Origin of the sequence: Arthrobacter citreus, from assembly GCF_038405225.1 — a bacterium.
GTDB lineage: Bacteria > Actinomycetota > Actinomycetes > Actinomycetales > Micrococcaceae > Arthrobacter_B > Arthrobacter_B citreus_A.
On the sequence record NZ_CP151657.1, the window covers coordinates 912,128 to 1,830,654 of the forward strand.

The 918,527-nt window shown below is 65.5% G+C and carries 842 protein-coding genes, 11 tRNA genes, 6 pseudogenes and 4 riboswitches (2 of these 863 running past the window's edge); of the genes and pseudogenes, 450 read left to right on the forward strand and 409 right to left on the reverse strand.

The genetic code is table 11. The annotated features are described in order from the left end of the window. The 4 genes from AAE021_RS04235 to AAE021_RS04250 all read left to right on the forward strand — a co-directional run. Positions 1-298: the 3' end of an ATP-dependent Clp protease proteolytic subunit gene (locus AAE021_RS04235; protein WP_152218864.1), read on the forward strand. It extends 323 nt beyond the left edge of the window; only the last 298 of its 621 coding nucleotides appear in the window; the start codon falls outside the window, past its left edge; it ends in the stop codon at positions 296-298. Positions 299-345: 47 nt separating this feature from the next. Further along, positions 346-1,017: an ATP-dependent Clp protease proteolytic subunit gene (locus AAE021_RS04240; RefSeq protein WP_229965415.1), complete on the forward strand. Its 672-nt coding sequence runs from the start codon at positions 346-348 to the stop codon at positions 1,015-1,017. 169 nt (positions 1,018-1,186) lie between these two features. Continuing rightward, a complete protein-coding gene (gene clpX, locus AAE021_RS04245) occupies positions 1,187-2,479 on the forward strand; it encodes an ATP-dependent Clp protease ATP-binding subunit ClpX (protein ID WP_342024393.1) in 1,293 nt (430 codons plus the stop codon). A gap of 69 nt (positions 2,480-2,548) precedes the next feature. Further along, positions 2,549-3,181 (forward strand): DsbA family protein, encoded by a 633-nt coding sequence (locus AAE021_RS04250; RefSeq protein ID WP_425362445.1) that lies wholly within the window; start codon positions 2,549-2,551, stop codon positions 3,179-3,181. 105 nt (positions 3,182-3,286) lie between these two features. Here the strand turns inward: AAE021_RS04250 and valS are convergent, their stop codons facing one another. Beyond that, the gene (gene valS / locus AAE021_RS04255) at positions 3,287-5,929 is read right to left on the reverse strand and encodes a valine--tRNA ligase (RefSeq protein ID WP_342024394.1); all 2,643 of its coding nucleotides are present in this window, start codon (positions 5,927-5,929) and stop codon (positions 3,287-3,289) included. 80 nt (positions 5,930-6,009) lie between these two features. Between valS and AAE021_RS04260 the strand changes: the two genes are divergently transcribed. The 7 genes and pseudogenes from AAE021_RS04260 (at position 6,010) to ndk (ending at position 14,428) form a co-directional block, all read left to right on the forward strand. Continuing rightward, a complete protein-coding gene (locus AAE021_RS04260) occupies positions 6,010-6,417 on the forward strand; it encodes a DUF488 domain-containing protein (protein ID WP_342024395.1) in 408 nt (135 codons plus the stop codon). Positions 6,418-6,739: 322 nt separating this feature from the next. After that, complete coding sequence (locus AAE021_RS04265) at positions 6,740-7,435, forward strand: endonuclease domain-containing protein (protein ID WP_342024396.1); 696 nt, start codon at positions 6,740-6,742, stop codon at positions 7,433-7,435. A gap of 240 nt (positions 7,436-7,675) precedes the next feature. Further along, a pseudogene (locus AAE021_RS04270) lies at positions 7,676-8,471 on the forward strand (SDR family oxidoreductase). Between the two features lie 324 nt (positions 8,472-8,795). Beyond that, positions 8,796-12,104: an isoleucine--tRNA ligase gene (gene ileS / locus AAE021_RS04275; protein WP_342024397.1), complete on the forward strand. Its 3,309-nt coding sequence runs from the start codon at positions 8,796-8,798 to the stop codon at positions 12,102-12,104. Further along, positions 12,105-13,484 carry a bifunctional folylpolyglutamate synthase/dihydrofolate synthase gene (locus AAE021_RS04280; RefSeq protein WP_342024398.1) on the forward strand — a complete coding sequence of 460 codons (1,380 nt, stop codon included), beginning with the start codon at positions 12,105-12,107 and terminating at the stop codon, positions 13,482-13,484. A gap of 5 nt (positions 13,485-13,489) precedes the next feature. After that, entirely contained in the window at positions 13,490-13,972 is a 483-nt protein-coding gene (locus tag AAE021_RS04285; protein WP_342024399.1) for a DUF4233 domain-containing protein, read from the forward strand. A gap of 39 nt (positions 13,973-14,011) precedes the next feature. Further along, entirely contained in the window at positions 14,012-14,428 is a 417-nt protein-coding gene (gene ndk / locus AAE021_RS04290; protein WP_342024400.1) for a nucleoside-diphosphate kinase, read from the forward strand. A gap of 73 nt (positions 14,429-14,501) precedes the next feature. On the opposite strand, the gene mgtE is transcribed toward ndk, so the two are convergent. Together mgtE and AAE021_RS04300 are read right to left on the reverse strand one after the other, a co-directional pair. Beyond that, the gene (mgtE, locus tag AAE021_RS04295; RefSeq protein ID WP_342024401.1) at positions 14,502-15,860 is read right to left on the reverse strand and encodes a magnesium transporter; all 1,359 of its coding nucleotides are present in this window, start codon (positions 15,858-15,860) and stop codon (positions 14,502-14,504) included. A gap of 365 nt (positions 15,861-16,225) precedes the next feature. Beyond that, positions 16,226-17,374 (reverse strand): SDR family oxidoreductase, encoded by a 1,149-nt coding sequence (locus AAE021_RS04300; RefSeq protein ID WP_342024402.1) that lies wholly within the window; start codon positions 17,372-17,374, stop codon positions 16,226-16,228. Positions 17,375-17,498: 124 nt separating this feature from the next. On the opposite strand from AAE021_RS04300, the gene AAE021_RS04305 reads away from it, so the two are divergent. Continuing rightward, positions 17,499-18,134: a CG0192-related protein gene (locus tag AAE021_RS04305; RefSeq protein WP_342024403.1), complete on the forward strand. Its 636-nt coding sequence runs from the start codon at positions 17,499-17,501 to the stop codon at positions 18,132-18,134. Between the two features lie 27 nt (positions 18,135-18,161). On the opposite strand, the gene AAE021_RS04310 is transcribed toward AAE021_RS04305, so the two are convergent. Further along, positions 18,162-18,785, reverse strand: coding sequence for a vitamin K epoxide reductase family protein (locus AAE021_RS04310; protein WP_342024404.1), 624 nt, complete (start codon positions 18,783-18,785; stop codon positions 18,162-18,164). Between the two features lie 428 nt (positions 18,786-19,213). Between AAE021_RS04310 and AAE021_RS04315 the strand changes: the two genes are divergently transcribed. From AAE021_RS04315 to nhaA (AAE021_RS04380), 14 genes are all read left to right on the forward strand, one after another. Continuing rightward, entirely contained in the window at positions 19,214-22,828 is a 3,615-nt protein-coding gene (locus AAE021_RS04315) for an Rne/Rng family ribonuclease (protein WP_342024405.1), read from the forward strand. A 353-nt stretch (positions 22,829-23,181) separates the two neighbouring features. Continuing rightward, positions 23,182-23,493 carry a 50S ribosomal protein L21 gene (gene rplU / locus AAE021_RS04320; protein WP_104053917.1) on the forward strand — a complete coding sequence of 104 codons (312 nt, stop codon included), beginning with the start codon at positions 23,182-23,184 and terminating at the stop codon, positions 23,491-23,493. A 90-nt stretch (positions 23,494-23,583) separates the two neighbouring features. After that, entirely contained in the window at positions 23,584-23,847 is a 264-nt protein-coding gene (rpmA, locus tag AAE021_RS04325) for a 50S ribosomal protein L27 (RefSeq protein WP_210229426.1), read from the forward strand. 106 nt (positions 23,848-23,953) lie between these two features. Next, positions 23,954-25,528, forward strand: a complete 1,575-nt coding sequence (gene obgE / locus AAE021_RS04330; RefSeq protein WP_342024406.1) for a GTPase ObgE — start codon at positions 23,954-23,956, stop codon at positions 25,526-25,528. Positions 25,529-25,580: 52 nt separating this feature from the next. Further along, positions 25,581-26,834 (forward strand): glutamate 5-kinase, encoded by a 1,254-nt coding sequence (proB, locus tag AAE021_RS04335; RefSeq protein ID WP_342024407.1) that lies wholly within the window; start codon positions 25,581-25,583, stop codon positions 26,832-26,834. Next, the gene (locus AAE021_RS04340) at positions 26,831-28,159 is read left to right on the forward strand and encodes a glutamate-5-semialdehyde dehydrogenase (protein WP_342024408.1); all 1,329 of its coding nucleotides are present in this window, start codon (positions 26,831-26,833) and stop codon (positions 28,157-28,159) included. Before proB ends, AAE021_RS04340 begins: the two co-directional genes overlap by 4 nt. Positions 28,160-28,298: 139 nt before the next feature. Further along, the gene (locus tag AAE021_RS04345; protein ID WP_342024409.1) at positions 28,299-28,538 is read left to right on the forward strand and encodes a hypothetical protein; all 240 of its coding nucleotides are present in this window, start codon (positions 28,299-28,301) and stop codon (positions 28,536-28,538) included. 79 nt (positions 28,539-28,617) lie between these two features. Further along, on the forward strand, positions 28,618-29,226 hold the full coding sequence (nadD, locus tag AAE021_RS04350; protein ID WP_342025306.1) for a nicotinate-nucleotide adenylyltransferase: 609 nt from the start codon (positions 28,618-28,620) through the stop codon (positions 29,224-29,226). A 25-nt stretch (positions 29,227-29,251) separates the two neighbouring features. Further along, positions 29,252-30,679 carry a hypothetical protein gene (locus AAE021_RS04355; RefSeq protein WP_342024410.1) on the forward strand — a complete coding sequence of 476 codons (1,428 nt, stop codon included), beginning with the start codon at positions 29,252-29,254 and terminating at the stop codon, positions 30,677-30,679. Positions 30,680-30,698: 19 nt separating this feature from the next. Further along, positions 30,699-31,097, forward strand: coding sequence for a ribosome silencing factor (gene rsfS, locus AAE021_RS04360; RefSeq protein ID WP_342024411.1), 399 nt, complete (start codon positions 30,699-30,701; stop codon positions 31,095-31,097). Between the two features lie 11 nt (positions 31,098-31,108). Then, positions 31,109-31,792 (forward strand): histidine phosphatase family protein, encoded by a 684-nt coding sequence (locus AAE021_RS04365; protein ID WP_342024412.1) that lies wholly within the window; start codon positions 31,109-31,111, stop codon positions 31,790-31,792. Between the two features lie 149 nt (positions 31,793-31,941). Next, positions 31,942-32,017 (forward strand) — tRNA-Ala (locus tag AAE021_RS04370). Between the two features lie 89 nt (positions 32,018-32,106). Then, a tRNA-Ala gene (locus AAE021_RS04375) sits at positions 32,107-32,182 on the forward strand. A gap of 256 nt (positions 32,183-32,438) precedes the next feature. Continuing rightward, positions 32,439-34,202 (forward strand): Na+/H+ antiporter NhaA, encoded by a 1,764-nt coding sequence (gene nhaA / locus AAE021_RS04380; RefSeq protein WP_342024413.1) that lies wholly within the window; start codon positions 32,439-32,441, stop codon positions 34,200-34,202. Here nhaA (AAE021_RS04380) and AAE021_RS04385 read toward each other — a convergent pair. After that, positions 34,199-34,897 carry a lysoplasmalogenase gene (locus tag AAE021_RS04385; protein WP_342024414.1) on the reverse strand — a complete coding sequence of 233 codons (699 nt, stop codon included), beginning with the start codon at positions 34,895-34,897 and terminating at the stop codon, positions 34,199-34,201. The two genes, nhaA (AAE021_RS04380) and AAE021_RS04385, sit on opposite strands and share 4 nt — an antisense overlap. 107 nt (positions 34,898-35,004) lie before the next feature. Beyond that, entirely contained in the window at positions 35,005-35,703 is a 699-nt protein-coding gene (locus AAE021_RS04390; RefSeq protein ID WP_342024415.1) for a helix-turn-helix transcriptional regulator, read from the reverse strand. Between the two features lie 73 nt (positions 35,704-35,776). Here AAE021_RS04390 and AAE021_RS04395 point away from each other — a divergent pair, with 73 nt between their 5' ends. Further along, positions 35,777-36,517 carry an alpha/beta fold hydrolase gene (locus AAE021_RS04395; RefSeq protein WP_342024416.1) on the forward strand — a complete coding sequence of 247 codons (741 nt, stop codon included), beginning with the start codon at positions 35,777-35,779 and terminating at the stop codon, positions 36,515-36,517. Positions 36,518-36,523: 6 nt separating this feature from the next. Here the strand turns inward: AAE021_RS04395 and AAE021_RS04400 are convergent, their stop codons facing one another. Continuing rightward, a complete protein-coding gene (locus tag AAE021_RS04400) occupies positions 36,524-37,831 on the reverse strand; it encodes a D-arabinono-1,4-lactone oxidase (protein WP_342024417.1) in 1,308 nt (435 codons plus the stop codon). Next, positions 37,828-39,096 carry an amino acid deaminase/aldolase gene (locus tag AAE021_RS04405; protein WP_342024418.1) on the reverse strand — a complete coding sequence of 423 codons (1,269 nt, stop codon included), beginning with the start codon at positions 39,094-39,096 and terminating at the stop codon, positions 37,828-37,830. Before AAE021_RS04405 ends, AAE021_RS04400 begins: the two co-directional genes overlap by 4 nt. A gap of 228 nt (positions 39,097-39,324) precedes the next feature. Between AAE021_RS04405 and AAE021_RS04410 the strand changes: the two genes are divergently transcribed. Continuing rightward, a complete protein-coding gene (locus tag AAE021_RS04410) occupies positions 39,325-40,398 on the forward strand; it encodes an acyl-CoA desaturase (protein ID WP_342024419.1) in 1,074 nt (357 codons plus the stop codon). 97 nt (positions 40,399-40,495) lie between these two features. Next, positions 40,496-41,599 carry an App1 family protein gene (locus AAE021_RS04415; protein WP_425362446.1) on the forward strand — a complete coding sequence of 368 codons (1,104 nt, stop codon included), beginning with the start codon at positions 40,496-40,498 and terminating at the stop codon, positions 41,597-41,599. A gap of 1 nt (position 41,600) precedes the next feature. Here AAE021_RS04415 and AAE021_RS04420 read toward each other — a convergent pair whose 3' ends face one another. Both AAE021_RS04420 and AAE021_RS04425 read right to left on the reverse strand, forming a co-directional pair. Continuing rightward, entirely contained in the window at positions 41,601-42,716 is a 1,116-nt protein-coding gene (locus tag AAE021_RS04420) for an FUSC family protein (RefSeq protein ID WP_342024420.1), read from the reverse strand. A gap of 95 nt (positions 42,717-42,811) precedes the next feature. After that, positions 42,812-43,744, reverse strand: a complete 933-nt coding sequence (locus AAE021_RS04425) for a LysR family transcriptional regulator (protein WP_342024421.1) — start codon at positions 43,742-43,744, stop codon at positions 42,812-42,814. 381 nt (positions 43,745-44,125) lie between these two features. On the opposite strand from AAE021_RS04425, the gene nrdH reads away from it, so the two are divergent. The 10 genes and pseudogenes from nrdH to AAE021_RS04480 form a co-directional block, all read left to right on the forward strand. Next, positions 44,126-44,371: a glutaredoxin-like protein NrdH gene (gene nrdH, locus AAE021_RS04430; RefSeq protein WP_229965442.1), complete on the forward strand. Its 246-nt coding sequence runs from the start codon at positions 44,126-44,128 to the stop codon at positions 44,369-44,371. Positions 44,372-44,435: 64 nt separating this feature from the next. Further along, positions 44,436-44,945 (forward strand): class Ib ribonucleoside-diphosphate reductase assembly flavoprotein NrdI, encoded by a 510-nt coding sequence (nrdI, locus tag AAE021_RS04435; RefSeq protein ID WP_425362447.1) that lies wholly within the window; start codon positions 44,436-44,438, stop codon positions 44,943-44,945. 14 nt (positions 44,946-44,959) lie between these two features. Beyond that, positions 44,960-47,080, forward strand: coding sequence for a class 1b ribonucleoside-diphosphate reductase subunit alpha (gene nrdE / locus AAE021_RS04440; protein ID WP_342025309.1), 2,121 nt, complete (start codon positions 44,960-44,962; stop codon positions 47,078-47,080). Between the two features lie 16 nt (positions 47,081-47,096). Further along, on the forward strand, positions 47,097-47,891 hold the full coding sequence (locus AAE021_RS04445) for an NUMOD3 domain-containing DNA-binding protein (protein ID WP_342024422.1): 795 nt from the start codon (positions 47,097-47,099) through the stop codon (positions 47,889-47,891). Then, complete coding sequence (gene nrdF, locus AAE021_RS04450; protein WP_342024423.1) at positions 47,888-48,862, forward strand: class 1b ribonucleoside-diphosphate reductase subunit beta; 975 nt, start codon at positions 47,888-47,890, stop codon at positions 48,860-48,862. The genes AAE021_RS04445 and nrdF overlap by 4 nt, the downstream gene beginning before the upstream one ends. Before the next feature lie 103 nt (positions 48,863-48,965). Then, positions 48,966-49,625 (forward strand): dihydrofolate reductase family protein, encoded by a 660-nt coding sequence (locus AAE021_RS04455; RefSeq protein WP_342024424.1) that lies wholly within the window; start codon positions 48,966-48,968, stop codon positions 49,623-49,625. Between the two features lie 50 nt (positions 49,626-49,675). Next, entirely contained in the window at positions 49,676-49,951 is a 276-nt protein-coding gene (locus AAE021_RS04460; RefSeq protein WP_342024425.1) for a DUF664 domain-containing protein, read from the forward strand. Further along, the gene (locus tag AAE021_RS04465; protein ID WP_342024426.1) at positions 49,935-50,252 is read left to right on the forward strand and encodes a DUF664 domain-containing protein; all 318 of its coding nucleotides are present in this window, start codon (positions 49,935-49,937) and stop codon (positions 50,250-50,252) included. Before AAE021_RS04460 ends, AAE021_RS04465 begins: the two co-directional genes overlap by 17 nt. 88 nt (positions 50,253-50,340) lie before the next feature. Then, entirely contained in the window at positions 50,341-51,036 is a 696-nt protein-coding gene (locus AAE021_RS04470) for a M15 family metallopeptidase (RefSeq protein ID WP_342024427.1), read from the forward strand. A gap of 441 nt (positions 51,037-51,477) precedes the next feature. Beyond that, positions 51,478-51,672, forward strand: a pseudogene (locus AAE021_RS04480) (DivIVA domain-containing protein); the annotation flags it as partial. A gap of 33 nt (positions 51,673-51,705) precedes the next feature. On the opposite strand, the gene AAE021_RS04485 reads toward AAE021_RS04480, so the two are convergent. The 5 genes from AAE021_RS04485 to AAE021_RS04505 form a co-directional block, all read right to left on the reverse strand. After that, complete coding sequence (locus AAE021_RS04485) at positions 51,706-52,257, reverse strand: DUF1697 domain-containing protein (RefSeq protein WP_342024428.1); 552 nt, start codon at positions 52,255-52,257, stop codon at positions 51,706-51,708. Positions 52,258-52,336: 79 nt separating this feature from the next. Further along, on the reverse strand, positions 52,337-52,624 hold the full coding sequence (locus tag AAE021_RS04490) for a hypothetical protein (RefSeq protein ID WP_342024429.1): 288 nt from the start codon (positions 52,622-52,624) through the stop codon (positions 52,337-52,339). Beyond that, positions 52,625-53,008, reverse strand: a complete 384-nt coding sequence (locus AAE021_RS04495) for a hypothetical protein (RefSeq protein WP_342024430.1) — start codon at positions 53,006-53,008, stop codon at positions 52,625-52,627. A 6-nt stretch (positions 53,009-53,014) separates the two neighbouring features. Continuing rightward, positions 53,015-53,848 carry an SDR family oxidoreductase gene (locus AAE021_RS04500; RefSeq protein ID WP_342024431.1) on the reverse strand — a complete coding sequence of 278 codons (834 nt, stop codon included), beginning with the start codon at positions 53,846-53,848 and terminating at the stop codon, positions 53,015-53,017. A 112-nt stretch (positions 53,849-53,960) separates the two neighbouring features. After that, entirely contained in the window at positions 53,961-54,506 is a 546-nt protein-coding gene (locus AAE021_RS04505) for a TM2 domain-containing protein (protein ID WP_342024432.1), read from the reverse strand. Positions 54,507-55,135: 629 nt separating this feature from the next. Here AAE021_RS04505 and AAE021_RS04510 point away from each other — a divergent pair. From AAE021_RS04510 to AAE021_RS04520, 3 genes are all read left to right on the forward strand, one after another. Further along, complete coding sequence (locus AAE021_RS04510; protein WP_342024433.1) at positions 55,136-56,764, forward strand: GH25 family lysozyme; 1,629 nt, start codon at positions 55,136-55,138, stop codon at positions 56,762-56,764. Between the two features lie 160 nt (positions 56,765-56,924). After that, a complete protein-coding gene (locus AAE021_RS04515; protein WP_152217919.1) occupies positions 56,925-57,071 on the forward strand; it encodes a toxin-antitoxin system HicB family antitoxin in 147 nt (48 codons plus the stop codon). Positions 57,072-57,226: 155 nt separating this feature from the next. After that, positions 57,227-58,573, forward strand: coding sequence for a CAP domain-containing protein (locus AAE021_RS04520; RefSeq protein ID WP_342024434.1), 1,347 nt, complete (start codon positions 57,227-57,229; stop codon positions 58,571-58,573). Between the two features lie 21 nt (positions 58,574-58,594). Here the strand turns inward: AAE021_RS04520 and AAE021_RS04525 are convergent, their stop codons facing one another. Together AAE021_RS04525 and AAE021_RS04530 are read right to left on the reverse strand one after the other, a co-directional pair. After that, on the reverse strand, positions 58,595-59,572 hold the full coding sequence (locus AAE021_RS04525) for an NAD-dependent epimerase/dehydratase family protein (RefSeq protein WP_342024435.1): 978 nt from the start codon (positions 59,570-59,572) through the stop codon (positions 58,595-58,597). Positions 59,573-59,696: 124 nt separating this feature from the next. Next, positions 59,697-60,074 carry a hypothetical protein gene (locus AAE021_RS04530; protein WP_342024436.1) on the reverse strand — a complete coding sequence of 126 codons (378 nt, stop codon included), beginning with the start codon at positions 60,072-60,074 and terminating at the stop codon, positions 59,697-59,699. 73 nt (positions 60,075-60,147) lie between these two features. On the opposite strand from AAE021_RS04530, the gene AAE021_RS04535 reads away from it, so the two are divergent. Next, positions 60,148-60,936, forward strand: coding sequence for an SOS response-associated peptidase (locus AAE021_RS04535; RefSeq protein ID WP_342024437.1), 789 nt, complete (start codon positions 60,148-60,150; stop codon positions 60,934-60,936). A 54-nt stretch (positions 60,937-60,990) separates the two neighbouring features. Here the strand turns inward: AAE021_RS04535 and AAE021_RS04540 are convergent, their stop codons facing one another. Continuing rightward, positions 60,991-61,962, reverse strand: a complete 972-nt coding sequence (locus AAE021_RS04540) for an aldo/keto reductase (protein ID WP_342025310.1) — start codon at positions 61,960-61,962, stop codon at positions 60,991-60,993. A gap of 155 nt (positions 61,963-62,117) precedes the next feature. Here AAE021_RS04540 and AAE021_RS04545 point away from each other — a divergent pair, with 155 nt between their 5' ends. The 4 genes from AAE021_RS04545 to AAE021_RS04560 all read left to right on the forward strand — a co-directional run bounded on the left by AAE021_RS04545 (position 62,118) and on the right by AAE021_RS04560 (position 65,487). Beyond that, the gene (locus AAE021_RS04545; protein ID WP_342024438.1) at positions 62,118-62,954 is read left to right on the forward strand and encodes an aldo/keto reductase; all 837 of its coding nucleotides are present in this window, start codon (positions 62,118-62,120) and stop codon (positions 62,952-62,954) included. A 40-nt stretch (positions 62,955-62,994) separates the two neighbouring features. Next, entirely contained in the window at positions 62,995-63,783 is a 789-nt protein-coding gene (locus AAE021_RS04550) for a thioesterase family protein (protein ID WP_342024439.1), read from the forward strand. A gap of 8 nt (positions 63,784-63,791) precedes the next feature. After that, positions 63,792-64,586 (forward strand): lipoate--protein ligase family protein, encoded by a 795-nt coding sequence (locus AAE021_RS04555; protein WP_342024440.1) that lies wholly within the window; start codon positions 63,792-63,794, stop codon positions 64,584-64,586. Between the two features lie 61 nt (positions 64,587-64,647). Next, positions 64,648-65,487, forward strand: a complete 840-nt coding sequence (locus AAE021_RS04560; RefSeq protein WP_342024441.1) for a glycosidase — start codon at positions 64,648-64,650, stop codon at positions 65,485-65,487. 53 nt (positions 65,488-65,540) lie between these two features. On the opposite strand, the gene AAE021_RS04565 is transcribed toward AAE021_RS04560, so the two are convergent. Further along, positions 65,541-66,416, reverse strand: a complete 876-nt coding sequence (locus tag AAE021_RS04565) for an alpha/beta hydrolase (protein WP_342024442.1) — start codon at positions 66,414-66,416, stop codon at positions 65,541-65,543. Between the two features lie 88 nt (positions 66,417-66,504). Further along, entirely contained in the window at positions 66,505-67,935 is a 1,431-nt protein-coding gene (locus AAE021_RS04570) for a lipase maturation factor family protein (RefSeq protein ID WP_342024443.1), read from the reverse strand. A gap of 135 nt (positions 67,936-68,070) precedes the next feature. On the opposite strand from AAE021_RS04570, the gene AAE021_RS04575 reads away from it, so the two are divergent. Then, positions 68,071-68,877: a PIG-L family deacetylase gene (locus tag AAE021_RS04575; protein ID WP_342024444.1), complete on the forward strand. Its 807-nt coding sequence runs from the start codon at positions 68,071-68,073 to the stop codon at positions 68,875-68,877. Here AAE021_RS04575 and AAE021_RS04580 read toward each other — a convergent pair. From AAE021_RS04580 to AAE021_RS04600, 5 genes are all read right to left on the reverse strand, one after another. Then, positions 68,874-69,692 carry a DUF427 domain-containing protein gene (locus AAE021_RS04580; RefSeq protein WP_342024445.1) on the reverse strand — a complete coding sequence of 273 codons (819 nt, stop codon included), beginning with the start codon at positions 69,690-69,692 and terminating at the stop codon, positions 68,874-68,876. The genes AAE021_RS04575 and AAE021_RS04580 overlap by 4 nt on opposite strands. Positions 69,693-69,723: 31 nt before the next feature. Next, positions 69,724-70,230, reverse strand: a complete 507-nt coding sequence (locus AAE021_RS04585) for a hypothetical protein (RefSeq protein ID WP_342024446.1) — start codon at positions 70,228-70,230, stop codon at positions 69,724-69,726. Positions 70,231-70,520: 290 nt separating this feature from the next. Further along, positions 70,521-71,168 (reverse strand): MBL fold metallo-hydrolase, encoded by a 648-nt coding sequence (locus tag AAE021_RS04590; RefSeq protein WP_342024447.1) that lies wholly within the window; start codon positions 71,166-71,168, stop codon positions 70,521-70,523. Next, entirely contained in the window at positions 71,169-72,254 is a 1,086-nt protein-coding gene (locus AAE021_RS04595) for an S-(hydroxymethyl)mycothiol dehydrogenase (protein WP_342024448.1), read from the reverse strand. Between the two features lie 131 nt (positions 72,255-72,385). Next, positions 72,386-72,658 (reverse strand): mycoredoxin, encoded by a 273-nt coding sequence (locus tag AAE021_RS04600; RefSeq protein ID WP_152217934.1) that lies wholly within the window; start codon positions 72,656-72,658, stop codon positions 72,386-72,388. A 430-nt stretch (positions 72,659-73,088) separates the two neighbouring features. On the opposite strand from AAE021_RS04600, the gene argE reads away from it, so the two are divergent. The 3 genes from argE (at position 73,089) to AAE021_RS04615 (ending at position 76,587) form a co-directional block, all read left to right on the forward strand. Then, on the forward strand, positions 73,089-74,261 hold the full coding sequence (gene argE, locus AAE021_RS04605; RefSeq protein WP_342024449.1) for an acetylornithine deacetylase: 1,173 nt from the start codon (positions 73,089-73,091) through the stop codon (positions 74,259-74,261). Positions 74,262-74,293: 32 nt separating this feature from the next. Further along, on the forward strand, positions 74,294-75,568 hold the full coding sequence (locus AAE021_RS04610; RefSeq protein WP_342024450.1) for an MFS transporter: 1,275 nt from the start codon (positions 74,294-74,296) through the stop codon (positions 75,566-75,568). Between the two features lie 188 nt (positions 75,569-75,756). Beyond that, a complete protein-coding gene (locus AAE021_RS04615; RefSeq protein WP_342024451.1) occupies positions 75,757-76,587 on the forward strand; it encodes an SOS response-associated peptidase in 831 nt (276 codons plus the stop codon). Here the strand turns inward: AAE021_RS04615 and AAE021_RS04620 are convergent. Next, the gene (locus AAE021_RS04620; RefSeq protein ID WP_342024452.1) at positions 76,584-77,048 is read right to left on the reverse strand and encodes a VOC family protein; all 465 of its coding nucleotides are present in this window, start codon (positions 77,046-77,048) and stop codon (positions 76,584-76,586) included. The two genes, AAE021_RS04615 and AAE021_RS04620, sit on opposite strands and share 4 nt — an antisense overlap. A 201-nt stretch (positions 77,049-77,249) precedes the next feature. Between AAE021_RS04620 and AAE021_RS04625 the strand changes: the two genes are divergently transcribed. Together AAE021_RS04625 and AAE021_RS04630 are read left to right on the forward strand one after the other, a co-directional pair. Beyond that, a complete protein-coding gene (locus AAE021_RS04625) occupies positions 77,250-79,592 on the forward strand; it encodes an MMPL family transporter (RefSeq protein WP_342024453.1) in 2,343 nt (780 codons plus the stop codon). Positions 79,593-79,601: 9 nt separating this feature from the next. Next, on the forward strand, positions 79,602-79,943 hold the full coding sequence (locus AAE021_RS04630) for a chorismate mutase (RefSeq protein ID WP_342024454.1): 342 nt from the start codon (positions 79,602-79,604) through the stop codon (positions 79,941-79,943). A 19-nt stretch (positions 79,944-79,962) separates the two neighbouring features. On the opposite strand, the gene AAE021_RS04635 is transcribed toward AAE021_RS04630, so the two are convergent. After that, positions 79,963-81,264 (reverse strand): CoA transferase, encoded by a 1,302-nt coding sequence (locus AAE021_RS04635; RefSeq protein ID WP_342024455.1) that lies wholly within the window; start codon positions 81,262-81,264, stop codon positions 79,963-79,965. Between the two features lie 106 nt (positions 81,265-81,370). Between AAE021_RS04635 and AAE021_RS04640 the strand changes: the two genes are divergently transcribed. Beyond that, a complete protein-coding gene (locus tag AAE021_RS04640; RefSeq protein ID WP_342024456.1) occupies positions 81,371-81,940 on the forward strand; it encodes a DUF2087 domain-containing protein in 570 nt (189 codons plus the stop codon). Positions 81,941-81,959: 19 nt separating this feature from the next. Here the strand turns inward: AAE021_RS04640 and AAE021_RS04645 are convergent, their stop codons facing one another. Further along, positions 81,960-82,130, reverse strand: coding sequence for a DUF2776 family protein (locus AAE021_RS04645; protein ID WP_342024457.1), 171 nt, complete (start codon positions 82,128-82,130; stop codon positions 81,960-81,962). Between the two features lie 71 nt (positions 82,131-82,201). Then, a pseudogene (locus AAE021_RS18075) lies at positions 82,202-82,606 on the reverse strand (DUF2776 family protein); the annotation flags it as partial. A gap of 313 nt (positions 82,607-82,919) precedes the next feature. On the opposite strand from AAE021_RS18075, the gene AAE021_RS04650 reads away from it, so the two are divergent. The 7 genes from AAE021_RS04650 to pdxS all read left to right on the forward strand — a co-directional run bounded on the left by AAE021_RS04650 (position 82,920) and on the right by pdxS (position 93,120). Further along, the gene (locus AAE021_RS04650) at positions 82,920-84,650 is read left to right on the forward strand and encodes an MDR family MFS transporter (RefSeq protein ID WP_342024458.1); all 1,731 of its coding nucleotides are present in this window, start codon (positions 82,920-82,922) and stop codon (positions 84,648-84,650) included. Between the two features lie 180 nt (positions 84,651-84,830). Then, entirely contained in the window at positions 84,831-85,142 is a 312-nt protein-coding gene (locus AAE021_RS04655) for a DUF6504 family protein (protein WP_342024459.1), read from the forward strand. 9 nt (positions 85,143-85,151) lie between these two features. Next, complete coding sequence (locus AAE021_RS04660) at positions 85,152-88,682, forward strand: DNA polymerase III subunit alpha (protein ID WP_342024460.1); 3,531 nt, start codon at positions 85,152-85,154, stop codon at positions 88,680-88,682. 78 nt (positions 88,683-88,760) lie between these two features. Then, on the forward strand, positions 88,761-90,773 hold the full coding sequence (gene thrS, locus AAE021_RS04665) for a threonine--tRNA ligase (protein WP_342024461.1): 2,013 nt from the start codon (positions 88,761-88,763) through the stop codon (positions 90,771-90,773). Positions 90,774-90,813: 40 nt separating this feature from the next. Next, positions 90,814-91,425, forward strand: a complete 612-nt coding sequence (locus AAE021_RS04670; RefSeq protein WP_342024462.1) for an HIT domain-containing protein — start codon at positions 90,814-90,816, stop codon at positions 91,423-91,425. A gap of 3 nt (positions 91,426-91,428) precedes the next feature. Then, positions 91,429-92,031: a phosphatidylinositol phosphate synthase gene (gene pgsA, locus AAE021_RS04675; protein ID WP_342024463.1), complete on the forward strand. Its 603-nt coding sequence runs from the start codon at positions 91,429-91,431 to the stop codon at positions 92,029-92,031. Positions 92,032-92,178: 147 nt separating this feature from the next. Beyond that, a complete protein-coding gene (gene pdxS, locus AAE021_RS04680; RefSeq protein ID WP_425362448.1) occupies positions 92,179-93,120 on the forward strand; it encodes a pyridoxal 5'-phosphate synthase lyase subunit PdxS in 942 nt (313 codons plus the stop codon). Positions 93,121-93,186: 66 nt separating this feature from the next. Here the strand turns inward: pdxS and AAE021_RS04685 are convergent, their stop codons facing one another. Further along, a complete protein-coding gene (locus AAE021_RS04685) occupies positions 93,187-93,933 on the reverse strand; it encodes a GNAT family N-acetyltransferase (protein WP_342024464.1) in 747 nt (248 codons plus the stop codon). Between the two features lie 6 nt (positions 93,934-93,939). Then, the gene (locus AAE021_RS04690; protein WP_342024465.1) at positions 93,940-95,961 is read right to left on the reverse strand and encodes a M3 family metallopeptidase; all 2,022 of its coding nucleotides are present in this window, start codon (positions 95,959-95,961) and stop codon (positions 93,940-93,942) included. A 102-nt stretch (positions 95,962-96,063) separates the two neighbouring features. Between AAE021_RS04690 and AAE021_RS04695 the strand changes: the two genes are divergently transcribed. After that, the gene (locus AAE021_RS04695) at positions 96,064-97,347 is read left to right on the forward strand and encodes a CapA family protein (protein ID WP_342024466.1); all 1,284 of its coding nucleotides are present in this window, start codon (positions 96,064-96,066) and stop codon (positions 97,345-97,347) included. Between the two features lie 5 nt (positions 97,348-97,352). On the opposite strand, the gene AAE021_RS04700 is transcribed toward AAE021_RS04695, so the two are convergent. Next, positions 97,353-98,117: a glutamine amidotransferase gene (locus AAE021_RS04700; RefSeq protein ID WP_342024467.1), complete on the reverse strand. Its 765-nt coding sequence runs from the start codon at positions 98,115-98,117 to the stop codon at positions 97,353-97,355. Continuing rightward, positions 98,114-99,385, reverse strand: coding sequence for a MurT ligase domain-containing protein (locus AAE021_RS04705; protein WP_342024468.1), 1,272 nt, complete (start codon positions 99,383-99,385; stop codon positions 98,114-98,116). The genes AAE021_RS04700 and AAE021_RS04705 overlap by 4 nt, the downstream gene beginning before the upstream one ends. 85 nt (positions 99,386-99,470) lie before the next feature. Between AAE021_RS04705 and pdxT the strand changes: the two genes are divergently transcribed. From pdxT to AAE021_RS04750, 9 genes are all read left to right on the forward strand, one after another. Then, complete coding sequence (pdxT, locus tag AAE021_RS04710; RefSeq protein WP_342025312.1) at positions 99,471-100,190, forward strand: pyridoxal 5'-phosphate synthase glutaminase subunit PdxT; 720 nt, start codon at positions 99,471-99,473, stop codon at positions 100,188-100,190. 3 nt (positions 100,191-100,193) lie between these two features. After that, entirely contained in the window at positions 100,194-100,949 is a 756-nt protein-coding gene (locus tag AAE021_RS04715) for a YebC/PmpR family DNA-binding transcriptional regulator (RefSeq protein ID WP_342024469.1), read from the forward strand. A gap of 4 nt (positions 100,950-100,953) precedes the next feature. Continuing rightward, complete coding sequence (gene ruvC, locus AAE021_RS04720) at positions 100,954-101,559, forward strand: crossover junction endodeoxyribonuclease RuvC (protein ID WP_342024470.1); 606 nt, start codon at positions 100,954-100,956, stop codon at positions 101,557-101,559. A 99-nt stretch (positions 101,560-101,658) separates the two neighbouring features. Next, positions 101,659-102,288, forward strand: coding sequence for a Holliday junction branch migration protein RuvA (ruvA, locus tag AAE021_RS04725; RefSeq protein ID WP_342024471.1), 630 nt, complete (start codon positions 101,659-101,661; stop codon positions 102,286-102,288). Positions 102,289-102,298: 10 nt separating this feature from the next. After that, a complete protein-coding gene (gene ruvB, locus AAE021_RS04730) occupies positions 102,299-103,372 on the forward strand; it encodes a Holliday junction branch migration DNA helicase RuvB (RefSeq protein WP_342025313.1) in 1,074 nt (357 codons plus the stop codon). A 321-nt stretch (positions 103,373-103,693) separates the two neighbouring features. Then, entirely contained in the window at positions 103,694-104,194 is a 501-nt protein-coding gene (yajC, locus tag AAE021_RS04735; RefSeq protein WP_342025314.1) for a preprotein translocase subunit YajC, read from the forward strand. A 91-nt stretch (positions 104,195-104,285) separates the two neighbouring features. Next, positions 104,286-106,001, forward strand: a complete 1,716-nt coding sequence (secD, locus tag AAE021_RS04740; protein WP_342024472.1) for a protein translocase subunit SecD — start codon at positions 104,286-104,288, stop codon at positions 105,999-106,001. Positions 106,002-106,003: 2 nt separating this feature from the next. Further along, positions 106,004-107,056 carry a protein translocase subunit SecF gene (gene secF, locus AAE021_RS04745; RefSeq protein WP_425362449.1) on the forward strand — a complete coding sequence of 351 codons (1,053 nt, stop codon included), beginning with the start codon at positions 106,004-106,006 and terminating at the stop codon, positions 107,054-107,056. Between the two features lie 182 nt (positions 107,057-107,238). Beyond that, positions 107,239-109,743 (forward strand): bifunctional (p)ppGpp synthetase/guanosine-3',5'-bis(diphosphate) 3'-pyrophosphohydrolase, encoded by a 2,505-nt coding sequence (locus tag AAE021_RS04750; RefSeq protein ID WP_342024473.1) that lies wholly within the window; start codon positions 107,239-107,241, stop codon positions 109,741-109,743. On the opposite strand, the gene AAE021_RS04755 is transcribed toward AAE021_RS04750, so the two are convergent. From AAE021_RS04755 to AAE021_RS04765, 3 genes are all read right to left on the reverse strand, one after another. Further along, positions 109,728-110,408: a hypothetical protein gene (locus AAE021_RS04755; RefSeq protein ID WP_342024474.1), complete on the reverse strand. Its 681-nt coding sequence runs from the start codon at positions 110,406-110,408 to the stop codon at positions 109,728-109,730. The two genes, AAE021_RS04750 and AAE021_RS04755, sit on opposite strands and share 16 nt — an antisense overlap. Before the next feature lie 88 nt (positions 110,409-110,496). Next, positions 110,497-111,951 carry a DUF349 domain-containing protein gene (locus AAE021_RS04760; RefSeq protein ID WP_342024475.1) on the reverse strand — a complete coding sequence of 485 codons (1,455 nt, stop codon included), beginning with the start codon at positions 111,949-111,951 and terminating at the stop codon, positions 110,497-110,499. Between the two features lie 52 nt (positions 111,952-112,003). Continuing rightward, a complete protein-coding gene (locus AAE021_RS04765; RefSeq protein ID WP_342024476.1) occupies positions 112,004-112,834 on the reverse strand; it encodes a peptidylprolyl isomerase in 831 nt (276 codons plus the stop codon). Positions 112,835-113,087: 253 nt separating this feature from the next. On the opposite strand from AAE021_RS04765, the gene hisS reads away from it, so the two are divergent. Then, positions 113,088-114,446, forward strand: coding sequence for a histidine--tRNA ligase (hisS, locus tag AAE021_RS04770; protein WP_342024477.1), 1,359 nt, complete (start codon positions 113,088-113,090; stop codon positions 114,444-114,446). Here hisS and AAE021_RS04775 read toward each other — a convergent pair. After that, on the reverse strand, positions 114,415-115,062 hold the full coding sequence (locus AAE021_RS04775) for a response regulator transcription factor (RefSeq protein ID WP_342025316.1): 648 nt from the start codon (positions 115,060-115,062) through the stop codon (positions 114,415-114,417). The two genes, hisS and AAE021_RS04775, sit on opposite strands and share 32 nt — an antisense overlap. A 77-nt stretch (positions 115,063-115,139) precedes the next feature. Next, positions 115,140-116,525 (reverse strand): sensor histidine kinase, encoded by a 1,386-nt coding sequence (locus AAE021_RS04780; RefSeq protein WP_342024478.1) that lies wholly within the window; start codon positions 116,523-116,525, stop codon positions 115,140-115,142. Positions 116,526-116,658: 133 nt separating this feature from the next. On the opposite strand from AAE021_RS04780, the gene AAE021_RS04785 reads away from it, so the two are divergent. Continuing rightward, a complete protein-coding gene (locus AAE021_RS04785) occupies positions 116,659-117,681 on the forward strand; it encodes an adenosine deaminase (RefSeq protein ID WP_342024479.1) in 1,023 nt (340 codons plus the stop codon). Here the strand turns inward: AAE021_RS04785 and AAE021_RS04790 are convergent. Next, positions 117,678-118,955, reverse strand: coding sequence for an amino acid permease (locus tag AAE021_RS04790; protein ID WP_342024480.1), 1,278 nt, complete (start codon positions 118,953-118,955; stop codon positions 117,678-117,680). The two genes, AAE021_RS04785 and AAE021_RS04790, sit on opposite strands and share 4 nt — an antisense overlap. 165 nt (positions 118,956-119,120) lie before the next feature. Between AAE021_RS04790 and aspS the strand changes: the two genes are divergently transcribed. Continuing rightward, positions 119,121-120,965 carry an aspartate--tRNA ligase gene (gene aspS, locus AAE021_RS04795; protein WP_342024481.1) on the forward strand — a complete coding sequence of 615 codons (1,845 nt, stop codon included), beginning with the start codon at positions 119,121-119,123 and terminating at the stop codon, positions 120,963-120,965. An 80-nt stretch (positions 120,966-121,045) separates the two neighbouring features. On the opposite strand, the gene AAE021_RS04800 is transcribed toward aspS, so the two are convergent. Continuing rightward, a complete protein-coding gene (locus AAE021_RS04800; RefSeq protein ID WP_342024482.1) occupies positions 121,046-121,504 on the reverse strand; it encodes an SRPBCC family protein in 459 nt (152 codons plus the stop codon). 12 nt (positions 121,505-121,516) lie between these two features. Beyond that, a complete protein-coding gene (locus AAE021_RS04805; RefSeq protein WP_342024483.1) occupies positions 121,517-122,041 on the reverse strand; it encodes a flavin reductase family protein in 525 nt (174 codons plus the stop codon). 61 nt (positions 122,042-122,102) lie between these two features. After that, positions 122,103-122,223, reverse strand: a riboswitch (SAM riboswitch). Between the two features lie 144 nt (positions 122,224-122,367). Between AAE021_RS04805 and AAE021_RS04810 the strand changes: the two genes are divergently transcribed. Further along, the gene (locus AAE021_RS04810; RefSeq protein WP_342024484.1) at positions 122,368-123,204 is read left to right on the forward strand and encodes a PhzF family phenazine biosynthesis protein; all 837 of its coding nucleotides are present in this window, start codon (positions 122,368-122,370) and stop codon (positions 123,202-123,204) included. Between the two features lie 16 nt (positions 123,205-123,220). Beyond that, entirely contained in the window at positions 123,221-124,291 is a 1,071-nt protein-coding gene (locus AAE021_RS04815) for a nitronate monooxygenase (RefSeq protein ID WP_342024485.1), read from the forward strand. On the opposite strand, the gene AAE021_RS04820 is transcribed toward AAE021_RS04815, so the two are convergent. Continuing rightward, entirely contained in the window at positions 124,278-124,913 is a 636-nt protein-coding gene (locus tag AAE021_RS04820) for an acVLRF1 family peptidyl-tRNA hydrolase (protein ID WP_342024486.1), read from the reverse strand. The two genes, AAE021_RS04815 and AAE021_RS04820, sit on opposite strands and share 14 nt — an antisense overlap. A gap of 76 nt (positions 124,914-124,989) precedes the next feature. Between AAE021_RS04820 and AAE021_RS04825 the strand changes: the two genes are divergently transcribed. From AAE021_RS04825 to nusB, 13 genes are all read left to right on the forward strand, one after another. Continuing rightward, positions 124,990-126,426 (forward strand): replication-associated recombination protein A, encoded by a 1,437-nt coding sequence (locus tag AAE021_RS04825; RefSeq protein ID WP_342024487.1) that lies wholly within the window; start codon positions 124,990-124,992, stop codon positions 126,424-126,426. Positions 126,427-126,652: 226 nt separating this feature from the next. Continuing rightward, complete coding sequence (gene rpsD / locus AAE021_RS04830; RefSeq protein ID WP_229965537.1) at positions 126,653-127,279, forward strand: 30S ribosomal protein S4; 627 nt, start codon at positions 126,653-126,655, stop codon at positions 127,277-127,279. A gap of 222 nt (positions 127,280-127,501) precedes the next feature. Beyond that, a complete protein-coding gene (locus AAE021_RS04835) occupies positions 127,502-127,873 on the forward strand; it encodes a DUF948 domain-containing protein (protein ID WP_342024488.1) in 372 nt (123 codons plus the stop codon). A 29-nt stretch (positions 127,874-127,902) separates the two neighbouring features. Continuing rightward, positions 127,903-128,157, forward strand: a complete 255-nt coding sequence (locus AAE021_RS04840) for a hypothetical protein (protein ID WP_342024489.1) — start codon at positions 127,903-127,905, stop codon at positions 128,155-128,157. Between the two features lie 87 nt (positions 128,158-128,244). Beyond that, positions 128,245-130,938 (forward strand): alanine--tRNA ligase, encoded by a 2,694-nt coding sequence (gene alaS / locus AAE021_RS04845; RefSeq protein WP_342024490.1) that lies wholly within the window; start codon positions 128,245-128,247, stop codon positions 130,936-130,938. Position 130,939: 1 nt separating this feature from the next. Next, the gene (gene ruvX, locus AAE021_RS04850; protein ID WP_342024491.1) at positions 130,940-131,521 is read left to right on the forward strand and encodes a Holliday junction resolvase RuvX; all 582 of its coding nucleotides are present in this window, start codon (positions 130,940-130,942) and stop codon (positions 131,519-131,521) included. Positions 131,522-131,547: 26 nt separating this feature from the next. Next, the gene (gene mltG / locus AAE021_RS04855; protein WP_342024492.1) at positions 131,548-132,747 is read left to right on the forward strand and encodes an endolytic transglycosylase MltG; all 1,200 of its coding nucleotides are present in this window, start codon (positions 131,548-131,550) and stop codon (positions 132,745-132,747) included. Next, entirely contained in the window at positions 132,748-133,644 is an 897-nt protein-coding gene (locus AAE021_RS04860) for a shikimate dehydrogenase (protein WP_342024493.1), read from the forward strand. Between the two features lie 32 nt (positions 133,645-133,676). After that, positions 133,677-134,891, forward strand: coding sequence for a chorismate synthase (gene aroC, locus AAE021_RS04865; protein ID WP_342024494.1), 1,215 nt, complete (start codon positions 133,677-133,679; stop codon positions 134,889-134,891). Then, positions 134,875-135,408, forward strand: a complete 534-nt coding sequence (locus tag AAE021_RS04870; protein WP_342024495.1) for a shikimate kinase — start codon at positions 134,875-134,877, stop codon at positions 135,406-135,408. The genes aroC and AAE021_RS04870 overlap by 17 nt, the downstream gene beginning before the upstream one ends. A gap of 4 nt (positions 135,409-135,412) precedes the next feature. Then, positions 135,413-136,534 (forward strand): 3-dehydroquinate synthase, encoded by a 1,122-nt coding sequence (gene aroB / locus AAE021_RS04875; RefSeq protein ID WP_342024496.1) that lies wholly within the window; start codon positions 135,413-135,415, stop codon positions 136,532-136,534. Between the two features lie 68 nt (positions 136,535-136,602). Next, the gene (gene efp / locus AAE021_RS04880) at positions 136,603-137,166 is read left to right on the forward strand and encodes an elongation factor P (protein WP_342024497.1); all 564 of its coding nucleotides are present in this window, start codon (positions 136,603-136,605) and stop codon (positions 137,164-137,166) included. Then, complete coding sequence (gene nusB / locus AAE021_RS04885; protein ID WP_342024498.1) at positions 137,163-137,573, forward strand: transcription antitermination factor NusB; 411 nt, start codon at positions 137,163-137,165, stop codon at positions 137,571-137,573. The genes efp and nusB overlap by 4 nt, the downstream gene beginning before the upstream one ends. Before the next feature lie 78 nt (positions 137,574-137,651). On the opposite strand, the gene AAE021_RS04890 is transcribed toward nusB, so the two are convergent. Further along, complete coding sequence (locus AAE021_RS04890; RefSeq protein WP_342024499.1) at positions 137,652-138,896, reverse strand: PrsW family intramembrane metalloprotease; 1,245 nt, start codon at positions 138,894-138,896, stop codon at positions 137,652-137,654. Between the two features lie 225 nt (positions 138,897-139,121). On the opposite strand from AAE021_RS04890, the gene pyrR reads away from it, so the two are divergent. The 13 genes from pyrR (at position 139,122) to AAE021_RS04955 (ending at position 154,186) form a co-directional block, all read left to right on the forward strand. Then, the gene (pyrR, locus tag AAE021_RS04895) at positions 139,122-139,703 is read left to right on the forward strand and encodes a bifunctional pyr operon transcriptional regulator/uracil phosphoribosyltransferase PyrR (RefSeq protein WP_342024500.1); all 582 of its coding nucleotides are present in this window, start codon (positions 139,122-139,124) and stop codon (positions 139,701-139,703) included. After that, positions 139,700-140,698, forward strand: coding sequence for an aspartate carbamoyltransferase catalytic subunit (locus AAE021_RS04900; protein ID WP_342024501.1), 999 nt, complete (start codon positions 139,700-139,702; stop codon positions 140,696-140,698). The genes pyrR and AAE021_RS04900 overlap by 4 nt, the downstream gene beginning before the upstream one ends. 2 nt (positions 140,699-140,700) lie before the next feature. After that, positions 140,701-142,059, forward strand: coding sequence for a dihydroorotase (locus AAE021_RS04905; protein ID WP_342024502.1), 1,359 nt, complete (start codon positions 140,701-140,703; stop codon positions 142,057-142,059). After that, a complete protein-coding gene (locus AAE021_RS04910) occupies positions 142,047-142,565 on the forward strand; it encodes a hypothetical protein (protein ID WP_342024503.1) in 519 nt (172 codons plus the stop codon). Before AAE021_RS04905 ends, AAE021_RS04910 begins: the two co-directional genes overlap by 13 nt. 38 nt (positions 142,566-142,603) lie before the next feature. Next, entirely contained in the window at positions 142,604-143,755 is a 1,152-nt protein-coding gene (gene carA, locus AAE021_RS04915; RefSeq protein WP_342025317.1) for a glutamine-hydrolyzing carbamoyl-phosphate synthase small subunit, read from the forward strand. Continuing rightward, positions 143,755-147,063, forward strand: coding sequence for a carbamoyl-phosphate synthase large subunit (carB, locus tag AAE021_RS04920; protein WP_342024504.1), 3,309 nt, complete (start codon positions 143,755-143,757; stop codon positions 147,061-147,063). Before carA ends, carB begins: the two co-directional genes overlap by 1 nt. Further along, positions 147,056-147,922: an orotidine-5'-phosphate decarboxylase gene (gene pyrF, locus AAE021_RS04925; protein WP_342024505.1), complete on the forward strand. Its 867-nt coding sequence runs from the start codon at positions 147,056-147,058 to the stop codon at positions 147,920-147,922. Before carB ends, pyrF begins: the two co-directional genes overlap by 8 nt. A gap of 176 nt (positions 147,923-148,098) precedes the next feature. Continuing rightward, the gene (mihF, locus tag AAE021_RS04930; protein WP_342024506.1) at positions 148,099-148,416 is read left to right on the forward strand and encodes an integration host factor, actinobacterial type; all 318 of its coding nucleotides are present in this window, start codon (positions 148,099-148,101) and stop codon (positions 148,414-148,416) included. Between the two features lie 52 nt (positions 148,417-148,468). Then, positions 148,469-149,050: a guanylate kinase gene (gmk, locus tag AAE021_RS04935; RefSeq protein WP_342024507.1), complete on the forward strand. Its 582-nt coding sequence runs from the start codon at positions 148,469-148,471 to the stop codon at positions 149,048-149,050. A gap of 39 nt (positions 149,051-149,089) precedes the next feature. Next, positions 149,090-149,350: a DNA-directed RNA polymerase subunit omega gene (rpoZ, locus tag AAE021_RS04940; protein WP_152217989.1), complete on the forward strand. Its 261-nt coding sequence runs from the start codon at positions 149,090-149,092 to the stop codon at positions 149,348-149,350. A gap of 16 nt (positions 149,351-149,366) precedes the next feature. Further along, entirely contained in the window at positions 149,367-150,653 is a 1,287-nt protein-coding gene (gene coaBC, locus AAE021_RS04945) for a bifunctional phosphopantothenoylcysteine decarboxylase/phosphopantothenate--cysteine ligase CoaBC (RefSeq protein ID WP_342024508.1), read from the forward strand. An 85-nt stretch (positions 150,654-150,738) separates the two neighbouring features. After that, positions 150,739-151,968, forward strand: a complete 1,230-nt coding sequence (metK, locus tag AAE021_RS04950) for a methionine adenosyltransferase (RefSeq protein WP_342024509.1) — start codon at positions 150,739-150,741, stop codon at positions 151,966-151,968. A 7-nt stretch (positions 151,969-151,975) separates the two neighbouring features. Then, positions 151,976-154,186, forward strand: coding sequence for a primosomal protein N' (locus tag AAE021_RS04955; RefSeq protein WP_342024510.1), 2,211 nt, complete (start codon positions 151,976-151,978; stop codon positions 154,184-154,186). A 54-nt stretch (positions 154,187-154,240) separates the two neighbouring features. Here the strand turns inward: AAE021_RS04955 and AAE021_RS04960 are convergent, their stop codons facing one another. From AAE021_RS04960 to AAE021_RS04970, 3 genes are all read right to left on the reverse strand, one after another. Next, on the reverse strand, positions 154,241-154,666 hold the full coding sequence (locus AAE021_RS04960; RefSeq protein WP_342024511.1) for an Hsp20/alpha crystallin family protein: 426 nt from the start codon (positions 154,664-154,666) through the stop codon (positions 154,241-154,243). A 128-nt stretch (positions 154,667-154,794) separates the two neighbouring features. Continuing rightward, the gene (locus tag AAE021_RS04965) at positions 154,795-155,529 is read right to left on the reverse strand and encodes an ABC transporter permease (protein ID WP_342024512.1); all 735 of its coding nucleotides are present in this window, start codon (positions 155,527-155,529) and stop codon (positions 154,795-154,797) included. Next, a complete protein-coding gene (locus AAE021_RS04970; RefSeq protein WP_342024513.1) occupies positions 155,526-156,239 on the reverse strand; it encodes an ABC transporter ATP-binding protein in 714 nt (237 codons plus the stop codon). The genes AAE021_RS04965 and AAE021_RS04970 overlap by 4 nt, the downstream gene beginning before the upstream one ends. A 98-nt stretch (positions 156,240-156,337) precedes the next feature. On the opposite strand from AAE021_RS04970, the gene AAE021_RS04975 reads away from it, so the two are divergent. Both AAE021_RS04975 and AAE021_RS04980 read left to right on the forward strand, forming a co-directional pair. After that, the gene (locus tag AAE021_RS04975; protein WP_342024514.1) at positions 156,338-156,769 is read left to right on the forward strand and encodes a MarR family transcriptional regulator; all 432 of its coding nucleotides are present in this window, start codon (positions 156,338-156,340) and stop codon (positions 156,767-156,769) included. Between the two features lie 61 nt (positions 156,770-156,830). Next, a complete protein-coding gene (locus AAE021_RS04980; RefSeq protein ID WP_342024515.1) occupies positions 156,831-157,850 on the forward strand; it encodes an NADP-dependent oxidoreductase in 1,020 nt (339 codons plus the stop codon). On the opposite strand, the gene AAE021_RS04985 is transcribed toward AAE021_RS04980, so the two are convergent. The 3 genes from AAE021_RS04985 to AAE021_RS04995 are packed head-to-tail and all read right to left on the reverse strand — an operon-like array spanning position 157,847 to position 160,721. Then, positions 157,847-158,938 carry a glycosyltransferase family 1 protein gene (locus AAE021_RS04985; RefSeq protein ID WP_342025319.1) on the reverse strand — a complete coding sequence of 364 codons (1,092 nt, stop codon included), beginning with the start codon at positions 158,936-158,938 and terminating at the stop codon, positions 157,847-157,849. The genes AAE021_RS04980 and AAE021_RS04985 overlap by 4 nt on opposite strands. Positions 158,939-158,940: 2 nt before the next feature. Continuing rightward, positions 158,941-159,885, reverse strand: coding sequence for an alpha/beta hydrolase (locus tag AAE021_RS04990; protein ID WP_342024516.1), 945 nt, complete (start codon positions 159,883-159,885; stop codon positions 158,941-158,943). Beyond that, complete coding sequence (locus AAE021_RS04995) at positions 159,885-160,721, reverse strand: aldo/keto reductase (RefSeq protein WP_342024517.1); 837 nt, start codon at positions 160,719-160,721, stop codon at positions 159,885-159,887. Before AAE021_RS04995 ends, AAE021_RS04990 begins: the two co-directional genes overlap by 1 nt. Before the next feature lie 285 nt (positions 160,722-161,006). On the opposite strand from AAE021_RS04995, the gene AAE021_RS05000 reads away from it, so the two are divergent. After that, positions 161,007-161,744 carry an MIP/aquaporin family protein gene (locus AAE021_RS05000; RefSeq protein WP_342025320.1) on the forward strand — a complete coding sequence of 246 codons (738 nt, stop codon included), beginning with the start codon at positions 161,007-161,009 and terminating at the stop codon, positions 161,742-161,744. Positions 161,745-161,807: 63 nt separating this feature from the next. Beyond that, complete coding sequence (gene glpK / locus AAE021_RS05005) at positions 161,808-163,328, forward strand: glycerol kinase GlpK (protein WP_342024518.1); 1,521 nt, start codon at positions 161,808-161,810, stop codon at positions 163,326-163,328. 148 nt (positions 163,329-163,476) lie between these two features. Here the strand turns inward: glpK and AAE021_RS05010 are convergent, their stop codons facing one another. Then, positions 163,477-164,520, reverse strand: a complete 1,044-nt coding sequence (locus AAE021_RS05010) for an RNA polymerase sigma factor (protein WP_342024519.1) — start codon at positions 164,518-164,520, stop codon at positions 163,477-163,479. 352 nt (positions 164,521-164,872) lie between these two features. On the opposite strand from AAE021_RS05010, the gene leuS reads away from it, so the two are divergent. The 5 genes from leuS to holA all read left to right on the forward strand — a co-directional run bounded on the left by leuS (position 164,873) and on the right by holA (position 173,467). Further along, a complete protein-coding gene (leuS, locus tag AAE021_RS05015; protein WP_425362468.1) occupies positions 164,873-167,398 on the forward strand; it encodes a leucine--tRNA ligase in 2,526 nt (841 codons plus the stop codon). A 55-nt stretch (positions 167,399-167,453) separates the two neighbouring features. After that, positions 167,454-168,503, forward strand: coding sequence for a DegV family protein (locus tag AAE021_RS05020; protein WP_342024521.1), 1,050 nt, complete (start codon positions 167,454-167,456; stop codon positions 168,501-168,503). 298 nt (positions 168,504-168,801) lie between these two features. After that, the gene (locus AAE021_RS05025) at positions 168,802-169,533 is read left to right on the forward strand and encodes a helix-hairpin-helix domain-containing protein (RefSeq protein WP_342024522.1); all 732 of its coding nucleotides are present in this window, start codon (positions 168,802-168,804) and stop codon (positions 169,531-169,533) included. 244 nt (positions 169,534-169,777) lie between these two features. Next, a complete protein-coding gene (locus AAE021_RS05030) occupies positions 169,778-172,300 on the forward strand; it encodes a ComEC/Rec2 family competence protein (protein ID WP_342024523.1) in 2,523 nt (840 codons plus the stop codon). Positions 172,301-172,429: 129 nt separating this feature from the next. Beyond that, positions 172,430-173,467 (forward strand): DNA polymerase III subunit delta, encoded by a 1,038-nt coding sequence (gene holA, locus AAE021_RS05035; protein WP_342024524.1) that lies wholly within the window; start codon positions 172,430-172,432, stop codon positions 173,465-173,467. Between the two features lie 156 nt (positions 173,468-173,623). Here holA and rpsT read toward each other — a convergent pair whose 3' ends face one another. Together rpsT and AAE021_RS05045 are read right to left on the reverse strand one after the other, a co-directional pair. Then, the gene (gene rpsT, locus AAE021_RS05040) at positions 173,624-173,884 is read right to left on the reverse strand and encodes a 30S ribosomal protein S20 (RefSeq protein WP_342024525.1); all 261 of its coding nucleotides are present in this window, start codon (positions 173,882-173,884) and stop codon (positions 173,624-173,626) included. A 218-nt stretch (positions 173,885-174,102) separates the two neighbouring features. Beyond that, the gene (locus AAE021_RS05045) at positions 174,103-174,750 is read right to left on the reverse strand and encodes a type II toxin-antitoxin system PemK/MazF family toxin (RefSeq protein WP_342024526.1); all 648 of its coding nucleotides are present in this window, start codon (positions 174,748-174,750) and stop codon (positions 174,103-174,105) included. Positions 174,751-174,926: 176 nt separating this feature from the next. On the opposite strand from AAE021_RS05045, the gene lepA reads away from it, so the two are divergent. Beyond that, positions 174,927-176,780 (forward strand): translation elongation factor 4, encoded by a 1,854-nt coding sequence (gene lepA, locus AAE021_RS05050; RefSeq protein ID WP_342024528.1) that lies wholly within the window; start codon positions 174,927-174,929, stop codon positions 176,778-176,780. Then, complete coding sequence (gene hemW, locus AAE021_RS05055) at positions 176,777-178,009, forward strand: radical SAM family heme chaperone HemW (protein ID WP_342024529.1); 1,233 nt, start codon at positions 176,777-176,779, stop codon at positions 178,007-178,009. Before lepA ends, hemW begins: the two co-directional genes overlap by 4 nt. A 103-nt stretch (positions 178,010-178,112) precedes the next feature. Here hemW and AAE021_RS05060 read toward each other — a convergent pair whose 3' ends face one another. Further along, positions 178,113-178,529: a DUF4870 domain-containing protein gene (locus AAE021_RS05060; RefSeq protein WP_342025321.1), complete on the reverse strand. Its 417-nt coding sequence runs from the start codon at positions 178,527-178,529 to the stop codon at positions 178,113-178,115. Positions 178,530-178,721: 192 nt separating this feature from the next. Next, on the reverse strand, positions 178,722-179,564 hold the full coding sequence (locus AAE021_RS05065; RefSeq protein WP_342024530.1) for a DUF3097 domain-containing protein: 843 nt from the start codon (positions 179,562-179,564) through the stop codon (positions 178,722-178,724). A gap of 215 nt (positions 179,565-179,779) precedes the next feature. Between AAE021_RS05065 and hrcA the strand changes: the two genes are divergently transcribed. The 3 genes from hrcA (at position 179,780) to AAE021_RS05080 (ending at position 182,839) form a co-directional block, all read left to right on the forward strand. Continuing rightward, positions 179,780-180,793 (forward strand): heat-inducible transcriptional repressor HrcA, encoded by a 1,014-nt coding sequence (gene hrcA / locus AAE021_RS05070; RefSeq protein ID WP_342024531.1) that lies wholly within the window; start codon positions 179,780-179,782, stop codon positions 180,791-180,793. Positions 180,794-180,928: 135 nt separating this feature from the next. Next, positions 180,929-182,071, forward strand: coding sequence for a molecular chaperone DnaJ (gene dnaJ / locus AAE021_RS05075; protein ID WP_342024532.1), 1,143 nt, complete (start codon positions 180,929-180,931; stop codon positions 182,069-182,071). A gap of 3 nt (positions 182,072-182,074) precedes the next feature. Next, positions 182,075-182,839, forward strand: a complete 765-nt coding sequence (locus tag AAE021_RS05080; protein ID WP_342024533.1) for a 16S rRNA (uracil(1498)-N(3))-methyltransferase — start codon at positions 182,075-182,077, stop codon at positions 182,837-182,839. A 58-nt stretch (positions 182,840-182,897) separates the two neighbouring features. Here AAE021_RS05080 and AAE021_RS05085 read toward each other — a convergent pair whose 3' ends face one another. Next, complete coding sequence (locus tag AAE021_RS05085) at positions 182,898-183,842, reverse strand: GerMN domain-containing protein (protein WP_342024534.1); 945 nt, start codon at positions 183,840-183,842, stop codon at positions 182,898-182,900. Positions 183,843-184,101: 259 nt separating this feature from the next. Here AAE021_RS05085 and AAE021_RS05090 point away from each other — a divergent pair, with 259 nt between their 5' ends. The 8 genes from AAE021_RS05090 to AAE021_RS05125 all read left to right on the forward strand — a co-directional run bounded on the left by AAE021_RS05090 (position 184,102) and on the right by AAE021_RS05125 (position 193,099). After that, on the forward strand, positions 184,102-185,148 hold the full coding sequence (locus tag AAE021_RS05090) for a PhoH family protein (protein WP_342024535.1): 1,047 nt from the start codon (positions 184,102-184,104) through the stop codon (positions 185,146-185,148). Next, complete coding sequence (gene ybeY, locus AAE021_RS05095; RefSeq protein WP_342024536.1) at positions 185,145-185,618, forward strand: rRNA maturation RNase YbeY; 474 nt, start codon at positions 185,145-185,147, stop codon at positions 185,616-185,618. Before AAE021_RS05090 ends, ybeY begins: the two co-directional genes overlap by 4 nt. Next, positions 185,615-186,952: a hemolysin family protein gene (locus AAE021_RS05100; protein WP_342024537.1), complete on the forward strand. Its 1,338-nt coding sequence runs from the start codon at positions 185,615-185,617 to the stop codon at positions 186,950-186,952. Before ybeY ends, AAE021_RS05100 begins: the two co-directional genes overlap by 4 nt. Continuing rightward, positions 186,945-187,874, forward strand: coding sequence for a GTPase Era (era, locus tag AAE021_RS05105; protein WP_342024538.1), 930 nt, complete (start codon positions 186,945-186,947; stop codon positions 187,872-187,874). Before AAE021_RS05100 ends, era begins: the two co-directional genes overlap by 8 nt. A 125-nt stretch (positions 187,875-187,999) precedes the next feature. Then, positions 188,000-189,532 (forward strand): LCP family protein, encoded by a 1,533-nt coding sequence (locus AAE021_RS05110; RefSeq protein WP_342024539.1) that lies wholly within the window; start codon positions 188,000-188,002, stop codon positions 189,530-189,532. A gap of 163 nt (positions 189,533-189,695) precedes the next feature. After that, entirely contained in the window at positions 189,696-191,438 is a 1,743-nt protein-coding gene (gene leuA / locus AAE021_RS05115; protein ID WP_342024540.1) for a 2-isopropylmalate synthase, read from the forward strand. A gap of 87 nt (positions 191,439-191,525) precedes the next feature. Further along, positions 191,526-192,278 (forward strand): DNA repair protein RecO, encoded by a 753-nt coding sequence (gene recO, locus AAE021_RS05120; protein ID WP_342024541.1) that lies wholly within the window; start codon positions 191,526-191,528, stop codon positions 192,276-192,278. A gap of 2 nt (positions 192,279-192,280) precedes the next feature. After that, positions 192,281-193,099 (forward strand): isoprenyl transferase, encoded by an 819-nt coding sequence (locus tag AAE021_RS05125; RefSeq protein WP_342024542.1) that lies wholly within the window; start codon positions 192,281-192,283, stop codon positions 193,097-193,099. 80 nt (positions 193,100-193,179) lie between these two features. On the opposite strand, the gene AAE021_RS05130 is transcribed toward AAE021_RS05125, so the two are convergent. Continuing rightward, positions 193,180-194,271: an alpha/beta hydrolase gene (locus AAE021_RS05130; protein ID WP_342024543.1), complete on the reverse strand. Its 1,092-nt coding sequence runs from the start codon at positions 194,269-194,271 to the stop codon at positions 193,180-193,182. Positions 194,272-194,367: 96 nt separating this feature from the next. On the opposite strand from AAE021_RS05130, the gene AAE021_RS05135 reads away from it, so the two are divergent. Then, positions 194,368-195,438 carry a quinone-dependent dihydroorotate dehydrogenase gene (locus AAE021_RS05135; protein WP_342024545.1) on the forward strand — a complete coding sequence of 357 codons (1,071 nt, stop codon included), beginning with the start codon at positions 194,368-194,370 and terminating at the stop codon, positions 195,436-195,438. 126 nt (positions 195,439-195,564) lie between these two features. Here the strand turns inward: AAE021_RS05135 and AAE021_RS05140 are convergent, their stop codons facing one another. Next, on the reverse strand, positions 195,565-196,164 hold the full coding sequence (locus AAE021_RS05140) for a DUF3043 domain-containing protein (RefSeq protein ID WP_342024547.1): 600 nt from the start codon (positions 196,162-196,164) through the stop codon (positions 195,565-195,567). A gap of 61 nt (positions 196,165-196,225) precedes the next feature. Here AAE021_RS05140 and AAE021_RS05145 point away from each other — a divergent pair, with 61 nt between their 5' ends. The 7 genes from AAE021_RS05145 (at position 196,226) to AAE021_RS05175 (ending at position 203,207) form a co-directional block, all read left to right on the forward strand. Continuing rightward, positions 196,226-197,632: a dipeptidase gene (locus tag AAE021_RS05145; RefSeq protein ID WP_342024548.1), complete on the forward strand. Its 1,407-nt coding sequence runs from the start codon at positions 196,226-196,228 to the stop codon at positions 197,630-197,632. Between the two features lie 204 nt (positions 197,633-197,836). Next, on the forward strand, positions 197,837-198,238 hold the full coding sequence (locus tag AAE021_RS05150; protein WP_342024549.1) for an iron-sulfur cluster assembly accessory protein: 402 nt from the start codon (positions 197,837-197,839) through the stop codon (positions 198,236-198,238). A gap of 214 nt (positions 198,239-198,452) precedes the next feature. Next, the gene (gene coxB, locus AAE021_RS05155; RefSeq protein ID WP_342024550.1) at positions 198,453-199,307 is read left to right on the forward strand and encodes a cytochrome c oxidase subunit II; all 855 of its coding nucleotides are present in this window, start codon (positions 198,453-198,455) and stop codon (positions 199,305-199,307) included. A 9-nt stretch (positions 199,308-199,316) separates the two neighbouring features. Further along, positions 199,317-201,038 carry a cytochrome c oxidase subunit I gene (gene ctaD / locus AAE021_RS05160; protein ID WP_342024551.1) on the forward strand — a complete coding sequence of 574 codons (1,722 nt, stop codon included), beginning with the start codon at positions 199,317-199,319 and terminating at the stop codon, positions 201,036-201,038. Beyond that, positions 201,035-201,436, forward strand: coding sequence for a cytochrome c oxidase subunit 4 (locus AAE021_RS05165; protein WP_342024552.1), 402 nt, complete (start codon positions 201,035-201,037; stop codon positions 201,434-201,436). Before ctaD ends, AAE021_RS05165 begins: the two co-directional genes overlap by 4 nt. A 273-nt stretch (positions 201,437-201,709) precedes the next feature. After that, positions 201,710-202,504, forward strand: a complete 795-nt coding sequence (locus tag AAE021_RS05170; RefSeq protein WP_342024553.1) for a GntR family transcriptional regulator — start codon at positions 201,710-201,712, stop codon at positions 202,502-202,504. A 142-nt stretch (positions 202,505-202,646) separates the two neighbouring features. Beyond that, positions 202,647-203,207 (forward strand): hypothetical protein, encoded by a 561-nt coding sequence (locus AAE021_RS05175; protein ID WP_342024554.1) that lies wholly within the window; start codon positions 202,647-202,649, stop codon positions 203,205-203,207. 79 nt (positions 203,208-203,286) lie between these two features. On the opposite strand, the gene AAE021_RS05180 is transcribed toward AAE021_RS05175, so the two are convergent. The 4 genes from AAE021_RS05180 to AAE021_RS05195 form a co-directional block, all read right to left on the reverse strand. Next, positions 203,287-204,972, reverse strand: a complete 1,686-nt coding sequence (locus AAE021_RS05180; protein ID WP_342024555.1) for a ubiquinol-cytochrome c reductase cytochrome b subunit — start codon at positions 204,970-204,972, stop codon at positions 203,287-203,289. Between the two features lie 3 nt (positions 204,973-204,975). Next, a complete protein-coding gene (locus tag AAE021_RS05185) occupies positions 204,976-206,007 on the reverse strand; it encodes a ubiquinol-cytochrome c reductase iron-sulfur subunit (RefSeq protein ID WP_342024556.1) in 1,032 nt (343 codons plus the stop codon). A gap of 86 nt (positions 206,008-206,093) precedes the next feature. Continuing rightward, positions 206,094-206,885 carry a cytochrome c gene (locus AAE021_RS05190; RefSeq protein WP_152218032.1) on the reverse strand — a complete coding sequence of 264 codons (792 nt, stop codon included), beginning with the start codon at positions 206,883-206,885 and terminating at the stop codon, positions 206,094-206,096. Positions 206,886-206,965: 80 nt separating this feature from the next. Further along, positions 206,966-207,604: a heme-copper oxidase subunit III gene (locus AAE021_RS05195; protein ID WP_342024558.1), complete on the reverse strand. Its 639-nt coding sequence runs from the start codon at positions 207,602-207,604 to the stop codon at positions 206,966-206,968. A gap of 159 nt (positions 207,605-207,763) precedes the next feature. On the opposite strand from AAE021_RS05195, the gene trpD reads away from it, so the two are divergent. After that, entirely contained in the window at positions 207,764-208,810 is a 1,047-nt protein-coding gene (gene trpD, locus AAE021_RS05200; protein ID WP_342024559.1) for an anthranilate phosphoribosyltransferase, read from the forward strand. A gap of 286 nt (positions 208,811-209,096) precedes the next feature. Here trpD and AAE021_RS05205 read toward each other — a convergent pair whose 3' ends face one another. The 5 genes from AAE021_RS05205 to AAE021_RS05225 are packed head-to-tail and all read right to left on the reverse strand — an operon-like array spanning position 209,097 to position 212,337. After that, a complete protein-coding gene (locus AAE021_RS05205) occupies positions 209,097-209,378 on the reverse strand; it encodes an Lrp/AsnC ligand binding domain-containing protein (RefSeq protein ID WP_342025322.1) in 282 nt (93 codons plus the stop codon). A 38-nt stretch (positions 209,379-209,416) separates the two neighbouring features. Continuing rightward, positions 209,417-209,875 carry a DUF3054 domain-containing protein gene (locus tag AAE021_RS05210; protein WP_342024560.1) on the reverse strand — a complete coding sequence of 153 codons (459 nt, stop codon included), beginning with the start codon at positions 209,873-209,875 and terminating at the stop codon, positions 209,417-209,419. Continuing rightward, positions 209,872-210,477: a TetR/AcrR family transcriptional regulator gene (locus tag AAE021_RS05215; protein ID WP_342024562.1), complete on the reverse strand. Its 606-nt coding sequence runs from the start codon at positions 210,475-210,477 to the stop codon at positions 209,872-209,874. The genes AAE021_RS05210 and AAE021_RS05215 overlap by 4 nt, the downstream gene beginning before the upstream one ends. A gap of 22 nt (positions 210,478-210,499) precedes the next feature. Then, positions 210,500-211,195 carry an ABC transporter ATP-binding protein gene (locus AAE021_RS05220; protein WP_342024563.1) on the reverse strand — a complete coding sequence of 232 codons (696 nt, stop codon included), beginning with the start codon at positions 211,193-211,195 and terminating at the stop codon, positions 210,500-210,502. Then, positions 211,192-212,337: an ABC transporter permease gene (locus tag AAE021_RS05225; RefSeq protein WP_342024564.1), complete on the reverse strand. Its 1,146-nt coding sequence runs from the start codon at positions 212,335-212,337 to the stop codon at positions 211,192-211,194. Before AAE021_RS05225 ends, AAE021_RS05220 begins: the two co-directional genes overlap by 4 nt. Before the next feature lie 174 nt (positions 212,338-212,511). Here AAE021_RS05225 and AAE021_RS05230 point away from each other — a divergent pair, with 174 nt between their 5' ends. Continuing rightward, positions 212,512-213,636 (forward strand): flippase-like domain-containing protein, encoded by a 1,125-nt coding sequence (locus AAE021_RS05230; RefSeq protein ID WP_342024565.1) that lies wholly within the window; start codon positions 212,512-212,514, stop codon positions 213,634-213,636. 68 nt (positions 213,637-213,704) lie between these two features. Here the strand turns inward: AAE021_RS05230 and AAE021_RS05235 are convergent, their stop codons facing one another. The 3 genes from AAE021_RS05235 to AAE021_RS05245 all read right to left on the reverse strand — a co-directional run bounded on the left by AAE021_RS05235 (position 213,705) and on the right by AAE021_RS05245 (position 216,238). Next, positions 213,705-214,514 (reverse strand): SDR family oxidoreductase, encoded by an 810-nt coding sequence (locus tag AAE021_RS05235; RefSeq protein ID WP_342024566.1) that lies wholly within the window; start codon positions 214,512-214,514, stop codon positions 213,705-213,707. 164 nt (positions 214,515-214,678) lie between these two features. Next, a complete protein-coding gene (locus AAE021_RS05240) occupies positions 214,679-215,029 on the reverse strand; it encodes a UBP-type zinc finger domain-containing protein (protein ID WP_342024567.1) in 351 nt (116 codons plus the stop codon). 204 nt (positions 215,030-215,233) lie between these two features. Continuing rightward, a complete protein-coding gene (locus AAE021_RS05245; RefSeq protein ID WP_342024568.1) occupies positions 215,234-216,238 on the reverse strand; it encodes a LacI family DNA-binding transcriptional regulator in 1,005 nt (334 codons plus the stop codon). 207 nt (positions 216,239-216,445) lie between these two features. Here AAE021_RS05245 and rhaI point away from each other — a divergent pair, with 207 nt between their 5' ends. The 3 genes from rhaI to AAE021_RS05260 are packed head-to-tail and all read left to right on the forward strand — an operon-like array spanning position 216,446 to position 221,188. Further along, positions 216,446-217,612: an L-rhamnose isomerase gene (rhaI, locus tag AAE021_RS05250; RefSeq protein WP_342024569.1), complete on the forward strand. Its 1,167-nt coding sequence runs from the start codon at positions 216,446-216,448 to the stop codon at positions 217,610-217,612. A gap of 4 nt (positions 217,613-217,616) precedes the next feature. Next, a complete protein-coding gene (locus AAE021_RS05255) occupies positions 217,617-219,653 on the forward strand; it encodes a bifunctional aldolase/short-chain dehydrogenase (RefSeq protein WP_342024570.1) in 2,037 nt (678 codons plus the stop codon). Then, positions 219,650-221,188, forward strand: coding sequence for a rhamnulokinase family protein (locus AAE021_RS05260; RefSeq protein WP_342024571.1), 1,539 nt, complete (start codon positions 219,650-219,652; stop codon positions 221,186-221,188). The genes AAE021_RS05255 and AAE021_RS05260 overlap by 4 nt, the downstream gene beginning before the upstream one ends. On the opposite strand, the gene AAE021_RS05265 is transcribed toward AAE021_RS05260, so the two are convergent. Together AAE021_RS05265 and AAE021_RS05270 are read right to left on the reverse strand one after the other, a co-directional pair. Continuing rightward, positions 221,110-221,949, reverse strand: a complete 840-nt coding sequence (locus AAE021_RS05265; protein ID WP_342024572.1) for an SDR family NAD(P)-dependent oxidoreductase — start codon at positions 221,947-221,949, stop codon at positions 221,110-221,112. The genes AAE021_RS05260 and AAE021_RS05265 overlap by 79 nt on opposite strands. Positions 221,950-222,050: 101 nt before the next feature. Continuing rightward, positions 222,051-222,644, reverse strand: coding sequence for a TetR family transcriptional regulator (locus tag AAE021_RS05270; protein ID WP_342024573.1), 594 nt, complete (start codon positions 222,642-222,644; stop codon positions 222,051-222,053). Positions 222,645-222,700: 56 nt separating this feature from the next. Here AAE021_RS05270 and AAE021_RS05275 point away from each other — a divergent pair, with 56 nt between their 5' ends. Beyond that, positions 222,701-224,182, forward strand: coding sequence for an MFS transporter (locus tag AAE021_RS05275; protein WP_342024574.1), 1,482 nt, complete (start codon positions 222,701-222,703; stop codon positions 224,180-224,182). 89 nt (positions 224,183-224,271) lie between these two features. Here AAE021_RS05275 and AAE021_RS05280 read toward each other — a convergent pair whose 3' ends face one another. Next, complete coding sequence (locus AAE021_RS05280) at positions 224,272-224,592, reverse strand: L-rhamnose mutarotase (protein WP_342024575.1); 321 nt, start codon at positions 224,590-224,592, stop codon at positions 224,272-224,274. 163 nt (positions 224,593-224,755) lie between these two features. Here AAE021_RS05280 and AAE021_RS05285 point away from each other — a divergent pair, with 163 nt between their 5' ends. Then, positions 224,756-226,072, forward strand: coding sequence for an MFS transporter (locus tag AAE021_RS05285; protein WP_342024576.1), 1,317 nt, complete (start codon positions 224,756-224,758; stop codon positions 226,070-226,072). A gap of 89 nt (positions 226,073-226,161) precedes the next feature. Here the strand turns inward: AAE021_RS05285 and AAE021_RS05290 are convergent, their stop codons facing one another. The 3 genes from AAE021_RS05290 to AAE021_RS05300 form a co-directional block, all read right to left on the reverse strand. Next, positions 226,162-226,971: an SDR family oxidoreductase gene (locus AAE021_RS05290; protein WP_342024577.1), complete on the reverse strand. Its 810-nt coding sequence runs from the start codon at positions 226,969-226,971 to the stop codon at positions 226,162-226,164. Further along, entirely contained in the window at positions 226,968-227,594 is a 627-nt protein-coding gene (locus tag AAE021_RS05295) for an SGNH/GDSL hydrolase family protein (RefSeq protein ID WP_342024578.1), read from the reverse strand. The genes AAE021_RS05290 and AAE021_RS05295 overlap by 4 nt, the downstream gene beginning before the upstream one ends. A gap of 166 nt (positions 227,595-227,760) precedes the next feature. Then, positions 227,761-228,765 (reverse strand): aldo/keto reductase family protein, encoded by a 1,005-nt coding sequence (locus AAE021_RS05300; RefSeq protein WP_342024579.1) that lies wholly within the window; start codon positions 228,763-228,765, stop codon positions 227,761-227,763. 112 nt (positions 228,766-228,877) lie between these two features. Between AAE021_RS05300 and AAE021_RS05305 the strand changes: the two genes are divergently transcribed. After that, a complete protein-coding gene (locus AAE021_RS05305) occupies positions 228,878-229,918 on the forward strand; it encodes a DNA-3-methyladenine glycosylase family protein (RefSeq protein WP_342024580.1) in 1,041 nt (346 codons plus the stop codon). On the opposite strand, the gene AAE021_RS05310 is transcribed toward AAE021_RS05305, so the two are convergent. Together AAE021_RS05310 and AAE021_RS05315 are read right to left on the reverse strand one after the other, a co-directional pair. After that, positions 229,899-230,126, reverse strand: a complete 228-nt coding sequence (locus tag AAE021_RS05310; RefSeq protein ID WP_342024581.1) for a sulfurtransferase TusA family protein — start codon at positions 230,124-230,126, stop codon at positions 229,899-229,901. The genes AAE021_RS05305 and AAE021_RS05310 overlap by 20 nt on opposite strands. Before the next feature lie 35 nt (positions 230,127-230,161). Further along, complete coding sequence (locus tag AAE021_RS05315) at positions 230,162-231,310, reverse strand: YeeE/YedE family protein (RefSeq protein ID WP_342024582.1); 1,149 nt, start codon at positions 231,308-231,310, stop codon at positions 230,162-230,164. Positions 231,311-231,632: 322 nt separating this feature from the next. On the opposite strand from AAE021_RS05315, the gene AAE021_RS05320 reads away from it, so the two are divergent. From AAE021_RS05320 to AAE021_RS05360, 9 genes are all read left to right on the forward strand, one after another. Continuing rightward, a complete protein-coding gene (locus tag AAE021_RS05320) occupies positions 231,633-232,769 on the forward strand; it encodes an acyl-CoA dehydrogenase family protein (protein WP_342024583.1) in 1,137 nt (378 codons plus the stop codon). A gap of 1 nt (position 232,770) precedes the next feature. Continuing rightward, a complete protein-coding gene (locus AAE021_RS05325) occupies positions 232,771-233,901 on the forward strand; it encodes an enoyl-CoA hydratase/isomerase family protein (protein ID WP_342024584.1) in 1,131 nt (376 codons plus the stop codon). Then, positions 233,898-234,944: a 3-hydroxyisobutyrate dehydrogenase gene (gene mmsB, locus AAE021_RS05330; protein WP_342024585.1), complete on the forward strand. Its 1,047-nt coding sequence runs from the start codon at positions 233,898-233,900 to the stop codon at positions 234,942-234,944. Before AAE021_RS05325 ends, mmsB (AAE021_RS05330) begins: the two co-directional genes overlap by 4 nt. Then, on the forward strand, positions 234,941-235,717 hold the full coding sequence (locus tag AAE021_RS05335; protein ID WP_342024586.1) for an enoyl-CoA hydratase: 777 nt from the start codon (positions 234,941-234,943) through the stop codon (positions 235,715-235,717). The genes mmsB (AAE021_RS05330) and AAE021_RS05335 overlap by 4 nt, the downstream gene beginning before the upstream one ends. Before the next feature lie 161 nt (positions 235,718-235,878). Continuing rightward, a complete protein-coding gene (locus AAE021_RS05340; RefSeq protein WP_342025323.1) occupies positions 235,879-237,312 on the forward strand; it encodes an aldehyde dehydrogenase family protein in 1,434 nt (477 codons plus the stop codon). A gap of 7 nt (positions 237,313-237,319) precedes the next feature. Continuing rightward, complete coding sequence (locus AAE021_RS05345; RefSeq protein WP_342024587.1) at positions 237,320-238,255, forward strand: enoyl-CoA hydratase/isomerase family protein; 936 nt, start codon at positions 237,320-237,322, stop codon at positions 238,253-238,255. Further along, positions 238,252-240,000, forward strand: coding sequence for an AMP-binding protein (locus tag AAE021_RS05350; RefSeq protein ID WP_342024588.1), 1,749 nt, complete (start codon positions 238,252-238,254; stop codon positions 239,998-240,000). Before AAE021_RS05345 ends, AAE021_RS05350 begins: the two co-directional genes overlap by 4 nt. Beyond that, positions 239,997-240,536: a MarR family transcriptional regulator gene (locus AAE021_RS05355; protein ID WP_342024589.1), complete on the forward strand. Its 540-nt coding sequence runs from the start codon at positions 239,997-239,999 to the stop codon at positions 240,534-240,536. The genes AAE021_RS05350 and AAE021_RS05355 overlap by 4 nt, the downstream gene beginning before the upstream one ends. Positions 240,537-240,593: 57 nt before the next feature. Next, positions 240,594-242,012 carry a cryptochrome/photolyase family protein gene (locus AAE021_RS05360; RefSeq protein ID WP_425362450.1) on the forward strand — a complete coding sequence of 473 codons (1,419 nt, stop codon included), beginning with the start codon at positions 240,594-240,596 and terminating at the stop codon, positions 242,010-242,012. A gap of 128 nt (positions 242,013-242,140) precedes the next feature. Here the strand turns inward: AAE021_RS05360 and AAE021_RS05365 are convergent, their stop codons facing one another. Both AAE021_RS05365 and AAE021_RS05370 read right to left on the reverse strand, forming a co-directional pair. Next, complete coding sequence (locus tag AAE021_RS05365) at positions 242,141-242,452, reverse strand: putative quinol monooxygenase (protein WP_342024590.1); 312 nt, start codon at positions 242,450-242,452, stop codon at positions 242,141-242,143. Beyond that, positions 242,449-243,114 (reverse strand): SDR family oxidoreductase, encoded by a 666-nt coding sequence (locus AAE021_RS05370; RefSeq protein ID WP_342024591.1) that lies wholly within the window; start codon positions 243,112-243,114, stop codon positions 242,449-242,451. The genes AAE021_RS05365 and AAE021_RS05370 overlap by 4 nt, the downstream gene beginning before the upstream one ends. Positions 243,115-243,296: 182 nt before the next feature. On the opposite strand from AAE021_RS05370, the gene AAE021_RS05375 reads away from it, so the two are divergent. Next, positions 243,297-244,052 (forward strand): class I SAM-dependent methyltransferase, encoded by a 756-nt coding sequence (locus tag AAE021_RS05375; RefSeq protein ID WP_342024592.1) that lies wholly within the window; start codon positions 243,297-243,299, stop codon positions 244,050-244,052. 31 nt (positions 244,053-244,083) lie between these two features. Here the strand turns inward: AAE021_RS05375 and AAE021_RS05380 are convergent, their stop codons facing one another. Beyond that, complete coding sequence (locus tag AAE021_RS05380; protein ID WP_342024593.1) at positions 244,084-244,977, reverse strand: arginase family protein; 894 nt, start codon at positions 244,975-244,977, stop codon at positions 244,084-244,086. 270 nt (positions 244,978-245,247) lie between these two features. Here AAE021_RS05380 and AAE021_RS05385 point away from each other — a divergent pair, with 270 nt between their 5' ends. The 6 genes from AAE021_RS05385 (at position 245,248) to AAE021_RS05410 (ending at position 253,772) form a co-directional block, all read left to right on the forward strand. Further along, positions 245,248-246,885: an ABC-F family ATP-binding cassette domain-containing protein gene (locus AAE021_RS05385; protein WP_342024594.1), complete on the forward strand. Its 1,638-nt coding sequence runs from the start codon at positions 245,248-245,250 to the stop codon at positions 246,883-246,885. Between the two features lie 146 nt (positions 246,886-247,031). Further along, the gene (locus tag AAE021_RS05390) at positions 247,032-247,265 is read left to right on the forward strand and encodes a hypothetical protein (RefSeq protein ID WP_342024595.1); all 234 of its coding nucleotides are present in this window, start codon (positions 247,032-247,034) and stop codon (positions 247,263-247,265) included. Positions 247,266-247,435: 170 nt separating this feature from the next. Beyond that, the gene (locus AAE021_RS05395) at positions 247,436-248,605 is read left to right on the forward strand and encodes a N(5)-(carboxyethyl)ornithine synthase (protein WP_342024596.1); all 1,170 of its coding nucleotides are present in this window, start codon (positions 247,436-247,438) and stop codon (positions 248,603-248,605) included. A 258-nt stretch (positions 248,606-248,863) separates the two neighbouring features. Further along, on the forward strand, positions 248,864-250,381 hold the full coding sequence (locus AAE021_RS05400) for a carboxylesterase/lipase family protein (protein ID WP_342024597.1): 1,518 nt from the start codon (positions 248,864-248,866) through the stop codon (positions 250,379-250,381). Between the two features lie 105 nt (positions 250,382-250,486). Continuing rightward, a complete protein-coding gene (gene lpdA, locus AAE021_RS05405; RefSeq protein WP_342024598.1) occupies positions 250,487-251,887 on the forward strand; it encodes a dihydrolipoyl dehydrogenase in 1,401 nt (466 codons plus the stop codon). A gap of 136 nt (positions 251,888-252,023) precedes the next feature. Further along, a complete protein-coding gene (locus AAE021_RS05410) occupies positions 252,024-253,772 on the forward strand; it encodes a DUF4389 domain-containing protein (RefSeq protein ID WP_342024599.1) in 1,749 nt (582 codons plus the stop codon). Between the two features lie 34 nt (positions 253,773-253,806). Here the strand turns inward: AAE021_RS05410 and AAE021_RS05415 are convergent, their stop codons facing one another. After that, positions 253,807-254,193 (reverse strand): VOC family protein, encoded by a 387-nt coding sequence (locus AAE021_RS05415; RefSeq protein WP_342024600.1) that lies wholly within the window; start codon positions 254,191-254,193, stop codon positions 253,807-253,809. 151 nt (positions 254,194-254,344) lie between these two features. Here AAE021_RS05415 and AAE021_RS05420 point away from each other — a divergent pair, with 151 nt between their 5' ends. From AAE021_RS05420 to AAE021_RS05430, 3 genes are all read left to right on the forward strand, one after another. Further along, entirely contained in the window at positions 254,345-255,685 is a 1,341-nt protein-coding gene (locus AAE021_RS05420) for an MFS transporter (protein ID WP_342024601.1), read from the forward strand. Positions 255,686-255,811: 126 nt separating this feature from the next. Beyond that, positions 255,812-256,246, forward strand: coding sequence for an acyl-CoA thioesterase (locus AAE021_RS05425; RefSeq protein ID WP_342024602.1), 435 nt, complete (start codon positions 255,812-255,814; stop codon positions 256,244-256,246). Positions 256,247-256,417: 171 nt separating this feature from the next. Beyond that, positions 256,418-257,467 carry an SDR family NAD(P)-dependent oxidoreductase gene (locus AAE021_RS05430; RefSeq protein WP_342024603.1) on the forward strand — a complete coding sequence of 350 codons (1,050 nt, stop codon included), beginning with the start codon at positions 256,418-256,420 and terminating at the stop codon, positions 257,465-257,467. A gap of 113 nt (positions 257,468-257,580) precedes the next feature. Here AAE021_RS05430 and AAE021_RS05435 read toward each other — a convergent pair whose 3' ends face one another. Further along, positions 257,581-259,947: a glycoside hydrolase family 3 C-terminal domain-containing protein gene (locus AAE021_RS05435; protein ID WP_342024604.1), complete on the reverse strand. Its 2,367-nt coding sequence runs from the start codon at positions 259,945-259,947 to the stop codon at positions 257,581-257,583. A 150-nt stretch (positions 259,948-260,097) separates the two neighbouring features. Between AAE021_RS05435 and AAE021_RS05440 the strand changes: the two genes are divergently transcribed. Continuing rightward, positions 260,098-261,759: an AarF/ABC1/UbiB kinase family protein gene (locus AAE021_RS05440; RefSeq protein WP_342024605.1), complete on the forward strand. Its 1,662-nt coding sequence runs from the start codon at positions 260,098-260,100 to the stop codon at positions 261,757-261,759. Next, a complete protein-coding gene (locus tag AAE021_RS05445) occupies positions 261,759-262,520 on the forward strand; it encodes an SDR family NAD(P)-dependent oxidoreductase (RefSeq protein WP_342024606.1) in 762 nt (253 codons plus the stop codon). Before AAE021_RS05440 ends, AAE021_RS05445 begins: the two co-directional genes overlap by 1 nt. Positions 262,521-262,702: 182 nt before the next feature. Here the strand turns inward: AAE021_RS05445 and glsA are convergent, their stop codons facing one another. Genes glsA through AAE021_RS05460 form a run of 3 tightly spaced genes read right to left on the reverse strand, consistent with a single transcriptional unit; the run spans position 262,703 to position 266,823 of the window. Beyond that, positions 262,703-263,653, reverse strand: coding sequence for a glutaminase A (gene glsA / locus AAE021_RS05450; RefSeq protein WP_342024607.1), 951 nt, complete (start codon positions 263,651-263,653; stop codon positions 262,703-262,705). Beyond that, positions 263,650-265,419 (reverse strand): putative glutamine/gamma-aminobutyrate antiporter GadC, encoded by a 1,770-nt coding sequence (gene gadC / locus AAE021_RS05455; protein WP_342024608.1) that lies wholly within the window; start codon positions 265,417-265,419, stop codon positions 263,650-263,652. The genes glsA and gadC overlap by 4 nt, the downstream gene beginning before the upstream one ends. Positions 265,420-265,437: 18 nt before the next feature. After that, complete coding sequence (locus tag AAE021_RS05460; protein ID WP_342024609.1) at positions 265,438-266,823, reverse strand: glutamate decarboxylase; 1,386 nt, start codon at positions 266,821-266,823, stop codon at positions 265,438-265,440. Between the two features lie 330 nt (positions 266,824-267,153). Here AAE021_RS05460 and AAE021_RS05465 point away from each other — a divergent pair, with 330 nt between their 5' ends. From AAE021_RS05465 to AAE021_RS05485, 5 genes are all read left to right on the forward strand, one after another. Continuing rightward, entirely contained in the window at positions 267,154-267,564 is a 411-nt protein-coding gene (locus AAE021_RS05465) for an Hsp20/alpha crystallin family protein (protein ID WP_152218088.1), read from the forward strand. Between the two features lie 66 nt (positions 267,565-267,630). Then, positions 267,631-269,673, forward strand: coding sequence for an MFS transporter (locus AAE021_RS05470; protein ID WP_342024610.1), 2,043 nt, complete (start codon positions 267,631-267,633; stop codon positions 269,671-269,673). Between the two features lie 260 nt (positions 269,674-269,933). After that, positions 269,934-271,163: an inorganic phosphate transporter gene (locus AAE021_RS05475; RefSeq protein WP_342025325.1), complete on the forward strand. Its 1,230-nt coding sequence runs from the start codon at positions 269,934-269,936 to the stop codon at positions 271,161-271,163. Further along, entirely contained in the window at positions 271,160-271,402 is a 243-nt protein-coding gene (locus tag AAE021_RS05480; RefSeq protein ID WP_342024611.1) for a hypothetical protein, read from the forward strand. Before AAE021_RS05475 ends, AAE021_RS05480 begins: the two co-directional genes overlap by 4 nt. Before the next feature lie 52 nt (positions 271,403-271,454). Then, positions 271,455-272,273: a histidine phosphatase family protein gene (locus AAE021_RS05485; RefSeq protein WP_342024612.1), complete on the forward strand. Its 819-nt coding sequence runs from the start codon at positions 271,455-271,457 to the stop codon at positions 272,271-272,273. A gap of 110 nt (positions 272,274-272,383) precedes the next feature. Here AAE021_RS05485 and AAE021_RS05490 read toward each other — a convergent pair whose 3' ends face one another. Beyond that, the gene (locus AAE021_RS05490; protein ID WP_342025326.1) at positions 272,384-273,424 is read right to left on the reverse strand and encodes an alkene reductase; all 1,041 of its coding nucleotides are present in this window, start codon (positions 273,422-273,424) and stop codon (positions 272,384-272,386) included. Positions 273,425-273,640: 216 nt separating this feature from the next. Here AAE021_RS05490 and AAE021_RS05495 point away from each other — a divergent pair, with 216 nt between their 5' ends. Together AAE021_RS05495 and AAE021_RS05500 are read left to right on the forward strand one after the other, a co-directional pair. Next, entirely contained in the window at positions 273,641-274,219 is a 579-nt protein-coding gene (locus tag AAE021_RS05495; RefSeq protein ID WP_342024613.1) for a dihydrofolate reductase family protein, read from the forward strand. 110 nt (positions 274,220-274,329) lie between these two features. Further along, a complete protein-coding gene (locus AAE021_RS05500; protein ID WP_342024614.1) occupies positions 274,330-275,037 on the forward strand; it encodes a phosphotransferase enzyme family protein in 708 nt (235 codons plus the stop codon). Positions 275,038-275,060: 23 nt separating this feature from the next. Here AAE021_RS05500 and AAE021_RS05505 read toward each other — a convergent pair whose 3' ends face one another. After that, positions 275,061-275,549: a hotdog fold thioesterase gene (locus AAE021_RS05505; protein ID WP_152218093.1), complete on the reverse strand. Its 489-nt coding sequence runs from the start codon at positions 275,547-275,549 to the stop codon at positions 275,061-275,063. 19 nt (positions 275,550-275,568) lie between these two features. Between AAE021_RS05505 and polA the strand changes: the two genes are divergently transcribed. From polA to rpsA, 3 genes are all read left to right on the forward strand, one after another. Further along, a complete protein-coding gene (gene polA, locus AAE021_RS05510; RefSeq protein WP_425362451.1) occupies positions 275,569-278,349 on the forward strand; it encodes a DNA polymerase I in 2,781 nt (926 codons plus the stop codon). Between the two features lie 41 nt (positions 278,350-278,390). After that, positions 278,391-279,704, forward strand: a complete 1,314-nt coding sequence (locus AAE021_RS05515; RefSeq protein WP_342024615.1) for a GNAT family N-acetyltransferase — start codon at positions 278,391-278,393, stop codon at positions 279,702-279,704. A 208-nt stretch (positions 279,705-279,912) separates the two neighbouring features. Next, positions 279,913-281,385 carry a 30S ribosomal protein S1 gene (gene rpsA, locus AAE021_RS05520; RefSeq protein WP_152218096.1) on the forward strand — a complete coding sequence of 491 codons (1,473 nt, stop codon included), beginning with the start codon at positions 279,913-279,915 and terminating at the stop codon, positions 281,383-281,385. 149 nt (positions 281,386-281,534) lie between these two features. Here the strand turns inward: rpsA and AAE021_RS05525 are convergent, their stop codons facing one another. From AAE021_RS05525 to AAE021_RS05555, 7 genes are all read right to left on the reverse strand, one after another. Continuing rightward, positions 281,535-282,623, reverse strand: coding sequence for a Gfo/Idh/MocA family oxidoreductase (locus tag AAE021_RS05525; RefSeq protein ID WP_342024616.1), 1,089 nt, complete (start codon positions 282,621-282,623; stop codon positions 281,535-281,537). 14 nt (positions 282,624-282,637) lie between these two features. Further along, complete coding sequence (locus AAE021_RS05530) at positions 282,638-283,612, reverse strand: LacI family DNA-binding transcriptional regulator (RefSeq protein ID WP_425362469.1); 975 nt, start codon at positions 283,610-283,612, stop codon at positions 282,638-282,640. Between the two features lie 103 nt (positions 283,613-283,715). After that, positions 283,716-285,143: a GH1 family beta-glucosidase gene (locus AAE021_RS05535; protein ID WP_342024618.1), complete on the reverse strand. Its 1,428-nt coding sequence runs from the start codon at positions 285,141-285,143 to the stop codon at positions 283,716-283,718. Beyond that, a complete protein-coding gene (locus AAE021_RS05540; RefSeq protein WP_342024619.1) occupies positions 285,143-286,048 on the reverse strand; it encodes a carbohydrate ABC transporter permease in 906 nt (301 codons plus the stop codon). Before AAE021_RS05540 ends, AAE021_RS05535 begins: the two co-directional genes overlap by 1 nt. Further along, positions 286,045-287,052 (reverse strand): sugar ABC transporter permease, encoded by a 1,008-nt coding sequence (locus tag AAE021_RS05545; protein WP_342024620.1) that lies wholly within the window; start codon positions 287,050-287,052, stop codon positions 286,045-286,047. Before AAE021_RS05545 ends, AAE021_RS05540 begins: the two co-directional genes overlap by 4 nt. 66 nt (positions 287,053-287,118) lie before the next feature. Further along, the gene (locus tag AAE021_RS05550; RefSeq protein WP_342024621.1) at positions 287,119-288,432 is read right to left on the reverse strand and encodes an ABC transporter substrate-binding protein; all 1,314 of its coding nucleotides are present in this window, start codon (positions 288,430-288,432) and stop codon (positions 287,119-287,121) included. Between the two features lie 545 nt (positions 288,433-288,977). Further along, on the reverse strand, positions 288,978-290,024 hold the full coding sequence (locus AAE021_RS05555; RefSeq protein WP_342024622.1) for a LacI family DNA-binding transcriptional regulator: 1,047 nt from the start codon (positions 290,022-290,024) through the stop codon (positions 288,978-288,980). A gap of 31 nt (positions 290,025-290,055) precedes the next feature. On the opposite strand from AAE021_RS05555, the gene AAE021_RS05560 reads away from it, so the two are divergent. The 6 genes from AAE021_RS05560 to AAE021_RS05585 all read left to right on the forward strand — a co-directional run bounded on the left by AAE021_RS05560 (position 290,056) and on the right by AAE021_RS05585 (position 294,583). Beyond that, positions 290,056-291,288, forward strand: coding sequence for an MFS transporter (locus tag AAE021_RS05560; RefSeq protein ID WP_342024623.1), 1,233 nt, complete (start codon positions 290,056-290,058; stop codon positions 291,286-291,288). Between the two features lie 2 nt (positions 291,289-291,290). Beyond that, positions 291,291-291,869: a DUF1349 domain-containing protein gene (locus tag AAE021_RS05565; RefSeq protein ID WP_342024624.1), complete on the forward strand. Its 579-nt coding sequence runs from the start codon at positions 291,291-291,293 to the stop codon at positions 291,867-291,869. 131 nt (positions 291,870-292,000) lie between these two features. Then, complete coding sequence (locus AAE021_RS05570; RefSeq protein ID WP_342024625.1) at positions 292,001-292,642, forward strand: hypothetical protein; 642 nt, start codon at positions 292,001-292,003, stop codon at positions 292,640-292,642. Beyond that, complete coding sequence (locus AAE021_RS05575; RefSeq protein ID WP_342024626.1) at positions 292,629-292,904, forward strand: helix-turn-helix transcriptional regulator; 276 nt, start codon at positions 292,629-292,631, stop codon at positions 292,902-292,904. The genes AAE021_RS05570 and AAE021_RS05575 overlap by 14 nt, the downstream gene beginning before the upstream one ends. Before the next feature lie 82 nt (positions 292,905-292,986). Further along, the gene (locus tag AAE021_RS05580) at positions 292,987-293,955 is read left to right on the forward strand and encodes a DUF2332 domain-containing protein (RefSeq protein WP_342024627.1); all 969 of its coding nucleotides are present in this window, start codon (positions 292,987-292,989) and stop codon (positions 293,953-293,955) included. A 28-nt stretch (positions 293,956-293,983) separates the two neighbouring features. Then, a complete protein-coding gene (locus AAE021_RS05585; RefSeq protein ID WP_342024628.1) occupies positions 293,984-294,583 on the forward strand; it encodes a hypothetical protein in 600 nt (199 codons plus the stop codon). A gap of 79 nt (positions 294,584-294,662) precedes the next feature. Here AAE021_RS05585 and AAE021_RS05590 read toward each other — a convergent pair whose 3' ends face one another. Continuing rightward, positions 294,663-295,871: a class I SAM-dependent methyltransferase gene (locus AAE021_RS05590; protein WP_342024629.1), complete on the reverse strand. Its 1,209-nt coding sequence runs from the start codon at positions 295,869-295,871 to the stop codon at positions 294,663-294,665. Beyond that, on the reverse strand, positions 295,864-296,559 hold the full coding sequence (locus tag AAE021_RS05595; RefSeq protein WP_342024630.1) for a YigZ family protein: 696 nt from the start codon (positions 296,557-296,559) through the stop codon (positions 295,864-295,866). Before AAE021_RS05595 ends, AAE021_RS05590 begins: the two co-directional genes overlap by 8 nt. Positions 296,560-296,670: 111 nt before the next feature. On the opposite strand from AAE021_RS05595, the gene coaE reads away from it, so the two are divergent. Both coaE and uvrB read left to right on the forward strand, forming a co-directional pair. After that, on the forward strand, positions 296,671-297,291 hold the full coding sequence (gene coaE, locus AAE021_RS05600) for a dephospho-CoA kinase (RefSeq protein ID WP_342024631.1): 621 nt from the start codon (positions 296,671-296,673) through the stop codon (positions 297,289-297,291). 70 nt (positions 297,292-297,361) lie between these two features. Continuing rightward, positions 297,362-299,452, forward strand: coding sequence for an excinuclease ABC subunit UvrB (gene uvrB, locus AAE021_RS05605; protein WP_342024632.1), 2,091 nt, complete (start codon positions 297,362-297,364; stop codon positions 299,450-299,452). An 18-nt stretch (positions 299,453-299,470) separates the two neighbouring features. Here uvrB and AAE021_RS05610 read toward each other — a convergent pair whose 3' ends face one another. Both AAE021_RS05610 and AAE021_RS05615 read right to left on the reverse strand, forming a co-directional pair. Beyond that, the gene (locus AAE021_RS05610) at positions 299,471-300,898 is read right to left on the reverse strand and encodes a ferredoxin reductase (protein ID WP_342024633.1); all 1,428 of its coding nucleotides are present in this window, start codon (positions 300,896-300,898) and stop codon (positions 299,471-299,473) included. After that, the gene (locus tag AAE021_RS05615; protein ID WP_342024634.1) at positions 300,895-302,199 is read right to left on the reverse strand and encodes an aromatic ring-hydroxylating dioxygenase subunit alpha; all 1,305 of its coding nucleotides are present in this window, start codon (positions 302,197-302,199) and stop codon (positions 300,895-300,897) included. Before AAE021_RS05615 ends, AAE021_RS05610 begins: the two co-directional genes overlap by 4 nt. A 145-nt stretch (positions 302,200-302,344) precedes the next feature. On the opposite strand from AAE021_RS05615, the gene AAE021_RS05620 reads away from it, so the two are divergent. Continuing rightward, a complete protein-coding gene (locus tag AAE021_RS05620; RefSeq protein ID WP_342024635.1) occupies positions 302,345-303,277 on the forward strand; it encodes a LysR family transcriptional regulator in 933 nt (310 codons plus the stop codon). Between the two features lie 70 nt (positions 303,278-303,347). Here the strand turns inward: AAE021_RS05620 and AAE021_RS05625 are convergent, their stop codons facing one another. After that, entirely contained in the window at positions 303,348-305,369 is a 2,022-nt protein-coding gene (locus AAE021_RS05625; protein ID WP_342024636.1) for a BCCT family transporter, read from the reverse strand. A gap of 363 nt (positions 305,370-305,732) precedes the next feature. Between AAE021_RS05625 and AAE021_RS05630 the strand changes: the two genes are divergently transcribed. Continuing rightward, the gene (locus AAE021_RS05630) at positions 305,733-306,335 is read left to right on the forward strand and encodes a GntR family transcriptional regulator (RefSeq protein WP_425362470.1); all 603 of its coding nucleotides are present in this window, start codon (positions 305,733-305,735) and stop codon (positions 306,333-306,335) included. Positions 306,336-306,417: 82 nt separating this feature from the next. Here AAE021_RS05630 and AAE021_RS05635 read toward each other — a convergent pair whose 3' ends face one another. Both AAE021_RS05635 and purU read right to left on the reverse strand, forming a co-directional pair. Continuing rightward, a complete protein-coding gene (locus AAE021_RS05635) occupies positions 306,418-308,910 on the reverse strand; it encodes a GcvT family protein (protein ID WP_342024638.1) in 2,493 nt (830 codons plus the stop codon). 56 nt (positions 308,911-308,966) lie between these two features. Then, positions 308,967-309,881 (reverse strand): formyltetrahydrofolate deformylase, encoded by a 915-nt coding sequence (gene purU, locus AAE021_RS05640; protein WP_342024639.1) that lies wholly within the window; start codon positions 309,879-309,881, stop codon positions 308,967-308,969. A 119-nt stretch (positions 309,882-310,000) separates the two neighbouring features. On the opposite strand from purU, the gene AAE021_RS05645 reads away from it, so the two are divergent. The 6 genes and pseudogenes from AAE021_RS05645 to AAE021_RS05670 form a co-directional block, all read left to right on the forward strand. After that, positions 310,001-310,678 (forward strand): GntR family transcriptional regulator, encoded by a 678-nt coding sequence (locus AAE021_RS05645; RefSeq protein WP_342024640.1) that lies wholly within the window; start codon positions 310,001-310,003, stop codon positions 310,676-310,678. A 270-nt stretch (positions 310,679-310,948) separates the two neighbouring features. Then, entirely contained in the window at positions 310,949-312,166 is a 1,218-nt protein-coding gene (locus tag AAE021_RS05650; protein WP_342024641.1) for a sarcosine oxidase subunit beta family protein, read from the forward strand. A gap of 45 nt (positions 312,167-312,211) precedes the next feature. Beyond that, positions 312,212-312,649 carry a sarcosine oxidase subunit delta gene (locus AAE021_RS05655; RefSeq protein ID WP_342024642.1) on the forward strand — a complete coding sequence of 146 codons (438 nt, stop codon included), beginning with the start codon at positions 312,212-312,214 and terminating at the stop codon, positions 312,647-312,649. Then, positions 312,646-315,603 carry a 2Fe-2S iron-sulfur cluster-binding protein gene (locus AAE021_RS05660; RefSeq protein ID WP_342024643.1) on the forward strand — a complete coding sequence of 986 codons (2,958 nt, stop codon included), beginning with the start codon at positions 312,646-312,648 and terminating at the stop codon, positions 315,601-315,603. Before AAE021_RS05655 ends, AAE021_RS05660 begins: the two co-directional genes overlap by 4 nt. Continuing rightward, positions 315,596-316,234: a sarcosine oxidase subunit gamma gene (locus tag AAE021_RS05665; RefSeq protein ID WP_342024644.1), complete on the forward strand. Its 639-nt coding sequence runs from the start codon at positions 315,596-315,598 to the stop codon at positions 316,232-316,234. Before AAE021_RS05660 ends, AAE021_RS05665 begins: the two co-directional genes overlap by 8 nt. 248 nt (positions 316,235-316,482) lie before the next feature. Then, positions 316,483-317,478, forward strand: a pseudogene (locus AAE021_RS05670) (TerC family protein); the annotation flags it as partial. 333 nt (positions 317,479-317,811) lie between these two features. Here the strand turns inward: AAE021_RS05670 and AAE021_RS05675 are convergent. Genes AAE021_RS05675 through AAE021_RS05690 form a run of 4 tightly spaced genes read right to left on the reverse strand, consistent with a single transcriptional unit; the run spans position 317,812 to position 323,293 of the window. Next, positions 317,812-319,125, reverse strand: a complete 1,314-nt coding sequence (locus AAE021_RS05675) for an alpha/beta fold hydrolase (RefSeq protein ID WP_342024646.1) — start codon at positions 319,123-319,125, stop codon at positions 317,812-317,814. Beyond that, a complete protein-coding gene (locus AAE021_RS05680; RefSeq protein WP_342024647.1) occupies positions 319,122-319,667 on the reverse strand; it encodes a GNAT family N-acetyltransferase in 546 nt (181 codons plus the stop codon). Before AAE021_RS05680 ends, AAE021_RS05675 begins: the two co-directional genes overlap by 4 nt. Positions 319,668-319,676: 9 nt before the next feature. Further along, a complete protein-coding gene (locus AAE021_RS05685; RefSeq protein WP_342024648.1) occupies positions 319,677-322,217 on the reverse strand; it encodes a DEAD/DEAH box helicase in 2,541 nt (846 codons plus the stop codon). Positions 322,218-322,273: 56 nt separating this feature from the next. Then, on the reverse strand, positions 322,274-323,293 hold the full coding sequence (locus tag AAE021_RS05690) for a hypothetical protein (protein WP_342024649.1): 1,020 nt from the start codon (positions 323,291-323,293) through the stop codon (positions 322,274-322,276). A gap of 186 nt (positions 323,294-323,479) precedes the next feature. Here AAE021_RS05690 and AAE021_RS05695 point away from each other — a divergent pair, with 186 nt between their 5' ends. Then, a complete protein-coding gene (locus AAE021_RS05695; RefSeq protein ID WP_342024650.1) occupies positions 323,480-324,259 on the forward strand; it encodes a trans-aconitate 2-methyltransferase in 780 nt (259 codons plus the stop codon). Between the two features lie 68 nt (positions 324,260-324,327). On the opposite strand, the gene AAE021_RS05700 is transcribed toward AAE021_RS05695, so the two are convergent. Both AAE021_RS05700 and AAE021_RS05705 read right to left on the reverse strand, forming a co-directional pair. Then, positions 324,328-325,728 (reverse strand): APC family permease, encoded by a 1,401-nt coding sequence (locus tag AAE021_RS05700; protein WP_342024651.1) that lies wholly within the window; start codon positions 325,726-325,728, stop codon positions 324,328-324,330. Between the two features lie 91 nt (positions 325,729-325,819). After that, complete coding sequence (locus AAE021_RS05705) at positions 325,820-326,458, reverse strand: MBL fold metallo-hydrolase (RefSeq protein ID WP_342024652.1); 639 nt, start codon at positions 326,456-326,458, stop codon at positions 325,820-325,822. A 538-nt stretch (positions 326,459-326,996) separates the two neighbouring features. Between AAE021_RS05705 and AAE021_RS05710 the strand changes: the two genes are divergently transcribed. The 15 genes from AAE021_RS05710 to secG all read left to right on the forward strand — a co-directional run bounded on the left by AAE021_RS05710 (position 326,997) and on the right by secG (position 345,390). Beyond that, positions 326,997-328,730 carry an ABC transporter ATP-binding protein gene (locus tag AAE021_RS05710; RefSeq protein ID WP_342024653.1) on the forward strand — a complete coding sequence of 578 codons (1,734 nt, stop codon included), beginning with the start codon at positions 326,997-326,999 and terminating at the stop codon, positions 328,728-328,730. Between the two features lie 32 nt (positions 328,731-328,762). Beyond that, the gene (locus tag AAE021_RS05715) at positions 328,763-330,718 is read left to right on the forward strand and encodes an ABC transporter ATP-binding protein (RefSeq protein ID WP_342025328.1); all 1,956 of its coding nucleotides are present in this window, start codon (positions 328,763-328,765) and stop codon (positions 330,716-330,718) included. 126 nt (positions 330,719-330,844) lie between these two features. Continuing rightward, a complete protein-coding gene (locus AAE021_RS05720; protein ID WP_341395807.1) occupies positions 330,845-331,222 on the forward strand; it encodes a GntR family transcriptional regulator in 378 nt (125 codons plus the stop codon). Between the two features lie 75 nt (positions 331,223-331,297). Further along, on the forward strand, positions 331,298-334,195 hold the full coding sequence (gene uvrA, locus AAE021_RS05725; RefSeq protein ID WP_342025329.1) for an excinuclease ABC subunit UvrA: 2,898 nt from the start codon (positions 331,298-331,300) through the stop codon (positions 334,193-334,195). 143 nt (positions 334,196-334,338) lie between these two features. Continuing rightward, positions 334,339-335,043: an HAD hydrolase-like protein gene (locus AAE021_RS05730; RefSeq protein ID WP_342024654.1), complete on the forward strand. Its 705-nt coding sequence runs from the start codon at positions 334,339-334,341 to the stop codon at positions 335,041-335,043. Next, positions 335,030-335,698, forward strand: coding sequence for a lysophospholipid acyltransferase family protein (locus AAE021_RS05735; protein WP_342024655.1), 669 nt, complete (start codon positions 335,030-335,032; stop codon positions 335,696-335,698). Before AAE021_RS05730 ends, AAE021_RS05735 begins: the two co-directional genes overlap by 14 nt. Before the next feature lie 81 nt (positions 335,699-335,779). Further along, entirely contained in the window at positions 335,780-337,792 is a 2,013-nt protein-coding gene (uvrC, locus tag AAE021_RS05740; protein ID WP_342024656.1) for an excinuclease ABC subunit UvrC, read from the forward strand. A gap of 141 nt (positions 337,793-337,933) precedes the next feature. After that, on the forward strand, positions 337,934-338,833 hold the full coding sequence (rapZ, locus tag AAE021_RS05745; protein WP_342024657.1) for an RNase adapter RapZ: 900 nt from the start codon (positions 337,934-337,936) through the stop codon (positions 338,831-338,833). Further along, the gene (locus AAE021_RS05750) at positions 338,834-339,862 is read left to right on the forward strand and encodes a uridine diphosphate-N-acetylglucosamine-binding protein YvcK (protein WP_342024658.1); all 1,029 of its coding nucleotides are present in this window, start codon (positions 338,834-338,836) and stop codon (positions 339,860-339,862) included. 10 nt (positions 339,863-339,872) lie between these two features. After that, positions 339,873-340,853, forward strand: a complete 981-nt coding sequence (gene whiA, locus AAE021_RS05755; RefSeq protein ID WP_341395813.1) for a DNA-binding protein WhiA — start codon at positions 339,873-339,875, stop codon at positions 340,851-340,853. Positions 340,854-340,970: 117 nt separating this feature from the next. Beyond that, complete coding sequence (locus tag AAE021_RS05760; RefSeq protein WP_342024659.1) at positions 340,971-341,597, forward strand: superoxide dismutase; 627 nt, start codon at positions 340,971-340,973, stop codon at positions 341,595-341,597. A gap of 244 nt (positions 341,598-341,841) precedes the next feature. Then, complete coding sequence (gene gap / locus AAE021_RS05765) at positions 341,842-342,846, forward strand: type I glyceraldehyde-3-phosphate dehydrogenase (RefSeq protein WP_342024660.1); 1,005 nt, start codon at positions 341,842-341,844, stop codon at positions 342,844-342,846. A gap of 69 nt (positions 342,847-342,915) precedes the next feature. Next, a complete protein-coding gene (locus AAE021_RS05770) occupies positions 342,916-344,142 on the forward strand; it encodes a phosphoglycerate kinase (RefSeq protein WP_342024662.1) in 1,227 nt (408 codons plus the stop codon). Positions 344,143-344,258: 116 nt separating this feature from the next. Next, positions 344,259-345,074 carry a triose-phosphate isomerase gene (gene tpiA, locus AAE021_RS05775; RefSeq protein WP_342024663.1) on the forward strand — a complete coding sequence of 272 codons (816 nt, stop codon included), beginning with the start codon at positions 344,259-344,261 and terminating at the stop codon, positions 345,072-345,074. Between the two features lie 64 nt (positions 345,075-345,138). Continuing rightward, positions 345,139-345,390, forward strand: a complete 252-nt coding sequence (gene secG / locus AAE021_RS05780; RefSeq protein ID WP_342024664.1) for a preprotein translocase subunit SecG — start codon at positions 345,139-345,141, stop codon at positions 345,388-345,390. A gap of 119 nt (positions 345,391-345,509) precedes the next feature. Here the strand turns inward: secG and pgl are convergent, their stop codons facing one another. The 6 genes from pgl to tkt are packed head-to-tail and all read right to left on the reverse strand — an operon-like array spanning position 345,510 to position 353,773. Further along, the gene (gene pgl / locus AAE021_RS05785) at positions 345,510-346,337 is read right to left on the reverse strand and encodes a 6-phosphogluconolactonase (RefSeq protein WP_342024665.1); all 828 of its coding nucleotides are present in this window, start codon (positions 346,335-346,337) and stop codon (positions 345,510-345,512) included. Further along, positions 346,334-347,269: a glucose-6-phosphate dehydrogenase assembly protein OpcA gene (locus AAE021_RS05790; protein WP_342024666.1), complete on the reverse strand. Its 936-nt coding sequence runs from the start codon at positions 347,267-347,269 to the stop codon at positions 346,334-346,336. The genes pgl and AAE021_RS05790 overlap by 4 nt, the downstream gene beginning before the upstream one ends. Next, complete coding sequence (zwf, locus tag AAE021_RS05795) at positions 347,266-348,810, reverse strand: glucose-6-phosphate dehydrogenase (RefSeq protein WP_342024667.1); 1,545 nt, start codon at positions 348,808-348,810, stop codon at positions 347,266-347,268. Before zwf ends, AAE021_RS05790 begins: the two co-directional genes overlap by 4 nt. Next, positions 348,811-350,439: a glucose-6-phosphate isomerase gene (locus tag AAE021_RS05800; RefSeq protein ID WP_342024668.1), complete on the reverse strand. Its 1,629-nt coding sequence runs from the start codon at positions 350,437-350,439 to the stop codon at positions 348,811-348,813. It abuts the gene before it with no gap. A gap of 5 nt (positions 350,440-350,444) precedes the next feature. Continuing rightward, positions 350,445-351,560: a transaldolase gene (gene tal / locus AAE021_RS05805; RefSeq protein WP_342024669.1), complete on the reverse strand. Its 1,116-nt coding sequence runs from the start codon at positions 351,558-351,560 to the stop codon at positions 350,445-350,447. 23 nt (positions 351,561-351,583) lie between these two features. Then, positions 351,584-353,773, reverse strand: a complete 2,190-nt coding sequence (gene tkt, locus AAE021_RS05810) for a transketolase (protein WP_342024670.1) — start codon at positions 353,771-353,773, stop codon at positions 351,584-351,586. A gap of 450 nt (positions 353,774-354,223) precedes the next feature. Here tkt and AAE021_RS05815 point away from each other — a divergent pair, with 450 nt between their 5' ends. Then, positions 354,224-355,120: a heme o synthase gene (locus AAE021_RS05815; RefSeq protein WP_342025330.1), complete on the forward strand. Its 897-nt coding sequence runs from the start codon at positions 354,224-354,226 to the stop codon at positions 355,118-355,120. 142 nt (positions 355,121-355,262) lie between these two features. On the opposite strand, the gene AAE021_RS05820 is transcribed toward AAE021_RS05815, so the two are convergent. The 4 genes from AAE021_RS05820 to AAE021_RS05835 all read right to left on the reverse strand — a co-directional run bounded on the left by AAE021_RS05820 (position 355,263) and on the right by AAE021_RS05835 (position 358,879). Beyond that, positions 355,263-355,613: an excalibur calcium-binding domain-containing protein gene (locus AAE021_RS05820; protein WP_342024671.1), complete on the reverse strand. Its 351-nt coding sequence runs from the start codon at positions 355,611-355,613 to the stop codon at positions 355,263-355,265. A gap of 538 nt (positions 355,614-356,151) precedes the next feature. Continuing rightward, positions 356,152-357,195, reverse strand: coding sequence for a COX15/CtaA family protein (locus AAE021_RS05825; protein ID WP_342024672.1), 1,044 nt, complete (start codon positions 357,193-357,195; stop codon positions 356,152-356,154). After that, positions 357,186-357,929, reverse strand: coding sequence for an ABC transporter permease (locus AAE021_RS05830; protein ID WP_342024673.1), 744 nt, complete (start codon positions 357,927-357,929; stop codon positions 357,186-357,188). Before AAE021_RS05830 ends, AAE021_RS05825 begins: the two co-directional genes overlap by 10 nt. Beyond that, positions 357,926-358,879 carry an ABC transporter ATP-binding protein gene (locus AAE021_RS05835; RefSeq protein WP_425362452.1) on the reverse strand — a complete coding sequence of 318 codons (954 nt, stop codon included), beginning with the start codon at positions 358,877-358,879 and terminating at the stop codon, positions 357,926-357,928. The genes AAE021_RS05830 and AAE021_RS05835 overlap by 4 nt, the downstream gene beginning before the upstream one ends. A 167-nt stretch (positions 358,880-359,046) precedes the next feature. Here AAE021_RS05835 and AAE021_RS05840 point away from each other — a divergent pair, with 167 nt between their 5' ends. The 6 genes from AAE021_RS05840 (at position 359,047) to AAE021_RS05865 (ending at position 364,405) form a co-directional block, all read left to right on the forward strand. After that, the gene (locus AAE021_RS05840) at positions 359,047-359,829 is read left to right on the forward strand and encodes a helix-turn-helix transcriptional regulator (protein ID WP_342024675.1); all 783 of its coding nucleotides are present in this window, start codon (positions 359,047-359,049) and stop codon (positions 359,827-359,829) included. Continuing rightward, positions 359,829-361,304, forward strand: coding sequence for a Fe-S cluster assembly protein SufB (gene sufB, locus AAE021_RS05845; RefSeq protein WP_341395960.1), 1,476 nt, complete (start codon positions 359,829-359,831; stop codon positions 361,302-361,304). The genes AAE021_RS05840 and sufB overlap by 1 nt, the downstream gene beginning before the upstream one ends. Next, positions 361,304-362,635 carry a Fe-S cluster assembly protein SufD gene (sufD, locus tag AAE021_RS05850; protein ID WP_342024676.1) on the forward strand — a complete coding sequence of 444 codons (1,332 nt, stop codon included), beginning with the start codon at positions 361,304-361,306 and terminating at the stop codon, positions 362,633-362,635. Before sufB ends, sufD begins: the two co-directional genes overlap by 1 nt. A 100-nt stretch (positions 362,636-362,735) precedes the next feature. Then, complete coding sequence (gene sufC, locus AAE021_RS05855; RefSeq protein ID WP_342024677.1) at positions 362,736-363,533, forward strand: Fe-S cluster assembly ATPase SufC; 798 nt, start codon at positions 362,736-362,738, stop codon at positions 363,531-363,533. Positions 363,534-363,572: 39 nt separating this feature from the next. Continuing rightward, positions 363,573-363,902 (forward strand): metal-sulfur cluster assembly factor, encoded by a 330-nt coding sequence (locus tag AAE021_RS05860; protein ID WP_152218145.1) that lies wholly within the window; start codon positions 363,573-363,575, stop codon positions 363,900-363,902. Positions 363,903-364,009: 107 nt separating this feature from the next. Continuing rightward, on the forward strand, positions 364,010-364,405 hold the full coding sequence (locus AAE021_RS05865) for a DUF4440 domain-containing protein (protein WP_342024679.1): 396 nt from the start codon (positions 364,010-364,012) through the stop codon (positions 364,403-364,405). A gap of 33 nt (positions 364,406-364,438) precedes the next feature. Here AAE021_RS05865 and ypfJ read toward each other — a convergent pair whose 3' ends face one another. From ypfJ to AAE021_RS05885, 4 genes are read right to left on the reverse strand one after another with little or no spacing between them, the layout of a single operon-like run. Beyond that, entirely contained in the window at positions 364,439-365,350 is a 912-nt protein-coding gene (ypfJ, locus tag AAE021_RS05870) for a KPN_02809 family neutral zinc metallopeptidase (RefSeq protein ID WP_342024680.1), read from the reverse strand. Between the two features lie 8 nt (positions 365,351-365,358). Further along, on the reverse strand, positions 365,359-366,003 hold the full coding sequence (locus AAE021_RS05875; RefSeq protein ID WP_342024681.1) for an energy-coupling factor transporter transmembrane protein EcfT: 645 nt from the start codon (positions 366,001-366,003) through the stop codon (positions 365,359-365,361). A 7-nt stretch (positions 366,004-366,010) separates the two neighbouring features. Next, positions 366,011-366,730 (reverse strand): ABC transporter ATP-binding protein, encoded by a 720-nt coding sequence (locus tag AAE021_RS05880; RefSeq protein WP_342024682.1) that lies wholly within the window; start codon positions 366,728-366,730, stop codon positions 366,011-366,013. Next, positions 366,730-367,350, reverse strand: coding sequence for a biotin transporter BioY (locus tag AAE021_RS05885; RefSeq protein ID WP_342024683.1), 621 nt, complete (start codon positions 367,348-367,350; stop codon positions 366,730-366,732). The genes AAE021_RS05880 and AAE021_RS05885 overlap by 1 nt, the downstream gene beginning before the upstream one ends. A gap of 232 nt (positions 367,351-367,582) precedes the next feature. Here AAE021_RS05885 and AAE021_RS05890 point away from each other — a divergent pair, with 232 nt between their 5' ends. From AAE021_RS05890 to AAE021_RS05905, 4 genes are all read left to right on the forward strand, one after another. Next, complete coding sequence (locus tag AAE021_RS05890) at positions 367,583-369,181, forward strand: ABC-F family ATP-binding cassette domain-containing protein (protein ID WP_342024684.1); 1,599 nt, start codon at positions 367,583-367,585, stop codon at positions 369,179-369,181. Between the two features lie 897 nt (positions 369,182-370,078). Then, positions 370,079-371,173 (forward strand): ATP-binding protein, encoded by a 1,095-nt coding sequence (locus AAE021_RS05895; RefSeq protein ID WP_342024685.1) that lies wholly within the window; start codon positions 370,079-370,081, stop codon positions 371,171-371,173. Positions 371,174-371,272: 99 nt separating this feature from the next. Next, entirely contained in the window at positions 371,273-372,040 is a 768-nt protein-coding gene (locus tag AAE021_RS05900) for a DUF2071 domain-containing protein (protein WP_342024686.1), read from the forward strand. A gap of 245 nt (positions 372,041-372,285) precedes the next feature. Beyond that, a complete protein-coding gene (locus AAE021_RS05905) occupies positions 372,286-373,992 on the forward strand; it encodes a hypothetical protein (RefSeq protein ID WP_342024687.1) in 1,707 nt (568 codons plus the stop codon). Positions 373,993-374,042: 50 nt separating this feature from the next. Here the strand turns inward: AAE021_RS05905 and AAE021_RS05910 are convergent, their stop codons facing one another. The 3 genes from AAE021_RS05910 to AAE021_RS05920 are packed head-to-tail and all read right to left on the reverse strand — an operon-like array spanning position 374,043 to position 375,667. Then, a complete protein-coding gene (locus AAE021_RS05910) occupies positions 374,043-374,921 on the reverse strand; it encodes an SURF1 family protein (protein WP_342024688.1) in 879 nt (292 codons plus the stop codon). After that, on the reverse strand, positions 374,922-375,245 hold the full coding sequence (locus tag AAE021_RS05915) for a hypothetical protein (protein ID WP_342024689.1): 324 nt from the start codon (positions 375,243-375,245) through the stop codon (positions 374,922-374,924). Continuing rightward, positions 375,242-375,667, reverse strand: coding sequence for a DUF3099 domain-containing protein (locus tag AAE021_RS05920; RefSeq protein WP_342024690.1), 426 nt, complete (start codon positions 375,665-375,667; stop codon positions 375,242-375,244). The genes AAE021_RS05915 and AAE021_RS05920 overlap by 4 nt, the downstream gene beginning before the upstream one ends. Before the next feature lie 114 nt (positions 375,668-375,781). Here AAE021_RS05920 and AAE021_RS05925 point away from each other — a divergent pair, with 114 nt between their 5' ends. After that, positions 375,782-376,513: a beta-ketoacyl-ACP reductase gene (locus tag AAE021_RS05925; RefSeq protein ID WP_342024691.1), complete on the forward strand. Its 732-nt coding sequence runs from the start codon at positions 375,782-375,784 to the stop codon at positions 376,511-376,513. Between the two features lie 142 nt (positions 376,514-376,655). After that, entirely contained in the window at positions 376,656-377,405 is a 750-nt protein-coding gene (locus tag AAE021_RS05930) for an SDR family oxidoreductase (RefSeq protein WP_342024692.1), read from the forward strand. A gap of 3 nt (positions 377,406-377,408) precedes the next feature. Here the strand turns inward: AAE021_RS05930 and serB are convergent, their stop codons facing one another. Beyond that, positions 377,409-378,356, reverse strand: a complete 948-nt coding sequence (serB, locus tag AAE021_RS05935) for a phosphoserine phosphatase SerB (protein WP_342024694.1) — start codon at positions 378,354-378,356, stop codon at positions 377,409-377,411. A gap of 142 nt (positions 378,357-378,498) precedes the next feature. Between serB and AAE021_RS05940 the strand changes: the two genes are divergently transcribed. The 6 genes from AAE021_RS05940 to AAE021_RS05965 all read left to right on the forward strand — a co-directional run bounded on the left by AAE021_RS05940 (position 378,499) and on the right by AAE021_RS05965 (position 383,159). After that, a complete protein-coding gene (locus AAE021_RS05940) occupies positions 378,499-379,284 on the forward strand; it encodes an ABC transporter ATP-binding protein (RefSeq protein ID WP_342024695.1) in 786 nt (261 codons plus the stop codon). A 47-nt stretch (positions 379,285-379,331) separates the two neighbouring features. Then, on the forward strand, positions 379,332-380,144 hold the full coding sequence (locus AAE021_RS05945; protein ID WP_342024696.1) for an RNA methyltransferase: 813 nt from the start codon (positions 379,332-379,334) through the stop codon (positions 380,142-380,144). Between the two features lie 204 nt (positions 380,145-380,348). Next, positions 380,349-381,155 (forward strand): hypothetical protein, encoded by an 807-nt coding sequence (locus AAE021_RS05950; protein WP_342024697.1) that lies wholly within the window; start codon positions 380,349-380,351, stop codon positions 381,153-381,155. A 185-nt stretch (positions 381,156-381,340) separates the two neighbouring features. Then, positions 381,341-381,598 carry a type B 50S ribosomal protein L31 gene (locus AAE021_RS05955; RefSeq protein WP_342024698.1) on the forward strand — a complete coding sequence of 86 codons (258 nt, stop codon included), beginning with the start codon at positions 381,341-381,343 and terminating at the stop codon, positions 381,596-381,598. Positions 381,599-381,687: 89 nt separating this feature from the next. Beyond that, entirely contained in the window at positions 381,688-382,770 is a 1,083-nt protein-coding gene (locus AAE021_RS05960; protein WP_342024699.1) for a biotin/lipoate A/B protein ligase family protein, read from the forward strand. A 47-nt stretch (positions 382,771-382,817) separates the two neighbouring features. Continuing rightward, positions 382,818-383,159, forward strand: coding sequence for a cupin domain-containing protein (locus AAE021_RS05965; protein WP_342024700.1), 342 nt, complete (start codon positions 382,818-382,820; stop codon positions 383,157-383,159). 46 nt (positions 383,160-383,205) lie between these two features. Here the strand turns inward: AAE021_RS05965 and pepN are convergent, their stop codons facing one another. The 3 genes from pepN to AAE021_RS05980 all read right to left on the reverse strand — a co-directional run bounded on the left by pepN (position 383,206) and on the right by AAE021_RS05980 (position 388,800). Next, on the reverse strand, positions 383,206-385,830 hold the full coding sequence (gene pepN, locus AAE021_RS05970; RefSeq protein ID WP_342024701.1) for an aminopeptidase N: 2,625 nt from the start codon (positions 385,828-385,830) through the stop codon (positions 383,206-383,208). 4 nt (positions 385,831-385,834) lie between these two features. Beyond that, positions 385,835-387,574, reverse strand: a complete 1,740-nt coding sequence (locus tag AAE021_RS05975) for a hypothetical protein (protein ID WP_342024702.1) — start codon at positions 387,572-387,574, stop codon at positions 385,835-385,837. A gap of 206 nt (positions 387,575-387,780) precedes the next feature. Beyond that, a complete protein-coding gene (locus AAE021_RS05980; RefSeq protein WP_342024703.1) occupies positions 387,781-388,800 on the reverse strand; it encodes a YeiH family protein in 1,020 nt (339 codons plus the stop codon). Positions 388,801-388,988: 188 nt separating this feature from the next. Here AAE021_RS05980 and AAE021_RS05985 point away from each other — a divergent pair, with 188 nt between their 5' ends. Next, the gene (locus AAE021_RS05985) at positions 388,989-391,796 is read left to right on the forward strand and encodes a cation-translocating P-type ATPase (RefSeq protein ID WP_342024704.1); all 2,808 of its coding nucleotides are present in this window, start codon (positions 388,989-388,991) and stop codon (positions 391,794-391,796) included. Here AAE021_RS05985 and AAE021_RS05990 read toward each other — a convergent pair. Both AAE021_RS05990 and glgC read right to left on the reverse strand, forming a co-directional pair. Next, positions 391,775-393,211, reverse strand: coding sequence for an SDR family NAD(P)-dependent oxidoreductase (locus AAE021_RS05990; protein WP_342024705.1), 1,437 nt, complete (start codon positions 393,209-393,211; stop codon positions 391,775-391,777). The genes AAE021_RS05985 and AAE021_RS05990 overlap by 22 nt on opposite strands. 160 nt (positions 393,212-393,371) lie before the next feature. After that, positions 393,372-394,634: pseudogene (glgC, locus tag AAE021_RS05995) on the reverse strand (glucose-1-phosphate adenylyltransferase); the annotation flags it as partial. A gap of 176 nt (positions 394,635-394,810) precedes the next feature. On the opposite strand from glgC, the gene glgA reads away from it, so the two are divergent. Next, complete coding sequence (gene glgA / locus AAE021_RS06000) at positions 394,811-396,016, forward strand: glycogen synthase (RefSeq protein WP_342024706.1); 1,206 nt, start codon at positions 394,811-394,813, stop codon at positions 396,014-396,016. Positions 396,017-396,152: 136 nt separating this feature from the next. On the opposite strand, the gene AAE021_RS06005 is transcribed toward glgA, so the two are convergent. Together AAE021_RS06005 and AAE021_RS06010 are read right to left on the reverse strand one after the other, a co-directional pair. Continuing rightward, positions 396,153-398,249, reverse strand: coding sequence for an acyl-CoA dehydrogenase (locus AAE021_RS06005; protein ID WP_342024707.1), 2,097 nt, complete (start codon positions 398,247-398,249; stop codon positions 396,153-396,155). Between the two features lie 62 nt (positions 398,250-398,311). Continuing rightward, complete coding sequence (locus AAE021_RS06010) at positions 398,312-399,040, reverse strand: TetR/AcrR family transcriptional regulator (RefSeq protein WP_425362453.1); 729 nt, start codon at positions 399,038-399,040, stop codon at positions 398,312-398,314. A 77-nt stretch (positions 399,041-399,117) separates the two neighbouring features. On the opposite strand from AAE021_RS06010, the gene AAE021_RS06015 reads away from it, so the two are divergent. The 7 genes from AAE021_RS06015 (at position 399,118) to mmsB (AAE021_RS06045) (ending at position 408,234) form a co-directional block, all read left to right on the forward strand. Beyond that, positions 399,118-400,455, forward strand: coding sequence for an acetyl-CoA C-acetyltransferase (locus AAE021_RS06015; RefSeq protein ID WP_342024708.1), 1,338 nt, complete (start codon positions 399,118-399,120; stop codon positions 400,453-400,455). 2 nt (positions 400,456-400,457) lie between these two features. After that, complete coding sequence (locus AAE021_RS06020; protein ID WP_342024709.1) at positions 400,458-401,798, forward strand: 3-oxoacyl-ACP reductase; 1,341 nt, start codon at positions 400,458-400,460, stop codon at positions 401,796-401,798. Further along, complete coding sequence (locus AAE021_RS06025; protein ID WP_342024710.1) at positions 401,795-402,715, forward strand: MaoC/PaaZ C-terminal domain-containing protein; 921 nt, start codon at positions 401,795-401,797, stop codon at positions 402,713-402,715. Before AAE021_RS06020 ends, AAE021_RS06025 begins: the two co-directional genes overlap by 4 nt. A gap of 26 nt (positions 402,716-402,741) precedes the next feature. Further along, complete coding sequence (locus AAE021_RS06030) at positions 402,742-403,983, forward strand: kynureninase (protein ID WP_342024711.1); 1,242 nt, start codon at positions 402,742-402,744, stop codon at positions 403,981-403,983. Positions 403,984-404,228: 245 nt separating this feature from the next. Further along, complete coding sequence (gene chvE / locus AAE021_RS06035; protein WP_342024712.1) at positions 404,229-405,350, forward strand: multiple monosaccharide ABC transporter substrate-binding protein; 1,122 nt, start codon at positions 404,229-404,231, stop codon at positions 405,348-405,350. Between the two features lie 71 nt (positions 405,351-405,421). Continuing rightward, positions 405,422-406,990, forward strand: a complete 1,569-nt coding sequence (gene mmsA, locus AAE021_RS06040; RefSeq protein WP_425362454.1) for a multiple monosaccharide ABC transporter ATP-binding protein — start codon at positions 405,422-405,424, stop codon at positions 406,988-406,990. Then, on the forward strand, positions 406,987-408,234 hold the full coding sequence (gene mmsB, locus AAE021_RS06045) for a multiple monosaccharide ABC transporter permease (RefSeq protein WP_342024715.1): 1,248 nt from the start codon (positions 406,987-406,989) through the stop codon (positions 408,232-408,234). Before mmsA ends, mmsB (AAE021_RS06045) begins: the two co-directional genes overlap by 4 nt. A gap of 126 nt (positions 408,235-408,360) precedes the next feature. On the opposite strand, the gene AAE021_RS06050 is transcribed toward mmsB (AAE021_RS06045), so the two are convergent. The 6 genes from AAE021_RS06050 to AAE021_RS06075 all read right to left on the reverse strand — a co-directional run bounded on the left by AAE021_RS06050 (position 408,361) and on the right by AAE021_RS06075 (position 413,896). Continuing rightward, positions 408,361-408,765, reverse strand: a complete 405-nt coding sequence (locus AAE021_RS06050; protein ID WP_342024716.1) for a universal stress protein — start codon at positions 408,763-408,765, stop codon at positions 408,361-408,363. Between the two features lie 40 nt (positions 408,766-408,805). Continuing rightward, entirely contained in the window at positions 408,806-410,212 is a 1,407-nt protein-coding gene (locus tag AAE021_RS06055; RefSeq protein WP_342024717.1) for an APC family permease, read from the reverse strand. A gap of 107 nt (positions 410,213-410,319) precedes the next feature. Further along, positions 410,320-411,639, reverse strand: coding sequence for a hemolysin family protein (locus tag AAE021_RS06060; protein WP_342024718.1), 1,320 nt, complete (start codon positions 411,637-411,639; stop codon positions 410,320-410,322). A gap of 107 nt (positions 411,640-411,746) precedes the next feature. Then, positions 411,747-412,418, reverse strand: a complete 672-nt coding sequence (locus tag AAE021_RS06065) for a GAP family protein (protein WP_342024719.1) — start codon at positions 412,416-412,418, stop codon at positions 411,747-411,749. Positions 412,419-412,477: 59 nt separating this feature from the next. Next, positions 412,478-413,644, reverse strand: a complete 1,167-nt coding sequence (locus AAE021_RS06070) for an AI-2E family transporter (RefSeq protein ID WP_342024720.1) — start codon at positions 413,642-413,644, stop codon at positions 412,478-412,480. A gap of 169 nt (positions 413,645-413,813) precedes the next feature. After that, positions 413,814-413,896 (reverse strand) — tRNA-Leu (locus AAE021_RS06075). Between the two features lie 147 nt (positions 413,897-414,043). On the opposite strand from AAE021_RS06075, the gene AAE021_RS06080 reads away from it, so the two are divergent. Beyond that, positions 414,044-415,363, forward strand: coding sequence for a M20/M25/M40 family metallo-hydrolase (locus AAE021_RS06080; RefSeq protein WP_342024721.1), 1,320 nt, complete (start codon positions 414,044-414,046; stop codon positions 415,361-415,363). A 9-nt stretch (positions 415,364-415,372) separates the two neighbouring features. Then, complete coding sequence (locus AAE021_RS06085; RefSeq protein ID WP_342024722.1) at positions 415,373-416,530, forward strand: acyl-CoA dehydrogenase family protein; 1,158 nt, start codon at positions 415,373-415,375, stop codon at positions 416,528-416,530. A 70-nt stretch (positions 416,531-416,600) separates the two neighbouring features. Here AAE021_RS06085 and AAE021_RS06090 read toward each other — a convergent pair whose 3' ends face one another. Further along, positions 416,601-416,834 carry a DUF5703 family protein gene (locus AAE021_RS06090; protein WP_342024723.1) on the reverse strand — a complete coding sequence of 78 codons (234 nt, stop codon included), beginning with the start codon at positions 416,832-416,834 and terminating at the stop codon, positions 416,601-416,603. A 41-nt stretch (positions 416,835-416,875) separates the two neighbouring features. Between AAE021_RS06090 and AAE021_RS06095 the strand changes: the two genes are divergently transcribed. The 3 genes from AAE021_RS06095 to mshC all read left to right on the forward strand — a co-directional run bounded on the left by AAE021_RS06095 (position 416,876) and on the right by mshC (position 419,378). Further along, complete coding sequence (locus AAE021_RS06095; RefSeq protein ID WP_342024724.1) at positions 416,876-417,160, forward strand: hypothetical protein; 285 nt, start codon at positions 416,876-416,878, stop codon at positions 417,158-417,160. Positions 417,161-417,249: 89 nt separating this feature from the next. After that, positions 417,250-418,074, forward strand: coding sequence for an undecaprenyl-diphosphate phosphatase (locus tag AAE021_RS06100; protein ID WP_342024725.1), 825 nt, complete (start codon positions 417,250-417,252; stop codon positions 418,072-418,074). Between the two features lie 23 nt (positions 418,075-418,097). Then, positions 418,098-419,378 carry a cysteine--1-D-myo-inosityl 2-amino-2-deoxy-alpha-D-glucopyranoside ligase gene (gene mshC / locus AAE021_RS06105; protein WP_342024726.1) on the forward strand — a complete coding sequence of 427 codons (1,281 nt, stop codon included), beginning with the start codon at positions 418,098-418,100 and terminating at the stop codon, positions 419,376-419,378. Here mshC and AAE021_RS06110 read toward each other — a convergent pair whose 3' ends face one another. Beyond that, complete coding sequence (locus AAE021_RS06110; RefSeq protein ID WP_342024727.1) at positions 419,379-420,257, reverse strand: PAC2 family protein; 879 nt, start codon at positions 420,255-420,257, stop codon at positions 419,379-419,381. It abuts the gene before it with no gap. Positions 420,258-420,361: 104 nt separating this feature from the next. Between AAE021_RS06110 and AAE021_RS06115 the strand changes: the two genes are divergently transcribed. The 18 genes from AAE021_RS06115 to AAE021_RS06200 all read left to right on the forward strand — a co-directional run bounded on the left by AAE021_RS06115 (position 420,362) and on the right by AAE021_RS06200 (position 441,581). Next, positions 420,362-421,090, forward strand: a complete 729-nt coding sequence (locus AAE021_RS06115; RefSeq protein ID WP_342024728.1) for an HAD family hydrolase — start codon at positions 420,362-420,364, stop codon at positions 421,088-421,090. Next, positions 421,087-422,253 carry a site-2 protease family protein gene (locus AAE021_RS06120; RefSeq protein ID WP_342024729.1) on the forward strand — a complete coding sequence of 389 codons (1,167 nt, stop codon included), beginning with the start codon at positions 421,087-421,089 and terminating at the stop codon, positions 422,251-422,253. Before AAE021_RS06115 ends, AAE021_RS06120 begins: the two co-directional genes overlap by 4 nt. A gap of 141 nt (positions 422,254-422,394) precedes the next feature. Next, a complete protein-coding gene (locus AAE021_RS06125) occupies positions 422,395-423,462 on the forward strand; it encodes a tRNA (adenine-N1)-methyltransferase (protein ID WP_342024730.1) in 1,068 nt (355 codons plus the stop codon). Positions 423,463-423,587: 125 nt separating this feature from the next. Next, positions 423,588-425,351, forward strand: coding sequence for a proteasome ATPase (gene arc / locus AAE021_RS06130; RefSeq protein WP_425362455.1), 1,764 nt, complete (start codon positions 423,588-423,590; stop codon positions 425,349-425,351). Continuing rightward, positions 425,348-426,958 (forward strand): depupylase/deamidase Dop, encoded by a 1,611-nt coding sequence (dop, locus tag AAE021_RS06135; RefSeq protein WP_342024731.1) that lies wholly within the window; start codon positions 425,348-425,350, stop codon positions 426,956-426,958. Before arc ends, dop begins: the two co-directional genes overlap by 4 nt. Before the next feature lie 82 nt (positions 426,959-427,040). Further along, positions 427,041-427,241 carry a ubiquitin-like protein Pup gene (locus AAE021_RS06140; RefSeq protein ID WP_342025333.1) on the forward strand — a complete coding sequence of 67 codons (201 nt, stop codon included), beginning with the start codon at positions 427,041-427,043 and terminating at the stop codon, positions 427,239-427,241. A gap of 3 nt (positions 427,242-427,244) precedes the next feature. Then, positions 427,245-428,069, forward strand: coding sequence for a proteasome subunit beta (prcB, locus tag AAE021_RS06145; protein ID WP_342024732.1), 825 nt, complete (start codon positions 427,245-427,247; stop codon positions 428,067-428,069). A gap of 1 nt (position 428,070) precedes the next feature. Then, complete coding sequence (gene prcA, locus AAE021_RS06150; protein WP_342024733.1) at positions 428,071-428,859, forward strand: proteasome subunit alpha; 789 nt, start codon at positions 428,071-428,073, stop codon at positions 428,857-428,859. Continuing rightward, the gene (gene pafA / locus AAE021_RS06155; protein ID WP_342024734.1) at positions 428,859-430,220 is read left to right on the forward strand and encodes a Pup--protein ligase; all 1,362 of its coding nucleotides are present in this window, start codon (positions 428,859-428,861) and stop codon (positions 430,218-430,220) included. The genes prcA and pafA overlap by 1 nt, the downstream gene beginning before the upstream one ends. 178 nt (positions 430,221-430,398) lie before the next feature. Further along, entirely contained in the window at positions 430,399-431,376 is a 978-nt protein-coding gene (locus AAE021_RS06160) for an FKBP-type peptidyl-prolyl cis-trans isomerase (protein ID WP_342024735.1), read from the forward strand. Positions 431,377-431,427: 51 nt separating this feature from the next. Then, positions 431,428-431,823, forward strand: a complete 396-nt coding sequence (locus tag AAE021_RS06165; protein WP_342024736.1) for an FKBP-type peptidyl-prolyl cis-trans isomerase — start codon at positions 431,428-431,430, stop codon at positions 431,821-431,823. Between the two features lie 150 nt (positions 431,824-431,973). Continuing rightward, positions 431,974-434,028, forward strand: a complete 2,055-nt coding sequence (locus tag AAE021_RS06170) for a helix-turn-helix transcriptional regulator (protein WP_342024737.1) — start codon at positions 431,974-431,976, stop codon at positions 434,026-434,028. A gap of 90 nt (positions 434,029-434,118) precedes the next feature. Then, positions 434,119-434,457 (forward strand): hypothetical protein, encoded by a 339-nt coding sequence (locus tag AAE021_RS06175; RefSeq protein ID WP_342024738.1) that lies wholly within the window; start codon positions 434,119-434,121, stop codon positions 434,455-434,457. A 32-nt stretch (positions 434,458-434,489) separates the two neighbouring features. Further along, positions 434,490-434,813, forward strand: coding sequence for a Sec-independent protein translocase subunit TatA (gene tatA / locus AAE021_RS06180; RefSeq protein WP_342024739.1), 324 nt, complete (start codon positions 434,490-434,492; stop codon positions 434,811-434,813). Between the two features lie 5 nt (positions 434,814-434,818). Further along, the gene (tatC, locus tag AAE021_RS06185) at positions 434,819-435,646 is read left to right on the forward strand and encodes a twin-arginine translocase subunit TatC (protein ID WP_342024740.1); all 828 of its coding nucleotides are present in this window, start codon (positions 434,819-434,821) and stop codon (positions 435,644-435,646) included. Between the two features lie 94 nt (positions 435,647-435,740). Beyond that, positions 435,741-438,584 carry a DEAD/DEAH box helicase gene (locus AAE021_RS06190; protein WP_342024741.1) on the forward strand — a complete coding sequence of 948 codons (2,844 nt, stop codon included), beginning with the start codon at positions 435,741-435,743 and terminating at the stop codon, positions 438,582-438,584. 103 nt (positions 438,585-438,687) lie between these two features. Continuing rightward, positions 438,688-440,328 carry an amidohydrolase gene (locus tag AAE021_RS06195; protein WP_342024742.1) on the forward strand — a complete coding sequence of 547 codons (1,641 nt, stop codon included), beginning with the start codon at positions 438,688-438,690 and terminating at the stop codon, positions 440,326-440,328. A gap of 524 nt (positions 440,329-440,852) precedes the next feature. After that, positions 440,853-441,581, forward strand: a complete 729-nt coding sequence (locus tag AAE021_RS06200) for a polyprenol monophosphomannose synthase (RefSeq protein WP_342025334.1) — start codon at positions 440,853-440,855, stop codon at positions 441,579-441,581. A 144-nt stretch (positions 441,582-441,725) separates the two neighbouring features. On the opposite strand, the gene AAE021_RS06205 is transcribed toward AAE021_RS06200, so the two are convergent. From AAE021_RS06205 to AAE021_RS06220, 4 genes are all read right to left on the reverse strand, one after another. Further along, positions 441,726-442,079, reverse strand: a complete 354-nt coding sequence (locus AAE021_RS06205) for an RNA polymerase-binding protein RbpA (RefSeq protein WP_152218209.1) — start codon at positions 442,077-442,079, stop codon at positions 441,726-441,728. A 284-nt stretch (positions 442,080-442,363) separates the two neighbouring features. Next, positions 442,364-443,386 (reverse strand): SPFH domain-containing protein, encoded by a 1,023-nt coding sequence (locus AAE021_RS06210; RefSeq protein WP_342024743.1) that lies wholly within the window; start codon positions 443,384-443,386, stop codon positions 442,364-442,366. A gap of 104 nt (positions 443,387-443,490) precedes the next feature. Next, entirely contained in the window at positions 443,491-444,018 is a 528-nt protein-coding gene (locus AAE021_RS06215) for an NfeD family protein (RefSeq protein ID WP_342024744.1), read from the reverse strand. Between the two features lie 174 nt (positions 444,019-444,192). Further along, the gene (locus tag AAE021_RS06220; protein WP_342024745.1) at positions 444,193-445,038 is read right to left on the reverse strand and encodes a methyltransferase domain-containing protein; all 846 of its coding nucleotides are present in this window, start codon (positions 445,036-445,038) and stop codon (positions 444,193-444,195) included. Between the two features lie 62 nt (positions 445,039-445,100). On the opposite strand from AAE021_RS06220, the gene AAE021_RS06225 reads away from it, so the two are divergent. Continuing rightward, entirely contained in the window at positions 445,101-447,137 is a 2,037-nt protein-coding gene (locus AAE021_RS06225) for a S9 family peptidase (protein WP_342024746.1), read from the forward strand. Here the strand turns inward: AAE021_RS06225 and AAE021_RS06230 are convergent. Next, entirely contained in the window at positions 447,134-447,703 is a 570-nt protein-coding gene (locus AAE021_RS06230; protein WP_342025335.1) for a peptide deformylase, read from the reverse strand. The genes AAE021_RS06225 and AAE021_RS06230 overlap by 4 nt on opposite strands. 121 nt (positions 447,704-447,824) lie before the next feature. Between AAE021_RS06230 and AAE021_RS06235 the strand changes: the two genes are divergently transcribed. After that, positions 447,825-448,454, forward strand: a complete 630-nt coding sequence (locus AAE021_RS06235) for a heme-binding protein (RefSeq protein ID WP_342024747.1) — start codon at positions 447,825-447,827, stop codon at positions 448,452-448,454. Between the two features lie 89 nt (positions 448,455-448,543). Here AAE021_RS06235 and AAE021_RS06240 read toward each other — a convergent pair whose 3' ends face one another. Together AAE021_RS06240 and AAE021_RS06245 are read right to left on the reverse strand one after the other, a co-directional pair. After that, positions 448,544-448,849 carry a DUF4193 domain-containing protein gene (locus tag AAE021_RS06240; protein WP_104054271.1) on the reverse strand — a complete coding sequence of 102 codons (306 nt, stop codon included), beginning with the start codon at positions 448,847-448,849 and terminating at the stop codon, positions 448,544-448,546. Positions 448,850-449,542: 693 nt separating this feature from the next. Further along, positions 449,543-450,466, reverse strand: a complete 924-nt coding sequence (locus tag AAE021_RS06245; protein ID WP_342024748.1) for a helix-turn-helix transcriptional regulator — start codon at positions 450,464-450,466, stop codon at positions 449,543-449,545. An 88-nt stretch (positions 450,467-450,554) separates the two neighbouring features. Here AAE021_RS06245 and AAE021_RS06250 point away from each other — a divergent pair, with 88 nt between their 5' ends. After that, entirely contained in the window at positions 450,555-451,244 is a 690-nt protein-coding gene (locus AAE021_RS06250; RefSeq protein ID WP_342024749.1) for an SDR family NAD(P)-dependent oxidoreductase, read from the forward strand. A 61-nt stretch (positions 451,245-451,305) separates the two neighbouring features. On the opposite strand, the gene AAE021_RS06255 is transcribed toward AAE021_RS06250, so the two are convergent. Next, a complete protein-coding gene (locus tag AAE021_RS06255; protein WP_342024750.1) occupies positions 451,306-452,409 on the reverse strand; it encodes an ATP-binding protein in 1,104 nt (367 codons plus the stop codon). A gap of 525 nt (positions 452,410-452,934) precedes the next feature. Here AAE021_RS06255 and AAE021_RS06260 point away from each other — a divergent pair. From AAE021_RS06260 to AAE021_RS06275, 4 genes are all read left to right on the forward strand, one after another. Then, complete coding sequence (locus tag AAE021_RS06260) at positions 452,935-454,368, forward strand: glycosyltransferase family 2 protein (RefSeq protein WP_342024751.1); 1,434 nt, start codon at positions 452,935-452,937, stop codon at positions 454,366-454,368. After that, positions 454,365-454,997, forward strand: coding sequence for a hypothetical protein (locus tag AAE021_RS06265; protein WP_342024752.1), 633 nt, complete (start codon positions 454,365-454,367; stop codon positions 454,995-454,997). The genes AAE021_RS06260 and AAE021_RS06265 overlap by 4 nt, the downstream gene beginning before the upstream one ends. A gap of 115 nt (positions 454,998-455,112) precedes the next feature. After that, positions 455,113-455,556 (forward strand): YciI family protein, encoded by a 444-nt coding sequence (locus AAE021_RS06270; RefSeq protein WP_342024753.1) that lies wholly within the window; start codon positions 455,113-455,115, stop codon positions 455,554-455,556. A gap of 27 nt (positions 455,557-455,583) precedes the next feature. Then, positions 455,584-456,840, forward strand: a complete 1,257-nt coding sequence (locus tag AAE021_RS06275) for an RNA polymerase sigma factor (RefSeq protein ID WP_342024754.1) — start codon at positions 455,584-455,586, stop codon at positions 456,838-456,840. Positions 456,841-456,867: 27 nt separating this feature from the next. Here the strand turns inward: AAE021_RS06275 and AAE021_RS06280 are convergent, their stop codons facing one another. From AAE021_RS06280 to AAE021_RS06310, 7 genes are read right to left on the reverse strand one after another with little or no spacing between them, the layout of a single operon-like run. Next, on the reverse strand, positions 456,868-457,956 hold the full coding sequence (locus AAE021_RS06280; protein ID WP_342025336.1) for a Gfo/Idh/MocA family oxidoreductase: 1,089 nt from the start codon (positions 457,954-457,956) through the stop codon (positions 456,868-456,870). Between the two features lie 35 nt (positions 457,957-457,991). Beyond that, positions 457,992-458,690, reverse strand: a complete 699-nt coding sequence (locus AAE021_RS06285; protein WP_342024755.1) for a ThuA domain-containing protein — start codon at positions 458,688-458,690, stop codon at positions 457,992-457,994. Positions 458,691-458,702: 12 nt separating this feature from the next. Continuing rightward, positions 458,703-459,707 (reverse strand): sugar phosphate isomerase/epimerase family protein, encoded by a 1,005-nt coding sequence (locus AAE021_RS06290; RefSeq protein WP_342024756.1) that lies wholly within the window; start codon positions 459,705-459,707, stop codon positions 458,703-458,705. Then, positions 459,704-460,948 (reverse strand): Gfo/Idh/MocA family oxidoreductase, encoded by a 1,245-nt coding sequence (locus AAE021_RS06295; protein ID WP_342024757.1) that lies wholly within the window; start codon positions 460,946-460,948, stop codon positions 459,704-459,706. The genes AAE021_RS06290 and AAE021_RS06295 overlap by 4 nt, the downstream gene beginning before the upstream one ends. Before the next feature lie 30 nt (positions 460,949-460,978). Then, positions 460,979-461,872, reverse strand: a complete 894-nt coding sequence (locus AAE021_RS06300) for a carbohydrate ABC transporter permease (RefSeq protein ID WP_342024758.1) — start codon at positions 461,870-461,872, stop codon at positions 460,979-460,981. Between the two features lies 1 nt (position 461,873). Beyond that, positions 461,874-462,833, reverse strand: a complete 960-nt coding sequence (locus AAE021_RS06305) for a sugar ABC transporter permease (protein ID WP_342024759.1) — start codon at positions 462,831-462,833, stop codon at positions 461,874-461,876. After that, the gene (locus tag AAE021_RS06310; protein WP_342024760.1) at positions 462,830-464,155 is read right to left on the reverse strand and encodes an extracellular solute-binding protein; all 1,326 of its coding nucleotides are present in this window, start codon (positions 464,153-464,155) and stop codon (positions 462,830-462,832) included. The genes AAE021_RS06305 and AAE021_RS06310 overlap by 4 nt, the downstream gene beginning before the upstream one ends. Positions 464,156-464,412: 257 nt before the next feature. On the opposite strand from AAE021_RS06310, the gene AAE021_RS06315 reads away from it, so the two are divergent. From AAE021_RS06315 to AAE021_RS06335, 5 genes are all read left to right on the forward strand, one after another. Further along, positions 464,413-465,453: a LacI family DNA-binding transcriptional regulator gene (locus tag AAE021_RS06315; protein WP_342024761.1), complete on the forward strand. Its 1,041-nt coding sequence runs from the start codon at positions 464,413-464,415 to the stop codon at positions 465,451-465,453. A 168-nt stretch (positions 465,454-465,621) separates the two neighbouring features. Next, complete coding sequence (locus AAE021_RS06320) at positions 465,622-466,956, forward strand: extracellular solute-binding protein (RefSeq protein WP_425362456.1); 1,335 nt, start codon at positions 465,622-465,624, stop codon at positions 466,954-466,956. Positions 466,957-467,005: 49 nt separating this feature from the next. Further along, positions 467,006-467,947: a sugar ABC transporter permease gene (locus AAE021_RS06325; RefSeq protein ID WP_342024762.1), complete on the forward strand. Its 942-nt coding sequence runs from the start codon at positions 467,006-467,008 to the stop codon at positions 467,945-467,947. Position 467,948: 1 nt separating this feature from the next. Beyond that, a complete protein-coding gene (locus tag AAE021_RS06330) occupies positions 467,949-468,845 on the forward strand; it encodes a carbohydrate ABC transporter permease (protein WP_342024763.1) in 897 nt (298 codons plus the stop codon). Between the two features lie 108 nt (positions 468,846-468,953). Continuing rightward, positions 468,954-470,492 (forward strand): alpha-N-arabinofuranosidase, encoded by a 1,539-nt coding sequence (locus AAE021_RS06335; protein ID WP_342024764.1) that lies wholly within the window; start codon positions 468,954-468,956, stop codon positions 470,490-470,492. Positions 470,493-470,594: 102 nt separating this feature from the next. Here the strand turns inward: AAE021_RS06335 and AAE021_RS06340 are convergent, their stop codons facing one another. From AAE021_RS06340 to AAE021_RS06350, 3 genes are all read right to left on the reverse strand, one after another. Beyond that, a complete protein-coding gene (locus tag AAE021_RS06340; protein WP_342025338.1) occupies positions 470,595-471,851 on the reverse strand; it encodes an ABC transporter substrate-binding protein in 1,257 nt (418 codons plus the stop codon). Positions 471,852-471,955: 104 nt separating this feature from the next. Beyond that, complete coding sequence (locus AAE021_RS06345) at positions 471,956-474,103, reverse strand: hypothetical protein (protein ID WP_342024765.1); 2,148 nt, start codon at positions 474,101-474,103, stop codon at positions 471,956-471,958. Continuing rightward, the gene (locus AAE021_RS06350) at positions 474,100-474,987 is read right to left on the reverse strand and encodes a glycoside hydrolase family 43 protein (protein ID WP_342024766.1); all 888 of its coding nucleotides are present in this window, start codon (positions 474,985-474,987) and stop codon (positions 474,100-474,102) included. The genes AAE021_RS06345 and AAE021_RS06350 overlap by 4 nt, the downstream gene beginning before the upstream one ends. Before the next feature lie 255 nt (positions 474,988-475,242). On the opposite strand from AAE021_RS06350, the gene AAE021_RS06355 reads away from it, so the two are divergent. Together AAE021_RS06355 and AAE021_RS06360 are read left to right on the forward strand one after the other, a co-directional pair. Further along, positions 475,243-476,391 (forward strand): zinc-dependent alcohol dehydrogenase, encoded by a 1,149-nt coding sequence (locus tag AAE021_RS06355; protein WP_342024767.1) that lies wholly within the window; start codon positions 475,243-475,245, stop codon positions 476,389-476,391. Between the two features lie 57 nt (positions 476,392-476,448). Beyond that, positions 476,449-477,036 (forward strand): hypothetical protein, encoded by a 588-nt coding sequence (locus tag AAE021_RS06360; RefSeq protein WP_342024768.1) that lies wholly within the window; start codon positions 476,449-476,451, stop codon positions 477,034-477,036. A 20-nt stretch (positions 477,037-477,056) separates the two neighbouring features. Here the strand turns inward: AAE021_RS06360 and AAE021_RS06365 are convergent, their stop codons facing one another. Together AAE021_RS06365 and AAE021_RS06370 are read right to left on the reverse strand one after the other, a co-directional pair. Beyond that, entirely contained in the window at positions 477,057-477,608 is a 552-nt protein-coding gene (locus AAE021_RS06365; protein WP_342024769.1) for a Clp protease N-terminal domain-containing protein, read from the reverse strand. Next, entirely contained in the window at positions 477,601-477,846 is a 246-nt protein-coding gene (locus AAE021_RS06370; protein ID WP_342024770.1) for an RNA polymerase subunit sigma-70, read from the reverse strand. Before AAE021_RS06370 ends, AAE021_RS06365 begins: the two co-directional genes overlap by 8 nt. A gap of 93 nt (positions 477,847-477,939) precedes the next feature. Between AAE021_RS06370 and AAE021_RS06375 the strand changes: the two genes are divergently transcribed. Genes AAE021_RS06375 through AAE021_RS06385 form a run of 3 tightly spaced genes read left to right on the forward strand, consistent with a single transcriptional unit; the run spans position 477,940 to position 480,798 of the window. Then, a complete protein-coding gene (locus AAE021_RS06375; RefSeq protein ID WP_342024771.1) occupies positions 477,940-478,674 on the forward strand; it encodes an AAA family ATPase in 735 nt (244 codons plus the stop codon). Next, positions 478,671-479,687 carry a DMT family transporter gene (locus tag AAE021_RS06380; protein WP_342024772.1) on the forward strand — a complete coding sequence of 339 codons (1,017 nt, stop codon included), beginning with the start codon at positions 478,671-478,673 and terminating at the stop codon, positions 479,685-479,687. Before AAE021_RS06375 ends, AAE021_RS06380 begins: the two co-directional genes overlap by 4 nt. A 31-nt stretch (positions 479,688-479,718) precedes the next feature. Further along, the gene (locus tag AAE021_RS06385) at positions 479,719-480,798 is read left to right on the forward strand and encodes a tartrate dehydrogenase (protein WP_342024773.1); all 1,080 of its coding nucleotides are present in this window, start codon (positions 479,719-479,721) and stop codon (positions 480,796-480,798) included. Between the two features lie 32 nt (positions 480,799-480,830). On the opposite strand, the gene AAE021_RS06390 is transcribed toward AAE021_RS06385, so the two are convergent. After that, on the reverse strand, positions 480,831-481,817 hold the full coding sequence (locus tag AAE021_RS06390; RefSeq protein ID WP_342024774.1) for a LysR family transcriptional regulator: 987 nt from the start codon (positions 481,815-481,817) through the stop codon (positions 480,831-480,833). Positions 481,818-482,002: 185 nt separating this feature from the next. On the opposite strand from AAE021_RS06390, the gene AAE021_RS06395 reads away from it, so the two are divergent. Next, positions 482,003-483,631, forward strand: coding sequence for a DASS family sodium-coupled anion symporter (locus AAE021_RS06395; protein WP_342024775.1), 1,629 nt, complete (start codon positions 482,003-482,005; stop codon positions 483,629-483,631). A gap of 112 nt (positions 483,632-483,743) precedes the next feature. Here the strand turns inward: AAE021_RS06395 and AAE021_RS06400 are convergent, their stop codons facing one another. Then, positions 483,744-484,247: an ATPase gene (locus AAE021_RS06400; protein ID WP_342024776.1), complete on the reverse strand. Its 504-nt coding sequence runs from the start codon at positions 484,245-484,247 to the stop codon at positions 483,744-483,746. 217 nt (positions 484,248-484,464) lie between these two features. Between AAE021_RS06400 and AAE021_RS06405 the strand changes: the two genes are divergently transcribed. Continuing rightward, complete coding sequence (locus tag AAE021_RS06405) at positions 484,465-485,310, forward strand: alpha/beta hydrolase (RefSeq protein WP_342024777.1); 846 nt, start codon at positions 484,465-484,467, stop codon at positions 485,308-485,310. 56 nt (positions 485,311-485,366) lie between these two features. On the opposite strand, the gene AAE021_RS06410 is transcribed toward AAE021_RS06405, so the two are convergent. After that, complete coding sequence (locus AAE021_RS06410) at positions 485,367-486,176, reverse strand: lysophospholipid acyltransferase family protein (RefSeq protein WP_342024778.1); 810 nt, start codon at positions 486,174-486,176, stop codon at positions 485,367-485,369. Between the two features lie 140 nt (positions 486,177-486,316). On the opposite strand from AAE021_RS06410, the gene AAE021_RS06415 reads away from it, so the two are divergent. Then, complete coding sequence (locus AAE021_RS06415) at positions 486,317-487,279, forward strand: alpha/beta hydrolase (protein ID WP_342024779.1); 963 nt, start codon at positions 486,317-486,319, stop codon at positions 487,277-487,279. Here AAE021_RS06415 and AAE021_RS06420 read toward each other — a convergent pair. From AAE021_RS06420 to AAE021_RS06435, 4 genes are all read right to left on the reverse strand, one after another. Further along, positions 487,239-488,018: a glycosyltransferase family A protein gene (locus AAE021_RS06420; protein WP_342024780.1), complete on the reverse strand. Its 780-nt coding sequence runs from the start codon at positions 488,016-488,018 to the stop codon at positions 487,239-487,241. The two genes, AAE021_RS06415 and AAE021_RS06420, sit on opposite strands and share 41 nt — an antisense overlap. 150 nt (positions 488,019-488,168) lie before the next feature. After that, positions 488,169-489,548: a Na+/H+ antiporter NhaA gene (gene nhaA, locus AAE021_RS06425; protein ID WP_342024781.1), complete on the reverse strand. Its 1,380-nt coding sequence runs from the start codon at positions 489,546-489,548 to the stop codon at positions 488,169-488,171. A gap of 153 nt (positions 489,549-489,701) precedes the next feature. Beyond that, entirely contained in the window at positions 489,702-490,724 is a 1,023-nt protein-coding gene (gene ligD, locus AAE021_RS06430) for a non-homologous end-joining DNA ligase (RefSeq protein ID WP_342024782.1), read from the reverse strand. A gap of 50 nt (positions 490,725-490,774) precedes the next feature. Beyond that, a complete protein-coding gene (locus AAE021_RS06435) occupies positions 490,775-491,986 on the reverse strand; it encodes an MFS transporter (RefSeq protein ID WP_342024783.1) in 1,212 nt (403 codons plus the stop codon). 314 nt (positions 491,987-492,300) lie between these two features. Here AAE021_RS06435 and AAE021_RS06440 point away from each other — a divergent pair, with 314 nt between their 5' ends. Both AAE021_RS06440 and AAE021_RS06445 read left to right on the forward strand, forming a co-directional pair. Further along, positions 492,301-492,633: an alpha-amylase family glycosyl hydrolase gene (locus AAE021_RS06440; RefSeq protein WP_342024784.1), complete on the forward strand. Its 333-nt coding sequence runs from the start codon at positions 492,301-492,303 to the stop codon at positions 492,631-492,633. Next, the gene (locus tag AAE021_RS06445; protein WP_342025339.1) at positions 492,524-494,017 is read left to right on the forward strand and encodes an alpha-glucosidase; all 1,494 of its coding nucleotides are present in this window, start codon (positions 492,524-492,526) and stop codon (positions 494,015-494,017) included. The genes AAE021_RS06440 and AAE021_RS06445 overlap by 110 nt, the downstream gene beginning before the upstream one ends. Before the next feature lie 52 nt (positions 494,018-494,069). On the opposite strand, the gene AAE021_RS06450 is transcribed toward AAE021_RS06445, so the two are convergent. Together AAE021_RS06450 and AAE021_RS06455 are read right to left on the reverse strand one after the other, a co-directional pair. Further along, the gene (locus AAE021_RS06450; protein WP_342024785.1) at positions 494,070-494,711 is read right to left on the reverse strand and encodes a response regulator transcription factor; all 642 of its coding nucleotides are present in this window, start codon (positions 494,709-494,711) and stop codon (positions 494,070-494,072) included. Further along, positions 494,708-496,009, reverse strand: a complete 1,302-nt coding sequence (locus AAE021_RS06455) for a sensor histidine kinase (RefSeq protein WP_342024786.1) — start codon at positions 496,007-496,009, stop codon at positions 494,708-494,710. Before AAE021_RS06455 ends, AAE021_RS06450 begins: the two co-directional genes overlap by 4 nt. A gap of 231 nt (positions 496,010-496,240) precedes the next feature. Here AAE021_RS06455 and AAE021_RS06460 point away from each other — a divergent pair, with 231 nt between their 5' ends. Further along, positions 496,241-497,329, forward strand: coding sequence for an FtsX-like permease family protein (locus tag AAE021_RS06460; RefSeq protein WP_342024787.1), 1,089 nt, complete (start codon positions 496,241-496,243; stop codon positions 497,327-497,329). Positions 497,330-497,409: 80 nt separating this feature from the next. Further along, positions 497,410-498,198 carry an ABC transporter ATP-binding protein gene (locus tag AAE021_RS06465; RefSeq protein WP_342024788.1) on the forward strand — a complete coding sequence of 263 codons (789 nt, stop codon included), beginning with the start codon at positions 497,410-497,412 and terminating at the stop codon, positions 498,196-498,198. Positions 498,199-498,210: 12 nt separating this feature from the next. Here the strand turns inward: AAE021_RS06465 and AAE021_RS06470 are convergent, their stop codons facing one another. Beyond that, the gene (locus AAE021_RS06470) at positions 498,211-498,753 is read right to left on the reverse strand and encodes a hypothetical protein (RefSeq protein WP_342024789.1); all 543 of its coding nucleotides are present in this window, start codon (positions 498,751-498,753) and stop codon (positions 498,211-498,213) included. A 242-nt stretch (positions 498,754-498,995) separates the two neighbouring features. Here AAE021_RS06470 and AAE021_RS06475 point away from each other — a divergent pair, with 242 nt between their 5' ends. The 7 genes from AAE021_RS06475 (at position 498,996) to AAE021_RS06505 (ending at position 506,866) form a co-directional block, all read left to right on the forward strand. Continuing rightward, entirely contained in the window at positions 498,996-499,910 is a 915-nt protein-coding gene (locus AAE021_RS06475) for an aldose-1-epimerase (RefSeq protein ID WP_342024790.1), read from the forward strand. 74 nt (positions 499,911-499,984) lie between these two features. After that, a complete protein-coding gene (locus tag AAE021_RS06480; protein WP_342024791.1) occupies positions 499,985-501,070 on the forward strand; it encodes a LacI family DNA-binding transcriptional regulator in 1,086 nt (361 codons plus the stop codon). A 161-nt stretch (positions 501,071-501,231) separates the two neighbouring features. Then, positions 501,232-502,968, forward strand: coding sequence for a ribulokinase (gene araB, locus AAE021_RS06485; protein WP_342024792.1), 1,737 nt, complete (start codon positions 501,232-501,234; stop codon positions 502,966-502,968). A gap of 2 nt (positions 502,969-502,970) precedes the next feature. After that, positions 502,971-503,642, forward strand: coding sequence for an L-ribulose-5-phosphate 4-epimerase (locus tag AAE021_RS06490; protein WP_342025340.1), 672 nt, complete (start codon positions 502,971-502,973; stop codon positions 503,640-503,642). A gap of 47 nt (positions 503,643-503,689) precedes the next feature. Continuing rightward, positions 503,690-505,201: an L-arabinose isomerase gene (araA, locus tag AAE021_RS06495; protein ID WP_342024793.1), complete on the forward strand. Its 1,512-nt coding sequence runs from the start codon at positions 503,690-503,692 to the stop codon at positions 505,199-505,201. Positions 505,202-505,253: 52 nt separating this feature from the next. After that, positions 505,254-506,510, forward strand: coding sequence for an FAD-binding protein (locus AAE021_RS06500; protein WP_342024794.1), 1,257 nt, complete (start codon positions 505,254-505,256; stop codon positions 506,508-506,510). Positions 506,511-506,587: 77 nt separating this feature from the next. Continuing rightward, a complete protein-coding gene (locus AAE021_RS06505) occupies positions 506,588-506,866 on the forward strand; it encodes a hypothetical protein (protein WP_342024795.1) in 279 nt (92 codons plus the stop codon). Here AAE021_RS06505 and AAE021_RS06510 read toward each other — a convergent pair. The 3 genes from AAE021_RS06510 to AAE021_RS06520 all read right to left on the reverse strand — a co-directional run bounded on the left by AAE021_RS06510 (position 506,863) and on the right by AAE021_RS06520 (position 510,216). After that, on the reverse strand, positions 506,863-507,129 hold the full coding sequence (locus AAE021_RS06510; RefSeq protein WP_342024796.1) for a hypothetical protein: 267 nt from the start codon (positions 507,127-507,129) through the stop codon (positions 506,863-506,865). The two genes, AAE021_RS06505 and AAE021_RS06510, sit on opposite strands and share 4 nt — an antisense overlap. A 184-nt stretch (positions 507,130-507,313) precedes the next feature. Then, positions 507,314-508,699: an aspartate aminotransferase family protein gene (locus AAE021_RS06515; protein ID WP_342024797.1), complete on the reverse strand. Its 1,386-nt coding sequence runs from the start codon at positions 508,697-508,699 to the stop codon at positions 507,314-507,316. A 29-nt stretch (positions 508,700-508,728) separates the two neighbouring features. Next, positions 508,729-510,216 (reverse strand): CoA-acylating methylmalonate-semialdehyde dehydrogenase, encoded by a 1,488-nt coding sequence (locus AAE021_RS06520; RefSeq protein ID WP_342024798.1) that lies wholly within the window; start codon positions 510,214-510,216, stop codon positions 508,729-508,731. Positions 510,217-510,342: 126 nt separating this feature from the next. Between AAE021_RS06520 and AAE021_RS06525 the strand changes: the two genes are divergently transcribed. From AAE021_RS06525 to AAE021_RS06545, 5 genes are all read left to right on the forward strand, one after another. Further along, positions 510,343-512,001 carry a PucR family transcriptional regulator gene (locus AAE021_RS06525; RefSeq protein WP_342024799.1) on the forward strand — a complete coding sequence of 553 codons (1,659 nt, stop codon included), beginning with the start codon at positions 510,343-510,345 and terminating at the stop codon, positions 511,999-512,001. A gap of 54 nt (positions 512,002-512,055) precedes the next feature. After that, entirely contained in the window at positions 512,056-513,015 is a 960-nt protein-coding gene (locus AAE021_RS06530; protein ID WP_342024800.1) for a LysR family transcriptional regulator, read from the forward strand. Positions 513,016-513,274: 259 nt separating this feature from the next. Continuing rightward, positions 513,275-514,621, forward strand: a complete 1,347-nt coding sequence (locus AAE021_RS06535) for an MFS transporter (RefSeq protein WP_342024801.1) — start codon at positions 513,275-513,277, stop codon at positions 514,619-514,621. 59 nt (positions 514,622-514,680) lie between these two features. Beyond that, positions 514,681-516,033 carry a M20 family metallo-hydrolase gene (locus tag AAE021_RS06540; protein WP_342024802.1) on the forward strand — a complete coding sequence of 451 codons (1,353 nt, stop codon included), beginning with the start codon at positions 514,681-514,683 and terminating at the stop codon, positions 516,031-516,033. Next, entirely contained in the window at positions 516,030-517,490 is a 1,461-nt protein-coding gene (locus tag AAE021_RS06545) for an amidase (RefSeq protein WP_342024803.1), read from the forward strand. Before AAE021_RS06540 ends, AAE021_RS06545 begins: the two co-directional genes overlap by 4 nt. On the opposite strand, the gene AAE021_RS06550 is transcribed toward AAE021_RS06545, so the two are convergent. Together AAE021_RS06550 and AAE021_RS06555 are read right to left on the reverse strand one after the other, a co-directional pair. Further along, the gene (locus tag AAE021_RS06550; RefSeq protein WP_342024804.1) at positions 517,487-517,792 is read right to left on the reverse strand and encodes a hypothetical protein; all 306 of its coding nucleotides are present in this window, start codon (positions 517,790-517,792) and stop codon (positions 517,487-517,489) included. The genes AAE021_RS06545 and AAE021_RS06550 overlap by 4 nt on opposite strands. A 190-nt stretch (positions 517,793-517,982) precedes the next feature. Beyond that, complete coding sequence (locus tag AAE021_RS06555; RefSeq protein WP_342024805.1) at positions 517,983-520,337, reverse strand: transglycosylase domain-containing protein; 2,355 nt, start codon at positions 520,335-520,337, stop codon at positions 517,983-517,985. 196 nt (positions 520,338-520,533) lie between these two features. Between AAE021_RS06555 and AAE021_RS06560 the strand changes: the two genes are divergently transcribed. From AAE021_RS06560 to AAE021_RS06585, 6 genes are all read left to right on the forward strand, one after another. Next, entirely contained in the window at positions 520,534-521,256 is a 723-nt protein-coding gene (locus AAE021_RS06560; protein ID WP_342024806.1) for a TetR/AcrR family transcriptional regulator, read from the forward strand. Next, positions 521,253-522,002, forward strand: coding sequence for an SDR family oxidoreductase (locus AAE021_RS06565; RefSeq protein ID WP_342024807.1), 750 nt, complete (start codon positions 521,253-521,255; stop codon positions 522,000-522,002). Before AAE021_RS06560 ends, AAE021_RS06565 begins: the two co-directional genes overlap by 4 nt. A gap of 53 nt (positions 522,003-522,055) precedes the next feature. Further along, on the forward strand, positions 522,056-523,336 hold the full coding sequence (locus AAE021_RS06570) for a winged helix DNA-binding domain-containing protein (RefSeq protein ID WP_342024808.1): 1,281 nt from the start codon (positions 522,056-522,058) through the stop codon (positions 523,334-523,336). Positions 523,337-523,473: 137 nt separating this feature from the next. Then, the gene (locus AAE021_RS06575) at positions 523,474-525,324 is read left to right on the forward strand and encodes an HNH endonuclease signature motif containing protein (protein ID WP_342024809.1); all 1,851 of its coding nucleotides are present in this window, start codon (positions 523,474-523,476) and stop codon (positions 525,322-525,324) included. Between the two features lie 164 nt (positions 525,325-525,488). Beyond that, positions 525,489-526,109 (forward strand): L-threonylcarbamoyladenylate synthase, encoded by a 621-nt coding sequence (locus AAE021_RS06580; protein ID WP_342024810.1) that lies wholly within the window; start codon positions 525,489-525,491, stop codon positions 526,107-526,109. A 36-nt stretch (positions 526,110-526,145) separates the two neighbouring features. Further along, on the forward strand, positions 526,146-526,871 hold the full coding sequence (locus AAE021_RS06585) for a DUF72 domain-containing protein (RefSeq protein ID WP_342024811.1): 726 nt from the start codon (positions 526,146-526,148) through the stop codon (positions 526,869-526,871). Between the two features lie 47 nt (positions 526,872-526,918). On the opposite strand, the gene AAE021_RS06590 is transcribed toward AAE021_RS06585, so the two are convergent. From AAE021_RS06590 to AAE021_RS06600, 3 genes are all read right to left on the reverse strand, one after another. Next, positions 526,919-527,491, reverse strand: coding sequence for a small multidrug efflux protein (locus tag AAE021_RS06590; RefSeq protein ID WP_342024812.1), 573 nt, complete (start codon positions 527,489-527,491; stop codon positions 526,919-526,921). A gap of 223 nt (positions 527,492-527,714) precedes the next feature. Next, positions 527,715-528,470 (reverse strand): MerR family transcriptional regulator, encoded by a 756-nt coding sequence (locus AAE021_RS06595; protein ID WP_342024813.1) that lies wholly within the window; start codon positions 528,468-528,470, stop codon positions 527,715-527,717. 39 nt (positions 528,471-528,509) lie between these two features. Further along, positions 528,510-529,139, reverse strand: a complete 630-nt coding sequence (locus AAE021_RS06600) for a sugar O-acetyltransferase (protein WP_342024814.1) — start codon at positions 529,137-529,139, stop codon at positions 528,510-528,512. A gap of 340 nt (positions 529,140-529,479) precedes the next feature. Here AAE021_RS06600 and AAE021_RS06605 point away from each other — a divergent pair, with 340 nt between their 5' ends. Continuing rightward, on the forward strand, positions 529,480-531,906 hold the full coding sequence (locus AAE021_RS06605) for an alkaline phosphatase (protein WP_342024815.1): 2,427 nt from the start codon (positions 529,480-529,482) through the stop codon (positions 531,904-531,906). 71 nt (positions 531,907-531,977) lie between these two features. On the opposite strand, the gene AAE021_RS06610 is transcribed toward AAE021_RS06605, so the two are convergent. The 7 genes from AAE021_RS06610 to AAE021_RS06640 form a co-directional block, all read right to left on the reverse strand. Then, complete coding sequence (locus AAE021_RS06610) at positions 531,978-532,658, reverse strand: response regulator transcription factor (RefSeq protein ID WP_342024816.1); 681 nt, start codon at positions 532,656-532,658, stop codon at positions 531,978-531,980. Next, positions 532,655-535,255, reverse strand: coding sequence for a DUF4118 domain-containing protein (locus AAE021_RS06615; RefSeq protein ID WP_342024817.1), 2,601 nt, complete (start codon positions 535,253-535,255; stop codon positions 532,655-532,657). The genes AAE021_RS06610 and AAE021_RS06615 overlap by 4 nt, the downstream gene beginning before the upstream one ends. Positions 535,256-535,258: 3 nt before the next feature. Beyond that, entirely contained in the window at positions 535,259-535,867 is a 609-nt protein-coding gene (gene kdpC, locus AAE021_RS06620) for a potassium-transporting ATPase subunit KdpC (protein ID WP_342024818.1), read from the reverse strand. Between the two features lie 79 nt (positions 535,868-535,946). After that, entirely contained in the window at positions 535,947-538,163 is a 2,217-nt protein-coding gene (gene kdpB, locus AAE021_RS06625) for a potassium-transporting ATPase subunit KdpB (protein WP_342024819.1), read from the reverse strand. Positions 538,164-538,165: 2 nt separating this feature from the next. Further along, positions 538,166-539,827 (reverse strand): potassium-transporting ATPase subunit KdpA, encoded by a 1,662-nt coding sequence (gene kdpA, locus AAE021_RS06630; RefSeq protein ID WP_342024820.1) that lies wholly within the window; start codon positions 539,825-539,827, stop codon positions 538,166-538,168. Further along, on the reverse strand, positions 539,827-539,916 hold the full coding sequence (kdpF, locus tag AAE021_RS06635; protein ID WP_342024821.1) for a K(+)-transporting ATPase subunit F: 90 nt from the start codon (positions 539,914-539,916) through the stop codon (positions 539,827-539,829). The genes kdpA and kdpF overlap by 1 nt, the downstream gene beginning before the upstream one ends. Positions 539,917-540,143: 227 nt before the next feature. After that, positions 540,144-540,641 (reverse strand): hypothetical protein, encoded by a 498-nt coding sequence (locus AAE021_RS06640; RefSeq protein WP_342024822.1) that lies wholly within the window; start codon positions 540,639-540,641, stop codon positions 540,144-540,146. Between the two features lie 396 nt (positions 540,642-541,037). On the opposite strand from AAE021_RS06640, the gene AAE021_RS06645 reads away from it, so the two are divergent. Next, positions 541,038-541,580, forward strand: a complete 543-nt coding sequence (locus tag AAE021_RS06645; RefSeq protein WP_342024823.1) for a DinB family protein — start codon at positions 541,038-541,040, stop codon at positions 541,578-541,580. A gap of 11 nt (positions 541,581-541,591) precedes the next feature. Here the strand turns inward: AAE021_RS06645 and AAE021_RS06650 are convergent, their stop codons facing one another. The 6 genes from AAE021_RS06650 to AAE021_RS06675 form a co-directional block, all read right to left on the reverse strand. Next, positions 541,592-542,044, reverse strand: a complete 453-nt coding sequence (locus AAE021_RS06650) for an ester cyclase (RefSeq protein ID WP_342024824.1) — start codon at positions 542,042-542,044, stop codon at positions 541,592-541,594. A gap of 208 nt (positions 542,045-542,252) precedes the next feature. Beyond that, entirely contained in the window at positions 542,253-543,887 is a 1,635-nt protein-coding gene (locus tag AAE021_RS06655) for a ribonuclease J (RefSeq protein WP_342025341.1), read from the reverse strand. 537 nt (positions 543,888-544,424) lie between these two features. Then, positions 544,425-545,285 carry a cytochrome b/b6 domain-containing protein gene (locus AAE021_RS06660; protein WP_342024825.1) on the reverse strand — a complete coding sequence of 287 codons (861 nt, stop codon included), beginning with the start codon at positions 545,283-545,285 and terminating at the stop codon, positions 544,425-544,427. Between the two features lie 703 nt (positions 545,286-545,988). Beyond that, on the reverse strand, positions 545,989-546,975 hold the full coding sequence (locus tag AAE021_RS06665; protein WP_342024826.1) for an electron transfer flavoprotein subunit alpha/FixB family protein: 987 nt from the start codon (positions 546,973-546,975) through the stop codon (positions 545,989-545,991). Further along, positions 546,972-547,760 carry an electron transfer flavoprotein subunit beta/FixA family protein gene (locus AAE021_RS06670; RefSeq protein ID WP_342024827.1) on the reverse strand — a complete coding sequence of 263 codons (789 nt, stop codon included), beginning with the start codon at positions 547,758-547,760 and terminating at the stop codon, positions 546,972-546,974. Before AAE021_RS06670 ends, AAE021_RS06665 begins: the two co-directional genes overlap by 4 nt. Positions 547,761-547,901: 141 nt before the next feature. After that, on the reverse strand, positions 547,902-548,519 hold the full coding sequence (locus AAE021_RS06675; RefSeq protein WP_342024828.1) for a TetR/AcrR family transcriptional regulator: 618 nt from the start codon (positions 548,517-548,519) through the stop codon (positions 547,902-547,904). A gap of 127 nt (positions 548,520-548,646) precedes the next feature. Here AAE021_RS06675 and AAE021_RS06680 point away from each other — a divergent pair, with 127 nt between their 5' ends. Together AAE021_RS06680 and AAE021_RS06685 are read left to right on the forward strand one after the other, a co-directional pair. Continuing rightward, positions 548,647-549,021, forward strand: coding sequence for a nuclear transport factor 2 family protein (locus tag AAE021_RS06680; RefSeq protein ID WP_342024829.1), 375 nt, complete (start codon positions 548,647-548,649; stop codon positions 549,019-549,021). A 120-nt stretch (positions 549,022-549,141) separates the two neighbouring features. Further along, positions 549,142-549,867: a class I SAM-dependent methyltransferase gene (locus AAE021_RS06685; protein ID WP_342024830.1), complete on the forward strand. Its 726-nt coding sequence runs from the start codon at positions 549,142-549,144 to the stop codon at positions 549,865-549,867. Here AAE021_RS06685 and AAE021_RS06690 read toward each other — a convergent pair. The 7 genes from AAE021_RS06690 to AAE021_RS06720 all read right to left on the reverse strand — a co-directional run bounded on the left by AAE021_RS06690 (position 549,864) and on the right by AAE021_RS06720 (position 559,946). Beyond that, on the reverse strand, positions 549,864-551,288 hold the full coding sequence (locus AAE021_RS06690) for an NtaA/DmoA family FMN-dependent monooxygenase (RefSeq protein ID WP_342024831.1): 1,425 nt from the start codon (positions 551,286-551,288) through the stop codon (positions 549,864-549,866). The two genes, AAE021_RS06685 and AAE021_RS06690, sit on opposite strands and share 4 nt — an antisense overlap. A gap of 1 nt (position 551,289) precedes the next feature. Beyond that, the gene (locus AAE021_RS06695) at positions 551,290-552,519 is read right to left on the reverse strand and encodes a hypothetical protein (protein ID WP_342024832.1); all 1,230 of its coding nucleotides are present in this window, start codon (positions 552,517-552,519) and stop codon (positions 551,290-551,292) included. Positions 552,520-552,544: 25 nt separating this feature from the next. Beyond that, the gene (locus AAE021_RS06700) at positions 552,545-554,197 is read right to left on the reverse strand and encodes an ABC transporter ATP-binding protein (protein ID WP_342024833.1); all 1,653 of its coding nucleotides are present in this window, start codon (positions 554,195-554,197) and stop codon (positions 552,545-552,547) included. After that, positions 554,194-555,066, reverse strand: a complete 873-nt coding sequence (locus AAE021_RS06705; protein WP_342024834.1) for an ABC transporter permease — start codon at positions 555,064-555,066, stop codon at positions 554,194-554,196. Before AAE021_RS06705 ends, AAE021_RS06700 begins: the two co-directional genes overlap by 4 nt. Next, positions 555,063-556,097, reverse strand: coding sequence for an ABC transporter permease (locus tag AAE021_RS06710; protein WP_342024835.1), 1,035 nt, complete (start codon positions 556,095-556,097; stop codon positions 555,063-555,065). The genes AAE021_RS06705 and AAE021_RS06710 overlap by 4 nt, the downstream gene beginning before the upstream one ends. Then, positions 556,094-557,734: an ABC transporter substrate-binding protein gene (locus AAE021_RS06715; RefSeq protein ID WP_342024836.1), complete on the reverse strand. Its 1,641-nt coding sequence runs from the start codon at positions 557,732-557,734 to the stop codon at positions 556,094-556,096. The genes AAE021_RS06710 and AAE021_RS06715 overlap by 4 nt, the downstream gene beginning before the upstream one ends. A gap of 310 nt (positions 557,735-558,044) precedes the next feature. Further along, a riboswitch (SAM riboswitch) is annotated at positions 558,045-558,162 on the reverse strand. Between the two features lie 191 nt (positions 558,163-558,353). Beyond that, entirely contained in the window at positions 558,354-559,946 is a 1,593-nt protein-coding gene (locus AAE021_RS06720; RefSeq protein WP_342024837.1) for an ABC-F family ATP-binding cassette domain-containing protein, read from the reverse strand. Between the two features lie 224 nt (positions 559,947-560,170). Between AAE021_RS06720 and AAE021_RS06725 the strand changes: the two genes are divergently transcribed. Further along, positions 560,171-560,992, forward strand: coding sequence for an SMP-30/gluconolactonase/LRE family protein (locus AAE021_RS06725; protein ID WP_342024838.1), 822 nt, complete (start codon positions 560,171-560,173; stop codon positions 560,990-560,992). A gap of 5 nt (positions 560,993-560,997) precedes the next feature. Here the strand turns inward: AAE021_RS06725 and AAE021_RS06730 are convergent, their stop codons facing one another. Genes AAE021_RS06730 through AAE021_RS06740 form a run of 3 tightly spaced genes read right to left on the reverse strand, consistent with a single transcriptional unit; the run spans position 560,998 to position 564,149 of the window. Then, positions 560,998-561,837 carry a carbohydrate ABC transporter permease gene (locus tag AAE021_RS06730; RefSeq protein WP_342024840.1) on the reverse strand — a complete coding sequence of 280 codons (840 nt, stop codon included), beginning with the start codon at positions 561,835-561,837 and terminating at the stop codon, positions 560,998-561,000. Then, positions 561,830-562,801: a sugar ABC transporter permease gene (locus AAE021_RS06735; protein WP_342024841.1), complete on the reverse strand. Its 972-nt coding sequence runs from the start codon at positions 562,799-562,801 to the stop codon at positions 561,830-561,832. Before AAE021_RS06735 ends, AAE021_RS06730 begins: the two co-directional genes overlap by 8 nt. Before the next feature lie 34 nt (positions 562,802-562,835). Further along, positions 562,836-564,149, reverse strand: coding sequence for a sugar ABC transporter substrate-binding protein (locus AAE021_RS06740; RefSeq protein ID WP_342024842.1), 1,314 nt, complete (start codon positions 564,147-564,149; stop codon positions 562,836-562,838). Between the two features lie 268 nt (positions 564,150-564,417). Between AAE021_RS06740 and AAE021_RS06745 the strand changes: the two genes are divergently transcribed. The 3 genes from AAE021_RS06745 (at position 564,418) to AAE021_RS06755 (ending at position 566,028) form a co-directional block, all read left to right on the forward strand. Continuing rightward, positions 564,418-564,999: a TetR family transcriptional regulator gene (locus AAE021_RS06745; RefSeq protein ID WP_342024843.1), complete on the forward strand. Its 582-nt coding sequence runs from the start codon at positions 564,418-564,420 to the stop codon at positions 564,997-564,999. A 79-nt stretch (positions 565,000-565,078) separates the two neighbouring features. Then, positions 565,079-565,687: an SGNH/GDSL hydrolase family protein gene (locus AAE021_RS06750; RefSeq protein ID WP_342024844.1), complete on the forward strand. Its 609-nt coding sequence runs from the start codon at positions 565,079-565,081 to the stop codon at positions 565,685-565,687. A 101-nt stretch (positions 565,688-565,788) separates the two neighbouring features. Next, positions 565,789-566,028, forward strand: coding sequence for a hypothetical protein (locus AAE021_RS06755; RefSeq protein ID WP_342024845.1), 240 nt, complete (start codon positions 565,789-565,791; stop codon positions 566,026-566,028). 36 nt (positions 566,029-566,064) lie between these two features. Here AAE021_RS06755 and AAE021_RS06760 read toward each other — a convergent pair whose 3' ends face one another. From AAE021_RS06760 to AAE021_RS06790, 7 genes are all read right to left on the reverse strand, one after another. After that, entirely contained in the window at positions 566,065-566,511 is a 447-nt protein-coding gene (locus tag AAE021_RS06760) for a hypothetical protein (RefSeq protein WP_342024846.1), read from the reverse strand. A 10-nt stretch (positions 566,512-566,521) separates the two neighbouring features. Continuing rightward, the gene (locus AAE021_RS06765; RefSeq protein WP_342024847.1) at positions 566,522-567,784 is read right to left on the reverse strand and encodes an acyl-CoA dehydrogenase family protein; all 1,263 of its coding nucleotides are present in this window, start codon (positions 567,782-567,784) and stop codon (positions 566,522-566,524) included. An 85-nt stretch (positions 567,785-567,869) separates the two neighbouring features. Further along, entirely contained in the window at positions 567,870-569,108 is a 1,239-nt protein-coding gene (locus AAE021_RS06770; RefSeq protein ID WP_342024849.1) for a cobalamin-independent methionine synthase II family protein, read from the reverse strand. Between the two features lie 371 nt (positions 569,109-569,479). Then, positions 569,480-569,845, reverse strand: a complete 366-nt coding sequence (locus AAE021_RS06775; RefSeq protein ID WP_342024850.1) for an Lsr2 family protein — start codon at positions 569,843-569,845, stop codon at positions 569,480-569,482. A 134-nt stretch (positions 569,846-569,979) separates the two neighbouring features. Further along, positions 569,980-571,533, reverse strand: coding sequence for an MDR family MFS transporter (locus tag AAE021_RS06780; RefSeq protein WP_425362457.1), 1,554 nt, complete (start codon positions 571,531-571,533; stop codon positions 569,980-569,982). A gap of 130 nt (positions 571,534-571,663) precedes the next feature. Then, positions 571,664-574,153 (reverse strand): ABC transporter permease, encoded by a 2,490-nt coding sequence (locus tag AAE021_RS06785; protein WP_342024851.1) that lies wholly within the window; start codon positions 574,151-574,153, stop codon positions 571,664-571,666. Between the two features lies 1 nt (position 574,154). Beyond that, positions 574,155-574,919: an ABC transporter ATP-binding protein gene (locus AAE021_RS06790; protein ID WP_342024852.1), complete on the reverse strand. Its 765-nt coding sequence runs from the start codon at positions 574,917-574,919 to the stop codon at positions 574,155-574,157. A gap of 155 nt (positions 574,920-575,074) precedes the next feature. Between AAE021_RS06790 and AAE021_RS06795 the strand changes: the two genes are divergently transcribed. Further along, a complete protein-coding gene (locus AAE021_RS06795) occupies positions 575,075-576,352 on the forward strand; it encodes a sensor histidine kinase (protein WP_342024853.1) in 1,278 nt (425 codons plus the stop codon). After that, on the forward strand, positions 576,340-576,984 hold the full coding sequence (locus AAE021_RS06800; protein WP_342024854.1) for a response regulator transcription factor: 645 nt from the start codon (positions 576,340-576,342) through the stop codon (positions 576,982-576,984). Before AAE021_RS06795 ends, AAE021_RS06800 begins: the two co-directional genes overlap by 13 nt. Here AAE021_RS06800 and AAE021_RS06805 read toward each other — a convergent pair. Further along, positions 576,981-578,591, reverse strand: a complete 1,611-nt coding sequence (locus tag AAE021_RS06805) for a GNAT family N-acetyltransferase (protein WP_342024855.1) — start codon at positions 578,589-578,591, stop codon at positions 576,981-576,983. The genes AAE021_RS06800 and AAE021_RS06805 overlap by 4 nt on opposite strands. A gap of 219 nt (positions 578,592-578,810) precedes the next feature. Here AAE021_RS06805 and AAE021_RS06810 point away from each other — a divergent pair, with 219 nt between their 5' ends. Further along, positions 578,811-579,413, forward strand: coding sequence for a hypothetical protein (locus AAE021_RS06810; RefSeq protein ID WP_342024856.1), 603 nt, complete (start codon positions 578,811-578,813; stop codon positions 579,411-579,413). Positions 579,414-579,748: 335 nt separating this feature from the next. Then, positions 579,749-579,900: riboswitch (cyclic di-AMP (ydaO/yuaA leader) on the forward strand. A 3-nt stretch (positions 579,901-579,903) separates the two neighbouring features. After that, entirely contained in the window at positions 579,904-580,827 is a 924-nt protein-coding gene (locus AAE021_RS06815; protein WP_342024857.1) for a LysM peptidoglycan-binding domain-containing protein, read from the forward strand. Between the two features lie 162 nt (positions 580,828-580,989). Here the strand turns inward: AAE021_RS06815 and AAE021_RS06820 are convergent, their stop codons facing one another. The 6 genes from AAE021_RS06820 to AAE021_RS06845 form a co-directional block, all read right to left on the reverse strand. Then, positions 580,990-581,607, reverse strand: coding sequence for a hypothetical protein (locus AAE021_RS06820; RefSeq protein WP_342024858.1), 618 nt, complete (start codon positions 581,605-581,607; stop codon positions 580,990-580,992). A 57-nt stretch (positions 581,608-581,664) separates the two neighbouring features. Continuing rightward, positions 581,665-583,023: a HAMP domain-containing sensor histidine kinase gene (locus AAE021_RS06825; RefSeq protein WP_342024859.1), complete on the reverse strand. Its 1,359-nt coding sequence runs from the start codon at positions 583,021-583,023 to the stop codon at positions 581,665-581,667. Further along, positions 583,020-583,688, reverse strand: coding sequence for a response regulator transcription factor (locus AAE021_RS06830; RefSeq protein ID WP_342024860.1), 669 nt, complete (start codon positions 583,686-583,688; stop codon positions 583,020-583,022). The genes AAE021_RS06825 and AAE021_RS06830 overlap by 4 nt, the downstream gene beginning before the upstream one ends. Before the next feature lie 86 nt (positions 583,689-583,774). Continuing rightward, on the reverse strand, positions 583,775-584,842 hold the full coding sequence (locus AAE021_RS06835; protein ID WP_342024861.1) for an FUSC family protein: 1,068 nt from the start codon (positions 584,840-584,842) through the stop codon (positions 583,775-583,777). Positions 584,843-585,007: 165 nt separating this feature from the next. Further along, positions 585,008-587,722: an ATP-dependent helicase HrpB gene (gene hrpB, locus AAE021_RS06840; protein ID WP_425362458.1), complete on the reverse strand. Its 2,715-nt coding sequence runs from the start codon at positions 587,720-587,722 to the stop codon at positions 585,008-585,010. A gap of 83 nt (positions 587,723-587,805) precedes the next feature. Next, complete coding sequence (locus AAE021_RS06845) at positions 587,806-589,680, reverse strand: HNH endonuclease (protein WP_342024863.1); 1,875 nt, start codon at positions 589,678-589,680, stop codon at positions 587,806-587,808. A gap of 152 nt (positions 589,681-589,832) precedes the next feature. On the opposite strand from AAE021_RS06845, the gene AAE021_RS06850 reads away from it, so the two are divergent. The 4 genes from AAE021_RS06850 to AAE021_RS06865 all read left to right on the forward strand — a co-directional run bounded on the left by AAE021_RS06850 (position 589,833) and on the right by AAE021_RS06865 (position 592,164). Beyond that, positions 589,833-590,285 carry a hypothetical protein gene (locus AAE021_RS06850; protein ID WP_342024864.1) on the forward strand — a complete coding sequence of 151 codons (453 nt, stop codon included), beginning with the start codon at positions 589,833-589,835 and terminating at the stop codon, positions 590,283-590,285. A 52-nt stretch (positions 590,286-590,337) separates the two neighbouring features. Beyond that, complete coding sequence (locus AAE021_RS06855) at positions 590,338-590,904, forward strand: DUF4334 domain-containing protein (RefSeq protein WP_342024865.1); 567 nt, start codon at positions 590,338-590,340, stop codon at positions 590,902-590,904. Between the two features lie 62 nt (positions 590,905-590,966). Then, positions 590,967-591,839: a putative protein N(5)-glutamine methyltransferase gene (locus tag AAE021_RS06860; RefSeq protein ID WP_342024866.1), complete on the forward strand. Its 873-nt coding sequence runs from the start codon at positions 590,967-590,969 to the stop codon at positions 591,837-591,839. 58 nt (positions 591,840-591,897) lie between these two features. Continuing rightward, positions 591,898-592,164, forward strand: coding sequence for a hypothetical protein (locus tag AAE021_RS06865; RefSeq protein ID WP_342024867.1), 267 nt, complete (start codon positions 591,898-591,900; stop codon positions 592,162-592,164). On the opposite strand, the gene AAE021_RS06870 is transcribed toward AAE021_RS06865, so the two are convergent. Next, positions 592,127-594,676 (reverse strand): alpha/beta fold hydrolase, encoded by a 2,550-nt coding sequence (locus AAE021_RS06870; RefSeq protein ID WP_342024868.1) that lies wholly within the window; start codon positions 594,674-594,676, stop codon positions 592,127-592,129. The genes AAE021_RS06865 and AAE021_RS06870 overlap by 38 nt on opposite strands. Before the next feature lie 183 nt (positions 594,677-594,859). On the opposite strand from AAE021_RS06870, the gene AAE021_RS06875 reads away from it, so the two are divergent. Continuing rightward, on the forward strand, positions 594,860-596,482 hold the full coding sequence (locus AAE021_RS06875; protein ID WP_342024869.1) for a Na+/H+ antiporter: 1,623 nt from the start codon (positions 594,860-594,862) through the stop codon (positions 596,480-596,482). A gap of 27 nt (positions 596,483-596,509) precedes the next feature. On the opposite strand, the gene AAE021_RS06880 is transcribed toward AAE021_RS06875, so the two are convergent. Beyond that, positions 596,510-597,445: a DMT family transporter gene (locus AAE021_RS06880; RefSeq protein WP_342024870.1), complete on the reverse strand. Its 936-nt coding sequence runs from the start codon at positions 597,443-597,445 to the stop codon at positions 596,510-596,512. On the opposite strand from AAE021_RS06880, the gene AAE021_RS06885 reads away from it, so the two are divergent. Then, positions 597,444-598,865 carry a PLP-dependent aminotransferase family protein gene (locus AAE021_RS06885; protein WP_342024871.1) on the forward strand — a complete coding sequence of 474 codons (1,422 nt, stop codon included), beginning with the start codon at positions 597,444-597,446 and terminating at the stop codon, positions 598,863-598,865. The genes AAE021_RS06880 and AAE021_RS06885 overlap by 2 nt on opposite strands. Here AAE021_RS06885 and AAE021_RS06890 read toward each other — a convergent pair. Next, complete coding sequence (locus AAE021_RS06890; protein ID WP_342024872.1) at positions 598,862-599,701, reverse strand: formate/nitrite transporter family protein; 840 nt, start codon at positions 599,699-599,701, stop codon at positions 598,862-598,864. The two genes, AAE021_RS06885 and AAE021_RS06890, sit on opposite strands and share 4 nt — an antisense overlap. A gap of 185 nt (positions 599,702-599,886) precedes the next feature. On the opposite strand from AAE021_RS06890, the gene AAE021_RS06895 reads away from it, so the two are divergent. Beyond that, complete coding sequence (locus AAE021_RS06895; protein ID WP_342024873.1) at positions 599,887-602,454, forward strand: MFS transporter; 2,568 nt, start codon at positions 599,887-599,889, stop codon at positions 602,452-602,454. Here the strand turns inward: AAE021_RS06895 and AAE021_RS06900 are convergent. From AAE021_RS06900 to AAE021_RS06910, 3 genes are all read right to left on the reverse strand, one after another. Beyond that, a complete protein-coding gene (locus AAE021_RS06900; protein ID WP_342024874.1) occupies positions 602,451-602,906 on the reverse strand; it encodes a phosphohydrolase in 456 nt (151 codons plus the stop codon). The two genes, AAE021_RS06895 and AAE021_RS06900, sit on opposite strands and share 4 nt — an antisense overlap. Positions 602,907-603,002: 96 nt before the next feature. Next, positions 603,003-603,395 carry a MarR family winged helix-turn-helix transcriptional regulator gene (locus tag AAE021_RS06905; RefSeq protein ID WP_342024875.1) on the reverse strand — a complete coding sequence of 131 codons (393 nt, stop codon included), beginning with the start codon at positions 603,393-603,395 and terminating at the stop codon, positions 603,003-603,005. A 59-nt stretch (positions 603,396-603,454) separates the two neighbouring features. Further along, positions 603,455-604,306 (reverse strand): alpha/beta hydrolase family protein, encoded by an 852-nt coding sequence (locus AAE021_RS06910; RefSeq protein WP_342024876.1) that lies wholly within the window; start codon positions 604,304-604,306, stop codon positions 603,455-603,457. 116 nt (positions 604,307-604,422) lie between these two features. Here AAE021_RS06910 and AAE021_RS06915 point away from each other — a divergent pair, with 116 nt between their 5' ends. Next, a complete protein-coding gene (locus AAE021_RS06915) occupies positions 604,423-604,689 on the forward strand; it encodes a hypothetical protein (RefSeq protein ID WP_342024877.1) in 267 nt (88 codons plus the stop codon). A 13-nt stretch (positions 604,690-604,702) separates the two neighbouring features. Here AAE021_RS06915 and AAE021_RS06920 read toward each other — a convergent pair whose 3' ends face one another. From AAE021_RS06920 to AAE021_RS06930, 3 genes are read right to left on the reverse strand one after another with little or no spacing between them, the layout of a single operon-like run. Next, positions 604,703-605,251: a GNAT family N-acetyltransferase gene (locus AAE021_RS06920; RefSeq protein ID WP_342024879.1), complete on the reverse strand. Its 549-nt coding sequence runs from the start codon at positions 605,249-605,251 to the stop codon at positions 604,703-604,705. 10 nt (positions 605,252-605,261) lie between these two features. Next, positions 605,262-606,161, reverse strand: coding sequence for an alpha/beta hydrolase family protein (locus tag AAE021_RS06925; protein ID WP_342024880.1), 900 nt, complete (start codon positions 606,159-606,161; stop codon positions 605,262-605,264). Further along, positions 606,142-606,810, reverse strand: coding sequence for a maleylpyruvate isomerase family mycothiol-dependent enzyme (locus AAE021_RS06930; protein ID WP_342024881.1), 669 nt, complete (start codon positions 606,808-606,810; stop codon positions 606,142-606,144). Before AAE021_RS06930 ends, AAE021_RS06925 begins: the two co-directional genes overlap by 20 nt. Positions 606,811-607,030: 220 nt before the next feature. Here AAE021_RS06930 and AAE021_RS06935 point away from each other — a divergent pair, with 220 nt between their 5' ends. Together AAE021_RS06935 and AAE021_RS06940 are read left to right on the forward strand one after the other, a co-directional pair. Then, a complete protein-coding gene (locus tag AAE021_RS06935; RefSeq protein ID WP_342024882.1) occupies positions 607,031-608,239 on the forward strand; it encodes a low temperature requirement protein A in 1,209 nt (402 codons plus the stop codon). Between the two features lie 47 nt (positions 608,240-608,286). Next, complete coding sequence (locus tag AAE021_RS06940; RefSeq protein WP_342024883.1) at positions 608,287-608,991, forward strand: M23 family metallopeptidase; 705 nt, start codon at positions 608,287-608,289, stop codon at positions 608,989-608,991. Positions 608,992-609,001: 10 nt separating this feature from the next. On the opposite strand, the gene AAE021_RS06945 is transcribed toward AAE021_RS06940, so the two are convergent. The 6 genes from AAE021_RS06945 to AAE021_RS06970 form a co-directional block, all read right to left on the reverse strand. After that, positions 609,002-609,805: an HpcH/HpaI aldolase/citrate lyase family protein gene (locus AAE021_RS06945; RefSeq protein ID WP_342024884.1), complete on the reverse strand. Its 804-nt coding sequence runs from the start codon at positions 609,803-609,805 to the stop codon at positions 609,002-609,004. Continuing rightward, entirely contained in the window at positions 609,790-610,575 is a 786-nt protein-coding gene (gene hpaH / locus AAE021_RS06950; RefSeq protein WP_342024885.1) for a 2-oxo-hept-4-ene-1,7-dioate hydratase, read from the reverse strand. Before hpaH ends, AAE021_RS06945 begins: the two co-directional genes overlap by 16 nt. An 86-nt stretch (positions 610,576-610,661) precedes the next feature. Further along, entirely contained in the window at positions 610,662-611,777 is a 1,116-nt protein-coding gene (hpaD, locus tag AAE021_RS06955) for a 3,4-dihydroxyphenylacetate 2,3-dioxygenase (protein WP_342024886.1), read from the reverse strand. Positions 611,778-611,819: 42 nt separating this feature from the next. Further along, positions 611,820-613,337, reverse strand: a complete 1,518-nt coding sequence (gene hpaE, locus AAE021_RS06960; RefSeq protein WP_342024887.1) for a 5-carboxymethyl-2-hydroxymuconate semialdehyde dehydrogenase — start codon at positions 613,335-613,337, stop codon at positions 611,820-611,822. Between the two features lie 71 nt (positions 613,338-613,408). Beyond that, on the reverse strand, positions 613,409-614,080 hold the full coding sequence (locus AAE021_RS06965; RefSeq protein WP_342024888.1) for a GntR family transcriptional regulator: 672 nt from the start codon (positions 614,078-614,080) through the stop codon (positions 613,409-613,411). Next, on the reverse strand, positions 614,077-615,561 hold the full coding sequence (locus tag AAE021_RS06970; protein WP_342024889.1) for a fumarylacetoacetate hydrolase family protein: 1,485 nt from the start codon (positions 615,559-615,561) through the stop codon (positions 614,077-614,079). The genes AAE021_RS06965 and AAE021_RS06970 overlap by 4 nt, the downstream gene beginning before the upstream one ends. Before the next feature lie 626 nt (positions 615,562-616,187). Between AAE021_RS06970 and AAE021_RS06975 the strand changes: the two genes are divergently transcribed. Next, the gene (locus AAE021_RS06975) at positions 616,188-616,805 is read left to right on the forward strand and encodes a hypothetical protein (RefSeq protein ID WP_342024890.1); all 618 of its coding nucleotides are present in this window, start codon (positions 616,188-616,190) and stop codon (positions 616,803-616,805) included. A gap of 68 nt (positions 616,806-616,873) precedes the next feature. Beyond that, positions 616,874-618,046 carry a hypothetical protein gene (locus AAE021_RS06980; RefSeq protein WP_342024891.1) on the forward strand — a complete coding sequence of 391 codons (1,173 nt, stop codon included), beginning with the start codon at positions 616,874-616,876 and terminating at the stop codon, positions 618,044-618,046. 592 nt (positions 618,047-618,638) lie between these two features. Here the strand turns inward: AAE021_RS06980 and AAE021_RS06985 are convergent. After that, positions 618,639-618,890, reverse strand: coding sequence for a hypothetical protein (locus AAE021_RS06985; RefSeq protein ID WP_342024892.1), 252 nt, complete (start codon positions 618,888-618,890; stop codon positions 618,639-618,641). 59 nt (positions 618,891-618,949) lie between these two features. On the opposite strand from AAE021_RS06985, the gene AAE021_RS06990 reads away from it, so the two are divergent. From AAE021_RS06990 to AAE021_RS07005, 4 genes are all read left to right on the forward strand, one after another. After that, the gene (locus AAE021_RS06990) at positions 618,950-620,008 is read left to right on the forward strand and encodes an alkene reductase (protein WP_342024893.1); all 1,059 of its coding nucleotides are present in this window, start codon (positions 618,950-618,952) and stop codon (positions 620,006-620,008) included. 256 nt (positions 620,009-620,264) lie between these two features. Beyond that, complete coding sequence (locus AAE021_RS06995) at positions 620,265-621,020, forward strand: glucose 1-dehydrogenase (RefSeq protein WP_342024894.1); 756 nt, start codon at positions 620,265-620,267, stop codon at positions 621,018-621,020. Positions 621,021-621,722: 702 nt separating this feature from the next. Next, positions 621,723-621,983 carry a GNAT family N-acetyltransferase gene (locus AAE021_RS07000; RefSeq protein WP_342024895.1) on the forward strand — a complete coding sequence of 87 codons (261 nt, stop codon included), beginning with the start codon at positions 621,723-621,725 and terminating at the stop codon, positions 621,981-621,983. 211 nt (positions 621,984-622,194) lie between these two features. Further along, the gene (locus tag AAE021_RS07005) at positions 622,195-623,133 is read left to right on the forward strand and encodes a MerR family transcriptional regulator (protein ID WP_342024896.1); all 939 of its coding nucleotides are present in this window, start codon (positions 622,195-622,197) and stop codon (positions 623,131-623,133) included. Between the two features lie 118 nt (positions 623,134-623,251). Here AAE021_RS07005 and AAE021_RS07010 read toward each other — a convergent pair whose 3' ends face one another. Then, positions 623,252-623,638: a helix-turn-helix domain-containing protein gene (locus AAE021_RS07010; protein WP_342024897.1), complete on the reverse strand. Its 387-nt coding sequence runs from the start codon at positions 623,636-623,638 to the stop codon at positions 623,252-623,254. Positions 623,639-623,702: 64 nt separating this feature from the next. Between AAE021_RS07010 and AAE021_RS07015 the strand changes: the two genes are divergently transcribed. Then, a complete protein-coding gene (locus AAE021_RS07015; protein WP_342024898.1) occupies positions 623,703-626,015 on the forward strand; it encodes an LLM class flavin-dependent oxidoreductase in 2,313 nt (770 codons plus the stop codon). 159 nt (positions 626,016-626,174) lie between these two features. On the opposite strand, the gene AAE021_RS07020 is transcribed toward AAE021_RS07015, so the two are convergent. From AAE021_RS07020 to AAE021_RS07065, 10 genes are all read right to left on the reverse strand, one after another. Further along, complete coding sequence (locus tag AAE021_RS07020) at positions 626,175-626,873, reverse strand: hypothetical protein (RefSeq protein WP_342024899.1); 699 nt, start codon at positions 626,871-626,873, stop codon at positions 626,175-626,177. A gap of 431 nt (positions 626,874-627,304) precedes the next feature. Then, positions 627,305-628,168, reverse strand: a complete 864-nt coding sequence (locus tag AAE021_RS07025; protein WP_342024900.1) for an HpcH/HpaI aldolase/citrate lyase family protein — start codon at positions 628,166-628,168, stop codon at positions 627,305-627,307. Next, positions 628,165-629,352: a CoA transferase gene (locus AAE021_RS07030; RefSeq protein WP_342024901.1), complete on the reverse strand. Its 1,188-nt coding sequence runs from the start codon at positions 629,350-629,352 to the stop codon at positions 628,165-628,167. Before AAE021_RS07030 ends, AAE021_RS07025 begins: the two co-directional genes overlap by 4 nt. After that, positions 629,349-631,346 (reverse strand): SUMF1/EgtB/PvdO family nonheme iron enzyme, encoded by a 1,998-nt coding sequence (locus AAE021_RS07035; protein WP_342024902.1) that lies wholly within the window; start codon positions 631,344-631,346, stop codon positions 629,349-629,351. The genes AAE021_RS07030 and AAE021_RS07035 overlap by 4 nt, the downstream gene beginning before the upstream one ends. Further along, a complete protein-coding gene (locus tag AAE021_RS07040) occupies positions 631,343-632,731 on the reverse strand; it encodes an ADP-ribosylglycohydrolase family protein (protein ID WP_342024903.1) in 1,389 nt (462 codons plus the stop codon). The genes AAE021_RS07035 and AAE021_RS07040 overlap by 4 nt, the downstream gene beginning before the upstream one ends. Next, the gene (locus tag AAE021_RS07045) at positions 632,728-633,897 is read right to left on the reverse strand and encodes an ADP-ribosylglycohydrolase family protein (protein WP_342024904.1); all 1,170 of its coding nucleotides are present in this window, start codon (positions 633,895-633,897) and stop codon (positions 632,728-632,730) included. Before AAE021_RS07045 ends, AAE021_RS07040 begins: the two co-directional genes overlap by 4 nt. A 69-nt stretch (positions 633,898-633,966) precedes the next feature. Further along, complete coding sequence (locus tag AAE021_RS07050; protein ID WP_342024905.1) at positions 633,967-635,262, reverse strand: sugar ABC transporter substrate-binding protein; 1,296 nt, start codon at positions 635,260-635,262, stop codon at positions 633,967-633,969. 50 nt (positions 635,263-635,312) lie between these two features. Next, positions 635,313-636,152, reverse strand: coding sequence for a carbohydrate ABC transporter permease (locus tag AAE021_RS07055; protein ID WP_152218365.1), 840 nt, complete (start codon positions 636,150-636,152; stop codon positions 635,313-635,315). Next, complete coding sequence (locus AAE021_RS07060; protein WP_342024906.1) at positions 636,149-637,048, reverse strand: carbohydrate ABC transporter permease; 900 nt, start codon at positions 637,046-637,048, stop codon at positions 636,149-636,151. The genes AAE021_RS07055 and AAE021_RS07060 overlap by 4 nt, the downstream gene beginning before the upstream one ends. A 50-nt stretch (positions 637,049-637,098) precedes the next feature. Next, a complete protein-coding gene (locus AAE021_RS07065; RefSeq protein WP_342024907.1) occupies positions 637,099-638,169 on the reverse strand; it encodes a LacI family DNA-binding transcriptional regulator in 1,071 nt (356 codons plus the stop codon). 356 nt (positions 638,170-638,525) lie between these two features. Here AAE021_RS07065 and AAE021_RS07070 point away from each other — a divergent pair, with 356 nt between their 5' ends. Beyond that, positions 638,526-639,620, forward strand: a complete 1,095-nt coding sequence (locus AAE021_RS07070) for an AI-2E family transporter (protein ID WP_342024908.1) — start codon at positions 638,526-638,528, stop codon at positions 639,618-639,620. 33 nt (positions 639,621-639,653) lie between these two features. Here AAE021_RS07070 and AAE021_RS07075 read toward each other — a convergent pair whose 3' ends face one another. The 3 genes from AAE021_RS07075 to AAE021_RS07085 all read right to left on the reverse strand — a co-directional run bounded on the left by AAE021_RS07075 (position 639,654) and on the right by AAE021_RS07085 (position 643,503). Then, complete coding sequence (locus AAE021_RS07075) at positions 639,654-640,754, reverse strand: hypothetical protein (RefSeq protein WP_342024909.1); 1,101 nt, start codon at positions 640,752-640,754, stop codon at positions 639,654-639,656. A gap of 283 nt (positions 640,755-641,037) precedes the next feature. Further along, positions 641,038-642,060, reverse strand: coding sequence for a zinc-dependent alcohol dehydrogenase family protein (locus tag AAE021_RS07080; protein ID WP_342024910.1), 1,023 nt, complete (start codon positions 642,058-642,060; stop codon positions 641,038-641,040). A 126-nt stretch (positions 642,061-642,186) separates the two neighbouring features. After that, positions 642,187-643,503 (reverse strand): hypothetical protein, encoded by a 1,317-nt coding sequence (locus AAE021_RS07085; RefSeq protein ID WP_342024911.1) that lies wholly within the window; start codon positions 643,501-643,503, stop codon positions 642,187-642,189. 205 nt (positions 643,504-643,708) lie between these two features. On the opposite strand from AAE021_RS07085, the gene AAE021_RS07090 reads away from it, so the two are divergent. Further along, the gene (locus tag AAE021_RS07090; protein ID WP_342024912.1) at positions 643,709-644,113 is read left to right on the forward strand and encodes a DUF6069 family protein; all 405 of its coding nucleotides are present in this window, start codon (positions 643,709-643,711) and stop codon (positions 644,111-644,113) included. A gap of 44 nt (positions 644,114-644,157) precedes the next feature. On the opposite strand, the gene AAE021_RS07095 is transcribed toward AAE021_RS07090, so the two are convergent. Continuing rightward, a complete protein-coding gene (locus tag AAE021_RS07095) occupies positions 644,158-644,643 on the reverse strand; it encodes an NUDIX hydrolase (protein ID WP_342024913.1) in 486 nt (161 codons plus the stop codon). Between the two features lie 163 nt (positions 644,644-644,806). Between AAE021_RS07095 and AAE021_RS07100 the strand changes: the two genes are divergently transcribed. Further along, positions 644,807-645,676: an MBL fold metallo-hydrolase gene (locus AAE021_RS07100; RefSeq protein WP_342024914.1), complete on the forward strand. Its 870-nt coding sequence runs from the start codon at positions 644,807-644,809 to the stop codon at positions 645,674-645,676. Between the two features lie 48 nt (positions 645,677-645,724). Here the strand turns inward: AAE021_RS07100 and AAE021_RS07105 are convergent, their stop codons facing one another. From AAE021_RS07105 to AAE021_RS07115, 3 genes are read right to left on the reverse strand one after another with little or no spacing between them, the layout of a single operon-like run. Then, a complete protein-coding gene (locus AAE021_RS07105; RefSeq protein WP_342024915.1) occupies positions 645,725-646,285 on the reverse strand; it encodes a dihydrofolate reductase family protein in 561 nt (186 codons plus the stop codon). Then, a complete protein-coding gene (locus AAE021_RS07110; protein WP_342024916.1) occupies positions 646,282-646,830 on the reverse strand; it encodes a TetR/AcrR family transcriptional regulator in 549 nt (182 codons plus the stop codon). Before AAE021_RS07110 ends, AAE021_RS07105 begins: the two co-directional genes overlap by 4 nt. Further along, positions 646,827-647,096, reverse strand: coding sequence for a hypothetical protein (locus tag AAE021_RS07115; RefSeq protein WP_342024917.1), 270 nt, complete (start codon positions 647,094-647,096; stop codon positions 646,827-646,829). Before AAE021_RS07115 ends, AAE021_RS07110 begins: the two co-directional genes overlap by 4 nt. On the opposite strand from AAE021_RS07115, the gene AAE021_RS07120 reads away from it, so the two are divergent. After that, a complete protein-coding gene (locus AAE021_RS07120; RefSeq protein ID WP_342024918.1) occupies positions 647,095-647,949 on the forward strand; it encodes an aldo/keto reductase in 855 nt (284 codons plus the stop codon). The genes AAE021_RS07115 and AAE021_RS07120 overlap by 2 nt on opposite strands. A 62-nt stretch (positions 647,950-648,011) precedes the next feature. Here AAE021_RS07120 and AAE021_RS07125 read toward each other — a convergent pair whose 3' ends face one another. Further along, positions 648,012-648,806: a carboxymuconolactone decarboxylase family protein gene (locus AAE021_RS07125; RefSeq protein ID WP_342024919.1), complete on the reverse strand. Its 795-nt coding sequence runs from the start codon at positions 648,804-648,806 to the stop codon at positions 648,012-648,014. A gap of 72 nt (positions 648,807-648,878) precedes the next feature. Further along, positions 648,879-649,247, reverse strand: coding sequence for a VOC family protein (locus AAE021_RS07130; RefSeq protein ID WP_342024920.1), 369 nt, complete (start codon positions 649,245-649,247; stop codon positions 648,879-648,881). A 61-nt stretch (positions 649,248-649,308) separates the two neighbouring features. Here AAE021_RS07130 and AAE021_RS07135 point away from each other — a divergent pair, with 61 nt between their 5' ends. The 4 genes from AAE021_RS07135 (at position 649,309) to AAE021_RS07150 (ending at position 651,936) form a co-directional block, all read left to right on the forward strand. After that, positions 649,309-649,767, forward strand: a complete 459-nt coding sequence (locus AAE021_RS07135; protein WP_342024921.1) for a MarR family transcriptional regulator — start codon at positions 649,309-649,311, stop codon at positions 649,765-649,767. Positions 649,768-649,825: 58 nt separating this feature from the next. Next, entirely contained in the window at positions 649,826-650,443 is a 618-nt protein-coding gene (locus AAE021_RS07140; RefSeq protein ID WP_342024922.1) for a hypothetical protein, read from the forward strand. Between the two features lie 138 nt (positions 650,444-650,581). Continuing rightward, positions 650,582-651,277, forward strand: a complete 696-nt coding sequence (locus AAE021_RS07145) for an NADPH-dependent F420 reductase (RefSeq protein WP_342024923.1) — start codon at positions 650,582-650,584, stop codon at positions 651,275-651,277. A 143-nt stretch (positions 651,278-651,420) separates the two neighbouring features. After that, positions 651,421-651,936 (forward strand): DUF1269 domain-containing protein, encoded by a 516-nt coding sequence (locus AAE021_RS07150; RefSeq protein WP_342024924.1) that lies wholly within the window; start codon positions 651,421-651,423, stop codon positions 651,934-651,936. A 5-nt stretch (positions 651,937-651,941) separates the two neighbouring features. On the opposite strand, the gene AAE021_RS07155 is transcribed toward AAE021_RS07150, so the two are convergent. Both AAE021_RS07155 and AAE021_RS07160 read right to left on the reverse strand, forming a co-directional pair. Beyond that, positions 651,942-652,523, reverse strand: coding sequence for a hypothetical protein (locus AAE021_RS07155; protein ID WP_342024925.1), 582 nt, complete (start codon positions 652,521-652,523; stop codon positions 651,942-651,944). 10 nt (positions 652,524-652,533) lie between these two features. Beyond that, entirely contained in the window at positions 652,534-653,259 is a 726-nt protein-coding gene (locus AAE021_RS07160; protein ID WP_342024926.1) for a TetR/AcrR family transcriptional regulator C-terminal domain-containing protein, read from the reverse strand. Between the two features lie 117 nt (positions 653,260-653,376). Here AAE021_RS07160 and AAE021_RS07165 point away from each other — a divergent pair, with 117 nt between their 5' ends. Further along, positions 653,377-654,096, forward strand: coding sequence for a DUF4386 domain-containing protein (locus AAE021_RS07165; protein WP_342024927.1), 720 nt, complete (start codon positions 653,377-653,379; stop codon positions 654,094-654,096). Between the two features lie 3 nt (positions 654,097-654,099). On the opposite strand, the gene AAE021_RS07170 is transcribed toward AAE021_RS07165, so the two are convergent. From AAE021_RS07170 to AAE021_RS07190, 5 genes are all read right to left on the reverse strand, one after another. Further along, entirely contained in the window at positions 654,100-654,552 is a 453-nt protein-coding gene (locus AAE021_RS07170) for a hypothetical protein (protein ID WP_342024928.1), read from the reverse strand. Positions 654,553-654,656: 104 nt separating this feature from the next. Continuing rightward, positions 654,657-655,751 carry a LysM peptidoglycan-binding domain-containing protein gene (locus AAE021_RS07175; RefSeq protein WP_342024929.1) on the reverse strand — a complete coding sequence of 365 codons (1,095 nt, stop codon included), beginning with the start codon at positions 655,749-655,751 and terminating at the stop codon, positions 654,657-654,659. A gap of 88 nt (positions 655,752-655,839) precedes the next feature. Next, entirely contained in the window at positions 655,840-656,364 is a 525-nt protein-coding gene (locus AAE021_RS07180; RefSeq protein WP_342024930.1) for an NUDIX hydrolase, read from the reverse strand. Further along, a complete protein-coding gene (locus AAE021_RS07185) occupies positions 656,361-656,972 on the reverse strand; it encodes a GNAT family N-acetyltransferase (RefSeq protein ID WP_342024931.1) in 612 nt (203 codons plus the stop codon). Before AAE021_RS07185 ends, AAE021_RS07180 begins: the two co-directional genes overlap by 4 nt. Positions 656,973-657,059: 87 nt before the next feature. Further along, positions 657,060-657,986, reverse strand: a complete 927-nt coding sequence (locus AAE021_RS07190) for an AraC family transcriptional regulator (RefSeq protein WP_342024932.1) — start codon at positions 657,984-657,986, stop codon at positions 657,060-657,062. 114 nt (positions 657,987-658,100) lie between these two features. On the opposite strand from AAE021_RS07190, the gene AAE021_RS07195 reads away from it, so the two are divergent. Next, a complete protein-coding gene (locus tag AAE021_RS07195) occupies positions 658,101-658,838 on the forward strand; it encodes an SDR family oxidoreductase (RefSeq protein ID WP_342024933.1) in 738 nt (245 codons plus the stop codon). Positions 658,839-658,864: 26 nt separating this feature from the next. Here AAE021_RS07195 and AAE021_RS07200 read toward each other — a convergent pair whose 3' ends face one another. Next, on the reverse strand, positions 658,865-660,469 hold the full coding sequence (locus tag AAE021_RS07200; protein WP_342024934.1) for a DUF6297 family protein: 1,605 nt from the start codon (positions 660,467-660,469) through the stop codon (positions 658,865-658,867). A gap of 3 nt (positions 660,470-660,472) precedes the next feature. Then, positions 660,473-661,159 (reverse strand): ABC transporter ATP-binding protein, encoded by a 687-nt coding sequence (locus AAE021_RS07205; protein ID WP_342024935.1) that lies wholly within the window; start codon positions 661,157-661,159, stop codon positions 660,473-660,475. A gap of 47 nt (positions 661,160-661,206) precedes the next feature. On the opposite strand from AAE021_RS07205, the gene AAE021_RS07210 reads away from it, so the two are divergent. The 4 genes from AAE021_RS07210 (at position 661,207) to AAE021_RS07225 (ending at position 664,343) form a co-directional block, all read left to right on the forward strand. Continuing rightward, on the forward strand, positions 661,207-661,908 hold the full coding sequence (locus AAE021_RS07210) for a histidine phosphatase family protein (RefSeq protein WP_342024936.1): 702 nt from the start codon (positions 661,207-661,209) through the stop codon (positions 661,906-661,908). 15 nt (positions 661,909-661,923) lie between these two features. Next, positions 661,924-662,478, forward strand: a complete 555-nt coding sequence (locus AAE021_RS07215) for a DUF3090 domain-containing protein (protein WP_342024937.1) — start codon at positions 661,924-661,926, stop codon at positions 662,476-662,478. Next, positions 662,478-663,242 (forward strand): SCO1664 family protein, encoded by a 765-nt coding sequence (locus AAE021_RS07220; protein ID WP_342024938.1) that lies wholly within the window; start codon positions 662,478-662,480, stop codon positions 663,240-663,242. The genes AAE021_RS07215 and AAE021_RS07220 overlap by 1 nt, the downstream gene beginning before the upstream one ends. 405 nt (positions 663,243-663,647) lie before the next feature. After that, entirely contained in the window at positions 663,648-664,343 is a 696-nt protein-coding gene (locus AAE021_RS07225; RefSeq protein ID WP_342024939.1) for a hypothetical protein, read from the forward strand. Between the two features lie 158 nt (positions 664,344-664,501). Here AAE021_RS07225 and poxB read toward each other — a convergent pair whose 3' ends face one another. After that, positions 664,502-666,220, reverse strand: a complete 1,719-nt coding sequence (gene poxB, locus AAE021_RS07230; RefSeq protein WP_342024940.1) for a ubiquinone-dependent pyruvate dehydrogenase — start codon at positions 666,218-666,220, stop codon at positions 664,502-664,504. A 203-nt stretch (positions 666,221-666,423) separates the two neighbouring features. Between poxB and AAE021_RS07235 the strand changes: the two genes are divergently transcribed. From AAE021_RS07235 to AAE021_RS07245, 3 genes are all read left to right on the forward strand, one after another. Beyond that, positions 666,424-666,771, forward strand: coding sequence for an MmcQ/YjbR family DNA-binding protein (locus AAE021_RS07235; RefSeq protein WP_342024941.1), 348 nt, complete (start codon positions 666,424-666,426; stop codon positions 666,769-666,771). Next, positions 666,768-668,096: a replication-associated recombination protein A gene (locus AAE021_RS07240; protein WP_342024942.1), complete on the forward strand. Its 1,329-nt coding sequence runs from the start codon at positions 666,768-666,770 to the stop codon at positions 668,094-668,096. Before AAE021_RS07235 ends, AAE021_RS07240 begins: the two co-directional genes overlap by 4 nt. A gap of 100 nt (positions 668,097-668,196) precedes the next feature. Next, positions 668,197-668,913 carry an NADPH-dependent F420 reductase gene (locus AAE021_RS07245; protein ID WP_342024943.1) on the forward strand — a complete coding sequence of 239 codons (717 nt, stop codon included), beginning with the start codon at positions 668,197-668,199 and terminating at the stop codon, positions 668,911-668,913. A 38-nt stretch (positions 668,914-668,951) separates the two neighbouring features. Here AAE021_RS07245 and AAE021_RS07250 read toward each other — a convergent pair whose 3' ends face one another. Further along, positions 668,952-669,377 (reverse strand): VOC family protein, encoded by a 426-nt coding sequence (locus tag AAE021_RS07250; RefSeq protein ID WP_342024944.1) that lies wholly within the window; start codon positions 669,375-669,377, stop codon positions 668,952-668,954. A gap of 219 nt (positions 669,378-669,596) precedes the next feature. On the opposite strand from AAE021_RS07250, the gene AAE021_RS07255 reads away from it, so the two are divergent. The 3 genes from AAE021_RS07255 (at position 669,597) to AAE021_RS07265 (ending at position 672,668) form a co-directional block, all read left to right on the forward strand. After that, positions 669,597-670,643 (forward strand): alkene reductase, encoded by a 1,047-nt coding sequence (locus AAE021_RS07255; protein ID WP_342025343.1) that lies wholly within the window; start codon positions 669,597-669,599, stop codon positions 670,641-670,643. A 153-nt stretch (positions 670,644-670,796) separates the two neighbouring features. Further along, a complete protein-coding gene (locus AAE021_RS07260; protein WP_342024945.1) occupies positions 670,797-671,513 on the forward strand; it encodes an NADPH-dependent F420 reductase in 717 nt (238 codons plus the stop codon). A 105-nt stretch (positions 671,514-671,618) separates the two neighbouring features. Further along, positions 671,619-672,668: a hypothetical protein gene (locus AAE021_RS07265; RefSeq protein WP_342024946.1), complete on the forward strand. Its 1,050-nt coding sequence runs from the start codon at positions 671,619-671,621 to the stop codon at positions 672,666-672,668. Positions 672,669-672,678: 10 nt separating this feature from the next. Here the strand turns inward: AAE021_RS07265 and AAE021_RS07270 are convergent, their stop codons facing one another. From AAE021_RS07270 to AAE021_RS07280, 3 genes are all read right to left on the reverse strand, one after another. Next, the gene (locus AAE021_RS07270; protein WP_342024947.1) at positions 672,679-673,242 is read right to left on the reverse strand and encodes a hypothetical protein; all 564 of its coding nucleotides are present in this window, start codon (positions 673,240-673,242) and stop codon (positions 672,679-672,681) included. 144 nt (positions 673,243-673,386) lie between these two features. Next, positions 673,387-674,520, reverse strand: a complete 1,134-nt coding sequence (locus AAE021_RS07275; protein ID WP_342024949.1) for a Vms1/Ankzf1 family peptidyl-tRNA hydrolase — start codon at positions 674,518-674,520, stop codon at positions 673,387-673,389. A gap of 27 nt (positions 674,521-674,547) precedes the next feature. Further along, complete coding sequence (locus tag AAE021_RS07280; RefSeq protein WP_342024950.1) at positions 674,548-675,252, reverse strand: maleylpyruvate isomerase family mycothiol-dependent enzyme; 705 nt, start codon at positions 675,250-675,252, stop codon at positions 674,548-674,550. Positions 675,253-675,467: 215 nt separating this feature from the next. Between AAE021_RS07280 and AAE021_RS07285 the strand changes: the two genes are divergently transcribed. Continuing rightward, on the forward strand, positions 675,468-676,622 hold the full coding sequence (locus AAE021_RS07285) for a DUF4232 domain-containing protein (RefSeq protein WP_342024951.1): 1,155 nt from the start codon (positions 675,468-675,470) through the stop codon (positions 676,620-676,622). 28 nt (positions 676,623-676,650) lie between these two features. Here AAE021_RS07285 and AAE021_RS07290 read toward each other — a convergent pair whose 3' ends face one another. Together AAE021_RS07290 and AAE021_RS07295 are read right to left on the reverse strand one after the other, a co-directional pair. Beyond that, positions 676,651-678,552: an FAD-binding monooxygenase gene (locus AAE021_RS07290; protein WP_342024952.1), complete on the reverse strand. Its 1,902-nt coding sequence runs from the start codon at positions 678,550-678,552 to the stop codon at positions 676,651-676,653. A 40-nt stretch (positions 678,553-678,592) separates the two neighbouring features. Continuing rightward, positions 678,593-679,438, reverse strand: coding sequence for an aldo/keto reductase (locus tag AAE021_RS07295; RefSeq protein ID WP_342024953.1), 846 nt, complete (start codon positions 679,436-679,438; stop codon positions 678,593-678,595). Positions 679,439-679,643: 205 nt separating this feature from the next. On the opposite strand from AAE021_RS07295, the gene AAE021_RS07300 reads away from it, so the two are divergent. After that, positions 679,644-680,777, forward strand: a complete 1,134-nt coding sequence (locus tag AAE021_RS07300) for a DUF2891 family protein (RefSeq protein WP_342024954.1) — start codon at positions 679,644-679,646, stop codon at positions 680,775-680,777. Positions 680,778-680,840: 63 nt separating this feature from the next. Next, a complete protein-coding gene (locus AAE021_RS07305) occupies positions 680,841-681,794 on the forward strand; it encodes an alpha/beta hydrolase (protein WP_342024955.1) in 954 nt (317 codons plus the stop codon). 52 nt (positions 681,795-681,846) lie between these two features. Here AAE021_RS07305 and AAE021_RS07310 read toward each other — a convergent pair whose 3' ends face one another. Continuing rightward, positions 681,847-682,134: a hypothetical protein gene (locus tag AAE021_RS07310; RefSeq protein WP_342024956.1), complete on the reverse strand. Its 288-nt coding sequence runs from the start codon at positions 682,132-682,134 to the stop codon at positions 681,847-681,849. A gap of 235 nt (positions 682,135-682,369) precedes the next feature. Then, complete coding sequence (locus AAE021_RS07315; RefSeq protein ID WP_342024957.1) at positions 682,370-682,549, reverse strand: hypothetical protein; 180 nt, start codon at positions 682,547-682,549, stop codon at positions 682,370-682,372. 703 nt (positions 682,550-683,252) lie between these two features. Here AAE021_RS07315 and AAE021_RS07320 point away from each other — a divergent pair. From AAE021_RS07320 to AAE021_RS07335, 4 genes are read left to right on the forward strand one after another with little or no spacing between them, the layout of a single operon-like run. Further along, on the forward strand, positions 683,253-683,522 hold the full coding sequence (locus tag AAE021_RS07320) for a hypothetical protein (protein WP_342024958.1): 270 nt from the start codon (positions 683,253-683,255) through the stop codon (positions 683,520-683,522). After that, positions 683,519-684,106 carry a hypothetical protein gene (locus AAE021_RS07325; RefSeq protein ID WP_342024959.1) on the forward strand — a complete coding sequence of 196 codons (588 nt, stop codon included), beginning with the start codon at positions 683,519-683,521 and terminating at the stop codon, positions 684,104-684,106. The genes AAE021_RS07320 and AAE021_RS07325 overlap by 4 nt, the downstream gene beginning before the upstream one ends. Then, positions 684,103-684,579 (forward strand): hypothetical protein, encoded by a 477-nt coding sequence (locus tag AAE021_RS07330; protein WP_342024960.1) that lies wholly within the window; start codon positions 684,103-684,105, stop codon positions 684,577-684,579. The genes AAE021_RS07325 and AAE021_RS07330 overlap by 4 nt, the downstream gene beginning before the upstream one ends. Positions 684,580-684,625: 46 nt before the next feature. Beyond that, positions 684,626-685,204 (forward strand): dihydrofolate reductase family protein, encoded by a 579-nt coding sequence (locus AAE021_RS07335; RefSeq protein WP_342024961.1) that lies wholly within the window; start codon positions 684,626-684,628, stop codon positions 685,202-685,204. A gap of 7 nt (positions 685,205-685,211) precedes the next feature. Here AAE021_RS07335 and AAE021_RS07340 read toward each other — a convergent pair whose 3' ends face one another. Then, the gene (locus AAE021_RS07340; protein ID WP_342024962.1) at positions 685,212-686,342 is read right to left on the reverse strand and encodes a serine hydrolase domain-containing protein; all 1,131 of its coding nucleotides are present in this window, start codon (positions 686,340-686,342) and stop codon (positions 685,212-685,214) included. A gap of 88 nt (positions 686,343-686,430) precedes the next feature. Here AAE021_RS07340 and AAE021_RS07345 point away from each other — a divergent pair. Continuing rightward, a pseudogene (locus tag AAE021_RS07345) lies at positions 686,431-686,583 on the forward strand (VOC family protein); the annotation flags it as partial. 2 nt (positions 686,584-686,585) lie between these two features. Here the strand turns inward: AAE021_RS07345 and AAE021_RS07350 are convergent. Together AAE021_RS07350 and AAE021_RS07355 are read right to left on the reverse strand one after the other, a co-directional pair. Beyond that, entirely contained in the window at positions 686,586-687,152 is a 567-nt protein-coding gene (locus AAE021_RS07350) for a GNAT family protein (protein ID WP_342024963.1), read from the reverse strand. 69 nt (positions 687,153-687,221) lie between these two features. Further along, positions 687,222-687,629, reverse strand: a complete 408-nt coding sequence (locus AAE021_RS07355; protein WP_342024964.1) for a RidA family protein — start codon at positions 687,627-687,629, stop codon at positions 687,222-687,224. Positions 687,630-687,728: 99 nt separating this feature from the next. Between AAE021_RS07355 and AAE021_RS07360 the strand changes: the two genes are divergently transcribed. Then, positions 687,729-688,112: a helix-turn-helix domain-containing protein gene (locus AAE021_RS07360; protein ID WP_342024965.1), complete on the forward strand. Its 384-nt coding sequence runs from the start codon at positions 687,729-687,731 to the stop codon at positions 688,110-688,112. 28 nt (positions 688,113-688,140) lie between these two features. On the opposite strand, the gene AAE021_RS07365 is transcribed toward AAE021_RS07360, so the two are convergent. Continuing rightward, positions 688,141-689,523, reverse strand: a complete 1,383-nt coding sequence (locus tag AAE021_RS07365; RefSeq protein ID WP_342024966.1) for a DUF2254 domain-containing protein — start codon at positions 689,521-689,523, stop codon at positions 688,141-688,143. An 86-nt stretch (positions 689,524-689,609) separates the two neighbouring features. After that, the gene (locus AAE021_RS07370; RefSeq protein WP_342024967.1) at positions 689,610-690,092 is read right to left on the reverse strand and encodes a MarR family winged helix-turn-helix transcriptional regulator; all 483 of its coding nucleotides are present in this window, start codon (positions 690,090-690,092) and stop codon (positions 689,610-689,612) included. Positions 690,093-690,183: 91 nt separating this feature from the next. Here AAE021_RS07370 and AAE021_RS07375 point away from each other — a divergent pair, with 91 nt between their 5' ends. Continuing rightward, positions 690,184-692,037, forward strand: coding sequence for an ABC transporter ATP-binding protein (locus tag AAE021_RS07375; RefSeq protein WP_342024968.1), 1,854 nt, complete (start codon positions 690,184-690,186; stop codon positions 692,035-692,037). A 6-nt stretch (positions 692,038-692,043) separates the two neighbouring features. Here AAE021_RS07375 and AAE021_RS07380 read toward each other — a convergent pair whose 3' ends face one another. Then, the gene (locus tag AAE021_RS07380; protein WP_342024969.1) at positions 692,044-693,309 is read right to left on the reverse strand and encodes an APC family permease; all 1,266 of its coding nucleotides are present in this window, start codon (positions 693,307-693,309) and stop codon (positions 692,044-692,046) included. A gap of 97 nt (positions 693,310-693,406) precedes the next feature. Between AAE021_RS07380 and AAE021_RS07385 the strand changes: the two genes are divergently transcribed. Then, positions 693,407-693,718 (forward strand): hypothetical protein, encoded by a 312-nt coding sequence (locus AAE021_RS07385; RefSeq protein WP_342024970.1) that lies wholly within the window; start codon positions 693,407-693,409, stop codon positions 693,716-693,718. A 131-nt stretch (positions 693,719-693,849) separates the two neighbouring features. Here the strand turns inward: AAE021_RS07385 and AAE021_RS07390 are convergent, their stop codons facing one another. From AAE021_RS07390 to AAE021_RS07400, 3 genes are all read right to left on the reverse strand, one after another. After that, a complete protein-coding gene (locus AAE021_RS07390; protein ID WP_342024971.1) occupies positions 693,850-694,359 on the reverse strand; it encodes a MarR family winged helix-turn-helix transcriptional regulator in 510 nt (169 codons plus the stop codon). After that, positions 694,356-696,125 carry an MDR family MFS transporter gene (locus AAE021_RS07395; protein ID WP_342025344.1) on the reverse strand — a complete coding sequence of 590 codons (1,770 nt, stop codon included), beginning with the start codon at positions 696,123-696,125 and terminating at the stop codon, positions 694,356-694,358. Before AAE021_RS07395 ends, AAE021_RS07390 begins: the two co-directional genes overlap by 4 nt. Positions 696,126-696,409: 284 nt before the next feature. Next, the gene (locus AAE021_RS07400) at positions 696,410-697,036 is read right to left on the reverse strand and encodes a malonic semialdehyde reductase (protein ID WP_425362459.1); all 627 of its coding nucleotides are present in this window, start codon (positions 697,034-697,036) and stop codon (positions 696,410-696,412) included. A gap of 244 nt (positions 697,037-697,280) precedes the next feature. Here AAE021_RS07400 and AAE021_RS07405 point away from each other — a divergent pair, with 244 nt between their 5' ends. Continuing rightward, on the forward strand, positions 697,281-697,772 hold the full coding sequence (locus AAE021_RS07405; RefSeq protein ID WP_342024972.1) for a CarD family transcriptional regulator: 492 nt from the start codon (positions 697,281-697,283) through the stop codon (positions 697,770-697,772). Positions 697,773-697,867: 95 nt separating this feature from the next. On the opposite strand, the gene AAE021_RS07410 is transcribed toward AAE021_RS07405, so the two are convergent. Next, on the reverse strand, positions 697,868-699,640 hold the full coding sequence (locus AAE021_RS07410) for a glycerol-3-phosphate dehydrogenase/oxidase (protein WP_425362460.1): 1,773 nt from the start codon (positions 699,638-699,640) through the stop codon (positions 697,868-697,870). Positions 699,641-699,848: 208 nt separating this feature from the next. Here AAE021_RS07410 and AAE021_RS07415 point away from each other — a divergent pair, with 208 nt between their 5' ends. Beyond that, on the forward strand, positions 699,849-700,757 hold the full coding sequence (locus tag AAE021_RS07415; protein ID WP_342025346.1) for a sugar-binding transcriptional regulator: 909 nt from the start codon (positions 699,849-699,851) through the stop codon (positions 700,755-700,757). Between the two features lie 80 nt (positions 700,758-700,837). On the opposite strand, the gene AAE021_RS07420 is transcribed toward AAE021_RS07415, so the two are convergent. The 5 genes from AAE021_RS07420 to AAE021_RS07440 form a co-directional block, all read right to left on the reverse strand. Further along, complete coding sequence (locus tag AAE021_RS07420) at positions 700,838-703,075, reverse strand: alpha-galactosidase (RefSeq protein WP_342024974.1); 2,238 nt, start codon at positions 703,073-703,075, stop codon at positions 700,838-700,840. Between the two features lie 93 nt (positions 703,076-703,168). Next, positions 703,169-703,990 carry an SDR family NAD(P)-dependent oxidoreductase gene (locus AAE021_RS07425; RefSeq protein ID WP_342024975.1) on the reverse strand — a complete coding sequence of 274 codons (822 nt, stop codon included), beginning with the start codon at positions 703,988-703,990 and terminating at the stop codon, positions 703,169-703,171. A 102-nt stretch (positions 703,991-704,092) separates the two neighbouring features. Continuing rightward, positions 704,093-705,223 carry a hypothetical protein gene (locus tag AAE021_RS07430; protein WP_342024976.1) on the reverse strand — a complete coding sequence of 377 codons (1,131 nt, stop codon included), beginning with the start codon at positions 705,221-705,223 and terminating at the stop codon, positions 704,093-704,095. A gap of 85 nt (positions 705,224-705,308) precedes the next feature. After that, positions 705,309-706,283: a bile acid:sodium symporter family protein gene (locus AAE021_RS07435; RefSeq protein WP_342024977.1), complete on the reverse strand. Its 975-nt coding sequence runs from the start codon at positions 706,281-706,283 to the stop codon at positions 705,309-705,311. A 365-nt stretch (positions 706,284-706,648) separates the two neighbouring features. Continuing rightward, on the reverse strand, positions 706,649-708,832 hold the full coding sequence (locus tag AAE021_RS07440) for an ABC transporter permease (RefSeq protein ID WP_342024978.1): 2,184 nt from the start codon (positions 708,830-708,832) through the stop codon (positions 706,649-706,651). A gap of 151 nt (positions 708,833-708,983) precedes the next feature. On the opposite strand from AAE021_RS07440, the gene AAE021_RS07445 reads away from it, so the two are divergent. Further along, positions 708,984-709,646 carry a helix-turn-helix domain-containing protein gene (locus AAE021_RS07445; RefSeq protein ID WP_342024979.1) on the forward strand — a complete coding sequence of 221 codons (663 nt, stop codon included), beginning with the start codon at positions 708,984-708,986 and terminating at the stop codon, positions 709,644-709,646. A 25-nt stretch (positions 709,647-709,671) separates the two neighbouring features. Here the strand turns inward: AAE021_RS07445 and AAE021_RS07450 are convergent, their stop codons facing one another. Then, positions 709,672-710,655, reverse strand: a complete 984-nt coding sequence (locus AAE021_RS07450) for an NAD(P)/FAD-dependent oxidoreductase (protein ID WP_342024980.1) — start codon at positions 710,653-710,655, stop codon at positions 709,672-709,674. A gap of 109 nt (positions 710,656-710,764) precedes the next feature. Between AAE021_RS07450 and AAE021_RS07455 the strand changes: the two genes are divergently transcribed. Beyond that, a complete protein-coding gene (locus AAE021_RS07455) occupies positions 710,765-711,370 on the forward strand; it encodes an XRE family transcriptional regulator (RefSeq protein WP_342024981.1) in 606 nt (201 codons plus the stop codon). Between the two features lie 34 nt (positions 711,371-711,404). Here AAE021_RS07455 and AAE021_RS07460 read toward each other — a convergent pair whose 3' ends face one another. From AAE021_RS07460 to AAE021_RS07470, 3 genes are all read right to left on the reverse strand, one after another. Continuing rightward, a complete protein-coding gene (locus AAE021_RS07460; RefSeq protein ID WP_342024982.1) occupies positions 711,405-712,355 on the reverse strand; it encodes a zinc-binding dehydrogenase in 951 nt (316 codons plus the stop codon). Between the two features lie 48 nt (positions 712,356-712,403). Then, positions 712,404-713,927, reverse strand: a complete 1,524-nt coding sequence (locus AAE021_RS07465; protein ID WP_342024983.1) for an ABC transporter permease — start codon at positions 713,925-713,927, stop codon at positions 712,404-712,406. Between the two features lie 210 nt (positions 713,928-714,137). Further along, positions 714,138-714,896 (reverse strand): formylglycine-generating enzyme family protein, encoded by a 759-nt coding sequence (locus AAE021_RS07470; RefSeq protein ID WP_342024984.1) that lies wholly within the window; start codon positions 714,894-714,896, stop codon positions 714,138-714,140. Between the two features lie 57 nt (positions 714,897-714,953). Between AAE021_RS07470 and AAE021_RS07475 the strand changes: the two genes are divergently transcribed. Both AAE021_RS07475 and AAE021_RS07480 read left to right on the forward strand, forming a co-directional pair. Continuing rightward, positions 714,954-715,529: a shikimate kinase gene (locus tag AAE021_RS07475; protein ID WP_342024985.1), complete on the forward strand. Its 576-nt coding sequence runs from the start codon at positions 714,954-714,956 to the stop codon at positions 715,527-715,529. Then, entirely contained in the window at positions 715,526-716,077 is a 552-nt protein-coding gene (locus AAE021_RS07480) for a hypothetical protein (protein WP_342024986.1), read from the forward strand. Before AAE021_RS07475 ends, AAE021_RS07480 begins: the two co-directional genes overlap by 4 nt. A gap of 17 nt (positions 716,078-716,094) precedes the next feature. On the opposite strand, the gene AAE021_RS07485 is transcribed toward AAE021_RS07480, so the two are convergent. Together AAE021_RS07485 and AAE021_RS07490 are read right to left on the reverse strand one after the other, a co-directional pair. After that, on the reverse strand, positions 716,095-716,313 hold the full coding sequence (locus tag AAE021_RS07485) for a hypothetical protein (protein WP_152218478.1): 219 nt from the start codon (positions 716,311-716,313) through the stop codon (positions 716,095-716,097). A 30-nt stretch (positions 716,314-716,343) separates the two neighbouring features. Beyond that, complete coding sequence (locus AAE021_RS07490) at positions 716,344-716,754, reverse strand: hypothetical protein (RefSeq protein ID WP_342024987.1); 411 nt, start codon at positions 716,752-716,754, stop codon at positions 716,344-716,346. A gap of 143 nt (positions 716,755-716,897) precedes the next feature. Between AAE021_RS07490 and AAE021_RS07495 the strand changes: the two genes are divergently transcribed. The 5 genes from AAE021_RS07495 to AAE021_RS07515 all read left to right on the forward strand — a co-directional run bounded on the left by AAE021_RS07495 (position 716,898) and on the right by AAE021_RS07515 (position 722,163). Beyond that, entirely contained in the window at positions 716,898-717,104 is a 207-nt protein-coding gene (locus AAE021_RS07495) for a hypothetical protein (protein ID WP_342024988.1), read from the forward strand. 416 nt (positions 717,105-717,520) lie between these two features. Continuing rightward, positions 717,521-718,429 (forward strand): hypothetical protein, encoded by a 909-nt coding sequence (locus tag AAE021_RS07500; RefSeq protein WP_342024989.1) that lies wholly within the window; start codon positions 717,521-717,523, stop codon positions 718,427-718,429. Between the two features lie 95 nt (positions 718,430-718,524). Further along, positions 718,525-719,820: a DUF1254 domain-containing protein gene (locus AAE021_RS07505; protein ID WP_342024990.1), complete on the forward strand. Its 1,296-nt coding sequence runs from the start codon at positions 718,525-718,527 to the stop codon at positions 719,818-719,820. Positions 719,821-719,832: 12 nt separating this feature from the next. Further along, on the forward strand, positions 719,833-721,281 hold the full coding sequence (locus tag AAE021_RS07510; RefSeq protein WP_342024991.1) for a SulP family inorganic anion transporter: 1,449 nt from the start codon (positions 719,833-719,835) through the stop codon (positions 721,279-721,281). 210 nt (positions 721,282-721,491) lie between these two features. After that, a complete protein-coding gene (locus AAE021_RS07515; RefSeq protein ID WP_342024992.1) occupies positions 721,492-722,163 on the forward strand; it encodes a GAP family protein in 672 nt (223 codons plus the stop codon). Here AAE021_RS07515 and AAE021_RS07520 read toward each other — a convergent pair. Then, positions 722,160-722,612, reverse strand: coding sequence for a GNAT family N-acetyltransferase (locus tag AAE021_RS07520; RefSeq protein ID WP_342024993.1), 453 nt, complete (start codon positions 722,610-722,612; stop codon positions 722,160-722,162). The two genes, AAE021_RS07515 and AAE021_RS07520, sit on opposite strands and share 4 nt — an antisense overlap. After that, positions 722,609-723,523 carry a LysR family transcriptional regulator gene (locus AAE021_RS07525; RefSeq protein ID WP_342024994.1) on the reverse strand — a complete coding sequence of 305 codons (915 nt, stop codon included), beginning with the start codon at positions 723,521-723,523 and terminating at the stop codon, positions 722,609-722,611. The genes AAE021_RS07520 and AAE021_RS07525 overlap by 4 nt, the downstream gene beginning before the upstream one ends. A gap of 156 nt (positions 723,524-723,679) precedes the next feature. On the opposite strand from AAE021_RS07525, the gene AAE021_RS07530 reads away from it, so the two are divergent. Continuing rightward, on the forward strand, positions 723,680-724,564 hold the full coding sequence (locus AAE021_RS07530; RefSeq protein ID WP_342024995.1) for a DMT family transporter: 885 nt from the start codon (positions 723,680-723,682) through the stop codon (positions 724,562-724,564). Between the two features lie 48 nt (positions 724,565-724,612). Here AAE021_RS07530 and AAE021_RS07535 read toward each other — a convergent pair whose 3' ends face one another. Then, positions 724,613-725,173: a TetR family transcriptional regulator gene (locus AAE021_RS07535; RefSeq protein ID WP_342024996.1), complete on the reverse strand. Its 561-nt coding sequence runs from the start codon at positions 725,171-725,173 to the stop codon at positions 724,613-724,615. An 83-nt stretch (positions 725,174-725,256) separates the two neighbouring features. Between AAE021_RS07535 and AAE021_RS07540 the strand changes: the two genes are divergently transcribed. Both AAE021_RS07540 and AAE021_RS07545 read left to right on the forward strand, forming a co-directional pair. After that, positions 725,257-726,003, forward strand: coding sequence for an SDR family NAD(P)-dependent oxidoreductase (locus AAE021_RS07540; protein ID WP_342024997.1), 747 nt, complete (start codon positions 725,257-725,259; stop codon positions 726,001-726,003). Beyond that, entirely contained in the window at positions 726,003-726,146 is a 144-nt protein-coding gene (locus tag AAE021_RS07545; protein WP_342024998.1) for a hypothetical protein, read from the forward strand. The genes AAE021_RS07540 and AAE021_RS07545 overlap by 1 nt, the downstream gene beginning before the upstream one ends. Before the next feature lie 12 nt (positions 726,147-726,158). Here the strand turns inward: AAE021_RS07545 and AAE021_RS07550 are convergent, their stop codons facing one another. The 4 genes from AAE021_RS07550 to AAE021_RS07565 form a co-directional block, all read right to left on the reverse strand. Next, positions 726,159-726,425 carry a PLDc N-terminal domain-containing protein gene (locus tag AAE021_RS07550; RefSeq protein ID WP_342024999.1) on the reverse strand — a complete coding sequence of 89 codons (267 nt, stop codon included), beginning with the start codon at positions 726,423-726,425 and terminating at the stop codon, positions 726,159-726,161. Positions 726,426-726,545: 120 nt separating this feature from the next. Then, positions 726,546-727,319 carry a class I SAM-dependent methyltransferase gene (locus AAE021_RS07555; RefSeq protein WP_342025000.1) on the reverse strand — a complete coding sequence of 258 codons (774 nt, stop codon included), beginning with the start codon at positions 727,317-727,319 and terminating at the stop codon, positions 726,546-726,548. Positions 727,320-727,620: 301 nt separating this feature from the next. After that, on the reverse strand, positions 727,621-728,961 hold the full coding sequence (locus tag AAE021_RS07560; RefSeq protein ID WP_342025001.1) for an APC family permease: 1,341 nt from the start codon (positions 728,959-728,961) through the stop codon (positions 727,621-727,623). Positions 728,962-729,075: 114 nt separating this feature from the next. Beyond that, complete coding sequence (locus AAE021_RS07565; RefSeq protein WP_342025002.1) at positions 729,076-729,285, reverse strand: hypothetical protein; 210 nt, start codon at positions 729,283-729,285, stop codon at positions 729,076-729,078. Positions 729,286-729,325: 40 nt separating this feature from the next. Between AAE021_RS07565 and AAE021_RS07570 the strand changes: the two genes are divergently transcribed. Next, a complete protein-coding gene (locus AAE021_RS07570) occupies positions 729,326-729,889 on the forward strand; it encodes a GNAT family N-acetyltransferase (protein ID WP_342025003.1) in 564 nt (187 codons plus the stop codon). 9 nt (positions 729,890-729,898) lie between these two features. Here the strand turns inward: AAE021_RS07570 and AAE021_RS07575 are convergent, their stop codons facing one another. The 11 genes from AAE021_RS07575 to AAE021_RS07625 form a co-directional block, all read right to left on the reverse strand. Continuing rightward, a complete protein-coding gene (locus AAE021_RS07575) occupies positions 729,899-731,152 on the reverse strand; it encodes an MFS transporter (protein ID WP_342025004.1) in 1,254 nt (417 codons plus the stop codon). A 115-nt stretch (positions 731,153-731,267) separates the two neighbouring features. Then, positions 731,268-731,657: a Fur family transcriptional regulator gene (locus tag AAE021_RS07580; protein WP_342025005.1), complete on the reverse strand. Its 390-nt coding sequence runs from the start codon at positions 731,655-731,657 to the stop codon at positions 731,268-731,270. Then, the gene (locus AAE021_RS07585) at positions 731,608-732,579 is read right to left on the reverse strand and encodes a metal ABC transporter permease (RefSeq protein WP_342025006.1); all 972 of its coding nucleotides are present in this window, start codon (positions 732,577-732,579) and stop codon (positions 731,608-731,610) included. Before AAE021_RS07585 ends, AAE021_RS07580 begins: the two co-directional genes overlap by 50 nt. Next, complete coding sequence (locus AAE021_RS07590; RefSeq protein WP_342025007.1) at positions 732,576-733,280, reverse strand: metal ABC transporter ATP-binding protein; 705 nt, start codon at positions 733,278-733,280, stop codon at positions 732,576-732,578. Before AAE021_RS07590 ends, AAE021_RS07585 begins: the two co-directional genes overlap by 4 nt. Beyond that, positions 733,273-734,046, reverse strand: coding sequence for a metal ABC transporter substrate-binding protein (locus AAE021_RS07595; protein WP_342025008.1), 774 nt, complete (start codon positions 734,044-734,046; stop codon positions 733,273-733,275). Before AAE021_RS07595 ends, AAE021_RS07590 begins: the two co-directional genes overlap by 8 nt. 278 nt (positions 734,047-734,324) lie before the next feature. Continuing rightward, the gene (locus tag AAE021_RS07600) at positions 734,325-735,722 is read right to left on the reverse strand and encodes a hypothetical protein (protein ID WP_342025009.1); all 1,398 of its coding nucleotides are present in this window, start codon (positions 735,720-735,722) and stop codon (positions 734,325-734,327) included. Positions 735,723-735,967: 245 nt separating this feature from the next. Continuing rightward, a complete protein-coding gene (locus AAE021_RS07605) occupies positions 735,968-736,345 on the reverse strand; it encodes a hypothetical protein (RefSeq protein ID WP_342025010.1) in 378 nt (125 codons plus the stop codon). A 94-nt stretch (positions 736,346-736,439) separates the two neighbouring features. Then, positions 736,440-736,562 carry a type B 50S ribosomal protein L36 gene (gene ykgO / locus AAE021_RS07610; RefSeq protein WP_083850955.1) on the reverse strand — a complete coding sequence of 41 codons (123 nt, stop codon included), beginning with the start codon at positions 736,560-736,562 and terminating at the stop codon, positions 736,440-736,442. Positions 736,563-736,583: 21 nt separating this feature from the next. Beyond that, a complete protein-coding gene (locus AAE021_RS07615) occupies positions 736,584-737,642 on the reverse strand; it encodes a GTP-binding protein (protein ID WP_342025012.1) in 1,059 nt (352 codons plus the stop codon). A gap of 143 nt (positions 737,643-737,785) precedes the next feature. Further along, positions 737,786-738,712, reverse strand: coding sequence for a 2-dehydropantoate 2-reductase (locus AAE021_RS07620; RefSeq protein WP_342025013.1), 927 nt, complete (start codon positions 738,710-738,712; stop codon positions 737,786-737,788). Between the two features lie 28 nt (positions 738,713-738,740). Continuing rightward, positions 738,741-739,217 carry an NUDIX domain-containing protein gene (locus tag AAE021_RS07625; RefSeq protein WP_342025014.1) on the reverse strand — a complete coding sequence of 159 codons (477 nt, stop codon included), beginning with the start codon at positions 739,215-739,217 and terminating at the stop codon, positions 738,741-738,743. Positions 739,218-739,361: 144 nt separating this feature from the next. Between AAE021_RS07625 and AAE021_RS07630 the strand changes: the two genes are divergently transcribed. Beyond that, complete coding sequence (locus tag AAE021_RS07630; RefSeq protein ID WP_342025015.1) at positions 739,362-740,300, forward strand: 5'-3' exonuclease; 939 nt, start codon at positions 739,362-739,364, stop codon at positions 740,298-740,300. A 2-nt stretch (positions 740,301-740,302) separates the two neighbouring features. Here AAE021_RS07630 and AAE021_RS07635 read toward each other — a convergent pair whose 3' ends face one another. Continuing rightward, positions 740,303-740,440 (reverse strand): hypothetical protein, encoded by a 138-nt coding sequence (locus AAE021_RS07635; protein ID WP_425362461.1) that lies wholly within the window; start codon positions 740,438-740,440, stop codon positions 740,303-740,305. 331 nt (positions 740,441-740,771) lie between these two features. Beyond that, positions 740,772-740,853: transfer RNA gene (locus AAE021_RS07640), tRNA-Leu, on the reverse strand. A gap of 129 nt (positions 740,854-740,982) precedes the next feature. Here AAE021_RS07640 and AAE021_RS07645 point away from each other — a divergent pair. After that, positions 740,983-741,588 (forward strand): ANTAR domain-containing response regulator, encoded by a 606-nt coding sequence (locus tag AAE021_RS07645; protein WP_342025016.1) that lies wholly within the window; start codon positions 740,983-740,985, stop codon positions 741,586-741,588. Positions 741,589-741,854: 266 nt separating this feature from the next. Next, entirely contained in the window at positions 741,855-743,042 is a 1,188-nt protein-coding gene (locus AAE021_RS07650; protein WP_342025017.1) for a LuxR C-terminal-related transcriptional regulator, read from the forward strand. 62 nt (positions 743,043-743,104) lie between these two features. Here the strand turns inward: AAE021_RS07650 and AAE021_RS07655 are convergent, their stop codons facing one another. The 16 genes from AAE021_RS07655 to hisI all read right to left on the reverse strand — a co-directional run bounded on the left by AAE021_RS07655 (position 743,105) and on the right by hisI (position 762,305). Then, complete coding sequence (locus AAE021_RS07655; protein ID WP_342025018.1) at positions 743,105-743,245, reverse strand: hypothetical protein; 141 nt, start codon at positions 743,243-743,245, stop codon at positions 743,105-743,107. 172 nt (positions 743,246-743,417) lie between these two features. Then, complete coding sequence (locus AAE021_RS07660) at positions 743,418-745,286, reverse strand: alkyl/aryl-sulfatase (protein WP_342025019.1); 1,869 nt, start codon at positions 745,284-745,286, stop codon at positions 743,418-743,420. A 34-nt stretch (positions 745,287-745,320) separates the two neighbouring features. Continuing rightward, a complete protein-coding gene (locus AAE021_RS07665) occupies positions 745,321-745,710 on the reverse strand; it encodes an SHOCT domain-containing protein (RefSeq protein WP_342025020.1) in 390 nt (129 codons plus the stop codon). Between the two features lie 294 nt (positions 745,711-746,004). Further along, positions 746,005-747,516 (reverse strand): pyruvate kinase, encoded by a 1,512-nt coding sequence (gene pyk / locus AAE021_RS07670; protein ID WP_342025021.1) that lies wholly within the window; start codon positions 747,514-747,516, stop codon positions 746,005-746,007. 91 nt (positions 747,517-747,607) lie between these two features. Beyond that, complete coding sequence (locus AAE021_RS07675; RefSeq protein WP_342025022.1) at positions 747,608-748,006, reverse strand: PadR family transcriptional regulator; 399 nt, start codon at positions 748,004-748,006, stop codon at positions 747,608-747,610. Positions 748,007-748,008: 2 nt separating this feature from the next. Beyond that, on the reverse strand, positions 748,009-748,458 hold the full coding sequence (locus AAE021_RS07680) for a hypothetical protein (protein WP_342025023.1): 450 nt from the start codon (positions 748,456-748,458) through the stop codon (positions 748,009-748,011). A 75-nt stretch (positions 748,459-748,533) separates the two neighbouring features. Continuing rightward, positions 748,534-749,991 (reverse strand): glutamate synthase subunit beta, encoded by a 1,458-nt coding sequence (locus tag AAE021_RS07685; protein ID WP_342025024.1) that lies wholly within the window; start codon positions 749,989-749,991, stop codon positions 748,534-748,536. Next, positions 749,984-754,573 (reverse strand): glutamate synthase large subunit, encoded by a 4,590-nt coding sequence (gene gltB / locus AAE021_RS07690; RefSeq protein ID WP_342025025.1) that lies wholly within the window; start codon positions 754,571-754,573, stop codon positions 749,984-749,986. The genes AAE021_RS07685 and gltB overlap by 8 nt, the downstream gene beginning before the upstream one ends. A gap of 189 nt (positions 754,574-754,762) precedes the next feature. Next, positions 754,763-755,803: a prolipoprotein diacylglyceryl transferase gene (gene lgt, locus AAE021_RS07695; protein WP_342025026.1), complete on the reverse strand. Its 1,041-nt coding sequence runs from the start codon at positions 755,801-755,803 to the stop codon at positions 754,763-754,765. After that, positions 755,803-756,636: a tryptophan synthase subunit alpha gene (gene trpA / locus AAE021_RS07700; RefSeq protein ID WP_342025027.1), complete on the reverse strand. Its 834-nt coding sequence runs from the start codon at positions 756,634-756,636 to the stop codon at positions 755,803-755,805. Before trpA ends, lgt begins: the two co-directional genes overlap by 1 nt. Further along, a complete protein-coding gene (trpB, locus tag AAE021_RS07705; RefSeq protein ID WP_342025028.1) occupies positions 756,633-758,042 on the reverse strand; it encodes a tryptophan synthase subunit beta in 1,410 nt (469 codons plus the stop codon). Before trpB ends, trpA begins: the two co-directional genes overlap by 4 nt. Before the next feature lie 68 nt (positions 758,043-758,110). Beyond that, positions 758,111-758,941: an indole-3-glycerol phosphate synthase TrpC gene (gene trpC, locus AAE021_RS07710; RefSeq protein ID WP_342025029.1), complete on the reverse strand. Its 831-nt coding sequence runs from the start codon at positions 758,939-758,941 to the stop codon at positions 758,111-758,113. Then, entirely contained in the window at positions 758,942-759,235 is a 294-nt protein-coding gene (locus tag AAE021_RS07715) for an HGxxPAAW family protein (protein WP_342025030.1), read from the reverse strand. Between the two features lie 178 nt (positions 759,236-759,413). Then, positions 759,414-760,139 (reverse strand): Trp biosynthesis-associated membrane protein, encoded by a 726-nt coding sequence (locus tag AAE021_RS07720; protein WP_342025031.1) that lies wholly within the window; start codon positions 760,137-760,139, stop codon positions 759,414-759,416. A gap of 33 nt (positions 760,140-760,172) precedes the next feature. Next, the gene (locus tag AAE021_RS07725) at positions 760,173-761,753 is read right to left on the reverse strand and encodes an anthranilate synthase component I (RefSeq protein WP_342025032.1); all 1,581 of its coding nucleotides are present in this window, start codon (positions 761,751-761,753) and stop codon (positions 760,173-760,175) included. Between the two features lie 78 nt (positions 761,754-761,831). Then, entirely contained in the window at positions 761,832-762,305 is a 474-nt protein-coding gene (hisI, locus tag AAE021_RS07730) for a phosphoribosyl-AMP cyclohydrolase (protein ID WP_342025033.1), read from the reverse strand. An 89-nt stretch (positions 762,306-762,394) separates the two neighbouring features. Here hisI and AAE021_RS07735 point away from each other — a divergent pair, with 89 nt between their 5' ends. Next, positions 762,395-763,039, forward strand: a complete 645-nt coding sequence (locus tag AAE021_RS07735; protein WP_342025034.1) for a TIGR03085 family metal-binding protein — start codon at positions 762,395-762,397, stop codon at positions 763,037-763,039. Positions 763,040-763,164: 125 nt separating this feature from the next. After that, complete coding sequence (locus AAE021_RS07740; protein ID WP_342025035.1) at positions 763,165-763,674, forward strand: hypothetical protein; 510 nt, start codon at positions 763,165-763,167, stop codon at positions 763,672-763,674. 35 nt (positions 763,675-763,709) lie between these two features. On the opposite strand, the gene AAE021_RS07745 is transcribed toward AAE021_RS07740, so the two are convergent. From AAE021_RS07745 to AAE021_RS07755, 3 genes are all read right to left on the reverse strand, one after another. Next, complete coding sequence (locus AAE021_RS07745) at positions 763,710-764,021, reverse strand: hypothetical protein (protein ID WP_342025036.1); 312 nt, start codon at positions 764,019-764,021, stop codon at positions 763,710-763,712. A 157-nt stretch (positions 764,022-764,178) separates the two neighbouring features. Next, positions 764,179-764,745, reverse strand: coding sequence for an RNA 2'-phosphotransferase (locus AAE021_RS07750; protein ID WP_342025037.1), 567 nt, complete (start codon positions 764,743-764,745; stop codon positions 764,179-764,181). A 702-nt stretch (positions 764,746-765,447) separates the two neighbouring features. Then, a complete protein-coding gene (locus AAE021_RS07755; protein WP_342025038.1) occupies positions 765,448-766,470 on the reverse strand; it encodes a DUF808 domain-containing protein in 1,023 nt (340 codons plus the stop codon). Positions 766,471-766,957: 487 nt separating this feature from the next. On the opposite strand from AAE021_RS07755, the gene AAE021_RS07760 reads away from it, so the two are divergent. The 3 genes from AAE021_RS07760 (at position 766,958) to AAE021_RS07770 (ending at position 770,366) form a co-directional block, all read left to right on the forward strand. After that, positions 766,958-768,472 (forward strand): APC family permease, encoded by a 1,515-nt coding sequence (locus AAE021_RS07760; RefSeq protein ID WP_342025039.1) that lies wholly within the window; start codon positions 766,958-766,960, stop codon positions 768,470-768,472. Between the two features lie 51 nt (positions 768,473-768,523). Then, positions 768,524-769,747 carry a saccharopine dehydrogenase family protein gene (locus AAE021_RS07765; RefSeq protein ID WP_342025040.1) on the forward strand — a complete coding sequence of 408 codons (1,224 nt, stop codon included), beginning with the start codon at positions 768,524-768,526 and terminating at the stop codon, positions 769,745-769,747. Positions 769,748-769,823: 76 nt separating this feature from the next. After that, positions 769,824-770,366, forward strand: coding sequence for a helix-turn-helix domain-containing protein (locus tag AAE021_RS07770; protein WP_342025041.1), 543 nt, complete (start codon positions 769,824-769,826; stop codon positions 770,364-770,366). 66 nt (positions 770,367-770,432) lie between these two features. Here AAE021_RS07770 and AAE021_RS07775 read toward each other — a convergent pair whose 3' ends face one another. From AAE021_RS07775 to AAE021_RS07800, 6 genes are all read right to left on the reverse strand, one after another. Beyond that, complete coding sequence (locus AAE021_RS07775) at positions 770,433-771,473, reverse strand: NAD(P)-dependent alcohol dehydrogenase (RefSeq protein ID WP_342025042.1); 1,041 nt, start codon at positions 771,471-771,473, stop codon at positions 770,433-770,435. Positions 771,474-771,582: 109 nt separating this feature from the next. After that, the gene (locus AAE021_RS07780) at positions 771,583-771,951 is read right to left on the reverse strand and encodes a hypothetical protein (RefSeq protein ID WP_342025043.1); all 369 of its coding nucleotides are present in this window, start codon (positions 771,949-771,951) and stop codon (positions 771,583-771,585) included. A 96-nt stretch (positions 771,952-772,047) separates the two neighbouring features. Next, entirely contained in the window at positions 772,048-772,818 is a 771-nt protein-coding gene (hisF, locus tag AAE021_RS07785; protein ID WP_152218538.1) for an imidazole glycerol phosphate synthase subunit HisF, read from the reverse strand. An 11-nt stretch (positions 772,819-772,829) separates the two neighbouring features. Next, on the reverse strand, positions 772,830-773,672 hold the full coding sequence (hisG, locus tag AAE021_RS07790) for an ATP phosphoribosyltransferase (RefSeq protein WP_342025044.1): 843 nt from the start codon (positions 773,670-773,672) through the stop codon (positions 772,830-772,832). Positions 773,673-773,752: 80 nt separating this feature from the next. Beyond that, positions 773,753-774,016, reverse strand: a complete 264-nt coding sequence (locus AAE021_RS07795) for a phosphoribosyl-ATP diphosphatase (RefSeq protein WP_341392765.1) — start codon at positions 774,014-774,016, stop codon at positions 773,753-773,755. Positions 774,017-774,280: 264 nt separating this feature from the next. Next, positions 774,281-775,006 (reverse strand): hypothetical protein, encoded by a 726-nt coding sequence (locus AAE021_RS07800; RefSeq protein ID WP_342025045.1) that lies wholly within the window; start codon positions 775,004-775,006, stop codon positions 774,281-774,283. A gap of 838 nt (positions 775,007-775,844) precedes the next feature. Between AAE021_RS07800 and AAE021_RS07805 the strand changes: the two genes are divergently transcribed. Then, a complete protein-coding gene (locus AAE021_RS07805) occupies positions 775,845-776,147 on the forward strand; it encodes an antibiotic biosynthesis monooxygenase family protein (protein WP_342025046.1) in 303 nt (100 codons plus the stop codon). A gap of 34 nt (positions 776,148-776,181) precedes the next feature. Here the strand turns inward: AAE021_RS07805 and AAE021_RS07810 are convergent, their stop codons facing one another. From AAE021_RS07810 to AAE021_RS07840, 7 genes are all read right to left on the reverse strand, one after another. Beyond that, positions 776,182-776,916 (reverse strand): SDR family NAD(P)-dependent oxidoreductase, encoded by a 735-nt coding sequence (locus AAE021_RS07810; RefSeq protein WP_342025047.1) that lies wholly within the window; start codon positions 776,914-776,916, stop codon positions 776,182-776,184. A 150-nt stretch (positions 776,917-777,066) separates the two neighbouring features. Continuing rightward, on the reverse strand, positions 777,067-777,546 hold the full coding sequence (locus AAE021_RS07815; protein WP_342025048.1) for an SRPBCC domain-containing protein: 480 nt from the start codon (positions 777,544-777,546) through the stop codon (positions 777,067-777,069). Between the two features lie 48 nt (positions 777,547-777,594). After that, entirely contained in the window at positions 777,595-778,386 is a 792-nt protein-coding gene (locus AAE021_RS07820) for a pyrimidine reductase family protein (RefSeq protein WP_342025049.1), read from the reverse strand. Next, on the reverse strand, positions 778,383-779,378 hold the full coding sequence (gene folP, locus AAE021_RS07825) for a dihydropteroate synthase (protein ID WP_342025050.1): 996 nt from the start codon (positions 779,376-779,378) through the stop codon (positions 778,383-778,385). The genes AAE021_RS07820 and folP overlap by 4 nt, the downstream gene beginning before the upstream one ends. Positions 779,379-779,493: 115 nt before the next feature. Then, positions 779,494-779,799 (reverse strand): EthD family reductase, encoded by a 306-nt coding sequence (locus AAE021_RS07830; RefSeq protein ID WP_342025051.1) that lies wholly within the window; start codon positions 779,797-779,799, stop codon positions 779,494-779,496. 60 nt (positions 779,800-779,859) lie between these two features. Next, positions 779,860-780,426 (reverse strand): adenylate kinase, encoded by a 567-nt coding sequence (locus AAE021_RS07835; RefSeq protein ID WP_342025052.1) that lies wholly within the window; start codon positions 780,424-780,426, stop codon positions 779,860-779,862. Positions 780,427-780,584: 158 nt separating this feature from the next. Then, the gene (locus AAE021_RS07840) at positions 780,585-781,073 is read right to left on the reverse strand and encodes a DUF2306 domain-containing protein (RefSeq protein ID WP_342025053.1); all 489 of its coding nucleotides are present in this window, start codon (positions 781,071-781,073) and stop codon (positions 780,585-780,587) included. Positions 781,074-781,189: 116 nt separating this feature from the next. On the opposite strand from AAE021_RS07840, the gene AAE021_RS07845 reads away from it, so the two are divergent. Further along, positions 781,190-782,575, forward strand: coding sequence for an MFS transporter (locus AAE021_RS07845; RefSeq protein ID WP_342025054.1), 1,386 nt, complete (start codon positions 781,190-781,192; stop codon positions 782,573-782,575). Here the strand turns inward: AAE021_RS07845 and AAE021_RS07850 are convergent. Together AAE021_RS07850 and AAE021_RS07855 are read right to left on the reverse strand one after the other, a co-directional pair. Further along, positions 782,514-783,419, reverse strand: a complete 906-nt coding sequence (locus AAE021_RS07850; RefSeq protein ID WP_342025055.1) for a hypothetical protein — start codon at positions 783,417-783,419, stop codon at positions 782,514-782,516. The two genes, AAE021_RS07845 and AAE021_RS07850, sit on opposite strands and share 62 nt — an antisense overlap. A gap of 33 nt (positions 783,420-783,452) precedes the next feature. Next, positions 783,453-785,129, reverse strand: coding sequence for a hypothetical protein (locus tag AAE021_RS07855; RefSeq protein ID WP_342025056.1), 1,677 nt, complete (start codon positions 785,127-785,129; stop codon positions 783,453-783,455). Between the two features lie 133 nt (positions 785,130-785,262). Here AAE021_RS07855 and AAE021_RS07860 point away from each other — a divergent pair, with 133 nt between their 5' ends. Continuing rightward, a complete protein-coding gene (locus AAE021_RS07860) occupies positions 785,263-785,925 on the forward strand; it encodes a DUF998 domain-containing protein (RefSeq protein ID WP_342025057.1) in 663 nt (220 codons plus the stop codon). Here the strand turns inward: AAE021_RS07860 and AAE021_RS07865 are convergent. Beyond that, positions 785,914-786,468, reverse strand: a complete 555-nt coding sequence (locus AAE021_RS07865; protein WP_342025058.1) for a TetR family transcriptional regulator C-terminal domain-containing protein — start codon at positions 786,466-786,468, stop codon at positions 785,914-785,916. The two genes, AAE021_RS07860 and AAE021_RS07865, sit on opposite strands and share 12 nt — an antisense overlap. A gap of 30 nt (positions 786,469-786,498) precedes the next feature. Between AAE021_RS07865 and AAE021_RS07870 the strand changes: the two genes are divergently transcribed. Both AAE021_RS07870 and AAE021_RS07875 read left to right on the forward strand, forming a co-directional pair. Beyond that, positions 786,499-788,163 (forward strand): MFS transporter, encoded by a 1,665-nt coding sequence (locus AAE021_RS07870; RefSeq protein WP_342025059.1) that lies wholly within the window; start codon positions 786,499-786,501, stop codon positions 788,161-788,163. Between the two features lie 25 nt (positions 788,164-788,188). Next, entirely contained in the window at positions 788,189-788,824 is a 636-nt protein-coding gene (locus tag AAE021_RS07875; protein WP_342025060.1) for a DUF6226 family protein, read from the forward strand. 70 nt (positions 788,825-788,894) lie between these two features. On the opposite strand, the gene AAE021_RS07880 is transcribed toward AAE021_RS07875, so the two are convergent. After that, positions 788,895-790,001 (reverse strand): Gfo/Idh/MocA family protein, encoded by a 1,107-nt coding sequence (locus tag AAE021_RS07880; protein ID WP_342025061.1) that lies wholly within the window; start codon positions 789,999-790,001, stop codon positions 788,895-788,897. Positions 790,002-790,230: 229 nt separating this feature from the next. Between AAE021_RS07880 and AAE021_RS07885 the strand changes: the two genes are divergently transcribed. Further along, the gene (locus tag AAE021_RS07885) at positions 790,231-791,085 is read left to right on the forward strand and encodes an SDR family oxidoreductase (protein ID WP_342025062.1); all 855 of its coding nucleotides are present in this window, start codon (positions 790,231-790,233) and stop codon (positions 791,083-791,085) included. 43 nt (positions 791,086-791,128) lie between these two features. Here the strand turns inward: AAE021_RS07885 and AAE021_RS07890 are convergent, their stop codons facing one another. From AAE021_RS07890 to def, 11 genes are all read right to left on the reverse strand, one after another. After that, complete coding sequence (locus AAE021_RS07890) at positions 791,129-791,563, reverse strand: DUF1801 domain-containing protein (protein WP_342025063.1); 435 nt, start codon at positions 791,561-791,563, stop codon at positions 791,129-791,131. Between the two features lie 457 nt (positions 791,564-792,020). Beyond that, positions 792,021-792,215, reverse strand: a complete 195-nt coding sequence (locus AAE021_RS07895; protein ID WP_342025064.1) for a hypothetical protein — start codon at positions 792,213-792,215, stop codon at positions 792,021-792,023. Positions 792,216-792,481: 266 nt separating this feature from the next. After that, a complete protein-coding gene (gene ribH, locus AAE021_RS07900; RefSeq protein ID WP_342025065.1) occupies positions 792,482-792,964 on the reverse strand; it encodes a 6,7-dimethyl-8-ribityllumazine synthase in 483 nt (160 codons plus the stop codon). A gap of 85 nt (positions 792,965-793,049) precedes the next feature. Next, on the reverse strand, positions 793,050-794,393 hold the full coding sequence (gene ribB / locus AAE021_RS07905) for a 3,4-dihydroxy-2-butanone-4-phosphate synthase (protein WP_342025066.1): 1,344 nt from the start codon (positions 794,391-794,393) through the stop codon (positions 793,050-793,052). Further along, positions 794,390-795,055, reverse strand: coding sequence for a riboflavin synthase (locus tag AAE021_RS07910; protein ID WP_342025067.1), 666 nt, complete (start codon positions 795,053-795,055; stop codon positions 794,390-794,392). The genes ribB and AAE021_RS07910 overlap by 4 nt, the downstream gene beginning before the upstream one ends. Positions 795,056-795,078: 23 nt before the next feature. After that, the gene (ribD, locus tag AAE021_RS07915; RefSeq protein ID WP_342025068.1) at positions 795,079-796,137 is read right to left on the reverse strand and encodes a bifunctional diaminohydroxyphosphoribosylaminopyrimidine deaminase/5-amino-6-(5-phosphoribosylamino)uracil reductase RibD; all 1,059 of its coding nucleotides are present in this window, start codon (positions 796,135-796,137) and stop codon (positions 795,079-795,081) included. Beyond that, positions 796,137-796,820: a nicotinamide riboside transporter PnuC gene (pnuC, locus tag AAE021_RS07920; RefSeq protein ID WP_342025069.1), complete on the reverse strand. Its 684-nt coding sequence runs from the start codon at positions 796,818-796,820 to the stop codon at positions 796,137-796,139. The genes ribD and pnuC overlap by 1 nt, the downstream gene beginning before the upstream one ends. Positions 796,821-796,925: 105 nt before the next feature. Continuing rightward, a riboswitch (FMN riboswitch) is annotated at positions 796,926-797,071 on the reverse strand. A 311-nt stretch (positions 797,072-797,382) separates the two neighbouring features. Further along, a complete protein-coding gene (gene rpe / locus AAE021_RS07925; RefSeq protein WP_342025070.1) occupies positions 797,383-798,051 on the reverse strand; it encodes a ribulose-phosphate 3-epimerase in 669 nt (222 codons plus the stop codon). Positions 798,052-798,128: 77 nt separating this feature from the next. After that, positions 798,129-799,655: an RsmB/NOP family class I SAM-dependent RNA methyltransferase gene (locus tag AAE021_RS07930; protein WP_342025071.1), complete on the reverse strand. Its 1,527-nt coding sequence runs from the start codon at positions 799,653-799,655 to the stop codon at positions 798,129-798,131. Further along, positions 799,652-800,581 carry a methionyl-tRNA formyltransferase gene (gene fmt / locus AAE021_RS07935; protein WP_342025072.1) on the reverse strand — a complete coding sequence of 310 codons (930 nt, stop codon included), beginning with the start codon at positions 800,579-800,581 and terminating at the stop codon, positions 799,652-799,654. Before fmt ends, AAE021_RS07930 begins: the two co-directional genes overlap by 4 nt. A gap of 6 nt (positions 800,582-800,587) precedes the next feature. After that, on the reverse strand, positions 800,588-801,214 hold the full coding sequence (def, locus tag AAE021_RS07940) for a peptide deformylase (protein ID WP_342025073.1): 627 nt from the start codon (positions 801,212-801,214) through the stop codon (positions 800,588-800,590). A 299-nt stretch (positions 801,215-801,513) separates the two neighbouring features. Between def and AAE021_RS07945 the strand changes: the two genes are divergently transcribed. Further along, the gene (locus tag AAE021_RS07945) at positions 801,514-801,852 is read left to right on the forward strand and encodes a cytoplasmic protein (RefSeq protein WP_342025074.1); all 339 of its coding nucleotides are present in this window, start codon (positions 801,514-801,516) and stop codon (positions 801,850-801,852) included. Between the two features lie 120 nt (positions 801,853-801,972). Here AAE021_RS07945 and AAE021_RS07950 read toward each other — a convergent pair whose 3' ends face one another. Beyond that, a complete protein-coding gene (locus AAE021_RS07950) occupies positions 801,973-802,854 on the reverse strand; it encodes a cytochrome (RefSeq protein ID WP_342025075.1) in 882 nt (293 codons plus the stop codon). Between the two features lie 238 nt (positions 802,855-803,092). Next, positions 803,093-803,167: transfer RNA gene (locus AAE021_RS07955), tRNA-Val, on the reverse strand. A gap of 678 nt (positions 803,168-803,845) precedes the next feature. Here AAE021_RS07955 and AAE021_RS07960 point away from each other — a divergent pair. From AAE021_RS07960 to AAE021_RS07995, 8 genes are all read left to right on the forward strand, one after another. Then, positions 803,846-803,919 (forward strand) — tRNA-Gly (locus tag AAE021_RS07960). Positions 803,920-803,980: 61 nt separating this feature from the next. Then, positions 803,981-804,054: transfer RNA gene (locus AAE021_RS07965), tRNA-Cys, on the forward strand. Between the two features lie 23 nt (positions 804,055-804,077). Beyond that, positions 804,078-804,149 (forward strand) — tRNA-Val (locus tag AAE021_RS07970). Positions 804,150-804,187: 38 nt separating this feature from the next. Continuing rightward, positions 804,188-804,261 (forward strand) — tRNA-Gly (locus AAE021_RS07975). A gap of 45 nt (positions 804,262-804,306) precedes the next feature. Continuing rightward, positions 804,307-804,378: transfer RNA gene (locus AAE021_RS07980), tRNA-Val, on the forward strand. Positions 804,379-804,403: 25 nt separating this feature from the next. Further along, positions 804,404-804,477, forward strand: a tRNA-Gly gene (locus AAE021_RS07985). Between the two features lie 451 nt (positions 804,478-804,928). Then, positions 804,929-806,464: an HNH endonuclease signature motif containing protein gene (locus tag AAE021_RS07990; RefSeq protein WP_342025076.1), complete on the forward strand. Its 1,536-nt coding sequence runs from the start codon at positions 804,929-804,931 to the stop codon at positions 806,462-806,464. Between the two features lie 243 nt (positions 806,465-806,707). Continuing rightward, entirely contained in the window at positions 806,708-806,965 is a 258-nt protein-coding gene (locus tag AAE021_RS07995) for an antitoxin (protein WP_342025077.1), read from the forward strand. Between the two features lie 266 nt (positions 806,966-807,231). On the opposite strand, the gene AAE021_RS08000 is transcribed toward AAE021_RS07995, so the two are convergent. Both AAE021_RS08000 and zapE read right to left on the reverse strand, forming a co-directional pair. After that, a complete protein-coding gene (locus tag AAE021_RS08000; protein ID WP_342025078.1) occupies positions 807,232-808,266 on the reverse strand; it encodes an NAD-dependent epimerase/dehydratase family protein in 1,035 nt (344 codons plus the stop codon). A gap of 222 nt (positions 808,267-808,488) precedes the next feature. Further along, positions 808,489-809,526, reverse strand: coding sequence for a cell division protein ZapE (gene zapE, locus AAE021_RS08005; protein ID WP_342025079.1), 1,038 nt, complete (start codon positions 809,524-809,526; stop codon positions 808,489-808,491). Between the two features lie 232 nt (positions 809,527-809,758). On the opposite strand from zapE, the gene AAE021_RS08010 reads away from it, so the two are divergent. The 5 genes from AAE021_RS08010 to AAE021_RS08030 all read left to right on the forward strand — a co-directional run bounded on the left by AAE021_RS08010 (position 809,759) and on the right by AAE021_RS08030 (position 813,131). Then, complete coding sequence (locus tag AAE021_RS08010) at positions 809,759-810,124, forward strand: hypothetical protein (protein WP_342025080.1); 366 nt, start codon at positions 809,759-809,761, stop codon at positions 810,122-810,124. A gap of 170 nt (positions 810,125-810,294) precedes the next feature. Continuing rightward, the gene (locus tag AAE021_RS08015) at positions 810,295-811,194 is read left to right on the forward strand and encodes a sulfurtransferase (protein WP_342025081.1); all 900 of its coding nucleotides are present in this window, start codon (positions 810,295-810,297) and stop codon (positions 811,192-811,194) included. Positions 811,195-811,265: 71 nt separating this feature from the next. Beyond that, positions 811,266-811,733, forward strand: coding sequence for a SufE family protein (locus tag AAE021_RS08020; RefSeq protein WP_342025082.1), 468 nt, complete (start codon positions 811,266-811,268; stop codon positions 811,731-811,733). Positions 811,734-811,759: 26 nt separating this feature from the next. Next, positions 811,760-812,281 (forward strand): Cys-tRNA(Pro) deacylase, encoded by a 522-nt coding sequence (gene ybaK, locus AAE021_RS08025; RefSeq protein WP_342025083.1) that lies wholly within the window; start codon positions 811,760-811,762, stop codon positions 812,279-812,281. A 190-nt stretch (positions 812,282-812,471) separates the two neighbouring features. Beyond that, complete coding sequence (locus AAE021_RS08030) at positions 812,472-813,131, forward strand: CPBP family intramembrane glutamic endopeptidase (RefSeq protein WP_342025084.1); 660 nt, start codon at positions 812,472-812,474, stop codon at positions 813,129-813,131. 35 nt (positions 813,132-813,166) lie between these two features. On the opposite strand, the gene AAE021_RS08035 is transcribed toward AAE021_RS08030, so the two are convergent. Beyond that, entirely contained in the window at positions 813,167-814,450 is a 1,284-nt protein-coding gene (locus AAE021_RS08035) for an alpha/beta hydrolase family protein (RefSeq protein ID WP_342025085.1), read from the reverse strand. A 321-nt stretch (positions 814,451-814,771) separates the two neighbouring features. On the opposite strand from AAE021_RS08035, the gene AAE021_RS08040 reads away from it, so the two are divergent. The 13 genes from AAE021_RS08040 (at position 814,772) to AAE021_RS08100 (ending at position 824,964) form a co-directional block, all read left to right on the forward strand. Beyond that, positions 814,772-815,263, forward strand: coding sequence for a hypothetical protein (locus AAE021_RS08040; RefSeq protein WP_342025086.1), 492 nt, complete (start codon positions 814,772-814,774; stop codon positions 815,261-815,263). Positions 815,264-815,277: 14 nt separating this feature from the next. After that, positions 815,278-815,739, forward strand: a complete 462-nt coding sequence (msrB, locus tag AAE021_RS08045; protein ID WP_342025088.1) for a peptide-methionine (R)-S-oxide reductase MsrB — start codon at positions 815,278-815,280, stop codon at positions 815,737-815,739. Between the two features lie 6 nt (positions 815,740-815,745). Further along, a complete protein-coding gene (locus tag AAE021_RS08050) occupies positions 815,746-816,288 on the forward strand; it encodes a flavin reductase family protein (RefSeq protein ID WP_342025089.1) in 543 nt (180 codons plus the stop codon). Positions 816,289-816,706: 418 nt separating this feature from the next. Then, positions 816,707-816,997 carry a hypothetical protein gene (locus tag AAE021_RS08055; protein WP_425362471.1) on the forward strand — a complete coding sequence of 97 codons (291 nt, stop codon included), beginning with the start codon at positions 816,707-816,709 and terminating at the stop codon, positions 816,995-816,997. A gap of 65 nt (positions 816,998-817,062) precedes the next feature. Next, positions 817,063-817,500, forward strand: a complete 438-nt coding sequence (locus tag AAE021_RS08060) for a hypothetical protein (RefSeq protein ID WP_342025091.1) — start codon at positions 817,063-817,065, stop codon at positions 817,498-817,500. Beyond that, the gene (locus AAE021_RS08065; RefSeq protein WP_342025092.1) at positions 817,497-818,528 is read left to right on the forward strand and encodes a hypothetical protein; all 1,032 of its coding nucleotides are present in this window, start codon (positions 817,497-817,499) and stop codon (positions 818,526-818,528) included. The genes AAE021_RS08060 and AAE021_RS08065 overlap by 4 nt, the downstream gene beginning before the upstream one ends. Then, on the forward strand, positions 818,515-819,855 hold the full coding sequence (locus tag AAE021_RS08070; protein WP_342025093.1) for a V-type ATPase 116kDa subunit family protein: 1,341 nt from the start codon (positions 818,515-818,517) through the stop codon (positions 819,853-819,855). Before AAE021_RS08065 ends, AAE021_RS08070 begins: the two co-directional genes overlap by 14 nt. Continuing rightward, positions 819,852-820,313, forward strand: a complete 462-nt coding sequence (locus AAE021_RS08075) for an ATP synthase subunit C (RefSeq protein WP_342025094.1) — start codon at positions 819,852-819,854, stop codon at positions 820,311-820,313. The genes AAE021_RS08070 and AAE021_RS08075 overlap by 4 nt, the downstream gene beginning before the upstream one ends. Next, positions 820,310-820,585: a hypothetical protein gene (locus AAE021_RS08080; protein ID WP_342025095.1), complete on the forward strand. Its 276-nt coding sequence runs from the start codon at positions 820,310-820,312 to the stop codon at positions 820,583-820,585. The genes AAE021_RS08075 and AAE021_RS08080 overlap by 4 nt, the downstream gene beginning before the upstream one ends. Beyond that, positions 820,585-821,112: a hypothetical protein gene (locus AAE021_RS08085; protein ID WP_342025096.1), complete on the forward strand. Its 528-nt coding sequence runs from the start codon at positions 820,585-820,587 to the stop codon at positions 821,110-821,112. The genes AAE021_RS08080 and AAE021_RS08085 overlap by 1 nt, the downstream gene beginning before the upstream one ends. Continuing rightward, a complete protein-coding gene (locus AAE021_RS08090; RefSeq protein ID WP_342025097.1) occupies positions 821,097-822,911 on the forward strand; it encodes a V-type ATP synthase subunit A in 1,815 nt (604 codons plus the stop codon). The genes AAE021_RS08085 and AAE021_RS08090 overlap by 16 nt, the downstream gene beginning before the upstream one ends. Next, a complete protein-coding gene (locus AAE021_RS08095; protein WP_342025098.1) occupies positions 822,908-824,368 on the forward strand; it encodes a V-type ATP synthase subunit B in 1,461 nt (486 codons plus the stop codon). The genes AAE021_RS08090 and AAE021_RS08095 overlap by 4 nt, the downstream gene beginning before the upstream one ends. Beyond that, a complete protein-coding gene (locus tag AAE021_RS08100; RefSeq protein WP_342025099.1) occupies positions 824,365-824,964 on the forward strand; it encodes a V-type ATP synthase subunit D in 600 nt (199 codons plus the stop codon). Before AAE021_RS08095 ends, AAE021_RS08100 begins: the two co-directional genes overlap by 4 nt. A 12-nt stretch (positions 824,965-824,976) precedes the next feature. Here AAE021_RS08100 and AAE021_RS08105 read toward each other — a convergent pair whose 3' ends face one another. Beyond that, positions 824,977-825,807, reverse strand: coding sequence for an oxidoreductase (locus AAE021_RS08105; RefSeq protein WP_342025100.1), 831 nt, complete (start codon positions 825,805-825,807; stop codon positions 824,977-824,979). A 183-nt stretch (positions 825,808-825,990) separates the two neighbouring features. Here AAE021_RS08105 and AAE021_RS08110 point away from each other — a divergent pair, with 183 nt between their 5' ends. From AAE021_RS08110 to AAE021_RS08135, 6 genes are all read left to right on the forward strand, one after another. Next, positions 825,991-826,398 carry a DUF2809 domain-containing protein gene (locus AAE021_RS08110; RefSeq protein WP_342025101.1) on the forward strand — a complete coding sequence of 136 codons (408 nt, stop codon included), beginning with the start codon at positions 825,991-825,993 and terminating at the stop codon, positions 826,396-826,398. A 140-nt stretch (positions 826,399-826,538) separates the two neighbouring features. Next, positions 826,539-827,765, forward strand: coding sequence for an ROK family transcriptional regulator (locus tag AAE021_RS08115; RefSeq protein ID WP_342025102.1), 1,227 nt, complete (start codon positions 826,539-826,541; stop codon positions 827,763-827,765). Between the two features lie 185 nt (positions 827,766-827,950). Continuing rightward, on the forward strand, positions 827,951-829,279 hold the full coding sequence (locus tag AAE021_RS08120; RefSeq protein WP_342025103.1) for an extracellular solute-binding protein: 1,329 nt from the start codon (positions 827,951-827,953) through the stop codon (positions 829,277-829,279). Positions 829,280-829,379: 100 nt separating this feature from the next. After that, positions 829,380-830,243: a sugar ABC transporter permease gene (locus tag AAE021_RS08125; protein WP_342025347.1), complete on the forward strand. Its 864-nt coding sequence runs from the start codon at positions 829,380-829,382 to the stop codon at positions 830,241-830,243. 3 nt (positions 830,244-830,246) lie between these two features. Further along, positions 830,247-831,098 carry a carbohydrate ABC transporter permease gene (locus AAE021_RS08130; protein WP_342025104.1) on the forward strand — a complete coding sequence of 284 codons (852 nt, stop codon included), beginning with the start codon at positions 830,247-830,249 and terminating at the stop codon, positions 831,096-831,098. Positions 831,099-831,106: 8 nt separating this feature from the next. After that, positions 831,107-834,142, forward strand: a complete 3,036-nt coding sequence (locus AAE021_RS08135; RefSeq protein ID WP_342025105.1) for an alpha-mannosidase — start codon at positions 831,107-831,109, stop codon at positions 834,140-834,142. Between the two features lie 118 nt (positions 834,143-834,260). Here AAE021_RS08135 and AAE021_RS08140 read toward each other — a convergent pair whose 3' ends face one another. Then, positions 834,261-835,427 carry an acetyl-CoA C-acetyltransferase gene (locus tag AAE021_RS08140; protein WP_342025106.1) on the reverse strand — a complete coding sequence of 389 codons (1,167 nt, stop codon included), beginning with the start codon at positions 835,425-835,427 and terminating at the stop codon, positions 834,261-834,263. 239 nt (positions 835,428-835,666) lie between these two features. On the opposite strand from AAE021_RS08140, the gene AAE021_RS08145 reads away from it, so the two are divergent. The 8 genes from AAE021_RS08145 to AAE021_RS08180 all read left to right on the forward strand — a co-directional run bounded on the left by AAE021_RS08145 (position 835,667) and on the right by AAE021_RS08180 (position 842,315). Then, positions 835,667-836,233 (forward strand): sigma-70 family RNA polymerase sigma factor, encoded by a 567-nt coding sequence (locus AAE021_RS08145; RefSeq protein ID WP_342025107.1) that lies wholly within the window; start codon positions 835,667-835,669, stop codon positions 836,231-836,233. Beyond that, the gene (locus AAE021_RS08150) at positions 836,230-837,054 is read left to right on the forward strand and encodes a hypothetical protein (protein WP_342025108.1); all 825 of its coding nucleotides are present in this window, start codon (positions 836,230-836,232) and stop codon (positions 837,052-837,054) included. Before AAE021_RS08145 ends, AAE021_RS08150 begins: the two co-directional genes overlap by 4 nt. Positions 837,055-837,071: 17 nt before the next feature. Continuing rightward, positions 837,072-837,611 (forward strand): zeta toxin family protein, encoded by a 540-nt coding sequence (locus AAE021_RS08155; RefSeq protein ID WP_342025109.1) that lies wholly within the window; start codon positions 837,072-837,074, stop codon positions 837,609-837,611. A gap of 58 nt (positions 837,612-837,669) precedes the next feature. Further along, positions 837,670-838,335 (forward strand): helix-turn-helix domain-containing protein, encoded by a 666-nt coding sequence (locus tag AAE021_RS08160; protein WP_342025110.1) that lies wholly within the window; start codon positions 837,670-837,672, stop codon positions 838,333-838,335. After that, positions 838,332-839,606, forward strand: a complete 1,275-nt coding sequence (locus AAE021_RS08165) for an MFS transporter (RefSeq protein WP_342025111.1) — start codon at positions 838,332-838,334, stop codon at positions 839,604-839,606. Before AAE021_RS08160 ends, AAE021_RS08165 begins: the two co-directional genes overlap by 4 nt. 149 nt (positions 839,607-839,755) lie before the next feature. Further along, on the forward strand, positions 839,756-841,336 hold the full coding sequence (locus AAE021_RS08170) for a peptide chain release factor 3 (protein WP_342025348.1): 1,581 nt from the start codon (positions 839,756-839,758) through the stop codon (positions 841,334-841,336). A 96-nt stretch (positions 841,337-841,432) separates the two neighbouring features. Then, complete coding sequence (locus AAE021_RS08175) at positions 841,433-841,783, forward strand: PadR family transcriptional regulator (RefSeq protein WP_342025112.1); 351 nt, start codon at positions 841,433-841,435, stop codon at positions 841,781-841,783. Continuing rightward, complete coding sequence (locus AAE021_RS08180; RefSeq protein ID WP_342025113.1) at positions 841,776-842,315, forward strand: hypothetical protein; 540 nt, start codon at positions 841,776-841,778, stop codon at positions 842,313-842,315. Before AAE021_RS08175 ends, AAE021_RS08180 begins: the two co-directional genes overlap by 8 nt. Here the strand turns inward: AAE021_RS08180 and AAE021_RS08185 are convergent. Continuing rightward, entirely contained in the window at positions 842,312-842,581 is a 270-nt protein-coding gene (locus AAE021_RS08185; protein WP_342025114.1) for a PLD nuclease N-terminal domain-containing protein, read from the reverse strand. The genes AAE021_RS08180 and AAE021_RS08185 overlap by 4 nt on opposite strands. Positions 842,582-842,844: 263 nt before the next feature. Here AAE021_RS08185 and AAE021_RS08190 point away from each other — a divergent pair, with 263 nt between their 5' ends. From AAE021_RS08190 to AAE021_RS08210, 5 genes are all read left to right on the forward strand, one after another. Continuing rightward, on the forward strand, positions 842,845-843,123 hold the full coding sequence (locus tag AAE021_RS08190) for an SdpI family protein (protein WP_342025115.1): 279 nt from the start codon (positions 842,845-842,847) through the stop codon (positions 843,121-843,123). Between the two features lie 42 nt (positions 843,124-843,165). After that, a complete protein-coding gene (locus AAE021_RS08195) occupies positions 843,166-843,657 on the forward strand; it encodes a GNAT family N-acetyltransferase (protein ID WP_342025116.1) in 492 nt (163 codons plus the stop codon). Between the two features lie 206 nt (positions 843,658-843,863). Next, the gene (locus AAE021_RS08200; RefSeq protein WP_425362462.1) at positions 843,864-845,207 is read left to right on the forward strand and encodes a DUF6421 family protein; all 1,344 of its coding nucleotides are present in this window, start codon (positions 843,864-843,866) and stop codon (positions 845,205-845,207) included. Beyond that, positions 845,208-845,978 carry an SDR family NAD(P)-dependent oxidoreductase gene (locus tag AAE021_RS08205; RefSeq protein ID WP_342025118.1) on the forward strand — a complete coding sequence of 257 codons (771 nt, stop codon included), beginning with the start codon at positions 845,208-845,210 and terminating at the stop codon, positions 845,976-845,978. 87 nt (positions 845,979-846,065) lie between these two features. After that, positions 846,066-847,175 (forward strand): low specificity L-threonine aldolase, encoded by a 1,110-nt coding sequence (locus tag AAE021_RS08210; protein WP_342025119.1) that lies wholly within the window; start codon positions 846,066-846,068, stop codon positions 847,173-847,175. 254 nt (positions 847,176-847,429) lie between these two features. Here AAE021_RS08210 and AAE021_RS08215 read toward each other — a convergent pair whose 3' ends face one another. Beyond that, complete coding sequence (locus AAE021_RS08215) at positions 847,430-848,254, reverse strand: hypothetical protein (protein WP_342025120.1); 825 nt, start codon at positions 848,252-848,254, stop codon at positions 847,430-847,432. Positions 848,255-848,791: 537 nt separating this feature from the next. Here AAE021_RS08215 and AAE021_RS08220 point away from each other — a divergent pair. Both AAE021_RS08220 and AAE021_RS08225 read left to right on the forward strand, forming a co-directional pair. Next, on the forward strand, positions 848,792-849,421 hold the full coding sequence (locus tag AAE021_RS08220) for a DUF3000 domain-containing protein (protein ID WP_152219020.1): 630 nt from the start codon (positions 848,792-848,794) through the stop codon (positions 849,419-849,421). A gap of 126 nt (positions 849,422-849,547) precedes the next feature. Continuing rightward, entirely contained in the window at positions 849,548-850,843 is a 1,296-nt protein-coding gene (locus AAE021_RS08225) for an HRDC domain-containing protein (protein WP_342025121.1), read from the forward strand. A 57-nt stretch (positions 850,844-850,900) separates the two neighbouring features. Here AAE021_RS08225 and AAE021_RS08230 read toward each other — a convergent pair whose 3' ends face one another. The 3 genes from AAE021_RS08230 to AAE021_RS08240 form a co-directional block, all read right to left on the reverse strand. Continuing rightward, positions 850,901-851,293, reverse strand: coding sequence for a DUF3592 domain-containing protein (locus tag AAE021_RS08230; protein ID WP_342025122.1), 393 nt, complete (start codon positions 851,291-851,293; stop codon positions 850,901-850,903). A 224-nt stretch (positions 851,294-851,517) separates the two neighbouring features. Continuing rightward, positions 851,518-851,892: a hypothetical protein gene (locus tag AAE021_RS08235; protein WP_342025123.1), complete on the reverse strand. Its 375-nt coding sequence runs from the start codon at positions 851,890-851,892 to the stop codon at positions 851,518-851,520. Then, positions 851,889-852,359 (reverse strand): DUF2975 domain-containing protein, encoded by a 471-nt coding sequence (locus AAE021_RS08240; protein ID WP_342025124.1) that lies wholly within the window; start codon positions 852,357-852,359, stop codon positions 851,889-851,891. Before AAE021_RS08240 ends, AAE021_RS08235 begins: the two co-directional genes overlap by 4 nt. A gap of 116 nt (positions 852,360-852,475) precedes the next feature. Here AAE021_RS08240 and AAE021_RS08245 point away from each other — a divergent pair, with 116 nt between their 5' ends. From AAE021_RS08245 to AAE021_RS08260, 4 genes are all read left to right on the forward strand, one after another. Next, positions 852,476-852,919: a GNAT family N-acetyltransferase gene (locus AAE021_RS08245; protein WP_342025125.1), complete on the forward strand. Its 444-nt coding sequence runs from the start codon at positions 852,476-852,478 to the stop codon at positions 852,917-852,919. After that, positions 852,912-853,400, forward strand: coding sequence for a hypothetical protein (locus tag AAE021_RS08250; protein ID WP_342025126.1), 489 nt, complete (start codon positions 852,912-852,914; stop codon positions 853,398-853,400). Before AAE021_RS08245 ends, AAE021_RS08250 begins: the two co-directional genes overlap by 8 nt. Positions 853,401-853,526: 126 nt before the next feature. Then, positions 853,527-853,961: an SRPBCC domain-containing protein gene (locus AAE021_RS08255; protein WP_342025127.1), complete on the forward strand. Its 435-nt coding sequence runs from the start codon at positions 853,527-853,529 to the stop codon at positions 853,959-853,961. A gap of 159 nt (positions 853,962-854,120) precedes the next feature. Then, entirely contained in the window at positions 854,121-855,413 is a 1,293-nt protein-coding gene (locus AAE021_RS08260) for an MFS transporter (protein ID WP_342025128.1), read from the forward strand. 137 nt (positions 855,414-855,550) lie between these two features. Here AAE021_RS08260 and AAE021_RS08265 read toward each other — a convergent pair whose 3' ends face one another. From AAE021_RS08265 to AAE021_RS08295, 7 genes are all read right to left on the reverse strand, one after another. Further along, positions 855,551-856,069, reverse strand: coding sequence for a DinB family protein (locus AAE021_RS08265; protein WP_342025129.1), 519 nt, complete (start codon positions 856,067-856,069; stop codon positions 855,551-855,553). Between the two features lie 69 nt (positions 856,070-856,138). Continuing rightward, entirely contained in the window at positions 856,139-859,279 is a 3,141-nt protein-coding gene (locus tag AAE021_RS08270) for a glycoside hydrolase family 2 TIM barrel-domain containing protein (RefSeq protein ID WP_342025130.1), read from the reverse strand. Next, a complete protein-coding gene (locus AAE021_RS08275; RefSeq protein ID WP_342025131.1) occupies positions 859,276-860,235 on the reverse strand; it encodes a carbohydrate ABC transporter permease in 960 nt (319 codons plus the stop codon). Before AAE021_RS08275 ends, AAE021_RS08270 begins: the two co-directional genes overlap by 4 nt. Next, positions 860,232-861,230, reverse strand: a complete 999-nt coding sequence (locus AAE021_RS08280; protein WP_342025132.1) for a sugar ABC transporter permease — start codon at positions 861,228-861,230, stop codon at positions 860,232-860,234. The genes AAE021_RS08275 and AAE021_RS08280 overlap by 4 nt, the downstream gene beginning before the upstream one ends. Further along, positions 861,227-862,567, reverse strand: a complete 1,341-nt coding sequence (locus AAE021_RS08285) for an ABC transporter substrate-binding protein (protein WP_342025133.1) — start codon at positions 862,565-862,567, stop codon at positions 861,227-861,229. Before AAE021_RS08285 ends, AAE021_RS08280 begins: the two co-directional genes overlap by 4 nt. 169 nt (positions 862,568-862,736) lie before the next feature. Next, positions 862,737-865,214 carry an excinuclease ABC subunit UvrA gene (uvrA, locus tag AAE021_RS08290; RefSeq protein WP_342025349.1) on the reverse strand — a complete coding sequence of 826 codons (2,478 nt, stop codon included), beginning with the start codon at positions 865,212-865,214 and terminating at the stop codon, positions 862,737-862,739. 301 nt (positions 865,215-865,515) lie between these two features. Next, the gene (locus AAE021_RS08295; protein ID WP_342025134.1) at positions 865,516-866,169 is read right to left on the reverse strand and encodes a hypothetical protein; all 654 of its coding nucleotides are present in this window, start codon (positions 866,167-866,169) and stop codon (positions 865,516-865,518) included. Between the two features lie 301 nt (positions 866,170-866,470). Between AAE021_RS08295 and AAE021_RS08300 the strand changes: the two genes are divergently transcribed. Beyond that, complete coding sequence (locus AAE021_RS08300) at positions 866,471-867,343, forward strand: pentapeptide repeat-containing protein (protein ID WP_342025135.1); 873 nt, start codon at positions 866,471-866,473, stop codon at positions 867,341-867,343. A 24-nt stretch (positions 867,344-867,367) separates the two neighbouring features. Here AAE021_RS08300 and AAE021_RS08305 read toward each other — a convergent pair whose 3' ends face one another. Further along, complete coding sequence (locus AAE021_RS08305; protein ID WP_342025136.1) at positions 867,368-867,928, reverse strand: dihydrofolate reductase family protein; 561 nt, start codon at positions 867,926-867,928, stop codon at positions 867,368-867,370. 63 nt (positions 867,929-867,991) lie between these two features. Between AAE021_RS08305 and AAE021_RS08310 the strand changes: the two genes are divergently transcribed. Next, positions 867,992-868,534, forward strand: coding sequence for a putative immunity protein (locus AAE021_RS08310; protein ID WP_342025137.1), 543 nt, complete (start codon positions 867,992-867,994; stop codon positions 868,532-868,534). On the opposite strand, the gene AAE021_RS08315 is transcribed toward AAE021_RS08310, so the two are convergent. The 4 genes from AAE021_RS08315 to AAE021_RS08330 form a co-directional block, all read right to left on the reverse strand. Beyond that, the gene (locus tag AAE021_RS08315) at positions 868,531-868,947 is read right to left on the reverse strand and encodes a VOC family protein (protein ID WP_342025138.1); all 417 of its coding nucleotides are present in this window, start codon (positions 868,945-868,947) and stop codon (positions 868,531-868,533) included. The genes AAE021_RS08310 and AAE021_RS08315 overlap by 4 nt on opposite strands. Before the next feature lie 379 nt (positions 868,948-869,326). Continuing rightward, the gene (locus AAE021_RS08320) at positions 869,327-869,722 is read right to left on the reverse strand and encodes a hypothetical protein (RefSeq protein WP_342025139.1); all 396 of its coding nucleotides are present in this window, start codon (positions 869,720-869,722) and stop codon (positions 869,327-869,329) included. 128 nt (positions 869,723-869,850) lie between these two features. Then, positions 869,851-870,891 (reverse strand): hemolysin family protein, encoded by a 1,041-nt coding sequence (locus tag AAE021_RS08325; protein WP_342025140.1) that lies wholly within the window; start codon positions 870,889-870,891, stop codon positions 869,851-869,853. Further along, positions 870,888-872,237, reverse strand: coding sequence for a hemolysin family protein (locus tag AAE021_RS08330; protein WP_342025141.1), 1,350 nt, complete (start codon positions 872,235-872,237; stop codon positions 870,888-870,890). The genes AAE021_RS08325 and AAE021_RS08330 overlap by 4 nt, the downstream gene beginning before the upstream one ends. A gap of 294 nt (positions 872,238-872,531) precedes the next feature. Here AAE021_RS08330 and AAE021_RS08335 point away from each other — a divergent pair, with 294 nt between their 5' ends. The 3 genes from AAE021_RS08335 to AAE021_RS08345 all read left to right on the forward strand — a co-directional run bounded on the left by AAE021_RS08335 (position 872,532) and on the right by AAE021_RS08345 (position 876,484). Beyond that, positions 872,532-873,779: a thiolase family protein gene (locus AAE021_RS08335; RefSeq protein WP_342025142.1), complete on the forward strand. Its 1,248-nt coding sequence runs from the start codon at positions 872,532-872,534 to the stop codon at positions 873,777-873,779. Then, the gene (locus AAE021_RS08340; protein WP_342025143.1) at positions 873,779-875,920 is read left to right on the forward strand and encodes a 3-hydroxyacyl-CoA dehydrogenase NAD-binding domain-containing protein; all 2,142 of its coding nucleotides are present in this window, start codon (positions 873,779-873,781) and stop codon (positions 875,918-875,920) included. The genes AAE021_RS08335 and AAE021_RS08340 overlap by 1 nt, the downstream gene beginning before the upstream one ends. Before the next feature lie 273 nt (positions 875,921-876,193). Next, the gene (locus AAE021_RS08345) at positions 876,194-876,484 is read left to right on the forward strand and encodes a DUF4287 domain-containing protein (protein ID WP_342025144.1); all 291 of its coding nucleotides are present in this window, start codon (positions 876,194-876,196) and stop codon (positions 876,482-876,484) included. Between the two features lie 26 nt (positions 876,485-876,510). On the opposite strand, the gene AAE021_RS08350 is transcribed toward AAE021_RS08345, so the two are convergent. From AAE021_RS08350 to AAE021_RS08390, 9 genes are all read right to left on the reverse strand, one after another. After that, positions 876,511-876,744, reverse strand: coding sequence for a transcriptional regulator (locus tag AAE021_RS08350; protein ID WP_342025145.1), 234 nt, complete (start codon positions 876,742-876,744; stop codon positions 876,511-876,513). Between the two features lie 68 nt (positions 876,745-876,812). Next, a complete protein-coding gene (locus tag AAE021_RS08355; RefSeq protein ID WP_425362472.1) occupies positions 876,813-877,496 on the reverse strand; it encodes a DNA alkylation repair protein in 684 nt (227 codons plus the stop codon). A gap of 36 nt (positions 877,497-877,532) precedes the next feature. Then, positions 877,533-878,189 carry a class I SAM-dependent methyltransferase gene (locus tag AAE021_RS08360; RefSeq protein ID WP_342025147.1) on the reverse strand — a complete coding sequence of 219 codons (657 nt, stop codon included), beginning with the start codon at positions 878,187-878,189 and terminating at the stop codon, positions 877,533-877,535. A 192-nt stretch (positions 878,190-878,381) separates the two neighbouring features. Next, positions 878,382-879,359: an aldo/keto reductase gene (locus AAE021_RS08365; RefSeq protein WP_342025148.1), complete on the reverse strand. Its 978-nt coding sequence runs from the start codon at positions 879,357-879,359 to the stop codon at positions 878,382-878,384. A 65-nt stretch (positions 879,360-879,424) separates the two neighbouring features. After that, positions 879,425-879,742 (reverse strand): primase-like DNA-binding domain-containing protein, encoded by a 318-nt coding sequence (locus AAE021_RS08370; protein WP_342025149.1) that lies wholly within the window; start codon positions 879,740-879,742, stop codon positions 879,425-879,427. A gap of 81 nt (positions 879,743-879,823) precedes the next feature. Next, positions 879,824-880,669: an SDR family oxidoreductase gene (locus AAE021_RS08375; RefSeq protein ID WP_342025150.1), complete on the reverse strand. Its 846-nt coding sequence runs from the start codon at positions 880,667-880,669 to the stop codon at positions 879,824-879,826. Between the two features lie 51 nt (positions 880,670-880,720). Next, a complete protein-coding gene (dxs, locus tag AAE021_RS08380; RefSeq protein ID WP_342025151.1) occupies positions 880,721-882,694 on the reverse strand; it encodes a 1-deoxy-D-xylulose-5-phosphate synthase in 1,974 nt (657 codons plus the stop codon). A 182-nt stretch (positions 882,695-882,876) separates the two neighbouring features. Further along, positions 882,877-885,702, reverse strand: a complete 2,826-nt coding sequence (locus tag AAE021_RS08385) for an aconitate hydratase (protein WP_342025152.1) — start codon at positions 885,700-885,702, stop codon at positions 882,877-882,879. Positions 885,703-886,111: 409 nt separating this feature from the next. Beyond that, the gene (locus AAE021_RS08390; protein ID WP_342025153.1) at positions 886,112-887,437 is read right to left on the reverse strand and encodes a class I SAM-dependent RNA methyltransferase; all 1,326 of its coding nucleotides are present in this window, start codon (positions 887,435-887,437) and stop codon (positions 886,112-886,114) included. A gap of 138 nt (positions 887,438-887,575) precedes the next feature. On the opposite strand from AAE021_RS08390, the gene AAE021_RS08395 reads away from it, so the two are divergent. Together AAE021_RS08395 and AAE021_RS08400 are read left to right on the forward strand one after the other, a co-directional pair. Continuing rightward, positions 887,576-888,250: a TrkA family potassium uptake protein gene (locus tag AAE021_RS08395; RefSeq protein WP_342025350.1), complete on the forward strand. Its 675-nt coding sequence runs from the start codon at positions 887,576-887,578 to the stop codon at positions 888,248-888,250. Further along, complete coding sequence (locus AAE021_RS08400) at positions 888,247-888,933, forward strand: TrkA family potassium uptake protein (RefSeq protein WP_342025154.1); 687 nt, start codon at positions 888,247-888,249, stop codon at positions 888,931-888,933. The genes AAE021_RS08395 and AAE021_RS08400 overlap by 4 nt, the downstream gene beginning before the upstream one ends. A 1-nt stretch (position 888,934) precedes the next feature. Here the strand turns inward: AAE021_RS08400 and AAE021_RS08405 are convergent, their stop codons facing one another. The 4 genes from AAE021_RS08405 to dut are packed head-to-tail and all read right to left on the reverse strand — an operon-like array spanning position 888,935 to position 891,339. Continuing rightward, positions 888,935-889,738 carry a DUF3159 domain-containing protein gene (locus AAE021_RS08405; protein WP_342025155.1) on the reverse strand — a complete coding sequence of 268 codons (804 nt, stop codon included), beginning with the start codon at positions 889,736-889,738 and terminating at the stop codon, positions 888,935-888,937. Next, positions 889,735-890,094, reverse strand: a complete 360-nt coding sequence (locus AAE021_RS08410) for a hypothetical protein (protein WP_342025156.1) — start codon at positions 890,092-890,094, stop codon at positions 889,735-889,737. Before AAE021_RS08410 ends, AAE021_RS08405 begins: the two co-directional genes overlap by 4 nt. A gap of 3 nt (positions 890,095-890,097) precedes the next feature. Further along, positions 890,098-890,829 carry a DUF3710 domain-containing protein gene (locus AAE021_RS08415; RefSeq protein WP_342025157.1) on the reverse strand — a complete coding sequence of 244 codons (732 nt, stop codon included), beginning with the start codon at positions 890,827-890,829 and terminating at the stop codon, positions 890,098-890,100. Between the two features lie 60 nt (positions 890,830-890,889). Beyond that, a complete protein-coding gene (gene dut / locus AAE021_RS08420) occupies positions 890,890-891,339 on the reverse strand; it encodes a dUTP diphosphatase (protein WP_342025351.1) in 450 nt (149 codons plus the stop codon). A gap of 228 nt (positions 891,340-891,567) precedes the next feature. On the opposite strand from dut, the gene AAE021_RS08425 reads away from it, so the two are divergent. Continuing rightward, on the forward strand, positions 891,568-892,032 hold the full coding sequence (locus tag AAE021_RS08425) for a DUF3093 domain-containing protein (RefSeq protein WP_342025158.1): 465 nt from the start codon (positions 891,568-891,570) through the stop codon (positions 892,030-892,032). An 87-nt stretch (positions 892,033-892,119) separates the two neighbouring features. Here the strand turns inward: AAE021_RS08425 and AAE021_RS08430 are convergent, their stop codons facing one another. Beyond that, positions 892,120-892,422, reverse strand: coding sequence for a DUF4193 domain-containing protein (locus AAE021_RS08430; RefSeq protein ID WP_342025159.1), 303 nt, complete (start codon positions 892,420-892,422; stop codon positions 892,120-892,122). Between the two features lie 339 nt (positions 892,423-892,761). Between AAE021_RS08430 and sepH the strand changes: the two genes are divergently transcribed. Next, the gene (sepH, locus tag AAE021_RS08435) at positions 892,762-894,186 is read left to right on the forward strand and encodes a septation protein SepH (RefSeq protein ID WP_342025160.1); all 1,425 of its coding nucleotides are present in this window, start codon (positions 892,762-892,764) and stop codon (positions 894,184-894,186) included. Positions 894,187-894,224: 38 nt separating this feature from the next. Here the strand turns inward: sepH and AAE021_RS08440 are convergent, their stop codons facing one another. Genes AAE021_RS08440 through AAE021_RS08455 form a run of 4 tightly spaced genes read right to left on the reverse strand, consistent with a single transcriptional unit; the run spans position 894,225 to position 899,680 of the window. Continuing rightward, complete coding sequence (locus AAE021_RS08440; RefSeq protein ID WP_342025161.1) at positions 894,225-894,977, reverse strand: thymidine kinase; 753 nt, start codon at positions 894,975-894,977, stop codon at positions 894,225-894,227. A gap of 2 nt (positions 894,978-894,979) precedes the next feature. Next, positions 894,980-896,242 (reverse strand): alkaline phosphatase family protein, encoded by a 1,263-nt coding sequence (locus AAE021_RS08445; protein ID WP_342025162.1) that lies wholly within the window; start codon positions 896,240-896,242, stop codon positions 894,980-894,982. 6 nt (positions 896,243-896,248) lie between these two features. After that, complete coding sequence (locus AAE021_RS08450) at positions 896,249-896,917, reverse strand: DUF5998 family protein (protein WP_342025163.1); 669 nt, start codon at positions 896,915-896,917, stop codon at positions 896,249-896,251. Between the two features lie 60 nt (positions 896,918-896,977). After that, a complete protein-coding gene (locus AAE021_RS08455) occupies positions 896,978-899,680 on the reverse strand; it encodes a GNAT family N-acetyltransferase (RefSeq protein WP_342025164.1) in 2,703 nt (900 codons plus the stop codon). A 111-nt stretch (positions 899,681-899,791) separates the two neighbouring features. Between AAE021_RS08455 and AAE021_RS08460 the strand changes: the two genes are divergently transcribed. Further along, positions 899,792-902,317: a DNA topoisomerase IV subunit A gene (locus tag AAE021_RS08460; protein ID WP_342025165.1), complete on the forward strand. Its 2,526-nt coding sequence runs from the start codon at positions 899,792-899,794 to the stop codon at positions 902,315-902,317. 768 nt (positions 902,318-903,085) lie between these two features. Here the strand turns inward: AAE021_RS08460 and AAE021_RS08465 are convergent. From AAE021_RS08465 to AAE021_RS08490, 6 genes are all read right to left on the reverse strand, one after another. Continuing rightward, positions 903,086-905,521: a heavy metal translocating P-type ATPase gene (locus AAE021_RS08465; RefSeq protein WP_342025166.1), complete on the reverse strand. Its 2,436-nt coding sequence runs from the start codon at positions 905,519-905,521 to the stop codon at positions 903,086-903,088. 54 nt (positions 905,522-905,575) lie between these two features. Continuing rightward, positions 905,576-905,797, reverse strand: a complete 222-nt coding sequence (locus AAE021_RS08470) for a heavy-metal-associated domain-containing protein (RefSeq protein ID WP_342025167.1) — start codon at positions 905,795-905,797, stop codon at positions 905,576-905,578. A gap of 85 nt (positions 905,798-905,882) precedes the next feature. Next, the gene (locus tag AAE021_RS08475) at positions 905,883-906,278 is read right to left on the reverse strand and encodes a metal-sensitive transcriptional regulator (protein ID WP_342025168.1); all 396 of its coding nucleotides are present in this window, start codon (positions 906,276-906,278) and stop codon (positions 905,883-905,885) included. 105 nt (positions 906,279-906,383) lie between these two features. Further along, positions 906,384-907,076, reverse strand: a complete 693-nt coding sequence (locus AAE021_RS08480) for a hypothetical protein (protein ID WP_342025169.1) — start codon at positions 907,074-907,076, stop codon at positions 906,384-906,386. After that, positions 907,073-908,620 (reverse strand): nicotinate phosphoribosyltransferase, encoded by a 1,548-nt coding sequence (locus AAE021_RS08485; protein WP_342025170.1) that lies wholly within the window; start codon positions 908,618-908,620, stop codon positions 907,073-907,075. The genes AAE021_RS08480 and AAE021_RS08485 overlap by 4 nt, the downstream gene beginning before the upstream one ends. A gap of 45 nt (positions 908,621-908,665) precedes the next feature. After that, the gene (locus AAE021_RS08490; protein WP_342025171.1) at positions 908,666-909,481 is read right to left on the reverse strand and encodes a ribose-phosphate pyrophosphokinase; all 816 of its coding nucleotides are present in this window, start codon (positions 909,479-909,481) and stop codon (positions 908,666-908,668) included. A gap of 139 nt (positions 909,482-909,620) precedes the next feature. Between AAE021_RS08490 and AAE021_RS08495 the strand changes: the two genes are divergently transcribed. Both AAE021_RS08495 and AAE021_RS08500 read left to right on the forward strand, forming a co-directional pair. Further along, a complete protein-coding gene (locus tag AAE021_RS08495) occupies positions 909,621-910,301 on the forward strand; it encodes a metal-dependent transcriptional regulator (protein WP_342025172.1) in 681 nt (226 codons plus the stop codon). Between the two features lie 10 nt (positions 910,302-910,311). Beyond that, entirely contained in the window at positions 910,312-910,887 is a 576-nt protein-coding gene (locus AAE021_RS08500; protein WP_342025173.1) for a hypothetical protein, read from the forward strand. Here AAE021_RS08500 and AAE021_RS08505 read toward each other — a convergent pair. The 4 genes from AAE021_RS08505 to AAE021_RS08520 are packed head-to-tail and all read right to left on the reverse strand — an operon-like array spanning position 910,884 to position 918,122. Further along, a complete protein-coding gene (locus AAE021_RS08505; protein ID WP_342025174.1) occupies positions 910,884-911,882 on the reverse strand; it encodes a GNAT family N-acetyltransferase in 999 nt (332 codons plus the stop codon). The two genes, AAE021_RS08500 and AAE021_RS08505, sit on opposite strands and share 4 nt — an antisense overlap. A gap of 34 nt (positions 911,883-911,916) precedes the next feature. Beyond that, positions 911,917-915,417 carry a thiol reductant ABC exporter subunit CydD gene (cydD, locus tag AAE021_RS08510; RefSeq protein ID WP_342025175.1) on the reverse strand — a complete coding sequence of 1,167 codons (3,501 nt, stop codon included), beginning with the start codon at positions 915,415-915,417 and terminating at the stop codon, positions 911,917-911,919. Continuing rightward, a complete protein-coding gene (gene cydB / locus AAE021_RS08515) occupies positions 915,414-916,433 on the reverse strand; it encodes a cytochrome d ubiquinol oxidase subunit II (protein WP_342025176.1) in 1,020 nt (339 codons plus the stop codon). Before cydB ends, cydD begins: the two co-directional genes overlap by 4 nt. A gap of 36 nt (positions 916,434-916,469) precedes the next feature. Further along, positions 916,470-918,122 (reverse strand): cytochrome ubiquinol oxidase subunit I, encoded by a 1,653-nt coding sequence (locus AAE021_RS08520; RefSeq protein WP_342025177.1) that lies wholly within the window; start codon positions 918,120-918,122, stop codon positions 916,470-916,472. Between the two features lie 220 nt (positions 918,123-918,342). On the opposite strand from AAE021_RS08520, the gene AAE021_RS08525 reads away from it, so the two are divergent. After that, positions 918,343-918,527, forward strand: the start of a protein-coding gene (locus tag AAE021_RS08525) for a BlaI/MecI/CopY family transcriptional regulator (protein WP_342025178.1). It continues 193 nt past the right edge of the window; the window shows 185 of its 378 coding nt (coding positions 1-185); it begins with the start codon at positions 918,343-918,345; the stop codon falls past the right edge of the window.

Below are 918,527 nucleotides of genomic sequence, written 5' to 3' on the forward strand. Positions count from 1 at the left end.
CCCGCACGCCCGCATCCTGATGCACCAGCCGTCCGGCGGCATCGGCGGCACCGCCTCCGACATCCGCATCCAGGCGGAACTGATTCTCCACATGAAGCAGGTCATGGCCGAACTGACAGCTGAGCAGACCGGGCAGACTGTCGAGACCATCCTGAAGGACAACGACCGCGACAAGTGGTTCACGGCCCAGGAAGCACTGGAGTACGGCTTCTTCGACAAGATCTCCGCGCATGCCGGCGGCGTCACCGGCGGCGGCGGAACGGACCAGGACAAGGGCGCAGCGCCGGTCGAGGACTGACGCTTCCTCCCCAGCCAGCGCACTTTCTTAGACTTCAGGAGTAATTTATGAACACCCATTTCGGAACCGCAGGCGGATCTGCGCCGCAGATGCCGTCCAGCCGTTACGTGCTGCCGCAGTTCGAGGAGCGCACGCCGTACGGCTTCAAGCGCCAGGACCCTTACACCAAGCTGTTCGAGGACCGGATCATCTTCCTGGGCGTCCAGGTTGACGATGCCTCCGCCGACGACGTCATGGCCCAGCTGCTGGTCCTTGAGTCCAACGACCCGGACCGCGACATCACCCTGTACATCAACTCTCCGGGCGGTTCGTTCACGGCCATGACGGCCATTTACGACACCATGCAGTACATCCGTCCCGAGATCCAGACGGTGTGCCTGGGTCAGGCAGCCAGCGCCGCAGCGGTACTGCTGGCCGCCGGAACGCCGGGCAAGCGCCTGGCGCTGCCCAACGCACGCGTCCTGATCCACCAGCCCGCCCTGGGCGGCGGCGAGCGTGGCCAGGCATCGGACCTCGAGATCCAGGCAGCCGAGGTCATGCGCATGCGGACCTGGCTGGAGGACACCCTGGCCCTGCACTCGAACCACACGTCCGAGGAAGTGAACCGGGACATCGAGCGCGACAAGATCCTGACCGCCGCCGGTGCTCTGGAGTACGGACTGATTGACCAGGTGCTTGACTCCCGCAAGATCAAGACCCCGGCGATCAACCGGATGTAACCGCCGTCGGGAGGCCCGTGGAGCGAAATATCGCACCACGGGCCTTTCGATTGCTGAATCGCCCGGCCAATTGTCCTAGAGTGGAACATGGCTGAATGGCATCAGTCTGTCCCGCACGGGACGGATGCCGGCGCTGTTGGAACGATGGACCATCTAAGGGGACTGAATTATGGCTCGCATTGGTGAGAGCACCGATCTGCTCAAGTGCTCTTTCTGTGGAAAAAGCCAGAAGCAGGTCCGCAAGCTCATTGCCGGCCCCGGCGTCTACATCTGTGATGAGTGCATTGACCTGTGCAACGAAATCATTGAAGAGGAGCTGTCCGAGGTAGCGGACCTCGGCACCTTTGAGCTGCCCAAGCCGCGGGAGATCTTCGATTCCCTGCAGGAGTACGTCATTGGCCAGGAACCCGCCAAGCGATCCCTCGCCGTCGCCGTCTATAACCATTACAAGCGCATCCAGGCCGGCCACGCACCCCGCAACACCGGAAACCTCTCCGACGCCGTCATGTCCGACGAGGTGGAGATCGGCAAGTCCAATATCCTGCTGATCGGTCCCACCGGCTGTGGAAAGACCTACCTCGCACAGACCTTGGCCCGTCGCCTGAACGTGCCCTTCGCCGTCGCCGACGCCACCGCGCTCACCGAGGCCGGCTACGTGGGCGAGGACGTCGAGAACATCCTGCTCAAGCTGATCCAGGCCGCTGACTATGACGTCAAGAAGGCCGAGCAGGGCATCATCTACATTGACGAGATCGACAAGATTTCTCGCAAGAGCGAAAACCCGTCCATCACCCGCGACGTATCCGGTGAAGGCGTGCAGCAGGCGCTGCTCAAGATCCTGGAAGGAACCGTTGCCTCGGTGCCGCCGCAGGGCGGCCGCAAGCACCCGCACCAGGAATTCATCCAGATCGACACCACCAACGTGCTCTTCATCGTGGCAGGCGCCTTTGCCGGCCTGGAAGAAATCATTGGATCCCGTTCCGGCCGCAAGGGCATCGGGTTCGGTGCTCCGCTGAACGAGAACGCCAAGGAAGCCGACTCCTACGCGGATGTTATGCCGGAGGATTTGCTGAAGTTTGGGCTGATCCCCGAATTCATTGGCCGGCTGCCGGTCATCACCACCGTATCCAGCCTGGACCGCACGGCACTGATCCGGATCCTCACCGAGCCGAAAAACGCCCTGGTCAAGCAGTTCCAGAAAATGTTCCAGCTCGACGGCGTGGAGCTCACCTTCGAGCCGGCCGCCCTGGACGCCATCGCCGACGCGGCACTGTCCCGGGGCACCGGGGCCCGCGGCCTGCGCGCCATCCTCGAAGAGGTGCTGCTGCCGGTCATGTTCGACCTGCCCAGCCGCGACGACGTCGCCACCGTGGTCATCACTGAGGACGTTGTGACGCAGAAGGCCGAGCCAACGCTGATCTCCCAGGCCGTGGCGGCCAAGCGCCGGAACAAATCCGCCTGAGAACCGGTTGGCTCCAGTAACTGCCGCTTGCGCCTGCAAGCCCGCGGGTCAGCCGCGGTACCGCACCTCATGAAGGAGTTAGCCTTGACCTCACCCGATGCTGCAGCGAAAGCCGATTTCTGGTTTGACCCCATGTGCCCCTTTGCCTGGGTAACATCCCGCTGGATGGGCGAGGTGGAGCAGGTCCGCGATGTGAGCACCACATGGCACGTCATGAGCCTGTCCGTTCTCAATGAAGGCCGCGACCTGCCCGAGGACTACCAGAAGGGCATGGAAGCGGGCTGGGGCCCGGTCCGCGTGATCATTGCCGCGCAGGAGCTGCACGGGGACGAATACGTCAAGAAGCTGTACGACGCCATGGGCACCCGCATCCACATCGGCGGCAACAAGGACTTCGGCGTCGTGATCCGTGAAGCCCTTGAAGAGGTGGGCCTTCCCGCCGAGCTCGCCAAGTATGCAGACACTGACGAGTACGACCCCCAGCTCCGCGCCTCGCACCAGGAGGGTATCTCCATGGTGGGCGACGACGTCGGAACCCCGGTGGTCGCGTTCAACGGCACCGCCTTCTTCGGCCCGGTGCTGACCCGCATCCCGCGCGGCGAGGAAGCGGGCAAGATGTTCGACGGCGCACTGATGCTGGCATCGAACCCCGCCTTCTTCGAAATCAAGCGCAGCCGCACCGAGAACCCGCAGTTCGACTAAGCGTTACCGCCAGGCACCAAAAAGCTAATTACCACCGGTGTTAAAAGGGAGAACTCCCGGCCGGAATCCGGCCGGGAGTTCTCCCTTTAGCTTTCGGTTATGCGTTTACTCGGCCGACGGCACCGGCTCCACCGGGGCCAGGTCCACATTCGAAACCGTCAGTTCGCCGTCGCCCGTTGCCAGGGTCAGCTCACGCACGTTTCCGGCTGCCTTCAGGTCGGCAAGGCCGGCCTGCAGCTGGGCAACCTGGGCGGCTGAGGCCGTGACAGTGGCCGTGAGGACCTCCGTGCGCTGCTTGACCTTGGCCTCGGACTTCGCCTTGCGGATGCCGCCCAGGGCTGTGGCCACCGTGGCCAGGATCCCGGCGTCGGCCTCCGCAACGGCTGCGGACAGCGCGTCGACGTTCGGCCACGGCGCGCGGTGCACCGAGCCGTGGCGCCACCAGCCCCACACCTCTTCAGTGGCGAAGGGCAGGAACGGCGCGAAGAGGCGCAGCAGGGCATCCAGCGTGGTGGCCAGAGTGGCCAGCACCGATGCCTGCTCCGCTTCGCCGGACGCGCCGTAAGCGCGGTCCTTTATCAGCTCCACGTAATCATCAGTGAAGGACCAGAAGAAGGACTCGGTCAGCTGCAGGGCCTTGGCATAGTCGTAGTTCTCGAAGGCCTTGGTGGAGGCCTTCACGACGTCTGCCAGCTGCTTGAGCAGCGCGGAGTCCAGATCATTGGTGATCACCGCGGTGTCAGCGGTGACCACGTTGGCCTCGGTGGCGCCCAGGTTCAGCACGAACTTGGAGGCGTTCAGGAGCTTGATCGCCAGGCGGCGGCCAATCTTCATCTGCGCAATCTCGTAGGCAGTGTCCGCACCCAGCTTGGCCGATGCCGCCCAGTAGCGGACGGCGTCGGAGCCGTAGTCATTGAGCACATCGGTGGGAACCACCACGTTGCCCTTGGACTTGGACATCTTCTTGCGGTCCGGGTCCAGGATCCAGCCGGAGATGGCCGCGTGCTTCCACGGAGCGGCATGGTTCAGCGCATCGGCGCGCACCACGGAGGAGAACAGCCAGGTCCGTATGATGTCGTGCCCCTGCGGGCGCAGGTCAAACGGGAACACCTTGCTGAAGAGATCCTCGTCGCGGCTCCAGCCGCCGACGATCTGCGGCGTCAGGGAGGAGGTGGCCCAGGTGTCCAGCACATCGGCGTCGCCCACAAAGCCGCCTGGCTGGTTGCGCTGGGATTCCTCGTAGCCCGGAGCCGGTTCGGCGGCGGGGTCAACGGGCAGGGACTCGGAGGCCGGGAGCACCGGGTTGTCGTAGTCCGGGTTGCCGGAGGAATCCAGCGGGTACCAGACCGGGACCGGCACGCCGAAGAAGCGCTGGCGCGACACGAGCCAGTCGCCGTTGAGCCCTTCGATCCAGTTTTCGTAGCGGGAACGCATAAACGCCGGGTGGAAATCGATCTCCTTGCCGCGGGCGATCAGGCGTCCGCGGCGGTCCTCGTCGCGTCCGCCGTTGCGGATGTACCACTGGCGGCTGGTGACAACCTCAAGCGGCTTGTCGCCCTTTTCGAAGAAGTTCACCGGGTGGGTGATCTTCTTCGGCTCGCCCTCCAGGTCTCCGCTTTCGCGCAGCAGCTCCACGACGGCTTCCTTGGCGCTGAAAACGGTCTTGGCGGCCACAGCGGCGTAGTTTTCCTTCGCCTTATCCGTGGTGATCCAGTCCGGAGTGTCAGCCAGCAGGCGGCCGTCACGGCCGACGACGGCGCGGGTGGGCAGGTTCAGTTCACGCCACCAGGTGACGTCGGTCTGGTCACCGAAGGTGCAGATCATGGCGATGCCCGAACCCTTGTCCGGCTTGGCCAGCGGATGCGCGCGGACCTCGACCTCGACGTCGAACAGCGGGGACTTCACCGTGGTGCCGAAGAGGCGCTGGTAGCGCTCGTCGTCGGGGTGCGCCACCAGCGCCACGCAGGCAGGCAGCAGTTCGGGACGGGTGGTCTCGATGAAGATCTTCTCGCCGTCGGGGGCGTGGAAGCTGATCCGGTGGTAGGCGCCGGCCTGCTCGCGGTCCTCGACCTCGGCCTGGGCCACGGCGGTGCGGAAGGTGACGTCCCACAGCGTGGGAGCCTCCGACATGTAGGCGTCGCCGGCCTTGAGGTTCTCCAGGAAGGCGCGCTGGCTGACGGCGCGCGAGTTGTCATCGATGGTGCGGTAGGTGCGGGTCCAATCGACGGACAGGCCGAGCGTGGAGAAGAGGTCCTCGAAGACCTTCTCGTCCTCCACCGCCAGCTCTTCGCACAGCTCGATGAAGTTCCGGCGGGAAATGACATCGAAGTCGCGCTGGTTCTTGGGGGCGGTGGCCGGTGGACGGTAATCCGGATCGTACGGCTTGGTGGGATCGCAGCGTACGCCGTAGTAGTTCTGCACCCGGCGTTCGGTGGGCAGGCCGTTGTCGTCCCAGCCCATCGGGTAGAACACGTTCTTGCCGGTCATGCGCTGGTAGCGGGCCATGACGTCGGTCTGGGTGTAGGAGAACATGTGTCCCACGTGCAGGGAGCCGGAGGCCGTGGGCGGGGGAGTGTCGATCGAGTAGACGTCCCCGCGGACCGTGTCTTCGTTGAACGCGTACGTTCCCTCTTCGCGCCAGCGGCGGCTCAGGGTTGCTTCAAGGCCCTCGAGGGCGGGCTTGTCGGGGACGGATACGGTCTTGGGTGCGTTGTCGGGCGTGTCTGTGCCCGGAAAGTTTTCAGCCATGGTTCCATTCTTCCACGCGGGAGGTATGGCCTGCGGCACGTGTCTGTCCTTTCACTGCACAGCCGCCGTAGCATCCGGAGATGGCGACAGATAAGGAACAGCCGGGGAGAAGCCAGGAGAAGATCCCGGGAAGCACCCGGGGCCGGATCCGCACCCGGCGCATCTACGAGGAGCCCGACGGCGGCTACCGGGTCCTGGTGGATCGGCTGTGGCCGCGCGGGGTCTCCAGAGAGAAGGCGGATCTGGACGAGTGGCTCAAAGACCTGGCGCCAAGCACCGAGCTGCGGAAGTGGTTTGCGCACCGGGAGGACCGCTGGGCCGGATTCCAGGAGCGGTACCGGCAGGAGTTGGCGGAGAATCCCGCCGTCCCGGACTTTTCCCGCGCCTGCGCATCACGTCCGGACACGGTCCTGCTCTACGGGGCGCGCAGCGAAACGCAGAACGAGGCCGTAGTGCTGAGGGACTACCTGGTGGAGGGCAGCTCCTAACCCGGACGCACTGGTTCCCACTCTTTGATACCTGCTGGGGCTGCTGGTGTCACATGGGTAACACCAGCCACGCAGGGTGGGAACCCGTGTTCAGGTGGGGCCAGCATCAGCGGTCCTTTTGTCCCGCACAGCCCCCCAGCTCGTCTTTATATCCACATTTAATGGCCTTGCCCTGATGCGGGCGCCTCCGCGGAACCACTCTCGGGCTATGCAGAGCATTGAAGTCTTCTTGAGGTTTCACCACGGCGCCGCTCGGTTCAGCACCTTAACCGCCAACGGCTTCAGCCGGGGGCACATCGATCGGGCAGTGAAGGACGGAGCAGTGCAGCGGCCCTCCCCGGGAACCTATGCCCTGCACGATGCTCCTGCCGAGCTGCTGTTTGCGGCGGAGCGGGGAGTGTCACTCACCTGCATCAGCGCGGCGCGGGTGCTGGGCTGGTGGGCGCTTCAGGAGCCCCCGCTGGTGCATGTGACGGCAGACCGGGCAATGAGCCTGCCGGGTGCGGTTGTCCATCGAGGCCCACGGACAGCGAAACGGCTGATCGCAACACCGCTGCAAATTATCGATTCGGCGTTCCGTTGTCTGCCGCCACTCTCGGCTCTGGTGCTCGCTGAGTGTGCGGTGAGCAGGCACTACATAGGAGTTCCAGCCCTGGAGCGACACTTTTCCGGTCCCAAGGACTGGAAGGTCAGGCAACTCATTCGGGATATCCCGCTCAGGACGGCGTCGCCACTGGAAGTCTGTGCGCGCTTCCACCTCCGGGCGGCAGGGCTGGCGGTGGAGACCGAGGTCCACATACCGGAAGTTGGCAGAGTGGACCTGGTCATCGAAGGGCGGCTGCTGGTGGAAATCGACGGCTACGAGTTTCACAACAGCAGAGAGCACTACCGGAAGGACAGGAACCGGTGGAATGCGGCGACGGCAGCAGGATGGAAAACCCTGCGCATCACTGCAGAAATGGTGCTTCACGACCCCGAAGGGTTCGTGCTGCTTGTCCGGGCTGCTCTGGCCCGCTGAATCTGCTCTGCCACAGCCGTCGATGAGGCAGCTGCACCCGGCGTTGCGCACTGGTTCCCACCCTTTGATGCCTGCTGAGGCCTGTGGTGCCACAAGCGCCACACCAGTAACGAAGAGTGGGAAGGAGTGCGGGAGGCCATGCGGCAGCACAGCACCGAAGTACGCGCCGCAGCGCAGCATCGAAGTAACAGAGTGCCGGAAGCTGTGGCGCCGGCATGCCCAATGACTACAGTTGGCTGCATGACTTCTCCCCTGGCCACAGAGTCCACGTCCAGCCCGTCTAACCGGCCCCAGCGCGCGGTCGTCACCGGGGCAAGCTCGGGAATCGGAGCGGCTGCCGTGCGGGCGCTGCGTGCTTCCGGCTGGGACGTCGTCGCCGTCGCGCGCCGGGAAGAGAAACTGAAGGCGCTCGCTGAGGAGACCGGAGCCCAGCCCGTCACCGCAGACGTTACTGACGGGGAGTCCGTTGAGCGGATGGCGGCTGAAGTGCTGGCAACCGGGGGAGTGGACGCCCTGGTCAACAATGCCGGCGGCGCCTGGGGCGTGGATTCGGTGGGTGAGGGCAAGCTCAGCGACTGGGAAGCGATGTACAACGTCAACGTCCTGGGCGCCCTGCGGGTGACGCAGGCCTTCCTGCCCGCCCTCCGGAACTCCGGCCGGGGATCCATCCTGATGCTGACCTCAACGGCGGCGCTGGCACCGTACGAAGGTGGTGCGGGCTACTGCGCGGCCAAGTCCGCCGAGCAGGCGCTCGCCGGCACCCTGCGCCTGGAAGAGGCCGAGAATAACGTCCGTGTCATCGAGATCCTGCCAGGCATGGTGAAAACCGAGGAGTTCTCGCTGAACCGCCTCGGCGACAAGGACGCCGCGGAAAAGGTGTACGCCGGAGTCGAAAAAACCGCTCACCGCCGAGGACGTGGCCGATGTGATGGCGTACTCGCTGAACCTTCCGCACCACGTGAACCTGGACCGGGTGGTGCTGCGGCCTGTGGCCCAGGCTGCCACCCACAAGGTCATCCGCCGCCCGCTGGGCTAGTCCGGCCGGAGAACTTCGACATCGCCCCGGCCGTGGCCTAAACTGGCGGAAGCAGCTTTGACCCGGCCATCACCGGTGAGCTTCCGGAAGAACGGCCTCGGATTTATCAGCAAGGGCCCAGTAGAACCGGACGGGTAAGCCCGTCACAGCAGTCAACGAGCGGCAGCCCGACTCGGCGGCGCAGTGCACTGCGGTTTTGTGCAGCACGGCGCGGACGACGACGGCGGCAAGCGAGGTGGTACCGCGGATCACCGCAGGCTTTGTGCCGGCAGCGATTCCGCCCTCGCATCCTGTACTTCACCAGAACTACTTGCCGCTATCAGGATGACGAATATGCCCTCTATCTATCCCAAGGCCACTACGGCCGCCGCTCCGGCAGAAAACGCCGCCCCTTCTTCACCTAAGTTTCCGGAACTCGAAGAACTTGTTCTGAAGTACTGGGATGAAGACGGCACCTTCCAGGCGTCCATCGACGCACGCCCCGCCGGCGAAAACGGAGCCAACGAATTTGTCTTCTATGACGGCCCGCCCTTCGCCAACGGCCTGCCCCACTACGGTCACCTGCTGACCGGCTACGCCAAGGACCTGGTGGCCCGCTACCAGACCCAGCGCGGCCGCCGCGTGGAGCGCCGGTTCGGCTGGGACACCCACGGACTGCCCGCCGAACTCGAGGCGATGAAGCAGCTGGGCATGTCCGACAAGGTCCAGATCGAGAAGATGGGCATCGATAAGTTCAACGATGCCTGCCGTGCCTCCGTCATGGAGTACGCCGGCGAGTGGCGGGACTACGTCACCCGCCAGGCCCGCTGGGTGGACTTCGAGAACGACTACAAAACGCTCAACGTCGACTACATGGAATCGGTCATCTGGGCGTTCAAGACCCTGCATGAAAAGGGCCTGACCTATAGCGGTTTCCGGGTGCTCCCGTACTGCTGGAAGGACGAGACGCCGCTGTCCAACCATGAGCTGCGCATGGACGACGACGTGTACAAGGACCGCCAGGACCAGACCGTCACGGTCACCTTCCCGATCACCGGCGGCGACAACTCGCTGTCCGCGGAGCTCGACGGCGTGAACGCCATTGCCTGGACCACCACGCCGTGGACCCTGCCCACCAACATGGCCCTCGCCGTGGGACCCTCCGTCCACTACGCCGTCGTTCCCGCAGGTCCCAACGGCACGCCCCAGGAAAACCCGGAGGCGCGCTACCTGCTGGCCGAGGACCTGGTCGGTTCCTACGCCAAGGACCTGGGATACGACAACGCCGACGCCGCCCGCGCCGCCGTCACATCCGTCCACCTGGGCAAGGACCTCGCCGGACTGCGTTATGCGCCGCTGTGGAACTACTACACGGACACCGAAAAGTGGGGCACTGCCAACGCCTGGCAGATCGTCACTGCCGATTACGTGACCACCACGGACGGCACCGGAATCGTCCACCAGGCACCCGCCTACGGTGAAGACGACCAGAAGGTCTGCGAGCAGCACGGCATCCCCGTCATCCTCTCCGTGGATGAGGGCGGCAAGTTCCTGCCCATGTTCGGCGAGGGCGAGCTGTCCGAAATCGCCGGCCTGCAGGTCTTTGACGCCAACAAGCCCATCACCAAGGTGCTGCGCGCCGATGGCCGCCTGCTGCGCCAGGCCAGCTACGAGCACAGCTACCCGCACTGCTGGCGCTGCCGGAACCCACTGATCTACAAGGCTGTCTCCTCGTGGTTCGTTGAGGTCACCAAGATCAAGGACCGCATGGTCGAGCTGAATCAGCAGATCAACTGGATCCCGGAGAACGTCAAGGACGGGCAGTTCGGCAAGTGGCTGGAAAACGCCCGCGACTGGTCGATCAGCCGCAACCGTTACTGGGGAAGCCCCATTCCGGTCTGGGTCTCCGATGATCCCAACTACCCGCGCACCGACGTGTACGGTTCGCTGGAGGAAATGAAGGCCGACTTCGGCCGGCTGCCGGTGAACAAGGCCGGCGAGCCGGACCTGCACCGCCCCTTCATCGACGAGCTGACCCGGCCGAACCCGGACGATCCGCGCACCCCCGAAGAGGGCCAGTCCACCATGCGCCGCGTCGAGGACGTCCTGGACGTCTGGTTCGACTCCGGGTCCATGCCCTATGCCCAGGTGCATTACCCGCACGAGAACGCCGAGTGGTTCGAGAACCACAACCCGGGCGACTTCATCGTGGAGTACATCGGCCAGACCCGCGGCTGGTTCTACACGCTGCACGTCCTGGCGACGGCACTGTTTGACCGTCCGGCCTTCCGCAACGTGATCAGCCACGGCATCGTGCTCGGTTCGGACGGACAGAAGATGTCCAAGTCCCTGCGCAACTACCCGGACGTCTCCGAGGTGCTGGACCGCGACGGTTCCGACGCCATGCGCTGGTTCCTGATGGCATCACCGATCCTGCGCGGCGGAAACCTGGTGGTCACCGAACAGGCGATCCGCGAGGCCGTGCGCCAGGTCATCCTGCCGCTGTGGAACGTGTGGCACTTCTTCACGCTCTACACCAACGCCGCGAACGGCGGCAACGGCTACGAGGCGAAGCCGCGCTACGAGTCCACCGAACCGCTGGACAACTACATGCTGGCCGCCACGGGTGACCTGGTCCGGACCATGACGGAGCAGCTGGACAACTATGACGTGTCCGAGGCCTGCGAAACCCTGCGCCAGTACATGGACACGCTGACCAACTGGTACATCCGCCGCAGCCGCAACCGGTTCTTCGACGAAGACACACAGGCCTTCGACGTGCTCTACACGTGCCTGGAAACGGTGTGCCGGGTGGCCGCTCCGCTGCTGCCGCTGATCTCCGAGGAGATCTGGCGCGGCCTCACCGGCGGGCGCTCCGTGCACCTGACGGACTGGCCGGATGCTGAACTGTTCCCGCAGGACGAGGCGCTCGTGGACCGCATGGACCGCACGCGCCGCATCGCGTCCGTGGGTTCATCGCTGCGCAAGGCTGCGAATCTGCGGGTGCGCCTGCCGCTGTCCGAAATGACCGTTGTCGCCCCCAACGCGGAGGCGCTGCAGGGCCAGTTTGCCGCCATTATCGCTGACGAGCTGAACCTGAAGTCAGTCCGCCTGATGGAGGCCGCCGACGCCGACCCGGCTGAGTTCGGCATCACTCAGAAGCTCGTGGTGAATGCCCGTGCCGCGGGTCCGCGCCTGGGCAAGAACGTCCAGACCGCCATCAAGGCCTCCAAGTCGGGCGACTGGTCGGTGGACGACGCCGGCACGGTCACCGCAGGCGGCCTGGAACTGCAGCCGCAGGAATACACGCTGGAAACGGTCGTGGAAACCGGCGACGGCGAATCCGCCAAGGCTGTTTCCGTGCTTCCCGGCGGCGGCTTCCTGGTGCTGAACACCGAAGTTACGCCGGAACTCGCCGCCGAGGGCACCGCCCGCGACGGCATCCGCGCCATCCAGCAGGCCCGCCGCGACGCGGACCTGCACATCAGCGACCACATCCGCACCGAGGTGGCCACCTCGGCGTCCTCCGTGGCCGCGCTTGAGGCGAATGCCGAACTGATCAAGTCCGAAACCCTGACCGACGAGCTGGTTCTCACGGCAGTTACCCTTGCCGACGACGCTGAAGAATTCACCGTCACACTGGAGAAAATCTAAATGAGCATGTCTGACGGACCCTCCGGCGCAATCGACGGTTTTTCCGTGGAAAGCGTTTATGCCGAGCTGCTGAGCCGCGCACCGGAAAACAAAATGGAGCCGCGGATGGCGCCGCTGTTCCGGGCGATGGAGGTGCTCGGGGAGCCGAACAAGGCGTTCCCGATCATCCACATCACCGGAACCAACGGCAAGACGTCCACGGCGCGCATGATCGAAGCCGGACTGCGGGCCTATGGGCTGCGCACGGGCCGGTACACCAGCCCGCACCTGAGCAAGGTGACCGAGCGGATCAGCATTGACGGAGAACCGGTCTCCGATGAAACGTTTGTGCGGATCTGGGACGAAATCCACCCGTACCTGGACATCGTCGACGGCGAACTCACCGCCGCCGGGGAACCGCGCCTGACCTACTTCGAGGCGGTGACCATCCTGGCGTTCGCCGTTTTTGCCGACGAGCCCGTGGATGTTGCCGTTATTGAAGTGGGACTGGGCGGCATCACCGACGCCACCAATGTGGGTGACGGTTCGGTGTCCGTGGTCACGCCCATATCGCTGGACCACACCGAGCTGCTGGGCGACGACGTTGCCGACATCGCGCTGGAAAAGGCCGGCATTATCAAGGAACACGGCTTCCTGATCAGTGCGGCGCAGCCGATGGAAGCGGCGCAGGTGCTGCTGGAGAAAGCCCGCGAAGTGGGCATTCCGTACCGTTTCGAGGGCGTGGAGTTCGGCGTCGAATCCCGGGTCATGGCAGTGGGCGGGCAGATGCTGACCATTGCCGGGCTGGCCGGACGCTACGAGGAGCTGCTGCTTCCGCTGCACGGCAAGCACCAGGCGGAGAATGCCGCCGTAGCCGTTGCCGCGCTGGAGGCCTTCATTGGCGGCGGCACGAAGGAACTGGACGTGGAACTGCTGCGCACCGGTTTCTCCACCGTGAGTTCCCCGGGCCGCCTGGAGGTGGTGCGCACCGCGCCCACCATCGTGGTGGATGCCGCGCACAACCCCGCCGGAGCCAAGGCCGCCGCTGAGGCCGTGCTGGAAGCGTTCAGCTTCACGTCGCTGGTCCTGGTGGTCGGAATCCTGGCCGAGAAGGACGCCGTCGGCATCCTCACCGAACTGCGCGAGACGCTCGGCGACCAGATCACCGGAGTCTGCCTCACGCAGTCCAGTTCGCCGCGGGCGCTGTCCGCTGAGGATCTGGTGCAGGACGCCGTTGACGCCGGATTCGCCGACGAAGACCTGCAGGTTGAGCCGGGCCTGGACAACGCCATTGAATGGGCTGTGGCCAAGGCCGAGGAGAACAATGACCTGGCCGGTGGCGTGCTCATCATCGGTTCCATCACCCTGGTGGCCGAAGCGCGCACCCTCCTCGGAAAGTAAGGGACATGGCAAAGCTGACCAAAGCCCAGCGCGAGTGGCGCCCGGGCATGCCCAAAAAGCGGCGGTCCATCCGCATCATGTTTGCGTCGGTGGTCCTGACGCTGGAAGCGTTCCTGGTGCTCTTCGCAACGCTCGCCGTCTTTGGCCTGCAGCGCGACGAGCTGTCACCGGCGATCATCTTTGGCGGCGGCCTGGTGCTCTTTGCAGCGCTGATCGGCACCTGTGCCTTCCTGTCCAAGCCGGCCGGCCCGGTGATCGGCTGGATCCTGCAGCTGGCCATCATCGCCACCGGTTTTGTGCAGCCGGAGATGTTCCTGGTGGGAGCAATTTTTGCCGCCACCTGGTGGTACGCGCTGAAAACCGGCATGCGCCTGGACCGGGAGAACCGGCAGCGGGACCGTGAGCAGGCGGAATGGGAAAAGGCGCATCCGGAGGGTTCAGAGGGTTCCGGGGCTCCCGGCACTGCCGGCGAAGCCGCCACAGACTAGGCTTGGACCGGAAACCGCAACTTGGCAAGGAGATTTACCGTGAGCACCGAGCGCACACTAGTACTGATCAAACCCGACGGCGTGGAGCGCAATCTCTCCGGCGCCATCTTGGCGCGCGTTGAAGCCAAGGGCTACAAACTGGCCGAGCTGAAGAAGGTGGACGCCACCCGCGCGGTGCTTGAGGAGCACTACGCCGAGCATGAGGGCAAGCCGTTCTACGAACCGCTGGTGGAGTTCATGCTCAGCGGCCCGGTTGTTGCCGCAATCTTCGAGGGCGAACGCGTCATCGAAGGTTTCCGGTCCCTGGCCGGAACCACGGACCCCACCAAGGCTGCCCCGGGCACCATCCGCGGCGATTTTGGCCGCGACTGGGGCACGGCAGTGCAGCAGAACCTGGTGCACGGGTCGGATTCCCCGGAGTCCGCCGCCCGTGAAATCGGCATCTGGTTCAGCTAACAGCGCCTGAACGCAGCAAAGACGCGGGGGCCCCGGCACGGTGATAAACCGGCCGGGGCCCCCGCGTCTTTTGCTACAGCCCCAGGACAGCCGAGGCGATCAGGAAGTAGATGATCAGCCCCGTGGCATCAACAAACGTGGAAATGAAGGGATTGGAAAAGACTGCCGGATCCGCTTTGAGGGCCTTGCCCAGCAACGGCATCAGGGCGCCGACGCTGGCTGCCATGGTGCAGACGCCCAGCAGGGTCAGGCCGATCACCACGCCCAGCGGCACGGTGAAAATGACGGCGGCTACGGCAAACCCCAGGCTGCCCAGCAGCACGCCCAGCCAGGCACCAACCCGTGCCTCCCGGGCAAAGACCTTGAGGACGTCCCGCGGCCGCACATCGCCCAGGGCCAGGGCGCGGGTAATGGTGGTCGCGGCCTGGTTGCCGGTGTTGCCGCCGGTGCCAATGAGCAGGGGAATGAAAAGGGACAGCACCACCTGCTCGGCCAGGGTCGCCTCGAAGGCGCCCATGACCTTGACCGTCAGCGTGGCGCCCAGGGCGAGCACCAGCAGCCACACGACGCGGGCGCGCACGATGGTGCGCACAGGTGTGGCCAGATAGGGCCGGCGCAGCGGTTCAGCGCCGCCGGACCGTGCAGCGTCCTCGCTTTCGGCGTCCTCAAGGATTCTGAGGGCATCGTCCACGGTCAGGATGCCCACCAGCCGGCCTTCGGCGTCGACGATCGGCAGCACCAGGACCTTGGCGTCAGCGCAGTACCGTGCAGCTTCCTCGGCATCCAAGGTGGCCGGAGCGGAGAGCGGGTCCTTCATCAGGGCCGAAACGGGATCCGTTTCCTCCGCGCGCAGCACATCCCGCAGCGACACCACGCCCACCAGATGATGGGTCTCATCAACAACGGGAATGGTGTAAACGCTCTCGGCGTCGTCCAGCCTGGCCCGTACCCTGGCCAGGGCCTGGGCTGCGGTGAACCAGGGGTGCGCCGTGACGAACTGTGGGCTCATGTAGCGGCCGACGGCGCCCTGCGGGTAGCCGAGGACCGTGTTGGTGAGTGCGCGCTCCTTGGCATCCAGGCCCAGGAGCAGCCGGTTGGCCACCGAGGCCGGCAGCTCATCAAGCAGGGCCACCCGGTCATCGGGACTCAGCCCGGCAAAGACCTCAGCCACCTGCGCATCCTGCAGCCCGGCCACCAGATCCGCCTGGAGCAGGGCATCGAGGCGTTCGAAGACCTCCAGGGCCCGGCCCTTGGGCAGCGTGCGGAAGGCCAGGGCCCGGTCGATGGTGTTCAGCCGTTCAAGCTGCTCCATGGTTTCGGCTACGGTCAGCGGCTCCAGGGCACGGGCAACCCCGGGCAGGCTGTTCTGATCCAGTGCATCGGCGAGCAGCTCGGCCCGGGCATCAAACGTCAGGGTGGGGGACTTGATCATGATCCGGTTTCCTCCGGTGGGCGCACACAAATGGCCAGCGGGCGCGCGGCCGTGGTGTGTGCGGAAAATGAGCGGGAATGCGGAAATACCGCTGCCGCACAAGCTCAGGCCCTAAAGGGAGGTCCGAATAATACTCGAGGGGACCTGGGGTGGAAGGCGAGGCTCACGCGGGGCGGTATATCGACTATGTCCGTCGTCCATGCGTGCGGTTCACCTCCTGCCGTTCTCAAGTCTTACGGCCGGGCGCGCCAAAGCGGCGTGCCGGGCCCGGATGATGCTTCGATCGTACTTCACTCAGAGTGTTGCCGTGTGCCGGTGGTGTGCGGGAGCACGTCACATCACCACCGGTCCGGCTCCTTCCCGCCTCAGGGAATGAGGCGCTCGGCCCGCAGAAGGGCAAAGAGCCCGGTGAAGGCGTCCTCAGTGCGGCGGTAGCCCGTGAACCCGGCGAGCCGGCTCTTGCTCATATCGGTGAGCACCTCCATTTTCCGGCCAAGATCCGCATCGGTGTGCCACCACGAGGCCAGCCGGCCGAGGTCCCGCTCCACCAAACCGTGATCCGCAGCGAGCTTCTCCCAGGCTGCGTCCATTCCGGCCATCTGCTCCTCCAGCGGCCGGGGTGCGGTGTCAAAACCGGCGGGTTCGACGCCGAACCACTCGGCCAGCCGCGGCCAGAGGGAGCGCCAGCGGAACACATCGCCGTTGACCACGTTGTAGGCCTCATTGGCGGTGCGCGGATCCGTTGCCGCCCACACCATGTGCTCGGCCAGCAGGCCGGCGTCCGTCATGTCGGTGACGGAATTCCACTGTGTTTCGGAGCCCGGGAAGATGAAGGGCAGGCCAAGCTCCCGGCACAGGGTGGCCTGCGCGGCCAGTGTCTGTCCCATGTTCATGGCGTTGCCGACGGCGAATCCGATTACCGTGTGCGCCCGGTGCACGGACCAGGCAAAGCCCTGCCGCTCGGCGGCGGCCATCAGCACGTCTTCCTGGGCGTAGTAGAAGTTGTCCACCGGAAGCCGGGGCTCGTCTTCGGAGAACGGAGTGTCAGGCATGGCACCTTCGCCGTACGCCTCAAAGGGACCCATGTAGTGCTTGAGGCCGGTCATCAGGGCCACATGTTCCAGCGGCGCATGCTCCAGCGCTTCCAGCAGATTGGCAACCATGGCCGAGTTGACGGCTATGTTCTCCGCCTCGGTCTCCTGCCGGGACCAGGACGTGAAGAAGACGTGCGTCGGGTGCAGGTTTTTTAACGCGGCCGTGAGGTTCTCCGGCGACGTCAGGTCGGCGGCGACGGAGACCACCCGGGCACCTGCCCCGGAGCCGGGAGAGCCGGCGGCTTCGGCTGAATCGGGTGTTTCAGGGGCGGGCATTCCCTTCCGGGACAGGGCAAGAACGGTCCAGCCCTCCCGGACCAGCAGGTCCACGAGTGCGGCGCCGGCAATTCCGGTGGCGCCGGCAACGAGGGCGGTGCGCGCTGTGGCTGCGGGCTGGTGTGCGGGGGGAGTGCGAAGCATGGTTCTCCTGGAACGGTTGAAGCGGGGGACCGGATGCGGACTGGCGCATGCCGGTGAAGGCGATAACGGGACACTGCACCGGGAAATTCCTGACGCTCCGGGCAGCTGCGCTTAGGCTGGGCGCATGGCACACATTTACCAAGCAGATCTGAACCCCGGCAAAATGGAACTTATCTCCGCCTGGCTGCCCTCCGCCTCATGGTTTCCCGGCACAGCCGAGCTGGCCATTGAACGCGTGGGTTCCTTCCGGTTCGATGACCCTGAAGGAGACGTGGGCCTTGAAACACATCTTGTGGCAGCCGGCGCCAACGTCCTGCAGGTGCCGCTGAGCTACCGGGGTGCGCCGCTGGAAGGCGCGGAGGACCACTTCATCGGGACCATGGAGCACTCGGTGCTGGGGCGCCGGTGGGTTTATGACGCCTGCGGGGACCCGGTGTACGCCCAGGCGCTCGCGGCGTCAATCCTCTCCGGTGAAGGACAGGCGGACCAGTACTTCGAGAACAACGGCGTTCGGGAAGAGATACCGCCCACCCTTGATGTCCTGGCCAGCGGCCTGCCCGACGGCGGGGAACTGGTGGAGGGCCCCCAACCGGGTCCGGCCGACCTGACGGTGGAGCGGATCAGCACCGGGGACTGGGAGCTTTCAGTGGTGCGGGTCCTGGACCTCGGGGGAGAGGCAACCGCCGATCCTGCGCTGACGGCACAGTGGAACGGCCAGGATGTTCCGGTTCTTCTCGCCTGGGCGCTCCCGGCCAGTTAGCTGCCTCCCGGCGGGCGGCGGGGCCGCCTAGCCGAGGAAGGAGTTGATGAACCTGAAGAAGATGGAGGCGGCGGTGGCCACCCAGAACAGGGCGACAATGACCCACGCCCACTCGGACGTGAACTTCACCAGCCCTGCCGGCGCCGGCAGGACGCCGTGTGCCATGTTGCGGATGGTCGTGAAGACAAACATCGGAATCATGGCAGTCCACACCACAATGCAGTAGATGCACAGGACGTAGATGTCGAAGAGCGCCTGGCTCCACAGCCAGACAACAAACACCATTCCCAGGGTGACTCCGGCCTGCAGCCCCAGCCAGTACCAGCGCTTGAAGGAGGCGCCGGCCAGCATGGCGACGGCGGTGGTGATGACGACGGCGAACGCCACGATCCCGATCAGCGGGTTGGGGAAGCCGAAGATCGAGGCCTGCCATGTTTGGAAGACCGTGCCGCAGGACACCCAGGGATTGATGTCGCAGCTGGTGATGTAGTTGGCATCGGCGTAGACCCGCAGCCGTTCCAAAACGAGGACGGCGGAGGCTGCCCAGCCGATGACGCCCGTGATAAGCAGGATCCAGGCGAAGCCGCGTTCCTGGACATGCGGTTCGGCGGCCCGGCGGGTGGCTTGCTGACTGGCGGCGCTGGACGGCACGAAAATCTCCTTTGGCGGGTGTGTCTATACGTGTCGAGTGTATGCGCTGCTGGAGGCCAAAAAGACGGGTGTGTGAGATAATGACTGTGGCTGACGGCGGAACCACATTCCGCTGACGGTCCAGCGACAGGCTTCCGGTTCTGTCGGTGACGCTTCCCATGCAGTTTGCCCATCAACCCGGATGGGAACCAGGGAATCCGCCGATTAGACCTACCCGTAACGGCAACGTCGTGAACGTGCCGACAGGTAGCAGGAAAAGCGCCGCTGGTCTTCGAGTGATACCGCGCCCTACAGCTGGCACGACCTCGGATGACATCCAGACGACTTCCGGCTGGCGGCAGGCAATTGATGCCCCCCGTACAGCCGACACATTGCCCGCTGGGCATTGGAATGTGGCCAGTGCCGCAGGGGCCGGAGCGTAGCCTTTTATGAGTGATGCACTGAATAATGACCTAGCAGCCAACGGCGGTCTAACTGCCGGGGAAAAGACTGCGGATTCCGCACAGGGCGAATCCGCACCGACAGATTCCACACCGGTCAAAGAGCCGGTAAAGAGGGCCACTCGCAGCCGCCGCAAGTCGGTGGCTGCTTCTGCACCGGCAGCGTCTTCCGACGCCGCTGAGAAGACTGCAGCCGATGCCAAGGCTCCCGCTGACGTGTCCGCAGAAGTTCCCGCAGAAGCTGCGCCGGCGGAAAAGCCGAAGCGCGTGCGGGCAACACGGCGCAAGACGGTTCCGGCCGCCGAAGCCGCAACCGAGGCTTCCCCCGAAGCCGTGCCGGAAGCTGCAACCGCAGCTTCCCCCGAGGCCGCTGAAGTAACAGCCGCTGAAGCGACAGCCGCTGAAGCGGCAGCCGCACCCGAGACAGCGGCACCCGCGAAGGCCGTGCGCCGTCGTCGTGCCCCTGCCAAGAAGGCAGCGGACGCAACCGACACAACAACGGTTCCCGAGTCTGCAGCCGCCCCGGCCGCTTCGCCTGAAGCCGCCGCTTCGGAACCTGCCCAGCCCGAAACCGCAGAGGCTCCGGCAGCTGAGGCCAAGGCTGCACCGAAGACACGCACCCGCCGCCGCCCCGCCAAGGCCGCCGAGAAGGCTCCGGACGCAGCCGCTGAACTCCCCGGCACTGAAGCGGCAGCGGAGGCCGCGGCAGATGACACCGCGGCCGCCCCCGGTTCCGCCGCCGCAGAAGAAGCCCTTCCGGCGCAGACCGGACCGGCGCAGGAGGAAACCGCGGAAGCTGATGCATCCTCCAGCCGCAATCCCTTTGCAGTGCCGGCGCTGCCGCTCTTCCATGCACCGGATCTGACCGCCGTTCGCGCCGTCCCCGTGCATGACGAAGCGGATGATGCCGATGACGATGACGATTCAGCCGACGGGAACCGCAGCCGCCGCCGCAGCCGCCGGGGACGTAACCGTGCGCGCAGCGAATCCCCCGCACGCGGTGAAGGTTCCGGTTCCGAGGCTGCGGAGTCCGACGATGCTGCTCCCGCAGACGGTGCAGCCGGTCCGGACAGCAGCGAAGGAGTCACCTCCCGCCGCCGCCGTCGCCGCCGCCGCGGTGACGCGGACCTGGAGCTGACCGGCGGAGCGGACGATGATCCGCCCAACACGGTGACCCGGGTCCGTGCCCCGCGCGCCCACGCCGACGCACCCGTTTCGGACCGCGTCACCAGCGTTAAGGGCTCCACGCGCCTTGAAGCCAAGAAGCAGCGCCGCCGGGAGTCCCGCGAGTCCGGACGCCGCCGCCACGTCATCACCGAGGCCGAGTTCCTCGCCCGCCGCGAGTCGGTTGACCGGCAGATGATCGTCCGCCAGCGTGACGAGCGGATCCAGATTGGCGTGCTGGAGGATGGCGTCCTCGCCGAGCACTTTGTCTCCAACACCCAGCAGGATTCACTGATCGGCAATGTCTACGTCGGCAAGGTCCAGAATGTGCTGCCGAGCATGGAAGCTGCCTTCGTGGACATCGGACGCGGCCGCAACGCCGTCCTGTACGCCGGCGAAGTCAACTGGGACGCCGCCGGCCTCGACGGCCAGCCGCGCCGCATTGAGCTGGCGCTGAAGTCCGGGGACTCGGTCCTGGTGCAGGTCACCAAGGATCCCGTGGGCCACAAGGGCGCCCGCCTGACGAGCCAGATCTCGCTGCCGGGCCGCTACCTGGTGTACGTCCCGGGCGGCTCCATGACGGGCATTTCCCGCAAGCTGCCCGACGTCGAGCGTAACCGGCTCAAGAAGATCCTCAAGGACCACCTTCCGCAGGATGCCGGCGTCATTGTGCGCACCGCAGCCGAGGGCGCATCCGAAGAGGAGCTGATGAATGACATCAACCGCCTCCGCGCCCAGTGGGAAACCATCGAAGCCAAAGCCAAGTCCACCAAGACGCTGGCTCCCGAGCTGCTGTACGGCGAGCCGGACCTGACCATCAAGGTGGTCCGCGACGTCTTCAACGAGGACTTCTCCAAGCTGATCGTCTCCGGCGATGAAGCATGGGACACCATCGAGGCCTATGTCACCTACGTGGCACCGGACCTGGTGGGCCGCCTGGAAAAGTGGACCAAGGACGAAGACATCTTTGCCGCCAGCCGCATTGACGAGCAGATCGCCAAGGCGCTGGACCGCAAGGTCTTCCTGCCCTCCGGCGGCTCGCTGGTGATTGACCGCACCGAAGCCATGACCGTGGTGGACGTGAACACAGGCAAGTTCACCGGCAGCGGCGGAAACCTCGAAGAGACCGTCACCAAGAACAACCTCGAAGCGGCTGAGGAAGTGGTCCGCCAGCTGCGGCTGCGCGACATCGGCGGCATCATTGTCATCGACTTCATCGACATGGTCCTTGAAGCTAACCGTGACCTGGTGCTGCGCCGCCTCGTTGAGTGCCTGGGCCGTGACCGGACCAAGCACCAGGTTGCCGAGGTAACGTCCCTGGGCCTGGTCCAGATGACGCGCAAGCGCATGGGAACCGGCCTGCTCGAGGTCTTCGGTGAGGAGTGCGAGGCCTGTGCCGGCCGCGGCGTCATCACGCATGAGGTCCCGGTGGAGCACCGCCGCAGCACCAGTCACAACAGCGCCGGAAACGGTGCGGCTGCCCATGCCGTGTCCGAAGACAACCACCAGCAGCACCTGCGGCAGGAAAAGCAGTCACGCGGAGACCGGAAGCGCAACCGCAGCCGCGGCCAGGGCACCCCGCAGCAGGCTGCGGCAGCGGCAGCCGCCGCCGACGAGCCGGTCAAGACCGAGGAGGCAACCAACGGAGAAGCGGAGCGGCAGGCCAAAGCCAAGGCTGAGGCAGCCCGTGCGGCACTGGCGACCATAGCGGCCGCAACTGCCGCCGCAACGGCTGCGTCGCACGACGCCGTCGAGCCGGGGGACCGCGCCGCGGCTCAGCAGGCGGAAGCACCGAAGGTTTCTCCGGAGGACCCAACAGGTTCGGAAGCCGGCGACGAGACCGGTACCGTCCTGAAGATCCAGGGCGAGACCGTTGTGGTGCCGCGCCGGGAACGGCGCCAGCCGGTGCAGGAGGAGTCCCGCTTCACCCTGGAAAGCCTGACCGAGGCCTTCAACGAAGTTGCGGCCGCTGCTGCTCCGGAAGGACGATCAGCTGAAGGCCGCCGGGAGCCGGACACCGCCGATGCCGGCCGGGGACAGCCCGCTGCCCGGGCCCCCCGCCGGTCACGGCGCAGCAGTGCCGCGGCCCGCAACGTCCAGGCTCCGGCGCAGAGCGATCCGGCGCCGGCCTGGGAAACCCCCGCGCCGGTTCAGCCTGCTGCTGCCCAGCCTGTTGCAGCCCAGCCTGTTGCAGCTCAGCCGGTAGCCGCTGCCGCAGCGCCTGTCCGGACTCCGCGCCGCCGCCGTGCAGCGGGAAGTCCGCAGGGTGCCTCGGGTGCCGAAGCCATCCAGACCGGTGGCACCGAGCCCGCTGCGGCCCCGGTGGCTGTCCGCCATGCCGCGGCCCCGGCTGCCGCGCAGAAGCAGGAGAAGCGGCGTGAGCCCGCCGGCGGCGCTCCCGTGATCCTCGGCGTCGGCGTTCCGGCTTCGGAGCTCTAAGGGCCGTCCAGCGCTCCCGCAACATCCGCAGCGCGGCCTGAACAGGCGTTGCCAGAGGAGGCGGTAAACCCCAAATCAGGGGTTTACCGCCTCCTCTTCTGTCTACAGGCGGCAGGACCTCCTGAAATGCTATAAAGTAGAGCGAGAGCAGTGACGTCCGGATGAGGGCGGTACGCGCGGAAGCCCAGCATTTGCGGGTTATCGGTTGCGTAGCGTAACCTTGAACTTCGGTGCGAACGCCTTCCAACCGTTTATCGGATACAGGGCGTGACTGCATGGCGCAAGGCGGGCCCATTTTCGGCCCAGCTAAATGCGCATCCAAGTATTAAACGTCGAGAGAAGTGAGTTCCCAAGTGGTGTACGCGATTGTCCGCGCTGGCGGCCGCCAAGAAAAGGTTTCCGTCGGAGACCTCGTAACCCTGGACCGCGTCCCCGGTGGAGCCGGCAGCACCTTTGAGCTGCCCGCCCTGCTATTGGTTGATGGCGACCAGGTCACCTCTTCCGCACAGGACCTGGCCAAGGTCACCGTGACGGCAGAGATCGTTGAGAATTTTCGGGGTCCGAAGATTGTCATCCAGAAGTTCAAGAACAAGACCGGCTACAAGAAGCGTCAGGGCTACCGCTCCTCGCTGACCAAGGTCAAGGTTACGTCCATCAACTCCTGATTCTCGTGCCGGCTCCACCAGGAGCCGGGAACGCGGGAAGCATCCCGCCCTGAGTTTCATAATCAGTAAAGCAAAGGCAGGCAGTAGAAAATGGCACATAAGAAAGGTGCGAGTTCCACTCGCAACGGTCGCGACTCCAACGCCCAGTACCTCGGCGTAAAGCGTTTCGGCGGCCAGGTTGTCAAGGCAGGCGAAATCATCGTTCGCCAGCGCGGCACCCACTTCCACCCGGGCGAGGGCGTTGGCCGCGGAGGCGACGACACCCTGTTCGCGCTCGAAGCCGGTGCAGTCGAATTCGGCAGCCGCCGCGGCCGCCGCGTCGTGAACATCGTGGCTGCTGCAGTAGCCGAGTAGTCACCGCATTTTAGCTTTTCCGACGGGGCGGGCCTTGATGGCCCGCCCCGTCGTCTTTTAAGCCGAGTAGAATTGGCATGATCAAAAAATTCCTTGAAGGAGAACCATGGCCAGCTTTGTAGACCGCGTAGTACTGCATGTTTCAGGCGGTACAGGCGGCCATGGTTGCGTGTCCGTAAAGCGTGAAAAGTTCAAGCCCCTGGGTGGGCCCGACGGCGGCAACGGCGGCGACGGCGGCGACGTCATCCTGCGTGTTGACTCCAGTGCCACCACCCTGCTCGATTACCACCACCTTCCGCACCGCCACGCCACCAACGGCGGCAACGGCATGGGCGACTGGCGCAACGGCAAGACCGGCGAAACGCTGATCCTGCCGGTGCCGGACGGCACCGTCGTCAAGAACAAAGACGGCGAAGTCCTCGCGGACCTCGTTGGCGAAGGCTCCGAGTACATTGCCGCGGCAGGCGGCCAGGGCGGCCTGGGTAACTCCTCGCTGTCCTCGCAGAAGCGCAAGGCCCCCGGCTTTGCCCTGCTGGGCGTGCCCGGAGACGAGCGGGACATCGTCCTGGAGCTCAAGTCCATCGCGGACATTGCCCTGGTGGGCTTCCCGTCCGCCGGAAAATCATCGCTGATTGCCGCCATGTCGGCGGCCCGGCCGAAGATTGCTGACTACCCCTTCACTACGCTGGTCCCGAACCTGGGCGTCGTTGAAGCCGGCGATGTCCGCTTCACGGTTGCCGACGTCCCGGGCCTCATCGAAGGCGCCTCCGAAGGCAAGGGGCTGGGACATAACTTCCTGCGCCATGTGGAGCGCTGCGCCGCCCTGGTGCATGTGCTGGACTGCGCGGCTCTGGAAACGGACCGCGATCCGCTGGGCGACCTGGACATCATTGAGCAGGAGCTCGACAAGTACACCGTGGATATGAGCTTCGCGGGCACCGACGGCGACGTCGTCCCGCTGAACCAGCGCCCGCGCCTGGTCGCGCTCAACAAGGTGGACGTCCCTGACGGCCGCGACATGGCCGAATTTGTCCGCCCGGAACTGGAGAAGCGCGGCTACCGCGTCTTCGAAGTTTCAGCGTCCAGCCACGAAGGCCTGAAGGCACTGGGTTACGCCATGGCCGAGATTGTCCGTGACGCACGCTCCGCCGTGCAGGCAGCCCCGCCGCGGGTGAAGACCCCCACGCTGCGCGTGCGCAACGCCGACGGCAAGGGCGGGTTCAGCATCCGCAGGGAAGAGCGCAACCTGGAGCCGCTGTTCCGTGTCCTCGGTGACAAGCCGGTTCGCTGGGTGGCGCAGACCGACTTCACCAACGACGAGGCTGTGGGCTACCTTGCCGACCGCCTGGCCAAGCTCGGCGTTGAGGACAAGCTCTTCAAGGCCGGCGCCAAGCCCGGCGACGCCGTGGTGATCGGTGAGGGCGACGGCGTTGTCTTCGACTGGGAGCCGACCATGATTGGCGGTGCGGAGCTTCTGGCTGCATCACCGCGCGGCTCGGATATCCGCATCGAGGAGTTCTCCCGGCCGACGCGCGAAGAAAAGCGCGAAGACCACCAGCAGCGCCGTGACGCACGTGCCGCTGCACGCGCGGAGCTGGAAACCGAGCGCCGTGCAGGCATCTGGACGGAATCCGTGAACTACAAGCACAACAAGCCCGCGGCGCCCGCAGAAGGCGAATAACGGCTTAACACAACCCGCCCGGGTGCGGGGAAACGCATAGGGTGGTGGGGACATGACTGATAACACATCATCCCACCACCCTGTCCCTGCACCCCGCCGGGCCCTCCGCTCGCGCTCCGGGCTCGCCCGTGCCCAGCGGATTGTCGTCAAAGTGGGTTCCTCCTCGCTGACATCAGTGGCCGGAGGAATTTCCGACGAAGCGCTGACCGGTCTCGCGGATGTCCTCGCCGCCCGCCGGGCACAGGGCACCGAGATCATCCTGGTGTCCTCCGGCGCCATTTCGGCCGGCCTGGCACCCCTGGGGCTGACCAAGCGCCCCACCCAGCTTTCCTCGCAGCAGGCGGCAGCCTCCGTGGGCCAGGGCCTGCTGATGGCCCGGTACACCGAGGCCTTCGGCAAACACGGAGTGACAGTCAGCCAGGTCCTGCTCACCATCGAAGACCTGATGCGCCGCACACACCACGCCAACGCGCACCGCGCCATGGAGCGGCTGCTGAACTTCGGCGTCGTGCCCATCGTCAATGAAAATGACACCGTGGCCAGCCACGAAATCCGCTTTGGCGACAATGACCGGCTGGCGGCACTGGTGGCGCACCTGGTCAAGGCCGACGCGCTGATCCTGCTGTCCGACGTCGACGCGCTGTACGACGGTCCGCCATCCGAAGGCGCCGTTCGCATCCCCGAGGTGACCGGGCAGAAGGACCTCGAGGACGTCCGGATTGGCAAGGTGGGCCGGGCCGGCGTCGGGACCGGCGGCATGGCCACCAAAGTCGAGGCAGCCACGATCGCCGCGGAGTCCGGGATTCCCGCCCTGGTGACATCCACCGCCAACGCCGCCGCGGCGCTGGCGGGGGAGGACGTCGGAACGTGGTTCACCGGGCGTGGCCGCCGCCAGTCCATGCGCCTGCTGTGGCTGGCCCATGTCGCCCGGCTCCAGGGCACGCTTGTAGTGGACGACGGCGCCGCCAAGGCGGTTGCCGACCGGCGCCGGTCGCTGCTTCCCGCGGGCATCGTCTCCGTTGAGGGACATTTCGAGCCCGGCGACCCGGTGGCCGTGGCCGGCCAGGACGGCACCGTGATTGCCCACGGACTGAGCAACTACGGATCCGACGAGCTGCCGCAGATGCTCGGCCGGTCCACCCGCGAACTGTCCAAGGAACTGGGACGCGCCTACGAACGCGCGGTGGTGCACGTCAATGACCTGGTGGTCCTGCAGGACGGCAGGCACCTGGCCGACCCCGGATTCCCTGCGGCATCGGGTTCCTCCGTTGCACGCCCTGAGACCCTCAATACACTGGGAGCATGAGCGCCTTGAAGACATCAGTGACGAACGCATCAGAAACGTCGGTGACCGGGGCGGGCACCGCCGCGGACGAGGCGGTGGCCGGGATTCATGCGGCCGCCGACCGCGCCCGCATTGCCTCCCGCCGCTTGGCCCGGGCCAACCGGGCCTGGAAGGACTTGGGCCTGCGGGAAATCGGCAAGAACCTCGTCGCCAAGCGTGAACTGATCCTGGCCGCCAACGCCGGCGATGTCGCCACCGGCCGGTCCAAGGGAACATCGGCGGCAATGCTGGACCGCCTCACCCTGACCCCGGAACGGATCGAAGGCCTGGCGCAGGCACTGGAAAAGCTGGCCGGCCTGCCGGATCCCGTCGGTTCGGTGGCCCGCGGCCAGACGCTGCCCAACGGGCTTCGCCTGCGCCAGGTGCACGTTCCGCTGGGCGTGGTGGCAGCCATTTACGAAGCACGGCCCAACGTCACAGTGGATATTGCCGGGCTCGCACTAAAGAGCGGCAACTCCGTGATCCTGCGCGGCGGCAGTGCCGCGGCGCAGACCAATGCCGTGCTCGTGGACATTATCCGGGACTCCCTCGAGGCCGTGGGGCTGCCGGCCGACGCGGTACAGGGCGTGGATGCCTACGGCCGCGCCGGCGCCAACGCGCTCATGAAGGCCCGCGGCAAGGTGGATGTCCTGATTCCCCGGGGTGGACGGGACCTGATCCAGACAGTGGTCGCCAATGCCGCCGTTCCCGTGATCGAAACCGGCGAAGGAAACGTCCACATTTACCTGGACCGCAGCGCTCCGGTGGAAATGGCAGTGGATATCCTGCTGAACGCCAAGACCCAGCGGCCCAGCGTCTGCAATACCGTCGAAACCCTCCTGGTGCACCGTGACGCCGAGGCGGCCTCCGATGTGCTTGCCGCCCTGGCTGCTGCCGGAGTGCGGCTGCACGCCGACGACCGGGTTCGGGCCGCCCTTCCGGCGGGCATCGAGTCGCAGGCGGCGGGGGAGGACGACTGGGGCCGGGAATACATGGACCTGGACCTGGCCGTGGCCATGGTCGATGACATGGACGAGGCGCTTGACCACATTCGCCGCTGGAGCACCGGGCACACTGAAGCGATCATCACCAACGACCTGGCCAATGCGGAACGCTTCATCGCGGAGATTGACTCGGCCGCGGTCATCGTGAATGCTTCCACCCGGTTTACCGACGGCGGAGAGCTGGGGCTGGGAGCCGAGGTGGGTATTTCCACCCAGAAACTGCATGCGCGCGGACCGATGGGGCTGCGGGAGCTGACAACCACCAAATGGATTGTCCAGGGTGACGGCCACATCCGCATCTAAGAGGCGAAGCCGGTCGATCACCGGGTGCGCGGCGCGCGCGGGTGCAGCCCGTCTGCGCTTACGCGTAGACTTGAAGGAAACCACTACGCCGCCGGCCGGGCCGGCGGGTTATTTACTCATAGCTTTCTGAGGGAGATCCATGCTGATCCAGCTTTCCAGTGCTGTACTTGCTGCCAGTGAGACGGCCGAAGCACACGTGTCTATTCCGATGCCCCCGGTGATGTATGCCGTGATCATCATGGGCGCACTGCTGGCGCTGATGTTTGCCACTGTCTCCTTCACCAGCCTGGGCCACCGCCACGAGGTTACGCCGGAACACATCGACCCGCAGCGCCAGTTCCCGAACAAGCACGACCACGGCCAGGGCATCGAGGGCTGATTCCTCCGTGGAATCAGTGGGAACCTTAGTGACGGCCGCACAGCCTGAGCCTGCGCAGCGGCCGCTGCGCCTGGGCGTGATGGGCGGAACCTTCGATCCGATTCATCACGGGCACCTTGTCGCCGCCAGCGAGGTGGCATCTGTCTTCGACTTGGACGAAGTGGTTTTTGTGCCTACGGGAGAACCGTGGCACAAGTCAGCCAGAGAGGTCAGCCCGGCGGAGCACCGGTACCTCATGACGGTCATTGCGACGGCGTCGAACCCCCGGTTCACCGTCAGCCGCGTAGACATTGACCGGCCGGGACCGACCTACACCATTGACACTCTCCGCGACCTTCGGGAAGCGCGGCCCGAAGCTGAACTCTTCTTCATCACCGGCGCTGACGCCATGGCACAGATCCTGTCCTGGAAGGACATCCAGGAACTGTGGTCGCTGGCTCATTTTGTGGGGGTCACCCGCCCGGGCCATGTGCTCGAAAACATGGGGCGCGACGACGTCAGCCTGCTGGAGGTGCCGGCAATGGCCATCTCCTCCACGGACTGCCGGGAGCGGGTGGCCGATGGTGACCCGGTGTGGTATCTCGTACCGGACGGAGTGGTCCAGTACATCGCCAAGCACGGGCTGTACGAAGCCGAACCCCAGCACGTCCGGCAGCCCTCAGCAGCCACCACAGAACCCGTAGCATAACCAAACGAAACCGGATGGGTAGGAAATGACAAACGGTCCAGAGTCCGCAGACGCACCGCGGCGCAGCCGCCGAGCGGCTGACGTACCGGTGGACGCCCCTGCCGGGCCCCGCGAAAGGGAGTCTCAGCAGCGGGCCAGGGACCGCGAGGCCCTGCGTGCGTATAAGGCGCTGGCAGACAAGCAGGCGCGTTCCGAGGATTCCGCGAATCCGCCAACCCGCCGCCAGCTGAGGCTGCAGCAACAGCAGCAGCGCGCGGCGGCCGCCGGCGTGACCGGTGAAGGAGCCGCGCCGGCTGCCGAGCCGGCCGCTGCTCAGGCACCCGCGGACAAGCCTGCTGCTGCCAAGGCACCCGCTGCTCAGGCACCCGCGGACAAGCCTGCTGCCAAGGCACCCGCGGATAAGCCCGCTTCCAAGGCACCCGCGGATAAGCCCGCTTCCAAGGCACCCGCGGATAAGCCCGCTTCCAAGGCACCCGCGGATAAGCCCGCTGCCAAGAAACCTGCGGCCAAGCCGGCTGCTGGTGCGGCTGCCAAGACGCCGGCCGCGAAGCCTGATGCCGCGTCAAACCCCGCGGAGAAGGGCTCCACCAACGCCGGAGCCATGGCCGTCGTGGATGCCGTTCCCGCTGCTCTGCCCCCGGTACGGGAAGGCGGACGCCGGGACCGGCGCCGCCGTGCTGAGAAAGCCCCGGAGCAGAGCATCCCCGCAACTCAGGCCGCACCCGGCTCCGGGACCCCTGCGGATCCAAATTCCGACGTCGCCGGTATGACCGTGGAACAGGCGCTCGTCGCCCGCGAGGCGCTGCATGCCCAGGCACGCAACCAGGTCGCAGCGATGGAGGCCCTTCAGGCCGAGGACCCGCACGCTGTTGATCTGGAGCTGCTGGCCCAGCAAAAGGCACTGGCCGAGCGCGCAGCGGTGCTGAACCGCCGGACACAGAGCATGCAGCGGCTGTCCCAGGAAAACGAGCAGCGCAAGCCGTCATCCAGTGACCCGTCCACAGCCCACAACCTGGCGATGGTGACACCGCTCGAGTTTGTCCGGGTACCCGGAGTGGACCGGCCCGTCATGCGGCGGCCGCCGACATCCCACGTCCCGGTCGTTACGCCGAAGACAAAGCAAGCCGGCCGCGAGGTCCCCGCACCGCCGCAGGGCAGCCCCCGCGCCGGAGACAAGCGCTTTGAAGTTCGCCGGACGTCGGGTGCCACCGACGTGCGGCACTCACGCATCCTGGCCCGGGCAGACGCCCTGGTCAATGCCCCCCTGGATCCTGCCGAGGGCGCCAAGCCCGTAGGCGCACGAAGTGCTTTCGGGCTTGACCCGTTGGACGTAAAAACGGCCGGACTCGGCCGTACCCGGCGACTGCGTTTTGTATCGCTGGGAATTGGTGGTCTCGGCATACTTGCCCTGATCATCTCAGTAGCAATGATCGTCGGCGGCTTTGGCAGCTGATGTTAAACAAGGAGACACTTTGAGCGCCACCGAATCATCCATCGATATTGCGCGGGTGGCAGCCCAGGCAGCCTCCGGCAAGCTGGCTAACGACATCGTCGCCATTGATGTCAGCGAACGCCTCGCCATCACCGACGTTTTCCTGATTGCCTCGGCATCCAACGAGCGCCAGGTCAACGCCATCGTCGACGGCATCGAAGAAGAACTGGCGAAGAAGGATCTGAAGCCGGTTCGGCGCGAGGGCCGCAGCGAAGGACGGTGGGTCCTGCTCGACTACGCCAACGTCGTAGTGCACGTCCAGCACGAAGAGGACCGGGTCTTCTACGCTCTGGAACGCCTGTGGAAGGACTGCCCGGCAGTTGACCTGCAGATCGAAAACGCAGCACCCGCAGCACCCGCCGTTCCGGACGCCGAGTAGCACCGCAGCCCGTGACTGCCTCCGCCTCCTGGGATCCGGCCCGTACCGGCAAGCGTGTCATTTTCTGGCGTCACGGGCGAACGGAATGGAACCGTGCCGGAAGGTTCCAGGGCCAGCAGGACATTGCCTTGGACCCCTCGGGGGTTCACCAGGCGGTGGAGGCGGCGGCTGTCCTGCGGCACCTGCACCCGGACGTGATTGTGTCCTCGGACCTCAGCCGCGCCCTCGCAACGGGCCAGGCACTGGCGGAGGCCAGCGGGAAACCCATCAGCACCGACCCCCGGCTGCGCGAAACCTACGCGGGAACGTGGGAAGGGCTGTTCTTTGCCGACATCGCAGCTCGGTTTCCGCAGGAGCAGGCAGGCTGGGCTGCTGGCAACGGTGATGTGCGCGCAGGGGGCGGTGAAAGCCGTGTTGATGTCGGCCGGCGGGTGGCCGAGGCAGTTACTGAAGCCGCGGATGCGCTGAAGCCCGGTGGAACACTCGTGGCGGTCAGCCACGGCGGTGCCATCCGGGCGGGGATCTGTGCCCTGCTGGGGCTGCCCACCGAATCGTGGACGGTCATCAGCGGCGTATCGAATTCCCACTGGTCCATTCTCGAGGAACGCGATGCGACCGCCGGTGGTGTCCGGTGGAACCTGGCCCAGCACAATGTTGGCCTCGATGCCCTGCCGTCCGGACCGCTCGAAGGGTAAGTCCGGACGCGGGCCACGGTTCGGCGCACCCGAATTCCACCCGTGTAGTTCGATTTTGCACTCCGTTATTTCTGTACTAAAGTAGAGGAGTTGCTTCGGCCCGGGGGATACAAAAACCGCGGTGTGAGGCATAGTGGAAACAGTTTATTGGGGCTGTGGCGCAGCTGGTAGCGCACCTGCATGGCATGCAGGGGGTCAGGGGTTCGAATCCCCTCAGCTCCACCAATAAGCAACTGCGCAGGCAGTGTTTATGGGTCATTTTTCTCCCATGGAATTCTTCCGGGATATTGATGATGGAATCAACAACTGAATTTGGGGCTGTGGCGCAGCTGGTAGCGCACCTGCATGGCATGCAGGGGGTCAGGGGTTCGAATCCCCTCAGCTCCACCAAAAACAGAAGGCCCGGGTCCTTTCCAACAAGAACTGTTGGAAAGGACCCGGACCTTTTTGTGTTGCTGCGTCTTTTTGTGTTGCTGCGGAGTGCCGTTTGGGCCGGCCTCAACCCGCCCCTAGCCAGCGCAGCGGAAACTGCACCAGAATGCAGGGATGGCCGAAATGCTGCGTCCCTGCCCGGAAACACCGTTCCCGCTGTCACCGTTGCTGTCACTGTGTCCCGGCCTGTCACCGCGTCCCGGTGCCCGTTGACATGGAAAAGACCTCAGCCGGGCTTTTGCTGGCCTTCACCATGCTCGCACTTCTGTGGGCAAACCTCCCGTTCGGAGCAAGCTACGGAGAATTCTGGGACACCGCCGTCGATCTGCGGGTCGGTGACCTTGAACTGGAGATGAGCTTCCATGACATCGTGAACGACGCGCTGATGGCGTTCTTTTTCTTCACCGTTGGACTTGAGGTCAAGCGTGAATTCACCGTGGGCGAGCTGACGGACCGCTCCCGCGCCGTCGTGCCGGTGGCGGCGGCTGTGGCCGGCCTGCTGGTGCCGGCCGGAATTTTCCTGCTCCTCAATCCAACAGGTGAAAATGCGACAGTGTGGGGTGCTGTGATCTCCACGGACACGGCCTTCCTGGTGGGCGCGCTGGCCGTCGTCGGGCCGAAGTTCCCGGGCAGGCTTCGGGTGTTCCTGCTGACATTGGCAGTGGTGGATGACATTGGCGCCCTGGCAGCCATCGCTGTTTTCTACACGTCGGACTTGGAGCTGCTTCCGCTGCTGGCGGCGGTCGTCCTCCTGGTGCTCGTGGCGCTGGTGCGTTTCCTGCCCACCGGCCGCGGCCCGGCCTACACAGTCCTCAGCCTCCTGACCTGGGGAGCAACGTATGCATCCGGCGTCCATGCAACGCTGGCCGGGGTTGCCATTGCCCTGATGATCCCGGTGTTCACGCCGCGCCGCCCGCACGTGGAACGGACGGAGGAACTGGCCCGGGCGTTCCGGCAGTCACCCACTCCCGAGTACGCGGCGGCGACGGCGCGGAGCCTGAAGGAATCCATCTCCGTCAACGAACGGCTTCAGGGTACGTACGCACCGTACGTATCGCTGCTCATCCTGCCGCTTTTCGCCCTGGCGAATGCCGGAGTGCGGCTGGATGGCGGCACCCTCGCGGCAGCGGTGCAGTCCCGGCTGACCTGGGGAATCATCATTGCGCTGGTGGTCGGCAAAACCGTGGGCATTACCGTCGCCACCGCCATCATGCGCCGGACCGGCGCGGGTCAGCTGGCGCCCGGCCTGACCCTGGCCAGGGTCGGTGGCGGAGCGGCGCTGTGCGGCATCGGATTTACCATTTCCCTGTTTATCGTGGATCTCGCCGTGGAGGATGAGCTGCTGCAGGCCGAAGCCCGGGTGGGTGTCCTGGCAGCGTCGGTGCTGGCCTTCCTGCTGGGCTGGGGCTGGTTTAGGCTCGTGGACCGCTTCCAGCCGGCGTCCACCGTGGGGCGGTTCCTGGTGCGGGACTTTGACCCGGAGCGTGACCACTACCGCGGGAATCCGGAGGCGCCGCTTCAGCTGGTGGAGTATGGGGACTTTGAATGTCCGTTCTGTTCCCGGGCCACCGGCTCCATCGACGAGGTGCTGGAGCACTTCGGTCCGCGGCTGGTTTACGTGTGGCGGCATCTGCCCCTGACCCGGGTGCATCCGCATGCGGTCCAGGCGGCGCGGGCCAGCGAGGCCGCTGACCGGCAGGGTGCCTTCCGGGAGTACGGCCGGCTGCTGTTCGAGCGCCATGACCGTCTGGAAGCTGATGATCTCCTGGAATACGCCCAGGAACTGGGGCTCGACGTCGAGGAGTTCGGCAACGATCTGCAGTCAGGATCCGTGGCCAACCGGGTGGACGATGATGCGCTGGACGCCGAGTTCATGGACCTGCATTCCACGCCCACGTTTTTTATCGGTTCGGTGCGCCACCGCGGGCCCTACGACGCCCCGTCCCTGATCCGTGCGCTGGAGGAATCCGGATCTTAGGCGGCCGGACGGCGCACTGCCCCTGCCTGGAGCACGCCGGCCACGATAAGGCCCTGACCCGCGCAGTAGGTCAGCATCACGAGTGGATTGGTCCACTCCGGCATGGCGTCAGGCATAAAGATGCGCAGCGCCAGCACGGTGTCGGAAGCCAGGAACAGCAAGCCGCCGACGGCCACAGTCCGGCTGCACCGGGCCGCTGTTGCTGCGGTCCCGGCGAGCACAATTCCATAGGCTGCCACGGCGAAGGCCAGGCTTCCGAGGTTCGGCCACAGCACCAGCAGCATGAGCACCCACCATGCGGCAAAGACCAGGGCCCAGCGTGGGAATGGGCCGGCAGCGGTGTAGCGGGTGAGCATCCAGATGTAACAAAGATGGGCCAGTCCAAACGCTCCGAGCATCACCGGCAGCTCCGGGGCGAACGGAAAGAAAGCTGCGGCGCCGTCGCCCAGCCACGAAAACAGGAGCGCTCCGAGCAGAAGGGCCATCGGCAGACCCGTGCTGAAACCACGGCCGCCCCACAGGGCGGCAACGGCGAGCAGCGGCATCAGTGCGAGCTTTGTCGGTTCCGCAATTTCGGCAGCCCCCACGGCCCGGGCTCCGATGTGCACGGCCGAAACCACCGCGAACGGCAGGAAGCCCCACCACCAGGAGCGGGGCAGTGCTGCGGTGTGAATTTGGGCGGGCGCGGCGGTCACGGGACATCCTTCGGGTTGGCTGGAGCCCATCGTACGGTGCCCCGGCGTTTTCCGCCGCAGCCCGGCTTTCCCCTGCGCGTACTGACCGGAGAGGCATACCGGGGAAATCACCCGCCGCGGCCGTGCACCGGTCTGGCGTTGGCCGGGGGTTCTCCCACCTCGTGGACCGTGTGGCCGGCGCAGGCCGCCTTGGTGACGCTCGCCCGCTCGATGCGCGGCACGGCGAACCATCGGATTGCGCTGCGCAGCCGGCACCACCCCACCAGATACCACCGGCCGTTTGTGGAAGCGAAAAGCACGGGTTCGACGTCGCGCGTGGTGGTGGTTCCCTCTGCCGAGGTGTAGCGGATGCGGACCACGCGTTGTTCGGCCATCGCCGCCTCCAGCGCCGACCTGATGGTGCGCGAAGAGGAGGGCACCGCGTTGACCCAGACGCGGCCGGCCAGCTCGTCCGCTCCTGCCCGGGTTCGGGGATCGAGGACGTCCAGGATCTTCTGGATTCCGGCTGCCGCCAGATCGGCGTAGGGAGCATCGGGTGCCGCGGACACAGCCGCCATGAGCGCCACTGCCTGTGCGGGGGACAGGCTGACAGGCGGCAAAGACGCGCCTGCGGCCAGTCCGTAGCCACCGCCGGGACCCGGGCGCGACCAAACCGGCGCGCCGCTGCTCTCGAGCGCCGCGAGGTCCCGCTTGACGGTGCGCACCGACACGCCGAATTCTCCCGCCAGCCGCTCGGCGGAGCAGCCCCGCGATCCGTTGCGGCGCAGCATCTCGGACAGGGCATGCAGCCTTTCCGCCCGTTTCACTGGTGGACCCCCAATAAATTCATGACACAAATAGTGACATACACCTGTCTGCCGCACCTATGAAGCTGGTGATATGACAACTACTGCCAACACTCCGCCCATCCTTCTCATCCCCGGCCACTGGCTGGGCGCCTGGGCGTGGAACGAAGTCCTTGAACACCTGGACACCGGCGTCTCCGGTGCAACCGCGATGACCCTGCCCGGCCTCGACGGGGACGATCCCGACCGTGCGTCGAAGACCCTCGAGGATCAGGCCGCAGCCGTCCTGGACGTTTTCGCCGGCCTCGGGGTATCCACTGATCAGCCTGCGGTTATCGTCGCTCACAGTGGGGCGAACTTCCCGGTCAGTCTTGTCCTTGACCGGCACCCCGATCTTGTACAGCGGGTGATATGGGTCGATTCCGGTCCGGTTGCGTCGGGAAGCGTCTTCGCCCCGGACCTTCCGGCAGGTTTGGAGGAGTTTCCCTTGCCGCCCTTCGACGTCCTGGGACAGCAGGCAAGCCTGGAAGGCCTGAGCGCGGAGGTCCTTGAGCGTTTTCGGCTCCGGGCCGTCCCCGAACCCGGCCCCGTGCTTCGTCAGCCGGTCGAGCTCACGAACGAGGCCCGCCGCGAAGTCCGGACCACCCTGGTGTGCTGCTCGATCCCGGGCGCTCAGATGCTGGAGCTGGCCCGCGCCGGCCATGCCATGTTTGCCGAAGTTGCGGACCTTGAGCACCTTGACGTCGTCGACCTGCCGACCGGGCACTGGCCAATGTGGAGCCGTCCCCGAGACCTCGCCAACGTCATCACCTCAGCGGCTTCCCGAACCGACTGAACCGCCCTAGGGGCCCAGCACCTGGTCCAGGTAGTCGTTGGCGAAAACCCGGCCGGGGTCCATCCGGTTTCGGAGATCCAGGAAATCCGCAAACCTCGGATACCGGGGCGCCAGGGCCGCGGCGTCCAGGGTGTGCAGCTTCCCCCAGTGCGGACGCCCTTCGTGGGCCAGCATGATCTCTTCCACGGCTTCGAAGTACTCCGCCGGATCTTCCCGGTAATACCGGTGCACCGCCACATAGGCGGTGGCCCGGCCGTGCGCCGTGGAAAGCCAGCGGTCATCCGCAGCTGCCCACCGGACCTCCACCGGAAACGAGATACGCCAATTTCGCTCGTCGATCAGCCGGCGGAGGGCATCGAACGCGGACGTCAGCCGGTCCGCTGGAATGCCGTACTCCTGCTCCGTAAAACGGACTGCCCGGCGCTGCGTGAATACTCCGGGGGAGGAGTCCGTGTAATCCCGCCCGCCCAGCAGGCGGGCGGCCACGCGGTTGACGGCCGGAACGACGGCGGGAACAGCGGTGCCCGCAGCGCAGGTTGCCCGGAACACGGTGTTGGACAGGAAGCTTTCATCCACCCAGCGGCTGACGGGCGGCAGCGGTTTCAGCGGCGCCGCTGAAGGCAGCCGCGTGTTGAACTTCGTGGCGGCGCGGTTGGTGTGGGGAAACCAGTAGAACTCGAAGTGATCCGACTGCTCCACCCGCCGGGTCATGGACGCCAGCACGGAGGGCAGGGGCTCCGAAGCTTCCACGGCCCGCAGGGCGAAGGCCGGCACGCACTGCAGCGTGACGTCAGCGATGATGCCCAGCGCACCGAGGCCCAGGGCGGCGGCCGGCAGCAGGGGATCATCCCCGTCCAGTGTCAGCAGGCCGCCGTCGGGCTGGATGAGAGTAAGGCCCACCACCTGTGTGGACAGCCCGCCGAAACGGGCTCCCGTGCCATGAGTGCCCGTGGATATGGCCCCGGCGATCGACTGCCGGTCTATGTCGCCGAGATTTTGCATCGCCAGTCGATACTTGGCGAGCAGGTCCGGGATCCGGTGCAGGCGGGTGCCCGCCAGGAGCCGGACCTGCAGGCGTTCGGGATCGGCTTCGAGGATTCCCTGCAGCCGGCCCAGGTCCAGCAGCACGCCGGGGGCGGCGGCGATCCCGGTAAAGCTGTGGCCGGCTCCCACGGCTTTGACCCGCAGTCCCGCCGCGGCCGCCCGTTTGACGCATTGCTGGAGTTCATGGATGCTGCCAGGGCGTTCAATGCGCTGGGGAGCCACGTTCACCGTGCGCGCCCAGTTCCGCCAGGTGCCGCCGGCGCCGCTCATAGGAAGGACTTCCCTTCGCCGCGGTAGGTGGGCAGGACCGCGGTGACGCTGCCGCCGTCGACCAGTGCGAACTCATTAACCCGTTCGGAAAGCTCGCCGCTCTTGGCGTGCCGAAACCATACGCGGTCGCCTACAGTGAGGCCGGCGGCGCTCCTGCCGGACAAGGGGGTCTGGACTTCGCCGGCGCCCTCGCGTGGCAGCAGCCGGAGCCCGGGCGGCCACACGGGCTGCGGCACCCGGGAGGGGCCGGGCGGACCGGAGGCAATCCAGCCGCCGCCCAGGATCGTCGCAACATCAGGGGACGGCCGGCGCACGACGTCGAACGCAACCGCGGCAGCGGGAGCCGGGCTGAAGGCCCGGTAGCCATCAAAGAGATGCCCGGCAAACAGGCCCGACCCGGCCGTGATTTCGGTGACCGCCGGATCCGCGGCGGTGGCTTCAATCGAGCCGGTGCCGCCGCCGTTGACGAATTCCAGGTCTGCCAGCTCCCGGATCCTGCCGGTGATCGCGCCGCGGCGCTGTCTCAGTTCGGCCATGGAACGGGACTGGACCCAGCGCATGACCGTGTTCATCGGTGCCGCCCCCTGAACGGCATCACCGACGCCGGCCACCTGCCCCTCGTACATCATGAGGCCCACCAGGGTGAACCCGGGACGGGCGGCGATGTGCCGGGCGAGGGCGACGGCGTCGTCCGGGCTGTGCAGGGGAGACCGGCGGGTGCCGATAAATCCCAGGACCGGGGCCTGCCAGGAGGCATCGGCGTCGAGGCAGACCCGGACCGGGGGCCGCCGGTCGGCCGGGGAGAGGGAGTCGATTAGATCCAGCTGGGACTCGTCGTCGATCATCAGCGTCACCCGGGCGGCGAGCCGTTCATCGGCCAGCAGGTGTCCCAGCGCCGTCCGGTCGGCGCTGGGATAGCCGACGACGACGTCGTCACAGTCCGCGGCGAGCCACAGCGCCTCGGGGAGAGTGAACGCGAAAATGCCGCGGAACCCGGGAAGGGTGAGCAGGGCGTCCATGATGCCGCGCACCCGGATGGATTTGCTGGCCACGCGGAGCGGGGTTCCGCCGGCCCGCCGGAGGAGGTCCTGTGCATTCCAGCGGAGCGCATCAAGGCTCAGCACGGCCACGGGCGCGCTCAGGTGCGCCACCGCGGCGCCGAGCCCTGCCCAGAACGTTTCGGGCTGATGCCAGGGTTCGGAAACGGCTGGGCGGCCCAGGTCCAGGGGCCGGCCCGCGGGCCGAACATCGCCGGGAACTGTCATCTGTGGTTCATCCTCCGTTTTCGGCCGCAGGCGAGGGCCGCGGGGCTTGCCCGGATTGTAGCCTTTCGGACCGCGGAACCCGCGGAACCACCCCGCGGCAGTGCCGGTTGGGGGACTTGGGAGGCCGGTCACATGGTTTTGCCAGACATAGGGGTTAGGCTGAGGTATCTACAGAGCAGAGTTTGCTCGCTACGCCGGCTGGGAAGTCGAAGAAACCCAGAGGGCCGCATGAGCACAACTGCACAACCAGCTGCACCGAAGACCCGCACCAACTCCGTCGTCAGCAGCTATTCAGGGCTGCTGAAGGCCGTTCGTGAAGAAGGGCTGCTCAAACGCCGCCGCTCCTTCTACATCACGACCTTCATTTTTCTCTGCGCGGGCCTTCTGGCCGCCGGAACCGGGTTCTTCCTGATCGGCGAAAGCTGGTTCCAGCTGTTGATCGCCGCCGCGCTGGGCGTGCTGCTCACGCAAATGGCGTTCATTGCCCATGAGGCAGCGCACCGCCAGGTCTTCGAGTCCGGTCCCGCGAACGACCGCGCCGGACGCTTCGTGGCCAATGCCGTCGTCGGCATCAGCTACCAGTGGTGGATGAACAAGCACAGCCGCCACCACGCCAACCCCAACACGGTGGGCAAGGATCCGGACATTGACATGGACACCATCTCCTTCCTGCCGGAACAGGCCGCGCGCCAAAAGGGCTTCATGGCCTGGTTCGCCCGCCGCCAGGGTTGGCTGTTCTTCCCGCTGCTGACGCTCGAGGGGATCAACCTGCACGCCACCTCGATCAAGCACCTCTTTGCCAACAAGCAGGTCAAGGGACGCGTAACCGAACTGTCCATGGTGTTCCTGCGCCTGGGCCTGTACCTGGCTGCCGTGTTCTTCTTCCTGCCGGTCGGGATGGCCTTTGCCTTCATCGGCGTGCAGCTCGCGGTCTTCGGCGTCTACATGGGAGCGTCCTTCGCCCCGAACCACAAGGGCATGCCGATCATCCCCAAGGACTCCAAGGTGGACTTCCTGTCCCGTCAGGTCCTCACCTCGCGGAACATCAAGGGCACGGGCATGAACACCCTCATGGGCGGTCTCAATTACCAGATTGAGCATCACCTGTTCCCGAACATGCCGCGCCCGCACCTGGCGCGCGCCTCAGAAATCGTCAAGGAGTACTGTGCCGAGCACAAGATTCCCTACACGGAAACCACGCTGACCCAGTCCTACGGGATCGTTGTCCGGTACTTGAACGAGGTGGGCCTGGCGGCCCGCGATCCGTTCGACTGCCCGATGACGGCCCAGCGGCGCCGTTAGCCGCTTCTGCCGAAGCCGGTGAAGCCGGCAGTACCGTCCTTGACGGTACTGCCGGCTTTTTTGCTTCCGGGGGTGATGCGTCTGACAGACTGGAGTCATGTCGCAGACACCTTCGGACTCACCGTCCTCCCAAGCCCGGCCCGCCGTCAAGGAAGTTAAGGAGCAGGCCAGCCACATTGGCATGCGCCTTGAAGACTCCCTGCACAGTTACCGGGAGGGCCGCGCCCGCAAGCGCGGGGAGGTCCAAACGGTCCTTCCCTTTACCGGCTATGGCACCACGGAATGGGTCCGGGTACTGGGCCGGGTCATCCTTGCCAAGCCAGGTTACGCGGCCTCGGGGGAGAACTCAGCGGGAGCCAAGGTCATCCGTGACGGCATCCGCGGCTGGCGGAACTTCATGAGCCCGCCGATCAACAAGGCCGAAGTCACGGTGGAGATTGGGGGGGAACGCCATTCGGTGACCGCGGACCGCGGCGGCGTCGTCGACGTGGTCCTTCCGGTGCAGCTGGCGCCGGGCTGGACTTCCGTCATACTCCGCTCCGAAGACTCCGAAGCCGCCGTTGCGCCCATCTACATCGTGGATCCCGCCGCGGCCGTTGGCGTTGTTTCCGACATTGACGACACCGTCATGGTGACAGCGCTGCCCAGGCCCTTCCTGGCCGCCTGGAACACCTTCGTGCTGGATGAGCACGCGCGCACGCCCACGCCGGGCATGGCCGTGATGATGGACCGGCTGGCACGGGAGAACCCGGGCAGTCCCGTCCTCTATTTGTCCACCGGCGCCTGGAACGTTGCCGCAACGCTGACCCGGTTCATTACCCGCAACCTGTATCCGGCCGGGCCGCTGCTGCTGACCGACTGGGGACCCACCCGGGACCGCTGGTTCCGCAGCGGGCCGGAGCACAAGAAGACGCAGCTGGAACGCCTGGCCAAGGAATTCCCGCACATCAAGTGGCTGCTCATCGGAGACAACGGGCAGCATGACGAAGCCATTTATGCGGCCTTTGCCCAGCAGTATCCGCAGAACGTGCGGGCCATTGCCATCCGGCAGCTGTCCGCCGGCGAGGCGGTGCTGGCCGGTGGCCGGTCCGCGTCGCGGGCCGCGGAAACGCCGTCGGACATTCCGTGGATCTATGCGCCCGACGGCGCCGGGATGGCGGCGCAGCTGGCCGACCTGGGGCTCCTGCCCGACGCCGGCTAGCTTAGGGCTGGTCCTCTTCGGTCCGCACCGTGCGCAGGATCCTGCGCATGCTCATCGCCAGGGATGCCGTGACGTCCACCGGGCTGTCGGGGGACGCAGCCGAATTCATGTCGATCTGGAGGCGCCGGACAGCGTCTTTGGCTTCGGAGAATTCGTCGGTTCCGGCATCCCAGGTTTCCACTGCCTCGCCGCACGCGAGCATGGCCTCGGAGAGCTGATCGGCGAGCTCGGCGGGAACCGGCATGTCCTCGGGGCTGGTCCAGATAGCGGTGGCCAGGACTTCGGTCATGTCCTCCACGTACAGGGTTACCCGTTCCATTGCCCGCAGCGCGCGGTAGTCCGCAGAGAGGTCACGCTGGTGGCGGCGGCTCCGCAGATTGCCGTAACGGCTGCTGTCAGCCAGCTGTACCGATTCACGCACTTCCCTGCTGAAAGCCACCAGTTCCGTCCGGCGCTTGGACCAGTCCTCGTGCTCGGGGGGCCAGGATTCTGAGATCGCCGTACCCATTTCCTTGAGCTGCCTCGCCAGGGACAGCCGCAGGGAAGCCAGGCCGTCCACGGCGCCGCTAAGGTGCAGCGGAGGGAAAACAATGGCGTTGACGGTGAGTCCCACGGCCACGCCCACCAGCATCTGCACCGCGTAGCCCAGGGAGTAGCCATCGGGGTCGTCTCCGCCCAGCACCAGCACAAACAGGGCCGCCATGGGCAGGTAGTCCTTCCCCGCGCCAAGCCGGGGAATACCGGCCAGAAGTACCCCCAGCCCCACGATCAGGGCAATGGTCCACACTGACGGTCCACCGAACACCAGGGCTATGAGCGCCAGCGCCATGCCCGTGACCAGTCCGATCAGTGTTTGCAGCCCGGCTTTGGCGGAGCCGGACACGGTGGGATACATGCTCACCAGCGCGCCCAGCGGCGCGTAATAGGGGTAGTGCGAGGCGATGCCGGGGACCAGCGGCGCCACCGTCCAAGCGATACCCACCGCAAGTGCCGCCTTTATCGCAAGCTGGATGCGGGTGTAGCGCAGCATGCCGGTGAGGCGGTTGGAGACTTTGGCGACGGAGGCGCCCCGCAGGAGACTACCCGTCCGGCGGAAGAGGTTCTCGGTAGTGGGCATCATGCCAGTATTACCCGGGGCCGCTGCCAGACGCGAGTCCAGTATCGCGGGTCACAGCGTTGCTCCAGGCGCCATGGCGCGGCTGGCCGGCCTGCCTAACTGTCAGCGGCGGTCCGGGGTGCGATGCTCTGCGTCCTCAGGATCTCGGCCAGCTGGTCGAGGAAGAGGCGGACCTGCGGGTTTTCGCGCTCGTTGATGACCAGCGCGAAAATGCTGCGCGCAAGCCGGATCTCGGGCACATCCAGGAGGATCACGCCGTCGTGCCGGTTAAGCATGGCCAGCTCCGGGACAAGGGCGGCGCCGAGCCCGGCTGCGGCCATTTCCAAACTCGCATTAAAATCGTCGCAGTAGGCGGCGACGTGGGGATGGAGGTTGCAGCCGGCAAACAGGCGTTCAATGACCAGCGCATCCGGGGTGCCGGGATGGTGCATGATCCACGGCATGTCGGAGAGCTGCTCAGCGGAAATGCGGGCCCCTTCTCGGATGCCCCAGGACCGGGGCAGGACAACCCGGAAGTCGTCGTCGCCCAGCCACTGGCGGCTGATCGTCGAGGGCCAGGCCAGCCCGCCCTGACCCACCTGGTAAATGAGGGCCACATCAAGTTCTCCGCCGGCGCGCAGTCCCTGGATGGTCTGGCCCGGTTCCGCGACATGGATTTTCAGGTTGATGCCCAAATCCTTCCAGCCGGGGGAGCCCACCAGCAGGGGAAGGGCGAAGGTCGCCAGGCTGGGAAAAATGCCCAGGCGCAGTTCGTGTTGGGTGCCGGCTTCAACCCTGGCCGTGGCGGCCATCAGCGCATCCATGTCGGTGAGGACCTTGGCAGCGTGTCGGGCCATGACGACGGCGGCTTCCGTGGGCACCGCGGTGCGGGCCGAGCGTTCAAACAGGTGCGTTCCGGTGGCCCGTTCCAGGGCGGACATCTGCTGGGAGACCGCCGACGCCGTGTAACCCAGCCGCAGGGCCGCCGCAGCGAATGACCCCACCCGGATGACTTCCAGGAGGGTCTTGAGGTGAATCGGGTTTAGCACTGGTACCGCCTTCCATGGCGTCATGCTCCCTGCCGCCGTCGACCACTGTATCCGGTTGCCCCGCAGCCCCGGCTGCCCCGAAGCCCGGGCCGGAACCGCGACACGCCCGCGTTTTGCGACACGCGCCTAAATTGTGGCCTTGGCAACCCTCCCGGGGGTGTGTGTTCGTTCTGCACAGCCTGTGGAGAACCTTGGCCGGACCTGCGGGAATCCACGGAATTTTCCGCCCCGCCCTGTGCATTAACTGTGGACGACGGGACCGGCGAATGACATACTTGTAATACATCATCTTGGGGTTCCCGTTGCAGCTGCGCACTAGATGTAGTGTCTGGATGTAGTATCAATGGACAGACTTCAAGGCTTCACAAGGGGAGACCAACCATGACCGTTACGGTTTACACCAAGCCCTCCTGCGTTCAGTGCAACGCTACATACCGGGCGCTGGACAAGAAGGGCATCACGTACCAGATCGTGGATATGTCCCAGGACGCCGAGGCCCTGGAACGGGTCCGCGCACTGGGTTACATGCAGGCTCCCGTCGTCGTTACCGAGCAGGATTCCTGGTCAGGTTTCCGCCCGGACAAGATTGACGCGCTGGCTCAGGCATCGGTTTCATCTGTCGCTTAAGCTTCGCTTCCGCAGCACCGGCACCACCACACGTTGTACCCGCACCGTCAGGAGCGCAGGAACCATGACACTGGGGATAGCACACCGCTCCGGGATGACCCCGGCTCCGGAATCCGCAGCAGACGCGCAGCCCGTCACTGACGCACCCCTGATTTACTTTTCATCGGCGTCCGGATACACGGCCCGCTTTGTCGGGAAGCTTGACACGGCCGCAGGAAAAATCCCGCTCCACACCTCCGAACCCACACTGCTGGCCCAGCGCCCGTACGTCCTGCTGCTGCCCACCTACGGCGGCACCGCGGAACAGCCCGGAGCTGCGGCGCGGGGCGCAGTACCCAAGCAGGTCATCAAATTTCTCAACAACGAGCACAACCGTTCCCTGATCAGGGGAGTGATTGGTGCCGGCAACACCAACTTTGGGGACACCTATTGCCTCGCGGCGGACATCATCTCCGTGAAGTGCAAAGTCCCCGTCTTATATCGATTTGAACTCATGGGCACGTCCGAGGACGTTGCCAAAGTTAACGAAGGATTGGAAGAGTTTTGGACGCATCAGTCGCAGAAGCCGGCATGACGGACTCCAAGGAGATGCCGGAGGCCTACAAGGACCTGGGCTACCACGAGCTCAACGCCATGCTGAACCTGTACGGCAAGAACGGCGAGATCCAGTTCGACGCCGACCGCGCTGCTGCGCGCCAGTACTTCCTTGAGCACGTCAACAACAACACCGTGTTCTTCCACGACCTGGAAGAGAAGCTGGAATACCTGGTCAAGAACGAGTACTACGAGAGCGAAACCCTCGACCAGTACTCCATGGACTTCATCCGCGAGCTGTACCAGCGCGCCTACAAGAAGAAGTTCCGCTTCGAGACCTTCCTGGGCGCCTTCAAGTTCTACACCTCCTACACGCTGAAGACCTTTGACGGCAAGCGTTACCTGGAGCGTTATGAAGACCGCGTCTGCATGGTGGCCCTGCACCTGGCCCGCGGCGACGAGAAGCTGGCCATGCAGATGGTCGACGAAATCATCGGCGGCCGCTTCCAGCCCGCCACGCCCACCTTCCTGAACGCCGGCAAGGCCCAGCGCGGCGAGCTCGTGTCCTGCTTCCTGCTGCGCATCGAAGACAACATGGAGTCGATCGGCCGTTCCATCAACTCCGCCCTGCAGCTGTCCAAGCGCGGCGGTGGCGTGGCCTTCGCACTGACCAACATCCGCGAGGTTGGTGCGCCGATCAAGCAGATCGAGAACCAGTCCTCCGGCGTCATCCCCGTGATGAAGCTCCTCGAGGATTCCTTCTCCTACGCCAACCAGCTCGGTGCCCGCCAGGGCGCCGGAGCGGTGTACCTGCACGCCCACCACCCGGACATCAACCGGTTCCTGGACACCAAGCGGGAAAACGCCGACGAGAAGATCCGCATCAAGACCCTCTCCCTCGGCGTCGTCGTTCCCGACATCACCTTTGAACTGGCCAAGCGCGACGAGGACATGTACCTGTTCTCCCCGTACGACGTCGAAAAGGTCTACGGCATGCCGTTCTCGGACATCTCGGTCACCGAGAAGTACTACGAGATGGTGGACGACGCACGGATCAAGAAGACCAAGATCAAGGCCCGCGAGTTCTTCCAGACCCTCGCCGAGATCCAGTTCGAGTCCGGCTACCCGTACATCATGTTTGAAGACACGGTGAACAAGGCGAACCCGATTGACGGCAAGATCATCATGTCCAACCTGTGCTCCGAGATCCTTCAGGTTTCCGAGCCCACCACGTACAACGATGACCTTTCCTATGCCGAGACCGGCAAGGACATTTCCTGCAACCTGGGTTCGCTGAACATTGCCAAGACGATGGATTCCCCGGACTTCGGCCGGACCATCGAAACCTCCATCCGCGCCCTGACCGCCGTGTCGGACATGAGCCACATCGGTTCCGTGCCGTCCATTGCCAAGGGCAACGACGCTTCCCATGCCATTGGCCTGGGCCAGATGAACCTGCACGGTTACCTGGCACGTGAGCGCGTGCACTATGGGTCCGAAGAGGGCATCGACTTCACGAACATCTACTTCTACTCCGTGGTTTACCACGCAGTGCGGGCGTCAAACCTGCTGTCGATCGAAACCGGACGCAAGTTCGCCGGCTTCGACAAGTCCAAGTACGCCACCGGCGAGTTCTTCGACAAGTACGTGAACGAGGAATGGGTTCCGAAGACACAGCGCGTCCGTGAGCTGTTCGAAGGCATCCACATCCCCACTCAGGCTGACTGGGCAGCGCTGAAGGCTTCGGTCATGGAGCACGGCATCTACAACCAGAACCTGCAGGCTGTGCCGCCCACCGGCTCGATCTCCTACATCAACAACTCCACCTCCTCGATTCACCCGGTGGCTGCGAAGATCGAGATCCGCAAGGAAGGCAAGCTCGGCCGCGTGTACTACCCGGCTCCGTACCTGACGAACGACAACCTGGAGTACTACCAGGATGCCTACGAAATCGGCTACGAGAAGATCATCGACACCTACGCCGCTGCCACGCAGCACGTGGACCAGGGCCTGTCCCTGACACTGTTCTTCAAGGACACCGCCACCACGCGCGACATCAACAAGGCGCAGATCTACGCGTGGCGCAAGGGCATCAAGACCATTTACTACATCCGCCTGCGCCAGCTCGCGCTCGAGGGTACTGAGGTGGAAAATTGCGTCAGCTGCATGCTGTAACGGTTAGCTAACCGGTATGGAAACGACGACAACGGCGCCGGTGGGGTTTGTTTATGGCATCCGCCTCCGCGGAGAGCGGGAATACCGCTATGTGGGCTTGACCACCAAGACCGTCGCTCGTCGTTTCGCTCAGCATCTGAAAGCCGCTCGGGGCGGCCGCAGGACCCCCTTCTATGACTGGCTTCGTAAGCAGGACCAACATGGGGTCCGTGCGGATGAACTGCAGGAAGTGTGGGACCTGGCCGACCTCGGCCAGTCAGAGATCAATTGGATTGCCTACCTGAAACGGGATGGAGACCGCCTTTTGAATCTTTCGCGGGGTGGTCTTGGCCCCGCAGGCGTTCCTTGGACAGCCGAGCAGCGTGAAGCTGCTCGGCTCAGGTCCACCGGACGAAAAGGGCTCAGCCGCTTCGGCGAAGACAACCCGTTCTACGGGCGGTCGCATACTCCGGAGCAACGCCTCAAATGGGCGGAGGAGCGGAAGGGCCAGTACGCTGGTCAGGAGAACCCAAACTTCGGCAAGTTCGGCGCCGAGCATCCCGGATTCGGACATTCCATGACGGCAGTAGCCCGCCAGGAACTGTCGGAAGCCAGGACCGGTGCAGGCAATCCAAACTTTGGTAAGCAGGCCAGCGCGGAAACCAGGGCAAAAATGTCTGCGGCTCGATTAGGACGTCCCAAGCCCTCAAGTCGCCGCAGCGCCCACACCAGACATCACACCAATAAAGGCATTGAGAAAGCCGGATGCAGGTATTGCGTCGAGAACTCAGCCACACCAAGTCTCTCTTCAGAAAGCGAATCGGAGTCATGACAGAGAAAATTAAGCTGCTCAGCCACGTTGAGGCGATCAACTGGAACAAGATCCAGGACGACAAGGACGTAGAAGTCTGGAACCGTCTGGTCAACAACTTCTGGCTGCCGGAGAAGATTCCGCTGTCCAACGACGTCCAGTCCTGGAACACGCTCACTCCGGAGGAGCAGCAGCTGACCATGCGCGTGTTCACCGGCCTGACCCTGCTGGACACCGTGCAGGCCACGGTTGGCGCAGTCTCGCTGATCCCCGACGCCATCACCCCGCACGAGGAAGCCGTCTACACGAACATTGCGTTCATGGAATCGGTCCACGCCAAGAGCTATTCCTCGATCTTCTCCACGCTGGCCTCCACCAAGGAGATCGACGAGGCGTTCCGCTGGTCCACCGAGAACGAGAACCTGCAGAAGAAAGCCCACATCGTCACCGATTACTACCGCGGCGATGATCCCCTGAAGCGCAAGGTTGCCTCCACCCTGCTGGAGTCCTTCCTCTTCTACTCGGGCTTCTACCTGCCGATGTACTGGTCCTCGCGGGCCAAGCTGACAAACACGGCCGACCTGATCCGCCTCATCATCCGCGACGAAGCTGTTCACGGCTACTACATCGGCTACAAGTTCCAGAAGGGCCTGGAAGGCGCCTCCGAGGAACGCAAGCAGGAGATGAAGGACTACACGTTCGAGCTGCTCTTTGAGCTGTACGAAAATGAGGTCCAGTACACGCACGACCTGTACGACGGCGTCGGCCTGGCCGAGGACGTCAAGAAGTTCCTGCACTACAACGCCAACAAGGCGCTAATGAACCTGGGCTACGAAGCCATGTTCCCGTCCGCGCTGACGGACGTGAACCCGGCGATTCTGTCCGCGCTCTCCCCGAATGCGGATGAGAACCACGACTTCTTCTCCGGATCCGGTTCCTCCTACGTGATCGGCAAGGCCGTAAACACGGAAGACGACGACTGGGACTTCTAGTTTCGTAGTTCCCCAAAGGTCCCGCACATTCACTGTGCGGGACCTTTTTCGTTGCAGTCGATCGCCGTAAGGTGACACCGAAGAAGACTCATCAGGAGCTGACATGTCCCTTGTACGCGTGCACAACTTCTCGGTATCCCTCGACGGCTTCGGCACCGGAGCCGGCCAGCAGCTCAACGCTCCCTTCGGCCACGCGGGAACACGGCTGGTGGAGTGGGCCTTCGAAACGCGCACCTTCCGGGCCATGGGCATCCATGGAGAGTCCGAGGGGTCCTTCGGGGTGGACGAAGCGTTTGCCGGCACCTGGGGGCCCGGGATCGGCGTGGAAATCATGGGCCGCAATAAGTTCGGTCCTCACCGCGGCCCCTGGGAGAACGAGGAATGGAAGGGATGGTGGGGCAGCAACCCCGTCTTCCATACCCCGGTCCTGGTCCTGACGCATCACCCCCGGCCGGTCCTGGAGATGGAAGGCGGAACGACCTTTCATTTCGTTGATGCGGACCCGGTGTCAGCGCTCCGGCAGGCCCGCGCCCTCGCCGGTAACCAAGACGTGCGGATCGGCGGCGGCGTCAGCACGGTGCGGCAGTTCCTCGAAGCTGACCTGATCGATCACCTGCATGTTGTCGTCGTGCCAATCGTCCTGGGCCGGGGTGAACGGCTCTGGGACGGACTTGAAGGACTCGAAGAGCGCTTTGACATCGAAGCGACCCCTTCTCCGTTCGGGGTTGTCCATTTGGTCTTTACCCGTCGGCGGCGCGGTTAGTCCTCGATCACCGTGGACGGCCGCTGCCGCGTCCGCCTAGTCTTCGCGTCATGACTGAAGAAAAGAGCGCCAACAAAATCGAACCGCCGCTGGCCGGAAGCGAGTTGGAGACTCTGGTGGGGTCTCTCGACCGGCAGCGTGCCACCTTCGCCTGGAAAACCGCCGGCCTCGATGCCGAGGCTCTCGCCGCCACGGTTGGCGCCTCCGCCATCACCCTGGGCGGCCTGCTCAAACATCTCGCCAGTGTGGAGGACATTTACTTCGCCTGGCGGCTGAAGGGGCAGGACCCGGGTATCGCCGTGGAATACCGTGGACTGGGACAATGATCCGGACTGGCCGTGGCGGACAGCCGCCGAGGACAGCCCCGACGAGCTGCTTGATCTGTGGAATGGTGCGGTGGAGCGGTCCCGGCAGCGGCTTGCGGACGCGCTCGACGGCGGCGGGCCGGGAATGCTGCTGCCGCCGGTTAACGGCGATGTTGGCAGCCTGCGCCGCATGCTGATTGACCTGGTGGAGGAGTACGCCAGGCACGTGGGGCATGCTGACCTGATCCGGGAATCAGTGGATGGCCTGGTGGGGGAGGACCCTCCGGCTGGCTTCCCCAGCCCCGGTGCAGGGGTTCGCTGAACCCGGCCAGCACAGGGGGCGCTCCGGACCTCCCGCGTCGAAGGAGGTGATCCACCCGTGGTTATGGGAAAGTTGCGGTGGAGGAAAAATGCCGCGCCAGCACGTCAACACTCATATCGCGATGATCGCGTCCGTGTGCCTTTGTCTTCTCGCGTACCTCTCCTGGTCCGGTCAACCGCAGGAAGCGGACTCAGATGCTGCCGCAGTAACCGCCGGCGCTGACTTCGATTCGCCGGACAGCATCAGCGTTGTCATTAACAAGGACCGGCCTCTGGCGGCGGAATATGCACCGCAGGACCTGACGGACGCCGGGGGAGTGCTGATGCGGGCTGAGGTGGGAGAAGCTTTCCTCAAGATGCGCGCTGATGCAGCCGCCGCCGGAGTAGCCATATCAGCCGTCAGCGGGTTCCGCCCGGCCAGCCAGCAGGCGGATCTGCATTCTTCCTATACCGACCGTTACGGCGGCGCCGCAGCTGAGTCGCTGTCAGCCCGCCCCGGATACAGCGAACACCAAACAGGACTTGCCGTGGATATTGCCAACCCCGACGGCGCCTGTTCGCTCCAGGCCTGCTTTGAAGAAACCCCAGCGGGCTCCTGGGCCGCCGCCAACGCCCACCTCTATGGATTTGTCATCCGCTACCCGGCAGGAGCTGAAGCCGTCACCGGGTATTCCTACGAGCCATGGCACCTGCGTTATGTGGGGGTGGATTCCGCTCACCGCATTGTTGATGCCGGAATCACGCTGGAAGAATTTGCCGACCTGCCTGCCGCACCCGGGTACTGAATCATGCTGAGTCATTTAAGCTGCGGAAGAGGAGGACATTTGTGCGCTTATTTAGGTAGGTTGATGTTTGAACCTGTTAAGAGAAGTTTTCAGTTTCCGAATCGGGACGAAGACTTCGTCGCACAGCCATAGTTGGGGGAACTAATGTCTGAGAATCTGGTCTTTTGGTTGACGATTGCAGCAGGAGTCATGCTCGTCCTCCTGCTCGCTTTAACCATCAAATCCAAGATGGTTCCGGGGACGGAAGCCTCAGGGACGAAAGCAGGAAGACGCCCGAAGATCAAGAAGCCGCTTCTCACCGCTGAAGACGTTGTGGCCCAAAGATTCATGCCGACGAAATTCAGGGAGGGCTATGCCCAAAAGCCTGTGGATGAGCTACTTGAAGGAATAGTTCTGGAACTTCGGCGGCTGCAGGAAGAGAACGAACGTCTTCAGCTAAGAATGGCTAACCCCCGAAGTGAACCTGTTTCAGTCACTGATCCGATTCTTTCTCCGGAGCAGGTGGTGAATCAGAAGTTTACGCCGACAAAATTCCGCGAAGGGTATGCCCAGGACGAGGTGGACGATTTTCTGGATAAGGTCGTCCTGGACCTCCGGCTGTGGGCGTCGGAAAACGACCGGCTTCGGGAGCAGATTACGGGGAACGTGAGCTTGTAGGATCCACGCCGATCAATCCTGAAACAGATTCCAAAGTTTCTGGGTCGTATTCCAGCTGCGGATGGTCATGGATTTGTACAGGGGAGAGGCTGCAATGGCGCTCAACCGGCTCTTGGTCCGCTCAGAACTGAGCCGCTGGGAGTAGATGACGCCCTCGCCGGGCCAGACAGCGTCCACTCCCTCCCTGGGGTTGAACACGTCCATCGCCTCAGCGGGGTCGATGCCCATGAGGAAGATCGCGTCGGAATGGTATTTGCCCGGCTGTTCGCCGAATCCCTCGGGCTTGTGGGCAACCACGTCCTGCAGCTGTCCGCGGTCGAGGACCAGCACTCTGACAATCTCATCGTCAAGCTTGAAGTTCTCAGTCAGGGCTGCTTCGATCCGCGGCCCAATGACCTCGGCGGGTTCAGTGGATTCGAGCAGCACGTTGCCGCTTGCAATGTAGGTGAGCACCTGTTCGTAGCCCAGGCCTTCCAAATGTCCCTTGAGCGTTTTCATCGGGACCTTGTTTCTTCCGCCGACATTTATGCCCCGCAGAAGAACCAGATAGGGGGTCGGTTCCATCAGCTCTCCATCCAGTAGCGGCCACCCGCCGCGGGTCTGGGCGTCTTCCAGCGAATTTACCCCGGGACGGGCAGAAGACCTAGGGTTCCGGCGCCATTCTCCAGCCGCCGGAGTCCACCTCGACGATTACCGGCGGCTGCGCCACGATGCCGCGCCGGTGCAGGGCTTCTGCCAGATCCGCCGCGGGCGCGGTCACTGCAAAGGTCTCACCCCGGTACAGATCGGCAGTTTCATTCACCAGGAAGATAACGTGAGCCCAGCCGCTCGCCGCGAACCGCCCGGCCACCGGGAGGCGGACCAGCCAGGCCGGTGCGGGATCGCCAAGCGGGAGGAGGACAACCGTTGCCGGGCACTGCAGGTCGCTCACTCATCCACCGGAGGATTCTGTCCCTGAAACAGCCGGCCGGTCGGCAGCGGGACCTCGATCGTCTTCGTCATGTCCGCAGACTTGGCTATTGGCTCCTGCCACCGTCGGCGCGACCAGCACCCGGTCCCGCCGCACTTCCTGGATGAGGACCTGTTGGTGCTGGCCATCGACAGACAGCCACCACTCATCCATGAACATCCGCAGACCCAGATCGTCGAGCAGGCTCTCGGCCGATTCCAGATCCGTTGCCGCTGACCGGCGCCGGTGGAGCAGGTCAAACGGAACGAACCCGCCGTCGTCGGTCATATGGATATAGCCCACATGTTCACCGTCCAGCTTCCGCAGATGGTCAAAGGTGTTCTCCGGCGGCATTGGCAGAGACATGGCGGATCAGCCGGCCACTTGTTGGCGCTGCCCGGTATCGAGGCCGGCCACGGCACCGCCGTCGACCAGCAGATCCACCCCCGTGATGAAGCTGGCATCGGAGCCGAGGAGGAAGGCAACTGCGTTGGCGATGTCGCCCGGAGTGCCCACACGTCCGGTGCCCGATGCCTCGATCATGGCGCGCATGTGGGCACCGGATTCGCCGGCGAGCTCCTGCTGGCCCATGGGCGTGGAGATGATGCCGGGGCTGATGCTGTTCACGCGCGCCCCGCGCGCACCCCAGCGAATGCTGGCCGCCTGGACGCGGACCTGGTTGGCGCGCTTTGCGACCAGGTAGGCGTACCCGGGGTTGTCGATTCCGCCGATGAACGGAATCAGGTGCAGGTCATCCACCGGCACGGTGGCCAGGCTGGCCAGGACATCGGCGGGGATGCTGCCGCCGGACATATAGGCGGACATGCTGGAAATGACGACGCCGGCACCGCCAGGAGCGATGACCTTCTCGAATTCCTCCAGCACCAGGGCCGCGCCGATCAGATCGACCTTCCAGATGGCTTCGACCGGAGCTTGGACAGGGGAGAGCCCGGCAGTGTGGACAACCTGGGTCACCGCGCCCAGTTCGGCGGCAGACGCAGCCAGCGCCGCCACCGAATCGCGCGATGACACGTCCACACGCTGGGTGACGACGTCGTATCCGTCGCCCAGAGCGCCCGCTGCCACCGTCTCGAGGAGCTCTTCGTTAAAATCGGCCAGCAGCACCTTTCGGCCTGCCCCGGAGCGGCGCATGACTGCCTGCCCCATGCCGCCTAAACCAACAATGACCAGTACTTCAGCTGCCATGACGCTCCAATATCGCAGGGTCCGGGCAGGAAAAGCCCCGGTACTCTTCGAGGATAGACGCCTGCGCCACTGCCGTCCTGTGGAGACCGCCGGGGGACGGCTGCAACTGCGGCTACTCCTTCAGCGGGACGCCCCGGGCATCGGCGCGGAACATTTGTGCACCGCAAAGGATCATGATGCCTTCGATGAAGCCCCAAAGCGACGCGATGCCGAAAGTGACCAGCGAAAGCACCAGCTGGACGACGCCCAGCCCAATGTGTCCGAGGTAGAAGCGGTGGATTCCCAAGCCGCCCAGGAAGATGCCCAGCAACCCCGCCACCAGCCGGGACTTTTGTTCGATATAAGGCTGGCCATAGGGGCCCTGTGCGTACGGGCCCGGTCCGTACCCCGGCTGGGGGTACGCCTGTCCCGGTGCCGGGTATCCGGGCTGCTGGTAGGGCTGGCCCTGCTGCGGATATCCCTGCTGGGGATAGGGCTGGCCGGGCGCCGCGGGGTATCCCTGCTGCGGGTAGCCCTGCCCCTGCTGCGGTAAACCGGTCTCGGGCTGTCCCTGATGTCCCTGGTCCGTGCCTTCATGTTCCACGGAAGGCGGGGGTGTTGGAGCAGGCATCTCCTGCTGATCTTCGCTGGAGGCCGGGCCCGGCTTGTTCTCTGACATTGGTTCCTCTCACTGCGTTCCCCCAAAGGACCGCTACATCTGAACGGCAGTCGGATGTTTCGCCTGGTGAAGCGGAATTCCGAACCTACGGAACTCTAACAGTTCCCCTGGCTGTGCCCCGGCTGCGTAACGACGACGCCTTACCCAATGCCGCCTCAGGAGGATCCGTATGCCCGTGGGCGGCAACCGGGACTACTCGGTGCCGCCGTCGCCATTGTCGATGCTGTGTTCTATTGCTGGTCTCTTGCTGTGCTGACGGAAACGGCTTCTTCCGTTTCGGTGTTCCCTATTTTGCCCGGGAAACGTGCTCTTTCTGCACCCGACGAGGCCCTGGACGCCGAAAGTGAGTATGTAACAATTTACCTGCAAAGTACTCGAATCGGCTGAGCCAGCCTGATTCGTGGAAATGTGGTGGCATACGGTATAGGTAGCGCGCGGGAACCCGATCCTGCCGCCGTGAAAAGAGTTCAGCAAAATGTCCCGCAGCCAATTCATGGCGGTGGGGGAAGCGCTATCGGGGCCCAGCCGCAGCTCTCTATGCGGCAAGGACAAGGGCATAAGGAACCGTGGGGGTTCCTGACTTCCTGCGGAAACGCGCGGGGATATCAACCACATCATCCAGGACATAAATGAAAACCACGACGCTTTCCACTGGTCTCACATCAGTTGCACTGACCGCTCTGCTGGCCGTCTCCTGCCTTGCAGGTCCCGCGGCGGCTGCGGTCCCCGCAACAGGGACCGACACTGCTCCGATCGGTATCAGCGAGGCTGAACAGGCCAGGATCATCGGCGAAAACGGCGCTTCCATGGGACAGGGCCTGAACCGCCTCGGCGTCACGGGCGATGCCCAGCTGCCGGCGCCCGATGAATCCGCAGCTCCGGCACCGCAGGCCGAGTCGGACGCTCCCGCCCCGCAGGCTGAATCCGAAGGCACCGCTGCGCCGGATGCGGGTGTCAGTGAGCCCGAAGAAGGAACCGCCGCCCCCGAAGAGGGAACCGCCGCCCCCGAAGCGGCTGAACCGCTGGCAGGGAACTGGCGGCCAGCAGGCATCCAGGGGATGGACGTGTCCAGCCACCAGGGCAACGTGGATTGGAAGCATGCCTGGGGGCTGGGCTCGCGGTTTGCCTATGCCAAGGCCACCGAGGGAACGGGATACAAAAACCCCAACTTCAACCAGCAGTACAACGGCTCGTACAACGTTGGCATGATCCGCGGTGCCTACCACTTTGCCCTGCCCAGCGTGTCTTCGGGTGTCGCCCAGGCCAACTACTTCGTGAACAATGGAGGCGGCTGGTCCGCGGACGGACGTACCCTGCCGCCGCTCCTGGACATTGAGTACAACCCCTACGCGTCCCTGGGGAACACTTGCTACAACATGAGCGCCGGGCAGATGGTGAACTGGATCCGGGACTTCTCGAACCAGGTCAAGGCACGCACCGGCCGCGCCCCCATGATCTATACGACCACTGACTGGTGGATCACCTGCACCGGCAACAGCGCCGCGTTTCGGGACAACCCGCTGCACATCGCCAACTACAACCAGGTCGGAGCCGGCCGGCTGCCCGCGAGCTGGAGCGTCTACAGCTTGTGGCAGTACAGCAGCACCGGACCGTTTGTCGGGGACTCCAACGTCTGGAACGGAAACGCAGCCGGACTAACGGCGTTTGCCCGCGGCGCGGCGCCTGCTCCGGCTCCTCCCGCCCCCGCACCCGTTCCGGGGCCCTTCCCCGATGTGCCGGCCAAGAGCCAGTTCGCCAAGGAAATCTCGTGGTTCAAGGCCCAGGGCATCACCACCGGGTATCCCAACGGCACCTACCAGCCCCTCGCGCCGGTCAACCGCGACGCCATGGCAGCCTTCCTGTACCGCATCAAGGGCAAGCCCGCCTACACGGCACCCAAGGCCTCGCGCTTCCGGGACGTGGCAACCAACAACATGTTCTACCGGGAAATCCACTGGCTGGCGGCCAGTGGGGTAGCCACGGGATGGAACGGAAATACTTACCAGCCCGGCAGCGCCATCAACCGTGACGCCATGGCGGCGTTCCTGTACCGCCTGGCCGGCAGCCCGCGCTACAACCCTCCGGCGGTTTCTCCCTTCCGGGACGTGGCAACCGACAACATGTACTACAAGGAAATCAGCTGGCTGGCGGCCCAGGGCATCTCGACCGGCTGGGGTGACAAGACCTTCCGCCCGTACCAGCCCATTGCCCGGGACGCGATGGCCGCTTTCCTCTACCGGTACGACGCCAAGTTCTAGGCAGTCTGGATTCCCGCACAGCCGAAGCCGGATACCCGGTTCCGGCACCACAGCCGGCAGCACTCACCTGGTGTGCTGCCGGCTGTGGACTGCCAGGGAGGTGACGTAACGAACTCCCGGACGGTCTGGTCCGGCCGCAGACGCCGATACGATTTAACGCATGAACATTGAACTGCGGATTCCACCGAAGCTGGGACGGGAATTGGAGGAGCTCGCCAAGGAACAGGGGGTTTCGGTTGAAGTTCTCGTGGTTAATGGAGCACGCCTGCTCCTTGAACACCGAAACCGCCGCACCCACTTGGCATGAGCATTTCCCCGGTGAACGGGATACAACTGCGTTAAAGAAATTCAGCGGTACATTGCTGAAATACCACAGATAAGCAGCCTAGCCGTAACTTTTTGCGGTCTCGGCTTTGGTTTTGAACGAATCTTCGTTCCCGGGCAGTTACGATACTTCCAATCATGAAGAACAACACCATATTTCGGGCCGCCGTTGCCGTCCCCGTTTCCTGCGCCCTTATTCTTGCCTCGCTCGTCTTTCCCTCTGCGGCGGCAGCTGATTCGAGAGCAATGCTCCCGGCAGTTTCCACTGTCGAGGACATTGTCGAAGACATTGCCGAGGACAGCACCGGGGGCTTTCCGGTAATGCCTGAAACCCCTCGGCCCGATCCGGAATCCCTTTCCCCCGAAGCAGCGGAGGCCTCAGTGGCAGCCGCTGCCGCGGATGCTGCCCAGGGGGTGGATCCGGCAACCCTTCCGGAGGGAATGAGCGCGGGAGCGGCAGCCGCGCCGGACGCATCCACTGACGCGGTGCGCAGCGACCGTTTCGCCGGACAGGTTTTTGACCTGATGAACGCAAAGCGCAAGGCAAACGGCGTTCCGGCCCTCGTTTGGAACCAGCGCATTGCCGACGTGTCCCAGGGCTGGGCCAACCATCTTCGGGTGACCACCGCCGACCCCAACTTTGACTGGGCCGGAATTCACCGGGCGGATGCGGGCGGATCACTGATTCCCCCGGGGGCGAATTGGTACGGCGAGATCATTGCCTTCAACTTCTCAGCCACCCAGGTGGTGGACTGGTGGATGAACTCCCCGGCACACCGGGACGCCATGCTTGATCCGCGGGAAACCCATGCAGGAGTCGGGTATGTGGTGCCCACCAGCGGCCCGTACAAGGGCTGGCACCTGGTGGTCTCCAACCTGGCCGGCTATCCGAAATCCACCAAACCCCCAGCGGTGTCCCCGTTCAGTGACCTCACCGGCGGGCAGCAGTTCCTCGCCGAAATGAACTGGATGCACAAGCAGGGAATTTCCACCGGCTGGGCGGAAAAGAACGGCACGCGGACGTACCGTCCGCTGCAGTCCGTGAGCCGTGAGGCCATGGCCGCCTTTATGTACCGATTGAAGGGTTCCCCCAAATTTACGGCGCCGGCCAAATCGCCCTTTACCGATGTTTCGGTATCCAACCCGTACTATAAGGAAATTTCCTGGCTGGCATCCCAGAAGATATCCACGGGCTGGGTCCAGAAGAATAAGACAAAGGTATTCCGTCCGCAGGCTCCAGTGGACCGGGATGCCATGGCTGCTTTCCTTTACCGGTTGTCCGGTTCACCAAAGTACACACCGGCAAAGAAGTCCCCCTTTGTGGATGTTGCCGTTTCGCACCAGTTCTATAAGGAGATTTCGTGGCTGTCGGCCAAGGGAATATCCACCGGCTGGCCGGCGGCCCAGGGCAAGGCGGCATACAAGCCGACTCAAACAGTTGCCCGGGATGCCATGGCCGCCTTCATGAAGCGCTGGGCGTCATAGGAAGCCGAGGCCGCCTGCCGGTCAGCGGCCGGCGGCCAGGGCGTCCGAAAGCGTCATGAACTCCGGATCGATCTTCTGTTCCTCTGGATGGGCGTCGTACCAGGCCACCATTTCGGCGGCCCCCTCCGCAAAGGGAATTTCCGCTGCGAAGCCCGGCACCAGGGATTTGATCTTCGAGTTGTCAAAAATGACCGAATGGGATTTGTCGCCGAGCAGGCCCGGGCCGCGCCGGGGGTCGCGGGCGGCAATGGTCTCCGAAGCCACGTGGACCAGGTCCGGCTCCGGCACGCCGGCTGCGGCGGACAGGATGCGGTATACCTCGTTCCACGGCAGGAATTCGTCAGAGGTGATGGTGTAGCTGTCGCCGATTGCCTCGCCGCGGCCCAGCAGCCCGGTGAAGGCCCGGGCGAAGTCGCGGCTGTGGGTCAGTGTCCACAGCGAGGTGCCGTCACCGTGCACAAGCACCGGGAGGCCGGCCCGCATCCGGTGCAGGTCCGTCCAGCCGCCCATGAGGGGAATCATGGTGCGGTCGTACGTATGGGAAGGCCGCACCACCGTGCCCGGAAACCCTTCCTCCCGATAGGCCGACACCAGCAGGTCCTCGCACGCGATTTTGTCCCGGGAATACTGCCAGAACGGATTGCGCAGGGGAGTGGACTCAAGGATCGGAAGCCGGGCCGGAGGCTTCTGGTATGCCGAAGCTGAACTGATAAACACATACTGGCCGGTCCGGCCCCGGAACAGGTCCATGCCGGCGGCGAGCTGTTCCGGGACAAAGGAAATGAAGTCCGCGACGGCGTCGAACCGGCGGTCCCGGAGAACTTTCGAAGCGGCGGCCGTGTCACGGATGTCGGCGTGCAGCACTTCCACGCCGGCCGGAGCAGGCCTGGCGGAGGAGACTCCGCGGTTCAGCAGAGTCACCTGATGCCCCAGCCGGCTGGCATGCGCGGCGACCGCCGAGCTGATGACTCCGGTTCCGCCGATGAGAAGAATGTCCATGTGCGCTTCCTGACTGGCCGTAGCAGCCGCGTCGGGGAAACTTCGCGGCACGGAGGAAAGTCCGCAGGCCCATTCTGCAGCAGAATCCGGTTTCTGTCCCGCTGCAGGCTCCGCGTGCTGCCGGCTAGGACGACGGCGGGGCCCCGGCTTCCGGGCCGGCACCGGGTCCGGTGTCAGCACTGTGTTCGCCCGTGCGCTCGCCGAGACCGGTCTTCCGGCCACCGCTGGAACGCCTGCTCACAGCCGATGCCCACACCCAGGTGGCCCGCCGGATACCGGCATCGGTCCACAGCACCTGCACTGCCCTGGCGTTCCAGGTGCATGCTTCGCCCTTCACCCGCTCAGCCGCGTTCGGGAACCGGATCCAGGCCCAGACAGGAATGCCCGGCACCGAGGTGGTGGCGGGATGGTGCTCAAAATCCAGCTCTTCCGGTGTGAGTTCAAGGGGCTCCGCGCGCCGGGCGTAGCGGGCGGCGAGCCGTTCCGCCGCTTCCTGATCCATGCTTAAAAGTAGAACACATATTCGAACACCTGGATGTTCCGAAGTAAGCCGCTCCCCGATGCACAATGGGAGCATGTGCGGACGTTACGTGATGGCCAAGGCAACATCCGATCTGGTGGCCGCCTTTGAAGCCGAGCAAGCGGTGGGGGAGGACGTTGCCCCATCCTGGAATGTGGCACCCACTGATGATGTGCGGATCGTCACCGAGCGCGCGCGGCGGCGCGTGGAGGGCCGCGGCGGCGGGAACGACGACGGCGGGAACGACGGCGGCAAAAACGACGGGCGCCCGGAAGGCACGGAGTCCGGGGACGCCACCGTCCGGCGGCTGGCAACCGCCAAGTGGGGCTTGGTTCCCGTGTGGGCGAAGGACGCGAAGATCGGTGCCCGGATGATCAACGCCCGCCGGGAAACTGTCCTGGAGAAGCCCGCGTTCCGGAAGGCGGCAAGAAAGCGCCGCGCTCTGGTCCCGGCGGACGGATACTACGAGTGGGAAAAATCGGGCTCCGCCAAGATTCCCACCTACCTGTACTCGCCGTCCGAGGATCCACTGGCGTTTGCCGGGCTCTACGAATACTGGCCCGATCCATCGCTGCCCGAGGACCATGAGCACAAGTGGCTGGTCAGCTTCACCATCATCACCACGCAGGCCAGCGATGCGCTGGGGCACATCCACGACCGCACGCCGCTGATTGTTCCGCCGGACCTGTATGGAGACTGGCTGGATCCGATGCTGGCCGAAACTGCGGACGTCCAGCAGCTGCTGGACGCGGTTCCCGAACCCGTGCTGACTCCGCGCGTTGTTTCCAGCGAAGTGAACTCGGTCCGCAACAACGGGCCCCAGCTGATCCTTCCTGCAGGTTAGCCACCTCCGGAAGGATCAGCTGCGGAAGGACCCGTTGCGGAAAACCATCTGGAGCTACCAGGCGTAGTCCTCCGGTGCCGTGCGGTGGCCCGGGAAAATGGTGTCCAAACGGCTAAGCGTGTCGGCGTCGAGCTCAACCTCCAGTGCCTTCAACGCGTCGTCGAGCTGGTCCTGGATCCGGGGACCGACAATCGGCGCGGTGACGGCTGGCTGGTGCAGCAGCCAGGCCAGGGCGAGAATGCCCGGAGCAACCCCGAGTTCATCGGCGAAGTCCTCGTACTGCGCCAGGGCTTCCCGGTGGGTCTCCAACGCCTCCTTGGCCCGGCCCTCCGTGCGGCGTCCGCCCTGTTCAGTCTTCTTCAGCACACCGCCCAGCAGTCCGCCCTCCAGCGGCGACCACGGCAGCAGTCCCAGACCGTAGTGCTGGGCTGCCGGAATAACCTCGAGCTCGACAGTGCGACTGATCAGGTTGTAAATGGACTGTTCACTGATCAGGCCGTTGAAGTTCCGGCGGCGCGCAGCCTCCTGGGCCTGGCTGATGTGCCAGCCGGCAAAGTTCGAGCTGCCGTTGTAGATAATTTTGCCCTGCTGCACGGCCACATCCATGGCCTGCCAAATTTCATCCCAGGGCGTGTTCCGGTCAACGTGGTGGAACTGGTAGAGGTCAATGTAATCGGTCTGCAGGCGTTTGAGGCTCGCGTCCAGCGCCCGGCGGATGTTCAGCGCCGACAGGAACGTGTCGTTGGGCCGCTCGCTCATGGATCCATAGAGCTTGGTGGCAATCACGGTGTCTTCCCGCCGTCCGCCGCCCTTGGCGAACCACCGGCCCACAATTTCCTCGGTCCAGCCCTTGTTCTCGCCCCAGCCGTAGACGTTGGCAGTGTCGAAAAAATTGATGCCTGCCTCACGGGCGGAGTCCATGATGGCGTGTGCGTCTGACTCCTCGGTTTTGGGCCCGAAGTTCATGGTGCCCAGGCACAGGCGCGAAACGCTCAGGCCGGACCGGCCCAGATGGGTGTACTGCATAAAATCCTCGCTTGGAATAGTCATCGGAAGTTCAGCGCATCACGGAAGCGCTGGGTGCAGGACCCATTCTGCGGGGTCCGGCGCGCCGCGGCTAGGGGTACCCTGTGGCCCCCACCGGGAAATAGGGTGGAAACCAACCGCTACGAAAGGCAGCCATGAGCCACCCACATGTTCCCGGCGTGACGCTGAACAATGGAGTTCGCATTCCCCAGCTCGGATTCGGCGTTTTCCAGATTCCGGAGGAAAACACCCAGGAGGCTGTTGAAGCGGCGCTCGAAGCGGGGTACCGGCACATTGACACCGCTGCGGCCTACCGGAACGAAGCAGGTGTGGGTGCCGCGGTTGCCGCTTCGGGCATTCCCCGCGAGGACCTGTTCATCACCACCAAGCTGCGCAACGGGGACCAGTCCAGGGCCCGGGCCGCCTTCGAGGACAGCCGGGCCGCGCTGGGCCTTGACCAGGTGGACCTGTACCTGATTCATTGGCCCGTCCCGTCCCAGGGCTTGTTCCTGCAGGCGTGGAAGGACATGGAACGGATCTATTCCGATGGCTTGGTCCGCGCCATTGGTGTTTCCAACTTCCTTCCCGAACATCTGGAGGAGCTAACCGGTGCCGCCGACGTCGTGCCCGCCGTGAACCAGATTGAGCTGCATCCGACATTCGCGCAGCGGGCGCTCGCGGACGCCACCCGCCGCCACGGCATTGCGGTGGAAGCCTACAGCCCGCTGGGGCAGGGCGAAGACCTGGAGAACAGTGCAGTCCTCGAAATTTCACTTCGTCACGGGGCAACCCCGGCCCAAGTGGTGCTGGCCTGGCATTTGGCTTCAGGGAACATCGCCATCCCCAAGTCCGTGACACCGGAGCGCATCCGGGAGAATCTCGAATCCGTCAGCGTGGAGCTCACCCCGGCCGAGATGGAGCGGATCAATGAGCTCGACGCCGGCATGCGGCTGGGAGCGGATCCCGCCACGGCGTCCTTCAGCCAGTACTGAGGTAGCCTGAACAGCAAAACCTGAACTCCAAGGAGGCCCCGTGCCCGAGTCGTATTACCGCGCCCTGGGCGAGGACAGCTTTGAATCCACCATCCACACCCAGGGTGCCTGGAATGACCATGAGCAGCACATGTCACCTGTTGCCGGCCTCCTCGCCTATGCGTTGGAAAACTGCAGTCCCCGCGAGGACATGCGCCTGGCCCGGATCAGCTACGACATCCTCGGTGTCATTCCCCGCGGCACCTTCGATGTGCGGACAAAGATCCTTCGGCCCGGACGAACCATCGAACTGCTCGAAGCGGAGCTGATCGCGGAAGGCCGGACGGCGGTGCGGGCCACCGCGTGGCGGCTGGTCAAGGGTGCGACGGCGGAAGTTGCGGCCCTGGAGGATGCCCGGATGCCGGGACCGGACGGCCTGGAAACGGCTCACGGCATGACCCAGTGGCCCGGGGACTTCATCGGTTCTCTCGATTTCCGCGCCGTTGACGGCCTGCGGCCGGGCCGCGGCCAGGTGTGGGTGCGCACGCCGTACGACCTGGTTGAGGGCGCACCCGCCAGCGATCTTGTGCGCCTGGTGGGTCTGGTGGACACCGCCAACGGCATTGCGGCGCGGGTTCCCCCGGGCGGGGACAGCTACATGTTCCCCAACGTTGACCTGCAGATCCACCTCCACCGCGCGCCCCGCGGCGAGTGGCTGGGGCTGGACACCAAGGTCACGTTCGGCGCCGACGGCATTGGCCTGACCTCCTCGGTGCTCCACGACGCCGAAGGCCCCTTTGGGCGCAGCGAACAGATCCTGACCGTGCGCCGGCTCGGCCTGAATGCCTAGGCTGCACCGTGCCGCAGGACCCGCAGCCACCCCTCGCCGTCGTACGCCAGCAGGCCTCCCTTGGTGCCGCCGGCGACCTGGATTTTGCCCTCGCCATGCTCGATGCCGCCCGTGCCGGAAACCTGGGTCCCACGCTGCGGCTGTACCGGCCGCAGCCAACTGTGGCGCTGGGCCAGCGCGATGCCCGCCTTCCCGGATTCGACGCCGCTGCCGCAGCCTGCAGGGCCCAGGGCTTTGAACCGCTCGTCCGCAAGGCCGGCGGACGTGCCGCTGCGTATCACCGCGGCTGTTTGGTCCTGGACCATGTGGAGCCGGACAGTGAAGGGGTGGCGGGTTCCCGGCCGCGGTTCGCCGCCTTCGGGGAGCTGTATGCCTCCGCGCTGCGCGCGGCCGGCGTTCGTGCCGCGATGGGGGAAATTCCCGGTGAATACTGCCCGGGGGAGTTCACCGTCCATGGCACCACCGGAACCGGACGGAAGATCAAGCTCGTCGGAACGGCCCAGCGCGTGGTCGCCGGGGCCTGGCTCTTTTCCTCAGTGGTTGTGGTGCAGGATGCGGCGCCGCTGCGCCGGGTCCTCACCGGCTGCTATTCGGCGCTGGGCCTGGACTGGAACCCGGAGACCGCCGGGGCGGCGGAGGACGCCGGCACGGCAGGGACCAATGTTTCGGTGGACGGCGTCGAGGCGGCGCTGATTGCCGCCTATTCCGCTTCCCGGCCGGTGGTCCCCGGGAGTTTCGAAACGCTGGCAGCCTCCCTGGACAGTCACAGCGCCACCGTGCAAAATACCGCTCCAGTCCAGTAATCTGTGCATCGATCAGTAAGCTTGCTTAAGGTTCTGCACACCGCCGTACGAAGGAAGATCCGTGGCCATCAACACGACCAAAAAAACCTCAGCTAAGAACACGACCAAAAACACCGGCAAAAACGCGCTGGAAAACACGGCCCTGCGCCTCAGGGCGGTGCTGGAGGTCCTGGCCGCCGAGGACCCGTCAGCAGAGCGGCGGATCAGCCGCGGAGAAGTCCTCTCCGCAGCTGTGACCCGGGTGCCGCTGGAAGGCCGGGAATCAGAACTGCTTGCCAGCGGCGCTGCCCGCGGGGAGCGGGCCCTCGCCACCGCCACAACCAAGCTGGTCAAAGCCGGCTGGATCATTAAAGAGGGCAGGGCAGGCTGGAGCATTACCGCACATGGCCGCCGGGCCCTGGAGGACTTCCCGACAACAACCGAGCTGCTGGCGGCCATGGACAGCCCCGCCCCGGCCACAGAGGGCCCTTCACCGGCGGACGTCGAGACAGTTATTGAAGAGGCACTGCAGGAAGCCGTGGCTGTGCCGGAGGCTCCGCAGGAACAGCACGGGGCGCATCAGGGGACGGAAAGCCCCGAGCCGTCCTTCCCTCAGCCCGGCGCCGTCACAGTGGCCGGGAACTTTGGCGGCGTCCTGGCCGGCGCGGACTGGAATCCGGCGGGCACAGAGCTGCAGCTCACCTTTGACCGCAGCGACGAGCTGTGGAAGCTGACCATGGACCTTCCGGCCGGACAGTATGAGTACAAGGTGGCGCTGGACGGTTCCTGGGAAGAGAACTACGGCAGGGACGGGCACCGTGACGGCGCAAACCTGGAGATGACGCACGACGGCGGCCCGCTGACGTTCCTCTATGACCACGCGACACATCTGGTCATCACGAAGCCGGACGTCAACGGGTAAGGTCCCGCGGCGGAAGCGCGCGGATGCCCCCGGCCCGCGGGCCGGACTGGAAGCTAGCGGTCCGCCGCCTCCGGCGTCAGGCCGTGCCGGGCCAGGAAGCCCAGCACCGTGTCGGCCACAACATGCCAGCTGTGGTCAATCACCAGCGAATGTCCGCTGCCGGCAAACTCCAGGTACTCGGTGGGGGAAGGGGCGGACCGGTACCGCCGGGCCGCCGCCCGGACCACCGGGGCCGGAACTACGCGGTCTTCGCCGGCTCCGGCCAGCAGCAGCGGTCCCCTCGCCGCCGACGTGTTGACCCGCGCGGGGGAGCATGGATTGACGTTGGCATGTGCGGCCTGAAACAGCGGCCGGCCCGGTGCGGGCATGACGCAGGTGGCGTGCAGGTCATTGGATTCGCGTTCCGAGACCGCGTTGGCGTAGGTCCTGCGGAAGTGCTGCGGGGACTGGCGGAGGATCCTGCGCCGGTTCAAGGGGTTCCACAGCAGGGGCAGTGATGACCACAGCTGGACCGGAGAGAATCGCAGCACACCGCGAAACCGGGTTGGTGCCAGCGCCGCGGCTCCCGCTGCCGCACCGCGGGCGAGCAGCTGCTGGGCCACCAGCCCTCCCAGCGAGTGCCCCACCACTATGGGCGGTCTTCGCAGTCCGCTGATGAATTCCTCGTAGTGGTCCAGGACCTCCCGGAGACCGGTTCCGGCCATGGGGCCGGGGAAGGCATTGGCCGCGGGCAGGGCTTCGGGTTCGCCCGGCCAACCGGGAGCCACCGGGTCATAGCCGTGCTCGCGGAACAGGTCCAGCCACGCGTCCCAGCTGCTGGCATGCAGCCACAGCCCGTGGATGAACACCACGGGCATGCGGTCTTCGGGGCGCACCGAATCCGAATCCGTGGAGGGAAAGGGGGTCCGCAGGCTCCCGGCAGGGCTCATGGTCAGTGCTCCTCGCATCGGAATGCTCCGGTCCGCCGCCCGGATCTGCTGGCCAGTCTGCCATTGTTGGCTCGCGGCGCGGTAGGTGTCAGGACCCGATCAGGCGCACCGGATCAGTGAGGAACCCGGCCGGTTCACGGACCCACCACACGCCGTCGGCCCTGCGTTCAGCCCGTGTGGAGAACCGGTACCGGTACATCCTGGCCCGGACCCAGCGCGGCGGCGCCCCTTCGAAGGGGTCATGGCGCAGCAGGGCCAGGGTCCGCCGGTCACCCTCGAGCAGTTTCTGCAGCAGGACCGGAAACCAGCTGCTGCCGCCGGCACCCAGGGCAAGGAACCACATCAGCCAGTCCAGGCGCAGATGGTACGGAGCAAACTGGCGCGGCATCCGGGACGGATCACCGGGCTTGCCCTTGAACCCGTATTCCAGCCACTTGGCGTCCGGGCCGGGCTGATCGAGGGTTCCCTCGATCACCACCTCGTTCCGGCGGCGGGTAATGCTGCCAAAGGCGCCGTAGGCGTTGGACAGGTGCCAGCGGTTAAAGCTGGCGTTCATCAGCTGATTGCGGCTGAACAGGTTCCGCAGCGGCTCCCAGGCCCAGTAGAGCATCAGCACGGTAACGGCCAGGACAACGACGGCGAACCACACCGGCGTTGCTGCCGGATCCGGTGTTCCGGGCGAGGTCCCGGGCAGCAGTGCCTGCAGCATGGAGTCCGGCACCGCGCTGAAGGTGATCAGGATGGTCAGCACATTCAGCCACGCAAAGTTCCCGGACAGGACCAGCCAGGCCTGGGTCAGGATGACCACCGCGGCGGCAATTCCGGCCACCGGCTGCGGGAAGAACAGGAAGAACGGAACCACCAGCTGGGCAAAGTGGTTGCCCAGGACTTCGGCCTTGTGCAGCGGCTTGGGCAGATGGTGGAAGTACCAGCTGGCGGGGTTTGGCATCGGCTGCGTCTCGTGGTGGTAATACAGGGCGGTGAGGTCCCGCCAGACCGGATCGCCGCGCATCTTGATCAACCCTGCGCCGAATTCCAGCCGAAACACCAGCCAGCGGAAAAGGAACAGCACCGTGAGCGGGGGAGCAACGTCAGAGGAGCCCAGGAACGCGGCCAGGAAGCCGGCCTCCAGCAGCAGGGATTCCCAGCCAAAACCGTAAAACGTCTGGCCGATGTTCACGATGGACAGATACAGGAACCAGATCAGCAAAAAGGCGGCCATCGGAAGCCATGATGGACCGGACTGCGGCAGCCCGGCTACCAGCAGTGCGGCGACGGCGGCGCCGGCCCAGGCCACGGTGAGCAGCAACCGGTCCGAGTAGTGCCAGCGGAACAGCGTGGGAACGCCCCGGCCCCGCACCCGGTCAAGATAGCGCGGTGCCGGCAGCAGACCATGCTCACCCAGCAGCGCGGGGAACTGGTTGGCCGCGGAAATGAAGGCCAGCAGGTACACGGCGGCGATGCCGCGCTGCAGTACCTGGCGCCCAATTTCGTATCCCTCAGCGCTGAACCACTCCATGGCACCTCAGATTAGCTCCAGCCGGTGGTGGACGCTGCCCCTTCCGCAGATGCTTTGTGGTGGCCGGCGCCACCCCGGCGCAGGAGTCCTAAGCTGAAACAGGAGCTTAATACCAGACCCCGGGAGGTGCCGAAAATGGCAGAATCGCGCGTCCTTGCCCTCATCGTGGCCCACCCGGACGACGACGCCTACGGCCTGGCCGGAACGGTGGCGCTGCACGAACACGACCCGGGGTTCCGCTTTGTCCTGGTTCATGCGACCGACGGCGGTGCCGGAACGATCGATCCGTCCTACCCGCCAACCAATGAGCCGCTCGGCCTGATCCGCCGGCGGGAAATGGAAGCCGCGTGGACGGCGCACGGCAGGCCGCCGGACCGCCACGAGTGGTTGGACTACGACGACGGCGGGGTGGCGCAGGTGCCGTTCGGGGAACTGGTGGAGCGGATTGAGGGCATATTGGCGCAGGAGCGCCCCGACGTCGTCGCCACCTTTGGTCCCGACGAGATCACCGGGCACCCGGACCACATTGCCGTCGGTGCGGCCACGGACGCCGCCTTTACGGGTCTTCGGGCCGACGGCGGCCCGGGGCTGCGGCGCCTGCTGCACGGCGCCATGCGCCGCTCCACTTGGGAGCGGTGGAACCGCGGCAGGACCAGCCGCGGACTAAGTCCCTGGGACGAGCGCAGAATGTATGACCTGCGTCCCGTTCCGGATGAATGGATCGGCGTGGAGGTGGATGTGGGCGCCGTGGCGCACCGGATCGTGGCCGGGCTGATGGAACACCGTACCCAGCGGTTTATGGTTTCCCCCGGTGTGTCCCCGGATGCGGAAGAGGACGCCGGCTGGGCCCGTTCCGTCTCCGTGGAGCCGCTGGTCATGGCCTGGCCGCCGCGCCAGCCCGGGGCACCCGTACTGGGCGATGTGTTTGAGGGGCTGGACTAGAACCGGAACAGGGAGGTGATTTCCTGCCTGACATCATCGACATAAACATCGGTGCGCTCGTCGAAGAAGGACACCAGATCTTTCAGCTGCGCGGAGTCGGGGAGCACTGATTCGTAGGACCAGGCCAGGTCCGTACCTTCCGGCCTGCCGGTCACCGACCAGTAGTTTGCCGTTCCCTTGTACGGGCACACCGACGTGGTCAGGGACGCACCAAGGGCATCCCAATCCACGTCCTCCCGGGGAAAATACGTGCGGGGAGGGAGCATCGTTTCATAGACGAACAACGGCTGGTGGGTCTCGGCGAGCAGCTGGCCACCCAGGTGCACCCGCACGGACCGTGACGACTGCCGTGCATCGACCCGGTGGAAGGGATCCCGGGGGTGCCCCTTGATCTCATCGTCCTCTTCCAGCCACCGGTCAAAGGCGTCAAAGTCCAGCACCACGTAATCTGCCAGATCGGGGTCGTCGGCCCGGAAGCCGGCACCCGGCAGCCCGTGCGATCCCGCCTGGAGGTCCAGGGGCTGCCCTGGTGCCGTGTGTGCGGAAAACGGATAGCGCGGGTCCATCAGGGCGTTCGGCGGCACGCCGGCCAGCGGATCCTCCGGGCCGGCGTCGTGCGTTTTTAGTTCGGCACTGATGTCCCGCGCCGGCACCGCATAAACCGGTGTTACCCGCCGGGGCTCGTACACCAGGTACGCATGGTCGGAATCGACCACTGTGTTGTTCCCGAGCTGGGCGCGGACCCGGCGTGGTGTCGGTTCAAACCGCAGCTGGGGCAGTAATTCCCAGAAAGAAGGGCTGATCTGTTGGGCCATATGATCAGTGTCTGGCGGCCCCGGACCGGAATCAAGACCCTGGGGGTGCGGTCCGGTCCTCGATCACCTCAGCACTCCAGCGCTCCACACCCTCCCCGGAGACAAGCACCTGGAAAGGGTCCGTGACCTGGGACGGGAAGGAATTGGCGAAGACGCGGCTGCCGTCGGAATCACAGGGAATGGTGGAACCCACTCCGATATCCGGCATATCGACCTGCAGCTCACCGCTGCCCTGGCATGACATCACAACTTTGAAGCGTCCGGTGCTCGATGCCATGCTGTCGAAGCTGCCGAGCGTGGTCTGGTTTTCCAAGGAGCCGAGGACAACTTCACTGTAGGTGGCGTCACCGGATGGCGCTGGCTGCAGCGTCGGAAGCGGAGTCGGGGACGGTATGTGGGTGGGGCGGGGCGTCTTTGATGATGCCGCTGCGGTTGGTTCATCAGCTGCTGATTGCGCTGATGAACAGCCCGTTACCAGCAGGGCACCTGCCAGTGCCAGGGTGGTGGCTGAGTTCACGCGTCGTGCGGTCCGTGCCATGGTTCCCCCTCATCGAGGAAGGGCGCTCCGTGCAGTCCAACCGGAGCATCCTCCGACTTATGACCAGCTGCGCACGAATCTGCGTCAATCTGCGTTGCCGTGCGCTGGAGCTGCTGGTCAACGAATTCGCCCCACGCTAGCACAGGCACTAACCGGGGTTTTCGGGCTGGGCCGGTTGGGCGGGCCGTTAAAAGGCTGATGCGCGCCGGATAGCCGGCGCGCATCAGCAGATTCAAACGTGTGTCGGGCTCCGGCCAAACAGCCGGGAGGGGAGTGCCCAACGGCTGGTTCTAGTGGCCCCGGGCGATCCATTCCTCCAGCTGCGGGGCTTCCGCGCCGATGGTGGTGGAATCCCCATGCCCGGTGTAAACCCGGGTTTCCGACGGCAGCGTCAGCAGCCGTTCCCGGATGGACTCGATGATGGTCGGGAAGTCGCTGTAGGAGCGGCCCGTGGCGCCCGGACCGCCGGCGAACAGCGTGTCACCGCTGAAAACCACGGGGGCTCCGTCACCCGGTGCACCGGAGGCGAGCAGGAAGCACACCGACCCGGGGGAGTGCCCCGGGGTATGCAGTGCCTGCAGCGTGATCCCGGCAACCTCGAAGATGTCGCCGTCCTCGATCTCACCGTCGGGCCCCTCGTCCGGGAACACCGCATCCCAGAGCATCCGGTCCGCGGCATGCAGGAACACGGGGGCGCTGAACAGTTCACGGGCATCGTCCACGGCGCGGATGTGGTCGTCGTGGCCGTGGGTGAGAAGAATGCCCATGACCTCCCGGTCGCCGACGGCAGCCGCGATGGCGTCCACGTCGTGGGCCGGATCGATGATGATGACCTGGGCCTCATCGCCGACAATCCAGACGTTGTTGTCCACATCCCAGGTTCCGCCGTCGAGTGAGAACGTTCCCGAGGTAATGACGTTGTCGATGTGCACGCCCATTTAGAGCACCACCACCGAACGCAGGACCTTGCCGTCATGCATCTTGGTGAAGGCTTCCTCAATGTCGCCCAGGCCGATGCGCTCGGACACAAACGCATCCAGGTCCAGGCGTCCGAGCTTGTACTGCTCCACCAGCATCGGGAAGTCGCGCGACGGCAGGCAGTCGCCGTACCAAGAGGACTTCAGCGATCCGCCGCGGCCAAACACGTCGGCCAGCGGAAGCTCGATCTTCATTTCCGGGTTGGGCACGCCCACCAGGACCACGCGGCCGGCGAGGTCGCGCGCGTAGAAGGCCTGCTTGTAGGTCTCGGGACGGCCGACGGCGTCAATGACCACGTCCGCGCCGTTGCCGCCGGTGAGGGCACGGATGGCCTCGACCGGATCTTCTTCCTTGGAGTTGATGACGTGCGTGGCGCCCTGGGCTTTGGCCAGCTCCAGCTTCTTGGCGTCGATGTCCACGGCGATGATGGTGGTGGCGCCGGCCAGCTGGGCGCCGGCGACGGCGGCAATGCCCACCCCGCCGCAGCCAATGACGGCCACGGATTCTCCGCGCTTCACCTCACCGGTGTTGATGGCGGCACCAATGCCGGCCATGATGCCGCAGCCGAGCAGGCCCACGGCGGCGGCGTCGACGTCGTCGTCCACCTTGGTGCACTGGCCGGCGGCAACCAGCGTCTTCTCGGCGAAGGCTCCGATGCCCAGGGCGGCCGTCAGCTCAGTGCCGTCTTCCAGGGTCATCTTCTGCGTGGCGTTGTGCGTGTTGAAGCAGTACTGCGGCTCGCCCTTGCGGCAGGCCCGGCATTCGCCGCAGACGGCGCGCCAGTTCAGGACCACGCGGTCGCCCGGCGCCACCTCGGTGACATCGGGGCCGACGGCGGATACCACGCCGGTTGCCTCATGGCCGAGCAGGAACGGGTAATCGTCGTTGATGGCACCCTGCTTATAGTGCAGATCCGTGTGGCAGACACCGCAGGTAAGGATGTCCACCAGGGCCTCACCGGGACCCGGATCCGGCACCAGGATGGTTTCCAGAGAAACCGGGGCGTTCTTTTCCTTGACGACTACTGCCTGAACCTTGTGAACCATATGCGTGTGCTGCCTCTCGAATGTCCGGGCGGAGCGCCGATGTCCGGCGTCCCGCGTTCCATCCTATGAAGCAGGACGGCCGTGCGCGAAGTTGACGCGTCCGGGTTTGCTGCCCCGGGCGCCGGGGATGCCTAGAGGCCCAGGCGGGACTTAACCTCGGCGGCGGAGGGATTAGTGGCCGATGAGCCGTCCGGGAAGATGACGGTGGGAACGGTCTGGTTGCCGCCGTTGATTTCGGCGACCAGCTCCGCGGTGCCGTCCACGTCCTCGATGTTGACCTCGGTGTACCCGATTCCGGCGGTGTCCAGCTGGGACTTCAGGCGGCGGCAGTAACCGCACCAGCTGGTGGAGAACATGGTGATGGAACCGGCGTCGGGGGTAAAGGCTTCAGCTGTGGCGGCCATGGAAGGCTCCTTTTCGTTCTGGGCTACAGGGACTGACCCGTACAACAATGGCCGGCATGGTTCAATTCCCGGGGCAGAGCCGGTTCAATTCCCGCGGGTACACCGGTGCGACTGGTGCGGGCGCACCAGAGCTGTACGAAGCCGAGATGAATTGTTGGTCGAGCCAGTCGGCAACTTCTATTCGTTGCTTATCCTGCTCTGCCCGGGCCACAGTACGCAGCTCCGCTGCTGCAGCGATTATCTCGTCTCGGATGGCTTGTAGGTTGCGCTGGTGTCGATGGCCCATTCGCAAATCCAATGGTGGCAAATATGACGGCAGAACCCGAAACCATTGTGACAAGGAGGGTCCACAATGACAGACTCTCGGCTAGCCGTTCGCTGAAAACGCGGAAATCCGAGCGGTTGCCTCGATGAACACCAGGAGTAAAACATGCCACCTACACCGAGCAATGCAACGCTTGAGGAAATTACCAGACTGATTAACTTTGAAACGGTCAGCCGCGACAGCAATCTTCCGCTGATCGACTACGTGGGTGAACGCCTGAATGCTCTGGGCATCGAATCAAAGCTGGTCCACGATGCCACCGGGCAGAAGGCAAATCTACTGGCCACCATTCCCGCAGGGGACGGCACGCGGACCGGCGGCATTGTGCTTTCCGGGCACACCGATGTTGTTCCGGTCGACGGACAGGACTGGAGCTCCGATCCGTTCACCCCTCAGATCCGCGACGGCAAGCTGTATGCCCGGGGTGCCTGTGACATGAAGTCCTTTATCGGCGTGGTGATGGCCAAACTCGACTCGATGGCCGCGGCGAAACTCAGCGAACCCATCCACCTGGCCTTCTCCTACGATGAGGAAGTTGGCTGCATCGGAGCGGTTGACCTGGTGGCGGCTATCACCGCCGATGGCCTGAAGCCGCGCGGCGCCATCGTGGGTGAACCCACGTCCATGCGCGTGGTGCGGGGGCACAAGTCGGTCAATGTCATCAAGGTGGATTTCCACGGTATTGCAGCACATTCCTCGCTGACCACCCAAGGGGTCAATGCCATTTCCGCGGCCGCCGACTTTGCGGCGTTTGTTGATGCCAAGGCCAAGGAATTCGCCGGCACCGGCGCCGCCGATGAAGCCTATGTTGTCCCGTACACCACCACCACGGTAAACCAAATCCAGGGCGGCATCGCGGTAAACACCATCCCGGCACTCTGCACACTGAACTTTGAATTCCGCTCCATCGGTGCCGATGACCCGGTGGCGCTCATTGAAACCTTCCGTGCCGAAGCACTACGCATCGAGGCGCTCATGCAGGCCCAGAACCCAGAAGCACGCGTCGACTTCACCGTGCTGGCCCAGACCCCCGGGCTCGATACTCCCGCCGAGGCCTCGATAGTCTCCTTGGCGGCAGAACTTGGCGGAACGCCTAGCCCGGACAAGGCAACCTACGGCACCGAGGCGGGCTTGTTCTCCAACGCCGGCATTCCCACGGTTGTCTGCGGGCCCGGCGACATTGCCCTGGCGCATGCACCCGATGAATTCATCCCTCTGGAGCAGATTGCCGCGTGCGAATCATTCATCGACAACCTTGTGGAAGCACTCACCGCCTAGCCTGCCACCCCTCACGCCACCAGGAGCACCTTATGAGCGCACCAGCGACGATAACCCCGAAGCAATTTCAAGACGCCAAGAAGGCGGTGATCAGTAGCTCGATCGGCGCCGCCCTTGAGTGGTTCGACATCATCGTCTACGCAACCTTCGCCACCGTCATTGCCAAGAACTTCTACCCGGATTCAGATCCGGCGTTCGCACTGATTCTGACCTTTGCCACTTTTGCGATTTCATACGTCATCCGCCCGCTGGGCGGCATGGTGCTGGGCAGTTACGCGGACCGCAAGGGACGCAAGAGTGCCCTGACGCTGACCCTGCTGCTGATGATGGTCGGGACGCTGATCATGGCCGTCGCACCCACCTACGCAATGGTGGGCATGTGGGGCGGGGTCATCATCCTGCTCTCACGCCTCATCCAGGGATTCTCTGCGGGTGGCGAATTTGGCACCGCAACTGCATTTCTGATTGAGACGGCACCGCATAAGAAGGCGTTTTATTCCTCCTGGCAGGTGGCAAGCCAAGGCGCCGCGATGGTGCTGGCCTCCGGCTTTGGCTTCGCGCTGACCGAAGGGCTCTCCGAAGAGGCGCTGAACAGCTGGGGCTGGCGTGTACCGTTCTTCGTCGGCTTGCTCATAGGTCCGGTAGGGCTCTACATCCGCGCCAAGCTCTCGGAAACCGAGGATTTCATTCAAAGTGAAAAGGTAACCTCGCCCGTCAAGACGCTTCTCGTGAATCATTACGGGCGCCTTCTTGCCGCTTCGGCTTGCGTTGGTGTTGCAACAATCTCCGTGTACATGATCCTCTACATGCCGACGTTTGCCGTGACGAACTTGGAAATCCCCGCAACCGCGGCATTCCTTGGCGGCGTGGTCGCCGGTCTCGTCACCCTCGTGGGCGTGCCGTTTGTCGGTCATCTGGCGGACCGAGTGGGACCCGCAAAGGTGATGACCTATGCGGCAATCGGCGCCCTGCTCCTTGCCTGGCCGCTGTTCCAGCTCTTGGTCAACAATCCAACGGTTCCAACACTTGTGATCGTCATCGGCTTGCTCGGCGTGATCATGGCGTTCTACTTCGGGCCGCTTCCTGCCTTGCTCTCCTCGCTGTTCCCTGCAGCAATTCGAGGAACCGGACTGGCAATCACCTACAACGTTGGGGTGACGCTGCTGGGTGGCATTGCGCCGCTGGTGCTGACCTGGCTGCTGGACGTCACCGGGTCGCTGAGCGCGCCGGGCTTGTACTACATGGCCATCGCCGTGATTTCCCTCGTTGGCTTGTACTTCGTGAGAACACGTTACAGCCAGCCTTAAGCTCTGGGCATCAACGAGCGGTTCACTTGTAATCCCCGGAAGGCCCCGTTTCTCTGCCAATTGGCAGCGAAGTGGGGCCTTCGCCGTGGGGGCGTTACAAGGCTATGACACCGCAGCTCAGCGGGCGTCGGCGCGTTCCTGGTGTTTGCTTCCGCCCCGGGCCGCGGGGAACAAGGCAAACTGGAACCATGTGCGGACGTTATGTAATGGCGAAGACGACGGCGGACCTTGTGGCCGAGGCCGAGGCGGAAGCTGACGCCAACCTGGAGCTTCGCCAATCCTGGAACATCGCACCGACGTCGGACGTGCCGGTGGTGCTGGAACGGTTCATTGGCGGGGCGTCCGGAAATCGTCCGGCCCCGGGAGGGACCGCCGCCGCGGGCCGGCCCGTGCGCCAGGTGCATGTGGCGCGCTGGGGCCTGGTGCCGGGCTGGGCCCGCGATGCCTCGGCCGGTGCCCGCGCCTTTAACGCCCGCAGTGAAACCGTCCTGGAGAAGCCCACCTTTCGCGACGCCGTCATCTCCCGCCGCTGTGCCGTTCCGGTTCAGGGATATTACGAGTGGAAAACCGGACCAGGACGCGCCAAGCGGCCGTTTTACGTTTCCCGCAGTGACGGGGCGCTGACCTTTTTTGCCGGCCTGTATGAGTGGTGGCGCGATCCGGCCAAGGCCCCCGGTGATCCGGGCAGCTGGCTGCTGTCGGCGTCGATCCTCACCACCGCTGCACCGGACCCGGCCGAAGCCACTGCATCGGGACAGCCACCGGTGCTCGCCGCCTTGGGGGAGCTGCATGACCGCATGCCGGTGCCGATGGACCGGGGGACCATGGCGGCGTGGCTGGACCCTGCGGCTCCCGACCCGGCGGCCCTGGTGCACCGGGTCACCGCAGAGGCACATGCCACCGCCGCGGAGTGGAGCATGACCGAAGTGGGGCCGGCCGTGGGCAGCGTCCATAATGACGGGCCACAGCTGCTGGCGGCTCCCGGGCCGGACTCCGCTCCGGAGCCCGCGCTGTTCTAAGTGCGGGGCGGCTCCGCGGCATCCGCCGTTTCGATGACCTCGATCGTGACGTTGCCGTGCTCGTCAATGCTCAGCCCTGGGTTGTAGCAGACCTCCCAGCGGTACCCGTCGGGATCCGTGAAGTAGCCCGAATATCCGCCCCAGCTCATTTGGGTTCCCGGCGCCGAGATGGAGCCGCCGGCTGCGGCGGCCTCGGCCAGGACCGCTTCCACTTCGGCGGCTGATCCCACGTTGTGTCCCAGGGTTACCGGGGCGGCGCCCGCCTCGCCCATCGGGCCGGCTTCGGCGGCCAAATGATCGCGCCGGAAAAAGGCCAGCAGCAGTCCCGGACCGACCTGGTAGAAAATCACTTCCTCGGGCACATACTGGGCTGCTTTCCACCCGAGGCGGGAGGAGTAGAACGCGTACGTTACTTCGAGATCCCGCACGCCAACGGTCATCACGGAAAGGGAGGGCTTCACCCTCCAGATCTTCCCACCTCCGGGCCAATAAGTTCCTGTTTTACGCCCGGTGATCCGTGCCGGGAACCGTTCGCACGGCACTGGAGTGTTGACGATGCCGAAGCGGGCGAGCTTCATGGACATAGAACCGGGCACACGGGTCAGCACGGAACGCGGCTCGATCCATTGCCTGCCTTCCACAGCGAGAGGCAGTGGCTGTTCATGAATTCTTCAGTACCGCGGCATCTGTCCGGCAGCCACCAGACGGGAAATGGAACCGGCGGCGGGAGCGGAGCCGGCGGCGGGAGCGGGACCTCCGGCGGGAGTGGAACCGGCGGCGGACGGACCGACCGGCGCAGCGGCTGGGCCCGTTTGCTGATTCCGGTGGTGCTGATCATCGTCTGGTTCGGTGTGGGCGGCATTGGCGGACCCTATTTCGGCAAGATCAGCGAAGTCGCGGACAACAACCAGACCTCATTTTTGCCCGCAAGCTCGGAGTCCACGCAGGTGGCAAAGCTGCAGGAGGAGTTTACCGACAGCAGCTCGATTCCCGCCGTCGTTGTGTATGTGAACAATGACGGCCTGACGGAGGCGGACCGGGCCTACGTCACCGGCCGGGTGTCCGAGTTGTCGAAGGTCAGCGGAGTTGCGGGCGAGGTCTCCCCGCCCCAGTTCTCCACCGACGGCAAGGCAGCGGAAATCTTTGTGCCGGTGCAGGATAATGACAGCGCCACGGCCACCGTGGAGGAGCTGGGCAACGTGGTGCGGGACGGCATCCCCCAGAGGCTGGAAAGTTACGTCACCGGACCGGCCGGACAGCTGGCGGACATCACCGAGGCCTTCGGCGGCATTGATACCTCACTGGTTCTCGTGGCGGCCCTGGCGGTGCTGGTGATCCTGGTGGTGGTCTACCGCTCGCCCCTGCTGCCTTTCCTGGTTCTGTTGACCTCGATCTTCGCCCTCTCCGCCGCCATCCTGGTGGTCTATTACCTGGCCAAAGCCGGAACGCTGACCGTGAACGGCCAGGTGCAGGGCATCCTGTTCATCCTGGGCATCGGCGCCGCGACGGACTACTCGCTGCTCTATGTTTCCCGCTTCCGGGAGTCGCTGCGGGACCACGAGGGACGGTGGGATGCGACCTGGGCGGCGTTGAAGGGAACCTTCGAACCGGTCCTGGCCTCGGCCGCCACGGTAACCGCAGGTCTGCTCTGCCTGCTGCTCAGCGACCTCAATTCCAACAAGGCCCTGGGGCCGGTGGCAGCCATCGGCATCGGATTCGCTTTCCTGGCCGCGATGACCCTGCTCCCGTCACTGCTCTTCCTTTTTGGGCGGGCAGCCTTCTGGCCGCGCCGGCCCGCGTTCGGCTCGCCGCACCCAGACCGGGACGGGAATTCCCCCAAGGGGTTCTGGCCACGCGTGGCCCGGACGGTCAAGGCGCGTCCGCGCCGCACCTGGGTGATTCCCACCCTGGTGCTCCTCATTGCGGCAACAGGGCTGCTGCAGCTGCGGGCCTCCGGGGTGCCGCAGAGCGATTTTGTGCTTGGACAGACGGAAACCAAGGAAGGGCAGCAGGCCCTGAGCGAACATTTCCCCTCCGGCTCGGGAAGCCCTGCTCTGATAGTTGCTCCGGAAGGCGAGATCGACGCCGTCGCCCGCGCCGTGCTGGCCGTGCCCGGCGTGGACGCCCTGGCCGTGGATGCCACGGGCACTCCGGCAGGGGAACTGCCGGTAACCACCGACGGCGTGCAGGCCTCTCCCGTGCCAGGGACCTCGGGCACACCGAAGGTGGTGGACGGAAAGGTTCTGCTGGAAGCCACCCTGAAGGAAGCCGCGGAGTCCGACGCCGCCGAGCAGACGGTCACCACCATGAGGGAGGAGGTGGCCGGGATCGGGGATGTGCTGATTGGCGGGGTGACGGCCACGACCATCGATACCAACGCTGCGGCCGCCCATGACCGGGACCTGATCATTCCGGTGGTCCTGGTGGTGATCCTGTTCCTGCTGATGCTGCTGCTGCGGGCATTGCTGGCCCCGTTCCTGCTGATCCTGACGGTGCTGCTGTCCTTCGGGGCCACCATGGGCGTTTCGGCCCTGGTCTTCAACCACGTTTTCCGCTTCCCGGGCGCAGACCCCGCCGTTCCGCTGTTCGGGTTTATCTTCCTGGTGGCCCTGGGCGTGGACTACAACATCTTCCTGATGACACGTGTCCGGGAAGAAAGCATCATTCACGGCACCAGGGAGGGAGTGATCCGCGGGCTGTTGATCACCGGCAGCGTCATTACCAGCGCCGGCATTGTCCTGGCCGCCACGTTTGCCGCGCTGGGAGTAATCCCCGTGCTGTTCCTGGCGCAGCTGGCGTTCATTGTGGCCTTTGGCGTCCTGCTGGACACGCTGCTGGTGCGCTCGCTGCTGGTGCCCGCCCTTTCCTATGACATTGGCCCCGCGATTTGGTGGCCTTCGAAGCTGTCCCGGGCGCCGCAGGGGCAGCACCGCCAGGGGCTGTCGGGGCATGCGGGAGCCGGTTTCGCCGCCGGTCAAAACGGTCCAAACAACGGGGGACGTTAGTCTAATGGCATGGAAACCCATGATCATCAACGATCCACGACCTGTCAGCTCGACAACGTACGGACGGCAATAGACGAGATTGACGAGGACATTGTGGCGCTGATTTGGCGCCGTGAACGTCTGGTGCGCCTGGCCGGTCCGTTGAAGGACAACGATGCCCAGGTGAAGGCTCCGGAGCGGGTGGAGGAAGTCCTGGAACATGTCCGCACAGCAGCCGAAGCGCAGGACGGGGACCCCACGGTGGTGGAAGCGACCTACCGGGCCATGATCGACGCTTTCATCGACTACGAGCTCAAAGTGCGCCGCGATGCCGAGACCCAGGCCAAGCTGGAGGCCTTCGCCCGCAGCTAGCTGAGCCGGAGCCGCGCCCCTACAACCGGCCGGCTTCCCACCGCGGGGCCGCCGAGCCCAGCGGACCCGCGGGAACGTCCCAGTGCAGGTGCGGCTGCGGGCCCGTCCCCTCGAACCGGACCGGAGGCGCCAGGCGAAGCCCGGGACCCCAAAAGGTCTGTTCCGGCACCTGTTCCAGTGGTTCCGCTGGCGCCCAGAGCGGTGTACCGCCCCCAGCGGTGCCCTGCAGCTGTGCCGCTGTCCGGGCCAGCGACAGCCGGGCCGAGACAACGGTCCCGTCCAGCCGCTGCCGCCAGGCCTGCAGAGCTGCTGCGGCGGTGAGATAGCCGGTGGCATGATCCAGGGCCTGCACCGGCAGTGGCCGGGGAACATCCGCGCCAAAATACTCCATGCCGGCGCGGGCAATTCCGGTGCTCATTTGCACGAGGGAATCGAATCCGCGCCGCTGCGCCCACGGCCCGGACCAGCCGTAGGCGTTGAGCGAAACCTCAACCAGTCCGGGGCTGATCTGCTGCAGATGCGAGGAATCAAGCCTCAGCCCGGCGAGAGCTCCAGGCCGGTAACCGGAGACCAGAAGGTCGGCTCCCGCCAGCAGTTCCCGGATGCGCCGGGCGCCGGACGCTGACCTCAGGTCCAGCATGGCGCACCGTTTGCCGGGAGTCAGCTCCACTTCAGCCGCCGGCTCGGACCAGCCCAGCGGATCAATGCGCAGGACATCGGCGCCCAGCGCGGCCAAAAAGCGTGTTGCCACCGGTCCGGCAATGATCCGGGTCAGATCCAGAACCCGGACACCGGCAAGCGGCCGCTCTGGCGGGGACTGCGGAACCAGTCGGGGCGCGGAACCGAGGCCGGTCCAGGTGATCAGCGGTTCTTGTGCCACCGCAGCGCCGGCCGGATGCTGCGACCATTCCTGAACGCTCCGCATCCGGGCAGCACAGCCTCCTGCGGATAGCACTGCCCTTTCCAGTGGCTCTCCGGCCCAGCCGGCGACGGCGGCAGCCACCGTCCCGCGGTCCGGCACCGGTTCCATGGGAAGCCCGAGCGCCGCGAGCGCGGCCTGCCGGTGGTGAGGTGCGTTGGTGTGCAGCCGGATCCATCCGTCGGCACAGGGATAGTCTCCGGCCAGGGAATCCCAGGGCGGCGGCAGCTCCCAGCCCTGCGGGGTGAAGGACCCGGCGAACCATGCCAGCGCAAGGTCCGGATCAACCACAGCGGCTGTCTGTCCCCCCAGCCGCGTGGACAAATCTGCTGCAGCGGTTCCGGCCTGTTCGACAGCCCACGCCGCAAAGGAGCGGACGGGGAAAGCGGACTCCAGGGGCATGGCCCATCCCTTCCTGCGTGGCAGAGGTGCTGCCTGTAGGGTACGGTACTCACACGCCAAGGGGGCCTCCGTCACAGGCGGGGCAGCGGGAGGACAGGCATGGACCATGGATGAGGAACAGCAGGCGGCACCGGAACAGTGGCGTGCCGTTGCTGCGGCGCTCGCTGACGAGCGCAGGCTGCGGCTGTATGCGCGGGTGATTGTGGCGGCCGAACGCGGGACACCACTGGACGGGCAGGACTTGGAGGCCAAGGAACGCAAGTCATTGGCTGCCCTGCAGAAAGCCGGGCTCGTATCCTCCGGAGCCTGTGATGTGCAGCCGGTGGGAGGGATTTTTGCCCGGCTGCTGGCCAGTGGCAAGGAACCGCCGGAGACTTCGGTGCGGAGATTCCTCGTGGACGGAAAGATTTCCACCTATCCGCGGCGGCAGGCGGACCGGCTGGAGCTGCTTCATTACATCGCCGGGCACGTCTTCGAAACGGTCCAGGCACCTTCCGGAGAAATGCCGGTACTGAACGAACGCGGCATTACCGAACGGCTCGCGGAGTATTCGAACGATCCGGCCGCCGTTCGCCGCTACCTGGTGGACGAGGGCATCGTCATGCGCAATCCGGAAGGGTCGCGCTACTGGCTGGCCAGCCCGCGCCCTGCGGACGGCTGGGAGTTCGCCGGCTGACAAGCAACAGCTGCTGAAGTTACTCCGATGTTCCCGCTTCGAGGATGGACACGATGGAGAAGAGGGTAAAGCAGACAGCACCGAGTCCAACCAGTACATGCGCGGGGACAAAGAACGCCGCGGTGGTGCCGGCCGCTTCAAAGAGGAACGCGGCGAAGAACAGGCAGGTGAGCGCTGTTCCGATGGGCATGAGTGGGATGCGGTTGGCCAGGCCAAACGCTCGGTTTCGCTGAAGGTGTTGCGTACTTGGCGGACGATGCTCGCGACCAGGGCGATCAGCGCCGTGCAGATCGCCGACAATCCGATCAGAACGTGGCCGGCAACAAATCCGGGAGTGTCCCCGCGGACCAGCAGACCGGCAGCAAGGGAGAAACCGACGACGGCGGCCACCGCGGGAACTGCAATCAGCACCATCCCGGCGGTGCGGGAATGAGCACCATCCGGCGGGCCGCTCAGAGGATCGAGCAACTGTGCCGACTGGATCAGCGTGAATTTCGTGGACGCGGTTGCGACGGTGCTGACGCATGCGGTGATCAGGCCGATGCCGATCACCACGAAGCCCGCCGTGAGGTTCTCCGCGGTGTTGTCCCCGTTGGCCAGGACAACGCCCCAGACGACGGCGGCGGCAGCAACGTACCCGGACAGTGGAAGGACGATGCTCCACACACGCCCGTAACGGTCGATGAGTTGCCTGATAATGATATGTCCGGTTCATGGGGTACCCCGAAAATCAAACGCGGAGCCGGTGCGGATTCGACACCATGGCCTGCCCTCTTTGGGGCCAGTTTGCGCCTGCCTCACCTGTGGGACAACGGCGCAGGCAGGAAGCAGCTCCCGGCCGCCCGTCTTGGCCATCGGCGGCCGCACAGTTTCGCCCAAGCCTTGACGCAACGGTTCCGCGGTCGTGCCATTGAAAGGGAGTCGTGCCACTGAAAGTGTCTGTGTAAACCTTCCCCAAAACCCCAGAAAGCGTGTCTGCATGGCAGAGCGGTTCGCGGCCCGTGGAACACAAGCAACCCACCCGATTGCCGGGATGACCGGCGCCATGGGCACCCCGGTCAATGCGGTATCACTGGTGGCGCATCCGGGCGCGGCACTCCGGCCCACGGGTGCGACAGCGGCTGGCACAGCGGCGGGTGCGACGGCGGCGGGTGCCCGGGACCTGCCGTCCGGCCGTCAGCCGGCACCACCGCACTCCAGCCGGCGCGTCGCCGTCATTTTCACCGGCCTCATGCTGTCGGTGCTGCTGGCAGCCCTTGACCAAACCATTGTTGCCACCGCGCTGCCCACGATCGTGGGGGACCTCAACGGACTGGAACACCTGTCCTGGGTGGTCACCGCCTACATCCTGGCGGCGACCATCGGACTGCCCATTTATGGGAAGCTCGGTGACCTGTTTGGCCGCAAAAGCATCTTCATCTTTGCGATCGTGGTTTTCCTCCTGGGTTCCGTCCTGTCCGGACTCGCACAGAACATGGGCCAGCTGATCGGGTTCCGGGCCCTTCAGGGTGTTGGCGGCGGCGGGCTGATGATCGGGGCGCAGGCCATCCTGGGAGACCTGGTTTCGCCGCGTGACCGCGGCAAGTACATGGGACTGATCGGAGCGGCCTTTGGTCTTGCATCAGTGTGTGGACCGCTGCTGGGCGGCTGGATCACCGATGCCTGGTCCTGGCGGTGGGTGTTCTACATTAACCTGCCCATTGGAGCGGTGGCGCTCGCCGTCGTCGTCTCCTCGCTGCACCTGCCCAAGCCGCAGGGCCCACGCCCACGGCTGGATTACGCGGGCGCCGCGCTGCTGGCCCTTGCGAGCGCCGCCCTGATCATGCTGACCACCTGGGCTGGCACCACCTACACCTGGTCAAGTCCGCAGATCCTGGCCCTGGCTGCCGGGACCCTGGCCGCGGGTGCGGCCTTTGTCCGGGTGGAGATGAAGGCTGCCGAGCCGATCATGCCGCTGGGATTGTTCCGCAACCGAAACTTCCTGCTGCCGGTACTGGTGGGCATTTCCGTTGGCATCGCCATGTTCTCCACCATTTCCTACCTGCCCACGTTCCTGCAGATGGTCAACCGGGCCACCGCCACCGAATCGGGACTGATGATGCTGCCCATGATGGGCGGGCTGCTGCTGACGTCGATCGGCACCGGGCAACTGATCTCCCACACGGGAAAGTACAAGATCTATCCGATCCTTGGCTGCGCCGTGATCATTGCCGGGCTGGTGCTGCTGTCCCGGATTTCGGATACGACGCCGTACGTTTTTACGGCCGCGGGCATGCTGGTGATGGGCCTGGGGATCGGCATGCTGATGCAGAATCTTGTGCTGATTGTGCAGAACAGCGTGCCGGCCAGGGACATGGGGGCGGCAATTTCGGCGACGAACTATTACCGCCAGATCGGTGCGTCGTTCGGCATCGCGCTGTTCGGTTCGATTTTTATCCACCGGCTGGGCAACGAGATTGCCGCGGCTCCGGCAGGGACGGGAGGTTCCGGGGCTGTGTTGGGCGGCGATATCAATTCCCTAAGTCCAGCCATGCTGCGCGGGCTGCCCGCTCCGGTTCAGGATTTTGTGGCCTCAGCCTTCGGCCATGCGCTGCCGCCGATCTTCCTGCTGAGCGTGCCGGTGGTGGCCGTGGCCCTGGTGCTGTGCCTGTTTATCAGGGAGACACCGCTGTCCACCTCAGTGCGGACGGCGGCCACGGAGGAGGCCTAAATGGAGGGTGGGAAGGAGACAGGGAAAGGCGGACGGAAACAGGTGTGCCGATTGTCAGCGGCTGGCCGTACACTGGTCTCTGTTCGAACATACGTTCTAATGAGTTGCCGTCCGGGTCATCAGTCAAAAACGGGGCCGGCGTAAGCGCGGGTGCACGCCAGCCGGCGGGAGGGAAGCTGAATGGGTGTCTTCAGTGAAGCAATAGAGGTGGTGTGCTCGCCCGCGGGCCAGCCCCTCCGGCTCGTCTGGAGCGGCCATACCTACAAGGTCGCGGCAGACCCGGTGCGCTGGTACGAGCGGCGGAACTGGTGGGACGAAGAGGCGCGGGCCGAACGCGGACACGGACCCGGGCTGGTGGACTCGGAAATCTGGCGTGTCCAGGCCCGGCAGGCCCCGCGCTCGCCGCTGCGCACCCTGGATATCTCCCACGACATCGGCAGCGGCCGCTGGCGCCTGATCCGGATTCACGACGCCCTGCGGGAAAGTGCCTAGAGCGAACCCATGAGCTTTATCCATCTGCACACCGCCACCGCCTTCAGCGCCCATTACGGGGTGTCCTGGCCGCAGGACCTTGCGGCAGCAGCCGCAGCCAGCGGCGCGGACGCGCTGGCCTGCACCGACCGGGACGGACTGTACGGAACCGTCAAACACCTGCGCGCCTGCATGGATGCCGGCATTGACCCCATTGTCGGGGTGGATCTGGCGGTGCTCGGCGAGCCGGATGCGGACGGAAGTCCGGCGGTGACCGGACGGGTGGTGGTCCTGGCGCACGGCCACCGCGGCGGAGCCGGGTACCGGGCCCTGTGCCGGCTGATCTCCGATGCCCATGCCGGCACATCCCCTTCGGCGGCCCGCAAGGGAAGCAAACCGGTGGGAGTGACGCTGCAGCAGCTGGCGGCCCGGGCGGCGGGGGACGACCAGAGGGATGACCAGGGGGATGGCCAGGGGAATGACCCGGGGGAGGGTCGGGGGAAGGCTGCGGGGGACAGCGGTGCCACTGATCCGGTCCTGACCGTGCTGGTGGGCCCCTTTTCCGACGTCGGAATTGCCATGCGCAGCCGAAGCTACGCCGTTGCCCGCACGCTTTTCTCCCGCTGGCGGGCAGTGCTGCCCCGCGGAGCGCTCGCCGTGGAGGTGGTGACCCACCTCAGCGCCCCCGGGGCCAACCTCAGCCTGGCCCATGCCGTGCGCATGTTCCGGCTGGCCGATGAAATGCAGCTTCCCGCCATCCTCACCAACGCGGTCCGCTATGTGGACGCCGACGGCGCCGCCACCGCCGATGTCCTGGACGCCGCCCGCGCGCTGACGTCCATGGCACGGCTCGGCGACCTGCAGCCCAACGGGCAGGGCTGGCTGAAAACCCCGGCTCAAATGCACGCACTGGCCCGGGAAATCAGCGCCGGGGCAGGGTACGGGAGTTCAGGGGCGGCACGGATGCTCCGCGACACCGGGGCGCTCGCCGATGCCTGCCGGATGGATCCGCAGGCGGACATGGGCTGGAAGCAGCCGGTGGTCCCGGAGGCCTCGGTCATTGGCATCACCTCCGAACCCATGGCCGAACTGGTGCGCCGCTGCGAAGCGGGCATTGAACGAAGGTTCCCGTCCCGGGAGGGCGGGAGCTCCACGGAGCAGGCGCGCCTGCGCAACCGGCTGGCCCATGAGCTGGGCATCATCGAACGGCTGGGCTTTGCCTCCTACTTCCTTACCGTCGCCGAGGTCTCCTCGATGATCACCGGCATGGGGGTGCGTGCCGCCGCGCGGGGATCGGGGGCGTCTTCCCTGGTGAATTATTTGCTGGGAGTCAGCCACGTGAATCCCCTGGCGCACGACCTGATTTTTGAGCGGTTCCTCTCCTCCGACCGTTCCACCCTGCCGGACATCGACATCGACGTCGAAAGCGCGCAGCGGCACAACGTCTACCACCGCATCTTTGAACGCTTTGGCTCTGAACGCGTCACCCTGATGAGCATGCAGAACGGCTACCGGGCGCGCGGGGCGGTGCGCGACGCCGGCATGGCCCTGGGTCTGGCCGAAGAGGACATCGGAGCCGTGGCGAAACAGCTGTGGCGCTTCTCGGCCCGGAACTTCCGTGAGGCGCTCGCCGAAAAGCCCGAACTGCGGGAGGTCGCCGAACGGGTCGAAGGCAACCGGCAGCTGGACCTCCTGGTGGATCTGACCGAACGCCTGGACCGGCTGCCCCGGCACATTTCCATGCATCCGTGCGGAGTGATCCTGGGCGATGCATCCCTGCTGGACCGCACTCCGGTGCAGCCCTCCGGCCTGGGCCTGCCCATGTCCCAGTTCGACAAACACGATATGGACCCGATGGGAATGCTCAAGCTCGATGTGCTGGGCGTGCGGATGCAAAGCGCCATGGCCTATGCCCTCCAGGAGATCCGGCGGCTGCATCCGAGCAAGGCTGAGACCGTAGCCGCCGGCGCCCATCCGGCCGGACCCACCGGGCACGGTCCGGACTATGTGCACGAGGACGGCTCCATCAACCTCGACGCCGTGCCGCTGGATGATGCGCCAACCTATGACCTGATCTGCAGCACCTACACGCTGGGCTGCTTCCAGATCGAGTCACCCGGCCAGCGCGAACTGATCGGCAAGCTCGTCCCGCGTGAGTTTAATGACCTGATCATCGACATCTCGCTGTTCCGTCCCGGACCGATGAAATCCGACATGGTCCGCCCGTTCCTTGAGCACCGGCACGGCTTCTCGCCGGAGGTGTATCCGCACGAGGCACTGCGCCCGGTCCTGGCGGAAACCCATGGGGTGACGGTGTTCCACGAACAGGTGCTGCGCACCTTTGACGTGTTCACCGGCTGCGGCCTGGCGAAGGCCGATGAGCTGCGCCGGCTGCTGGGCAATGAGAACGCCGAAGGGGCCGTGGAGGAGTACTTCCGGACCGAAGCGGGAAAGCGTGGATATTCGGCGGAGGTCATCGGGAAGGTGTGGGGCACGCTGAAGGCTTTTGGCAGTTTTGGGTTCTGCAAGGCCCACGGTGCCGCTTTTGCCGTTCCCACCTACCAATCGGCCTGGTTGAAGGCGCATCATCCCGAGGCGTTCCTGGCCGGCATTTTCGAACATGATCCGGGAATGTATCCGCGCCGGCTGCTGGTGGCCGAGGCTCGGCGGATGGGCATCCCCATCCTTCCGCTGGACATCAACCGCAGCGGCGAGCAATACCGGGTGGAGCGCGTGCCGGCGGTTCCGGCGTCACCCGGGCATCCGGCGCGGCCGGAAAAACTGGGCATCCGGCTAAGCCTGGCCGGGATTTACGGATTGTCGGCCACGGAACTGAAGCGCATAACCGCCGGCCAGCCCTATGACTCGCTGGCTGACCTGCGGGCCCGGGCACGGGTGGGCCGCAGAACCCTGATGCGGCTGGCCTCCCTGGGAGCCTTTGATTCCCTGGCCAAAAACTCCGGCTCGGGGGCGTCCCGCGCGGATCTGCTGCACCACCTGGAGACGGCGCTGCCCCGGCCTTCGGGACGGAAGTACGATCCCATTCCGGGCCAGCTGGCGCTGCCGCTGGGGGACACGGAGCTGGAAAACCTGCGCGCGGACCTGCCCGAACCCACGCTGCGCGAGAGGGTGCGCACCGAGCTGGACCTTTTGTCAGTGGACGTCAGCGCCCACCTGATCGACAGCTATGGCCCGCTGCTGACGGAACTGGGCGTGACCAAGGCCCGGGACCTGATAGATCTGCGCAGCGGATCCGAGGTGCTGGTCGCCGGTATCCGGGTGGCCACCCAAACACCGCCCATGCGCGGCGGCCGGCGTGTGGTGTTCATCAGCCTCGACGACGGCACCGGCTGCGTGGACTGCACCTTCTTCACCGAGGCCCAGGAAAAGACCGGCCCGCTGCTCTTCGGCACCCAGCTGATGCTCGTCCGCGGCCTGACCCGGCGCACCGGGCCGCGCGGGATCAGCATGCAGGCATTGGAAGCATGGGACCTGAATGACACAGCATCCCTGCCCCGCCTCCAGCGCGGCAGGTTGGTGGGGCCCAACTCCAGCGGATAACATCGAAGGGGCGCAGAAGGAGCCGGTCACGTCCTGACCGGCCCAAGGACGCCGTACAACGAAATCTAGGAGACAACCGTGTCAGTGCCAGAGAAGTTCACCCTCATCGTCGACGGCGAAGAGACCACGGTGGATACTGGCACCACAGGTGCTCAGCTGTTCTTCGACCGCCGCGACGTCGTTGTCATGCGCGTGGACGGGGTCCTGAAGGACCTCGACGCCGAGCTGTCCGAGGGTATTTCCGTGGAGTCCGTCACCATCGACTCCGAAGACGGACTCAACGTCCTGCGCCACTCCACCGCGCACGTGATGGCCCAGGCCGTGCAGCAGCTGCGCCCGGATGCCAAGCTGGGCATCGGCCCGTACATCAAGGACGGATTCTACTTCGACTTCGACGTCGCCGAGCCGTTCACGCCGGAGGACCTGAAGACCCTCGAGAAGATGATGCAGAAGATCATCAACTCGAACCAGAAATTCGCCCGCCGCGTGGTCACCGAAGAAGAAGCCCGCGAAGCGATGGCCAACGAGCCGTACAAGCTGGAGCTGCTGGGCAAGAAGGACGGCGCCGAGGAAGCCGGCGAGGGCGCGAACATCGAGGTTGGCGCCGGCGAGATCACCATTTACGACAACGTGGACCGCAAGTCCGGCGACGTCGTGTGGTGTGACCTGTGCCGCGGCCCGCACCTGCCCAACACCAAACTGATCTCTAACGCCTTTGCGCTGACCCGCTCGGCCGCCGCCTACTGGCTGGGCGACCAGAAGAACCAGCAGCTGCAGCGCATTTACGGCACCGCCTGGCCCACCAAGGACGCGCTGAAGGCATACCAGGAGCGCCTGGCCGAGGCCGAGCGCCGCGACCACCGCAAGCTGGGCACCGAACTGGACCTGTTCTCCTTCCCGGATGAACTGGGTTCGGGCCTGCCGGTGTTCCACCCCAAGGGCGGCATCATCCGCAAGGCCATGGAGGACTACTCCCGCCAGCGCCACACCGAGGCCGGCTACGAGTTCGTGTACACCCCGCACATCACCAAGGGGCACCTGTACGAGGTTTCCGGCCACCTGGACTGGTACCGCGACGGCATGTTCCCCCCGATGCACGTTGACGAGGTCGTTGACCCGGAAACCGGCGCGGTCATCAAGCCCGGCCAGGACTACTACCTGAAGCCGATGAACTGCCCCATGCACAACCTGATCTTCCGCTCCCGCGGCCGGTCCTACCGCGAACTGCCGCTGCGCCTGTTCGAATTCGGCTCCGTGTACCGCTACGAGAAGTCCGGCGTGATCCACGGCCTCACCCGTGTGCGCGGCATGACCCAGGACGACGCCCACATCTACTGCACCCGCGACCAGATGAAGGACGAGCTCACCAGCACCTTGAACTTTGTCCTTGACCTGCTCAAGGACTACGGCCTGGACGACTTCTACCTGGAGCTCTCCACCAAGGACCCGGAAAAGTACGTCGGTTCCGACGAGGTCTGGGACGAAGCCACCCGCACCCTCGCCGAGGTGGCCGAAGCCTCCGGACTGGACCTGGTTCCGGATCCGGGCGGCGCCGCGTTCTACGGCCCCAAGATCTCCGTCCAGGCCCGCGACGCCATTGGCCGCACCTGGCAGATGTCCACCATCCAGCTGGACTTCAACCTGCCCGAGCGCTTCGAGCTGGAGTACCAGGCCGCCGACGGCACCCGCCAGCGTCCGGTCATGATCCACCGCGCCCTGTTCGGCTCCGTGGAACGCTTCATGGCAGTGCTCACCGAGCACTACGCCGGCGCGTTCCCGGCCTGGCTGGCACCGGTCCAGGTGGTAGGCATCCCCGTGGCCGAGGCGTTCAACGACTACATGTTCGACGTCGTCGACAAGCTCAAGGCCGAAGGCATCCGCGCCCAGGTGGACACCGGCACCGACCGCTTCCCGAAGAAGATCCGCACCGCGTCCAAGGACAAGATTCCGTTTGTCCTGATTGCCGGCGGTGACGACGCCGATGCCGGCGCCGTGTCCTTCCGGTTCCGTGACGGCAGCCAGGACAACGGCGTTCCCGTTGAGGAAGCCGTCAAGCGGATTGTTGAAGCTGTTCGGAACCGGGACAAGTAAGCGGAACTGAACGGAACGGGCGGGGAGCGCAGGAGTGCAGATGGAAAACAGCAGCCAGGACGACGGCGGCAGTCCCTATCCGGGAGATGCTTCAGTCACGGATTCATTCGAGCTTCCCGGGGTGCCGGATTCCTTTGCACGCCTGTGGACCCCGCACCGGCTCGCGTACATCAAGGGCGGGCAGGAACAGGTCTCCTCGGAGCACAACTGCCCGTTCTGTGCGGCCCCGGGACGCAGCGACGAAGAGTCCCTGATTGTGCACCGCGGGAAGTACGCCTATGTCATCCTGAACCTGTTCCCGTACAACGCCGGGCACCTGCTCGTCTGCCCGTACCGGCACGTCCCGGATTACACGGACATTGACGAGCAGGAAACGGCTGAAATAGCGTCCCTGACCCAAACGGCAATGCGGGTGCTGCGGAAGGTGTCCAACCCCAGCGGTTTCAACCTGGGCATGAACCAGGGCGTCACCGGGGGAGCGGGAATAGCCGCCCACCTGCACCAGCACATTGTTCCGCGCTGGGGCGGGGACGGGAACTTCCTGCCGATCATCGCCCAAACCAAGGCCATCACCCAGACGCTGGGTGACGTCCGCCGGCAGGTGGCCGATGCCTGGCCGCAGGCCGCCGACCCCGCAGCAAGCGAGGACTGAGCGGTGCTGAACAAATACGCGCGCGGCTTCTTCACCGGGCTGTTCACGCCCCTGGCCGCCTGGCTGCTGAAACGCGGTGTCTCTCCCGATGCCGTCACCATCCTGGGCACCCTGGGCGTGATGGTTGGCGGGCTGGTGTTCTACCCGCTGGGCCAGCTCTTCTGGGGAACCCTGTTCATCACGGCATTCATTTTCTCCGACGTCATTGACGGCATCATGGCGCGCCAGCAGGAACGCACCGGGAAATGGGGCGGCTTCCTGGACTCCACCCTGGACCGCTTTGCCGACGGCGCCCTCTTTGCCGGCGTCAGCATCTGGTTCTTCACTGGCGGCGGCAATGACGCCATCGGCATTGCCGCGATCATCTGCCTGGTCCTGGGCATGCTGGTCTCCTACATCCGCGCCAAGGCGGAGTCGCTGGGCTTCACCGCGAATGTCGGTATTGCCGAACGCGCCGAACGGCTGGTATCCCTGCTGGTGGCCACGGGCCTGGTGGGACTCGGTCTTCCCGAGATGCTGCTGTTCGTGGTTTTGGCGGCACTGTGCGCAGCCAGCTGCGTGACCATCCTGCAGCGGATGCGTGCAGTGCACCGGCAGGCCCCCTAGAAGGACCCTGCCCTGCTGCTCAGCCCACGCCTGAAGGCCCGACACCGGACGTAAAACCGGTGCCGGGTCTTCTGTTTTCCGGGGCTTGGCCATCTAGGCTGGGACGGTACTGATTTCCTGCACACCAGCGACGACGAGAGCTCTTTGATGAATACCCCTGATTCCCAGCCCACCTCAGTGTCCGGTGCATCCGCCGGCGCTCCCTCTCCGATCACCGGCAGCAGCCGGGTTAAGCGCGGCATTGCCGAAATGCTCAAGGGCGGAGTGATCATGGATGTGGTCACGGCCGAGCAGGCCCGCATTGCCGAAGACGCCGGAGCCGTTGCGGTCATGGCCCTTGAGCGGGTCCCCGCCGACATCCGCGCCCAGGGCGGGGTGTCCCGCATGAGCGACCCGGACATGATCGACAGCATCATTGACGCCGTCTCCATCCCGGTCATGGCCAAGGCCAGGATCGGCCACTTCGTGGAAGCGCAGGTCCTCCAGTCGCTTGGCGTCGATTACATCGATGAATCCGAGGTCCTGACCCCGGCCGACTACACAAACCACATCGACAAGTGGAAGTTCACGGTGCCGTTTGTCTGCGGCGCAACCAATCTGGGTGAGGCGCTGCGCCGCATCAATGAAGGCGCAGCCATGATCCGGTCCAAGGGCGAAGCCGGCACGGGGGATGTCTCCAACGCGACCATGCACATGCGTGCCATCCGCTCCGAAGTGGCCCGGCTGTCCTCCCTGCCGGAGGACGAGCTGTACGTCGCGGCCAAGGAACTGCAGGCTCCGTACGAGCTCGTCAAGGAGGTTGCCGCAGCCGGCAAGCTGCCGGTGGTGCTGTTCACCGCCGGCGGCATCGCCACCCCGGCCGACGCTGCCATGATGATGCAGCTGGGGGCGGACGGTGTTTTTGTTGGCTCGGGAATCTTCAAGTCCGGGAACCCCGCACAGCGTGCCGCAGCCATCGTGAAGGCTACGACGTTCTTTGACGATGCTGATGAAGTTGCCAAGGCATCACGGGGACTGGGCGAGGCCATGGTGGGCATCAACGTGGACGAACTCCCGCAGCCGCACCGGTTGTCCGAGCGCGGCTGGTAGGAACACCCTGCGGTGAGCCTGCGCTGATTCCCTGCCGCGGCAGGGAATCAGCGCAGGTCGGAGGAATCAGCGCAGGTCCAGGGTCAGCTGCTGGCCGCGGCCAATAAGCTCGAAGCCGCGCGCCGCACACAGCTCCTGGCCCAGGGGAGCGGCGTTGATGGCCAGCCGGTCCGCGCCGGCGGTAGCAGCGACGGTGGCGGCCCGGCTCAGCAGCGCCGTTCCGTAGCCCTGGCGGCGGCTGGAAGGCCCCACGGCAAGACTGAAAACACCGCCAAGGGAGCCGGAAACCGGCTTTTCCTGCAACCTCCGCTGTTCCTGCTGCACCTGCTGGGACGGAACAAACACCCATGCCCGTCCGGTGAGCTTTCCTCCGCCGCGGCTCGTGACATGCCAGGCGGTCCGGGGATGGCCCAGCCCCGCTGCGAGCTCTTCGGCATCGGGACCGGTGACTTCCGCCGGCTCCGGATCGATGACCGCCGCGGCGGAGCTGAACTGCTGCGGAGCTGAAACGGGAGCGCTCATCCACAGCGGCTGCGGACCGCGGCGGAATCCAAACGCCTCCAGCGGGGCGTAGCTGACCGCGTTGTTCAGCCACACCGACACACTCTGGGCACCCAGCCGTGTTCCCTCGGCCAAGCCCGGGCGGATGCCCGCCGGTGCGATCCGCTGCGGATACAGCAGCACCAGCTGCCGCCGGGCCGGCATCCAGGCCCATTCCGATTCATGTGTGGAGAAGGTCCGGCCACCGGTGGCGCCGGCCAGGGTCTGCAGCCAGTTCCGGTGAAGCTCCTGGCAGGCGGCGATGGTGACCATGAAGGATCAGGCCAAACCGCGGCGGTGCAGCAGCGGCTCGATCGCTGCTTCGCGGCCGCGGAAGTTCCGGAATGCCTCCAGCGGGTCGATGCTGTTGCCCCGGGACAGCAGTTCGCGGCGGAACCGGTTCCCGTTTTCCCGGGTCAGCCCGCCGTTTTCCTTGAACCACTCCACGGTGTCCGCGTCCAGGACCTCGCTCCAGATGTAGGCGTAGTAGGAAGCCGCGTACCCGCCGGCGAAAATGTGCTTGAAGTACCCGGACCGGTAGCGCGGCGGCACCAGCTCCAGGGCCACGCCAGCCCGTGACAGGGCGTCCGCCTCGAACTGCTGCGGATCGGTGACGGTTTCGCCGGGGGACAGCTCGTGCCACGCCAGATCCAGCAGTGCCGCGCCGAGGTATTCCGTGGTGCCGAACCCTTCACCCCAGGTTGAGGCGGCTTCGATCCGGTCAATGACCCCGGACGGCAGCGGTTCCCCGGTTTCGTGGTGCCTGGCGAAGTTGGCCACGACCTCGGGCCACAGCATCCACATTTCGTTGACCTGCGAGGGGTACTCGACGAAGTCCCGCGGCACGGCGGTGCCGGAGAACTGAGGATAGGTGACATCCGAGAACAAGCCGTGCAGGGCATGGCCGAATTCGTGGAAGGCGGTCACCACCTCGTCGAAAGACAGCAGCGTGGGCTCACCGGCCGGCGGCTTGGGAATGTTCAGGTTGTTGATGACCACGGCCTGGGTTCCCAGCAGGGCGGACTGGTGCACCAGGGAGTTCATCCAGGCGCCGCCGGCCTTGGTGTCGCGGGTGTAGTAGTCGCCCAGGAACAGGCCAAGGGGCGAGCCGTCGTCGTTCTTCACTTCCCAAATCCGGACATCCGGATGGTAGCCCACCAGGTCGGGGCGCTCCGTGAAGGTGATGCCGTACAGCCGGTTGGCGGCGTAAAAGACACCGTCGGCCAGGACCCGTTCCAGTTCAAAGTACGGCCGGAGGGCGGAGCGGTCCACGCTGAACTTCTCCCGGCGCACCTGTTCCGAGTAGTAGGACCAGTCCCAGGCGGCAAGCTCGCTGATGCCGTCCCGACGCGCGGCTTCGCGCAGCAGCTCCGCTTCGGCGTTGGCGTTGCGCACCGCCGGAGGGGCCAGCTTCCCGAGCATGGAGTGGATCGCTTCCAGGGACGGCGCGGTTTGGTTGTCGGTGGCGAAGTCCGCGTGGGTCGCGAAGCCCAGCAGCGCGGCGCGTTCTGCGCGCAGCGCAGCCATTTCGGCAGCCAGGGCCAGTGTGTTGTCCCCGTTGCCGCGGAAGCCCCGGTTCAGTGAAGCCTCGAAGAGGCGCCTGCGGGTTTCCCTGTTGGTCAATGAGGCCAGGGCCGGCTGGGACGTCGGCAGGATCAGCGACAGCAGGTAGCTGCCTTCGGAGCCTGCCTCCGCGGCCGCCGCGGCGGCGGAGGCAATGCCGTCATCGGACAGGCCAGCCAAATCCGCTGCATTGCTCACCAGCAGCGCTGAATTGTTGGTGTCGCGCAGCAGCTTCTGTGCGTAGTCGGTGCCCAGCACGGACAGGCGTGAGTTCAGCTCGCGCATGCGCGCCTGGCCGTCGTCGTCGAGCCTGGCTCCGGCGCGGATAAAGGCGCGGCGGTACTCCTGGACGAGGCGGGAGGACTCAGCGTCCAGACCTTCCACCGAAACCGCTTCGACCCGTGCCCAGAGGTCCTTGTTGAGATGGATGCTGTCGCCGTGGGCGGCCAGCTGCGGGCCCACTTCCTGCTCGATGGCCTGGACCTGGTCCGTTGCATCGGCTGCGGTCAGGGTGAAAAACGCAGCTGCCGTGCGTGCCAGCGTCTGCCCGGCGAGCTCCATGGCCGCGATCGTGTTCTCGAAATCCGGAGCCTGGGGATTCCGGGTGATGGCGTCGATTTCGGCGAGGTGTTCCTCGAATCCGGCTTTGAAGGCCGGCAGGAAATCGTCGGGGCTGATCTGGTCGAACGGCGGCAGCTGATAGGGCAGAGTACTGGTACTCAGGAAAGGGTTGCTCATAAGCGTCAAGACTCGCACAAACGACGTGAGGCGAACAACAGAAACGCCGTCGTACGCTTGGCGCAGCGGCTGGGGGTGGGCTGGGGACAGGTGGGAGAGACAGTGGAAAACAGGGTCGGAAACGTCAGGGGTGCCCGCGGTTTCGCCGGCACTGCCGTGCTGCTGCTGGTGCTGGCGGCGGGTGCGGCCGGATGCTCGCCGGTGCCGGAACCGGATGCCGCCGAGTCCGCGTCCCTGGCCCCGGCCACGTCGAAGGCGGCTTCTCCCGGCACCGCTCCAGGGGCGGCTTCGGCCTCGGCTACTCCGGCCCCCGCTCCGCGGCCGACGCCCGGACTTGGTCCGGACTGTGCCGCTGAACGGTGCTTTTCGATGATGGTGGCCGGTGACCTCCTGGTGCATCCGCAGCTGTGGACCCAGGCCGAAACCGATGCGGCGGCCTCAGGGCGCGGGCCGCTGGACTTTGGGCCGCTCCTGGAAGGCAAAAGGGTCTATCTGGACCGTGCTGACGTGGGGATCTGCCACATGGAGACGCCGGTGGCGCCGCCGCAGGGACCGTACGCCGGGTACCCGCTGTTCAACGTGCCGCCGCAGGTCCTCTCTGCCGCCAAGAATGTTGGTTACGACGCCTGCACCACGGCCAGCAACCACACCGTGGATGCCGGAACCGACGGATTGAACCGCACGCTGGCCGAACTGGATGCCCTGGGACTGGAACACACCGGATCCTACGCCTCGGAGGCGGACGCAGCGCAGCCGATGATCCTGAAGACCCCCGCGGCGAAGGTGTCGGTGATCGAAGCGACCTATGGCCTGAACGGCATGACCGCGGACTTTGACTGGCAGGTGGACCTGCTGGATCCGGCGGACATGATCGCCCGGGCACAGGCTGCGCGGGCCGCGGGGGCCGACGTCGTGGTGGGCGCGCTCCATGCCGGCGACGAATATGCTTCGGTACCCAATGACCAGCAGGTGCAAACCGCACACGCCCTGGCCGACAGCGGCGAGTTCGACTTCATCTACGGCCACCACAGCCACTCCGTGCTGCCCATTGAAAACTACAACGGCACGTGGATTGCGTACGGGCTGGGCAACGCCGTCACCGAACTTTCGCCCTGGTACGGCGTAAACAATGAAGGGCTGATCCTGCGCGCCCAGTTTGGCCGGGACGGCGCCGGCGCCTGGAGCGTCACCGATCTGGCGTGGGCGCCGTCGGTGATCGTCCGTGACCCCTACCGCTGGTGCTCCGTCGCCGCTGACCTGCCGCAGGGCGACTGTGCATCCGGGGCGCAGCAGGCCGAAGTCCGGGCGCGCACCGTCACCGTGGTCGAATCGATGGGCGCCGCCGAAGCGGGCGCCCGTGAGTGGCTGGTGAGCGCCGAGAAGTAGGCGCGCTAGCGGGGGCGCTGGCCGGCGTGCTGCCGGGCCAGCTCGGACAGCTTCGCCAGCTCGTCCAGATCCCGCGCCGAGGGCGGAGCCGGTTCAAAGGCGCCGAACTTGCGCGTCACGGCCTGCTCAATGAGGAAGTCGGCGATGGCCGGGTTCTTGGGCAGCAGGGAGCCGTGCAGGTAGCTGGCCACGACGTTGCGGTAGCGGGCGCCCTCGTAGTTGTCCTTGGAGTTGTTGCCCTCGCCCTTGCGGACCTCGGCCAGCGGCTTGACGCCTGAGCCCAGGAACGTTTGGCCGGAGTGGTTCTCGTAACCGTGGATCTCGCCGAACTCCTCGCTGACGGACAGCACGTTGCCGATCAGGCGCTCGGTGCCGCCGTGCGTTTCCAGGTCCAGCAGGCCGATCCCGGGAATGACGGTGCCGGTGTGGGTCTTGAAAAACCGTCCAAACAGCTGGTACAGCCCGCAGATCGCCAGCATCGGAACGTCGTCCTCGGCCATGGCCCGCAGGGTGGGAGCCAGCGCCTGCAGGTCCTCCTGGATGACAACCTGTCCGCTGTCCTGCCCGCCGCCGCCCACCAGGAGGTCAACGTCGGCCGGGAAGTCGTCGCCCACGTTGTATTCCATGACGTTGGCGGTGTAGCCGTTCCACTTCAGGCGCTGCTTCAGGACCAGGACGTTGCCCCAGTCGCCGTAGATGTTCATTTCCCGCGGGTACAGCTGCAGGATGTTGATGCTCCGGTTGCCCGCTGCCGTTTGGTCCTCGCTCATGAGACCACCTCTACTGTCGTGATCTTGGAAAGTTCGCGCCGCACGGCCAGCATGGCCGTGTACGTGCAGAAGATGCGCATGGGGCGCTGGCCGGAAACGGCGATAAAGGCCTTTAGCGCATCGGTGATGTCCGGATTGATGTCCGCCACCGGAACGTCGTCGTACTTCAGCCGCAGCGCCATGTCGTAGGCGCGCACGCCGGTGACCATGTTCACTCCGTCCGCGGCCAGGGTCTCGAAATCAACGTCCCACAGCCAGGACATGTCGCGTCCGTCGGCGTAGTTGTCGTTGATGGCAATCATGGTGGAGTATCCGTGGGCAGCAAAGGACTTCAGGCCGAGCCGGAAACCGCTGGGGTTCTTCACCAGCACCAGTTCCAGGGGCTGTCCGTTGACCACCAGGGACTCGCCGCGCCCAAACGCCGGCTCCACGTTGGACAGCGCCGTGAACAGGGCGCCGCTGTTGGCCGAAGGCCCGGCGATGACGCGGGCCAGGGCCAGTGCGGCCGCCGCGTTGAAGATGTTGTAGACCCCGCGCAGCTTCAGGCCCGTGGTCACCACCGTGTCATCCACGCGGAAATCGGCGTCGCTTTCGGCCACGCGTTCCAGCACGACGTCGGCGGGCAGCACGGCGGCCAGGGCTTCGGCCTTGGAGCCGCGCATCTCGTCGTCGTTTGGGAAGGTGCTGCGCAGGGACGAGTCGAGGCCAAAGTAGCGGACCTCCTGCTGATCCAGGGATGCGGCAATGGAGGCGACGCGCGGGTCCTCGCGGTTGAGCACCACCGTTTGTGTGGTGGCCTTGGCGATGGACTCCAGCAGCCGGGTGGTCTTGTCGATTTCACCGAACCGGTCCAGCTGGTCGCGAAGCACGTTCAGCAGCAGCGAATAGCGCGGCTGGATCAGCTTCACGAAGTGCACGGCGTGCGCTTCGTCCAGTTCCAGGACGGCGACGTCGGCGTCCAGGCGGCCGCGCCAGTCCACTTCGCCCAGCAGCGCCGCGGCGACACCGCGGGTGAAGTTGCTGCCGGTGCGGTTGGTGAACACCTTCAGGCCCTGGGATTCGAGCAGTTCCACGACCATTTTGGTGGTGGTGGTTTTCCCGTTGGTTCCGGAAACGACGGCGACGCCCAGAGGCAGGTCGGCCAGCGTGCGGCGGATGAAATCGGGGTCGATTTTCTCCACCACGAGGCCGGGCAATGCGGAGCCGCCGCCGCGCAGTTTGGAGGCACTGCGGACCAGCTTGCCTGTCAGGACGGAGAAAGAACTCATGGTTTATGAATATATCGTAAGGAGCCGCTCCGGCCCTTGCCGGTGCGCGCCCGCTGACCGTGCTGCGCCGTAGACTGGCCGGATGATGAAAGCGAGCGTCTTTCCTTTGCACACACCGCCGCGCCCGCTGCCGCGCCCGCTGCAGGTGGGCGTCCTGGCCCTGCAGGGCGGTGTCCGCGAGCATGCGGCGAGTCTGGAAGCGTCGGGGGCGAAGGTCGTTTTAGTGCGCCGGCCCCAAGAGCTTAAGGGCTTGGACGGGCTGGTGCTCCCGGGCGGGGAATCAACCACCATGGATAAGCTCCTGCGGGCCTTTGGCGTTTATTCTCCGCTTCAGGAGCTGATCCGCGGCGGGCTGCCGGTGTACGGTTCCTGCGCCGGAATGATCCTGCTTGCCGACCATATTTCAGACCCGGCCCGGGACCTTTCGGGTGCGCCGCAGCAGACCCTGGGCGGGCTGGACATTGAAGTCCGGCGCAATGCGTTCGGCCGGCAGCGGGAGTCCTTCGAAACGCTCCTGGACTTCAAGGGCCTTCAGAATCTGCCCTCGGCGGACGCCGGCAGTCATCCGGAGCCGGTCCATGCCGTTTTTATCCGCGCGCCGTGGGTGGAAAAGGTGGGCGATTCCGTCGAAGTGCTGGCCCGGGTTCCGCCGCAGGAGCCGGGTCATGCGTCTGCCGGCGATTTCGTCGCTAGAATTGTGGCAGTGCGTTCGGGAAATCTGCTGGCCACCTCATTCCATCCGGAGGTAACGGGGGAGAGCCGCGTTCACGAACTTTTTATCCAGATGATCAGAGGAGAAGCGTAGAGCATGTCGGGCCACTCTAAATGGGCAACCACTAAGCACAAAAAGGCAGTTATTGACGCCAAGCGTGCAAAGTCGTTCGCCAAGCTGATCAAGAACATCGAAGTTGCGGCCCGCGCGGGCGGCGCCGACATGGCCGGAAACCCCGGCCTTGAACTCGCCGTTGCCAAGGCCAAAAAGACCTCTGTTCCCATCGACAACATCAACCGCGCCGTCAAGCGCGGCGCCGGTCTCCTGGGCGAAGCGGTGGACTACCAGACCATCATGTACGAGGGCTACGGCCCGCAGGGCACCGCACTGCTGATCGAGTGCCTCACGGACAACAAGAACCGCGCCGCTTCGGAAGTGCGCCTGGCTGTCACCCGCAACGGCGGCAACATGGGCGATCCCGGGTCGGTGGCCTACATGTTCACCCGCAAGGGCGTTGTTACGCTGCCCAAGAAGGACCTCACCGAGGATGACCTGCTGATGGCTGTGCTGGACGCCGGCGCTGACGAGGTCAAGGAATCCGGTGACAACTTCGAGATCATTTCGGAGGCCGCAGACCTGCGCGCCGTTGTCGCAGCCCTGGAGGAAGCGGGCATCGAGTACGACACCGACGAAGCCGAATTCCTGCCCTCCATGCACGTGGAGCTGGAAGCCGACAACGCCCGGAAGTTCCTGAAGCTCGTGGATGCTGTGGAGGACCTGGACGACGTCCAGAACGTGTACTCCAACGCAGACATCCCCGCCGAGGTCTTCGCCCAGCTCGAAGACGACTGATCGGGTGAGCCTGCGCGTCCTGGGGGTTGATCCGGGCCTGACCCGGTGCGGCCTGGGCGTGGTCGACGTCGAACGCAACCGCCGTGCCACCCTTGTGGCCGTTGGCGTGGTCGGCACCGTGGCGGGAACCGCCCTGGACGGCAGGCTGCTTGTCATTTCAGACGCGATCGAGCTGTGGCTTGACACCCACAAGCCGGATGTCCTGGCCGTGGAGCGGGTGTTCAGCCAGCTCAACGTCAGTACGGTCATGGGCACCGCGCAGGCGTCCGGCGTCGTCATTGCGGCCGCCGCGCGGCGCGGCATTCCCGTGGCCCTGCACACCCCCACCGAGGTTAAAGCCGCCGTGACGGGATCCGGCGGCGCAAATAAGGACGCCGTGGGGAAGATGGTCACCAAGATCCTCCGGCTCGACGCGCCTCCCACGCCCGCCGACGCGGCCGACGCCCTGGCGCTGGCCATCACGCACGCATGGCGCCGAGGTGTCGCCGGTCCGGGGCAAACCACGGCCGGCTCCGCGTCCGGTGCCCGCGCGGTCCGCAAGCCTCCCACGAGCGGCCTGACCCCCGCCCAGCGGCTGTGGGCCGAGGCGGAAGCCCGCGCCCGCCGCTGACGGCGGGACTGCTCCGACAGCGCGCCGGAACCGGGAAACCGCAGCGGTACACAGTAGGGTATTCGTAGATATGTTCTACACAGCCCCTGGAGTTTTGTCATGATCGCATCCCTGCGCGGGACAGTAACGCACGTTGGCCTGCAATCGGCAGTGATCGACGTCAACGGTTTGGGCATGCTGGTCCAAGCCACCCCGCAAACCCTGGGTTCCCTGCATGTGGGCCGCGAGGCGCTGGTCCAGACGGCCATGATTGTCCGCGAGGACTCCATGACGCTGTACGGATTCACCGACGCGGACCAGCGGGAAGTTTTTGAAACCCTGCTGAGCGTCTCAGGCGTCGGTCCCCGGATCGCCCTGGGGGTCCTGGCCGTCCATACTCCTGAAGCAATCCGCGTCGCCGCATCCTCCGGCGACGACAAGGCCTTCAGTAAGGTTTCCGGCATCGGGCCGAAGGGCGCCCGCCGCATCGTGCTGGAACTGGCGGACAAACTGGTGCCGCTGGGTACCGCGGAAAGTCCCGCCGCAGCGCGCTGGCAGGACCAGGTCCTGGCCGCCATGACGGGGTTGGGCTGGACGGAAAAGGATGCCACCGCCGCCATCGACGCCGCCGTCGCCGAAGCGCCCGACGTTGCCGCCGCCGGCAACGTCGGCGAAATCCTGAAACTGACGCTCCGCCGCCTGGGCACCGACGGCGCACGGGCGCGGGCTCCCCGCCAGCAGGTGGGCTGAGGTGTCCGCACTGTCCGGGGACGGTCTGGTTGCCCCCACCGGGGACCCGGACGACAAAGCCATCGAAGCTGCGCTGCGGCCGAAAAACCTCGACGACTTTGTCGGCCAGAAACGGGTGCGCGAGCAGCTGTCCCTTGTGCTGGAGGCTTCCCGCCTGCGGGGACGCAGCGCCGACCACGTGCTGTTGTCCGGTCCTCCCGGGCTGGGCAAGACCACGCTGTCCATGATTATTGCCGCCGAAATGAATGCACCGCTGAGGATCTCCTCCGGACCGGCCATCCAGCATGCCGGCGACCTGGCCGCCATCCTGTCCTCGCTCACCGAGGGGGAGGTGCTGTTCCTCGACGAAATCCACCGCATGTCCCGGCCGGCCGAGGAAATGCTTTACATGGCCATGGAAGATTTCCGGGTGGACATCATTGTGGGCAAGGGTGCCGGAGCCACGGCCATTCCGCTGGATCTGCCGCCGTTCACCCTGGTGGGAGCCACCACCCGGGCCGGACTGCTGCCCGGCCCGCTGCGGGACCGCTTTGGCTTCACCGGACACCTGGAGTTCTACTCCACCGCCGAGCTGGAGCTTGTGCTGCGCCGCTCGGCCATGCTGATGGACATGAAGGTCAATTCCGCCGGGTTCGCCGAGGTTGCCGGACGTTCCCGGGGAACTCCGCGCATCGCAAACCGGCTGCTGCGCCGGGTGCGGGACTGGGCGCTGGTGCACGGCGTGGACCAGATTGACGCCCGCACCGCCGGAGCTGCCCTGGACATGTACGAAGTGGATGCCCGCGGCCTGGACCGGTTGGACCGCTCCGTGCTCCGGGCGCTGGTGACCAAGTTCAACGGGGGACCGGTGGGCCTGTCCACCCTCGCCATCGCCGTGGGCGAGGAACCGGAAACCGTGGAAACCGTGGCCGAACCGTATCTCGTCCGTGAAGGGCTGCTCGGCCGCACACCGCGCGGACGGGTTGCCACCCGCGCCGCGTGGGAGCATTTGGGCCTGCAGATGCCGGACAATGTGGCCGCCGGCCTTCCCGAGAACATGTTCTCCGGTCCCGGCACCAACACGTCCGCCGACGACGAAGCCTAGTTCCGGCCGCTGCGGAGGATCCGTTTCGGGATTGACTTGAGGCCCGGGGCGTGGCGGGGGACAATTAGCATCGAAGAAGGCGGAAAAGTACAGCTTCTGCGGCAACTTTTCGGCCGCGGTGCGCGTTTTACCTTTAGACTGGTCATTCGTTGGGCGGGCAATGTGCCTGGCCGCGTGACCTGATCTCGTCTCATGATCTCGGTTATTGATCGAGTCGCCCCAAGGGATAACGGCGGCACCGAAGCCGGTGGCCGCCCTGTCCAGTGATACCCGCACACCAATCTCCAACAGAAACGGAACCACTCTGTGTTCTTAAACATCATGGCCCAAACCACCACGGAACAGGCCCCCGGCGGCTTCTCGTTCTCCAGCCTCCTGCTGCCGATCCTGCTGGCACTGTTCATCTTCATGATGTTCCGCAAGCAGAAGAAGACGCAGAAGACGGTACAGGAGCAGCGGACCCAGATGGTTCCCGGCACCGAGGTCATGACCCAGTTCGGTCTGTTCGGAACGATCCTCTCGATCAACAACGAGGAGAACAAGGCAGTCCTGGAGCTCTCTCCCGGCAACACCGCCACCGTGCACCTCCAGGCGCTGACCAAGGTGGTCACCACGTCCGAGCCCGCCGTTGACGAAGAGGCTCCGGTTGTTCCGGACGACGCTTCCTCGATCACCGCTGCGGACCACAGCGGTGACGCCGCCCGCCAGGCCCAGGCTGCCCCGGCCGGCGATGTCCGCCGCGACGATTCGGCGGCGCACGCCGATGAGACTCCCGAGGAAACACTCGATCGCCTGAACCGCGAAAACAAGAAAGAGAACTAGACTCTCCACGGGCCTGCGGAGGATGACTCTCCGCAGGCTGGCCGGGGTCGACCACGCCTCCGGTGTCTCACCCCTGTAAGGACTACCCTCTATGCCTCGTACCGGCCCCGGCTCGGCCGCAAAAAAGACGCTCCTCTGGTTGGGCGTCATTTTTGCTGCACTGGCCCTTCTGCTCGGCGGCGGTTCCATGTGGAGCAACGCCAGCTGGACCCCAAAACTCGCCCTGGACCTTGAGGGCGGAACAGAAATGATCCTCGCCCCGCAGGTGCAGGGCGGCGCTGAGATCACTCAGGAACAGCTGAACCAGGCAGTGGAAATCATCCGCCAGCGCGTGGACGGCAGCGGAGTGTCCGAAGCCGAGATCACCACCCAGTCCGGACGGAACGTCGTTGTTTCGCTGCCGGGCGTCCCGTCGGCGGAAACCCGCGAACTGATCCAGGCCTCGGCTGCGATGGAATTCCGTCCGGTCATCACAGTTGGCCCTGCCGCGGCGGCGGCGCAGCCGATTCCGGACGAGCAGCTTCCGGCTCCCACCGCGGAGCCAACCAACGCCTCCGACGACAACTGGATCACCCCGGAGCTGTACCGCGAATTCGAAAGCACGGACTGCACCGACCCGGCCACGCTTGAGGCCTCCGTTGAGCCCGCACCGGCCGACAAGCCGATGATCGCCTGCGAGCCGACGACCGGCGCCAAGTACATCCTGGGTCCGGTCGAAGTGCCCGGAACCAACATTGACGATGCCACCTTCGGTCTGTCCCAGAGCGGACAGGGCGCCTCCATCAACGAGTGGGGCGTCAACATCAAGTTCAACGGCGAAGGAACCAAGACCTTCCGCGAGGTCACCGAGCGCCTCTTCGCCTTCCCGCAGGGTGACCCCCACAACCAGTTCGCCATTGTGCTGGACGGACAGGTTATCTCCGCCCCCACGGTCCAGGGCGTGATCACTGACGGTCAGCCCCGCATTACGGGCCAGTTCAACCAGGAATCCGCAAAGGCCCTATCGGAGCAGCTCAAGTACGGCGCACTGCCGATCAGCTTCGATATCCAGAGCGAGCAGCAGGTCTCGGCAACGCTGGGCACCGACCAGCTGCGGATGGGTGTTATTGCCGGCCTGATCGGGCTGGTGCTGGTGGCCGTCTACTCGCTGTTCCAGTACCGGGCCCTGGGTTTTGTCACCATCATTTCCCTCGTCGTCGCCGGCATCCTGACGTACCTGGCCATTTGCCTGCTTGGCTGGTCGCAGAACTACCGGCTGTCGCTGGCCGGCGTCGCGGGCCTGATCGTGGCCATCGGCCAGACCGCCGACTCCTTCATCGTGTACTTCGAACGAATACGCGATGAACTGCGCGACGGCCGCGGCCTGGTGGCAGCCGTGGACAACGGCTGGAAGCGCGCCAAGCGCACCGTCCTGGCCTCCAAGGCAGTGAACGTGCTGGCCGCCGTCGTGCTCTACTTCGTGGCAGTGGGCAACGTGCGCGGCTTCGCCTTCACCCTGGGCCTGACCGCCATCGCCGACCTCATTGTGGTGTTCATGTTCACGCATCCCACCATGGTGCTGCTGGCGAGGACCAAGTTCTTCGGTGAAGGCCACAAGTGGTCCGGTCTGGACACCACGCGTCTTGGTGCCGTTCCGCTGTACCGCGGTGCCGGACGCATCCGCGAACCCGGTGACGCCCCGGTGCGCGCCAAGAACAAGGCGGCTTCGAAGGAAGCCGAGCGCCGCATGACCATTGCCGAACGCCGCCAGGCTGAAAAGCAGGAATCACTGGCCGGATCCGGCCCCAGCACCGAAAAGGAGGGCTAGGAATGAGCAAGCTGCCCAGATTTGCCACGTTCGGCAACGAGCTTTACACCGGCAAGCGTTCCTACCCGTTTGTGCCCAAGGCCAAGCTGTGGTTCCTGATCGCCGCCGCCGCCGTCGTCCTGTCGATCCTGATTCCGGTGGTCAAGGGCGGCTTCAACCTCGGCATCGATTTCCGCGGCGGCTCGGAGTTCACGGTGTCCGGCACCGCCAACACCGACGTCAGCACGGGCGAGGAAGCGGTGGGGGAGATCGCGAGCGAAGCCCGCATCATCAACATCGCTCCCGGCACCATGCGCGTGCAGACCGAGCAGCTCAGCGATGACCAGACGCTGGAGGTCAAGGACAACCTGGCAGAGGCCTACGGCGTGGACGCGGAGCAGGTCACCTCGACCTTCATCGGCCCGCGCTGGGGCGAGGACGTGAGCCGGCAGGCGCTGATCGGCCTGGTGGTCTTTGTTGCACTGGCCGCCGTGCTCATGGCCCTGTACTTCCGGACCTGGAAGATGTCCGTTGCCGCGATCACCGCCCTGCTGGTGGTCATGGTGACCACCGCGGGCCTGTATTCGCTCAGCGGGTTCGAGGTGACGCCGTCGGCCATCATCGGATTCCTGACGGTGCTCAGCTACTCGCTCTATGACACGGTGGTGGTTTTCGACAAGGTCCGCGAAAACACCAAGAACCTGGACAAGAGCACCAAGCGCACGTTCATGGAGCAGGTCAACCTGGCGGTGAACCAAACCCTGGTCCGGTCGATCAACACCTCGGTGGTCGCCGTTCTGCCGGTGGCCTCCGTGCTGTTCATCGGTGCGTTCCTGCTGGGCGCCGGAACCCTGAAGGACCTGTCCCTGGCGCTGTTCATCGGGATCATCCTGGGCACCGTGGCCACGGTCTTCATCGCGGCGCCGATGTACGCATGGCTGCGCCGCAACGAGCCGGAGATTGTCCGGCAGGCCAAGCGCGTGAAGGAACGCCGGGCGCAGGAAGCCAAGGAGGCCGCTGCCGCTGCCGGCGCCAAAACTCCTTCGGGAGCAACAGCGGTTTCCGCCGGAAGCTGACACCAGCGGCTGGAGCCGCACGGTTCCGCAGGCCGGTCCGCCCGGGGTTTGATACCCCGATGCGGCGCCGGGCTGCGGAACCGGTGGTTTAACCGGCGGCCGGCCGGGCATAGACTTGAACTGAAGACCAGTCCGCAGGGCCTCCGCCACCACGTGGGACAACGGACGCGGTTAGTGTGGAAATGGTCGAGAACGTCACAGAGAGGGCAGCAGTGGGCGAGAGCGCGACACCGGCCGATAAGGCCGGCGCAGGAACGGCCCCGGGAACACCTGCCACGGCAGCCACCGGAGCCGCGGTTCCCGCTGCGCAGGCTCCCGCTGCGCCCCGGCCGGCACGGGCTGCCAAGACCGCCCGCAAGCCCGAGGGCGGACAGGCCGTCGATAAGGCGGCAGCCGCACCCGCGGGTTCTCCCGGGGATAAGAGCGCGCCGGCGCGGCCAGCCCCCGCACGGCGCACCTCAACGCGCGCACGGCTTGCCCGGCTGGCGGGCCGCAGCAATCCCGGGTATTCGCCCATGCTCGAACCCCTGCTGCGCACCGTCCGGGTCAACAACCCCAAAGAGGACCTTGACCTCATCCAGCGGGCGTATCTCGTGGCGGAGCGCAGCCATGAGGGCCAGAAGCGCAAGAGCGGTGACCCCTACATCACTCATCCGGTGGCCGTAGCCACCATCCTTGCCGAACTCGGCATGACCGGAACCACGCTTGCGGCAGCCCTTCTGCACGACACCGTGGAGGACACCAGCTACACACTGGATGAACTGCGCCGGGACTTCGGTCCGGAAGTGGCCATGCTCGTGGACGGCGTCACCAAGCTGGACAAGGTGACCTTCGGCGATGCAGCGCAGTCCGAGACGGTGCGCAAGATGGTCGTGGCCATGGCCAAGGACATCCGCGTCCTGGTCATCAAGCTCGCGGACCGGCTGCACAACGCCCGCACCTGGCGGTTCGTTTCGCAGGAGTCCTCAGCCCGCAAGGCCCGCGAAACCCTGGAGATTTTCGCGCCGCTGGCCCACCGCCTCGGCATGAACACCATCAAATGGGAGCTGGAGGACCTGTCCTTCGCCGCCCTGCACCCGAAGGTCTATGACGAGATTGTCCGCATGGTCGGGGACCGCACCCCGGAACGCGAGAAGTACCTCTCCACCGTCCGCACGCAGATCGCCGATGACCTGCACGCGGTGAAGATCAAGGCCACCATTACCGGGCGCCCCAAGCATTACTACTCCATCTACCAAAAGATGATTGTCCGGGGCAAAGACTTCGACGACATCCATGACCTGATGGGCGTGCGTGTCCTCGTCGACTCCGTGCGGGACTGCTACGCGACGCTTGGCGCCCTGCATGCGCGGTGGAACCCCCTTCCGGGGCGGTTCAAGGACTACATCGCCATGCCGAAGTTCAACATGTACCAGTCGCTGCACACCACGGTGATTGGCCCCGGCGGCAAGCCGGTGGAAATCCAGATCCGGACGCACGATATGCACCGCCGCGCTGAATATGGTGTGGCCGCGCATTGGAAGTACAAGGACGGTTCCAAGACTCCGGCCGGTTCGGAAAACAATGACATGGGCTGGCTGCGGTCCCTGGTGGACTGGCAGCAGGAGACCTCGGATCCGGACGAGTTCCTGGATTCGCTGCGCTTCGAGATCAATGCCCGGGAAGTGTTTGTCTTCACTCCCAAGGGTGAGGTCATGGCGCTGCCCGCCGGATCAACCCCGGTGGACTTCGCCTACGCCGTGCACACCGAGGTGGGGCACCGGACCATTGGCGCGCGGGTCAACGGCAAGCTGGTGCCGCTGAACAGCGAGCTTCAGCACGGCGACTGGGTGGAAATTTTCACCTCGAAGGCGGAGGGCGCCGGGCCAAGCCAGGACTGGCAGGGCTTCGTCAAGAGCCCCCGCGCCCGGAACAAGATCCGGCAGTGGTTCACCAAGGAACGCCGCGAAGAGGCCATCGACAAGGGCAAGGACCTGCTGACCCGCGGCATGCGCAAGCAGAACCTGCCCCTGCAGCGGCTGATGACCCACGATGCCCTCGTGACGGTGGCGCAGGAACTGCACCACCAGGACATCTCGGCGCTGTACGCCGCCGTGGGCGACGGACACACTTCCGCGCAGAATGTGATCGAACACCTGGTCTCGCTCATGGGCGGGCACCAGGGGGCCGAAGAGGACCTGGCGGAAACACCGGTGTCAACGGCTGCACGCCGGCCCAAGTTCTCCGACTCGGGCGTCACCGTGCGCGGTGTGGGCGACGTATGGGTCAAGCTGGCACGCTGCTGCACCCCGGTTCCGCCGGATCCGATCATTGGCTTTGTGACCCGTGGCTCCGGGGTTTCAGTCCACCGCAGCGACTGCCGCAACGTGCAGGAACTGCGGGACCAGCCGGACCGCATTGTGCCGGTGGACTGGGCGCCGACGCAGTCTTCGGTCTTCCTGGTGGAGATCCAGGTGGAGGCGCTGGACCGCAAGAGCCTGCTGTCCGACGTCACCCGCGTGCTGTCCGAAAACCACGTGAACATCCTCTCGGCCAGCGTCAACACCTCCAGCGACCGGGTGGCCATGTCCAAGTTCGTGTTCGAAATGGGCGATCCAAAGTACCTGGACCACATCCTGAGCGCAGTGCGCCGGATAGACGGCGTGTTCGATGTGTACCGGACCACGGGGTCTCAGCGCCGCGTATGACCGGGTCCGGGACGTAACGCGTCCGGCGGCTGGCGCTGGGCCGGAACCGCCGCGGCCAGCCGCGCAGCGGTGTCCAGGCGGTGCAGCGCCGTTGTTTTTCCCGGCAGCCGGACGGCGGCTTCCACCCGGCTGCGGACATGGCCCAGCGGGCAGCGCAGCACCGGGTCCGCAGTGATGGCCAGCAGCGCCCGGACGGAGGGCTCTTCGGGGCCGTGACGGGCCAGGTCCATGGCCGTGCGCAGGGGAGTGGTCACCATCAGTCCGGCAATGTCCATGCCCTCCTCCGGGTCCAGCCGCACCTCGTGCAGGACGGCGGCGCTGAAGGGCGCCAGTGCGGTGGTTCGGCGGCCGTGATCGATCAGAAGCTGCAGTTGCTGCGGTGCCGGCGCGCATCCGTAGATCCAGGCGGCGGTGAGGCGCCCCAGCATGGCGCGCTTCCTCAGCCGGTCCGTCATGCAGTGTGCGGCGGCCAGGGCCCGGCACACCGGGTCCGGGGTTACGTCCCAGCGGACGTAGGTATCCGCATAAACGCGTTGCAGGAGTCCATCGGAGGCCATGGCCTGAAGCTCAACGGCGGAAAAATCCCCTCCCGCTGAAAAAAGAGCGCCGCCGGTGGAAGTAATGGCCGGCAACGCACCGGGACAGGGGAACAGTGTTGCCGCCATGCACCAACCCTTGCCGACTCCCGGACAAAACGAAAGGCCCCGGCTGCCCGTTGTGGAAAACGGGCGGCCAGGGCCTTTCCGGATGGTGCTAGGAGAAGTCCTGCGCGGATTTCTGCAGCATTTCCAGCCACTGCTGACGTGCTTCGAGGGCCTCGCGCGCGTCTGCGATCTTCTTCGCGTTGCCGGCCTTCTCGGCGGTGGCCAGATCCTCCTCGAGGGAGGCGATGGTGGCTTCGAGCTGGCTCAGGGCGCTGTTGGTGCGCGCCTTGGTTTCCGGATTGCTCTTCTGCCAGTGCTCGTCCTCGGCAGCCTTGACGGCTTCCTCCACCTTGCGGATGCCGGCTTCCATCCGGCCCATGTCCGCACGCGGAACCTTGCCGGCTTCCTCCCAGCGGTCGCGGATGGAGTTCAGCGCCTTGCGGGCGGCGGTCAGGTCGCGCACCGGAAGAATGCCCTGGGCTTCCTTCAGGAGTTCTTCCTTCACCACCAGGTTGGCGGCGAACTCTTCGTCGATCACCTCGTTGGCTGCCTGGCGGGCAGCGAAGAAAGTGTCCTGGGCTGCACGGAAACGGGCCCAGAGGGCGTCGTCGTCCTTGCGGCTGGCGCGCTTGGAGGCCTTCCACTCGTCCATCAGCTGACGGTACTCGGCTGCGGTGTTGCCCCAGTCCGTGGAGGTTGCCAGTTCCTCGGCGCGGACGATCAGCGCTTCCTTGGCCCGCTTGGCAGCGGTGTTCTCGCTGTCCAGCTGCGAGAAGTACGCGCGGCGGTGGCGGTCAAAAATGGTGCGTGCGGAACGGAACCGCTTCCACAGGCTGTCTTCGTTGCCGCGGCCCAGCCGGGGGCCGTTCTTCTGGGCCGTCTTCCAGGCTTCGAACAGCTCGTTCATCCGGTTGCTGCTGGTTTTCCACTGAATCGTGGCGGGGTCCTTGGCAGCGATCTCCTCGGCCTCGGCCACGATCGCTTCCCGGGCCGCAAGCTCGCGGGCCTTGACGGCTTCAGCTTCGGCGCGCTCCGCGGCCTCGGCTTCCTTGATGCTCGTCCGCAGCGTTTCGATCTGCGCATCCAGGGCCAGGACGTCGCCGACCATCTTGCGTTCGGCCACCTGCTCGCCAAGGTGCTTCAGGGTCTTGAGCATGTCGGTGGTGGGAGCCTTGGCCTGCACCCGGGCCTCCAGCAGCGCAAGCTGGCTGGCGACGTCGTCGTACTTGCGCACGAAATAGGCCAGGGCGTCCTCGCGGCTTGCATCCGGGTACTGGCCCACCGGGAACTCTTCGCCGTTGACGATCAGGAAGACGTGGCCGTCCTCCTCCACGCGGGCAAAGCGGGCAGCTTCCTCGAGGGGTGTGGAACGCACCGGGGGAGCCGCAATAACCGGCTTGGGTGCGGCCGGAGCCGGGCTGCCGGCTGCAGGTGCGGCGGGTGCTGCAGGCGCCGGATGCCGGGCGGCAAAGGCCGCCGGGCTGGGCGCTGCGGGCCGTGGGGTGTCGGAAGCCTCCGGGACGGGCCTGGAAACTGTTTCGTCGGATTTCTGACTGTCTGTCACCGCTAAAAGTCTTTCACTCGAGGTTTGGCAGTGTGCGAGCCCGCGCTGCCATTTACTTCAGGGTAAACGAGTCTATCGTCACCGGGGTTTTCGGCTGGCCGTCCGTGGTTTCTGCGCCGTTTTTCACAGCTCCCTGCGCGGCGACCGATTCCAGAACATCCAGCCCTGAGGTTAGCTTACCCATGATCGTGTAACCGCCCGTATCCTGCGGAATAATCGAGTCCTTGTAAACGAGGAAGAACTGCGTGCCGTTGCTGTCCGTGGTGGCAGCGCGGGCCACCGCAATGGACCCCGCCGGGTACACGCCGTCGGCCGGAGAGTTCTCCACCGGCCCCCACTGGTAGTCGGGATTGCCGGCACCGTCACCGTTTTCCGAGCCGCACTGCAGGACACCCATGGTCTCGGCGGTGGTCAGGCGGTGGCAGGTCTTGCCGGCAAAAAATCCCGATTCGGCCAGCGACGTGAATACAGCCACCGCCTGCGGGGCAACAGTGCCGTCCAGCTCGACGCCGAGGTCCCCGGCGCTGGTGGCCAGTGTTCCGGTAAAGACCCGGCCGGCGGCGAGCGATTTGTCCGGGATGGGTGCTGCGCTTTCGGTGGGGCTGGCCGTGGGGGAAGCGGTGGGGGAAGCTGTGGGGGAAGAAGTGGGGGAGTCCGCCGCAGCCGCCTGCCGCTCGATAAGCCGGGTTTCCTCCGGGGTTGGATTGGAGGAAAACCAAACCACTTGGAGTGCCACCGCCAGGGCCAGGACCAGGGCGGCCGCAGCCCCGGCGAAGAGGTTGTCCCGGGACCGGCGCTTGGCCTGGTCCTGAGCCAGGCCGCGCCTGGCTTTGATCCGGGCAATGCGCCGGCGGGTTTCGCGGTCTTGGCGGGTAGCGGCCACGGGTTCTCCTGTCGGAACATACGGACTGTTAGATATACGGATAGTGGGACCGGTTGCCGGACGCGGCTGTCGGACCATACGGTCATGGGTCAACAAGCCGGCGGCGCCGGCACAGCGGCACAGTGCGGCCGTGCGTCCGGTTCGCCAAGGCGAACGCGGAAGACCTAAAATGAGTGCCGCACTTAGTTTAGGCACGCCGGCAGGCGATTTCCCTGCAGCAGGCCGCCCACATCCGTAGAAGGAGCTCGCCCGCATGGCACGCAAGGCCTCACTGTCCGGTTTCCCTGAATGGCTGCCGCAGGAGCGCCTGGTCGAACTCCATGTCCTGGACGTCCTGCGGCGCACGTTTGAACTGCACGGCTTCACGAACATTGAAACGCGTGCCGTGGAAACCGTGGGACAGCTTCTGCGCAAGGGCGAAATCGACAAGGAAGTCTACGCACTGAGCCGGCTGCAGGCCGAAGAAGGGGAAGGCTCAGCCAAGGAGGATCCGAACCAGCTGGCGCTGCACTTTGACCTCACCGTTCCCTTTGCCCGGTATGTCGTGGAGAACGCCGGACACCTGGCCTTCCCGTTCCGCAGGTACCAGATCCAGAAGGTATGGCGCGGCGAGCGTCCGCAGGAAGGCCGGGCCCGCGAGTTCACGCAGGCGGACATCGATGTTGTGGGCGACGGCGACCTGCCGTTCCGGTACGACGTCGAGCTGGCGCTGGTCATTGCCGAGGCGCTGGGCGCGCTGCCCATTCCGGACTTCAAGATCCGGGTCAACAACCGCAAGCTCGCCGAGGGCTTCTACCGCGGGATCGGGCTGGAGGACACCGCCGGTGTGCTGCGCAGCATCGACAAGCTGGAAAAGATCGGTGCGGCACGCGTGGCTGAGCTGCTGCAGGAAGAACTTGGCGCCACTGCCGAACAGACCGACGCCGCCCTGAAGCTGGCCTCCATCCGCACCGAAGACATGTCCTTCGTGGAGCAGGTCCGCGCGCTGGGCGTGACCAACGAGCTGCTCGAGGAAGGCCTGGACGAGTTGTCCCAGGTCATCGCCGAAGCGGTCAAGCGTGCGCCGGGCCGCGTGGTGGCTGACCTGAGCATTGCCCGCGGCCTGGACTATTACACGGGAACCGTGTATGAAACGGTGCTGGTGGGCCACGAATCGCTCGGGTCCATCTGCTCCGGCGGACGCTACGATTCCCTGGCCTCCAAGGGCAGCCGGACCTTCCCCGGCGTCGGGCTCTCCATCGGCGTGACCCGGCTGGTGATGCGCATCCTGAGCCAGAACTTCGCCGAGGCCAGCCGCAGCGTGCCCACGGCCGTCCTGGTAACCCTGGCCACTGATGATTCCTGGTCCGCGGCGCAGGACATCGCTGCAGAACTGCGGGGCCGGGGGATTTCCGTGGAAGTTGCCGCGAAGGCGGAGAAGTTCGGCAAGCAGATCAAATATGCGGACCGCCGCGGCATTCCTTTCGTTTGGTTCACCGGTGAAGACGGCAGCCATGAAGTGAAGGACATCCGCTCCGGGGACCAGGTTCCGGCCGATCCGCAGACGTGGACCCCGCCGGCTGAAGACCTCCTCGCGCAGGTCACCCGGGTGGAGGCAGCTCCGGCGTTGTAAGCCGCCCGCGGGCCTCATATTCACGGAAGGCGATGGCCGCCTGGACCCGTGACTGTACGCCCAGCTTCGCCAGCACCCGCGAGACGTGGGTCTTGACGGTGGTCTCCGCGATGCCCAGGCGGCGGGCAATCCGCTGGTTGGACAGCCCCTCGCCCAGGCACGCCAAAACCGCCTCTTCACGGGTGGTCAGCGGCTCCGCCGGCGGGTTGAGCGGGGTGGGCGGGCCGGGCGCCTTCGGGTTCCCGGGCTGCGCGCCGTTGATGAAGGCCGTGATGAGCGTTCCCGTCACTTCGGGGGACAGGACGCTGTCTCCGTTGGCAACCGAGCGCACCGCCCGCACCAGCTCGGCCGGTTCCACCGATTTGAGCAGGAAGCCGGCGGCGCCGGCCCGCAGGGCGCCGAACACATAGTCGTCGAGGTCGAAGGTGGTGAGGACCAGCACCGCTGACAGCTCCCCGCCGACGATCTGCGTGGTGGCGGCGATCCCGTCGGTTCCGGGCATCCGGATGTCCATGAGCGTCACGTCCGGACGCAGCGCGCGGGCCATCGACACGGCGGTGCCGCCGTCGGCGGCTTCTCCCACAATCTCGAAGCCGCCCACCGTTTCCAGGATCATGCGCAGTCCGCTGCGGATGGCCGCGTGGTCATCTGCGAGGAGGACCCGCAGCGGAGCGCCTGGACGGGATGTCGAATTCACTGGGATCCTTCCGCGGGCAGGCGCACCTGCACCTGCCACGTATTTCCGCCTGCGGTCCGGCCGGCGGAAAAAGTTCCCGAAAGCTGTGCGGTCCGCAGTGCCATGTTCCGCAGACCGGAGCCGTTGCCCGTCCTGTCCGCACTTTCTGCGGAGGTGTCCGCATCGCCGTCGTGCGTCCGGACCGGCAGGCTGTTGCTGATGCTCAGCAGTACTTCGCTGGCCGTTTGCGCCAGCTTTACCTGCACGGGTTCCCCGGGCGCGTGCCGGACGGCATTGGTCAGCGACTCCTGCACAATCCGGAAGATGCTGCTCTGCACCAGGACCGGAAGGTCAGGTTCGGCGTCGGCTGTCAGGGTCACCGGACTGCCCGCAAGCCGTGCCGACTCGGCCAATGCCTGCAGCTGGTCCAATCCGCCTGCCATCGGCATCCGTGCAGTGGAACCGGGTGCAGCGGAACCGGGTGCAGCGGAACCGGGCGCGGCCGGGCCGGCGGCGGCCCCGGCGCCGTCAGGACCGCTGCCGCGGGATTCCAGGAGATCGATCATGGCGCGCATCTCCTGCAGCGCGTGCACGCTTTCGCTGCGCACCTGTGCCAGCACCTGCCGGTCCAGCTCCCGGTCCGCTGCTGCCAGCGCGGCGGCTGACTGGAGCGCGACGGCGGAGAGCCGGGACGCGATTGCGTCGTGGAGATCACGGGCCATCGCCGCGCGTTCTGACGCCAGCGCCACCTGCAGGAACAACTCGGCCATTTCCGCCGCGCGTTCCGCGTTCAGTCGTTCGGTGTCCGCCCGGATCCTTTCCTGCTCGGCGAGGTCGGCCTGCCGGCGCAGGGTCCCGGCCCACCACAGCGGGATGAGGCACGTGACGGTTGCCTGGAGAGAACCGAACAGGACGAAGGCCCAGTCGCGGTGCACCGCGATGGTTCCGGCCACCAGGAAGGCGGCCGTGGCCAGGCACGCCTTCTCCAGTGCGCGGCTGAGGCGCAGAGACCCGAAGAGGATCCCCGAGTAGAAGAATTCGAAGATCAGCAGATAGTTGATCAGTCCTCCGCCGGTCAGCATGCCCGCAATAATCGCGGTGCCGGTGACGGCGAGCATGAGGGGCACGTGGCTGCGCCGGAACAGGGTTCCGGCGCAGCCGACCAGCAGGATGACAACCCAGAGCGGGCCGGGCGCTTCCACCAGGGGTGGAAACAGATCGGCGGAGTTCACTCCGGCTGCCTTGAGCACGAGTCCCGCCGCGAAATAGCCCGCGGCCGTGGCAACACCGGTGGGCCAGATGCCGCTGCCCCAGGAATCAAGGGCAGCCGGCCCCGCGTCCGCAGTTGCCACAGGGCCTTCCTCCGGCCCTTCAGCGGTGGCGGGCGTGGGCGGAGGCAGCATGAACCCAGCGTAGCGACCGTTCCGGGCAGCTGCACCGCCGCCGGCCCCCGGTCCTCCCAAAGGATGATCCCTCGTCCCGCCCGTGTTTTTGGCCACGCAGAAGTCCCCATGATGATCCTCTAGGCTTAAAAGCATGTCGATTTCCCCCGCCCCCGCTCTGCTGCCCTGCGCCGAACTCCACCTGCATATTGAAGGAACCCTGGAACCGGAGCTCATCTTTGAGCTGGCCGCCCGCAACGGCATCACCCTGCCGTATGCGGATCTCGCGGAGCTGCGGGCGCGGTACGAGTTCACGGACCTCCAGTCCTTCCTGGACCTGTACTACGCCAACATGGAGGTGCTGCGCACCGAAGCCGACTTCGCCGACATGACCCGTTCCTACCTGCGCAGGGCAGCAGCGGCCGGTGTCCGGCACGTGGAGATGATGGTTGACCCGCAGGCGCACATGCTCCGGGGCATTCCCCTTCAAACCTGCATCAATGGAGTGGCCGGCGTACTCGCGGACAGCCTGGAGGAATTCGGTGTTTCCTCGGAACTGATCGCCGCATTCCTGCGGGACCGCCCGGTGGAGGAAGCCGAAGATGTCCTGCGGCAGCTGCTGGCGCTGAACGCGCCCATCGTCGGAATCGGCCTGGATTCGGCGGAGCTGGGAAACCCGCCGGAGGGCTTCATCGAGCTGTACCGCATGGCCCGGGAAGCCGGCCTGAAATGCGTCGCCCACGCCGGAGAAGAAGGACCGTCACACTACATCGAGCAGGCCCTGGACCTGCTGCTGGTGGACCGGATCGACCACGGCGTCCGCTGCCTGGACGACTCCGGGCTCGTGGACCGGCTGGTGCGGGACCGGATTCCCCTGACCATTTGCCCGCTGTCCAACGTGCGGCTGCGTTCGGTGGACACCCTGGCCGACCATCCGCTGCCCCAGATGCTGGCCCGTGGACTGAATGTGTCCGTGAATTCGGATGACCCCGCGTACTTCGGCGGCTACGTGGACGACAACTTCCGGCTGCTGCAGGCCACTTTTGACCTCAGCGTGGACCAGCTGCAGGAATTGGCGGTCAATTCGGTGGAAGCATCGTTCGCCACGCCGGCCCGCCGTGCGGAGCTGCTGGAGATGATCAGCACCTGGCGGACCGCGCAGCAGGCCGGTTCCTAGGTTTCCGTCCGGCTGCGGCGCACCGTGAGCCGCACGACGAGTCCGAACGCCAGCACTATCAGCATGAGCAGGATGGCGGCCGGCGGCAGGCTCAGCGCCGTCACCAGCGCCCCGGCCAGCCCGGCCAGGTTCACCGCCCGCGGCGTGTACCAGCGGCGCTGGTCCAGGGCATAAGCGCACAGATTGGTGATGGCCGCGTGCACCAGCAGCGCAAAGCATGCCAGCCCCAGCAGCATCGTCAGGCTGGCGGTCAGCACCAGGACGACGACGACGGCGCCTGCCGCGGCTGTGGCCGGCCACGGCGCGCGCCGGGAACCCCCTGGGGTTCCGCCGAAGATCCGGGGAAGGTCTCCGTCGCCCGCCATGGCTTCGGCTGTCCGTCCGGCTCCTTCAACCAGCACCCACGCCCCCGAGAGCGCCGCAGCCCCGGCGGCCACCGCCACCGCGCCGGTCCCAACACCCAGCCCCACGGCGGCCACGGGTTCGCGGAGCGGCGCGGCTGACAGCGCCAGCGCCCCGGGATCAGCGAACCAGGCCAGCAGCGACTGCCCCACCAGGATGTACAGGCCCAGGGTCACCAGCACCGCCGCGGGAAGCACCCGGGGAATCAGCCGGTCAGCATCCCGGACCCGGAAGCCCATGGCCGCAAGCCGGGCATACCCGGCAAAGGCGAAGTAAGCGAACCCCGCACCCTGCAGCAGTCCCGCCGTCGGCGTCGCATCCTCAAGGACCCCGGGCTGCGGCGGCTGCCCGCCGGCCTCGTTGAAGGCCACCACCACCCCGAATCCCAGCACGCCGATCACGAACGCCAGGACGAAACGAATAACCCAAGCGCCGCGCTGCAGGCCAAAGAGGTTCAGGGCAGTGGCCGCCGCCGCCACACCCACCGCCGCCGGGCGTGCAACGTCGGGCACCGTGTAGAGGCCAAAGGCCAGGGCCAGGACGGCAGCGGCGGGCACCAGCGCACACAGCAGCGTCCAGCCGGCGAAAAACCCCATGTACGGTCCCAGCATGACCCGTGCCGCCGAGCGCGTGGTGCCGCCTTCATTGGGGTGGCCGGCGTTCCGCAGGCCGGCGCTGAGCAGAAACGTGGATGCCGCCGAGCAGTAGGCCACCAGCGCCGCCAGGGCCAGCGCCGCGGGGAGGGCAAAGCCGGCGGCCTGCGCAACCGGCGGCAGCACGACGAAGATGCCGCCCCCCACCATGCAGCCAACTCCCACGGTAACCGCGTCGAAACCGCCGAGCGGCTGATTCCCTGCGGAGCTCCCGGACACGTGTCCCTCCGATCGGTCGGGCGGGGCGGCGGCTTGGCGGCAGGTGGCTGCGCGGCAGTGCCCTTGGCTGGGAAAGGATGCGAACACCGGTAAACTCATGAAGAGACCTTGTATTCACAATGAGCGGGAACAGTGTTTTCCGCAAGCAATCTTGAAAGGACTGCTGTGCTGCGCACTCATGCCCTTGGTTCCCTGAGGGCCGAGCATATTGGACAGACCGTCACTCTCGCTGGCTGGGTGGCCCGACGCCGGGACCACGGAGGGGTTGCGTTCCTGGACCTCCGTGACGCCTCCGGATTTGCGCAGGTCGTCGTTCGCGAAGAGGACGTCTTCCACAGCCTGCGCAACGAATACGTCCTGCAGATCACCGGCACCGTGCAGAAGCGCCCCGAGGGCAACGAAAACCCCTCGCTGGCCACCGGTGAGGTGGAAGTCATCGCGGACAAGGTTGTTGTCCTGAACACTTCCGACCCGCTGCCGTTCCAGATTGACGAGCACGTTGAAGTGGGCGAGGAAGCCCGTCTGAAGCACCGCTACCTCGACCTGCGCCGCCCGGCCCCGTCCCGCAACATGCGCCTGCGCTCCGAGGCCAACCGCATTGCTCGCAACCTTCTCCATGACGAGGGCTTCGTGGAGATCGAAACCCCCACGCTGACCCGTTCCACCCCTGAGGGTGCCCGTGACTTCGTGGTGCCCGCACGTCTTGCGCCGGGTTCCTGGTACGCGCTGCCGCAGTCCCCGCAGCTGTTCAAGCAGCTGCTGCAGGTGGGCGGCTTCGAAAAGTACTACCAGATTGCCCGCTGCTACCGCGATGAGGACTTCCGCGCGGACCGCCAGCCGGAATTCACGCAGCTGGACATCGAAGCCAGCTTTGTCGAGGAAGACGACATCATTGCGCTCGGCGAGTCCGTGGTGAAGGCGCTGTGGAAGCTGATCGACGTCGAAATCCCGACGCCGATCCAGCGGATGACGTACGCCGACGCGATGGCCCGCTTTGGTTCGGACAAGCCGGACCTGCGGTTCGGCCTGGAACTGACTGAGCTGACCGACTTCTTCAAGGACACGACGTTCCGCGTCTTCCAGGCACCCTACGTGGGCGCCGTTGTCATGCCCGGCGGAGCCTCGCAGCCCCGCCGCACCCTGGACGCCTGGCAGGAATGGGCCAAGCAGCGCGGCGCCCGCGGCCTGGCCTATGTGCTGGTCCAGGAAGACGGCACCTTGACCGGTCCCGTGGCCAAGAACCTCACCGACTTCGAGCGGGAGAACCTCGCCGGCAAGGTGGGCGCCAAGCCCGGCGACTGCATCTTCTTCGCCGCCGGTGAAACCACCACGGCACGTGCCCTGCTCGGCGCAGCACGGGTCGAGATCGGCCACCGCACCGGCCTGATCGACCCGAACGACTGGGCCTTTGTCTGGGTTGTCGACGCACCCATGTTCGAGCCGGCCTCCGAGGCCGTTGCCGCCGGTGACGTTGCCGTGGGCGGCGGCGCGTGGACCGCTGTCCACCACGCCTTCACGTCGCCCAAGCCTGAATTCATGGACACGTTCGACACCGACCCGGGCTCCGCCCTGGCCTACGCCTACGACATTGTCTGCAACGGCAACGAAATTGGCGGCGGCTCGATCCGTATCCACCAGCGTGACGTGCAGGAACGTGTCTTCAAGGTCATGGGCCTCTCCCAGGAGGACGCGCAGGAGAAGTTCGGCTTCCTGCTCGAGGGCTTCAAGTACGGCGCTCCGCCGCACGGCGGCATCGCCTTCGGCTGGGACCGCGTGGTGGCCCTGCTGGCCGGCACCGAGTCCATCCGCGACGTCATTGCCTTCCCGAAGACCGGCAACGGTTATGACCCGCTGACGGCTGCTCCGGCTCCGATCACTGCCCAGCAGCGCAAGGAAGCCGGCGTGGACTTCCGTCCCGAGGCCAAGAAGCCCGAAGCCAAGAAGGCGGACGGCGCGGCGGAAGATTCCAAGAACGACGGCGCCAAGAAGGACACGGTCAAGGACGCCTGATGCGTCTGTAGCCAGTTCTGGTGATGGAAGGGCCCGGTTGCGCGCAGCAGCCGGGCCTTTTGCCGTTCTGCGGGCGGAGGTCAGGCGGTGCTGTGCGAATCCCCGGTGAGGTGCCGGTTCCGGGTTTCGATGAGATTTCGCAGATATTTGGCCAGCACAAGCTTCTCCACCAGGCGTCCCAGCGGGCCGCAGGGCGCGGCAAACCGGATGTCATCCACCATGGTGGTGACGCCGTCATGATGACTGAACTCATGGACGTGCCGGAAGTGCTTGAACGGCCCCCTAACCTGCTCGTCCACAAAGGAATACGGCGGGTCCATCCGCGTGATCCTGCTGGTCATGCGCAGCGGAAGGCCAAAGTGCCACGCCCGCCACGTCACCTCTTCCCTCGCTTCGATTAGGCCTGAGGTCACACCCCCAACGGCTTGTTCGCGGGAGGCAGCCATCGACTCCGTGTGGGCGTCAATGCTGCGGGCACGGTCAAACAGCTGAGCTAGCGGCAGGGGAGTTTCGGTGGTGCAGCGAAAGGAGACCGTCATGCCGAGAGTATGTCAGGCGAACTCGGGAACGCTGAGGTGCCGGAACGCCGAACCGTGGAAGACCAGCGGTTCATGGGCGTCGTCATGCGATGCATGGCCGTGCACGCGGAGCAGCACCACGGCGTGGTCACCGGCGGGCACCTCGTTCTCCACCGAGCATTCGAGCCACAGTGCGGCACGGTCCAGGAACAGCGCGCCGGACGCGTCGGTGTGCAGATTCAATCCGGCAAAACGGTCGCCGGTCTTGGAAGCGATCTGCTTGCAGATTCCCTCATGTTCGGAGCCCAGGATGGATACGCCAATGCGGGACGCCGGCCGGAGCACCGGCCAGGTGCGGGACGTGTTCTGCACTGCGAACATCACCAGCGGCGGGTCCATGGAAACCCCCACCGTAAAGGACGAGGCAACAATTCCCTGCGGCTCTCCGTTGACCACAGCACAAAGCGCGGCAATTCCCGAGGGAAAACGTGAATAGGCGCGGCGCAGGGCTGCCGGCTGAAGGTCAGTAACGAGAGACATGGCTGAAACAAGAGACATGGTGAAGAATCCTCTGCCTTGAAGCGCAGTGTCGGTAAACCCTGGGGTCATGCCGGCAACAGCACGGTACTTGCCGCGGCCGGGAAGTTTCGCCGGGCGGCCGAATCGTCACCTGGAGCACCCCGCTACGGCGAGAGGGTTGCCGTCCAGCCGGCCAGGGCCCGTGGCTGGAACTCTTGATTCTGTTCCCCAACCTAGGCGCGGCGGACGCAGGGCGCAAACAGATGCCTTAGTTCGTAAAACTCGGCTTCATAAAACTTCCCCTGTGACGACTGTGCTTCATAAAACTCCTCAAACTCCCGGTAATAAGGGGATAGAGTTTGGGCATGAAACAGCGGTGGTTTAAACAGGTGGACGTTTTTGGCAGTGAACCGTATTTGGGGAATCCCCTGGCCGTGGTGCTGGAAGCTGAGGGCCTTTCCGATGCGGACATGGAGTCCTTCGCGCGGTGGACCAACCTCTCCGAAACCACGTTCGTGCTGCCGCCCACCCGCGACGGCGCGGACTACCGCGTCCGCATCTTCACCCCGGGCGGTGAGATTCCCTTCGCCGGACATCCCACGCTGGGAACATGCCACGCGTGGCTGGAGGCCGGGAACAAGCGCCGCTATCCCGACGTCGTCGTGCAGGAGTGCGGCATTGGCCTGGTCACGCTGCATGCCAACGCGGGCATCGCGGCCTTCGCCGCTCCGCCGCTGCTGCGCTCGGGCCCGCTCGAAGAGGAGGTGCTGGACCAGGCGCTGAAGGCCCTTCACCTGGACCGCACGCAGGTTCTCGCCTCCAATTGGATCGACAACGGACCCGGCTGGCTGGGGCTGCTGCTGCCCGATGCAGCGGCAGTGCTTGCGCTGAAGCCGGACCCGGTGGTCATGGGAAGCCTGCGCGTTGGCGTCATCGGCGCCCAGCCCGCGGACGCTGAAACCGACTACGAAGTCCGTGCTTTTGTTCCCGGACTCGGGATCACCGAGGATCCGGTCACCGGGAGCCTGAACGCCGGGTTGGCGCAGTGGCTGATCGGGGCGAATCTGGCGCCGGAACGCTACGTCGTCACGCAGGGGACCGCGGTGCGGCGCGACGGCCGGGTCCGCGTCTTTACCCGCGACGGCAAAATCTGGGTGGGCGGCTCCACGGTCACCTCCATTGACGGCACCGTCACCCTTTAGGCCCACGGATCCAAGCATGTTTACCCTGCGTTCCCTGCCGCTTCCCGTCGTCGGCGCCCCCATGGCCGGCGGACCGTCCACGCCGGAGCTGGCCGCCGCGGTCAGTAATGCCGGCGGGCTGGGCTTCCTCGCGGGCGGGTACAAAAGCCCCGCCGCTGTCCGCGAGCAGATCACCCGGACCCGGGAACTGACCGACGGGCCTTTTGGCCTGAACATTTTTGTGCCCGACCACGCCAACACCTACGCCGGGATGAGCGAAGAGCTGCAGGCAGGAAAGCTCGCTGCGTCACTTGCCTACCGTGACGTCCTGGCCGCCGGCACGGGGCGGGAACCCGGGCTGCCGGACCCGGCGGACGACGACGGCTGGCAGGAGAAGCTGGAGCTGGCACTGGGGGAGCGCGTGCCGGTGGTGTCGTTCACCTTTGGACTGCCGGAGCCGGCGGTGCTGGCAGGGTTTTCCGCCCGGGATGTTTGCACCATTGTCACCGTGACGGACGTGGACGAGGCACAGGCGGCAGCCGAAGCCGGAGCCGGGGCCCTCTGCGTCCAGGGACCGGAAGCCGGCGGACACCGCGGAACACTGGACAGCGCCAAACTCCCCGGCGTAGTGCCCCTGAACGAACTTCTGCAGGAGATCCAGGCAGCCTGCGGGCTTCCACTCCTTGCAGCCGGCGGAATCACCACATCTGCGGACGCAGCCGCGGCGCTGGCCAGCGGCGCTGCCGCCGTCCAAGTGGGAACGCTGCTGCTGCTCAGTTCCGAAGCCGGCACCAGCCGGGTGCACCGTGCGGCGCTGCGGGAAGCGGCGCAGGGGTCCCGCTGGCGGGAAACGTCACTGACCCGCGCGTTTTCCGGCCGGCCGGCGCGCGGACTGACCAACGCTTTTATGCGCTCCTATCCGGATGCGCCGGATGCGTACCCCTACGTCAACCACATCACCGGCCCGCTGCGCGCCGCAGCCGCAGCGGAAGGCAACCCGGACGGGGTCAGCCTGTGGGCCGGCACCGGCTTCCGGAACGCTGAGGAGGCACCGGCGGCGGATATTGTTCGCCGGCTCGTGGGGCGCCGGAAGCCTACGGAACCGTAACCCGCACAAAGACCGAGGACGCGTCCTTCGCGGCCTTGGCCAGCACGGCGAGCTTGGGATCCGGCACGTCCAGCGGACGCAGCCGAGACAGGCCGCTGAACGGCTGAAAGACGCGTTCACCCGCCAGCAGCTCGGTCAGGGCCCGGTCGCCGCCCAAAACGAGGTACTCCGGTGGCTGTTCCGTGAAGATCCTTGCCGCCTGTTCGGCAGCAGTCTGGACCAGGGCGTCGGCCTGGTTGGTCCGGCGGCGTGCGAAGCGCTGCTGCGAGCCGCCGCCGGCGGCGGTGCGGGACTGCACATACCGGTTGCCGGCCTTGGAAGCCAGGAGCATCCCGTCACGGGCCACGCCCACCGCGTACCCGCCGCGCCGCAGCAGCACAAGGCCCAGCGTGCGGGACTGCCCGGCGAGGGAGATCAGGCGTTCGACGTCGTCGGCACCCCGTCCCGGCCTGCCGTCATCCGGCCACGGGGCCAGCAAATCCGCTTCCGTGCCGTTCGCCGCCGCCACGTGCAGTCCGCCGTGTTCGGGCGTCAGCGTCACGGCGCCGTTGCCGGCGGCGAAGCGCTGCAGCCAGCCCGGCAGCCGGTCGGCGGATACATGGGTGGTGCGTGTGGCGGACATTCGGTAGTTCTCCCGGTGCGGCTGAACCGGCATTCACCGGGCCGTCCCCACGCTACGGCACGCGTAGCCTTGGGGTGTGAGTGATTTGTTCAGCAGTGACATTGACAGCGACGACATTGACAGCGATTCCAACGCCGGCTCCGGCACTGACGCCGGGGACGACGGCGGCGGGCAGGGTGCCGGCGACAGCCGCAAACGCCCCCGCAGTCCGCTGGCGGTGCGGATGCGGCCGCGGACGCTGGACGAGGTGGTGGGACAGCAGCACCTGCTCGGACCGGGATCGCCACTGCGGACGCTGGCCGAATCCGCTGACGACCGGGGCCCGGCGGGTCCGTCCTCGGTCATGCTCTGGGGTCCTCCCGGCACGGGCAAAACCACTCTGGCGCATGTGGTGGCGCGCGGCTCCGGACGGAAGTTCGTGGAACTCTCCGCCATCACGGCCGGCGTGAAGGATGTCCGCCGGGTCATGGAGGATGCGCTGACCAACCGCGACCTGCACCGCATCACCACAGTGCTTTTCCTTGACGAGATCCACCGGTTCAACAAGGCCCAGCAGGACGCGCTGCTGCCCGGCGTGGAAAACCGCTGGGTGGTGCTCGTGGCCGCCACCACCGAAAATCCCTCCTTCTCCGTCGTATCGCCGCTGCTGTCCCGGTCCCTGCTGCTGACGCTGAAGCCGCTGACCGAAGAGGACATCGCTGCGCTGCTGCAGCGTGCGGTCCAAGACGAGCGCGGCCTGGCCGGGAGGGTGACGCTCACCGAAGAGGCCCTGGAGCACCTGGTGCGCCTGGCCGCGGGCGACGCGCGGCGCGGACTGACGGCGCTGGAAGCGGCTGCCGGCGTCGCGTACTCCGAACGGACCGACGGCGGCGGGATCCCGGAAGTCACGCTCAGCGACGCCGAAAAGGCGCTGGACGTGGCCGCGCTGCGCTATGACCGGGCCGGGGACCAGCACTATGACGTGACCAGTGCCTTCATCAAATCCCTGCGCGGCTCCGACGTGGACGCCGCCCTGCATTACCTGGCGAAGATGCTCGAAGCGGGCGAGGACCCGCGCTTCATTTCCCGCCGGCTGATGATTTCCGCTGCCGAGGACGTGGGCATGGCGGATCCCACCGCACTGCAGACCGCCGTCGCCGCTGCCCAGGCCGTGCAGATGATCGGCATGCCCGAGGGCCGGATCATTTTGGCCGAGGCCGTGGTGCACATTGCCACCGCCCCCAAATCCAATGCCGCCTACAACGGCATCAACGCCGCCATTGCCGACGTGCGTGCCGGCAGGGGGCAGGGGATCCCCGCACACCTGCGGGACGCGCACTACCCCGGCGCCAAGCAGCTCGGACACGGCAAGGGATATGTGTATTCCCACGATGAACCGCACGGCGTGGCCCGGCAGCAGTACCCGCCGGATGACCTGGTGGGCCGCAACTACTACGAGCCCACCGGCAACGGCGTGGAACGGGACATTTCGGCCCGGTTGGAGCGGCTCCGCGGGATCATCCGGGGGAAGTGAGCAGCTGCCGCTCCATGCTAGGATTGATGGTTGACTGGCAAGCGCGACGCCGGACCCCTCCCCGCTTACGGCGGGCAGTTGTGCCCGGTGCCGTGTCTGTAGCAGAAGGCAGCGGTTGGCCCGAGCTCTCCCTAATGGAGGCCAGTACTTACATATCAGTCATCACGGTATTCCGACGCAAGTCGGGGCTGCGGTGGCCAAACCGCCAAAACAGTGAAAGGTGAACGTGGCTAACAACACACGTGCACGCCGTCAGGCCCGCGCTTCGCGCGCCCTCGGCATTGCTTTGACCCCCAAGGCAGCCAAGTACTTCGAGCGTCGTCCTTACCCGCCGGGTGAGCACGGCCGCGCACGTCGCAAGCAGGACAGCGACTACGCGGTACGCCTGCGTGAAAAGCAGCGTCTGCGCGCCCAGTACGGTATCCGTGAAGCACAGATGACCCGTGTCTTCGAGGAAGCCCGCCGCACCGCCGGTCTGACCGGTGAAAACCTGATCGAGCTGCTCGAAATGCGTCTTGACGCCCTCGTGCTGCGTTCGGGCTTTGCCCGTACGATCGCCCAGGCCCGCCAGCTTGTTGTGCACCGTCACATCATGGTTGACGGCGCCCGCGTGGACCGCCCGTCGTTCCGCGTTTCCGAAGGCCAGCTCATCCATGTGCACATGCGCAGCGAGACCATGACGCCGTTCCAGGTTGCCGCTGCCGGCGCCCACCGCGACGTCCTGCCCGCTGTTCCGGGCTACCTGGATGTTTCCCTGGACAAGCTGCAGGCGCGCCTCGTGCGCCGCCCGAAGCGCTCGGAAGTTCCCGTGACCTGCGAAGAGCAGCTCGTCGTGGAATACTACGCACGCTAATCTCGAGTTCTCTCGATTTTTCGAACAGCCCGCGGCCCTGCGCCGCGGGCTGTTTGCGTCACCGGGACACCCGGCTTTGCGCAGCCCGCCGTGCACTGATGTGCAGGCATGCCGCGCTTCGCCGCCCGGCGTGCCCCGGGCCACAAGTGAGTGCGGGGTCCGTGAAGTAGGTAAGGTACATAGCGGAAAGTCTTAGTTTTCAACCCCCCAAAGAGGAGTGTCATGTCGGGTGGAGATATTGCCGGTCTGATTGCTGCCGGTGTGTTCGCAGTGCTGGTAGTGCTGCTTGCCGTCCCGATCTGGAAGCTGGGCAAGGTGTTTGATGAGCTGCGCGGCGCCATCCGCAACATCAGCGACGAAACCACTCCGCTGATCGAGGAAGTCACCACCACGGTGTCCACCACCAACCTGCAGCTGCAGAAGGTGGACGGCATCTCCTCGAACGTCTCCGACGCCACGGCAAACATTTCCGCGCTGTCCTCCCTGATGGCCGCAACCGTCGGGTCGCCGCTGATCAAGGTTTCGGCGTTCAGCTATGGAGTGCGCTCGGCCCTTTCCTCCCGCAGCAAGAGCCGCGGCCGCCGCAGCCGCTAACCCCGCCACCAGCACAGGAGCGAACCAGAATGATCAAGCGAGTCTTTTGGATGTCCATCGGTGTCACCATCGGGGTCATCGCCGTCCGGCGCCTTTCGGATGCCAAGAACACCCTGGGTCCGGCCGGACTCAACCACGCCATCGGCACTGCCGCCGATGCCCTGCAGAATTTTGCCGAAGCATTCCGCGACGGCATGAGCGAACGCGAAGGCGAGCTGCGCACCGCCCTGGGCATGGACACCGGTGACACTGTTGCCGAGTCCATGACTGCGGCACGCCGCTGACCGGCGGAACCGCCCGCACCACCTGGCACCACGTGCCGGCAGCCTAAACCTGCGAAACACCTGAATTACCGGAAGGGTAAAAGCACCATGAAGTCCCACGAGATTGCACGCCGCTGGCTGGATTTCTTCAGCGACAAGGGCCACACGGTGGTTCCCTCCGCGTCCCTCGTCACCAATGATCCGTCGCTGCTTTTCACCGTGGCCGGCATGGTGCCTTTTATTCCTTACCTCACGGCCCGCGAAAAGGCGCCGTACAAGCGCGCCACCAGCGTCCAGAAGTGCATCCGCACGGCTGACATCGAGGAAGTGGGCAAGACCGCCCGCCACGGAACGTTCTTCCAGATGGCCGGCAACTTCTCCTTTGGCGATTACTTCAAGGAAGACGCCATCACCTTCGCCTGGGAACTGCTGACATCCAGCGTGGACAAGGGCGGCTTTGGCCTGGATCCCGAGCGCCTCTGGGTCACCGTTTATGAAGACGGCGACGAGCGCGACGATGAAGCCCGGGCCATCTGGCGGGACAAGATCGGCATCCCCAACGAACGCATCATCGGGACCGGCAAGGCCGACAACTACTGGAACACCGGCCAGGCCGGCCCCGGCGGGCCCTGCTCCGAGATCTACTATGACCGCGGCCCCGCTTACGGACTCGAGGGCGGTCCGGCCGTGGACGAGACCCGTTACATCGAGATCTGGAACCTGGTGTTCATGCAGTACCAGCTCTCCGCCGTGCGGTCCAAGACGGACTTCGACGTGGCCGGGGAACTGCCGCAGAAGAACATTGACACGGGCCTTGGCCTGGAGCGCCTGGCCATGATTCTCCAGGGCGTGGAGAACATGTACGAGACCGACCAGGTCCGCCCCGTCCTGGACAAGGCGGCCGAGCTCTCGGGCAAGACCTACACCAGCGCCGAAGACCCCTCGGATCCGCACCACGCCGACGACGTCAAGATGCGCGTCGTGGCCGACCACGTCCGGTCCGCCCTGATGCTGATCTCGGACGGCGTGAGCCCCTCCAACGAAGGCCGCGGCTACGTGCTGCGCCGCCTGATCCGCCGTGCGGTCCGCAGCATGCGCCTGCTCGGCGTGGAAACCGCCGTCCTGCCCGAACTGCTTCCGGTCTCCCGCGACGCCATGAAGGGCACGTACCCCGAGGTTGAAACCGACTTCGCCCGCATCAGCCGCATCGCCTACGCCGAGGAAAAGGCGTTCCTGCGCACCATTGCCTCCGGCACCGAGCGCCTTGAGGAAGCCGTCAAGGAATCCCAGGCCGCCAACAAGCCGCTGTCCGGCGAAGACGCCTTCACCCTGCATGACACGTATGGTTTCCCGATCGACCTCACGCTGGAAATGGCTGAAGAAGCCGGCCTGTTGGTTGACGAAGCCGGATTCCGTTCCCTGATGCAGGAACAGCGCCAGCGCGCCCAGGCCGATGCCCGCGGCAAGAAGCACGGCCACAACGACGTTTCGGTGTTCAACGAGCTGCTGGCCGCCGGACAGACCGTGTTCACCGGCTATGACGAGCTGACCAGCGAATCCTCGGTCCGCGGGATCATCTCCGGCGGTGCCCGGGTTCCTCACGCCGGACAGGGTTCGGAAATCTCCCTGGTGCTGAACGAGACCCCGTTCTACGCCGAAGCCGGCGGCCAGGCCGCAGACACCGGCCTCATCACCGGAGACGGATTTGTCCTGGAAGTGCAGGATGTCCAGCGCCCGGTCAAGGGCCTGAGCGTCCACAAGGCCATTGTCCGCGAGGGTGAAATCGCGGAGGGCTCGGCAGTGCTGGCCGCCGTCGACGCCCAGCGCCGCCACGAGGCGGAGCAGGCGCACTCGGGTACGCACATTGTGCATGCCGCCCTGCACCAGATCCTCGGCCCGGAGGCGCTGCAGCGCGGCTCCTTCAACAAGGCCGGCTACCTCCGCTTCGACTTCTCCTGGGGCGAGGGGCTGTCCGACGCCGCCAAGGCCGAAATCGAAGAGGTGTCCAACCTCGCCATCCGGAGCAACTACCAGGTCGAGACGAAAATCATGTCCCTGGCCGAGGCGAAGGCCCTGGGTGCCACGGCGCTCTTCGGCGAAGCTTACGGCGACAGCGTGCGGGTAGTCGAAATGAACGGCGACTGGTCGCGTGAACTCTGCGGCGGCACGCACGTGGAGTCGACGTCGCGCATTGGCAGCCTCACCCTGCTGGGGGAGCAGTCCGTTGGATCCGGAAACCGCCGCGTCGAGGCCTTCGTGGGCATGGACGCCTTCCGCCACCTGGCCGCGGAACGCGCCCTGGTGAACGAGCTTTCGGAAATGCTCAAGGTTCCCTCCGTCCAGCTCCCGGACCGCCTGGCCGCCACCCTGGCCAAACTGAAGGCCACCGAAAAGGAACTTGAGCGTCTGCGCCGCGAGCATCTGGCCGCTTCCGCCGCCGCGCTTGTCAGCAAGGCAGTGGATGTTGACGGTGTCCGTGTTCTTGCGCACGACGCCGGATCGGGTGCGGGCGCCGATGACCTCCGCACTCTGGCCCTTGACCTGCGTTCCCGCCTGGGCAGCGGCGCCGCCGTGGTGGCAGTTGCCGGTGTGTCGAACAACCGTCCCGTGGTCATTGTTGCCACCAACGAGGAAGCCCGGTCCGCCGGCGTCAAGGCCGGTGCACTGGTGAAGACCGCTGCCGGCGTCCTCGGCGGCGGCGGCGGCGGCAAGGACGATGTTGCCCAGGGCGGCGGCTCGGACGCCGCCAAGGTTGGCGAAGCACTCACTGCCATTCAAGCCGCAGTTGCCAATCGGGGCTGACATGGAGCCGAAGGACTACCCCCGCGGGGTTAAGTTGGGGGTAGACGTCGGCCTGGTCCGGGTGGGTTTGGCCGTGAGCGATCCTGACGGCTTGCTGGCAATGCCCGTGAAGACCCTCAAACGGGACGCGAAAAAGAACAGCGACATTCGGGTCCTCGTCCGCGAGGCGGCCGACCGCGGGGCCGTAGAGGTGTTTGTCGGCCTGCCCCGCAGCATGCGGGGCACCGAAACGGCCTCCACGCAGATGGCGCGGGATTATGCGCAGCTGCTGCTGGCGGAACTCGAACGCAGCGGCAGCGGCATTCCCGTGACCCTTGTGGATGAGCGCCTCACCACCGTGAGCGCCCACCGTTCCCTGCACGAGGCTGGCTTGAACAGCAAAGATCATCGTAGAGTGGTGGATCAAGCAGCCGCTGTCGCTATTCTGCAGCAGGCTATTGACATGCAGCGTTCCCTTGGACGCGATGTGGGGGAGCCAGTCACATCATGCCGGCAGGACCGCCAGACAGGCGCCCGGCCGGCCCCGACACAGGAGCCAATCATTTCCCAGGACAATAAGCGCGGAAACGGGGCCGCGCTGTGAGCCACAGGTATCCGGATTTTCCGCCCATGGGGGCGGAACCGGACTATGAGCCGAGCGCCCACCACGGAACGGAGTACTCTGCGGAGGACACTCCTCCGGTGGCGGAGTTCTTCGACGATGAACAGGAGACCCGCCGCAGCCGGCGGCCCACCCGGGAGAAGCAGCGCCGCCGCAGACGCCGCACCATTGTGATGTTTGTTGTCCTCGTGTTTTTCGCGGGCGTGGTATTTGGCCTCACCATGTTCCTGCGTGATCTGCTGGGGATGAACGAGATCAAGGACTATGAGGGCGCCGGAACCGGAAGCGTCAGCTTTACCGTGGCCGAAGGTGACGGGCCGATGGTGATCGGGACCAAACTGGAGACGGAGGATATCATCGCGACGTCCAAGGAGTTCGTCAACACGTTCGCCGAGGAGTCCGCCGGGCGGGAAATCCAGCCCGGATCCTATGAAATGAAGCAGCAGATGTCCTCCTCCGCAGCGCTTGAAGCGCTGCTGGGTGAAGAGGGCACCGCGGTGCACTACGCCGCGGTGGCCCGCGACCTGCGCCAGAACGAAGTGTTCGACATCCTCACCGAGTCCACCGGCATTCCCCGGACCGAATTCGAGGCCCTCGCCCAGAATCCCGGAGCCTTTGGCTTGCCGCCTGAGGCCGTCAGCCTGGAGGGCTACCTGCACCCGGGCGAATACCGCTTCCCGCTGGAGCAGGACGCAACCTCCATCGTTACGGAAATGGTCGACAACACCTTTGCCACTCTCGAGGAAGCCGGAATCACTGATCCGGCGGAGCAGTACCGCATCCTGACCAAGGCCAGCATCATCCAGGCCGAGGCAGGCGAAGCCGACTACGCCACTGTGGCAGGTTCCATCCAGAACCGGCTGCGCGCCGACAACGTGGAAACCAGCGGCCTGATCCAGTCCGACGCCACGGTGACCTACGGACTGAACCGCAAGAGCTATGACCTGACGCCGGAGGAAAAGGCTGACAAGTCCAACCCCTACAACACGTACGCCAACCCCGGGCTGCCGGTTGGACCCATCGGTTCCCCCAGCAAGGAGGCCATTGACGCGGCCGCCAATCCCGCCGATGTGCCGTACTACTACTGGGTGACGGTCAACCTGGACACCGGCCAGACCGAGTTCTCCTCAACCCTGGCGGAACACGCGAAATACGTGCTCCAGTACCAGGAATGGTGCGGCAAGCAGGAACCGGGCAGGTGCGGGTAATTGACGCCTAGCCCGCTGCGGGCAGCTGTGCTGGGGCATCCGATCGGGCACTCCAAATCTCCGCTGCTGCACCGCGCCGCCTACGGGTACCTCGGGTTTGACTGTTCCTACGACCGGATTGACGTCCCCGAAGAGGACGCGGCAGCCTTTGCCGCGTCCCTCCGGGAAACGGATCCGGCCGGGCCCCGGTGGGCCGGACTGTCGGTGACCATGCCGCTGAAGGCGGCACTGCTCCCCGCCATGGACGCCCTCACGTCCACGGCTGAGGACCTGCAGGTGCTGAACACGGTGACCTTCGACTACACGGACGGCGGTGTGGTCCTCACCGGGCACAACACTGATGTCACAGGCATCGTCAATGCGCTGCGCCATGCCGGCGCCCAGGGTAACCCGCACGTGGTCATCCTCGGTGCCGGCGGCACCGCCTGCGCCGCCGTCGCAGCTGCGGCACGCCTGGAGGCCGCATCGGTTTCGGTCTGTGCGCGCAGGTTCACCGCAGGGCCGGACGGAGTTCCACCGGTGGCCGGCGTTGGACGCCGCACCGGGACAGAGGTGCGGCTGCGCCCCTGGGAAGAGGCGGCAGCCGCCTGTGCCGGCGCCGACGTCGTCATTTCCACGCTTCCCCCTCACGGTGCCGATGCCCTGGCGGACCAGCTGGCCGCGGCGCCGCACGGAGCGGCGGGCGCCGGCGCCGTCCTGCTGGATGTTGCCTATGACCCGTGGCCGAGCCGGATTGCCGGCGTGTGGGAGGCACAGGGCGGGCTCATTGTTCCCGGATTGGAAATGCTGCTGTACCAGGCGGTGGAACAGGTGCGTCTGTTTACCGGCGGGGCGTTCCGTGAAGAGAATTCCGTCACAAACGTGATGTGTGACGCTGTGGGGGCACCGCGGCGCTGAAGGCGCGGACCGGACATGGCAGTATTGAAACCATGTTGCGTTGGTTGACCGCCGGTGAGTCCCATGGGCCTGCACTGGTAGGAATAGTTGAGGGCGTCCCTGCGGGCGTCGAAGTGAACACTGCCATGATCCAGGAGGCACTGGCGCGCCGCCGGCTTGGCTACGGGCGCGGTGCGCGGATGAAGTTTGAACAGGATGCGGTCCGCATCCTCGGGGGAGTCCGGCACGGACTCACCCAGGGCGGACCCGTGGCCATCGAGGTGGGCAACACCGAATGGCCCAAGTGGCAGCAGGTCATGTCGCCGGATCCGGTGGACCCGGCCCTGCTCGCCGAATCCGCCCGGAACGCCCCGCTCACCCGGCCGCGGCCCGGACACGCTGACTTCACCGGAATGCAGAAGTACGGTTTTGATGAAGCCCGTCCCGTGCTGGAGCGTGCCAGTGCGCGGGAAACGGCCGCCCGCGTGGCGCTGGGGGCAGTGGCGTCCTCGTTCCTGAAGTCGCTGGGCATTTCCCTGGTCTCGCACACCGTGAGCATTGCCGGAGTTGGCAGCCCCGAAGGCTCCGCCATTCCGGGTGCCGGCGACGTCGCCGCCCTCGACGCGGATCCGATGCGCTGCTTCAACGCCGATGTTTCGGCCGCCATGGTGGCCGAGGTGGACGCGGCCCACAAGGACGGTGAGACGCTGGGCGGTGTCGTGGAGGTTGTGGCCTACGGCCTTCCGCCGGGACTGGGCAGCTACACGCACTGGGACCGCCGCCTTGATGCGCGGATCGCCGGCGCGCTGATGGGGATCCAGGCCATCAAGGGCGTGGAAATCGGTGACGGCTTCCTCACTGCGGCACGCCGCGGTTCAGCCGCACACGACGAAATCCTCCAGGACGCCGACGGCCGCGTGGTCCGCTCCGGGAACCGCGCCGGAGGCATCGAAGGCGGCATGAGCATTGGCGAGGTCCTGCGGGTCCGCGCAGCCATGAAACCCATCGCCACCGTTCCGCACGCGCTGCAGACCGTTGACGTCAGCACCGGCGAGCCGGCCCGCGCCCATCACCAGCGCTCCGACGTATGCGCCGTTCCCGCCGCCGGCGTGGTGGCCGAAGCAATGGTTGCCCTGGTGCTGGCCGAAGCCGTCACCGAGAAGTTCGGCGGCGATTCCCTGGCCGAAACGGCACGGAACCTGCGGTCCTACCTGGAGAACATTCCGGGTGCCCTGGAATCGGCTGGCACCAGTGCCGCCACAGACTGAGCAGCCCTTCCGGCACCTTGTCCTGATCGGCTTTATGGCGGCCGGGAAATCGGTGGTGGGACGCGAATTCGCGTCCCGCCGCCAGCTGAAGTTCACCGACACGGACCAGCTCATCACCGAGCGCCACGGGCCCATATCCGAGCTCTTTGCCGCGCGCGGGGAATGCTACTTCCGGGAACTCGAAGCACGCGCCGTCGCATCGGCCCTGGCCGAGAAAAACCCCGGGGTCATTTCCCTGGGCGGCGGGGCGGTCCTGGACACGGGCACCCAGCAGCTGCTGCGGTCCGGCGCCACGGTGGTTTTCCTGGACACCGACCTGGAAACCGTTCTGCCCCGCATTGTCCGATCCGGTCACCGCCCCCTGCTGGCCGGTGACCCCGCGCGCCGCTGGCAGGAACTGGCGAAGGCGCGGCGCCCCGTGTACGAATCCCTGGCCGACATCACCATTGACACCAGGGGCCTCACCGTCACAGCCATCATTGACCGGCTGACGACCATCCTCAACGAAGGAGCTTAACCTCATGGCCTCCGATCCCACCGTCATCCCGGTGACCGGCGAAAGCCCCGCAAGCAATTACGACGTCGTGATCGGCAACGGACTGCTGGACCGCCTCCCCGCCATGCTGGGGGAGCGGGTGCGGAGGGTCCTGGTCATCCACCCCCGTGCGCTCCGTGCCACCGGCGACACCGTCCGCGACGAGCTGGCCGCCACCGGACTCACCGCCGTCACCGCTGAAATCCCGGATGCCGAAGAAGGCAAGCACATCCAGGTGGCGTCCTTCTGCTGGCAGGTCCTGGGCCAGAACGACTTCACCCGCTCCGACGCCATCGTGGCCGTGGGCGGCGGCGCCGTCACCGACCTGGCCGGTTTTGTGGCGGCCACCTGGCTGCGCGGCATCAAGGTGGTGCACATTCCCACGTCGCTGCTGGGGATGGTGGATGCGGCCGTTGGCGGCAAGACCGCCATCAATACCGCCGAGGGCAAAAACCTTGTGGGGGCCTTCCATCCGCCGGCCGGCGTACTGGCCGACCTCGACGCCCTGGGCACACTGCCCAAGAATGAGCTGCTCAGCGGCATGGCCGAGGTCATCAAGTGCGGCTTTATCGCCGATCCGGCCATCCTGGACCTGGTGGAGGCCAATCCGGAGGCCGTGGGCGACGGCGCTTCCGACGTCGTGCGCGAACTCGTGGAACGCTCCATCGCGGTGAAAGCCGAGGTGGTCTCCGCCGATCTGCGCGAAGCCGGACGGCGGGAATTCCTGAACTACGGCCACACCCTGGGCCACTCCATCGAACTGGCTGAACGCTACCAGTGGCGCCACGGCGCGGCGGTGTCCGTGGGACTGGTGTTTGCCGCCGAACTCGGCCGGATGGTTGGCCGGCTCGATGACGCCACGGCGGACCGGCACAAGGAAATCCTCACCCTGCTGGGGCTGCCCGTCAGTTACCGCAAGGACCGCTGGTCGGCCCTGCTGGACGGGATGCGCCGGGACAAGAAATCCCGCGGTGACCTGCTGCGATTCGTGGTCCTGGACGGACTGGCCAAGCCGTCCATGCTGGAGGTTCCGGACACGTCGCTGCTCTTTGCGGCATACCAGGAGATCGCTTCCGAGCCTCAGGGCGGCATCCGCCTCAGCCTGTAGCTGCCAGGAGCAGGTAGAATGGTCGACGGACTTAAAACGAAACCAGGCGAATCAACGAAAGAGAAACTGTGGCGACGACCAACGACATCAAGAACGGCACCGTGCTGAAGCTTGAAGGCAACCTTTGGAGCATCATCGAGTTCCAGCACGTGAAGCCGGGCAAGGGTGGTGCGTTTGTTCGGACCAAGATGCGCAACGTGCGTTCGGGCAAGGTTGTCGACAAGACGTTCAACGCCGGCATCAAGATCGAAACTGCCAGCGTTGACCGCCGTGATTACCAGTACCTGTACCAGGACGGCGACGACTACGTCTTCATGGACACCTCCGATTACGATCAGCTGACCGTACCGGGCACCATTGTGGGCGACAACGCCAACTTCATGCTCGAGTCCATGATGGTGACGATCGCCATCCACGAGGGTTCCCCGCTGTACATCGAGCTTCCCCCGTCCGTGGTTCTGGAAATCACGTACACGGAGCCGGGCCTGCAGGGCGACCGCTCCACCGGCGGCACCAAGCCTGCCACCGTGGAGACCGGCTACGAGATTCAGGTTCCGCTGTTCCTGGAACAGGGCACCAAGGTCAAGGTAGATACCCGCAACGGCGATTATTTGGGACGCGTTAACGAGTGAGCGCACGCACTAAGGCCCGGACACGGGCACTGGAAGTTCTGTTTGAAGCTGAACAACGTTCAGCGTCGGTCTTTGACATGATCAAGGCACGCCGGGAACAGACCGATCAGACGATCAACCCCTACACCCTTGAACTGGTGGAGGGTGTGGTTTCCAAGCAGGAAACCATCGACGAGTTCCTGGGCACGTACTCCCAGGGCTGGCCGCTGGAGCGCATGCCTTCCGTGGACCGCATCATCCTGCGGATCGGGACCTGGGAACTGCTGTACAACGACGACGTCCCGGACAAGGTGGCGATCAGCGAGGCTGTTGAGCTCGCCAAGACCCTGTCCACGGACGAGTCGCCGTCGTTTGTGAACGGGCTGCTGAGCCGGCTTCACCAGCTCAAGCCGTCACTGCTGGCCTGAGCCTTTTAGGTCGGACCGTTCTGAACTGATGGAAACCCGCCCGGGACACTCACGTGTCCCGGGCGGGTTTTTGCGTTGTCAGAGGCCTCCGGCGCGGGCCAGCATCAGGGTGCGCGTGCGGGTGAGCGCCTGAAGCAGCGTCTGCTCGGCGGCCTGGTTGGCCGGAACGTTGCGTCCGGCAGCGATCTGCTGGCGCGTCAGCGCAAGCCTGGTGGCTTCCCGGATAAAGCTCTTCATGGTGCTGCGTGCGCCAAATTGCCCCGCCCACGCCATCGCCTGGTGCCGGCCGGCACGCGTGGAAAGCATCAGGACCTCCGCCGGGGTGAACCATCCCGCCGCGGCATATTCGCCCAGCCGCTGCCGGGTCAGCCGCTGTTCGGCGCGCCGCAGCAGCACGACGCCGGTCACGGCCAGCGCAAACAGCGGCACCTGCAGCAGGAAATAAAACAGGAAGAAGCTGCCCGCCACCAGCGCCGTTCCGCCGTTCCAGAACATGTGGCCTCCAATGGCCGCAGCCAGGCCCAGCAGGAAGCCGGCGGTGATGCGCAGCGCACCTCCCCGCCGCACGGCGAGCCCAAGCCCCACTCCAATGGCGGAGGTGAACAGCACATGAGCGAACGGGGAGAACAGGCCCCGGAGGACAAAGACGAAGCCCAGCTCCGCACCGAGTCCGCCGTCGGAAATCAGGGCCGAACCGAAGTACAGGATGTTCTCGGTGAAGGCGAAGCCTGCCGCCACGGTGCCGGCATAGACAATCCCGTCCACCGGGCCGTCAAAGTGGCTGCGCCGCACAAACACCAGGAGCAGGACCCCGAGTCCTTTGGCGGTTTCCTCGACCAGCGGCGCTTCCAGGACCGGCCCGATGAACTCCGGGGCCAGCCCGGGAAACAGGCTGTACAGGGCTCCGGCCACAGAGGGGCCCACGAGCAGCGTGATGCCCACCGAAATGCCGGCACCCCACAGGAACGCAAAGAGGAGCGCCGAGCGCGGTTCGGGCTCCCACCGGTCCACCCAGCTCAGACCCAGCAGGCAAATGCCCAGCGGCACCAGCGCCAGGATCCCGCACAGCAGGAAGGCAACGGTTCCCAGCCGCCACCACAGGAACCAGGCCACCAGCAGCAGGACCAGCGCCGCACCGATGATCAGCAGGACGGTTACCGCCGTACCGGTGCGTCCGCGGGGCTGGGTGGAGAACAGCGGCTGGACCGGGACGGGTCCGTGTCCGGGCGGCTGGAGCCGGGCCGGGCCGGGTGCAGCACCGTGGGGAGTTAGGGGGACGGCCCCGTTCCGGCCGGCAGGGTTGTCGGGGAAGGGTCCGCTCATGGGGCTGTGCCTGTCATAGGGCAACACTATGAGTAAAAACCCGCAGCGGTTCCGAACACGGCCGCACTGGGGATGAAAAGTGCCAGGCTGTCCGGCTGTGCGCCGCTCCTGCTCCGCCCGCCGCCGGACGTCACAGAGCGGGCCCCAGGCCGGTGCTGTGATAGCTTGAAACCGCATTCACCCTTTAAATTCCGTCCTGTGAGGCGGGGAAGGAGGAGGCAGAATATGGACTTGTCCAACCCGCCGGGCGCACCCGCGCCCGCACGCACCGTTCTGGCTTCAGCTGATATTGACCGCGCGCTTACCCGGATTGCCCACGAAATCCTGGAAGCCAACAAAGGGGCCTCGGACCTCGTCCTGATGGGCATTCCGCGCAGGGGCTACCCCCTCGCCCGCCGGCTGGCCGACAAAATTGCCGCCGCAGACCCATCGGTGGACCCCGCCGCCATCGTCGGGCAGCTGGACGTCACCATGTTCCGTGACGATCTGGCCCGCCAGCCCACCCGCACGCCCCACGCCACCAAAGTTCCGCTGTCCGGAATTGATGACAAAGTGGTGGTCCTCGTTGACGACGTCCTGTATTCCGGCCGGACCATCCGCGCCGCCCTGGACGCGCTGGTGGATTTGGGCCGCCCCCGTGTTGTCCGGCTCGCCGTGCTGGTGGACCGCGGACACCGCGAACTGCCCATCCGGGCTGACCACGTGGGCAAGAACCTGCCCACCGCCATCGTGGAAAAAGTCCGCGTGCATCTGCGGGAAACCGACACCCCGGCCGTAGACGAAGTTGTCATCGAGGGCACCCTGTGAGGCATCTGCTGTCCACCCGGGACCTCAGCCGGGACGACGCCATGGCCATCCTGGACACCGCCGAGCAAATGGCGGCGGTGTCGCAGCGCGAGGTCAAAAAACTGCCCGCACTGCGCGGCCGGACCGTGGTCAACCTCTTCTTCGAGGACTCCACCCGGACCCGGATCTCCTTTGAAGCCGCCGCCAAGCGCCTGTCCGCGGACGTCATCAACTTCTCCGCCAAGGGCTCCTCGGTGTCCAAGGGCGAGTCGCTGAAGGACACCGCGCAGACGCTGGAAGCCATCGGAGCGGACGCCGTCGTGATCCGGCACGGATCCTCCGGAGCTCCGGCACGGCTTGCCGGCTCCGGCTGGATCAGCGCCGCGGTGCTCAACGCCGGAGACGGCACGCACGAGCACCCCACACAGGCGCTGCTGGACGCCTTCACCATGCGCCGGCACTGGGCGCGGCTGCACGGCACCGCCTCCACCGGAAGCGACCTCACCGGCATGCACGTGGTAATCGTGGGCGATGTCCTGCACTCACGGGTGGCCCGCTCCGATCTGTGGCTGCTGCGCACGCTCGGTGCCACCGTCACGCTGGTGGCCCCGCCCACCCTGCTGCCCTTCGGCGTCGAGTCCTGGCCCTGCAACGTCAGTTACGACCTGGACGCCGCACTGGAAACCGGACCCGACGCCGTCATGATGCTGCGCGTGCAGGGCGAACGGATGCACTCAGCCTTCTTCCCCTCGGTGCGCGAGTACTCCCGCCGGTGGGGATTCGACGACGTCCGGCTGGACCGGCTGGACACCCTGGGCCTCAAAGACACCATCCTGCTGCACCCGGGTCCGATGAACCGCGGACTGGAAATTTCCTCCCGTGCGGCGGATTCGCCGCGGGCCACCATCCTTGAGCAGGTCAGCAACGGCGTGTCCGTCCGCATGGCCGCCCTTTACCTTCTGCTGTCCGGTGAAAACACCCCGGCCGGCACCGCCACCTTGGAGAACGCACAGTGAACATGCAAAACCCGAACGGTCCCGCAGCGGCCGGAACCTACCTGATCCGCAACGCATCGATCCTGGGCCGGGACACGGCCGACCTGCTGATTCACGGCGGCATGATCACCGCCGTCGGCCCGGCGCTGGACGCCCCGGAAGACGCCGTCGTCATCGATGCCGCCGGCCTGATCGCGCTGTCCGGCATGGTGGACCTGCACACCCACCTGCGCGAACCCGGCCGCGAAGACGCCGAGACCGTGGAAACCGGCACCCGCGCCGCAGCCCTCGGGGGATTCACCGCAGTGCACGCCATGGCCAACTCCAACCCGGTTGCTGACACGGCCGGCGTCGTGGAACAGGTCCACAGCCTGGGCCGCCGGTCCGGCTGGGTGGACGTGCGCCCGGTCGGCGCCGTGACGGTGGGCCTGGAGGGGGAGCGGCTGGCGGAACTCGGTGCCATGGCCGACTCCCGCGCCCAGGTCCGCGTCTTCTCCGATGACGGCAAATGCGTCTCCGATCCGGTGCTCATGCGCCGTGCCCTGGAATACGTCAAAGCGTTTGACGGCGTCATCGCCCAGCACGCCCAGGAACCCCGCCTGACCGAAGGCGCCCAAATGAACGAGGGCGACGTCAGCGCCGTCCTGGGCCTGGCCGGATGGCCGGCCGTGGCCGAGGAATCGATCATTGCCCGTGACGTGCTGCTGGCGCAGCACACCGGATCCCGCCTGCACGTCTGCCACGTGTCCACCGCCGGGTCCGTGGAAATCATCCGCTGGGCCAAGGAACGGGGCATCAGCGTCACCGCCGAAGTCACCCCGCACCACCTGCTGCTCACCGATGACCTGGTGAGCAGCTACAACCCGGTCTACAAGGTCAACCCGCCGCTGCGCACCGCCGCCGACGTCGAGGCGCTGCGCCGTGGCCTCGCCGACGGCACCATCGACATTGTCGGAACTGACCACGCCCCGCATCCCTCCGAGCACAAGGAATGCGAGTGGGCGCAGGCGGCCATGGGCATGACCGGACTGGAAACCGCGCTTTCGGTCATCCAGCACGCCATGATCGACACCGGACTGATGGACTGGGAGGGCTTCGCCCGCGTGACTTCCATCACCCCCGCAGCCATCGGCGCCGTTCAAACACAGGGCCGGCCGCTTGCTGCCGGTGAACCCGCCAACGTCATATTGGTGAACCCGTCTGCGCGCCGCACGGTGGACCCGAATAAGATGGCTTCAAAGGGACGTAACTCACCATTTGCCGGTATGGAACTGCCCGGCGTGGTGCAGGCCACCTTCTTCGCCGGTCATCCCACGGTCCTGGATGCCGCCCTCAACACACCTCACCCCGTTTCCACAGAGGAGTCCGCATGGACCGCGTGATATTCGCCCTGGGCCTGGTGGCCCTGATCGTCGTGCTCCTGGGCCTGTTCGCCCTGGGCTGGCGCGGGCGCCGCAAGCGCCAGCAGGGCGTACCGCGTCCCGTCCCCATGCCTGACGGCCTGGAGGAACCCCGTTTCCAGGCCCTGGGCCAGTACGTCTGCACCACCACCGCAGGCGACTGGCTGGACCGGATTGCCGTCTACGGCCTGGGCGTCAAGTCCAATGCCACGGCAGCCGTCTTCGACGAGGGCCTGCTGATGGTCCGCAGCGGCGCCCCCGACGTGTGGATTCCCCGCCAGGACCTGGAAGCCGTCCGCCTGGAGCGCGGCATGGCCGGAAAGTTTGTCGAGAAGGAAGGGCTGGTCATTGTGACTTGGAAGCTCGGAACCACCGCGGTGGACACCGGCTTCCGCACCCGCTCGGCCGAAGAAAAGACCCCCCTGGTATCAGCCATCACCGAAATCCTGCCGGCCGAACCGGCGGAAACAAGCGAGGAACAACTGTGACCGTGCAGCACACCCCCACCCCTACCGCAGCTGTTTTGATGCTTGAAGACGGACGGACCTTCCGCGGCCGCAGCTACGGAGCCCAGGGCACCGCCCTGGGCGAGGCCGTCTTTGCCACCGGCATGACCGGTTACCAGGAGACCATCACCGATCCCTCCTACGCCCGCCAGCTGGTGGTGCAGACTGCGCCGCATATCGGCAACACGGGCGTCAACACCGACGACGCCGAGTCCCGCCGCATCTGGGTGGCCGGCTACATTGTGCGCGACGCCGCCCGCCGCCCGTCGAACTGGCGCTCCGAGCGCACCCTGGATGAAGAGCTGGCGGCGCAGGGCGTCGTCGGCATCTCCGGCGTCGATACCCGCGCCGTGACCCGGCACCTGCGTGAGCGCGGTGCCATGAAGGCCGGCATTTTCTCCGGTGCTGCCGCGGACCGCCCGGATTCCGAGCTGCTGGCCGACGTGCTGGCGCAGGAGTCCATGGCCGGCGCCCGGCTGGCCGAAGAGGTCAGCGTCGAGGCCTCCTACGTCATCGAGCCCAACGACCATGGATGGGACGGCGAGCCCCGCTTCACCGTCGCCGCCCTGGATCTGGGCATCAAATCCATGACGCCGGTGCGCTTTGCCGAGCGCGGCGTCCGCGTCCACGTCCTGCCCGCCTCCGCCACCCTCGAAGACGTCACCGCCCTGAACCCCGACGGCGTGTTCATGTCCAACGGACCCGGCGACCCCGCCACCGCCGACGTGCAGGTGAACCTCCTCCGGGATGTGCTGGACACCGGCACCCCGTTCTTCGGCATCTGCTTCGGCAACCAGATCCTGGGGCGCGCCCTCGGCTTTGGCACCTACAAGCTGCGCTACGGCCACCGCGGCATCAACCAGCCGGTGATGGACCGGCGCACCGGCAAGGTGGAAATCACCAGCCAGAACCATGGCTTTGCCGTGGACGCCCCGCTGGACGGTCCGGTGACAGCTCCCGAGGCCCGCTTCGGACGGGTGGAGGTCAGCCACGTGTCCCTGAACGACGACGTCGTGGAAGGCCTCGCCTGCCTGGACATCCCGGCCTTCTCCGTGCAGTACCACCCCGAGGCGGCGGCCGGCCCGCACGACTCCGCCTACCTGTTTGACCGCTTCGTGGACCTCATGGACTCCACCAAGAACGCCGCCAGCAAGATCAAGGAATCGAACTAATGCCCCGCAGAACCGATCTTAAGTCCGTCCTGGTTATCGGCTCCGGTCCGATCGTCATCGGCCAGGCCGCGGAATTCGACTACTCCGGCACCCAGGCGCTGCGCGTGCTGCGGGAGGAGGGCCTGCGGGTCATCCTGGTGAACTCCAACCCGGCCACCATCATGACGGACCCCGAGTTCGCCGACGCCACCTACGTGGAACCCATCACCCCCGAGGTGGTGGAAAAAATCATCGCCAAGGAACGCCCTGATGCGATCCTCCCGACGATGGGCGGCCAGACGGCGCTGAACACGGCGATCGCCCTGGACAAGAACGGTGTCCTGGACAAGTACAACGTGGAGCTGATTGGCGCCAACATCGCCGCCATTGAGCTGGGCGAGGACCGCGAAAAGTTCAAGGGCGTCGTCGAGCGCTGCGGTGCCGAGTCGGCCAAGTCCATCATTGTGCACAGCATGGACGAAGCCTTTGCCGCCGCCGAGCAGCTGGGCTATCCGATGGTGGTCCGCCCGTCCTTCACCATGGGCGGCCTGGGCTCGGGCCTGGCCTACAACGAGAAGGACCTGCGCCGCATCGCCGGCGCCGGCATCCAGTACAGCCCCACCTCCGAGGTGCTGCTTGAAGAGAGCATCCTCGGCTGGAAGGAATACGAGCTGGAGATGATGCGCGACCGCAACGACAACGTGGTGGTGGTCTGCTCCATCGAGAACTTCGACCCGGTGGGCGTCCACACCGGCGACTCCATCACCGTGGCCCCGGCCATGACCCTGACCGACCGCGAATACCAGAACCTGCGCAACATCGCCATCGCCGTGATCCGCGAAGTGGGCGTGGACACCGGCGGCTGCAACATCCAGTTCGCCATCGAACCGGACACCGGCCGCGTTGTCGTCATCGAAATGAACCCGCGCGTCTCCCGTTCCTCGGCCCTGGCCTCCAAGGCCACCGGCTTCGCCATCGCCAAGATCGCCACCAAGCTGGCGCTGGGCTACACGCTGGACGAGATTCCGAACGACATCACCAAGCAGACCCCGGCGTCGTTCGAACCGACCCTGGACTATGTTGTCGTGAAGGTGCCGCGGTTCGCGTTCGAGAAGTTCCCGGCCGCGGATCCCACCCTGACCACCACCATGAAGTCCGTCGGCGAGGCCATGGCCATTGGCCGCAACTTCACCGAGGCGCTGCAGAAGGCACTGCGTTCCCTGGAGCAGAAGGGCGCCTCGCTGTCCTTCGCACCGGTGGACGGCGCAGACGTGCCGGCCCTGATCGAGGCCGCCAAGCGTCCCACGACGGAGCGGCTCAAGCAGGTCCAGCAGGCACTGCTGGGCGGCGCAACGGTGGAGGACCTCTACGAGGCCACCGGCATCGACCCCTGGTACCTGGACCAGCTGCAGCTGATCAACGAGGTGGCCGGGGAAATCCGCGGCGCCGGGTCCGTGAATGAGGAAATCCTGCGCCTGGCCAAGCGGCACGGCTTCTCCGACGAGCAGATCGGCGCGCTCACCAACACCCCCGAGGCCGTCATCCGCGGCGTCCGGCATGCGCTGAACATCCGTCCGGTCTACAAGACGGTGGACACCTGCGCCGCGGAGTTCGCCGCCTACACCCCGTACCACTACTCCTCCTACGATGAGGAGGACGAGGTGGCGCAGCACGAGAAGCCGTCCATCATCATCCTGGGCTCCGGACCGAACCGGATCGGGCAGGGCATCGAGTTTGATTACTCCTGCGTGCACGCCACCATGGCGCTGCGCGAAGCCGGCCATGAGACCGTGATGATCAACTGCAACCCGGAGACGGTCTCCACTGACTACGACATTTCCGACCGGCTGTATTTTGAGCCGCTGACCCTTGAGGATGTCCTGGAGGTCATCGCCGCGGAACAGCGCACCGGGGGAGTCCTCGGCGTCTTCGTCCAGCTTGGCGGCCAGACCCCGCTGAAGCTGGCACAGGCCCTGGCCGACGCCGGCGTTCCCATCCTGGGCACCTCCCCGGAAGCCATTGACCTGGCCGAACACCGCGGCGCGTTCCAGCGCGTGCTGGACGAGGGCGGCCTGATCGCCCCGAAGAACGGCACCGCCGTGTCCTTCGACGACGCCAAGAAGATCGCTGATGAGATCGGCTATCCCGTGCTGGTCCGCCCGTCCTACGTGCTCGGCGGCCGCGGCATGGAAATTGTCTACGACGAGGCGAACCTCTCGCGCTACATCGCCAACGCCACGGAGATCACCCCGGACCATCCGGTGCTGGTGGACCGCTTCCTGGAGGACGCGATCGAGATCGACGTGGACGCCCTCTTCGACGGCACCGACCTGTACGTGGGCGGCATCATGGAACACATCGAGGAAGCCGGTATCCACTCCGGCGATTCCGCCTGTGTCCTGCCGCCGATCACCCTGGGCACCGACGTCGTCGACCGTGTCCGCGACGCCACCCTGGCCATTGCGTCCGGGGTGGGGGTGCGCGGACTGATCAACATCCAGTTCGCCCTCGCCTCGGACATCCTGTACGTCATCGAAGCCAACCCGCGGGCATCCCGCACGGTTCCGTTCGTGTCCAAGGCCACCGGCGTGCAGCTGGCCAAGGCCGCGGCGCTGATCGGCACCGGCATGTCCATCGTGCAGCTGCGCGCGGCCGGCAAGCTGTTCGCCGTCGGCGACGGATCGGTGCTGCCGCTGGACGCCCCCGTGGCCGTGAAGGAAGCCGTGCTGCCGTTCAGCCGCTTCCGCACCCCGGAGGGCACCGTGGTTGACTCGCTGCTGGGCCCGGAAATGCGTTCCACCGGCGAAGTCATGGGCATCGACAAGTACTTCGACACTGCGTTTGCCAAGTCTCAGGCGGCCGCGAACTCCGCGCTGCCGACGGAGGGCAAGATCTTCGTCTCGGTGGCCAACCGGGACAAGCGCTCCATCATTATGCCGGTGAAGCTGATGGTGGACCTGGGCTTTGAGATCCTCTCCACCGGCGGCACCGCCGAGGTCCTGCGCCGCAACGGCATCCAGGCCACCACGGTCCGCAAGGTGAGCGAGGGTGAGGGCCCCAATGGAGAAGGCACCGTGGCGGACCTGATCACCGCAGGAGAAATCCATCTGGTGGTCAACACGCCCTCCGGCGGCCAGGCCCGCGGCGACGGGTATGAAATCCGGGCCGCCGCCACTTCCATCGGCTGCCCGGTGGTCACCACGGTCTCCGAGTTCGGTGCCGCCGTCCAGGCCATCGAGGCGATGCGCTCCTACGAATGGGACGTCACGTCCCTGCAGGAGCACGCCGCCAAGCTCAAGGCTTCTTCGAATATCCCGGCTGATGCCTGAGCCGCTGACCGAAGGGCGCACCCCCTTCGGCACCCGCCTGCGCCGGGCCATGGACGCCCGCGGCCAGCTATGCGTCGGGATTGATCCGCACCCGGCGCTGCTGGCCGCGTGGGGACTGAACGACGACGCCGCGGCCCTGGAGCGCTTCGCCCTCACCGTTCTGGAGGCGGTGGGGGAGCAGGCAGCCGCCGTCAAACCCCAGGTGGCGCTCTTTGAACGCCACGGATCAGCCGGAATGGCGGCCCTGGAACGGGTGCTGGCGGCCTGCTCCGAGGCGGGGATGCTCAGCATCGCCGACGCCAAACGCGGAGACATTGGCTCCACCATGGCTGCCTATGCCGACGCGTGGCTGAGGGACGGATCAGCCCTGGCGGCTGATTCGGTGACGCTGAGTCCCTATCTGGGCTTCGAGTCGCTGCGGCCGGCTTTGGATCTGGCTGCTGCGTCCGGCCGCGGTGTCTTTGTCCTGGCGCTGACCTCCAACCCGGAGGGTGCCTCGGTCCAGCACGTGGGCGGCTCTTCCTCTGTTGCCGCCCGCATCATGGCTGCCGCGGCGCAGGAGAATGCCCGGGAAGCCCGGGAAGCAGACGGCGGTCTGGGATCCACCGGACTGGTCATCGGGGCGACCGTCGGCTCCGCCCTGGCGGAGCTCGGCGCCCGGCCCTCCGCGGCCACACCGATTCTTGCTCCGGGCCTGGGTGCCCAGGGCGGAACCGGAGCCGATCTGCGGTCCACCTTCGGAGACGCGTACCCCAATGTGCTGGCCACCTCCAGCCGGGACATTCTCCGGGCCGGCCCGGATCGGGCCGCCCTGCGCGAAGCTGCGGAACGGACGCTGGCCGGCCTGGGCCAGGCCTGAGGGCTCCCGGTCAACAGCGGGGATCGTCCTGCTGTTGATCGGGTAGCGGGGCACGTTGCAATTGCGGCGGGGTTGCGGATAGGTTCAGACCGTATCCCCATACACCAGCACCGCCCCAGCACTGCCGCTGTGATTTGTGCAGCTGTGCCGGGTCAGTCCTTGCCCGGGAGGGTCTGTTGAACCTCAAGCCACTGACCGAAGACGAGCGCACCAGGGCCCGGGAGAAGGCAACCGCAGCCAGATCCGTCCGGGCCGACATTAAGGCCAAAATCAAGTCCGGAGAATTGTCCGTGGAAGAGGTCATTCTGTCCCGTTCCGCGGAGGAAGCTGTGGGCCGGCTGAAGGTCGTGGACCTGCTCCGGGCACTGCCTGGCGTCGGAGAGCGCCGCGCAGCTGGAATAATGACTACGGTAGGTATAGCCCCAACCCGCCGAGTGCGCGGTTTGGGCGTCCACCAGCGCAAAGCGCTGATTGAACACTTGGAATCCGACTAGGGGCCGCTTTCACTGCGGCCGCGCCGTCGGGGCCGAATCACAACGAGAGCAAATGAGGTCCTCAGTGTCGCAACCGCGGCTGACAGTTCTTGCAGGTCCAACCGCAGTTGGCAAAGGCACGGTGTCCACCTTCATCCGGGACAACTACCCGGAGGTGTGGCTTTCCGTTTCCGCCACCACCCGGCCGCCGCGCCCGGGCGAGGAGCATGGGGTGCATTACTTCTTCGTTTCGGCGGAGGAGTTTGATTCGCTGGTCGAAGAGGGCCAGATGCTGGAGTGGGCCGTGGTCCACGGCCGCAACCGCTACGGCACACTGCGCAGCACCGTCGAGGCAGCCATGGCCGACGGCAGGTCGGTGCTTCTGGAGATCGATCTGCAGGGCGCACGCCAGGTTAAAAAGTCCATGCCGGAAGCAAATTTCGTCTTCCTGGCCCCGCCGTCGTGGGACGAAATGGTCCGCCGGCTCGTGGGACGCGGCACCGAAACACCCGAAGAGCAGCAGCAAAGGCTGGAAACCGCTAAACTGGAACTTGCTGCCGAGCCCGAGTTCGATCACACCGTGGTAAATGATGACGTCCAGCGGGCAGCAGCTGAGCTTGTATCACTCATGGGAATCAGTCCGCGCCCGCGCTGACGCACCGCTACATCCCGTACAAAAGATTTTGGAGAATCTGTGTCTACTGTGTCTGAAGGCATCATCAACCCGCCGATCGACGACCTGCTGAACGTAGCCGACTCGAAGTACGCCCTGGTTATTTACGGCGCCAAGCGTGCCCGCCAGATCAACGCCTACTACTCCCAGCTGCATGAGGGCCTGTTCGAATACGTCGGCCCGCTGGTGGAAACCAAGCTGAACGAGAAGCCGCTGTCCATCGCCCTGCGCGAGATCAACGAAGGCATGCTCGTCAGCCGTCCGGTCGAATCGGCCGAATAAGTCAGGAGCAGCAGCGGTGCGCATTGTCTTGGGAGTGGGCGGCGGCATCGCCGCCTACAAGTCCGCGTCGCTGCTGCGTCTTTTAACGGAAGCCGGACACAACGTCTCCGTGATCCCCACGGAGGCATCCACCCGCTTCGTGGGGGTTGCCACCTGGGAGGCACTGTCCGGCAATACGGTCTCCAGCTCGGTTTTTGACGAGGTGGAGAAGGTTAACCATGTCCGTCTCGGCCACGAGGCGGACCTTATTGTCGTGGCCCCGGCCACCGCTGACCTTCTGGCCCGTGCGGCCGCCGGGCAGGCGAACGACCTGCTGACCAACACCCTGCTCATGGCGCGCGGACCGGTCTTTTTCGCCCCTGCCATGCACACCGAGATGTGGTCCCACCCGGCCACCCGCGCCAACGTGGCCACGCTGCGCAGCCGCGGCGCCATCGTCATGGAGCCGGCGGTGGGACGGCTCACGGGCAAGGATTCCGGCGCCGGCCGGCTTCCGGATCCCGAAGACATTTTCACCGCTGCGATGGCTGCGGCAGCTGCCGGCCTGCCGGCGCCCGCGGACACCGCCTCAGCATCTCTCTCCGGCGCCCTGGCCGGCAAGACCGTCACCATCACGGCCGGCGGTACCCGCGAACCCCTGGATCCCGTGCGCTTCCTCGGCAACCGGTCCTCCGGCAAACAGGGTGTTGCCCTGGCCCGCGCCGCCCTTGACGCCGGCGCGCACGTCCGCCTCATCGCCGCCCACATGGATGTTCCGGCCCCCGACGGAGTGGAACTGACCCGCGTGGAGACGGCCCTGGAGCTTCGCGAAGCTGTCCATGCCGCAGCACCGGACTCCGATGTGCTCATCATGGCCGCCGCCGTCGCCGACTTCCGGCCCGACCGGAATTCGGACACCAAGATCAAAAAGCGCGACGACGGCGAGGACCCCGTCATTACCCTGGTCCGGAACCCTGACATCCTCGCCGAAGCCGTGCAGCACCGAAACTCGGCCAGGACATCCGCGGGAGAAGCCCTTCCCCTGGTCATCGTCGGTTTCGCCGCTGAAACAGGGGACGGCACTGCCGAGGTCCTGGACTACGGGCGGCAGAAGCTTGCCCGCAAGGGCTGCGAACTGCTGGTGCTCAACCGGGTGGGCGTATCGCTGGTGTTCGGCCAGGACGTCACCGAAGTGACTTTGCTTTCACCCGCAGACTCCGAAGCCTCTCCCGCTCCCACCTACACCGGCACAAAATCCGAGATTGCCGGGCGCATTATTGCCCGCGTATCGCAGGAGCTTTCCGCGGCACTTCCCGTCCGCTGAGGCGCCAGGCGCTCCCGGGCCCGGGAACCCACAGATACTGGCCGGCATTCGGGGACGCGGCCTCGGACCCAGTAGAGTAAAACTCGTGACTTTCCCAGATGCTTCAGTACTTTCCGCGCCCCGCGACGGGCTGCGACTTTTCACTTCGGAATCCGTCACTGAGGGTCACCCGGACAAAATCTGTGACCAGATCAGTGATGCGATCCTGGACGGCCTGCTCAAGGTGGACCCCGAGTCCCGTGTGGCGGTGGAAACCCTCGTCACCACCGGACTGGTCCACGTGGCGGGCGAGGTCACGACCGAGGGCTACGTGGAAATCCCACAGCTGGTCCGCGACACCATCCTTGGCATCGGCTATGACTCATCGGCCAACGGCTTCGACGGCGCCCGCTGCGGTGTTTCGGTCTCGATCGGCCAGCAGTCTCCGGAAATCGCCTCCGGCGTGTTCAACTCCGTGGAGAACCGCGCGGGCAAGAACATCGACCCCTACGACGTGCAGGGCGCGGGGGACCAGGGCATCATGTTCGGCTACGCCTCGGACGAGACCTCCGTGCTCATGCCCACACCCATCTGGCTGGCACACCGCCTGTCCGAGCGCCTTACCGACGTCCGCAAGGACGGCACGCTGAGCTACCTGCGCCCCGACGGTAAAACCCAGGTCACCATCGGCTACGACGGCGACCGGCCGGTCTCCGTGGATTCCGTGGTCATTTCATCGCAGCATGCGGTGGACGTGGAGCTCGAGCAGCTGCGCGCGGACCTGGTCACCCACGTGATCAAGCCCGTGCTCGCCGGCACCGAGCTGGACATCTCCAACATCAAGCACATCCTGAACCCGGGCGGCCCGTTCGTGATCGGCGGCCCGGTTGGTGACGCCGGACTGACCGGCCGCAAGATCATCGTGGACACCTACGGCGGTTTCGCGCGCCACGGCGGCGGCGCCTTCAGCGGCAAGGACCCGTCCAAGGTGGACCGGTCCGCGGCCTACGCCATGCGCTGGGTGGCCAAGAACGTCGTGGCCGCCGGACTGGCCCGCCGGGCGGAAATCCAGATTGCCTACGCCATTGGCATGGCCCACCCGGTGGGAATCTACGTGGAGACGTTCGGCACCGAGACCGTGGATCCGGCCCGCATTGCCGACGCCATCCAGGAGGTCTTTGACCTCCGCCCGCTGGGCATCATCAACTCACTTGACCTGAAGCGCCCGATCTACCAGAAGACTGCCGCCAACGGCCACTTCGGCCGTGAGGATGCGGAATTCACCTGGGAGCGCAAGGACAAGGCCGAGGACCTCCGCCGCTACTTCAACGCTTAACCGGCACATGCAGCGGGAACAGGCAGGGACAGCCGGGCGCCGGGAAGCGGCCGGAGAGGCCGGGCAGCTTTCCCTGCTGCACGGTTTCGTATCACCGTCCCGGAGCCTGGGGACGCAGCCGGCGGCTCCCCGGCTACCCATCGCCCGGGTGCTGCTGGATTCCCCGCTGCCGCATCTGGACCGCGCGTTCGATTACCTGGTGCCGGCAAACCTCGACGACGACGCCGTGCCCGGCGCGCGCGTCCGGGTCCGGTTCGGCGGCCAGGAGCTGTCGGGATTCATCACTGCACGGACCGCGGAGGCTGACACCTCGGCACGGCTGATGCCGCTGGGGAAGGTCGTGTCGCCGCAGCCGGTCCTGGCGCCGCAGATCCTGCGCCTGGCCGAGGCGGTGGCCGCCCGCTACTCCGGGACCGTCCATGACGTGCTGCGGGTGGCGGTGCCGCCGCGCGCGGCCCGGGTGGACAAGGAATTCACGCCGCAGGCCCGCGCCGCCGCGGGCATCCCAGAGACCGGGGACAGTGCCGCCGGGGAATCGTCAGCCGCCGGTGAGCAGCCCGCCGCCGGTGAGCCGGCGTCAGCTGAGACTGTCCTGTCCGGCCCGGAGGGATCCGGCCCCAACCCCTGGACCCGGTACCCGCACGGGCCGCGGTTCCTGACCCATCTGGCCGCCGGGCACAGCCCCCGCGCCGTGCTCTCGTCCCTGGGCGGTTACGGCGCCGGAGCCTGGCCGGAGGAAATTGCCGCAGCGGTGAAGGCTACCCTGCTGTCCGGGCGCGGCGCTGTCGTCGTCGTGCCGGACGCAAAGGATCTGGCCCGCGTCGAGAAAGCGCTCACGGAGCGTATCGGCGCGGATGCGTTTGTGCGCCTCACGGCCGACGACGGACCCACGCCCCGGTACCGCAGCTTCCTCCAGGTCCTGCACGGCGATGTCCAGGTGGTGATTGGCACCAGGTCCGCGGCGTATGCACCGGTGCGCAACCTGGGACTGGCGGTGCTGTGGGATGACGCTGATGACCTCCATGCCGAACAACGGGCGCCGTACCAGCATGTCCGCGACGTCCTGCTGCTGCGGGCAGCGGCCGAGGACACGGCGCTGCTGCTGGCCTCGCATTCGCGCAGCACCGAGGCGCAGCGCCTGGTGACCACCGGCTGGGCCGCGGGCATTGCCGCCGAGCGCAGCACGGTGCGGGCATTGGCTCCGCGCGTCGTCAGCACCGTTGATTCCTTCAACCTGGAACGCGATCCCCTGGCTGCCCGGGCGCGGATTCCGCATGCCGCGTGGAAGGCGGCGCAGGACGGGCTGACACGGGGCCCGGTGCTGGTCCAGGTGGCCCGGGCGGGGTTCTCGCCGGCGCTTTCATGCCAGGACTGCCGGGAACCGGCGCGCTGCCGGGCGTGCGCCGGTCCGCTGGGGCTGGCCAGCCGCAACGGCATTCCCGCCTGCCGCTGGTGCGGCCGGCCGGAACCGGTATGGAGCTGCGGCAACTGCGGCGGCACCCACCTGCGCGGTTCGGCCGCCGGGGCCGGACGCACCGCCGAGGAACTGGGCCGGGCATTCCCTTCGGTGACCGTTATTTCTTCCGCCGGTGACCATGTGCGCGCCGAAGTGCCCGATGCTCCGGCCCTGGTGGTGGCGACGCCGGGTGCCGAGCCGGTGGCGGCCGGCGGTTATGCGGCGGCCATCCTGTTGGACGGAAACGCCATGATGTCGCGGGAGTCGCTGCGGGCGGGGGAGGAGACTCTGCGGCGCTGGTTCAGTGCCGTGGCCCTGGTGCGTCCGGCCGGTGACAAGGGCCTGGTGGTGGTTACCGCTGATGACACGTCAACCGTGGGACACCTGCTGCGCTGGGACCCGGCCGGCGCCGCTGAACGTGAACTGGAGCTGCGCGGGGAGCTGGGCCTGCCGCCGGCCGTCCGGTACGCGGAACTGACCGGCTCGCGTGAAGCGCTGACGGCCTTCCTGCCCCGGCTGGAGCTGCCGGCCGAAACCCGGGTGGTGGGACCGGCACCGCTGGAGGACCCGCCCGGACCGGTTCCCGTGCACCGCGACGGTCAGCTGGGCGGCTCCGGCGGGCGCTACCGCACGCTGCTGTTCTTTTCCTACTCCGCAGCACCGGCCGTTACGGCGGCGATGCGGGCGGCCAAGGCTGCCGTGTCAGCCAAACGCACGGGTGACCCCGTGTACGTGCGGGTGGACGGAACGGACGTTCTGTAGCCTGGCCGGATCAGGAACGGCGGGGTATGCCCCCCGGATCAGGAACGGCGCGGGTCAGGAAGGTCCGGATGCTGCGGCGTCGTTCCGAACGTCGATCTTCCGCCGGCGCCGGGCAGGATCCAGGGGCAGGAAGACGCTGAGGACACCGCAGGTGTACTGAGCGCTGATCTTGGCGGCATCGACCTCGGGGCCCAGAAGAACCTGCCGCTCGATGGCTCCGCGGCGGCGGTCACGAACCAGCCAGTCCGGTCCGGAGAGGTCCCGCAGGGTGCGGTGGCCGCTGACCGTCAGGACACGTCCCCGCACTGCGACGTGCAGGGATCCGGGGTCCAAACCCGGGAGGTCGGCGTTCAAGATGTAGTGGTCCTGCTCGTGGTATAGATCCACCGGGACCCCGGTGTCGGCGGCAGCCTCTCCGCTGCCGGGCACCTGCGGGTCGAAAGGGTCCAATCCCGGGTCCGGATCGAACCGGAAATCCATGCGTATCAACTCCCTCGCGGCGTGTCCCGTCCTCTGGCCGCTCCGGGCTCCGGGGTGGCCCGCAGCGGGACTACCAGCAGTTTAGGACGGGAAGGCCGCGGCGAAAAAATCACGGATGCGGTGGTGTGTTAGGCGCTTTGGCGGCGCAGTGTCACGGCTCCGAGTGCCACGAAGACGACGGCGAAGGCGGCCAGAATGCCGGCTTCCCGCAGGATGTCCCCAGTGGAACCGGTGCCGGTGGACACCAGCTTGAGGGCCTCCACGGCATGCGACAGCGGGAGCCAGTCCGATACCGTCTCCAGGGCTGCCGGCATCCGGTCGCGCGGAATGAAGATCCCGCCCAAAAGGATCTGCGGAAAGACGAGTGCGGGCATGAACTGGATGACCTGGAATTCCGATGCGGCAAACGCGCTGGCCAACAGGCCAAGGGTGGTTCCCAGGACGGCATTGAGCACGGCCACCGCGAGCAGCAGCCAGGTGTTTCCGGCCACCTCGAGCCCGCAGACCCAGACGGCAAAGCCACAGGCCACGAGTGACTGGACCATCCCCAGCCACCCGAAGGCGATCGTGTAGCCGGAGATGAAATCGAGTTTTCCCAGCGGCAGCGTCATCAGCCGTTCCAGTGTGCCGGAGCGGCGCTCCCGCAGGGTGGTGATGCTGGTGACGAGGAACATGACAGTGAACGGGAACAGTCCCAGCAGGGCCGGGCCGACGGACTGGAAGACGCCGGTGTCTTCGAAGATCCAGGAGAGCAGGCCGATCAGCAGGCTGGGAACCAGCAGCATCAGCAGGACCGTCCGCGGGTCGTGGCGAATCTGGGTCAGCACGCGCACGGTTGTGGCCGCTGCCAGGCGCGGAGTCACTCCGCCCCCAGCAGGGCGAGGAAGGCGGCGTCGGCATCGGTGGTGCCCGTGCTCTCGAGCAGGGCCGCAGGTGTCATGTCGGCCAGCAGCCGCCCGCCGTGCAGCAGCAGGATTCTGGCGCACCGGCTGGCCTCGTCCATGACGTGGCTGCTGACCAGCAGGCTCACGCCCCGGTCCGCCAGCGACTCAAACAGATTCCACAAATCCCGGCGCAGCACAGGGTCCAACCCCACCGTCGGCTCATCCAGCACCAGTAGTTCGGGGGCGCCGAGCAGGGCGACCGCCAGCGACACGCGGCTGTGCTGTCCGCCGCTGAGGCTGCCGGCAAGCCGGCTGCTTTGCGGGCCGAGTCCGGTTTCCGCGGTCACCCGTTCGGGGTCGGTGTCCGGCGCGCCCACCACCCGGGCGAAATAGCGCAGATTCTCGGCCACCGTCAGGTCGTCATACACGCCGGGCCCCTGCGCCAGATAGCCCACTTTGCGGCGCAGGGCGGAACTGCCGGCGGGGTGGCCAAGGACTTTGATGGAGCCGGCCGAGATTTTCTGGGTTCCGACGGCGGCGCGCATCAGGGTGGTCTTGCCGCTGCCGCTGGGGCCCAGCAGGCCCACCACCTGGCCGGTAGGAAGCGCCAGTGTCAGGCTGTCGAGGGCGGTGATTCCGCCTCGCCGCACCGTCAGATTCTCGGCGCGGATCACCGGGGAAAGTGCCATGGTGCTGACTGTGCACCTCCGGTGGCAGCCGGTCAACCGGCAGTCACCGAACCCGGAGTTTGGTTGTGCACAACTCAATTGTGCGCTAGGTTCGGTGGATGAACGATTCCCTTCACCGCCAGGTCTGCTTCTCGCTGTACTCGGCGTCCCGGGCGGCCACGGCTGTGTACCGTCCGCTGCTGGAGCAGCTGGGCCTGACCTATCCGCAGTACCTGGTCCTGATGGTGCTGTGGGAGGACGACGGCGTGACGGTCAGGGATCTCGGACGTTCCCTCGAGCTGGATTCCGGTACCCTGTCGCCCCTGCTCAAGCGGCTCGAAGCCGCGGGGCTGCTGCAGCGGCGCCGATCGGTCGCCGACGAACGCCGTGTTGAAGTGCACCTGACCGACAACGGCCGCGCCCTGCGGGAGAAAGCCCTGGACCTGCCGCAGCAGGTTGCCAAAGCCGCCGGACTCGAGCCGGAGGAGCTGCGGACCCTGCAGGAAACACTCGCCAAGGTAACGGCCGCCCTGCGCGCAGCGGCACGCTAAGAACCCAAAAATTTCCGCATATCCCCACCGGGCCCCCGGGCCCAGCAAAGGAAGGCATTCCATGACCAACTATCCCGAGACCGGCCGCGAAATCCAGCTGGCATCGCGCCCCGAAGGCTGGCCCACCGAAGAGAACTTCCGGCTGGCCGAGGTTCCCGTGCCGGAACTGGCGGACGGACAGGTGCTGGTCCGCAACCGTTACATGTCGGTGGACCCGTACATGCGCGGACGCATGAATGACGTGAAGTCCTACGTTCCGCCCTTCCAGATCGATGCTCCGCTGGACGGCGGCGCGGTCGGTGAGGTCATCGAGTCCCGCTCCGAAACCCACAAGGCCGGCGACCTGGTGCTGCACGGCCTGGGCTGGCGGGACTATGCCGTCCTCGACGGCAGGCGTGCGAAGGTCATCGACACCACCCTGGCTCCGGCAACGGCATACCTGGGCGCGCTCGGCATGACCGGCCTGACCGCCTACGCCGGCCTGACGAAGGTTGCGGAATTCAAGGAAGGCGACGTGGTCTTCGTCTCCGGTGCCGCGGGCGCCGTCGGGTCCCTGGTCGGCCAGATCGCCAAGGCCATGGGAGCCAAGAAGGTCATCGGCAGCGCCGGTTCCGCGGAGAAGGTCCAGCACCTGCTGGACCTGGGCTTTGATGCCGCGTTCAACTACCACGACGGTCCGGTCAAGGCACAGCTGAAGGAAGCGGCCGGCGGGGACGGCATTGACGTGTACTTCGACAACGTGGGCGGCGAGCACTTGGAGGCTGCCATTGCGGTGATGAACAAGTACGGACGCATCGCCATGTGCGGCGCCATCTCGCAGTACAACAGCACCGATGCGCCCACCGGCCCGCGCAACCTGGCTCTGGCCATCGGCAAGGAACTCACCCTGCGCGGCTTCATTGTTGGAAGCTATAACCAGTACGCCGACGAGTTTGCCGGCCTCATGTCCGGCTGGCTGCGGGACGGCAGTGTCAGCTATGACGAGACCTTTGCCGAGGGTCTGGAGAATGCCCCGCAGGCCTTCATCGGCCTGATGAAGGGTGCCAACAAGGGCAAAATGATCGTCACGCTCGAGGGCTAGGCCCTGCGTCCTCCCTTGCCGTGCCGGCGCACCGCTTCCTCGGCTGCGGCCAGTAACTGACGGGCGGACGTATCCCAGGAGTATTCCGCAGCCCGCCGCCGTCCGGCTTCCGAGACCCGCGCCCACCGCGCGGGCTCGGACAGTTCCCGGACGGCGGCGGCAAACTCCTGTGCGCTGTCCGGGTCCGTCAGCAGGGCGGCGCCGCCGGAAACCTCCCGGAAGATGGGAATGTTGCTGGCGACCACCGGCGTTCCGGCGGCCATCGCCTCGATCATGGGCAGTCCGTAGCCCTCGGCCCGGGACAGGGTGACCAGTGCGGTGGCCTTCCGGAGCAGCTGCGAATATTCGTCGTCGCTCACGCCGTTATGGAACACGACGTCGCTGCCCGCCGGAACCAGCGCCTCCAGTTCACTGCGCCGGGCCGGCGAGATCCGGCTCAGCAGATGCAGTGTGTACCCGGGCAGGTGCGCCATCCCGCGCACCACGGTTTCCACGTTTTTGTAGGGCATGAAGGAGCCCATGTAGAGCAGCGTTTTCTCCGGGGGCTCCACCGGATTCCGCACCGGGGCTCCGGGCTGCGGCGCGTTCCCGACGATCCGGACCGGACGCTTCGTCAGCCGGTGCCGGGCCATCAGGGAGCGTGTGGTGTCGCTGATGGTGGCGACGACGTCGGCCCGGTTCAGCAGCAGCCGCTGCGGCCAGTACGCGAGATGGTACAGCCGCCACAACACCCGGACGGGCGGCGGCAGGAAACCGGGCGGCGTCGGGTTGGAGTAATAGATCAGGTCATGCAGGGTCAGGATCAGCGGATACTTCCGGCCCCAGCTGCCCATGGTCTGCATGGGGGATACGACGACGTCGGCGTCCAACCGGTTGACCCGGAAGGCCACCAGCAGCTCGGCGGGGGAGAGCGGGCTGTTGATTTTCACCCAGGGCAGGTCCGGCAGCAGCGCCAGCTGGCGCTCGTCGGAGATCAGCATCAGCACATCGGCGTGCTTCGCCACTGCTTCGATCAGTGATGCTCCATAGCGGCTGATGCCGTCGTGGTGGTCGATCCGGGTGAACCGGGCGTCGATGGCTATCCGCAGGCTCACGCGTGCCTCCGCTGCAGGAAATCCGTGATCAGGGCGGCGGCCTCCGCCGGCGCCTCGTAATGCACCAGATGCCCGACGCCGGGCAGCACGTGCAGCTCGGCATCCGGGATGAGCGCCGCCAGTTTGTGCTGCCCGGCGACGGATCCGAGGTCGTCGCGCTCCGCGGCGATCAGCAGCACCGGCATGGTCAGCCGAGCGGCGGTGTCCCGGACGGTGGAGGATATTGACGCCCGGAAGGCGTCCAGGACCACGTTCCGGTTGGCGAAGGCGCTGAAGTAGGCCCGGTGCTGGCCGTGGATCCAGCGGCGCAGCCCGGGGTCGCGGGTTTTGGCCATGAAGATGCTCATTCCGCGCACGATCGCCGGGTGCTGGAGCAGAGCCATGCCCAGCCGTTCGGGCAGGCGGGCCGCCGCCAGGTAGTACAGCTCAGCGGCTTTGCTGGTAATGCCCTTGGGCCCCTCCAGCGCGGGTTCGCAGATGGGGTTTACCAACACCAGTTCACTGATCAGGCCTGGGCTTTGCGCAGCAACCCTGGAGGCGATGATGGAGCCGAAGGAGTGACCCAGCAGGACGGTGCCCGGCCCAAGGTCGGGCACCGCGCCGTTAAGGGCGGCCGTCACAAACCCCGCGTAAGCATCGACGTCGTGCCGGCCCGGAAGCGGCTCGGCGGCACCAAAGCCGGGCAGATCGGGAACCAGGACACGGTGCCGGGGGAGCGCCTCGACAATCCGGAGCAGGCCGTGGTGGTCGCCGCGGAAGCCGTGGACCATAAAAATCGGAGGCCGGGCAACCGCATCGCTGTCGCCGCCGTCGTCGCCGATTTCCACTGCGGGGAAATCCCAGCAGCGCTGCACCGTGCCGTCCAGGGTGAAGGTGCGGACCTCGGCGCGGCGGAGCAGGCTGATGCCGGCACTGCTGCCGTTCCCGGCTGCCGTCCGCACTAGTTCACCTCATCCGGATGCGAGCCCGAGCGCTGGTTGCGGTCCAGGTCCGCGATGGCGGTGCGCTGGGCCTCGGTCAGCTCGAAGGAGAAGAGGTCCAGGTTTTCGGCGATGCGGCCCGGGGAGCTGGCCTTGGGAATGGCAACGTTGCCCTCCTCCATGTGCCACCGCAGGATCACCTGGGCGGGTGATACACCGAGTTCCGCGGCAGCCGCCGTGATGGCGGGATCGGACAGGACAGCGCCGCGGCCCAGCGGACTCCACGCGACGGTGCGGATGCCCAGCTCGTCATGGAGGGCACGCAGCTCGCGCTGCTGCAGCCACGGATGGAGCTCGATCTGGTTCACGGCGGGCACAACTCCGGTGCTGTCCAGCAGCTGCCGAAGGTGGTTCGGCTGGAAATTGGAGACTCCGATGGCCCGGACGCGGCCGGACCGGTACAGGTCCTCAAGAGCCCGGTACGTCTCCACGAACATCCCGCGCTCCGGGCATGGCCAGTGGATCAGGTACAGGTCCAGGGTATCCAGGCCCAGCCGGTCCATGGAAGCGTCGAAAGCACGCAGGGTGCGCTCGTATCCCTGGTCCGAGTTCCACACTTTGGACGTGAGAAAAATCTCGTTCCGGGAAACACCGTTCGCCGCTGTAAACGTGCGGATGGCCTCGCCAACGCCTTCTTCGTTCCCGTACAGGGCTGCGGTATCAATGTGCCGGTAGCCCGTCTCCAGGGCGCCCGCCACGAGGCGGGCGGCGTCCGACGCCGGAATTTTGTAGGTGCCGAAGCCCACCTGATCCAGGTGAACGCCGTTATTCAAGGTCAATTTCGGGGCCGGTTCCATGCTGAAGACTCTACCGAGAAGAGGGTCCGCCGGTGGAATTGACGGCGGGAGGGCGGCCGCGTGCACCGGACCGGGCCCAGCGGCGCCGGACGCCGCGGACCGCACGTATACCCGGTTTATGGTGGAGTCCTTGATTGCATAGTGCAAGACCGAGATACTGCGCAAGTGGAAACACCGTGAACGTGGTACCCGCGTTCCTGACTAGTGGCAGAGTCATGACAGAGTTATTCCAAGCCGGTTGAACATCAGCCGGTAAATCTGATCAGAAGGATGGAGAAGTCAATGGTGACTCTCGGTGAGGTATTCCTCAGTGAGTTGGCGGGAACGGCAATACTGATACTGCTTGGTTGCGGTGTGGTGGCGAACGTGGCGCTGAGTAAAACGAAGGGCAACGGCGGAGGGTTCCTCCTCGTGAACTTCGGCTGGGGTCTCGGCGTGTTTGCGGGTGTTTTTGTGGCGGTCCAGTCCGGAGCCCACCTGAACCCGGCTGTGACTTTCGGTTTGCTTTTCAACGGTTCCGAACTGGCTCCCGGAGTGGAAACCAGTTTTGCCTCGGTCCTGGTGTACTTGGCGGGACAGCTGCTGGGTGCAATGCTCGGTGCGGTGCTGGCGTGGCTGGCGTACAAGAAGCAGTTCGACGACGAACCGGATGCAGCAAACATCCTGGGTGTCTTCTCCACCGGTCCGACCATCCGGTCCTACGGCTGGAACGTTGTTACTGAAGTCATCGGCACCTTCGTGCTGGTGTTCGTCATCCTCGCGTTCGGCGGAACTCCGAATGAGCTGGGCCCGCTGGCCGTTGGCCTCCTAGTGCTCGCCATCGGCGCATCCCTCGGCGGCCCCACCGGCTACGCCATCAACCCGGCGCGTGACCTCGGCCCCCGCATCGTCCATGCCCTGCTGCCCATCCCCAACAAGGGCAAGAGCGACTGGTCCTACTCCTGGGTTCCGGTTGTCGGTCCCATCCTCGGCGGTTCGCTCGCCGGACTGGTCTTCAACGGCATCCCGATGCCCGTCCTCTAAGTCGTTCCGCACGTTGGCTTGTCCGGCGTGCCACCATCCATCCAGCAGCAGAAGGAGCCAACCATGCCTGATCCGACGTACATCATTGCCATTGACCAGGGCACCACGAGCAGCCGCGCCATTGTCTTCGACCATGACGGCAACATCGTTTCCACGGGCCAGAAAGAGCACGAGCAGATCTTCCCCCGTGCCGGCTGGGTGGAGCACGATCCCGAGGAAATCTGGACCAACGTCCGCGAGGTCGTCGGCACCGCCCTGTCCAAGGCAAACCTGACGCGGCACGACATTGCCGCCGTCGGCATCACCAACCAGCGGGAAACCGCTGTGGTCTGGGACAAGACCACGGGCAAGCCGGTCTACAACGCGATCGTCTGGCAGGACACCCGCACGCAGTCGACTGTCAACGAGCTCGCCAAGGACGGCGGCCTGGACCGGTACAAGCAGCAGGTTGGCCTGCCGCTGGCCACCTACTTCTCCGGCACCAAGATCAAATGGATCCTGGACAACGTGGAAGGTGCGCGCGAACGCGCCGAAGCCGGTGACCTGATCTTCGGCAACACCGACTCCTGGATCGTCTGGAACTTGACCGGCGGAACCGACGGCGGCGTCCACATCACCGACGTCACCAACGCCTCGCGCACGCTGTTCATGAACCTGGACAGCCTGACGTGGAACGAAGACATCCTCAAGGACTTCGGTGTTCCGCTGTCGATGATGCCGGAGATCAAGTCCTCCTCCGAGGTCTACGGCACTGTGCACACCTCGCAGCTGCTGCGCGAAACACCCGTTGCCGGCATCCTCGGCGACCAGCAGGCCGCCACCTTCGGCCAGGCCGCTTTCGCCCAGGGCGCTGCAAAGAACACCTACGGCACCGGCTGCTTCCTGATCTTCAACACCGGTGAAGAGATTGTCCAGTCCGAGAACGGCCTGATCACCACCGTGGCGTACCAGCTGGGCGATTCCAAGCCGGTGTACGCGCTGGAAGGTTCCATCGCCGTCACCGGTTCGCTGGTTCAGTGGCTGCGCGACAACCTGGGCATGATCCAGAGCGCACCGGAGATTGAGCGCCTGGCCAACGAGGTCACCGACAACGGCGGCGTCTACATTGTTCCGGCCTTCTCCGGACTCTTCGCTCCGCACTGGCGTTCCGACGCCCGCGGCGCGATTGTTGGCCTGACCCGCTTCGTGAACAAGAACCACATCGCCCGTGCGGCACTGGAGGCCACGGCCTTCCAGACGCGCGAGGTGCTCGACGCCGTCAACGCCGACTCCGGCGTGCCGCTCACCGAACTGCGCGTCGACGGCGGCATGGTTGCCAACGAGGCGCTCATGCAGTTCCAGGCCGACATCCTCGGCGTCGACGTCGTCCGGCCCAAGATCGTGGAAACCACCGCGCTCGGTGCCGCCTACGCCGCCGGCCTCGCCGTCGGCTACTGGAATGACACCGATGAGCTGGCCACCAAGTGGGCCGAAGACAAGCGCTGGACTCCGCAGATGGAGGACAGCGAGCGGGACCGCCAGATGCGCCTGTGGTCCAAGGCCGTCACCCGGACCTTCGACTGGGTCGACGACGACGTGCTGTAACCACTTCGCGTGTGCTCCAGCAGTGACTGCCGCTTAGCGGGGGGACTGCAGTATCGCGGCAGGAAGGACCCCGGCGGATTTCCGCCGGGGTCCTTCCCGCTTAAGTTTGGCTACGCCTTCTGCTGCCACTGCTGGAAGCGGCGGCCGGCTAAAAGTAACTGACACCATTGGTCTTAAAGGGCAGGCCCAGCCCGCCGGCAACCTCGGCGATGAGCTCGGGGCAGAAGAAGTACCAGCTCAGCTGCGAAATCAGCGGTTCCCCGCCGGCATTGCGGACCCGCAGGACATCGGCCACCAGCTCCGGTTCCTCCGGAGCGTCCTTCTGCCGCTCCCACAGGAGGATGACTTCCTCGCCGTCGAACCAGTGGATGCTCGCCCGGTACAGCTCGGCGGCGTCCGGCCCGAAAGTGTGCGACAGCGATCCGGTGCGGATCTCCTCATGCCCGGTTTCGCTGACGTTGCCGATGACTTCGGTGCGGCCGGTGGAGAGGAACAGCCGGACCATGGCGTCGATGTCATAGGCGTTGAAGGCCTCGGTCAGTTGGCGCAGCACCGCCGCGTGGGCCGCGGGTTGCGTGGGCGCCGTGCCATCCTGAGGTCCCGGCGCCGGGTTGGCTCCCGCGTGCTTGCCCTGCGCCGCCTGCTTGGCCTGAGCCGCCTGCAGCGAGCTTCGCCCCCGGTGCAGGGCCGACTTCACGGCCCCGGTGGTGGTCTCGAGCATGCCGGCAATCTCCGCCAGCGGATAGGCAAAGACATCCTTGAGCACCACGCACGCCCGCTCCTGGGGAGGCAGCAGAAGCAGCAGCTGCCGCAGCGCCGACTCCACCTCCACCGCAGCCAGGGGGTCGGCGTCCTCGGTGGCGGGCAGGTCATGGCCGGGATCGGTCCAGTCCAGGGGTGAGGTCCGGCCGCTGCGCCGCCGGGCATCGATCCAGCTGTTCGTGGCGATCCGGATCAGCCATGCTTCAGCGTTGTGAATCGGCTCGTGGCGCCGGGACGCCTCGGCCAGGCCCCTGGTGAGGGTGTCCTGCAGCAAATCCTCGGCATCCCAGGTGTTTCCGGTCAGGCTGCGGCAGTACCGGTAGAGTGCTGCGCGCACCGGTTCCAGTGCCACGAGGAAATCCCGCCTGCTTTGCCGCAGCTCGCCGCGGAGCCTGCTGTCCAGTACCGGCACATCCGTTTCCAGCGTCATGTTGTCCTGCCCCTCATCTCCGCCAAAGCGGCTTCCTGAATTCCGAGCATGGCACTGCGCCATGCCTATATTCGGTAGACGCACGGAGCGGACAAAAAGATACGGAGGTGCCGGCCGGGCCACTGCCGCCTTCCGGCCCGGAAACACGGCTCCGTCCCGGCTGCTGCAGGGGCGGTGCTGTTGTAAAGTGGAAAGATGAACGCTTCCCTCCTCCTTAGGTAGCCGCGCACCGTCCGTGCGCGGCCAAGCCCCTTGCCTGCCGAGGGGCTTTTGTGTGTCTGGGGGATAGCTTGGCGGAACGTGAGTTTTATGCGGCGGGACCGGCACGGACCGGCAACCGCGGATCAACAGGATTTCTTTGAGGACAGAGGCGACAAGAGTGAGTACGCAGTCACAGACCGATGAGTCTGAAGAGGCCGTCTACAGTTTTGCGGACATTGAGCAGAAGTGGCCGGCCGTCTGGGATGAGCTGGGCGTTTTCAAGCCCGCCGACGACGGCTCCAAGGAACGCCGCTACGTGCTGGACATGTTCCCGTACCCTTCCGGTGACCTGCACATGGGCCATGCCGAGGCGTTTGCCATGGGCGACGTCGTCGCGCGCTACTGGCGCCAGCTGGGTTACGACGTGCTGCACCCGATCGGCTGGGACTCCTTCGGTCTGCCGGCCGAAAACGCGGCCATCAAAAACAACGCACACCCCAGTGACTGGACCTACCGCAACATCGACACCCAGGCGGCGTCGTTCAAGCGATACGCGATCAGTGTTGACTGGTCGCGCCGGATCCAGACCTCGGACCCTGAGTACTACCGCTGGACGCAGTGGCTGTTCAAGCGCTTCTACGAGCGCGGTCTGGCCTACCGCAAAAACTCCCCGGTCAACTGGTGCCCCAAGGACCAGACCGTGCTGGCCAACGAGCAGGTTGTCAACGGCGCCTGTGAGCGCTGCGGCACCCAGGTCACCAAGAAGTCGCTGAACCAGTGGTACTTCAAGATCACCGATTACGCCGACCGCCTGCTCGATGACATGGACCAGCTCAAGGGCCACTGGCCCGAGCGCGTGCTGGCCATGCAGAAGAACTGGATCGGCCGCTCCGAGGGCGCCCACGTCCGGTTCGCTATCGAGGCCGACGGCGACAAGCCGGCCGAGCAGGTCACCGTCTTCACCACCCGCCCGGACACCCTGGCCGGGGCCACGTTCTTCGTGGTCGCCGCCGACGCGCCGCTGGCCGTGGAACTGACCACGGACGAGCACATGGATGCCCTGCTGGATTACCGCGAGCAGGTCAAGGCCCTCTCGGACATCGAGCGGCAGTCCACCGAACGCACCAAGACTGGCATCTTCACCGGCCGCTACGCGGTCAACCCGCTCAACGGCGAAAAGTTGCCCGTCTGGGCCGCCGACTACGTGCTCGCCGACTACGGCACCGGCGCCATCATGGCCGTGCCCGCGCACGACCAGCGCGATCTGGACTTCGCCAAGACCTTCGACCTGCCCGTCCGTGCCGTCCTGGACACCGGTGAAGAGGATCCGGCAGAGACCGGCATTGCCACCACCGGTGAAGGCACCCTCATCAACTCCGGGACGCTGGACGGACTGCCGAAGTCCGAAGCCATCCCGGCCGCGGTCAAGATGCTTGAGGAGCAGGGCACCGGCGAGAAGTTCGTGAACTTCCGCCTGCGCGACTGGTTGCTGTCCCGCCAGCGTTTCTGGGGCACCCCCATTCCGATCATCCACTGCGAAAACTGCGGCGAGGTTCCGGTTCCGGATGACCAGCTGCCGGTCACGCTGCCCACCGGACTGCGCGGCGAGGCACTGGCCCCGAAGGGCACCTCCCCGCTGGCCTCCGTCGATGACTGGGTCAACGTCTCCTGCCCGACGTGTGACGGCCCGGCCAAGCGCGACACCGACACCATGGACACCTTCGTGGACTCGTCCTGGTACTTCATGCGCTTTGTCTCCCCGCACTACACCGACGGGCCGTTTGATCCTGAAGCGGCAAAAAACTGGATGCCTGTGGGCCAGTACGTGGGCGGCGTCGAGCACGCCATCCTGCACCTGCTGTACGCGCGTTTCTTCACCAAGGTGGTCCATGACATGGGCCTGCTGGAAGCCAGCGAGCCGTTCAGTTCGCTGCTGAACCAGGGCCAGGTGCTGAACGGCGGCAAGGCCATGTCCAAGTCGCTGGGCAACGGCGTTGACCTGGGCCAGCAGCTGGACAAGTTCGGCGTGGACGCCGTGCGCCTGACCATGATTTTCGCTTCCCCGCCGGAGGACGACGTCGACTGGGCTGATGTTTCACCGTCCGGCTCGGCCAAGTTCCTGGCCCGCGCATGGCGTTTGGGCCAGGCCGTGACCAGCGAACCCGGCGTGGACTTCTCCACCGGCGACAAGAAGCTGCGCGCGCTGACGCACCGCACCGTTGCCGACGCCACCGAACTGCTGGAGCACAACAAGTTCAACGTGGTGGTGGCCCGGACCATGGAACTGGTCAATGCCACCCGCAAGGCGATCGACTCCGGCGTGGGCGGAGCGGACCCCGCGGTCCGCGAGGCCGCCGAGACCGTCGCGATCATCCTGAGCCTGTTCGCCCCGTACACCGCCGAGGACCTGTGGTCCCTGCTGGGCCGCCCGGCCTCGGTGGCAAACGCCGGCTGGCCCGCCGTGGACGAGGCGCTGCTGGTGCAGGACACGGTGACCGCCGTCGTCCAGGTCCAGGGCAAGGTCCGCGACCGGCTCGAGGTGCCCGCCGACATCAGCGAGGAGGATCTGCGTGAACTGGCGCTGGCCTCCGAGCCGGTGAAGAAGGCACTGGACGGGCGGGACATCCGCACCGTGATCGTGCGCGCCCCGAAGCTCGTCAACGTCGTTCCGGCGTAGGCTGGCGCACGGACAAAAGGGCACGCAACAAACGGGCAAGCGGCACGGGGGACAGATGAACGCGGACTGGCTGGAGAAGCTGAGCCAGCGGGCGAAACGGGGGCGGCTGCGCGAGGCCGGAGCCGCCCGCGCACCCCGGGTCGGCGTCGTCACCGACTCCGCCGCCGCCCTGCCCGAAAACTGGGCCGCTTCGGCATCGGTGACTGAGCTGGTGCGGGTGGTTTCCATGCCGGTCATGATCGGCGACCAGATTTACGGCGAGGGCACCGACCGCATGATCGGCGCCCTCGCTTTGGCGTTGGCGCAGGGCTCGGACGTGCGGACGTCCCGCCCGTCTCCGGGACAGTTTGAGGCTGCGTATGCGGAATTGGCTGCCGCCGGCTGTTCCTCGGTGGTGTCGCTGCATTTGTCCGGCGAACTGTCCGGAACGGTGGATGCCGCACGGCTCGCGGCCCGCTCGGCGAGCATACCCGTCACTGTCATCGACACTGCGACTGTCGCCATGGGCGTGGGGTTTGCCGTGGCCGCCGCGGCGGAAACCGCGCGCGACGGCGGTTCGGCGGAGTCTGTTGCGGAAGCTGCCCGGGTTGCAGCGGCGTCCGCGAGCATCCTCTTTTATGTACCGAGCCTGGAGCAGCTGCGCCGCGGCGGCCGGATCAGTGCGGCCGCCGGCTGGTTTGGGACGCTTTTTGCCGTCAAACCCATCCTGGTGGTGCGCGGAGGCAAGATTGTCCCGCTGGAGCGGGTGCGCTCCGCACCGCGTGCCCTGCTGCGGCTGACCGAACTGGTACAGCAGGACATTGCCGCCCGGTCCGGGCGCGTGCGCGTTGCCGTGCACCATTTCGGCAATGAGGGTGAGGCCGAGCGGCTGGCCGGGACCATCACCGATGCTTCCCCCGACATCGAACTGACGATCTGCTCCCTGCCCGCAGTCCTTGCCGCGCATGCCGGTTTGGGTGTTTTGGCGGTGGCGGTGGCCGGAGAAACGGCGGCGCCCCCACACACGCCTGGTTTAGCGCACACGCCTGGCTCGCCGCCGGCGCCGGGTGAGCGGCCGGACGCGGGGCCGTCCTCCGGCCCCGAAAGCGGTTCGCGCGCGGGATAGCGGCGCGATCGGGGCTGGCCGGTGCGCTCTGTCCTGCACAGGCAGCCGGGATGCTGCTGTGCAGCAGGCCTTTCCCTCAGCGGTATTGGTGACGGCTTTGCGCGGTCCCGCCCGGGACTAGGTTTTGGGCATGGCAAACCACCGCTGGGAGACTTCCCCGTCCGTGCCGCAGCTTTTCCCACCGCGGCCCGGCCCGGAATTCCTCAAGGGCTCGGCGGCGCCTTCCGGAGAAGCCGAAGACAGTGGAAGCGCTGATAGCCGGGACGGGGGCGGACCACCTGCGGGGCGCCGGTGGCTGATGTCTTTTCGTGCTTCGGTCCTGGCTGTCAGTCTGCTGGTGGGTGCAGTCGCCGGGCTCATGGTCTTCAAGGGGGGTGGACCTCCTGCCGAGATTGCGAGCGTCGAACTGGATATCGTTCCCTCCGCTGCACCGGCCGAGGACAGTTCAGCCCCCGGCGCCGGAGAAGATCCTGCCGCCCCATCCCAGAGCCCAACCCAGAACGGTGATGAAGGCAGCGGACCTGCCGGAGCGCCAGCCGGCCCGACCGTTCTGGTGATCCACGTCGCCGGCGCAGTGACGTATCCCGGGGTGGTTCGGGTACCGTCCGGAAGCCGGACCGGTGATGCGGTGGACGCCGCAGGGGGAGCCGAGCCGGACGCAGACCTCACGGCCGTCAACCTTGCGGCTCCGCTGCAGGACGGAATGATGGTCATCGTGCCCCGAATTGGGGAGGAAGCGCCGCAGCCCGGTGCCGGGGTGTCCGGCGGCCCCGGTGTCCCCGGCAGTGCTGCCGGGCCAGATCCCGCTCCCGGGACAGAACAGGGAGCAGGCACTGAAGCACTGGTGAACATCAACACTGCTTCGGCGCAGGACCTGGATGCACTGCCCCGGGTTGGCCCGGTGATCGCAGAACGGATCATTGCCTGGCGCACTGAACACGGACGGTTTGCCCGTCCCGGGGATATTGATGCGGTGCCCGGCATCGGCGAAGCCATGCTGGCTGCCCTGCTGCCGCTCATCACGGTCTGACGGCTGCCCGGCCATGCCCGAACAGGAGGACAGCCGAAATCCGGACACGGTGAAGCACGGCAACCGCAGCCGCTGGCACCGGTATTCGGCGGCCGCAATTCGCGGTCCGGACCCGCAGCCATCCACTGGGAATTCGGCTGTGGCGGGTGGTATCTCAGCGGCTGGAAGCGTCCGGCAGCGTGCCGGGTCCTGGTACTCGAGCCGGCTTATGCAATGGATACGGGCGCGCGCCCCGGAAAGCCCGGTGGAAATCCAGCTCCAACCCCTGCTGGAGCTGCGGCTTGTGCCGGTGGCAGCGGCCGCATGGAGTGCCGCCGTGATTGCCGTGCGTAGTGAGGGCGGTATGGCCACAACCGCCGGCATCATCCTCGCAGGAGCAGCAACCACCCTGCTGGTACTGGTTTTGCTGGGCTTAACCGGGAAGACGGGAACCAGGCGGCCGGCCCCGGCTCCGCCTGGGCTGCTGACGACTCTGGCCCGGGCGGCAGCGGTGCCCATGGCAGCTGCCGCCGTCGTTTGCGTCTGTGCCGGAACGCACCTCGCCGAACGAACAGCAGGACCGATCGGCGCCGCCATCGCCGAAGGGGCAACCATCACGGGTAACTTTCGGGCAGTGACCGATGCGCGGGCCGCAGCCGCCGACGGGTTCAGCGGAAAACCCCGGTATCTGGTGGAAGCAGTGCTTGAGGAAGCCACCAGTGCCGGGCAGCGCTTCACATCGGCAGCGACGGTGCTGGTGATCGGCGGGGATGGTTTCGGGAGCGTTCATCTGGGTGACACCTTCAGTTCCTCAGGGGCACTGCAGGCGACTGATCCGGGGGAGCGTTCGGTGGGTGTTCTCTACGCAAACGGGGCGCCGCATGTCGTTGCGGCTGACGGCTGGTATGGAACGACTGCCCGCATCCGCACTGCCTTTGCAGCTGCCGCCGGCCGGCATCAGGGAGTGTACGGCAGTGATGCCGCCGGGCTGCTGCCGGGAATGGCGCTGGGGGACAGGAGCACACTCGATCCGTCGCTGGAAACCGCAATGAAGAACACCGGGCTCACTCACATTGTTGCTGTGTCCGGAGCCAACTGTGGTTTTCTCCTGGCTTTCGTCTTTCTTCTGGCCCGGACGCTGCGGTTCCCGCGTGGTGCTGCCGCCGCCGCGGGTGTCCTGGCGCTGCTCGGGTTCGTGCTCGTGGTCAGGCCTGACGCGAGTGTCCTGCGGGCTGCAGTCATGGGAAGTCTGGGAGCGCTTGCCGTTTTGTCCGGACGGGGGAAGCTGCCGGCATCCCTGCTGTGCCTTTCCATCACGGTGCTGCTTGCCGTGGACCCGTGGCTCAGCGGCAGCTACGCCTTCATCCTCTCGGTCCTGGCTACTTCGGGACTGATCCTGGTCGGGCCACGCCTGACAAAACTGCTGTCCGGCTATTTGCCCTGGCCGTTGGCGGCGGCACTGGCGGTGCCGCTGGCCGCACAGTTCTTCTGCGCTCCGGTCCTGGTGCTGCTGCAGCCGCAGGTCCCACTTTTCTCGCTGCCGGCCAACGTGGCTGTTGCTCCCGTGATACCCCTGGTGACAATTGCGGGCATGGCGGCAGCAGTGCTGGCGTCCACAGTCCCGATGCTGGCCGGTCCGCTCCTGATTGCCGCTGGTGCCGGAGCAGCCTGGACGGCGTTCATCGCCCGGTCCTTTGCTGCCCTTCCCGGATCATTGCTGCCCTGGCCCGGAGGAATGCCGGGGGCCCTCCTGATGGCCGCCGCGACAGCTGCCGGTGTCGGGCTGTTATGGCGGGCTGGACGACGGGATTCCCCCGACGGGTCCAAGCAGCAGGCGTCAGCCCCTGAACCTGCCATTCCCCCGTCGTTCTCCAAGCCAGCCGGTCGCAGGTGGCGCAACACCACAGCGGCAGCCACGGCACTCCTGCTCCTGCCGTCTGCGGCCGTTGTCGCCTGGGACCGGCTGGGGGCCGGGCCGGCACCCGGCACGTGGATGGTGGCTGCCTGCGATGTGGGTCAGGGTGACGGGCTGGTGGTGAACACCGGGCCGCACAGCGCCGTCGTCATTGATGCGGGCCCCGACCCGGAGGCAATTGATCGATGCCTCCGTCAGCTGGACATCAACACTGTGGACCTTTTCATCCTCTCCCACGCCCACCTTGACCACTACGGCGGCGCTGCCGGCGTCCTTCGGGGGCGCCGTGTGGACCGGATCGCGTATTCCACCGCCGAGCAGCAACTTTACGGACCTCTCCGGGACGTGCTTGACGAGTCCGGAGTGGAAACGGTCCCACTCAAAGCAGGAATGTCCTCCACCGCTGGAGCAGTGCGGTGGGAGGTCCTGTGGCCGCCTGGGAACGGTGCAGTGCAGGGGACTGAGAATGACGCCAGTGCCGTTGTCCTGTTTACTGTGGGCGGGGACGGCAGCGGGCATGGATCCCAGACCGCCGGGCCCGGTGTCACGCTTCTGCTCACCGGAGACATCGAAGAGGAGGCTTCAGCGCGGCTGCTGGCCGCCAACGCGCGTTTGGCGGACGACGGCGTCGACGTGCTGAAGGTGGCACACCACGGCGCCCGGAACGGCGGCACGCAGCTGATTGAAGAGCTTCAGCCCAGTGTTGCACTGATCTCGGTTGGTGCCGGCAACGACTACGGACATCCCGCTCCATCGATCCTTCGGTCCCTGCAGGAAACGGGGACCGTCGTGGCCCGAACGGACCTGCTGGGTTCGGTTCTCCTCGAGATGGACGGCACAACGGTGCAGCTTCGACGCTTGGATGGTGGATAGAACCCGCAGAACGCGGACGAAAGCCTGACCCGGCAGCAGCCGGCCCGAAGCTCGCGGCCCGGTCCGGACGGGTAGTGTTGGAGTGTCCCCAAAGTAGTTCCGCCGTCTCATCCCAGGAGTCTGTTCGCTGTGAATCCGGCCGTCCCGTCCGCAAAGCGAAGCACCGCGAAATCCGCCGGCAAGTCCACAGGCAAGGTTGTCTCCTGGCGCGAGGTGGAACCGGCACCCGTGGTGCTGCTGAGCGGCCCCGAAGATTACCTGGCCGGACGTGCCATGGAACGGATCCGGGCCACGCTGCGGCAGGACCAGCCCGACACGGAGCTGGTCCGCATGGACGCTTCCACCTATGCCGCCGGTGAACTCACGCTGCAGTCCAGCCCCTCGCTGTTCGGGGAAGCAAAACTCATCGAAGTTTCGAACCTGGCCGCGATGAACGACGAATTCCTCACCGACACCCTGACCTATCTTTCGGACCCGTCGCCGGACGCCGTCCTGGTGCTGCATCACGGCGGCGGTAACCGCGGCAAAAAACTGCTCGACGCCGTGAAGGGAGCCGGTGCCCCCGTGGTGGAATGCCAGCCGTTCAAAAAGGACGCCGAAAAACTGGACTTCGTGGCGCAGGAATTCAAAGCAGCACGCCGGAGAATTGATCCCTCGGCATCACGGGCACTTGTCGCCGCTGTCGGATCCAAGCTGGCTGACCTTGCAGCGGCCTGCCGGCAGTTGATCAACGACGCCACCGGCGAGATCAGTGAAGAGCTCGTCGAGAAGTACTACGGCGGACGGGTGGAAGCCACCGCGTTCAAGGTGGCGGATGCGGCGCTGGCCGGACGCGGCGGGCAGGCTCTGTCCATGCTGCGCCATGCCCTGGACACCGGCGTCGACCCTGTACCGCTGGTCGGAGCACTGGCGATGAAGGTGCGGGCCGTGGCCAAGGTTGCCAACCTGCGCGGATCCTCGGCTTCGATGGCTAAGGAACTGGGCATGGCCCCGTGGCAGGTGGACCAGGCGCGCCGCGATGCCCAGCACTGGTCGCAGGAATCCCTGATTAAGGCCGTGCAGGTGCTGGCCGAGGCCGACGCGCAGGTCAAGGGCGCCGGACGGGATCCGGTCTACGCCGTTGAGCACGCCGTCACCGTCATTTCCCTCGCCGCAGCCGGACGCTAAACCGGGGTAACCCTGCCGGGCAGGCGCCCGGCAGGTCCGGTCACCGCGAGGATCCCGCTGCAAACATCCCCGCTAAAGAACCATCCCCGTTAAAGCAGTCTGGCCGGCCCCCGCGGGGACCGGCCAGACCGATAAGACTAAAGCAAAAACAGCTGCTTAGAGCGCGCTGACCTTCTTGGAGATGGCCGACTTGCGGTTTGCAGCGTTGTTCTTGTGGATAACACCCTTGCTGACGGCCTTGTCCAGCTTGCGGCTGGCAGTGGCCACCGCTGCGACTGCTGCATCCTTGTCGCTGGCCTTCAGGGCTGCGTCAACGGAGCGGATTGCGGTCTTCAGCTCGGACTTCACCGAGTTGTTACGCATGCGCGCCTTCTCGTTGGTGAGGATGCGCTTCTTCTGGGACTTAATATTGGCCACTTATATAAACTCTCTTTGTATTGCGGACTTGGTCGGTGAGGGAATTTCAGCCCAGACATTGACTGAGCGGCGTGGGGATACCGTAATGGCGCCTGAACTGAAGTGCCCGTCGACCTGCGCGGACACACAGCAATAAATGTTAGCAGAACTTGGGCGCAAGCGCCCGTTCAGGCCGTCAACGCCCGGCGGTGCACGGGCTCCACGCGGTCCTGGAAGGCTCAGCCGCGGGCCGCAAATGCCTTCCGGACCCGTTCAAACGCTGCCGGAGACAGGACCGCCCCCTGCCGGCGGACGGAGGCCGGGTCCAGCTGGAGCACGCGGTCAACCTTCACTTCGCTGGGCCTGCCCTGCGCATCCCAGGATCCGGTGCCCACGTCCACATAGTCCGGGTCGGATTCCCGGCCGTTATTGCGGTCCCGCGTGGTCATCATCAGGGCCAGCAGGCGTTTTCCGCTGTGGCCGATCAGCAGCACCGGCCGGTCCTTGCCCTGGGAATAGTCATCCTCGTAGGGAACCCATGCCCAGACAACCTCGCCCGGGTCAGGGGATCCGTCGGGTGATGGAGCGTACCGGGGGATAACCTTTCCGCGGTAGTCACCGGGATAGGACGCCGGCGCCTTCCCCGGTGATGATGACCGGCCCGCGGACGCCTGGCTTTTGCCCGGCGTTGACGGCGACGACGGCGAAGACTTTTTCGGTCCCGAAGCCCGGCTTTGCGGAGCGGATCCCGTGCGCCTGCGCGTCGGGGCGGACCTGGAGGTTGTCCGGGGTGAACCGGAGGAACCCGGCCCGCCGGCTCCGGAACCCGAGAGCAGTCGAAGGGCGGTGCGGGCGAGGGACAGCAGAGAGCGGCTGGAGAAGGACATGACCCCACGCTATTACGTTCCGCGGTTCCAGCACGGGCCGGCATTCGTGGGAGACTGTTAATTCAGCAGTTAAACCACCAGGAAAAACCGACGAACCGCGCTTAGACCGGTTCCGGCGCGCGGCCTTGAGCCCGCGGCCGCCGTGAAGTCCTGTGAACAGTAAAGGAACCGCCACAGTGTCACCTATGGCCCGCTTCTCACCGGTGCCTGCCGCGACGGATCCGGCGATCATCAGAAATTTCTGCATCATCGCCCACATCGACCACGGCAAGTCCACCCTGGCCGACCGCATGCTCCAGTCCACCGGAGTTGTTGAGCACCGGAACATGAAGGCCCAGTACCTGGACCGCATGGATATCGAGCGTGAGCGCGGCATCACCATCAAGTCGCAGGCTGTTCGCATGCCGTGGGAGCTCGACGGCGAGTCCTACGCCCTGAACATGATCGACACCCCGGGCCACGTGGACTTCACCTACGAAGTGTCCCGTTCCCTGGCCGCCTGCGAAGGGGCAGTGCTGCTGGTGGACGCCGCCCAGGGCATCGAGGCCCAGACGCTGGCAAACCTGTACCTGGCGATGGAAAACGACCTCACCATCATTCCGGTCCTGAACAAGATCGACCTCCCGGCGGCGCAGCCGGAGAAGTACGCCGAGGAACTGGCGAAGCTGATCGGCGGCGATCCGGAGGACGTGCTGCGGGTCTCCGGCAAAACCGGTGTGGGCGTCGAAGCCCTGCTGGACCAGATTGTCCGCGAGATCCCGGCACCGGTGGGCGATCCCAACGCTCCCGCCCGCGCCATGATCTTCGACTCCGTGTATGACACCTACCGCGGCGTCGTCACCTATGTCCGTGTGGTGGACGGCAAGCTGTCGCCCCGTGAGCGCATCCAGATGATGTCCACCCGGGCCAGCCACGAGCTCCTGGAGATCGGTGTCAGCTCCCCGGAGCCCACCCCGTCCAAGGGACTGGGCGTCGGCGAGGTCGGCTATCTCATCACCGGCGTGAAGGATGTCCGCCTGTCCAAGGTGGGCGACACCGTCACCAACCTGGCCAAGCCGGCCGAGAAGTCCCTCGAAGGCTACGCCGATCCCAAGCCCATGGTGTTCTCGGGTCTGTATCCCATCGACGGCGCCGACTACCCCGTGCTGCGTGACGCACTGGAAAAGCTGATGCTCAACGATGCCGCGCTGGTGTACGAACCCGAGACGTCAGCAGCGCTGGGCTTCGGCTTCCGCGTGGGCTTCCTGGGCCTGCTGCACCTGGAAATCACCCGTGAACGGCTCGAGCGAGAATACAACCTGGACCTGATCTCCACCGCGCCCAACGTGGAGTACGAGGTGACGCTGGAGGACAAGAAGGTCGTCACGGTGACCAATCCCAGCGAGTACCCCGAGGGCAAGATCAAAGAGGTCCGCGAACCGATGGTTTCGGCTACGATCCTGGCGCCGAACGAATTTGTCGGCGCCATCATGGAGCTGTGCCAGGCCCGCCGCGGCGTCCTGGGCGGCATGGACTACCTCTCCGAGGACCGGGTGGAAATCCGGTACCGCCTGCCGCTGGCCGAGATCGTCTTCGACTTCTTCGACATCCTCAAATCCAAGACCCGCGGCTACGCATCGCTGGACTGGAAGGCCGACGGCGAACAGGTCGCCGACCTGGTCAAGGTGGACATCCTGCTCCAGGGCGAACAGGTGGACGCCTTCAGCTCCATCACGCACAAGGACAAGGCATACTCCTACGGCGTCATGATGACCGGCAAGCTCCGCGAGCTCATCCCGCGCCAGCAGTTCGAGGTGCCCATCCAGGCGGCCATCGGATCCCGGATCATCGCCCGCGAGTCCATCCGCGCCATCCGCAAGGACGTTTTGGCCAAGTGCTACGGCGGCGACATCAGCCGTAAGCGCAAGCTGCTGGAAAAGCAGAAGGAAGGCAAGAAGCGCATGAAGATGGTGGGCCGCGTCGAGGTTCCCCAGGAAGCCTTTGTTGCCGCACTTTCCTCCGACGAATCCAAGGACAAAGCCAAGAAGTGACACCAAGCGCATTGCCCCTCGGGGATCCGGCACCCGCCGACGGACTGCTGCCCGCACAGGCGGCGGAAGGAGCAGCGGACCGGAACTTCGGACTCTACGTCCACATCCCGTTCTGCTCAGTACGCTGCGGCTATTGCGACTTCAACACCTACACCGCCACCGAACTCGGCGGCGGAGCGTCGCAGGCCGCCTACGGCGGCACGGCGGAGCAGGAAGTGCGCTTCGCCGCCCGCGCGCTGAAGGCCTCCGGGCTCCCGGACCGGAAGATGGGAACAGTCTTCTTCGGCGGCGGCACACCCACTCTGCTGCCCGCTGAGGACCTTGCCGGCATCCTGAAAACGGCGGTTGACGCGTGGGGGCTGGAGCCCGGCGCCGAAGTCACCACCGAAGCCAATCCGGACTCCGTGACGCCGCAGTCCCTGCAGCTGCTGGCCGACGCCGGGTTCACCCGGGTCTCCTTCGGCATGCAGTCGGCCGTTCCGCACGTGCTCGCGGTCCTGGACCGCACCCACACGCCGTCGCGCGTTCCCGAGGCCGTGAAATGGGCGCGCGACGCCGGTCTGAAGGTGAGCGTGGACTTGATCTACGGCACGCCGGGGGAGTCCCTGGCGGACTGGGAAGTTTCCGTCAAGGAGGCGCTGAGCTACGAACCGGACCACATCTCGGCGTACGCGCTGATCATCGAGGACGGCACCAAGCTGGCGGCGCGGATGCGGCGCGGCGAAGTGCCGCCGATCGACGACGATGACCACGCGGACAAGTACCTCATGGCCGACGAAATGATGACGGCGGCCGGATTGTCCTGGTATGAAGTGAGCAACTGGTCCCGGACGCCGGCCGATCAGTGCCGGCACAACCTGGCCTACTGGCGCAGCGACGACTGGTGGGGCATCGGTCCCGGGGCCCATTCCCATGCCGGCGGCGTGCGCTGGTGGAACGCCAAGCACCCCACCGCCTATGCGCAGCGGCTCGCGGCCGGCGAATCTCCGGCGGTTGGCCGTGAAACGCTCGACGCCGAAACCCGGTATGTGGAAGACGTGATGCTGCGCACCCGGCTGGCCGAGGGGCTGGACCTGTCCCGGCTGAAGGACTCCGGCCGGCTCGCCGTGGCCGGACTGATGGCTGACGGGCTGGTGGATCCGAAAGCCGCACTGACCGGCCGCGTGCTGCTCACGACCAAGGGCCGGCTCCTGGCTGACGCCGTCGTGCGCCGCCTGCTGCCGGACTAAGCACCCGGACCAAGCGCCCGGGCTACGCACTTCGTACACATAAGAGGACCCCGGATCGGCAGTTATGCCGGCCCGGGGTCCTCTTTGTGTGTGTCCGCGGAGGCTACTGGATGCGGCGCAGGTTCAACCGGTACCGGTACGGACGCCCGCGGTTGACCTCAATGCCGGCCACCACCGAGGAAACGGCAATGGCCACCCACAGCAGGGCATTCAGGATGGCGAAAACCCAGCCGACCACGGGAATGAAGGACAGCAGCCACGCCACCAGGGCAATGATCGTGGGAGGCAGCGTGAAATTCAGTGCTTCCTTGGATTCCTGTGCCGTGAAGGGGCCGCGGTCGCGGAAGACCAGGAAGATGACCAATGACGGGATGAAGCCCAAAATACCGCCGAAATGAGCCATGGTTGCCCACTGCCGGTCCTCGGAGGCGGTCAGGGGCAGCGCATTTGCCGGAGCGCCCTGGTAGGCGGGACGAGTTCCGGAACCCCTGTCGTCGGGATGGGGCTGGTTCTGACGGATGTTCGACACTGCTGTTTCCTTTGTGACTCTGGACGCCCGGGTCTATGCCTTGTGGGTTCGTGCTTGGACTCGAGGTGCCGGTGAGACTGTGCGGATCGGATCGGGTCGGGTCGGGTGGGTGTTGCTCTCTACGTTCATCTAGATTACTGGCAACCGGGCACCTCCCCGGTACACGGCGCGGCCCGCGGGTCGCTACGGAACTGTCAGGAAGTCGATGACTTCCTCCACACGGCCCAGCAGTGAGGGCTCAAGATCGGCATAGGAGGTCACGCTTCCCAGCAGCTTCTTCCAGCCCAGAGCCACGTCAGTGTGGTCACGGTGCGGCCAGCCCAGGCCCTTGAGGATGCCCGTCTTCCAGTCCTCGTGCCGGGGGACCACAGGCCATGCGGAGAGCCCGATGGTTTGAGGTTTGATGGCCTGCCAGACGTCAACGTACGGATGTCCGACGATCAGCACGTTGCCGCGGGCGCCGGGGTGCTTCATGGCGTCGGCGGCAATGCGGGATTCCTTGGATCCGGCCACCAGATGGTCCACCAGGATGCCCAGCCGGCGTTCCGGGCCGGGGTTGAAATCGCGGACGGCGGCATACAGGTCATCCACACCGTGAAGGGGCTCGACGACGATTCCCTCCACGCGCAGGTCATCACCCCACACCTTCTCCACCAGTTCGGCGTCGTGCTTTCCTTCCACCCAAATCCGGCTGGCCCTCGCGGTGCGGGCCCGGGTGTTCTCCACGCGGAGGGAGCCCGACGCCGTCCGGCGGGATGCCGGCGCCTGCGCCTTTACCGCGGGAACCACTTCCACCGGCTCGCCGTCGAGCAGGAATCCGAAGCCCAGCTCAAAGGACTTCGTCTTGCCCCGCCGGTCCTCGAGCACCATCAGGTGCAGACCGCCGGACTTCTCCACCCGGACCACCGCGCCAACCCATCCGGTCTGCACGTCCTCGAGCACCAAACCCGACTCCGCTCCGACTTTGGGCAGGGATTTCCGGGCCGGAGCACTGATGTCCTGCGGCCCCCACGAAAAGTTCGACACGGGTGTTTCCTCGCTTTGGTTGGTTCCGGTGCTGCTGCCAAATGCACGTCCGGCACATGAGCGGCACGGGCCACTCAATGCTAGCAACGACCCCGATCCGTACTAGACTTAGCACTTAGGCATGGTGAGTGCTAACCGGTTACCGCCGGAAGGCAGGGAGCGGCAGGGAACCGGCGGCGAAGAACCAGACGGCCATCAGCGAGGGAGGGAAAACCATGAGTGAACCACGCAGACTCGAGGTGCTCCGGGCCATTGTTGAGGACTACGTCCACTCGCGTGAGCCCGTGGGTTCCAAGGCGCTGGTTGAGCGGCACCAGCTGGGGGTATCAAGCGCAACCATCCGCAACGACATGGCAGCCCTTGAAGAGGAAGGGCTGATTGTCGCGCCCCATACCTCGGCCGGACGCATTCCCACGGACAAGGGCTACCGCCTGTTCGTTGACCGGATTTCCGATGTGAAGCCGCTGTCGGCGGCTGAGCGGAAGGCCATCCAAACCCTGCTGGAGGGCGCTGAGGACCTCGACGACGTCATGGAGCGCACCGTCCGGCTGCTGTCACAGCTCACCAACCAGGTGGCCGTGGTGCAGTATCCGCATCTGGGCAACGCTCGGGTGCGTCACATCGAATTTGTGCTGCTGGCACCGGCACAGGTGCTGGTGGTGCTGATTTCAACCACCGGCAGGGTGGAGCAGCGCGTCATCACGATGCCGGACCAGGTGGCGGAACCGGACCTGCTGGACCTGCGCCAGCATTTCCTCGCCGCACTGAGCGGAACCCCGCTGACCCGGATCACCGGGCAGCTGGCTGAATGCCTGGCGACGGTTCCGGCCCAGAAGCGGCGCAACGCCAGCGCCCTGGCCCGAAGCCTGGAGCAGCTGGCCGGAATCAACCGGGAAGACCGGATGGTGATGGCGGGGACCGCCAACCTGGCGCGGTCCACCGTAGACTTTCCCCTGACGATTGGCCCCATCCTCGAAGCGCTCGAGGAACAAGTGGTCATGCTTCGTTTGTTGTCTGAAATGGAGCAGGACGCCCGGGGCGTTTCGGTCCGGATTGGCCGGGAGAACCCCCACGGTTCCCTGGCGGAAGCATCAGTGGTGGCAACCGGATATGGTCCGGACTCCTCGGCCAAGGTGGGAGTGCTGGGACCAACCCGGATGGACTATCCCAACACCATGGCAACAGTCCGCGCGGTGGCCCGCTATCTGTCCCGGATACTGAACAACTAGAAAAACGTTAGAGAATACAGCAGCAGTCGCCGGTTCCGGCCCGCCTGAGGGCGGGCCGGTTCCGGCGGGAGTCTCCGAAGCGGAGACGACGCCGCAGAAGCGGACACTGCAACTTACAGGAAGCGATGTGCACGAGTGAGCGATCACTACCAGGTCCTGGGTGTCGGACGCGACGCCACGGGCGAAGAAATCAAGAAGGCGTACCGGAAGCTTGCCCGCAAGCTGCACCCGGACGTTAACTCCGCTCCCGGAGCGCAGGACGAGTTCAAGGCCGTTACGCACGCCTACGAGGTCCTGGCGGACCCGCAGAAGCGCCGGATCTACGACACCACCGGCAATGAAAACGGCAATGACAACGGTTTTGGCGGCGGAGCCGGCTTCGGCGGCCAGGGCTTTGGCTTCCAGGATATTTTCGACACGTTCTTCGGCGGAGCCGGAGCGGGCGGCGGCCGTGGCCCGGCATCGCGCACCCGCCGCGGCCAGGACGCCCTGATCAACGTGCGGATCGACCTCAAGGACGCCGTCTTCGGCACCAACAAGAAGATCGAGGTCGACACCGCCGTCACCTGCCCGACGTGCGACGGCAGCTGCTGCCAGCCCGGCACGTCACCGCGGACCTGCGACATCTGCCACGGCACCGGGCAGGTGCAGCGCGCGGTGCGCTCCATCCTGGGCCAGGTCATGACCAGCGCCCCGTGTGGTTCCTGCCAGGGTTACGGATCCGTCATCCCCGACCCCTGCCACGAATGCGCCGGCGAGGGACGCGTCCGTTCGCGCCGCTCACTGAACATCAAGATCCCGGCGGGTGTTGCCACCGGTACGCGCATCCAGCTCGGCGGACAGGGCGAAGCCGGCACCGCCGGCGGACCGCAGGGAGACCTGTACGTGGAGATCCGGGTTAACGCCGATCCAACGTTTGTGCGTGAGGGAGATGACCTGCACGCCACGTTGACGGTCCCCATGACCGCTGCCGCCCTAGGCTCGTCGATCAACTTCGAAACGTTCGACGGCGACCGCGAAATCACCGTCAAGGCGGGCACCCAGTCCGGTGAAATCACCACGCTCAAGGGCCTCGGTGTTACCCACCTGCGCGGCTACGGCCGTGGAGACCTGCTGGTCCACCTGCATGTTGAAACCCCGCAGAAGCTGGACGCGGAGCAGGAGGAACTGCTCCGCAAGCTGGCGCAGCTGCGCGGCGAGGAATACGCCGAGGGCCGCCTGGCCAGCAGCGGGACCGGCGTCTTTGCCCGGCTGCGGGACCGGCTGGGCAACCTGTAACGCATGACCAACCCCATTTTCTTCGGTGATCCGGGCGCGGTGCGCGCTGCCGTGCCCGGATCCGTGGTTGTCATCGAGGGCCCGGAGGCCCACCATGCCGTTGCCGTGAAGCGGCTTGCCCCGGGAGAACCGGTGGATATCGTGGACGGCGCCGGACGGCGGCTGTCGGGAACAGTGTCCGCCGCCTCGCCTGCACGGCTGGAAGTCAGCGTGGAAACCGTGACCGAAGAGGATGCAGCAACCGAAACACTGATCCTGGTCCAGGCCCTGGCCAAGGGCGGGCGCGATGAACAGGCCATCGAAGCGGCCACCGAACTTGGCGTGGACCGGGTCATACCGTGGCAGTCCGAACGCAGCATCGTCCGCTGGCGCGCCGACAAGGCAGCGAAGGGGCAGGCAAAGTGGCAGGGCATTGTCACCGCCGCGGCCAAGCAGTCCCGACGGTCAGCCATCCCGCCGGTCGAAGACATGGTGGAATCAAAAGCGCTGGCGGCCCGGCTTGCAGGCGTGGACCTGGTGCTGGTGCTGCATGAGGAGGCCGACGGCGCCCTGGCCCCAACGGTTGCCGAGGCGCGCGGACGCGCCGGGGACCGGCCCCTGAGCATTGCGGTGGTGGTTGGCCCCGAGGGTGGAATCAGTGCCGGGGAAGTGGAGCTGCTGCGCTCCGGCGGGGCGGTGGCAGTGCGGCTGGGAGCGCACGTTATGCGCTCCTCGACCGCCGGTCCGGCCGCGCTTGCCGGATTGAACCTGGTCCTGGGGCGCTGGTAGCCGCTGCTGCGGCAGCTATTCCTGCGCGGCTGACCTGACTATTGCGCGGCTGACCTGATTACTGCGCGGCTGAGCTGATGCTTACCCGCTTGGAGTCCTCGTTGGCGCGCCCGGTCCCGTGGAAGACGCTCACGTTGTACTCACCGGCGGGCAGTTCCACCGTGAAGCTGAAGAGCGACGGGCCGCCCGTGGACGCTTCGAGATCGGCGTAGCCGCTTTCCAGGGCTTCCTCGGCGGGCCGTCCGTCAACTATGGGCTCCACGCGCCAGGACAGCTGGCCGCCTTCGGGTACTGCCGTTCCCTGCACAGTGAGCGCGGACTGCGAACCGGCACCCTCCTGCGGATCGATAATCCAGATTGGCGCCATCAGCGCAGGGTCCCGTTTTAGCGGGCCTTCCAGGACCTCGTGGCCAAAGGCGTTGTAGCCGGCTTTGCCGTCCACCAGCAGCACCACCGATGCCGGGTGGCCAACCGTGGTCAGTCCCGCGTTCGATGCCGCGGCGGTGGCGGTGTACACCAGCTGCTGGACGGCACGGTGCGCCATTCCCGCATCCATGGAGGTATCGAACGCGTCCTCTGAGATGTCCACAGTGATGACGTTCTTGCCGGATATCGACGCGCTGACGGTGCCCGCCTTCTTCCACGGATTAAAATAGTCCGGGTCCGACGGTGTGCCTTCGGTCATCGCGAGCACGGCTTCACCGATGGGGTCGCCGCCCTTCTCGGCCGGCTGGAATTCCCGGTACAGGTGCACATCGGAGCCGTTGAGCCCCAGCCAGTACACCGGAATCCGGCCCGGAGCCGGCTTTCCCTCCGACGGGGGAGTGGCGGTCAGCGGGGTGGAAAGAGTGCCCCCCGCGGCGTCTCCGAAGGAGATGGGCATGGTTGTGGTGGGGGTTGCCGCCACCACTCCACACCCGCTAAGGAGGAGCGAAGAGGCAGCCAGCAGACCGAGGCCTGCCCGGCGGTTCCGCAGCCAAAACTGGCGGTGCGCAGTGCCCATGCCGTCCTCCCTTCGCTATTCGTCGCTTCCCAGCTTGGCATACGGAAAACGCCCGATCCCCGGTCTTGACCATCCTGCGACCGGACTGAGACCCGATTGATACCCGCGGGGAGGCCGCCGGCATTCGGCTCAGGGAAAAAGGAAGCAGACGCCTGCACAGGCATCAAGTAATATTGGAGTGTCTTTGTTAACACAGGAGACAGCACACCACCAACAGACTCTGCAAAGGGGCGATGAAAGGCCTGGGAAGGCCGAATATATGACTGAATCCTCAGGAATTGGCACCATCGGGCTGGATCAGCAGACCATAGTCTTTGATTCCACTGAACACATGGTCCAGTCACTGGGTGCCAATGACGAGGCACTCAAGATCATTGAGGCCGCCTATCCGGAAGCCAGCCTGCACGTGCGGGGCAACGAGCTTTCGATCTCCGGTCCGGCACCCGTGGTGGAACTCACCCACCGGCTGGTGACAGAGGTTCGGATCCTGGCGCGCAGCCAGACCAAGGTCACCCCGCAGCTGCTGGAACAGCTGATCACGATGCTCCGGGACCAGAGCGCGCCGCGCCCGGCGGAGGTCCTGACGCAGAACATCCTCTCCAGCCGCGGGCGCACCATCCGGCCCAAAACGCTGAACCAGAAGAACTACGTCGACGCGATCGACAAGAACACCATCGTGTTCGGTATTGGCCCGGCCGGAACCGGCAAGACCTACCTCGCCATGGCAAAGGCGGTCCAGGCCCTTCAGCAGAAAGAAGTCAGCCGGATCATCCTGACCCGTCCCGCGGTGGAGGCCGGCGAACGCCTCGGCTTCCTGCCCGGGACCCTCAGCGACAAGATTGATCCCTATCTCCGTCCGCTGTACGACGCACTGCACGACATGATGGACCCGGATTCCATTCCGCGCCTCATGGCGGCCGGAACCATCGAAGTTGCTCCGCTGGCATACATGCGCGGACGCACCCTCAACGACGCCTTCATCATCTTGGACGAAGCGCAGAACACCACGCCCGAGCAGATGAAGATGTTCCTGACCCGGCTGGGGTTCGGGTCCAAGATGGTGGTGACCGGTGACGTCACCCAGGTGGACCTGCCGGGTGGGACGGCCTCCGGCCTGCGCATTGTCCACGACATCCTCGGCGACATCGATGACGTCTCCTTCTCTGAGCTGCATGCCACTGACGTGGTCCGGCACTCGCTGGTCAGCAGTATCGTGACCGCGTACAGCGAATGGGACGAGTCGAAGCGAAGCGCCGCTGCCGCCGCCGGCAACGGCCGCTCCGCCGGGCGGGGGACCGGCAAGTGAGCATCGAGGTCAACAACGAGTCCGCGGTAGCCGTGGACGAAGAGGAACTCTCCCGGCTGGGCCGGTACCTGCTGGACAACCTGTACGTGCATCCGGAAGCTGAACTCTCCATCATCCTGGTGGACGAGGAAGCCATGGAAAAGCTGCACATTGAGTGGATGGACATCCCCGGCGCCACCGATGTGCTGTCCTTCCCCATGGACGAACTGCGCCCGGGTGTTCCCGGGCGCGTCACACCGGCGGGAGTCCTCGGCGATATTGTGCTGTGCCCGCAGGTGGCCGCCGAACAGGCCGACACCGCGGGGCACAGCATGCAGGAGGAACTGCTGCTGCTGACAACGCACGGCGTGCTGCACCTGCTGGGTTATGACCACGCGGAACCCGAAGAAGAGCAGGAAATGTTCGGACTTCAGCGCCAGCTTCTTTCCTCGTACCTGGGCCGGGACGCCCCGAAGGAGACGCGCAGTTGAGCGTTGCCCTGCTGATTTTCATGGCCGTGGCGTTCATGGTCCTGGCCGGGCTGCTGACGGCCGCCGAATCGGCGTACGGCTACCTGCCGCGGCATGAGGCCGAGGCGCTGCTGCACGGAAAGGCCGGCAAACCGCTGCGCAAAATCCTGCAGCACCCGGTCGCCCATATGCACGCCCTGCGCTTTTGGCGTGTCTGGTTCGAGATGGCCACTGCGGTTTCCGTGGCCACCCTCTTCCAGATGCTCCTGGACAACATTTGGCTGGCCGGGCTGCTGGCCACCGTGGTGATGGCCGGCATCGGTTTTGTCCTGGTGGGGGTCTCACCGCGGCAGATCGGCCGCAAGCACGTGACCGGCGTCGTCGTCCTGACCGCCGGCATGGTGCGCTTCCTCCGTGTGGTGCTTGGTCCGGTTCCCGGCTGGCTCGTTCGGCTGGGCACCGCCGTTGCCCCGGGCACCCAGGGCCCCGACGCCGCGTTCTTCACGGAAGAGGAATTCCGTGAACTGCTGGACCGCGCGTCCGAGGCGGACATGATCGAAAACACCGAAGCCGAGCTCATCCACTCCGTGTTCGAGCTCGGCGACACGAAGGTCCGTTCCGTGATGGTGCCCCGGACGGACATGGTCTGCATTGACTCCGGATCCAACCTGCGCCAGGCCATGTCCCTGTTCCTGCGCTCGGGATACTCGCGGGTTCCGGTGATCGAGGACAGCGCCGACCAGATCGTGGGCATCCTGTACCTCAAGGACGTGGCGGCGCAGATGCATTCCAACCCCGGCGAGGCCACGGTCCGCCGGGTGGAGGAATTCGCACGCGGCGTCCGCTACGTTCCCGAGTCCAAAGCAGTCAGTGAGCTGCTGCAGGAACTGCAGCGCGAATCCACCCACGTGGCAATCGTGATCGATGAGTATGGCGGCACCGCCGGACTGGTCACACTGGAGGACCTGATCGAAGAGATCGTCGGCGAGATCGTGGACGAATACGATTCCGAGCGCCCCGAGATCGAAAACCTCGGCGGAGGACGCTACCGCATCAGTTCCCGCGCCGGCATCGACGACCTTGGCGAGCTCTTCGACGTCGACCTCGAAGACGACGAGGTGGACACGGTGGGCGGACTGCTGGCCAAGGCCCTGGGCCGCGTGCCGATTGTTGGCAGCGAAGTGGTGGTGGACGGCGTCGTGCTCCACGCCGAGCGCCTCGAGGGCCGCCGCAACCGCGTGTCCCACATCATTGCCTGGAAGCAGGACCGCGCGGATGAAACAGACGAAAACAACGACGACGGCAGGGAATCCTCCCGCGTCCACTCAACAGAATTGGTACCCCGTAATGACTGACTCACAGTTCCGCGCCGGCTTTGTTTCACTGGTGGGCCGGCCCAACGCCGGCAAATCCACCCTGACCAACGCCCTCGTTGGCCAGAAGGTGGCCATCACCTCCTCAAAGCCCCAGACCACGCGGCACACCATCCGCGGGATTGTGCACCGCGAGGACTCCCAGCTGATCCTCGTGGACACTCCGGGCCTGCACCGGCCGCGGACGCTGCTCGGCAAGCGCCTGAATGACCTGGTGGCCGACACACTCGCTGAGGTGGACGCCATTGGTTTCTGCCTTCCGGCCAACGAAGCCGTGGGGCCGGGCGACCGGTACATCGCCAAGCAGCTCGCTGCGCTGAAGAAGAAGCCGGTGGTGGCCCTGGTCACCAAGACCGACCTGGTGGACCGGGCGGCCCTGGCCAAGCAGCTGATGGCCGTCACCGCCCTGGGCAACGAGGTCCTGGGCGAAGCCGGGTGGGCCGACATCGTGCCGGTTTCGGCAGCGGACGGATTCCAGGTGGACACCGTCGCGGAGGTCCTCTCCGGATACATGCCCGCATCCCCGCCTCTGTACCCGGACGGCGAGCTGACCGATGAACCGGAAGCGGTCATGGTGGCGGAACTCATCCGCGAAGCCGCACTGGAAGGCGTCCGCGATGAGCTTCCTCACTCGCTGGCCGTGGTGGTTGACGAGATTGTTCCCCGCGAGGGCCGCTCCGAAGACAACCAGTTGTTGGATATCCGCGTGAACCTGTACGTGGAACGGTCTTCCCAGAAGGCCATTATTATCGGCAAGGGCGGTGCCCGGCTCCGCGAGGTCGGCACCAATGCGCGGCTGGCGATCGAAGCGCTGCTGGGCACCCGCATCTACCTTGACCTGCACGTCAAAATCGCCAAGGACTGGCAGCGCGATCCCAAGCAGCTGGTGAAACTGGGCTTCTAAAACCGCCCAATTGCGGGTACCCTGAATTTTCTTTTCAGGGTCGCCGCGTACACTTTGATCATCCACGTGCACATCACCAGTGTTGAACACGAATCTGAAGACGAATCATTGAAGGGGACCGGCTCATGTCATCTCGCCGTGCCGTAACGGGTGCCGGTCCCTCCGGAAACTCAGCTTCCGGAGCCTCCCGGGCGCAGCATCCCGGCGGCCGGCACCTGGGCAGCGGCGGCGCCGCGCATCCGGTCCTGCGGCTGATGGCCGTACTTTTGTCCCTGACGCTCGTCAGCGGCCTGGTCTTTGTGGGCGTGCAGGTCATCCGGCTGCAGAACAACCTGGACACCAAACCGCTGAACCTCGGCTCGGGCCAGGATTCCGCTCCTCCCGTGGACACCAATACGGATCCGCTGCAGATCCTGATCCTTGGCACCGACAACCGCGAGGGCCAGGAAAGCAACAACTCGGACGTCATGATGCTGGCGAACATGTCGGCGGACCGCTCCCACGTCACGGTGGTCAGTTTCCCCCGCGACCTTCTGGTGCCGCTGCCGGCGTGCACGGATCCGGAAACCGGCAACACCTATCCCGGCATGGACCTGGGCCAGCTCAACGGCGCCCTGGGCAACGGCGGGCCGGGCTGCACCGTGGCCGCCATCAACCAGCTGACCGGACTGAACATCGACCACTTCATGATGGCCGACTTCGATGCCGTGAAGGAACTCTCCAACACCCTGGGCGGCGTTGACGTGTGCGTCAACCAGCCGGTCGAGGATGAGCTGTCCGGACTCAGCCTTCCGGCCGGAGTCAGCAGCGTCCAGGGCGACCAGGCCCTGGCTTTCCTGCGGACCCGCCACGGTTTCGGCAACGGCGGCGACGAAGGCCGCATCCGCGCTCAGCAAAGCTTCATGGCCTCCATGGTCCGCAAGGTCCAGGACGAGGGCACCCTCAACAACCTGCCCAAGCTGTACTCCATCGCCGAGACAGTCACACGGAACCTCACCGTGGACGAGGACCTGACCAGCCCGACGTCGCTGATCGCCCTGGCCGGACGGCTCAAGGACGTGGACCTGAGCCGCGTGGCCTTTGTCACCGCCCCCGTGGTGCCCTACGAATACGACAACAACCGGCTGGTGCTCGACGAAACCGCCGCCGAACCGCTCTTCACCGCGTTGGTGGAGGACCGGGACATCACCGAGCCTGCCCCGGAACCGGCACCGGAGACCACGGCACCGGATGGCGGCACCGAACCCCTCCCGGCCGAGGAAATCCCGGCCTTTGACCCCGCGTCCATTCCCGTCACCATTCTTGACGCCACCGGCAGCACTGGCGACGCAGGAACGCAGACCCGGGACCAGGCCATCGCCGAGCACCTGCTCGCTGGGGGTTACGCCCTCGCAGCTGCCGCCGGACAGACGGACGCCCCCAGTCCGGCGACGCAGATCTTCCATGCCCCCGGCTACCTGGAGATGGCGCAGCAGGTTGCGGCCGCCCTGGGCATTCCCCCCGTCCAGGTGGTGGCCAGCAACCTGGTGAACGGCGTCAGCGTCCAGATTGGACAGGACTTCCGCACCGGCACCACCATGCCCGACGCCGGTGACGTGGGCGGGCTGACCGGCCAGACCGCAGCCCAGGTTACGTGCCAAACAGCTTTCGGCAATTAACAATTGGGGCGCCCCACCGCCTGCTGTTAGGGTGGTCACGTGCGCGCAGAGCTTCTCCTCCTTAGCTGCCGCGGCGGGGCCATAACCATATAGGCCGCCCCTCGCTGCGGAGTTTGTGTTGCCCGGCCGCTCTTCTGAACTCAAAGTAAAGGCCACAGCAGACATGCGAAATGCACAGCAGCCCTCGGGAATGCCCGTCTCCAAGTACGTTCCCTTCCAGGACCAGATCAGCTTTGAACTCCCGGACCGGACCTGGCCCGACAAGCTCATCACCAAGGCTCCGCGCTGGTGCGCGGTGGACCTGCGGGACGGCAACCAGGCCCTGATCGATCCCATGAGCCCCGAGCGCAAGCACAAGATGTTCGACCTGCTGGTGAACATGGGTTACAAGGAGATCGAGGTCGGTTTTCCGTCCGCATCCCAGCTGGACTTCGACTTCGTCCGCCAGCTCATCGAAGGCGACCGGATCCCGGACGACGTCACCATCCAGGTGCTGACCCAGTCCCGCGAACACCTGATCGAGCGGACCTACGAATCACTCGAAGGCGCTGACCGCGCCATTGTGCACCTGTACAACTCCACCTCGGTGCTGCAGCGCAGGGTCGTGTTCAACACCGACCAGGACGGCATCGTGGATATCGCCCTCTCGGGCGCCCGGCTCTGCAAAAAATATGAAGAGCACCTGCGCGGCGTCGACGTCACGTACGAATACTCGCCCGAGTCCTACACCGGCACCGAACTCGAGTTTGCCCTGCGCATCTCCAACGCCGTCGCCGAGGTGCTCGAAGCCTCCCCGGACCGCCAGATGATCCTGAACCTGCCGGCCACCGTGGAAATGGCCACTCCCAATGTGTACGCCGACTCCATCGAATGGATGCACCGCAATCTCGCGAACCGGGATTCCATCATCCTGTCCCTGCACCCGCACAATGACCGCGGCACCGGAGTGGCCGCCGCCGAGCTCGGGTACCTCGCCGGGGCGGACCGCATTGAGGGCTGCCTCTTTGGCAACGGGGAGCGGACCGGCAACGTGGACCTGGTCACGCTGGGCATGAACATGTTCAGCCAGGGCATTGACCCCGAGATTGATTTCTCCGACATCGACCACGTCCGCCGCACCGTGGAGTACTGCAACCAGCTGCCCGTTCCCGAGCGTTCCCCCTACGGCGGGGACCTGGTGTTCACCGCATTCTCCGGGTCCCACCAGGACGCCATCAAGAAGGGCTTCGAGTCCATGGAGAAGGACGCGGCGGCTGCCGGAACCACCGTGGACGAAATTCCCTGGGCCGTTCCGTACCTGCCGATCGACCCCAAGGACATTGGCCGCAGCTACGAGGCGGTCATCCGGGTCAACAGCCAGTCCGGCAAGGGCGGCGTTGCCTACCTGCTCAAGAACGAGCACAACATGGACCTGCCCCGCCGGGCGCAGATCGAATTCTCGGGCGTCGTCCAGCGCCGCACCGACACCGCCGGCGGTGAAGTCACCGGCGCCGAGCTGTGGAAGGTGTTCCAGGATGAATACCTGCCCAACACCCCGGAGTCCGGCGGAGAACCGTGGGGACATTACGCGCTGTCCTCGGTCAACGCCGACACGGCGGAGGACGGGACGTTCAAGCTGACGGCGTCGCTGCTCAACGGGGGAGTGGCGCAGAAGCGCACGGCCTCCGGCACCGGCCCCATTGCCGCCCTGCTGGAAATCCTCAGCGAGGACGGAATCGACGTCCGGCTCCTGGATTACACCGAGCACGCCCTCTCCGCCAGCGGAAACGCCGCAGCGGCAGCCTATGTGGAACTGGCGGTGGGGGAGCGGGTGCTCTGGGGAGTCGGTATTGACCCCAACACCACCATGTCAGCGCTCAAGGCCGTGATTTCCGCCGTCAACCGGGCGATCCGCGACCAGTCCTGATCCGCAAAACCGCCGCGTTCGGCGCGCCCGGGAGCCCACGGTTCCCGGGTGCGCCTTACTGCCGGCCGGACGTGGGAAAATAGCAGAGTGGCAGGAAAATCATTTGCTTCCCGGACGTACCGGGACGAGGGCGTCATCCTGCGCACCCACAAATTGGGTGAAGCGGACCGCATCCTGGTGCTGCTGACCCGTAGCCACGGCCAGGTGCGTGCCGTGGCCAAGGGGGTGCGCCGCACATCGAGCAAGTTCGGCGCCCGGCTTGAGCCGTTCATGGTGGCGGACCTCCAGCTTTCCTCGGGCCGCAACCTGGACATCGTGACCCAGGCGACAACCCTGGGCGCCTACGGGCACGGGATCGTTTCGGACTACGCGCGCTACACCGCCGCAGCGGCCATTGCCGAAACCGCTGAGCGGCTCACCGACGTCGACGGCGAATCAGCCAACGCGCATTACCACCTGGTGATCGGCGCGCTGGCTGCCCTGAACCGCGGCGCGCACGCTCCGGAACTCATCCTGGACTCTTACCTGCTGCGGGCGCTGGCTACGGCCGGCTGGGCCCCCAGTTTCACCATCTGCGCGCGCTGCGGCGCCCCCGGGCCGCACTCGGCGTTTTCCGCCGCCCTGGGTGGTGCGGTCTGCCCCGCATGCCGCCCGCCCGGCGCCGCCTCTCCCTCCCCGGAGACCATGGTCCTGCTGGCAGCACTGCTGTCCGGGGACTGGAAAACCGCCGACGACGCCGGGCAGCAGCCGAGGCGGGAATCCGCCGGCCTGGTGGGTAGCTACCTTCAATGGCACCTGGAACGGGTCGTCAAATCACTTCAACATGTGGAGCGTGTCTAAGCTTGCGTTCAAAGTCCCCTTCCGGCGCAAAATCTCCATCCGCCGGCCCGTCCCGCCCGGCGCCGCATCCCTCCGGAGCGGTGCCGCCGCCGGTTCCCGCCGAGCTGGTGCCGCAGCACGTGGCCATCGTCATGGACGGCAACGGACGCTGGGCCAACCAGCGCGGACTGCCCCGCACCGAGGGCCACCGGGCCGGTGAAGCAGCCCTGCTGGACGTCATGGCCGGCGCCGTCGAAATGGGGATCCGGCATGTCTCCGTGTATGCCTTTTCCACCGAGAACTGGAAGCGGTCCCCCGAAGAGGTCCGCTTCCTGATGGGCTTCAGCCGTGACGTGCTGCGCCGGCAGCGCGATCAGCTCAACGAATGGGGCGTGCGCATCCGCTGGTCCGGCCGCCGGCCGCGGCTCTGGCAGTCAGTGGTGAAGGAACTGGAGGTTGCCGAAGAGGTTACCCGGGACAACACCGTGTGCACGCTGAACATGTGCGTGAATTACGGCGGCCGGGCCGAAATCGCGGACGCGGTGTCAGCCATCGCGGCCGACGTTGCGCGGGGTAAGCTGCGCCCGGGATCCATCACTGAAAAAACCATCCAGAAATATCTGGACGAACCGGACCTGCCCGATGTGGACCTGTTCCTGCGGACCTCCGGTGAGCAGCGCCTGTCCAACTTCATGCTGTGGCAGTCCGCATACGCGGAGATGGTGTTCATGAACACCCTGTGGCCCGATGTGGACCGGCGGACGCTGTGGGAAGCCGTGGAAATCTACGCCCGCCGGGACCGCCGGTATGGGGGAGCGGTGGACCAGGCACCGCAGGCGTAGCTTCCAGGGGCACCGGCCAACGGCCGCCCGGCACCGCGGGCGTAGCGTCCGGGGGCGCCGGCCACCTGCGCGGCCAGCGTCTAGTCCGCCGGCATGAACGCCCGTGCCCACTGTTCGAGCTTGCCGTAGACCAGCCGGCGTACGGGCTTTGCCGACAGCAGGACATCGTGCAGGGCATGATCGAAGCGGCACACGGTGACCTGTGGACCCAGCAGCAGCCCGCGCTGCACCATCAGGTTCACGTCCAGGACACTGTCCGAGGTTTTCATCGACTCATTCCACGTGACGGCCACCGTGGACGTGGCTGAGGCCAGCAGCAGGATCGGAACCTTGATGTCCAGCCCCCGTGCCACCTGGGCATGTCCGTTGAGCACCGCCCTGATCCAGCCGGCCCTGATCGGCCAGCTGGATGGCGGCCTCAGGTGCGGATCAAGGTCCCACTCGCCGTCGCCGTCGCGGCTGATGCTGCGCCAGTAGTTGGTGAGCTCGGGCACTTTCAGCCTTGCCTTGGGCCGCACCCGGGCCAGCGGCTCCAGCAGGGATGCGGTGGCATTGCGCACAAGCCAGGAGCCGCGCAGCTCCAGCCACGGGCTGTTCAGGATCAGGGCTTCGATGCGGCCGGGATTCCGGTGTGCCCACAGCGAGGCGACGAGGCCACCGGTTGAGTGGGCCATCAGGGAAATCCGCACCGGAGTATCGGCGCCGCGCTGGTCCCGCACATGCGCTGTCATGGCTGCCAGGGCGGCCTCAATGTCGGCGTCGTACTCCTGCAGGTCCAGCGTGAAGCCTTCGGACTGGCCGGGCAGCAGGCTTCGTCCGTATTTGCGCAGGTCCAGGGCATAGAAGGCGACGCCGAGTCCGCTCCAGAAGTGTGCCAGTTCGGTCTGGAAGAAGTAGTCGCTCCAGCCGTGAATGTACAGGACCACATGAACCGGTTCCGGCGCCACCGGGGCCCGCAGCCCGTGCAGCATCCGCCGGACCTTGCCGGAGAAGGTGGGCGGAGGCGGAGGCTCGGGAGTGTAGGACACCAGCGTGGCCACCACGGGGCCCTCGTCGTCTTCCCCCAGCTCAAGCCTCAGGCACTGGTAACCGTCGCCCAGGATGTCTGGTTTCCACTGCTGAACGCCCGGCCCGGTGCCTGGCTGACCGGTCTGTTGAGAGTAACTGCCCATCAATCGAGAATAGGGCAGCCGGGCAGGAGCCCCGGCCCCGGGGAATACGGCGGATTCGGATTTGGTGCAGCGCCACGGCAGTGCAAGCATAAAACCATGCGCGTCTACCCTGCCTTCTTCCGTGCCGTCTTTGCCGGCATGGACCCGGAAAAGGCACATCGAATTGGTTTTGACCTGATCAAACTCTCCGCGGCGACGCCCGCCGGTCCGCTGCTGCGCCGGCTGATGCGGCCGTCCCGGGACCTGCGGGTGAGGGCCCTGGGCCTGGATTTTCCGTCTCCCTTCGGTCTGGCCGCCGGATTCGACAAGGAAGGATCCGGCATCGTTGCCCTGACCAACATGGGCTTTGGCCACGTTGAGGTGGGAACCGTGACGGGCCGTGCGCAGCCGGGCAATCCCAAACCGCGGCTCTTCCGGCTCGTGGAGGACCGTGCCGTTATCAACCGGATGGGCTTCAACAACGACGGCGCTGCCGCCGTGGCTCCGCGCGTGGCCGGCGCCCGCGCCCGGCTGGAGCGGGCTTATGGCCGGAACCGCCCCGTTATTGGCATCAACATCGGCAAGACCAAAGCGGTGGACCTGGCGGACGCCGTTGACGATTACCTGATCAGCACCCGTGAGCTGGCTCCGCACGCCGATTACCTGGTGGTCAACGTGTCCTCGCCCAACACTCCGGGACTGCGCCTGCTGCAGAATATCGAGTCCCTGCGTCCGCTGCTGTCAGCCGTGGCAGCCGCCGCCGACGAAGCTGCCGAACGGCATGTGCCGCTGCTGGTGAAGATTGCGCCCGACCTCAGCGATGACGACGTCGACGACGTCGCCCGCCTGGCCCTGGACCTCGGCCTTGACGGCGTGATTGCCACCAACACCACCATTAGCCGCAAAGGTTTGGTGACCGATCCCCGGAAGGTGATGGCCTGCGGTGTGGGCGGCCTCAGCGGTGCCCCGCTGCGGCGGCGCTCACTAGAGGTGCTGAAGCGCCTGCGGGCCGGACTCGGAGAGCACGGTCCGGTGATCATTTCGGTGGGAGGCGTGGAGTCGGCGCGCGATGTGCAGGAGCGTCTTGCCGCCGGAGCAACCCTGGTGCAGGGCTACACCGCCTTCCTCTATCAGGGTCCGTTCTGGGCCGCGCGCATCAACCGCAGGCTCGCCCGGCTGCTGAAGTAGTCGCTGGCTTCGCAGGCCCGGCCGCAGAGTCAACGGCGCTAACTGAAGAGCCAGACACAGAACAGAAGGGCCGCTCCGGGGAGCGGCCCTTCTGTTCTACAGGTACTGCGAGGTGACCAGTGCGGGTTATTCGGGCTTTTCGCCGCGCTTGACCATGGCCTTGGGAAGGCGGAAGCGGCGCAGCTGGAGTGCACGGGACACGCCGTACCAGACATCGCCGGAGTTGGGGCCGCCGAACTTTTCCGTCAGGCGGCGGCGCAGGAGTGCGCGCAGGATGAAGGAATCGAGGATGACCGCCAGGATCAGGACCCAGAAGGCGAGCATGACAATGCTCTGCACGGTGAGGTTCTGGATAAAGCTGACCACGACAAAAACGAGGGCGGCAATCATGACAAACTCGCCGAGGTTCCAGCGGGAGTCCACAACATCGCGGATGAACCGGCGCTGCGGGCCCTTGTCACGCAGGGGGAGGTAACGCTCGTCGCCGGTGTCCAGCGCGGCACGGGTCTTCAGCCGTTCTTCGCGCAGGGCTTCCCGGTTGGCGTTTTTCGCCGCTTTGCGGTCAGTGGGAACCAGCGGCCGCTGGCGCGCCGCCACCTGGTCCCTGCGCTTGGGCGTGGGTGCTCCCTTCCCCGCGGCAGTGCGGGCTGAGCTGGTCTGGGCTGCAGCAGCAGCCTGGTCCACAGTTTCCTGCGCGGTGGGCGCTTCATTCTTTCGTCCGAACACCCCTCTAGGATACCTTGGCGGCGGCGGTGGCGGACCGTGAGCCCGCATGTACTGTTTTGTTATGACTTTGAATCCAGAATCATCCTCGTCGCCGGTGGAAATCGACGCCCTTCGCTCCGCCGTCGCCGCCGATTTTCCCCGCATTGTTGAACAGCTGAAGTCCCTCGTTTCCATTCCGGGCATCGCCTGGGATTCGTTTGATCCGGAGCGGCTGAACGAGAGCGCCGAAGCGGTTGCCGCGATCATCCGCGGCGCCGGGCTGTCCGACGTGCAGATCCTGCGCGTTGACAACAACGGCAAGCCGGGCGGTCCCGCCGTCGTCGCCCGCCGCCCCGCGCAGGACGGCAAGCCCACCGTCCTGCTTTACGCCCACCACGACGTGCAGCCGCCCGGGGACCTGTCCCTGTGGGAGACCGAGCCGTTCAGCGCGACCGAGCGGAACGGCCGGCTTTACGGCCGCGGGGCCGCTGACGACAAGGCCGGAATCATGGCGCACGTTGGCGCACTGCGGGCACTGGATGAGGTGCTGGGGGAGGATTCCGGCGTCGGCATCACCCTGTTCATCGAAGGCGAGGAGGAGGCCGGTTCGCCCACCTTCCGTTCGTTCCTGGAAACCTACCGTGACCTGCTTGAAGCGGATGTCATTGTTGTGGCCGACTCCGGCAACTGGAAGGTCGGAGTGCCGGCCCTGACCACGAGCCTGCGCGGCCTGGTGGACGGCACCGTGGAGGTGCAGGTCCTGGACCACGCGGTGCACTCCGGAATGTTCGGCGGACCGGTGCTGGATGCGCCCACGCTGCTGGCACGGCTGATTGCCACCTTCCATGACGACGCCGGCGACGTGGCCATCGAGGGCCTCGTTTCCTCCGACACGGCGGCGGTGGAATACGTCGAGGCGGACTTCCGCGAGGACTCCTCAGTGCTCGACGGCGTCCAGCTCGCCGGCACCGGCTCGATCGCGTCCCGGCTGTGGACCAAGCCGGCCCTGTCCATCATCGGTATTGATGTCCCCACCGTTGCCATGTCCTCGAACACCATCCAGCCCAAGGCGCGCGCGAAGTTCAGCCTGCGGCTCGCCCCGGGGCAGAGCCCGGCTGAGGCCATGGCCGCCGTTGACCGCCATGTCCAGGCCAACGCGCCGTTCGGCGCCAAGGTGACGTTCACGCCGGGGGAGCAGGGCCAAGCGTTCGCCACCGACACGACAGCCGCCGCAGCCCGCACTGCCCTGTGGGCCCTGAAGGAAGCATGGGGCGGCGTGGAGCCGGTGGAATCCGGGATGGGCGGATCCATTCCGTTTATCGCGGACCTCACCGAGCTGTTCCCCTCCGCGCAGATCCTGATCACCGGTGTCGAGGACCCTGACTCCCGGGCGCACAGCGCCAATGAGTCCCTGGACCTCGGCGACTTCCGCAACGCCGTGCTGGCCGAGGCGCTGCTGCTGGCCGCCCTGGCCCGGGAAGGCCTGTAGGCGGCACCGCGTCTGAAAGCTTGACGCGGCACCGCGCAGGAAGGCTTGAGGCAGCACCGCGGCCGGGTCCGGAAATCTTTTCCGGCCCGGCCGCGTTGCTTCTGGGTGCATGCACCGACGTACCATGGAGAATGAACTGGCCCGGACTCCGGGGGAGCGCAACTGCTCTCCCGCGCACGGACCACGTGAAGAAAGAGAGAAGCAATGAGTACTTCCACCAGCGAAACCGGCACTGGAGTGGACACGGCAGCAGCTGCAGCCCTGGAAACGGAGCTGCCGACCCACGAAGTTGCCCTCTCCGATGTTGCCGCCGGAAAGGTGCGCAGCCTGTTGGAGCAGGAAGGCCGAACCGATCTGCGGCTTCGCGTGGCTGTTCAGCCGGGCGGCTGCTCAGGCCTGATTTACCAGCTGTACTTTGACGAGCGCGTCCTTGACGGCGACGCTGTCCGGGACTTCGACGGCGTCGAGGTCATTGTGGACAAGATGAGCGTGCCGTACCTGTCCGGTGCCTCGATCGACTTCGAGGACACCATCTCCAAGCAGGGGTTCACCATCGACAACCCCAACGCCGGCGGATCGTGCGCCTGCGGCGACTCGTTCCACTAAGCTTCGCCACGGGTACCCCGTTTCACTAACGGGGAGCCCGCGGCCGCAGGGGCCGTAACACACGGTATTTTGCGGGAACGCGGTGCGGTCTGTCACTGGATGGCCACGCGTGCGGGTAAGCTCTACACGTAGTAGTAAAACTGATCGTGCGCAGTTGGGGGAATATTTCTGCCTGCTGTGCCGCACTTGCACGTAACAAGAGGAAGGGCCGTCTGTGAGTTCGCAGGACCGAACCAGCAGCCGACGCGCCAGGATCTTAAAGATCTCAGCCGTAACGTCGGCCGGCGCGTTGTTTTTATCGGGTTGTTCGTCAGAAGTCCAAAGAGGCTGGTTGCCCACGGAACGCGACATGACCAACCACACCGGCCGAATCATGGACCTGTGGGTCAATTCATGGATCGCCGCTCTGGCAGTTGGCGTGCTCACCTGGGCACTGATCATTTGGTGCATCGTCGCTTACCGCCGCCGGAAGAACGAGACCGGCTACCCGCGGCAGCTGAGCTACAACCTTCCCTTGGAGATTTTCTACACGGCAATCCCGCTGTTCATGGTGCTCGTGTTGTTCTACTTCACGGACCAGGACATCCGCGCCATCAGTGAGCGCGTTGATGACCCGGACGTCGTCGTCGACGTCCGCGGCAAGCAGTGGTCATGGGACTTCAACTATGTCAACGAGGACAAGTACGACCTCAACGTCCAGGTGAACCTGGATGGCACGGAGAAGGCCGAGTCGGACATGCCGACCCTGTACCTTCCCGTCAACCAGACCGTTGAGCTCCAGCTGAACTCCCGCGACGTGCAGCACTCCTTCTGGGTTCCCGCCTTCCTGCAGAAGATGGACCTTTACCCGGGACGCACCAACTACATCAACATCACTCCCGGCATCGAGGGCACCTACGAAGGTAAGTGCGCCGAGCTGTGCGGCGAGTACCACTCGGAAATGCTCTTCAACGTCAAGGTTGTTTCGGAAGCTGAATACGACGCTTACATGAACACCCTGCCTGATGGTCAGGTCGGCTCCGAGTACGACCGCGTGTACAACTCAGAATCAAGCGAAGTAAGGAGGTAGGAGGAAGCTGTGACTACTCTCGAATACACTTCGGAAGATACTCAAGTTGCACCGCGCGTCGTCCCCGTCTCCAAGGGACGCATCATCGTCAGTTGGATCACCTCCACTGACCACAAGACCATCGGGTTCATGTACCTGATCACCTCATTCATCTTCTTCTGCCTCGCAGGCGTGATGGCCCTGGTCATCCGTGCGGAACTGTTTGAGCCCGGTATGCAGATCCTGCAGACCAAGGAGCAGTACAACCAGCTGTTCACCATGCACGGCACGGTGATGCTGCTGATGTTCGCCACGCCGCTGTTCGCCGGCTTCGCCAACGTCATGATGCCGCTGCAGATCGGCGCACCCGACGTTGCGTTCCCGCGCCTGAACGCGCTGGCCTTCTGGTTCTTCCTCTTCGGCAGCACCATTGCCGTGGCCGGCTTCATCACCCCGCAGGGCGCCGCCTCCTTTGGCTGGTTCGCCTATGCGCCGCTGTCCAACACAACCTTCTCCCCGGGCGTGGGCGGAGACTTGTGGGTGTTCGGCCTGGCCCTGTCGGGCTTCGGCACCATCCTCGGTGCGGTGAACTTCATCACCACCATCATCTGCATGCGTGCCCCGGGCATGACCATGTGGCGCATGCCGATCTTCACCTGGAACACCCTAGTGACCGGTATCCTCATCCTGATGGCCTTCCCGCCGCTGGCCGCCGCACTGTTTGCACTGGGTGCGGACCGCCGGTTCGGGGCACACATCTTTGATCCCGAACGCGGTGGCGCCATCCTGTGGCAGCACCTGTTCTGGTTCTTCGGCCACCCCGAGGTCTACATCATCGCGCTGCCGTTCTTCGGCATTGTTTCCGAAATCTTCCCGGTCTTCAGCCGCAAGCCGATCTTCGGTTACAAGGGCCTGGTGTACGCCACCATCGCCATTGCAGCCCTGTCCGTGACCGTGTGGGCTCACCACATGTACGTCACCGGCGCTGTCATGCTGCCGTTCTTCTCCTTCATGACCATGCTGATCGCGGTGCCAACCGGCGTGAAGTTCTTCAACTGGATCGGCACGATGTGGCGGGGGTCGATTACCTTCGAAACTCCCATGCTGTGGAGCATCGGGTTCCTGATCACGTTCCTCTTCGGTGGACTGACCGGAATTATCCTGGCCTCCCCGCCGCTCGACTTCCACGTTTCGGACACCTACTTCGTGGTGGCTCACTTCCACTACGTGGTCTTCGGAACCGTTGTCTTCGCGATGTTCGCCGGCTTCTACTTCTGGTGGCCCAAGTGGACCGGGAAGATGCTCAACGAGCGTCTGGGCAAGATCCACTTCTGGATGCTGTTTGTCGGCTTCCACGCAACGTTCCTGATCCAGCACTGGCTGGGCGTGCTCGGCATGCCGCGCCGCTACGCCGACTACCTGCCGGAGGACAACTTCACGCTGATGAACCAGTTCTCCACCGTGGGTTCCTTCCTCCTGGGCGCGTCAATGATTCCGTTCTTCTGGAACGTGTACATCACCTGGCGCCACGGCAAGAAGGTGGAAGTTGACGACCCCTGGGGCTTCGGCGGATCGCTGGAGTGGGCCACTTCGTGCCCGCCTCCGCGCCACAACTTCACGTCCCTGCCGCGCATTCGTTCCGAGCGCCCGGCACTGGATCTGCACCACCCTGAACTGCAGCAGACGGTGACCGATACGTCGGCCGCCGGCAAGGTCTTCGGACCGGGCGACCGTAAGGAGAAAGTCAATTGAAGGTAGAGACTAAACTCTTCGCTTACATGGCGCCGTTCTTCCTGGTGGTCGGGGTTGTCTACGGCTACCTCGTCGAGTGGATGGAACCGGTTGGCTTCCTGGCACTGTTCCTGACCGCCGGCATGTCGGCCATGATCGCCTTTTACATCGGCTTCACCGGCAAGCGCATCGGCGCACGTCCGGAGGACCGGCTCGACGCCGAAATCCACGAAGGTTCCGGCGAGCAGGGTTTCTTCAGCCCCTGGAGCTGGTGGCCGCTGCTGCTGGGTCTGTCCGCCGCAGGCGGATTCCTCGGCATGGCCGTGGGCTGGTGGATCCTTTACATCAGTGCCGGCATGGCGCTGATCGCCCTGGTTGGCTGGGTCTTTGAATACAGCCGCGGAGCCCACGCACACTAAGGCTTCCGCACAAATTCCTGAGGGATACTCTCCAGGGATTGAACCTGGAAACGAAACACCGGCAGAGGACCCGCACTTGGTGCGGGTCCTCCGCTGTTTAACGCAGGCAAGTTAACGCAGGCATGCTTGAAGTGCGGGAACTCTGGCTGCGTTCCGTCAGGATCCGGCGGCGTTACAGGCCTGCAGCGGCGACCGCTATCCTTGATGAAGCACCACCGCCGAGGGAAGGAACCGGATGCTCAGGATGACGGACCCCAGGATCCGGCGAAGGTAATGCACCAGGCGTTCAAGAATTTCCCCGAGCTGCTCGACCCGCTCTCCGATGTGGCGAAACACCTGCAGCTGCAGAACATCCTGCGGCGGTTTGTGGATCAGCACGCCAGTGCGGGCGCCGCCATTCCGAGCGAACGCGTGCTGGCCGAGCATTTCGGCGTGGCACGCATGACCGTCCGGCAGGCCATTGATGCCCTGGTGGCCGATGAAGTGCTTGAACGGGTGGTGGGACTTGGCACCTTCGTGGCCCGCCCCAAGCTGGACCTGCAGGTGAAGCTGACGTCATACAGCGAGGAAATGCACCGCCGCGGCATGGTGCCCGATGCGCGGGTCCTGAGCTTCGAGCAGATCGGCGCATCGCGCCTGGTTGCGCGGGAGCTGCAGATTGACCCGGGCCAGCCTGTGATCCGTTTCCGCCGCCAGCTCCTTGCTGACGGCGAGCCCATGAGCGTGGACGAGAACTTCATTCCCGCCTCGCACGTTCCGGGAATGCTCGATGAAGAGCCGCCCACGTCCCTGTACCGGGTGCTCAGTGAGCGCTACGGCATGGTGATGGAATGGGGAGAGGACACCATAGAGGCAACCGCGGCTTCGGCCTCAATTGCCCGGCTGCTCAATGTCGAGCTGGGTGCCCCGCTCCTGAAGATCCAGCGGCACGCCTATGTGGCGCGCTCCATGGTGGACTACTCGGTGTCGTACTACCGCGCCGACCGGTACAAGCTTTGGGTACCCCTGCAGCGGCCTGGGATGCGCACACCGCGTTCCTATCACCCCGGCCGGCATCAGGGCTCCTGACGCCGCCTGGGAGGCCGTCGAAGCGGACCCTGATCCGGGACCTGTCCGCTCTCCGGCGCCCACCACTTACTCAATCCTCATTCCAGCCCTTCAGCGTGGAAACACGACAGACCGCATTACCCAGCCAGGAGGCTTCCGAACAATGAACATCACCGTGATGTACCACCGGGACAGCAAGGGGGTCCTGCACTTCCGCGAGGCCATGTACGACGCCGAGTCCGAAGAGTTCATGATCAACCAGGGCCCCGTGGGCTACATGGGAAACAGCAGCGTTGTTGCCAATATTGATGAGGCTGCCGCGGAAAAGAAGTTTGCCGCCTTCGCTGCGAAGTCAGCGGAACTCGGTTACGCGGAACTGCCGCCCGAGGAGCAGCACTGGGTTGTGGCGCAGTATGCCCTGAAGTCCGCCGAAGGCACGGAGCGTGACCGGTACCTCGAGTACAAGGCCCGCACCGCGCTGGCGTCCTATTTCTCCTGGCGTGGCCTGGGCACCGTCGAGGAAAGCGAATTCGTGCCCGGCAAGCTGAACATCTTCTGCCTGGTTCCGGACGTGCCCAAGGCGGTGAAGGGCATGCTCGTGGTCCTGCGCGATGCCAACCTGGACTTCACCAAGCTCAGCGTCGGTTCCTCGCCGTTTGCCGAGCCCGGCAAATGGAAGCGGCGGCACCCGCTTCCGGCCAAGACACCGTTTGTCCTGGATTAGCGGGAAACACAAAGGGAGCCGGTCAGCATCTGCTGACCGGCTCCCTTTCTGTTGTTACGACATGCTGTCCCGCGGAGGACTACCGGTTCGTGATCGAAGCCTGGTCTTCCGCTTCCGCTTCAATTTCAGCGGGGGACTCGTGGTGGTGCGCCGCTTCAAGTTCCCGCGGAGTAACCGGGGCAACCCGGTCCTCGAAGAAGAACCGTGACAGGCGGCCGCGGAGCTTCTCCTTGCCGGAGATCTTGCCGCGTGCATCCGGCTGGGCCGGAGCCACCTCGGGGGCTGCGAAGTCCACCAGCTTGTAGCGCTTGTACTCGTCCACGGGCTCGTGGACTTCGATGTACTCGCCGTGCGGCAGACGGACAATGCGTCCGCTCTCCACGCCGTGCAGGACAATCTCGCGGTCCTTGCGCTGCAGCGCCAGGGCGATGCGGCGGGTGACTGCGAAGGCGATCAGCGGCCCGAAGATGACCAGGAAGCGGAGCCAGTACGTCACATCGTTCAGCGACACATGGAAGTGCGTGGCGATGAGGTCGGAACTGGCCGCTGCCCACATGGTGCAGTAGAAGACGATGCCGGCTACGCCGACGCCCGTGCGGAACGGGGCGTTGCGCGGGCGGTCCAGCAGGTTGTGAACTGCCTTGTCCTTGGTCAGCCAGGCTTCAATCCAAGGCCAGGTGAACAGGAGGGTGAAGACAATTCCAGCCGGAACCAGCGCCGGGAACAGCACGTTCATGGAGAGCGTGTTGGTGCCCCACGGGAACGGGATGTTCCACTCCATCGGGATGTTGCCGATCCAGCCCGGCATCAGGCGCAGGGCGCCGTCAACCCAGCCGATGTACCAGTCAGGCTGGGTACCGGCGGACACGGGGGAGGGGTCGTACGGGCCGTAGTTCCAGATCGGGTTGATCGTGAACAGCCCGGCGATGACGGCGATGATGCCGAAGACGATGAAGAAGAATCCACCGGCCTTGGCTGCGTAAACCGGTCCAACCGGGTAGCCGACAACGTTGTTGTTCGTGCGGCCGGGGCCGCGGAACTGGGTGTGCTTGTGAACAACCACCATGAAGAGGTGAATGGCGATCATCAGCAGGATCAACGCCGGCACCAGGAGGATGTGGAGCATGTACAGGCGGCCGATGATATCGGTGCCCGGGAATTCTCCGCCGAAGAGGAAGAAGCTGATGTAGGTTCCGACAACCGGAACAGCCTTGATCACGCCGTCGATAATCCGCAGGCCGTTACCGGACAGCAGGTCATCGGGAAGCGAGTAACCGGTGAAGCCGGCTGCGAGGGACAGGATGAGCAGGACGCCGCCCACCACCCAGTTCAGCTCGCGGGGCTTGCGGAATGCGCCGGTGAAGAACACACGGAGCATGTGCACCGATACGGCGGCAACAAACAGCAGCGCGGACCAGTGGTGAACCTGGCGCATGAAGAGGCCGCCGCGGATATCGAAGGAGATGTTCAGCGAGGACTCGTAAGCCACCGACATCTCGACGCCCTTAAGCGGGACGTAGCTGCCGTTGTAGTGCGTTTCGGCCATTGACGGGTCGAAGAAGAACGTCAGGAACGTTCCGGACAGCAGGAGGATGACGAAGCAGTACAGCGCGACTTCGCCGAACATGAACGACCAGTGGTCCGGAAAGACCTTGCGGCCGAATTCCTTGACCATGGCGGAGCCGCCGACCCGGGAGTCGACGAAGTTGGTAACGCGGCCCAGACGGGTCTTGGCCTCGTAGGGAGTAGCGGAGGGAACACTCATGGTTTAGCCACGCTCCCAGTAGCTCGGTCCAACGGGTTCATGGAAATCGCTGGTGGCGATCAGGTAGCCATCGCTGTCAACGGCGATGGGCAGCTGCGGAAGCGGGTGGACAGCCGGTCCAAAGATGACCTTGCATTCCTGCGTCAGGTCAAAGGTGGACTGGTGGCACGGGCAGAGCAGATGGTGGGTGTGCTGTTCGTACAGCGCAACCGGGCAACCGACGTGGGTGCAGATCTTGGAGTATGCGACGATGCCGTCGACGTTCCAGTCCTCGCGTCCCGGAGAGGGGTTGAGGGACTCCGGGTCCAGGCGCATCAGGAGGACAACGGCCTTGGCCTTCTCCTCCAGCTTGTGCTCGGACTCGTTCAGGCCTTCGGGAATAACGTGGAAAGCGGAACCGAGCGTCACATCCGAGGCCTTGATCCGGGTACCGCTGGGATCGCGGGTCAGGTGCACGCCTTCGGCCCACATGGTGTGGCGCAGAACGTCTCCGGGCAGCGGACCGAGGTCGCGGAAGACGGCGATGGCCGGAAGCGGCGCGAGAACCATGGCACCCAGGAGGGTGTTGCGGATCAGCGGACGGCGCTTGATGCCCGTCTCTTCGACGATGTCCCCAAGCATCTTCTCGGCAACGGCGCGGTCTTCCTCGGGACGGATTTCATGCCGTTCCTCGATGACCTCGTGGTCCGGCATGAGCGTCTTGGCCCAGTGAACAATGCCGACGCCGATGCCGAGCATCGCAAACGCGGTGCCCAGGCCCAGGAGCAGGTTCTGCACCCGGATGTCGGCAATGGTGTGGCCGCCTTCGAGCTTGATGCCGAAGTAGCCGACAAAAAACACGAGCGTACCGATGATGGAGATGACGAACAGTGCCGCCACCTGCCGCTCGGCCCGCTTCTCAGCGTGGGGATTCGTATCGGCCAGCCGAGGACGGTGCGGAGGAAGTCCGGGATTCCGGAACTTCTCTTCAGCGTCCTGGCCAGCCGTAGCGACGGTGCCCGAGGTGTTCGGACTGCCGTGACTATGGTCGCCCATGATCCCCCTCATCCTTCTCTTGAAACTGCATTTATAGACCTATGTGTAACTGTGATGTCACCCCGAAAGGTGAGCGCGGGTGATGTCTAGGAAGACCGGGCGGTCAACCAAATGGTGAAAGCAATGACGAGGCCGAGGCCTGCGGTCCAGATGAACAGGCCTTCGGAGACGGGGCCCAGCGAGCCAAGTTCGGCTCCGCCCGGCGAACCGTTGGCTTCGATGTTCTTCAGGAAAGCGATGATGCTCTGCTTGTCCTCCGGGGAGATGTTGGCGTCATTGAAGACCGGCATGTTCTGCGGGCCGGTGACCATGGCCTCGTAGATGTGCTTCTCCGAGACTCCCTCCAGGGACGGAGCGAACTTGCCCTGCGTCAGGGCACCGCCGGCGCCGGCGGCGTTGTGGCACATGGCGCAGTTGACGCGGAAGAGCTCGCCGCCCTCGGCGGCGTTGCCGGCAGCGGCGTTGGTGAGCTCGGTGTCCGGTACAGCGGGACCGGCGCCGAGGCTGGCGACGTAGGCAGCAAGCTGGCTGGTCTGTTCCTCGGTGAACTGAACCGGCTTCTGCTGGGCCTGCGGGCCCTGCATGGCCATCGGCATGCGGCCGGTGCCCACCTGGAAGTCGACGGAGGCGGCGCCCACGCCAACGAGGGAGGGTCCGTTGGCGGATCCCGAAGCGTCCATGCCGTGGCAGGTGGCGCAGTTGGCGATGAAGAGCTTCTCGCCCTGGTTTTCGTCATCAGCCGTGTAGGCGGTGCTTGCAGCCTGGGCCTCGTTGGCGCCGCTGACTGCTGCATAGAGCCCACCTGTAACGAGGAGTCCCAGCAGCAGCAGCGCAACTGCTGCTAGGGGATGACGTCGCCTTTGCGATAGTGCCTTCACTTGGTGGTTCCTAACTTCTGTGGTCTTTGGTGTGCTGGTGCCACTTTGGATTTCTTAAGGGTTGCCGGCTCAAGCAGGTGTTACTTGAGGAAGTAGATGATGACGAACAGGGCAATCCAGACTACGTCCACGAAGTGCCAGTAGTACGACGTCACGATCGCAGAGGTGGCTTCAAAGTGGCCGAAGCGCTTCGCTGCGTAGGCACGTCCGATGATGAACAGGAACGCGATCAGTCCACCGGTGACGTGAAGGCCGTGGAAGCCCGTGGTCAGGTAGAACGAGGATCCGTAGGAGTTCGAGGAAAGCGAAACTCCTTCAGTCACGAGCATCGCGTATTCGTAGGCCTGGACGGACACGAACACGGCACCCATGAGGAAGGTGAGGAGGAACCACTCGACCATGCCCCAGCGGGAGACTTGGAAGAGTCCTCCCGTGCGGCGCGGCTGGAGGCGTTCTGCGGCGAAGACGCCGAACTGGCAGGTAACGGAACTAAGAACGAGGATCACCGTGTTCGCGAACGCAAACGGAACGTTGAGCTTCTCCGTCTCCATGGCCCACAGGTCGCTCGAGGTGGAGCGAAGAGTGAAATACATGGCAAAAAGGGCGGCGAAAAACATCAGTTCGCTGGCCAGCCACACTACGGTTCCGACGGAAACCATGTTGGGGCGGTTCAGCGTGGGGTGAGCCGGGGTACTGGGGGCATGGGTCGCTGTTGTCACATAGACATTATGGACGTAAAACAGCCCAGTTCTCCAACAGATATAGACGGTCGGCGCGTCTAAATAGTGCCGAAACCCCGCCGATCCCAGTAACGGCGCGGAACTGGCTCTCCAGAAACAAATCAGTATTTTCTACGAAACGTAGATAACCTAGGGGATGTGACTACGAATCCGAGCTCCGAACACGCCTGGCCGCAGCTTCTCAACGCCCTGATTTCGCGTCAGGATCTGCGCGCTGACCAGACCCGCTGGGCGATGAACACCATCATGGCCGGGGAGGCATCCGATGCGCAGATGGCCGGCTTTCTGGTGGCGCTGCGGGCCAAGGGCGAGACCGTGCAGGAGCTGACCGGCCTGGTGGAGGCCATGCTGGAGAATGCCAAGCCCATCGACATTCCCGGTGAGACGCTGGACATCGTCGGCACGGGAGGTGACCGCCACAACACGGTCAACATCTCCTCCATGGCTGCGCTTGTCTGCGCGGGAGCCGGTGCCAAGGTGGTCAAGCACGGCAACCGTGCGTCGTCGTCGGCGTCGGGCTCCGCCGATGTCATCGAGGCTCTCGGAGTGCGGCTGGACCTCACCGTGGACCGGGTGGCCGAGGCTGCGCTTACAGCGGGCATCACGTTCTGCTTTGCCCAGGTCTTCCATCCGTCCATGCGGTATGCCGCCGTGCCCCGGCGCGAAATGGGAGTGCCCACTGCCTTCAACTTCATGGGTCCGCTGACCAACCCGGCCCGGCCCGCGGCATCGGCCATTGGCGTGGCCGACGCCCGTCTGGCCCCGCTCATCGCCGGGGTCCTGGCGGAGCGCGGCGTGCGCGCACTGGTGTTCCGCGGGGAGGATGGGCTGGATGAGATGACGACGACGGGCGTCTCCACCGTCTGGGAGGTCCGTGACGGGGCCGTGGAGACCTCAACAGTGGATCCCCTGGACCTGGGGATACCCCGGGCCACCCTGGAGGATCTGCGGGGCGGAGACGCCGCCGCCAACGCCGCCGTGGTCCGGAGTGTCCTGGCCGGGGATCGGGGACCCGTGCGTGACGCCGTCGTCCTCAATGCCGCAGCCGCCCTGGTGGCGCTGGATACGGATGCCGCGGGCAGCCTCACCAAGCGCCTGGCCGCGGGTATCGCCCGTGCCGAGGCCGCGATCGACGGCGGCGGCGCCCGGGCCGCCCTTGACCTCTGGGTGGAAGTGACGCGCTGAAGGCAGCGCCGAAGGGGCAGCCCGCACCAGCAGGCGGCGGGTGACCAAATTCAAAAAATGAGGCCGTTCCCGTTGCCGGGGACGGCCTCATTTTTTAGTTTTCGGGGACGGATTTCCGGGTCAGCGCGGTCCGGAGCCAAGAGTGAAATCGGTGCCAAGGGCGTCTGGAAAAGTTGTAAATCCGTTACCCAAAAGATGCAATGACGTGATAACAGGGCGTTTTGTGCTCAGTATTTCCCGCTGGGGATGCCGTAGTGCAGCCCTGAGACCGTCTGAATCCGTAGTTTTAGCCGTCGAAGCCGAGGGAAAATGCGGCGTCCAGGTCATGCTTGGAGTACGCCCGGAAGGCGATCTGCGTGGTGGTCCCGATGACGCCCTCCACCTTGGACAGGCGGTTGGCAATGGCATCGGCCAGGTCTTCGTGGCGGCGGACGCGGGCAATGGCGATCAGGTCCCACTCACCCGTCACGGAGTAGACCTCGCTGATGCCTTCGATCTCAGAGATTTCCTCGGCGCATTCCGGGATGCGCGCTGAATCGGTCTGGATGAGTACAAAAGCGGTGATCATGTTGGGCCCTTTCATGGTGCTGCCTGTGGGCGGAGACGTTACGCCCTGCTGTCGAGCCTATCGGACGGGGCGGACACGCGGCGGCTGGCGGATCGGCGGCCTCTGCTGAGAAGCGCGGCCGCAGCCCGCGGCACCAGGAGGAAAGCGCCCAGAACGCAGAACGTCACCACGGCGAAGCTCGGTGCCACACCGCCTCCGGCCATGGCGCGGATCCCCAGCCCGGCCCCCGCGGTGATCACCCACAGGATAACTCCAGCAGGCCACAGTGAAGCGGGGGAGCGCCAGCGGCCCAGCAGCAGCCAGCCGGCGAGGCAGGCGGCCAGGAACGGTGAGGCGGTGATAAGGATTCCGGCCGGGTCCAGGCCGTGTTCGTGTGTATCGCGCCCCAGGGCGGCAAACAGGATGATGAGGACGGCGTCGAGGGCCGGGACCAGGAAAAGCCAGGGCTTGCTGCGGTGCCCGGTGTTCCGGGGAGGTGTGCTGCGGTTGGCTGTCATGGCTGCTGCTCTCCGGGAGCGGAGCGGCGGTGCTCCCGTACATAGGGTTCCAGTAGTTCCTTGACACGGGCCTCAACGTCTTCCTGCGTCCTCTCGCCCTCAAGGAGCTTGGTTGCCGTGTGGACGATCCCGTTGATCAGTTCCGCAGTGGCGGCCGGATCGGGGGATCCCAGCTCCTGAAGGGTGCTCACCAAGGGATCCAGCAGCTGGGAATGCATCATCGCGCTCTGGGTGTTGAGTTCCTCACTGGGCGCCACGGCCGCCAGGGCGTTCCCCACGGCATGCTCGCCCTCGGCCACCAGGGCGATGTTGGTCAGCACGTAGGCGAGAATCCGGTCCGCCGGATCGGGCTCGGACCGCATTGCCTCCTCGACCCGCTGCGCCCACCGCGGAAAGACATCCAGGACCAGCGCATGCAGCAGGTCCTGGCGTGATTTGTAGTACTGGTAGGCGCTGGGACGGGCGAGGCCCGCCAGCGCGGCCACTTCGGCCATGCTGGGGGCCTCGCCCGTTTGGGCCAGCAAAGTGCGTGCCGCATCCAGAAGTGCCCGCTGCTGGGCCGCGCGGTGCTCTGCGACCGTGGGGGCGTTAATGCGGGGCACGAGCCCTCCTGATTGCTGCGGTTTACGGGTTGATGAGCCGTCCGTCGACCATCTCCACCACCCGGTGGCAATGGTGCAGTACGTCGTGATCATGCGTCACCATAACTGTAGCAACGCCGCGCTCCGCGGTTTCGCGCGCCAGCAGGGCCACCACATCCTGGCTGCGCTTCCGGTCAAGGGCTGCCGTGGGTTCATCCACGAGCAGCAGCCGCGGCTTGGTCACCAGGGCCCGGGCAATTCCCACCCGCTGGCGCTCTCCGCCGGACAGCTGGTCCGGGCGGCTCTTGAGCTTATGCTCCATGCCCACGGCGGCGAGCAGTTCCCGGGGATCGAAGTTCTTCTTCCCGAACGCCAACCGGTGCAGCAGCTCCAGCTGTTCCCCGGCGGTCAGTGCCGGAATCAGGTTGCCGGACTGGAAGACGAAGCCGATGTTCCGCAGGCGGAAACGGGCGCGGGCCGAGCTGTTCAGCGTCCCGAGGTCAGTGCCGTTGACCGTAACAGTTCCGCTGTCCGGCGAAGTGAGGGCCCCGGCTGCCGCCAAGAGGCTGGATTTGCCGGCTCCGGAGGGGCCGACGACGGCAACCAGTTCCCCGGGCCGCACTGTGAGGGACACATCATCGAGTGCCTGGACCGTGCTGTCTCCGTCGCCGAGGGCAAGACTGGCGCCTTCAATAACGAGTCCAAGGGTGTCCGTGGGAGTTTCGGTTGCGGTGCTCATCGCTGTCCTCCAAGTGCTGCCAGGGGATCAACCCGGGAAATACGAATAATGGCTGCCGCCGCGCCGAGCAGTCCCAGGAAAATCGTCAGGGCAGTGGCAATGCCGATCGGGGCCGCCTCCAGGGCGAACGGCATGGCGGTGCCGGAGAGTGCGGATCCCATTCCCAGGCCGGCCAGCACGCCCAGGGCGGTGAAGCCGACAAGGATTATGGCGGCTTGGGCCAGGCCGTCGCGCAGCAGATAGGCCGTGGAGGCGCCGATGGCGCGCAGGACTGCCAGCTCATGCTTGCGCTGCACGGTCCACACCGTGAAGAAGGCACCGACCACCAGTGCGCAGATGGCGTAGAGGAACACCTGGATCATCTGCAGGGTCAGCGTTTCCGCTGAGTAGCCGGGGGATGCGTTGAAGGATTCCTTCAGCGAGGAGGTTACCGTTCCCGCAGCCTCGTCGCCGGCGGCGAAGTCGATGTCTGCGCCGTCTTCGGCCAGGAGGGCCACGGTGCTCGCCGTGTCGCGCTGCGCGGAAGCAACGTCGGCTTCGGTGGGGGCTCCGGGTGCCGCGTCCCCGCCGGTGATGTACTGCCAGGTGGGAAGCGGGAGGTAGGCGATGGTGACGTGCCCGAATGTTGCCTGGCCGTTGGTGTAGCCGACAACGGTCAGTTCGGTGCCAATCCGGTCCAGTGTCACCACAGAACCCAGTTCCAGGCCTTCGTCGGCTCCGGTGCTGGAGACAACAATCTCGTTGGGGGCGGAGGAGGCGCGGCCTTCACCGATTTCCGGTGCGAGGAAGGAATCGGATTCGACGCCGAAGAGCGAGAGATCCACCTGGGTTCCGTCACCGGTGGCACCATTCATCATGGTTGAACCCATGAGGGTGACATCTTCGACGCCGGGCTGGCTGCGCCAGGCTTCAGCTTGGGATTCGTCGACAACGCTGCGGGAGAAGGCGTTGTCTGTCTTGGTGCCTTCATTGAAGGCGAAAGCAGTGGCCGGCATGGCCTTGAGTCCGGAAACACCGTCATTGACGAGTCCGGAGGACAGGCCCGAGAGCAGGACCATCAGGACGGCAATCAGGGCAATGACGCCGCCCATCAAGCCAAACCGCGCCCGGGCGAAGCGCAGTTCGCGCAGCGCTAGAAACATGGGAATTCTCCAGGGGTTGTGGGCTGTATCGATACCAACATGGTGTCAGCATCATACCAACATCGTGTCAGGAAGCAGCCTTCGGGTGCAAATTGGGAACGTCTTCCGCACTGCCCCGGTGATCCGCCGGTCCTTCTCTGGCCCCGGTCCCTCAGCTCTGCTGTCCTTGAGAGCATGACCTTGCACCTGCGCGCGGCCTGGGCCCGGGTCCGCGGATCCCGCCTGATCCGGTGGGTGGCGGCACTGCTCGCCGTGGTGCTGGTGATCGAGTACATCGTCCTGCCGCAGCTGGTGGGTTCGGGAAACGTGGCCGCCGCCCTGCTGCGGCTGCCGCCGGTGCTGGTGCTTTTTGCCCTGGCGCTGCAGGCTCTTTCCCAGGCCAGCTACAGCCTGCTGACCCGTGCCGTGCTCCTGGGTGACGAGCGTCCCGGCTTTTTCACTCTGCTGCGCATCGATCTGTGCGACCTGGCCATCAATAACACGGTTCCGGGCGGGGGTGCGACGGCGGCCGCAGCCAGGTTCCGGCTGCTGGCGCTGTGCGGCGTGCAGTCGCAGAATGCCCTCAGCGCCGCCACGATCCAGGTGGTGGGCTCCAATCTGGTGCTTGCGGGACTGTTTGCCGTGGGCCTGCTGGCCGGGCACGGAGGAGGCGGCGGCGGGAGGTACCTCAGTGTTGCGGGGACCGTTGTGCTCGTGCTGCTGGGAATTTCCCTGATCGGCCTTGTCGTCCTGGACCGGCAGTTGAATGCCGCAGTCCGTGCGGCGCGGGCGGCAGCGCGCGCCGTGAGGGTGATCAAGCAGGATTCCGCCGAACAGTTTGTGCGGACGATAGCCGCGGAAGTGCATCTGTTCCGCGCCGAGCCCCGGCGCCTGGGCGCGGCAGTGCTCCTTGCCGCCACACGGTACCTGCTGAGCGCGGCCTGCCTCTGGGTCTTCGTGGCAGCATACGGGCACGTCCTGGACCCCGGGGAACTGCTCCTGGCCTATTCATTGGCCAACCTGGTGGCGCTTGCACCGCTGACTCCGGGCGGCCTGGGCCTTGTCGAGGGAATCCTGGTACCGATGCTTGTCAGTTTTGGGGCACCCGACCATGTGGCGGTCCTGGGGGTTCTGTCCTGGCGGGTCGCGCAGTTCTGGCTGCCAATCCCGCTGGGCGGGCTGTCCTATGTGTCCCTGCGGCTGGGGATCCTCCGGCGCACGGCGGCTGGAAAGCGGGTTTCTCAGCGGACGGCCAGGAAGCCGCCGCCACGGACGGCGGCCCCGGAACCTCGGTCCCGGGGCCGCCGCCGTGCCGCCTGATTGTTTGAGCTAAACCGGATGGTCTGGGCTAAGCCGGAATGCTCCGGTTTAGGCCGAAACGGTTTGGGCTAGGCCGGAAGGTTCTGGCCTTCTCCGCTCCAGATATCATCTCCGCGCAGCGTGGCGTCAGCCCCACCGTCGGTGTAGATGGTCTGGCCGGTGGTGTGGGTGTTTTCCTCGCTCGTCAGCCAGGCCAGCAGCCGGGCAATGACCACGGGTTCGGAGTGGCCGTTCAGCGGCATCGGCACCGAGGAATCAACCATCTGGCGTCCCTCCGGCGTGGCCAGCAGCTCCTTGGTCATGGCGGAGAGGACAGTGCCCGGGGCAACGGCGTTCAGGGGAATGCCGGCACCTGCCCACTGTTCGGTAATGCTGGCGCGGCGCACCCAGCGGCTGAGGGCGCGCTTGGAGGACGGGTAGTTCAGGTATCCGACGCGCGGACCCTGCTCAGCCAGCGATGCACCAATTTCCAGGGCCCGTGCTTCGTCCCCGGCCAGCAGCGCCTCCACCAGTTCGGGGGAGTTGGGCTGCAGGGATGCCATGGAGCTGACAACTGCCGCCCGCGGTGCGTCACTCTTGGCCAGTGCCGGTGCCAGCAGTTCCAGGAACTCGGTCACGCCGAAGTAGTTCACGGCAACGGTGATGGGAGCAGGCGCGGAAATGCCGGCGCAGGCGATAACGGCGTCGACCCTGCCTCCCGCCAGCTCAAGTGCCTTGTCCGCGGCGGCGCGGCGGCCTTCCGGGGTGCTGAGGTCCGCTTCGACTTCTGCCCCCCGAAGATCCACGCCTACCACGGTGTAACCGCGTTCGCGCAGCAGTTCGGCAGTTGCGGCGCCGATTCCCGATCCTGATCCGGTAACAATATATGTACGTGTCATGCCTTCAGCTTACGCTGTAAACATGATCTGTCGCAGACCATTGTGAGGCGCGTGACGCGGCTCGCGCTCCGGGCCCCGGGAGGGGGCTGCGTTAGCCGCTGCAGCCCGCTCGGCCCGGCGTCGGGAACAGTTCCTGGAGGCGAGGGACCGGCAGTGGGGGTGGATTAGCCGGACAGCCTGGTTTGCCAATCCGGAGGCACGCGGCCGGCCGGCCCGGGGGCACTCTGGTTCAGCGGGTGGGACTCCGGCGGCGCCAGCGGAGGACCCTGGAAAACCGAACTGCTCCGGTAATCCCAGAACCAGTTCTCGCCCGGCTCATAGCTGCGGATGACCGGATGTCCCGTTGCCGCTTCGTGTGCTGTGGCATGCCGGTTGGGGGAGGAATCGCAACAGCCAATGTGGCCGCATTCAGCGCAGCGCCGCAGATGAAACCACCAGCTTCCCTCGGCCGTGCATTCCACGCAGCCGGGTCCGGAGGGTGGAACGGATACGTTGATGCCGGATGAATAATCCATGGGTCCTCGCTCCTTGTGAAGGTGCCTTCCGCGTTCCTCCACGGTAGCCAGTGGCCGGGGCTGCGAACAGCCCCCGAATGAGGCATGGCTCAACGGGTGGGGTTCACCAGGGGCCGGCTCAGCGAGGGTCCGGCCCGTTAGGAACTCACGCCCCGTCAATTGCGGCTGAAGGGGCTGATATCCGTCGGCCTGCTCCGGCGCGCGTCAGCGCTGGGTGCTTTGCCGGGCCACGAGTTCGGGGGTGAACCGCACCTGCCGGGGCGGAAGCGGCGCCTGCCCGAGCTGTTCCTGCAGGAGGGCCACGGCGGTCCGCCCAATTTCCTCCGCGGGCTGGCGGATCGAGGACAGGGGCACCACGGTGGACTGGGCAAAGTCGATGTCGTCGTAGCCGATCAAAGCCACGTCCTGCGGAACGCGCAGTCCGTTGATCAGCAGCAGGGACTGCAGGACGCCAACGGCCAGTAGATCGTTGGCGCAGAAGATCGCTTCCGGCAGCCTGTCCCTGCCCCGTTCCACCAGGTCCTGGCCAACGGCACGTCCGGCGAGGACGGTCATATCCGCGGCCGTGAGGACTTCGAGGGACGCCTCCGGAACCCGGGCGACGGCGTCGCGGGCCCCCTCGAGCCGGTCGGCAACCTGCCGGATGTCCGGAGATCCGCCGACAAAGGCCAGGCGCCGCCGGCCGGTATCCAACAGATGTTCGGCCGCCATGTATCCACCGGCGGCGTCATCCACGGAGACCGAGCTGTGCATCTTGGGGTCACCCTCGCTGTCCACCAGGACGGTGGCCACGCCGCGGTCCTGCAGGGAGCGGAGGCGGCTGGTGATGTCCCCGGCGGGCGATATCAGCACGCCCTGCACGCGCTGCTCCTCGAACAGGGTGACGTAGCGTGCTTCACGCTCCGGATTGCTGCCGCTGTTGCCGAGGATGATGTCCGCGCCGTGCCGGGTCGCCTCATTTTCCGCAGCCCGTGCAACGGCGGCAAAAAACGGGTTGGAGGAATCCAGGACAATCATGCCGATGGTCCGGCTCTGCCCGGCGCGCAGCTGGCGGGCCGCGTCATTGCGCACAAAGCCCAGGGCTTCGACGGCATTCATGACGCGCTCGAGGGTGGGCGGAGAGACCCGGTCGGGATGGTTGAGGACGTTCGAGACGGTTCCCACGGCCACGCCGGCGCGCGCAGCCACCTCTTTAATGCTCGCTGCCATTGGAACCCCCCGTATTTTTAGCCGGCATCTGTCTTGACAGCGTATCGCGGAAACCATAGGTTTGTTCCTATAAATGAAACGATTCAAGCACGATCGCTTGTTCCGCCGCCTTCCCCCCACCCGCGCTGTTCGGTACCCTCCCGTCCAGCGGCCCGGGCACGCGGCGGCCGTGGAATCGTCCCATCCGCCCAGCTTGGAGAACAGCCAATGACGTCACTGACCGACATCTTTCCCGCCCTGGAGGGCCTGGGCATCGAGGTCCCCTCATGGGCCTACGGAAATTCCGGCACCCGTTTCAAGGTCTTCGCGACCCCGGGCACGCCGCGCACCATCCAGGAAAAGATCGCGGATGCCGCCAAGGTTAATGAACTGACCGGGCTGGCACCCGCCGTCGCCCTGCACATTCCCTGGGACAAGGTTGATGACTACGCCGAGCTGGGCGCCTATGCCAAGGAACACAGCATTGCCCTCGGCACCGTCAACAGCAACACGTTCCAGGACGACGAGTACAAGTTCGGCAGCCTGACCCACAGCAACCCCGCCGTGCGGCAGAAGGCCATCGACCACATGTACGAGTGCATCGACATCATGCACCAGACCGGCTCGCAGGACCTGAAGATCTGGCTTGCCGACGGCACGAACTACCCCGGCCAGGGCAACATGCGCTCGCGCCAGGACTGGCTGGCCGATTCGCTGCGCAAGGTCTACGACCGCCTGGGCGATGACCAGCGCATGGTCCTGGAGTACAAGTTCTTCGAGCCGGCGTTCTACCACACCGACGTTCCCGACTGGGGAACCTCCTACGCCCACACCCTGGCCCTGGGCGAGAAGGCACTGGTCTGCCTGGACACCGGCCACCACGCGCCCGGAACCAACATCGAATTCATCGTGGCCCAGCTGCTGCGCCTGGGAAAGCTCGGATCCTTCGACTTCAACTCACGCTTCTATGCCGACGACGACCTGATTGTTGGTGCGGCTGACCCGTTCCAGCTGTTCCGGATCCTGTTCGAAGTGGTCCGCGGCGGCGGCCTGGGCCCGGATTCGGGCGTATCGCTGATGCTGGACCAGTGCCACAACCTCGAAGAGAAGATTCCCGGCCAGATCCGCTCGGTGCTCAATGTGCAGGAGATGATGGCCCGCGCCCTGCTGGTTGACGTTGACGCCCTTGACGCCGCACAGACATCAGGAGACGTGCTCGGCGCAAACGCCGTGTTCATGGACGCCTTCTACACAGACGTCCGTCCGGGCCTGGCCGAATGGCGGGAGTCCCGCGGGCTGCCCGCCGACCCGATGGCGGCATATGCGGCCAGCGGCTACCAGGACAAAATCAACACCGAACGCCAGGGCGGCCAGCAGGCCGGATGGGGAGCATAAAAGAATGAGCAACGAGACCGTCAGCGCGCTGATCGCCCGATCCAACCGCCTGGGCGCGGACAAGCGCAACACCAACTACGCCGGCGGCAACACTTCCGCCAAGGGCTTTGACACGGACCCGGTGACGGGGGAAAACGTTGAGCTGCTCTGGGTCAAGGGTTCCGGCGGAGACCTCGGCACGCTGAAGGAATCCGGCCTTGCCGTCCTGCGGCTGGACCGCATGCGCGCCATGGTGAACACCTACCCCGGCGTGGACCGCGAGGATGAAATGGTCGCGGCCTTCGACTACTGCCTGCACGGCAAGGGCGGAGCCGCTCCCTCGATCGACACCGCCATGCACGGACTCGTGGACGCGGCCCACGTGGACCACCTCCATCCGGATTCCGGCATCGCCGTTGCCACGGCTGCCGACGGCGAGGAACTGACCCGCAAGATTTTCGGCTCCAAGGTTGTCTGGGTACCCTGGCGCCGCCCGGGCTTCCAGCTCGGTCTGGACATCGCCGCCATCAAGGAAGCCAACCCGCAGGCTGTCGGCACCATCCTCGGCGGTCACGGCATCACCGCCTGGGGCGCCACCTCCGACGAGGCCGAGGCCAACTCGCTGTGGATCATCGAAACCGCCGAAGCCTACATCGCTTCCAACGGCCGGCAGGACCCGTTTGGCGCCGTGCTCCCGGGATACTCTCCGCTGCCCGAGGCCGAGCGCCGGGCCAAGGCCGCCGCCCTGGCCCCGGTCATCCGCGGCCTGGCCTCCACCGACAAGCCGCAGGTGGGGCACTTCACCGACGACGCCGTCGTTCTGGACTTCCTGGAACGCGCCGAACACCCGCGCCTTGGCGCCCTGGGCACCTCCTGCCCGGATCATTTCCTGCGCACCAAGGTCAAGCCGCTGATCCTGGACCTGCCCGCCGATGCGTCCGTCGAGGACAGCGCCGCCCGGCTGAAGGAATTGCATGAGCAGTACCGCGCCGATTACCAGGCGTACTACGACCGCCACCGCAGCGAAGACTCGCCCGCGATGCGCGGCGCCGATCCCACCGTCGTCCTGGTTCCCGGCGTCGGCATGTTCACGTACGGTGCGAACAAGCAGACCGCCCGCGTGGCCGGCGAGTTCTACATCAATGCCATCAACGTGATGCGCGGTGCCGAGGCCATCTCCACCTATGCTCCGATCGAGGAATCCGAAAAATTCCGGATCGAGTACTGGGCGCTGGAGGAAGCCAAGCTGGCCCGGATGCCCAAGCCGAAATCCCACGCCACCCGGATCGCACTGGTGACCGGTGCGGCGTCGGGCATCGGCAAGGCCATCGCCACCCGCCTGGCCGCTGAAGGCGCCTGCGTGGTCATCGCCGACCTGAACCTGGAAAACGCCGAAGCCGTGGCGGCCGAACTGGGCGGCGCCGACGTCGCGGTGGGCGTGCAGGCCGACGTGACCGATGAGGCCCAGGTGCAGGCGGCCATCGACGCCACCGTCCTGGCCTTCGGCGGACTGGACCTGGTGGTCAACAATGCCGGGCTGTCCATTTCCAAGCCGCTGCTGGAAACCAGCGAAAAGGACTGGGACCTGCAGCACAACGTGATGGCGAAGGGTTCGTTCTTTGTCTCGAAGGCAGCCGCCAAGGTGCTGATCGACCAGGACATGGGCGGGGACATCATCTACATCTCCTCCAAGAACTCCGTCTTTGCCGGGCCGAACAACATCGCCTACTCCGCCACCAAGGCCGACCAGGCCCACCAGGTGCGCCTGCTGGCCGCCGAACTGGGCGAATACGGCGTGAAGGTCAACGGAATCAACCCCGACGGCGTGGTGCGCGGCTCGGGCATCTTCGCCGGCGGCTGGGGTGCCAAGCGCGCCGCGGTGTACGGGGTTCCGGAAGAGGACCTGGGCAAGTTCTACGCCCAGCGCACCCTGCTCAAGCGTGAAGTGCTGCCGGAAAACGTTGCCAATGCGGTGGCGGTACTGACCGGCGAGGACCTCTCGCACACCACCGGCCTGCACATTCCGGTTGACGCCGGCGTGGCGGCTGCCTTCCTGCGATGAGCGCGAACACGCCGGACACGCAGGCTGCAGCCGGCGTGTTTGCCGCCGTCGATATTGGTGCCTCGTCCGGCCGGGTCATCCTCGGCCGGACGGGGCCCGGCGGGCTGGCGCTGGAGACCGTGCACCGGTTCCCCAACGGAGTCCGGGAGATCGACGGTGCGCTGCGCTGGGACCTGCCCGGGATTTTTGAAGAGGTGCTCAGCGGCCTGACGCTGGCCGCCGCCCGTGCCGCGGAGGGTGGGGAGCGGATCGTGAGCATTGGCATCGACACCTGGGCGGTGGACTACGCACTTCTGGACGCCGACGGCGAACTGGCGGCACTGCCGCACAGCTACCGCGACGACCGGACCGACGCCGTGGTGCCCCTGGTCCACCGGAAGATCGCCGAGGACCGGCTGTACGAGGTGACCGGGCTGCAGCACCTTCCCTTTAATACGCTGTACCAGCTGGCCGCCGAAGCGAACCTGGACGGGTTGCAGGCTCTGCTGATCCCGGATCTGCTCGCCTTTTGGCTGACCGGAAAGCGGCGCACCGAGCAGACCAATGCCTCCACCACCGGACTCTTTGATGCGGTGGCGGGGGAGTGGGCCACTGAGTTCCTCTCCGAGCTGGGACTGCCGGAAAACCTCTTTCCCGCGCTGATCGCCCCCGGACAAACCGTGGGCTGGCTGCTTCCCGCTGTTGTGGCACGGACCGGCCTTCCGGCCGGCACTCCGGTGGTGGCCGTTGGCTCCCACGACACCGCGTCAGCGGTGGCTGCCGTGCCCGCCCTGCAGCCCGGCTTTGCCTATGTTTCCTCCGGAACATGGTCGCTGGCCGGCATCGAGCTGGCGCATCCCGTGCTCACCGAGGCCAGCCGCAGGGCGAACTTCACCAACGAGCGCGGCGTGGATTCCACCATCCGGTATCTGCGCAATGTCGGCGGCCTGTGGCTGCTGAGCGAGTCCATGCGCACCTGGGCCGACGCCGGCCTGGACCTTGACCTGCCGGACCTGCTGGCAGCAGCTGAACTGCTGCCGCCCGGGGGTCCGCAGATCGATGCGGACTCGGACGAGTTCATCGCCCCGGGGAACATGCCTTCCCGGATCCGTTCCGCCGTGGCGTCGGGCGGCGGAATACTGCCCGAAGATCCCGCGGCGGTGACCCGCTGCATCCTGGATTCCCTGGCGGCGGCGTATGCCCGCACGCTGGCCAGGGCCGGGGAGCTCTCGGGTCAGCGGATCGATGTTGTGCACATTGTGGGCGGCGGCTCGCAGAATGCCCTGCTGTGCCGGCTGACCGCTGACGCCACCGGACTGCCCGTGGTGGCGGGCCCGGTGGAAGCCACGGCCCTGGGTAACGTGCTGGTGCAGGCGCGGGCCGCGGGAACCGTGTCCGGTTCCCTGGCGGATCTGCGCCGCCTGGTGGCGGAGAGCTCAGCCACCGTCACGTACCAGCCCGGAACTGCCGGTGAGGGCTACCGGCCCGCGGCGGGTTCCAGCCCCACCATCCGGGCGCTTTCGTCCCACAGCCGGGCAGACAGCGCGGCGTCGTAGGCGTCCTTGTTTGCCGTGGAGATTTTGCGCTTGTAGTAGTACTTGCCGGGCTGCCAGTCCTCACCGGGGACCGATGTCGCCAGCCAGACCAGGGTCTCCGCGCCCTGTTCGGGCGAGATCAGGAACCGGTTGAGGGCGGTCCGGTAGATCACGCGCATGATGCTGGTGGAGCCGGCGGCGAAGGATGATGCCACAGCCCCCGGGTGGAAGGCTGCGGCGGAAATTCGGGCGGCCCGGTACCTGGCGTCCAGCTCCCGGGTGAACAGGATGTTCGCCAGTTTCGAGTTTCCGTAGGCGCGGTTCGGGGTGTACCGCCGCCGGGACTCCAGGTCATCAATGTCAAAATGCGCAAACAGGCTGTTGGCCACGCTGGAGGTGTTGATGACGCTCGCCCCGGACTCCGTCAGCCGGTCCAGCAGCAGATTGGTGAGCAGGAACGGTGCCAGATGGTTGACCTGGAGCGTTTTTTCGTGCCCGTCAACGGTTTCTTCGCGCCCCCGCATGATGCCGCCGGCATTGTTCACCAGCACATCGATGCGCGGATACCGTTCCAGCAGAGCGGATGCCAGGGCGCGGACGTCGTCTAGGCGGGAATAGTCGGCGAGCAGGTAGTCGCTGTCCAGTTCCCGGGCCACCGCCGCGGTTTTCTCCGGTGAGCGGCCAACGACGACGACGCGGTTGCCAAGGCTTTTCAGGCTTCGCGCCGCTGCGGCTCCGATGCCGTCGCTGGCTCCGGTGATGACAATGGTTCGCTCTGACACGGGCGGCCTTTCGGGCGGATGCGGGAACGGGTGCGAAGACTCTCCCAGTATTGCCCGGGACAGCGGATCCGCCAATCAGCGTGCTCCCCGGTGTCGCCGGATTACTCCCGGAGGCGCGGGCTTTCCGGCCCGATAAGCCTGCAGGCTGCGGCTACGGCAGCGGCGCGGCGGCGGCTCTTGGACTCATCCTTCACATCCGATTCACCCGTGAACAGGAATTCGGGAGACTGGGCCCATGCGGTGGCCAGGGACAGGAGCATGGTGATCAGGTCATCCGGGTCCCACCGTGAATCGATAATGCCCGAGGCCTGCGCGCGGATCACGTCCTCGGTGCCCGGCCCGGGGCGCCCGCAGGGTGTCTGCGGAGCGAGTCCGGGTTCATTTTCCAGCCTCGCCCAGTCCAGCATGCGCAGATGGCCGGGGTTCTGCGTTGCGTGGTCGAACATGGCACCCACGAAGCCGGGCAAATCCGTGACATCGCCGGGAATCCTGTCCTTGGTCTCCTGCATGTTCAGGGCGAGGACCGCGGCAAACAGTGCCCGCTTGTCACCGAAATACGCATAGAGGCGCTCCTTGCTGGCCCGGGCGTCGGCGGCTATCCGGTCCACCCGCGAGCCGGCAAGTCCGTAGCGCGCAAACTCGGTGCGCGCCGCTGCCAGGATGCGCGCTTTGGTTGCTTCGCCGTCGGTTCTCATACCTGTAGTCTAGCTAAGCCAACCAACTAGTTCGTTTGATTGAGGATTTCCCCCACATGGACCGTACGACCACCGCCGGCGAACCACCCGCCGTCGACCACTCCACCCATCCGCACCGCTGGATGCTCCTTGCCGTCCTGGCCCTGGCCCAGCTGATGGTGGTCCTGGACGGAACCATCGTCAACATTGCCCTGCCCGATGCCCAGCGCGAGCTCGGCATGTCCGACGGCGACCGCACATGGGTTGTTACCATTTACGCGCTGGCCTTCGGTTCGCTGCTGCTGCTCGGCGGCCGCATTGCGGATTACTGGGGACGCAAGCGCACGTTCATGGTGGGCATGCTCGGCTTTGCCGTGGCTTCCGCCCTGGGTGGATTCGCCGGAAGCACCGAAGTGCTGCTGGCGTCCCGCGGGCTGCAGGGTGCCTTCGCTGCGCTGCTGGCTCCGGCATCGCTGGCCATCCTGACCATTACCTTCCCCTCGGGCAAGGACCGCATTAAGGCGTTTGCCGTGTACGGCGCCATTGGCGGCGGCGGTGCGGCCATCGGCCTGCTGCTCGGCGGCGTGCTGACACAGTACGCGTCCTGGAACTGGTGCCTTCTGGTGAACGTGCCGATCGCCGTCGTCGCCATTGCCGGCGGCCTGCCGCTGATCCGGGAGAGCAAGGCGCACGGCAACACGCGGTATGACCTGCCCGGCGCCGTTCTGGTTGTTGCCGGACTGGCCTCGCTGGTTTACGGGTTCGCCCAGGCCGAAGAGGGGTGGGTGCGCCTGGAAACGCTCGGGTTCCTCGCCGTCGGCATCCTCATTCTCGCCGTCTTTGTCCTGGTGGAATCCAAGGTGTCCAACCCGCTGCTTCCGCTGCGCGTGCTCACCAACCGGGTGCGCGGCGGTGCCTTCCTGGTGTCCACCCTGACCGGTGCCGCACTGCTGGGCGGGATCCTGTTCCTGGTCTTCTACTTCCAGATTGTCCTGGGCTATTCGCCGCTGAAGTCCGGCCTGGCGTCGCTGCCGATGACCCTGGCCATCACGGCCGGCGCCGGCGTGCTGTCCAAATTCCTGCCGCGCACAGGCGTGCGCGTGCCGATGACGCTGGGTCCGGTGGTTGGCGCCGTCGGCCTCTTCTGGCTCTCCTCGATCACGGTTGAGGGAAATTACGCGCTTCAGGTCCTGCCGGGCCTGATTCTGCTGGGCTTTGGCCTGGCCATGATTTTTGTGCCGCTGCAGAACGTGGCGCTGGCAGGAATCGATGAGCACGACGCCGGCGTGGCCAGTGCCGCTGTTTCGGCCACCCAGCAGATCGGCGGGTCCATCGGCACCGCCCTGTTCACCGCGATTTACACAGCCGCGGTCTCGGGCTACCTCAGCGGCCGGGAAGCCCTGCCGCTGACGCAGCTCGAAGCCCTGGTCAGCGGCTATTCCTCGGCGTTCATGTGGGCCGGTGCCGCCATCGCCCTGGCTGCTCCGATCAGCTTCTTCATGATCCGGCTGTCCAGGAAGGACCTGCTGGACGTTCCCGCCGTTCCCCACGTCGGCTAGACAGCGTAGCTGGTCCGCAGCGGACCACGCCTTCGGACCGGCTCCTGCATTTGCAGGGGCCGGTCCGTGTGTGGTTAAGGCGCCTGTTCCTAGTCGAGGTGGAAGACCTCCGGCAGCGCCACCATGGCTTCATCCGGACGCCGGCCGTCCATAGGCTCAAAAAGGTCTCCCATGGACGCCTGCCACGCGGCGTTGATCTCCCGTTGGTCCATGGCTGCCTGAGCCGCGGCAAAGTCCTCGGTCTCGAGGTAGCCGATGAGCATGCCGTCCGGCTTCAGGAAGAGGCTGTAGTTGTGCCAGCCGGTTTCCCGGAGGGCCTGCTGCATCTCCGGCCACACGGCGGAGTGACGTGTCCGGTACTCGTCAATGCACTCGGGACGGACCTGAAGTGTGAAGCAAACCCGCTGCATAATGAACCTCCGCGATCGTGACGGAGGCCGTTTTTAGCTTCCGCGCAAGCTGTTGTAGTCTGTGTCGAGTCTAACATTGAATCGTTTTTATGAAACGTTCCAAAAGGACGCCACCGCCGATGGAAAGAGCCGGCGGACAGCTAAGATCAGGAGACACAACGGCGTGCGTATTGGCAGCAAGGAAACCAAAGGTTGGAAGGCCACCATCTCAGTGGCCATGTCCAACTACATCGAAGCCGGATCGATCATTGCGATCGCATCGAGCCTGTCCCTGTGGCAGGAATACCTCGGCATTGACAACTACCTCACCGGACTGCTGGCGGCGCTGAGCGCCAATGCTTTCGGCGCCGCCATTGGGGCGGCAATCGGCGGCCCGCTCTGCGACAGGTTCGGCCGGAAATTCATCTACACCTATGACCTCATGCTGTACATGGCCGGTGTCCTCCTTGCTGCCTTCGCCGGCAACTTCTGGATGCTGCTTGCCGCCTTTGTGATGACCGGCATCGCCGTGGGGGCCGGGGTGCCGGCCTCGTGGACCTACATTGCCGAGGAGGCCCCCGCGGACAAGCGGGCGGCCCACGTGGGCACCGCCCAGCTGGCATGGTCCATGGGTCCGGTCATCGGCTTCGCCCTTGCCGTTCTGGTGGGGCCGCTGGGGCTGCTGGGCAGCCGCCTGATTTTCCTCCACCTCTTTGTGGTGGCCTTCGTGACCTGGTACATCCGCCAGGGGCTGAAGGAATCCGTGATGTGGACCGAGGAGAAAGCCCAGGCCAAGCGCAGCCCCGTCAGTGGCGGCCGCGCCCGGCCCAAATACTCCGAGCTCTTCACCAACCGGACCAACCTCAAGGCGCTGCTGTTCCTCTTCGGCGTCTACGCGTTCTGGAACACCGTTGCAGGTGCCATGGGCATCTTCATGCCGAGGATCTACGAAGCGGTTGGCGGTTTGGACGGCGTGCAGGCCAACATGCTCCAGGTGGTGCTGTGGGGCTTCACGGTCCTGGCCACGTACTTCGGATTCATGCGCCTGGCGGACCGCTACAGCCGGCGGCTGCTGTATGGGATTGGAGCGGCCCTGGGCCTCATCGCCTGGGTGCTCCTGGTCTTCGCTCCGCCGGTGCCCATGGTGCTCGGTGCCTTCGTGGTCCTCTGGGGCGTCTCCGCCGGCATCGGCGCGCAGGCCTTCTACGGCCTGTGGGCCAGCGAACTGTTCGCCACGCGCTACCGGGCCGGTGCCCAGGGCATCCTGTTCTTCGCAGCCCGGACCGCAACCGGCATCCTCAGCTTCTTCTTCCCGACCATGCTGGCCACCGTCGGCTTTGTCCCGCTGGGCCTGACCCTGATTGCGCTGCTGCTGGTAGCCGCCGTCGTGGGCGTTCTGTACGCCCCCGACACGCAGGGCAAGACGCTGCAGGAGATTGAAGTGGAGCGTTACGGCGCAGTGGTGGGGGAGTCCCCGGAACCGGTGCGCGTCCCGTCCTAGGGGCCGGTGGCCCCACAGAGGCGCAGACCCGGATCAGCTCCAGTCATCTCCCGGCAGGCGGGGTGTGAACAGTGCACCCCGCCTGGTCCTCAGCGGAACCCGCCGTCGCTGGTCAGCACCTGACCCACCATCCAGCGGCCCTCGTCGCTCACCAGCCAGGCAATCAGGCGCGCCGGGTCGTCGGGTTCGCCGAACCGGCCGCCGGGGAACCGGGAAAGCACTTCCTCGAGGACTTCGGGCGGACGGTCCGCAGTGTCAACATTCAGGTATCCGGTGTTCACGGGACCAGGATTCACGGTGTTCAGGATGATTCCCCGGCGGATCAGGTCCGCCGCGACGGAGGGGGTGATTCCGGCCAGGGCTGCCTTGGAAGTGGCATAGGCGATTTCGTTCTCCATCACGCCCCCGTTGATCTGGCCGGAGGTCATCCAGATGACCCTGCCGCCGGGCCGGCCGTCGTGCTGCTCGGAAAACCCCCGGGTGAGCAGCAGCGTCGAACGGGTATTGACCTGCCAGTGCGCATCCAGTTTTTCAGCCGTCATTTCCGCCAGCGGACCGTCACCGCCGCTGCGCGCATGGTTGCAGATCAAAATATCCAGATGCCCCAGTGCGGACACAGCGGTGTCGATGACCTGCGCGGCGCCGTCGGCTTCCGCGAGGTTGATGCCTGTGTGGGCCAGGCGGGCACCGTCAGCAAGCTGGGTGCGCAGGCCTGCGACGACGTCGTCGACGGCGTCGGCGCCCCACGGCTGCTCCGCGTCATGGGGAGAGTAGTGGGCCAGATACAGGCTCGCGCCCATCCGCGCCAGCCGGGAAGCCACGGCATAGCCGATGCCCTGCCGCCGGCTGACCCCGGTAATGACGGCGGTGCGGCCCGTCAGGGGAAGCGGTGCGTTCACGGCCGTCCAGCCACCGCGTCCAGCCAGGCGGCGGCAATGGCAGCGTGCCCGCGTTCCGTGGGATGGACGCCGTCCTCCGCCAGCGTTTGGGGTGCCGTGCCCGCCGCAACCAGATTGTTCAGGATTTCATCGGTGCGGACGAGGACTGCTCCGAATTCCTTGGCCAAACGGCGCACTGACGCAATCCTCGGATCCAAATCCTGCCGCCACTTCTGCTGCTCGGCGTCCACGGGGAGAACAAACGGTTCCATCAAAATAATGGGGGTGTCCGGAGCCAGCCGCTCCAGCATGGAGCGGTACCGTGCGAGGAAGGTCGCCTGATCCGTTTCCTGGCCGGAATCGAAGCGGCGCCAGGTGTCGTTGATGCCGATCATGACCGATACACAATGCGGGGTTTCCGCGAGGACGTCAGCTTCCCACCGGCGGGCCAGGTCCTCGGCCCGGTCCCCGCCGACACCGCGGTTAATGACCGACGCACCGGCAAACGGGGCACTCTCGGCCAGCATGCGGACGTAGCCGTCCCCCAGTCCGCCGCCGGCGCCCCCGCGCCGTCCGCAGTCGGTGACGCTGTCGCCCGCAAAGACAATCCGTTCTCCGTCGAACAGCCGTGCTGCGTCTGCCATGGGGTTTCTCCTTGGATGATCAGGGGTGTAACTCAGATCACTCACCTTAGTCTGCAAATGAGCGGCAAACGCGCGGGCACGCCTGAGGTTCAGGCAAGGGGAGCCGGCCCGGCGGATGTGCCGGGCCGGCTGCCGCTGCGCACCTGGCGCAGGCCTGAGCCGGCTGCTAGGACGGGCGGCTCTCGGGTGACTGCGTTTTCGCGGGATCGCGTTCCGCCAGTCCACCCACGGCTTCATCGATGCGTGCCAGGATGTCCGGTTTCAGCTCCACGCCGGCTGCCTGCACGTTGGACGTGACCTGCTCCGGGCGGGATGCTCCAATGATGGCGCCGGCCACGTTCGGGTTCTGCAGCACCCAGGCAAGCGCCAGCTGGCCCATCGTGAGCCCGGCCTCGTCGGCGATGGGCTGCAGCTTCTGCACCCCTGCCAGGACGTCGTCGTTCATCCACCGGCCGATCATCTTCGCGCCGCCCTTGGCATCGGTGGCCCGGCTGCCTTCGGGAAGGTCCGCTCCGGGCTTGTACTTGCCGCTGAGGACTCCCTGGGCCATGGGGGAGAAGACGATCTGGGACATGCCCAGCTCCTCGGAGGCGGGCACGACGTCGGCCTCGATGACCCGCCACAGCATGTTGTACTGCGGCTGGTTGGAGATCAGCTGGAAGCCTAGCTGGCGGGCGAGTTCATGACCGGCACGGATCTGCTCCGCGTTCCATTCGCTGACCCCGATGTACAGCGCCTTGCCCTGGCGAACCACGTCGGCAAACGCCTGCATGGTTTCCTCCAGCGGCGTCTCGCAGTCGTAGCGGTGGGCCTGGTAAAGGTCCACGTAGTCGGTCTGCAGGCGCTGCAGGGAGCCGTTGATGGATTCCATGATGTGCTTGCGGGACAGTCCGGAGTCATTGTGGCCGCCGGGGCCGGTGGGCCAGTAGACCTTGGTGAGGATTTCCAGGGATTCCCGGCGCTCGCTCTTCAGTGCGGTGCCGAGGACTCCCTCGGCGATGGTGTTGGCATAGGCATCTGCGGTGTCGAAGGTGCTGATTCCCGCGTCCAGTGCCGCGCGAACGCAGGAGGCTGCGACGTCGTTCTCCACCTGTGAACCGTGCGTGAGCCAGTTGCCGTAGATGATTTCGGAGATTTTCAGTCCGCTGTTGCCGAGGTGTCTGTGTTCCATCTGCTGCGCTCTCTCTTCCGGTGGTTTGTACGAGCAAAACTAAGGCAGCTGTGCAATTCGGTCAAAGGGGGTCCGCAGAGTGGAATGCCGGGGGAGATGCTGTACTGGAGCGGTGAGAACCACAATGAGCCTGCCGGCCGTCGACCTGCAGGTGCGCCAGCCCTTCGACGCGCCGGGAATCTTCCGCTTCCTCGCGGTGCGTGCCATCCACGGTGTGGAAACAGCGGACCTGAGCGATCCCGGACAGCTGCGGTACGCGCGCACCCTCATGCTCCCGCACGGGCCCGGGGCCATCGAGGTCACAGCTGCCGCTGGCCCCGGCGGTGAATGGCGGCTGCTGGCGCGCCTGGAACTTGCCGCCTCCGCCGACGCCGGGCCGGCACTGAACCGTGTGCGCGCCCTGTTTGATGCCGACGCCGATCCAGCCGTCATCGATGCGGCGCTGGCGGCTGACCCGGCCCTGGCTCCGCTGGTGGCGCGCACCCCGGGCATCCGGGTCCCCGGCGACGTGGAACCGCATGAACTCGTGGTGCGTGCGCTGGTGGGCCAGCAGATCTCCGTGGCCGCCGCCCGCACCCACCTCAACCGTCTGGCCGCAGCGGCTGGAACTCCCTACAGATCCGCTGTCTCCGGCCTGGACCGCCTGTTTCCTGCGCCGGCGGACATTGTTGCCTGCGTGCCCGAACCCGTTCCGGGGCAGGCACTGGACCCTGACCGGCCGCTTCGGCTGCCCGGACAGGCCATTCGTGCCGTGCGGGCCGCGGCGCATGACCTGGCAAACGGAGCACTGGAGGTGGGTGCGGGAACCGATCCGGACACCATGCGCGCGCAGCTGCTGTCCCGGCCGCGGATCGGCGCCTGGACAGCCGCCTACATCGCCATGCGGGTGCTGGGCGATTCCGATGCATGGCTTACCGGCGACGTTGCCCTTATTGCCGGCGCCAAGGCGGCAGGAGTGCTGGAGCACGGCACGGCCAAAGCCGCCGCCCATCGCATCCTGGCCGCACGGGCCGTGGACTGGGCGCCGTGGCGCTCCTACGCGGCCGCGCATCTGTGGCAGGCGGCGGCTGCGGCTCAGGCCGGACCGCGGGCCACTGCAACATCCGGGACCCAGGCGGCCCCGAAGCCCGGCATTAGGCTTTCTGCACCGTAATGGACCACTCCGCCGGGCCGATCTTGGAAAAGTCAGTCACCGGGTAGCCGCTCTCGGCTGCCCAGCGCGGAATGGCGTCTGTTGCCTGGGTGCAGTCGAACCGGATGACCAGCTCATCGCCGGCGGACATCGTGGTCATGGCCTCCTTGGCTTCCACCAGGGGGAAGGGGCACACCTGTCCGTTTGTTTCGAGGGTTACTTGTGCCATGTGATGTTCTTCCTTTCGGGAGGAAATGATGTGGTCTAGCAGTGGGTCGTGGGGTGGCAGCGGGTCATGGGGTGCGGGCGCCGGCGGCTGCGGGCGCCGGCGGCTGCGGGAGCCGTCTGGGACGCAGCGCTGGACGCCGCCCTTGACGCCGTGCCAGCGGGTGCCGGAGGGCGGCGCTTCATAATCGTGAGCCTGGCAGCCAGCCCGGTGCCCAGGATCATGCACACCAGGGCGGTCCAGCCCTGGAAGCTGAACTGAGCCGTTTCAACCATGGCGTTCCCAATGGTGCAGCCGCCGGCCAGCGCAGCGCCGACGCCCATCAGCGCACCGCCGCCAAGGCTTTTGTGCACAGTGTTGGCGTCCGGAATGCGGATCCGGAATTCGCCGCTGCCCTTGGCGGCAATGAACGAGCCCACAAGGATGCCCAGAACCAGGAAAACTCCCCAGTCGACCAGTTCTGGATCGCCCGTCACCAGGTAATTGACTGCGTTCGACGACGGCGTGGTGATTCCCAGCCCAGCCTCGCGCCCCGTGGCCCAGCTCAGCGGCCAGGCGAGAATCGCGATCAGGCCAATCACCACAGCGGTGGCGAAGGCATTCCAGGGCTTCTCGAAGAGCAGGTGCGCCAGACCTGTTTTGGATGGCGGCGGGGTGGCCATGGTGAACTTCGGCTTGCTCAGGTGATGGCGGACGGCCAGGGCCACGCCGCCGGTCAGGACTGCGACAAGGATCCAGGGCGAAACGTTCAGCACGGAATGGAAGGTGCTTTGTTCCACGGTGACTGAGCGCATGGATGTGGTGAACCCGGCCAGCGGCCCGGTTTTCATCACGGCCGCAAACAGGGCGTACGTGATCAGGGCCAGCCAGCTGCCCACAAGGCCTTCCCCGGCGCGGTAATACGTCCCCGTGGCGCAGCCGCCGGCCAGGACAATGGCAAACCCGAAGATCAAACCGCCCACTATGGTGGCCAGCCACGGGAAGGGACCGGAATCCAGGCTAATGACGCCGGCTGCATCCAGGGCGAAAACCCCGATGCTCTGCACGGCCACAACCACCATGAAGGCGGTCAGCCACCGGGTATTGCGGGTCACCCAGACATCGCGGAAAGCGCCGGTGACGCAAAAACGTCCGCGCTGCATCACGAAGCCCAGTGCGATGCCGACGAACAGGCCGGAAATAAGCATGGAAGTGTCCCCTTCCGGGGTCGAAGAAATAGCGGGAAAAGCGGCGGTTGGGAAGCCGGGATCAGTGCGGGAGCAAACTGCGCTGCCTCCGCCGTCAGGATGACGTGCGCCAAAGCGGCCGTTTCTCAGGGCGGCCGTTGCTCGGGGCCGCAGCCATCAACGCTATTGCTCCCGGCTTCCGCCGGGCAAAGAATGTGGCGCCGCGTGAACAGCGGTTAAGTGCGGTGACGCCGGGGGAATAAAATCTCTCCCAGCCAGCCCCTAGCAATTACTAGGTAGTCCAAGTAAATTGGGCGACCACGGTACCAATGAAGGGCGGAGCATGTTCGAACTCACCGAGGATCAACAAGCGATCAGGGACATGGTGCGCGAATTTGCCGCTGATGCCCTGGCCCCCAACGCAGCTAAATGGGATGAGACGAAGCACTTTCCGGTGGACGTCCTGGCGCAGGCCGGAGAACTGGGCATGGGCGGAATTTACGCCGCCGAGGAGCACGGGGGTTCCGGTCTTTCCCGGAGCGATGCCGTCCTGATTTTCGAAGAGCTTTCCAAAGCCGACCCTTCCATTGCCGCCTACATTTCCATCCACAACATGGTGGTGTGGATGATCGACGCCTTCGGTAATGAAGAACAGCGTGCGCGCTGGATTCCGGAACTGGCCTCCATGCAGGCGCTGGGCAGCTACTGCCTCACCGAGCCCGGCGCCGGCTCGGACGCCGCAGCGCTGACCACCAAAGCCGAACGCGACGGCGACGAGTACGTGCTCAACGGCGTCAAGCAGTTCATCTCCGGTGCCGGCAGCTCGGCGTACTACGTTGTCATGGCGCGCACCAGCGGCTCCGGAGCCCGCGGGATCAGCGCGATTGTTGTTCCCGCCGACACCCCGGGCCTGTCCTTCGGCCCCGCGGAGCGCAAGATGGGCTGGAACGCGCAGCCCACCGGCCAGGTGATCTTCACCGACCTGCGGGTGCCCGTCAGCAACCGGCTGGGGGAGGAGGGCGCCGGGTTCGGCATTGCCATGAAGGGCCTGAACGGCGGCCGCCTGAACATGGGGGCATGCTCGCTGGGCGGTGCACAGGCAGCCCTGGACCAGACGGTGGCCCACCTGAAGCAGCGGATGGCGTTCGGCCGGCCGCTCATTGAGCAGTCATCGCTCCTGTTCCGTCTTGCAGACATGGAAATGAAGCTTCAAACCGCCCGCACCATGCTGTGGCGGGCCGCGGATGCGCTGGACCGGGGAGCGCCCGACGTCGTCGCGCTGTGCGCCATTGCCAAGCGGGTGGCCACCGACAATGGCTTCGCTGTGGCCAACGAGGCGCTGCAGCTGCACGGCGGCTACGGCTACCTCTCGGAGTATGGGCTGGAAAAGATCGTCCGGGACCTGAGGGTCCACCAAATACTGGAAGGCTCCAACGAAATCATGCAGCTCATTGTTGGCCGGACCTTGGCGGAGGCCTGAGATGACCAAAAGCACCGCACCTGAACAGACGCAGGCACCGGCCGGCAGTGCAGAGCCCGAGGTCCTCATTGAACGCACCGGCCATCTGGGCCGGATCATCCTGAACCGCCCCCGGGCCATCAACGCGCTCACCGCGGCCATGGTGTCCGCGATCCGCGGCGCGCTGGACGAGTGGGAGCACGACGACGGCGTGGCCACCGTCCTGCTGTCCGGTGCCGGTGAGCGCGGGTTGTGCGCCGGAGGCGACATTGTGGCCATTTACCGGGACGCCGGCAACGGGGGTGCCGCATCCGCACGGTTCTGGGCCGAGGAGTACGAACTCAACGCCCGGATCAGCAGCTATCCCAAACCCTATGTGGCGATCATGGATGGAATTGTCCTGGGCGGCGGCGTCGGCGTTTCAGCTCACGGCCGCCACCGGATCGTCACCGAGCGCACCAAAGTGGGCATGCCCGAAACGGGCATCGGTTTTGTGCCCGACGTCGGCGGCACCTATCTGCTCTCACGCGCACCGGGGGAACTGGGCACCCATGCCGCCCTCACCGCCGGAACCATGACCGGAGCTGATGCCATCCTCCTGGGGCTTGCCGACGTCTACGTGGACAGCAGCCGGTTGGAGGAACTGGCCGCCGCGCTCGCCGAAAAACCGGCCGGGGACGTCCTGCGGAACTTTGCCGGGGAGGCTCCGGAAGCCCCGCTCGCCGCTGCACGGCACTGGATTGATGAGTGTTACGGTCACGACGACGTCGAGTCCATCCTGGATGCCCTGCTCCGCTCCGGGAACAGGGACGCCAACTCCGCCGCCGCCGCAGTGCAGGCCAAGTCGCCGACGGCGCTGAAGGTGACACTGCAGTCACTGCGCCGGGCACGCGCGCTTCCGGACCTGGTGAGCGTCCTGGCGCAGGAATACCGCGTGTCCCTGCATGCCCTGGCCGCGCCGGACTTCGCCGAGGGGGTCCGGGCACAGGTCATCGACAAGGACCGCAATCCGCGCTGGCAGCCCGCATCTTTGCAGGAGGTGCGCCGGAGCGACGTCGACGCATACTTTGAACCCGTGCGCGGCCAGACGGACATCTTCACCCCGGAGGTCATTGGCACGGACTTCGTCACTAAGAGCCAGGAGCCGAAATGAGACAGGAACCGGAAACCGCGCAGGCACAGGACATGATCCAGGGCACCAGAGTTGGATTCATCGGCCTGGGCAACATGGGCGGCCCGATGGCCGCCAACCTGGCCGCCGCAGGCTACCCCGTGACCGGCTATGATCCGGTCCCCGCGGCGGCGGAGCGTGCCGCAGCCAAAGGCATCCGGATGATGCCCACCGCTGACCAGGCCGTGGCGGAGGCCGACGTCGTCATCACCATGCTGCCCACCGGCCAGCACGTCCTGAATGCGTTGTCCGGCGACGGCGACAGCCTAGGGCTGCTCGCCGCGGCCGCACCCAACGCCCTGTTTCTTGAGTGCTCCACCATTTCCGTGGACGACGCCCGCACCGCCCACGCGCTGATGCTGGAAATGGGACACCGCGGGCTGGACGCGCCGGTATCCGGCGGCGTGGTTGGCGCCGAAGCGGGAACCCTGACCTTCATGGCAGGCGGCGCGGCCGCCGACTTCGCGGCCGCACGCCCCCTGCTGGAGGTCATGGGCGGCCGGGTGGTGCACTGCGGCGACGCCGGAGCAGGCCAGGCCGCCAAGATTTGCAACAACATGATCCTGGGCGTGTCCATGATCGCGGTCAGCGAGGCCTTTGTCCTCGGCGAGGAACTGGGCCTGACGCACGAGGCACTGTTCGACGTCGCCTCCGCTGCCTCCGGCCAGTGCTGGGCGCTGACCACTAATTGTCCGGTGCCCGGACCTGTCCCCACCAGTCCCGCCAACCGCGGCTACCAGCCCGGATTCGCCGCAGCGTTAATGGCCAAGGATCTGGGCCTGGCCGCCGACGCCCTCGATTCCACCGGAGTCCGCGCGGAGCTGGGACGGCGGGCCGGTGAAATCTACCGGGACCTCACGGCGTCGGGCGGCGGCGGCCAGGACTTTTCCGCCGTCATCAAGACCATCCGGGCCGCTTCGGAAACTCCGGCCGCCCCGGAAGCCGATGCCGGAGCGCACCACCCCACCGAGGAACAACAGCCGGCTGGAACAACGCAGCCGGCAGAACAGAGCGGAGCAGTATGAGCGAGTACGAGAACATCCTTCTGGAGCGCAGCGGACGGGTTGGCATCATCACCCTGAACCGGCCCAAGGCCCTGAACGCGCTGAACTACGGGCTGATGCAGGATGTGGTCTCGGCAGCGGTGGAGCTTGACGACGACCCGGACATCGGCGCCATCATCATCACCGGTTCGGAGCGGGCCTTCGCCGCCGGCGCCGACATTAAGGAGATGTCCGAAAAGTCCTACATGGACATGTACCTGGGCAACTGGTTCCGCGGCTGGGACACCCTCGCCGCCGTCCGCACCCCGGTGATTGCCGCCGTCGCCGGCCATGCCCTGGGCGGCGGCTGCGAACTGGCGCTGCTGTGCGACTTCATCATTGCCGCGGACACTGCCACGTTCGGTCAGCCGGAAATCAAGCTGGGGGTCATTCCCGGGATCGGCGGGTCCCAGCGGCTCACCCGCGCGGTGGGCAAGGCCAAGGCCATGGAAATGATCCTCACCGGCCGGACCATCGGCGCCGAGGAAGCCGAGCGGGCGGGGATGGTGGCCCGCGTGGTGCCGGCCGCCGAGCTGCTCGACGACGCCCGGTCCACCGCCGAAACCATCGCGTCCATGTCGGCTCCGGTGGTCATGCTGGGTAAGGAGCTGGTGAACGCCGCGTTCGAGACCACGCTGGATTCGGGTATCCGGCTCGAACGCAGGGTCTTCCATTCCGTCTTTGGTTTGGAGGACCAGAAGGAGGGCATGGCGGCGTTTATCGAGAAGCGCAAACCTGATTTCAAGCACCGCTGAGCCTGCGCATAGAACCCTGCATTACCCCAAGCAATCCGAGCACGACGAGAACACGAGGCATCATGACCCAGCTCAACATTCCCTTGGAAGCGGAGCGCAGCGCTGACGGCAGCGCCCAGAGCCCCGATTACAGCTCCTTCCTGTCCGGTGTGGACCAGCCGATGTGGATTGGCGGCGAACCCGTGCCGGCCGCGTCCGGACAATGGCGCGACGTCCTCAACCCGGCGAAGCGGGAAACCGTCATTGCCCGGGTTCCGGCCAGCGGTCCCGAAGACGTGGACCGGGCCGTTTCCGCTGCCCGTGCGGCCTTCCCCGGCTGGCGCAGTGCCCACTTCACCGTCCGCTCCCGGGCTCTGTCCCTCATCGCCGATGAGATCGAGGCCCGCGCCGAAGACTTCGCCCGCCTCACCGCCCTGGACACCGGGAACGCGCTGCGCACCCAGGCCCGTCCGGAAGTCACCACCCTGGTAGCCCTGTTCCGCTACTTCGCCGGAATTGCCGGCGAGGTCAAGGGCGTGACCCTGCCCGCAGGGGAAGGCCAGCTGCAGTACACGCGCCTGGAACCGCTCGGCGTGGTGGCCTGCATCCTGCCCTGGAACTCACCGCTCATGATTGCCGGTTTCAAGCTCCCGGCGGCGCTGGCGGCCGGGAACACCGTGATCCTGAAAGCGGCCGACGACGCGCCGCTGACCATCCTGCTGCTGGCCGAAATCTGCGGCAAGCACCTGCCCGCGGGCACGGTTAACGCCCTGACCGGCAAGGGAAGCGTGATTGGTGCGGCACTGGCCGAGCACCCCGGCGTCGACAAGGTGTCCTTCACCGGATCCACCGAGGTGGGCCGCGGCGTCGCGCGCACCGCCGGGGAGCGGCTGGCGCACGTGTCGCTGGAACTGGGCGGCAAGAACCCGTCCATCGTGTTCCCTGACGCTGTTGATGATGACCTGATCGACGGACTGCTGCTGGCTTCCCGGTTCACCCGGCAGGGCCAGAGCTGCACCGCCGGTTCACGGTTGTTCCTGCACGAGGACATTTACGACGAGGTCCTCGGACGGCTCTCCGCCAAGCTGGGTGCCCTGACCGTGGGCGACCCGCTGGATGAGGCCACCGACATGGGGGCGGTCATTAACAACAGCCAGTTCTCCTCCATCTCCGGTTATCTGGAGGAGGGCCGCGGTTCCATGGCCACGATCCTCGGCGGTTCCGTGCCGGACGACGGTCCGCTGACCGAGGGGTACTTTCACCTGCCCACCGTCTTCGGTGGCGGCCGGAACGATTTCCGGCTGGCGCAGGAGGAAATCTTCGGTCCCGTGCTCGTGGCCATTCCCTGGCGGGACACCGAGGACGTCATCCGGATGGCCAACGAGTCCCATTACGGCCTGGCCGCCTATGTGTGGTCCCACAACCTGGATAACGCGCTGAACACTGCGCACCGGGTGGACGCCGGCTGGGTACAGGTCAATCAGGGCGGAGGCCAGGTGGTGGGCCAGTCCTACGGCGGCTACAAGCAGAGCGGAATTGGCCGGGAGGTGTCACTGGAGGGCATGCTCGCCGGGTTCACCCAGACGAAGCAGATCAACGTCAAGCTGCGCGGCTGAGGCTCCGATGAGCAAAGGGACCCTCAAGGTCACGAGGGACGGTCCGGTGGCAACCGTGCTGCTGGCCAATCCCGGGCGGCGCAACACGCTGACCGCCGCGATGTGGCGCCAGTTCGCCGTCGTGCTCGCACCGCTGGAGCACGACGACAGCGTCAAGGTGGTGATTATCCGCGGTGACGGGGAGGATTTTTCCGCCGGGGCGGACATTTCCGACCTGCGGGCCATCCTGCACAATCCGGACAACGGACTGCACGACGGCGGTGACGTCACGGCGGGGGAGGAAGCCATTGCCTCCTTTCCCAAGCCGGTCATTGCCGCCGTCGACGGGTATTGCCTGGGCGGTGCCTGGCAGGTCGCAGGCGCCTGCGACTTCCGGCTCGCCTCCGACCGCGCCGTTTTCGGTATCACTCCGGCGAAGATCGGCATTGTCTACCCGCTGTCGGGCATCAAGCGGCTGGTCCGGCTGGCCGGTCCCGGAGCCGCAAAGTACCTGCTGTTCAGCGGGGACTTTGTGCCGGCCGAGCAGGCGCTGCGTCTGGGACTCGTGGAGAGGGTCATTCCGCAGGCTGACTTCTGGACCGACGTCGCGTCCTTTGCCCGGCGTCTGGCGGGCCGTTCCCAGCTGTCGCTGCATGCCATGAAGGAGCTGGTGGACATCATTGCTGCCGGGGATCTGGAAGCAGGTGGTCTGGAAGCTGAGGGGCTGGAAGCCGGGGGCCTGGAAGCCGCCAGCCACCGCTGGCAGCAGGAGATGGCGGTGTCTCCGGATCCGGCCATTGGCGTCCGTGCCTTTCTCGCCAAGACCGAGCCCGTCTTCACCTGGACCGGACCCGCGGATTCGCGCAGCGACGGTGCCGGTGCCGGTGCGGCTGAGGTTGCCGGCGCGGCTAACAGCGGCGGGCAGGACGCCGCCGGCAGGGCATACGACCCGAAAGAGGAATGATGAACCAGAACAATGCCACCCCTTTGTTCCGTGCCGCCCGTGACGAGCTGCTCGGTTTGTCCGGCAGCTACGAAAAGGCCGTGGAGACCTTCGCCTGGCCGCTGATCGACGGTCCGTTTAACTGGGCCGTGGATTACTTCGATGCGATGGCACGCGGAAACGATGCCTGCGCGTTATGGATCGTGGAGGAGGACGGTTCGGAACAGCGCTACAGCTTCGACGAAATGGCGCACCGTTCCGACCAGGTTGCGGCCTGGCTCGCTGCCCAGGGCGTAGGCCGGGGTGACCCTGTGATGCTGATGCTGGGCAACCAGGTGGAGCTGTGGGAGAGCATGCTCGCCGCCATGAAGCTGGGCGCCGTCATCATGCCCACCGCATCTGCGGCAGGCAGCGCGGACCTTGCCGACCGGATCAGCCGCGGCGGCGCACGGTGGGTGATCACCAACGCTGCGGATGCGGCAAAGTTTGACGGCGTTCCCGGGGACTACGGGAAAATCCTGGTGGATTCAGGGCGGCAGCCCGGTGCAGGGCAGCAGACCGCCGCACCGGGTTTCACGGAGAAGACTGAATGGCTGGACTATGGGCAGGCCTATGCCGCCGCACCGGTACAGCTTCAGACGGTTACCGATGCCGCCGATCCGCTGCTGTTCTACTTCACCTCCGGTACCACCAGCAGGCCCAAGCTTGTCGAGCACACGCAGGTCTCTTATCCGGTGGGACACCTGTCCACCATGTATTTCCTGGGACTGCAGCCCGGGGATATCCACCTGAACATCAGTTCTCCGGGATGGGCCAAGCACGCATGGAGCAGCTTCTTCGCTCCTTGGAATGCGGAGGCCACCGTTTTCATTTACAACTACGCCAGATTTCGGCCTGAAACCCTTTTGGAGCAGCTGCATCGGGCCGGTGTAACGAGTCTGTGTGCGCCCCCAACGGTGTGGCGGATGATGATCCAGTCCAATCTGGGGGAACGTCCGGCACAGCTGCGGGAGCTGATCGGTGCCGGCGAACCGCTCAATCCCGAGGTGATATCGCGTGTCGAGGAGGCGTGGGGACTGTCCATCCGGGATGGTTTCGGGCAGACGGAAACCACGGCACTGGTGGGCAACACCCCTGGAGCGGAGCTGCATCCGGGTTCCATGGGCCGGCCGCTCCCGGGCGTACCGGTGGTCCTTGTTGATCCGGCCTCCGGGCTCAGCGCTGACGAGGGGGAAATCTGTCTTGATCTCGCACGGCAGCCGCTCAACCTCATGACGGGATACCGCGGTGATCCGGAACGGACCGAGGCTGTCATGGAGGGCGGCTATTTCCATACCGGTGACATGGCGGTCCGTGACGCCGCCGGCTACATCACATACCTAGGCCGAACCGATGATGTCTTCAAGGCTTCGGACTACAAGATCAGTCCTTTTGAGCTCGAAAGTGTCCTCATCGAGCATCCCGCGGTGGCCGAGGCCGCCGTCGTTCCCGCACCGGACGAGCTGCGGCTGGCCGTGCCCAAGGCCTATGTCGCGCTCGCAGACGGATGGGAGCCGAACCGGGAGACGGCGCTGTCCATTCTGGCGTATGCCCGCGAACACTTGGCGCCCTACCTGAGGGTGCGCCGGCTGGAGTTCCACGAGCTGCCCAAGACGATGTCCGGAAAGATCCGCCGGGTGGAACTGCGGACGCAGGAGAACGACGGCGGCGCCGGCCGGTCCGGCGTCGAATTCCGGGATGACGAGTTTCCGGAGCTGCGGGGGTGAGCGCGTCGGGCAAGCCCCTGGCCCAGGATCCCATCGCGCAGGCCCGGCGGCACTGGGAGGAACACGGATGGGGGGACGCCGCCGACGGAATGGCGGCGGTGACTGCCGTCATGCGCACCTCGCAGATCCTGTTCACCCGGGTGGAGACCGTGCTGAAGCCGTTTGGACTGACCTTTTCCAGGTTTGAACTGCTGGTCCTGCTGAGCTTCACGGCCAGCGGAGCCCTGCCCATGGCTAAGGCGGGCGCCCGGCTCCAGGTGCATCCAACGTCCGTAACCAACGCCGTGGACCGTTTGGAACAGGCCGGACTTGCCGAGCGGCGCCCGCATCCCACGGACGGGCGCACGGTTCTGGTGGCCATAACGCCCGCCGGCCGGAAACTGGTGCCCCTCGCCGCTTCGGCACTGAACGCGGAGGTGTTCGCCCATCCTGGGTTTGGGCGCCGGGACCTCACTGACCTGACGGCCATCCTGACGCGCTTCCGCCGGGCCGCCGGGGATTTCGACGAGTCCTCCGGGGAGAGCGTCCGGGCCTGAGACGCGGCGTGTCCCGGCGCCGGGTAGGGTCGTCTTATCCAAGGAAAGGACCTGCCCGTGGTCTCCATCGCCTGGCTCCGCGACGACCTGCGCACAGCTGACAATCCAGCCCTCCTCTCCGCAGCCCAGGACGGCGCCGCCGTGGCCCTCTATGTTCTGGATGAGGACTCACCGGGCATCCGGCCGCTGGGTGCCGCCGCGAAGTGGTGGCTGCACCACGCATTGACGTCACTGCGCCAGGACCTGGAGGCCCTGGGCATTCCGCTGGTGCTGCTGCGGGGCCCGGCGGGCAGCGTCGTTCCAGCGTTCGTACAGGAAGCGGGCGCGGAGCGGATCTGCTGGAACCGGCGCTACGGCGGGCCGGAGCGGGAAGTGGACACGGCGGTCAAGGCGTGGGCCGCCGGCGCGGATGTGCACGCGGAGAGTTTCCAGGCTTCCCTGCTGCACGAACCCTGGACCGTGCGGACGGGCAGCGGCGGGCCTTACCGCGTCTTTACTCCCTTCTGGCGCACGGTCTCAGCAATGGATTTCCGGGCGCCCCTTTCCGCACCGGAAAAGGCCGCCGCTCCGCCGGGCGGCATGCCCGCCGGGGATGACCTGGCGGACTGGAACCTGCTGCCGAAGCACCCGGACTGGTCCGCAGGCCTGGCCGAAGCGTGGACCCCGGGCGAGCAAGCCGGACTGTCCGCGCTCGAGGACTTCCTGGCCGGTCCGGTGCAGGATTACGACGACGGCCGCGACCGCCCGGCGAAGCCCGGAACCAGCCGGCTCTCTCCCTACCTGCGGTGGGGGCACGTGAGTCCGTTCCAGGTCTGGCACACGCTGTCCCGGGTCCGCGGCAACGGGCCGGGCCCGGCTGTGTTCGGCACCGAGATTGGCTGGCGCGAGTTCTGTTGGCACCAGCTCTTTCACAACCCGGAGCTGGCCACCAAGAACCTGCGCCCTGCCTTCGACGGGTTCCCCTGGGAACATCCGCAGGGCTCCGGACCGCAGACTCCGCAGATCCTGCGCGGGAAAGATGCGCAGGCGCGGCCGGATTCCCGGCCCGATGACCTGGACCCCCTTGATGCGTGGAAGGCAGGACTGACCGGGATTCCACTGGTCGACGCCGGCCAGCGGCAGCTGTGGAGGATGGGCTGGATGCACAACCGGGTGCGGATGGTCGCCGCCAGTTTCCTGATCAAGAACCTGGGCATCCATTGGCGGGTGGGGGAGGAATGGTTCTGGGAGACACTGGTGGATGCGGACCCGGCAAGCAATCCCGCCAACTGGCAGTGGGTTGCCGGCTCCGGCGCTGACGCAGCGCCATTCTTCCGGATCTTCAATCCGGAAACCCAGGCGAAGCGCTTTGACCCCGACGGCGAGTACGTCACCCGCTGGGTGCCGGAGGCACTGACCCCGCTCTATCCCGAACCGCTCGTGGATCTGAAGGAGTCCCGCCGGCACGCGCTTGAGGCATACGAGAGCATCCGCTGAGCGGCCTTGGTTGGCTGGCCTTGGCAGCTGAGGGCCGTGGTTAGCTGAGTGGCCGTGGTTAACGGGAAAGGTCCGCGCCGTCTGCGCTCTCGGGGGAACGCAACCGGCGCGGACCTGATCCTGCTGCTTTAGACCTGGCCCTGGCCGGCGGTGCCTGCCGGGTGGGGCTGGAGGACCTGTACGTCCATCTCGGCGGACATCTTTCCGTCCAGAGCCGCAGTCAGGGCTTGGAATGCCGGGCTGGTCGAATGTGCCTGCAGGTCTTCAGGACTGGCCCATTTTTCGATCATGACGAGCCGCTCACGGCCCTCATTGAGGCTGTACAACTCACAACCGGCATCCTCGGCGTGCACCCGGCCGATCACTTCTTCGAGCGTTGCGATGACGTCATCCCGAAACTCGGGCTTGGGGAACATGGTGGCAACAATGACGAGACTCATGCTTCCTGGCCCTTCAGCGAGTCAAGGGCGGCATCCACGGGAACAGTGCCGTTGTTAAACTCGATCGTCTGCCCGATGGTTTCGGGACGGTCCAGCACGGCAGCGGCCACCAGGGCCACATCCTCCCGGGAGACCTGGGTGCCTTCAATACCGGGACCGGTTTCGATCATGCCGGTGCCGGGATCGAGAGTCAGCGCGCTGGGACCGAGGATGGTCCAGTCCAGACCGCTGCGGCGCAGGTACTCGTCCGCGTCCGCCTTGGCCTGCGCGTACGCGAAGAAGCTGTTGTCTTCCGGCACCCCGTGATCGGGGCCGGCACCAAAATAGGACACCATGACATATCGGTTTGCACCCGCATCCTTGGCAGCATCCATGGACCGGATGGCCGCGTCCCGGTCCACCGCATACGTCCGCTCCGGGGAGCCACCGCCGGCTCCGGCAGACCAGACCACGGCATCCAGCCCGGCCAGCTTCTCGGCGATTTCGCCGGTGGAGAGGTTTTCGACGTCGGCGACGACGGCGGTTGCCCCGGTGGCCTCGACGTCGGCCGTGTGTTCGGGGTTGCGGAAAAGCGACGTGACCTCATGGCCGTTGGCAGTGAGGTCCTTGGCCAGGTGCAGAGCAACTTTGCCGTGGCCGCCGATGATGGCTATGCGTGACATGGTGAGTCCTTTCCAAAAAGGGAAAACGCGTTCAACAGGAATGAGCGTTCCCTGTCACCCTAAGCGTGCTGACGGTTCAGATGCCTACTTGTTCCGCTGATGGCAGACCCGGACACCTTTATCGCTGCGGCGGGAATAAACGGCGGCCTGCACACCTGGCTGAATCCTGTAGCGTCGCTGAGATGCAGCGCTCCGAGATCTTCGACATCGCCCACCGGCGCCACCCCATTGCCGCGCCGGTGGCGCCCGACCGGCTGCGCGAACTGGTCGCCTGGCTGAGCCCAAGCGGCGGCGCCCGCGCCGTTGACCTCGGGTGCGGTGAGGGCGAGTGGCTGCAGGAGCTGCTCCTCATCCATCCCGGAACCACTGGCGTGGGAATTGACCGAATGCTTCCCGCCTCTGCCGCCCGGCGTGCCGGCGAGCGGAAACTGAGTGACCGGGTGCGCTGGATCGAGACGGATGCCGCCACCTGGAACGACGGGCTCTTTGACGTGGTGCTGTGCGTCGGTGCGAGCCACGCCTTCGGCCGGATGGAGGACATGCTGGGCGCTGTCCGGCAGCATCTGCGCCCCGGTGGCCAAGCGCTGATCGGTGACAGTATCTGGGAGGGGTCCCCGTCGGCTTCTGCGCTGGCAGCGCTTGAGGTTTCCGCCGACGCCTATCCCGACCTTGCCGGCCTCGTGCGGGCCATCCGGGAGCACGGGTTCGAGCCGTCGTACGGGCACGTCAGCACGTTGGAGGAGTGGGACGATTACCAGTTCAGCTGGACCGGCTCGCTGGTGGACTGGGCCGTGCGGGAGGCCTCGACGACCGAGGATCGTAACCAGGCGCTAGCGGCGGCATGCGAGAATCGGGACGCCTGGCTGAGCGGCGCACGACGCGAGCTGGGGTTCGCAACCTTCGTCCTGCACGACGTCGCCGCCGGCGTGCGTGACTGACCGGCTCCCACGGGGGATGCAGGCAGGCAACTCAGATGGGCAAGTCCCTCAGCATCCCGGACAGCCGCATAAGTTCCACCGGAAGGTGCTCCGTCACGGTCAGGCCCACAATTTCCGCCGCTGCGGACAGATCGCCGATAAGGCGCACCAGATCGGAAGCCCTCATGCCATCCGTTTGCCTGCCCGCCGTGTTCGTGAAATCACGCGGGTCCAGGACATCCAGGTCAATATGGATGGCAAGCCGGGAGGCACCCGTGCCGGCAACCCAGTCCACCACCCGCCTGCTGTCCTCGGCGGTATCCGTCAGGCCCACACTCTGGATGCCAAGGCGCTCCTTGACCGCAATGCCCTCATCATCCCAGTGCCGCAGCCCCACCTGCAGGATCTTCAGCGGCGGAACGAGCGCCGGCAGCTCCGCGAGGATGCCGGCATCGCCCTCACCGGCGAGCGTCGCCAGGGCCATGGACCGGAAACCTGTGTAGGACTGGCCCGGAACGCCCGTGTCCGGGTGTGCATCGATCCAGAGGACCGCGAGGTCATCCCCGTACAGATTGGCAAGGTAGCTGAAGGGGGCAACACTGACGGAGCACTCCCCGCCGAAGGTAACCACCGACGCCGGGGCGGCCTCGCGCAGCAGCGCCAGCGCGTCCGTCAGCTGGCGGACCACTGCTTCACGGGCATAAATGCCGTCCACCGTGGCGAGGGCCTCGTCGCTGGTGTCGGTACTGACCGGCACATAGGCCGTGGGACCGTCGTGGTCCGGAGAGATCAGCGCCAGCAGTTCCGGCCCCAGCTGGTAGGACAGCTGACTGTCGTGGGCGTCCACCCCGCTCATCAGCTGATGGGTTTGAGGCCCGGAAGCTCCCTGCCACTGCGGGAAGTGCAGGCGGAGTGCGCCGGGACCTGAGGGGTGGATTGGGCTCATGAGCCCAATTTACGCCGCAGCACCGGCGCGGATAAGGGCCGGGAAGCCGTGGCCGGAGCTGGAGCGCAAATTGCTTCCGGAACAGGCCGGGTGGAGCAGCTCCGCGCCAAGGCGACGGGCCCGGAAGGGAGCGCACGGCCCGGACGGGAGTGCGGCCCGGCCCGGACGGGAGTGCGGCCCGGCCCGGACGGGAGCGCACGGCCGGGGCAGGGGACATCCCGGACGGGAGCCGCGGACAAAATCAGAACCGGCACAAAATAGGATGGAGGTATGACTGCAACACTCGTCGCCCGGGATCTTTCCGGCGGCTACGCCCACCGCACCCTTTTCTCCCACCTGAACCTGACCGTCGCCCCCGGCGATGTGGTGGGTGTTGTGGGCTCCAACGGCGCCGGCAAGTCCACTCTGCTGCGCCTGCTGGCCGGTGCGGACGAGCCGCTCGCCGGCACCGTGTCCACGGCCCCGGCCGATGCCTTTATCGGATGGCTGCCCCAGGAGCATGAGCGGGTGGAGGGGGAAACCGTGGCTGCGTACATCGCCCGCCGCACCGGTGCCACAGAGGCCACGCTCACCATGGAAGCCACCGCTGAGGCGTTGGGCTCCGGCGCTAAGGGTGCCGATGACGCGTACGCCGTCGCGCTGGACCGCTGGCTCGCCTGCGGAGCCGCGGATCTGGAGGACCGGATTCCGGCCGTGCTGGCTGAACTCGGCCTGGACGTGGGAGCGGATGCGCTGATGACATCGCTCTCCGGCGGGCAGACGGCACGGGTGGCGCTGGCCGCGCTCCTGCTGAGCCGCTTCGACATTGTGCTGCTGGACGAACCCACCAATGACCTGGACCTGGCCGGTCTGGACCGGCTGGAGGAATTTGTGCAGGGGCTGCGCGGCGGCGTCGTCCTGGTTTCCCATGACCGCGAGTTCCTGGCCCGCTGCGTCACCACCGTGGTGGAACTGGATCTGGCGCAGAACAAGGTGGCAGTGTACGACGGCGGCTACGACGCCTTCCTGGAGGAGCGCGACGTTGCACGCCGGCACGCGCGGGAAGCGTACGAGGAGTTCTCCGACAAAAAAGCGGATCTGGTGTCCCGGGCAAGGACCACGAGGGAGTGGAGCTCCCAGGGCGTCCGGAACGCGATGAAGAAGGCTCCGGACAATGACAAGATCCGCCGCCGGGCGTCGATGGAATCCTCGGAGAAGCAGGCGCAGAAAGTGCGCCAGATGGAATCCCGGATCGCGCGCCTGGACGAAGTGGAGGAGCCGCGCAAGGAATGGCAGCTGCAGTTCACCATCGGATCCGCTCCGCGCTCGAGTTCCGTGGTGGCAACTTTGAACTCCGCAGTGGCCCGCCGCGGTTCCTTCACGCTTGGCCCCGTTTCGGTGCAGGTGAACGCCGGCGAGCGGATAGGTATCACCGGTCCGAACGGTGCCGGAAAGTCCACTCTGCTGGCCCTGCTCCTGGGCCGGCTCGAACCCGCTGGGGGAACCGCATCCCTGGGGTCCTCAGTGGCGGTCGGCGAAATCGACCAGGCACGCGGTCAGCTGGATCCCGCCATGCCGCTGGGGGAAGCTTTCGAAGCCGCCGTTCCGGACATGAACAGCGCCGAGGTCCGCACCCTGCTTGCCAAGTTTGGGTTGAAGGCGGATCAGGTCAACAGCCGGGTCTCCTCCCTTTCACCGGGAGAGCGGACCCGTGCTTCGCTGGGCCTGCTGCAGGCGCGGGGCGTGAATCTGCTGGTGCTTGATGAGCCCACAAACCACCTGGATCTGCCTGCCATCGAGCAGTTGGAGGAGGCGCTGGACAGCTATGAGGGCGCGCTGCTGCTCGTATCCCATGACCGGCGGATGCTGGAGAACGTTCACCTGGATGCCCGGTGGGATGTCACCGATGGCGTTGTGACAGTTTCCTGATGCTGGCCTAAGTACCGCAGCGGGCCCTGAATGTGGTAGAAGTTACGGACGGTCTGTGCTGGAACAGCCGGCGCATGCTTAGGTCTCGGTCTCTTGGGGGGAGTTTTCACCATGTCTTCACAGCAGCTTTCTGCAAGGACTGAGCAATGAGGGGCGTGCGCGCGGAGGTTCCGGTCCTCTTGGCCGTGTGGGTCCTCTGCGTCACCACTGACTGGTCCACGGGGACGAAGATTGCCCTGAATGTTGCCGCCGTCGCCGGTCTGTGCCTGAACGAGTACCTCACGCACCGGCGCCTCCAGCGGGAGCGCAGCGCGGGATCCGGCCGGGCTGCCGCAGCCACGGCGGGCCGGGCCCGCCACCGGTCCTTCGCGGCAGTCTAAACGGGGTCTGGAGACACACATCCTTCCCGGCAGCTTGAACCGGCAGCCTGAACCAGCGTGTCCCCCGCCGCAGCCCGAACCGGCCTTGTGCGCCTGCCGGTCAGGCGCGGCGGCGGCGGGGGAGTAGTCTCGGTATCCCGGCGCACCGCCGGGCCAACACGGGGGTACGCATGAGCGGCACGGCTACGAATGGCACTTTGATGACGCTTGGCGTGATCGGAACTTCGAGGAAAGTCGACGAGCGGCGCCTGCCGCTGCACCCCCGCCACCTTGAGCGCATTGACGACGATTTGCGGCACCGAATCATCTTGGAGGAGGGCTACGGCGAGCGCTTCGGTTTCTCCGATGCCCAGCTTTCTCCGCTGGTGGCACGCGTAGCTCCGCGCAGCGAAGTTATTTCCGCTTCCGACGTGGTGCTGCTGCCCAAGCCGCAGGCACGGGACCTGCAGGATCTTCGGGACGGACAGGTGCTGTGGGGCTGGCCGCACTGTGTCCAGGACGCGGAGATCACCCAGCTGGCGGTCGACAAGTCGCTGACACTGATCGCCTTTGAAGCCATGAACCACTGGAACGCCGACGGCGGGTTCGGGCTTCACGTGTTCCACAAAAACAATGAGCTCGCCGGCTACAGTTCGGTGCTGCACGCCCTGGAGCTCGCCGGGTCGACCGGCGACTACGGGCGCCGGCTCACCGCCGTCGTCATCGGTTTCGGGGCAACCGCACGCGGCGCCGTCACGGCACTGAATGCGCTGGGCATCCACGAAGTTCAGGTGCTCACCAACCGGGAGACCGCCGCAGTCGGCTCGCCCATCCACTCAGCCCGGATTCTGCGGTTTGAGCGCGACGCCGATCAGCCGCACCTCAGCCATGTCATCACCGATGACGGCAACCAGCCGCTGGCGCCCTATCTGGCGGGCTTTGACCTGGTGGTCAACTGCACGCTCCAGGATCCCAACGCCCCGCTGACCTACCTCCAGGAAGCGGATCTGGAAGAGTTCGCTCCAGGCAGCCTGATCATTGACGTGTCCTGTGACGAGGGCATGGGATTTTCCTGGGCCAAGCCCACGTCCTTCGCCGATCCGGTGTTCACCGTTGGAGAGGGCATCCTGTACTACGCGGTGGACCACAGCCCTTCTCACCTGTGGGACTCGGCCACCTGGGAAATCAGCGAAGCGGTCCTGCCGTTCCTGCGCACTGTGATGTCCGGTCCCGCAGCTTGGGACGCGGAATCGAGCGTGGCCCGCGCCATCGAAATCCGCGGTGGAAGGATCCTGAATCCAGCCGTCCTGGCCTTCCAGGGCCGTTCCGGCGACTATCCGTACGCGGTGTCCCCAGCCTGAGGGCAACCGGGTGCCCAAAGCCATGGCCGGACCTTGGGCACCGGGACCTGAGGCACCAGCCCAAGCCCTGGACAAACGGGCATGGGCGACCACTTCAGGGGAAGGGCCAGCCCAACGCGTCCGGAGGCTAGGACGCGCGAGTATGCCGGGTCTATGGTTTTAAGGCCCTCCGGTTTTTGGCCTCGCGGTACGCCCCCGGACGTTAGCGCGGAGGGCGATTGGCCGGGCCAAAACCGCTGACAGTGAATTGAGCAGCTCATGACAACAGACGTGATTCCCCTGCTGATTCCCACCGTCGACGGCCCGGTCCGGGGAATTGTGGCCAATGGAGTGCGCACCTGGCGCGGCATCCCGTACGCTGCTCCGCCTGTGGGGGAACTGAGGCTTCGGGCGCCGCGCAGGCCGGAGCCATGGAGCGGTGTCCTGGACGCCTCCAGCTTCGGAGCAGCGCCGCCGCAGTCCCGGAATCCTTCACTGACCGGATCACGGCGTCGTGCTCCGATGGATGAAGACTGCCTGACACTGAATGTCTCGGCACCGCTGGAACCCTCCTCCGAACGCCTGCCGGTGCTTGTCTACTTTTACGGCGGTGCGTTCAGCTCCGGGTCATCCACCGTGAAGACCTACCGCGGCGCATACCTCGTGCAAACCGGTGAGGCCGTGTATGTCTCCCTGAACTACCGGATCGGCGCCCTGGGATTCACCGACTTCAGCTCCTTCTCAACCGCAGACCGCACCTTTGAATCCAACCTGGGCCTGCGGGATCAGGTTGCGGCATTGGAATGGGTGCGGGACAACATCGCCGCCTTTGGCGGGGACCCCACCAACGTGACGATATTTGGGGAATCCGCCGGCGGCATTTCCGTCACGTCGCTCATGTGCATTCCCGCGGCGAGAGGGCTTTTCCACCAGGCCTACGCCCAGAGCGCGGCGCCCTCCAGCGCCTACTCCCTGGACCTGCACGCAGCCTGGGCCCGGGACCTCCTGCACATCCTTCATGTTCCCCTTTCGGACGCGGCACAGGCCCTGTCCACTTTGCCGGCTGAAGCGCTGGTCCGGGCCACCAACAAACTCACCTCCAAGATCGGGCCGGCTGACAAGCCGGGTTCCCTCAGCGTTTCACCGGTGGTGGACGGCGATTTCCTGCCCGAGCACCCGATTGACATGTTCCGGCAGGGGCGGGCTGCGCCGGTGCCGCTGGTGCTGGGCACCATGGCCCGTGAAGGTGCATTGTTCGCAAAAATCGTGGACATCCTGCCCTCCACGCCGGACCGGATCGAGAAGATGTTCGCCGGCACCGATCCCGAAGCCCAGGACCGGGTGCTTGCCGCCTATCCCGGATACCCGTCCAAGGAGCGGTCGGTGGAAATCAGCGGTGACCTAGTGTTTTGGTATCCCTCCACAATGGTGGCCGAGTATCACTCGCTGGTGGCGCCCACCTGGTCCTACCGCTATGACTTCGCGACGCCCCTGATGAACCTCCTGGGATTCGGCGCAACCCATGCAATGGACGTGCCCGTGATGTTCGGGGAAACCCGGGAGCCGATCACCCGGGCACTGTCCCTGTTAGGCGGCGCCGGCGCAATGAAGGAACTCTCAGCGCGGTTTCAGGGCACCCTGCTGAACCTGGCCCGAACCGGCAATCCCGGCGACGATTGGCCGCGGTACGAGCCGGTGCAGCGCAGGACCCGGATTTTTGACCGGGAAGACCGGGTTGAATCCGACCCCTTCTCCGAGCGGCGCCGGGCCTGGGCGGGTTACCGAGGGTACCTCTAATCCGGCCGCTTCCGTGATGGAGTCCACAGACGGGCCGTGAGAGGGTTAACCCAGCTTGTACCGCTTGAACCCCTACCGCACCGCGCAAAAGGAGAGTTGGCCAGCATGAGTGAACATTACGACGTCGTAGTCCTGGGAGCCGGTCCGGGAGGTTACGTGGCAGCCATCCGTGCAGCGCAGCTGGGGCTGCGCGTGGCGGTGGTGGAGGAAAAGTACTGGGGCGGAGTATGCCTGAACGTTGGCTGCATACCCTCCAAGGCACTGCTGCGTAATGCCGAACTGGCGCAGATCTTCAACAACCAGGCGAAAACCTTCGGCATGAGCGGCGACGTCAGCTTTGACTTCGGTGCCGCCTTCGACCGCAGCCGGCAGGTGGCCGACGGCCGCGTCAAGGGCGTGCACTTCCTCATGAAGAAGAACAAGATCACCGAGTACGACGGCCACGGGGTTTTTACCGATGACCACAGCCTCGAGGTGAGCCTCTCGAAGGGCGGCACCGAAACGGTCACCTTCGACAACGTCATCCTTGCCACCGGCACCTACGTGCGGCTGCTGCCCGGAGTGGAGCTGTCCGACAACGTCGTGACCTACGAAGCGCAGATCATGGACCGGGACCTGCCCAAAAAACTGGTCATCGTGGGAGCCGGTGCCATTGGCATGGAGTTTGCCTACGTGCACCGCAGCTATGGGGTGGACGTGACCATCATCGAGTTCCTGGACCGCGCGCTGCCAAATGAGGATGCCGACGTGTCAAAGGAAATCACCAAGCAGTACAAAAAGATGGGTGTGCCCATCCTGACGTCCACCAAGGTGGAAACGGTTACGGATAACGGATCCTCGGTGACCGTCACGTACACGGACAAAAACGGCAAGGAAGGCTCCATCGAGGCTGACCGGGTCATGCTGTCGATTGGGTTTGCCCCACGGACCGAAGGCTACGGGCTGGAGAAAACCGGGGTCCAGCTCACCGACCGCGGCGCCATCGGCATCGACGAATTCATGCGCACCAACGTCCCGCACATCTACGCCATCGGCGACGTGACCGCGAAGCTGCAGCTCGCCCACGTGGCCGAAGCGATGGGCGTAGTGGCGGCGGAGACCATCGGGAAAGCCGAAACCATGGCGCTTGGCGATTACCGGATGATGCCGCGGGCCACCTTCTGCCAGCCGCAGATTGCCAGCTTCGGCCTCACCGAGCAGCAGGCCCGCGACGAAGGCTATGACGTAGTGGTCAGCACCTTCCCCTTCACCGCCAACGGCAAGGCCCACGGCCTGGGCGAGCCCGTCGGATTCGTCAAGCTCGTGGCGGACAGGGCACACCTGGAGCTCCTGGGCGGGCACATGATCGGTCCGGACGTTTCCGAGCTGCTTCCGGAACTGACCCTGGCGCAGAAATGGGATCTGACAGCTTACGAATTGGCACGCAACGTCCACACGCACCCCACGCTCAGCGAGGCTCTGCAGGAAGCATTCCACGGCCTCACGGGACACATGATCAATTTCTGAGGCACCAGGTTTCACCCCTGGAAGGGCACCGCCGGACAGTCCGGCGGTGCCCTTCCCCTGCACGCCCGGGAAACTTGACACTGAGGGTGCTGGAGCGAACCCTGAGAACAGGGGTGGTCCGGACTAGGGCTGCGCCGTGAGAACAAGCCGAATCGTCATGCTGGTCATAGGGAGCCTTCTGATCCTGATGGGGCTGGGGCTGGCAGCGGGAGCAGCGGCTCTTGGCGTGCTCAACGCGCGGCAGGGGGAGGACAGGTTCCTGTCGCTGCCGGAGGGCGTTTACGAGGTGGACACCTATGCAATCACGACGTCGGAGATCGAGGTTGGCCCGGGAGTCCAGGCTGGTGATGCAGTGGGAACGCTGCAGGTCCAGGGCCGGCCGGCCAACACCGGCAAGGAGCTGTTCCTCGGCATCGGCCCGGAAGCGGAGGTGGAGCGGTACCTGCTGGACGTGCAGCACAGCGAGCTGCAGGAGGTTTCCTTTGACCCGTTCCGTGCCTACTACGAGGAACGGCAGGGGGGTGCCCCCGACGGACTCCCCGAAGATCAGGACTTCTGGGCCTCCAGCACCAGCGGCAGCGGTGAGCAGTCCCTGGAATGGAACCTCGAGAACGGCAGCTGGACCGTGGTGGTGATGAACGCCGACGGAAGCAGGCCGGTGTCTGCTGAGCTGCAGATAGGCGCCCGCACGGATCTGCTCGGACCGCTGACCTGGATCCTGCTGATCAGCAGCATCGTGCTGCTTGTAGCCGGCATCGGGCTCGCAGTAGCCGGCGCCGCAGGCCTGCGGCGGCGTTCAGTGGGGCCGGGCGGTCCCTACGGCAGCTACTCCTCGGCCGGGCTGCCGGGGCAGCCCGGAGGGCCGGCAGAAGCTGGACAGGGTCCGGGTGCGGGGCTGCAGCCCGCTTCCGGACAGCCGGCCGGAACACCCCAAACCGCCGGAACACCCCAAACTTACGGACAGATGCAGGACAGGTACGGCAGGGAACAGCGGCCGACGGCGGGCGCGACGCCGGGCGCACGGGTGTCCGGAGCCGTACGGGCAGCCGCAGCGGGGGCGACCGCCGTCGGCGTCCGGGACCCGGGACTGACGGGACCACGTTATCCCGCCCGGCTCTACGGCGAGCTGGACCCCAACGTGTCGCGCTGGATGTGGCTGGTGAAATGGTTCCTCGCCATTCCGCACTACATCGTGCTTTTTTTCCTGTGGGTTGCTTTCTTTGTCTCCACGGTGATTGCCGGAATCGTCATTCTTTTCACCGGACACTATCCGCGGGGCATCTTTGACTTCAACGTGGGCGTGGTGCGCTGGAGCTGGCGGGTGACGTTCTACGCCACACGGGTGCTGGGCACCGACCGGTATCCACCGTTCACCCTGGAACGGACCGACTATCCCGCGGACTTCGGCGTCGACTATCCCCGGGAGCTTTCACGCTGGCTGGTGCTGGTGAAGTGGTGGCTGCTGGTGCTCCCGCAGGCGCTGGTGGTCAGTGCCATCACCGAAGCAACACTTGTTGTGAACCGGTTCTGGCGGGCCGGCGGCCCGGAAGAAATGGAGTACGGCGGCTGGACCCGGTGGGGTGCAGGCATGTGGCAGGACTGGGATGAAGGCTGGACCGGCGGCGTGTACACCACGGTGAGCCGGCAGGGCCTGTCCCTGCTGGGGCTGCTGGTTCTCATTGCAGCGCTCATTCTGCTGTTTACCGGACGCTACCCCCGCCAGTTGTTCGACTTGCTCATGGGATTGAACCGCTGGACCTACCGTGTCCTTGCCTATGGGGCCTTGATGCGCGATGAATATCCGCCGTTCCGGCTCGATCAGGGTCCGGCGGACCGCAGGGATGAGGCGGCCGGCCTCGGTCGGCCCGGTCCGGACAGAGGCTAGACGGGAAAAGGTGCTGGTCGGGAAAAAGAGAAGCCTAGGAACCGGCCGGTCCGGAACTGGACGATGAGGCAAGGATGCAAAATTCATTGCCCTCCGGATCTGCCAGCACCACCCAAGTAACTCCAGGACCCTGGCCCTGGCCGACGTCGGCCCGTACCGCGCCCAGCGCCAGCAGGCGCTCCACTTCCTCCTCCTGGGTGCAGTCAACCGCATGCAGATCCAGGTGCAGCCGGTTCTTCACGGATTTGGCCTCGGGCACCGGCAGGATATACATCGGCGGGCCGTCGCCGTCGGAGGACGCGAGACTGATGAAGGAGTCCTCCTCCTCCGTGATCCGGTAATCCAGAACCTGAGTCCAAAACTCCGCCATCCGGTGGGTGTCCACGGCATCAAGGGTGATGGAAGACAATGCGCTGGTCATAACGGAGGCTCCTGGGCGGGGTGGGCGAAAGTTCGCCCAAATTAGCACCGGACCGGGACCAGGGTAAAGGTGCGGCACGCCGCGGATGCGGAAGGCGGAACCTGATGTGCTTGCGGGATGGGAGACTGCTTGCACCAAGGGGAGGGGAACAATGGGTGAGGCAGGGGAAAAACCGTCTGCGGCCCGGGTTCGGCTGCGGCAGAATCCGGCGTTCATGCGGTTCTGGCTGGCTTCGACCGTCTCCGATTTCGGCACTTACATCACCACGCTCGCGGTCTCCGTCCTGATTCTGGTAACGATGGACGGAACTGCCCTGGACCAGGGCCTGGTTAACGCCGCGCGCTGGGCGCCGTACCTGTTCTTTGGCCTTGCGGCGGGGATATGGGTGGACCGGTTTCCCCGCCGCACGGTCCTGGTAGCCGGAGACCTGGGCAGGGGTCTGGTCCTCGCCGGAATCTGCGCCGCAGGAGCCACAGCGTCCCTTACCGTGCCGTGGCTGATGTTCCTCATGTTTGCCTTTGGAACACTTGCCTTGACGAGCGACGCCGCCTATCAGAGCTTCCTTCCGCGGCTGGTTCCACGGCCGCTTCTCACGCGGGCCAACGCCAGGCTCCAGCAAAGCGACACCGCCGCGCAGACCACGGGAAGCGCTGTGGCCGGTGGCCTCGTGGCGTTGGTCAGCGCACCCTTTGCACTTTTGGTGGACGCCGCATCGTATCTGTTCTCGGCGGTGATACTGCTGACTCTCAAACCGGATGCCAAACAGGAGCCGGAACCCGTCCCGGATGCCGCCAAAGCAGGTTTCCTTTCACGGGTGGCAGAGGGCCTGCGTTGGGTTTACGGACATCCGTATCTCGCGCCAATGGCCCTGAGCACCCACATATGGTTCATCGGCTCCGCGGTCTTGGGAGCGGTGCTGCCGGCGGTGATCCTGAAGGAGCTCGGACTGGGGCCGGCGGGACTGGGACTCATCCTGGGATGCGCCGGGGTGGGAGCCGTAATCGGCACCACGCTCTCCACCGGGCTGGGGCTGCGGTGGGGAACGGGACGGACCATTATTGCCGCACGGATCATCCAACCGGCAGCGATCGCCTTGGTCGCCCTTGCTCCGCTGGCCGCCGGCGGGCGGGGACAGGGCGGACCTCTCCCGGAGTGGCCGGTGGAATTGTGGTGGTCCCTGGCCCTGGCAGGCGGTGGGCAGCTGCTGTTCGGCATGGCGATGGGACTCGAAGGCCCACTGGAAATGGGCTACCGGCAGGCAGTGACACCCGACCGGCTGCTGGCACGGATGAGCGCCACCATGCGGTCCGCGAACCGGGCGATGATTGTCCTCGGGGCACCGCTGGGCGGGCTGATAAGCGCCGCCGCGGGAACAGGCGCAGCACTGTGGACCTCCTGCGCCCTGCTGCTGGTGGCCGCCGTCGTGCTCTTGTTTTCCCGGTTCCGAAATGCCGGGGAAGAACAGCACCTGACAGGTGTTTTCCCTCACTAGGACAAAGAGGGGCCCTGCCCTGGTGCAGGGCGGAAGGCACCGGCAGGTGCAAGGGGTGTGACCGCGGTCCGTCTGCTCGGTCACAGCCGGCCACATCTTCATGCCGCCGCTGGATAGTCTTGAAATATGGACCTCGAGAACATTAATTTTCATACCCGAAAGTGGGTCCGTCCCGAAGATCTCAACGCCAACGGCACCCTGTTTGGCGGCAGTCTTCTGCGATGGATCGATGAAGAAGCAACCATCTACGCCATCCTTCAGATGGGCAACGGCCGAGTGGTCACCAAGTTTATGTCGGAGATCAACTTCGTCAGCTCCGCCCAGCAGGGCGACATGATTGAAATGGGCCTGCGTGCCACGAAGTTCGGCCGGACATCACTGACCATGCGCGCCGAAGTGCGCAACATGATCACCCGCCGCAGCATCCTCACGATAGACCGGATAGTCTTCGTCAGCCTGGACGGGCACGGACACCCGGTGCCCCACGGCTTCACCGAAATTACCTATGACCGTGACCGGCTCCCCGATCACCACATTCCGCCGGTGACGTTCGACGCCTAGCGGTTTTTCCTTCCCGGGAGGGCCGCAGGCGGCCGCAGGGAGGCCAGGCGAAGACCGCCGTGGGATACTCAAAGCAGCAGCAAAGCCCATGACTGAAGCCCGGTGACGACGGCGGTCCGGCACCGCGGGACGGCGCCGGCCGCCCGGATTCCGGGCTGGAACGGAGCCTGCATGCCTGAGCCGGCACACCTGGGAGCCGATTCGCTGATCGGCGAGTGGCTCGACCACCCCACCGGACGCACCGTCCTGATTGACGTGCTGGCGCGCCGCAGCCCGGATGCCCGCGCACTCTATGCCATGCGGATGCTGCCGCTTTCCTCCCTGGTGACCCTCAGCGACGGGGTGGTGACGCCGGAATACCTGAACCTCATGGTGCAGGCAGCCAACACGCTCATCGACCTCCCCTCGGTTCGCCCGACCACAGCCCACCTCTTTCCCTCAGCACCACCCTCTGCTCCCAATGACTGGGAGGAGCCCATTGTCGAAGGCCGGTTCCGCGGCAAAACGGTGGTGGTCTCCGGGGCGGCCTCGGGGATTGGCCGGGCCACCGCGCTGCGCGTGGCCAGGGAAGGGGGCCACGTCCTCGCCATCGATCTCAGTTCCCTGCGGACGGAAGCGCTGCTGGAGATGAACCCGGAGCTGGACATTACCGGCATTGTGGCTGATATCTCCAACCAGGACGACGTGAACAAAATTGCGGTGCAGGCGCGGGGCCGGGTGGACGGACTCGCCGTGGTTGCCGGAATCGCCGATGACATGGTTGCCCTTCACGAGGTGGAGGACGAGCTGTGGGAGAGCGTCTTCCGGATCAATGTTGACGGACCGTTCAGGCTGTCCCGGGCCATCATTCCGCTGATGCTTGCTCGCGGCGCCGGGTCCATCGTGAACGTGTCATCCCAGGCGGGACTCCGCGGTTCCATCGCAGGCGCCGCTTACACCGCGTCCAAGCATGCCGTGATCGGGCTGACCCGCAGCGCCGCGTACATCTACAGTCCGCGCGGCATCCGGGTCAATGCCGTTATTCCGCGGCCCACCCGCTCGGCCCTGGAATCAAACTATGGCTCGCTCGGCGGCGCCGGGCCGCTGCCGGCCCCAACGTTCACGTCGCCGGAGATCGAATCTGCGCAGATTGCTTCGCCCATGACCTATTTGCTCAGCGACGACGCCGCCAATGTCACCGGGGCGATCATGCCGGTGGACGAAGGCTGGGGCGTCGCCTGAGTCTGGCTGTCGCCCGACTCTGGCTGTCGCCCGACTCTGGCTGTCGCCCGACTCTGGCTGTCGCCTGGCGCGGGGCTGTCGCCTGGATACGCCAAGGCTTGGGGCAGCGGCCGCTAGCTTCCGCGCCGTGACTTCAGTGCCGCTTCAAGGCGCTTCAGCAGTTCAGGAGTGACAGGACTGCCGGGAAACCGGGCCAGCCGGTTCAACGGCATGCTGCCCACAAGCGCCAGGGACGCAGCCAGCTGGGCTCCGCCGGATGCTGAGCCGGATGCTGAGCCGGCCCCTTCGCCGCCTGCTTCGCTCAGGGCCGAGACCAGCGCGGCCGCCGCTTCCGGATCGGCCAGCCATTCCTCGATTGATGATCCGATGCCCAGCAGGGGAGCGGGAACGGTTCCGTCCAGGGCAGCGACTCCGGCCAGCCGGATATCCCGTGACGACGCCCCGATCTCCAGCCGGTATTCCCCGGCATCCGCCACCCAGGTCCGGGTGACAGGCTCATAGCGGGACAGGGAGCGGACGTCGAGGCGGAACTCCACGGTCCGGGACTCACCCGGCTCCAACCGCACCTTTTCGAAGCCGCGCAGTTCACGCCGCGGGTGCAGCGGCCGTTGCTGACCGGCGTCATCCCCCGGGGCGCCGGAATACAGCTGCACCACATCGCTGCCGGCGCGCCCGCCCGTATTCGTCACGGTGAGCTCAACATGGACCAGCTGCCCGGACCCGGCGCCCACCACTCGCACCCCAAGATCCGAATACGCGAAGCTGGTGTACGAGTACCCATGGCCAAAGGGGTAGGCCACCTCCATGCCACGGGTGTCGTACCAGCGGTAACCCACCAGGAGGCCCTCGCCGTACCGGACCGTTCCACCCTCACCGGGATAGTTGCCGTAGGCGGGAGTGTCGGACAGCCGCAGTGGTACGGTTTCGGCCAGCCGTCCGCCCGGCTCGTCCCGGCCCAGGAGCACGTCGGCTACCGCGCCGCCGCCCGCTTCGCCCGGCAGCCAGGCCTCCAGGACCGCCGGCACGTCAGCCGCCCAGCCCATATTTACGACACCGCCGTTGGAAAGCACCACCACGGTCCGCGGATTCGCTTCGGTGACGGCGGTGAGCAGCTCCAATTGCGCATCGGGCAGATCCAGCGTGGTGCGGTCATACCCCTCGCTTTCCGCGGCGTCCGGCAGGCCCAGGAAGACGACGGCGGTGTCGGCCGCCGCCGCGGCGGCAGCAGCCATTTCCACCAGGTCCTCTCCGGCACAGGGCGATTCCCGGGACAGGACATAGCCGGGCTCAAACAGCAGTCCGGGCACCAGCTCCTGCAGTCCGTCCAGGGGCGTGACCAGCCGAACGGGGTTTACCCGGGAGGATCCGCTGCCCTGATACCGGGGTGTGCGCGCCAGCTCGCCAATCACCGCCAGGGTGCCCTCCGAAGACAGGGGAAGGATGCCGCCGTCATTCTGCAGCAGCACCATGGACGCGGCCGCGGCCCGGCGGGCCAGGTCATGATGCGCTGCGTAGTCCGCCTCTGCTCCGGCGGTGCCTGAAGCCGTGCCCGCAGCCCTGCCTGCGCTGGTCCCGTCAGCCGTCCCCGCAGCCGTCCCTGCGCCGGCATCCGGCTGCACCGGGGCGCGGCGCATTAGGGCGAGGATCCGTTCCACTGAAACGTTGACCAGTTCCTCGGTGATGGTGCCGGCGTCCAGGGCCGCGGCAAGTTCCCGCACACCGAGACCGCCGCTGGACGGCATCTCCAGATCCAATCCGGCGGCGAGCGCTGCCGCCCGGTCAGTCACCGCACCCCAGTCCGACACCACCACGCCCTCATAACCCCAGGTGTCGCGCAGCACGGTGCCGAGCAGCCAGGGGTTCTCAGCGGCATGCAGGCCGTTGACCTTGTTGTAGGCGGCCATGACGGTCCACGGTCCGGCAGTGCGGACAACTATCTCGAATGCGCGCAGATAGATTTCATGCAGGGTCCGCTGATCAACCACGGCATCCACCCGCATCCGGTCCGCCTCCTGGTTATTGGCGGCGAAATGCTTGGGGCTGGCGCCCACGCCCGCCGCCTGGACGGCGGCCGTCCACGCAGCACCCAGTTCACCCGCGAGCAGCGGGTCCTCGGAGAAATACTCAAAGTTGCGTCCGCACAGCGGCGTTCGCTTGATGTTCAGGCCCGGTCCCAGCAGGACGTCCACGCCCTGGGCGCGGGCTTCGTGTGCGACGGCGGTGCCCAGTTCCGCTAGCAGGCTGCGGTCCCAGGAACACGCCGTCGCGCACTCGGCGGGAAAACATGTGGCGGGAAGCGACTCGCCCAGTTCCAGCCCCGCTCCATCACCGGCCGGGCGCCGGACGCCGTGCGGGCCGTCGGAAAGGACCAGGGCCCGAATCCCCTGGGCGGGAAAGGCTGCTGTTTCCCAGAATCCCGCACCGGAAAGGAGCTCCAGCTTCTCTTCCAGCGTCAGGTCCGGCATGGCTGGAATTTCCATGTACGCCTCCTCGTCGACAGGGCTCCGAGTCTAAGCCGCGGCCCGGAGGGGCGAAAGGGTGCCGGCACCCTGTTCCGGCTTTCGCAGCCGCCGTAAGGTTCAAAGACGGCTGCAGTTGCTCACGGCATGCCGCCGGGACGGGAGCCACGTGTGAAGAGCCACCTTGACCGCTACAAGCAGATGGCGGAAATCCTGTACCGCAACGGACTGGGATTCCTGGTGTCCGCGTCCGGTCTGGACGCCCGGCTGCCCTTCCGGCGCAAGGCGCAGCCGGGGGACCGCCCGGAACACCCCAACAGCACGCCCGAGTACCTGCGCAAAGCACTGGAGGAACTAGGCCCAACCTTCATTAAGCTGGGCCAGCTGCTGTCGACCCGTCAGGACCTGCTGCCGCCCCGATACCAGCGGGAGTTGTCCAAGCTGCAGGATAACGCCGAACCCGTGCCCTGGGAGCAGATCCACCCCGTGCTCCAGGCGGCGCTGGGGGAGGATGTGCTGAGCCGGTTCACCCGCTTCGACACCACACCGCTGGCCACGGCATCGATCGGTCAGGTGTACGGGGCGAGGCTGCCGGGCAACGCCGATGTCGTGGTGAAAATCCGCCGTCCCGGAGTCGATGAGGAGGTTAATGAGGATCTTGACATCCTGCAGGGGCTGGCGGGGTATGCCGGCAGGCACTGGGAAGCGGCACGGGATTACGACGTTCAGGGACTGATGGACGAATTCGCCGAGACGCTCCGTTCCGAACTGGACTACACGCAGGAGGGCCGCAACGCCCGGAGGTTCGCACTGAATTTCGAGGACAACCCCGCCGTCGATATTCCGGCTGTATATGACGAGTTCAGCACGGCCACGGTCCTGACGCAGCAGCGGCTCTACGGGCTGAAGGTGACTGACACCGCCGCACTGGATGCCGCGGGAATTGACCGCAAGGCGCTCGCCGCCGCTGCGGCAGACGCCGAAATGAAGATGGTCTTCGACGACGGCTTTTTCCATGCCGACCCCCATCCGGGCAACATTTTCGTGGAGCAGGGCGGCAGGATCGGGCTCATCGACTTTGGCATGGTGGGGGAGATTGACGACAAATTCCGGGCCCAGCTTTCGGCACTCTTCGTCGCCGTCCTCCGCAAGGACCCGGACCGGATGGCATCGGCGCTGACGCGGATGTGCGTCAGGACCCGCCGCGTTGACCGGCTCCGGCTGCGCCTTGACCTGCAGCAGCTCATCCGCCTGTACGAGGGGCGAACCCTGGGAAACGCCCCGGTGGGCCGCATCATCAACAGCGCCCTTGGCATTATCCGCAGCCACCATCTGCAGCTGCCGCGGGAGATGGCCCTGCTGCTGCGCATGCTGATCATGACGGAAGGCATGGGGGAGGTGCTCGATCCGGACTTCAGCATGGGCAACACCCTGGGCCCGTATGCCCGGCGGATGACAGTGCACGAGCTGAATCCGGTGGCGTTTGTCCGGCGGCTGGGCCAAGCCGGTGCGGAAACGCTGGAGCTCGGTGCGGAGCTGCCGGACCAGCTGCGCCGGCTGCTCAACACGCTTGATTTTGAAGGACTCGAGGTGCACCTCAGGGCCGAGGAACTCTTCCCCCTGGTGGAGCGGCTTGAACGGGTGGGAAACCGGATGGTGGCGGCCATTTTCGCGGCAGCATTCATCCGCGGCGTCGGGGAGCTGGCGCTGGGTGACACCGACCGCTGGAAGAGCTGGCAGGCGCCGCTGATGACCGCGGGGCTGGCTTCGACGGGAGCCCTTGGCGGGTATCTCGCCTGGACCGCCCGCAAACAGCGCATCAGGAACTATTGATGGATCTGTCACTGGCCGGCCTGACGGTGCTGGTGACGGGCGGAACCACCGGGATCGGCCGTGCCGTGGTGGAGGAATTTGCCCGGGAGGGTGCCAACGTTTCGTTCTGCGCGGAAAGGGCCTATGAGGTTGGAGTCCTGGAGGAGCAGTTGGCTGCATCTTCGGGACGCATCGAAGGATCCGTGGTGGACGTGGTGCACCCCGGCGCGCTGGCCCGGTGGGTCAGCGGAACAGCCGTCATTTTTGGCGCCGTCGACATAGTGGTTTCCGCTGCCAGCGCCGCGGCGCTGGAGGATACCGAAGAAAATTGGGAGGCATCCCTCGCAGTGGACCTGATGGGAACGGTGCGGCTGGTCAAAGCCGCGCTTCCGCACCTGGAACTGAGCACCGCGCCGTGCATCGTTGTTGTTTCCAGCACCTCGGGCCGGGAAGTGGACTTCGCCGCCGGCCCGTACGCAACCGCCAAGACCGCAGTGGCCGGCTACATGGCGGGCCTTGCCTTCCGGCTTGCGGGAAGGGGGATCCGGGCCAACACGGTGAGTGCCGGCAACACCTATTACCCGGGCAGTTTTTGGGCCCTGCTGGAGGAGAAGGACCCGGCAACCTTCGAAGCAGCGGTGGCGAGGAACCCCACGGGGCGGATGGGCACCCCGGCCGAGGTCGCTGACGTTGTCACCTTTGTCGCCAGCCCCCGCGCGTCTCGAATCACCGGGGCCAACATCCTGGTGGATGGCGCACTCTCACGCGCCGTCCAGCTGTGAGCTCGATTCAGGCCCAGCTGTGAGCTCGATTCCGGCCCATTGGGCTGGGCTGGGTTGGGGTGGACGGGGTTGGTTGGGGTGGACGGGCAAGAGCAGGCCCGGACGGACTGCGGCGGAACCGCAACCCGTCCGGGCCTGATGCTGTGCTGATTCTTCCGGTGCTCTTATTGCTCCCGGTGCTTCTACTGCGCGAAGTCCGTTGAGTTGTAGATGTTCAGGTTCAGCGCCGATGCCACCTGGGCCACGGCATGCTGCGCCCGGACGCTGTTGCCCACCGGATCCAGCGGAGGAGAAAAGGCCGCGATGGCCAAGGTGCCCGGCATGATGGCCAGCACCCCGCCGCCCACCCCGCTCTTGGCGGGCAGTCCCACTTTGTAGGCCCAGTCTCCGGAGGCGGTGTACAGCCCCTCCATGGTCATCTCCGCCAGGATCGGCGGAACGAGGGAAGCATCAAACACCTGCTTTCCGGTGACGGGATTCCGCCCCCGGGCCGCCACTGTTGCACCCATGGTGGCCAGGTCCCGGGTGGTGACCAGAGTGGAACACTGCCGGGTGTACACCTCGCAGGCTTCCATGGGATCCGAGTACATGGTTCCGCCCGAGTACAGCAGCCAGGCAATGGCACGGTTATGGAAGTTGGTGGACTGCTCGGAGTCATTGACGGCATCGCTGATCCTGATCTCGCGTCCGGCAAAGGCGCTTTGCATGTCCAGGATCTTCTTCCAGCGCTCATCCGGCGAATCGGCCGGAATCAGGGACACTGTGGACATGGCGCCGGCGTTCACCAGGGGCGACACCGGTTTGTCCCCGTGCAGCGCCACGGCAATGACGGAATTGAAGGGCTCCCCGGTGGGATCCGCCCCCACTTTGTCGTGGAAGTCCGGCAGGCCAACACTCTGCATGGCAAGAGTCATGGAGAAGACCTTGGAAATGGACTCCAGGGCGAACTCGAAGCCGGCGTCCCCGGCCTCGAACGCCTCGCCGTCGGCCGTCACGACGCAGACGCCGAACAGCGAGGGATCCACGGACGCCAGGTACGGAATGTAGCTCGCGTTCTCACCGCCGGAGTCATTCGCGTGGTCCGCGTGGGCTGTTTGGACAGCCTGGGCTATCGCTGACTTGTCGGGGATCATAGGGCTGCGCTCCCGCCTACCGCCGGCCCGGACCGGTGGCGAATCGTTGATTTGTCGGTGCCGGACGCCGGGGAGGAATCCGACGACGGGGCACCGCCCGGGGCGGTTTCCCCGGAGCCTTCTCCGGCACCGGCGCCCGAGCCGACGGCGCCTGAAGCCATCGCCTGCTCGGTCAGGACCGCGGTGGGCACGGATGATTGTGTCTGGACGCCGGGATGGCGGTGCTCCAGCTCCCACGTAAAGGGAACGAAGCTGCTGGCCGGGTCCCGCCAGTGTGGTTTGCGCAGTGCATAGATCACCAGCGGAAGGATGAAGAACACGGCTGCGCCGCCCGCCAGGATGCCTACATACACGGCCGGCGATCCTACGGAAATCTGGTCCGGAGGGATGAAGCTGAAGACAAAAGCCATCAGCGAGCCGAGGAAGCCGAGGCCTCCCACCAGCCACATGCCCACGTCCCCTCCGGGTATGTGGTACGGCCGGGGCCGGTTGGGCTGCGTGTAGCGCAGGTAAATGGCAGCGCCGAACATCAGCATGTACATGATCAGGTACAGGATGACGGTGAGCTGGCTCAGGATCTGGTACGCGGCCTGCACCGAGGGCAGTACCACGTAGACCAGGCCCAGGGCCGTGACCACCAGTGCCTGGAAAAGCATGATGTGGGTTCCCATGCCGTGCTTGTTGGTGTGCTGCCAGAACCGCGGCAGATACCCCGCCTTGGCCACGGACAGGAGGCCGCTGGACGGGCCGGCCACCCAGGTCACCACACCGGCGAGCACCCCGATCAGCAGCATGGCCGCAATGATTGGACCTGCCCAGCCAATGCCTGCCCACTCGAACATGTCGTTGTAGGAGGTCAAAAGTGATTGGGTCAGGTTGATGTCCGCCTGCGGAACCACGAAGGCAATGGCCAGCGTGCCCAGCACGAAGATCACCACCGTTCCCAGCGCGGCGATCAGCACTGCGAGCGGATAGTCACGGGTGGGGTTCTTCACTTCCTTGACGTGGATCGCGTTCATTTCCATGCCGGCGTAAAACAGGAAAATGCTTGCGGCCAGCACCACGTTGGAGAAGTTGGAGAAGTCAGGGACGAGTTCGCCCCAGCCCATCTTGATCTGGGGCGTGTTTCCCGCGAAGTAATACGAGAATCCCAGCACGATCAGGACAGCGGCCGGAATGATGGTGCCGATGATGCCGCCCCACTGGGCCACTTTGGAGAACGCGGCGGCCCCCCGGAAGGCAATGAAGGTGGCCAGCCAGTAGACCACCAGCACCACCGCCAGGACAAAGGCCTTGTTCCCCGACAGCTGGGCATCCAGGTTTTGGTCGGTGCCGGTGTAGGCCAGGGACACCGCGCCGAAGGTGAGGACGGTCGGGAACCAGATGCTGACTTCGATGAAGAGCATGAACATCGCCACGAAGGCCCAGCGCGGGCCAAACGCCTCACCCACCCAGCGGAAGACGCCGCCCTGTTCCGGCCACCCTGTGGCCAGTTCGGCGGCGACGAGCGACACCGGAATCAGGAAGACCACGGCCGCGAGCACATAGTAGAAAATGGAGCTGAGGCCGTACTCCGCCTCTGCGGGCAAACCGCGCAGGCTCACCACGGCCACAATGTTCATGACGGCCAGGGCGCCGATGGTGATTTTGGCGGTCTGCTTTGCCTTGGCCGTCCGTGCCTGGTCCGAAGAACCCGGTGCGGAAGAACCAGATGATGACGAGCCGGTTGATGCGGACGATCCGGTTGATGCAGTGGAATCACTCATCCCACTCACCTCCTCGAGTTAGTGGTGGAAGCCGGGCTGTGCGGCCTCCTGCGGCATCGGCGACTCAAGCCGGTTGAGGTAGTCCGTTTCTGTCCGGATGTCCTCAAGGAGGCTGTCAGCCAGGTCCATGCTCAGCCCGTTGCGGACGACGATCCGTTCCACGGTCAGGTTTTCCAGGTTGCTGGGCATGGGGTAGGCGGGAACAAGCCAGCCCTTGGTCCGCAGCCGCTCGGCCAGGTCATACAAGCTCCACTTATCCGTGTGGCCTTCCTTCAGGCGCCAGGCGAACACCGGGATGTCAGACCCGTCATTCCACAGCTCAAAGGGGCCAATCTCGCTGATCCCGGAGGACAGGTACAGTGCAACGTCCTGGCACGCCTGCTGGACCTTGGCGTAACCGGAACGTCCGAGCCGCAGGAACAAATAGAACTGCAGGACAACCTGGGCGCCGGGACGGGAAAAGTTCAGGGCGAAAGTGGGCATGTCGCCGCCAAGGTAGCTGACGTAGAAGATCAGGTCTTCGGGCAGCCACTGGCGCTCGCGCCACACCACCCAGCCGAGCCCGGGATAAACGAGGCCGTACTTATGGCCTGAAGTGCTGATGGAGTGCACCCGGGGAATCGAGAAGTCCCATTCCAGATCCGGCTGGATGAACGGCGCGATCATGGCGCCCGAAGCGCCGTCCACGTGGATGGCGATATCCAGTCCGGTGGAGGCCTGGATTTCATCGAGCTTCGCTGCGATCTGCTTCACCGGCTCGTACATCCCGGTGTAGGTCACGCCCATGATGGCGACGACGCCGATAGTGTTCTCGTCGACGTAGTTTTCCAGCTCGAACCCGTCAAGGCATTTGTGCTCCTCGCTGATCGGAACCAGCCGGGCTTCCACATCGAAATAGTTGCAGAACTTTTCCCAGCACACCTGAACTGCTGAACTCATCACCAGGTTGGGCTTGTCAGTGGGCTTGCCGTCCGCCCGGCGGGAATGCTGCCACAGGCGTTTCAGGGCAAGGCCGCCCAGCATGCAGGCTTCGGAAGAGCCGACCGTTGAGGTGCCGATGGTGCCGCCGGGATCGGGGGAGTGCCACAGATCGGCAAGGATCTTCCAGCAGTTCTGCTCAATTTGGGCAGTCTGCGGATACTCGTCCTTGTCAATCATGTTTTTGTCGTACGTCTCCGCGTACAGCTTGTTGGCATGATCGTCCATCCAGGTGCTGACGAAGGTTGCCAGGTTCAGACGGGCGTTTCCGTCCAACATGGTTTCGTCATGGACGATTTGGTAGGCCGTTTCCGGGAGCATCTCGCCGTCTGCCAGTTTGGTTTTCGAGGCGACAGTGTCTTCGCCCGGGCGGGCAAACAGTGGATTGACGCTCAATGAGTCTTTATCGCGTTCCTGCGGCATCATCTGGACCTTTCAGTAAGGGTGTGGAATGCACCGGACCGGTGTGATCGCCGGTTATGAATCCCCATGAGGCTGCGCGCACCAAAAACTCTACGCGGGGCCAAAAACAGTGGCTAGGCTCGGCGGCCCCGGCAGCCTTGGGGTGTCGGTATTGGGTTTGGATCGGTGTTCCCGGCCGCGGATGGGGCATGGACCGTTGAGGCAGGGACGCTGCGCGCGTACTGTGAAACGACAAAACGAGCGGCATGACATGCAGCAACACGACATGTCCAGCGAGACACGCTCGGCCGAAACCACATACGGCATATCTGCACACATCTGCAAGGAGGCACCATGGCGGGACTGGCGCGGCGTGATCGGTTCGAACTGCCCGAACCCGTACGCAAATTCTTTGAAGGCGACTGGGAAGTCCCCGCCTTTCCGGTGGAGGAGTACCGGGACGGCGCCACCATGGTGGTGAAGGCCGAACTGCCCAATATTGATCCGGACAAGGACCTGGATGTGTCGGTCAGCGATGGCATCCTGCACATCAAGGGCGAGCGCCGGGAGGGCAGCGAGCACAAGGATAAGAACGGCTACCGCAGCGAGTTCCGCTACGGTTCCTTCACCCGCGACATTCCGCTGCCCGCAGGTTCCAGCCAGGACAACGTCACTGCGTCCTACAACGACGGCGTGCTGGAAGTCCGGGTTCCGGTGCCTGAGGTGGGGGCTTCATCCACGAAGGTGCCGATTTCCCGGGGATGACCGCAGTTACTGGGGGTGAGGGCCGCGGATCCAACACCGCGGAAAATGCTGCGGCGAGGAGGATCCATGAGCGGCCAGGCCCCCAGCACCCCGGCTGGCGGAACCGGCGGTTCCGCCGGCGGGGTGGGAACGTCCCGGAAGTACCCCGACTGGGTCATCATCGCCACACTGGCCAGCGGCGGCGTCGTCGTCTCCCTGGAGAAAACGGCGGTGGTCCCCCTGCTGCCCGAGTATCCCGGGATTTTCGGCGTCAGCTCCGACGACGTGTCCTGGATGGTGACGGTGACGCTGCTCAGTGCAGCCGTCGCGACACCGATCGTCTCCCGGCTGGCCGATATGTTCGGCAAGCGCCGGATGCTGCTGATTGCCATGACCATGATGGTGGCGGGCGCGTTTACCGCATCCATTGGCGGCACGTTCTTCTGGGCGCTGACGGGGCGGGCACTGCAGGGATTTGCCGGAGCCGTGATTCCAGTGGGCATCAGCATCCTGCGGGACACGCTGCCGCAGCGCAAGATTGCGGGTGCTGTTTCGCTGATGAGCGCCAGTTTCGGCATTGGCAGTGCCCTGGGCCTGCCCATGGCGGGCCTGATCTATGACCGGCTGGGCTGGAGGGCCACCTTCTGGGTGGTGGGGATCATTGCTGCTGTGCTGATCATTGCCGTGATCGTGTTTGTTCCCGAGTCCCGGGTGCGCACGCCGGGACGGTTCGACTACGAAGGCGCCGTGGTGCTTTCCGCCGCCATGACCGCCCTGCTTCTGGCCATCAGCAAGGGCGGAGTCTGGGGCTGGACCAGCGATTCAATCCTTGGCCTCTTTGCCGCCGCCGTCGTTCTTCTCGCTGTGTGGTTTCCGCTGGAGCTGCGCAAGGGACAGCCCCTGGTGGACCTGCGTACGTCGGCGCGGCGCCCGGTGCTCCTGACCAACGCCGCCACCGTCCTGGTGGGGTTTTCCATGTACGCGAACATGCTGGTCACCACTCAGCAGCTGCAGCTGTCCAAGGAATCCGGGTATGGCTTCGGCCTGAGCGTCGTGGTCGCCGGCCTGACCATGATCCCAGCCGGCCTGGCCATGGTCGCGGCGGCACCGCTCTCGGCGCACATCACCAATTCCTTCGGCGCGAAGACCACCATGGTGGTGGGCTGCGCGGTGATGGCCGGCGGCTATTTCTCCCGGGTCCTGCTGGTCCACACAGTCACCGGGATCATCATCGGCGCCGTCATCGTGTCCATCGGCACCGCCATTGCCATGGCGGCGATGCCCACACTCATCATGAGCAACGTCCCACTCACCGACACCGCCGCCGCGAACGGCGTCAACACACTGCTGCGCTCGCTGGGCACGTCCACCTGCAGCGCCGCAGTGGCCAGCATCCTGGCCTCCATAACCATCACGGTCGGGGGAGAGGCCTTCCCTGACGTGGACGCCTTCCGTGCCATCTTCTCCCTGGCCTGTTTCGCAGCCCTGACCGCCACCGGAATCTCCTGCCTCATTCCCCGTGCCCCGCGGCGGGAGGCCACCCATCCGGAACTGCATGCCTCGCCCGGGGAGCGCCAGCCTTCTCCGGCGGATGCCCGGCGCGAGATCATGGTCACCGGGACCATGCTGGCCGGGGACAGCGGCGCACCGGTGCCGGGAGGCGTGGTCACGGTGCTGGACCACGGCGGCGAGCCCGTGGACTGGGACCGGGCCGACGACGGCGGGCGCTACGCCGTCGTCCTGCCCGGAGACGGACGTTACGTGCTGGTGGCGACCCAGCACCAATGGCGCCCGGTATCCGAGGTTCTCGCCTTTCCGGGGGTGGCCAGCAGCCACGACATCCGCTTCAGCAACCGGCTGACCCTCACGGGACAGGTCACCCACAACGGTCATCCGGTGGCAGGGGCCCTGGTGATCCTGGTCCAGCCCGCGGGGGAGAACCCGGGGGCGGCCGGATCGGACAGCGGCGGATACTACGAGCTGCCGCTGCCACGCCCGGGAACGTACATCCTGACAGTGGTGGAGCCCGACGGCGTAACAACGCACACCAGGCGGGTCACCCTCCCGGCACCGAATACGGTGATCGACGTCGAACTCGGCGGGCCGCCCACAACCGGGCTGCGCATCTAGGCGCGGCGGCAGTCGAGACCAAGCGCACACTCCTGCCTTTGGTACCTGATTGCTTCAGCGCATAGGATCAATCTGGCATAAATGGGACACTGTCCTCCGGGACCCGCTCAACCGGTGCATTCACGCCCGGGCATGCCGGCCCCTTTGCTCACTATTTCCGATATACCGGAAGCACCGTGCTGCCCCGCCGCTGACGAAGTGTTGGCAGCGGCCGCGTGGTGCTGATGGAACTCCTTTTTGTCTTCAAGTTAGGGTACGTGGTGGACCTCACCCTCATGGTGGCGCTGGTGATTGCGCTCGCATTATTCTTCGACTTCACCAACGGTTTTCACGACACCGCCAACGCAATGGCAACCCCCATTGCCACCGGCGCCATCAAGCCGAAGAACGCTGTGGCGCTGGCCGCAGTGCTGAACCTGGTGGGCGCTTTCCTGTCCACTGAAGTGGCCAAGACCATTTCCGGCGGAATTATCAGGGAAGGTGAGGGCGGCATCCAGATCACTCCGGTCATGATCTTTGCCGGTCTGCTGGGTGCGGTGATCTGGAATCTGATCACCTGGCTGCTTGGCCTGCCCAGCAGCTCTTCGCATGCCCTGTTCGGCGGCCTGATCGGCGCCGCAATCATCGGCGCCGGCTTCGGATCCGTGGACTACTCCGTGCTGCTGTCGAAGGTGATCCTGCCGGCGTTCATCGCTCCGGCCATAGCCCTGTCCGTGGCCTACCTGGCCACCCGCCTGGCGTACTCCATCACCCGCCGGCACGATCAGGAATCGGGAGACAAGCTGCCCCGCAAGCGCGGCGGCTTCCGCTACGCGCAGATCTTCTCCTCGTCGCTGGTGGCCCTGGCGCACGGCACCAACGACGCCCAGAAGACCATGGGTGTTATCACCCTGGTACTCATTTCCGCCGGCTCGCAGGCTGTGGGAACCGGGCCGGTGTTCTGGGTTGTCGCTGCCTGTGCGATCGCGATTGCGGCCGGCACCTATGCCGGCGGCTGGCGCATCATCCGCACCATGGGCACCGGCCTGACGGACGTCAAGCCTGCCCAGGGCTTCGCCGCTGAGACCAGCACCGCCGCGGCCATCCTGACCTCGACGCATCTCGGCATGGCCCTGTCCACCACGCAGGTTGCCTCGGGATCGGTCATCGGTTCCGGGCTGGGCCGCAAGGGAGCCGAAGTCCGCTGGGGAACTGCACGCCGGATCGCCGGAGGCTGGCTGCTGACCCTGCCCGCCGCCGCCGTCATGGGTGCCGCTGCCGCCCTCCTCGCGAGCACCGGCCCGGTGGGCGTCACGATTGACGGCATCCTGGGCCTGGCCATCATCCTGTTCATCTTCCTGTGGTCCCGCCGTAACCGTGTGGGCCACGACAACGCCGTAAGCAACATCGACAACGCCGGTGGAGCCGTCAAGATCAACAAGCGCAAATCCCGTTCACAGGGACGCGCCGCCGCCGCCCGCAACACCAAGGTCAAGGAAACGTCCAAATGAGCATCAACTGGGTCGCTTACCTCATCGTCGCCGGAATCACCCTGCTGTCCACGCTCCTCGTTGTCGGGCTGTACTCCACCGGTGTGCGGCTCTACGCCGTTGCCTCGGACCGGAACCCCGGACCGGAGGCCAAGAGCCGGCTGGCGCTGGTCAAGGCCGGGGCCTACGCATGCTTCACGGTGTGCGGCGCAGCGGTACTCTTTGGCATCTACCTGATTGTTCCCGCGCTGCACGGCTGAAAGCCGGTACGCCACAGCCTGAGCCACCACCCCCAGGAGACGCCCGATGGTCATGCCCCGGAATCTGTTCCTTGTCCGGCACGGACAGAGCGAAGCGAACGTCATGCAGCGGGCTTCGAAGGCCGGTGATCCGAGCCTCTACACCGAAGAAACGACGACGGTCCCGGACCGCTCCTGGCGTCTGACCGAACTTGGGGTGCAGCAGGCCAAGGTTGCGGGCGAGTGGATCGCCGGGCTGGGAATCGGGTTCGACCGCGCCCTTGTCTCCACCTACACCCGGGCGCGTGAAACTGCGGCGCACCTCGCCCTTGATGTCCGGTGGGAAGAAAACCGGGTGATCCGCGAGCGTTCCTGGGGTGAAATCGGGTCAATGTCGAAGCAGGATTTCGCGCGGAAGTACTCGCAGAATGCTGCCTACCGCGACAACGACCCGCTGTACTGGGCTCCGCCGGCCGGTGAATCCATCGCCAATGTCGCTGAGAACCGGGTCCGGAACATCCTGAGCACCCTGCACCGCGAAAACGCCCGCGACAACGTCCTCATGGTGACCCACGGTGAATTCATGTGGGCGACGCGGCTCGTACTGGAACGCTGGAGCGACGAAGAGTTCCTGGACCGTGACGCCGACAGGGAGCAGATGATCCACAACTGCACCGTCCTGCAATACTCCAGCACCGATCCGGACAGCCGGAACAACGTCCGGGACAAGCTCAGCTGGGTCCGCCGCTGCTGGCCCGTCCTGATCGACGGGGAGTGGACAATGTTTGTTGGCGGGTGGGAAGAGTTTGACCGCACCTACTACACCGGCAGGGACCTCCTGGACAAGGTTGAATCCAACCGGCATTTCCTGCAGGGATCGTTCGGCAGCTGAGCGGTCCGCCCGGCGCATTTTTCGGCAGGCACACCAAAGCCCGGCGGCGGAGCCTTAACAGGCCCGCCGCCGGGCTTTTTGACACACCGCGTACACCGGTTCGGGATCGGCTACGAAGCTGCGGCGTACTCCGGGTAGTCGGTGTAGCCGGCGGGGCCATGGGAGTAGAAGGTGGACGGGTCCGGAGTGTTCAGCGGGAGGTCTTCCTCCCAGCGGCGGACCAGGTCCGGGTTGGCAATGACGGGACGTCCAACGGCTACGCAGTCGCCCAAGTCATCTTCCATGTACCGGATGGCTTCTTCCCGGGTGGTCAGGATGCCGAAGCCGGAGTTCAGCAGAACCGGACCAGCGAAAGTCCTGCGCAGTTCCTGCACGAGGATATCGGCCGGGTCCCGGTGCAGGATGCTGAGGAAGGCCGGCTTCAACGGCGCAATGGCGGTGACGAGAGCGGTGTACGTCGCCAGGACATCCGCGGGGTTGGTTTCCAGGACTCCCTGGATGTTGTTTTCGGGGGAGATCCGCAGGCCGGTCCGGTCCGCGCCGATGGCCTCGGCCACTGCCCGGTAGACCTCGATAACGAAGCGTGCCCGGTTCTCCGGCGACCCGCCGTACATGTCGGTGCGCTGGTTGGAGTCCGGGGACAGGAACTCGTGCAGCAGATAACCGTTGGCGCTGTGCAGTTCAACGCCGTCGAACCCTGCCGCCATCGCGGCGCGGGCAGCTGCGACGAACTCCGCGGTGATGGCGGGAAGCTCGGCAGTGGCGAGTGCGTGCGGGACCGGGTACGGCTGCTTGCCCTCATAGGTGCGGGTCATGCCGTCGACGGCGATGGCACTGGGCGCCACAACCCGGCGGCCGCCGTTGATGCCGGAGTGCGTCACCCGCCCGGCGTTCATCAGCTGGGCCACGATGCGTCCTCCGGCGGCGTGGACGGCGTCTGTCACGTTCTTCCAGCCCGATATCTGCTCTTCGGTAACCAGCCCGGGCTGCCACGGGAACCCCTGTCCCTCGTAGGAGGTGTAGGTGCCTTCGGCCACAATCAGGCCCATGGAGGCGCGCTGCGCGTAGTGCTCCGCCATCAGCGCGTTGGGGACGCCGTGCCGGCCGCTGCGTGTGCGGGTCAGCGGTGCCATGACCAGGCGGTTGGGCATATCGATGCTGCCGAGGGTAAACGGTGAGAAGAGATTCAAGGAGGAAGGTTCCTTCCATAGTGCGCAGCCGGTGTATTACTGACGGCACCGGCCGCGGGTGAATAAGCTGTCCATTTCGCCCAACCCGGAGCGGCCGATAAGTATTCCTGGGCATGGGATACCTCACCCGGCGCTTCTGCCGGTGTTTTTACCCGGCGCCCCGGCTAGCATGGCGGCATGGTCAGAACGCTCTATTACGTGGCAGCGTCGCTGGACGGGTTCCTGATCGAGGGGGAAAACCACGCCGGAGGACGGAATCCGGGGGAGCGGACGCGGGAGTCCGGGGCCTCCCCGTTTGGCGATCCATCCTTCCCGGAGTTTCTGCGTGGTGTTGGCGCCGTGGCGATGGGTGCCCGGACCTACCGGGACTTTTTGGCGGACGCGGCATCATGGCCCTACGGAAAAATCCCGGTCTGGGTATTCACCCACCACGAATTTCCCGGCATCCCCGGCGCCGATATCACTTTTATCCGCGGCGAGGCCGCGGAATTCCATCCGGACATTGTGCATGACGCCGGTGAAAAGGATGTCCTGCTGGCCGGAGGCGGAAATATCGCCGGACAATTCATGGACGAGGGCCTGATCGATGAAATGGTCCTCACCGTGGTGCCCGTTGCGTTGGGCAGCGGCCGGCCGGTGCTCCCGGTGGGCAGTGTCACGAAACCGGCTGTGCTGCTGGAGACCCGTTCCGTGGGTGAGGGGCTGGTGCAGCTGCACTACGCCTTCGGCCCGGGGGAGCAGCCGGTGCCGAAGTGACCGGTAACCACAGCCCGGCCGATGAGGTGCTGCTCCAGGGGGATGGGTGGACCGAGGTCCACCGGAGAGGGAACTCGGTCCATCGGCCCGTACGCCCGCAAACAGCCACAGTGCATGCGTTCCTGGCGCATATCCACGGGCGCGGCTTCACGGGCGCACCCCGCCCCCTCGGGTACGACGCCAAGGGCCGGGAGGTCTTGAGCTATGTCGAGGGTGACGTGCCAACGGAGCCCCTGCCGGCCTGGGCTGTTGGGGAAGCACAACTGGCTGAGCTGGCCCGGCTGATTCGCCGGGCACACGATGCCGCGGAAGGATGGTCCGCGCCATCGGATGCTGTTTTCGGAACCATCCCGGGACCCCCGCAGCCGGGGCTTGAGCCGCTGTTCGCCGAGCCGGAACTGGTGGCCCACCAGGACTACTGTCCGGGGAACGTGGTTTTCCGCGGGGGTTTGCCGGCGGCGTTGATCGACTTCGATCTGGTGCGGCCCACAACGCGGGTGACCGACGCCGTCAACGCCTTATATTGGTGGGCGCCGCTGTGTCACCCGCAGGACCGCGGGCCTGGCTTCTCCGGCGTCGATGTGGCACGCCGGGTGCGGATCTTTGCCGACGCCTACGGGATGGATGCGGTCCAGCGGGGCGGGATTGTCGACGCCGCACTGCGTCGCCAGCGAAACTCCGCCATCACCATGAAGGCGGCTGCCGAGACGGATCCGGTGTTTCGCCGCTGGTGGGATGAAGGGCTGAAGGACAAGCTGCCCCGGGCGGAAAGCTGGTTGACCGCGAATGCCGAGGCGCTGCGGAAGGCTTTGACGTAGCGCTCTGAAGCAGGTGCGCTTCGCTACCGGACGTCGCGGAGCATGTTGGTCATCCGGGCCGTGCTCAGGCGGCGTCCCTGCTCATCCGTCATGACGATTTCGTGCGTTACCAGGGTATTCCCGAGATGGATCGCCGTAGCCGTTCCCGTGACGGTGCCGGAGGAAATGGAACGGTGGTGCGTCGCTCCAATTTCGATGCCCAGGGCCTGGCGGCCCGGACCGGCGTGAATTGCGGCGCCAAAGGAGCCAAGCGTTTCGGCGAGAACCATGTGGGCGCCGCCGTGCAGGATTCCGGCCACCTGCTCGTTGCCCTCAACGGGCATCGTTGCGACCATCCGCTCCGCCGTCATCTCCACAAAGTGGATACCCAGCTTCTCCACCAGCCGCCCGACGCCGTTGGTGCTTAGCCACCCGTGCATCTCAGGGGGGACACCCGCTGCATTCAGCTGGTCGGTGAAGGCGTTGGGTGCCTGGGACGGGGCGCCGTTGCCCGGCGTGAAATTGTCGCTCATGCCAACTAGGCTTACATCTGTGAGTGAATCTACCAAACTGGCCGATATCCAAGCAGAAATCCCTGCCGAACCCGTTCTTGAAGGGACCGTGGAACCCGCGTCCGAGGGACTCGGAACCGCTACGGCGGGAGGCCACAACCGGCTGCTGGTGATCGACGGACATTCCATGGCGTTCCGTGCCTTCTACGCGCTGCCGGCCGAGAACTTCTCCACGGACACCGGCCAGCACACCAACGCGGTGTACGGATTCACCTCCATGCTGATCAACCTCATCAAGGAAGAGAAGCCCACCCACCTTGCGGTGGCCTTTGACCTGGATACCCCCACGTTCCGCTCCGAGGAATACACGGAATACAAGGGCGGGCGCAACAAGACGCCGGAGGAGTTCCACGGCCAGGTGGACCTCATCATCAAGGTGATGGAAGCCATGCGCATTCCCACCCTCTCCATGGACGGCTACGAAGCCGACGACATCCTGGCGACGCTGGCCGAAAAAGCCTCCGCCCGGAACTGGGACGTCATGGTGGTGTCCGGTGACCGTGACGCCTTCCAGCTGGTGGATGACCACGTCACCGTCTTTTATCCCAAAAAGGGCGTATCGGACCTGCCGCGCATGGATGCGGCGGCCGTGGAGGCAAAGTACCTTGTACCGCCGGACAAGTACTCCGACCTGGCCGCGCTCGTCGGCGAATCCGCAGACAACCTTCCGGGCGTGCCCGGTGTCGGCCCCAAGACCGCCGCGAAATGGATTAAGCAGTACGGCGGCCTCGAGGGCATCCTGGAGAACCTCGACAGCATCAAGGGCAAGGTGGGCGACTCGCTCCGCGCCAACATTGAGGACGTCAAGCGCAACCGCCGCCTGAACCGCCTGCTGCGGGACCTTGACCTGCCGGTGGACCTGGACGCCATGTCCGCACGCCGCCCGGACCGCGAGGCCATTGAGGAGCTCTTCGACGCGCTGCAGTTCAACGCGCTCCGCAAACGCCTGTTCGAAATTTACGGCGAGGAGGAGAGTGCCTCCACCGGCCACGAGCTGACCCCTCCGGAACACACCGTCATTACCGACGCCGTCAGCCTGAAGGACTGGATTGCCTCCACCAACCAGGCCAAGACCGCCGTTCAGCTGGTCACCGAAGGTGCGGCTGCGGGGCGCGACGTCGTCGGGCTGGCCTTGGTCACCAACACCGTTGCCGCCTACGTTCCGCTGACTGAAATTGACGCTGACGCCGAGCAGGTGCTCGCCGGCTGGCTGTCCGACCTGGACGCACCCAAGGTTGTCCATGACTTCAAGGAAGCGTACAAGGCCCTGGCTGCACGCGGCCTGCACCTGGCCGGCGAGGTCGACGACACCACCATCTCGGGATACCTGATCCAGCCGGACCGGCGCAGCTACGACCTTCCGGACCTGAGCCAGCACCACCTGAAGATGTCACTGACCCCGGCGGCTGCCGGCAGCAACCAGCTGCAGCTTCAGCTCGAAGAGGTGGATGTTGCGGGCCCCGCGGTGAAGGAAGCCTTCGCCGCACTGCAGCTCAGCGACCACTTTGCCGGACAGCTGGTGGAGCGCGGAGCCAACCAGCTCCTGGGCGGACTGGAGCTGCCGCTGTCCGAGGTTCTGGCGGAAATGGAGCTCGCCGGCATCGCGGTCAGCACCGAAAAACTGGACCGGCTGCTGGATGACTTCAGCGCCACGATCGCCCAGGCCAGCAGCGAAGCGTTTGGCATCATCGGCAAGGAGATCAACCTCGGTTCGCCCAAGCAGCTGCAGGTGGTCCTCTTTGACGAACTCGGGCTGCCCAAGACCAAGAAGATCAAAACCGGATACTCCACGGACGCCGACGCGCTGACGGACCTGATGGTGAAGACCGGCGGGCATCCGTTCCTCGCGAACCTGATGGCCTACCGCGACGCCACCAAGCTGCGCCAGACCGTTGAGGGGCTGCGCAAGGCAGTGTCCGACGACGGCCGCGTCCACACCACCTACGTCCAGACGGCGGCGGCCACCGGGCGGCTGTCCTCCACCAACCCGAACCTGCAGAACATTCCCATCCGTTCCGAAGAGGGCCGGCGCATCCGGGAAGTCTTTACCGTGGGCGAGGGCTACGAAACCCTGCTGACCGCCGACTACTCACAGGTGGAAATGCGGATCATGGCCCACCTTTCCGGGGACGAGGGCCTCATCCAGGCCTTCCGCGACGGCGAGGACCTGCACCGGTTTGTCGGCGCGCACATCTTTGGCGTGCCGCCGGAGGAAGTCACCAGCGCCATGCGGTCCAAGGTCAAGGCCATGTCCTACGGCCTCGTGTACGGCCTGAGCTCGTTCGGGCTGTCCAAGCAGCTGGCCATCCCGGTGGACGAGGCCCGGACCCTGATGCGGGACTACTTCGACCGCTTCGGCGCGGTGCGCGATTACCTGCGCGGCGTGGTCGAGCAGGCCCGCAAGGACGGCTTCACCTCCACCATCGAGGGCCGCCGCCGCTACCTGCCGGACCTGTCCAGCGACAACCGGCAGCTGCGCGAAATGGCCGAACGCGCCGCCCTGAACGCCCCGATCCAGGGTTCCGCGGCGGACATCATCAAGAAGGCCATGCTCGGCGTTGACGCCCAGCTGAAGGCCCAGGGGCTGAAATCCCGGATGCTGCTGCAGGTTCATGATGAACTGGTGCTCGAAGTCGCCCCCGGGGAACGGGACGCGGTGGAGAAGCTGGTCCGCGAAGAGATGGGGTCCGCGGCGGACCTGTCAGTTCCGCTGGATGTCTCAGTGGGCGTCGGCGTGAGCTGGCACGAAGCCGGACACTAAACCGGGCCGCGCTAAACGGCCCAAAAAACCACAGGGGGATCATGCAGACGGATACCGGACTACGAATGGAGTCCTTCGCGCCCGGATACGTTGACGCTGATCCCTCTGCCGCCGATACCAGGACCACCAACTGGTTCGAGGCCGTTCGGCTGGGGTTCCACGAACACCGGGCCGACCCGGCGCGCCTGGCCGCCATGGTCGATGCCTATCGGCGGGACGGCCGCGTCCTGACCTCCGTGTACGACGACGGGGCGCCGGACTTTGCCTGGGATGCATCAGTTCCGGTGGCCACCTACGCCACCATGGTCAATACCCTGAATGTGGGCGGCGGGCAGCTGCTGCCGGCACATCTGGTGACCTGCGTGACGGTCCGCCCCACGCACCGCCGGCGCGGCATCCTGCGCAGGATGATCACCACCGATCTTGCCCGCGCCAAGGAATCCGGCCTGGCCCTGGCTGCGCTGACGGCGTCCGAAGCCACCATTTACGGGCGGTTCGGCTTCGGGGCCGCCACCTCGGCGGCGAGCATTGCCGTGGATGTGCGGGCCGGTCTCCCGTTCCGGACCGCAGCCACCGGCACCGCCGTGATTGCCGACAGCGCCAAACTGCAGGAGCTGGCACCGGAGATCTTTCGGGTGCACCAGGCGCGGACCCTGGGTGCTCTCGGCAGGCAGCATGCGTACGCGCTGCGCGCGTCGGGGGCCTGGAGTGAGCACAGCAGTGAACCGGACAAGGCGCTGCGGAGCATCATCCACTACGACGCCGCCGGCATCCCCGACGGCTACGCCACCTACAAGTTCAAAGGCTGGGACACGCAGCCGGAAACCATCAAAGTCGTGGATCTCATTGCCGCCACGGACGAGGCCTACCGCGAACTCTGGCGCTGCCTGGGCTCCATTGACCTGGTGGACCGGCTGGCTTTCGACGTTGCGCCGGTTTCGGATCCGCTGCCCTGGATGCTGGCCGACCGCCGGCGCCACCGCGTGACCGGTGTGGAGGACGTGCTGTGGCTGCGGATCCTGGACACCGCGGCGGCCCTTGAGTCCCGGCACTACACGGGCAGCGGCGCCGTCGTCCTGACCGTGGTGGATCCGCTGGGCCTGGCCGGCGGTGTCTGGCACCTGAGTGCGGACGGTGGACGCGGGTCCGTGACGGCGCTGGCCGGTGACCGGGCGCCGTCGGATATTCCTTCAGTGGAGCTCGATGCCGACGCCCTGGGATCGCTGTATTTGGGCGGCGTAAGCGCCCGGACGCTGGCCGCGACCGGGGGAATACGCGGCAGCGCGGAGGCGTTGGACACTCTTGATGTGCTCTTTACCGCGCCAACGATGCCTTACTGCAACACGCATTTCTGATTACCCGCGTCAAAGTACCCCGGGTGCTTTGACCTGAGTTGCGCGCTGCGGCTAGACTGATCTGGCGCGTAATTGCGCAGTAAGTTACCAATTCTGTCCATCTCCGGACAAACAAGCACTGTCTTGAGGCAGGCCCGAACGGCTGCTCTGAGTTCGGTGGGAGCGCATCCGGAATACAAAACAACTTCCACATCGGAGTCCCAACTACATGACCATCACCACCACCGAGAAGTCCGGTACCCCGCAGGTCGCTATCAACGACATCGGTACTGCCGAGGACTTCCTCGCCGCCATTGACGCAACGATCAAGTACTTCAACGACGGCGATCTCGTCGAAGGTACCGTCGTCAAGGTTGACCGCGACGAGGTCCTGCTCGACATCGGTTACAAGACCGAGGGTGTCATCCCTTCCCGTGAGCTTTCCATCAAGCACGACGTTGATCCCGGAGACGTAGTTTCCGTTGGCGATCTGGTCGAAGCTTTGGTTCTCACCAAGGAAGACAAAGAAGGCCGCCTGATTCTCTCCAAGAAGCGCGCACAGTACGAGCGCGCCTGGGGCGACATCGAGAAGGTCAAGGAAGAAGACGGCGTCGTTACCGGTACCGTCATCGAGGTTGTCAAGGGTGGCCTCATCCTGGACATCGGCCTGCGCGGCTTCCTGCCGGCCTCCCTCGTCGAGATGCGTCGTGTCCGCGACCTGGCTCCGTACATCGGCCAGCAGATCGAAGCCAAGATCATCGAACTGGACAAGAACCGCAACAACGTTGTTCTGTCCCGCCGTGCATGGCTCGAGCAGACGCAGTCCGAGGTTCGCTCCACGTTCCTCAACAAGCTGGAAAAGGGCCAGGTTCGTCCGGGCGTTGTTTCCTCCATCGTCAACTTCGGTGCCTTCGTGGACCTGGGCGGCGTAGACGGTCTCGTCCACGTTTCCGAGCTGTCCTGGAAGCACATCGACCACCCCTCCGAGGTCGTTGAAGTTGGCCAGGAAGTCACCGTTGAGGTTCTGGAAGTTGACCTCGACCGCGAGCGTGTCTCCCTGTCGCTGAAGGCTACGCAGGAAGATCCGTGGCAGACCTTCGCCCGCACCCACGCCCTGGGCCAGGTTGTGCCGGGTAAGGTCACCAAGCTGGTTCCGTTCGGTGCGTTCGTTCGCGTCGAAGACGGCATCGAGGGCCTGGTCCACATCTCCGAGCTGGCAGTCCGCCACGTAGAGCTGGCCGAGCAGGTTGTTTCCGTTGGAGACGAACTGTTCGTCAAGGTCATCGACATCGACCTCGAGCGTCGCCGCATCTCCCTGTCGCTGAAGCAGGCCAACGAGGGTGTAGACCCCGAGGGCACCGAGTTCGACCCGGCTCTGTACGGCATGGCCGCAGAGTACGACGAAGCCGGCAACTACAAGTACCCGGAGGGCTTCGACCCCGAGTCCAACGAATGGCTCGAAGGCTACGAGACCCAGCGTGCCGCTTGGGAGCAGCAGTACGCTGACGCCCAGGCCCGTTGGGAAGCCCACAAGAAGCAGGTTGCACAGCACGCTTCCGAGGACATCGCAGCTGCTTCGGACACGTCCGAATCCGGCACCACGAGCTACTCCTCCGAGCCGGCCGTTGCTGAGACGGGTGCCGGCACGCTGGCTTCCGACGAAGCACTTGCCGCTCTGCGCGAGAAGCTCACGGGCAACTAATTTCCCGGTGTGCCAATTGATCGGTTGAACTAACCGGTTGAAATAGCCAAAAAAGCAGGCCCCCACTTTGGTGGGGGCCTGCTTTTTGCGTGCTGGGTTTTGCGTTAGCTGTTCGTGTGTTCGGTGTGTTCGGGGTGGACGTTTCGGGGCTAGTGCCGTGCGTCGTTGGCGTACCGCAGGCCAAGCTGGGCACGCACGCCGTCGAGCAGCTCCATGGTCCGCAGCGTGTCCGCCAGCGGCATGGTGGGGCTTTCGGTCAGGCCCTGCTGGATGCAGCGGGTGACCTCCCGCAGCTGGTAGGTGTAGCCGGCTCCCGCGGGGTCGAACGTTTCGACGCGCTCTCCCTCCGGGCCGTGCACGTGCAGTTCCGTGGGATTGGGCAGGTGCCCGCCTCCGGTCCTCAGCCACCCGCCGCTGCAGGCGATGGTGGCGCTGCCCGGTCCCGAGGCTGCGAGCGACGACGACAGCTGGGCGTGCCGGCCGTCGTCGTACCGCAGGGTCAGGGCGTTCTGGATGTCCACTCCGCTGTCGTTGAGGACCCCGGCCGCGGTGACGCCGTCGGGGAAGCCCAGGGCACCGAACGCCCAGGTCAGCGTGTAGACGGAAAGATCCAGCAGCGCACCGCCGCCGGCGGCCGGATCCCACAGCCGGCTGGCCGGGTCCGAAGGGGCGGTAAACCCGAGGTCGGCCTGCACCCAGGACGGTGTGCCGAGCTCGCCGGAGGCCAGGATGTCCCAGGCCCGGTTGGTGCTGGGCAGGAACCTGGTCCACAGCGCTTCCATCAGGAACAGGTTCCGGGCACGGGCCAGGTCGATGAGTTCGGCCGCCTCAGCCGCGCTTACCGTGAACGGCTTCTCGCACAACACGTGCTTGCCGTGCTCCAGGGCGCTTTTGGCGACGTCGTAGTGCTGGGCATGCGGTGTGGTGATGTAGACGACGTCCACGGCGGGGTCCGCAAACATCGCCTCAAAACCGGACACCCCGTCCGAATCGGAATACGAGGACGCGAACCCGAAACGTTCGGCGAAACCGGACGCCTTCGCGGCGCTGCGCGAGCTGACCGCGTACAGGACGGAATCCTCGAGCAGGGCGATGTCGCCGGTGACCTTGCCGGCGATCCCACCGGTGGCGACCACGCCCCAGTTCAACGGGCGGCCGGTCGAGGCCAGGGGAGAGGGTGCGCCTTCTTCGGCGCAGGGCGGACGGACAAAGTGCCGTTGCTCAGTGGTGAGGGTCATGCGGACTTCAGCTCCTAGGCGGACTCGCGGACAACAAGGGAAGTGGGCAGCCGGTGGATGCGTTCAGCCGGGCGGCCTTCGATCAGTTCCACCAGCAGCTCGGCCATTTTCTCGCCCAGTGCGGCAATTGGATGGTGGATAGTGGTCAGCGCGGGGCTGAGGCTGGTGGCGTAGTAATCGTCGTCGAAGCCGACGACGGCGATGTCCTCCGGGATCCGCAGCCCGCGTTCCTTGATGACCGAGTACGCGCCGGCAGCCATCTGGTCATTGGCGGCAAAAAGACCGTCCAATGGCTTCCCCCGGTCCAGGAGGCGGCGCATGGCCGCAGCGCCCGAAGTCACCGTGAAGTCACCCGTTTCCACCAGCGCGTCGTCGAGGCCGGCCGCAGCCAGGGAGGAACGCCAGCCGGCGAGCCGGTCCACGCCGGGCGGCATGTCCTGCGGACCGGCAATGGTGGCGATATGACGGCGGCCGTCCCTGATGAGCCGGGTGGTGGCGTCAACGGCGCCTTCCTCGTTGTCCACCTCCACGAAGTAGCTGTCGGATACATCCATCAGGGGGCGGCCGGCAAACACCAGCGGCAGGGAGCCGTTCAGGTGCGCCCAGGAATGGTCCCCGCTGTGGTGGGAGACCACCAGGACGCCGTCCACGTTGCCGCCCAGCAGGTACCGGCGGGTTTTCTCCGGGTTCGACTCCGACGAGGTGACCATGTTCAGCATGTAGTCGGTGGTGTTCAGGTAGCGGGCAACGCCCTCCACCACGGTGGCGAAAAACGGATCCGCAAAGACCTTGGACGTGGATTCCGGAACCAGCAGTGTCACGGTGTAGGTCCGCCGGCTGGCCAGGGTGCGCGCCGCGCGGTTGGGCACGTAGTTCAGCGTGCGCACGGCCTGCTCCACGGAACGCGCCAGATGCGGGTCAACTGACGGTGCCCCGTTGACCACGCGGGAGACTGTCGCCCGGGACACCCCTGCCAGGGCCGCCACCATTTCAAGCGTGGGGGCGGGTCTGACAGAGCCGGAATCGGTGCTCACTGTATTCTCCCTGCACTGTTGGTCCGGGTGTGCGGCTGGCTTTCCACTGTACCGGTCCTCACACGGCGGGGGCCGCGGTGCGGCTGGCTGCAATCAAGCGGCTGTAGGCAAGGCCGCTGTCCTTGATTATCCGGTCCTGCGTTTCATAATCAACCCGGACAATCCCGAAGCGTTTGCTGTAACCCCAGGACCATTCGAAGTTGTCCAGCAGCGACCAGACAAAGTAGCCGCGGACGTCGGCTCCGGCGTGGATCGCCCGGCCCACCGCATCAATATGGTCGAGGATGTACTGGGTGCGCTCGGGGTCCGGCACCGTTCCTTCCGGGCTGACGGCGTCGTCGTACGCCGCGCCGTTTTCGGTCACATACAGCGGGGGGAGTGTCGGATATTCCTCGCCAAGCCTCACCAGGAGTTTGCGGAGGCCGTCGGGGTTCACTTCCCAGTCCATGGCGGTGCGCGGCAGGCCACGGCTCGGGAAGGTGATGTGCTCGGCTCCGATCCAGCAGGAGGCTGCTTCCTTGCCGGCGCCTCCGCCGTGGCCGTCAGCGCCGGTGGTGTCCGGATGACCGCTGATCATGTCGTCGTGGTAATGATTGACGCCCAGGAAGTCGATGGGCGCTCCGATAATGTCCAGGTCTCCGGGCTTGATCACTTCTCCCAGCCCAAAGGGCTCCAGGTCCGCCAGCGTGTCCTCCGGATACCTGCCCCGCAGGATGGGATCAAGGAAGATTCGGTTCTGCAGCGAATCGAAGAGCCGGGCCGCTTCCAGATCCACCGGATCATTCGGATCGCGGGGGATGGAGTTGCTCAAATTCAGGGTGATGCCCAGATTTTCCGCGCCCCGGCTGCGCAGCTCATTCACGGCCAGGCCGTGGGCGAGGTGCTGGTGGTGGACGGCGGCAATTGCTGCCCGCGGTTCCTGGCGGCCCGGGGCATGGACTCCGGAGCCGTAGCCCAGCAGCGAGGAGCAGAAAGGCTCATTGAACGTGGTCCAGTGACGCACCCGGTCGCCCAGGGCGGAGTAGACGTCATTGGCATAGTCCACGAACCGGTGTGCGGTGTCCCGGTTGGCCCAACCGCCCTTTTCTTCCAGCGCCTGCGGAAGGTCCCAGTGGTAAAGGGTGAGCCACGGCAGGATGCCGGCCTCGAGCAGTTCATCCACCAGCCTGGAGTAGAAGTCCAGTCCCTTGGCGTTGGTGCTGCCGCCACCGGGACGGACCCGCGCCCAGCTGGTGGAAAAACGGTAGGAGTCCAGTCCCAGGTCCTTCATGATGGCCACGTCCGCCGGCATCCGGTGGTAGTGATCCACGGCCACGGCGGGAGTGTCTCCCGCCAGGACGTTTCCGGGAGCGGCGGCAAAGGCGTCCCATACGGAGTCCTCCTTGCCGTCTTCGCGGGCCGCGCCCTCCACCTGGGCCGCGGCGGTTGCCGATCCCCAGATAAAGCCGGCCGGCCAGGTGTTCTCCACCGGGATGTTGATTGTCATTAGCCCTTCACTGCTCCCTGCATAATTCCGGAAATAAGTTGTTTGCCTGCCAGCACAAAGAGAACCAGCAGGGGGATGGTAGCCAGCACCGCGCCGGTCAGCACCACTGAGTAATCCACGTAGCGGGCCGAGGACAGCTGGCTGAGCGCGGTCTGGAGCGTGGGATTGTTGGCGTTGAGAACCAGCAGCGGCCAGAGGAAATCGGTCCAGGCCATCATGAACGTGAACAGGCCCAGGATGGCCATCGCCGGCTTGGAAGCGGGCAAAGCCACGTGCCAGAAAGTCCTGATCATGTTGGCCCCGTCCATGCGGGCGGATTCGATCAGTTCATCCGGGATCACGTCCACCAGGTACTGCCGCATGAAGAAGACGCCGAACGCCGTGACAAGCGTGGGAACAATTACCGCACCAATTTCACCGGTCCAGCCCAGGGTCCTCATCACCATGAAGAGCGGGATGATGCCCAGCTGGGTGGGGATGGCCATGGTGGCTACCACCGCGACCATCAGGACGCCGTTGCCGCGGAACCGCAGCTTGGCGAAGGCATAGCCGGCCAGGGTGGAAAAGGTCACCACTGACACGGTGATGATGGTGGAGATCAGGATGCTGTTCCAGAGCGCGGTCCAGAACGGGATGGTGCCAAAGACCTCCGCGGCGTTGTTCCAGAAGTTGCCTCCCGGCAGCAGCGGTGGCCATTCCAGGCCCAGCGCCGCATTGGTCCGGCTCCCGACGACGACGGACCACCACAGCGGATAGGAGGAGCCCAGGAAGAAGGCCAGGAGGAGCCCGTACGTCAGGTAGCCGGGCTTCAGCCCGTTGCCGAAGATCCGCTGGCGCAGCGGCCGTCCGGGGTGGGCGGGCGTGGAGGCTTTGCTCCCCGCCGTGTTCTTTTCCAGGATGCTCATTTGCGTTTCCCTTCGGCGCGGCGCTTCGCCCGGTTTGAGGGCGTCTTGGCATCGGCTGACGCAATCCGTTTGGAGATGGAGAAGTTGACGATTCCGATGATCACAATCAGCAGGAACAACAGCCAGGCAATGGCGGATGCCTTGCCGAAGTTCGACCGCTGGAAACCCATCTCCCAGAGATAGAGCACGGTGGTCTGGAACTGGCGCTGGGCGCCGCCGGGATCCGTGGGATCGAAGAGCCGCGGTTCGGCGAAGATCTGCAGTCCGCCAATGGTGGAGGTGATGATCACGAAGATCATGGTGGGCCGGATGCTCGGCAGCGTGATGCTGAAGAAGCGGCGGAAGGCTCCGGCGCCGTCGATCGCCGCCGACTCGTAAATGTCGCGGGGAACCGCCTGCATGGCGGCGAGGAGGATCAGCGCGTTGTAGCCGGTCCACCGCCAGTTCACCATGGTGGCAATCGCGATGTGGCTCGGCAGGGTATCGGTCCGCCACATGATCGGATCAATGCCGAAGTTACCGAGCAGGTTGTTGATCAGTCCCTGGTCCTCGCCGAACATGTTGGTGAAGATCATGGCAACCGCCACCGGGGTGACGACGTAGGGCAGGAGGACGCTCATGCGCCAGAACGTCTTGGCCCTCAGGTTCTGATCCAGGACGGCGGCGATGAACAGGGCACCGATGAGCTGTGGAATGGCGGAGAGCAGGAAGATGCTCATCGTGTTCCCCAGCGAGTTCCAGAAGAACCGGTCCTGCAGGACTTCGGTGAAGTTGTTCAGCCCCACAAATTCGCCCTGGCCCTTGAGCAGGTGCCAGTCGTGCAGCGAGACGAAGAACGTGTAGACGAGCGGGAAGAGGCCCACCAGCGCAAAGAGCAGGAAGAAGGGGGAGATGTACAGGTACGGGGAGTACTTGAGGTCCCAGCCGCTGAGGCGGTATTTGAACGGGGACTTGGTCTTGGGCGGCGGCGCCGCCGGGGCAGGGCGTTTGAGGGTAACGGTCATGACGTTCTCGCAGTCCATCTGGGGGGCCTCCGGCAAACTGCCGGAGGCCCCGCGTTCGACGATTTGCTAGTTGTTGACTACGAGCTCGTTCAGGAGCTTCATGGCCTCGTTCCAGGAGGCTTCACCGTCAGTGGTGCCGGCATCAAGCTGGCCCAGTGCGGCGCTGAAGACCTTGTCCTGGATGATTGAGTCCTCCGGACCCTTGAACTGCGCCTTCACGCCTTCCGCACGGGAGGCGAGGATGGCACCGGTGGGGGCGTTGTTGAACAGTTCGTTCGGTGCGGCTTCTGCAGCGAGCTGCTCCTGGGCCTCAAGCGTGCTGGGGAAGTTGTTGGCGGCTGCACTCTGCTTGACCTGCTGCTCGGGTGCGGTCAGCCAGGCTGCAAGCTTGGCGGCTTCTTCCTTGTGCTCCGAAGTCTCCGGGACGGAGAGGAAAGCGCCGCCCCAGTTGGAAGCTCCGCCGGGGAATACATCGGCGAAGTCCCAGCCTGCTTCTGCGCCCGCACCTGCGGATTCGAGCTGGGTCTTGATGGTGCCGAGCATCCAGCCCGGGCAGACGAAGGTTGCGAAGGATCCGTCGGTGAAGGCCTTGCCCTTGCCCCAGTCCCACTTCTTCTCGTTGGCGGACAGGCCGGACTCGGTGTTTTCGGCCAGCTGCAGGAACTGCTCCTTCATCTCGGCGTTATCCTCGATGTTCAGCTCACCGTCGGCGGTGTAGTAGCCCTCCTCCATCTGGTTCACCATGGAGTTCCAAACGAAGCCCGACTGGTCGTACCAGGCCAGGCCGGTCTTGTCCTTGTACTGCTGGCCAACTTCGAAGTACTTTTCCCAGGTGGCGTCTTTTCCACCGAAGAGTTCGGCAACTGCTTCACGGTCGCTGGGCAGTCCGGCGGCTTCGAACAGCTTGCCGTTGTAGCAGAGGCCCTGGGGGCCGATGTCCGTTCCGTAGCCGATAACCCGGCCGTCGGAGTCGGTGCCCTGGTTGTACTTCCAATCGACCCAGTTGTCCTTGATGTCTTCCGCGCCGTATTCGTTGAGGTCAACGAACTGGTCGGACACTTCCATGATCGAACCCAGCCAGCCTTCTTCGATGGCCACGACATCGCTCAGGCCGGATCCGGCGGACAGCTTCGTGAAGGCGTCGGTGCGGGCATTCTCGCCGCGGTCGATGTTGTTGGGATTGATCTTGATGCCGGGGTTGGCATCTTCGTATTCGGCATACAGATCGTCGTAGCCGAAGGTTCCGAAGGTCGTGACGCTCAGCTCGACGGGATTGTCGGCGCTGGCGGCTTCCTGGTCGCCTCCGCCGCAGCCTACAGCGAGCAGCGCCACTGCGGCGGCACCTGCGATTGCCGCTGCGGGGTATCGGAAATTCTTCACGGTCACTCCTTTGTGTGTGGGTGGAGCAGTAGATATCCCGGGCAGTGGACCGTGCGTCGTGGAACTTATGAGGCCTGATCGACGGAAGCGGGAAGAGGGATAGCTGGAAATTAGATAGCTGGAACAGAGTCGTACGCTCGGGCGGAATCCGGTGTTATGCCGAACCCCCTGCTGAGAGAGCGCTCTCTTGACTTCTCCATCACACTAGAAGTGATCGGCGTCACTGTCAAGAGAGCGCTCTCTGGAATATTTTCGAACGAGGCGCGGCCAGCGGCGGGCCGCCGGAGCGGGTTAAAGCTCAGTCGGGTAGGTCTACGATCCAGGGGTTGCCTTTGTGGGTGGCTGTGCCTTGGTGAAACGAGGTTGAGGATTTCGCGACTGCCGAAGGCTACGCAGCGTGGCTCACCTATCGGTGCGTATAACGATCGGTTTACAAGACTAAGCCGCCGGCCACGCGGTGCAGCCAAACCGTGCCGTTCTCCGCTGCGGCTCGCACCCGAGGCCTGTCCGAGGTGCGGTTTGTTCGCGAAGGAACGCCAATAAGGTCAGCCAGTCGTGTGCCCCGTAACCACTTTCCAAGCCTTCCGGTTTGATCCGGACAGGCCCTGTATTGCTGCCCGTGCGGCGGCCGCGCCCTGCTCACGGAGATCCTGGTACACGGAAGTCAGGCCTTTGGCCGTACCGGCAGCGGATGCGTCCCAGCCTGTCAGGGCAAGTTGGGCGGGCACAGCGATTCCCTGTGCTTCGACCGCTTGGAGGGCTCCGAGAGCCAGTTCATCACTCATCGCGAGGAACACATCTGGCTTGTCGGGTTGATTCAGCAGTCTTAGCGCGGCCTGCTCTCCGTCAGTGAGGGTGTTGGTCGAGCAGAAAGCCACCTGGATTCCGTTCCAGTCGAACCCGACAGCGGTAACTGCGTCTTTGAAACCCTGCAGCCTGTTGCGGGTGACCGGAAAGGTTGAATCGAAGGGATCGGGCCCACTGTCGAGTGTTTCGATGCGTTCCCTGGTGGAGGGGAAGGCGATGACTGCGGGCCGCCGGCTTCCACGGAGCCCAAGCGCAGCAATTGCGCGGGCTGCTGCCTGATCATCGATTCCCACCACGCCAAACCCTTCCCGTTCCGGGCCTGCATGAACAACAACAGGTTTGCCGGTCAGGCTCAGCGCCTCGAGCACCGGGTCATCATCGGTGGTAGTCCACACCACAAACCCATCGACAGCCGCTGCACGGATCCTTTGGCTGTCATCGGCTGACCCGTTGCTGGGAAGAATGGTCATTGCCAGCCGGTGTTGGGCACAGACATCGGCGATGCCCGCCAAGAAACGGGCCGCTTGAGGGTCCTCGAAAGCGTAGGGCAGCGTCTCTCCAAGCACGACGCCGAGGGCTCCGCTGGTTCCCCTGCGCAGCGAACGGGCACTCGGATCCGGTCCTGCATACCCGAGCGCTTCGGCCGCCGCGAGAACTTTCCGGCGGGAAGCAGCTGACACCCGGGACGGCTTGCTGTAGGTATACGACGCGGTCATGACTGAGACACCGGCCTGTTTGGCGACGTCGGTTAGCGTTACTCTTTCGGGGTTCCCTGGTTCTGGCATGGAACCAGTCTATGTGTGTATCGTTACACACATGACATCCCCCGCGGTTCGAGCAAAACACAAAGGCTCCAGCATCTCGTACGCCTCGTATGCCTCCTTTGCCGCCTTCGGTGTGTTCTGGGGAACGTGGGGAGCAAGCATTCCGCGGATCCGGGACCAGAGCGGTCTCACGGACGGAGAGCTGGGCACCGCCTTGCTGTTCATCGGCGCAGGCGCCCTCCCTGCCATGCTCCTGACCGGACGCCTTCTCGACCGATTCGGCATTCGGGTGACCACAGCTGCTGCGCTGAGCCTGCAGGGAGCGGCCGGTCTGTGCGTGGCCTTAACCGCCACGGGAATGACCAGCTTCAGCCTGGGCCTGCTGCTGGTTGGCGCAGCCAGCGGAGCTGCCGATGTTGCCATCAACGCAGGGGCAGGATCCGCAGAAAGGGTGATGGCCCGGCCGGTGATCACCCGATCCCACGGCACCTTCTCGGCCTTCGTTGTGGTTTCAAGCCTGCTCACCGGCGTGCTGAACAGTTTAGGGATGACACCCGCCGTCGGCTTCTCCCTGGCCGCAGCCTCAATGTTCCTCGCCGCCGGTTATCTACTGTTCGCTCTGCCGCCACAACCTGGAAACAGCCGGGATGTCCAAACATCCAAACCGGAGAGGATGGGAGTGGCCAAGGCTGCATCGGCGAGGAACTCCGCCTTTCCGCTTCTGCCGGTTGTGCTCGCGGGCCTCCTGGCAGCGCTGGCCCTTGCCGGGGAAAATGCCCATCAGAGTTGGGCGGCAGTGTTCTTTGAAGATGTCCTCGACACAGGTTCTGACCTCAGCTCCACAGCTCCTGCCATGTTCGCAGCGGTCGCTGCCGTTACCCGCTTCAGTACAGGCCGATTGAACCCGGCTCATGCCACGCGGACCGTAATCCTCGGTGCCACAGCTGCAACCGTTGGCACAGGCCTGCTCGCAGGAGCCACAAACCTCGCCGCAGCCTTGGCCGGACTCGCCGTCGCCGCAGCCGGAACGGCCGTGCTTTATCCAACCTTGCTGGGTATCGTGTCCCGTGCCTCCAGCGCAGCTGCTCAGGGACGGGCAACGTCATGGCTCGCGGCCGTCTCCTATCTGGGGTTCCTGCTTGGCCCGGTTTACGTTGGGCTCTGGTCCGAGGCAGCGGGACTGCGGGGTGCCATGATTGCTGTGGCTGCCCTCGGCGCACTTCTCCTCACCCTTGCTCCGGTCCTGCTTCGCCGGAGCACCACCGGCTCCCCAAGAAAAGGATGAACATGTTCGAAGATATGGAATGGCTGAACGAACCCCCTCACTGGGAGAATGGTGCAGACTCGCTGACTATCGAAACTGCTGCCGCAACAGATTTCTGGCGGGAAACACACTACGGGTTCACCCGCGACAGCGGGCATTTTCTCTACCGGGAAGTGGAGGGGGATTTTGTCGTTACCGCGACAGTGTTCGGAGGATTCACTTCGCTCTACGACCAGGCAGGTCTCATGATCCGGTGCGATGAGCGAACGTGGGTGAAGGCAGGCGTTGAGTACAGCGATGGTGCACTGCAGCTAAGTACCGTTATTACCAACGGCACCTCGGACTGGTCGCTAAGCCCCATGGAAGCAGGCCGTGACGCGGTAACCCTGAGGCTGACCCGCCAGGCTAACGCCATCCATGTGCAGTACCTTGAGCGCCCGGGGGCGGAGGGGCAGTGGACGAGCCTGCGCCTCGGCTATCTGCAAATAAACGGTCGGTGCCAAGTGGGTGTCATGGCCTGTTCGCCTGAACGCGGCGACCTGCATGCTGGTTTCACTGACTTCAGCATCCGCCCCTCGGCGGGTATCGACCTGCATTCCTGAAAGTCGGCAAGAAGGGGGTCCAGTATCAGGGGACATGCTGGCTGGAGGGGGTGCTGGCACACCCTTGCCTTTAGCGTCGCAAGGTCATATTGTTTTTCAATACGTATTGATAATCAATATGAGGGGGAACCATGAGCACCACTCCAGTAATAAACCGAACATCAGGGGCGTCCGTGAAGCTTTCCGTGATCGCCGTCTGGATTGTCGCAGTCCTTGCCGCGGTGGGAAGTGCCCTCGAAATCTTCACCGTCATCACGGGACGGGCGGTCTTCGCCCTGAACGGGGCTGACCCGCGGCTGCCGTTGACAAGCCTGCCCCAAATCAACCAGGCCGAGCTTCGCGAAGGGACAACCGGCTACCTCGCAGATGCCCCGGCCTGGCTGCGGGTGCTGTGCGCAACACCGGCAATGGTCTATATCCTCATTGCACTCCTTGCCGCAGTTCTCATTACCCGCGCCTTACGCGGAATCGCAGCCAGCCGGCCCTTCTCGTCCTCCGTGCGGCGCAGCATGACCGTTCTTAGCCTGATCCTCATCCTCGGCGGAATCCTCTACGGAGTACTCGACCGCATTGCCGGTCAAGCGATCTACGACGTGGCCGTCACCTTCACCCAGGGGATCCAGTTTCCGCTTGGCGCCGACTACGCCGTCACCAGTACCAACCCTGCCCGCTGGCCGTTCTTTATGATCATCACCGGGGTCGTCGGGCTTGCCCTGTCCACGGCCTTTAGGGCAGGAGCACGGCTCGAGGAAGCAGCGGATGGCCTTGTCTGAACCACGCAGGACCAAGGCTAACGACGGCGGCGTGCCGGGGGAGGATCCGGTCAAACACCGCATCGAGTGCCACCTCGACCGGGTCCTCACCCAGCGCGGCATGACGCTCACTGAACTCTCCCGGCGAACAGGAATAACCATGGCTAATCTGTCCATCCTGAAGACAAACAAGGCCAAAGCCATCCGCTTCAGCACCCTCACCGCTATCTGTGACGCTTTGGACACCACCCCAGCAGAACTGATCACCATCAAACCCCTGTAGCCAAACGCCACCGACGCGCCAGCAGGGCCAGGCACGACGCAGCCCCCCAGCCGGGGTGAGCCTTCCGGGCTAGTATCCAGCCATGACCATTGCCAACACCTACCGGGGCTTCGCGGAACTCGAAGCGCACGGCGTTTCAGACATTTATGAGGACTGGGCCCTGGGCGTCTCCATGGATCCGGAAGTCCAGGCATTGTTGGCCGGGCTTCAGCCGGCGAAGCGGCAACCGAACCTGGTGTTCGCCGCAGCCCGGGCGCAGGGGGCGCCACTGGGCAGCTACCAAAACTTCCGGCCCTGGTTGCTCGGCAATTGGCAGAAGGTGGAGCGGGTCATCCGGACCCGTTCCACCCAGACCAACGAGGCCGGCCGGTGCGCGGTCCTCCTTCCTCAACTCGCCGCCATCGAAGGGCCGGTTGCGCTGCTGGAGGTCGGAGCCTCCGCCGGGATCTGCCTGTATCCGGACCGGTACAGCTACAGCTACCAGCGGGAGGACGGGCAGGTCCGGATAGATCCTCCGCAGGCCACTGACGTGCTGCTCGAATGCGAACTGCGGGGTGAATCCACCGTCCCGACCAGGATTCCCGAAGTGATCTGGCGTGCGGGCATCGACTTGAACCCCATCGACATCACTGACCGCGGGAACCTGCAGTGGCTGGAGGCCCTCATCTGGCCTGAACATGAGGCCCGGCGCCGACGCCTCCATGCCGCCGCGGCTGTGGTCGCCGCTGATCCGCCCCTGCTCGTGGCGGGCGACCTGAACCAGGAGATTGGCAGATTGGCACGGCTGGCCCCGCCGGAGGCCACCCTGGTCATCTTCCACAGTGCCGTGCTCGTCTACCTCAGCCATCCGGAACGCCAGCAATTCGTGGACCAGGTGAGTGCCCTCGACTGCGTCTGGTTGAGCAACGAAGGCCTGCAGGTCCTGCCCGGCATTGCTGCCCGGATTACCAGTCGGACACCACCACAGGACGGTGCCTTTGTTCTGGCGAGAAACGGAGAACCGGTCGCCCTCACCGGACCCCACGGACAGTACACCCAGTCCCTGACCTGACTCGATGCCTCAGTGGCATGATGGCGCCATGACGTTTATTCCTTCCAGCGATTTGACCGCCGCGCAGTGGATCGCGGCCAGCGGTGAGCACTGGTGGAACCTGGTGACGCTGGGTCCTCCGGGATTTCCGGCGTATGCGCGGCTGCGGTTCATTGCTGATCCGTCCTACGAGGGTCAGTCCGAAAATGAGGCTGTACGCCGGGGTGGCGTCCTCCCGGATGATGACCAGCTCCGCATCGCGGCGGGAACGCTGCTGCGGCACGCGGACTCACCCGCCGAGGGATACCTGCTGATCTGGGACGGCTGGGGCGAAGAGGCGTTCCCTGAACCCATACTTCGGACACCCCGTGTGGTGGTCCCCAACCGTGAGTACTACCTGTGCAGGGTCCCGCTGCAGGGCTTCTTCTCCGGGGCGGTCAGTGACTCGTGGCAGGAGGAAACTGGCCGCCCCATGCCGGCCCCTGCCTTCATCTGGCCCTCGAACCGGACCTGGTGCATCACCTCGGACGTCGATCCCCATTGGGCCGGCATCGGAGCTGATCGGGAGCTGATCGACCAGTTACTGGCCGAACCACGTATCGACGTCGTTCCGGTGGTTGCGGATCAAAGACTGCCCTTCTACTCCTAGCGGCAGGGCGGCAGGATTCGCTGCGCATCCGGAAGTTGCCGACGGGGCTCCATGCCGACGGAGCCGGGACGCCGGAACCTCAGCGGCGCGTACTGACCGTCACCGTGAATTTGGGGTTCCGGGCGACTTCCCGGGTGGGACCGACCAGCCGGTTCAGGGCCGGCTTGTACATCAAGTGGCTGTTCCAGACAGTCCACAGTTCACCACCCGGGCGCAGGACCCGGCCGGCATCCGCAAAGAGCTTCAGGGCAATTCCGGCATGCACGCTGGCGCCGATGTGGAACGGGGGATTCAGCACCACCAGGTCCTCGGACGCGTCCGGAAAACCGGCAAGGGCATCGCCGCGGCGCACCGTCACCCGGTTGCCGACACCATTGGCGGCGGCGGTGAGCTGCGCCGAGGACACCGCCGCAGCCGACTGGTCCGTGGCGGTGACCTGCAGCGCCGGACGCGTCAGGGCCAGATACGCGGCAATGGCGCCGGTTCCGCAGCCCAAATCAACAGCCCGCTCCGCGGAACGGGCACCGGCCAGCAGGGGCAGCAGGAACCGGGTGCCGATGTCCAGGGCGGGACCGGCGAAGGCGGCTCCGTGTGCCCACAGCTCCAGCGGCGCGGCCAAACCGACCTCGTGGCGCTGGGACACCGGAAAGCGCGCCGCCGGGCGAGCCTCCGGCGGCAGGGGAGCGGCTGCGGTCAGGATCCGCGACTTCTGCCGGCCCAGCCCCGCCGTCACCGAACCAAAGTAGCGGGCCAGCACATCATTCATGGCGGTGGACATGTGCTTGATGCGGCCCCCGGCGTAAACCGTCACTTCCGGGGAAGCATGGGCGGCGATCAGCCCGGCGATCTCCTCCAGCGCATCCAGCGAGCGCGGCAGGCGCAGCAGCACCAGCCGTGCGCCGTCGAGAAGTGCCGGTTCCAGGGCGTGGTGGCGGTAGGCGCCTTCCAGCCCGAGCTGCCGGGCGTTGCGGTCCAGGGCATGCTCGCCGCTGAGCGGATCCTGGTGCACCCGAAGGCCCGCCAGCCCGTGGTCCGCGGCGGCTCCGAGCGTCAGTGCGCCGTAGGCATCACCGATGACGACGACGGCGCCGCTTCCGTTGCGCTCCGGGCCGCCGGCCGCGGCGGCAGCGAGATCGGCGGCTGCGGTGTCGAGCAGGAGCCGGTCCGCGGCGTCCCATGCCTGCAGGTTCTCCGCTTCGATATCCGGGCGGCGGCTTAGGCGGGAGAAGTCAAAGGCCGCGGGGCCGGCCGGCTCCGGAGTTACGGGCTCCGGGGTTACATCAGTCAAGGTCGATCCATTTCGTTCCTAGGGGGACCGGGTCGGAGGCTCCGGCGGTCAGGGCGGCCAGCCGGGAATGGAAGGTTGCCAGGGCATCGGCGGTATCGGGCAGTGCAACGTGAAGCTGGGCACCGGCCGCGGAGTAGTCGGTGCCCAGGACGCTGACGCCGGCCGTGCGCAGGTCATTTTCCAGCCGGCCGGCGGCGGAATGTCCGGCCGGAATGCCGTACAGCTGCATCCTGCGCCGCCGGATCAGCCGGGCGGTGGCCAGCGCGGAGGACACCGACTCGGAATAGGCCCGTACCAGGCCGCCAGCCCCCAGCAGGATGCCGCCAAAATACCGTACGGTCACGGCGGCTGTGTCGCTGAGGTCGGCGGCGCCGTCGAACGTCTCGCGTTTGGTCAGGGCTTCGAGCATGGGAATGCCGGCGGTGCCGGAAGGCTCGCCGTCGTCGCTCGAGCGCTGCACGTTCCGGTCCGGGCCCAGGACAAAGGCACTGCAGTGGTGCCGGGCGTCATGGAACTCGCGGCGCAGGCCGGCCACCAGGGCGCGGGCGTCCTCCTCGGTCTCGACGCGGCGCAGGACGGTGATGAAGCGGGAACGCTTGATTTCCAGTTCATGCCGGTGTTCGCCGGCAATGGTGGTGTAGCGCCCCCTGGTTCCGCCCTGTCCATCCGTTCCGACCTGTTCATTCACTGCTCCAGTTTAGGCGCTGCCCGCCGGCGTTCCTTCCGTTGCCCCGGTGGCCTCCGCCGGCGCCTCCGCGGCCGGTGCGTGGCCCCCGCCGCACACGGTAGCCTTGGGCGCATGCTGAGAGTTGGACTGACCGGTGGAATTGCCGCGGGTAAATCGTTGGCCGCACGGACCCTGCAGGAGCTGGGGGCGCTGGTCATCGACGCCGACGCCCTGGCCCGGGAAGTGGTGGAGCCGGGCACTGACGGCCTTGCCGCCGTCGTCGACGCCTTTGGCCCCGGCATGCTCGACGCCGAGGGGCGGCTGGACCGGCCGGCGCTGGCCACCGTCGTGTTCTCCGATGAGGACAGGCGGAAGGTCCTGAACGGGATTGTCCATCCCCGGGTCCGGGCACGGGCTGCGGAGCTCGAGGAGGGCGCGGCACCGGAAGCGATCGTGGTCCATGACATTCCGCTGCTGGTGGAGACCGGTCAGCACCGTAATTTCGACTTTGTCCTGGTCATTGACGCGCCCGAGGAGGAACGGATCCGCCGGATGGCCGCGGACCGCGGGATGAGCGAGGAGGCTGCGCGTGCCCGCATTGCCGCGCAGGCCGGTGCGGCGGAGCGGGCTGCGGCCGCCGACGTCGTCCTCGTTAACGACGGCACGGCTGCGGAGCTGGTCGAGGCGGTCCGGGACCTGTGGCGGCGCCGCCTCGCCCCGCTGAACGAGAACATGCTGGCGGCCCGGGAATGAGTGTTCAGCCCTCAGCTAACCGGGAGCACTGCGGACCCGTCCTGTCCGCAGTGCGGAGTAGCGTTTAAGCATGAGTCTTGCGCAGGACATCAAAAGAGTTGTCGCCCCCTTCGAAGTCATCAGCGATTACTCGCCCGCCGGCGATCAGCCCACCGCCATTAAGGAACTCGCCGAACGCATCAAGGCCGGCGAAAAGGACGTGGTCCTCCTCGGTGCCACGGGTACCGGTAAGAGTGCGACGGCGGCATGGCTGGTGGAGCAGGTCCAGCGGCCCACGCTGGTGATGGTGCAGAACAAGACGCTGGCCGCCCAGCTGGCCAACGAGTTCCGCGAGCTGCTGCCCAACAATGCGGTCGAGTACTTTGTCTCGTACTACGACTACTACCAGCCCGAGGCCTACGTACCGCAGACGGATACCTTCATTGAGAAGGACTCCTCGATCAATGAGGAAGTGGAACGGCTGCGGCACTCCGCGACCAACGCCCTGCTGACCCGGCGCGACGTCATTGTGGTGGCAACCGTGTCCTGCATCTACGGCCTGGGCACCCCGGAAGAGTACATCGAGCAAATGGTGACCCTGCGCCGGGGGCAGCAGATGAACCGCGATGACCTGCTGCGCCGGTTCGTGGGGATGCAGTACGCCCGCAACGACATGGACTTCCACCGCGGGACCTTCCGGGTCCGGGGTGACACCGTGGAGATCATCCCGATGTATGAGGAAAACGCGCTGCGGATCGAGTTCTTCGGCGACGAGATCGAGAACATCTACACCCTGCACCCGCTGACCGGCGATGTCATCCGCGAGGAAGAGGAAATGTACGTCTTCCCGGCTTCCCACTATGTGGCGGGCGAGGACCGGATGCAGCGGGCCATCCGCAATATCGAAGATGAACTGCAGGTGCGCCTGGCCGAGCTGGAATCCCAGAACAAGCTGGTGGAGGCGCAGCGGCTGCGGATGCGCACCACCTATGACCTGGAAATGATGCAGCAGATGGGCTTCTGCAACGGCATCGAGAACTACTCCCGGCACATCGACGGCCGCGGTCCCGGCACCGCGCCGCACTGCCTGCTGGATTACTTCCCCGATGATTTCCTGCTGGTGGTGGATGAATCCCACGTCACCATTCCGCAGATCGGCGCCATGTATGAAGGCGACATGTCCCGCAAGCGCACCCTCGTGGACCACGGCTTCCGGCTGCCCTCGGCCATGGACAACCGGCCGCTGAAATGGGACGAGTTCCTGGAGCGGATTGGGCAGACCATCTACATGTCCGCCACGCCCGGAAAGTACGAGCTGTCCAAATCCGATGGCTACGTGGAGCAGATCATCCGTCCCACCGGGCTGGTGGATCCGCAGGTGATCGTCAAGCCGTCCAAGGGTCAGATCGATGACCTGCTGGGCGAGATCCGGACCCGCACCGAGCGCAACGAACGCGTCCTGGTGACAACGCTGACCAAGCGGATGGCCGAGGACCTCACCGGCTACCTGCTGGAGCACGGCGTCAAGGTGGAGTACCTGCACTCCGACGTTGACACCCTGCGCCGCGTGGAGCTGCTGCGCGAGCTGCGGATGGGCACCTTCGACGTGCTGGTGGGCATCAACCTGCTCCGTGAGGGCCTGGACCTTCCCGAGGTGTCGCTGGTGTCGATCCTCGACGCCGACAAGGAGGGCTTCCTGCGCTCCTCCACCTCGCTGATCCAGACCATCGGCCGTGCCGCCCGCAACGTCTCCGGCGAGGTGCACATGTACGCGGACCGGATCACCGACTCGATGGCGAAAGCCATTGACGAAACCAACCGCCGCCGCGACATCCAAATCGCGTACAACAAGAAGCACGGCGTGGATCCGCAGCCGCTGCGCAAGAAGATCGCCGACATCACCGATTCCCTGGCCCGGGAAGACGCGGACACCAAGGCGCTGCTGGCCGAAGCCGCGGAAAAGAAGAACCGCAAGACCACCGGAAAGGGCAAGGGCGGGATCCGCAAGGACGGCCTGGCCGCTGCTCCCGCAGAGGATTTGGCCGGGCTGATTGCGTCCATGACCGAGCAGATGCACGCGGCGGCTGCGGAGCTGCAGTTCGAGCTGGCCGCCCGGCTGCGCGACGAGGTGGGGGACCTGAAGAAGGAACTGCGGCAAATGCAGAACGCCGGGCACGCCTAAGAATCTCCGGCGGGGAGCCTAGGCGTCGATTACCAGATCTGTACGCGCGGTGGAGCAGCAGGGCAGAAACTTGCCGGCATCGATTTCCCGTGACCGGATGCCGCCCTGGTGGTTCATCTCGACGTCCCCGGACAGCTTGACGACCTTGCAGGAGCCGCACATTCCCTCCTTGCAGTTGGCGCCGATCCTCACGCCGGCACGCTGGGCCACTCCCAGGATGTGCTCGGCGGGGTCGATGCGCACGTTGATGCCGGTGCGCATGAAGGACAGGGTGAGGCTTCCCGTTCCCACGGTGTCGAAGCTCGAGGCATCGGGGGTCCCTTCCTCCGTCCCCGCGTCCGTCCCCGCGTCCGTGCTGCCTGCGGCGGCTTTGGCAGGAGGCCCGCCCGGATCGGCGGTTTCCAGCGGCAGCCCTGTGGACTTTCGGGTCCCCCCGGCGTCGTGGCCGGGCTCGTACAACCCAAAGGCGGCGGGTTGGCGTTCGTAGTAGTCCTCAGCGGAACCGGCAATTTCCTTGGTGATTCCCTCCGCGATGTCCACGGCGAATGCGAGCTCCGACCGGTACTCCAGCCTCGTCTGGCGGTCTCCGGAGAAAAACTCCATGTGGATTGAGGTGTCATCGACGCCGACCTTTCCGAGGAGTTCGGCGGCGGTGTTCAGATAGCTCTCGGGGCCGCAGGCGTACACCTGGCGGCCGTTGGCATCGGGGGCCACCTCATCCAGCATGGCCGCCGTGAGTCTTCCGGTGAGCCATTCCCACCCCTCGGGTTGGCTGCGGTCTCCCAGGGAGTAAAAGACCTTGATGCGCGAGTCCACGGAGGCGATGTAGGTCAACTCCAGATGAAAGGCAAAACCTCCGGCCGCCGCTCCGTGGTAGAGCACGATGACGTCGGACTGCCCGGGCAGGGAATGGATGGTCCGCACCATCGACATGATGGGGGTAATGCCCGCGCCTGCGGCCAGCAGGAGGTACCGGGCCCTCCGGTCGGCGTCGGGCAGGTGGAATGCTCCGACCGGTCCGAGCATTTCAAGGACGGTACCGGGTTTGACGTTTTCGTGCACCCACGGCGAGACCAGCCCCTGAGGATCACGTTTGACGGTGATATCGAAGGTCCACGGTTTGGTGGGCGAACTGGACAGCGAGTAGCTGCGGTCCACGGCCTCCTGGCCTTCACCGGTCACTGGAAAGGCGACGTTCACGTACTGGCCGGACCGGAACGCCAGAGGCGCGCCGTCGCAGCGGCGGAACACGAACGTCATCATGCCGCCCACCTCGGGAACCACCTCGACGCATTCAGCCATGAACTCCTGCGGATGCCAGGGACCCAAAGCGCGGGCGGCACCGGCGGCACCCCCCGTGCTGCCCATCACCCGGTTCCACGGCATCTCAAGACCGCGGATGCGCTGTGACTCCTGGACTGCCGCGACGGTGCCGAGTTCAATCATGCCAAGTGCTCCTGCACACGCTGCACGTACCAGTTAATGAACGCCTCAACCTGGTATTCGCTTTTCATGTAGGGGCCCGGTTCGTAGGCGGGGCTGCCGGCGCCCTTCTGGCACAGCTCCACGAACGCTTTGTCCTGCAGATTGGTCTGCTTCCAGGTGTGCGTGAGTTTCTCTACGTCGTAGTCGACGCCGTCCTCGGCGTCGTCGGCCACCAGCCAGGTGGTGCGCACCAGCGTCTGGTGTTCATTGACGGGAAAAACGGCGAACGTGATGACGTGGTCCCCGAGGAAATGGAACCAGCTGTTGGGCTGCAGGTGCATCGAGCAGCGGCCAAGCCGGAAGTCCCGCAAGTCGCCGAGCAGCTTCTTGGACAGCCGGCGCCCGTCAGGGGAGAACGATTCGCCGTCACCGTCGAGTGATTCCCGGGAGATGCGGATGCCCGCCACTCGGGTGTCAAGCTCCTCGACAACTTCGTAGGGAAGGCCGTAACGGCGGCAACGGTCCTCGAGCAGTGACTGTGCCTCCTTGTTGCGGTCCCACACCTCCTCGAGATGGTGCGGGACCAGGCCCTCCGTCAGTCCCCAGGTGGGAAAGAGGGAACAGGCGAGTTCCGGGTGGCCGTCGCAGTGGTAGCACTCACGGTTGTTCTCCATGACGAGCTTCCAGTTGCCCTCTTCGATGATGTTCTGCTGGTAAGCGATTTTCGTCTTCGACAGGTCATGGGGCGCGAGGTAGGGCTCGAAGATTTCTCCGGTTTCGTCGAAATCCGTCGGCGGTTCGTCCGCAATGCAGATGAAGATCAGTCCAGCGACTATGCGGCTGTGGGCGCGCTTGAGGCCAAAACAGCCCTTGTCGAACTCTGTTTCCCCGGGCGCCGAAGCATGGATCAAATTGCCGTCGGGGGAGTAGGTCCAGGAGTGGTAGCCGCAGACCAGGTTTCCCGTGGTACCCGCCGGTTCGGTCAGGACACGTGCGCCGCGGTGGCGGCACACGTTGTGCAGCACGTTCACGCCGCCGTCGTCGTTGTGCAGCACGATCAGGGAGTAGGGCCCGTAGTTGACCGTGACGTAGTCGCCCGGCTCAGGGAGCTCGGCGACGCTCGCGGCAAAGATCCAGTGTTGGCCGAAAATGGCCTGCATGTCGATGGTGAAGACCGTCGGGTCGGTGTAGAAGGGTGCGTCGAGGGAGTATCCCGAGCGCCGGAATTCGAATAAACCGGTGATTTCGGCCAACTGATCGGCACGCAGCGATGAGGCGGGCTTTCCTCGTGCGTTGAGGGGTGTGTTCACTGGAGCGGACATGTGTTTCCTCCCGGAAGAGCTGATCAGGGTGCGCTGAGGGGAGACCCGGGGCAGTCGGTTATCGAAACGTTGTAGTCCGAGACTAGAGACGGGTCATCTGCAGATAAAGCGCAACATCTTGGAGATATCAATGCACAATGGGTGCATGATCGATCCTCGGCTCATCACACTCCGGGTGTTTGCCGGTTGCGGCACCGTTGGCACCACCGCGGAGCTCACGGGTTATTCTCCCTCCGCCGTCTCGGCGCAACTGCGGGAGCTCCAACGCGTGCTCGGAATGCAGCTGTTGACGAAGGACGGCCGGGGCGTGCGGCTGACCTCCACGGGCCGGTTTCTTGTAGAGGGCTCGGACCGGCTCATTGCGGAATGGGAGAGCCTGCGCGCCTCGGCCCTGGCGGCCGGCGGCCAGGTGCAGACGCGTTTCGGCCTTGGCGGTTTCTCCACCGCGGCGGCCCGGCTGCTCGCTCCGCTGGCCGCCACTCTGCGCTCAACACACCCCTTGCTGGAGGTGCAGGTACTCGAGGCCAACCCGGCCCGCTGCTTCGATTTGCTGGTTGCCGAGCGAATCGATCTCGCAGTCATCGTGGCCATGCAGTCCCACAGCTATGTTGAGGACGATCCGCGCTTCGAGCAGATTGTTCTGCTCGACGATCCTCTGGACGTGATCATTTCCTCCGACCACCCGCTGGCAGCGCGGGAAGCCGTGACGCTTGAAGAACTGGCGTCGGAACCGTGGATCACTGACGCCGCCGGTTCCGCCTACCATTCCCTCTTCACGGCAGCCTTCACGGCAGTCGGGGTGACGCCGCGGATTGCCCATGAGGCCGTTGAATGGGAGACCCAGATCGCCTTTGTCAGTGCGGGGTTGGGTGTGGGCCTGCTGCCGAGGCTGGCGCCCCTGCATCACGGTGAAAACGTGGTTCGGCTGCACATTACCGGCCGCGGGAAGCCTTCACGGCGCATAGTCGCCGCGGTGCGCACGGGCAGCATCACGTCTCCCCTGATACAGGAGTCGCTCGGGATCCTGCAGTCCAGCGCGGATTGCATCCTCACCACCCGGCCCCAAGACAGTCTCTGATCAAGCAGCCCGCTTCAGCGGCACCCGGGGAAGCCGGGTGCCGCTGCGGCGGGCTGCTGCAATCGGACGGCTATTGACCGCCCGGATGCCGATGCCGGGGCTGGGTGGCTGGGATGCTGCCCGTGGGAGTCCGTCCCGGGCAGTCCGAGTCAGAGCACTTCTCGGCGCATTCGTGCTTTGTGACGAGGTCGAACTGCGCGCCGCCGTGCTGTTCCACGCCAGAGCGTATGGCCCGCTCGACGACGGATGTGGCCAGGCGGCGCCGCAGGGAAAGCGGATCGCGCCGCAGGTCCTTGGTGAGCGCAAAGCAGAGCAGCAGCATGACGATCATGAACGGCAGCGCTGCCACGATGGTGATGCGCTGCAGGCCCGCCAGGGCTTCCGATGGTTCATTTCCGCCGGCCAGCAGCATGACCGCCGCCACGGCGCCGGTAAGGCAGCCCCAGAAGATGACCACGCCGCGGCGGGGGTGCTCCGCACCGTTGGAGCTGAGCGACCCCATCACAATGGAGGCGGCGTCCGCGCCGGTGATGAAGAAGATGGCGACGAGGACCATGGCCAGCACAATAACGGCGCTAACAGCCCAGTCAGGCATGCTCAGGTTCTTGATCAAGTCAAAAAGCGCTCCGTCGAAGTTCACGGACGGAGTTCCGTCGACCATGGTGACCAGCCCGGGGGAGTTGGCCCCTTCGGCTTCCTGCTGGATGTGGAAGGCTGTCCCTCCAAAGATGCAGAACCAGATCACGCTGACCACGCTGGGTACCAGCAGCACGCCGGTTACGAACTGACGGATGGTGCGGCCGCGGCTGATGCGGGCAATGAAGAGGCCTACGAAAGGCGTCCAGGACAGCCACCAGGCCCAGTAGAAAATTGTCCAGCTGGTCATCCAGCTGCGCAGTGACTCATCGCCGACCGCTTCGGTCCGGGTCGACATTTCGGCCAGGTCGCGCGCGTAGTCTCCCACCGCGGAGGGGATCAGGTTGAGGATGAAAAGGGTGGGGCCGACGACGAAGACCACCAGCGCAAGGATGGCGGCCAGGACCATATTGATGTTGGAGAGCCACTGGATGCCGCGGCTAATGCCGGAGACGGCCGATGCGACGAAGCACAAGGTCAGGACGCCCACGATTGCCACGAGCACCGGCGTGCCGACTTGGCCGAACCAGCCGTTGGAGGTCATGCCGCTGCCGATTTGCAGGGCGCCCAGGCCCAATGATGCAGCGGTGCCAAACAGGGTGGCGAAAATGGCCAGGATGTTGATGAACTTTCCCAATGGCCCTTCCACCCTCCGGACGCCGAAAAGTGAGGTGAAGGCGACGGAGATCAGTTGCCGGCGTCCCAGGCGGTAGGTGCCGTAGGCCATGGCGATCCCCACGACGGCGTACATGGCCCACGGATGCAGGGTCCAGTGGAAGATCGACGTTGCCATGGCCGTCTGGATTGCTTCGGGCGTACTACCGTCCACCGTTCCGGGCGGGGGAGAGACGTAGTGATAAAGCGGTTCGGCCACGCCGTAGAACATGAGCCCGATGCCCATGCCGGCGGCGAACATCATCGCAACCCAGGAGACGGTTCGGAATTCGGGCCTCTCGCCGTCCTTGCCCAGCGGGATGTTGCCGAACTTGCCCAGGGCCAGCCACAGGACGAAGATCACGAAAAGTGATGCCATCAGCATGAAGAGCCAGCCGGTGTACTCCATCACCCAGTTGAGGGCGCCGGTGGAGGACAGGGACAGACTGTCGCGCCCTGCAAAACCCCAGATAACAAAGGCAATGGCGATGGCTCCGGTGATCCCGAAGGTAATCTTGTCGAGGGACAGCTTGTGATTGCGTCGATTTGCGGCTGTCTGCTCCGTCTTGGCGTGACGGAGGTCTTCGAGGATCTGTTCGTACTCGACGTCCGGGATGAGGAGTTCCTCTCCGTCCTCCGGATCGGGGACAGCGGAGGTTCCGTCTGCGTCACCGGGGACAGTAGTGACTGCCGTGCTCTTGCCCCCGTTCCGGGGTTCGTCGTGAAGTAAGCCGCCAGCCACCCCGTCATCGGCAGGCAGGTCCTCGGGCGTGTGGGATTTCTGGTCACTGTTGGAAGCCATGAGCGGATCCTTTGCTCGGTAAGGCAGGAGCCTGCGGTTAGATGCATGGCCGCCGGGAGTCGCCATCCGGAAGGTCCGGGGCCTGTCCGGTTGACAGTCATGATGTTTGCCGTTGGCGATGTGAACTTCGAGGTGCCCCCTTGTGGGGTGAGGGAATTCAGGACTGATATGGTGTGTTACCAGCTGTGTAACTGATATATCAATGCCTAATGACAAAAATGTCAAGGACTGCGTGTTACGGCGTGGAGAACAGAGGGAGGAATCGTGGACATGGCGCAGGCAGGCCAATCACCGGCGGAGACGGAAGCGCCGGTGGTTCCGCCGAGGCAGGACGGCGAATCCTTCGCTGACTACGCGTACCGGATGTTGTGCGACGAATTGATCGTCCTGGACATTAAACCGGGCGAACCCCTCAACGATGATGTGATTTCCCGTCGGCTCGGCGTTGGCAGGACGCCAATCCGCGAAGCTATGAAGCGGCTGGAGAATGACCATTTGGTGGTGGCTTACCCCCGGCGGGGAACGTTCGCCGCCGGCGTGGACATCAAGGATTTGGCTGAGATCTCCGAGATCCGGCAGCTTTTGGAACCGGCCGCAGCCGCACGGGCTGCGCGGTTTGCGTCCCCGCAGCTTCGGGAGGAACTTCGGGACTTTGCGCGTGAAGTGGGACAGCTGCTGCCCGGGATGACGTCGCAACGGGATCTCATGCGTCTGGACATGCGGGTTCACCGGATGATCTACCGGGCCACCGGAAGCAGGCACCTGGAGGACATCCTGGTTCGATACGACAACCTGGCAACAAGGATTTGGAGCCTGGTGATTGAAAAGCTCCCGCCGGTCTCCGAGCATATTGCCCAGCATGTTGAACTGCTCGAACGCATCGCGGATGGAGATTCCGAAGCCGCTGCACGGCTGACCACGCGGCACATCACCGATTTCGAGAACCTCATCAGGGCTGTGCTCTAGCGCGGGTCCGCTTCGCCCGCCACCCGGCGCCGCTCCATGGCGGCGGGATGCCATGGCCGGTGGGCTAGGCGCGGCCGGCGGGCTAGCCTCGGAGCCTGGTCATCGCGGGGTCGTAGAGCGGATCCGCGGTGACGGTGGCCGGGAAGCGGCGTCCGAAGTACTCGATCTCAACCGAGTCCCCCACGCTGACAGCAGCGGGAAGATATGCGTAGGCGATCGGCCTGCCCACGGTGTAGCCGTAGGCCGCACTGGTCACGTAGCCAACGGCCTGGTCCTTGTAGAACACCGGTTCCTTGCCCAGCACGATGCTCCGGCCGTCGTCGACCGTGAGACAGCGCAGGCGGCGGGTGGAATTCTCCTCGGAGCGGCCTTCCAGGGCGGCCTTCCCGACAAAGTCCTCCTTGGCCATCTTCACGGCGAACCCCAAGCCGGCTTCCAGGGGGTTGTGCTCGGTGGTCATGTCAGCGCCCCACGAGCGGTAGCCCTTTTCCAGCCGCAAAGAGCTAAAGGCAGCCCGGCCCGCGGCGATGACGCCGAAAGGCTGTCCGGCTTTCCAGAGGGCATCCCAGAGGCGCTGGCCATTGTCGGCGCTCGTGTACAGTTCCCAGCCCAGCTCTCCCACATAGGACAAGCGCAGTGCGGTCACGGTGACGCCGCCGACGACTGCCTGCTTGGCGCGGAAGTAGCGAAGACCGTCATTGGAAAAGTCGTCGCTGCTCACTGTGCTCATCAGGTCCCGGGCGAGCGGGCCCCACAGGCCGATGCAGCAGGTGCCGCCGGTCGTGTCGCGCACCTGCACCCAGTCGTCCGCGGTTCCGTTTTCGGTCTGGTGGCGTGCGGCCCGCTCAAAGTAAGCGGTGTCGATGTTTCCGTTGGCTCCGAGCTGGAAGGTGTCCTCGCTCAGCCTTGCCACGGTGATGTCACTCCGGATGCCGCCTGCCGTATCCAGCAGCAGGGTGTAGGTGACTGCGCCCGTTTTTTTCGCCATGTCGCCTGTGCTGAGTTCCTGCAGCAGCTTCAGTGCTCCCGGGCCCGAAATTTCCAGTCGCTTGAGCGGGGTCATGTCATACATGGCCACCGCGGTACGGGTCTTCCAGGCTTCAGCGGCGGCGATGGGCGAGCTGAACATCGCCGACCATGCGTCACGTGCCGGGGGCAGCCACTGCGCAGGCATCTCCTTCAACAGTTCCGCGTTGGCTTCAAACCAGTAAGGGCGCTCCCAACCTCCGGACTCCAGGAAATACGCCCCCAGGGCCTTGTGGCGGGCGTGGAAAGGGCTGACCCGAAGGTTGCGCGGGGACAGCTTGGGCTGGAGCGGGTGCAGGACATCATAGATTTCCACGAAGTTCTGCTGGGACGTTTCCCTCACGTACTCGGGGGTCAGCTGAACCTCTTCAAAACGGTGGATGTCACATTCACCCAGATCGATCTGGGACTTGCCGGTGGTCAGAAGCTCGGCAACAGCCCGGGCGATCCCCGCCGAGTGGGTCACCCAAACGGCTTCGGCCACGAAGAAGCCGTCGAGCTCCTTTGACTCGCCCACCAGAGCGCCGCCGTCGGGGGTGAAGGAGAAAATACCGTTGAAGCCATCTTCGATGTCGCATTCAGCCAGTGCCGGAAGCAGTTGCTTGGTGTCCTCCCAGGACGGGAGAAAGTCCTCCAAGGTGAAGTCCAGCCGCGAGGGCATGTTGCGGTCGCTGATGCTGCCGGCGTCGTAAGAGCCCAGGTCCGCAAGGTCCACGGGCATGGGGCGGTGCGCGTAAGAGCCGATGCCGTAGCGGTCGCCGTGTTCACGGTAATAGAGGTCCCGGTCCTGATGCCTCAGGATCGGCAGCGAAGCACCATTGGGAAGTTCGTTGCGACCCTTTAGCGCCGGCACCGGAGTGGTTTTGACGTACTGGTGGGCCAGGGGGATCAGGGGAACCATCATGCCAATCATTTCGCCGATCCTGGCGCCCCAGAAGCCTGCACAGGAGACCACTATGTCGGCGGGGATGACGCCTTCGGAGGTCTCGACACCAGTCACGCGGCGGTCAGACTGCTCAATGCCCGTGACCGCGGTGTTCCCCCGGTAGGTGACGCCTGCAGCCTCGGTGCGCCGAATCAGCAGCTGGACGGCCCGGGCCGCACGTGCCAGGCCGTCACTGGGGACATGGAGCCCGCCCAGGATGTCCTCCTCGTTCAGGAGCGGGTACAGCTCCCTGCATTCGGCGGGGGAGAGGATCCTTCCGTCGATTCCCCAGGATTCGGCGTATCCCAGCTTCCGTTTGAGATCCGCCAGGCGGGTCTCGGTGGTGGCGACTTCGAGGCCGCCGACCTGGTCGAAGCAGCTGATGCCGTCCTCGGTCAGGGACAGGAGCTTTTCGACGGTGTACCGGGCGAAGGCCGACATGGTTTTTGAAGGGTTTGTCTGGAACACGAGACCCGGGGCGTGCGAAGTGGAGCCCCCGGGCAGGTTGAGCGGCCCCTGGTCCACCACTGTGATGTTGTTCCAACCCCGGTCGACCAGTTCATCGGCCAGGTTCGTGCCGACAATCCCAGCTCCGATAATGACAATGCGTGGCGTCGATGCCATGTGGCTTCTCCTGCGAATAATCGTGTGGTGGTCTTTGCTGGGTTAGTGGTTGCTGATTACCGGAACACGACGGTGCTGGTTCGATCCAGCAGTACACGGTGCTCGCAGTGCCACCGCACGGCACGGGAGAGTGCCAGTGCTTCGGCGTCCCGGCCAACTGTTGACAGGGCAGTCGGTCCATAACTGTGGTCAACCCTGATGACTTCCTGTTCGATGATGGGCCCCTCATCCAGTTCCGGTGTTACGTAGTGGGCGGTTGCGCCCACCAGCTTGACGCCGCGGTCGTAGGCCTGGTGGTAGGGGCGTGCACCCTTGAATCCCGGGAGGAAGGAGTGGTGGATATTGATGGCCCGGCCTTCAAGGGAGCGGCAAAGATCGTTGGACAGTACCTGCATGTACCGGGCCAGCACAACGAGGTCGATGCTGTGCTCGTCCACCAGTTCCAGCAGGCGCCGTTCGGCATCCAGCTTTGTCTCAGGGGTTACCGGGAGGTGGATGAAGGGGATGCCGGCTGCCTCGGCCATGGCCCGGTGGGTTTCATGGTTGGAAACGACAAGGGCGATGTCGCCCCCGAGGCTTCCGCCCCGCCACCGGAAGAGCAGGTCGTTCAGGCAGTGGCCGAACTTGGACACCATGACGAGCAGGCGCTGCTGTGTCTGATCATGAAAGCTGAACTTCATGTCGAAGCGCTCGGCGATCGGACGAAACTCTTCCTGGAGCCTCTCCGGGCTGTAGGCCGAGGTTCCCGAGAATGCGGAGCGAAGGTGCAGTGTCTGGCGGAGGTGGTCGTCAAACTGCTGGTGTTCGTCGATGTTAAAGCCACGCTCGAAAAGAAAGGTGGTGACGGCCTGGACTATGCCTGCGCGCTCAACGCATGAGAGGGTCAGCACAAATTTCCGGGTCTCGGGTTCCACGCGTGCCTCCGGCTGCGGCTGCGTGCGGGTGGACGAGTCTGTCGCGACAAGGGCCATGTCGACTCCTTAGATATATTCTTGCTTCTAGAACTGATATATCAGGACTGACCGTCAGCGTATACTGGCCATAGATCAAGGTCAATAGCCTTTTTACTTGAGTGATAGGGGTCCGCACCATGGCTTTTGAACTGCTGTCACAGGATGCCGCGGCGAAGAGGTCGCTGGCCGACGTAGCCTATGACCGCATCAGGGACCGGCTGTTGACGCTGGACATCAAGCCCGGCGCCCTCATCAATGACGACGACCTGGCCAAGGACCTGGGGATCGGCCGCACCCCGGTGCGTGAAGCGTTGAAGCGGTTGGAGTTGGATCGCCTCGTGGTCTCCTATCCGCGGAGGGGCACCTTCGCGACATTGGTGGAGGTCACCGATCTTGCGCTCATCTCCGAAATCCGCCTCCAGCTTGAGCCTCTTGCCGCCTCCCGGGCCGCAAGGGTGGCGACGGAGCCGGTGAGGGAGCAGCTGCGGGGTGTTGTGCGCGCTGTCGAGGCTTTCGATATGGGTGCGGCCTCAGTTGTTGAAATCCTGCGCCTGGATGCCCGCGTGCATCAGGGCATCTACGCGGCCGCCGCCAATCCCCATCTCGAAGACATCCTGATCCGCTACGACAACCTCGCGACACGAATCTGGTGCCTGGTGCTGGATCGCCTGCCCGATCTGACCTGTCATGTGCATGAGCATGTGGACCTGCTTCGTGCGGTTATCGACGGGGATGAAGCCAAGGCCGCGGAGCTGGCACGGATTCACGTCAGCGGCTTCGAACACGCTGTGCGCGAGGCCCTTTTTGCCGCTTAGCCGGACCTGCCCGCCGGCAATGGAGCGCAGTCAGGAAGGTCTGCGCTGCGCCAGGCAGGACCCGCACGCCGCGCGGCGCTCCCGGTCCTTGAAGTAAGCCCTTCCATACTGTTGACACCCAGGGGAGTCGATAGAATACTAAAGTCACCGATCTAATATATCAATAAAATATTAGGTAGCAGACGGAGGAGAAACGATGGTCGACGTCCTGGCCCGCGCGCTCGCAGTCCTTTACCCCAACCTCTCCTCCGGCCCGACCGAGGGGGCGTGATGGCCGATCTGCTTCCGGAGCATCCGGACTTCCTCTGGCACAACCCCGAACCGAAATCCTCCTATGATGCCGTGATCGTCGGTGGTGGCGGACACGGCCTGGCCACCGCCTATTATCTGGCCAAGAACCACGGTATGACGAACATCGCGGTCCTGGAGAAGGGATGGCTGGCCGGCGGGAACATGGCGCGGAACACCACCATCATCCGCTCGAACTATCTGTGGGACGAAAGCGCAGCGATGTACGAGCAAGCCCTGAAGCTGTGGGAGATCCTGCCTGAGGAACTGGAATATGACTTCCTGTTCAGCCAGCGCGGCGTGATGAACCTGGCCCACACCCTGGGAGATGTCCGCGAGAGCATCCGCCGGGTCGGAGCGAACAAGCTCAACGGCGTGGACGCCGAATGGATCGACCCGCAGCAGGTCAAGGAACTCTGCCCCATCCTGAACATCAGCGACAACATCCGCTACCCGGTGATGGGCGCCACCTACCAGCCGCGCGCCGGAATCGCGAAGCACGACCATGTGGCGTGGGCCTTCGCGCGTAAATGCGACGAACTCGGCGTTGACATCATCCAAAACTGCGAGGTTACCGGTTTCCTGAAGGACGGGAACCGTGTGGTGGGCGTTAAGACCAGCCAAGGCACCATTCACACCGAAAAGGTGGGGCTGTGCGCCGCGGGCCACAGCTCGGTTCTTGCCGAAATGGCGGGATTCCGGCTGCCCATCCAGTCCCACCCGCTGCAGGCACTGGTCTCGGAACTGCACGAACCCGTCCACCCCACCGTGGTGATGTCCAACCACGTGCACGTCTACGTCTCCCAGGCGCACAAGGGCGAGCTGGTCATGGGCGCCGGTGTCGATTCCTACAACGGATACGGCCAGCGCGGCTCCTTCCATGTGATCGAACACCAGATGGCTGCCGCCGTTGAGCTGTTCCCCATCTTTGCCCGGGCACACGTGCTGCGGACCTGGGGCGGAATTGTGGACACCACCCTGGACGCCTCACCCATCGTGGGCACCACTCCGGTGGAGAACATGTTCGTCAACTGCGGTTGGGGCACCGGCGGGTTCAAGGGAACCCCCGCGGCCGGTCTCACCTTCGCCCACACCATCGCCACCGGGGCCCCGCACGCACTCAACAAACCCTTCGCACTTGAACGGTTCGAAACCGGCGCCCTGATCGATGAGCACGGCGCCGCAGCCGTGGCCCACTAGCCGCCGTCGTCGTCGTCGACCCGGCATTCCAGAAAGAAGACGCACATGCTGCTCATCTCCTGTCCCAACTGCGGCTCACGCGACGAGATCGAGTTCCACTACGGCGGCCAGGCCCATGTGCCCTACCCGGAAAACCCGCATGAGCTGAACGGGCGCGAGTGGGCCGAGTTCCTGTTCTACCGGGACAACACGAAGGGTGTCTTCGCTGAACGTTGGCTGCACAGTACCGGCTGCCGGCAGTGGTTCAACATGCTCCGCGACACCGTTACCTACGACATCCAGGCCGTCTACCCCATGGGTACGTCCCGGCCGGATCCATCCGTCCCGGCCGCCGCCGAATCCGGCACTGCCAGCACCGCCGCCGACAGCACCACCACCGGCACCGCGGCGCCGAGCATCGCCGCGGCAAGCGCCCCTGTACCCGGAACCACCCCTGCCGCATCCACAGCCGGCACCACTGCTTCGGAAGGAGCCTCCGAATGACTCCCCAGAACGCGCGCCTGGCAGCCGGCGGACGCATCGACCGCACCATCTCCTGGCGCTTCACCGTGGACGGCGAGGAATTCTCGGGACACCCCGGGGACACCCTCGCCTCCGCCCTGCTCGCCAACGGCCGCATCGCCGTCGGCACCTCGCTGTACGAGGACCGGCCCCGCGGTATCCTGGCCGCCGGAGTCGAGGAACCGAACGCCATGGTCAGGGTGCAGCCGCGTTTCCCCGGTCATGTGGCCGAGTCCATGCTCCCCGCCACCGCGGTCACTCTCGTGGACGGCTTGGACGCGGAACTGCTCAACGGCCTGGGCAGGCTGGACCCGGAGGACGACCGCGCCGAGTACGACAAAAAGTACGTGCACACCGACGTCCTGGTCATCGGCGGAGGCCCGGCGGGACTGGCCGCGGCCCGCGAAGCCGTCCGCACCGGAGCCCGGGTCATGCTCCTCGACGATCAGCCCGAGCTCGGCGGATCCCTGCTGTCCGGTTCGACCGCGCCCGGACTGGCCGAGAATATCGAAGGCATGACGGCTCTTGAATGGGTGGCGGACGTCGAAGCGGAGCTCGTTTCAGGCTCCGAGTCCACTGTTCTCAACCGGACCACCGCGTTCGGTGCCTACGACGCGAATTACGTCATCGCGGTCCAGAACCGCACTGATCATCTGTCCTCCCCGGCCGCATCCGGGGTGTCCCGGCAGCGTATCTGGCACATCCGTGCCGCGCAGGTGGTGCTGGCGCCCGGCGCGCATGAGCGCCCGCTGGTCTTCGAGAACAACGACCGCCCGGGCATTATGCTGGCCTCGGCCGTCCGCAGCTACCTCAACCGCTACGCGGTGGCAGCAGGGCGGCGTGTGGTCATCAGCACGACGAATGACAGCGCCTATGTCCTGGACGGGGACCTGCGCGCCGCCGGAATTGAAGTTGCAGCCGTTGTGGATGCGCGTTCATGCCTAACCGCTGTGGCTGCCGCCGCCGTCGAAGCCGGCACACGGGTGCTGATCGGCAGCGCCGTGGCCAATACCGCCGCTGACACCACTACGGCCGGCAGCGCAGGACGCCTGAAGGGTGTGACCGTCCGCGGCATCGATGAGGACGGCGCGCTGACCTCCAGTACCGAGCAGATTGCCTGTGACCTCCTGGCTGTTTCCGGCGGCTGGAGCCCCGTGGTCCACCTGCACTCCCAACGGCAGGGCAAACTCCGCTGGGACGACGGCCTGGCGGCTTTCGTACCGAGCACCACGGTCCCGAACCAGTGGATCGCAGGTTCCGGGCGGGGCAGCTTTGACCTCTCCGACTGCCTCACCGAAGGCATTTCCGCCGGAGCTGCAGCCGCCGTCGCCGCAGGGTTCAGCACCACTGCCGGCTACTCACCGCCCGGCACGCCAACGGCCTCCGCCCCCACCCGCCAGTTGTGGCTGGTTCCCGGTGAGGAGGGGACTCCGGATGACTGGCATCACCACTTCGTCGACTTCCAGCGCGACCAGTCCGTCGCCGACGTCCTGCGCTCCACCGGGGCCGGCATGCGCTCGGTGGAGCACATCAAGCGTTACACCTCCATCAGCACCGCCAACGATCAGGGCAAGACCTCAGGCGTCAACGCGATCGGTGTCATCGCCGCAGCCCTCCGGACGGCCGGCGAAGCATCCCGCGGCATCGGCGACATCGGCACGACCACCTACCGCGCACCCTTCACCCCGGTGGCGTTCGCCGCCTTGGCCGGCCGGCAGCGCGGTGAACTCTTCGACCCCGCCCGGGTGACAGCCATCCACTCCTGGCACGTGGATCACGGGGCCCTGTTCGAGGACGTCGGGCAGTGGAAGCGACCCTGGTACTACCCCCAGCCCGGTGAGGACATGGACGCCGCGGTCCTCCGCGAGTGCATCGCCGTCCGGGAATCCGTGGGCTTCATGGACGCCACCACCCTGGGCAAGATCGAGATCCGCGGCAAGGATGCCGGTGAATTCCTGAACCGCATCTACACCAACGCCTTCAAGAAGCTCGCCCCGGGCTCCGCCCGGTACGGCGTCATGTGCATGGCCGACGGGATGATCCTGGACGACGGCGTAACCCTGCGTCTCGACGAGGACCGCTACTTCATGACCACCACGACCGGGGGAGCAGCGGGAATCCTCGACTGGCTCGAGGAATGGCTGCAGACCGAATGGCCGGACCTCGACGTGCACTGCACCTCGGTCACCGAACAGTGGACCACCATCGCCGTCGTGGGACCGAAATCCCGTGCGGTGCTGACGAAGGTCGCACCCGACCTGGCCGCTGACGGAGGACTCGAACCCGAGGCCTTCCCCTTCATGACCTTCAGGGAGACGACGCTTGCCTCCGGCGTGCCGGCCCGGATCTGCCGGATCTCGTTTTCCGGTGAACTCGCCTATGAGATCAACGTTCCCTCGTGGTACGGGCTCGCCACCTGGGAGGACGTGGCGGCGGCCGGAGCCGAATTCAACATCACCCCGTACGGCACTGAGGCCATGCACGTGCTCCGGGCCGAGAAGGGCTACCCCATTGTCGGTCAGGACACCGACGGCACCGTTACCCCGCAGGATGCCGGCATGGAATGGGTGGTGTCCAAGGTCAAGGACTTCATCGGCAAACGCTCCCACACCCGCGCGGACACCGCCCGGCCCGACCGCAGGCACCTGGTCAGCGTGCTGCCCGTGGACCGGACCCTGCGGCTGCCGGAAGGCACCCAGCTCGTCGAAAAGGGCGTTAATGTCGATCCCGCACAGGGTCCCGTCCCCATGCAGGGTTTCGTCACTTCCAGCTATCACAGTGCCGCCCTTGGCCGCTCCTTTGCGCTTGCGCTGATCAAGAACGGCCGCAACCGGATCGGCGAGACCCTGGTTGCCGCCGCCGGTAACCAGTTCGTCGACGTCGTCGTCGGTGAAACCGTGCTTTTTGACCCCGAGGGGACCCGCAAAGATGGCTAACACAGCAGCACTTAACGGCATCAACAACGGACTTCGGGGCATCCGGCGCAGTCCCGCCTCGCACCTGGCCGCCGCACTGGAAGCCGGGTCCGTCGAGGGGACGGTGGTCCTCGGTGAGCAACCGTTCCAGACCATGGCAGGCATCCGGGTGGACCCGTCCTCCGGGGAAGGTGCCCGGGTTGCCGCGGTGGCCGGCAGCCTGCCGGTCCGCTGCGGTGAGGTGGGCGGCGCCGACGGCGTCAATGTCTTCTGGCTGGGGCCATCCGAGTTTCTGGCGGTGGCACCGGAAGAGGCCCATGACTCGCTCGGCGGCAACCTCATCGGTTCCCTCACCGCCGCCCTTGGCGGGTCTCCGGGCCAAGTGGTGGACCTGTCCGCGAACCGCACCACGTTTGAACTCTCCGGTATCCGCGCCCGCGCCGTCCTGGAAAAGGGCTGCTCGCTGGATCTGCATCCGAGCAGCTTCCTCCCGGGAACAGCCCTGAGCACCGAGGTGGGCAACATTCCGGTGATCCTCGAGAAGACCGGGGAGGAGAGCTTCCGCCTCTTCCCCCGGGCCTCCTTTGCGGACTTCCTGGGCCGGTGGCTCCTCGATGCAATGCGCGAGTATGCCTCGCCGGAGGTCCCGTGATGGCTGTGGGAGTTTTTTCCCTACAAACTGACGGCCAGGGGAGGATTGGCTGTCAATGCAGTCGAGTGCTGAGCACCCTCCTGCGATAGACTTTTAGCCAGCGCAGGGGAGTATCCGTCCGCGCTGCATCCGTCAGCACGCGGGACAGCATCGTCCCGCCGGGTGCAGCGGGCATCCGTCCGAACAACCCGTTCGCGGATGCCGGAGAGACTTGCGTTCACTCCCGCGCCCGAAAGGTCCCCGTACACATGCCCGAATTACCCGTGGTCTTTGAGGTCGGCACATTTGTCCTCCTCGGGCTCGTTCTGCTTTTCGACCTGCTGCTGGTCGTTAAACGACCGCACGAGCCGTCGATGAAGGAGGCCGGCCTGTGGGTCGGCTTCTACGTCGGGCTTGCGCTTGTCTTTGCCGGCGCCATGTTTGTTTTCACCGGACCGGAGTACGGCAGCCAGTTCGTTGCCGGCTGGGTCACCGAATACAGCCTCAGCATCGACAACCTGTTTGTCTTCATTATCATCATGGCCCGCTTCTCGGTACCGCGTAAGTACCAGCAGGAAGTGCTGATGTTCGGCATCATCATTGCGCTGATCCTGCGCGGCATCTTCATCATCATCGGTGCCGCCGTCATCGAGAACTTCAGCTGGGTGTTCTTCATCTTCGGCGCCTTCCTGCTGTGGACCGCCTACAAGCAGGCCACCGACAACGGCGAGGACGAGGAAGAGGGCAGCGACAACAAGCTGATCGGCAAGCTGCGCCGCGTCCTTCCCATGACGGACAAGTTTGACCAGGGCAAAATCCGCACGGTGGTGGACGGCAAGAAGGTCTTCACCCCCATGCTGATCGTCTTCATCACCATCGGTGTCACCGACCTGATGTTCGCCGTGGACTCGATCCCGGCCATCTTCGGCCTGACGCAGAGCGCGTTCATTGTCTTCACCGCCAACATCTTCGCCCTGATGGGCCTGCGCCAGCTGTACTTCCTGCTGGGCGGCCTGATGGACCGGCTGATCTACCTCAAGCACGGCCTTTCGGTCATCCTGGCATTCATTGGCGTCAAGCTGATCCTGCACGCGCTGCACGTGAATGAACTGCCGTTCATCAACGGCGGCGAGCACGTTGCCTGGGCTCCGGAAATCCCCACGTTTGTGTCCCTGGCCGTTATCCTCGGCACCATCGTGATTGCCACCGTGGCATCGCTGCTCAGCCCCAAGGCAAAGGCCGTCCAGGCCGTTGCCTCACTGCAGAACGCGCTGAAGGTGTACCGCAACCTCGAAGAGGACGCCCCGCACGAAGAGCGCGTGGAAGCCTACGACAAGGTCACCGAAACGTACCGCAACGCCACCGCAGTGGCCAAGGACCGCGACGACGTCGAACTGCCGGAAATCTCGGACCAGGCCAAGGAAGAATTCCGGGCCAGCAATCCGCGGCTGCAGAACCCTGCGCCGGTAAAGGACCAGACCGAGCAGTAGCAGCACCGCACCAACAGCACCACCAGCAAACCGCACCACAGTGACTGCAGCACAAAGCGCCGCCCTCCTTCGGGAGGGCGGCGCTTTGTGCTTGTGACTGTGCGGCTGTTAGGCCGCCGGTTCGCCCCGCACCATCCCCAGCAGGCGGTTGAAGATGCCCTCGCCGTCGTCGGCTATGCCGTCGTGGTGGAAGTCGGCGCTTTCCCAGACCTGCAGGCCGCGCACAGCCGCGGCGGTTTCCAGCGACAGGTCCCGGTCCACGTAAATATCGTCGGTGTAGACGGCTGCTGCCATCGGAACGGTGTTCCGGGCCAGCTGTCCGTTGTCATAGAGCGCCGGCCAGTCCTCCTTGGCGGCCAGCAGCTCCGCGGTCTGCTTCAGCGGCGCCAGCGCAGGATCCTCGTCAAAGTACCAGGGATAGACCATCTCCCCGGTGAATAACGGATCCGCGGCGCTGGGCTTGAACTCCGGAAACTCCTCCAGCACCCGCTCCGCGGCCCAGTTGGTCGCCGTCCCCTGACCGTAGATGGATTCATGCAGCACGGCATAGAGCGGGTTGGAGGCACGGCTGACCTGCCCGTGCACGGCCTCCAGGAAGGTATCGGACAGCCGTTCCCCCTCGGGGGTGGGAACAAACGCCTCCTGCAGCAGGTAATGCAGTCCGTCCATCCGGGTGTTGCCACCCAGGAAAGAACCGATCATCTGGAAGCGCTGCACGCTCAGGCGCTCTCCCGACGGCAGGAACTCCGGCGTCACCGTCAGGTGCCGGGCGATCCGGGTGGTCAGCTCGCGGTCGGCCGGATACTTGGCAAAGTACTCGGCGTTGCGGGCGGCGACCCGCCGGAAGGTGGCCCGGTACACGCGGTCCGCGGGACCGGTGAGCGGCGCCAGGCCGCCGGTGATGAGGGATTCGCGCAGCCCGTGCGGAGCAAAGGACAGATAGGTCAGGGTGCAGAATCCGCCGTAGCTCTGCCCGTACGTGCTCCAGGGGCCGGAGCCCAGGGCTTCCCGGATCAGTTCTGCGTCGGCCACGATGGAGTCGGCCCGGAAATGGGTCAGATAATCCGCCTGCGCCGCAGCGTTGCCGCGCAGCGCCAGGGTCCGCCGGTCTGCGGGGGTGGACAGTCCCGTGCCGCGCTGGTCAAGCATGAGGATGCGGAAATGCCGGGAAGCGGCCTTCGTCCAGCCGCCGAACTGCAGCAGCCGGCTGCCCTTGCCGCCCGGACCGCCCTGCAGGTACAGCAGCCAGGGCAGCTGTTCGGCTTCGGACTGGGGCAGCTCGGCGTCGCTGTATTCCCGGGCAAAAACGGTGATGCTCCCGCCATCGGGCCGTGAGTGGTCCAGCGGGACGGTGAAGCGGTGATCGGTGACCCGCATGCCGCGGATGGTGTACGGCGCCGAGGCCGTGTGCGGAACGCTCATGCGGAAAGGTCCGATGCGGAGTGGTTCGGTGCGGAGCGGCCCGATCCCGGTTCCTCAGATTCCGGCACCGCAGCCCCGCCGAAGGACTCCAGTGCGGAGCCGGTGAGGCGGTACGTGGTCCACTCGTCCTGGGGCCGTGCGCCCAGGGAGTCATAAAAACGGATGGACGGCTCGTTCCAGTTCAGCACGCACCATTCCACCCTGGCGTACCCGCGCTCGACGGCGATTTCCGCCAGGGTGCGCAGCAGCGCCTTCCCGGCGCCCTTGCCGCGGGCTGCCGGACGGACGTACAGGTCCTCCAGGTAGATACCGTGCACGCCTTCCCAGGTGGAGTAGTTCAGGAACCACAGTGCAAAGCCCTGCACCTCTCCGGCTTCCTCGGCAACGTGGGCAAAGATGGCCGGGTGTTCCCCGAACAGGTTCTTCTCCAGGTCCTGCACCGTGTTCTTGACGGCGTGGGGTTCTTTTTCATAAATCGCCAGGTCGTGGATGAGTTCGAGGATTACGGGGACGTCTTGGGGGCGTGCGGGGCGGATCTGCATGGCTTCAGCCTAATCGAGGCGGCCTGCGTGGATCACCTTGATGACGGGCGCTCCGGCGTCGTCCGACGCCGCCAGATCCACCTCGGCGTTGATGCCCCAGTCCAGGTGGTTGGCCGGATCCTTGAAGATCTGCCGCACTTCCCACTTGCCCGGAAGCTCCTTGATGATCAGCAGGTTGGGTCCGCGGCCGTCCGGTCCGTCGTCGATGTCCTCATGCTCTTCAAAGTACGCATCCAGCACCTCGGCCCAGCGGTCGGCGTCCCAGCCGGCGTCGCCGTCGAGCTCGCCCAGGCCGCGGTCATCCTCATCGGCGAAGAGCTTCACCCGCTGGAACATCTCGTTGCGGACCATGACCCGGAAAGCGCGGACGTTGGCGGTGAGCTTGTCCGGCACCGGCGGCAGGACGGGCTCGGCAGAGGCATCGGGGTTGATGCCGTTGGTCAGCTCTTCCCATTCGTCCAGCAGCGAGGAGTCAGTCTGGCGGACCAGTTCGCCGAGCCACTCGATGATGTCCTCGAGGTCCTCGCGCAGCCGCTCCGGCGGAACGGTGTGCAGCAGTGCCTTGTAGGTGTCCGAGAGGTAGCGCAGCAGCACGCCCTCGGAGCGGGCCAGGGAGTAGAACTGGACATACTCGCCAAAACTCATGGCGCGTTCGTACATGTCCCGGACAATCGATTTGGGGCTCAGCTCGAACTCGCCCAGCCACGGCGCGCCGGAGCGGTACACCTCGAAGGACTGCTCCAGCAGTTCAGCCAGCGGCTGCGGATAGGTGACTTCCTCGAGCAGTGCCATCCGCTCGTCGTACTCGATGCCCTGGGACTTCATGGCGGCGATGGCCTCGCCGCGGGCCTTCTTCTCCTGCGCTGAAAGGACCTGGCGGGGCTTTTCCATGATCGCTTCGATCACGGAGACCACGTCCAGGGCGTAGGACGGGCTGTCTGGATCCAGGATCTCCAGGGACGCCATCGCAAACGGGGACAGCGGCTGGTTCAGGGCAAAGTTCGGCTGCAGGTGCACCTTCAGGCGGACGGTGCGGCCGTCGGCGTCGGGTTCGGGCAGAACCTCCACGATGCCGGCGGTCTTCAGCTCGCGGTAGATGCTCAGCGCCTTTTTCATCAGCGCCAGCTGCGAGGACCGGGTTTCGTGGTTGTTGGTCAGAAGCTTCTTGGCCGCGGCAAACGGATCGCCCGGACGTTCCAGCAGGTTCAGCAGCATGGAGTGGGTGATGTTGAAGCTGGAGGTCAGCGGCTCCGGGGTGCCGTCCACCAGCTTTTCGAAGGTGGGCTTGCCCCAGGACACAAAGCCGGCCTGCGGCTTCTTCTTCACCACCTGGCGCAGCTTCTTCTGGTCATCGCCGAACTTGGCGTGCGCCTTGGCCATCGCCTTCACGTTTTCAATCACGTGTTCCGGAGCCTGCACGACGACGGTGCCCGCCGTGTCATAACCGGCGCGGCCCGCGCGGCCGGCGATCTGGTGGAACTCGCGGACCTTCAGTGGCCGGGTTCGGGTGCCGTCGTACTTGGACAGGGCGGTGATCAGGACGGTGCGGATGGGCACGTTGATGCCAACGCCCAGGGTGTCGGTGCCGCAGATGACCTTGAGCAGTCCGGCCTGGGCCAGCTGCTCCACCAGGCGGCGGTATTTGGGCAGCATGCCGGCGTGGTGCACGCCGATGCCGTGGCGGACCAGCCGGTTCAGGGTCTTGCCGAAGCCGGGGGCGAAGCGGAAACCGGCAATCAGCTCGCCGATCTTGTCCTTTTCCTCGCGGGTGCACACGTTGATGCTCATCAGGGCCTGGGCCCGGTCAATGGCTTCAATCTGGGAGAAGTGCACCACGTAGACCGGAACCTGTTTGGTGGCCAGCAGCTCCTCCAGGGATTCCTGGACAGGGGTCTCCACGTAGTAGTAGTGCAGGGGGATGGGCCGCTGCACCGAGGAGACGGTCACCGTGTCCCGGTTGGTGAGCTCGCTGAGTTCGTTGGCGATCCGGGTCATATCGCCCAGGGTGGCGGACATCAGCAGGAACTGCGCCTGCGGCAGCTCCAGCAGGGGCACCTGCCAGGCCCAGCCGCGCTGCGGATCGGAGTAGAAGTGGAACTCGTCCATGATGACGGTGCCCAGGTCCGCGTCGGGACCCTCGCGCAAGGCAATGTTGGCCAGGATCTCCGCGGTGCAGCAGATGATGGGCGCATCCTTGTTCACCGATGAATCTCCGGTGACCATGCCGACGTTCTCGGCGCCGAAGATCTCGCAGAGGGCAAAGAACTTCTCCGACACCAGTGCCTTGATGGGTGCGGTGTAGTAGCTGCGCTCGTCGTGCGCCATGGCGTGGAAGTGCGCGGCAATGGCGACCATCGACTTGCCGGAGCCGGTGGGCGTGGCGAGGATGACGTTGTTGCCGGTCACCAGCTCCATCACCGCTTCATCCTGCGCCGGGTACAGCGACATGCCCCGGCTCTCGACCCATTCCAGGAAGGACGTGTAGGTCTCGTCGGGGTCGATGGTGCGGGTGCTGGACGGGCCGGAGGCAAGCTGTTCAAGAAGTTTCATGTCCATACCAGACTATCGGGCGCGGCCGTGCGCCGTGGACCGCCGGCAGGGAACGGCTAGGAGAACTGCCGCACGTGTGTCCATCCGGGGTCGGGAGCGGTACGGGCCGCTCCGCCGGCTGCGCGGACCGCATCTTCGATGACTGCGCGTCCGTGATGGTCCACGGAATCCGAGTAGTAGTGAAGCACCCGGGTTCCGGCGGCGCTCACCCGGGCTACCAGTATTGCCCGTGTTCCCAGGGCGGCCGAGATGCGGGCCTCCTTTTCGCGGAGCACCTCCAGGGAGGCCGGGGTCGGGGGGCCGCTGGCATCGGCGTCGTCGTAGGCCAGGCGCACTTCGGTATGGAGGTCGAACAGGGGAAAGTCGATCCAGCGCAGCGGACGGCGGGCCAGAACCATGATGACTGCGCCGCCAGGCGTGCTTCCCTCCATCACCACCCAATCGTTCCGGGTTTGGGCGGCCAGCGCGCTGACGGTGTCGCGGAGATCCGCGGCAGTCCTGTCCAGGGTCCCGCCGGTGGCCGTGTCGACGGCACCCACCCATCGCGTGACCTCGTCCTCGCCGAGGATCCAGTCCAGGAGCAGCAGGGAAACCTGCAAACGCCGCTCCTGCGCCACTTGACGGAAAAGCGGGTGATGGACCACGACGTCGAGGCGTCCCCTGCCTGGGTCCTCCCGCAGTCCGAAGCGGGCCTGGCCCAGGGAAAGGCTGTGTCCGTCGATCTCGATGGTCTTGCCCGCCGCGTCGGGAACCGGCTGGCGGGCGGCCGCATACTCCCAGGCATCGTCAGCGGCAGGGGCGCAGCGGAGCCAGTGTTCCGCGGTCCTGCGCAGCGCGGGATCACCTTCCGAGCTCACGGCGAGGAGATGGCGGGACTTGTGCCCGGTCCCCGTGTCCCATGCCAGGTCCGGGTGTACGGCTGCGAGCCGTTCCTGCATCTCGCCCGCAAGTCCGCCCCACCGGCCGGTGTCCGCCCCGGCGCTGAACCGGGATGCGCCGTCAGCACTCCACCACTGCCAAAAGGCTTCCGCCGGATCCGCCGGCACTGCGGAATCCCTGCGCGTGAAAAGACCCATTTATCCCTTTCCCGGGCGCCCCCATGCCGCCCGCCCTGAACCTACCAGCGGATGGGCCGCGGATCGTTCGCCGACGCGCTGTTCGCTGCCCCGGCCCGTGTGGTCCGCCGCTGGCCGCCACAGCCGGGATGACCCCGCATGAAGGCCGGCACCTGCCCCATCCGTCCCTTTGCTAGGCTCGGCGGCATGAAATGGGATCCCCGGAAGTACACACAGTTCTCCTCGCACCGTGATCGGCCGTTTTTTGACCTCACGGCCCGCATCGCCGCTGACAGCCCACGCCGGGTTGTTGACCTTGGTTGTGGTCCGGGAACCCTCACCGCGGCGCTCGCCGCCCGCTGGCCGTCAGCGCAGGTCACCGGCGTCGACTCTTCGCCGGCAATGGTGGAGCGGGCCCGGGCGCTCGGGCAGGCCCCGGACAACCTGGACTTTGTGCAGGCGGGCATCGAGGAGTGGGAGCCGCAGCCCGGCACGGACGTGGTGGTCTCGAATGCCGCCCTGCAGTGGGTGCCGGGACACCAGGATTTAATGCGCCGCTGGGCCAAACAGCTCGACGGCGGCGCATGGCTGGCTGTCCAGGTCCCGGGAAACTTCGGTGCCCCCTCGCACGCCCTGATGCGGGAGCTGGCAGCCGGTCCCGAGTGGGCCGGGAAGCTGGACGGAGTCCTGCGCCATGGGGATGCCGTGGATGAGCCGGAAGATTATCTGGGGCTGCTGGTCGAAGCCGGCTTTGACGCTGATGTCTGGGAGACGAGTTACTCGCAGGTGCTTCCGGGCAAGGACCCGGTGCTGGAATGGGTGCGCGGAACCGCGCTGCGTCCCGTCATCGATGCCCTGGACCCGGAGGACTTCTCCCGCTTTGAAGAGCAGTACGCCGTGCTGCTGCGGGAGGCGTATCCCGCCCATGCATGGGGAACGGTCTTTCCGTTCCGCCGGATCTTCATGGTGGGACGGAAACAGGGCTGATCCGCCCAACACGGAGGCCGGGGCGGCTGCCCGGGGGGAGAAACGCCCCGGGAGGTCAGCCCCGGGAGTCAGGGATAGCGGCGCGCCCCGTGCGCCCGCTTCAGTGGCTTGGTGCGGGCAGCCTTCATCAGTGGAGTGTTGAGGGTATCGATCTGTTCATTGGCGTGGTCCTGGGTCCCGGCGCCTCCGCGGTCCCAGTGCCGCGCCAAATACAGTGCCCCGCCGATGGCCGTGAGCAGGAAACCGGTCACCAGCGCCGGGACGCTCAGTGACGGCAGCTGGCTTGCGGCCGCTAGGACCGCCAGGATGGGGATGACGGGACCCAACGGCAGCCGTGCGCCTGCTCCGGGCCACCTGCGGAATCCGAGCACGGCAGCCGCGACGCTCACCACGATCATGGCCAGGATGGCGGCGACGTTGGCGATGGAGACCACAAAGGTGGTGTCGTTGAGCAGCACCAGGATCACGGTGATGGCGGCCAGCAGCAGAACGCTGACGTAGGGATGGCCGCTGCGGCTGTTCCGTCCCAGCGCCGGCGGCACATCACCGCGTGCCACCATGCGCAGGATGATCTCGGAGGCGCCAAGGACGTTGGCGTTGGCACCGGACAGCGTGGACAGGCAGGCGGCGAAAGCCACCAGGAGGCCGCCCCAGGGTCCCATGACGATGTCCGCCGCCTGCGATACGCCGGTGGCCGAAAAATTCGTGAGGCCGCTCGCCATCATGGCCAGCACTGTTCCCAGATAAATTAGTCCGGAGACCAGAAGTGTCAGCAGGATGGCGCGCGGGACGGTTGTGCGCGGATTCTTTACGGATCCGGCCATGTTGGTGATGACGTTGAAACCGGTGTAGGCGGTGAACAGGAGTGCCGCGGCGGAGAACACTCCGCCGGTGCCCTGCGGCAATGGACGGTCGAGGTTCGCGGGCCGCAGCTCGGTCAGGCCCCAGACGGCGAACAGGACGAGCAGGGCAAGCTTGATGCCCACGATCCACGTTTCAGCCTTGGCGACCAACGCCGTCGGGCCCAAATTCAACACCGTCACCACTGCCGCGGCGGCGAGCGCGAGGGCCAGGGTGCCAATCGCCGGGAGGAAGTACTCGTGCAGGTAATCGCCGAAGGAGTCCACGAGGTACGCCACGATGGTGGCCCCGTTGAGGTAGAAGGCCCACATGACGATGAACCGCCAGAAGGGGCTCAGGATGGTCCCGACCGGCCCGTAGCCTGACTCGCCGTCCGCGGCCCGCGTGGACACCACAATGAAGGACAGGGCGCACAGGCTCATCACGATGCCCGCGATGATGTAGCTGATGACTGCACCCGGCCCGGCAAGGTTCACTGCCGTTCCGGACAGTGTAAAGACCCCGCCGCCCACAGTGGTGCCGACGCCGAAGGCCACGCAGGCCAACAGTCCGATTTGTGGTGTCGCGGCGCTGGCCGGACCGGACGTTGGTGACTGCGAATTTGCCACGGGTCCACGCTCTCATCCGGTCCGAAGGCTCCCTTTGGAGCGTAAGTCCGTCACTGAGCGGGGGTCAACGCGGCGGCAGGCAAACGGCCTGCTACCAGCCGCGTTCCTTCCACTCCGGCAGGTGGGGGCGCTCGGCACCGAGCGTGGTGCCGGCGCCGTGCCCCGGGTGGACGACGGTGTCATCCGGCAGGTATTCGAACACACGTTCTACTGTATCCGCGTAGAGGGACTCAAACCGCTCCGGGTCCTTCTGCGTGTTGCCCAGGCCGCCGGGAAAGAGGGAATCTCCGGTGAACAGATGGGCCGGGCCGCTGGGATCGCGGTACAGCAGGGCCACGGATCCCGGGGTGTGCCCGCGCAGCTTGATGGCCTCCAAGTCGAAACCGTCGAAGTTGCCGATATCCCCGTGATCCAGCGGCACGTCGGTGGGCACTTCGATGTCAGGGATGTCCTCGCTGCCGGCGGCGGTTTTGGCCCCGGTGGCCGCAACGGCGTCGGCGAGCGCCCGGACATGGTCCCAGTGGCTGTGCGTGGTGATAATCAGCTGCACCTTGGCGGGTACGGCGGCATCCGCCGCGGCTTCGGCCAGGAGTTCGCGGATCGCGGGAAAATCATCGGCGGCATCAATGAGTACCTGCGCCCCGGTGTCTTTGGCGGTAATGACATAGACGTTGTTGTCCATGCTGCCCACGGACCGGCTGCGGATGGTGACCTTCTCCAAATCAATCATGCCGGTAAGTCTAGTTCCGGGCGGCGGCTTTCACAGGGCAGGCGTGTCCGCGCTCGCCGATGCCCTCGCCACCGCCACACCCGAGGCGCCCGCCGATGGAGGCGGCACGGCTGGCCGGCCCTGTGAAAGCCGCCGCCGTCCCCGCCACCTTCGCCGTCTTCCCGCCGATGGAGGCGGCACGGCTGGCCGGCCCGACTCACCCGGCGCAACTCACCCGCCACCGTCCCCGTCCTCCCGCCGCCTGCCCAGCACGCGTTCCCAGTGTTTGTGGCTACTGATACAGATGGGGTCACACCAGCCCCGTGAGGTAACAAAGAGTGGGAACCTGTGCAGGAATGACCGCCCGCGACAGTGCAGGCTCGGGCGCAGGTACGGGCATGAGCGCTCGCCGGTGCGGCCCGGCCCGCCGTCGCCCGCTGTCAGCCGCGCCGGGGAACTTCCGTCCTAGCCCGCCGGCGGCAGCCTATTGCCTGCCCCGCGGCGGCGGCGTACGTTCGGAAGGTGCCGGTGCTGGAACCGGCCGGTCCGGGAGGAAAGCGTGCTCGTACGGCTTATCCGGCAAAACCTTGCACCCTACAAAGGTGCGGTGGCCGCCGTCGTTATCCTGCAATTTCTACAGACTGTGGCCACGCTGTATCTGCCCACCCTGAACGCTGACATTATTGACCGCGGCGTGGTGGTGGCTGACACCGGCGTCATCCTGGGCCTTGGCGGCTGGATGCTGGTGATCACCGCCGGGCAGGTGCTGTGCGCGGTTGCCGCGACCTACTTTGCCGCCCGGGTGGCCATGAGCGTGGGCCGGAACATCCGCGACAACCTTTTCACCACCGTTGAGTCCTTCTCGTCCCGGGAAGTGGGCGTCTTCGGCGCGCCCTCCCTGATCACCCGCACCACCAATGACGTGCAGCAGGTGCAGATGGCGCTGCTGATGACGTTCACCGTGATGGTTTCCGCTCCGATCATGGGTATCGGAGGGGTGGTGCTGGCGCTGAACCAGGATGTGCCGCTGTCCGGGATTCTGCTGCTGATCCTGCCGGTCCTGTTTGCGGTGATTGGCCTGGTGCTGCGCCGCCTGATTCCTCTGTTCCGCCGCGCGCAGAAGCAGATCGACCGGGTGAACTCGGTGCTGCGGGAACAGATCATGGGTGTTGCGGTGATCCGGGCCTTTGTCCGGGAGCGCACCGAAGAAGCCCGCTTCGACACTGCCAACACAGACCTGACCGGAACCCAGCTGCGGACGGCGCAGTACATGGCCCTGCTCTTCCCCGCCGCCATGCTCGTGGCGAACCTGGCCTCCGTGGCGGTGGTCTGGCTCGGCGCCTACCGCATTGACTCGGGGCAGATGCAGATTGGCGCCCTCACCGCGTTCATTGCCTACATCATGCAGATCCTGATGGCTGTGATGATGTCCATGTTCATGATCATGATGCTTCCCCGCGCAGCCGTCTGCGCCGAACGCATCTACGAGGTCCTGGACACCGAGAGCACGGTGCACGACGCGCCGGCTGCCGCGCCGCTGGTGTACGACGGCGGGACCCTGGTGTTTGACGGCGTGGGCTACACCTACCCGGGGGCGGAGGCGCCGGTGCTGCACGGGATTACCTTCACCGCCGAGTCCGGACAGACCACGGCCATCATCGGATCCACGGGGGCGGGGAAATCTACCCTGCTGAACCTGGTGCCGCGGCTGCTTGATGCCACCACCGGAGGAATCCGCATTGACGGACAGGACATTGAGGAAGTCACGCTGCATTCACTGCGCAGCGGCATCGGCCTGGTGCCGCAGAAGGCGTACCTGTTTGCCGGCACCATTGCCTCCAACCTGCGCTTCGGCAAACCGGAAGCGACCGACGCCGAACTGTGGGAAGCCCTCGAGATCGCCCAGGCCGCCGACTTTGTCCGCGCTTCCGAGGGGGTGCTGGAACACCGGGTGGAACAGGGCGGCGGAAACTTCTCCGGCGGCCAGCGGCAGCGCCTGGCCATTGCCCGGGCACTGGTGGTCCAGCCATCCATCTACCTCTTTGATGACAGCTTCTCCGCACTGGACTTCGCCACGGATGCCAGGCTGCGGGCCGCCCTCAAACAGCGCACCCGTAATTCCACCGTGCTGATTGTCGCCCAGCGCGTGAACACCATCACCGACGCCGGACGGATTGTGGTGCTGGAGGAGGGGCGGATCGCCGGACAGGGCACGCACGCCGAACTGATGGACACCTCGCCCACCTACCGCGAAATAGTCGAATCCCAGCTCACCGCCGAGGAAGTCCAGTGAGCGCCCCGGCACGCGGCGGCCCCCGCCCTGTGATGCGCGGCCCCGGCGCAGGCCATGCCCCGGCCGCAAAACCGTTGAATTTCCGGGCCAGCGTCAAGCGGATCCTGTCCCTCATGGCCCCGGACCGGCTCCGGCTGGCCCTGGTGATGGTTGCCGCCGTCGTCTCCGTGGCGCTCGCCGTCACGGCTCCGCGGATCCTGGGTGAAGCCACCAACGTGATTTTCGACGGCGTAATCGGTGCCGGCCTGGACCCGGGCGTCAGCAAGGACGAGCAGGTGCGGGAACTGCGCCTGGCCGGAGAGGGCCAGCTGGCGGACATGCTCGCCGCCATGGACGTGGTCCCTGGGGCGGGCGTGGACTTCGGCAGGCTGCGGATGCTGGTGCTGGGGGTGCTGGGCATCTACCTCGCAGCCTTCTTCTTCGGCTGGCTGCAGGCACGCGTGACGGCGCGGGTGGTGCAGAACGCCATGTACCGGCTGCGGAAGGACGTGGACGGCAAGCTCTTCCGGCTCCCCATGTCGCACTTCCAGCGCGAATCCCGCGGGGACGTGCTCAGCCGGGTGACCAATGACATCGACAACCTGGCCCAGACGCTGTCCCAAACCCTGACCCAGATCATCACGTCGGTGCTCACCATCGTGGGGGTGCTGGGCATGATGCTGTGGCTGTCCCCGCTGCTGGCACTGATCGCCGTGGTCACGGTGCCGGTCTCCGCCGTCGTCACCGTGTTCATTGCCAAGCGCTCGCAGGCGCAGTTCATGCAGCAGTGGAAGTCCACGGGTGAGGTGAACGGGTACATCGAGGAAATGTTCAGCGCCCAGGACGTGGTGAAGGCCTTTGGGCAGCAGGAGCGCGTGGTGGAGGGCTTCCGGCCGGCCAATGAGACCCTGTACCGCTCCTCCTTCAAAGCGCAGTTCGTTTCCGGCGTCATCATGCCCACCATGCAGTTCATCTCCAACCTGAACTACGTGGCGGTTGCCGTGGTGGGCGGCATCCTGGTGGCCAACGGGCGTCTCTCGATCGGAGGCGTGCAGGCCTTTGTGCAGTACAGCCGCCAGTTCTCGCAGCCGCTGGGTCAGATTGGATCGCTGATCAACATGCTGCAGTCCGGGGTGGCATCAGCCGAACGTGTGTTCGAACTTTTGGATGACCGGGAACAGGAGCCCGATCCGGCGGATCCGCTGACCCTGCCCGAGGTCCGCGGCCGCGTGGCCTTTGAACACGTGGATTTCAGCTACTCGCCGGACGCCCCGCTGATTCGGGATCTGTCCTTTGTGGCGGAACCGGGTCAGACGGTCGCCATTGTCGGTCCCACGGGGGCGGGGAAGACCACCCTAGTGAACCTGCTCATGCGCTTTTACGACATCGACGCCGGCCGGATCACCATTGACGGTGTCGACACGGCCCGGATGCGGCGGGACGACGTGCGCCGAAACATCGGCATGGTGCTCCAGGACGCGTGGCTCTTCGAGGGCACCATCCGGGAGAACCTTGCCTACGGCGCACCCGGCGTCACGGACGAGCAGATTGTCCAGGCCGCCAGGGCAACCCACGTGGACCACTTTGTGCGCTCACTGCCCGAGGGGTACGACACCGTCCTGGGTAACGACGGCGGCTCGCTCAGCCAGGGGCAGCGGCAGCTGATCACCATCGCGCGGGCCTGGCTGGCCAATCCGTCCATCCTCGTCCTGGATGAGGCGACCAGCTCCGTGGACACCCGGACCGAGATCTCCATCCGGCTGGCCATGAGCGCCCTGCGGGAAGCGCGCACCAGTTTTGTCATCGCGCACCGGCTGTCCACTATCCGGGACGCAGACGTGATCCTGGTGGTGCGGAGCGGGGAGATCGTGGAGCAGGGAACCCATGAAGCGCTGCTGGACGCCGAAGGATTCTACGCAGAGCTGTACCGCTCCCAGTTCGCCGAGGCTGCCGCCGCGGAGGAAACGGCGCCGGATGACGCGGGGGAGGGGGCAGGCTCTCCGCTGTGACCGGCCTCCCGGCGGAAGCCGCACCGGCGTGGCAAAATGGAACTGCAGCAAGTGGAAATGAACTCGCAGCAAGCCATGCCGCCGTAATCCCGGACGGCTCCAGCTCCCTCACCTGAAGGCGGTCCCATGAGCGACGACGTCCTGTCCTGGGTCCGCATCGACGGCACAAGCACCGTTCCCCCCTTCGAGCAGCTGAGGGTCCAGATCCTCGACGCCGCCAATGAGGGACGCCTCGCCGTCGGAACCCGCCTTCCACCGGTACGCGCGCTCGCCGCCCGGCTGGGCCTTGCGGTCAACACGGTGGCACGGGCCTACCGCGAACTCGAACAGGCCGAAGTGGTCACGACGCGCTCGCGGGCGGGCACCGTCATTGCGGCAGCGGGGGACAACGGACGGCGGCGGGTCGCCGAGGCAGCCGCCGTTTTTGCGGACTCCGTGCGCGCAAACGGCCTCGACCCGCAAGAGGCCATGACCTATGTTGAGACGGCTCTTCGCCTGCGGTGAACACTGCGGTGTCGAATACATCTTCGAACCAAACGGTGAACTACAGTGGAAATTGTGTCTACAGCTACCTCTTTGATGGCCGATAGTGCCAACGAGCCGCACCGCGGCAATGATCTTTCCCGCCTGGTCGTCAAGGGCGCCCGGGAACACAACCTGCGCAACGTGGACCTGGATCTGCCGCGTGACGCGATGATTGTCTTCACCGGCCTGTCAGGGTCCGGAAAATCCTCCCTGGCCTTCGACACGATCTTCGCCGAGGGACAGCGCCGCTACGTCGAGTCGCTGTCCTCCTACGCCCGGATGTTCCTGGGGCAGGTGGACAAGCCGGACGTTGACTTCATTGAAGGCCTGTCCCCGGCGGTGTCCATTGACCAGAAGTCCACCTCCAAGAACCCGCGGTCCACGGTTGGCACCATCACCGAGATCTACGACTACATGCGCCTGCTCTGGGCGCGCGTCGGCACCCCGTACTGCCCGGTGTGCGGCGAGCCTGTTTCGCGGCAAACGCCGCAGCAGATTGTGGACCAGCTGCTTGAACTGCCCGAAGGCACCCGGTTCCAGATCCTGGCTCCGGTGGTGCGCGGGCGCAAGGGCGAATTTGTTGACCTCTTCCAGGAGCTTGCAGCCAAGGGCTACTCCCGCGCCAAGGTCGACGGCAAGCAGGTCCAGTTGTCCGATCCGCCGAAGCTGGGCAAGCAGTACAAGCACACCATCGAGGTGGTGGTGGACCGGCTGGTGGCCAAGGACGGCATCCGGCAGCGGCTGACCGACTCGGTGGAAACCGCACTCGGCCTGGCCGACGGCCGGATCCTGGCGGACTTCGTGGACATCGACGAAAAGAGCGATGACCGGGTTCGGCCGTTCTCCGAGCACCTGGCCTGCCCCAACGAGCATCCGCTGGCCATTGACGAAATCGAGCCGCGGTCCTTCTCCTTCAATAACCCCTTCGGCGCCTGCCCGGTCTGCACCGGCATCGGCAGCCGCCTGGAGGTTGACGAGGAACTGGTGATTCCCAACCCGAACCTGAGCCTGGCCGCCGGCGCCGTGGCACCCTGGGCCCTGGGCAACGCAACCCTGGAGTACTGGAACCGGCTGCTGGCCGGCCTGGCCAAGGACATGGGCTTCTCCATGGACGTGCCGTGGAAGAAACTTCCGGCCAAGGCCCGCGAAGCCATCCTCAACGGCAAGGACCACAAGGTGGTGGTTCAGTACAAGAACCGCTTCGGCCGGGAGCGCAAGTACAGCACCGGCTTCGAAGGCGTCATCTCCTACATCCACCGCAAGCACCTGGAAACCGAATCCGACAGCGCCCGCGACCGGTACGAGGAGTACATGCGGGAGACCCCGTGCCCCGAGTGCGGCGGAGCACGGCTGAACCCGGCATCGCTGTCGGTGCTGATCAACGGAAAGAACATTGCCCAGGTGGCGGCCATGCCGCTGCGCGAGGCGTCAGCGTTCCTCAGCGGGCTTGACCTCACCGCCCGGGAAGCACAGATTGGCGACCAGGTCCTGAAGGAAATCCTGGCCCGCCTGACCTTCCTGCTCGACGTCGGCCTGGAATACCTCTCCCTGGAACGGGCAGCCGCCACGCTGTCCGGCGGCGAGGCGCAGCGCATCCGGCTGGCCACCCAGATCGGTTCCGGACTCGTTGGCGTGCTGTATGTGCTCGACGAACCCTCCATCGGCCTGCACCAGAAGGACAACCGCCGGCTGATCGACACCCTGGCCCGGCTGCGCAACCTCGGCAACACCCTGATTGTGGTGGAGCACGACGAGGACACCATTCACGAAGCCGACTGGGTGGTGGACATCGGACCCGGTGCCGGTGAGCGCGGCGGCGAAGTGGTGCACTCCGGCTCCCTGGCGGACCTGCTCACCAACGAACGGTCCCTGACGGGTGCGTACCTGTCCGGACGCCGCAAAATCGAGATTCCGGCCAAGCGGCGCAAGGTGGACAAGTCCCGCCAGCTGAAGATCGTCGGGGCGCGGGAAAACAACCTCCGCAACATCGACGTGTCCATTCCGCTGGGCGTCTTCACGGCCGTGACCGGAGTCAGCGGATCGGGCAAATCCACCCTGATCAACGACATCCTCTACAAGACGCTGGCCGCCAAGCTCAACGGCGCCAAGCACGTGGCCGGCCGGCACCTGCGCATTGACGGCCTGGAGAACCTGGACAAGGTCATCCATGTGGACCAGAGCCCGATTGGACGCACCCCGCGCTCCAATCCGGCCACCTACACCGGTGTCTGGGACCACATCCGCAAGCTGTTCGCGGAGACCAACGAGTCCAAGGTCCGCGGCTACCTGCCCGGCCGGTTCTCCTTCAACGTCAAGGGCGGACGCTGCGAAGCATGCCACGGTGACGGCACGCTGAAGATTGAAATGAACTTCCTGCCGGACGTGTACGTGCCCTGCGAGGTGTGCCACGGCGGACGGTTCAACCGCGAAACCCTTGAGGTGCACTACAAGGGCAAGAACATCGCCGAGGTCCTGGGCATGTCCATCGAGGAAGCCGCGGAGTTCTTTGCCGCGTTCTCGCCGATCGCCCGGCACCTGAACACCCTGGTCGACGTCGGACTGGGCTACGTCCGGCTCGGCCAGCCGGCCACCACGCTCTCGGGCGGCGAGGCGCAGCGCGTGAAGCTGGCGGCGGAACTGCAGAAACGGTCCAACGGGCGCAGCGTGTACGTCCTGGATGAGCCCACCACCGGGCTGCATTTCGAGGACGTCCGCAAGCTGCTGCTGGTCCTGCAGGGATTGGTGGACAAGGGCAACACCGTGATCACCATCGAACACAACCTGGACGTCATCAAGAGTGCCGACTGGATCATCGACATGGGCCCGGAAGGCGGAAACGGCGGCGGACAGGTCATTGCCACCGGAACACCGGAGAAGGTGGCCACCTCCGAGGTAAGCCACACCGGCCGGTTCCTGGCCGAATTGTTCGAAAAGCAAAAGGGAGCGGCATAAGCGGAGCCGGCGCGTCAGCATAAGCCGCGCCACCGGGTAATTGCGGGCTCTGCCTTGCTTTGACCCGGCCGCAACGGAAAGAGGTATTCCCCCAGGGGAATGCCTTTTTCCGTACCCGGGCACAGGTGTGGGAAACTGTCCCGGTGAAAGAATCCCGGCTCTTAGTGCTCTTTGACCTGGACGGAACCCTCGTGGATCCGGCAGGCAGCATCACCGGCGGCATCAGTGCCGCCCTCGCAGCGTGCGGCCTGCCCGTACCTCCGCCGGAAGACCTGCAGCGCATGGTCGGACCGGCACTGATCACATCGCTGCGGGAAATCGCCGGTGTGCCCGAAGAGCGCATCAGCGAGGTCGTGGCGTATTACCGGGCCGGATACCGGGACACCGGAATGGCACAAAGCCGCCCCTACCCGGGCATCGCGGAAGCCGTCCAAGCGCTTCGCGACGGCGGAGCCGCAGTGGCCGTTGCCACCCAGAAACCCGAGCCGCTGGCCCATGAACTGCTCCGGGTGCAGGGCCTCGACGGGCTGTTCGACTCCGTGCACGGCTCACCCGCGGACGAGCAGGCCGCCGCCGCACTGGACGGCAAAGCCTCGATCATCCGGGCCGCGCTTTCACGGCATTCCGGCACGTATGACCGCGCCGTCATGGTGGGGGACCGCCGGCACGACATCCACGGCGCGGCTGCCAACGCGCTGGACTGCATTGGCGTGTCCTGGGGGTTCGCCGCCGACGGCGAGCTTGCAGCAGCCGGTGCCTGCGCCGTCGTCGACTCGGCGGGGGAACTGCTGGCGGAGCTGGAAAGCCACCGTGCGCAGGAAAGGGACTGCGCGCATGGGCGTTTATGACCTGACCCGGGCCTCAACCCGCGGACTCATTGCCGGACTGTGCCGGCCCACCGTCATTGGCCTGGAAAACGTTCCGGCCAGCGGTGCCTTCATCGTGGCCGCAAACCACCTCTCGTTCCTGGACAGCGTCCTCACGCAGGCCCTGATGCCCCGGCCCGTGGCCTTCTTCGCCAAGGCCGAGTACTTCACCGGCACCGGCGTCAAGGGTGCCGCCATGCGGACCTTTTTTGAAGGCGTGGGATCCATCCCGGTGGAACGGGACCAGCAGGCCGCGTCGGTGGCGGCGCTGAAAACGCTGCTGGACCGGCTGGAGCAGGGCAGCGGCATTGGAATCTACCCGGAGGGCACCCGCTCCCGGGACGGACTGCTGTACCGCGGCCGGACCGGCGTTGGCTGGCTGGCCCTGACCTCCGGCGCCCCCGTGGTTCCCGTAGGGCTGATCGGCACAGAGAACCTGCAGCCCGCGGGCAAAAAATGGATCAAGCCGCAGCACTTCACCATGAAGGTGGGCCGGCCGCTCTACTTCCAGAAGACCGGACCGGACCACGCGCTGCCCGCCCGCCGGCAGGCCACCGACCGGGTCATGGACGCCATTGCCGAACTGTCGGGGCAGGAACGCTCCGGCAGCTACAACCAGAGCAAGCCCGAAGGCTAAAGCCGGCAGCACGGTTCAGCGCCCCGCGAAAGCGGCGCCGGCCTGCGCAGAAGCGTCCGGCAGCAACCGTAGGATGGAAACGTGGCAGATCCAGCAACATACCGGCCGAAGACGGGGGAGATCCCCACCGCCCCAGGCGTTTACCGTTTCCGTGACGAGCACCGCCGGGTCATCTACGTCGGCAAAGCCAAGAACCTCCGCTCCCGCCTGAACTCATATTTCGCCAACCCGCGGGGCCTGCTGCCCAAGACGCGGGCCATGGTGCACACCGCCGCCAGCGTCGAATGGACAGTGGTCGGCACCGAGCTCGAAGCGCTGCAGCTGGAGTACACCTGGATCAAGGAATTCAACCCCCGGTTCAACATCATGTTCCGGGACGACAAGTCCTATCCCTACCTCGCCGTCACCATGGGGGAGAAGTATCCCCGGGCGCAGGTCATGCGCGGGGACCGGCGCAAGGACACCCGCTACTTCGGACCGTTCTACCCCGCGAAGGCCATCCGCGAAACCCTGGACACCCTGCTGCGCGTTTTCCCCGTCCGCACCTGCAGCTCCGGCGTTTTCAAGCGTGCCGAGCGCACCGGCCGGCCATGCCTGCTCGGCTATATCGACAAATGCTCCGCCCCCTGCGTCGGCCGGATCAGTCCCGAAGACCACCGCCAGCTGGCCGCCGAACTGTGCGACTTCATGTCCGGTGAGGGCAAGCGGTTCATCGGCACCCTGGAAAAGGAAATGCAGGCGGCCGTGGCCGAGCTCGACTATGAAACCGCAGCCCGGCTGCGCGATGACATTGCCGCCCTGCGCAAGGTGTTCGAACGCAACAACGTGGTCCTCAGCGAAGACACCGACGCCGACATCTTTGCGCTCGAGGAAGATGAGCTCGAAGCATCGGCCCAGGTGTTCCATGTCCGCGCCGGACGGATCCGCGGACAGCGCGGCTGGGTGGTGGAAAAGGTTGAGGACGCGGACACCGGGGACCTGGTGGAACACCTGATCCAGCAGGTCTACGGCGAGGCCGCCGCCACTGACCGCATTCCCCGCCAGGTGCTGGTTCCGGCGCTTCCCTCCAACGCTGATGAGCTGGGACAGTGGCTCTCCGGGCTGCGCGGCGCCCACGTGGACATCCGCGTTCCACAGCGCGGCGACAAGAAGGCCCTGATGGAGACCGTGGCCCGCAATGCCGCCGACGCCCTGCGCCTGCATAAGAGCCGCCGGGCCGGGGACATCACCACGCGCTCCGCGGCGCTGCAGGAACTGCAGGAAGCCCTGGACCTGCCCGTGGCACTGCTGCGCATCGAGTGTTACGACATCTCCCATGTGTCCGGCACCAACGTGGTGGCGTCCATGGTGGTGGCCGAGGACGGCCTCCCGAAAAAATCGGACTACCGGAAGTTCTCCATCACCGGAGAGGCGGCGCGGGATGACACCTCAGCCATGTATGACGTGATCTCCCGGCGGTTCCGCAACTACCTCGCCGAGAACGCGGACCCGGCCGCCGAGCCCGCACCGGCTCCCGCGGAGCTCCCAGCTGAACGCGCCGGAACCGACGTCCAGCCGCTGACCGACACGCTCACGGCGGCTCCGCGGTCCAAGTTTGCCTACCCGCCGAACCTGGTGGTGGTTGACGGCGGCCAGCCCCAGGTGGCCGCCGCCTCCCGTGCCCTCGCGGATCTGGGCATCACCGACATTTACGTGGTGGGCCTGGCCAAGCGGCTGGAGGAAGTCTGGGTGCCGGACAGTGACTTCCCGGTGATCCTGCCCCGCGCCTCCGAAGCCCTGTTCCTGCTCCAGCGAATTCGGGACGAGGCACACCGGTTTGCCATCACCTTCCACCGCCAGAAGCGTGCCAAGTCCATGACGGCGTCCCTGCTGGACGAGATTTCCGGCCTCGGGCCGGCCAAACGTGCGGCCCTGCTCAAAGAGTTCGGTTCGGTCAAGAAGCTGCGCAGCGCATCGCCCGAGGAGCTGCAGCGCGCGCCGGGCATCGGTCCGGCCCTGGCGGCGTCGATACACGCGCAGCTCGCGGCCAAGGGCGCCGGACAGGACGCGGCCCCCGCCGTAAACATGACCACCGGCGAAATCATGGAAACTTAGCTAGGCTGGGTAATCGGCTTCTTTCCCTGCGGCAGCTAACCGTGCGGAGCCGCACGGCTGCGCGGGAACCATGGCAGAAACAAACCAGCACGGCACACTGTGCCCTGCTCTGGATGAAATCCTAAGGACGGGACGACGGACATGAAGGAACAGGACGCGCTGACCCCGGTCAAGCCCGCCGAATCGGAACTGCTGGTGGTTACCGGCATGTCCGGCGCCGGACGCAGCACGGCCGCCAACGCCCTCGAGGACCACGGCTGGTACGTGGTCGAAAACCTGCCGCCGATGATGCTGGGCACCCTGACCGAGCTGGTGTCCCGGATGCCGCACTCCATCCCCAAGCTCGCAGTGGTCATCGACGTCCGCAGCAAGGAGCTGTTCCAGGACATCAGGGAGGCGCTCAGCGGCCTCCGGGCGGCCGGCGTTTCCTACCGGCTGCTGTTCCTGGACGCCGAGGATGAAACCCTGGTGCGCCGCTTCGAGCAGGGCCGGCGCCCGCACCCGCTGCAGGAGGACGGCAGCATCCTTGACGGCATCGCAGCCGAGCGGGACGTGCTGAAGGAGCTGCGCGAATCATCCGACGTCGTGGTGGACACCTCCAAACTGAACGTGCACGCGCTGGCCACCACCATCACCGAGCTCTTTACCGAGTCCGGGCCGATTGTGCTGCGGCTGAACGTGATGAGCTTTGGGTTCAAGTACGGCCTGCCGGTGGACGCGAACTATGTTGCCGACGTCCGCTTCATTCCCAACCCGCACTGGGTTCCGCAGCTGCGCCCGCACACTGGCCTGGACGAAGACGTGCGTGAGTACGTGCTCGCCGCGCACGGAACCCGCGACTTCCTGGACCGCTACGTTGATGCCCTGGAGCCCGTCATCGACGGGTACCGGCGGGAGAACAAGCACTACGCCACCATCGCCGTCGGCTGCACGGGCGGAAAACACCGCTCCGTGGCCGTTACCGAGGAGCTGGCCAAGCGGCTTGCGCAGCTGCCACACGTGACGGTGAGCGCGCACCACCGTGATCTTGGACGCGAATAGATGGCCTTTCTGACCGGCCCGCTCCCGATGATTCCGCAGACGGGGGCGGCCCGCGACGCCGGCGTCAGCGACGGCTCTCCGGCCGTGGTGGCACTGGGCGGCGGGCACGGGCTGTCCGCGTCGCTGTCTGCCCTGCGCCTGCTGACCACGGACCTGACCGCCGTGGTGACCGTGGCGGACGACGGCGGTTCCTCCGGCCGACTGCGCCATGAGCTGGACGTGCTTCCGCCGGGTGACCTGCGGATGGCCCTGGCGGCGCTCTGTGATGACACTGACTGGGGTCGAACCTGGCGCGACGTCATGCAGCACCGTTTCCAGTCCCGTCCCGGAGTCAACGGATCGCTGGACAACCATGCCCTGGGCAACCTGCTGATCGTGACCCTGTGGGAGCTGCTGGGGGATCCGGTGGCGGGCCTGCAGTGGGCCGGGGCCCTGCTGGGCGCCCGTGGCCAGGTTTTGCCGATGTCCACCCAGCCGCTCACCATCGAGGGCGACGTCCTGCGGCGGACGGCCACGGGCGAGTACCTGGAACTGGTGACGGGGCAGGCCCGGCTGGCCACTGCCGGAGCGATGGGCAAGGTCAGCGAGGTCCGTCTCACACCGGCGGATGCCGCTGCCTGCCCCGAAGCCGTCACGGCCATTGAGCGGGCCGACTGGGTCATTCTTGGTCCCGGTTCCTGGTACACCTCGGTGTTGCCGCACCTGATGCTGCCGGAGCTGCGGTCAGCCCTGACCCGGACCAAGGCCAAGCGGTGCCTGACCATGAACCTGACGAACGAAACGAAGGAAACGGCCGGGATGTCGGCACTGGACCATCTCGCGGAGGTGCGGCGGTACGCCCCCGGACTCCGCGTGGATGCAGTGCTTGCCGACCCCGGTGTCATCGAAGACCGCGATGCGTTCAGTGCGGCGGTTGCCGCGATGGGCGGGCGCGCCGTCTTCGGTAAGGTGGGGGCAGCGACCGGGCGGCCGATCCATGATCCGCTGCGCCTGGCCACCGCCTATCACGATATGTTTGGGGAGAACTAGGAGTGTATTTGTGGCGTTGACCGCAGCAGTAAAAGAGGAACTTTCACGTCTGGATGTGAAAAAGTCCTCCGTCCGCAAAGCGGAAGTATCAGCCTTGCTGCGATTTGCCGGAGGACTGCACATCATTTCCGGGCGCATTGTCATTGAAGCAGAAGTGGATTTGGCGTCCACGGCCCGGCGGCTCCGGGCCGCCATTGCCGAAGTCTACGGCCACGCCTCGGACATCGTTGTGGTGTCCGGGGGAGGCCTGCGCCGGGGGAACCGGTACGTGGTGCGCGTGGTGAAGGACGGCGAGTCCCTGGCCCGCCAGACCGGACTGCTGGATGCCCGCGGACGACCGGTGCGGGGACTGCCCTCCGTGGTGGTCAACGGATCAGCCGCCGACGCCGAGGCCGTATGGCGCGGTGCGTTCCTGGCCCACGGTTCGCTCACCGAGCCCGGCCGGTCCTCCTCGCTGGAAGTGACGTGCCCGGGACCCGAAGCGGCCCTGGCACTGGTGGGCGCAGCCCGGCGGATCGGCATTGCCGCCAAGGCCCGGGAAGTGCGCGGCATCGACCGGGTTGTCATCCGCGACGGCGACACCATCGCCGCCCTGCTCACGCGCATGGGAGCCCACGACGCACTGATGGTCTGGGAAGAGCGCCGCATGCGCAAGGAAGTCCGGGCCACCGCCAACCGGCTGGCCAACTTTGACGATGCCAATCTGCGCCGCTCGGCCCAGGCCGCGGTTGCCGCCGGCGCCCGCGTGGACCGGGCGCTGGACATCCTCGGGGATGACGTGCCCGAACACCTGCGCTACGCCGGAGAGCTGCGGGTTGCCCATAAGCAGGCCAGCCTGGACGAGCTGGGGCACCTCGCCGAACCGCCCATGACCAAGGACGCGATTGCCGGCCGTATCCGCCGTCTCCTGGCCATGGCCGACAAGCGGGCGGCCGAATTGGGCATCCCCGGCACTGAGGCCAATGTGACTCCTGAGATGCTTGACGAGTAGCGTGGAAGCATAGGATGGACTAAGCATGCTGCCGTTTGGCGGTACCTGTATTTCCGGGTGGAAACACCGTCCGGATAAACGATCCGACCTATTTTCCGACTCTTACAGGAGGATTTTGTGAACGAGTACACTCTGCCGGAACTGCCGTACGACTACGCGGCACTGGAGCCGAACATTTCGGCCCGCATCATGGAGCTGCACCACGACAAGCACCACGCAACGTATGTTGCCGGTGCCAACACCGCGCTGGCCCAGATGGCTGAAGCACGCGAAAAGGGCGACTTCGCCACCATCCCGAAGCTGTCCAAGGACCTGGCGTTCCACCTCGGTGGACACGTCAATCACAGCATCTTCTGGAACAACCTCTCCCCGGAAGGCGGCGACAAGCCCGTTGGCGAGCTCGCTGCAGCCATCGATGACTTCTTCGGATCCTTTGATGCCTTCCGCGGCCAGTTCACTGCTGCGGCCACGTCGCTGCAGGGTTCCGGCTGGGCACTGCTGGCCTACGAGCCGCTGGGCAACAACCTGGTCATCGAGCAGCTGTACGACCAGCAGGGCAACGTCCCCGTGGGCACCATTCCGCTGCTGATGCTGGACATGTGGGAGCACGCCTTCTACCTGGACTACGTCAACGTGAAGGCCGACTACGTCAAGGCCTTCTGGAACATCGTCAACTGGGCCGATGTGGCCACCCGCTTCGAGGCCGCCCGCACCGGCGCCCACACCCTGGTGCTCCCCGCGTAATCAGCACTGCGGGGCCGAATTCGGTGCCCTGCCGGTACCCGGGACAGGCCCGGCGCGTAAGATGATTGCGAGGGTCCCCGCCGGGCCGCACGGCTCGGCGGGGCCTCCCGTCCCGGCCGGCCAGCCTTGCCGCTGGCCGGCCGGACCGGGAGGCATCCCCGCAGCGCCAACCCCTGTCAGACCAGTGGCCTGAGCACGCACAAGGTCACGTTTCCGGTACACCCGCAATCAAGGAGACAGAAAAGTGACTACTCGTGTTGGAATCAACGGCTTCGGACGCATCGGACGCAACTACTTCCGCGCAGCACTGGAGCAGAACGCCGACCTCGAAATCGTGGCCGTCAATGACCTCACCAGCCCTGAAACCCTTGCCCATCTCCTGAAGTACGACTCCGTCACCGGCCGCATCGGCGCCGACGTGGAAGTGCGCGGCGGCGATTTGATCGTCGGCGGAAAGACCATCAAGGTCCTGGCCGAACGGGACCCCGCCAACCTTCCCTGGAAGGACCTCGGCGTTGACGTGGTCATCGAGTCCACCGGGTTCTTCACCAAGGCCGAAGATGCCAAGAAGCACCTCGATGCTGGAGCCAAGAAGGTCCTGATCTCCGCTCCCGGCAAGGGCGCTGACCGCACCATCGTGATGGGCGTCAACGACGGCGACTACAACCCGGAGACCGACAACATCGTCTCCAACGCATCCTGCACCACCAACTGCCTCGGGCCGCTGGCCAAGGTCATCCACGAAGCGTTCGGCATTGAGCGCGGCCTGATGACCACCGTCCACGCCTACACCGCGGACCAGAACCTGCAGGACGGCCCGCACCGCGACCTCCGCCGCGCCCGTGCCGCAGCCCTGAACATCGTTCCCACGTCCACCGGCGCCGCCAAGGCCATCGGCCTGGTCCTTCCGGAGCTCGACGGCAAGCTGGACGGCTTCGCGCTGCGCGTTCCGGTGCCCACCGGCTCCGTCACGGACCTCACGGTCACCCTCGCCCGGGAAGCCTCGGTCCAGGAAATCAACGACGCCTACAAGGCGGCCTCCGACGGCGCGCTGAACGGCATCCTGCGCTACACCGACGAGCCAATTGTGTCCTCGGACATCGTGACCGACCCGGCGTCGTGCATCTTCGACTCGGGCCTGACCCGGGTGATGGGCAACGAGGTCAAGGTGGTGGGCTGGTACGACAACGAGTGGGGCTACTCCTGCCGCCTGGTGGACCTGACCACACTGGTTGGCTCCTCGCTCTAGCGCAGCGTCCCGAACACAAAACACCCCCAGCCCAGCCCCCAAATGCCCGCAAGGGACGTAAAGGTAGACATGACAGTCAAGACACTCGAGGAACTGATCAGCGACGGCGTCGACGGTCGGTATGTACTGGTCCGCTCGGACCTGAACGTGCCCCTGGACAACGGCCGGGTGGCCGACGACGGGCGCATCCGCGCGTCCATCCCCACCATCGGAAAGCTGGTGGAGCACGGTGCCAAGGTGATCATCATGGCGCACCTGGGGCGGCCCAAGGGCACTCCCGATGAGAAGTACTCCCTGCAGCCGGCCGCCGACCGGCTGGACGAACTCGCACCGTTCGCGGTCGAGTTCGCCGCAGACGTGGTGGGCGACAGCGCGCACGAACTGGCTGCCTCGCTGGCCTCCGGTTCCGTTCTGGTGCTCCAGAACATCCGGTTCGACCCGCGCGAGACCTCCAAGAATGACGACGACCGCCTCGCCCTGGCGCGGGAACTCGCCGGGCTGACCGGAGACAACGGGGCGTATGTGGATGATGCCTTCGGTGCCGTGCACCGCAGGCACGCCAGCGTGTACGACATCGCCGAAGTCCTGCCCGCGTACCAGGGTGACCTGGTGCACACCGAAGTTGAGGTGCTGAAGCGGCTGACCGAAAACCCCGAGCAGCCCTACGTTGTTGTCCTGGGCGGATCCAAGGTTTCGGACAAGCTTGCCGTGATCGAGAACCTCATGGACCGCGCCGACTACCTGCTGGTGGGCGGCGGAATGGTGTTCACCTTCCTCGCCGCGCAGGGATACAAGGTGGGTGCGTCCCTGCTCGAGGCGGACCAGATCGAAAACGTCAAGGGCTACCTCAGCCGGGCGAAGGAGGTGGGCTGCGAGTTTGTGCTGCCCACCGACATCGTGGTGGCCGATAAGTTTGCCGCGGATGCCGACGTCGACGTGGTGCCTGCGGACGCCATGGAGGACAGCCGCTTCGGCGCCTCGGGCATCGGCCTGGACATCGGCCCGGACTCCGCGGCCGCCTTCGCCGAGAAGATCGGTTCCGGCAAGACCATTTTCTGGAACGGGCCCATGGGCGTGTTCGAGTTTGACGCCTTTGCCGACGGCACCCGCACCATTGCCCAGGCGCTGAAGGACTCGAGCGGCTTCTCCGTGGTGGGCGGCGGAGACTCAGCCGCCGCCGTCCGGAAGCTCGGCTTCAGCGACAGCGACTTCGGGCACATTTCCACCGGAGGCGGCGCTTCCCTGGAATACCTCGAAGGCAAGAAACTTCCGGGACTGACCGTCCTGGACCAGTAACACCGGGGTGCGGGCCTGCTGCCGGATGGCGGCGGGCCCGCACTTCCATGTCCGCTCTTCCCCGCCCGGACACCTCCAACCAACCCCTATATATTCCCCAAGAAACCGGAGCGATGATGACCACCTCGACCAACGGCAAGTTTGACCGGACACCGCTGATCGCGGGCAACTGGAAGATGAACATGGACCATGTCCAGGGCATCACTCTTCTGCAGAAGCTGGCCTGGACCCTCAAGGATGCCCAGCACGACTACAACCGCGTGGAGGCGGCAGTCTTCCCGCCGTTTACTGACCTGCGCAGTGTGCAGACGCTGGTCCGGGGCGACAAGCTGGACCTGGAGTACGGCGCCCAGGACCTGTCGCCGAAGGACTCCGGCGCGTACACGGGCGACATTTCCGGTGCCTTCCTGTCCAAGCTTGGCTGCAAGTACGTCCTCGTGGGACACAGCGAACGCCGCACGGTCCACGGTGAGACCGACGAACTGCTCAACGAAAAGCTCAAGGCCGCCTACCGCAACGGCCTGGTGCCGGTGCTGTGCGTGGGCGAGGGCCTGGAAATCCGCCAGTCCGGCCAGCATGTGCAGCACACCCTGGAGCAGGTCCGCCGGGACCTCGAGGGCTTGGACGCCGAGCAGGTATCCGCCCTGGTGATCGCTTACGAGCCGATCTGGGCCATCGGCACGGGTGAAGTGGCCGGTCCTGAGGACGCCCAGGAAATGTGCGCCGCCATCCGCGCGGAGATCGCTGACCTGTACGACGACGCAGTGGCCGCCAAGACCCGTCTGCTGTACGGCGGATCGGTAAAAGCCGCAAATGCGGCGAGCATTCTGAAGCAGCGCGACGTCGACGGCGTGCTGGTGGGCGGCGCCAGTTTGGATGTGGCCGAGTTTGCTAATATTGTCAGGTTCGAACAACACCTGGTGACCGACTGATTTGCAGCTGACCTGCACCGCAGCGCACGTCTCCAATCCATGAGTCACCCCCGAAAGGCCGTAAGTGGAAATTCTGAAGATTGTCCTGCTGGTTCTTCTTGCCATCACCAGCCTGTTGCTGACGCTGCTCATCCTGCTCCATAAGGGACGCGGCGGCGGCATGTCGGACATGTTCGGCGGCGGCATGACCAGCAGCATGGGTTCCTCCGGGGTGGCCGAAAGAAACCTGAACCGCTTCACCGTGATGCTTGGACTCTCCTGGGGAGCGGTCATCATCGCCCTGGGCCTGATCCAGCGTTTCTCCGGCGAAGCATAGTCCCTGCAGCAGGAAGCCCAGTCCCGGCAGCAGGAACAGCGGACAGCTTAACGTCAAAAGCCCCGGAGATCCACGAGGATCTCCGGGGCTTTCGCTTGGGTGCTTTGGCCTGCGGCGGGCTAGTCTTCTTCGGAGCCGGGGCCGGTCCCCTCAGGGTCCAGCAGCCGCTCGGGCAGCTGGGAGGCGGCCGCCTGGTCAATCAGCCAGCGCGTTTTGGTCCGCCCCCGGGCTCCGGCCGCGGGAACCTGGACCGGCCCGGCACCGGCGAGGGCCAGGCCCACGGCACCGGCCTTGTCCTCTCCGGCAACGGTCAGCCATACCTCTTCGGCCGTGTTGATCGCCTCCAGCGTCAGCGATACCCGCTCCGGCGGGGGTTTGGGAGCATTCAGCACTGACACCACCGTTTCCCCGGTCGTGCGGATGCCGGCCATCTCCGGGAACAGGGACGCGATGTGGGCATCCGGTCCAACACCGAGGAGCAGGACATCAAAGCGGGGGAGCCGCGGGTCGATGGACTCGAAACCCGCCGGCAGCTTCTCGCCGGCGGCCTCCGCAGCCAGCGCCCGCGCGTACTCCGACGCGGCGTCAGCCACCGAGGCGGCCTCTTCGGTGGACGGCACGGGGTGCACCCGCTCCGGGGAGACCGGCAACCGTGACAGCAGCGCAAGCTGGGCCTGCGCCGCGTTGCGGTCGGAAGAGTCCGTCGGCAGGAACCGCTCGTCACCCCACCAGAAGTTCACCTTGGACCAGTCCACGGCGACGCGTGCCGGGGAGGTGGCAACGGCGTCGAGCACTGCGATTCCCACGGTTCCCCCGGTGAGCACCACCGTGGCCACGCCCCGCCGGCTCTGCACATCCACCAGCTTGGTAATGAGCCGGGCAGCAGTGGCCGTGGTCAGTGCCTCGACAGTGGGATGGATGCTCACTCCGTTGGGCGAATAACTCATGCGTTGGTCCCTTCCTGGGACAGGCACGCTGCCAGGCCCTTCGTCAGTACTTCCCCGTACACTTCATCAGGATCGAGCCGGCGCAGTTCCTCGGCCAGGCAGTCGCGCAGATTGCGCCGCGGAAGCGATATCTGCTGTTCCGGCTGTCCGGGCTGGCTCAGGTGCGCCGTGATCTGGTCCGGGCGCAACAGTTCCACGTTACCGGCGGCCCGCTCGAAAACCACCTGGTGGATGCCGGTTCCAGGCTCACCTTCAATGATCTTCACGGGAACCCGCAGGGCGTGCTTCAGCCAGGCTGCAAGCAGGAAGGTACTGGCCGAGTCGGAGGCTCCGGCCACCGTGACCGCCTGGACGGGGTCAGGGCCGGCACCGTCCAGCACCGCTGCAAGCTGGATCCGCCAGTTGGTGAGCCGGGTCCAGCTCAGGTCGGTGTCGCCGTCGGCATAGTCCTCGCCCAGGGCGAGGAGCGCCTTCTTGGGATCGGCCTCGGTGGCGGCGTCGGTGATCCGGCGGTGCGCAATGCAGCCCAGGGGCGTCTGGGAAGGGTTGTCGGGCACGCCGTGCGGCCACCACACGACAATCGGGGCATCCGGCAGCAGCAGCGCCGACACCAGCGAAACGCTTTCCCCGGCAAGCTCTCCGTAGCCGGACAGGACAATCACCTCGGAGGCGCCGGCGTCGCCGCCCACGCGGATTTCGGCGTCGAGGCGGGTCTCCCCGTCATGCGATCCCTCGGCCAGGACGATAATCCGGCAGGGGTGCTCCCGGCTGGCTTCGTTGGCGGCCGCGATGGCCTCCTCAACGAAGTCGGGCTGGGTGTCGACCACGAGGGTCAGCACGCGTCCAAGCGTGACCACCCCGCCGCGTTCGCGCATGGCAACTATTTCCTTGGAAACCTTGGACGTTGTTGTGTCCGGGAGTTCTACAATCACGGCCTTCTCCAGGTCCTTCCGTCTTGGGCGAGCAGTTCATCAGCGGAGTCCGGACCCCAGCTTCCCGGGGCATACGGCTCCGGCTGGGTGTCCAGCGACGCCCAGTACTCTTCGAACGGATCGACAATCTTCCAGGACAGCTCCACCTCCTGGTGCCGCGGGAACAGCGGCGGTTCACCCAGGAGCACATCGAGGATGAGGCGTTCATAGGCTTCCGGGCTGGACTCCGTGAAGGAATGGCCGTAGCCAAAGTCCATGGACACATCGCGGACTTCCATCTGCGTGCCCGGCACCTTGGAGCCGAAGCGGATGGTGGCGCCCTCATCGGGCTGGACCCGGATCACCACGGCGTTCTGGCCAAAATCGTGGTCATTGTGATCCCGGAACAGCAGGTTCGGTGCGCGCTTGAACACCACCGCGATTTCCGTGACGCGGCGGCCCAGCCGTTTGCCGGCCCGCAGATAGAAGGGGACTCCGGCCCAGCGGCGCGTGTTGATGTCGAGGCGGACGGCAGCGAACGTTTCCGTGGTGGAGTCGGGGTTGAAGCCTTCCTCCTCGAGGAAACCGGTGACCTTTTCCCCGCCCTGCCAGCCGCCGGTGTACTGTCCGCGCGCCGAATGCTTGGACAGGTCCGCCGGAAGCCGGACGGCAGCGAGGACCTTTTCCTTTTCGGCCCGCAGGTGATCGGCGTCGAAGGAGATGGGTTCCTCCATGGCCGTCAGCGCCAGCAGCTGCAGCAGGTGGTTCTGGATGACGTCGCGGGCAGCGCCCACGCCGTCGTAATAGCCCGCACGTCCGCCGATGCCGATGTCTTCGGCCATGGTGATCTGGACGTGGTCCACAAAGTTGGCGTTCCAGATCGGTTCAAACATCTGGTTGGCAAAGCGCAGGGCCAGGATGTTCTGGACCGTTTCCTTGCCGAGATAATGGTCGATGCGGAACACCGAATCCGCCGGGAACACGGACTCCACGACGTTATTGAGCTCGCGCGCGGACTGCAGGTCGTGGCCGAAGGGCTTCTCGATGACCACCCGGCGCCATTTGCCTTCGGATGTTTCGGCCAGGCCGTGGCTGGACAGCTGCTGGCAGACCTGCTCAAAGGACTTTGGCGGCACCGACAGGTAAAACGCATGGTTGCCGCGGGTGCCGCGTTCGGCGTCGAGGGACTCGAGCGTCTCCTTGAGCTTCCCGAAGGCGTCGTCGCTGTCGAAGCCGCCCTCGACAAACCGGACGCCCTCGGCCAGCTGCTTCCACACGTTCTCGTCAAAGTCGGTGCGGGCGTGGGCCTGGACGGACTCCTTCACCTGGGCGGCGAAGTCCTCGTTGCTCCATGGGCGCCGGCCGAAGCCCACAAGGGAGAAGCTGGGCGGCAGCAGGCCGCGGTTGGCCAGGTCGTACACGGCCGGGATGAGCTTCTTCCGGGCCAGGTCTCCGGTGACACCGAAGATGACCAGCGACGAGGGCCCCGCGATCCGGCTGAGCCGGCGGTCGCGGGGGTCCCGCAGCGGGTTGGTGGATCCGTGCTTGTCATCCGCCGCCATTTAGTTGCTGCCGCCTTCGGCACCCAGGGAACGGACGGCGTCCTCGACTTCACGGACGCCCTGTTCACGGTTGAGCAGGTTCAGGCGCAGCACCGGCCGGCCCTGGTCGGCCAGCACGGACGCGTCGCCGGCGGCCTGCGCGCTGATGAGCTCCCCGAAGGTGAAGGGCCGTCCCGGGACGTGTTGGTCCTCCTGCGGTGCTCCGGTGATCTGCAGGTAAACGCCCTGGGCGGGCCCGCCCTTGTGGAACTGTCCGGTGGAGTGCAGGAACCGCGGTCCCCAGCCGAAGGTCACCGGGCGTCCGGTGGCTGCTGCGAGTTCGGGACGGATCCCGGCGAGTTCCGCCTGCCCGAACCGGTCCAGGTATGCGTGGATGCTCAGGTAGCCGTCGGAGCCGAGCTGGGCCGTCAGCGCCTTCAGGGCCTCGGTGAGGGTTTCCGCGCCGCCCAGCAGGGCAGCCGGGCCGCGGACCTCAACGGAGCCGTCGGTGAAGGCCGGCTCGGTGGGTTCGGGACGGGCGTCCAGCATGCCGCGGGCTGCCACCTTGGCGGCCTCGACGTCGGGCTGGTCAAAGGGATTGATGGCAAGGAGCCGGCCCGCGACGGCGGTGGCCACCTCCCAGAGCATCATGGAGCCGCCGAGGGTTCCGGCCACAACAGCCTGGTCCCCCTCCGGTGCGGCGTCGGAGTCGACGGCCACGAGGCGCACGGTCAGCACGTCAGCGGCCCCCGAGGTGATTTCCGGTGCGCCGGGCTCGACGACGACGGGCAGCAGCCCGGTGCCGAGCTTTCCGGTGGACTCGGCGATGAGCTGTTCGGCCCAGTCGGGGAAACCGGCCAGACCGGATCCCTCATCCACAATGACAACCTTGTTGCGCAGCGGATCGGTGCCGCCGAGGGCGGCTCCGAGCTGCAGTCCAATGTTGTCGCCGTCGTTGTCGCTAAGAATTTCAAGTGCGTCTTCGGCGTCGTCCAGGAGCGCCCCGATGTCCGCACCGGCAAGGCCGGACGGAACCAGGCCGAAGGCGGTCAGCGCCGAATACCGGCCGCCAACGTTCGGATCGGCGTTGAAGACGGCGCGGTAGCCGGCGTCGCGGGCGGCGCCGTCCAGCGGGGAACCGGGGTCCGTGACCACCACAATCCGGGACTTGGCATCGATCCCGGCGTCGGTGAAGGCCTGCTCAAAGGTTCGGCGCTGGGAATCGGTTTCCACCGTGGAGCCGGACTTGGAGGAGACCACAATGACGGTCTCCTCCAGCCGGTTCTGCAGGGCGGCCCGGACGGCGTCCGGGTCAGTGGAGTCAAGCACCGTCAGATCAACTCCGGCGGTGCGGGTAATGACCTCCGGGGCCAGGGAAGAACCGCCCATGCCGGCGAGGACCACGCGGGTCACTCCCTCGGCGGCCAGTTCTTCCCGGAGCCCGAGAATCTGTCCTACGAGCGGCCGGGATTGCGCTGAAGGATTCAACCATCCGAGGCGGATGGAAGCTTCCGCTTCGGCGTCGGGACCCCACAGGGTGGGATCCTGGGCGAGGAGGCGGGCGGGGACGTCATCACGAACCAGTGCAGGTACGTTCTTTTCGACGGCGGCCAGCGCAGCTCCGGCTGCTTCGAAGGACAGTGTGGTCATTTTTCCTATGCCTCTTTTGCCTTGTCCAGTGCGGTCTTCACGGTCTCCAGGAGCTCTCCCCAGCTGACCACGAACTTGTCCAAACCTTCGGTTTCCAACTGTTCGACAACGTCGGAGTAGGAAACGCCGAGGGCATCCAGCTGGTCCAGCAGTTCGCCGGAAGCGGCGTAGGTGCCGCTGACGGTGTCTCCGGTCACCTCACCATGGTCGGCCGTGGCGTCCAGCGTCTTTTCCGGCATCGTGTTGACGGTGTGCGGAGCAACCAGCCCGGTCACGTACAGGGTGTCCGGCAGGGCCGGGTCCTTGACGCCGGTGGAGGCCCACAGCGGACGCTGGGCGTTGGCGCCGGCGGCAGCCAGCACCTGCCAGCGCTCGGTGGCGAACTGCTCTTCGAAGACCTGGTACGCCAGGCGGGCGTTGGCCAGGCCGGCCTGCCCCTTGAGCGCCTTGGCCTCATCGGTGCCGATGCCGTCCAGGCGCTTGTCGATCTCGGCGTCCACGCGGGACACGAAGAACGAGGCGACGGAGTGGATCTTGGACAGGTCGTGTCCGTTTTCCTTTGCCTGCTCAATGCCCACCATGTAGGCGTTGATGACTTCGCGGTAGCGCTCCAGCGAGAAGATCAGCGTCACGTTCACGCTGATTCCGGCAGCCAGCGTCGCGGAGATCGCGGGCAGGCCTTCCTTGGTGGCGGGAATCTTGATCAGCACGTTGTAGCGGCCAACCTTGTCGAACAGTTCGCGGGCTTCCTTGATGGTGCCCTCGGTGTCCCGGGACAGCCGGGGGTCAACCTCGATGGAAACGCGGCCGTCCACGCCGTGGGTGGCCTCGGCCACCGGTGCGAAGACGTCGCAGGCCTGGATGACGTCGTCGGTGGTGATTTCGAAGACGGCCTTGTCCACGTCGGCGCCCGAGCGGGCAAGCTGCTGGACCTGCGCGGCGTAGGATTCGCCGTTGGCCAGGGCTGCGGCAAAGATGCTCGGGTTGGTGGTCACGCCAACCACGTTCTTGGTGTCAATGAGGTCCTTGAGGGAACCCGAGACGATGCGTTCGCGGGACAGGTCGTCCAGCCAGATGGATACGCCGGCTTCGGAAAGCTGCGCGGTAGGGGTGGAAGTCATGAATTATCTCCTTGTTGCTGGAATTACTTCTGGTCGCCGGTTTCGGTGGACTCTTCACCCGAGGGAGCGGCAGTGGTGCCGGCCGGCGGGGTGTCCGAACCGTGGGCAGCAGCCAGGGAATCCCGGGCCGCTTCAGCCACGGCCTCGGCGGTGATGCCGAACTCGCGGTACAGGGTCTTGTAGTCGGCGGAGGCACCGAAGTGCTCCAGCGATACGCTGCGGCCGGCGTCGCCAACCAGCTCGCGCCAGCCCTGGGCGATTCCGGCTTCCACCGAGACGCGGGCCTTGATGTCCTTCGGCAGGACGGCTTCGCGGTACTCGGCATCCTGCTTGTTGAACCACTCGACGCTGGGCATCGAGATGACACGGGCGGCAATTCCCTCGGCAGCCAGGGCTTCGCGGGCCGCTACGGCCAGCTGGACCTCGGAGCCGGTGCCGATGAGGATGACCTCGGGGGTCACCACGGCGCCGTCACGGACTGCTTCGGCCAGCACGTAGCCGCCGCGGGAAACGCCGTCGGCGGAGGCGAAGGACTCAGCCGTGGCTGCGCCGTCGCCGCGTTCGTACGTGGGAATGTTCTGGCGGGTCAGGACAATTCCGGCCGGATTCTCCGTGTTTTCGAGGATGGTCTTCCAGGCCACGGCCACTTCATTGGCGTCGCCGGGACGGACAACGTCCAGTCCCGGAATGGCGCGCAGCGAGGCGAGCTGCTCCACCGGCTGGTGGGTGGGGCCGTCCTCGCCCAGGCCAATGGAGTCGTGCGTCCAGACGTAGACGGACGGAACACCCATCAGGGCGCCGAGGCGGATGGCGGGGCGCTGGTAGTCGCTGAAGATCAGGAACGTGCCGGAGAACGCGCGGGTGCCGCTGTGCATGGTGATGCCGTTGACGATCGCCGCGGCGGCGTGTTCGCGGATGCCGAAGTGCAGCACCCGGCCGTACGGGCCGCCGGACCAGGCGCTGGTCTGCCGGGAAGCGGGGATGAAGGAGGGCGATCCCTCAATGGTGGTGTTGTTGGACTCGGCCAGGTCGGCGGAGCCGCCCCACAGCTCGGGAAGTACCGGGCCAATGGCGGAGAGGACCTTGCCGGATGCGGCGCGGGTGGACATGTCCTTGCCGGCGTCGAACTCGGGCAGGTTCTTTTCCCAGCCGGAGGGGAGCGTGCCGTTGCTGATGCGCTCGAGGAGGGCGGCGCCGTCGGCGTTCGAAGCCTTCCAGGCCTCAAAACGCTCATCCCATTCGCGGTGCGCCTCGGAGCCGCGGGATACCACCTGGCGTGCGTGCTCCAGGACGGCGGAGTCCACGTCGAAGGACTTCTCCGGGTCAAAGCCCAGGGCTTCCTTCAGCGCGGCAACTTCATCCTTGCCCAGGGCTGAACCGTGGATCTTGCCGGTGTTCTGCTTGTTCGGCGCCGGGTATCCGATGATGGTGCGCAGCGAGATGATGGACGGCTTTGACGTCTCCGCCTTGGCGGCGAGCAGCGCGTTGTACAGTTCGGCAACGTCTTCGACGTATTCGCCGGTCTTGGTCCAGTCCACGCGCTGGGTGTGCCAGCCGTAGGCCTCGTAGCGCTTCAGGACATCTTCGGTGAAGGAGATGTCGGTGTCGTCCTCGATGGAGATGTGGTTCTCGTCGTAAATAACGACAAGGTTGCCAAGCTCCTGGTGGCCGGCCAGCGACGAAGCCTCGGACGTGACGCCCTCCTGCATGTCGCCGTCGGACGCGATCACCCAGATGGTGTGGTCGAACGGGCTCTCGCCCTGCGGCGCGTCGGCGTCGAGCAGGCCGCGGAGGCGGCGCTGGGCAAACGCGAAGCCCACGGAGGAAGCCAGGCCCTGGCCGAGCGGTCCGGTGGTGATTTCGACGCCGGCGGTGTGGCGGTACTCGGGGTGGCCCGGGGTCTTGGAGCCCCAGGTGCGCAGCGACTCGAGGTCACCGACCTCCAGTCCGTAACCGGACAGGAAGAGCTGGATGTAGAGCGTCAGCGATGTGTGCCCGGGGGAGAGGATGAAGCGGTCCCGGCCGGTCCACTGCGGATCCGAGGGATCGTGGCGCATCAGCTTCTGGAACAGCAGGTACGCTGCCGGCGCCAGGCTCATGGCAGTTCCCGGGTGTCCGTTGCCGACCTTCTCGACGGCGTCTGCTGCCAGCACGCGGGCAGTGTCCACGGCCTTCCGGTCCAGATCTGTCCAGGTCAGTTCTTGCTCTTCCATATGTGGCACGTTTACCGGGCCCCTCTCTACTACGCATGACCGGCGCATCAAACGCCGGAGACTCCTGAACACGCTGGTTTTTCCAGTGCATCCGCTTGCTTAACCACCACAACAGCCGGAGCGGCAGAATCCATACCGGAAGACGGCATGTTTCTGTGCGCCCGGCGCTGCCCAGCGGCAATTTACCCGCCGCGGGAAAGGTCCGCTCCAACCTTATCCCGTAGGCGGGATCAATGGGCGTAACGTTTCCTTGACAGGGACTGCCGCGGCGCGGAGGCCTCCTGCGGGGGCAGATGCGGGCTCGGCGCAGGCGCGGCGGTTCAGGGCTTCGTTTTCTACAGCCGATAGAGGCTATGATGATGGTGGACTTTTCCGGCCCAGATTGGATGATGTGATCGCCCCGTGACAACGCAGCAAGCCCCCGCCGACCTTCCGGTGTTCACCGGCAAGATGACGGCAGGCCGTAAGCTCCGTGCTTATGTGGCTCTCACCAAGCCGCGGGTCATTGAACTGCTGCTGGTGACGACGCTGCCCACCATGATCTTCGCCGAGCGCGGACTGCCGGGCCTGTGGCTCGTCGTGGCCACCATGGTTGGCGGTGCCCTGGCGGCAGGCAGCGCCGGTGCGTTCAACTGCTACATCGACCGCGACATGGACAAGCTGATGAAGCGGACCAAGAACCGGCCGCTGGTGACCGGCGAGGTTTCCCCGCGGGAAGCGCTGGTTTTTGCCTGGATCCTTGGCATCATCTCGATTGCGCTGCTCTGGTTCGGCGCAAACCCGCTGACCGGCCTGCTCGGCGTCGGCGCCATCCTCCTGTACGTGGTCTTCTACACCCTGATCCTCAAGCGCCGCACCACCCAGAACATCGTATGGGGCGGTGCCGCCGGCTGCATGCCCGTGCTGATCGCCTGGGCCGCCGTGACCAACAGCGTGGAATGGCCGGCCTTCATCCTGTTCATGATCATCTTCCTGTGGACGCCGCCGCACTACTGGCCGCTGTCCATGAAGTACGGCGAGGATTACCGCAACGCATCGGTTCCCATGCTCGGAGCGGTGGCCGGCGCCAAGCTGGTTTCGGTCCAGGTTGTCCTGTACGCCTACGCCACCGTGGCCTGCTCGCTGCTGCTGGTTCCCGTTGGCGGCGCCGGCTGGGTCTACACGGTCGCGGCAGTCCTGAGCGGCGTCTGGTTCCTCGCTGAGACACACCGCCTGCACAGCCGCGCACAGCACGAAAACGTCACCGACAAGACCGCCATGAAGGTCTTCCACGGCTCCATCAGCTACTTGACCATCCTGTTCCTGGCGCTGGCCGTGGATCCGTTTGTGGGCGGTCCGCTGCTGTAGGCGCTGCCGGGCAAAGTGCCGCGCGTTGAGGCCGGCAGGCAGCCGGACTCATCCAGGACCAATAACGAGTAAAGGGAAGGGCCGGAGAATCAACTCCGGCCCTTCCCCTTAGCTTTGGTCACTTCATGCGGCCGGGCAGCCGTTAGCGCTTCTCGCAGGCGATGCCGTCCTTATCCCGGTCACTCTTGGCGTTGGCGGCATACACAGCGTTGTTCTTGGTGAAGTTCCTGACCGGCTTGGTTTTGCCGGCTACCCGGTCCACGGCGCCGGATTTGCCCACTCCATGCGGATACACGCGGTTCAGGGCTGTGCAGTTCGCATACTTCTTGGCGGCGGGGGCCTTGGCCGCTGCGGCTGCCGCGACCCTGTCGACGCCGGCAGGCGAAGCCGCGGCGGCCGGCACGGCGCCCAGTGTCAGGGTCAGTGCTGCTGCGGCCAGCAGGGCCGCGCCGCTGCGGCGAAGGCGTGCGGCACGGGTCATCATTTTGGGCATAGTGGGCCATTCTTGATGGAAGGAGGACGTAAGAGAACGCTCTGACGCCTCGGTCACACTACCCTGAGCCGTCACATGTGCGGCGCGGAAGGCCATCTCCGGTGCCTGCGTGTCGCGTTCACACCGAATCCAGTCCAGCGAACTGAGGCAATCCGCGGGGTTCCCGTTTCCGGTAGTTTGGCGGACGGGCGGACGGCTGACGGGCGGACGGGCGGGCAGCTGATCATGAGCCCGCGAGCAAGCTGAAAGACCGGAGGAAGCTCCGGTCCTTTTTACGCGTGGGATCGTGTTTGGAAATCCTTCGTGCAGATATGGGGCTTTGGCGGGATCCTTAGTGCAGATCAGGGGCTCAAAACGTCCAAAACAGGGGTTTTGGTCCCGTTATCTGCACGATAGATGCAGCTCCTCAAGCCCTGCAGAAGTGTTGCGGCCCGGCCGCAGCAAAAACACCATGGGCCGGACTCCCGAAGGAATCCGGCCCATGGTGGGTGGCTTACAGCCCTAGATGTCTTCAGTCCAACCCTCGACGGGCGGCAACCTACCGCCGCACGTTCGTCTTGGAAGCATCGCCAGTGGAAGCAGCCCCCTTGGAAGCGGTACCGCCGGCAGGGGCACCGGCATCGATGCCTGGCACTTTCTTGGAGAACCCGGTGAACACCACATGGGCGGCTGCGGCCGTCAACAGCGATGCGCCGAGCATGTGCAGTCCCACCAGAACGATCGGCAGGTGCAGGAAGTGCTGGGTGTAGCCGATAACCGCCTGGACCAGAACCACTGCGGTCAGCAGCAGCAGCGAGGAACGAAGCCGTCCGTCGGTCGCATGGCGGTACACCAGGTAGAGGGCCACGATGAGGGCAAAAACCAGCAGGTAAACGGGCACTACGTGGATCCGGGTCACCAGGTCCGGATCCAGCCCGTTGCGGGCCGCGCCGTGATCGCCGGCGTGGGGGCCGGAGCCCGTCACAACGACGCCCAGCAGCACGGAGAGCCCCGAGAGAACCCCCAGCGCACCCAGCAGCGGACGCAGGGTGCGGTTGGCCAGCGGACCGTTTGCGGATGCCAGCTGCCGGGGAGTGAGCCACGCGCGGTTGACCAGGACGGTGGCCAGCACAATCAGGACCATCGACACGATGAAGTGTCCGCCCACAATCCAGGGGTTCAGCCCGGTCCATACGGTGATCCCGCCCAGCAGGGCCTGGGCCGGAATGCCTGCCAGCAGGAAGACGGAGAGCTTGAACAGGTCGCCGCGCTCGGCCCGGGCCTTCCAGACGCTGAAGACCATGGCGAAGGCAATGGCGGCCAGCACAAAAGTGAGCAGCCGGTTGCCGAACTCAATAATCCCGTGCACGCCCATTTCCGGGGTGGTGGTCAGCGAGTCAGGGGTGCACAGCGGCCACTCCGGGCAGCCCAGCCCCGAGGCGGTCAGCCGGACAGCGCCGCCGGTCACGACAATTCCGATGTTGGCGGCCAGCGAGGCAACGGCCAGGGCACGCACCGTCTTCGACGCGGCGGGCGCACCGGATGCGGGGGAGGAATGTACCGGCTTACCGGTGGATGTGGGGATCACAGAATCTAACTCCATTTAAACCATCGGACAGCAGCGAGGCCGCCCAGGATTGTCCACGCCAGCAGGATCAGCATGGCGGGGATATTGAAAACTGCGTCAATCAGTGCTGACCTCATGGCTTCTCCGAGTGCGGCGGAGGGCAGGATCTGGACGAAAGGCTGCATCACGTCGGGCAGGTTGACCGCCGGAATGATGATGCCGCCCACTGCTGCCAACAGTATCCACAGCAGGTTGGTCACGGCCAGTGTTGCCTCCGGACGGGCGGTGCCGGCCACGAGAAGACCCAGCGCCGTAAAGGCGGCGGCCCCCAAAAGCAGCGACACCAGGGCAAGCGGAATTCCTGACCAGGACGGCTGCCAGCTGAAGAACGCGGCAACGATGCTCACCACGGCCACCTGGATGACCAGGACGGCGACGACGGCGATGCCCTTGCCGGCGATCAGCCCGGTTTTCCCCAGGGGAGTGGTGGAAAGGAAGCGCAGGACGCCGTAGCGGCGGTCGAAGCCGGTGGCGATGCCCTGGCCGGTGAACGCGGTGGACATGGCGCACAGGGCCAGGATGCCCGGCGTCGCCATGTTCACCCTGGACGTGCCGTAACCGTCCAGGATGGGCGTAACGCACAGCGCCACCAGTGCCATCAGCGGCAGGAACACGGCGAGGATCAGCTGTTCGCCGTTGCGGAGCATGGTCAGCGCCTCGTAGCGGCCCTGGTTCAGGATGCGGGCCGGCAGGGATGCGGGGGCGCTCATCGGATTTCCCTTCCGGACAGGTCAAGGAAGACGTCTTCCAGGGAACGCGAGGCCATGTGGACGGCCGCCGGAAGCAGGTCCAGGCGGGCCCACCAGGAGGCCAGCGTGGCAAGATCGGCAGGCGTGATGACACCGCGGAGGGTGTAATGGCCGGGCACGGGCTCGGCGGCCGTCAGATGCGGGAGTCCGGCGCCGGACAGATCAAGGCCGGGTGCGGCGTCGAACGTCAGCAGCCGCTGTTCGGCGAGCTCGCCGGTCTGGGCGGTCAGTTCCGCCACCGTGCCCTGCGCCACGGTTTTGCCCGCATCGATGATATAGACGTAGTCGGCGAGTCTCTGCGCGTCGTCCATCAGATGGGTGGTGAGGATGATGCCGAGGCCTTCGCTGCGCAGTTCCGCAATCAGGTCAAAGACAATCTGGCGTGACTGTGGATCCAATCCTGCGCTGGGCTCATCCAGGAACAGCACTTCCGGACGGCCGATCAGCGCGGCCGCCATGGCCAGACGCTGCTTCTGCCCGCCGGAGAGCCTGCGGATGTTGGAATTGGCGAAACTGCCGATGCCCAGCCGGGCCACCAGCTCGTCAACGGGACGGGGATCGGCGTACATGGAAGCAATGTGGTGCAGCAGGGGAACGGGGCGGGCCGACGGCGGGAGGCCGCCGTCCTGCAGCATGACGCCCACGCGGCTGCGCAGCTCGGCTCCGGCGCCGTAGGGGTCCTGGCCCAGCAGGCGCACTTCGCCGCCGTTGATGGGCTGCAGGCCCTGGGCGCATTCAAGGGTGGTGGTTTTTCCCGCGCCATTGGCGCCGAGCAGGGCAGTGACTGACCCGCGGTGGGCGGTGAAATCCACGCCCGCCAGCACGCGGATCATTTTGCCGTCGAGACCGGCTACCGGACCGCAGTCCTTAATCAGGCCCTTTATGGTCAGGCAGGGTTCATCGTTAGGCACTGTCATATTCTACGTTAGGTAGTACAGCCGGATGCACCCCGGTGGAGGACGAGCGGAGGACGCGTGGAGGACGCCGGGAGGCGGCCGGAGTGAGGCCGCTGCGGAGGGGAAGCCTGTCCTTAGTGGATTGCGGGAACAGATTAGGTCATGCTTGTGTTGTGTATTCTATGAGCAACTCTGAGCCGGAGGCAGTGGCCAAGCCGGCAGCAGCCCGCGAAGCGGAGGAGCGCACCCGGGACCGTGTCCTGGGCGCCGTGCTGGAGCACGGCCCCGTCAGCGCCGCGGAACTCGGTGAACGGCTGGGCTTTACGCCTGCCGCCGTCCGCCGACACCTCGACGCGCTGTCCACCCAGGGCCTGATCGAAGTCAAGCGGGTCAGCAACCCGTCCTCGGGTGCAGGACGTCCGGCCCGCCGGTACGTGCTGAGCGCGCAGGGACAGGCGTATCTGGGGAACGACTACCTGGACATCGCCACCGAAGCCCTGCGCCAGCTGGGTTTGGCCGCCGGACCTGAGGCGATTGAAAAATTTGCCGCAGACCGCTTCGCCCGGATGGAAGAGCGCTACCGTCCGACCGTTGAGGCAGCCGGCCCGGCAGTGTCCGACAAGGCACAGGCCCTGGCGGCAGAACTGACCAAGGATGGATTCGTCGGATCCACCACCATGATCGGCACAGCCAAGCAGCCCAGCACCCTGCTGAGCGTGCAGCTGTGCCAGGGGCACTGCCCCATTCAGGGACTTGCCAGTGCCTATACGGTCTTCTGCGACAAGGAAACCGAAGTTTTCGCCCGCCTGCTGGACGTCGACGTTCGTCGTCTGTCCACGCTGTCCCGCGGGGGTCACGTATGTACGACCCATATTCCCGTGGGTCGAACCGGGTCAACGGCGCACGTCCCCGTGCACGCCGCGACCAACCAGTCCACATCCATTCATCAGCAAGAAAGGCCGTGATGACGGATCAAGTAACGCAGAAGTCAACGGCGCCCTCATCGGTGCCGGAGTCTGTGATTTCAGACATCCTGGAAAAGAACCCCGAACTTGAGGGCATTGGCACCTACGAGTACGGATGGGCAGACTCCGACGTCGCGGGTTCCAACGCGCGCCGCGGGCTCAGCGAGGAAGTCGTCCGGGACATCTCGGCGAAAAAGAGCGAGCCCCAGTGGATGCTGGACCTCCGCCTGAAGGGCCTGAAGTACTTCGACCGCAAGCCCATGCCGACCTGGGGCGCAGACCTCTCCGGCATTGACTTCGACAACATCAAGTACTTCGTGCGCTCCACCGAGAAGCAGGCCAACACCTGGGAAGACCTGCCCGAGGACATCCGGAACACATACGAGAAGCTCGGCATCCCCGAAGCCGAACGCGGACGCCTGGTCTCCGGCGTCGCGGCTCAGTACGAGTCCGAGGTTGTCTACCACCAGCTCCGCGAGGATCTGGAACGCCAGGGCGTCATCTTCCTGGACACCGACACCGCGCTGAAGGAACACCCGGAAATGTTCCAGGAGTACTTCGGCACGGTCATCCCGGTGGGTGACAACAAGTTCGGTTCGCTGAACACCGCCGTATGGTCCGGCGGATCCTTCGTGTACGTCCCCAAGGGCGTCCACGTGGAGATCCCGCTGCAGGCGTACTTCCGCATCAACACGGAAAACATGGGCCAGTTCGAGCGCACGCTGATCATCGCCGACGAGGACTCCTACGTCCACTACATCGAAGGCTGCACGGCGCCGATCTACACCTCGGACTCGCTGCACTCCGCAGTCGTGGAAATCATCGTGAAGAAGGGCGCACGCGTCCGCTACACGACCATCCAGAACTGGTCGAACAACGTGTACAACCTGGTGACCAAGCGCGCCATTGCCCACGAGGGCGCCACGATGGAGTGGATCGACGGCAACATCGGTTCCAAGGTCACCATGAAGTACCCGGCTGTCTACCTGGTGGGCGAGCACGCCAAGGGTGAAACCCTGTCCATCGCCTTCGCCGGCGAGGGCCAGCACCAGGACACCGGATCCAAGATGGTCCACATTGCCCCGAACACCAAGAGCTCCATCATCTCCAAGTCAGTGGCCCGCGGCGGCGGCCGCGCCGCATACCGCGGCCTGGTCCAGGTCCGCGAAGGCGCCAAGCACTCGGCCAACACCGTGCGCTGCGACGCCCTGCTGGTGGACACTATCTCCCGCTCGGACACGTACCCGTACGTGGACATCCGCGAAGATGACGTCACCATGGGCCACGAGGCAACCGTGTCGCGCGTGAGCGAAGAACAGCTGTTCTACCTCATGTCCCGCGGCCTGCCCGAGGACGAGGCCATGGCCATGATCGTGCGCGGCTTCATCGAGCCGATCGCCCGTGAGCTGCCGATGGAATACGCCCTTGAACTCAACCGCCTCATCGAACTCCAGATGGAAGGAGCCGTCGGTTAATGTCGAAGCTTAACGACGTCGTCGAAACCGTGACCGAACAGGTCAGCAAAACCGTAGAGGGTGTCAAAGCCCGGATCGGTGCCCCCTCCGGGGACAGCCGCATCCGGATTGACGGATTCACCGAAGAGGGCGAGAACCTCTCTCCGCTGAACGAATCCTCCGCGGTTCTCGGCGGCGACAGCAGCAAGTCCCACAGCCACGGCGCAGGGGCAGGCATTCCGGACAGCTCACGCGCCGGACGCCTGACCTCCTACAACCGCGGCGACTTCGGCAAACTGACCGGACGTGAGGAAGACTGGCGGTTCACCCCGCTCAAGCGCCTTCGCGGCCTGCACACCGCTGAACTCACCGGCACCGCCCCCGAGGTGGCCGTTGTGGCCCCCGAGGGCGTGCTCGTGGAGAACGTGGCCCGCACCGATGCCCGCATTGGCTCCGCCGGCATCCCGGAGGACCTGGTGGCAGCCGCCGCCTGGGAAGCCTTCACCGAAGCCACCGCCGTCACCATTCCGGCCGAAACCATCGTGGACGGCAGCGTCACGCTGACCATGACCGGGGCCGGCAAGGACCCCGCGGCCCAGCACATCGTCATTACCGCGGAGAAGTTCTCCAAGGCAGTGGTGGTCCTGGACCACAAGGGTTCGGCAACACTGTCCCAGAACGTGGAGATCGTTGTCGGCGACGGCGCCGAGCTCACCGTTGTTTCGGTCCAGGACTGGGACGACGACGCCGTGCACGCGTCCGCCCAGTACGCCAAGATTGGCCGCGACGCGAAGTTCAAGCACGTTGTCGTCAGCCTCGGCGGCGACCTGGTGCGCATTACGCCGTCGTCGCGCTTCACAGCCGTTGGCGGAGACGTGCAGATGTTCGGCCTGTACTACGCCGATGCCGGCCAGCACCTGGAGCAGCGCCTGTTCGTGGACCACGCGGTCCCGAACTGCAAGTCCCGCGTTATGTACAAGGGTGCGCTGCAGGGCCGCGACGCCCACACCGTATGGGTGGGTGACGTCCTGATCCGCAAGGAAGCAGAAGGCACCGACACCTACGAGGTCAACCGCAACCTGCTGCTGACCGACGGCGGCCGTGCCGACTCCGTGCCCAACCTGGAAATCGAAACCGGCCTGATCGAGGGCGCCGGCCATGCCAGCGCCACCGGCCGGTTCGACGACGAGCACCTGTTCTACCTGATGGCCCGCGGCATCCCCGAGGATGTTGCACGCCGCCTGGTGGTCCGCGGGTTCCTCAACGAGATCATCCAGCAGATCAAGGTTCCGGCACTGGAAGAGCGGCTCACCGAGGCCGTCGAGCGCGAGCTCGCAGCAGTCGAGAGCTAGTCGGCGTTCCCCGGGAGCCGCACGGCTCCCGGGGAGTGCCCCCACACTTTTTGAAGCTTAAATACGCACCAGAGCGTGCAAAGGAGAAAGCGTAACTCGTATGTCTACTCTCGAGATCAAAGATCTTCACGTCAGCATTGAGACCGAACAGGGTGTCAAGAAGCAGATCCTGAAGGGCGTCAGCCTGACCATCAACACCGGTGAGACCCACGCCATCATGGGCCCCAACGGCTCCGGCAAGTCCACTCTGGCCTCCACCATCGCAGGTCACCCGCGCTACACCGTCGACAGCGGTTCCATCACGCTCGACGGCGCCGACGTCCTGGACATGAGCGTTGACGAGCGCGCCCGCGCCGGCCTGTTCCTGGCCATGCAGTACCCGGTCGAGGTCCCCGGTGTCACCATGACCAACTTCCTGCGCACCGCCAAGACCTCGCTCGACGGCGAAGCCCCCTCGCTGCGCCACTGGACCAAGGACGTCAAGGCGGCCATGAGCCAGCTGCGCATCGACGCCGACTTTGCCTCGCGCAACGTCAACGAAGGCTTCTCCGGCGGCGAGAAGAAGCGGGTGGAAATCCTCCAGCTCGAGCTCTTCCACCCGAAGTTCGCCATCCTCGACGAGACCGACTCGGGCCTGGACGTTGACGCGCTGAAGGTTGTTTCCGAAGGCGTCAACCGCGAGCACGCCAAGGGCGAAATGGGTACGCTGCTTATCACCCACTACACCCGGATCCTGCGCTACATCAAGCCGGACTTCGTCCACGTGTTTGTTGACGGCCGGATTGCCGAGCAGGGCGGCCCCGAGCTGGCCGAACGCCTGGAAGAAGAAGGCTACGACCGCTTCACGGGCGCCAACGCGACGGCGGCCACCGCCACCGCGAACGCACTGAAGGCCTAGGCTGTACACCTGTCCGCTACAACTGCCAAGGAGCAGATGATGAGTGAGCCGAATCTGGCCCAGACATCCCTCGAGGATGTCGAAGAGGCCCTGAAAGACGTTATCGACCCCGAACTGGGCGTAAACGTTGTTGACCTGGGTCTGCTCTACGGGCTGCGGTACGCCGAGGACGGCGCACTGCTGATCGACATGACGCTGACCACCGCGGCATGCCCGCTGACCGACGTGCTCGAGGAGCAGGTTGGCCAGGCACTGGACGGCGTTGTTGACGACTGGCGCCTGAGCTGGGTCTGGATGCCGCCGTGGGGTCCGGAAAAGATCACCGACGACGGCCGCGACCAGATGCGCGCGCTGGGGTTCAATATCTAGGACCGCAGCACCGGTAACAGCGGCAGGGGCCGCTTCCCCGACACGGGGAGGCGGCCCCTGGTTCGTTAACCGCGGTTCCGTCAGACGGAGCTGCTAGCCTGTGCCCCATGGGGAAATCGGGGCATTTTCATGATGAGTATTTGGCGGCCTGGAACGAAGCCATGGCGTCCGGGGACAGCGGACCCATTGAGGCCTTCCTGTCGCCGGATTACCACGGCTGGCTGGGACAGGCGGCGGCCGCGGCGGAAGCTTTCGACGGCGCGGCTGCCCGGAACGGTTTCCAGGACGCGGTGTCCGGCATGCGCGGCAGTACGGTGCACACCGGCTTCCGCACGGTTGCCCCGCGTGGCCGGGATGAAGCCGTGGTGTTCCACGAAATGACGTACCGGACCGGAGATGTCGTGACCGCCCGGGCGCTGCTGATGGAGTCCTGGCGGCTGGAGAACGGTCGCTGGCTCCTCTGCCGCGACTTCACCGAAGTGAATGTCGGGACGCCGGAATAGCTCCTTGGTTGCTCCCTAAGCGGTTGCTGCGGCCTAGGCTCCCGGGCTGTCCAGATTCGCGGCGCTGAAGGTGTCGCACGCGCCGATTCCGCCGTCGCTATTCTCATAACCCTGCATAAACCACGCCTGGCGCTGGTCCCCGGAGCCGTGCGTCCAGCTCTCCGGATTCACCTGGCCGGTGGCCATCGACTGGATCCGGTCATCACCAATGGCCGAGGCCGCTGACAGCGCGTCCTGGACATCGGCCGGTGTCAGTTCCGCGAGGAAGGGTTCGGAGCTTCCCGGTGCGGGAACGGAAGCGGCCGCACCGGCCCACATCCCGGCGTAGCAGTCGGCCTGCAGCTCGGTGCGGACCGCGGCTGATTCCGCGCCCTGCGGATCCCGGGCGGAGGCGCCAAGGACACCGGTCAGGTTTTGGATGTGATGACCGAACTCATGGGCCACCACATACTCCTGGGCCAGCGGTCCGCCGGAGGCGCCGTACTGGGCCACCAGCTCGTCAAAGAACGCGGTGTCGTAATAGGTCTGTTCATCGGCCGGGCAGTAGAAGGGCCCGACGGCGGCGGTTGCGGACCCGCAGCCGGTGGACGTTTGGCCGGTGAACAGGGTGACGCCGGGCTCGGTGTAGGTGAGTCCCTCGGCGGCCAGCGCCGGCTGCCAGAAGCTGTCCAGGCTTTCGGCCGTGCCAACAATCCGGCAGTCCAGGCGCTCGTTCGCGTCCGCGCCGTCGAGGCATTCGCTGATGGACTGGGAGCTGCCGGATCCCGCCGTGCTGTCGGCTCCGTCGGTGATGCCCAGGCCGTCCACGACCTCCGGCCCAAAGATCAGGGACAGGATCAGGATCAGGCCGCCGCCCAATCCTCCGCCCACGGCAAGTCCTTTGCCTTTGCCCCGGCGGTCCCGGACCCGGGAGGAATCCAATCGTGCGTTGTCGTTAAAACTCATGACGGTAATTATCCCCGACGATCAGTGGGCTGATGTTCGGCCGGCTCACCGATGCCGCGGGCGGCGAGGGCGTCACCGGTCTGCTGTGCATAAGCCACCGCTTTGATGACCACGGGGACCGTCAGCGCCCGGGGGTTGCGTTCCAGGCCACGTGCCATGGCGGAGTGCCGGACATCGCGGGCGGAGCCCAGCAGGAAGGGAATGCTGCGCATCATGAGGGCCAGCGTCAGGCCGAAGCGTTCCGGATCCGCGCCAAGGAAACGCAACGGACGGGCCAGTGCCACCATGCCGTCCAGCAGATCCTGAACCGGTGTGGTCAGGGTCAGCAGCCGGGCGGCAGCCACGCAGGCGAAAATATTGCCGGTCACCAGGACAGCCGTTGCCGGGCCGGCGCTGAACGCCTGGAAAACACCGAGCAGCAGCAGTACCGGCCACATGAGCTTCAGCGGACGCCATGCTTCGGAGAACATCCTGGCGGCGGTATAAACCCCGGCCAGCAGCACGATCCCTCCACCGAGCACGGGCAGCGACCCCGCGGCCAGGAGCCCAAGGGAGAACAGGACGACGGCGGACGCCTTCAGGGCCAGCGGCGCCCGGTGCACGGGGGAGCTGCCGTGCCGGTAGGAGCCCAGCAAATCGGGTGCGCTTCTCACGTCAGCATCACCGTGCCCCCAGGGCCAGGGTGCGGTACGCATCGATGGCCTGCTCCGGGCCGCCGTCGCAGACAATCCTGCCGCCGTCCACCACCAGCACACGCTGTGCGTCGGCAGCGAAATCGAGGTCGTGCGTGGTGTAAATGACCTGCTGGGGCAGCTCCGCGAAGACCCGACGGAGCCTGGCGGTGTTGCGCAAATCCAGGAGAGTGCTGGGTTCGTCGGCAACGAGGATGGCAGGATCAACGGCCAGCACGGAGGTCAGGGCCATCAACTGGCGTTCACCGCCGGACAGGTCGTAGATGCTGCGGTCCGCCAGCTCCAGCAGGCCCATCGCGGACAGCCGTTCCTCGGCCGCCGTGCGCCGTTCTTCGCGCCGGCGGATACCGGCGCGAAGTGAGAGCTCGACGTCGTCGCGCCCCGTGGGCATCACCAGCTGGGAGAGGGGGTCCGTGAAGACAAATCCGACCCGGCGCCGGATCCGGCTGCCGTGTTGTGCCGTGTCCAGCCCGTCCACCGTGACTGTGCCGGTGTCGGGGAGCAGCAGGCCGTTGATGAGTTTCAGCAGCGTGGATTTCCCGGACCCGTTGGCGCCAATCACGGCGATCCGCGGTTCAGCCAAATCAATGCTGATCCGGTGGAGGATGGGAGCCGGGCGCGGGGTTCCCGGGGCGCTGCCGGCATCGTCTGGCAGCACCGAAACATCCCGCAGCGAGATCATTGGCATCAGCGCGGCTTCGGGGCCAGGCGTGGAAAGGCCGTCAGGACGCTGACTCCGACCGCGGCGGCCAGCAGGTTTTTCAGGACATCGCCGGGCCAGAAGGCCATATCCGCGGCCAAGGCAGCGGGGAAGTCCAATTTTGCGTTTAGCATCAGGCTGGAGATGCCGAGGGGGTGGATGACCAGGAAGCTGGTCACCATCGCGGCGGCAAACAGGAGCGGGAACCGGGCGCGGCGGGTGCGGCGCAGGACCAGGCGGGCCAGCAGTCCCACGAGGAACGCCGCCGGCAGGAAGGCCAGCAGGTATCCGGCCGACGGACCGGCCAGCACTCCCAGTCCGCCCCGGAAACCGCTGAACACCGGCAGCCCGGCCAGCCCGGCCGCCAGGAACAGGCCAACCGCTGCCGCCCCGCGGGTCGGACCGAGAATAATGCCGGTCAGCATGACGGCCAGCGTCTGCAGAGTGATGGGTACTCCGGGGCCGAGGGGAATGCCGGGGAGAACCGAAAACGCAGCCGTCAGTGCGGCAAAAACCGCAATCAGGGAGAGGTCACCGGAGGTCCAGCGGCGGCGCTGTCCCCGGACCCGTCCGGAAGTGGCTGCCGGAGCAGTGGGATCAATGGTCATCTGGCCTCAGTTCATAGAAGTTCTACAAGGGTGATGCGTCTCACCCGGTGCCGGGCATCAGCGCTGTCTGCCTGTCAGGGCGGGGGAGTGGGGTGGGCTCCGTTCTCGACACTAGCCGGGGCAGGTGGATATTCCTTTGGAGCTTTTCTACAAATGCGCCCGGGACGGTAGACTTGAAAGGCTGCTTCCGCAGTTCAGCCTCTATCCCCAACCCCCTCGAAAGGTCCACTGAGTGATTGCCGTATCTAATCTCGAGCTCCGTGCCGGCGCACGTTTGCTCATGGAAGCGGTTTCATTCCGTGTTGACAAAGGCGACAAAATTGGATTGGTGGGCCGCAACGGAGCGGGCAAAACCACCCTTACCAAGGTTCTGGCCGGCGAAGCACTGCCGGCCAACGGCCATGTGAAGCGCGTCGGGGAAATCGGCTACCTGCCGCAGGATCCGCGTACCCCGGACATGGAGCAGCTGGGCAAGGACCGGATCCTCTCCGCCCGCGGCCTGGATGTGGTCACGGCGCAGCTGAAGAAGTGCCAGGACGAGATGGCCAGCGACGACGAAAAAATCTCGCGCAAGGCCATGAACCGCTATGACCGGCTCGAAGCTGACTTCCTCGCCGCCGGCGGTTACGCCGCGGAATCCGAGGCCGCCACCATCTGCGCCAATCTGGCCCTGCCGGACCGCCTGCTGAACCAGCCGCTGAGCACCCTCTCCGGTGGCCAGCGCCGCCGTGTCGAGCTGGCCCGGATCCTGTATTCCGACGCCGAGACCATGCTCCTCGATGAGCCCACCAACCACCTCGACGCCGATTCCATCGCTTGGCTGCGCGAGTTCCTGAAGAACCACACCGGTGGCCTGATTGTGATCAGCCACGATACGGCGCTCCTTGAAGCCACCGTGAACAAGGTCTTCAGCCTGGATGCGAACCGCGCCACGATCGACATCTACAACATGGACTGGAAGCGCTACAAGCTGCAGCGCGAGACCGACGAACGCGCCCGGAAGCGCGAGCGTGCCAACACCGAGAAGAAGGCCGGCATCCTGCTGGCGCAGGCCAACAAGATGAAGGCCCGTGCGTCCGGCGCATCCGCAGCCCAGAGCATGCTCAAGCGCGTGGACCGGCTCATGGGCGGCCTGGACGCCGTCCGTGCCACGGACCGCGTTGCGGCCCTGCGCTTCCCGGATCCGGCACCCTGTGGCAAGACCCCGATGATGGCCGAGGGCCTGAGCAAGAGCTACGGTTCGCTGGAAATCTTCACCGACGTGGACCTGGCCATCGACCGCGGCTCCAAGGTGGTCATCCTGGGCCTGAACGGTGCCGGCAAAACCACGCTGCTGCGCATGCTGGCCGGCGTGGACACTCCGGACACGGGCAAGGTCATTCCCGGATTCGGCCTGAAGGTTGGCTACTACGCCCAGGAGCACGAAACCCTGGACACCGAGCGGACGGTGCTGGAGAACATGCGCAGCTCCGCTCCGGATATGGACGACGCCGAAGTCCGCAGCGTCCTGGGATCCTTCATGTTCAGCGGCGACGATGTGGAGAAGAAGGCGGGGGTTCTCTCCGGCGGTGAAAAGACACGTCTGGCCCTGGCCACCATCGTTGCCTCCTCCGCCAACGTCCTCCTGCTTGATGAGCCCACCAATAACCTGGACCCCGCTTCCCGAGCGGAGATCCTGGGAGCCCTGAGCAACTACTCCGGGGCAGTGGTGATGGTGAGCCACGATGAGGGAGCGGTGGCAGCACTGAACCCCGAGCGCGTGGTCCTGCTGCCGGACGGCGACGAGGACCATTGGAATGACTCCTACCTGGATTTGGTGACGCTGGCCTAGCGGCCCACACCAGCAACAGACCGGGCCTGCCCGGGCACCGCGGCGGCCGGACTCACGTTCCGGCCGCCGTTGGCATGTCCGGACATTGTTGTGCCCGGACAAGGCCCCGGCTCGCCGGCACATAGGCTCCAGTGCGGGCATTCCTGTATGTGAACTCGATCCGGCAGCCGCTCAACCTGCCCCGACCGGCGCACTGGTTCCCAGTCTTTGTTCCCTCCCGGTGCTGCCGGGACCCCACCAGCCACACAGGCCCCAGAGAGTGGGAACCCGTGCGGCGAAGCCCCCGAAGCCATCCGCCCATAAGAGGGGGCAGCCTCCTCAGAGGCGTAGCCTCCGGGGGAGGGACCGGACGCGGACGGTTCACCCTCCCCGACCAGCACACTGGTTCCCAGTCTTTGTTCCCTCCCGGTGCTGCCGGGACCCCACCAGCCACACAGGCCCCAGAGGGTGGGAACCCGTGCGGCGAAGCCCCCGAAACCATCCGCAACCAGGAGTGGTTGGCCGCCTCAGAGGCTTAGCCTCCGGGGGAGGGACCTGATGCGGACATTTGCCAACCGGAGGAGCGTTTGCCCCAGAAGAGCGTTTGCTCCACGTCCAGCAGGGCGGTGAGGCCGTCAGGATGGGGGAGAGGTGCCTAGCCTGGCTCCGCACCCGGGCAGGGAGTAGGCGTCGTCAGGGCCAACTGCGGCACTTATTCTCAGCGGCCGGTAAGCGTGGACAGCCGGGTTCCTCTGGGATCGCACTCTCCTCGGATGTTCATTTCCTATCCGTTTCTATCCATAAATATAAAGTTTTTCGGATATGCCCGCTATGCTGTGTGGTATGCACAGTGCCTCAAACCCGTACTCACCCGGTGCCGGCCGGACACCTTTCGAACTGGCTGGCAGAACAGCCTTGATGAATGATTTCGACCTGCTGATTTCCCGTGCGGCGGCGGGACGCACGGACCGGGGGATCGTGCTGCACGGGCTGCACGGAGTGGGAAAGACGGTGTTGCTCAACGACTTTCGGCGCCGGGCGGAGGAGGCCGGATTCCTGGTCGTCTCCCTGGAGGGCAGGGATGCCGACGGCGGACCCAAGGCCGTCCGCGCGAAGCTGGCCCGCGGGCTGCTGCAGGCCGGACGGAAGGCTGCGTCCCGCGGCGGTACGGCCGCACTAAATGCCGCGCTGGGAACCATTGCGTCCTTTGCCGACGGGCTCCAGGTCAGCGGCATTGACGTGGGTGTTGGATCCCGGACCGGCCGCGGGGACTCAGGTGCCTTCGCCGTGGATCTTGAGGAAACAGTGGAGGACACCGCCGTCGCTCTCGGAAAGCGGAACTCGGCGCTGATCATCGTGGTGGACGAAATGCAGAACCTTGACCCGGCACTGCTGTCGGCGCTGCTGGGCGCCCAGCACCAGGCCGGGCAGCGGGACTGGCCGTTCTATCTGGTGGCCGCAGGGCTGCCCAATCTTCCCTCGACCCTAAACCAGTCGCAGCGGTACGCCGAGGGCCTGTTTACCTACCGGAGCGTTGGCGCCCTGGACCGCGAAGATGCCGGATCCGCCCTGACTGTTCCCGCCCGGGAACAGGGGGTCAGCTATGACCCGGAGGCATTGGATCTGCTGCTGAACGCCGCCGGGGGATACCCCTATTTCCTGCAGGAGTACGGGTCCGCCGCGTGGGAATCCGCACCGCGCAAGCGGATCACGGCCGAGGACGCCCGGGTGGCCGTGGAAATCGGCCGCGCCCAGCTGGACCAGGGATTTTTTCCGATGCGCTGGCGCCGGGCCACCAAGGCGGAGCGGGAGTTCCTGCGGCTCATGGCGATGGACGGCGCCGCCGGTTCAAGCACGGCTACGCTGGCAGCGCGCGCCGGAAAGAAAATGACGTCCATGACGATGACGCGCGGTTCCCTGATCCGTAAGGGCATCATCTATGCACCGTCCCTGGGGCAGGTGAACTTCACGGTGCCCGGCATGGCCGAATACGTGCGGCGGGTCACCGGCTAAGACACCGGCTAAGGCGCCGGCTGGGATGTCTGCGGCTGGGATGCCTGCAATCAGCCGGATGGGGGTTGGCAGCTCACGACGGAGTGGTAGCTTGTGGCCATGCGCCGGTCACCTGAGGGTTGTCCCGATCCCTGGCCCGCCGGTCCGGTGGTTACCCCTCCGGTTCTGGTGGCACAGTCATGGTCCGATGCCGTGTTCCTTCACTGGCGCATACCCGCTTCCGCGGCAGAGCGGTACATGCCGCCGCTGGTGAAGCCGGATGTGTTCCTTGGTTCCACCTGGGTGGGGCTGATCGGCTTCCGGCTGCATGGAACGCGGATTGGCGGTGCGGTGCCTGTTCCCTGGCTTGGATCCTTCACCGAAGTAAATGTTCGCCTCTACACCCGCGGAGCGGACGGTTCGCGGGGCGTGCTTTTTCTATCCCTTGACGCTTCGCGGCTGGGTACTGTCCTGGCGGCACGCTCAATCGGCGTCCCCTACGTTTTCTCCCGCTGCCGGCCACGTCACGGCCCGGGGGATGACGTCTTCGGTTACGACGTCAAGCGCTTCCGCGGCCAGGGGTCTTCCAGCTTTGCCGTCCGTCCGGATTTCACCCGTCAGGCCGGGGACCGGCTGTCCCTGGAACTGACGGCCCGTTTTGGTGCCCACGCGCGGCTGGCAGGCCGGACACTCTTTGTGCCCAACTCCCACCGTCCCTGGCCGCTGCAGCCCGCACGCCTGGTCTCTTTTGATGACGGGCTGCTGCGTTCCTCGGGATTTCCGATGGCAGGCCCGCCTGAATCGGTGCTCTTTTCGCCCGGCGTGCGGACGGTCTTTGGCCCGCCGCGCGCTGTCCAGCGTTCCGGTGCCGGACGTACAGGCGGATGATTCAGCGCCGGCGGCCGTGCCGCATCCGCTTTGAACGGTTCCCGGCGTCTCGGTAGGCTGGAGGTTTTGAGCCTGATTGAGGTTCAGTTCCCGGTACCAAGGACGGCACAGCTATTTCTTCCTTATCTTCCACTCCTCTTCGCCGCTGCCTGACAGTGGGTGTCCTGTCGCTGGGGCTGGTTCTGGGCGGATGCTCAGGACCCCCGGCGGACACAACAGGTTCGGACACTCCGGATGTTCCTGCGGTGAGCCTGAGTTCCGACGACGCAGCGAGGGGTGTCTTCGACGGGGGAGCGGCCACGGCATCCCTTGCCGCGAGCTCCGCGTTCTTCACGTCCAGCCCATCCGCTGTGGTGCTGGCTCCTCCGGCGGCGCCGTCCCAGGCGCCGGCGGCACCTGCGGAACCGGCACCGGCGGCATCAACAGCTGCGGCACCGGAAGGTCCGGCACTGACCGGTCAGGCGGCCGCGGCTGCCGCCGGACTGGGCATCCCGCTGCTTGTGGCGGAACCAGGCAGCGAGCAACTCGTCGCAGATGAGCTGGACCGGCTCGGCGCGGCATCCGTCATCACCTATGGCGCACCGGCAAGCGGGTGGACGCCTGCCGTGGGCGACAGGACACAGGTGCCAGGCCCCTCCGACGCCGCCGGGTTCGCTTCCGTCCTCGGCCTCGAGACGGAAGCTGCTGATGGGGAAGCCGCCAGTACGGAACCTGCTGCTGAGGAGACCCTGGTGGCCCAGGTTGCTGCCATGGCGCAGGGGGAGCGGCTCGCGGTTCCCGGGTTGCAGGCTCCCGCCACTTCCGCGTCCAACAGTGCTTCGCCGTCCAACAGCTCTCCGCCTTCCAGCAGCGCCTCGTCGCCGGACACCGCCTCGCCGTCCGAAACCGCAGGCGAGCTCCCAGACTTCGCGCCGGCGCCGCGCCCTTCGGACGCCGTGGTGCTGACCACCGCCGACCCGGCGTCGGCCGCCGCCGTCGCCACCGCCCGGGCGGCGGGCGCTGAAGTGCATCTGGTGGGCACAGCGGATCCCCGGGCGGATTCGGCAACCATCGCCCTCCTGCGCAGCCACCGCGGGGACGCGATCTACGCCGTCGGGGAGGCCTTTGGCGGGGCGGAGAACTTCACTGCCCAGACTGCCGTCGCGCTGGATGCACCCGAGCTGCCCGGCGGCGGGCAAACGGTGTTTCCCGGCCGGAGAATGATTGCACTCTACGGGCACCCCAGCGGACCGAGCCTGGGTGTCCTGGGTGAGCAGGGTCCGGCGGAAGCGGTCCGCAGAGCCCAGGAAACCGCGGCGCAGTATCAGCCCCACAGCGAAGAGCCGGTGATCCCTGCGCTGGAAATCATCACCACCGTGGCCAGCTCGGAAGCCGGGGATGACGGCAACTACTCTGCCGAAACCCCGGTGGAGGAGCTGCGGCCGTGGGTGGAAGCTGCCGGGGAGGCGGGCGTTTACGTGGTGCTGGACCTGCAGCCGGGGCTGAGCACCTTCCTGGACCAGGCGGTCCGGTATGAAGAGCTGCTGCGGCTTCCGCATGTTGGATTGGCGCTGGACTCGGAATGGCGGATAGAGCCCGGACAGCGCCACCTGGAGCAGATCGGGTCAGTGGATGCGGCCGAGGTAAACGACGTCTCCGCATGGCTGGCCAGCCTCACCCGCACAAACGTCCTCCCGCAAAAGGTGTTCATGCTGCACCAGTTCAACCTCTCCATGATCCGGAACCGGGAGCAGCTCAACGTCAGCCATCCGGAGCTTGCCGTGAGCCTGCACGCCGACGGGCACGGAACCACCGGGCAGAAACTGGACACTTGGAACGTCCTGCGCAACGGGCTGCAGCCGGAGATCTGGCCCGGATGGAAGAACTTCCACGACGAAGACACCCCCATGCTGACTCCGGAGCAGACCTTCACGCAGGTCAGCCCCAAACCTTGGTTCGTCTCCTACCAGTAGGTGTCCGGGCGCAGGGGAGCGGCCCGCCGTGCGTTGGCCGGCAGGGCCGCCTAGTAGCCCTGAGCGTCCAGCAGTGCGTCCTCTTCGTCCTCCTGGGTGCTGCCGCGCTGCCTGCGCGGGCGCCGCCGGGGAGAGGGTGCTGAATGGGCGGCGTAGATCTCGTCGTCGTCGTATTCGTCGTCGTCCTCGTCCTCTGCGGCATAGCGCCGGTTCAGCGCTTCCTGCCACGCCGCATAACCGAGGCCGATGAACACCATCACGCCAAACGCGAACCACTGCATGGCGTAGGACAGGTGCGGGCCTTCGTCCACGGACGGCTTGGGCGCTGCCTCGGGGACAACCTCCGGCGAGGGATCTTCGCTGGCCATCAGGCCGTAAGCGCCCTGCTTCAGCTCGTATCCCACCTCCTCCTGGTACTTCGCCAAGTCGATTGATGCCAGCTGGCCTTCGGGTGCACCGCGCTGCAGCGTGGGTTCCGCGGGCTTGATGCGGGCGACGACGGTGACTTCGTCGGAGGGGGCGGCAGGCACGGTGTCGGGCCGGCCGGCTTCATCATTGCCGATGGGCAGCCAGCCGCGGTTGATGACGACGGTGGTTCCGTCGGACAGCTGCAGCGGCACCACCACTTCATACCCGGCCCGGCCACTCAACGGCCGGTTCCGGACAATGCGCTGGTTATCGAAGTCGTACACACCGGTCATCTCCACCGGAAGCCATTCTTTGGCCGGGTCATAGCTCGTGAACAGGTCAGCTGCATCGGCGAAGGCGACCGGAGCGGCGTCGTAGTTGTTGACCACGTTGCCGATGTCTTCGCGGATGGCATCCCGCCGGTCCAGCTGCCACAGTCCCAGGGTGGTGCAGACCGCCGAGACCAGGCACGCCAGGGCAAACCATCCCAGCCAGCGGCTGGAGAAGAGGAAGCGGTACATTTACGCGCTCCCGGGGTGGGTGTCCGGTGAATCCTGCGCCGGTGATGCATCCACGCCATCCAGCGGAAGTGTTTCCTTCCACAGGTCGCGTGTCTGCAGGTATTCCTCCAGCCAGCCGCGGTGCTCACCGCACGCCAGCCATGTCTTGCGCCGTTCCGGGGTGTGGATCCGGGGGTTGTTCCACAGCAGGCGCCATGCTGCCGGCTGCCGGCACCCCTTCCGGGAGCACACGGCGGGAGCCCCGGAATCCGGGCCGGCCGGCCCGGATCCGGGGAGGGGATTGCCGGCGCCGGTGGTTCGTGCCAACTGGTCAAGAAGGTTCATGCTGTGGGTGGTGCCTTATCTTCGTGGGTGCCGTCGTCGGGTTTGTGGTCATCGGCTGGCTCATCCTCGACGAGCTCACCGCGCAGCAGCGTGGTTTCCGGGGATTCCCGGTACTCCTGCGGCCGGGGCGCCTCAAGGGCGGGCGCGGGGAGCGTGTCGATCATGGACTCCGATGCCGTCATGTTGCGGGTGTCGGACCCGGCGTTGGCGATGATGACGGCAAAGTAGGGGAGGACAACGGCGCCGGCAATGACCACCCAGAGCAGCCACCCATGGACGACAAACAGCAGTCCCAGACAGACGATGCGGATGCCCATGGACACCGAATATTTGATCATGCGTGCGCGCATCTCATCGGTGTGCGCCGTGCGGGCATCGGTGATCCGGGGGATCGGAGCGCCGCGGCTGGATTCCTTATTCATCACTCTCCCAAACAGATTTCCCCATTCTCTCACTCGAACCTGTGATGGTGAAGTTCGTTCCGGCCTTAGCTAGGATCGAGTTCATCCAACCCCCACTCCCAGCGGAGGAAATCTGTGCAGAACAACACCACCGAGCCGTCGACCGGCCGCAGCGTTTTGGTTACCGGCGGCAACCGCGGCATCGGCCTGGCCATCGCCCGGGCGTTCCTGGCCAACGGCGACCAGGTAGCCATTACCTACCGCAGCGGGGACGTGCCTGACGGCATCCTCGGCGTCAAGGCCGACGTCACCGACATGGCCTCAGTAGATGCCGCTTTCACCGAAGTCGAGGCAGCCCATGGGCCCGTTGAGGTCCTGGTGGCCAACGCCGGCATCACCCGCGACACCCTGCTGCTGCGGATGAGCGAGGACGACTTCACCGATGTGGTGGACACCAACCTCACCGGCGCCTTCCGGGTGATCAAGCGTGCGTCCAAGGGCATGATCAAGCTGCGCCGCGGACGGGTTGTCCTGATCTCTTCCGTGGTGGGCCTGTACGGTTCTCCCGGCCAGATCAACTACGCGGCGTCCAAGGCGGGCCTGGTGGGTGTTGCCCGCTCCCTGACCCGGGAGCTCGGCTCGCGGAACATCACCGCCAACGTCGTCGCTCCGGGCTTCATCAACACCGACATGACCCGCGCGCTGCCGGAGGAAACACAGAAGAGCTACCTCTCCTCGATTCCGGCCAAGCGGTTCGCTGAGCCCGAGGAAGTGGCCGGTGTTGTGCGGTGGATCGCCAGCCCGGAGGCCGCGTACATCTCCGGCGCCGTGATCCCCGTGGACGGCGGACTGGGCATGGGCCACTAGCCCAAACCTTCTCCCGCAGCCAACGTCCCCCGGGCATTCCTTGGAGGTTTCCACTACTCCGCGGAGCCCGGGGGACTGGCAGGATGGGATGAGTTTCGTACACATCTTGGATACTTTCCACAAAACTTCACGAAGGAGCACCATGGGCCTGCTGGACGGCAAAGCTGCCATCGTCACCGGATCCTCACGCGGCATCGGAGCCGAGGTGGCCAAATTCCTGGCCGCCGAGGGAGCCGGCGTGGTGGTCAATTACCGGCAGAAGGCCCCCCGGGCCAACAAGGTGGTCACCGGCATTGAGAACGACGGCGGCCGCGCCGTCGCCGTGGGTGCTGACCTGACCTCAGCTGAGGGTCCGGCGGCCCTGGTCTCCGCCGCAACGGAGAATTTCGGCGGCCTGGACATCCTGGTGCTGAACGCCTCCGGCGGCATGGAAACGGGCGTTGAAGAAGACTATGCCCTGAAGCTGAACCGCGACGCACAGGTCAACATGCTCACCGCAGCCCTTGAGGTCATGCCGGCCGGATCACGCGTTGTGTTTGTCACCAGCCACCAGGCGCACTTCATCAATACCGTGCCCACCATGCCCGAATACGAGCCGGTGGCCCGCAGCAAGCGGGCCGGCGAGGACGCGCTGCGGGACATGCTGCCGCAGCTCGAAGCCAAGGGCATCACCCTGGTGGTGGTCTCCGGGGACATGATCGAAGGCACGGTCACAGCCACGCTGCTGGACCGGGCCAACCCCGGCGCCATCGAAGCCCGGCGGGTCGAAGCCGGCCGGCTGTACTCAGTGCAGGAATTTGGCGCCGAAGTGGCACGCATGGCCACCGCCGATGTTGCCTCCGGCCACACCGAATACGTGGGCGGCGCTGACTACCTCGGGGTTGCCGGCTAGAACCTACAGCTTCACGAAGTGCTGCACCACGTCCAGCTGGGGCAGGTTCAGCACGGCATCAGCGGCGGCTTGCACTGCCGGCTTGGCGTTGAACGCCACGCCCAGGGCGGCCGCCGCCAGCATGTCCAGGTCATTGGCGCCGTCGCCCACCGCAATGGTGTGGCGTTCCTCGATGCCCAGTCCCGCTGCCCACTCGCGCAGGGCCCGGGCCTTGGCGGCACGGTCAACCACGGGGCCGTCCACGGTGCCGGTCAGCACACCCCCGGCGATCCCCAGCAGGTTGGCCCTGGCATGGGTCAGCTGCAGGCGCGCGGCAAGCGGATCGAGCACCTGGCTGAAGCCGCCCGAAACCACCGCCACCGCATGCCCGGCGGCGAGGAACTCCTTGACCAGCGCCTCCGTGCCGTCGGACAGCTCGATGCGTGCTCCCACCTCATCAATCACGGAGACCGGAAGTCCGGCCAGCGCCCGAACACGCTGGTGCAGGCTCTGGGTGAAATCGAGTTCGCCGCGCATTGCCGCCTCGGTGACCGCAGCCACCTCCGCCTCCCGGCCCGCGTGGGCAGCGAGCAGCTCAATGACCTCCTGCTTGATCAGGGTGGAGTCCACATCCATGACCAGCAGTTTCCTTCCCGGCTCCAGCAGGGATGAGGGCACGACGGCGGTCTGCGCGCCGCCCGCCGCATCTCCCAGCGCCGCCGCGGCCGCGGTGACCGCCATCCGCAGCGTCTGGATCCCGCCGTCGTACCCCACCACCAGTTTGGTGACCGCGTAGCCGTCACCGGCTGCGTTCTCCAGCTCCAGAATGCTGCCGCCCACTGTGCCCACGGCCTGCTGGATGGTGGAGAGGTAGGCATCGGGCAGCTCCCGGCCGTAGCTCACCACGCCGTACTCCGGCACGGTGCCGGGCTGGGTGGAGACAGGAGCTTCCGGGGTGTTCTGGGCGGGCATCGTGATCCGTTTCGTAGGCAGGGAAGGTGGTGCTGCGGGCCGGCCGGTTCGCGCGCCGGGACCGTCCGGACAGGTAGGAGTCCGATACGCCGCGGCGCCGCGTTTAGCCATCGGCCCTTTCTTTAGCCTAATGTCTAGTGCTATGAGTGATGTTCTTGAATTTGCTGCCGTGAGTGTCGTTCGCGGCGGCAAGACCCTGTTGGATGCCGTTGACTGGCAGGTCAAGGAGGGGGAGCGCTGGGTCATCATGGGACCCAACGGCGCGGGGAAAACCACTTTGCTGCAGATTGCCGGCGGACGCATGCACCCCACCCGCGGCGTCGCGGGAATCCTTGAGGAAGTCCTCGGAGCCGTTGACGTCTTTGAACTCCGTCCGCGGATCGGCCTGGCCTCGGCGGCCCTGGCCAACCAGATTCCGGAACACGAAACCGTGCTCAACGTGGTCCTCACCGCCTCCTACGGCATGACCGGGCGCTGGCGGGAAAAGTACGAGAAGCTTGACGAGCGCCGCGCCTTCCACCTGCTCCATGACTGGGGCATGTCCACCTTCATGAACCGCACTTTCGCCTCCCTCAGCGAGGGGGAACGCAAGCGCGTCCAGATTGCCCGCGCCCTGATGACGGACCCGGAACTGCTGCTGCTGGACGAGCCGGCCGCCGGGCTGGACCTCGCCGGCCGCGAGGACCTGGTGGCCCGCTTGGCGGACCTGGCCCGCGACGAGGAAGCTCCCGCCATGGTCCTGGTCACCCACCATTTGGAGGAAGTGCCCCCGGGCTTCACGCATGCCCTGCTGCTGCGCGACGGCGGAGTGGTTGCCTCCGGGCCCATCGACGGCGTCTTCACGGAGGAGAACCTCAGCGCGGCCTTCGACCTGCCGCTGGTGGTGCAGCACGACGGCGGACGCTGGTCCGCCACTGCACGCCGCTGACCCGGGCCCGCTATTTTGGCGAACGTCCTGTGGAAGCGGTGCCCTGAGTGACGCTTCACCACCTTCACACTGCCGCTGACCCGCGCGTCGCGGATTACACCAACCTCACCGACACCGCATTGCGCCGCCGCCGGGAACCCGGGGAAGGCCTGTACATTGCCGAGTCATCCAAGGTCCTTCGCCGGGCCCTGGATGCCGGACACCGGCCGCGGTCCTTCTTCCTGGCGGAGAAGTGGATCCCCGACCTGCAGGACGTGCTGGACCGGTATCCCGATGTCCCGGCCTACGTGGGAGCCGCGGACACCCTCGAAGAAATCACCGGATTCCATCTGCACCGCGGCGCACTGGCCGCCATGGAACGGCCGGCGCCGCTGGAACTGGCGCCACTGCTTGCCGCCGCGGGGCGTGTCGCCGTCCTGGAAGACATCGTGGACCACACCAACATTGGTGCCATCTTCCGCTCCGCGGCGGCACTGCAGGTCGACGCCGTCCTGGTCAGTCCGCGCTGCGCCGACCCGTTGTACCGGCGCGCCATCCGGGTCAGCATGGGCGCTGTCTTCCAGGTGCCGTGGGTGCGGCTGACCGACTGGCCGGGTCAGCTGGAAACCCTGCGTGACGCAGGATTTGTCACGGCGGCCCTGGCTTTGGGCGAAAATTCGCTCAGCTTGGACGAGCTGAGCGCCCGCCGCGATGAACGGCTGGCCCTGGTGCTCGGCACCGAAGGTGACGGGCTGGCCGCCGGGACAATCTCCGCCGTCGACCTCAGCGTCCGGATCCCCATGAGCGGCGGAGTCGACTCACTGAACGTGGCCGCCGCGAGTGCCGTGGCGTTCTGGGAATGCCGGCCGCGGCAGTACTAGCGGCAAATAGTCCACTTTCCCTTACCCTCGACCGGCTTTAGTGCAACACTTGCGGCGTCACTGCAATCCTCCGCATATCGTTCTGGGGCCGCCATGCGAACACGTCACAGCCGGATTCCTTCGATCCGGCCACTGCCCGGCGCCGATCGTCCAGGCGGTTCCGGGTCTGCCAGCCGGGCCGCCGCCGCGGCAGTGGCATGCGTTGTGATGCTTTCCCTGGCCGCCTGCGGACCCACGGCCGAGCAGCTGAAGGCACGCGAAAGCGTCACCAGTGCTGCACCGGTCCCGGCTGCACCCAGCCCCACTCCGGCCGCGCCCACCCCGTCCGTCCCAGCGGCACCCAGCCCCGAGCCGCCGCCCACACCCGAACCCCTGAAAGTGGGCGTCAGCGGCAGCCAGGCCGGCATGGCGCAGCCGGTCCAGGATGCATGCCAGTTCCTGCTGCGCCGGGATCCGGCCGCCTTGCCCGCTGACGAAGCAGCATCCTGCGTGCGGGCTGCCATGGATGCCGGCGGCGGAGCAACCCAAACCCTGGAAACCTCATCCAGTTGGCTGCCGCCGGGGACACACACCCTCGAGTTCACCACCGCACCGGAGTTCGCCCTGACCCTGGAAAACCCGGACCTGGACCTGCGGATCACAGCCGGCGCCGGCGGTGGCAGCGTCGACACCGGGGGAGGGCGCATCGCTGCGGACCCCGGCGGCACCCCCGAGGAAGCGTATGCGGCGGTGCTGGCCTCTGCGGCGGAACTGACCGTGAACCCGGAGCGGGTGGCTGAACTGATCGCCGGATCGGCGGCACTGACCGTGGATTATGACGCGGTCCTCAACGGTGCCGTGCGCACCAAAATCAGCGGAGTCCGGCCCGGCGGCCGCACCGATGACATGATGCCCACGGAAGTGACGCTGTGGCTGGATGACTATTACCGCCCGGTGCGCTTTGAACTTACCGGCCGGGTCCGGGGCATCACCTCCAGCATCACCGCCGTTAACAGCGGGTGGGCCTCCTAACCCGGTGCTGATGGCCCGGCCGGCAGGGACGTCCGCTCCTCCGGCGGCTTTAACCTGCACCGCGGAATGCGGTATGCTGAATTGCTGATCCCCGTGGAAAGTGCTCAACCGCTGACCATGGGGGCATTCCAAGCTTTCAACCACCAGTGCCTGGCAAAATCCAGGCACCAAAAGAAGGTAATACATTGAAGTCTGATACCCACCCTAAGTATGGCCCGGTTGTCTTCCGCGATCTCGCGTCCGACACCTCTTTCCTGACGAACTCCACGGCTACTTCCGCCAAGACGGTCGAGTGGGAAGACGGCAACACCTACCCCCTCATCGAGGTGGAAATCTCCTCCGCATCGCACCCGTTCTACACGGGCAAGCAGCGCATCATGGACTCCGCCGGCCGTGTCGAGCGCTTCAACGCACGCTTCAAGGGCTTCGGCGCCAAGAAGTAATCCGTTCGCAAAGAACAGCAGAGCTTCTAGACTAGGAAGGCCCGCCCGGATATCCGGGTGGGCCTTTTTACTTGGGACAAGGAAAATGAATGAGCAGCAGCACTGAGCAGGACAACGGCCGCCGCCACGGGGAGTTCAAAGTGGCCGGCGGCAAACTGGTAGTGGTGGACCTGGATGTCCGCGACGGGAGGCTGGCCAACGTTTCGCTCAGCGGCGACTTCTTCCTTGAACCCGACGACGCCCTGCTGAACATCAACCAGGCGCTGGAAGGTCTGCCGGAAGATGCCTCCGGAGCGGACATTGCCGCTGCCGTGCGGCGGAACCTGCCGGACGACGCCGTGCTGTTCGGCTTTTCACCCGAGGCCATCGCCACCGCGGTACGCCGGGCCCTGGCGAAGGCCACGGGGTGGAATGACCACCAGTGGGAGATTATCGGTCCCACGCCGCTGTCCACGCCAATGCACGTGGCCATGGACGAAGTCCTTGCCGAAGAGGTTGGTGCCGGCCGGCGCAATCCCACCCTGCGGTTCTGGGAATGGGAAACGCCGTCAGTGGTGATCGGCAGTTTCCAGTCGCTGCGCAACGAGGTTGATGCGCAGGGTGCACGGAAGCACGGAGTAACGGTGGTCCGCCGCATCAGCGGCGGCGGAGCCATGTTCATGGAACACGGCAACGCGATTACCTATTCGATTTATGTGCCCCAGTCACTGGTGGACGGACTGAGCTTCGCTGACTCATACCCGTTCCTCGACGCCTGGGTCATGGAGTCACTGGAAAAACTGGGTATCAAGGCCTGGTACCAGCCGCTTAACGACATCGCCACGGATCAGGGGAAGATTGGCGGAGCCGCGCAGAAGCGCTTTAGCAACGGGGGCATGCTGCACCACGTCACCATGTCATACAACATTGATGCGGACAAGATGCTGGAGGTCCTGAGGATCGGCAAGGAAAAGCTGTCCGACAAGGGCACCACCAGCGCCAAGAAACGCGTCGATCCGCTGCGCCGCCAAACGGGGCTGACCAGGGAAGAGATCATTTCCACCATGATGGACACCTTCACCGCACGCTACGGTGCCGTCCCGGCCGGGATCTCCGACGAGGAGATGGCGCAGGCCGAAACCAAGGTGGCCGAGAAATTCGGCACCTCGGAGTGGCTCAACCGCGTTCCCTAGCCGTGGTCCGGGCACCGCGCTTCTCCTGCCCGCGTAGACTGCCGACCATGGAAAAAAAGTCCCTGACCGCCTTAGTGCGGAACCAGCTGCAAATCGCCGGCAGCGCGTCAAGCGGCCGCAGCGCCCAGACGGTCTACGGCGGCCACGAACATGTGCTCCGGCAAACCCTCATAGCGCTGAACGCCGGGTTCACTTTGGACGAGCACGAAAACCCGGGCGAAGCGACGGTCCACGTTCTGAAGGGGCGGGTGCTGCTGCATTCGGAGGGTGATTCCTGGGAGGGATCGGCCGGAGATCTGTTGATCGTGCCGCAGGCCCGCCACTCCCTGGAAGCGGTGGAGGACTCCGCCGTGCTGCTGACTGTTGCCAAGACGGACCGCTGGCCTTAACCAGTCCGGCGGCGGGTGTATGCCCCGCCGCCGGGCTGGTTACCGGTTACCTGCCTGCTGCCTGCGCCCGCAGGGACCGCAGCAGCTGATCCTGCTGCTCCACGATAATCCTGCGCAGGGCTGACGGCGCCTGCGGATTGGCTTCCAGCCAGTCCATGCTGGCCACCAGGACCGGGTGGTCCGCCGGAACCATGTGCGGAGGCAGATCCTGCGCCCCGGGGAACAGGCCCGCAACAACACGGCTGGCCAGCTCGATGCTGCGTGAACTCCACACCAGGGTCAGGGACGCGAAGTAGTCGGCGGAGAACACGGCCAGCAGGTCTGTGCTGCCCATCGTGAACCCGTTGATGGTGGCCGACAGCAGCTGATTGGACAGATCGTTGGCATGAACGGCTTCCTGCCATGCGGCTGCCTTGACCGCGGGGTCCGGGAAGGCAGCAGCAGCGGTGGTGAAGCCCACCCGCCCGGAAGCGGTGGCGTCCAGTTCAACTTCCGCTTCCAGCTTCGCGCGCGTGGCGTTGCCGGTGGCTGCCAGGGCCTGCCACAGCAGCCAGCGCAGGTCCGAGTCGACAGCCAGTCCCGGAACGGATGCCGTCCCCTCCAGCAGACCGCGCAGCAGCTCCGTGTGCGAGGTGCTGGTCCGGCCGAGGGCGGCGGCGCTGCGGGCCCAGATCAGCTGCCGGTCGCTGCCGGCTTCGGCGGCATGCAGCTGTTCCACCACCAGCGAGTACAAGGTTTCGCGCAGCCCGTCCCGGCGTTCGGCCGGGGCGAAGCGCTCCACCGCAAAGCGTGCGTTGTCGAGCAGGACCTGCAGCACTCCGGCACCGGTTTCCAGGGGCGCGGCATGCACGATGAGCCGGACGTAGTCCTGGGCGCTGAGGGCTCCGTCGCGGACACTGTTCCACAGGGCCGAGAAACACACGGCACGGGCCAGCGGATCAGGCATCCGGCCCAGGAAATGCAGCAGGGTCTGCAGGGACTCGTTGTCGAAGCGGATCTTGGCGTACGTCAGGTCCTCGTCATTGAGCAGCAGCAGCGCCGGCCGCGCCGTTCCCACGAGTTCGGGAACATCCGTCCGGGAACCAACGACGTCGATTTCCACGGTTCCAGTGCGCACCAGCGCGGAACCGGAGCCGGGGCTGGTGCTGTCCGGGTTGTACAGCCCGATGCGGAGCCGGTGCGGCCGGGGGACCTGCTCGCCGCTGACCGGATCCGGCGCGTCCTGGACAATCGTCACCGAGGTGTAGACGCCGTCGTCGTCGGTCTCGACCAGGGGAGTCAGGGCCGGCACGCCGGCTGTCTGCAGCCAGAGGCGGGACCACACCGCCATGTCCCGACCCGATGCCGTGCTTAGTGCGCCGAGCAGGTCTGCGAGGGTGGTGTTGCCGTAGGCATGGTCGCGGAAGTACCCGCGGGCCGCATCGATGAAGGCATCGAAGCCCACATAAGCGACCAGTTGCTTCAGCACCGAAGCGCCCTTGGCGTAGGTGATGCCGTCAAAGTTCTGTTTTGCGGCTTCCAAATCGGTGATGTCGGCGACGATCGGATGCGTGGTGGGGAGCTGGTCCTGGACATAGGCCCAGGCCTTGCGCCGGTTCGCGAAGGACACCCAGGAGTTGGTGAAGGGCGTGGCGTTATCCACGGCCAGGGCGCCCATGTAGTCGGCAAAGGACTCCTTCAGCCACAGGTCATCCCACCACGCCATGGTGACGAGATCGCCAAACCACATGTGCGCCATTTCGTGCAGGATCGTGTTGGCCCGCGCTTCGTACTGGGCTTCCGTGGCCTTGGACCTGAAAACGTAGGCTTCGGTGAAGGTCACGAGGCCGGGATTCTCCATGGCGCCGAGGTTGTATTCGGGGACAAAGGCTGAATCGTACTTGCCGAAGGGGTACGGGTACTCGAACAGACCATGGAAGTACTCCAGCCCGCGCTTGGTGATGTCGAAAATGTTCTGCGGATCAAAGTGTGCGGCCAGCGATGCGCGGCAGTAGGCGGCCAGCGGTACCTCGAGGACCGAGCCGTCCTTCATGGTTCCGGACCAGGAATCCCGGGCCGCGAAATAGGGTCCGGCCAGGACCGAGGTGATGTAGGTGGAGATGCGCTGGGTTGGAGCGAATTCCCAGCGGCTCAGATCGCCGGAACCGAGCGGCGTACGGGACGTTTCCGCTCCGTTTGAAGCCACCTCCCACTCCGAGGGTGCGGTGACGCGGAAGGTGAAGGAGGCCTTGAGGTCCGGCTGCTCAAAGTCCGCGAACACACGCCGCGCATCGGCCGGCTCGTACTGGGTATAGAGGTAGGTCCGGGCGTCGGCGGGATCCGTAAAGCGGTGCATTCCCTCGCCGCTGCGGCTGTACAGGGCCGTGCCGTCCACAGTGACGGTGTTTTCCAGGTCCAGGCCGGGGAGGTGGATCCGGGATCCGTCCACGGCGGTTTCCAGGGGAAGAGTTCTTCCGTTCAGGACCACCGACGAAACACCGCCGTGGATGAAGTCCAGGAACGTGGCGCTGCCGGGTTCGGAGCATCTGAAGGTGATGGTGCTCCGGGACCGGAAACCGGTGGCCTCCGGATTTTCGGCGGTGCTCAGGTCGAGCTCGACCTCGTAAGCGTCAACGGAGATGAGGGCTGAGCGGGCGGCGGCTTCTTCACGGCGCAGATTCTGGTTCGACACTCCCTCATTCAATCATCTTCCGCCGCCGGCCGGACCCGGCATGCCGGGCGGGCAGGAGCCGGTCCGCGAGCGCCTGAAAGGAAAGGGAGGCCAGCAGGATGAAGTACGGCGTGTACAGATACAGGAACCGCGCGCGGCCCTCGGAAAGCAGCAGGAAGAGCAGCAGTCCCAGCAGGGCGATGCGCATGGCCGAGACTTCCGGGAGCAGCAGGCGTGGAGTGCGCAGGAACAAGGGCACCGCCACCAGGGCCAGCAGGGCAAACCAGGTTCCCTGCCACAGCGTCAGCAGCCAGGGGAACCCGGGCCGGTTGTTGCCGTAGACGTCCTGGATGAAGCGGTCCGCCGGGTCCGTCGATATGAAGTCGCTTCCCGTCCGCCGCCCCTCGCCCCACGAGTAGAAGGAACCGTCCCCCGTGATCCACAGCAGCTTGTGGTTGAGGAAGGAGATGTAGCCGCCGGCCCCCATTGCGGCAACCCGTTCGCGGTAGGCGTCCAGGCCATGCCGGAACTTCTCCTCCGGATCAGTAATGTTAACCGTGGCCCAGTAGTCGTCGTCGTTATAGCGGCCGTACATCAGCCCATGCGGTCCGGGAGCGCTCTGTGCCCCCACTTTGAGGAAGTGGGTTGGAGGCATGGCAGCCGGGTTGTCGGCGACGTTGAACCCGATGGTCGGGCTTTGCTGCTCGAAGGCACTGATCATCCTGTGTCCGGCAAAGAAGCTGCCCGAGACCACTGCGATGCCGAGCAGCAGGACCCCGGCGCCGCGCCCCCGGGCCCGCAGGGCAGGAGAGCAGACAGCGGCGGCGCCGGCAGCGAGAAGGCACATCAGCACCGTTGGCTTGATCCCGTACCCCACGGCTCCCACCGCACCGGCCAGGACCCACAACGGAATCCGCACGGTCATCCGCCGCGTACGCTGCGCTGCGAGCAGCAGGCACAGGATGAGGACGGGAAACATCAGGCCGGTGGTGTCCGAGTACAGCACCCCCAGCCACGGCGACAGCAGGACCAGAATGACGGACGGCAGCAGCGTGAACGCTCCCACCGTGCGGCCCCCGAGCATCCGCCCGGCAGCATAGGTCAGCGCTATCCCGGCAAAGAGGACAAGGGCGTTCAACGCGGCGGCCGCCATGTCCAGGTCGGTGACTCCGAGATCGAGGGCCAGCCTGAAGTAACCGGAGAGCAGCAGCGTCAGCAGGATGTTGTTGGGGTTCAGCGAAAAGTATGGTGCATCGATCTCGGTCTGGGTCCCCAGCGCCAGGCCCGACGCGGACATAAAAATCGGGTGTGAGTCCCAGTCGGCCGGCAGCCGCACGGCATAGGCCAGCCGCACATGTGCCGTGAACAGCAGGATCCACAGAGCCGCTGTGCCCAGCCCCGCCAGGAACCGGTGTCGGAGCAGAAGCGGGCCGGCTTTCCGCAGCCCGAGGTAAAGGACCAGCATCAGCACCAGCACCAGCAGGCATGCTGCGAGCGCCCACCCGGTTTCGTAGCGGGAGTGTCCGAAATGCGGAAACAACACGTTGCCCAGCAAAGACCACAGGGCAACAGCGCAGAACACCAGTCCGGCCGCCGTCGCCACCGCGCTGTAGCCCCATCCGCCGGGTTTGTCCGGTGAACCGGGCGAGGAGACTGAACCAGGGGAGGTGATGGGGGAGACAGCTGTGCTGCCCGCCGGGACAACGGTCTCCGTCCCCGCCTGCGCCCTCCTCGAACCGCCTGCAGGGTCCTGGCGTCGGTGCATCGGCACATCCCGTCATTCGGAGGCAGTCGTTCGGAGGCAGGGGAAAGACAGAACGCACGCGGTCCGGGTCGGGGGCCGGCGCTGAAGAGTTGCTGGCAACAGTAGGGTCGGCGGAACGCACGAACAAGGGGGTACGCAGATGAAGGAATCCCGGGCAGGGGATTTTGCGGGTAGCACCGGAGTACCCGGCAGCTGCTTTCGGGGTACTACCGGGACAGCAGGAGGGCGAGGGCCAGGCCCAGGCTGCCGATGAGGAACCAGGAGACCAGAGCGGCACCCACTGCACGCGTGCCGGACGCGAACAGCATGCGGAACCGCACTCCCGCCCCGAGTGCGAAAAGCGATGCGGCGAAGAAGATTTCCTGCACCACCGCGGCGGCCGACAGGACGCCGTCAGGCAGCACGCCGGTGGTGCGGACAAGAATCAGGGCCAGGAACCCGAGCACGAACAGGGGGACAAGCGGGGGGAGTTTCCCGGCGGTGTCCTCTCCGCGGGCGGCCTTGCGGCCAATGAGTCCGGCGGCGGCTGCTGCCGGTGCCAGCAGGACCACCCGGGCCAGCTTGACGACGACGGCGGCCGCGAGTGCCGTTGTTCCCGCGGTCTGTGCCGTGGCCACAACCTGGCCGACATCATGGACGGAGGCGCCGGCCCAGATGCCGAATGTTTCGGCCGGCAGATCCAGCAGCGATGCCAGGAGCGGCAGCACCCCGATGGCCAGGGTGCCGCACAGGGTCACCAGGGCTATCGGAACCACCGTGTCTTCGTGCCGGACCCTGCGGGCGGCGGCAATCGCCCCGATGGCGGATACGCCGCAGATCGAGAATCCCGAAGCGATCAGCAGGGGTTCATCGCCGGGCAATCGAAAGGCCCGGCACACCAGATAGGTGCCGCCAAAGGCCGCCGCCACCAATACCACGATCAATAGCAGCGCCAGCCAGCCCAGCCCGGCGATATCGACCAGCGATACCTTTAGCCCCAACAGCACAATTCCGGCTCGCATGAGCGTCTTGGCAGCCTTCGACAAGCCGGGCTTCAGTGGCCCGGCGACTGCCGCGGACACTCCGGGGAGATTGGCGGCCAACAACCCGAGGAGCACCGCCGCCGTGAGGACGGGGAGCCAGGGAAAAAGCCAGTGCAGGAGATACGCGGGAAGGACGGCCGCTGCTGCGGCGGCGGCGCCGGGCAGTACAGCGGTGCTGATGCGGCGCGGGGAAGTGCTGTTCACGGTTCCACCCTGCCGCACGAATGAACTCCCGCCAAACACTGAGCCGCCTGTGACCTGATGAAGCCCTGCCCCGTTCATCTACTTGGCGCATGTGGGCCGCCCATCCCCGTTAGGGCCATCAGGGGATTTCACCGCAGGGCGGCTTTGTTAGAGTGAGGAACACCCCCTATTTTCTGAGGCAACGCCCCATGCACGTGGACGATGACATCCGGATCCCCGAACACCCGTGGACGCAGCCGGCACCGCAGGCCGCTTCAGCCCTGGAGGTGGTTCCGGACACCGGGCTCTCGGCCGATCAGGCCCAGCGGCGCATGGAACACTACGGGCCCAACGAACTCAGCGCCGGCCGGAAGATTCCGGCGTGGCGGAAGATCCTCGCCCTGCTGACGGACCGGCTGATCCTGGTGCTGATAACCGCCGCCGTCATCAGCGCGGTGGTCTCGCGCGAATGGGAAACCCCCGTGGTCATCCTCGCGGTCATCATCCTGAACACCGTCCTGAACTATGTCCAGGAGCAGCGGGCGGAAAACAGCCTGGAGGCGCTGCGCAGCACCTCGGTCTCGGTCGCCACGGTGCGCCGCGGGGGACAAATCGTGGACATCCCGCGGTCCGGGCTGGTGCCCGGAGACGTGGTCCTCCTGGAAGCCGGGGACACCGTGCCCGCCGACGGACGGCTGATGGAGGCCGTGCGGCTGCAGGTTGCCGAAGCGGCGTTGACCGGGGAATCACAGCCCGTCAACAAAAACACCGCGGTGCTCGAGGACGTCGAGCTGCCCGTGGCGGACCGCACCAACATGCTGTACATGGACACCGATGTCAGCCGCGGCCGCGCGGTGCTGCTGGTCACCGGGACAGGAATGAACACCCAGATTGGGCGGATTGCTCACCTGCTCGGTTCCACGGTGGAGGAAAAGACCACGCTGCAGCGCAGCATCGACCAGCTCGCGCGGCTGCTGACCTACGTGGCCCTCGTCGTGGTGGCCGTGGTCTTCGTTTTGGGGCTGCTGCGCGGGGACAGCTGGGAGGACCTGTTCCTGACCGCCGTTTCCCTGGCCGTGGCCACCATCCCCGAAGGGCTGACCGCCGTGGTGGCCTTCACGCTGGCCATGGGGGCCTCCCGGCTGGCGGCCCGCGGCGCAATCATCAAGCAGCTTGCTGCGGTGGAAACCCTGGGCAGCACCTCGCAGATCTGTACGGACAAAACAGGAACGCTGACCCTGAACGAGATGACGGTCCGGCGCGTGCACACCGCCTCCGGCCGCGTCTTCCGGGTCTCCGGTTCAGGCTACTCCACCGACGGCAGCGTGCTCAGCGCAGACGGGCGCCCTTCTCCGGTGCTGACCCGCGCGCTGCTCGGATTTGCGCTGTGCAACGATGCATCGGTGCAGGACGGCGTCCTGACCGGTGATCCCACCGAAGGCGCCCTGGTGGTGCTGGCAGAAAAGGGCGGCATCGACGCGGAGGGAGCGCGGGCATCACATCCGCGCATCGCTGAAGTGCCCTTCGACTCCGACTACAAGTTCATGGCCACCTTCAACCGCGCGCCGGCCGCCGAGGATGACGCCGCCGGGGATGACGCCGCCGGGGATGACGCCGCCGTGACGGCGGCACGCGGCGGCGTCGTCTGCTACGTGAAAGGCGCTCCGGGAGTGCTGCTGCAGAGATCGGAGTTCCTCGCCATGGCCGAGGGACAGCGCCCGCTGCAGCCCGATGACCGCGAACGGATCCTTGCCGAGGTGGATGCCCTGGCCCGGCAGGGCCTGCGGACCATGGCGGTGGCCGCCCGGCCGGTGGATTCCGCACTGCCCACGGACTCCGACGAGCTGCGGGAGAGCGTCACCGGGCTGGTCTTCCACGCGGTGGCGGGCATCATGGATCCGCCGCGGCCTGAGGCTGCCGAAGCCATAGCCCGGGCCCGCGGAGCGGGCATCAGCGTGCACATGATTACCGGGGACCATCTGGTCACGGCCTCCGCCATTGCCGGGGACCTGGGGATCCAGGGCGAAGCCGTCTCCGGTGCCGCACTGGACTCCATGGACGATGCGGAGCTGCAGCGCCGGGCCCCCGGTTACGGGGTGCTCGCCCGGGTGTCGCCGGAGCATAAGATCCGGATGGTGGAGGCGCTGCAGGCCGACGGCGCAGTGGTGGCGATGACCGGCGACGGCGTCAATGACGCACCGGCCCTGAAACGGGCCAACATCGGCATTGCCATGGGGATCACCGGCACTGATGTGTCCAAGGGTGCGGCCAAGATGATCCTGACCGATGACAACTTCGCCACCATTGTCACCGCGGTGCAGGAAGGCCGCGGCATCTACGCGAACATCCTGAAGTTCGTCAGCTTCCAGCTCACCACGGCGTGGGGGTTCGTGCTGATTTTCCTGGCCGCCGCGGCATTCGGCCTGGCCGGGGGAGCGCCCTTTACCGCCCTGCAGATCCTGTGGGTGAACATCATCATGGACGGCCCGCCGGCCCTTGCCCTGGGTGTGGACCCCGCCGATCCGGACCTGATGAAGCAGCCGCCGCGGCCGGCCGGCGAACCGCTGCTGACCGGCCAGCGCATCCTGCGGGTCCTGACCATGGGCGTGGTCATGGCCGTGGGCACCTGCTCAGTGCTGTATCTGGCCCCGCAGATGTATCCGGACAGCGCGGGCGATCCCCTGTTTGCCACCACGCTGGCGTTTACCACGTTCGTTTTCTACCAGGCCTTCAACCTGCTCAACGTCAGGTCGGCAACCGCCAGCGTCTTTTCGCTGCGCACCTTCACCAACCGCGCTGTTTGGGTGTCGCTGGCCGCCGTCGTCGTCCTCCAGGTCCTGGTGGTGCAGCTGGGTGTGCTGCAGGGACTGTTCGACACCACTGGCCTGACCTCCGGGCAGTGGTTCCTGGCCCTGGGCGTGGGATCAACGGTGCTGTGGATCTCCGAGATCCGGAAGGCGGTCTCCCGCTACCGGCTGCGCAACCGGGCGCCGGCCTACCAGGGTGAGGGCTTGTAGTCCTTGAGGAAAACGCCGTACTGGTCCTCGCCGGCTTCACCCATGACAATCGGGTCGTAAACCCTCGCCGCGCCGTCCACCAGGTCCAGTGGAGCGTGGAAACCCTCCTCGGCCAGGCGCACCTTGGTGGGGTGCGGGCGTTCGTCGGTGATCCAGCCGGTATCCACGGCGGTCATGAGGATGCCGTCGGTCTCCAGCATTTCTTCAGCGCTGGTGCGGGTGAGCATGTTCAGCGATGCCTTCGCCATGTTGGTGTGCGGATGCCCGGGGCCCTTGTACCGGCGGGAAAACTGCCCCTCCATCGCGGAGACATTCACGATGTACTTGCGGTGCGCCGCCGAGGCGGCCATGGCCGGACGCAGCCGGTTGACCAGCAGGAACGGTGCGGTGACGTTGCAGAGCTGGACTTCCAGCATTTCCAGCGGCTCCACCTGGTCCACCACCTGGGTCCAGCTGTTAATCGGCGCGGTGTCCGGCACCAGCCCGCCGGCGTCGATGGCCGTGCCGGCGCCCAGCTTCTCCAGCGAGGACGAGCCGGCGGTCAGGGCCAGGGAGGTGACGGCGTCCCCGGCCAGGACCGGATGCTCGGCGATGGACCCGGCCAGCGCGGTGGGGTGCGCGTTGTGCGTGTGGCCGAAGGTCACCAGTTCCGGCATGTTGCCGGCCGGCAGCTCCTCAAGCTCGGCATCCACCAGCGGCTGGTAGGCGTTGGAGGTCCGGCGCACCGTCTGGGCGGCATTGTTGATCAGGATGTCCAGGGGGCCCGCGTCGGCCACGGATTCGGCCAGCGATATGACCTGGGCCGGGTCGCGCAGGTCAATGCCGACAATGCGGAGCCGGTGCAGCCAGTCCGCCGAGTCCTCCATGGCCGCGAAGCGCCGGGCGGCATCCTTCGGGAAGCGGGTGGTGATGGTGGTGTGCGCGCCGTCGCGCAGCAGCCGCAGGGCAATGTACATGCCGATTTTCGCGCGGCCGCCGGTGAGCAGCGCACGCTTTCCGGTGAGGTCGGTGCGGGCGTCGCGCTTGGCGTGGCTGAACGCGGCGCATTCCGGGCACAGCTGGTGATAGAACGCATCCACCACTGTGTAGGGCTGCTTGCAGATGTAGCAGTTGCGCGGCTTGAGCAGTGTTCCGGCCGACGGTCCGTGTGCCGAGGACTTCAGCTGGGCGCCGCGCGTTTCATCATCGATCCGGTCGGAGGCCCCAGTGGCGGTGCGGGCGACGACGGCGCGGTCGGCATCCGCCGCGGCGTCGCGCTTTTCGTTCTTCCGGTGTTTCTTCACGGATTTGAACATTTTGGCGGTCGCCCGGCGAACGGCGACGTAATCCGGATGTTCCTCGTCCAGGACGTGGATGGAGGACAGGACCCGCAGGCAGGCCTGCAGGTCTTCGGGGCTCAGATCGGGGGTGCTCATGAAAGTCGTTTCTGCTGTGTTTCCCGCCGGCGAAAAACACGGCGAAGGCAAATTTGCTGCCTTCCGACCTTACAACGAAACACCGCGGCACCCGGTATCCCGGGTGCCGCGGCGGAGGAAGATCACAACCGGGGTTTCCCGGCAACCGTTGTTAGACGGGAGCGGCCTCTGCCTCGGGTTCGGGCAGCGAAACTTTCTGCCCCTTGCTGAGCACCGTCAGCCCGGAGGCGGTGACGGTAAATCCGCGGGCAAGGTCCAGGTCCCGGTCCACGCCGATGGTGGCGCCGGGCGGGATCTGCACATTTTTATCGATGATGGCACGCCGCACCACGGCGCCGGCTCCAACATGGATTCCGTCCATCAGGACCGAGTCGGAGACCACCGCGCCGGAGTCAACGTACACGTCCGGTGCCAGCACGGAACCAGTCACGGTGCCGCCGGAAATCACCACGCCGTTGGAAACAATCGAGTCGAACGCGGTGCCGGCCTGATCGGCGGCGCTGCGGACAAACTTAGCGGGCGGAGAGATGCTCTGGCGGGTGTAAATGGGCCACTGCAGGTTGTACAGGTTGAACGCCGGCAGGGGTGAAATGAGATCCATGTTGGCGTCGTAGTACGAGTCGAGGGTACCGACGTCGCGCCAGTACTGGTGGTCGCTGCCGGTGGCTCCGGGAATGACGTTGTGCGAGAAGTCGTAGACGGCGGCGTCGCCGCGCTCCACGAAGTAGGGAATTATGTCCCCGCCCATGTCGTGCTTGGTGATCAGCCGCTCGGCGTCGACCTTGAGCGCATCCACCAGGGCGTCGGTGTTAAAGACGTAGTTGCCCATGGATGCCAGGAACATGTCCGGATCATCCGGCAGGCCCGGCGTGGTGGCCGGTTTTTCCACAAAGGCTCCGATCATGCCCGGCCGTTCCGGATCCGTTTCGATCACTCCGAACTGATCGGCCAGGTGCAGCGGCTGCCGGACTGCCGCCACGGACACCGAGGCGCCGGACGCTATATGGGCTTCCACCATTTGGGAGAAGTCCATCCGGTACACGTGATCGGCGCCGATGACCACCACGATGTCCGGCCGGGCGTCGTCGATCAGGTTCATGGACTGGTAGATCGCGTTGGCACTGCCCAGGAACCAGCTCTTGCCGACCCGCTGCTGTGCGGGAACGGAAGCCACATAGTTCTGCAGCTGAGTGGACAGCCGCCACGTCTCTGATATGTGCCGGTCCAGGCTGTGGGACTTGTACTGGGTCAGGACAACAATCTGCAGGTATCCCGAATTCACCAGGTTGGACAAGGCAAAGTCGATAAGCCGGTACCGGCCGGCGAATGGAACGGCAGGTTTTGCACGGTCCGCTGTCAGCGGCATGAGGCGCTTGCCTTCTCCGCCTGCAAGGACAACGGCCAGGACCTTCTTTGGCGCCATTATGTGTTTCCCCTGTTTCCGCTTCTTGTCATACGTTGCTTGCTTTTTGCGCAAATTACTCTGCGCCTGTTACTTGGTGTTGCTCTGCGCTTATTATCGAACGGCGCAGCCGGCGGTAATAAGTCTGCTGTCCTTCACACTAGATCACCGGAGCGCCGGTGCACTACGTTGGTTTAGTGCGAGTAGATATTGTGTCAAAGGAATTCCCGCCCGAAATCTACGGCGGAGCAGGCGTCCACGTAGCCGAACTCAGCAGGGTGCTGGCCGCGGAGGTGGATCTGCGCGTCCACTGTTTCGGTGCTCCCCGCCCGGCTGACTACCACGGTGCCGTGGTCAGCACCTACGCGGTGCCCGCTGGACTGGACGATGCCAACCCGGCCGTCCAAACGCTGGGCACCGACCTGGAAATCCTCAGGGGCCTGGACGGCGCCGACATCGTGCATTCGCACACCTGGTACGCGAACATGGCCGGGCACCTGGGATCGCTGCTGTACGGCATTCCCCACGTGCTCAGTGCGCACAGCCTGGAGCCGCTGCGCCCTTGGAAGGCCGAGCAGCTCGGCGGTGGTTACGCCCTGTCCTCCTGGGTGGAAAAAACAGCGTACGACGCCGCGGCGGCCATCATCGCCGTCTCCGAAGGCATGCGCCAGGACATCCTGCGCAGTTATCCCGAAGTGGACCCGGCCAAGGTGCGCGTGGTCCACAACGGCATTGACGTTGACCTGTGGCATCCTGACAACGATCCCGACGGTCTTAGCGCCCTGGGCATCGACCCGGACCGCCCCAGCGTGGTGTTTGTGGGACGGAACACCCGGCAGAAGGGCGTTCCCTACCTGCTCCGTGCGGCGGCATTCCTGCCGCCGGAGGTGCAGCTGGTCCTGTGCCTGGGCGCCGCGGACACGCCGGAGCTGGCAGCCGAGACCAATGTCCTGATCGAGGAGCTTCGGCTCATGCGCAACGGCGTCGTCGTGATTGAGCGGATGCTGCCGCGCAACGAACTGATCAAGGTGCTCAGCTCCGCCACCGTTTTTGCCTGCCCGTCCATTTACGAACCCCTCGGAATCGTCAACCTCGAAGCCATGGCCTGCGGCACCGCCGTCGTTGCCTCGGCCACCGGCGGCATTCCTGAAGTGGTGGACTCCGGTGTGACCGGACTGCTGGTGCCGCTGGAGCAGCTGCAGGACGGCACCGGAACGCCGCTGGACCCTGAAGGGTTTGTTCGGGACTTTGCCGCCGCGCTGACCGAAGTGGTGACCGATCCGGAACGGGCTGCACGGATGGGGCAGGCCGGACGGCAGCGCGCCACCGAGCAGTTCTCCTGGGATTCCATCGCCGCCGCCACACTGGACGTGTACCGTTCCGTGCTGCCGCATGCGGGCTGAGCACACCACCTCAGCACACCACCTGAGCACACCGCCTCAGGGGCGCAGAGGGCACCATCCGGCCGCCTGACAGGAAAAGCCGCCTGACAGCGAGAAGGCCCCGGCCGGTTTCCCGGCCGGGGCCTTCACGGCAAACCTAGCGCTTGGCCTTGGCTGCCTGCTTCTTGCGCTGAATCAGGATTTTTTCGTCCACGGGCGATGCTCCGCTGGCGCGCATGAGCCGCTGGTATTCCATGGCCTCGTCCTGGCGCACCTTTTCGGCACCGGAGGCAACGGAGGCACGCAGGTGCTCCGGTCCGTAACCAAAGGCATCCACCAGGTCCAGGGCATGCGGGCGGATCTTGGCCAGCAGCCGGTTGATGTACGGACCCAGTGTGCGGGCCCGCTGCGAGGACAGGCGGCCGTGCATCAGGTACCAGGACAGGTTCTTCTCAATCAGGCACAGGCCAAAGAGGTCCCGCACCCAGGTCATGACCTGGCGGGTGCCGTCATCTTCGATCTGTTCCAGTGCCCGGGTGAAGGCTTCCCACTGCAGCAGTTCGGAGTGCGCACGGGCCGCCTCGATCAGGTCATGCTGGTTGTTGTTGAAGACGGCCGCGCCCTTGTCCTTGGGCAGCCGGCGGGCTTCGCGCAGGGCGCCGGCCACTTCGGCCACCATGGTTCCCACCCGGTCCGTCAGGAGATCACGCTGGGTCCTGGGATCACGCAGGGCAATGGCTGACTTCTTCTCGGAGCCGGTGTCAGCAAACGCCTGGACAATCTGGCGCAGGCCCGTGCGGTGCATGGTCCGGTCGGTGGCCTGTCCGACGGCGTAGCGGGCCAGGACGCCGAAGTCCGCTCCCACGAACTCCTTGGCGTAGTCGGCCAGCAGCCGCTTGGCCACCAGCTGCAGCAGGACCGTGTTGTCCCCCTCGAAGGTGACGTAGATGTCCAGGTCCGCGCGCAGCGCGGTGAGCCTGTTCTCCGCCAGGAAACCGGCACCGCCGGTGGCCTCACGGGCTTCCTGCAGGGTGTCCAGGGCATGCCAGGTGGACAGGGACTTCAGGCCGGCGGCAAGGGTCTCCAGGTCCTGGCGGTCCTCGTCGGTGTCATGGGCGCCGGAGAAGACGTCGTCAAACTTCTGCAGCAGTTCCTCATGCGCGAAGGCCGCAGCGTAGGTGGTGGCCAGCCGCGGCAGCAGCCGGCGCTGGTGCTGCTGGTAGTCCATCAGGACTTCCTCGGTAATGTCCGATGCGCCGTTGAACTGGCGGCGCTCGGTGCCGTACTGGATGGCGGTCTTCAGGGCCAGCTTGGACGCTGCCACCGCGGCGCCGTCCAGGGACACCCGGCCCTGGACCAGGGTGCCGATCATGGTGAAGAAGCGGCGGCCCGGGCTTTCGATCGGCGACGTGTAGGTGCCGTCAGCTGCGACGTCGCCGTAGCGGTTGAGTAGGTTGGTGCGGGGAATGCGCACATTGGTAAAGTGCAGCCGGCCGTTGTCGATTCCGTTCAGGCCGCCCTTGACGCCGTCGTCCTCGCCGCCGATGCCGGGCAGGAAGCCGTTGTCGTTGCGCAGGTCAACGTAGAACGCGTGGACGCCGTGGTCAATCCCAGCGGTGATCAGGTGGGCGAAGACGACGGCGGCCCGGCCGTGCACGGCCGCGTTGCCGATGTAGTCCTTCCACGCGGCGCGGAAGGGTGTGTTGATGATGAATTCTTCGGTGCCGGCGTCGTACTCGGCGGTGGTGGCAATGCTGGCGACGTCGGATCCGTGCCCGGTTTCAGTCATGGCGAAGCAGCCGGGAATCTCCAGGCTCATGATGCCGGGAAGCCACTTCTCGTGGTGCTCACGCGTGCCAAGATGCATTACGGCGCCGCCGAACAGGCCCCACTGGACGCCGGCCTTGATCTGCAGGGACGGGTCCGCGACCACCAGTTCGTCGAAGCCGGCAACGTTGCCGCCGTGGTTGTCCTCGCCGCCCACGTAGGCGGGGAAGGCGCGGTGCACGGCCTTGCTGTCCGCGAGGATCTTCATCTGGGTCATGACGCGTTCACGGTGCTCCGTGTACGGGAGGCCGGCGGGAGTATGCAGGGCTTCGGTTGCGGCGAGCGCGCGGGCCTGGAGCCGGACATCTCCCCATTTGCCCAGCAAAGCCTGGCTGAGGGCGTCCACGTTGACGACGGCGCTGTCGTCGTCGCGGACTGAGGTGCCGGCGGGGATCTGGCGTTCCGGCGTGGAGGCTACTTGCGTCATTGCGTGTCCTTCTCGTAGTGGTGGTGCCTGTGGGGTAGTGGTCATGCCTGCGGGGCGGCGGCTCATGCCGGCCCCGGTTCGTAGCCGATGCCGTCAAAGAGCCAGACGGTAATCTGGCGGGTCATTTCGGCCTCGGTGGGTTTGTTCGGGCCTGGTTCGGCGGCCAGCCACCTTTCGCCGGCGGCGCGGACCATGCCCAGCGCCGCCGTCGGCCAGAAGCCTGCGGCAACGCCCAGCTTCGGAGCCGGCGATCCGCCGTCGAGGTACGCGCGCATCGCGCGGTCCATCATGGTGGTGATCGCTTCAAAAAAGGAGGTGAGGCTCTCCGCGAAGCGGGGTCCGGCCGTTCCCGTGGCTTCACCGGCCGTGACAAAGGCGTACACGTTCGGTGAGGTCTGCGCCATTTGCAGATACGCCGAGACCATCGCCTGCAGTCCCGCCCGGGGGGACTCAGCGGTGCGGCCGGCGGCCAGGATTTTGTCCTGCATCTGCGAGAGGACCACTTCACCCATGGCCTGCTGCAGGCCGGCCTTGTCTCCGAAGTAGCGGTAGTACACCGACTTCGACGTGCCGGACGCTGCCGCGATCTCCTCCATCGATGCACCGGCACCGAGAGTGTGGACGGCGCGGCGTGCCGCCTTGATCAAATCGCCGCGGCGTTCGGTGCGGTGGGCTTCCCAGCGCAGCGACCGGCCGTCCGAGGGTACGGGGGAGGGCTCAGAGGAAGGCACGGGGGAGGGCACGGGGGACGGCGGCACCGGGGATGAGGGGTTTTGTAGAGCAGCGTTCACGATACTCAGCGTATCAGGTACGCTGGGTTGCAGTAACTCCCCTCACATTTTGCAGAACCCCCAAGGAGAACAGACTCATGGCTGCACAGCCCCAGGCCGAACATGCCGCAACCGGCGGATCCACCCCTGCTCCGGCCGCACGCAAGGCCGTCGTGATCGGCGGAAACCGCATCCCTTTCGCCCGCTCCGGCGGCAAGTACACCTACAGCTCCAACCAGGACATGCTGACGGCAGCCCTCGATGGGCTGGTGGCCCGTTTCGGACTCCAGGGTGAGCGCATCGGCGAGGTTGCCGGCGGCGCCGTCCTGAAGCACTCCCGGGACTTCAACCTCACTCGCGAAGCCGTCCTCGGCTCGGCGCTGTCGGCCGAGACTCCGGCCTATGACGTACAGCAGGCCTGCGCCACCGGACTGGAAACCGTCATCAGCCTGGCCAACAAGATTAAGCTGGGCCAGCTGGAATCAGCGATCGCCGGCGGCGTCGACTCCGCGTCGGACGCCCCCATTGCCGTCAGCGAAGGCCTGCGCCGGGCGCTGCTGGACTTGTCCCGGGCCAAGACCACCAAGCAGAAGCTGGCCGCCGTCGCCAAGATCCGGCCCCGGGACCTGTCCCCGAACGCTCCCACCACCGGAGAGCCGCGCACCGGGCTGTCCATGGGCGAGCACCAGGCCCTGACCACAGCCCAGTGGAAGATCACCCGCGAGGCCCAGGATGAACTGGCGCTGGCCAGCCACCGGAACATGGCCGCTGCCTATGACCGGGGCTTCTTCGATGACCTGATCACCCCGTACCGCGGGCTGTCCCGCGACGCCAACCTGCGCCCGGACACCACCATGGAGAAGCTGGGCAAGTTGAAGCCCGCTTTCGGGCGCAGCCTCGGCGACGAGGCGACCATGACGGCCGGCAACTCCACTCCGCTGACCGACGGCGCGTCAGTGGTCCTCCTCGGATCCGAAGACTTTGCCCGTAACCATGACCTGCCCATCCTGGCGGACATCGTGGACGCCGAAGCCGGCGCCGTCGACTTTGTCCATGGCAAGGATGGACTGCTCATGGCCCCGGCCTTCGCCGTGCCGCGCCTGCTGGCCCGCAACGGCCTCACGCTGGATGACTTCGATTTCTTCGAAATCCATGAAGCCTTCGCCGGCACCGTGCTGAGCACGCTTGCGGCGTGGGAGGACGACGAATTCTGCCGCACCCGGCTGGGCCTTGAAGGTCCGCTCGGCACGGTTGACCGCTCCAAGCTCAACGTCAACGGCTCATCGCTGGCCGCGGGACACCCCTTTGCCGCCACCGGCGGCCGGATCGTGGCCTCACTGGCGAAGATGCTGCACGAGAAGGGCTCCGGCCGCGGCCTCATTTCCATCTGCGCCGCAGGCGGCCAGGGCCTCGTAGCGATCCTCGAGGCGCGCTGATCATGAACGACGCATACCTGAACCTTGTTAACACAGGCATTACCAAGGACATCGCAAAAAAGCTGGGCCTGCCCCGGCCGTCCATCCTGCGGCGCTTCGATCCGGCCAAACCCCTGGTCCCAGGACCGGTGCTGGTCCTGGGCAAGGGCGAGGCCGCCGACGCGTTGTCCTCCCTGCTGCTCGGCTGGGACCAGGATGTCCGCCGTCATGCCACGCCCCAGGAGAAGCTCGGCGCCATCCTGCTGGTCCTCGACGCGGCTGCCGCCCCCGAGGACCTGGGCGACACAACGCTGGCCGCGGGCGCTGCCCTGCGCGACCTTGCCCCGGGCGGCCGGGTGGTCACCGTCTCCCGCCCCGCAGCCGAAGCGCAGGATCCCGAGGCGGCGGCGGCACGGCAGGGTGTTGACGGGCTGCTCCGTTCCGTCGCCCACGAGCTCCGCGGCGGCGCCACCGCCAACGGCATTGTCCTAGCCAACGGCGTTCCCGCGACGGCTCCGGGCGTGGCGGCGGCCCTGCGGTTCCTCCTGTCAGGGAAGAGCGCCTACGTGAGCGGACAGTTCATCACCGTCGGTTCCGCCGCCGGAGTCCTGCCTATGGACTGGAACGCACCGCTGGCGGGCAAAGTGGCAGTGGTGACCGGTGCTGCGCGGGGGATTGGCGCTGCCATTGCCCGGGTCCTGCACCGCGACGGCGCCACTGTGATTGTCGTTGACGTGCCGGCAGCCGGTGAACAGCTCGCCAAGGTTGCCAACGAAATCTCCGGCACCGCCCTGCAGGTGGACATCACGCGCGACGACGCCGCCGAGCGCATCTTGGCGCACGCCAAGGAACGCTACGGTCATCTGGACATCGTCATCCACAACGCCGGCATCACCCGCGACAAACTGCTGGCGAACATGGATGAATCACGCTGGCAGTCCGTTATTGCCGTGAACATCGCCTCCCAGCTCAAGATGAACCGCGCGCTGCTTGCCTCGGACACCTTCAGCTCCGAAGGGCGCATCGTGTCGCTGGCCTCCACCAGCGGCATTGCCGGAAACAGGGGCCAGACCAACTACGCCGCATCCAAGGGCGGCGTTATCGGCATGGTCCGGGCAACGGCGCCCCTGATGGCGCCGCGCGGCGGATCCATCAACGCCGTCGCGCCGGGCTTCATCGAAACGGACATGACGGCGGCAATTCCCGCCCTCACCCGCCAGGTGGCCCGCCGCCTCAGCAGCCTGCAGCAGGGCGGCCTGCCCATCGACGTGGCCGAGACCATTTCCTTCCTGGCCTCAGATGCGGCCGCCGGTGTCAACGGACAGGTTGTCCGGGTCTGCGGACAGAACATGGTGGGGGCATGACCGAAACCCAGCTCAGTGAGATTCCCGCTCTCGGGAAGCTCTATGTCGGCGCCGTCGGGTCGGCGGCCAAGGCACGGCTTTCCTCCGCTGAAGCACCGCAGACGCTGCCCGAAGCCCGGCACACCGTCCGCGGCGCCCGGGTGGACCTGCAGCGGCTGGCGGACTTCCAGCGGCTCGTGCTGCACAGCGCCTCCGACTACCTGCCGTCCGGCTTTGTGCACACATTTGCGTTCCCGGTGGCGATGAGCCTGATGTCCCGGGATGACTTTCCCCTGCCGCTGCTGGGCATGGTGCATCTGAGCAACAGCGTGGAGCATCTGCGGCCCATCCACTACGCCGAACCGCTGACCGTGACGGCATGGGCTGAGAACCTGGCGGGGCACCGCTCAGGCACCTCCGTGGATCTGATCGCCGAAGTCAGCGCGGGTGGCGGGACCGACGCCGGGGACGCCGCCGTCGTCTGGCGCGGACGCTCGACCTACTTGGCCAAGGGTGTGTTCCTGCCGCGCCTTGACCGGCCGGAAGCCCGCGGCCCCCGGCCGGACTTCGTGCCTCCCGCGCCGACGGCGTTGTGGCGGCTCGGAGCCGACGCCGGGCGCAACTACGCCATGGTCTCCGGTGACTTCAACCCCATCCACCTCAGCCGCCTGTCGGCCAAGGCCCTGGGCATGAAGCGGTCGCTGGCGCACGGCATGTACCTGGCATCGCGGGTGGTTGCCGACATCGTGCAAAACCGGCAGGAACCGTACGAATGGAGCATTGACTTCGATTCCCCGGTGTTCCTGCCTGCGGCGGTGTCGCTGTCCATCTGCGATCTGGAGGGAGAGCAGGGGTATTCCGGTTCCACGTTTGTGGGCTGGAACCAGCGTTCCCTGCGCCGCCACTTTGCCGGCAGCGTCCGGGCGCTTCCGGCTTAACCGCTCCTCACTGTTAGGGTGCCCACATGACTGAACTGGACACGTTGCTGGACTCTTTGCTGGAGACCGCCCGGAAGCTGGATGCAGCGGACCCGCTGGCGGGCTTCCGGGACCGCTTCCTCGAAGCCGATGGGGTGAGCGCGTACCTGGACGGCAACTCGCTGGGCCGGCCGCTGCGGGCCACCGCCGTGCACCTGCAGGACTTTGTGCGGGAGCAGTGGGGCGGCAGGCTCATCCGTGGCTGGGACGAGCAGTGGCTGGAACTGCCGCAGCGGCTCGGTGACCAGCTGGGTGCCGCGGCGCTCGGGGCTGCCCCCGGGCAGTGCATCGTGGCTGATTCCACCACCGTCCTGCTGTACAAGCTGGCCCGGGCTGCGGTGGCTGCCCGGCCCGGGCGAACCGAGATCCTCCTGGACGCCGATAACTTCCCCACCGACCGGTACGTCATGGAGGGGATTGCGCAGGAGTGCGGGCTGACCCTGCGCTGGGTCCAGGCTGACTACGACGGCGGCGTCACGGCCGCCGCCGTAGCGGCCGCAGCGGGCCCGCAGACGGCTCTGGCGGTCTTCAGCCATGTGGCGTACCGGTCCGGCTTCCTCGCGGACGCGGGCGCCATCACCAAGGTGGTCCACGACGCCGGGGGACTGGTGCTGTGGGATCTGTGCCATTCAGCCGGGGCGGTTCCGGCGGAACTGGATGCCTGGGGCGTGGACTACGCCACGGGCTGCAGCTACAAGTACCTCAACGGTGGTCCGGGCGCTCCGGCCTGGGCCTACGTTGCTACCCGCCACCAGGAGACTTTCGCCCAGCCGATCCAGGGCTGGCTGGGCAGCGCGGATCCCTTCGGCATGGCGCAGGGCTACGCGCCTGCCCCCGGCATCCGGCGGCTGGTGTCCGGCACGCCGCCGGTGCTCGGCATGCTGCCCCTGCAGGACATGGTGTCCCTGATCGCCGAGGCCGGCATCGATGCCGTCCGGGCGAAGTCGGTGCTGCTCACCGAGTATGCCCTGCGGGCGGTGGATGCCCTGCTGGTGCCGCACGGCGTCGTCGTGGCATCCCCACGCGGGGCGCAGCGGCGCGGCAGCCACATCACCATTGATCATCCCGCGTTCAAGGCCATCACCGCCGAGCTGTGGAAACAGGGGATCATTCCCGATTACCGCAATCCGTCCGGAATCCGGCTGGGCCTGTCGCCGCTGTCCACGTCCTTCGAAGAAACATTCACCGGGGTTGCCGCGGTACAGGCCGAACTGCTGCGCCGCCGGTAGCCGCCGGGCGTAGCGCCGCGCGCACCGCCGTCCGCTGCAGCAGGTACCCGGTGTTTGAGCCCGGTTGGCGCCGGAATTGACAATCGGCATGTGGGGGGAGCCATAATGTTAGCGCTCACATCAGTATGTGACGCAGTTCTCACCCCCGCAGCTGCCGGGCTCGGGAAGGGACGGCACGGCGCGTCCCCGAACCGGCAGTTTCTCCGTTAGACAAAGATGTCCACCGAAAGGGCTCCTTCGTGAAAATGCGTAAACTCCTTCTCAGCGTGACGGCCGGTATCCTGGCCGTTTCCGTGGCGGGCTGCGGCTCGGGCCGCGGCGGCGCTGAAAGCGATTCCGCCGGTGATTCCGGCGACAACTCCGGCGCCCTGGTGGGCATCGCCATGCCAACCAAGACGTCCGAACGCTGGATCAAGGACGGCGACGCCATCAAGGCCGAACTTGAAGACCTCGGTTACGAGACTTCGCTGGAATATGCCGATGACGACATTCCCACCCAGGTCCAGCAGGTGTCCAACATGATCACCAAGGGCGCCAAGGTCCTGGTCATCGCGGCCATCGACGGCACCGCGCTCAGCGACCAGCTGGACAGCGCAGCCGATGCCGGGATCAAGGTCATCGCCTACGACCGCCTGATCACGGGCAACGAGAACGTGGACTTCTACACCACGTTCGACAACTACACGGTGGGCGTGCAGCAGGCCACCTCGCTGCTCACCGGCCTGGGCATTCTCGACGCCGATGGCAAGGACACCGGAGCAACGGAACCGAAGAACGTCGAACTCTTCGCCGGCAGCCCGGACGACAACAACGCCAACTTCTTCTACGACGGCGCCATGGACACTCTCCAGCCTTACATCGACAAGGGAACCCTCGTGGTCCAGAGCGGCCAGACCGGCTTCACTCAGATCGCCACCCTTCGCTGGGACCCGGCCACCGCCCAGAAGCGCATGCAGAACCTGATCGCCAGCACCTACTCCGGCGGCGAGAAGGTTGACGGCGTGCTCTCCCCGTACGACGGCATCTCCCTGGGCATCATTTCCGCGCTCACCGGATCCGGCTACGCACCGGACGCCCTGCCGGTCATCACCGGCCAGGACGCCGAGGCGGCATCCGTGAAGTCGATCATGAACAACCAGCAGTACTCCACGATCTTCAAGGACACGCGCGCCCTGGGCGAGGAGGCCGTGGACATGGTCGACGCCGTCCTCAAGGGTGAAGAACCCGAGGTCAACGACACGGAGACGTACGACAACAAGGTCAAGATTGTTCCGACCTACCTGCTGGACCCGATGGTGGTCACCAAGGACAACTACGAGGAAGTCCTCGTCGACAGCGGTTACTACGAGGCCTCCGACCTCAAGTAACTCCCTACCACCGCGGTGGTTCCGGGCGGCAGCCGTACGCGGCTGCCGCCCGGCACACCGCCGGCAAGGACATGAACGTGAACGCGAATATTCTTTCCATGCGGGGAATCACCAAGTCCTTCCCCGGGGTCAAGGCGCTCCAGGACGTTTCCCTGGAGGTCCGCGAAGGCACCGTCCACGCCATCTGCGGGGAAAACGGCGCCGGGAAGTCCACCCTGATGAAGGTCCTCTCCGGGGTTTACCCGGCCGGGACCTATGAGGGCGGGATTTACCTGGAAGACGAACTCCAGGAATACAAGGACATCAAGGATTCGGAAGCGGCCGGAGTGGTGATCATTCACCAGGAGCTGGCGCTGAGCCCGTTCCTTTCCATCGCCGAGAACATCTACCTGGGCAATGAACAGTCCAAAGGCGGCTTCATCGACTGGCACCGCACCAACCTCGAAGCCGCAAAGCTCCTGGAACGGGTGGGCCTGGCCGAAAACCCGGCAACCCGGATCCAGGACATCGGCGTCGGCAAGCAGCAGCTGGTGGAAATCGCCAAAGCCCTGTCCAAGCGGGTCAAGCTGCTCATCCTCGATGAGCCGACGGCCGCGCTGAATGACGAAGACTCCGAGCACCTCTTGGGGCTGATCAAGGACCTGCGCCGCGACGGCATCACCTGCATCATCATCAGTCACAAACTCAACGAGATTAAGTCGATCGCCGACGCCGTCACCATCATCCGCGACGGACGGACCATCGAAACCCTGGACATGCAGGCGGACGAGATTTCCGAAGAGCGCATCATCCGCGGCATGGTGGGCCGCGACCTCAACAGCCGCTACCCGGAGCACACCCCGGTGATCGGCGAGGAAGTCCTGCGCATCGAGGACTGGACCGTGCACCACCCGCTGGACCGTTCCCGCAAGGTGGTCAGCGGCGCAAACCTGAACGTGCGCGCGGGCGAGATCGTCGGCATCGCGGGCCTGATGGGCGCCGGCCGCACCGAGCTGGCCATGAGTGTCTTCGGACGCAGCTACGGGCACAACATCAGCGGCCGGATCTACAAAAACGGCCGCGAAATCACCGTGAAAAACGTCGGGCAGGCCATCGCGCACGGGCTGGCCTATGCCACTGAAGACCGCAAGCGGTACGGCCTGAACCTCATTGAGGACATCCGGCGCAACATCTCCGCCTCCAGCCTGAATAAACTCTCCGTCCGCGGCTGGGTGGACCCGTACCGGGAACACCTGACGGCGGAGAAATACCGGACCAGCATGAACATCAAGGCACCCTCGGTGCTGGCACTGACCGGAAAGCTGTCCGGTGGAAACCAGCAAAAGGTCGTGCTGTCCAAGTGGATCCACACCAACCCCGACGTGCTGATTCTTGACGAGCCCACCCGAGGCATCGACATCGGCGCGAAGTACGAGATTTACACCATCATCAATGAACTGGCGGACCAGGGTAAGGCGATCATCGTGATCTCCTCCGAGCTGCCGGAACTGCTGGGAATCTGCGACCGCATTTACACCCTGGCCGAAGGCCGCATCACCGCCGACGTCCCGCGGGAAAAAGCGACCGCCGAATACCTCATGCAATACATGACCCGTGATGCCAGGACTCCTGCAGCCGCGACAGACAAGGAACGCCAATGAGCACTCTCACCGACCAGGGGGCGCCCGCCGGGGCCCCGGCACCCAAGCAACGTCCGGCAGGGATTGTCGGCACTGCCCTGAACTACCTGACCGGGCAGCTGCGCCAGGTGGGCCTGTTCATCGCGCTGATCGCGATCATCATCTTCTTCCAAATCACCACCAACGGGATCACCCTGGCCCCGATCAACGTATCCAACCTGATCATCCAGAACAGCTACATCCTGATCCTCGCCGTCGGCATGGTGCTGGTGATCATCGCCGGACACATTGACCTCTCCGTTGGCTCCGTCGTCGCCTTCACCGGAGCAGCGGCCGGCGTCATGATCACCCAGTGGGGCCTGCCCTGGTGGATGGCCGCCATCCTGTGCCTCTTCCTGGGCGCCGCCGTCGGAGCCTGGCAGGGATTCTGGATTGCCTACTTCGGGATTCCGGCGTTCATCGTCACCCTGGCGGGCATGCTGACCTTCCGCGGACTGACCCAGATCGTCCTGCAGAATCAGCAGATCTCGCCCTTCCCCGACAAATTCCGGGACCTGGGCAGCGGATTCCTGCCCGACCTTGGCGGAGGCACCAGTTTCCTGGAGCCGCTGACGGTCATCATCGGCGTGCTGTCCGCAGCGGCCCTGGTGGGCTCGGGCATCCGCCAGCGGATGATCCGCCGCCGCCACCAGCTCGTTGACGAGCCGATCCTCTGGTTCGCTGCCAAGCTTCTGCTGACCGCCGGCCTGATCCTGTTCATCACGTACCTGCTGGCCAGCTACCGCGGCACGCCCATTGTCCTGGTCATCCTGGGGCTGCTGACGGTTGGATATTCCGCCGTCATGAACCGCAGCGTATGGGGCCGTCACATCTACGCCATGGGCGGGAACCTGCACGCAGCGGATCTCTCCGGCATCAACACCAAGCGGACCACGTTCACCGTCTTCATCAACATGGGTGTCCTGGCCGCACTGGCCGGCCTGGTCTTCACCGCGCAGCTGAACCTGGCCAGCCCCAAGGCCGGTGAAGGCTTTGAACTTGATGCCATTGCGGCCGTCTTTATTGGCGGCGCCGCGGTCACCGGCGGTATCGGCCGTGTGACCGGAGCCATCATTGGCGGGCTGATCATCGGCATCCTGAACAACGGAATGTCCATCATGGGCGTCGGCACCGAATACCAGCAGCTGATCAAGGGCCTTGTGCTCCTGGCCGCCGTGGCCTTCGATGTCTTCAACAAGCGCCGCGGATCCACCTCGATCACCTAGCGGGAAGATCACCCGCCGATAACCGGCGGAGCAGGAATCCCGCGGACCGCGGAACGTCAAAGTGGCCGGCACCCATCATTGGGTGCCGGCCACTTTCACGTTTACGCAGGTATTGCCCGCCGGCTGCTAGCCGTTGGCCTTAACCGCCAGGACCGGGCAGTCGGACTGGAGCAGCACCCGCTGTGCGGTGCTGCCCAGGAGCATCTTTCCCACCGGGGTGCGGCGCCGCAGGCCTAGGACGATGAGCTCGACGCCGGGAGCGTCAGCGGCCTTGAGGATCTCCTCCGCCGGATCGTAGTCGCCCACCGGATGGATTAGATCGTAGGACATACCGGCTGCGCGCAGCTCTGCCTCAAGCTTTTCAAGCGCGGCGTTGTTGGCGTCTTCCTGTTCCTGATGGTGCAGCCCGTGGCGGGGAAAGGCCACGTTGACAATGACCAGCTGCGCCGAGCGCGCACTGGCCTCCCTGCGGGCGGCGTCCAGCGCGGCCGTCCCCTCGGGGGTGGGAAGAAATCCGACGACAATACTCATGGTGCTCCTGACCTAGGGGTGGAAAAGCGGGGTGAGGGAATTAGCCGCGGAGTTCTTCGGCGTCCGTAAAACGGGTCTTCTTGGCGCGCACTGCACGGTTCCAGAACCAGGTCAGCACCCACAGCAGCAGGCCCAGCAGCAGCATGAGACCGGCAATCCGGTATTCGATCGGATCCTGCGCCCACGGGCCCAGAAGGAAGGCGCAGGTGAACACGCCAACGTAGGGAAGGAAGCCGGGGGAGCGGAAGTGCTTGCCCTCATGCGGGGTGCGGCGCAGCACCAGGCAGGCGATGTTGACCACGGTGAACACGGCGAGCAGCAGCAGCGCTGTTGTTCCGCCCAGCGCGGTGACGGTTTCCTTGCCCATGAAGTTGGTGACCAGAATGATCAGCCCCAGGGCAATGGCGGTGGTGAAGAGGATCGATGCCCAGGGCGTGCGGCGGCCGGGAAGGACCTTGGAGAGCGAACGCGGAAGGACGTCCTGCTTTGCCATGCCGTACAGCAGCCGGCTGGCCATCAGCATGTTGATCAGGGCCGTGTTGGCCACGGCGAAGATCGACAGGAACGGATAGATGACGTCGACCGGGAGATTAGGGGCACCGGCGCGGACAACCTCCAGCAGCGGCGTTGCGCTTTCGGACAGCTGTCCCACGGGGACGATGGCGACGGCGGCAATGGAGACCAACAGGTACACAATTACCGTGATGCTCAGCCCGGTCAGCATGACCTTCGGGAAGATCTTGGCGGGATCGCGGGTTTCCTCGGCCATGTTGACGGAATCTTCAAAGCCCACCATGGAGAAGAACGCCAGCGAGGTGGCTGCCGTCAGGGCCAGGAACACGCTCTTGTTGCCTTCGGTCTCAAAGACCATGACACGGGAGAAATCGACATTTCCCTGGCTCATCGCCCAGAACCCGATAAGGATGACAATCAGGAGACCGGTCAGTTCAATAATCGTCAGGACCACATTGAACTTGATGCTCTCTCCGACTCCGCGGAGATTGATGGCAGCGAGCACCAGCATGAAGATGACTGCCACCCAGGTGACACCGGTCTGTCCCCACTCAAGGTTAAAGCCCACGATGAAGTTCTCGGCCAGGAACTTGGCGGCCGTCGATGCTGAAGTTATTCCAGAACTGAGCACCGCAAAGGTCACCAGGAAGGTCAGGAAATGAATGCCGAAGGCCTTGTGCGCGTAGAGCGCGGCCCCTGCAGCCTGCGGAAATTTGGTGACCAGTTCCAGATACGAGAGAGCGGTGATGGTGGCAACGGCGAACGCCACCAGGATGGGCGCCCACGCGGCGCCGCCGATTTCCCCGGCGACCTGGCCCGTTAGGGCATAGACTCCGGTGCCGAGAATGTCGCCGACGATGAAGAGCAGCAAAAGCTTGGTCCCCATCACCCGCTTGAGTTCGGGTTCCCCGGAGCTGATTTTTGTATCGCCCATGGCTGGTTTCCTGCTTTCTGTGGATCTGCACTGCGGCTCGGGAATTGGTCTGGTCCCGCTGTCCGGTATTCTCTGCGCTGTTTAGAGGCATATCAATGTTACGGGAGTTAACGCTCCTCCGTGCGCGCCGATGTTTCGCGGATCACCCGTACCGCAACGATTCGCCGGTGCTGCAGGGTGAGCACTTCCAATTCACATCCGGGCGCGCCCACGGTGTCTCCCGGGCGGGCAATCCGGCCGAGCCGTTCCATAATGTAGCCGCCAACAGTTTCATAGGGTCCTTCCGGGAGGGCGACTCCGGTGAGCCGTTCAAATTCCTGCAGGATCAACGCTCCGTCCACCACCAGATCGCCGCGCACCCGGCGGTGCCGGTCCTCGGGATCCCGTGAGGTGTCGTATTCATCGTAGATTTCTCCGACGAGCTCCTCGACGAGATCCTCCAGGGTGACAATGCCGTCCGTTCCGCCGTACTCATCAGCCACCACGGCGATATGGCTCCCGTCCCGGCGCATGACCGACAGCGACGGCACCACGGCGGCGGTCCCGGGTAGGAACAGGATGGGCCGGACAATATCGCTCAGCCGCCGTTCGGACATCGGCTGTCCGCCGCCGGCGTCTTCGCGCAGCAAATCCCGAACATGGATAAAGCCCAGGACATCATCGGGGGAGTCCTTGATCACCGGATACCGCGAGTACGGCATAGTGTGGACCGCGCGGCGGGCCTGGGCGACGGTGAGGTCCGCCGACAGGAACTGCACCTGCGGCCGGGGCCGCATGACCTCCTGCAGCAGCCGGTTTCCCGCACCGAAGACGTCGGAGAGAATGCGGCGGCTGTCCTCTGCCAAAACCGGACTCGCGGCCACCATGTCCCACAGCTCCTGGGACGTGACCGGCGGGGTCCGGAGCTTCGGATCGCCGCCAAGGAGGCGAACCACGGTGTCCGTGGAGAATGACAGCAGTTTGATGACCGGCCGCATGATGATGGCGAACACGTTCAGGGGCGGCGCGAGGAGCCGGGCGAAGCGCTCCGCATTTTGCATGGCCAGCCGCTTGGGCACCAGCTCGCCGAAGACCAGGGACAGGTAGGCAACGGCGAGCGTCAGCAGGATGAAAGCGGCGGCATCGGCTGCTCCCGCCGCGAAACCGATGCCCCGCAGTGCCGGAGCCAGCGCCGGAGCCAGGGCGGAGGCCCCGTAGGCGGCGGAGAAGAACCCGGACAGGGTGACCCCGATTTGGATGGAGGAGAGAAAGAGGTTCGGATTGCGGGCCAGCTCCGCTATTTTGCGCCCGCCGGTCCCGGATGCCTCGATCCTGCTGATCTGGCTTTCGCGAAGTGAGACCAACGCCATTTCGGTTCCGGCGAAGATTCCGCCCAGCAGGACAAAAAACACCACGAGAAGCGCATTGGTGAGCGTGCTGCCGTCCATAGTCAGAGGGTACCGGTGCCCGTGCACACCCGACAGGCAGACGGGCCGGCTCCGGCGCCGACACCCCGTTTCCCCGCAGGACGGGGATTCCCGGGTGGGCCGGCAGCCTATTTCAGCAGCTGCAGCAGGTTGTAGCCCATAAGGAACACCCCAATGGCCAGCGCAGCGGCAGCCGTGATCTTCCGGCCGTTACGCTGCATCCAGTCATACAGCGTTCCGAGCCGGTTTTGTGCGTGCTCAGGGGAGCGCAGCCACAGGGCCACCGGCACGACGACGGCGGACTGGGCTGCGGCCGCATAAGCCAGGACCAGTACGGTACTTTCCACCGGGTGCATGTTCCGCACGCCAATCAGCGCACCGGCAGCGACCGCCAGCAGGATCGCCTTGGGGCGCAGGTTGAGCCCGGCGCCCAGGGCCGCGAACTCCCAGGCACGGGCTGAGTCGAATCCGGCGCGGAGCTTGTCGAGCCGACCCGCGCCGGGCCGCGGCGCTGCGCGAACGAGGTGCACGCCGTAGCCGGCGAGGAGCGCACCGGCCACCAGGCACAGCATGGCCGGAACCGTCACCTGGTCCAGCTGTGCATGCGCGGGAAACACGCGCAGCCCGGCCGCGGCCAAGCCCACGACGACGATGGACCCGGCGACGGCGCCGTAGAGGAAGGGAAGGGCGCCGCGCCGTGGGTGGGGGGACAGCAGAATCAGGATCGTGATGCTCACCGGCACTGAGCTGGCGGCGCCGGCCAGGGCAAAGGACATCAGGCTGACGGCCAGGCTCAGCATTTACCGGCCGCCGGCCGCGTGATCGCGCCGCCGGGCCGGGCAGCGAAGGCTGACATACTTTACCCGGCCGGTGAACTGCCCGGGCGGGGCAGCCCCTCCTGCCGCCGGCGGCGGGGCCGGGCCCGGCGGGCCCGGATGGCGGCGTCCTCTTCGTCGAGGAACGGCTCCAAATCCTTGCGGTCTCCGGTGAGCGGGCGCCACCAGGCCAGCCTGGGGTCGGCATCCAGGAGGAGGGTCCGGGCCAGCAGCGTCAGCGGTACGGCGAGGATGGCACCGACGGGTCCCAGAACGGCCGCCCAGAAAAGCACCGACACGAAGGTCAGCGTTTCGCTGAGGTTGACGGCATTACCGACATACCTGGGCTGCACCACCGACTGGATGACGGCATTGATGCCGCCAAAGACAATGACGATCACAATGATTGCGGTCCAGCCTCCGGTGAGATAGCCGAAAAACAGGGGTGGAATGATGGCAATGAAGTAGCCGATGTTCGGAATGAAGCTGCAGATAAAGGACAGCAACCCCCACAGGAGGGCTCCGGGGACCTGCAGGATCACCAGGACCAGCCAGTTGAACAGTCCCTGCGCCGCGCCCAGGGCCGTCGTGGCGACCATGTACCGGCGCACACCCGAGGCAAAGCCGGCCAGGGCGGTGACCAGGTCCGGGCGGCGGCGCGCGAGGTGGGACAACAGTGCGGGGGTCCGGGAGCCGTCCACGGCCATCAGGATTAACAGGGTCAGGATAATGACCAGGGCCGCTGCCAGGTTGCTGATGTTTCCCAGCAGCCCGCCGATGAAGCCCACCAGCCGTCCCGGGTTGAAGCCGTCCTGGACCGCCTGCACCTGTTCCGGGCCAAACCCCACGGCGCTGAGCCAGCCGGCGATCGAAGTGCCGGCCTGGGCGAGCTGCGGACCGAACTGGGGCAGCAGCGCGGAGAACTGAGCCAGCGCGGCAATCAGGACTCCCGCGAAACAAGCCAGCAGGGCAAAGACGGCGGCTATGGTTCCTCCGGTCGCGATTGCCCTCGGAACCCCGTGGCCCTGCAGCCACCGCCGCAGCGGATGCACGCAGAGGGTCAGGACAAATGCCAGGAACACCGGAGTAAAGATGCCGCTCACTGCTGACAGGCCGAAGGCCGCCAGGGTTGCACCGCCCAACATGACGAGAATCACGGCGCTGCGCGGAAGAACGGGGCGTGGAAGGTGCTCAGGCGGTTCAGAACCCATGGGGTCCTCCCTCTCTCCCGGACCTTTTCTCACCCGGAGCTTTTCTCACCCGGAGCTTTTCTCGCCCGACCGCTTTCTCTCTTGGACGAGTGTAGGAGCCGCCGCGGTAACGCTAAAGGGGAGTACAAAAAAGACCCCCGGAATCCACTGGATTCCGGGGGTCTGATTGTGCGCGGAGGGGGACTTGAACCCCCACCCTCGTTAGAGGACTAGCACCTCAAGCTAGCGCGTCTGCCATTCCGCCACCCGCGCCTGGGTGTTTTCCGCAAGGCCTTCAGTCGTTCAAAAGCTGCGGAAGCAACGGGAAAAACTCTAACACGGTTTTGGCGCGAACCGTAAATCGGTGCTGGTCAGGGCTTCGATCGCTAGGCTGGCACCAACGCCACCGAAGGAGAACCCATGTCTGAGACCACTGCGCCGGCACTGTCCGCCGAAGCCGAAGTGACGCGCATCTGCCAGGAGCTCATCCGCTTCGACACGTCCAACTTTGGGGACGGGACTGGTCCGGGCGAACGGGCCGCAGCCGAATACACCGCAGGCCTCATTGAGGAGGCCGGGCAGCACGCGGACCTCTTCGAATCAGCTCCGGGACGGGCCTCAGTGGTGACCCGCATGGAGGGCAGCAACCCCTCTCTTCCGGCGTTGGTGGTTCACGGCCACCTCGACGTGGTCCCCGCGCAGAAGCAGGACTGGTCCGTAGACCCTTTCAGTGGAGAGGGACGGGACGGGCTGATCTGGGGCCGCGGCGCCGTGGACATGAAGGACATGGATGCCATGATCCTTTCCGTTCTGCGCGATATGGCCCGCACGGGGACGCAGCCCAAGCGTGACCTCATCTTCGCGTTTTTCGCCGATGAGGAAGCAGGGGGCAAGTACGGGGCCACCTGGGCGGTGGAAAACCGCCGCGAACTGTTCGACGGTGCCACTGAAGCCATCTCGGAGGTGGGCGGGTTTTCCGCCACGATCGGAGGGAAGCGCACCTACCTGCTGCAGACGGCCGAGAAGGGCATCTCCTGGCTGCGGCTCGTGGCCCACGGCCGCGCCGGCCACGGCTCGCAGATCAACACCGACAACGCGGTGACCCGGCTGGCCCGCGCCGTGGCCACCATCGGGGAGCACCCCTGGCCCATTGAGCTCACCGACACGACCAGGGCGTTCCTCGACGGCGTGACCGAACTCACCGGCGTCGAGTTCGATCCGGACAACCCCGAGCGGCTGCTGGCCGAGCTGGGCACCGTGGCCCGGTTTGTTGGAGCCACCCTGCAGAACACCTCCAACCCCACCGTCCTGAAGGCCGGTTACAAGCACAACGTCATCCCCGGCACGGCCGAAGCCCTGATCGATGTCCGCACCCTTCCCGGACAGGAGGAGCAGGTCCTGGCCGTCATCAAGGACCTGGCCGGCCCCGGGATCGACGTCAGCTACGAACACAAGGATGTCTCGCTGGAGGTGCCGTTCAAGGGCAACCTGGTGGACTCCATGATCGGCGCCCTGCAGGCCGAGGATGCGGGCGTGCCGGTGCTGCCTTATACGCTGTCCGGCGGAACTGACAACAAGTCCTTGAGCCGCCTGGGCATCACCGGGTATGGCTTCGCCCCGCTCCGCCTACCTGAGGAGCTGGACTTCACCGGCATGTTCCACGGCGTGGACGAGCGGGTGCCCGTGGATTCCCTGAAGTTCGGCACCCGGGTGCTGTCCCGCCTGCTGACCGGATACTAGGAGGACGCCGTGAACCCCGCCGACATCCTCACTCCCGAACTCCTGGAACGCCTTCGCGGCCGCGCCGCCGGGTATGACCGGGACAACACGTTCTTCACCGAAGACCTCGAAGACCTCCGCGCCGCCGGATACCTTGCCCTCTTCACGCCGAAAGCGGCGGGAGGCGCGGGGTTCGGCATTCCCCAGGTGGTCCAGGCCCAACGGATGCTGGCCATGTCCGCCCCCGCCACGGCACTGGCCGTGAACATGCACCAGGTGTGGTGCGGGGTGGCGCACCTGCTGTCCCTGCGCGGGGATGACTCCCTGGCATTTGTGCTCGACGACGCCGCAAAGGGCGAGCTGTACGCTTTCGGCATCTCCGAGCCGGGCAACGCGGCGGTGCTTTTCGATTCCCTGACCTCCGCCCAGCCCCAGGGCGACGGCTCGTACGCGTTTACCGGAACAAAGATTTTCACCAGCCTGTCCCCGGCCTGGACCCGGCTTGGGGTCTTTGGCCGGGATGACTCGGATCCGGAGGAACCCCGGCTGGTCTTTGGCTTTGCGCCGCGGGGAACCGGGGGCATCACCATCAAGGACGACTGGAACACCATGGGCATGCGCGCCAGCCAGTCCCGCACCACCATCTTGGAGAACGCGGTGCTTACCGCTGATCAGCTGGTGCGCACAACACCGGTGGGCCCGCACCGGGACGCCTTTGTCTTTGGCATCTTCAGTCTCTTCGAAACGCTGCTCTCAGCCGTGTACACGGGGGTGGGGGACCGCGCCGTCGAACTGGCGGTGGAAGCTGCCCGGGGGCGGACGACGGCGGGAGGCGGCCCGGCAGCCCATGATCCGCATACCCGGTGGAAGGTGGCGGATGCCGCGATCCTGATGGACGGCATCCATCCGCAGCTCGAAGCGATTGCGCGGGACCTGGAGGCCGGCGTCGACCACGGGAACCTGTGGTTTCCGCGGCTGTCGTCACTGAAGTACCGGACCACCGAAACTGCGCGCACCGTCGTTGAAACCGCCGTCCGGGTGTCGGGCGGCCGGAGCTATTTCCGCGGAGCGGAGCTGGAACGCCTGTACCGGGACGTCCTGGCCGGCATGTTCCACCCGTCGAGCGAGGATTCGGTCCATGCCTCGGTGGCGAACGCCTGGCTGGGTCCGGTTCCGGAAGGAGCATGACTCAGGGCCGGAAGAAACGCGGTCCCTTCGGAGGGAGGGACCGCGGGTCGGAAGCACGCGCTGCCGGACGTCAGACGGTCCGCTGGACGCGCATCACGCGGCGGCGCAGCCAGAATCGCCTGCCCCCGCCGCGGTAAATGCAGCTGCGGTGCAGCTCCCACTTGCCGTACTCAGCGCGCTCCCGGATGAGCCGCCGCGCGTCGGATACTGAATCGCCGGGGTTCACGGACACTACGAGATATTCGTAGTCCCGGAAGTTCACGTCTGGCCGGAGACCGCCCGGCCGAAGAATTTGTTCGCGCATATCCCTCCAATTTTGCCTGCTTTACCGCTAACGTCTAGGGCATGAGCATAGATCCGCACGTCGCGCTGCAATCACTCATGGCCGCGCTCGAAGAGCACCTGACGGCGGCTTCCCAGCGCCGCGGGGACAAGGACCCGCTGGTTGAGACAGCCTATCTGGCCGTGGCGGATGCCTTTGAGGTTTATGAAGAGGTCCTCTACGACGCGTACGGCGAGGTTACTCCGCTGGAAATCTACGAAGATGACGAGGACGAATTCGACGGCGGGTTCGTCGACGACGGCGAAGGCGTCGACGACCGGTCATCCGGGGTCCAGCCCGGGCCGTAGACCCCGGACTGTGACACGGGACGCACCCGGAGGCCGCTCCGGGCTGCGGCGCACAGCCAAACCGTGGCTGTGGCCTAGAGTTCTATGTTGTGAATTGGTTTGAAGCGCTCTTCCTTGGTCTCATCCAGGGCCTGACAGAATTCCTCCCCATCTCCTCCAGCGCCCATCTGCGCGTAGTGGGTGAGCTGCTGCCCGGCGCCCAGGACCCGGGTGCCGCGTTCACCGCCATTACCCAGCTGGGAACAGAAACTGCAGTGGCGGTCTATTTCTGGAAGGACATTGTCCGGATCATCAAGGCGTGGATCGGGTCGCTGGCCGGCCGCGTTCCGCGCAGCGACCCGGACGCACGCATGGGCTGGCTCATCATTATCGGCACGCTGCCCATAGTGGTGCTGGGCCTGCTGTTCCAGGACCAGATCGAAAGCACGTTCCGCAGCCTCTGGATCGTTGCCACCATGCTGATCGTCTTCGGCGTCATCCTTGCCGTGGCGGACGCCGTCGGCAAGCAGCAGCGCACGCTGGATAAGCTCACCTACAAGCACGGCATCCTGTACGGGTTCGCCCAGGCCCTGGCGCTGATTCCCGGCGTCAGCCGCTCCGGCGGAACCATCACCGCCGGCCTGTTCATGGGCTACACCCGCGAAGCGGCCGCCCGGTATGCATTCCTCCTGGCCATCCCCGCCGTGTTCGGCAGCGGACTCTTCCAACTGGTCAAGTCACTGGATGAGCCAATGGTCTACGGCGGATGGGAAACCGCCGGCGCCACCCTGGTGGCATTCATTGTGGGCTTCATCATCATCGGATGGTTCCTGAAATACGTCTCGACGCGCGGTTACGGACTCTTTGTCTGGTACCGCATCCTCCTCGGCGTCGTGATTTACCTCCTGCTCGGCTTCGGCGTGCTGAACGCCTAGCAACGGAAAGTAGAGTTGAACCTGTGATCGCGTGGAAAAGCTCCCCCCTGCCCGTCCTGCCCGGAAACTCTCCGGAACTGGCCCTCTTCGATTCGGCCCTGCGCCGGACCGTTCCCGTCCGCACGGGAGGTGAGGCCAGCCTGTACGTCTGCGGAATCACCCCCTACGACGCAACGCACATGGGGCATGCATCCACCTACGTGGCCTTCGACCTCCTGAACCGGCAGTGGCGGGACTCCGGCAACACCGTGCGCTACGTGCAGAACGTGACGGACATCGATGATCCGCTGCTCGAGCGGGCCAATGACCGCGGCCTGGACTGGCGTGCGCTGGCCCAGGAACAGACACAGCTGTTCCGCGATGACATGGAAGCCCTGAACGTCATCGCGCCGGATCACTACATCGGCGCCGTGGAGGCCATCGAGTGGATCGTGCCCGTGGTGGAGGACCTCCTGCGCCGCGGCATTGCCTACCGCGTTCCCGGGGAAGGCAGCGAGCCCGACGGCGACGTGTACTTCTCCGTTGACGCAGCGTCCGGCCTCGATGCCGGCGATGACGCATGGCAGCTCGGCGCGGTATCCGGGCTCAGCCCCGAGGACATGCTGCCGCTCTTCGCGGAACGCGGCGGGGATCCGCTGCGTCCGGGCAAGCGCAATGCCCTGGATCCGCTGCTGTGGCGCGTTGAACGCGCCGGAGAGCCGTTCTGGGACGGCGCATCGCTGGGATCCGGCCGGCCCGGCTGGCACATTGAATGCTCCGTCATCGCGCAGCGTTTCCTGCCGGCACCCTTCACCGTGCAGGCGGGCGGCTCGGATTTGGTCTTCCCGCACCATGAGATGAGCGCGGGACATGCCTACGCCTGCACCGGAACGCCGCTGGCCCGCCACTACGCGCATGCCGGAATGGTTGGCCTGGACGGGGAAAAGATGAGCAAGTCCCTGGGCAACCTCGTGCTGGTCTCATCCCTGCGCGCCCAGGGCACCGATCCCGCGGCGATCCGCGCCGTCCTGCTGAGCCACCACTACCGCACGGACTGGTTCTGGACTGCCGAACAGCTGACCGCGGCAGAGGAACGTTTGACCTTCTGGCGGAGCGCCCTGCCCGTGACCGGACTCGCCCGGGCCGAACAGATGCTCGCAGACGTCCGGGCCGCGCTGGCCCGTGACCTGGATGCCCCGGCGGCGTTGGCGGCCGTTGATGCCTGGGCCGCTGCGTCGCTGGAAGCTCCCGCCGCGGACCGCAGCACCGATGCCGCGGATCTGGCGGGATCAGCGGTCAACGCGCTCCTGGGAATCCGCCTCTAGCTAGTCGCGCCGGCGGCGTTTGAGATACCGCTCGAATTCACGGGCAATCGATTCGCCGCTGGCTTCTGGCAGCTCAGCGGTGTCCTTGGCTTCTTCCAGCTGCCGCACATAGGCGGCTATCTCCGGATCCTCGGTCGCCAGTTCATCCACTCCGCGCTCCCATGCATCGGCCTCCTCGGTCAGCAGCCGGGTGTCCAGCGGTGCCTGCAGGAGTTCCTCAATGCGGTGCAGCAGCGACAACTGGGCCTTGGGGGACGGGGAGTGCCCCACATAGTGGGGCACCGCCGCCCACAGGGAAACTGCCGGAATGTCCGCCAGTCCCGCCATCTCGGCCAGGACTCCCACAATGCCGATGGGTCCCTCGTAATGCGAGGCCTCCACCTTCAGGTCCTCGCGCAGGTCCCCGTCCTCGCAGGTGACCGTCACCGGAATGGGCCGGGTATGCGGCACGTCGGCAAGCAGCGCGCCGGCCAGGACAATGCAGTCCACGCCCAGTTCCTTGGCGAGGGCAATCAGCTCGGCCGTGTAGGCGCGCCATTTGTACGAGGGTTCAATTCCTGACACGAAGATGACGTCCAGGTTGCTGTCCGGCACCTCGGCGCGGGAAATGCGGGTGGTGGGCCACTTGATCCTGCGCTCTCCGGAGGCAAGGCGTTCAATGACCGGGCGGGTGAACTGGAAGTCGTAGTATTCATCGGCGTTCAGGCTCGCAATTTTCTCGCTTTCCCAGAACATGCTGAGGTACTTCACCGCATCGCTGGCGGCTTCGCCGGCGTCGTTCCACCCTTCAAAGGCAGCAAGCATGACGGTGGTGCGTTCCTGGGTGCCGCCGAAAAAATCCTGGAGACCAAGGGGCGGGTTTTTGTCGGTATTGCTCACAGACTCACCATATGCCCAGCACGCCGCGCTGTCAGGACCGGCCGCAGCCCTGCACCGGAGCCAAAGTAAACCCGGGGCCCGGCACGCCCAGTAGACTGGTACGCATGTCTTCCACAGCCCCGGCACCCCAGGAAACCGAACCCGCAAACGGCCCGCTCCAAGCGGTGCTGTGGGACATGGACGGAACCATCGTGGACACGGAACCGTACTGGATCCAGGCCGAGAAGGACCTGGTCCACTCCTACGGAGGTTCCTGGACCACATCCGACGCCGAAGCCATGATTGGCCAGGCGCTCACTTTCAGCGCCGGACTGCTGCAGAGCGCCGGGGTGCCGCTGACCGTCCGCGAAATCATCGACCACCTTATTTCCCGGGTCGCCGAGCAGGTCCGCCGCGAGGTGCCCTGGCGGCCCGGTGCCCGCGAACTGCTGGCTGAGCTCGCCGGGGCCGGAATTCCCTGCGTCCTGGTGACCATGTCCGAAGCCGTGCTGGCCGAAGAGGTCAGCAAGCGCCTGCCGGCCGGGACCTTCTCCTTCCTGGTCACCGGAGACATGGTCCAGCAGGGCAAACCGCATCCCGAGCCGTACCAGCTGGCGTTTGACCGGTTGGCCGCCCAGGTTCCGGGCCTGTCCAAGGACCGCGTCGTCGCCATTGAGGATTCCCTTCCGGGCGTGACCTCCGCCCGCGCGGCAGGACTGGTGACCCTCGGCGTTCCCCACTTCCTGCCGCTGCCTCCGGACGAGGGCCGGCATGAGTGGGAGACCCTGGCGGGTAAAACGGCAGCGGATCTGGCATCGCTGGTGTCAGCCTCAGTTTCCGGGGCTGCCTGGTGAGCACCGGCCGCGGAGCCGACACCCCCACTCCCGTCCGGCGGGACGGCATCCCGCTCGGCCGGATTGCCGGCGTGCCCGTGTACCTGGCGTACTCCTGGTTCATCATCGCGGCCGTGATTGTGTTCTTTTTTGGGCCACTTGTCGGACGCAACTTCCCGTATCTGGGGGCCGGCGCGTACGCCGTCGCGCTTGGCTACGCCGTCCTGCTCCTGGTCAGCGTGCTCGTCCATGAACTGGCCCACGCGCTGACAGCCAAGGCATACCGCTGGCCGACGGCGAAAATCGTCCTCACGCTGTGGGGCGGGCACACGCAGTTCGGAAACGTACGCTCCACCCCCGGGCCCTCGCTGCTGGTGGCGCTGGCCGGGCCGGCCGCAAACTTCCTGCTGGCGGCGGCGGGATGGCTTCTCCTCCTGGCGGTGCCGCTGCCCCCGGTGGGGGAGCTGCTGACGGAAATCCTGATCTGGGCCAATGTCCTGGTGGCCATCTTCAACATCCTCCCGGGGCTTCCGCTGGACGGCGGACGCATTGTCGAGTCCGCCGTGTGGAAGGCCACCGGATCCCAGGACCGGGGCACCGTGGCTGCCGGGTATGCCGGGCGGATCATCGCCGTCGCCCTTGCCGCCGCCGTCGTCCTGCCGCCGTACCTGCGCGGGGAAAGCCCTGATTTCCAGGTTGTCCTGCTCACGGCGCTGATCTCGGGATTCCTCTGGATGGGAGCCGGAGCCAGCATCACCAACGCCCGGCTGCGGCTGCGGCTGCCCTCCATCAGCGCCGGTGCCCTGATGACTCCCGCCGTTTCGGTTCCGGCCTCATCGCCGGTGTCCGCGGCCCGGGAGCTGCTCGCCGCCCATGCCGGCTCATCCCTGGTGATCACCGCGGCAACCGGTCAGCCGTGGGCGGTTGCGGACACCGGAGCCTTGGCGCAGGTGCCGGCGCAGCTGGCCGCCACCACGCCCGTTGACGCGGTGGCCCGGCCCCTCGCTCCCGGCGCCTACGTCCCGGCACCCGCCGCGGGTTCTGAACTCGTGGAGTATCTCGCTAAACTGCAGGGCAGTGAGTACGCGGTGATCGACCGCGACGGCGGGGTAGTGGGACTGCTGACACAGGCCGCCGTCCTGGCCGCCATGAACGCCAAACCGGATAAGCGCCGCACCGCCTGAGCCGGTTTCAGGACTACGGCGCCGGTTCCGCCTGGAACGTGGAAAGCCCGGCTGCGGGGCCGACGTCCTGATTATGCCGGGCGCCCGCTCCAAAAAACTTCACCCCCATCAGCACCACCCCGATCCAAAGGAACGTTACCCATGAACTCGGACACTCCGGGCCAGACTGCCGCTACAGCTCCCCATGGCGCCAACCACCGCAGGGGAGAGCTGCGTCCGGGGGAGCGCGTCCAGCTCACCGACGAAAAAGGCCGTCACAGCACCATTACCCTGACCGAGGGCGGCGCCTTCCACACGCACCGCGGATACCTGTCCCATGACACGATCATCGGCAAGCCCGAAGGCACCATCGTCACCAACACCACCGGCCAGCAGTACCAGGTGCTCCGCCCGCTGCTCTCGGACTTCGTGCTGTCGATGCCGCGCGGCGCGGCCGTGGTCTATCCCAAGGACGCCGGCCAGATTGTCACCATGGCTGATATCTACCCGGGCGCACGCGTTGTTGAAGCCGGGGTTGGATCCGGAGCGCTGAGCATCTCGCTGCTGCGCGCCGTGGGAGACCACGGCTCGCTGCATTCCTTCGAGCGCCGTGAAGAATTTGCCGACATTGCCCGAGGCAACGTGGAAACGTTCTTTGGCGGACCGCATCCGGCCTGGAACATTACGCTCGGTGACTTCCAGGAGGAAGTTGTCCGCACCGAGGAACCCGGCAGCGTGGACCGCGTGGTCCTGGACATGCTCGCACCCTGGGAATGCACGGATGCCGTGGCCACCGTCCTGGCCCCCGGCGGTGTCTGGATTTCCTACGTCGCAACGGTCACGCAGCTTTCCCGCACCGCAGAGGCCATCCGCGCCGACGGCAGGTTCACCGAACCGGACGGATGGGAATCGATGGTCCGCGGCTGGCACCTGGAAGGCCTCGCGGTTCGGCCCGACCACCGCATGGTGGCCCACACCGGCTTCCTGCTCACGGCGCGCCGCCTCGCCGAGGGAGCAACCGGCCTGGTGGCCAAACGCCGGGCCTCAAAGACCAACTTCAGCCAGGAAGACCTGAACGCCTGGACTCCGGCAGCCGTGGGGGAGCGTGAAGTCTCCGCCCACAAGCTCCGCCGGGCGGCCAAGGACGCCGCTTCGAAGATCCAGCGGGGTGCCCTGGAGAAGGCTGAAAAGTTCAGCGCGGATCAGGACGGTACGCCGGAAACCCCCTAGCCGCAATTAGGTTGGCGGATAACTGACGGGCTGGAAAGACAAGAGGTTCCAACCCGTGTGTTGCCCGCGTTGCTGGGCTATCGTCGATTCGATAGACCCTGCGCAACGTGAAGGTGGTCGTTACCATGGCTGAAGCAGAGAACACCGTCGATTCCGGGGCCGAAGATCCACGCGAATATTTCCGTGGGCCGTCCATTCCGAGCGCTGAAGCCCAGCAGTTGAGTGTGCTGCGGGACAAACTGCGTAACGTGGACCGGCAACTGTCGGCGCTGACCCATAACAATGCCCGCCTGGTGGCGATGCTGGAGACGGCTAAGGCGGAGATCATCCGCCTGAAGGATGCCCTCGAAAAGGAGGGCGCCACGCCCTTCAGCTTCGCCACCGTCATTTCGGTAAACCACCGGGTGCCGCCCAGCAGCGGCCGCACCACTACAGCCGCGGTCCAGGACAGCCTGGACATCATCCAGTCCGGCCGGAAGCTCCGCGTGTCGGTTTCTCCGCTGCTGGACATGAACCAGATCGTGGCGGGCCAGGAAGTGCTCCTGAACGAATCCCTGGTGGCGGTGGCGTCACTGGGATTCGAACGCAGCGGCGAGCTGTTCACCGTGAAGGAACTCCTGGGCCGGGACCGGTGCCTGGTGATTGGCCGGGCCGACGACGAGCGGGTGGTCCGGCTTAACGGTCCGCTGGAAACCGAACGGGTTCGTGTCGGTGACGCGCTCACGGTGGACACCCGGATCGGGTACGCGCTGGAGAAGATTCCGCGCAGCGAAGTGGAGAATCTTGTCCTGGAGGAAGTGCCGGACATTTCCTACTCCGACATTGGTGGACTTGGGCCGCAGATTGAGCAGATCCGGGACGCCGTGGAACTGCCGTTCCTGCATCCTGACCTGTACCGCGAACACGGGTTGAAGGCCCCCAAGGGGATCCTGCTGTACGGCCCTCCCGGCTGCGGAAAGACCCTCATCGCCAAGGCCGTGGCCCACTCCCTGGCGGCACGCGTCATGGAGCAGACCGGCTCCCTGGGCACCCGCAGCTACTTCCTGAACATCAAGGGGCCCGAGCTGCTGGACAAGTACGTGGGGGAGACTGAACGCCACATCCGGCTCATCTTTGCCCGTGCCCGGGAGAAGGCATCGGGCGGCAGCCCGGTGGTGGTGTTCTTCGATGAGATGGACTCCCTGTTCCGCACCCGGGGCACCGGCATATCCTCCGACGTCGAAACCACCATCGTGCCCCAGCTGCTGTCGGAGATCGACGGCGTGGAGAAGCTGGAGAACGTGATCGTCATCGGCGCTTCCAACCGCGAGGACATGATTGACCCTGCCATCCTGCGGCCGGGCCGCCTGGACGTGAAGATCAAGATCCTGCGGCCTGACGCCGAGGGCGCCGCGGAGATCTTCGCCAAGTACCTCACCCCCGACCTGCCGCTGCACCGCGAGGACCTTGCGGAGTACGGCTACGACCCGGAGATGACGGTGCGGGAAATGGTCCGGCGGACGGTGGAGAAAATGTATGCCGAAGACAAGTCCAACGAGTACCTGGAGGTCACGTACGCCAACGGTGACACGGAGATGCTGTACTTCAAGGACTTCAACTCCGGCGCTGTCATCCAGAACGTCGTGGACCGGGCCAAAAAGTACGCCATCAAGGACCTGCTGACCCTGCACCAGCGCGGCCTGCGGATTGAGCACCTGATGCGGGCCGTGGTGGATGAGTTCCGCGAGCACGAGGACATGCCCAACACCACCAACCCGGATGACTGGGCACGCATTTCGGGCAAGAAGGGCGAGCGCATCACCTACATCCGCACCATCATCCAGGGCAAGGCCGGGCAGGAACCCGGGCGCACCATCGAAACAACCGCCAACCCCGGGCAGTATCTATGAGCGTGCGCCGTGTGATGGGGACGGAAACCGAGTACGGAGTGCTGGCTCCCGCCCTGCCCGCCGCCAACGCCACGGTCCTGTCCAGCCAGATCATCAACGCCTATGCCGCATCCCGGCGCAGCGGCGTCGGAAACTTCTCCGGAACGCGCTGGGACTACACGGATGAGGCACCGCTGAACGACGCACGCGGATTCGCGGTGCCGCGCACCGCCGCTGATCCGACCCAGCTGACGGATGCCCCTCCGGTGCTGGACGCGGAGCAGATTGCCATGGAGGGAGGAGGCCCGGCGGCCCTCTACGGTGAACAATCCACGGACAACCCGGTGCTCATGAACATGGTGCTGTCCAACGGTGCGCGGCTGTACGTGGACCATGCCCACCCGGAGTACTCCTCACCTGAGGTAACCACCCCGCGCGATGCCGTGCTGTGGGACAAGGCCGGAGACGCCGTCGTGCTCGCCGCCATGCGCCATATCGCCTCGGCGCCCGGTTTTTCGCCGGTGAACCTGTACAAAAACAACACGGACAGCAAGGGCGCCTCCTACGGCTCCCACGAGAACTACCTCGTGCCCCGCAGCGTTCCGTTCGCAAACCTGGTCCAGGGACTGGTTCCCTTTTTTGCCAGCCGGCAGGTCATCGTCGGCTCAGGGCGGGTGGGCATCGGGACCAGCAACCAGCGGCAGGGCTACCAGCTCAGCCAGCGCGCCGATTTTTTCGAAGCCGAGGTGGGACTCGAAACCACCATCCGCCGGCCCATCGTCAACACCCGGGACGAGCCGCACGCGGTGGCCGAAAAGTACCGGCGGCTGCACGTGATTATCGGCGATGCCAACCTCAGCGAGGTGTCCGCGCTGCTGAAGGTGGGCACCACCTCCATTGTGCTGTCCATGATCGAGGCCGGCACCGGCCCCGGCGTCGAGCTGAGGGACCCGGTGGGGGCACTGCAGCTCATCAGCCACGATCCAACCCTGGAGCAGCTCGTGGAGCTCAAGGACGGCCGGATGGTCACCGGGCTGGACCTGCAGGAAATATATCTGGAAGCCGCAGCCCGGCACTGCCGCAGCCGCGGGGCCGACCCCGAAACCGAGGACATCCTCAGCCGGTGGACCTCCCTGGTGGGCACCCTCAAGCGGGACCCGATGGAAGCCGCCGCGCAGGTGGACTGGGTGGCCAAACTGCGGCTGCTGCAGGCCTACCGCAACCGTGACGGGCTGGCGTGGTCCGATGCCCGGCTGCACCTGGTCGACCTGCAGTACTCCGACATGCGGCCGGAGAAGGGACTGTACTACCGGCTGGCCGCGCGGGGGCAGATGGAGCGGATCCTTACCGATGAGGAGATCGCCCGCGCTGTCCACGAGCCTCCGGACGACACCCGCGCCTACTTCCGCGGCAAGTGCGTCAGCCGCTTTCCGCATGAAGTGGTGGGAGCGAGCTGGGATTCCATCATCTTCGAGCTGCCCTCGCACCGCCGGCTGCAGCGCATTCCAACCCGCGAACCGCTGCGCGGAACCCGGGCGCTGACCGAGGAACTGTTTGCGGCTTCATCCGATGCGGAGGATTTTGTCGCCAGACTCCTGACCGGTCCCGAACATAGCGTGGCACCATAGGACTAGCAGTCAGCTTCAGGACCTGGCAGGACCCGTCAGGACCCGTCACATGGCCGGAATCCGGCCAGGAGAGGCAATGATCATGGCAACCCAGGACCAGAAAAACACCGCACCCCGCACCGAGGAAGAGCAGCTGGAGGACACGGCCCCTCCGGCCGGCGCTGAAGCGGGGGCATCGGCCCAGACCGAGGGCGTGGATGACCTGCTGGACGAGATTGACGGCGTGCTGGAAAACAACGCCGAGGAATTTGTCCGGGGCTTCATCCAGAAGGGCGGACAGTAGCGGATGACCCACCGGGACCCTGCAGCAGTTATCAATTCGGCGGACTCACCGTCCTTCAGCGACCACCTGGCCCGGCACCATCCCGATCTGCTGCCCTCCGCCCGCCGGCTGGGCGCGGCCCCGGCCGGATCGGCGTCAGCGGCGGCACCGCAGGCCACCACCATCGTGTCGCTGACCTATGCGGGCGGCGTGCTGATGGCCGGAGACCGGCGTGCCACCATGGGCAACATGATTGCCAGCCGGCACATCAAGAAGGTCTTCCCTGCGGACACCTACTCGGTGGTTGGCATTGCGGGCACCGCCGGGCTTGCGCTGGACATGATCCGGCTCTTCCAGGTGGAGCTGGAGCACTACGACAAGATTGAGGGCACCCCCATGAGCCTGGACGGAAAGTCCAACCGGCTCGCGGCCATGGTGCGCTCGAACCTGCCGCTGGCCCTCCAGGGCCTTGCGGTGGTGCCGCTGTTTGCCGGCTATGACACCGAACGCCACATAGGCAGGCTGTTTTCCTACGACGTCACCGGCGGCCGTTACGAGGAATACGAACACCACAGCGTGGGATCGGGCTCGGTGTTTGCCCGCGGAGCGCTGAAGAAGCTGTGGCGTCCCGGCCTTGACGAGGAACAGGCGGTCGCCGTCGCCGTCGAGTCGCTGTACGACGCGGCCGACGACGACTCCGCCACCGGAGGCCCGGACCTGGTCCGGCAGCTGTGGCCGGTTGTCTACGTGGTCAACAGCGCCGGAAACCGGGAAATACCGGAACGGGAACTGCAGATGATGGCCCGGGAACTTGTTGACCGCCGCTCCATCGCCGGGCGGGAGAGCTGACATGACACAGCAGTTTTATGTTTCGCCTGAACAGCTGATGAAGGACCGGGCCGACTTCGCCCGGAAAGGCATTGCGCGGGGCCGCTCCGTGGTGGTGCTGACCTGCCGCGACGGCATCGCCCTCGTTGCCGAGAACCCGTCACCGTCGCTGCATAAGCTCGGGGAAATCTATGACCGGATTGGATTTGCCGCCGTCGGCAAGTACAACGAGTTCGAGAGCCTGCGCCAGGCCGGTGTCCGGTACGCCGATGTCCGGGGCTACTCCTACTCCCGCGAGGACGTTTCGGCGCGCGGCCTTGCCAGCGTCTACGCCCAAAGCCTGGGCTCCGTGTTCACCACCGAAGGCAAGCCCTTTGAAGTGGAACTGGCCGTTGCCGAGGTGGGCGCCGAGCCCTATGCCGACCACCTGTACCGGCTGACGTTCGACGGCTCCATTGCCGACGAAAGCAATTTTGTGGTGATGGGCGGCCAGGCCGAGGTGGTTCGGGAAGCCCTGGCCCGCACCTGGAACCAGGACACCGGCTTTCCCGAGGCCGTGCGGACCGCGGTTGCCGCGCTGTCGGCCACCCGCAACCCCGCAGATCCCGGGTCCAACGGCACCGGATCATCATCTGCCGGCTACGGCGGCGGGGACGCGCCGCCGGCCGAACCCGAACGGCTGGGGGCCGGCCTGCTCGAAGTGGCGGTGCTCGACCGCTCTCCGCTGTCCTCCCGCGGCACCGTGCGGGCGTTCCGAAGAATCAACACTGTGGAGCTGGACCGCTTGCTGTCCGGCCCGGAGGGAGACTGATGGACCGCAGGATCTTTGGAATCGAAACGGAATTCGGAATCGCGTACTCGGGCCCTGACTCCCGGCCGCTGTCACCGGAGGAGGTGGCCCGCTACCTCTTCCGGAAGGTGGTGAGCTGGGGGAGGTCCTCCAACGTCTTCCTGACCAACGGGTCGCGGCTGTACCTGGACGTCGGTTCGCATCCGGAGTACGCCACCGCGGAGTGCGATGACCTGGCACAGCTGGTGGCCCACGACCGGGCCGGCGAACTGATTCTGGATGACCTCGTCGACGAGGCTGAGGACCGGTTGCGGGCCGAGGGTTTCAACGGCAGCGTCTACCTGTTCAAGAACAACACCGACTCGGCCGGAAATTCGTACGGCAGCCACGAGAACTACCTGATTCCCCGGCGGCTGGAGTTCTCCCGGCTGGCCGACATCCTCATCCCGTTCCTGGTGACGCGCCAGCTGCTGGTCGGTGCCGGGAAAGTGCTGAAGACCCAGTCCGGGTCCCTTTACGCTTTTTCCCAGCGGGCGGACCACATCTGGGAGGGAGTGTCCTCGGCCACCACCAGGTCGCGGCCCATCATCAATACCCGCGACGAGCCCCATGCCGACGCCGAGCACTACCGCCGGCTGCACGTCATTGCCGGGGACTCCAACATGTCCGAGACCACCACGCTGCTGAAGGTGGGCTCGGTGGACCTGATGCTCCGGCTCATCGAGTCCGGGGCGGTGATGCGCGACCTTCGGCTGGAGAACCCGATTCGGAGCATCCGTGAAATATCCCACGACATGACCGGCAGAATGCCGCTGAAGCTTGCCAACGGAGCCACCATGACGGCCCTGGAACTGCAGCGGGTGTACCTGGATCGGGTGCAGGAATTCGTGGCGGTGAACGGAGCCCACAACCGGCATGTGGGCCGGGTGCTGGACCTCTGGGAACGGACCCTTGACGCGATCGAAAGCGGGGACACCTCCGGGATCGACACGGAAATCGACTGGGCCATCAAGAAGAAGCTCGTGGACCGGTACGCGGAGCGGCATTCCCTGGAACTGACCTCTCCCCGCCTCGCACAGCTGGACCTGACGTACCACGACATTTCGCGCCGCCGCGGGTTGTTCTACCTGCTCCAGGCCCGGGGGGAAACCGCCCGGGTTGTCGAGGACAGCAACGTCAAGGAGGCAGTGGACGTTCCGCCCCAGAGCACCCGGGCAAAACTGCGCGGGGACTTTGTGCGCCGCGCCAAGGCTGCCAACCGTGACTTCACCGTGGACTGGGTGCATCTGAAGCTGAATGACCGCGCCCAGCAGACGGTGCTGTGCAAGGACCCGTTTGCCGCCGTCGATGAGCGGGTGGAAGCCCTGCTGGCGACACTTTAGGCGATAGCCCGGCCCCCGGCGTCCCGGGCCGGCGCTGCGGGCTGTTTTCCTGTTTATGGATGTCCTAAGGCAGCACTCAGGCAGAAACGCTAGGCTGGATGCGACCGTCCGTGCCGGTTCCCCGGATCAGCTCCGGGGAAGGCCGCGGGCCAATCTGTCCACCACTGAAAGAAGTACTGTGCGAAAAGTACTAGCCGTAAGCTTGTCCTCCCTGCTCCTGATTTCCGCCTGCTCCGGCGGGGACACGGGCGCTGCGGGCAAATCCGCAGGCCAGTCCGGAGTCTTTGACTCCGTGAAGGTCAAGGTCGAGGACCAGGAGACCGTCCCCGAGGTTGAGTTCGATACTCCGCTGGACATCACCGAAAGTGCCGCCAAGATTGTCTACACGGGCGACGGCGACACGGTTGCCGAGGGCCAGAGCATCACGTTCAAGTTCGTGGCGCTCAACGCCGAGGACGGAAGCGTTTTGGGCGACACGTATTCGCAGGCCGCATCCACGCTGCCCGTGAACGATCAGCTGAAGGAACAGGACCCGGTCCTGTACGAAGTCCTGCTCGGCGCCAAGGTGGGCTCCCACATTGCCTATGCCTTCCCCGATGCGCAGGCGGAGGCCACCGAGGGGGACCAGCCCACCCAGGTCATGGTGCTGAGCGTCCAGAGCGCCCAGGACACCGTTTCGATGCTGACGCCGGATGAAGCTGCCGCCCGCAATGCGGAGGGCAATCTGCTGATGAGCCCCGACGACGTGGCCAAGCTGGATTCCGAAGGCAAGCTGCCCAAGGTCGAGTTCGGCGAGGACGGCGTTCCCTCCATCACCGTCCCCGAGAATGCCGAGGAGCCCGACAAGCTGATCGTCAAGGTCCTTGAAGAGGGCGACGGCGCAGTCCTGGAGGAAACCGGGACCGTCAAGGCGAATTACCTCGGCGTCTCGCTGCGTGACGGCACCACTTTCGATTCCAGCTATGAGGGCGGCGAGGCGATTGAGTTCGGCCTCGACGGCGTCATCTCCGGGTGGACCTACGGACTGGCCGGCCAGAAGGCCGGATCCAAGGTTCTGCTGGTTCTTCCGACAGAGCTGGCCTACGGCGATCCCGCCGGCGGCAGCGCTCCGTCCGGTCCCCTCGTGTTTGTCGTGGAGATCGAAGAAGTCAAGTAGCGTTGGAACCGAAAGCAGCGTTGACGCGGCACCGCCGCAGCTAGGAGCACCATGTCATTTGGAAAGCGCGAGTACGACCGCCAGAAGCCCGAGATCGACTTCCCGGACCACGAAGCTCCCACCGAGCTTCTGATCGAGGACATCGTTGTCGGCGACGGCCCCGAGGCCAAGGCCGGGGACACTGTCTCCACCCACTACGTGGGCGTCGCCTTCTCGACCGGAGAAGAGTTTGACGCATCGTGGAACCGCGGCACCCCGCTGGACTTCCGCGTCGGCGTCGGCCAGGTCATCGAAGGCTGGGACCAGGGCCTGCTGGGCATGAAGGTCGGCGGCCGCCGCCGCTTGGAAATCCCCGCCCACATGGCCTACGGCGACCGCGGTGCAGGTTCCGCCGTTGCCCCGGGTGAATCACTGATCTTCGTGGTTGACCTGCTGGGCGTCCGCTAGCCGCCAGGGCCGGTACAAGCCAGCAGAAACAAAACAGAGGGCGGGTCCGCGGCTGACGCAGCTGCGGACCCGCCTTTTGCCTGCCCCAACGGGTTCCGTCCGGACTCCCCGCGCTCCGCCATCCGCCCGCGGCGCGGTAGATTGGCTTCCGTGTCCGCCAACAGAACCGAACGCCTCCTCACCCTGGTCATTGTGCTGCTTTCATCGACCCGGGGCTTCACCAAGCATGAACTGTTCGAAGAAATCGAGCTGTACGGCGAGGCACCGTCCACCGCGGCGCGGGAGAAGCTCTTCGACCGGGACAAGGCCTTCCTGCGGGAGCAAGGGATTCCCGTGGAGTCCTACAGTGAGGAAACCCTCTACGACCAGGACAACTCGGTGCGCCGCTACCGCATCAGGGCCGACGCGTACCGGCTTCCCGGCGTGCGGTTCACCCCCGGAGAGTCCGCAGTCCTGGCGCTGGCCGCGAACATGTGGGAACAGGCGTCGCTCGGTTCCGCGGCGGCGCGGGCCCTGCGCAAGCTCCAGGCCAGGGGAGTGGTGGCGGAGGCTGCCGCCGCCAGCCCGCTGCAGCCGCGGATCCGCACTAATGACCCGAACTTCGACACCGTGTGGAAGGCAACAACCACCCGCACCCCCATCTCTTTCGGCTACCGGCCGGCCACCCGTGCAGGCTCCGCCTCCGGACCATCAAAAACCGTCCGGAGGCGGAGCACCACGCGCCACGTGCAGCCCTGGGGAATGGGCAGCAGGTTCGGCCACTGGTACGTGGTGGGCTGGGACCTGGACCGGAAGGCCGAGCGGTTCTTCCGGCTGTCCCGGATCACGACTCCTGTAGCGCTGGAGCCCGGCAGCTACGACGTCCCTGCGGACTTCGCCATTGAGGACTCCCTGGCGTCCCTTGACCGCGTCTTCGCGCCGGCCACTGCCGTCGTCGAGGTGCGGGAAGGCGCCGCTGCGGAACTTCGGCTGCGCGCCGACGTGCCTCCGGCCCCGGCCGGCCGGCCCGGCTGGGAGGTGCTGCGGCTGACCGTCCCGGACCTGGACGCACTGGCCGCTGACACGGCCGGGCTGGGAGCCAGCGCCACCGCCGTCGACCCGCCCGAGTTCAGGCAGAGTGTCGTTGACCTGCTGCAGCAGGCCATGGCTGCCCAGCTCAAGCCCCTGCCGTCCTTTACCCTGACCCGCCGCGTTCCGGCCCCGGCATCCACCTCGACGGCAGCGCAGAGCCATCTCACCCGCCTGCTTGATTTGGTCCCTTACATCCTGGGCAACCAGGGAGCGGACCTGGAAAACACGGCCCGCCGCTTCGGGGTCAGCGCCACACAGCTGGCCAGTGACCTGAACCTGCTGTTCGTCAGCGGACCGCGCCACTATCCCAACGGTCTGATGGACGTGAATTTCGAGAACGGCCAGATCTTCATTGACAACGCCGAGGACCTGTCCGAACCCGTGCGGCTCGGAATGGACGAGGCCGCCGCGCTGATCGTGGGCCTGCAAACGCTGGCCGCGCTTCCCGGCGTGGGAGAATCGCCGGCCATCGCCAGCGCCCTGGACAAACTCAGTGAAGCTGCCGGGGAGTCAGGGCGTGCGGCCAGGGGCGTGGCCGCCAGGCTTGCCGAACCCGAGGGCACCGCCCTCATCCTGGACCAGCTGCAGCAGGCCATCGCGGGCCGCCGCCAGCTCGCGCTGCGGTACCTGGTGCCCAGCCGGGACGAGATGACCGACCGGATCGTGGATCCGCGCCGGCTCGTCTCCGTGAATGACTGCTGGTACCTCGAAGCCTGGTGCCACCGTTCCGAGGGTGTGCGGAACTTCCGGGTTGACCGCATTCACGGGGTCACGGATTCCGGTCCCGCTTCCTGGCAGGGCCCGGACCAGGACAGTTTTGCCTCCGGCCTCTTCCGGCCAAGCGCTGAGGATGAACTGGTGACCCTGGTGCTGGAGCCCTCGGCCAGCTGGGTGGAGAGCGCGTACGACGCCGGGCGCCGGGCCGACCTGCCCCGGGGCCGAAGCGCGGTGGAGCTGCGGGTGGGCAACACCCGCTGGATCCCCGGTTTTGTCGCCGCACAGGGCGGCAGCGCTGTGGTGGCCGCTCCGGATGAGCTGAGGCAGGAAACCGGAGACTGGCTCCGGATGGCGCTTGCGAATTACCCGGAGCAGAGTCCTGCTGCAGGACCTGGTCCAGCGCCGCAGCAGGGCTGAGCGGGCCCGTACGGGAAGCCCCGGGTTCGGCCGGGATGGCCCGCCCGCGGCGATGCAGGTACCTGCGGCTGCCAGCACTATGCTGGAGTCATGCCTTGGTGGTCCTGGATTCTGATATGGTCGGCTCTTGTCGTTGCTGCAGCCGCTTTTTACGCCCTCGTCGGGTGGCGGGTTTTCCGCAGGCTGATGGCGGTGCTGAGGGAGGCTGAGGCTGCCCTTTCGTCGCTGGCAGTGTCTGCACCCGCACCGGTGCCGTCAGCGGTCCAAACTCCGGAACGTGAGTTGGGAATCTTCGTGGACCCCATCCTGGCGAGGGCCCGCTACGAAGAAGGCAAAGAGGCACGCAGGGAGCAGCGACGGGAGCGGCGGATTGCCCGCAGGATCGCTTCCGGCCAGCCCCGCGCCCTGCGCGACTTTCCAGGACTCTGACGTAAACTGTCACAAAACGAAAGGACACCGGCATGAATATTCAAGGCTGGCAAATTCTTATCCTGGTCGCTCTGGCCATCCTGCTTTTCGGCGCAAACAAGCTCCCGGGTCTCGCCCGCAGCATGGGCCAGTCCCTGCGCATCTTCAAGTCCGAAGTTCGGCAGATGAAGGACGAGAATCCGTCCAACACGGCAGCCGGCGATCCCGTCGAGGGGCGGATCGTCAACAACCCGCCGGCCGCCGGCAATCCCGCGGCCGCAACGCCTCCGGCAGCCACGCCTCCGGCAGCTCCGCACACGCCGGACGCCACCGGTACTGATCACCGCCCCGCGGGTAACCCTCCCGCCAGCCTCTAATTGCTGTGGCGCTAACCAAAGGGCGCAAATCCAACCCCGAAGGGCGGATGGCCCTTAAGGAACACCTGCGGGAAGCCCGCAACCGCATGTTCAAGGCTGCCCTGGCAGTGGCCTTGGGCACGGTGGGAGGTTTCTTCCTGTACATGCCCGTCTTCAACGCCCTGACCAAGCCGGTCATGGACGTGGGAAACGAGGACGGCCGGCTGGCGACCATCAACTTCGAGGGTGTCGTCACGCCCTTCGACCAGATGGTCCAAGTGTCCGTGTTTATCGGGCTGCTGCTCTCATGCCCGGTGTGGCTTTACCAGCTGTGGGCGTTCATCACGCCCGGGCTGAAGACCAAGGAACGGCGCATAGCCCTCGGGTTCATGGCCGCATCGGTCCCGCTGTTCCTCGGTGGAGTGGTGCTGGCATGGCTGCTCCTGCCCAGCGCCATCGAAGTCCTGACGGGATTCACCCCCGAGGGCAGCGCCAACGTGATTACGGCCACGGTGTACCTGGCCTTCGTACTCCGCCTGATGCTGGCCTTCGGTATCGCCTTCCTGATCCCCGTGGTGCTGGTGGGCCTGAACATGACCGGTATTCTGCCGGGCAAGGTCATCATCAAGTACTGGCGGATCACGCTCTTCCTGATTTGTGTCTTCGCTGCCATGGCGGCGCCGGGCGGCGACGCCCTCACCATGTTCTACATGGCCGCTCCGCTGCTGGTGCTCTTTGGCGTCGCGGTGGGAATCTGCTTGCTGAACGACAAGCGCCGGGCGCGCCGGAATGCCGCCCGTGAAGCAACAGTGGAAGAGACCGCTGACACCGCAACACCCCTCGAGAATCTGTAGGCTGCGGGCCCGGGCTCCGTTCGCCGGTTCAGCCCACCGCTGAGCAGCGCGGTGCGGCGCGCGGAGGGGGCCTGTCAGAGTCTAGGCTGGGAACATGACTTCCCCGTCGGAGCGGTACCTGGCCGCGAAACAATTAGCCGAACACTCCAAGACCCAACTGGCGGTTTTTGAGCAGCAGCTGGGCTTTGACCTTGATCCCTTCCAAACTGAAGCGTGCCGGTCCGTCGAGGCCGGCCGCGGTGTCCTGGTTGCGGCCCCCACCGGAGCGGGCAAGACCGTGGTGGGGGAGTTCGCCGTTTACATGGCGCTCGAACGCGGCCTGAAGGCGTTCTACACCACTCCGATCAAGGCGCTGAGCAACCAGAAGTACCTGGAACTGTCGGCATCCTACGGCGCGGACCGGGTTGGCCTGCTCACCGGTGACACCAGCATCAATCCGGACGCCGACGTCGTCGTTATGACCACTGAAGTGCTGCGGAACATGCTGTACTCAAACTCGTCCACGCTGGATGAACTGGGCTACGTGGTGATGGATGAAGTGCACTATCTTGCCGACCGCTTCCGGGGCGCCGTCTGGGAGGAGGTCATCATCCACCTGAGCTCCGACGTCCAGCTGGTCTCCCTGAGCGCCACGGTCTCCAATGCGGAGGAATTCGGCGCCTGGCTGGACACCGTCCGCGGAGACACCGACGTTGTGGTGTCCGAGCACCGTCCCGTGCCGCTGTGGCAGCACGTCATGGTGGGGCGGGACATCATGGACCTCTTCGAGTCCGATGTTTCCTTCGACGAGGCAGCCGAACCCGAGCAGCCGGCCGGCATTCAGGAAAGGTACCGCGTTAATCCGGAGCTGCTGGAACTGGCCCGGGCAGAGTCCCGGATCAACCAGCGCGGACACTGGGGAGGATCCCGCGGGTCCTCCCGCGGTGGGCGCCGGGATGCCCCGCGCCGCGGGCATGCCGGACCGCCGATGAGCCGGATTCCCAAGGCTTCCCGCCCCGCCGTCATTGCCCAGCTGGACAAGCGCGGACTGCTTCCGGCCATCACCTTCATCTTTTCCCGCAACGGCTGCGAGGGCGCCGTGCGGCAGTGCGTCGACTCCGGCCTGTGGCTGACCACCGAGCCGGAGCGGCTGGCGATTGCGCGCATGGTGGATGAAGCCAGCCAGGACATTCCCGAGGACGATCTGGAAGTCCTGGGTTTCTGGACCTGGCGGGAGGGCCTGATCCGCGGATTCGCCGCCCACCATGCCGGCATGCTGCCTACCTTCAAGGAAGTGGTGGAACGGCTGTTCACCGCCGGGCTGGTCCGTGCCGTCTTCGCCACGGAAACCCTGGCCCTGGGAATCAACATGCCCGCCCGCACCGTGGTCCTGGAGAAACTGGACAAATTCAACGGTGAAGCGCACGTGGACATCACCGCGGGGGAGTACACCCAGCTCACCGGCCGGGCGGGCCGCCGTGGCATCGACGTCGAAGGCCATGCCGTGGTCCTGTGGCAGCCCGGCACCGACCCCGCCGCCGTCGCCGGCCTGGCCTCGCGCCGAACCTATCCGCTGAACTCAAGTTTCCGGCCGACGTACAACATGAGCATCAACCTCATGGCCCAATTCGGCCGTGAGCGGTCCCGCGAAATCCTCGAATCCTCCTTTGCGCAGTTCCAGGCAGACCGGTCGGTGGTGGGCCTGGCCAAGCAGGTCAGGTCCCGGGAGGAATCCCTCGCCGGCTACGAAAAAGCCATGACCTGCCACCTGGGAGATTTCACCGAATACGCTGCCCTGCGCCGGGAGCTGTCCGATGCCGAAGCCCAGGCATCCAAGTCACGGGCACGGGACCGGCGTTCCGCCGTCGCCGCTTCACTGGACGCGCTGGCACCGGGTGACATCATCCTGGTCAGCGGCGGCCGAAACTCCGGGTACGCCGTGGTGCTGCCCGGTGATGCACAGCCGAGCAGGGAAGCAAGGACCACGGTCCTGACCGAGGATAAGCAGATCCGGCGGATTACCGCTTCGGAACTGGACGGCGCGGTGGAGGCCGTTTCGCACATCCGGATTCCCAAGTCCTTCAATTCCCGGGCCGCGAAGGACCGCCGGGATCTTGCGTCCTCGATGCGTAATGCCCTGCATGACCACCGGCCGCCCCGGCCTGCCGCCCAGCGCGGCGTCCTGCACGCCGGGGGTGCTGACCGGCGGGAGCGTGCCATCATCGAGCTGCGCCGGAAGCTGCGCGCCCATCCATGCCACGGATGCAGCGACCGGGAAGACCACGCCCGCTGGGCCGAACGCTGGTGGAAGCTGCGGCGGGAGACGGATAATCTGGCGGCTCAGATCCGGGGCCGTACCAACACGATCGCCAAAACCTTTGACCGCGTCTGTGACGTCCTGGAGCACTACGGCTACGTTGCCCCGGAGGCCACCGGCCGATCCGCCGTGACCGCCGCCGGACAAAAGCTGCGCCGGATCTACGGTGAAAAGGACCTGCTGATCGCACTCTCGCTCCAGCACGGGGCGTTTACCGACGTCGATCCGGCCGAGCTGGCTGCCCTGGCCACCACGCTGGTCTACCAGGCCAAGCGCGAGGAGCGGGGCGTGCGTCCCCGGCTGCCCAGTGTTTCCCTCGAAGTGGCCATGGACATCATCGTCCAGCAGTGGTCCCGCCTGACCGACATTGAGGAAGCCCAGCGCCTTCCCCAGACCGGGGAGCCGGAAATGGGACTGGTATGGCCCATGTACAAGTGGGCCAAGGGCAAGCACCTCCAGCTTGCGCTCAACGGCACCGAGCTGGCCGCAGGCGACTTTGTCCGGTGGGCCAAACAGGTGATCGATCTGCTGGACCAGCTCGCGAAGGTCAACGACTTGCCCGACGGCCTGCGCCGGCGCTGCATAGATGCCATCGCTCTGGTCCGCCGGGGCGTCGTCGCATACTCCGCGGTCAGCGAGTAACCCGTCACTCCTGCCCGCGTCGGGCCGGCTGCTTCATCCCCAGCCTCATGCCCGAACAACACTGCTTCATAACCAACAGCACTACAGAAAAACAGGTGAGTCCTTGAACACGCAGTCTCCCGCCACCCCGGCGCTGACCCTTTACCGCAATGGGTCCGTTTACAGCGCCGCCGATCCGTTTGCGACGGCGATGCTGGTGGAGGGGGACACCGTGGCTTGGGTCGGCTCCGAGCATGCCGCGGCGTCCCTGCAGGATGCGCGGATGACGGTCGTGGACCTCCAAGGTGCGCTTATCACTCCCGGATTCGTGGACGCGCACGCCCACGTGACGGAGACCGGAGCGGCGCTGTCCTCCCTCGACCTCACCGGCGCCGCTTCACTGGCGGAACTCCTTGAACTGGTGGCCAAGGCTGCCGCCGGCACTGATGGACTGATCACAGGGTATGGGTGGGACGAGTCGTTGTGGCCCCAACGCCGGGTGCCGACAGCCGCTGAGCTAGACGCCGCCTCCGGTCACCGGCCCGTGTATTTGGCCCGGACCGACGTGCACTGCGCCGTGGTGTCCGGAACCCTGGCCGCCAACCTGAAACTGGCGGAGCATGATGGCTGGGACAACGGCTTTGTGGTGCGGGCAGCCCACACCCTGGCCCGCACCGCTTCCCGGTCCCTGGACCTGGCCCAGCGCTCCCGCTATCAGCAGGCCGCCCTGAAGCACGCCGCCGGGCAGGGCATGATCGCGGTGACCGAGATGGCGGCGCCGCACATTTCCCCGGTCGAGGACCTGCGCCAGCTGATGGGCTTGGAAGGGACCCTGGGGGAGTCACCGCTGCCCCAGATCCTTCCCTATTGGGGCCAGCTGGTCCAGACCGAGGCGGAATTGGCTGAAGTCACTGCGCCCTTTGACGGCCGGCTGATTGGCCTGGCCGGTGACCTGAACATGGACGGGTCCCTGGGTGCCCGGACCGCTGCGCTTCGTGCGCCCTACACGGATGCCGGGGAAACGAGCGGGACGCTGTACCTCACGGCCGAGCAGGCCGGGCGCCATCTGGCGCTGGCCACCCGGGCCGGCCTGCAGGGCGGCTTCCACGTGATCGGCGACGCCGGGCTGGACACTGTCCTGGCCGGCCTGCGGGCCGCGGCTGCCGAGGTGGGCGAGGAACGCATCCGCGCGTCGCATCACCGCATGGAACACGTGGAACTGGCCGACGACGACGCCATTGCCGAACTGGTGCGCTTCGGCGCCGTCGCCAGCATGCAGCCCGGCTTTGACGCCGCCTGGGGTGGCAGTGGCGGCCTGTACGAGCAGCGGCTGGGGGAGCGGAGCGCGTCCATGAACCGGTTCGCGTCGCTGCTCTCGGCCGGTGTAATGGTTGCCGTGGGGTCGGACTCGCCGGTGATGTCGATGAGCCCCTGGGCAGCAATCCGCGCTGCCGTGTCGCATTCGAATCCCGCCGAACGGATTTCCGCCCGTGCGGCGTTTATTGGCCACACCCGTGCGGGCTGGCGGGCGGCTGGCGCGGGCAACTTCATGCTCGGACAGCTCGCTCCGGGAGCCCCTGCCTCCTACGCCGTCTGGGAAGTGGAAGAGCTGATGGTGCAGACCCCCGAGGCCAAGGGCGCCGCATGGAGCACCGATCCGCGGGCCGGAACACCCCTGCTTCCCGCGCTGGACACGGACCACGAGCCCCGGTGCCTTTTGACGGTCCATGACGGTGCCGAACTTTACCGAGCGGTAGGTTTCTGAGCGCGGGGGGCCCAAAAAGCCCCCGCGGCTTGCCCGCCTGACCTGCTAAGACGAGTTCTGTGCCTAGTCAGAGACTTGTTGACACATCGGGGACAGCACGTAGGCTAGGGGAATCGCAGGCCGGACTTCGGGCAACCGAATCCGCTGCGCCGGAATAATCAGCACACCGCACAGCTGTGTGAGCGCGTGCCCGGTGGCGTGTGCCAGGTATCAGCCAGGTATCGACCGGGGCGCAGTGCGCACCAGGGCAGGCTTGACCGTCAGTAGAAAACAGATCCGGCATCAGCCGGTTCTGGCCCGAAGGCGGAAGGGCCTGCCCTTGTGTGTTCCGGCCCCTGAGTGCTCCTGTGCCGGAGCCCGAGGAGTGGCGGGTAATGGGCCGTGTGCGGGGAGAGGTGTGACCGGCACGGCATCAGACCTGGCCACCCGTGCGCAATCGCTCCCATATACTGGAAAGTCTTGCCGGGGTGCCAACCCCACAGGCTGCGTTTATGCGCAGCCTATCCCCAATGAAAGGCGAATGCGTGCGCGTCCTGACCATCATCCCGACCTACAACGAGATCGAGTCTCTCCCCAAGACGCTTCAGCGGCTGCGGGCGGCAGTGCCCGACTCGGATGTACTGATCGCGGACGATAACAGCCCGGACGGCACAGGGGCGTACGCGGATGAGATCGCCGCCGTGGACCCCCAGGTCCATGTGCTGCACCGTAAAGGCAAGGAAGGCCTGGGTGCCGCCTACATTGCCGGTTTCCGCTGGGGCCTGGAGCGGGACTATGACGTCCTGGTCGAGATGGACGCTGACGGTTCCCATAAGCCTGAACAGCTGCCCCTGCTGCTGGAAGCGGCGGAAGCAGGCGCGGACCTCGTTATTGGCTCACGGTGGGTCTCCGGCGGCTCCGTGGTTAACTGGCCGCTGCACCGGAAGATCCTGTCCCGGGGCGGCAGCATGTACTCGCGCCTCATGCTGGGAATTGGCGTCCGCGACATTACCGCCGGATACCGCGCCTTCCAGCGCAGCACCCTCGAGAAGCTGGACCTCAATTCCGTGGAGTCGGTTGGCTACGGCTTCCAGGTGGACATGACCTTCCGGGTGGCCCGCCTGGGGCTCACCATCAAGGAAGTGCCCATTACCTTCGTTGAACGTGAATTCGGTGCGTCCAAAATGAGCGGCAACATTGTTTTCGAAGCAATGGCCAACGTCACCAAGTGGGGCCTGGGCGCCCGCTGGAAGAAGCTCACCCGGCGCGGCTAAAGCGTCCTCCTGCTCCAGCAAACGCAGCAGGAAAAAGAAGGGAGGGTGGCTGCCAACCGGCAGCCACCCTCCCTTCTTTTTAGTACAACCTCCTGGTTGCGCGCAGGTCCCCGATCCTCCGGGTCCTGTGGAACCAGGCGGACGCTACTTGGACGCTGAAGCGCGCTCTCCGCGGCGCTCACGCAGAATCGTGAGGCGGTCCTGGAGGATCTGCTCGAGCTCTTCAATGCTGCGCCGTTCCAGCAGCATGTCCCAGTGCGTACGCACCGGCTTGTCATTGCTGGTGTCCGGCTTCTCGCCATCCACCAGGAGGGCTTCCTTGCCGGTCTTGGAAACCCAGACCGGAGGAACGTCGGCCTCGGCGGCGAACGTCACGAAGACCCGTTCGCCGTCCTCGCAGCGGTATTCCACCCGCTGGCGGGGAGCCGGCTCAACACCGGATTCGGTCTCCATGCTCTGCGCGCCGAGGCGCATACCCCGCAGGCTGCGATCGCTCATCTTTTCTCCCTCTTCAGTCCGAAGGATCCCGGGGGACCCATCTGTAGTGCTGTTGGTGCCGTTCCGCTCCGGCACGCTAACGTTTGTGCCGCCGAACGGCCGGACGCAGAAACAGCGTCCAGACCGTATCCGTCCCGCCGACGGCCCGCTAATGTCAACGCCGGTTCCGCGCCAAATGTTCCGGCACAGGGTCCGCGGCCTGTTTCAGCGGGCTGGCCGGGGGACAGACCCCGGCAAACAACCAATTATACCGGCCGCGGAGGGCCCGCGGTGACCAGAGGTCCCTACAGCTGGGAGTCGGGTGAGTCAGCCAGGGTCGGAGCCGCCGGTGCGGCTGCGGGTGCGGGCGGTGTTGCCCTTCCCGGTGCCGATCCGTTGCCCGACGGTGAACTCGGCGAGGACCCGTTGGATGCAGGCATATCGGGAACGAAGTTCCCCAGGGCGCTTCCGACTCCCTTGAGTGCCTCGCCCAGCTCGCTGGGGATGATCCACAGCTTGTTGGACGTGCCCTCGGCCAGTTTGGGCAGGGTCTGCAGGTATTGGTACGCCAGCAGGTTCTGATCCGGACGTCCCTTGTGAATGGCCTCGAACACCTTGTGAATGGCCTGGGATTCACCGTCGGCCCGAAGAATGTCTGCCTTGGCATCACCTTCGGCCGCGAGAATGGCCGCCTGGCGGCGTCCCTCGGCGTTCAGGATCTGGGCCTGCTTGGTGCCTTCGGCCGTCAGGATGGTGGCCCGGCGTTCACGCTCGGCACGCATCTGCTTTTCCATGGAATCCTGGATCGACAGGGGCGGCTCAATGGCCTTGAGCTCAACACGGGAGACGCGGATGCCCCAGCGGCCGGTGGCTTCGTCGAGGACGCCGCGCAGCTGGCCGTTGATGCGGTCTCGGGACGTCAGTGCTTCCTCGAGGTTCAGCCCGCCCACCACGTTACGCAGTGTTGTGGTGGTGAGCTGCTCCACGGCATGAATGTAGTTGGCAATCTCGTAGGTGGCGGCCCGGGGGTCGGTGACCTGGAAGTAAACGACCGTATCGATCGAAACCACCAGGCTGTCTTCGGTAATGACCTGCTGCGGAGGGAAGGAGACCACCTGCTCGCGGAGGTCCAGCAGCGGCAGCAACCGGTCCACAAAAGGAATCAGGATGGTCAAACCCGGGTTCAGCGTCCGCTGGTACTTACCCAGCCGTTCGACGACGCCCGCGCGTGCCTGTGGAATGATCTTGACCGATTTCACCAGGATGACCAGGACAAAAATAATCAGGACAGCCAGAATGATGATGAGGCCGGTGGTTCCGGGACTCATATTCCCCCTTCAGGTTTTGGCGGGCCCGTCCGGGCTTCGCCGTGGTTTGGTGCCGGCGGCGTCTGCCTCCGGGTGGCATGCGCCGTCACCGGCGCTGGTGCCTGTCAGCGCTGTTCGGTGCCCCGCTCATCAGTGAGCCCCTCCGACGGATGGGAGTCCGCGGAGTGGGCGCCGGAGGGAGCCGCGACGACGACGGCGGTGGCTCCGTCGATCCGTGTCACCAGGACCGGTGCCCCGGCCGTGAGGCTGGATCCGTCCGGCGTCCGCGCCGTCCAGATATCCCCGCCGATCTTCACGGTTCCCGCGGTGCCGGAAACGGCTTCCAAAGTGAATGCGGGCGCGCCGATCAGCCGTTCAACATTGGAGCGCTGGTCCCGTGGGCCGCGCTCCAGATGCTTCAGGGCCAGCGGGCGGACGAGCACGATCATCAGCAGCGCGACGATGCAGAAGACCACCACCTGCAAAAACAGTGGGGCTCCAAAAATCGCTGCCAGCATGGCGCCAAGGGCACCCACGGACAGCATGGCGAAGAAAAGATCCAGAGTCAGCGTTTCGATGGCGGCAAGTCCCAGGAAGAGAACGAGCCATACGGCCCATCCGTAGTCCAGCAGCCATTGGTATACGTCCTGCATGTGGTTCCCTTCGGCTCCGCCGCCTAGGACGGCGGTCGGTTGTGCGGGCGGTGTTGCCTATTCTGCCGCAAGTGTGCCGGGTTTGTCCCAGTGACACCGTTGCTGGGTATAACGTTTGGGCGCCGCTTTGCGTGTCCTTACGTGATACTGCCGCCCACCGGAGGGTTTGGAGCGTCAGACGGCGCGGAAGAGCTGCAGCGAGAAAGCGGCAGTAACCGGGACGGTGCCCGTTAGCGGCGCAAGGTTCCTGTCCAGAGCGTCCCGGTCCAGATGCCGGGCCGAGGGACCCATCAGCGCCACGTTGCGGATATCCGCCGCGGACAGCTGCATCGGATATTCGCAGTGCTGGGTTTGCCCGGGCCGGAAGTGGTCCGCGAGGGCTTCGGCAACCCGGGATTCCTTCTCGTCGCCGATGTCCAGCATTCCGGCCAGCGCACGAATCTCGCGCAGGTGCCCCGGCTGCGGCGTGACCACCGCGAGGATCCCGTTGTCCCTGAGCACGCGGCGGAACTCCGCGGCGTTCCGGGGGGCAAAAACGTTCAGCACCACGTCCACCGATGCATCCGCCAGCGGCAGCGGCCGCCATACATCCCACACCAGGCAGGTGGCAGCGGGCAGCGCGCGGGCGGCCCGCCGGAGCGCAAACTTGGAAATGTCCAAGGCCAGGACATCCGCGGCAGGCAGTGCCGCGGAGACGGCCTGCAGGTAGTACCCGGTGCCGGCTCCGGCGTCGAGCACGGCGTGTGCGGCGGGAACGGATTCCGCAACCAGCCGTGCCAGCTCTTCAGCCATGGGACGGTAATGGCCCGCGCCGAGGAAGTCGACGCGCGCCTGCACCATTTCCGCCGTATCGGCCTGAAATTTGGTGCCGGCGCCGGTCAGCAGGTTGAAGTAACCCTGACGGGCGGCGTCGAACCGGTGGCCCCTGCCGCAGGCGAGAAAAGGCGTGTCGGCTGCGGATTCGGCCAGAGGATCCCGGCATACCGGGCACAGCAGAAAAGGCAGGGGAGCGGGGGGCATTCCTCCATCTTAGGTGTGCCGCTGCCGGGGCCGGGAATCCCCGCAGTAGTAGGCTCGGGCGGGTGAAACCAAGTGATCTGAATCTCCTGCAATCAGTCTCCGCTCCTACTATCCATCCGGACGGCACGCGCGCGGTGCTGTCCGTGACCCGCCCCGACTTTTCAGCTGACGCCTACGTGGGCCAGCTGTGGTCCGTGCCGCTGGAAGGCGGCGGTGCTCCGCGGCGCCTGACCCGCGGTTTTGCCGATACCCAGCCGCGCTTTTCCTCCGACGGTGCACTTCTGGGCTTCCTGCGGGCCCAGCAGGGCGGCAAGCCGCAGCTGCATGTGGTTTCCGCCGCGGGCGGAGAACCGGTCCAGCTCACGGACTCCGCCCTGGGTGTCAGTTGGTTTGGCTTTTCCCCCGATTCAACCCGCGTGGTGTTCTCATCCCGCGTTCCCCAGCACGGACGCTACGGGACCGTTGACGGCGTCGGGCCCGGCGCTGAGGATCCGCGGCTGATCAGTACCTACAAGTACCGGGCAAACGGCGCCGGCTACACCGGGGACAAGCGGTCCCAGGTCTTCGTGCTGGATGTGCCGGCTCTGGATGCCGAACCGTGGATCGCTCCGGTGGGGCGGGCAAAGGAGGATGCGGATAAGACTGCCGCCGACGGCGGTGACGGACGTTTTCCGCAGGCGCGCCAGCTCACCAGTGCCGACGCTGACGCCTCGGCGCCGGTGTTCTCCGCCGACGGCCAGCAGATCCTGTTCACGTCGGCACTGCACCAGGGTGCCGATGAAGACCTCGTCTCCGATGTGTACGCCCTTGACCTGGCCGGCGGGGAACCCCGGCGCCTGACGAACACGTCAGGTACTGCACTCCTGGGCGCTTCGCATCCGACGCCCAGCACCGACGGCAGGTGGCTGTACTTCCTGGGTCAGGACCTGTCCGGGTCCGGCACCGACTTCGTGGCCCGCAACACCTCCCTGTATGTCCTTCCGGCTGATCTGGACGGGCCGGCCCGCCGGCTGACCGACCCGGAAGACACCGACCTCGCTGAAGGCGGCGTCGTTCCCGCAGGCGGCTCGGCGGTCCTGGTCTTCAACCGAACCCGCGGTTCCGTTCACCTGCTGCGCATTGACGCCGACGGCGGCCGGGAAACGTTGGTTGGCACGGGACAGGTGGTCCACGGCGCGGCGGCAGTGGACGGCGCCGTCGTCGTGAGCTACTCGGACGGTGCAACCATGGGCGATGCAGCCCTGGTGGAAGCCGGCGGGCTGCTGCAGCTGACGGACTTCTCGGCGCCTCTGCGCTCGGAGACCCGGGTGGCTGAGGGGGGCGAGGAAACGTTCGCTTCCCGGGACGGGTATCCCGTCCACGGCTGGGTGTTCCTGCCCGAGGGCCCGGGCCCGCACCCGGTGCTGCTGAATATTCACGGCGGCCCCTTTGCGCAGTTCGACTGCGCCTACTTTGACGAAGCGCAGGCCTACGCTGCGGCCGGCTACGCCGTGGTGCAGTGCAACCCGCGGGGATCCGCCGGATACGGGCAGGAGCACGGCCGGGTCATCAAGGAAGCCATGGGCACCAAGGACCTTGACGATGTCCTGGCCTTCCTGGAGGGCGCCCTGAAGTCCCATCCGGAGCTCGACGCCGGACGGCTTGGCGTGATGGGCGGCTCCTACGGGGGCTACCTCACCGCCTGGACGACGGCAAATGACCACCGCTTCACCGCAGCCATCGTTGAGCGCGGTTTCCTGGACCCGCTGTCCTTTGTCGGGTCGGCGGACATCGGCTGGTTCTTCAGCCAGGGGTACACCGGCGAGGACCCGGAAAAGGTGCTCGCGCAGAGTCCCATGGCCCGTGTGGGTGATGTCCGGACCCCCACGCTGGTCATCCATTCCGAGGAGGACCTGCGCTGCCCCGTGGAGCAGGCCCAGCGTTACTACACGGCCTTGAAGCACAACGGGGTTTCCACGCAGCTGTTGCTGTTCCCGGGCGAGAACCACGAGCTGTCCCGCGCCGGAACCCCGTGGCACCGGCGGCAGCGCTTTGAGCACATCCTGCGCTGGTGGGCGCAATGGCTGCCGACAGCGGTCAATCAGGCCGCGGAGGCCTAGAACCCGAGTGTCCGCCGGGCCTCGTCGATCGACGGCGAGGCCCAGCGGTGCAGGTACTCGGCGTTACTGCACAGGGACCGGGTCAGGACTTTGTCCACATACACCGTCCCGTGCACGTGGTCGGTTTCGTGCTGCGCGATCCGCGCCTGCCAACCCTCAAAGTCCTGTTCCACCAGGGTGCCGGCGGGGTCGGTGTAGGCCAGCGACACGGCGCGGTACCGCGGGACAACCCCCTGGTAGCCGTTGAAGGAGAGGCACCCTTCATAAAACTCGACGGTCTCCGGGCCGAGGGGCGTGTACGCGGGATTGATCACGGTAACAAACGGCAGGGGGTGGCGCTGCCGGACGTCGCTGATCTCCGGATCGGCGTCGAACCGGTCCTCCATGACGGCAATCTGCAGCGGCACGCCAAGCTGCGGTGCCGCCAGTCCAACCCCGGGCGCCGCGTGCATCACCCGGCGCATGAGCTCGATGAAGGCGCTCAGCTCACCGGACGTCAGCTGCCCGTCGTAGGGGAGGGACGGCCCGCGGAGGGCGGGGTGCCCCAGCTGGACGATCGGAGGCATTTCCGCCTCAAGCAGCGGCAGGACCAGGTCACGGATATGGTGGGAATCTGTGGGCACCGCCCTATCCTAGTGGCCCTCGCCTGTTTCCACGTAGACAGCCCGGCGGTACGCTCGGTCCACCATGACAGAGCAACAGCCTTACGAGGTGCTGGGAGCTTTTCCAGGTTTCGAACTGCGGCTGTACCCCGCGCACCTGGTGGCGCAGGTGACCGTCCACTCGGTGCTGGGGGCGGCCGGAAGCACTGCCTTCCGCTATCTCTTCGGCTACATCAGCGGGCAGAACACCTCCGGTCAGCACACCCCGGGGCAAGACACCCCGGCACAAGACACCCCGGCACAAGACACCCCGGCACCGGATCCGGCCGGTGAACTGTTTGGCACGCAAGGAGCCGGCTCCGCCCGTCCCGCACAGCGCATTCCCATGACGGCACCTGTACTGCTGCAGGCGGAATCACTGGCCGACACCTACACGGTTGCGTTCGTCCTGCCGGAATCCATGTCCATTAACACTGCGCCCACCCCTGATGATCCGGCAGTGTCCCTGGTGGTGATGCCTGAGGCACGGGGAGCGGCACTGGGTTTCGCCGGACGCTGGACGGATCGGAACTGTATGGATCATGCCCGGGCGCTGGGGGAGGCGGTGGCTTCCGCCGGCCTGACCCCGCAGGGACACCCGCGGTTCGCACTGTTCGATCCGCCCTACAAGCCGTGGTTCCTGCGCCGCAATGAAGTGATCCAGCCGGTGCTGTGACCCGAACGGCACAGTGCGGGCGGGCAAAAAAATACCGGCCTGGATGCCACGGATCAGCCGTGACACCCAAACCGGGAGGCGAAGAGGTTTTAGCCTTCGCAGTCCACGCAGTATTTGTCGCCGTTCTTTTCCTTGGCGATCTGCGAGCGGTGCCGCACGAGGAAGCAGGACATGCAGGTGAACTCGTCAGCCTGGGCCGGGACAACCTTGATCAGCAGTTCTTCACCGGACAGGTCAGCACCGGGAAGCTCGAAGCCGTCGATGGCATCCGTTTCGTCAGCGACGTCCCGAACAGCCGTCATTGCGCCGCCGCGCTGCTGGGCTTTCAGTCCTTCAAGGGAGTCGCTGGGGCGGTCTTCTTCCTTGACGCGCGGAGCATCATAATCAGTAGCCATGTGAAGTGCTTATCTCCTGAATTTTGGGGGGTTGAGCGTAGATCATATAGGCAACAGGCCCAATTTCACCAACTGGAAGCGTGATGGCATATCTTAGGGCCTGTTTGGCTCCCATGGAAGTGATCGGCGTCCTATTTTTTCGGCCCGCTTGTGCTGGGCGTGATCCCGCGAAGTCTGCGGGGGAGGCTGCGGAAGTCCTGGGCAAAAGTTATGTCAGGTCAGTTCCTGCGGCACCGCAGCTCCGGCTGTGCGTTATGACAAGTGCCTCCAAGAGGCTTTCCCGATCCACCTTCCGGGGCAGGTGTTATGTCAACAAAGCGGTGGATCCGGAAATTCCCGAAACACCCCGACCGGCACCCCGGGGGACATTATGTCAACCGATGAGAGGTGTACACCGGAAGGGGCCGGCGTCCTGCCCAGTGCGACCCGTATCGGCACAATTCGGAGCTCGGAGATCAGTGGAGCGAGCCCGGAAAGAACCGCGGCTGATGGCTGCTTCCTGCGGCCGGAGCGGGACAAAAAGCAGGGGATTGACGTGTTACGACCGTGTGGCATTGTGCGGAAACCCCTTCTGGCGGCTCGATCATTAACACCGATAATCTACATTATGTCAACTAGCTTTGAGGAGGGGCTCCCCTGACGTGACTGACTGCTCCGTCAGCCGCAAACACAAGCCGCTTGTACACAGCGGCATCAGGTGGAGCGTTCCTGGAGCGACGGCCCAGCGGTGTCCATTGGTGCCGGCTCGGACGGCGGCCCCGACGCTGGCTCAGGAGCCGGCGATGACGGTCGAGAAGCTGACGGCGAAGAAACCGCCGGAAGGTTCCGCAGCAGTCCCAGTGCGGCTGCGTCAGCCGTGCCGGGCATCGCCCGGTACACCACAAGCTCCTGACCGGCGGCGGCACGCACGTCGAAGGTCTGAATGTGCAGTTCCAGGGCTCCGGCGTGCGGATGAAGGAACCGCTTGGAGGGCAGCCGCCTCCCCCGCACCAGGTGATCAGCCCACATGGCGGCAAAATCCTCGCTGCCATCCTCCAGTGCGGCCAGCACTTCCCTGATGTGAGCGTCATCCGGCTGGGCAGCGTACAGGAGCCGGAAGCCGGCAACGGTGTTCGAGGCAATCTCACGCCAGTCGCGGTAGAGGGTGCGCGAAGCCGGGTCGAGAAAGATGGATTCGATGAGGTTTCGCCGCGGAGGGAAGCCCAGGAACAAGGCCTCTGCCAGCGGGTTGGCGGCAACAACATCAAAAGCATGGCCCAGAACGAGCGCGGGATGCTCCGGCCACTCATGAATCATGGATACGAGGGCGGAGTCCACCTCGTCACTGGTCACTGCCGCCCGGGTGGGTGTCAGCCCCGCCAGCCGGTACAGGTGACTGAGTCCGTGCTCGTCGAGCAGCAGAACCCGTCCAATGGAGTCAACCACTTGGGGTGAGGGCGAACTCTCGCGCCCCTGCTCCAACCGGGTGTAGTAGTCCGCGCTCACTCCCGCGAGCCGGGCAACTTCCTCGCGCCGCAGGCCGGCAACCCGCCGCCGCGCCGTCGTCGGCAATCCGGCAGCAGAAGGAGCAACGCGGCTTCGGCTGGACTTCAGGAAGTCCCCTAATGGCGAGGTCATGTCCTGAATCCTAGCGAGGTGCACACAGGGCGGTGCGAGGGGGTGCGTCAGTCATAGGAACACTGCGCCGCTTTTTTACTGCCCGGCCATGATCGATCGTGGATCCATGAACCAGGAATTCGAAACCAGGCACTCAACCATTATTGTTGGCGCCGGCAGCGGGGTTGGCCTCGCCGTCGCCCGCCGGTTCGCACAAACCGGCGGCAGTATCGGCCTCATAGCCCGTAATCCCGATCATCTCGCTACATTGGAAACAACGCTTCGGGCAGAAGGAGTTAATGTGGCCTCCGCTGCGGCGGACGCCACCAATCCCGATCACTTGAGCTCGGCGATTCGCGGCCTGACCCGCCGGCTCGGCCCCGTCGGTGTGCTCTGCTACAGTCCCCTGCCTGACATCCACCTCATCAAACCGGTACTCCAGACCGGGGCGCATGACTTCATGGCATCCTTGGCGCTCAGTGTTGGGGGCGCTGCAACTGCCGTGGCCGAAGTCGTTCCCGCAATGATCGACCGGGGGTACGGAAGTCTGCTGTTCACCACCGGCAGCGGCGCCGTCCGTCCAACCGCCGGCCGGGCGGCCAGTGCCATTGCAACAACGGCGGAGACGGCGTACGTCAACCTTCTCCACGAAGAACTCACGCCGGCCGGAGTGCGCGTTGCGCAGCTCGTCGTCGTCGGCCAGATTGCCGACGGCGGTGTTCACGAACCGGCACAGGTGGCGGATGCGCTGTGGGCGGTCCACGAAGCGGCCGGTGATCCCGTCACCGTCCTGGCCTGACCGTCCTGGCCGACAGGCCTGCCCCACCGCTGCGGCTGTGGTGGGGCAGGGCTGCAGGTACTCAGGTGCGGCGCAGGTGTTCCCGCAGTCCGGGAATTGCGAATTCCAGCAGCCCCCGTCCGGCCGGCTGAACCAGACCGGCGTCGATCAGGCGGGCGCGGTAGTTGCCGATGGTGTTCTTTTGATTTCCGAGCCGCTGGCCAATATCGGCGGTTGCGGAGGGGCCGTCGTCCTCGGCCATGGCCCGGAGGAAGTCAAGATCTTTGGGCGATGCGGTGGAAAGTGCGGCACCGATGACCACCCGGGTGTTCCTCCGGTGGGCAGCGGCCAGGGCGAGATTCACGGACTCGGCTGTCAGCGGAGCATCGGTCGCCTCCGCCAGCTGCCACAGGTGATAGCCAATCAGCTGGATCAGGAACGGATATCCGCCCGTGGAAACGGCGGCGGTCCTTACCAGGCCGGGTTCGAGGGCATGGTCCAACCCGGCGAAGGTCTCCCGGTAGGAGGCCTCCACTTCGTCGACGGCCGCTGCATGCAGGTCGATCCGGTCAGCCCTGCGGAGGAAGGTGGCCACTCCCTCATTGAGCAGGTCGGAGACGGCTGCCGGAAGGCCGGCGAAGACCAGGGCGATCGGCAGTCCGTCGCGGATAAAGTGCTGCACTGAAGCTGCCAGCTGGGCCAGTTCATCCCGGTCGGCTCCGTGGATCTCGTCCAGGGTGATGGCCAGGCCGGTCCCCTGAGCATCGAGCAGCTGCAGCAGTTGCTCGCCCACCTGCCGCCATCCGGTCTGCTGTTCCGGAGGGAGCTCAGTGGTCAGGGAAAATCCCGCAGCGCTGATTCCGGTGATCCTGCGCCCGGGAGGTCCGCCGCCCAGCTCTTCGGTGTACCCGCGCATGGACTCTCCAATGCGGCCCAGGAAACCGCGTGTCGCGGTTTCCGAGACAACGGCCCAGCCCTGGCTGCGGGCAGCATCCTCCGCTTCGCCCAGCATCACTGTCTTGCCGATTCCCCGGGCGCCGGTGAAGATAGTCAGGAGCCCCGGCGCCCCGGAGCGGATGCGCAGCCCGTAGGCGAACTCGTCCAGAAGCCCCGCGCGGCCAATGAGCTGCGGTGGTTCAGCTCCCGCCGTTGGGCGGAACGGATTCCTTGCCGGATCAGGTGCCATCGCGTCCTCCTGTGAACTCTTGTGTACACAGTGTACTTGGGTGAACGGCGTCTTGGGCGGGTGGTACCTGGTGATGATTGGGCGGACCTGATCGAGGATGTGGCGGCGCGCGTTCGGCGATCGGAACGCCCCCTCCCCCGTGCTGATTCACACTGCATCAGGACTGCCGCAGCAAAAACAATGTGGGTGGATTAATTGCCGGATACGAATTGAAGCGTTTAGGAGTGGCCCACTGCGGCAGGGAACGGATGGAAAGTCAGCTTACTATTTTTGGTATGAGAATCTCCGCTGCTCCCCTGATGGGGTCGCGGTGCGTAAGCGGGATTATCCCAGCAGTGCCATAGAAATTAATATCCGAGTAATTCGACGCATCAATACCTGAGTATGTGGCCTATATCGCGATTTGATGCCGTTTGTTGAGGATTTCTTGAGCCTTCGCAGGCAGTCATATTGTGGTTGGAATTTCAGACTGGGCATAACCCATCCGTTCCCGGATGGCTGTACCGGAATGACCTTGGAGGCACAATGACTGCAGTTGACGTTCCACCGGAGGCGGATCTTCGTAAATCGGGATATTTACGGACCTTCCCCAAAATGCAGGGCCGGTTTACGGCCAGGGCGACAATTGCCTGCGTGGTTCCCGCGTACAACGAGGAAGACACCATCGTCGACGTGCTCAAGGCCCTCCTGAAGCAAACCAGGCTGCCCGATGTCATCCACGTTGTCGTCAATAACACAGACGACGAAACATTCTTCCTGGCGCGTGAATTCGCCGGACCCCATGAACACACCTATCAGGACGTCACCTACCGGACTGAAGTCTTTGTCCACGATATTGGGGTCAACGGGGACAAAAAAGTTGGCGCCCTCAACTACGGCTTTTCCCAGGTCTGCGACGATTTTGATTACTTCCTGGGTGTTGACGGTGACACCGTGGTGGATAAGCACGCGGTGCAGCAGCTCGAGGAAGAGATTCTGAGCGATCCGCGCATCGGCGGAGTTTCAGCGATCTACACGGTGGCCGAACCTGAAACCAAGGGATTTATCGCCAAGTTCCTCGCAGCGGGTCAGCGCGCGCAATTTGCGGCATTCAACATGGATAACCTGCTGCGTGGCAGGAACATGGCCGTTCTTGGCGGCCAGTGCTCAATCCTGTCCATGACGGCGCTGCAGAATGTTCTGCTGGAAAACCGCCAGGCCACACCGTGGGTTAAAGACTCGGAAGTGGAGGATTCACTGGTCTCGCTGCAAATCAAGAACATTGGGTATGCCACGAAGATCTCAGCCCGCGCCCGCGCTTCCGTGGGCGGCATGGACACCTTCCGGTCCCTGGACGGGCAGCAGGTCAAGTGGAACTACGGCGCCATCGACCTCATGTGGCCGGGCCAGAGAAGCAACACGGCGGGCCAGCCGTTTCATCCGAATCTCAGGCTGCGGTGGAGCGAGAACGTCTCAATGCTGTTCAACATCATGACCCGGGCCGCTTTCATCATCCTGCTGGTCGCGTCCCTGAGCATCGGAGCCTACGTGTTCTATCCGGTCTGGCTCATTCCTCCGCTGGTGGCCGTATTACTGAACCTGCGCATTGCGCTCTCGGTCCAATCCCGGTCCCCGCGCGACATCGCGTTCGCGCTGCTGGCCGTGCCTGCCGAGGTATATCTGTGGCTGCGGATGGGGCATTTTGTCCGCGCCTGGGCCAAGTTCTTCTCCAGCCGCCAGACCGACAATTGGGCGGCACAGGCACGCGCTGAACGGGGCGCCGGGTACGCCTTCCTGATGCCCGCCGTCGTCGCACTGATCATTGGTGCCGGCATGGTGTACGCATGGTCACAGCTGCCGGTTGACCTGCAATCAGCCATCCTCTCCATCGGCTGGCCCGTCCTGTACATCACCACCATGGTCCAGACCGCCTTCATGCTTCGGAAGGCACTGCGCCGGCACCGCGGTTTCCGGGTATGAGCTCCCCGCGCCGCCGCACCGGCCGCCCCCTCCCCCGCTTTCTGGGCATCTTTGCAGCATCCGCCGTGCTGGTCCTGACCGGCTGTTCCATCCCCGGGCTGCCGGGAGCCACCGGCGCTCCCGACGCAGCGGTGGAACACGCCTCATCGGTCGACGGCGTGATGCCGGATTCCGCCGGGGATCTCGCCAGTGGAAGCATGACCCGTCGGGTGACCGCCGCTGCAAACACCCTCGTCCTTGACTACTGGACCACCGAAAACGTCGCCGAATGGACGTCTGAATCAAGACCGATCATCAACGTCAACGCGCACCTTGACGGTCCGGGCACCGGCGGGGCTGTTCGGGTCACCCGCTTTGAAGCCAAGCTTGACGGTTCCGGAACGGTCCTGGCCACTGATACGGGCAGTTTCGCCCTCGAACCTCCCTTCGCGTACTCCTCCGCCGTGGTCCTGCCCGCGAACCCCGGCGCCGCCAGCAGCAGAATCATCTTCACCCTGGACCTGCTCACCGAAACGGCACCCGGAAGCGGAATCTACGCCCGCCAAACCGTGGTGGACGCACTGACCATTGGCTATGCCACTCCGGGTGGTACTGCCACGGCCGGCGCCTCGGTGCAGACGGAGGGGTGATACTCCGTCCGCCGGAGAAAAAACTTTTCCGCCGTGGTCGATTTCCCGGGCTGCGGATCGACGGGATAGTAGAAGACGCACAGTGCGTCCTCACTTCCCACCAAAGGAGCAGGCCATGCAGTACATGTTCATCATGCGTTCCACCGACGAGGCGAAGGAGGCCTTCAAGGACATGCCCATGGAAGAGGTCATCAACCAAATGGGCGCCTACAACGAGTCAATGATCAACGCGGGGGTCCTGCTGGCCGGAGAGGGACTTGCCGACGTCACCCAGGACAGCGGTTTTATCGTCGACTTCTCAGAGGAACCACCGCTGGTAACCGACGGCCCCTACGGCGAGACCCATGAGCTCTTCAACGGATTCTGGATCATCCAGGCCGCGTCCAGGGAGGAGGCAGCGGAGTGGGCCATGCGCTGCCCGCTCGGTCCGGGATCGAAGCTGGAGGTGCGCAGGGTGACGGACGCCAGCGACTTCGCGGACTTTGCCGACAATGAGTACATCCGCAAGGAGGAAGGCTGGCGGGAAACTGAAACCAAGCTGCGCTCCGGGAACGCCTAGGCAGCGGAAGCGCAGGGGAACCCGCTGATGCCGGACCCGGAGGAAGAGGCCCCGCAGGCGGCGGCTGTCAGCCGCCGCCTCGAGGCGGTATGGCGCATCGAGGGTGCCCGCATAGTGGCGGCGCTGGCCCGCGTCACCGGAAACATGGGGTTTGCTGAAGACGTTGCACAGGAGGCCCTCGCCGACGCCCTGGTGCAGTGGCCCCGGACGGGGGTGCCGCGCAATCCGGCAGCCTGGCTGACCACCGTGGCCAAGCGCAGAGCCATCGATGCATGGCGCCGGGCCGAGCGGCTTGAAGACAGGTACCAGGTGCTGGCAGCCCGCCTGCCGGAGGACGACGGCGTGGAGTGGAACCCGGTTCCGGATGACGTGCTTCGGCTCATCTTTACGGCGTGCCATCCAGTGCTGCCGCACCAGTCCCAGGTGATCCTGACCCTGCGGACAGTGGCCGGACTGAACACCGGGCAGATTGCACGGCTCTTTATGCTTCCCAGCGCCACCGTTCAGCAGCGCATCGTGCGGGCGAAGAAAACCCTGGCCGCGGCCAGGGTCCCCTTCGAAGTGCCTGAACCGAGCGGCTGGGGTCCGCGCCTGGGCGGGGTGCTCGGCGTCGTGTATCTGATGTTCACCGAAGGGTATGCGGCAACGGCCGGAGAAGCGTGGATTCGGCTGGACCTGGCCGGGGAGGCCCTGCGGATCGGGCGGATCCTGGCCGGGTTGGTGCCGCAGGAGCCGGAAGTGCATGCGCTGGTTGCCCTGATGGAGTTCTCCGCCTCGCGGTTTGCGGCGCGGACCCGCCCGGACGGAGCCGCGGTGCTGCTCGGTGACCAGGACCGCACGCGGTGGGACCGGGCGCAGATTCAGCGGGGCAGGGCTGCGCTGGCCCGCGCCGATGCGCTGGGACGGGGACGGGGCAGCTACGCGCTCCAGGCAGCCATCGCCCAGTGCCATGCCGGTGCCCCCGATGTGGCCCGCACCGACTGGCAGCACATCGTGCTGCTGTATGAAGCCCTGGGACGCCTGGCGCCCAGCCCCGTGGTGGAGCTTAACCGGGCGGTGGCTGTCTCCATGGCCACCGGCCCGGCCACCGCCCTGGCCATGGTCGACCGGCTGGCGCAGCAGGGGCAACTGCGCGGATCGCATTTACTGCCCAGCGTCCGTGCGGAACTGCTGCTGCGCTTGGGCCGGCGGGAGGAGGCGCGTTCCGATTTCGCCGCGGCGGCTGAACTGGCGGCGAACGACCGTGAACGCGAGGTCCTGCAACGCCGCGCCGCCGAACCCTGAGCGGAGGACCCGGGCCCCGGAGCACGCCTAGCGCAGGCTCTTGACCTCCTCTTCCACGGTGTGGGAAAGCTCGACGGCGGGCGGCCGCCCGCAGGTGCTGCGGATCGCCACCGCAGCGCCAGCGTCAGCCGAAGTAAGCACCGCTTCCATGACCTCGAGGACGTGGAACGCCAATTCACCGCTGGCCCGGGGCAGCTCCCCTGCCGGGGTCCGGGCCAGATCCTGAAGGCCTATGCCGCGTGAGGCGTGCGGGTAGCCAGCGGATACCGGGAGCACCTCCCAGCCGTCGCTGTCGAGCGTGCGCAGCTGGACGTCGCCGTCGAACCGGTTGGGATCCGGAACCGTCAGGGATCCGATTTCGCCGTGGACTTCAATGTTCGCCGAATGGGTGGCCACCGCATCGAAGCTCATGACCAGCGTCGACAGTGCACCTGACTCATGGGTCAGGACACCCGTCACATGGGTGGGGGTGCTGACCGGGATGACTTCGCCGGCGCGGTGCCCGGAACCGATGATCCGGCTGCTGCGCGTGCTGCTGGCTGCGCCGATGACCGAGGAGACCGGTCCCAGCAGGGTGACCAGGGCAGAGACGTAGTACGGTCCCATGTCCAGCAGCGGCCCGCCGCCCGGAACGTAATAGAAATCGGGATTCGGATGCCACCGCTCATGCCCCGGGGTGACCATGGTGGCAGTGGCGGAGACGGGTGACCCAATGAGCCCCTCATCGATGGCCCTGCGCGCGGTTTGGATGCCGGTGCCCAGGACCGTGTCCGGCGCTGAGCCCAGGATCAGGCCCGCCGCCTCCGCGGCCTGCAGCATGGCCTCACCCTCTGCCGTGCTGGCCGCCAGCGGTTTCTCGCCGTACACGTGTTTGCCGGCGGCGATGGCTTTCAGCGCGACGTCCGCGTGCGCGGCCGGAATGGTCAGGTTCAGGACAAGATCCACGTCGTCGTCGGCCAGGAGTTCCTCCACGGTGAGTGCACGGACTCCGGGGTGCGCTGCGGCCACTTCGCGGGCGCGGTCCATATCCAGGTCCGCGACGGCGGTGAGGGTCACCGCGTCCAGGCCGGGGAAGGTTTCCAGGTAGGCGGCGCTGATGTTTCCGCAGCCCACCATGCCAATACGCAGTACTTCGGTGGATGATCCAGTGGTTAGCGGCTGGCCCACAGCATGCCCCTTTCAATGATGGTGGTGACGTTCGGGTCCTGCAGGATTTCCACGGAATGTCCCGGCGTCGTGACGAAAATACGTCCCTTGCCCCACGAGCGGGTCCAGATGGCCGGGCAGGTGACGGGGCGGTGCCAGGCATCCCATTCCCGCGCCGGAAGCGTGGTGGTGGCCAGGACGTCCAGGTAGTCGTCAGTGAGCACCCAGTACTGTTCCGTCCGCAGGTCGAAGTCCCCAATTCCGGCGGTGATGGGATGATCGGCGGCGGCCGGAAGCATGTTGACTGTGTAGTCGATGAAATTATCCGAGGCATCACCGACCCGCTCGTCCGGATGCTTGCCCGGATGGCAGGCGAACTGTCCGCCGATCAGGTGGAGGTAATCCGAGTTGTTGCGGTAGGAATCAGCAATACCGCCGTGCCAGCCGGCCATGCCGGTTCCGGCTTCAATGGCGGCCCGCAGGCCCTCGAACTCCTCCCGCTCAATGGTGTTCATGGTGTTGCACTGGACAATCAGGTCGACACTGGCCATGTAGTCCGCATCGGCGTAGATCTTCGGGGATTCCTCGATTCGAATCTCGAAACCGTTCTCCCGGAGGTGCGGCAGAAAGAGGTCGGTGGCTTCAACGGGCTGATGTCCGTCCCAGCCGCCCCGGACAACGAGGGCCTGGCGTGTGGTGCTCATTCGGTGGTTCCTTTACTTGGTTGCAAAAGCTGAATCGAAGGCGGCGTCCGGCGGGGTGATTTGTGCCAGGGACCGAACCAGGGCCAGGGCTCCAGGGCCGCCGACCAGACGATCCATGCCGGCATCCTCCCATTCGACGCTGGTGGGACCGCTGTAGCCGATGGCGTTCAGCATCCGGAAAATACGCTCCCACGGCACATCGCCGTGCCCGGCGGTGACAAAGTCCCAACCGCGGCGCGGATCGCCCCAGGGAAGGTGGGACCCCAGGCGGCCGTTGCGGCCGTCCAGCTGCTTGACCGATTCCTTCACATGGACGTGATAAATCCGGTCCTGGAAGTCGTACAGGAAGGCAGCGGGGTCGAGGTCCTGCCAAATGAAGTGCGAGGGGTCGAAGTTCAGGCCAAAGCCTTCACGGTGACCGATGGCTTCCAGGGTGCGCTTGGCCGTCCAGTAGTCATAGGCGATTTCGGAGGGATGGACCTCCAAGGCGAAGCGCACCCCCACTTCGTCAAAGACGTCAATGATGGGATTCCAACGGTCCGCGAAATCCTGGTAGCCGCGCTCGATCATGCCATCGGGCACCGGCGGGAACATTGCCACCGTCTTCCAGATGGAGGAACCGGTGAAGCCGGTGACCGTGTTGACCCCAAGCCGGGCAGCGGCCCGGGCGGTCATCTTGAGTTCCTCGGCAGCCCGGGTGCGCACGCCCTCAGGATCGCCGTCGCCCCAAACGCGGGTGGAGACTATCCCCTGGTGCCGTTCGTCGATGGGATCGTCGCAGACGGCCTGGCCGTTGAGGTGGTTGGAAATCGCATAGACGGAGAGGTTGTTGCGCTTGAGGATATCCAGGCGCTCCTGCAGGTACTCGTCGTCTTCCACCGCCCGCCAAACATCCAGGTGATCGCCCCAGCAGGCGATCTCCAAGCCGTCGTAGCCCCACTCTCCGGCGAGCCGGGCCACTTCCTCGAACGGAAGGTCGGCCCACTGGCCCGTGAACAAGGTAATTGGGCGTGTCATCGGATCTCCTCTGCTGTGGTTGTAAAGGCTGTTCGTGCCATCGATGGTTCACTCTCCACCGGGGTCCACCGGCTGTCGGCGGCTGCGCTGTCCTCGACGGCGCCGAGCACGCGCTGGACCTGCAGGGCGTCAGCGAACGACGGCGTGGGCTGGCTTCCGGCCGCCAGCGCGGTCACCAGATCCACGACCTGGTGCGTAAACCCGTGCTCGTAGCCCAGCCCGTGGCCGGTGGGCCACCAGTTGCCCACGTAGGGGTGCTCTGGTTCAGTGACCATGATCCGGTGGAACCCCTGTTCGCCGCTGCGGTCGGTGGCGTCATAGAACTGCAGGAAGTTCATGTCTTCGAAGTCGAAGGCGAGGGAGCCGAGGGTGCCGTTCACTTCCAGGCGCATCGCGTTCTTGCGTCCCAGCGCGGCGCGGGTTGCTTCGAAGACGCCGATGGGACCGCCGTCGAACCGTGCGGTGAAGATGGCGGCGTCGTCCACGGTCACGTCGCCCATTTCCTGGTCCGCACCGGTGTCCCCGTGGCCGCCGAGCCCAACAAAGTCGCCTCCCACCGGGCGGCGGCGCGTGAAGGTTTCCAGCAGCGCGGAGACGCCGGTGATTTGCTGCCCGGTGACGAACTGAGCTGCATCGATGATGTGCGCGCCAATGTCGCCCAGTGCGCCGGATCCGGACAGGTTGCGGTCCAGGCGCCAGGTCAGGGGCGCGTTTTCATCCGAGAGCCAGTCCTGCAGGTACTGGGCGCGCACCTGGCGGATTTTCCCCAGCCTTCCGTCGTCGACCATGCGCTTGGCCAGGGCGAGGGCCGGGGTGCGGCGGTAGGAGTAGCCGCACATGGCGAACACGCCATTGCGTGCCGCTTCCTGGGCTGCCTCCGTCATTTCTTCGGCCTCGGCAACGGTGTTGGCCAGCGGCTTTTCGCACAGCACGTGTTTTCCGGCGCGCAGCGCGGCAATGGCTATTTCGGCATGGGTGTTGCCGGGCGAGCAGATGTCGATGAGATCGATGTCGTCGCGTTCGATCAGCGCCCGCCAGTCCGTTTCGGTGGAGGACCATCCCATCTTCCGGGCCGCCTCCTCCACCGCTGTGGCGTTGCGGCCGGCGAGAGCCGTCAGCTCAGGGGTCAGCGGAAGGTCGAAAAACCTGTGGGCGCTGCGCCATGCGTGTGAATGTGCGGCGCCCATAAAGGCGTACCCGACCATCCCGATCCGAAGCGGGGTGGTTTCTGCCTGCGGCATTTAAAGTCCTTTCATTGGTAAAGCGTGGTGCTATTTGCTGAATCCGGCGGTGAGTCCGCTGAGCAGCTGCCTGCGGCCGACTATGTACAGCACGAGGATGGGCAGGGTGGTCAGGACCACTGAGGCCAGGACCGCCGGAATGTTGACACTGTACTGGCCCTGGAAGGTCCACAGCGCCAGGGGAAGGACGCGCAGGTCCGGACTCTGGGTGAGGATCAGCGGCAGCAGGAAACCGTTCCAGACGCCCAGGGCGTTGTAGATGCCCACCGTGACAATGGCGGGCTTCGTCAGCGGCAGTGCAAGCCGCCACATGGTCTGCCATTCGCTGCAGCCGTCCAGGCGCATTGACTCGAACAGTTCGTTTGGCACGTCGCGGATAAAGTTCGACAGGATCAGGACGGTCAGCGGAATGGCAAAGGCAATGGAGGGCAGGACCAGCGCCAGGAGGCTGTCATAGAGATTCAGCCGGATGATCATCAGGTAAATGGGAATGATGGTGGCCTGCAGTGGAATGGCCAGCCCGAGCAGGAACAATCCGTTGCTGAACCTCAGGAACCGGCTGTTGCCGCGCACAATGGCGAAGGATGCCATGAAGGAGACGGCCACCGCCGGGATGACGGTACCAATGGTGATGATGGCGCTGTTCATGAAGTACTTGGCAAAGTCCGCCTCGAGCACCATCCGGTAGTTCTCCAGGGTTGGAGACGCCGGCACGGCCAGCGGATTCTGGGAGAAGTACCCGGCCGATGTTTTCAGGCTGGTGATCACCACGTAATACACCGGGATGATGATGATGGCCAGCCAGATCCAGCCGGCCGCTCCCCCGGCGTAGTTCAGTTTCCGCCACCGCTGGCCGCGCCGGGCGGCAGGTCTGGCGGCGGAGGGGCCGGAGGAATCCGCCCGTTTGGTTGCTGTTGCAGTCATGTCACATGCCTTCCAGTTGGCTGCCGCTGGAGCCCTTGCCGCCCAGGCGCTGCAGGGCCAGTGCCAGGGCCAGGCCGATGAGCACCAGGATCACGGCGAGGACGCTCGCCGGGCCCATGAGGTTGGCCCGGAATCCCGTGAGGTACATGTCCAGGGCCAGGATGCGGGTGGAGTTTCCCGGTCCGCCCGCCGTCAGCACGAAGATGAGGTCGAAGTAGGTCAGCGACCCCACGACCATCAGGGTGGAGGACGTGATGATGGTGTACTTCAGCTGCGGAAGGGTGATGTGGAAAAACTGCTTGATCTTGCCGGCGCCGTCGATCTCCGCGGCCTCGTACAGCGACTTCGGGATTTGCCGCACGCCGCCTTGGTAGATGAGCGTGTGGAACGGAACAAACTGCCAGGCGATGACGAAGATGACCACCAGCAGCACCAGCTGCGGGTGTCCCAGCCAGTCCTGTGCGAGGACAGGAAGATTCAGGCCCTCGGCCAGCCCGAAGTTGGGGTCCAGCAGCGCCTTGAAGGCAATGGCGATGGCAGCCGAGGACAGCAGCAGCGGCAGGAAGTACAGGACGGCGAGAAGAGCCCGGTACTTCTGGCTTCCGGCGGTGAAGACGCCCAGCAGAAGGCTCAGCGGCGTCTGGACCAGCCAGGAGACGATCATGATGAGGAAGGTCAGCCGCAGGGCGTTGTGCATCACGGGATCGCCCAGGACTGACAGCCAGTTCCCAATGCCGGCCAGGGATATGGCCCCGATGCCGTCCCAGTTCGCGAAACTGAGCACAAAGACGCCCACCAGCGGAACGACGGCGAAGACCACAAAGAAGAACAATGCAGGCAGGACCAGCCACCACAGGGTGCCGGTTTTGCCGCGGCTGGACGCCGAGCCCTGGCCCTTCCCCTGTGCCTTGGAGCCGCCGGCCGCGGCGGGGAGCGCGGCCGGCGGAACGGCAGCGATCATTTGCCCAGGGTCGCATTCATGTTGGATGCGAACTGCTCGGGGGTGATCGCCAGCAGGAACAGCTGGTCAATGTTGCTCAGCAGGGCTTCCGCCGCCGTGGGGCTCAGCGCCTGGTCCCATGACTGCTGGAAACTCGGTGCATCCTTCGCCAGCCCGTACTGGAAACTCAGGAACTCCTTGTCTGCGGACTTTTCGAGCTTGTCTTCAATGCCGGTGACGATCGGCACCGAGCCGGTCTCGATGTACGCGTCAACCTCCGCGTCGGTCAGCAGTCCGTCCTTGAAGAACTTCTTGGCAGCCTCCTTTTCAGTATCGGAGGCCTTCGAGGAAATGGACTGGTAGCCGGCGGGATTGCCCACGGTGTTTGCCGGATCGCCCTTTCCGCCCTCGACGGTGGGGAAATTGATCCAGCCGAGCTTGCCGTCCTCGACAAAGCCGGCGCCGTCGTTCTTCATGCCGCCGTAGGTCCAGCCGCCGTGAAGCATCATGGCAGCCTTGCCGGTGTACAGCAGTGCCTGGTCCGCATTGCTGTCAGCGGTAATGGAGGTGAAGCCCTTGATGAATCCGTCCGCCTTAACCAGGTCCTGGATCATGGTGTTGGCCTGCAGCGCGGCCGGCTGCGACCAGGAATCGGGCTCCCCGTTGTAGATGGAGGTGAAGAGCTCGGGGCCTCCCACCCGGTCGTAAAGGTATTCGAGCCACATCATCGAGGTCCAGCGGGACTGCCCGCCCAGGGACAGCGGGGCAACGCCCATGTCATTGAACGTCTTGGTCAGGGCCATCAGGTCCTCCCACGTGGCGGGCGGTTCCGCTCCGGCCTTATCGAAGAGTTCCTTGTTGTAGTAGAAGATGATCGGCGTCACGGTTTGGGTGGGAATGGCGTAGATCTTTCCGTCCACGGTTGCGGCGCCAAATGTGGATTCCAGCAAACGGTCTTTGACATCCGGGTTTTCGTCGAACCAGGATGTCAGGTCCTCAACCTGGCCGGCTTCGGCGTAGGTGCGCAGGGTTCCGCCGCCCCAGCCGTAAATGATGGACGGTGCCTGGCCGGCGCCGATGGCCGTTTTGATCTTCGTCTTGTAGGCGTCGTTCTGGAAAAAGGTCGGCTTGATCTGCATGTCCGGGTTGGCCTCGTTGAAGGCGTCGATGGTGTCCTGCCGGATGCCCTCGTCCGGCTGTCCGCTCAGCGCCCAAATGCTTGCTCCGCCGGACGAGGTGTCACCCGGGCCCGATGAGCCGCAGGCGGTCAGGGTGTAGGCGGCGACGGGCGCCAGCACCGCCAGCGAGAGGAACGACCGACGGGAAGTAAACTTCTTTTCCATTTCTAATCTCCATTGAAAAGAGCCGCATCGCTGCGGCAAGGGTTTTCGCTCGCCCACCCGGGAGCAGGGAAAGTTTCGAAATCTTTCGAAATAAGTTCAGTGCTGCATTGAAAAGTACTGTGATGGGCATCACTCGTCAAGAGCAAACACGAAGCAATACGCGACTTCTTGACCCAAGCCCCTGCTATCCCGCACACTTCGAGGACCGAAAGTTTTTCGCAAAGCGTTTTCTCGCTAAAACGCAAAAAGGAGCCGCTGTGAACCGGGGACGCACCGACAAACCCACGCTGGCCAGTGTTGCCGAGCTTGCCGGCGTCTCCGTCCCGACGGTTTCGAAAGTCATCAACGGGCGCGACGACGTGGCGGCCGGCACCCGCGGACGGGTGCAGCTGGCTCTGGCCCGGCTGGGTTATGAGTCCCCGGTCCAGCGGCGGCTCCGCACCAGCGCCCCCGCCCTTGTGGACCTGGTGTTCGACGGCCTCAACACCTCCTACTCGCTGGCCATCCTGATGGGCATTACCAACTGCGCGTCGGCGGAAAACGTTGAGGTGGTGCTCAGCACCGTCACGCCGGGGAAACTCAAGAGCACCAATCATCTGGAGTGGTCCTCACGGTTGGCTGATTCCGGCCGGCGGGGACTGATTCTTGTAACCTCCGAAGTGACCACCGAACAGCTTGAGGCGTTTGAGCGGCGGAACATCCCCGTGGTGGTCATTGATCCGCTGAACCCGCCGCCGTCCGGCTTTGTCAGTATTGGCGCGACCAACTGGGCCGGGGGCAAGGCTGCGGTTGAGCACCTGATTGAGCTCGGCCACCGGCGGATCGGTTTTATTGGCGGCCCCGACGCCGCCGAGTGCAGCATGGCCAGGCTGCATGGATATCTGGCGGCACTGCGGGCGCACGGGATCGACGTCCGGGATGATTACATCCTCAGCGGAAACTTCAACCTTCCCTCCGGTGTCCGGGGTGCGTCCAAGCTGTTATCGCTGGCGGAACCGCCCACCGCCATCTTTGCGGGCAGCGATCTGACCGCCCTTGGCGTACTGGATGAGGCGCGCCGCCGCGACCTGCGGGTTCCCGAAGACCTGAGTCTGGTGGGCTTTGACGGAACCGATCTGGCCGAACAGTCAGTGCCCCGGTTGACGTCGGTCAGCCAGCCCCTGCAGGAAATGGGGCGTTCAGCCCTGCGCAGCGTCCTGCGCCTGGCCAACGGTGAGGAACTGGAGTCGCTCCATGTTGAGTTTGCCACCACGCTGGTGGTGCGTGATTCCACCGCTCCCCCGGCTTCGGCGGTGTAGCTGGCAACTTCGGGCGCGAAGTTCCAGCGGCGGCTGGGTTGTAACAAAGCGTTAGCGCTAACAATTTTCCTTGCCGCGGGGTGGTGCGCGGTCTAGGCTCGGGCCACCGGACCGCCCCCTTCGGGGAGGACCGGAAGACTGTATCCAACGTGCACAAAGGAGTGACGCGTGAAAAGACCACAGTTAGGCGCCGGGCCGGCCTTAAACCGCCGGCAACTGTTGATGGGGACCGGTGCGCTGTTGGGAGGTGCGCTGACGGTGGGCTCGCTCTCCGGCTGCGGGACCCCCTCGTCCGGCGCGGCCGAGAGCCTGCGGTTTTGGCATCTTCTCTCCGGCGGAGACGGCATCAAAATGCAGGGCATGATCGATGCGGCCAATGCGCAAAACCCCGGCTTCACCGTTACCCCGACCGTGCTGGCCTGGGGTGCCCCCTACTACACCAAGCTCTCCATGGCGTCGGCCGGGGGCCGTCCGCCGGAACTCGCCATCATGCACGCCAGCCGGGTGGTGGGATACGCCCCCGGAGGGCTGCTGGACGAATGGGATCTGGACCTGCTGGCGGAAAACGGTGTCACGGAAGCAGACTTCGCCCCCCGCATCTGGGAGAACAGCCAAATCGACGGCAAGGTCTTCAGCATCGCGCTGGACTCGCATCCGTTCATCATGATGTACAACACCGACATTGCCGCAGAAGCCGGGGTACTGGGCAGCGACAAGCAGCTGGTCCCCGTCAACTCCCCCGAACAGTTCCGGGAGGTGGCCCTGGAAATGCAGAAGGTCACCGGGCGGCACGGGCTGTCTTACGGGTACCTCGGCGACGGGGCACAGATGTGGCGGCTCTTCTACACCTTTTACCGCCAGCACGGCGCTGAAATGGTTCTCAACCAGGGAGAGGCCGCCGAGGTGGACCGCGACGTCGCCATCTCCTGCCTGGAATTCATCCGCTCGCTGCTGGATGACACGATCACCACCAGCAGCGGAGACATCAACACGGCCATCGCAGAATTTGCCGGCGGCGATTCCGGCATGCTGTTCAGCGGAGTGTGGGAACTGCCCACCATGAAGACGGCGAACATTCCGTTGGGCGCCTCCCCCATCCCCACGTTGTTCGGCACCCCGGCAGCCTATGCGGACTCCCACGCCTTTGTGCTGCCGCACCAACTAAACCTCGATGACTCCCTGCGCCGCGACTCCTACAAATTCGTCGCGGACGTGCTGAAGGGATCCTTCGCCTGGGCGGAGGCGGGGCACATCCCCTCCTATCAGCCCATCATCAAGTCAACGGAGTACGGCGCGCTGACACCGCAGGCCAACTATGCAGCTGCGGCGGACATCATCAACTACGATCCCCGCGCCTATTTCTCCGGCTCGGGATCGGACTTCCAGACCTTCTTCGCGAACAGCGTCCAGAATGTCTTCCTCGGCCGGGACAAGCCGGAAACCGGCTGGGACTCCTTCGTCGACCGGCTCAACATCCTCCTGGCCAAGCCGAACCCCGTATAAACCCGACCAGGCACAAAGTATTTCACTGAAAGCGACAAAGGAGTCCTTCATGAGTACCGCAACCGCTTCAAGGGGTGCCGGCAGCGCTGCCGGACAATCAGCTGCCCCGCCCAACGCCCGGCGCAAGTCACGCCGGGACAACCTGCACGGCTGGGGATTCAGCGCTCCGTTCCTGGCCTTTTTCGCCCTCTTCCTGGTCTGGCCCATCGTCTACGGCTTCTACATGAGCCTGACCGGAAAGTCCCTCACCGGCGCCAATGGCGAGCTGCTCGGTTTCGCGAACTACACCGAAGCGTTCCAGGATCCGGATCTCTGGCAGTCGCTGGGCAACACCCTGTACTTCACCGTAATCAGCACCGTTCCGCTGGTGGTCATTGCCTTGGCCATGGCAGCTCTGGTGAACATGGGCCTTCCGGCCCAGTGGCTGTGGCGGCTGGCCTTCTTCTCGCCCTATCTGCTGGCCTCCACCGTGGTGTCCCTGTTCTTCACCTGGATGTACAACCCGCAGCTGGGCCTGATCAACGACATTCTCTCGAAGGTGGGTATTCCGCCGGTCGCCTGGCTCAACGACCCCAAGGTTGCCATGTGGGCCATCGTCATCGCCACTGTCTGGTGGACCGTGGGCTTCAATTTCCTGCTGTACCTGGCAGCCATGCAGAACATTCCGCAGCAGCACTACGAGGCGGCGTCACTGGACGGAGCCGGAGGATGGCGGCAGTTCTTCTCCATTACGCTCCCCCAGCTCGGGCCGACCACGGTCCTCATCGTCATCCTCCAAGTCCTGGCATCCCTGAAAATCTTCGACCAGGTCTACCAAATGACCCAAGGCGGACCCGCGGGCACCACGCGGACGATCGTGCAGTACATCTTCGAAACCGGGTTCACCGGCTATCGGTTCGGTTACTCCGCAGCCATTTCCTACGTGTTCTTCGCCCTGATCATCGTGGTCTCGTGCGGGCAGTTCTTCATCAACCGGCGAAGGAGCCTCTGACATGGCAGCACCGGCACTTACCCGACCTCCGGCGGCACCGGTACCGCCGGCCCCGCGGCAGAACCGCAGGCGCACGGCAACCCCCGCACGCATCGCCGGAACCGCAATTGTTTCCGTCCTGGCCGTTGTCTGGCTGCTTCCCTATGCCTGGGCAGCGGTTACGGCCTTCAAGCCCGAGACCGAGGCGGCAGCAACCCCGCTCACCTGGTTCCCTGAATCCGGTTTTACCCTGGATGCCTTCACCAAGGTGCTCGGCGAAGGGAACATTCCGCTGTGGACCTGGAACTCCCTGATCACCTCGGCAGCCATCACCGTCATCACCCTTGTCATCTCGGCGCTGTGCGCCTATGCCCTGTCCCGGATCGACTTCAAGGGCAAGCGAATCCTCATGTCCGTAATCATCGCGTCAATTATCATTCCGCCGCCCGTGCTGATCATCCCGTTGTTCTACCAGCTGCTGTCGATGCACCTGATTGACACCTACTGGGCGATCATCCTTCCGCAGGTGATTGCTCCGGCGATGGTCTTTATTCTCAAGAAGTTTTTCGACCAGATTCCGCGGGAACTAGAAGAAGCGGCCATCATGGACGGCGCCGGGAGGATGCGGGTGTTTCTGCAGATCGTCCTTCCGCTCTCCCGCCCGATCCTGTCTGCCGTAGCGATCTTTGTCTTCATCGGTGCCTGGAACAACTTCCTGTGGCCGTTCATCGCAACCAACGATCCTTCGCTGCTCACGCTTCCGGTGGGGCTGCAGACCATCAAGAGCGCCTATGGCATCCAGTATGCACAAAACATGGCCTCCGCCCTGCTGGCTGCCCTGCCGCTGATCATCGTCTTCCTCTTCTTCCAGAGGCAGATCATCAAGGGCATCTCCACCACCGGCCTTGCCGGCACCTGACGGCGCCTGTTCCTTCCACCACCCCTCCCATCATCACTCCCACCCCCGCTCCAGTTCGGAGCGCATCACCAGTTCAGACCGCACCACCATTTCAAGGAGTAAAAATATATGTCCCGCGCAAGGATCAGCATTGACCGCAATTTCACCATCGGAGAGGTTCCCCGGCGCCTGTTCGGCTCCTTCGTGGAACACATGGGCCGTTGCGTCTACACCGGAATCTACGAACCGGGCCACCCCGAAGCCGACGAGCAGGGCTACCGGCAGGATGTCCTGGGCCTGGTCCGTGAACTGGGAGCCACCGTTGTCCGCTACCCCGGCGGGAACTTTGTCTCCGGCTATAACTGGGAGGACGGCGTCGGGCCCATTGACCAGCGACCCACCCGGCTCGACGGCGCCTGGCACACGGTGGAGACCAATGCCTTTGGCCTGCATGAGTTTGTGGACTGGTCCCGCAAGGCCGGCGTCGAAATCATGGAGGCCATCAATCTGGGCACGCGCGGCGTTGATGCCGCACGCGAACTGGTGGAATACGCCAACCACCCCGGAGGCACTTATCTCTCCGACCTTCGGGCCAAAAACGGGCACAAGGACCCCTTCAACATCAAGCTGTGGTGCCTGGGCAACGAGCTGGACGGGCCATGGCAGACCGGGCACAAGACGGCTGACGAGTACGGCCGTTTGGCCCAGGAAGCCGCCCGGGCCATGCGGTACGTCGATCCGGACCTCGAGCTCGTTGCCTGCGGCAGCTCCAGCTCCTCCATGCCAACCTTTGGCGCCTGGGAGCAGACCGTGCTCGGCCATGCCTACGACGAGGTGGACTACGTCTCGCTGCATGCCTACTACCAAGAGGACGAAGGTGATGCCGAGAGCTTCCTGGCCAGCGCAGTCGACATGGATTATTTCATTGAGTCAGTGGTCGCCACCGCAGACGCCGTCAGGGCACGCGGCAAGCACAAGAAGTTCATCAACCTGTCCTTCGATGAGTGGAACGTCTGGTACCAGCGGGGGCTGGACACCGACGACCAGCCGGCCGCGGTGGCGCGCGCGGGCTGGCGCGAGCACCCCCGCGTCATCGAGGACAAGTACAACGTGACGGACGCCGTCGTCGTCGGGACCCTGCTGAACTCGCTGCTGCGCCACGGTGACCGGGTGAGCATTGCCAACCAGGCCCAGCTGGTGAACGTGATTGCCCCGATCATGGCTGAAGAGAACGGGCCGGCCTGGCGGCAGACCATCTTTCATCCGTTTGCCCGCATGGCTGCCCTGGCCAAGGGACGGATCATGCGCACGGCTGTGGATTCCGACAAATATGCCACCACGCGCTTCGGCGACGCTGACCTCGTGGACGTCAGTGTTACGTGGGACGAAGAAGCCGGAAAGGTTGCACTCTTCCTGGCCAACCGCGGCCTGGAGGAAGCGGCCGATGTGGAAGTTTCCCTCGGCGGATTCGACGCCGGCCAAGTCACCCGCTCCGAAGTCCTGCAGGTTCCCGAGGGCCGGGACCGCTTTGCCATCAACTCGCAGGCCGACGGCGAGCAGGTGGGGTTGGCTCCCCTGTCCGGAGTAAAGGCAGTGGGCAGCGAACTGCGGCTCACCCTTCCCGCGCTGTCCTGGGCCGTTGTGGAAGTTGAAGTCAGCAAGGCCTAGGAATCCTCCGCCGGGTAGGGGCACCGGCGAGCGCCGGGCAAACCGGTGTCCAGACTGGAGCGCCATTCGAACGTTTGTTCGAATGGCGCTCCTTTCCTAGTTTCAGGAGAGGTTGGTGTTCACCTCGCTGATGAATGCCTTCGCAGCCTCCTGTGCGGACAGCCGGCCGAACAGGACCTCAAAGAGCTGCCGGTCCAGGATCTTCAGTGTGTCGGAGGAACCGGGCGGAAGCGGGGCGGGAGGAGTGATGTCCAGGGCGGCCAGTCGGTCCAGATAGTCTGCCTCCTGCTGTTTCCCTTCATCCAGCAGTGGAAGCACCTGCGCCCGCACCTCCAGATTGGCCTGCATTCCGCGGTCCAGCTTGATCACCTTGGCCGCCTCCTCGTCATTGACCAGGAAGTCCAGCAGCCGCGCCGCCTCCTCCGGATGGTCGGACGCTGAACTGATCGCGTACTCCATCGAGGAGCGCAGCCATGCTCCCGGCTTCCCGGCTTCACCCGGAAGCTTCATCATCAGCAGCCCGTTGCCCGCATACGCATTCATTTGATTGCTCCATGAGATCTTCATGCCCTGGCGCCCCACACCCATGAGAGTTTGCTCCGGTGAACCCGAGTTGATGTCCTCCACAGCAACGGAAGCCTCGGGAGACCCGCCGTTTTCCATGAGGTCAAGGTTCATTTCAAACCAGTCGGTGAGCGTGCCTTCGCTCATCGCCACCGACGACCCGTCCTTCGCATACAGTTCTTCCCCCTTCTGGCGGGCCCAGACTGCCAGGAATGAATCGTTGGTCATGGGTGTCGTTCCATACGTGCCGGCCGGTGACTTTGCGGATATTTCAGCGGCAATTTCGCTGTAGTCCTCCCACGTCCACGTCTCGTCGTCGGGCAGGTCCACCCCGGCCGCTTCGAACACCACGGGGTCCACCACCATGCTCATGGCATTGACTCCGGCAGTCACCGTGTACTGGACACCGTCAATCTGGCCGAGCTCAACCGTTCCCTCGGCAAACCCGGAGGTATCAATGGTGCCGGACACCTCGGACAGGTCCAGCAGTGCTCCCCTGCTGGCGTATTCGGAGGGGTAGGAGCCGCTCATGGCGAACAGGTCGGGCGCATCCCCTCCCGCGGTCTGAGTAGCCATCTTGTCCCAGTAGCCGCCGAAGTCGGAGAAATCGGCATTTACCTTGATGTCCGGGTTCTTTGCTTCGAAGGCTTCGATGACCTGCATGGTTTCACTCGCGCGGGTGTCGTTGCCCCACCAGGAAAACCGGATGGTTACCGGACCCTCCTCCCCTTCGCCGCCGGAACCTGAGCTGCTGCAGCCGGTGGCCAGTAGTACGGCTGCGGCTGCAGCCCCCATCAAGCGTCGTAATTTGGAATGTTGAGTCATGGAGTTCCCCGTTCAGTGAAGTGGAAGTGCAAGTGAAGTGTGGGCGGGTTTGTGGGGCGGGGTGCCGCGAAAAGTCAGGGCGCCGGTATCAGCCCCTCCCATTGGACGGTCCATGACTCGGGGAAACCGGGGGCATGGCCTGATGGACCGCCGTCCCAACCTGCCGCCATTAGCGCCACGGCGGCGAGCAAGCCGCCGTTGCCGGGAAGGTACACGGGAAGTGTGGAGGTCTGGCGGTTGTGCCCATTGGGGAGATGGGTGTTTTTCCCGACCGGCATCAGCAGGGAGTCCACGGCGGTTTCTGGTTCGCCCAGACGGGCTGCCGTCATAGCGGCAACCGGATAGTCCCACCCCCAGGTACTCTTCCAATCCCAGTCACCAAGCACGTCATGCAGGGTGGCCCGCATGGTGGCGTGGTCAATAAGCTCGGTCGAGGGCAGGAACCCCAGTGCGCACAGCATGGAGGGGTGGTCCTCCCGAACGGTGAACGGTTCGACGTCCATGGCGGCATACACACCGTCCCTGACCATCGGTGCCGCCATCCCCGCAGCGACCTCCTCCCACAGCGGATCAGGCTCCCCGCCCATCCGGCGGATCCATTGGCCTGCGGCCCTGAGCGCCCATTGCCAATAGGCGAGCTCAAAGGTGGGGTTGCTGATCCGGGCGCGCAGTGACGCGTAGCTCTCCTGGGCCGGGATCAGGGGCGGACCGAGGTGGTAGCCCCCGTCAACGGGCACGGCGAAGCCTGCCATGAAATCTGCAGTGTCGCGGACAATCCCGGCATACCTGTCCAGCAGCTCCCGGGACGGCTGCGCGCGGTAAAGAAGTTCGGCCAGGTAGATGGGATGGGGCTGCTGCCAGACCAGGAACGGGCCAATGGTGCTCGGGCTCTCCCTGCCGTCCGGTGACACTTGCTTAGGCCATCTGGCGCCCGGGAAGCCCTGGCTTCGGGCCGTGGCGGTCGCGGACCCGCGGATGTCCTCATACCAGCCCATGCTCCGCTCCAACAGTTCCGGACGGTTCCACTGGGCAAAGTGGGCGCTGTGCCACCAGTGCATCTCCAGATGGAACCGGCCGCGCCAGGAGTTGCACACCAGCCCGGTCTCCTGGGGCGGTGTCATGCCCGAGCAGTTCACCTTGGTGAGGTACTGGGACAACACGATCCGTCGTTCAAGTTCCATGGCCCGCGGATCCGGGGTCTCGGCAAGCTGCACTGCCGCTCCGGTCATCCAGAAGCGCTCCCAGCCCTGCCGTGAGGCGGCCATTGTGCCGGCCGCACCTGCCGGCTCCGGGTCCGCTCCGGCGTCCGTGCCACGGTGTCCTGCAGCGGGTATCCCTGCGGGGAGGAACAGGAAGGAGATTTCCAGCCTCTCGCCGGGAGTGCTGATGCGCAGCTCATGGTCCCCGGTGAGTTCGAGCGCAGCTTCGGCACTGGCAATCCGCACCCGGTATTCCGCCGCATCGAGGGTACGCTTCACAAGCCACCCGCCGTCTGTGCGCTCGACGAGCGTCCGATGGGCTCCGGGCTGTTCCCAGTCCGCCGCGTTGTGCCAGATCCCCGATCCGTAGGGAAAGGCGACGGTTAGGCCCAGGCCTCGGGCGAGCAGGGGCGAGCTAACGGTCAGGGACAGCTCGTCCCGGTCCGGATGGCATGCGGTTTCCACCGTGACCGGCTCGGCTGCGAGCGCAAAGGTGCTCGTTACTATTCCCGTCCACAGGTCCAGGCACTGCTCTGCGGCGCTCATTTCTGCTGGCTGTGGGGGCCGGGGGCCGGTGCCGTCGTCCAGGGACAGTGAGATGCGGCCGAGATCGAGCCGGTGGGGGTTGGCCCGCAGCCAGGCTTCGCCTCCGGTCAGCGCCTCACTGAACTCATCCTGCGTGCCGCCGTTGAGGTCAACGTAGCGCACCGGGCCCCGCGGGGAGCCGTATTCCACCAGGGAATCGGCAATGTCGGGGGTGTCTCCGGCTGGCGGGATGGAGTGCCAGCCCCAGGAGGACTGTGTTCCCAGGAGGGTTCCGGCATCCTTGTCACCGGGTTCTCCCACCGGATACTCATCCGGAAACGTCTGCATCCCGGTGAGGTCCAGGGTGAAGGCGATGTCTCCGTTGCCCACCGATGCGGGGCTGGTTGGATCCAGCCGGTCCTGGCGGACATTGTGGCGGCGCACCAGCTGCCTGCGGTTGATGGCCGGGGCATGCGCCCGTGATGCTTCGGGACTCATGTGAACTGCCCGGCTGGAAGCGGCTGCAGAACGGCGCGCTCATCCGGCGTCCGGTTGGGGTGATGGAGGGTAAGGACAGGAGTCCCGTCAAACGTATCGAAAATCATGCCGTGCCCGCCGTCCTCGGGCCACACCGGATCGGGGTCCTGTGTCCAGGGCCCCTCCACGCGCCCCGACTCGGAGCGGGCCACCCCCATCGCATAACCGCTGCTGCCCATGGCCGACCACACCATGAGCAGTTCCCCGGCCGCCGTCCGGCGCAGGAAGGGGCCGTCCGTCACGTAGGCGGGGAACTTCAGCGGCTCGCGGCGCTTCAGCGGAGTGCTCCATGACGCTTCGGAGGAACTGAACAGGAAAACGGGCGGACCGGTGACTGAGCGCAGATCCGGCGACAGGCGCTGGGCATACACGGCGCCGTCATGCACCTGGACCCATTCGTGGCAGTAGATCATCCACGGTGCGCCGTCGTCGTCCACGTGGAAGGTGCCGTCCAGGCACTGCCAGTTCGCCGGTGTTACCGCTCCCGGGGACCAGCGGATGTACGGGCCCTCGGGGCGTTCGGCTGCCAGCACATACGTTCCGCGCATGGCGCCGGGAGCCTTGAAGGTCGCGAACATGTAGTACCGGCCAAGGTGGGCATGGACCTCCGGCGCCCAGAACTCCGTGTAGCCCAGGAAGGAATCATCCGGGCGGAAGGCGGGCAGCGGCCCCTCCCACTGGTTGAGGTCCACACTGCGGTAGCAGTCGAAGCCGGTGCCGGGGCCTGACCAGATGTCCGCGTCGGTGCTGCCGAAGAGGTAATAGGCCCCCTCCGCTGCCACGGGCAGGACAAACGGATCCCGGATCTGGATGTCAGTGAGCATGCTGGTACTGCCGATGGCCATGGTTCTCCTGGATTGACTGTGTGAAACCGCTTTCTGAAACGTATCAATGACGTACGTCACATTCAAGTGCTCAGAAGGCCCGGATCTCGGCTGCAGGCAACCCGCAGGCGACTCCAGGAAAGGTGAGCGGCCGTCCTTCTGTTCGAACATGCGTTCGAGATTCCGCCGCCGCAGCTTTGCCACCCTTGACTACCCGGAGCTGCGCGAGGCAGGGTAAACACAAATCATCAGCATGCTTGCTAAAAGGGGAAACCAATGCGGTCAATGGTGTACCGCGGACCCTACAAGGTCCGCGTCGAAGAAAAAGACATTCCTCGGATTGAGCATCCGAATGACGCCATCGTGCGGGTTACAGCGGCGGCCATCTGCGGCTCCGACCTGCACCTCTATCACGGCATGATGCCGGACACCCGGGTCGGGACCACTTTTGGGCACGAGTTTGTCGGCGTGGTGCACGAAGTCGGTTCATCGGTGCAGAACCTGAGTGTGGGTGACCGGGTCATGGTGCCGTTCAACATCTACTGCGGATCCTGCTGGTTCTGCACCCGGGGCCTGTACTCCAACTGCCACAACGTCAACCCGAATGCCACAGCCGTGGGCGGCATCTACGGCTACTCCCACACCTGCGGCGGGTACGACGGCGGGCAGGCGGAGTTTGTCCGTGTTCCCTTTGCCGACGTCGGTCCCTCCATCATTCCGGACTGGATGGATGAGGAGGACGCAGTCCTGCTGACCGACGCCCTCGCCACCGGATACTTCGGCGCGCAGCTCGGTGACATCCGCGAGGGAGACACCGTCATCGTGTTCGGAGCGGGCCCCGTGGGGCTCTATGCTGCCGCTTCCTCCTGGCTGATGGGGGCGGGCCGGGTCATTGTGGTGGACCACTTGGACTACCGGCTGGAGAAAGCCAGGTCCTTTGCCCACGCAGAAACGTGGAACTTTGCCGAGTACGAGGACATTGTGGTGGAAATGAAAAAAACCACCGACTATCTCGGGGCGGACGTTGCCATTGACGCGGCCGGGGCGGAGGCGGACGGGAGCTTTATCCAAAACGTCACGGCCGCGCAGCTCAAGCTGCAGGGCGGGTCCCCGGTGGCGCTGAACTGGGCCATTGATTCAGTCCGTAAAGCGGGAACCGTGTCGGTTGTGGGCGCGTACGGCCCCATCTTCAGCGCCGTGAAGTTTGGCGATGCCCTCAACAAGGGCCTGACGCTTCAAATGAACCAGTGTCCGGTCAAGCGCCAGTGGCCCCGGCTCTTTGAACACATCCGCAACGGCTACCTCAGGCCCAGCGACATCGTGACGCACCGGATCCCACTGGAGCACATCGCCGAGGGCTATCACATGTTCTCCGCCAAGCTCGATGACTGCATCAAAACCCTGGTCATCCCCGAAGCGTCCTGAAAACCCTCCCGGCAGCGTTCCGCAGCCGTTGTGAAAGCTGTGAAAGCGAGGAATACCATGGCAGAAACACCCAGCACTCCCTATGTGGCAGGAGTGCAAAAGCGCAGGTTCACCAATGAGGAACTGCGGGCGCGCATCCCCGGGTGGGGAGTGGATCTGGACCCCGCGGACAGGCCTTCCGTCCCAAAGATGCAGACTGATGTGGACACGGGCGCCCACTGGGATTTCCCGGAACGCCAGCAGCAGAAGCAGCCACGCGAGCATTCCATTGAGCATCAGTTCGTGACCCCGGTGTTCGGGACCTCGGTTCCGTTAAAGGGGGTGTCGGGAGCGATGCGCCGCTATGCCTACAAGTACAGCGAGGCCCGGGCGGCGCACTGGCTGATTTTGATCGCCGCGGACAGGGTCGACGCCGGCGGCAGCCACCTGCGTTCATTCCTCACCCTCCGGCCCGATAATCCGGTCACCGAAACCGGCGCCGTCACCGAGTTCACCCGACACGGCTTTTCCTCCCGGTTCGGCAGGAAGCGGGCAGACCTCAAGGAACAGGCGCTGGTGCCGGTGTTTGCCGCGGGGCCCTGGATCCTGGCCGGAGGCGCCGTCTTCGCGGCGGTCCGCAGGCTTGTGCGGGCGGCCCGAACCTGAGTGCTGCCCGCACGGGCGGACTAGGCGGCCCGACCCAGATCCCGCAGCAGTTCCGCCCGCACCTGTGCCGGGTCCGCCCCCAGCCCCCGGAGCGTGTGCGCCGCCGTGCCGTTATTCCCCGCCAGCAGGCCCAGCAGGAGATGTTCCGGGCCAATGGTCTTTGCCCCCAGGGCCAGGGTCTCCCGCAGCGACTGCGTGAGCGCGTCCTTTGCCGGGGAGGTGAAGGGAATGTGCCCTCCGCCGCGGCCCTTGAATAATCCCCTGGCCCGCCGGGGCTGATCCAGGGCCCCGGGGCCGAAGCTTGCCTCCGCGCGCTCGCGGACGGCATCGAGGTCGACGCCGATGGCCTCCAGCGCCTGCGCGTCCGCACTGCCGAGCCCCTGGGCGCGCCGGGCCACCGCCCCGCCGTCGATCCCGAGGCGGTTCAGGACCCGGACGGCAGGGTTGTCACCGCTGGCCAGGACTCCAAGCAGGAGATGGTCCGCCGTGATTTCGCTGTCCCCCAGTAAGCGGGCCTGTTCCTGTGCCTCGATGATCACGGTGCGGGCTGATTCCGAAAAGCGTTCAAACATTTCTGTCTCCCTTGTCCGCGGAAGCGGATATCCGCCCCGCATGTTTTTTGTGCACTGCCTGTTTGGATACTCCGACCGCAGCGGCGATCTCTGCCCAGGACCATCCGAGCTTCCGTGCGTTCTGCACCTGCAAAAACTCCAGCCGGTCCACCAGCCGCCGCAGCGCGGCCACAGCGCGCAGTCCGACGGCGGGATCGTTGCTCGTGCCCTCGCCAATAAGGTTCTGTTCAGCGTTCATGCCGTCAGCTTAGGTTGACGCTGATACGAGCGTCAACACTTGTTGCCAAATAACTTTTCCGGGCTCCGGTGCGCCGCCTGCCAGAATAGGGACATGCCACCTTCCCGAGGTTTTGATGATCCGCGGCTGATCCGTGAAATCCGGCGCCGGCCCGACGCAGAGGTTCCCCCGTCCGGCTGGCCCGCTGCGGTTCCCGCAATAGCCGCGGTCCTGGAATCCGGGCTGGAACTTCCGCCGGGCGTGACCTTTTTGGTCGGGGAGAACGGCAGCGGCAAATCCACCCTGGTGGAGGCTGTCGCGGCCGCCTACGGCCTGGGCCCGGAGGGCGGAACCGTGCATTCAGCACACTCCACGCACCGGACGGAGTCCCCGCTGAGCGGCTGGATCAGCCTCGTCCGGCAGCCGGGCGCACCCAAGTGGGGTTTCTTCCTCCGGGCGGAAACAATGCACGGGTACTACACCTTCCAGGACCAACTCGGCGGCGGCCGGGACTTCCACGCCATGAGCCATGGAGAATCCTTCCTTGCCCTGGCGGAAACGTACCTGAACACGCAGGGGTTCTACTGCCTGGACGAGCCCGAAGCCGCACTGTCCTTCGGCTCCACCCTGGCCCTGATCGGGGTGCTGAGCGACCTCGCCGCCAATGGATCGCAGATCCTGTGCGCCACCCACTCCCCCGTGCTGGCCTCGCTTCCCGGCGCCACCATCTATGAAACGGGTGAGCACGGCATAGCGCGCCGTGAATGGGAGGACCTAGACCTGGTCCGGAACTGGAGGTCATACCTGGACGAACCCCGGCGCTACCTGCGGCACATCCTCGCGCCATGACGCCGGACACTGGCCGCACGCAGCGCCCCTCTGGCCCCACCGAAAATCCCCGCACCGCCGGCGCGGGGCCCCGCGGCAGGGGCGCAGCCGCCGGAGCCCTGTTCGTGGTGCTGGCCTCCGTGCTCTGGGGCACCACCGGCACTGCAGCCACCCTTGCCCCGGAGGTGGGACCGCTGGCCATCGGCGCTGCCGCCATGGGGATCGGCGGGCTGCTCCAGGCCCTCACGGCAGTGCCGCAGCTCCGGGCTGCCCGTCTTCCGCTGCTCCGCCACCGATCCTCGGTGGGGCTCGGCGCAGTGGCCGTAGCCGTCTATCCGCTGGCCTTCTATTCCTCCATGCATCTGGCCGGTGTCACGGTGGGCACCGTGGTCAGCATCGGTTCGGCCCCACTGGCCTCGGCGGTCATGGAGCGCCTTGCGGACGGCCGGAGGCTTAGCCTGCGCTGGGCGGCGGGGGCCGGCACGGCAATTAGTGGGACGGTCCTGCTGTGCGTGGCGGAAGCGGCCGCTGCAACCGGCGACGACGGCGCCCGCCAGCCCGGCGCCGTCGTCGCCGGGGTCCTGCTGGGGCTGGCGGCCGGCACCACCTACGCGCTGTACTCCTGGACCGCGCACCGGCTGATGAACCGGGGCGTGCCGGCACGGGCCGCGATGGGAGCGACTTTCGGCCTGGGCGGGCTGCTGCTGATGCCGGTGCTCGCAGTGACAGGAGCCCCGCTGCTGGCATCCTGGCCGAACGCAGCGGTGGGACTGTATATGGCGCTGGTCCCGATGTTTGCCGGCTATGTGCTGTTCGGCTCCGGTCTGGCGCGGATCCTGCCCAGCACGGCCACCACCCTGTCCCTGCTGGAGCCCGTGGTGGCCGCTGCACTCGCCGTGCTTGTCGTCGGCGAGCGCCTGCTGCCGGCGGGCTGGACCGGTGCGGCGCTAGTCCTCTGCGGGCTGCTGATCCTGACCATGCCTGCACCGGGCCGGAGAGGCAGGCGCCCGGACACACTTCCGTCCCTCCTTTGACTTTGGCCCCGGGTTACCGTGGGATGGCAACATGACGAAGAGCTACCGCATTGCCCTGATCCCCGGAGATGGAATCGGCCACGAAGTCCTGCCGCCGGCCCGGGCCGTGCTTGACGCCGTGGCCCCGCGCCACGGGATCAGCCTGGCGTACGACGAGTTCGACTGGTCCTGCCGCCGATACCTGGAAAAGGGCGCCATGATGCCCGAGGACGGCCTGGACTCCATCCGCGGACACGATTCCATCCTGCTGGGCGCCGTCGGCTGGCCCGGAGTGCCGGACCACGTCAGCCTGTGGGGACTGCTGATTCCCATCCGGCGCGAGTTCCGACAGTACGTCAATGTGCGGCCGATCAAAGTCCTGGCGGGCGTTCCCAGCCCCCTGCGTGCCGAACTGACCGATCCCGGCGTCGATTTTGTGGTGGTCCGCGAGAACAACGAGGGCGAGTATTCGGAGATTGGCGGCCGGCTCAACCGCGGGCTGCCCTCCGAAATGGCCATCCAGGAATCCGTCTTCACGCGGCAGGGCGTCACCCGGATCCTGGACTATGCCTTTGACCTGGCCGGACAGCGCCGGGGTGTCCTGACCTCGGCCACGAAGTCCAACGGCATCATTCACACCATGCCGTTCTGGGACGAGCTGGTGCGCGAGCGCTCCGCCGACTACCCCGAAGTGACGTGGACCTCCGAACACATTGATGCGCTGGCCGCCAAAGTGGTCCTGAACCCCTCACGCTTCGACGTCATCGTCGGGTCCAACCTCTTCGGTGACATCCTCAGCGATCTGGCCGCCGCGATTGCCGGCAGCATCGGCATTGCCCCCTCCGCCAACCTGAACCCCGAGCGGGAGTACCCCTCCATGTTCGAGCCGGTGCACGGCTCCGCACCGGACATCTTCGGGCAGGGAGTGGCCAACCCGCTGGGGGCAATCTGGTCCGCATCCATGATGCTGGACCACTTGGGCCACCCCGAGGCCGGCGCCGAGGTGCTTGAAGCCGTGTTCGGCGTGCTGGCGGACTCCCCCGTCCGGACCCGGGACCTTGGCGGCACCGCCGGAACCGAAGAATTTACCCGGGAGATCCTCGCCCGGATCGGATCCGGCAGCGCCGCCTGAGAACCCCCCCCCCCCGCACGCATAGGAGTTTTCTATCCCTGCGCGGCGGCGGGAACCGGGTTCTGCCCGGACGCCACGGCGAGGAAGGCCCGGGCCGCCGGAGTCAGCTCTGCGGCCCGGCTCAGCGCCGAAACGTGCAGATGCGTTTCGGGTTCAAGCCGTGCCGTCCGCAGTCCTGCCTGCCGCGCCAGCGGGATCCAGGCGGAGGGCAGAACAGCATGACCGATACCGGCCAGGACCAGCGGCAGGATTGACGTCCGGTGGGCCACCTCCACTGCGATTTCGAGATCGACCCCGCCGGCCAGCGCCTCGTCCACGGCCCACCGCATCAAGGAGCCCCGCTGGGATGCGACGATGCGGTGGCCGGACAGGTCCTCCCACCGGACCACGGGCCCCCCGCCGTCCGCCGCCCGTTCCTGCCCTCTTCCGGTTTCCGCTCCGTCAGCCGCTCCGCCATCCGCGGCGCTATCCGCGGCGGCCCCAGGGAACTTCGCGTGGGGGTTGAGGAACAGCATGAGGGGCTGGCGGCCAAGAGACACCACGTCGATGTCCGCGGCACGAAACGGCCGGTCCGAGCCCAGGAGGCCGATTTCCGAGCTGCCGTCACGGACTGCGGTGACCACCTCGTCCCGGGTGAACGCGGAATGGACGCTGACGGTCACCGTGGGATGGGTGCGGGCATACGCGGCAATAATGGAGGTCAGCGGTTCAATGGCCGGCGAGGGCATGGCAATGACATCCAACCGTCCCCGCCGCAGCCCCTTCAACTCATCTATGGCGGCGCGGGCCGCGTCCAGATCGCGGACGACGACGCGCGCCGGACCCACGAGCTCCCTGCCGGCTTCGCTGAGCACCACGGTGCGCCCGACCCGGTGAAAAAGCGGAACTCCCAGATCCCGCTCCAGGCTCTTGATGGTTTGGGACAGCGACGGCTGGGCGATCAGCAGCCGCTCCGCCGCCCGGGTAAACCCCTGATAGTCCACCACGGCCAGGAAGCACTTCAGGTGCCGGACATCCATGAAAGCTCCTCTGCCTTCGAAATGTGGACAGCCATCAGAGACGCCGGGAAACCTGTGCAGGGGCGGGGACGTGGCTGCGGGGCGGCCTTATTGGTCCTTCCTATGGGTGAGTAGACAACAGGTTCTGGACGGGGCGCAAGGCACTGCTGCATAGTGAACGCATTCAACGAGGAAGGACCAGGATTGTGTATACGCAGCAGCCGGCTCCAACCGAAGACCCGGGGTCCCCGCAACGCACCGATGTCCGCGCCGCTCTCCTGGGAGGGACCACCTTCCGCAGCCTGAGCGAGCAGACCCTTTCTCCGCGGGAGGAGCGGTTTGAACGCACCAGGCAAACGATCGGCCTGTTCCTGGCCCCCGTCGTCGCCGTCGTCTTTGCCCTGCTCCCCCTGAATCTGGACCCCCAGCAGCACATGCTGGCCGCCATCCTGCTCGGCGTGATCATCCTGTGGATCTGTGAGCCGGTCCCCATTCCCATCGGCGGGCTGATCGGTGTCGCCGCCATCGTGATCCTGGGGGTGGCCCCTGCGAGCGCCGTGCTGGCACCGTTCGGCTCCACCACCATTTTCACGTTCATTGGCGCCTTCATCCTGGCGCAGGCCATGCTCAAGCACGGCATTGCCCAGCGGCTCGCCTTTGCTGTGCTGTCGATGCCCGGGGTGGGTAAATCCACCTACCGGGTGGTGATTGCCTTCGGCGTCATCACCTGCCTGCTCTCCGCCTTCGTGTCCAATACCGCCACCGTTGCCATGCTGATGCCCACCGCGCTGGGCGTGCTGGTGGTCATCGCCCAGCTGATGCAGGACCGCGGCGTGGTCAAAGCAGACTTTGATCCGCTGCGGATGCGCATCGGCGCAGCCCTGCTGCTGATGCTGGCGTACGGAGCCAGTGTGGGCGGTTTGCTCACTCCCGTTGGGTCGCCGCCCAACCTGATTGGCCGCGGCCTCATCGAGGAAGCCACGGGCGTGCGGATTTCCTTCGCCCAGTGGATGGCGATTGCCGCTCCCGTGTGCCTGGCGATGTTTGTGATCCTGGCCCTGATCATGCTGCTGCTGAACAAGCCGGAAATCCGGCGCATTGAAGGGGTCGAGGAGTACGTGCGGGAGCAGCGCCGGGCACAGGGCAAAATGTCCCGTGCGGAAATCAACACCCTGGTCGCGTTCGGGGTGACGGTTACGCTGTGGCTGGCCCCCGCCGTTGCCAGCCTGATTGGCGGAACCGAATCCGAAGCCTACATTTTCCTTGATGACCGTCTGGATGAGGGGATTGTCGCGGTGCTGGGCGCCTCCCTGCTGTTCATCCTTCCGGTCAACTGGAAGCAGCGGCAGGCCACCCTGACGTGGTCCGACGCCGCGAAGATCGACTGGGGCACCATCCTGCTTTTCGGAACCGGCATTATCTTCGGCGCACTGCTGGCGGAAACCGGACTTGCGGAAACCATCGGACAGGGAGCTTCGGAGAACCTGAACATCACCAATATCGTGGCCATTACCGTCTTCTCGGCAATCCTCGCCATCCTGATTTCGGAAACCACCTCCAACACGGCGTCGGCCGCGGTGATTGTCCCCATCGTGATCCCCCTGTGCCAGGCCATCGGCGTGGACCCGTTTGTTCCGGCACTGGCAGCCACCTTCGCTGCATCCTTCGGATTTATGCTTCCCGTTTCCACTCCGCAGAATGCCATTGTCTACGGAACCGGCGCGGTGCCCATCACCCGAATGATCCGCACCGGTCTGTTTTTCGATATCCTCGGCGCCGCCCTGATCATCACCATCGTGCCGGTCATGATCGCCGTGGTGGGCATCGGCGGCTAGGGAGATCAGTGGCCACAGGGGATCAGCGGCTCAGGGGTTTGGACTCATGGGGTAGGGGCTCACGGGGTGGGGCTCCGGAGCTGCTGGCGCCCGGGTGTTACTGGTTCGGGTGTTATGGGTTGGAGGGCACTGACCACCCCGTCAGCGCTAAAAGGCTGGCGGCCACCTCCGCGGCCGTCCGGCCGTCCGTGGACACCCGGTGGACCCACTCCGGGGAATGCCGGTCAAGGGCGGCTGCTGCTTCGCGGCTGCGGGCCAGATGCTGCGTCAGGGACGGGCCGGACTCACGCCCGGTGAGGCGGGACGCGACGGAGCTTTCGGAACCGCGCAGCAGGACGGCGTGGACCCGGGGGCTGTCGCCCATTGCCTCCGCCAGCTCTGCTGTTTCACGCACCGAGACGGTATTCGTGTAAACCAACCGCTGGTAACCCAGCGTGCGGTAGTTCTGCCACAGGGCAGCCAGGTTGCGGGCCGCCAGGCCGTGTTTCCATGGGGAGGGGTGCAGCCACGGCGCCGGATGGGCCAAATCCAAGACGTCTCCTTCGATAACGGCGTGCCGGACGTCCAGTGCCGTGAGCAGCGCATGCAGCTCCAGCGCGGCAGTGGTTTTACCCACGCCGGAACATCCCCCGATGAAGAGCACCTCCGAGCGCGATCCCGGGTCGGCTGATCCTGATCCTGACCCTGTTGGCTCGCCGCTGCCGTCCATGTGTCCCCCGTTTTCCTGGGGGTGCCTAAGGCTCCGCCCTTGCGCTATGCCTGCCCCGCCGCAAGAATCTCACCAGACTTTGCCGGGAATTGCATCAACCGCCCCTGCTGAAAGAGGAATCGCCATGCCCCGCATCACGGTAGGTACCGAAAACACCGGAGATATTGAGCTCCACTACGAGGACCATGGATCCGGCCAGCCGGTGCTGTTGGTCCACGGCTACCCACTGGACGGGGACTCCTGGGAACGGCAGACCAGAGCCCTGCTCGGCGGCGGCTACCGCGTGATTACCTATGACCGGCGCGGCTTTGGACGGTCGAGCCACCCGGTTACCGGCTATGACTATGACACGTTTGCGGATGACCTAAACGCCGTCCTCACCCATCTGGACCTTGACGACGTCGTGCTGGTTGGCTTTTCCATGGGCACCGGCGAGCTTGCGCGGTACGTCAGCCGGCACGGAACGGACCGCGTCAGCCGGCTGGCGTTCCTGGCCTCGCTGGAGCCGTTCCTGCTGCAGACACCGGACAATCCCACCGGCGTCCCCGCCGAAGTCTTCGAGGGAATAGCTGCCGCAGCGCAGGCGGACCGGTACGCCTGGTTCACCAGTTTCTTCTCCGACTTCTATAACCTCGGGGAGAACCTGGGCACCCGGATCAGCGAGGAGGCGGTGCGCGGAAGCTGGAACGTCGCCGTCGGCAGTGCACCCATGGCGGCCTACTCGGTGGTTCCGACGTGGATCACCGACTTTCGGGCCGATGTCGAAACGGTGCGGAACTCCGGGATGCCGGTGCTGATCCTGCACGGAACGGCGGACAATATCCTGCCCATCGATTCCACCGGGCGTCCGTTCGCCGCCGCCCTGCCGCAGGCCCGCTACGTGGAGGTCGACGGCGCACCGCACGGCCTGCTGTGGACACACGCCGATGAGGTGAACAAGGCGCTGCTGGACTTCCTCAAGAGCGCGTGAGGCCAGGATCCCCGGCCCCGCTGCCGGGCCGGGGACCCTGGCACCAGCCAGAGACATTAGCCGGTGATTTTGTACTTTTCGCGGTCCTTCTCGTCCAGGATCAGCTGTTCCTCCACGGTCATGGCGCTGCCGCCGCGGCTCACCGGCATCCACCAGGCACCCGGCTCGGGGGTCTCCTGGTATGTGTCAATGCAGTGATCCATGCCCGCCTGCAGGGTTTTCTGCAGCCGTTCCGTCTCTTCCACGACCGACGCATCCGGCTCAACGCGGATCATCGGGCTGACGTGGATGCGGACGGGCGTCTTCCAGACGGACTTCAGGCTCAGGCCGTGTCCGCCGCGGGTGAGCATGCGGTGCCCGCCCCAAACGGAAACCGGGATGATCGGCACGCCGGCTTCCGCCGCCATGCGGACCGCTCCGGTCTTGAGCTTGCGGACGCTGAAGCTGCGGCTCACGCCGGCCTCGGGGAGCACTGCAAGGTATTCGCCGCGGCGCAGCGCCTCCACTGATTCGGCATAGGCCGCGGCGCCGTCGGACCGGTCCACGATGATGTGCTCGCACATCTCGCAGACGGCCTTGACGAAGGGCTTGCGGGCTGCCTTCTTGGTCACCAGGAACCGCATGTGGGCCTTCAGCTTCCGCCACACCAGGTACTCGGCAAACACGAAGTCCAGGTAGCCGAAGTGGGTGATCGCCACGACGGCACCCTTGCCGGGGACCACTTTCCGGTCCAGGCCGGAGATTTCCTCATCAGCCGGAAGATTCTCCAGGCCGGTTGGAAGAACGGGAACCCGGAACAGCTTGATCGACAGTGCCCCGGTCAGGACGATGCTGCGGTAGACGTACTTGTTGGGGGAAAACTTCAACGTCAGCTCCTGTTTTTGTATCCGGCGGATCTCGATTCTATCCGGTGGCCGGGCCCTGCGCGGAACCCGGTCTGCACTCTGACGGCCCGTTTTCCGGCCCACTCTGGCCACGGAAGCATGGCACGCGGTTATGGTGGGATATGGCATGGCGAATCCCGGCCCGGGCACGCATCAGCGACGGTTCATCACCGGCCGCACCGGGCGCACCGGCCGTGCCCGACGCCGCGGACGAGGCGGAAGCCCTGGACGCCGCCTTGGGCGAGACAGACTGGTTTCGGCCACCGGACGGTTCCCGCCCCGGGTGGTTCCTGGCCCCCAGCGGTTCTCTGGCCGTGCGCATCATGGGGGAGGATACTGATCCGCCCGTTGTGCTGGTCCCGGGGGTGATGGGCTCCAAGGAAGACTTTTCGCTCATGATGCCCGTCCTGGCGGCTGCCGGGTATTACGTCCTCAGCTACGACATGGCGGGGCAGTACGAGTCAGTGGCTGCCGGGCCCGAGCAGCTGGATCCTCCGCAGAGCCGTTACACGTACGAGCTGTTCGTCAATGACTTGGTGGCCATTTTGGAGTCCCTGGGCGGGGCCGTGCACGTGCTCGGATACTCCTTTGCCGCAATCGTCGCCCAGATCGCTTTTGTCCGACGCCCCGAGCTGTTCCGGTCGCTGTGCCTGCTCAGCTGTCCCCCGGTTCCCGGCCAGAGCTTTCGCACAGTCAGCCGGGTGGGCAAGTTCAGTCCCCTGGTCAATGACAAGATGCACGCGGGTCTCATTGTGTGGGGTATCCGACGAAACTTCGTTCACACCCCTGAGTCCCGCATGCGGTTCATCCGCCACCGCTTCGAGTACACCCGGAAACAGTCTCTGCAGGACATCGTGGCGCTGATGAAGCAGTCCCCTGACCTGCGCAGCCTGCTTGCGGCAGCCCCGCTGCCCAAGCTGGTGGCGGTGGGCCGCGCCGATGTGTGGCCGCTGCGCCTGCATCAGGCCTTTGCGGATTCGATCCGCGCGCGTTTTGCGGTCTACGGGACCGGGCACGCGCCCTGTGAGGACGCGCCGCACCAGCTCAGCCGGGACCTCTTGGCGCTGTATGCGGCGGCGGAGTGAGCCTGCGCCGGGCACGCAGCCGGTGCCGTTCGCGCAGCCGGCGCCCCGGCGGTTCACCGCGGAAGTCGACGTCGAACGTCTGGTACGCGCGCACCACCCGGCTGCGCAGTCCCCGCCAGCTGTAAAAAGGGCGGGCCGAAACGCCCACCCGCAGCCGCGGGTCATACAGCACCGACATGTCCGGGCGGATCTGGTAGCTCAATTCGAGGTCATCATGCAGCTCCGGACGGTCCCGGTGCACCCGGTCCCGAAGGGCGGCCCACATGCCCGCCGGCATCGCGAAGTTTGAGCCAAACAGCGGCGGGTGGCCGAGCAGCAGCCCCACCACTCGGATGTACCCGCCGATATAAATGTTGCGGGCCACCCAGCAGATCATCCGGTTCGCGCCGTAAAAGTCTCCAGGACCGGTAACCGCCGTCAGCGGCCCCGCCGATGCGAGCAGTGTCTCCACCCGCTCCAGCCAGTCCGGTGGCGGAACGGAATCCGCATCCAGGCGGGCCAGGATATCCCCGGTTGCGGCATCGAGGCCGGCAGCCGTTGCCCCGGTGATGCCCGGAAGGTCCAGGTACAGGCGGCGCACGCCGGCCGCGGAACACACGGCCGCAGTGTTGTCGGTGCTGGCGTTGTCCACCACCACTATTTCATCCGGGGTCCTGGTCTGGCGGCCGAGGGCCGCAAGGCAGGCAGCGAGCATCGGTGCATCGTTCCGGGACGGGATAACCACCGAGATTGTCGCCATGGTGTCACGACTGTAGCGGTGACCGGCCGGGGCCGGCCATGCCTTCGCCCGGAAGTGAACCGGAGCCCGCCGATTTACCCGGACCGCGGACTGGTCCTGCCGAAACCTGATCTAACAGGACCGGTCCTGCCTGGGTTAGTCCTGCCGGGGTTAGTCCTGCCGGGGCGGGCGCACCGCATTGGACTGCTGATACACATCGGGCACGCCGTCGCCGTCGTCGTCCACGTTTTCCTCCGCCTCGACCGCACGGTAGTGGCGGTTGCGGCGGGAGAGGATCAGTGCTGCCAGCAGCGCGGCCAGGATCGATGCGGTCAGGATGCCCACCTTGGCGTGGTCATTGGGCAGTGTCCCGTGTCCGAAGCTCAGGTCGGCGACCAGCAGCGAAACGGTGAAACCGATCCCCGCCAGCACGGCAACGCCGAGGAGGTCAATCCACTTGAACGACGTATCCAGGGTGGCGCGGGTGACTTTGGTCAGCAGCCAGGTGGTGCCGAGGATGCCGATCGGCTTGCCCAGCACCAGACCGGCAATGATGCCCACGGAAATGGGGTCGGTCAGCGAGGAGACAAAGCCGTCCCAGCCGCCCACCGCCACCCCGGCGGAGAAGAACGCGAACACGGGAACCGCAAAACCGGCGGACAGGGGGCGGAAGCGGTGCTCGAAGATTTCCGACAGGCCGGGTCCGGCCTCGGGGCCGCCGCTGGCCTTGCTGCGGATAACCGGAACCGCGAAGCCCAGCAGCACGCCGGCAACGGTGGCATGGATCCCGGAGGAGTGCACCAGGGCCCAGACGACGACGCCGATCGGCAGCAGGATGAACCATGCGGCGGAGGCCTTCAGCCCGAAGAAGCGGCGGTACTTCTGCGCGAGGAAGGTGTAGAGCGCCAGTCCGGCCAGTGCCAGCAGCAGCGGTGTGACCTCCAGGTCCTCGGTGTAGAAGACGGCAATGATGGTGATGGCCAGCAGGTCATCAACCACGGCCAGGGTCAGCAGGAAGATCCGCAGCGCGGACGGCAGATGTGAGCCGATGATTGCGAGGACGGCCACGGCAAAGGCGATGTCGGTGGCCGTGGGGATGGCCCATCCCTTGAGGGTCTCCGGGCTGCTCAGGTTGATGACGGCGTAAATGGCTGCGGGAACCACGACGCCGCCCACGGCGGCCGCCACGGGAACAATGGCCTTGCTGAAATTCCGCAGATCGCCGGCCACGAACTCACGTTTGAGCTCCAGTCCCACGAGGAAGAAGAAAACGGCCAGCAGGCCGTCGGCGGCCCAAGCGCCCAGGCTTAGCTGCAGGTGCCAGGGCTCGTAGCCGATCTCGAAGTCACGCAGCGCGAAGTAGCTGTCCGAAAGCGGTGAGTTGGCCCAGATAAGGGCGATGACTGCCGCTGCGACCAGCAGCATGCCTCCGACGGTTTCCTTACGCAGGATTTCACCGATACGGAGTTTTTCGCTGTAACTGCCGCGGCTGAAAAAGCGGGGGCGGTCCTTGGAAGTGGAAGCTGGTTCCGGGGACTGATGGGGCTGCACGGAGAACTCCTGAAAAAGCGGTCGACAATGTTATTGCCGACCAGACTTCCCGGCGCACCTTCGTTCCACCTTACGGGAAATCCGGGCCCCGCTCGAACCGAAGGCCGCTGCCAGCCGACACATTTCCTGGATGGGAGGCCACAGCGGGCGCGGTCAGTCTTTCTTCCGGGCCCGGCTCGGCTGGACCCGCATCGGCTCGCCTGGCATCTTGGGATAATCCGGCGGGAACGGCATTTCGCCCAGTCCGTTGTCCAGATCCCGCTGCCACCACTGCAGCAGCACCTCAATGCTGCCCGGGCTGGAACCCATGTCCGCCCAGGGATCCCCGACGGTGCGCAGCCGCTCGGGAACCGTGAGGATGGTGAAGTCCCGCGGGTCCGCGTCCTCGAGCTCGTCCCAGGCCAGCGGGGTGGACACCGGCGCATGCGGCAGCGCCCGCGGGCTGTAGGCGCCGGCGATGGTGCGGTCACGGTTTGCCTGGTTGAAGTCCACGAAGATGTTTTCTCCCCGTTCCTCCTTCCACCAGGCCGTGGTGACCTTCTCCGGCATCCGGCGCTCCAGCTCGCGGGCGGCCGCAATAACGGCATGACGGACATCAAGGAACTCATGATCCGGGGTGATGGGCGCGTAAACGTGCAGCCCCCGGTTGCCTGAGGTCTTGATGAACGCTTCCAGGCCGGCTTCGGCAAGGACGCTGCGCAGCTCGACGGCGGCCGGCACGGCGTCGTCAAAATCCGTGCCCGGCTGCGGATCCAGGTCGATGCGCAGCTGATCCGGGTTGTCGGTGTTTTCGGTGCGGGACGGCCAGGGATGGAAGACCACCGTGTTCATCTGGACGGCCCAGACTGCGGCTGCCGGTTCGTCGAGGATCAGCTGGGGATGTGCGCGTGCGCTCGGATAGGTGACGGTGACGGCCCGGATAAAGTCAGGCGCACCCTTGGGCGGATTCTTGGAGAAGAACTGTTCACCGTCTATTCCGTCGGGAAAACGCTGCAGCGATACGGGACGGTCTCCGTTAGCGGTGATGAAGGCGCTGCCCACCTCCGCCACGTACTGCGCGAGGTCAAGCTTCGTCAGCCCCAGCTCGGGCCAAAGCACCCGGTCGGGGCTGGAAATCCGCATCTCGCGCTCGCCGTGCGGACCCTGGACAGTGAGTGTGGTTGCTTTGCCGGCCATGGCGATAACCTACTCCGGATTCGCCGGAGGGTCACGGATGGCTGCTGGGATCAGGCGGGCGCGTCAGTTTCCGCCTCGTCGCTGCGGCGGTACCGCTTGTGCCCGTGGACAAAGTGGTACAGCACCGTGGTGGCCAGGATGCACCCGGCCAGCAGCCAGTACATGCCGTGGTAACCGGTCAGCGGCACCAGCGCACCGAGGGCCAGCGGGCCCAGGCCCACCCCCGCGTCCATCATGATGAAGAAGGTGGAGGTTGCCAGCCCAATGCGGTGGGCGGGCGCCATGGTGACGGCAACGGCCTGGGCGGTGGGAACCAGGGCGCCAAAGCCGATGCCGACAAACACTCCGGCCGCCGCCATCACGAAACCGTTGGGTGCCCAGGCCAGCAGCGCCAGGCCAACGGCGAAGGAGACCAGGGTGGGATAAATGACCGCGTTGTCCCCGTAGGTGTCGTGCAGCCGGCCCATGAACAGCCGGGATACCAGCACGACGGCGGCGTAGACCAGGAAAAAGGTGCTCGCCGCGGTGACCAGGTTTTCAGACTGGGCATAGGAATTGATGAAGGTCAGGACGCCGGCATAGGAAGCACCGGCAACAAACATGATGGAGGCGATGGCCAGGGCCGCCGGATCCATGATGTCAGTGAACCGCAGGTGCCACTTGCGCGCCTGTTCAGCCGCCGTCGGCGTCCGCTCGGGGAGCTTCAGCATCAGCGCCACGAGCAGCGCCAGGGCAGCGCAGCCGGCGCTGGCCAGGAACAGGAACTCGTAGGTCAAGCGGTCCACGATCAGCACGGCGAGGAAGGGCCCGACGGCGGTGGCCAGCGTTGTGGAGATGCCAAAGTACCCGGTCCCCTCACCGCGGCGGCGAACCGGAATCAGGCCCATGACCGAGGCTGAAATTGACGTGCTTGCCGCACCGAAGGCCGCGCCGTGGATCAGCCGGATGGCCAGCAGCGAGGCCAGGCTGTCAGCCATGGGGTACAGCAGGGCCGCTGCCGTGAAAACAGCGAGTCCGCCGAGGAGCAGTTTCCTCCGCCCAATGAAGTCCAGGAACTTGCCGCTGAAGATTCGGGCGACCAGCGCGCCAATGACGAACGATCCGGAGGCGAATCCCGCAGCGCTGTCGGATGCGGCGAACCGCTGCACGGCGTACAACGCCATGGTGGTCATCAGCAGGTAGAACACCAGGGAAAGGAAAAAGTTGGTGATAATTGCGAGGACAAACCCCGTGGTCCATAGTTTCTGACCGCCGCGCGTCACCAGATGCTCCTATTTATTTTGTCCGGAACTTTTCTGTGGTCCGGAGATACTGTGCCCGGAGGACGATGATCTCCGGAAATTGTGCCGGCTCGGCCCGCACACTCCACGGACCAGCGGAACCACGTTACGCCTGTCGGGTTGTTGAACAAAAATCCGCCGTCGGTCCGGGGCAGGAATTTCCCGCTCCCGGCGGGCCGGAAGCTGCGTTCCCTGTCTGTGGCGGAGAGCCGAACATAAGCTGGATCCACCCGGTTCGCTCCCGGGCGCCGTCCGCGCCGCCCGTTTCCGCGGGCCTGCGAAAGGACTGCTGCTCCATGAGGAATCCCTACCAGCCGGCATGGTGGACCAACGCCGTCGTCTACCAGATCTACACCCGAAGCTTCGCCGACACTTCCGGTGACGGAGTTGGCGACCTGACCGGCATCATCAACCACCTGGACTACCTCAGCGAGCTCGGCGTGGACGTCCTCTGGCTCTCCCCCATTCACCAGTCCCCCCCAGCACGACAACGGATACGACATCAGCAACTACCGCCGGATAGATGCCCTCTACGGGACCGAGGAGGAATTCGACCGGCTGCTGGCCGAAGTGCACGGGCGCGGGATGAAGCTCATCATGGACCTCGTCGTCAATCACACATCCGATGAGCATTCGGCCTTTGTGGTGTCATCTTCCTCGCGCAGCAACGTGTCCCGGGACTCATACTTCTGGCGGGATCCCCGGCGCGGCTTCTCCCCCAATGAGCCGGGCGCCGAGCCCAACAACTGGGGTTCGGTTTTCGGCGGCAGCGCATGGACCTATCATCCGGAGACCGAGCAGTACTACCTGCATCTCTTCAGCCCGCACCAGCCGGACCTGAACTGGGACAGCACCAGGGTGCGCCGGCGCGTGTACGACATGATGAACTGGTGGCTGGACCGCGGCATTGACGGTTTCCGCATGGACGCCATCAACTTCATTTCCAAACGTCCCTCCCTGCCGGACAGCCCGGTGTCCGCCGGCGGCATGTATGCGGACGGCTCCCCCTATTTTGTGTCCGGCCCCCGGGTCCACGAGTTCATCCAGGAAATGATGCGCGCCGTGTTCAGCTACCGGGACGGAGAATACTTGGTGGTGGGAGAGACCGACGGCGTGACAGTTGACGAGGCGGTGCTCTTCACCGACCCGCTGCGCGGGGAACTGGACATGGTCTTCCATTTCGAACACATGCGGCTGGACCAGGGCGCCGGCGGAAAATGGAACCATCTGCCGATGAAGCTGCAGGACCTGAAAAGTATCTGGAACCGGTGGCAGCGAGCGCTGGCCGACCGCGGCTGGAACAGCCTCTACCTGGGCAACCATGACCAGCCGCGCTCGGTTTCACGTTTCGGCAACGACACTGAGTACCGCTACGAATCAGCCACGCTGTGGGCCACCCTCCTGCACCTGCAGCGCGGCACGCCCTTCATCTACCAGGGCGAGGAAATTGGCATGACCAATGCGGGCTTTACCTCGCTGGACCAGTACCGGGATGTTGAGTCGCTGGCCTTATATGAATTCGCGCTCAGCCGCGGGATTGCGCCGGAGCGCGTGCTTGCCATCCTGAACCGGGTGAGCCGGGACAACGCCCGCACTCCCATGCAGTGGAATGACGGCCCCAATGCGGGCTTTACCACCGGGACACCTTGGATTGACGTCAACACCAACTACCCAACCCTCAACGTGGAGGCGGACCGGGCGGCGGCACAGTCCGTGTTCCGCTACTACCAGCGGTTGATCGCCCTGCGCCATGCATCCCCGGTTGTCGCCCTGGGGGACTTTGAGCTGATGGACCCCAGCGATCCGGCACTGTTTGCGTTCCGCCGCCGGTTGGGCGACGAGGAACTGGGTGTGATGTGCAATGTGTCCGATGAGCTGTTGGCGGTGCCGACCTACGAGCGCCGGAACCAGCTGGTCCTGGGAAATTATTCCGTGAGCGGTGAGCCGGGTGTGCTGCGGCCCTGGGAAGCTCGGATCCACCGTCTGTCCGGCCCCCGGGATGTCGGCCAATGACGCCGGCGGTCACGCAGGCCCGTGACGTCCAGCAGGTGACGCCCGGCCCACTCTAGCGGCGGATAATGCGGCGCTTGCGTGCCTCGTTGACGGCGGCCGTGCGGTTATCCACTCCGAGTTTCTCGTAGATGTGCACCAAATGGGTCTTGACCGTGGCTTCGGAGATGAACAGGGCCCGGGCCATTGCCCGGTTGGCCATGCCGTCGGCCAGCAGTTCCAGCAGCTCCAGTTCCCGGGGACTCAGGGCTGTTTCGGGATTGCGCAGTTGCCCCAGCAGGCGTCCGGCGACCTGTGGCGCCAGCGCGGTCCGTCCTTCGGCGGCGGCCGTGACGGCGCTGCGGATCTCTTCGGGCGCCGCGTCTTTGAGCATGTAGCCGGCGGCGCCGGCATCGATGGCCGCAAGGATATCGGCGTCGCTGTCGTAGGTGGTCAGGATCAGCACCGGTGGGCCCTGGGCGGCGCGGATCTGCCGGGTGGCGGTGACTCCATCCATGCCCGGGGCCATTTGCAGGTCCATGAGCACCACGTCCACCGGAGTTCCCAGCGTCTGCAGCCGGTCCAGTTCAGCGATGGCGGCAGCACCGTCAGCGGCCTCTGCCGCCACTTCCACGCCCTCGAAGTCACCCAGCATGGCACGCAGTCCCGCCCGGACCACGGGATGATCGTCCACCAGGAGGATGCGGGTGGGACTCATGAGCTTCTCTCCCGATTCGGTGCTCCGCTTTCCAGCGGCAGCCGCAGGGCCACCACCGTCCCCTCACCGGGCGCCGACTCGACGTTGAGGCTTCCGTGCAGGGCGGTGACCCGTTCGCGCAGCGACAACAGTCCGAAGCCGGATCCGTCGGGCCGCGGACCGGTGGGAAGATCGGCAGGGTCAAAGCCCGCGCCGTCGTCGAAAACGTCCAGGGCCACCGAGTCCGGCGAGTATTCAAGCGTTACGACGGCGGAGGACGCCCCCGCGTGCGAGACGATGTTGGCGAGCAGTGACTGCGCGGCGCGCAGCAGAGTTGCTTCATACGCAGCGTGCAGGGGCACGGGTGTGCCGTCCACCCGGAAAACGCACTCGAGCCGTCCCCCTCCGGCGGCCGAGCGCCGGGCCGTGTCCGAGCACAGTGCGGCAAGGCGTGCATCGAGCGAACCCCGCTCCAGCGGCGCTGCGGCCAGGCCGCGGACAAACCTGCGGGCCTCGGCCAGATTCTCGGCGGCCGTGCCCTGCACCAGGGTGATGCGCTCCCGCGCCAGTGCCGTGTCTCCGCCGTCCAGGGCACTGCCTGCAGCACGGGCCAGCAGCACAATGCTCGACAGCCCCTGGGCCAGGGTGTCGTGGATTTCCCGGGCCAGCCGTTCGCGCTCGGCCAGCATGCCGGCCTCATGCTGTGAAGCAGCCAACTCACCGCGGGTACGGTGCAGTTCAGCGAGCGCCCGGCGCTGATTGACGCTCTCCCGGTGCAGGGCAGAGTAGGCGCTGCCCATGATCACGGCAAACAATGCGCCGATGGCCGGACCCAGGAGCGCAGGGGCAGTCGGCTGGCCGGCCCGCACGAACTGAGCGGCGACAACAGCCGCGGTGGTCAGGGCCACGGCGGCGAGCGCCGGGCCGGTGCGCAGCAGGTGCAGATCCAGGAAAAACAGCGGGAAGGCCACCCAGGAGAATTCGGGACTGATGATCAACAGGCACAGCCACAGTGCAGTCACAATGGCCAGCCATACGGGCCCGTACCTGCTGGGGTCCGGACCTGTTCCTGTGGTGGCGAACCGCTTCTCGGTGACTGTCCCGGCCAGGTAAATGCCGGCAAGCAGCACGCTCAGGACGTAAGCACATACCTGCGCCGGCAGGGCCGGCGGCGACAGGGTCATCTGCACCAGGGCCAGCAGCAGCAAGCCGGCAAAGGCCGCGTGCAGGGCGGTACGGAGCGCGCGGAGCACCATGTCGCCCGGTGACCCGGGGACCGCCCGTACCGAACCAGCCGGGCCCTCTGCCCACACATTCATGCCCCCAAGCTCGGTGCCGGTTACTAGGGGGCGGCGTTGGGCACGGGCATTCATGCTTCCAGCGTAGGCGGCCCCGGTCAGCGGCACATCAACCAAACGGTGGACCCAGGCCTCACCCCCATGGCTGCTGCTAATCAACCGCGCTTCCGATGGTTTGCACCCGGATCAACGGAAGGCTGGGAACCGTGGACAAAACCGGCCGGAACCCCGGCCGTGATGAAAGGACTTTCCGTGTATCTCGCACTTCGTGACATTCGTTTCGCCAAGGGCCGCTTCGCCCTGATGGGCAGCGTCGTCGCGCTGATCTCGCTCCTGCTCGTGCTGCTCTCAGGGCTCACCGCGGGACTGGGTAACCAAAACACGGCAGCCATCGCCGGCCTGGCCGGAGACGGAGTCAGTTCAGTGGCCTTTGGCGCTCCCGGCGATGGGGAACCCAAGGCTTCCTACACCGAATCGGTGGTGACGGAACAGCAGCTGCGGCAGTGGCGGGCCACCGACGGGGTTGCCGGCGCACAACCGCTGGGCATCACCCAAACCCGTGCCGTTGCCGGGTCCACCGCCAATGTGGCCGTCTTCGGCGTCGAACCCGGGTCTTCACTGGCCCCCGGAGCAGTGGACGAGGCCGGGGTCATCCTGGGCGCCTCCACCGCTGAGGACCTCGGCGTTTCCATCGGCGGTACCGTGGCACTGGGCGGGCGCGAGCTGACGGTCACTGCCGTTTCCAGTGACTCCTGGTACAGTCACACCCCGGTGGCCTGGACATCGCTGGACGTCTGGCAGCAGGTGGCGCACACCAACGACGCCGGCCTGCCGAAGGCTCCCATTGCCACCGTCATTGTCGCCGACGCCTCCGAAGCAGCCGCCGCCCAGGCTGATGCCGCCGCCGGCACCGTTTCGACCGATGTTCGGGGCTCCTACCAGGCCCTGGGATCCTACTCCTCCGAAAACGGTTCGCTGCTGATGATGCAGGTTTTCCTCTACGGCATTTCCGCGCTGGTCATCGTGGCGTTCCTGACTGTCTGGACCGTGCAGCGCACCCGCGACATTGCCGTGCTCAAGGCTCTTGGCGGTTCCTCCGCCTACTTGCTCCGCGATGCCTTGGCCCAGGCAGCAATCGTCCTGATCGGCGGAGCCGTTGCCGGTGGCCTGGTGGGCCTGGGCCTGGGCGCTGTTGCAGCAACAGTGGCGCCGTTTTTGCTCAGTTTCACCACAACAGTGCTTCCCGTTGCCGGCATCGTCCTGCTGGGACTGGCCGGTGCCGCGCTCGCCGTCCGCAGTGTCACCAAGGTTGATCCGTTGACCGCACTGGGCGGGAACTGACACACCACCCGGCTTCTGCGGCCGTCAGCCACCGTGACCCGCACTGCGTAACCTCCCCAGCTTCCTGAAAGGAATCCCCCATGCATTCCACTCCCCAGTCCGCCGCCGCTGTCCCCGACTTCGTCCCTGCCTCCGCCGGCCCGGAATTCGCCCGCCCGGAATCCGCCGGCCCGGTCCCCGCTCTGGACCTCGCCGGAGTCACCCTCGAGTACCCCGACGGCGAGGGGACCCTGAAGGCGCTGGACAACGTCAGCCTGCAGGTGCCGGCCGGCGAAGTGCTGGCCCTGGTGGGCCCCTCAGGGTCCGGCAAGTCCTCGCTGCTGGCCGTTGCGGCAACCCTCATCCAGCCAACCGCGGGAAAGGTGGAGGTGGCCGGAACCAACACAGCATTACTCGACGACGCCGGACGCACCACCCTGCGCCGCGGCAAAGTGGGCCTGATCTTCCAGCAGCCCAACCTGCTGCCCTCCCTTACTGCCGTGGAACAGCTGGTCATCACCGACCGCCTGCGGGGAATCCGGTCAGCTTCCTCGGAGCGGCGGGCCAGGGAACTGCTGGATCTGGTGGGCCTGGCTCCGGCGGCGGGGAAACGTCCGCACCAGCTGTCCGGCGGGCAGCGGCAGCGCGTGAACATCGCCCGTGCGCTCATGGGCAGCCCGGCCCTGATGCTGGTGGATGAGCCCACGGCGGCCCTGGACCATGAACGCTCCGAGAGCATCGTCAAGCTGCTGGTGGCCCTGACCAGGGAGTTCGGCTTCGGAACGGTCATGGTCACACATGACACCGACTTTGTTCCGCTGACCGACGCCGTCGCAACAATGCGCGACGGGGTGCTGGCCCCGGGCTCCCGGGGGACTTACGCCCGGTAGTGCCCGGGGGTTTCAGTCGGTGCGGGGTCCGTTCGCGGCGTAGTGGTTCCAGGCGGCCAGTGGCGCGGAAATCACGACAAACCGGTCATCAAAGGAATCGGCACGGTAATCGTCCCCCAGGTTGTGTTCGCGGGCCACGGCAAAAGCGCGGCGGTAATCGGCGGTCGGGTCGAGCACAAATCGGCGGTCGGGGCCATGTCGAACAACGGCCCAGCGGGTGTCCGGCGCTGCGCCGGCGGCGTCGTCGTAGTCGTAGTAGTCGGCGGGCATCCCGAACCTGCCATCCCAGTCGATGCCTGTCAGCGTGACTTCCGGCAGCACCTCGGAGGGGCGGGCCATCCGCCAGTCACGGACCGCGAGGTCAGTGTCTCCCACGGTCAGCGCCACGTTGGCGCGGATGCGGCGGTTCAGGGGCATCACTTCGGCGAGCCTGCGCGGAGCCAGATTATGCGGCTCGGTCAGCAGCAGACCGGCGTCGGTGGCGAGTGCGAAGATCTGCGATCCGTCGGCAGCCGCGCGGGGCTCGATCCGGCGGAGAGTAGTCGTTATTTCCAAGGGCTCCTTCCTTTCAGCAGCTTGTGGCGCCCCCATGCCGGGAGGGGCACGTCCCGGCGCCAGCGGTCAGCAAAATGCTCCCTCCGGTAAACGTCTTCTTGTCCCTCGATGTTCCCGGCGGGGCAGGCAAACCGTGCTTGTTAGCGCTCACAGGTAAACTCTAAAATCGCAGCGCACGCACGACGCAGACCGGGCAGTTTCCAGGACAACTTGGGGACCCCGCCGCCGACAGGAGCCGGACCATGAACCATCCCCTGACTAACCCCAACGGGCAGATCATCGCCCTCGAGGGGGGGCAGTACAGTGCCGGCATAGCGACGGTCGGGGCCGGAATCCAAAGCCTGCGGTTGAACGGACGGGACCTCGTCCTGCCCTTTGATCCGGATCTCGTGCCCCACGCGTACGCGGGCAAGACGCTGGTTCCCTGGCCCAATCGGATTGGCTCCGGCACCTACGTTTTCGAGGGACGGGAGTATTCCGTTCCCGTGAACGAAGCTTCCACGGGAACCGCGCTTCACGGCCTGGTGGTCTGGGCTGACTGGCAGGTTGCTTCCCGGTCGGAAAGCTCCGTTGTCCTGGAACACACGCTGCATGGGCAGCCCGGATACCCGCACCAGCTGCTGCTGTCCGCCGAGTTCAGCCTGAGTGCCGATGCCGGTCTCACCGTGGAGATCCGGGCCGTCAATGCCGGACGCACGGCAGCACCCTACGGGGTTTCCTCACATCCCTACCTCACCGTCGGGCAGCTGCCCGTGGATCGCTGCGAGGTGGGCTTTACCGCTGCCCGCGTGCTCATGACCAATGAGCGCCTGCTGCCGGTGGAATTGAAGGACACCGCCGGAACCCGTTTCGATTTTGCCCAGCCCCGGCTGCTGGGGTCCATGAGCCTGGATCACGCTTTCACCGGGCTTCCCGGCGACGGATGGCAGGTCAGCCTCAGCAATCCTGAGACCGGAGAATCCACAGTGCTGTCCAGCCCGGCCGGTCCGGCGGGATCGACGTGGCTGCAGGTCTACTCGGGGGAAGAGCTGGGACGTCTTGGCATGGCCGTGGAACCCATGTCCTGTCCGCCGGACGCCTTTAACACCGGCACTGACCTCGTGGTGCTGAAACCAGGCGACGAACACTGCTTCTCCTACTCCATCAGCGCCGGATAACCCTGCCGGTGCCACCGCGGCACCGGCAGAATACGCGCTGGACGAGTATCCGCAACACCAACAGAAAGCAGCCCATGCCATCGTTACAGCGCAGGCTCTCCGGCGCGCCGCCCACCATGGAAGACGTGGCCCGGATGGCCGGGGTTTCCCACCAAACGGTGTCACGGGTACTCAATGACCATCCCAACGTCAGCGCCGGCACCAAGGAGAAGGTTTCCGCTGCCATCAGCGAACTCGGGTACCGGCGGAACGCTGCGGCGCGGTCGCTGGTGACGCGTTCGTCCAAAGTCATCGGGGTGATCATCACGGAGCTTGAGCAGTACGGTCCGGCGAGCACCCTGCTGGGCCTGCAGGAAGCGGCGTTCCGCAACGGATATTTTGTCAGTGTTGCCGGCCTGCGCGAACTGACCCGAGACGCCGTCCTGGAATCAGTGAACCATCTGCTGAACCAGGCGCCGGACGGGATTGTGGTGGTGGCACCCGTCCAGGCCGGCGTTGATCTTTTCCGTGACCTGGAACTGAAGATTCCTCTGGAAATAGTCGCCGGCGGTCTCGCTCCGGAGGGCAGCCAGGAACAGGCGGCACGGATGGCGGTGGGGCACCTCGCGGATCTGGGCCACCGCAGCATTGCCCATTTGGCCGGTCCCGAGCAGTGGATGGATGCGCAGCGGCGGGCATCGGGCTGGCGCGGGGAGCTCCTGGCGCGCGGACTGGTGGCTGCACCGCCCATGACCGGTGACTGGGGAGCGGAGTCCGGTTACCGAAACGGGCTGGAGTTCGACGCCGCCGCCCACAGTGCCGTGTTTGTGGCGAACGACCAGATGGCGCTGGGGTTCATGCGTGCGCTGCATGAACGGGGCATCAGTGTCCCCGGCGATATCAGTGTGGTCGGCTTTGACGACCAGCCCGAAGCCGCATACTTCCTGCCTCCGCTGACGACGGTTCGCCAGGATTTCCGGGGCATGGGCCGGTTCTGCATCGACCACCTTCTGCTGGAGGTCAGCGGCGGCACCAGCCGGAACGCAAGCGGATCCGGCACGGCGGCCGGTTCCGGCGCCGCGGAGCCGGGGCCGGCCGCAGCGCCGGATCCCCGCGGCGCGGAAAGCACGCCGGAGTCCGGACTCATTGTGCGCAGCAGCACCGCTCCCCCGGCGAAGTAAGGCCTGCCGCCGGGCCCGGTCACCCGCCGCCGACCCGCCCGCAAAGGGTCACGTAGTGTGCCGGCCTTGACATTGAGACGCACCGCACATCTAATTGTTAGCGCTAACACGATCAATGACGATTTGCCTGGCCGGTTCTCCGGCCGCCACAGGAGGACCCCATGAGCAACACCAATCCGGACGAGCAGTACGTTATCGGGGTGGACTACGGCACCCTCTCCGGACGGGCGGTGGTGGTGCGGGTGTCCGACGGTACGGAACTGGGCTCTGCCGTCCACTCGTACCCGCACGCCGTCATTACGGACAGCGTTCCGGGCAGCGACGTCCGGCTGCCCCCGGACTGGGCGCTGCAGGTTCCGCAGGACTATGTGGACGTGCTCACCAACGCCGTTCCCGCAGCGCTGGCAAGCGCCGGAATCAATCCTGAGGCAGTCATTGGACTGGCCACCGACTTCACCGCCTGCACCATGGTCCCGGTAACCGGCGATGGAACCCCGCTCAACGAACTGCCGGAGTTTTCCGAACGGCCGCACGCCTACGTGAAGCTGTGGCGCCACCACGCCGCACAGGGCCAGGCCGTGCGAATCAGCACCCTGGCAGCGGAACGGGGTGAAGCATGGCTGGGACGTTACGGCGGACTTATTTCCTCGGAATGGGAATTCGCCAAGGCCCTCCAGATCCTGGAGGAAGATCCGGAAATTTACGCGGCCATGGATCACTGGGTTGAAGCAGCCGACTGGATTGTCTGGCAGCTCACCGACACCTACGTCCGCAACGCCTGCACCGCAGGATACAAGGGCATCTACCAGGACGGCGCCTACCCCTCCGAGGACTACCTCGCGGCCCTGAACCCCAAGTTCGCCGGATTCGTGTCGGACAAGCTTGAACACACCATCGGCCAGCTGGGCTCGGCGGCCGGCACACTGTCGGCGCGCGCCGCGGAATGGACCGGCCTTCCCGCAGGCATCGCCGTCGCCGTCGGCAACGTGGACGCCCACGTGACCGCACCGGCGGCAAACGCCGTGCAGCCCGGCCAGATGGTGGCCATCATGGGAACCTCCACGTGCCACGTCATGAACGCTGAGGAGATCCACGAGGTTCCGGGCATGTGCGGTGCCGTGCAGGGCGGCATCGTGGAGGGGCTCTGGGGCTATGAAGCGGGCCAGAGCGGTGTGGGCGACATCTTCGGCTGGTTCGTCAACAACTGCGTGCCGCCGCGCTACGTCGACGCAGCGGCCGACGCCGGCACCGGCGTCCACGAATACCTCACGGCTCTTGCCTCCGAGCAGGCCATCGGCGAGCACGGTCTCGTGGCCCTGGACTGGCACAGCGGCAACCGATCAGTGCTCGTGGACCATGAGCTGTCCGGCGTCTTTGTGGGACAGACCCTGGCCACCCGCCCCGAGGATATGTACCGGGCACTGCTGGAAGCCACCGCCTTCGGCACGCGGACCATCATTGAGGCCTTCAACGCCAGTGGAGTTCCGGTCACGGAGTTCGTGGTGGCCGGCGGGCTGCTCAAGAACCCGCTGCTGATGCAGATCTATTCCGATGTCATCAACCTTCCCCTCTCCGTCATCGACTCGGATCAGGGCCCGGCCCTCGGCTCCGCGATCCACGCGGCGGTGGCCGCCGGAGCGTATCCGGATGTCCGGACGGCCGCTGCGGCTATGGGCCGGGTTAAGCGCGGGGTTTATCAGCCCATCGCCGAGAACGTGCAGGCCTACAACGCCCTCTACGAGGAATACCGGACCCTGCACGACTACTTCGGGCGCGGGGCCAATGACGTGATGCACCGGCTAAAGAAGATCCAGCGCGATGCAGCGGCACGCACGCCCTCCGGCGCAGCGAAAGCCACATCCGAAGAAGAGACTGCAGCAAAGGAACTTGCACTGTGACCATGACCTCCGACGTCGTCGGCACCATCGACAAACTCCGCCGGCAGGTCAGCGACCTGCATGCAGAGCTCACCCGCAACGAACTGGTGGCCTGGACCGCCGGCAACGTGTCAGCCCGCGTCCCGGGCCAGGACCTGATGGTCATCAAGCCCTCCGGCGTCTCCTATGACGACCTCACTCCGGAAAACATGGTCCTCACCGACCTCTTTGGCACCGCGGTGGACGGCGGCGGGTCGCCGTCGTCCGATACTGACGCCCACGCCTACGTGTACCGGCACATGCCCGACGTGCACGGCGTCGTGCACACCCACTCCACCTATGCCACCGCATGGGCAGCCCGCGGAGAAGCCATCCCGTGCGTGCTGACCATGATGGCGGACGAGTTTGGCGGGGAAATACCGGTGGGCCCGTTTGCCCTCATTGGAGACGACTCCATTGGCCGCGGCATCGTCGAGGTGCTGTCCGGGCACCGCTCCACCGCGGTCCTCATGAAGAACCACGGCGTGTTCACCATCGGCAAGGACGCACGCTCCGCGGTGAAATCCGCTGTCCTGTGCGAGGAAGTTGCGCGCACCGTCCACATCAGCCGCCAGCTTGGCGATCCGCTGCCCATAGCGCAGAAGGACATCGACAGCCTGTACGAGCGCTATCAGAACGTGTACGGCCAAAAGTAGTCCGGAGCCCCGCCTCCCCCGCACTCTTCTTCGAAAAGGATTCCCACATGACCATCAGCACTGCCCCCGTCCGCGAAATCTGGTTCCTCACCGGCAGCCAGGGCCTGTACGGCGAAGAAACCCTGGCCCAGGTCCGTGACCAGGCCGGCGACATCGCCCGCCAGCTCGACGAGGCTGAAGCCATCCCCTACCGGATTGTCTTCAAGCCCGTCCTGAAGGATTCGGACGCGATCATGGAAACCATCCTGGCCGCCAATTCCTCGGAGGCCTGCATTGGCCTGATCGCCTGGATGCACACGTTCTCGCCGGCCAAAATGTGGATCCGCGGCCTCACCAAGCTGCAGCGTCCGCTGCTGCACCTGCACACGCAGCACAACGTGGAGCTGCCGTGGGCGGACATTGACATGGACTTCATGAACCTGAACCAGGCCGCGCACGGCGACCGCGAGTTCGCCTACATCTCCTCCCGGCTCGGCGTCAGCCGCAAGACCGTGGTCGGGCACGTATCCAGCCCCCGGGTCCAGGCGAAGATCGATTCCTGGGCCCGCGCAGCGGCCGGCTGGCATGAAATCCGCAGCCTCAAGCTGGCCCGGTTCGGGGACAACATGCGCAACGTCGCCGTCACCGAGGGTGACAAGACCGAGGCTGAGGTGAAGTTCGGCGTCTCCGTGAACACCTGGTCCGTCAACGAACTGGCAGCCGCCGTGGACGCCGTCAGCGAAGAGGCCGTGGACGCCCTGGTGGCGGAGTATGAGGAACTGTACGACGTCGTTCCGGAGCTGCGGCGCGACGGCGGCCGGCACAAGTCCCTGCGCTACGGTGCACGGCAGGAGCTGGGCCTGCGCTCCTTCCTCGAGGAAGGCGGCTTCGGTGCCTTCACCACCAACTTCGAAGACCTGGGCGCCCTGCAGCAGCTGCCCGGCCTGGCCGTCCAGCGGCTCATGGCCGACGGCTACGGGTTCGGCGCGGAGGGCGACTGGAAGACCGCCGTCCTGGTCCGCATTGCCAAGGTCATGGGTGAAGGCCTGCCCGGCGGCGCGTCCCTGATGGAGGACTACACCTATAACCTGGTCCCCGGCAGCGAAGTGATCCTCGGCGCGCACATGCTGGAGGTATGCCCCTCGCTGACCACGTCCAAGCCGTCGCTGGAAATCCACCCGCTGGGCATTGGCGGCAAGGATGACCCGGTGCGCCTGGTGTTCACCGCGGACCCGGGTCCCGCCGTCGTCGTATCCCTGGCGGACATGCGCGAGAGGTTCCGGCTCACGGCCAATATCGTCGAAAACGTGGTTCCGGAGCAGGACCTTCCCAACCTGCCCGTGGCACGCGCGGTGTGGAAGCCCGCACCGGACCTGGAAACGTCAGCCGAATGCTGGCTCTCGGCCGGCGGAGCGCACCATACGGTGATGTCCACGGCGCTGGACCGGGATGTGTGGGAGGACTTTGCGCAGATCGCCGGTGTGGAGCTGGCCCTGATCGACGACACCACCACCACTAAGTCCTTTGTTAACGAGCTCAAGCTGAACTCCGCGTATTATCGGCTGGCACAGGGCTTCTAGGCCTTCGCAGGACTTCACCATTTTCAGCCACGTCAGATGAAGGGGCTTTAACGTGCTCGAGGAATACAACTGGGCCGGCAACCTGCGCTACTCCGGAACGGAAATAGCCCAGCCCTCCAGCGTGGAGGAGCTTGCGGAGCTGGTGTCGTCGTCGCCGGCCGTCCGCGCGGTGGGCACGCGCCATTCCTTTAATGACATCGCCGATTCCGCCGGCGTCATGGTGAACCTGGAGAAGCTGCAGGGCGATCCGGTCCTGGACGAGCAGGGCCGGACGGTGACTGTCACGGCGGGCACCCGCTATGGGGATTTGGCCGCGTTCCTGGTGCAGCACGGGTATGCGCTGCATAACCTGGCGTCGCTGCCTCACATCTCCGTGGCGGGTGCTGTTGCCACCGGAACCCACGGCTCCGGAAACCGCAACGGCAACCTGGCGACCGCCGTTGCGGCGCTGGAACTGGTGACCGCGGACGGAACCATGCTTCGGGTGGACCGGTCCTCCCCCGATTTCCGCGGAATGGTGGTTTCCCTCGGGGCGCTGGGGATCCTGACCCGGATTACCCTGGACGTGGAACCGGCGTTCGAGGTGCGCCAGGATGTGTTCACCGACGTCCCGTGGGCTTCCGTGGAGCAGAATTTCGATGCGGTCACGTCCGCGGCCTACAGCGTCAGCATCTTCAGTTCGCTGGCCGGACCGGCGGCGTCACAGGTGTGGCTCAAGAGCCGCACCGACACGGAAATGCCTTATGCCGGAAGCGCCGATTTCTTCGGCGGAAAGGCTGCATCGGAGCCCAAACACCCACTGCCGGGCATGAGCGCAGTGAACTGCTCCGAACAGATGGGCGTTGCGGGGTCCTGGTCCGACCGGCTCGCGCATTTCCGGCTGGCGTTCACCCCGAGCAACGGCGATGAGCTCCAAACCGAGTACCTCGTGGAGCGCGGCTCCGCCGTCGAAGCCCTGGGGATCCTGCGCGGCATGTCGGCGGAGATCGCGCCACTGCTCCAGGTCTGTGAGATCCGGACGATGGCACGTGATGATCTGTGGCTGAGCAGCAGTTATGAGCAGGAGACGGTCGGTTTCCACTTCACGTGGAAGCCGCTGCAGGCCGACGTCGAGGCGCTGCTCGCGAAGATGGAAGCGGCACTGGCACCGCTGAAGCCCCGCCCGCACTGGGGAAAGCTGTTCACGCTGGAGCAGGCGGAGCTGCAGGGACTGTATCCCCGCTTTGCGGACTTCCAGGATCTGGCCGGCCGGATGGATCCGGAACGCAAGTTCGTCAACGCCTTCCTGGCGCGGAAGGTTCTTGGCTAGGGTCCCACCCGGAAATAAGTGCTGGAAACCAGTCAGATGCCGACTATTTCCCGCGATTTACGCCTAGGATCACACCCATGGATATCCCATGGTTCGCACTTGTTGCTCTTGCCGGAATTGCCGTTTACGGGCTGACTGAGATTGTCCGGATGGTGGTCAACCGCCAGCAGGCTCCCGGGGTTGCCGCATCCCGGGAGCTGCAGCAGGCTCTCGATTCGAACAGGACCCTGCAGCGGCGGCTTGAATCCGTCGAGCGTAAGGTCTTCGACCTGGAACTGGAGAAGTCCGGCCGCCCTGTTCCTCCGGCTGGATCGCCGGTGTCTCGGGAGCAGCCGGTGTCTCGGGAGCAGTCCTAGCGGCGGACCTGTCCCTTGCCGCGGCCGGACAGGCCTTCAGCAACACCAATGAGCAGGACGGCGGCTATAACAGCGACAATGAAGCCGAAGATGTTCAATTCCCAAATGTCGCCGCTGCCAACCAGGGAAGCAATGGAGCCCCCGATGACGGACCCGGCCAGTCCGAGCAGCAGCGTGGCAAGCAGGCCCAGGTTCTGTTTCCCGGGCTTGATTAGGCGGGCCAGGGCGCCGATAACGAGTCCTGCAACGATAAATCCGATCATGGTGGTCTCCTTTTGAAGGGGGCTGGCAGGGGTTGCGGACACACGCCGCACCACTAAGCGTCCTTATCATTCTAGGCGACGGCCTCCGGACATCCCTCCCAATTCTGGCACCACCGGCGGCCCGGCACACGGTGCCGGCTCCAAACCCGGGAGCCGGCACCGTGGAAACCATCGCTGCGCAGGACTACGCCGGCTGCTGCTCCCTGACCAGGCCGTCGGCGATTTCCAGCACCTCGTCCAGGATGCCGAGCCCGGCTTCGGTGTCGGCGGCGCTGGTGTTGCACGGCGGGACAACATGAATGCGGTTGAAGTTCCCGAACGGCAGCAGTCCGCGCTGTTTGCAGGCCGCCAGCAGCTGGTTCATCTCTCCGCTGGAGCTGCCGTACGGTGCCAGCGGTTCCCTCGTCTCCCGGTCCTTCACCAGTTCGATGGCCCAGAACACGCCGGTCCCCCGGACCTCACCCACCGATACATGGCGCTCGGCGAAACCGGCCAGGGCCGGGCCGATGACCGAGCGGCCCAGCTCAGCGGCGTGCTCCACCATGCCCTCGTCCTCCATGGCGTTGATGGTTGCGACGGCGGCGGCTGCGGCCAGCGGATGGCCGGAATACGTCAGCCCGCCGGGGTACACGCGCTTGCCGAAGGTTGCGGCGATCTCAGGACTGATGGCCACACCGCCCATGGGAACGTACCCGGAGTTGACTCCCTTGGCGAAGGTGAGCAGGTCCGGCACCACATCAAAGTGGTCGACGGCGAACCACTTGCCGGTGCGGCCGAAACCGGACATGACCTCGTCCGCAATGAAGATGATTCCGTAGCGGTTGCACAGCTCGCGGACGCCCTGGAGGTAGCCCGGCGGCGGCAGGTAGATGCCGGCGGTGCCGGGGATGGACTCCAGGATGATGGCGGCAATGGTGTCCGGACCCTCATAGGCGATCAGCTGTTCGAGGTGTTCCAGTGCGCGGCTGCTTTCTTCTTCCTCGGTGGTCGAGTGGAAGGCCGTGCGGTACAGGTACGGCGGAAAAAAGTGCACGGTGCCGGTGCTGGCGGTGTCACTCGCCCACCGGCGGGGATCCCCGGTGAGGTTCACGGCCAGCTGGGTGCCGCCGTGGTAGGAACGGTACGCGGACAGGACTTTCTGCCGGCCCGTGTGCAGCCGGGCCATGCGGACAGCGTGTTCGTTGGCGTCGGCTCCGCCGTTGGTGAAGAAGATCTTGTTCAGGTCCCCCGGGGTCCGTTCGCTGATGAGCCGGGCGGCTTCGGAGCGTGCGTCATTGACGTAGCTCGGAGCTATGGTGCACAGCTTGGCGGCCTGCTCGGCGATGGCCGAGACAACGGCGGGGTGCTGGTGGCCGATGTTGGTGTTGACGAGCTGGGACGAGAAGTCCAGGTACTTCTTCCCGTCGCCGTCCCACACGTATGAACCCTGGGCGGCCGAGATGACCATGGGATCCAGGAGGTCCTGGGCGGACCAGGAGTGGAAGACATGCTTGCGGTCCAGCTCATAGGCGCGGCGGGCGCCTTCAGCGTCCAGCAGCGGCGGGGCTCCGCCGTCGATCGTTGAAGTCATGATGCATAGCCTTTCAGTTGCGGGGCCGGTCAGGCGTTCTGCGGGAAGCCGAGGTTGATGCCGCCGTGGCTTGGATCCAGCCAGCGGGTGGTGACAACCTTGCCGCGGGTGAAGAAACCAACGCCTTCGGTTCCGTGGGCATGGGTGTCGCCGAACAGTGAGTTCTTCCATCCACCGAAGGAATAGTAAGCCATGGGAACCGGGACCGGGACGTTTATGCCCACCATGCCAACTTCCACTTCGTTTTCAAAGCGCCGCGCCGCTCCGCCGTCGTTCGTGAAGATGGCTGTTCCGTTGCCGTACGGGTTGGAGTTGATCAGGTGCAGCGCCTGCTCGTAGCTGTCCACGCGGACCACTGAGAGGACCGGGCCGAAGATCTCGTCCCGGTAAATCGACATGTCGGTGTCGACGTTGTCGAAGAGGGTGGGGCCAACAAAAAAGCCGTCGCCCTCCGCGTCCGGAGTGACGGTGCGTCCGTCCACCACGAGGGTGGCGCCCGCGGCCTCGCCGGCGTCGATGTAGCCAGCCACCTTGTCCCGGTGGGCAGCTGTGACCAGGGGGCCCATGTCGCAGCCGCGGCTTCCGTCACCGGTGCGCAGCGCGTTGGTGCGCTCGGCAATCTTGCCCACGAGTTCGTCGGCAACAGGGCCCACGGCGAGCAGCGCGGAGATGGCCATGCAGCGTTCCCCGGCGGAGCCGAAGCCCGCGTTGACGGCGGCGTCGGCGGCGAGGTCCAGATCGGCGTCGGGCAGGACGATCATGTGGTTCTTGGCTCCGCCCAGGGCCTGGACGCGCTTGCCGTGCGCGGTTGCCGTTTCATAGACGTATTTGGCGATGGGGGTCGAGCCGACAAAGGACACGGCCTTGATGTCCGGATGGGTCAGGAGCGTATCCACCGCTACCTTGTCCCCGTGCAGGACGTTGAACACGCCGTCGGGCAGGCCGGCTTCCTTCCACAGCTCCGCCAGCCAGTTCGCTGCGCTCGGGTCCTTCTCGCTCGGCTTCAGCACCACGGTGTTACCGGCGGCCAGCGCAATCGGGAAGAACCACATGGGCACCATCGCCGGGAAGTTGAAGGGGCTGATGATCGCAACGGGTCCCAGTGCCTGGCGGACGGAATGCACGTCCACGTTGGTGGATGCGTTCTCGGTGAAGCTGCCCTTCAGCAGGTGTGGAATACCGCAGGCGAATTCCACCACTTCCTGGCCGCGGCTGACTTCCCCGAGGGCGTCGTCGAGCACCTTGCCGTGCTCGGCCGTCAGGATGGCGGCCAGCTCCCCCTTACGGGCGTTGAGCAGCTCGCGGAAAGCGAAGAGCACCTGCGTGCGGCGGGCCAGGGACGTGTCGCGCCATGCGGGGAACGCGGCAGCGGCAGCGGCCACTGCGGCATTGCCCTCATCCTCGGTGGCCAGGGACACCTGGCCGGTCACCTTGCCCGTGGCAGGGTTCGTTACCGGGGCGGTGCGTGCTCCGGCCGGGACGTAGCTGCCGTTGATCCAGTGCTTGATGCTGTCCAAGGTTTCTCCTTGTGGAAAGGGCGCCCGGGGGCGGTGGTGTTCAGTCGGATCCAGTCTGCCGTTCCCGGGTACGACTCATAAGTAGCAGTGTGTAAGACTTCGCCCACTTTGCTTTACCCTGTGTAAATGCTGCCCACTGTTCGCTCCGTCTTGGACCTTCCCGTGCTGCGCGAGGCCCAGCCGCGGCTCCTGGGCTCCGCGCACGGCCTGGATCACGCTGTGCGCTGGGTCCACGTGAGCGAGGTGCTCGACGTCTCGGGCCTGCTGTCGGGCGGAGAACTGGTCCTCACCACCGGGCTGGAGCTTGAAAAGGACCCCGGGCGCACTGCCATGTTTGTCCGGTCGCTGCAGGACGCCGGAGCCTCCGGACTCATTGTGGAAGTGATCGGGGACCGCCGTAACAGTCTGGACGCACTAACGCTGGCAGCCTCGTCGGCAGCCCTGCCCGTCGTCGTCGTCCGGCGCCGGGTGCGCTTTGTGGAGATCACGGAGATTGTGCACCGGCTGATTGTGGCCGAGCAGCTGGAACGGGTGGAGCGTGCCCGTGCCGTCCATGAGGCCTTCACGATGCTCAGCCTGGAAAGCGCGGGAACCGGCCAGGTGGTGGAGCAGGCCGCTGCGATGATCGGCGCCCCGGTGGTCCTTGAGGACCTTTCCCATCTGGTGCTTGCCTACGCGGCCCACCAAGTGGACACCACCGTGCTGCTGGATAACTGGGAGCGGCGTTCCCGGACTACGCCGTCAACAGCGCAAACGTCCCGCACCGGCAACGGGGACTGGCTGCAGACACCCGTGGGCGTTCGGCGGCAGGTGTGGGGCCGGCTGGTGGTCCCAGCGGTGCTGGACGACGACGCCGGTGCCGCCATGGTGCTGGAACGGGCCGCGCAGACCCTTGCGATCAACCGGCTCGCGGAACGGGACCGGCGTGACCTGAACCAGCAGGCGCAGGCCGGACTCCTGAATGATCTGCGCCAGCCCCGCGGATTGGGCGAGGGTGAAGCGCAGGCCCGTGCCGCCGCCCTGGGCCTGCGGCGGTCACCCTTCTACCTTCCCGTGGTTTTCCGGGGCACATCGCCGTCGGCAGTCCCGGGAACCGCCGCGGCAGACGCCGGCGGCGATCCGCTGGCCGGGCAGCAGGAGGAACGTTTGCTTCTTGAGCAGCTGGCACGGGCACTGAAGCCCCTCCCCTGCACCGCCATCAGCGCCGTCATCCGTTCGGGTTCCGTCGGCACGCTCCTGGCTCTTTCCTCCCAGCAGGCCGAGGACAAGGTGCTGCGCGCCCTGGCTGCGGCTGTGGCCCAGGAATCGGAGCGGGAACCGGCCCCAGGCGGCGGGGCGGGGAGCTGGACCATCGGCGTCGGGCGCCTTCAGGATTCCCTCCTCGAAGCAGCGGCGGGAATCGATGAGGCGGCCCATGTTGCCGAGACTGCCGCCACCCTTCCCGGACAGGACCGGCCGTTCCACCGCGCCACCGATATCCGGCTCCGGGGCCTGCTGGCCCTGTTGCGGAAGGATCCCAGAGTCCAGCAGTTTGTCGAGTCCGAACTTCAGGGGGTCCTGGAGGCCGAGGCCCGCGGCGAGTCCGGCTATCTGGAGATGCTGGGCCAGTTCCTGGAATCCGGCGGCAACAAGACTGCCCTGGCCCGCATCAGCTACCTGAGCCGGCCGACCCTGTACGCCCGGCTGAGCCGGCTGGAGGAGCTACTGGCCGTGGACCTCGACGACGCCGAATCGCGCACGTCACTGCACGTGGCCCTGCTTGTCCACCGGCTGCGGACCCTCTAACGCCGTGATGCTCCTGAAGAACCAGACTGCCCACCGGAAAAGCGAGCCGTGAACATGCCCAAACCCTTTACCCTGACCCAGCTGAGATATTTCGCCGTTGTGGCGGAGGCCGAAAACATGACGGCAGCCGCCGTGCGGCTGTGCATCACCCAGTCGGCCCTGTCCACGGCAGTGGCGCAGCTGGAGGCCAGCCTCGGAACTCAGCTGTTTGTACGCCTGACCCGCGGGCTGCGCCTCACCCCGGCGGGCCGGCAGCTGGCCGGGGACATCAAGGTGGTGCTGGAACAGGCGGACGCCCTCTATGAGTCAGCGCGGGGACTGGCCGCCAGCGTCGTGGGTGAACTGACGGTTGGCGTGTTCTCCCCGCTGGCGCCGTTTCGCCTTCCGGCTATCCTGCAGTCCTTTGAGCGCCAGCATCCCGGAGTGGAGGTTTCCATCCTCGAGGCGGACCTGGCCGGGCTGCAGGCGGCGCTGCGCGAAGGAGCCTGTGATGTTGCGCTGACCTACGGCCTGGGCCTCGGTGAGGGTTTCACCGCCCGGGTCCTGGAACGCGTACCTCCGCACGTGCTGGTTCACGCCGGTCATCCGGCGGCGGCGGGGCCCGAACGCAGCATTGCCCTTCGGGATTTGGCCGGTGAGCCGTCGGTGGTGCTGGACCTGCCGCACAGCAGGGAATATTACGAGCAGCTCTACGCGCTGGCCGGAGTGGAGCCGAACGTCCGCCACCGCTTCTCCGGGTATGAAACAGTCCGTTCCTTTGTGGCGAAGGGACACGGCTATGCCGTGCTGAACCAAAGGCTGCACAGTAACCTGACGTATTCCGGCGGACAGGTGGTGGTTCTGGCGCTGACTGACGATTTCCCGCCCATTGACGTCATGCTGGTCCGTCCCGGCGCCATAAAGCCCACCCGCCGCGTCCTGGCCTTTGAGGAAACATGCCTCCGACTCTACGGATCCGCCGGGAACCCATCTCCACAGTTGGACCCATCAACACAATCTATGGGTCTGGGCTAAACAACCCATTGGACACCTGTGACCTGAGTCACCACAGTTGGTTGCGGTACTGAACCCGGAGCCTGCCACAGACGGTAGGCCCGGGTTCTCCACGATCAATCAAGGGAGATTTGATGCGTCCGTTCCCAGGAACGTGTGTCCGGAAGATGACCGGACGCCCCGGTGCCGGCAACACGGCGGCAATCTTGGCCCTTTTGCCGTTTCCGGCCCGTAACGCTGTTTACCGCAGCGGAAACATGAGCCCACTAGCGTGGCTGTCATGACAACCCAGAACAGCAAAGCAGGGCGGCCCGGTTCAGCTCCGACCCTGTCCGGCCCCTCCTCCGCGGGCGTTCCCACCACCAAGATGCAAAGGCGTGTCCTGCTCGGCGGCAGCGTCGGGCAGTTCATCGAGTTTTACGACTTCACCCTCTATGGGCTCACCGCCGTCACCCTGTCCCAGTTGTTTTTCCCCGGCAGTAATCCCATCACCGCCCTGCTGGCCACGTTCGCCACCTTCGGCGTGGCCTTTGTGGTCCGCCCCCTCGGCGGCATCTTCTTTGGCGCCATCGGAGACCGCATCGGCCGCCGCCGCGTCCTCAGCATTACGCTGATCGCCATCGGCGGGGCCACCGCCCTGATGGGCATGCTGCCCACCTACGCACAGATCGGCGCCTGGGCCCCCGCCCTGCTGGTGCTGTGCCGGCTCATCCAGGGATTCTCCGCCGGCGGAGAGTCTGTCGGCGCTCCCTCCTTCGTCTTTGAACACGCTCCGGTCAACAAGCGCGGTTTCTGGATCAACATCACCATCGCCGCCACAGCGCTGCCCTCAGTGGTGGCCGGCACCATGATCCTGATCCTCAGCCAGTCGATGTCGGACGAATCCTTCACCTCGTGGGGCTGGCGCCTGCCGTTCCTGCTGGCCCTTCCGCTGGCGATGTTCGGCGTATGGATCCGCAGCCGCACCGTGGAAAGCGACGCCTTCAAAAATGCCAAAGCGGAGCAGCCCAAGGAGTTCAGCCCCATCCGGGAAACCCTCCGCGAGAACAAGCTCCGCATGGTCCAGGTCATCTTTGTCATGGGCCTGACTGCCATGGGCTTCTACTTCCTGTCCGCCTATTTTGTGTCCTATGTCCAGACCACCGGCGAACTCAGCCGGGAACAGTCACTCATGGTCAACGCCGCCGCACTGGCCCTGTACGCCCTCCTGCTTCCGATGGGCGGCCGGCTCGGAGACCGCTTCGGCCGCAGGCCGCTGCTCATCGCAGGCTCCGCCGCCCTGGCCATCCTGTCGGTGCCCAGCTTCATGCTCGTCACCAGCGGCAGCCTCCCGCTGGCCCTGGCCGGACAGTCCCTGTTCGTTGTGGCCCTCTGCCTCTACGGCGGTGGCTGCTACACGTTCTTTGTCGAGATCTTCACGACCCGCACCCGGTTCACCTCCGCGGCGATCAGTTACAACGGCGCCTATGCGCTCTTCGGCGGCACCGCACCGTTCATCGGTACGGCGCTGGTCGGAAGCACCGGAGTGCCGCATGCACCCGGCTTCTACATGGCCGCGGCCGCCGCCGTCGTCTTCCTCCTGGTCGTCCTGACCAAGGTTCCCGAGACCCGCGGCCGGATGGGATAAGCCCGGCCTACACCCCGGCACGTTCCCGCTCACCGAGCCGCACAACCCAAGGATTCCTCATGAACGCAGCATCATTTCTTACCGATTTCCACACGGTGGCCACCATCGGCGCCACCGCCAACAACGGCGTCGACCGCCAGGCAGCCACTGCCGAGGACGCGCAGACCAGGGACTGGTTTGCCGCCTGGGTACGGGAGGCGGGCTGGGAACTGCGGACCGACAGCATCGGCAACATGTTTGGGCTTGTTGAGTGGACGCCCGGTGCTCCGTACATCGTCATCGGTTCACATTTGGACAGCCAGCCCCTCGGCGGGCGCTTCGACGGAGCATACGGCGTCATCGCCGCACTTCACGCTGCCCGGCAGATCAACGCCGACGTCGAGGCCGGCGCTGAGCGGCCCCGTTTCAATCTTGCGGTGGTGAACTGGTTCAACGAGGAAGGCGGCCGCTTTGCCCCCAGCATCATGGGCAGCTCGGTGTACGCCGGCCTGCTGTCCCGGGAAAAAATGCTTGCGGTCACTGACCTGCAGGGCACCACCGTGCGGGACGCACTCGAACGCATCGGCTACCTGGGAACCCAGGAAGCACCCGAAGCGGCCGGCTACGCGGAGATCCATATTGAGCAGGGCCGCATCCTGGAACGCGAAGAGACCGCCATCGGTGTCGTGGACAGCAGCTGGTACACCCAGAAACTCGACATCGAGGTCCTGGGGGAACAGTCCCACACCGGGGCAACCGCAATGGCGGACCGGCATGACGCCCTGGTGGCCGCGTCCCGCATCATTCTCATGGTCCATGACGTCACCGAAGAGTTTGCCGAAGGAGCCCTTGTCTCCTCTGTTGGGCAGATGACACTGGAACCCAACTCCCCCATCGTGGTGGCACGCCGGGTGCATCTTGTTGCCGATCTGCGCTCCGGCGATCCGCGGATTGTGATGGCCGCGCGGGCCAAACTGATGAAGGACATAGACGACCTTGCCCGGAAGCACGACATCAACGTCAACGTCACTGACTTCGACATCCGGCCCATCCGCCGCTTTCCGCAGGAAGGGCTCGAGCTTGCTGAGCGTGTGGCTGCCGGTCTGGGACTGTCCTCGCGGCGCATCCAGACCATGGCCGGTCACGACTCCGTGGCCATGAACACCGTTGCGCCGTCGGTCATGCTGTTCATACCGAGCGTGGACGGCGTTTCCCACTGTGAACGCGAATTCTCCACCGATGATGACATGGTTCGCGGCCTGGAGATGCTGACCGGCGTCGCCCGCCAACTGGTCTCCGGCGCCCTTGAGGGCACTGCCACCGGCACTTCGGATGCTCCGGAGAGCACAGGTTCCCCGGAGACCAGCGGTGCCCCGGAGGGCGCTGCCGCTCCGGCTGCCACTGCCGCGCCGGCGGATGCCGTCCGCTCATGACCGACCTGCACTATCTGGATGCCACCACAGCCCTCCGGCTCTTCCGCTCCAAGGAACTCTCGCCCGTGGAACTGCTGTCTGCGGTCATGGAACGGACCGGGGCGGTCAATGGGTCCAGGGCCTCCGGCGGATCCATCAACGCAGTCACGGAGACGCTCTTCGACGAAGCGCTGTCCGCTGCGCGCAGCGCCGCTGACAGCTACCGCTCGGGCCGGAACCTGGGTCCGCTGCTCGGGCTGCCCGTGGCGGCGAAGGAAAAGCACGGGCTGAAGGGCCGTACGCTGTCCCAGGGCCTGATGGCCCGGCGGGAGGACATCTCGCCAGCCAATCACCCCGTTATCGACCGGATCCGCGGCGCCGGAGGAATCATCCATCTGCGCACGACGACGCCGGAGTTCAGCTGCGCCACGGTCACCCACAGTCCGCTGTGGGGCGTCACCCGCAACCCGTGGAACCCCCGGCTGTCTCCGGGTGGATCCTCCGGAGGTTCGGGGGCCGCCCTGGCTGCCGGGTTTGCACCCCTGGCCACGGCCTCGGACATCGCCGGATCAACCCGGCTGCCGGCCTCGTTCACCGGGACCGTGGGCTACAAGGCGCCCTACGGCCGGATTCCGGGACTGGCTCCGCTTGCCGCGGACCATTACCGCGGTGACGGTCCCATGGCCAGGACCGTCGCGGACGCGGCCCTGCTGGCCAATGTCATGGCGGGACGGCACCCGGACGATCACGCCTCGCTGCCTTCCGCGCCCGTCATATTGCCCGACGGCGATGCCGCGGCTTCGGTTGCCGGTAAGCGGATCGCGCTGTGCATCCGTTTGGGCAACTATCCGGTGGCGGCCGATGTGGAGGCGAACACCCGGGCTGTCGCCGCTGCGCTGCAGGAGGCCGGCGCCGTGGTGGAGGAGATCGAACTGCCGTGGACCACCGAGATGATCAGCAGGACGATGTTCACCCACTTCGGTTATCTGCTGGGTCCGGCCATGGAGGACGAAACAGCCGGCTCCCCGGAGCTGCTGGCGGACTACACCGTGCGGTTCATGGCCGATGCGCGCAGGGCTGCTGCGGAATTCCGCTTTCTGGACGGCATCACCGCCGAAACCCGGATTCAGGGACAGCTCGCGGCTGCCATGGCTGGCTACGATGTCCTGCTCTGCCCGGCTTCCGCCGTGGCGTCGCTCGACGCCGACGGATCCTACCTGGACGGCATCACCACCGCCGGGGGCCACCTGGAGCACTACTGGCAGGGCCATATGACCGGCGTCTTCAATATCGCCAACCGCTGCCCCGTGCTGGCCGTGCCCAGCGGCATGGCGGACTGCGGCATTCCCACCGGAGTGCAGATTGTGGGTCACCCCTTTGATGAGGATGCCGTCTTTGCGGTGGGAGCAGCAGTGGAGGCGCTGCTGCCCTGGCATGACCGGCACCCTGATCCGCTGCCTGTCCCGGTGCCTTCCTAAGGCACCACATCGGGCTCGACGGACTCAACCACCACCAGTTCATCCACCTGCAGGCGGCCGACATAGAGTTCCTTGATGTCAGCACGGCCGATCCGGAGCCTTCCGATGGCCAGCGCACCAACGGCCACCGCGCCCATGGCCAGGGCGCCCAGCGAAAAGGCGCCGGCGGCCAGGGTCCTGGCGCTCAGCGCGGGAAGCTCCAGCATCGCGCCGTGTCCGTGGGCGTGGTGGTGATGGCCCTGCAGCAAAGGGCCGTGCAGCAGGTGGCCTTTAGGGCCGTGCGGATGGTGATTCGCGAACATGGGAGCCTCCGGTGAGCAGCGGACGGGGAAAGCGCGTCAAGTTCCAGCCTTATGGATCTCCAGCTTTTTTGGATCTCCGCCTTCTGGAATCTTCACAGTGCAGCGGGTTCGCCGGCCGCACAAGCGTCCCCAGCAAAATGCTCCCCGGTCCATACGGACCGGGGAGCATTTTTGCGGACCAGGGACTGTTTTAGTCCTCCGTTGTCCCGGGGGCGGCGGGTGCCGGCGCCGGGGTGGGCACTGGAACCGGTGTAGGAGCCGGTGCGGGAACTGTCGGGGCCGGGGCCGGGGCCACGGGGACCTCCGGTTCGACAGGCGCCGGTGCCGGAGCCGGCGCCTCTGCGGAACCATTGTCAGCGCCGTTGTCCGGCGTTGGCTCCGGTGCCGGCGTCGGATCCTCCTGCGGCTCTTCCTCCGGTTCCGGCTCTTCTTCCCTTTCCGGCTCCGGAGCCGGTGCCGGGACGCGGTTGGGATCCGTCAGCTCGCCGGTTCCGTACAGCGGAGCAACTGCGCGCATGTACTCGGTCCACTGCGCTCCGGCAATGGTCGAGCCGTCCACATAGCTGCGGGCCACACCGTTGATCGGCAGACCGTTCAGCGAGGAATAGGACTTCCAATTCCCCACCCAGGATGCCGTCGAGATGCCCTGCGTGTAACCAACGGTCCAGGTCTGCTCAGAGACGTCGGTGGTGCCGGTTTTTGCTGCTGCGGGGACGCCCAGCGGCGATATGCCGCCGGGTCCGCTCTCCACAAGTTTCTGCAGCGGCTCCGAGACCTCTTTCGCGACCTCCTCGGACATCGCGCGGGAGCACTCCTCCTCCGGTACCGAATAGGACCGGCCCCTGGCATCGGAAACCTGCGTCAGCGCAATGGGCTCGCAGTATTCTCCGCCGCTGGCAAACGTCGCAAACGCAGCAGCCATGGTCATGGGCGCCACTTCCTGTCCGCCCAGGACGAACGAGGGATTATTGACCTCCAGTGGTTCGCCGTCGACGGCGCGGTGCACGCCCATGCGGGTTGCCGCGTCGCGGATGTCGCACAGGTCCAGCTGGGAAGCCTGCGCCACGGTGGCAGTGTTGGCGGACCAGGTGAGCCCGTCCCCCACGGTCATCCTGCGCTCATAACCCTCCTGGGCGTTCTTGAATTTCCACTCGTCGAAATAGGCGTCTTCGGGCAGGCAGCTGGCCGTCCAGTCGTAGCCGGCGGGGTAGGTGGTTCGGGACGCATCGATGACGTCGTCGATGCTTCCGCCGGCCTCAAGCCACGCCACGGTGGTGAAGGGTTTCATGGTTGACCCGGGCTGGAAGCCGTAGGCGGTTCCACCCATTTCCGAGTCCACATTAAAGTTCAGCTGCGTATTGCCCGGGCCTTCCTCTGGCGTGTAGTTCGTGTTCTGCGCCATGGCCAGGATCCTGCCGGTACCCGGTTCCACGGACACCATGGCCGAACCCGCGCCGGAAGCATCGCCGGTGGGCACCTGGGCCTCAATCTGGGCCTGGGCCTGCTCCTGCAGCCGGGAATCAAGCGTGGTGGTAATGGTCAGGCCGCCGCGGGCCAGCAGCTTGGCGCGGGCGGTTTCATCGGGACCAAATTCCTCGGATGCCAGGACCACCTGTTCCACGTAGCTGCAGAAGTACTCGGCCATTTCGGCGCCCACGCAGCCGGAGCGTGCCGCGGGCTGGGGGTTCAGCTGCAGATCCGAGGCGACGGCGTCGTCGTACTCCTGCTGCGTGATCTTGTCATAGCGCAGCATGGCGGCCAGCACCATATCCCGGCGCTCCCTCGTGCCCTCGGGATTCGTGAGCGGGTTGAAGGTGTTCGGCGACTGCACCATCCCCGCGAGCATGGCGGACTGCGGGATGTTCAGCTGCGCGGCCGGAACGCCGAAGAAGGTTTGCGCTGCAGCTTCCACGCCGTAGGTTCGGCCGCTGAACAGCACAATGTTCAGATAGCCCTCAAGGATTTCCTCCTTGGAGAATTCCTTCTCGACGGCGAAGGACAGCTTGGCTTCGCGGATCTTGTCCGTGATGTTCTTGGTTCCGCTGACGGTGAGCTCGTCGGCGCTTTTGCCTTCGGCGACACCCTGGTCAATCAGCACGTTGTTGACGTACTGCATGGTCAGCGTGGATGCGCCCTGGGTGCTGTCCTTGGTCAGGTTCGAGGCCACGGCGCGGGCAACGCCTTTGACGTCCACTCCCCCATGCTCGTAAAAGCGGTTGTCCTCGATGGCGACGATGGCGTCCTGCATGGCAGGCGAAATGTTCTCCAGCGTTACCGGTATCCGGTTTTCCGCATAGAAGGAGGCAATCAGCTGGCCGTCGGCGGAGTAGATCTTGGACCCTTCGTCCAGGGGTCCGGTCTCCAGCTCGTCGGGCAGGTCCTCGAGGGAGTCGAGGACCTGGTGGGCGCCGGAAGCAGCCACCGCCGTCGTGGGAATAAAGATGCCGGCCACGAGCGCGCCGCAGAGGGCGCTCACCGCCAGAAACAACACCAGCCGGCCGGAGGTGCCGAGTCTGCCCAGCAAGGAGGAGTTGTTTTGTCGCATCCGCCCAAGATACAACCCGTTTCTGGAGAGGACACCTTGACGGCCTGTGTCACACCGGGTAGAACACGGGGAGGTTTCCGCCTTCGGCCGGGGTTTCCCGGTGCCGCCCCGGTGCCGCCGGGCCGATGTGCTGAGAAAAAGATCACATACGGGAAGCCGCTTTTGGGTGACCTCCTGTCCGGTATACGCTGTACACATGAAACAACGTTCCGACCCTGAGCGGGGTCCCCTCTCGGCTGCCGCCATTGCAGCCTGCGGACTCGAACTGGCGGACCGGGAGGGTCTGGAAGCCGTCTCCATGCGCAATATTGCCGAGATCCTCGGCGTCTCAGCCATGGCCTTGTACCGGCACGTGGAAAACCGCGAAGCCCTTCTGCTGGCTATGGCTGCCGAAGCAGGCACTCAATTTGTCCTCCTGCCGGCGTCCCCGGGCACCTGGCAGGAAATGCTCCGGCACCTGGCCAGTGCGCAGTGGGATGGGTTCCAGCAGCATCCCTGGCTCCTGCAGATAGTCCTTGGTCCAAGCCGGCTGCTGGACATGGCCTCTGCCGCAGAGCTCGAGGTGCTTCTCCAGGCACTCAAGGCCGCAGGGCTGCCCGAGGACGAGTGCTTTGACTGCGTGCTGGGGATATCCGGCATCGCCATCGGTGCTTCTGTCCTCGCCCTTGCCGCCAACCCGGGTCCGGGCCGGTACCGCCCCACCCGGCCAAACGCCGTCGTACACCTGAATGCCGACGACGGCGCCCCGGCAGGATCCCTCACGGCCCGGTTCCACAGCCGCGGCATCACTTATGACGCGTCGCGCCGCTCCCTGGACTTTGCAGTGGACAACTTCCTGCTCGGGCTGGAAGCCCGAATCGAAACAAGCGTCCGGATGCGGCAAGACAAGCACTCCGGTTTAGAGAAGGAACAAGAGTGAAACTGAGCAACAAAACAGCCATTGTCACCGGCGGTGCCGGTGGCATTGGCCAGGGCATTGTCCGGCACTTCCTTTCCGAGGGTGCCAAGGTGGCTGTGGTGGACATCGACCAGGAGCAGGGCGACAAGCTCGTTGCCGAGCTGTCCGGCCTTGGAGAACTGATTTTCATCCGCCGCGACATCTCCCTGCCGGAAAGCGCCGCCGAAATCGTCGCCGAAACCGTTGCGCGCTTTGGCGGCCTGGACATCCTTGTCAACAACGCCCACGCCTCCAAGCAGGCACCGATTCTGGAGACGACGCCGGAAATCTGGAACCTGTCCTTCGGCACCGGCACCCTCGCCACCCTGTACCTCATGCAGGCAGCCCACCCCGAGCTGAAGAAGACCCGCGGCAGCATCATCAACTTCGGATCCGGTGCCGGCATCAAGGGCCTGCCCAACCAAGTGGCCTATGCAGCTGCCAAGGAAGCAATCCGTGCCATCACCCGCACCGCGGCGAACGAATGGGCCGCGGACGGCATCCGCGCCAATGTCGTCAGTCCGGTGGCGCTGACTCCGGGCATTGTGCAATGGAGCAAGGCATACCCCGAGCAGTACCAGGAAGTTGTGGACAGCGTGCCGCTGGGCCGTTTGGGTGATCCGGAGAAGGACATCGCACCCATTGTTGCCTTCCTGGCCAGCGACGAATCCCGGTACCTCACCGGCCAAACGCTGATGGCCGACGGCGGCACCATCAAGCTGTACTAGAACGGCATGGCCGGCCGGACTTTTCCGGCCGGCCTCGGCTGTAGGGTAACGGCATGGAAACCCGGCGGAGCCCCGGCCGGCACGCCGGCACCTTGTCCGAGCACGACCTGCGCCACCTCCGCCTGGCTTCCCAGCTTCTGGTGACCGCTGGTCCCGGCCAGAATGCCGGTTCCAGCCATAACGCGGGTTCCAGTCAGGATGCCGGTTCCGGCCGCCCCGCCGAGACCGTGCGGCGGCTCCTTGCCGTCCAGGCCCAAAACCTTGCCGGCGCCTTCTGGAGCGTCGGCCAGCGCACCCCGGGAACCACGCTCGGTGGCGTCGAAGCGGACATGGCCGCCGGCGTCGTCGTCCTCACCTGGCCCATGCGCGGCACGCTGCATCTGGTGCACGCGGACGACGCCGAGTGGCTGCTGCCGCTGCTGGCGCCAAGGGCTGCCGCGGGGCGCGGAAAGCTGTGGCGCGATGCTGGGCTGACGGATGCCGTTTTCGACCGGGCTGCCGCCGTGCTGTCGGAAGCCCTGACTGACGGTCCACAGACACGGCCTGAGGTGCTCGGCATTCTGGAGAGGGCCGGGATCAGCAGCGAAGGCCAGCGCGGCTCACATCTGCTCCGCCATCTGGCCGAGCGCCGTGTCATTATTTTCGGTCCGCGCCGGGGCAAGACGCAGACCTTCATGCGCTACGAGGATCTTATTGTTGTTGGCGGCACCGAATTCGGCCGGGATGAATCGCTGCGGCTGCTCGCGCTGCGGTACATGAGGGGACACGGCCCCGCCACGGAGCAGGATTTGGCCTGGTGGACCGGCCTGACGCTGCGTGATGCTCGGACTGCCGTGGCCCTGGCCGCTCCCGACCTCGCCGCAGTGGCGGTCGCGGACCGGCTTTACTATCTCGATCGTGACGTTCTGGCCGGCTATGAAGGTTCGGGCTGTATAGGCCCCGGACACAGCGGCCCAGAGGAAGCCAGCGGCGGGGAAAGTTCTCCCGCCATACATTTCCTCCCTGGTTTCGACGAGTTCCACATCGGGTATGCCGACCGCCAGTTGATTCTCGCGCCTGAACACCAGGTCCTGGTGGGGCCCGGGAAGAACGGACTGTTTCGTGCACCAGTCATTATTGACGGCATCATTGCCGGGATCTGGTCGGCGGAGGGGCGAAAGGGGCAGGTTGATGTGGATGTGGTGGTGTTCGCCGGCTCTTCCGGCGCGGACCCGTTGTCGCGCCAGGCGGAGGCGTTAAGACTGGAATCACTGACCAGGGGCGCGCGGGCAGCGGCTGACGCTTACGGGAATTTCCTGGGCCGTGAAATCGAAGTCCAGGTGCGGCGGTCATAGCGGCAGGTATCCGTCCTGAAGCGCAGGTACTTGGTTGAAAAAGACGGGTATCTAAGGGGCCTCAAAAGCACCTGCAGAGGCCCGTTTGGGGCTCTTTTGGAGCCGGAAATGTCAGAGCCGGGTGAAACCCTGAGGTTATGGATCAGAACGGATCTCTTCCCGGCAGCGACAGCGGACAGGCCGCAGTCCGCAGCGTGTCGGTGTTTCTTGCCGGGCCTGGAGCGGGGGCCGCCACGTCCGCCGGTGCTGATCCTGCCGCCACTCCTGCCAATGCCGCGGCCCTCAGCAACGCCGCCACTGGCCCCGCCACCGGCACCGCTTCCGCCAACGCCATTACTCCTGCCAGCGCCACCACGGGCAGTAATTATCAGGACGGACTCACAGGATCGTTGGCCCTGCAGAACTTGGATTCGCTGACCGAGGAACAAGCCGGTGGAGTCTTGTCCCAGTTGAACCGTCTCACCCGTTGGGTGCAGGCACAGCAGGCGAAGGTCCTTTGCCGGATGCAAAACATCTACGAAAGCGAGAGTATGTTCCTGTCCGGCATGCCGGACTCGGACATGGCCTTCAGTCTCGCAGCCGAAGAAGCCGCTGCCATCCTGGGCATTCCCTCGGGTACCGGAAGAGCGCTGATGAGTGAGGCCGGTAACCTCTGTGCCGCCAACACCGCCACGCTGGGGCGCTTGGAGGCCGGAGAAATCAGCTACGGGCATGCCGAGACCGTGCTGGAGCAGTGTGTGGGAATCGCACCTGCCGATGTCCTGTCGTTTGAGGCACAGCTACTGGAGCTTGCTGCTGGACAGACGAAGGCGCAGTTCCGGGTGCGGGCTCAGCGTCTGCGGGAGAGTCATTATCCGGAGACGATCGTCGAGCGTCAGCGGACTGCCTTTGACCAGCGGAGGGTGTGGCTGCGCCCGGAACCGGATGGCATGGCCTGGCTGTCCGCGATGCTGCCGGCGGAAAAGGCGCTGGGGATATATCACCAGCTCACTGCAGCGGCTCGCGGAGAGCAGGCTGCTGGAGATTCCCGGACAGTGGATCAGCTGCGCACGGATATTCTCGCTGACCTTTTGGGCGGCCACGGCCAAAACAAGGACGACGACGGCGACGGCCGCAGCCGAGGTGGTGCCGGCGGCAGGAGCCGGGGAACGGCGAAGAGGCACCAGAAAGCCGAAGGCCATAACCGTCGACATGGGTCCAGCTCTGACAAGGCCGCCAGGGGTGAGCGCACCAGCTCCGACAAGGCCGGCCCCGGCGAGGACACCGGCACCGGAAGCGGGACCTGCCGCATTGGCCACGGCCCGCGGGCACGAACCGAAATTCTGGTGATTATCAATGCTGAAACTCTCTTCGGCGCCGATGATCGGCCTGCAGAACTGCTCGGCTACGGACCCCTCAGCCCCGAAACGGCCCGCCGAATGGCCCGCAAAGCCGCCCGCTGGACGCCTGCCGAGCGGGATCCGGATACTGAAGAAATCCTGCGGATCGGCCGAAGCAGAAAACCCGCCGCGGGACTTAAACGATTCCTGCGGGCCCGGGACGGAACATGCAGGTTCCCCGGATGCCGGGCAAACGCCGTGATTTCCGAGATTGACCATACAAAACCTTGGGCCCAGGGCGGCGCAACGGATCACGACAACCTCGAGCATCTGTGCCGACGCCATCACATGTTCAAAACCGAAGGATTCTGGAAGGCACATCAACCGAGTCCAGGGGTAATTGAATGGACTTCACCCGGGGGCCGACGCTACCGCACCGAACCACACCTCACCCTTGCTCCGGATTCAGAAGGCAGGAAAAGGACTCCGAATGCAGAGAGCAAGAAGACGGCCTCGGCTCTGGAGGGCAAGGGAAGGTCAGGCCTGACTGCAGAGGGTAAGAGAGGGACGGCCCCGGCTGCAGAGAACAAGAGAGGAACTCAGCACGCGGGTCTTGATGCACACTGCAGCAGTCCGGATGACTATGGCGACGATCCTCCACCCTTCTGACACGGATGGTTGCCATGACACAGCTAGTTGCCCTTCTGGCACGACTGGTTGCCCTGACACAGCTGGTTGCCCTTCTGATACGGCCGGTCGCGAGTTCGAACAAATGATGGGCGTTGGAGTCTGAATCGCGGTGGCTGAGCAGTCATCAACGGTAAGCTCAGCACATGGCACGATACTTTGACATCCACCCCGAGAATCCGCAGCAGCGCACCATCGGTCAGGTTGTTGCGATCCTTCGCTCAGGCGGATTGATCGCTTATCCAACTGACTCCTGCTACGCCCTCGGAGCCCAGCTGAGCAACAAGGATGCGTTGGATCGGATCCGGTCCATCCGGCACTTGGACGACAAGCATCACTTCACCTTGATGTGCCGGGACTTCGCCCAGCTGGGGCAATTCGTCAAGATGGACAACGACATCTTCCGGAGCATCAAAGCTGTCACTCCGGGCAGCTATACCTTCATCCTGCCGGCAGTGAAGGAAGTGCCGCGCTGGTTGGCTCAGCCGAAGAAGAAGACTGTTGGCGTCCGCATCCCGGACAACAAGGTGGTGCTGGCACTCCTGGAAGAACTGGGCGAGCCGATGATCTCCAGCACTCTGCTGCTGCCGGGCGAAGAAGATCCCCTGACCGAAGGCTGGGAGATCAAGGAACGCCTGGACCATCAGGTGGACGCGGTACTGGATGCCGGGTTCTGCCGGCCGGACCTCACCACCGTCGTCGACTTCTCCAGCGGTGAGCCGGAAATCGTCCGGTACGGCACGGGCGACCCCTCCCGCTTCGAATAACAGGCGCACGCAGCAGCACCGTGGCAGGCTGGACGCATGGCACTGCACATCGGAACCTCCGGCTGGAGCTACAACCACTGGCGGAACGTGCTGTATCCGCCCGGACTGCCGAACCGGCTGTGGCTGGAGACCTATGCCGCCGAGTTCGACACGGTTGAATACAACGGGAGCTTTTACCGCTGGCCGCGTGAGCCGGCCTTTGCCGCATACCGCGAGCGGCTGCCCGGGAACTTCCAGTTCTCCGTTAAGGCGCCCCGCGGTCTGACTCACGCGCGCAAACTCCGGGAACCCGAAGAATGGATTGGGCGCATCAGCCGCTGCTGGAAGGAGCTCGGCGACACGGCCGGAGTCCTGATTGTGCAGCTGCCGCCTGACATGGAGCGCGACGACGCCCGGCTGGACTATTTCCTCTCGGCACTCCCCCGCGACATCAAAACCGCAGTGGAGTTCCGCCATCCCAGCTGGGAAACCGAAGACGTGTACGGTCTCCTCGCCCGGTATAACGCCGCATACACCGTCATGAGCGGAGCGCATCTCCCCTGCAACCTGCGCGCCACGGCGTCGTTTGTCTACGTACGGATGCACGGACCGGATAACGAATACCTCTACGCAGGCTCGTACAGCGATGCTGACCTGAGCTGGTGGGCCGGGCGGATCCGGGAATGGGAGCAGTCAGGCAGGGACGTTTACGTGTACTTCAACAACGACGGCGAGGGCCACGCGGTCCGCAATGCGCGGACCCTGCGCGAGCTCCTGCCCTGAACTACTGCCCTAGGGGATCCGACTGCCGTACATGTTGCCCGACGACTTCACGCCGCCAGGACCGCGGTGACGGCCAGCCAGCTCAGCACCGTGGTGACGGAAGTCCACAAGAGAATCGCCATACCCTGCCAGAAGAGGACCCGTCCACGCGGAATGCCGGATGCAACGAGCAGTATTGAAGTGAATTGGGTCGGGACGGCCAGCGGCCCCAGGAGGCTTGCTCCCGGCACGCCGAAACGGACCAGCCAGGTCCGGAAGCGCCGTCGGCCCTTCGACTCTTTTTCTACGGCCCTGCTGCCGTCAACGTCCGGCTGCACGGCGAGCGCTGTATTCCCGCGCCCATTGCCTCCGTGGGCCCGGGCTTCCTGCCGGACCACAACGGCCGTGCGGGTCCTGGCACTCAGGAAAACGATCAGGAACACGCACAGGAAGTTGCCTGCCGCGGCAGCGGCTCCAGCCACTATGGGGTTAAGGCCGCCAACAACACCAATGACCGCCCCGCCTTCACCTTCAATAAAAGGAACGGCCCCGGCAACCAGGACGATGAATGGCTGGATAATCTCCGGTACGGTGGCGATCGCGTCTTGGAAAGTGCGGACAAGGTTCTCGATGGGACTCACGGGTTTTCCTCCAGCAGCATCGGTTACCGGGGTTTTTCCCGGCTGCCTCCCACTAGAAACCGTGTTCCCGGAACAGGGTCAAGCCCGGAACAAGATGGGCTCGCTGCTTAGGGGCGGCTCGAAAGCAGTGAGGGTCCGTCGCCGCCCATATGCTGACAAGCCTATTTGCCGGTTACCTGCCGCTCAACCCCGCTCAACCCCGCTCAACCCCGCTCAACCCCACTCAACCGCCGCCGTCGGCGCCGTCCTCGACATGACCGCGGACCTCCTCTGCGGCAGCCAGAACCGCACGCAACAGCACGTCAAGCTGGGCGGGGCTGTAGAGGCCCGGCATCGAATCGGTGAGTATCTGCAAATTCCTGCGATCACCGGTGGATTTGCTGGTAAACGGCTCCAACAGCCACGGATAGTCGCGGAAATCCCGGACCATGCCCGGCACCATTCGCTCGGCCAGTCGCTGTCTTGTCTGCTCGTCAGCGTCGTCAGGGAGCCGATCAATTTCCGTGCTGGTCGAGTCGGTGTCGGCCTCGACCATCCGACGGATATCGGTGAGCTTTTCGTCGTCGAAAACCTGCGCCAGAAGGTGGATGGCCGAGCTGTCCGACTGCGTGAGCCTGGCCGCGACATGCTCGAAACCGGCGGGGCCGTCTGCCGGCGCGCCCTCCCGCAGAATTGCCGCTATGTCCGCCCGCGTTTTCTGCAGCCGCTCAATTCCCGCTTCCAGTTGCGCATCAATTTCGCGCAGCGCAGCCGCAGCGTCCCGGGGTGCCTCAGCTACGGTGCTGATCTGTCCCAGCGGTATCCCCAGGTCGACCATGCGCCGGATGCGCAGCAGGCGCACCAGATGTCCCACTTCGTACTGCTTGTACCCGTTGTATCTGCGGAGGGGTTCATCAAGGAGCCCAAGCCGGTGGTAGTGGCGGACGGTGTTTACCGTCGTCCCCGCCAGCCTTGCCAGTTCGCTGGTGCTCCATCCCATCCCGCCATCCTCCCACGAGGTTATTCACGCTCGCGGCGTTCAAAGGTTCCGAGCGTCGCGCGGCTCAGGTGCAGCTCCAGACGCCGACGCCTGGAGGCTCTTCACCACCCGTGCCGGATTGCCGACAACAACCACATTGGCGGGCACATCGCGGGTGACCACGGAGCCTGCACCGATCACTGAGTTCTCTCCCACGCTGACTCCGGGAAGGACAATCGCGCCGCCGCCAATCCACACATTGTTGCCAATGACAATCGGCTGGGCGGCTTCCAACTTGTCCCGCCGGGGTCCCGGCTCCACCGGATGGGTTGGCGTCAGGAGCTGCACGTTGGGGCCAATCTGGACGTCGTCGCCGATGGTTATCGATGCAACGTCCAAAGCCGTGAAGCTGTAGTTGATGAAGGTGCGTGCTCCCACGGTCAGGTACGTCCCGTAATCGACATAGATGGGCGGACGGATCTCGGAACCATCACCCAATCCCCCCAGCAGCTCGCGGAGGATGCCCACAGCCGCACTCCGGTCCTGGGCCCAGGTCCGGTTGTACCGGTCAGCCAGCTCGATGGCCCGGATGCTGTGCCGCGCGAGCTCCGGGTCGTCAGCAATGTAGAGGTCTCCGGCCGCCATCCGTTCCCGCATCGAACGGGAATCACCGGCAAAGTAATCAGTCATGGCTGCGGAGCCTTTCGGTCGACAGCTTCCACCGTACCGAAAAGCCGGCCATCAAATGTGGGGTGGTGGGCGTGGAAGGGCGGCCGGCAAGCAGCACGCTGTGGACGCGGAGGCCGACGCTCAGCGTTCCTTGGCTAAAAAGCAAGCGCAGCAGGGGAAACTGACCCCTAATCCCCCGCATTCCGATCCGTCCGGACAATCTCCCTTGACCGCGTGCATCCGGATGCGAACTGTTGACGCAGGGGTCACTTCCGCCTCGGAAGGACACCTTCATCACGGGGGACAAAAGGTGGCCGGAACACTGCCGGCCTTTCCACCGCACTCTGGGAGGAACGTCGCTGTGAAGTATTCAAATGCGGGAAAAAACACCATGCGGTTCGTAACGACGGCGGCTGTTGCCGCCGTCGTTTTTTCTGGCACCGCACCCACACCGGCCATGCAGGGAAATGGACACGGCGGTGGAGGGGGCGACGGCGGTTCCCCCGGCGCCAAGAACGTGATCCTCATGGTTGGTGACGGGATGGGACCGGGACAACGGGAAGCGATCCGGCTGGGGCTGGTGGGCCTGACCGGCGAACTAGAAATGGACGCCATGCCATCCGTGGGACGGGTCCACACCAACTCAGCGGATCCCGGAACCTTCGTCACCGACTCGGCTGCCGCAGCCACGGCCATGTCCACCGGGGTAAAGACCTACAACGGCGCCATAGGCGTTGACCTCAACCAGCAGCCGGTCACCACGGCATTGGAGGTGGCTGAAGAACTGGGCAAGTCCACGGGACTGGTCACCACAAGTAACGTCACTGACGCCACTCCGGCGGCGTTCGGCTCACACGTGCTGGACCGGGACGAGCAGAGCGCCATTGCACGGCAGTTCCTGGAAAGCAGCAAGCCGGAGGTTATCCTGGGCGGCGGTGAGGACTACTGGTATCCGGCCGGAGACCCGGGACGGCTGCCGGACAACCCGCCTGAGGATCCATCAGAGCAAAGTGCCGGAACCGAAGGGAACCTCGTGGAGGAAGCGCAGGCCCTCGGCTACGAGTACGTCTGGGACCTGGAGGGCCTGCAACAGGCTGACTCGTCCATGCTGCTGGGCCTGTTCTCGAACCAGGAGATGTTCCAATACGGGGACGATGTCGAGGAGCTGTACCAGCCCACGGTGCCGCTGACGGAGATGACAGCCAAGGCACTGGAGGTGTTGTCCAGCGGAGGGACAGTCGACGACGACGACGGCAACGGCAACGGAGCCGGCAACGGTGACGGCCGTGGCAACGAAGCGCAGGGCCATGGAGGCGGCAAGGGCGGCGGACACGGCCACGGAAATGGCCACGGCAACGGCGACGGTAACGGCAACGGCGACGAGGGTTTTTTCCTCCTGGTGGAGGAGGAAGGCATTGACGCCTTCAGCCACGTCAACGACGCCGAGCTCACCATCGAATCGGGAATCGAGTTTGACCGCTCCGTGGCCCTGGCCAAGGACTTCGCGGAACAGGACGGTGACACCCTGGTGATCGTGGTGGGTGATCACCAGACGGGCGGCATGACGATCGAAGCGGTCGATGTTCCCGAACCGGGCGAGGAACCGGATGAGTCCGGTGACGGTCCCTCAGCCGAGGACGGCCCGCTGCCGGTGGCCAATTCGGAGCAGCAGTTCATGGTGGATTGGACCACCGGCGGACACACTGCACTGGATGTTCCCCTAACGGCAATGGGTCCGGGGTCCGAGCTGCTGACCGGGGTCTATGAGAACACCAACATCTTCGACGTCATGGTCGAGCTCATGCGTGCCGGTGCGGACGACGGCGGGAATGGCGGCGGCGAAAATCCGCCTCCGGACTGGGGCCATTCCAAGGCCCGGTTCGATCTGCAGTCCCACCGCGGCGGCCGCGGCGAGTACACGGAAGAATCCCTGACAGCCTTTGCCCATTCGCTGGAGCTGGGCGTCACCACACTGGAACTGGACACGCACCTGACCGAGGACGGCTCAGTGATCGTGTGGCACGATGACGTGATCATGCCGGAAAAGTGCCGCGACACCGCACCGGCCCAGCCCGCGGACCCGGAGTTCCCCTACGTGGGCGACCGCGTTGCGCTCCTGGACCTGGCCCAGGTCAAAACCCTGGACTGCGGGTTCCAACAACTGCCGGGCTACCCGGAACAGGACGTTGTGGAGGGCAACCGCATCGCCGAACTGCGCGATGTTTACGCCCTGGCCGATGCCTATGACGCCCGAAAGATCCGCTTCAACGTCGAAACCAAGGTTGAGGAGGGCCTGTGGGGCGGACCGGAAATGGAAGCCCTGACCCGCGCCGTCGTCGCTGAGGTTGAGGCCTCCGGCCGGGAACGCCGCACCACCATTCAGTCCTTTGACTGGGCGGCCCTGAACCTGGTGGCCGAAATCGCTCCGGACCTGAAGCTTGTGGCACTCGCTGAAGACGCCGCAGCCCTGCAGGTGGGCCAGCCCGGAGCAGCACCCCAGCTCGGCGGAATCGACATTGACGACTACAACGGCTCGCCGGCACTGGCGGCAGCCGCAGCCGGATATGACGTCCTTTCCCCGCTTGCCACAACGGTCACTGCGCAGCTGATCCAAGAGGCGCACGACGCCGGTTTGCCTGTGATTCCCTGGACGGTGAACACTGCGGAAGCCATGAATGCCCTGATGGATTTGGGTGTTGACGGCCTCATTACCGACTATCCGACCCTGCTGCGCTCGGTTATGGAGGAACGTGGACTGAAGCTGCCGCGGGCCTACAGCACTTCCTAGTGGGCGCAGTCTTTGCCGCAAAGCGTGACGACGGCGGTTCATCCCGCCGTCGTCACGCCGTGTTTCTGCGCCTAACCGGCAGGCACAAACCGGTAGCCCATGCCGTGTTCGGTGAGGAAGTGCACCGGAGCTCCCGGATCCGCCTCCAGCTTGCGCCGCAGCTGCCCCATGTAGAGGCGAAGATAGCCCGTGTCGGTGGTCCCGGGCCCCCACACGTCGTTGAGCAGGGACGGCTGGCTGATCAGCCGGCCGGGATACTGGACCAGTGCCTCCAGCAGCCGCCATTCGGTGGGGGTCAGGCGGATGGCCGAACCATCCGAAATCCGGGCCACCGTCTTCGCGGCCAAGTCCACCCTGACATCCCCAAAGACCACCTCGGACTGCTCCGGAGCTGCGGGAGCGCGGCGGGTCAGGGCCCGGATCCGGGCCATCAGTTCCTCGGTGGAGAAGGGCTTGGTGACGTAGTCGTCAGCACCCAGGTCCAGGGCGCGGACCTTGTCGGCAGAGTCGGTGCGGCCGGAAATCACCAGGATCGGCGCCCTGCTCCAGCCCCGCACCGCCTCAATGACCTCCATGCCGCTGAGCCGGGGCATTCCCAGGTCCAGGACAATCAGGTCGGGGTGCTCCTCCACTGCCTTACGGACCGCGGCGGCGCCGTCGGGAGCGGTGGCCACCTCATAACCGTAGGCGGAGAGGGTGATGCGGAGGGCACGGAGAATCTGGACGTCGTCGTCGGCAACAAGGATTTTCACCGCATACCGTGCCCGCTGGGCGGACCGGCAGGGTCCGGAACGTCAACAGCAGCGCCAACAGCAGCGCCCGGGACATCAGCCGGGGCGGGCGGGTTGAGGACGGGCGAATCCGCCGCAGGCAGGGACAGCACCATGGTTAGCCCGCCTCCGGGGGTGTCCTCGGTTTCCAGTGTTCCCATCATTCCTTCCATGAAGCCTTTCGCCAGGGCCAGGCCCAGGCCAAGACCGGTCAGGTTGTCGGTGTCCCCCAGCCGTTGGAAGGGCACAAATACGTCTTCCATGCGCTCCGGCGATATTCCCGGCCCACAGTCTATGACGCGCACTTCCACACGGCCGGCAAACGCGCTCGCCGCCAACACCACTTTGCTTCCGGAGGGGGTGAACCGGACAGCATTGGCCAACAGGTTGACCAGCACGCGCTGGAGCAGCACCGAATCGGCCAGCACCTGCGGCAGATCCGAGGGAATCTCCAGCTCCACTTCCGCCGGACCAAGGTTCAGCTCCTCCAAAGCCGGCAGCACCGCTTCGGCCGTGTCCAGCGGGGCGAGGCTGACGCCAAGCACCCCGGCCTGCAGCCGGCTGACGTCGAGCAGGCTGGTGACCAGGTCCGAGAGCGTCGCCAGGGATTCCTCGGCTGTGGCAAGGAGCTCCTCACGGTCCCGTTCACTCCACTGCACATCCGCTGCCCGCAGTCCGGTGACCGCTGCGGTGGCCGCGGTCAGGGGCCGGCGGAGGTCGTGCCCGACGGCGGCAAGCAGGGCGGTGCGGACTTTGTCCGCCGCGGCCAGCGACCCCAGTCCCTCGGCGGTTTGGGTGAGATCACCGAAGTCCAGAGCGGCTTCCAGCTGGGCGGTAATCACGGCCAGCAGCCTGCGGTCCGACGCCTCCAGATCCCGGCCGTACAGTTCCAGGACGGCACGTTCGCCCACCGGAAGCCGGATGGGGCCGCCGTCGTTGGCGTCAGCGGACGCACCGGGACCGGTTCCTGCGGCCGCGAGCTCGGCGCCGTCGACCAGCAGCCGGACCGACCGGAGACTGAACGCCTCCCGGGTTCGGTTGACCAGCGCCCCCAGGGCATCTTCTCCCCGCAGAACGCTTCCGGCCACGGAGGCCAGCAGCTCGGATTCTGCGGCGGCACGGCGGGCCGTGCGTGAGCGCCGCGCAGCGCGGTCCACCACGTAACTGACAAGCACCGCGTTGACGATGTACAGGGCCAGGGCCAGGACATGCTCCGGGGTGGCAACCGTGACCGTGTACAGGGGTTGGATAAAAAAGTAGTCCAGGGTGATGCCCGAAAGCAGCGCCGCAAAGACCGCCGGCCAGATGCCGCCGGCCAGGGCCACCACGATGACCAGCAGCTGGTAGCTCAGGACATCGCCGGTAATTGATGAAGGGGTACTCATGGCCACCAGCAGCCAGGTCAGCAGCGGACCTCCGGCCAGCGCCAGGGCAAGGCCCCACAGCCGCCGTCGAACCGTCAGCGCTCCGCCGAGCCGGGGCAGCACGGGACGGCCTCCGGCGGCGGGATGGTTGACGATGTGCACGTCGATGTCCCCGGATTCGCGCACCACGGTGGCGCCGATGCCGGGGCCGGTCAGCAGGGCCAAAATCCGCGGCCGGCGGCTGACCCCGATGACCAGCTGGGTGGCATTCACGCCGCGGGCGAACTCCACCAGGGCGTGCGGCACCTCGCCGCCCACCACCTGGTGGAACGTCCCGCCAAGCTTTTCCACCAGCACCCGCTGGGCCGCGAGCTCACCCGGATGGGTTTCCCGCAGCCCGTCCGGACTGGTCACATGCACGGCCAGCAGCTCGCCCCCGGCGGACCGGGCCGCAATCCGGGCTCCCCGGCGCAGCAGCGTCTGTCCCTCCGGTCCCCCGGTCAGCGCCACAACCACCCGTTCCCGCGCCTCCCATTTGTTCCGGATGCCGTTCTCCGCCCGGTAACGCTTCAGAGCGCTGTCCACCTCATCCGCCAGCCACAGCAGCGCCAGCTCGCGCAGGGCAGTGAGGTTGCCGAGACGGAAATAGTTGGACAGCGCCGCATCCACGCGGCCCGAGGGGTAGATGATGCCGGAGGACAGCCGGCCGCGAAGCAGCTGCGGAGCAATGTCCACCAGCTCCACCTGGTCCGCGGCGCGCAGCACCGAATCCGGCACCGTCTCGCGCTGCACGGTGCCGGTGATCTGCTCAATCACGTCGTTCAGCGACTCAATGTGCTGGATATTGACGGTGGACAGGACGTTGATTCCGGCGTCGAGCAGGGCTTGGACGTCCTGCCAGCGTTTGGCGTGTTCCAGGCCCGGGGCATTGCTGTGGGCGAGCTCGTCCACCAGCGCATAGTCCGGGCGCCGGGCCAGCACTGCGGCCAGATCCAGTTCCGACAGCAGCAGGCCGCGGTGGTTCACCGTCGCGGCAGGCACCGTTTCGAGTCCCTCGGCCATGGCGGCCGTGGCGGCGCGGCCGTGGGTTTCCACCACCGCCACCGCCACGTCCATGCCCTCGCCGGCCAGCCGCTTTCCCTCTTCCAGCATGGTGTACGTTTTGCCGACTCCGGGCGCGGCGCCCAGGAATACCCGGAGTTGTCCTCGTGTCATCTCCTAAGTGTCCAGCTCCGACAGCGAGATGTTCAGCTTCAACACGTTGACCCTGGACCCACCGACCACTCCTGCAGCCGGTTCCTCCACAGCGGCCTCGACCAGGGCCCGCACTTCCCCGGCCTCCAGACCGCGTTCGGCGGCCACCCGGTCCGCCTGCAGCCGTGCATATTCGGGACTGATGTGGGGATCCAAGCCCGACGACGACGCCGTCAGGGCGTCCGCCGGCACCTCGTCGGGGTTCACTCCCTCCAGATCGGCGACGGCGGTGCGGCGTTCCTCGATCAGGGCGGCCAGGTCCGGGTTGGTGGGTCCCAAGTTGGAGCCGCTGGATGCTCCGCCGTCATATCCGTCCCCCGCTGCCGAGGGCCGGGACTGGAACCACTGCGGCAGGGCGGCGCCGTTTTTGTCAGTGAAGGACTGGCCGATCAGTTCCGATCCCACCGTGGTGCCGTCCACGGTTACCGGGGATCCGTTGGCCTGGTGATTGGCTACCGCCTGTCCCATGCCGGTCACCACCAGCGGATAGACGAGACCCAGCGCCAGGGTGAGGATGGCGACGGCCCGAAGGGCCACTCCCAGCTGCCGGGCGGACGTGCGTGCGGTACTCATGATGCTCCCTGTGAATAAGTGATGATCGGTTTTGGGTCCGGACGTGCTGCGGGTACCTGTGCTGCGTGAACCTGCCGCATCAGAACCCCGGAATCAGGGACACGGCGAGGTCGATGAGCTTGATCCCGATGAAGGGAGCCACCACCCCGCCCACACCGAAGACCAGCAGGTTGCGGGTCAGGATCCCGGACGCATTCGCGGCGCGGTACTTCACGCCGCGCAGTGCCAGCGGAATCAGGGCGATGATCACCAGGGCGTTGAAAATCACCGCGGAGAGGATCGCCGAGGCCGGCGAGTGCAGGTTCATGACGTTCAGGACGGCCAGTCCCGGAAACACGCCCATGAACATGGCGGGAATGATCGCGAAGTACTTGGCCACGTCATTGGCGATCGAGAACGTGGTCAGTGCCCCGCGGGTGATCAGCAGCTGCTTACCGATCCGGACAATGTCGATCAGCTTGGTGGGGTCCGAGTCCAGGTCCACCATGTTGCCGGCCTCCTTGGCAGCCGACGTTCCGGTGTTCATGGCCACGCCGACGTCGGCCTGGGCCAGCGCCGGGGCATCGTTGGTGCCGTCCCCGGTCATGGCCACCAGCTGGCCCTTGGCCTGCTCGCTGCGGATCAGCGCCATCTTGTCCTCCGGGGTGGCTTCGGCCAGGAAGTCATCCACTCCGGCTTCCGCTGCAATCGCCTTGGCGGTGCGCGGGTTGTCTCCCGTGATCATGACGGTGCGGATGCCCATGGTGCGCAGCTGGGCAAAGCGTTCCCTCAGCCCGTCCTTGACCACGTCCTTCAGGTGCACGACGCCGAGTACCCGGGCGCTGCTGCCTGTTCCGCTGCCGTCGGCGTCACGGACCGCTACCACCAGCGGCGTGCCGCCGCCGGCAGAGATTTTGTCCACCTGGTACGCCAGGTCGGCGAGCACCTCAACGTCGATGCCGCCGGACTCCGCCACCCAGTCCATGACGGCCGAGCCGGCACCCTTGCGGATCTGTGTTCCGTCCGCGCTGTCCAGCCCGCTCATCCGGGTCTGGGCGGTGAAGGGAACGCTGACGGCGTCGGCGTCCTTCACATGGGCTGCGCCCATGCCGGCGGCCAGGTCTACGATCGACTTGCCCTCCGGCGTCGGGTCCTCGGCCGAGGACAGGACGGCGGCGCGGATGAGTTCGTCCCGGTCCGCTCCTGCGACCGGGATGAAGGCTGCGGCCTGCCGGTTGCCGTAGGTGATGGTGCCGGTTTTATCCAGCAACAGAGTTGTCACGTCGCCGGCCGCTTCGACGGCGCGGCCGGACATGGCCAGCACGTTGTGCTGGACCAGGCGGTCCATGCCGGCGATGCCGATGGCGGAGAGCAGGGCTCCAATGGTGGTCGGGATCAGGCACACCAGCAGGGCCACCAGCACCGGGATGCTGACCGCGGCGCCGTCGTACCCGGCGAGCGGGTTCAGTGTTACCACCACCACCAGGAAGATCAGCGACAGGGTGGCCAACAGGATGTCCAGGGCGATCTCGTTTGGCGTTTTCTGCCGGGCTGCCCCTTCCACGAGCCGGATCATCCGGTCTACAAACGTTTCCCCGGGCTTGCTGGTAATACGCACGACAATCCGGTCCGACAGCACCCGCGTGCCGCCGGTGACTGCCGACCGGTCGCCGCCGGATTCGCGGACCACGGGGGCGGATTCGCCCGTGATCGCGGACTCGTCGACGGACGCGATGCCGTCAATGATGTCGCCGTCGCCGGGGATGATGCCGCCCGCGGTGACCACAACGACGTCGTCGAGCACCAGATCGGCGGACGCAACCTCTTCGACCGGGGTCTGGGACGCTGACGGATCCCCGGCGGGATCGTAGCCGGACACCCGCTGGGCCGGAGTGGTGGTGCGGGTGGCTCGCAGCGACGCCGCCTGGGCCTTGCCGCGGCCCTCGGCCACGGATTCGGCCAGGTTGGCGAAGATGACGGTCAGCCACAGCCAAAGGGCTATGAGCCAGGTGAAGCTGCCGGGGACGGCGCTGCCGCCGGATGTTCCGGCGCTTCCTGAGAGGGATTCCGCCACAGCAATGACGGTAATCAGTGCGGCACCCACCTCCACGATGAACATGACGGGCGTGTGCCACATGCTGCGCGGGTCGAGCTTGCGCAGGGCGCCCGGAAACGCAGCGGCGAGCTGGGCGGCGGAGAATCCGCTGCCCGTTGCGGGCCGGGCACTGGTGCCGGACTCCGGGGTCTCCGCGTTACCGTTCCGTCCCGATCCGGGTCCCGGTTGATTGGTGCTGGAGTTTTTCGTCAAGGTGGTCATGGTCAGAGCAACCCTTCCGCCAGGGGACCCAGCGCGAGAACGGGAAAGAAGGTCAGGGCAGTCACGATGACCGTGACTCCGCACAGCATCACCACTGCCTGGGGCCGGTGCGTGGGCAGGGTTCCGGCGGAGACCGGAACCCGGTCTTGAGCCGCAAGCGAGCCGGCCAGTGCCAGGACAAAGAGCATCGGAAGGAACCGGCCCATCAGCATGGCCAGTCCCAGGGCGGTGTTCAACCATGGAGTGTTGGCGGTCAGGCCGGCAAAGGCCGAACCGTTGTTATTGGCCGCTGAGGTGAAGGCGTAGAGCACTTCGCTGAAGCCGTGCAGTCCGGGATTGAGGATTGAGGTGTCCTGCACATCCTCACGGATGCCGGGAACCGCAAAACTCAGCGCCGTGCCGGCAAGGACGAGGGTGGGCATGGTCAGCAGATACAGGCTGGCCAGCTTGATCTCGCGCGGTCCTATTTTTTTGCCCAGGTATTCCGGGGTCCGGCCAACCAGCAGCCCGGCAATGAAGGAGGTGACCAGGGCGAGGATCAGCATTCCGTAGAGACCGGAACCGACACCGCCCGGTGCCACTTCGCCGAGCATCATGTTCAGCATGGCCATCATCCCGCCGAGCGGGCTGAAGCTGTCATGCATGGAGTTCACGGCTCCGGTGGATGTGGCGGTGCTGGTGGTGCCGAACAGGGTTGATGCGGCAATACCGAAGCGCTGTTCCTTTCCTTCCAGCGAACCGGCGAACCCCGACGCTGCCGAGAATTCCAGGGCCGTCATGGCGGCGGCGGACACGGTGAAGATTCCGGCCATGGCTGCCAGGATCGCGTACCCCTGTTTGCGGTCGCCCATCATGGTGCCGAAGGTGCGGGGCAGGCTGAACGGGATGGCGAGCATCAGCACTATTTGGACCAGATTGGTCCAGGCCGAGGGATTCTCAAACGGATGGGAAGAGTTGGCGTTGAAAAAACCGCCTCCGTTGGTTCCCAGCAGCTTGATGGCCTCCTGTGAGGCCACCGGGCCGCCCGGAATACTCTGGGTTCCGCCGCTGAGCGTGGTGATGTCGGTGAAGCCGCTGACGTTCTGGATGACACCGCCCATCAGCAGCACCAGGGCACCCAGGAAGGCTCCCGGAAGGAGCAGCCGCACCACCGAGCGGGTCATATCGGTCCAGAAGTTACCGATGGTGGCTTCTTTGCGGGAGGCGAAGGCACGGACCAGGGCCACGGCGACAGCCAGGCCGACGGCGGCGGAGAGAAAGTTCTGCACCGCAAGCCCGGTCAGCTGGACCGCATACCCCATCGTCACTTCCGGCGAGTAGGACTGCCAATTGGTGTTGGCGACAAAGGACGCGGCGGTGTTGAAGGCCAGCCCCTCAGGCACCGGGGGCAGCCCCAGGGAACCGGGCAGCAGATGCTGGGTCCGCTGCAGTGCGTAGAGAAACAGCATGCCGACGGCGGAGAAAGCCAGGACGCTTCGCAGGTACGACTGCCAGGACTGCCGAGCACCGGCGTCGACCCCGATCAGGCGGTAGAAGCCGCGTTCCACAGCGAGGTTTTTGGAGGATGTGTAGAACCGGGCCATGTAGTCGCCCAGTGGCCGGTAGAGCGCCGCGAGCAGCAGTGCAACAAGCAGGAAGGAGGCCACTGCCGGCCAAACGCCCATTAGAACCGCTCCGGCCGGATCAGGGCCGCCAGCAAATATACTGCTGCGGCGGCGGCCAGGGCCAAGGACAGGAAGTCGAAGAAAATCACAGCTTCTCCACCGCCCGGATGCTCAGGGACAGGACGGCGAAAAATGCCGCGACGCCCAGCACAATAAAAAGGTCAAGCAAGGAAGGACCCCCAGGAATCGGATCGTCACGCCGTCACAACAGCCGGCATGGGCGCGTATGCGCCTTGACGATTAGATCCCCGGGCAAACGGGTCTTGGCGTTTCCTTACGGATTCCTCACGGCCGCGGGCACGACCATAACGGAAACTCAGCGCTGGGAGCGGAGTTTAATGCAGGGGCACGGCACCTTCCCGCCCGAGGCGGGAGCGGGGCATTCACGGCAGAAGCTCAACTGCTCAAAGAGAAGGTCCAGGAATTCCGGGACCGTTCCCATTTCCACCCTGTCTTCCTGCCGGGTCAGCAGGGGTGGGGTTGGATGCACCTGTTCCGCATCCAGTTCCTGCGTCCCCAGCGCATCCGCCAGCAGGCTCAGTATCTTGGCCTCGGTGCGGGGGCTCATGGTTCGGCGCTTGGAGATAAGGCAGTTTGACAGCCTCTCCGGTCCGGCTTCCTTTTCGAACCGCCGCATTGTTTGGCTCACCACCGCGTCGGCCGCATACAGCGGCGGCCCGTCAGTCCACACCACCTCAATGGTGGATGTGTCGTAGGCGGTGATCGCGGTGACCTGGAACAGGACGCCGCTAAAGTTACGGTCCAGGTCCGTGCGCAGGCGCTTTACCGCTTCCACGGCTGCCACACGGCTCATAAGGCATTCACCGCACCGTCAACCGGGCTTTTCCGGGACAGCTTCCACTGGTGAAGGAATTTGAGATGATTCGGCATTCTTTTCGCCAATCGTCGAGCGATGCCGGCCCGCAGGGAACCGACGCGGCAGATTAGCTGGAATCATAGGTGCGCGGTGATGCTTTTGCATGAATTTGACCGGTACCCTCACCCGTCCAGGTGAAGGTGAACAAGTGGTCCAGCCGGTTATCCACGGTGGGGTCATTGCGCTAATCCGTGACACCGCGAGGCCAACGCTGACAATTGGTCCGGCGGACAAAGAGTTTCCGGACGCAGGTATATCGCCCAATTGTGACGCTGTTTCGGCATTGGACACCGGCGGAGGCGGAACTTCCCCACTGGATGTAGGGTCACGTTCGTGAATACTTCTTCAGGCCAGGATTCCTTCGCGTTCACAGCGCCTCTGGCAAAACAGTTCGGGTTGTTTCTCGATGAGCACCGCGGATTTATCCACGACAGTCTCGAGGGCCTCACTGAGACAGAAGCCCGTGCACGCCTCGTTCCGTCCGGGACAACCCTGCTGGGCCTGGTCAAGCACGCCGCCTTCGTGGAGCAGGTGTGGTTCAACGAAGCCATCACCTGCCGTTCCCGGGAAGACATCGGGTGCCCCGCGGGTCCGGATGAGTCCTTTCAGCTAGCTGCGGCGGACACCATCGAGTCGGTGCAGGAAACGTACCGCCGGATCTGCGCGGAATCTCGTGCCGCATCGGCCCGGCTGGACCTGGAGGACGTGGTGGAGGGTAACCGCCGCGGGCCGCTGCCGATGCGCTGGATCTACCTTCATATGCTCCGCGAACTCGCTCAGCACTGCGGGCATGCCGATATTCTGCGGGAACAGACCCTGGCCCGCAGGTCCGTGGCTGGGGCTGCCTTGCCGGATGCCTCGGTCCTCCCGGCATGACGGCCTGCGGGTCAGCCCGGGTCCGGAGCCGGCCGCAGACGCTTCAGCACACCGGTCTGCTGCAGGAGTGAAAACCGGTCCGGAACGCCCCAGTGCTCGGTCACGCGGCCGTCAACAACGACGGCGACGTCAATGACCGTCAGCTCGACGTGTTTTCCGCTGGGAGGACCGAAAAACGGGCCGGTATTGGTGCCCTTGCCGGTGAAGCGGACCCACGCGGTGTTGCCCCGCGTTGCCCAGTCATCCATGTCATAGCTGAGGTCAGGCATGGCCTCGTGGACCTGTCGGATGGCTTCCTTCACGTGCGCCAGGGCGCCTGGCCCCCGGTCTTCCATGCCGAACTGGTGCTCCATCAGATCCGGTGAGAAGAGCTCGTCAACAATCCCTGTGTTACCGGTTGCAAAACCTTCAGAGAGGATTCGCTGCAGCACCTTGACGCTGTCCGGCAGCCCTTGTGTGTCCATGGTTTGTCCCTTTCCTAGTGGCCGGGCAGCACTGGCTGCGCTGCTTCGGCACACTAAGTGTGGCACCGGGCGGTGTGGCTGAACCGGCCGGCCAACAAGTTCAGGCAAACACAACAAAAAGGGAGGAGCCGGCGTCGTACTCACGACGTCGGCTCCTCCCTGTGCAACTGCCGGGGCTCCCCGGCAGTTGCCTTAGGCAGCGGGTGCTTTAGGCATCCACAACAATGGCGGTGATTGCCGGAGTGCGGTTGTAGAAGCGGCGCATCCAGTTGGCGGTGGCGCGTTCAATGACGGCCTCAGGGTCCTCATTGCGTCCGCCGCGGCCGCGTCCGGCCGCATCATTGATGGCCTTCTCCACGGCAGCTTCGGCCTTCTTGACGTCACCCGGGGTGCAGGCGAAGCCCTTGATGAAGAACTCCGGCGGCTCGGCAACGGTGTTGGTGTCAGGGTCGATGAGCGCCAGCACGGTGACGGAACCCTGCTCGGAGAGCTGCATGCGCTCCTTGAGGTCGTCCTCGGTGGTGTGGCCAACGCTGTCGCCGTCCACGAACACCAGACCCACGGGGATCTTGCCGGAAACGGAGGCACGGCCGCGGCGCAGGTCAACGGTCACGCCGTCTTCAGCGATCACGACGTCGCGCGGATCCATGCCGGTGGCGACGGCGATGGCCGCGTTGGCCCGCAGGTGGCGCCATTCGCCGTGGACCGGCATGACGTTGCGCGGCTTGACGATGTTGTAGCAGTAGGCCAGTTCGCCGGCGCTGGCGTGGCCGGAGACGTGCACCTTGGCGTTGCCCTTGTGGACAACGTTGGCGCCGAGCTGGGTCAGGGAGTTGATGACGCCGTAGATGGCGTTCTCGTTGCCCGGGATCAGCGAGCTGGCCAGCAGAACGGTGTCATTCTCCTGGATGCGGATCGGGTGGTCCTTGTTGGCCATGCGGGACAGCGCGGCCAGCGGCTCGCCCTGCGAACCGGTGCAGATCAGCACCACCTTGGGGTCATCGGAGCGCTGGAGCGCCTTGAAGTCCACCAGGATGCCCTTGGGGATGTTCAGGTAGCCCAGTTCCTCGGCGATGGTCATGTTCCGGATCATCGACCGGCCTACGAAGGCGACCTTGCGCTTGTAGCGGTCCGCAGCGTCGATGACCTGCTGGATGCGGTGGATGTGACTGGCGAAGCTGGAAACAATGATCCGGCGGGGCGCGGTGCGGAACACCGTGTCGATGGCGGGAGCAAGTTCCTTCTCCGATGCCATGAAACCCGGGACGTCGGCATTGGTGGAGTCCGTCAGGAACAGGTCCACGCCTTCGGCGCCGAGGCGGGCGAAACCGGCCAGGTCAGTGATGCGGCGGTCCAGCGGGAACTGGTCCATCTTGAAGTCACCGGTGTGCAGGACCATTCCGGCCTCGGTGCGGATGGCCACAGCAAGGCTGTCAGGAATGGAGTGGTTGACGGCCACGAATTCGAGGTCGAAACCGCCCATGGTGCGGCGGTCGCCTTCCTTGACCTGGATCAGCTTCGGGGTGATGCGGTGTTCCTTGAGCTTTGCTTCGACAAACGCGAGCGTCAGCTTGGAACCGATCAGGGGGATGTCCGCACGCTCGCGCAGCAGGTAGGGGATGCCGCCAATGTGGTCCTCGTGGCCGTGGGTCAGCACAACACCGACAACGTCCTGGAGGCGGTCACGGATGTAGGAGAAGTCAGGCAGGATGAGGTTGACGCCGGGGTGGATTTCCTCGGGGAAAAGTACGCCACAGTCAACGATCAGCAGCTTGCCGTCGAATTCGAAGACGGTCATGTTTCTGCCGATTTCGCCGATGCCGCCCAAGGCAACAATGCGCATGGTTCCTTTGGCGAGTTCCCGGGGGGCTTTTAGTGCGGCAGCTGTTCTATTCACGGATGAAGTTTCTTTCGTCGGGTACGGGTTTACTACGGGGGTGCTGCAGCGCTTCGCCGCGGCACCAGGAGGTCAATGGTCCGTTTTGGGGCCGACTCCCCCGGGCCCGCGCGCAGATACGCGCATCATGGGCCGAAGGGCTGCCGCCGCTTTGATCGCCGTTGGATGCAAAGCGGTGGGAGCCCGCACAGGCGGGGTCGCCCAAAACCTTTGGACTCTCTTATCTTCTCATTTTCTTCTGCTATTACCGCATCCGGGGTTTCAGGGCTTCCGTGCAACCTCCGCGTAGACGGCCAGCAGTCCCCGCTCCCGGGCCTGCAGATCGTCCAGGGGCAACCTCTTGAGCAGCTCCGAACTGAGTTCCGGACAGTCTGATGACTTCGATTCGGGCGTGCGCAGCGGATGTCGCGAAGGATCCGGCCACGGCCGAACTGCTGAAGCCCTGGTACCGCTGCATGATGGTGCTGCGCCTAAATTTTGCGGCTAGCGTCCCACCTTGCCGAAGAGGGACGCAATGGGGGCAAGGATCAGCGGGCGGGCCGCAAACCAGCCTCCGGCCATCACGAGCAGCGAAACAAAGAAGATCCAGAAGCCGAACCAGTTCACCGCATCCTGGCCGCCGTACATATGGTTCAGGTTCCGCAGGGCACCCGTTGAGAGAACCAGGGCAACGTGCACGATGATGAAGCCCACAAAGTAGAACATCACCGGCAGGTGGATGGCCCGGGCCACCTCGATGGGGAAGGCGCTGCTCAGCCGTTTGGCCTTCGCCGGCCACAGATCCGACATTCGCAATCCGCTGGCCGCCGCCAAAGGAGCCGCGATGAAGATTGTGGCGAAGTAGGCAAGCAGCTGCAGGCTGTTGTAGTTGACCCATCCGTTTTCAGTGGGCCAATCGAGTGAGAGGTACTGCAGGGCGGCCGAGAGGGCATTCGGGAAAACGTCCCAGCTCGTGGGGACAACCCGCATCCACTGGCCGGTGAAAGCGAGCAGCACCACAAAGAGCGCGCCGTTGACCAGCCACAGCAGATCCATGGACTGGTGCAGCCACAGCGTGATGCTGATCTTCTTCGGGCTTCTTCCCCAGCGCGGGGTCCAGGATGCCGGCGGCTTCCGCTGTGTCCGGACCTGCCACCCCGAGCGGATGATGAGGACCATGAAAAAGGCGTTGAAGAAGTGCTGCCAGCCCAGCCAGCCAGGCAGCCCCACCGGCGCATCCTGCGGCAGATGGCTTTCGCCCGGGTACTTGGAGATAAACTCCTGCACCGGCTCCTGGATGACGAGCCACCGGGCCGCCAGAACGACGGCTGCCAGCAGAACGAGGAGTATGCCGGCTGCCGCCACTCCGCGCAGCAGCCTGCTGCTGCCGATCGTTCCCCCACCGTTCGTTCGGCCGCTGTTCGTTCGGCCGCCGGACGTGCCGGGCCTTGCAGGAGCCTTCGAGGCCGTATTCGTGGGCGTGTTTACGGCAGCTTGTGCAGATGGTTGAACCGGCCTGCTTCCCGGAGTTTCAACCGGCCTGCTCCCCAGAGTCGTAGCCGGATTGCTTGCCGGAGTTCCACTGGGGCTGCTCGCCGGAGCCGAGGCCGTATGCGCAGGCGTGGCCGAAGCAGTCCCCTGCGCCGCCGCCGGACGCGGCATCCCTTGGCGCCGTTTGGGCGCCTGCGGCGTTGGCTCCGTTTTTTCAGTCGCCGGCACTTGCCCGGCTGGCTTGACTTGCCCGGCGGGCTTGACCTGCCCGGCTGGCTTGACCTGCCCGCCTGGCTTGACCTGCTCAGCCACCTTTCCTTGATCAGCTGCCTTAACCTGATCAGCTGCCGGTGCTGTTGGTGCAGCCTGCGATGCACCTGCCGCCGCGCCGGAAGGGCCGCCATCCCCCGGCGTTGTCCGCGGCAGACCCTGCCGCCTCCGGGCGGGGGCAGGGCTTATTGGCTCCTGTTGTCCCGGAGCGGATTCCGCAGCGACATCAGCAGCCGCAGCGTCAAAACCGGACCCGGAATTGCCGTCGCCGCCGGGAGTCCGGGGCAGGCCCTTCCTGACCATCGAGCTACCCCTGCTTCGCTTCGATGGCGCTGACCAGCTGCGGCACTATCGTGAAGAGGTCGCCCACCACGCCAAAATCGGCAATTTCGAAAATCGGCGCATCGGCGTCCTTATTGATCGCAATGATGGTCTTGGCGGTCTGCATGCCGGCGCGGTGCTGGATGGCCCCGGAAATGCCAAGTGCAATATAGAGGTCCGGAGCAACAGTCACCCCGGTTTGGCCCACCTGCATTGCCTGCGCCACGTACCCGGCATCAACAGCTGCCCGGGATGCGCCTACAGCTCCGCCCAGAGCGTCAGCGAGGTTCTCGACGAGGGCAAACCCCTCACCGGACCCCACACCCCGGCCGCCCGAGACAACCACTTTGGCGCCGCGCAGCTCGGGACGTGTCGAAACGGCGTCGCTTTCCTCGTAACCGGTAATGACGGCGTCGGGCGTACCCGAGGCGCTGACGTTCAGTAGTTCCGTCTCCGCCTCCCGCGGATCGGCGCGGAGGCTCGACGAGCCCTGCCGCAACGTAACCACCAGGGTTCCGGCGCTGGCGGCTGAATCGACGTTGTACGCTCCGCCGTAGACGGAGTGGTGGGCAACAATGCCCTCCTCGTCGCGGGAAATACCGACGGCGTCCGCCGCCAGTGGAGAACCCGAACGTGCTGCGAAGCGGGCCGCTGCATCGCGGCCCTGGATGGAGTTAGACACCACAACTGCCTCGGGCGACAGGGCCGCGGCCGCTGCGGCGAGGGCGTCCACCACCGGAGCCACAACGGCGGTCCCGAGGTCTGCGGATTCGCTAATCATCACGTATCCGGCACCGAGGGCTGCCAGCTCGGAAGCCAGACGGTCCGCGTTGCCCGGCGGAGTGACGGCGAGAGCTACGGGAGTGCCAACGGCTGACGCGGCGCCGATGACCTCAGCCGCACTGGAACGGAGCCCGCCGGACGGCGATACATCCACGAGGACGAGAAGGGGGTTCGGAGGGTAGCCGGTCATGCTGAGCGTCCTTTGATGAGCTGGTTCTGGAACAGGAAATCGGCAATCTGCCGGCCGGCGTCGCCGTCGTCCTCAATACGGATGCCCGCACTGCGTGCCGGGCGCTGGGCCACCGCGATCACGATGGATCGGCTGTCGTCTTCGGTGACCGAGACGCCAAGATCCGCCAGCGACAGCGTCTCGAAGGGCTTTTTCTTCGCCGCCATGATGCCCTTGAAGTTTGAGAACCTGGCATCGGGCAGGGCCTCGGTAATGGAGATGACCGCCGGAAGAGTGGCGCTGACGTCGAAACCTCCCGATTCAATGTTCCGCCGTCCGGCCACTGCCGAGTCAGTGATCTCCAAAGTGCTCAGTGAGCTGATTCCTGCCACTCCCAGCATTTCGGCAAGCATGGAGGGTATGGCCCCGCCGCCCCCGTCGGTGGAGAGGTTTCCGGCAATGACGAGATCAAAGCCGACGGAACGGAGGGCGGCGGCGAGAACCTCGGCGGTGAGGCTCATATCGGCGCCGAGCAAAGCGTCGTCCTGGACATGGACAGCGCGGTCGGCGCCCATGGCCAGGCCCTTGCGCAGACTGTTGGGGACGGTGGCGGGTCCGACGGCGAGCAGCACCACCTCGGTATTCGGGTGGCTGTCCCGGTGGGTCAGTGCAACTTCGAGCGCCCGCTCGTTGATCTCATCCAGCACCGGATCGCCGGCAGCCCGGTCCAGAAGGCCGGTTTCCAGGTTCAGGGCGCGGTCCCCCCACGTATCCGGAACTTCCTTCATTAGTACGACTATCTTCATCTCGTGCCCTCTCTCATCGTCGACAAAGAGTCCATGGTGATGGTCTTCACGACCAGGGCCCAGCTGATCGAACCCCGCCGCGATCGTACCGCAGACCGAGCGTTTACTTGTGATCCAGATCATGTTCCCAGCGGGATCGAATCAGTCCTGCAGGAGGCCCGAGTGCATCAGGTCGAGGAACTGCCGTGCAACGCTGTCAGCGGAGTGCCGGCCGTCCGGGCGGAACCAGTGCACGGCCGACCACACGGCGTCGCGGATGAACCGGTAGGCCAAAGCGGAGTCGAGTTCGGCGCGGAATACGCCGTCGCGCTGACCCTCCCGGATCACCGTCAGCCAAATCTCTTCGATGCCCGCGCTCTCCTGCGCCACATACTCAAATCCTGGAAGCGTGGCGAGGAATGCGGCCTCATTCTGGAAGAGGGCGACGGCGTCCGGCTGCGCCTCGATGGTGGTGAATGCCGTCCGGACAAGTTCATCAAACACGTACCGCGGGCCGCCGCCTGCAGCAGCAATGACTTCAGAGCGCTGCCGCAGACCTCCCAGGAATGACCGCAGGATCTCATCCAGGATCGCTTCCTTGGAGGAGAAGTGGTGGTAGAGGCTGCCGGAGAGAATTCCGGCCTCATCTGCGATGTCCCGCACCGTGGTTGCCGAATACCCCCGTGAAGCGATCAATCGTGCTGCAACGGCCAGTAACTGATCCCGACGCGCGGAACCCTGCTCACGCGCAGGCAGTCCGGACCTTTTAGTCGCTGGCATCAAGCTCTCCTCCGAGGATGTACCCGGGCGTTTGCGCGGGTCCCATAGCTCGGCACGTTACTGTGTCAGGCGCCCCGCCGCATCTTGCCGGCCTGCGCCATCCTTATCCCGGCACTATCCTCGTCCCATGAGTGAACTCACCTTTGAGCACATGCTGGCCTTTGAGCACAGCGGATGGGATGCCCTGTGCCACTCGGAAGGCGGCGCCTTCTACGGTGAACTGATGATGCCGGAGGCCGTGATGGTCCTCGTCAACGGCATGGTACTCGGCCGAGACGCGGTTGCCGGCTCCCTCAATGACGCCCCGCCCTGGGCTTCCTATACCCTGACCGACGCGCAGCTTGTGTCCATGGGTGCGGACACCGCGGCTCTTGTGTACCGCGCGTCGGCAACCCGCAACGGTCAGGACGAGCCCTTCACGGCACTCATGTCCAGCGTTTACTGCTCGGTTCAGGGAAGCACCCGGCTGGCGCTGTACCAGCAGACCACCATCACGCACTAGTTTCCATATACGGAAGGCGCCATGTGTGGAAGTTGCCATAATGGCAACAACACTTGCCCGCCCAGTACCCTGCCGGAGACGATGGACTCCTTCAATCCACTGCGCGAAGAGGTTCATCGAGTGAAAAATGCAGGCGAAAACCCCGTGGAGCACACCTTCGACAAGGGCTACTGGGAACGGCACTGGGAAGAGCTGCGCGAAGCCGGTCAAGAAGCTACGGGGGCGGGACCAGGGAACCCCTACATCGCGCGCGAAACCGCCGAACTTCCGCCGGGCACGGCGCTGGATGCCGGATGCGGTGAAGGCGTGGAAGCGGAGTGGCTGGCGGCGCAGGGCTGGGATGTTGTCGGAGCCGATATTTCCGCGGCTGCCCTGTCCGAGGCCTCCGCACGTACTGCGGCCCGTCCCCTGCGGGGCTCGGTGCGTTGGGTCGAAGCCGACCTCACGTCCTGGGAGCCGGAGCAGCAGTTTGACCTGGTGATGACGAGCTATGCGCACCCGGCCATGCCGCATCTTGAGTTCTACCGGCGGCTGTCGGCCTGGGTCGCCCCGGGCGGGACCCTGCTCATCGTCGGGCACCTGCACGGCGGATCCCCGGCCAGCGAGCAGGACGGTGCACACGATCAGCACGCGGAGCACCACCGGTCTGCGCCCCACGCGGACCAGCAGCACAGTGAGCACCCGCCTGTTGAAGCGACCGTCGACCTCGCCTCGATCGTGGCCGGGTTCGACTCCCCCGAATGGACAATCCTCACCGCGGAAGAGCAGACCCGAACCTTTGAAGCCCCCGGGGGCGGGCACGGCAAGGTGCTGCACGATGTCATCGTGAAAGCTGTGCGGCGCTAGATGGCGGGTACCCGCGCTGATTGGACCGAGGCGGCCCCGCCACCGTCCAGATTCCGTCCGCCGCGGTACCGCCGTCCATAGTGGTCCTGCGGCAGCCCCTTATGGCCGGCACCGAAGATCCGCTCGCGCAGCGTCTCCCCCGCTTCGTATCCTTCCCGCAGCCGGCCGCGCCTTCGCAGTTCCGGAACCACCAGCTCACCGAAGTCCCGTGCGGTGCCGAAGGAGTGGTACTGGCGCAGGTTGATGCCGTCAATGCCGTCTTCATCCAGCCACCGTTCAATCTCATCCGCCACCACGCTGGGGGTGCCGGCAACGAAATACCGGCCTTCCCGTCCGCTGCGCACGTTGGCAAGCAGCTGGCCCGCGGTGGTGCCCGGCTCCAGGGTGCGTGCCAGCGGCACGTCCTGCTTTCCCTCCCGCCGCAGGATGTCAGCAACCGGAGTTTCCGGCGGATACGCTCCTGGGTCAATGGCATAACCGCCGTGGGCCAGGATGCCGTCCACGCTGGAATGTGCCCGGTAGGTGCGCAGCTTTGCCGCCACCTCATCGTCAGTCCGGCCCACCACCACGCCAGCCTGCACAATGAATCGGATCGCGCCGGGGCTGCGACCGCGGGCGGCGGCCGCAGCGTCCATGGCAGCGGCATTGGCGCGGAAGTCGGCGGCCGTGCGGCCGCCGGTGAACACGACTTCGGCGTGCTTGCCGGCAAAGGAGATTCCGGCGGGCGAGCCGGTGGCCTGGAACAGGACCGGTGTGCGCTGCAGTGACGGAGCGGTCAGGTGCGGGCCCGCTACGGAAAAGTTCTCGCCCCGGTGGTTGATGTAACGGACCCGGTCCGGATCCGAGTAGACACCCGTGCTGCGGTCGGCCAGTACCGCACCGTCATCCCAGGATCCTTCCCAGAGCTTGTACAGCACCTCCAGGTACTCGTCGGCGATCTCATAGCGCCGGTCATGCGGAATCTCCTCCGCCAGACCGAAGTTGCGGGCGGCGTTGGGCAGGTAGGAGGTGACGATGTTCCAGCCCATACGCCCGCGGGTGAGATGGTCCAGTGTGCTCATGCGCCGGGCAAAGGCGAACGGTGGTTCGTAGCTGGTGGAGAAGGTGGCGCCGAACCCAATGTGGCGGGTGAGGGCGGCCATCGCTGGAATGACCGTGAGCGGATCCAGATTCGGGATTTGCAGCCCCTCCCGCAGCGCAGTGGCTGGCCCGCCGCGGAATACGTCGTAGGCGCCGACGACGTCGGCCAGGAAGATGGCATCGAAGCCCGCTTCCTCGCTCACCTGGGCCAGTTCGATCCAGTAGTCGATGTCCGCAGTGCGGTGCCGGTTGTTATCCTCGAGCACCCACAGGCCGTGGGTGATGTGGCTGACGCAGGCCATCTCGAACAGGTTGACGATCAGTTTTTTCGGTTCAGGCACGTTAGGCCCCTTCAGCGGTTGCAGCGATGGCGGTTCGGATCGATGCCGGGGCCTGCCCTGAAACGCCGGATGCGGAACGCCGGGCGGGCAGCCGGCCGTTGAGGTGGTAATCCCCCAGCTGCCGTGCCCGTTCGGCTGCCGGATTATGCGAGGCGATGGTGCGGGCATTGCGCCAGTGCCGGTCCAGGCCCAGCCGGGTTCCCACGGCGGAGGCTCCGCCAACCTCGAAGAGCTCGGTAACCGCCCCCAGCACGAGCGGCAGCAGTGTCTGCTGGGTCTTGAAAACACCGAGCTGGGCGGCAAGGAACAGCTCTCCGGCCTCCTCGCCGCGCAGCCGGGCGGCAAGGGCGGCATCCAGTTCCGCCGCATTGGAGAGCACTGCTGCGCGTGCGGTGTGGGAAGCGGCGGAGAGCCGGCCAACGCTGGCCTGCACCAGCTCGCTCTCCCGCGGCGGGTTTTGCCCGGCCTGTGCAAACGTCCGCTGGCGCGGCCGGACAAAGTCGACGGTGTCGGCCAGCGCCGCTTCCGCGATGCCGGCCACGGTGGCGAGGAGGCAGAGCTGGTAGATGCCGGTGATGTACTGGAACCGCTCGGCGTCCGGGCTGAAGGTCTCAATGTCGGCCGGTGCCACCGGCACGTCAGTGAACGTGGTGCTGCCGCTGCCGGTGAGCTGCTGGCCAAAGCCGTCCCAGTCGTCAGCTGTCGCCACCCCCGGATCACGGGCGTCGACGGTGGCACCCACGTAGTCCCCGCCATCGAGGGCGGAAACATGGATCCAATCCGCGTAGATGCTGCCGGTGGTGTAGTACTTGCATCCGTTGAGCCGGGCGCCATCCTCCGTGCGGGTGAGCGTGGTGGCGATGTCGGTGGTGTCCCCCCGCTCGGACTGAGCGTTCCCGACCAGGGCTCCGCTCCGCAGCCGGTCCCTCCAGCGTGCCTGGGCCTCGGAGTCGCCGTTGAAGAGCAAAGTTTCCACGAAGGCAATGTGGCCGCGGAAGAGGTGGGCAATGTTGGAGTCGGCCGCGGCGAGGTCGACGATGTTGCCGAAGAGCTCGGTCAGGGGAATCCGCGGTTCAGCCGTCAGGCGGCGTGAGCCGAAGCCGATGCGCTGCAGCTCCTCGACGGTGTCGAACGGCAGTGAATGGTCACGTTCGCGGTTGACCGCCTCGGCGCGGGCGGCGGCCCGGATACGCGCGAAGGCCGGGGAAAAAGAAGGAGTGGGAAGGGTCATGCGAAGGTCCTTTCAATGGGGGCTTCTACAGCCGGCCGGCCAGGTGCCGCGTCGGAACGGCCCGGGTGTCCTGTTCGGGGATTGAATCAATGAGCTGGCGCGTGTAGGGATTGGTGCTTTCCGTGAAGATGTGGTCCACGGAGCCGGCATCCACCAGGCGGCCGGTGCGCAGCACCGAGATTTCATCGGCAATCTGCCGCACCAGGCTCAAGTCGTGGGAGATGAAGAGATAGGTCAGGCCGGCCTCTTCCTTCAGGTGGAACAGCAGGTCGATGATGCGGGCCTGAACGGTGACGTCCAGGGCCGAGGTGGGCTCGTCCAGGACCAGGACCTCCGGCGTGAGGATCAAAGCTCGCGCGATGGCCACGCGCTGGCGCTGGCCGCCGGAGATTTCCCGTGGCCTGCGCTCCAGCAGGGCCTGCGGCAGCCCCACCCGGTCCAGCACCTGGGCCACCCGAGCGGCACGTTCGCGCCGGCTTGCGGTGCCATCCGCCGTGCGGTGCAGGCGCAGCGGCTCCTCAACGCTTTGCCCGATGCTGAACTTTGGGTCCAGCGCCGCCAGCGGGTTCTGATAGACCAGTTGCAGCTGCCGGGCGTGGGGATTTACGGTTCCGGGCGCCGGATCCAGTGTCCGTCCGCCCACCGTCACGGAACCGCCGCTGAAGCTTTCCAACCCCGCGAGGACGCGCGCCACCGTGGTCTTTCCCGATCCCGACTCCCCCACCAGGGCATGTGTGGATCCGGCACGGACCGTGAAGCTCACACCGTCCACTACAGGCGGAGAAACGTCGCCGGCACCGTACCGCTTGACCAGCCCGTGAACGACGACGGCGGAGTCCCGCCGCACTGCCGCGGGGGCGGTGAGCCCGGGCCGGTATTTGTGCGGACTGAGCGCCGGGGCATCGGCGAACAGCGCCTGCGTGTAGGGATCCTGCGGGCGCTCCAAAATCTCGGCGGCGGGACCGGATTCCACCACCCGGCCGTGATTCAGGACTGCCAGTGTGTCGCTGCGGTCCGCAGCCAGCGCCAGGTCATGCGTGATGAAGAGGATTGACAGGCCGAGGTCGGCCTGCAGCTCACCGAGCAGGTCAAGAATCTTTTTCTGCACGGTGACGTCCAGCGCGGAGGTAGGTTCATCAGCAATCAGCAGCTGCGGCCGGCCGGCAATCGCGATGGCTATGAGCACACGCTGCAGCTGGCCGCCGGACAACTCATGCGGATAGGACCGGATCCGTTGTTCCGGATTGCGGATGCCAACCTTTGCGAGCAGGGACGCGGCCTCCGCAGCGATGCAGGCCGCCGGCGTGCCGGTGTGGAGCCGCAGTGCCTGCCCCAGCTGTGCACCGACGGTGTGCAGGGGGTCCAGGGAGCTGAGCGGATCCTGCGGAATGTAGCCCACCCCGGTGCCGCGCAGCCGCCGCCACTGCCTGCGGTCGAAAAACGTGACGTCTTCCCCGCCCACCTGCACGGTGCCGGCGGTGATCCGGCCGCTGGCGGGCAGGAGCCCGCCGGCGGCCAGGGCGAGGGTGCTCTTACCGGAGCCGGATTGGCCCACCAGGGACAGCGTCTGGCCGCGCTCCAGACGCAGATCCGCTTGGTGGACGACGTTGGCGGCCGACGAGCCCTGTCCGTAGGCGACACTCAGGCCGCGCAGTTCCAGTGCCGGTGATGTGTTCATTCGGATACCTCACGTGTGTCTCGGAAGAGGGCGCTGACGCGGCTGATGGACAGCACCGTTAGGACAATGACCAGGCCGGGCAGCAGCGTCAGCCAGGGCGATGAAACAATGTACTCGCGGCCTTCCGAGACCAGCAGCCCCCATTCGGGATGCGGCGGCGGGGTGCCGTAGCCCAGGAAGCTGAGGGCGGCGATCCACAGGATCGCCGAACCGAATTGCAGGGCCGTCATGGAGAGCACAGCGGTGTAGGAGTTGGGCAGCACGTGCCGGAACAGCACCGTGGCGGGCCGGGCGCCAAGGTGATGGGCGGCCTCCACGAAGGTCAGGTTCCGCACCGTCAGTACCTCTGAGCGCATCAGGCGGGTAAAAGTGGCCACTGAAGCAATGCCGACGGCGATCGCGGCATTCAGGGTGCCGAACCCCAGCGCCACCACCACCATCATGGAGAGCAGCAGCCCGGGAATGGACAGCAGGACATCGACAATGCGGCTGACCACCGTGTCCACCCAGGACCCGAAGTATGCCGCGACGAGTCCCAGCACCGATCCGGCTCCCAGCCCAATGGCCACGGCAATGAGGGATGCGCCGATGGTTTGGGCGGCTCCGTGAATGACCCGGGCGAGCAGGTCACGGCCGAGGTAGTCGGTGCCAAAAGGATGCGCCGGCGTGGGCGCCAGCAGGGTGTTTCCCTGGGAGGCCTCCAGCGGATCGAACCGGGTCAGCAGCTGCGGAGCCGCTATGGCTGCCAGCAGGAGCAGCAGGAAGCACAGCGCCAGCCAGTCTCCCGGCGTCGTCGTCCGGGCTTTATTGAGGATCCGTTCCTTGCGGGTTGACGGCGGGGCAGCCGGTTTTGTCGGTGGCGGAGTCATCGGACCAGAGCCTCCGATGCCGTTGACGGCCGCTCGATTGCCGGCGCAGTGGCAGGCGGAAAACCGGAGGATCGCCGTCTCTCGTTCCGCCGGCGGGCCATCCGCGGATCAAGGGCCGGATAGAGCAGATCGGTGAGGAGATTGATGGTGGTGAACACAACGGCCACCAGCATGACCACAGCCTGCACCACCGGGCCGTCCTGGGCCCGGACGGCCTGCTCCGTCACGAAGCCCAGTCCCGACCGGTTGAACACGGCCTCGGCAATGACTGAACCGGCCAGCAGTTCGCCGACGGTAAGCCCAAACAGGGTGAGCGCAGGAATCGAGGCATTGCGCAGAACGTGGGAACTGAAGATCCGGCTCTCGGGCACCCCTTTGGCGCGCAGGACGGTGACGAAAGGATCGCCATAGGCTTTGCGCAGCCCGCGGATGAGCACCTGGGTGATGGGTGCGCTGACACCGAACGCCAGCGTCACCGCGGGCAGGAGCAGCGACTTGGCGCCCTCATCGCGGATGGAGGAGAACCAGCCGAGCTGATAGGCAAACACCTGCAGCAGCAGCAGGCCGGCCAGAAAGCTCGGCGTGGACAGGGACAGCACCGGGAAGGCGCCGGCCAGCCGGCGGACCGCTTTCCATGGCGCCAGAACGGCGGTGGCGGCAATCAGGAGGGAGAGGGCCAGGGCAAGGACCAGGGCCGCTGCGGCCAGTGCCACCGTCTCGCCCAGTCCCTGGGTGATCAAATCCGCGACCGGCCTGCCCGTGGCGAGCGAGAAGCCCAGGTCCCCCTGGAACAGGCGGGTCACCGAAATCCAAAACTGTTCCAGCGCACTCCGGTCCAGGTTGTAGTAGGCGGTAATGGCAGCAGCCTGTTCCTCCGGAATGGGGTTCAGCGGGTTGTTGATGCGGCTGCCGATGGGGTCGCCCGGCAGAGCGAAGAGGATGAAGTACACGAAGACGTAGGTCAGCGCGACTACTAGGAGAGACTGCCCGATGCGGGCGGCGATGAAAGCGGGGCCGGACACGTTCCTCATTTGGTTTCCGTCCAGGTCTCGTAAAAGGACGGGCGCGCCTCCGCACCGAAGGACAACCCGTGGAGGGTGGGCTGCAGTGCGAAAACCTGGGAGTCATCGAGAATGGGCAGCGCATATGCGGAATCGATGATGTGGTCCTGGATTTTGCCGATGATCCCGCTGCGGACAGCGGTGTCCGTGGCCGTCAGCTGCTCGGCCAGCAGGGCGTCCAGTACGGCGTCGGGCTGCTGCAGGTTGAAGGCGTTGAGGTACTCGCTGGAATAGTTGACGGTGAGTCGGATCGGATCCGCTTCCGGCCAGCCGTTGCGGCGTGCGCCCACTGCCGGGTCGGCCAGCACGGTGGAGTAGTTGGCGTAGTCCGTTTCCTTAATCTCCAGGTTGACGCCCAATTGCTTGAGTTGCCACTGGATCAGCTGGAACAGGGGTTTGGACGTGCTGTCGTAAACGTCAACGTAGGTGAGGATGTGCAGCTTCTCTCCGTCGCGGGTGCGGAACCCGTCCGCATCCCGTCCGGTCCAGCCGGCGTCGTCCAGCAGTTGGTTGGATTTGTCCGGGTCAAACGCCAGCTTTTCCGATTCGTCCTTGTACCCCAGGGACCCGGGAGTGAGGATGCTGGTGGCCTTGTTCCAGTTCTCCGTATAGAGGTCGGAAATGATCTGGTCCCGGTCGATTCCGTGCTGGAGCGCCTGGCGCACCCGCACATCATCCAGGAACGGCGCGGACTGCCGCAGATCCCAGACGTTGGAGTTGCCCACGCCCTGAACACTGACCACTTCGAGTCCGGCCGCGGTCAGGGTCTTCTCCTCGCTCGGCTGGATGTAACGGATCAGGTCCGCCTCGCCGGCACGCAGCGAGCCAAGCCGCACGCTGTCTTCGGTCACCGGAATGATGGTGATGCGGTCCAGATATGCCTCGCCCTGGTTCTCCAGGCCGGGCGGGGCCCATGCATATCCGTCCCGCCGGGCCAAGACGATTTCCTCGCCGTACTTTTCGGATTCCACAGTGAAGGGGCCGCTGCCGATGATGCCGGTCAACTGGGACTGGGCTTCAATCGGTGCGTTGATCGTTTCATCAGCGACCAGGCTGGTCCGCCAGAATGACAGCACGTTAAGGAAGGGGGCGTGCGGGGCCGTAAGCTGCACCGTAACGGTCCGGGACGCGTCGTCGGCCGTTACCGCCGACACTTTGGGGAACCAGTTATTGGCCGGGATGCCCTTTTCGCTGTCCCCCGCGGCCTGCCAGTCCAGATTGCGCTTGACCGCCTGGGCGTCCAGGACCTGGCCGTTACTGAAGGTAACGCCCTCCCGGATCACGAACGTGTAAGTGAGTCCGTCATCGCTGACGGTCCATTCCTCGGCGATCCACGGTTTCAGCTCCAGTGTTTCGGGGTCCCGGTAGATCAACCGGTCCGTGATGTTCTGGATGTAGGCGCTGTCCTGCCAGGTGCCGCTGCTCTGGAGCTGCGTGTTGGAGGAGAGTTCGGCGTCGAGGTAGACCACCTCGCCACCGTGCTTGTCGCTGGATTCGGAGGCGTTGCCCGGTTGGCTGCAGCCGGATGCGAGGACCGCGGTCAGCACGGACAGGATCAGCAGGGGTACAGCGCGGACGGGCACCGGATGTTTGCGGGTGAGTTTCATGGCGCTACTTTCTCGAGGGAGGGGCCGAAAGCAGATTCCGGCCGGCAGAGACGGGTGGCCCGTGGGCAGGGCAAAGCACGGGTAGGGGAAGGCGCAGGCAGGGAAAAGCGCAGGGCAGGGAAAAGCACGGCGGTGGCGAAGGTGTGCGGCCGGGCATCGCGGCCGGGCACATCGCAGCCGGGCAGGGGAAGCCGGGCAGGGGAAGCCTAACGGCTTGGTTCGAAACCTAGCTGGTGGAGCGGGGACATCGATTCATCGGGCGTGCCTCTACGGGTCATGGCGCCCCGGGGGCGCTGCCGGGGCAGCGGAGACGCCGTACTTGCCGGGCCGGGCAGGTGCCCGCCGGCCGAATCATCACCTGGAGCACCCCGCTACGACGAGAGGGTTGCTGTCCAGCCGGCCAGGGCCGATGGCTGGAACTCTTGATTGCTGACTCCATGCTAGGGCAGGAGGAAGGTTTGTGCGCAGAGGACGTCGTGTGGGGTAAGTCCCCGTCATATGACGCTGTTGCGGCCATATGACGGCACACGCAGGTAACACTGCGTAAGGCGCCGGACGGGGTAAAACGGAGCCGGCACGCCGCCGGTCCGGGCCTACTGCAGCCGGACCGGCGGGTGTATTACGCGACCCTGAGGTCGATCTCACCGGGAGCGGCGCCGTCTGCGCCAAACACCAGGTGCCGGTTGGCGATCTTGTCGGTGAAGAACCGGTCGTGGCTGACCACCACCACGGCACCGGGGAAATGCAGCAGCGCCCGTTCCATCACCTGCGTGCTGGAGAGGTCCAAGTGATTGGTGGGCTCATCGAGGAGCAGCACCGAGGCGCCGGAGAGCAGGCACTGGGCCATCGCCACACGCGCTTTCTGCCCGCCGGACAGGTTGCCGATCTTCTGCTTCAGGTCCGCTTCGGAGAACTGGAACATGGTCAGGAACCGGTTGACCGATTTCTTAGTGGCGGTCAGGGCCAGGGAATTCGGCATGGCGTTGACCGCATGGGTGACGGTGTCGGCGTCGTCGAGCTCTGCCAGGACCTGGTTGTAGGAGACCATCCTGGCCCCGTTCGCCCAGGCGACCTTGCCGGCGTCGGCCTTCTCCTCACCGGTCAGAACCCGCAGCAGTGTGGTTTTTCCGCTGCCGTTGGAGCCGAGCACCACCAGGCGGTCGCCGCGCCGGATCTCGAAGCTCAGTCCGCTGAACAGGGTCTTGTCCCCGTAGGACTTTTCCAGGGACTCCACCCGGCACAGGTTGTCCTTCACATGCAGTCCGCCGTAGATCTCGGTGATGATCTGGTCCACGGGCCGCGGGGCACGGGCCTTCTTGATCTTGGCGAGCTTGCCGTCCAGTGCTCCGCTGCCGGCCTTGGCGGCTTCACGCCGGTCCGAGATGCCCTCGGCCTCAAAGGCCAGCAGCTCGGACTCATGCACAAACTGGGACTCCAGCGCCTTGAGCCGGAACTGCTTCTGGATCACGTATTCGGCAAAGTTCCCGGGGTATTCATGCAGGTGGTAGTTCTCCACCTCGATGATCCGGGTGACCACGGCGTCCAGGAACTTCCGGTCGTGGGAGACGATGACGGCGGCGCCCCGGAAGTCGCGGAACCAGCCTTCCAGCCACTCGACGCCGGCAACGTCGAGATAGTTGGTGGGCTCATCCAGGAGCAGCACATCCGGTGCCTCGAGCAGGATTTTCGCCAGGGCCGCACGGTTGCGCCAGCCGCCGGAGAGGGCATCGATGGGGCAGGTGCGGTGTGCGTCGCTGAACCCCAGAGTGGTCAGCGCGGCGTCGATCCGGCGCGGATAGTCCCATCCGTCGAGGCGGTCCATGGCCTCGAACAGTTCAGCCTGGCGGCCAATGAGCTTATCCATGACCTTGGGGGCGGGGTCGGTTCCGAGAGTCTCGTCGATGGCGGCAAGCTCCGCTTCAACGGCCTTGATTTCCACGAACAGGGCATCCAGCACTTCGGTGATGGTGGACTCACCGTTCAGCTCCGAGAACTGCGAAAAGTAACCGATCTTCAGTCCCTGGTCCACGGAAACGGTGCCGGAGTCCGGCTCTATCTGTTCCAGGATCAGCTTCAGCAGCGTGGACTTGCCTGAACCGTTCTTGCCAATGAGGCCAACCCGGTCCTTCGGCTCAAGGCGGAAGAAAGCCTCGCGCAGGATCTGGGTTTTGTCGTAGCCAACGTTGACGTCCTGCAGCCGGATCAGGCTCATACGGGGAGTGTCCTTTCGGGAATGAAGCTGGTGCCCGGCACCGGCGGTCCGGAGGGACCGGCCGGCAGTATTACGCCCGTTGACCAGCCACTCATCTTATCCGGTGCGGCTGAGCGCTGATTCCGGTAAGTGCGCTGACCCTGTTCCGGGGCGCGGCCGGGGTTGCATACTGAGAACCAGCTCCAATTTTCAACCGCCCTTCCGCACTGAAAGAGGTGTTCACCATGGCTGAAGCGACAACGCTGGCGTCCGGGCTGGGCATGGGGGAATCAGCCCGCTGGCACGGAAACGAGCTGTGGTTTGCTGACTGGATTGCCGGCACCATCTCCGCCCTGGACGCGGACGGAAACGTACGGCGGGTCAGCTCAGTGCCGTCCTTCCCCATCAGCTTTGACTGGCTTCCGGACGGGCGCATGGCGGTCGTTTCCGGCGCCGAGGGCTCCGTCCTGCTCGAAGTCCCGCATGCGGGCCTGGTTCCCGTTGCTGACCTGCGCGGCATTTCCGAATTCCCCTGGAACGAAATTGCCGTGCATCCCTCCGGGAACATTTACGTCAACGGCATTGGCTACGACTACTCCGGCGATATGCAGGACAGCGGTGTGATCGCGCTGATCCGTCAGGACGGGTCAACGCAAAAAGTGGCCGACGGACTGGCGTTCCCCAACGGCATGCTGGTGTCCGGCGACGGTGCCACGCTTGTGGTGGCGGAATCCAACGCCGGGCGTCTCACCTCCTTCCGGATCCGGGATGACGGCGGGCTGGAACCGGAAGGAGTGTGGGCATCAGTGGAGGGCAGCGCGCCGGACGGCATCTGCTGGGACGGCAGCGGCGGCATCTGGTTTGCCGAGGTGCCGGGCGAACGCTGTGTGCGGGTCCGGCAGGGCGGCGAGGTCCTGCAAACAGTGCAGCTGGAGCATGGGTGCTTCTCCTGCGCGGCTGGCGGCGACGACGGCGGCCTCCTGTTCATGATGACGGCGCAGTGGCCCGAGGCGATGGATCCTGCTGCGGACAACACCGGCCGGGTCATGGGCCTGCGGGTGAAGTAGGACTCCTACTTCACGGCTCCCGCGGTAAGCCCCGCCACAAAGCTGCGCTGCAGCAGGAGGAACCCCACCACAATCGGAATGCTGACCACCAGGGATGCGGCCATGATCTGGTTCCAGTACACATTTGTTTGCGTGGAGTACAGCTGCAGGCCCACGGCAAGTGTCCGGTTGGCGTCCGTCGTCATGACCGAGGCAAACAGCACCTCGCCCCAGGACGTCATGAAGGCATAGATGGCGACGGCGATCAGCCCCGGGCGGGCGGCTGGAAGCACCACGCGCATCAAGGCGCCCATTGGCCCGCAGCCGTCAACCTTCGCCGCCTCATCCAGCTCCTGCGGAATACCGTCAAAATATCCCGCGAGCATCCAGATGGCGAACGGAAGCGAGAACGTGAGATAGGTGATGATCAGTCCCCCGCGGGTCCCCACCAGCTGAATGCCCAGAACCGAATTGATGTTCACAAAAATGAGAAACAACGGCAGCAGGAACAACACGCCGGGGAACATTTGAGTGGACAGCACCGTGGTGGAAAAAACGGTGCGGCCGCGGAACCGGTACCGCGAGATGGCGTAGGCCGCAAAGACGGCAATCACCACGCTCAGGAGTGTGGCGGCGCCGGCCACGATGAGGCTGTTGACGAAGTAATCGGCCAGCCGCACCGTTTTCCACATATCGACAAAGGGGGCAAAGGTTACCGTGGTGGGCAGCCAGCTGAACGCCCCCTGCACATCCGAGAGGGGCTTCATCGCCGAAGTCAGCATGACGTACACGGGAACGGCGGTGAAGATGGTCAGGAACGTCAGCACCGCTGCCCGGAATATCTTGGTTCCCGTTGTGTCACGCACGGCGCGACCTCCTATTCACGGTGAGCAGGTAGATGCCGGTGACGATGAGAAGGAAGATCAGCAACAGCACCGACATGGCTGCGCCGGAGCCGAAATTCCAGGTCAGGAATGACGCGTTGTAAATATGGAAGGAGATCAGGTCACCGGCCGGTGGCTGAGCGGTTCCGAAAAGGACAAACGGCGTATTGAAGTCGTTGAACGTCCACAGGAACATCACCAGGATCAGCACCATGTTCACCGGACGGAGCATCGGCAGCGTGATGGACCGCCATTGCCGCAGGGGCTTTGCGCCGTCAACGGCGGAGGCTTCATACACGTCGTCCGGTATGGACTGCAGGCCGGCCATCAGCATCAGGAACGCGAAGGGCCACAATCTCCACAGTGCAACAACCACAATCGACACAAAGGCGTTGTCACCAATCAGCCAGAACGGCTTCTCGCCGCTCAGTCCCAGGTTGTCGTACAGGAAGTGGTTGACGGCCCCCGTGTCCTTTTGCAGCATGAATTTCCACGCAATGATTCCGGCGTACATGGGCAGGGCATACGGCACCAGAAACAAGGTGCGGAAAAGGCCGCGGCCCCAAAACTGCTTCTGCAGTGCGACGGCCGCAGCCATTCCCATTCCCCAGGCCAGGCCCACTACAAGCACGGTGAAGGCGCAGGTGATGAGGAAGGACCGCAGCAGGGCCTCCCCCACTGCGGCATCGAAGTCCAGGGCCACCCGGAAATTCTCGAAACCGGCGAAGGGTGCCTCCCCCCAGTTGGCAATGAAGGCCCGGGTGAGGTTCAGGAAGCTCATCCAAATACCGGTGACCATGGGGATGACGTGAATCAGCAGTTCGAAAATCACGGCGGGTGCGAGCAATGCGTAGGGCAGCCACCACCCGGCCGCCCTGCGTTTGCGAAGCGTTCCTGCCGCGTTTCCCTGGAGTGACGGTTCCTCAGCCGTCCTGACAGCAGCCATGACAACCCACCTTTCTCCGCCGGGGGCCCGGATGTTAGCCCGCGGCCGCCGAAACCTGGTCCTGCGCGGTCTCCATCGCATTCCTGATGTCGTCCGTGCTGACCGTTCCGCCGGAGGCAATGGTGGCGAACATTTGATTCATGGCGTTTCCGACGGTGCTTTCAAACTGGTCCTCGGCCGGCACCAGCGGCAGCGGCTTGGATTTAGTTGCATAGATGTCAGCAAACGTTGCCGCTTCCTCCGGGTTGTCCGTGAAGTTGGGAGTGGCGCCGTTGAGGACCGGCAGCGAAGCGAAAGGACGCCCCAGCGCTGTCTGTGTCTCTTCCCTGGTCATGAACTCCACAAATTTCAGCGCATCATCCTTGTTGGCTGAGGCCTCGAAAATGGACAGGTTGATGCCGGCAACGTGGGAAGCAACGTCGGTGTCACTGTCTGATGGTGCCGGGAAAGGAACAACTCCGTACTCATCGCTCGTCATGCCGTTGGCCACGATGCTGTTGTTGGCATTGTTCTGGTTAAGGATCATCGCCACTTTGCCGGTGGCAAAATCATTCACTGCCCGAATGGCATTCTCGTACTGGACGTTGGAGGTGCTCACCACCTTGTCCGACTGCATCAGATCGAGGTACCGCTTGATGCCGTCCACCACGCCGTCCGAAGCGAACGTCGGTTCTCCGTCGGCGTCGAAGAGGTCGGCACCGTTCTGGGCCGCATTGATAAAGGCAAAGTGGGCGTTTTCGGTGTAACTCCCGGCGGCGAGGGCCAGGCCGTAACGGTCGCCGCTGGTCAGGGCCTGGGCCGAGGAAACCAGCTCTTCCCATGACGTGGGAGGGGTGAGGCCGGCCTCCTCGAACATCGCCTTGTTGTAGTACAGGCCGTAGGCCAGCCCATACAGGGGAACGGACGTTGGATCCTCTCCGGGCGCTCCGCCGGTTTCCACTGCAGCCTCGACAAACTTGTCCTTGCCGCCAATGGCTTCGAATGCCTCGTCGTCAAACGGCATGAAGGCACCCGTGGACTGCAAAGATGCGGCCCACGTATTGCCGATGTTAACGACGTCGGGAGCCTGACCTGAGGTGACGGCAGTTTGGATGCGGGTTTGGAGGTCATTCCACCCGATGACTTCCAGATTGACCGGTATGCCGGTCTCTTCCTCGAACTTTTCCAGCTGAGGGGTCAGTACTGCCTTGTCGTCGTCGAGGCTGGTGCCCTGGTTGCTGGCCCAGTAGGTCAGTCCGTTCCCGTCGCCCGAACTGTCATTGGTGCCGGTGTCGCCTGAACCGCTGCAGGCGGTGGTCAGTGTCAGTGCTGCAATGGCCGCTGCTGCGGCAAGCGAACGAATTTTCATTGGATGACTTCCTTGTCTGTCTCCAAAGCGCCGTTGGCCCGGATGCACCTGGCTGGGCACATCCGCTCTATCTGATGCGATAAGCGAGAATATTAGTCATCCGTCCGGCCGTGACAAGACCCAGTTGGAAAAAGTTGCCCGGGCATGAGCTCACGGCCCTGCTAGGCTCGTTGCTAATCATCCGTTTAGTGCTGCCCGCGCACCGCGCCAACCCGGGCGGGGCACGCCGCGGTCAACGGAACGGCTGCTGGATTCTGGAGCGAATGACATGACTGAGACTGCACAGCGACTGCTTTCTTCCGCCACTGCAGCCTTTGCGGCCAAGGGATTCCATGGCACCACTACGCGGGACATTGCCACCGGCGCGGGCGTGACCCCGGGCGCCGTCTACGTTCATCACCGCTCCAAGGAAGACCTGCTGTACTGCATTTCAAAAAATGGCCATGAGCGGACGCTGGAACTGGTTCGAGCCAGCGGCACAGGAGCCAATCCTGCGGAGCAGATGAAGGCACTGGTGCGCAGCTTGGCAGAGTGGCAGGCCGCCAACCATACAAGCTCACGGGTGGTGAACTTCGAACTGGCCGCGCTGAGCGAAGAACACCTGGCGGAGGTGCGAGCCATGCGCCGCCAAGTGGAGGACGAATTCCGAAAGATTGTCGACGACGGGGTGGCCCGGCGAATTTTCGATGTGCCGGATTCGAACCTGGCTGTTGTCACCGTGGTGTCGCTGTGCATCGATGTTGCCCGCTGGTACCGGGCCGACGGTCGGCTGACGGCAGCGGAAATCGGGGAGCATCACAGCAACATGGCCCTGCGGATACTGGGAACTGGCCCCGGCGCAGACGCCTGACTGGGCAGACGCCTGACTGGCGGGGCACGGGTGAGGCCGTGCTTCCCTGAATGCTCCGGCGGGGCGCATACTGTTCGCCATGCAACCGTCCCATGTGGTCCTGCTGGGTGACTCCATCCTGGACAACGGCGCCTATGTTGGCGGTGGACCCGACGTGGCAGCTCAGCTGCGCGGGGAGCTGCCCGATGACTGGACCACCACCCTGCTTGCCGAGGACGGAGCGGTGACGGCCGACGTCGTCCGCCAGTTGCGTAAGCTGCCGCCAACCGCTGATCGGCTGGTGATCAGCGTGGGAGGAAACGATGCCCTCGGATACTCGGGACTGCTGTCCGAGGAAGCGGGAACAGTGTCCGGTGCCCTGGCCAAGCTGGCTGCGGCGCAGGATTCCTTTAGCGCCGGGTACTCAGCCATGGCGGCAGCAGTGGGCGGGCTGGGGCTGCCGGCGTCGGTTTGCACCATCTATGACACCCCGGCCTCGGCTCCGAACCAGCGGATTATTCGCACCGCACTTGCCGTGTTCAACGACAGCATCACCCGGGCGGCCTTCGCCGCAGGCTTTTCGGTGATAGACCTGCGGGTGGTGTGCGACGACGACGGCGACTACGCCAACACCATCGAACCGTCGGTCCAGGGCGGGGGAAAAATAGCCCGGGCCGTGGCAGCCTCACTGCTGCGGGGCCAGCCGTGAGCACTCCTGAAATTCTTCCGCACCGACGCGCACCTCGCTGTAAGGCGGCTTACTCTTGAAGGAAGGTCAGCAACTGACGCATCCCCTGGGAAGGACTGCTCATGCCAACCCCCAATCCAGCCTCAGCCCCGCGGTCACCCGATCTGTGCCACGCAGTGACACGGGCGGTTAGGGAGATCCTGCCCCGGGTCCGCTCCCTGGACATAGACGCCATCAGCACGGAAATCCGCAACCTCGTCTGTGCCTATTGGGGACCGCATCACGGCATGAGTGACGCCGAAATCCAGGCGACAGCCCGTGACGTGAAGCGCAGTGCGGAGCGCGGGAAGGACCGCGGGTAACGCCGGGTAACGCCCGCAGCTGAGTGCGCCGGCGCCTCAAACGCCGGCGGAAGCGATCCGCAGGCCGAGTTTGTCCAGGCCGGAACGGATCATGGCGCCGTAGCCGTCGTTGGACAGGTGCACGCTGTGCAGCTGTCCGGCCTGCTGGTGTTCGCGGGCCAGCGCGGTTTGGCCACGGCGCAGGTACGCGTCTCCCAGATTCAAATGCAGGGAGGGAAGCATGCCTTTGACCCCCGCAATCCCGACGGGAGCCAGATCGCCGTCGGCCAGGAACCCGTGTTCATGAAGGGCGGTTTCATCCCAGCCGATCTCCGCATCCAGGTCATCCTGAACGTCGGCGAGGTAGTGCGCCAGGACGCACCTCTGACCATGGTCATCGACGGAGGTCCTGTCCCAGCAACCCGACAGCAGCTGCCGGGCCCCGGGCTTGTCTCCCCCGATCGCCGCGGCAACAGCCGCCAGTACGTCATCCCAATCCGTCATGCCGCCTATCCTAGGCGAAGGCGGAGAACCCCGTGATGTGCCGGCCCAGGATCAGGGACTGCATGGTGTCGGTCCCCTCATAGGTGAACACCACTTCCATGTCCGTCAGATGCCGGGCCACGTGGTTCTCCAGGAGCAGGCCGTTGCCGCCCATGATGTCGCGGGCTTCCGAGCAGATCCAGCGCCCCTGGCGGGCGGCGAACATCTTGGCCATGGAGGCCATCGGACTGGTCATGGCACCTTCATCGGCCAGTTCGTTCAGTCGGAAGCAGGTCAGCTTGATCGCAGTGAGCTGGGCCAGCATATTGGCCAGCTTGTTCTGCACGAGCTGGAACCGGCCAATCTCCTTGCCGAACTGGACGCGGGTCTTGGCATACGCCACGGCAATTTCGTAGGACGCGACAGCATGGCCGAGCGCTTCCCACGCCACTCCCCCGCGGGTTGCCGCCAGGACCTTGTTAACGTCCTTGAAGGAATCGCAGTGCTCCAGCCGGTTCTCGACCGGAATCCGCAGATTTTCGATCACGATATTGGGCTGCAGGACCGCACGCTTGCCCATCTTTCCGGTAATGACCGTCGCGTTGTAACCGTCCGGGTGATTGCCGTCAGCGTCCTTTTCCATCACAAACCCCTTCACCGCGTTGTCGGCTTCATCCCGGGCAAAGATGATGACGACGTCGGCGAAGCTGGCGTTGCCGATCCAGCGCTTGCTGCCGTTCAGGACGTATGAATCTCCGTCACGGCGGGCTGACGTTTCCAGGGAGACGGAGTCAGACCCATGGCCCGGTTCGGTCAGGGCGAAGGCCCCAATTTTTTCGAACCGGGCCATGGCCGGCAGCCAGCGCTGTTTCTGCTGATCACTTCCGAGCATGTCGATGCTCCCCATCGCCAGGCCGGAGTGCACGCCGAAAAACGTGTTGATGGAACCGTCACCGCGTGCCAGCTCAGCCGCCGCAATGGAGGCCGACATCCGGCTAAGCCCCGGGCAGCCGTACCCCTGGATGGTGCCGCCGGCTATGTTCAGGGCCGCGAGCTTGGGCACCAGTTCGTACGGAACCTCCGCCCGCTCCCAGTAGTCGTTGATGACCGGCAGCAGATCCTTGTCCACGAATTCACGGACCCGTTTCTGGACATCCTTCGCCTGCTCGTCGAGCAGGTTGTCCAAAAGATACAGATCGCTGTCAACGTCCTGCACTGCTGTTGGATCAAAGACTGCTTGATTAGAAACTGCGGTCGGATCAAAAGGGGCAGGGACGGTCTCGGTGGTCGTCATAACGGCTCCATCGCCTCGTGGTGAGCAATCACTGTCAACTAACTAAACGCTTAGTGACCGAGTATGCGGGTCCCCACGGAGTCCGTCAAGAGGTGGCGGAGACCCGCCGCGAGAGTCGGTCCGCAGCAATTTCGGCACCGCGCCCCAGGGCCTCAAGCTTGGCGACGGCGATGTCCGGATGGAGCCGGCCGCCCAGCCCGCAGTCAGTGCCGGCGGCGACGCTCTCCGGCCCAACCAGCGAGGCGAAACGCTCTATCCGCTGGGCCACCAGTTCCGGATGCTCCACCACGTTGGTGGCGTGGGACACCACCCCCGGAACAAGGACCTTGCCGTCCGGAAGCTGCTTGTCCTGCCAGATGGTCCACTCATGCTCGTGGCGGACGTTTGCGGCTTCAAAGGAATAGGAGCCCGCGTTCACTCCAAGCACCAGGTCCACGATGTCAGCAAACGCAATGTCCGTGGTGTGCGGACCATGCCAGGATCCCCAGCAGACGTGAAAGCGCACCTGCTCTTCCGGCAGCCCGCGCAGGGCGTGGTTCAGCGCCTCGATTCGAATTTGGGTAAACCGCTGATAGTCCCCCACGCTTGGCTCGGGGTTGATCTGGTCCCAGTTCTCCGCCACGGACGGGTCATCAATTTGAACTGTCAGCCCCGCATCAACGATTGCTTTGTATTCTTCCCGCAGGACATCGGCCCAGGCCCAGATGAACTCCTCTTCGCTTGCGTAGTACTCGTTCCCGATTCTGCTGGCTGATCCCGGTGACAACGCGGTAATAAACCCGGTGGGAAGATCTGCGGCAGCCAAACCCGCTTTGAGGTTGGCTATATCCGCGGCTAGCGCTCCATGCCCGCTGTAGCTGATGGGGCCGGTGGCTGTTGGAAAAGCAGTGGCGTTCCGGCCGAGCTGAATGCCGCTTTCCGGATCGGCATAAGCGGCGGCAAATCGGGTCCAGTCCCGCCTGTCCGCAAAAGACGTCAATCGAATACGGCCTGGTTCGCTGCGAACCGGGTCTGCGGTGATGGGATTGAATTCCGTGAGTTCCAGGCCGAAAGTGCGCTGGAAACTGTACGTCCACCATGCTCCGTAGTCCACGGCATTGGACATGGCCTTACCGTATTCCCCGTCGCCGGGGATGGTTATGCCGAGATTCTTCTGGCGCTGCACCAGGTCGACAACCGCAGCGGACAACAATGCCTCAAACTCCGGCGTGCGTTCGAGCGTGAAACCGTCACCGGCATACGTGCGAGCGGCGTTGGCAGCTATCAGCTCCGGGGTGCGCGGCAGCGATCCTGCGTGGCTGGTGGGAATGTGAACAGGCGTCATGGGATATTCCTTCCATCGGTCCTGCCATTAGCACCGTTCCGGAAGGAAAATTCCCGGGGGAAGCTGCAGCGTCGCGGAGGCAGGTCTCTCAGCTGCTCTTGATGGTGTGGACGCAGTTTCCGTCCACTGGCAGCGCGGGTGCGCCCCCTCTCCGGCTGGAGCCGGGTGCCGTGCGGAGGGGCTGAAACCAGCATGCGGGAGGGTGGCGTGAAACGCCAGCTGCGCGTTATATGACGCGGGCACGCCGAAATATGGCCGATTGCGTCACCACATGACAAGTGTCCAAACATGCATCTGCACCCGGGCGGGACAATAGCGCCCCCAGGGAAACTGTCCCGCCCGGTCAGCCGCCGTATACGGCGGGAAAGACGTTATTGAGCGGCGCTGTACGCCTCCCGGATTTCCTGGCTGATCCGACCGCGGGCGCTCGGCTTAAAGCCATTGGCAATCGCCCATTCACGGATCTTCCGGCTGTCATCGCTGCGCGGCGCGGTTTCACGCCTGGCACCCCGGTTGGCAGCTCCGCCCCGCAGGCGACGCCCGCTGGAAAGATACGGGCTCAGCTTCTCGCGGAGTTCAGCAGCATGCTCCGTTGTCAGGTCGATTTCGTATTGGGCGCCGTCCAGTGCGAACTTCACAGTTTCCTGCGCATCGTCACCGGAGAGGTCATCAATCAGTAGAACTTGTTTTTTCTGAGCCACGTGGTCTTGTTCCTTATTCATATAATTCTGGACCACCCCTTCGAAACAGTTTAGCCGAAGGGGTCCAATGAAATAGGGTCCGGGGCACATATAGCCCGGGGGCCACATAACTATTCCGTGATGCAGTCCCGGCCGCGAATTGAAACGGCCGGGACTGTACGGCACATCCGCTAGTGGATGGCTATGCCCTCCGGCAGTTCATTAGCAGGCCGGCGCACCAGGAATGATGCCGCCACCGCTGCCAGCGAGATAACCGCACCCCAGAAGAATGCGGTGTGGACGCCGGCGGCCGCGGCCGGCACTGCTGCCATGCCGTCGCTTACGGCCGCGGCGGTGCCGGTTGTCATCAGGGTGATGAATACCGCGGTGCCGGCGGCTCCGGCCAGCTGCTGCAAAGTATTGATGATGGCGCTGCCATGGGAATAAAGCGACTTGTGCAGGGATCCCAGGGCAGAGGTGAACAGCGGCGTGAAGATAAACCCGAGCCCGGTGTTCAGGAGGCAGTGAAGCACGATCACGACGGCAACAGGACTGTCCTGGTCCAGGGTGGTCATGCCCCACAGTGCAGCGCTGAGGACCACGGCACCGGGAATAACCAGCGGGCGCGGACCGAACTTATCGAACAACCCGCCCACGATGGGTGAAAGAATCGCCATCACGGCACCGCCGGGCAACAGCAGCAGTCCGGTGTTCAGTGTGGTCAGCCCGAGGACTGTCTGCAGGTACAGGGGCAGGACAATGAGGCATCCAAACAGCGCCATCATGCTGACCAGGACCAGGACAATGGCGACGACAAACGGTTTGCTGGTAAAGGTCCGCAGATCCATCAGTGCCCGGTCGTTGCGCTGGAGCACCAGCTGGCGCCAGATGAACCCGCCCATCGCCACCGCCCCGGCGGTCAGGGGAATCCACAGCGGCATCAGGGCCTTGCCGGAGGCGGCTTCGCCGATGCTGCTGAGTCCGAAGATCAGTCCGCCGAAGGCAACGGTGGACAGCACAATGGACAGCACATCGAACGGAACACTCTTGGGCTCGGTCAGGTTCTGGACCTTCACCGCTCCCACCGCCAGGGACAGCACGGCGATCGGCAGGACCAGCCAGAACATCCAGCGCCAGTCCAGGACGCTGAGGATGATGCCGGAAACGGTGGGGCCAATGGCCGGAGCCACGGCAATAACAATCGAGATGGTGCCCATCATGCGTCCGCGGCGGTGCGCGGGGACAGCGTTCAGGACGGTGGTCATCAGCAGCGGCAGCATGATGGCGGTACCACCGGCCTGGATGATCCGTCCGGCCAGCAGAGTGCCGAACCCCGGTGCCATCGCGGCGAGCAGGGTGCCGGCGCTGAACAGCGACATTGCCGTCATGAACAGACCGCGCATGGAGAAGCGCTGCAGCAGGAAACCGGTGGCCGGGATGACCACGGCCATGGTGAGCATGAAGCCGGTGGTGAGCCACTGGGCTGTTCCGGCGGTGATGTTCAGGTCCGCCATGAGCCGCGGCAGCGCCACGCTCATGATGGTTTCATTCAGGATCACGACGAAGGACGAGACCAGCAGGAGCCCGATCACGGTTTTGGTGCGCGGGTCCAGGGCATCCGGTGACGGAACCCGGGCGCCTCGAGGCGGTTTGGAGGAGACTGCGGAAGGGGGGTCGATGCTCAAAAGAGAGAAATCCTGTTCACGATGGTGTAGACGGGTGTCGGGTCTTGCCCGGTCTGCCATCCTATCCGTGCCCTGTCGGGGGCCCTGTGCCTAAAGACCAGCCCAGGACAGAACGCAGATCAGAACGCAGTGGTGCGGCGGCCTGAGCCGCCGCACCGCCAAAGCACCCCGCACCGTCAAGCCGCAGCTATCACCCGGCCGGGGCCGGGCGCAGTGCGGCTTTTGTGGCCACCGCCACGGATCCCAGGGCCAAGAGCGCCGTCGTGCCGGCGAGCAACAGATAAGCCACCGGCTGAATTGTGGGCACCGGCTGCCCGGAGACGCTGAAGGCGATCCCCATCAGCGGCGGCACCGCCAGGGCTGTTCCCAGCACGACGGCGGCCACCGCCGCCACGCCCGACTCAAGCCTTGTCATCCGCCGGAGCTGTGCGTCAGACGCTCCCAGGGTGCGCAGCAGCAGCAGCTCGGGCCGCCGTCGGGCCGTTGCCATCACCAGGGTGTTGACCACTGAAATCCCGAGGTACCCCAGCAGGACCAGCATGGCGAGGACGGAGACCCAGGAGTCCGCATTCCGTTCCGCTGCTCCGGCGGCTCCGAGATCATCCCGGTCCAGGACCGTCAGGCCCAGATCGCTCACCCCAGCGGTTATGGCCTCCGGATCCGTGTCCGGCGCCGCCGTCACCAGCAGATAGTCATTCAGGCCCGTGGTGGTGTGGCTGCGCAGGGTGTCGTTGGACACCGCGACGTCACCGAATCCCAGCCCCCGCTCATAGGTGGCGACGACGACGGCGGTCGCCTCGGTTCCGTCACCGTAGTAAAAGGAGAAGTCCTCCCCCAGCTCAGTGCCGGTTTCCCGGGCCAGATCAGCGCTCAGGGCCACTGTTTCGGGGTCGGCCAGCCGGTCCAGGGAACCCTCATTTACCCCGAGGTCCAGCGTCCCGGACAGATCCTGCGGGGCCAGCCCCTGGATGGCGTAGGGCTGCACGCCGTCCTCCATACCCATGAAGGCGGCCTTCGCGAGGATCGCGGACCGGGCCACCGGTGAGGTGGCTTCCACTCCGGGCAGGTCGGCCACCTGGTCCGCGAGATCAGCGGAAACCCCGGATCCCGGAGCACTGACCAGGTACCCGGCCACCACTCCGTCGCGGGACTGCCGGTCAGCTTCGGCCGCCACTGTGGTGGGCATGAAGAACTGTACCGACCCCAGCGCGATGGCCAGCGCCAGCGGAATGATCCCCGAGGCCAGGCGGCGCGGGAAAGCGGTGGCATTGGCCTCCGCCAGGATCAGGGACGCCGATGAGCTGCGGCGGACCAGCGGCTGCATCAGTTTCATCAGTCCCGTCACCAGCCACGGGCCCAGGACGCCGGCACCGATGATCAGCAGCAGGATGCTGGACGCCGCCGCTGCGAGCCCGGCGGTGCCCGGGAAGGCCACCGGCATCAGGGAAGCGATGAGGCCGGATGCCAGCAGAGCCAGTCCCGTAATGACCCGTCCGCGGCCAAGCTGGGATTTTTCCGTCACTGATTCACGAAGGGCAGTTGTTGGAGCCGCCCGAACTGTTCCGCGGGCGGCAACAAGTGCTGCGCCCACCGCGGCGCCAATACTGATCAGCACGGCCGCGAGCGCCGGCAGAGGACTGAAGGCCAGGCGGAAGTTCTCCGGAATTACGCCCGCCGCGGCGAACTGGCCGCCCAGGAAACCGGCGAGCAGAAACCCGGGTACCGCCCCCAGCACTGCAGCCGCCCCGGAGACCAGCAGCACTTCGCGGACCACCAGGCCCAGTGCCTGGTTGGCGCCTGCCCCCACTGCCCGGAGCATCGCGAACTCCCTGCGGCGTCCCATGATGGACAGGGACAGGGTTCCGGCGGTCACAAACACCGCTGTCATCACGGCCACACCCGCAAGGGAACTGCTGAAGACCAGCAGGGTGGACCGGGCGGCGGAACCGCCGAGGTTTTCCACATCCCCGCGCCGGTCCCCCGTGTAGCCCACCACACCGCCGACCTGAGACTCGATATCCGCAGCGAGCTGTTGCGGCCGGACGCCGGGTTCGGCGATGACTCCCACCGTGGCCACCATGTCACCGTGCGGCCACAGCGCTGCCGCACCTTCGGCGCTGAGGAAAACGGCCGGTTCCGCGGTGCGGGTTTCCGCACCCTGTTCCGGAGACACGATGCCGGACACGGTGTACCCGGACGGCTCACCGCCGTGGCTCAGGATGATTGTGCTGCCCGGGTCCACGTTGAAGGAGTCGTCCACCGCCACCTCATCCTGCTTAAGGGGAGCGTTCCCTGAGCTGAGCGCATAAGGGGCGAGGGCGGCGGCATCCCACCCCGCTGCGGACACTGCGGAGCCTTCCGCCGTGGCCAGGGGAATCTCGACGGTTCCCACGGCTTTTTCAACGCCGGGTACGGCGTCAATCTCCGCCATCGTTCCTTCGGAAAGCAGGACGCGCTCGGCGAAGGGCGCATCCATGTCTTCCACAACGGGATGCGACTGCGGGGCGCCCACAACGACGTCGGCGCCCTGGAACCGCTGGGCGGCGATGCCGCCGCGCATTCCGGATTCAATCAGGACACCCATGGCGGTGATCAGTGCTGCGCACAGGAAGACGGCGACGAACACTCCGGCGAAGCCGCCGCGGTGGTATCGGATTGATGCTTTGGCAAGAGAAAACATTTCAGTGCTCCCCAAGGTTGGCCATGCGTTCGCTGACATCGAGGGCGGTGGCTCCGGTCATGCTGCCATCGAGCCGTCCGTCAGCAAGGAAAATGACGGTGTCCGCGTGGCCGGCGGCCACGGGATCGTGGGTGACCATGACAACCGTTTGGCCCAGGACCGAAACGGTGTGCCGGAGCAGGTTCAGCACCTGGCGGGCGGTGCCGGAGTCGAGGGCGCCGGTGGGTTCATCTGCGAAGACGGCGTCGGGCCGGGTGATCAGGGCACGGGCAATGGCCGCGCGCTGCTGCTGGCCGCCGGAAAGCTCCTGCGGCTTCCGCTCCCCCAGCCCGGCCAGCCCCACGGCCTCCAGCACGTACTCGAGCCATGCGTCGTCGGTCCCCCGCCCGGCGAGCAGCAGCGGCAGGGTGACGTTCCGGGCCACCGACAGCTGCGGCAGCAGGTTGTAGGACTGGAAGACAAAACCGACATGGTCCCGGCGCAGGCGGGTCAGCGCTTTGCTGCGCATTCCGGAGATCTCGGTGCTTCCCAGCAGCACCCGGCCGCTGTCCGGGACATCGAGCCCGGCGGCGCACTGCAGCAGTGTGCTCTTGCCCGAGCCGGAGGGGCCCATGACGGCGGTGAACGTTCCGGCTGGAACGGCGAGGGAAATGTCGCGGAGGGCCGGCACCGTGGTGCTGCCGGAGCGGTAGCTCTTGGAGACGCCCTGCAGCTGCAGGGCGGCCGGAGTTGTGGGATCGGTGAATTCAGAGGGATCGGAAAACATGGGTTCATCCTTTGCGCGGGTTCAGTGATGGTGGAGATCTTTGCTTCCATCGACGCTACGGAGATCCGCATCGGTATCCGATACAGCCAACGGGCCGGTTTGGGGTATAGCTGGCTATACCGACAGCGCGTGGGCGCTCGGGCATAATTCATCAGGTGATACTCCCCAGCCGTGCCAGCCTGCAGACCCGTCTCCGGGATGCGGCCTTCCTCCTGCGCGAGGGCGGATACTGGCTGGGGACGTTGGGAGTGCTGATCGCCGGTGTGGTGCTGCTCCCATTCATCGCCCTGGGTGTGGGGCTTTACGCGGTTCCGGGACTGCTGGAAGCCCTGGACCGGCTCGCCGCCGGGGCACAGGACCGGGCGGCCAAATTCTCGTCCGCCGTGATCCCCTTTGACCGCCGCCGTTTAACCGGCCGCTACTCCTTCGCCCAGCTGGCGGCTCTGCTGAGTGCTCCGGAGTCCAAACGCGACTTCTCCTGGCTTCTGTTCCACGGCGCCTTTGCCTTCCTGGCGGGCGCACTCGCCGTGGCGCTGCCCCTGGGCGCGGTGCTGTACATAGTGGCTGCCCCGTTCTGGCCCCTGTTCCCGCCGGAGGCTCCGCTGGAGCTGACAGTAACCATCCACAGTTGGGGGGAAGCCGTCCTCACCATGCTGCTGGGCGCGGTTTACGGGGCTGCCGCATGGCTTCTTCTTCCGTGGATGGCCCGGCGGATCAGCCAAGGCACGCTGGCCATCCTCTCTCCCCGCCGCTATGCCGATCTGTCCCAGCGGATTTCGGAGCTTTCGGCGGCCCGTGCCAGCGCCCTCGCCGCCCACGCGGCGGAGCTGCGCCGCATTGAGCGGGAACTGCACGACGGCGCGCAGAACCGGCTGGTCGGCGTCGTCATGATGCTCGGACTCGCCCAGCGTGCTGCCGAGACCGATCCGGCCGCCGCCGTGCCCTTTATCGGCCGGGCCCAGGACGCGGCCTCCGAAGCACTAGCCGGCCTGCGGGCCGCCGTGCACGACATCTATCCGCCGGTCCTGGACGAACTGGGACTGGGCGGTGCGGCCTCGGCGCTGACCAGCCGGTCCCCCATACCCTGCACGCTGACCGTTGACGGGCTTCAGCGAGCACCCGCGGCCGTGGAATCGGCCGCCTACTTTGTCCTGGCCGAGGCGCTGACCAACGCGGCCAAGCACTCCGATGCGGCACGGATAGACGTGGTCCTGCAGACCGAATCAACCCCTCGGGAGGATGTCCTGGTGATACAGGTGAACGACGACGGCCGCGGAGGTGCGCGGGTGGGCGCTGCGGAGACAACAAACGGTTCGGGAACCGGTCTGTCCGGCATCGCCCGGCGTGCCGCTGCCTTTGGCGGCAGGCTGGTGCTGACCAGTCCGGTTGGCGGACCGACGACGGTAAGGGTGGAACTGCCATGCGCCTTCTGATTGCCGAGGATGATGCGCTGCTGCGGGCCGGACTGGAGTTGCTGCTGCGGGGAGAGGGTTTTGACGTGGTGGGCTCGTGGGACAACGCCGATGACCTGTTGGCGGCCTTTGAACCAGGAATCGCCGACGGCGCCGTCCTTGATGTGCGGATGCCGCCCACCTTCACGAATGAAGGGTTAAAGGCGGCCCTGGAACTGCGCGCACGGGTCCCCGATTTTCCCGTCCTTGTCCTGTCCGCCTATGTCGAGGACCGTTACGCCAGCAGGCTGCTGGCCTCCGGTGCGCAGGGCGTGGGCTACCTGCTCAAGGAACGCGTGGGCAACGTCGGGGAATTTGTTGACGGGCTGCGCCGCGTGTCCTCCGGCGGAACGGTCATGGATCCCGAGGTCATCGCCCAGCTGTTCAGCCGGCGCAGCAACCGGGACCCCATCAGGTCCCTGACTCCCCGGGAGTTCGAAGTTCTGGGGCTTGTTGCAGAGGGGCTCGGCAATACGGCCATCGCTTCGGCCATTTCCGTTTCGGAAACTGCTGTCAGCAAACACATCGGCAATATCTTTGCGAAGCTGGGGCTGGCCCAGTCGGACAGCGGCCACCGGCGGGTGCTCGCCACCCTGGCGTACCTGCGGTCCTAGTCCCCTCGAAGCAGTGCCTGAATCTCCGCCAGCGGTCCCCAGACCCCCTCCTCGGAGTTTGCGACAAGTGCCAGGGTGATGTCCGGCTCCGGAGAGTAGCTCAGGAACGCACTGGCCCCGGCGTTAATGCCTTCTTTGTACATCAGGCCGGTCTGCCCGCGCGCGTCAAGCCTGAACTCCAGCCCGTAACCGTAGTGAAGCTCACCGGCGTCGAGGTCTGAGTGCTTGACCTTCGGAGCCAGGAACGCCGCAGTGGATTCTGCGGACAGCAGCCTGCCGCCCCGGACAGCATCGAGGAAACGGACCAGGTCAGCGGAGGTTGAGTGGGCACCGCCGTCCGGGGAACCGATCGGCGGGTAGCTGAAGATGTTCTGCCGCCAGGAGATCACCGCGCCTGCGTCGTTGCGGACCGGGTCCCACCCCTCGGCCACGTTCGGCACGGCTTCCCGCAGGGAAAAGAAGCCTGAATCCCGCATGTCTGCGGCAGCGAAGACTTGTTCCCGAACGTAGTCCCGGTAGCTCACTCCTGTCACCGCCTCCAGCGCCAGCCCGGCGAGGATGTAGCCGCAGTTGCAGTAGCGGCAGCCTTCGCCCGGGGCGAAGTTCGGCTCCTTGTGGACAAACTGCGGCAGGAAGTCAGCGGTCTCGGTGACCGAATAGGAGGGACGGTCCGTCCAGAGTTCCTCGTAGGATTCGCCGGCTTCCTCATCGGCGTCGTCTCCGATGCCCGAGGTGTGGCTCAGGAGCTGGCCAAGCGTGATCGCGGGGTCCACCCGGGTGCCGTCCAGTTCCACAAAACGCCCAATGGGGGTGTTCAGCTCCAGCGTCCCGGCGTCCACCTGCTGCAGGACGGCCACAGAGGTGAACAGCTTGGTGACGGAGGCGACGTCGAACCGTGTGCCCAGCGTTACCGGCACGTTCCAGCGCCGGGAGGCCACACCGTAGGCCCCTTCGAGAAGGATGCTGCCGCCCCGGGACAGCTGGATGGTTCCGGAAAACTCATCCCGGTCGGCGGCGGTCCGCAGGATTAGGTCCACGGCTGAGGCATCAAGGTCCGGGGCCGGAGCCGTGGCGCCCGCAGTGGTGCCCCTCCTTGCGTCAAGCTGCCAAATTTCCTCGCCGTCAGAGTCGACCCGGCCTGTTCGCGCCAGACCCAGATGGGCAGCCACCGCAGCGGAGGACGCATTGCCGGGGTGGATGCCGGCGCAAAACCGCCCCACGCCCTGCCGGATCAGCCACTCCACCATGGCACCAGCCGCTTCCGTGGCATAGCCTCGACCCTGATGTTCCCGACCCATAACCCAGGCCAGGTCCGCTGCCCGGCCGCCGGCAGCGACAGTAGCCTGAACAAAGCCTGCGGCGGATCCGGTGCCCTGCTCCCGAATAACCCAGTTCAGCCACGTTTCAACCCCCGACGGGTCCCCGCCGGATTGGAGGACATAACGGTGACTCAGTCCTTCCAGTGTGGGCGGCTCGCCTCCGGTGAATTCGTAAAGCCCGGGATGGGCGAGGACCGGCACCATTTCGACGGCATGGTCCGGGAGCAGCGGTTCAAGAATCAGTCTGCTGGTTTGAAGAACCGTGCCGGCGCCACTTTGGCTGATCATCGAAGCTTTCCTTACCTCTGCGTCTTTGCGGCGGTTGTTTTACCCCGTTACATCATGGCGCAATTGCCTGGTGCCGCTGTATTAGTTTGAAGTGTGAAGTTTCCACTGTGCTCACGCTCCTTGGAGCGGCAATGCCCTGGCGGAGACGGGTAGGCTGGGAGTGCTCCCGGTTCCAGCTGATAGTAAGGTCCCGGCCAGATGACTAAGGAAGAGAACAACATGCCAACTCCTCAGCGAACCGATGCCGACAGTATTCGCCAGGATTTTGGTTTCCTCACCGTTGCTGAAGTGCTGCAACTTTGCGCAACTCAGCAGATACTGGATCCTTCGTCAACGCTGATTTCGGCAAAAGTGCAGCTGGGCGAAGGAAACGTTTTTTATCCGGGCGTCGTCCTTCAGGCCGATTCTGAGAGTTCCTGCGTTATCGGACACCGCAATGTGTTTTATCCGGGCGCCTTTGTCTCCGCCGAGCATGGCGGAATGATCCTGATGGGCTCCGACATCACGCTCGGCCCCGGCAGCGTGCAGCTCAAGGCTGGCCGTGGAGATGCCGTGGCTGTGGGCGACAGTGCCCGCCTGGCCAACGGCCCCGTGGTGACGGGCCGCTCGGTGCTTGGCTCCGGCTCGCAGGTCCTTGGCGCTGTCGAGGCCGAATCCGTGGTCCTTGCGGACGGCGGGGATTTCCGGTCCGGGCCGCCGGAGAAGCGCGGGGCAGTGCTCAAGGGTGCTGGACTGGTGCGCGATGTGAGGCTGGCACCGGGCGACATCCTTCAGGGGTACGGCAACTTCGCTGTCGCCAACGTGGTCCGCCAAACAAACTAGCCGGACCGGGGCTGGCCCTTCCTGCGGCGTCCGTAAGACCTGTCGTCCATGCCACTCTCCTCCTAGCCGGCCACTGTCACGATCTCAGCAGGCCCGGCCGCTCGAACCAGGCAACGACCACCGGAGAAATGCGGAAACTGCGGCGCGATCAGCGCGGCAAGCCGTGGCCCATGGTGCCATAGCCCACGCATAGCACAAAGAGGCGACACTCACACGCATCTGCGAGGTCCGTTACTAAATAGTTATCCTCCCGTAATCCTCTTGTAGCGTAGTGGACGTGCCGTTATCTGAAGCGGCTCCCTTGGCTTGTTACCTAGCTCTGCCGCTGGTCAAGGTCCACAGATATACACACTTCGGCAGAGGCGGGGGAACCACAAACGGGTTCCTTTGAATCCTTGGGGTTAAGTCAGCCAGAGGTTTCTACGGCTGACCGGGTGACTCCCATCCGCATCCGACAGCTCACCTCGCAGGTATCGGGAGAGGTAACTCAATGTCTTTCAATAACACTCGTGGACGTCACCGTGCCGAGACCGCCGGAATGTGGTCCGCACTTGCGAACGCCACCAGCGGCAAAGCACGCACCATCGGCAGCACCGCTGCCTTCGTGGCAGCAGGTTCCGGCCTGATGCTCGGTATGGCGGCTCCGGCCTCTGCCGGTGTCATCGCCAATGACTCATCCGAGTTCTACAGCGCACCTGCCGCTGTTTCCGCCCCCGTTGCTGCTCCGGCAGCAGCTCCCGCAGCCGCTCCGGCAGCCGCTCCGGCAGCTTCCGGTTCCACTCACGTGGTCCAGTCCGGCGACACGCTGAGCAAGATTGCCGCAACCTACGGCGTGACGCTTGAGGACATCCTGGCCCAGAACGGCCTGTCCCTTGAATCCATCATCTACCCCGGCGATGTCATCACATACGCCGGCGGCGCCGCAGTAGCTCCGGCTGCTGCAGCCGCACCGGCTGCTGCTTACGCGGCACCGGCAGCACCGGCAGCACCGGCAGCAGCGGCAGAAACCGCAGCCGCCGTCGACCTGAGCGGCATCAGCACCCAGGCCTCTTCCGTGACGCCTGCTCCCGCAGCCGGCGTAGCTGCCACGGGCACCAACCAGACCATGCTGAACTCCGCTTTCTCCCAGATGGGTGCCATGCAGGACTGCACCGTGCTGGTGGAAGTTGCCCTCCGGGCAGCAGGACACTCAGTTGGCGATCTGGCCCCGGCACAGCTTGCCGCCTACGGAACTCCGGTCTCTGACCCGATGCCCGGCGACATCATCTACTACGCCGACGGCGGCATGGGCTTTGCCCACATCGCCATCTACATCGGTGACGGCCAGGCCATCCACAGCGGATGGAACGGCAACCAGACTGTTCAGCAGAGCGCTAACGTCGGTTCCGGTGCCTCGTACTACCGCGTAGCCTAATCACGCACCAGTAGATTTACCGCAGGGGCGGGAAGCGAACGGCCCAACCCTCGGTGAAACCACACAAAGAACGCCCGGCCATTTGGCCGGGCGTTCTTTGTGCGTTCGGGCCCCTTGGGCCTTCCGGTTTATTCGGACACGCTGCAGGACGAACAACCCGCATTACGCGGCCGGTTCATCCTGTTCCGGGGTGCTTTCCTCCCGTACGGGAGCATCCTCGGCGGTGTCGTCGTCGGCACCGCGCCCGCCATCGTCGTCCGGGCCACCGTCGTCCGGGCCGCTGCCGTCCGGGCCGTGGCCGCCTCGGTGACTGTCATGGTGGCCGTCCCCGTGCCGGGCGTCGCCCCGTGAGCCCTGATTGCGGGCATCCCCGTCCGTGGACTCCTTACCGGCATCAGCGTCGGCGTCGGGATCGGCATCCGCATCCGCATCCGCATCCGCATTAGAGTCTGGACCGCCGTCCGAGTCTTCGCCGTCGCCGTCGAACCGGGGACCGCGTTCGGGCCGGCCGTCCTGGTCCTCCGCCTCGGCGTTGCTCTCGGCGTCCTGGTTCTGGGCGTCCTGGTTCTGGGCGTCCTGGTTCTGGGCGTCCTGCTGCTCGGTTACTGAGGCTTGCTCCTGATCCGCCGGGGAATCCGCGGTGGCCATGCCGGCAAAAAACGAACCAACCAACAGCGCCAGACCGCCCACAACACCAAGAATCCAACCCAGCGGGCCCCTGGCTTTGTCCCGCAAAGCCATAGTGATAATCACCTCCAAATAGTGGGGTTGCTTACGCATCCATTTTCGAAGCTGATTCTTCGAGGTTTCTTAGCGTCCAGACCAGGTAAGGGTTTTTTAGGGTTCAGACTTGGCAAGCGGCAGTCGGACTTCCACTGCACCTCCACCGCCGGGTGCGGCATTCGGCAATGCGCGGATACTGCCGCCGCAGCGGGCAACAATCTCCGCCACGAGGGCAAGGCCCAATCCATAATGCCGGGACTCCGGTAAACCATCCGGCGTGCGGGTCTGCTCCGAGTCAGCCCGGTGCCGTGTCGAGGCAAACCGCTCGAAGGCATGCGTGCTGAATCCGGGCGGGAACCCGGGGCCGTCGTCCGATACTCGAATGACGGCCTCCCGGCCGCTGCGGCGCACCGACACTCCTACGACAGAACGCGCATAATCCAAGGCATTAGCGCCCAGGGCGGTGAAGATTCGGTGCAGGGCAATCTCCCCGCCAAGGACAATGACATCGGTATCGGGAAGATCAAGTTCCAGGGACAAGTCTCGTCTGTTGGCTTCGGGCTGGAGCGCCCGTACCGCCGACTGTGCAAGGTCAACCAGGTTCACGGGTTCCGTGGCTCCGGTTTGCCGGGGATCCGCAGCCATCAGCAGGTCCTCAAGGATCCCGGTCAGCACCTTGGTGTCGGCGATGACGTCGTCGGCGGCCCGGACCGCATCCGAATTCGCTCCCTCAGAACCCACCGCTTCCGAAGCCTCTCCCCCACCCCCATCAGCTTCACGTTTCGACCCCGATCCGCCTGCATCGGCGATCAGCCGCCGCCGAAGCATTTGCACCCGGGTGCTGAGCAGTGTCAGCGGGGTCCGCAGTTCATGGCTCGCATCAGCCACGAACCGGCGCTGGAGTGCCAGTGCTTCAGCCATCGGACGCATGGCCGCCCGGGCCGCCAGCGCCGAGACGGCTCCGGCCAGGAGGCCTGCAATCACCACGGAGATCACCAGGGCAAAAGCCAGACGGCGCAGCTGGTCAGCGGATTCGCGGGTATCCACTGCCGCTTGGACCACATCCCGGCCGCGGCGGGCCGTCAAAACCTCATAGGTCCGGTCCCCCGCGGCCACCGTATCGCGGCGGGCCTGCCCGGTCTCGGCCACATCCGCCAGCGCTTCCTCGTACGGGAGGCCGGCGGGCATGTTGCGGGACACAGCCAACCTTCCGTCGTCGTACACCGCCAGGAACACATCCAGTGGTGCCTCGCGGGGAGAGTCGAACTGGGTTGCCGAGGACAGCGTGTTTTCGGCGGCATCCCGCGTCTGGGCGGCGACGAGTCCATACACCAGGCCCCCGGCAACGCCCAGCAGCACCACCACCAGGGCCGTAAACTGCATCGCCAAACGCAGCGACGCACGGGTCAGCTCAGCGTCCTCCCGGCTCTCCCGGTTCTCCCGGATCTCCCGGACCCCGCGCCAGCGCTTCATGCCGGCGCACCAAGCCGGTAACCGATCCCGCGCACCGTCAGCACCACCCCTCTGCCCAGCTTCCGCCGAAGATAGTGAACATAGGTGTCCACCACGCCGTCGTCGTCAGCGTCAGGGAACACGGCGTCAAGCAGTTCCGCGCGCGGGAAGACTTGGCGGGGCCGCCGGGCCAGGTGTTCCAGCAGCGCACCCTCACGTTCGGAGAGCACCACCACCTCGCCGGCGTCGGTCGTGACCGTGCGGCCGGTGGTATCCAGGACGCCGCCGGGGACCGGAAGGGCAGGTGTGCGGGGCAGATTCCGGCGCCGCAGCACCCGAAGGCGGGCCAGCAGCTCGTCGATGTCGAAGGGTTTGGCCAGATAGTCCTCGGCTCCGCGGTCCAGGCCTTCCACGCGGTCAGCCGGGTTGCCCAGCGCGGAAAGCACCAGCGCCGGCACGTAAATGCCCCGGCTGCGCAGCCGCGTCAGGACATCTAGTCCCTCAATTGCCGGCAGGCCCCGGTCCAGGAGGAGGACGTCGAACGGATGTGTCAGCCCTTCGTGCAGGGCCCGCTGTCCGTCATAAGCAACCGTCACCTTATATCCTTCGGATTCCAGGAGCTCCGCCAGCATCCGCGCCAAGCTGCGGTCATCTTCCACGACCAGGATCCGGGGACGGTCCGTCATGCCCGAAAGTCTATCCGCGGGCTAGCCGAAACACCCGGGAACGCAGGCCGCCGGGTGCTCCTCCACCGGAATCAGCTGGGGTGGGACTACCGCTGTGTTGGCCCGGCCGGTGCGGGCCGACCCCGCAGCTGCCGGCCCACGTTCTTTGCCCAGGCCGCTCCGCCACCGGTCGTCAGCAAAATGACGACGACGGCAACCAGGACGCCGATGGTGGTTTCAACCGCCCGGTCCACGGTCAGATCCCTTACCGGCTGCACTGAGACAAAGCCTGTCATCAGCAGCGCCACCGGTGTCAGGAAGACCATGGCGAGCCCGTAGTGGCGGATGACGTACACCTCGCCGCCCAATTGCAGGGCTGCCAGGAGAACCGCCAGCTGCACCGGGCTCCAGTCCGCCTGCAGCAGGAGTGCGGACAACAGCACGCCGGCGTAGGTGCCCAGGATGAAGTGGCCGGCGCGGGCCGGCGCATGTGCGGCATCCGCTGCGGCAATGGGTGCACAGGCCGCGAGCATCGCCCAGTAGCTGTGGCCCGGCCCCAGCAGCAGGGCCAGGGAGCCGGCGGCAGCGACAGCTGCGACATACCGTCCGGAGTGGGCGAGGATGTGTGCCGCTCCCGGCGGAGGAGCCTGCTGGGGCAGCAACACCGGTGTATGGCGGCGGGCGTGGACCCGGCCGGCGATTCCCAGCAGAACCGCTGTCGCTGCGCTTCCGGATACGGCCAGCGCGGCTTCCGCGACGGACCCGGAGAACGGTGCGGCAGCGGTTGCGGTAAACGCAAAGATGTAGGTGAAGGGGCCGGCGGGGCGGATCCGCAGGTAGTCCGCCGCCACCGAGATCACCCCGGCCACAATGGTGGCGGCGACCACCAGTTCCCAGTCGCTGCGTCCTGCGACAGACATGGAGACTCCGGCCACCACGGTCAGGGACATCAGCACACCGGACTGGGTTTGGTGGCGCAGCCGCCGCCAGTGAGGTTCAGCGCGGCCGAAGACTCCGGTCAGCGACCCGAAGATGGCGCACATCGTCAGGTCCGTGCGGCCCAGCATAATCAGTACCAGGAGCGGAAGGAGCATCCCCGCGGCCACCCGCACGGCGGGGAACCGGTGTCCGCGGCCCGCCGGGACTGCCAGGAAACCACGGAGGTCTTGCTTCACGGTTAACGAGCCTTTCACCGCGGCAGGAACAGGAGATTTGCCGCCTTTCCAGCCTATGAGTGAGGCCTCCGCCGGGATGGCAGCCACCCACGTGATTCATCTCCTACCGGTGCGGCACCCGTTCTGGCGCCGGGCCTTGGATCGGGGCGCCACATCCGGGCGGCGCTACATCCGGGCCTTAGTTTTGGCCGTTGCCTTTGCTGCCCAGGGATCTTCCGGCCAGGGGTGTTTGGGATACTTGCCCCGCATTTGGGCACGCACCTGCAGATACGGCCCGGACCAGAACGATGCCAGATCATCGGTGACGGCCAGCGGCGCCCGGGCCGGTGAGAGCAGATGGAACAACACCGGCACCCGTCCCTGAACCAGCCGCGGCGTCTCAGCCCAGCCAAAGCACTCCTGCAGCTTGACGGCCACGACCGGCCGGCCGCCGTCGTCGTCCACTGCGGGGTAGGTAATCCGGATCTGGGATCCGCTGGGAACCTGCAGCCGTTCCGGTGCCAGTTCCCCGAGGCGCGACGCCTCCGGCCACGGAAGCAGCCGGCGCAGCGGCTCCACCAGGTCGATTCCGTTGACTGACGCTCCGGCGGCCAGCGCATGCAGCTCAGGTGCCAGCCAGGCATCTAGCCGGGCCAGGAGTGCAGGTTCGGAAACATCCGGCCAGGGCTCACCCAGCTCGCGGTGCAGCAGTGCCATCCGGCGGCGCAACGTGTCGGCAGCCGGTGAAAACCCAATGACACCGAGCCCTTCCCGTGCCAATGCGCGGGCTACGGCTGCCCGGCCTTCCCCGGGTGTGGGGCGGACCGGTGTGGAGGACAACACAATCGCCCCCAGCCGCCGTTCCCGCTTGGCCATGACACGGCCTCCGTTAAAGGATGCCTCGACGGTGTCTTCCAGCAGATGCCGGGCTGCGGCTTCCGCTGTGTCTTGGCTCAACGGCGCCGCCGAGCGGATGACGGCCCCGGTTCCGGCAGCGTCGCGTCCCTGAGCGCGGGAAACTTCGGCAACGGCAAGCCACTCGTGTCCGGTCAGCGGGCTGCCGGCCGGCAGGCCGGCCCGGGTTCCGGAGGAGAGCAAATAGCGTTCCCCAGTGCCCGCGCTGCCGGGAACCCGCCGGGCAATGCGGTCCGGAAAAGCCAGTGCGACGACGAAGCCGAGGGCCTCCGTTCCAGGCACCGAGACTGCAGGCGCATTGGCGGCGCCGTTGCGGGTACGGGCGCTTGTGCGCGAGAGGGACTGCAGCCGCCGCACATCCTCTGCCCAGCGCCGCTCTCCCGGATCCCGTCCGGCGCGCAGGCTGGTGAGCAGCCGGGAGAGATCGGCACCGGAGGCGCGGAGATCACCGGCCACGAGGGCCACAGCTTCGGCCGCAGACCGGGCACCGACGACGGCGGTCCCGTCCAGCAGCGCCCGGGCCAGCCGCGGATCGGATGGAATTCCCGCCAGGGTCTTGCCGAGAGCGGTGACTGCACCGCTGGAATCAACCGCGCCGAGATCCCGCAAGACGGCCTGTGCATCTGCCAGGGCTGCCCGTGGCGGGGCATCGGGCAGGGCCAGTCCTTCTCCGCCCGGCGTTCCCCAGCATGCCAGCACCAGTGCCGCAGCGGTGAGGTCCGCGACGGCGATTTCCGGGGTCTGATGGGCCGGCGAAGCACCGAAGGTTCGTTCGTCGTAGCAGCGGACCACCCGGCCTGGTCCCTGCCGGGCGGCGCGTCCTGCACGCTGCACCGCCGACGCGCGGGAGCAGGACACCGTGACAAGTCCCGACATCCCGCGTGCGGCATCCCGGCGCGGTTCCCGGGCAAGGCCGGAATCGATCACCAGGCGCACTCCCGGCACGGTCAACGACGATTCTGCCAGGCTGGTGGAGACGATGATCCGCGGCGGGTCTCCGGGGCGCCGGCCGGAGACGGCACGGTCCTGTTCCCTTGGGTCGATCTGCCCGTGCAGCTCCAGCACCTCGGTTGTGGCAACAGGTCCGGACTCCGCTGCCACTTGGCTGCGGATCCGGCCGGCCACATAGGACACCTCCCACGCTCCGGGGACGAAAACCAGTGCGTCCGCCTGCGCGTTCCCGGCGAGCATCTCCCCGTGGGCTGCGGCAGCGGTAACGGCAACGTGGTTCAGGAAGGAGCGGGTCACACCATGTTCGTCCATCCGCAACGAGGTGCCAGGGGCCCAGCGGATGTCCAGCGGATACAGCGCCGAAGGACAGCCCACGACGGGTACCGGCCCGCCGTCGTCGTCGTTGCCAATGAGTGAGGCGAAGCGGGGCGCATCGACGGTGGCCGACATCGCGACCAGCGTGAGGTCTCCGCGCAGCTGGCGGACTTCGGTGAGCATTCCCAAGAGGAGGTCAGTGTCCAGGCCGCGCTCATGGACCTCGTCAAGAACGACGGCGGCGGTGTCTTCCAGTCCGGGATCGGCCAGCAGGCGGCGAAGCAGGATTCCCGGAGTGACAAACTCGATGATGGTGTCCGGTCCCGTGTGGCTCTCACCGCGGACGGTGTAGCCGACCCGGCCGCCAACAGGGCTGCCGTCCAGCGAGGCAAGCCGCCGGGCCGCCGAACGTGCGGCCACCCGGCGGGGTTGGGTGACGACGACGCGTAAGGGTTTGGATGCGCCGTCTGCACGGGAACCGATCAGGTTGGCGATCAGCGGCGGTGCCAGTGTGGTCTTCCCGGTGCCCGGAGGTGCCTGGACAACTGCTGCTGCCCCGTTGGGGGCCGATCCTGCCGGCTCAAGCGCGGCAGCCAGTTCAGGAAGTGACTCCGCGAACACCAGTCCGGCACCGATGGCCTGCAGGTTGAAGGGATGGTGGTGCGCGGCAGGTTCCAGTGCGGTGTGCGGTGTAGTCACTCGTCCATTGTCCCGCGTCATGAGTGAGGAGAGATTCTTCGCCTCGGGGTTCACGTCCCGCAACCTCTCCTACTGCACGCTCCCCATGCTTCACGCCCCCTGATTCACCACGCTGGGCGTGGAACGGGCGGCCGCGGCGCCGTGGATGAATAGGCATGTCCGGTGGACGTCACGGTTGTCACGGTGTGCCGGTTCGGATGCAAGGGAGTGGACCTCCCGGTGGGCCCGTCGCTTTCAGCGGGGACTCCGGCGGCTGTCCTGACTGTCCCGGCTGTCTTGGCTGTCTTGGTGGCCCGTGATTCCCAGCCGGGTGCTTCCTTGGCCTGGTTGCAGGCTTGGCAGAGTCCCTGAATGTTCTCGGCAGTGGTGGTGCCGCCTGCGTGGACGGGTGTGATGTGGTCGTAGTGCCGGATGGGCGCCCCGCACCACGGTGTGCGGCAAACCTGATCGCGGGCCGCGATGAGCCGGGCAAGGCCGTGGGGCACCAGCCGGGCGCGCGAGTCCATGGCCGTGAGTTGCCCGCTGGTCGGGGCGATGTAGAGGCGGCGGAGCCATACTTCCGTTTGCGGATCCGGACGCGTGGGTGGTGCGCCCCGTTCGGTGGCCGGTCCGTCTGGTTCGTCTGGTTCTGGTTTTGGTTTTGGTTCCGGTTCCGTGGGATGTGGTCCCCGGACGAGGTCTCTGGCCCACTGGGCCGGGACGATTCCGTAGCCGGTAAGCACTGCCGGCTCCGCTCCCTCGGGAACAAACGATGTGCTCTGCCCTCCGGTTGCCGGTTCCGCCGAAGCCAGGGGTCCTGGTTTTGTATCGGGTCTAACCTCGGGCGGGGTTCTATCTGCACCGCCGGGGTCGATGCCGGCTTCGGTCCAGGGGCGGCTGTGGCCCGCGCTCCGGCTGCCGCTCCCGGGACCGGCTCCGGTTGTGCAGTCCCCACCCCGGCTGGACCGTGTATGGACAGGATCGGTGCCGGCAGCCCCGTAAGCGCCCGCGGTGGCGGCAGCCCTATCAGCATCGGCTGAGTTGGCGTCGGGACCGGTGGTTGTCGTGTCATTGGGCAGAATGCCGTGCAGCAGGGTCTGATCCGTCATGATCAGCTGCACCTCGATCCGCACATCCTCAGCCCGAGCCTGCCCGGTGGCCCGTTCCACGAGGGTGTCGGCCATGATCTGGCCCTTGGTGCGTGGATCCCCGGCCCCGCGTAGCCGGTCAGCTTCCCGGGTCAGCGCCGCATACACCCCCACCCCTTGGGCCACGGGCAGCAGGGCGGTCAGATAGGTCATGGTGTCCGGGGCCGGACGGCAGGACACAAAACGTTCCGACACGGCGTGCGCGGCACGGTTGACCACGGCGTGCGGATCCAGACCATAGGACAGGGACTTGATCCTGTTGATTAGTTTCCGGTCACCGAGCTGCTCGAGCTCTGCCAGGTTCCCGGCGACCTGCCGGTCCACTTCCTGCCGATCGGCCAGGGACAGGCACGCGGTCTCCCGGACCAGCAGGGTGGCCCGCCACTCACTGATCACTCCTTTTGAGAGTGCGGCGAGGGTGTGGGGCATTTCCGTGGTCAGGATCCTTGCCAGGCCCAGCAGTTTCGCTCCGTGGTGCGGGGATTCCCGGCGGGCCAGGGCCACTTCAGCGGCGACGCCCTTGCCGAGCTGGCCGGAGGTGAGTCCCGCGGCGGCCTGCGCGCGGCGGGTGGAGGCATCAAAAGCCGCAGCGGCCCGGGCCTGGGCGGCGGCAATGGCACCCTTTAAGTCCTCCAGGGCCCGGATCTCCCGGATCAGCAGGACCCGCTCCAGGGCCTCCAACTCCGCAAGCGTGCTGGCACCCGTGCTGCCCGCCGCCGCCGGCTGCGGCTCCGGTTGCTGTGTTCCAAGCGCCCGTCCGCCTTTGCCGCCGTCGCCCGGGGAAGACGACGTCCGGCGGACGCCACCCCGGGTCGCCGGTGCGCCGTCGTCGTTTCCCGCGGAGTAGTACATAGGTTCTATTTTAGTGATCCAGGCCCTATTCCCTGCGGGTTTTACATACGGGACAGTTACTCGAATCCGGCCTGGATCTCGCCGGCCACCCCAAGTAAAAGCCGGCCGCAGAGATGACAGTCTGATGTGCGTCAGGTGCCGATAGAGCCGTCATGCCTGCCGCAGTGCTGGAGGAGCTCCTGCATAATGACGGCATGGGGAAGAAATGGATTATGGCGGTATTAGTCGGGATGTCTCTTATTCTCGGAACTGGCCTGATTTATGTCTTTCTGCACCCCCAGCTCACCCTCACTCTCGAGGACGTCATGAACTCTGAATACGACGCAAAAGACGTCACTACCGAGGTTCGGGAGATCACCGAGGATGCCTGTGGGCATCAGCTCAATTGCATCGAGGCGTACAGTACGGCGGAAGCCAATTACTACCGTTTCAGGAGCCACCCAGCAGCAGCTAACTACGCATCGACGGTGAAGGACGGGTTCAGCGTGAACTACTTTGTGATGGATTTCGACGGCAAGGCTGCGTCGGTGCAGGACCAGCAGTCGGCCATGGAGCAGCTGGCCGGGACGTGGAACGACTACGAAGGGGACTTCCCCAGCCGCTAAGCAACCAGTTCCCGAAGGACGCAGCAGTTCGCGAAAGGATCAGGGAACCAAGATGAGTCAACCCAATGAACAGACGCCGGCGGATCAGCTGCGCAGCATGAGCGGCGGAGCCGTGCCAGCGGAGGCTCTGGCCTTCTTCGATTCGCTTCCCCCTGTACAGCTTGACGAGATGAGTGGTTCCTGGCGGGGCGCCGAACTGCCAACGGGGCACCGGCTGGACGGCGTGCTCGGCATCCTGGGATGGCAGGGAAAGAGGTTCGACGACGGGGACTCCGTCCACCCGCTCATTTTCGAGACGTCGACCGGGCGCCGGTTTGAATTCAATCCCGGGCTCGTTCCCTTGAATCTGGCGCTGCGGTGCGGTCCACTGCTCCGCCAACGTGCAGTTGGCAGGATCGTTCGCCCACTCCTGCAGCTGGCCCGGACAACGAAACCGAGGGCCCGGCTTCGCATGATGGAATACCGCGGCGTAGTGTCAGCGACCATGATTTACGACGCGCTGCCGGTTAACGACGCCTTCCGCAGGGTCGACACCAACACGCTGCTGGGCGCCATGGATATGCGGGAGCCCGGCCCTCCGTTCATCTTTTCGCTCCACCGGATGAGCCCGGACCAGTAATTTTTCAGGTGTTGGAACAGCAGGCCATTGCTCCCCCGCACCGGACCTGTGACAGTAATCCGGTGAATACGGAAACCTCGGGAGCACTCGTGGCGCGTCTCAGTGCTGCCGGCTGTGTTTTTGCTGCGGAGGAAGCAGCCCTGCTCATTGAAGAAGCCGGAAGCATGGGAGATCCGGGCCACGCGGACCGCCTGGACGACATGGTCCGGCGCAGAATCGCCGGACAGCCACTGGAGCAGATTCTCGGGTGGGCTGAATTTTGTGGACTCCGGATACCTGTTGCGCCGGGGGTGTTCGTTCCGCGGCGGCGGACGGAACTGCTTGCCGAGCATGCGGTCCAGATTCTGGCGACGATGTCCGGGCCAACGACGACGGGCGCTCCAACGACGACGTCGGGTCCGACGGTCGTCGAGCTGTGCTGCGGCTCGGGCGCCGTAACACTGGCTATCGCCGCCCAAACGTCCTCCCGGCCCACCTTGTTCCAGCCGACACTGCCCGCCCCCAAGCTGTTTGCCGTGGACCTCCAACCCGAAGCAGTGGACTGCGCCCGCACCAGCCTCGACGGGCTGGCCACAGTCCTGGCGGGTGATCTGTTCTCCGCGCTGCCCCGGGATCTCCTCGGCCGGGTGGACATTGTCGCGGCAAATGCTCCCTATATACCCAGTGCCCGGCTGGCGACTCTTCCACGGGAGGCCCGCGACCACGAACCTGCCCTCACCCTCGACGGCGGCAGCGACGGGCTCGATGTCCTCCGCCGGATCGTATCCATTGCACCAGAGTGGCTGCGCCCCGGTGCGTATTTGCTGCTGGAATGCAGCAAGCAGCAGGCAAAAACAGTGAAAGGCATCATGGGCCTGCACGGATTTTCGCCGGAAATTGTGCGCAGGAAGGCCACTGACGCCACCATCGCCGTCGGGCGCCGGAAATCCTGGTAAAGCGCAGGCACCGGAATAGGGAAGACTGGAAGTTCGCAATCTCCAAAGGTGGAACCACTTGATCAATCTTCAGCAGGACAACGACGGCTTCATCCGCATGGACCGTCATCTCCCCAAGTCGGCATCCGTCGGCATCACTTTCACCGATGGAACCACCGAAGTTGTCACCGGTGAACGGATCAATAAGGCGTACGACGACGCCCTGGCTGAGTTCCGCAGCAAGAACAAGCTGGATGCCAAGGGGTTCACCCGCATCGCCAAGAAGCGGGTCCTGGACAACAACAAGATCAACTTTGTTCCGGTACAGCCCGGAATGGCTCAGTAGAACTACCCGCGTCGTCCCGGCCCGGCACAGGACTTCGCCCCGCCGCCAGGTGGCCGGTGACAAGACGGACCAGCTCCGGCACCACGGTGGGATGGAAGTAATGCCCCATTCCCGGAATGGTGACGTGCCGGGAAGCGGGCACCGCAGCAGCGGTTGCCGCTCCCCCGCTGGGATGCACAATCGGATCCCGGTCGCCGTGGATGACGAGTGTTGGAGCAGTGATCCGGGCCAAATCACGGGTGCGGTCCTGTGATGCATTGATGGCCCCCAGCTGCCGCGAACGCGCGCTGCCGCCGTCCGGAAAATTGCCGCGCTCCCACGCCACTGCAGCTGCCGCGGTGTCCGTTGCGGTATCCGCGGGATGGGTGCGGCCGGCCAAATGCCTCATCATCCCCACACGTGCACGAATGAACTCATCGCGGGTGCGCGGCGGCCGGGCTGCGAAGCGCCGCTTGGTGGACAGCGCCGCCGCCCCGGTTTTCCGCGCCCCCGTGGTCGAAATCATGGAGGTCAGCGTCAGGGCGCGCTCCGGATAATGGGCGGCAACAGACTGGGCGATCATTCCGCCCAGTGACATGCCCACGATATGGGCGCGTCCCACACCCAGATGATCCAACAGGGCAACTACGTCCGCTGCCATGTCCTCCACGCGGTACGCGCCCGGAACCGGGCGGCCCAACGCTTGGTCCAGCAGACTCGGCGTGGGCGTGGCCATCCTGCTGGACCGGCCGGTGTCGCGGTTGTCGGGCAGGATCACGCGGTATCCGGAAGCCGCCAGGCCGTCAACAAAAGCGGCGGGCCAGGACGTGAGATCCATCCCCAAGCCGGAGATCAGGACCACCGGCTCGCCGTCGTCGGGCCCTTCCACCCGGTAACACATCCGCACGCCCGTACCCAGGGTCGCGAAGCGGTCCGCTTGCGCGTTCGCCGCACGTCCAACTCCGGGAGGCATCCCCTCCGGCCCGGTGAACCGCAGATGCTCATCAATGAGCGCGCCCTTTTGCAGGTCCCTGCGGTCGGCCAGGAAGTTCATTGTCATGAGCCACGGCGCTTCGGTCCCCTGCCGCGGGAGCTTGGCCAGGCTCCGCTGGACATAGCCGGCGCCGAAGTCCAGCAGCGGCCGGGTCTGCAGCCCTTCGGGTGTCACCGGGACTGCAGCTGCGTAGCCGTGATGGTCCATATGCGTGAGCAGCCGGGAAAACCAGTGAGCCAAAAGCCCGATCTTGAGCGTCCACGAAGCATTGGTGTAACCGATGGCGAACGCCATGTTCGGAACGCCGCTGAGCATAACGCCGCGGTACGCCACATGCTGGGCCAGGTCCACCGGCTCGCCGTCGAGCCGCAGTTCCATTCCGCCCAGAAGCTGGATGGTGAATCCGGTGGCCGTGACGACGACGTCGGCGGCCACTTCCTGCCCCGAGGCCAGCCTGATTCCACCTGAGCTGAATCCGACCGCCTCTCCGGTCACCATCTCCGCATTGCCGCTTCGCAGGGCGGCGAAAAAATCGCCGTCCGGAACCGCGCACAGCCGCTGGTCCCACGGTCCATAAGGAGGGTTCAGATGCGTGTCCGCGTCGAAGCCCGGAGGAAGGGCCTTACGTTGAATTGCCCGGATTATCCTGCGTGATGCGCGCGGCCAGCGCTGGCACACTGACCAGATCAAGCGCTGCCGGCGCGCGCTGACTTCAGCCATGATTCGTCCGGTGCGTTCGGGGCCGACGACGCCGCGCAGCCGGTGTGCGACCGGATCCTCGGCGGGGATAGGCAGGATATAGGTGGGGGTGCGCTGGACCATGGTCACCTGCGCGCCCAGATCGGCCAGGGCCGGCACCAGCGTGACGGCGGTGGCACCGCTGCCGATGACCGCTATCCGCTTGCCCAACACCTCCAGGCCTTGGGGCCAGTGCTGCGGATGAACCACCGGGCCCCGGAAGCTGTCCTGACCGGGAAGGTCCGGTGCGTAGCCCTGGTCATAGCGGTAATATCCGGCGGCGTTGAAGATCCAGCCGACTGTCAGCTCCAGAAACTCCCCGGTGCCGACCGGCTCGCCGGCGTTTCCGTCGGGACCGATGCCATCCGGGTCCGTGCCGCCCTGGCTGGCTGCGTCCTGCCCCACCCCGGGTGTTCTGGTGAGCTCAACACGCACCTTCCAGTGCGAATCCCGGCTGGACCAGTCAGCCGAGACCACGCGGTGGTGGTAACGGATGAGGCGGTCCACCCCATACTCGGCGGCCGTTTCGTGGAGATACCGCAGGATACTCGGGCCGTCCGCGATGGCCTTCTCCTCCAGCCACGGGCGGAAGTCGTAACCGAAGGTGTACAGGTCAGAGTCCGAACGCACTCCCGGATAGTGAAAGAGGTCCCAGGTTCCACCCGAGCGGCCGCGGGACTCGAACAGCGCAATAGACCGGTCCGGATGGTCGGTAAGCAGCCGGCAGGCAGCACCTATCCCGCTCAGCCCGGCGCCGATGATCAGCACGTCCAGGTGTTCCAGGGTCTCTCCGGATGCCATTATTGCTCCCCGCTGTTGTTTGCCGGCACGCCTTCATACCGCTGAAACCGAGAGTAGCGGACCGGTCCGACATTCGATGCCCCCCATGGTCGAGCTGCCGCCGGGCAACCCTCCCGCAGCACCGGGCACGCCTCTACCGTTGGAAGATGGATAATTGCTCCGGCTCCGCTCCCGGCCGCTGACATGCTGGCCTCCGAACTGGTCGTGATCCTGGCGGCCGCCGTACTCCTGTGCACCCTGGCCGCCCGGCGGACGAAGCTGCCGGCACCAGTGCTGCTGCTGGTCTGCGGTATTGCGCTGGGCTTCATTCCGGCACTGGCGCAGGTGGAGCTGCCGCCCGAAGCTGTGCTTTTCCTCTTCCTGCCGGCGCTGCTGTTCCGGGAAAGCATCACCACCTCGCTGCGCGAGATCCGCAGCAACCAGCGCGGCATCGTCCTGATGGGAACCGCACTGGTGGTGGTCACGGCGTGGGCGGTCGCCGTCGCCGCCCACGCGCTTGGCCTGCCCTGGGGGCCGGCGTGGGTCCTGGGGGCGGCTATTGCACCCACGGATGCCACCGCCGTCGGCGCCCTGGCCAGTGTCCTTCCCCACCGCTACGTCACGCTGCTGCGCGCGGAAAGCCTGATCAACGACGGAACCGCACTGGTTATTTACGGGGTGGCGGTCGGGATCACCGCCGGCACGGAACAACTGAACACGCTCGAGGTTTCCGGACTGTTCCTGCTGGCCTATGCGGGCGGCATCGCCGCCGGTTTGCTGACCGCCTGGGTCAGTTTCCGCGTCAGGCGCTGGGTGCAGGATCCCCTGCTGGGCAACGTGGTGACCATCCTGACTCCTTTTACCGCCTTTGTCCTTGCGGAGGTCATCAACGCTTCGGGGGTGCTCGCCGTCGTCGTGGTGGGTCTGGCAATGAGTCAGGCCGGCCCACGGATCATCCGTGCCGATACCCGCCAGCAGGGGCAGGCGTTCTGGTCCCTGACCACGTTCCTCCTTAACGGAGCCCTGTTTGTCCTGGTCGGGCTGGAGCTGCCGCGCGCCGTCAGCGAGCTGCCCGGCCGGCAGCTGGCACAGGGCCTGTTTTTGGTGACGGTGGTGACCGCGGTGATTGTCGCCGTCCGGCTGCTGTACCTGTTTGTCGATGCCTACGTGTTCCGGCTGCTGGACCGGCGTGAACGCCAACTGAAACGGCCCGTCAACAACCGGACCCGGGTGGTGAGCGGGATGGCGGGATTCCGCGGCGCCGTCTCGCTGGCCGCAGCTCTGGCGACCCCGCAGTACACCGCATCCGGTGAGCCCTTCCCCTATCGGGACCTGATCATATTTGTGGCCACCGGCGTCATCATTCTGACGCTGGTCATCCAGGCACCTCTGCTTCCCGTGATTGCACGCTGGGCCAGAATGCCGCTGGATGCGGCCCGGCGGAAGGAAGAGCAGCAATTGGCTGAAACCTCAGCTGTCCGGACTGCGCTGGAGGCACTACCGCAGGTGGCCGCTGAGCTCGGCACCGATACGGTTGTCGCCGACGAGGTCCGTTCCGAGTATGAACGGCGCCTGGCGACACTCAACGCACTGCAGGGCGACGCGCGGGGGAACGACGACGGCGCCCGCCACCTTGCACGCGCCGCGCAGTACCGGGACCTGGGCCTGGCACTGCTGGCCCTGAAACGGAACACCGTCATCCGGCTGCGGGACGAGCGGCGAATTGACGACGCCGTCCTGCTGCGGGTGCAGGCGGTACTGGATGTGGAGGAACTCCGGCTTGCCTCCCGCCGCAACCCCGGCGATGATGACGGCGGGGCCCGGTGAAGATCTGCTTCACGAACCGCTCGTAAGCTACCGCCGCAACCGGACCCGGACGGATGCCGCCGCACAGGCGATGACCGCAGCCCCGCCCAGCAGTGTGGGCCAGGCGAGCTGCTCGCCCAGGAGCAGGGCCGCCCAGCAGATGGTCAACACCGGCTGGACCAGCTGAATCTGGCTCACCTGCGCCATGGGGCCTATGGCCAGTCCGCGGTACCAGGCGAAAAATCCGAGAAACATGCTGATGACACCGAGGTAGCCGAGCGCCGCCCACTCAGCGGGAGAGCCCGACGGCGGCTGCCGGATGACCGCCGCTGCGGTCAGCACCACCATGAGTGGTGACGCCAGGACCAGTGCCCAGGACACGGTCTGCCAGGCGCCGAGTTCGCGCGAGAGCAAACCGCCCTCGGCATAACCCACAGCGCCGGCCGCCACGGCAGCGAAGAGCAGCAGATCTGACCAGTGGAGTCCAACCAGTCCCCCGCCGTGAAGCGCAGCAAAAACCACCACCGCGGCTGCGCCGGCACCGGCCATGATCCAAAAGAACAGCGGGGGACGTTCATGTCCCCGCAGGACGGCGGCCACAGCTGTGGCCGCAGGCAGCAAACCGATGACGACGGCGCCGTGGCTGGCCGGAGCAGTCGTCAGCGCGAAGGATGTCAACAGCGGAAATCCCAGCACCACTCCGCCGGCCACCAGCGCCAGGCGCGCCCACTGCCGCCGTTGCGGAAAGTGCTGCTTGGTCAGGGCAAGGGCTGCCGCTGCCAGGAGGGCGGCAATAACCGCGCGGGCGGAACCGATAAAGAGCGGAGAAAGACCGCCGTCCTGAACCGCAATCCGGGTCACCGGCAGGGTCAGGGAAAACGCTGCAACGCCCAGCAAACCCCACCCGAGCCCGGCCTTCAGACCGCCGCCGGGAGTGGATAGCAGTGGTGCCTGACGGAGAGTAGCGCTACTATGCTGTGTCATGTCTCACGATAGCAGCAGCGTACGCATCGTCACAGGGTTGCGGGCCTGGATTTCGACGGCGGCGCCGGGAACCCGAATTCCATCCACCCGTGAGCTGGTGGCACAGTACGGAGCCAGCCCGGTGACCGTGCAGAAGGCACTGCGGACACTGAGCGCGCAGGGTGTGATCGAAAGCCGCCCGGGCGTGGGCACCTTTGTCCGCGCCGCCCGGATGGCCCGCGCGCACGACTACGGCTGGCAGACTGCAGCGCTTGGATCTCCCCAGGCCCGCCTGCCCCAGCTGTCCGCCGCACTCCGGACCGCGCCCAATGACGTCATTGCCCTGCACTCGGGCTATCCCGACCGGGAGCTGCTGCCGGAGCGGCTTGTCCGGGCAGCCTTCACGCGGGCGGCTCGGAGCAGTGCCGCAGTGAGCCGTTCCCCCGCCGCGGGTTTGCCCGAGCTGCAGGCGTGGTTCGCTGCGGAGCTTGAAGCAGCGGCCCCGGCCGGTGCCGCTCCCCCGGCGGCGGCCGACGTCGTCGTCCTCCCCGGCAGCCAGAGCGGAATCAGCACCGCTTTCCGGGCGCTGGTGGGTGCCGGTCGGCCGCTGCTGATGGAATCGCCCACTTATTGGGGCGCCATCCTCGCCGCGGAGCAGGCAGGCGTGGAAGTCATTCCGATTCCCAGCGGCGAAAGCGGTCCCGATCCCGCAGATCTGGTGCGCGCCTTCGAGCAGACCGGTGCCCGGGCCTTTTACGCCCAGCCCACCTTTGCCAACCCCACCGGCATCCAGTGGACGCCGGATCTTTCGACTGAGGTGCTCGACGTCGTGCGCCGGTTCGGTGCGTTCCTCATCGAGGATGACTGGGCCCACGACTTTGGCATCAGCGCGGATCCAAGCCCCCTGGCGGCCCGGGACGACGGCGGTCATGTGGTCTATCTGCGCTCCCTGACCAAGAGCGTGTCTCCGGCGGTGAGGGTGGCCGGCATCGTGGCCCGCGGTCCGGCCCGGGAACGCATCCTGGCCGATACCCAGGCGCAGTCCATGTATGTCAGTCCGATACTGCAGGCGGTGGCGCTCGACGTCGTGACCCAACCTGCGTGGAAGACCCACCTGCGCGGTCTGCGCCGGCAGCTGGCCAGCCGCCGCGATCTGCTGGCGGCGTCGCTGCGCGAGCATGTTCCCGGGGCCGAGCTGCCAGTGCTGCCGCACGGCGGACTGAATCTATGGCTTCGGTTGCCGGATGGCACCGACCTGCCCCGGCTCGTGCGGGACTGCGAGAGCGACGGCGTGGTGGTCGGCACCGGCGATGAGTGGTTTCCGGCCGAGCCCACCGGACCACACCTCCGGTTGAACTACTCCGGGCAGAATCCTGGCGCCTTTCCTGAAGGAGCACGAATTATTGGCAGCGCTATGGCGCGGCAGCGGAGTGAGTCCTAACCGCTGCGGCGGGATTCGTCGGGATCGTCAGGGGCTTCCCTGCGGTGCTGCATAAAGAGCTCCCTGGTCCTGAGCAGCCGCAGAGCCGTCACCAGCACCAGGCCGCCGACCATGTTGAAGAGCAGGGTGTAGGCGAACCACACCAGCCATTCGAGGTAGGTGATTCCGGCGCCGGACTGGATCGCCCCGAAAATCAGCAGGGAATCCAGGATTGAGTGGAACAGCTGGAGCCCGGCCAGGAGGAAGCCTCCAATGACCGTGGCCACGATCTTTGCCGGGTCCGATGAGGTGCCCTGCTGCATCCGGCTCATCAGGGTGATCGTGCTGCCGCCGAGAATGGCCAGCGCAACCGTCTGCAGCGAGAACGGTGCATCGGTGAAATGCTTGGCCGATTCCGCCACCGTGGACTCCCACTGCGGAAAGGCCTGCATGACGATCCACATGAACACCCAGCCGCCGGCAAGGTTGGCCACCAGGGTGCCGCCCCAAAGTTTGCCCAGCTGCTTGATGCTGCCTTCTTTGGCCACGACGGCGGCAACCGGCATCAGGAAGTTCTCCGTGAACAATTCGCTGTGCGCGAGAAACAGGGCAATCAGCCCCACGCTGAAGGCAATGCCGGCCAGCAGGTGGTCCCCGGTTTCGTGCAGGACAGCCAGATAGGCCATCACGCCCAGTCCTACTTCCAATCCGCCGAATACACCGGTGACGAGGATGGTGCGGACGGTTCGGTGCAGGCGCTCGGCGCCTTCCGTGACCGTGTTGTCAAAGGACTCCTGGAGCTCATCCTCCACCGGTGCGTCCGATTCTCCGATTTCCCTGCGGCGTTCCTCGCTCATTGTGTCCCGGTGTCCTTTCCGTGTGGGCCGGTGCGGACCGGTGTTGGCCGGTGCGGGCGCCTCAACCCCTATGGCTAAACACTAAGCCTGCTGATGAAAAGTGGGATGCATGACAGGTCGCACAAAGTGATCTACTCTTCTAGATCAGTCAGTGATCCGGAACACCAGATCGGTCAGGAGCACGAATGCGTCAGCCCGCAGGTTCGCTGCGAAAGGGCGTCCCCGCTGCGGAGGCGGGCATATCGCCGTCGTACTGGTGGTGGCTCTTCGGTACCGTTTGGACTCTCCTGGGCACCCAGATCCTCTCGTTCGGACTGGGCTGGGCCGCGTCCGGGAACGGCGGCGCCGCTGCGGGCCTGGTGCTGACAGCCGTGACGCTTCCGCGCGTCGTTTTCGCCCTCCACGGCGGAGTGGCAGCGGATAGATCAGGCCCTTGGAAGATGATGATCCGGATGGACGGACTGATGTTCTGCGTTTCCGCCGCCGCCGCGGCCCTGGTGTTTTCCCTGGGGACGCCGCTGTGGTTGCTCCTGGGCACGGCCGCGGTCCTGGGCACCGCCGATGCGTTCTACCGCCCGGCGTCCGGGTCCTTTCCGCGCTTCCTCACGCCCGGGTCGGGTCTGCTGCGCGCGACGGCCGCACGGCAGGCATTGATCCAGCTCACCGCCGCTGCCGGGCCTGCGGCCGGAGGCGTCGTCGTGGCCTGGCTGACGCTGGGCGGCAGCGCTGCAGCGGCTGCGGTTGGCTACTTGTTCATGTTCGCGGTGCTCCTGTCGCTGCGCGGTGCCGCGACCGCCGCGACCGGTGGGGCCGGTGGGGCCGGTGGGGCCGGATTAGCCGCGCCGGGGAGCGATCCGGCGCACGCGTCCGTCACCGCGCCCGTCACTTCGCCGCGCCGGTCCATCCTTCGGGAAGCAGCGGACGGCCTGCGGCTCGCCTGGTCCCTGCCGCAGGTGCGCGCCGTCCTTGGCCTGCTGGCCGCTGTGTCCGGTTTGGTGTTGCCGCTGACCACGCTGCTCGTTCCGCTGCTGGCGCGGAACCGGGACTGGGATGCGGCGGCGGCGGGCACGGTGTCGGGCGGGTATGCCGCGGGCATGGCTGTGGTTGTCCTGCTCATTGTGGTTCGCGGCCAACGAGCTTTCGCCTGGTTTCCGCCGGTGGCAGGTCTGGTGCTGTGCGGCGCGGCCATGGTGGCCATGGCCTGGGTGCCGGGGATGTGGCTGTGCTGCGTGCTCTCCGTCGTCGCCGGACTGGGAACCGGAGTCTTCAGCGCCAAGGCCGCGCCGCTGCTGCTTCTCCTGGTTCCCGAGTCACATCTGGGGCGCATCCAGTCAGTGGCGCTGCTCGCGCAGATGCTGCCACTGCTTGTTGCCAACAACGTGCTGGGATGGATGAGCGACGCTATCGGTCCGGCAATGGTGATTGCCGGCTGCGGTGCTGCGACGGCACTCGTAGCCGGCTGCTGCCTAGGCAACCCGCGCTCCGCGGGCTGGGGCGGCACCACTAGACTTTCAGGCATGGCATTAACGACGGCGGAACCCGGCACCCGCACCCGCACCACGGTTCTCTGGTTCCTTCTCGGCCTTCCCGCGGCTCTTGTGCTGGTGGTGTTCGGCGCTCAGATTCACGGCCTGGACTTCACCGTCTACCGCGAGGGCGCACTGGCCTTCCTCGGCCGCAGTGAACACCAGTTGTATGACCCGGCCCTGGTGCAGACCGACACCCGCGGACTGCCGTTCACGTATCCGCCGTTCGCCGCACTGCTGCTGACGCCGTTCGCGTTCATGCCCGAGGCGTTGGGGCTGGTCCTGCTCACGGCGACCTCATGCGTATGCCTGGTCCTGACCGCTTTCCTCGTTGCCCGCTACCTTCAGGAGAACGAGGTGATCCCGGAACGGTTCCGTGCAGCGCGTGGCGGCAGCGCCGGCGTTGTTGTGCTGGCCACCCTGCTGATTGGCGTGCTCGGGCCGTGGCGCGAGGGCCTCGGCTTTGGGCAGATCAATCCGATGCTCATGCTGCTGATCGTGGCGGACCTGCTTCGTCCGGCGGGCCGGGTGCCGCGCGGCATGCTGATCGGGCTCGCTGCGGGCATCAAGCTCACTCCGCTGGCCTTCGGACTGATCTTCCTGGCCCGGCGCGACTGGCGTGCCATCCTCACGATGGGACTCACCTTTGCGGCCACAGTGGCTGTGGGCTGGCTCGCGTCCCCGGAACAGTCACGGCTCTTCTGGTTTGAATCGCTCTTTGATTCCACCCGGGTGGGCGACACCACCGACATGTACAACGTGTCACTGAACTCGCTGATCGCGCATTTGGGTACGCCCGAGTCACTGCAACGGCCGTTGTGGCTGCTGGCCTCGGCCGCCGTCGTCGTTCTGGGCTATCTCGCGATTCGACGCTCGGACGAGCGCGGTGACCTGATAGCCGCCATCAGCGCCAACTCCGTCGTCATGCTGGCCATCTCGCCGATCTCCTGGTTCCACCACTGGGTGTGGATCGCGCTGGTGCTGCCGGCGCTGTGGGTTGCGGTGCGACGGCGGCGTGCCGGGGTGCGCGCTGCGGGCACCGCCCTGCTGGTGGCCATGGTGCCGGTGTTTATGCTCTCCTCCATCACTGTCACCATGATGCTGACCGGCTCAGTGAGCGGCCAGGGGCCGGTGGCACTGGAGCTGTTCACCAGCCTGGGCGTGATCCTGCCCGTGGCTGCGTTGGCGTTCTGGGCCACGGCGCCCATTCCGGGTCGTCAGCACTAGTCGACGGAACCTGCCAGCAGCTCCCGCGAGCGCCGGTATTTCGCGGCCAGCCGCGCCCGGGTCTCCTCATCCAGTTTTCCGACCCGCTCGGGGCTGGTGTTGTCATCCAGGTCCGCTGCTTTGACGATGCGCGCAATTTCATTGCCCCGGACACGTTCAAAGTAGCGTTCAGGTGGTTCGCCCTGGCGTTTCGTCATGGCGTCCACCCCTTCGATCACCGCTTCCGGGAAACCCTGGGCACGCAGTGTCTCCAGAGTGGTTGCGGTGTCTTCCACGGCGTCGTGGAGCCATCCCACGGCCCCGGCCTCCTGGCGCAAATGGTTCGGTGCCGTTTCGACGGCTGTCCGGGACACCCGCTCGGGGTGGATGATGTAGGGGGCTCCGGCTTTGTCCGTCTGCCCCTCGTGGGCTGCCCTGGCCACGCTTTCCGCGCGGGCTATGAGACTTTCCATGTGTTCTCCCTGCTGGGCCTGCATCGGCCACTGGTTCAATTCGAGTTCTGGCGCATGCCCTCACTCTAAGCGGCCCCTCCCCCAGTTCCCCTCGACCTAGTCCAGCACCTCCGAAACATGCCGCAGCCAACGGGCGACGACGGCCAGCTCCTGGGCACTGAATCCGTCGGTGATCCTTTCGTTCAGCTCGCCCAGGGCGGACTGCACGACGCCGAGCGCGGCCTTTCCGTCAAGGGTCAGAGTCACCCGGATGGTCCGGCGGTCCGCCACGTCCGGCGCCCGGGTGATGAGGCCGGACTTCTCGAGCCGGGACAGCAGCCCGCTCAGCCCCGCCGGGGAGGCGTCCACGGCTTCGGCCACCTCACCGGTGCTCGCGCCGGGACGGGTAGCCAGGTATAGCAGCACCCCGGAGGCGGCCGCGCTGAGCCCGCGGTCCTCACCCCGGCGGCCAATCCACCGGCGCAGCCGCCGCTCGGCCGTCAGGGTCAAGAAGATCAGCCGCGGTGGACGCCGGAGGCTGCCGCTGCTTAGCCCGCCGCCGCCCTGTTTCACGGCTGCTTCGCGATCCGTCCGTCGAGCCAGGCAAGGACCTCAGGCCACAGCTTCTCCTTAACCCCGCGCCGGAAAAAGCCCATGTGTCCGATTGCAGGGGCCCCGGCGTCGTCGGGCGTGTAGGTCCGCCGCTCCACAGCAGCATTGGGAAGCCGGCTGTAGATGGCGTTGATCTGTCCGGGCGTGGCCCAGAGGTCGTCGCTGAAGCCGATGGACAGCACCTCGGTCCTGACCCGGCCGGCGCGTTCGTCGGCCTGCATGCTGGGATCATCAAAGAAGTAGTTCGGCCGGCGCGACCAGGAACTCCACTCGAGCATGGCTCCGCCGGGCATATCCTCGCCCAGGCCCATTTTTCGGCCTGGGACAACGCCGAGCAGCCGGCCCGTGATCGGGCCGAGGATTCGCAGGACCACCCACACACGGAGGCGTTCCTTCGGATCCGCGATGGCCTTGGTGACGCCTGCGTGCGAGGCTATGGCGACGAACCCCAGGAGCCCGTCAGTGCCGTTGTTCAGTGCCATGGCATGCCCGCCAATGCTGTGTCCGACGGCGAGGTGCGGCAGGTCCGGGAACCGTTCGGCCATCCATCCGGAGGCAGCCGGGACGTCGTGCATCATCCAGTCCCGCATGCGGATGGTCCGGTTCGCCTTCGGACTGCCGGAGGAACCTGTGCCGCGGTAGTCGTAGGTCAGGACGGCGTAGCCGTTATCGGCCAGATATTCGGAAAAGCCGGTGTAGAGCCGCTCAGCCACGGCGGTGGCGGGATGGATAACGACGGCGGCGCGGAGAACACCATGGGTCGGCAGGCGCAAAGTGCCGGCGAGCGCGCCACCCGTAGGAACCGGCATGCTGATTCTTTCGGACGTGACTGGGGTCACGCTATTATTTCGCATGCGAAGTAATCTACACCAGGCTCCGGGCAACCCGTCGACGATCCGGTAAGGGAGTGGAACACTGTCGAACCATGAGCAACTTTATCGACATAAACCAGTGGTGGCCGCGGCTCACCGAGCAAACCCGCACCTGGCTCATCGACAACAACGGTGATGCTGTTCCGGCAGCCATCCGGCAGGAGATAGAAAGGGTTGGCGGCGTGCCGGCGGCGGACGCCTGGTGGTTCGGGGGCTGGGAGCCGTCAGGTTCCGGCTTCCTCTTCTCCGATTCCGGCGTCGAGTGGATTGAAGCCACCGCCAACGGTGAAACCCCGGACCCGCGGGACTATTCCCGCTAGCCGTTCCGCAGCCCTAGCGTGAAACTCCATCCGGCCAGCCCAGGGTGAAGTACAGGTGCAGGCGGACACCGCTTTGCCGGTCCAGTTCCGGGTAGCGCTTCAGGCCGGCGGCCAGGGCCGTGTGCTGTGAGGGCCGGTTAAGGTCGTTGGTCCGGGCCAGGACGGGGAGTTCCGGAAAATGCAGCCGTCCCCGCCTTACCGATTCAATGGCTCCTTCGGTGGCATATCCGCGGCCCCACACGGAGGGGTCGTAGCGGTAATACAGGTTGAGGATTTCCGTGCCGTCCACTGTGCCAAAGTGCAGGCCGGTAAAGCCGATAATCGTTTGGGGTGAACTGCGTTCAGCCACGGCCCAGTACCCGAACCCCTCCCGGTCCCAGTGGTCCAGGAACATCCGGAAAGTCTTCTCTGCAGCTGCCGGGCCGAAATCGTCGTGGTTGTAGCGGTTTGTCCGGGGGTCGGAGTGGATGCGGACCGCATCTTCCCGGTCCGCCGGTTCCAGCCGCCGCAGCAGAAGCCGTTCGGTGGTGACCGGGCTCCAGGCCTGGGTCTTTTGACGCACGCGCCTCATGCTATGCAAAATGCGCCCCTGATTCCCGGCGAGCGGCCCTGTCTTCGAGCCAGGCCAGAATGTCCGGCCAGAGTTTGTCCTTCATGCCGCGCCGGAAAAAGCCCATGTGCCCGATCACCGGGACCCCTCCGTCGTCGGGCACATAAATTCGCCGCTCCACCCGCGCATGCGTCAGGTGGCCGAAGAACCAGTCCATCTGCGCCGAGGTGGCCCACAGGTCGTCGCTGATTCCGACGGCGAAGACGTCAGCCGTGACCCCGGCGGCACGCTTCGCGGCAAACATGCTGGGATCATCGAAGAAATAGCCCGGCTTCCGGGACCAGCCGCCCCATTCCAGCACTGCGGTGCCGGGCATGTCCTCGCCCAGTCCCAGCCGCCGGGCCGGAGCGAACCCCAGCACCCGGGCGCACACCGGCCCGACGACGCGCAGGAGCAGCGCCACCCGGATCCGCTCCCTGCGGACCTCGACGGCGCGGGTCCTTCCCCCATGGGAAGCCACCGCCACAAAACCCGCGAGGTTGTCGGTTCCATTCCCCAGGACCATGGCCTGCCCGCCCAGGGAATGCCCGACGGCGAGCAGCGGCACGCCCGGGAAGCGGCCGGCCAGCCACTCAGTCGCGGCGGGCACATCCTGTTCCAGCCAGTCCCGCATCCGCAGGTGCCGGTGACGCTTCGGGCTGCCGGAGGCGCCAATCCCGCGGTAGTCGTACGTCAGGACGGCGAATCCGTTCTCGGACAGGTACTCGGCAAAGCCGGTGTACACCCGCTGCGCCACCGCCGTCGCCGAATGGATCACCACGGCGGCGGTCGGTGATCCATTGGAAGGGGTTCGCAGGATTCCCGAAACCGCGCCTCCGGCCGGCACGGGAATTCTAAAATGCTCAGCGGTCACCGGCGCCACGATCCCCTTGTTCCAGCCCGCGGACAAATACCGTGGCGCCTTCCCCGGAAAAATCTTCCGGACTCGCCGGGCGTCCCGAGACGGCCATGAGAAGTGCCAGCAAGGTGCCTTGCACCTGCGGTCCGGAGCCATGGCCAAAGCGTGAATCGGAGGCCTGCAGAGAGAAGCCCTCCGCGCGTTCCTTGCCGCCGCCCAGGAAGATGCCGGTCTTGAGCTGATACCGCAGGGCTGCCTCCACCGACTCGCCCGGATAGGAATGGAAAATCCCCAGGGGACGCCGGATGTCCTCACCGTGCACGATGGCTTCCACGAGCCGGGTTGCCGGAGCGGCAGGCGGCGTTTTGGTTGTGTTGCGGACCCGGCGGAATTCAGCCAGCGTCTCCTCCGGCGCCGCGGCCCGTGCCCTGGTGATCCCGTCCTTGTTGGCCCGGTCGAAATCGAACCTTGCCGCGATCATTTGGCGGAGGAAGCGAAGACGGGTGGTCTTCGCGGTGTCCACGAGGTGGGCGAGCACGTCGTGAATATCCCAGCCGGAGCACAGCGACGGCTGGGTCCACTGATCCGGGGTGAGCGATTCAAGGTCACTGATGAGGGCCTGGCGTTCGCTGTGAACAACGGGCCACACGGCGGCCGAAGGGCGGGAAGGCATGCGCCATATAACCACGCGGCAGGGCGGATATCCACTACGGTCCAGCGGCGGCTTCCCGCAGGTGGTGGAGGACATCTCAGCGTTCCTCGCCGGAGCGCCCATCCGGACGCTGTAGCCGGGCGCCGGCGTCGGACTGGCGTTCGGGCCGGCTTTGGGCCGCGCTTGGGCAGACATTCGCAGGGCCTTCTAGCTGGGGCCGGCGTCTCATATTGTGTGTGCCATGCCGCATATGCGCCGTCCGTCCCTTTCCGCCGCCCGCATTTCGAACGAAACGCACCGGGTCACCACCTTTGAGCTCTTCTTTGACCTGGTGTTTGTGTTCGCCTTCACCCAAGTCACCGAATTCATGGTGCACGAGCATTCCTGGCTCGGCGTGCTGCAGGGAATGGTGATTCTGGTTCTGCTCTGGTGGTCCTGGGCTCCGTTTTCCTGGCTTGCGAACCAGGCGCATGCCGATGAGGGGCTGATGCGTTTCGGGCTGTGCGCCGTCATGGTGGCGGTCTTCATGGCCGCACTGGCTATTCCGGAAGCGTTTCACGACCTCGACGGCGGCCTCCACGGACCGCTGGTGCTGGCCGTGACCTATACAGCTGTCCGGGTCCTCCATCTGGTCCTCTACATGTATGCGGCCGGCAATGACGGGCCGCTGCGCCGGCAGATCGGCAAGCTGACCATCGCGGCTGTTCTGGGAGCGGCGCTGGTCATCACCGGAGCGCTGCTGGGTGGAACTGCGCAGACCTGGTTCTGGCTGGCCGGCATGGTGCTGGACACCGTCATCACGTTCTTCATTTCGCGGCACGGCAACTGGCGGATCCACTCGGCGGCGCATTGGACCGAGCGGTACGGACTCGTGGTGATTCTGGCCCTGGGCGAGTCCATCGTGGCCATCGGCGTCGGTGCATCCCAGGAACCCGTCAGTGTTCCGGTGCTGGCCGGTGCCGCGGCGGGAATCTGCCTGTCGATCGGTCTCTGGTGGTTGTACTTCGACGTCACGGCGATCGCCGCCGAACACCGCTTTGCCGCACTGCGCGGGTCCGCGAGGTCTTCCGCCGCCGTGGAGGCCTACACGTACCTGCACCTGCCGCTGGTCGCCGGAATCATCCTGGCCGCACTGGGTGTGGAAGACGCCCTGGCGCATGTGGAGGACAGCAAGGCCCTGGGGAGTCTCGGGTTTTTTGCCCTGTTTGCCGGACCAGCCCTGTACGTGCTGAGCGTCGCGGCCTTCTGGCGCCGGATGGGGGCGGGCTGGAAGAAATGGCGCCTGGGAACCGCGGCTCTGCTGCTCCTCCTGCTGGCCGTCCGTCCTCCGCTGACGTCCCTGGCGGCGCTTCTTCTGGTCACGGCCATCATCGGCGCGTTGGTGGTGGTGGAAAGTGCGCGGTACGCCGTGGCCAGAGCCGGCATCCGGGATGCCGCGTCCGGGGCCTGAAGCGACGCGATGGTTACAGCGATGCCCAACCGGTGTAGAAGGGAACCGTGAGCAGCAGCGAGGACCGGACCGTTACGATGTCCCTTCCCTTCACTGGGACGTGGAAGGTGGAAAACAGTCCGCGGCGCCGGGTGCCCAGCCACGGCACCCATCTGCTGGCCACCACGTACGCGATCGACTTTGTGGGAGTGGACGACGCCGGCCGGACAGCTCCGGGCGTCAGCTGGCGGACGGCTTTCGGCACGGAACCGCCGGAGCTGTTCTTCGGTTTCGGGCGGCCCATCCTCGCTCCGGTGAGCGGCGAGGTGGTCACGGTTCATGACGGCGAAGTGGACCACGAGGCACGCCGGTCGCAGCTGGCTCTGGTCCCCTACCTGCTGGGCCAGCCGGCCCGCCTGCGTCAGGGAGCCGGCGCCATCGCGGGCAACTACATCCTCATCCAGGTGCCCGGCGGCGCCGTGGTTGGCGTGATGCACCTGCAGGCCGGTTCCCTCCGGGTGCGCACCGGACAGCAGGTCCGCGAGGGCGAGCACATCGCCGCCTGCGGCAACTCCGGCAACTCCACCCAGCCCCACGTGCACGTGCAGGCCATGGACGGCATCGATCCCTGGACCGCGCGGGGGCTGCCGCTGAGTTTCCGGTCCTTCGGCGAGAAGCCGGCCCGCGGCCGGACCTTCACCGGCCGCCGAAATACCGTGCCGGATGAAGCCTCAGTGGTCCGGGGCGGTTCACTAACTCCGCCGCTTCGATGATTCCGGCACTTCAGTAGCTGGCCCGCGTTTCGCTGCCGTCGGGAGCGGAAATGTACTTGGCAGCCAACGCTTCGCTCCCCCGGGCCAGAAGCGCGACGTCGGCACCCACCAGGATGAAGTCCACGCCGGCCTCGATGTAGCGCCGGGCCGTGGCCTCGGCAAATGCGTTGACCCCCACCGGTTTGCCGGCTGCCTTCACCACCCGGATGCAGTGCTCGACGGCGGCCACGACGTCGGGATGCTCCTGCTGGCCAAGGTGGCCCATGGACGCGGCAAGGTCCGCCGGGCCGATGAAGAGCCCGTCCACGCCGTCGACCGCAGCAATCCCCGCCACGTTCTCGACGGCGGCGGCGGTCTCGATCTGCACCAGCAGCGTCACCGACTCGGCGGCGTTCTCGAGGTAGCCCTCGATCCGGTTCCAGCGCGATGCCCGGGCCAGGGCGCTGCCCACCCCGCGGATGCCGTGCGGCGGATACCGCACGGCGCGGACCAGCCCGGCGGCCTGTTCCGGGGTGTCGACCATGGGAATGAGCAGGTTCTGCACGCCCAGGTCCAGGTACTGCTTCAGCAGCACGGCGTCGCCAATGGGCGGCCGGACCACGGCGCTGACCGGATAACCGTGCACGGCCTGCAGCTGGGCCAGCAGGGATTCCAAGCCGTTGGGGCTGTGTTCGGCGTCGATCAGCAGCCAGTCCAGGCCGGAACCGGCACAGATTTCGGCGACCAGCGGGCTGCCGGAGGATACCCACATGCCGGTCTGGCGTCCGCCGTCGGCCATTCTTGCGGCGAACGTTTCCTCTACTCGAAGCGGCATGTGATTGTTCCCATCGGTCCGTAGTCTGCGAGCACCGAATCCCCTTTATAAACCCACATGGGGCGGGTAAAGGATCCGGCCAGGATGATTTCTCCGGCTTCCAGCGAGGTGCCGTGCGCGGAAAGTTTGTTCGCGAGCCAGTAGACGCCGGCGGCGGGATGATTCAGGACGCCGGCTGCCACACCGGTTTCCTCGATGGTCTGGTTGCGGTACAGCAGGGCCGATACCCAGCGCAGGTCCAGGTCCCTGGGCGCGGTGGGGTTTCCGCCGAGCACCATGGCGCCCATCGCCGCGTTGTCAGCGATGGTGTCCACGATGGTCCGGCCCTCCATCTCGATCCGGGAGTCCAGGATTTCCAGGGCGGGCACCACGTAGTCCGTGGCATCGAGCACGTCGAAGATGGTGCAGCCCGGGCCGGAGAGGGGTTTGCCCAGCACAAACGCCAGTTCCACCTCGACCCGCGGATGCGTGTACCGCTCCCAGTCCAGGCTGCAGCCGTTCTCCAGCACCATGTCATCGAGGATGACGCCGTAATCGGGTTCGGTGATGCCGGTGGCAGCCTGCATCGCCTTGGAGGTCAGGCCGATCTTATGACCGGCGAGGGAACGGCCGGACGCCATCAACCGAGACCGCCACAGGTTCTGCACCGCGTAGGAATCCTCAATGGTCATGTCCGGGTAGCGGGCGGTCAGCAACGGCACCGGGGTGCGGGTCTGCTTCGCCGCCAGCAGCTCATCGGCCACCGCCGCGAGGGTTTCTTTGTCCAGCATCTGATTCCTTTTCCGTTCATAGGGTGCGACTTCTGTTCATAGGGTGCGACGACGACGCGTTGGCTGGCACCGTCGTCGGGCACGGTTTAGAGCTGGGTGCCGATTTTGAAGCCTTTGGCGGCCTCACCCTCGTAGGTGCCGGCGTCGTCGGCCGGGCGGGTGTAGGAGAAGCCGTCCGCGCCGATGGTGACTGCCAATTCCGAGCTTTCGGTGCGGGCCGTCAGCGGCTGCGGGTTGCCGTCGAGGTCCAGGACCAGGGAGGCCTCGGTGTACCAGGACGGGACCACGGGGTTGCCCCACCAGTCGCGGCGCTGGTTGTCATGCACGTCCCAGGTGATGGTGGGGTTGTCCGGGTCGCCGGTGTAATAGTCCTGCGTGTAGATCTCGATGCGGTGGTCGTCCGGATCCAGGATGTAGAGGTAGAAGGCGTTGGAGACGCCGTGCCGGCCGGGGCCGCGTTCAATCCGGTCGGAGATGCGCAGGGCGCCCATCTTGTCGCAGATCTGGATGATGTTGTGCTTTTCGTGCGTGGCGAAGGCCATGTGGTGCATGCGGGGGCCGTCGCCGCCGGTCAGGGCGGTGTCGTGGACGGTGTGCTTGCGGTGCATCCAGGCGGCGTAGGTGACGCCGTCGGAATCCTTGATGTCCTCGGAGACCCGGAAGCCCAGGTCCTCCAGGTAGGCGCGGCCGCGGGGCACGTCCGGGGTGACCTGGTTGAAGTGGTCCAGGCGCACCAGCTCGCCGGCGGAGTACAGGTCGTAGCGCTGGGTCAGGCGTTCCACGTGCTCGGTTTCGAAGAAGAACTCGCAGGGGAAGCCCAGCGGGTCCTCCACACGCACGGCATCGCCGATGCCCTTGACGAAACCATCCCGACGACGTTCGGTGCGGCAGCCCAGTTCCTGATAATACGCCTCGGCAATGTCCACGTCCTCGGGGGTGCGGACGCGGTAGGCCAGGGCGGCGACGGCGGCCACCGGTCCCTGGCGCAGCACCAGGTTGTGGTGGATGAACTCCTCCAGGGAGCGCAGGTAGATGGCGTTCTCATCCTCTTCGGTGACGTGCAGGCCCAGGACGTCCACGTAGAACTTCCGGGACCGTTCCAGGTCCGTGACCACCAGTTCGGCGTAGGCGCAGCGGACGATGTCCGGCGGGTTGATGCCCGGCGTCGGGACGGGATGGGGGTTGATGGCTGACTCGCTCATGGTTTGCTCCTTTGCAAAAGGCGGGAAAGTGTCGGTGAGGGCTTAGCCGTCAACCGTGGCGGCGTCGTCGGTTCCGAACTTGGGGGTGTGGACCTTGCCCAGGGTGATGTGGACGGCCTGCTGGTCGGTGTAGAAGTCGATGGAGCGGTAGCCGCCCTCGTGGCCCAGGCCGGAGGACTTCACGCCGCCGAACGGGGTGCGCAGGTCGCGGACGTTGTGGCTGTTCAGCCACACCATGCCGGCCTCGGTGTTCTGCGCGAAGTTGTGCGCGCGGGTCAGGTCGGACGTCCAGATGTAGGCGGCCAGCCCGTACTTGGTGTTGTTGGCCAGGTCCAGGGCGTCGGCTTCGGTCTCGAAGGGGGTGATGGCAACGACGGGGCCGAAGATTTCCTCCTGGAAGATCCGCGCGTCGGGGGCGACATCGGCGAAGACGGTGGGGGCAATGTAGTTGCCCTCCTCCAGGCCGTCGGGGCGGCCGCCGCCGGCGAGCAGGCGGCCTTCGGTCTTACCGATCTCCACGTAGGAGGCGACCTTCTTGAAGTGTTCGGGGTGCACCAGGGCGCCCACCTGGGTTTTCGGGTCGTGGGGATCGCCGACGACGATGGTCTTGGCGCGGGCGGCGAAACGCTCGCAGAAGGTGTCATAGATGCCGCGCTCCACCAGGATGCGGGAGCCGGCGGTGCAGCGTTCGCCGTTGAGGGAGAAGACGCCGAACAGGGCTGAATCGATGGCGGCGTCCAGGTCCGCATCGGCGAAGATGACGCAGGGGCTCTTGCCGCCGAGCTCCATGGACAGGCCCTTCAGGTTTTCCGCGGCGTTGCGGAAGATGGTCTGCCCGGTGGTGGTTTCGCCGGTGAAGGAGATCAGCGGGACCTGCGGGTGCTTCACCAGGGCGTCGCCGGCTTCCTCGCCCAGGCCGTTGACCAGGTTGAAGACACCGGCCGGAACGCCGGCTTCGGTGAAGATGTCCGCCCAGAGGGAGGCGGAGAGCGGGGTGAACTCGGCGGGCTTGAGCACCACGGTGTTGCCGGTGGCCAGGGCCGGGGCGAGCTTCCAGGACTCGAGCATGAACGGGGTGTTCCACGGGGTGATGAGCCCGGCGACGCCGATGGGCTTGCGGTTCACATAGTTGATCTGGGAGCCGGGGACCTTCATGGCGTCGTCGAACTGGGCGACGATCAGGTCCGCGAAGAAACGGAAGTTCTCCGCGGCGCGGAGGGCCTGACCCTTGGCCTGGGTGATGGGCAGGCCGGTGTCGAAGGTTTCCATTTCAGCCAGGCGTTCTTCCTGGGCCTCGACGGCGTCGGCGATCCGGTTGAGGATGCGGGCGCGTTCGCGCGGCTTCATCTTCGGCCACGGGCCGTTCACGAAGGCTTCGCGGGCGGCGGCGACAGCGGCGTCGATGTCTTCCTTCTGCCCGGCTGCTGCGGTGGCGTAGGTCTGGTTGGTGACCGGATCCAGCACGTCGAAGGTGGCGCCGCTGGCGGAGTCCACGAACTTGCCGTTGATGAAGTGCTGGATGTGCGTGGGCAGGTTCTCCGGGACGAAGTGCGTGCTCATGGGATGTTCCTCTTTCGAGTCGTTAGATCGGGAGGCTCTTTAAATTGGGGAGGGTCTGGATCGGGGAGCTCTTAAATCGGTGACGGCGGCTGGTGGTTCTGGGCCAGGAAAGCGTTCAGCGTGTTGGTGCGGTGCTCGCGGGCGGCATGTTCGACGTCGGGCACCGGGGCGCCGTCGCTGATCAGATCCAGCAGGGCGTCGTGTTCCTGCACCGAAGCGTGCGCGCGGTCCGGTACGTACCGAAAGACGGAGCTGCGCATCCGGCCCAGCCGGTTCCACCCGCGGTGGACCAGGTCCAGGATGTGCGGATTGGGGCAGCGGGCGTAGAGCAGGGCGTGGAACTCGGTGTTCAACTGCGTGAAGCGGACCGGGTCGAAGTTGTTCAGCATTTCCCGCATCTGGTTGTTCAGTTCCCGGGCCTGGGCCAGTTCCTCGGCGCTGATGTCCGGGGCGGCCAGAGCGGTGGCGGCGCCTTCGATAATGCTGAGGGTCTGCATGGTGTGCAGATACAGGTCCGGGTCGATGCCGGCAACCGTGGCACCGACGTTGCGGACAAAGTGCACCAGCCCTTCGGCTTCAAGGCGGCGGATGGCTTCCCGGACCGGGACGACGCTGAAGCCCAGCTCGGTGGCGATGCTGCTGAGGACCAGCCGGTAGCCGGGGCTCATTTCGCCGCCGAGGATGCGGTCCTTGAGCTGGGTGTAGGCCTGCTCCGATTTGGAACCGGTGGCGGTGCTGCTCATGCCTGTTCCGCTGCCCAGGCCTCGTACTTTTCCTTCCAGGCGGCGTTCATCGGATACAACCCGTCGACGCCGTGCCCGGCCTTGACCATTTCGGCGATGAACTCCTCCTGGTGCTCCTGCTTGATGCACGCGTCCGCCAGTTCCTCGGCGATGGCCGGCGGGATGACCAGGATGCCGTCGTCGTCGGCCACGATGATGTCGCCGGGCTGCACGGTGGCGCCGCCGCAGGCGATGGTGATGTCGGTGTCCCAGGGGACGTGCTTGCGGCCGAGGACGGCGGGGTGCGGGTTGGCGCAGTAGACGGGCAGGTCGATGCCGGCGACGGTGGAGTAGTCGCGCACGCCGCCGTCGGTGATGATGCCTGCGGCGCCGTTGTGCTTGGCGCGGAGGGCGAGGATGTCACCCAGGGTGCCGGTGCCCTTTTCGCCGCGGGCTTCCATGACCAGGATTTCGCCCTCGCCCACGGAGTCGATGGCGCGTTTCTGGGCGTTGTAACCACCGCCGTGAGACTTAAAGAGGTCTTCGCGGTTAGGGACAAAGCGCAGGGTTCGGGCGGTGCCGACCACCTTGCGGCCGGTGCGGGTGCCGGTGAGGCCGTCGATGGAGACGTTGTTCAGGCCGCGGGCGCGCATCTGCGAGGAGAGGGTGGCGGTGGCGACGGATTCGAGCTTGGCCTTCAGCTCGGGGGTGAGGGTCTTGGCCTGTTCCTGCGGCTCTTCCTGCTGCGGGGCGAGGCCGGCCTTTTCCGCGGAGCCCCAGGCTTCTTCGCGCTGCTTGTCGTCAATCTTGGGCTGTGCGCCGAAGGATGCCAGCGGGGTGGTCCCGTCAGTGACAGTGGTGGCAAGGCGGCCGGTGGTCTGCTCGGTGTCGGGGACGTCCACTTCGACTTCGAGGCGGTCCCCCGGAACGGCCACTGAGGCGCCCGCGGGGGTGCCGGTGAGGATTATGTCGCCCGGTTCCAGGGTGAGCAGCTGGGAGAGGTCGGCCACGAGCTGGGCGAAGGGGAAGAGCAGGTCCGCGGTGGTGTCGTCCTGCGCGAGGTTGCCATTGACCCAGGTGCGGACACGCAGTCCGGCGGGGTCGACGTCGGCCGCGTTGAGGATGGCCGGGCCCACGGGCGTGAAGCCGTCGCCGCCCTTGGAGCGGAGGTTGGAGCCTTTGTCTGCCCAGCGCAGGTCGTAGACGCCCAGGTCATTGCTGGCGGTCACTCCCCCGACGTAGCTCCAGGCGTCTTCGATGCTGACGCGGCGGGCGGTTTTGCCGATGACGAGGGCTATTTCGCCTTCGAAGCCGAGCAGTTCGCAGCCAGCCGGGCGTTCCACGCTGCCGCCGGTGAGGGCCAGGGAGGAGCTGGGTTTGAGGAAGTAGGAGGGCTGTTCCGGGATGCGTCCGCGTTCTGCTGCCCGTGATGGGTAGTTGATGTGGACGGCGATGACCTTGCCGGCCTGCTTCAGCGTGTCCGTGGTGGCGTCGTTGCCCATGTCTCTCCTGGATCAAGTACGAAATCGTATATCATCGAGGGTTGCATGTGGTGTGGGTCACGTCAAGGGGCTTACTAGCATCCTCCCGCCCACTCGCTTGAACAAAACGAAAGATGAACATGGAAGGGCTGACCCCGACGCGATGCTCGGGCCGCCAAGGTACGTCGTTCTGGTTCGTACGAACAGGAAGCCTAGAACCGTTTTTATTCGAACTTGTGACCGATACAGCGCGCCTTTGGGGGTCTCAAACCATCTAGCGTCAGTATTGGTGTGTGCCCTCAGGAAACCGTCAGTCACCAAAGGTCTCGATCTACTGGTTGATCCCAGTATTCGCCCTCTCCGTTACCGGGGGCTTTTACCTAACAACCACTTTGGCGACCGCCGACCTGGCCAACTGGGGCCAATGGCTTCGGGACTTTGCACGGAGCCCAGGGGCCGCGGCCTTCGCGGCACTAGTCGCAGCCGCAATAGCATTCACTGGAATCTCAAAGCAGGTCGCGGTATCACGAGAGACGCTTACCCACCAGAGAAATGCGACGCGTGCTGATGCGTGGTGGGCAATGTTTGAATGGACATCAGATCGCGCGATTCCCCCGAACAAGGATGCTCAACCCTTACCTCCAAGCGTGACGATCAGGACCCTGCAACGACTCTCGGAGGACGCCAGCACTGACGTTCAAAAAGCGGCTTGTGCTGGTGTTATCGATGTCCTTACTGCCAACATCAGCGACGCAGCGATGAAGCAAGGCCAGGAAGAGACAGCTACCTCACAAGGTGAACGCGAGAGCCCTGCTTTGAGCGCACTTAACTCCTACGTGAAATCCAACCGCGGAACACCTGCCGCGTCCGCAATCGCAGAAGGACTGGTCTATGGAAACAGCGTACTAAAAGAGTTGATTTCACTCTCTTGGCAAGACCCGAAAATCAAAATAATAAGAAGCGATTCTGGTGCGGTGGATGAAGGCTTCGATGCGATCGCCGACGTTGACGGACAGCAGGTGGCCGTCTTGATAAAAGCTTCCAAAAACGGTGAAAGCCGCCACCTCCAAGAGCTCAGGAACCGCCGTGTGCATCTCGGACAAACGATGGCTAATACTCCGGTGCTCCTGATCTCTCCGTCGCCACCGAACAACGAACTTTCCGCGTTAGGAATATTAGCGACACAGTGGCGCGGGCCGGAGGACACTGCCGCACTCGCGGTGGACATTCGTCGCGCGAGCAGACTCATCCGCCCACCTGAATGAGGAGGGAAGTAGACCCGCGTATTTCAGCGATGACTTCTGCTGTCCCGACGGTCCGTTAGGATGAGCCCATGAACCATGAGGGGGGACCGGGAAGCAAACGTCTTCGCCTTACGGGTGCCCGTTTCGAAGGCGGTCGCCTCCCAATCGATTCGCTTATCGAGCTCCAGAAATATCAGGAGGTCATTCGGATTGCGACGAGGTCGGAATGGCGACGCGATCATCCAGGGGAGGAGGTACCTCCTGACCTGAACGACTCAGTTAGCCTCACAATTGAGCGCATAGATGAGGGTAGTGCTGATGTGTTCATGGGCTTCGAACAGGTAGCCATATATGAGCAATACCGAGCCGAGGCGCAGGACGCGGTCGACGCCGTCGACACGATCATCGCAACTGCCTATTCCGAGGATGCGCCCTCTACGGCTCCGCTCTCGGAGTACTCGCCGCTGACTGATCCCGAACTTTATGAGGCCGTGTCGCAAATCGGTGCCACTCTCGCATCGGGCCAAAGTATCGAAGTTTACACAACCTCAGGCGACTCTACCCCAGCCACGATCACGGTAGAGAAGCGTCATCGCGCGATCGAGCGCTTAATGCCGATGGAGAACTTCTTACTCACTCAAGATCTCGCGCCCACCTCCAGCTTGCAGTCCTTCGACGAAAGTCTGGTTGGCCGTGTAACGGTGCTGGACGCAGACAGCAAAAAATTCGTACTTGTGCTCCCCGACGGTGCATCTGTTCACGGCTGGTACCGGCAGAACCCAAATCTTCTTGAGGATTTTCGTGGTTTGGTTAACTCGACTGCCGAGGGGCCTCTTACTCGCATTACGGGAACGCTCCAATACAAAGACGGTCAACCGTTCCGCTTCAAAGAAGCGAGTTCAATCGAACGAGTGGAATTTGATGACAGACCCTGGGGTGCGAGGCTGACTCAATTCGCTTCCCTTCCATCGGGCTGGGATGACGGCGACGGCGCCCAGATAACATTTGTCGCACTAGATGCGGCGCAAATGGTCCTCCGCGCTGTTGAAGATGCAGAGATAGAGCGGCCTGGTGTTTTTCCAAGTCCCGAAGGTGGCGTCCTTATCGAGTGGGCTAACGCCGAAAGGGTACGCAGTCTCGAGATTACGGCTGACGGAGGCTTCGAGATGTTCTTCCTCGAGCGCGCCCGGCGAGAAAGCGAACATTCAGAGAGCTCTGACCTAAGGCAAGCTATCGCCTTCATCGAGGCAGAGAAAGCATGACGATGGCAATCGTAGAGCTGCGGGATAACGAACTGCTCATGAGCGAAGAAGACGAACTCATGTACAGGCAGGTTACCAAGCATCTAATGGACGGCGACATGATATCGACCAGCGCGTTCGGCCCGAGCACGGCCGACCGAGACATGCCGTCCTACTCTCGGTCGAAGCTGATCACCCCCCAGGATTCCCGTGACTGGCATACCAATAACGCTAAAACCCCCTCGCTAGGAGTATGGGGCATTACTGTCGGCGAGGTCGTTGAGTCTGGGCGCTACGCCGTCGACGATTCCCAGTGCCCTCTCGATGAAGGACAAATAAGGGCTCCTGGGCACTGCTTCGTGGACTTCCGTCGACTATCGAAACAAGAAAGGAAAGAGTTGAGGGCCCGGCTACATTTCCATGCGATGGTCCGAGGTGAGTTGCCTACAACGGCTACGCCAGAGGATGGCCGACTTTTCGCGCTCTAGGCTCTCCGCAACGAAACTGACCAATCGGTCACGCCCGGGCCAGCGCGCCTCCCTGGGCCTGATCGTCACCGACGGCATATACCCCTCCTTCCCCGGCCAGGGCAACGCCCTGATGCCGGGCCTGGTCACCGGGGAACACGTCGCCGGCTGTCACCGACACCGTGCACGAAGCCGGCGGCCGGATCGTCGCCCAGCTGATGCACTCCGGGCGCGTCGCACACGAGAACATCAACGGCGGCCGCGAGGTGCAGGCCCCCAGCGCCATCGCGGTCGAGGGCATGGCGCACACCTACGACGGCAAGCAGCCCTTCCCAGAGCCGCACACCCTCACCGAAGCCGAACTCCCCGGCGTCGTGCAGCCTAGTGAGGGCTTCCAAGGCTGGCTAACGACGCCTGATTATCGGCGCGAGCGCGGGCTGGCTTCGCTGGTCCCGCGATGACTGACGTCGGCCAGCCGGTTCTCCGGGCACATCCGCGGGAGCCTGAACGGCTGCACCCGCCATCAGCTCCAGCAGCTTGGCGGGCCGGCGGCCGGATCGTCGCCCAGCTGATGCACTCCGGACGCGTGGCCCACGAGAACATCAACGGCGGACGCCAGCCGGTGGCCCCCAGCGCCATCGCCCTCGAAGGCATGGCCCACACCTACGAGGGCAAGCAGCCCTACCCGGTGCCGCACGCCCTCACCGAAGCCGAACTCCCCGGAATCGTGCAGGACTTCGTTTCCACCGCGCAGAACGCGATGAAGGCAGGGTTCGACGGCGTCGAACTGCACGGTGCCAACGGGTACCTGCTGCAGGAATTCCTCTCCCCCGTCTCCAACACCCGCACCGACAACTACGGCGGCTCCCCCGAGAACCGGGCACGCCTGGTCATCGAGGCCTTCCGCGCCGTGGCCGAAGCGATCGGCGCCGAGCACACCGGCATCCGCATCTCCCCTGAGCACAACATCCAGGGCGTGCTGGAAACCGACCGCGAAGACGTCACCGCCACCTACACCGCCCTGGTGGACGGCATCGCCGACCTGAAGCCGGCCTACCTGTCCATCCTGCACAAGGACCCGGCCGACGAGATGGTCCAGGCCCTGCGCCACCGCTTCGGCGGCCCGGTGCTGCTGAACACCGGCTTCGGCACCGTCACCACCCGCGGGGACGCGATCATGCTGCTCAAGGAGAACCTGGCCGACGCCGCCGTCGTCGGCCGCCCCGTCATCGCCAACCCGGACCTGGCCCGCCGCTGGCAGGAAGACCACCCGCTGAACGAGATCGACCAGGCCACCGTCTACACCGACGGCGCCGCCGGCTACACGGACTACCCGGTTCTGGAACCGGTTTCCCAACCACAACGACGTCGGACGGTCATCAAACCGAGACGGTGCTGGTCAAGGTCCTCCGGTGTCCAACTCGATCGGTCTGATGTTCTGCAACGGAGAAGCCCTCCGTGTTCACGGACCGAAGAGCTACAGCCACCACGCACTAGTAGATTCCCGCAGTGCTGAAGGATCCCGGAACGGACGCCGAGCGTCCGAGGATCCACCGGCTGGCGGCGCGGCCTGGCAGGACAGACGAATCGGCCGCGGTCTCTGATCCGGTTCATCGTGTCGGTAGCGATGTGCATCGTCGTCGTCCTCGCCTTCGCCCTGCTTCGCGGCCCGGCGTTCATCGGCCGTAGGGTGGGGAGCGCGATAAGACGGTTCAAGGACGGACCGCCCAATCAGAGTTGCGGGACACCGTCCCGCAGAGAAGGAGACAGATATGACAAGTTTTGACGGCAAGACAGCACTGGTCACAGGCGGCGGTTCGGGCATCGGAGAAGCGATCAGCAAAGAGCTCGCCAGCAACGGTGCCAAGGTGGTCGTCGCCGACATCAACCTTGACAGTGCTACCCGCGTAGCTGACGAGATCACCGCCGCCGGCGGAACCGCTATTCCGCTCCAGTCCAATACGATGGTGGCCGAAGACAGCAAGAAGGCCGTTGACTTCGCCGTGGAGACGTTCGGTGCCCTCAACTACGCCGTGAACAACGCTGGCATCGGTGGGGCTCCCGCCCTGACTGGTGAAACCGACCTCGAGAATTGGGAACGAGTCATCGGCATAAACCTCAACGGTGTGCTCTTCGGTATGCGCTACCAGATCCCCGCCATCCTTGAGTCCGGTGCTGCCGAAGGCGGGATCGTCAACATGGCATCGATACATGGCACCGTTGCTGCTCTCGGCTCATCGGCATACACCGCCTCGAAGCACGCGGTCGTTGGCCTGACGAAGAACGCCGCTGCGGAATACGGAGCACAGGGCCTGCGCATCAACGCGGTCGGCCCCGGCTACATTGATACCCCGTTGCTTGAAGCAGCTCCGGCAGAGGTCCTCGACGCTCTCAAGGACAAGCACCCTCTGGGCCGCCTCGGCCGGCCGGAGGAAATCGCGAATGTCACAGCCTTCCTCCTCTCGGACAAGGCAAGCTTCATGACCGGCTCCTACGTGCTTGTCGATGGCGGCTACACCATCGTCTAAGTCTTACGGGTGACGGACCACTGGTCGACGCAAGACAACAAAAGACCGCACAGTCCGGCACCTACCCCCCCAACCCCCGCCCGAAGGGCACTGGTTTCAGCCTTTGCCAAAGTCGCTGAAACCGGTGCCCTCCCTGTGCCTGACCCGCAGACATGCTGGCTTTCCACCAGGGGAATGACTTATGAGACTAGACCGTCGGCCCTAAAGGGCTGCACATACCATGCCATTTACCGCTGCGACTCACAGCGGAAGTAATTGTGCCCAGACTTCGTGGTCAACGTGAGTTGGTGCCCGCCGGGATACCGGCATACGGGCAGGTTGAATTGAGCAGCTATCCTGAGACGCCAGTCTTTATGCTCAGACCGATGAGGCCATCATTTAGGCCGTGGTGCCCACTGAGCGATCGTCCAATGGACAGGTTGCTCGATTAGTAGTGGCACACTACAAAGGTGATCAGCACCTTGAACTTGCCAGTTGCCCTGACTGCTAAGGGTCGGGATCTCGTCCTGCGAAGAGCCTCAACCAACGACCTCGAAACACTCATGCTTCTACTCGCGGATGACCCAATTAGCGCGAATAGAGGCGACAAGGCAATGGACGCCGATGTCCCCGCCTACCGTTCTGCTCTAGCTGCGATTATCGAAGATCCATCCAACTAGATCATCGTTTGTCGTCGATGATGGCGGTGAGCTCCTGGCCACCATGCAGCTGACCCGCATTCCTGGAATGGCGAGACCCGGTGCAACCCGGCTTCTTGTGGAGGCCGTTCGAGTGCGGAGTGACAGCAGATCACTCGGGGTGGGATCCGCGATGATGCGTTGGGTTACCGGGGCAGCCGCAGCCATGGTCGGGGCTGACCTCGTACAGCTCACTTCGGATGAGGCACGGACCGACGCTCACCGATTTTACGAACGCCTGGGGTTTGTTGGATCGCATCGCGGGTTCAAGTACAAAGTGCGTTGAAGTTGCGTCCGAACGGACGTGAAATTGCAGTGCAGACGGCTTCGGACCTTGCAGTCGATATCGGGAAAACAACAAGATTTTGAATCAGGAAGGTTTCCGACGGCACCTGCACCACGGGAGCCGGCTTGCGGGACGCTTCCAGAAGGAATCCTGACCCGGTTGTTGACTCTGCCCCTAAGGGCAAGGTTTATCGTGAAGTTAGGAGGCAAGAATGCGTATAGGGGAGTTAGCCACCCGGGCACAGGTGTCGATCAAGGCCGTGCGCTATTACGAGCAATTGGGATTAGTACAGCCGGAGCGTTCGTCCAATGGTTATCGCGACTATTCAGATCGTGATTTACGGGTGGTCAGTGAAATACGTGCATTGTCCGGGTTCGGGATCAGTCCCGGTCGTGCGGCGCCCTTTGTCGCATGTCTGGAGACAGGGCACCAGCACAGTGACGAATGCCCGGCTTCTCTGGCTGCCTACCGGGACGGCATTGCAGAGTTGGATCGGACCATTGCATCCCTTTCCTCCCGACGCGAGCACCTTGTCGCACGACTGCAGCAGGGCGCGTCCCGAACTTTTAGAACGGAGATCACCACCGTGATCGATTACTCCAAGGTCCTGCCCGATAATCTTCCCGTCCCTGTGGATGACGGAGGCGCTGACCATCTCGTGGGGCTCGCCATGCCGACAGAGACGTTTTCGGCCACGGATGGACGGAAAGTGAATCTCGCCGGGCTCGGAGGTGGCCGAACGGTTATTTACCTGTATCCCTTGACAGGAGTTCCAGGAACAGACCTCCCGGAGGGCTGGGACGCTATTCCCGGTGCCCGCGGCTGCTCCACGGAGGCCTGCGATTTCCGGGACCACTTCACGCTGTTGAGGGACGCGGGTGTGGAGAATGTTTTCGGCATGTCCAGCCAGGGTTCGGGCTACCAACGAGAGGTCGTCGACCGGCTGCGGCTGCCGTTCCCGATGCTGTCCGATCCGACCTTTGCGCTGGCAGAAGCGCTGGCTCTGCCGACTTTCGCCGCAACGGGTCATGAGCGGCTCTACACGCGCCTGACACTAATCGTTAAGGACGGCGCAATCGAGCACGTGTTCTATCCGATCTTTCCTCCAAACACCCATGCCCAACAAGTTCTGGACTGGCTGCAACAATAAGCACTCACGCGAGGACTTCGGTCCACGGGAATGGATCAGCGGGCTTATGTCATTAGATGGCACGGTCACGTAGTGCTTTCCCCGGGACCGGCACCCGCCCGGCGTCCGGCACCGGTGGTCAGGAGCCCGTGGCTGAAACCGGCTTACCGTCGTCGTCGCTCTCCCACCGTCCGGCGTAACGCGCCAAGGGCTGCAGGGAGCGCAGCAGGTCGAGGCCACGCTCCGAGAGGCGGTACCGGATACTGACCGGAATGGTGGGCTCGACAAGGCGCTCCACCAGGCCGGCGTCCTCAAGGTCGCGGAGCCGGACAGTCAGCATCCGCCCGGACAGCCCCAGGACACGGTGCTCAATCTCGGTGAACCGCTCAGCACCCGTTCCTAGAGCAAGCAGGATGCCGCTGGCCCAGCGCCTCCCCACCACCTCCATCACGCCGGCGAGGCGCCGGCACTCTTCATCGTCAATGCGGAACGGAGGCCCCGCGGGTCTGGTCTCAGACGTAGTCACGCACAAAAAGTAAGCGGCTTACCTAGTGGTTGTCAAGGATGATGCGTGCGCAGATGCTGAAGGCATGCCTGACTACCTGCACCCGCTGCGTTTCGGCAGCTTCATCACTCCCTCGGCGGCAACGCCCCAGCTGCCCGTGGACCGGGCCCTGCTCAGCGAGGAGCTGGGCCTGGACCTGGTGACCTTCCAGGACCACCCCTATCAGGCCCAGTTCCTAGACACCTGGACCCTGATTTCGGTGGTCGCCGCCCGGACCGAACGCATCCACGTCTCCGGAAATGTGCTGAACCTGCCGCTGCGCCAGCCCGCCGTGCTGGCCCGCTCCCTGGCGAGCTTGGATCTGCTCAGCGGCGGCCGGGTGGAACTCGGAATCGGCACGGGGGGATATTTTGACGCGATCGCCTCGATGGGCGGTCCGGTCCTGACGATCGGGGAAGCGGTCGGCGGGCTGGAGGATGCGCTGTCCATCATCCGAGGAATCTGGGACACCACGGATCCGGCGCCTCTGCATGTCAACGGGAAGTTCCATCATGTGGCCGGCGCGGCCAGGGGCCCGGCCCCGGCGCACAGCATCCCCATCTGGGTGGGAGCGTACAAGCCCCGGATGCAGGGCCTCATTGGCCGCAAGGGCGACGGCTGGTTGCCGAGCCTGCCCTGGATGAAACCGGGCGACGTCGAACGCGGCAACGAGGTGATCGACGCCGCCGCCCGCGAGGCGGGCCGCGATCCGCGGGAGATCACGCGCCTGATGAATGTGACCCCGCAGTACGACGCCGCCTCCCTGGCCGAACTGGCGACCGAGCACTGGGTGAGCGTGTTCATCGTGGCCACCGACGATCCGCAGGAGCTCCGCCGGTTCGCAGAGGTCACGGCGCCGGGGATCCGAGCCCGGGTCGAGCGGGCCCGCGTTGAGCGTGCCCGCCGGCAGAATAGCTACTCTCCGGCGGCTGGACCAGCTGCGTCCGGACCCGTGGCTGTGCCGGAGGCCCGGTCCTTTCGGGAGGACCCGATCCCCGCGGCACTCTCCCCGCGGGCCCTGCTCCCCGGCGACCCGGACTACACCCGCTATACCTCCAGTTACTTCCGCGGGGCACGACCCGGCGTCGTCCTGCGTCCCGTGACCACCGCCGAGGTGCAGGCGGCGGTGCGCTTCGCTGCCCGCCACCGCGACGTGCCGCTGGGACTTTTCAGCGGCGGACACGGCCTGTCCGGCCGGTCCCTCAACAACGGCGGCATAGTCATCGCACTCGACGAACTGAACGGAATTACGGTGACCGGCGGAAACCGCGTCCAGGTGGGGCCGGGCGCCCGGTGGGGCGAGATCGCGCGGGCGCTGGCCCCGCACGGGCTGGCGGTCACCGCCGGCGACAGCGGCGGCGTCGGCGTCGGAGGCCTGGCGACGACGGCGGGAATCGGCTGGTTTGTCCGGGAACACGGGCTTGCGATCGACCACCTCCGCTCCGTGGACATCGTCACCGCAGACGGCGAGCTGGTGCATGCGAGCGCGGACCGGAACAGCGACCTGTTCTGGGCCGTGCGCGGCGCCGGAGCCAACTTTGGCGCCGTCGTCTCGTTTGAATTCGAGGCACACCCGGTCTCCCCACAGGTCGGTTTCGCGATGTTTCTGTTCACCCCGGACGACGCCGCCTCTTTCCTGGAGGGGTGGGGCACCACCATCGAGGGATCGCACCCGTCCGTGACGGGATCCCTGATGATCGGCCCGGGCGGCCCCGGATCGCCGGCCGTCATCCAGGCGATGATCGTGGTGGACTCCTCCGATCCGGACACCGTGGTGCAGCGGCTCGAGCCGTTGGCGGCTCTGGCGCCGCTGGCCAATCAGTCGGTCACCATGGTCCCGTACGCAGCCCTGCTGGAGGTTCCGCCCGACGGCGAACAGCACGGCCAGGGTGAACCGCGCAGCCACTCCGGTTTTGTCCGGCACTTGAGCACCGACGTCGCCCGGGGCCTGGCGGACCTGCTCGCCTCGGGGTCACCGTTCCTGCTGAGCATCCGCTCGTCCGGGGGCGCAGCCGCCAACCACCCTGCCGATTCCACCGCATACGGGTGGCAGTCGGCGGAGTTCCTGATCTCCATTCTGGGCGGCCGCTCAGAGGAGGTCGGGCGGCGCTGGTCGAACCTGGTCCCGCTGTTCGAAGGCCTGTATATCAGCTTTGAAACCGACACCGGCCCCGATGTCCTCGCCCGCGCCTTTCCTCCCGGGCATCTGCGGCGGCTGCGGGCGCTCAAGGCGGTCTGGGACCCGACCGGTCTGTTCCGCGACAACTTCTACATAGCCCCGGAACCGGACGTCGGAGACGCTTCCCCGGCTCAAGCCCGGTTGGCGCCTATCGGAACGGCGGATCAGTTGGGGGCATGACGGCCGCGGCCGGCGGACCTGGCCGACGCCGTCGCCGTCGGCCGCCCCGTCATTGCCAACCCGGATCTGGCCTACCGCTGGCAGGAGGACCACCCGCTGAACGAGATCGGGATCGTGCCACCTACGCCGTCATTTCGTACCCTGCTTTGACGGCTGCAATCAGCGCTCCCCACCGGAATACTGCGCTTCAATATCCTTACTCCAGGCACGCGCGTACAGGCCAAGGGCTGCCTGCTCCCTGAAGGTGAAGCCCAGCCGGTTGAGCGACAGCTGGCTGGCCCCCGTAGCCAGCTGCTGCGCACTGCGACTGATGCGTTGCTTGTCCGCCCGGTACAAATAGTCATCAATGGCCCGTGCCCACCGCCGTCGCCAGACATCCACTGCCGGCTCTGAGGCTAGGGCGGCCATCACCCGATGTGCGGGTATCACCCGGGGTGCCATCCGGGCCATCATCGCCCTGCGTGCCTGCTCGGACCGCGGACCGGAAGATCCTGTGCAGGCCTGCAGATGAGCGTTCCAGTAGTAGTCCCAGCTTGTAGTTCTGCGGTCTGGCCAAACAACGGACCGGGGTCCCCGCATCATTGCGTGGCCGCTGTCGAAGAGAAGCAGTGCAGCCAACATCGAGCGCGTGTTGAGGCTGGGAAAGCGGTTGACCGACCACAGGGCCAGATCCGAGGATACTTTGGAAATCTCTGCTGCCAGTTCCAGGCCCTTTGGTCCACCGAACCGTGCGAGTGCGGCTTCCACCAACTCAGGTACGGGTTCGCCCGGTGGTTGCGGATAAACGATGCCCGGGGCGCGGGAAATCTTCACGGCACCCAGCTTGGCAACGTTTTCGTCCGCCAGTGCGTGCGCCAACGTCCATAGGTGATTAATGACGTCGTCGGTGGCACACAAGTGCAGGAGCACTGACGGATGGCCTGATTCCAGGTTCCGTGAGAACCGGAACCTTCCTCCCTCCGCGACCCCTAGTTGGGAAGTCAGAGGGGCAACAATATGACGGAGAATATCGTCGCCCACATCCTTGAGCTGAGGATCTATGATCCGAATGGACCATGTGCAGGAGTGCTGCTGCACAGGACGGATAGCTGCTCCTCGACGAACAGTGTTCGATTGCATCACCACTCTTTTCATCCCCAGAGATTGATTCTTTGACTTCGGCAGGTGTAGTGCCTACACAGTGTGGTGACGAAATGCGGATGTCCATACCGGCTCTCAGGAGTTCACCATTTGTTCAGGTGCTGTTTTCCTGCGTACACAGAGCGACGTTTTTAACGCCGGCGTCCCCGTCAAGCTCCGGGACGCGGCTCCATGCCAGCGAGGGCGAGAACCCGCTCGGCGGCCCGCACCATGGCTACATCGATGAAGGTGCCGTCTTCCAGCACGAAGGCCCCGGTCCCGTCGAGGGCTGCGGCACTCACCCGGTCGACAATGCTCTGTGCCCGGGCCACCTCCGAGGCATCAGGGGTAAAGACCCGGCGGATGATATCGAGCTGACGGGGATGCACGGCGGTGCGGCCGGAGAAGCCGAGGGCGCGGCCGGCGCGGCAGCTCGCCTCCAATCCCGCGACATCGACGACGTCGGCATAGACCGCCATCAGTGGAGCAGGCAGGCTGGCAGCCGCAGCCGCATTAACGATGCGGCTGCGTGACCAAGCCAAACCCGCTTCCCCGCCGGACCCGGCAGGAACTCCCAGTTCAGCCCGAAGATCCGCCTCGCCGCTGGCGATCGTGGAAACTCCCGAGGAGGCGATCTCGAAGGCACGCTCAATCGACAGTGCCGATTCCAGCAGCGCATGCACCTGCCGTCCCGGCAGCGCGGCACGAAGAGCTGCGACATCGGCAGCTGACTGGGTCTTGGGCAACCGCACCCCGAACGCAGCGGGAAGCGCCGCAACCGCGGCGACGTCCGCCTCATGAACAGAGGATCCGGCCGCATTAACCCGCACCTGCACGGCGGGAGCGGCCTCGCCGCACGCCTCCCACAACGCCGCGAAGTCTGTCAGGGCGGCACGGGCATCCGCCTTGCGCGAAGCTGTGACGGCATCTTCCAGATCCACGATGACCGCATCCGCCCCGGCCCGCAGCGCCTTCTCGAAGCGCTCGGGCCGGTCAGCGGGAGCGTACAGCGCCACCACGATGGGCCGGCTCATCCGATGCTTCCATCGTCATGCAGCGCCGCTAACTCGTCGGGCGAGTAACCCAGCTCGGTCAGCACGGCATCCGTGTCCGCGCCATGCGCCCGCCCGGTGAACGCGATCGTCGCTTCATCCCTGGACATCCGGAACAGCGGTCCCTGCATGGCCATGTCACCAAGGTCTGCGTCCTTTATCCGGTGGATGGTCCCCAAAGCATTGAACTGAGGATCGGCAACAATGTCCGACGGGTCATAGATCGGTGCCACCGCGGCTTCCGCAGCCTCGAAGGCGGCGACGACCTCCTCCCGGGAGTGCCGGGCGATCCATGTGCCCACGGCGTCGTCGAGGAGGTCGGCGTGCTCGGCGCGGGCTGCTCCGCTGGCGAACCATTCCTCCTCGGCAAGTTCGGGACGCCCGACCAGGGCAACCACGCGCTCAGCAATGGACTGCGCACTCGTGGACACTGCCACCCAGGAACCGTCAGCGGTGCGGTACGCGTTGCGGGGGGCATTATTGACCGAGCGGTTGCCGGTGCGCGGCTGCACGGTGCCCAGTTGATCCCAGCGCGTGATCTGCGGGCCCAGCATGGCCAGGATCGGCTCGATGATGGCCACGTCAACTTCCTGGCCTTTGCCGTCCTTGTCGCGGGCGTGCAGGGCAACCATGATCGCGTAGGCGGTTGCCAGCGACGCGACGCCGTCCGCCAAGCCAAACGGCGGAAGCGTCGGCGGCCCGTCCGGCTCGCCGGTGGACGATGCAAAGCCGCTCATCGCTTCGGCGAGCGTGCCGAACCCCGGCCGGTTCTTATACGGTCCGATTTGCCCGAACCCGGTAACGCGGGCGAGGACAAGCCCGGGGTTCTGCGCGGACAGCGCGTTGTAGTCCAGCCCCCAGCGTTCCAGCGTGCCCGGACGGAAGTTCTCGATCACGACATCCGCGCTCCGGGCAAGGCGGATAAACGCATCGCGCCCGCCGGCCGTATGCAGGTCGATGGCCACCGTGCGCTTATTGCGGCCGAGCGTCTTCCACCAAAGGTTCTGTCCGTCCTTGCTCGGCCCGTGGCCCCGCGCAGGATCCGGCCGGTTGGGATGTTCAACCTTGACGACGTCGGCGCCCATGTCCCCCAGATGCATTGCTGCCATCGGGCCCGCGAAGAGCGTCGAGGCGTCCACGACGCGCAGGCCGTTGAGCGGGCTCATGCGGGTCCCTCCCCTTCAGGGGCCGGGTCATCGAGGGCATCGTCGTTGTGCTGCTCGGTATTGTGCTGCTCGACGCAGATACGGAACCCGACTGAGCTGGACGCGTCCTGGCCGAGTCCGGGCAAGAGCAGCTTGGCGCTGAAGTCCGGAGACTTCACACCGCCGTCGAAGTACCAGTCCGAGCCCTCGCTGCGGTGTGCACTGCCGCCCTTGAGCATGACAAAGCGGGTACGGCCGTCCGAATGCTCGGACTCCGTCCAGTTCCACACCTCCGGTGTTCGGCGCAGAAACCCGGGACGGGCTGCGGCCAGCTGCCATTCATCCTCGGTGGGGAGACGTCCGCCGGCCCAGGCTGCGTATTCGCGGGCCCGGGCGAATGTCACGTTGGTAGCGGGACGCTCCGGGTCGCGGGCATCCGTATGCTTTCCGATCGCATCGAGGAAGCGGGCGTACTCGGCCTCGCTCACCTCTGCGGCGGCAACAGAAACCGGCTGCGGGAGAACAACGTTCCGGTCCAGCGTGCGCTGGTCGTGAAGCCGGGGAGGAAGCGGCTTCCACTCGTCCACGTAGGGCGCTCCGTCATACATGCCTGTCTCGCGCATCCGGTAGCGCACGGTCAGGGTGTATTCGCCGGCCGCAACAGCGACGGTGGGGATAGCCCGGCTGGATGCCGGAGCAACGGGGCCGTTCCAATGCGGCGCGCTCAGGCGTCGTGCCGGGCGGTGCCGGAAGGCCGTGTCATGCCGGGTTGGTTGCCCGGCGAGAGCAGCGTGTACGACGTCGAGCTGATCGGGCACCGGGGCACCGGCACCGATGTGCGCCGCGGCGGCTATTCCGCCGGCGGGCACGGTGATCGAGTTCGCGGTGTCACCGGCGTGCAGCGGCCGCCAGCCGCTGCCGGGCAGGCGGTAGTGGGCGTCCTCATCCGAGGTGTTTGCCAGGAGCAGCAGGGTGACACCGTCGAGTTCGAAAGCCGACCCCACCACGGGGCCGTCGGTTACCGAGAGCGGTGTCCACTCCCCCTCCACGAGCCAGCGGTGGAAGCCGCGCTGAACGGGAAGCATGCGGCGGAGCGTCGCGGCATCCCGGTCATTCCAGCCGACCCAGGCTCCGAAAACCACCTCCCACACCATGACTCCAACACCGTTGAGCCAGGCCGAGCGCAGCTCTTCGGCATGGTCCCGGTGCCAGCGGCGGATGTGGTGCTGCATGTGCCGGCGCTCAAACCACCGTGCGCGGAGGACGCCGGGCAGTTCCGAGTCGGCGAACCACTGTGCCCAAGACAACGTGTGGTCTGCGATCCGCTCGGTGGCGAGCTTCGATTCGCCTTCGAGGCCGATGCCGGGGCGCGCCGCATCCAGCGCTGTGACCAGTTCGGGATCCGCCTTTTTCAGCGTGTCGAGGAAGACTCCGTCCGCACCCAGGCGGCGCACTGCCGCCGCGAGCTCATGGGTGTCGTCCCCGCTGCGGCGCGTTCCCGTATCCCAGGGGTTGTAGTCCAGGAACACGGCGACGCCGGCAGCGCGCAGCGCCGCTGCAACTTCGGCCAAACCCGGGACGTCGTAAAAGTCCCACTGGTTGCGGTCGTCAATACCAATGACCGGATAGGCGTGCCACAGGACGACGCCGTCAAGCCCGCCGAAACGCTCGTGCGCGTCAGCGAGAAACCGCTCGGGGGTGAAACGCTGCGCCTCAAAATCGAAGAACAGCTCGTCCCACAACCAGACCTGCGCCACGGTAAAGCAACGGCTTGCCCAGGCGGAGGCGTCGTCGTCGTACCGGGTGGGCTCGCCATGGCGCTTTCGCGCACCTTCCCGCCACACACTGAGCTGGGCGCGCCAGCGGCCAAGATCCCCGGGATCGGCAGGCGCCGCGAAAATCTTGGCGTCATCAAGCGCGGCCGCCGCTTCCCCGCTCATCAGATCCAGCTCGAGCGGCACCCGGGTGGGGAGATCGAGTTCACGGGGCTGCAGGGGGTTGAAACCGCCGCTCATGATGTTCCCTCCGACAATCTGAAGGTACGTTCTGCGAGGTCACGGATGGACCGCTCGGCCCCGCCCGGGAGCGAGGTCTTGATGGAGTCTTTGAGCGGATCAGTCCAGTCCGCACCGATCCCCTCAGCACCCAGAAGCCCGCCGATGACGGATCCGATGGTCGCGCCGACGGAGTCGGTGTCCCATCCGCCTGCGACGCCGAGCGCGATGGCGGCACCGAAGTCCCCGCCGTAGGCCTGGATGGCGCACGCCGTCAGTGCCGCGTTGTTGAGGGTGTGAACCCAATGCATCCCCTTGAACTCCGCATGCAGCACGTCGAGTGCCTCGGGAGTGGTCAGCGAGCCTTCGGCGAGGGCCTTGCCGGTCTGCCGGCCGAGACGTACGGCGGCAGCCAGGCGTGAATCCGGCGGCACGACCGTGTCCGCTGCGTCCAGCACGGCATCGGCGGAGGTGGCGGTGAGGGATGCTGAGCACAGGGCAGCGGCCCACATTTCCCCGTAGATCCCGTTGCGGGTGTGGCTTAACCGCGCGTCGGTCCATGCCGACGCGGCAGCCGCGCGCACGTCCCCCGGATGAGCCCAGCCATGCACGTCGGCCCGGATGAGAGCGCCGATCCATTCCCGGAACGGATTGTGGTGCCGCGCGGTATCCGGGACGGTCCGGGCATCAAGAATGTTCCGGTACGCCGCTCGTTCAGCGGTGAAGACCCGGCCCGCCGGCAGCGCCGCCAGCCAGGCTTCGGCAAAGTGCTCTGTGGAGAGACTGCGGCCGTGGGTCTCCATCAGCTCGAGGGTGAGGATGGGGAAGTTCAGGTCGTCATCCTCGGGCATTCCGTCGATGTTCTCCACCAGCGAGGTGGGCGCGGAGCGGCGGTTCCAGGGCCAGCGCTCCGCTATGTCCTGCGGAAGCCCCACCGCGGTGAAGTAGGTGCGGATCGGCCAGTTGCCGGTTGCCCGGGCAATCTCTTCGATGCCCGCACGGGGAATCTTCTCCACGGGCTTGCCGAGCAGGCATCCCGCCGCCCGGCCAAGCCATGCCCCGTGCATCCGTTCGAAGTCCACGGACGTCCCTATTCCCGGAGCGGCCGGCGCGGTACCCGGCCTACCCGGCGGGAGCAGGGCGACGATGTCCTCCCACTCGTCCGGTTCCTCGGCGCTTGGGATCTGCAGGGTCTGCAGCTCATCGAGCACCGTGCGTGCGAGGGAACGGATCTCCCGGCTTGCGGGTTCAGCGCTCGCCCCCGATGGAGCGAGTTGCGTCGAGCCGCCGGCTTCCGCCCACCTGCACTCAATCGGGGCAAGTTCGTTTTCAGCCACACCCTGTTCACGGAGAGCTGCCAGCTCAGCGGCGACCAAGTCCTCCGGCTGGGACCATGTCAGCCTCACTTCGCGTATACCGGGCTCAGCAGCGATTCCAGGGCTGCGGCTCGTTGTGTGGCGCGATCGGCATCCGCCCGGGCGATATCACGCACCACCTCCGTCATCGCATCCACCACGGAATCGAGATCGAGGCGGCTTGCGGCCGTGACATCAGTGACCCAGTCCGTGGGCACTGCCTCAATACCGTGGAGACCACCGCAGATGGCGCCGGCCATCGTGGCGATCGAGTCGGCGTCGCGCCCGTAATTGACGGCGTCGAGCACCGAGGAGCGAAGGTCGCCGTTGCGGGCGACGACGAACCCGAGCGCCGCAGGCAGCTCTTCGATCGATTTGGTGCGTGACGGCAGGCGGGCATCCATCGCCGGGGCGCGGTACTGCTCCCCCACCGTGTCGAACGGTGCAACAGCGGCGCGCACCACCCGGGCAATATCCCGCGGGTCATCCGATCCGCCGTCGGCAAGGAACGCATCGACGGCGTCAAAAACGGCACGGATGGCTGCGGCGGTCCCGTCGTGGGCGACATCCAGCACGGCCTGCCGCATGTCGTCGACGGTTGCGCCGGGAGCGGCGGATGCTGCCACTGCAGCCGCGAATACGCCTGCGGCCTCACGTCCGTAGGACGATTGGTGAGCTCCGGCGATGTCGATGGCTTCTGCATAGGCACCCTGCGGGTCACCGATGTGCACGAGTCCGACCGGCGCCATATACATGGAGGCTCCGCAGTTGACGATGTTTCCCACACCGGCTTCCCGCGGGTCAGCGTGACCATAGTGCAGTTTCGCGACGATCCACTTTTCGGCGAGGAAGACGCGCTGCAGGATCAGGGCATGGTCCTCGAGTTCGGGGACCCAGCGCCGTTCACCGATCATCAGCGGCACCAGATCGCTGGCGACGTCGTAGGCATCGAGATGCCGGCGCTGCTTGGTGTAGACCTCCACGAGAGCGTGGGTCATGAGCGTATCGTCGGTCACGTGCCCGTCACCCTTGTGGTAGGGCGCAATCGGCCGCGCGGTTTTCCAATCGGCGAGGAAGGGTCCCACGATGCCCTCGACCCGGCCGCCGTGGCGCTCTTCGATCTGCTCGGGGGTCCAGCCCTCCGTGGCACCGCCCAAGGCGTCTCCCACTGCGGCGCCTGTCAGTACTCCGGCTACTTTGTTCTGCAACACGTTCATTCTCACTCCTTGTTTACCTCCGAAAATGACGACGGCGGGGGCGAACCGGCGGCTCACCCCCGCGCGTCATCAACCGGCGATGTCAGTCCAGCCGGTGGAAAGTTGGTTAGCCAGCTCGTCGCTGGTGATCTGATCAGCCAGGTACTGCTGGAAGGCCGGCGTGGCGATGGTGTCTTTCCACTCCGTGTACTTTTCGACCTTGAGGAACGGCGGTCCCTGCAGCCCTTCGCCTGATGCCAGCACCTGTTCCCAGGCGGGGTTGTCCGCGGCCAGTGTTTCCACCTCGGTCCTGGCTGAGGAGGACGCCGGGATCAGTGCGTCGGCGTAGGCGATGGAGGCCAGGTTCTCAGCGCTCATGAAGAAGTTGAGGAAATCAGCCGACTCGTCCACGTACTCGGAATCAACGTTCACCGAGTAGGTCTGCGGGTTTGCGGCCTGGATCGCGCCGGCTGAACCCTCAAGCGGAGGCAGGGCCACCCAGTTGAGCCCTTCGGGGGCGTCGTTGGCAATGTTCGTCGCCTGGAAGGATCCCTGCACGGTCATTGCGACCTTGCCTCCGTAGAACGAGGCGAGTACGTCCGACCCGGACTGTGTCAGTGACGTGGGTTCGATCGACTTGTCGGTGTAGGCCATTTCATGGATCAGTTCGGGCACCGCCAGCTCGGAGTCGCCAACATCGATCGACGCGTCAGTGCCTTCTCCGTCAAAGAAGCCACCGTCAAAACCGAGCGAGAGGCTCATCATCGTCGCCGTCGGCGATCCAAGACCCCATCCGATGCCGAAATTGCCTTCGGTGGTTGTTGCCTTCGCGATGGTCTGCAACTCTTCCCACGTCATCGTGTCGCCGGTGGGAACTTCAACCCCGGCGGCTTCGAGGAGGTCAGCATTGGCGAACACCATGTAGGACTGCAGAGTGGACGGATAGGCGATGATCTCTCCGTCCTGTGTGACAGAGTCCCAAATCCCTTCGGAGATGTCCTGCTTCAGGTCCTCGTCGATGAGGTCGGTCAGGTCAGCGAGGTAGCCGTCCGCCGCGAAGGAGGCAATGGAACTCGCCTCATAGTGGATGATGTCCGGTGCCGTTCCACCGGTGAACTGGGTGATGAGTTTGTCGAAGGTCCCGTCCCATCCGGCTTGGACAATCTTTACCTGAACGTCTTCGTTCTCCGTGTTCCACTGATCGACTATGGATTTCACGGCAGCCTGGGTGGTTGGCTGGTCGGACAGCGACTGGAACTGGAGGGTTACGGGGCCGCCGTCGGCGTTCTCCGATTCATTGCTGGCACTGCCCTGCTGGCAACCGCTCAGGGCGAGGATGGTCACGCCCGCGAACGCGACGGCGCCAATGCCTCGTATTCTCTTCATGATGCTCGCTTTCTTGTTCTGTTGTGGTCGATCTTTCTTAGGGGGCAGGGTCAGCCTTTGACTGCTCCGGCGAGCATTCCGCCGGTCAGCTTCTTCTGCAGGATGGTGAAGATGATGAGCGACGGAATGGTCGCGAGAATGGCACCTGCTGCCAGCGGGCCCAGCTGGGTTTGCCCTTCCGCGCCCAGGAACGAACGCAGGGCGATGGGAAGTGTGTACAGCTCCGGGCTCTGCAGCAGGACAAGGGCGAGGAAGAACTCATTCCAGGCCGAGACAAAGGTAAACATGGCCGTTGCCACCAGCCCCGGTGCGAGCAGCGGAAGGATGATCCTCCGCAGAATCGTGATGCGCGAAGCCCCATCCATTTCACCGGCCTCCTCCAGTTCCGCCGGAATAGCGGACACGTAACCCTGCAGCATCCAGAGCGTGAACGGCAGGGTGAAGGTGACGTACACGAGGGTCAGTCCGAGTAGGGTGTCGTTGAGATTGATCGTGCGCAGCACCAGGAACAACGGGATGATGATGAGGATCGACGGGAAGACCTGGCTGGTCAGTATCCACACCGTGCCGGCAGCGCGGAGCCGCCCCTTGAGACGGGCGAGGGCGTAGGCCATCGGCATCGACAGCAGCACGGTGATCACCATCGTTGCCAGGGATACCAGCACCGAATTGCCGGCGGCGGTCAAAAGGTTCTGGCGCTCGAGGGCGGAACCGTAGTTGCTGAAGTCCCAGGTGGCCGGCAGCAGGTTGACGGCGAGCGAGTTCAGCTCACCCGATGATTTGAACGACGCCGACAGCAGCCACAGCAGCGGGAACCCAAGGAACAGGAGGAATGCGGTAAGGGCGACGTACATGAGCGCCGTCGCGTACCAGGGACGCCTGGTGATCATGAGCGTGCTCCCTTTGTCTGACGGAACTGGTTGACAAGGTACAGAGACAGAACCAGCAGGATCGCGATGACGAGCACGTCACCCATTGCCGAGGCGTATCCGATTTCGCGGTTGCGGAAGGCCTCCAAGTAGGTGAACAGCGGCGGTATCATCGTCCGGCCGCCGGGGCCGCCTTCAGTGAGGACATAGATGAGGCCAAAGGAGTTGAACTGCCAGATGAAGTCCAGCGCGGTGACAGCGAAAACAACCGGGCGGAGGGCCGGGAGGGTGATGTGCCAGAACCGGCGGAACGCTCCGGCGCCGTCGACTGCAGCTGCCTCATGCTGCTCCGCGGAAATGGACTGCATACCGGCCAGCAGCAGGACAGTGGTCTGCGGAATCCCCGCCCAGACTCCCACCACAATGACGGCGGGCAGGGCGGTGGAAAAGTCGCCAAGCCAGTTGACGCCCGGAATGCCCACCGCTTCGAGCATGCCGTTCAGCGGACCTGAATTGGGGTTGTAAATCATCCGCCACACGATCGCGATGACCACGGGCGGCATCGCCCAGGGGATCAATGCCAGCACCCGGGTCAGGCCCTTTAGCCGCAAATCGCTGTTGAGCAGCAGTGCCAGTCCCATGGCGCACACAAGGGTGAGAAGTGCGACGGAACCGGCCCAGACGATGCCGATGCCGAAAGAGCCCCAGAAACGGTGGTCGCCGAAGAGTTCAATGAAGTTTCCGAAACCGATGAAGTTGATCTCCGCGTTCCGCTTCAGCGTGGCATCGGTGAAGCCGAGGGCGACTCCGCTGACCAGCGGGATAACGGAAAAGATAATGATCGGCAGGAGCGCGGGGATCACCAGCGTGATGGCTTCCCGCCGTTGCGCGCGAACGCGGTGGCCTACGCGTCTCACTGGACGCGGCGCCTCCTTCACATCGCGTGGAGTGCTTGTGGCTGCGGTGCTCATCCGGCTTCCCTCTCCTCATTGAGATCGGTGTGTTCAGTGTGGTCACGCGTAGGAGACGAGGCAGGGTCCGGCCTGCGTGCGAGGGAAGAGCCGCGAACAACCAGCGAGGGCGCAACCGCAATGGTGTGCGCGGGACGCGCAGGGTCCGTGATGCGTTGGAGCAGCAGCTCCGCTGCGGCGCGGCCGCGCTCGTCGGCGCCGAGGTCCACGCTCGTGAGGCCCGGCCGGACGACTCCGGCCAGCTCCGTGTTATCGATACCGGTGACGGCGATGTCGCCCGGAACGGACAGCCCAAAATCTTCGGCGGCCCGGATCACGCCGATTCCGATCAGATCATTGGCGGCGACGATGGCATCGGGGCGGAATTCACCGGACAGCACCCGGCGGGCCGCAGCGTAGCCGGCCCCGATCGTGAAGTCCTCAGCCTCGACGCTCCTCGCCAGGATTTCCGGGTGGGCAGCGACTGCTGCGGCGAATCCGTCCCGCCGGAAAGCACCAGGGGTGGTGTCGCTGGGTCCGTTCACAAAAGTGACGTCACGCCGGCCCTCGGCAGCAAGATGGTCAACAACAAGACGCATGGCAGTGCGCGAATCCGCACGCACGTTGTCAATACTCTGGCTGTCCGGCAAATGTCCCAGGACGACGACCGGCACCGGCGTCTTCGCAAGCACCGCAAGGAGCTCATCCGTGACGCGAAGCGGCGACAGAATCATGCCGTCCACATACCCCCGGCTCAGGTCACGCACCACGTCGACTGAGGAGGACAGGGTACCCATCGAGGACAGCACCAGCCGGTAGCCGGATGCCGAGACGACCCGCTCCACCGCGGTCATCATCTCGACGTAGACCGGGTTGCCAATGTCGGCGACGGCGTAGACGAGTTGGTTTGTTCGGCCCCGCTTCAGGGACTGTGCCGTCGCATCGGCGACGTAGCCGAGTTCCTCGGCGGCGTGCTGCACTTTGGCAACCGTTTGGGGGCTCGCTATGAGCCCGTTGAGGGCCCGTGAAGCAGACGCCACAGAAACGCCGGCGTGTGCCGCAACCTGAGTGATAGTGACCCGAGCCAACGCTCTCCTTCGAGTGCTGTAAACGTTTACAGTGGATGCACGAGACGATTCCATTGATGAGCTGCTGTGTCAAGCAATTGTTTTCTGCACCCGGTGTCAGGGTCAGCGATCAACACGGATGTGAGCAGAATCCCAGACGCCTCTTAGCTCCAAAGGACCCGTGACTCCGGATGTTGGGAAGGCCATGCGCCGATCAGGAGCAAGGAAAGATTCCCGCCTCTTGGACGCCGCTTTACCAGGCTGCCCTCTAGACGGAGATTGGCCTGTGCGCCAACCTGTGGTGGTGGGGGCCGCAGGGAAGAAGCAGCGGAACCCGGACTTTAGCGTCGTCGTTCCCCTGATAACTGTGAGGCCCCATGAGTGATCGTGAGCCGCCCGGGCCACCCGGACTTGCAAGGCCAACACGGATTCTGCTGACTCTGGCGGCTGCCGGCTGTGCCTGCTGGACGGTATGGGCAGGCCGATCGATCCTGGCGCCGCTGGTGCTGGCCGCGGCGCTCATCATTATCGCTTTGCCGGCGCGAAGACCATTGGATCGGCGCGGCGCCCCAAGCTGGGTGGGCACCCTCGTCGTCGTGGTTATTGCGTGGGGAATCCTGGCGGTCCTGGCAGTGCTGGTCCTTCTGGCTCTGGGGCAATTCGGGAGCATTCTGGCCACCAACGCAGGCCAGCTGGAAGAGAGCGCCGCAACACTTGAGTCGTTTTTCCAAAGCCTCGGATTCAGCACCGTGTCGATGGAGGAGGTTGCCGGGGCCATCCAGCCATCCACACTCCTGACGACCGTTTTCAACGCCGGCACGCAACTGGTGGGCCTGGGCACGGCCATCTTTTTTGTCGTCGCCTACGCGATGTTTCTCGGGATGGATGCTGCACGGTGGCAGAACCCTCCGAAGGACCTCGCGGAGGCGAGCAGCCGGAGACTGCACGCTTTCAACCAGTTCACCGCCGGAACCAACCGGTACTTCCTCGTCAACTCGATCTTCGGGCTGACCGTCGCGGTGATTGACGGACTCGCCCTCTGGCTGCTCGGTGTACCCGGTCCCTTCGTCTGGGCGGTGCTGGCGTTTGTTACCAACTACATCCCCAATATTGGTTTCGTCCTCGGCGTGGTGCCTCCCGTCGTGCTCGCTGTCGCGGTTGGCGGCTGGGGGCTGGGGCTGCTGGTGCTGGCCATTTACTGCATCGTCAACGTCACTCTCCAAGTGCTGGTCCAGCCCCGGTTCGTGGGGGAAACAGTTCGACTGAGCGTCACGCTGACCTTCGCCTCGGTGGTTCTTTGGACAACCCTGCTGGGAGCGGTCGGCTCGCTCTTGGCTGTGCCGCTCACTCTCTTTGCCCGCTTCCTGATCATCGGCGGGGACCCCGGTGCGCGCTTCGCACAGTGGATCAGCGGCGATGACGGCCCGGAGGACGCCCCGGCACCCCCGGATGAACCGCGTAACCCGGAATGACCGCGTGATCCACTCCCCAGGCTGCGGAGGGCTTCAGTAAGAGTCGAAGGTTGGGGGCTGGTCCCCGCCGTCGCCCCTTCGCTGCTCGACGCCGTCGCCCCTTCGCTGCTCGACACCGGAGACGCCGGAGACGCCGGGTGCGGACGGTGCGCGGTGCCAGGGGCGACGGTCGTAGATTGCCAACAGCTGCGCACCGAGGCCAAGGAACACCATGGCCAGCCAGACGACGACGTTCAGCCACGGAATATGCAGCGCGACAATGAGGATCAGACCCCCGACAAGCGCCTTGATCACTGGATGCTGGTTGCCGCGGAAGATGAGCCTGCCAATGAAATAGGCGCCGAAGACAAAGGTGGCGAGCGTCAGCGTTATCCAGACCAGAAGGACTGACAGCCCCAGAGGCGCCCCGATAATTGTGCCCAGAAGGAGCAGCACCACAAACGGGACGGCGATGGATGCCACGAAACCGACCAGCAGCGCCCGCCATGGCCGAGGCAGGAGCCGATCGGTCACCCGGTGCAGCAAACGGGGGAAGAGCCAGCCCGCGACCACCGTGACAAGGCTCAGCGCAACCAGCGCATACAACAATCCGAGCAGCCACCCAACGAACTTCTCCCCCGCCGAGGGCTCCTGCTCGGGCTCCGGGGCGATGCGCTCCACGGTGCCGCTGACCGCATCCGCGGAGATATTTGCCTCCTCGTCGGAGTTGTACGTGAGGTTGCCCCCGACCGTCCCGCTGATGGTGAGGTTTCCAACGCCAACCTCGACATCACGGCCGACAGCCCCGGAGATGGCGATGTCACCCGCGGCACCCACCAGGTCCTCCCCGAATGACCCGGCATCGGTGATGGTGACGGTTGCCGCGAAGATCGTTCCACTGCGCGCAACGTCGCCGCTGATGGTCACGTCCTGCCCGGCGAGGCGCACGTTTCCGTCGACGTTGCCGGTAATGGTGATCGTTTGGGCTGCCGCGATCACATCCCCCGTAACGTTTCCGCTGATGGTGACGCTTTGCCCGGAGGCGTACACGTCACCGGAAACGTCATCCTGGACGTCGATGTTCAGGCCGCTGTAGAACTGCGGCCCGGTGCCGTCGTTCACCACGGCAAAAGGCGCGGACTGGGGGCTGGACACCGGGGATGAGGCGAATGCACCTGATCCCGTCGCCAGGAGCAGAAGGCAGACGGTGAGAAGTGCGGAGAAAGCCCGCCGGCTAGGAGAAGGAAGTCTCATCGGAATGCCTTTCCGGGGTACGGTTCGCCTGTTCTTCCTCGACAGAGGGCTGGCGAAGCGGCATCCCGCGGCTGGCTGCCATGAGTATCCGGCGCCGCGGTCCCGGGGCCAGTGTTTTCAGTGTCCAGCAGATGTCCGCCGGGCAATAGAGGCGGCGCCGCGGCAGGACAGCGCTGAGGATGATTTACGGAGTCAGCAGTACTTTCACCGCCCGGCGTTCGTCCATGGCCCGGTATCCTTCCGCGGCGTCCTCGAGGGGAAGGGTGAGGTCGAAGACCAGGCCGGGATCGATGGTCCGGTTCCAGATCAGGTCGATCAGTTCGGGTAAAAACCGGCGGACCGGTGCCGGCCCGCCAAGCATGTTGATCTCGGCGAAGAACAGTTCCAGCCCGGGCAGCGCCACGTCGTGGGATACGCCCACAAAACCCATGTGCCCGCCGGGCCGGGTGGAGCGGACTGCCTGCATCATCGATTCCTGTGTCCCCACTGCCTCCACTACCGAGTGTGCCCCGAGCCCGTGCGTCATGTCCTTGATGACGGCCACGCCGTCGTCTCCCCGTTCGGCAACGATGTCGGTGGCGCCGAAGCGGCGGGCCAGTTCCTGCCGCTCGGGGTGCCGGCTCATGGCGATGACCCGCTCGGCGCCGAGCTGGCGGGCGGCCAGGACGGCAAGGAGCCCGACGGCGCCGTCGCCCACCACCGCCACGGTCTTGCCGGGACCGGCGGAGGCGGCCACAGCACCGAACCAGCCGGTGCCGAGCACATCGGAGGCGGCCATCAGCGACGGCAGCAGGTCGGCGTCGGGCTGGCCGGGCGTAGCGACCAGGGTGCCGTCGGCAAGCGGGATCCGGGCGAACTGCGCCTGGGTGCCGATCGCACCCATCGGCTGCGCCTGGACGCAGCGGCTTTGAAAACCGGCCCGGCAAATCTCGCAGGTGTTGTCGGAGGCCCAGAAGGATCCGACGACGAAGTCTCCGGGTTTCACCGTGCGGACCCCACTGCCAACCTCTGTCACGGTGCCTACGTATTCATGGCCCATCGGCGCCACGGCCGGAACGTCTTCGATGCCGCGGTATGGCCAGAGGTCGGAGCCGCAGATGCAGGTTGCGGCGAGCTGGATGACAGCGTCGGTTGGTTCAATGATCCGCGGGTCCCCGCGGTCCTCCACCCGGATGTCACCGGGGGCATGAATGACTACTCCGCGCATGAGGTTGCTCCCTTCAAGGATCCTGTGCAGTTCCTTATCCAGCAGACCATTGCCCTCGGCGCTCCGGAAGTCCCGGCCGGTAGCGGGCGACGTCAGCCGGGCATTCCGGCCGCCCGTTTGGAAGCGCTAATCGGCGTCGCGCCGCCTGCGGGCAGACCGCTCGGCGAGCCGGGAGGCCACCTTTCCCGAAACCGATTTCGCCTTGCCCACGGTGTCAGTTCCCATCCGTTTGGCGGCGTCAAAACCTTCCATGCCGAGCCGTTTCGCCGCATCCACGCCGTCGGCACCCGCCCCGACCACTCGGTCTTTGACGTCTTCCGCTGCCTCAAGCCACAGCCTGGCTTCCAACGCCTCCCGCCCGGCGTCGATGCCAAGCACCCCCTGGAAGTCAGCAATGCCGGCTGCGGCCTGGTTGCTGGATTTCAGGACGGCCCGGGACGATGAGGGGTTCAGCAGGACCTTTGCGTTCGCCGTTCCAGCGGCGGCATCCAGCCGGGCCAGCAGCCGCCCTGCGCTCCGGGCTATGAGCTCGGTCCGGTGTCGCCGGGCGGTCTTCAAGCCGCGGCGGTGTCGGTCAAGGTCCTCGGGCGAGGAATCAAGAACACGGTCCAGCTCAAGGATGTTCAGGGCATCCTGGAGCTGGAAGCACCGCGCAAGAACCGCAAGCCACTCCCGCACCTTGTCCTCGGCATCCTTTGTTGCCTTGGCAAGGTCCCCGACCCCTGATCTTTCTTCGAGTTTTTCCGCCATGGCTTCAAGCTGACGCAGCGCGTACGCCTGCGTCCGGCCGATCGTGCCTGACGTCGCCTGCACTTTCGACCATGTCACGTCGGACACGCGGCCCACTTCGGCGCGGACGGTCAGTGCCTCCTCGATGACAAAATCCACCCCCAGCATGTCCGCCAGCACTGCATCCTTCTGGGCTCGCAGAATATCGTCGACCTTCTCGTCAATAGCGGCGAGGTAGTCGGTGATCTCATCCATGCTCTGCTGCATCGCTGCCTGGGCCATGATTCCCGCTGCGCCAGCCAGAAGTGCTGGGTTGGCCAGCTTGGATGCATTCCCGCTGCTGAACTGAACGATTGCTTTGATGCCTCTGCCCTGCCCCTTGGCCTGCACGACACCCATGCTGAGTCCCGTTTGAGAGTTCTTCATCAGGCCGTATTTCTTTATGGCTTGCGCGGATTCCTCGGTCAACTTCACCCAGCGCCCGGAGTTGGCGGCGATCTGGGAACCCATCTCGGCCACCCCGGCTGCTTTGCCAAGGGTGGGGCCGAGCCGGCGCAGCTCCAGGTCTTTCGACGCCAGACCTTCCGAGGACAGGAAAGGTTCGACGGCGCTTGGGTCACCAATGACCGCCAGACCATCGCCGTCGTTGATCAACTGGATCTCGTCATCCACCGTTTGCTCCTGTCGAAAGTAAATGCTGAATCGCTGGATCATTTTCTCCTAAGGACCCAACAGGAGTCAGCCAAACCGCCGTACCCGGTGTCTGTTTTGAAGCGCTGGGCAGGTGCCGGCTTTCTTCAAATCACTCTTGCAGCAGCTCCGAAAGTGAGCTGGGCTTGCGGCTTCGCCGTCGGCCACCAACCGCCTGCCCCTCGATACTGACGAATCCCCAAGACAGCTTCGATGAATAGGACTCACCATGACTCAGCCCGCCTCCCCCGCCCGGCAGAAAACTGCGGTCCGCGCACCCCTCTTGGCGGCGTGCATCCTCGCCGCCGCCATCATCAACGTTGCACTTCTGCTCATCTTCAAGGCAGCGGGGGCAGACTTTGTGAACACCGTCGGTGTGCAAGTGGGGGTGGCCAACGTCCTCGTTATGACAGTCGTCCCCCTCTTGGTCGGCTTCGCGGTTGTTGCGTTCGCTTCCCGGCGCAACCCGGCGTTCCTCAGAATCGGCCGATGGGTCGGCATTGGTCTGGCCCTGCTCACTATCGTGATGACCGCAACCGTGGGGTTCGATTCCCTCGGCTTCATCGGGCTCGCGTTGATGCATATTGTTGTTGCCGCCGCGATCGCAGTGGGTCTGCGTCCGGCCAAACGCTGATGCCCACCGGATGCGGGGTGGGAGGCCCGCCCCTGGTTAGGTAATTAGTGAGTGTCAGTCAGCAACATTGCCATGCGCCGGACATTATCCAAACGCGTACGGAAGCTCGGTGGCACTTGCGCCGGCAACTCGTTAATAGGGAACCACCGGACATCCTCGCTTTCATCGCTCACGGATGTGACGGCGGAGGGGGCAGCAACAGCGGCGAATCCGACATCCCAATGAGCGGCGCACGAGAATCCGCCATGCAGATCGTGCCGGTCAAGATCCATGATGGCGGGGCTAAGCAGGACAAGGTCAGCAATTCCGGACTCCTCGCGGGCCTCCCGCTGTGCGGCTTCTGCCACTGAGGCGTCAGCCGGCTCGACGTGGCCGCCGAACTGCACCCAGAACTGCCCCTTGCGGTGGAAACACAGGAGAACACGATCAAAGCCAGGCGAAAAGACGAAGCAGGACCCCGTGACATGCTCCGGCCCGCCATTCCTGTACAAAGCAGCATCTCCGGCCGTCTCCAGGAACCGCAGGTACACGTCCCTTGATTCTGTGCCGGGAAGAGCCCGGAGGCTTGTGAACAAATTGTTTAGAGGCATGCCTTTATCCTGCCGCACGGGCCGCCGTGGGCGTCGTCCTGGGAATCAGGCAACTAGGCTGGACACCCGAGGGACGCATGGTGTCCCACAACGAGGAGCGCTGATGTCGACGGAAACTGTCCATTCCACCGGGCCGGTGGCGCGACCTTTGCCTACGCAGTGGATCCATGGTTCAGAGTCCTCCAAACACAATGCTGACCCGGATGTGCAGGTCCACTGGTATGACGCAGACAGTGTTGTCCTTCGGCAAAACATGGCAATCAACTACGAAGCCCCGTTTCTGTTTCTCCTCTTCGGGAGCGAACGCGTCGTACTGCTCGATACCGGCGCCACCGTGTCTCAACAGCACTTCCCGCTGCGTACAGTGGTCGATGGTCTCATCGATTCGTGGATGAGCCGCCACTCCGACGTCGATCCCCGCTACGAACTGTTGATCCTGCATACACATTCGCACGGCGACCACACAGCCGGTGATGCCCAGTTCTTTGACCGCACCCAGACAACTCTGGTGCCAGCGGATATAACATCAGCGTGGCACTTCCTCGGGCTATCCGACACCTCGGACAAAACAAAGCTGGATCTTGGTGGGCGGACCCTGGACATTCTTGCCACGCCCGGTCACGACGCCGCGGCCGTCACGTTCTACGATCCGCGGACCGGAATCCTCTTCACCGGCGACACGGTGTACCGGGGCCGGCTGTATATCAATGACTGGCAAGCCTTTTCGCGAAGCATTGATCGTCTCATCGAATTCTGCCAATCGCACCCGGTGACCTACGTCCTTGGGTGTCACATCGAGATGACCAGCACCTCCGGTTTGGATTATCCCGTGCGCACGACTTACCAGCCCGATGAACCGCCTCTTGAACTGCGAGTCGAACACCTCCACAAGCTGCGCTCTGCTCTTGATGCTGCGGGTCCGGAGCCAGTTCGCGCGATCTGGGATGAGTTCATTCTTTGGCCCACCCAGTGACCGGTCGGGCGCTGGTTCCGGTCTCGCCACACATCATCTGCGGTCGGGCTACCGCGTGTGTACGTCGTATGTTGCTCGCAGCAGTCCGCCATCGTGTGTCGAATGATGGCCGCGGAGGGTCAACAGCACGTCCTGGTCGAGGTCCCCGAACAGGCGCCTTCCTCGGCCCAGGATCACCGGCGCGATCGAAACCGTGATTTCGTCAATAAGTCCTTCGGCTAGGAATGCTTGAATGGTGCGACCGCCATCGACGTACACCCGGGCAGCCCCTTCGGCGTCGAGCATTTGTTGTGCTTCGGAGACTGAACGAACAACGTGTACTTGGTTGTTGCTCGGGATGGTCGTGCTGAGTACGATGACGCGCTTGCCTTCAAATGGCCATGAGTCGAAGCCAAGAACGGTGTCGTAGGTGGAGCGGCCCATGACCAACGTGTCCACGGTGGGGAAAAACGTCTCCCACACAAGGGCGGGATGTGCCGTGGAATCCGTGGTGTGAGGTCGAGGTAACGGGTCAGTGAGCCAGGCGAGGTCGCCGTCGGGTCCTGCAATGTAACCGTCAAGGCTTGTGCCGATGAAAACACATCCATGCCAGGTGCGATCAGTAGTCATGTCCAGCCTTTCAAAAGGGCGTCCAGGGTCTGTGTTGGGGTATTGGGGTGCAGGTCCACGGCAAGGCGGTAAAGGCTGCCATGAAGCCCATCGAGCAGTGCCAGGGATGCGGACCGGGGGTCAATGTCTTTCCGCAGCGGCAGGCATGCCAGGAGAACGGCGAAGTAGTGTGCCTGCTTGCGCCATCCGTCACGGAGCAATTCGGCCGAGGTAGGCGACCAGAGGTCGCGCATAAGCTCCCCGAGGCCGAATACCGCTGACGCCGACGTGGGTGCGGCGAAGTTCTCCTCGATGTATTCGCGAAGCTCGGTCAACGCATCGACAGTTCCCGCAGGCGTATCCGGTATGCGGTCGATCCACCTTCGGGTAAGTGCGAGCAGCAAACCCTCTTTGGAGCCGAATCGTTTGATCAGCCCGGCGGGGCTTATGCCCGCAGCTGGGGCAACATCATGCAGCCCCCACGGGTCCATCGAAGACCGCTGGGTGATTACGGCATCAATGCGGTCGAGCAACTCGTCATCGGAGGCACGCTGGGGTCTACTCACACCATTAGTAAATCATAGTTTACTAACTCGTTGGTCATCGCTGTGATTCCAAGGCTGTCTTCAGATCCGGGGACGCTCTGGTTGTCACCAAACTCGATCGACTCGCGCGTTCCCTTCCGGATTAACGCGACATCGCCGACCAGCCCGTTCATTGGAACCACCGCAGGGCACCCCGGAGTTCCAGCCAACCGTTCCGCCGGGCGGAAGGCTGCGTCACCATGGCAGTAAAGGCCGTGCATTTCCGCCAACTCAAGGAGCAGGACCATGATCCTGAACGAGACCTACACGCTGGCCAACGGACAACCAATCCCGAAGCTGGGCCTGGGCACGTGGTTCATCCCGGACGGCAGCGCTGCGCAGGCCGTCCGGGACGGAATGGCTATTGGCTACCGCAACATCGACACCGCCCAGGCGTACGGCAATGAACACGGCGTCGGAGACGGGGTGCGCACCAGCGGCGTGCCGCGCAGCGACCTGTTCGTCTCCAGCAAACTCGCCGCCGAGATCAAGGATTACGACGGCGCGGTGGCGGCGATCGACGGATCGCTCACCACCATGGGCCTGGAGTATCTAGACCTGATGCTGATCCACAGCCCCCAACCCTGGGACAACTGGCGCGGCGGGTCCTATGCCGAGGGCAACCGGGAGGCATGGCGGGCGCTGGAGGAGGCACAGCAGGCCGGCAAACTCCGATCCATTGGCGTCTCCAACTTTGAACGGCAGGACCTGGAAAACATCCTCGGCTCCTGCACGGTGGCTCCGCAGGTCAATCAGGTGCTCCTCCATGTTGGCAACACACCGGATGATCTCCTCGCCTACTGCCGCGGGCAGGACATTCTCATCGAGGCCTACTCCCCCATTGCCCACGGCGAGATGCTTCGGAATACGGAGGTCACCGCCGTGGCGGAGCGCTACTCGGTGAGTGTCCCGCAGCTGTGCATCCGGTATGCGCTGCAACTGGGCACGGTGCCGCTGCCCAAAACGGCTAACCCGGAGCACATGGAAAACAATGCGCAGGTCGACTTCGCCATCTCCGACGCAGACATGCAGGTCCTGCGGAGCCTGCGCTTCAGCGACTACGGCCGCTCCAGCCGGTTCCCGGTCTTCAGCGGCAAGTGATGTCCGCGGCGGGGCGGGCACTCCGGAAGGGAAGGGCCCGCCGCGCGGCCCGCTGATCCGGGCTAAAGGTCCCTCACCGCGCGGACGGCAGCCACCACGCGGGGGAATCCCACGTACGGGAAGCAGTGCACCAGGGCGGCGATGACCTCGGTTTTCGAATTGCCCACCTGCAGGCAGGCGCGCCCGTGCGGACCCAGCTGGGCGGCAGTGTCGCCGATGGCGGCAAAGGCGCAAAGAGCCAGCAGTTCCCGCAGTGCCGGAGTAAAGGCGCCGCGGGGATAGAAGTCACCGAAGTAGAACTCGGTGAGGAACCGGGGCAGGGCTTCGTTGAACGGTGCCGGCAGATCGGCCAGGTCATCCCGGATTTCCGTACCGTAGAGCGGCTCCTGCTCCGCCAGGCCCCGCTGGTACCGGTCGGCGTCCCGGGACCGGCCGGCGTCGTCGTCCGCTCCCTCCCCCGGCAGAGGGAGCGGGATGCCGCGGTCCCGGAACACCGCGTTGATGGCAGCCAGCGCATTCAGGGCGCGTGGAAAGCCGATCACCGGAGCCAACTGATACACCGCTTCCCGGATCTGCACCGGCGGCACGCCCACCCGCAGCGCCGCCGTGGTGTGGGCACTGAGCTGCGGCAGGGTCTGCAGGCAGGCCAGCACGGTGACGGTGATCAGTTCGCGGGTCCGGTCATCCAGGACGCCGGTGCCGAAGACGTCGCCAAAGATGAAGCCCCGCAGGATCTCCATCAGTTCCGGGTCATCCTCGTGGGCTGTCCGGTCACGTGCACCAAACAGCCGCTCGTAGGTTGCTTCAGCCTGTTCCCGGCGGGACGGAGAGCTGTGGCGGGGATCCGCTGCATCCATGGTGGACTCCTTGCTGGGGACGGGGGTGTTCCCATGCAAGCACGCGCTGCGGGCCAGCGAAAGATCCCTGCGTCAGGCCCGGTCGTGAAGCGTGACGTGGTAGCCGTCGGGATCGGCGAAGGTGAAGGTCAGCCCGAAAGGACCGTCGATGGGCGCCGCAACAATCCGGTGGCCGTCGGAGATCAAGGCATCGTGGATGGCCTGGACCTCGGTGGCGTGGAGCCAGAGAGCCGTTCCGATGCCCGGTTGGGGTACCGAATCGAGGTCGGTGCCTGGCACAACGCCGCGCACCGCGAACGCGATGGGGGCGGTTTGGAAGACGACGGCGTGCGGCGGGCCAGCTGGAGACCGGACCAGGCCAAGGTACTGCTCGTAAAACTTTTGTGATGCGTCGAGATCGCGCACCTGGAGCGAAATGAAATCGGGGCCGGTGACAGGCATGACTCTCTTCTTTCGTTGATGTCAGTTATCTGACACAAAGACGATATGTCAGAATACTGACATGAGTCAAGATGCTATCGACCTCGAGACGTCGCTCGGATATCTGCTGAAAGAGGCTTCAAGTGAGCTGCGCGCTGCGATGGAAGCCGTCCTGCGGCCGCTGGGCATGACAGTGACGCACTACTCGTGCCTTGAACTCCTCGCCCAGCGTCCGGGGCTGTCCAATTCCGAGCTCGCCCGCGGGGCATTCGTGACCCGGCAATCGATGAACGTCCTGCTGCAGACCCTGGAGCAGGACGGATATGTGGAGCGCCCGGCGGCGGCCCGTGTGGGGAGAGTTCTTCCCACCCAGCTCACGCCGCGGGGGCGGCAGGAACTCAAAAAGGCCACGGCCGCAGTCCGTTCCGTGGAGGTCCGGATGCTCGACGGTATGACGCCGGAAGAGCAGTCCGATGCACGCAGGATCCTGACGAGCATGGTCCGCTCCCTGCGGGAGTCCAAGGGTGGGGCCCCCGCCTAGTCCTAAACTCCGCCCTCCTCGTTCAGCATCGAGAGCTACTGCCGCTAGTCTCGAGTTCATGGAGAAGACCGAACCGGCGACGAAAGCGGGCATCAAACGCGTCGAGGTCGTTGGTTTCCGACTTGCGGCCGGAGCCGGCCTGGTGATGTGGGGCGCCTTCACCGTCATGGGAGCACCCTCCGCCGATGCAGCCGGCCGGCAGGTGCTGCTTCACTTCTTCGGTCTGTCCAGGGAAAACATCTGCGGCTGGATCATCCTGCTCAGCATGCTGGTCGGAACCTTGGGCCTGGCGCAGCTGGCGTACGGCTTGATCGGGCGCATTCCAAAACCATGGATTCGCACTGCCGCCGGCTGGACCACCTTTGCCGCAGCGGTAGCGGCCTCACCCTTTGTACTGCTGACCGCGCTTGTGGTCTTCCTGCTCGCGGCGGGAATCGGAGACCAAACGCGGTTCGAAGCCCCCAACGGGCAGTCCATAGTGGTCACCCAGGACGGCTTCGACGGCGACGGCGTGAGCATCTACACCCAGCACGGCAGGTTCCACTACGTCTGGAACCGGCGGGCCGACGAGCTCGGCGGCTTTCCCCGCGTCAAGGACCGCAACTGCGAACTCTCTGCAGCCGAAAACGCCCTGCTGTTCACCTGCGGAACAGAAACCGTCACCGTGGTCCCTTAAGTCCGCGGTCCCCGCGGTCCCTTGAGCGTGAGTTCCTTGAACGTGGTTCCGTGAGCGTGATCAACACCAACCGGGGCGGTGGACCTGCGCGGGAATGCCGGCGGTGCACGCCGGGTTGCAGCAAGCATGACTCCAGATATGTCCAGCACCCCGTCTGACTCCCCCAGCCAGAGAGTTCCCGCCGCTTCGGAGCACCTGCACGTTGCCGTGCTGGGCGCGGGACGCGTGGGCACCGCCGTCGCCCGCTCACTGCTCGACGCCGGATACCGGGTTTCGCTGTCCGCCTCCGGGGATCCCGCGCAGCTGGCGCTGATGGCCGAAATCGTGACCCCGGGCGCCGAGCCGAAGTGGACCCGGGATGCCGTGGCCGACGCGGACCTGGTGATCCTTGCGGTGCCCCTGCACCGGCTGCAGCATGTGGACCCCGCTCTGCTGGAGGGCCGGATTGTGGTGGATGCCATGAACTACTGGCCGCCGGTGGACGGTGAGATTCCTGCGTTTGCTGCAGGGACACGCGGCTCCTCAGTGGTGGTGCAGGAGATGTTCCCGGGCGCCGTCGTCGTCAAGAGCTTTAACCACACCGGCTACTCCAGTCTGGAACCGGACCGCCGTCCGGCCGGACATCCGGAGCGGCTTGGCCTCGCGGTGGCGGGTGACCACCCGGAGGCCGTCGCACTCGTCTCGGCGGTGGTGGAGAAGATCGGTTATGACCCGGTCCCTGTTGCTTCCCTCAGCGCCACCGCGTTCCTGCAGCCCGGCGGAGATGCGTTCGGAGCCCGGCTCACCGGAGCGCAGCTGGAGGCGCTGTCCGGCGTCCCCGCACCTGTGGCCTGAAGGAGGATACCGGACGTTTCTGCGCGCGTCCGCTGATTGCCGGATCCTGATGCTGGATATCGCAAAGGACCGGATGCTGCTCCCCCGGCGCGGATAAAGTCTCGAGTGTTCGGTGATCAACCACGCCAGTTGAAGGGCTCAAAATGTCAGATCGCAACTACACCTTGTTCGTGTCGTCGTACAGCGACGCAGGATCAGCGGCATCGGATTTTAGAACCATCAAGGACATGGATGAAGGAGTGGTGGCTGCGGTTGTCCTCTCCCGTGATGCCTCGGGGCGCGTTGATGTGAAGGAGCACGGAGGCGGGCTGATTGGCGGCGGCACCACGGCCGGGGCCATTGCCGGGTTGGTGGTGGGACTTTTTGCTCCGCCGCTGCTGCTGTCGGGCGTCATTGGTGCCGCAATCGGGGCCGGGGCCGGCGCCATTGCCAAGCGCCACGAGGAGAAGAAGATTGGCGTTGAGGCGGACGAATGGCTGCCGCCGGGATCCTCGGCGCTCGTCGCCGTCGTCGACGATCTGTACCTGGACCGGGTGGACCGGGCCGTCAGCCAGGCGACCAAGAAGATCAGCAAGGCCATCGACAAGGGTGACTACGACGCCGTCGTGAAGGCCATCAACGAGGGCGACGAAAAGATCGTGGAGGCCGTGGCCTCCTGATCCGGTCACCGTCCCGGCGGCGCCTCGACGGCGTCGGCCGGGACGGCATCGGCCGGGACGGGTTCCACCGGGACGGGCCAGCGCCCGGTCGCCTGGTGGTAGTCGATGGCCCGGAGCAAGGGGCCCATGTCAAAGCCGTTGAGGTTCAGGCTGAGTTTGACGCCCTGGATGGATTTGATCGTCAGAATGGGCTGCCTTCTGGCCCTCCCCAGGCTGTAATGAGCAATGTCGCTGTAGGAAATGACGTGTTCCTTGCCAAGGATTGAGCGGAAAACCACCTCGTACTGGCGCGGCACCACATAGAAATTGCGGTACATTCCCACGAACATCCAGCCGCCCAGGAATACTGCTGCGGAAGCGATGCGTGCGTCGAGGGGGCCGTCCGGCGTGGCCCACCCGACCAAGCCGATCAGGACTCCAACGACGATTAAGAGCCACCCGATAAAGGGCACCACCTTGGGCATGCGGATTCGCTCCGGGTATTCCTTGGACCGGTTGGGGTGCTTACGCGCCCACCAGCCAACAACGGCCAGGAATACAGTGATGCTGGTCGTGATGGCGATCTGCAGGAATCCCTCTGTTGACATGCCTGAAAATCTACCTCAGGCCAGCACTTCTCGGGCCCGGAGATGAACGCCAGGAACCGCGCAGGATCTCGACGCCGTCCAGCAGGACATCGAGCCCGACGGCGAATTCGGCGTCGTAGTCATAGCCTTCCTTGGCCAGTTCCCCCACCACTTCCAGCAGGTACGGATACCTCGCCGCGTCCTCAGCCGTTTCCGCATTTCGGGTCGCTGCGGCGGCCGCAGCGGACTCCTCCGGTGTCTCGAAGGAGAGGGTTTTCTGCTGCAATGCAAAGCCGTACACGTAGGCATCGAGCAAACTCGTCACATGGACGGTGGTGCGGAAAGAAAACCCGCTCTGCCGCAGGCACCCCAGCATGGCGTTGTGCTGCCTCAGGTTCTCCGGACCCGGACGGCCGGCCGCCTCCATCCGCCCCACGGCCCAGCGGTGGCGGGTGAGGGCGTCGCGCAGGGAAACGGCACGGTTCCGCATTCCCTGCTTCCAGCCGTGTGCGGCGTCCGGTTCGGTGACCTCGCTCCAGACCAGGTCCACCATGCCCTCGAGCAGTTCCTGCTTATTGGCCACGTGCTTGTACAGGGCCATCGGCACCACCCCGAGCTCCTGGGACAGGGTGCGCATGGTGAAACCCTCAATCCCCGCCTGGTCCGCCAGTTCGACGCCGGCGCGAAGCACGGTCTCGCGGTTCAGGCGCGGCCGGGACACGGACGGCTGACGCCGGTCCTGGGGTTCCTGGGCCAAAGGGTCCGCCTTCCTGTTCACCCTAATGAGGGAATTAATGCTTGACAGAGTGTACGTCATACACCTAGGTTCAGGACATCCGGTGTACAAAGTACACCTTTGGCCGACAGGAGCATCATGCAAGCCTCCAACCGGACAGCCCGGACCGCCGGGATCCTCTTCCTTCTGACCTTTGTCTCGGCCATCGCCGGGGCCGCGCTCTACGCGCCGCTGCTCACTGACCCGGACTACCTCACCGGGCCCGGCGAGGACACCCGGATCCTGCTCGGAGCCGTCTGCGAACTGGTGCTGATCATTGCGAACACTGGCACCGCCGTCGTGCTGTATCCCGTCCTCCGCCGGCACAGCGAGGCGGCGGCGATTGGATATGTCGCGGCGCGGGTTATGGAATGCGCGCTCATCGCCGTCGGCGTCCTCAGCGTGCTCACCGTGGTGACCCTGCGGCAGACCGCAGGCGCCGACGCCGGCGAATACCTGCCCGTGGCCCGGGCCCTGGTGGCGGCGCACGGCTGGACGTTCCTGCTGGGGCCGGGGTTTGTGGTCGGGATCGGAAACGGGCTGCTGCTCGGATTCCTGATGTACCGCTCGCATTTGGTGCCCCGGCCGCTGGCGCTGTTTGGACTCATCGGCGGTCCGCTGATGTCACTGTCCGGCCTCGCCGTTCTCTTCGGCGCCTACGGCCAGTCCTCGGTTCCCTCAGCCCTGGCCACCTTGCCGGAGATTATCTGGGAGGCCTCGCTGGGGATTTACCTGACCGTCGTCGGCTTCCGCCGGTCCCGGGTGACGGCTCGGCCGAAGGGCGGGGCACATGAATCCAACCGGCACCCAATTCATTAAGCTTCACTGCTCGGCGTCTATCCATACCTGCACCTCGGCGAGCATCACCTTTTGGGTTGGTACATCGACGTCCTCACCTGTATTCGGGTCATAGACCTGTGATCCCAGGTAGCGGTCGGTGAGCGTCAGCGACACCCGATCGTACGTTGGTTTTGCCGCCCAAAAATCTGCCGGGGCGGGCAGCTCGAGATCCTGTGGGTTCTGGATTTCATGTTCCGGCAGGGTGCGCAACGAGGCACGGTGCGTGACTTCTTGCTTCCCGTCATCGAGACTGACAACCACAGTGCGAACGCGGTCTGCACGCATGTGGGAAATCCAATCACTGGCGTTGCCATTAACTACGCACACCAGAGCGATCGGTTGAGGATTTGTGAAGTTCAGGGTGATCTCGTCTTCGAAGTCTTTAGCCGACCCTGCTGCGTCTTCATCGCTTCGGGGGGACAAAGTATCTGGCACCCACCCGGACCCAGGACGACCGTCGAAGGTATGCAGGTAACCACCATGGCCGTCCCTCACTGGCTGCCTAGAGTTCTCCAACCACGGCCGCAACCACAGCTAAGTTATTTGCGGATGGGCTGGGACCGGTCGAGGCTGATGGTCTGCCCCGGAACCAGCTCCCAGGAATCGGTGTACGCGTACCAGGTGAGGCCCTCTTGCGTGAGCGAGAGGTTGGCCGAGGTCAGGTCGACGATATCGGCCAGCCGGAACCGGAACGCCACCTGACGCTCTGTGTCCCCGGGGGCCGTGGTGTATGTATGGGGTACGCCGTCAGCGTCGGCGGTGAAGGATCCGGTGGCGCCCGTTATGGGAAGCTCGCCCGGCATCAGCCGCACTTTGGTGCCGGCGGGAATGGGCCCGGACGTGGTGAGGGACGGGTTGTAGCGGAGCAGCTGTTCCGTGGTGCACCGGAACTTGTAGCCAAGGCTGTCCAGGCTGTCCCCGACAACGGAGGTGTAGAAAATGTGCTCACCGAAGGAATTGTCGATGGTGGTTCCGGTGCCGGAACTGCTGTCCACGGGTTTCTTCTGCAGTTCAATGCGGCGTCCGGCGAGGAGGAAGTACTCATTTCCGACTTCGTGAACGTAGGGGACCTTGTTCGCCTCGGCCAGCTGGTCCGAGGTGATCCCAAACCGGTAACTGATGCCCTCGGTGGAGTCCTCGGGTTCCACCACGTAGCTGGTGGGAATGCCATCGGCGTCGACGACGGCGGCCCCCATCGCCCCGGCCATCGGCCCCTCCGCGGGAATAAGGCGCAGGCGTGTCCCCGGCGTCATCGGCACGCCGGGGACGAGCGCATTGAACTCGCTCAGCTTTGCCTCGGACAGCCCAAAGGACTCGGCCACCGAGGCGGCGGTGTCGCCCGAAAGGGTCGTGTAGAAATCCGTGTTGCCGAACGAATCGTAGACCACGGCTCCCGCCGCCGTCTGCACTGGGGGCTTCGCCGGGGCCGCCGTCGGGTCGGCCTCAGCCGAAGCAGAGGCCGCTTCCGCGGGGGCGTTGACCACAGTGAGGGCCGCCTTTGGGGGCAGCGGCTCACTGGAGCAGCTCACCATTCCCGCTGACAGCACCAGAACGACGCCGGCGCCGCCCACCACCCTGGCCAGGGTTGTTCTTGTCGTCGTCTTGTTGCCGGAAGAACCTCTAGTGCCTGTCATCCATCCCCCATGAGAGCCGCACCCGGCCGCGCTGGCCGGACAGAACACCCTGAGCATAGAGCATGTTCTTTCCGGCCCTGAGAAACCGTCAGCGGGCACGGCGCAGTTCCTGCTCCGTGGAAGACCATAGCCAGTGCAGCCGGGCGCTCCAAGGTTCCGCCATCCGACCCGCATTCAGCCGCCGTATAACCTCGTCAGGTGTCACCCACTCGGCCGCCATGACTTCAGTGGACTGCAACGCCAGGGTCTCGTTGCCAGTCACGCGTGCGACGTAGAAGTCCAGCAGGGCCGCGTCCTCAACAAAGCGGCCCATCGGAATCAGCTTCAGGGGCTCGACGTCGAGGCCCGTTTCCTCCCGCAACTCCCGGCTTGCCGCATCGCAGCTCGACTCGCCGGCCAGAGCACTGCCGCCGGGAAATTCCCAGCCAAAGGCGAAGTCCTTACTGGCTGCGCGCCGGGTCAGCAGAACGGCTCCATCCGCCCGCTGCGCGCAGACCGCAACAACCAGGTAAAAGCATCCCAGCGGCCATGGACCGGAACCCCTGCGGAAGGTGGCATCGATGGGCGCGCCGTCGGCGTCGACCACGTCCCACCACTCACTCTGGCTGCTCATCTTCCCGCCTTGTCGGATTCTTTGTGCGTAACCGGTGGCGGGAAGTTGACGGCGGCGTGAAGATGCATGTCATGCCATCCATCCTCGTGCCGAAGGGCGCTGCGTTTGACTCCCTCCAAGGCAAACCCTGTCTTTTCTGCGATGCGGCAGGAGACCTCGTTCAGCGTGGAGTGAGTAAGTTGAAGCCGTTTCAATCCAGCGCCAGTGAAGGCCCACTGGCGCACGGCAGCCGCGGCTTCAGGGGCGACCCCCTGTCCACGCGCCGTTGGGAGAATCCAGTAACTGATTTCCCCGTCACCCTCAAACAGGTTGATCCTGCTGAGCGCAGCCCGGCCAATGATTAAGCCCTTGTCATCGCAGACCGCCCAGGACGCTCCCGACTCCTTCTCCCACTTCGCGAGCCACCGGTCAACCAAGACCTGTGCATCATCGAGTCCGTCGATCCGTCGTCGGTGCCACAACGTAATGGCCGGATCCTGATAGGCCGCCAGTACAACCGGAGCATCAGCCACACTCCACGGCCGAAGGGTGAAGATACCTGCCGTGAGAACCGGCTGCGGAACACCGTTGATTGTTCCGGGCGGCAGAAACGGAGCGATCAGGGTCATCCCCACACAATGCCATGGCACACAGGACCTCAGAAGCCCTGACGCCCTCCGGGTCGCTGTGTCCTGGTCGCTTCGCGGTGGCTGTGTCTAGTGTGCATACTCCCGCATGCGTGCACGGTAATGCAGCGGGGACTCGCCGACGCTGCGCTTGAATGCCGTGCTGAACGCGCTCTCGGACGAGTAGCCCAGCTCCAGGGCAAGCGGGCGGATCCGGGTTTCCCCCGTGCGCAGTTCCCGCTGTGCCACCAGCATCCGCCAGTTGTTCAGGTAGGTGCGCGGCGGAGTGCCGGCCACCTCGCGGAACCGCTCGGCAAAGGCAGTGCGGGACATGGCGGAAGCCCGTGCCAGGTCCTGCAGGCTCCATGGCCGTGCCGGGGAGCCGTGGATCAGTGCCAGTGCCGGCCGAAGCCGTTCATCCGAGAGCAGCTTCAGCCACCCCTGCGGCAGGTCCGCGCCCGTAACGAAGACCCGGAGGACGTCAAGCAGCAGCAACTGGCCGTACTGGCGGACGGCGAATTCCCAGCCCATCCGCTGTGCGGACAACTCCTCGAACAACCGGTTGATCAACGCGTGCAGGTGCGGGGCAGCCGCGGTGCCGGAGCGGATGTGCGCCACCGGCGGGAGCGCCTGCAGCAACAGCTCCCTGCCGGTGGCGTTTACCGTCACGCGGCCGCCGATAATGATGTCCTCACTGCCCGCCGTCCCCTTGCCGGCATGAACAAAGCTGCCGCTGGCCGGCGGATCCAGGTGCACGGGCATACCGTCGCCGCTCCCGCCTTCCAGCAGCAGTTCAGTGCGGCCATTGAGGACCACGACGTCGCCGGCCTCCAGCACCAGCGGCGCCTCAAGGCCGTCAGTGGTCAACCGCATGCCGCCCTGCACCAGGGCAAAGAACTTCAGGTCTTCGTCAATCCGGGATCGGGACTCCCAGCGCCCGCGCGCCGAAACGCCGCCGGAGATCATGCTCTGGACGCTGATGAACTCAAGAACCTCGGATAACCCGTCGTTTTCCATTTCTGTACTTTAGAGCAAAAAAACGGGACGTCGCGTTATTCCACGTCCCCAATTTTGCGGGCAAAGTGGAAGCATCTTCCGAAACCGGAAAGTTCTTTCTTCCCAGGAGTCCCCTTGAATGACAGCATGATTGCCCTTGTCACCGGTGCCAACAAAGGCATTGGACGCCAGATTGCCGGGCAGCTGGCCGCACTGGGCCATACCGTGGTGGTGGCCGCGAGAAACGCCGACGCCGGTGAGCGCGCCGCCGCTGAACTGCGCTCCCTTGGTGGCAACGCCGTCGCCGTCTTCCTCGATGTCACCGACCCTGCCTCGGTGGCAGCCGCGGCGGATGCGGTCAAACGCCAGTTCGGACACCTGGACGCGCTGGTGAACAACGCGGGCATTGTGGCAACGCCCGGCGTCAGCTTTGCCGCCCAGCAGCCGGGCTCAGCCGACGTGGATGAAATCCGCTCGGTGTTTGAGACCAACTTCTTCGGTGTCATTTCCGTGACGGCAGCCTTCCTGCCGCTGCTGCGTCTCTCGCAGGCCCCTCGGATTGTCAACGTCTCCAGCATCGCCGGATCCCTCGCGGCAGTAGCCGATCCAGCGAATACGAACCCGATCGCCGCCGGATACGCCCCCTCCAAAACAGCACTGACCTCGCTGACGCTGCAGTACGCGAAGGGACTCGCACCGGAAGGCATCCTGGTCAACGCCGTCTGTCCGGGATTTGTTGGCACCGATTTGAACGGGTTCCGCGGGATACGCACGCCGGAACAGGGTGCCAGGGCCGCCGTCCGGATGGCCACCCTTCCGGCGAACGGGCCCACCGGCACTTTCAGCGATGAGGACGGCCCCCTGCCCTGGTAGCGGAGTCCCCCCGGCGGCGGGGCGTCCTACTTGGGGTTGGAGTACATCGCCATCAGCACGCACGCGGCGGAAAAGCCGCCCTGCGCCAGCAGCAGCACACCGGGCGCGTATCCCAGGAACAGACCCAGCAGCAGGGGCACCAGGGCCAGCAGCGTGGTGTCCATCCCGCGGATCATCGCGCCGGTCTGCGCCGACGGCACCGGACCGAACACGGTGTCCGTCGGCGGGACCGTCCAGTCCGGCTGGACCCGGTAGGCACCCCGCACTGCCGATGCGCCGAAACCAACGCCCGCCAGTGCGCCCAAAGCTATGAGCTCCGGACTTCCGGCACCCAGCAGCACGAGCACCGTCAGGAACGCCGCCGCCCACAGGGCCAGGAACACTGCGGGCATGGCGATCCGACTCAGGTTCACCATGGCCGGCGACAACGGCAGCAGCATGTCCAACCCGGGAGTGATCGCGGTCCGTCGGGCCAGGGCTCCCGCGGCCGGAACCGAAGCGAATACGGTCACCGCGATCAGTGCCAGCTGCAGCGGCACCGGCTGGCTTCCTCCGGTCAGCAGGAGAACCAGGCACAGCACCAGGAGCAGCACCGGCCGGACCAGCCAGCCCCCGGTGCGCAGGAAGGCAGTGACGTCGGCCCGCAGCAGCGCCCCGAAGGGCGTGCGTCCGCCGCCCCGCGCGTACCAGCGGCGCGCGCGGGTGGTGGCAGTTCCCCCGGAGCCGTCGGACAGCGCCCGCCCCACTTCGTTCACATCCATCATGTACACGGCGGCGCCGGCATGCCCGGAGACGCCCCCGGCGCTGATGAGATCCCGGGCCGGGATATTGCCCAGCCGTGGAAAGACAATCAGCCAGAGCCCGACGGCGGCTGCCAGGGCAACCAGGGCCGGTCCCAGTTCACCGGCTGCGGCTTGGCGCGGTACAAAGCTCAGCACGGCCAGGAGCACCAGGCCGGGCAGTGGACCCGAGGCTAGCCGCCGCACCGCTCCCGGGCGGGACGCCCCGGGAACCGCCGGCTGCGGCCCTGCAGGTCCCGCTAGTCCCGCAGCGGTCTGCCGCAGCGCCGCCAGCAGCACGGCAACGACGGCGGCCACCCCAAACACCGCGGCGCCCAGAAACTGTCCGAGGACGCTGGCGTCCAGATCGGTGATGAACCCCACCGGCAGGTACAGGACGGCGCCGCCCGCCCAGACCAGGGCCAGCCGGCGCAGCAGCCGTCCGCTCACCAGCGGCCGCCGGTCCAGGGGCAGGCTCAGCCACCAGTACCCTTCGGCCGTCGTCACCGCCGCTGGGCCCAGTTTCCGGGCCAGCACCGTTCCGGCCGCGAGCATCGCGAACAGCAGCGCGGTTCCGGCGGCGCCGTCGGGCAGGGCGAACGACGCCGGTGCCACCAGCGTGCGGCCGACGGAGTCCGCGTCCCAGGCCAGGGCGACCTGTTCGCGCAGCGCCAGGACCAGACCGGCGGCCAGTGCACCAATGGTGCCCAGTGCCAGCACCGCGGTGTACACGTCGACGAAGACATCCCGGAGCCGGGTCCGGGCGCGGGTGAAGGTCCGCGAGGCCTGCCGGGTGTACTGCACCGGGTTGAAAACTGCGGTCGTTTCCCCCACTGCGGCGTCCTGGGCCACGGGTCAGCGCCCGGCGATTTCGGCGGCGGCACGTTCCGGAGCGATCTCGCGGACGTCGTCGTCAATCAGCAGGCAGCGTTCCGCCGTGGCCAGGAGCAGCGCGGGATCGTGGGTCACCAGCAGCACCGTCCCGCCGTCGTCGGCGTAGGCCTTGATGCGTTGGCCCAGCCGCTCCCGCATCACCGGATCCAGGCGCTGCTCCGGTTCATCCAGGATCAGCAGCGAGGAGGGCCGGATCAGGGCGGAGGCCAGGAGCAGCCGGCGCCGCTGCCCGGAGGAAACGGAGGCGGGTACGGCGTCGGCGCGCTCCCCCAGGGCGAAGAACTCCAGTTCGGCCTCAACGGCGGCATCGGGGTTCGGGACTGAATGTCCGCGGGCTACCAGCTGGAGGTGCTCGCGCAGGGACAGCGAAGGAAAGAAGGCATCTTCATCGAAGAGGGCGGCGACCTGCCGGCGGAACGGAATGCCGTCTTCATAAACAGGCAGCCCGTGGACGAGGACCTCGCCGCCGAGCATGGCCTGCTTACCGGCGATGGTGCGCGCCGCCGTGGACTTGCCGGCACCGTTGAAGCCCACCATGCCAAGGATCTCACCGGCGTCGGCGCGCCCGGTAATGGGTCCGCAGACGGGAGCGCCGCCGTATCCCACGGTCAGATCGGAAATTTCGAGCACAGCCCCCGCAGCAGTCATGCATCCAATCTAGCGGACGTGCGCGGACGGGTGGTTAGGCTGGGGAGATGGCAACAGTAATCCTCGTGCGGCACGGCCGCACCACAGCGAACGCCTCCGGTCTGCTGGCCGGCCGGACTCCCGGCGTCGAACTTGACCAGGTGGGCCGTGACCAGGCGGCAGCGACAGGTGACCGGCTCGCCGTCGTGCCCTTGGTCGGCGTGGTGTCCAGCCCGCTCGAACGCTGCCGGCAGACGGCGCAGTCCATCCTCGACCGCCAAACCGGCACCCCGCACGCGCCGGTTGATGACGAGCTCACCGAGTGCGACTACGGATCCTGGCAGGGCCGCACGCTTGGGGACCTCGCAAAGGAAAAGCTGTGGTCCACCGTGCAGTCCCAGCCCTCCGCCGTCACCTTTCCCGGCGGCGAGTCCATGGCCGCGATGCAGGCCCGTGCGGTGGCCGCGATCCGGCGCCACGATGCGGCGTTCGAGGCCGAGCACGGGCCGGGGGCGGTGTGGGTGGCGGTGAGCCACGGTGACATCATCAAGTCGGTGCTGGCCGACGCGCTGGGCATGCATCTGGACATGTTTCAGCGCATCAACGTGGGCCCGGCCTCGGTGTCGATCGTGAACTACGGGCCGGGGCGCCCCACCGTCCTTGCCTCGAACACCGACGGCGGGGACCTGTCCTGGCTGGCGGCCAGCCCGCCGGCGGAGGACGCTGCGGTGGGAGGTGGCGCCGGTCACGCCGCGCCTCCGGCGAGATGAGCCTAAAGTAGTCCTATGCCTACTACTGTTCACGAATTCGACTGGCCGGACCGCGTTATTGTCGGCACTGTCGGCGTCCCGGGCCAGCGCACCTTCTACCTGCAGGTGCGCTCGGGGAAGCAGACGCTCAGCATTGCCCTGGAGAAGCAGCAGTCGGCCCAGCTGGCCGAGAAGATCGACGAGATCCTTGACCAGCTCATGACCGTTGACGGCAACCCCTTCCACGTTCCGGCGAACACTCCCCTGGAGCTGGTGGACAATGACGGTCTTGACGCCGTGGAGGAACAGTTCCGCACCGGCGTGATGAGCCTGGGCTGGGATCCGACGACGGCGCAGATTGTCATTGAGGCCTACCCCCTCGAGGAGGTGGATCCGGACGATGACGGATTCCTCGGGGAGGACGAAGACTCCGACCCGGCCGAAGTGCTGCGGGTGCGGATTCCGGTGGGCACCGCCCGGGCCTTCGCCAAGCGCACCCGGGAGGTGGTGGGTGCCGGGCGTCCGATCTGCGTGATCTGCGGCCAGCCGATCGACGCCGACGGGCACACCTGCATCCTGCCCGAGAACTGATGCCGGCACCGGACCTGACGGCCGAGCTCACGCTCACCGGCCGCATCACGACGGCGTCCAATGCCACCTTCCTGGGCAGCATCGGCGGTGCGGCCGTGGTGTACAAACCGATAGCCGGCGAGCAGCCGCTGTGGGACTTTCCCGACGGCTGCTTGGCGCACCGGGAGGTTGCTGCGTACCTGGTGTCTGAGGCCCTGGGCTGGAACATCGTGCCGCGCACGTGGCTCCGCGACGGTCCGTTCGGCGAGGGCATGGTGCAGCTGTGGCAGGAGACGGACCCGGAGCAGAATGCGGTGGATCTGGTCCCGGCTGATGCCGTGCCGGACACCGGCTGGAAAGAAGTCCTTCAGGGCGAGGATGAAACCGGACGGATTGTCGCCCTGGTGCACGAGGACACAGCGGCGCTGCGGCGGATGGCGGTGTTCGACGTCCTGGTCAACAATGCGGACCGCAAGGGCGATCACGTCCTGGCGATGGGCGACGGGCACCGGTACGGCGTGGACCACGGGCTGACGTTCCACCAGGACCACAAGCTGCGCACAGTGCTGTGGGGCTGGATCGGTGATGCGCTGAGTTCTGAGGAACTTGCTGGTGTCGACCGTGTCCTCTCGGGGCTCGAGGGTGAGCTGGGCTCACAGCTTTCGGAGTTGCTCACGGCGGAGGAAGTTGCGGCGTTTGCTGCACGCTGCGCCCGGTTGCGCCACCGAGGTCAGTTTCCGGCTCCGAGCGGTCAGATGCCGGCGGTTCCCTGGCCGCTGTTCTAGGATCGGGATGCCTCAGCTTTAGTGCGTTTGCGGCGGGCGGGATCGGTCACGCGATGCATCATTGTGGCGGTACCGTGCCGGCTCATCATTCGGGCTGCGATCGCGCGGTCGCAGCGGTGCGGTCGGGTCCGTAATCACGGCCTATGCCAAGGGGGGCGCGGTCCGCCGCCACACATGTCGGCGCGAGAGAGGCCAGATCTGAGACCGGTGCATCATACAAATGGCGGCCGCCTGTCGTCGCAGGCTCATCGCCCGTCAGGAGCCACTTGTTGGAGCAGCTGGCGCGCGTTGGCCCGGCAAGGTTGATGGGTTCACGCGAGCATGCACGTGACCATCTGTCGCGGTTTCGCTAGCCCGTCCAGCGAGCCACAAGTAAAATGGCATTCCACCCCGTAGAGTCACGCCATGATCAATGTCGATGCGCCCCTGCCCGAGGACCTCTTCGCCGCTCTTCCCGGGGAAGACGCCGTCTTGGGCCACGAGGTCGCTGTCAATTGCGATCGATGGCAGGACGCACTCAGTACGCGCGGTTTGCCGCTGATGCAAGGTGTACTGACCGGCCCGGGCGTCACGAAGATTTCCCGTGCCGAAGTTTTCGAGCTGGGCAGCCGTGAGATCACTCCGGCGAACGCCTTTCAACTTGTGTACTATTCACTCGCTTGGGGCCTTGGCCGCCGGGCGCCGCGCCTGCATCAACGGCTGAACGCCCTCGCTGCCCACCAGGACCGGGCCGGAGAGCTGCTGGCCGAAGCTTGGCGAGCGGTCCGTAACGGTGAGCCTGCAGGCAACGTCTACAGCGTGCTGACCACCAATAGGGGTGCCGGACGCATTCCATGGTTCGGACCGGCTTTCTCGACCAAGTTTCTATACTTTGCCCAAGGCCAGGAAGCCCCGCCCCGTTATGTCATCCTCGACCAGGTAGTTGCTCGCAATCTGTCCGATGTCTGGCCGGACGCCCCAAAGACTGCCCGGTTTCCGGACACCTACGCCCGCTACTGTGCCGTGGTCGGTTCCTGGGCTGAGCAGGCTTCCGAACGCATGGACGGAGCACGCAAAGTCCGCGCGGACGAGATTGAATTCGTTCTCTTCAACCGCAGGTAGGGTGCCATGCGTTGGCGTGCGGGCTCTCCCAATTCGCCACATTTCCGCTCGCTTTCCCCGCGTCCGCTGACAAGGCTGGGCACGGCGTTTCCCAATCCCCCACCGCCGGGACCCAAGTGACCACACTGGTAACCGCGAGGTGCGCACAGGTACGAACGTCAGAGCAGCTGGCGCGCGTTGGCCTTTGCGAGGTCGATAAGCTCGCGGCCGTTGCCGGCGAGCACCGTGCGCAGTGCGTAGACCGCAAAGCCGGTGGCCTGCTTCGCGTCGATCTTCGGCGGGATGGAGAGCTCCTGCCGCTCCACCGCGACGGAGACGAGCGCGGGGCCGTCGTACTCGAACGCCCGCCGGAGGGCGCCCTCGAGGTCCTCCGGGCGGCTCACGCTCTCGCCGTGCATTCCCACCGCCTGCGCCACCTTACCGAAGTCTGGGTTTTCGAGACCGGTGCCGAAGTTGACGATGCCCGCCGCCTTCATCTCTACCTCGACGAAGCTGAGCGCGGCGTTATCGAACACCACGATCTTGATCGGCAGGTTGTGCTGCACCGCCGTCAGCAGCTCACCGAGCATCATGGCCAGGCCGCCGTCGCCGGCGAGGATCACCACTTGCCGGTTCCGGTCCACGGCCTGGGCGCCAAGGCCCAGTGGGGTGGCCGCCGCCATGGTGCCGTGCCAGAAGGAGCCGATCAGCCGCCGTCGCGCGCCGATGTGCAGGTGCCTGCACGCCCAGATGACCGGAGTGCCGACGTCGGGCAGGAAGACCGCGTCGTCATCCGCGAGCTCGTCGATCAGGTGAGTGAGGTGCTGCGGATGGATGTCGCCCGGTCCCTGCTTCTCGAGGTCGTCGAGCTGCTTCCGGGTGCGGCGGTAGTGGTCCAGCGACTTCTCGAGGTGCGTGCGGTTCGTCTTCCGTTCGAGCAGCGGCAGCAGCGCAGCCGCCGTTTCGCGCACGCCGCCGACCATCCCCTGGTTAAGCGGCGTGCGGCGGCCGAGCTGCTCGCCCCGGATATCGATCTGCAGGATCTTCGCGTTCTTCGGATAGAACTGCTGGTACGGGAAGTCGGTGCCGAGCATCAGCAGCGCGTCGCAGTCCTCCATCGCCCGGTATCCGGAGGCGAAGCCCAGGAGCCCGGTCATGCCGACGTCGAACGGGTTGTCGTGCTCGATGAATTCCTTGCCGCGGAGGGCATGCACAATTGGCGCGCCCAGCGCGTCAGCGAGGGCGAGGACCTCCTCGCGTGCCCCCTCCACGCCGGCTCCCGCCAGGATGGTGACGTTCCCGCAGGAGTTCAGTGTGGCGGCGGCTTCCTGCAGCTCCGCCGGGGAGGGAACGGTGATGGGGTCGGTGCGGCGGACCGTGAAGACGCGCTCGTCCCTGGCGTCTTCCAGTGCGGTGTCGCCCGCCATTACGAGCACGGCGACGCCCCGCTTTTCGATGGCCGTCCGCATGGCGATCTCCAGCAGCCGCGGCATCTGGTCGGCGCTCAAGACCATTTCGCAGAAGACCGTGCAGTCGCGGAACAGTTCGGTGGGTCGGGTTTCCTGGAAGTACTGGCTGCCGATCTCGTCGCTCGGGATGTGCGAGGCGATGGCGAGCACGGGAACCCGGCTGCGGTGTGCGTCGTAGAGCCCGTTGATGAGGTGCATGTTGCCGGGTCCGCAGCTGCCTGCGCACACCGCGAGCTCGCCCGTCAGCGCCGCCTCACCCGCGGCGGCGAACGCGGCTTCCTCTTCGTGCCGGGTGAGCATCCACTCGATACCCTTCTCCCGGCGGATCGCCTCGGTCACCGCGTTCAGCGAGTCGCCGGGAACTCCCCAGATCCGCTGGATTCCATTGGCGGCGAGGTTGTGGACGACGGTCTCGGCGATCGTGGACATGCTGCTCCTCTGTTAGGTGCGTTCAGACGGCATCGTCAGTCTATGCACCGGGGATCGGCAAGTGCCAGAGGCGGGGTGGGTGTATGTCACGCTGGTGGTTAGGGGATCGGGCCTGGTGGCCGGGAGGATTGCCCTGCCGCCTCCTGTCACGGTCCCGTAGTGGCGAATGTCCTCGTAATGTAGCTCTGGACGGAGGAGATCGGATGATTGGCGAGGAATTGCAGCAGATTGCCCGCGACACCGCGGCGTCGCTTGACGACGTGAGTCACGGGCGTCCGTTCACCCCGCATCTGGACGTGTGGAAAGTGCGCGGCAAAGTCTTCCTCATCGTCACCGACGACCCTGACCTGCAGATCATCACGGTGAAGGTCGACCCGCCCTACGGGGACGCACTCCGCCGCGACCACGAGACGATCACCTCCGGGCACTACCTCGACAAACGGCACTGGATCTCCATTGGACCCGGCAACGGGATCACGACAGAGCTGATCGAGGACCTCGTTTACACGTCCTACGACCTCGCCGGCGGCCGCACCCGGGAGCACTCGTGAACGACACCCCATCCCTGTTCGAGGCCGACGATGCCTCCCGGCCGTTGGCTGACCGGCTCCGGCCCCGCACACTGCAGGACGTCGTCGGGCAGGACCACCTGCTCGCATCGGATGCACCAATCGGCCGGATGGTGGATGCGCACAGGCTCGTCTCTATGGTGTTGTGGGGCCCGCCAGGGTGCGGAAAGACCACGATCGCCAGGCTTCTCGCCGAGCAGACCGATCTGGCGTTCGAGCCGCTCTCCGCAACCTTCTCAGGCGTCGCTGACCTCCGGAAGGTATTCTCCGCGGCGCAGCGGCGCCGGGAGGTCGGCCAGGGCACAATGCTGTTCGTCGATGAAATCCACCGGTTCAACCGCGCCCAGCAGGACTCATTCCTGCCTTACGTCGAGGACGGCACCGTCGTCCTCGTCGGCGCGACGACGGAGAACCCGAGCTTTGAGCTCAACGGGGCGCTCCTGTCCCGAGCCCAGGTCTTCGTGCTGAAACGCCTCGACGACGCCGCGCTCGAAACCCTCATTGTCCGCGCCGAGGATCTCCTCGGCGCACCGTTGCCACTGACGGATGATGCCCGGCAGGCGCTGGTTGCGCTGGCGGACGGCGACGGCCGGTATCTGCTGAACATGATCGAGCAGGTCCATTCCCTTGCGGCACCCGTGGACACGGCGGCGCTTGCTGCGGCGGTGCAGAAGCGGGCACCGCTCTATGACAAGGGGCAGGAAGGTCATTACAACCTGATCTCCGCCCTGCACAAAGCCATGCGTGGCTCGGACCCGGACGCGGCACTGTACTGGTTCGCGCGGATGCTCGACGGCGGTGAGGACCCCCTGTTCATCGCCCGCCGCATTATCCGGTTCGCAAACGAGGATGTCGGCATGGCCGACCCTCAGGCCGTGCAACAGGCCCTCGCAGCCTGGGACGTGTACGAACGCCTCGGCTCGCCCGAAGGCGAACTTGCCATCGCGCAAGCCGTCGTCTACCTCGCCACCGCGCCGAAGTCCATCGGCGTGTACCGCGGATTCACCAGGGCGCGCGCTGCAGCGAAACGAACCGGGTCCTTAATGCCGCCGGCGCACATCCTGAACGCCCCGACCCGGCTGATGAAGGATCTCGGCTACGGCGATGGCTACCAATACGATCCCGATACCGAGACAGGATTCTCCGGCGCGAACTATTTCCCCGACGGCATGCCGCGGGAAACCTTCTACCAACCCGGCACACGCGGATACGAGCGGGCCATTGCGGAACGGCTCGCCCACTGGGCGCAGCTCCGAGCAGCGGCGCCCGGATCATCCGGCACCTTGAGGAACGGACCAGACGCATGACTGTCGTTCCAATTCCGCTCTACCAGTCCGCCTAGCGGGAATTTCTTTCTCCCGGCTATTGCTTGCACCCACACAGCGAAAACCATCGAAGGGATGCATCATGCCGACACTGGGAATTATCGGAAGCGGAAACATCGGATCAGCAGTTGCGCGGCTCGCGGTCGCAGCAGAGATGAAAGTGGTTATCGCAAACTCGCGGGGACCGGAATCATTGCAGGACCTCGTGAGTGAGCTCGGGCCCCTGGCCCAGGCAGGGACAGTGGAGGAAGCAGCGCAACAGGGCGACGCCGTCGTGCTTTCGATTCCTTTGAAGGCGGTGAAGGACCTGCCGGACGGTCTGCTGCGGGGCAAGGTGGTGCTGGACACCAGCAACTACTACCCCTCCCGGGACGGCAGCATCGAGGAACTCATCAACAACACCCTGACGACCAGTGAATTGATGCAGGACCAGCTTCCCGGAGCGCGCCTGGTGAAGGCCTTCAACAACATCGTCGCCGGACACATCCCGGTGCTCGCCCGCCCCGCAGGCTCCGGTGACCGGACGGCACTGCCCATCGCCTCGGACGACGCGCAGGCCAAGGCCGAGGCGGCAGCCATTATTGACCGGCTGGGCTTCGATACGGTTGACGCCGGTTCGCTCGCCGACAGCTGGCGGTTTGAGCCTGACACGCCGGCCTACGGACTCGTCTATTTCGAGGACCCGGCAGTAGCCAAGCAGCGAATGATGGACGCCGAACCCGGACCGACGCCGGCGGACCAGATCCAGGCCGCACTGGACGAGGCGACCCGGGTCAATATCGCAGAACGCAAGTTCTGAGCACCTGACTCAGCGAGGCGGGCCTCAGAGGTTCCGGTTCAGCCCACAAAGATGCAGAACGGGTGGCCGGCCGGATCGGCATACACATATAACGGCTCGTCCGGAGCGTCAGTGCGGTCAAAAAGAAGTTTCGCCCCGAGTTCCAAGGCCCGGGAATGCTGTTGGTCCAGGGATTCCCGGTCCGGAACGGTGAAATCGAGGTGCAGCTGCATCGGCACGTCAGGCGACGGCCATGTGGTGCGCTCCAGGCGTTCCACCAGCTGGAAAGCCAGCACGGCACGGCCCTGAACATCGGTGAGGACCAGCCAGTCAACCTCCTCGGCGGCGCCGTCGGAAGCGCCGTCGGCCGCCGGTTCGTCGCCTGGCCGGTATCGAAGTCCGAGAAGCTTCCGGTAGAACTCGGCCAGTCCCCGGACATCCGTGGTGTCCAGGACGGTGTGCAGCAGCTGCGGGAATTCACTCATGGCGCGAGGGTAGCGCAGGAGGGCCAGTGGTTCCTGCGTAGCCGCGCTGGTGTCGCCGGCCCAATGTGATGTCGCACGCTTCCCGCCATAAGCGGAATAGGAACAGTCTTTCTCCCGGTTGCGCTTGGTATACCAATCCGGCCCAGGACTACTTTGGTCCGGCTGCAACCGAGAGAAAGACCGTTCGTGAAACTCTTTACCCCGCTGACCGTCGGCACCATGGAACTGCCCAACCGCCTTGTCATGGCACCGATGTCCCGCGTCCGCGCCGACCGCAGCGGCGTGCCCACCGACATCATGGTAGAGCACTACCGCCAGCGCGCCTCCATGGGCCTAATCATTAGTGACGGCATTTACCCCTCCTTCACCGGCCAGGGCAACGCCCTGATGCCCGGCCTGGTCACCGAGGACCACGTCACCGGCTGGAAGCGCGTCACCGACGCCGTGCACGCTGCCGGCGGCCGGATTGTCGCCCAGCTCATGCACTCCGGACGCGTAGCCCACGAGAACATCAACGGCGGACGCCAGCCGGTGGCCCCCAGCGCCATCGCCCTCGAAGGCATGGCCCACACCTACGAGGGCAAGCAGCCCTACCCGGTGCCGCACGCCCTGACCGAAGCCGAACTCCCCGGCATCGTGCAGGACTTCGTTTCCGCCGCGCAGAACGCGATGAAGGCAGGGTTCGACGGCGTGGAGCTGCACGGTGCCAACGGGTACCTGCTGCAGGAATTCCTCTCCCCCGTCTCCAACACCCGCACCGACAACTACGGCGGCTCCCCCGAGAACCGGGCACGCCTGCTCATCGAGGCCTTCCGTGCCGTAGCCGAAGCGATCGGCGCCGAGCACACCGGCATCCGCATCTCCCCGGAGCACAACATCCAGGGCGTGCTGGAAACCGACCGCGAGGACGTCACCGCCACCTACACCGCCCTGGTGGACGGCATCGCCGATCTGAAGCCGGCCTACCTGTCCATCCTGCACAAGGACCCGGCCGATGAGATGGTCCAGGCCCTGCGCCACCGCTTCGGCGGCCCGGTGCTGCTGAACACCGGCTTCGGCACCGTCACCACCCGTGATGACGCCGTCATGCTGCTCGAGGAGAACCTGGCCGACGCCGCCGTCGTCGGCCGCCCCGTCATCGCCAACCCGGACCTGGCCCGCCGCTGGCAGGAAGACCACCCGCTGAACGAGCTCGACCAGGCCACCGTCTACACCGACGGCGCCGCCGGTTACACGGACTACCCGGAGCTCGCCCCGGTTTCCTAACCCAAACCGCTCGACGACGGCCCCTCCGCATACCGCGGAGGGGCCGTCGCTCTCTGCCGGGGAATTCTTCTACAGCAGAGGCGGTTTGTTCCCAGAGAGACCCCGCGCGAACACCGCGGTCAATCCAGCTGAACACCACCGAAGGAGTATGCAATGCCAACACTGGGAATCATCGGAAGCGGAAACATCGGATCGGCCGTCGCCCGGCTCGCGGTTGCGGCGGGCATGAACGTTGTTATCGCCAATTCGCGGGGACCTGAAACACTCTCGGACCTGGTCGCCGAGCTGGGACCGCTGGCCACCGCCGGAACTGTGGAAGACGCAGCGAAACTCGGCGACGCCGTCGTGCTTTCCATTCCGCTTAAGGCGGTTTCCGACCTGCCTGACGGGTTGCTGGACGGAAAAATTGTCCTGGACACGAGCAACTATTATCCGTCCCGGGACGGGCGCATCGCCGCCCTCGATGACAGCAGTGTCACCACGAGTGAACTGGTGCAGAGCTGGCTTCCCGGAACGCAGTACGTCAAGGCATTTAACAACATCCTGGCCCATCACATCCCGCTGCTGGCCCGGCCCAGCGGCGCCGCAGACCGGTCCGCTCTGCCCGTCGCCTCCGACGACGAATCGGCCAAGGCCGAGGCGGCGGCACTCATCGACGCGTTGGGGTACGACGTGGTCGACGCCGGAACCGTCGCCGAAAGCTGGCGGTTCGAGCCGGACTCCGCAGGCTACACCCGCCTCTATCTGGCGGATGCGAGCACACCCGATGACCAGCTCATGAGCTCGGTTCCCGGCACAATGCCCACGGAGAAGGTCCGGTCCGCGCTGGCGTCAGCCACCCGCGTGAACGTGTCCGACCGCGTCTTCTAAGCCGCCCCCGGTTCCCTCACCGAAACGAACGACGACGGCAGGCCTCCCGCATCACGCGGCAGGCCTCCCGCATCACGCGGGAGGCCTGCCGCTTAGGGTGTAGGGATGACTGCACGCAGAGAAGATGCCCGGCGACTCTCCGCAGTGCTCGCCGCTCATGATGATGCCGGTGTCCGGGCCCTCGTCGATGCGGCGGAAACGGTGGGAGTGGGCATCGGCGGAACCACCAAGACGGTCCTTATCAATGGCACCACAGTCTTCCTGAAACAACTGCCGCTCACCAGTGGAGAGGAGCAGGATCCCACCTCCACCGCCGGCCGGGCGCACCTTCCCTTCGCCTGCCACTACGGGATAGGCAGCCCGAGCCACGGAGCCGGGCGGGAGCTTGCGGCACACCGGATCGCCTCCGAATGGGTTCAGACGGGGAAGGCGGATTTTTTCCCGCTGCTTCTCGGCTGGCGCGTGGTGGACATGCCGTGCGGGCTGGACCTGCACGAATTCGACGGCGATGCTCCGCCACGCCAATGGGGATCCCACTGGCCGCAGGTCCGGGAACAGGTCACGGCGATGAAGGATGCCACCAGCAGCCTGGTGCTCTTCCTCGAGTACGTTCCCGAGACGCTCGGCGCGCGGGTGCGCCGAAGCCTCGGCGAGGACCGGGGCGAGGCAGTCTTCGTGGACGCGGTCCAACAGATCCTGAAGGCCACGGATTGGATGCGGGCCGAGGGCTTTCAGCACTTCGACGTGCACCCGGGGAACATCCTCGTCCGGGAGGGCACCCTGCTTTTTACTGACTTTGGACTGGCCCTTCACCGGGGGTGGAACCTCACGGTGGAAGAAGCAGCATTCATGCCCGCCCACGAAGGCTACGACCGCGACACCGCCCTCATGCACCTGTTCCACTGGGTCTTGTTCGAACTGGGTTTCACCACCGGCCCGCAGCGTCTGGCATTGTTACGCGCTGCCGCCGCCGACCCTGCCACGCGGGCACTGGCTCCGGTCCGTGCGGCCCTGGGCGGCGGCGCGGACCTGATCGCCCGCAATGCTGCCGCGGCCGTCCACATCACCGAGATGTTCGCAACCCTGATGCAGGATGCGTCCGCAACCGGGTACACGGACGCCCACGGACGGCACCGCTCCGTGAGTTCGTCCTAGCCTCAGCGTTTTAGCCAGCGAGCCCGGCAGCGACGAGATAGCGTCCCGCTACCCACCACTGGCCGTAGAGGAAAACCACCGTCATCACCGACAGCAGGACGTACGAATAAAAGCGGGCCTTGGGCCGCAGGTCCGTCTTCTCCTTTCGGCTCATCCATGCGAAGCGGAGATGCATGAACATGAACAGGAGCATAAAGAACGGCGCGGATACACTGCCCGAAGTGCGTCCGCCGACCTCCAGGCGTGTGTTCCACGGAATGGTGGCCAGCAGGTAGCAGGAGAGGGCGATACTGCACACCAGGGCGGCGGCGCTGACCATGCCGGAGAACCGGACACACCGCTTCCCGAGAGCCCGGTCCCTTCGGGTCAGCTCCCCCATCGGGTGGGACTTTCCCTTCCCGGTGCCCACGTCTCCCTGCGCTATGGCCCGCAGCTCGGGAGTGAGGTTGGCTCCCTGAGCGCTGAGCATTTCGGCCCGGCGCACGGTCCGCTTTTCCCACGCGAGTCCGGACATCGGGAGGATGACAGCCGTGGCCAAGGCAACCAGAGTGCCGACCCCATCCCACCAGAACACTGTTCCCCCTTATACCGCCAGGGGTGATGAACTGCCCGGCTCCGGAAAAACACTATCCTGCGCGGGCGGTGCGGCTGGAATCGGCGGGGACCGGGCGCGGCGGGATGGCCGGTCCGGTCCTACGCGGGTGCTGTCGGCCCGGGCCTACGCGGGTGCTGCCGGGCCGGTGGGCCAGCGCAGCAGCGCAGCGACATCCGTGCCCTGGGGCAGGACGCCGCCGGGCACCAGAAGGACACTGGCATCCGTCAGGGCCGCGGCCCGCAGCAGCGCGGCGGGCGCCGGCACTCTTCCCAGCTCCTGCGCACCGAGCGCCTGCTCCCCGGCACTGGCAACCCACGGTTCAGCTCCGAGCGCCAGCAGGCGGCGTTCGGCAAGTGCGCCGTCGTTCATAATCAGCACCTCCACCTGGGCCTGCTGCAGGGCATGCAGCACAGCACCAATGCCGGTGGCCGACTGGGGGTTGGCCTGGCCTTCCTGCTGGGCCAGCCGGTCCATGATGTCCTGCTGCTCGGCCGCCCACTGCAGGGCGATCCGTTCCTGGACCTCGTCCTGCAAACCTTCGGCAGGTGCACCGCCGGTGTGGGTGTGGGCACCCACAAAGGTCACCAGGTCCCGGTGAGCCTCGGAGATTTGCTCCTTCACCAGGGTCCGGGCGCGGATGTCCCCGGCCAGGGCAATCAGCCGGGCTCCGCTGCGGTCCACGATGCGGTCGATCGATTCGGCAACCTGGTCCGCGTTGCGGCGCCACGTTTGTTCGGTCCGCCGCTGCAGCTTGTCGTGCGACCAGCCGCCCCCGGGAATCTTATGAATACCCTCCGTTGACCCCTCGACGGCCTGCACATTTGCGGGGCCGGTCCGGCCTAGGTATTCCAGCTGGATCTCGGCGCCCTCACGGGAGACTTCGGCAACGACGTACGGGAATTCCTCCGGGCGGTGTTTGAGCAGCGGCAGCAGATCCGGAATTGCGTCAACGGTAATCCGCTCCGGCGCAACCAGTTCCCCGGCCAGCAGTTCGTTCAGCTCCACGGTGCCCTGGCGGACGAGGACAAACCGCGACACCGGAGCCGGCTGCCCCTGGGCCGGTGCCGTGGCCTGTTCCATGGCCACCAGGTCCTCGTTGGGGGCGCCCTGCTGTGCCAGTGCTTCCCGGATGTTGCCGGGGCGGACTTCAGCGGCTTCGAGGCCGTCCACGGTTCCGGCTCCCGCGTCAAAGTATGCGGTGCACCACGGCCCCTGTTTCCGGTAAAGCTCTGCGTACTTATGGAGGTTCTCAGTCATCGTTTTCCCTCTCGCCGATCGCAGTCATCACTTGTCCTGGTTTGCAGCACGGGCCAGCGCTCCCCCGCCTCCCCTGCCGTTCCCCATCCCGCGCTGCACCCGCGACCGCAGCGTTCCCGCTCCCGGTCCCGCGAGCTGGTCCAGGTACGCGGACCGCCCGGCGATGCTCATCACGAGGGTGAGGGTTGGCCCGGTGACCAGGAGCCCGTAACCGGTGGTGAAGCGTCCGTCCGTGGCCCGCAGCTGGAACCCGTCAGCCATGGAGCGGCTGGGAACCGCAAAGTCCCGACTCGTATAAAAGTCAGCCACGGCAGCCAGCGCTTCCGGTGCCGGAGTCCGCGGAATTCCCAGCGGCTGGCGGATGTCCTGCGCATGGACAACAACTTCACCCAGGTAGGCGGCCGTATGGGAGGAGGGTGCGATGGTGCTGTCGATGACACCCCGGAACTGGTCCAGCGTCTCGGCGGGAGTGCGGCCCAGATGTTCAACGAGGCGCCGCTGGTTATGTACATCGGGGCGGAAACGGGCGGCAATCATGCTTTGCAGCCATTGCCGCTGATTCATGCTGGCACCCGCAGTGAGGTGGGCAAGCACCTGTTCCACGTTCCACTGCCCGCACAGCGTCCCGTGCTGCCACTGCTCCGTCGACAGCCCGGCCAGATCCTCGGCCAGCGCCGCCCGCTCGGCGCGGATCAAAGCCCACAGGGGGTCCTTCTCACTGCTGTTGTTCATCTCGGTCACTGTCCTGTACTCATGCACCTTCAAGCGCCACACATCCTGAACTCGGTAACCAACCGGAGACGCTCACGCTACCGCCGGCGGACTGCTGCCGCCACGGTGTTCAGCGGATTGGTTGGCTTTTGCCCCCGATGGGTTCCCATGGGACACGGCCATGCAGGAAGGTTCGGCTGGCGCCGAACGCCGCGGCCGCCGGTAGGCTCACCCGAATGGGGAAATCTGCGCCTTCGCTGCGCCCGCTGCTGCTTCCAATCACTGTTGCCGTCCTGTGGCTCATGACCGCACTGGCGGGTCATCTGCTGCTGACCACGGGGCAGCCGTCAGCCGGCCCGGCGCTATCCACGCTTTTGTTTCCGAACACCCTGCCGGACCGCATGAGCTATCTGCTGGACGGCCCCGGATTTGCAGTGGCCGCTGGAATATCGGCGGTGGCCGTGGCAGCGTTTGCGGCTCTGCTCATGCCCGCCGTCCGCCGCAGCGGCACGGAAGGGACGGTGCCCCGCGGCACCGCATTCCTTGCGGCGTGGGCCTGCCTGGTCCTGGCCTCGGTGGCCGGTTCCGCAGTTCTCGGCGCCGGCCTGGTGGTGGCGGAATGGCCGCCTTCCCGGAAAATCTACATCTTCGATTCGGTGATGCCGCTGCTGTTCTCCGGCGCCTATTGGGGTGTCATCTGGGGCTGGGTGCCGGCCCTACTGGCCGCATACTCCGGCACACAGCGTCAAGCCTCCCCCGGCCACGTGCGGTCCGACGGCGGTGCGGGCCGCCGCTGGAACCGCCCCCTGGCTGTTTTCACCGCAGTCTCCCTGACCCTGCTGGTGATGATGCCGACGCTGAAAACGGACCCCAACACCGGCGCCGTCATCGAACCCGAAGTGCTTCCCACGCAGGAACCCGTGGTTTACGGGGCGGAGCCGGTAGGCCCTTCCCTGGGTGCGGCGGATCCCGGCTGGTGCACCGGAGACGAGGTCCTGTCCACGGTTGGCGGATGGGATGCCGCCACCGGACACCGCGGCGCCAGGATCATCATCCAGAACACCGGCGACCGAACCTGCATCCTGCAGGGCTACCCGGATCTGGCGTTCGAGGACACCGACGGCTGGGCCATGGGCATCACCGCGGTGCACGGCGGCTCGTTTATGACCGAGGACACCACCGGCGGTCCCATCAGCCTTGCCCCGGGGCAGGCTGCCTCCGCCGACATCGGCTGGAACGGAACCTCCGGGGCCGGCATGTCCAGGGTGGGAACCCTGCTGGTGGCACCCTTCGCCGGCACCCTGCGCCAGGAGCTGGAAGCGGACATTGACCTGACCGAGCCCGGCTTCCTGACCGTGACGCGGTGGGCGCCGGCTGCTGCGGGCGCCTAATCGCTGTTGATCCTAGACGCTGTCGATCCTAGACGCTGTTAACCCGGCGGGCCGGCAGCAGCGGGGCAAAGAACGCGGCAAGTTCCGCCGTCGCCGTCAGTGGCAGGACGTTGGCCACATACTGATCCGGGCGCACGACGACGACGGCGCCCGAGCGGTCCAGTCCGCGGGCCTCGAAGATGTCCTCCTGGGGATCGGCGCCGAAGACCTTGGCCAGGTTGGTCAGGCCAAACGGTCCCACCTGCGGCGTGAACACAGCAGGCACGGACGTGATGTTGATGCCGGTGTGATCCTGCTGGTAGATGACCTTGACGTCGAACCATGCGTCCGGGTCCAGGCCGTCCGGGGTGGTAACCAGCGGAGAGTCCGGGGCCTCCGTGAGCCAGCGGGCAAGATCCGTCACCGCCGACGGCTCCCCGGCCCGGGCGGGATCGGCAAAAACGTACATCCGCCATTTGCCGTCCGCCTCGGCCAAATGGCCCAGCTGGACCGGGTTGGTGTCGCAGACCCGGCGGACCGGTGCCGATTTGAAGCGCTTGCCGATGGGGAATCCGGAGGCCAGGTCCTGGTGCTTCGCTTCCGCGACAACCATGGACGGCGCGTACTGGGTCATGAATCCGGCCGGGAATTCAGCGGTGCTGACGTAAAAGTCCTCCAAATCCGAGGGGTTTTCGAATTCCTCTGGCTTCTTCGCCATGAGGGTGGACCATTCCTTGTCGAAGTCGATGAGGTTCTTCGCCACCACCTGGCGTTCGGCGGAGTAGGTCGAGAGCAGGCTCTCCGGGCTGCGGCCGTCCAGGACATGGCCGAGCTTCCAACCCAGGTTGAAACCGTCCTGCATGGAGACGTTCATGCCCTGCCCGGCCTTGGCGCTGTGGGTATGGCAGGCGTCGCCGGTAATGAACACGCGCGGAGTGCGGGTGCCGATGTCCGCGGGCACGACGTCGTCAAAGCGGTCGGTGAGACGGTGGCCCACTTCGTAAACGCTGTGCCAGGCGACGTTCCGGACATCCAGGGTGTAGGGGTGCAGGATGCCGTTGGCCTTGGCGATGATTTCCTCGATGGTGGTCTTCCGGATGGCACCGTTGTCTCCCTCGGGCACCACCCCCAGGTCCACGTACATGCGGAAGAGGTAGCCGCCCTCACGCGGAATCAGCAGGATGCTGCCGCCGTTGGAGGACTGGATGGCGCACTTGGTGCGGATATCCGGAAAGTCGGTGTTGGCCAGGGCATCCATGACACCCCAGGCGTGGTTGGCCTTGTCGCCGGCGAGGGTGCAGCCAATGGACTGGCGGACCCTGCTGCGGGCACCGTCAGCACCGACAACGTATTTGGCCTTCACGGTGCGCTCGGAGCCCTCCTGCTCGCCGGCGGTGTGCGCGAGGGTCACAGTGACCGGGTACTCGGCGCCGTCGTCGATCTCCAGTCCGCGGAACTCGTACCCGTAGTCCGGCACCATCCGTGCGGGGGCGTAGGCCATGTACCGCGCGAAGTAGTCCAGCACGCGGGCCTGGTTGACGATCAGGTGCGGGAATTCGCTGATCCCGGTTTCGTCGTCGAGCGCCCGGCCGGAGCGCGCAATGTTGGCTGGCTCCTCCGGGTCCGGGCGCCAGAACGCCATCTCGGTAATGCGGTATGCCTCGGCTGTGATTTCCGCGGCGAATCCGAAAGCCTGGAAGGTTTCCACGCTGCGCGCCTGGATCCCGTCCGCCTGGCCGATGGCCAGCCGGCCGCTGCGGCGCTCCACAATCCGGGTGGTGACGTTGGGGAACCGCGACAGCTGCGCCGCCGCCAGCATCCCGGCCGGTCCGGAGCCCACAATGAGCACGTCCACTTCCTCCGGAAGCTCACTGGGGCGGTCAATGCCGACGCCGGCAGCGGGGTGGATGCGCGGGTCTCCGGATACGTAGCCGTGATGGTGGAACTGCACGCGGTGGTCCTCACTTCGTTGTGGTGGGTGTGTACGTAGGCTACTCCATCGTGACCCCGCTCAGCCGGGCCACCGCCTCCGGGTCGCGGTGGTCAAAAAAGAGCGAGTGTCCGGTGTCCAGATCGGCGATGGCAGCCATTTCCTGCGGGCTGAGCTCAAAGTCGAACACCTGCATGTTCTCCGCCATCCGGTCCGGCCGCACTGACTTCGGAATCACCACCACCCCGCGCTGGATCAGCCAGCGCAGCACCACTTGGGCGATGCTCTTGTCATGCGCCGCGGCAATGTCGGTCAGCGTTGGATCGGAGAAGAGATTGTTTTTCCCTTCCGCGAACGGCGCCCAGGACTCATGCCGGACGCCGCGGTCACTCATCAGCTGATTTTCGACGGCCCGCTGGTAATACGGGTTCGTTTCGATCTGGTTGACGGCGGGGGTCACCTCGTTGTGGATGATCAGGTCCACCAGCCGGTCAGAGGAGAAGTTGGAAACGCCGATGGCCCGCGCTCCGCCGTCGTGATGGATCTTTTCCATCGCCCGCCATTCGCCGTAAACGTCGCCAAAGGGCTGATGGATCAGGTACAGGTCCACATAGTCCATGCCCAGAAACTGCAGGGATGTGTCAAAGGCCCGCTGGGTGGTGGCCTCGCCGTTGTCCTGGATCCAGAGCTTGGTGGTGATGAACAGTTCGTTCCGCGCGATGCCGCTGTTCCGCACTGCTCGTCCGACGGCGTCCTCATTCTGGTACGCGGCGGCGGTGTCCAGGGACCGGTATCCGGCGGCCAGCGCTGCGGTCACTGCCTCCTCGGTCTGATCCGGAGGAACCTGGTACACGCCGAAGCCAAGGATCGGCATTTCGACGCCGTTGTTCAGGGTGACATATTCCATGAGTTTTTCCTTTCGGTGCCCGGCAGAATCCCTTCGAGGTTACAAGCGGGCGGCGGCCGGCGGGAGGGTGCCAGAGCCGGTAGAGCCGGGCCGGAACGTATTAGCCCGGCATCTTTATCCAAGGGTGAGATGATTCGTCGAAAGACCGCCGCACCGCCGGCCGATACTGCAGCTCCCGGCACGGACCGGGGAACGGAGAAAGCCCATGACTCAAGCCCCTGCCTCCCCTCAGCCGGGTAGCCCCGCCACCTCGGGCATTTTTGCCGGCTCGGGGATTTCCGCCGGGTCGGGCAGCGCTCGGCGGGATCAACTCGCTGCGGCATATGCCGACGTCGTGCTGGACAACCTGCGCCGGCCCTACCCCTTCGCCTCCCATCATGTGGAGGCCTCGCCGGCGGACCGGCCGAGCCCGCGCGAGCTGCACCCGAGTTTCCACACGTCCTTTGACTGGCATTCCTGCGTCCACATGCACTGGCTTGGCGTGAGCCTGCTGGAATATGGGCTCGACGCCGGCCGGGACGCCGCACTGCGGGCGGAGCTGGAGGCGACGCTGACCCCGGAGAACCTCGCCGTGGAGGAAGCGTATTTGCTGGCCCATCCCGGGTGGGAGCGGCCCTACGGATGGGCATGGCTGGTCCGGCTTGCCGCAGCCGCCGCCTCCTCAGCCGATCCGCAGATCCGCAGCTGGGGAGCAGCCCTGGATCCATTGGTGGATACCGTGGCGCAGCTGGTGGCGGGGTGGACGGTGCGGGTGGAGTATCCGGTGCGGCACGGCGTCCACACCAACACCGCCTTTGGCGTGGGCATGCTGTACAGCGCGTTTCAGTCGCTCGGCCGGACCGAAGCGGCGGCGGCGTGTGCCGCGGCCGCCCGGCGCTGGTTTGGTGGTGACACTAACTGGGCCGCGGACTGGGAACTGAGCGGTCAGGATTTCCTCTCGTCCGGTCTCAGCGAGGCGGACCTCATGGCCGGCATCCTGGATCCAGTGGAATTTGCCGCGTGGTTTCCGTCCTTCCTGCCCGGTTTGGCGCCGGCGTCGCGGATCCTTCAGCCGGTGTCCGTTACTGACGAGACGGACGGGTACATGGTCCACCTGCACGGGCTGAGCCTCTCCCGCGCCGGCCAAGCGGCGAGGATTATCACGGCACTCGACGCCTCCGGGGCCGCAGGCACTGCGAGCGCCGCGGTGCTCCGGACGGCGCTGGACCCACTGCTCAACACCGGATTGGAAGCAGTGGTTACGGCCGAATTCATGTCCTCGCACTGGCTGGCAAGTTTCGCGTGGGACGCGCTCAGCAGCAGGGACCAGCTGCCGGGTGCAGCCGGGCAAGCAGACTAGGACCGGGCATCAGCCGTACCAGGCATCAGCAGCGGAACAAGGAAGGCATATGAATTGGCTCGAATGGATTTGCGTGTGCGGCTGCTCGGGAAAGTGATGGGCCCGTTCTCGGTCTCGCACAAAAGCGATGCACAGGTCCTCGCCGACCAGCGGCGCACCATTAGTCACAATCCCGCGGTCGACTGGCTGCTGGGCGGCCTCGCGCCGGGGGTGGATGTGCAGAACGAGACTGCATCCGGTGCTGAAGGCCGGATTCCGATCCGGATCTACCGACCCCTGGACACCGCGGGCACCCTCCCCCTGGTGGTGCTGATCCACGGCGGCGGATGGAGCCTGGGGACGCTGGATATTTATGACGGCATCGCCAGCACCATCGCCCGGGACGCGGGCGCCGTCGTCGTTTCCCTGGCCTACCGGCTGGCGCCGACGCACCGCTGGCCGGCCGCCGCCGAAGACTGCTATGCGGCGCTGCTCGATGTCGCATCCCGTGCTCATCAGTGGGACGCCGACGCCGGCCGGCTCGCCGTGGTGGGCGACAGCGCCGGTGGGAATTTGGCCGCGGTGTTGACGCTAATGTCCCGGGACCGGTCCGGTCCCGCGATCACCTTCCAGGGGCTGATCTATCCGGCCACCGACTTCACGATGAGCAGCCCCTCCATCGAGGAGAACACCAACGCGCCTTTGCTGACCAAGCGGGACATGCTTCGCTACCGAAGCCTCTACCTTCCGCAGGAGAAGGACTACAGGGAACCGTATGCCTCTCCCCTGCTGGCCCCGGACCACACCGGGCTGCCGCCGGCGCTGATCCAAGTGGCCGAGCATGATCCCCTGCGCGACGACGGGCTGCGGTACGCCGACGCGCTGCGCGCGGCCGGCGTGCCGGTCCGTGTCACCACCTACGTGGGGATGCCGCATGGGTACCTCGCTTTCCCCCGGTTATGCCGCAGCGCTCCGCAGGCACTGGCTGAGCTGTCTGCGGAGCTGCGGCGGGACCTGGGGGCCGAGGCCGGCGCATAGTTTCCTCACGCGGCCTCGGCTGCTTCCTCAGTACCGAAGCCCGAGCAGTCGGTTAGCCATGACGGCCGCGGGGAAACAGGGTTGTTGTAAGGGCCACAGCACCGGCCAGCAACGCACCAACCCCCAGGACGACGAGTCCGGTGGGGAAACCACTGGACGAGGTGCCCGTTTCCGCCAGTTCAGTGGGACAGGGACGTCCCGGCGCTCCGGTTTCGGGATTAGTCACCGTACCGTCCGGCGCCACAGTTCCGCCCGACTGGCCGGGTGCTTCAGTAGAGCCGGGCTGGCCGGGCTGGCCGGGTGCCACCGTGGTGCCGGGCTGGCCGGGTGCCGCCGGCACACCGGGCTGACCCTCCTGTCCGGACGCTGGAGCGGATGCCGCCGGCAGAGCCGAGGGGCAAACGCAGACTGAGGGACCGGACGCGCCCGCCCCGGAGCCGCCCTCGGTGGCTGTGCCTTCAGGGGTGGGCCCGGCCGTACCGGAACCCGTCGGCGTCGGAGATGCCGTGGGGGCGTCCGTCCCGGTGGGCGTCGGCGAACCGGTGGGTGTGTCGGTACCGGTCGGTGTCGGCGAATCAGTAGGCGTCGGTGTGTCCGTTGTCGGCGTCGGTTCCGGCGTCGTCGGTGTCGGTTCCGGCGTCGTAGGCGTCGGTTCCGGCGTCGTTGGCGTAGGGGTAGGGGTAGGTGTCGGTGTAGGTGTGGGTGTCGGTGTAGGTGTGGGTGTCGGTGTCGGCGGACAGGGGGTTTCCGAACATCCGTTGGCGAGGATCTCAGCGCTCCGGACCGGGTCCAACTGCCATGCGGCACTTCCGTTGTAGCCCTCAAACGGCGGGATGATATCCCCGGCGTGGCTGTCGTGGCCGTTGCCGCCAAACACCGTGGACGTGCTGACATTCAGGAAATTGTAGACTCCCTCCGGCTGCCCCTGGGGGTGGTGACAGAGGCTGATCTTCTTATCTCCCGAGGAACCGTCGTTCTGTGTCGGCACGCCCAGAGCTTGCGTGGGCCCTGCTATCCCGAGCAAAGCGAGCAGCAGTATGACGAGGAAACTGGGGACTATTCCCCGGATTCGACGGGTATGTTTCATGACGGTGGCGCTCCTGCCTGCGAGTCAGCACTTCTGAGGAGTTTGCCCGGCACACGAGGCAGGGCGGAATCCACGCCATGCGGTGAATGGAATCAGCGCTGATAGCGGGGACGACACCATCCGGTTGGCATGGTGTTCGTAACGCAGCCCGTGGGATTACTGCTGGTCCTATCGAGATTACGCAGCAGCCGCGTGGCGAAATAGGGTATCTGCTCGTACTGTCGCCCGCAGTTCCAACTTTCTTGTGCGCATTTAGTTTCGATCCCTCCCTCTGCCCCCGGGGACCAGCACTTGGAGCTGATCATGTTCCGCAGCACCAAGGGTGTCAACGAACTCTTGACATAGTCGGTATGTCAAGTTCTAATTGACATATGAATACACGACGGCTTTTCTTTTGGTTGGCGCTCACCCTGCTGATTTTGGGCATTATCTTGGGCGGCCTCTTTGTCGTCCTCGATCTCGAGGGGTTCTTGGGAGGCATGTGCGCCGGCGCCGGTGTGATGCTCATGGTCCTCGCCGCGTACATTTTTGGCCGGTACATCTGGTGGGAGCGCGGGGGCCGAACGGATGGCACCGAGTGGCTGCCCAGCCGGGAGCGGAAAGATTGGCTGCCCAGCCGTGACCAAGAGGGCCACTCATGATGGATCAGTCCGGCACCGACCTGCAGGAACAGATCGGCGCACTAATCCTGGGCAGCTACGAGGACGCAGGCAACCTAACAGAGGCGGATCATCTCGCGCTGGTCCGCAGGGCCGGCGCCGCAGAACAAGCCAGTCAGCAACTGCAGCACCGCGCGGTTGCGGCGGCACGCAGCGCGGGTGTCAGCTGGGCCGCCCTGGGCCGAGAGCTGGGCATGACCCGGCAGGCAGTGCAGCAACGCTTCGGGAGCCGCCAGGAGGACACGGCAACGGATGCCCGGGAACGCTGGCTGGGCCCGGTCACTGCCTTCGACGAAATGGCCGAACTGGAGCTTGCCGGAAAGCTGGGCTGGCGGACCATCGGCGTGGACGTGCTGAGGCACCGGATGCTGCGGACCGATACCCAGTGGGAACACCGCCGGGTGTTGTGGGCCAGGCCCACCCACCACTATGAGTCCGACGGCTGGCAGGTGGGATGCCGCGCCTTCCCTTGGCTGTACCTCGTGCGTGACTTGCACAAAGCTCCCGAGGCGGGCGACCGCTCTCCAGGACCGAGCAGCTCCGGCATAAGCTGGCCTACACCATGACAAACAACGATGAGCTGTCTCACTACGGACCGATCCGAGGAGGATCGGCTTATCGGGAGTCCGCACAGCGTCTGCCGTTCGACATTTCCAGTCTGTCAGTCACCGGCCTGGTCATCATCTGCGAGCTCGATCATCCGGTTCCAGGGAACTCCAAACCCTCGCTGAGCACGAAGATCACCCAGTATCTCCGCTTATCCGACGACTCGATGATTCGCCTCGACATGGACCGGGGAGTCTCCACGGTCAAGCTCGGGCGTACGGCTGCGGTTTCCTGGAAACGCTCAGCTGCAGACGTGATCTCGGAAATTCTTACGCTGGTGCAGGCGGACGCACCCGAACCCGGCTCATTTCCGTGGGAGCAGTACGCGCACGCCGCCCGGCTGCGGGGAATCTCCACAGATGCCGAGGCACTGCGCGGTCTCCCGCACACCGTCCTGTTGTCGGATGCGCTCGCCACAATCCACGAATTCTGATCGACTATCTCCCATCTGATGTCATTCCAGCAGAGGAGCGCCAGCCATGGGCAAAGTAGTTATGTACGGTTCGGTGTCCGTGGACGGATTCATCGCGGACGAGAACGACCAGCCGGGACCGCTGTTCGACTGGCTGCTCAACGGCGTGCCATTGGATGAAAGCGGCGAGGTGAAGGTGTCCCAGGCGTCCTACAACTACACCCGGCCGTACTGGGACCAGATAGGGGTGACCATCGCCGGCCGCCGGGTCTTCGATTTGACGGACGGCTGGGGCGGGGTGCCTCCAAGCGGGATCGACCATGTGGTGATTGTGACGCACAGGCCGGAGCCCGAGGGCTGGCACCCCGGGACGCCCTTCCACTTCATTGACGGCGTCGAGGCCGCCGTGGCAAAGGCCCGGGAGCTTGCTGGTGAGCGCATCGTCGAGGTGGCTGCCGGCGACGTCGGCGGCCAGATGTTTGCCGCCGGGCTGGTCGATGAGGTGCGCATGGACGTCGTGCCCGTCGTGCTTGGCTCCGGCAAGCGCTTCTTCGGGCCGGTCCACGCGCAGCACCTGTTGGAGGAACCGGACGCGGTGGTTCAGGGCAACCGGGTACTCCACCTGCGCTACCAGGTGCGCCGATAAGGTGAGGTCAGCGCATGCTCTTCCGGAGTGCCCCGAACGGCTCCCAAAAGTAGTCAAAACTATCCTGCGCGCTGCCAAGGAACCGCTGGGTGAAAACGACGCCGATGTCCCCGTCCGGGTATACGGCGGCGCTGACGCCGGACCCGCCGGACCAGCCCCACATCCCCGGTGCCGACCAGGATGCGCCGGGACCGATCTGGACGGCAGTCATAAATCCCCAGGACTCATCCGGGCCGGCCATCTCCACCATGCCCACACGCTGCCGCGACGTGAGCTGGTCATCCGTCATCTGCTGTCGCAGTGCCGGAGGGAGCACTGTGTCTCTCGCCAGCGCGGAGAGGAAGGTCAGGAAATCCGGGACGGTGGACACCATCCCTCCGGCCAGGGATTCGAACTGCGGCGGCTGGGCCATCGCATCGCGGTAGTCCACCGCTTCGCGCAGTCCGCCCCCGCCGTCGGCCTCATACATGGTGGGAAAGCGCTCGGCGCCGGTGGGGAAGCCGGTGCCGGCCAGGCGGAACGGCCCGCTGATCCGCTCCTGAATGAGCTGACGGAGCGGAGTAATGGCTGCCACCGGCAACAGCACCGAGAGCACGTCGGCGCACGCGTGATACATCCACCGGTCCCCCGGCTGATGTGCCAGCGGCAGGCCGCCGACGCGGGCCATGTATTCCTCCGGCGTCATCGCCGGCGGATTTGGTCCCCACAAGAGGTCCCGGGTGGCTGCGGCATAGGGCGATGCCGAAAAGTCGATGCCCAGCCCGGCCGTGAAGGTCAGCAGGTGCCGCAAGGTAATGGGCCCGCGCGCCGGCACGGTCATGGACAGCGGCGCGTCAGGAGTCACCAGGACCCGCGGGCTGGCCAGCGCCGGGAGCCAGCGGGCGACGTCGTCGTCCAGTCCCAGCGTGCCATCGGCCACCAGGCTCATCGCCAGCGCACCGCCGATCATCTTGCTCAGCGACGAAATCCGAAACGGGGTGTCCTCGGCCATGGGCTCCGTCCCGGAGTAGTCCAGCGATCCGGTCGCGAAGATTTCGGTCTTGCCGTTAATCCGAACGCCGGCCACCAGACCGGGGCACCAGCCCGAGCGCACGGTTTCGGCCAAGCTGTCCCATAACGGTGCGGCGGTTTCCGGCATGGCTCCACTGTCCGGCAGCTCCGCATGGGGAGTCAACGGTGCCGGAGACGCGCGCTGCTTGGCACGGTAGGGTGTGCGCCATGACTGGCTAACCGACGGCGGCCGGATCATCGACCCGCTGGCGCCCAAGCCGTGGGGTGCCACAGACGGCCAGGTCAAGGACCGGTACGGGCTGCACTGGCTCATCGGGTATGAACCGGCAGCCGGTGCAGCGGATGACGGGAGCGCAACCGGCGCCTAGCCTTACGGCTGCTGGCTCCGTACTGCCGCATACAGCAGCATGTCCCGGCGCTCGCCGGAGATTTCCTGGTGGCTGCGGAGCAGTCCCTCCCGGGAAAAGCCGGCGTACTCCGCGGTCCGGAACGAGGCCGCGTTCCACGGCTCGATCAGCAGCTCCACCCGGTGCAGCTGCGGAAGGGTCCAACCGAAGTCCAGCATGGCGAGCAGCGCGTTGGCGGCAACCCGGCGGCCCCGGGCGCCGGGCGTGACTGCATAGCCTGCCGATGCCCGTCCGGTCTCCAGCTCCCGGATCCACAGGCCGATATGGCCAAGGGGACGGTCGGTTGCGTCATCGGCGATGCAAAAGGCAAACCCGGTTCCCCGGACATGATGCTGACGCTGCCGTTCCACCCAGGCTAGGGCCTGGTCCGCGGTGGCCCCGGCCGGAAGAGTGCCGATGGTCGGGACGTACTCGTCCAGCGACAGGTCCATGGCCATGGTTACGTCGTCGTCACGGAACCGGCGCAGCCGCACTCCTCCGTGGCGCGGATCAACGGCGGGCCAGGGTGGAATGGCGGTCTTCGGGTCCATGGCCACAGCTTGGCATGGCTGCGCCTCCACTCCGGGGAGGCGCAGCCGAGGGCTCCGGACGTCCGCGGACTAGTCCAGGACGGCGGTGGCTTCGATTTCCACGAGGACGCCGGGCTCATACAGCTGAACCACTTCAATCAGCGACGACGGCGGCAGCGGCGAGGGCAGGCCAATCTCCTCGGCCACGGCCTGGGCTCCGGCCATGAATTCACCGATTTTGTCGGTCTGCCAATCGGTGACGTAGAACGTCAGCCGGACAACATCGGAAAATCCTGCGCCGGCTCCGGCCAGGCCGCGGGCCACATTGCGGAACGCCTGCGACACCTGCCCGGCGAGGTCCGACGGAATGGGAGAACCGTCTTCCATGTGTGCCACCTGCCCCGCCACGTACACAAACCGCGATCCGGTGGCCATGGCCACGTGGTGGTAGGGAGCGTTGGGCAGCATGCCTTCGGGGGTAAAGAGTTGTACGGGCATTTGGATCCTCCGGTTTGGGAATTCCCGTGGTTTCGGCAATTCCATCAGGAGTCTGTTTATACTAGGTATCTTTTGGGAACTTCAACGAAACCAGGTGTCATGACGGATACTTACCTTCCTCTGGAACCGGGCCTGAGCATGGACGCGCCGCACCGCGAACTCCTGAGCCAGGTCCTGGACAAGTGGTCCCTGAGCATTCTTAATGAGCTGTGCCAGGCCCCGTGCCGCTTCAATGAACTGCGGCGTGCCATTCCCGAAGTGACGCAAAAATCGCTGACCACCACATTGCGGAGGCTTGAACGCAACGGCATTATCGAGCGCAATGTCCTGGCCACACGGCCGGTCGCCGTCGAATACCGGATGACCCCACTGGGCAAGTCGGCACGCGTGCCGGTGGACGCCCTGCTGACCTGGGCATCGCACTATCTGGGAGAAATTGAACGAGCCCGCGTGGCCTTTGATGAAGCGTCCGACCGCGGCTAACCGGTGGGCTACCTCGTTTTGCCGGCGATCACACGGACCGCGTTTCCCCGGACCGGTCGGTGAAAGCCGCACGGAGATCACCGGCCAGGGCTTCCTCCACCCGGCGGGCCATATCCCGGATCTCCAGGTGGTCGGCGGTCACCAAATGGTCGCGGGTGCTCTCCAGCACCAGGGAGGACTGGCGGCGGATCTCCCCGCGCTGGCCGTCGTTGACCGCGTTGGCCGCGCAGTCCCGCAGCAGCCGCAGGACGGCGGTGAGCACCAGCGGCTCCGACTCTGCGAAGCGGCGCACCGGTCCGCAGACCAGGTCCAAGAAGTAGCGGTAGTCGCGCCCCGCAGTGACCAGGCGCAGCACTCCCGTGGCGTCATAATGCGCTTCCGGCCCCAGCTGGCGGCGCTGGATATCCACCAGCAGGTCAGCGCAGTACCCCATGGAGTGGGCCGCAGTGATGGGGTCATTAATGCTGGGTGAAATCGCCTTGACGGCAATGTCCGTGAGCTGGCGCAGCCCCAGCGCGGCGTCCTGCTCCTCCGTTCGTTCATAGCCAATCTCCATGGCCGCGGCCAGGGCCTCACGCACCGCCGCCATGGGCAGGGTCCCGCCGTCGTCGCTCCACACCCGGGCCGCAGGCGTTCCGACCGTCATCAGGTCCCCCGGCTGCACTTCGATGTGCATGGTCAGCCGGTGCCGGGCCAGCATGTCCACCAGCGGTTTGGCATGCACGGCCTGGATGATCCCGCTGCGGCGCGCCGGCACCGCAGTTCCGCCGTCGGGTTCCGGAAAATCCTGCACTTCCCCGGTCTCGGACCTGGGGTATGTGTCGCGGAGGACGGCGAGGCAGGCCTGACGGGCATTGAGCATCATGGTGTCAACCCGCAGCGATCGGGTGATGTGCCCCATGAACAGCAGCAGCACCACCCCACTGGTAATGCCCAACACGTAGACCAGGCCCACCACCAGCACCGGCACCGGGCGGTCCGGATCCATCCCGTGCAGGCCCGTAATGCTGACCATGAAAGTGCCCATCAGGACCGCAAGCACCATCTGGGTGCGCACGTCGCGGGCAAACTCGCGCAGCAGCCGGGGCGAAAACTGCTGCGAGGCCAATTGCAGGGCCACCACTGTCAGCGAGAACGTGACGGTGACAGCGGTCATGACGCTGGTGGCTACCGCCTGCAGGAGGCCGCTGGCCGCCGCGGTACCCGAAGGCCAAATCCACCGGGCCCATTCCACATCGCTGCCGGGACGAACCTGGAGCAGCAGCAGCGACAGCAGCAGCGCCGCCAGGGATGCACAGGTGGGCCAGAACCAGAGCGAGGCCCGCAGCGACTCGCGGTTGAACCGGAACCGCGGCTCGGGTCCCGGATGGCGCGGACGGAAGGTGGATGAACCATGCCCTGTCTTGCTCATCGGGACCCCTTCGGAGCGGAAACTAGGCCTGATTCATTGTGGCCGGTCCACGGCGGAGGCCCAATCCCAGAGGCCCGTCCCGGCGGTTATATCCCCTGCTTATGTCCATTCCCGGCCAGCCGGCCCAAAATCCGGGCCAGCTCTGCCCGGTCGCCCGGCTCCAAAACAGAAAAGAACTCATCCGCCTCACGCTTCCGGTCCGCCAGCACCGTCTCCCGCAGCCGCTCCCCCGCTTCCGTCAGCACCAGCAGCGCCGCCCGCCGGTCCGTGGGGTGGGCGCGGCGTTCCACCAGCCCCTTAGCCGCGAGGTGGTCGATAACTTCAGTGGCGGAGCGGGGAGCTATGTGCAGCCGCTCCGCCAGCTCCTTCAGCCGCAGCCCGGGCTCACCGCCCTGCGTTCCTTGACTGTCGGCGCCGGAAGCCGCCCTGGCTACCGCACTGAGGGCCCGGAACTGGTGTGGGGTTAGGTCATATGGAGCCAGCTGCTGCATCCAGCGCTTCCGCAGTCCACGGAAGGCCGCATGCATCAGGTCGCCCAAGGCCGCCGGGTCGGCGGAAGAGTTCATCATGGAAACCAGTCTACCCATTTAGCGGTAACCACATAGTGAGGTAACCTCTCTATTAGCCGCGACGCAGATACCCGCGGCATCAGGAGGAACCATGGCTATACCCGAAACGGCCCCAACAGGCCCCGGAAGCGGCAGGGGATCCGGCGGCGGCCGCGGCCCCGCGCGGTTGAACCCCGCAGACAAGAAACAGTTGAAGCGGCACCCCGTGAGCCTGAAGCGCATCATGGCCCTGTTCGCCCCGCACAAGGGAACCATCGCCGTCGTCGTCACGCTCATTACGCTTTCCTCGGTGATCAACCTGGCACAGCCGTTCCTGGTCCGCGCCGTCATCGACGATGCCCTGCCGTCCGGGAACATCCGACTGCTGGTGATCCTGGCGGCCTCAATGGTGGCGGTGGCCGCACTGACGTCGGTGATCGGCGTGGTGCAGACCTGGCTGGCCACCGGCATGGGCCAGCGCGTTATGCATGCCCTCCGCGTGAAGCTGTTTACGCATCTGCAGGCGCAGTCACTGGGCTTCTTCACCCGCACTCGCGGCGGCGAGGTGCAGTCCCGCCTCACGCACGACATTTCCGGCATGCAGTCTGTCGTCACCTCCACCGCCACCGGCGTTGCCTCCAACCTCACCACCACCATCGCCACCGCCGCAGCCATGGCCGCCCTGTCCCCCGGCCTGAGCCTGATTTCCCTGGTGGTCCTGCCCCCGGCGATCTGGCTATCGCGCCGCGTCGCCCAGATCCGGCGCACCGTCACCGACGAACGCCAGCGCGAGCTCGCCGCCCTGCACACCCAGGTGGAGGAAGGGCTGTCGGTTTCCGGAGTCCGGCTGGCCAAGACACTGGGCACCGCGCCGCGCGACGCCGAGCGCTTCCACACCCGTTCGGAAAAGCTTGTCGGGCTGGAGCTGCGCAGCCAGCTTGCCGGGAGCTGGCGGATGGCCACCATGCAGATCGTGTTTGCCGCCATCCCTGCCGTCATCTACCTCGCGGCCGGTTTCCCGGCGACGAGCGGCGGGATGACCATCGGCACCCTGGTGGCGTTTACCGGGCTGCAGGCGACGATTTTCCGTCCGGTCATGGGACTGCTGAACATCGGCGTTCAGTGGGTCACGGCTCTGGCATTCTTCAGCCGCATCTTCGAGTACCTGGATCTGGTGCCGGCCATCAAGGCGCCGGACCATCCCGTCCGGTTGGATCCGTCCACCGTGCGCGGTGAGGTGCGGTTCGAGGGTGTGCGGTTTGCGTACGACGGCGGAACTGACGTCCTGCGCGGGATCGACCTGAACCTTCCGGCTGGGACAACCACCGCCGTCGTCGGCCCCACCGGCTCCGGCAAAAGCACCCTGGCATCCCTGCTGCCGCGCCTGAACGATGTCAGTGACGGCCGCGTCACCATTGACGGCGTGGATGTGCGGGACATTGCGCCCGAGGATCTGGCCCGGATTGTCGGCGTCGTTTCCCAGGAGACCTACCTCATCCACGCCTCGGTGCGGGAGAACCTGCTGCTGGCCGCCCCGGACGCCACCGATGAACAGTTGTGGCAGGCACTGGCCGCCGCGCAGATCGCGGACTCGATCGGCAGCCTGCCGGAGGGGCTCGATACCCTCGTGGGCGCCCGCGGGCACCGCTTTTCCGGCGGGGAGCAGCAGCGGCTGGCCATCGCCCGGACCATCCTGCGCAACCCGCCCGTGCTGGTCCTGGACGAGGCAACCAGCGCTCTGGACAACACCACCGAGGCGCAGGTGCAGCAGGCACTGGAGCGGCTTTCGGCCGGCCGGACCACGCTGACCATTGCGCACCGGCTCTCCACCGTGGAGAACGCCGGGCAGGTGGCCGTCCTGGACACGGGACGGGTTGTGGAGCTCGGCACCGCGCAGGATCTGCGCCACGGCGACGGACCGTTTGCGCGGCTCGCTGCCCGCACGGAGGCCGGGGTGGTTTCCTGACGGGAGTTAGCTGCTGCCGGCGAACCGCAGCCGGAGCATCCGCCCGATAATTCCGACGGCGAACACGAGAATGCCCAGCGCCACCGCCGGGGGTGGCAGGGTTGCGACCAGGACGATGCAGGCCAGCGCCCCCAGCACCTGGAGCGCTTTGGGATAGCGCCGGTCCTCGCCGGGTTGGGTGAAGGCCGCGATATTGGCCACCAAGTAGTACACCAGGACGCCGAAGGAAGAAAAGGCGATGGCCCCGCGCAAATCCGCCACGGCGATCACGGCGCAGATCAGCAGGGCCAGCACGGCTTCGGCCCGGTGCGGCACCTGGTACCGCGGATGCACCGCCGCGAGCCACTGCGGCAGGTCCCGTTCGCGGGCCATGGCCAGCGTTGTTCGGCCCAGCCCCGCGATCAGTGCGAGCAGGGCCCCCAATGCAGCAAGAGCCGCGCCCACGCGGACCACCGGCGCCGCCCAGGATTCGGACCCGGCTTCCACTGCGGCGGCCAACGGGGAAGTTGTCGCCGCCACCCCTTCCGACCCCAGGACCGCCAGGACTGTCACCCCCACCGCCGCATAGACGGCGACGGCGATGGCCAGCGACATTCCGATGGCGCGGGGAATTGTCCGGCGGGGACGGCGCACTTCTTCACTCATGGTGGCTATGCGGGCGTATCCGGCAAAGGCGAAAAACAACAGCCCGGCGGACTGCAGGATCCCGTACCAGCCATGGCCCAGCAGTCCCCCATCAAGGCCGAAGTCCGCCGCGGCTCGAGGTCCTGACCCGATCCAGGCTGCAGCCAGGGCCACGGCCAGCGCGGCAAGGACGAGGGCAACCAGGATGCGGGCCAGCCCGGCTGTTCGGGTGATGCCGTGATAATTCACGGCGGCCAGCACGACGACGGCGGCGACGGCCACCGGCCGCTCCCACCCGGCCGGTGCGGTGTAGGCCGCGAAGGTCATGGCCATCGCGGCGGCGCTGGCGGTCTTCCCGACAACAAACCCCCATCCCGCCAGGTAGCCGGGCCAGGGGCCCAGCCGCTCGCGCCCGTACAGGTAGGTGCCTCCGGAGCGGGGGTAAGCGGCCGCCAGCTGCGCGGACGAGGTGGCATTGCAGAAGGCCACGCCGGCGGCAATCACCAGTCCCAGCAGCAGTCCGGATCCGGCAGCCGCAGCCGCGGGGGTAAAGGCGGCGAAAACTCCGGCTCCAATCATGGAACCGAGGCCGATAATCACGGCGTCGGGCGTACCCAGGCGGCGGGCCAATTCCGGTTCTTTCCCCATGCGGCCACCATCTCACGGATCGGCACTGCCCACGGGTGATATACGCGCTGCGGCGTGGAAGGCTGGCCTTTCCCGCATTTCTGAGAGGATGGAGGGCATGAAGACGAACCGTGCCGACACCGCCACTGAAGATGGCTTCTTCCCCTGGCCGAAGGAAGTCCCGCAGGAATGGATCCTGCGGGCGCACCCGGTGATCCTTGCGGCCTCCGCCCTGGTGCTCTATCACCAGTTCGCGCCCCTGCCGGCGAGCCCCATGGGCTTTGTCAGTGAGATTTTTGTGCTCAGCACTGCGTATTCCATGCTTGCCGGCCGTGGCCGCAAGAAGCAAAAGCAGGCCAACCCCTCAGCCGGCCCCGGAACTTCAACGGACCCGGGCAGTCAGTCCGGCCCCGGGGACCGCCCGGAGTAGACCAGCCAGCGCAGTCCCCGGCCGGAGCAACCGGCACGGACCGTCTGCCGGGGATGATCGCAGGATGAGAAAAAGCCGGGCCCGAAGGGGCCCGGCTTTTTCATGGATTGGCGGTTGGTGTCAGGCCGCAGTTAGCCGTTGGCCTCTGCGCAGTGATTCGCAGCAGGCCCACCGCGCATGCTCAGACGGGAGAGGTAGCCGGCAAACTGGCGGAGGTCCGCTTCGGACCAGGAGTCCAGCACGTCATGGTCCAGCATGATGCCCGTCTGCACGGCCTTGACCCGCTCGGCGGCCATGGGAGTCAGTGCCAGCAGCCGGGCGCGGCCGTCCTTCGGATCGGGCTGGACCTCAATGAGGTCCATCTCCTCCAGCTGGCGCGATAGCCGGCTGATGACGCTTTTATCGACCATCAGCTGTTCGGCCACAACACCGGACTGAGTGGGCCCCACCCGCTTGAGCAGCTGCAGGATCTTGAGCCCGAACAGCGAAAGGGTTGGATCAACTCCCTTGGCGGCGTCCCGCATGCTCGCCCGGACGCTGTCGGCCAGCCGCCGGAGGGAATCCTCCACCTCGTTGATGGCTGCGGACCGGCCGTTATCTCCGGCCCGGCCGTTCACCGCATCCTTGGCCGGGGAGATCAAGGCCTGCCCTGCTCCGGTCCGGGGGTTGACGCCGGCGCCATCGGATCCACGAGCCCCACGGCGCCAGTGGCGACGTCAACGAGGGTCAGGTCCGCGGCGGCGCGTTCCTCTTCGCGGCGGGTGCCGGTCTCATCCGGTTCGCCGCCGTCGGCAGCGGGCGTTGGTGTTTCCGCGGCCGGAACAGCCGTGGCGCCGGCAGCCGCAGCAGTCGTACCGGCCGTTGCGGCAGGTGCCGCAGCGGCGGCGGCTGCGTTCTTCAGCTGCACGGCATTCTGCCGTCCGAGCGAGGCGTTGGGCAGGAAGATCACCGCAATCAGCGTGATCAGGGCCAGCGGAACGCTGTAGAGGAAGACCGAGCCAACCCCCACGCCGTAGGCGCTTTCGACCAGGACGGCGATGGCATCCGGCAGTTCGGAAACCTTGGGAATGGATCCGCTGCCGAGGGCGACGGCGGCAGCGGCCTGATCGGCCGGGGCCAGGGCCGAGATGCCGCTCTTGATTTCCTGCGCCACGATGGTGCCCAGGACCGAGCCAAGCACGGAAACACCGACGGTGCCGCCGAGGCTGCGGAAGAACGTGACGGCACTGGTGGCCACCCCGAGGTTCTTCACCTCAATGGAGTTCTGGACCACCAGGACCAGGTTCTGCATGAGCATGCCCAGCCCGGCGCCGAGGACGGCCATGTAGATGCCCACGAGGACCAGGTTCGTGTCATAGGCCAGGGTGCCCAGCAGGACGGAGCCAACCACGGTGAGGACAGCGCCGGAAATCATGACGGCCTTCCACTTTCCGGTGCGGCTGATGACGCGGCCGAAGTAGGTCGAGGAGATCAGCAGGCCGGCCATCATGGGGATGGTGAGCAGGCCGGATTCGGTGGGTGTGGCGCCCCGCGCCAGCTGCATGTACTGGGCCAGGAACACCGACGTGCCGAACATGGAGACGCCGACGGCGATGCTCGCAACCACGGCAAGGGTGAAGGTCCGGTTCTTAAACATCGAGAGGGGAATGATGGGTTCCGGTGACTTGAATTCCACCAGCACGGCGGCAATCAGCAGCACGGCGGATCCGGCGACCATCAGGAATGAGGCCAGCGAGGCCCACTCGAACTGATTGCCGGCCAGCGTTACCCAGATCATCAGCAGCGACACGCCGCCGGCGATCAGCACGGCGCCGAGGTAGTCGATGTGGACCTTGCGCTTGGGGTGCTTGGGCAGGTGCAGGGTGAGCTGCAGCAGGATGATCGCGGCAATGGCAACCGGAAGCGCAATGAAGAAGTTCCAACGCCAGCCGAAGGCATCGGTGACGACGCCGCCCAGCAGCGGTCCGCCGACGGTGCCGACAGCCATGACGGCGCCGAACAGTCCGGCATACTTGCCGCGGTCGCGCGGGCTGATGATGTCGGCCATGATGATCTGGCTCAGCGCGGCGAGTCCGCCGGCACCCAGACCCTGGAACACGCGGAACACAATAAGCGTGCTGGTGTCCTGCGAGAAGCCGGCCAGTGCCGAGCCGAGCACAAAGATGCCCAGCGCCAGCTGAATGAGCAGCTTTCGGTTGAAGAGGTCGGCAAACTTTCCCCACAGCGGGGTGGACACCGTGGTGGCCAGCAGGGTGCCGGTGACCACCCAGGTGTACGCGGACTGATTGCCGTCGAGGTCCGAGATGATCAGCGGCAGCGAGGTGGAGACCACGGTGCCTGCCAGGATCGAAACAAACATGCCGAGCAGGAGGCCGGAGAGCGATTCCAGCACCTGCTTATGGGTCATGGTGCCGTCGGGTGAGACTGTGCGCTTGGGCGCTTTGGCCTTGGGCTCCTTCTTCGGCTTGATCGTATCGGGACGTGGTTCCGGGGACATCTGACTCCTGCTGATAGTTGACTTACATCAACTATATAACTAGTTGCCTAAGATCAACTATTTAGTGTCCAGTCCCACATGCCGCCAGTACCTGATGGACATCTGGGGCTTACAGCCGAACAGATGACAAACGACGACGGCGATGGGTGGCCGCCGTCGTCGCCGTCGTCGTCGTATAACTGTTGTGGAGAAAGCTAGACGGTAGCGGTCACGAAGTCGTAATCCAGGCGCGGCAGGCGCGGGTGCCAGGCGTTCTCGCCGGGCTTGCCGATGTTGACCACCATGAAGGCGCGCCTGTTGTGGCCGGCGTGGAACTCCGCATCAATACCTGCTGCGTCGAAGCCCCCCATGGGACCGGCGGCCAGGCCCACCGCGCGGACGGCCATGATGAAGTACGCAGCCTGCATGTGACCGTTGTTGCTGCCCATGACGGCGCGGAGCTCATCCTGGCCGTCGAACATGGCTTTGCGCTCGGCCGCGTGCGGGAAGAACACGGGGAACTGCTCATGCCACTCGGTGTCATAGCTGAGCACTGCGACCATGGGAGCGGCAGCTGTCTTGGCCCGGTTGCCTTCGGCCATGTGCCGGACGAGGCGTTCACGCGCTTCGGCGGAACGGACCCAGGTGATCCGCAGGGGCTGGATGTTCATGGCGGTGGGGCCGAACTTGGTCAGCTCGTAGATGGCCCGCAGCTGCTCGTCGGTCACCATTTCGTCGGTGAAGGTGTTGGCCGTGCGGGCCTCGCGGAAAAAGAGGTCCAGGGCGTCGCCGTCAAGGACATACTCGGTGACCTGGTTCTCGGTGGTGCTGTCAATGCTCACGTGCTGGACCTTCTTGCTGGGAAATGGGGCGGAAAAATTCAACAGTCCATTCAAGCGCACCCGGAGCCTTGTTCCGTCATTTGCGTCTGGCCCGGGCACTATTTCCGGCCGCGCCCCGGGCCGGGAGGCCCCGCACCGATGACCTGAGTCACCGGCAGAGTAAAATGGAAGTTCACCAAAACCCGCAGACGATGACCGTTCGGTCCGAACCGTCCTGCGGATATCGTGTGGTCGGAGGTAGCGCATGCCACTTTCCAAGGGCCAGATTCTGGTCCATCCCCATCATGGCCCCGCCGTCGTCGACTCGTTCCAGATCCATCCGCGCCTGAAAAGGGAATGCGTTGTCCTTGAGGTGCAGTCCTCGCACCTGATGGTTTGGGTCCCTGTGGACCAGATCGAACGCGTCGGCCTGCGGCCGGTGCTGGACCCAGCCGGCTTGGAGGCGCTTTTTCAGGTTTTGAGAGCGCCCGCCGAGCAGGAGGACGCCCAATGGTCCAGGCGGTTCAAGGACAACACCGAAAAACTCGCCACCGGAGATCCGCTGGTGATCGCCGCCGTCGTCCGCAATCTCATGCTCAGAAATGCCGGAGCCGGACTCTCACAGGCTGAACGGGACATGCTGCGGCAGGCGCGCAAGCCGTTGCTGACCGAAATTTCGCTGGCCCTGGGCATATCCGAGGACGACGCCGGCGTGCAGCTGGACGGTTTGTGGCCGCCGTTCCGGGCGCTTGCCTAGGAGTGATTGGGGCATCACCGCATGCAAGAAAGGGCCGGCCGAAGCTTGCGCTCCGACCGGCCCTTCCCTAGCTGTTCTGAGATTACCGCTGCTGCCTAGACCGCAGCGGGGATCTTCATGCCGTGCATGGTGACCAGCAGGTCACGTGCGGACTCGACCTGGCGGCGGGTTTCCGCCTCATCCCAGCCGAGCTGCGGTGCCAGCAGTTCCGCCATCTCGTTAAGCATGGCTTCGGTGACCAAGCCGCGGAAAGCCAGCGACGTGCGGCGGATCAGGACGTCGGCCAGACGGGTGATCTGCTCGTTCTCGACCATGTAGGTCAGTTCACGGGTGCTGATCTCGTTGGTGGAGGCCAGCAGCTGGTCTCCACCCTGGGCCAGGAACGCCAACACGTCGGTGGCGCGGGTGCCGTAGCGGGTCAGCAGCACGCGGACGCGGTCGCGGTCGGCAACCTCGTTGGCGGTGCGGTTGATCCACAGGCGTTCCTCTGCCTCGGTGCTCGGGAAGTCCTTGCCGCCGCCGATCTGAAGCTCCGACGTCGTCGTCTTCCGCGGCATGCCCAGTGCGGTCATGGCCTCGGAGGCGAGGTTCTCGGACAGGGCGCGGAACGTGGTCCACTTGCCGCCCACGAGAGACAGGGTGGTGACGTTCTTGCCGCCGCGGCGGTCGTTGCGCTTTTCGATCCGGTAGTCGCGGGAAACGAAGCCCGGCTGCGTGTCATCGTGCTTGGGCAGCGGGCGGACGCCGGAGAACGTGTAGACGATGTGGTCGCGGCGCACGTCGATGGTCGGGAACACGTGGGCGACGAGTTCGAAGAAGTACTCGATCTCCTCATCGGTGCAGACCGATGCCTCGTTGATGTCGGCGTCGATGTCCGTGGTGCCCACCAGCACGCGGTCACCCATCGGGTAGATGAGGACGATGCGGCCGTCGGTGTGTTCGAAGAACAGCTCGCGGCCGGCGCAGGCCTCGAGCAGCTCCGGGTGGTCCAGGACGATGTGCGAGCCCTTGGTGCCGCCCATGAAGGACGTGCGCTTGCCGAAGGAGTCGTTGGTCTCGTCAACCCAGGCGCCGGTGGCGTTGATGACGACGTCGGCCTCGAACAGGAATTCCTCGCCGGTCAGTTCGTCGCGCAGCATGGTGCCGGCGTCGGTGGTTCCCACAGCGGAAACGTAGTTGCTGGCGCGGGACTGCTTGTTGGCCTCGAGGCCGTCTCGCAGCACATCCAGGGTCAGGCGCTCGGGGTTGTGCACCGAGGCGTCAAAGTACGTGGCGGTGTACTTGACGTCGGAGCGCAGCTTGGGCAGTTCCTGCAGGGACTTCTTCTTGCCGACGAAGTTGTGGCGCGGAGCCACACGGCCGCCGCGGGAGAAGAAGTCGTACATCAGCAGGCCGGCCTTGATGAGCACTGCGCCGCGTTCGGTGTGCTTGCCCTGCTTGTGCGTCAGGAAGCGCAGCGGGGCCGCGGTGATGCCCGAGAAGGTGCTGGTGATCGGGATGGTGGTCTGCAGCGGCTTCACGTAGTGCGGAGCCAGTCGGAGCAGCGCGTTGCGCTCGACGACGGACTCGTGCACCAGGCGGAACTCGCCGTTCTCCAGGTAGCGGATGCCACCGTGGATCATGTGGGAGGAGGCGCCCGAGGCGCCCTGGCAGTAGTCTCCACGCTCGACGAGGACAACGTCCACGCCCTGCAGCGACAGGTCCCGGAAGGTACCTACGCCGTTAATGCCGCCGCCAACGATCAGCACCGAGGCCCGGGGGCGGTCCTTCAGCTGCTGAACCACCGGGCGGGCGGCGGTTTTTCCCTGTGCGGGGTTCACGGAATTGTCCACGACTCTCTCCAAACGCTTCTGTGGCGGCTTTGCCATTCCTCCAATGTTCGAAGCCGTGAGCCCTTTGGATCGAGCCGATGCACAAACGTGCACGCTGGCATAATGGATACATGAGCAACACAGCGGTATCAGCGGAGCAAATGTGAACAAAGGTGTCAGTTCGCGGCCCTCGAAGCAGTCCGGCGTGGTAGAGGTTCGGGCGGAGCCGGAAACCCGGACCAGGGATGCTCTCCGTGCCGCGCAGATGTATTACCTGCAGAACCTGACCATGGAAGCGATCGCCCGTGAGCTGCGGATCTCCCGCTCCACGGTCTCCCGTCTGTTGTCCCATGCGCGTGCCACGGGGCTGGTGGAGATCAAGATCCAGAGTGCTGCGGACCGGGCGCCGGCGCTGGAGAAGGAGATCAGTTCGCGGTTCGGCATTCACGCGAAAGTGGTTCCGGTTGCCGAGGGGGTATCCCCCGCGCAGATCCTGCAGCGGGTTGCCGTTCAGGCGGCGCACCTGATTAATCCGCTGATTGATTCCGACGCGATCGTGGGTGTTGCCTGGGGCTCCACCCTGACCGCAGTCAGCCAGCATCTCTCGGTGAAAAACACGCACGACAGCACAATCGTGCAGATGAACGGGGCCGGCAACTTCCGGACCTCCGGCATCACCTACGCCAGCGAGATCCTGCAGCGGTTCGGCCACGCCTATGGTGCGCGCGTGGTGCAGTTTCCGGTGCCGGCCTTTTTCGACCACAAGGAAACCAAAGAGGCGATGTGGCGCGAGCGGCCGGTGAAGCGCGTGCTGGACCTGCAGGCGCGGATGAACACCGCCATCTTCGGAGTGGGCTCCATGGAGGCCGGCGTGCCCAGCCACGTGTACAACGGCGCCTACCTGGACGAGGAGGACCTGGACGATCTGATGGCTGAGGAGGTGGTGGGCGACGTCGCCACCATGTTCTACCGCGCTGACGGCACCTGGGACGGCATTGGCCTCAATGACCGCAGCACCGGCCCGGACCTGGACGTGCTGCGCCTGGTGCCGCGGCGGATTTGCGTGGTGGCTGGTGAGGCGAAAACCGCCAGCCTGCTGGGCGCGCTGCGGGCGGGCCTGGTGACCGATTTGATCCTGGACGAAAACTCCGCCCGCCGGTTGGCGTCCAGCTAGCTGCTCCTCCAGCGCCGAACACCCAGGGCCGCCGCATCGGCGCCCCTGGATGCGCCTCAGCGTGCGCCTCAGCTTGCATCTCAGCCCTGGACCGGGTCCGGAGAAAGCGCGTCCAGCCGGAGGATCCGCAGCTCATCCGGAAGCAGCCCGGGCACGTGCACACCCACTGCCTCGAGGGCCCGGCCGGTCAGGACGGCGCCGTCGCCGTCCGGCCACCAGGGCGGCGGGCGGAAACCCTGCGGGGTTGGGCCGGGGGTCACGTCCCGCAGCCGGTAGGAGCGTTTCGGGTCCAGGCCGCGGAGCGTGAACCGGCCCAGCGGTTCAATGTCGGAAACTGCGGTGCGGACGACGGCGAACAGGGCCCGTGATTCCGAGGCATCCACGACGCCGTGAATCTGCAGCGAGGGGTCGAATGAATCAAGGCGGATCATGCGGCCGCCGTGCAGCAGCGCACGGTGCTCCTTGTAGAACTGCACCCAATCCGCCAGTTCCAGGGCATCCTCCCGGGTTGCCTCGGTCAAGTCCCACTCGATGCCCAGATGCCCCCACACCGCCGTTCCGGCCCGGAAGTGGAGCGAGTGCATGCGGCCGGTGGTATGCGAGCGCAGCGAAGCAATGTGGGATCCCATCAGCTCCGGCGGAATCAGCTGCTGCGTCCAGCGGTGCATCCGCTGCCTGTCCAGCGGATCGATGCTGTCAGAGGTCCAGACCCGGTCCGTGTGCTCCAGCACGCCCAGGTCAACACGGGATCCGCCTGATGAACAGGACTCGATCTCCAGGCCCGGAAACCGTTCCTTCAGCTCAGCCATGAGCCGGTATGCGGCCAGCGTCTGCGCGTGCACGCCCGGCCGGCCGTCCGGTTGGGTGCCGGCTTCGATCAGGTCCCGGTTATGGTCCCACTTGATGCACGCAATCGGGTAGCGCTCCAGCAGAGCCACCATCTGGTCCCGCACGTGCCCGTAGGCGCCGGGCATGCCGATGTTGAGGACCTGCTGGCGCCGGGAGGACACGGGAAGCCGACCGGCAGGAGCCATGATCCATTCCGGGTGGGCGCGGGCCACATCGGAATCCGGGTTGACCATTTCGGGTTCGAACCACAGGCCGAACTCCATCCCGAGGGAATGCACATGGCTGATCAGCGGATCCAGGCCCTCCGGCCACACGTCAGCGGACACCACCCAGTCCCCCAGCCCGGAGTTATCGTTCCGCCGGGACCCGAACCAGCCGTCGTCGAGCACAAAACGCTCGACGCCGGCTTCCGCTGCGCGGTCAGCCAGCTCCGTGAGCCGGTCCAGCCGGTGGTCAAAGTAGACGGCTTCCCACACGTTGAGCGTGACCGGCCGCGGACGCGAAGGATGCTTCGGCCGGGCCCGGAGCCAGGCGTGCAGCCGGGCGGCCTGGTCATCAAGCCCTTTGCCCCACACTCCGTACAGCCAGGGAGTGGAGTAGCTTTCCCCGGCACCGAGCATCACCTCTCCGGGCAGGAGCAGTTCGGAGCCGCCCAGCACCTGGAGCCCGTTGGACAGCCGCTCCGCCCAGGCGCGGTGGTTGCCTGAGAAGCCCACGTGGAGCCCCCAGACCTGTCCGTCCGCGAAGCCGAAGCCGGGTTCACCCGCTGAAAGGACGTAGACGGCGTCGGCGCCCGTGCGCCCCCGGCGTCCTTCTCGCAGGTGGATGCCCACCGGCAGCGGGCCGCGCTGAGGAGCCCGTTCCGCACCCCAGTGTCCGGCAAAATCTAGGATTTCCCGTGCGTGGGACGGCAGGGGCAGGATTACCCCCAGTTCCTGCACCCGATAGTCCCCCTCAGCCCTGTTGGTCAGCCGTGCCCGCGTACGGAGCAGTCCCGATGCGGCAAGCTCAAGCTCAATGACCAGATCCAGCCCGGAACCGGTGTCCACGGCCGTCACGGTCAGAGTGGCCGGGCCTGCGCTGGTCAAGGAACCATCAGTTTCGGCGGCCTCTCCCGCAGCGGAAGCGAGTTCCACCTGCGTGACGTGGAACTGTGGCGTCCAGGCGACGCCGTTCCGGTCGCCCGCCAGCCCCGGCCGCCCGGTCCAACCGGTGTGGAGCGAACCGAGCATGTCCGGCCGGACCGGAACATCCAAGCTGTTGGCCGAGGGGTGCGGAACAGCGGCGAGGGCCAGCACCGCGGCCTCCTCCGAGCCAAGTTCGGGCAGTTCACCGCACCAGTGCACAATGGAGGGCAACTGATGGTCGGACAGGTCAAGGAGCACCGAGACACCACCGCCGCGAAGGTGAACACGGCAGGGGCCGGCGGGATCAAGCACACGTGATTCTTCGAGACTGACAGCGGTCATTTCTGCTCCTGCAGGTCGGTCGGGTGGCCGACCATTGCAGTGAACGGCCACTGTGGTGCAGGTCATACTATAGATGGCACTGAAGCAGGGGGCTCAGCGCTCCAGCATCGCCACGCTCCGGTTCCACAGCTGCAGGGTGAGCACTCCGTCACCGGCCTGCCGGTTGGGGCGGGCCACCTTGTTCCGCCGGTAGTACCTGCCCGTTTCATAGTCCTCTCCGGGAGTTCCCTCGGCGAGGTACACGAGTGTCCGGGAGCCGGTCTCCGGTGTCGGAACCACCCGGCGCAGGGGCGATCGGAAGGCAGCGCGCAGCAGCGGTCCCTGCCCGTTCAGAAAGCTGGAGCCCACGAACCCCGGGTGAAAGGCCGTGGCGGTGGCTCCGTGCGAGCGGTAGCGCCGGTCAAATTCCCCGGTGAAGAGGATCTGCTCGAGTTTGGTGGTTGCATAGGCGCGGAAGGGCTTGTACTTCTTTTCCTGTTCCAGGTCATCCAGGTCCACGCGCGCCATCAGGTTTGCGGAACTGGAGGTGCTGATGACCGTTCCCCGGGATTCCAGCAGCCGGTCCGTCAACAGCCGGGTCAGCAGGAAAGGGGCGAGGTAGTTCACTTGAAAGGTCATCTCATGCCCGTCCGCGGTGACCTGCCGTTCCCTGCCGAAGATGGCTCCGGCGTTGTTGGCCAGCACATCTATGCGGGGAAAGCGCTGCAGGATTTCCGCGGCGAGATTCCGGACGCTGTTCAGGTCTGCGAAGTCGGCCAGGATGTAGTGCCCGCCCGTGTCGGCTGCCACGGCGGCGGTCCGCTCCGGTGAGCGGCCCACCACCAGAACCTGGTGACCGTCCCTGGCCAGCCGCCGGGCCGCAGCCGCACCAATCCCGTCGCTTGCGCCGGTAATGACAATCGTCTTGGAAACCACGGCGGTCCGCTTTCCTCGATGGCCTGAGAAGCCCTCACGCTAGCGGAGAGGTTCCGCGAACGGAACCTCCCGGCTAACCCCGGATGGATCACGGCCCGCGTATTAGGCCGAGGCTTCGGCAAGCAGGCGCTCCGAATTGGAGATGGTTCCCTTGAACCGCTCAATCACTGATTCGATACGGCGAATTTTGACGCCCGCTAAAAGCCGCGGTCCGCTGGGTCGGGGATCATAGGCCAACAAGCAGACAGGAACGGCCAATCCACAAAATGTCACCAACGAAGCCACAGCAAAATCCAACATTGACGTCAATATAAAACAGGTGATAAGAAACATCACTACCGCAAAAAATAAATAAAAGAACGCGTAAAAGAACGCAGACACGTATTGTCTCTTCCTGAAGAACTCCCCGGTGGCAAGACACATCTCATTTGTTACAAATGCCCACATGGCAGCGATGATCCACAGCAGCAAATACAGCGCGGTATTCCACTCAAGGTGGACCAGGGAGCCGGTTCGGATACAGACGACCGCGAAGACAACCGCTAATATGCCAGCGCCCGCACACCACAGAGAGTAGGAAGCCTTCGGCCGGTGCTCGGAGAATTTACTGAGACTTGTTTGTCGGCCTTTCACTATTCTCAACGCAGCTTCAAAAACCACCAGTTGCTGTCTAGCCTCGAAGAGCGTCAGACGGTAGACGTCCGCTCGCACCCTGTGCAACGGCATTATGGCCGAGCAGAGTATTCCGGTGCCAGCAGCGATAATCGCATCGGGAAGACTTGCCAACAGCCGAAGGTCAATACTCAGCAGCGACAACCATGCGAGCAGCGCCGAGAGGCCTGCCACCACCATGGAAAAGTCGTCCAACGCCATTCTCGCCGCGCGGTTAGTTGTCGTGTCATTTTCCTCAAGGGGTGCCGGCACCGCACTGAGTGCCAAGAAAAGTGCAATCGACAGGGCTGCAAGGGCAACCAACAAAGCTCCGGGTTGATAATCATCTCGAAAATTGGAGGAAGTACTTCCTGCCCATCGGATAAAGCCCAGTGCGACAGTATCAAGATCGGTGTCCGGCGGGCCCGATGACCCGGCAGTAAGATTCACCCAATAAATCAACCATGCCATGGCACCTGCCGAAATAAACATCACCAACGGAAATACCATGAGTTTGATCCGCATCGCACGCTTTTCGCGGCGCAGCGCCTTTAGACTGTCGTCGTCGAAAATGTTCACCATGAAGCTGATCCCCCCAGTGACCGCAGGCCTGCCCTCTGGCCGGCATCGGCCACAATCCTAGCGTCCGTGACTGCCGGTGGCTCGCCTAGCTCGTGGGCCGGCGGCGCCAGAAGGCTGCCATCAGGGCGCCGGAGACGTTGTGCCACACCGAGAATACCGCGGCGGGCAGGGCCGCCTCCGGCGTGAAATAGTCCTTCGCCAAACCGGCCGCCAGTCCCGAGTTTTGCATGCCCACTTCAATGGCCATGGTGCGCCGTGCGGGAATGGGCTGCCGGAACAGTTTGGCCGCGCCGTACCCCAGCCCCAGCCCAAGGCCGTTGTGCAGCACCACGGCCAGCAGGATCAACCAGCCGGCGGTAAAGATGGCCTCCGCGCTTCCCGACACCACGGCGATGACCACAAAGGTGATGGCAAGAACCGAAACCCACGGCAGCACCGGCAGCACACGGTCCACCAGTTTCGGGACCAGATAGCGGACCACCAGCCCCAGCACCACGGGAATCAGCACAATCTGGACGATGGACAGGGCCATGGCGCCTGCGTCCACTGACATGTAGCGGTTGGCGAGCCACAGCGCCAGCAGCGGCGTGAGGATGGGCGAGAGAAGGGTGGACACCGAGGTCATGGCCACGGAGAGCGCCAGGTTTCCCCGCGCCAGGTAGGTGACCACGTTGGAGGCCGTTCCGCCCGGTGCACAGCCCACCAGGATGACGCCGGCGGCGAGCTCGGGGCTGAGCTGCAACGCCCAGGCCACAGCGACGCCGATAAGCGGCATGATCATGTACTGCGCGATGACGCCGAGCAGCACGGGCAGCGGCTGTCGGATCACCAGGGCGAAGTCCGGCATCGTCAGGGTCAGGCCCATGCCGAACATGATCAGCATCAGGCCCGGATTGACGTAGGCGGATAATCCGGCTGCGGTGAACGGCTCCGGGAAAAACAGCGCCACTGCTCCCCCGGTGAGGATCAGCAGGGGAAAGACGGTAACGGCAACGCGGGCGCTGCGCTCCTCGGCCGGTCGGGGGCTTTTGGGAGCTGTGGTGGCAGGGTGGGAGGACATCCCCACATGCTGGCACTGCAGCTGCCCATCCGCTACTTGTGACGCCGTGTCTCCGTTCACACAGTTAATACGGCCTGGGCGGGGTCCAGCTCGCATACACCGGCATTATTGCGCCAATCCTGCGCCAACCTTGAGCATTAACCGCATCCGGCCCGGGCAGAGTGTCATCCTGGCGGGAACTAGAGACACCCGCCGCATGGCCGTGCACTCAGGGAGACCCGGGTGCGCAGCCCCGGGGAGCTTTCGATTTGAGACCACCGGAGGCTTCCCGGAATCCCCAGAAAGGCGAAGGGCCGCTGCGCAAGCAGCGGCCCTTCGTCGTCTTAATACCCCGTCACCGGCACGCCGGTGAGGAATTGTCCCGGCTAGACCGAAACAGCCGCTTTCCCGGCGGCCTCAACCGCGGGCCCGGCGGCAGGCTCGTCCACCGGATGCGGCTCGGTGCGCGGAGGCTTCACCCGGTCAATGATGACCAGGAGCGCCAGCGACAGCGCACCCCAAATGCCCAGGGTCAGCAGATGCGATCCAACGGTGTCGCCGCCGAAGTACAGAATGGAACGGATGGATTCCACGGCCGCGGGCATCGGCAGGACTTCGTGCAGGAAGCGGAAGATCTCCGGTTCCATGTAGATGGACATCGCGGCACCGGAAGCCGGGACGCCCAGGAACATCAGGAGGCCAATCACCGGCAGGATGGCCAGCATGCCCATAAACCGCTCAAAGACCGCGGTGAACATGGCCACACAGAACACCGCGACCGCGCCGACGCCGAGGAGTGGCCAGAAATGCCCGTCGATGGCACCGACAAACACATCGGCAATCACCCAGAGGAAGGCCGAGATGCCGACGGCCCAGGCGGCAACAATCGGGATCAGCCTGCGCAGCGGACGGCTGGCCGGAGCTGCGGTGGAACCCACCACAATGATCATGAAGCCGGCCATAATCCACCCCATGGCCAGGTACATGGTGGCCATGCCCATGGAGTCGTCGTCGCGCAGCGGGGCAACATCCTCAGCCGTCAGTTCCACCTGCTGCCCGCCGGCAACCTGGCCGAACACCGAGTTCACCACCTGCTGCTGACTCATGCCGGCGGCTTCATTGCTGATCAGAACTGCCGTGGGATTCCCGGCGGACGGCAGCACGAAGGCGGCAACAACCGTACGGTCGCGAACATCCTCCCGTGCCTCATCTGCGGAGTCCATCGCCCGCAGATCGAAGAGTCCGGACATGTTCTCCTCAAGCCCGTCCACTGCCTGCTCTGCCTGCTCAACCGTGGTGCCGACCACGGCGACAGGCATGTCGCGCGGAGCCGGCTGGTACATCGCACCCAGCATGAACGAGAGCATCATCGTAACCATGGCCAGCGGGAAACCGGCCAGCGCGGCGTACCGCCAGCGGCGGCGCTTGGGCCGCGGCCCGCCGTGAAGCGAGGCCACGTTGATGGCCAGCGGGGCGGCGTCGGGCTTGCGGTGCCGCTTCAGGGCGTCAAGGCCCAGGGTGAGCAAGAGCGCCGCCGCGGCACCGATGGCCAGCACGAGCAGGTGCCCGCCAACACCGTTTCCGTCAAAGAAGAGCACCGACCGCAGCGACTCGCCGGTGGCGGCCGCGGGCAGGAAGCTGTGCAGCCACGCGTAGATCCCGGGCATCGTATGCACCGAGATGCTCATGTTGGAGGCCGGAACGCCCAGCACCATCAGGAACAGCATGCCCACCAGAACGGCCATCGGTCCGAAGATGCGGGTCAGGAGCAGCTGGACGCTGCCGACGGCGAAAACCGCCAGAGCGCAAATGCCCAGCACCGCGGCGGTGTGCCCCTGGACCACTCCCATGACGGGCCCGACGACGGTCCAGACCAGTGCTGCGATCAGCACCGACCAGCCGACCAGCAGCGGAACAAACCGCCGGAACCGCATCAGTTCCGGGGAGTTGGACAGGATCAGGCTCAGCGGCATGTAGCCGGCGAGCATCAGCGCGGTGGTCATGAACATGGCGCCCAACCCGGCCGCGTCATTGTCCGGCAGCGGGGCAAGGTCCTCCGGCTGCAGGGTTAGGCCCTGTGCGAGCACCTGCGGGGCCACCAGTGCGGTCACCGCGCCGGACTGTGATGCGCCGGCGGCTCCCGCCGTGTACAAAGTGGCGGTGCCGTCTGCCAGTGAAACAGCTCCGGCAACCTCGCGGTCCAGCACCAGCTGGCGGGCTTCCGCAGCGGTCCCGACCACGCGGACGTCAACGGCGTCCCGGTCCGCGGCCTCGAAGGACTCGGCAAATCCGGAGGCCTGCTGGGCGTTTCCGGCAACGGCGATCGGCATGTTGTGCGGGGTCGGCGCATGCATGGCCGCCAGGTACCCGCCCACCAGCATGGAGACCATGAGCAGCGGCATGAGGAACATGGCGACATAGCGGCCAATCTTCTCTGCCTTGGCCCGCTTCAGCGCGGCAGCTTCGGCGGCAGCGGCCAGATCGCTGCCAGTTGCGGCCGGCTCCCCGCCCTGGTCCGCCGGAGCGTCGCCCGGCGGATAGTCGGTGGACGTGGGGGAATTGTGACTCAAACTCGTGCTCCTGTGCTGTGGTTCGATGGTGATGCGAGGAACGCACCGGCCGGACGGCCGAGTGCGCGGCCTGTGGGACCGACTCGTCAAAATTACGCCATGTGGCGTAAATTTGGTTAATCGAGGCAACCATCGACTGAAAGCACAACACATGGGTCAGCACGGGGATCATGCACGGAGCGTCCTGCTCGACGCCGCAGAGGAGCTCTTTGCCCGCCACGGCATTGATGCCGTTTCTAACCGGAGGATTGCCGAGCACGCCGGCACGGCCAATCACTCCGCCGTCGCCTACCACTTTGGCGGGCGCGAGGACCTGCTCCGCGCACTGGTCACGCGCCACGTCGATGAGACGAACCGGCGCCGGTCGGAGCTGGCCGAAACCCTGGGGACCGATGCCTCACTGACGGATCTGCTGGCCTGCCTGATCCTGCCCTGGACCGAGCATCTTGCATCGCTGCCGGTTCCCAGCTGGCGCGCACGGTTCCTGTCCCAAATCCGCTCGGTGCCCTCCGTGCACGGAACCCTGGCCCAGAGCGCCACAGCCAGCCCGGTGACCGAGGACCTGATCCGGCGCGTCCAAGCCACCCTCGGGGACATGCCCGCCACGGTGCTTCACGGCCGGTCCTGGATCCTCGGCGGCATGGTGCTGGGGGTCTGCGGAGAGTATGAGGCAAGAGTGGCGGACGGCACGGAAACCGCCAACTGGGCCGGCGTCGGCTACTTCCTTATCGACTCCTGCGCCGGCATGCTCTCGGCCCCCGTGACGCACCCGGGCGACTTCCTCACGCAGCCGTCCCCGCTGTACCTCCTGTAGCCGGCGCCGTCACCCGGCGGCGCCCCTATTTTCGGACCGCTGCCACGGCCGCGGCGGTGTCCTCGGCCATCAAATCACCGTTGATGGCAGCTCCGGCGGCCAGCCCGGCTGCGGCCGCGCCGATCACCTGCATCATGGGCATAACCAGGTTTCCGGCGGCGTAGACCCCGGGGACAGTGGTGGCGCCCATCGGATCGGCAGCCACAGCGGTGCCGATGGACAGATCTCCCATGAACTGTTCCTCGGGCGTGATGCCCAAATCCGCCAGATAGCCGGCCCGCGCGCTAAGGCGCGAGAACACCACCACCGCCTGCCGCGGCACCAGCTCCCCGGAGTCCAGCCGGACTCCGGACAGCTGGGGACCGCCCTCCACTGCCGCCACCTTGCCATTGACCACCCGAATGCCCCGGGCGGCCAGCTGCCCGGCCTGATCATGATCCGGCTCGCCGCACCCGTTCAGGAACAGGACGACGTCGTCACTCCACTGCCGCCACAGCAGCGCCTGGTGGACGGACGCCCCAAGGTCCGTGGCCAGGATGCCGATGGCCTGGTCCTGCACTTCCCAGCCGTGGCAGTACGGGCAGTGCAGCACGCCGGTACCCCAGTGCTCCGCCAGCCCGGCGACGTCCGGCAGCACATCGCGGGCTCCGGAAGACGCCAGCACCCGGCGCGCCCGCAGCAGGCGCCCGTCATCCAGCCGCACATCAAACCGGCCATCGGGATTCCGGGTCACGGTGGAAACCTCACCTGCAATCAGGGTGCCGCCGTATCCGGCCACCTCGCCTCGGCCAACCTTGTAGAGTTCACCCGGCGCCGCGCCTTCGCGCCCCAGGTAGTTGTGCACGTGCGCCGCCGGCGCATTACGCGGGTCTCCGGCGTCAACCACCGCCACGGACCGGCGCGCCCGGACCAGTGCCAGTGCCCCGCTGAGACCGGCTGCTGCACCGCCGATGACAACGACGTCGTATTCTGCCGCCCCTGACGTGCTTGGATTTTCGTTCGCTGACATGATTCCTCCAGGATTCGTGCTGCCGGAGACCTCCTCCGGCTGTCCTGCCAGTTTCGATCCGAGCGCAGCAAAGCAGCAATGTTTCTTGCTGGTATGGCAAACTCGAGTCATGAGTACAGACGAAAACGACACGCTCCGCGGAGTGGGCTCCCGGCTCCGCACCCTGCGGTCGGACCGCAACACCACATTGGCGGCGCTCTCGGCCGCCACCGGCATTTCCGTCAGCACGCTGTCCCGGCTGGAATCCGGGCAACGCCGGCCCACGTTGGAGCTGCTGCTGCCGCTGGCCAGAACCTACGGCGTGACGATCGACGAGCTGGTGGGCGGGCCGGCGACCGGGGATCCGCGCGTGCACATGCAGCCCATCAAACGCCACGGAGCAGTCATCATTCCGCTCACCGAAAAGGCCGGTGGCATCAGCGCCTTCAAGTACATCCTGCCGGCACAGCGCAAACCTTCAGTGCCGGACCCCCGCACCCATGAGGGCTACGAATGGCTCTACGTCCTCAGCGGCAAACTCCGGCTGATCCTGGGTGAGCAGGAACTGGTCCTGAAACCGGGAGAAGCCGCGGAGTTCAACACCCGCCTGCCGCATTGGATGGGCACCGCCGATTTGAACGCCGTCGAGTTCATCGCCCTGTTTGGCCCGCAGGGTGAGCGTGCGCATCTGCGGGCCAGACCGGCGTCGTCGTCCTCCTCCACAGCCGCCGGCTGACCGCCGAACGCGAGCCGTCCGCTCCCCGGAGCACTTAATAGATGGCGATAAAGCGCCCGACGACGCCGCCTGCCCGCAGCTTGTCGATGGCCTCCGGGATCTCCGCCTGGGTGATGACGTTCATGGGCGGGTTAAGCTTGCCGGACTTCATCAGCTCATACAGCGCCTCGAGGTCCTCCTTGGTGCCGGATTTGGAACCCTTGATGGATAGCTGGTTGATGATGATCGGGTACGTGTTGATCGTGGCCTCCAACCGGCCCATGCCCACCTGCACCAGTGTGCCGAATTCGGCCAGGGTCTCCACGCCGGCCGCCGTGGTGGTGCCAAAACCGGCATAGTCCACAATCAGGTCCAGGTTCTTGTCCTTGAACTCGGTGATGGATTCGGCCACGCCCGCCAGGCCGATTTCGTCGGCAAGCTTGCGGGTCTCGGAATTGATTTCAGCGCCGTACACCTCGGCGCCGGCCAGCACGGCAACCCGGGCACCGATGTAGCCCAGCCCGCCGAGGCCGATCACCCCCACCTTCATCCCCTCTTTGGCGCCGCCCACGGCCATAATCGCGTGGTACGCGGTAAGCCCGGCGTCGGTGGCCATGGCCGCGAGGTCAAAGGGCACCTCGTCCGGCAGGCGCACCAGGTTGTCATCGGTGGCCAGCAGCTTGGGGCCAAACCCTCCGTCCCATTTGCCGTAGCCGAGGGCGTCGCCGTCGCTCATCACGGGTGCAAGCCCCACCCGGTCGCCCACCTTCCAGTGCTCCATCCCCTCGCCCACCTCGGTGATCACGCCGGCATTCTCGTGGCCCATGGTGCGCGGAAGCTCGAAGAAAAGCGGCATCCAGCCGGGATCGTCCAGCGCGGTGACATCGGAGTGGCACACGCCTGCGGCCTTGACCTCGACGACCACCTGCCCGGGGCCGGCGTGCGGCTCGGGGACCTCCTTGAGCTGCAGCGGATTGTTGGTGCCGGTGAACTGCCAGGCCTTCATGGAATTGCTCCTTTTCGATTGTTCTTCTCCCCGGAACTCCGGGTCAGATCAGGTGCCCGCGTGCCGGGGCGCCGGGCCGGCTGCCGCAGAGGTGGATGGTGCCGCAGCGGCGGATGGTGATGCAGCGCCGGACCCTGCGGCCAGCTGCGCTTTCCGCGGGCCGAAAGCCCGCTCGTAGAGGACCGCAAAGATCATTGCCACAAGGACTGCGATGATGATGAGGATCAGCATTCCGATGATCCCGCTTTGCACTCCAGCGCTGGCATCGGCGTCGAAGTACAGCACCGCCCGGTTCGCCATGGTCATTTGGTACAACGGTTCGCCGCGGGCAATAAAACGGAAGAACCCGGGCAGCGCCTCCAGCGGCACCACGCCGCTGGCCGCGGGCAGGCCCATGAACACGATGTAGATCATGGACACAATCATTCCGGCGCTGCCCAGCACCGTGATCAGCGCGAACGCTACGGCCGACACTGTGACAATGGACAGCCAGGTGGTGAGGAAGTACCAGCCCCCGTGTGGGATGGGCATGCCGACGGCGGCGGCCACCCACATCATCAGCCCGGCCGTGGGCAGGGCTGCGAGGGCAACGATTCCCCACTTGGTGAAAAAGGTGACCCAGCGGGCCGGACGCACCGGCGGACCCAGGACAAAGCGCGGTCCCAATTCGATGGGCAGCACTCCCAGCCGGGAGTCCACCAAAAAGTGAATGGCCACGGAACCGGCAACTCCCACGATCATCAGCAGCACCGAGTAGAAGAACGCACCCATGCCCAGCGCCGTCCCTTCCGGCGGTGTTTCGTAGGCGGTGGTGGTGACCTGGAGGGGACTGCTCAACAGATCGGCGGACGTACCGGTCAGCTTCGGGGCCAGCTGTTGCTCGAGCTGCGTGGGCAGCTCGGCACCCGCTGTCCGGAGCTGCCTGTCCAGCTGGGCCTGTGCTGCGGTCTGGGCGGTTTGCGCCGCGGACGTCAGCTGCTCCCCCACGCTCTTGTTGGCCTGATCCAGCGCCGGGTTGACGGCGCCCGTCGCCAGGCTGCTGGCCAGCGGGCCGGCCAAAGGATTGGTGTACACGGTAACGGAGGGCCGGGACACCGGGGCCTCCGACAGTGTTCCGCTTACCAGCGCCAGCGCGTCCGCGGAAAAGGACTCAGGGATGACGACGGCGGCGTGGATCTGCCCTTTGCGCATCTGCTCCTGGGCGTCATCCCAGGACAGTTGCCTCAGGTCAATCTCGTCATTCCGGGAGAACCCCTCCCGCATTTGGTCAGTGATGGTGGCACCGAGGTCTTCCCGGCCGCCTCCGCCGGGCGATTCGGCGCCGGTGTCCTCATTCACGACGGCTATCGGAAAGTGGTTGAGGTGCGTGCCGGGGCTGCCCAGCCCGCCGATGTAGAGCGCGGTGCCGGTTCCGCCCAAGAGCAGAAGCACCAGCAGCGGCAGCAGCCACAGCCGGGGCGAATAATAGGGATGATGCTCCTTGGCGCGGCGGACTCGGCGGGTGTTGGATCCCGCATCTGTGTTGGAACCGGAGTCATTTTTTGAACCGGAGTCCATGGGGTGGGCGGGCATGGGGCTTACCTCCAGAAGCAGGAGTTCTCGCGCTGACCTACCTTTCGAGCGTATCGGCGGCGCCGTGCTGCGGATACCTGCCTGCCCCGAAACCGCTGGCCGGGGACACGACTCGCGCCGCCGCCGTCGTTGTTGGTTCCCGTTTTCCGGAGCCCGTGGCACGGCTGATGGCATACTCGGGCACATGATTTTCCTGCCGATCGCGGAGAATCACTCAGGCTCGTACGTAGAGAGGGGCGTCCAGCCGGACGGCAAGGGTCCCTTGAATGCTCCCCGCTCGGCGTCTGCCTGCGCTGACCAGCCTTGTGCCGCTTGGCCCGTGGAGAACTCCCCTTTGGCCACCCGGAGACCGACGTCCGGATGCTTCATTCCGGGGGCGCCGCCGCGGCGGGTGGATGCACGGACGCTCCACGGTTTATCGGCGAATCCGCCTCCCCGGAAAACCCGGTAGCTACCATAGCGGGCCGGGTCGAGGAAATCCCAGCACCACTCCCAGACGTTCCCCAGCGTGTCATGCAGGCCAAAGGCGTTGGGCAGTTTCAACCCGACTGCCTGAGGCCCTTCCAGCGCATCATCGGCTGTCCACGCGATGTGTTCGAGGGGTCCGTACTGTGGACCCCTCGTCCCTGCCCGGCAGGCATACTCCCACTCTGCCTCCGTGGGCAGCCGGTACCCGCCGGCTTCGGTCTGCCACGTCACGCTTTCCTTGTTTACCAGGTAGACGGGCGGAAGCCCGTCCCGAACCGACGCGGCGTTACAGAACATGACCGCCTCCAGCCAGCTCAGATTGACCGCGGGCAAACGGGCAGCTGAACCGCCCGCGCCCATAACCTGCGCGTAGCCGGCCTGGGTGATCGGAACAACGCCAATCTCGAACGGTTCGAGCTCCAGGCACCGGCGGAGTCCGCGCCGCGCGTCGTGCAGCTCCACCTCCCCCGCGGGCAAGGCTCGAAATTCGAGAGTAGTCATTCGGCCATGATTCCAGTCAAGAGAGCATTGGACGAGAATATGAGGCAGGATCAAAACATGTCTCCGTCACCTGCTCTTTTACTCATTGGCCCGGCGGCAGCTGGAAAATCGACCATCGGCACCCTAACCGCGGACCTCTTGGGTATTCCCTTTGTGGATCTGGATGAGATTGGTGCTGATTACTATGCCGAGGTTGATTGGAGTATCGACCGGCTGGTGCGGCGCTCAGATGAGGTGGGACGGGTGGCGGCCGAACGGGAGTGGGAACCCGCACGCGCCCATGCCGTGCGCAGAGCGGTGGAAGACTATCCGGACGCTGTGCTGGCGTTGGGTGCCGGGCATTCCTCCTACACCGACGCTGCCTGTTTTGCGGACGTACAGGCAGCCGCGGCCAAGGTCCCAACCGTGGTTCTGTTGCTGCCCAAGGGCGAGCGGGCAGGTGACCTGGCCGAGCTCAGACGGCGGTCCCTGACCACGAAGGGGACGGATTGGGTCAGTTCGGGGCACGACTTCCTGGCGGAGTGGCTCGATGATCCGGGAATGCACGCGCTCGCCACCGACCTGGTCATCACAGGCACCGACACTCCCCGGGAAACCGCCCTGCGTGTCGCCGGGCTGGTTCAAGCGCCGTGAACACTCCTCCGGAACACCTTCAGTCCCTCGACCCACATCCGCGCGCCATCGTGGAGTTCCTTTCGGCGGTCTTGGCGGAGCCTTGGCCGTCGATGAGCAACCAGTTCTGCACCTACTTTGAGCACCTTGGGTGCGAGCTCAAGCCAGCGGATGATCACAACGACGACGACGTACTGCTGGGAGTCACGCGCGGATCCTTCGTAACCCGCCGCATCACCACGAAGAACGCGTCCTGGATCGCTACGGACGGATCCCTTTTTAGTCTCAACTTCTTCGCCTACGAGAATGAACGGGATGTCGTCGCAGCCGTCAAGGCAGGATATGACGGCATCAGGACCGGCCTCATTCGGCTGTTCGGGCTCCCGCTCGATGAACGGCTGTCCCTGCACGACAATCGTTCCGCTGTCTGGTTGGTGCGGGACACTGAGATCGAACTGTATGCGCACATTGCGCTTGCCCCTGTGCTGCAGGTCGGTATCAGCCACAAGGACCGCAACGCTGTCTACGAAAGCCGCCTTGCCCGGTTGCCGGACAGGCCGACATCCTAGGCACTTTCCGCGTGCCGTTATTCCAGCGGTCCTTTGGCGGTACGCCGCTCGTGTCGGCGCCACAGACCAGACCAGACGCTGCCAACAGCAACAGCAACAAGAATAGTGATAGTCGTAACCCACCACTGCTGGGCTGCACCTGCAAATATTGGACCGACGATCATGCCGGCAATAAGTGCGCGGTAAAACCAGGTTTTGGACATTCCGAGATATCCCGGCTCCCTTTCAGTTTCCATCAGGTCAGCCTATTCGGCACCGGCAGCGAGTCAACTGGATGATTGATCGAACCGCGTTCTGCGGTTTACATACCCGCTGATATAGGTGGCCAGGAATGCAGCCGATGTACCGCACACGAGGACAAACCCGACCCCAATAAGAAGAACTGCCAGGTTCGACCCCAGGTGGGGAAGCAGCAGGAAGGCTGCGAGGGTAGCCGACATTCCCGCCCCCAGCCCGGCTGCTGCGCCGACAGACAGCCCCGGCCGCCCGCGGTGCGGCTTTCCCGCCAGAAGCAGCAGCCCTGTGGCTGCCCCAAGGAAGCTCACAAGACCGGCCCCGAATCCGACGACAGCTCCAATGACGCCAGCGATGACGGCGGCGCTCAGCCACGAGGATCCCGATCCCCAACCCACCAACTCCGGGTCAAAATGCGCCTGAAATTCCGAGATGACACTCACCGCTGCTCCAGCCAGGCCGCCTGCTGCAGCACCGAGCACCACGGCAACAAGACAGAGCGGGCCAAGAAACTTCCCCCGATCCTGAATAATTTAGTTCTCCAATCGAAACTCGTGACCTGCGGAATCACGCATAGGCATAATTTATGGTGACTCAACAGGCTAACCGGAATTCCGCTCCTTCCATCGTTCTGCCGCTGGCCTTCAGTTTGGTGGTGCTCATTCTCGGTTTGTCGGTGAGCGTCGCCACCGGGGAATGGATTGGGGTGATTTGTGCAGCGGGCCTGGTCGTGCTGCCGGCCGGAAGGTACGGCGCGCGGCGTCGGGCAAAGGCAACGGCAACAGACGGGTAGCCGGAAATGAAGCCGGCCTCTTCCTGGAGCCGCCGCCACCACACGGAGCTTTGTCCGTCTCACAGCCCTGCGCAGAAAATCACCGGTGTCTGCCCTTGGATCCGCACTCGCTCTGTGGTGGGAATGCCTATAATTAAATGATTCGGTTGTGTGGCCGTTGGCCCCTCCGGACGATCCAATAGATCCATTTCTGTTCCACTTGGTGATGTTAAGTGCCCCTCGTGCGTACTGGTTCCGAGTTCTCAAGGTCCGTAGCACCCTCCAACAGAGCACCACTGCCCTCGCGCGGCCTGCTCATTGATTGGGACCCCGCGACCTATCGGCAAACACTGGAGCGGTTTGCCGGGGAACAGCCGCTGGCAGTCCCGCCAACGCCGTCCGGGGCGGGCTCGCCGTTTCCCTTCCGTCTGAAGGTCTTGGACGCCGATGTTCCGCCGCCGATCATGCTGCATCCACGCTGGGAACAGGCTCTGACCGGATTCGTCCGGGAACAGGCCCGGGGTCTGCCGATGGGCGCCGGAAACCGCAATTACAAGGACCGCAACCCAAAGTGTGAGGTCGCTGTAGCCCTCACGCCTCTGCGTGTGCTTGCCGGGGAGCGGACTAATGAGGAACTTCAAGCCATTGCTTCGGGACTGGAACTGCCCTGGCTGCGTTCCTACCTTTCCTTCCGCCATGAGACCGCCATTCACTCGATACTGCGCATGTCGTCCTCCGAATTGGCCGCTGCGCTGCGGGAAACGGCCGACGCCGTGGACCGGGTCCAGCCCCTCGAAGGACCGGCGGCCGAAGCCCTGACCGTAGTACGGCGCCTGCAGCAGCAGTTCCCCCACGACCGGGGTATCCTGCTGGCCGTCTGCATGAAGCTGATCCAGCTCGATCCCGGCCATGCTGCAGTGATACCCCCGGGCTGCATGCACACCTATTTGTCCGGCCAGGCCGTGGTGGTTATGGGCATCTCCGATAATGCGCTGCATGCCGGTTTGACCAAGGGGTGCGTGGATCTCTGCGAACTGCAGCGGCTAACGTCCGCCGGACAGCCCCAGCCCTGCCCCCTGCCCGTGCTCGATGTCGGCAACGGCGAGCAGCGGATTCCGCTCTGGAGTGACGATCTGGATCTGCGGCGTGTGGTCGTGGGCGATGATCCCCAACCCGTACGGGTGGGGCCGTTCAGCGTTGTGCTGGCCGCGATGGAGCCTGCCGCCATCACCGTCAATGAGGTCACCGCGGACATGGAGCCCGAAGCAAAAATCCTGTACGCCGGGGAACCGGTTACGGCCACAATCACCGGGCCGGCCCAGCTCTTCGTGGCGTCAACGCGCTAGCCGCCCCCGGCCCGCCGCAGGATAATCAGGTTTGGGCCGTGCATTTCCTCGAGCACTCCTATCGGGCCCGATAGGAGTGCTCGGATACTGAACGTATGCCGAACAATGACATCGCTGCTGTACGCGCAATCGCTGCCGAGGCCTACACCTTCGGTTACGCCATGGTAGAGAACTACCGCACTCTGTACGAGCAGGCCGTGGATCTTGAGGATCCGCGCTCGGTCGGTGGTTTCGGACTGTTCCGCCACTACTCAGAGCCGTTCACGCCTGCAAACACCGACATTGTCACGCCCAACAATGACACGCCGTATTCCTGGGGCTGGTTCGACCTGCGGGCGGAGCCGTGGGTGGTCACCGTTCCGGCGATTGAGCGCTTCTACATCCTGCCGTTCCATGACCTGTACACCGTTTATGCCGGCTATGTCAGTTCGGCAACCACCGGCACGGGGCCCGGCCGTTATCTGCTGGCGGGGCCGTCCTGGTCCGGCGGCACACCCGAGGGATTTGATGGGGTCATCCATGCTTCGACCGGCGTCGTCGGATGCCTGGGGCGGACCGCTTTCACCGACGGTGACCTAGCGGCCCTGCGGGAGATCCAACACTCCTACGATGTTCGGCCGTGGCACGACTACGCCGGCACCGCCCCGCCGGCCGTTGAACCCGCCGACTGGCCGGAGTGGAACGAAGAGTCAGCAACAGGGCTGGGTTTCTATGACTATCTGGACATGCTGCTGGGATTCGCCCCGGTGCTGGACGAGGACCGCGAGGTGCGGGAACGGCTCGCGTCCATCGGGTTGGACGGCAGCGGGCGGTTCCGCACGCTAAAGCTCGACGACGCCACCCGCGGAGCCTTCACCCAGGGACTTGCTGAGGGGAAGGCCCATCTGGATCAGGTTGCAGGCGCTGCCAGCAACTCAACCGGCATGTTCGGCACCCGTGAAGAGATGGCAGGCGGCTACGACCGGCGCAACGTCGGCGCCAAGAAGGGCCTCTACGGGCTGCCGCCGGCCATCGCATGTTACGGCGGCTGGCTTGTCGACGCAGCCGGCAACCGCATCACCGGAGCGACCGACTACACGATCACCTTCACTTCGGACACGCTTCCCAAAGCACGGTTCTTCTGGTCAGCAACTCTTTACACCCTGCCCGAGCGTCTGCTGTCCGCCAACGAACTGGACCGCTACTCGATCGGAGACCGGACTCCGGGATTAATCTACGACGACGACGGGTCACTAACCCTCGAGGTGCGGCACACACGTCCGGCAGAGACGGCAGTACCGAACTGGCTTCCATCACCGGAAGGACCTTATACCGTCATCATCCGCGCGTACGGCGGCGACTCCGAGATCGTCGACGGAACATACCAGCTTCCCCCCATCGTTCCGGCCTGACGGACACCCCCCATGCAGCGACCGTTGGCGGGGCTCACCCGGCGCAATGCCGCCAGCGAGGCCGTCGCCGGCGTGACACTGCTGGCCATCGCTGTGCCGCTGAACATCGGGTACGCCCAAATTGCCGGCCTGCCGGCCACGGCGGGCTTATACGCCCTGGTGGTTCCAGGTCTCGTTTACGCTCTGCTGGTGTCATCGCGTCAAGTCGTCGCATCCCCCGATGCCGCGGCGGCAGCCCTCGTCGCCTCCTCCATCGGTGGCCTGGCAGTTGCAGGCAACGCCGATTATCTCGCCCTGGCCGGCGCACAGGCCATCCTCTCCGGAGCACTGTTCATACTCGCTGCGGTTTTTAAGCTCGGGTTCCTGGCCAACTTCCTGTCCAAACCGATACTTATCGGATTTGTTGGCGGGCTTGCGCTGGACATTCTCGTGAGCCAGCTCGCCAAAATGATCGGCGTCACGATCAACTCCGGTGGTGGGTTTGCCGAAAAGATCCGCGGGCTCCTACTGGGACTGCCGGCCCTCAACGGCTGGTCGGTGTTGCTCTCTGCCCTGGCAGTCACGGTGCTGATGTACGGACGACACTTGGCGCCCGCCGTGCCCTGGGCGCTCATCGTTCTGATCACCGCGACAACGGCTGTCGCAACGAGCGGGCTCGAGGCAGAGGGAGTCTCCGTCCTTGGCCCGGTCGACGCCGGACCTCCATCCCTTACCTGGCCGATTGTCGACTGGAACATGTGGCTTGTGCTCATACCGTCGGCAATCGCCCTGACCATGGTGACGATGGCGGAAGGACTGCTTGTCGCCCGCAGTTACAGCCAGAAGCGTGGTTACGGCACAAGACCCAACCGCGACCTGCTCGCGTTCGGTGCCGCCAATGCCGCGGCCGGAGCCACCGGCGGCTTTGCGGTCGGCTCCTCCACCTCCCGGACCGCTGCCATGGATCAGCTGGGCTCCCGGACACAGCTTCCCACCATCGTGGCAGCAGGGGGAACGCTGCTGCTCCTCCTGTACGGGACAGCCCTGCTCGAACACATTCCGTCACCGGCCATCGGAGCGATTGTCGGCGTCGCAATCCTGCCGCTGCTCGGCATCCGCGACTTCCTTATGCTGTGGCGGCAGGACCGCTTCGAATTCCTTATCGCCGCTGTCTGCTTCCTGGCCACCCTCCTCATCGGCGCCATTCCCGGCATCCTCATTGCCTTCGTGCTTGCCCTCGTCAACCTCGCCAGACGAGCCTCCACACCGGCCATCGACATCCTCGCCGTGGACGACGGGCCCGGCTCGTCCCTCCTTGACCCCGCGCCCGTCGGGTCACCCACGGCTCCGGGAGTGCTCGTCATCCGAATGGCAGCGCCACTGTTTTTTGCCAATGGGTCGGTGCTGACCGAAGCAGTTCAGCGAGCGGTGTCTTCGATCCCGGAGGTTCACCACGTCGTCATCGACCCCAGCGGTGACTGACGTCGATGTCACGGGTGCCGAAGCATTCGGCGCCCTTGCGGACTGGCTCTCCCGACGCAGGGTGGAATTGTCTTACAGCCGTCCCCGCCGGCGAATTGTCGATCGCATGAGTGCTTTGGGAATGGCCCGCGGCGCAACCTTCTACTCCACCAACAGGGAGGCACTCGCCGCTCTGGCTGACCCGTCCGCAGGACATGACCAGGAGAAACCATGACTGTTGTTATCGGAGAGATCCTTCCCCTCGCGCTCGGGATCGCTATCAGTCCGATTCCCGTCATCGCGGCGATCCTCATGCTGCTCTCCCCCCAGGCCCGCGGCACCAGCATCGGCTTCCTGATCGGTTGGCTGCTCGGCATCGTTGTCGCCGTCGTGGTTTTTACCCTGCTGTCCTCGATCATCCATCAAGGCGACAGCGACGAGTCAAAACCCATCGCGGGAATCATCAAGATCCTGCTCGGTGCCGGGTTGCTGTTCCTCGCAGTGAAGCAATGGCGGTCCCGGCCCGCAGAGGGCGATGAGCCCGCCATGCCGAAATGGATGAGCGCCATCGACACCATGACGCCTGTCCGCGGGCTAGCCCTCGGCGTCGCGCTGTCCGGCCTGAACCCCAAGAATCTTTTGATGGGCGTGGGCGCAGGCCTGTCCATAGGCTCGGCAGCTCTTGGCAGCGGTCAGGTGACCGTCACGGTCATCATTTACACCATCATCGCATCGGTCACAGTCGCCGGCCCCGTCATTGCCTACCTCGCTGCCTCCGCCCGTATGGCCAGCCCGCTGGAATCACTCCGCACCTGGCTGCTGCACAACAACGCAACCGTAATGACCGTGTTGCTGCTGGTCATCGGCGTGGTGATGATCGGGAAAGGCATTGGCTCGTTCTAACGGCTGAGGACCTTCTGGAACAGCACGTACTCGCCGTCGTCGCCCGTGCTCTCATACTCCGCGCCCTCGTACAGCAGGCGTGCCTGGTTGGTTCGGTGAACACCAAGCTCCACAACGCGGGCACCGCTGGGAGCGACCGCCTGTTCAAACGCCTCCAGGAGGAGCCGCCCGAGTCCTTCGCGACGACGGCTGCCGAGGACATTGATCGAAACCAGGGTTGCGGTGTCACCATCGATGCTCCACATCGCGTACCCGAGCGGGTTCCCGTCTGCATCAATGCAGAACAGCGTCCGGGGAAGGGAATCGATCCAGTCCGCCAGGTTTAGGTCCAGAGCAGCCAGCCACCCCTGATGGGCATCCGGCTCGATGGTCTCGATGTACTCCCGCTCCTGGCGGAAGATGAACGGCAGATCGCTTACTTCCGCGGGTCGAAGGCGTGGTGTGCTCATGACCCCGAGCATCCCACATCGTCCACCTGCATCCGTCGAAGGGCGTCAACAACCTGTTGGACTGCGGTCCGCTGGAGGGCTTCCGGCCGGCAGAGGATGTCAACGCGCCTGGCTAACGGCAAATCACGGATCGGCTTGAGGACAATTCCGCTGCCGGGCGGCGGGGACGCGGTGTGGCGGGGCATCAGCGCGATGGCCGGGCCGGCCGCCACGACTGCGGCGGCAATGAAGAACTCGTTGATCCGGTGCGTGATGTTGAGGGGCTGACCGGCATGGACGGCAATGGCCTGCAGGGCTGGCAGGAGAGGAAAACCGTCCTGAACGGACACCCATTCTTCATTGGTGAGGTCGGCGATGCTGACGCTTGGTGCGCCGGCCAGCCGGTGCCGGCCCGACATGGCGACGTCCAGGGGCTCGCGCAGCAGCGGCCGGACGGTGACCGAGTCGGGCCACGGTGGACTGTGCTCGAGGCGGTGCGCGATAACCAAGTCGTAATCGGCGGTCAGGGCCGGGAAATCCTCCTGTCCCACGTCCCTGTCGTAGCAGGTCAGCCGCGGGCTGCCAGGACCGGACAGGGCCTGAAGGAGGGGGCCAAAGTAGGTCAGGCCGGCACTGTTGAACGCACAAAGGCTCACTGTCGCGCTGGGATCCTGAAGGTACTGGCTGACGGCCTGCTCGGCGGAGTGCATCGCGACGCTGATGTCGACGGCAGCTCGGGCCAGCGCCTGACCGGCACTGGTCAGGACGAGATTCCTCCCCCGCCGTTCGGTCAGAGGAACCTCTACCCGGCGCTGCAGCGCCGTGAGTTGCTGCGAAACCGCCGATGCCGAGACATGAAGTGAGCGGGCGACGGCGGCCAGGCTGCCGCGGTCGCCCAGCTCCCTCAGTAAACGCAACTGATGAAGATCCATAAGGACAACCTAAACCATTAGTTCACCGATTGCCCTCTTGTCTTACCGATGTGGCCCCGTAAGGCTTAGGGCGTGATCTCTCCCTTACAGATTCCCCTCCAGCGAGTACGTGGTGGACGACAAAGCCCGTTTGCTTCGTTCCTTGCTGCGCACAGGGTGGACCTTTTCCTGCTCCTGGTCGCCATTGTGTGGGGCAGCAGCTACCTTGCAGCCAAAACCCTCACCGACACGGTGGGCGTCACCGTAATCCTCTCGCTGCGCTTCCTCATCACCACGGCGGCCCTGGCACTGATCTGGTTGTTTTGGAACCGCCGCCGGAGCGGACGCCGCGAAATCGTCGTCGGCGTCATCCTGGGCCTCACGCAGGCTGCGGTACTCATCCTCGAAACCCACGGGATCGCCGGCACCAGCGCCACAAACGCCGGACTGATCATCAGTCTCGTCATTGTTTTTACCCCCTTTACTGAAAGCGTGGCCTTCCGGGTACGGGTGCCGCGCGCGGTATTCGCCGCTGGCGTCATCGCTGTCACGGGTGTTTGCCTGCTGGTCTCCGGCGACGGGTTCGCCACGCCAACCCTTGGGGACATGCTCGTGCTCGCGGCAGCCTTCGTACGCGCCATCCATGTCACCGCAGTCTCCGCTCTTACCCGGGGACGCGGCTACCGCGCACTGAATTTGACCCTCATCCAGAGCGCGGTCTGCGCCGTCATCTATACCTCAGCTGATTACCCGGGTGTGCTCCGAGCAGTAAAGAGCTTCGACGCGGGTGAATGGATGGGTGTTCTTTACCTGGGGCTGGCGTGCAGCGTGTTCGCCTTCCTCATCCAAACCTGGGCCATTCAACAAACATCAGCGTCCCGGGTCAGCCTCCTTATGGGAACCGAACCCATCTGGGCCGTCCTCATCGGAGTCACCATTGGCCGGGAAACCCTCGCCCTGCCGGGAATCGCCGGTGCCGCACTCATCATCGCCGGGACCTACCTGGGGCTGCGGGCCGAAACACGCCACCGCGAGGCATCAAGGCCCGCGAACTCCGGGTGAGCGGCGCCGTCCGTTTGGTGGCGGCTCAGCCCTGCGGCTTCCATCGCTTTAGGTGCCGGCCTGCAGCATGCGCTCGACGGCGGTGACTACCGCTTGCCGGCGAGCGGCAACTTCCCCGCCGCGAACCGGGTTTTCCGCCAGACCGGTAAGCCCCTCCGGCGACAGCTGCCAGGCCTGCGCGATGGCGTAAATGAAGACCAGGACGTCCACGGCCGACAGGGGGCGTGCGGCCGCCGCTGCCACGGTGAGCGCCTTGTTCCGGTAGACATCGCTCGGCTCAGCGGTGGCCTCCGGCCGCTCGAGCTGAGCCCACATGCTCAGGCGGAGCACCTCAGGGAAGCGCTGGTGATGGTCAAACACGTCCCCGGCCCAGCCCGCGAGGTCCCCGGGCCGCGGGGGGACATTTTCGGCCATGCGGCGCAGGGCGTCCGCAACGGTGGCATCGAACAGGCCGCTCTTGCTGCCGTAGTACGCGTAGATCATCCTCACGTTGCTCTGCGCCTGGCCTGCGATCCGCTCCACCCGTCCGCCGGCGAAACCGTGGGCCGCAAATTCCTCGGTCGCCGCGGTGAGTATCCGCTCCCTCGTGGCTTCAGCGTCACGTGCCATGCGTTTCCCCTCGGTAGGTATTGACGGGCCCGTGCCCAGACACTAGCTTACAAGTAAGTATCCATTTACTTATAGGAGTCGACATGACCCGCATTGCCCTGGTAACCGGAGCCAACCGTGGACTCGGACGGGCCACCGCGCTCGCTTTGGCCCGGAACAAGATCAACGTCGTCGCCGCCTCGAGGGGTGGTGCGGGCGAGGTCGTTGACGAAATCCTTGAAATGGGCGGCGAAGCCATCGCCATCCAGCTGGACGTCGCAGATCTGTCCTCCATCGAGGCGGCCCGCGCCGCAGTGCTCGCCGGGATCGGGCAGGAGTGGAACGCCGGCACTATTGATGTGCTGGTCAACAACGCCGGGGTGGGACTGTTCGCACCGCTGGGCGCCATCACGGCAGAAGATTTCGATACCACCTTCGCCGTCAACGTCCGTGGTCCACTCTTCGTCATCCAGGCCTTCCTCCCCCATTTGTCGGAGGGAGCAAGCATCGTGAACGTCTCGAGTTCACTCAGCCGCCACGTCAGCCCGGCCACCTCCGTCTATGCGGCATCGAAGAAGGCGCTCGAGGCACTTACCCGCAGCCTCGCCGTCGAACTGGGTCCGCGGGGCATCCGGGTCAATTCGATCGCCCCCGGACCTACCGCAACCGACTTCAACGGCGGAGCCATGCGCGACAGCAAAGACATGCGCGCCTCATTGTCCGGCCAAACCGCTCTCGGTCGGGTGGGCGACCCGGCGGACATCGCGGACGCCATCTCCGCCCTGGTGTCCCACGAGTTCCGCTGGGCAACAGGTGAGCGCATCGAGGTGTCCGGTGGGGTGCTGTTGTGATGGATGAACGCATCGACCGCGCCCTAGCCATCACTCCGTCGTCGTCCCCGCTGCACCGTGCCTACATCTCTCAGCCAGTCCAGCCCCTCGAAGAGTGGATGACCGGCAGCCCGCTCATGCAGGTCACCTTCCAGCAGGACTGAAGGGGGCACCCCTTATCTGGCGCTGCCTTCAGTGCTGTTTCCGGCGTTGTGATTGGTGGTGCTGGCGCGGCGGCCGATGACCAGCCACAGAACCGGACCCATCACGGGGAAGGCCAGCACCACGAGTGCCCACACCGCCTGTGCGACGCCGGAGAGGTGGCGAGAGCGCGCAATGTCGATGACAGCCACGATGAGAAAGAGCAGCACGAGCGCCCCGATGCCAAGAACGGTGAACTCCCACCGATCGGGAATGACCGGGTTTGCACCTTCAGTTGCCATCCATACCGGCATTAGAGTCCCCCTTTTTGCGCCCCGAAGATCGGATGCTGTCTCCACCCTAGGCGAACATCTCAAGCTTCCTCAGAGGTCCGTGGACCGGACGCTTCCTCTGGACTCTGTCTAAACCGACTCCATGGGCCTGGTAGCCATGACGAGGAAACGCTGGCTGCGAACTTCGAACCCGCCGGTTTGGCCGATCTGCTCGTGAATGCGCCGGAGATGACGTCGGTGAATCGTGGCATCGAAACCAGGTGCTTGCCACGGAACCGCACGCAACTGATATACGACAGCTCCCACATCAAGAAAACGTGTTGAGACCATTGCTTCGCTCACCTGGCAGTTGACGAATCCTGCTCGGCTTAAGCTTTTTCGAAGGTCCAGAGCAGAGGCCGGCGCATTGGCGCTAATTGTTGCCGGGATCCCCAGCGCTTCGTTGAACTCGAGGTCGTTCAGTCCTCCAACCTGCTGCGTCAGCAGCACGCCCCCAGGGGTCAGCACCCGGCGGAACTCCTCAAGATTCAGGTAGCCGTGGCGGTTGAGGACCAGGTCGAAGGAGGCATCCCCGAGAGGCAAAAGTGCAGATGTGCGTTCTTTTACTTCTACGCCAAGGGGCTGGAGACGCTGCGTGCTGAGAGCAAAGTTCGGGTTGTAGGGCTCGACGGCCACACTCCCACGCCGGGGTTGAAGAGACTCGAAGATTTCTCCACCGCCAGTATCAATGTCGAGCGTTCGGTGTCCACGGGAGACTAAGCCCGATGCCATCTGTTGGTAGTTCCAGGGGAGAGCGTCTCCCACGGTACGACCCTTGAGGAAACTAAAGTCCCATCCTGCCAGTGGAACGGTGTTCGCTTCTTGCACGAGGTCATCAAAGGCATGGAGCGGTGATGCTGACAAGTGCGATCCCCTTCAAAGTTTGAGTCCTCAGCGGGACGCTCGGTGTAAGCGATTGATGCAGTACCCGAGCGCAACGAGACTGATCAGTGCCAAGAAGAAACTGCCTGGCCAGCCAAGGGCCGGTCCAGACACGCAAGATGAGACCGCTCCGGATTCGGGTATGTAATCGACGCACAGCCCGGATTGAAGACCGTAATTCAGGGCGTTCAACAAAACGATCAGACCGCAGATCAAGACCCAGGCCTTCTTGGATCGGGGCGCAGTGTTGGCCATGGGCGAAGCCTATGCGCTGGAGGGTGCTTTAGCCCGCGTTCAGGCGTTCCTCGCGTTTGCGTCCCGCCCGGGCAGCGAGGAACAACAGGGATCCAACCACGATGTAGGCCGCGGCGCCGAGCCAGATGATGCCGGTCTGCTGGGAGAGGAGCGCGATGCTCGCAATGATCGCGAGGATTGGCATGATTCGCGGGGCGCTGAAGTGGTCATGGTCCACTTTGTCCTTTTTGAGGACGAGGACGCTGACGTTTGCGGACAGGAACACCAGTAGCAGCAGCAGCACGGTGGTTTCGGCCAATGTGGCGACATTTCCCACGAGGGTGAGGACGATCGTCAGTCCGGCAACAACAAGAATGGAGACCCAGGGGGTGCGGCGGCCCGGCAGCACGCGGGCGAAGGCCCGAGGGAGCAGTTCTGCTTCCGCCAATCCGTAGCCGACACGGCTGGCCATAACCATGAACAGCAGTGCTCCGTTGGCAATGGCAATCAGGGCGATGATGCTGAATACTCCAGGTGGGATTCCGACGCCACTGGCGGCGACGACGTCGAGCAGGGGTCCCGTGGACTCGGCCAGTTCGGCCGGGGGCATCACGATGACCGCGCCCAAAGCAATGAGGAGATAAACGACGCCGGCGGTGCAGATGGCGCCGAAAAGTGCGCGGGGGTAGGCCTTGGAGGGGTTCCGCACTTCCTCGGCCATGTTTGCCGCCGCCTCGAAGCCGAGGAAGGAGAAAAAAGCGACGATCGATGCCGCGAAGGCGCCTTGGAGAGGCGGTACATCCGGTGCGAACTCGAGGAGCCGGGAAGGTTCCCCGTTGCCGGAGGTAAAGACAATGGCGGCGACGACGATCACAATGACGAGACCGGTTACCTCAATGATGGAAGCGACGAGGTTCGCGGCGAGGGACTCCTTGACGCCGCGAAGGTTGATCAGGGTCAGCAGGATGATGAATGCGACCGCTGCGGGGGCTGCCGGCACATCGATGAGCGCTGTGAGGTAATCGCCCGCGAAGGCGTTCGCGAGGGCAGCGGCTGTGGTGATTCCCGAGGCCATCATCAGGAAGCCCACGAGGAAGGACACATAGGGGATGCCAAAAGCCCGGTCGGCGTAGCGCGCGGCTCCCCCGGCGTGCGGGTACTTGGTGATCAGTTCCGCGTAAGTCGCGGCAGTGAGCAGCGCAACCACCAGCGCGATCAGCAGGGGTATCCAAATTGCGCCGCCGACGTCGGCCGCCATGGTCCCCACGAGGGTGTAGATGCCGGCGCCGAGGGTGTCGCCCACGATAAACGCGAACAGCAGCGGCACACCGATGGCCCGCTTCAGTCCGGTTTGTGTTTTTGATGTGGCCGTGCCGGGATCTTTCGTCATTGGGCTATTGGATTCCGTTTGCTGTCCCTGCGCAAGCACTTGGGCGAAATCGGGTAGCACAAAGGTGCTGGGCCAGACAGGCGAAGATCCTCCTGGGAGATCCTTAGCGAGGAGTTATGGGGCGACCTGCTTCTCCAAAGTGCCTGCTTCCGCGGTCCCGCGCCGGTACTCGAGCAGGGAGCACGTGAGGAAAGCAGAGGCAGCCAGGACCATGACGACGACCGACAGCGGCCCCCACCATTCCGGGAGCTTCTCAGCGAGGAACATCACGCCCACACCGAAGACGATCGAGACCCCGAACACGTAGCGGCTCCATGCAGTCATAGCCACAGCCTAGCTGTTGCAGGAGATAGCCTGAGCCACTATGAGAGCCACTGACCAGGAAGTTGAATACGTCCGGTTTGAGCATGGTGCCCCGGACGAGATTTGGGCTGAGATCGTCAGTCTCTTCGTCTCGAGCTTCGCAGCTCCTCCTTACAATGAAGCGCCGGACGCACTCCAGAGTATTGCTCAATGGGGTCCCGCCGCACTTGCCAGTCCTGGCGGCCGGCTTATCGCGGCGAGACACGACGGACGCGTGATCGGCTTTGCGTTATCGCAGAGGCTTGACCAGGACAGCTCCTGGCTGCGGCGGCTCGACGTTATGGTGCCAACACTGGAAGGGGTAATCGCGCCGTCGACAACCGTTATTGTCCAGGAACTTGCTGTCGCCGAGAGCTTTCGGAGCCGTGGGGTGGCCAAACAGTGCATCCGGGAGCTCCTCTCGGGCCGCGTCGAACAGGATGCCGTCCTGGGGGTTTTCGGCCAGGCATCCCGGGTGCGGGAAATGTATGCACACTGGGGTTTTTCGGAACTCGGCACCTCCCCCCTTTACGGCGGAACCGTGACCCTGCATGCCTTGCACCACAAACTTCCCTGGCCCGCCTAGCCACCCCGTTTATTCGTGGTCCACCTCGGCGGCACTGATGGCCTTGTCCGTGAGGATGGGCATCATCAGCAACAGGGCGAGGGTGAGCACTCCCATAATGCCAAACATGGCTTGAAGGCCCAGCCATTGTGCCAGCAGTCCCCCGGCGGCTGCTCCGATGGGCATGGTTCCCCAGGCTAGAAGACGGTAGGCACTGTTGACTCTGCCCAGTAGCCGGTTTGGGGCTATGCGTTGGCGCAGCGACACTGTGATGACATTCCACAACACAATCAGTACCCCTCCCACGAGGAGCACGAGTCCCAGTACGTAGGGGTTGTTGGTCAGTGCCGGCGCCCCGACGAACAGTGCGCAGCCCAGGATGCTCAGCGCCAGGGATTTGGACCGGCCCAGTTTCGCCTCCACTGATTCAGAGATGAACGAGCCGATAAAGGCACCGACGGCGGAGGTCGTCAGCAGTATGCCGAAACCAACTTCGGATAGCCCCATTTCTGAACCAGGCCCGACGGCGAACAGAACGAGGACAGCGAAGGCAGCGCTGGACGCAAAGTTAACGACGCCGGTCATGACTGCGAGTGTGCGAAGAATTTTCTGATTCCAGAGAAACCGCAGGCCCTCCTTGATGTCGAACCGCAGTGTCGTCTTCTGTTCTCGTTCCACTCGAAAGCCGCCGGGCAACAGGAGCAGGCCGCCCACCGCTGCCAGCCACAGCGCCGCCGGGACAGCAAAACCCGCTGCTACACCCACACCTATCAGCAGCCCACCGAGCGGAGGGCCGATGAACTGATTGGCTGTGAGTTCAGCTGCGTAGAGCCGTCCATTGGCGCGTGAAAGCTGACCTTTGTTCACGATTTGGGGCAGGATCGATTGCGCCGAGGTGTCGTACAGGGTTTCCGCCACCCCCACCGTCAAAGCGACAACATACAGGGCCCAGATGGACCCGAGGTCGAGAAGGATCACCGCTATCAGCAAAGCGGGCAGGACAGCCCGGCTCAGGTTGGCCCACAGCATGAGCTTCCGTCGATCAACCCGGTCTGCCAGTGCTCCGGCGGTCAATGCGAAGAAAAGCCACGGAAGGGTTGCGGCAACGGTGAGTCCGGCGATCAGCGTCGGAGACTGCGTGAGCTGAATCGCCATGAGCGGTAACGCAATCTTAAACACCCCATCCGCGAGGTTGGAGAGCCCCGTTGACGTCCAAAGCTTCCAGTAGGAAGCACCGAGAGGTAAGCGGTCCGTCGTTCTCACGTGCGGGGCGTTAGGTTTCATCCCTGAACCCTCGCACAGCAATTTATAAAGTTCAAGGGGATTGAGTTTTCTAAATACCCCCTCGTGTGACGCCTAACGACGCTACCGGGAGACCTTCCAGGCGACAGGTTTGCAACTAGTGCGACTCGCAATCCGCGCAGGTTCCGGCTATCTCAGTGACATGGGAAATATTCTTGAAGCCGCGGTCCCGGCTGAGCTCAGCAGCCCATATATCAATATCGACTGCGGCTACCCCCAGCTCCTCCGCTTTCCCACAGATGCGGCAGATCAAGTGGCCGTGATGGTCCGTTCGACCGCACCGGCGGTAGCGGGTTTCGCCGTCCGGCGAGTGGAATACGTCAACATCGCCGCTCTCAACGAACTGCTGCAGCGCGCGGTAGACCGTGGAAAGCGCCAGCGGTTCACCCTGCCTGGACAGGGTTGCGTGAAGCTCTCGGGCGCACTGGAAACGGCCACTACTTTCCAGCAGTTCCATCAGTGCTGTGCGCCGCCGGGTATTGCGCATCGCTCATCCTTCCTTCCTCGATAGGTGGGCTTCCTCCCGTTCCGTGTGGCTTCGCGCGGCTGTGGAAGGGCCGAAGGACAGGCCGCAACACTGCGAGAGCCGCGTAGAGCGCAATCGAGATCATGGTGATCGTGGCGCCTGGGGACAGTGGGTGGAAGTAAGTGATGGATAGTCCGATAACGCAGACGGTCCCGCCGATACCCATGGCAAATACCATCGTGTGCCGGAATGAGGTCGCGATCAGTTGCGCGACTGCGACCGGTACGATCATGAGCGCCGACACCAGGAGCACTCCCACCACCCGCATGGAAATTGCGACAGTCAGCGCTGCAGTGACAGCGACAAGAATGTTCAGGGCCCGGACGGGGAGCCCGCTTGCCCGGGCGAATTCCTCATCGTGGCAGAGGGCGAAGAGTGCCGGCCGAAGTCCCAGACCGACGCCCAGGATGAGCGCTGAAAGGCCCACGGTCAACCAGACATCGAGCTGATCCACCGTGGAAATGGAGCCGAAGAGGTACCCGGTGAGGTTGGCTGAGGTCCCCCCGGCAAGGCCGATGATGAGCACACCGCCGGCGATTCCGCCGTAGAACAAAAGGGCAAGGGCCACGTCGGCACTGCTTTTGCCCTTCTCTCGGACGTATTCGATCATGAGAGCTCCAGCGACGGAGGCGCAGATCGCCCCAGGTATGGCCCAAGCGTCCACCGATGCGCTGCCCGCGGCCGCGCCGACCAGCCAGCCCATTGCGACCCCTACGAGCGCAACATGCCCAATGCCATCGCCGAGGAGGGCCAGCTTGCGTTGCACCAGGTAGGTCCCAATCACCGGTGCCGTTGTTCCGACCAGCACAGCAATTATCAGCGCGCGTTGCATGAGCGGGCTTGCGAGCATGGCCACGAACGTATCCCAGAATTCCGCGCTCATTGATGCATCCCTGCCAGCGGGCCGTCCTGGAGTACTTTCCCCTGCTCAAGGACCACGGCACGCTCAATCATGCTGCCCAGTTCGGCCAGCTCGTGCAGTACCACCACGATGGTTGTTCCGGCGCCGCGTAGTCGTTGCAGACTGGCAGCCAGCGCAGCTTTGGACGCCCGATCGATGCCTGATAGTGGTTCATCAACGATCAGCAGGCCCGGCTCACGGATCAGGGCCCTGGCGATCAGGACACGCTGCTGCTGGCCGCCCGAGAACAAGTGCACGCTCTCGTCTGCACGCTCGGCAAGACCCACCTCCGCGAGGGCATTCCGCACTCGGTCCCGGCTCCCCGGTCCCGGGCGCAGGCGCCGACCGCTGAGCAACCCGGACATGACGACCTCTTCGGCCGTTGCTGACATCGAAGGACTTGAGTTGACGCGCTGAGGCACGTATCCGATACGTGACCACGGGACCGTGCTCCGGGCCGAGACATCGGAGCCGTACAGGACCGCCCTCCCGGAGCTGAGCGGGACCAAACCCATCAGCGCCTTCACCAAGGTGGTCTTACCCGAACCATTAGCGCCCAGGAGTGCCACTGTCTCACCGCGGGCTACCTGCAGATTAATTCCGCTGAGGATTGCACCAGCCCCGAGGTCGACAGAAAGATCTTCGAGGAGGACCGCTGGTGCAGCCGTAGTCTGACTATTCACAGCCGAGCGCCTCCTGTAAGGCGGCCAGGTTGGAGCGCATCACCGAGAGGTAGTCGGTATTGGGATCAGCCAAGGTTTCCAGCGGATCCAGCACCGCGGTCCGGATCCCCAGGTCAGCGGCTATGGTTTCGGCGACCTTAGGGTTTACCAGCGATTCGGTAAAGATCGTTGAGACATCTTCACCTTCGATGACCCGCTGGATCTTCGCCACTCGCGCAGGGGCAGGCTCGGATTCGGGATCGATTCCCGCAATGCCCATCTGCTGCAGGCCGTACCGTGTGACCAGATATCCGTAGGCTTCGTGCGAGACGACAATGGTGTCCCGCTCACACGTGGCCAGACCCGCGGCATAGTCTTCATCCAGGGCTGAAAGTTCCTGAATGAGTTGGTCCGCGTTGGCTTCGTACGTCGCCGCGTTGTCGGGGTCAATCTCGCTGAGGGTCACTTCAACTTGCTCAGCAACTGCCGCCAACCGGGTGGGGTCAAGCCAGAAATGAGGATCAGCCGAGGCGTTACCCGCCCCTTCGCTGAGACTGGATCCGTCGGCGTTCTGCAGATTCACTGATTCGGCAACATCGATGGCGTGGTCCGGATTGGTCTCTTCGATTGCCTCATCAACGGCAGGCTGGAAGCCGGACGAATACACCACCACCGACGCTTCAGCCAGATCGCTCACCATGGCCGGGGAGAGCTCAAGGTTGTGCGGCTCCGCGCCCGGAGGCGTTACCGAGCCGACGTCGACGGCGTCCCCTCCGACGGTCTGCATGACAAATTGCAGGGGGTAAAAAGAAGCTAACGCTTTCACAGCTGTTTCACTGCCGCTGCCGTCAGCGGTGCCCCCGCTCGAGCCGCAGGCGGAAAGAGCCAAGGTAAGTACTGCAGCGGGTAGAACTAGTGAGCGACGCAGTAAGGCCGTCATTGGTATCCTCATCGTGATAGTAAAAGCGGAACCCGGCGGTCTCGGGTGAACCGAGACCGCCGGGAAAGTGTTGCGGGATCAGCAGGACTCAGCGTGAATCCCGGCTCTGGACACGGCTCAAGGTTCTATCCCTTGTGCTCTTCGTTCTCGTGATCGTGACCCTCATGGCCTTCGTGGTCCCCGTGATCGTGACCCTCGTGGTCCTCGTGGCGTGATGACTCCGGGTCGCCGGTGACAACAACGAGCTCGGTCGGTGTCTCAGGCAGGTCGAAGCTATCCAGGACAGTGCCGGCTTCAATGTCGATGACGTGGAGCTTCTGGGCAGCGGCATCAGTCACGTAGGCGAATCCGTCCGCGCCGACCTTGACGATCGGGCCCGGTGACTGCCATTCGTCCGGCTCTTCCCACGCGTCGACTACATCGATCTCGTGAATCATTTCGCCGGTCTCTTCATCGAGGACGTTGAGCTGTCCGTCGTAGGTCAGGACCAGGGCTTCACCGTCGGCGCCGCGTGCGAGTGAGCGGAACCAGTAGGCGGACCCGAGATCCACGGTGGTGACCGAGTCAGAGAGGGTATCAAACAGGCCGATCCTCGTGGGGCGTTCCTTCTCAGCATCGGCGTCCACCTTGTAGTCGCCGAGGATGATCGATGATGCGTGGTGACCGAACAGGTTGCCCGAGCGCTGGTAGTCCTCTTCGACAGTGACCTTGTGGAACTCGCCGTCCCGGAAGACGACAGGTCCGTTCTCGCAGCCGAGCGCGACCACGTCGCCCTCAGCCGTGGGTGCGGCGGCGGCTTCCCCGTGGACGCCGGGGCAGTCCGTGGTTTCGGCGATCACATCACCTTCCGGGGACTGCACCTGAACGGTGTTGCGGGCGTCAGCAGTGCCTTGCGTGAGGAGAAGATCCCCGCTGGCCAGAGGAACGGCCACACCGTGGTGAGCGCTGTCGGTGGAGTATTCCTCGATCTCGTCGTCGCTGATTTCGCCGTCGTTGATGGCTTCGGAATCCATCACCGTGATAGCGCCGGTTCCGTCAGAGAATAGGGCGGTTTTGCCGTCATGGACCACTACGTGGCCAGGCTCGGGAGCCTCGACGGTTTCCTCGGTGAGGGTCGGTGCGCTCTCGAAGTAGTGGTTGTGGTCCCCATGACCCTGAACAATCAGTCCCGAATCGAAGAGGCTGAATCCCCCGGTGGAGCTGACCATGACGTGCCGGCCGTCTCCGGCGTTGTTGACGCGCAGGAAGCCGTCCATCTCGGTGGTGGCAAGGACCTCACCGGATTCGGTGTCAACAGTCATCATGCCGCCGTCGTACGTCAGAACGGCGCGGGGCGCCAGCGCCGCAACCTCAGTTTGACCTTCGCCTTCGGTGTGATGCCCGTCGGCTGCCGCGGAGCCGGAGCCCGAAGCCGACGGTGTGGAGCCGCTCGAATCCCCCGAAGCAGTTGAGGAACATGCGGATATAAGAAGTGCCGCGGCAATGGCCGTGGACAGTGCAAGTGGTGGTTTAGAAATCGACATGGCTACAACCTAAATGCAAATGGATCTCATTAGCAACTACGTGACGCATTGGTGACACCCGCTGCTGCGGAAGGCCCTGCAGCACGGCAGCCATCCGTCCATGACGGGCACCGCGGCGCCAATGACGATGGCCACTACGGCGAGCACCAGATCTTCTCGCTCGCCGTAGTGGCCATCAATGCCACCCCCCTGAGGACCATCACGGGGACAGGCTGCTCACCTCCGCGCATTACGGGGTCGACACGTTATGACCCCGCCGGTGTCAGGGTGATGGGCGGTCCGTACCCGATCAGAGCGTCATGGAGGGTCTCCGGCAGCGTGTTGGCTTCCTTCGCATCGGGGCGCCAGTGTTCGACCCAGTGACCCAGGTCCTGCAGGCGCCCTTCACCGTCGAGCCCGCCCAACCAGACGGACCGGCCGGTGGACCCAGCCCTTTCAGCACGAATCGCGACAGCCCCAACAGCGCCGTGAGCGCACTGCTGCAAGCAGGGTGCAGAGATCAGGACCGCGCCCGGTGACCGCGCCACGGCCCCCGGCAGTCCGCCGTCGTCCAGGGACCGGGTTAGCGCAGCACAGCGGTGGCCGGTGCACATCGCAACGACAACACCCGCGGACCCGTTCATTGCCTCTTCCCCCGATCTTCACCCGGAGCACGGCCGGGGGAAGTGCCGGAGCGGGTTTGGCTGGTCCGGGGTTGTCTCCTCATCGCGGCCGCCCTTAACCCTGGCGGGCCTTCATTCGAGGGTTCTTCTTGTTGATGACGAAGGTCTTCCCTCGACGACGCACAACCTGGGCGCCGGGAATCTTCTTCAGGGACCGCAGTGAGTTACGTACTTTCATGATGCTCCTTATGAGTTGTTGTTAGTGGTGCTCGGGGGCAAAGGGGGCTGGGAAGGTGATGCGTGCGGATTCCAGTTCCTCATCAGTCAGGGCGCAGGCATCGAGTAGACCAGCAATGTCGTCGTCGTCGAGGTCATCACCGGTAAGGGCCAAATGGGTGCCCCGGCACAGTTCGTCTTGCGGGGGTTCCGCACCCCACGCTCCGCCGTCCCCCAAAGAAATACGGGGGCCGACCCCGTGCACAGCCACCCGCAAGTCCAACATTCCCGCGATCCAGGCGCTGCCGCGAACAAAGCAACACCCCACAGAGATGGCACCTAAGGCAGTTTGGAACCGCTCCGGATGTAACGGGCGGCTGACTCGATGTTCGACTGTGCGGAACGGCTGCGACGACAGGGTCGGCGTGAAAACCGCTCCGGGAAGGTTCCGGTTACGCGCCTGTTCGCAGCTGTGTGAGCCTAGTGCTGCGGCGTCAAGACCGTCACTGGGCACCAGGCGGGCATGTGGAGCCAACTCGCGCAGGAGTTGCTGACCGCGCGCCGACAAGGCTGCGTCATCACATATCAACTCGCTGCTGGTTGTCAGGATCGTATCCGCGAAAAGCAGCTCTCCCATCAGGAATTCACCTGGCGTTCGTGAATCCTCCGGCACTGCCGTGTAACCCGCACCAAACAACGTGTGGTGATCCCACAACTGGTCCTCAATATCCTCGGGCCTTGCCGCGAGAGCCACTGTATCCACGGTGAACACGCCCGGGGCGACCGCGCGTAATCCGTCGATGGCGTTTTCCGCAGTGGTACCCGGCGGAAGACCAACAATGGCTCTGGTCTCCCCCGCGGCCGCCAGACGCAAAAGGGCCGGGGCGAGGTCGAAGCGGACGGTGCAGCTTAAGCAGCCATGCTCCAGTACCGTCGACTCACGCTCGATGAGCTGATCGTCAGAATGAATCCGGCGCATCACCACACCGCCGTCCAATAGATCATGGAGAACCACCGGAACATGAGGGAACTCATCCGCCACCAGGGACGCGGCAGTGTTCCGGCTAAGCACGTCAAGGGACGTGAGGATAATGAGATGCATGCCCTCACTATATGAGAACCATTCTCAAAAGCCAAGGATGGGCTCTACCCGCGACGCCCTTGCCGAATCAGGGCAGGACGAAAGCATCTGGATGTTGCTTCGAAGCTGGCTGCCCGATACAGCCGAGACCAGTGAGCAGGAGCTTACGGAATGAGTGGGGCGTCCAGAATGCTGAGCGCACGATAGATCGTGCTGTTGATGGGAACCGGCACGCCGTGCTCGGCTGCGATCCGGACGACCGCGCCGTTTTGTTCCTCGAGTTCGGAGGGACGTCCTGCGATGAGATCGCGCTGCATGGATGCCGTGCTGTCGGGGGTGAATGCGTCGTACTGGCCCATGGTGAAGTCCACATCGTCATGGGTGAGGTTTGCGCCGGCAGCGGCCCCGACGGCGGCGACTTCACGCATGGCGTCCTCGACCAGCGCCCGGGTGGGCGGGTGGCTGCGGGTTTCGCCGACGTTCTTGCGGCAGAGTGCGCCAACGCCTCCGTAGGAGGTGATGAGCATGAACTTCCGCCACAGGTCCGTGGTGATATCACCCGAGATCCGAGCCGTAATACCGGCGGAGGTTAGTGCGTCAGCGAGCTCCCGGGTGCGGGCGGTGGGTGTGCCGTCGAGTTCGCCGAGGGTGACGGCGGGTTGGCCCCCGACATGGTGCACATGACCTGGTTCGACCAGGTAAGAGATGATCATGCACAGCCCGCCTAAGGCATGCCCGGGACCGGCGGCGGCAGCGATCTGTTCGGCCGCCGTGACCCCGTTTTGCAGGGGCAGGACCGGCGTGTCCGAGCCCAGAAGTGGCAGGGCTGCCGCCAGGACCTCTTCCACGGAGCCCGCCTTGCAGGCGACGATGACGGCATCGCACGGCCCAATGACGGAAGCATCCGTGGATACACCTGCGACAGGAATCAGCTCGTCCCGCCCCTCACCGGTGGTGAGACGGATTCCGTTCTGCCTTAGGGGTGCCAGGTGGCGGGGTGTCACGAGGAGATGGACGTCATGACCTGCCTGTGACAGGGCAGCGGCGAAGTATGCTCCGACGCCTCCCGCTCCGATGATCCCGATTTTCATGGTTGCGTCCTTCCGGTTGCCAACTTTTTCAGATCCCTGCCGCAGGCCCGCCGAGGCTGCGCATCAGCGCATCCAGGACCTGCACCTGTCCCTTGACCAGCTTGGTGCGGGCCACGGACTCGGGGAACCACCCGGCGTCGTCAATCTCCGGGTACTCCCGCACTTTGCCCGAGCCCGGCGGCCACTCCAGTGCAAAGGTGTTGCTGTAGATCCGGTCCGGCGCGAACCCGGCCTCAGCGGCAAACACGGTAATCGACTTTTTCGAGGACTGCCGGAAGGTGCCCAGCAGGCTGTACTCGGCGTCGGGCGCCGGCGAGCCCATTTCCTCGCCGAACTCGCGCAGGGCCGCAGCCAGGGGCTCCTCGCCCTCCAGGTACTCCCCCTTGGGAATCGACCAGGCGTGGGTATCCTTCCGGGCCCAAAACGGCCCGCCCATGTGCCCGATCCACACGTCCAGTCCGGCGCCAGAGCGCCGGTACAGCAGGATTCCAGCGCTGGTGATCAAAAGGGTCCTTCCCGACGGCGGCGCAGACGTTCCCGGCCAGCCTAGGCGACCTCCTCCCCCGCTGCGAACAACTGGGCCCAACTGCGACTTACCGGCCCCCACCGCCTCCTCCCCGCGCCGGACAATTCATGCAAGGATCGGCGTATGCCCCCGCGCTTGATGCTGCTCGATACCGCGTCCCTGTACTTCCGCGCCTTCTACGGCGTTCCCGATACGATCCGCCGCAGCGACGGCACCCCGGTCAACGCCGTGCGCGGCCTGCTGGACATGATTGCCCGGCTCACCACCGACTACGAGGCCACTCATCTGATCGCCTGCTGGGACGATGACTGGCGGCCCCAGTGGCGGGTGGACCTGCTCCCCACCTACAAAACACACCGGGTCGCCGAGGTGGTGGAGGCCGGGCCCGACGTCGAGGTGGTCCCGGATCCGCTGGAGGCGCAGATCCCGATGATCCTGCGCACGCTGGAACTGGCCGGCATCGCCGTCGTCGGCGCTCCGGAACATGAGGCCGACGACGTGATCGGCACGTACGCCAGCTCCGCGGACCTGCCGGTGGACGTGGTAACCGGTGACCGGGACCTGTTCCAGCTGATCGACGACAACCGGAACGTGCGCGTGATTTACACCGCCCGCGGCATGAAGAACCTGGATGTGCTGACCGAGGCGTCCATTGTCGAGAAGTACCGGGTGCTGCCGGTGCAGTACGCGGACTATGCCACGCTGCGCGGAGATGCCTCCGACGGTTTGCCCGGCGTCTCCGGGATTGGCGAAAAGACGGCGGCATCGCTGCTGGGCGAGTACGGTTCGCTCGAGTCGCTGCTGGCGGCCTCGGAGGATCCGAAGAGCGGGTTGTCCGCTTCGATGCGGGTGAAGCTCACTGCGGCAGCCGACTATCTGGCGGTGGCCCCGACCGTTGTCCGGGTGGTCCGCGACCTGGACCTGCCAACGCCCGACGACGCCGGGGCCGAGCTGCGCCCGATTACCGGAGACGCGCGGGCCGAGCTGGAGAAGCTGGGCAAGGAATGGAATCTGGGCGGTTCGGTCACCCGGCTGTTGGAAGCGTTTGACCGTTTGAAGTGAGCTCAGGGGTCCACTTTCACCGGTACGCCGGTCAGCAGGGACAGCTGGGCGGCGTCGGCGGCCTGGGACGCAGCCACTGAATCCTCCGGCGGGCACGGGTTTTCGCGCCGGCCCCGGACCAGTTCCGCGAAAGCCAGCATTTCCTTTGTGCACCAACGTGACCAGGGGGACCTCATGAGCCCCACCAGCACCGAAGAGCGGGAACCCGTGTACGGCCAGCTGGCGAGGGCGGCCGACCCGCGCACTCCTTCCCGCCCTTTGTGCACCAATGTGACCAGCGGGACCTCATGAGCCCCACCAGCACCAAAGAGTGGGAACCCGTGTACGGGGGTGCCGGCGACGGCGGCCGACCCGCGCTCTGATGCCGGCATAGAGGCCAAACAGGGAAAAAGAAAACACCCCGGTAAAAACCGGGGTGTTGCCTATGCAGCGACTCATGCGGAAACAATGTCTCGACTCATCACACAAAGGTGCCCGAAGTGGGACTCGAACCCACACACCTCTCGATACTGCATTTTGAGTGCAGCGCGTCTGCCAATTCCGCCATTCGGGCCGGCCCTGCGGCGTGAATCACAAAGTTCACAATCCGTGTTGGGCGCGAATCTACTCTACATGCGGATAGGCTATTTCTGTGAACTGTCAGTTCGCACACGGCAGTCCAACCGCATTCTGAGGAGCACCTGTGTCTGAGTCAACCGAGCCCGCCCCCTCCAATACACCGGCGCGGCGCGTCATCGTCGCCGAAGACGAGACGCTGATCCGCCTCGACATCGTGGAAATCCTCACCGGTGAGGGATACGACGTCGTCGGCGAGGCCGACAATGGCGAGAAGGCCGTCCAGCTGGCCACCGAGCTCAAGCCGGACCTCGTCCTGATGGACGTCAAGATGCCGGTCATGGATGGCATCACCGCCGCCGAGCAGATCGTCAAGGCCCGCATCGCACCCGTGGTTCTGCTGACCGCGTTCAGCCAGAAGGAACTGGTGGAGCGTGCCCGCGAAGCCGGCGCCATGGCCTACGTGGTCAAGCCCTTCACCCCGGCGGACCTGATCCCGGCCATCGAGATTGCCCTCTCCCGCCATGAGGAAATCAAGGCGCTCGAGGAAGAGGTCAGCGACCTGAAGGAACAGTTCGCCACCCGCAAGCTGGTGGAGCGGGCCAAGTCGCTGCTGACCACCAAGATGGGCCTGACCGAGCCTGAGGCCTTCCGCTGGATCCAGAAGACCTCCATGGACCGCCGCCTGAGCATGCGTGAAGTTGCCGAGACCATCATCAACCAGGTCAACTAGGCTTCCGCCGCACTCCTAAAGTAAAGAGAAAAGCAAACGGTCTTGCCCGACGCCGGGCAGGACCGTTTTTGTTTTTCCTCTCGTTTGGTGGTCCGCCCGCTGATTCGCCGGTTCCGCCCCGGGACGCCGGCAACGCCGGTGGAACCTATCAGCCCGGACCCGCCCCGCCCTATATTGGTGGCAGGAACTATCGGTGCCACAAGTCGGAGCTGCCGGATCCCCAGGGCAAAGAGTCCGGGCCCTCCGCGGAGCCCCGAGGAGGAACCATGGCTGCCAGTCCGCATTTCCTTGCTGCACCTCCTATCCCGGGTGTTGCGCTGTCCCGGCCACGGCTGGCAATGGCCCCCGGCACCGGCACCACTCTGATCTGGTCCTGTGCCGGCTCGGGGAAAACAACTCTTCTGGCCCAGTGGGCTGCCGAGCTGAAAGCCGCCGGCGAAGCCGCAGCTTGGATCAGCCTGCCGGCGGCCGGAACCCTGCGTCACCGGCTGGCCGCCATGACCCGGGACTCGGTTGCCGCCGCCAGAGGCCCTGTCGGTTCCCCAAGCGCAGGCGGAGGACAATTAAACCTGCTTCTTGACGACGTCCACCACCTGAACGATCCCGGCGACATTCAGTGGCTGGCCCAACTCATCGAATCCCGGCCGCGGCACGTGCGTTTTGTCCTCACCGGGCGGCACCCGCCAGACGTTAACGGCAGCCCCCTGTTCGCCGGCACCCCCGAGAACGGCGCCGCGTACGGCACCACCGACCTGGCCTTCACTCCGGCCGAGACAGCAGATTTCCTCGCTCTCCGCGGCCTTCGCCTGTCGCCGCCGGACATTGAAACCATCCAGCGGCGCACCGGCGGGTGGGCGGCTGCACTTACCCTGCTGGCCGGACTCCTCCCCCGGGCAGCCACACCCCTTCTGTTGGATTTCGAGCCCGGGCACCGGGCCGCCGCCGACTATCTCGTCGCGGAGATTCTGGATTTGCTGCCGGCGACCTACTTCGGCTTTCTGCTCAGTCTCTGCGTGGCTGACGCGGTGACCGTTCCGCTTGCAGTCCGGCTCACGCAGCGGGGAGACGCCGGTTGGTTGCTGAACCATTTGGAGCGGCAGACAGGTTTGTTGAGCCGGTCCATGGCCGGGGGAACACCCGTGTATGTGTTCCATCCGGTCCTGCTGAGGTACCTGCGCACCGAATTCCGCCGGCAGGACCTTGCAGGATATGCCCGGGCGCTTGGCGCGGCTCCGGTGGGCGCCTCTCCCCCGGCGGCTGCGGACCCCCTCACCCCGAAGGAACAGGAGATTCTCCAGGAGCTGCCGCACCATCAGACCATCAGGGATATAGCCGCCCGCCAGCGTGTCAGCCCCAACACTGTGAAGACTCACCTGCGGGTCCTCTACCAAAAGCTCGGCGTTCGAAACCGTACAGCGGCAGTGGAAAAGGCCGTTGAACAGGGCCTCCTCTAGTCCGCCCGAATCTGGCTGGACAGGACAAAACCCCGGCCATAGCCGGGGCTTTGAACCTCAGTTCATTCCCTGCGGCGTGCCGTGCGCCTGACAACGCGCTGCGGCACACCTTTTCGCGCGACGTAGACGATCCCGAAGACCACCGCGGCAATCACGAGAATCAAGAGGAACACGGTCAAGGTCCAGCCTGCGATAACACCCAATTCATTTGTCCTTCCGTCGAGCCTGCAGCTATTCGGAGTAGGTCCTTTACGCCCCACCGTAGCCGACAGTGAGCTGCACCCAGCATGTAAAAGCTCGGCTCCCCCCTCCGGGGCGGCCCGGGAACCCCCTCCGGGGACGGCCCGGGAACTCCCGGAGAACGACGCAGCGCCCTTAAGGGGTGACGATGTTGAAAGCCGGATTGCCGGCCGTGAGGACATTCAGCAGCGCCGGCAGGACCGCTTCGCTGCCGGTGATCTCCAGTCCCGGTGAGCTGGTGTCCCCGCCGAGCATGGCGAGCAGCCTCGGCTTGCTGAGCCGGATGTCAGTATCGGCCGGCTCCCCCGCCACCTCCCGGTGAATGAGGACGCCGTTGCGCAGGCTGAGATGGTGGACGGTATCCAGGTCCGTAAACACCACGTTCACCGACAGCTCCAGGTCCCAGGCCGCCGGTCCGTCCACCGAGATGGCGAGCGACTCGAAAAGCTGCTCGGGAGTCAGCTGCGCGAGGACCGCCGACGAGGACGCAACGCTCGGAGTCCCGAAGTTTCCTGTCCGCAGCTCCGCGGCACCGGAGAGGAAGAAGTTCCGCCAGGTGCCGTTTTCCGCGCCGTACCCCAGCTGTTCCAGCGTATCGGCGTACAGTTCCCGGGCCTGCGGATGGTCCGGATCGGTAAAGACGGCATGATCCAGCAGCGTTGCCGCCCACCGGTAGTCGCCGTCGTGAAAGGCTGTCCGTGCGGCGTCGAGCACACGGTCCAACCCGCCCATGGCACGGACATACCGGGCCGCAAGCTCGGCGGGAGGATGCGGCCACAGCCGGCCCGGATTTCCGTCAAACCATCCCATGTAGCGCTGATAAACAGCTTTCACGTTGTGGCTGACGGATCCGTAGTACCCGCGGGCATGCCAGGCATTCCGCAGGGCCGGCGGCAACTCGATGAGCTCCGCAATTTCAGTGCCGGTGTAGCCCTGGTTGATGTAGCGCAGTGTCTGATCGTGCAGATATGCATACAGATCCCGGTGCAGGGAAAGGAAGGAGGCGATTTCCTCCTGCCCCCAGGTGGGCCAATGATGCGAGGCGAAGACGACGTCGGACCGCCCGCCGAATACAACGAGCGCCTCCGTGATGTAGCCGGCCCAGGCATGGGGGTCACGAACAGGTGCACCGCGGAGGGTCAGCAGATTGTGCTGGGTGTGGGTGGCGTTTTCCGCCATGCACAACGCCCGGAAGCGCGGAAAGTAGAAGTGCATTTCCGCCGGTGCTTCGGTTCCCGGTGCCATCTGGAATTCAATGTCGACGCCGTCGACAGTGTGCCGTTCGCCGGTCTCCGTAATTTCCAGAGTGGGCGCTATGAGACCCACTTCCCCGGTGGACGTCGTCTGGCCCAGCCCCGCCCCCACCCTGGACTGCGGACCGGCTTGAAGCGAGGCACCGTACATGTATCCCGCGCGCCGGGCCATCGCCGTTCCGGCAAAGACATTTTCAGACACGGCATGGTGCACAAAGCCCTCCGGGGCGATGACCGTTATCCGGCCGTCGTCCACCTCGGCCTGGCTGGCGACTCCAAAGACGCCGCCAAAGTGGTCAATGTGGCTGTGCGTGTAGATCACCGCCGTCACGGCACGGTCCCCCCGGTGCGCCCGGTACAGTCCGAGGGCTGCGGCAGCTGTCTCGGTGGAGATGAGCGGATCAATAACGATGACGCCGGTGTCTCCCTCGACAAACGTGATGTTGGAGAGATCCAGTCCGCGAACCTGGTAAATGCCCGGCACAACCTCGAACAGGCCCTGCTTGGCCACCAGACCGGACTGGCGCCACAAGCTGGGATGGACTGAGGCCGGGGAATCCCCGGCCAGGAATCCGTACTCGTCGCTGTCCCACACGACCCGCCCGTCCTGTGCATGGACGATGCCGGGGTTCAGGGCTGCGATGAAGCCACGCCCGGCATTCTCCTGATCGGTGGTATCCGCGTACGGCAGCGATGCGGCACTTTGCCGCTGCGCGGCTTCAATTGTGGGTTCGGTTGGTTTATGCAGCACCGGCCCTTATCTCCTCCGTACCCCGGCACCTGGCCTATACCGGGACAGTCCTGCTCTTGATGGCCTGGAATTCGTCCGGCGTGATGGCTCCGGCGTCAAGAAGGTCCTTGGCTTTGGCGATCTCATCACTGGGGCTGTTCCCGGCGACGCGGCGAATGTACGCTTCAGTCGATTCCCGGCTCGCCTGCGCGTCCTCCTGCGCCCGCTCATTCATGCCCCTGCCGCGCGCAATGAGATAGACGAGGACGGTGAGGACGGGAAAGAACAGCAGGAAAATCAGCCAGACGGCCTTTCCCCAACCGCTCATTCCGCGGTCCCGAAACAGGTCACTAATGACCGCAAACAGGGCCATGAGGTACGCAAAGAAAACCGTGGCGGCAAAAACCCACCAGATGATGCTCCAAAAGTCGTCCCAAAAGTCCATGCCAGGCCCTACTTCCTGTGTGTGGCGGCGGCGTGGCCGCACGCTGCATCACCAGTATGGAGTTGGCACAGGCCCGGGCGCCTCACCCATAAAAGGTGAGATGTCCGGATCGGCAGGGTGGCACTCCTCCGTCCATGCTGTTTTTTGGGGTGCAGTTTGGTGAGGTGCACAGGGCCGGGCGTATATCCGAGAAACTGGATATGAATGGATGGGAGTGGATATTAAAAAGGAAAAAAGCTGCCCGGCCGGTAGAACCGGCCGGGCAGCTCCCGGAAATGGATCGGGAAAGGGTTCCTAGATGGACTTGGCCTTGCCCTTGTTGGCGTCCTTGATCGGCCACGGGCCGACCTTCTCCTTGACCTGCATCTGCCCCTCAAGGCGCTGACCGGCGTCGGCGATGTCCCCCACCTTGTGAACCTTGATGGAGTTGGTGGATCCGGCCTGTCCGGGAGGCGAACCGGCGGCGATGACCACCAGGTCATCGAGCTCCACGAGGTTGTTCTCGAACAGCGTGCGGTCCACCTGGGCCGTCATCTGATCGGTGTTCTCGGCGAACTCCACGAGCATCGGCTGGATGCCCCAGAAGAGGCTCATGTAGCGGTACGTCTGCTCCACCGGGGTGAAGGCCAGGACCGGCTTCTTGGGGCGGAGGCGTGACAGGCGGCGGGCCGAGTCACCGGACTGGGTGAAGGTACACACGTACTTCGCGTCCAGCTGGTCGGCGATTTCAACCGCGGCGCGGGTGATGGCACCGCCGCGGGTGCGCGGCTTGGAGCCCAAGGCCGGCACGCGGTTCAGGCCGTGCTCTTCGGTGGACTCGATGATGCGTGCCATGGTGGTCACGGTTTCGATCGGGTACTTGCCCACTGAGGTTTCGCCGGAGAGCATGACGGCGTCGGCACCGTCAAGGACGGCGTTGGCGCAGTCGGAGGCCTCGGCGCGGGTGGGGCGCGGGCTGTCGATCATGGATTCCAGGACCTGCGTGGCCACGATGACCGGCTTCGCCCAGCGGCGGGCCAGCTCGATGGCGTTCTTCTGCACCAGCGGAACGTCTTCCAGCGGAAGCTCCACGCCCAGATCGCCGCGGGCGACCATGATGGCGTCGAAGGCGTCGATGATTTCCTCGATGGCGGCAACAGCCTGCGGCTTTTCAACCTTGGCGATGACCGGCACGCGGCGGCCTTCCTCGTCCATGATCTCGTGAACGCGGCGCACGTCGACGGCGTTGCGGACGAAGGACAGGGCAACCATGTCCACGCCGGTGCGGATGGCCCACCGGAGGTCGGCCTCGTCCTTGTCACTCATGGCGGGAACGCTCACGGCGACGCCGGGCAGGTTCAGGCCCTTGTTGTTCGACACGGCTCCGGGCACGGTGACCTCGGTGACAACCTTGACGTCGTCCACGGCGGTGGCGCGGACTGCAACCTTGCCGTCGTCGATCAGCAGGGTGTCCCCCACGCTGACGTCGTTGGGCAGACCGGTGTGCGTGGTGGAGACGATGTCCTTGGTGCCCGGCACGTCCTCGATGGTGATCGTGAAAACGTCACCCTTGTTCAGGAAGTGCGGTCCGTCCACAAAGCGGCCCAGTCGGATTTTGGGACCCTGGAGGTCGGCGAAAATACCGACGGGCTTGCCCAGTTCCTCGGAGGCACGGCGCACGTTGTCGTACACGGATTTGTGCACGTCGTGATCGCCATGGCTCATGTTCATGCGGGCTACGTCAACACCGGCGCGCAGAACAGCGACGGTGTTTTCATAGCTTGCGATTGCGGGGCCAAATGTGGCCACAATTTTTGCGCGTCTCATATGCTCCAGCCTAGTCGCCTTGCGGCGATTCCGCATGGAGACGGGCCGCAGACGACGTAACGGCCCACAAGTGTGACCCGTGTTTTGTCTCTCATCCGCTGTGCGGGAGTGGGTGACCGCCCTCCGTTGTCCCTAAAGCGTCCGGATCGGGCAGATTCACGAGGCTGGTGTTGATTCCGGCCAGGAACTGCGACCCGACGCCGGTGAGGGACAGGTTTTTGCGTTTGGCTCCGGTGCGCTCGGCGTCAACCTCGGCCCCGTGCAGAAAGCCGGCGTCCTGGAGGCGTTTGAGCGTGCGGTACAGGCTGCGTTCGGTGATGGTCCATCCGGTCGCGGATGCGACGTCGGCTGCGATCCCGGCCACGGTGGCGGGCTGCCGGGCGGCGACGGCGCTGAGGATCACCGGGGTCAGCATGGATTTTTTGTAGGTTTCCACCCAGGATTCGATCCGGGACTGGACCCATTCCTGTTCCTCGGTGGGGCGGGCCATGTTCAGTCCTCCCAGCCGCGGCCCAGGACGGAGCCCGCCAGATGGAGGAGCAGCCCGATTCCCCATGCCGCGCTCATGAGCAGGGTTGCGCCGAACCACGGCGTGGCCAGGAGCTCCCAGGCAACGGCGCCCTCTCCCCCGGACCATCCCAAGCTGATGGCCCGGAGCACGGCGTGCGCGTTGAAGGACGTGGTGACGGTGAGGAAGGCAATCACATGGGCGACGGCGAACCCGAACCGGATGCGCGTGAGCTTGACCCGGTTCAGCCCCAGCCAGGCGGCGGTCCCGGCCGCCACAACGGCGGTGAGGAGTCCGGCGAGGACACCGATCTCTCCCCCGGTCAGGGCGATGATCACTTGAATGAGCAGCATAACGGCCGCCAGGGCGAGCAGGTACGGCAGCAGCAGGGAGCGTGCGTTGACGGTGGATGAAGGCAGCGCTTGTGTGGTCATGCCGGCACTGTACCAATGGAACACTACCAACGGAAGGGTTCTGCGCCGACCAGCGCAGAACCCTTCCCCGACGGCCTACAGCGGCGTGATGGCCCGGTCCGTGGGCGCTACCGGCGCCGGCAGGCGGGTGGATCCCATCAGCCACTGGTCCACCGCGGCCGCGCAGGCCCGGCCCTCGGCAATCGCCCACACGATGAGCGACTGCCCGCGGCCGGCGTCACCGGCGGCGAACACGCCGGGGGTGGCAGTCATGTAGTAGCCGTCGCGCACCACGTTGGAGCGCTCGTCGAACTCGGTTTTCACCTGTTCGGCCAGCCCGGCCGGCTCAGGCCCGGTGAATCCCAGGGACAGGAACACCAGGTCAGCGGGCAGCACACGCTCGGTGCCGGCCTTGGGCACCCGCCGTCCGTTCGCGAACTCGGTTTCGGCAACCTTGACGCCGGTCAGCTTCCCGTTTTCGCCGACAAATTCGACGGTGGAGGCGAGGTACGTGCGTTCCCCGCCTTCCTCGTGGGCGCTGGCGGTTTCAAACAGGGTGGGATACATCGGCCACGGCTGGTGCGCGGCGCGCTCGGCCGGCGGCTGCTGCCCGATGGCCAGGGTGGTCACCGAGGCGGCCTGCTGGCGGTGGGCCGTGCCGAGGCAGTCTGCGCCGGTGTCGCCGCCGCCGAGGATGATCACGTGCTTGCCCTCAGCGGAGATCTGGTTCCGCACCTGCTCCCCCGCCACCACGCGGTTGGCCTGGACGAGGTACTCCATGGCGAAATGAACGCCGTCCAGCTCCCGGCCGGGAATCGGCAAATCACGCGGCACGGTGGCACCTGTGGCCACCACCACGGCGTCGTACCGGCGGCGCAGCTGTTCCCAGCTGATGTCCCGGCCCACTTCGACGCCGGTGCGGAACCGGGTTCCCTCGGCGCGCATCTGGTCCAGCCGGCGGTCCACCTGCAGCTTTTCCATCTTGAAATCGGGGATGCCGTAGCGCAGCAGCCCGCCGATCTTGTCGTCGCGCTCATACACGGCCACGGTGTGTCCGGCCCGGGTGAGCTGCTGGGCCGCAGCCAGGCCGGCGGGACCGGAGCCGACGACGGCAATGGTCTTGTCCGTGAGCCGCTCCGGTGCGTGCGGGGTCACCCAGTTTTCGTCGAACGCCTGGTCAATGATCGAGACCTCAACCTGCTTGATCGTCACCGCGGGCTGGTTGATGCCCAGCACGCAGGATGCCTCGCACGGCGCCGGGCACAGCCGGCCGGTGAATTCCGGGAAGTTGTTGGTGGCGTGCAGCCGTTCGATGGCTTCGCGGCCCTTGTCCCGGTACATCAGGTCATTCCACTCCGGAATGAGGTTGCCCAGCGGGCAGCCCTGATGGCAGAACGGAATGCCGCAGTCCATGCAGCGTCCGGCCTGTTCCTTAAGGACGCCCTTTTCCTGGGCCTCGTAGACCTCTTTCCAGTCCATGATGCGCACGGGCACGGGCCGGCGCGGCTGGGTCTGGCGTTCACGTACTTTCAAGAATCCGCGTGGGTCAGCCACCGGTTACCTCCAAGATTCGGGTCCATGCCTCGGCGCCGTCGGGGTCAAGACCCGCTTCGGCGGCGGAGGCGCGGGCATCCAGCACGGCCGCGTAGTCGCGCGGCAGCACTTTGGTCATGCGACGGGCAGTGGCATCAAAATCTTCCAGCAGGGAAGCGGCCAGGACGGACTCGGTCTCCTCGACGTGCCGGATCAGCAGGCCGCGGACAATGTCGGCGTCCTCCGCATCCAGCGGCTCCAGGCGCAGTTCGCCCTTTTCGAGGGAGTCCTTGTTCATGCGCTCGGGCACCAGGTCCAGCAGGTACGCGGTGCCGCCGGACATCCCGGCCCCGAAGTTGCGCCCGGTGGGGCCCAGGATCAGGGCTTGCCCGCCGGTCATGTATTCGCAGCCGTGGTCGCCGATGCCTTCGACGACGGCGGTGGCTCCGGAGTTACGGACCAGGAAGCGTTCGCCCACCTGCCCGCGCAGGAACATTTCGCCGCTTGTGGCGCCGTAGCCGATCACGTTTCCGGCAATGACGTTGCGCGCTGCGTCAAAGACGTTGGCGCGGTCCGGGCGGACAATGATGCGGCCGCCGGAGAGGCCCTTGCCCACGTAGTCGTTGGAGTCGCCGAGCAGGCGCAGCGTGATGCCGGCCGGCAGGAAGGCGCCCAGTGACTGACCGGCCTGGCCGGTAAGGGTCACGTCGATGGTGTCGGTGGCCAGGGTGTCGATGCCGAACGTCTTGGTCACGGTATGGCCGAGCATGGTGCCCACGGACCGGTCGGTGTTCACCACGTCCAGGGTGATGCGCACCGGGTTCCGGTTGGCCAGCGCGTCGGCGCTCATCTCGATCAGCTTGTTGTCGAAGTGCGAGTCCAGGTCATGGTTCTGCGGCACCATGTTGCGCAGTGGCGCACCAGATTCTGCAACCTCGGAACCGCGCAGCACGGGTTCCAGATCCAGGCCGTCGGCCTTCCAATGATCAATGGCCGCTTTGGTGTCCAGCAGTTCGGTGTGCCCGATGGCCTCCTCGAGGGAGCGGAAGCCCAGCTCCGCGAGGATCTCGCGGACCTCCTCGGCCAGGAACTCGAAGAAGTTCACCACGAACTCCGGCTTGCCGGAGAAGCGTGCCCGCAGTTCAGGGTTCTGCGTCGCCACGCCCACCGGACAGGTGTCCAGATGGCACACGCGCATCATGATGCAGCCCGAGACCACCAGCGGAGCGGTGGCGAAACCGAACTCCTCGCCGCCGAGCAGCGCGGCAATGACGACGTCGCGCCCGGTTTTGAGCTGCCCGTCCACCTGCACCACCACGCGGTCGCGCAGGCCGTTGATCATCAGCGTTTGCTGGGTCTCGGCCAGGCCCAGCTCCCACGGCGCGCCGGCATGCTTGAGCGAGTTCAGCGGCGATGCGCCGGTGCCGCCGTCGTGCCCGGAGACGAGGACGACGTCGGCCTTGGCCTTGGTCACGCCCGCCGCCACGGTGCCGATCCCGGCCTCGGACACCAGCTTCACATGGACCCGGGCGCTGGGGTTGGAGCGCTTGAGGTCATAAATCAGCTGGGCGAGGTCCTCAATGGAGTAAATGTCGTGGTGCGGCGGCGGGGAAATGAGCCCGACGCCGGGCGTGGAGTGACGCGTCCGCGCCACCCATGGATATACCTTCTGCGCCATCAGCTGGCCGCCCTCGCCGGGCTTGGCGCCCTGGGCCATCTTGATCTGGATGTCATCGGCGTTGGTCAGGTACAGGCTGGTGACCCCGAAGCGTCCGGAGGCAACCTGCTTGATGGCGGAGCGGCGCTCCGGGTCCAGCAGCCGTTCCACGTCCTCGCCGCCCTCGCCGGTGTTGGACTTGGCGCCCAGCCGGTTCATGGCGATGGCCAGGGTTTCGTGTGCCTCCTGGGAGATGGAGCCGTAGCTCATGGCGCCGGTGGAGAAGCGCTTGACGATGCTGGAAACGGGCTCCACCTCGTCAAGCGGCACCGGGGTGCGGCCGGCGGTGTTGAAATCGAGCAGCCCGCGCAGGGTCATCAGCGACTTGGACTGGTCATCCACGCCGGAGGTGTACGCCTTGAAGATGTCATAGCGGCGTTCGCGGGTGGCGTGCTGAAGCCGGAACACGGTTTCGGGGTTGAACAGGTGCGGCGGGCCCTCCCGGCGCCACTGGTACTCCCCGCCGTTCTCCAGCGGCCGGTGCGGATCCTCGATTTCGTCGTCGGGGTATGCGCTGGCGTGCCGGGCCGCGGCTTCGGCGGCAATGACGTCCAGGCCAACACCGCCAAGCTGGGACTGCGTGCCGTGGAAGAACTCGTCCACCAGCTCCTGGCCCAGGCCCAGGGCCTCGAATGTCTGCGCTCCGCAGTAGGAAGCCACGGTGGAGATGCCCATCTTGGACATGATCTTCAGGACGCCCTTGCCCAGGCCCTTGATCAGGTTGGCCACGGCCTCCTCGCGGCTGACGCCGGTGATGTCGCCGTTGCGGACCAGTTCCTCGCAGCTTTCCATGGCCAGGTACGGGTTAACCGCGGAGGCGCCGTAGCCCATGAGCACGGCCACGTGGTGCACCTCGCGGACGTCGCCGGCTTCCACCAGCAGCGAGATCTTGGTGCGGTTGGCGCTCTTGAGCAGGTGGTGGTGCACGGCGGAGAGCAGCAGCAGCGACGGGATGGGCGCCCACTGCGCGCTGGAATCGCGGTCGGACAGCACAATGTACTCGATGCCGCGGTTGACGGCGCCGGAGACCTTTTCGCAGATCTCGGCGATCCGGGCCCGGAGCTCGGATTCCCCGCCCTGCGGCCGGTACAGCCCGCGCACCTTCAGTGCGATCTTCTCGCCGTCATTGTTGGTCAGCTTGGCAATCTTGGCCAGCTGGTCATTGGTGATGACCGGGAAGTTCAGCGCGATCTGGTGGTTGCGGACCTGGCCGGTGGCCAGCAGGTTGCCCACCGGGCCAATCGAGGCGCGCATGGAGGTGACCAGTTCCTCGCGGATGGCGTCCAGCGGCGGGTTGGTGACCTGGGCGAAGGACTGCACAAAGTAGTCGAACAGCAGCCGCGGGCGCTGGGACAGCACGGCAATGGGAGTGTCCGAACCCATGGCGCCCAGGGGTTCGGCGCCGGTACGTGCCATCGGGCCGAGCAGGATGCGCAGTTCCTCCTGCGTGTAGCCGAAGGTCCGCTGGCGCCGGTTGATCGAGGCCTTGGTGTGCAGCACGTGTTCGCGCTCAGGCAGCTCTTCCAGGGACACCTGGTTTTCCCGGACCCAGTCGGCCCACGGATTGGCGGCGGCCATCTCGGCCTTGATCTCGGCGTCTTCAATCAGGCGGCCGGCTTCGGTGTCCACCAGGAACATCTTGCCCGGGGAAACGCGGCCCTTGCGGACCACCTTGGCCGGATCAATGTCCACCACGCCCACCTCGGAGGCCAGAACCACCAGGCCGTCCTCCATGACCCAGTAGCGGGCCGGACGGAGTCCGTTGCGGTCCAGGACCGCGCCCACCTGGGTGCCGTCGGTGAAGGACACGGCGGCGGGCCCGTCCCAGGGCTCCATGAGCATGGAGTGGTACTGGTAGAAGGCACGGCGTGCCGGATCCATGGTGGCGTGGTTTTCCCAGGCCTCGGGGATCATCATCATGATCGCGTGCGTGATCGGGCGGCCGGAAAGCATCAGCAGCTCGGCCACCTCATCGAAGGACGCCGAGTCCGAGGCCCCCGGGGTGCAGATCGGGAACAGCTCTTCGGGGGTGTCCCCCAGCAGCGGGTTCTTCAGCTGGGACTGCCGGGCGCGCATCCAGTTCCGGTTGCCCTTGACCGTGTTGATTTCGCCGTTATGCGCAATGGTGCGGAACGGCTGGGCCAGCGGCCAGGAGGGGAAAGTGTTCGTGGAGAACCGGGAGTGGACAATGCCCAGTCGGGTCTTGAACCGGGGGTCGGAGAGGTCCGGATAGAACGGCTCCAGCTGCGCGGTGGTGAGCATGCCTTTGTAGACCATGGTCTTGGAGGACAGCGAGGGGAAGTACACGCCGAACTTGTTCTGGGAACGCTTCCGGACGCGGAACGCGCGGGCGTCCAGGTCGGAGGCGTCGCCGTCGGCCGGGGCAAGGAACACCTGGACGAAGTGCGGCATGCAGGCCCGGGACATGGCGCCCACGAGGTCCGCGACAATCGGCACTTCACGCCAGCCCAGGACGGTGAGTCCTTCGGATTCGGCGATGGCTTCCACGCCGGCACGCGCCGTGTCCTGTTCCCGGCCCTCGGTGGGCAGGAACGCGGTGCCGACAGCGTAGGTGCCGGCGTCGGGCAGTTCAAAGGCGGTGACCGCGCGGAAGAATTCGTCGGGCACCTGGGTCAGCAGGCCGGCGCCGTCGCCGGTTCCTTCGTCAGCGCCCACCGCGCCGCGGTGTTCCAGGTTGCGCAGGGCGGTGAGGGCGGCGTCCACGATGTCGTGCCCGGGTTCGCCGCGCAGGGTGGCGATAACGGCCAGCCCGCACGCGTCCTTTTCATTCTCGGCGCGGTACAGCCCGGTGTCCGCCGGGAATCCGGCAAAGCGGGTGAACGGCGAAACAGCGGAAGCTCCGCCGGGCGGAAACTGATCAGTCATGAGAGGTAAGTCCTTCCCCCTGATTGAGCGGTGGGAGGGGACAACGCTGGCCCCACGGCGGAAGGCAGAACGTTCCGCGGTGTTTAGGAATTCACCAAAAGGGCGCCCGGGGTTGTTCCCGGAATCCCTTCAGGGGCGGCCACTGCTACGTGGCGGAAGCACCCTGCCGGGAGGTGACCCGACGGGGTGCTACTTGGCAGTACCCGGTGTCCCGGGCTTGCGAGAACCAGTGTCCTCGTTTTTTGTCTCTGCGAGATTAGCACGCTGCTGTGACGCGGGAGACTCCGCGACGGAATTCCGCTGTTCTGTTTCGATCTTGTGATCTTCCGGTAACGCTTCAGTTTCCACCGCAGGTTCGTGTCCGGGCAGGTACAGGGACTCATTTCCGCCTTTTCGGGCGCGGAAAGTCAGGTAAATGAACATGGCGACGGAGAACACGAGCAGCGCCACGCTGGTCCAGACGTTCAGCCGCTGTGTGACGCCGAAGAGCGTAATCATTTCGGCGTCGTCGATGCGCAGGATCTCGATCCACAACCGTCCAACGGTGTAGTACGCGGCATAAAGCCAGAACAGGCGCCCGCCACGCAGCTTGAACCGCTTATCCAGCGCGAGCAGCAGTACGACGCCGGCCAGGCACCACAGCGATTCATACAGGAAGGTGGGATGGAACAGTGTTCCGGGGGCTGTTCCATCCGGGAAGTTGGCGTTGTTGGCGTCAATTTCCAGTCCCCAGGGCCGGTCAGTGGGGCTGCCGAACAGCTCCTGGTTGAACCAGTTGCCCCAGCGGCCCACCGCCTGCGCGAGCAGAAGCCCGGGAACGCCCACGTCGGCAAAGGTGGAGAGCTTGATGCCCGCGCGCCGGCAGCCGATCCAGGCGCCCACGGCGCCGAGCGCGACGGCGCCCCAGATGCCGAGCCCGCCGCGCCAGATCTGCGGAATCAGGGACAGGTCCCCGTTCACGCCGAAGTAGGCGTCCGGGGACGAGATCACGTGATAGAGCCGGCCGCCGATGATGCCGAACGGAATGGCCCAGATGGCAATGTCCCAGACAGCTTCTTCGGGCAGTCCGCGGCGCTTCCACCGCACCGACGTCATCCACAGGGCGAGGATGATGCCGGCCAGGATGCACAGGGCATAGGTGTGGACTGTGAGGGGGCCCAGCGAGAAGCTGCTGAAGTCCGCGGGCGGGCTGGGAATGCTGGCCGGAGCCGTCACGGACATCAGGTTCATTAAATGCTCTTTCGGGTACCGGTGCTGAGTTCACGGGTGAGTTCGGCGACTGCGGGAACTCCGCCGTCGCGCAGTGCGGCCACCAGTGCGGTGCCGACGATCACGCCGTCGGCGTAGGCACCGATTTCCCGGACGTGGCCGGAGTTCGATACCCCCAGGCCAACGCAGACGCGCTGGGCGCCGGCTGCGCGGGCTGCTGAGACAACATCCTTGGCCGCGGTGCTCACTGAGCTGCGGGCACCGGTGACGCCCATGATGGACACGGCGTAGACAAAGCCGCGGCTGGCCGCGACGGTGCTCTTCATGCGTTCGGGGGTGGAGGACGGGGCCACCAGGAACACCCGGTCCAGGCCGTATCTGTCCGAGGCCTCCATCCATTCCGAAGCTTCGTCGGGGATGAGATCGGGAGTGATCAGGCCCGCTCCCCCGGCCTCGGCCAGGCGGCGGGAGAATTCATCCACACCCAGCCGGACCACGGGATTCCAGTACGTCATGACCAGCACGGCGGCGTCAGTGGCGGCGGTGATGCCGGCGACCACGTCGAACACCTCCGAGACGCGGAAACCCTGCGCCAGTGCCTGCGTGGTGGCAGCCTGGATGACGTGTCCGTCCATGACCGGGTCGGAGTACGGGATGCCGATCTCAATGAGGTCGGCGCCGTTTTCCGCCAGGGCGATGCCGGCGTTGATGGTGTCCTGGACGGACGGGAAGCCGGCGGGCAGGTAGCCGATCAGCGCGGCGCGGCCGTCGGCGGCGGCGCGGTCTATGGCTGCGGCGGCCTTGCTGCGGGAGTTTGTTCCCGCGCCGGACGTGTCGTGAACGGCGGTGCTCACAGCTGTTCTCCCTCTTTGGCGATTTCGGCTTCGGCGGACTTTTCGTCCAGCAGGTTGAACCATTCGGCGGCCGTGGCCACGTCCTTGTCGCCCCGGCCGGAGAGGTTCACCAGCACGATCTTGTCGGAGACGTCCGCAGTGCCTGCGGCGGCGGCATCCTCGGCGAGCCGCTGGCCCACCTTGATGGCACCGGCGAGGGCGTGCGCGGATTCGATGGCCGGAATGATGCCCTCGGTGCGGCACAGCAGCTGGAAAGCGTCCATGGCTTCGGTGTCGGTGATCGGTTCGTAGGACACCCGGCCGATGTCGGAGAGGTAGGAGTGCTCGGGCCCGACGCCCGGATAGTCCAGGCCGGCGGAAATGGAGTGGGATTCCACCGTCTGGCCGTCTTCGTCCTGCATGAGGTAGGACCGGGCGCCGTGCAGCACGCCGGGCCGGCCCAGCGTGATGGTGGCCGCGTGGCGGCCGGTTTCCACGCCGTCGCCGCCGGCCTCGAAGCCGTAGATCTTGACCTCGGGATCGTCCAGGAAGCCGTGGAAGATGCCAATGGCGTTGGAGCCTCCCCCGATGCAAGCGCACACGGCGTCGGGCAGCCGGCCGGCCTGTTCCAGCATCTGTGCGCGGGCTTCCTCGCCGATGACCTCGTGGAAGAAGCGGACCATGGCCGGGAACGGGTGTGCTCCGGCGGCGGTGCCGAGCAGGTAGTGGGTATTGTCCACGTTGGCCACCCAGTCCCGCAGCGCCTCGTTAATGGCGTCCTTCAGGGTCTGGGATCCGTGGGTCACGGGAATGACGGTGGCTCCGAGCAGTTCCATCCGGGCCACGTTCAGGGCCTGCCGGCGGCAGTCCTCGGCTCCCATGTACACCACGCATTCCAGGCCCAGCAGGGCCGCGGCGGTGGCGCTGGCGACGCCGTGCTGGCCGGCTCCGGTTTCGGCGATGACGCGGGTTTTGCCCATGCGCTTAGCCAGCAGGGCCTGCCCGAGCACGTTGTTGATCTTGTGCGAGCCGGTGTGGTTCAGGTCTTCGCGCTTGAGGAAAATCCGGACGCCGCCGGCGTGCTCGGCGAAGCGCTTGGCCTCGGTGAGCAGGGACGGGCGGCCGGAGTAGTTCTTGTTCAGGTCAGCGATCTGGGCGCGGAACTCCGGGTCGGCCTTGGCCTTCTCGAAGGTGTCTTCCAGTTCATCCAGGGCAGCAATCAGGGATTCGGGCATCCAGCGTCCGCCGTACTCGCCGAAGTACGGGCCGGGGGCATGGCGCAGCGATCCGTGGGTGTTCAGGAACGCGTCGGCCACCTCCTCGGTGACGGCGTTCGCCGCGGCGTGCTCTGCGGCTTCCGTCGGGGCGGTGTCGGTGGACGTGGGTGCAGCAGCTGCTGCGCCTGACTGTTCCGGATTCCCGGTCATGGGGCTGGTTCCTGTCCTGCTTTGGTCCGGGCGGCGGGCCGCCCGGACAGGGAATTGTTGCGTTTGTGTCAGCCTTTGCCGTGCCCGCGCGCGGCCAGTGCGCCGCTGCCGGTTCGCATGAACTCGGCAATGGTGGCTGCGGGATCGTTGTGGCGCACCAGGGCTTCGCCCACGAGGACGGCATTGGCGCCAACGGACGCGTACTGCTCGACGTCGGCGGCGTCCCGGACACCCGATTCGGCCACCATGACGGCTGCGCCGGGGATGCTGGAAGCCAGCGATGCGAACACCGAGCGGTCAACGTCCAGGGTTTTCAGGTTGCGCACGTTCACGCCGATGATCTTCGCGCCCACTGCAACGGCACGCTCGATTTCCTGCGCGGTGTGCGTTTCCACGAGCGCGTTCATGCCGAGCTCATGGGTAAGCGCCAGGAAATCCTTCAGCCGTGCGTCGTCCAGGGCTGCAACGATCAGCAGCACCAGGTCGGCGCCGTGGGCGCGGGCCTCCCAGATTTGGTATTCGTCAACGGTGAAGTCCTTGCGCAGCAGCGGGATCTTCACGGCCTTCCGGACGGCGTCAAAATCGGCCAGTGAACCGCCAAAGCGGCGCTGCTCGGTGAGCACGCTGATCACTGCGGCCCCGCCGGCTTCGTAGCTCGCTGCCAGTGCGGCCGGGTCGGTGATCTCGGCGAGGGCGCCCTTGGACGGGCTGCTGCGCTTGACCTCGGCGATGACCCGCAGCTGCGTGCGCTCGGGGTCGCTGCCGCCCAGTGCGGCAAAGGCGTCCAGTGCCGGAGCCGCCGCGCGGGCGCGCTCCTGCATCTGCTCCAGCGGAACCGTGCGCCGGCGTGCCTCGAGGTCTTCGGCGACGCCGGCGACGATGTCGTCCAGAACGCTCATTTAGTGACCGTTGTTGGAGAGCTTCGAGCCGCCTACGCCGTAGCCGGCCTTCCGCAGAATGAAGCCAACAATCAAGCCAACCACCATGACGCCCAGGCCCACGATGAACCACAGGGTGCTGGCGGCGATGAAGGCGATGCTGGACACCAGGCCGCCGACCATCATGATCAGGACGCAGGTCCATGCGGCGGGGGTGTTGCCGTGGCCGATGGTCTCATCGTGGATGCTGGCGTGACGCTCGGCCGAGTTTTCGGGCTTGATGTCGACGTTGGTGTTGGTGGCGTTTGAGCCCATGGTAAATCTCCTCTAAACGAATCTGTTTCCATTCTGCCATTGACTGGCGGAAACTCTTTCACATATTGCGTACCCGCGTCGGCGGCACCGATGGTTCCGGGTGATTCCGGGTGATGCCGGATGGTTTCGGACCGGCTTGGGGCTGGCTCCTGCTGGTTCCGGCGGCGGCCCGCAGGGATCAGCGGTAGTTCGTGGGGTCGTCTCCGCGGGTCAGCCGGTCCCAGCTGTCGATTTCGTCGATGGGCTCGGGGCCGTTGTCCTCATCAGCGGGCGAGGCGGCTGCTTCAGCGGAGGCTGCTGCTTCGGACGCGGCCTCCGGGGATGTGCCGTTCGCCGCTGAGCCCGCGGACGGCGTGCCGGCCGCCTCGGCGGAAGCCGCCGTCGTCGTCGTGCCGGCCGCCGGCGCCGGCGCGTAGCGGCGCGATGACTTCCAGCCGCGGCTCGCAACAGCCAGCCAGACGCCGGTGAGGGCGATCAGGACACCGGACACCAGGGCCGCCCACGGCAGTGCCGTGAGCGTGACCACGGTGCCGGTGGCTCCGCTGACGCCGATCGCCTGGCCGATGGCACCGGCGGCGCCCTGGACGGGATCGCTGATCACGGTGTAGCTGGCGGCGGCCACGCCGACGCCGGAGATCAGCAGGATCACGCTGACAATCCAGCGGGCCACCGGGCCGGCGATGGATGCTGCCAGGCCGGCCGTGATGGCCACGACGGCGAAGGCGGTCACCGCGGTGGCGGCGTCGGATCCGGAAACGGCCAGGTCCGGGGTTTGGACGGCCGTCCGCGGCAGCTGGACGTTCAGCCAGGTGCGCGTGGTGGTGGCGAAGGCTGCAATGCCGAAGAGCACCGCCGCCATAATGACGGTTCCCTTGCGCTGCCACCTCTTCATGGGTGTGCTCACTGCGGTACTTCCTGCTCTGGTGGTGGGGCTGTATTAAAGACTGGGCTGTGCCGGGGTTGGAACGGAAGGCCCGCCGGAAACGGTTTCCAGGCTTCCGGCGATCAGGGCCGCGCGCAGCGGGGCCGCAGCCTTGTTCACCGTCTCCTGGGCCTCGGCTTCCAGATCCGAGTCAGCGACGATTCCGCCGCCGGCCTGGACAAACGCCTTGCCGTCGCGCAGCAGCGCCGACCGGATGGCGATTGCCATGTCCATGTCGCCGGCGAAGTCCAGGTACCCGACAACGCCGCCGTAGATTCCGCGGCGGTGCGGCTCCAGCTCGTCCAGCAGGCGCAGGGCGCGGGGCTTGGGCGCGCCGGAGAGGGTTCCGGCCGGGAAGGTGGCGGCGAGGACGTCATAGGCGCTGCGCTGCGGTGACAGTTCGCCGACGACGGTGGAGACCAGGTGCATGATGTGGCTGAACCGCTCCACCTCCATGAACTGGGTGACCTCCACGCTGCCCGGCACGCACACCTTGGAGAGGTCGTTGCGGGCCAGATCCACCAGCATCAGGTGTTCGGCGCGTTCCTTTTCATCCGCCAGCAGCTCCTCGGCCAGGGCCCGGTCCGCTTCGGTTCCCTTGCCGCGCGGACGCGAGCCGGCAATGGGATGGGTGATCACTTCGCTGCCGGTGACCGTGACCAGGGCCTCCGGGGAGGAGCCGACGACGGCGAACGGGTTGCCGCGGGAGTCCTCGAAGTTGAACAGGTACATGTACGGGCTCGGGTTGGTGTTGCGCAGCACCCGGTAAACCTCGAGCGGTTCGGCTCCGCACTCGATTTCGAAGCGGCGGGATATGACCACCTGGAAGACTTCGCCGTCCACGATGGCTTCCTTGCCGCGCTGCACGGCTTTGGTGTATTCGGGCTTGGGCCAGGATTCCTTTACGCGCCCGGTGAGCGCGGCCAGGTCCACGGTGCCGCCGCGCAGCACTGACGCGGGCTGCGGCGTGGGTTCGGCGAGGCGCTGCAGCATTGAGTTCAGCCGGGCCACGGCGTCGTGCCAGGCTTCATCCACCCGCTCGTCTGATCCGTCGCTGTTGATGGCGTTGGCCACCAGCATGACGGTGCCGTTGGAATTGTCATGGACCGCCATGTCCGAGACCAGGTTCATGGCCAGTTCCGGCAGGTCCAGGTCATCCACGGGCGGGTTGGGCAGCTTTTCCCAGTGCCGCACGGTTTCCCAGCCGACAAAGCCGACAAGCCCGGAGGTGAACGGGGGAACATCACCCAGGCGTTCGGTCTGCAGCAGTTTTATGGTGCGGGCCATGGCCTCCACGGGGTTTCCGTCCAGCGGTACCCCGGCCGGCGGCTGGCCCATCCAGTGGGTTTCGCCGTCGTGCGTGGTCAGCGTGGCGCGGGAGGCTGCACCGATGAAGGAGTACCGGGACCAGACCCCGCCGGCTGCCGCGGACTCCATCAGGAAGGTTCCCGGTGCGCCGGCGGTGAGCTTGCGGTAGATCCCGATGGGCGTGTGCGCGTCGGCCAGCACGCTCAGGTGCACCGGCACCACCCGGTGCTCGGCTGCCAGTGCCCGGAATTCCTCGAGGCCGGGGCGGATAACTCCAAGATCCTGCATGTGTCTGGTTTCTTTCCGGGTCAGCGCGCCGGTGCGGGGTGCCGGCGGCGCGGGGGATGCAGCGCTGGGATGCGCGGTCTAGCTCTGCGGGTCGGCGGCGGCCTGGGGCTCAGTGGATGTCTGGGGCTCCATGGATGTCTGGGGCTCCACGGCCGTCTGTGGCTCGGTGGCCGCCAGGACCGGGAGGTCCCGGCCGTCAAAACAGGTGCGGGTACCGGTGTGGCATGCGGCGCCCACCTGGTCCACGCGGACCAGCAGGGCATCGCCGTCGCAGTCCAGCGCCACGGACTTGACCCACTGGACATGTCCGGAGGTGTCGCCCTTGCGCCAGTATTCCTGCCGGGAGCGGGACCAGAAGGTCACCCGGCCGGTGGTCAGGGTGCGGTGCAGGGCTTCGTCGTCCATCCAGCCAAGCATCAGCACGTCACCGGTGTCGTACTGCTGAACGACGGCGGCCACCAGGCCGGCGTCGTCGCGCTTCAGGGATGCGCTGATCGCGGGGTCCAGGCCGGGTGCCGGCGGGAATTCGGAGGAAGAAATTAAGGAAGACATCGTATCGATTCTAGTAGGTCCGGCTGCGCCGTATTCCCTGCGCCTGTCACCCGAGCCAAATGACGCTTAACGTGCTAGTTTCAGCTGTGATGCGATTTGTAGAACCCTCCCGTGAAGTCCTGGCCGAAACGTTGCTTGCGGCCGGTCCTCAAGCACCCACTTTGTGCGAAGGCTGGCTCACCAAGGACCTGGCCGCGCACCTCTATTTGCGGGAGCACCGCCCGGCCGCGGCCCTCGGATTTTTCCTGAAGCCGTTCGCGGCCAAGACCGGCAAGGCCATGGAAGAGACCGCCGCCAAGGCGTCCACCGTTGAGGGCTACAACAAGCTTGTCCGTGCCTTCCGCGCCGGCCCTCCGCGCCTGTCCCCCATGCACCTGAAAGCCGTGGACAACAGCGCCAACCTCGTGGAGTACTTCATCCACACCGAAGACGTGCGCCGCGCCGGTGACCGCTGGGCTCCGCGCGCCCTGGATTCCGATTACTCCGACGCCCTGTGGGCCGACCTGATCAAGCGTGCCGCCCTCCTGTACCGCGGCGTGGATCTGGGCATCGTCCTGGTCCGGCCCGACGGTCCCCGCCATGTGGCCAAGCGCGCTCCGGTGTCAGTGGCCATCATTGGCGAGCCGGGTGAGCTGCTGATGCACGCGCACGGCCGCACCAAGCAGGCCCTGGTGATGTTCGAGGGCCAGCCGGACGCCGTCGCGCTTCTGGAAAGCGCGGACATCGGGCTCTAGCGCCCCCTTCCCCTTTGTCCGCGAGATGGCAGAAAGTGCCCTTCTCAGCGCTGGGAAGGGCACTTTCCGCCATCTCGGCGGGGGCGGGGACATGCCCCGCCCGCCCTTTTAGTGGAGGCACACCTATGGAAAACCTGCGTCCTGACCCGTCAGTCATCCGGCTCTTTCCCGGCTGGGCTAATTCTCCGGTGTGGATTCCGGGCGGCCCGGTGGACCTGGAGGATTCACTGCTGACCCGCGAGCTAATTGAGGACTTGCTGGCCTGGGAAACCCGTTATTACGACAGCTCCCCGCAGAACTCACACAGTGGAAACACCGGAAGTCATTCCGGAGCCCAGGGACGGCAACACCTCGCTGACGGAAAGGACCTGGCCAAGCGGCTGGCTGCGGAAGTGGGAGATTCCTTCGCGGTTACTTTTGAATCAGGACTTGAAGAGCATCATGTGGCCCGGAGCGGCGATTCTGCCACCAACCCCGCCGCGGCGCGCTTTTTCGCCAAGGAGTTTGAGGAAGCGGCGGCTGAGGAGGAACGACTTCGAGCCGCGGGACCGCTGCACGCCTACGCACCCCTTTCGGGTAAGACCTTCGGCCCGCCTGTTCCGGGCTCCGGGCCTCAGGAGCCTGACCAGCCCTGAGGAGTTGGCACTCTGGCGGGCGGGAGGGAACCGCCTCACGGGCGAAGGATCGCACCGCCGTCGCTGACCAAAGCGGCGGCAACGCCATGCTTTGCAGCCAGCGAAGTGAAAAGAGGCCTCGCCCTGGACTCTTGACTCCAGGCAAAGGCGCCATAAACCACGCTCGTTCCGATCGAGTAATTAGTCAGCCGGACTTCCACATCCGGATCCGCGTCAATTTCTTCATCCGTGGGGCAGCCGTGCCCGTTCATCGGCGGAAACGTTTGAATAAGCTCGCGGTAAAACGCCCTCAATGACGGAGTTGTCACGGCTGCGTCGTCGTATGAATGACCCTCAGACCACTCCACCTGTTTCTCCCATCACATAGGAAAATCCGCGTCCGTCACGCTGTCCGGGTCAAAGGCCAAGATGTCATAAGTCATGCCCCGGAGAATACCGCGCACGCAAAGTCAACGGCGCCGCAGGACAGAATCCCGGCGCGTTGGCGCTGACCCTGCCGGCCCCCTATTCGGCGGTGCCGGCCGGGACCGACAGGGCCGAAGGAGGGATGAAAGCGGCCAGCCAGACACCGGAGGCCGACCGGTGGAAGGTAGTGCCCCCGGATGCTGCGGTGCCGGTATCAATGCTGAGGATCACCGGAGCGGTGTCCTTGCGCAGTCCCACCTGGCGTGCCTGCTCCACCGTCTCGGCCAGATGGACAGACTGCCGCTGCATGGGCAGGATGCCGCTCTCCAGAATGGCGCTGACGGTGGCCCGGGACGTTCCGTGGAACAACTCGTGCGGGGGTTCGTCGGTTTCGGAGTCCGGCACAACACTGACGGAATGACCATGGACAGCACGTATCCGGCCACCGCGTATCTGGTGCCGCTTTTTCGCCGCCTTGTCCACCACCTCTTGGAGCAGAGTCCGGTCAACGCCTTCCCACCCCGGACCCATCAGTCTCAGGGCCTGAAGGACATCCTCGACGGGCGCCCAGCCTTCCGGGTCCAGCTCCAGCCCGTATTCCTCCGGAGCATGGCGCAAGGCGTGGGACAGTACGCGGCTGATCTCTGAGCGGCTTGGTCTGTTCACAACCACCACCCTAGAAGGTCCTCGCCTTGGAAACGGCCAAAGGCGCCCCGCCCAACAGTGAAGTGATGAGGGAACGAAACCCGCATGACGACAATAGTCAGTACACTCGGCGCAATCAGTGTCATGACGGCATCGCTGTGGCCCAGTATCGGTCCGGGGCACGGAGCTTTCCCCTTTTGCATTGCCCTCATGTCACTGGCCTTCCCAATTTTCATAGGAGCCGAGCTGGCAAAGAGGATCCCCTCATCATTGGTTAGCATCTCGGCCCGATCCAACCGTTTTTTCAACGTTCTCGGTGTCAAAGTTTTTGACCGGGTTCTTACGGTCATCAGATGGAACGCCCTCGTGCTGGGCCTGCGAGAGCCTGTCACCAAGCCATCCGACTTGCCGTCCCTGTCCTTTGACTTGCGATCAGCGGCAATGGGCCATGGCTGCGGCTTGCTCGTCCACGCAGTCATAGCAGCGTTTGCGCTCTCTGCGGGCTATCTGGAAGCTTCGCTCTGGATTCTTCTTCCATCAATACCGCTCCACGCATATCCCATCATGCTTCAACTGGTAAATCTGCGCCGGATAGCTGGAGTTACTGCGAACGTGGAACCTCGAGCCTAAAAGCTCACATTCTCCGTCCCAAAGGGAAAGACCCCGCCTCCCTTGGAAACAAAGGGAAGCGGGGTCTGTGCTTTATCCGGGCGGAGCCCCGGGTTAGCCGGCCGGATCGGTGTCCGGTTTCTCCGGACGGTGGCCGGCAACTGCGGCCCTGATGTCGCCGGTTTCGTGCCCGTCCTTCTTCTTGCCGAACGGCAGCACCTTCATCAGCGGGTGCAGGATCGCCATGACAACCAGCCCCCAGGCAAGGCCGACCACGGCGGAGCAGAGCGTGTTCACGAGCCAGCCGAGGAATCCACCCACAACAGCGAGTGCAGCAACGGGATGCTCCAGGGTATGGACAAGGTCATAGGGAGCGTGCCAGCCGAGGTCGGACGCGCCGACCAGCATGATGTGGCCGCCCACCCAGAGCATGGCGATGGTTCCCACGAAAGTGATGGCTGCCAGCACGGCAGGCATGCCGCGGACCAGCAGTCCTCCAAGGCGCTGGGAACCTGCAGATTCCTTCTTGGCCAGATGCAGGCCAATGTCGTCCATTTTGACGATCAGCCCCACGGCCCCGTACACGAGGATGGTGATCGCAATGGCCACGACAACGAGGATGACTGCCCGGACCCAGATGGACGCGTCGCCCACCTCGTTCATGGAGATGACCATGATCTCGCAGGACAGGATGAAGTCGGTGGTGATGGCTCCCTTGACCACCTTGGACTCGGCGGCGGGCCCCCGCTCCACCGCCGGCGCCTCCTTGTCCTCATGGCGGCCGAAGAACTTGTGCCAGACCTTCTCCGCACCCTCGTAGCAGAGGTACGTGCCGCCGAGCATGAGAATGAACGGGATGATGACGGGGATGAAGGCGCTGATCAGCAGAAGTGCCGGCAGGATGAACAGCAGCTTGTTCCGGAGCGAGCCCCAGAAGATGCGCTTGATCATCGGCAGTTCACGGGACGGGTCGGCACCGGACACGTACTGCGGCGTTACGGCGGCATCGTCAATGACGACGCCGGCGGCCTTGGCTCCCGCTTTAGCGGCTCCGGCCGCGATGTCATCCACGGAGGCGGCGGCAATGCGTGCCAGCGCAGCGACGTCGTCCAGCAGGGCGACCAGCCCGCCGCTCAACGGACTCCTCCGCACTGAAGGAGAATCTGGGCACGGAAGCCTCGGCTGAAATATGTGAAGGGCATAGTCGGATTATAGGTCCGCAGGGTTACTGTTTCCTGAACACCCCCCATTCGGCATGTCAGCAGGAGCCATCGTGCCGCCGCATTGCCACCCAATGACCACCGGCTTGCGGCTGGAGTCATTGCCGGCCAACGCGGTGGCGGCGGCCGCATTTTCCTCGGCCGGATGCGCAGTTTCCTTGAATCCTCCCCGCTGACTCAGTCAGTACTTCCCTAGCTGCGCTGCGATGGACAAAGCATCCCGTAGCCGTCGCCGACTCTAGCGACGGCCACGCCGTGCTTGCCGCTTCCTTTGATCGCCACAAACTTCACAGGACAGCTGAAACGGGTTGTGACTTGACTCACCCTTTCCCCGTCTGCAACGATGATCCCGCCGACCAACCAGTTGGTCGGCACAACGCTTCGCACAACCACACGGGGGTCCCATGAGCAGTTCCACGCACCGTCCGCCAACTGCTTCCCAGCAGACCGGCGGGAAAGGCCTTGCATCGGGAAAACTGGGGCTGTTCCCCTCAACGGTGATTGGCCTCGCCTCCACCGCCCCGCTCTATTCATTGGCCGCCACGCTGGGCTTCATCGTGATGGCAGCCGGCGCCCAGGCGCCCGCCGCGCTGATTGTCGCCTTCATCCCGATGTGTCTGACAGCCTTTGCCTACCGTGAGTTGAACACGGCCATACCGGACAGCGGCACCGCGTTCACGTGGGCGTCCAAGGCATTCGGTCCACGGACCGGGTGGATGGCCGGGTGGGGAGTCATGGTGGCCGGGGTGATCGTCATGGCAAGCCAGACCGAAGTCGCCTCCAAGTACCTGCTGCTCCTGATTGGGGACGGGTCAATCGCCCAAAACAAGACATTGGTTACGGCCTTTGGCGCGCTGATCATCGTGGTCATGACCTGGGTCTCCTACCGAAACGTGGAGACCGGCGCGTGGACCCAGTATCTGCTGATGGCACTGCAGTACGCAGCGATCATTGCCTTCTGCTTCGGCCTGTACTTCGCCATCAATGCGGCCCCGAGTCTCGGCCTTGCCTTTTCCTGGGACTGGTTCAACCCCTTTGCCACGGACAATCCTGCGGGCTTCATCCAAGCGGTTCTGATCGCCATCTTTATCTACTGGGGATGGGACACCTGCCTGGCCCTCGCCGAGGAGACGAAGAATCCACGCACCACACCGGGTTTTGCCGCACTGCTGTCAACCGTGATGCTGCTGGTCACCTACATCGGCATCACAGTGCTGGCGATGTTGTTCGCGGGGGTGGGCACCGAGGGCAAGGGACTGGCCAATCCGGACGGCGCGGAGGACGTGTTCTTTGCCCTGCGCACCGATGCCCTCGGTTCCTGGGGATGGATGCTGGTCTTCGCCGTCGCGGTGTCAGCGCTGGCGACCTGCCAGACGACCATCCTGCCGACGGCCCGCGGCACCCTGGCGATGGGAGTGTACGGCGCCCTGCCGAAGCGGTTCGCGGTTATTAACACTCTCTTCAAGACCCCCAGCTATTCGACGGTCTTCACCGGGGCGGCGTCGCTGGTGTTCTACGTGGGGATGACCATTATCTCAGGTGACATTCTGGCCGACACCATCGAGAGCACGTCCCTCGCCGTGGCCATGTACTACGCAATCACCTCCTTCGCCTGCATCTGGTGGTTCCGCTCGAGCCTGTTCTCGTCGGCGCGCAATCTGCTGCTGCGCTTCATCCTTCCGCTGGTCGGCGGCCTCATGATGGCCGGAGTGTTCCTCTTCTCCGCCGTCAGCATGCTGGATCCGGAATACGGCACCACCACGGTGCTGGGCATCAGCGGAACCTTCGTGATGGGTGTCGGCTCCCTGGCGGCGGGCGTCGTCGTCATGGCCGTCTGGTCCCGTATGCCAGCTGCACGCGACTTCTTCGAGGGCCGTTCCCTCAACAAGGACACTCCGGTTCTCGTGCCCGAACACTGACTGACGCACCACATCAAGCCAACTCAACAATCAATTCGAAAGCGATTCATTATGCATATTCTCATTCTCGGTGCCGGCGGCGTTGGATCCGCCGCCGCCCGCATCGCCTCACGCCGCCGATTCTTCGACCGGATGACCATCGCGGACTACGATCCGTCCCGCCCCGAGGCCCTGGTGGCGGCCGTCGCGGACAGCCGCTACAGCGCAGCTCAGGTGGATGCCTCCAACGAAGAGAGCATCGTGGAGCTGATCCGCTCCACCAGTGCCACCCACGTGCTTAACGCGGTGGATCCCCGGTTCGTGATGCCCATCTTCAACGCCTGCAAAGCCGCCGGTGTCACTTATGTGGACATGGCCATGAGCCTGTCCGTCCGCCACCCCGAGGAGCCCTTCACCAAGACGAACATCATGCTCGGCGATGACCAGTTTGCCGTGGCTGAAAAGTGGGAGCAGGACGGACAGCTGGCGCTGGTGGGCATGGGCGTGGAGCCCGGACTTTCCGATGTCCTGGCCCGCTATGCCGCTGATGAGCTCTTCACCGAAATCGATGAGCTCAGTGTCCGTGACGGGGCCAACCTGACGGTGGAGGGCTATGACTTCGCACCCTCCTTCTCTATCTGGACCACCATCGAGGAGTGCCTGAACCCGCCGGTGCTTTTCGATAAGGCCAAGGGCGGCTGGTTTGCCCGTGAGCCCTTCTCTGATCCCGTCACTTTCGAGTTTCCCGAGGGAATCGGCGAAGTTGAGTGCGTGAATGTCGAGCATGAGGAAGTGTCCCTGATGCCGCGGTGGATCGACGCTAAGCGGGTGGACTTCAAGTACGGTCTGGGCAACGAATTCATCGAGGTGCTCCAAACCCTGCACAAACTGGGCCTGGATTCCACCGAGCCGGTGACCGTGCGCGGCCAGCAGGTATCTCCCCGTGATGTGGTGGCCGCTTGCCTTCCCGATCCCGCCACCCTGGGTCCCCTGATGAAGGGAAAGACCTGTGCAGGCGTGCTGGTGAGCGGCACCCGCAAGGACGGTTCCAAGGGGTCGCTGTACCTGTACCACGTTGCCGACAACGAAGAGACCATGGCGCGTGACGACTCGCAGGCCGTGGTGTGGCAGACCGCCATCAATCCCGTGATTGCCCTGGAGCTGATGGCGAACGGAACATGGTCCGGGGCAGGCGTCCTGGGCCCGGAGGCTTTCGACGCCAAGCCGTTCCTGGACCTCCTGGCTGCCGAGGAGCCGGCAGGGTACGGTTCCGCCTGGGGTATCGTCGAGAAGTAGACCCTGAGTGCGGCGGCGCACACCACCCGAGAGGTGGGTGCGCCGCCGTTTCTATTTTCCGGAAGAGCCACAAGTAATGAGCACAGACAGCAAGCAGGACCAAATTATCGACGCCTACGTGGCGCTGCTCTGCGAGCACGGCTCCCAAGAGGCAACCATTGATGCAACCGCTCGGCGCAGCGGGCTGTCCAAGGCCGGCCTGCTGCATCATTTTCCGTCGCGGCAGGCCCTCGACGACGGGCTGGTGAGCCGGCTCCAGGCCCTCATTGATGCCGATGTGGCAGCCATGGCACGTGAGCCGGAGAACGCCGTTCACTACTATCTGTCTTCCTCGCTGGAGGAGGCGTCACCCTTGGAGCGCATGGTTGTGGCAGCAACGCGCCTTGCCCAGCGGGGGCACGAGGATGCAGCCCGGACCCTGCGTATCGGGCGTGACCGCTGGTACGCCATCTTGGTGGAATCCTTGGGCGATCCGGCGCTGGCCAAACTGGCGCTGCTGGCCGGAGACGGCTTGAGCTATCACCTGGACATCACGCGCGGGGCCGGCGACGGGTTTGTCACCAACGGCACCGTCGAGGAACTGGTCGCGCTGCTGCAGAACCGCCAGCCCGCCGGGTAGGGCATCAGGAAGCGCCAAGGGCGCCGCACCCGTTGGGGTGCGGCGCCCTCTTCTGTGGGCAGGAGCCTAGATGGTTGCCGCGTCGATGACGAACCGGTAGCGGACGTCGGACTTCAGCACACGCTCGTAGGCGGTGTTGATGTCCTTGGCCTCAATCAGTTCAATTTCCGGGGCAATGTTGTGCTCGGCGCAGAAGTCCAGCATTTCCTGGGTTTCGCGGATGCCGCCGATGTTCGAGGCGGCGTAGGACCGGCGCTTGCCCATCAGGGTGAACACGGAGATCGGCAGGGCCTCGGGCGGGGCGCCAACGCTGACCATGGTGCCGTCCAGGCGCAGCAGCGAGAGGTACTGCTGCAGGTCGATCGGCGCACTGACCGTGTTAATGATCAGGTCGAAGTGGTTGGCCAGCTTCTCGAAGGTGCTCTCGTCGCTCGTGGCGTAGTAGTCCTTCGCGCCGAAACGCAGTCCGTCCTCCTGCTTGCTCAGGGTCTGGGAAAGGACGGTCACGTCGGCGCCCATGGCGACGGCGATCTTGACGGCCATGTGGCCCAGGCCGCCCATGCCGACGACGGCGACGCGCTTGCCGGGTCCGGCGTTCCAGTGCATGAGGGGCGAGTAGGTGGTGATGCCGGCGCAGAGCAGCGGAGCCGCAGCTTCGTAGGGGATGCTCTCCGGGACGCTCAGGACGAAGTCATCGTTGACCACCACGGAGGTGGCGTAGCCGCCCTGGGTGATGCTGCCGTCCACGTCCTTGCTGGCATAGGTGCCGATGTTGCCGTTGAGGCAATAGTTTTCCATGCCGGCCTGGCAGTTTTCACACTCGCGGCATGAGTTGACCAGGCAGCCAACGCCCACGCGGTCCCCTACCTTGTGCTTGCTGACCTCGGAGCCAACCTCGGCTACGGTGCCGACGATTTCGTGCCCCACCACCTGCGGGTAGGCGATGGGTCCCCATTCGCCGCGGACAGTGTGGATGTCCGAGTGGCAGACTCCGGCGTACGCGATGTCGATCAGGACGTCGTGCGCACCGACGTCGCGGCGTTCGATCGTGGTGGCGACCAGCGGGTCGGTGGCGGAGGTGGCTGCATAAGCGCGTGCGGTGGTCATACTTCTCCAAGCTGTGGGGGAACAGTGCCGTAGGGCACTTAAGTCACAAGTCCGCTCCGGCGTCGTTTATTTCCGCAGGAGCGTTATTTCTCCGAAGATTTCTCGGAAATTAGGCGTAAGGATCATTGAGTGCGGATATGGCCCCGGCGGCAACCAGGGCGACGGTGAGAAGGGAAAATCCGAGAAACGGCCACCACCTGCCCAGCCATGTGCGTCCCTTTCGGGCGCGCAGGGTCAGGTACAGCGAGAATCCCGCCCAGGGCAGGACGACAACAGCGAAGAAGACCAGTGCAATCTCCAGCTCCAGTTCATAGCAGCCCGAGCCGTACCCCGTTTCCGGAGTGCAGTGCATCCGGGTCGGGTAATCCCCCAGATTGATCCCAAACCAAAGTGCGGGCAGGGCACAGAGTGCCACCCCAGCCAATATCAGCGCGGCCGCTCCCCTGCTGAGAAGCTTCGAGCGGTCATATCTCCCCATGCCGTCACCCTACAGTCCCAGGTACCCGCGAGATGGCAGAAGGTGTCCTTCCCAGCGCTGGGAAGGACACCTTTTGCCATCTCGGCGGAGGAAGAGCTAGCGGACCGGATACCCGGCGTCGCGGATGGCCTGCTTGACCTGCTGGATCGCATCGTCGGGTCCAAAGTGGAACACCGAAGCAGCCAGCACCGCATCCGCACCGGCGATCACGGCGGCCGGGAAATGCTCGGGCTTGCCGGCTCCCCCGGAGGCGATCAGCGGCACCTGAACGGCGGCGCGTACGGCCTTGATCATTTCGATGTCGAAGCCCTCGCGGGTGCCGTCGGCGTCGATGGAGTTCAGCAGGATCTCCCCCACGCCGCGGTCCGCTGCCTCGCGGGCCCAGGCGACGGCGTCGATCCCGGTTCCCCGGCGGCCGCCGTGGGTGGTGATTTCAAAGCCCGACGGCGTGGCGCCGTCGTGCGTGCGCCGTGCGTCCACGGAGAGGACCAGCACCTGCGAACCGAAGTGCCGGGTGATTTCGTCGATGACATCCGGGCGGGCGACGGCGGCCGAGTTGATCGACGCTTTGTCCGCGCCGGAGCGCAGCAGCCGGTCCACGTCGGCAATGCCGCGCACTCCCCCGCCGACGGTCAGCGGGATGAAGACTTCCTCCGCGGTGCGGGAGACGACGTCGAACACGTTGTCCCGCTCCCCCGAGGACGCCGTGACGTCGAGGAAGGTCAGCTCGTCGGCGCCGGCGCGGTCATAGCGGTGCGCCAGCTCCACGGGGTCTCCGGCGTCGCGCAGGCCCTCGAAGTTGATGCCCTTGACCACGCGGCCGGCGTCAACGTCCAGGCAGGGGATGACACGGATGGCAACACTCATGGTGCTCTCCCCTAGATCCGGCAGGCGTGGATGGTGCTCACGAGGATGGCGCGGGCGCCAAGGTCGTAGAGCTCGTCCATGATCCGGTTGGTGTCCGACTTCTTGATCATGGAGCGCACCGCCACCCAGCCGCTGTCCTGCAGGGGCGAGACGGTGGGCGATTCCAGGCCCGGCGTCAGGGCAGCTGCCTGGTCCACGAGTTCGCGGCGCACGTCGTAGTCCATCATCACGTACTGGTGGGCCACCTGGACCCCGCGCAGCCGGCGGATCAGGACGTCGACGCCGGCGGGGCTGGCTCCGCGGCGGCCGATCAGGATGGCCTCGGACTTCAGGATGGGTTCGCCGAAGATTTCCATGCCGGCGGCGCGCAGCGTGGTTCCGGTTTCCACGACGTCGGCAATTGCGTCGGCGACGCCGAGGCGCACCGAGGATTCCACGGCGCCGTCGAGCCGGACCACCGAGGCGTTGATGCCGCGGTCCGCCAGGTAGTTGCGCAGCAGGCCGTCGTAGCTGGTGGCCAGGCGCTTGCCTTCAAGCTGTTCGACGGCGGTGAAGTCGCCTGCCGGTCCGGCGAAGCGGAAGGTGGACTTGGCAAAGCCCATCTGCATCAGCTCTTCGGCGTCCACCTCGGCGTCCAGGAACAGGTCGCGGCCGGTGATGCCGACGTCGAGCGTTCCGGCGCCGACGTACACGGCGATGTCGCGGGGGCGGAGGAAGAAGAATTCAATGTCATTGTCCGGATCCACCAGCACCAGTTCGCGGCTGTCGCGGCGCTGGCGGTAGCCCGCTTCGGAGAGCATGGCGGAGGCGGATTCGGAGAGGGATCCCTTGTTGGGGACGGCTACACGGAGCATGGGAGGCATCTTTCGCTGGAAGTCACTGTTGTTATGGGGTGAGGTTTGCCGGCGTGGCCACGCACTAAGAGAGCGCGTGGCTAGAGATGCTTGTAAACGTCCTCGAGCGTCATGCCTTTGGCGAGCATGAGTACCTGCAGGTGGTAGAGCAGCTGGGAGATTTCTTCGGCGCATTCGGCTTCGGATTCGTACTCGGCGGCCATCCAGACTTCGGCGGCTTCTTCGACAATCTTCTTGCCGATGCCGTGAACGCCCGATTCCAGTTCAGCTACTGTGCGCGAACCGGCGGGGCGGTTCTGCGCTTTCTCGCTCAGCTCTGCAAAGAGGTCTTCGAAGGTTTTCACAGGTCAAGGCTACGCTGTGACGCGGCCTGCTGCTCAATTGAGGGTCGGGGTGTGACGGGAGGGACTGACCAGCGAATGGGTAGGGACGGTGCCTCTCAGCCACTCCACTTATCGACTATCTATCCCATGCGCACATAAAGGCCATTCACAGGTCGCCTAGACGGAGCCGTCGTCGGAACGATAAACAAAGGCAAGCTTACTTCTAGGTCGACTTGCCCAGTCACGCCCGCTTGAGCAGGCTAATCTCTAAGGAAAAGCGATGCGCTAACGACGCATTAGGCGATAGAAATCTGAACTATTTTTACTTACATCGAAACGGCGAATGATCCCGAACTTACGATACATAAGAATAGTTGCCCCTGAAAAACCTCTCGCCTTAACTTGCTCGATTTTGGCCAACATCAACGCGACATCCCTTCGCGTCACGCTTTTCAACTTGAAGAAAGCATTGGAGGCAATTGAATTTCCAGACTGGATGGCTCGAAGAGAAAATCTATGAGTTGGCACCTTTTCCACCAGCGCCCCATGCAGTTCTGGGAACTGTAGGAGTACATCAGAGAAAGCACTGCGTTCGGTTTCGAAGTCGTTCGAACCAGTGCCTATTACGCCAGTACGGGGAGACACCGTAATGACGATACTTGGGTGATAAGGATCTATAACACGATTTACTAAATGTGTTCGCACTCGTTCGACGAGCCGCCTGAACTTATAATAGCCAGCAACCATCAACGTCACAAAGCCAGTGAGGATCGCCCAGTTTTCTCTAACCCAATCGATTACTTCCATTAGAGGATTTCCCGTAGCTGAACCAAATCCACCAAGATGGCAAGGACGAGCTACGATGTGCCGCTTCCGAAAGAAGTTGACGATTACCTTATCCACGGTTTTCTGAAGCCCTGCTTCGTCGAACACTCCTGGCGTGCGAATTTCTACCGTAAAGTCAATTCCCACAAAGCACGCACGTGGATCGCTCTGATCTTTTGGATACATTTGCTAATCCTACCGTTGAGACAACCGAAAATAAGTCGAGTGCTTGGGAGTGTTTGGATACGACAGCGTGAAACGTCCACGGGGTGAATCGTCATGCCCAACCCGTGCTAAGGACGAATGTAGCCCGTGCAGGGGTCGCCCGGAATCTCGCTCACTAGAGGAGTTACGAATCCACCTAACCTCATCAACATACCGGCAGGCTCCCCGCGACTCAGGGCCATATGCCCCACCCGGCGGAAAAAGCCGTTTTGGCTGATTCCGATGTCCTGACTGGCTGTTACCCGGGAACGCCTTTACCGGCCGATACTCGATTGGACGTGGAGAAGAACCTTTTATGCCGGCGATACGGCCACTCAGTTCATCCGCCGCTTACCGATGTGACGCGGGGCTGCTGGGTGAGCGCGTCCATCCTGGATGTGAGGGCTCGGGCCACACTCGGGCCATGGTGTCCCCGCGTCCTGGCAATCAGCGAGCCCAGGTTGGCAAAGCCAGCCGAATCGGTGCTCGAGGTGCGAACGGCACCGATCCGACTCTCGTCGGTGGTCATTCCAGCCCAGTCGCTCGCCCCGGCGATGGCGGTCGGCACGGCAGCAGTAAGTCCGACACCCACGAGGAAGGTGGCACTCTGGCGTGACTGCGACCCGCCCGGGGACCTGCACCGAGGGGAACTCTCCTGCACGGCCAGGATCAGGCGCCGTGGAAGCGGAACGTCTTTCAGGAGGCAAAACCTAGCCGCGGCAACCGCAGGCACATGGACTTATTAAGTTCCCGACAAGGTGTCGGTATAATGGTTTCGCCGAACAGACCTGTCCGGCGAGCAATCGCTGAAAGGAACCACATGTACGTCGTGGTCAACACCCTGGAAGTCGGTCCCGAAACGGCCGAGGCCTTCGAAAAGGCCTTCATCGACAGCATGGCCAACCTTGAAGGGGTCCCCGGACTGGGCCGCAGCACGCTGATGCGTCCCGAGGGTAAGAGCAACACTTATCTTTCCACCATGGAGTTCGACTCCAAGGAGAGCTTCTTCGCGTGGCTGAAGTCGGATTCGTTCAAAGCCTCGCACTCGGACGACCAGGCTCCGGGCATGCAGGCACCCAACGCGGTTGCTTCCTACACCGTCATCAAGGACACCGCAGAGTAGCGCTCGACCGTTGGGATGTCGGTGTTTGCATGAACTAGCCGGACAGCGTCACGCCGGTGTACGCAGCGAGGGAAGCCAGCAGCTCATCCTGAAAATCCACATCATGCACCGCGGGATGCGGAGCCTGGACCTGCTGGTGGAACCAGTACCGTCCGCTCACCAAGGCAACGGGATCCTCAGTCACAGCAAGCCATACCTGGGTAACGTCGGCCAGGGCCAGGTCGTCGGGCGCGGAAGAGCCGCCCATCCTCGTGGGCACCCATCCGGGATCGACGGCGTGCGCCAGGACATCCGGCCACAGCCTTGCCACCGCAGCCATGAGCGCGGTGACGAACAGCTTCGAGTCGGAATAGGAGTGGGTCGCCCGGATGCCGCTCCAGTCAACGCCGGCAAGGTCGGGCCGCCCACTGTGGTGCATGCCGCTGCTGAGGTAGATCAGCCGCCCCGGGCGCTCCATCTCGGCAGTGAGGACGTACGGAGCCACCACATTGACCGGCAGCACCGACGAGCCGTTCATGGTTCCGGCGTTGTGGATCACGGCGTCGAACCGTCCCAGCCCGTTGGCCTGCTGTGCCAGCTCGCGGGCCTCGGTCACATGACTCAGGTCGCCGAACACGGTGCCGGCACCCCGGTCGATGAGATCCTGAACCGCGCTCAGCCGGGCCGGCGTGCGGGCGTGGACGACGACGTCGTGCCCGTGGTCCAGGAGCCGCTGGGCGGTGGCCCGCCCAATGCCGTCAGTGGACCCAGTCACCAGAACACGTGTCACGATTGCCTCCCGCTTTCTTAGTCACCAGGGCTGGCTGGCCGGACTGATGGTGAACTCATTAACCTCGGTGTCCGGCGGCAAATCAAGGGCGTAGGCGACGACGCCGACCTCCCGAACGGCCGCTCATGGAGTGCCCGTGCCGGAACCGGCTCAGCGGCGGGCCCCGGCATAGAGCGTCTCCAAAGTGGCGTGCACCGGCCAAAACTGGGACAGGGGCACCGGTGCACCGTTCACGGCGGCCTCCAGATACGTCAGGTGCGTGATCCAGCCGGGACCGTACGAGTTCATCAGGTCCCCCAGATCGTGGTGGGCAAAGTCCATCCTGGTTCCCGCGTCTTCGGAGTGGAACGTTATGGTGACCCGGGAATCCGGTTCATCCGGGAATTCCCACGTCATGCTCAGCCGCTGGGGCCGGTCAGCCTCGGTAATGACGCTTCGGGATAGGTACCCCTCACCGTGGTCGACGACGAGGGCCCCGCCCGCGGACACGTTCACTTCGATGGCCCGGCCCAACCAGTGGGAAAGAACCTCCCGGTCATCGAACCCGGCCCAGACGGAATCCGCGGGGACGGCGAAAAACCAGGAGATGGCGAGGACGTCATTGTCGGTCGCGATGGAAGTCAGCGGCATGCGCACGAAACTAGCACGGTGCGCCGCACCCGTGTACGACGTCGAGAGCTAGGAACTGCCGGTGGTCCCGGCACCGGCACGCCCGTACCGGAGAAGCAGCGTGTCGCCGCCGCGGAGCACATGCACCAGTTCCATGCGGTGCGGCGTCATTTCCGGGGTTCCCGCCGTAATCCGGGTGGCGGTGCCGGCGGTCAGCAGCGGGCTCACGGTCAGGCACAGCTCATCCACGAGGTCAGCGGCTTGGAAGGATCCCAAAAGCTGAGGTCCGCCCTCGCACAGGACCCGGAGAAAACCCCGGCCCGCCAGCGCACGGGCCACCTGGTCCGGTTCCACCGTCGGCTCCCCCGCCACGACGACGTCGGCCACCCGCTCGAGCGCCGCCCTCCGCCCTGCAGGGGCGGTGGCCGCGGTCAAAAGCAGTGGGCGAACGGGAGCCTCCCGGAACAAGGCACTGTCCGGGGCCAGATCCAGTGATCCGGAAACAATGGCCAGCCCGGGATGGGCGGTCATGCCACGCGCACCACGCCAGGATTGGCTGTCCGGTGCCAGGAGTTCCCCGGAGTATCCCTCGGCGCGCACCGTGCCCGCCCCCACCAGGATGACATCAGCGGTTTGCCGGAGCAGCGCGAACACCCGGCTGTCCGCGCCGTCACCCAGGCCGCCGGACCGGCCATCCAGCGCCGCAGCGCCGTCCACCGAGGCCACAAAGTTGAACCGGAACAGCGGCCCGTCCGCCCTCCCGGAGGGAAAATCCCAGGCATAAGCCGCCAGCAGCTCGTCGTCGCTGAGCCCAGCGGCGGTGCCGGCAACGGTAATCGCAGCGGCAGCGGGCGCGCTCATGCCTGCACGACCGGCTCGTTGACATCGCCCATGTTGTGGCGGAGGTAGGCCGGCGCCCGCCACCCCAGGATCGCTTCGGTCATGCGGATGGCGCTTCGGGCCGCTGGGACGTTGTGCATCCGGAGGATGCGGGCGCCGTTCATGATGCTGGCGACGCCGGCCGCAAGGGAACCTTCCATCCGTTCCGTTTTCGGTGCGTCCAGGGTCTCGCCGATGAAGTCCTTGTTGGAGACGGCGGCCAGCACCGGATATCCGAGCGCCGCGATTTCGGCGAGCCGGCGGGTCAGCTCCAGGGAATGAAGGGTGTTCTTGTTCAGGTCATGGCCCGGATCGATGATGATCTTGTCCGCAGGCACACCCAGCTCCTGGGCATATTCGGCACGCCGGCTCAGGAACTCCGCCACCTCAACCACGACATCTGCGTACTGCGGCCGGGGATAAACCGTGCGGGGCGCCGCGAGGCTGTGGGTGATCACCAGATGCACTCCCGCGTCCGCGGCCACCCGGGCCAGATCCGGGTTGGACAGACCAGTCGTGTCATTGATGACGGTGGCTCCGGCAAGGATGGCCGCTTCGGCCACGGCCGGCAGGAAAGTATCGGCGGAAATGATGACGTTGGAGTATTCCCGGACGGCCCTGATCACGGGAACCACGCGGGCTGCTTCCTCCGCGGCGTCCAGGGCGGGACCCGGAGCAAACGGAACACCGCCGATATCCACCCAGTCCGCGCCGTCGTCAGCCGCCTGCATTGCCGCCGCCACTGCCGCATCGAGTGCAAAGGTGCGGCCGGCGTCGTAGAAGGAATCCGGAGTCCGGTTGATGACGGCCATCAGGGCAACCTGACGGCGAAAATCCACGGTGCGCCGCCCGATCCGATGGACCGGGTGCAGCAGCGGCGGCTCGTAGAGCCCAGCCTGCGGGACGGGAACCGGGATGCCTCCGGTGTCTGACGGAGGAGCCGCCGGGTTTACTGCCGCACTGTCCAGACTCATGCTTGCATCCTACGTTGGAGGTCCGGAGCCCCTGCCCCGCCCCAGAGGAAACAGGGTCAGAGGCCCCGGCAGAACCATGGGCATAGGAACCATGGACATGAGGTGCAAGCCGCGGCTAGCTGTCTTCCACCTCCGAGAACAGGGCGCGGAAGGTGGCCTCGGTGCCCTTCAGCTGACCAATAAGGTCCCCAAAGGGAGGCGTTGTGACGGCTGCTGAGGCGTCCTCATAACTGTCGAAGTACAGATCCAGTGTCCGGTGGGCGGGAGTGGGACTGCCGTCCTCTTTCGGCCAAACCTTTCCGGCTTCGTACCGCTGCAGCTTGGGGAGCTGCTTGGCGCTGTCCGCGATGCCTTTATAGGCGGTCTCAAAGGCATCGGGATCCGACGGGTTGTCGATAACAAACGTGATCTTGGTGGGCATAATGCTCATCCTTTCGCAGGTTGGCGGTGGGAGAAGTCTCCGGGCGGCCAGACGGATTGTCTACCGTGCGGAGGTTTCGGCCGCCCCGGTTGCCTGTCCGGCCTCGGCGATCCAGGCCTCCAGATCCCGGGGACGCCAGAAGCTGATGACCGGCGGCATGCCCGGATCCGCCTTCATGGCCGCAAGCGACTGCCGCTTGGCGGCAAAGCTGCGGAAATGCCACACAATGATCGAGTCCCGGGAGAGCACCAGACGCCAGGTCTCGGTATTGCCGTTGCAGACCTGCTCCCCGGTGATACAGCGGCGGACGGTCCGGCGCAGCAGGCGGCCCAGGGACAGCCACCGCGGATAGTCCAGGGCGACGACGAGCTCGGCCCTGGCCAGCAGCAGCTCACGGACGGACGACCAGGCACTGTCCACCACCCACCGGTCCCCCGCGGCGATGGCTGCCGCTATCTTCCGCTGTTCCTCAACCGGACGCTTCCGCCATTCCGGAAGCCAGCCCACGACGTCGTCGGCTGGATGGAACGGCAGTCCCACCGCCTGAGCATAGGCACGGGCGGCGGATGTTTTTCCGCTTCCGGTCACGCCGTGGAAGAGGACACGCTGGGCGGGGGTGGCAGCCATGGTTTTAATCTAACGCCGTGCGGGAACGGCTGGGTTCAACGAGCTGCACGGCAGCGTCGGCCAGGAAGGAGCGAGCCGGAGCCGCCACGCTCACCGTCGGGCTTTTGGGCGCATGTGCGTTGCGCTCCACGACGGCGTGGTCACGGTCCGCGACGCCCTCAGGGTCCAACTGCCAGCCGGGCAGCCGGGCGGCGGCGTCGCTTTCCGGGCTTCAGCACGCCATAAAGGCTGACAACGCTGGCGAGGACAAACGCCGCCGCCAGCCATGCGGTCAGCGGATCACTCGCCAGGAGCCGCGGGATGTTCCGGGATGGAACGATCGTCGCGAAAATGAAAGCGGTAAGCAATCCGATGTAGCTGCCGATCATGTTCATCATGTGCCACCGGATGTTTCGCCTCACCGCTGCCAGGATGCCAAGGCTGACCGTCACGGTGGTGAACACGGAGAGGCCGTGGAGCCAGCTGAAGTGCCCGTCGGACACAATCCAAAAGCTGCTCAGGCAGACGAAGTACATGGCGCCGGCCCAGGTGTACCCGAGCATGCGGTGCGTTCGGTCCCGGCGGCGGCGGAGAATGTTGATGGGCCCAAGGGCAAGGGCATACAAGGCCGCGACGGCGTGGGTAGCGATGAATGGGTTCCAGTCCATGCATCGAAGGATAGTCTTACTATCCAGTTCTGGATAGGGGTGGTATCTAGTGCGCGTTACTGTGCAACCCCGGCCCGAAGTGCCAGCATGTAGGCATAGCCGGCAGGAGGACCCGGATGGCAGGTGCAGATGCTGGCCCGGCCGGCAGCGGGAGACTTCTGGCCGTAGCCATCCTGGCGTCCTTTGTCGCCTTTCTTGACGGTTCCATCGTCACCGTGGCCCTGCCTGCGGTGAGCGCGGACCTGGGTGGCGGACTAGCCACCCAGCAGTGGGCCGTGAACGCATACCTGCTCACGCTGGGCGCTCTGATCCTGCTGGCCGGGTCCCTCTCGGATTCCTTCGGGCGGCTGAGGATCCTCCGCATCGGCCTGATCGGGTTTGCCGCCGCATCCGTTGCCTGCGCCCTGGCGTGGAGTCCCGGCGTCCTGATCCTGGCCCGCGCCATCCAGGGAACGACGGCGGCGCTGCTGGTGCCGAGTTCGCTTGCCCTGATTACGACGGCGTACCGGGAGCCCGGGCTGTCCCGCGCCATTGGCCGGTGGACAGCCTGGACCGGAACCGCTGCCATCATTGGCCCACTGCTGGGCGGCGTCCTCGTGGATCTGGTCAGCTGGCGGCTGATCTTCGCCGTGAATGTTCTGCCGGTGGCCCTTACCCTGTTCCTGATGGCGGGGATGCAGGACCGCACTGCACCGCGGAAAGCCGCCCTTGACCTGCCCGGCGCACTGCTGGCCATTGCGGGCCTCGCCGGTCCGGTTTATGCCCTGATCGAACAGGACCGTCTCGGCTGGCTGCATCCCGCCGTCGCCGTTCCCCTGGTTGCGGGGTTCCTGGCCCTCGGGCTCTTTGTCCTCCGCGAGGCCCGCACCCCGGCACCCATGATGCCGCTGTCCCTGTTCCGCGCCCGCAACTTCCGCTACGGCAACCTGGTGACCGCCGCAGCCTACGCGGGCATTTCGCTGGGGACATTTTCGGTCACCGTTTTTATTCAGGAAGCCGGCGGGTTTTCCGCGACGAAGGCAGGATTTGCCGCTCTTCCCCTCCCGGTGGTCATGCTGCTGCTCGCGGCGCAGTTTGGAAAGCTGGCCGGCATTTACGGACCGCGCCTGTTCATGACTGCGGGGCCTCTTATCTGCGGTGCGGGTTTTGCGCTCATGTTCTCGGTGAGCCCGCCACTGAACTTCCTGACGCAGATGCTGCCCGGCCTGCTGGTCTTCAGCGTGGGGCTGGCGGTTATGGTGGCCCCACTGACCTCGGCCGTTCTCGGCTCGCTTCGCCCGGAGGAGGCCGGGATCGGCTCGGCGGTGAACAACGCCGTATCGCGGGTGGCCGGGCTTGTGTCCATTGCCATGGCCGGCACCATTTCCGGCGGCGCTCTGGATTTCCCCGGCTTTCAGCGCACCGTGCTGGCCACGGCAGTGCTGTTCGCCGCAGCGGGACTCATCGCGTTCGTCGGGATCCGCAACCAGCCCAGCCAGGCCAGCGGCTCAGATGCTCCCTGAGATAGCGGCCGGTGCTGCTGGCAAGGTTCCCGGCGACGTCGTCCGGCGTACCGGTGGCGATGATCCGCCCGCCGGCCGCGCCTCCCCCGGGACCCATGTCCAGGACGTGATCCGCGTTGGCGATCAGATCCAGGTCATGTTCGATGACCACAATCGTGGCTCCCTTGGCGAGGAGCCGGTCCAGCACGCCGATCAGCACCCGGGTGTCCAGGGGGTGCAGGCCGACGGTGGGTTCATCCAGGACAAACAGGGTGCCGGACTGGTCCCGGCCCAGTTCCCCGGCGAGTTTGAGGCGCTGGGCTTCTCCGCCGGAGAGGGCCGGAGTGTCCTCGCCCAGGGTCAGATACCCGAGTCCAAGGTCAATGAGGGTCTGCAGTTTCCGGCGTGCCTTGGGCAGCGCATCCAGGGCCTCCCGCGCTTCGCGCACGGTCAGGGCCAGCAGTGCCGGCAGCGGAAAGTCGCCTTTCGCGGTGGGGAGGACGACGGCGTCGGCGGCCGGGGCGTAACGTGTCCCCCCGCAGTCGGGGCAGGGAATGTCGACGTCGGGCAGGAACTGCACATCCAGGACCACCTGCCCGGTCCCCTCACAGCGCGGGCAGCGCAGGGATCCGGTGTTGTAGGAGAAGTCGCCCGCCTTCAGCCCGCGCTCCTTCGCGGCATCGGTGGCGGCATAGGCCCGGCGCAGGTCATCCAGGATGCCGGAGTAGGTGGCAACAGTGGAGCGGATGTTCACTCCGATGGGCGTTGCATCCACCACATCCACCCGGGTCAGCCCGGCGGCATCAACCGACAGCACGTGTCCCGGCAGTGCCGTGTCATGTTCCACCGCTTTAATGGCCGGCACGAGGCTTTCCAGGACAAGCGTGGTTTTCCCGGATCAGGACATGCCCGTGACCGCGGTGAGCCGCCCTTTCGGGATCACGACGTCGAGGGCGTGGACGGTGTGCAGCGGAGAGGTCTTGAGGCTGATGGTGCCGTTTTCGAAGAGTGCTCCCCCGTCTGAACGTTTGCGCACCAAGACGTCAGCACCCGAGTCCTCACCGGCGTCCTTGCCGGCGTTCCTGGCGGCCGTGTCTCCACTGCCGCCAAGGAAGGGTGCAATCAATGAATCCGGGTTGGCCGCCATCTGGGCGATGGTGCCTTCGGCGATGATGGACCCGCCCTCGGCGCCGGAGCCGGGACCCAGTTCAATCATCCAGTCCGCTTCGCGCAGCACCTGCACGTCGTGGTCAACCAGCACCACTGAGTTTCCGCCGTTGAGCAGATCACGCATCACCCCCAGCAGGCCTTCAACGTTGACGGGATGAAGACCGATGGATGGCTCGTCGAGGACGTACAGCACGCCGGTGGTTTCATTGCGCACCGCCCGGGCCAGTTGCACCCGCTGCCGCTCTCCGGTGGACAGGGTTGAACCTGCCCGGTTGAGGCTGAGGTAGCCCAGGCCCAACTGGACCAGGCGCCGGGCCATGTCCTCGAACTGGGCAACAATCATCCGGGCCATGGAACGCATGTCCCCGGGCAGCCGGCCAGGAATTGCTGGGACCCATGCGAGCGCCTCATCCAGCGTTTTCGCCGAGGCTTCCGCCAGGTTGATCCCGTCCACCTGCGTCCCGAGCGCCTGAGGGGAAAGCCGCGAGCCGCCGCAGTCCGGGCACACCTGCGAAACGATGAAGCGGACAACGCGTGCCAGGCCCTTCTCGCTGGTGGCGTTGTTCATGGCCTCCCGCACCGCCAGCCGGGCATTGCGGTAGGTGAAGTTCAGCTCGAAGAGTTTGCCGCTCTTCGAGGGCACGCTGATGTGCCTTTTCTCCTCCGGCCCGTCCATCACTATTTGCTTCTCGCGTTCCGTGAGTTCGGCGTACGGCACGTTGGTGCGTACGCCGAATTCCGCCACGACCTGCGGCATCACCGTCAGTCCGAACATGCTCCAGGGTGCCACCGCGCCGTCGTTGATGGTCTTGGAAGGATCCGGAACGAGGGCGCCGTCGTCGACATCCCGGACCGTTCCGGTGCCCTCGCACCGGGGACAGGCGCCGTCGGAGTTGAAGGCGAGGAACTCCGCGCCGGGCGGACGGAACGATACACCGCACTCGGGGCACACCAGCTCCTTGTCGGCGGCAACGTCGATAGTCGGGGGCAGCCGGTGGCCGTTGGGGCACAGGTGCGAGCCGAGCCGGGAGAACATCACGCGCAGCACGTTCAGCAGCTCGGTGGACGTACCGAAGGTGGAGCGGACCCCCGGCACCCCGGGCCGCTGGCGCAGTGCCAGCGCGGCGGGAACGTGACGGACGGAATCCACCGATGCGCGGGCGGCGTGCGACATCCGGCGCCGAGTATAGGTGGACAGTGCCTCAATGTAACGGCGCGACCCCTCCGCGTACAGCACACCCATGGCGAGTGAGGACTTCCCGGACCCGGACACCCCCGCGACGGCCACCAGCCGGTCCAGGGGAACGTCGACGTCGACATCCTTCAGGTTGTGGACCCGGGCGCCGCGGATCTGGACGGCTCCCGGCGCATAAAGACGCGCGCTGACTGGTGCTGGTTCGGTCATGGATTCTCCCTGCTGCCTGATGCCGCATGCCGCGGAGGGCGGTTCCGGGGTGTGTCTCCACGCTACCCCCGGGCGTTCTTTTTCACGCTACCCCCGGGTCACAGGGTCCACCCGCGGTATATCCTCTTTTGCCATGACACGAGATCGGTGGGGTGCCGCACTCTGGGTCCTCTGCTTAGTGACGTTTCCCGCGCAGATCATTGCGGCCGCCCGGTGGCCGCGTCCCTACTCCTGGGGATCCAACACAATCAGCGACCTTGGCGTCACCACCTGCGCCACCTTTGACCCGGGGACCCCGGTGGAGCGGTACATTTGCTCGCCCGCGCACCTGCTCGCGAACGCCGGCACCGCCGCCAACGGTGCGCTGCTGGCGGCCGGCGCCGTCCTCCTCTGGTCGGCCTGGCCCCGGCGGCGGGCCGGCCACGCGGCCATGGCCCTCCTCGCGGTCAGCGGGGTCCTGCTGGTGCTGGTTGGTGTCTTCCCCTGGGACCTGCAGCCTGAAGCCCACAACATCACCGCCCTTGTCCAGGCGCCGGTCCAGTGGGCGGGCATGATTGTGCTGGTTTTTGCTCTCCGTGGCAGTTCCGCCGGCCGCTGGACAGCGGCGCTCACCATCGCCTGTGTGGCACTGTCGATAGCCGGATTCGTGATGTTCATTGATGCGATTGCCGGCGGTCCCTCGGCTGCCGTGGGCCTCGGCCTCGCCGAACGGATCTCCTTCGATACGCTCACCCTGTGGAGCGCAGCCGTCGGCGTGATCCTGCTGGCCTCAAGAACCGCCGGGTTACGCCAGTAGCAGCCTGATCAGCGGTGTCAGGGCGCCTTCCAGCTGCGCGGACCGGTCTGGATCGTAGAGCAGACGCAGCGCGAAACCGTCCGAGACGGCAATGATGCCGGCAGCTGTTTCCTCCGGCGCCGCGTTTCCCATCGAACGCAGCACGTCCGCCAGCTGATTCAGCACGGCCTCATCCTGTTGAATGAGAATTTCCGCGATCCACGGGGTGTGCGCCGCTTCGGCAGCAAACGCATTCCAGACAATGGCCTCCTCCCGGCGAACAGGGTCCAGCGGAAGCGTCTCCTTGACCAGAGTTGCCAGGTATTCGACCACGTCTGCGCTGAAGGGCACCGCGTCCATGCGCTGTTCCACCCGGGACACCATCAGGTCCACGGCCGCCTTCAGCAGAGCGTCCTTGGTGGCAAACGCCTTTTGCAGTGCACCCGCGGACCATCCAGCTGCGGCCGCCACCGAACGGACGCTGACGGCCTGGATGCCGGCTGCTGCGATGAGAGACAGGGCAGCCGAGGCGAAGGCTTCACTCTTGTTTTCGGACGTCTTCACCACTTGAGAATACATGTGTATTCTGACTCGATGAGCGCCTCCACCGTCTTAGCGGCACGCCGCCAGTCCACTGTCAGGTGGGCCTCGGCCCTTGTCGGCGGTCCCGGCGAACTGCTGGACTTCCTCATTCCGCTGTGGGCAGGCGCAGCCCTTGGACTCGACTCCTTCCTTATCGGTGCATTGGTGGCGTCCGAGCTGGTCGTTTCCTTCGCAGCCCGGTATCCGGCCGGAATACTCGCGGACCGCTGGGAACGCCGTTATATAGCGGGCATCGGAGCTGCACTGTATGCCCTCTCATGCGTGGGATATGCGTTCTCAGAGGGACCGGCCCTTGCTTTCCTGTCCGCGGTGCTGGGCGGGATCGGCGGTGCACTGTTCTGGGTTGCGGCCCGGGCGATCGTCAGCGAATCAATCACGAACGATTCCGGCGCCTACGCAACGCTTCTGTCCTGGCAGGAGACCGGCTCCTGGATAGCCTTTGTGGCGGGCATGACCCTGCTGGGCAGCATCGACTACCGGGGTGTCTTTCTCGCTGCTGCCGCAGCGTGTGCGACAGCGGCCGTCGCTCTCGCCCTCACCGCTGGCCTTCCCTCGACCCCCAGCGGGGGTGCACCGCCGTCGGCCGATTCGCCGTCGTCCGCGCCACCGTCCGCGCCGCTTTACCCGGATCGACTGCGGCCGATGGTGCTGGCAACAGCAGTGACATCGCTGGCTGAGGCCGCCGTGGGCCTGCTGCTGTTACTGCACCTGCAGCAGGCCTTCGACCTCGATGTCATCTCCATTGCCCTGGTCTTCCTGCCCGGTGCCATAGCGGTGGCCGTACTTCCCGGGCCCGCGCACCGCCTGGTGCTGCGCATTGGCCGCCGCAGAGTTGCCGCCACTGCAGCGCTGGCGAGTGCCAGCTTTGCCGCGGCGCTGGCCTTCGCACCGTCGCCGCTGTGGATTGCGGTCCTGTGGGTCCTCAGCGGCGCAGCGTGGGCGGCGATCATCCCGATTGAGCAGGCGGTGATCGCGGAAACTGCCGGCGTCCATGCCGGCAGGGGTTTTGGAATGTATGAGTCAGCCAGCCTTGCGGGAGCGGCCGCCGGAACCCTGCTGGCCGGGTTCGCCTATGGAACCGCGTCCTGGACTGCAGCGTGCCTGATTTTCGCCGCAGTGATTGCCGCGGGCGCCGTGATCACCCCATGGGCCATCCGGCGGTCCGGCGTTGACGACCGTCCTTCTGCCGGCGCACCCCTCCTGCCGCATGCTCTTCCCGCTGTACCCGTACCCGCCGCACCCGATTCCCTGGAAGCCCCGGCATCCCTGGAAGCCGCGACCGCACCCGAACCTGCTCCTACGCAGGCTCCCGCTCGCGCTCCAGCCGATCCCGTCAGCGACAGCCAGGTACCCGCGGAAGAACCGGCGGTATCCCCACACGATGCCCGAAGCCGCTGGAGCGACCTGGGTTGGCACACCGCACTGTTTGCCGCAGCCCAGCTCGTCCTGGTCCTCATCGGTCTGTCCTGGCTGGCTGATCTTGCCGCCAGCGGGGACATGGGCTCATTCCTTGCCTCCGGTGGGTCATCCGGCACGGAGGGCCTCGGCAACTTCTTCTATCACGCCGGGAAAATCTGGGTCATCGTTTTCCTGGTGGACGTCGCGTGGACCGCTCTCACCGGCACCAGACCGCGGGAGAGTGATCGCGGGCGTTGATGAGCCGGCGGTATAGCCTGACGGCATGAGCACCTACCAGCGCCCGGCCTTCCCGGTGCAGGAGTATCGGGATGACCTCGGCCGCCCCATCAGCTATGGCCAGCGCTGGGAAGGGTCGCCGCCCGAGGACGCGTACAGCCGGATCAGTTATCCAGAGCGGTTTGCACCCCTGCATGCGGTGGCTGATGCCCTTATCGATTGGCTCCAGGACACGTTCGACGTCAGCGTCGACGAGTCCCCGGAGGTTGCTTCCGACCTGCTGCGCCCGCCGGAGAATGTGGTTCGGGCGGTACGCATCGTGCCCAGCGATTCGCGTGCAGCAGTGTTGACCTTTGTCCTGACCGGGTTTCCCGGAGTTTATCTGCATGCCGGTGCGCTGCACGACGTCCACTTCCCGGTCTGCGGCTGTGATGCCTGCGATGAGGGCGTCCTGGAGCTTGCGGATGATCTCGAATGGAGTGTCCGGACTGTGGTGCAGGGCGGTTATACGGAGCGGTTCCTTCCCGGGCGGCAGTGGATCGAATACCGGCTGGAGGAAATCGGTGCGGGGATGCACTCCGGTCGAAGCCGACGCGATGAGTATCCGCCGGAGCGCCTGCAGGCGGCTGAGACGGTACTGCCTCCCTCCGGGCAATGGAACCCGTGGCCGGAACTCCACTAACCCGCGGCCACGGCCGCCGGCCAGCGGCATTCCTGCGGCGGCCCGCATCAGAACGCGCCGGCCGTTCCGGCTAGGAGGACCAGATCTGACGCTGCGAACGGACCGCTGTCCCGGTTGCTGCCGCTTCCTTCATCAGAAGGGATAGATAATGGTCCTGGCTTGCTTCGGCAAGGCTGTAGAGATCGGGCCCGCCCTGCACATGCTCATCCATGCGGACAAGGCATTCGGCAATCGCGAGCTCATCGTCGTTCAGGCGTGCGGGCATGAAGTCATTGGTGTAGGCCCACTCGTCGCCGGCCAAAATACCCCTGAGGAACAACCCTTCCATGTTCCCGCCCGCCCCCGTCATGATCCTGCGGAAGTCGGAAAAAATCGGAGTCTGGAAGTCGGCGAGGTATCGAAGATCCAAGTTGTTGATCTCCCCTCTATGCCCCCGAATCAGCAGACGGTTTCCCCTAATCCAGGAGTAGTACTGTTCCGAGGCGAAATCGTAAACACCCAGCCGGTTGCCGAAGTCGAACCGGGCGGACAGCGCCGAGGCGGTGACCACCACTTCCTCCTGAGGATCCCCTTTCCTGCTGGGCCCTTTCGTCAGCGGCGACTCGAAGACCGATGCCGTGATGGAGACGTCCTCGAACCCCACCCCGAGGGCACGGCGCATGATGCTCACCCCGTGGTAGTCATGACACTGGGCGACCTGCACCTCACTGATGTTTCCCAGCCGCCCCGATGCGGCAACGAAAAGTTGAGACCGCAGGAGCGGAGACAAGTGGTACTGCTCGGCCACCTGAATTACGGCTCCCCTGTCCACCAGCTGATACAGGCTCGTCAATGCTTCCAGGTCTGCCGAGGGAGGGGTCTCAGTGAGCACCGGAACCCCCTGTCCAGCAAGACTGCTGATGATCCCGGGGGCCACATCCCGAGGGACTGACACCACCACGAAGGACGGGGATGTCGCAGCCACCAGGTCATCGACGGACGCAAAGGGCTGCACATTCCAGTCCGCCTCTATCCGGCGGCCGGTTTCCTCATCCCGCGTCACCAGGCCCGTTACCTCGAAGCGGTCGGGAAGTGCCCGGGCAACACGAAGGAAAAACCCGCTCCTCCATCCACTCCCCACGATCCCAAAGCGGATCTTTCCTGCGGCACCATCACCGGCTTCGGTTGGCGATTCCATGAGCGCTCCCTTGTAGGCCCTGATCAGCATCAGATCAACGCGGATCACGGCCTACCGTGCCATATGCCGGGAAATGTCGCGACCTGACTCGCTGTGCGAAGAGAAAGTTGAGGCATCAACAACGTCTGGACCGCTGCTTCGTGCTCGAATCAGCGCGTAAACTGCAGCAGCACCAGCGCAACCCCTCCGGACCCGGCACCTCAGCCGGGACCGTTCGAAAGGAACCCGCATGACCCTCGCAATCTTTGGCGCCACCGGACAGCTCGGCGGCCTCGTCATCGACTCCCTGCTGGAACGAAACACCGTGGCCGGCGGCATCCTTGCCCTGGGCCGCAACCACGAGCGCCTCTCCGACCTCGCAGACCGCGGCCTGCGCACGGCGCACGTCGATCTCGACGACACAGCCGGAACGGCTGCAACACTGGCCGGCGTCGACACCGTGCTGCTCATTTCCCTGAGCGAGCCCGGAGGGCGGGTCCAGCTTCATGCGAATGCGGTGCAGGCGGCAAAGGATGCCGGCGCCGGGCACCTGGTCTACACCTCAGCGCTGCAGGCCCCGACGACCACCCTCGCCCTGGCCCCGGATCACAAAGCCACCGAAGAGCTGATCACTGCTTCCGGGATTCCCGCGACGTTCCTGCGCAACGGCTGGTACACGGAAAACCACCGGCAGGAGTTCGACGGCGCCCGCCAGAGCGGAGTGATCGCCAACAGTGTCGGCGATGGCCGCATCGCCACCGCGCCGCGCCGGGACTATGCCGAAGCTGCCGCCGCCGTTCTGAGTACGCCCGGCCACGAGGGAAAGGCTTACGAACTCTCCGGCGATACGGCCTGGAACTATACCGAATTTGCCGCCGCCGCACAGGACGTGCTGGGCACGCCGGTCCGCTACCAGGTTCTGACGCCCGAACAGGAACATGAGCAGCTCCTCGGATTCGGCATGGATGAGGGAACGGCAGCGTTTGTGGAAACCCTGAACGCCAACATGCGCGACGGCGCCCTGGCCCCCACACCGGGCGACCTGTCCAAGCTGATCGGCCGCCCCACCGAGCCGCTGATCGAGACGCTGCGCTCCTGGGTCTAACGAGCCCCTTGATTCACGCCAGCGGCGGCTCCAAGGATGCCGGTCAGGTGTCCCTGCCGGCGTCACCAGCTGGTTGACCGAAGGTTTCGGATGTCACCCGCCGGTAGGACTCGGTGATGATCTCTTCCAGCACCCCGAGGTCCACCCTGTTCAGATCCTTGAGATAGAGGCAGCTCACGCCGGTGCTGTGGTCGCCAAGCCGGGCCAGCTGTTCGGTGTAGGCGCCCACGCCGTCGGGGAGGTAGATGGTGCTTGCGGATTTGCGGGGCGAGAATGCCGCCGCACCGGCGTCGCCCTCCCGCCCGCTGGCGTATCGGTAGTGGTAACTGCCGAAACCCACGATCGTCCGTCCCCACATGGCCGGCGGCTCACCGGTGATGCGGGCCATCATATCGAGAAGCTTTTCAGCGTCGCGCCGACGCACCGGGGCAGGTACAGCGCGGATGAAATCGCTGACGCTCAGTGCTGATTTTTCCATGATGCGGCTCCTGGTCTGCTGCCCGTGTGGTTATGACGGTACCGCGGGTGACTGCCCCGGAGGAATGTGTCCGGTACACCGTCCTGCAACGGGACCCCGCGGTGCCTCACACCCAACATTCCGGGGCCGGGCGGCTATCTCGCAGAGGAGACGGGCAAAACAATGAAATGCCGTGATCGCATATCGGCGGAATGGTTTTTACGTGCAAACATAAATATCTTTGAAAATGCATAAAATTCCCTTGACTGCAGATCACAGAATGGTAACGTGGATGTCTTCTACCGAGGTACCGGGAAATTCTTGGTACATAAGGAGAGCCATGATGCGCACGACAAAGAAAACAGCGATCTTCCTGTTCAACTGCCGGCATCGTTGCAGGATCCGCAATTCTCCCCTCCGCAGCATCTGCGTATACAACCGAATGTGAACCGGGAACTGTACACACGACGTTCAATCACTATGCGGTTGCCAACAGCCAGGTGCCAGCCGGTTCGGTAACTGCCAATAACGTCAACGGGACGAACAACTCCGTGATGGCCTCTGTGGACCAGACCTCAACATTGACCGCGTCGATAACGGGATCCGTATCCTTCGATTCGATTGCCGTGCCGCTTAAGGCTGAAATCAGCGCAGAGGCATCCAGTTCCGCCACTTGGAGTGCAGGCGCGGCAATAGGACCGTTCTCCGTACCCGCCGGACAGTCATATATGGTGACCTATGGATTCAACCAGGTGTCCTTTGCCGGCACACAGTCCACCTGCCAGCTCAACGGAATGACCGGTCCCGAACAGCAATTCAGCGGAACGGCACCGGCTGGCGTTTACATTAATTACTGAAATTCTCAGCAGTAACGAAAAAGGGGCGGGTGTTTTGCACCCGCCCCTTCGTTTGTGAGAATTCAGACTCAGATATGGGCCGCTAGACCCCGGCGCCGCGCAGAGCGGCCACCGTGTTGACCGCAGCAGCCACCACCTCGTAGCCCTTGTCCTCGGACGAGCCGGGCAGGCCGGCCCGGTCCAGGCCCTGCTGCTCGGTATCGCAGGTAAGTACGCCGAAACCGATCGGTGTGCCGGTCCTGACGCTGACATCGGTCAGGCCCGTGGTGGCGGCCGAGCACACGTAGTCAAAGTGCGGTGTGCCGCCGCGGATCACCACGCCAAGGGCCACCACGGCGTCATAATGCGGGGCCAGCCGGGCGGCGGCGACCGGAAGCTCGAAGCTGCCCGGAACCCGGATCAGTTTCGGTGTCAGTCCGGCGTCATCAACGGCACGAAGGGCGCCGCCGATGAGTCCGTCCATGATCTCGGTGTGCCAGCTGGCGGCTACGATGGCCACCCGGATGTTCAGGGCCTGTGCCCTGATGCTGCTGACGTCATTATCGGGTGCGCCGTGTCCGCTCATGGGATTCTGCTCCTTGGTGTTGGAAAGGTTTCGCCCGGGGGCTGGGTGCCGGGCGTGGGAATTGTCCGGCGAGGTTGTGTGCTGTTCAGCTCTGATGGACCGGTTGGGTCCGCAGCAGCGTCAAATGGTGGTCCATCCGGTCCCGCTTGGTTTGCAGATACCGCTCGTTTTCCGCCCGGATGGGGACTTCGGAGGGGACCATGGCTTCCACTGTGATTCCGTAGTGCTGCAGCCGGTTCCGCTTGAGCGGGTTATTGCTCAGCAGCCGGATCCGGTGTAGTCCCATGGCATGCAGGATCTCGGCGGCGGCTTGGTAGTTCCGCGAATCAACCGGAAGTCCCAGCTGCTCGTTCGCCTCCACTGTGTCTGCACCGGCCTCCTGCAGCGCATACGCCCGCAGCTTGTTCGCTAGGCCGATTCCCCGTCCTTCATGTCCCCGCAGGTAAATGACCGTGCCGCCGTGCAGGTTGATCAGTTCCAGGGCCTGTTCCAGTTGCTCTCCGCAGTCGCAGCGGTACGAGCCAAAGACGTCACCGGTCAGGCATTCCGAGTGCAGCCGCACCAGCGGGGCGTGGGTGCCGGTTCCGGTCTTTCCGGATCCGGCTGTGTCCTGTTGGAGACCGGTTCCCGGCGCGGAGAGGCTCAAATGCTCGGCCCCGGTGCGCGGATCGGTCCATGCCCGTGCGGTGAAGTCACCAAAAGCGGTGGGCAACTGAACTTCGGGACCCGGCACGACGACGGCGGCCGCCTCGGTTGGCTTCGTTACGTCCGGGTTCGCTGCAGTTTGGTTTGCTGCGGCCGGGACCGCCGTTGGGTTCACCGCCTCCAGGTAAGCAACCAGGTCCTCGATGGACACCAGCGGCAGGCCGTGGGTATCGGCAAAATCGCGCAGAGCCGGCAGCCGCATCATGGTCCCCTCGTCATGAACGAGTTCGGCGATGACGCCCACCGGTGTGCACCCGGCCAGCCGGGCCAGCTCCACGGCCGCCTCGGTGTGGCCGCGGCGGCCGCGGACGCCGTCGTCGTGAGCCCGGAGCGGGAAAATGTGTCCGGGGCGGGTCAACTCGGACGCCGTGGCAGACGGGTCGCCGAGTATGCGGGACGTGGCAGCGCGGTCCCCGGCACTGATGCCGGTGGTGATGCCTGCCGCCGCGTCGCAGGACACCGTGTAGGCGGTACCCTTGGCGTCCTCGTTCACTGCTGTCATGGGTGGCAGGTTCAGCCGGTCGGCATAGGAATTCGGCAGCGGCACGCAGATCACGCCCGAGGTGTAGCGGACCGTCCAGCCCATCAGCTCCGGTGTGGCGTGCTGCGCGGCGAAAATGATGTCGCCCTCGTTTTCGCGGTCCTCATCATCAACAACCAGAACGGGCCGGCCTGCGGCGATCGCCGCTACGGCTGCCGGAATGCTGTCGAGGCGCACGCTCATGCGGCATCCCCGTCCTGGCGCCCGACGGCGGCGTTCGCCGGTTTGCGTGGATTGGTGAACGCCAGCAGCCGTTCGGCGTATTTGGCCAGCACATCCACTTCCAGGTTGACCGCTCCCCCGGGCTTCAGTTGTCCCAATCCGGTTTCGGCCAGCGTGGTGGGAATCAGGCCCACCTCAAACCACTGCTCCGGTTCGCCGGCGTTGCTGACACCGGAAACGGTGAGTGATACGCCGTCCACGGCAATCGAGCCCTTTTCGGCAATGTAGCGGGCGAGCCGCTGCGGAACCGCGAAGCGCAGCCGCTCCCAGCTTCCCCTGTTTTCACGCTCGAGCAGTTCACCGACACCGTCCACGTGTCCTTGGACCACATGGCCGTCCAGCCGTCCACCGGCCGGTACGCAGCGTTCCAGGTTTACGTTGCTGCCGGGCCGCAGGTTGCCTGTCGTGGTGCGGTCCAGGGTCTCTCCCATGACATCGAGCGATATGCGGTCTCCATCCACGGCGGTGGCGGTGAGGCATACGCCGTTGACCGCAATCGAGCCGCCCAGTTCGAGTCCCGCTCCCGTTTTCGGGGCCGTGATGACCAGGACTGCTGAGTCGTCGTCGTTATTCGGTTTCAGGGATTTAACGCTGCCCTGTTCAGCCACAATGCCGGTAAACACGATGGTGCTCCTTGTCCGTTGGATTAATGGGCGGGGGTGGCACCGGACGCCGGCAGCGGCTCAAGCCGCAGCCTCAGGTCCGGTCCCGCGGAGCGGACTGCGCCGCCGTCGGTTTCGTCCCAGCGCCAGTGGGAGGCATCGGCGAGGGTCTGCACGCCCAGCGCGCCAACCGCTGAAGTGCCTGCGCCGAGCAGGAGCGGCGCCACGTAAGCCACGAGTTCGTCGGCCAGTCCGGCGCGCAGAAACGCTGACGCAACCATTGCTCCGCCCTCCACCATCAGGTGACGGGCGCCCCGGGCATACAGGCCGCGGCAGATAAGAGCGGGATCATGCTCCGTGATCTGCAGGAAGCGGCCGTCGCTGCCCCGGATCGCTGCCTCGGCGGGAACCGGACGGTGTCCGACGGCGACCCGAAGCGGTTGCCGCAGCGCCGGTGCGCCCAACTCATCACGCGCTGTCAGCTGCGGATCATCGGCCAGCACGGTTCCTGTGCCGACGACGACGGCGTCAGCGCGCGAGCGGATGCGGTGCCCGTCGGTGCGGGCTGCGCTGCCGGTGATCCACTGGCTGGTTCCATCCTCCGCGGCAGTCCGGCCGTCCAGCGACTGCGCAATTTTGACGGTCACGAACGGACGGTGCTCCTGCATGGCTCGGATCCAGCGGTGGTTCAGTTCTCCGGATTCGGCTGCCATCAGGCCGCCGGCCGTGTCCACTCCGGCTGCTGCCAGAGTGGCGGCGCCGCCGGCGGCTTCCGCCGTTGGGTCAGCAGCCGCATAGACCACGCGGGATAGCCCGGCTTCTCGGATTGCCTGCGAGCAGGGACCGGTCCGTCCGGTGTGGTTGCACGGTTCCAGCGTGACGACCATCGTTGCGCCGGAAACGTCCGTACCGGAGGCTGCCGCCGCGGCCAATGCGTCGGCCTCGGCGTGCGGTGTGCCGGCGCCGCGGTGGAAGCCGGTGCTGAGGATCCGCCCGGACGGATCCAGGATAACGGCGCCCACCAAGGGGTTGGCTCCCCGGACACCCCGGCGTGCGAGCTTCAGGGCGAGGGCCATGGCTTCGGCCTCCGTGTGCCCCACCACTAGCGCACCCTTGGGTCCGGCATCAGGACGTCAACCTGGGGTTTTTCGTTGTTTTTGGCCTTCCACCAAACGAAGAAGCCAATCAGCGTGAAGATGCCGTAGAAGAGGTACATAAACGCCGTCGCGTAGTATCCGGCGCTGAAGAGCAGCGGTACCCCAACAATGTCCACGGCCACCCAGATGAGCCAGAATTCGACCCATCCCTTGGCCATGCCGTATGTGGCGAGCAGGGAGCCCACAAAGGTCCATGCGTCAGCCCAGACGGGTTCGTAGGAACCGAGGCGGGCAAAGACGGGAGTGAGCGCGACGGTGCCGACCAGCAGCAGCGCCACCAATCCGATGCGTTGTTTTCCTGTGGCCCACTGCGGGGTGACGGCCTCGCCGCCGTCGTTCTGGCTCTGCTTCCAACGGCGCCAGCCGTAAACCGCAACGGCTATGAACATGATCTGCCGGCCGGCCTGGCCGAGCAGGGTTGCCGTTTCCGCGGTGCCAAAAAGGGAGCCGAGGAAGACGGTCAGGAGCAGGAGGTTGCCGATGATCCCCACCGGCCAGGCCCAGATTTTACGGCGCATGCCGCCGAAGGCACTGAGGAGCCCGAAGATGTTGCCTACGACCTCACGGACCAGAAGGGATGAAGATCCCACCGGTACCTGAGCGTCAAAGAGCCACCGCAAAAAATCCATGTCGTTCCTATCCCCTTAGCGGCGGCTCCGGGGGTACGACAGTACGATGCATCGACGATAGACGTCCGCGCTTGCGGGACGTTTAACCGTCGGTTCAACAAACTGCACGTGCTTCTCCCATCCAGACTTTAACTGTCGGTACTGGAATTTCACCAGTTCAACCGCACCGCTTTTCCCGAGGTTCGGGAGCTGCAGTGCGGGTCGCGGACTATAACCGCCGGTTCGGAATTACACCGACCCCGGAGCACGATTGTTGAATCCATTCTGACACAATCCGGCCCGCTGCACAGCAAATTCCCTTGAAGCATCAAGTAACATTCGCCACGCGGGCCGGTCCTCGGGCTCCTGATTGCGGGGTTGGGCGGGGTGGATGCCAAGCGCTAGGAATCCAGCAGGTAACCCAAGGTGCCGGTCACCACCACAACGCCCATAAGGCCCAGAAGCAGAAAAACTCCGCCGGACACGAGCCAGTAAAAGCGTTTTTCGTTCGGAGTCATGCAGGGAATCCTGCCATAAGGCCGGCAGCCGCACCCCGGAATCCCCGGTGCCGGAGTAGCGTTCCTCAGCCCGCGGAAACAGCCTCGGCAGCCGCACGCAGCTTACTGATCGCCTCGTTTGGGTCTCCGCTGCCGTAGACGGCCGATCCGGCCACAAACACGTTGGCACCGGCTTCGGCCGCACGCTCGATGGTGTCGGCGGAAATGCCGCCGTCCACCTGGATGGCCAGCGGCAGGCCGGAACCGCGGACAGCCTCGGCCGCGCGGCGAATTTTCGGCAGCGTGATATCCAGGAACTTCTGCCCGCCGAAACCCGGCTCCACCGTCATGATCAACAGCATGTCCAGCTCGGAGAGCATGTCCAGGTACGGTTCCACAGGGGTGGCCGGGCGCAGGGCCATGCCGGCCTTGGCGCCGCGGTCCCGGATGTCCCGCGCCAGCTTGATGGGAGCGGTTGCGGCCTCCACATGGAACGTCACCGACGCCAGGCCGAGCTCGGCATAGGCGGGAGCCCACCGGTCGGCGTCGGAAATCATCAGGTGCGCATCCAGGGGCAGCGCACTGACCTCCTGGATCCGCTGCACCACCGGCAACCCGAGCGTCAGGTTCGGCACGAAGTGGTTGTCCATGACGTCCACGTGGACGGCGTCGGCGGTGCTGATCCGCTCCAGCTCAGCCTGAAGGTTGACGAAGTCGGCCGAGAGGATGCTCGGATTAATGCAGCACTTGCTCATGGTTCTCCTAGTGGACTTTGCTGGACTCTGGGCTTGCGGAGGATCTGGACGTGCGGCGGATCAGGGCACTGCTGAAATCAGGGCTTCCGGCGGATCAGTGCCAGGAACATCGCATCGGTCGCGTGGATGTGCGGCCACAGCTGTGCGGTGAGCTCATGCCCGGCGTCCAGGTTGCCGGTCAGGCTGACGGCATCCAGTGCGGCTCCGGCATCCAGCAGTTCCAGGTCGTTGCGCTGGCGCAGGACATCGGAGACGACGGCGGTGGTCTCCGCCGGGTGGGGCGAACAGGTCACGTACGCCACCACGCCGCCGGCCTTCACGGCGTCGACGGCAGCGGTAAGCAGCTCACGCTGCAGCGCACCCAGCTCCCCCACGTCGGAGGGCTTGCGGCGCCAGCGCGATTCCGGGCGGCGGCGCAGGGCGCCCAGGCCGGTGCAGGGGGCGTCCACGAGGATCCGGTCAAAGGTGTCCGGATACTGGTTAGCGATGCTGCGGCCGTCTCCGGTGCGCACGTCCCAGACCTCGCCCGGGACGGCTTCCAGTGCCTGACGGACCAGTTTCGCGCGGTGCTCGGCCGGCTCATTGGCCAGCAGGATGGCCCCCTTTTCGTTGGCCAGGGCGGCCAGCAGTGCGGCCTTGCCGCCGGGTCCGGCACAGAGGTCCAGCCACTGCTCGCCGTCGCGGCTGCCGTCAGCTGTGCGGTCTCCAATGTCCACGCCGGCCAGGGCGCGGGCGACCAGCTGCGAGCCGGCGTCCTGCACGCGGGTGGTGCCGGCACGCACGGAATCCAGGCGTCCGACGTCGCCCGCGGAGTAGAGGGCCGAGCCCTCCACGAGTTCGCCGTCGATGGCCCCGGCTTCCCGGGCCTCATCAAGATTTCCCAGCCCGGGTAGGGCCACCAGGTTCACCACGGGGGCGTCATTGTCGGCTTTGAGGAGGTCAGTAATTTCCTCAACGCTGCGGCCGTGGGCCACCAGGGACTGCCGCAGGGCGCGGACGATCCATTCCGGATGGCTGTGTTCGATCGCAGCCCGGCGGGTGGCATCGGTTTCGTCCCGGGTCAGTTCCTCCACCCAGGAGTCCAGATCCCGTGCGGCCACCTTGCGCAGGACGGCGTTGATCAGGGCCGACGGTCCGGCACCGATGACGGCCCGGGCCAGGCCAACTGTCTGGTCCAGGGCCGCGTGCGCCGGAACGCGCATCGCCAGCAGCTGGTGCGCACCAATGCGCAGGGCATCCAGCACGGCGGGGTCCAGCTTCTCCAGCGGCCGGTCCACGCACTTGGCCAGGATCGCGTCATAGGTTCCCTGGCCGCGCAGTGCGCCGTAGGCCAGTTCAGTGGCAAATCCGGCGTCGCGCTTGTCGAGCTGATGCTTGCGGATGCTCTTGGGCAGCACGAGGTTCGCGTACGCGTCATCCTCGGAAACGGCGCGGAGCACCTCGAACGCGACCAGGCGGGCCGGATCCGCGGCACGGGTGCGCTGTCCCGGCGCCTGTGCGGTGCGGCTGCGGACGGCGGGACGGCTGCGCTCGTGGCCCTTCTCGTTGCGCTGCTTATTGTTGCGGGGCGCGCTGTTCTGCGGAGTGCTGTTCTGGGGGGTCATTCGAAGACCACGTCCTCACGGTTGGCCAGGCCGCGGGCCCAGTCGGCCCCCGGCATCATTTTTTTGCCGGCGGGCTGCACCTGCAGCAGTTCCAGGCCGGAAGATCCGGTGCCGACCACTGCTGCTGCCTGCGTTCCTCCGGCAAAACGGACCTGGCCCGGAGCCAGATCGGTGATGTCGGGCCGCAGCACCGCGGCGCCGATCTTGAACCGGGCACCGTCCCACGTGGTCCAGGCGCCGGGTTCCGGGGTGACGCCGTTGATGCGGCGGCGGATGGCCAGCGCCGGCTGGTTCCAGTGCACCCGAGCGTCGTCGATCGTGAGTTTGGGCGCGAGCGTGACGTCTCCGGACTGCGGCACGGCGTGTGCCGCGCCTGTCCCGATGGCGGAAAGGGTCTGCGCGAGCAGTACGGCGCCGCTGTGCGACAGCCGCTCCAGCAGTGCACCGCTGGTGTCTTCCGGAGAAACTGTTTCAGTTAGCTGACCGTACACGGGTCCGGTGTCCAGGCCCTTTTCCAGCAGGAAGGTCGATGCTCCGGTGACGTCGTCGCCGTTGATGACGGCATGCTGCACCGGTGCGGCGCCGCGCCAGGCGGGGAGCAGGGAGAAGTGCAGGTTGATCCAGCCATGCGCGGGGATCGTCAGCGCGCGTTCGGGAATGAGTCCGCCGTAGGCCACGATCGCGGCGACGTCGGGATTGGCAGCACGGATGGCGGCTACGGCGTCGTCGTCGATCTTTGCCGCGCGGATGACGGGCAGGCCCAGTTCCTCGGCGCGTGCGGCAACGGGCGACGGCGTGAGGGTGCGTTTGCGGCCCAGCGGTGCGTCGGGGCGGGTCAGTACGGCAACGACGTCGAAGCCTGCGTCCAGCAGGGCGTCCAGGGAAGGGACCGCAACGGAGGGGGTGCCGGCGAAAAGTACGCGCATGGGCCGCTAGGCCTGTCCGCCGGTGCCGGAGCCCGAGCGCGTGCCCGCGCCGGCACCAAAGGTTCCGCCGCCAAAGGATGCTCCGGCACCGAAAGCCGAGCCGACCGTCTGGGCGCGCTCCGCCGTCGTGCGTCCTGCAATCGCGTCGTAGTCTGCCTGCCGGATGGCACGAAGCGCCTTCTTGCGGTTCTCGCCCTCCAGCCGGTCGATGTACAGCACGCCGTCCAAGTGGTCGGTTTCGTGCTGGAAAGCGCGGGCCAACATGCCTTCGCCCTCAACGCTGACGGGGTTGCCGTTCTTGTCCACGCCGGTGACCCTGGTCCAGCGGTACCGCGGCACCGGGTAGCCCAGTCCGGGAATCGACAGGCATCCCTCCATGTGGTCTTCCTGCCGGTCCTCGCTCAGTTCCAGCACGGGGTTGACCACGTGTCCGGCATGGCCGTCGATCCGGTAGGTGAAAACACGGAGGCTGACGCCAACCTGCGGTGCGGCAAGGCCGGCACCCTCAACGTCCTCCATGGTTTCTTCCATGTCGGCCACGAGCTTGGCCAGTTCAGGCCCGAAGTCCGTGACTTCCTCGGCGGGGGTCCGCAGGACTGGGTCGCCGATTATCCGGATGTTCAGGATTGCCATCTAGGGTTCGTTCCTTACTGTTGCTGCTGACTCTGTTGCTGCGCGGCCCTGCTGACGACTGGCTCAGCTGGATCTGTGTGACAGACGGATCTGTCCGTTTACCAGTCTAGTTGGACCGGACACCATGCAGTGCCTCCCCGCACACGGTGCTCGCACAGGACCCGGATTTACTGCTGTGGTGGAAGTTCACCGGACGGGCGGCGGAAGGATCGCTGCCAACAGTTCGGACGCTTCAGGGGTGCTGAAGGAGTTTGCGCCGTATCTGGTTCCGCTCCTGCGGTGGGCCTACGCTTCGACCTATGAGCCAGGACCCAGTGCAGTCCAACCCGGACCATTACGCAGTCGTCTTCGAAAATGAGCGGGTTCGTGTCCTTGAGTACCGGGACGCGCCAGGGCATACGAGTGTCCCGCACCGGCACCCGGACAGTGTCATGATCACGGCCAGCGGCTTTCACCGGCGGCTGCACTCCGGCAGGGGGCACATGGATGTGGAGCTGCCGGCCGGTGCGGTGCGCTGGCTGCCTGCTCAGGAGCACTCCGGGGAGAATACCGGGGATACGGAAACGCACGTGTTTTTCGTGGAATTGAAGGAACCCGGGCCCCCGGTTGAAGCCGGCGAGGTACTGGGCCCTGCATAGGGAGCCCACGTCCTGCGGTGGCCCTCTTCGGATCACCAAACTTGCCCATGGCCTCCCCCAGAGCTGCAGCAAAACTCTCGCTGACCTGCCCCGGGGCAAGTCCCAGCGGCTCGAGGGCCCCTACGTCACGGAAGGCTGGGACATCGGGACTGCGTGAGCACCGACCGGGGGCGGTGCGATGGGGAGGAGCGCGCGCCCTGCCGCTGCGACGTCGTACGAGGTTTGCCACAGCCTGCGCAGAGCGCAGAACTTGAACCAGTGCTGTGGCAGGACTGCCGGGTTAGCGCGCATGGGGCGAACCTCGGTCTGTCCCACGGCAACTCCAAGCAGCAGCGGATCCTCGCCGTAAGCCCAGGGCTCCCAGATGCCCTTTCCGGCATCCACCAGCGATTCCTTAGCCTTCATTCCGGCCACGAGCTGCATGACGACTTTGTCATCCAGCGGTTTGACCTGTCCGTCGCGGTCAGTGTTCTTGGTTTTGTAGTCGATCAGGCACAGCCTGCCGTTGATTCGCGCCACCAGGTCCAGGGTTCCCGCGTAGCCCAGCTCGTCATTCCATACGGTGATTTCCGGTGCCAGGGGCTCGACCTGGTACAGGTCCCACCACTCGTCAAAGCGGTCTGCAAACTGGTGCTCGCCGTGTTCCTGGAGTGCTGCACGTGCTGATTCGAACTCATGCGGAAGGTTCAGCGCACGAAGGGAGACCTGCTCACAGTAGAAATGAACGCGCGTTCCGCGTTCGGCGGCCTTGTCCCGGTACCGCTCGGATGCACGCGAGGCTTCCTTGGCGACAGTCCGCAGCGCTCCCGGATTACCCAGGCTTGCTGCCAGTTTTGGATCCTTAATGACGGCATTCGCTGCCATGTGGCCATGCCAACCATCGAGCGATGTGGCGCCCTGCGCGATGACAGTGGTGATGGAGGGTACCGACGGCGGTTCCGATAGGGAACGCGAGTACATCCGCCCAAATTCCGTTGAATGTGCCAGAGCTGGTTCAGTCATAACATCAGTTTGTCATCCGCCACCGACGTTTAGGCAAAACGGGTGCCCGGACGGTTTGGGGGTCCAGCTGGGTGAGCTTCGCGGTGCACAGCAGCAGGCTTTCCGGCGTGCATCAGCCGGCTGGAGCAGATGCACTCCCGGGCCCGCCCAGCAGAGGGTTCCCCACGGGTACGTCCTGCGGCAACAAAAAAGAGGCCCCCGGAGGGACCTCTTGATGAAACGTGAACTTCCATAAAACTGGTGGGCGATACTGGGTTCGAACCAGTGACCTCTTCGGTGTGAACGAAGCGCGCTACCACTGCGCCAATCGCCCCCTTGCCGCTGAATTGTTTTCACAACCGCAACGTCTAAAGATGCTAGCCCAGTTTGGAGCTGACTCCAAACCGGTGTCATGGGTCCGGATTTTCAACCATTCCACGCGATCCCCCGACCCGGCCGGCTCCCCTCCGCGCCACTAAGGAGAGTGCCGCGCAAGTGGCCGTGGGCTGCTGCGGGGGCGTCCGCCGCCGTCGTACCGTTCCGTTGCCTGAGCCAGGCGCCACCTTACCCAGGCGCCGCCGCAGCCACCGTGCGCCGTCGCAGCCCCCCCCCTGGGCCGCCGCAGCCACCGTGCGCCGTCGTCGCCACCACCCCCAGGCGCCGCCGCCCCACCGCACCAGGTCACCGTCCTCGCCATTGAGTTCGCGTATCTTCTGCACGACTGCACCACCAACACGAATTGTTCGGAAATGGCCTTCGTGCAGCTTGCCGTCGGTACACCATCGTGTCTGCACCACTCCCGCGCCAGTGTGACGATTACGCTCGCGACGCATTGCACCCGCCCTCACCTGCGACGATGCAGTGGTGCATCCAAAGCCCTCAACGATGCCCAAATTTGTCCCGATTGGACGAACCACGAAACGTCCAGTAGAGTTTTTCTTCGTTGGAAAGCGGGAGTTCACCGCGAAAAGCGAAAGCGATTCGGGGATGAAAACACTAACTTTCTCAGCATGCGGACGTAGCTCAGCTGGCTAGAGCACCACCTTGCCAAGGTGGATGTCGCGGGTTCGAATCCCGTCGTCCGCTCGCAAGTCACTGTAAAACCGGTTGATTCTGACTGGTCGGCCTATGCTTATGCAGTGGTCACGGTGGGGTGGCCGAGAGGCGAGGCAGCGGCCTGCAAAGCCGTATACGCGGGTTCGAATCCCGTCCCCACCTCCACGGCTGACTTGCAAGCCCTTTGGGCGCGATTGGCGCAGCGGTAGCGCGCTTCCCTGACACGGAAGAGGTCACTGGTTCGATCCCAGTATCGCGCACTACAGTTAGACGCTTTTGGCGCGCAACTGTGTTTTTTGCGGACGTAGCTCAGCTGGCTAGAGCACCACCTTGCCAAGGTGGATGTCGCGGGTTCGAATCCCGTCGTCCGCTCTCTTGACTGCATCAGAGGTCCCTTTGGGAGACTTGGTGTATCAAGCGCGATTGGCGCAGCGGTAGCGCGCTTCCCTGACACGGAAGAGGTCACTGGTTCGATCCCAGTATCGCGCACGGACAGTTTCGACTGTCTTGTTTTGCGGACGTAGCTCAGCTGGCTAGAGCACCACCTTGCCAAGGTGGATGTCGCGGGTTCGAATCCCGTCGTCCGCTCACAGAGTTGTTTCGGGAGGCTTCCGGAGCGACAAGCAGAAGGAGCAGGCCAATTGGTCTGTTCCTTTTGTGTTTAAGTGGTCTTCTTGTGCCTAAGCGGTCTTGTGCCTAAGCGGTCGTCCGTATCAGTGGTCCCCGCGGCCGACGGCGGCCAGGGGTTCGTGGAGGCAGTGACGACGGCGGTTGGTAGCGTTTGGCCCCGGGTGATGACGGCGGGGTTCCACCACCCTGCGGCGACGACAGCGGGGTTCCACCAGTCTGCGGCGACGACAGCGGGGTTCCAGCGGCGGATTCCCAACGCGCCACTCGAGGCCCCGACGGCGTGACTCTCCCATGCAGTCTCCGCGGAGCTCTCCTCCACAGCAGACGAAACCAAACGCTGCCATCGATACTTGTCAACAAAATCGAACATGTGTTCGATCAGGCAGGCCATTCCTGAAATGCTGTGTATATGGAAGATGATCAGGACGGCCAGACGGTTTCGCCTCATTTTCAGGATTCGAAAGTTGCCACAGCTCCCCTGGACACCACCCATGGTTGGGCGTCCACTGTGGATCCAGCTCTCACCGGATCGGCCACCGCTTGTCAGGACGTAGATAAGGTGCGGAAAATCACTGCTGCCGCCCGGGAAATCTCCGTCGATCTGCATACCTCACTCCCCTTGCTCGCTCCGCCGGAACTTGTGGCGTTCGCCTCAGTTACAGAAGAGCTCTCCCGACTCGTGGATCACATGCAACTGACTGCCGCGGCGGTGTTGGAACGTGCGCGTATTTGTGCAGAAGTATCCGGATCCTGGGCCACTTCGGCGGGAAAGGTACAACAGGAATACAAGAACACGGCCGAGTACATGCGGCATCGGCTCCGAATTAGCCGGCGCGAAGCGTGGAAGCGGATTCGGCTTGGATCAGCGCTGACGCCCGTTCTGAGTTTGACGGGCCAAGCAATCCAGCCGGAGCTTGCAGTCCTGTCCGAACGCTTTTCCCGCGGAGAAGTGTCCGGAGACGGAGCTCAGATTGTCAGTCTTGCCATGAAAAGCGTTCAGGGCTGCGGCACTTCGGAGGATCGGGCCGCCATGGAGGCGGCTCTGACTGATGTTGCCGCCGGCCAGGATCTCGACGCACTCAACGTCGTGGCCAGCGCGTGGGTAAATCATCTTGACCCAGACGGAACTGAACCGTCCGAGCAACAGAAAGCTGAGCTACAGGGGCTGTTTATCCGCCGGAAGTACCGGGGACTGCACCGCTTGGATATCTTCGCCACAGATGATCAATTCGAAACGCTCATCACCGCTCTGGCTCCGGAGGCTAATCCCCGCACCAGTGCCGGTCAGGCCCCGAGCGGTTCCTGCGAGGATTTGGAAGGCAATGACCACGCTGCTCCCAGTGATCCCCGGACATATCCCCAAAAGTGTCTGGATGGGTTGGTTGCTTCCTGCAGGCTCGCTTTATCAGCCGGCCAGTTGCCGGTAAACGGTGGATCCAAGCCACAGGTCCTGGCCGTGATTCCGTATGAGCAGCTCAGGGAGCGAGTGGGAAGAAAAACTGAAAGCGGGATGCTGGCCTTTGCCGGCCCGGTGCCTCCCCACCTGATCCGGCGCATCGCATGCGAGGCGGATATCATTCCTGTTGTCCTGAACGGCGAAGGCCGTGTTCTGGACGTAGGGAAGGCATCCCGCTACTTTCCGCCACATCTCCGAAAGGCGCTCATCGCCAGGGATGGCGGGTGCGCGTTTCCTGGCTGCACCTCCCCCGCACCTTGGTGCGAGGCCCACCACATCGACTACCACTCCCGCGGAGGGCCCACCAGCACGGATAACGGAGTCCTGCTGTGCGGTTTCCACCACCACCTGATCCATCGGGAGAAATGGTGCATCAAGGTCATGCGCGGCGCCCCATGGTTCGTTCCGCCAACCTATGTAGACCCTTTTCAGGCCCCGCTGCGGAATACATACTTCCATCCGCTGCGTCCACACCGGCAAATGGTGTGAGCCTCCGCTCCCACAGCCTGGTCTGAACTTCGTTCCCACACGCCTCAGGGCCATTCCCACCGGCACGCCTGCACGTGCTCCCTTTCGGCACGCGTGGACGTCGTTCCCACCGGCAGATGGCGGCGACCAGCACCGCGCCTGCTCCCGTTTTCGTAGCTTGCAGTCCTTGGCCCATCTGCTCAGTGGGCTTACCATTGAAGTGAACGGGAAACGTATGGTTTCCCCTGTGAAAGGAGGTGGTCCGTGTCTGTATTTGACGGGCTCAAGGGCAAGGCCGGAGAGCTGAAGGACAAGGCTACCGAACTTGTGGGCGGAAACGCCGACAAGATCAAGGGCGGCATCGATCACGCAGGAAAGTTCGTCGATCAGAGGACCGGCGGCAAGTACTCCGACAAGATCGATGGCTTCCAGAGCAAGGCCTCCGAAGCGGTAGACAAGGTCGACCGCAAGCAGGGCCCGGACTCCGGAACCGAATCCGGACCGACTCCTCCGGCCGCATAAGCTCCAGAGCACGACAGGGGTCCCGGTCCCGCCGTAAGGCGGCACCGGGACCTTCGTCATTTAATTCCTGAATCCGGGGAGTAGCTTCCGGAGCCGGACGAGGTCTCCCATCGAAGCACCAATACCGCCGCGAGGCGGAATCCCACAGCGTCGCCGATGACTGTATCGAGAATCCAGCGGGTCTCGGCTGTTAGCCATGCCGTCTCGTCATTCGACCCGCGAGTGGTCATCTTCGATGTGATCCGCCCCCGACTGACACTTCGACCTCAGCACCGTCGTCCAGACATAAACCGATCCTCCGCCGGGTAGTCAACATACCGGTTGAAGAACGCCGAACGGTCAGCCGCATAGCGAGGATCATCTGCGGTCTTGGAAAGCCATTCCAGTTCACTCTGGACAGTGGCCGCATAGGCACCAACAGGAACATAACCCAGCTCGAGAGAGGCACGGGTGTCCAGAATGATGGGAGCTTCGCTCATCCACGGATGCGCCCCGAGCTCCACACAGTCAGCCTCAACTCCCCCACCCAGCAGCACTTCTTCCCACTGGTGTCCGAAATAGTCCGCTATAACACGCGAGATCTCGAGAGCACTGGGAGCATCAGGGTCCGCACTGTTGAGGATGCGGCTGCCGGGATTTGCCGCAATACACTCCACGAGCGCGGCTGCATTTACCGCCGCGGTCGTATGGTCAACGCTGGAGCCCGAGTCAGCCAGAAACACGGCTTTTCGGGCATCAAGAACACGGCGGACAAAGACCCACTCGCGGGCAGGAGAAGCGCCCTCCCCGTGCACCTTTGATGCACGGACAATACTGACGGGATAACCGCTGTCCAGAAGCACATGCTCGGCAGCTACTTTGTTGCTTCCATATCCCTCTGGAGAATCAAAATAAACATTCCCTGGAGCGACAGTGGGCTGGTCTTCGGAAATCGGACCGGAAAAGACAGGACGATCGGGAGAATTCACGTGCCGCCCCAGCGAATCGACATATACCGCTTTGCTGGAGAGCATGACGGCAGACTCGACATCAGCCAAAACAGGAAGCAGCTGACGGGCATCAGCGGCGGTGAAACACAGACAATCCACCAGCAAGTCCGCTCCCGCACCCACCACCTGACGCAAAGCGGCGGCATCGCTGCGGTCGGCGGCAAAGAACCCCGCACCGGACGAGATGAGATCCGCGGGAACGTTGGACAGCAACCGGCCGGTAATATCCACATCCCAGCCGGATTCCAGGAGCCGGCGTGCAACGGCACGGCCGATCAGACCGCTGCCTCCCAAGATAATTGCTCTGCGCACAAGACCCCCATCCTCACCGCCAATTGCCGGACAAGCCGCCGAATACTGGACAAGCCGCCGGTTGCCCGGACCCGGAACCCCGTTGCCGGGACAAGCCCCAGCAACCGGTTGACCCACCGCTGATCGATATTCCAGCAGTTGCCAAATGCGACGAGCACCAATTGCCGGGATACCAGGCTCCAACACCAAGAGCCGGCCTGCCGGAACCGAATCTAACCGAGACTAGGCAGATTCTCCGGTCTGTCCCTCACGGGCCAAAGCGGTAAGGCGGGAGACAGCACGGAAGTACTTCTTCATGTAGCCGCCGTTCATCATTTCCTCGGTGAACAGCTGATCAAAAGGAACACCGCTGGCAAGAATCGGAACGTCCTTGTCGTACAGCCGGTCGGCAAGAACCACAAAGCGCAGCGCAACCGACTGCTCGGTGATGGTGCCCACGTTGTGCCAGGCGACGGCGTCGACACCCTCAAGCAGCTGACGGTACCGGCTCGGATGAACGGTGGAGAGATGATTGATAAGGGCGGAGAAATCATCTTCGGCAACCACTTTGCCGCTGAACTCAGCAGCAACACGGCTGGCCAGGTCGTCCTCGGACACAGGATCGGGAGACTGCGGCAGACCGCGGTGCCGGTAGTCCTCACCATCGATGCGCACGACGTCGAACTGGTCGGCAAGAACCTGAATTTCCCGCTGGAAGTCGACGGCGGCAAAACGGCCCTCGCCGAGGGAACCGGGGAGGGTGTTGGATGTCGCAGCAAGCTTGACACCGGCGTCGGCCAGTTCCCGCATCAGGCGGGACATCAGAACCGTGTCCCCCGGATCATCAAGCTCAAACTCGTCAATGCAGACAAGTTTGTAGGCACTCAGGGCATCAACGGTTTTCCGGAAGGACAGGGCACCCACCAGGTTCGTGTATTCGACGAACGTACCGAAAGCCTTGGGACCCTCGACGGCGTGCCAGAGGCTGGCCAACAGGTGAGTCTTGCCGACACCGAAGCCGCCGTCCAGGTAAAAGCCGGCCTTGGAATCGGGCTTCCTGGCACCAAAAAGCTTGCGCAGTCCGGTGGGTTCGGGAACGTCGACGGCGGCAGCGAAGTCCCGCATGGAGCTCACGGCCTGCGACTGCGAGGGCTGCGACGGATCCGGACGGTAGCTGTCAAAGGAAACTGAACCGAACCGGGGCGAAGGAAAGAAACCCTTCAGCAGTTCATCCGTCGAAACCTGGGGAGTCCGCTCTGCAAGGTGCTCCACTTGTGCCACTGTGCGCAATCCGTCCGTTTGTTGCCTGCATCCGGCCCTGGTTTGCCGGTCCTGCTGCTGATCTGGTGCGGCGTTCTGCCGCCACCGCAACGATACGCCAAAGTGTCCGGGTATTTGGAAATGAGAACGCTGGACGGCGGTTATCCCCGCAGTGAACACTCAGACCATGGAAAAGCGGAGAAGGAACGCCGGAACCGGACGATATCTAGCGCAGGAGCGGGCCCTGATCCTCATGGAGTTAACCACGGCGGGCGCAGCGCTGAGCGGGGGCATCCTCTTGGCGCTGCGCCCGGATGGTTCGTTTCTCCATGCAGACCCGGCGGTGCTTCGTCGCACACCGTTTTCCTCGTGGCGCCTCCCCGGCCTGCTTCTTGCCGCAGGCTGCGGTGGAGGTTACGCCATCGCCGGATTGCTGCACCTGCGGCGGAGCAGGGCGGCACGCGTCGTCTCAATAGCGGCAGGGACGGCGCTGGTGGCCTTGGAGGCGTGGGAAATCGCCTTCATTGAGTATCAGCCGCTGGAGCTTGTGTTCGCAGGAGTCGGGGCCGCCGTCGTCGTGCTGGCGGTTCGGCTGCCGCCGCCCGTGTCTCACGGCTGACCCAGGGACCCCCACTGAGCTGACCCACCGGCACCAAAACGGTTGCCCGCCCGGCGCCACATCGGCTGCCCCAGCCCGGCGGAGGTTTTAGCGTTGGAAGTTTTCACCGCCCGGCGTCGTTAGGCTTAGAGGAAGTCTGAATGTAAAAGCCGAGGAAAGAAGTTTTGCGAATGTCGATCGCCGCTGACAGCAACCCAAAGTTTGCCGCCTATGCCCACCCGGAGCGTCTGGTGTCCACACAGTGGCTGGCCGAGAACCTGGACGCGGACAATCTGGTGGTCCTTGAGTCCAACGAGGACATCCTGCTGTACGAAACGGGCCACATCCCCGGCGCCCGGAAGATCGACTGGCACACGGACCTCAACGACGAAAACACCCGCGACTTCGTGGACGGTGCAGCCTTTGCGGAGCTGATGGCCCGGAAGGGCATCTCCCGGGACACCACCGTGGTTCTGTATGGCGACAAGAGCAACTGGTGGGCCGCCTACGCGCTGTGGGTGTTCACGCTCTTCGGCCACGAGGATGTCCGCCTGCTCGACGGCGGCCGCGACAAGTGGATCGCCGAAGGCCGTCCCCTGACCACTGACAAGGTCTCCGTGGACGCCACGGAATACCCGGTGGTGGAGCGCAACGACGAAAAGATCCGCGCCTTCCTGCCCGACGTCGTCGGCCACTTGGGCAAGGGTCCGCTGATCGACGTGCGCTCCCCCGCCGAATACACCGGCGAACGCACCCACATGCCCGACTACATGGATGAGGGCGCCATGAAGGGCGGCCACATTCCCACCGCGCAGTCAGTGCCCTGGAGCAAGGCCGCTGCCGAAGACGGAACGTTCCGCACCCGTGAGGAGCTCGAGGCCCTGTACCAGCAGGGTGCCGGGCTAAAGGAGGGCGACGACGTCGTGGCCTACTGCCGCATCGGCGAGCGTTCCAGCCACACCTGGTTTGTGCTGAAGCACCTCCTCGGGTTCGAATCCGTGCGCAACTATGACGGATCCTGGACCGAGTGGGGCAACGCGGTCCGCGTTCCGATTACCCGCGGCGAAGAGCCCGGCAGCGCACCCAGCTGACCAGGTCGTCAACGCGCCATCGTTGACCCCAATCTCCCCATAGCGTCCTGAATCTGCAGAAAGATCCACCCATGAGTGCCACCACCCCCGAAACGTCCATCCCGGAGCAGCTGGCCGAGATTGTCGATGACTTCCAGGCCCTGGAGGAAGCCGAGCGCCTTGAGCTGCTGCTTGAGTTTTCCCAAAGCCTGCCCGATCTGCCCGCCGAAATAGCGGACCGCCCCGAACTGATGGAGCAGGTGGTGGAATGCCAGTCGCCCGTGTTCCTGAGCCTGGACGTGGATGACTCCCCCGAGCACCTGGTCTCCCTGTTCTTCAAGGCGCCCCGCGAAGCGCCGACCACGCGCGGCTTCGCGAGCGTCCTCTATGAGGGCCTGAACGGGCTGCCGGCGGCACAGATCCTAGCCGTACCGGCGGATGTTCCGGACCGCCTGGGACTCACCCGTGCCATCACACCGCTGCGGATGCGGGGAATGTCAGCCATGCTGGGACGTATCAAGCGCCGGCTGGCCGAACACGAAAAGCTCGCCCAGCCGTAGTTCCACACTGAGGAAAGGGCGCAGCCATGGCAGGAAACCGGGACAAGCATGCGGACAGGCATCCGGGCAAGGGCGCGACGCCGGCCACCCGGCTGCTCGACGACGCCAACATTCCGTACACCGTGCGTCACTACGAGCACGACGACGGTGCGCCCTCGTACGGCCTCGAGGCGGCGGAGAAGCTCGGACTGCCCCCTGAAATCGTGTACAAGACGCTCATGGTGGATCTGGGCGGCCGGCTGGCCGTCGCCATGGTTCCGGTTGCCGCGAACCTCGACCTGAAGAAATTCGCAGCCCTCATGGGTGCGCGCAAGGCCGTCATGGCGGACCGGCGCGAGGCCGAGCGGCGCACGGGCTACGTGGTGGGTGGCATCTCCCCCCTGGGCCAGAAGCACCCCTCCCACGCGGGGATCGACAGCCAAGTGGAACTGCTGGACGAGGTGTATGTGTCCGGCGGCCGGCGCGGGCTGCAGATTGGGCTATCCCCGTTTGACCTCATTCGGCTGACGTCTGCCCTTACGGCTCCGATTGCCGCGTCGCCTGCCTAGCGGCGACCGTATTTGCCGCCGGCCGCAGATTACTGGCACGATAAGCCAGCACCGCATGGCCTGACCAGCACCAGCACCAGCACCAGCACCAGCACCGGGGGAATCTTTGCCACTCGCGCCCATCAGTGGAACACGTCAGCAGGCTCCTCCGGCACACGGGGTTACCCTCGGGCAGGCGGGCTGGGCCCTAATGTTCGTTGCCCTGTACGTGCTGGCGGCATCCGGCGCGCTCGTGGCGCTCGGACTGTCCGGCGTCGTCCACTTCACCCTCGAATCGCTGCTCCCCGCGGTCCTCGTCTCTGTCACGGCCGCGGCGATGCTTGCCGTCTACGTACATCTGGTCCGCCGCAACTCACTGACCCCAGCGGACCTCGGCTTCCGCCGGCCCGGACTGCGCATGCTGCACCTGCTGTGGCAGATCCCCGCGGCTGTCATGGCCTGTCTGCTCGCGCAGGGCCTGTTCCTCGGACTTCTGTCCCTGATCAGCATCGATACGTCGGTGGCCCAGTCCACCAATGACCCACTTGATGACATCGGCGGCCTGTCCCCGGTACTGACCGCCGCGGTGGTGCTTGTCATCGCGGTCCTGACGCCGCTGTGGGAAGAAGTCCTGTTCCGGGGAGCCATCCTCGACGGGCTTTCACGCCGCTTCCGGCCCGTCCCCGCGGTCATCCTGTCCGCAGCACTTTTTGCCGCGGTGCACCTGGTCCTGGTGGGCTTCGCCTACCTGTTCATGCTGGGCGTCATGCTGGCGTGGCTACGGCGCTTCCACCGGAACATCTGGGCGCCGGTGCTGCTTCACGCGGCCAACAACGCCCTTGTCACCCTCGTTGTCCTGAGCGCCGTCTAGCGCCCCACACCGGCGAAGCCGCTGGGACTAACCCGCTACTCTGCGTCGAGACGGCGCTCAGCGGGGTGCCTTGTCCGGCCCAGAATGTTGTTGAGCCACACAAGCACCGTGGTCTCCCACCGCTCGGGATCCACGTTGTACTCCTTGGTGTGCCCGGCTTTGGAGAACCTCTCGAAGGTCACCACCCCGGGGTTCTTCTCCGCCAGCTCAGCCGAAGGGCCGAACGGAACAAATTCGTCATCCTCGCTGTGCAGGATCAGGGTGGGAATCCGGATCTCCTCGGCGCGGGAGACCCAGTCCATGCTCTTGAGGTCCAGGGGTGCGGCCAGACCGGTCAGCGTGCGGCCGGCAGGCTTGGAAATGAGCCACTGCCCCAGCCGTCCGGACTGGACCGGAATGCGGTTCAGCCGCGCATGGTGGCTCAGGACGTCAATCCAGTTGATGACCGGACCGTCGAGCACCAGCGCCCGGATGTGCCGGCGCAGGGGTGAACGGTCGGCGGCCTGCAGGCTGACGGCGCCTCCCATGGACCAGCCAAAAAGCACAACGTCCTTGGCACCGTGGGCCAGCGCGTAGCGGATGGCCGATTCGACGTCGTGCCACTCGGTCAGGCCCAGCCCGTACCGGCCATCCGACGCATAGGGGGCTTCGCCGTCGTTCCGGTAGGAAATGAGCAGGCTTGTCATGCCCGCCTCACGCGCTGTGCGGATGGCGCGCAGGCATTCGGTGCGCTGGGCGCCCCGGCCATGAACCATGATGGCCCAGGTGGCGGCGTCGGCATCCGCGCGGACCAGCCAGGCCGGAGCCAAACCGCCGTCCACGGGAATGTTGACTTCCTCCTCGGCGAGGCCGACGGCGGAGGGTGAGGGATAGATGGCACCGCTCCACCAGCCGCGCACGGCCCTGGTGAGGTCGCCGCTGTAGATTTCCTCGACGTCGCGCTGCACGGTTCCCTCGCGCGGCTCGTAGGAGCGGATGGTCCCGATTCGGGCGTGCCCCGCACCTCCGTCAAAGTACAGGCTGTAAGTGCCCTCAACTGTGGTGTCCTCGTTGGCGGGAAGAATGATCTGCTTCCCGTTTTCCGAGTCGAAGACGGCCAGGATCTCAAGATTCTCGTCCCGGTTCCGGCGCGGCGTGACCACCTGGCGGGCGAAGTAGACGCCCAGTCCGGACGTCGCCGCAAACAGGGCCGCGGTTGCCGCCGCTCCCATTCCGGCCCCAAACGCCGTCCACTTGATCCACGGGGCGGACAGACCGGTTGCCGGTGCGGAATCGAGGGGAACAACCACGGAGGAACGCGCAGGAATGGAGATAGCCATACCTCCATTCTTACCGACGGAAGCAAAACGATGGCCGGGACGTGCCGCCCGGGGACCAAGTGTCACAGCCGCCACACCGGACGGACGGCATCGGCGCGGTCAGCGGGTGGGCACCGGCAGGGCGGACCGGGCGGGCACGGGCAGCGGCGAACCACACCGGGCGGGCACGGGCAGCGGCGAACCACACCGGGCGGGCACCGGCAGCGGCGAACCACACCGGGCGGGCCCAGCAGGGCGGACCACACCGGGCGGGCACCGGCAAACCACATCGCGCGGGCCCGGCAGCGGAAGCACTGCCCGGCTTCCGACTAAGCTGGCCGCATGACTGCAACTATCGTGGTGCTGACCGAAGAGTCCCTGAACGACGTAGACATTTCCAACCTGCGGTATTTGGTGCAGGACAACCCCGCCCGCTTCAACGTGCTGGTGCCCTCGGACACCGGCCGCAACCTGCTGGTGGATGTGCTGGATAACCTCAGCCTGCTGGAATTCGCGGCGGCCTTCCGCGACCTGACGGGCGGCAAGCCCACCAAGGATGAGGAAACGAAGGCGGCCGGGGTCGAACTGGCGGAATCACTGGAGCTGCTGAAGGCTTCCGGGCTGGAAGCCACCGGCTCGGTCACCGGTGAGGACCCGGTGCAGGCCGTGGTGGCGGCCGCAAAGGCATCGGATGCCCAGCAGGTGGTCGTCATCACCACTCCGCACGCCGTGGAGGACACGTTCCGGACCGATTGGGCCAATGAGGCACAGGACCGGCTGGGTGTGCCCGTACTGCATCTGTACTCCGGCTCGGGATTTATTGGCGACTCTTAAGCGTTGACGCGAATATGACTGAAGACACCACCGGAACCGTCCCGGTACAAAAGACAGACGAGCAGTGGCGCGAGGAGCTGAGCCCGCAGGAATACCAGGTCCTCCGCAAGGCCGGCACCGAACGCCCCTACACCGGCGAATACTGGGATACGAAGACTGCAGGCGTTTACCAGTGCCGGGCCTGCGGCAGCGACCTGTTCACGTCCAGCGAGAAGTTCGACTCTCATTGTGGCTGGCCTTCCTTCTTCGCCCCGCTGGCCGAGGGCAAGGTGCGCTACCTCCATGACCGCAGCATGGGCATGGACCGGGTTGAAGTGCGCTGCGCCAACTGCGACTCGCATATGGGACACCTGTTCGAGGGCGAGGGTTTTGACACCCCCACCGACCAGCGTTTCTGCATCAACTCCATCTCCGTGAAGCTGGTTCCCGCCGGGGATGCGGCATCGGCCGGCGACCAGCCCGGCGCTGCCAAGTAGGAGTACATGGAACACGGCGTCTTTCCGGGCGAGCTTATCCCGGCGGAGGTAACGGACGAGGCGATCGACAGCTACCGGCTGCTCAGCTCCGACATTGCCTCCGGAGTGGCCGTCGTGGCCACACGGCTGAGAGGACGGGACTACGCAGCAACGGTCAGCGGTTTCCTTTCGGTCTCCTATGATCCGCCAACGCTGCTGGTCAGCCTCTATGCCGAGTCCCGGATAGCCGAGGCGGTGGTGGAGAGCGGCAGTTGGGCGCTCAGCCTGCTGTCGGCCCGCCAGCGGGGTACCGCAAACTGGCTGGCCAGCCCCGGATCGCCGTTGGAGGGACTCCTCAGCCAGGTGGACTACGGACGCGGACCGGTCACGGAAGCTGCGGTCATCGAGGGATGCATCGCCTGGTTTGAGGTCCGCACCACCTCCGTGACGACGGCGGCCACCCACCAGCTGGTGGTCGGCGAAGTGGTGGCCATGGGACGGCGTGCGTCCGCGGAGGATGAGGCCGATCCTCTGGTGCACTTCGCGTCAGCCTATGCCCGGCTGGGATAACATCACGGCACTGAATAATCTCATCACTCTGAAGGGTCCGGATGCATCAGCATCCGGGCCCTTTTGCTGCTTCGTGTGTGCTGCTTTGCGGCTGGCGCGCTGCGTGTACGGCGGGGCGCGCTGCGTGTGCTGCCTTGCGTCTTGGCGGGCTGGGCGAGCCGCGACTTTAGCGCCCAGCGGCGGGGGCACCGCCCCTGCCATTGTCTCCCCGCCGGGCCAACCGTAACCTCGAATAACAGGGGACGGAACGGAAAAACTGCAGAATCCGGGCACTCTGCATTGCCCGGAGATCGTCCGCCGAAGAGCGGGCTGCACCTTGGCCCGGAATTGCTGGCCGCACCAGGAGATCATTATGGGCACAGAGCAGTATCACGAGCCGCCATCCGAACTTCCCGCAGAAACCCGAACCTTCGCCAGGATGTGCGCAAGCTTGAGCGAAGAAGCCGAAGCCATTGGCTGGTACGTGCAGCGCATCGCTGTGGAACCCGATGCGGAATCCCGCGCCATCATGCATGACTCCCTGGGCGAGGAGTTCAAGCACTTCAGCATGGAACTGGAATTCCTGCTCCGCCGGACACCCCTGTGGAGAGAGATTGCCCGCGGCATCCTCTTCACCGACGGTGACATTGTGCAGCACGGCGAAGCCTCCGAAGCCGCTGCCACCGATGACGGTACCGCAGGCAACGATTACGGAGCATCCGGGAGATAGCCGGACCAGCAGGCGTCCGCCGGATTCCAGCACCCGGCATTACTGCTTGATCAGGAGGTGCTTCGATGGCACGCAACAGTTTGCTCGACAGATTCCGGCCCGTGGGAGCCCCCGGTCCAGCCGGCCCTGCCGGTGTTCCGGCAGGCGACAGCCAGGGCCCCGAAGCCGAACTCGTTCCGGTTTTCGATTCCCTGGATCCAACCATCACCCAGGCGCAGGAACTCATCGAGGACGCAAAACTGCGGGCAGACGAGACAGTCCGGCAGGCACGCGAACGGGCGGCAGCCGAGGTTGAGCAGGCACGCCTGGACAGCGGTGCGGTTCGTGCCCGGGCGGCGGCTGAGGTATCCAGTGAGGTCGAAACCACCGACGCCCAGATGCTTCGCACCGCAGAGGATGAGGCTGCGGAGCTGAAAAGACGGGGCGAATCCCGCGTGCCGGAATTGGCAGCAGCCATCGTGGCGGATCTGGTGCAGGACCTGCTCGGAAACACGAACCCATGAGGTCGGATTGGGTAGCGGCATCGGTGCGGGCCCGTTCCATGGCCCAGCGCCGGGTTGGCGCCGGGACCTGCCGCACAATTGCTGCTGCCCCCGGACTTCCGGCGGCCACCAGCCAGCTCGCTGACACGGTGTACGGCAGGGAACTGAAATCCGCGCAGACGCTGTCCCAGACACACCGGGCAACCCGCAGAACCGTCCTATGGCAGCTGCGGGTGCTCGCCGGCTGGATTCCCGCCGGAGGAACCCGCCTCATCCGGGCCGCCGCGGCCGCCTTCGAGGCCGACAACATCCTCGCCCTGGATCTTCATCTGCGGCGGCAGGAGACCGGCGTCTCCCCCGCCTTTGACCTTGGCGGCTTGGCCACGGCCTGGCCACGCCTTTCCACGGCAGCAACTGATGAAGAGCTGCGGGCTGCACTCGCCTCGTCGCCGTGGGGCGATCCGGGACCCGAGACCGCACTCGCGGACATCCTCACGCTCGTGTGGGTACGCCGCCTTGCCGCGGAGGCCGCAGCGGTGCGTCCCTGGGCAGCAGCAGCTGCGGCACTGATTGCCGCCCGGCTGGTGCTGGTGGAGGGAACTGCGCCGGCACCGCGGCTGGTCGCTCTGCTGCGTCCCCTGCTCGGCACCGGTTGGACCGCCGCAACCGGGACCACGGAGTTGTCCAGCCCCGGATTCCCGTCCAACCCCAAATCCAACCCCGGACTCCCGTCCAACCCCAAGTCCACCTCCGGTCTCCCGTCCGGCCCCAAATCCAACCCCGAATCCCTGCGGAATGCCCTCCCTCCGGCGGCTGCACGGGCGCTGGATGGGGTGGACCGCCCCGCCGACCTGTGGCGGGCCGAAGCAGCACTGGCGGTACGCATCGAAAGCGACGGGTTCAGCCTGCTCCGGGCCGGGCTCCCCGGCCCTGACGTGGTCCTGGGTGCCATGGCGGTGCTGGCTGCCGATGCGTGGCGGGTCCGCGCCGCACTGGCGTCCGCCGCACTGTATGCCGGAACCAGCGAGGTGCTCGATGCCGTGGCGTGAAGCCCTGAGCCCGGTGCGGATGGAGCGGATTGCCCTGGTTGCACCGCTGGCCGCCCGGCACGAGATGCTCAGCGAGGTGGCACGGAGTTCCGCCGTCGAACTCGATCTGCCCTACGAGCCGGGAACCGGTCTGGAGGAAATCGACCGGGCGGCCGATGCCGCCGTCGTTCACGGTCCGGTGGCGGGCCTGGTGGGCTGGTCGCCGTCGCAGCAGCTGCCCGGCCTGCAGGCAGCGCTGGAACCGCACGGTGCCTCCGCCGTCGCTCTCCGGCGTCCGCGCGGAGTGCAGCCGCCCACGCTGCTGACCGGAGACGAACCGCGCCGGAAGCAGGTTCCGGTGCTGTCCCGGCTGCTCGTGGACACCTACACCACGGTTCCGTACGCGGATCTGGACCCCGCCCGGATTGCGGGCGTGGCGTACGTGGTGATGTTCGGCATGATGTTTGGCGACGCCGGACAGGGCGCCCTGCTGGTGATTGCCGGCCTGCTGCTGCGTTTCCTGCCGCGGCTGCAGCGGTTCCGCCGAACCTGGCTGTTCATCACCGGAGCAGGACTGGCCGCAGTGTTCTTCGGTGTTCTGTACGGAGAGTTTTTCGGTCCCACCGGAGTGCTGCCGGTGCTGTGGCTCGAACCGCTGGAGGAACCAATTCCGCTTCTGGTTGCCGCACTGGTGCTGGGCGCTGTCCTGCTGGCCGGATCCTACGTATTGGGCACCATCAACCGGGTCCGCGAGGGCGGCTGGGCATACGCCCTGTACGCCAGATCCGGACTGGCCGGGGCCCTGCTGTTCACGGCGGTCGGCCTGCTGGCCTGGGGCCTGCTGGCGGCACAGCCCGTGATTCTGGTGATTGCCGGAGTGGCAGCTCTGCTGGCGCTGGTGCTGATGTTCATCGGCCTGTTTGCCGAGTCCGGCGGCGGCGCCACGGGCGGGCTGCAGGCAAGTGTTGAGCTGGTGGACAGCGTGGTGCAGCTGGGCTCCAACCTGGTGTCCTTTACCCGGCTCGCCGCCTTCGGCCTCACCCACGCCGCGCTGATGATGGTCGTCTGGCAGGCCACCACGGCGCTGTGGGCACCGGACTGGCGGGCGGTGGCCGCCGTCGTCGTCTTCATCATCGGCAATGCGCTGACCTTTGCCCTGGAGAGCCTGGTCGCTGGAATCCAGGCTCTGCGGCTGGAGTACTACGAGCTGTTTTCCCGCGTTTTCCAAGAAGAAGGCAGAAGGTTCCGGCCCTGGAATCCTGATCCCGACACGGATCAGGACACCGCGCAGACCACCGGCGGCGCAGAACTCTCCCCCGCCGCCCCAGCTGAGAGGCACCTCCCATGAATCCCTGGCTCGCCGGCCTTCCGCTGGTCCTCCTCCTCGCCGTCCTGCTGGCACTCGGCGCCTTCATGCTGCTGCGGCGCAACCGGCGCACCGGCATCAAGGCGCTGCTGGGGCTGAACGCCGTCCTCATGGCCGGAGCGCTGGCCCTCTTCGCCGCGGCTTTGAACGCCGCACCGGCAAATGCAGGAGCGGGCGACGGCGGAGCGGCGGCCACCGCCGTTGCTGCGGCAACAGAAGGTGGTGACAGCAGCGGTGCAGCCCTGATTGGCGCCGCCATCGCCGTTGCCGGTTCCTCCATTGGCGCCGCCATTGCCGTCGCCTACACCGGATCAGCGGCACTGGCCGCGATGAGCGAACGGCCCGAGATTTTCGGCCGCGCCATGGTGGTGGTGGGGCTGGCCGAAGGCATCGCCATTTACGGGCTCATCATCTCGATCATCCTCATCGGGCAGGCATGACCAGCCCGGAGGCGGTGCCGGCCGCCACCGGCGTCCGGCGGGCGGACCTGCGTACCGGAACCATTGCCGCACTGGGCGAACCGGCCCTGCTGGCCGGCTTCCGGCTCGCCGGTGCCGTCCTGTACCCGGCCACGGGTCCGGCAGAGGTGCGGACGGCGTGGACGCAGCTGCCGGAGGCCGTAGCGGCGGTTCTTCTGACTCCCGCCGCCGCGGCCGTTCTCACAACGGAGCTGACGGACCCGGCATCACCGCTGACAGTGGTGCTGCCCTGATGACCAGGCTGCCCGCCGGATCCGATGCCGCCCTTGAATCCGTCCGCTATGCGCTGCGCCGGCAGGCCGAGTCCGAGGCAGGCCGTCTGGCTGCCGACGCCCGCCGGCAGGCTGAAGCACTGCTGTCCGCTGCCCGGAAAGAAGCCTCGGACATCCGGGCGGCGGCAGCCCGGCAGGGAGCCGAGGCGGCACGCACGGAGGCTGCCGGGCGGTCGGCGCGCGTCCGCCGGGAAGCACGGCGCACTGTGCTGGCGCAGCAGGAGACCCTGCGCTCCGAACTCTTCCGGCAGGTTCTGGATCAGGCCCGGGACCTGCGCAGCGATGCCCGCTATCCACAGATGCTGCGGCGACTCACTGAGCGCGCGGACGCCCTTCTGGGGCCGATGGCCTCGGTCACGGAAAGCTATAAGGGCGGCGTGACCGCCACTGCCGGATCCCGGCACCTGGACCTGTCCCTCCCTGCACTGGCTGAGCAGGCGCTGGAAAGCCATGCCGGGGAGGTGCACCGCTTATGGGACCCCGCGTAACCGCAGAAGGGGCAGCCGCCACAGCGGCAGGCACCATCACCCGGGTCAGTGGTCCGCTGGTTGAAATCACTGGACTGTCCGGTCTTTCCATGCTGGAAGTCGTGGCGGTGGGTCCGGACCGGATCTCGGCGCAGGCGGTGGCCGTCAACGGTGAGGATGCCACCCTGCAGGCCTACGAGTACACCGGCGGGCTGAAGGTCGGCGACGCCGTGGAACGTACCGGACACCAGCTGTCGGGGCTATTGGGGCCGGGGCTGCTGGGCACGGTGTTCGACGGACTGCTCCGTCCCCTGTCCTCCGCTCCCCTGTGGCTGGCCCAGGACCGGATGTCCTCCACCGAGGACCCGGCTGTCCTGAACACGGCCTGGGGATTCACGCCGTCGGTGTCGGTGGGCGACACGGTGCGGCCAGGCCAGGTCCTGGGCACCGTGCCGGAAGCAGGGACGGTGGAGTTCCGCGTGATGGTGCCGCCCCACGTTGCCGGCGAGGTCCAGTGGCTGGCCAACGGACCCGTGCACCCCCTGGATCCGGTGGCTCGGGTGGGCGGAGCCGACGTTCCCCTGGCCCAGCAGTGGCCCGTGCACCGGCCCCGTCCCTTCGGCGAGCGCCTGACCGACACCGTGCCGCTGAACACCGGACAACGGGTCCTGGACCTGCTCTTTCCTCTTCCCCGCGGTTCCGCAGCGGCCGTCCCGGGCGGATTCGGCACCGGCAAGACCCTCACGCTCCAGCAGATAGCCAAGTGGTCGGACGCCGACGTCATTGTCTACGTGGGCTGCGGCGAACGCGGCAACGAGATGGCCGATGTGCTGGACGGTCTCTCCGGGCTGGATGATCCCCGCACCGGCGGCAAGCTGATTGACCGGACCGTGATCATTGCCAACACCTCCAACATGCCCATGATGGCGAGGGAGGCGTCCATTGCCACTGGCGTCACCGTGGCGGAGTTCTTCCGCGACATGGGGTACGACGCCGTCGTCATCGCGGACTCGACCTCCCGGTGGGCCGAAGCCCTGCGCGAGTTCGCCAACCGCAACGGAGACCTCCCGGCTGAGGAAGGCTACCCGGCCTCCCTGGCCAGTGAACTTGCGGCCTTCTACGAGCGTGCGGCGCGCGTCCGCACCCTGGGCGGGGCGACGGCGTCGGTCACCGTCATTGGTGCGGTATCCCCTCCCGGCGGAGACATGAGCGAACCGGTAACCACTGACACCCAGCGCTTCGTGCGTTCGCTCTGGACCCTGGACCGGGATCTGGCGTACTCCCGGCATTACCCAGCGGTCAGCTGGCGGGGATCCTTCTCCCGCGACGCCGAGGCGCTGGGCCGGTGGCATTCCGCCCACGGAAATCCACTCTGGGCGCAGCGCCGGGCCTCGGCGTCCCTGCTGCTGTCCGAAGCCGACCGGCTCACCGCCCTGGCGGAGATCATCGGCACCGCCTCCCTCCCGGGGCACGAGCGGATGGTGCTCCTGGGAGGGCGCCTGGTGCGCGACGGCGTCCTGCTGCAGAACGCGCTCAGCCCCAATGACGGCTACAGCTCCGGGGAAAAGGGCTCCGCGCTGCTGCAAACGGTCCTGGACGTGGTGGATGTGTGCCAGTCACTGGTGGATCACGGGGTGCCGCCGGAGGACATTGAGCGTTTCGATTTCACCCCGGTGCTGCGGCTGCGTGAAGACACCGGCCCCACTGACGCAGCGGGCGTGCTGTCCCGAGGACACGAATTCCTGGACCGGCTGCGGCAGTTGGACGGCGGCGGAACCGGGTACGGGGCGGGCGACGCAACCGAAAGAAGGCCTGCATGAGCACTGACGAGGGCACCACCTCCGCCGCGCAGTCCACAACCGGCACTGGGTCCACAGCCGCCTCAGCGCCGCGCGTGGGATACAGCGGCGTGCGCGAATTGCGGGGTCCGCTGCTCGTCCTCGGCGACGCGGAGGGCGTGGGCTGGGACGAATTCGCCACCGTTGGCGTCGCCGGACAGCGGGACCGGCACGGTCTGGTGCTGGAGGTGGACGGGGACGAAGTCACCCTGCAGATCCTTGAAGGCACCGGAGGAATGTCGCTGGGCGGCATCGAGGTTCGATTCCAGGGCCGCCCGCTGGCAGTGCCCACCGGCCTGGGCTGGCTTGGACGGGTCTGCAACGGGCGCGGTGAACCGCTCGACGGCGGCCCTCCCGTCACAGCAGGACGCACGGCGCCGGTGGGCGGCTGGCCCTTGAACCCGGTGTACCGCGAACCGCCGCAGGATCCGGTCATTACCGGCATCTCCGCCGTCGACGCCCTGACCACTTTGGTCCGGGGACAGAAACTGCCCATCTTCTCCGTTCCCGGCCTGCCGCACCTGACCCTGGCCACGCAGATCGCTGCCCAGGCCACCACGTCCTCGGGCCGGGCATTCCGGGTGGTGTTTGCCGCCATGGGCATGACGCACGCCGACATCGCCTATATCCGGGACCGGTTGGAGGAGCGCTCCGCGGCAGGGGAACTGGTGCTGCTGCTCAACGCCGCCGATGATCCGGTGATTGAACGCATCCTGACTCCGCGGATTGCGCTCACCATCGCCGAGTCCCTGGCCTATGACGAGGGCTCCGACGTCCTGGTGGTGATGTCGGATATGACCAGCTATGCCGAGGCGGTGCGGGAAGTTTCAGCGGCCCGGCGGGAAATTCCGGCCCGGCGCGGCTACCCCGGCTATCTCTACAGTGATTTGGCCGGCCTCTATGAGCGGTGCGGACGGGTTAGGGACCGGGAGGGTTCCGTGACCATCGTTCCCGTGCTGACCATGCCGGCCGGGGACATCACCCATCCGGTTCCGGACCTCACCGGCTACATCACCGAGGGCCAGGTGGTGTTGGACCCCGACGTCGACGCGCGCGGCATCTATCCGCCCGTGGACGTGCTGGCCTCGCTGTCCCGCCTGATGCGCAGCGGCGCCGGAAAGGGGCGCACCCGGGAAGACCATCTGGATGTGGCGGCGCAGATCCTCTCGGCGATGGCGCGGGCACGCTCCGCCGCGGAACTGGCCGAACTTGTGGGAACCGCGGCACTGAGCGAAACAGACAACGCCTACATTGAATTCCGGTCCGTGGTGGAGCGAAACCTGCTGAACCAGGGCCGCGATGAGCTGCGCACCTTTGACCAGACCATGGAGATCGCCTGGCAAGCCCTGTCGCTGCTGCCGCGGCGGGAACTGACCATGCTGTCCGGCGAATTCCTGGACAGGTACCTGCCCGGCCCCCTCGGAGGGGCACGGCTGTGAGCGGATTCAGGGGCAGCGGCAGCCGCGCGGACAGGGCCGACGTGGAGCGCCGGCTGGCAACCGCCACCCGCGGAGCCGAACTGTTGGACCGTAAGCAGCGCATCCTGCAGCGCGCCATTGAAGGGCTGCAGGAGAAGGCCGACTCCACCCGGAAAGCCTGGACCGAGCAAGCCGCGGCCGCTGCACTGTGGCTGCAGCGCAGTGCCGGCTTGGACGGGGAGGACCGCATCAATGCCTCCGTCCCGGCTGACACCGCCGTCGCCGAGGTGCAGTGGGGCGGAGCAATGGGCATCTCCTACCCCGAGGGAGCACGCTGCGTGCTCCCTGCAGCTTCTCCTACCGGAGGAAGCTCCGCTCTTGCCTTCACGGCAGCCGCCCACCGGACAGCGCTCGACGCAGCCATAGCTGCGGCGAGTGCGGCACGGGCACTCTTGTTGGTGTCCGAAGAACTGGAAACCACCCGCACCCGGCAGCGGGCAGTGGAGAACCGGTGGATCCCCCTGCTGCAGGAGCAGCTGGACGAAATCAAGCGCAAAGTCGCCGAGCAGGAACTCGAGGAGAGCCTGCGCCTGCGCTGGTCCGCGGGGCTGATCTAAACCGCGGTGACGTTATCCCTCAACCGCGGTGTCCTCGCTCACGGCACGCCAGCTCTCCAACGAGGCGAGCCGGGACTGCAGGACCTCGGCATAGGTGCCGGTCGCGTCGGCACCGAGAACAAGCAGCTCCGGGATGTCGGCTGACTCCACCGCCGTGATGATGGCCGCCGCGGCTTTTGCCGGGTCTCCGGGCTGGGTGCCGTGGGTGGTGTCGTTTTCCTTGCGGCGTTTCCCTGCGGTCTCGGCGTAGTCGGGGATCGCCGTGGCGGACTGCTGCAGGGAACGCCCCGAGAAATCCGTCCTGAAACCGCCGGGCTCGACCACCATCGCTTTGATACCGAGCGGCTCCAGTTCCTTCCGCAGCGATCCGGTGAGTCCTTCGACCGCCGACTTCACCGCAGCGTAGTATCCGGAGCCGGCCGGGGTCATGGTTGCTCCGATGGAGGACAGGTTCACGATCGTGCCGGACCGGCGTGCCCTCATTTGCGGAAGGACAGCTTTGATCATGTCCACGGTGCCAAAGAAGTGGGTATCAAACAGGGCCCGGATATCTGCGTCGGGTCCTTCCTCAACAGCGGCCCGGTATCCATAGCCGGCGTTATTCACCACCACATCGATCCCGCCGAACCTTTCGGTTCCCTTGTCCACAGCGGACTGGATCTGAGCCTGATCGGTGACATCAAGGGCAAGGGCCAGTGCCGTCTCCGGGTACTGAGCAGCGATGTCGTCGACCGTGGCGGGATTCCGGGCGGTCACCACCACATTGCCGCCCTGCCGAAGGACGGCTTCAGCCATAGCGCGTCCAAGTCCTGTCGAGCATCCGGTGATGAGCCAGGTGGCCATGATGTCTGCCTTCCCGCTGCCGGTACAGGCCGGCTGCGCTGCTAGTCGTTGCTTGAATCGTCATTGCCTTCAAGGGCATTGCCGTGATGTCACTGCCCGTAAGGTCTCTGCCTTCAACGGGACACCCTACAGGTCCCGACGCGGCGGGCGCCCGCAAAGTTGCCGGTGGGATAGCCTGCGAGCATGCCGCCGTCCCAGATGTCCAAGAGCAAGCGCCGCGCAGCCCTTGCCGCCGCAGCAGCAGCCATAGTGGCTGCAGGACTGGCTTCGAGGACCGGTTTGGCGGGCATAACCGGAGACGCGGCGGGTGGAATCCTGTATGCGGCCCTGCTGTACGTGCTGCTCGCTTTCGCGCTGCCGCGGGCAGGATGTGCCGCCCTGGCCATAGCCGCCGTCGTACTCTGTGGAGGAATCGAGCTCTTTCAGCTCACCCCCTGGCCGGCGCAGTGGGCTGCGCAGTGGCCTCCGGTGCGGCTGGTCTTCGGAACAACGTTCAATCCCTGGGACTTTCCCGCCTACGCCGCAGGTGCCGCAGCGGCGGGTCTGGCAGACCGGCTGCTGCGGCATCCACAAGCGGAGGAACCCAGATGACGGCCAACCAATGCTGATCGCTCCGGAGCCCGGGGTGTGATGGGAATAGCAGCGCAATCCGCTATCTTCGATGAAGATGCGGAAAAGGATCGCTGGCTACAACGGAACTGCTGCAGATTCGCCCTAAGGGAAGCTGATACATGCGACGCGGAACCAATCTCCCGAAGATGGGAGACTTCAACCAAACAGTCATCCTGGACGCCATCCGTCGTTCTGATCGAGGCCTCAGCCGGGTTGAGCTGGTAGGCGCCGTCGGACTTGCCCCACAGACGGTCTCCAACATCGTTCGCCGCCTGCTGGACTCAGGCATGGTGACTGAGGCCGGCAAGATCAGCGGCGGAGCGGGGAAACCCAGAACCACTCTGCGGGTACACGCAGCGGGAAGCTACGCCGTCGGAGTCCAGCTGGATCCGGCCGTCACCACCTCCGTCCTGCTCGACCTCATGGGAAACGTCGTGTCCCGACGGCAGGTGGAAACTCCCCGCGGCAACGATCCCACGGAGGTCCTGACGGCCATCACAGAGCAGGTGGCATCCCTGCTCACAGGCAGCGGCGTCGATCGGGACCGGGTCACCGGCTTGGGAGTAGCCACTCCCGGCCCGATCGATGAGGCCTCCGGGACCGTACTCAACCCGCCAAACCTCCTTGGCTGGCATAAGGTTCCCCTCCGAAGCGCCCTGGCTTCATCCACCGGGCTTCCCGTTCTGATCGAAAAGGACGTCAGCGCCGCTGCGGCCGCTGAAGTCTGGGTCAGCGGCCGCCGGAGTACGCCGAGTTTCCTGTTCGTCTACATCGGGACCGGCATCGGATGCGCCGTGGCACTCGACGGCGAAGTCCTGCACGGCGTCTCTGGAAACGCAGGCGAAATCGGACATCTCATCACTGATGTCACCGGCCCGCCCTGTTCCTGCGGCCAGCGCGGGTGTGTAGCCGTAACGTGCACGCCGCGGAGCCTGGTCAGGGAAGCAGCCGGACTTGGCCTGATAGACGAGCTGCCTCCCAATGCCGCCGACTCAGAAATTACTGCATCGTTCCTGGCGGTGTGCAGGTCTGCATTGGACGGCAACGAAGCGGCGGGGCGCCTGGTCGACATGACCGCTGCCCGGACCGCACGTGCGGTGGCAGCGCTTACCGCCGTCTTCGACGTCGACCGTGTCATCTTCGGCGGCCCCTTCTGGTCCCCCTTATCGGCCCGGTACCTGGCGGCTGTCCCCGCTGCGTTGGCCGCCCGTCCCGTGCCGGGAAGGCGGCCGCCTGAAGTCAGCGCGACCACACTGGGTGAGGATGTGACGGCCGTCGGAGCAGCCTGCCTGGTCATGGACCGAAACCTGGGACCTCGCCGGGAACGGCTCCTCCTGGAGGGGTAGCCCCTGGAGGGGTTTGCCGGGCTGCGACCTCGGGGTTGCTGCCTAAGCTGTTTTGCGGCGGCTCCCGGGCTGCTGCGTGAGGGTGGACCAAAACCGTTGAATAAGTCCATTCGATGTACTAGCCTCAGGGCACCAAGAGGGCCGCTGGCGCCTGACCGGGAAAAGTCGTGGATCAAAGGAGAACCATGCGCGGCATACAGAAGACGTTGATGGCAGTGGCGGCCGTGGGCCTGGCACTCACGGGCTGCTCCGGCGGCGATTCCGGCGGGGAGGACTCCCAGACACTACGCATCGCGTACAAAAAGGCAGATCCCGTCCTGGAAGCATTGATACAGGACACCAAGGAGCAGTTCGAGGCAGCAAATGAGGGCGTCACCGTCGAGCTGAGCCCGATTGAGGGCAACGACGACGATTACGCCACCAAGCTCGCTCTCTCCCAGCGATCCCCCGACACCGCCCCGGACGTCTTCGTCGAGGATTCCTTCAAGCTGCGCGCCGACGTCGACGCCGGCTACGTCCTTGCCTTGGATGAGTACCTCACGGATTGGGATGACTGGGACACCTTCAACGAAACGGCCAAGCAGGCCGGCCTGGGCGACGACGGCAGCACCTACGCCGTCCCGCTCGAGACCGACACCCGGGTCATCTGGTACAACCAAAATGTCCTGGGCGCGGCCGGCATCGATCTGCCCTGGCAGCCCGAAACCTGGGACGACCTGCTGGAGATGGCACGCACGGTCAAAGCCTCCGACCCTGAGGTGGTTCCGTTCAGCATGTACGCCGGCACCATGCAGAGCTTCTATGAGCTGCTGTACGGCACCGAAAGCGGCGGACTGTACGACGAGGATGAACAGAAGTGGGTGACCGGTTCGGAAGGATTCGTCGATTCGCTGGCCTTCCTGAAGACCATCTATGACGAGGGCCTGGCCGTGACCCCCGCCGAAGCACTCGATCCGAACGTCTGGCAGCAGATTGTCGGCGAGATGCTTCCGCAGGACCGCATGGGCGCCACCGTCGAAGGCTCGTATGCCCCGCAGTTCTGGCAGGAGGGTGCGGACTATGAATGGCCGGAATACGGCGAAGTCATGGCCACCGCACCGTTCCCCACCCAGGACGGTCAGGAGCCCGGAGCGGTGAGCATGTCCGGCGGCTGGACCCTCGCCGTGGGTGCCGGCAGCGAAAATCCCAATCTGGCGGTGGAATTCCTCAAGACGGCCATGAACTTCGACAACTCGCTGACCTACACGGTGGGTGCCTCGAAGATCGCCGTCCGCACCGACGTGGCCGAGGCAAACGAGTATCAGGAGATGAACCCCTTCGCCTCCGAGGTGACCGAGGTTCTCGACGTGAGCAACTACCGCCCGGCCACGGCGGAATTCGCGGAAATCGACACCGCGGTGCTGACCGCCACACAGGAAGTGGTCGCTGGCGGCAAGAGCCCGGAGGAAGCCGCAGCCGCCTACGACGAGGCCCTGAAGCGGATCGTCGGCGAAGACAACGTCACCGAGAAGTAGCCCGGCAGTGTCGAATATCTCTCCTGCCCGGGCCGCCGGCACAACGGCGGCCCGGGAACCGCAGGCGCAGCCGCCCCGGAAACGGACGCCGACGACGTCGGTGCGGCGCAACGCCCGCCTGCTGCCACTGCTGCCGGCCGTGGCGCTGCTGCTGCTGTTTCTCGGCGGGCCGATCGTGTGGGCCCTCTATGGTTCCTTCACCGACGCCGGCCTCACGGGCGCCAGTGCCAAGAACCCGGAATGGATCGGGCTGGAAAACTACCGCTCCCTGTTCACGGACCCGTTGTTTCCACGCTCCCTGTGGCTGACCTTCCTGTTTGTCCTCGGATCCGCCGTGATCGGACAGAACTGCCTGGGCCTGGCGCTGGCCCTGATCATGCAGCGCGCCAACCGCGTTGTCGCCGGCATCGTCGGCAGCTGCGTGGTGGCCGCCTGGGTGCTGCCGGAGATCGTGGCGGCGTTCATCGTCTACGCCTTCTTCTTCCGGGACGGGATGCTCAACCAGCTCACCGGCCTGGCCGGGCTGCCCGCTGTGGACTGGCTCTACGAATACCCAATGGTGGCCCTGGTCCTGGCCAACATCTGGCGGGGCACCGCCTTCTCGATGATGAACTACCAGGCAGCCTTGAACGATGTCCCGCCGGAGATCACCGAATCCGCCACCATCGACGGTGCCGGCGGCATGAAGCGGCTGCGGTTCATCACACTGCCCATGATCAAGCGCAGCATCGCCACCAACCTGATGCTGATCACGCTCCTGACCCTGGGCACCTTCACGCTCATTTACGTGGTGACCCGCGGCGGACCGCTGAATGCCAGCACCACGCTGCCCATCATGGCCTACGAGCAGGCCTTCCAATACGGAGACATCGGCTACGGCACCGCCATCGCCGTCGTCATGCTGTTCATCGGAGCAGTGTTCTCCATTGCCTACATCCGCATGCTGCGGGAAAGGAAGGACTAGCCCATGGCCGTCGTCACCGCCGCCCCCGCACGGAGAGTGGACAGGTCCCGCAGCGCCCGGACCGCCAACATCGCGCTGGTGCTGCTGGCCGCCTGCTTCCTGCTGCCGCTGGCGTGGCTGCTGACCGCCTCCGTCAACGCCAATGCCTCCTATGAACTGGCGGTACCGGACACGCTCACCCTCGAGAACTTCGGCGCCATCATGACTGCCCAGCAGACCTTCATTCCACTGCTGAACAGCTTCATTCTCGCCGTGGGTTCGGCACTGGTGACCGTCACCGCCGCGGTGCTCGCCGCCTACCCGCTGTCGCGCTACCAGATGCGCTATAAGCGTCCCTTCATGTACACCATCCTTTTCGGCACCTGCCTGCCCATCACCGCGATCATGGTGCCGGTGTACAGCCTGTTCGTGCAGCTGAACCTGCTCGATTCGCTGGCGGGGACCATCTTCTTCATGGGCGCCACCTTCCTGCCGATCGCGATCTGGATGACCAAGAACTTCATGGACTCGGTGCCGGTGTCCTTGGAGGAGGCCGCCTGGATTGACGGGGCCTCCTCCATGAAGGCGCTGTTCTACGTGGTGCTGCCGCTGATGCGGCCGGGCCTGGCGGTGGTGTTTATCTTCGTGTTCCTCGAGGGCTGGGGTAACTTCTTCGTTCCGTTCATCCTCCTCTTTTCCCCGGACAACCAGCCGGCAGCTGTGAGCATTTTCCGGTTCTTCGACCAGTACGGCGGAGTGGCCTACGGGGAGCTGGCTGCGTTCTCCCTCCTGTATTCGCTGCCCGTGATTGTCCTCTACGTCATTTCCCGCGCGATGGGTGGCTCCTTCGCCCTCAGCGGGGCCATGAAAGGCTAAGGTGCCCGGTGCACGAAAACCGCGAACTTGTCGAAGCCCGCATCAGCCGGTTCCTGCGCGAGCGGCTTGAACCCGCACGGTGGCGGGACCGGCAACCGTTGGACATCACCGCGTGGACGGCACCGGGGGAACCGGTGACCTTCGACGAGGCAGCACGCCAGGAGTTCCTTCCGTTCAGCACGGGCCAGGCCTGGGGAGCACCGTGGGACACCACCTGGTTCCGCGTCAGCGGCACCGTACCGGCGGACTGGCCCGACGACGACGGCGCCCGGCCGGAGCTGGTCATCGACCTTGGTTTCAACGGAGACGGTCCCGGCTTTCAGGCCGAGGCACTGGTCTACACGGACCAGGGATCGATCGTGAAGGCGGTGGAACCGCGGAACATGCATGTTCCGCTCCCCCACGGCCCCGGCGATTCGTTCACCTATTTCGTTGAGGCCGCCTCCAATCCGGACGTGATTGCGGGTTTCACCTATGCGCCCACACCGCTGGGCGACCGGGCCACGGCGGGGGACGCGCCGCTGTACGTTTGCCGCACCGCAGACCTTGCCCTGTTGGACGTGTCTGCGTGGAACCTGGCGCGGGACTTTTGGACCCTGAACGGGCTCATGCACGAACTGCCCATGGATCTGCCCCGCCGGTACGAAATCCTGCGGGCCATGGAACGGGCGGTGAACGCCGTCGATCCCTCCGACATCGCCGGAACCGCCGGCGCCGGCCGGAACGAGCTGGCCGCGGTGCTGGCCAGCCCGGCGTATGCGAGCGCCCACCGGGTCCACGGCGTGGGGCACGCGCATATCGACAGTGCCTGGCTCTGGCCGGTGCGGGAAACCGTACGCAAGGTGGCCCGGACCTTCGCCAATGTGCTCGAGCTGATGGACCACGACCCCGACTTCGTCTTCACCGCCTCCTCCGCCCAGCAGTACGCCTGGATTAAGGACCATTACCCGGACCTGTTTGCGCGGGTCGCGGCGAAGGTACGCAGCGGACAGTTCGTTCCCACCGGCGGAATGTGGGTGGAATCGGACACCAATCTGCCCGGCGGCGAGGCGCTGGTACGCCAGTTCGTGGCCGGGAAGCGCTTCTTCCAGGAGGAGTTCAACGTCGATCCCGAGGTGGTGTGGCTGCCGGACTCGTTCGGCTACTCTGCGGCGCTGCCTCAGATCGCCCGGGCCGCCGGCGCCCGGTGGTTCCTCACGCAGAAGATTTCCTGGAATGAAACCAACACCATGCCGCACTCCACGTTCCTGTGGGAGGGCATCGACGGCAGCCGCCTGTTCACGCATTTTCCGCCCGTGGACACGTACAACTCCGAGCTCTCCGGCCAGGAACTGGCCCGCGCCCAGCGGCAATATGCCGAGAAGGGCTTCGGGAACACCTCGCTGGTTCCGTTCGGCTGGGGCGACGGCGGCGGCGGGCCAACCCGGGAAATGCTCGCCGCAGCCAGGCGCACCGCGGACCTGGAAGGGTCGCCGAAGGTGCGCCTGTCCAGCCCGGAACGCTTTTTCACCGCAGCTGAGGAGGAACTGGCCGAGCCGCCGGTCTGGTCCGGGGAGCTCTACCTGGAGTTTCACCGCGGCACCTACACCAGCCAGGCCAACACCAAGCGCGGCAACCGGCGCAGCGAGCACCTGCTGCGCGAGGCCGAACTGTGGGCGGCCACAGCGGCCGTGCGCACCGGCAGGGAGTACCCCTACGACACGCTGGAGCGCATCTGGCACACCGTCCTGCTCCAGCAGTTCCACGACATCCTCCCCGGAACCTCCATTGCCTGGGTGCATCAGGAAGCCGAGCGCAACTATGCCCGGGTGGCGGCCGAACTGGAGACATTGATCGACGACGCCGCCCGGGCGCTGCTGGGCAGCGGAGACAGCTCGACTGTGCTGAACTCCGGGCCGTATCCGCAGCAGGGTGTGGCGGGTGGCTCGGCAGCAGCTGGGCCGACCCCCCGGGACACGGGAACCGCCGGAAGCTGGGAACGGCAGGGCACCGCCTGGAAGCTGGCGGGAGACGATCTGCAGCTGACCGTGGATGAGGCCGGACTGTTTACCTCGCTGACCGCCGGGGGCCGTGAGGTGTTCCCACCCGGCCGGCCCGGGAACCACTTCCAGCTCTTCCGCGACACGCCCAACCAGTGGGATGCCTGGGACCTGGACGCGCATTACCGGTTCAGCACCGCGGACCTGATGCACCCCGACGCCATGGAGCTGGAGGCCGACGGCCGGGTGCTGCGCATCGACAGGTCTTTCGGCTCCTCCACCCTGGTCCAGCGAATTATGCTCAGCCCGGACGGCACGGCCGTGGACCTGACCGTCGACGTGGACTGGCACGAGCGGCAGAAGCTGCTCAAGCTCGCCTTTCCGTTGGATCTGCACGCTGACCGGGCGGCTTCGGAGATCCAGTTCGGGCACATCTACCGCCCCACCCACGCCAACACCTCGTGGGACGCCGCCCGCTTCGAGACCGTTGCGCACCGCTGGATCCACGTCGGTGAGCCGGGGTTCGGCGTCGCCGTGGCCAATGACCGAACGTACGGGCACGATACAATCCGGGACGAAGTGGACGGGGTGACCTGCACGACGGTCAGGCTCTCGCTGCTGCGCGCACCGCTGTTCCCGGATCCGGGCACCGACCAGGGTTCCCACCGGTTTCGGTTCTCGCTGTGTCCGGCTGCGGGGATTCCGGAGGCGGTAGCCGAGGGGTACCGGCTCAACCTGCCTCTGCGGACCGTGTCAGGGGTTCAGTCCCCCGACGCCGTCCCGTTGCTGGCCCTGGACAATCCGGCCGTGGTCCTCGAGGCGGTCAAGCTAGCCGAGGACCGCAGCGGCGACGTCGTCGTCCGGCTCTATGAGGCGTTCGGCGGGCGCGCGACGGTACAGATCACGCCGTCCTTCGGCTATTCCTCGGTGGCGGCGACGGATCTGATGGAATGCCCCGTGGACCCCGGGGCTGTCTCCGCCGCTGTGTCAGCGGACGGGAAGGGCGACGTTCGGCTCTCGTTGCGGCCCTTTGAGTTGGTCACGCTGCGGTTCCGGACCAGCTGAGCAAAGGATCAACAGCGCTGACTGACAACAGCGAACCGGCCGCCGACACGCGTGTCGGGGCCGGTTCAGTGCGCTGTGATGCGCGGTCCTGCCTCAGTACATCCCGAGCTCAGTACATCTACAGGCGGAACCCCTCGTCGAGCCGTTCGATGATCGTGACGTTGGCCTGCCCGCCGCCCTCGCACATGGTCTGCAGGCCGTAGCGGCCGCCGGTGCGCTCCAGCTCGTGCAGCAGCGTGGTCATGATGCGGGCGCCCGTGGCACCGATCGGGTGGCCCAGCGATATGCCCCCGCCGTTGACGTTCACCTTGTCCATGTCGACGTCGAGCTCCCGCTGCCAGGCCAGGACCACGGAGGCGAAGGCCTCGTTGATTTCGAGCAGGTCCATCTGGTCCAGGCTCATGCCGGTGCGCCCCAGGGCATGGCGGGTGGCCTCGATTGGGGCGCTGAGCATCATGATCGGATCATCTCCGCGGGCGGAAATCGAATGAATGCGCGCCCGCGGCTTCAGTCCATAGCGCCGCACGGCGCTCTCGGAGGCGAGCAGCAGCACGGCGGCGGCATCGGAAATCTGCGACGACGTGGCTGCGGTCAGGCGGCCGCCCTCGGACAGGGGCGCCAGGGACTCGATCTTGGCGCGGTTGGGTTCCCGCGGACCCTCATCGGCGGTGATGCCATTCAGTGGCAGAATTTCCCGGTCAAAGCGGCCCTCGGCCTGGGCAGCGAGCGCCCGGACATGGGATTCGACGGCGAAGTCCTCCAGTTCGGAGCGGGTGAGGCCCCACTTGTCCACCATCATTTCGGCGCCGAGGAACTGGGACACCGTCTGGTCTCCGTACCGCTCAGCCCAACCCGTTGATCCGGTGAACGGGTCCGGGAAACCGAGCTCCTGTGCCGCGGTGTTCGCGTAGCCAATGGGTATGGAGGACATGCTCTGCACTCCGCCGGCGAGTACCAGGTCGCTGGTTCCGCTCATCACGGCCTGCGCGGCATAGGACACCGCCTGCTGTCCGGACCCGCACTGGCGTTCCACCACGGTTCCCGGAACGCGCTCGGACAGACCGGCGGCAAGCCACGCCGTGCGCGCGATATCCATGGCCTGCGGTCCCACCTGATCAATGGCACCGAGGATGACCTCGTCAAACTCAGCGGAGTCGATGCCGGTGCGGCGCACCGTTTCAGCAATGACGTGTGCCGCCATGTCGGCCGGATGGATACTGCTCAGTCCGCCGTTGCGCCGGCCAACCGGTGTGCGGACCGCGTCAATAATGAATGCTTCAGCCATGAGGAAAGGCCTTTCGTCGCTGGAAGGCGGGAGCCGGTACCGCCGCGGGCACCCGGGTCCATGGTGTCAAAAACCACACTAGGCGATGCGGACGACCACGGCACCAGACCGTTGGTATGAGTGCGGCACCGGCGTGGCGGCAGGGACGAATTAGCGCCCTTGATGAGGGACGCGCGTGAAATGCCGGCGGTTCGTTCACCCGTGCGACACACTTGTGCCGGTGACGGACAGGTATGGGTATGAGTGATTCTTCGCCTGGCCCGGACCGGGCCGACGCCTTCCGTGCGCTGTATGGATCGGTGTATCCGGATCTCCTGCGGTTCGTCCAACGGCGCACTGATCCCGGTGTTGCCGAAGACGTTGTAGCCGACGCCATGCTGGTTCTCTGGCGCCGTCTCGATGAGGTGCCTTCGCATCACGATGATGCCAGGGCCTGGATCTTCGGGATCACCCGGAACGTCATGCTGAACGCCCATCGCGGAGAGCAGCGCCGTCAGGCACTGGGGATTCGGCTTGCCGACGTCCATGCCGGCCCCCGCGTTGGCTCCCACGATGACCTGGTGGCTAACCGCATTGATCTCAGCCGCGCGTGGCACGTTCTGTCTGAGGTTCATCAGGAAGCACTCAGCCTGTCAGTACTTGAGGACCTTACCGCGCCCCAGGCCGCCGCGGTGCTTGGCATTTCTCCCGTCGCCTTCCGTCTGCGCCTTACCCGGGCCCGGCGCGCCCTCCGGTTACTTCTTGATCACCTGCCCCAGTCCACGGACGCCGCCGCAGCATCCGCTGAAAGGACAACAACCCCATGAAAAAGCCCCGGAACATCGACGCATTGCTGCGGTCCATGGACGCTGCGACGGACGCCCCGCCGCCTGAACCCGTCCGGGCCGGCGTCGATCTGGACCGGATCCTGTCCCATGCGCCCACACCACAGCAGACCTCGACGCCGGAAACCGCCGCCGGCGTTCGAACATCTACGCCGCAGCGTCCTTCGCGCCGAACGCTCGCAGTGGGTGCCACGGTGGCGGCAGTCACCGCCGTCCTCCTCGTCGCGCCGTCGCTCACCGGCGGGGATCCGGCCTTTGCGACCTGGACACCAACCCCGGTCACCCTGAACGAGGCGGCCCGCGGGGACGCCGTTGCTGAATGCCGCGCTTCCGGAGAGGAAGTCTCTGACGGCATGTACAAGGACGATTTTGCTACCGCGCAAACTGCCATCGCTGAACGCAGAGGCGACTGGGTGACCGTCGTCCTTGCCGGTGCCGGAGGATTCGATGCCACATGCGTCACCGATGCCTCTGCGCCGTGGTTCCGGCAGGGCATGATTGGTGCCATCGGTAAGTCCGGAACCGGCACCGGGCCCCAACCCCGGGAGCTTGCCGTCTCACAGCTGGGAACCGGATCCGTGGGTGGCAACCCGATCTCCCTGGCCTCCGGAGCGGCTGGCTCTGACATCACCGGCATCACCTACACAAGTGTTTCCGGGGAACAAGTCACCGCAACAGTCTCCCTGGGGCACTTCGCCTTCTGGATGCCCGGCGATGAGCTGCAGAACGCCTCCGAAACCGGAGCCGCAGTGGACGTGACCTACAGTGACGGAACCACCGATACCCAACGCCTCAATTTCTAACGCATTAGGCTGCGCAGATGGGACTTGCAGGCATTGCCATCTTCGTGAACGGAACGGTGGGAGCCGGCAAGACGGCCACCGCCGATGCGCTGGGTGATCTCCTCCGAAGACGACAGATCCCGCATGCCGTGATCGATCTGGACCGGCTTCGGCAGGCGTGGCCCCCAGCGGAGGGAGACCCCTTCAACCACGGACTCGAACTCGCCAACCTCAAAGCCATGGCATCGAACTACCTGGCTGCCGGGATGACCACACTGGTAATTGCCGGCGTCATCGAGCAGAAGGCAGCCGTCGCACAGTACACAGAAGCCCTTGACCAATGGCAACTGTTCATCGTTCGGCTGACAGCTGAGGAAGCAGTCCGCCGGAACAGGATTGAGGAGCGCCACATCGCTGATCCTGCCGGACGTGAGTGGCATCTGCGGCGAACCCTGGAGCTGGAAACAATTCTCGAAGCAGCACGCCTGGAAAATGCCGTGATTGACACCTCCGTCTGCTCCCCCTCAGAAGTTGCGCAAAGAGTTCTGGAAGCGGTGATGGCGGATCGTCCGCAATAACAAGGGTCCTTTATAAAGAACCCTTGCTAAAGACTTCTTTACTAACTACGCTCCCGGCATGAGTCCTGAACAAACCACGGATGCCGGCGAGCACACTGCCCCCGGCGAGAATGGCGAGCGCGGCGAGACGACGGAGCATGCCGCATCCCCGGGATACCCCGGGGAACAAGTGGTCACGGATCCCGTCCGGATCCGGGCACTGGCCCATCCGGTCCGGCTGGAACTGCTGGATTTCCTCGACGACGCCGGAAGCGCCACCGCCACGGAGTGTGCCGCCGCTATCGGAGCATCAGTGGCCAGCTGCTCCTACCATTTGCGCACCCTCGCCAAGCACGGGTACATCGAGCAGGTCACCCGGCCCGGCCGGGAAAAACCGTGGAAAGTGGTCTCCCGCAGCCGCTCGCAGGGCATTGACCCCAACATCCCCGGATCCACGCACGCCGTGGCCGCAACGGCAGCCGTGCAGGTGGACCGACAGCTGAACCGGATCCAGTCCTGGCTCCGGCAGGCACCGGCACTTCCGCCCGAGGACGTCAACGTCTCCACTGTCTTCGGTGTCGGGTTCTACGCCACCCGCGAGGAGATCATGGAGTTCCGGAAGGACCTGTGGAAACTCACCGAACGCTTCGAGGGACGGCGTGACAACCCGGAGCTGCGTCCCGCGGGAGCCGTCGCCGCCCGGCTGTTCGCCGTCGTGAACGTCGAACCGGAGCAGGGGCAATGAATACCGGACGTGACAGGGCGGGCAGCATCGGCACCAACCGCGACGTTATGAAGGTGCCGGCCTTCCGCCGGCTGGCCCTGGGCTGGGTCTTCTCCAACTTCGGCGACTCCGTACTGTTCCTTACGGCCGCCATCTGGGTCAAGCAGCTCACCGGCAGCGACGCAGCCGCCGGCCTGGTGTTCGCCGCCCTTGGCCTGCCTGCCCTGCTGGCGCCTTTTACGGGACGTCTGGCGGACCGGTACCGGCGCCGGCCGCTGGTCGTCATCAACAACATCTGCGCCGCAGTGGTGGTCCTGGCGCTGCTGCTCGTGCGTGACATCCAGGAACTCTGGATCGTCTACACGGTGATCGTCGTATACGCGAACACGGCCTACATCACCGCGTCGGCGCAGTCGGGACTGCTGCGTGACCTGCTGCCCGACCGGCTGCTGGCACCCGCCAACGGCATCCTCAGCAGCATTGACCAGGGCCTGCGCATTGCTTCGCCGCTGCTGGGCGCCGGGATGCTCGCACTGTGGGGCATGGACTCCGTGGTGCTGCTGACAGTTGCCTGCTTCCTCACCGCAGCAGTCGTGCTCGCCACACTGAAGCTGAAGGAAAGCAAACACGAGATGGACCCCGAGGAGTCCTTCTGGCACAGCACGACGGCGGGATTCCGCTTCCTGGCCACCCATCCCCTCCTGCGCCGGGCGTTGCTGACCCTGGGAATCGCCATCGGAGCCACCGGCATCCTGGACGTCACCATTTTCGCCACAGTGGAGCAGGGCCTCGGACGCCCGCCGGAGTTCCTCAGCGTCCTGCTGGGATTTCAGGGAGTGATGGCAGTGGCCGGCGGGATTACCGCAAGTATGGTGATCCGGCGGTTCGGGATCCCCGCCACCATCGCCGCAGGGGTTGTCCTGCTGGCCGCCGGACTGCTGACCACGGCACTCTCCTCACTGGCCCTGATACTGGGAGGTGCGGCACTGACCGGCGTCAGCGTCTCATGGGTGGCGATCGCCTTCATCACCCTGCGGCAAACCGAAACACCGGCCGGGATGCAGGGACGCACGGCCGCAGCCACGCAGGTGATCATGAACGTGCCGCAGGTTGGTGCTTCGATGATCGCGGCTGCCCTGATCGGCGTCTTGGATTACCGCGCCATGATTGTCACCATGAGTGCACTCTGCGCGCTGTCAGTGCTGCCTCTGCTACTGCGCGGCAGGCGAAGCGCCGCCGGAACGTCCCGGAACGTGGCTGCACCGTCCGAAGCCCCTGCGCCGAACGGCTAGAATGGAAAGGCTGTCATTGCTGGCAGCACAGCCGCGAGTGCCAAGCCCTGCGGCCGCATCCCACCACACGTGAAAGCAGCGGAGTGTCCTTACAGGTTCAGCCCACCGTCAGCGCCACCACCAGTCCGGCCGGCAAAGCGACTGCGGCAATTGCCCGCGAGTCCTCCCGACGCCGCACCTTTGCGGTGATCTCGCACCCCGACGCCGGTAAGTCCACATTGACGGAGGCGCTGGCCCTGCACGCCCGGGTTATCGGCACGGCAGGCGCCACCAACGGCAAGGAAAACCGCCGCGAGACGGTCTCCGACTGGATGCAGATGGAAAAGGACCGCGGTATCTCCATCAGCTCCACGGCACTGCAGTTCGCGTACCGGGACACGGTCATCAACCTGCTCGACACCCCGGGCCACGCCGACTTCTCCGAGGACACGTACCGCGTCCTCGCCGCCGTCGACTGCGCCGTGATGCTCGTGGACGCAGCCAAGGGCCTGGAAACACAGACCATGAAGCTCTTCGAGGTTTGCCGCGCCCGCAACCTCCCCATCATCACCGTGATCAACAAGTGGGACCGTCCGGGCCTGGACCCGCTGGCCTTGATGGACGAAATCACCGAACGCACCGGTCTGACCCCCATGCCGCTGACCTGGGCCGTGGGCATCGCCGGAGACTTCCGCGGCGTCTGGGACCTGAAGAAGGACGAATACGTAAAGTTCGAACGGCAGAACTCCGGCGCCTCGCTGGCCAAGGAGGACCACTTCACTCCGGAGGAAGCCCTGGCCGCCGAAGGCGAAGTGTGGGAAGACTCCCTGGGTGAAGCCGACCTGGTCATTGACGGCCGCGAATTCGACCGTGACGCGTTCCTCAACGCCAAGGCCACCCCCATCCTGTTCTCCTCCGCCGCGCTGAACTTCGGCGTGAAGCAGATCCTGGACGCCCTGGTGGACCTGGCGCCGTCGGCCGGCCCGCGCGAAGACAAGGAAGGCGAGCTGCGTCCCGTGGATGCACCGTTCTCCGGCTTCGTTTTCAAGGTCCAGGCCGGCATGAACAAGGCGCACCGTGACCATGTTGCCTTCATCCGGGTCTGTTCCGGCGTCTTTGAGCGCGGCATGGTGGTCACCCACTCGAACACCGGCAAAACCTTTGCCACCAAATATGCACAGCACCTCTTTGGCCGCGAACGCGAGGTCATCGACCAGGCATGGCCCGGCGACGTCGTCGGACTGGTGAACGCCTCCGCGCTCCGCGTGGGCGACAGCCTCTATGTGGAGGCGCCGGTGGAATTCCCGCCGATTCCGTTCTTCAGCCCGGAACATTTCCGGGTGGCCCGCTCCAAGGACCCCAGCCGCTACAAGCAGTTCCGCCGCGGCATTGACCAGCTCGAGCACGAGGGCATCATCCAGGTGCTGCGTTCTGACCGGCGCGGTGACCAGGCGCCGGTGCTGGCCGCCGTCGGACCCATGCAGTTCGAAGTGGTCGAGGACCGCATGACGCAGGACTTTAACGCGCCCATGCGTTACGAGCAGCTGTCCTACTCGCTGGCAAGGCTTACCACGCCTGACGCCGCCGAGGTCCTGGCCAACGTGCACGGCGCAGAGGTTCTGCAGCGCACCGACGGCGCCTATCTGGCTCTGTTCAACGATGTTTGGGCCCTCAAGCGTGTGGAGAAAAACCACCCTGAGGTGTCGTTGACGGTTATCGGCACGGAGTCCCCCAACAGCCGCGGCTACTAAGCAGCTGACTTCCCGGGCGGCCGGGCGGCAGGTATTACGGGAACCCCCGCGCCGGGAACCCTTGTGCCCCGGGACTATTAGTGTTCTATTACTAGCATGTCCCGAATACAGGCCCAGCAGGATGCGCAGATGGTCCGCGCGGTCCTGCCCCTGCTGACCTTGACCCTGATTGCCGGGGAGGAATCCTACGGCTACCAGCTCACCGAACGGCTGACCGCCCTCGGACTGGACGTCACCACGGGTCTGGTTTACCCGCTGCTCAGCAGGCTTGAACGGGACGGCCTGGTCAGCAGCCGCATGGTGCAATCCACCAATGGGCCGCCCCGGAAATACTTCGCCCTCACGACGGCGGGTATGGCCGCGCGGGAAGCGGCACAGGAGCAGTGGCACGCCGTGTCCACCGCTGTCCGGGACGCCACCGAGAAGGAGCACCCGAAAAATGACTGACGGCAGCCTGCGAACCGCAGCCACACCCAAACGCTCTTTCCGCGACCGGATGCGCACGGACTGGTACCTCACCCGTCTGGACTGGCATCTTGAGGGGCTGGTAACGGGCAGGGAACGCAAGGCAACCCTCCGCGAACTTCGACAGGCTCTGGCGGGCGACCCCCGGGACACCACCGCGGCTCTCGCCGATCTCGGGGCGCCCAGGACACTGGCCAGGCAGTATGCGCATGAGAGCCCACTTCGCCCGCTGTGGTCAGTGGGCGCCGCGGTGGCCGCGCTGACACTCTTCGGTTACTGGGTGGCCTTCCTGCTGTTCACCCTTGGAATGCTGGCCGCCGTCGACTCGAACGCACCGGCGGAGGCTCACGCGACTTTCCTCTTCGTTGACGTTGAGGCCTTCTCGTTCCCCGATGCGGTTGGCATCGGATGGACCAGCAGCTGGAACTGGCTCATCGTGCCCGGCGCGATTGTTGTGGTCAGCTTTCTGCTGGGCGCACGCGCCTGGCGGGTGGCCAGGCAACCGTCTCATTAGCGCCCGCGTTCCGAACCCCGCGGCGCCCTCGGTTTCCCGGCAGTGAACCAGAGAATCGAACCAAGAAACGGGGCCACGACGACGATCAGGAACCAGACCACTTTCACGGTCGGCGTGGGATGGGAGCTTTTGGCGATGCTGACCAGCGCACCGATCACCAGGACCGCGTAGAGCGCCAGTAATACTGAAAATATCCAGCCCACCGGTCCATGCGAGACCACATTGACGGATTGTGCGGAAATATCGGCTCCGGTAAAGATCAGCAATTTGACTCCAGCTCCTGTGGATATGGGCTTTCGGTGATGATTCCTTGACGGGTTTCGCCCACTGTACCCGTATCCTCTGCCCTGTCAGGCGGAAAAGGGGGCTTATCCACAGGGGCGAAAATATGGCACGCACACCCGCCTGGCGGTCCACCGAGAGTGCCACCAGCTAGGCTGGCGCCATGGGGATTAGTGGAATTGTATTAATTGCGGCTGGAATGGCCATTTCGTGGGCGGCGGAGGCAACGGCCCGGGGGAAGCTCGGAATGAACTCCCTCATCGGCATCCGGGTGGGGTACGTGCAGCACTCCCCGGAAGCATGGCTTGCCGGACACCAGGCCGCACGCTGGCCAACTCATGCAGCTGCAGGGATCTTTGCTGTCTGCGGCATTCTGGTCCTAGCGCTGAGTCCCTCCGACGAGACTGCGGGCGGACTCATTATCGGAGGCTCTCTGGCCGGTCTGGCGGCAATTACTGTTGCGGCGGTCAAGGCAAACCGGGCCGCAAAGCTCGCAGTTGTTTCCGGTGCACGGCGTACCGCCTAACTCCCGGGGTCTTCACCTTCCGGGGCTCCGGGCATAAATCCCGTGCATCACCTGGTTGCTCCAACAACCCGCCTGCATGCTGCCTGGACGGAAGCCCATGGGGAATGGGGCCCCGGCAGCCACGAAGACGGGTTCGGGCTGCTGGAAACGGATGCCGTCGATTCACTTTCCGGATTCGAGGCCTGGCTGGACCGGCTCGCCGCCGAATCCGATCAGTGCACCTATCGGTGGATCACCGGGGGCAACCACGTGCTTGGAGGCATAGCACTGCGCCACGAAACCCATCCCGCAGTGGAGCTCGCCGGACACATTGGCTTTGGGATTCGGCCGTCGGCACGGCAGCGCGGAATAGGGACATGGGCCCTGGGCCGGATGCTCACCATCGCCCGGGCACGGGGAATGGAGAATGTTGTCCTCATGTGCGCCGCCCACAATCTTGGCTCGACACGAACAATCGAGCGGCAGGGCGGCGTTTTAGCCACCCGGACCGGGAGCGGAAGCGCCGCCGTCTTGAAGTATCACGTGCGGCTGTAAGTTATGGTCCAACGGATGACGGCCCGGACTGAGCATAAGAGGTACTAACGAGTTGCCCAATTTAAAGTAAGCGTTAGTTTTTTGTGAGTATGCTCGACCCAACACATCGTCAGCCGCTCCCTGCAGATTCGGAGCGGCGTCTCCGGAAGGCCGCCGCTATGTCTCTTCACGCGTTCCCCTCGCTCCCCCGTCCTCGCTTTGATGACGTGGCTTCGGACGGTAGCCCGGTGGATTCCGGGGCCTGGCGTGCCTTGAAACAGGCGGCCACTGACCTGCAGCAGCTGCAGAACAAGAACGGCTCGGTTGATGCCGAGAACCGCACCGCTGCGGAGGATCTGGTGGGCACACTCACCGCCACCGTCACCGCCCTGGCGCCGGCCTTCCCGCACGACGCCGAATACCTCCGCCTGGTGGTTCAAGACCTGGAGCGCTGGGCAGCCGACGGGTTGGGCGAACCCGACTTCCTGGATTCCCTGCTCGCGTTTTCCCCGCAGCTGGACCGCACGGACGGCCTGCGGCATCTGGTGCTGTTCCCCATGTACACGCAGAACGGTTCCACAAACCGCTACGTGGAAGCGGTCCTGATCGAGGTCATCTGGCCCGAGTTCATCGGCGAACTCGAAGCCGGCGAGTACTCCAACAAGCTCTTCGTGCCCATCCGCTTCCTGGACTTCACCCCCGGCTACGACACCAACTCCGCGGTGCTGTTCCCCGAGTCCGTGGCCGTGCGCGAAACCCCCACCTTCACCTGGGGCGCCATCTTTGCGGACCGCGAAGCCGCACGCTTCCGCCGCGTGCTCCGCGCCGCCGCCGAGATCACCTCGCTGCAGCTGCCCGAGGATGCCGCAGCACTGCTCGATGACCAGCACCTCACCGAGGAAACCTTCGTCATGTGGGACCTCATCCATGACCGCACGCACATGCGCGGAGACCTGCCCTTCGATCCGTTCATGATCAAGCAGCGCATGCCGTACTTCCTCTACTCCCTGGAGGAACTGCGCTGCGACCTCACCGCCTTCCGGGAAGCCGTAAAGATCGAAAAAGACGAGGATGCTTCCCCGGAAGCGCGCAAACATGCCACGCTGGTCCAGTACGCGGTGATCTTTGACCGGATCTTCCGGTTCGCCATTACGGGCAGCCGGGTGCGCAACTATGACGGCCTCGGCGGCCAGCTGCTGTTCGCGTGGATGCACCAGAACCACGTCCTGCACTGGACCGACGGCAAACTCAGCATCGACTGGGAGGACGTGGCCGACGTCGTCGTGCGCCTGGGAGCGAACATCGAAGACCTGTACTGGCGCTCCATTGACCGGCCGAAGACCGCCCACTGGTTCGCCGCCTACGACCTGGTCTCGGCGACGCTGACGCCCAACCCGGCATCGGTGTGGGCCAAGGGACCCGACGCGCTGCCGCTCGACGGTCCGCCGCGCGGGCTCACGGACCAGGTGCTGGACGACGAATTCCCGCTGTCCATGTTCTACGAAGCGTTGTCCAAGAAAATGAACACTGTCATCGAGTCCACCTCGGGCATCACAGGGAGTTCACAGTAAATGCGCACTGAGCCGGCCGCAGGATCATCCGAAACGCCCTCCGTCCGTGGGCGGACCGTCCTCGTGGCCGGTGCGGCCTCCGCCTCCGGCACCGCAGTGTGCCGGGCGCTGGAGGCGGCCGGTGCGAAGGTGGTGGCGGTGGGCCGCGATGCGGCCCGGTTGGAAACCACCCTCGCTGACCTGCTCGACGCGGACCTGCGCACCTGCGACCTGTCCAATCCCGGAGACGTGGATGCCCTGTCGCAGGACCTGCAGGAAACCTACGGCGGAATTGACGGCCTGATCCACCTGGTGGGCGGCTGGCGCGGCGGCGGCGGAATCACCGGCCAGACGGACGATGACTGGGACTTCCTGGAAACCAACATCCTGCGCACCCTGCGCAACGTCAGCCGCAGCTTCTACGACCAGCTGGCAGCGTCCGACGACGGCCGGCTGGCGATCGTCTCCTCCACCGCCGTGGATTCACCCACGGCCGGCGGCGCCGGCTACGCGGCGGCCAAGGCCGCCGCCGAGGCCTGGATGCAGGCCATCGCGCAGGGCTTCCGCCGGGCCCAGTCCGGCGCGAAGCAGGACCCTGGACCCCAGCGGTCGGCCGCCGTCATCCTCGTGGTCAAGGCATTGGTGGATGACTCGATGCGGCAGGCCGAGCCGGAGCGCAATTTCAGCACCTACACCGATGTGCGGGACCTGGCCGGCGCCGTCGTCGGGCTTTTTGCGGAGGATGCGGCCTCGCTGAACGGCAAACGCATTTCGCTGGTTCCCGGAGCCTAGGCCCGACTCCTTCGCCGGCCGGGAGCCGGACGACCTCACCGGCACTGCCGGTGAAAACTGATCGAACCGTAAGAGATACTGGACACTGTGACCAACATTTCCCCCCTGCATGACATATCCATCCGAGCGTTTGCCTCCGATAACTATTCCGGTGTGCATCCGGAAATCCTGGACGCCCTGACTGCCGCCAACCAGGGCCACCAGGTGGCCTACGGCGAGGACGTTTACACCGCCAAGCTGCGCGAGGTGCTCGCCGGACACTTCGGTCAGCAGATGCGCGCCTTCCCGGTGTTCAACGGCACCGGCGCCAACGTGACCGCCCTGCAGTCGCTGCTGCCGCGCTGGGGTGCCGTCATCTGCGCCTCCACAGCACACATCAATGTGGACGAAAACGGCGCACCGGAGCGGATCGGCGGCATGAAGCTGCTGCAGATCCCCACTCCAAACGGCAAGCTCACACCCGAACTGATCGACCAGGAGGCCTGGGGCTGGGGCGATGAGCACCGCGCGCAGCCGCTGGCCGTGTCCATCACGCAGTCCACCGAGCTGGGCACCCTCTACACGGTGGAGGAAATCACCGCCATCGCCGAGCACTGCCACAAACACGGCATGACCCTGCACATGGACGGCGCCCGGCTGGGCAACGCCGCCGCGGCCCTGGGCGTGGGTCTGGGCGCGATGACGTCCGAGGCCGGCGTCGACATCCTGTCCCTGGGTGGAACCAAGAACGGCATGATGTACGGCGAGTGCATCGTCTCGCTGAACCCCGAGGCGTCCCCCGGCCTGGATTACCTGCGCAAGATGAACATGCAGCTGGCCTCGAAGATGCGGTTTATCTCCGCCCAGTTCGTCACCCTGTACGGGGATGACCTGTGGCTGCGGTCGGCGTCGCACGCCAATGCCATGGCCCAGCGGCTGCGCGCTGCGGTGGAGAAGATCGACGGCGTCGAGCTGACCCAGGCCACCGAGTCCAATGCCGTGTTCGCCAAGCTGCCGGCCGGTGTGGCTGACCGGTTGCGGTCCTCGTTCAGGTTCTACGACTGGGACCAGGCCACCGGCGAGGTGCGCTGGATGTGCACCTTCGACACCTCCGAGTCCGACGTCGATGCCTTCGCCGAGGCGATCGCCCGTGAGGTTGCCGCCGGTCCGCAGGCTCCCGCGGCTCCGCAGGATCCGGAAGCGCCGCCGATCAGCTAGTTTCTCTGGTGTACCTGGCGGCTCCGGACTCTCCATGGGAGGGTCCGGGGCCGGCGACGTTTGGGGGGCAGATTGAGGGGTGCATTGTGCACATGCCGGGAAGCCCGGACATTGTTCAAACACAATCCTGATCAAAGGCCGATCCCCGCGGGACTGGTGAGTTTGTGATCATCGACCCTACGACTTCCCTGGAGCACGTCTCACTGGCAAACCGACCGCAGCCTTGGTGCCTCGATCTGGCAGGAGCAAAGGGGCTAACGCACTAGCTCCTTTAGTCGGTCTTGGAGCTCAGCGACCGTGTAGCGCGTGCCGTCGACGTAGAACGGTCTTCCGGGCTCCGCCTCGTAGCCGGGCCCCGAGCCGATGCCGATGTCAAAGTCACGATTCAAGTTCGGAAGGAATATGCGGTCCGCCCCGTCAGCCTCGTCCTGCGAATCGATGTCAAGCTTGACCGTGGACTCCTCATCTCCTGCAAGCACCTTTGCTTCAACTGAGCCCAAGAAGTCGCCCTCCGTTTGAATGGTGAGTTGAAATTGCGCCGATTCGCTTGCCGCCAAGTCATAGACCACAGGAGATCCGCCATCGAAGACCTGTCCCTGACCCTTAATCTGCTCAACGTCGCTCCAAACGGCAACAGATCTGTTATCTGGCCTTAGGAGACCAGCCTGAGAGAGCACAGCACCTCCGATGGGAATCATGCACCGAACAGCAACGAGAGGAGTCCTCGGGCTCTTCACCTCACCATTGGTTCTGAAGTCACGAACCGTGATGCCACCAGAGTCGGCTATGTTTCGCATGCTTACGAATAAGGTCGTGACGAACGGCATCCCGTGCTGCCTCAACCACTGATGCTGTTCCTCGCTGCAGCTTTTCACGTTGGGCACGTCAGGGTCATCAACCAAGTTCGTGGGGAACTTGTCAAAGGGCGCGTCGACGGGAATCGCATAATCGCCCCGCGTAACTGCAACGTTACCGGCGCTAATCGTTAGAGTGTCTGCGCTACCTGACCTAGTGGATACGGTTTGACCGAGTTGAATCAGTCCGCCAGCCAGCCCCACGAGAACCCCCAAGCCCGCCACGACTGGCCACCCCTTACGAAGCCAGTGAAGCCAGCGCTTTTGAGTGGCAACACTTGTCGAACCGCCATGGCGACTTGGACGTGCACTAACGCCTTCCGGTGCTTCTTCTGGGTTCATGGCGACCAATTACTCCTAAGATCGACGCTGATTGCCCAATTTTTCCCGCCGGGCTAACTGCTACGCAACTCCCTTGCTCTCCTCAAACCTCCAGGCTTCGCCCTCGGTCTGGATCCATTTCCCGACGGAACAGGTTTATGGAAATACGGAGGGAGCTGAGCCGCGGCTCATCACAACCGAGGGCTATCACTCGAAAACAAGTGAGTTCGAAGACAACTATGTTGTTTATGCAAAGCTCGTCTCATAGGTAGATGCCATGCGGCAGAGTTGAGGACACCCAACGGCCACTCCCCTGTCGTGCGGCCGCACCTTCCCGACGGACGCAACCCCTCCTAGGCTGGACAGGTAACGAATGGGATACGTCGGCGAGCCTGAACCTCCGCCCAGAGCCGGCACCCGTAGTCTGCGAAGGTGAGTGCAATTGGTGACTTATCACAAGTACCCCCGGAATTCCTGAAAGCTCTTGGTTCACTGCGCAGGGCGCAGTGCCGGCCAGAGCTGCATCTGAATGAAATTCCGGCTCCCACCCGGCTGGCACCCTTCGCGGTGTCACTGGGCGCAGAAGTCCTGGCCTCCGGCCCGCTGGCACGTGACGAGGGTCTGGGCCACGGCCCCTCCGGAATTGTGATTCCGGAGCAGACCGAACTGGCCACGGGCCGTTTCATCCTGCTGCATGACCCGGAGGGATCCGCCGTTTGGAACGGAACCTTCCGCATTGTCACCTATATCCGGGCCGAGCTGGAACCCGACATGGGCAACGATGAGCTGGTTGGTTCCGTGGCCTGGACGTGGCTGGTGGAAGCCCTGCAGGAACACAAGGCCGGTTACTCGTCCGCCGGCGGAACCGCCACGAGGATCCTGTCCGAAAGTTACGGAACCCTCGCCGGCCGCGGCGACGCCATCGACATTGAACTGCGGGCATCCTGGACCCCGGATTCAGCAGACGTGCAGGCGCACCTCGAGGCATGGTCGGACATGGTCTGCACCTTCGCAGGGCTGCCGCCGCTGCCGGAGGGTGTTACTCCCCTGCCGCGGGTGCGCCGCAGTTAGCCGTCACTTAGCTAAGCCGTTACTCAGCGATGAGTTCCGCCGGAGCCTGCCATTACGTCCCCTGCCGGGCCAGCAGACGCCGCCCTGTCACTGTGGCACCGGCAGACTCGATAGACTGAAGTTCTTATGACCGCGCAAATACCCGGCTCCTCCACGCAGACCCCATCCGCTGACCAGAACGTTGAGCCCCCGCAGCTCCCGTTACTGGAGGCACCAAAAGACGGGGTGCCTCTGATCATCGACACCCCCAGGGGCCTGGAAAGAGCGGCAAAGGCCCTGGCCGCGGGAACGGGACCCGCAGGCGTCGACGCTGAACGCGCCTCCGGATTCCGCTACGGCCAGCGCGCCTTCCTGGTCCAGATCCGCCGTGAGGGCTCCGGCACCTGGCTAATCGACCCGGAACCGTTCGACAACCTGGACATCATCAACGACGCACTTTCGGGCGTCGAGTGGATCCTGCACGCTGCAACCCAGGACCTTCCCTGCCTGTCCGAGCTGGGAATGTGGCCGGACAAGCTCTTCGACACGGAGCTCGCCGCCCGTCTGGCCGGTCTCCCCCGCGTTGGCCTGGCCGCCGTCATCGAGAACCTGCTCGGCTTCACCCTGGCCAAGGAACATTCCGCGGCGGACTGGTCCACGCGCCCGCTGCCCGAACCCTGGCTCCGCTACGCGGCACTGGACGTTGAGGTCCTGGCGGAACTGCGGATCGAACTCATCAAACTGCTCGACGACGCCGGGAAGCTCAGCTTCGCCGAGCAGGAGTTCGAGGCCATCCGCACGGCGCCTCCCACGCCCCCGCGGGTGGATCCATGGCGCCGCACCAACGGAATGCACCAGCTGCGGGACCGCCGCCAGCTCGCCGTCGTCCGCGAACTCTGGACCGAACGCGAGCACCTTGCGGAAAACCGCGACACCGCTCCGGGACGGCTGATCCCGGACTCCGCCATCGTTGCCGCGGCACGCGCCATGCCCGCCACGGTGCCCCAGCTGCTCTCTACTCCGGGCTTCCACGGCCGTGCCGCCCAGAAGGAGGCTCCGCGGTGGATGCGCTGCATTTCCGCGGGCCGGTCCTCTACGGACCTGCCGCCGCTGCACATTCCCACGCATGCGCCGCCACCCCCGAGGGTGTGGGCCAAGAACGATCCGGTGGCAGCAGCCCGGCTCCAGACCGCAAAGCCGCGGCTGGCCGCCGTCGCCGAGAAGCTGAACCTGCCGATCGAGAACCTGCTGACGCCGGACACCCTGCGCCGGGTGGCGTGGCGTCCGCCGGCTGACATTAATCTGGACAGCATCAGTGCTGCCCTTCGGGGTCTGGGCGCGCGCGAATGGCAGATCGAGCAGACTGCCGCCGTGCTCACCGTGGCGTTCCTGGATCCCGATCCGTTGGTGGAAAAGGAAAAGGACACCTCGGCTGCCCGGTAACGGCGGCTTCGCTGCCTGGGCCGGTTTCGGAAGCAGTGGCTGGGCGGTTCCGCCTTATCACGCTTGTTTTCTTCGCAGACCACCCCCGCCTGTCCAGATGAACGAAGCTCCGAAGCCGACCGATAACAGGATCACCAAATAACCCGCAGTGAATGATTGAGGCTCGCCTTCTATGACTGACTTGCTCGGATCAGAGCGATCATAGAAAACTACTCTTTTCTCCCCATGCATTTCATCTGAAACTGTCGATTTTGATCCGTCGATATGCTCGTAATAGCGCTCACGGGCGCCTTTGGCGTAAACACGTCTGTCCTCGGTGAGAAAGGAAACTGTCAGTTCCTTGTATTCTTTTTGCCTGCCACCGGTGGAAAACTCGACGTTGGTGATGACACCAGTGGTTCGGACACCTTCGTCCAGGACTCTGCGGTCATCGTGGGCCTCCAGGACCATCCCCACACCCAAGGTGAATCCCCCGAAAAAATCACCATCCCGGCAATCAGAAACGCTATCTCCTTGGCCATTCGGGTGTATTTACCCTTTGCTAGTCGGTCCCTTTTAGAACGCCTAGCCATCCTGATCCCTTCATTGCTTTTTTACTTTTCGAAATCCTATCACCGGCCGAACACGGCATGGACTGCCGCACTTCGGGAGAATACCGCGAATGAAGCTCCAGGCTAAAACATCTCCGAATACCGTCGCGCGCTGTCCACGGCCTCGCTTCCCAGCACCCAGCAGAACCAAAAATCCACAGCGGCCAGCACAAGAATCACGGCCGTCGTCACGGTCTTGGGCCATGACCGGGGCTGCACCAAAGCGGCGGCCCCTGCCGTCACGGCCGCCACCGCAGGGACGAGCAACGTGATGGCCATCATCGCCTGGCGCCGGGGAATCTGTTCCAGATAGTACGAGCCGGGGTAGTCGTCCGGATCAAAATCGAGGCCGGAAGCGAAGGCGAAGAACGTCGAGACCGGGGTCAGGCACAAAAAACCGATCGCGAACCCCAGCCATAGCTCGTCGCCCCATCGCCTGCCCTCACGCAACTTTGTCACGGGAGCTGGCGATACTCGGCCGCACGGCCCAGCTGACGGTACTTCACCATGACAATCAGTGCGGCGCAGGTACACCCGCCGATGCCCAGCAGCAGCGCCAGCGGAGGGATTGGCCCGCCCGTTCCCTGGTCCGCCTCCGTAATCACGGCCAGAATCGCGGCCATCAGGCCGGCAGCGGCCAGCAGTGATGACACGAGGGATCTGAACCAGCGAAACGAGGCCCGCCGCCGAAGGCGGTCCTGGCCGGCCAGTGTCAGTATTCGCCAAAGACACACCAGCGACGCCTCGACGCAGGCCACCGCGAGGACGGACAGCACCAGGATGGGCCGGTACAGGTTCCGGACTTCCGGAAAGTGCGCGACGACGTCAGCGCCCATCCAGGGCAGGATGACGGTCTGGGCAACCACAGCTCCGGCGAACAGAATGGCAAGGATCAGCTTGAGCTCGGCTGCGGCTGCTTTGGTCACGGGTATCCCCCATGGATTGACTGCCGATAATTATCTATCGAAGGTCGATAGTGTCATGTGGTCCCCGGATACACAAGAGCTCCCCGGATTCGCTGCACCGCCGGTAGGCTGTCGCCATGCCCACCCTTGACTATGCCGCCGGCGCCGACCTGCCCCTTACCGCCGTCGTCCGCCTGTATGAATCCGTGGGCTGGAGCGCATACACGGATGCGCCGCACACCCTGGCAGCAGGGCTGGCGGGATCCGCGAAAGTGGCGGTGGCCTGGGAAGGGCCGGAGCTGGTGGGCCTGGCCCGGGTCGTCTCGGACGGCCACACGGTCTGTTACCTGCAGGACGTCCTGGTTGATCCGCGGCACCAGCGCACGGGGCTGGGCCGGCGGCTGGTGGAACTGGTGCTGGCACCGTTTGCCCACGTGCGTCAAAAAGTGCTGCTGACGGACACCGAACCCGGACAGAAAACCTTTTACGAGTCACTCGGCTACCGGCAGGCAGGCGGAGACCTGCCGGCGGACGACAACGCCGGCCTGCCACTGCGCGCCTTTGTCCGGTTCGATGCGTGACCGGCTGTTGTTCCTTCTCCCGTTCGCGGCGGCCGCAGCCGTTGGCGTCTTCCTGTTCCGCCGGGGCGGAGATCATGAGTTCTGGATTCTCCTTCTGACGCCCGCTGCCATTGCGTTGGTCCAGTTGAGGCGGCAATCTCAGATGCTGCGCCGCTACGAAGCACGGAACCAGTTCGAGTGCCGGATACAAATCCGGAAAACTGATTCCTCCACCCGGCGCAGCAAGTGGACGCGCGCACTGGCCACTCCCTACCCGGACCGGCTGACGCTGCAGATTCTGGAGGGAACATTGCGGGACAGCGACCCGCTGGCACTGCAGCGGACGGAGTATGCCGGGATGCGTCCGGCACGGTTTTCGGAGGCATTGCTGCGGTACAACCCGCGGTGGAGTGTGGCCATTTACCGCCGCGGACCGGAGGAGATTCTGGTGGCGGCCCCGCCGTCGCACCTTGCTGCTCTGAGCGGGACCGGGCAGCGGTAACGATCCGGCAACATGCGCTGGCGCACCGCGGGACGCTGAATTACTCTCGGCCACCGGTCCGGGTCTCGCACTGTCCATCCCTCCGGCCCGCGCACGCCCACAGCGCTGAACGGAAAGGTAACCGCCATGCCCAATGCTGCTTCCACTGAGATCATCTTTTCCACCGCTTTGGCGTGTCCACCCGAAGAGGTGTGGCGCGCACTCACCGCCACCAACGTGACCCGCAGCTGGATGTGGAACTCGATTCTTCGCGGGCCGATGGAGCCCGGCACCGACTACTCCATGGGCGCTGACGGCGAAGACTTGACTGTGGGAACGGTCCTGGAGACTGACGCTCCCTACCGGCTGGTGATGACGTTCGACGCGCGCTGGGACGAAAGAGTGGCCGGCGAACCGGCCGGCGAGCTCGAATACCTCATCACGCCCACCGGGGACAGCGAATCGGTGTTCAGCGTGCGGCTGTCGGGACTGACCGGAGTGAGCGCGGACGCCGCGGAACAGGACACCCCTGCCATATACTCCCGGTTCAAGGCCTGGCTCGAGCAAACCGACGTCGGCTAGCCGGCCCAGCTTTGTGTCTGCCCCCCCCGGTTCCCCCGGTGCCGCCGCGTCACCGTGGAGCGGCCGGTTGTGGTTGACTGGCCCTTGCCTTCGGTGACGGCGCTCTCGGACGAGCCGCTCACCGTTGATGCATGCCAGGCAGCCACAACGGGAGCGCGGATGAAACTCGGATCAGAGTACCGAAAGATCTGGACGGGCAACGCCTCCTCAAACCTGGCCGACGGCATCACGTTCGTCGCCCTTCCCCTCTTGGCAGCCGCCATCACCAAGGATCCGCTGGCCATCGCCGCCCTCTCGATCTTCTACACCGCGCCCCGCCTGCTCACGGTTCTGGGCATCGGAGTCCTGGTCGACAGCGTGGACCGGCGCCGGCTGCTGTATCTGGCTAACCTGTCCCGGGCGGCGATCTTTGCCGCGCTCACCGCCCTGGTGGTTGCCGATGCCACTCCCCTGGCTGCTTTGTATGCCGTTTACGCCTTTATGGGGATCGTCGAAACGATTTCCGACAGCGCAGCGGTGGCCGTCCTGCCGCAGGCGGTCCCACCGGACCAGCTGGACCGGGCAAACTCCCAGATCGCGGGAACTCAAACCCTGGTGGACGAGTTCATCGGACCTCCGCTGGGCGGCTTCCTCTTCGCCATGGCGGCATTTGCCCCGTCCCTGGTCACGGTGGGAGCCTTCCTCCTGGCAGGAACCGCGTACTGGCGGCTTCGAGGCTCATACCAACCTGTTCACGGCGCCGCCATTATTGCATCGACGGGAACCGCCAGCCGGCCCCGGCCCGAAGCGGGAGTTGCCCGGCAGATCTGGGAGGGGGCGGTTTGGGCCATGCGCCATCCGGTGGTGCGGACCCTGATCATCATCGGCGGACTGGCAAGCGTTGGCTACATGATTCCTTTCTCGTACCTGGTGCTCTACGCGCAGGACGTGCTGCAGCTCGACGCCGCGGGGTACGGACTGCTGCTGTCGGTCTCGGCACTGGGCGGGTTGGCCGGCAGCGTGGCGGCCGGCCGGCTGCGCCGCGCGATGGGCTACGGCTGGACGATAGCGGCCGTGCTCCTGACCGGAGCGGCGGCCTTTGCAGTAATAGCCGCCACCACCAGCGTCTGGGTGGTGGGGATCAGCCTCGCCGTCTACATGGGCCACGCCGTCATCTGGAATATTCTGGCCACAACCCTCCGGCAGAAGATAGTTCCGGCGCACATGATGGGACGCGTTGGCTCCGTTGGCCGCCTGGTTGGGCTTTGCGGGCTGGCAACGGGTGCCGCTCTGGGCGGCCTCCTGGCGACGCACCTCGGCCTGCGCGCCCCGTTCGGGATCGCGGCCGCGTTTTTTGCCGCTGCCGCCCTGCTGGCTATGGCCACCCTGCGCAGTTTCAACGCTTGGGAAAAGACGGAACCAAACTCTGCAGCCGGCTCATCAATCGTTTCCCGCGGTCCCGGCTCCGAGTAATAATCCGCAGGACCCGGCAATCCCCACCCCCCCCCGCGAGATGGCAGTAGGTGCTCGCCTCAGGGCTGAAACGCATACTTATTGCCCTCCCGCGGGGAGAGGGAGAGGGGAAGAAAAAAGGGAGGGAGGATGCCCCGTTACTCTCCCGTTGTTCCGTCCAGAAGTTCACGGACAATATCCAGGTGTCCGCAGTGCCGGCCCGTTTCCTCGATCATGTGCGTGAGAATCCAGCGCACATTGTGTCCGGAAGCGGTGTTCAGGCTGATGTCATCCAAGCTGTAGCGGGACAGCACCTCGCGGGATTCGGCGCAGGCTTCCTCGTAGTCCTTGATGATCCCGGCCAGGCTGTCATCAGCCCCTACCAGGAACTCGCCGTCGGGCTCCTCATCACTCCACCGGGTGGGGACACCGTCCTGGCCGTCGAGCCGTTCGCGGAACCAGGACCGCTCCACGTCGGCCAAATGCCGCAGCAGCCCGGACACCGTGGTCAGCGACGGCAGGACCCGGCGGGCCGCATCGGCGTCGCTCAGCCCCTGCGCCTTGAACACGGCAGTGGCCCGAAGAAAGTCCAGGAAGCCGCAGAGGATTTCCCGTTCATTTCCGGTATCCGGCGGTTCGGGACGGGTGTCGGTCACGATCTGCGGTTCCTGGGCCATGGTGGTCTTCCTTTGTATCTGGGGCCTTGTCGGGGCGGTCTCAGTCGGCGGAAACAGCGGCGGCACCTCCTACTGAGGCGCAGCAATTCTCAGCTGCAGACTACGGGCCTGCGCTTTGAGGATGAAATCCGGCCACACGTCCGGTCCGCAGGCGCGGGATCCCAGTCCATGCTGCGCCGCGTCCAAAGAGAGATAGGACCGGTTCGACGGCGGCAGCTCATGCGGATGCGCAGCACCAGCCAGCTGCTGCGCGGTGTGGCGGGCGAGGGTGAAACCGGGGCGGCGTCCGCGCTCGTCCGGCAGTGCGGTAATCAGCAGCCGGGCTTCCGGGCCTTCACGCAGCAGCAGTTCGCGCATGTCGCTGCGGTGGCCGTTCTCCTGCGGCCGAGCGTAGTCCACGGTCAGCTCGTCAATGCCCGCCGAGTACCGCCCGACCAGCGCGGCACGGCGGCTGTCCGGATACGACGGCAGCGGGCCTGCGCCAAACCACGAGGCGCCGTCCACGGTTCCCGGCAAGTCGAAGCGCACTCCCAGCCGCGGCCAGACCACGTCCCAGCCGGCTGTCGGCACCATGTCCAGGCGCAGTGTCACGTCGCATCCCGTAAGCTCCCAGAACTCGTCCAGATAGACAGCGCTGCGTTGTTCCGCAGCAGCCCACCGCGTGCGGCGCCGCAGCCAGCCGGGTCCGGAAGTAACCATCTCCACCCGGCCCATCAGCCGGTCCAGGCCGGCCTGTTTCCAGGTTTCGGCAACCGCAGGCGCCGGAATTCCGTTGCCATTGTTCAGTTCCGGATCGGCCGCATCATAGGAGCCGCGGCTGGCACCGAGGTCATTGTCCGTTGGAGCCCGGAAGAGCTCCAGCCGCGGCCCGTCAACGGGCACACCGTTCAGTGCGGTGAGCCTGCCGTCCCGGAACTCGGCTGGGCCAAGGGTGATCCGGGAAGCCGGGCCGTTTCCGGCGGGAGCGGCGCCGGAACCGGTGCCGACGCCGACGCCGACGCCGACGGGAATCCCGGTCGCTGCTACCCGCGGGGCACCACCCCGGGAAACGACGGCAGCTCCCGGTCCGGAGAGGTCCAGCTGTGCCGCGGAGAGCCGGTGGCCGGCGGGAGCCCATGCCGTAGCAGCTCGCAGCACCGCCTCCACCGTCAGCCACAGCTCACCGCCGGACTCCGCGGGAATATGCGGCAGCGAAACAATCTGTGCCTCCCCCGCGGCGAGCGCACCGCCCGAGGCACCAACGACGTCGAACTCCCCGGACTCGACCCGCGAACCGTCCTGCTCAGCAAACCAGCGGAACAGGACATCGGACGCATCGGCGCTGTGGCGCAGGTTCGTTATGGCGGCCGTAACCTTGCCCTCCGCAGCCGCAAGGTGCATCCGGATCGGAGCGACAATCTGCTTGTACTCATGCAGGCCCGGGCTTGGCGTGGAGTCGGACAGCACCATCCCGTCCATAACGAAGTTCCCGTCATGCACCGTTTCGCCAAAATCCCCGCCGTAGGCAAAAAACGCGGTGCCATCAGCGGTGCGGGTGCGGATTCCGTGGTCCCGCCATTCCCACACGAACCCGCCGTGCAGCCGCGGGTACCGGTCCACGAGGTCCTCGTACTGGTCCATGGCGCCGGGACCGTTGCCCATGGCGTGCACATACTCGCAGAGGATGAAGGGCTTGGTCCGCTGGCGCGCCGATTCCGCGGCGGTGCACCCGAGCAGCACGGCACCGGAGTCATCACTGCCAATCACGGCCGTCTCCGGAACGGAGGAGTACATGCGCGAATAGACATCCGTGTAGGCGCCGGCGTAATCGCCCTCGTAGTGCACCGGCCGTCCTGCGTCACGGGCGTGGGTCCAGGCCGCCGTTGCCGCCAGGTTCATGCCGGTGCCAGCCTCATTGCCCAGCGACCACATGACGACGCAGGGATGGTTCTTGTCCCGCTCCACAGTGCGTTCCATCCGGTCCAGATACGCGTCCCGCCAGGCGGGGTCATCACTGGGGTTGCCGGTCCAGCCATGCGCTTCAAACCCGTGGGTTTCCAGATCGTTCTCCAGGATGACCCAAAACCCGAGTTCATCTGCCAGTTCCAAGACCCGGGGATGCGGCGGATAGTGGCTGGTGCGGAACGCGTTGACGTTGAACTGCTTCATCATCAGCAGGTCGGCGCGGACAAAGTCCTCGTCAAACACGCGCCCCAGGTCCGGATTCGCCTCATGCCGGTTAACCCCGTGAAAGACAACCCGCTTCCCGTTCACCAGGAACCGGTCCCCGCTGATTTCCACGGTCCGGAAGCCAAGCCGCAGCGTCAGTGTTTCCGCGGCGTTCGAGACCACGGCGTCGTACAGCCGCGGCCGGTCCGCGGACCAGGGCTCCACCCGCGGCACGGTTACGGGCCCGACGTCCGAGGCAGACTCCCAGATGACCTCCAGTTCCAGTTCCGGCACCGAAAGGGTGACGGGAAAAGCGTCCTCACCCGCTCGAAGTTCGGGCACAATCTCTCCTGTCGCGGTTCCACGGTAGGGCGTCTGCAGCCAGACGTCGTTGATTCCGCCGGCGGGACGGGCCAGCAGCGTGACGTCGCGGAAAATCCCCGGCAGCCACCACTGGTCCTGGTCCTCGAGGTAGCTGGCGGCAGACCACTGGTGCACCCGCACCACCAGCAGGTTGCCGCCGGGCCGGATGGCGGCGGTGACATCGAATTCCTGGGCCAGTCGGCTGCCGGTACCGATGCCAATCTCGGTGCCGTTCAGCCACACCCGGTACATGGACTCCACCCCCTCAAAGCGCAGCACCACCGCCGCGGTATCTGCCCAGCTCTCCGGCAGTTCAAAGGTCCGCCGGTAGTCTCCGGTGGGGTTCTCGTCCGGCACAAACGGCGGCTCCACCGGGAAGGGATACTGCACGTTGGTGTAAATGGGCCGTCCGTGGCGTCCGTCCTCTAGCAGCACCCAATGGGACGGCACTTGAATGACGTCCCAGGACGAGTCGTCGCAGCTATCCAGTGCCACGCCGTCGGCCGCTTCGCCGTCCGGCAGCACACCGGCGCCGCCCGGTGTTCCCGGGGCGCCGGCCAGCAGCCGAAAGCGCCAGGGCCCGTTGAGGGACAGCTCGGGCGCATCCGAGCGCAGACGGGACCGGGCCGGCCGCCGCCGTCCCCTCCCCGGACTGCGGTCGGTGAGGTAGGAGGCCGTATCTGCCGCTGGGAAAGTCATGCCTTAACGGATCCTTCCGTAAGTCCGCCGCGCCAGAAGCGCTGCAGGACGATCATTGCCATGGCCAGCGGGATGACTGAAAGCAGCACACCCCCGGTGGTGAGTTCATAAAATTCGGGCAGCCGGTCCACCTGGCTCAGCCAGTTGTTCAGGCCCAGGGTGATCGGGAAGAGGCTGGTGTCGGAGAGCATGACCAGCGGCAGGAAGTAATTGTTCCAGATGCCCACCAGCTGGAACAGGAAGACCGTCACCAGGGCCGGAGTCAGCAGGCGCAGGCCGATGGTGTGAAAAATCCGCAGCTCACTGGCGCCGTCAATCCGGGCCGCCTCCAGCAGGGACCGGCTCATGGTTTCCTGCGCGTAAATCCGGCACAGGAACAGTCCGAACGGTGACACGAGCGATGGAAGCAGCACACTCCAGTAGGTGTTGGCGATCCCCATCTGGCTGAACAGCAGGAACAGCGGCAGCGCCGTGGCAGTGCCGGGCACCAGGACACCGCCCAGAATGGTGCCAAAGACCAGGTTTTTGCCTTTGAACTCGTACATGGCCAGCGCATATCCGCCGGCAGCGGCGAAGTAGGTGGCAATAAGTCCGCCGATCCCGGCATAAAGGACGGAATTCAGGAACCACCGGACAAACACGCCCCCGTCGTAGCTGAGCACCGCCCGCAGGTTCTCCCAGAGGGAAAACGTGGGAGCAAACCAGAATCCATTGGTGCCGAACAAATCCTCAGTGGATTTGGTGGATGCCACAACCACCCAGTAAACGGGCACCAGGAAATAGATGGCCACCAGCGCCAGGATGGACGTGACGATGATCTTTGACGCGCGGGTTGACCCGGAGGATTCCCGCGGGCGTAAGCGCTCAGCCGGGCGCCGTGGCGGAGCCGCGGGATTAGCCGCTTCGGCGTCGTCGGCGGCCGGGGCTGAGGGCGGGGGCGCTGTGCTGGTGCTCATGATGACTTCCTGTTCGTCAGCTTAAGGAAGGTAAACGAAAGAGCGAACGCGACGACGGCGATCAGCACGGCCTGCGCTGCGGCGACGTTGTAGTCGTTATAGGCGAAGGCCGTTGTGTAGGCGCTGAGGTTGGGCGTGTATTGGCTGTCGATGGCCGGTGATGCTGTCTTCAGGACCTGGGCCTCCGCGAAAAGCTGCAGGGTGCCGATGATGGAGAAAACCGTGGTCAGCAGCAGGGCCGGACGGATCAGCGGCAGCTGGATGCTGCGGGCCACCCGCCAGGTGGATGCACCATCAACGCGCGCCGCCTCGTACAGCTCCCCCGGAATCGCTTTAAGCTGGGCCACGATGATGAGCATGTTGTACCCGGTGTAGCTCCAGAGCACGATGTTCGCGATGGACCAGAGCACCGTGGACGGGCCCAGGAAGTCCGGTGTCAGCCCCACCAGGGCCGCGGCATCGAAAAGCGGACTCAACCCCGGAATGTACAGGAAGGACCAGAGGATGGTGGCGATGACGCCGGGAACTCCGTAGGGCAGGAAATACGCCGCACGGAAAAAGGACGGCCACTTTGCTGATGCCGATTCGAGCATCAGGGCCAGCGCCGTGCAGAGCACAATCATGACCGGAACCTGAACGGCGCCGAACAGGAGCATGCGGCCGATTGATGCAGTGAAGTTGCCGTCTTCCAGCGCCTGGGCGTAGTTGGCGAACCCGGCGAAGCCGCTGGTGATGCCGGATTCACCGAACAGGCCGCTGCGGGTGACCTTCGTGAAGCTCGAGCCAATGGCCACGATGATGGGCAGCACGAAGGTGAGGACAAAGAGGGCGAGGAAGGGCGCCAGCAGTATCCAAGGGGCGCGGGCTGTGGCTTTGGTCCGGCTGCTGGGCGGCCGTGCCGGGCCCGGGGATTTTCCGGTCTGCCCGGTCCGCCCGGCCCGCCCGGACCGTCCGGCCGGGTCCGCGGGCCGGACAGGATCAATGGTGGCGCTCATGCCGTCTCCTTCCGGATGGAGAGTCCCTTGTTTTCAAAGACGGTCATAATCCGGCGCTCGGACTCGGCCAGGGAGTCCACCAGGGTGGTGCCCGAGGTTTTCAGCCGGAAACCGTCACTGAGAATGTTGAAGGACTGCTGGGTGGTGGGCCACCAGGACCAGTTCGGATTTTGCTGCTTGGCTGCCGGTGCGAAGATTTCCTGGTTGTAGGACTGGCCGCTGAAAAACTCCGAGCCGCCCTGGCGGGAGGTTCCGATGAAGTCCCGCGCCGGGGACCAGCCGATGCCGCTGTTGGTGATCATCGCGTCGATGCCCTCCTGGGATGTGGTCATCCATACCGCGAACTCCAGCGCCTCCCGCGGATGCTTGCTGCTGGAAAGCACCGCCGCCGTGGATCCGCCGAGGTAACTGGAACCGTAGCCCAGGCCGTCCCATACCGGCATGGGCGCAACCTTCCATTTGCCGGACCCGCCGCTGACGCCCTCCACCAGTGCGTCACCCCAGCTTGCCGAGACCACCGAGGCGATCTTTCCCTGCGATGCGGCAGCAAACCAGGCCGGGGAGTATGCAGCGTAGCCAATCTGCACCAGGTCCTTGTCGATGGCCTGGTCGAAAAACTCGGCCACCTGCAGGGTGGCGTCGTCGGTCAGGTTGATGACCCATCCGTTCTCCTCCGCCCGGAGCCACTGGGCGCCTGCCTGTCCGGCGAGCCCGGCAAACACCGAGGCGTCAGCGAGCGGGAAGCAGTCAATGTAGACGTCCTGGGTGCGCAGCTCGGCAGCCAGTTCCGCCCATTCCGGCCAGGTCCGGGGTGTTCCCGCAGCGCCCACCGACTCGAACACTGCCGGCTGGTAGAACATGGCCACCGGTCCGGAATCCTGCGGAATCCCGTAGACCCCGTCCATGTAACTGACCTGCTGCCACAGGGTTTCGTCATACAGCGGCGCGTAGTCCTTGGCTCCGTACCGGGCCAGATCCACCAGACCGTTCACCAGCATGAATTCCGGAATCGAGCGCAGTTCAATCTGACCGATGTCCGGGCCGGCACCGGCGGCCAGCGCGGAATACAGCTTCTGGTAGCCGCCCTGGCTTCCCCCGGGGATCCACGCTGCTTCCACCTGGACCAGGGGATTGGCACGGTTCCAGACGTCCAGCACGTTTTGGAGGTCCTTGAGCCAGCCCCAGTAGCTGAGGGTGATTTTCTCCCCGGACACGGGCGCAATGGTTGGCGCGGTGTTAACGGAAACCGTGCCGGGCGTGCTGCAGCCCGCAAGGATCCCGCCGGCAACCGCGCCCAGCCCTGTGCCCAGTATTTGCCGTCGGCTGAGTGCAGCCATGCGCCGATCACTTCCTTGTGTTGGCGAAAATTGCTTGCGGTTCCTTCTGCCGGCCGCAGAAAAGGTACTTGCACGCTACACAGGCAACACGAGATCACACCAGCCCCAGAAATTACCTCCGGAGCTGGTGTTATCTATTCTTGATCTTCAGTTGGAGGCGGCCTTCGGCTCAGGACAGGGTCTGCAGCGCCGCCGCCAGGTACGACGACGTCCGGCTGGCTGAGCATGCCGCCACGTCCGCGGGCGTGCCGGCGCAGATGATCCGGCCGCCGTCGTCGCCTCCGGCCGGGCCCATGTCGATCACCCAGTCCGCAGCGGCCACCACGTTCATGGAGTGTTCCACCACCACCACAGTGTTCCCCGCATCCACAAGCCGGTTGAGCTGGGCCAGCAGCAGGCGCACGTCCTGGGGATGCAGTCCCGTGGTGGGTTCATCGAGCAGGTACAGGGTGTGGCCGCGGCGGGCCCGCTGCAGCTCGGTGGCCAGCTTGATGCGCTGCGCTTCACCGCCGGACAGCTCGGTGGCCGGCTGGCCCAGGCGCAGGTACCCGAGGCCGACGTCGAGCAGGGTCCGCAGGCTGCGTGCCGCCGCCGGCACGTCCGCCAGGAATTCCGCGGCGGTTTCCACCCGCATGGCCAGCACATCGGCAATGCTCTTGCCGCGGTAGGTCACTTCGAGGGTTTCCTCGTTGTAGCGGGCGCCGTGGCACTGCGGGCACGGTCCGTAGGTGCCGGGCAGGAACAGCAGTTCGACAGCGAGGAACCCTTCGCCCTGGCAGGTCTCGCAGCGTCCGCCGGCCATGTTGAAGGAGAAGCGGCCGGCGTTGTAGCCGCGCGCCCGGGATTCGTCGGTGGCGGCGTACAGCTTGCGGACGGCGTCGAACAGTCCGGTGTAGGTGGCCAGGTTGGAGCGCGGTGTGCGCCCGATGGGCCGCTGGTCCACCTTCACTAGGCGGTCCAGGTGCTCCAGGCCGGCGATGTCGCGCACCGAGGCGCCGGGGTCGACGTCGTCGTCCGCCTCTGTTTCGGGATCCTCCGCAACTGCCGGGGAACCGTTGACGTGTTCCCCCACCGTTTCGGCCAGCACCTGGCTGACCAGCGTGGATTTACCCGAACCGGAGACACCGGTGACGGCGGTGAGCACGCCCAGCGGAATCTCGGCGTCGAGCTCGTTCAGGTTGTGCCGGGAAATGCCCTTGAGGTTCAGCCACTGCTCCGGCGTGCGCCGGGCGGGGGTGAAACCCTCGGCTTCGCCGAACAGGAAGGGCCGGGTGGCGCTTTCGGGAACGTCGACAAGCCCGGCCACCGGGCCGCTGTACAGCACGGTGCCGCCGCCGTCGCCGGCCTGCGGTCCCACGTCCACGATCCATTCGGCGCTGCGCACCACGTCCATGTTGTGCTCGACGACGAACACCGAGTTCCCGGCGTCCTTCAGCTCCTGCAGCACGGCGAGCAGCGGTTCGGCGTCGGCCGGGTGCAGGCCGGCGGAGGGCTCGTCCAGCACGTAGATGACACCGAACAGGCCCGAGCGCAGCTGGGTGGCAATCCGCAGCCGCTGCATCTCCCCCGGTGAGAGGGTGGGCGTGGCCCGGGACAGGCTCAGGTAGCCCAGCCCCAGATCGATGAGCACCTGCAGCCGGGACAGCAGGTCGCGGGTGATCGTGACGGCAACCTCGGTGTCCTCATTTGAGGCCTTGGCGCGGGACGCGGTGCCCGCTGCCTTCAGCTCCGCCGTCGGCCGGATGATGTCCGCGAGCTCGCCCAGGGTGGCGCCGTTCAGTTCGGCGATGTTCCGGCCGGCGAAGGTGACTGCGAGCGCTTCGGGACGCAGGCCGGCGCCGCCGCAGACCGGGCAGGGGCCGGAGACCATGTACTCGAGCACGCGCTTACGCATCTGTTCGCTGCCGGAATCCGCCAGGGTGTGCAGCACGTAGGACTTCGCGCTCCAGAAGCGGCCCTTGTACGGCTTGGCCACGCGGTCGCGCTGCGGGGTGATCATCACCACGGGCTGCTCGTCGGTGAACAGGATCCAGTCGCGGTCCTTCTTCGGCAGCTTCTTCCAGGGCACATCAACGTCGTACCCGAGCTGGATGAGGATGTCGCGCAGGTTCTTGCCCTGCCACGCGCCGGGCCAGGCGGCGATGGCGCCGTCGCGAATGCTCAGGTCCGGATTCGGAACCAGGGAATCCTCGGTCACAGTGTGGGCAATGCCCAGTCCGGAGCACTCGCGGCAGGCACCCGCAGCGGTGTTGGGCGAGAACGCATCCGAGTCCAAGCTGCCCGGTTCGGCATCCGCCGGATAGGTGCCGCCACGCGAGAAAAGCATACGCATGGAGTTCGACAGCGTGGTCAGCGTGCCCACGGTGGAACGGGAACTGGGTGTGCCGCGGCGCTGCTGCAGCGCGACGGCGGGAGGCAGCCCGGTGATCTGCTCCACCTTGGGTGTGTGCCCCTGGGCGAGCAGGCGCCGCGCGTAGGGCGCCACGGACTCGAAGTAGCGGCGCTGGGCCTCGGCGTAAATGGTGCCGAAGGCCAGCGACGACTTGCCCGAGCCGGAGACACCGGTGAAGGCCACTATCGCGTCCCGCGGGATGTCGACGTCGACGTTGCGCAGGTTGTTCTCCTGCGCTCCGCGCACGCGCACCATGCCGTGGGTGCCGGGATCAGTGCTTTTATTGCGGGTGTTTTCCGGGGTCAGCTCAGCGATACTCATCCATTCCAGCGTATCGAGGTCATCCGGCAGCGCCTAAATGATAAGCATGCTTTCCGCCTAGGGCGTGACGGTGCCGGACCTGTTAGGAACCGGGCTGTCCTCCCTGGGTTGGGCTGTCTCAATCCCGCCACCGCGGATTCCCTCCGGTTTGTGGCAATCCCTCCGTTGCGCAGCGGAGCAACAGTGTCAAAGCGGAGGGGAATGCCGAGTCCCTCCCGAACCCCCGCGGCTCCTCCTAGAGGGTGACGCCGTCGGGCAGCTCCGGAGCATCGAACTTCTGCCGCTCGCATTCCGTGCGGAGCTGCGGATAGGTCTCCGCGATGAGGTCCAGGATCCGGTTCCGCACCACGAGGTACGCCTCCCCCACACCCACCACGCCCTTGAATTCCTTCAACTCCTCCTCGTAGGAGGTCTGCTGGTGCCGCAGGTAGTTCACCGTCAGCCGGTCCAGCCGGGCGGTGGATGTTTTTCGGCTGGCCGGAGACTGGCTGCGGCGCAGCCTGCCATTGAAGTGGGCTATCGCCTTATCCTGCATGTCCTGCCACGGCTCGGGCTCGATCCGCAGCTCAAGCGCCTCCGCTGCCGCAACCGCTTCCTTCTTCTTCGCCAGGGCCCGCCCCCGGGCTGCCAGCTGACGGGTCCGGGACGCCTCCCGCGCCTTTTGATACTCAGGCGTGGCCTCGATTGCTTCCACCCGCTCCAGTGCATACAGCTTCATGGGGGCTGCCTTGCGGGAGAACGGATTGCGGGCCGTTTGATCCGGCTCCGGCAGGAACGTCTTGATCTGCGTGTCCGTCCAGCCGCGGTCTTTCTTCAGGTCATTGGCGATCAGCAGACCCTCGCTGTTGGCCGGCTTCTGCCGCGGCGGGTGGTGTTTTCCTCGGGACATGCGGGCTCCACAAATTTCTTTTCCGGCGGTGGGGGAACCTGTCCATTCTAGGGACCGGCGCCGCGGCCCATAAAACGAGCCGGTGGCTGCCCCTCCCACACCCGGTGACCGGCGGGTATCGTGTGCCCCAGTGATACTTCATTTTTCCCAGTGACTCATTGTTCGTGAGCCGCAAAGACGCCGGCGATTTCCGTCCTCCCCGCAGAGGAGCGGTTATTTCGTGTGTCCCGGAAGGGAACTCCACCCGGAGCTCCCCTCACCCCCCCCCGGCCCATTAATGAACCCCTTTCCGGAAGATCACATGTCCTTTGCCTCAGCCCCCGTTCCGCCGTCCCTTCCTCCCGCCCAGGAACGGTTGTCACTGCGTCCTGACTGCGGAAGCTGCTTTGCCCTCTGCTGCACCGCTCTTGGATTCTCGCGTACGGCCGATTTTGCCGTCGACAAACCCGCCGGCACGCCATGCCTCAACCTTTCCGATGACTTCTCCTGCAGCATCCATGACAGCCTCCGGCCGCGGGGATTCAGCGGCTGCACGGTTTATGACTGCTTCGGCGCCGGCCAAACCGTCTCGCAGGAGTTATTCGCCGGAAAGAACTGGCGGGAAAACCCGGGTTCCAGGGAGGAAATGTTCTCCGCCTTCAAGACCGTCCGCCAGCTGAACGAAATGAGGTGGCACCTGGCGGAGGCCCAGCTGCGGACGCTTGATCCCGACGTCGAGGAGCGGACTTCCCGGCTTCGGAACCTCCTGGAGCAAGGCGTGCACGGTGAGCTGCCGGACCTGTTGTCCCTGGATGTGCAGGACCTGCACTCGCGGGTGAAGAAGATCCTGCTGGAGGTCAGTGAGGAGGTCCGGGCACGGTATTTTGCCGCCGGAGATGACCACCTTGAGCCGGCGCTGCACCCCGGAGCAGACCTCATGGGCGGCAAGTTCAGGTCCCGGCAGCTGTGCGGAGCAAATCTGCGCGGCGCCTACCTCATCGCGGCAGACCTGCGGGGCAGTGACCTTTCCGGCGCCGACCTGCTCGGGGCTGATCTCCGCGATGCGCGGCTGGAGGACGCCGATCTGTCGCAGGCCCTGTTCCTGACCCAGCCGCAGATCAACTCCGCCAGAGGAAGCAGCACCACCGCATTACCGCCGGACATCACCACGCCGGCACACTGGCACGCCGGCTAGCCGGGTTCGGGCGCTCCGGTGCAGCTAGCGCTGCACGTCGTAGGTGACCTGGACCATGCCGTTGTCGAAGCGGCGTTCGCGAACCAGACGCAGGTTCAGCGACAGGCCGTCGGGGAACACCCTGGTTCCACCTCCGACAACGGCGGGGCAGACAAGGAGCTCGACGACGTCGACCACTCCCAGCCGGAGCGCGGACGCTGCCAGGGTGCGGCCCTCCACGGTGATGTCGCCGCATCCTTCTGCTGTGGCGCGCTCCACCGCCTCGAGGGTGAAGGCCGGTTCCAGCCGTGTCCGTGCTGTCCACACGTCGTCCAGGGTGGAGGAGAAGACGACTTTTTCGGTCCGCTGCCAGATCTGAGCGAACTTTTCCGATTCCGGGGACTCTTCGGCTGCCGAGGGGTCGGTTTCCCAAATGGCCATTGTTTCGTACATCCGGCGGCCCATGAGATAGGTGCCCACCGATTCCGCATCAGCTGTCAGCGCCGCAACAACCGCTTCATCGGGAAATGCCCACGAGAAGTCCCCGGAGGGGTCCGAGTTGTAACCGTCCAGGGAAGAGGCAACAGAGTAGATGATTCTTGTCATGGACCCACTCAACCGATCCGCGCCGGCACGCACAAGAGGATTCCGGTGTGTAAAGGTGGTGCCATGGTTTCCCCGCAGACACTCAGCGAATCGGACCGGCGCAGCACAGCGGCATGGGCCGCGGACTGTGCCGAGCGTGTCCTGCCCCTGTTTGAGGCCGAAGCACCCGAGGATGCACGTGCCCGTGATGCCATCGACCGCACCCGCGCCTTCAGCCGCGGTGAGCTAAGCGCCGCGGGCGAGATCCGGCGGCGTTTCCAGGCCGGACGGGCGGCGGGTTCAGCAGCAACGCCGGCCGGCGCTGCGGCAGCCATGGCCGCGGCCCAGGCCTCCGGCGTCGCGCACATGGGGGCCCATGCCCTGGGTGCTGCCGCCTACGCCGCCAAGGCTGCCAGCCTCGCAGCTCCCCATGATCCCGGGGCTCTGAGCGCTGAGATCCGGTGGCAGCTGGCGGCGATGACTGAACAGACACGCGCCGCTCTGCAGCTGCTGCCGCCGGTCGGTACGCACCGCAGTGGTCCACTCGGCCCCGGGCTGCTCGCCTCCGGCCTCCTGGGAACAGTGATCACGGAGATTCAGGCGCATTTAGCCGATGGCGCCAATTAGTTGGCAGGAGAAAGAAACTCGAGCCGGTTTCCGTTGTTGTCCGTCAAGTAGAAGCGGCGCATCCCGGGGAAGGCATCATCCCACTCCGGCTCGAGGCCATGGGCCTGAACGTGCTGAGCGAAGGAATCCAGATCCCGAACCAGGATTCCCGGATGCGACTTTTTCGCGGCCCGGAAATCCGCTTCGACTCCCAGATGGATTTCCAGGTTGTCAGCCCGCACCCAGAGCCCGCCGCGCGCTGCGAGCACCGGAGGCTTCCGCACCTCGGTGAAGCCCAGGATGTCCACCCAGAAACGGCGGCAGTCATCTTCGGTGCCCGCAGGCATGGACAGCTGGACATGGTGGAGCCCCAGACCGAACGGCGTGGGTGTCTCAGCGGTGTACTCGGCGGCTTGCTGCGTCTGATGATCCATGATGAAATTCCCCCTGCCGCAGGCACCTGCGGCTCTGCTGTTGTGCTCACCGGCGGTGGCTGATCACGCTCACCCGCGGCCACTCCGGTCATGTGCCTTCAAACTACAGGTCCCGGCACGCCGTTCCGTGTTCCCTGCAGGATCTATCGTGCAGATCAGGGGCTTTGCCCAGTTCCTTTGTGCAGATCCGGGGCTCAAAACGGCCAATTCCGCCGGTTTGGTCCCTCGATCTGCACAACAGATCCCCCGAGGTCCCGCGATCTGCACGAAGGATCCGTTGAAGGGCCGCGGTGTGCACGATAAATCCGTCCTGAGCAGAAGGCCGGGGATAAGTTCCAGCAGAACGAGGTCCGGGAACGGCCGGATTGATAAGGCTGGATCAGAACAACATCAGGATGAAGCCTCCCAGCGTGCTGGCTATGCCAACCGCAGCCAGCGTCCACCCCACAATGAGCACGGGGTTTTCCTTTCGTGGCTCTTCGAGGCCCCATTTACCTGGATGACAGGTGTCATAGTGCAGGGCAACTTCAGTTCCCGGCTCGAGTCCGCGGGTCTGTTCGGCGGTGTGCAGGGACTGGCGGGAACTTCCTTCGCCGTCGGACCACCGAAGGCCCGTGAATCCTCCGGCTTCGAAGACTTCGGCCGTGGTGCTGACCCAGACGCATCTGCGCCTGCTGATGATCCGGCCAATAAGCACCATCGGAAGGCCCGCGGCGAGACCCACCCAGCTCAGCACTTCCAGGATGGATCCAATCACGTCTGCGGCTTCCGGCATTCTCAGATTTTATGCCCCGGAAGTGTCTTAAAGCGCCGATGCCGCCGGCTGCCCGGAAGGGCGGCCGGCGGCATCGGTATCTGTGTCTGTGTTGGTGCTAGGAACCTTTTGGCTGGGAGCAGAAACGTCTACACGGTGGTGGCGTCCTGGACCTCGCCCACGAGTTCCTCGATGATGTCCTCCAGGAACAACACGCCGGTGGTGTTGCCCTCGGCGTCGAACACCCGCGCCACGTGGGCGCCGGTGCGGCGCATGGTGGCCAGGGCGTCCTCGAGCTCGCTGCCCCGGAAGGCGGAGGCCAGGCGGCGGATGCGTTTGGACGGGACGACGGCGGTGAACTTCTCCGGCGCCGTCAGGTCCATGACGTCCTTCAGATGCAGGTAGCCGCTGGGCACGCCGTCGGCGTCCGTCAGGATGTAGCGGGAGTAGCCGTGGCGGCCCACCGCTTCCTGGATGTCGGCAGGCGTGGCCGTCTCCGGCAGCAGCACCATGCCCGAGATCGGAACTTCCACATCGGCAACGGTCTTATTGGTGAACTCGAAGGCCGCGCTGAGGGTGCCGCTGGCATCGGCCAGCATGCCTTCACGCGTGGACTGCTCCACGATGTTGGCCACCTCATCCATGGTGTAGGCACTGGTTGCCTCATCCTTGGGCTCCACCTTGAACAGGCGCAGGATCCCGTTGGCGATGCCGTTCAGTGACCAGATGACCGGCTTGAAAATCCGGGCCACCATCACCAGCGGCGGCGCCAGGATCAGCGCGGCACGGGTCGGTACGGAGAAGGAGATGTTCTTGGGCACCATTTCGCCGATGACCACGTGCAGGAACGTCACCAGGAGCAGCGCGACGGCAAACGCGATGATGCTGATCATTTCGGCTGACAGCGAGGTGAGCCCCAGCGGGATTTCCAGCAGGTGGTGGATGGCCGGTTCGGAAACATTCAGGATCAGCAGCGAACAGACCGTAATACCCAGCTGGGCCGTCGCCAGCATGAGCGTGGCGTGTTCCATGGCCCACAGGGTGGTCTTGGCGGCCTTGGAACCGGCGTCAGCCTTGGGCTCGATCTGAGAGCGGCGGGCGGAAATGACGGCAAATTCAGCGCCCACAAAGAACGCGTTCACTGCCAGCAGGACGAAAAGCCAGATTATTCCGGGAAGATATTCACTCATGCCAGGTCCTTCGTGAGCTCGTCAATAATCTGGTCATGGGTGCTTGGCAGCGAACCCTCTGTCGGGGTGTACCGCAGCCGTTCCACATGCGTTCCAACGACGCGCTCCACGCGCAGGACGCCGGTGTTGACGGGCACTTCATCACCCAGTTCCGGAATCCGGTCCAGCTGGTCCGTGACGAAACCGGCAAGCGTGTCATACTCCTCGCCGTCGGGCACCACCACGCCGGTCCGCTCGCGCAGTTCGTCCGGACGCAGCGAGGCGTCGAAGGTGAGTGAGCGGCCGCTGCGGACCACACCCACCCGCGCACGGTCGTGCTCATCTTCCAGCTCGCCGACAATTTCCTCGACGAGGTCTTCCAGCGTCACAATGCCGGCGGTGCCGCCGTGTTCGTCGGAAACGACGGCCACCTGCAGGCCCTGCTGGCGCAGGAGGCCCAGAAGGGAGTCAACACCCATGGATTCGGGGACCCGGAGGGCCTCGACCATGAGGTCCGCCGCGGTAATGCTGCCGCGTTGGTCAAGGGAAACGGCGAACGCCTGCTTGACGTGCAGTACGCCCAGGATGTCATCGGAGTCGCGGCCAATCACCGGGAACCGGGAATAGCCGGTGGTGATGGCCAGTTCGACAACCTGCTCGGCGGTTTCGCCGGCACCGACTGTGCGCATCCGCACGCGGGGAGTCATGACGTCAGCGGCAGTGTGGTCGGAGAACCGCAGGGTGCGGCTGAGCAGCTGCGCGTGGTCGAGGTCCAGGACCCCTTCCAGAGCGGACCGGCGAACCAGGGAACTGAGCTCCTCGGCGCTGCGGGCCCCGGAAAGCTCTTCCTTCGGCTCGATGCCGAAGGAACGGATGATCGCATTGGCGGTGTTGTTGAACAGCAGAATGACGGGTTTGAACACCGCGGTGAACACGGTCTGAAACGGCACCACCACTTTGGCGGTGGCCAGGGGAAGGGCAAGGGCAAAGTTCTTCGGCACCAGTTCACCGATGATCATCGAGAACACCGTGGCCAGGAAGATACCGATGATGGCACCGGCTCCGCCGACAAATGCCTCGGGCAGTCCAAGCGACAGCATCGGCTCACGCAGCAGTGAACTGATTGCCGGCTCAAAGGTGTAACCGGTCAGCAGCGTGGTGAGGGTGATGCCCAGCTGCGCACTCGAAAGGTGCGTCGACGTAATCTTGAGGGCTTTGATAGTGGGTCCGAGGCGTTTTTCACCTTGGGCCTGCCGGGCCTCCAGGTCATTGCGGTCAAGATTGACCAGTGCAAATTCCGAGGCAACGAACAGCCCGGTGCCGACCGTAAGAACGAGGCCAACCGCGAGCATGATCAGTTCATACATTATTGGGGCGCCCCTCTCTGGTTGTGGCCGGTAATCCGGTCAGAGCGTGGAGGGGCAAGGGTTTATGTGAAGGGGGGTCATCCATAGTTAGACGATAGTACGTGGAAAAACTAGGAAATTGCTGGGAACCCTTACGTTCGCTCACGGTGAAGAGGATCCTGCCCCCTGAGCACACTGCATCAGTCCATGTTCGGTAGTCTCAACGAAAGATCCGCTGCTTGCAGGCTATGTTACTGATGAGTAACATCAATGGCCGGACAGTGTTCCGTTTCATATCTCAAAGAGGAGTTGTACGTGAGCCCACAAAGCCGAGCACGGCAGATCAGGGACGTTGTTTTCGTAGACGGAGTGCGGACTCCCTTCGGCAAAGCCGGCGAGAAGGGCATGTATGCCGGAATGCGCGCCGATGACCTGGTGGTCAAGTGCATCCGCGAACTCATGCGCCGCAACCCCTCCCTTCCCCCGGCGCGCATTGACGAAGTCGCCATTGCCGCCACCACCCAAACCGGTGACCAGGGCCTGACCATCGGCCGCACAGCCGCCCTGCTGGCCGGACTGCCGCAGTCAGTGCCCGGCTTCGCCATTGACCGCATGTGCGCCGGCGCCATGACGGCGGTGACCACCACTGCCTCCGGCATCGGCTTCGGAGCCTACGACGTCGTCATCGCCGGCGGTGTGGAGCACATGGGCAATCACCCGATGGGCCAGGACGCGGACCCGAATCCCCGCTTTGTCACCGAGCGCATTGTCGACCCGGCCGCCCTGAACATGGGCAATACGGCCGAGAACCTGCACGACCGCTTCCCGACCATCACCAAGGAGCGCACCGACGCCTACGCCGCGGCCAGCCAGGAACGGCTTGCCAAGGCCTACGCCAACAACCAGATCCAGCCGGACCTGGTTCCGGTCGCCTCCAAAAAGCCCGGCAAGGGCTGGACACTGAACTCCGTTGACGAAGGACCCCGTCCCGGCACTACGGTCGAAGACCTCGCCGGCCTGCGCACTCCCTTCCGCGCCCATGGCCGTGTCACCGCCGGCAACGCCTCGGGCCTGAACGACGGCGCCACCACCGCGCTGCTGGCCTCGGCCGATGCCGCCGAGGAACTGGGCCTGCCTGTGAAGATGCGCCTGGTCGGGTACGCCTTTGCCGGCGTCGAGCCCGAGGTCATGGGTTACGGACCGGTGCCGGCCACCGAAAAGGCCCTGAAGCAGTCCGGCCTGTCCATCGAGGACATCGGCCTGTTCGAAATCAACGAGGCCTTCGCCGTTCAGGTGCTCTCCTTCCTGGACTTCTACGGCATCGCCGACGACGACCCCCGGGTCAACCGCTACGGCGGGGCGATCGCAGTCGGACACCCGCTGGCGTCCTCGGGCGTGCGCCTGATGAACCAGCTGGCCCGCCAGTTCGAAGAAGACCCGAGCGTGCGCTACGGCATGACCACCATGTGCATCGGGCTGGGCATGGGCGGGACCATCATTTGGGAAAACCCGAACCACCCCGATTACAACACCGACACCGATTCCACGGAGGCCACAAAGTAATGTCTGCAAGCGATTACCAGCGGCTGGCCGCCCACTTCCCCACCGAAGTTGTCACCCACTCCTATGTCTCGGACATCGCCCTGCCCGGCGGCGCCGGCACCTTTGCGCTGATCACCCTGGACAACGACGTCGACCACTCCCGTCCCACCACTCTGGGCCCGAACACGCTGCTGGAACTCGGCTCGGTGCTGGATTCCCTGCAGGCACGTGCCGCGGCCGGCGAGATTGTTGGCGTGGGCGTCACCGGCAAGCCGCACTACCTGGTGGCCGGCGCTGACCTGTCCGCAACGCAGAAGCTGGCATCCTACGAGGACGGCCTCGCCATGGCGCGGCTGGGCCACGAGGTGTACGGCAAGCTGCACACCCTGGGCGTGCCCAGCTTCGCCTTCATCAACGGCGTGGCGCTGGGCGGCGGGCTGGAAGTGGCCCTGCAGTCCGACTACCGCACCGTTTCCACCGGCGCCGGTGCGCTGGCCCTGCCGGAAGCCTTCATTGGCCTGGTACCCGGGTGGGGCGGCGTGTACATCCTGCCGCGGCTGATCGGACCCGAGAACGCCGTGCAGGTCATGATCGAGAACCCACTGAGCAACAACCGCACGCTCTCCGGACCGGCTGCCTTCAAGCTCGGCATTGCCGACGCCCTGTTCGAACCGGCCGACTTCGTGGAGCAGTCCCTGGCCTGGGCCGCCCGCGTCATCACCGGCGAGGAAACAGTGTCCCGTCCCAACGCCGCCGATCCGGCCGAATCCCCCGAAGCCTGGGAGGCCGCCGTCGCAAAGGGCCGCGCGGTGGTGGAGGCCCGTACCTCCAACGCCGCACCGGCGCCCGCGAAGGTGCTGGACCTGCTGGAAGCCGGCATGCACTGGACCGCCGAGCAGTCCCGCGAAGCGGAATGCGAAGCCCTGGCCGAGCTGATGCAGACCCCGCAGTTTCACTCCACCGTCTACGCGTTCCTGGACTTGGTCCAGAAGCGCGGCAAGCGCCCGGCCGGTGCTCCGGACAAGAAGCTGGCCCGGCCGGTGGCCAAGGTGGGCGTGGTTGGTGCCGGCCTGATGGCGAGCCAGCTCGCCCTGTTGTTCGTGCGCCAGCTCAAAGTCCCCGTGGTCATGACCGACATTGACCAGGCCCGCGTGGACAAGGGTGTTCGCTACGTGCACGCCGAGGTGGACAAGCTCGTGGCCAAGCGGCGCATGTCTCCCGACGCGGCGAACCGCACCAAGGCCCTCGTCACCGGCTCCGTGTCCAAGGAGGCGTTCTCCGACGCCGACTTCGTTATTGAAGCTGTCTTCGAGGAGCTGTCCGTCAAGAAGCAGGTGTTCTCCGAGGTGGAGGCCGTGGTCTCCCCCGAGTGCATCCTCGCCACCAACACCTCCTCACTGTCGGTGACCGAGATGGCGGCGGACCTGCAGCACCCGGAGCGCGTGGTGGGCTTCCACTTCTTCAACCCGGTGGCCGTGATGCCGCTGCTGGAAATTGTGCGCGCACCCAAGACCGACGACGCCGTGCTGGCCACCGCGTTTGTCCTCGCCAAGGCGCTCAAGAAGACGGCCGTGCTGGTCAAGGATGATGCCGCATTTGTGGTCAACCGGATCCTGGGCCGCATGTTCGGCGAAATCACCGCAGTCTTTGACGAGGGCACCGACGCCGAAACGGCCGACAACGCACTGCGCCCGATGGGCCTGCCGATGTCGCCGTTCACCCTGTTGGCCCTGGTGGGTCTTCCGGTGGGACAGCATGTACAGGAATCCCTGCACGCTGCTTTCGGCGAGCGGTTCTGGCTCTCGGAGAACTCGCAGAAGATCATCGACGCCGGCATCAAGTCGCTGTGGCAGAAGGATGAAAACGGGAAGCAGTACATTCCGGAGGAAACCCTGGCACTGCTGTCCTTCGGCAACACGCCGTCGACCTCCGAGGAAGTCCTGCGCCGCACGCAGGACGCCCTGGCCGAGGAGATCGGGCTGATGCTGAACGAAGGCGTGGTGGCCGGACCCGAGGATATCGATCTCTGCATGATCCTCGGCGCCGGATGGCCGATGCACCTGGGCGGCATCACGCCGTACCTGGACCGCGTTGGTGCGTCCGAGCGGGTCAACGGCAAGAAGTTCCACGCTGAGAAGGAGCCGGCCCAGGCTGCTTCCTAGCTCTTCGTCCGCCCGGTAACCACCGGACGGGCCTCGCCTTGGCACGCGCCGGGCGCGACCGGAACGGCGGCAACGAAAATCCCTGCTCGCAGAGCTCGCAAGGATTATTAAAGCCGCCTAACCCGGTCCGTCCGGCGCTTTCGCATTAAGTCACCGAATGCGACCAGCTCGGCCGGGCTGCGCATCTTGACCCCTTCGGTACGCCTCACTAGCGTCAGCAGGTGGCACTCCGGTACGGTTCCTGCCACCAGAACCAGAAACGAAGGACACGCCATGTCATTCCAGGCCTACCTCGACGCCGTTGAAGACAAAACCGGGCTTACGCCCCGTCAGCTTCTTCACATCGCAGAAGACAAAGGTTTTGATGCCCCGGAAGTAAAAGCCGGAGAGATCCTCGAATGGCTCAAAACGGATTACGGTCTCGGCCGCGGCCACGGCATGGCTCTGGTGCACGTCATCAAAAAGGGTCCCGACATTGATGCGAAGCACGTGGGGACGGCAGGCTCCCACCGGGATGATTCCGATACTCTGTGGCTGGACGGAAAAGACAACAAACCCTCCTAACCATTCGGGCGCTTTTGCTGCAAGGCTTATGGATCGAGTCGATCTACGGCAGCGGCAAGCTTGCGGAGCTCATCGACGTGGGCCTTAAAGGCGCCCTGACCCGGCTTGGTCAAAGAAACCCACGTCCGGGTGCGTCCATTGAAAGAGCCCTTGCGCACCTTGGTGAAGCCGGCATGCTCGAGGACTTTGACGTGCTTGCTCAACACTGAGTCGCTCAAGGACAGCGCGTCCCGGAGCACTCCGAACTCAGCCTCACCCACCTCGGCAAGAATCGAACAGATCCTCAGCCGGGTCGGCACATGCTTTCCGTTACGGAAAATCTAGGTGGTCAGGCGTCAGTCGCGTCAGCCTGCTGCCGGCGGACAATTTCCGTGATCCAGATGGGGGCAAACGGTGAGGTGCAGCCCGGCGGCGTGGGGTAGTCCTTCAGGACCTCAAGCCGTTCCCCGATGGCCAACGCCCGTGTCCGGTGTTCCGGATGGGCTATGCCTATCTGGGCCAGGCAGGTGTTCATGGCCCACTGGAGACGGTCCGGGGCATCGTTCATATCCGCCTCGATGATGTCCAACAGCCTCGACAGGTCCAATCCGTCCGGATCCTTCACTACCCGTTCACTGGTCAGCGCCCAGCCGGCGCTGGCTACGACCGGATCCGGATCATCGAACCACGCCACCCGCAGCTCCTCGGCATGCGGACTCTTTTTCACCACATAGTTGATCAGCCAGTCATGCACCTTGGGAACGCGCGCCCCGCGCAGCATTGCATCCAGCTCGCTGGGCTCGAATGATTTGGGCCGGCTAACCAGCAGTGCGAGTAGCCGAGCCGCAGTGTCCCCCGTTGACCATAGCTCGCGGGACAGTTCATGCTGTGTCTTCAGCCGCTTGGCGACGGCCCGGAGCTTGCTGAGGTTCACACCGTGGTCATCACCGTGCTTCTCGTTCACGGCCCGCGCTTTTGGGTCCTCCAGCGCGGCCAGTTCGGCCATCACCTCAGCGACGGTGGTGCTCGTCATTGATGCCTGCCCCATGTGATCTCCTATCCGTCAGTTTCAGGCTACCCGGGACGGATCGCTCTGGGCAGATGCGCATCTGCCGGGCTGGGGCTGCGTCCCGCGGCGGGCAATCATTGCCGCGTGCGGCCGGTGCCCTTGGTCTGTCCTGGAGTGGGTCTCCACCATCTCGAATCCGGCAGCGGCCAAGGCGTCCCGAATAGCCGGCACCGGCCAGGTGTATGCGCGCACCACTGCGTGCTCAAAAGGTTCAATGTGCCTTCCCTCGAAAAAGCCCAGCAGAATTGAGCCACCTGGATGCACGCAGCGGGCGAATTCGCCGAGGACGGCATTCAGTTCCCCGGGATGCGTATGAATGATCGAGTACCAGGACAGGATGCCGGACAGGCTGCCGTCGTCGTAAGGCATTGCTTCCAGGGTTCCGCCCCGAAACGGCACGTCCGGATATCGGGCCGACGCCGCGTCAAGGAACTCATCGACCATATCGAGCCCTTCAACAGTCACGCCATGACCGAACAGAAAGTTGGTCCAGTGGCCGGGGCCGCATCCGGCGTCGACAACCTTACCTTCGATTCCACGGCTCCACGCCGATATCAGGTCCTGGTCCTGCTGCGCAGTGTCGGAAATCGATCCGAGTGCGGCGGTATATTCCGCTGACCGCAGCCTGTACGCCCGCCCCACTTCGTCGATCGACATAAGAGGCTGATCCCTTCCGATCGCCGGAGCTTCCCGCGGTATATAGATCCCGGATGGGGGGCCGGTGAACACCGGACGGAGGGTCCGGGTTAGGCGGCTTTAATAATCCTTCGCGAGCTCTGCGAGCCGCGGATTTTCGTTGCCGCCGTTCCGGACCCTCCACCCGCCTGAGGTGCCGTTAGGCTCCAAAGGCTAGAACAAAGCAACCTTCGGCGTCTGCGGGAAGATCCGGTCCAGCTCCTCGAGATCCTTCTCCGTCGGCTCACAGGATGCCGCTTCGGCGTTCTGCCGCACCTGCTCCACAGTGGTGGCACCGGCAATGACCGAGGAAACGGCAGGCTGGACGGCGAGCCAGGAGAAGGCCACCTGCACTTCGGTGAGCCCGCGGTCCTTGGCGAACACACCGAACTCGGCGAGTTGGTCAAAGTCTGCTTTGTCCAGCAGGTTCTGCCGGGAGTGCGTCAAGCGGCTGCCCTCAGGGGCCGAGCCGGAGCTGTACTTGCCGGTGAGCAGTCCGTTGGCCAGCGGGAAGTACGGCAGGATTCCCAGGCCGTAAGCCTCGGCGGCCGGAACCACTTCGAGTTCCGCCCGCCGGTCCAGCAGGTTGTAGTGGTTCTGTGCGGAGATGAACGGCGTGTAGCCGCCCATCCGCGCGGTGAACTCGGCTTCGGCAATCTGCCAGCCGGTGCGGTTTGAATGGCCGATGTAGCGCACCTTGCCGCTGGTCACCAGATCATCCAGAGCCGCAAGCGTTTCCTCGATGGGCGTCAGCGGATCCGGGGTGTGGAACTGGTACAGGTCAATCCAGTCGGTGCCGAGCCGGCGCAGTGAAGCTTCCGCCGCTTTGACGATGTACCGCCGGGATCCCCTGGCGTCAAAATCCCTGCCATTGGCACCCTTCATGTCCATGCCGAACTTGGTGGCCAGGACGACGTCGTCGCGCCGGGTGCCCAGCGCCTTTCCCAGCCGTTCCTCGCTCAGGCCCGGGACCGCGCCGTAGGTGTCAGCCACGTCAAAAAGCGTAATGCCGGCGTCGATGGCCGCGTTCACGACGGCGTCGGTGCCGGCCTGGTCTTCGGTCTTGGTTCCGGAACGGCCAAGGTTGTTGCAGCCCAGGCCCACAGTGGAAACGGTCAGGCCTGATGTGCCGAGTCTTTTGTAAGAAGTCATGGTGCCTACGCTACCGAATCCGCGCCGCCGATGTGGCCAGGGCCACTCCCCCGGAGCCGTGCCGCTCAGCCGGTGAAGGGAAACGGGTTGGTGTTGGGCCCGGGGGTCTTGTCTGTTTCGAGGATGTACTGAATCGGGATCGGCCCTGTGGGCTGCACTCCCTCATAGACGCGTTCGGAATGCCGCCGCGCTTCCGGTACGCCTGCTTCCCGGACGGCACTGTAGAAGTTCTGCACCGATGCAGGCACCAGGCCGCCGTTCTCGCACCAGATGATGTACATGCCGTACAGGTCGGCGGCCGGTACGGCTTCGGTCTCCTCGAGACCGCCCAGTGTGCATTCGTCAAGGAACAGGCTGACGTGATCAGGATTGCGCTCAGACATGTTTATGAGCCTAGGCAAAAATTGCCGCGCCGGGAACACGAGGTGCGGAAACTGCCTCTGTTTGTAACGCTGGCTTGGGGGTTAACGGTGTTTCAGGTAATCTTCCAGCCCCAGCGGCGGAATCCCGGTCAGCCGCTCAATATCACCGCTGACCTCCGCCATCTGGCCCTGCGCGATCGCGGTGTACGTGCTCACCCACGCTTCGATCTGCCAGTGCGCCGCACTGCTCAGGCTCCGCGATTCCAGAGCTTCCTCGTTGGTTTCGTTGTAGTAGCTCACGGTGGATCCGGACACACGGGTCAGGATCCCGGCGATCTCGTCAAAGGTCAGGGCCTGCGGCCCGGTGAGCGTATACACCTGACCCTGATGATCACGGGGTGCTTCGAGGATGCGCGCCGCTGCGCGGGCGACGTCGGCCCGGGCCACCGCTGCGAGCCGGCCGGATCCTGCGGGGCCGCGGATCACGCCGTCGCGCCCCACAAACGAGGGCAGGACGTCCTGGTACAGGCAGTCCCGGAGGAAGGTGTATTCCAGGCCGGTGGACCTGATGTGTTCCTCGGTGTCCCAGTGGTCGCGGGCCAGGGTGAATACCGCGTCCGGAGCCGCTCCCATAAACGAGGTGTAGACAATGTGCCGCACCCCCGCCTCCACGGCAGCATCCACAAACGTGCGGTGGTCCTGCTGCCGGTACGGGCTCTCATGGGCCGAGACCATGAACAGGGTCTGGACACCCTCCAGCGCCCGGGCTGCGTGCTCACGGTCCGAGTACGTCGCCGCATACACGGGCGTTCCCAGTTCCGGAAGTTTGGCGGTGTGCCGGGCAAGCAGCCGCTGCGCGACGCCGGCCTCAGCCAGCAGGCGGGCGACGGCGCCGCCCAGGGCACCCGTGGCACCGGTGACAGCCACTACTGGTTGCTCTTCTGCCATGGTGTTTCCTCCCCTGCGTCCCGCCGCCGGTTCCCGTCCGGCCGGCGGAGTTTACTGGATTTTTGGGATTTGGCCGGTGGGCATGTCCTGGCCGGGCAGGGGCCGGGCAAACGGAACCTTGGTGCCCAGGACCTGGGCGACGACGTCGTTGGCCACCTGGCGCGCCGTCAGGCCCACCCGCTCCAGGACTTCGGCACGGGTGCCGTGATCCAGGAACTCCACCGGAAGGCCCACCTCGTTCAGGGCGGTGTCCACGCCGGCGGCACGCATTTCCTGCCGGATCCGCGATCCGACACCGCCGGCACGCACTCCGTCCTCAATCACAATGACAATGCGGTGCTCGGCGGCCATGCGGATGATCGACCTCGGAACGGGCAGGACCCAGCGCGGATCCACCACGGTGGAGCTGATGCCCTGGGCGCCGAGCCGGTTGGCCACCTGCAGCGCCATTTCGGCCATGGCTCCCACGCTGACAATCAGGACGTCGTTGGACTTTTCGTCCGACGGGCGCCGGGCCAGGATGTCGACGCCGTCGGAGGTCCGGTCGATCGCCTCGACGTCGGGGCCCACGGTCCCCTTGGAGAACCGGACCACACTGGGGGCATCGTTGATGGCGACGGCCTCACGGAGTTCTTCCTTGAGCCGGGTGGCGTCACGCGGCGCGGAAAGATGCAGTCCGGGCACTATCTGCAGCATGGACATGTCCCACATGCCGTGGTGGCTGGCTCCATCCGGACCGGTGACGCCGGCGCGGTCCAGCACGATCGTCACGCCCGCCTTGTGGAGGGCGACGTCCATGAGCAGCTGGTCAAAGGCACGGTTCAGGAAGGTCGCATAGAGCGCGACGACGGGATGCAGCCCACCGAAGGCCATCCCCGCCGCCGAGGTAAGGGCATGCTGTTCGGCAATTCCGACGTCGAACACACGCTCGGGGTGCTTTTCGGCGAAACGGTGCAGCCCCACGGGGATCAGCATGGCACCGGTGATGCCGACAATGTCCTCGCGCTCATCAGCAATGTCGGCAATCTCAGTGGCGAAGACTGATGTCCAGGACTGCTTGCCGCCCGGCTCCACGGCCTTGCCGGTTTCCGGGTCGATGACACCGACGGCGTGGAACTGGTCAGCCACGTTGGCGCGGGCCGGGGCGTAGCCGCGGCCCTTTTCCGTCATGGCGTGGACCAGGACCGGACCGTTGTAGTTGCGCGCCTTGATCAGCGCGCGCTCCACCGCGGCCATGTCATGGCCGTCAATGGGGCCGATGTACTTCAGGCCCAGGTCTTCGAACAATCCCTGCGGCGCCCACCAGTCCTTGATGCCGCGCTTGGCGGCGTGGAGGCTGTGATAGGTGAAGCGGCCCACGGGTCCGCCGTCCTGCAGGCGCTGCTTCCACCATCCGAGCGTATTTTCATACACGCGGTGGGTGCGCACGGTGTCCAGGGTGGGGCGCATGGACGCGAGGTAATCGGCAACCCCGCCGATGGTCGGGGCGTAGGAGCGGCCGTTGTCGTTGACCACGATGACGACGCGGCGCCGCTGGTCAGCCGCGATATTGTTCAGTGCTTCCCAGGCCATGCCGCCGGTCAGGGCGCCGTCGCCCACCATCACCACGGTGTAGCGGTCCCCTTCGCCGGTCAGCTGTCGGGCCCGGGAAATGCCGTCGGCCCAGGACAGCGAGGACGAAGCATGTGAGGACTCCACAATGTCATGCACAGATTCGGCACGGGAGGGATATCCGGACATTCCGCCCTGCTGCCGGAGAGTGGAGAAGTCCTGCCGGCCGGTGAGGATTTTGTGCACATAGGACTGGTGCCCGGTGTCAAAGACAATACTGTCCCGCGGCGAGTCGAAGACCCGATGGATACCCACCGTCAGTTCCACCACGCCCAGGTTGGGGCCAAGATGGCCGCCGGTCTGGGCCACGTTGCTGATGAGGAACGACCGGATTTCACCGGACAAGCGTTCCAACTGCTCCGTGGTGAGTTTGCTCAGGTCCCGCGGATCACGGATGGTTTCCAGAAGTCCCAACGGGCGCCTCCCTGCTTCAGGCAACGGCACTGCACACCGTCACAACGGTTTAACTCTAACGCTTGGCGGAGGGCACCCGGTTCCGCGACAGGCAAAGAGCCCCGTCCACCGAGTCGAAACGCGGCGGACGGGGCTCTTTGATCTCAAGGCCGGTCAGTGGCCCTGAATGCGGTGCGTGCCTGCTACTTCGCCGTGATCTGGCGCAGTACGTACTGCAGGATGCCGCCGTTGCGGTAGTAGTCAGCTTCACCCGGGGTGTCGATGCGCAGCACGGCCTCGAAGGAGATCGCCTCGCCGTTCTCCGGCGTCGCCGTGACCGTGACGGTCTTGGGCGTGTTGCCGTTGTTCAGCTCGGTCACACCGGAAACCGCGAAGGTCTCCGTGCCGGTCAGGCCCAGGGACTCGGCGTTGACGCCGGCCGGGTACTGCAGCGGAAGGACGCCCATGCCAATGAGGTTGGAGCGGTGGATACGCTCGTAGCTCTCGGCGATGACGGCCTTGACGCCCAGCAGTGCGGTGCCCTTGGCAGCCCAGTCACGCGAGGAACCGGAACCGTACTCCTTGCCGGCCAGGACAACCAGCGGAATGCCGGCGGCCTGGTAGTTGACCGAAGCGTCGTAGACGGCTGCCTGCGGTGCGTCAGCCTGGCTGAAGTCGCGGGTAAAGCCGCCTTCAACGCCGTCGAGCAGCTGGTTCTTGATGCGGATGTTCGCGAACGTGCCGCGGATCATCACTTCGTGGTTGCCTCGGCGGGAGCCGTAGGAGTTGAAGTCCTTGCGCTCGACACCGTGCTCCAGCAGGTAACGGCCCGCCGGGGTGTCGGACTTGAAGGAACCGGCCGGAGAGATGTGGTCGGTGGTGACCGAATCGCCGAGCTTCAGCAGGACGCGGGCGCCCTCGATGTCGGAGACCGGCTCCGGCTGAGCCTTCATGCCCTCGAAGTACGGGGGCTTCCGGACGTACGTGGACTCCGTGTCCCACTCGAAGGTTGCGCCTTCGGGGGTGGGCAGGGACTTCCAGCGGTCGTCGCCTTCGAAGATGGTGTCGTAGCTGTTGCTGAACATCTCCTTGTTGATGGAGGCGTCGATGATTTCCTGGACCTCGACCGGGTTCGGCCAGATGTCCTTCAGGAAAATGTCGTTACCGGCTTCGTCCTGGCCCAGCGGGTCATTTTCGAAGTCGAAGTCCATGGTGCCGGCCAGTGCGTAGGCAACCACCAGCGGCGGGGAGGCCAGGTAGTTCATCTTCACGTCCGGGTTGATCCGGCCTTCGAAGTTGCGGTTACCGGAAAGCACTGCGGTGACGGCGAGGTCGGCTTCCTGGATGGCCGTGGAGATTTCCTCTTCCAGCGGGCCCGAGTTACCGATGCAGGTGGCGCAGCCGTAACCGACGACGAAGAAGCCGAGCTTCTCCAGGTACGGGATCAGGCCGGACTTCTCGTAGTAGTCGGTGACTACCTTGGAGCCGGGAGCCACGGAGGTCTTGACCCACGGCTTGGAGGCGAGGCCCTTTTCGACGGCGTTGCGGGCCAGCACTGCTGCCGCCATCATCACCGAGGGGTTGGACGTGTTGGTGCAGGACGTGATCGAGGCGATCGACACGGCGCCGTGGTCCAGCTCGAAGCTGCGGCCGTCAGCCATGGTCACCGGAACAGAGTTCCTGGAGCGGTCGGCCGGGGCGTCCCGCTTGGAGACCAGGTCGTGCTCGTGGTCTTCGATCTGGGTCGCATTGGCGTTGAAGGACGGTGCGTCCGACGCCGGGAACGTTTCTTCCAGCGTCTCGTCCACGGTGCCGCTCTCGGCTTCAACCGTCTCGTGAACGTAGTTCTTGAGGTCCTTGCGGAACTGCTCCTTGGCGTTGGTCAGCTCCACGCGGTCCTGCGGGCGCTTCGGTCCGGCAATGGAGGAAACCACGGTGGACAGATCCAGTTCAAGGTACTCGGAGTACTTGATCTCGACGGAGGGATCGTGCCACAGGCCCTGTTCCTTGGCGTAGGCCTCAACGAGGGCCACGTTCTCCTCGGACCGGCCGGTGAGGCGCAGGTAGTCCAGCGTGACGGCGTCGATCGGGAACATGGCAGCGGTGGAACCGAATTCCGGGCTCATGTTACCGATGGTGGCGCGGTTGGCCAGCGGAACGGCTCCAACGCCTTCTCCGTAGAACTCCACGAACTTGCCGACAACACCGTGCTTGCGCAGCATTTCGGTGATGGTCAGCACGACGTCGGTGGCGGTGGCGCCGGCCGGGATCTCGCCGGTGAGCTTGAAGCCGACAACGCGCGGGATCAGCATGGAGACGGGCTGGCCAAGCATGGCAGCTTCGGCTTCGATGCCGCCAACGCCCCAGCCGAGCACGCCCAGGCCGTTGACCATGGTGGTGTGGGAGTCGGTGCCGACGCAGGTGTCCGGGTAGGCGCGCAGGACGCCGTCAACTTCACGGGTCATCACGGTGCGGGCCAAATACTCGATGTTGACCTGGTGGACAATACCCATGCCCGGGGGAACAACCTTGAAGTCGTCAAACGCCGTCTGGCCCCAGCGAAGGAACTGGTACCGCTCGCCGTTGCGCTGGTATTCGATTTCCATGTTGCGCTCGAGGGCACCGGCATTACCGAAGGCATCGATCTGCACGGAGTGGTCAATGACCATTTCAGCCGGAGCAAGGGGGTTGACCCGCTTGGGGTCTCCGCCCAATTCCGCCACTGCCTCACGCATGGTTGCCAGGTCCACGATGCAGGGAACACCGGTGAAGTCCTGCATGATGACCCGAGCGGGGGTGAACTGGATTTCAGTGCTGGGCTCTGCGTTGGCATCCCACTGCGCCAGGGCGCGAACGTGGTCTGCGGTGATGTTGGCACCGTCTTCGGTGCGCAGCAGGTTCTCCAGCAGGACCTTGAGGCTGAACGGAAGGCTCTTGGCGCCTTCGACGGAATTCAACCGGAAAATTTCATATTCGTTTCCACCGACGTTTAGTACGCCTTTGGAACCGAAGCTGTCCACATTAGTCATAATAGGACTCCTCTCGCCACCGTTTTATCTTTGTCCAGCGGTCCGCGGCGTGCCAGTTAGGACTCCCTAACCGGCCGCCACGGGGGACGGCGGGGAAAATGGTGGACTATTTTCGCTGCCGGGACACCCCCTGCCGAACGAAAAACTTTCCCCGCCCGAAAGCAGGCGAAGTCTCCCCAACACGGCGCGGATCTGCACAACTGCTCTTATACTATCCGTTACATGCCGGTGTGACCTTAGACCATACCCGCGAGGCGCCGGGCACACCGGGCCGGAACCCGCCTCGGCCCCCCACTCCGCCACCCGCCCCGGCCACCTACCCCGGCCACCTACCCAGCCACTCACTCGGAGCGCAGGCAGTGTCCGCAGTGCGGTTGCACCCGTGGCCCGGGGCGCCGACGGCAGGGTCCTATTCGGCGGGCTTCTCCGAGGGGGTCAGGACCGCGAAGGACTCCATGTGGTGCGTGTGGGGGTACAGGTCAAAGACCCGCAGCGAGTCCAGCTGCCAGCCGAGTTCCTGGAAGTAGGCCAGGTCGCGGGCGAAGGACGCCGGGTCGCAGGATACGTAGCCGACGGCGCGGGGCGCGGCGGCATGGATCTGGCCCACTACGTCCTTCCCGGCGCCGACACGCGGCGGATCCAGCAGGACGACGTCGAGCCGGCCCTCGTAAGCGGCCAGCGCCTTGTCCACCCGGCCCTGCAGGATTTCCACCTGCGGTGCGGCGAAGAGATTTTTGCGGGCGTCCCGGCTTGCCCCCGGGGAAGCCTCGACCGAAAGCACGCGTCCCTCTTCTCCTGCGGCGTCGGCCAGCGGCGCCGTGAACAGGCCGGCACCGGCGTACAGGTCGGCAATCTGTTCCCCGGGCTGGACGCGCAGTCCGTCCAGGACCGCTTCCACCAGGGTGCGGGGGGCGCTGCGGTGGATCTGCCAGAAACCGGCACCGGTCACCCGGTAGTCATGGCCGGCAACACTTTCCGAAACCCAGGTGCGTCCGCGCAGGCGGTTCAGCGTGCCGGATTCGGGTTCCCAGGACGCGATGGAAGTGCCGGACGGCAGGGCGGAGGCAATCCGTCCGAGTGCCTTGGGGTGTGCTCCGTCGGCGGGAATCAGCAGGACCAGGGGCGCGCCGTTAACCGGCACGGCCACCTCGACCCGGGAAACACCGCTGAAGTCCACGTCCCACAGCTGGAGGTCGTTGACGGCTTCCACGGCCAGCGGCATGCGCTGGACCGGAATGAGCTCCTCGGAGCGGTGGGCGTGCATGGCCAGGCGGCCGCCCGGAGCCACGGAGAAGCTTGCGCGGGTCCGCCAGTGCAGGCCGTCGGCGCGCTCCTCAACTGCGGGCTCCACGGTGATTTTGCGTTCCACCTTGGCCAGGCGCAGCAGCTGCTCGGCGAAGATGTCCGCTTTGAGTTCACGCTGGGTGGCGAGGTCAATGTGGCCGAATTCGGCGCCTCCCACGGGCAGCCGTCCCCGGGATGCCGCGCGGAGCGCATCGGCCTCCGGCCAGAAGTGCTCCACCCGTCCCGGAGCGGGCTCCAGCACTTCGGTGACATCGGCGCGCCAGAAGCTGGCGCCGTCGGCCGCGTCCGTCAGGCGGGCACGGACGCGCTCACCCGGCAGGGCATGGCGGACAAAGACCACGCGCCCTTCGTGGCGGGCCACAAAATGGCCGCCGTGGGCGGGCGCGCCGATGGTGAGTTCAATCTCGGATGGAGTGGTGTCGGTCGTCATAGTGCCGGATACTTCCTGATGGAGCCTAAAAGACCATCACACCATGCCCCGGCGCCGGTGCATATTCGCAGCACCGGCGGGGTCTATGCTGGCGCTTTGACTTTTTTCGTAATCGATCTTCAGGAACCGAGGTGGCAGGTGGCCCATTACGTCATCATGGGGTGCGGACGCGTGGGTGTGTCCCTGGCCCACACGCTGGACAATGCCGGGCATACGGTGGCCGTCATTGACCAGGATGAGAGGGCCTTCCGGCGCCTGCGTTCCACCTTCGGCGGACGGAAGGTCACCGGCGTTGGCTTTGACCGGACCACCCTGACCGAAGCCGGAATCAAGGAGGCCTATGCCTTCGCCGCCGTTTCCTCAGGTGATAATTCCAACATCCTTGCCACGCGCGTAGCCAGGGAAACCTTCCATGTGCCCCACGTTGTGGCACGGATTTATGATCCGGGCCGCGCCGAAATCTACCAGCGGCTCGGCATTCCCACGGTGGCGGCCGTCCGCTGGAGCGCGGACCAGGTGCTGCGCCGTATCCTGCCCGAGCAGAGCATCAACGGAGATTTCCGGGAATCCTCCGGCCGGCTCATTCTGGGCGAACTGTCACTCCATGAGGGCTGGCTCGGTTCAACGCTCAGCGGGATTGAACAGGCGGCGCGGGTGCGCATTGCGTACGTGACCCGCTTCGGTGAGGGAACACTTCCGCGGCCGGACACCAGTTACCAGCAGGGCGATGTCCTGCACGCGATGATGAACGTGGACCGGACGAGCGAAATCAGCCGCATCCTCTCCGCGCCGCCCCTTAAGGAGAATCAGTGAAAGTCGTGATTGCCGGAGCCGGCAGCGTCGGATCTTCCATTGCCAAGGAGCTCCTCTCGCACGGCCACCATGTGCTCCTCATCGATGAGAAGCCCGAGGTGGAAGGCCGCAGCGAGCTGGTGGATGCGCACTGGCTCATCGGGGACGCCTGCGAATTGACCACCCTGAAGGACGCCAATCTCGATGAGGCCGACGTCGTGGTCTCCGCGACTGGAGATGACAAGGTCAACCTGGTGGTGTCGCTGCTGGCCAAGAGCGAATTTGGCGTGGCCCGCACCGTGGGCCGGGTCAACAACCCCAAAAACGACTGGATGTTTGACGACTCCTGGGGCGTTGACGTGGCGGTGAACACGCCGCGTCTCATGACGGCCCTGGTCGAAGAAGCGGTGGAGGTGGGCGACCTCGTCCGGCTGCTGACGCTGCAAAGCGGAGTGGCCTCCATGGTGGAGTTCACCGTCCCGGTCGATTCGCCGCTCACCGGCAGGACGCTGGGATCCATCAACTGGCCGATGGACGCCACGGTGACTGCCATCCTGCGCGACGACGCTCCCATTACCCCCAGCAACGACGACGTCATTGAACCCGGCGACGAGCTCTTCTTCATCTGCACCATTGCAGCCGAGGATGACCTGCGCGCGGTGCTGCTGCCCGAAAGCACCCAGCCGGCGCCCGACCGAGGTTAGGTTAGGGGCGGCCCGGCTGCTCCGGCACCCCGGAGACGGGCAGCGGCCGGGAAACCATCCACGCCAGCCACAGGCCCAGCGCATACAGCGGGACCCCCATGGCCAGGCGCATGGTGCCCAGGGCGGCCACATTGTCCGCCAGGTAGAGCGGCAGCTGGACTCCGAGACGCAGGGCAAACACGGCGATGATGATCCATGTCGCCACCGAATAGGCCCGGATCCGTTTCCGGTCCGCGTGCCAGTCAAGGTTCTCGCCTCGGATAAAACCGAACAGCAGCCCGGCGACGGGCCAGCGCACGATGATGGAAACGATAAACGCCAGGATATAGCCGGCGTTGAGGAAGAAGCCGGGCAGGAAGAACTCCGTGCCGCTTCCGCTGCGCAGCGCCACGACCGCACAAATGACGACGCCGAGCACTCCGGTGAGGGACTGCATCAACGGACGCTTTTGGACCAGGTTGGCCACGGAGAACACCGCCGCCGAGGCCACCGCCGCCCCAAGGGATACATACAGCCCTGAGGTCAGCGTGAAAATCAGGGTGAACAGCAGCCCGGGAACAATTGCCTCGGCAAGCCCTCGCACTCCCCCGACGGATTTCAAAACGTCGATTTGACCGTCGTCCCGGCGTTCCATTCCTGCCTTGGCCGCGTAGGCGCCGGCAACATCGCCGAACGTTGGCTGTTCAGGCTCGGGCGCAGCCGGCTGCTCGCGGGCTGCCGGGCCGCCGGACTCGAGGCTGTGCCCCGCAGCAGGGTTCACTGTCCGCGGGGAGTCGGGCAGCTCGCTGCCGGGTCGCTCACTCATGTTTCGTTCTCCGGACGTCCGATGATTTCGTAGCGTGGATTGTAAATGGTGGGGTAGCTGTCCACCGTGCTGACCATGCCTTCAAAAGCCAGGCGGGTGCCGGCAACCACGCCGGGAACCCGGCGCTGGCCCACCCACACGAGGCGCACCCGCGGGTGGGGTTCCCGGGAAGAAGCCTCGCGGTACGCCGCCTCCACGTCCTCCACCATGGCGGTGAACCGCGGCGGATCGTTGGCCGGAACCACAGTAATGGACTGCACGTAACCGCCGCTGTACACACGGCCGCGCTGGGGAATGGAGCTGACGGGAACCGGGTTTTCCCGGTTCCCCGGGGTCGCCGGTCGGTTGAGGGGCACTGACTAGCCGATGGTCGTAATCTCGGGTCCGCGCTCCGGCGGAGCAGGCTTCGCCGCATCCGCGGCAGGCCGCGGCAGCGGGGATGCGTCGCGCGGAAGGCGCAGCTGCAGAAGGTCGCGTGGCGGCAGCGGCTGCTCGCCGCGGACCACGACGACGTTCCGGAAGACTTCTTCCAGTGGACCGGCTGCCTGGGGGTCCAGGGCCGCCGGGCCGCCGAACACTCCGCGCAGGAACCAGCGGGGGCCGTCCACGCCGACAAAGCGCGCCACGCGGTAGCCCTTGGACCCGTCCTGGGCCTGGGCCGGAACCTTGGCCAGCAGTTCGGTGCCAAACACGCCTTCAAGCTCGTCCACGGTGCCGCCCTGCGAACCGACGGACTTGCCGATCTGGTCCCGGATGTCATCCCACAGCGTTTCCGAGCGCGGCGCGGCAAAGGCCTGCAGCTGCAGGCTGGAACCGTTCAGGTCCAGCGTCACTGCCACCACGCGCTGGGTCTTTTCTTCCACCTCAAGGCGAAGCTGGAGACCCTCGGCCGAGGCGATGCGCAGCGCACCGAGGTCCACGTAGCCTTCCTCGGAAGGCTTGTCCGCAGCATCCCAGGGGCCGGCCGCCGGAGCCGTGCCGCCGTCGTCGGCCGCCGTTCCGGCACCGGAGGCCGGCTCCGCGCCGTCCTGATCCTGTTCGCCCTGCTCGTGCTTGTCTTGCTTGTTCTTCCTCAGTCGCCCAAATGCCATGACCGGGTTCCTCTCTCTCATAGGGAGGGCCGCACGCTGCTGACCCCCCGGACAGCCGCTCTAGGCAGGCAGTGCAGTAAAACCGCCGGTGGAACCGAACCCGCCGCTGCCGCGGACGGAATCGGACAATTCATCCACCAGTTCAAAAGACGCCGTCTCCACCCGCTGGATCACCATCTGGGCAATCCGGTCACCCCGCAGAAGGGTGATCGGGCGGGACTTGTCGGTATTGAGCAGGGTAACGCTGATTTCGCCCCGGTAGCCGGCGTCGACCGTTCCCGGTGCGTTGACAACCGTCAAGCCGTGCTTTGTGGCCAGGCCGGAGCGCGGGTGAATGAACGCTGCGAAACCAAAGGGAAGGGCAAGGGCCACACCGGTGGGAACGAGCATCCGCTCCCCCGGCTCGAGCTCGACATCGATCCGGGTGCGGAGGTCCGCGCCTGCGTCGCCGGGATGCGCGTACGACGGCGGTTCCAGCCCGTCGTCGAGCATTTTCAGCTGCACGGTCATGGTGGGCTTTGATTCAAGCACCGGTGTCTCCGACTTCCCTCGAGTGATCCTTTATCGCGTCCCGCGCCGCAGCCTGTTCAGGGGCGCGCAGGTGCCCCGGAAGGTTCCCGGGAATACCGCACCTCACTTTAGCGCGTTTTCCTGACGCTTCTCCGTACGCGGGGCAACCGCCTTTCCGCGGCCGATCCCCAAGATGAAATACCGGCCCAAAGGTGCCAAGCTGGTTACATGTCATCCCCCTCTGCCCAGACTTCCCCCGAGACCGTGCTGTACTCCGAACGGCTTCTTCCGTCGTTTGGGATCTGGGCGCTTGTCCTCTTTGGCTCCTGCTCCTGCATCTTCGTCTTTATGCCGATCAGCATCGAAGCCGGAATCATTGCGGCCGTGGTCGCAGCCATCATCATCACCGCTCTGCTGCTGCTCAACACGCCCGTCATCCGCGTCACCCGGGACACGCTGCAGGTGGGCCGGGCACAAATCGAACGGCGGTTCGTGGGCGCGGTGGAGGGCTACCGCGGAGATGACGCCACGTTCCAGCGCGGCCGGGGCCTGAACGCCACCGCGTTCATGTGTTTCCGCGGCTGGATCACGCCGGTGGTCCGGATTGAAATCACCGATCCCGCCGACCGCACGCCGTACTGGCTCACGTCCACGCGCCATCCGGAAGACCTGGTCCGCGCGCTGAGCAGCTGACGCCGGGCGGCTGGCCCGGCGTCAGCCCTCACGCTCCGGCGTCAGCCCTCAGGGTCCGGCGTCGTCAGCCTTCACACTCCGACGTCGTCAGCCTTCACAGTCGACGCAGTACGTCAGACCATCCTTCTCCAGGGCAATCTGTGAGCGGTGCCGGACCAGGAAGCATGAGGCGCAGGTGAACTCATCCGCCTGTGCCGGCAGCACCCGCACCAAAAGCTCCTCGCCGGAAAGGTCCGCCCCGGGGAGTTCGAAGCTGTCAGCGGTTTCGGTTTCATCTTCATCCACTACCGCCGACTGAGTGCCCGCAGTCCGCCGGGTCTTTAGTTCCTCAAGTGATTCTTCGCTGATGTCCTCGTCTGTCTTACGCGGCGCATCATAGTCAGTCGCCATAATTCGTACTCTCACCGTCCGGTCGAGTTGTGGTGGTTTGGTGAGCCGGACCGGTAGCTAGACCGGCTTACTTCTTCGGCTTGGAGGTATCAACGCCACGGTGTTCCCTTTTGTGCCCGTAATCCACAGATTTTTGCTGAGGGCGGAGGAAATAGCCACACCCGCCCGCACCCGGGCACCCCGCCCGGCCAAGGTCGTCCAACTGCAGGCGGTGTCCGGCCGAAAAATACGGCCCCCGGAACCAGCCGATCCGCGCCACACCCTTGCAAACAGTAGGCTTTCGGCCTTCCGGATGGCATTGTTTCCAGAAGGAATTGCTATCGGGTGGAGGATTGGTTCATGCAGGATCTACGTCTCGTGGGTGTCCATGAGGGTGGCGAGCATTTGCTGCTCAGCGGCAAGGGCGGGGAAACATTCCGGCTTCGCATGGATGAAGCGCTCAGGGTTGCGGTATCGCGCTCCGTGCACCGCTCCACCTCAGCACCGGAACGGCCCGAGGGCCCGGCCATGACTCCGCGCGACATCCAGGCACGGATCCGGTCCGGCGCCAGCGCAGAAGACGTTGCGGAAATCTCCGGCCTGGACCTCGCACACATCCGCCGCTACGAGGGACCGGTCCGCGCGGAACGCGAATACGTGGCACGCCAGGCCCAGGCAGTGGAGGTTGCCGCCCCGCTCTCGGCCACCCATGACGGCTACCGCAGCACCTTCGGCGACAGCCCGGTCAATCTGGGCGACATGGTCACCCACCGCCTCAAGGCCTTCGGAGTGGACCCCGACAGCGTCGAGTGGGATGCCTGGCGCCGCCCCGACTCAACGTGGGACGTTGTGGCACGCTTCGAACTGGGGAGCGATTCCCAGGTATCGGTCGGCGAGGAACCCCCGGCCCGCTGGACTTTCAGCCCCCTGCGCAAGAGCGTCTCCAACGCCAACCGCTGGGCCCAGCTGCTGAGCGAACTGGAACCCCTGGACTCCCCCGTGCCGTCCCGCCGGCTCACTGCCGTTGCAGACCGCGTTTTTGATTTTGAAGCCGTTGCCCCGGCCGAAGCCGACGGCGCGGCCGCGGACGGCGATGAGGACACCGACAACCTGCTGGAGGTACTACGCTCGCGCCGCGGCCAGCGCCTCGGTGCCGACGAGGACGGCGATGATGCGCTTGCGGCCATGCTGGCCAAGGGCAGCATCCCGGCGGCCCATCCCCGTGACGGACACACCGAACTCGATGACGCGGCGTCCACCCGCCCCCGCACCGGCCGCCTGTCACTGGCTCCGGCCAGCACCGATGAGTCGGAGGCGCCCGACGCCCCCGATTCACTGCGCCTGTCCGACGGCGTCAGCCCGGGAACGCGGGAGATCAGCGTGCTGGCGCGCCCATTCCGCCGCCGCGGTGACACGGCAGCAACACCAGGCGCAGACGCCGGCACCGGAACCGGCGAGGTTCCGGGCAGCGCAGTCGAAGAGACCGGCGCCAAGGCAGATGAGCACCAGCAGCCCGCGGCCGGCGACGAAGCCGACCCGGCCGCATCTGTTCCGGACAGCGGTTCCGCCGCGGGTGGCCGGAGCAAGGCCAAGCCCGCGGGCCGCAAGAACGGCCGGACCGATTTTCCCTGGGACCGCATGAACGCCGGCGGGCCCCGAAACGACGTGACCGGAGCTGACGCTGCGGCCAAGGGCGAAGATTCCGCTGACAAGCGGACCATCAAGCCCAAGCGTTCTTCGGTTCCCAGCTGGGATGAAATCGTGTTCGGGACCAAGGGCGACTAGCAAAACACTGGTCCTGCCGCGAAGTCGATCCGGCAGGATCAGTAGTGTTTGTGCGGGTGCACGGCGCACACATCAAGCTCGGTAACCGGGCCCGGCGTCAGTCCGGCGATCGATTCCGCCTTGTAGGCGGTGACCCGGCGCATGTAGTGGCGGCGGCACAGGGTTTCATATCCCACCACCGGCGCACTCTCCACGGCGTCCGCGGCAAACAGCGGCTCCGTCACGATGCCGGAGCTGGCCGGACCCGCGGCCGGAGCGTGCTTTCCCACGTCTCCGACCACCACCTGGTCCCCCTCCACCACCATGACGCCGTTGACCGTACGGGCGTTGTGGGTTGCCCTGCGGCCGCACCAGCACAGTGCACGCACCTGGAGCACTTCCATCCGGTCCGCCAGCTCAATGAGCCGCTGCGAACCGGGAAAGAGCCGGGTCCGAAAATCCGAGGTGATGCCAAAGGCAAACACGTCAACGCACAGCTCATCGACGACACGGGCCAGCTGTTCCACCTGTTCGGCGGAGTAAAACTGCGCCTCGTCGCAGATGAGGTAGTCCACTGCGAATCCGGCTCCACGGCGGTCGGTCACTTCGTCCCAGAAATCGGTGCCGTCGGTGACTTCCACGGCGGGAGTGCGCAGGCCGAGCCGGGAGGAGATTACGGAATCCCCGGCACGGTCATTACGGCTGAAGAGAATACCTCCGCGGCCGCGGGCACTGTGGTTATAGTCCATCTGCAGCGCGAGCGTCGATTTGCCGCAGTCCATGGTTCCGGAAAAGAAGACGAGCTCAGCCACCGTTATTTCTTTCCTTTACCCTGCGAACCCGGACTGCGCCTGGGAGCCGGCGCCGCCAGCTGCAGCAGCGGAACTTCACGCTCCGCGCGTGTCAGCGACCCGTGCTGGCCCACCACTTCCAGCGACGAAGCTTTCATCCGGCGCAGGTCATAGAGGGCAATGGGCTCACGCGCCAGCACAAGTACGTCACCGATCCGCGGCAGCACCGACGGCGCAACCACCGGACCGAACCAGCCCGCTGCGATGGCTTCCTCCCGGGTGGCAACCCACACCTTGGCCCCATAGGCTGCGCGCCATGCGGCGACCAGGGCTTCCCGGCCGCTGTCACCGGCGCGGGGCTCCATATACAGATGGATCATGCGCGGCTCACCGGCTGTGTGCCGTACCCCGGCAATCAGTGACGGGTCTTCGGAGAAGTCATACCGGTGTTCCGGAGCGATGTCGACCATGCCGTGGTCAGCGGTCAGCAGCAGCAGCGTGTCAGCGGGCAGGCGTCCTGCCAGCAGTTTCAGGGCACTGTCCAGCTCCTCGAGCTGATAGCCCCACTGCCCCGACTGGGCGCCGTGCTTGTGGCCGGCCTTGTCCAATTCGTTCCAGTACAGGTACATCAGCATCCGCGGCGAGCCGGCCAGGGCTTCTGCCGCTGCCGAGACCCGTGCGTGGACGCCGGTGGCCCCGATGAAGGTGCCGCCGCGCAGGGCGGCGCGGGTCATGGCCGAATCCGCGAACCGGGGCAGGCTGACCGACGCCACCGGAAGGTGCTCGGCCACCTGTTCCAGCACCGTGGGGTGCGGCTGCCAGCGCTGGGGATCGACGCCGGCGTCCCAGTTGCCGAGCATGTTGACGACTTTGTCCTGGTCCGGATCCAGGACGTCATATCCGACCATGCCGTGCTCTCCGGGCGGCAGCCCGGTGCCCAGCGAGGCCAGGGAGGCCGCCGTCGTGGTGGGAAAAGCAGCGGTCAGGACGCGGGCCGAGGGCAGGAAACCGCGCAGGAACGGAGCGTGCCCGCCGCGCTGCTTCAACAGGGACCAGCCCAGGCCGTCCACCATGACCACGCAGACGCGCTTGGCTGCGGGCAGGTTCAGGGAGTTCTCGAAGCCGGGCACGCCGAGTACCGCGGCGGAGCTGGTGAGGACTTCGGCCACGCTGCTGCGGCCATAGCCGGGGGCCGGAGGCAGCTTCTCCCCGGAGGCTGCACCGGACGGCGGAACTGCACCGGAGGGCGGAGTGGCGGCGGAACCTGTGCCGGAAGGCGAACTCATGGCCCCTTACCGCTGGTGGTGGCTGCGGTTGAACCGGCTGCCGATGCCCGGCACGCGCCGGGCATCGCCGGATTCCATCGGGCGCAGGTTCAGGGTGTCGGTGTTCACCTTGCGCAGTGCCCGGGCGAAGTCCTTGGCGTTCTGCACGGCCTGGGCGCCGTCGGCTTCGGCGCTGACCCGGAGCACAATATCCTCCTGGGCAATGGTGCCGGTGTAGCCGTGGTCGGCGTCGCACTGCGGGTCGGCGCAGCCTGCCGGGCCCATGTCCAGGCGCTGGCCGCCGGACCAGGCGATGGCCAGGGTGAGTTCACGGGCCTGGTCCGAGGGCTTGTAGTCCTGCGGCTGGGCGTACATGTAGCCCAGGACCACGGAACGAATCTGCGTCACCGGCACGGACTCGGTGGAAACCTGCGCCATCATCTGCTCACCGGCGTCGTCCAGCTGCTGGTCGTCAACGTGGGTAATGACCAGCATGTCCTCGGTCAGCACCAGCACGGTGATGTGGCGGTGCACTTCGGTGCGCTCGAAGTGGGTTTCCAGATGGATGATGTGGGACAGCGGTTCACGGCCGTCGAGGGCATCGTGGACCACGTCGGCCAGGAGGGTGGGGTAAAAGCCGGCCCGCTCCATGGAAGCGTCCAGGCTGCGGCGTTCAGCGGAAAGTAACGGCGACATGCTTCCAGTTTCCCCCAGAGTGCGCCCCAGTACCTAAATGGCGCGCGGGAACAGCCAGACTTAGTCCCGCATCGCCCTCCGTGCGCTGTCCGTCCGCTGCCGGGGATTGCCGAGCCGGACATCCGCGCTGAGCACCGTGACTCCGGTGGTGGACACCAGCACGGGGTTGATTTCCAGCAGGGCAATCTCGGGGTGCTCGTCCTTGAGCAGGGCCAGCCGGGAAATCAGGTCCTCCAGGGCGGCCACGTTGGCCTTGGGCAGGCCCTGGTAGCCGAAGAGCTTTCCGGAGGCGCGCGGCGCCCGGACCAGATCGGCCACGTCGGTGTCCGTCAGCGGGGGAATACCGTGCGCCCAGTCATCCAGGAGGTTCACCGCATCTCCGGCCAGGCCAAAGGACAGCACCGGCCCCAGCAGCGGGTCTTCGATGGCCCGCACCATGCAGCCCTGCCCCGACGGCGCCATGGACTGCACCTCGAGTTCAAAGCTGCCGTAAGGTTCCAGCGACTGCTTCATCTGGGCGATGTTGGTGCGCAGCTCCTCCGGGGTGGAGATGTTCAGCCGCACGCCACCCAGGTCCAGGCGGTGCCGCAGGTGCTCGTCCATGGTCTTGATGACCACCGGCCAGCCGAGGGAGTCGGCCGCCGCAACCGCTTCGTCCTCCGTGGTGAAGGGCAGCGACGGCAGCAGCTCCACTCCGTAGAAGCCCAGCAGCCGGGCCGTCTCCGCGGAAGACAGCCGCATCAGGCCGTCACCGGTCACCCGTGACAGCAGCCCTTCGAGGAAGGCGCGCGCTCCGTCGGGATCGGTGCCGGCCGGCTCGATGAAATGCCCGTGGTCGCGGGCCGACCACTCCGTGTAACGGACCAGGGACGCGAGCGCCGCGACGGCGGCACCCGGGCTGGAGAAGCACGGCAGGCCGGGCTGGCGTCCGCCGCTGTCACCGGCACCGGCGCCGGAGGTCAGGAGTCCCTCCACCTGTGCACCCGGGTCCATGATCCCGGTAAAAGCCGCCACAACGGGCTTGCCGGTCTCCACCGCACATTCCTGCAGGCACTGTCCGATCTTCTCCATCGTCAGCCCCGGGGAAGGCAGCAGTGTGACGACGGCGGCGTGGATGGCGTCGTCGGCGAGCGTTTTGGTGACGGCGGCACGCAGCAGCGGCAGCGCAACGCTCATTCCCGTGTCCAGGACCAGGTCGGTCTGCAGGCTGCCCAGTTCCAGGTCCAGGCCGAGGGCTGCATCGGCAATCACGCGGCCCAGCGCATTATTGTTGCTGAACACGGCCAGCGAGCGGCCCGCCGGCAGCGGCTGGCTGACGGCAATCTGCGCGACGTCCATGAGCTGTTCATTGGTGTTGACCCGGATGACGCCGGACTGGCGGAGCATGGCGTCCAAGGCCCCGGCCGGCGCCTGCGTGGTCCGGACGGCATGGCCCGGGGGAAGCTTCAGGCCGGTAACGTCGGATTTGGCGACGATCACCGGTTTGGAGGTGGCAAGCCGGCGGGCGATGCGGGAGAACTTGCGCGGGTTTCCCACGGACTCCAGGTACATCCCCACTACCCGGGTGTCGGTGTCATCCTCCCAGTACTGCATGGCGTCGTTGCCGGACACATCGGCCCGGTTGCCGGCGGAAATCGTGGAGGACAGGCCCAGGCCGCGCCGCTGCGCCGCGGCGTAGAGCAGCACGCCGATGCCCGCGGACTGGCTGAACAGACCCAGTCCCCCACGCACCGGCATGGACGGGGCCATGGAGGCATTCAGGGAAATGTCGGGGCGGGTGTTGATCAGGCCCAGCGACGCCGGACCCACCACGCGCATGCCGTTGGCACGGGCGTGGCGCACCAGGCGGCGCTGCCGGGCCAGGCCGCGTTCGCCGTCGTTGGCAAATCCGGCGGTGGCAACGAGCAGTTCCTTGACCCCGGCACGGGCGCATTCCTCGGCAACGGTGAGGACCTGGTCATACGGCACGGCAATGATGGCCAGCTGCACCTGCTCCGGCACGTCGCCAATCCGGGCGTGGGACACCATGCCGGCCAGTTCGAAGGCTTCAGGATTGACGGCGTAGACCGATCCGGTGAAACCGCCCTCGATGATGTGCTCGAGCAGCTGGTATCCCACGGCTCCCCACTCGCGGCTGGCACCGATCACCGCGACCGACGACGGCGAGAGCAGGTCCGCGACACTGCGGGCCTCCGCGCGGTGCTCGCGGGCTTCCATCACCGCCCGGGACTTGTCCGTGGGGTCGATGTTGAAGTCGAGGGCGATGACGCCGTCGTCGAAATGCCGGCGCACCTCGTAGCCGGCGTCAGCGAAGACGCCGATCATCTTACGGTTTTCGGGCAGCACCTCGGCGGAGAACCGGCGGATGCCGTTTTCGCGTGCCGCGGCGGCCAGGTGCTCCAGCAGGATGGATCCCAGGCCCCGGCCCTGGTGTCCGTCGGCAATGTTGAACGCCACCTCGGCCTCGGTGGGATCGTCCAGGCGGTCGTAGCGGCCGATGCCGATGATTTCCGATCCGATGGTGATGACAAACGCCACCCGGTCCCGGTAATCGACGTTGGTGAAGCGGGCCAGTTCCTTGTTGCTCAGTTTGGCCTTGTAGGTGAAGAACCGCAGGTAGATGGAGCTCTGCGACTGCTTCATGTGGAATTCCTGCAGGGCCGGCGCATCCTCAGGCGTGACCGGTCTGAGATGCCCGGTGCCGCCGTCCCGCAACACCACGTCAGCTTCCCAATATTCGGGGTAATGTCCCTGCTCCGCCATAGACTCAGAGTAGTGGGATTTTTTCTCCACTGCCTGCAGGGCGCTCCGGCCGCCGCGCCTCCGTCCCCTGCACCCCCGTTTACTCCCTAACTGCAAGGACCCGACAACAGCATGGCCCGGCGCCAAACCGTCTCCAAGACAGCACCCGGCGAGATCATCGCCGAGAACATCATCGACATTGATGTCACCACCGAGATGGAAGGTTCCTTCCTCGAGTACGCGTACTCGGTGATCTATTCGCGCGCCCTCCCCGATGCCCGTGACGGGCTGAAGCCTGTCCAGCGGCGCATCCTGTACATGATGGCCGACATGGGGCTGCGGCCGGACCGCGGCCATGTGAAGTCCGCCCGTGTGGTCGGCGAGGTGATGGGCAAGCTCCATCCCCACGGCGATTCCGCGATTTACGACGCCATGGTGCGCATGGCCCAGAGCTGGGCGCTGCGCCTGCCGCTGATCGACGGGCACGGAAACTTTGGCTCGCTCGACGACGGCCCCGCCGCGGCGCGGTACACCGAAGCCCGGCTGGCGGCTCCCGCGCTGACGCTGACGGATCATCTGGACGAAGACGTGGTGGACTTCGTTCCCAACTACGACAACCAGCTGATGCAGCCCGAGGTGCTCCCCGCGGCCTTCCCCAACCTGCTCGTCAACGGCGCCACGGGCATTGCCGTGGGCATGGCCACGAACATGGCGCCGCACAACCTCGGCGAGGTGATTGCCGCCACCCAGCACCTGATCGCGAACCCCGACGCGTCGCTCGATGAGCTAATGCGGTTCATCCCAGGCCCCGACCTGCCCAGCGGCGGACGGATCGTGGGCCTGGACGGCATCCGCGATGCCTACGCCTCGGGGCGCGGATCCTTCAAAACCCGCGCCAAGGTGGAAGTGGAGCAGCTGACCGCCCGCCGCACCGGCCTGGTGGTCACCGAACTGCCGTACATGGTGGGCCCGGAAAAGGTCATCGAGAAAATCAAGGACGCGGTCACGTCCAAGAAACTGCAGGGCATCTCGGACATCGTGGACCTGACCGACCGCAGCCACGGCCTGCGCCTGGTGATTGAGCTCAAGAACGGGTTCAACCCCAACGCCGTGCTGGCCCAGCTGTACAAGTACACCCCCATGGAAGATTCCTTCGGGATCAACAACGTCACGCTCGTGGACGGCCAGCCCCGGACCCTCGGACTGGTGGAGCTGCTGCAGGTGTATGTGGCGCACCGCCTCGGCGTCGTCCGCCGGCGCACCGCATACCGGCTGCGCCGGAAGCAGGAGCGGCTGCACCTGGTCGAGGGCCTGCTGATCGCCATTGTGGACATTGACGAGGTCATCCAGATCATCCGCTCCTCGGATGAAACGGCCCAGGCCCGTGAACGCCTGATGGCCATTTACGACCTCAGCGAAATCCAGGCCAACCACATCCTGGAACTGCGGCTGCGCCAGCTCACCAAGTACTCACGCATCGAGCTGGAAAAGGAAAAGGACGAGCTGGAACTGGCCATCAAGGAACTCCAGGCCATCCTGGACTCCGAGCCGCGGCTGCGCGCCCTGGTGTCCGACGAACTCGGCGAGGTGGCCGCGAAGTACGCCACGCCGCGCCGAACCGTGCTGCTGGAATCCGAGGCCTCATCCCCGCTGAAGGGCGTGGCCGCGGCTCCCGCCGTCACCGGCAAGGGCGCCAAAGCTGCCCTGCCACTGGAAATCGCCGATGATCCGTGCTGGGTCATCCTGACAACGTCCGGGCAGCTGGCCCGCACCGCCAATCAGGAACCGCTCACCGAGGCGGGCCAGCGCGTGCGGCACGATGTGTTCCGTTCCGTGGTGAAAACGACGGCGCGCGGCGAGATCGGGGCGGTGACGTCGTCGGGCCGGATGGTCCGTGTCCAGGTCCTGGACATGCCTGCCCTGCCGCCCACGTCGGGCCTGCCCAACATGGCCGGCGGAGTGCCGGTCAAGGACTTCATGACGCTGTCCAAGGGTGAAAAGCTGGTCGGCCTGGTGCCGCTGAACGAGATCGTGGCCCTGGGCACGCGCAACGGCATTGTGAAGCGGGTGAACCCCGAGTATCCGCTGAACCGCGACGACTGGGAAGCGATCACGCTCAAGCCCAAGGACGAAGTAGTGGGCGTGGGAGTGGCGCAGCAGGACACCGATGAGCTGGTGTTCATCACCGAACAGGCCCAGCTGCTCCGGTTCAGCGCATCGCTGGTCCGGCCGCAGGGCCGCACCGCGGGTGGTGTCGCCGGCATCAAGCTGGGCGCCGATGACCGGGTGCTGTTCTTTGGCGTGGTGGCGCAGAATGACCCGGCGGCCGTGGTCGTCACCGTTTCCACCGGCAGCGAGACCATCCCGGGCACGCCCGGCGGTTCCGTGAAGGTGACCGAGTTTGCCGAGTATCCGGTCAAGGGCCGGGCCACGGGCGGGGTGCGCGCGCACCGGTTCCTCAAGGGCGAGGATGCCCTGGCAGTGGCGTGGGCCGGGCATGGTCCGGCGAAGGCCGCGGCCGCCAATGGCGTGGCGCGGGCACTGCCGACCGAACACGGGCGGCGGGACGGCTCCGGCATTCCGCTGACCAATGCGGTGGATCAGGTGGGGCCGAGCAACACCCCGGTTGAACCAGGCCAGGACCCGGCGGCGGGCTGAGTCCCGCGGCGCTGAGGTTCCTTGAATGTGCTGCGGTTCCTCGAAAGTGCCGGAGTTTCGGCGTGGAGCCCGCCGGGCATCCGGACCTTGAGTTCGTGGCCCGGGGGCTCCGCACCGGTTGGTGTCCCCGGATCGGTGCGGTACGCAAGCCAACGTGCAGATCAAGGGGCTCAAGAACGCGTCCTCGGGGACCTCGCCGATCTATCGTGCAGATCAAGGGCCTTCCGCAGATCTATCGTGCAGATAAGGGGCTCAAGAACGCGTTTCCGGGGCCCTAGACCCCATTATCTGCACGAAGGATATTCTGATCGCCCGTTATCTGCACGAAGGATCGACACACGGGGGCCAAACAGGTGCTGCGGCGTCTATCGTGCAGATAAGGGGCTCAAGAACGCGTTTCCGGGGCCCTAGTCCCCATTATCTGCACGAAGGATATTCTGATCGCCCGTTATCTGCACGAAGGATCGGCACATGGGGGCCAAACAGGCGCTGCGGCGTCTCTCGTGCAGATCAAGGGCCTTCCGCAGATCTATCGTGCAGATAAGGGGCTCAAGAAGGCTTTTCCGGGGCCCTAGACCCCATTATCTGCACGAAGGATATTTTGATCGCCCGTTATCTGCACAAAGGATGCCTGACTCTCGTGGGCCCGCACCAACCGGCCCGGGGTCCTTCCGTTTGGTGACCTGATCACGGCAGAGGCCGGGGGCCCTTTGGGGACCGCCCGGCCTCGTGTCGCGCCACTCTTCGCGCACCAAGGTTCGTGCGCGCTCAGCTGGCAGGCACCGGAACCGTCTTGCCGAAGCGGCGCAGCCGCAGCGAGTTTCCGACCACCAGCACGGAGCTGGCGGCCATCGCGGCGCCGGCGATCATCGGATTCAGCAGGCCCAGGGCCGCAACCGGAATGCCGATCGCGTTGTAGAAGAAGGCCCAAAACAGGTTTGTCTTGATGGTGCGCAGCGTCCGCCGGGACAGTTCGATGGCGGTGGCCACCTGCCCGAGGTCGTTGCCCATGACGGTCAGGTCCGCCGCTTCAATGGCGACATCGGTGCCCGAGCCCATCGCAATGCCCAAGTCCGCCTGTGCCAGGGCCGGTGCATCATTCACGCCGTCTCCGGCCATGGCCACGGTGGCACCCTGCGCCTGGAACCGCTTGACGGCTTCCACTTTGCCCTCGGGGCGCACATCGGCGAGCACGTCCTCGGGGGCAATGCCCACGGCTTCCGCCACCCGGGCAGCCACCACGGCGTTGTCCCCGGTCAGCAGCACCGGCCGCAGGCCCAGGGCGCGCAGCCTGGTAATGGCGGCCACGGAACCGGGCTTGAGGTTGTCCTGCAGGCTGATGATTCCGGCGGCGTGTCCGTCCACCGCCACGAGGATCGCGGTGGAGCCGGCTTCCTGTTCGGTCCTGAGCATGTTCCGGGCGTCTTCCCCCAGCAAAATGCCGTTCTCTTCGAGCCAGCCCGGACGGCCGGCGACGACGGCGCGGCCCTCCACGGTGCCGCGGACGCCTCCGCCCGGTGCGGAGTCGAACTCCGTCACCGGAGCCAGGACCTGTCCGCCGGCATCATGTTCAGCGGCTGCCTTTGCTGCCGCGGCGATTGCGACGGCGATGGGGTGCTCCCCCGCCGCCTCAACCGACCCGGCGAGCCGGAGCAGCGCGGCCTCATCGCGGTCCGGATCAAAGGTTAGGGTCCGGACCACCGACAACCGTCCGTCGGTGACGGTGCCGGTCTTGTCCAGCACGATGGTGTCCACGGTCCGCGTATCCTCCAGCACCTGCGGGCCCTTGATCAGGATGCCCAGCTGGGCGCCTCGTCCGGTGCCGGTCAGCAGGCCCACGGGGGTGGCCAGGCCCAGGGCACACGGGCAGGCGATGACCAGCACCGCGACGGCGGCTGTGAAGGCCCCCTGCAGGTCGCCACTGAAGATCATCCACAGCACAAAGGTCAGCACCGCGATCCCCAGGACAATGGGGACGAAGACCGCGCTGATCCGGTCCGCGAGCCGGGCAATCGGTGCCTTGCCGGTTTGCGCGGCGCTCACCATCCGGCCCATCTGGGCCAGGGTGGTTTCGCTGCCGACCCGGGTGGCACGGACCAGCAACCGGCCGGAAGCGTTTACCGTGGCGCCGGTGACGGCGTCGCCGGGGCCCACCTCCACCGGCACTGACTCGCCGGTGATCAGCGATGCGTCGACTGCGGAGCGCCCTTCGGTGACCACGCCGTCGGCCGCGATCTTCTCACCGGGGCGGACGACAATCATGTCCCCGACCTGCAGCTGGTCGGCCGGGACACGGACCTCGGACCCGTTGCGCAGCACGGTCGCGTCCTTGGCGCCCAAGCTGAGCAGCGCCTTCAGGGCATCACCCGCGCGGGCCTTTGCATTGGCCTCCAGATAGCGGCCCAGGAGCAGGAAGGTGACGACGACGGCGGCCACCTCGAAGTACAGGTTGGCGTGCCCGGAATCCGCTTCCGCCATGCCGGCCATGCCGGTGTGGGCGGTCAGCGACGGATCCGCGGCCAGGGTCACCAGCGAGAACAGATAGGAAGCGATCACGCCGATGGACACAAGAGTGTCCATGGTCGAGGCGAAGTGCCGCGCGTTGATGGCCGCGGCGCGGTGGAACGGCCAGGCGGACCAGGTGACAACCGGCAGCGACAGCACCGCGGCAAACCAGCCCCAGTTGCTGAACTGCATGGCGGGCAGCATGGACACGAGGAACACCGGGACGGTCAGCACGGCAGCCAGGATCAGGCGGGGACGCAGGGCGGCGGCGGTTCCGCCGTGGGACATATGGTCTTCACCGCCGCCGTGGTCTTCACCGTGGCCGTGGTCCGAGCCCGTTCCGCCGTGGGCCAGATGGTCCGCGCCGGCGTCACCGTGCGTGCCGCCTGCCGGGCCGTCGCCATGTGTGGCGCCGGCATGGACTTCGTGTGGCGGGCGGAGGCGGGTGGATCCCGCCGGCCGCACCACGCGTGCCTTGTAGCCGGCCGAATCAACGGTCCGCACAATCTCCTCGTCGCTCACGCCGTCGGGAACCGTCACCTGCGCGGATTCCAACGGAAGGTTGACGGTGGCCTCGACGCCGTCGAGCTTGCCGAGTTTGCGTTCCACCCGGCCGACACAGGAAGCGCAGGTCATCCCCTCAATCTTCAGGTTGATAACCCGCGGATGCGGCTGCTGAAGCAGATCTTCGGTACTCATAACTGCTGTCCTTCCGGGAAGTGCTGTGTGCGGTGCCGGGCGAAGCACCGGGGGTTAGGCCGAGGCTTCCACCACGAGGTAGCCGGCCTCGGCTACGGCTTCGCCGAGTTCGACGGGGGTGAGGGTGCGGCTGGAGGTGACGACGGCGGTCGAGACTCCGCCTGCGTTCAGGTCAACGTTGACGGACTCGACGCCGTCAAGGGCCTCGAGCTCCTCAGTGACGGATGCGACGCAGTGGCCGCAGGTCATGCCGGAGATGTTGAGTGTGGTTTCCATGGGGTTCGCTCCTGGAAGGTTGTTGGGTGTGGTTTTGGCGGGCCGTTCGGCTCGTTTGATGCGGGGTGTTCAGCGCAGGAAACGTTCAGCGCAGGAGGCGGCCGATGGCGTCAGTGGCTTCCTGGACCTTGGCCTGAACCAGATCCGGGTTGCCCGTGGCGTCGGCCTCCCGCGCGGCATCCACCACGCAGTGGGACATGTGGTCCTGCACCAGTCCGAGGCTTACGGCATGCAGCGCCTTATTGATGGCTGCAACCTGGGTCAGGATGTCGATGCAGTACTTGTCGTCCTCCACCATGCGGGCAATCCCGCGGACCTGTCCCTCAATCCGGCGCAGCCGCTTGAGGTAGGCCTCCTTGTCGCTGGCGTATCCGTGCGCGCCGTCGTGCGGACCCGGTGAAGCGGCGGGAACCGGCACACCGTCGCCGGGCTGGTCCCGGTGGGCCTCTTCCGTGTGGACATGTTCCGTTGCTGCACTCATGGCTGCTCTCCCTTGCTGGTCAATCTGCAGCCAACATATACCCCTATGGGGTATGTCGTCAAGTACCCCCAGGGGGTATGTGGGACGACAGTTTGTCCGGCGGCGTTACTGCCAGGCCCACCCTGCCGCGGGCCTGCCGCGTCCGGACGGCGGAGCCGCTTCCGTAGTTTTGACGAGCCAGGGATTTTTCGCCAGGTCGCGGCCCAGATTGCCCGTTTGGGGTTCGGGCCGGCGGGCGGCCAACGCCAGCTCCCGGGCCAGACGCGCCGCTGACGCCGTGGTGAAACGCTCACCCAGCAGGGCCCGGCTCAGGTCCCGGTCGATCCAGAGTGCGTCAAGGACCGCTCCGGCCGTGCGCGCGATGATGGCGTCATGGTCAAAGGGCAGGCCCTGCACCGCCGCCGCGCGCACGGCCGCCGCTCCCCCGCCGGCAGCGCGGTCCGTGCCTGCCCCGCCGCCCCGGGCGCTGGATTCGACTGAGTCACCCACTGCCGGATCAAGGACAACGGCGTGCACGATGGACAGCGTGGGCCCGCGGGGGTCCCGGTCGGGGTTGTCGAAGACGCCGGCGCCGGTGATGCTCCGGATCGATTCCTCTTCGATTCCGGCCTTGGTTTTCAGCGCCCGGACGGCAGCCTCGGCCAGCCGCTCCTTCGGTGACAGCAGAACTCCGGGCAGAGCCGGCTCCCCCAAGAAGGGTTCGAAGATACGTTGTGCGAGGATCACCTCCAGGACACCGTCCCGGAACAGGAAGGGGACGGTGTCGATGGAAACAAGCGGCTGCTGCGGGAGGGTCATGAGGCGATGTTACCGAGCACCGTACGCACATCGGCAAAGGACTGGCGGCGGAGGAACTCCCCGTTGGCCCAAACCGGCTCCAGCAGGGATGCCGCCTCCTGCTCCGGCGTGGCCTTTTCGATGAGGACCAGTTCGCCGTCGTCGTCCCGGGTGACGGCCAAACGGCCGGTGGCCGAACGCTTGGAGCCGAACCCCTTGGCGGTGACCGGATCCTTGAACACGTTCCGGCCTGCGCCGTCGACCTCGATGTACGTGACCTTCACAGCGGAGGAAAAGGTGTCGCGGGTGACGTACTGGTAGGTGAACGATCCGGCGCCCAGGACGATGTTCTCGGAGGCGTACCCCGCCGCTTCCAGGCGTGCGGTGATGTCGGCGGCGCGCTCGGGGGTGATGGAATCCCCGTACATCACGCGCACGTTGTTCAGGACCCGGTAGCCGGCGTCGTTGGGTGTGGAGCCAAATTCTGCGTCCAGGAGGGCGACGACGCCGAAGTGGGCGGGGTTTTCGGCCATGGTCGGAGCAGTATCCGGAACGGCGGCACCGGGGCGGGTGGAGGTGCCGCAGACGATGTCGGCCGGGTCTCCGGAGTCGGGACGGATGACGACGTTGCCGTCACGGGCGGTGATGACGTCCTTGAGCTCCGGCAGGACGTGCTGCAGCACGTGCCACAGGTCGTAGCCGTCGGAAACCAGCGAAATGTTGCCGGTGGGGTTGACCTCAAGGATGTGCCGGAAGGTTTCAGCCTCCCCCTCCTGGCCGCCGGCGCACATCACCGCGTGTTCGCTGGCTGGGATGGAGCCGAGGATCTGGCCGTTGTCCGCGCCGAAGGCGGAGTTGTAGTAGCGGCGGATAAAGTCGGCGGAGCCGAGGGAGTCCGAGCCCTTGAAGGAGAGCAGGTGGCCTGCGCCGGAGGCGGCAGCGGCTTCGATGCCTGACATGCCGCGGAAGGAGAAGTCGTGCAGCTGCCAGTCCACGAATGCGGCATCCGTGCCGGTCTTTACTGCGGCCGTATCCAGGATGCCGCGGTACTTGTCGGCAATGGAGGCGGCGGTGGAAGGCTGCCAAATGGAGGCACTCAGCGCGGTCTCGATGTAGTTCACGAGCCAGAAGAATTCCGGTTCGGTGGACTCGACGGTGACCGACGGGACCTGCAGGGGAACCCGGGTGCCTTCAGGCAGGGCACGGAAGATCAGCGGCAGGCAGCCGCGGCGGTGCAGGGCCCGAATGTGGCCGGTTCCGATGGTGTTCGGTCCCAGGATGTCATTGAGCCCGGCTTGGTATTCGGCGACGGCGGTGTCCTCGTCGGCGGCGAAAAACGGCGCGAAGGCTTCGATGCAGAACTTCTGCAGGAACGCCTGCAGGCCAAAGTGCACCACGTGGTCCACGCCCTCAAGGCGGGATCCCCGGTTGGTGAAGTTGGAGAGGACCTTGGTGGTGCCCCGGGGGTACATGTGGATGTGGCCGAGCTTGTAAGCGTCGGTCTGGAAGAGTGCCGCGGTGATGCTGGCGGTGGTCAGTTTGGTGGCGGGTGCGGTGGCGGTCATGACCTGTCCTTAGGGTGGGATGCGGAAATTAGACGAGGTGGGACATTAGATGAGGTGGGAAATCAGGGGCGTGATGCAGGCACCGACGTCCGGATTGGCTGCGCCGGGGTGTGAGTCGGTGGTGAAGATGGTTCCGTAAGCCTGTGTGAGCTGTGCGGCGTTGCCGGAGAAGACGCCGTGGCTGACCCAGAGGTCCAAGCGGTCCGGCCCGAGGCCCGTTGCCGCGGCCAGTCCCATGAAGGTTCCACCGCCGTCGCAGATGTCATCCACCACCAGGAATCGGCCTTCTTCCGGCAGTTCCTCGCAGGTGAACCCGGACAGCTGGCCCGTGGTGAAGTCGCGGTGCTTGGCGGCATGGAACAGCGGCAGGCCCAGTGCTGCGGCGGTGACGGCCGTACGGGCCTTGGCTCCCTCATCCGGGCAAATGACGCCGGCGTAACGGGAGGTGGCTTTTTTCACTGCACGGGCGATCACGTTCTCAGCGCCCACCACCCGCAGGTTGTTGACCATGGCCGGCATGACGGGCGAGTGCGGGTCGAAGCAGACCACCTCGTCGGCGTTCATCGCGTTGATGAGGTTCGCGTAGACCCGGGCCCCGAAGGGATTGCCGCGGTCCTGGCGCGCACCGGGCAGGTACGGAATGAGGGCACTGACCTGGTGGCCGCCCTGGTGGGCGTAGTCGATCCACATGGCCGCACTCATGTAGTCATTGGCATCAGCACCGGTGAGGTACAGGTACAGCGGGGTTTCATCCCGCGCACCGTCAGTCTTGATGTGGGCTTCCCCCGCCGGAAACCTCATGGCGGTGGCGGCCGAGCGGACGGTGAATCCCGGGGTTACCGAAGCGAATGTCGTGATCATGGATTCACGGTAACACAAATAAACCTCATCTGAGGTTTATTTGTGGGGAAGAATTCGGCGGTCCCTCGGGTGCGGGCTCGAACCGGCCCGCCGGGGCACGCCGGCTCCCGGGGACGTGCGTCTCACGTAGGCTTGAGGGGTGGGTACCAATCAGCTTTCAGCCGCTTCCGAGGACTACCTCAAGGTCATTTGGACCGCACAGGAATGGACCGACGCTCCAGTGACCGTTTCCGCCCTGTCCGCGCACGTGGGCAATTCGCCGTCGTCGGTCTCCGAGGCGGTTAAGAAGCTGACGGCGCAGGGTCTGTTGACCCACGCCCGCTACGGTTCGATCACGCTCACGGAGGCCGGAACGCGTGAGGCCGTGGCCATGGTGCGCCGGCACCGGCTGATCGAGACGTTCCTCGTGGAGTATCTGGATTACGGCTGGGATGAAGTCCATGACGAAGCCGAGCACTTGGAGCATGCGGTCTCCGACAAGATGGTGAACGCCCTGGACCGGCGGCTGGGCTATCCGGTCCGGGATCCGCACGGTGACCCGATTCCGTCCCGGGACGGCAGCTTTCCGCCACTGGCCGCCGTGCGGCTGAGCGCGTGCGAGGCCGGCACCTCCGCAACCATCGCGCGGGTCTCGGACACCGATCCGGAGCTGCTGCGCTACCTGGCCAATCTGGGGCTGCACCTGGATGTGCAGGTGCAGGTGCTGCAGCGCCAGGCCTACGCGGGCACGCTGACGCTGGCTGCCGCAGGCGAACGCCTGGAACTGGGCCTCCCCGCCGCCCAGTCGATCTGGGTCCTGCCCGGCGTTCCGGAAGCATAGCGGGACCGGGATGCACCCGGGCCGCCTGCAGCTGTGGTGGCTGCCTGTCGGAGCCGGCGGCCACGTGGTCATACACACCAGCCGCTGGTGGGAGCTTGTGCAGGCCCGGCGCCTCCACCGCCGGCCGCAGCCACTGTTCCACAGTGCCTTGATTGTCGACGCCGGCGATGTGGAGCACGTCATCGAAATGGCCCCGGCCTGGGGCCGAAATGATCCCGCCCGCCGAGTTGTCGCCACCGGGCCCGTCGGGCTGCGGCAGCTGGGCCGCTTCCGGCTGTTCCGCTATGAGGTCCGGTGCTGGCCGAACGGGATCCTGCCCGACCGGCGGTATGCCGCCGGCAGGCCGGTGGAGTTCGAACTGGCCCCTGGCGCTGCCTCCGCGCTGATCGACCGGGTTGCGGCAGTGCCGCGTTACGTGTGGGGGCAGCAGCTGCCAGGCTCCGGGGACATGTGGAACTCCAACTCCCTCACCTCCTGGCTGCTGCAGGGCGCCGGAATCGATGCCGCCGGCCTCCGTCCCCCGGGCGGCGGCCGGGCCCCGGGATGGGACGCGGGAATCACGGCGGCCAGGGGCGGGACGGATTAGCCCTGCGGCAGAACCTGCAGGTCGAAAACGACTTCGCGGTAGGTCGGCGTGTAGCCAAGCCGCTCATACAGGCCCAGGGCGCCGGAGGGGTTTTCCGTGTCGACGCCGAGCCCGGCGCGTTCCATGCCCGAAGCCTTGTACCGGCGCATCGCCTCGCCGAGCATGGCCGGAGCCAGTCCCATACCGCGCCAGTTCCGGCGCACGCCGAGGAGTTCGGTGTAGCCCTCGGTGTAGCCGTGCATGTTTTTGCCGTCCGGATCGAAGGACGCGATGTTGTAGCCGGCAATTTCACCGGATGCGGTGTCCACCACCGCGAAGGTCCAGTCCGGCCGAAAATGCGGATGCTCGACGTTATGCTGCCACCGCTCCGGGTCCCGCTCCTCACTGCCCCAGTGGTCCTGGAACACTTCGTTGTGCGCCTGCCGCAGCGCCTCGGAGATGTCCTGGTTGAAGGTCACGTATTCCATCCCCTCCGGGAGGGGAGCATCGGGAATGCCGGCATCCAGCGGCCGGGTCATCTCGGTGAAGTAGCGCACAACCTTGGCCCCTGCCGCGTGGAACAGTGCCACGTGCGAGGCGTTGTCCTCCTCGGCCATGCAGCGCAGCAGGCCTGCCTCCGTGCCCGTCTCCAGCAGGCGCTCCCGGGACCGCTGCACCTGCCAGCGCAGCACCGCGGTGCCGATGCCGCGGCGGCGCCACTGCGGGTCCACTCCCCCGGAACCGTGGATCTTGTCCGACCCCTCGGTCCGGACAAGGCTGGCATACGCCCGGGGAATGCCGTCCCGATCCAGGCCCAGCAGTGTGTCGCGCGCCGGGTTGTCGGAGCTGGAGGACAGGGTATGCTCCAGATCCGCGCGCTGCTCCACATAACCGGGCTTGTCCGCGGCCGCGATGCGGCGAATCAGCTCGAGCCAGCCGTCAATATCCTCGGCCGTGATGGCCCGCCAGCGCAGGCCGGTGGTCGGTGCGGGAACTTCAGGAGGTGTTGTCGTCATTTTTCCAGCCTAGAACACAGGCCCGGGGCGCTTCCTAACCCTGTGACGCAGCGCATACCGAGTGCCCGAGGGCCAGGCTCCGGTCACACCACGCGGCGTCGGCCGGGTTGTGGGTGACAACGACGACGGACTTGCCGCGCAGGCCAGCCGTGAGGTCGGCCATCAGCTGCTCGCCGGCCTCGGCGTCCAGGTGGGCGGTGGGTTCGTCCAGGAGCACGACGTCGGCTTCGGTCAGGAGTGCGCGCGCGACGGCGAGCCGCTGGCGCTGTCCGCCGGAGAGGAAGTGGCCACCGCCGCCCACGCGGGTGTCCAGGCCCTCCGGAAGCCCGGCGAGGAAGGGTCCCAGCCCCACGGCGTCGAGCGCTGCCGTCATTTCCGCATCGGTCGGCGCGTGCCGGCGGTCGCGGGCGAGCAGCAGGTTCCCGCGCAGCGTGGAGTCGAACAGGTGTGCCTCCTGCGGGCACCAGGCCATCCGCCGGGCCGCCGGCGGAAGGTCGGCGGCGGGAGCGCCGTTGATCCGGAAGGTGCCCTGCTGCGGCACCAGGAAGCCAAGCAGGACGCCCAGAAGTGTCGATTTTCCGCTGCCGGACGGCCCGGTGACGGCCAGCCAGCTGTCCGGGTACAGGTCCAGGTCCAGGTCCGTGAAGACCGGGGTTCCCTGGCCGGGATAGCTGTAGCTGACACCGCGCAGCTGGACTGTTTCCACGGGCTGCGCTGCGGAAGCCGTTTGCGTTTCCGGCGTTTCACCGTCCTGGGTTTCCAACGGCTCGACGTCGTCGGTTCCGAGGTCAGGCAGCACCTTGTCGCCCAGCGTGCGCCATGCCGTGAACTGCTGGATGGAACCGTTGACTGCCACGAAGGCTTCGATGAGGGCGAGCTGCATCAGGACAACAACGGCGGCAACCGTGGCCGGCACTGAGTGCGCCACCGTCAGGATGTACAGCGATCCGAGCGAGCAGGCCAGCGCGGTCAGGGCATTGGCAAGGCCCTGGGCCCAGGCGCTGCGCCGTACTGCGGCGGAGGCGCGGGCATCCAGTTCCTGCTGCCCCGCAAAGACCTCCTCCGCGCTGCTGTTGGCCGTCAGGTCAGGAGCGGCGGAGAGCAGCCGGGCCATGGCGGACATGGACCGGGACTGCAGCCGCACGGTTGCCGCGCGTGCCGCGGCATCGGCACCGTGGGCCATCAGGGGAGCAATGACGAGGCCGACCACGCAGACGGCAATCTGCACCGGAAGCGCCTCGGGCAGCAGCAGGCCGGTCGCGATGCACGCGGCTACGGCCGTGAGGAACCCGGTCAACGGGGCAAAAACGACGCGCGGGGCAATATCCCGCAGTTCGTCGACGTCGCCGACCAGGCGCTCCAGGGCACCGCCGCCGCGGGCGAGGCGGCGCCAGCCTTCGGGGCGCTGCAGCAGCCCGTTCCAGAGCCGGATGCGGATGGAGTTGGTGGCGCGGAAGACGGCGTCGTGCAGCTGCAGCCGCTCAAGGTAACGCAGGACGGAGCGGCCAATGCCGAAGAACCGGACACCGACGATCGCGGCGAGCAGCAGCAGGATGGGCGGCTGCTCGAAGGCGCGGACAATCAGCCAGCCGGACAGCGAGGTGAGAGCCACGGCAAAGAGCGTTGCTCCGGTGCCCAGCAACAGCGCCAGGAGGAACTGCCGGCTCCACGGGCGCAGGACCACGAGGTTCTTCCACAGGGGCTGGTGCTTCGGGTGGGTTTCGGTTTCCGCCAGCTCCTCCTGCCAGCGGACGGGGGCCGGTGCGGCGGAGTGCAGGGTGTCGGTGGTCGGGGCCGCCGGCGCGTCATGGCCGGAAGCCTGGCCGGGAACAGGGCCGGGAGTGGCCTCGGACGCGGTCTGCGCCGCAGCGGGACCGGAAGCGGACGGAAGCGTCTGCGGCAGGTCCGCACCGGCGTCGCGGTCTTCTGAGGACCACACCGGAATCACGCGGTCGGCGATGGAGGCCGCGGCCTGATCATGGGCCACCAGCAGGACGGTGACCGAACCGCGCAGGCTGTTCAGGGCCCGGATCACGGCGCCGGCACTGCTGGAGTCCAGATGAGCCGTGGGCTCGTCGGCGAGCAGCAGGCGCACCTGGGGCTGTGAGGCAACCCGGGCCAGGGCGCGGGCGACCGCGACGCGGCGCTGCTCCCCCGGGCTCAGGTCAGCCGTGCGGGTGTCCAGCAGGTGCAGGGCATCAATGGCGGTCAGCGCCTCCACGGCTGCCTGCCGGCCTTCTTCTCCGTTCAGCCCCGAGTACAGGGCAATCTCGGCTGCCGTGGTCTCTTCCACCAGCACCGGGTGCTGGGGGATCCAGGCAATGCCGGCCCGCTCGACGCCGGTAACGGTGCCTTCGATCATGGTGTCGCCGCCGCTGCGGCGCAAGCCGGCGAGCGCCTCCAGCACTGAGGTCTTGCCGGTGCCGGACGCACCGGTCAGCGCGGCGATGCTGCCGGCGGGCACACTGAAACTCAGGTCAGCGACGGCAGGCTTCGGCCGTCCGGCATACCGGATGGTCAGCCCCGAAACGGTCACTGCGGTTCCCGCCGGGAAACCTGGACCGGCGGGCAGCGCGGCGGTTCCCGGCACCAGCGGCACCGCGGCGGGAGCATCGAGAACGGCGTTGGTCCGCTTCAGGGCCTCCAGGCCGTCTTCGCTGGCATGGTGTGCGGTGCCCAGATCGCGCAGCGGCTGATAGCACTCCGGTGCCAGGATCAGCGCCAGCAGGCCCAGCTCCAGGGACATGGATCCGTTGACCAGGCGCACGCCGATGACCACGGCAACCAGGGCCACCGAAATGGTGGCAATCAGTTCCAGCGCCAGGGATGACAGGAACGCCACGCGGAGGGTTTCCAGTGTGCGGGTGCGGTAGTTGTCGGCAACATCGCGCAGTGCCCGGGTCTGGGCGTGGGCACGGCCCAGGCCCACGAGGACCGGCAGGCCCCTGGCAAGCTCGAGCATGTTGTCGGAGAGCCGGTTCAGGGCGTCAACGGCTGCCGCGGTCTTGTCGCCGGTGTGCAGGCCGATGAGGATCATGAACACCGGGATCAGCGGCACGGTCAGGACCACCACCAGCGCACTGAGCCAGTCCGCCGACAGGATACGCAGCCCCACCAGCAGGGGCACGACGGCGCAGGTCACCAGGGCGGGCAGGTACTTGGCGTAGTAGTTGTCCAGGCCGTCGAGTCCACGGGTGATCAGCACGCTCAGCGCGCCGCTGCCCATGCCCGGCACGCTGCCGCCGTCGTCCAGCGCCCGGGATGTCAGCGATGCGCGCAGCTCCTCCTTGACACCTGCCGCGGCGCGCTGCGAAACGGTGTCCGTCCCCCAGACGGCGAGTGAACGCAGCACGGCGCCGGCAATGCCATTGGCCAGTACCCACCGCCAGTCCGGTTCACCGGTGGCCAGTCCGGCCACGCCTGCGGCCACACCGGTGGCGAGCAGCACCAGGCCTGCGGCCTTGACCGCGGCCAGGAGTCCGAGGAGGTACAGCGCGCGCCGGCTGGCGGCACTGACGGGAAGCACCGGTTTCATTGGGCGTTCACCGTGTGGGCTGCCGGGATGGCTTCAGCCGTGATGCGCTTGCGGAACACCCAGTAGGTCCAGCCCTGGTACAGCACCACCACGGGCAGGCCGAAGAGTGAGACCCAGGAGATCACGGTCAGTGTGTAGTCCGAAGACGATGCGTTGTCGACGGTCAGGCTCCAGGCCGGATCCAGTGTCGATGGCAGCACGTTCGGATACAGCGAGGCGAAAATGGTGAACACTCCGGCCACCAGGAACAGGCCCATCCAGATGAAGCTCCAGCCGTCGCGTCCGCGGCGGGCCATGATCCAGGACAGTGCCACGGCCACCACGGCGAGCACCAGCGGAATCAGGGTCAGCGCCTTGCCGTTCTGCAGCTGCACCACAATGGCCCAGGCGGCCATGGGCAGCACGCCCAGGGGCAGCCAGCGGACGACTGCGCGGCGGGCCCGCACCTGGATGTCGCCGCGGGTCTTCAGGGCCAGGAACACGCAGGCGTGCACCAGGCAGAAGGCCACCACGGCCAGGCCGCCCAGGACGGCGTAGCCGTTGAACCACGCGAACGCACCGCCCACCCGGTCGCCGTTCTCGTTCAGCGGCAGGCCGGTGGTGGTTAGGGCCAGCGCGGCCCCCACACCGAAGGCGGAGACGAAGGAACCAAGCGCCATGGCCCAGTCCCAGCGGTTGCGCCAGCGGTCATCGTTGTGCTTGCCGCGGTACTCGATGGACACGGCCCGGAAGATCAGGCCCAGCAGGACGAAGACCAGCGGAAGGTACAGGGCCGAAAACAGTGCGGCGTACCAGAGCGGGAAGGTGGCAAAGGTCATGGCTCCGGCGGTGATGAGCCAGACCTCGTTGCCGTCCCAGACCGGGCCGATGGTGTTGAGCATGACCCGGCGGTCCTTCTCGCTGCGGCCCATGAGCTTCATGAGCATGCCGACACCGAGGTCGAATCCTTCCAGGAACAGGTATCCGGTCCAGAGGAAGGCCAGGACGATGAACCAAAGGGTGGGTAGCGAAATCACTTCTGTGCTCCAGACTGCTGAGTGGGCAAAGCCGGGTTAGTACGCAAAGCCGAGGACGTCGTCGGGCTGCTTGGTCTTGGTGCCTGTCCCGCCGCTGCCGTCGGAGCCGTCACTGCCGGATCCGTCGTCACCGCCGGCGGAATCCAAGCCGCCGGAGGAACCGCCGTCGTGCCCCTCACCGTGCAGGAGTTCGGGCATGGCCGAGGGAACACCACCCCGGGTGAACTTGAACAGCAGCCGCACTTCCACGATCAGCAGCGCCAGGTACACCAGGACGAAGGCTGCCAGCGAGAACAGCAGCTCGGCCCGCGAGACGCCCGGTGACACAGCCGAGGCGGTGAACATGAACACCTGGTCGATTCCGGTGAAGCTGGGGTTGGGTGCCACCACGAAGGGCTGGCGGCCCATTTCGGTGAAGATCCAGCCGGCGCTGTTGGCGCCGAAGGGTGCCAGGATGCCGAACACTGCCAGCCGCATGAGCCACTTGGACTGCGGCACGGTGCCCTTGCGGGTGACCCAGAGGGCCACGGCCGCGGCAGCTGCGGCAATGGCGCCAAAGCCGATCATGATGCGGAAACCCCAGTAGGTCACTGACATCACCGGCAGGTAGTCAATCTCGGTGCCGGCCTGCTCACCGTACTTGGGGTCATCCGGAATGTGCGTGCCGTACGCCTCCTGGTACTCGGGGATCAGCGTGTTGACGCCCTTGACCTCGGTGTCGAAGTCGTTGTTCGCCAGGAAGGAGAGCAGCCCGGGGACCTCAATGACCGCGGTGACGTCGTCGCAGTTCTTCGCACCGACGTCGCCGATGGAGAGGATGGAGAAGGACGTGCCGTCATGGCATGCCGCTTCGGCGGCGGCCATCTTCATGGGCTGCTGGTCGAACATGAGCTTGCCCTGCAGGTCACCGGTGACGGCCGTGCCCGCGAAGGAAATCATGGCGACGACGGCGCCGATGCGCAGGGACTTGATCCAGACATTGTGGTCCGCCTTGTCGCGGCCAATCTCGGGGCGGGAACCAACGTTGACGGTGCCGTCCTCGTTCACGGTGTCGATGCCGTCCCGGCGCCGCTTCCAGAGGTGGTACCAGGCGATGCCCAGCAGGAACCCGCCGGCCACGGACAGGGCCGCGGTGATTTGGTGCGGGAAGGCCACCAGCAGCGTGTTGTTGGTCAGCACGGCCCAGATGTCGGTCAGCACCGGCCGGCCGTCAACCATTTCCACGCCAACGGGGTGCTGCATCCAGGAGTTGGCCGCCAGGATGAAGTAGGCGGAGAGCACCGAGGCCAGCGTTGCGATCCAGATGGATGCCAGGTGTATTTTCTTCGGCAGCCGGTCCCAGCCGAAGATCCACAGGCCGAGGAACACGGACTCCGTGAAGAAGGCCAGGAGTGATTCCAGGGCCAGCGGGGCCCCGAACACGTCACCGACAAAGCGGCTGTATTCGCTCCAGGCCATGCCGAACTGGAATTCCTGCACCAAACCGGTGGCGACGCCCATGATGAAGTTGATCAGGAACAGCTTGCCCCAGAACTTGGTCATCCGCAGGTATTCGTCTTTTCCCGTTCGGACCCACATCGTCTGGAGAGTGGCGACCACCAGCCCCAGGCCGATGGTCAGCGGCACCATGAGGAAGTGGTAGACAGTGGTGATGCCGAACTGCCAGCGGGCAATATCGAGTGCTTCCAAGGGACGATTCCTTTACTCGGACCAGAATTCTACAGAGCGTAGAAGTTCGTTCTTAATTTGATCGTAGAGCACTTGGGAAGAGTTTTCTACGTGATGTAGAACCAACGCCGAAAAGCCTGTACATTAGACACACCACACCTCCTCTGTACCGGCCGGCAGTGCACGCCGTCCGCGGTGAGTGGAGGTTTTTGATTTGTGTGATGCGAAGGACGGAACACGGATGGCCACCCTCGGCGAGCTGGAACGGGCAACAATGGATCTCCTGTGGGAGTCTCCGGAGGCAGCCAGTGCGAATGAACTGCGTGAAAAACTGGCTCAGGCCAACCCCGGGGCAGGCACAGGATCCGGCAAGGGCCTGGCCGTAACCACCATCCTCACGGTGCTGTCACGGCTGGAAAAGAAGGG

Bases quoted from the DNA above. Each gene is read 5' to 3' on its own strand.
- AAE021_RS05825 (WP_342024672.1), bottom strand. From the start codon at position 357,195: ATGGAGTTAGATTCTGTGATCCCCACATCCACCGGTAAGCCGGTACAT.
- ligD (WP_342024782.1), bottom strand. From the start codon at position 490,724: ATGGCCGGCAAAGCAACCACACTCACTGTCCAGGGTCCGCACGGCGAG.
- AAE021_RS06305 (WP_342024759.1), bottom strand. From the start codon at position 462,833: ATGATCGCTGCCGTTCCGCCGGCCGCGCTCCCCGCCGCGGCCGGCGGC.
- AAE021_RS04625 (WP_342024453.1), top strand. From the start codon at position 77,250: ATGAATTCTTCAGTACCGCGGCATCTGTCCGGCAGCCACCAGACGGGA.
- AAE021_RS07360 (WP_342024965.1), top strand. From the start codon at position 687,729: ATGACGGATACTTACCTTCCTCTGGAACCGGGCCTGAGCATGGACGCG.
- AAE021_RS05685 (WP_342024648.1), bottom strand. From the start codon at position 322,217: ATGAAACTTCTTGAACAGCTTGCCTCCGGCCCGTCCAGCACCCGCACC.
- AAE021_RS08180 (WP_342025113.1), top strand. From the start codon at position 841,776: ATGACTGACGGCAGCCTGCGAACCGCAGCCACACCCAAACGCTCTTTC.
- AAE021_RS06700 (WP_342024833.1), bottom strand. From the start codon at position 554,197: ATGAACACATCACCGGCACTGGAACTGCGCGGCCTGAGTGTCGCCTAC.
- AAE021_RS05260 (WP_342024571.1), top strand. From the start codon at position 219,650: ATGAGCGCGAACACGCCGGACACGCAGGCTGCAGCCGGCGTGTTTGCC.
- AAE021_RS05885 (WP_342024683.1), bottom strand. From the start codon at position 367,350: ATGACCATTGATCCCACTGCTCCGGCAGCCACTTCCGGACGGGTCCGG.
- AAE021_RS07715 (WP_342025030.1), bottom strand. From the start codon at position 759,235: ATGGGCTCAAACGCCACCAACACCAACGTCGACATCAAGCCCGAAAAC.
- AAE021_RS05555 (WP_342024622.1), bottom strand. From the start codon at position 290,024: ATGCCAGAACCAGGGAACCCCGAAAGAGTAACGCTAACCGACGTCGCC.
- AAE021_RS05090 (WP_342024535.1), top strand. From the start codon at position 184,102: ATGACTGAATCCTCAGGAATTGGCACCATCGGGCTGGATCAGCAGACC.
- AAE021_RS04590 (WP_342024447.1), bottom strand. From the start codon at position 71,168: ATGGGCGTGCACATCGACAACGTCATTACCTCGGGAACGTTCTCACTC.
- AAE021_RS06855 (WP_342024865.1), top strand. From the start codon at position 590,338: ATGAGTCAACCCAATGAACAGACGCCGGCGGATCAGCTGCGCAGCATG.
- AAE021_RS07320 (WP_342024958.1), top strand. From the start codon at position 683,253: ATGAATACACGACGGCTTTTCTTTTGGTTGGCGCTCACCCTGCTGATT.
- AAE021_RS05480 (WP_342024611.1), top strand. From the start codon at position 271,160: ATGAGCATCAACTGGGTCGCTTACCTCATCGTCGCCGGAATCACCCTG.
- AAE021_RS07100 (WP_342024914.1), top strand. From the start codon at position 644,807: ATGTCGACGGAAACTGTCCATTCCACCGGGCCGGTGGCGCGACCTTTG.
- hisS (WP_342024477.1), top strand. From the start codon at position 113,088: ATGGCACGCAAGGCCTCACTGTCCGGTTTCCCTGAATGGCTGCCGCAG.
- AAE021_RS07190 (WP_342024932.1), bottom strand. From the start codon at position 657,986: ATGGAAAACGACGGGTTATCCGAGGTTCTTGAGTTCATCAGCGTCCAG.
- AAE021_RS07175 (WP_342024929.1), bottom strand. From the start codon at position 655,751: ATGACAGGCACTAGAGGTTCTTCCGGCAACAAGACGACGACAAGAACA.
- AAE021_RS06830 (WP_342024860.1), bottom strand. From the start codon at position 583,688: ATGACGGACCGTCCCCGGATCCTGGTCGTGGAAGATGACCGCAGCTTG.
- AAE021_RS04600 (WP_152217934.1), bottom strand. From the start codon at position 72,658: ATGGCCGCCACAGCTGAAGCCTTTACCCCCGACGCCGGTTCCATCACC.
- AAE021_RS05615 (WP_342024634.1), bottom strand. From the start codon at position 302,199: ATGTCCGCTCCAGTGAACACACCCCTCAACGCACGAGGAAAGCCCGCC.
- AAE021_RS04650 (WP_342024458.1), top strand. From the start codon at position 82,920: ATGGCAGAGCGGTTCGCGGCCCGTGGAACACAAGCAACCCACCCGATT.
- AAE021_RS06870 (WP_342024868.1), bottom strand. From the start codon at position 594,676: ATGGCATCCGGAGAGACCCTGGAACACCTGGACGTGCTGATCATCGGC.
- AAE021_RS05295 (WP_342024578.1), bottom strand. From the start codon at position 227,594: ATGGCAGACGCAGCACGGCTGTTCGACGGAGAACGGATTGTCTTTGCG.
- AAE021_RS06510 (WP_342024796.1), bottom strand. From the start codon at position 507,129: ATGATCGGATTTATCGTTGCAGGACTCGTTATCGGCGCCCTGGCCCGC.
- argE (WP_342024449.1), top strand. From the start codon at position 73,089: ATGCCACCTACACCGAGCAATGCAACGCTTGAGGAAATTACCAGACTG.
- AAE021_RS07105 (WP_342024915.1), bottom strand. From the start codon at position 646,285: ATGACTACTGATCGCACCTGGCATGGATGTGTTTTCATCGGCACAAGC.
- mmsB (WP_342024715.1), top strand. From the start codon at position 406,987: ATGAGCACTCTCACCGACCAGGGGGCGCCCGCCGGGGCCCCGGCACCC.
- AAE021_RS05655 (WP_342024642.1), top strand. From the start codon at position 312,212: ATGCTGCTCATCTCCTGTCCCAACTGCGGCTCACGCGACGAGATCGAG.
- AAE021_RS06665 (WP_342024826.1), bottom strand. From the start codon at position 546,975: ATGACCGGCTACCCTCCGAACCCCCTTCTCGTCCTCGTGGATGTATCG.
- AAE021_RS06900 (WP_342024874.1), bottom strand. From the start codon at position 602,906: ATGGAAAGTCTCATAGCCCGCGCGGAAAGCGTGGCCAGGGCAGCCCAC.
- AAE021_RS05345 (WP_342024587.1), top strand. From the start codon at position 237,320: ATGAGCAAAGGGACCCTCAAGGTCACGAGGGACGGTCCGGTGGCAACC.
- AAE021_RS05375 (WP_342024592.1), top strand. From the start codon at position 243,297: ATGCAGCGCTCCGAGATCTTCGACATCGCCCACCGGCGCCACCCCATT.
- AAE021_RS05635 (WP_342024638.1), bottom strand. From the start codon at position 308,910: ATGGCATCGACGCCACGCATTGTCATTATCGGAGCTGGGATTGTCGGC.
- AAE021_RS04570 (WP_342024443.1), bottom strand. From the start codon at position 67,935: ATGGAGTGGTTCAGCGCTGAGGGATACGAAATTGGGCGCCAGGTACTG.
- pyrF (WP_342024505.1), top strand. From the start codon at position 147,056: ATGCCTGAGCCGCTGACCGAAGGGCGCACCCCCTTCGGCACCCGCCTG.
- AAE021_RS07165 (WP_342024927.1), top strand. From the start codon at position 653,377: ATGCAAGCCTCCAACCGGACAGCCCGGACCGCCGGGATCCTCTTCCTT.
- AAE021_RS06675 (WP_342024828.1), bottom strand. From the start codon at position 548,519: ATGCCAGCGACTAAAAGGTCCGGACTGCCTGCGCGTGAGCAGGGTTCC.
- AAE021_RS06015 (WP_342024708.1), top strand. From the start codon at position 399,118: ATGGCTGCACAGCCCCAGGCCGAACATGCCGCAACCGGCGGATCCACC.
- AAE021_RS07665 (WP_342025020.1), bottom strand. From the start codon at position 745,710: ATGGACTTTTGGGACGACTTTTGGAGCATCATCTGGTGGGTTTTTGCC.
- AAE021_RS05900 (WP_342024686.1), top strand. From the start codon at position 371,273: ATGCGCCGGTCACCTGAGGGTTGTCCCGATCCCTGGCCCGCCGGTCCG.
- prcB (WP_342024732.1), top strand. From the start codon at position 427,245: ATGACCCACCGGGACCCTGCAGCAGTTATCAATTCGGCGGACTCACCG.
- AAE021_RS08270 (WP_342025130.1), bottom strand. From the start codon at position 859,279: ATGACTTTCCCAGCGGCAGATACGGCCTCCTACCTCACCGACCGCAGT.
- AAE021_RS07125 (WP_342024919.1), bottom strand. From the start codon at position 648,806: ATGGATGCAGCGGATCCCCGCCACAGCTCTCCGTCCCGCCGGGAACAG.
- AAE021_RS05310 (WP_342024581.1), bottom strand. From the start codon at position 230,126: ATGGCACAAGTAACCCTCGAAACAAACGGACAGGTGTGCCCCTTCCCC.
- AAE021_RS07760 (WP_342025039.1), top strand. From the start codon at position 766,958: ATGAGCAGTTCCACGCACCGTCCGCCAACTGCTTCCCAGCAGACCGGC.
- AAE021_RS08090 (WP_342025097.1), top strand. From the start codon at position 821,097: ATGGGACCCCGCGTAACCGCAGAAGGGGCAGCCGCCACAGCGGCAGGC.
- AAE021_RS04500 (WP_342024431.1), bottom strand. From the start codon at position 53,848: ATGGCAGCTGAAGTACTGGTCATTGTTGGTTTAGGCGGCATGGGGCAG.
- AAE021_RS08155 (WP_342025109.1), top strand. From the start codon at position 837,072: ATGGGACTTGCAGGCATTGCCATCTTCGTGAACGGAACGGTGGGAGCC.
- AAE021_RS06765 (WP_342024847.1), bottom strand. From the start codon at position 567,784: ATGACGACCACCGAGACCGTCCCTGCCCCTTTTGATCCGACCGCAGTT.
- AAE021_RS07090 (WP_342024912.1), top strand. From the start codon at position 643,709: ATGACTCAGCCCGCCTCCCCCGCCCGGCAGAAAACTGCGGTCCGCGCA.
- AAE021_RS05490 (WP_342025326.1), bottom strand. From the start codon at position 273,424: ATGCCCAACCGCCTGGTCATGGCACCGCTGACCCGCACACGCAGCGGC.
- AAE021_RS07990 (WP_342025076.1), top strand. From the start codon at position 804,929: ATGGAAGATGATCAGGACGGCCAGACGGTTTCGCCTCATTTTCAGGAT.
- araA (WP_342024793.1), top strand. From the start codon at position 503,690: ATGACCATCAGCACTGCCCCCGTCCGCGAAATCTGGTTCCTCACCGGC.
- AAE021_RS04615 (WP_342024451.1), top strand. From the start codon at position 75,757: ATGTGCGGACGTTATGTAATGGCGAAGACGACGGCGGACCTTGTGGCC.
- AAE021_RS04505 (WP_342024432.1), bottom strand. From the start codon at position 54,506: ATGTCAGAGAACAAGCCGGGCCCGGCCTCCAGCGAAGATCAGCAGGAG.
- AAE021_RS05620 (WP_342024635.1), top strand. From the start codon at position 302,345: ATGATCGATCCTCGGCTCATCACACTCCGGGTGTTTGCCGGTTGCGGC.
- secF (WP_425362449.1), top strand. From the start codon at position 106,004: ATGAGCAAGCTGCCCAGATTTGCCACGTTCGGCAACGAGCTTTACACC.
- AAE021_RS05535 (WP_342024618.1), bottom strand. From the start codon at position 285,143: ATGACAATCAACATCCCGGTGGAGAACACCTGGCCGGCCGGCTTTATC.
- AAE021_RS07805 (WP_342025046.1), top strand. From the start codon at position 775,845: ATGTACGTCGTGGTCAACACCCTGGAAGTCGGTCCCGAAACGGCCGAG.
- AAE021_RS06055 (WP_342024717.1), bottom strand. From the start codon at position 410,212: ATGGGCGATACAAAAATCAGCTCCGGGGAACCCGAACTCAAGCGGGTG.
- AAE021_RS07180 (WP_342024930.1), bottom strand. From the start codon at position 656,364: ATGAGCAGCCAGAGTGAGTGGTGGGACGTGGTCGACGCCGACGGCGCG.
- AAE021_RS06375 (WP_342024771.1), top strand. From the start codon at position 477,940: ATGCCACCTTCCCGAGGTTTTGATGATCCGCGGCTGATCCGTGAAATC.
- AAE021_RS05770 (WP_342024662.1), top strand. From the start codon at position 342,916: ATGACAGTCAAGACACTCGAGGAACTGATCAGCGACGGCGTCGACGGT.
- kdpA (WP_342024820.1), bottom strand. From the start codon at position 539,827: ATGGGCGTTTGGCCGGCAGTGGCCTCCTTCCTGCTTGTTGCACTGCTG.
- AAE021_RS07840 (WP_342025053.1), bottom strand. From the start codon at position 781,073: ATGGACTGGAACCCATTCATCGCTACCCACGCCGTCGCGGCCTTGTAT.
- AAE021_RS06275 (WP_342024754.1), top strand. From the start codon at position 455,584: ATGCCGGACCCGGAGGAAGAGGCCCCGCAGGCGGCGGCTGTCAGCCGC.
- AAE021_RS08015 (WP_342025081.1), top strand. From the start codon at position 810,295: ATGTCGATCGCCGCTGACAGCAACCCAAAGTTTGCCGCCTATGCCCAC.
- AAE021_RS06800 (WP_342024854.1), top strand. From the start codon at position 576,340: ATGCGCCTTCTGATTGCCGAGGATGATGCGCTGCTGCGGGCCGGACTG.
- AAE021_RS04280 (WP_342024398.1), top strand. From the start codon at position 12,105: ATGAGCATGTCTGACGGACCCTCCGGCGCAATCGACGGTTTTTCCGTG.
- AAE021_RS06615 (WP_342024817.1), bottom strand. From the start codon at position 535,255: ATGACACGAGGACAACTCCGGGTATTCCTGGGCGCCGCGCCCGGAGTC.
- AAE021_RS07845 (WP_342025054.1), top strand. From the start codon at position 781,190: ATGGCAGGTGCAGATGCTGGCCCGGCCGGCAGCGGGAGACTTCTGGCC.
- AAE021_RS07740 (WP_342025035.1), top strand. From the start codon at position 763,165: ATGGAAAACCTGCGTCCTGACCCGTCAGTCATCCGGCTCTTTCCCGGC.
- AAE021_RS07485 (WP_152218478.1), bottom strand. From the start codon at position 716,313: ATGGAAACTGAAAGGGAGCCGGGATATCTCGGAATGTCCAAAACCTGG.
- AAE021_RS07120 (WP_342024918.1), top strand. From the start codon at position 647,095: ATGATCCTGAACGAGACCTACACGCTGGCCAACGGACAACCAATCCCG.
- AAE021_RS06465 (WP_342024788.1), top strand. From the start codon at position 497,410: ATGCATTCCACTCCCCAGTCCGCCGCCGCTGTCCCCGACTTCGTCCCT.
- AAE021_RS05315 (WP_342024582.1), bottom strand. From the start codon at position 231,310: ATGCTTATTTCCGGCCTGTTCGTCGGCATCGCACTGGGCTTCGTGATG.
- AAE021_RS04395 (WP_342024416.1), top strand. From the start codon at position 35,777: ATGACAACTACTGCCAACACTCCGCCCATCCTTCTCATCCCCGGCCAC.
- AAE021_RS04250 (WP_425362445.1), top strand. From the start codon at position 2,549: ATGAAGGAGTTAGCCTTGACCTCACCCGATGCTGCAGCGAAAGCCGAT.
- AAE021_RS07215 (WP_342024937.1), top strand. From the start codon at position 661,924: ATGCCTACTACTGTTCACGAATTCGACTGGCCGGACCGCGTTATTGTC.
- AAE021_RS07265 (WP_342024946.1), top strand. From the start codon at position 671,619: ATGACTGCACGCAGAGAAGATGCCCGGCGACTCTCCGCAGTGCTCGCC.
- AAE021_RS07365 (WP_342024966.1), bottom strand. From the start codon at position 689,523: ATGAGCAAGACAGGGCATGGTTCATCCACCTTCCGTCCGCGCCATCCG.
- AAE021_RS06290 (WP_342024756.1), bottom strand. From the start codon at position 459,707: ATGACACGCCCAATTACCTTGTTCACGGGCCAGTGGGCCGACCTTCCG.
- AAE021_RS06050 (WP_342024716.1), bottom strand. From the start codon at position 408,765: ATGAGTATTGTCGTCGGATTTCTTCCCACCCCCGAGGGGACGGCCGCG.
- AAE021_RS04460 (WP_342024425.1), top strand. From the start codon at position 49,676: ATGACTGAAGAAAAGAGCGCCAACAAAATCGAACCGCCGCTGGCCGGA.
- AAE021_RS07395 (WP_342025344.1), bottom strand. From the start codon at position 696,125: ATGACCCATAAGCAGGTGCTGGAATCGCTCTCCGGCCTCCTGCTCGGC.
- AAE021_RS05665 (WP_342024644.1), top strand. From the start codon at position 315,596: ATGGCTAACACAGCAGCACTTAACGGCATCAACAACGGACTTCGGGGC.
- AAE021_RS07330 (WP_342024960.1), top strand. From the start codon at position 684,103: ATGACAAACAACGATGAGCTGTCTCACTACGGACCGATCCGAGGAGGA.
- AAE021_RS07945 (WP_342025074.1), top strand. From the start codon at position 801,514: ATGAGCCAGGACCCAGTGCAGTCCAACCCGGACCATTACGCAGTCGTC.
- alaS (WP_342024490.1), top strand. From the start codon at position 128,245: ATGAAGTCCCACGAGATTGCACGCCGCTGGCTGGATTTCTTCAGCGAC.
- AAE021_RS07580 (WP_342025005.1), bottom strand. From the start codon at position 731,657: ATGCGCAATACCCGGCGGCGCACAGCACTGATGGAACTGCTGGAAAGT.
- AAE021_RS08310 (WP_342025137.1), top strand. From the start codon at position 867,992: ATGGTTTCCCCGCAGACACTCAGCGAATCGGACCGGCGCAGCACAGCG.
- AAE021_RS07455 (WP_342024981.1), top strand. From the start codon at position 710,765: ATGAGTACAGACGAAAACGACACGCTCCGCGGAGTGGGCTCCCGGCTC.
- AAE021_RS07890 (WP_342025063.1), bottom strand. From the start codon at position 791,563: ATGGAAAAATCAGCACTGAGCGTCAGCGATTTCATCCGCGCTGTACCT.
- nhaA (WP_342024413.1), top strand. From the start codon at position 32,439: ATGGAAAAGACCTCAGCCGGGCTTTTGCTGGCCTTCACCATGCTCGCA.
- AAE021_RS06115 (WP_342024728.1), top strand. From the start codon at position 420,362: ATGTCTTCCACAGCCCCGGCACCCCAGGAAACCGAACCCGCAAACGGC.
- gadC (WP_342024608.1), bottom strand. From the start codon at position 265,419: ATGAGTGATTCCACTGCATCAACCGGATCGTCCGCATCAACCGGCTCG.
- AAE021_RS08260 (WP_342025128.1), top strand. From the start codon at position 854,121: ATGAAACTCGGATCAGAGTACCGAAAGATCTGGACGGGCAACGCCTCC.
- AAE021_RS05350 (WP_342024588.1), top strand. From the start codon at position 238,252: ATGATGAACCAGAACAATGCCACCCCTTTGTTCCGTGCCGCCCGTGAC.
- AAE021_RS07515 (WP_342024992.1), top strand. From the start codon at position 721,492: ATGACTGTTGTTATCGGAGAGATCCTTCCCCTCGCGCTCGGGATCGCT.
- AAE021_RS06190 (WP_342024741.1), top strand. From the start codon at position 435,741: ATGACTTCCCCGTCGGAGCGGTACCTGGCCGCGAAACAATTAGCCGAA.
- AAE021_RS05205 (WP_342025322.1), bottom strand. From the start codon at position 209,378: ATGATCACCGCTTTTGTACTCATCCAGACCGATTCAGCGCGCATCCCG.
- AAE021_RS06385 (WP_342024773.1), top strand. From the start codon at position 479,719: ATGACGAAGAGCTACCGCATTGCCCTGATCCCCGGAGATGGAATCGGC.
- AAE021_RS06060 (WP_342024718.1), bottom strand. From the start codon at position 411,639: ATGGACGGCAGCACGCTCACCAATGCGCTTCTCGTGGTGTTTTTTGTC.
- AAE021_RS07300 (WP_342024954.1), top strand. From the start codon at position 679,644: ATGACTCAAGCCCCTGCCTCCCCTCAGCCGGGTAGCCCCGCCACCTCG.
- AAE021_RS06770 (WP_342024849.1), bottom strand. From the start codon at position 569,108: ATGACGCCTGTTCACATTCCCACCAGCCACGCAGGATCGCTGCCGCGC.
- AAE021_RS08035 (WP_342025085.1), bottom strand. From the start codon at position 814,450: ATGGCTATCTCCATTCCTGCGCGTTCCTCCGTGGTTGTTCCCCTCGAT.
- leuA (WP_342024540.1), top strand. From the start codon at position 189,696: ATGCGAAATGCACAGCAGCCCTCGGGAATGCCCGTCTCCAAGTACGTT.
- carB (WP_342024504.1), top strand. From the start codon at position 143,755: ATGCCCCGCAGAACCGATCTTAAGTCCGTCCTGGTTATCGGCTCCGGT.
- AAE021_RS05800 (WP_342024668.1), bottom strand. From the start codon at position 350,439: ATGACCACACTGTCCTTCGAAGCAGCCGGAGCTGCGCTGGCCGCCGTC.
- AAE021_RS06810 (WP_342024856.1), top strand. From the start codon at position 578,811: ATGCCAACTCCTCAGCGAACCGATGCCGACAGTATTCGCCAGGATTTT.
- AAE021_RS06260 (WP_342024751.1), top strand. From the start codon at position 452,935: ATGACTGCAGTTGACGTTCCACCGGAGGCGGATCTTCGTAAATCGGGA.
- AAE021_RS06365 (WP_342024769.1), bottom strand. From the start codon at position 477,608: ATGTTTGAACGCTTTTCGGAATCAGCCCGCACCGTGATCATCGAGGCA.
- AAE021_RS05485 (WP_342024612.1), top strand. From the start codon at position 271,455: ATGCCCCGGAATCTGTTCCTTGTCCGGCACGGACAGAGCGAAGCGAAC.
- AAE021_RS06560 (WP_342024806.1), top strand. From the start codon at position 520,534: ATGAAACAACGTTCCGACCCTGAGCGGGGTCCCCTCTCGGCTGCCGCC.
- ybaK (WP_342025083.1), top strand. From the start codon at position 811,760: ATGGCAGGAAACCGGGACAAGCATGCGGACAGGCATCCGGGCAAGGGC.
- AAE021_RS04780 (WP_342024478.1), bottom strand. From the start codon at position 116,525: ATGCTGCCTCCGCCCACGCCCGCCACCGCTGAAGGGCCGGAGGAAGGC.
- AAE021_RS07025 (WP_342024900.1), bottom strand. From the start codon at position 628,168: ATGAGCCGGCCCATCGTGGTGGCGCTGTACGCTCCCGCTGACCGGCCC.
- AAE021_RS08190 (WP_342025115.1), top strand. From the start codon at position 842,845: ATGAACTCCCTCATCGGCATCCGGGTGGGGTACGTGCAGCACTCCCCG.
- AAE021_RS05990 (WP_342024705.1), bottom strand. From the start codon at position 393,211: ATGAGCACCCCCGATCTGAGCCCCGAAGACCTGCAGGCCTGCCTGCGG.
- AAE021_RS07495 (WP_342024988.1), top strand. From the start codon at position 716,898: ATGGTGACTCAACAGGCTAACCGGAATTCCGCTCCTTCCATCGTTCTG.
- AAE021_RS07420 (WP_342024974.1), bottom strand. From the start codon at position 703,075: ATGACCGCTGTCAGTCTCGAAGAATCACGTGTGCTTGATCCCGCCGGC.
- chvE (WP_342024712.1), top strand. From the start codon at position 404,229: ATGCGTAAACTCCTTCTCAGCGTGACGGCCGGTATCCTGGCCGTTTCC.
- AAE021_RS07130 (WP_342024920.1), bottom strand. From the start codon at position 649,247: ATGCCTGTCACCGGCCCCGATTTCATTTCGCTCCAGGTGCGCGATCTC.
- AAE021_RS06695 (WP_342024832.1), bottom strand. From the start codon at position 552,519: ATGACCCTTCCCACTCCTTCTTTTTCCCCGGCCTTCGCGCGTATCCGG.
- AAE021_RS07260 (WP_342024945.1), top strand. From the start codon at position 670,797: ATGCCAACACTGGGAATCATCGGAAGCGGAAACATCGGATCGGCCGTC.
- AAE021_RS08415 (WP_342025157.1), bottom strand. From the start codon at position 890,829: ATGGCATTTGGGCGACTGAGGAAGAACAAGCAAGACAAGCACGAGCAG.
- AAE021_RS06345 (WP_342024765.1), bottom strand. From the start codon at position 474,103: ATGAGTCCCGAAGCATCACGGGCGCATGCCCCGGCCATCAACCGCAGG.
- AAE021_RS07295 (WP_342024953.1), bottom strand. From the start codon at position 679,438: ATGGAATATGTCACCCTGAACAACGGCGTCGAAATGCCGATCCTTGGC.
- AAE021_RS07355 (WP_342024964.1), bottom strand. From the start codon at position 687,629: ATGCCCGTACAACTCTTTACCCCCGAAGGCATGCTGCCCAACGCTCCC.
- purU (WP_342024639.1), bottom strand. From the start codon at position 309,881: ATGGCCCTTGTCGCGACAGACTCGTCCACCCGCACGCAGCCGCAGCCG.
- AAE021_RS08075 (WP_342025094.1), top strand. From the start codon at position 819,852: ATGAATCCCTGGCTCGCCGGCCTTCCGCTGGTCCTCCTCCTCGCCGTC.
- AAE021_RS04595 (WP_342024448.1), bottom strand. From the start codon at position 72,254: ATGGTTCACAAGGTTCAGGCAGTAGTCGTCAAGGAAAAGAACGCCCCG.
- AAE021_RS07275 (WP_342024949.1), bottom strand. From the start codon at position 674,520: ATGACTGAGAACCTCCATAAGTACGCAGAGCTTTACCGGAAACAGGGG.
- AAE021_RS05110 (WP_342024539.1), top strand. From the start codon at position 188,000: ATGTCATCTCGCCGTGCCGTAACGGGTGCCGGTCCCTCCGGAAACTCA.
- AAE021_RS04955 (WP_342024510.1), top strand. From the start codon at position 151,976: ATGCAGCGGGAACAGGCAGGGACAGCCGGGCGCCGGGAAGCGGCCGGA.
- AAE021_RS04445 (WP_342024422.1), top strand. From the start codon at position 47,097: ATGGAAACGACGACAACGGCGCCGGTGGGGTTTGTTTATGGCATCCGC.
- AAE021_RS07155 (WP_342024925.1), bottom strand. From the start codon at position 652,523: ATGTCAACAGAGGGATTCCTGCAGATCGCCATCACGACCAGCATCACT.
- glpK (WP_342024518.1), top strand. From the start codon at position 161,808: ATGCCTGATCCGACGTACATCATTGCCATTGACCAGGGCACCACGAGC.
- AAE021_RS07545 (WP_342024998.1), top strand. From the start codon at position 726,003: ATGGATGAACGCATCGACCGCGCCCTAGCCATCACTCCGTCGTCGTCC.
- AAE021_RS07150 (WP_342024924.1), top strand. From the start codon at position 651,421: ATGTCAGATCGCAACTACACCTTGTTCGTGTCGTCGTACAGCGACGCA.
- AAE021_RS07835 (WP_342025052.1), bottom strand. From the start codon at position 780,426: ATGGCTGCCACCCCCGCCCAGCGTGTCCTCTTCCACGGCGTGACCGGA.
- AAE021_RS06360 (WP_342024768.1), top strand. From the start codon at position 476,449: ATGGCAGAAACACCCAGCACTCCCTATGTGGCAGGAGTGCAAAAGCGC.
- AAE021_RS08205 (WP_342025118.1), top strand. From the start codon at position 845,208: ATGCGCACTGAGCCGGCCGCAGGATCATCCGAAACGCCCTCCGTCCGT.
- mltG (WP_342024492.1), top strand. From the start codon at position 131,548: ATGGGGGCGGAACCGGACTATGAGCCGAGCGCCCACCACGGAACGGAG.
- AAE021_RS07385 (WP_342024970.1), top strand. From the start codon at position 693,407: ATGAAGACGAACCGTGCCGACACCGCCACTGAAGATGGCTTCTTCCCC.
- trpB (WP_342025028.1), bottom strand. From the start codon at position 758,042: ATGACCGGGAATCCGGAACAGTCAGGCGCAGCAGCTGCTGCACCCACG.
- AAE021_RS07135 (WP_342024921.1), top strand. From the start codon at position 649,309: ATGAGTCAAGATGCTATCGACCTCGAGACGTCGCTCGGATATCTGCTG.
- AAE021_RS04565 (WP_342024442.1), bottom strand. From the start codon at position 66,416: ATGAGCCCTGCCGGGAGCCTGCGGACCCCCTTTCCCTCCACGGATTCG.
- AAE021_RS08175 (WP_342025112.1), top strand. From the start codon at position 841,433: ATGTCCCGAATACAGGCCCAGCAGGATGCGCAGATGGTCCGCGCGGTC.
- aroC (WP_342024494.1), top strand. From the start codon at position 133,677: ATGTTGCGTTGGTTGACCGCCGGTGAGTCCCATGGGCCTGCACTGGTA.
- AAE021_RS05545 (WP_342024620.1), bottom strand. From the start codon at position 287,052: ATGACCGTTACCCTCAAACGCCCTGCCCCGGCGGCGCCGCCGCCCAAG.
- AAE021_RS08485 (WP_342025170.1), bottom strand. From the start codon at position 908,620: ATGACCGCCACCGCACCCGCCACCAAACTGACCACCGCCAGCATCACC.
- AAE021_RS06335 (WP_342024764.1), top strand. From the start codon at position 468,954: ATGTCCCGCGCAAGGATCAGCATTGACCGCAATTTCACCATCGGAGAG.
- hisI (WP_342025033.1), bottom strand. From the start codon at position 762,305: ATGTCTTCCTTAATTTCTTCCTCCGAATTCCCGCCGGCACCCGGCCTG.
- pyrR (WP_342024500.1), top strand. From the start codon at position 139,122: ATGGACTTGTCCAACCCGCCGGGCGCACCCGCGCCCGCACGCACCGTT.
- AAE021_RS07520 (WP_342024993.1), bottom strand. From the start codon at position 722,612: ATGAGCACACCACGCCTTCGACCCGCGGAAGTAAGCGATCTGCCGTTC.
- AAE021_RS08110 (WP_342025101.1), top strand. From the start codon at position 825,991: ATGCCGCCGTCCCAGATGTCCAAGAGCAAGCGCCGCGCAGCCCTTGCC.
- AAE021_RS07465 (WP_342024983.1), bottom strand. From the start codon at position 713,927: ATGCCCGCCCACCCCATGGACTCCGGTTCAAAAAATGACTCCGGTTCC.
- AAE021_RS07855 (WP_342025056.1), bottom strand. From the start codon at position 785,129: ATGACCGAACCAGCACCAGTCAGCGCGCGTCTTTATGCGCCGGGAGCC.
- AAE021_RS07250 (WP_342024944.1), bottom strand. From the start codon at position 669,377: ATGAGTGAATTCCCGCAGCTGCTGCACACCGTCCTGGACACCACGGAT.
- kdpC (WP_342024818.1), bottom strand. From the start codon at position 535,867: ATGAGTACCGCACGCACGTCCGCCCGGCAGCTGGGAGTGGCCCTTCGG.
- lgt (WP_342025026.1), bottom strand. From the start codon at position 755,803: ATGAACCTGATGTCCGTGACGGCTCCGGCCAGCATTCCCAGCCCGCCC.
- AAE021_RS07630 (WP_342025015.1), top strand. From the start codon at position 739,362: ATGCCCCCGCGCTTGATGCTGCTCGATACCGCGTCCCTGTACTTCCGC.
- AAE021_RS05705 (WP_342024652.1), bottom strand. From the start codon at position 326,458: ATGATTGATTTGGAGAAGGTCACCATCCGCAGCCGGTCCGTGGGCAGC.
- AAE021_RS08430 (WP_342025159.1), bottom strand. From the start codon at position 892,422: ATGGCGACTGACTATGATGCGCCGCGTAAGACAGACGAGGACATCAGC.
- AAE021_RS05715 (WP_342025328.1), top strand. From the start codon at position 328,763: ATGCGCGGCCCCGGCGCAGGCCATGCCCCGGCCGCAAAACCGTTGAAT.
- AAE021_RS08245 (WP_342025125.1), top strand. From the start codon at position 852,476: ATGCCCACCCTTGACTATGCCGCCGGCGCCGACCTGCCCCTTACCGCC.
- AAE021_RS06280 (WP_342025336.1), bottom strand. From the start codon at position 457,956: ATGGTGGGCTGCGGAAACATCAGCGCCGCCTACCTGGAAACCTTCCCC.
- AAE021_RS07820 (WP_342025049.1), bottom strand. From the start codon at position 778,386: ATGAGCGCGCCCGCTGCCGCTGCGATTACCGTTGCCGGCACCGCCGCT.
- ypfJ (WP_342024680.1), bottom strand. From the start codon at position 365,350: ATGAGTTTTAACGACAACGCACGATTGGATTCCTCCCGGGTCCGGGAC.
- AAE021_RS07780 (WP_342025043.1), bottom strand. From the start codon at position 771,951: ATGGGGAGATATGACCGCTCGAAGCTTCTCAGCAGGGGAGCGGCCGCG.
- AAE021_RS07815 (WP_342025048.1), bottom strand. From the start codon at position 777,546: ATGCCGCTGACTTCCATCGCGACCGACAATGACGTCCTCGCCATCTCC.
- dut (WP_342025351.1), bottom strand. From the start codon at position 891,339: ATGACCGTGCAGCTGAAAATGCTCGACGACGGGCTGGAACCGCCGTCG.
- AAE021_RS07770 (WP_342025041.1), top strand. From the start codon at position 769,824: ATGAGCACAGACAGCAAGCAGGACCAAATTATCGACGCCTACGTGGCG.
- zwf (WP_342024667.1), bottom strand. From the start codon at position 348,810: ATGGCGGCGGATGACAAGCACGGATCCACCAACCCGCTGCGGGACCCC.
- AAE021_RS05530 (WP_425362469.1), bottom strand. From the start codon at position 283,612: ATGGTGGCGGCCCTGGCAGGGGTGTCCCGGGCGACAGTCTCCCGCGTG.
- AAE021_RS06370 (WP_342024770.1), bottom strand. From the start codon at position 477,846: ATGAACGCTGAACAGAACCTTATTGGCGAGGGCACGAGCAACGATCCC.
- AAE021_RS05080 (WP_342024533.1), top strand. From the start codon at position 182,075: ATGACCAACCCCATTTTCTTCGGTGATCCGGGCGCGGTGCGCGCTGCC.
- uvrA (WP_342025349.1), bottom strand. From the start codon at position 865,214: ATGGTGCGCGTGCGCGGAGCGCAGGAGAACAACCTGCGCAACGTCGAC.
- AAE021_RS07115 (WP_342024917.1), bottom strand. From the start codon at position 647,096: ATGGTCCTGCTCCTTGAGTTGGCGGAAATGCACGGCCTTTACTGCCAT.
- AAE021_RS06880 (WP_342024870.1), bottom strand. From the start codon at position 597,445: ATGACACAGCATAGTAGCGCTACTCTCCGTCAGGCACCACTGCTATCC.
- AAE021_RS08360 (WP_342025147.1), bottom strand. From the start codon at position 878,189: ATGTCGATCGACGAAGTGGGGCGGGCGTACAGGCTGCGGTCAGCGGAA.
- AAE021_RS07540 (WP_342024997.1), top strand. From the start codon at position 725,257: ATGACCCGCATTGCCCTGGTAACCGGAGCCAACCGTGGACTCGGACGG.
- AAE021_RS06710 (WP_342024835.1), bottom strand. From the start codon at position 556,097: ATGAGGAACGTGTCCGGCCCCGCTTTCATCGCCGCCCGCATCGGGCAG.
- AAE021_RS05280 (WP_342024575.1), bottom strand. From the start codon at position 224,592: ATGCAGCGGGTTTGCTTCACACTTCAGGTCCGTCCCGAGTGCATTGAC.
- AAE021_RS05370 (WP_342024591.1), bottom strand. From the start codon at position 243,114: ATGTCACGCATAGCCATCATCGGCGGCCACGGCAAAGTTGCTCTGCAC.
- folP (WP_342025050.1), bottom strand. From the start codon at position 779,378: ATGAGTCTGGACAGTGCGGCAGTAAACCCGGCGGCTCCTCCGTCAGAC.
- AAE021_RS07410 (WP_425362460.1), bottom strand. From the start codon at position 699,640: ATGGCAAAGCCGCCACAGAAGCGTTTGGAGAGAGTCGTGGACAATTCC.
- uvrA (WP_342025329.1), top strand. From the start codon at position 331,298: ATGGCCGATAGTGCCAACGAGCCGCACCGCGGCAATGATCTTTCCCGC.
- AAE021_RS04340 (WP_342024408.1), top strand. From the start codon at position 26,831: ATGAGCGCCTTGAAGACATCAGTGACGAACGCATCAGAAACGTCGGTG.
- AAE021_RS06820 (WP_342024858.1), bottom strand. From the start codon at position 581,607: ATGCGTAAGCAACCCCACTATTTGGAGGTGATTATCACTATGGCTTTG.
- AAE021_RS07570 (WP_342025003.1), top strand. From the start codon at position 729,326: ATGAGAGCCACTGACCAGGAAGTTGAATACGTCCGGTTTGAGCATGGT.
- AAE021_RS08345 (WP_342025144.1), top strand. From the start codon at position 876,194: ATGTCATTCCAGGCCTACCTCGACGCCGTTGAAGACAAAACCGGGCTT.
- pdxS (WP_425362448.1), top strand. From the start codon at position 92,179: ATGAATACCCCTGATTCCCAGCCCACCTCAGTGTCCGGTGCATCCGCC.
- AAE021_RS07525 (WP_342024994.1), bottom strand. From the start codon at position 723,523: ATGGATCTTCATCAGTTGCGTTTACTGAGGGAGCTGGGCGACCGCGGC.
- AAE021_RS05135 (WP_342024545.1), top strand. From the start codon at position 194,368: ATGCGCGTCTACCCTGCCTTCTTCCGTGCCGTCTTTGCCGGCATGGAC.
- AAE021_RS06725 (WP_342024838.1), top strand. From the start codon at position 560,171: ATGGCTGAAGCGACAACGCTGGCGTCCGGGCTGGGCATGGGGGAATCA.
- cydD (WP_342025175.1), bottom strand. From the start codon at position 915,417: ATGAAACCGGTGCTTCCCGTCAGTGCCGCCAGCCGGCGCGCGCTGTAC.
- AAE021_RS07220 (WP_342024938.1), top strand. From the start codon at position 662,478: ATGCCGGCACCGGACCTGACGGCCGAGCTCACGCTCACCGGCCGCATC.
- AAE021_RS07505 (WP_342024990.1), top strand. From the start codon at position 718,525: ATGCCGAACAATGACATCGCTGCTGTACGCGCAATCGCTGCCGAGGCC.
- AAE021_RS07585 (WP_342025006.1), bottom strand. From the start codon at position 732,579: ATGAGCGCGGAATTCTGGGATACGTTCGTGGCCATGCTCGCAAGCCCG.
- AAE021_RS04785 (WP_342024479.1), top strand. From the start codon at position 116,659: ATGTCGATTTCCCCCGCCCCCGCTCTGCTGCCCTGCGCCGAACTCCAC.
- hpaE (WP_342024887.1), bottom strand. From the start codon at position 613,337: ATGAGCACGCACTTCGTCCCGGAGAACCTGCCCACGCACATCCAGCAC.
- AAE021_RS05385 (WP_342024594.1), top strand. From the start codon at position 245,248: ATGACTGCAACACTCGTCGCCCGGGATCTTTCCGGCGGCTACGCCCAC.
- AAE021_RS05910 (WP_342024688.1), bottom strand. From the start codon at position 374,921: ATGTACCGCTTCCTCTTCTCCAGCCGCTGGCTGGGATGGTTTGCCCTG.
- AAE021_RS06490 (WP_342025340.1), top strand. From the start codon at position 502,971: ATGACCTCCGACGTCGTCGGCACCATCGACAAACTCCGCCGGCAGGTC.
- AAE021_RS07675 (WP_342025022.1), bottom strand. From the start codon at position 748,006: ATGGCCCGCCCCACCGAGGAACAGGAATGGGTCCAGTCCCGGATCGAA.
- AAE021_RS08300 (WP_342025135.1), top strand. From the start codon at position 866,471: ATGTCCTTTGCCTCAGCCCCCGTTCCGCCGTCCCTTCCTCCCGCCCAG.
- AAE021_RS06930 (WP_342024881.1), bottom strand. From the start codon at position 606,810: ATGCCTTCCCGCCCTTCGGCCGCCGTGTGGCCCGTTGTTCACAGCGAA.
- mgtE (WP_342024401.1), bottom strand. From the start codon at position 15,860: ATGATCAAGTCCCCCACCCTGACGTTTGATGCCCGGGCCGAGCTGCTC.
- AAE021_RS07335 (WP_342024961.1), top strand. From the start codon at position 684,626: ATGGGCAAAGTAGTTATGTACGGTTCGGTGTCCGTGGACGGATTCATC.
- AAE021_RS04455 (WP_342024424.1), top strand. From the start codon at position 48,966: ATGTCCCTTGTACGCGTGCACAACTTCTCGGTATCCCTCGACGGCTTC.
- AAE021_RS07280 (WP_342024950.1), bottom strand. From the start codon at position 675,252: ATGAACAACAGCAGTGAGAAGGACCCCCTGTGGGCTTTGATCCGCGCC.
- fmt (WP_342025072.1), bottom strand. From the start codon at position 800,581: ATGCGCGTACTTTTCGCCGGCACCCCCTCCGTTGCGGTCCCTTCCCTG.
- AAE021_RS06805 (WP_342024855.1), bottom strand. From the start codon at position 578,591: ATGATCAGCCAAAGTGGCGCCGGCACGGTTCTTCAAACCAGCAGACTG.
- AAE021_RS06935 (WP_342024882.1), top strand. From the start codon at position 607,031: ATGCCGCATATGCGCCGTCCGTCCCTTTCCGCCGCCCGCATTTCGAAC.
- AAE021_RS04715 (WP_342024469.1), top strand. From the start codon at position 100,194: ATGTCGGGCCACTCTAAATGGGCAACCACTAAGCACAAAAAGGCAGTT.
- gltB (WP_342025025.1), bottom strand. From the start codon at position 754,573: ATGACTGATCAGTTTCCGCCCGGCGGAGCTTCCGCTGTTTCGCCGTTC.
- AAE021_RS08250 (WP_342025126.1), top strand. From the start codon at position 852,912: ATGCGTGACCGGCTGTTGTTCCTTCTCCCGTTCGCGGCGGCCGCAGCC.
- AAE021_RS08325 (WP_342025140.1), bottom strand. From the start codon at position 870,891: ATGAGTGAATATCTTCCCGGAATAATCTGGCTTTTCGTCCTGCTGGCA.
- AAE021_RS06210 (WP_342024743.1), bottom strand. From the start codon at position 443,386: ATGAGTCCCGGAACCACCGGCCTCATCATCATTCTGGCTGTCCTGATT.
- AAE021_RS07370 (WP_342024967.1), bottom strand. From the start codon at position 690,092: ATGATGAACTCTTCCGCCGACCCGGCGGCCTTGGGCGACCTGATGCAT.
- AAE021_RS06250 (WP_342024749.1), top strand. From the start codon at position 450,555: ATGATCGATCGTGGATCCATGAACCAGGAATTCGAAACCAGGCACTCA.
- AAE021_RS08230 (WP_342025122.1), bottom strand. From the start codon at position 851,293: ATGGTCCTGGAGGCCCACGATGACCGCAGAGTCCTGGACGAAGGTGTC.
- AAE021_RS08070 (WP_342025093.1), top strand. From the start codon at position 818,515: ATGCCGTGGCGTGAAGCCCTGAGCCCGGTGCGGATGGAGCGGATTGCC.
- AAE021_RS05505 (WP_152218093.1), bottom strand. From the start codon at position 275,549: ATGAGCGACAATTTCACGCCGGGCAACGGCGCCCCGTCCCAGGCACCC.
- AAE021_RS05390 (WP_342024595.1), top strand. From the start codon at position 247,032: ATGAGGGGCGTGCGCGCGGAGGTTCCGGTCCTCTTGGCCGTGTGGGTC.
- AAE021_RS07035 (WP_342024902.1), bottom strand. From the start codon at position 631,346: ATGAGCGGCGGTTTCAACCCCCTGCAGCCCCGTGAACTCGATCTCCCC.
- AAE021_RS08055 (WP_425362471.1), top strand. From the start codon at position 816,707: ATGTGCGCAAGCTTGAGCGAAGAAGCCGAAGCCATTGGCTGGTACGTG.
- AAE021_RS07085 (WP_342024911.1), bottom strand. From the start codon at position 643,503: ATGATCCAGCGATTCAGCATTTACTTTCGACAGGAGCAAACGGTGGAT.
- AAE021_RS04260 (WP_342024395.1), top strand. From the start codon at position 6,010: ATGGCGACAGATAAGGAACAGCCGGGGAGAAGCCAGGAGAAGATCCCG.
- AAE021_RS05335 (WP_342024586.1), top strand. From the start codon at position 234,941: ATGAGCGAGTACGAGAACATCCTTCTGGAGCGCAGCGGACGGGTTGGC.
- hisG (WP_342025044.1), bottom strand. From the start codon at position 773,672: ATGCTCCGTGTAGCCGTCCCCAACAAGGGATCCCTCTCCGAATCCGCC.
- obgE (WP_342024406.1), top strand. From the start codon at position 23,954: ATGGCCAGCTTTGTAGACCGCGTAGTACTGCATGTTTCAGGCGGTACA.
- AAE021_RS06890 (WP_342024872.1), bottom strand. From the start codon at position 599,701: ATGAGCGAGGAACGCCGCAGGGAAATCGGAGAATCGGACGCACCGGTG.
- AAE021_RS05240 (WP_342024567.1), bottom strand. From the start codon at position 215,029: ATGGATTATTCATCCGGCATCAACGTATCCGTTCCACCCTCCGGACCC.
- AAE021_RS07285 (WP_342024951.1), top strand. From the start codon at position 675,468: ATGGGGAAATCTGCGCCTTCGCTGCGCCCGCTGCTGCTTCCAATCACT.
- AAE021_RS05575 (WP_342024626.1), top strand. From the start codon at position 292,629: ATGGCCTTGTCTGAACCACGCAGGACCAAGGCTAACGACGGCGGCGTG.
- AAE021_RS06265 (WP_342024752.1), top strand. From the start codon at position 454,365: ATGAGCTCCCCGCGCCGCCGCACCGGCCGCCCCCTCCCCCGCTTTCTG.
- AAE021_RS05470 (WP_342024610.1), top strand. From the start codon at position 267,631: ATGAGCGGCCAGGCCCCCAGCACCCCGGCTGGCGGAACCGGCGGTTCC.
- AAE021_RS04345 (WP_342024409.1), top strand. From the start codon at position 28,299: ATGCTGATCCAGCTTTCCAGTGCTGTACTTGCTGCCAGTGAGACGGCC.
- AAE021_RS07030 (WP_342024901.1), bottom strand. From the start codon at position 629,352: ATGAGCCCGCTCAACGGCCTGCGCGTCGTGGACGCCTCGACGCTCTTC.
- AAE021_RS05380 (WP_342024593.1), bottom strand. From the start codon at position 244,977: ATGAGCCCAATCCACCCCTCAGGTCCCGGCGCACTCCGCCTGCACTTC.
- AAE021_RS05580 (WP_342024627.1), top strand. From the start codon at position 292,987: ATGACCATTGCCAACACCTACCGGGGCTTCGCGGAACTCGAAGCGCAC.
- AAE021_RS04530 (WP_342024436.1), bottom strand. From the start codon at position 60,074: ATGGATCAGGAAGCGGCGGAACGGCTCGCCGCCCGCTACGCCCGGCGC.
- AAE021_RS07765 (WP_342025040.1), top strand. From the start codon at position 768,524: ATGCATATTCTCATTCTCGGTGCCGGCGGCGTTGGATCCGCCGCCGCC.
- AAE021_RS07450 (WP_342024980.1), bottom strand. From the start codon at position 710,655: ATGTCAGCGAACGAAAATCCAAGCACGTCAGGGGCGGCAGAATACGAC.
- hrcA (WP_342024531.1), top strand. From the start codon at position 179,780: ATGAGTGAACCACGCAGACTCGAGGTGCTCCGGGCCATTGTTGAGGAC.
- AAE021_RS08470 (WP_342025167.1), bottom strand. From the start codon at position 905,797: ATGGAAACCACACTCAACATCTCCGGCATGACCTGCGGCCACTGCGTC.
- AAE021_RS06915 (WP_342024877.1), top strand. From the start codon at position 604,423: ATGAGCAACTTTATCGACATAAACCAGTGGTGGCCGCGGCTCACCGAG.
- AAE021_RS05340 (WP_342025323.1), top strand. From the start codon at position 235,879: ATGTGGATTGGCGGCGAACCCGTGCCGGCCGCGTCCGGACAATGGCGC.
- AAE021_RS08305 (WP_342025136.1), bottom strand. From the start codon at position 867,928: ATGACAAGAATCATCTACTCTGTTGCCTCTTCCCTGGACGGTTACAAC.
- AAE021_RS06390 (WP_342024774.1), bottom strand. From the start codon at position 481,817: ATGGATGTCCGGCACCTGAAGTGCTTCCTGGCCGTGGTGGACTATCAG.
- AAE021_RS06125 (WP_342024730.1), top strand. From the start codon at position 422,395: ATGAACTCGGACACTCCGGGCCAGACTGCCGCTACAGCTCCCCATGGC.
- AAE021_RS07350 (WP_342024963.1), bottom strand. From the start codon at position 687,152: ATGGACCCGAAGACCGCCATTCCACCCTGGCCCGCCGTTGATCCGCGC.
- AAE021_RS06525 (WP_342024799.1), top strand. From the start codon at position 510,343: ATGCTGCCCACTGTTCGCTCCGTCTTGGACCTTCCCGTGCTGCGCGAG.
- AAE021_RS05840 (WP_342024675.1), top strand. From the start codon at position 359,047: ATGAGCAACTCTGAGCCGGAGGCAGTGGCCAAGCCGGCAGCAGCCCGC.
- ruvX (WP_342024491.1), top strand. From the start codon at position 130,940: ATGGAGCCGAAGGACTACCCCCGCGGGGTTAAGTTGGGGGTAGACGTC.
- AAE021_RS05920 (WP_342024690.1), bottom strand. From the start codon at position 375,667: ATGAATAAGGAATCCAGCCGCGGCGCTCCGATCCCCCGGATCACCGAT.
- AAE021_RS05170 (WP_342024553.1), top strand. From the start codon at position 201,710: ATGCACCAGGCGTTCAAGAATTTCCCCGAGCTGCTCGACCCGCTCTCC.
- AAE021_RS07560 (WP_342025001.1), bottom strand. From the start codon at position 728,961: ATGACGAAAGATCCCGGCACGGCCACATCAAAAACACAAACCGGACTG.
- AAE021_RS08405 (WP_342025155.1), bottom strand. From the start codon at position 889,738: ATGAGTGAGCGACCCGGCAGCGAGCTGCCCGACTCCCCGCGGACAGTG.
- AAE021_RS08255 (WP_342025127.1), top strand. From the start codon at position 853,527: ATGCCCAATGCTGCTTCCACTGAGATCATCTTTTCCACCGCTTTGGCG.
- AAE021_RS04805 (WP_342024483.1), bottom strand. From the start codon at position 122,041: ATGTCTCTTGTTTCAGCCATGTCTCTCGTTACTGACCTTCAGCCGGCA.
- AAE021_RS05300 (WP_342024579.1), bottom strand. From the start codon at position 228,765: ATGGAACACAGACACCTCGGCAACAGCGGACTGAAAATCTCCGAAATC.
- AAE021_RS08130 (WP_342025104.1), top strand. From the start codon at position 830,247: ATGGCCGTCGTCACCGCCGCCCCCGCACGGAGAGTGGACAGGTCCCGC.
- AAE021_RS04705 (WP_342024468.1), bottom strand. From the start codon at position 99,385: ATGAGTTCTTTCTCCGTCCTGACAGGCAAGCTGGTCCGCAGTGCCTCC.
- AAE021_RS05895 (WP_342024685.1), top strand. From the start codon at position 370,079: ATGAATGATTTCGACCTGCTGATTTCCCGTGCGGCGGCGGGACGCACG.
- AAE021_RS07635 (WP_425362461.1), bottom strand. From the start codon at position 740,440: ATGCTGGCTTTCGCGGAACTGGTCCGGGGCCGGCGCGAAAACCCGTGC.
- AAE021_RS04815 (WP_342024485.1), top strand. From the start codon at position 123,221: ATGTTTACCCTGCGTTCCCTGCCGCTTCCCGTCGTCGGCGCCCCCATG.
- AAE021_RS06440 (WP_342024784.1), top strand. From the start codon at position 492,301: ATGAGGAATCCCTACCAGCCGGCATGGTGGACCAACGCCGTCGTCTAC.
- AAE021_RS08065 (WP_342025092.1), top strand. From the start codon at position 817,497: ATGAGGTCGGATTGGGTAGCGGCATCGGTGCGGGCCCGTTCCATGGCC.
- valS (WP_342024394.1), bottom strand. From the start codon at position 5,929: ATGGCTGAAAACTTTCCGGGCACAGACACGCCCGACAACGCACCCAAG.
- AAE021_RS04470 (WP_342024427.1), top strand. From the start codon at position 50,341: ATGCCGCGCCAGCACGTCAACACTCATATCGCGATGATCGCGTCCGTG.
- ruvA (WP_342024471.1), top strand. From the start codon at position 101,659: ATGATCGCATCCCTGCGCGGGACAGTAACGCACGTTGGCCTGCAATCG.
- AAE021_RS04670 (WP_342024462.1), top strand. From the start codon at position 90,814: ATGGAAAACAGCAGCCAGGACGACGGCGGCAGTCCCTATCCGGGAGAT.
- AAE021_RS08010 (WP_342025080.1), top strand. From the start codon at position 809,759: ATGGAGTTAACCACGGCGGGCGCAGCGCTGAGCGGGGGCATCCTCTTG.
- AAE021_RS08020 (WP_342025082.1), top strand. From the start codon at position 811,266: ATGAGTGCCACCACCCCCGAAACGTCCATCCCGGAGCAGCTGGCCGAG.
- AAE021_RS06885 (WP_342024871.1), top strand. From the start codon at position 597,444: ATGTCTCACGATAGCAGCAGCGTACGCATCGTCACAGGGTTGCGGGCC.
- uvrB (WP_342024632.1), top strand. From the start codon at position 297,362: ATGAGTCTTGCGCAGGACATCAAAAGAGTTGTCGCCCCCTTCGAAGTC.
- AAE021_RS07860 (WP_342025057.1), top strand. From the start codon at position 785,263: ATGACACGAGATCGGTGGGGTGCCGCACTCTGGGTCCTCTGCTTAGTG.
- AAE021_RS05325 (WP_342024584.1), top strand. From the start codon at position 232,771: ATGACCAAAAGCACCGCACCTGAACAGACGCAGGCACCGGCCGGCAGT.
- AAE021_RS07735 (WP_342025034.1), top strand. From the start codon at position 762,395: ATGCGATTTGTAGAACCCTCCCGTGAAGTCCTGGCCGAAACGTTGCTT.
- rpe (WP_342025070.1), bottom strand. From the start codon at position 798,051: ATGAGCAAGTGCTGCATTAATCCGAGCATCCTCTCGGCCGACTTCGTC.
- AAE021_RS07070 (WP_342024908.1), top strand. From the start codon at position 638,526: ATGAGTGATCGTGAGCCGCCCGGGCCACCCGGACTTGCAAGGCCAACA.
- AAE021_RS05820 (WP_342024671.1), bottom strand. From the start codon at position 355,613: ATGCCCAAAATGATGACCCGTGCCGCACGCCTTCGCCGCAGCGGCGCG.
- AAE021_RS05865 (WP_342024679.1), top strand. From the start codon at position 364,010: ATGGGGAAATCGGGGCATTTTCATGATGAGTATTTGGCGGCCTGGAAC.
- AAE021_RS05465 (WP_152218088.1), top strand. From the start codon at position 267,154: ATGGCGGGACTGGCGCGGCGTGATCGGTTCGAACTGCCCGAACCCGTA.
- AAE021_RS08040 (WP_342025086.1), top strand. From the start codon at position 814,772: ATGACTGCAACTATCGTGGTGCTGACCGAAGAGTCCCTGAACGACGTA.
- AAE021_RS06555 (WP_342024805.1), bottom strand. From the start codon at position 520,337: ATGCGACAAAACAACTCCTCCTTGCTGGGCAGACTCGGCACCTCCGGC.
- AAE021_RS05425 (WP_342024602.1), top strand. From the start codon at position 255,812: ATGGACCTCGAGAACATTAATTTTCATACCCGAAAGTGGGTCCGTCCC.
- AAE021_RS06475 (WP_342024790.1), top strand. From the start codon at position 498,996: ATGAACCATCCCCTGACTAACCCCAACGGGCAGATCATCGCCCTCGAG.
- AAE021_RS05220 (WP_342024563.1), bottom strand. From the start codon at position 211,195: ATGAGCACCGCAACCGAAACTCCCACGGACACCCTTGGACTCGTTATT.
- AAE021_RS05695 (WP_342024650.1), top strand. From the start codon at position 323,480: ATGAAATGGGATCCCCGGAAGTACACACAGTTCTCCTCGCACCGTGAT.
- AAE021_RS07830 (WP_342025051.1), bottom strand. From the start codon at position 779,799: ATGCCCACCAAGATCACGTTTGTTATCGACAACCCGTCGGATCCCGAT.
- AAE021_RS04995 (WP_342024517.1), bottom strand. From the start codon at position 160,721: ATGGAACCGGCCCCGAAATTGACCTTGAATAACGGCGTTCACCTGGAT.
- AAE021_RS08330 (WP_342025141.1), bottom strand. From the start codon at position 872,237: ATGTATGAACTGATCATGCTCGCGGTTGGCCTCGTTCTTACGGTCGGC.
- AAE021_RS05985 (WP_342024704.1), top strand. From the start codon at position 388,989: ATGCACGTGGACGATGACATCCGGATCCCCGAACACCCGTGGACGCAG.
- ykgO (WP_083850955.1), bottom strand. From the start codon at position 736,562: ATGAAAGTACGTAACTCACTGCGGTCCCTGAAGAAGATTCCCGGCGCC.
- AAE021_RS06245 (WP_342024748.1), bottom strand. From the start codon at position 450,466: ATGACCTCGCCATTAGGGGACTTCCTGAAGTCCAGCCGAAGCCGCGTT.
- AAE021_RS04700 (WP_342024467.1), bottom strand. From the start codon at position 98,117: ATGAGCGAGGACCAAACGGCAGCGGGCAACCGGAGCATCAACATCCTG.
- AAE021_RS06095 (WP_342024724.1), top strand. From the start codon at position 416,876: ATGAGCATAGATCCGCACGTCGCGCTGCAATCACTCATGGCCGCGCTC.
- AAE021_RS05560 (WP_342024623.1), top strand. From the start codon at position 290,056: ATGACATCCCCCGCGGTTCGAGCAAAACACAAAGGCTCCAGCATCTCG.
- AAE021_RS06545 (WP_342024803.1), top strand. From the start codon at position 516,030: ATGACCGACCTGCACTATCTGGATGCCACCACAGCCCTCCGGCTCTTC.
- AAE021_RS08390 (WP_342025153.1), bottom strand. From the start codon at position 887,437: ATGACGACCGACACCACTCCATCCGAGATTGAACTCACCATCGGCGCG.
- AAE021_RS04835 (WP_342024488.1), top strand. From the start codon at position 127,502: ATGTCGGGTGGAGATATTGCCGGTCTGATTGCTGCCGGTGTGTTCGCA.
- poxB (WP_342024940.1), bottom strand. From the start codon at position 666,220: ATGTCCACGATCGCCGAGACCGTCGTCCACAACCTCGCCGCCAATGGA.
- AAE021_RS06405 (WP_342024777.1), top strand. From the start codon at position 484,465: ATGCCCCGCATCACGGTAGGTACCGAAAACACCGGAGATATTGAGCTC.
- AAE021_RS06450 (WP_342024785.1), bottom strand. From the start codon at position 494,711: ATGAGTCCCACCCGCATCCTCCTGGTGGACGATCATCCCGTGGTCCGG.
- AAE021_RS06240 (WP_104054271.1), bottom strand. From the start codon at position 448,849: ATGGCTACTGATTATGATGCTCCGCGCGTCAAGGAAGAAGACCGCCCC.
- AAE021_RS05435 (WP_342024604.1), bottom strand. From the start codon at position 259,947: ATGGAAATTCCAGCCATGCCGGACCTGACGCTGGAAGAGAAGCTGGAG.
- AAE021_RS06270 (WP_342024753.1), top strand. From the start codon at position 455,113: ATGCAGTACATGTTCATCATGCGTTCCACCGACGAGGCGAAGGAGGCC.
- rhaI (WP_342024569.1), top strand. From the start codon at position 216,446: ATGACGTCACTGACCGACATCTTTCCCGCCCTGGAGGGCCTGGGCATC.
- AAE021_RS06825 (WP_342024859.1), bottom strand. From the start codon at position 583,023: ATGAAGCGCTGGCGCGGGGTCCGGGAGATCCGGGAGAACCGGGAGAGC.
- AAE021_RS05645 (WP_342024640.1), top strand. From the start codon at position 310,001: ATGGCTTTTGAACTGCTGTCACAGGATGCCGCGGCGAAGAGGTCGCTG.
- AAE021_RS06550 (WP_342024804.1), bottom strand. From the start codon at position 517,792: ATGTTCGCGAATCACCATCCGCACGGCCCTAAAGGCCACCTGCTGCAC.
- AAE021_RS08295 (WP_342025134.1), bottom strand. From the start codon at position 866,169: ATGTCCCGAGGAAAACACCACCCGCCGCGGCAGAAGCCGGCCAACAGC.
- AAE021_RS07145 (WP_342024923.1), top strand. From the start codon at position 650,582: ATGTCCAGCACCCCGTCTGACTCCCCCAGCCAGAGAGTTCCCGCCGCT.
- AAE021_RS08505 (WP_342025174.1), bottom strand. From the start codon at position 911,882: ATGACGACAACACCTCCTGAAGTTCCCGCACCGACCACCGGCCTGCGC.
- AAE021_RS04640 (WP_342024456.1), top strand. From the start codon at position 81,371: ATGGATGAGGAACAGCAGGCGGCACCGGAACAGTGGCGTGCCGTTGCT.
- AAE021_RS07015 (WP_342024898.1), top strand. From the start codon at position 623,703: ATGCCTGACTACCTGCACCCGCTGCGTTTCGGCAGCTTCATCACTCCC.
- AAE021_RS07880 (WP_342025061.1), bottom strand. From the start codon at position 790,001: ATGGAATCGCCAACCGAAGCCGGTGATGGTGCCGCAGGAAAGATCCGC.
- AAE021_RS07405 (WP_342024972.1), top strand. From the start codon at position 697,281: ATGCCACTTTCCAAGGGCCAGATTCTGGTCCATCCCCATCATGGCCCC.
- AAE021_RS05860 (WP_152218145.1), top strand. From the start codon at position 363,573: ATGAGTGAGCCGAATCTGGCCCAGACATCCCTCGAGGATGTCGAAGAG.
- AAE021_RS06330 (WP_342024763.1), top strand. From the start codon at position 467,949: ATGGCAGCACCGGCACTTACCCGACCTCCGGCGGCACCGGTACCGCCG.
- AAE021_RS04690 (WP_342024465.1), bottom strand. From the start codon at position 95,961: ATGAGCAACCCTTTCCTGAGTACCAGTACTCTGCCCTATCAGCTGCCG.
- AAE021_RS06030 (WP_342024711.1), top strand. From the start codon at position 402,742: ATGACTGAACTGGACACGTTGCTGGACTCTTTGCTGGAGACCGCCCGG.
- AAE021_RS06295 (WP_342024757.1), bottom strand. From the start codon at position 460,948: ATGCCGCAGGCAGAAACCACCCCGCTTCGGATCGGGATGGTCGGGTAC.
- AAE021_RS04415 (WP_425362446.1), top strand. From the start codon at position 40,496: ATGTCGCAGACACCTTCGGACTCACCGTCCTCCCAAGCCCGGCCCGCC.
- AAE021_RS05975 (WP_342024702.1), bottom strand. From the start codon at position 387,574: ATGCACCGACGCCAGGACCCTGCAGGCGGTTCGAGGAGGGCGCAGGCG.
- AAE021_RS04495 (WP_342024430.1), bottom strand. From the start codon at position 53,008: ATGTCTCTGCCAATGCCGCCGGAGAACACCTTTGACCATCTGCGGAAG.
- AAE021_RS04980 (WP_342024515.1), top strand. From the start codon at position 156,831: ATGACCAACTATCCCGAGACCGGCCGCGAAATCCAGCTGGCATCGCGC.
- AAE021_RS04820 (WP_342024486.1), bottom strand. From the start codon at position 124,913: ATGTCCGCCACACGCACCACCCATGTATCCGCCGACCGGCTGCCGGGC.
- AAE021_RS05570 (WP_342024625.1), top strand. From the start codon at position 292,001: ATGAGCACCACTCCAGTAATAAACCGAACATCAGGGGCGTCCGTGAAG.
- AAE021_RS08340 (WP_342025143.1), top strand. From the start codon at position 873,779: ATGTCTGCAAGCGATTACCAGCGGCTGGCCGCCCACTTCCCCACCGAA.
- gmk (WP_342024507.1), top strand. From the start codon at position 148,469: ATGAGGTCCTCAGTGTCGCAACCGCGGCTGACAGTTCTTGCAGGTCCA.
- AAE021_RS07620 (WP_342025013.1), bottom strand. From the start codon at position 738,712: ATGAAAATCGGGATCATCGGAGCGGGAGGCGTCGGAGCATACTTCGCC.
- AAE021_RS06455 (WP_342024786.1), bottom strand. From the start codon at position 496,009: ATGAATGTGTGGGCAGAGGGCCCGGCTGGTTCGGTACGGGCGGTCCCC.
- AAE021_RS05960 (WP_342024699.1), top strand. From the start codon at position 381,688: ATGAGCAGCAGCACTGAGCAGGACAACGGCCGCCGCCACGGGGAGTTC.
- tpiA (WP_342024663.1), top strand. From the start codon at position 344,259: ATGACCACCTCGACCAACGGCAAGTTTGACCGGACACCGCTGATCGCG.
- AAE021_RS04540 (WP_342025310.1), bottom strand. From the start codon at position 61,962: ATGCAGTACACCCATCTGGGCCGGTCCGGCCTGAGCGTTTCGCGCCTG.
- AAE021_RS04510 (WP_342024433.1), top strand. From the start codon at position 55,136: ATGAAAACCACGACGCTTTCCACTGGTCTCACATCAGTTGCACTGACC.
- AAE021_RS07340 (WP_342024962.1), bottom strand. From the start codon at position 686,342: ATGCCGGAAACCGCCGCACCGTTATGGGACAGCTTGGCCGAAACCGTG.
- AAE021_RS05650 (WP_342024641.1), top strand. From the start codon at position 310,949: ATGGCCGATCTGCTTCCGGAGCATCCGGACTTCCTCTGGCACAACCCC.
- tal (WP_342024669.1), bottom strand. From the start codon at position 351,560: ATGACTTCCACCCCTACCGCGCAGCTTTCCGAAGCCGGCGTATCCATC.
- AAE021_RS08450 (WP_342025163.1), bottom strand. From the start codon at position 896,917: ATGTCGCCGTTACTTTCCGCTGAACGCCGCAGCCTGGACGCTTCCATG.
- AAE021_RS04285 (WP_342024399.1), top strand. From the start codon at position 13,490: ATGGCAAAGCTGACCAAAGCCCAGCGCGAGTGGCGCCCGGGCATGCCC.
- era (WP_342024538.1), top strand. From the start codon at position 186,945: ATGACTGACTCACAGTTCCGCGCCGGCTTTGTTTCACTGGTGGGCCGG.
- AAE021_RS06720 (WP_342024837.1), bottom strand. From the start codon at position 559,946: ATGAGCCTGATCCGGCTGCAGGACGTCAACGTTGGCTACGACAAAACC.
- AAE021_RS04775 (WP_342025316.1), bottom strand. From the start codon at position 115,062: ATGATCCTGGAAACGGTGGGCGGCTTCGAGATTGTGGGAGAAGCCGCC.
- ribH (WP_342025065.1), bottom strand. From the start codon at position 792,964: ATGAGCGGACACGGCGCACCCGATAATGACGTCAGCAGCATCAGGGCA.
- AAE021_RS04685 (WP_342024464.1), bottom strand. From the start codon at position 93,933: ATGGTCACCATCGCCGCCTGCCAGGAGCTTCACCGGAACTGGCTGCAG.
- AAE021_RS06780 (WP_425362457.1), bottom strand. From the start codon at position 571,533: ATGGCAGACCGGGCAAGACCCGACACCCGTCTACACCATCGTGAACAG.
- AAE021_RS05085 (WP_342024534.1), bottom strand. From the start codon at position 183,842: ATGGGCACTGCGCACCGCCAGTTTTGGCTGCGGAACCGCCGGGCAGGC.
- AAE021_RS08375 (WP_342025150.1), bottom strand. From the start codon at position 880,669: ATGGCAGAAGAGCAACCAGTAGTGGCTGTCACCGGTGCCACGGGTGCC.
- sufB (WP_341395960.1), top strand. From the start codon at position 359,829: ATGACGGATCAAGTAACGCAGAAGTCAACGGCGCCCTCATCGGTGCCG.
- AAE021_RS05750 (WP_342024658.1), top strand. From the start codon at position 338,834: ATGGCCTTTCTGACCGGCCCGCTCCCGATGATTCCGCAGACGGGGGCG.
- AAE021_RS06535 (WP_342024801.1), top strand. From the start codon at position 513,275: ATGACAACCCAGAACAGCAAAGCAGGGCGGCCCGGTTCAGCTCCGACC.
- araB (WP_342024792.1), top strand. From the start codon at position 501,232: ATGAGCAACACCAATCCGGACGAGCAGTACGTTATCGGGGTGGACTAC.
- AAE021_RS08280 (WP_342025132.1), bottom strand. From the start codon at position 861,230: ATGAGCGCCACCATTGATCCTGTCCGGCCCGCGGACCCGGCCGGACGG.
- AAE021_RS06140 (WP_342025333.1), top strand. From the start codon at position 427,041: ATGGCAACCCAGGACCAGAAAAACACCGCACCCCGCACCGAGGAAGAG.
- AAE021_RS07680 (WP_342025023.1), bottom strand. From the start codon at position 748,458: ATGACCACACAAGCGCTGCCTTCATCCACCGTCAACGCACGCTCCCTG.
- AAE021_RS07205 (WP_342024935.1), bottom strand. From the start codon at position 661,159: ATGACTGCTGCGGGGGCTGTGCTCGAAATTTCCGATCTGACCGTGGGA.
- AAE021_RS04535 (WP_342024437.1), top strand. From the start codon at position 60,148: ATGTGCGGACGTTACGTGATGGCCAAGGCAACATCCGATCTGGTGGCC.
- AAE021_RS08140 (WP_342025106.1), bottom strand. From the start codon at position 835,427: ATGGCTGAAGCATTCATTATTGACGCGGTCCGCACACCGGTTGGCCGG.
- AAE021_RS04800 (WP_342024482.1), bottom strand. From the start codon at position 121,504: ATGACGGTCTCCTTTCGCTGCACCACCGAAACTCCCCTGCCGCTAGCT.
- rpsA (WP_152218096.1), top strand. From the start codon at position 279,913: ATGACCATCACCACCACCGAGAAGTCCGGTACCCCGCAGGTCGCTATC.
- hpaH (WP_342024885.1), bottom strand. From the start codon at position 610,575: ATGCTGGACAAAGAAACCCTCGCGGCGGTGGCCGATGAGCTGCTGGCG.
- AAE021_RS07575 (WP_342025004.1), bottom strand. From the start codon at position 731,152: ATGAAACCTAACGCCCCGCACGTGAGAACGACGGACCGCTTACCTCTC.
- AAE021_RS05585 (WP_342024628.1), top strand. From the start codon at position 293,984: ATGACGTTTATTCCTTCCAGCGATTTGACCGCCGCGCAGTGGATCGCG.
- AAE021_RS07650 (WP_342025017.1), top strand. From the start codon at position 741,855: ATGGCTGCCAGTCCGCATTTCCTTGCTGCACCTCCTATCCCGGGTGTT.
- AAE021_RS05610 (WP_342024633.1), bottom strand. From the start codon at position 300,898: ATGATTGAACTCGGCACCGTCGCGGCAGTCCAGGAGTCACAGCGCATC.
- AAE021_RS07055 (WP_152218365.1), bottom strand. From the start codon at position 636,152: ATGATCACCAGGCGTCCCTGGTACGCGACGGCGCTCATGTACGTCGCC.
- AAE021_RS05420 (WP_342024601.1), top strand. From the start codon at position 254,345: ATGGGTGAGGCAGGGGAAAAACCGTCTGCGGCCCGGGTTCGGCTGCGG.
- AAE021_RS07380 (WP_342024969.1), bottom strand. From the start codon at position 693,309: ATGGGGAAAGAACCGGAATTGGCCCGCCGCCTGGGTACGCCCGACGCC.
- AAE021_RS06995 (WP_342024894.1), top strand. From the start codon at position 620,265: ATGACAAGTTTTGACGGCAAGACAGCACTGGTCACAGGCGGCGGTTCG.
- trpC (WP_342025029.1), bottom strand. From the start codon at position 758,941: ATGAGCGTTCTGGACGACATCGTCGCCGGCGTCGCCGAAGACCTCGAG.
- msrB (WP_342025088.1), top strand. From the start codon at position 815,278: ATGACTGAAGACACCACCGGAACCGTCCCGGTACAAAAGACAGACGAG.
- AAE021_RS07595 (WP_342025008.1), bottom strand. From the start codon at position 734,046: ATGCAGACCGTCGGAGGGGACGCCGTCGACGTCGGCTCGGTAACGCCT.
- AAE021_RS07550 (WP_342024999.1), bottom strand. From the start codon at position 726,425: ATGGCAACTGAAGGTGCAAACCCGGTCATTCCCGATCGGTGGGAGTTC.
- lpdA (WP_342024598.1), top strand. From the start codon at position 250,487: ATGAGTGAACATTACGACGTCGTAGTCCTGGGAGCCGGTCCGGGAGGT.
- AAE021_RS06080 (WP_342024721.1), top strand. From the start codon at position 414,044: ATGTCTGAGACCACTGCGCCGGCACTGTCCGCCGAAGCCGAAGTGACG.
- proB (WP_342024407.1), top strand. From the start codon at position 25,581: ATGACTGATAACACATCATCCCACCACCCTGTCCCTGCACCCCGCCGG.
- AAE021_RS04420 (WP_342024420.1), bottom strand. From the start codon at position 42,716: ATGCCCACTACCGAGAACCTCTTCCGCCGGACGGGTAGTCTCCTGCGG.
- AAE021_RS08165 (WP_342025111.1), top strand. From the start codon at position 838,332: ATGAATACCGGACGTGACAGGGCGGGCAGCATCGGCACCAACCGCGAC.
- AAE021_RS04910 (WP_342024503.1), top strand. From the start codon at position 142,047: ATGGACCGCGTGATATTCGCCCTGGGCCTGGTGGCCCTGATCGTCGTG.
- AAE021_RS07445 (WP_342024979.1), top strand. From the start codon at position 708,984: ATGGGTCAGCACGGGGATCATGCACGGAGCGTCCTGCTCGACGCCGCA.
- AAE021_RS05445 (WP_342024606.1), top strand. From the start codon at position 261,759: ATGGATCTGTCACTGGCCGGCCTGACGGTGCTGGTGACGGGCGGAACC.
- AAE021_RS06165 (WP_342024736.1), top strand. From the start codon at position 431,428: ATGTCATTTGGAAAGCGCGAGTACGACCGCCAGAAGCCCGAGATCGAC.
- AAE021_RS04905 (WP_342024502.1), top strand. From the start codon at position 140,701: ATGCAAAACCCGAACGGTCCCGCAGCGGCCGGAACCTACCTGATCCGC.
- AAE021_RS08095 (WP_342025098.1), top strand. From the start codon at position 822,908: ATGAGCACTGACGAGGGCACCACCTCCGCCGCGCAGTCCACAACCGGC.
- AAE021_RS05630 (WP_425362470.1), top strand. From the start codon at position 305,733: ATGTTGTGCGACGAATTGATCGTCCTGGACATTAAACCGGGCGAACCC.
- AAE021_RS05230 (WP_342024565.1), top strand. From the start codon at position 212,512: ATGACCTTGCACCTGCGCGCGGCCTGGGCCCGGGTCCGCGGATCCCGC.
- AAE021_RS04960 (WP_342024511.1), bottom strand. From the start codon at position 154,666: ATGGATTTCCGGTTCGATCCGGACCCGGGATTGGACCCTTTCGACCCG.
- AAE021_RS04630 (WP_342024454.1), top strand. From the start codon at position 79,602: ATGGAAACCCATGATCATCAACGATCCACGACCTGTCAGCTCGACAAC.
- AAE021_RS05185 (WP_342024556.1), bottom strand. From the start codon at position 206,007: ATGGGCGACCATAGTCACGGCAGTCCGAACACCTCGGGCACCGTCGCT.
- AAE021_RS06570 (WP_342024808.1), top strand. From the start codon at position 522,056: ATGGAAACCCGGCGGAGCCCCGGCCGGCACGCCGGCACCTTGTCCGAG.
- AAE021_RS05020 (WP_342024521.1), top strand. From the start codon at position 167,454: ATGAACGCGGACTGGCTGGAGAAGCTGAGCCAGCGGGCGAAACGGGGG.
- AAE021_RS07005 (WP_342024896.1), top strand. From the start codon at position 622,195: ATGCGTATAGGGGAGTTAGCCACCCGGGCACAGGTGTCGATCAAGGCC.
- pgl (WP_342024665.1), bottom strand. From the start codon at position 346,337: ATGAGTTATTCGCCCAACGGAGTGAGCATCCATCCCACTGTCGAGGCA.
- AAE021_RS08320 (WP_342025139.1), bottom strand. From the start codon at position 869,722: ATGCCGGAAGCCGCAGACGTGATTGGATCCATCCTGGAAGTGCTGAGC.
- AAE021_RS05150 (WP_342024549.1), top strand. From the start codon at position 197,837: ATGAGTACTTCCACCAGCGAAACCGGCACTGGAGTGGACACGGCAGCA.
- AAE021_RS07605 (WP_342025010.1), bottom strand. From the start codon at position 736,345: ATGAACGGGTCCGCGGGTGTTGTCGTTGCGATGTGCACCGGCCACCGC.
- AAE021_RS06350 (WP_342024766.1), bottom strand. From the start codon at position 474,987: ATGGCCATCGGCAGTACCAGCATGCTCACTGACATCCAGATCCGGGAT.
- hpaD (WP_342024886.1), bottom strand. From the start codon at position 611,777: ATGAGCGAGTCAGCCATCAACCCCCATCCCGTCCCGACGCCGGGCATC.
- AAE021_RS06235 (WP_342024747.1), top strand. From the start codon at position 447,825: ATGACAGAGCAACAGCCTTACGAGGTGCTGGGAGCTTTTCCAGGTTTC.
- AAE021_RS07800 (WP_342025045.1), bottom strand. From the start codon at position 775,006: ATGTATCCAAAAGATCAGAGCGATCCACGTGCGTGCTTTGTGGGAATT.
- AAE021_RS05540 (WP_342024619.1), bottom strand. From the start codon at position 286,048: ATGAGCATCCTGGAAAAGAACACGGCGGGGAGCAAAGCCTCCACGCCC.
- AAE021_RS07255 (WP_342025343.1), top strand. From the start codon at position 669,597: ATGGAACTGCCCAACCGCCTTGTCATGGCACCGATGTCCCGCGTCCGC.
- AAE021_RS07875 (WP_342025060.1), top strand. From the start codon at position 788,189: ATGAGCACCTACCAGCGCCCGGCCTTCCCGGTGCAGGAGTATCGGGAT.
- AAE021_RS04300 (WP_342024402.1), bottom strand. From the start codon at position 17,374: ATGCTTCGCACTCCCCCCGCACACCAGCCCGCAGCCACAGCGCGCACC.
- AAE021_RS07325 (WP_342024959.1), top strand. From the start codon at position 683,519: ATGATGGATCAGTCCGGCACCGACCTGCAGGAACAGATCGGCGCACTA.
- AAE021_RS07225 (WP_342024939.1), top strand. From the start codon at position 663,648: ATGATCAATGTCGATGCGCCCCTGCCCGAGGACCTCTTCGCCGCTCTT.
- AAE021_RS07210 (WP_342024936.1), top strand. From the start codon at position 661,207: ATGGCAACAGTAATCCTCGTGCGGCACGGCCGCACCACAGCGAACGCC.
- AAE021_RS07725 (WP_342025032.1), bottom strand. From the start codon at position 761,753: ATGCAGGATCTTGGAGTTATCCGCCCCGGCCTCGAGGAATTCCGGGCA.
- AAE021_RS08445 (WP_342025162.1), bottom strand. From the start codon at position 896,242: ATGAGTTCGCCTTCCGGCACAGGTTCCGCCGCCACTCCGCCCTCCGGT.
- rapZ (WP_342024657.1), top strand. From the start codon at position 337,934: ATGAAGGAACAGGACGCGCTGACCCCGGTCAAGCCCGCCGAATCGGAA.
- AAE021_RS08385 (WP_342025152.1), bottom strand. From the start codon at position 885,702: ATGACTAATGTGGACAGCTTCGGTTCCAAAGGCGTACTAAACGTCGGT.
- AAE021_RS08285 (WP_342025133.1), bottom strand. From the start codon at position 862,567: ATGGCTGCACTCAGCCGACGGCAAATACTGGGCACAGGGCTGGGCGCG.
- AAE021_RS08030 (WP_342025084.1), top strand. From the start codon at position 812,472: ATGTTCGTTGCCCTGTACGTGCTGGCGGCATCCGGCGCGCTCGTGGCG.
- AAE021_RS05430 (WP_342024603.1), top strand. From the start codon at position 256,418: ATGCCTGAGCCGGCACACCTGGGAGCCGATTCGCTGATCGGCGAGTGG.
- AAE021_RS06705 (WP_342024834.1), bottom strand. From the start codon at position 555,066: ATGACTCCGCCACCGACAAAACCGGCTGCCCCGCCGTCAACCCGCAAG.
- AAE021_RS04840 (WP_342024489.1), top strand. From the start codon at position 127,903: ATGATCAAGCGAGTCTTTTGGATGTCCATCGGTGTCACCATCGGGGTC.
- nrdE (WP_342025309.1), top strand. From the start codon at position 44,960: ATGCCGGAGGCCTACAAGGACCTGGGCTACCACGAGCTCAACGCCATG.
- AAE021_RS05365 (WP_342024590.1), bottom strand. From the start codon at position 242,452: ATGAGTCTCGTCATTGTTGCCACCATGTTCCCCAAGCCCGAGTTTCGG.
- AAE021_RS06735 (WP_342024841.1), bottom strand. From the start codon at position 562,801: ATGGCTGCTGTCAGGACGGCTGAGGAACCGTCACTCCAGGGAAACGCG.
- AAE021_RS05675 (WP_342024646.1), bottom strand. From the start codon at position 319,125: ATGAGCGTTCCGCACACGGCCTCGGCGCCGTACACCATCCGCGGCATG.
- AAE021_RS06205 (WP_152218209.1), bottom strand. From the start codon at position 442,079: ATGAGCGATCGCAGCCTGCGGGGTATGCGCCTCGGCGCGCAGAGCATG.
- AAE021_RS07435 (WP_342024977.1), bottom strand. From the start codon at position 706,283: ATGTCCTCCCACCCTGCCACCACAGCTCCCAAAAGCCCCCGACCGGCC.
- AAE021_RS06650 (WP_342024824.1), bottom strand. From the start codon at position 542,044: ATGGACACACAAGGGCTGCCGGACAGCGTCAAGGTGCTGCAGCGAATC.
- AAE021_RS05940 (WP_342024695.1), top strand. From the start codon at position 378,499: ATGAGTGATGTTCTTGAATTTGCTGCCGTGAGTGTCGTTCGCGGCGGC.
- AAE021_RS06655 (WP_342025341.1), bottom strand. From the start codon at position 543,887: ATGCGCATTGTTGCCTTGGGCGGCATCGGCGAAATCGGCAGAAACATG.
- AAE021_RS08275 (WP_342025131.1), bottom strand. From the start codon at position 860,235: ATGAGCACCAGCACAGCGCCCCCGCCCTCAGCCCCGGCCGCCGACGAC.
- AAE021_RS06715 (WP_342024836.1), bottom strand. From the start codon at position 557,734: ATGAAACTCACCCGCAAACATCCGGTGCCCGTCCGCGCTGTACCCCTG.
- AAE021_RS06990 (WP_342024893.1), top strand. From the start codon at position 618,950: ATGACTGACGTCGGCCAGCCGGTTCTCCGGGCACATCCGCGGGAGCCT.
- AAE021_RS08460 (WP_342025165.1), top strand. From the start codon at position 899,792: ATGGCCCGGCGCCAAACCGTCTCCAAGACAGCACCCGGCGAGATCATC.
- AAE021_RS04755 (WP_342024474.1), bottom strand. From the start codon at position 110,408: ATGGCGGCAACACTGTTCCCCTGTCCCGGTGCGTTGCCGGCCATTACT.
- AAE021_RS06255 (WP_342024750.1), bottom strand. From the start codon at position 452,409: ATGGCACCTGATCCGGCAAGGAATCCGTTCCGCCCAACGGCGGGAGCT.
- AAE021_RS05720 (WP_341395807.1), top strand. From the start codon at position 330,845: ATGAGCGACGACGTCCTGTCCTGGGTCCGCATCGACGGCACAAGCACC.
- AAE021_RS07050 (WP_342024905.1), bottom strand. From the start codon at position 635,262: ATGAAGAGAATACGAGGCATTGGCGCCGTCGCGTTCGCGGGCGTGACC.
- AAE021_RS07305 (WP_342024955.1), top strand. From the start codon at position 680,841: ATGGATTTGCGTGTGCGGCTGCTCGGGAAAGTGATGGGCCCGTTCTCG.
- hisF (WP_152218538.1), bottom strand. From the start codon at position 772,818: ATGAGTGTTGCCATCCGTGTCATCCCCTGCCTGGACGTTGACGCCGGC.
- AAE021_RS08265 (WP_342025129.1), bottom strand. From the start codon at position 856,069: ATGGCCCAGGAACCGCAGATCGTGACCGACACCCGTCCCGAACCGCCG.
- AAE021_RS04400 (WP_342024417.1), bottom strand. From the start codon at position 37,831: ATGAGCGGCGCCGGCGGCACCTGGCGGAACTGGGCGCGCACGGTGAAC.
- AAE021_RS04405 (WP_342024418.1), bottom strand. From the start codon at position 39,096: ATGACAGTTCCCGGCGATGTTCGGCCCGCGGGCCGGCCCCTGGACCTG.
- AAE021_RS08465 (WP_342025166.1), bottom strand. From the start codon at position 905,521: ATGAGTACCGAAGATCTGCTTCAGCAGCCGCATCCGCGGGTTATCAAC.
- AAE021_RS06910 (WP_342024876.1), bottom strand. From the start codon at position 604,306: ATGCCGGTTCCTACGGGTGGCGCGCTCGCCGGCACTTTGCGCCTGCCG.
- AAE021_RS06850 (WP_342024864.1), top strand. From the start codon at position 589,833: ATGCCTGCCGCAGTGCTGGAGGAGCTCCTGCATAATGACGGCATGGGG.
- AAE021_RS05175 (WP_342024554.1), top strand. From the start codon at position 202,647: ATGAACATCACCGTGATGTACCACCGGGACAGCAAGGGGGTCCTGCAC.
- mmsB (WP_342024585.1), top strand. From the start codon at position 233,898: ATGAGACAGGAACCGGAAACCGCGCAGGCACAGGACATGATCCAGGGC.
- AAE021_RS08475 (WP_342025168.1), bottom strand. From the start codon at position 906,278: ATGAGTGCAGCAACGGAACATGTCCACACGGAAGAGGCCCACCGGGAC.
- pdxT (WP_342025312.1), top strand. From the start codon at position 99,471: ATGAAAGCGAGCGTCTTTCCTTTGCACACACCGCCGCGCCCGCTGCCG.
- arc (WP_425362455.1), top strand. From the start codon at position 423,588: ATGGCTGAAGCAGAGAACACCGTCGATTCCGGGGCCGAAGATCCACGC.
- pnuC (WP_342025069.1), bottom strand. From the start codon at position 796,820: ATGGATTTTTTGCGGTGGCTCTTTGACGCTCAGGTACCGGTGGGATCT.
- AAE021_RS05025 (WP_342024522.1), top strand. From the start codon at position 168,802: ATGTCTTTTCGTGCTTCGGTCCTGGCTGTCAGTCTGCTGGTGGGTGCA.
- AAE021_RS06895 (WP_342024873.1), top strand. From the start codon at position 599,887: ATGCGTCAGCCCGCAGGTTCGCTGCGAAAGGGCGTCCCCGCTGCGGAG.
- AAE021_RS08085 (WP_342025096.1), top strand. From the start codon at position 820,585: ATGACCAGGCTGCCCGCCGGATCCGATGCCGCCCTTGAATCCGTCCGC.
- AAE021_RS08490 (WP_342025171.1), bottom strand. From the start codon at position 909,481: ATGATCACGACATTCGCTTCGGTAACCCCGGGATTCACCGTCCGCTCG.
- AAE021_RS05010 (WP_342024519.1), bottom strand. From the start codon at position 164,520: ATGACGCTGGAAACGGATGTGCCGGTACTGGACAGCAGGCTCCGCGGC.
- AAE021_RS06230 (WP_342025335.1), bottom strand. From the start codon at position 447,703: ATGCCTCCGATCGTCCAGCTGGGGCACCCCGCCCTCCGCGGGCCGTCC.
- AAE021_RS04305 (WP_342024403.1), top strand. From the start codon at position 17,499: ATGGCACACATTTACCAAGCAGATCTGAACCCCGGCAAAATGGAACTT.
- AAE021_RS06745 (WP_342024843.1), top strand. From the start codon at position 564,418: ATGACTGAGACTGCACAGCGACTGCTTTCTTCCGCCACTGCAGCCTTT.
- hrpB (WP_425362458.1), bottom strand. From the start codon at position 587,722: ATGACGCGGGACAATGGACGAGTGACTACACCGCACACCGCACTGGAA.
- AAE021_RS06600 (WP_342024814.1), bottom strand. From the start codon at position 529,139: ATGACTGATTACTTTGCCGGTGATTCCCGTTCGATGCGGGAACGGATG.
- ileS (WP_342024397.1), top strand. From the start codon at position 8,796: ATGACGAATATGCCCTCTATCTATCCCAAGGCCACTACGGCCGCCGCT.
- AAE021_RS04240 (WP_229965415.1), top strand. From the start codon at position 346: ATGAACACCCATTTCGGAACCGCAGGCGGATCTGCGCCGCAGATGCCG.
- AAE021_RS05415 (WP_342024600.1), bottom strand. From the start codon at position 254,193: ATGACCAGCGCATTGTCTTCCATCACCCTTGATGCCGTGGACACCCAC.
- AAE021_RS08105 (WP_342025100.1), bottom strand. From the start codon at position 825,807: ATGGCCACCTGGCTCATCACCGGATGCTCGACAGGACTTGGACGCGCT.
- AAE021_RS06845 (WP_342024863.1), bottom strand. From the start codon at position 589,680: ATGTACTACTCCGCGGGAAACGACGACGGCGCACCGGCGACCCGGGGT.
- AAE021_RS05255 (WP_342024570.1), top strand. From the start codon at position 217,617: ATGAGCAACGAGACCGTCAGCGCGCTGATCGCCCGATCCAACCGCCTG.
- AAE021_RS06580 (WP_342024810.1), top strand. From the start codon at position 525,489: ATGGCACGATACTTTGACATCCACCCCGAGAATCCGCAGCAGCGCACC.
- pyk (WP_342025021.1), bottom strand. From the start codon at position 747,516: ATGAGACGCGCAAAAATTGTGGCCACATTTGGCCCCGCAATCGCAAGC.
- def (WP_342025073.1), bottom strand. From the start codon at position 801,214: ATGGCAATCCTGAACATCCGGATAATCGGCGACCCAGTCCTGCGGACC.
- AAE021_RS06005 (WP_342024707.1), bottom strand. From the start codon at position 398,249: ATGACGCAAGTAGCCTCCACGCCGGAACGCCAGATCCCCGCCGGCACC.
- AAE021_RS08225 (WP_342025121.1), top strand. From the start codon at position 849,548: ATGACCGCGCAAATACCCGGCTCCTCCACGCAGACCCCATCCGCTGAC.
- AAE021_RS07460 (WP_342024982.1), bottom strand. From the start codon at position 712,355: ATGAAGGCCTGGCAGTTCACCGGCACCAACAATCCGCTGCAGCTCAAG.
- AAE021_RS06020 (WP_342024709.1), top strand. From the start codon at position 400,458: ATGAACGACGCATACCTGAACCTTGTTAACACAGGCATTACCAAGGAC.
- AAE021_RS08455 (WP_342025164.1), bottom strand. From the start codon at position 899,680: ATGGCGGAGCAGGGACATTACCCCGAATATTGGGAAGCTGACGTGGTG.
- AAE021_RS05275 (WP_342024574.1), top strand. From the start codon at position 222,701: ATGGACCGTACGACCACCGCCGGCGAACCACCCGCCGTCGACCACTCC.
- AAE021_RS06980 (WP_342024891.1), top strand. From the start codon at position 616,874: ATGAACCATGAGGGGGGACCGGGAAGCAAACGTCTTCGCCTTACGGGT.
- AAE021_RS08365 (WP_342025148.1), bottom strand. From the start codon at position 879,359: ATGACTTCTTACAAAAGACTCGGCACATCAGGCCTGACCGTTTCCACT.
- AAE021_RS04355 (WP_342024410.1), top strand. From the start codon at position 29,252: ATGACAAACGGTCCAGAGTCCGCAGACGCACCGCGGCGCAGCCGCCGA.
- AAE021_RS05915 (WP_342024689.1), bottom strand. From the start codon at position 375,245: ATGAACCTTCTTGACCAGTTGGCACGAACCACCGGCGCCGGCAATCCC.
- AAE021_RS06540 (WP_342024802.1), top strand. From the start codon at position 514,681: ATGAACGCAGCATCATTTCTTACCGATTTCCACACGGTGGCCACCATC.
- AAE021_RS08080 (WP_342025095.1), top strand. From the start codon at position 820,310: ATGACCAGCCCGGAGGCGGTGCCGGCCGCCACCGGCGTCCGGCGGGCG.
- AAE021_RS06070 (WP_342024720.1), bottom strand. From the start codon at position 413,644: ATGGGTTCTGAACCGCCTGAGCACCTTCCACGCCCCGTTCTTCCGCGC.
- AAE021_RS07950 (WP_342025075.1), bottom strand. From the start codon at position 802,854: ATGACTGAACCAGCTCTGGCACATTCAACGGAATTTGGGCGGATGTAC.
- glsA (WP_342024607.1), bottom strand. From the start codon at position 263,653: ATGATCCCCGACAAGTCAGCGATAGCCCAGGCTGTCCAAACAGCCCAC.
- AAE021_RS06945 (WP_342024884.1), bottom strand. From the start codon at position 609,805: ATGCCGCTTCGAGTAGAGGAAACGTTCGCCGCAAGAATGGCCGACGGC.
- rpmA (WP_210229426.1), top strand. From the start codon at position 23,584: ATGGCACATAAGAAAGGTGCGAGTTCCACTCGCAACGGTCGCGACTCC.
- AAE021_RS05565 (WP_342024624.1), top strand. From the start codon at position 291,291: ATGTTCGAAGATATGGAATGGCTGAACGAACCCCCTCACTGGGAGAAT.
- AAE021_RS07080 (WP_342024910.1), bottom strand. From the start codon at position 642,060: ATGCGCGGAGTAGTCATTCATGCCCCCGGTGACATCCGGGTGGAGGAC.
- AAE021_RS06575 (WP_342024809.1), top strand. From the start codon at position 523,474: ATGGATCAGAACGGATCTCTTCCCGGCAGCGACAGCGGACAGGCCGCA.
- AAE021_RS07475 (WP_342024985.1), top strand. From the start codon at position 714,954: ATGTCTCCGTCACCTGCTCTTTTACTCATTGGCCCGGCGGCAGCTGGA.
- AAE021_RS06355 (WP_342024767.1), top strand. From the start codon at position 475,243: ATGCGGTCAATGGTGTACCGCGGACCCTACAAGGTCCGCGTCGAAGAA.
- yajC (WP_342025314.1), top strand. From the start codon at position 103,694: ATGGCCCAAACCACCACGGAACAGGCCCCCGGCGGCTTCTCGTTCTCC.
- nrdI (WP_425362447.1), top strand. From the start codon at position 44,436: ATGACACTGGGGATAGCACACCGCTCCGGGATGACCCCGGCTCCGGAA.
- AAE021_RS06585 (WP_342024811.1), top strand. From the start codon at position 526,146: ATGGCACTGCACATCGGAACCTCCGGCTGGAGCTACAACCACTGGCGG.
- AAE021_RS08315 (WP_342025138.1), bottom strand. From the start codon at position 868,947: ATGGATCATCAGACGCAGCAAGCCGCCGAGTACACCGCTGAGACACCC.
- AAE021_RS06680 (WP_342024829.1), top strand. From the start codon at position 548,647: ATGAGTGAACTCACCTTTGAGCACATGCTGGCCTTTGAGCACAGCGGA.
- AAE021_RS08480 (WP_342025169.1), bottom strand. From the start codon at position 907,076: ATGACCCTCCCGCAGCAGCCGCTTGTTTCCATCGACACCGTCCCCTTC.
- AAE021_RS05815 (WP_342025330.1), top strand. From the start codon at position 354,224: ATGACGGCAGGCCGTAAGCTCCGTGCTTATGTGGCTCTCACCAAGCCG.
- AAE021_RS06760 (WP_342024846.1), bottom strand. From the start codon at position 566,511: ATGACGGATTGGGATGACGTACTGGCGGCTGTTGCCGCGGCGATCGGG.
- clpX (WP_342024393.1), top strand. From the start codon at position 1,187: ATGGCTCGCATTGGTGAGAGCACCGATCTGCTCAAGTGCTCTTTCTGT.
- AAE021_RS06065 (WP_342024719.1), bottom strand. From the start codon at position 412,418: ATGCTGAGCCTGGCCGTCAGCCTGATGTCCTTTGCCCTGGCCGGCGCC.
- AAE021_RS07510 (WP_342024991.1), top strand. From the start codon at position 719,833: ATGCAGCGACCGTTGGCGGGGCTCACCCGGCGCAATGCCGCCAGCGAG.
- AAE021_RS06310 (WP_342024760.1), bottom strand. From the start codon at position 464,155: ATGGAAAAGAAGTTTACTTCCCGTCGGTCGTTCCTCTCGCTGGCGGTG.
- AAE021_RS05130 (WP_342024543.1), bottom strand. From the start codon at position 194,271: ATGGGCAGTTACTCTCAACAGACCGGTCAGCCAGGCACCGGGCCGGGC.
- AAE021_RS05495 (WP_342024613.1), top strand. From the start codon at position 273,641: ATGGTCAGAACGCTCTATTACGTGGCAGCGTCGCTGGACGGGTTCCTG.
- AAE021_RS04750 (WP_342024473.1), top strand. From the start codon at position 107,239: ATGGTCGAGAACGTCACAGAGAGGGCAGCAGTGGGCGAGAGCGCGACA.
- AAE021_RS06970 (WP_342024889.1), bottom strand. From the start codon at position 615,561: ATGGGCAACGACGCCACCACGGACACGCTGAAGCAGGCCGGCAAGGTC.
- AAE021_RS06595 (WP_342024813.1), bottom strand. From the start codon at position 528,470: ATGGGATGGAGCACCAGCGAACTGGCAAGGCTGGCGGGGACGACGGTA.
- AAE021_RS04575 (WP_342024444.1), top strand. From the start codon at position 68,071: ATGGCAGAATCGCGCGTCCTTGCCCTCATCGTGGCCCACCCGGACGAC.
- AAE021_RS06175 (WP_342024738.1), top strand. From the start codon at position 434,119: ATGCCTTGGTGGTCCTGGATTCTGATATGGTCGGCTCTTGTCGTTGCT.
- AAE021_RS08160 (WP_342025110.1), top strand. From the start codon at position 837,670: ATGAGTCCTGAACAAACCACGGATGCCGGCGAGCACACTGCCCCCGGC.
- aroB (WP_342024496.1), top strand. From the start codon at position 135,413: ATGGCCTCCGATCCCACCGTCATCCCGGTGACCGGCGAAAGCCCCGCA.
- AAE021_RS04655 (WP_342024459.1), top strand. From the start codon at position 84,831: ATGGGTGTCTTCAGTGAAGCAATAGAGGTGGTGTGCTCGCCCGCGGGC.
- AAE021_RS08500 (WP_342025173.1), top strand. From the start codon at position 910,312: ATGCACCCGGGCCGCCTGCAGCTGTGGTGGCTGCCTGTCGGAGCCGGC.
- AAE021_RS08355 (WP_425362472.1), bottom strand. From the start codon at position 877,496: ATGACGAGCACCACCGTCGCTGAGGTGATGGCCGAACTGGCCGCGCTG.
- AAE021_RS05830 (WP_342024673.1), bottom strand. From the start codon at position 357,929: ATGAGCGCCCCCGCATCCCTGCCGGCCCGCATCCTGAACCAGGGCCGC.
- AAE021_RS04585 (WP_342024446.1), bottom strand. From the start codon at position 70,230: ATGGCACGGACCGCACGACGCGTGAACTCAGCCACCACCCTGGCACTG.
- AAE021_RS07045 (WP_342024904.1), bottom strand. From the start codon at position 633,897: ATGAACGTGTTGCAGAACAAAGTAGCCGGAGTACTGACAGGCGCCGCA.
- AAE021_RS07565 (WP_342025002.1), bottom strand. From the start codon at position 729,285: ATGACTGCATGGAGCCGCTACGTGTTCGGGGTCTCGATCGTCTTCGGT.
- AAE021_RS05625 (WP_342024636.1), bottom strand. From the start codon at position 305,369: ATGGCTTCCAACAGTGACCAGAAATCCCACACGCCCGAGGACCTGCCT.
- sufC (WP_342024677.1), top strand. From the start codon at position 362,736: ATGTCTACTCTCGAGATCAAAGATCTTCACGTCAGCATTGAGACCGAA.
- AAE021_RS05395 (WP_342024596.1), top strand. From the start codon at position 247,436: ATGAGCGGCACGGCTACGAATGGCACTTTGATGACGCTTGGCGTGATC.
- AAE021_RS04975 (WP_342024514.1), top strand. From the start codon at position 156,338: ATGAACGATTCCCTTCACCGCCAGGTCTGCTTCTCGCTGTACTCGGCG.
- AAE021_RS07600 (WP_342025009.1), bottom strand. From the start codon at position 735,722: ATGTCGATTTCTAAACCACCACTTGCACTGTCCACGGCCATTGCCGCG.
- AAE021_RS05460 (WP_342024609.1), bottom strand. From the start codon at position 266,823: ATGATGCCGCAGGAACGCGATAAAGACTCATTGAGCGTCAATCCACTG.
- AAE021_RS05225 (WP_342024564.1), bottom strand. From the start codon at position 212,337: ATGTTTCTAGCGCTGCGCGAACTGCGCTTCGCCCGGGCGCGGTTTGGC.
- kdpB (WP_342024819.1), bottom strand. From the start codon at position 538,163: ATGACCACCTTGACGAAAAACTCCAGCACCAATCAACCGGGACCCGGA.
- AAE021_RS04580 (WP_342024445.1), bottom strand. From the start codon at position 69,692: ATGGCCCAACAGATCAGCCCTTCTTTCTGGGAATTACTGCCCCAGCTG.
- nadD (WP_342025306.1), top strand. From the start codon at position 28,618: ATGGGCGGAACCTTCGATCCGATTCATCACGGGCACCTTGTCGCCGCC.
- AAE021_RS06965 (WP_342024888.1), bottom strand. From the start codon at position 614,080: ATGAGCAGCACCGCCACCGGTTCCAAATCGGAGCAGGCCTACACCCAG.
- AAE021_RS08120 (WP_342025103.1), top strand. From the start codon at position 827,951: ATGCGCGGCATACAGAAGACGTTGATGGCAGTGGCGGCCGTGGGCCTG.
- ribB (WP_342025066.1), bottom strand. From the start codon at position 794,393: ATGAGCGTGCGCCTCGACAGCATTCCGGCAGCCGTAGCGGCGATCGCC.
- AAE021_RS06515 (WP_342024797.1), bottom strand. From the start codon at position 508,699: ATGACTTCAACGATCGACGGCGGAGCCCCGCCGCTGCTGGACGCTGAA.
- AAE021_RS05045 (WP_342024526.1), bottom strand. From the start codon at position 174,750: ATGTCCTTCTCCAGCCGCTCTCTGCTGTCCCTCGCCCGCACCGCCCTT.
- AAE021_RS04970 (WP_342024513.1), bottom strand. From the start codon at position 156,239: ATGGCACTTTCCCCGGTGATCCGCGCCGAGAATCTGACGGTGCGGCGA.
- AAE021_RS06640 (WP_342024822.1), bottom strand. From the start codon at position 540,641: ATGAGCCGTGTGGCAGCCGTGGAAGCGGTAAAGCGCCTGCGCACGGAC.
- AAE021_RS06380 (WP_342024772.1), top strand. From the start codon at position 478,671: ATGACGCCGGACACTGGCCGCACGCAGCGCCCCTCTGGCCCCACCGAA.
- AAE021_RS06215 (WP_342024744.1), bottom strand. From the start codon at position 444,018: ATGCAGGACGTATACCAATGGCTGCTGGACTACGGATGGGCCGTATGG.
- AAE021_RS07775 (WP_342025042.1), bottom strand. From the start codon at position 771,473: ATGACCACCGCACGCGCTTATGCAGCCACCTCCGCCACCGACCCGCTG.
- AAE021_RS07185 (WP_342024931.1), bottom strand. From the start codon at position 656,972: ATGACCCTGATCGCTCCGTTTCTGCCGCCCGGAACAATCAACGGTGTT.
- AAE021_RS06505 (WP_342024795.1), top strand. From the start codon at position 506,588: ATGGATATCCCATGGTTCGCACTTGTTGCTCTTGCCGGAATTGCCGTT.
- AAE021_RS05515 (WP_342024615.1), top strand. From the start codon at position 278,391: ATGCAGACGGATACCGGACTACGAATGGAGTCCTTCGCGCCCGGATAC.
- AAE021_RS06415 (WP_342024779.1), top strand. From the start codon at position 486,317: ATGGCATGGCGAATCCCGGCCCGGGCACGCATCAGCGACGGTTCATCA.
- AAE021_RS07930 (WP_342025071.1), bottom strand. From the start codon at position 799,655: ATGACCCCCCAGAACAGCACTCCGCAGAACAGCGCGCCCCGCAACAAT.
- AAE021_RS07430 (WP_342024976.1), bottom strand. From the start codon at position 705,223: ATGGTGAACATTTTCGACGACGACAGTCTAAAGGCGCTGCGCCGCGAA.
- nrdH (WP_229965442.1), top strand. From the start codon at position 44,126: ATGACCGTTACGGTTTACACCAAGCCCTCCTGCGTTCAGTGCAACGCT.
- AAE021_RS04810 (WP_342024484.1), top strand. From the start codon at position 122,368: ATGAAACAGCGGTGGTTTAAACAGGTGGACGTTTTTGGCAGTGAACCG.
- AAE021_RS04515 (WP_152217919.1), top strand. From the start codon at position 56,925: ATGAACATTGAACTGCGGATTCCACCGAAGCTGGGACGGGAATTGGAG.
- AAE021_RS07885 (WP_342025062.1), top strand. From the start codon at position 790,231: ATGACCCTCGCAATCTTTGGCGCCACCGGACAGCTCGGCGGCCTCGTC.
- dop (WP_342024731.1), top strand. From the start codon at position 425,348: ATGAGCGTGCGCCGTGTGATGGGGACGGAAACCGAGTACGGAGTGCTG.
- AAE021_RS04315 (WP_342024405.1), top strand. From the start codon at position 19,214: ATGAGTGATGCACTGAATAATGACCTAGCAGCCAACGGCGGTCTAACT.
- AAE021_RS04645 (WP_342024457.1), bottom strand. From the start codon at position 82,130: ATGCCCATCGGAACAGCGCTCACCTGCCTGTTCTTCGCCGCGTTCCTC.
- AAE021_RS05965 (WP_342024700.1), top strand. From the start codon at position 382,818: ATGGAAAAAAAGTCCCTGACCGCCTTAGTGCGGAACCAGCTGCAAATC.
- AAE021_RS06300 (WP_342024758.1), bottom strand. From the start codon at position 461,872: ATGACTGCAACAGCAACCAAACGGGCGGATTCCTCCGGCCCCTCCGCC.
- AAE021_RS04520 (WP_342024434.1), top strand. From the start codon at position 57,227: ATGAAGAACAACACCATATTTCGGGCCGCCGTTGCCGTCCCCGTTTCC.
- AAE021_RS07000 (WP_342024895.1), top strand. From the start codon at position 621,723: ATGCAGCTGACCCGCATTCCTGGAATGGCGAGACCCGGTGCAACCCGG.
- AAE021_RS07315 (WP_342024957.1), bottom strand. From the start codon at position 682,549: ATGTTCGGAAACCCCCTGTCCGCCGACACCGACACCCACACCTACACC.
- tkt (WP_342024670.1), bottom strand. From the start codon at position 353,773: ATGGAAGAGCAAGAACTGACCTGGACAGATCTGGACCGGAAGGCCGTG.
- AAE021_RS06285 (WP_342024755.1), bottom strand. From the start codon at position 458,690: ATGAGCACCACACGCCAGGCCCTCGTTGTCCGGGGCGGCTGGGACGGA.
- nrdF (WP_342024423.1), top strand. From the start codon at position 47,888: ATGACAGAGAAAATTAAGCTGCTCAGCCACGTTGAGGCGATCAACTGG.
- AAE021_RS06025 (WP_342024710.1), top strand. From the start codon at position 401,795: ATGACCGAAACCCAGCTCAGTGAGATTCCCGCTCTCGGGAAGCTCTAT.
- carA (WP_342025317.1), top strand. From the start codon at position 142,604: ATGCTTGAAGACGGACGGACCTTCCGCGGCCGCAGCTACGGAGCCCAG.
- AAE021_RS06750 (WP_342024844.1), top strand. From the start codon at position 565,079: ATGCAACCGTCCCATGTGGTCCTGCTGGGTGACTCCATCCTGGACAAC.
- AAE021_RS05930 (WP_342024692.1), top strand. From the start codon at position 376,656: ATGGGCCTGCTGGACGGCAAAGCTGCCATCGTCACCGGATCCTCACGC.
- AAE021_RS05245 (WP_342024568.1), bottom strand. From the start codon at position 216,238: ATGGCAGCGAGCATTAAAGAGGTGGCTGCGCGCGCCGGCGTGGCCGTG.
- AAE021_RS04660 (WP_342024460.1), top strand. From the start codon at position 85,152: ATGAGCTTTATCCATCTGCACACCGCCACCGCCTTCAGCGCCCATTAC.
- AAE021_RS04635 (WP_342024455.1), bottom strand. From the start codon at position 81,264: ATGCCCCTGGAGTCCGCTTTCCCCGTCCGCTCCTTTGCGGCGTGGGCT.
- tatA (WP_342024739.1), top strand. From the start codon at position 434,490: ATGAATATTCAAGGCTGGCAAATTCTTATCCTGGTCGCTCTGGCCATC.
- AAE021_RS05690 (WP_342024649.1), bottom strand. From the start codon at position 323,293: ATGGGTCTTTTCACGCGCAGGGATTCCGCAGTGCCGGCGGATCCGGCG.
- AAE021_RS05400 (WP_342024597.1), top strand. From the start codon at position 248,864: ATGACAACAGACGTGATTCCCCTGCTGATTCCCACCGTCGACGGCCCG.
- AAE021_RS08370 (WP_342025149.1), bottom strand. From the start codon at position 879,742: ATGTCTGAGCGCAATCCTGATCACGTCAGCCTGTTCCTTGACGAATGC.
- AAE021_RS06875 (WP_342024869.1), top strand. From the start codon at position 594,860: ATGCTGGCCTCCGAACTGGTCGTGATCCTGGCGGCCGCCGTACTCCTG.
- AAE021_RS04410 (WP_342024419.1), top strand. From the start codon at position 39,325: ATGAGCACAACTGCACAACCAGCTGCACCGAAGACCCGCACCAACTCC.
- AAE021_RS06325 (WP_342024762.1), top strand. From the start codon at position 467,006: ATGAGTACCGCAACCGCTTCAAGGGGTGCCGGCAGCGCTGCCGGACAA.
- AAE021_RS06480 (WP_342024791.1), top strand. From the start codon at position 499,985: ATGCCATCGTTACAGCGCAGGCTCTCCGGCGCGCCGCCCACCATGGAA.
- AAE021_RS05180 (WP_342024555.1), bottom strand. From the start codon at position 204,972: ATGAGTGTTCCCTCCGCTACTCCCTACGAGGCCAAGACCCGTCTGGGC.
- AAE021_RS08050 (WP_342025089.1), top strand. From the start codon at position 815,746: ATGGAACACGGCGTCTTTCCGGGCGAGCTTATCCCGGCGGAGGTAACG.
- AAE021_RS04525 (WP_342024435.1), bottom strand. From the start codon at position 59,572: ATGGACATTCTTCTCATCGGCGGAACCGGAGTCATCAGCTCGGCGGTC.
- AAE021_RS06340 (WP_342025338.1), bottom strand. From the start codon at position 471,851: ATGGGGGCTGCAGCCGCAGCCGTACTACTGGCCACCGGCTGCAGCAGC.
- AAE021_RS06755 (WP_342024845.1), top strand. From the start codon at position 565,789: ATGCCAACCCCCAATCCAGCCTCAGCCCCGCGGTCACCCGATCTGTGC.
- AAE021_RS06740 (WP_342024842.1), bottom strand. From the start codon at position 564,149: ATGAAAATTCGTTCGCTTGCCGCAGCAGCGGCCATTGCAGCACTGACA.
- AAE021_RS04890 (WP_342024499.1), bottom strand. From the start codon at position 138,896: ATGAGCGGACCCTTCCCCGACAACCCTGCCGGCCGGAACGGGGCCGTC.
- AAE021_RS05525 (WP_342024616.1), bottom strand. From the start codon at position 282,623: ATGACCCTCACCACTGAGCAACGGCACTTTGTCCGTCCGCCCTGCGCC.
- pafA (WP_342024734.1), top strand. From the start codon at position 428,859: ATGGACCGCAGGATCTTTGGAATCGAAACGGAATTCGGAATCGCGTAC.
- sepH (WP_342025160.1), top strand. From the start codon at position 892,762: ATGCAGGATCTACGTCTCGTGGGTGTCCATGAGGGTGGCGAGCATTTG.
- AAE021_RS04610 (WP_342024450.1), top strand. From the start codon at position 74,294: ATGAGCGCACCAGCGACGATAACCCCGAAGCAATTTCAAGACGCCAAG.
- AAE021_RS08425 (WP_342025158.1), top strand. From the start codon at position 891,568: ATGTCATCCCCCTCTGCCCAGACTTCCCCCGAGACCGTGCTGTACTCC.
- AAE021_RS07615 (WP_342025012.1), bottom strand. From the start codon at position 737,642: ATGCATCTCATTATCCTCACGTCCCTTGACGTGCTTAGCCGGAACACT.
- AAE021_RS06670 (WP_342024827.1), bottom strand. From the start codon at position 547,760: ATGAAGATAGTCGTACTAATGAAGGAAGTTCCGGATACGTGGGGGGAC.
- AAE021_RS04485 (WP_342024428.1), bottom strand. From the start codon at position 52,257: ATGGAACCGACCCCCTATCTGGTTCTTCTGCGGGGCATAAATGTCGGC.
- AAE021_RS07535 (WP_342024996.1), bottom strand. From the start codon at position 725,173: ATGGCACGTGACGCTGAAGCCACGAGGGAGCGGATACTCACCGCGGCG.
- AAE021_RS07870 (WP_342025059.1), top strand. From the start codon at position 786,499: ATGAGCGCCTCCACCGTCTTAGCGGCACGCCGCCAGTCCACTGTCAGG.
- AAE021_RS05145 (WP_342024548.1), top strand. From the start codon at position 196,226: ATGACTTTGAATCCAGAATCATCCTCGTCGCCGGTGGAAATCGACGCC.
- AAE021_RS06220 (WP_342024745.1), bottom strand. From the start codon at position 445,038: ATGCCCCCCGCTCCCCTGCCTTTTCTGCTGTGCCCGGTATGCCGGGAT.
- AAE021_RS06815 (WP_342024857.1), top strand. From the start codon at position 579,904: ATGTCTTTCAATAACACTCGTGGACGTCACCGTGCCGAGACCGCCGGA.
- AAE021_RS05270 (WP_342024573.1), bottom strand. From the start codon at position 222,644: ATGAGAACCGACGGCGAAGCAACCAAAGCGCGCATCCTGGCAGCGGCG.
- AAE021_RS07470 (WP_342024984.1), bottom strand. From the start codon at position 714,896: ATGACTACTCTCGAATTTCGAGCCTTGCCCGCGGGGGAGGTGGAGCTG.
- AAE021_RS06090 (WP_342024723.1), bottom strand. From the start codon at position 416,834: ATGCGCGAACAAATTCTTCGGCCGGGCGGTCTCCGGCCAGACGTGAAC.
- AAE021_RS05660 (WP_342024643.1), top strand. From the start codon at position 312,646: ATGACTCCCCAGAACGCGCGCCTGGCAGCCGGCGGACGCATCGACCGC.
- AAE021_RS08150 (WP_342025108.1), top strand. From the start codon at position 836,230: ATGAAAAAGCCCCGGAACATCGACGCATTGCTGCGGTCCATGGACGCT.
- AAE021_RS06530 (WP_342024800.1), top strand. From the start codon at position 512,056: ATGCCCAAACCCTTTACCCTGACCCAGCTGAGATATTTCGCCGTTGTG.
- AAE021_RS07140 (WP_342024922.1), top strand. From the start codon at position 649,826: ATGGAGAAGACCGAACCGGCGACGAAAGCGGGCATCAAACGCGTCGAG.
- AAE021_RS08145 (WP_342025107.1), top strand. From the start codon at position 835,667: ATGAGTGATTCTTCGCCTGGCCCGGACCGGGCCGACGCCTTCCGTGCG.
- coaE (WP_342024631.1), top strand. From the start codon at position 296,671: ATGCTGAGAGTTGGACTGACCGGTGGAATTGCCGCGGGTAAATCGTTG.
- serB (WP_342024694.1), bottom strand. From the start codon at position 378,356: ATGCCCGCCCAGAACACCCCGGAAGCTCCTGTCTCCACCCAGCCCGGC.
- AAE021_RS06420 (WP_342024780.1), bottom strand. From the start codon at position 488,018: ATGGCGACAATCTCGGTGGTTATCCCGTCCCGGAACGATGCACCGATG.
- AAE021_RS08115 (WP_342025102.1), top strand. From the start codon at position 826,539: ATGCGACGCGGAACCAATCTCCCGAAGATGGGAGACTTCAACCAAACA.
- mmsA (WP_425362454.1), top strand. From the start codon at position 405,422: ATGAACGTGAACGCGAATATTCTTTCCATGCGGGGAATCACCAAGTCC.
- AAE021_RS07235 (WP_342024941.1), top strand. From the start codon at position 666,424: ATGATTGGCGAGGAATTGCAGCAGATTGCCCGCGACACCGCGGCGTCG.
- AAE021_RS05735 (WP_342024655.1), top strand. From the start codon at position 335,030: ATGGGCGTTTATGACCTGACCCGGGCCTCAACCCGCGGACTCATTGCC.
- AAE021_RS05880 (WP_342024682.1), bottom strand. From the start codon at position 366,730: ATGCCAATGATCTCGCTGCGGGATGTTTCGGTGCTGCCAGACGATGCC.
- AAE021_RS06785 (WP_342024851.1), bottom strand. From the start codon at position 574,153: ATGTTTTCTCTTGCCAAAGCATCAATCCGATACCACCGCGGCGGCTTC.
- AAE021_RS05210 (WP_342024560.1), bottom strand. From the start codon at position 209,875: ATGACAGCCAACCGCAGCACACCTCCCCGGAACACCGGGCACCGCAGC.
- prcA (WP_342024733.1), top strand. From the start codon at position 428,071: ATGACACAGCAGTTTTATGTTTCGCCTGAACAGCTGATGAAGGACCGG.
- AAE021_RS05680 (WP_342024647.1), bottom strand. From the start codon at position 319,667: ATGCAGATCCGCCCCGCACGCCCCCAAGACGTCCCCGTAATCCTCGAA.
- AAE021_RS05235 (WP_342024566.1), bottom strand. From the start codon at position 214,514: ATGACACGTACATATATTGTTACCGGATCAGGATCGGGAATCGGCGCC.
- AAE021_RS07375 (WP_342024968.1), top strand. From the start codon at position 690,184: ATGGCTATACCCGAAACGGCCCCAACAGGCCCCGGAAGCGGCAGGGGA.
- secD (WP_342024472.1), top strand. From the start codon at position 104,286: ATGCCTCGTACCGGCCCCGGCTCGGCCGCAAAAAAGACGCTCCTCTGG.
- AAE021_RS05320 (WP_342024583.1), top strand. From the start codon at position 231,633: ATGTTCGAACTCACCGAGGATCAACAAGCGATCAGGGACATGGTGCGC.
- AAE021_RS07415 (WP_342025346.1), top strand. From the start codon at position 699,849: ATGTATTACCTGCAGAACCTGACCATGGAAGCGATCGCCCGTGAGCTG.
- sufD (WP_342024676.1), top strand. From the start codon at position 361,304: ATGTCGAAGCTTAACGACGTCGTCGAAACCGTGACCGAACAGGTCAGC.
- AAE021_RS04545 (WP_342024438.1), top strand. From the start codon at position 62,118: ATGAGCCACCCACATGTTCCCGGCGTGACGCTGAACAATGGAGTTCGC.
- AAE021_RS08060 (WP_342025091.1), top strand. From the start codon at position 817,063: ATGGCACGCAACAGTTTGCTCGACAGATTCCGGCCCGTGGGAGCCCCC.
- AAE021_RS06790 (WP_342024852.1), bottom strand. From the start codon at position 574,919: ATGTTTTCCGATCCCTCTGAATTCACCGATCCCACAACTCCGGCCGCC.
- AAE021_RS07245 (WP_342024943.1), top strand. From the start codon at position 668,197: ATGCCGACACTGGGAATTATCGGAAGCGGAAACATCGGATCAGCAGTT.